This window comes from Rhizobium sp. SSA_523 (assembly GCF_030435705.1).
In the GTDB taxonomy this organism is placed as follows: domain Bacteria; phylum Pseudomonadota; class Alphaproteobacteria; order Rhizobiales; family Rhizobiaceae; genus Neorhizobium.
This window is the reverse complement of the sequence record NZ_CP129382.1, coordinates 1,635,804-2,322,500: the sequence shown is the minus strand read 5'-3', so window position 1 is coordinate 2,322,500 and position 686,697 is coordinate 1,635,804. Positions and strand designations below refer to the sequence as shown.

General features: G+C 62.9%; 633 protein-coding genes, 3 tRNA genes, 1 other RNA gene and 3 pseudogenes (2 of these 640 running past the window's edge). 341 read left to right on the top strand and 299 right to left on the bottom strand.

What is annotated here, in order from left to right:
* Window positions 1-138 carry the 3' portion of a DUF2585 family protein gene (locus QTJ18_RS19430; protein WP_252755490.1) on the top strand. Its footprint begins 447 nt before the window's first position, so only the last 138 of its 585 coding nucleotides appear in the window; its start codon lies off the left edge, out of view; its stop codon occupies window positions 136-138.
* 82 nt (window positions 139-220) lie between these two features.
* On the top strand, window positions 221-1,468 hold the full coding sequence (locus QTJ18_RS19425; RefSeq protein WP_252755489.1) for a glycosyltransferase: 1,248 nt from the start codon (window positions 221-223) through the stop codon (window positions 1,466-1,468).
* An 81-nt stretch (window positions 1,469-1,549) separates the two neighbouring features.
* Here QTJ18_RS19425 and QTJ18_RS19420 read toward each other — a convergent pair whose 3' ends face one another.
* Complete coding sequence (locus tag QTJ18_RS19420; protein ID WP_252755488.1) at window positions 1,550-2,464, bottom strand: polyprenyl synthetase family protein; 915 nt, start codon at window positions 2,462-2,464, stop codon at window positions 1,550-1,552.
* Between the two features lie 154 nt (window positions 2,465-2,618).
* On the opposite strand from QTJ18_RS19420, the gene fni reads away from it, so the two are divergent.
* The 4 genes from fni to QTJ18_RS19400 all read left to right on the top strand — a co-directional run bounded on the left by fni (window position 2,619) and on the right by QTJ18_RS19400 (window position 7,344).
* Window positions 2,619-3,650: a type 2 isopentenyl-diphosphate Delta-isomerase gene (fni, locus tag QTJ18_RS19415; RefSeq protein WP_252755487.1), complete on the top strand. Its 1,032-nt coding sequence runs from the start codon at window positions 2,619-2,621 to the stop codon at window positions 3,648-3,650.
* A gap of 108 nt (window positions 3,651-3,758) precedes the next feature.
* Window positions 3,759-4,934, top strand: coding sequence for a lycopene beta-cyclase CrtY (gene crtY / locus QTJ18_RS19410; RefSeq protein ID WP_252755486.1), 1,176 nt, complete (start codon window positions 3,759-3,761; stop codon window positions 4,932-4,934).
* On the top strand, window positions 4,931-6,424 hold the full coding sequence (locus QTJ18_RS19405) for a phytoene desaturase (RefSeq protein WP_252755485.1): 1,494 nt from the start codon (window positions 4,931-4,933) through the stop codon (window positions 6,422-6,424). Before crtY ends, QTJ18_RS19405 begins: the two co-directional genes overlap by 4 nt.
* The gene (locus QTJ18_RS19400; RefSeq protein WP_252755484.1) at window positions 6,421-7,344 is read left to right on the top strand and encodes a phytoene/squalene synthase family protein; all 924 of its coding nucleotides are present in this window, start codon (window positions 6,421-6,423) and stop codon (window positions 7,342-7,344) included. The genes QTJ18_RS19405 and QTJ18_RS19400 overlap by 4 nt, the downstream gene beginning before the upstream one ends.
* Here the strand turns inward: QTJ18_RS19400 and QTJ18_RS19395 are convergent, their stop codons facing one another.
* The 7 genes from QTJ18_RS19395 to QTJ18_RS19365 form a co-directional block, all read right to left on the bottom strand.
* Entirely contained in the window at window positions 7,345-7,878 is a 534-nt protein-coding gene (locus QTJ18_RS19395; RefSeq protein WP_252755483.1) for a sterol desaturase family protein, read from the bottom strand.
* A gap of 8 nt (window positions 7,879-7,886) precedes the next feature.
* A complete protein-coding gene (locus tag QTJ18_RS19390) occupies window positions 7,887-8,648 on the bottom strand; it encodes a fatty acid desaturase (protein WP_252755482.1) in 762 nt (253 codons plus the stop codon).
* A 12-nt stretch (window positions 8,649-8,660) separates the two neighbouring features.
* Window positions 8,661-9,932: an ABC transporter permease gene (locus tag QTJ18_RS19385; RefSeq protein WP_252755481.1), complete on the bottom strand. Its 1,272-nt coding sequence runs from the start codon at window positions 9,930-9,932 to the stop codon at window positions 8,661-8,663.
* On the bottom strand, window positions 9,929-10,876 hold the full coding sequence (locus tag QTJ18_RS19380) for an ABC transporter ATP-binding protein (protein ID WP_252755480.1): 948 nt from the start codon (window positions 10,874-10,876) through the stop codon (window positions 9,929-9,931). The genes QTJ18_RS19385 and QTJ18_RS19380 overlap by 4 nt, the downstream gene beginning before the upstream one ends.
* A gap of 585 nt (window positions 10,877-11,461) precedes the next feature.
* A complete protein-coding gene (locus QTJ18_RS19375; RefSeq protein ID WP_252755479.1) occupies window positions 11,462-11,899 on the bottom strand; it encodes a hypothetical protein in 438 nt (145 codons plus the stop codon).
* An 8-nt stretch (window positions 11,900-11,907) separates the two neighbouring features.
* Window positions 11,908-13,104, bottom strand: a complete 1,197-nt coding sequence (locus QTJ18_RS19370) for an NAD-dependent epimerase/dehydratase family protein (RefSeq protein WP_252755478.1) — start codon at window positions 13,102-13,104, stop codon at window positions 11,908-11,910.
* Window positions 13,105-13,137: 33 nt separating this feature from the next.
* Window positions 13,138-13,656, bottom strand: a complete 519-nt coding sequence (locus QTJ18_RS19365; protein ID WP_252755477.1) for a DUF1269 domain-containing protein — start codon at window positions 13,654-13,656, stop codon at window positions 13,138-13,140.
* A gap of 260 nt (window positions 13,657-13,916) precedes the next feature.
* Here QTJ18_RS19365 and QTJ18_RS19360 point away from each other — a divergent pair, with 260 nt between their 5' ends.
* Entirely contained in the window at window positions 13,917-14,945 is a 1,029-nt protein-coding gene (locus tag QTJ18_RS19360; protein WP_252755476.1) for a linear amide C-N hydrolase, read from the top strand.
* Between the two features lie 87 nt (window positions 14,946-15,032).
* Here the strand turns inward: QTJ18_RS19360 and QTJ18_RS19355 are convergent, their stop codons facing one another.
* Window positions 15,033-15,824 (bottom strand): sulfite exporter TauE/SafE family protein, encoded by a 792-nt coding sequence (locus tag QTJ18_RS19355; protein ID WP_252755475.1) that lies wholly within the window; start codon window positions 15,822-15,824, stop codon window positions 15,033-15,035.
* 36 nt (window positions 15,825-15,860) lie between these two features.
* The gene (locus tag QTJ18_RS19350; protein ID WP_252755474.1) at window positions 15,861-16,799 is read right to left on the bottom strand and encodes an MBL fold metallo-hydrolase; all 939 of its coding nucleotides are present in this window, start codon (window positions 16,797-16,799) and stop codon (window positions 15,861-15,863) included.
* A 121-nt stretch (window positions 16,800-16,920) separates the two neighbouring features.
* On the opposite strand from QTJ18_RS19350, the gene QTJ18_RS19345 reads away from it, so the two are divergent.
* Both QTJ18_RS19345 and QTJ18_RS19340 read left to right on the top strand, forming a co-directional pair.
* Window positions 16,921-17,583 (top strand): peroxiredoxin, encoded by a 663-nt coding sequence (locus QTJ18_RS19345; RefSeq protein ID WP_489667285.1) that lies wholly within the window; start codon window positions 16,921-16,923, stop codon window positions 17,581-17,583.
* A complete protein-coding gene (locus tag QTJ18_RS19340; protein WP_252755473.1) occupies window positions 17,580-18,056 on the top strand; it encodes an ArsR/SmtB family transcription factor in 477 nt (158 codons plus the stop codon). Before QTJ18_RS19345 ends, QTJ18_RS19340 begins: the two co-directional genes overlap by 4 nt.
* Before the next feature lie 117 nt (window positions 18,057-18,173).
* Here QTJ18_RS19340 and aptA read toward each other — a convergent pair whose 3' ends face one another.
* Entirely contained in the window at window positions 18,174-19,508 is a 1,335-nt protein-coding gene (gene aptA, locus QTJ18_RS19335; RefSeq protein WP_252755472.1) for an omega-aminotransferase AptA, read from the bottom strand.
* 152 nt (window positions 19,509-19,660) lie between these two features.
* Here aptA and QTJ18_RS19330 point away from each other — a divergent pair, with 152 nt between their 5' ends.
* Complete coding sequence (locus QTJ18_RS19330) at window positions 19,661-20,209, top strand: cupin domain-containing protein (RefSeq protein WP_252755493.1); 549 nt, start codon at window positions 19,661-19,663, stop codon at window positions 20,207-20,209.
* A 39-nt stretch (window positions 20,210-20,248) separates the two neighbouring features.
* Here QTJ18_RS19330 and rhaI read toward each other — a convergent pair whose 3' ends face one another.
* On the bottom strand, window positions 20,249-21,541 hold the full coding sequence (gene rhaI, locus QTJ18_RS19325; protein WP_252755471.1) for an L-rhamnose catabolism isomerase: 1,293 nt from the start codon (window positions 21,539-21,541) through the stop codon (window positions 20,249-20,251).
* Window positions 21,542-21,697: 156 nt separating this feature from the next.
* Window positions 21,698-23,794 carry a bifunctional rhamnulose-1-phosphate aldolase/short-chain dehydrogenase gene (locus QTJ18_RS19320; protein WP_252755470.1) on the bottom strand — a complete coding sequence of 699 codons (2,097 nt, stop codon included), beginning with the start codon at window positions 23,792-23,794 and terminating at the stop codon, window positions 21,698-21,700.
* Between the two features lie 206 nt (window positions 23,795-24,000).
* Here QTJ18_RS19320 and QTJ18_RS19315 point away from each other — a divergent pair, with 206 nt between their 5' ends.
* The 7 genes from QTJ18_RS19315 to QTJ18_RS19285 all read left to right on the top strand — a co-directional run bounded on the left by QTJ18_RS19315 (window position 24,001) and on the right by QTJ18_RS19285 (window position 31,212).
* On the top strand, window positions 24,001-24,813 hold the full coding sequence (locus QTJ18_RS19315; protein WP_252755469.1) for a DeoR/GlpR family DNA-binding transcription regulator: 813 nt from the start codon (window positions 24,001-24,003) through the stop codon (window positions 24,811-24,813).
* A 57-nt stretch (window positions 24,814-24,870) separates the two neighbouring features.
* Window positions 24,871-25,875, top strand: coding sequence for a rhamnose ABC transporter substrate-binding protein (gene rhaS, locus QTJ18_RS19310; protein WP_489667284.1), 1,005 nt, complete (start codon window positions 24,871-24,873; stop codon window positions 25,873-25,875).
* Between the two features lie 107 nt (window positions 25,876-25,982).
* Entirely contained in the window at window positions 25,983-27,515 is a 1,533-nt protein-coding gene (locus tag QTJ18_RS19305) for a sugar ABC transporter ATP-binding protein (RefSeq protein ID WP_252755491.1), read from the top strand.
* Between the two features lie 10 nt (window positions 27,516-27,525).
* Entirely contained in the window at window positions 27,526-28,518 is a 993-nt protein-coding gene (locus tag QTJ18_RS19300) for an ABC transporter permease (protein WP_252755468.1), read from the top strand.
* Window positions 28,515-29,525, top strand: a complete 1,011-nt coding sequence (locus QTJ18_RS19295) for an ABC transporter permease (protein ID WP_252755467.1) — start codon at window positions 28,515-28,517, stop codon at window positions 29,523-29,525. The genes QTJ18_RS19300 and QTJ18_RS19295 overlap by 4 nt, the downstream gene beginning before the upstream one ends.
* Window positions 29,522-29,842: an L-rhamnose mutarotase gene (rhaM, locus tag QTJ18_RS19290; protein WP_252755466.1), complete on the top strand. Its 321-nt coding sequence runs from the start codon at window positions 29,522-29,524 to the stop codon at window positions 29,840-29,842. The genes QTJ18_RS19295 and rhaM overlap by 4 nt, the downstream gene beginning before the upstream one ends.
* Window positions 29,839-31,212, top strand: a complete 1,374-nt coding sequence (locus QTJ18_RS19285) for an FGGY-family carbohydrate kinase (protein ID WP_252755465.1) — start codon at window positions 29,839-29,841, stop codon at window positions 31,210-31,212. Before rhaM ends, QTJ18_RS19285 begins: the two co-directional genes overlap by 4 nt.
* 27 nt (window positions 31,213-31,239) lie before the next feature.
* Here the strand turns inward: QTJ18_RS19285 and iolG are convergent, their stop codons facing one another.
* On the bottom strand, window positions 31,240-32,229 hold the full coding sequence (gene iolG, locus QTJ18_RS19280; protein WP_252755464.1) for an inositol 2-dehydrogenase: 990 nt from the start codon (window positions 32,227-32,229) through the stop codon (window positions 31,240-31,242).
* Window positions 32,230-32,352: 123 nt separating this feature from the next.
* On the opposite strand from iolG, the gene QTJ18_RS19275 reads away from it, so the two are divergent.
* The 6 genes from QTJ18_RS19275 (at window position 32,353) to iolB (ending at window position 39,011) form a co-directional block, all read left to right on the top strand.
* On the top strand, window positions 32,353-33,165 hold the full coding sequence (locus tag QTJ18_RS19275) for a MurR/RpiR family transcriptional regulator (protein ID WP_252755463.1): 813 nt from the start codon (window positions 32,353-32,355) through the stop codon (window positions 33,163-33,165).
* An 86-nt stretch (window positions 33,166-33,251) separates the two neighbouring features.
* Entirely contained in the window at window positions 33,252-35,225 is a 1,974-nt protein-coding gene (locus QTJ18_RS19270; RefSeq protein ID WP_252755462.1) for a bifunctional 5-dehydro-2-deoxygluconokinase/5-dehydro-2-deoxyphosphogluconate aldolase, read from the top strand.
* Window positions 35,222-37,045 (top strand): 3D-(3,5/4)-trihydroxycyclohexane-1,2-dione acylhydrolase (decyclizing), encoded by a 1,824-nt coding sequence (iolD, locus tag QTJ18_RS19265; protein WP_252755461.1) that lies wholly within the window; start codon window positions 35,222-35,224, stop codon window positions 37,043-37,045. The genes QTJ18_RS19270 and iolD overlap by 4 nt, the downstream gene beginning before the upstream one ends.
* A gap of 1 nt (window position 37,046) precedes the next feature.
* Window positions 37,047-37,940 carry a myo-inosose-2 dehydratase gene (iolE, locus tag QTJ18_RS19260; protein ID WP_252755460.1) on the top strand — a complete coding sequence of 298 codons (894 nt, stop codon included), beginning with the start codon at window positions 37,047-37,049 and terminating at the stop codon, window positions 37,938-37,940.
* A gap of 10 nt (window positions 37,941-37,950) precedes the next feature.
* Window positions 37,951-38,205, top strand: coding sequence for a hypothetical protein (locus QTJ18_RS19255; RefSeq protein ID WP_252755459.1), 255 nt, complete (start codon window positions 37,951-37,953; stop codon window positions 38,203-38,205).
* Window positions 38,202-39,011, top strand: a complete 810-nt coding sequence (gene iolB, locus QTJ18_RS19250) for a 5-deoxy-glucuronate isomerase (protein ID WP_252755458.1) — start codon at window positions 38,202-38,204, stop codon at window positions 39,009-39,011. Before QTJ18_RS19255 ends, iolB begins: the two co-directional genes overlap by 4 nt.
* A gap of 80 nt (window positions 39,012-39,091) precedes the next feature.
* Here the strand turns inward: iolB and QTJ18_RS19245 are convergent, their stop codons facing one another.
* The 4 genes from QTJ18_RS19245 to QTJ18_RS19230 all read right to left on the bottom strand — a co-directional run bounded on the left by QTJ18_RS19245 (window position 39,092) and on the right by QTJ18_RS19230 (window position 45,472).
* Complete coding sequence (locus QTJ18_RS19245) at window positions 39,092-40,294, bottom strand: osmoprotectant NAGGN system M42 family peptidase (protein ID WP_252755457.1); 1,203 nt, start codon at window positions 40,292-40,294, stop codon at window positions 39,092-39,094.
* A gap of 3 nt (window positions 40,295-40,297) precedes the next feature.
* Window positions 40,298-42,097, bottom strand: coding sequence for an N-acetylglutaminylglutamine synthetase (ngg, locus tag QTJ18_RS19240; protein ID WP_252755456.1), 1,800 nt, complete (start codon window positions 42,095-42,097; stop codon window positions 40,298-40,300).
* Window positions 42,098-42,101: 4 nt separating this feature from the next.
* Window positions 42,102-43,877, bottom strand: coding sequence for an N-acetylglutaminylglutamine amidotransferase (locus QTJ18_RS19235; RefSeq protein ID WP_252755455.1), 1,776 nt, complete (start codon window positions 43,875-43,877; stop codon window positions 42,102-42,104).
* Between the two features lie 749 nt (window positions 43,878-44,626).
* Entirely contained in the window at window positions 44,627-45,472 is an 846-nt protein-coding gene (locus QTJ18_RS19230) for a fumarylacetoacetate hydrolase family protein (protein ID WP_301557746.1), read from the bottom strand.
* 414 nt (window positions 45,473-45,886) lie between these two features.
* On the opposite strand from QTJ18_RS19230, the gene QTJ18_RS19225 reads away from it, so the two are divergent.
* Window positions 45,887-46,261 carry a DUF4112 domain-containing protein gene (locus tag QTJ18_RS19225; protein ID WP_252752871.1) on the top strand — a complete coding sequence of 125 codons (375 nt, stop codon included), beginning with the start codon at window positions 45,887-45,889 and terminating at the stop codon, window positions 46,259-46,261.
* 20 nt (window positions 46,262-46,281) lie between these two features.
* Here the strand turns inward: QTJ18_RS19225 and QTJ18_RS19220 are convergent, their stop codons facing one another.
* From QTJ18_RS19220 to cyoA, 6 genes are read right to left on the bottom strand one after another with little or no spacing between them, the layout of a single operon-like run.
* Window positions 46,282-46,458 (bottom strand): hypothetical protein, encoded by a 177-nt coding sequence (locus QTJ18_RS19220; protein ID WP_252752442.1) that lies wholly within the window; start codon window positions 46,456-46,458, stop codon window positions 46,282-46,284.
* Window positions 46,459-46,506: 48 nt separating this feature from the next.
* Window positions 46,507-47,262 (bottom strand): SURF1 family protein, encoded by a 756-nt coding sequence (locus tag QTJ18_RS19215; protein ID WP_489667197.1) that lies wholly within the window; start codon window positions 47,260-47,262, stop codon window positions 46,507-46,509.
* Window positions 47,263-47,309: 47 nt separating this feature from the next.
* Window positions 47,310-47,717 (bottom strand): cytochrome o ubiquinol oxidase subunit IV, encoded by a 408-nt coding sequence (cyoD, locus tag QTJ18_RS19210; RefSeq protein WP_252752443.1) that lies wholly within the window; start codon window positions 47,715-47,717, stop codon window positions 47,310-47,312.
* On the bottom strand, window positions 47,714-48,331 hold the full coding sequence (gene cyoC, locus QTJ18_RS19205) for a cytochrome o ubiquinol oxidase subunit III (protein WP_252752444.1): 618 nt from the start codon (window positions 48,329-48,331) through the stop codon (window positions 47,714-47,716). The genes cyoD and cyoC overlap by 4 nt, the downstream gene beginning before the upstream one ends.
* A 2-nt stretch (window positions 48,332-48,333) precedes the next feature.
* Window positions 48,334-50,340 carry a cytochrome o ubiquinol oxidase subunit I gene (gene cyoB / locus QTJ18_RS19200; RefSeq protein WP_252752445.1) on the bottom strand — a complete coding sequence of 669 codons (2,007 nt, stop codon included), beginning with the start codon at window positions 50,338-50,340 and terminating at the stop codon, window positions 48,334-48,336.
* Between the two features lie 30 nt (window positions 50,341-50,370).
* The gene (cyoA, locus tag QTJ18_RS19195; protein ID WP_252752446.1) at window positions 50,371-51,501 is read right to left on the bottom strand and encodes a ubiquinol oxidase subunit II; all 1,131 of its coding nucleotides are present in this window, start codon (window positions 51,499-51,501) and stop codon (window positions 50,371-50,373) included.
* Between the two features lie 335 nt (window positions 51,502-51,836).
* Here cyoA and QTJ18_RS19190 point away from each other — a divergent pair, with 335 nt between their 5' ends.
* From QTJ18_RS19190 to malQ, 3 genes are all read left to right on the top strand, one after another.
* Window positions 51,837-53,183: an MFS transporter gene (locus tag QTJ18_RS19190; RefSeq protein WP_252752447.1), complete on the top strand. Its 1,347-nt coding sequence runs from the start codon at window positions 51,837-51,839 to the stop codon at window positions 53,181-53,183.
* Window positions 53,184-53,396: 213 nt separating this feature from the next.
* Entirely contained in the window at window positions 53,397-55,214 is a 1,818-nt protein-coding gene (gene treZ / locus QTJ18_RS19185; RefSeq protein WP_252752448.1) for a malto-oligosyltrehalose trehalohydrolase, read from the top strand.
* Window positions 55,207-57,180 (top strand): 4-alpha-glucanotransferase, encoded by a 1,974-nt coding sequence (malQ, locus tag QTJ18_RS19180; RefSeq protein WP_252752449.1) that lies wholly within the window; start codon window positions 55,207-55,209, stop codon window positions 57,178-57,180. Before treZ ends, malQ begins: the two co-directional genes overlap by 8 nt.
* Window positions 57,181-57,189: 9 nt before the next feature.
* Here the strand turns inward: malQ and cysG are convergent, their stop codons facing one another.
* The 8 genes from cysG to QTJ18_RS19140 all read right to left on the bottom strand — a co-directional run bounded on the left by cysG (window position 57,190) and on the right by QTJ18_RS19140 (window position 67,285).
* Window positions 57,190-58,731, bottom strand: coding sequence for a siroheme synthase CysG (gene cysG / locus QTJ18_RS19175; protein ID WP_252752450.1), 1,542 nt, complete (start codon window positions 58,729-58,731; stop codon window positions 57,190-57,192).
* 235 nt (window positions 58,732-58,966) lie between these two features.
* On the bottom strand, window positions 58,967-59,410 hold the full coding sequence (gene cynS / locus QTJ18_RS19170) for a cyanase (protein WP_252752451.1): 444 nt from the start codon (window positions 59,408-59,410) through the stop codon (window positions 58,967-58,969).
* An 18-nt stretch (window positions 59,411-59,428) separates the two neighbouring features.
* Window positions 59,429-61,246 carry a bifunctional protein-serine/threonine kinase/phosphatase gene (locus QTJ18_RS19165; protein ID WP_252752452.1) on the bottom strand — a complete coding sequence of 606 codons (1,818 nt, stop codon included), beginning with the start codon at window positions 61,244-61,246 and terminating at the stop codon, window positions 59,429-59,431.
* 65 nt (window positions 61,247-61,311) lie between these two features.
* Window positions 61,312-62,154, bottom strand: coding sequence for a formate/nitrite transporter family protein (locus tag QTJ18_RS19160; protein WP_252752453.1), 843 nt, complete (start codon window positions 62,152-62,154; stop codon window positions 61,312-61,314).
* 92 nt (window positions 62,155-62,246) lie between these two features.
* Window positions 62,247-62,573 carry a nitrite reductase small subunit NirD gene (gene nirD, locus QTJ18_RS19155; protein WP_252752454.1) on the bottom strand — a complete coding sequence of 109 codons (327 nt, stop codon included), beginning with the start codon at window positions 62,571-62,573 and terminating at the stop codon, window positions 62,247-62,249.
* Complete coding sequence (nirB, locus tag QTJ18_RS19150) at window positions 62,570-65,032, bottom strand: nitrite reductase large subunit NirB (RefSeq protein ID WP_252752455.1); 2,463 nt, start codon at window positions 65,030-65,032, stop codon at window positions 62,570-62,572. The genes nirD and nirB overlap by 4 nt, the downstream gene beginning before the upstream one ends.
* A gap of 325 nt (window positions 65,033-65,357) precedes the next feature.
* The gene (locus tag QTJ18_RS19145; protein WP_252752456.1) at window positions 65,358-66,650 is read right to left on the bottom strand and encodes a CmpA/NrtA family ABC transporter substrate-binding protein; all 1,293 of its coding nucleotides are present in this window, start codon (window positions 66,648-66,650) and stop codon (window positions 65,358-65,360) included.
* 47 nt (window positions 66,651-66,697) lie between these two features.
* Window positions 66,698-67,285, bottom strand: coding sequence for an ANTAR domain-containing response regulator (locus QTJ18_RS19140; RefSeq protein ID WP_252752457.1), 588 nt, complete (start codon window positions 67,283-67,285; stop codon window positions 66,698-66,700).
* A gap of 610 nt (window positions 67,286-67,895) precedes the next feature.
* Here QTJ18_RS19140 and QTJ18_RS19135 point away from each other — a divergent pair.
* Window positions 67,896-68,270, top strand: a complete 375-nt coding sequence (locus tag QTJ18_RS19135) for a hypothetical protein (protein ID WP_252752458.1) — start codon at window positions 67,896-67,898, stop codon at window positions 68,268-68,270.
* Window positions 68,271-68,313: 43 nt separating this feature from the next.
* Here the strand turns inward: QTJ18_RS19135 and QTJ18_RS19130 are convergent, their stop codons facing one another.
* Complete coding sequence (locus QTJ18_RS19130) at window positions 68,314-69,057, bottom strand: response regulator (RefSeq protein ID WP_252752459.1); 744 nt, start codon at window positions 69,055-69,057, stop codon at window positions 68,314-68,316.
* Between the two features lie 127 nt (window positions 69,058-69,184).
* Between QTJ18_RS19130 and QTJ18_RS19125 the strand changes: the two genes are divergently transcribed.
* A complete protein-coding gene (locus tag QTJ18_RS19125; RefSeq protein WP_252752460.1) occupies window positions 69,185-69,937 on the top strand; it encodes a helix-turn-helix domain-containing protein in 753 nt (250 codons plus the stop codon).
* A gap of 38 nt (window positions 69,938-69,975) precedes the next feature.
* Window positions 69,976-71,880 carry a hybrid sensor histidine kinase/response regulator gene (locus tag QTJ18_RS19120; protein WP_252752461.1) on the top strand — a complete coding sequence of 635 codons (1,905 nt, stop codon included), beginning with the start codon at window positions 69,976-69,978 and terminating at the stop codon, window positions 71,878-71,880.
* A 24-nt stretch (window positions 71,881-71,904) separates the two neighbouring features.
* Here the strand turns inward: QTJ18_RS19120 and QTJ18_RS19115 are convergent, their stop codons facing one another.
* Complete coding sequence (locus QTJ18_RS19115; protein WP_252752462.1) at window positions 71,905-73,665, bottom strand: ABC transporter ATP-binding protein/permease; 1,761 nt, start codon at window positions 73,663-73,665, stop codon at window positions 71,905-71,907.
* Window positions 73,666-73,953: 288 nt separating this feature from the next.
* Here QTJ18_RS19115 and QTJ18_RS19110 point away from each other — a divergent pair, with 288 nt between their 5' ends.
* The 7 genes from QTJ18_RS19110 to QTJ18_RS19080 all read left to right on the top strand — a co-directional run bounded on the left by QTJ18_RS19110 (window position 73,954) and on the right by QTJ18_RS19080 (window position 80,724).
* A complete protein-coding gene (locus QTJ18_RS19110) occupies window positions 73,954-75,582 on the top strand; it encodes an AMP-binding protein (protein WP_252752463.1) in 1,629 nt (542 codons plus the stop codon).
* 169 nt (window positions 75,583-75,751) lie between these two features.
* Complete coding sequence (locus tag QTJ18_RS19105) at window positions 75,752-76,888, top strand: ABC transporter substrate-binding protein (RefSeq protein ID WP_252752464.1); 1,137 nt, start codon at window positions 75,752-75,754, stop codon at window positions 76,886-76,888.
* 9 nt (window positions 76,889-76,897) lie between these two features.
* Window positions 76,898-77,818, top strand: a complete 921-nt coding sequence (locus QTJ18_RS19100; protein WP_252752465.1) for a branched-chain amino acid ABC transporter permease — start codon at window positions 76,898-76,900, stop codon at window positions 77,816-77,818.
* An 11-nt stretch (window positions 77,819-77,829) separates the two neighbouring features.
* Window positions 77,830-78,801 (top strand): branched-chain amino acid ABC transporter permease, encoded by a 972-nt coding sequence (locus QTJ18_RS19095; RefSeq protein ID WP_252752466.1) that lies wholly within the window; start codon window positions 77,830-77,832, stop codon window positions 78,799-78,801.
* Window positions 78,794-79,543, top strand: a complete 750-nt coding sequence (locus QTJ18_RS19090; protein WP_252752467.1) for an ABC transporter ATP-binding protein — start codon at window positions 78,794-78,796, stop codon at window positions 79,541-79,543. The genes QTJ18_RS19095 and QTJ18_RS19090 overlap by 8 nt, the downstream gene beginning before the upstream one ends.
* A complete protein-coding gene (locus QTJ18_RS19085) occupies window positions 79,540-80,226 on the top strand; it encodes an ABC transporter ATP-binding protein (RefSeq protein ID WP_252752873.1) in 687 nt (228 codons plus the stop codon). Before QTJ18_RS19090 ends, QTJ18_RS19085 begins: the two co-directional genes overlap by 4 nt.
* Window positions 80,227-80,427: 201 nt before the next feature.
* Window positions 80,428-80,724: a hypothetical protein gene (locus QTJ18_RS19080; RefSeq protein WP_252752468.1), complete on the top strand. Its 297-nt coding sequence runs from the start codon at window positions 80,428-80,430 to the stop codon at window positions 80,722-80,724.
* Window positions 80,725-80,871: 147 nt separating this feature from the next.
* On the opposite strand, the gene QTJ18_RS19075 is transcribed toward QTJ18_RS19080, so the two are convergent.
* The 3 genes from QTJ18_RS19075 to QTJ18_RS19065 all read right to left on the bottom strand — a co-directional run bounded on the left by QTJ18_RS19075 (window position 80,872) and on the right by QTJ18_RS19065 (window position 83,763).
* Entirely contained in the window at window positions 80,872-82,089 is a 1,218-nt protein-coding gene (locus QTJ18_RS19075) for a pyridoxal phosphate-dependent aminotransferase (RefSeq protein ID WP_252752469.1), read from the bottom strand.
* 190 nt (window positions 82,090-82,279) lie between these two features.
* Window positions 82,280-82,912: a TetR family transcriptional regulator C-terminal domain-containing protein gene (locus tag QTJ18_RS19070; protein ID WP_252752470.1), complete on the bottom strand. Its 633-nt coding sequence runs from the start codon at window positions 82,910-82,912 to the stop codon at window positions 82,280-82,282.
* Window positions 82,909-83,763: a dimethylarginine dimethylaminohydrolase family protein gene (locus QTJ18_RS19065; RefSeq protein WP_252752471.1), complete on the bottom strand. Its 855-nt coding sequence runs from the start codon at window positions 83,761-83,763 to the stop codon at window positions 82,909-82,911. The genes QTJ18_RS19070 and QTJ18_RS19065 overlap by 4 nt, the downstream gene beginning before the upstream one ends.
* Before the next feature lie 205 nt (window positions 83,764-83,968).
* Between QTJ18_RS19065 and QTJ18_RS19060 the strand changes: the two genes are divergently transcribed.
* The 4 genes from QTJ18_RS19060 (at window position 83,969) to QTJ18_RS19045 (ending at window position 87,174) form a co-directional block, all read left to right on the top strand.
* The gene (locus QTJ18_RS19060; protein WP_252752472.1) at window positions 83,969-84,742 is read left to right on the top strand and encodes an ABC transporter ATP-binding protein; all 774 of its coding nucleotides are present in this window, start codon (window positions 83,969-83,971) and stop codon (window positions 84,740-84,742) included.
* Between the two features lie 30 nt (window positions 84,743-84,772).
* Window positions 84,773-85,555 (top strand): transporter substrate-binding domain-containing protein, encoded by a 783-nt coding sequence (locus tag QTJ18_RS19055; protein ID WP_252752473.1) that lies wholly within the window; start codon window positions 84,773-84,775, stop codon window positions 85,553-85,555.
* Between the two features lie 87 nt (window positions 85,556-85,642).
* A complete protein-coding gene (locus QTJ18_RS19050) occupies window positions 85,643-86,365 on the top strand; it encodes an ABC transporter permease (protein WP_252752474.1) in 723 nt (240 codons plus the stop codon).
* Window positions 86,362-87,174 carry an ABC transporter permease gene (locus tag QTJ18_RS19045; protein WP_252752475.1) on the top strand — a complete coding sequence of 271 codons (813 nt, stop codon included), beginning with the start codon at window positions 86,362-86,364 and terminating at the stop codon, window positions 87,172-87,174. The genes QTJ18_RS19050 and QTJ18_RS19045 overlap by 4 nt, the downstream gene beginning before the upstream one ends.
* Window positions 87,175-87,361: 187 nt before the next feature.
* On the opposite strand, the gene QTJ18_RS19040 is transcribed toward QTJ18_RS19045, so the two are convergent.
* Both QTJ18_RS19040 and QTJ18_RS19035 read right to left on the bottom strand, forming a co-directional pair.
* Window positions 87,362-88,567 (bottom strand): MFS transporter, encoded by a 1,206-nt coding sequence (locus QTJ18_RS19040; protein WP_252752476.1) that lies wholly within the window; start codon window positions 88,565-88,567, stop codon window positions 87,362-87,364.
* A 57-nt stretch (window positions 88,568-88,624) separates the two neighbouring features.
* Entirely contained in the window at window positions 88,625-89,986 is a 1,362-nt protein-coding gene (locus tag QTJ18_RS19035; protein ID WP_252752477.1) for an LLM class flavin-dependent oxidoreductase, read from the bottom strand.
* Between the two features lie 206 nt (window positions 89,987-90,192).
* On the opposite strand from QTJ18_RS19035, the gene QTJ18_RS19030 reads away from it, so the two are divergent.
* On the top strand, window positions 90,193-90,747 hold the full coding sequence (locus tag QTJ18_RS19030) for a helix-turn-helix domain-containing protein (RefSeq protein ID WP_252752478.1): 555 nt from the start codon (window positions 90,193-90,195) through the stop codon (window positions 90,745-90,747).
* Window positions 90,748-90,872: 125 nt separating this feature from the next.
* Here the strand turns inward: QTJ18_RS19030 and cydB are convergent, their stop codons facing one another.
* The gene (cydB, locus tag QTJ18_RS19025) at window positions 90,873-91,877 is read right to left on the bottom strand and encodes a cytochrome d ubiquinol oxidase subunit II (protein WP_252752479.1); all 1,005 of its coding nucleotides are present in this window, start codon (window positions 91,875-91,877) and stop codon (window positions 90,873-90,875) included.
* A complete protein-coding gene (locus QTJ18_RS19020; RefSeq protein ID WP_252752480.1) occupies window positions 91,867-93,312 on the bottom strand; it encodes a cytochrome ubiquinol oxidase subunit I in 1,446 nt (481 codons plus the stop codon). Before QTJ18_RS19020 ends, cydB begins: the two co-directional genes overlap by 11 nt.
* Window positions 93,313-93,802: 490 nt before the next feature.
* Between QTJ18_RS19020 and QTJ18_RS19015 the strand changes: the two genes are divergently transcribed.
* Together QTJ18_RS19015 and QTJ18_RS19010 are read left to right on the top strand one after the other, a co-directional pair.
* Window positions 93,803-94,066, top strand: a complete 264-nt coding sequence (locus tag QTJ18_RS19015; protein ID WP_252752481.1) for a hypothetical protein — start codon at window positions 93,803-93,805, stop codon at window positions 94,064-94,066.
* 34 nt (window positions 94,067-94,100) lie between these two features.
* Window positions 94,101-94,346 (top strand): hypothetical protein, encoded by a 246-nt coding sequence (locus QTJ18_RS19010; RefSeq protein WP_252752482.1) that lies wholly within the window; start codon window positions 94,101-94,103, stop codon window positions 94,344-94,346.
* Window positions 94,347-94,487: 141 nt separating this feature from the next.
* Here QTJ18_RS19010 and QTJ18_RS19005 read toward each other — a convergent pair whose 3' ends face one another.
* Window positions 94,488-95,243 (bottom strand): endonuclease/exonuclease/phosphatase family protein, encoded by a 756-nt coding sequence (locus QTJ18_RS19005; RefSeq protein WP_252752483.1) that lies wholly within the window; start codon window positions 95,241-95,243, stop codon window positions 94,488-94,490.
* A gap of 122 nt (window positions 95,244-95,365) precedes the next feature.
* Here QTJ18_RS19005 and QTJ18_RS19000 point away from each other — a divergent pair, with 122 nt between their 5' ends.
* Window positions 95,366-96,307 carry a putative bifunctional lysylphosphatidylglycerol flippase/synthetase gene (locus QTJ18_RS19000; protein ID WP_252752484.1) on the top strand — a complete coding sequence of 314 codons (942 nt, stop codon included), beginning with the start codon at window positions 95,366-95,368 and terminating at the stop codon, window positions 96,305-96,307.
* Here the strand turns inward: QTJ18_RS19000 and QTJ18_RS18995 are convergent.
* Both QTJ18_RS18995 and QTJ18_RS18990 read right to left on the bottom strand, forming a co-directional pair.
* A complete protein-coding gene (locus tag QTJ18_RS18995; protein ID WP_252752485.1) occupies window positions 96,281-97,807 on the bottom strand; it encodes a phospholipase D-like domain-containing protein in 1,527 nt (508 codons plus the stop codon). The two genes, QTJ18_RS19000 and QTJ18_RS18995, sit on opposite strands and share 27 nt — an antisense overlap.
* 243 nt (window positions 97,808-98,050) lie before the next feature.
* Entirely contained in the window at window positions 98,051-98,209 is a 159-nt protein-coding gene (locus tag QTJ18_RS18990) for a hypothetical protein (protein WP_252752486.1), read from the bottom strand.
* A gap of 151 nt (window positions 98,210-98,360) precedes the next feature.
* Here QTJ18_RS18990 and QTJ18_RS18985 point away from each other — a divergent pair, with 151 nt between their 5' ends.
* On the top strand, window positions 98,361-98,867 hold the full coding sequence (locus tag QTJ18_RS18985) for a ferritin-like domain-containing protein (RefSeq protein ID WP_252752487.1): 507 nt from the start codon (window positions 98,361-98,363) through the stop codon (window positions 98,865-98,867).
* 96 nt (window positions 98,868-98,963) lie between these two features.
* Here QTJ18_RS18985 and QTJ18_RS18980 read toward each other — a convergent pair whose 3' ends face one another.
* The 4 genes from QTJ18_RS18980 to QTJ18_RS18965 all read right to left on the bottom strand — a co-directional run bounded on the left by QTJ18_RS18980 (window position 98,964) and on the right by QTJ18_RS18965 (window position 103,093).
* Window positions 98,964-99,161 carry a hypothetical protein gene (locus QTJ18_RS18980; RefSeq protein WP_252752488.1) on the bottom strand — a complete coding sequence of 66 codons (198 nt, stop codon included), beginning with the start codon at window positions 99,159-99,161 and terminating at the stop codon, window positions 98,964-98,966.
* Window positions 99,162-99,579: 418 nt separating this feature from the next.
* Window positions 99,580-99,798 carry a hypothetical protein gene (locus tag QTJ18_RS18975; RefSeq protein ID WP_252752489.1) on the bottom strand — a complete coding sequence of 73 codons (219 nt, stop codon included), beginning with the start codon at window positions 99,796-99,798 and terminating at the stop codon, window positions 99,580-99,582.
* Window positions 99,799-99,837: 39 nt separating this feature from the next.
* Window positions 99,838-101,796 (bottom strand): asparagine synthase (glutamine-hydrolyzing), encoded by a 1,959-nt coding sequence (gene asnB / locus QTJ18_RS18970; RefSeq protein WP_252752490.1) that lies wholly within the window; start codon window positions 101,794-101,796, stop codon window positions 99,838-99,840.
* 226 nt (window positions 101,797-102,022) lie between these two features.
* A complete protein-coding gene (locus tag QTJ18_RS18965) occupies window positions 102,023-103,093 on the bottom strand; it encodes a LacI family transcriptional regulator (protein ID WP_252752491.1) in 1,071 nt (356 codons plus the stop codon).
* Between the two features lie 238 nt (window positions 103,094-103,331).
* On the opposite strand from QTJ18_RS18965, the gene QTJ18_RS18960 reads away from it, so the two are divergent.
* From QTJ18_RS18960 to QTJ18_RS18930, 7 genes are all read left to right on the top strand, one after another.
* Window positions 103,332-104,588, top strand: coding sequence for an ABC transporter substrate-binding protein (locus QTJ18_RS18960; RefSeq protein ID WP_252752492.1), 1,257 nt, complete (start codon window positions 103,332-103,334; stop codon window positions 104,586-104,588).
* A gap of 122 nt (window positions 104,589-104,710) precedes the next feature.
* On the top strand, window positions 104,711-105,634 hold the full coding sequence (locus tag QTJ18_RS18955; protein WP_252752874.1) for a carbohydrate ABC transporter permease: 924 nt from the start codon (window positions 104,711-104,713) through the stop codon (window positions 105,632-105,634).
* Window positions 105,634-106,515: a carbohydrate ABC transporter permease gene (locus tag QTJ18_RS18950; RefSeq protein ID WP_252752493.1), complete on the top strand. Its 882-nt coding sequence runs from the start codon at window positions 105,634-105,636 to the stop codon at window positions 106,513-106,515. Before QTJ18_RS18955 ends, QTJ18_RS18950 begins: the two co-directional genes overlap by 1 nt.
* A gap of 5 nt (window positions 106,516-106,520) precedes the next feature.
* Entirely contained in the window at window positions 106,521-107,627 is a 1,107-nt protein-coding gene (locus tag QTJ18_RS18945) for an ABC transporter ATP-binding protein (protein ID WP_252752494.1), read from the top strand.
* A gap of 274 nt (window positions 107,628-107,901) precedes the next feature.
* Window positions 107,902-108,138: a hypothetical protein gene (locus tag QTJ18_RS18940; protein WP_252752919.1), complete on the top strand. Its 237-nt coding sequence runs from the start codon at window positions 107,902-107,904 to the stop codon at window positions 108,136-108,138.
* Window positions 108,139-108,289: 151 nt separating this feature from the next.
* Window positions 108,290-109,978 carry a sensor histidine kinase gene (locus QTJ18_RS18935; protein WP_489667198.1) on the top strand — a complete coding sequence of 563 codons (1,689 nt, stop codon included), beginning with the start codon at window positions 108,290-108,292 and terminating at the stop codon, window positions 109,976-109,978.
* 118 nt (window positions 109,979-110,096) lie between these two features.
* On the top strand, window positions 110,097-111,146 hold the full coding sequence (locus QTJ18_RS18930; RefSeq protein WP_252752495.1) for a DNA topoisomerase IB: 1,050 nt from the start codon (window positions 110,097-110,099) through the stop codon (window positions 111,144-111,146).
* Between the two features lie 189 nt (window positions 111,147-111,335).
* Here QTJ18_RS18930 and QTJ18_RS18925 read toward each other — a convergent pair whose 3' ends face one another.
* Window positions 111,336-111,896, bottom strand: a complete 561-nt coding sequence (locus QTJ18_RS18925; RefSeq protein WP_252752496.1) for a type 1 glutamine amidotransferase domain-containing protein — start codon at window positions 111,894-111,896, stop codon at window positions 111,336-111,338.
* A 29-nt stretch (window positions 111,897-111,925) separates the two neighbouring features.
* Window positions 111,926-112,123 carry a hypothetical protein gene (locus QTJ18_RS18920; protein ID WP_252752497.1) on the bottom strand — a complete coding sequence of 66 codons (198 nt, stop codon included), beginning with the start codon at window positions 112,121-112,123 and terminating at the stop codon, window positions 111,926-111,928.
* A gap of 48 nt (window positions 112,124-112,171) precedes the next feature.
* On the opposite strand from QTJ18_RS18920, the gene QTJ18_RS18915 reads away from it, so the two are divergent.
* Genes QTJ18_RS18915 through QTJ18_RS18890 form a run of 6 tightly spaced genes read left to right on the top strand, consistent with a single transcriptional unit; the run spans window position 112,172 to window position 118,160 of the window.
* On the top strand, window positions 112,172-112,465 hold the full coding sequence (locus QTJ18_RS18915; RefSeq protein WP_252752498.1) for a hypothetical protein: 294 nt from the start codon (window positions 112,172-112,174) through the stop codon (window positions 112,463-112,465).
* Window positions 112,447-113,565, top strand: coding sequence for a cytochrome c oxidase subunit II (gene coxB, locus QTJ18_RS18910; protein ID WP_252752499.1), 1,119 nt, complete (start codon window positions 112,447-112,449; stop codon window positions 113,563-113,565). The genes QTJ18_RS18915 and coxB overlap by 19 nt, the downstream gene beginning before the upstream one ends.
* On the top strand, window positions 113,562-116,078 hold the full coding sequence (gene ctaD, locus QTJ18_RS18905) for a cytochrome c oxidase subunit I (protein ID WP_252752500.1): 2,517 nt from the start codon (window positions 113,562-113,564) through the stop codon (window positions 116,076-116,078). Before coxB ends, ctaD begins: the two co-directional genes overlap by 4 nt.
* A gap of 5 nt (window positions 116,079-116,083) precedes the next feature.
* Window positions 116,084-116,467 carry a hypothetical protein gene (locus QTJ18_RS18900; RefSeq protein WP_252752501.1) on the top strand — a complete coding sequence of 128 codons (384 nt, stop codon included), beginning with the start codon at window positions 116,084-116,086 and terminating at the stop codon, window positions 116,465-116,467.
* Window positions 116,464-117,099 (top strand): cytochrome c oxidase assembly protein, encoded by a 636-nt coding sequence (locus QTJ18_RS18895; protein ID WP_252752502.1) that lies wholly within the window; start codon window positions 116,464-116,466, stop codon window positions 117,097-117,099. Before QTJ18_RS18900 ends, QTJ18_RS18895 begins: the two co-directional genes overlap by 4 nt.
* The gene (locus QTJ18_RS18890) at window positions 117,099-118,160 is read left to right on the top strand and encodes a c-type cytochrome (protein ID WP_252752503.1); all 1,062 of its coding nucleotides are present in this window, start codon (window positions 117,099-117,101) and stop codon (window positions 118,158-118,160) included. The genes QTJ18_RS18895 and QTJ18_RS18890 overlap by 1 nt, the downstream gene beginning before the upstream one ends.
* Before the next feature lie 321 nt (window positions 118,161-118,481).
* On the opposite strand, the gene QTJ18_RS18885 is transcribed toward QTJ18_RS18890, so the two are convergent.
* Window positions 118,482-118,772, bottom strand: coding sequence for a hypothetical protein (locus tag QTJ18_RS18885; RefSeq protein ID WP_252752504.1), 291 nt, complete (start codon window positions 118,770-118,772; stop codon window positions 118,482-118,484).
* 120 nt (window positions 118,773-118,892) lie between these two features.
* Between QTJ18_RS18885 and QTJ18_RS18880 the strand changes: the two genes are divergently transcribed.
* The 3 genes from QTJ18_RS18880 to glgX (QTJ18_RS18870) all read left to right on the top strand — a co-directional run bounded on the left by QTJ18_RS18880 (window position 118,893) and on the right by glgX (QTJ18_RS18870) (window position 121,540).
* The gene (locus tag QTJ18_RS18880) at window positions 118,893-119,180 is read left to right on the top strand and encodes a hypothetical protein (protein ID WP_252752505.1); all 288 of its coding nucleotides are present in this window, start codon (window positions 118,893-118,895) and stop codon (window positions 119,178-119,180) included.
* A complete protein-coding gene (locus QTJ18_RS18875) occupies window positions 119,177-119,383 on the top strand; it encodes a hypothetical protein (protein WP_252752506.1) in 207 nt (68 codons plus the stop codon). The genes QTJ18_RS18880 and QTJ18_RS18875 overlap by 4 nt, the downstream gene beginning before the upstream one ends.
* A 75-nt stretch (window positions 119,384-119,458) precedes the next feature.
* On the top strand, window positions 119,459-121,540 hold the full coding sequence (gene glgX / locus QTJ18_RS18870) for a glycogen debranching protein GlgX (RefSeq protein ID WP_252752507.1): 2,082 nt from the start codon (window positions 119,459-119,461) through the stop codon (window positions 121,538-121,540).
* A 170-nt stretch (window positions 121,541-121,710) separates the two neighbouring features.
* Here the strand turns inward: glgX (QTJ18_RS18870) and glgA (QTJ18_RS18865) are convergent, their stop codons facing one another.
* Both glgA (QTJ18_RS18865) and QTJ18_RS18860 read right to left on the bottom strand, forming a co-directional pair.
* A complete protein-coding gene (gene glgA / locus QTJ18_RS18865; protein WP_252752876.1) occupies window positions 121,711-123,180 on the bottom strand; it encodes a glycogen synthase GlgA in 1,470 nt (489 codons plus the stop codon).
* A gap of 281 nt (window positions 123,181-123,461) precedes the next feature.
* Window positions 123,462-124,343, bottom strand: coding sequence for a DUF2934 domain-containing protein (locus QTJ18_RS18860; protein ID WP_252752508.1), 882 nt, complete (start codon window positions 124,341-124,343; stop codon window positions 123,462-123,464).
* Between QTJ18_RS18860 and QTJ18_RS18855 the strand changes: the two genes are divergently transcribed.
* Entirely contained in the window at window positions 124,342-124,563 is a 222-nt protein-coding gene (locus QTJ18_RS18855) for a hypothetical protein (RefSeq protein ID WP_252752509.1), read from the top strand. The genes QTJ18_RS18860 and QTJ18_RS18855 overlap by 2 nt on opposite strands.
* A 251-nt stretch (window positions 124,564-124,814) precedes the next feature.
* Here QTJ18_RS18855 and QTJ18_RS18850 read toward each other — a convergent pair whose 3' ends face one another.
* The 4 genes from QTJ18_RS18850 to QTJ18_RS18835 all read right to left on the bottom strand — a co-directional run bounded on the left by QTJ18_RS18850 (window position 124,815) and on the right by QTJ18_RS18835 (window position 126,470).
* The gene (locus tag QTJ18_RS18850) at window positions 124,815-125,315 is read right to left on the bottom strand and encodes a YciE/YciF ferroxidase family protein (RefSeq protein ID WP_252752510.1); all 501 of its coding nucleotides are present in this window, start codon (window positions 125,313-125,315) and stop codon (window positions 124,815-124,817) included.
* Window positions 125,316-125,455: 140 nt separating this feature from the next.
* The gene (locus QTJ18_RS18845; protein ID WP_252752511.1) at window positions 125,456-125,623 is read right to left on the bottom strand and encodes a hypothetical protein; all 168 of its coding nucleotides are present in this window, start codon (window positions 125,621-125,623) and stop codon (window positions 125,456-125,458) included.
* Window positions 125,613-125,819: a hypothetical protein gene (locus QTJ18_RS18840; protein WP_252752512.1), complete on the bottom strand. Its 207-nt coding sequence runs from the start codon at window positions 125,817-125,819 to the stop codon at window positions 125,613-125,615. Before QTJ18_RS18840 ends, QTJ18_RS18845 begins: the two co-directional genes overlap by 11 nt.
* A gap of 66 nt (window positions 125,820-125,885) precedes the next feature.
* Window positions 125,886-126,470 carry a cysteine hydrolase family protein gene (locus tag QTJ18_RS18835; RefSeq protein WP_252752513.1) on the bottom strand — a complete coding sequence of 195 codons (585 nt, stop codon included), beginning with the start codon at window positions 126,468-126,470 and terminating at the stop codon, window positions 125,886-125,888.
* Between the two features lie 171 nt (window positions 126,471-126,641).
* Between QTJ18_RS18835 and QTJ18_RS18830 the strand changes: the two genes are divergently transcribed.
* Entirely contained in the window at window positions 126,642-126,974 is a 333-nt protein-coding gene (locus QTJ18_RS18830; RefSeq protein ID WP_252752514.1) for a hypothetical protein, read from the top strand.
* A gap of 77 nt (window positions 126,975-127,051) precedes the next feature.
* On the opposite strand, the gene QTJ18_RS18825 is transcribed toward QTJ18_RS18830, so the two are convergent.
* Both QTJ18_RS18825 and QTJ18_RS18820 read right to left on the bottom strand, forming a co-directional pair.
* On the bottom strand, window positions 127,052-127,234 hold the full coding sequence (locus tag QTJ18_RS18825; protein WP_252752515.1) for a hypothetical protein: 183 nt from the start codon (window positions 127,232-127,234) through the stop codon (window positions 127,052-127,054).
* A 184-nt stretch (window positions 127,235-127,418) separates the two neighbouring features.
* Entirely contained in the window at window positions 127,419-127,787 is a 369-nt protein-coding gene (locus QTJ18_RS18820) for a hypothetical protein (RefSeq protein WP_252752516.1), read from the bottom strand.
* Window positions 127,788-128,074: 287 nt separating this feature from the next.
* Here QTJ18_RS18820 and ku (QTJ18_RS18815) point away from each other — a divergent pair, with 287 nt between their 5' ends.
* Window positions 128,075-128,890 carry a non-homologous end joining protein Ku gene (gene ku, locus QTJ18_RS18815; protein WP_252752517.1) on the top strand — a complete coding sequence of 272 codons (816 nt, stop codon included), beginning with the start codon at window positions 128,075-128,077 and terminating at the stop codon, window positions 128,888-128,890.
* 82 nt (window positions 128,891-128,972) lie between these two features.
* Here ku (QTJ18_RS18815) and ku (QTJ18_RS18810) read toward each other — a convergent pair whose 3' ends face one another.
* Window positions 128,973-129,947, bottom strand: coding sequence for a non-homologous end joining protein Ku (gene ku, locus QTJ18_RS18810; protein WP_252752877.1), 975 nt, complete (start codon window positions 129,945-129,947; stop codon window positions 128,973-128,975).
* A gap of 191 nt (window positions 129,948-130,138) precedes the next feature.
* Between ku (QTJ18_RS18810) and QTJ18_RS18805 the strand changes: the two genes are divergently transcribed.
* Window positions 130,139-130,624 carry a sigma-70 family RNA polymerase sigma factor gene (locus QTJ18_RS18805; RefSeq protein ID WP_252752878.1) on the top strand — a complete coding sequence of 162 codons (486 nt, stop codon included), beginning with the start codon at window positions 130,139-130,141 and terminating at the stop codon, window positions 130,622-130,624.
* Between the two features lie 507 nt (window positions 130,625-131,131).
* Window positions 131,132-133,477 (top strand): glucose/quinate/shikimate family membrane-bound PQQ-dependent dehydrogenase, encoded by a 2,346-nt coding sequence (locus tag QTJ18_RS18800; RefSeq protein WP_252752518.1) that lies wholly within the window; start codon window positions 131,132-131,134, stop codon window positions 133,475-133,477.
* Between the two features lie 111 nt (window positions 133,478-133,588).
* On the opposite strand, the gene QTJ18_RS18795 is transcribed toward QTJ18_RS18800, so the two are convergent.
* Window positions 133,589-133,861, bottom strand: a complete 273-nt coding sequence (locus QTJ18_RS18795) for a BON domain-containing protein (RefSeq protein ID WP_252752519.1) — start codon at window positions 133,859-133,861, stop codon at window positions 133,589-133,591.
* 187 nt (window positions 133,862-134,048) lie between these two features.
* Here QTJ18_RS18795 and QTJ18_RS18790 point away from each other — a divergent pair, with 187 nt between their 5' ends.
* The 7 genes from QTJ18_RS18790 (at window position 134,049) to QTJ18_RS18760 (ending at window position 143,274) form a co-directional block, all read left to right on the top strand.
* Window positions 134,049-134,654 carry a TetR/AcrR family transcriptional regulator gene (locus QTJ18_RS18790; protein WP_252752520.1) on the top strand — a complete coding sequence of 202 codons (606 nt, stop codon included), beginning with the start codon at window positions 134,049-134,051 and terminating at the stop codon, window positions 134,652-134,654.
* A 170-nt stretch (window positions 134,655-134,824) separates the two neighbouring features.
* Entirely contained in the window at window positions 134,825-135,928 is a 1,104-nt protein-coding gene (locus QTJ18_RS18785; protein WP_252752521.1) for an efflux RND transporter periplasmic adaptor subunit, read from the top strand.
* A 164-nt stretch (window positions 135,929-136,092) separates the two neighbouring features.
* The gene (locus QTJ18_RS18780; RefSeq protein WP_252752522.1) at window positions 136,093-139,260 is read left to right on the top strand and encodes an efflux RND transporter permease subunit; all 3,168 of its coding nucleotides are present in this window, start codon (window positions 136,093-136,095) and stop codon (window positions 139,258-139,260) included.
* Between the two features lie 215 nt (window positions 139,261-139,475).
* Window positions 139,476-140,462 (top strand): thiosulfate ABC transporter substrate-binding protein CysP, encoded by a 987-nt coding sequence (gene cysP / locus QTJ18_RS18775; RefSeq protein WP_252752523.1) that lies wholly within the window; start codon window positions 139,476-139,478, stop codon window positions 140,460-140,462.
* Between the two features lie 77 nt (window positions 140,463-140,539).
* Entirely contained in the window at window positions 140,540-141,361 is an 822-nt protein-coding gene (cysT, locus tag QTJ18_RS18770) for a sulfate ABC transporter permease subunit CysT (RefSeq protein WP_252752524.1), read from the top strand.
* Between the two features lie 3 nt (window positions 141,362-141,364).
* Complete coding sequence (gene cysW, locus QTJ18_RS18765) at window positions 141,365-142,255, top strand: sulfate ABC transporter permease subunit CysW (protein WP_252752525.1); 891 nt, start codon at window positions 141,365-141,367, stop codon at window positions 142,253-142,255.
* Window positions 142,252-143,274, top strand: a complete 1,023-nt coding sequence (locus tag QTJ18_RS18760; protein WP_252752526.1) for a sulfate/molybdate ABC transporter ATP-binding protein — start codon at window positions 142,252-142,254, stop codon at window positions 143,272-143,274. Before cysW (QTJ18_RS18765) ends, QTJ18_RS18760 begins: the two co-directional genes overlap by 4 nt.
* A gap of 108 nt (window positions 143,275-143,382) precedes the next feature.
* Here QTJ18_RS18760 and QTJ18_RS18755 read toward each other — a convergent pair whose 3' ends face one another.
* Entirely contained in the window at window positions 143,383-144,819 is a 1,437-nt protein-coding gene (locus tag QTJ18_RS18755; RefSeq protein ID WP_252752527.1) for an NAD-dependent succinate-semialdehyde dehydrogenase, read from the bottom strand.
* 197 nt (window positions 144,820-145,016) lie between these two features.
* A complete protein-coding gene (locus tag QTJ18_RS18750; RefSeq protein WP_252752528.1) occupies window positions 145,017-146,204 on the bottom strand; it encodes an acyl-CoA dehydrogenase in 1,188 nt (395 codons plus the stop codon).
* A gap of 102 nt (window positions 146,205-146,306) precedes the next feature.
* Between QTJ18_RS18750 and QTJ18_RS18745 the strand changes: the two genes are divergently transcribed.
* From QTJ18_RS18745 to QTJ18_RS18670, 16 genes are all read left to right on the top strand, one after another.
* Window positions 146,307-147,224, top strand: a complete 918-nt coding sequence (locus tag QTJ18_RS18745; RefSeq protein ID WP_252752529.1) for a LysR family transcriptional regulator — start codon at window positions 146,307-146,309, stop codon at window positions 147,222-147,224.
* 17 nt (window positions 147,225-147,241) lie between these two features.
* Entirely contained in the window at window positions 147,242-147,931 is a 690-nt protein-coding gene (locus QTJ18_RS18740; RefSeq protein ID WP_252752530.1) for a phosphoribosyltransferase, read from the top strand.
* A gap of 89 nt (window positions 147,932-148,020) precedes the next feature.
* Window positions 148,021-149,070, top strand: coding sequence for a dipeptidase (locus QTJ18_RS18735; RefSeq protein ID WP_252752879.1), 1,050 nt, complete (start codon window positions 148,021-148,023; stop codon window positions 149,068-149,070).
* 76 nt (window positions 149,071-149,146) lie between these two features.
* The gene (locus QTJ18_RS18730) at window positions 149,147-150,784 is read left to right on the top strand and encodes an ABC transporter substrate-binding protein (protein WP_252752531.1); all 1,638 of its coding nucleotides are present in this window, start codon (window positions 149,147-149,149) and stop codon (window positions 150,782-150,784) included.
* Window positions 150,785-150,805: 21 nt separating this feature from the next.
* Window positions 150,806-151,873: an ABC transporter permease gene (locus tag QTJ18_RS18725; protein WP_252752532.1), complete on the top strand. Its 1,068-nt coding sequence runs from the start codon at window positions 150,806-150,808 to the stop codon at window positions 151,871-151,873.
* Entirely contained in the window at window positions 151,870-152,799 is a 930-nt protein-coding gene (locus QTJ18_RS18720) for an ABC transporter permease (RefSeq protein ID WP_252752533.1), read from the top strand. Before QTJ18_RS18725 ends, QTJ18_RS18720 begins: the two co-directional genes overlap by 4 nt.
* Window positions 152,796-153,629 (top strand): ABC transporter ATP-binding protein, encoded by an 834-nt coding sequence (locus QTJ18_RS18715; protein WP_252752534.1) that lies wholly within the window; start codon window positions 152,796-152,798, stop codon window positions 153,627-153,629. Before QTJ18_RS18720 ends, QTJ18_RS18715 begins: the two co-directional genes overlap by 4 nt.
* On the top strand, window positions 153,626-154,378 hold the full coding sequence (locus QTJ18_RS18710) for an ABC transporter ATP-binding protein (RefSeq protein ID WP_252752535.1): 753 nt from the start codon (window positions 153,626-153,628) through the stop codon (window positions 154,376-154,378). Before QTJ18_RS18715 ends, QTJ18_RS18710 begins: the two co-directional genes overlap by 4 nt.
* Before the next feature lie 39 nt (window positions 154,379-154,417).
* Window positions 154,418-155,350: a LysR family transcriptional regulator gene (locus QTJ18_RS18705; protein WP_252752536.1), complete on the top strand. Its 933-nt coding sequence runs from the start codon at window positions 154,418-154,420 to the stop codon at window positions 155,348-155,350.
* Between the two features lie 130 nt (window positions 155,351-155,480).
* Entirely contained in the window at window positions 155,481-157,013 is a 1,533-nt protein-coding gene (locus QTJ18_RS18700) for an ABC transporter substrate-binding protein (RefSeq protein WP_252752537.1), read from the top strand.
* 154 nt (window positions 157,014-157,167) lie between these two features.
* A complete protein-coding gene (locus QTJ18_RS18695) occupies window positions 157,168-158,118 on the top strand; it encodes an ABC transporter permease (protein ID WP_252752538.1) in 951 nt (316 codons plus the stop codon).
* Window positions 158,118-158,936 (top strand): ABC transporter permease, encoded by an 819-nt coding sequence (locus QTJ18_RS18690; protein ID WP_252752539.1) that lies wholly within the window; start codon window positions 158,118-158,120, stop codon window positions 158,934-158,936. The genes QTJ18_RS18695 and QTJ18_RS18690 overlap by 1 nt, the downstream gene beginning before the upstream one ends.
* 22 nt (window positions 158,937-158,958) lie before the next feature.
* Window positions 158,959-160,353, top strand: a complete 1,395-nt coding sequence (locus QTJ18_RS18685; protein ID WP_252752540.1) for an amidase — start codon at window positions 158,959-158,961, stop codon at window positions 160,351-160,353.
* Window positions 160,354-160,499: 146 nt separating this feature from the next.
* Entirely contained in the window at window positions 160,500-160,826 is a 327-nt protein-coding gene (locus tag QTJ18_RS18680) for an ElaB/YgaM/YqjD family protein (RefSeq protein ID WP_252752541.1), read from the top strand.
* Between the two features lie 52 nt (window positions 160,827-160,878).
* Window positions 160,879-161,274 carry a hypothetical protein gene (locus QTJ18_RS18675; RefSeq protein WP_252752542.1) on the top strand — a complete coding sequence of 132 codons (396 nt, stop codon included), beginning with the start codon at window positions 160,879-160,881 and terminating at the stop codon, window positions 161,272-161,274.
* Window positions 161,275-161,383: 109 nt separating this feature from the next.
* The gene (locus QTJ18_RS18670; RefSeq protein WP_252752543.1) at window positions 161,384-161,896 is read left to right on the top strand and encodes a Dps family protein; all 513 of its coding nucleotides are present in this window, start codon (window positions 161,384-161,386) and stop codon (window positions 161,894-161,896) included.
* A gap of 40 nt (window positions 161,897-161,936) precedes the next feature.
* Here the strand turns inward: QTJ18_RS18670 and QTJ18_RS18665 are convergent, their stop codons facing one another.
* Window positions 161,937-162,695, bottom strand: coding sequence for a Crp/Fnr family transcriptional regulator (locus tag QTJ18_RS18665; protein ID WP_252752544.1), 759 nt, complete (start codon window positions 162,693-162,695; stop codon window positions 161,937-161,939).
* Window positions 162,696-162,821: 126 nt separating this feature from the next.
* Between QTJ18_RS18665 and QTJ18_RS18660 the strand changes: the two genes are divergently transcribed.
* On the top strand, window positions 162,822-163,166 hold the full coding sequence (locus QTJ18_RS18660) for a hypothetical protein (protein ID WP_252752545.1): 345 nt from the start codon (window positions 162,822-162,824) through the stop codon (window positions 163,164-163,166).
* Between the two features lie 4 nt (window positions 163,167-163,170).
* Here the strand turns inward: QTJ18_RS18660 and QTJ18_RS18655 are convergent, their stop codons facing one another.
* Entirely contained in the window at window positions 163,171-163,737 is a 567-nt protein-coding gene (locus QTJ18_RS18655) for an RNA polymerase sigma factor (RefSeq protein WP_252752546.1), read from the bottom strand.
* Window positions 163,734-163,916: a NepR family anti-sigma factor gene (locus QTJ18_RS18650; protein ID WP_252752880.1), complete on the bottom strand. Its 183-nt coding sequence runs from the start codon at window positions 163,914-163,916 to the stop codon at window positions 163,734-163,736. Before QTJ18_RS18650 ends, QTJ18_RS18655 begins: the two co-directional genes overlap by 4 nt.
* A 165-nt stretch (window positions 163,917-164,081) precedes the next feature.
* Between QTJ18_RS18650 and QTJ18_RS18645 the strand changes: the two genes are divergently transcribed.
* On the top strand, window positions 164,082-164,876 hold the full coding sequence (locus QTJ18_RS18645) for a response regulator (RefSeq protein WP_252752547.1): 795 nt from the start codon (window positions 164,082-164,084) through the stop codon (window positions 164,874-164,876).
* A 381-nt stretch (window positions 164,877-165,257) separates the two neighbouring features.
* A complete protein-coding gene (locus QTJ18_RS18640; protein ID WP_252752548.1) occupies window positions 165,258-166,208 on the top strand; it encodes a sensor histidine kinase in 951 nt (316 codons plus the stop codon).
* A 311-nt stretch (window positions 166,209-166,519) separates the two neighbouring features.
* On the opposite strand, the gene QTJ18_RS18635 is transcribed toward QTJ18_RS18640, so the two are convergent.
* The 4 genes from QTJ18_RS18635 to QTJ18_RS18620 all read right to left on the bottom strand — a co-directional run bounded on the left by QTJ18_RS18635 (window position 166,520) and on the right by QTJ18_RS18620 (window position 172,230).
* Window positions 166,520-167,443, bottom strand: coding sequence for an ABC transporter permease (locus QTJ18_RS18635; protein ID WP_252752549.1), 924 nt, complete (start codon window positions 167,441-167,443; stop codon window positions 166,520-166,522).
* Entirely contained in the window at window positions 167,436-168,446 is a 1,011-nt protein-coding gene (locus QTJ18_RS18630; RefSeq protein ID WP_252752550.1) for an ABC transporter permease, read from the bottom strand. Before QTJ18_RS18630 ends, QTJ18_RS18635 begins: the two co-directional genes overlap by 8 nt.
* Before the next feature lie 76 nt (window positions 168,447-168,522).
* Complete coding sequence (locus tag QTJ18_RS18625; RefSeq protein ID WP_252752551.1) at window positions 168,523-170,226, bottom strand: peptide ABC transporter substrate-binding protein; 1,704 nt, start codon at window positions 170,224-170,226, stop codon at window positions 168,523-168,525.
* 336 nt (window positions 170,227-170,562) lie between these two features.
* Window positions 170,563-172,230: a peptide ABC transporter substrate-binding protein gene (locus QTJ18_RS18620; protein ID WP_252752552.1), complete on the bottom strand. Its 1,668-nt coding sequence runs from the start codon at window positions 172,228-172,230 to the stop codon at window positions 170,563-170,565.
* 462 nt (window positions 172,231-172,692) lie between these two features.
* Here QTJ18_RS18620 and QTJ18_RS18615 point away from each other — a divergent pair, with 462 nt between their 5' ends.
* From QTJ18_RS18615 to QTJ18_RS18605, 3 genes are all read left to right on the top strand, one after another.
* On the top strand, window positions 172,693-173,856 hold the full coding sequence (locus tag QTJ18_RS18615; RefSeq protein ID WP_252752553.1) for a M20 aminoacylase family protein: 1,164 nt from the start codon (window positions 172,693-172,695) through the stop codon (window positions 173,854-173,856).
* Between the two features lie 29 nt (window positions 173,857-173,885).
* Window positions 173,886-175,733 (top strand): ABC transporter ATP-binding protein, encoded by a 1,848-nt coding sequence (locus QTJ18_RS18610; RefSeq protein ID WP_252752554.1) that lies wholly within the window; start codon window positions 173,886-173,888, stop codon window positions 175,731-175,733.
* Window positions 175,734-175,820: 87 nt separating this feature from the next.
* Window positions 175,821-176,567 carry a sulfate transporter family protein gene (locus QTJ18_RS18605; protein WP_252752555.1) on the top strand — a complete coding sequence of 249 codons (747 nt, stop codon included), beginning with the start codon at window positions 175,821-175,823 and terminating at the stop codon, window positions 176,565-176,567.
* Here QTJ18_RS18605 and nth read toward each other — a convergent pair.
* Window positions 176,520-177,308, bottom strand: a complete 789-nt coding sequence (nth, locus tag QTJ18_RS18600; protein ID WP_252752556.1) for an endonuclease III — start codon at window positions 177,306-177,308, stop codon at window positions 176,520-176,522. The two genes, QTJ18_RS18605 and nth, sit on opposite strands and share 48 nt — an antisense overlap.
* A 25-nt stretch (window positions 177,309-177,333) precedes the next feature.
* Here nth and QTJ18_RS18595 point away from each other — a divergent pair, with 25 nt between their 5' ends.
* The 4 genes from QTJ18_RS18595 (at window position 177,334) to QTJ18_RS18580 (ending at window position 179,623) form a co-directional block, all read left to right on the top strand.
* On the top strand, window positions 177,334-177,828 hold the full coding sequence (locus QTJ18_RS18595) for a DUF2244 domain-containing protein (protein ID WP_252752557.1): 495 nt from the start codon (window positions 177,334-177,336) through the stop codon (window positions 177,826-177,828).
* Window positions 177,829-177,917: 89 nt separating this feature from the next.
* Window positions 177,918-178,802: a methylated-DNA--[protein]-cysteine S-methyltransferase gene (locus tag QTJ18_RS18590; protein ID WP_252752558.1), complete on the top strand. Its 885-nt coding sequence runs from the start codon at window positions 177,918-177,920 to the stop codon at window positions 178,800-178,802.
* 144 nt (window positions 178,803-178,946) lie between these two features.
* Complete coding sequence (locus QTJ18_RS18585; protein ID WP_252752559.1) at window positions 178,947-179,240, top strand: type II toxin-antitoxin system ParD family antitoxin; 294 nt, start codon at window positions 178,947-178,949, stop codon at window positions 179,238-179,240.
* A gap of 5 nt (window positions 179,241-179,245) precedes the next feature.
* Window positions 179,246-179,623, top strand: a complete 378-nt coding sequence (locus QTJ18_RS18580; RefSeq protein WP_301557786.1) for a type II toxin-antitoxin system RelE/ParE family toxin — start codon at window positions 179,246-179,248, stop codon at window positions 179,621-179,623.
* Between the two features lie 10 nt (window positions 179,624-179,633).
* Here QTJ18_RS18580 and QTJ18_RS18575 read toward each other — a convergent pair whose 3' ends face one another.
* Window positions 179,634-180,605 carry a sugar-binding transcriptional regulator gene (locus tag QTJ18_RS18575; RefSeq protein WP_252752560.1) on the bottom strand — a complete coding sequence of 324 codons (972 nt, stop codon included), beginning with the start codon at window positions 180,603-180,605 and terminating at the stop codon, window positions 179,634-179,636.
* A gap of 179 nt (window positions 180,606-180,784) precedes the next feature.
* Between QTJ18_RS18575 and tal the strand changes: the two genes are divergently transcribed.
* The gene (gene tal / locus QTJ18_RS18570) at window positions 180,785-181,744 is read left to right on the top strand and encodes a transaldolase (RefSeq protein WP_252752561.1); all 960 of its coding nucleotides are present in this window, start codon (window positions 180,785-180,787) and stop codon (window positions 181,742-181,744) included.
* A 76-nt stretch (window positions 181,745-181,820) separates the two neighbouring features.
* Here tal and QTJ18_RS18565 read toward each other — a convergent pair whose 3' ends face one another.
* The 6 genes from QTJ18_RS18565 to QTJ18_RS18540 form a co-directional block, all read right to left on the bottom strand.
* On the bottom strand, window positions 181,821-182,444 hold the full coding sequence (locus tag QTJ18_RS18565; protein WP_252752562.1) for a hypothetical protein: 624 nt from the start codon (window positions 182,442-182,444) through the stop codon (window positions 181,821-181,823).
* 110 nt (window positions 182,445-182,554) lie between these two features.
* A complete protein-coding gene (locus QTJ18_RS18560) occupies window positions 182,555-182,854 on the bottom strand; it encodes a RusA family crossover junction endodeoxyribonuclease (RefSeq protein WP_252752563.1) in 300 nt (99 codons plus the stop codon).
* Between the two features lie 6 nt (window positions 182,855-182,860).
* A complete protein-coding gene (locus tag QTJ18_RS18555; RefSeq protein ID WP_252752564.1) occupies window positions 182,861-183,712 on the bottom strand; it encodes a metal ABC transporter permease in 852 nt (283 codons plus the stop codon).
* Window positions 183,709-184,569 carry a metal ABC transporter permease gene (locus QTJ18_RS18550; RefSeq protein WP_252752565.1) on the bottom strand — a complete coding sequence of 287 codons (861 nt, stop codon included), beginning with the start codon at window positions 184,567-184,569 and terminating at the stop codon, window positions 183,709-183,711. The genes QTJ18_RS18555 and QTJ18_RS18550 overlap by 4 nt, the downstream gene beginning before the upstream one ends.
* Window positions 184,550-185,449, bottom strand: coding sequence for a manganese/iron ABC transporter ATP-binding protein (locus tag QTJ18_RS18545; protein WP_252752881.1), 900 nt, complete (start codon window positions 185,447-185,449; stop codon window positions 184,550-184,552). The genes QTJ18_RS18550 and QTJ18_RS18545 overlap by 20 nt, the downstream gene beginning before the upstream one ends.
* 2 nt (window positions 185,450-185,451) lie before the next feature.
* Window positions 185,452-186,306: a metal ABC transporter substrate-binding protein gene (locus QTJ18_RS18540; protein WP_252752882.1), complete on the bottom strand. Its 855-nt coding sequence runs from the start codon at window positions 186,304-186,306 to the stop codon at window positions 185,452-185,454.
* 396 nt (window positions 186,307-186,702) lie between these two features.
* Between QTJ18_RS18540 and QTJ18_RS18535 the strand changes: the two genes are divergently transcribed.
* Window positions 186,703-187,968 carry an ICP22 family protein gene (locus QTJ18_RS18535; RefSeq protein WP_252752566.1) on the top strand — a complete coding sequence of 422 codons (1,266 nt, stop codon included), beginning with the start codon at window positions 186,703-186,705 and terminating at the stop codon, window positions 187,966-187,968.
* Between the two features lie 192 nt (window positions 187,969-188,160).
* Here QTJ18_RS18535 and lysS read toward each other — a convergent pair whose 3' ends face one another.
* The 5 genes from lysS to QTJ18_RS18510 all read right to left on the bottom strand — a co-directional run bounded on the left by lysS (window position 188,161) and on the right by QTJ18_RS18510 (window position 195,266).
* Window positions 188,161-189,657, bottom strand: a complete 1,497-nt coding sequence (lysS, locus tag QTJ18_RS18530; protein ID WP_252752883.1) for a lysine--tRNA ligase — start codon at window positions 189,655-189,657, stop codon at window positions 188,161-188,163.
* A 140-nt stretch (window positions 189,658-189,797) separates the two neighbouring features.
* Window positions 189,798-191,255 (bottom strand): glutamate--tRNA ligase, encoded by a 1,458-nt coding sequence (gene gltX / locus QTJ18_RS18525; RefSeq protein WP_252752567.1) that lies wholly within the window; start codon window positions 191,253-191,255, stop codon window positions 189,798-189,800.
* A 336-nt stretch (window positions 191,256-191,591) separates the two neighbouring features.
* Window positions 191,592-193,364, bottom strand: coding sequence for an SLC13 family permease (locus QTJ18_RS18520; protein ID WP_252752568.1), 1,773 nt, complete (start codon window positions 193,362-193,364; stop codon window positions 191,592-191,594).
* Between the two features lie 384 nt (window positions 193,365-193,748).
* Window positions 193,749-194,516, bottom strand: coding sequence for a TerC family protein (locus QTJ18_RS18515; RefSeq protein WP_252752569.1), 768 nt, complete (start codon window positions 194,514-194,516; stop codon window positions 193,749-193,751).
* A 66-nt stretch (window positions 194,517-194,582) separates the two neighbouring features.
* The gene (locus QTJ18_RS18510) at window positions 194,583-195,266 is read right to left on the bottom strand and encodes a TetR/AcrR family transcriptional regulator (protein ID WP_252752570.1); all 684 of its coding nucleotides are present in this window, start codon (window positions 195,264-195,266) and stop codon (window positions 194,583-194,585) included.
* Between the two features lie 140 nt (window positions 195,267-195,406).
* On the opposite strand from QTJ18_RS18510, the gene QTJ18_RS18505 reads away from it, so the two are divergent.
* The 5 genes from QTJ18_RS18505 (at window position 195,407) to xylA (ending at window position 202,396) form a co-directional block, all read left to right on the top strand.
* Window positions 195,407-196,627, top strand: a complete 1,221-nt coding sequence (locus tag QTJ18_RS18505; protein ID WP_252752884.1) for an HlyD family secretion protein — start codon at window positions 195,407-195,409, stop codon at window positions 196,625-196,627.
* Window positions 196,628-196,660: 33 nt separating this feature from the next.
* The gene (locus QTJ18_RS18500) at window positions 196,661-198,238 is read left to right on the top strand and encodes a DHA2 family efflux MFS transporter permease subunit (RefSeq protein WP_252752571.1); all 1,578 of its coding nucleotides are present in this window, start codon (window positions 196,661-196,663) and stop codon (window positions 198,236-198,238) included.
* 171 nt (window positions 198,239-198,409) lie between these two features.
* A complete protein-coding gene (locus QTJ18_RS18495) occupies window positions 198,410-199,450 on the top strand; it encodes a LacI family DNA-binding transcriptional regulator (protein WP_252752572.1) in 1,041 nt (346 codons plus the stop codon).
* A 26-nt stretch (window positions 199,451-199,476) separates the two neighbouring features.
* Window positions 199,477-200,925, top strand: coding sequence for a xylulokinase (xylB, locus tag QTJ18_RS18490; protein ID WP_252752573.1), 1,449 nt, complete (start codon window positions 199,477-199,479; stop codon window positions 200,923-200,925).
* A gap of 160 nt (window positions 200,926-201,085) precedes the next feature.
* Complete coding sequence (xylA, locus tag QTJ18_RS18485) at window positions 201,086-202,396, top strand: xylose isomerase (RefSeq protein WP_252752574.1); 1,311 nt, start codon at window positions 201,086-201,088, stop codon at window positions 202,394-202,396.
* A gap of 37 nt (window positions 202,397-202,433) precedes the next feature.
* Here the strand turns inward: xylA and QTJ18_RS18480 are convergent, their stop codons facing one another.
* Entirely contained in the window at window positions 202,434-203,459 is a 1,026-nt protein-coding gene (locus tag QTJ18_RS18480) for a LacI family DNA-binding transcriptional regulator (protein ID WP_252752575.1), read from the bottom strand.
* 181 nt (window positions 203,460-203,640) lie between these two features.
* Here QTJ18_RS18480 and QTJ18_RS18475 point away from each other — a divergent pair, with 181 nt between their 5' ends.
* The 11 genes from QTJ18_RS18475 to QTJ18_RS18425 all read left to right on the top strand — a co-directional run bounded on the left by QTJ18_RS18475 (window position 203,641) and on the right by QTJ18_RS18425 (window position 217,677).
* Window positions 203,641-205,167: a sugar ABC transporter ATP-binding protein gene (locus tag QTJ18_RS18475; RefSeq protein WP_252752576.1), complete on the top strand. Its 1,527-nt coding sequence runs from the start codon at window positions 203,641-203,643 to the stop codon at window positions 205,165-205,167.
* A 166-nt stretch (window positions 205,168-205,333) separates the two neighbouring features.
* Entirely contained in the window at window positions 205,334-206,344 is a 1,011-nt protein-coding gene (locus QTJ18_RS18470; protein ID WP_252752577.1) for an ABC transporter permease, read from the top strand.
* Between the two features lie 71 nt (window positions 206,345-206,415).
* Window positions 206,416-207,357 (top strand): substrate-binding domain-containing protein, encoded by a 942-nt coding sequence (locus QTJ18_RS18465; RefSeq protein ID WP_252752578.1) that lies wholly within the window; start codon window positions 206,416-206,418, stop codon window positions 207,355-207,357.
* A 252-nt stretch (window positions 207,358-207,609) separates the two neighbouring features.
* On the top strand, window positions 207,610-208,662 hold the full coding sequence (locus QTJ18_RS18460) for a sugar phosphate isomerase/epimerase family protein (protein WP_252752579.1): 1,053 nt from the start codon (window positions 207,610-207,612) through the stop codon (window positions 208,660-208,662).
* Window positions 208,663-208,831: 169 nt separating this feature from the next.
* The gene (locus QTJ18_RS18455; RefSeq protein ID WP_252752580.1) at window positions 208,832-210,019 is read left to right on the top strand and encodes a Gfo/Idh/MocA family protein; all 1,188 of its coding nucleotides are present in this window, start codon (window positions 208,832-208,834) and stop codon (window positions 210,017-210,019) included.
* 117 nt (window positions 210,020-210,136) lie between these two features.
* The gene (locus QTJ18_RS18450; RefSeq protein WP_252752581.1) at window positions 210,137-211,510 is read left to right on the top strand and encodes a GH1 family beta-glucosidase; all 1,374 of its coding nucleotides are present in this window, start codon (window positions 210,137-210,139) and stop codon (window positions 211,508-211,510) included.
* 93 nt (window positions 211,511-211,603) lie between these two features.
* Window positions 211,604-212,377: an EAL domain-containing protein gene (locus QTJ18_RS18445; RefSeq protein WP_252752582.1), complete on the top strand. Its 774-nt coding sequence runs from the start codon at window positions 211,604-211,606 to the stop codon at window positions 212,375-212,377.
* A gap of 306 nt (window positions 212,378-212,683) precedes the next feature.
* Complete coding sequence (locus QTJ18_RS18440; RefSeq protein WP_252752885.1) at window positions 212,684-213,724, top strand: methionine ABC transporter ATP-binding protein; 1,041 nt, start codon at window positions 212,684-212,686, stop codon at window positions 213,722-213,724.
* Entirely contained in the window at window positions 213,714-214,382 is a 669-nt protein-coding gene (locus tag QTJ18_RS18435) for a methionine ABC transporter permease (protein ID WP_252752583.1), read from the top strand. Before QTJ18_RS18440 ends, QTJ18_RS18435 begins: the two co-directional genes overlap by 11 nt.
* 40 nt (window positions 214,383-214,422) lie before the next feature.
* Complete coding sequence (locus QTJ18_RS18430; RefSeq protein ID WP_252752584.1) at window positions 214,423-215,202, top strand: MetQ/NlpA family ABC transporter substrate-binding protein; 780 nt, start codon at window positions 214,423-214,425, stop codon at window positions 215,200-215,202.
* A gap of 342 nt (window positions 215,203-215,544) precedes the next feature.
* Window positions 215,545-217,677: a putative bifunctional diguanylate cyclase/phosphodiesterase gene (locus QTJ18_RS18425; RefSeq protein WP_252752585.1), complete on the top strand. Its 2,133-nt coding sequence runs from the start codon at window positions 215,545-215,547 to the stop codon at window positions 217,675-217,677.
* Between the two features lie 132 nt (window positions 217,678-217,809).
* Here the strand turns inward: QTJ18_RS18425 and trhO are convergent, their stop codons facing one another.
* The 3 genes from trhO to QTJ18_RS18410 all read right to left on the bottom strand — a co-directional run bounded on the left by trhO (window position 217,810) and on the right by QTJ18_RS18410 (window position 220,258).
* Window positions 217,810-218,757 (bottom strand): oxygen-dependent tRNA uridine(34) hydroxylase TrhO, encoded by a 948-nt coding sequence (gene trhO / locus QTJ18_RS18420; RefSeq protein ID WP_252752586.1) that lies wholly within the window; start codon window positions 218,755-218,757, stop codon window positions 217,810-217,812.
* 123 nt (window positions 218,758-218,880) lie between these two features.
* On the bottom strand, window positions 218,881-219,786 hold the full coding sequence (locus tag QTJ18_RS18415) for a CHAD domain-containing protein (RefSeq protein ID WP_252752587.1): 906 nt from the start codon (window positions 219,784-219,786) through the stop codon (window positions 218,881-218,883).
* A complete protein-coding gene (locus tag QTJ18_RS18410; RefSeq protein ID WP_252752588.1) occupies window positions 219,761-220,258 on the bottom strand; it encodes a CYTH domain-containing protein in 498 nt (165 codons plus the stop codon). Before QTJ18_RS18410 ends, QTJ18_RS18415 begins: the two co-directional genes overlap by 26 nt.
* 162 nt (window positions 220,259-220,420) lie before the next feature.
* Between QTJ18_RS18410 and QTJ18_RS18405 the strand changes: the two genes are divergently transcribed.
* The 4 genes from QTJ18_RS18405 to QTJ18_RS18390 all read left to right on the top strand — a co-directional run bounded on the left by QTJ18_RS18405 (window position 220,421) and on the right by QTJ18_RS18390 (window position 222,990).
* Window positions 220,421-221,059 carry a 2-dehydro-3-deoxy-phosphogluconate aldolase gene (locus tag QTJ18_RS18405; protein ID WP_252752589.1) on the top strand — a complete coding sequence of 213 codons (639 nt, stop codon included), beginning with the start codon at window positions 220,421-220,423 and terminating at the stop codon, window positions 221,057-221,059.
* A 66-nt stretch (window positions 221,060-221,125) separates the two neighbouring features.
* Window positions 221,126-221,836, top strand: coding sequence for a tellurite resistance TerB family protein (locus QTJ18_RS18400; RefSeq protein ID WP_252752590.1), 711 nt, complete (start codon window positions 221,126-221,128; stop codon window positions 221,834-221,836).
* Between the two features lie 255 nt (window positions 221,837-222,091).
* Window positions 222,092-222,787: a GNAT family N-acetyltransferase gene (locus tag QTJ18_RS18395; protein ID WP_252752591.1), complete on the top strand. Its 696-nt coding sequence runs from the start codon at window positions 222,092-222,094 to the stop codon at window positions 222,785-222,787.
* Entirely contained in the window at window positions 222,784-222,990 is a 207-nt protein-coding gene (locus tag QTJ18_RS18390; protein WP_252752592.1) for a hypothetical protein, read from the top strand. The genes QTJ18_RS18395 and QTJ18_RS18390 overlap by 4 nt, the downstream gene beginning before the upstream one ends.
* A gap of 15 nt (window positions 222,991-223,005) precedes the next feature.
* On the opposite strand, the gene QTJ18_RS18385 is transcribed toward QTJ18_RS18390, so the two are convergent.
* From QTJ18_RS18385 to QTJ18_RS18375, 3 genes are all read right to left on the bottom strand, one after another.
* Window positions 223,006-224,067 carry a nickel/cobalt transporter gene (locus tag QTJ18_RS18385; protein WP_252752593.1) on the bottom strand — a complete coding sequence of 354 codons (1,062 nt, stop codon included), beginning with the start codon at window positions 224,065-224,067 and terminating at the stop codon, window positions 223,006-223,008.
* Complete coding sequence (locus QTJ18_RS18380) at window positions 224,061-224,702, bottom strand: DUF1007 family protein (RefSeq protein ID WP_252752594.1); 642 nt, start codon at window positions 224,700-224,702, stop codon at window positions 224,061-224,063. Before QTJ18_RS18380 ends, QTJ18_RS18385 begins: the two co-directional genes overlap by 7 nt.
* 77 nt (window positions 224,703-224,779) lie before the next feature.
* On the bottom strand, window positions 224,780-225,685 hold the full coding sequence (locus QTJ18_RS18375; RefSeq protein WP_252752595.1) for a LysR family transcriptional regulator: 906 nt from the start codon (window positions 225,683-225,685) through the stop codon (window positions 224,780-224,782).
* Window positions 225,686-226,211: 526 nt separating this feature from the next.
* Here QTJ18_RS18375 and odc2 point away from each other — a divergent pair.
* From odc2 to QTJ18_RS18350, 5 genes are all read left to right on the top strand, one after another.
* The gene (gene odc2 / locus QTJ18_RS18370; protein ID WP_252752596.1) at window positions 226,212-227,345 is read left to right on the top strand and encodes an ornithine/lysine decarboxylase; all 1,134 of its coding nucleotides are present in this window, start codon (window positions 226,212-226,214) and stop codon (window positions 227,343-227,345) included.
* 87 nt (window positions 227,346-227,432) lie between these two features.
* Window positions 227,433-228,059 (top strand): GNAT family N-acetyltransferase, encoded by a 627-nt coding sequence (locus QTJ18_RS18365; RefSeq protein WP_252752597.1) that lies wholly within the window; start codon window positions 227,433-227,435, stop codon window positions 228,057-228,059.
* A gap of 338 nt (window positions 228,060-228,397) precedes the next feature.
* Window positions 228,398-229,090 carry an OmpW/AlkL family protein gene (locus QTJ18_RS18360; RefSeq protein ID WP_252752598.1) on the top strand — a complete coding sequence of 231 codons (693 nt, stop codon included), beginning with the start codon at window positions 228,398-228,400 and terminating at the stop codon, window positions 229,088-229,090.
* 523 nt (window positions 229,091-229,613) lie between these two features.
* Complete coding sequence (locus tag QTJ18_RS18355) at window positions 229,614-230,705, top strand: serine hydrolase domain-containing protein (protein WP_252752599.1); 1,092 nt, start codon at window positions 229,614-229,616, stop codon at window positions 230,703-230,705.
* An 85-nt stretch (window positions 230,706-230,790) separates the two neighbouring features.
* Window positions 230,791-231,486 carry an SDR family NAD(P)-dependent oxidoreductase gene (locus QTJ18_RS18350; RefSeq protein ID WP_252752600.1) on the top strand — a complete coding sequence of 232 codons (696 nt, stop codon included), beginning with the start codon at window positions 230,791-230,793 and terminating at the stop codon, window positions 231,484-231,486.
* A 42-nt stretch (window positions 231,487-231,528) separates the two neighbouring features.
* Here QTJ18_RS18350 and QTJ18_RS18345 read toward each other — a convergent pair whose 3' ends face one another.
* From QTJ18_RS18345 to QTJ18_RS18335, 3 genes are all read right to left on the bottom strand, one after another.
* Window positions 231,529-232,515 (bottom strand): WD40 repeat domain-containing protein, encoded by a 987-nt coding sequence (locus QTJ18_RS18345; protein ID WP_252752601.1) that lies wholly within the window; start codon window positions 232,513-232,515, stop codon window positions 231,529-231,531.
* Window positions 232,515-233,624, bottom strand: a complete 1,110-nt coding sequence (locus QTJ18_RS18340) for a CobW family GTP-binding protein (protein WP_252752602.1) — start codon at window positions 233,622-233,624, stop codon at window positions 232,515-232,517. Before QTJ18_RS18340 ends, QTJ18_RS18345 begins: the two co-directional genes overlap by 1 nt.
* Window positions 233,625-233,731: 107 nt before the next feature.
* On the bottom strand, window positions 233,732-234,523 hold the full coding sequence (locus QTJ18_RS18335) for a creatininase family protein (RefSeq protein WP_252752603.1): 792 nt from the start codon (window positions 234,521-234,523) through the stop codon (window positions 233,732-233,734).
* Window positions 234,524-234,609: 86 nt separating this feature from the next.
* Here QTJ18_RS18335 and QTJ18_RS18330 point away from each other — a divergent pair, with 86 nt between their 5' ends.
* From QTJ18_RS18330 to QTJ18_RS18320, 3 genes are all read left to right on the top strand, one after another.
* Window positions 234,610-235,113, top strand: a complete 504-nt coding sequence (locus QTJ18_RS18330; RefSeq protein ID WP_252752604.1) for a MarR family winged helix-turn-helix transcriptional regulator — start codon at window positions 234,610-234,612, stop codon at window positions 235,111-235,113.
* Window positions 235,114-235,369: 256 nt separating this feature from the next.
* Window positions 235,370-236,392: a LacI family DNA-binding transcriptional regulator gene (locus QTJ18_RS18325; RefSeq protein WP_252752605.1), complete on the top strand. Its 1,023-nt coding sequence runs from the start codon at window positions 235,370-235,372 to the stop codon at window positions 236,390-236,392.
* Between the two features lie 21 nt (window positions 236,393-236,413).
* The gene (locus tag QTJ18_RS18320) at window positions 236,414-237,373 is read left to right on the top strand and encodes a 2-hydroxyacid dehydrogenase (RefSeq protein ID WP_252752606.1); all 960 of its coding nucleotides are present in this window, start codon (window positions 236,414-236,416) and stop codon (window positions 237,371-237,373) included.
* 25 nt (window positions 237,374-237,398) lie between these two features.
* On the opposite strand, the gene QTJ18_RS18315 is transcribed toward QTJ18_RS18320, so the two are convergent.
* A complete protein-coding gene (locus QTJ18_RS18315; protein ID WP_252752607.1) occupies window positions 237,399-238,154 on the bottom strand; it encodes a gamma-glutamyl-gamma-aminobutyrate hydrolase family protein in 756 nt (251 codons plus the stop codon).
* Between the two features lie 369 nt (window positions 238,155-238,523).
* Here QTJ18_RS18315 and QTJ18_RS18310 point away from each other — a divergent pair, with 369 nt between their 5' ends.
* Window positions 238,524-239,630, top strand: coding sequence for a TRAP transporter substrate-binding protein (locus QTJ18_RS18310; RefSeq protein WP_252752608.1), 1,107 nt, complete (start codon window positions 238,524-238,526; stop codon window positions 239,628-239,630).
* Between the two features lie 299 nt (window positions 239,631-239,929).
* On the opposite strand, the gene QTJ18_RS18305 is transcribed toward QTJ18_RS18310, so the two are convergent.
* Complete coding sequence (locus tag QTJ18_RS18305; protein WP_252752886.1) at window positions 239,930-241,897, bottom strand: TRAP transporter large permease; 1,968 nt, start codon at window positions 241,895-241,897, stop codon at window positions 239,930-239,932.
* A 13-nt stretch (window positions 241,898-241,910) separates the two neighbouring features.
* Window positions 241,911-242,468, bottom strand: a complete 558-nt coding sequence (locus tag QTJ18_RS18300; protein ID WP_252752609.1) for a TRAP transporter small permease subunit — start codon at window positions 242,466-242,468, stop codon at window positions 241,911-241,913.
* Window positions 242,469-242,830: 362 nt separating this feature from the next.
* On the opposite strand from QTJ18_RS18300, the gene QTJ18_RS18295 reads away from it, so the two are divergent.
* Window positions 242,831-243,055 carry an aa3-type cytochrome c oxidase subunit IV gene (locus QTJ18_RS18295; RefSeq protein WP_252752610.1) on the top strand — a complete coding sequence of 75 codons (225 nt, stop codon included), beginning with the start codon at window positions 242,831-242,833 and terminating at the stop codon, window positions 243,053-243,055.
* Between the two features lie 399 nt (window positions 243,056-243,454).
* Here the strand turns inward: QTJ18_RS18295 and QTJ18_RS18290 are convergent, their stop codons facing one another.
* The gene (locus QTJ18_RS18290) at window positions 243,455-244,354 is read right to left on the bottom strand and encodes a tetratricopeptide repeat protein (RefSeq protein WP_489667199.1); all 900 of its coding nucleotides are present in this window, start codon (window positions 244,352-244,354) and stop codon (window positions 243,455-243,457) included.
* Between the two features lie 116 nt (window positions 244,355-244,470).
* Window positions 244,471-244,698, bottom strand: a complete 228-nt coding sequence (gene rpsU, locus QTJ18_RS18285) for a 30S ribosomal protein S21 (protein WP_252752611.1) — start codon at window positions 244,696-244,698, stop codon at window positions 244,471-244,473.
* Window positions 244,699-245,171: 473 nt separating this feature from the next.
* Between rpsU and QTJ18_RS18280 the strand changes: the two genes are divergently transcribed.
* The 5 genes from QTJ18_RS18280 (at window position 245,172) to QTJ18_RS18260 (ending at window position 251,535) form a co-directional block, all read left to right on the top strand.
* Window positions 245,172-246,155 carry a zinc-binding dehydrogenase gene (locus QTJ18_RS18280; RefSeq protein WP_252752612.1) on the top strand — a complete coding sequence of 328 codons (984 nt, stop codon included), beginning with the start codon at window positions 245,172-245,174 and terminating at the stop codon, window positions 246,153-246,155.
* 231 nt (window positions 246,156-246,386) lie between these two features.
* A complete protein-coding gene (locus tag QTJ18_RS18275) occupies window positions 246,387-247,640 on the top strand; it encodes a sarcosine oxidase subunit beta family protein (RefSeq protein ID WP_252752613.1) in 1,254 nt (417 codons plus the stop codon).
* 13 nt (window positions 247,641-247,653) lie between these two features.
* Window positions 247,654-248,007, top strand: a complete 354-nt coding sequence (locus QTJ18_RS18270) for a sarcosine oxidase subunit delta (RefSeq protein ID WP_252752614.1) — start codon at window positions 247,654-247,656, stop codon at window positions 248,005-248,007.
* Window positions 248,008-248,021: 14 nt separating this feature from the next.
* Window positions 248,022-250,979 (top strand): sarcosine oxidase subunit alpha, encoded by a 2,958-nt coding sequence (locus tag QTJ18_RS18265; RefSeq protein ID WP_252752888.1) that lies wholly within the window; start codon window positions 248,022-248,024, stop codon window positions 250,977-250,979.
* Entirely contained in the window at window positions 250,972-251,535 is a 564-nt protein-coding gene (locus tag QTJ18_RS18260; RefSeq protein ID WP_252752615.1) for a sarcosine oxidase subunit gamma, read from the top strand. The genes QTJ18_RS18265 and QTJ18_RS18260 overlap by 8 nt, the downstream gene beginning before the upstream one ends.
* 134 nt (window positions 251,536-251,669) lie before the next feature.
* On the opposite strand, the gene QTJ18_RS18255 is transcribed toward QTJ18_RS18260, so the two are convergent.
* The 3 genes from QTJ18_RS18255 to glgX (QTJ18_RS18245) all read right to left on the bottom strand — a co-directional run bounded on the left by QTJ18_RS18255 (window position 251,670) and on the right by glgX (QTJ18_RS18245) (window position 257,117).
* Entirely contained in the window at window positions 251,670-254,069 is a 2,400-nt protein-coding gene (locus tag QTJ18_RS18255) for a methyl-accepting chemotaxis protein (RefSeq protein WP_252752616.1), read from the bottom strand.
* A 315-nt stretch (window positions 254,070-254,384) separates the two neighbouring features.
* Window positions 254,385-254,870: a MaoC family dehydratase gene (locus QTJ18_RS18250; protein WP_252752617.1), complete on the bottom strand. Its 486-nt coding sequence runs from the start codon at window positions 254,868-254,870 to the stop codon at window positions 254,385-254,387.
* 276 nt (window positions 254,871-255,146) lie between these two features.
* A complete protein-coding gene (gene glgX / locus QTJ18_RS18245) occupies window positions 255,147-257,117 on the bottom strand; it encodes a glycogen debranching protein GlgX (RefSeq protein ID WP_252752618.1) in 1,971 nt (656 codons plus the stop codon).
* A 159-nt stretch (window positions 257,118-257,276) separates the two neighbouring features.
* On the opposite strand from glgX (QTJ18_RS18245), the gene QTJ18_RS18240 reads away from it, so the two are divergent.
* Window positions 257,277-257,723: an SRPBCC family protein gene (locus QTJ18_RS18240; RefSeq protein ID WP_252752889.1), complete on the top strand. Its 447-nt coding sequence runs from the start codon at window positions 257,277-257,279 to the stop codon at window positions 257,721-257,723.
* Between the two features lie 134 nt (window positions 257,724-257,857).
* On the opposite strand, the gene QTJ18_RS18235 is transcribed toward QTJ18_RS18240, so the two are convergent.
* From QTJ18_RS18235 to QTJ18_RS18190, 10 genes are all read right to left on the bottom strand, one after another.
* Entirely contained in the window at window positions 257,858-259,486 is a 1,629-nt protein-coding gene (locus tag QTJ18_RS18235) for an alpha-D-glucose phosphate-specific phosphoglucomutase (RefSeq protein ID WP_252752619.1), read from the bottom strand.
* The gene (glgA, locus tag QTJ18_RS18230; protein WP_252752620.1) at window positions 259,486-260,931 is read right to left on the bottom strand and encodes a glycogen synthase GlgA; all 1,446 of its coding nucleotides are present in this window, start codon (window positions 260,929-260,931) and stop codon (window positions 259,486-259,488) included. Before glgA (QTJ18_RS18230) ends, QTJ18_RS18235 begins: the two co-directional genes overlap by 1 nt.
* 213 nt (window positions 260,932-261,144) lie before the next feature.
* Window positions 261,145-262,410 (bottom strand): glucose-1-phosphate adenylyltransferase, encoded by a 1,266-nt coding sequence (gene glgC / locus QTJ18_RS18225; RefSeq protein ID WP_252752621.1) that lies wholly within the window; start codon window positions 262,408-262,410, stop codon window positions 261,145-261,147.
* 23 nt (window positions 262,411-262,433) lie between these two features.
* Complete coding sequence (gene glgB / locus QTJ18_RS18220; RefSeq protein WP_252752622.1) at window positions 262,434-264,650, bottom strand: 1,4-alpha-glucan branching protein GlgB; 2,217 nt, start codon at window positions 264,648-264,650, stop codon at window positions 262,434-262,436.
* Window positions 264,650-267,112 (bottom strand): glycogen/starch/alpha-glucan phosphorylase, encoded by a 2,463-nt coding sequence (locus QTJ18_RS18215; protein WP_252752623.1) that lies wholly within the window; start codon window positions 267,110-267,112, stop codon window positions 264,650-264,652. Before QTJ18_RS18215 ends, glgB begins: the two co-directional genes overlap by 1 nt.
* Before the next feature lie 230 nt (window positions 267,113-267,342).
* Window positions 267,343-268,614, bottom strand: coding sequence for a vWA domain-containing protein (locus tag QTJ18_RS18210; protein ID WP_252752624.1), 1,272 nt, complete (start codon window positions 268,612-268,614; stop codon window positions 267,343-267,345).
* 134 nt (window positions 268,615-268,748) lie between these two features.
* Window positions 268,749-269,630, bottom strand: a complete 882-nt coding sequence (locus QTJ18_RS18205) for a transglutaminase family protein (protein WP_252752625.1) — start codon at window positions 269,628-269,630, stop codon at window positions 268,749-268,751.
* 8 nt (window positions 269,631-269,638) lie between these two features.
* Window positions 269,639-272,026, bottom strand: coding sequence for a circularly permuted type 2 ATP-grasp protein (locus QTJ18_RS18200; RefSeq protein WP_252752890.1), 2,388 nt, complete (start codon window positions 272,024-272,026; stop codon window positions 269,639-269,641).
* A gap of 61 nt (window positions 272,027-272,087) precedes the next feature.
* Window positions 272,088-275,423, bottom strand: a complete 3,336-nt coding sequence (locus tag QTJ18_RS18195; RefSeq protein ID WP_252752626.1) for a transglutaminase family protein — start codon at window positions 275,421-275,423, stop codon at window positions 272,088-272,090.
* Between the two features lie 513 nt (window positions 275,424-275,936).
* On the bottom strand, window positions 275,937-276,140 hold the full coding sequence (locus QTJ18_RS18190) for a DUF2735 domain-containing protein (protein ID WP_252752627.1): 204 nt from the start codon (window positions 276,138-276,140) through the stop codon (window positions 275,937-275,939).
* A gap of 417 nt (window positions 276,141-276,557) precedes the next feature.
* On the opposite strand from QTJ18_RS18190, the gene QTJ18_RS18185 reads away from it, so the two are divergent.
* Complete coding sequence (locus QTJ18_RS18185) at window positions 276,558-277,592, top strand: glutamine synthetase beta-grasp domain-containing protein (RefSeq protein ID WP_252752628.1); 1,035 nt, start codon at window positions 276,558-276,560, stop codon at window positions 277,590-277,592.
* Between the two features lie 117 nt (window positions 277,593-277,709).
* On the opposite strand, the gene QTJ18_RS18180 is transcribed toward QTJ18_RS18185, so the two are convergent.
* From QTJ18_RS18180 to cpdR1, 4 genes are all read right to left on the bottom strand, one after another.
* Entirely contained in the window at window positions 277,710-279,512 is a 1,803-nt protein-coding gene (locus QTJ18_RS18180) for a chloride channel protein (RefSeq protein ID WP_252752629.1), read from the bottom strand.
* A gap of 304 nt (window positions 279,513-279,816) precedes the next feature.
* A complete protein-coding gene (locus tag QTJ18_RS18175; RefSeq protein WP_252752630.1) occupies window positions 279,817-280,197 on the bottom strand; it encodes a PH domain-containing protein in 381 nt (126 codons plus the stop codon).
* A 517-nt stretch (window positions 280,198-280,714) separates the two neighbouring features.
* Window positions 280,715-280,789 (bottom strand) — tRNA-Val (locus QTJ18_RS18170).
* A gap of 220 nt (window positions 280,790-281,009) precedes the next feature.
* Window positions 281,010-281,372, bottom strand: a complete 363-nt coding sequence (gene cpdR1 / locus QTJ18_RS18165) for a response regulator CpdR1 (protein WP_252752631.1) — start codon at window positions 281,370-281,372, stop codon at window positions 281,010-281,012.
* Window positions 281,373-281,549: 177 nt separating this feature from the next.
* Here cpdR1 and QTJ18_RS18160 point away from each other — a divergent pair, with 177 nt between their 5' ends.
* Together QTJ18_RS18160 and hisN are read left to right on the top strand one after the other, a co-directional pair.
* Complete coding sequence (locus tag QTJ18_RS18160) at window positions 281,550-282,434, top strand: N-formylglutamate amidohydrolase (RefSeq protein WP_252752632.1); 885 nt, start codon at window positions 281,550-281,552, stop codon at window positions 282,432-282,434.
* A gap of 410 nt (window positions 282,435-282,844) precedes the next feature.
* A complete protein-coding gene (gene hisN / locus QTJ18_RS18155; RefSeq protein ID WP_252752633.1) occupies window positions 282,845-283,618 on the top strand; it encodes a histidinol-phosphatase in 774 nt (257 codons plus the stop codon).
* 6 nt (window positions 283,619-283,624) lie between these two features.
* Here the strand turns inward: hisN and QTJ18_RS18150 are convergent, their stop codons facing one another.
* On the bottom strand, window positions 283,625-284,593 hold the full coding sequence (locus QTJ18_RS18150; protein ID WP_252752634.1) for an alpha/beta fold hydrolase: 969 nt from the start codon (window positions 284,591-284,593) through the stop codon (window positions 283,625-283,627).
* Window positions 284,594-285,042: 449 nt separating this feature from the next.
* On the opposite strand from QTJ18_RS18150, the gene QTJ18_RS18145 reads away from it, so the two are divergent.
* Window positions 285,043-285,525 carry an Hsp20 family protein gene (locus QTJ18_RS18145; protein ID WP_252752635.1) on the top strand — a complete coding sequence of 161 codons (483 nt, stop codon included), beginning with the start codon at window positions 285,043-285,045 and terminating at the stop codon, window positions 285,523-285,525.
* Between the two features lie 88 nt (window positions 285,526-285,613).
* Here the strand turns inward: QTJ18_RS18145 and QTJ18_RS18140 are convergent, their stop codons facing one another.
* Window positions 285,614-286,606, bottom strand: a complete 993-nt coding sequence (locus QTJ18_RS18140) for a bile acid:sodium symporter family protein (protein WP_252752636.1) — start codon at window positions 286,604-286,606, stop codon at window positions 285,614-285,616.
* A gap of 94 nt (window positions 286,607-286,700) precedes the next feature.
* Here QTJ18_RS18140 and QTJ18_RS18135 point away from each other — a divergent pair, with 94 nt between their 5' ends.
* Complete coding sequence (locus QTJ18_RS18135; RefSeq protein ID WP_252752637.1) at window positions 286,701-287,555, top strand: LysR family transcriptional regulator; 855 nt, start codon at window positions 286,701-286,703, stop codon at window positions 287,553-287,555.
* Between the two features lie 50 nt (window positions 287,556-287,605).
* Here the strand turns inward: QTJ18_RS18135 and QTJ18_RS18130 are convergent, their stop codons facing one another.
* Window positions 287,606-288,658 (bottom strand): threonine aldolase family protein, encoded by a 1,053-nt coding sequence (locus QTJ18_RS18130; protein ID WP_252752638.1) that lies wholly within the window; start codon window positions 288,656-288,658, stop codon window positions 287,606-287,608.
* Between the two features lie 442 nt (window positions 288,659-289,100).
* On the opposite strand from QTJ18_RS18130, the gene gltB reads away from it, so the two are divergent.
* From gltB to QTJ18_RS18110, 4 genes are read left to right on the top strand one after another with little or no spacing between them, the layout of a single operon-like run.
* Window positions 289,101-293,816 (top strand): glutamate synthase large subunit, encoded by a 4,716-nt coding sequence (gene gltB / locus QTJ18_RS18125; RefSeq protein ID WP_252752891.1) that lies wholly within the window; start codon window positions 289,101-289,103, stop codon window positions 293,814-293,816.
* A 58-nt stretch (window positions 293,817-293,874) separates the two neighbouring features.
* The gene (locus QTJ18_RS18120; protein WP_252752639.1) at window positions 293,875-294,147 is read left to right on the top strand and encodes an antitoxin; all 273 of its coding nucleotides are present in this window, start codon (window positions 293,875-293,877) and stop codon (window positions 294,145-294,147) included.
* 8 nt (window positions 294,148-294,155) lie between these two features.
* A complete protein-coding gene (locus QTJ18_RS18115; RefSeq protein ID WP_354669068.1) occupies window positions 294,156-294,542 on the top strand; it encodes a type II toxin-antitoxin system VapC family toxin in 387 nt (128 codons plus the stop codon).
* A 24-nt stretch (window positions 294,543-294,566) separates the two neighbouring features.
* The gene (locus tag QTJ18_RS18110) at window positions 294,567-296,021 is read left to right on the top strand and encodes a glutamate synthase subunit beta (protein ID WP_252752640.1); all 1,455 of its coding nucleotides are present in this window, start codon (window positions 294,567-294,569) and stop codon (window positions 296,019-296,021) included.
* A gap of 84 nt (window positions 296,022-296,105) precedes the next feature.
* Here QTJ18_RS18110 and QTJ18_RS18105 read toward each other — a convergent pair whose 3' ends face one another.
* Window positions 296,106-297,287 carry an SGNH/GDSL hydrolase family protein gene (locus QTJ18_RS18105; RefSeq protein WP_252752641.1) on the bottom strand — a complete coding sequence of 394 codons (1,182 nt, stop codon included), beginning with the start codon at window positions 297,285-297,287 and terminating at the stop codon, window positions 296,106-296,108.
* 94 nt (window positions 297,288-297,381) lie between these two features.
* Window positions 297,382-298,596: a lytic murein transglycosylase gene (locus QTJ18_RS18100; protein WP_252752642.1), complete on the bottom strand. Its 1,215-nt coding sequence runs from the start codon at window positions 298,594-298,596 to the stop codon at window positions 297,382-297,384.
* A 210-nt stretch (window positions 298,597-298,806) separates the two neighbouring features.
* Between QTJ18_RS18100 and galU the strand changes: the two genes are divergently transcribed.
* Window positions 298,807-299,688: a UTP--glucose-1-phosphate uridylyltransferase GalU gene (gene galU, locus QTJ18_RS18095; RefSeq protein WP_252752643.1), complete on the top strand. Its 882-nt coding sequence runs from the start codon at window positions 298,807-298,809 to the stop codon at window positions 299,686-299,688.
* A gap of 250 nt (window positions 299,689-299,938) precedes the next feature.
* Here galU and QTJ18_RS18090 read toward each other — a convergent pair whose 3' ends face one another.
* Window positions 299,939-301,534: an outer membrane beta-barrel protein gene (locus QTJ18_RS18090; protein ID WP_252752644.1), complete on the bottom strand. Its 1,596-nt coding sequence runs from the start codon at window positions 301,532-301,534 to the stop codon at window positions 299,939-299,941.
* Between the two features lie 238 nt (window positions 301,535-301,772).
* Between QTJ18_RS18090 and QTJ18_RS18085 the strand changes: the two genes are divergently transcribed.
* The gene (locus QTJ18_RS18085) at window positions 301,773-302,768 is read left to right on the top strand and encodes a KpsF/GutQ family sugar-phosphate isomerase (protein ID WP_252752893.1); all 996 of its coding nucleotides are present in this window, start codon (window positions 301,773-301,775) and stop codon (window positions 302,766-302,768) included.
* 6 nt (window positions 302,769-302,774) lie between these two features.
* Here the strand turns inward: QTJ18_RS18085 and QTJ18_RS18080 are convergent, their stop codons facing one another.
* The 4 genes from QTJ18_RS18080 to QTJ18_RS18065 all read right to left on the bottom strand — a co-directional run bounded on the left by QTJ18_RS18080 (window position 302,775) and on the right by QTJ18_RS18065 (window position 307,561).
* Window positions 302,775-303,236, bottom strand: coding sequence for an NfeD family protein (locus tag QTJ18_RS18080; RefSeq protein WP_252752645.1), 462 nt, complete (start codon window positions 303,234-303,236; stop codon window positions 302,775-302,777).
* A 3-nt stretch (window positions 303,237-303,239) separates the two neighbouring features.
* A complete protein-coding gene (locus QTJ18_RS18075) occupies window positions 303,240-304,319 on the bottom strand; it encodes an SPFH domain-containing protein (protein WP_252752646.1) in 1,080 nt (359 codons plus the stop codon).
* A gap of 503 nt (window positions 304,320-304,822) precedes the next feature.
* Window positions 304,823-306,820, bottom strand: coding sequence for a methyl-accepting chemotaxis protein (locus tag QTJ18_RS18070; RefSeq protein ID WP_252752647.1), 1,998 nt, complete (start codon window positions 306,818-306,820; stop codon window positions 304,823-304,825).
* Between the two features lie 129 nt (window positions 306,821-306,949).
* Entirely contained in the window at window positions 306,950-307,561 is a 612-nt protein-coding gene (locus QTJ18_RS18065) for a hypothetical protein (protein ID WP_252752648.1), read from the bottom strand.
* Window positions 307,562-308,001: 440 nt separating this feature from the next.
* Here QTJ18_RS18065 and queC point away from each other — a divergent pair, with 440 nt between their 5' ends.
* Window positions 308,002-308,691, top strand: a complete 690-nt coding sequence (gene queC / locus QTJ18_RS18060) for a 7-cyano-7-deazaguanine synthase QueC (protein WP_252752649.1) — start codon at window positions 308,002-308,004, stop codon at window positions 308,689-308,691.
* A gap of 152 nt (window positions 308,692-308,843) precedes the next feature.
* On the opposite strand, the gene QTJ18_RS18055 is transcribed toward queC, so the two are convergent.
* Window positions 308,844-309,146, bottom strand: a complete 303-nt coding sequence (locus QTJ18_RS18055) for an alkylphosphonate utilization protein (RefSeq protein WP_252752650.1) — start codon at window positions 309,144-309,146, stop codon at window positions 308,844-308,846.
* Window positions 309,147-309,226: 80 nt separating this feature from the next.
* The gene (locus QTJ18_RS18050; RefSeq protein ID WP_252752651.1) at window positions 309,227-309,583 is read right to left on the bottom strand and encodes an HNH endonuclease; all 357 of its coding nucleotides are present in this window, start codon (window positions 309,581-309,583) and stop codon (window positions 309,227-309,229) included.
* Window positions 309,584-309,976: 393 nt separating this feature from the next.
* On the opposite strand from QTJ18_RS18050, the gene QTJ18_RS18045 reads away from it, so the two are divergent.
* Genes QTJ18_RS18045 through QTJ18_RS18035 form a run of 3 tightly spaced genes read left to right on the top strand, consistent with a single transcriptional unit; the run spans window position 309,977 to window position 312,585 of the window.
* The gene (locus QTJ18_RS18045) at window positions 309,977-310,585 is read left to right on the top strand and encodes an HAD family hydrolase (protein WP_252752652.1); all 609 of its coding nucleotides are present in this window, start codon (window positions 309,977-309,979) and stop codon (window positions 310,583-310,585) included.
* Window positions 310,586-311,533 carry a phosphotransferase gene (locus tag QTJ18_RS18040; RefSeq protein ID WP_252752653.1) on the top strand — a complete coding sequence of 316 codons (948 nt, stop codon included), beginning with the start codon at window positions 310,586-310,588 and terminating at the stop codon, window positions 311,531-311,533. It begins immediately after the preceding gene.
* Entirely contained in the window at window positions 311,530-312,585 is a 1,056-nt protein-coding gene (locus QTJ18_RS18035; RefSeq protein WP_252752654.1) for an NTP transferase domain-containing protein, read from the top strand. The genes QTJ18_RS18040 and QTJ18_RS18035 overlap by 4 nt, the downstream gene beginning before the upstream one ends.
* A gap of 37 nt (window positions 312,586-312,622) precedes the next feature.
* Here the strand turns inward: QTJ18_RS18035 and QTJ18_RS18030 are convergent, their stop codons facing one another.
* The 5 genes from QTJ18_RS18030 to QTJ18_RS18010 form a co-directional block, all read right to left on the bottom strand.
* Window positions 312,623-313,471 carry a hypothetical protein gene (locus QTJ18_RS18030; protein WP_252752655.1) on the bottom strand — a complete coding sequence of 283 codons (849 nt, stop codon included), beginning with the start codon at window positions 313,469-313,471 and terminating at the stop codon, window positions 312,623-312,625.
* Between the two features lie 200 nt (window positions 313,472-313,671).
* Window positions 313,672-314,550 (bottom strand): hypothetical protein, encoded by an 879-nt coding sequence (locus QTJ18_RS18025; protein ID WP_252752656.1) that lies wholly within the window; start codon window positions 314,548-314,550, stop codon window positions 313,672-313,674.
* Window positions 314,551-314,845: 295 nt separating this feature from the next.
* Window positions 314,846-315,640 carry a VOC family protein gene (locus QTJ18_RS18020; RefSeq protein WP_252752657.1) on the bottom strand — a complete coding sequence of 265 codons (795 nt, stop codon included), beginning with the start codon at window positions 315,638-315,640 and terminating at the stop codon, window positions 314,846-314,848.
* Window positions 315,641-315,741: 101 nt separating this feature from the next.
* A complete protein-coding gene (locus QTJ18_RS18015; protein WP_252752894.1) occupies window positions 315,742-316,209 on the bottom strand; it encodes a DUF1579 domain-containing protein in 468 nt (155 codons plus the stop codon).
* 93 nt (window positions 316,210-316,302) lie between these two features.
* On the bottom strand, window positions 316,303-317,031 hold the full coding sequence (locus QTJ18_RS18010) for a DUF899 domain-containing protein (RefSeq protein WP_252752895.1): 729 nt from the start codon (window positions 317,029-317,031) through the stop codon (window positions 316,303-316,305).
* A 78-nt stretch (window positions 317,032-317,109) separates the two neighbouring features.
* Here QTJ18_RS18010 and QTJ18_RS18005 point away from each other — a divergent pair, with 78 nt between their 5' ends.
* On the top strand, window positions 317,110-317,556 hold the full coding sequence (locus tag QTJ18_RS18005; protein WP_252752658.1) for a MarR family winged helix-turn-helix transcriptional regulator: 447 nt from the start codon (window positions 317,110-317,112) through the stop codon (window positions 317,554-317,556).
* Between the two features lie 106 nt (window positions 317,557-317,662).
* Here QTJ18_RS18005 and QTJ18_RS18000 read toward each other — a convergent pair whose 3' ends face one another.
* A complete protein-coding gene (locus QTJ18_RS18000) occupies window positions 317,663-318,085 on the bottom strand; it encodes an organic hydroperoxide resistance protein (RefSeq protein WP_252752659.1) in 423 nt (140 codons plus the stop codon).
* A gap of 175 nt (window positions 318,086-318,260) precedes the next feature.
* Here QTJ18_RS18000 and QTJ18_RS17995 point away from each other — a divergent pair, with 175 nt between their 5' ends.
* On the top strand, window positions 318,261-318,737 hold the full coding sequence (locus tag QTJ18_RS17995) for a MarR family winged helix-turn-helix transcriptional regulator (RefSeq protein ID WP_252752660.1): 477 nt from the start codon (window positions 318,261-318,263) through the stop codon (window positions 318,735-318,737).
* A 278-nt stretch (window positions 318,738-319,015) separates the two neighbouring features.
* Window positions 319,016-319,603 carry a YqaA family protein gene (locus tag QTJ18_RS17990; protein ID WP_252752661.1) on the top strand — a complete coding sequence of 196 codons (588 nt, stop codon included), beginning with the start codon at window positions 319,016-319,018 and terminating at the stop codon, window positions 319,601-319,603.
* 117 nt (window positions 319,604-319,720) lie between these two features.
* Here QTJ18_RS17990 and QTJ18_RS17985 read toward each other — a convergent pair whose 3' ends face one another.
* From QTJ18_RS17985 to QTJ18_RS17975, 3 genes are all read right to left on the bottom strand, one after another.
* A complete protein-coding gene (locus tag QTJ18_RS17985; protein WP_252752662.1) occupies window positions 319,721-320,287 on the bottom strand; it encodes a DJ-1/PfpI family protein in 567 nt (188 codons plus the stop codon).
* 26 nt (window positions 320,288-320,313) lie between these two features.
* Entirely contained in the window at window positions 320,314-320,802 is a 489-nt protein-coding gene (locus QTJ18_RS17980) for a GNAT family N-acetyltransferase (RefSeq protein ID WP_489667200.1), read from the bottom strand.
* 243 nt (window positions 320,803-321,045) lie between these two features.
* Window positions 321,046-321,459: a MerR family transcriptional regulator gene (locus QTJ18_RS17975; protein WP_252752664.1), complete on the bottom strand. Its 414-nt coding sequence runs from the start codon at window positions 321,457-321,459 to the stop codon at window positions 321,046-321,048.
* An 84-nt stretch (window positions 321,460-321,543) separates the two neighbouring features.
* Here QTJ18_RS17975 and QTJ18_RS17970 point away from each other — a divergent pair, with 84 nt between their 5' ends.
* Window positions 321,544-322,305: a cation efflux transmembrane domain-containing protein gene (locus tag QTJ18_RS17970; RefSeq protein WP_252752665.1), complete on the top strand. Its 762-nt coding sequence runs from the start codon at window positions 321,544-321,546 to the stop codon at window positions 322,303-322,305.
* 205 nt (window positions 322,306-322,510) lie between these two features.
* Here QTJ18_RS17970 and QTJ18_RS17965 read toward each other — a convergent pair whose 3' ends face one another.
* From QTJ18_RS17965 to QTJ18_RS17955, 3 genes are all read right to left on the bottom strand, one after another.
* Entirely contained in the window at window positions 322,511-322,762 is a 252-nt protein-coding gene (locus tag QTJ18_RS17965) for a hypothetical protein (protein ID WP_252752666.1), read from the bottom strand.
* A 353-nt stretch (window positions 322,763-323,115) separates the two neighbouring features.
* Window positions 323,116-324,432, bottom strand: a complete 1,317-nt coding sequence (locus tag QTJ18_RS17960) for a DUF2254 domain-containing protein (protein ID WP_252752667.1) — start codon at window positions 324,430-324,432, stop codon at window positions 323,116-323,118.
* 192 nt (window positions 324,433-324,624) lie between these two features.
* Window positions 324,625-326,745 (bottom strand): S9 family peptidase, encoded by a 2,121-nt coding sequence (locus QTJ18_RS17955; protein ID WP_489667201.1) that lies wholly within the window; start codon window positions 326,743-326,745, stop codon window positions 324,625-324,627.
* A 249-nt stretch (window positions 326,746-326,994) separates the two neighbouring features.
* Between QTJ18_RS17955 and QTJ18_RS17950 the strand changes: the two genes are divergently transcribed.
* Entirely contained in the window at window positions 326,995-327,390 is a 396-nt protein-coding gene (locus QTJ18_RS17950) for a DUF930 domain-containing protein (RefSeq protein WP_252752668.1), read from the top strand.
* Window positions 327,391-327,469: 79 nt separating this feature from the next.
* Here QTJ18_RS17950 and QTJ18_RS17945 read toward each other — a convergent pair whose 3' ends face one another.
* From QTJ18_RS17945 to QTJ18_RS17920, 6 genes are all read right to left on the bottom strand, one after another.
* On the bottom strand, window positions 327,470-327,964 hold the full coding sequence (locus QTJ18_RS17945; RefSeq protein WP_252752669.1) for a GNAT family N-acetyltransferase: 495 nt from the start codon (window positions 327,962-327,964) through the stop codon (window positions 327,470-327,472).
* Between the two features lie 131 nt (window positions 327,965-328,095).
* Window positions 328,096-328,404, bottom strand: coding sequence for a hypothetical protein (locus tag QTJ18_RS17940; RefSeq protein WP_252752670.1), 309 nt, complete (start codon window positions 328,402-328,404; stop codon window positions 328,096-328,098).
* 169 nt (window positions 328,405-328,573) lie between these two features.
* Window positions 328,574-329,023 (bottom strand): nuclear transport factor 2 family protein, encoded by a 450-nt coding sequence (locus QTJ18_RS17935; RefSeq protein WP_252752671.1) that lies wholly within the window; start codon window positions 329,021-329,023, stop codon window positions 328,574-328,576.
* 161 nt (window positions 329,024-329,184) lie between these two features.
* Complete coding sequence (gene trhA / locus QTJ18_RS17930; RefSeq protein ID WP_252752672.1) at window positions 329,185-329,850, bottom strand: PAQR family membrane homeostasis protein TrhA; 666 nt, start codon at window positions 329,848-329,850, stop codon at window positions 329,185-329,187.
* A 331-nt stretch (window positions 329,851-330,181) separates the two neighbouring features.
* Entirely contained in the window at window positions 330,182-330,502 is a 321-nt protein-coding gene (locus tag QTJ18_RS17925; protein ID WP_252752897.1) for a TraR/DksA family transcriptional regulator, read from the bottom strand.
* Between the two features lie 19 nt (window positions 330,503-330,521).
* Window positions 330,522-330,932: a universal stress protein gene (locus QTJ18_RS17920; RefSeq protein ID WP_252752673.1), complete on the bottom strand. Its 411-nt coding sequence runs from the start codon at window positions 330,930-330,932 to the stop codon at window positions 330,522-330,524.
* A 178-nt stretch (window positions 330,933-331,110) separates the two neighbouring features.
* Between QTJ18_RS17920 and QTJ18_RS17915 the strand changes: the two genes are divergently transcribed.
* Window positions 331,111-332,112: a VOC family protein gene (locus QTJ18_RS17915; RefSeq protein WP_252752674.1), complete on the top strand. Its 1,002-nt coding sequence runs from the start codon at window positions 331,111-331,113 to the stop codon at window positions 332,110-332,112.
* 79 nt (window positions 332,113-332,191) lie between these two features.
* Complete coding sequence (locus tag QTJ18_RS17910; protein ID WP_252752675.1) at window positions 332,192-333,343, top strand: AI-2E family transporter; 1,152 nt, start codon at window positions 332,192-332,194, stop codon at window positions 333,341-333,343.
* 82 nt (window positions 333,344-333,425) lie between these two features.
* On the opposite strand, the gene msrB is transcribed toward QTJ18_RS17910, so the two are convergent.
* Complete coding sequence (msrB, locus tag QTJ18_RS17905; protein ID WP_252752676.1) at window positions 333,426-333,833, bottom strand: peptide-methionine (R)-S-oxide reductase MsrB; 408 nt, start codon at window positions 333,831-333,833, stop codon at window positions 333,426-333,428.
* Window positions 333,834-334,027: 194 nt separating this feature from the next.
* On the opposite strand from msrB, the gene QTJ18_RS17900 reads away from it, so the two are divergent.
* The 10 genes from QTJ18_RS17900 (at window position 334,028) to QTJ18_RS17855 (ending at window position 342,650) form a co-directional block, all read left to right on the top strand.
* Window positions 334,028-336,379, top strand: a complete 2,352-nt coding sequence (locus QTJ18_RS17900; RefSeq protein WP_252752677.1) for a putative monovalent cation/H+ antiporter subunit A — start codon at window positions 334,028-334,030, stop codon at window positions 336,377-336,379.
* A complete protein-coding gene (locus tag QTJ18_RS17895) occupies window positions 336,376-336,795 on the top strand; it encodes a Na+/H+ antiporter subunit B (RefSeq protein ID WP_252752678.1) in 420 nt (139 codons plus the stop codon). Before QTJ18_RS17900 ends, QTJ18_RS17895 begins: the two co-directional genes overlap by 4 nt.
* On the top strand, window positions 336,795-337,172 hold the full coding sequence (locus QTJ18_RS17890; protein ID WP_252752679.1) for a Na+/H+ antiporter subunit C: 378 nt from the start codon (window positions 336,795-336,797) through the stop codon (window positions 337,170-337,172). The genes QTJ18_RS17895 and QTJ18_RS17890 overlap by 1 nt, the downstream gene beginning before the upstream one ends.
* Before the next feature lie 14 nt (window positions 337,173-337,186).
* Window positions 337,187-338,881 carry a Na+/H+ antiporter subunit D gene (locus QTJ18_RS17885; RefSeq protein WP_252752680.1) on the top strand — a complete coding sequence of 565 codons (1,695 nt, stop codon included), beginning with the start codon at window positions 337,187-337,189 and terminating at the stop codon, window positions 338,879-338,881.
* A complete protein-coding gene (locus QTJ18_RS17880; protein ID WP_252752681.1) occupies window positions 338,878-339,351 on the top strand; it encodes a Na+/H+ antiporter subunit E in 474 nt (157 codons plus the stop codon). The genes QTJ18_RS17885 and QTJ18_RS17880 overlap by 4 nt, the downstream gene beginning before the upstream one ends.
* Window positions 339,351-339,728 carry a cation:proton antiporter gene (locus QTJ18_RS17875; RefSeq protein ID WP_252752682.1) on the top strand — a complete coding sequence of 126 codons (378 nt, stop codon included), beginning with the start codon at window positions 339,351-339,353 and terminating at the stop codon, window positions 339,726-339,728. The genes QTJ18_RS17880 and QTJ18_RS17875 overlap by 1 nt, the downstream gene beginning before the upstream one ends.
* Complete coding sequence (gene mnhG / locus QTJ18_RS17870) at window positions 339,725-340,066, top strand: monovalent cation/H(+) antiporter subunit G (RefSeq protein ID WP_252752683.1); 342 nt, start codon at window positions 339,725-339,727, stop codon at window positions 340,064-340,066. The genes QTJ18_RS17875 and mnhG overlap by 4 nt, the downstream gene beginning before the upstream one ends.
* Window positions 340,067-340,469: 403 nt before the next feature.
* On the top strand, window positions 340,470-340,901 hold the full coding sequence (locus tag QTJ18_RS17865) for a Ros/MucR family transcriptional regulator (protein ID WP_252752684.1): 432 nt from the start codon (window positions 340,470-340,472) through the stop codon (window positions 340,899-340,901).
* Between the two features lie 424 nt (window positions 340,902-341,325).
* Window positions 341,326-341,757: a helix-turn-helix domain-containing protein gene (locus QTJ18_RS17860; protein ID WP_252752685.1), complete on the top strand. Its 432-nt coding sequence runs from the start codon at window positions 341,326-341,328 to the stop codon at window positions 341,755-341,757.
* Window positions 341,754-342,650, top strand: a complete 897-nt coding sequence (locus QTJ18_RS17855) for a DUF6456 domain-containing protein (RefSeq protein ID WP_252752686.1) — start codon at window positions 341,754-341,756, stop codon at window positions 342,648-342,650. Before QTJ18_RS17860 ends, QTJ18_RS17855 begins: the two co-directional genes overlap by 4 nt.
* A 192-nt stretch (window positions 342,651-342,842) precedes the next feature.
* On the opposite strand, the gene hemH is transcribed toward QTJ18_RS17855, so the two are convergent.
* The 7 genes from hemH to QTJ18_RS17820 form a co-directional block, all read right to left on the bottom strand.
* Entirely contained in the window at window positions 342,843-343,877 is a 1,035-nt protein-coding gene (hemH, locus tag QTJ18_RS17850; RefSeq protein WP_252752898.1) for a ferrochelatase, read from the bottom strand.
* A gap of 172 nt (window positions 343,878-344,049) precedes the next feature.
* Entirely contained in the window at window positions 344,050-346,098 is a 2,049-nt protein-coding gene (locus QTJ18_RS17845; RefSeq protein WP_252752687.1) for a 5'-nucleotidase C-terminal domain-containing protein, read from the bottom strand.
* Window positions 346,099-346,365: 267 nt separating this feature from the next.
* Window positions 346,366-346,749 (bottom strand): outer membrane lipoprotein Omp10, encoded by a 384-nt coding sequence (gene omp10, locus QTJ18_RS17840; RefSeq protein WP_252752688.1) that lies wholly within the window; start codon window positions 346,747-346,749, stop codon window positions 346,366-346,368.
* 146 nt (window positions 346,750-346,895) lie between these two features.
* Entirely contained in the window at window positions 346,896-348,341 is a 1,446-nt protein-coding gene (locus tag QTJ18_RS17835; protein WP_252752689.1) for a homospermidine synthase, read from the bottom strand.
* Between the two features lie 130 nt (window positions 348,342-348,471).
* Window positions 348,472-349,389, bottom strand: coding sequence for a heme-dependent oxidative N-demethylase family protein (locus QTJ18_RS17830; protein WP_252752690.1), 918 nt, complete (start codon window positions 349,387-349,389; stop codon window positions 348,472-348,474).
* Entirely contained in the window at window positions 349,386-350,000 is a 615-nt protein-coding gene (locus QTJ18_RS17825; protein ID WP_252752899.1) for an aminotransferase class IV family protein, read from the bottom strand. Before QTJ18_RS17825 ends, QTJ18_RS17830 begins: the two co-directional genes overlap by 4 nt.
* Window positions 350,001-350,400: 400 nt before the next feature.
* Complete coding sequence (locus QTJ18_RS17820) at window positions 350,401-352,281, bottom strand: M3 family oligoendopeptidase (protein WP_252752900.1); 1,881 nt, start codon at window positions 352,279-352,281, stop codon at window positions 350,401-350,403.
* Window positions 352,282-352,521: 240 nt separating this feature from the next.
* Here QTJ18_RS17820 and QTJ18_RS17815 point away from each other — a divergent pair, with 240 nt between their 5' ends.
* Together QTJ18_RS17815 and QTJ18_RS17810 are read left to right on the top strand one after the other, a co-directional pair.
* Window positions 352,522-354,060 carry a sigma-54-dependent transcriptional regulator gene (locus tag QTJ18_RS17815; protein WP_252752691.1) on the top strand — a complete coding sequence of 513 codons (1,539 nt, stop codon included), beginning with the start codon at window positions 352,522-352,524 and terminating at the stop codon, window positions 354,058-354,060.
* A 333-nt stretch (window positions 354,061-354,393) separates the two neighbouring features.
* Window positions 354,394-356,442, top strand: a complete 2,049-nt coding sequence (locus tag QTJ18_RS17810; protein ID WP_489667202.1) for a peptidoglycan L,D-endopeptidase MepK — start codon at window positions 354,394-354,396, stop codon at window positions 356,440-356,442.
* 601 nt (window positions 356,443-357,043) lie between these two features.
* On the opposite strand, the gene QTJ18_RS17805 is transcribed toward QTJ18_RS17810, so the two are convergent.
* The 3 genes from QTJ18_RS17805 to QTJ18_RS17795 form a co-directional block, all read right to left on the bottom strand.
* A complete protein-coding gene (locus QTJ18_RS17805) occupies window positions 357,044-357,304 on the bottom strand; it encodes a DUF2312 domain-containing protein (protein ID WP_165217814.1) in 261 nt (86 codons plus the stop codon).
* A 171-nt stretch (window positions 357,305-357,475) separates the two neighbouring features.
* The gene (locus QTJ18_RS17800) at window positions 357,476-357,781 is read right to left on the bottom strand and encodes a DUF1244 domain-containing protein (RefSeq protein WP_252752692.1); all 306 of its coding nucleotides are present in this window, start codon (window positions 357,779-357,781) and stop codon (window positions 357,476-357,478) included.
* A 12-nt stretch (window positions 357,782-357,793) separates the two neighbouring features.
* On the bottom strand, window positions 357,794-358,594 hold the full coding sequence (locus tag QTJ18_RS17795; protein WP_252752693.1) for an N-formylglutamate amidohydrolase: 801 nt from the start codon (window positions 358,592-358,594) through the stop codon (window positions 357,794-357,796).
* Between the two features lie 272 nt (window positions 358,595-358,866).
* On the opposite strand from QTJ18_RS17795, the pseudogene QTJ18_RS17790 reads away from it, so the two are divergent.
* The 3 genes and pseudogenes from QTJ18_RS17790 to QTJ18_RS17780 all read left to right on the top strand — a co-directional run.
* Window positions 358,867-359,247: pseudogene (locus QTJ18_RS17790) on the top strand (DUF1036 domain-containing protein); the annotation flags it as partial.
* The gene (gene pyk / locus QTJ18_RS17785; protein WP_252752694.1) at window positions 359,247-360,686 is read left to right on the top strand and encodes a pyruvate kinase; all 1,440 of its coding nucleotides are present in this window, start codon (window positions 359,247-359,249) and stop codon (window positions 360,684-360,686) included. The pseudogene QTJ18_RS17790 and the gene pyk, both read left to right, overlap by 1 nt.
* A 173-nt stretch (window positions 360,687-360,859) precedes the next feature.
* Complete coding sequence (locus QTJ18_RS17780) at window positions 360,860-361,444, top strand: pyridoxamine 5'-phosphate oxidase family protein (RefSeq protein ID WP_252752695.1); 585 nt, start codon at window positions 360,860-360,862, stop codon at window positions 361,442-361,444.
* A gap of 187 nt (window positions 361,445-361,631) precedes the next feature.
* Here the strand turns inward: QTJ18_RS17780 and QTJ18_RS17775 are convergent, their stop codons facing one another.
* The 6 genes from QTJ18_RS17775 to QTJ18_RS17750 all read right to left on the bottom strand — a co-directional run bounded on the left by QTJ18_RS17775 (window position 361,632) and on the right by QTJ18_RS17750 (window position 365,678).
* Window positions 361,632-362,660 carry an alpha/beta fold hydrolase gene (locus QTJ18_RS17775; protein ID WP_301557785.1) on the bottom strand — a complete coding sequence of 343 codons (1,029 nt, stop codon included), beginning with the start codon at window positions 362,658-362,660 and terminating at the stop codon, window positions 361,632-361,634.
* Window positions 362,661-362,718: 58 nt separating this feature from the next.
* Entirely contained in the window at window positions 362,719-363,426 is a 708-nt protein-coding gene (locus tag QTJ18_RS17770; RefSeq protein ID WP_354669069.1) for a tetratricopeptide repeat protein, read from the bottom strand.
* Window positions 363,427-363,629: 203 nt separating this feature from the next.
* Complete coding sequence (ykgO, locus tag QTJ18_RS17765) at window positions 363,630-363,755, bottom strand: type B 50S ribosomal protein L36 (RefSeq protein WP_165217824.1); 126 nt, start codon at window positions 363,753-363,755, stop codon at window positions 363,630-363,632.
* A 146-nt stretch (window positions 363,756-363,901) separates the two neighbouring features.
* Window positions 363,902-364,960 carry a 5-(carboxyamino)imidazole ribonucleotide synthase gene (locus QTJ18_RS17760; RefSeq protein WP_252752696.1) on the bottom strand — a complete coding sequence of 353 codons (1,059 nt, stop codon included), beginning with the start codon at window positions 364,958-364,960 and terminating at the stop codon, window positions 363,902-363,904.
* The gene (gene purE / locus QTJ18_RS17755; RefSeq protein WP_252752905.1) at window positions 364,957-365,424 is read right to left on the bottom strand and encodes a 5-(carboxyamino)imidazole ribonucleotide mutase; all 468 of its coding nucleotides are present in this window, start codon (window positions 365,422-365,424) and stop codon (window positions 364,957-364,959) included. The genes QTJ18_RS17760 and purE overlap by 4 nt, the downstream gene beginning before the upstream one ends.
* Before the next feature lie 50 nt (window positions 365,425-365,474).
* Window positions 365,475-365,678, bottom strand: a complete 204-nt coding sequence (locus QTJ18_RS17750) for a YdcH family protein (RefSeq protein ID WP_252752697.1) — start codon at window positions 365,676-365,678, stop codon at window positions 365,475-365,477.
* A 492-nt stretch (window positions 365,679-366,170) separates the two neighbouring features.
* Between QTJ18_RS17750 and QTJ18_RS17745 the strand changes: the two genes are divergently transcribed.
* Window positions 366,171-366,347 (top strand): YdcH family protein, encoded by a 177-nt coding sequence (locus QTJ18_RS17745; RefSeq protein ID WP_252752698.1) that lies wholly within the window; start codon window positions 366,171-366,173, stop codon window positions 366,345-366,347.
* Between the two features lie 113 nt (window positions 366,348-366,460).
* Here QTJ18_RS17745 and QTJ18_RS17740 read toward each other — a convergent pair whose 3' ends face one another.
* Together QTJ18_RS17740 and QTJ18_RS17735 are read right to left on the bottom strand one after the other, a co-directional pair.
* Window positions 366,461-366,724, bottom strand: a complete 264-nt coding sequence (locus QTJ18_RS17740) for an ArsR/SmtB family transcription factor (protein WP_252752699.1) — start codon at window positions 366,722-366,724, stop codon at window positions 366,461-366,463.
* Between the two features lie 129 nt (window positions 366,725-366,853).
* Window positions 366,854-367,627: a sulfite exporter TauE/SafE family protein gene (locus QTJ18_RS17735; protein WP_252752700.1), complete on the bottom strand. Its 774-nt coding sequence runs from the start codon at window positions 367,625-367,627 to the stop codon at window positions 366,854-366,856.
* Between the two features lie 264 nt (window positions 367,628-367,891).
* Here QTJ18_RS17735 and QTJ18_RS17730 point away from each other — a divergent pair, with 264 nt between their 5' ends.
* From QTJ18_RS17730 to QTJ18_RS17700, 7 genes are all read left to right on the top strand, one after another.
* Window positions 367,892-368,557, top strand: a complete 666-nt coding sequence (locus QTJ18_RS17730; protein ID WP_252752701.1) for a thiamine phosphate synthase — start codon at window positions 367,892-367,894, stop codon at window positions 368,555-368,557.
* Window positions 368,558-368,565: 8 nt separating this feature from the next.
* Window positions 368,566-369,840, top strand: coding sequence for a tetratricopeptide repeat protein (locus QTJ18_RS17725; RefSeq protein ID WP_252752702.1), 1,275 nt, complete (start codon window positions 368,566-368,568; stop codon window positions 369,838-369,840).
* Window positions 369,841-370,077: 237 nt separating this feature from the next.
* Window positions 370,078-370,878: an inositol monophosphatase family protein gene (locus QTJ18_RS17720; protein WP_252752703.1), complete on the top strand. Its 801-nt coding sequence runs from the start codon at window positions 370,078-370,080 to the stop codon at window positions 370,876-370,878.
* Between the two features lie 261 nt (window positions 370,879-371,139).
* Window positions 371,140-372,180, top strand: a complete 1,041-nt coding sequence (locus tag QTJ18_RS17715) for a flagellar motor protein MotA (RefSeq protein WP_252752704.1) — start codon at window positions 371,140-371,142, stop codon at window positions 372,178-372,180.
* 2 nt (window positions 372,181-372,182) lie between these two features.
* Window positions 372,183-373,214 carry a peptidoglycan -binding protein gene (locus tag QTJ18_RS17710; protein WP_252752705.1) on the top strand — a complete coding sequence of 344 codons (1,032 nt, stop codon included), beginning with the start codon at window positions 372,183-372,185 and terminating at the stop codon, window positions 373,212-373,214.
* A gap of 319 nt (window positions 373,215-373,533) precedes the next feature.
* On the top strand, window positions 373,534-375,174 hold the full coding sequence (locus tag QTJ18_RS17705; protein WP_252752706.1) for an FAD-binding dehydrogenase: 1,641 nt from the start codon (window positions 373,534-373,536) through the stop codon (window positions 375,172-375,174).
* Window positions 375,175-375,495: 321 nt separating this feature from the next.
* Entirely contained in the window at window positions 375,496-377,385 is a 1,890-nt protein-coding gene (locus tag QTJ18_RS17700) for a methyl-accepting chemotaxis protein (protein WP_252752707.1), read from the top strand.
* 266 nt (window positions 377,386-377,651) lie between these two features.
* Here the strand turns inward: QTJ18_RS17700 and QTJ18_RS17695 are convergent, their stop codons facing one another.
* Window positions 377,652-379,391 (bottom strand): ABC transporter transmembrane domain-containing protein, encoded by a 1,740-nt coding sequence (locus tag QTJ18_RS17695; RefSeq protein WP_252752906.1) that lies wholly within the window; start codon window positions 379,389-379,391, stop codon window positions 377,652-377,654.
* 261 nt (window positions 379,392-379,652) lie between these two features.
* On the opposite strand from QTJ18_RS17695, the gene rpmE reads away from it, so the two are divergent.
* Window positions 379,653-379,874, top strand: a complete 222-nt coding sequence (gene rpmE / locus QTJ18_RS17690) for a 50S ribosomal protein L31 (protein WP_252752708.1) — start codon at window positions 379,653-379,655, stop codon at window positions 379,872-379,874.
* 339 nt (window positions 379,875-380,213) lie between these two features.
* Window positions 380,214-381,233 carry a D-alanyl-D-alanine carboxypeptidase family protein gene (locus QTJ18_RS17685; RefSeq protein WP_252752709.1) on the top strand — a complete coding sequence of 340 codons (1,020 nt, stop codon included), beginning with the start codon at window positions 380,214-380,216 and terminating at the stop codon, window positions 381,231-381,233.
* A gap of 118 nt (window positions 381,234-381,351) precedes the next feature.
* On the opposite strand, the gene rcdA is transcribed toward QTJ18_RS17685, so the two are convergent.
* The 11 genes from rcdA to QTJ18_RS17630 form a co-directional block, all read right to left on the bottom strand.
* Entirely contained in the window at window positions 381,352-381,864 is a 513-nt protein-coding gene (rcdA, locus tag QTJ18_RS17680; RefSeq protein ID WP_252752710.1) for a protease adaptor protein RcdA, read from the bottom strand.
* 367 nt (window positions 381,865-382,231) lie between these two features.
* Window positions 382,232-382,423, bottom strand: coding sequence for a DUF1192 domain-containing protein (locus QTJ18_RS17675; RefSeq protein ID WP_252752711.1), 192 nt, complete (start codon window positions 382,421-382,423; stop codon window positions 382,232-382,234).
* An 11-nt stretch (window positions 382,424-382,434) separates the two neighbouring features.
* Window positions 382,435-383,259 carry a TIGR00282 family metallophosphoesterase gene (locus QTJ18_RS17670; RefSeq protein WP_252752712.1) on the bottom strand — a complete coding sequence of 275 codons (825 nt, stop codon included), beginning with the start codon at window positions 383,257-383,259 and terminating at the stop codon, window positions 382,435-382,437.
* 52 nt (window positions 383,260-383,311) lie between these two features.
* Window positions 383,312-383,893, bottom strand: coding sequence for a 5-formyltetrahydrofolate cyclo-ligase (locus QTJ18_RS17665; protein WP_252752713.1), 582 nt, complete (start codon window positions 383,891-383,893; stop codon window positions 383,312-383,314).
* Entirely contained in the window at window positions 383,890-385,119 is a 1,230-nt protein-coding gene (locus tag QTJ18_RS17660; RefSeq protein ID WP_252752907.1) for a hemolysin family protein, read from the bottom strand. Before QTJ18_RS17660 ends, QTJ18_RS17665 begins: the two co-directional genes overlap by 4 nt.
* 334 nt (window positions 385,120-385,453) lie before the next feature.
* On the bottom strand, window positions 385,454-386,491 hold the full coding sequence (locus QTJ18_RS17655; protein WP_252752714.1) for a histidine kinase dimerization/phosphoacceptor domain -containing protein: 1,038 nt from the start codon (window positions 386,489-386,491) through the stop codon (window positions 385,454-385,456).
* 15 nt (window positions 386,492-386,506) lie between these two features.
* Entirely contained in the window at window positions 386,507-386,944 is a 438-nt protein-coding gene (locus tag QTJ18_RS17650; protein ID WP_252752715.1) for a response regulator, read from the bottom strand.
* The gene (locus QTJ18_RS17645; RefSeq protein WP_252752716.1) at window positions 386,941-388,440 is read right to left on the bottom strand and encodes a sensor histidine kinase; all 1,500 of its coding nucleotides are present in this window, start codon (window positions 388,438-388,440) and stop codon (window positions 386,941-386,943) included. Before QTJ18_RS17645 ends, QTJ18_RS17650 begins: the two co-directional genes overlap by 4 nt.
* 214 nt (window positions 388,441-388,654) lie before the next feature.
* Window positions 388,655-388,813: non-coding RNA, 6S RNA (gene ssrS / locus QTJ18_RS17640), on the bottom strand.
* Between the two features lie 263 nt (window positions 388,814-389,076).
* Window positions 389,077-389,454, bottom strand: coding sequence for a cell division protein ZapA (locus QTJ18_RS17635; protein WP_252752717.1), 378 nt, complete (start codon window positions 389,452-389,454; stop codon window positions 389,077-389,079).
* Window positions 389,455-389,478: 24 nt separating this feature from the next.
* Window positions 389,479-389,751 (bottom strand): DUF4164 domain-containing protein, encoded by a 273-nt coding sequence (locus QTJ18_RS17630; protein WP_252752718.1) that lies wholly within the window; start codon window positions 389,749-389,751, stop codon window positions 389,479-389,481.
* A 407-nt stretch (window positions 389,752-390,158) separates the two neighbouring features.
* Here QTJ18_RS17630 and tkt point away from each other — a divergent pair, with 407 nt between their 5' ends.
* The 5 genes from tkt to QTJ18_RS17605 all read left to right on the top strand — a co-directional run bounded on the left by tkt (window position 390,159) and on the right by QTJ18_RS17605 (window position 398,163).
* Window positions 390,159-392,132, top strand: a complete 1,974-nt coding sequence (tkt, locus tag QTJ18_RS17625) for a transketolase (RefSeq protein ID WP_252752719.1) — start codon at window positions 390,159-390,161, stop codon at window positions 392,130-392,132.
* A 115-nt stretch (window positions 392,133-392,247) separates the two neighbouring features.
* Window positions 392,248-393,258, top strand: coding sequence for a type I glyceraldehyde-3-phosphate dehydrogenase (gene gap / locus QTJ18_RS17620; protein ID WP_252752720.1), 1,011 nt, complete (start codon window positions 392,248-392,250; stop codon window positions 393,256-393,258).
* Between the two features lie 591 nt (window positions 393,259-393,849).
* A complete protein-coding gene (locus QTJ18_RS17615) occupies window positions 393,850-395,754 on the top strand; it encodes a potassium/proton antiporter (RefSeq protein WP_252752721.1) in 1,905 nt (634 codons plus the stop codon).
* A 77-nt stretch (window positions 395,755-395,831) separates the two neighbouring features.
* Window positions 395,832-397,034: a phosphoglycerate kinase gene (locus QTJ18_RS17610; RefSeq protein ID WP_252752722.1), complete on the top strand. Its 1,203-nt coding sequence runs from the start codon at window positions 395,832-395,834 to the stop codon at window positions 397,032-397,034.
* A gap of 232 nt (window positions 397,035-397,266) precedes the next feature.
* Window positions 397,267-398,163: a fructose bisphosphate aldolase gene (locus tag QTJ18_RS17605; protein ID WP_252752723.1), complete on the top strand. Its 897-nt coding sequence runs from the start codon at window positions 397,267-397,269 to the stop codon at window positions 398,161-398,163.
* Between the two features lie 347 nt (window positions 398,164-398,510).
* Here QTJ18_RS17605 and QTJ18_RS17600 read toward each other — a convergent pair whose 3' ends face one another.
* Window positions 398,511-398,672 carry a hypothetical protein gene (locus tag QTJ18_RS17600; RefSeq protein ID WP_252752724.1) on the bottom strand — a complete coding sequence of 54 codons (162 nt, stop codon included), beginning with the start codon at window positions 398,670-398,672 and terminating at the stop codon, window positions 398,511-398,513.
* A gap of 242 nt (window positions 398,673-398,914) precedes the next feature.
* Here QTJ18_RS17600 and QTJ18_RS17595 point away from each other — a divergent pair, with 242 nt between their 5' ends.
* A complete protein-coding gene (locus QTJ18_RS17595) occupies window positions 398,915-400,171 on the top strand; it encodes an MFS transporter (RefSeq protein WP_252752725.1) in 1,257 nt (418 codons plus the stop codon).
* Window positions 400,172-400,341: 170 nt separating this feature from the next.
* Window positions 400,342-401,163, top strand: coding sequence for an MBL fold metallo-hydrolase (locus tag QTJ18_RS17590; RefSeq protein WP_252752726.1), 822 nt, complete (start codon window positions 400,342-400,344; stop codon window positions 401,161-401,163).
* A gap of 140 nt (window positions 401,164-401,303) precedes the next feature.
* On the opposite strand, the gene QTJ18_RS17585 is transcribed toward QTJ18_RS17590, so the two are convergent.
* Window positions 401,304-401,807, bottom strand: a complete 504-nt coding sequence (locus QTJ18_RS17585; protein WP_252752727.1) for a pyridoxamine 5'-phosphate oxidase family protein — start codon at window positions 401,805-401,807, stop codon at window positions 401,304-401,306.
* A 159-nt stretch (window positions 401,808-401,966) separates the two neighbouring features.
* Here QTJ18_RS17585 and QTJ18_RS17580 point away from each other — a divergent pair, with 159 nt between their 5' ends.
* The 3 genes from QTJ18_RS17580 (at window position 401,967) to QTJ18_RS17570 (ending at window position 404,635) form a co-directional block, all read left to right on the top strand.
* Entirely contained in the window at window positions 401,967-402,713 is a 747-nt protein-coding gene (locus QTJ18_RS17580) for a YebC/PmpR family DNA-binding transcriptional regulator (RefSeq protein ID WP_252752728.1), read from the top strand.
* A gap of 381 nt (window positions 402,714-403,094) precedes the next feature.
* Window positions 403,095-403,838, top strand: coding sequence for a sulfite exporter TauE/SafE family protein (locus tag QTJ18_RS17575; protein WP_252752729.1), 744 nt, complete (start codon window positions 403,095-403,097; stop codon window positions 403,836-403,838).
* Between the two features lie 161 nt (window positions 403,839-403,999).
* Window positions 404,000-404,635: a hypothetical protein gene (locus QTJ18_RS17570; protein WP_252752730.1), complete on the top strand. Its 636-nt coding sequence runs from the start codon at window positions 404,000-404,002 to the stop codon at window positions 404,633-404,635.
* 120 nt (window positions 404,636-404,755) lie between these two features.
* On the opposite strand, the gene QTJ18_RS17565 is transcribed toward QTJ18_RS17570, so the two are convergent.
* Together QTJ18_RS17565 and QTJ18_RS17560 are read right to left on the bottom strand one after the other, a co-directional pair.
* Complete coding sequence (locus tag QTJ18_RS17565) at window positions 404,756-405,754, bottom strand: LLM class flavin-dependent oxidoreductase (RefSeq protein ID WP_252752731.1); 999 nt, start codon at window positions 405,752-405,754, stop codon at window positions 404,756-404,758.
* Window positions 405,755-405,932: 178 nt separating this feature from the next.
* Complete coding sequence (locus tag QTJ18_RS17560) at window positions 405,933-407,234, bottom strand: hypothetical protein (RefSeq protein ID WP_252752732.1); 1,302 nt, start codon at window positions 407,232-407,234, stop codon at window positions 405,933-405,935.
* A 190-nt stretch (window positions 407,235-407,424) separates the two neighbouring features.
* Here QTJ18_RS17560 and ruvC point away from each other — a divergent pair, with 190 nt between their 5' ends.
* The 21 genes from ruvC (at window position 407,425) to QTJ18_RS17455 (ending at window position 428,880) form a co-directional block, all read left to right on the top strand.
* Window positions 407,425-407,937 carry a crossover junction endodeoxyribonuclease RuvC gene (gene ruvC / locus QTJ18_RS17555; protein ID WP_252752733.1) on the top strand — a complete coding sequence of 171 codons (513 nt, stop codon included), beginning with the start codon at window positions 407,425-407,427 and terminating at the stop codon, window positions 407,935-407,937.
* A gap of 288 nt (window positions 407,938-408,225) precedes the next feature.
* Window positions 408,226-408,843, top strand: a complete 618-nt coding sequence (ruvA, locus tag QTJ18_RS17550) for a Holliday junction branch migration protein RuvA (protein ID WP_252752734.1) — start codon at window positions 408,226-408,228, stop codon at window positions 408,841-408,843.
* Between the two features lie 57 nt (window positions 408,844-408,900).
* Complete coding sequence (locus QTJ18_RS17545) at window positions 408,901-409,161, top strand: AbrB/MazE/SpoVT family DNA-binding domain-containing protein (protein ID WP_252752735.1); 261 nt, start codon at window positions 408,901-408,903, stop codon at window positions 409,159-409,161.
* On the top strand, window positions 409,158-409,556 hold the full coding sequence (locus QTJ18_RS17540; protein WP_252752736.1) for a type II toxin-antitoxin system VapC family toxin: 399 nt from the start codon (window positions 409,158-409,160) through the stop codon (window positions 409,554-409,556). The genes QTJ18_RS17545 and QTJ18_RS17540 overlap by 4 nt, the downstream gene beginning before the upstream one ends.
* The gene (gene ruvB, locus QTJ18_RS17535; RefSeq protein ID WP_252752737.1) at window positions 409,553-410,593 is read left to right on the top strand and encodes a Holliday junction branch migration DNA helicase RuvB; all 1,041 of its coding nucleotides are present in this window, start codon (window positions 409,553-409,555) and stop codon (window positions 410,591-410,593) included. Before QTJ18_RS17540 ends, ruvB begins: the two co-directional genes overlap by 4 nt.
* Window positions 410,594-410,641: 48 nt before the next feature.
* Window positions 410,642-411,172, top strand: coding sequence for an NUDIX hydrolase (locus tag QTJ18_RS17530; RefSeq protein ID WP_252752738.1), 531 nt, complete (start codon window positions 410,642-410,644; stop codon window positions 411,170-411,172).
* A gap of 46 nt (window positions 411,173-411,218) precedes the next feature.
* Complete coding sequence (locus QTJ18_RS17525) at window positions 411,219-411,437, top strand: hypervirulence associated TUDOR domain-containing protein (protein ID WP_252752739.1); 219 nt, start codon at window positions 411,219-411,221, stop codon at window positions 411,435-411,437.
* A 114-nt stretch (window positions 411,438-411,551) separates the two neighbouring features.
* A complete protein-coding gene (ybgC, locus tag QTJ18_RS17520) occupies window positions 411,552-412,016 on the top strand; it encodes a tol-pal system-associated acyl-CoA thioesterase (protein ID WP_252752740.1) in 465 nt (154 codons plus the stop codon).
* Window positions 412,017-412,397: 381 nt separating this feature from the next.
* A complete protein-coding gene (tolQ, locus tag QTJ18_RS17515; protein ID WP_252752741.1) occupies window positions 412,398-413,117 on the top strand; it encodes a protein TolQ in 720 nt (239 codons plus the stop codon).
* Window positions 413,118-413,142: 25 nt separating this feature from the next.
* On the top strand, window positions 413,143-413,598 hold the full coding sequence (tolR, locus tag QTJ18_RS17510; protein ID WP_252752742.1) for a protein TolR: 456 nt from the start codon (window positions 413,143-413,145) through the stop codon (window positions 413,596-413,598).
* A 9-nt stretch (window positions 413,599-413,607) separates the two neighbouring features.
* A complete protein-coding gene (locus QTJ18_RS17505) occupies window positions 413,608-414,726 on the top strand; it encodes a PspC-like choline-binding domain-containing protein (protein WP_252752743.1) in 1,119 nt (372 codons plus the stop codon).
* Between the two features lie 58 nt (window positions 414,727-414,784).
* On the top strand, window positions 414,785-416,092 hold the full coding sequence (gene tolB, locus QTJ18_RS17500; protein ID WP_252752908.1) for a Tol-Pal system beta propeller repeat protein TolB: 1,308 nt from the start codon (window positions 414,785-414,787) through the stop codon (window positions 416,090-416,092).
* Between the two features lie 185 nt (window positions 416,093-416,277).
* Window positions 416,278-416,820, top strand: a complete 543-nt coding sequence (gene pal / locus QTJ18_RS17495; protein WP_252752744.1) for a peptidoglycan-associated lipoprotein Pal — start codon at window positions 416,278-416,280, stop codon at window positions 416,818-416,820.
* Window positions 416,821-417,008: 188 nt separating this feature from the next.
* Window positions 417,009-418,055 (top strand): tol-pal system protein YbgF, encoded by a 1,047-nt coding sequence (ybgF, locus tag QTJ18_RS17490; protein WP_252752909.1) that lies wholly within the window; start codon window positions 417,009-417,011, stop codon window positions 418,053-418,055.
* 1 nt (window position 418,056) lies between these two features.
* Entirely contained in the window at window positions 418,057-419,544 is a 1,488-nt protein-coding gene (gene tilS / locus QTJ18_RS17485) for a tRNA lysidine(34) synthetase TilS (RefSeq protein ID WP_252752745.1), read from the top strand.
* A gap of 168 nt (window positions 419,545-419,712) precedes the next feature.
* Window positions 419,713-421,650 (top strand): ATP-dependent zinc metalloprotease FtsH, encoded by a 1,938-nt coding sequence (ftsH, locus tag QTJ18_RS17480; RefSeq protein ID WP_252752746.1) that lies wholly within the window; start codon window positions 419,713-419,715, stop codon window positions 421,648-421,650.
* A 260-nt stretch (window positions 421,651-421,910) separates the two neighbouring features.
* The gene (gene glmM / locus QTJ18_RS17475; protein WP_252752747.1) at window positions 421,911-423,266 is read left to right on the top strand and encodes a phosphoglucosamine mutase; all 1,356 of its coding nucleotides are present in this window, start codon (window positions 421,911-421,913) and stop codon (window positions 423,264-423,266) included.
* Window positions 423,267-423,632: 366 nt separating this feature from the next.
* The gene (locus QTJ18_RS17470; RefSeq protein ID WP_252752748.1) at window positions 423,633-424,484 is read left to right on the top strand and encodes an outer membrane protein; all 852 of its coding nucleotides are present in this window, start codon (window positions 423,633-423,635) and stop codon (window positions 424,482-424,484) included.
* A 198-nt stretch (window positions 424,485-424,682) separates the two neighbouring features.
* On the top strand, window positions 424,683-425,861 hold the full coding sequence (locus tag QTJ18_RS17465) for a phosphoserine transaminase (protein ID WP_252752749.1): 1,179 nt from the start codon (window positions 424,683-424,685) through the stop codon (window positions 425,859-425,861).
* Between the two features lie 148 nt (window positions 425,862-426,009).
* Window positions 426,010-427,605 (top strand): phosphoglycerate dehydrogenase, encoded by a 1,596-nt coding sequence (gene serA / locus QTJ18_RS17460; protein ID WP_252752750.1) that lies wholly within the window; start codon window positions 426,010-426,012, stop codon window positions 427,603-427,605.
* 249 nt (window positions 427,606-427,854) lie between these two features.
* Entirely contained in the window at window positions 427,855-428,880 is a 1,026-nt protein-coding gene (locus QTJ18_RS17455; RefSeq protein ID WP_252752751.1) for a Tim44 domain-containing protein, read from the top strand.
* 8 nt (window positions 428,881-428,888) lie between these two features.
* Here the strand turns inward: QTJ18_RS17455 and QTJ18_RS17450 are convergent, their stop codons facing one another.
* Window positions 428,889-429,332: a DUF1810 domain-containing protein gene (locus QTJ18_RS17450; protein WP_252752752.1), complete on the bottom strand. Its 444-nt coding sequence runs from the start codon at window positions 429,330-429,332 to the stop codon at window positions 428,889-428,891.
* 222 nt (window positions 429,333-429,554) lie between these two features.
* On the opposite strand from QTJ18_RS17450, the gene QTJ18_RS17445 reads away from it, so the two are divergent.
* The 3 genes from QTJ18_RS17445 (at window position 429,555) to QTJ18_RS17435 (ending at window position 432,486) form a co-directional block, all read left to right on the top strand.
* Window positions 429,555-430,691, top strand: coding sequence for a mechanosensitive ion channel family protein (locus tag QTJ18_RS17445; RefSeq protein ID WP_252752753.1), 1,137 nt, complete (start codon window positions 429,555-429,557; stop codon window positions 430,689-430,691).
* A 340-nt stretch (window positions 430,692-431,031) separates the two neighbouring features.
* Entirely contained in the window at window positions 431,032-432,228 is a 1,197-nt protein-coding gene (gene mnmA, locus QTJ18_RS17440) for a tRNA 2-thiouridine(34) synthase MnmA (RefSeq protein WP_252752754.1), read from the top strand.
* A gap of 181 nt (window positions 432,229-432,409) precedes the next feature.
* Window positions 432,410-432,486: transfer RNA gene (locus QTJ18_RS17435), tRNA-Met, on the top strand.
* 221 nt (window positions 432,487-432,707) lie between these two features.
* Here the strand turns inward: QTJ18_RS17435 and QTJ18_RS17430 are convergent.
* A complete protein-coding gene (locus tag QTJ18_RS17430) occupies window positions 432,708-432,929 on the bottom strand; it encodes a helix-turn-helix domain-containing protein (protein WP_252752755.1) in 222 nt (73 codons plus the stop codon).
* Between the two features lie 165 nt (window positions 432,930-433,094).
* On the opposite strand from QTJ18_RS17430, the gene QTJ18_RS17425 reads away from it, so the two are divergent.
* The 5 genes from QTJ18_RS17425 (at window position 433,095) to QTJ18_RS17405 (ending at window position 436,547) form a co-directional block, all read left to right on the top strand.
* The gene (locus tag QTJ18_RS17425; RefSeq protein WP_252752756.1) at window positions 433,095-433,322 is read left to right on the top strand and encodes a hypothetical protein; all 228 of its coding nucleotides are present in this window, start codon (window positions 433,095-433,097) and stop codon (window positions 433,320-433,322) included.
* Window positions 433,323-433,430: 108 nt separating this feature from the next.
* Complete coding sequence (locus QTJ18_RS17420) at window positions 433,431-434,408, top strand: 1-phosphofructokinase family hexose kinase (protein ID WP_252752757.1); 978 nt, start codon at window positions 433,431-433,433, stop codon at window positions 434,406-434,408.
* A gap of 107 nt (window positions 434,409-434,515) precedes the next feature.
* On the top strand, window positions 434,516-435,346 hold the full coding sequence (locus tag QTJ18_RS17415) for a universal stress protein (protein WP_252752758.1): 831 nt from the start codon (window positions 434,516-434,518) through the stop codon (window positions 435,344-435,346).
* Window positions 435,347-435,622: 276 nt separating this feature from the next.
* Window positions 435,623-435,964 carry a hypothetical protein gene (locus tag QTJ18_RS17410; protein ID WP_252752759.1) on the top strand — a complete coding sequence of 114 codons (342 nt, stop codon included), beginning with the start codon at window positions 435,623-435,625 and terminating at the stop codon, window positions 435,962-435,964.
* A 229-nt stretch (window positions 435,965-436,193) separates the two neighbouring features.
* Window positions 436,194-436,547 carry a DMT family protein gene (locus QTJ18_RS17405; protein ID WP_252752760.1) on the top strand — a complete coding sequence of 118 codons (354 nt, stop codon included), beginning with the start codon at window positions 436,194-436,196 and terminating at the stop codon, window positions 436,545-436,547.
* A gap of 133 nt (window positions 436,548-436,680) precedes the next feature.
* On the opposite strand, the gene QTJ18_RS17400 is transcribed toward QTJ18_RS17405, so the two are convergent.
* Window positions 436,681-437,541, bottom strand: a complete 861-nt coding sequence (locus QTJ18_RS17400) for a glycerophosphodiester phosphodiesterase (protein WP_252752761.1) — start codon at window positions 437,539-437,541, stop codon at window positions 436,681-436,683.
* 288 nt (window positions 437,542-437,829) lie between these two features.
* On the opposite strand from QTJ18_RS17400, the gene QTJ18_RS17395 reads away from it, so the two are divergent.
* Complete coding sequence (locus QTJ18_RS17395; protein WP_252752910.1) at window positions 437,830-438,642, top strand: SDR family oxidoreductase; 813 nt, start codon at window positions 437,830-437,832, stop codon at window positions 438,640-438,642.
* A 158-nt stretch (window positions 438,643-438,800) separates the two neighbouring features.
* On the opposite strand, the gene QTJ18_RS17390 is transcribed toward QTJ18_RS17395, so the two are convergent.
* The 4 genes from QTJ18_RS17390 to QTJ18_RS17375 all read right to left on the bottom strand — a co-directional run bounded on the left by QTJ18_RS17390 (window position 438,801) and on the right by QTJ18_RS17375 (window position 444,245).
* A complete protein-coding gene (locus QTJ18_RS17390) occupies window positions 438,801-439,127 on the bottom strand; it encodes a hypothetical protein (RefSeq protein ID WP_252752762.1) in 327 nt (108 codons plus the stop codon).
* Complete coding sequence (locus tag QTJ18_RS17385; RefSeq protein ID WP_354669071.1) at window positions 439,127-440,476, bottom strand: NAD(P)/FAD-dependent oxidoreductase; 1,350 nt, start codon at window positions 440,474-440,476, stop codon at window positions 439,127-439,129. Before QTJ18_RS17385 ends, QTJ18_RS17390 begins: the two co-directional genes overlap by 1 nt.
* A gap of 636 nt (window positions 440,477-441,112) precedes the next feature.
* The gene (gene treY, locus QTJ18_RS17380) at window positions 441,113-443,800 is read right to left on the bottom strand and encodes a malto-oligosyltrehalose synthase (RefSeq protein ID WP_252752763.1); all 2,688 of its coding nucleotides are present in this window, start codon (window positions 443,798-443,800) and stop codon (window positions 441,113-441,115) included.
* A 172-nt stretch (window positions 443,801-443,972) separates the two neighbouring features.
* Window positions 443,973-444,245, bottom strand: a complete 273-nt coding sequence (locus QTJ18_RS17375; RefSeq protein ID WP_252752764.1) for a hypothetical protein — start codon at window positions 444,243-444,245, stop codon at window positions 443,973-443,975.
* A 332-nt stretch (window positions 444,246-444,577) separates the two neighbouring features.
* Between QTJ18_RS17375 and QTJ18_RS17370 the strand changes: the two genes are divergently transcribed.
* Together QTJ18_RS17370 and QTJ18_RS17365 are read left to right on the top strand one after the other, a co-directional pair.
* Window positions 444,578-444,766 carry a DUF3008 family protein gene (locus QTJ18_RS17370; protein WP_252752765.1) on the top strand — a complete coding sequence of 63 codons (189 nt, stop codon included), beginning with the start codon at window positions 444,578-444,580 and terminating at the stop codon, window positions 444,764-444,766.
* A gap of 163 nt (window positions 444,767-444,929) precedes the next feature.
* Window positions 444,930-445,292: a hypothetical protein gene (locus tag QTJ18_RS17365; protein ID WP_252752766.1), complete on the top strand. Its 363-nt coding sequence runs from the start codon at window positions 444,930-444,932 to the stop codon at window positions 445,290-445,292.
* Window positions 445,293-445,427: 135 nt separating this feature from the next.
* On the opposite strand, the gene hutX is transcribed toward QTJ18_RS17365, so the two are convergent.
* Together hutX and hmuQ are read right to left on the bottom strand one after the other, a co-directional pair.
* Window positions 445,428-445,958 carry a heme utilization cystosolic carrier protein HutX gene (gene hutX, locus QTJ18_RS17360; RefSeq protein ID WP_252752767.1) on the bottom strand — a complete coding sequence of 177 codons (531 nt, stop codon included), beginning with the start codon at window positions 445,956-445,958 and terminating at the stop codon, window positions 445,428-445,430.
* A complete protein-coding gene (gene hmuQ / locus QTJ18_RS17355; protein WP_252752768.1) occupies window positions 445,955-446,299 on the bottom strand; it encodes a heme-degrading protein HmuQ in 345 nt (114 codons plus the stop codon). The genes hutX and hmuQ overlap by 4 nt, the downstream gene beginning before the upstream one ends.
* A 162-nt stretch (window positions 446,300-446,461) precedes the next feature.
* Here hmuQ and QTJ18_RS17350 point away from each other — a divergent pair, with 162 nt between their 5' ends.
* Genes QTJ18_RS17350 through QTJ18_RS17340 form a run of 3 tightly spaced genes read left to right on the top strand, consistent with a single transcriptional unit; the run spans window position 446,462 to window position 449,232 of the window.
* A complete protein-coding gene (locus QTJ18_RS17350) occupies window positions 446,462-447,349 on the top strand; it encodes a heme/hemin ABC transporter substrate-binding protein (protein WP_252752769.1) in 888 nt (295 codons plus the stop codon).
* An 18-nt stretch (window positions 447,350-447,367) separates the two neighbouring features.
* Window positions 447,368-448,438, top strand: a complete 1,071-nt coding sequence (locus QTJ18_RS17345; RefSeq protein WP_252752770.1) for a FecCD family ABC transporter permease — start codon at window positions 447,368-447,370, stop codon at window positions 448,436-448,438.
* Between the two features lie 2 nt (window positions 448,439-448,440).
* Window positions 448,441-449,232, top strand: coding sequence for a heme ABC transporter ATP-binding protein (locus QTJ18_RS17340; protein ID WP_252752771.1), 792 nt, complete (start codon window positions 448,441-448,443; stop codon window positions 449,230-449,232).
* 14 nt (window positions 449,233-449,246) lie between these two features.
* On the opposite strand, the gene QTJ18_RS17335 is transcribed toward QTJ18_RS17340, so the two are convergent.
* Window positions 449,247-449,612, bottom strand: coding sequence for a YbaN family protein (locus QTJ18_RS17335; protein ID WP_252752772.1), 366 nt, complete (start codon window positions 449,610-449,612; stop codon window positions 449,247-449,249).
* A 202-nt stretch (window positions 449,613-449,814) separates the two neighbouring features.
* Here QTJ18_RS17335 and galE point away from each other — a divergent pair, with 202 nt between their 5' ends.
* From galE to QTJ18_RS17310, 5 genes are all read left to right on the top strand, one after another.
* Window positions 449,815-450,804 carry a UDP-glucose 4-epimerase GalE gene (gene galE, locus QTJ18_RS17330; RefSeq protein WP_252752773.1) on the top strand — a complete coding sequence of 330 codons (990 nt, stop codon included), beginning with the start codon at window positions 449,815-449,817 and terminating at the stop codon, window positions 450,802-450,804.
* A gap of 26 nt (window positions 450,805-450,830) precedes the next feature.
* A complete protein-coding gene (gene ung / locus QTJ18_RS17325) occupies window positions 450,831-451,553 on the top strand; it encodes a uracil-DNA glycosylase (RefSeq protein WP_252752774.1) in 723 nt (240 codons plus the stop codon).
* Between the two features lie 133 nt (window positions 451,554-451,686).
* Complete coding sequence (locus QTJ18_RS17320) at window positions 451,687-452,619, top strand: VOC family protein (RefSeq protein ID WP_252752775.1); 933 nt, start codon at window positions 451,687-451,689, stop codon at window positions 452,617-452,619.
* A gap of 10 nt (window positions 452,620-452,629) precedes the next feature.
* Entirely contained in the window at window positions 452,630-453,244 is a 615-nt protein-coding gene (locus QTJ18_RS17315; protein ID WP_252752776.1) for an alpha/beta hydrolase, read from the top strand.
* Between the two features lie 292 nt (window positions 453,245-453,536).
* Window positions 453,537-453,938, top strand: a complete 402-nt coding sequence (locus QTJ18_RS17310; RefSeq protein ID WP_252752777.1) for a RidA family protein — start codon at window positions 453,537-453,539, stop codon at window positions 453,936-453,938.
* A 311-nt stretch (window positions 453,939-454,249) separates the two neighbouring features.
* On the opposite strand, the gene QTJ18_RS17305 is transcribed toward QTJ18_RS17310, so the two are convergent.
* Both QTJ18_RS17305 and QTJ18_RS17300 read right to left on the bottom strand, forming a co-directional pair.
* Window positions 454,250-455,884, bottom strand: coding sequence for a pyruvate kinase (locus QTJ18_RS17305; RefSeq protein ID WP_252752778.1), 1,635 nt, complete (start codon window positions 455,882-455,884; stop codon window positions 454,250-454,252).
* A 186-nt stretch (window positions 455,885-456,070) separates the two neighbouring features.
* Complete coding sequence (locus tag QTJ18_RS17300) at window positions 456,071-456,640, bottom strand: transglycosylase SLT domain-containing protein (protein WP_252752779.1); 570 nt, start codon at window positions 456,638-456,640, stop codon at window positions 456,071-456,073.
* A gap of 183 nt (window positions 456,641-456,823) precedes the next feature.
* Between QTJ18_RS17300 and QTJ18_RS17295 the strand changes: the two genes are divergently transcribed.
* On the top strand, window positions 456,824-458,107 hold the full coding sequence (locus QTJ18_RS17295; RefSeq protein ID WP_252752780.1) for a DUF3422 domain-containing protein: 1,284 nt from the start codon (window positions 456,824-456,826) through the stop codon (window positions 458,105-458,107).
* 42 nt (window positions 458,108-458,149) lie between these two features.
* Here QTJ18_RS17295 and QTJ18_RS17290 read toward each other — a convergent pair whose 3' ends face one another.
* The 6 genes from QTJ18_RS17290 to QTJ18_RS17265 all read right to left on the bottom strand — a co-directional run bounded on the left by QTJ18_RS17290 (window position 458,150) and on the right by QTJ18_RS17265 (window position 464,721).
* A complete protein-coding gene (locus QTJ18_RS17290; protein ID WP_252752781.1) occupies window positions 458,150-458,731 on the bottom strand; it encodes an NAD(P)H-dependent oxidoreductase in 582 nt (193 codons plus the stop codon).
* A 336-nt stretch (window positions 458,732-459,067) separates the two neighbouring features.
* Window positions 459,068-460,483: an FAD-binding oxidoreductase gene (locus tag QTJ18_RS17285; protein ID WP_252752782.1), complete on the bottom strand. Its 1,416-nt coding sequence runs from the start codon at window positions 460,481-460,483 to the stop codon at window positions 459,068-459,070.
* Window positions 460,484-460,488: 5 nt separating this feature from the next.
* Window positions 460,489-461,796 carry a cytosine deaminase gene (locus QTJ18_RS17280; protein ID WP_252752783.1) on the bottom strand — a complete coding sequence of 436 codons (1,308 nt, stop codon included), beginning with the start codon at window positions 461,794-461,796 and terminating at the stop codon, window positions 460,489-460,491.
* Window positions 461,796-462,623, bottom strand: a complete 828-nt coding sequence (locus tag QTJ18_RS17275) for an ABC transporter permease (protein WP_252752784.1) — start codon at window positions 462,621-462,623, stop codon at window positions 461,796-461,798. Before QTJ18_RS17275 ends, QTJ18_RS17280 begins: the two co-directional genes overlap by 1 nt.
* Window positions 462,623-463,453, bottom strand: a complete 831-nt coding sequence (locus QTJ18_RS17270) for an ABC transporter ATP-binding protein (RefSeq protein ID WP_252752785.1) — start codon at window positions 463,451-463,453, stop codon at window positions 462,623-462,625. The genes QTJ18_RS17275 and QTJ18_RS17270 overlap by 1 nt, the downstream gene beginning before the upstream one ends.
* Before the next feature lie 290 nt (window positions 463,454-463,743).
* Window positions 463,744-464,721: an ABC transporter substrate-binding protein gene (locus QTJ18_RS17265; RefSeq protein ID WP_252752912.1), complete on the bottom strand. Its 978-nt coding sequence runs from the start codon at window positions 464,719-464,721 to the stop codon at window positions 463,744-463,746.
* A gap of 228 nt (window positions 464,722-464,949) precedes the next feature.
* Between QTJ18_RS17265 and QTJ18_RS17260 the strand changes: the two genes are divergently transcribed.
* Window positions 464,950-465,894, top strand: coding sequence for a LysR family transcriptional regulator (locus QTJ18_RS17260; protein WP_252752786.1), 945 nt, complete (start codon window positions 464,950-464,952; stop codon window positions 465,892-465,894).
* Window positions 465,895-466,113: 219 nt separating this feature from the next.
* Here the strand turns inward: QTJ18_RS17260 and QTJ18_RS17255 are convergent, their stop codons facing one another.
* Window positions 466,114-466,911, bottom strand: a complete 798-nt coding sequence (locus QTJ18_RS17255; protein ID WP_252752787.1) for a creatininase family protein — start codon at window positions 466,909-466,911, stop codon at window positions 466,114-466,116.
* 196 nt (window positions 466,912-467,107) lie between these two features.
* Window positions 467,108-467,995 (bottom strand): DMT family transporter, encoded by an 888-nt coding sequence (locus QTJ18_RS17250; protein WP_252752788.1) that lies wholly within the window; start codon window positions 467,993-467,995, stop codon window positions 467,108-467,110.
* Between the two features lie 202 nt (window positions 467,996-468,197).
* On the opposite strand from QTJ18_RS17250, the gene QTJ18_RS17245 reads away from it, so the two are divergent.
* The 4 genes from QTJ18_RS17245 to QTJ18_RS17230 all read left to right on the top strand — a co-directional run bounded on the left by QTJ18_RS17245 (window position 468,198) and on the right by QTJ18_RS17230 (window position 474,691).
* Window positions 468,198-469,496: an adenylosuccinate synthase gene (locus QTJ18_RS17245; protein ID WP_252752789.1), complete on the top strand. Its 1,299-nt coding sequence runs from the start codon at window positions 468,198-468,200 to the stop codon at window positions 469,494-469,496.
* 60 nt (window positions 469,497-469,556) lie between these two features.
* On the top strand, window positions 469,557-472,769 hold the full coding sequence (locus QTJ18_RS17240) for a hypothetical protein (RefSeq protein WP_252752790.1): 3,213 nt from the start codon (window positions 469,557-469,559) through the stop codon (window positions 472,767-472,769).
* A 162-nt stretch (window positions 472,770-472,931) separates the two neighbouring features.
* The gene (locus tag QTJ18_RS17235; RefSeq protein WP_252752791.1) at window positions 472,932-473,900 is read left to right on the top strand and encodes an ABC transporter ATP-binding protein; all 969 of its coding nucleotides are present in this window, start codon (window positions 472,932-472,934) and stop codon (window positions 473,898-473,900) included.
* Complete coding sequence (locus QTJ18_RS17230) at window positions 473,900-474,691, top strand: hypothetical protein (RefSeq protein ID WP_252752792.1); 792 nt, start codon at window positions 473,900-473,902, stop codon at window positions 474,689-474,691. The genes QTJ18_RS17235 and QTJ18_RS17230 overlap by 1 nt, the downstream gene beginning before the upstream one ends.
* A 195-nt stretch (window positions 474,692-474,886) precedes the next feature.
* Here QTJ18_RS17230 and rpoH read toward each other — a convergent pair whose 3' ends face one another.
* Both rpoH and QTJ18_RS17220 read right to left on the bottom strand, forming a co-directional pair.
* Window positions 474,887-475,795 carry an RNA polymerase sigma factor RpoH gene (gene rpoH / locus QTJ18_RS17225; protein WP_252752793.1) on the bottom strand — a complete coding sequence of 303 codons (909 nt, stop codon included), beginning with the start codon at window positions 475,793-475,795 and terminating at the stop codon, window positions 474,887-474,889.
* 275 nt (window positions 475,796-476,070) lie between these two features.
* Window positions 476,071-477,099: an RluA family pseudouridine synthase gene (locus tag QTJ18_RS17220; RefSeq protein WP_252752794.1), complete on the bottom strand. Its 1,029-nt coding sequence runs from the start codon at window positions 477,097-477,099 to the stop codon at window positions 476,071-476,073.
* A 39-nt stretch (window positions 477,100-477,138) separates the two neighbouring features.
* Here QTJ18_RS17220 and QTJ18_RS17215 point away from each other — a divergent pair, with 39 nt between their 5' ends.
* A complete protein-coding gene (locus QTJ18_RS17215) occupies window positions 477,139-477,522 on the top strand; it encodes a hypothetical protein (RefSeq protein ID WP_252752795.1) in 384 nt (127 codons plus the stop codon).
* Window positions 477,522-478,361, top strand: coding sequence for a TrmH family RNA methyltransferase (locus tag QTJ18_RS17210; RefSeq protein WP_252752796.1), 840 nt, complete (start codon window positions 477,522-477,524; stop codon window positions 478,359-478,361). Before QTJ18_RS17215 ends, QTJ18_RS17210 begins: the two co-directional genes overlap by 1 nt.
* Window positions 478,362-478,397: 36 nt before the next feature.
* Here QTJ18_RS17210 and QTJ18_RS17205 read toward each other — a convergent pair whose 3' ends face one another.
* Both QTJ18_RS17205 and QTJ18_RS17200 read right to left on the bottom strand, forming a co-directional pair.
* Complete coding sequence (locus QTJ18_RS17205) at window positions 478,398-479,762, bottom strand: coiled-coil domain-containing protein (protein WP_252752797.1); 1,365 nt, start codon at window positions 479,760-479,762, stop codon at window positions 478,398-478,400.
* A 463-nt stretch (window positions 479,763-480,225) separates the two neighbouring features.
* Window positions 480,226-480,819: a DUF1134 domain-containing protein gene (locus tag QTJ18_RS17200; RefSeq protein WP_252752798.1), complete on the bottom strand. Its 594-nt coding sequence runs from the start codon at window positions 480,817-480,819 to the stop codon at window positions 480,226-480,228.
* Between the two features lie 205 nt (window positions 480,820-481,024).
* On the opposite strand from QTJ18_RS17200, the gene chpT reads away from it, so the two are divergent.
* Together chpT and QTJ18_RS17190 are read left to right on the top strand one after the other, a co-directional pair.
* Window positions 481,025-481,672 (top strand): histidine phosphotransferase ChpT, encoded by a 648-nt coding sequence (gene chpT, locus QTJ18_RS17195; RefSeq protein ID WP_252752799.1) that lies wholly within the window; start codon window positions 481,025-481,027, stop codon window positions 481,670-481,672.
* A gap of 99 nt (window positions 481,673-481,771) precedes the next feature.
* On the top strand, window positions 481,772-482,134 hold the full coding sequence (locus QTJ18_RS17190) for a response regulator (RefSeq protein WP_252752800.1): 363 nt from the start codon (window positions 481,772-481,774) through the stop codon (window positions 482,132-482,134).
* A gap of 311 nt (window positions 482,135-482,445) precedes the next feature.
* Here the strand turns inward: QTJ18_RS17190 and ctrA are convergent, their stop codons facing one another.
* Window positions 482,446-483,147: a response regulator transcription factor CtrA gene (gene ctrA, locus QTJ18_RS17185; RefSeq protein ID WP_252752801.1), complete on the bottom strand. Its 702-nt coding sequence runs from the start codon at window positions 483,145-483,147 to the stop codon at window positions 482,446-482,448.
* A 442-nt stretch (window positions 483,148-483,589) separates the two neighbouring features.
* Between ctrA and QTJ18_RS17180 the strand changes: the two genes are divergently transcribed.
* On the top strand, window positions 483,590-483,940 hold the full coding sequence (locus tag QTJ18_RS17180) for a flagellar export protein FliJ (RefSeq protein WP_252752802.1): 351 nt from the start codon (window positions 483,590-483,592) through the stop codon (window positions 483,938-483,940).
* 145 nt (window positions 483,941-484,085) lie between these two features.
* On the opposite strand, the gene QTJ18_RS17175 is transcribed toward QTJ18_RS17180, so the two are convergent.
* The gene (locus tag QTJ18_RS17175) at window positions 484,086-484,367 is read right to left on the bottom strand and encodes a GNAT family N-acetyltransferase (RefSeq protein WP_252752803.1); all 282 of its coding nucleotides are present in this window, start codon (window positions 484,365-484,367) and stop codon (window positions 484,086-484,088) included.
* A 272-nt stretch (window positions 484,368-484,639) separates the two neighbouring features.
* Here QTJ18_RS17175 and QTJ18_RS17170 point away from each other — a divergent pair, with 272 nt between their 5' ends.
* Window positions 484,640-485,176, top strand: a complete 537-nt coding sequence (locus QTJ18_RS17170) for a paraquat-inducible protein A (RefSeq protein WP_252752804.1) — start codon at window positions 484,640-484,642, stop codon at window positions 485,174-485,176.
* A gap of 94 nt (window positions 485,177-485,270) precedes the next feature.
* Here QTJ18_RS17170 and sciP read toward each other — a convergent pair whose 3' ends face one another.
* Both sciP and QTJ18_RS17160 read right to left on the bottom strand, forming a co-directional pair.
* Window positions 485,271-485,546, bottom strand: a complete 276-nt coding sequence (gene sciP / locus QTJ18_RS17165) for a CtrA inhibitor SciP (RefSeq protein ID WP_018327815.1) — start codon at window positions 485,544-485,546, stop codon at window positions 485,271-485,273.
* Window positions 485,547-485,807: 261 nt separating this feature from the next.
* Entirely contained in the window at window positions 485,808-486,836 is a 1,029-nt protein-coding gene (locus QTJ18_RS17160) for a DUF2793 domain-containing protein (protein WP_252752805.1), read from the bottom strand.
* A gap of 276 nt (window positions 486,837-487,112) precedes the next feature.
* On the opposite strand from QTJ18_RS17160, the gene QTJ18_RS17155 reads away from it, so the two are divergent.
* From QTJ18_RS17155 to QTJ18_RS17140, 4 genes are read left to right on the top strand one after another with little or no spacing between them, the layout of a single operon-like run.
* Entirely contained in the window at window positions 487,113-488,366 is a 1,254-nt protein-coding gene (locus QTJ18_RS17155; RefSeq protein WP_252752806.1) for a sarcosine oxidase subunit beta family protein, read from the top strand.
* 17 nt (window positions 488,367-488,383) lie between these two features.
* Entirely contained in the window at window positions 488,384-488,671 is a 288-nt protein-coding gene (locus QTJ18_RS17150; RefSeq protein WP_252752807.1) for a sarcosine oxidase subunit delta, read from the top strand.
* Entirely contained in the window at window positions 488,671-491,628 is a 2,958-nt protein-coding gene (locus QTJ18_RS17145; RefSeq protein ID WP_252752808.1) for a sarcosine oxidase subunit alpha family protein, read from the top strand. The genes QTJ18_RS17150 and QTJ18_RS17145 overlap by 1 nt, the downstream gene beginning before the upstream one ends.
* Before the next feature lie 10 nt (window positions 491,629-491,638).
* The gene (locus QTJ18_RS17140) at window positions 491,639-492,193 is read left to right on the top strand and encodes a sarcosine oxidase subunit gamma (protein ID WP_252752809.1); all 555 of its coding nucleotides are present in this window, start codon (window positions 491,639-491,641) and stop codon (window positions 492,191-492,193) included.
* 5 nt (window positions 492,194-492,198) lie between these two features.
* On the opposite strand, the gene greA is transcribed toward QTJ18_RS17140, so the two are convergent.
* Entirely contained in the window at window positions 492,199-492,681 is a 483-nt protein-coding gene (gene greA / locus QTJ18_RS17135; RefSeq protein ID WP_252752810.1) for a transcription elongation factor GreA, read from the bottom strand.
* 422 nt (window positions 492,682-493,103) lie between these two features.
* Here greA and QTJ18_RS17130 point away from each other — a divergent pair, with 422 nt between their 5' ends.
* The 7 genes from QTJ18_RS17130 (at window position 493,104) to QTJ18_RS17100 (ending at window position 499,446) form a co-directional block, all read left to right on the top strand.
* Window positions 493,104-494,006, top strand: coding sequence for a branched-chain amino acid ABC transporter permease (locus tag QTJ18_RS17130; RefSeq protein WP_252752811.1), 903 nt, complete (start codon window positions 493,104-493,106; stop codon window positions 494,004-494,006).
* 49 nt (window positions 494,007-494,055) lie between these two features.
* The gene (livM, locus tag QTJ18_RS17125) at window positions 494,056-495,408 is read left to right on the top strand and encodes a high-affinity branched-chain amino acid ABC transporter permease LivM (RefSeq protein ID WP_489667206.1); all 1,353 of its coding nucleotides are present in this window, start codon (window positions 494,056-494,058) and stop codon (window positions 495,406-495,408) included.
* Entirely contained in the window at window positions 495,408-496,277 is an 870-nt protein-coding gene (locus QTJ18_RS17120; protein ID WP_252752813.1) for an ABC transporter ATP-binding protein, read from the top strand. Before livM ends, QTJ18_RS17120 begins: the two co-directional genes overlap by 1 nt.
* Entirely contained in the window at window positions 496,277-497,023 is a 747-nt protein-coding gene (locus QTJ18_RS17115) for an ABC transporter ATP-binding protein (protein ID WP_252752814.1), read from the top strand. The genes QTJ18_RS17120 and QTJ18_RS17115 overlap by 1 nt, the downstream gene beginning before the upstream one ends.
* A gap of 24 nt (window positions 497,024-497,047) precedes the next feature.
* A complete protein-coding gene (locus tag QTJ18_RS17110) occupies window positions 497,048-497,401 on the top strand; it encodes a DUF6867 family protein (protein ID WP_252752815.1) in 354 nt (117 codons plus the stop codon).
* Between the two features lie 117 nt (window positions 497,402-497,518).
* Window positions 497,519-498,634: a branched-chain amino acid ABC transporter substrate-binding protein gene (locus tag QTJ18_RS17105; protein ID WP_252752816.1), complete on the top strand. Its 1,116-nt coding sequence runs from the start codon at window positions 497,519-497,521 to the stop codon at window positions 498,632-498,634.
* 209 nt (window positions 498,635-498,843) lie between these two features.
* On the top strand, window positions 498,844-499,446 hold the full coding sequence (locus QTJ18_RS17100; protein WP_252752817.1) for a hypothetical protein: 603 nt from the start codon (window positions 498,844-498,846) through the stop codon (window positions 499,444-499,446).
* A 56-nt stretch (window positions 499,447-499,502) separates the two neighbouring features.
* On the opposite strand, the gene QTJ18_RS17095 is transcribed toward QTJ18_RS17100, so the two are convergent.
* From QTJ18_RS17095 to QTJ18_RS17080, 4 genes are all read right to left on the bottom strand, one after another.
* Complete coding sequence (locus QTJ18_RS17095; RefSeq protein WP_252752818.1) at window positions 499,503-500,054, bottom strand: AAA family ATPase; 552 nt, start codon at window positions 500,052-500,054, stop codon at window positions 499,503-499,505.
* A 97-nt stretch (window positions 500,055-500,151) separates the two neighbouring features.
* The gene (locus QTJ18_RS17090; protein WP_252752819.1) at window positions 500,152-501,078 is read right to left on the bottom strand and encodes a response regulator transcription factor; all 927 of its coding nucleotides are present in this window, start codon (window positions 501,076-501,078) and stop codon (window positions 500,152-500,154) included.
* Window positions 501,071-504,472: a hybrid sensor histidine kinase/response regulator gene (locus QTJ18_RS17085; RefSeq protein WP_252752820.1), complete on the bottom strand. Its 3,402-nt coding sequence runs from the start codon at window positions 504,470-504,472 to the stop codon at window positions 501,071-501,073. The genes QTJ18_RS17090 and QTJ18_RS17085 overlap by 8 nt, the downstream gene beginning before the upstream one ends.
* Window positions 504,473-504,712: 240 nt before the next feature.
* A complete protein-coding gene (locus QTJ18_RS17080; protein ID WP_252752821.1) occupies window positions 504,713-505,375 on the bottom strand; it encodes a hypothetical protein in 663 nt (220 codons plus the stop codon).
* 217 nt (window positions 505,376-505,592) lie between these two features.
* On the opposite strand from QTJ18_RS17080, the gene QTJ18_RS17075 reads away from it, so the two are divergent.
* Window positions 505,593-505,997 carry a response regulator gene (locus QTJ18_RS17075; RefSeq protein ID WP_252752822.1) on the top strand — a complete coding sequence of 135 codons (405 nt, stop codon included), beginning with the start codon at window positions 505,593-505,595 and terminating at the stop codon, window positions 505,995-505,997.
* A gap of 60 nt (window positions 505,998-506,057) precedes the next feature.
* On the opposite strand, the gene QTJ18_RS17070 is transcribed toward QTJ18_RS17075, so the two are convergent.
* Window positions 506,058-507,719, bottom strand: coding sequence for an alpha-amylase family protein (locus QTJ18_RS17070; RefSeq protein WP_252752823.1), 1,662 nt, complete (start codon window positions 507,717-507,719; stop codon window positions 506,058-506,060).
* 246 nt (window positions 507,720-507,965) lie between these two features.
* Between QTJ18_RS17070 and urtA the strand changes: the two genes are divergently transcribed.
* The 18 genes from urtA to aidB all read left to right on the top strand — a co-directional run bounded on the left by urtA (window position 507,966) and on the right by aidB (window position 523,431).
* Entirely contained in the window at window positions 507,966-509,255 is a 1,290-nt protein-coding gene (gene urtA / locus QTJ18_RS17065) for an urea ABC transporter substrate-binding protein (protein ID WP_252752824.1), read from the top strand.
* Between the two features lie 171 nt (window positions 509,256-509,426).
* On the top strand, window positions 509,427-511,031 hold the full coding sequence (gene urtB, locus QTJ18_RS17060; protein WP_252752825.1) for an urea ABC transporter permease subunit UrtB: 1,605 nt from the start codon (window positions 509,427-509,429) through the stop codon (window positions 511,029-511,031).
* Window positions 511,028-512,197, top strand: a complete 1,170-nt coding sequence (urtC, locus tag QTJ18_RS17055) for an urea ABC transporter permease subunit UrtC (protein ID WP_252752826.1) — start codon at window positions 511,028-511,030, stop codon at window positions 512,195-512,197. The genes urtB and urtC overlap by 4 nt, the downstream gene beginning before the upstream one ends.
* Window positions 512,198-512,202: 5 nt before the next feature.
* Window positions 512,203-512,961 (top strand): urea ABC transporter ATP-binding protein UrtD, encoded by a 759-nt coding sequence (urtD, locus tag QTJ18_RS17050; RefSeq protein WP_252752827.1) that lies wholly within the window; start codon window positions 512,203-512,205, stop codon window positions 512,959-512,961.
* A 254-nt stretch (window positions 512,962-513,215) separates the two neighbouring features.
* A complete protein-coding gene (gene urtE, locus QTJ18_RS17045; protein ID WP_252752828.1) occupies window positions 513,216-513,911 on the top strand; it encodes an urea ABC transporter ATP-binding subunit UrtE in 696 nt (231 codons plus the stop codon).
* Between the two features lie 332 nt (window positions 513,912-514,243).
* A complete protein-coding gene (locus QTJ18_RS17040) occupies window positions 514,244-515,428 on the top strand; it encodes a CE1 family esterase (protein ID WP_252752829.1) in 1,185 nt (394 codons plus the stop codon).
* Window positions 515,365-516,189 (top strand): urease accessory protein UreD, encoded by an 825-nt coding sequence (locus tag QTJ18_RS17035; RefSeq protein ID WP_252752830.1) that lies wholly within the window; start codon window positions 515,365-515,367, stop codon window positions 516,187-516,189. The genes QTJ18_RS17040 and QTJ18_RS17035 overlap by 64 nt, the downstream gene beginning before the upstream one ends.
* Before the next feature lie 25 nt (window positions 516,190-516,214).
* Window positions 516,215-516,517, top strand: a complete 303-nt coding sequence (locus tag QTJ18_RS17030) for an urease subunit gamma (RefSeq protein ID WP_252752831.1) — start codon at window positions 516,215-516,217, stop codon at window positions 516,515-516,517.
* A gap of 22 nt (window positions 516,518-516,539) precedes the next feature.
* The gene (locus tag QTJ18_RS17025; protein ID WP_252752832.1) at window positions 516,540-516,845 is read left to right on the top strand and encodes an urease subunit beta; all 306 of its coding nucleotides are present in this window, start codon (window positions 516,540-516,542) and stop codon (window positions 516,843-516,845) included.
* A gap of 19 nt (window positions 516,846-516,864) precedes the next feature.
* On the top strand, window positions 516,865-517,287 hold the full coding sequence (locus QTJ18_RS17020) for a lysozyme inhibitor LprI family protein (RefSeq protein WP_252752833.1): 423 nt from the start codon (window positions 516,865-516,867) through the stop codon (window positions 517,285-517,287).
* A 153-nt stretch (window positions 517,288-517,440) separates the two neighbouring features.
* Window positions 517,441-519,153 (top strand): urease subunit alpha, encoded by a 1,713-nt coding sequence (gene ureC, locus QTJ18_RS17015; protein WP_252752834.1) that lies wholly within the window; start codon window positions 517,441-517,443, stop codon window positions 519,151-519,153.
* A 42-nt stretch (window positions 519,154-519,195) separates the two neighbouring features.
* The gene (locus tag QTJ18_RS17010) at window positions 519,196-519,471 is read left to right on the top strand and encodes a hypothetical protein (RefSeq protein WP_252752835.1); all 276 of its coding nucleotides are present in this window, start codon (window positions 519,196-519,198) and stop codon (window positions 519,469-519,471) included.
* Window positions 519,468-519,758: a type II toxin-antitoxin system RelE/ParE family toxin gene (locus tag QTJ18_RS25570; RefSeq protein ID WP_354669072.1), complete on the top strand. Its 291-nt coding sequence runs from the start codon at window positions 519,468-519,470 to the stop codon at window positions 519,756-519,758. Before QTJ18_RS17010 ends, QTJ18_RS25570 begins: the two co-directional genes overlap by 4 nt.
* Window positions 519,759-519,996: 238 nt before the next feature.
* A complete protein-coding gene (locus QTJ18_RS17005; protein WP_252752836.1) occupies window positions 519,997-520,536 on the top strand; it encodes a peroxiredoxin in 540 nt (179 codons plus the stop codon).
* 179 nt (window positions 520,537-520,715) lie between these two features.
* Window positions 520,716-521,249, top strand: coding sequence for an urease accessory protein UreE (ureE, locus tag QTJ18_RS17000; protein WP_252752837.1), 534 nt, complete (start codon window positions 520,716-520,718; stop codon window positions 521,247-521,249).
* Complete coding sequence (locus QTJ18_RS16995; protein WP_489667203.1) at window positions 521,246-521,917, top strand: urease accessory protein UreF; 672 nt, start codon at window positions 521,246-521,248, stop codon at window positions 521,915-521,917. The genes ureE and QTJ18_RS16995 overlap by 4 nt, the downstream gene beginning before the upstream one ends.
* Before the next feature lie 82 nt (window positions 521,918-521,999).
* Window positions 522,000-522,620, top strand: a complete 621-nt coding sequence (gene ureG / locus QTJ18_RS16990; RefSeq protein WP_252752913.1) for an urease accessory protein UreG — start codon at window positions 522,000-522,002, stop codon at window positions 522,618-522,620.
* On the top strand, window positions 522,613-523,431 hold the full coding sequence (gene aidB / locus QTJ18_RS16985) for an AidB family quorum-quenching N-acyl homoserine lactonase (protein WP_252752839.1): 819 nt from the start codon (window positions 522,613-522,615) through the stop codon (window positions 523,429-523,431). Before ureG ends, aidB begins: the two co-directional genes overlap by 8 nt.
* Before the next feature lie 33 nt (window positions 523,432-523,464).
* On the opposite strand, the gene QTJ18_RS16980 is transcribed toward aidB, so the two are convergent.
* The 7 genes from QTJ18_RS16980 to QTJ18_RS16950 form a co-directional block, all read right to left on the bottom strand.
* On the bottom strand, window positions 523,465-524,154 hold the full coding sequence (locus QTJ18_RS16980) for a Crp/Fnr family transcriptional regulator (RefSeq protein ID WP_489667204.1): 690 nt from the start codon (window positions 524,152-524,154) through the stop codon (window positions 523,465-523,467).
* 182 nt (window positions 524,155-524,336) lie between these two features.
* A complete protein-coding gene (locus tag QTJ18_RS16975) occupies window positions 524,337-527,669 on the bottom strand; it encodes an efflux RND transporter permease subunit (RefSeq protein ID WP_252752840.1) in 3,333 nt (1,110 codons plus the stop codon).
* A gap of 14 nt (window positions 527,670-527,683) precedes the next feature.
* A complete protein-coding gene (locus QTJ18_RS16970) occupies window positions 527,684-528,925 on the bottom strand; it encodes an efflux RND transporter periplasmic adaptor subunit (protein ID WP_252752841.1) in 1,242 nt (413 codons plus the stop codon).
* Window positions 528,926-529,433: 508 nt separating this feature from the next.
* Window positions 529,434-530,426, bottom strand: coding sequence for an ABC transporter substrate-binding protein (locus QTJ18_RS16965; RefSeq protein ID WP_252752842.1), 993 nt, complete (start codon window positions 530,424-530,426; stop codon window positions 529,434-529,436).
* Between the two features lie 26 nt (window positions 530,427-530,452).
* Window positions 530,453-531,319, bottom strand: a complete 867-nt coding sequence (locus QTJ18_RS16960; protein WP_252752843.1) for an ABC transporter permease — start codon at window positions 531,317-531,319, stop codon at window positions 530,453-530,455.
* Window positions 531,316-532,197, bottom strand: coding sequence for an ABC transporter permease (locus QTJ18_RS16955; protein ID WP_252752844.1), 882 nt, complete (start codon window positions 532,195-532,197; stop codon window positions 531,316-531,318). The genes QTJ18_RS16960 and QTJ18_RS16955 overlap by 4 nt, the downstream gene beginning before the upstream one ends.
* 114 nt (window positions 532,198-532,311) lie before the next feature.
* Window positions 532,312-533,136, bottom strand: coding sequence for an ABC transporter ATP-binding protein (locus tag QTJ18_RS16950; protein WP_252752845.1), 825 nt, complete (start codon window positions 533,134-533,136; stop codon window positions 532,312-532,314).
* Between the two features lie 124 nt (window positions 533,137-533,260).
* Between QTJ18_RS16950 and QTJ18_RS16945 the strand changes: the two genes are divergently transcribed.
* Window positions 533,261-533,671 carry a cupin domain-containing protein gene (locus QTJ18_RS16945; protein WP_252752846.1) on the top strand — a complete coding sequence of 137 codons (411 nt, stop codon included), beginning with the start codon at window positions 533,261-533,263 and terminating at the stop codon, window positions 533,669-533,671.
* A 354-nt stretch (window positions 533,672-534,025) separates the two neighbouring features.
* Here the strand turns inward: QTJ18_RS16945 and hydA are convergent, their stop codons facing one another.
* The 3 genes from hydA to QTJ18_RS16930 form a co-directional block, all read right to left on the bottom strand.
* Entirely contained in the window at window positions 534,026-535,480 is a 1,455-nt protein-coding gene (hydA, locus tag QTJ18_RS16940) for a dihydropyrimidinase (protein WP_252752847.1), read from the bottom strand.
* A 293-nt stretch (window positions 535,481-535,773) separates the two neighbouring features.
* Complete coding sequence (locus QTJ18_RS16935) at window positions 535,774-536,295, bottom strand: endonuclease domain-containing protein (RefSeq protein ID WP_489667205.1); 522 nt, start codon at window positions 536,293-536,295, stop codon at window positions 535,774-535,776.
* Window positions 536,296-536,393: 98 nt separating this feature from the next.
* Window positions 536,394-537,647: a Zn-dependent hydrolase gene (locus QTJ18_RS16930; RefSeq protein WP_252752848.1), complete on the bottom strand. Its 1,254-nt coding sequence runs from the start codon at window positions 537,645-537,647 to the stop codon at window positions 536,394-536,396.
* A 356-nt stretch (window positions 537,648-538,003) separates the two neighbouring features.
* Here QTJ18_RS16930 and rutR point away from each other — a divergent pair, with 356 nt between their 5' ends.
* The gene (gene rutR / locus QTJ18_RS16925) at window positions 538,004-538,645 is read left to right on the top strand and encodes an HTH-type transcriptional regulator RutR (protein WP_252752849.1); all 642 of its coding nucleotides are present in this window, start codon (window positions 538,004-538,006) and stop codon (window positions 538,643-538,645) included.
* A 29-nt stretch (window positions 538,646-538,674) separates the two neighbouring features.
* On the opposite strand, the gene QTJ18_RS16920 is transcribed toward rutR, so the two are convergent.
* On the bottom strand, window positions 538,675-539,733 hold the full coding sequence (locus QTJ18_RS16920) for a YeiH family protein (RefSeq protein ID WP_252752850.1): 1,059 nt from the start codon (window positions 539,731-539,733) through the stop codon (window positions 538,675-538,677).
* 104 nt (window positions 539,734-539,837) lie between these two features.
* Here QTJ18_RS16920 and QTJ18_RS16915 point away from each other — a divergent pair, with 104 nt between their 5' ends.
* On the top strand, window positions 539,838-540,719 hold the full coding sequence (locus tag QTJ18_RS16915; protein ID WP_252752851.1) for a LysR family transcriptional regulator: 882 nt from the start codon (window positions 539,838-539,840) through the stop codon (window positions 540,717-540,719).
* 161 nt (window positions 540,720-540,880) lie between these two features.
* Here QTJ18_RS16915 and preA read toward each other — a convergent pair whose 3' ends face one another.
* Complete coding sequence (preA, locus tag QTJ18_RS16910) at window positions 540,881-542,194, bottom strand: NAD-dependent dihydropyrimidine dehydrogenase subunit PreA (RefSeq protein ID WP_252752852.1); 1,314 nt, start codon at window positions 542,192-542,194, stop codon at window positions 540,881-540,883.
* Between the two features lie 18 nt (window positions 542,195-542,212).
* Window positions 542,213-543,574 carry an NAD(P)-dependent oxidoreductase gene (locus QTJ18_RS16905; protein WP_252752853.1) on the bottom strand — a complete coding sequence of 454 codons (1,362 nt, stop codon included), beginning with the start codon at window positions 543,572-543,574 and terminating at the stop codon, window positions 542,213-542,215.
* A gap of 331 nt (window positions 543,575-543,905) precedes the next feature.
* On the opposite strand from QTJ18_RS16905, the gene QTJ18_RS16900 reads away from it, so the two are divergent.
* The 6 genes from QTJ18_RS16900 to QTJ18_RS16875 all read left to right on the top strand — a co-directional run bounded on the left by QTJ18_RS16900 (window position 543,906) and on the right by QTJ18_RS16875 (window position 548,151).
* Window positions 543,906-544,355: a hypothetical protein gene (locus tag QTJ18_RS16900; protein WP_252752854.1), complete on the top strand. Its 450-nt coding sequence runs from the start codon at window positions 543,906-543,908 to the stop codon at window positions 544,353-544,355.
* A gap of 150 nt (window positions 544,356-544,505) precedes the next feature.
* Window positions 544,506-544,913: a DUF2325 domain-containing protein gene (locus QTJ18_RS16895; protein WP_252752855.1), complete on the top strand. Its 408-nt coding sequence runs from the start codon at window positions 544,506-544,508 to the stop codon at window positions 544,911-544,913.
* Entirely contained in the window at window positions 544,910-545,146 is a 237-nt protein-coding gene (locus QTJ18_RS16890) for a hypothetical protein (RefSeq protein ID WP_252752856.1), read from the top strand. Before QTJ18_RS16895 ends, QTJ18_RS16890 begins: the two co-directional genes overlap by 4 nt.
* A 193-nt stretch (window positions 545,147-545,339) precedes the next feature.
* Window positions 545,340-545,711, top strand: a complete 372-nt coding sequence (locus QTJ18_RS16885) for a hypothetical protein (protein ID WP_252752857.1) — start codon at window positions 545,340-545,342, stop codon at window positions 545,709-545,711.
* A 139-nt stretch (window positions 545,712-545,850) separates the two neighbouring features.
* On the top strand, window positions 545,851-547,398 hold the full coding sequence (locus QTJ18_RS16880; RefSeq protein WP_252752858.1) for a cryptochrome/photolyase family protein: 1,548 nt from the start codon (window positions 545,851-545,853) through the stop codon (window positions 547,396-547,398).
* A gap of 60 nt (window positions 547,399-547,458) precedes the next feature.
* A complete protein-coding gene (locus tag QTJ18_RS16875) occupies window positions 547,459-548,151 on the top strand; it encodes an SDR family NAD(P)-dependent oxidoreductase (RefSeq protein ID WP_252752915.1) in 693 nt (230 codons plus the stop codon).
* 30 nt (window positions 548,152-548,181) lie between these two features.
* Here QTJ18_RS16875 and QTJ18_RS16870 read toward each other — a convergent pair whose 3' ends face one another.
* The 6 genes from QTJ18_RS16870 to QTJ18_RS16845 form a co-directional block, all read right to left on the bottom strand.
* Window positions 548,182-548,610 carry a DUF3429 domain-containing protein gene (locus QTJ18_RS16870; protein WP_252752859.1) on the bottom strand — a complete coding sequence of 143 codons (429 nt, stop codon included), beginning with the start codon at window positions 548,608-548,610 and terminating at the stop codon, window positions 548,182-548,184.
* Window positions 548,607-549,617, bottom strand: a complete 1,011-nt coding sequence (locus tag QTJ18_RS16865) for an NAD(P)/FAD-dependent oxidoreductase (protein WP_252752916.1) — start codon at window positions 549,615-549,617, stop codon at window positions 548,607-548,609. Before QTJ18_RS16865 ends, QTJ18_RS16870 begins: the two co-directional genes overlap by 4 nt.
* Window positions 549,617-549,766, bottom strand: a complete 150-nt coding sequence (locus tag QTJ18_RS16860; RefSeq protein WP_252752860.1) for a DUF2256 domain-containing protein — start codon at window positions 549,764-549,766, stop codon at window positions 549,617-549,619. Before QTJ18_RS16860 ends, QTJ18_RS16865 begins: the two co-directional genes overlap by 1 nt.
* A gap of 55 nt (window positions 549,767-549,821) precedes the next feature.
* The gene (locus tag QTJ18_RS16855; RefSeq protein WP_252752861.1) at window positions 549,822-551,666 is read right to left on the bottom strand and encodes an ArnT family glycosyltransferase; all 1,845 of its coding nucleotides are present in this window, start codon (window positions 551,664-551,666) and stop codon (window positions 549,822-549,824) included.
* A gap of 282 nt (window positions 551,667-551,948) precedes the next feature.
* Entirely contained in the window at window positions 551,949-552,461 is a 513-nt protein-coding gene (locus QTJ18_RS16850; protein ID WP_252752917.1) for a superoxide dismutase family protein, read from the bottom strand.
* Window positions 552,462-552,635: 174 nt separating this feature from the next.
* Window positions 552,636-553,814: a GGDEF domain-containing protein gene (locus QTJ18_RS16845; RefSeq protein WP_252752862.1), complete on the bottom strand. Its 1,179-nt coding sequence runs from the start codon at window positions 553,812-553,814 to the stop codon at window positions 552,636-552,638.
* Window positions 553,815-553,951: 137 nt separating this feature from the next.
* Between QTJ18_RS16845 and QTJ18_RS16840 the strand changes: the two genes are divergently transcribed.
* Window positions 553,952-554,728, top strand: a complete 777-nt coding sequence (locus QTJ18_RS16840) for an OmpW/AlkL family protein (RefSeq protein WP_252752863.1) — start codon at window positions 553,952-553,954, stop codon at window positions 554,726-554,728.
* Between the two features lie 75 nt (window positions 554,729-554,803).
* Here the strand turns inward: QTJ18_RS16840 and QTJ18_RS16835 are convergent, their stop codons facing one another.
* From QTJ18_RS16835 to QTJ18_RS16815, 5 genes are all read right to left on the bottom strand, one after another.
* Window positions 554,804-555,847 (bottom strand): sulfate/molybdate ABC transporter ATP-binding protein, encoded by a 1,044-nt coding sequence (locus QTJ18_RS16835; RefSeq protein WP_252752864.1) that lies wholly within the window; start codon window positions 555,845-555,847, stop codon window positions 554,804-554,806.
* Window positions 555,848-555,864: 17 nt separating this feature from the next.
* On the bottom strand, window positions 555,865-556,734 hold the full coding sequence (gene cysW, locus QTJ18_RS16830) for a sulfate ABC transporter permease subunit CysW (RefSeq protein ID WP_252752865.1): 870 nt from the start codon (window positions 556,732-556,734) through the stop codon (window positions 555,865-555,867).
* The gene (gene cysT / locus QTJ18_RS16825; RefSeq protein ID WP_252752866.1) at window positions 556,727-557,584 is read right to left on the bottom strand and encodes a sulfate ABC transporter permease subunit CysT; all 858 of its coding nucleotides are present in this window, start codon (window positions 557,582-557,584) and stop codon (window positions 556,727-556,729) included. The genes cysW (QTJ18_RS16830) and cysT (QTJ18_RS16825) overlap by 8 nt, the downstream gene beginning before the upstream one ends.
* Window positions 557,585-557,598: 14 nt before the next feature.
* Entirely contained in the window at window positions 557,599-558,624 is a 1,026-nt protein-coding gene (locus QTJ18_RS16820) for a sulfate ABC transporter substrate-binding protein (protein ID WP_289852057.1), read from the bottom strand.
* Between the two features lie 324 nt (window positions 558,625-558,948).
* Window positions 558,949-560,697, bottom strand: a complete 1,749-nt coding sequence (locus QTJ18_RS16815; protein WP_252752867.1) for an SLC13 family permease — start codon at window positions 560,695-560,697, stop codon at window positions 558,949-558,951.
* A gap of 434 nt (window positions 560,698-561,131) precedes the next feature.
* On the opposite strand from QTJ18_RS16815, the gene QTJ18_RS16810 reads away from it, so the two are divergent.
* From QTJ18_RS16810 to QTJ18_RS16790, 5 genes are all read left to right on the top strand, one after another.
* The gene (locus tag QTJ18_RS16810; RefSeq protein WP_252752868.1) at window positions 561,132-561,335 is read left to right on the top strand and encodes a hypothetical protein; all 204 of its coding nucleotides are present in this window, start codon (window positions 561,132-561,134) and stop codon (window positions 561,333-561,335) included.
* 92 nt (window positions 561,336-561,427) lie between these two features.
* On the top strand, window positions 561,428-561,886 hold the full coding sequence (locus QTJ18_RS16805; RefSeq protein WP_252752869.1) for an RrF2 family transcriptional regulator: 459 nt from the start codon (window positions 561,428-561,430) through the stop codon (window positions 561,884-561,886).
* A 37-nt stretch (window positions 561,887-561,923) separates the two neighbouring features.
* Window positions 561,924-563,282 carry an FAD/NAD(P)-binding protein gene (locus QTJ18_RS16800; RefSeq protein ID WP_252752870.1) on the top strand — a complete coding sequence of 453 codons (1,359 nt, stop codon included), beginning with the start codon at window positions 561,924-561,926 and terminating at the stop codon, window positions 563,280-563,282.
* A 221-nt stretch (window positions 563,283-563,503) separates the two neighbouring features.
* Window positions 563,504-564,442, top strand: a complete 939-nt coding sequence (locus QTJ18_RS16795; protein WP_301557814.1) for an IS110 family transposase — start codon at window positions 563,504-563,506, stop codon at window positions 564,440-564,442.
* 404 nt (window positions 564,443-564,846) lie between these two features.
* Entirely contained in the window at window positions 564,847-565,182 is a 336-nt protein-coding gene (locus QTJ18_RS16790) for a hypothetical protein (protein WP_301557813.1), read from the top strand.
* A gap of 83 nt (window positions 565,183-565,265) precedes the next feature.
* On the opposite strand, the gene QTJ18_RS16785 is transcribed toward QTJ18_RS16790, so the two are convergent.
* A complete protein-coding gene (locus QTJ18_RS16785; RefSeq protein ID WP_252751318.1) occupies window positions 565,266-566,978 on the bottom strand; it encodes a flagellin N-terminal helical domain-containing protein in 1,713 nt (570 codons plus the stop codon).
* Window positions 566,979-567,326: 348 nt separating this feature from the next.
* The gene (locus QTJ18_RS16780) at window positions 567,327-567,989 is read right to left on the bottom strand and encodes a hypothetical protein (protein WP_301557812.1); all 663 of its coding nucleotides are present in this window, start codon (window positions 567,987-567,989) and stop codon (window positions 567,327-567,329) included.
* Window positions 567,990-568,391: 402 nt separating this feature from the next.
* Here QTJ18_RS16780 and QTJ18_RS16775 point away from each other — a divergent pair, with 402 nt between their 5' ends.
* Genes QTJ18_RS16775 through QTJ18_RS16765 form a run of 3 tightly spaced genes read left to right on the top strand, consistent with a single transcriptional unit; the run spans window position 568,392 to window position 573,833 of the window.
* A complete protein-coding gene (locus QTJ18_RS16775) occupies window positions 568,392-569,144 on the top strand; it encodes an ImuA family protein (protein WP_252751316.1) in 753 nt (250 codons plus the stop codon).
* Window positions 569,065-570,576 carry a Y-family DNA polymerase gene (locus tag QTJ18_RS16770; RefSeq protein WP_252751315.1) on the top strand — a complete coding sequence of 504 codons (1,512 nt, stop codon included), beginning with the start codon at window positions 569,065-569,067 and terminating at the stop codon, window positions 570,574-570,576. The genes QTJ18_RS16775 and QTJ18_RS16770 overlap by 80 nt, the downstream gene beginning before the upstream one ends.
* On the top strand, window positions 570,573-573,833 hold the full coding sequence (locus tag QTJ18_RS16765) for an error-prone DNA polymerase (protein WP_252751314.1): 3,261 nt from the start codon (window positions 570,573-570,575) through the stop codon (window positions 573,831-573,833). Before QTJ18_RS16770 ends, QTJ18_RS16765 begins: the two co-directional genes overlap by 4 nt.
* 52 nt (window positions 573,834-573,885) lie before the next feature.
* Here the strand turns inward: QTJ18_RS16765 and QTJ18_RS16760 are convergent, their stop codons facing one another.
* The 7 genes from QTJ18_RS16760 to QTJ18_RS16730 all read right to left on the bottom strand — a co-directional run bounded on the left by QTJ18_RS16760 (window position 573,886) and on the right by QTJ18_RS16730 (window position 580,682).
* Window positions 573,886-574,485, bottom strand: a complete 600-nt coding sequence (locus QTJ18_RS16760; protein WP_252751313.1) for a TetR/AcrR family transcriptional regulator — start codon at window positions 574,483-574,485, stop codon at window positions 573,886-573,888.
* Window positions 574,486-574,630: 145 nt separating this feature from the next.
* On the bottom strand, window positions 574,631-576,391 hold the full coding sequence (locus QTJ18_RS16755) for an ABC transporter ATP-binding protein (RefSeq protein WP_252751312.1): 1,761 nt from the start codon (window positions 576,389-576,391) through the stop codon (window positions 574,631-574,633).
* Window positions 576,388-578,115, bottom strand: coding sequence for an ABC transporter ATP-binding protein/permease (locus QTJ18_RS16750; protein WP_289851946.1), 1,728 nt, complete (start codon window positions 578,113-578,115; stop codon window positions 576,388-576,390). The genes QTJ18_RS16755 and QTJ18_RS16750 overlap by 4 nt, the downstream gene beginning before the upstream one ends.
* A 224-nt stretch (window positions 578,116-578,339) precedes the next feature.
* Complete coding sequence (locus tag QTJ18_RS16745; RefSeq protein WP_252751311.1) at window positions 578,340-578,846, bottom strand: hydrolase; 507 nt, start codon at window positions 578,844-578,846, stop codon at window positions 578,340-578,342.
* Between the two features lie 62 nt (window positions 578,847-578,908).
* Window positions 578,909-579,355 carry a carboxymuconolactone decarboxylase family protein gene (locus QTJ18_RS16740; protein ID WP_252751310.1) on the bottom strand — a complete coding sequence of 149 codons (447 nt, stop codon included), beginning with the start codon at window positions 579,353-579,355 and terminating at the stop codon, window positions 578,909-578,911.
* Window positions 579,356-579,405: 50 nt separating this feature from the next.
* Window positions 579,406-580,158, bottom strand: a complete 753-nt coding sequence (locus QTJ18_RS16735; RefSeq protein ID WP_252751309.1) for an SDR family oxidoreductase — start codon at window positions 580,156-580,158, stop codon at window positions 579,406-579,408.
* A gap of 11 nt (window positions 580,159-580,169) precedes the next feature.
* Window positions 580,170-580,682: an RrF2 family transcriptional regulator gene (locus tag QTJ18_RS16730; RefSeq protein ID WP_252751308.1), complete on the bottom strand. Its 513-nt coding sequence runs from the start codon at window positions 580,680-580,682 to the stop codon at window positions 580,170-580,172.
* A 330-nt stretch (window positions 580,683-581,012) separates the two neighbouring features.
* On the opposite strand from QTJ18_RS16730, the gene QTJ18_RS16725 reads away from it, so the two are divergent.
* On the top strand, window positions 581,013-581,513 hold the full coding sequence (locus QTJ18_RS16725; RefSeq protein ID WP_252751307.1) for a hypothetical protein: 501 nt from the start codon (window positions 581,013-581,015) through the stop codon (window positions 581,511-581,513).
* A gap of 47 nt (window positions 581,514-581,560) precedes the next feature.
* Here the strand turns inward: QTJ18_RS16725 and QTJ18_RS16720 are convergent, their stop codons facing one another.
* Complete coding sequence (locus QTJ18_RS16720; RefSeq protein WP_252751306.1) at window positions 581,561-581,755, bottom strand: hypothetical protein; 195 nt, start codon at window positions 581,753-581,755, stop codon at window positions 581,561-581,563.
* Between the two features lie 225 nt (window positions 581,756-581,980).
* Here QTJ18_RS16720 and QTJ18_RS16715 point away from each other — a divergent pair, with 225 nt between their 5' ends.
* The 6 genes and pseudogenes from QTJ18_RS16715 to QTJ18_RS16690 all read left to right on the top strand — a co-directional run bounded on the left by QTJ18_RS16715 (window position 581,981) and on the right by QTJ18_RS16690 (window position 584,600).
* The gene (locus QTJ18_RS16715; RefSeq protein ID WP_252751305.1) at window positions 581,981-582,226 is read left to right on the top strand and encodes a DUF3363 domain-containing protein; all 246 of its coding nucleotides are present in this window, start codon (window positions 581,981-581,983) and stop codon (window positions 582,224-582,226) included.
* A 228-nt stretch (window positions 582,227-582,454) separates the two neighbouring features.
* A pseudogene (locus QTJ18_RS25600) lies at window positions 582,455-582,568 on the top strand (DUF3363 domain-containing protein); the annotation flags it as partial.
* A gap of 46 nt (window positions 582,569-582,614) precedes the next feature.
* Window positions 582,615-582,929: an ArsR/SmtB family transcription factor gene (locus QTJ18_RS16705; protein ID WP_252751304.1), complete on the top strand. Its 315-nt coding sequence runs from the start codon at window positions 582,615-582,617 to the stop codon at window positions 582,927-582,929.
* Complete coding sequence (locus tag QTJ18_RS16700; protein ID WP_252751303.1) at window positions 582,926-583,282, top strand: SRPBCC family protein; 357 nt, start codon at window positions 582,926-582,928, stop codon at window positions 583,280-583,282. Before QTJ18_RS16705 ends, QTJ18_RS16700 begins: the two co-directional genes overlap by 4 nt.
* Window positions 583,283-583,325: 43 nt before the next feature.
* Complete coding sequence (locus QTJ18_RS16695; RefSeq protein ID WP_252751302.1) at window positions 583,326-583,949, top strand: ATP-dependent Clp protease proteolytic subunit; 624 nt, start codon at window positions 583,326-583,328, stop codon at window positions 583,947-583,949.
* A 99-nt stretch (window positions 583,950-584,048) separates the two neighbouring features.
* Window positions 584,049-584,600 carry a LysR family transcriptional regulator gene (locus QTJ18_RS16690; protein WP_252751301.1) on the top strand — a complete coding sequence of 184 codons (552 nt, stop codon included), beginning with the start codon at window positions 584,049-584,051 and terminating at the stop codon, window positions 584,598-584,600.
* Between the two features lie 75 nt (window positions 584,601-584,675).
* On the opposite strand, the gene QTJ18_RS16685 is transcribed toward QTJ18_RS16690, so the two are convergent.
* The 3 genes from QTJ18_RS16685 to QTJ18_RS16675 form a co-directional block, all read right to left on the bottom strand.
* Window positions 584,676-585,020, bottom strand: coding sequence for a hypothetical protein (locus QTJ18_RS16685; protein ID WP_252751300.1), 345 nt, complete (start codon window positions 585,018-585,020; stop codon window positions 584,676-584,678).
* 531 nt (window positions 585,021-585,551) lie between these two features.
* On the bottom strand, window positions 585,552-585,773 hold the full coding sequence (locus QTJ18_RS16680) for a hypothetical protein (protein ID WP_252751299.1): 222 nt from the start codon (window positions 585,771-585,773) through the stop codon (window positions 585,552-585,554).
* Window positions 585,774-585,798: 25 nt separating this feature from the next.
* Complete coding sequence (locus QTJ18_RS16675; RefSeq protein WP_252751298.1) at window positions 585,799-586,029, bottom strand: hypothetical protein; 231 nt, start codon at window positions 586,027-586,029, stop codon at window positions 585,799-585,801.
* 167 nt (window positions 586,030-586,196) lie between these two features.
* Between QTJ18_RS16675 and QTJ18_RS16670 the strand changes: the two genes are divergently transcribed.
* A complete protein-coding gene (locus QTJ18_RS16670) occupies window positions 586,197-587,045 on the top strand; it encodes a hypothetical protein (RefSeq protein WP_252751297.1) in 849 nt (282 codons plus the stop codon).
* 101 nt (window positions 587,046-587,146) lie between these two features.
* On the opposite strand, the gene QTJ18_RS16665 is transcribed toward QTJ18_RS16670, so the two are convergent.
* The 5 genes from QTJ18_RS16665 to QTJ18_RS16645 form a co-directional block, all read right to left on the bottom strand.
* Window positions 587,147-587,223 (bottom strand) — tRNA-Arg (locus QTJ18_RS16665).
* A 370-nt stretch (window positions 587,224-587,593) separates the two neighbouring features.
* On the bottom strand, window positions 587,594-588,223 hold the full coding sequence (locus QTJ18_RS16660; protein WP_252751296.1) for a hypothetical protein: 630 nt from the start codon (window positions 588,221-588,223) through the stop codon (window positions 587,594-587,596).
* Between the two features lie 201 nt (window positions 588,224-588,424).
* On the bottom strand, window positions 588,425-589,276 hold the full coding sequence (locus QTJ18_RS16655; RefSeq protein WP_252751295.1) for a transglutaminase family protein: 852 nt from the start codon (window positions 589,274-589,276) through the stop codon (window positions 588,425-588,427).
* 125 nt (window positions 589,277-589,401) lie between these two features.
* A complete protein-coding gene (locus QTJ18_RS16650) occupies window positions 589,402-590,343 on the bottom strand; it encodes an alpha-E domain-containing protein (RefSeq protein ID WP_252751294.1) in 942 nt (313 codons plus the stop codon).
* A gap of 4 nt (window positions 590,344-590,347) precedes the next feature.
* Window positions 590,348-591,757 carry a circularly permuted type 2 ATP-grasp protein gene (locus QTJ18_RS16645; RefSeq protein WP_252751293.1) on the bottom strand — a complete coding sequence of 470 codons (1,410 nt, stop codon included), beginning with the start codon at window positions 591,755-591,757 and terminating at the stop codon, window positions 590,348-590,350.
* Between the two features lie 301 nt (window positions 591,758-592,058).
* Between QTJ18_RS16645 and QTJ18_RS16640 the strand changes: the two genes are divergently transcribed.
* Window positions 592,059-592,928 carry a DMT family transporter gene (locus QTJ18_RS16640; protein WP_252751292.1) on the top strand — a complete coding sequence of 290 codons (870 nt, stop codon included), beginning with the start codon at window positions 592,059-592,061 and terminating at the stop codon, window positions 592,926-592,928.
* Between the two features lie 242 nt (window positions 592,929-593,170).
* On the opposite strand, the gene QTJ18_RS16635 is transcribed toward QTJ18_RS16640, so the two are convergent.
* Complete coding sequence (locus QTJ18_RS16635) at window positions 593,171-594,763, bottom strand: DEAD/DEAH box helicase (RefSeq protein ID WP_252751291.1); 1,593 nt, start codon at window positions 594,761-594,763, stop codon at window positions 593,171-593,173.
* 412 nt (window positions 594,764-595,175) lie between these two features.
* Window positions 595,176-595,523: a hypothetical protein gene (locus QTJ18_RS16630; protein ID WP_252751290.1), complete on the bottom strand. Its 348-nt coding sequence runs from the start codon at window positions 595,521-595,523 to the stop codon at window positions 595,176-595,178.
* A 338-nt stretch (window positions 595,524-595,861) separates the two neighbouring features.
* Here QTJ18_RS16630 and QTJ18_RS16625 point away from each other — a divergent pair, with 338 nt between their 5' ends.
* Complete coding sequence (locus tag QTJ18_RS16625; protein WP_252751289.1) at window positions 595,862-599,728, top strand: response regulator; 3,867 nt, start codon at window positions 595,862-595,864, stop codon at window positions 599,726-599,728.
* Window positions 599,729-599,846: 118 nt separating this feature from the next.
* On the opposite strand, the gene mnmC2 is transcribed toward QTJ18_RS16625, so the two are convergent.
* Window positions 599,847-600,632: a tRNA (5-methylaminomethyl-2-thiouridine)(34)-methyltransferase MnmC2 gene (mnmC2, locus tag QTJ18_RS16620; protein WP_252751288.1), complete on the bottom strand. Its 786-nt coding sequence runs from the start codon at window positions 600,630-600,632 to the stop codon at window positions 599,847-599,849.
* Between the two features lie 35 nt (window positions 600,633-600,667).
* Here mnmC2 and QTJ18_RS16615 point away from each other — a divergent pair, with 35 nt between their 5' ends.
* From QTJ18_RS16615 to uraH, 8 genes are all read left to right on the top strand, one after another.
* On the top strand, window positions 600,668-601,858 hold the full coding sequence (locus QTJ18_RS16615) for an NAD(P)/FAD-dependent oxidoreductase (protein WP_252751367.1): 1,191 nt from the start codon (window positions 600,668-600,670) through the stop codon (window positions 601,856-601,858).
* 238 nt (window positions 601,859-602,096) lie between these two features.
* Window positions 602,097-602,804 carry a DUF1045 domain-containing protein gene (locus QTJ18_RS16610; protein ID WP_252751287.1) on the top strand — a complete coding sequence of 236 codons (708 nt, stop codon included), beginning with the start codon at window positions 602,097-602,099 and terminating at the stop codon, window positions 602,802-602,804.
* A 221-nt stretch (window positions 602,805-603,025) separates the two neighbouring features.
* Complete coding sequence (puuE, locus tag QTJ18_RS16605) at window positions 603,026-603,949, top strand: allantoinase PuuE (protein WP_252751286.1); 924 nt, start codon at window positions 603,026-603,028, stop codon at window positions 603,947-603,949.
* A 2-nt stretch (window positions 603,950-603,951) separates the two neighbouring features.
* Window positions 603,952-604,449 carry a 2-oxo-4-hydroxy-4-carboxy-5-ureidoimidazoline decarboxylase gene (gene uraD / locus QTJ18_RS16600; protein WP_252751366.1) on the top strand — a complete coding sequence of 166 codons (498 nt, stop codon included), beginning with the start codon at window positions 603,952-603,954 and terminating at the stop codon, window positions 604,447-604,449.
* Window positions 604,450-604,481: 32 nt separating this feature from the next.
* Complete coding sequence (locus tag QTJ18_RS16595) at window positions 604,482-604,772, top strand: nucleotidyltransferase family protein (RefSeq protein WP_252751285.1); 291 nt, start codon at window positions 604,482-604,484, stop codon at window positions 604,770-604,772.
* Complete coding sequence (locus tag QTJ18_RS16590; protein ID WP_252751284.1) at window positions 604,769-605,137, top strand: HepT-like ribonuclease domain-containing protein; 369 nt, start codon at window positions 604,769-604,771, stop codon at window positions 605,135-605,137. The genes QTJ18_RS16595 and QTJ18_RS16590 overlap by 4 nt, the downstream gene beginning before the upstream one ends.
* A gap of 7 nt (window positions 605,138-605,144) precedes the next feature.
* Window positions 605,145-605,651: an ureidoglycolate lyase gene (locus QTJ18_RS16585; protein ID WP_252751283.1), complete on the top strand. Its 507-nt coding sequence runs from the start codon at window positions 605,145-605,147 to the stop codon at window positions 605,649-605,651.
* Window positions 605,652-605,654: 3 nt separating this feature from the next.
* Entirely contained in the window at window positions 605,655-606,011 is a 357-nt protein-coding gene (uraH, locus tag QTJ18_RS16580) for a hydroxyisourate hydrolase (RefSeq protein WP_252751282.1), read from the top strand.
* A 143-nt stretch (window positions 606,012-606,154) separates the two neighbouring features.
* On the opposite strand, the gene QTJ18_RS16575 is transcribed toward uraH, so the two are convergent.
* Window positions 606,155-607,300 (bottom strand): alpha-hydroxy acid oxidase, encoded by a 1,146-nt coding sequence (locus QTJ18_RS16575; RefSeq protein ID WP_252751281.1) that lies wholly within the window; start codon window positions 607,298-607,300, stop codon window positions 606,155-606,157.
* Window positions 607,301-607,371: 71 nt separating this feature from the next.
* Here QTJ18_RS16575 and QTJ18_RS16570 point away from each other — a divergent pair, with 71 nt between their 5' ends.
* Both QTJ18_RS16570 and QTJ18_RS16565 read left to right on the top strand, forming a co-directional pair.
* A complete protein-coding gene (locus tag QTJ18_RS16570; RefSeq protein ID WP_252751280.1) occupies window positions 607,372-607,704 on the top strand; it encodes a type II toxin-antitoxin system Phd/YefM family antitoxin in 333 nt (110 codons plus the stop codon).
* Window positions 607,694-607,978 carry a type II toxin-antitoxin system RelE family toxin gene (locus tag QTJ18_RS16565; RefSeq protein ID WP_252751279.1) on the top strand — a complete coding sequence of 95 codons (285 nt, stop codon included), beginning with the start codon at window positions 607,694-607,696 and terminating at the stop codon, window positions 607,976-607,978. The genes QTJ18_RS16570 and QTJ18_RS16565 overlap by 11 nt, the downstream gene beginning before the upstream one ends.
* Here the strand turns inward: QTJ18_RS16565 and guaD are convergent.
* The 3 genes from guaD to QTJ18_RS16550 form a co-directional block, all read right to left on the bottom strand.
* Window positions 607,973-609,280: a guanine deaminase gene (guaD, locus tag QTJ18_RS16560; protein WP_252751278.1), complete on the bottom strand. Its 1,308-nt coding sequence runs from the start codon at window positions 609,278-609,280 to the stop codon at window positions 607,973-607,975. The two genes, QTJ18_RS16565 and guaD, sit on opposite strands and share 6 nt — an antisense overlap.
* A gap of 2 nt (window positions 609,281-609,282) precedes the next feature.
* The gene (puuD, locus tag QTJ18_RS16555) at window positions 609,283-610,524 is read right to left on the bottom strand and encodes a urate hydroxylase PuuD (protein WP_252751277.1); all 1,242 of its coding nucleotides are present in this window, start codon (window positions 610,522-610,524) and stop codon (window positions 609,283-609,285) included.
* 188 nt (window positions 610,525-610,712) lie between these two features.
* On the bottom strand, window positions 610,713-611,654 hold the full coding sequence (locus QTJ18_RS16550) for a LysR substrate-binding domain-containing protein (RefSeq protein WP_252751276.1): 942 nt from the start codon (window positions 611,652-611,654) through the stop codon (window positions 610,713-610,715).
* A gap of 97 nt (window positions 611,655-611,751) precedes the next feature.
* Between QTJ18_RS16550 and QTJ18_RS16545 the strand changes: the two genes are divergently transcribed.
* Window positions 611,752-611,982 carry a hypothetical protein gene (locus QTJ18_RS16545; protein WP_252751275.1) on the top strand — a complete coding sequence of 77 codons (231 nt, stop codon included), beginning with the start codon at window positions 611,752-611,754 and terminating at the stop codon, window positions 611,980-611,982.
* A 67-nt stretch (window positions 611,983-612,049) separates the two neighbouring features.
* Here the strand turns inward: QTJ18_RS16545 and QTJ18_RS16540 are convergent, their stop codons facing one another.
* A complete protein-coding gene (locus QTJ18_RS16540) occupies window positions 612,050-612,955 on the bottom strand; it encodes a LysR substrate-binding domain-containing protein (RefSeq protein ID WP_252751274.1) in 906 nt (301 codons plus the stop codon).
* A gap of 101 nt (window positions 612,956-613,056) precedes the next feature.
* Between QTJ18_RS16540 and QTJ18_RS16535 the strand changes: the two genes are divergently transcribed.
* Window positions 613,057-613,302, top strand: a complete 246-nt coding sequence (locus QTJ18_RS16535; RefSeq protein WP_252751273.1) for a hypothetical protein — start codon at window positions 613,057-613,059, stop codon at window positions 613,300-613,302.
* Between the two features lie 75 nt (window positions 613,303-613,377).
* On the opposite strand, the gene xdhC is transcribed toward QTJ18_RS16535, so the two are convergent.
* The 6 genes from xdhC to QTJ18_RS16505 all read right to left on the bottom strand — a co-directional run bounded on the left by xdhC (window position 613,378) and on the right by QTJ18_RS16505 (window position 620,846).
* The gene (xdhC, locus tag QTJ18_RS16530) at window positions 613,378-614,172 is read right to left on the bottom strand and encodes a xanthine dehydrogenase accessory protein XdhC (RefSeq protein ID WP_252751272.1); all 795 of its coding nucleotides are present in this window, start codon (window positions 614,170-614,172) and stop codon (window positions 613,378-613,380) included.
* Between the two features lie 286 nt (window positions 614,173-614,458).
* Entirely contained in the window at window positions 614,459-616,795 is a 2,337-nt protein-coding gene (xdhB, locus tag QTJ18_RS16525) for a xanthine dehydrogenase molybdopterin binding subunit (protein ID WP_252751271.1), read from the bottom strand.
* 117 nt (window positions 616,796-616,912) lie between these two features.
* On the bottom strand, window positions 616,913-618,385 hold the full coding sequence (xdhA, locus tag QTJ18_RS16520) for a xanthine dehydrogenase small subunit (RefSeq protein WP_252751270.1): 1,473 nt from the start codon (window positions 618,383-618,385) through the stop codon (window positions 616,913-616,915).
* 20 nt (window positions 618,386-618,405) lie between these two features.
* On the bottom strand, window positions 618,406-619,182 hold the full coding sequence (locus QTJ18_RS16515) for a 3-hydroxybutyrate dehydrogenase (RefSeq protein ID WP_252751269.1): 777 nt from the start codon (window positions 619,180-619,182) through the stop codon (window positions 618,406-618,408).
* Between the two features lie 215 nt (window positions 619,183-619,397).
* Entirely contained in the window at window positions 619,398-619,895 is a 498-nt protein-coding gene (locus QTJ18_RS16510; RefSeq protein ID WP_252751268.1) for an invasion associated locus B family protein, read from the bottom strand.
* A gap of 246 nt (window positions 619,896-620,141) precedes the next feature.
* A complete protein-coding gene (locus QTJ18_RS16505; RefSeq protein WP_252751267.1) occupies window positions 620,142-620,846 on the bottom strand; it encodes a glutathione binding-like protein in 705 nt (234 codons plus the stop codon).
* Between the two features lie 593 nt (window positions 620,847-621,439).
* Here QTJ18_RS16505 and QTJ18_RS16500 point away from each other — a divergent pair.
* From QTJ18_RS16500 to QTJ18_RS16490, 3 genes are all read left to right on the top strand, one after another.
* Window positions 621,440-622,504, top strand: a complete 1,065-nt coding sequence (locus QTJ18_RS16500) for an LLM class flavin-dependent oxidoreductase (protein WP_252751266.1) — start codon at window positions 621,440-621,442, stop codon at window positions 622,502-622,504.
* A 26-nt stretch (window positions 622,505-622,530) separates the two neighbouring features.
* Window positions 622,531-623,286, top strand: coding sequence for a type I methionyl aminopeptidase (map, locus tag QTJ18_RS16495; RefSeq protein WP_252751265.1), 756 nt, complete (start codon window positions 622,531-622,533; stop codon window positions 623,284-623,286).
* Window positions 623,287-623,556: 270 nt separating this feature from the next.
* Window positions 623,557-624,723 (top strand): YbfB/YjiJ family MFS transporter, encoded by a 1,167-nt coding sequence (locus QTJ18_RS16490; protein ID WP_252751264.1) that lies wholly within the window; start codon window positions 623,557-623,559, stop codon window positions 624,721-624,723.
* Window positions 624,724-624,840: 117 nt separating this feature from the next.
* Here the strand turns inward: QTJ18_RS16490 and QTJ18_RS16485 are convergent, their stop codons facing one another.
* Window positions 624,841-626,778 (bottom strand): methyl-accepting chemotaxis protein, encoded by a 1,938-nt coding sequence (locus QTJ18_RS16485; protein WP_252751263.1) that lies wholly within the window; start codon window positions 626,776-626,778, stop codon window positions 624,841-624,843.
* A 412-nt stretch (window positions 626,779-627,190) separates the two neighbouring features.
* Between QTJ18_RS16485 and sbmA the strand changes: the two genes are divergently transcribed.
* Complete coding sequence (sbmA, locus tag QTJ18_RS16480; RefSeq protein ID WP_252751262.1) at window positions 627,191-628,465, top strand: peptide antibiotic transporter SbmA; 1,275 nt, start codon at window positions 627,191-627,193, stop codon at window positions 628,463-628,465.
* 24 nt (window positions 628,466-628,489) lie between these two features.
* Here sbmA and QTJ18_RS16475 read toward each other — a convergent pair whose 3' ends face one another.
* Both QTJ18_RS16475 and QTJ18_RS16470 read right to left on the bottom strand, forming a co-directional pair.
* The gene (locus QTJ18_RS16475; RefSeq protein WP_252751261.1) at window positions 628,490-629,737 is read right to left on the bottom strand and encodes a class I SAM-dependent RNA methyltransferase; all 1,248 of its coding nucleotides are present in this window, start codon (window positions 629,735-629,737) and stop codon (window positions 628,490-628,492) included.
* A gap of 51 nt (window positions 629,738-629,788) precedes the next feature.
* Complete coding sequence (locus QTJ18_RS16470; protein ID WP_252751260.1) at window positions 629,789-630,670, bottom strand: TlyA family RNA methyltransferase; 882 nt, start codon at window positions 630,668-630,670, stop codon at window positions 629,789-629,791.
* Window positions 630,671-630,978: 308 nt separating this feature from the next.
* Here QTJ18_RS16470 and QTJ18_RS16465 point away from each other — a divergent pair, with 308 nt between their 5' ends.
* From QTJ18_RS16465 to QTJ18_RS16445, 5 genes are all read left to right on the top strand, one after another.
* Window positions 630,979-633,165: a methyl-accepting chemotaxis protein gene (locus QTJ18_RS16465; protein WP_289851945.1), complete on the top strand. Its 2,187-nt coding sequence runs from the start codon at window positions 630,979-630,981 to the stop codon at window positions 633,163-633,165.
* A 181-nt stretch (window positions 633,166-633,346) separates the two neighbouring features.
* Window positions 633,347-634,417: a DUF4424 domain-containing protein gene (locus tag QTJ18_RS16460; protein WP_252751259.1), complete on the top strand. Its 1,071-nt coding sequence runs from the start codon at window positions 633,347-633,349 to the stop codon at window positions 634,415-634,417.
* A 117-nt stretch (window positions 634,418-634,534) separates the two neighbouring features.
* Window positions 634,535-635,674 carry an esterase-like activity of phytase family protein gene (locus QTJ18_RS16455; RefSeq protein WP_252751258.1) on the top strand — a complete coding sequence of 380 codons (1,140 nt, stop codon included), beginning with the start codon at window positions 634,535-634,537 and terminating at the stop codon, window positions 635,672-635,674.
* Between the two features lie 229 nt (window positions 635,675-635,903).
* Entirely contained in the window at window positions 635,904-636,629 is a 726-nt protein-coding gene (locus QTJ18_RS16450; protein ID WP_252751257.1) for a DUF433 domain-containing protein, read from the top strand.
* Window positions 636,626-637,021: a DUF5615 family PIN-like protein gene (locus QTJ18_RS16445; RefSeq protein ID WP_252751256.1), complete on the top strand. Its 396-nt coding sequence runs from the start codon at window positions 636,626-636,628 to the stop codon at window positions 637,019-637,021. Before QTJ18_RS16450 ends, QTJ18_RS16445 begins: the two co-directional genes overlap by 4 nt.
* A gap of 114 nt (window positions 637,022-637,135) precedes the next feature.
* Here QTJ18_RS16445 and dxs read toward each other — a convergent pair whose 3' ends face one another.
* Window positions 637,136-639,052 (bottom strand): 1-deoxy-D-xylulose-5-phosphate synthase, encoded by a 1,917-nt coding sequence (gene dxs / locus QTJ18_RS16440; protein WP_252751255.1) that lies wholly within the window; start codon window positions 639,050-639,052, stop codon window positions 637,136-637,138.
* Window positions 639,053-639,437: 385 nt separating this feature from the next.
* On the opposite strand from dxs, the gene QTJ18_RS16435 reads away from it, so the two are divergent.
* Complete coding sequence (locus tag QTJ18_RS16435) at window positions 639,438-641,567, top strand: DEAD/DEAH box helicase (RefSeq protein ID WP_252751254.1); 2,130 nt, start codon at window positions 639,438-639,440, stop codon at window positions 641,565-641,567.
* 57 nt (window positions 641,568-641,624) lie between these two features.
* Here QTJ18_RS16435 and QTJ18_RS16430 read toward each other — a convergent pair whose 3' ends face one another.
* The 6 genes from QTJ18_RS16430 to xylF form a co-directional block, all read right to left on the bottom strand.
* Window positions 641,625-641,993, bottom strand: coding sequence for a DUF1850 domain-containing protein (locus QTJ18_RS16430; protein ID WP_252751253.1), 369 nt, complete (start codon window positions 641,991-641,993; stop codon window positions 641,625-641,627).
* The gene (locus QTJ18_RS16425) at window positions 641,990-644,098 is read right to left on the bottom strand and encodes a TRAP transporter permease (RefSeq protein WP_252751252.1); all 2,109 of its coding nucleotides are present in this window, start codon (window positions 644,096-644,098) and stop codon (window positions 641,990-641,992) included. Before QTJ18_RS16425 ends, QTJ18_RS16430 begins: the two co-directional genes overlap by 4 nt.
* 313 nt (window positions 644,099-644,411) lie before the next feature.
* Complete coding sequence (locus tag QTJ18_RS16420; protein WP_252751251.1) at window positions 644,412-645,371, bottom strand: TAXI family TRAP transporter solute-binding subunit; 960 nt, start codon at window positions 645,369-645,371, stop codon at window positions 644,412-644,414.
* 181 nt (window positions 645,372-645,552) lie between these two features.
* Window positions 645,553-646,356, bottom strand: coding sequence for an ATP-binding cassette domain-containing protein (locus tag QTJ18_RS16415; protein WP_252751250.1), 804 nt, complete (start codon window positions 646,354-646,356; stop codon window positions 645,553-645,555).
* Between the two features lie 11 nt (window positions 646,357-646,367).
* Window positions 646,368-647,678, bottom strand: coding sequence for a sugar ABC transporter permease (locus tag QTJ18_RS16410; RefSeq protein WP_252751249.1), 1,311 nt, complete (start codon window positions 647,676-647,678; stop codon window positions 646,368-646,370).
* Between the two features lie 111 nt (window positions 647,679-647,789).
* The gene (gene xylF, locus QTJ18_RS16405) at window positions 647,790-648,830 is read right to left on the bottom strand and encodes a D-xylose ABC transporter substrate-binding protein (protein ID WP_252751248.1); all 1,041 of its coding nucleotides are present in this window, start codon (window positions 648,828-648,830) and stop codon (window positions 647,790-647,792) included.
* A gap of 213 nt (window positions 648,831-649,043) precedes the next feature.
* Here xylF and QTJ18_RS16400 point away from each other — a divergent pair, with 213 nt between their 5' ends.
* On the top strand, window positions 649,044-650,363 hold the full coding sequence (locus tag QTJ18_RS16400) for an ROK family transcriptional regulator (protein WP_252751247.1): 1,320 nt from the start codon (window positions 649,044-649,046) through the stop codon (window positions 650,361-650,363).
* Window positions 650,364-650,543: 180 nt separating this feature from the next.
* On the opposite strand, the gene QTJ18_RS16395 is transcribed toward QTJ18_RS16400, so the two are convergent.
* Window positions 650,544-651,533 carry a polysaccharide deacetylase family protein gene (locus QTJ18_RS16395; RefSeq protein ID WP_489667172.1) on the bottom strand — a complete coding sequence of 330 codons (990 nt, stop codon included), beginning with the start codon at window positions 651,531-651,533 and terminating at the stop codon, window positions 650,544-650,546.
* 496 nt (window positions 651,534-652,029) lie between these two features.
* On the opposite strand from QTJ18_RS16395, the gene QTJ18_RS16390 reads away from it, so the two are divergent.
* Both QTJ18_RS16390 and QTJ18_RS16385 read left to right on the top strand, forming a co-directional pair.
* Window positions 652,030-653,511 (top strand): beta strand repeat-containing protein, encoded by a 1,482-nt coding sequence (locus QTJ18_RS16390; RefSeq protein WP_252751246.1) that lies wholly within the window; start codon window positions 652,030-652,032, stop codon window positions 653,509-653,511.
* 195 nt (window positions 653,512-653,706) lie between these two features.
* Window positions 653,707-654,498: a hypothetical protein gene (locus QTJ18_RS16385; protein WP_252751245.1), complete on the top strand. Its 792-nt coding sequence runs from the start codon at window positions 653,707-653,709 to the stop codon at window positions 654,496-654,498.
* Between the two features lie 118 nt (window positions 654,499-654,616).
* On the opposite strand, the gene QTJ18_RS16380 is transcribed toward QTJ18_RS16385, so the two are convergent.
* Window positions 654,617-655,816 carry a hypothetical protein gene (locus QTJ18_RS16380; RefSeq protein ID WP_252751244.1) on the bottom strand — a complete coding sequence of 400 codons (1,200 nt, stop codon included), beginning with the start codon at window positions 655,814-655,816 and terminating at the stop codon, window positions 654,617-654,619.
* Between the two features lie 419 nt (window positions 655,817-656,235).
* On the opposite strand from QTJ18_RS16380, the gene QTJ18_RS16375 reads away from it, so the two are divergent.
* From QTJ18_RS16375 to der, 3 genes are all read left to right on the top strand, one after another.
* A complete protein-coding gene (locus QTJ18_RS16375) occupies window positions 656,236-656,574 on the top strand; it encodes a hypothetical protein (protein ID WP_252751243.1) in 339 nt (112 codons plus the stop codon).
* Window positions 656,575-656,821: 247 nt separating this feature from the next.
* A complete protein-coding gene (locus tag QTJ18_RS16370; protein WP_252751242.1) occupies window positions 656,822-657,496 on the top strand; it encodes a tetratricopeptide repeat protein in 675 nt (224 codons plus the stop codon).
* Window positions 657,497-657,642: 146 nt separating this feature from the next.
* Entirely contained in the window at window positions 657,643-659,064 is a 1,422-nt protein-coding gene (gene der, locus QTJ18_RS16365; protein ID WP_252751241.1) for a ribosome biogenesis GTPase Der, read from the top strand.
* Between the two features lie 150 nt (window positions 659,065-659,214).
* Here the strand turns inward: der and QTJ18_RS16360 are convergent, their stop codons facing one another.
* The 3 genes from QTJ18_RS16360 to QTJ18_RS16350 all read right to left on the bottom strand — a co-directional run bounded on the left by QTJ18_RS16360 (window position 659,215) and on the right by QTJ18_RS16350 (window position 663,030).
* Entirely contained in the window at window positions 659,215-660,741 is a 1,527-nt protein-coding gene (locus QTJ18_RS16360) for a methyl-accepting chemotaxis protein (RefSeq protein WP_252751240.1), read from the bottom strand.
* A 189-nt stretch (window positions 660,742-660,930) separates the two neighbouring features.
* Window positions 660,931-661,992, bottom strand: coding sequence for a glycosyltransferase family 4 protein (locus QTJ18_RS16355; RefSeq protein ID WP_252751239.1), 1,062 nt, complete (start codon window positions 661,990-661,992; stop codon window positions 660,931-660,933).
* Window positions 661,993-662,118: 126 nt separating this feature from the next.
* Window positions 662,119-663,030 (bottom strand): sugar kinase, encoded by a 912-nt coding sequence (locus QTJ18_RS16350; RefSeq protein WP_252751238.1) that lies wholly within the window; start codon window positions 663,028-663,030, stop codon window positions 662,119-662,121.
* 176 nt (window positions 663,031-663,206) lie between these two features.
* Between QTJ18_RS16350 and bglA the strand changes: the two genes are divergently transcribed.
* Window positions 663,207-664,856, top strand: coding sequence for a beta-galactosidase BglA (bglA, locus tag QTJ18_RS16345; protein ID WP_252751237.1), 1,650 nt, complete (start codon window positions 663,207-663,209; stop codon window positions 664,854-664,856).
* Between the two features lie 92 nt (window positions 664,857-664,948).
* Here bglA and QTJ18_RS16340 read toward each other — a convergent pair whose 3' ends face one another.
* Window positions 664,949-665,866 carry an AraC family transcriptional regulator gene (locus tag QTJ18_RS16340; protein ID WP_252751236.1) on the bottom strand — a complete coding sequence of 306 codons (918 nt, stop codon included), beginning with the start codon at window positions 665,864-665,866 and terminating at the stop codon, window positions 664,949-664,951.
* Window positions 665,867-666,077: 211 nt separating this feature from the next.
* Between QTJ18_RS16340 and QTJ18_RS16335 the strand changes: the two genes are divergently transcribed.
* On the top strand, window positions 666,078-666,215 hold the full coding sequence (locus QTJ18_RS16335) for a hypothetical protein (protein WP_252751235.1): 138 nt from the start codon (window positions 666,078-666,080) through the stop codon (window positions 666,213-666,215).
* Window positions 666,216-666,306: 91 nt separating this feature from the next.
* Window positions 666,307-666,528, top strand: a pseudogene (locus QTJ18_RS16330) (Atu4866 domain-containing protein); the annotation flags it as partial.
* 42 nt (window positions 666,529-666,570) lie between these two features.
* Here QTJ18_RS16330 and ade read toward each other — a convergent pair.
* The 11 genes from ade to QTJ18_RS16275 all read right to left on the bottom strand — a co-directional run bounded on the left by ade (window position 666,571) and on the right by QTJ18_RS16275 (window position 677,528).
* Window positions 666,571-668,265: an adenine deaminase gene (ade, locus tag QTJ18_RS16325; protein WP_252751233.1), complete on the bottom strand. Its 1,695-nt coding sequence runs from the start codon at window positions 668,263-668,265 to the stop codon at window positions 666,571-666,573.
* 159 nt (window positions 668,266-668,424) lie between these two features.
* Window positions 668,425-669,531 (bottom strand): ABC transporter substrate-binding protein, encoded by a 1,107-nt coding sequence (locus QTJ18_RS16320; RefSeq protein ID WP_252751232.1) that lies wholly within the window; start codon window positions 669,529-669,531, stop codon window positions 668,425-668,427.
* A 228-nt stretch (window positions 669,532-669,759) separates the two neighbouring features.
* Window positions 669,760-670,806 carry a biotin synthase BioB gene (gene bioB, locus QTJ18_RS16315; protein ID WP_252751231.1) on the bottom strand — a complete coding sequence of 349 codons (1,047 nt, stop codon included), beginning with the start codon at window positions 670,804-670,806 and terminating at the stop codon, window positions 669,760-669,762.
* On the bottom strand, window positions 670,803-671,447 hold the full coding sequence (locus QTJ18_RS16310) for a biotin transporter BioY (protein WP_252751230.1): 645 nt from the start codon (window positions 671,445-671,447) through the stop codon (window positions 670,803-670,805). Before QTJ18_RS16310 ends, bioB begins: the two co-directional genes overlap by 4 nt.
* Window positions 671,448-671,659: 212 nt before the next feature.
* Window positions 671,660-672,319 carry a GntR family transcriptional regulator gene (locus QTJ18_RS16305; protein ID WP_252751229.1) on the bottom strand — a complete coding sequence of 220 codons (660 nt, stop codon included), beginning with the start codon at window positions 672,317-672,319 and terminating at the stop codon, window positions 671,660-671,662.
* A gap of 140 nt (window positions 672,320-672,459) precedes the next feature.
* The gene (locus QTJ18_RS16300; RefSeq protein ID WP_252751228.1) at window positions 672,460-672,777 is read right to left on the bottom strand and encodes a hypothetical protein; all 318 of its coding nucleotides are present in this window, start codon (window positions 672,775-672,777) and stop codon (window positions 672,460-672,462) included.
* Window positions 672,778-673,210: 433 nt separating this feature from the next.
* Entirely contained in the window at window positions 673,211-673,540 is a 330-nt protein-coding gene (locus tag QTJ18_RS16295; RefSeq protein WP_252751227.1) for an ArsR/SmtB family transcription factor, read from the bottom strand.
* Window positions 673,541-673,643: 103 nt separating this feature from the next.
* On the bottom strand, window positions 673,644-674,390 hold the full coding sequence (locus tag QTJ18_RS16290) for a HugZ family pyridoxamine 5'-phosphate oxidase (protein ID WP_252751226.1): 747 nt from the start codon (window positions 674,388-674,390) through the stop codon (window positions 673,644-673,646).
* 4 nt (window positions 674,391-674,394) lie between these two features.
* The gene (gene choV / locus QTJ18_RS16285) at window positions 674,395-675,444 is read right to left on the bottom strand and encodes a choline ABC transporter ATP-binding protein (RefSeq protein WP_252751225.1); all 1,050 of its coding nucleotides are present in this window, start codon (window positions 675,442-675,444) and stop codon (window positions 674,395-674,397) included.
* A complete protein-coding gene (gene choW, locus QTJ18_RS16280) occupies window positions 675,441-676,322 on the bottom strand; it encodes a choline ABC transporter permease subunit (RefSeq protein ID WP_489667165.1) in 882 nt (293 codons plus the stop codon). Before choW ends, choV begins: the two co-directional genes overlap by 4 nt.
* 255 nt (window positions 676,323-676,577) lie before the next feature.
* The gene (locus tag QTJ18_RS16275) at window positions 676,578-677,528 is read right to left on the bottom strand and encodes a choline ABC transporter substrate-binding protein (RefSeq protein WP_252751223.1); all 951 of its coding nucleotides are present in this window, start codon (window positions 677,526-677,528) and stop codon (window positions 676,578-676,580) included.
* Between the two features lie 215 nt (window positions 677,529-677,743).
* On the opposite strand from QTJ18_RS16275, the gene QTJ18_RS16270 reads away from it, so the two are divergent.
* From QTJ18_RS16270 to QTJ18_RS16260, 3 genes are all read left to right on the top strand, one after another.
* A complete protein-coding gene (locus QTJ18_RS16270) occupies window positions 677,744-678,199 on the top strand; it encodes a pseudoazurin (RefSeq protein WP_252751222.1) in 456 nt (151 codons plus the stop codon).
* A gap of 164 nt (window positions 678,200-678,363) precedes the next feature.
* Entirely contained in the window at window positions 678,364-679,359 is a 996-nt protein-coding gene (locus QTJ18_RS16265; RefSeq protein ID WP_252751221.1) for a hypothetical protein, read from the top strand.
* 143 nt (window positions 679,360-679,502) lie between these two features.
* Window positions 679,503-680,762, top strand: coding sequence for a DUF2333 family protein (locus QTJ18_RS16260; RefSeq protein ID WP_252751364.1), 1,260 nt, complete (start codon window positions 679,503-679,505; stop codon window positions 680,760-680,762).
* A 36-nt stretch (window positions 680,763-680,798) separates the two neighbouring features.
* Here QTJ18_RS16260 and QTJ18_RS16255 read toward each other — a convergent pair whose 3' ends face one another.
* Complete coding sequence (locus tag QTJ18_RS16255; protein WP_252751220.1) at window positions 680,799-681,305, bottom strand: PAS domain-containing protein; 507 nt, start codon at window positions 681,303-681,305, stop codon at window positions 680,799-680,801.
* Between the two features lie 140 nt (window positions 681,306-681,445).
* Window positions 681,446-682,093, bottom strand: coding sequence for a helix-turn-helix transcriptional regulator (locus QTJ18_RS16250; protein ID WP_252751363.1), 648 nt, complete (start codon window positions 682,091-682,093; stop codon window positions 681,446-681,448).
* A 549-nt stretch (window positions 682,094-682,642) separates the two neighbouring features.
* Between QTJ18_RS16250 and QTJ18_RS16245 the strand changes: the two genes are divergently transcribed.
* Both QTJ18_RS16245 and QTJ18_RS16240 read left to right on the top strand, forming a co-directional pair.
* A complete protein-coding gene (locus QTJ18_RS16245; RefSeq protein ID WP_252751219.1) occupies window positions 682,643-684,913 on the top strand; it encodes a TonB-dependent hemoglobin/transferrin/lactoferrin family receptor in 2,271 nt (756 codons plus the stop codon).
* 175 nt (window positions 684,914-685,088) lie between these two features.
* Window positions 685,089-686,697, top strand: partial view of a formate--tetrahydrofolate ligase gene (locus QTJ18_RS16240; protein WP_252751218.1) — the 5' portion only. 71 nt of this gene lie beyond the right edge of the window; the window shows 1,609 of its 1,680 coding nt (coding positions 1-1,609); the start codon lies at window positions 685,089-685,091; its stop codon lies off the right edge, out of view.

The window sequence follows — 686,697 nt, the reverse complement described above, 5'->3', positions numbered from 1 at the left end:
TTCCTTCTTTCGTCCAAAGTCCCGACCTTCGTTGCCGTCGGTGCGATGGCTCTGCTGGAACTCGTGACGCTCAGCCTGATCGGAGACAGTATCATCGTCGGATCCGTGCGTATTCTCGCATCGGCTCTTGCCGGCTGAAAACCTGACCCGACGCGTGCATCGGCACCTTGAAGCGGAAGCGCCGGAGGCAAAATATGTCGAGCTAACCAGGAAAGCTCCCGTGCACTTTGCCCTTATCTGCCCACCCTTCAAGAGTCACATCGCCGTTTTCGAGGCGCTTGCCGCAGAACTCCTGCATCGGGGACACCGCGTCACCTTTCTGGTGAACGCGGGGGCGGAGCACGAAATTGCCGGGCATTTCGCCGTGCAGCCGGTGGAGGGGACGGATCGTGACCAGATGGCCCGGATCATCGAGCGCGCCTCCAAGCCCGGCGGGCCGGTCGGCATCTTGCGGACCGTTCATGATACGGTGATCCTCTCGCGCGCGCTTTGCACCCACCTACCCGGCCATTTGCAGGCGCTGGGCGTGGACGCCATCCTGGGTGACCAGATGGAGCCGGCCTGCGGCATTGTTGCGCGGGCTCTGGGGCTGCCGCTGGTGTCGATCGCCTGCGCGCTTCCGGTGCAGACAGAGCCCGCCATCCCGCTTCCCTTCCTGTCCTGGCCCTATGATCCCACGCCGAAGGGGGCGAAGCGGAACCGGGGCGGACAGCGCGTTTCCTGGCTCCTGCTTACCGAGCAGCGGCGGCTCATTCGGCATTGGTCGGCACGCTACGGTGTGGCCTTGCGGGGCGAAGATCTGCAATCCTGCCTTTCGGACATTGCCACGATCGCCCAGACGGTCACGGCCTTCGACTTCCCGCGAACCACCTCGGGCAGGCACCTGCACATGGTCGGCCCGATCCGCAAACCGCAGCCGGACGAAAGCCTGCCGTTTGCCATCGATCCTGCAAGGCCTTTCGTCTTCATGTCGCTCGGCACGCTGCAGGGTCATCGCTTCCGCCTGTTCCATGCCGCCGCCCTTGCCTGCAAAGCCTTGGGTGTTCAACTTCTGGTGGCTCATTGCGGGGGGCTCGATGCGCGTCAGCAGGCGCAGCTCGGCGCGGACTGGGTCACGGATTTTGCGCCGCAAAGAGCCGTGCTGGAGCGGGCGGATCTGTGCATCACCCATGGCGGAATGAATACCGTCATGGACGCCCTGGAATTCGGTACGCCGCTGATCGCGCTGCCGATTGCCTTTGATCAGCCGGGCGTCGCGGCCAGGGTGGCGCATCACCGGGTGGGTTTGCGCCTGTCGCCGCATTGGCTGACAGCGGGAAGAATGAAGCGGGCGATTTCCACCGTTCTGGCCGACCCTGCTTATGCCGAGCGGGCGCAAACGATCGGCAGGTCGATTGCGGCCGCCGGTGGCCTGCAGGCGGCCATGGATCGGATCGAGACCGCCGTCGCACCAGCCGGCGCGTCCTGACGCCGGTATCGGATCCTGCTTGCTCAGGCGGGTTCGGCCAGCCTCTCTCCAGGTTCCGCTTTCACCCCGGCGGCGGCCGGATCACGCGGTCTCCGGCTCCTGCGGCACGAGACGGTGGATGGAGTGCAGCATCAGCCGGATCGGTTCTTCATCGACGCCACAGCGAGACAAGGCAAGATTGGCGGCATCCAGATGCGACATATAGGCAAGCCGCGTTGCTCCGGCTCCCCTGTCGTTCACCATCGAGCTTTTCCCGCCATCTTTTCCGGTATTCTTGCCGAGAACGGCCGGCGCCGAAATGGCATCCAGCAGATCATCCAGCGCCTGGAAGGCCGAGCCGAGATGAAAGGCAAATTCGGCAAGTGCCGTGGCCTGATCCGAGGGGCGCGCGTCGAGAAGCGCCGCCATTTCGGCCATGGCGGCAAAAAGCTTGCCGGTCTTCAGCCAGTTCTTCTGCTCCACCTCCACGGTCTGGCCGGATGCGTCGCTCAGATCGACCTCCTGGCCGGCAGCAAGGCCGGTATGGCCGACGGCGTGGCTCAATATGGCAACGAGCCGCGAGCGGACGTCCGCAGGCACGCCCTCGGCCGTGGAAACGATGTTCATGCCGCGCGTAAGAAGGGAAATGGCCGCCAGAATGGCGGTCGACTGGCCGAAGACCTTGTGCGTCGTCGGCTTGTCGCGCCGCAGGTCTGCATCATCCATGCAAGGCAGGTCATCGAGGATCAGCGATGCCGTATGCACCATCTCGATAGCGCAGCCAATATCGATGGTAGCCGCCAGATTGTTGCGCTGGCGTGTCGTGAGCACGAACAGGATGGGCCTTATCCGTTTGCCGCCACCGAGCAGAGCGTGCCTCATCGCCGCGAGCAATTGGGGAGGTGAATATTCGTCCGTTTCCAGCAGCGCTTGCAGCCTGATCTCGATATCGGATCTGAGAGCTTCGATGGTCAGCCGTGTGTCCTCCTGTGCCAGATTTTTCTGCAGCCACGGCATTCGCTGATCCAGGTGAGGGATGTCCTCGCGAATGACAGAAATTTGAGCCTGTATGCAGGACATTCAGCAAGCCTACCCTATATCTGGATTCCAACACCGGCTTGCCGGTTACTCAAACCTATCTGTGGCACCCGCGGCCGGATGAAAGGACCAAATGCTCGCCGAACGAAAAAAACAGCATCTGGACATCATTCTGGGCGATGATTCCGTTGGCGGGCATATTGCAACAGGCTTTGAGACAATCCGGTTCGAACATGTCGCTCTGCCGGAAATTGACATGTCCGCTATTGATTTATCAACACAATTCTTGGGCAAGCGGGTTGAACTGCCGTTTCTTGTGAGCTCGATGACGGGTGGTGCGGAGCAGGCGCTGCGCATCAATCACAATATCGCTATTGCCTGCCAGGGTCTCGGCATACCCTTTGCCGTCGGATCGCAACGGATCGCCATTGAGACCGAGGCCGATTGGGGCATGAATCTCGAGCTCCGGCGGCTTGCGCCATCCGTGCCGATCCTTGCCAATATCGGCGCTGCTCAGCTGAATACCGGCTACGGGCTGGATCAGGCGCGACGCGCGGTCGAGATGATCGATGCCGACGCGCTGATCATCCATCTCAACCCCTTGCAGGAGGCTGTCCAGCCGGAGGGAGACCGCAACTGGAACGGGCTCACCGACAAGATCGGCAGCCTGTGTCAGGCCCTTTCCGTTCCGGTCGTGGTCAAGGAAGTGGGGTCGGCCATCTCGCCGACCGTTGCCGACAGGCTGTCCGTCTTGGGCATCGGCATTATCGATGTGGCCGGTGCGGGGGGCACCAGTTGGGCCGCCGTGGAGGCGCAGCGGGCCAGGACCCCGGCGGAAGCCGCCATTGCCGCAGCCTTCAGCGATTGGGGCCAGCCGACGGCCTATGCCATCGCTGCACTTCGCCAGGCGAAACCGGATCTTTTTATCATCGGCTCGGGCGGTATCCGCACAGGCGTCGACGCGGCGAAGGCGATCCGAATGGGCGCGGATCTCGTGGGACAGGCCGCCTCGGTGCTGCGCTCGGCGACACGATCGCCCGAGGATGTGGCAAATCACTTCGAGATCATGGCTGCCCAGTTGCGGGTCGCCTGCTTCTGCACCGGCTCCGCCGATCTGGCAGAGCTTCGCCACGCCAAGCTGGAGGTCGTTCCATTCTGCGGATGACGTCTTCAGTCGAATGGAGAAGCCTTTTCAGGGGATCGCCACGCGCCGCGCGGGGCTGCTGCACGCTTTTCTGCCAGATATCGCCTGCCGCCCGTGGGAGGACTGTCTGTGCCTGATCGTTGTCCTCCACTCGTTCTGGTTGGCGCGGGGCTGGCGAGCGCGCTCATCGCCCAGCGTCTCTCGGTCCTTGACGACGGACCCTCGATCGTCATTCTGGAAGCGAGCGATAGGCCGTTTGGCGACCATACATGGTCGTTCCACGATGCGGATGTCGAGGCTTCCGACCTGGTCTGGCTCCAGCCCATGATCGCCCATCACTGGCAGGGGCAGTCGGTCCGGTTTCGGGGCCACAGCCGCGCGCTTCCCTCGGGCTATGGCTCGCTTACCGCCGGCTCGGTGGCGGCTGTCATAGCGCGGCTCAACGGCGTTCAGCTCAAGCCCAATGCCAAGGTCACGGCCCTGGCTGCCGATCAGGTGACGCTGGCCGACGGGACGGTCCAGCAAGCGTCCTGCGTGATCGATTGCCGCGGCTTTCGGCACAGCGACGCCCTTGTGCTCGGCTATCAGAAATTCGTCGGCCTGGAGGTGGAGCTGCGCGCCCCGCACCAACTCGCCCACCCGGTCATCATGGATGCGACGGTCGACCAGCAGGACGGCTATCGGTTCGTCTATCTCCTGCCGTTTTCGCCAACCCGTGTGCTGATCGAGGACACCCGCTATTCCGACGGGCCCGGCCTGGATGAGCCGGCGCTTGCAGCAGAGGTCACGGCCTATGCGCGTCATCAGGGGTGGTCGATCGAGCGGGTCATTCGACAGGAGCAGGGGGTGTTGCCGATCGCGCTGGCGCAGGATTTCGACCGCTTCTGGTCGGAACTGCCGGACGATATTCCGCAAGCCGGCATGCGGGCGGCGCTGTTCCATCCCACGACCGGCTACAGCCTGCCGGATGCGGTTCGCACTGCCAATCTCGTCGCAAGAGAGTGGCCGAGCAGCAGCGAAAATCTGGCCAGGGTGATCCGCGCCTATGCCGCGCGGCAGCACCGCCGGCAGCGTTTTTACCGTATGCTCAACCGGATGTTGTTCCGGGCGGCGCGTCCGGAGCGCCGGCACCGCGTCCTTGAGCGTTTCTACACGTTGCCGACGCCGCTGATCGAACGCTTTTATGCGGGTCGCACGAGCCATGCAGACATGCTCCGCATCCTGGCCGGCAAGCCTCCCGTCCCCATCCACCGTGCCCTTGCGTGCCTGCTTGAGGCGCCCTTGATGAAAGACGCAGCCAGATGAACAGTCAGCCGAAGACAGCAGCAGTGATCGGTGCCGGCTTCGGCGGTCTTGCGCTCGCCATACGCCTGCAGAGCGCCGGCATTCAGACGACGGTCTTCGAGAAACGCGACAAGCCGGGTGGTCGCGCCTATGTCTATACCGATGACGGCTTCACCTTCGATGCGGGACCGACGGTGATCACCGATCCGGACTGTCTGGAGCAACTCTGGGCCCTGTCGGGACGGCGGCTTTCCGATTATGTCACCCTGCTTCCCGTCACGCCCTTCTACCAGTTGTGCTGGGAAGACGGCTACCGCTTCGACTACGCCAATGATCAGGCGGAGATCGATCGGCAGATCGCCGAGAAGTCGCCCGAGGATGTCGAGGGCTATCGCCGGTTCCTTGCCTATTCGGAAGAGCTGTATCGCGAAGGCTACGAAAAGCTCGGCACGGTGCCCTTCCTGAACTTCTGGTCGATGATCAAGGTGGCGCCGCAACTCATGCGGCTGGAAAGCCATCGCAGCGTCTATTCCAAGGTCAGCCAGTTCATCAAGGACGACCAACTCCGCCAGGCTTTCAGCTTTCACTCCCTTCTGGTCGGCGGCAATCCTTTCCGCACCTCATCCATCTATGGCTTGATCCATGCGCTGGAGCGGAAGGGCGGCGTCTGGTTTGCCAAGGGCGGCACCGGGGCCTTGATCGCCGGCATGGTCAGGCTGTTCACCGATCTCGGCGGGAGCCTTCACCTGAATGCGGAGATCGATCGCATCGAGACGCAGCAGGACCGGGTTACGGGACTGTCGCTGAAGGATGGCAGCCGTCACGCCTTCGATCAGATCGCCTCCAATGCGGATGTCGTGCATACCTACAAGGACATGCTGCGCGACACGCAGCGTGGCACGTCGAACGGTCGGGCGCTGCAGAAGAAGAGCTTTTCCATGTCGCTCTTTGTCGTCTATTTCGGTCTCAAGACCAGCCATCCGGAACTCAAGCACCATATGGTTCTGTTTGGCGCGCGCTACCGCGAGCTCATCGCCGAAATCTTCGGTGCCGACGCGCTTGCGGAGGATTTCTCGCTCTATCTCCATGCACCCTCCGTGACGGATGACACTCTCGCTCCGCCCGGATCGAGCGCCTATTACGTCTTGTCGCCGGTCCCGCATCTCGGAACGGCCGCGATCGACTGGGCTGTGGAGGGACCCAAATATCGCGACCGGATCCTGCAATATCTCAACGACAGGTACATTCCGGACCTTCTGAAGGACCTGGTGACGGTGCGGCATTTTACGCCTTTCGATTTTCGTGACGAACTGAATGCGCATCTCGGCTCAGCCTTTTCCGTCGAGCCGGTGCTGACCCAGAGCGCCTGGTTCAGGCCGCACAATCGCGACGACCGGATCGCGAATCTCTACATCGTCGGCGCAGGCACGCATCCGGGCGCCGGCATTCCGGGCGTGGTCGGATCCGCCAAAGCGACGGCCGGGCTGATGATCGAGGATGCCGCTCCATGAGCGATGCCGTCATTGCCAGCAGCGAAACCGCGATCGCCGCCGGATCGCAAAGCTTTGCCGCCGCCGCGCGGCTGTTCGACCGGCAGACGCGCGAGGACGCGGTGATGCTGTATGCCTGGTGCCGCTACTGCGATGACGTGGTGGATGGCCAGACGCTGGGCCATGCCCAGCAGGCCGATTTCAGGCTCGAGCAGCGACGGCGGCTCGACGATCTGCGCCGGCAGACCGCGGCAGCGCTCAAGGGCGGGCCGGCGCCGGATCCTGTCTTCGAAGCGCTGCGCCGGGTCGTCGAGCGTCATCAGATCCCCGCACGTCATCCGGAGGCATTGCTGGCCGGCTTCGAGATGGATGTCGGCCATCGCACCTATGCCACGATGAGCGAGACCCTCGACTATTGCTATCACGTGGCCGGCGTGGTGGGGGTGATGATGGCGATGATCATGGGCGCCCGCGATGACGCCACGCTGGATCGCGCCTGCGACCTGGGGCTCGCATTTCAGCTGACCAATATTGCCCGCGACGTGGTGGAGGATGCGCGCGCCGGCCGCGTCTATGTTCCGGCCGATATCCTGGCGCGCCACGGCATTGTCCGCATCGATCCGGACGACGTCTCGCAGCATCCGGGCCTGCATGCAGCAGCGCTCGAACTTCTGGACGTGGCCGAACTGTATTATGATTCCGCCTATGAGGGCCTGGCGGCTCTGTCGCCGCGGTCCGCCTGGGCCATTGCCACGGCGCGGCGTGTCTATCGGGCGATCGGCAACAAGATCCGCGCCGGCGGACCGTCTGCTCTGCATCGCCGCGTCTCGACGACGAAGGCCGAGAAAATGGGCATGCTGGCGCAGGCTTTGGGAGATGTTGCGCGCACCCGCCGCACCCGCCCTCCAATCCCCCGGACCGGCCTCTGGCAGAGACCGTGATCAGTGCTGCGGGGAGGAGGGCCGATCCTCGTCCTGCAGCGCCTGCGTATCGAAGGCCCGCTTGTTGTCCTGGAGTTTCCGGACCAGCTTGTCCACCGGCTCGGCATAGACGAAGCCGAACGAGACGCAGCCGTCACGGCCTTCCACCGCATGATGGAGACGATGCGCCTGATAGACCCGCTTCAGATAGCCTTTGCGCGGCAGATATTTGAAGGGCCAGCGCTGATGGACGAGGCCGTCATGCATGAAGAAATACAGGACGCCGTAGATGGAAATGCCGACGGCAATCCACCACAGGGGCCAAAACCAGGCTGAGCCGACCCAGAAGAGCCCGACCGCGAAAATCGCGAAGATCACGGCATAGAGATCATTCTTCTCCAGCGTGTCGTCATGCGGCTCATGGTGCGATTTGTGCCACTGCCATCCCCAGCCATGCATGATGTGCTCGTGAGACCAGGCGGCAAACCACTCCATGAACACGACGGTACCGAGGACCAGGGCTGCCGGAACCAGATAGGACCAAAGGATTTCCATGCTCAACCTTATTGCTCTTTGATGCGCAGCGCCAGCCGGCGGTGCGCTGGAAGGTTCCACCAGGGGACCTGCGGTGCATCATGATGTTCGTGATGATAGCCGAAATGGAAGCATGTCAGCAAAGACAGGAATGGCGACAGGTCATTGCTGCGTGCGCGGTGGCGATCAATGAAGGCGGTCTCGTCAATCCGGTGCGGCCGATAGGTGCCGAAGTAGAACAGCTGGAGAGACGAGAGAATTGCCGGCAGCGCCCAGAAGGCCAGCATTGTCGGAAACCGCTCGCGCAGGATGACCAGATAGATCACCACGGCAATGGTCAGAATGCCGAATTCGCGCCAGCCGAAATAATGGCGGAAGAATTTCAGGTACCACGGCCAGAAGCTGGACGGATGGTCTGCATCGAAATCGGGATCATCGTCGGTGCCGGCGTGGCGGTGATGCGCGTGATGGTTATCGTATAATTTATCATAGGAGAAGCCGGCATAGATGAACACGCAGAACCGGCCGATGGCGCGGCTGAGCCGCGGATAGGACGGCGCCAGCGATCCATGCATGGTATCATGGGCAATGATGAACAGGCCGACGCTGAGCCAGCATTGCAGGGCGATGAGGAAGGGGGCGGCGAGAAGCCAGCGGGGATTGCTCCAGTCGATGACGAAGATCGCGGTCACATGGACGGACAGCCAGGCAAGGATGATCACGCCGGCCAGGAACAGGCCTGTCACCGTCGGGTCCAAGCCGCTGCGCGGTTCGCTGCTCCAGCTTGCCATCCTCGATATCCTTCAGAATTTCAGGCGGCTCCGGGAGATGACGATTGCAAGACCTGCACCCAGAAACCCCGTCGCCAATAGGCAAATTATCTCCGGAAGGACATTCGACAAGGCCTCGTCCCGCCAGAGCACGCCGTAATAGGCCTCGATCGCCCAGGTATTGGGGGTGAACCGCCCGGCGAACTGGAGCCATCCCGGCATCATGAAGCGCGGCACCATGGAGCCGCCCACTGCCGAACAGATCAACACCACAAATGTGGAGACAGTTTGTGCTTGTTGCCGGCTTGTGCATGCCGTTGCCGTGACAAGGGCCAGACCGGCTGCGGCAAGCGCCGCCGCCACTGTCGCCAGCAGCCAGGATCCGAACCGCGGCAGAATGGTGATGTCATAGACCAGCGCCGCTATGGCAAAGATCAGGCTGACCTGCAAAATGCCCTGCAAGGTCAGGAAGATCCACTTTCCAAGCACCACGACGTCGGTTCCGGCGGGACCGACCGCGATCCGGTCCAGGATCCCGGAATTGCGATCGTCGATCAGCGTCGCCGCACTTTGCAGGGCCGAAAAGAGCAGGAATAGAATGGCCACTGCGCCGGCATAATAGGTGATGGTCGCGCTCGAAGCCTTCACCGCGCCGATGGTTTGCGTTTCAACGAAGCCTGGCATGCTCTCCCCTGGTGTGTTTTCCGTTTTTGTGCTCTCCTCAGGCGTGCTCTCCCCAGCTGTGCTCTCCTGTTGAGCTCCGGCGCGATCCGCCTGCGACAGCCGGTCGATGGCAGCCGCCAGTCGAGCCGACTGCTCCGGCGAAAAGCCTCCCACTGCCGCTTCCACGCCAGGCGCCGTTCGCGCCAGGACAATATCCGGCAGGCGCCGCGCGACCACTTGCTGCACCTGGCCGGCCATCATCGCCCCCGCCATCAGCTTCGAGGGTTCGACGAGAACGGATATCGCAGCATGCGAACCATCCCGCGGATCGCCGCCGATGACCAGGCCCACATCCGCAGCGCCGCTCGCGACATCCCGGGCCACTTCGTCCCGGCTGGCGTAAGTCGGCTGCAGAACACGCAGGGCATCCTCCTTGCGCAAGGCATCGTCGAGCCGAAGCGCGGCGGGGCTCGCCTGCAGGCGCGCAATTGCTACCTTGAGTTCGAGCCGCTCGCTCGTGGCCGCGGCAAATATGGAGGCAAAGATTAGGAAAATGGCGGGTGGAAGCGCAAAGGCGAGTATCAGCGCCCCCCGGTCACGCAGGAGCCCGAGAAACATGACGCGGAGCAAAGCGAGGATCATGCCTCATCCTTTCGCAAGCGGATTCCGATGTCCCGCGACAGCTTCAGGAACAGGGTCTCGAGGTCGGGCTTGCGGAAGCGGATTTCCCTCGGGGTCAGTTCGGCGCGTTCAAGAGCGGCCGACAGCTCCGCGGGCGAGCGATGGCCGATCATGCTCCAGCACAGGTCTCCATCCTGCGCCGAAAAGCCGAGCTGTCTGAGAGTGTCTTTCTGCTCTGCCGACGGCAAATCTTCCAGTTCGAGGGCGATCTCGCCTTCTCCCTGAAAGGCGGCATCCAGCAGGTCGCGCGGCCTGCCCTGCGGAGCGATCACCCCGTTGTGCAGGAGGCCGATCTTGGTGCAGAGACCCTCCGCCTGATGGAGATCATGGGTTACCAGGAGGATGCCCATCCCCAATGCGCTGAGCCTTTGGATGACGCTGTGCAAGCCGTTGCGGGCTTGCAGGTCCACGCCAACCATGGGCTCATCGAGAATGAGGAGGGCAGGACGGTGGAGAATGGCCGCGGCAATGTTGACGCGCCGTTTCCACCCGCCCGACAAGATGTCGACCCGCTCGTTCAGCCGGTCCTGGAGGTTGGCGGCCCGGCTGACATCGGCAATGGCCTTTCGGGTGACGGTCTTGCTCAAGCCGGACAGGCGTCCGAATACTTCGAGGTTCTCGCGAATGGTCAGATGCGGGTAAAGGGCGATCTCCTGGGGCACCAGACCCAGATGGCGAAAGGCGCCGGAGCCCGGGTCCCGGCCGGCGATCTTGACCTGACCGGCAAGGGCTTGCTTTCGCCCGCAGATCGTGCGGATCAAGGTCGTCTTTCCGGCTCCATTGGGTCCGAGAAGCCCAAAGACCTCTCCAGGCCCGATCACGAGAGTGACGTCACGCAGAATGTCTTTGTCGCCGTAACCGACGCGGAGATTGCGCACTTCAAGGGCGGCCGGTGTCTGCGTCAAATCCCACTACCCTGCTTGATCGAGATGGCCTGACCGGTCTGGATGCAGCTTTTGCCCGCTTGCATGCCGGGAGCGAGCCGAAGGCAGCACCCAATCCCTGTTCGAAGGCCCGGCTCGCCATACTGAACTCTGCCATCGCACACACCGTCGAGGATGCCGTGTTTTGCCGTGTTCCCGCAATTCGAGAAACGCAGGCAATCTTGCGCGCCCTGACATCAGGCCCCGAACCAGCGAGGCTGCAGGCGAAATCCGCAAGGACGACCCGTTCCCGTCGCGCTCCTAAACTCCGGCTCTCTATAGGCAATCTGTGCCGGATTGTCATCATGGCATTTCCCGTTCCGGCCGATGAGGCGCTCCAGAGCGGAAGATGACCGGAAATCCCGGCCTTCGACCCGCACAACGCGCCGACCGGACCCGAAGGCAAGCGCGGTTCAAAGGCTCTTCGTCAGACTAAAGTCCCTGCACAGCCTAGAGAATTGACTTCGTTGAAGCAGCGGCTACATAGTTCACGCGGAGGCCATTGATGAACACTCTCTACGATAGAAATAACGTTGAGGCTTATCTTGGGGCTACCGCTCTTGCACTTCAGGAGGCGCTTGAAGCCTCTGTCATGATGCTCGCTGAAGCCAAGGGAACCCGTCCCGGTTCCAGCAGGATGGCGTCCATGAGGATGTCATTGACGAACAGGCGCACCATTCCGTCGCCATGCGCGATCAGCTCGCTTTCAAGGTCGAGTTGCAGCTGGGCCCGCACAGGATTGATGCCCTCCGGTATCTTGAAGGCAAGCTGCGTCTGCGATGGAAAGCCGGTCAGCCCGTCCCAGCCGGGAGAACTCGCCCTGGACAGGCGAAGGGTTCGGTCATTGTCGGCCAGACGCTCCCGGGCGGCGGCAGCCGGTTGCTCGGCAAGGCCGATCCGCTGCGCAAGATTTTCCGATGTTCGCGGATTGCTGAACAGAAATGCGATGAACGTAACCGCAAAGATGACCAGGGCCAGAACGATAAGTCTGAGGGAGTCACGCATGATACACCTCACATTTCGGGAACGACGCCGGGCTTGTTCTGCTCGGTCCACAAGGACATTGCGGGAACCACACGCGGATCAAATCGGGACTTGAAGCGCTCCACGATTTCCATGGTCTCGTTGAACAGCTGTTGCTGAAGCAGGATCGGCTTCAAGCCGAGCGCCGGAAACGCAAGATTGGTGACCGCAAGCTCGTTCTCGGCCGCCTCATTGCGTGGATTTTCGACATAGGCGATGCGGGCGCCGGTGATCTTGGCAACCAGTTCGGCAAGATCGCGGATGCGCTTGGTTTCCGACACCTGATTGAAGATCTTGACGCGATCGCCGCGGTTCGGCGGGTTTTCGATGGCCAGCCTGACACAGATCACCGTGTCCCGGATGTTGATGAAGCCGCGGGTCTGTCCGCCGGTTCCATGCACCGTCAATGCGTGGCCGACGACGCCCTGCACCAGGAAGCGATTGAGGACGGTGCCGTAATCGCCGTCATAGTCGAACCTGTTGATCAGCGCATCATCCCGGCGGGTCTCGTCGGTCTGGGTTCCCCACACGACACCCTGATGGAGATCGGAAATGCGCAGGCGATCATTGTGGGCGTAGTACTGGAACAGCAGCTGATCCAGCGACTTGGTCATGTGGTAGATGGATCCGGGCTGCGTCGGGTAGAGAATGGAGCGCTTGTGCTCCCGCCCGCCCGGTTCGCGGATGATGACATCCAGATAGCCTTCGGGCATGGCCAGTTCGCTGCCGTCATAGCCATAGACGCCCACCGTGCCGAGATGCACGATGTGGATATCCCGGGCCAGCTCGACAATCGCTGCCAGAAGATTGTGGGTGCCCGAGACATTGTTGTCGACGGTATAGTGCTTGTGCTGTGGGCTCTTCATCGAATATGGCGCGGAGCGCTGTTCGGCGAAATGAACGACCGCATCGGGCTTGAACTCGGACAGGAGATTGCGCAGGCCCTGATAATCATGGGCGACATCGATCGGGTAGAACGTGATGTCCTCCGAGGAGGCCTTTTTCCAGGCCGCCAGACGATCCCCGATCGAGGCAATCGGCGTCAGGCTGCTCGCCTTGAGCTCTTCATCGATCCGCCGACGCGAGAGATTGTCGACGATCCCGACGCGAAAGCCGTTTGCCGAGAGGTGCAGCGCCGTCGGCCAGCCACAGAACCCGTCGCCGCCCAATACCAGAATTGATTTCATGATCGACACTCCACTGGTCGCTCGAAGGATCCGCTAGTGTTTCAGGCCGCTCGACAGCGCGGTCTGAAGGCGCCGCTCCTCATCGGGAGAAAGCGAGCTCTTGATGACCTTGCCCGGCAATTTGGACAGTTCGGCAATGACCTTCTCCGGCTGTATCCTGCGCACGAGGATGAAAAGCGCGGAGCTGTCGGGCGACAGGGTCTCACCCACCGATCGAATGAAATTGTCATCGATCCCGTAATCCACGAGAGAGGCCGACAGGGCGCCGGCACCTGCGCCGACCACCGAGCCTGCGGCAAGTCCTGGCAGGGGATTGAGGAAGAGGAGACCGACAAGAGTGCCCCATATGGCACCCGAAATACCACCCGTGGCGGCACTGGCGCCCACCAGGTTGAAGCTCTGCTTCAGGTTGATCTTGCCGCCTTGATCTCGTGTGACGACGACAGCATCTTCGAGATCAACCAAGTATTCCTTCTGGAGCCTGTTGAGCTCCGTCAGAACATGGTCAGCATCGTTGATGTTGTCGAATGCAATAGCAATCAGGTTCGTCATGTTACATCCCATATCCGATGTGATTTACAGGAGATGAAAGCTCGTAATTGGCAACTTACGCCGGTCTTTCCGCCGTAGCATTGACTGCAGTCAATTTTTATCCGGAAGCACAACCATGGGTGGGTTTGTCCGTTTGCGGAGCAAGCTTTGCTCTGCTCCTGCGCCGCAATTGACCAGGCGCAGGGACTGCCCGGATGCATGGCGATAGGCTCGCATGTCCCGCGGAGACCGATGTGCCGCTGATCAGCGAGGTGCTTTCAATGTCGAACCAACTGAAGATTTTTGTCACGGCCAGCCTGATCGCTGGCGTTGCAGCCGCAAGCCTGCCGGCCAGTGTCCTTGCATGCTCCCGCATCCTCTCCAACAATAACGGGCATGCGACCATCGTTGCGCGCACCATGGATCTGAACCGGCCGGATCGGGCGCGAATGGTCGTCTATCCGCGCGGAATGGATCGGGTTTCCGACACGGGCGAGGGCAAGCCGCTCCAGTGGACGTCGAAATATGGAAGCGTTGCCGTGACGGCGAACCTGACCTCGACGACCGATGGCATGAATGAGCGCGGGCTTGTGGCAGACATACTTTATCTCGGAAATACCAGCTATGAGCCGTGTGACGAGCGGCCGGGCCTGTCCAACCTGTCATGGGGCCAGTACGTGCTCGACAATTTCAGCTCGGTCGCGGAAGCCGTCGAGGCCATGAAGGCGGTCCGGATCGTTCCCGTCGCTTTCGACGGCGTCCAGTGGCCCCTGCATCTTTCCATATCCGATGCCGATGGCGATTCAGCCATCATAGAATTCGTCGATGGCAAGATCGTCATCCATCACGGCAAGGACTATACCGTGATGACCAACGAGCCGCCGCTTGAAACCCAGCTGGAGACGATCCGCAACTACAAGCTCTTCGGAGGCTCAAAGCCGCTGCCGGGCGATATCGATCCGGCCAGCCGCTTCGTCCGGGCGGCTACCTATCTCAAGACCCTGCCGCCGGCGGAGAGTGTGCTGCAGGCGCTTGCCGATGCTCAATCTGTTGCGCGCAACGTTGCCGTACCCCGGGGTGCGAAGGATACGTCCGGCAGCAATGCCGAGGATGCCTGGCCGACCCTGTGGTTCACCCTGGCGGATTCGACCCACGGCACCTATTATTTTCACTCCGCCACATCTCCCAGCCTCTATTGGGTGGAGCTGACGGCGATCGACTTCGCGCCGAACAGTGGCGAAAGGGGGATTGACGCTTACGCGCTGTCGCTGAATGGCGATATTACCTCGAAATTCGCCAGGCCCCGCTGAGGATGGGCTCGAAGCTTCCGCCCGTCACATTTGCCATGCCTGACGCGTTTGACATGCCTGACGCGTTTGTCATGCGCGTCACCTTCGTCACGCCTGCGCACCGAGGCCCAGGCCACGATAGAGCATGTAGGTCGCCACGAGCATCACAACCCCGGCGAACAGGCTGTTCAGCATGCCCTTTTGCCCGGAAAGCTGCTTGCACAGCCTGGCGCCCAGCAATCCGCCGAGGACGCCGCCGGCCACGAAGACGGCGGCCAGAAGCCAATCGACATAACCGGATAGAGCATAATTGACCGTGGTGGTAAGGCCGAAGGAAGCCACGGCGACCAGCGAGGAACCGATGGCATAAAGAATCGGCATCCCTGTCGAGGCGATCAGGCCGGGCACGATCAGGAAGCCGCCGCCTATGCCGAAAAAGCCCGACAAAATGCCCGTGAGGCCGCCGAGCCCGGCGACCTTGTGGAGGTTCTCGCGGGAGCATTGCGCGCCGGGATTGCCCTCCTGGCCCCGCTTGCGCAGCATCAGCCCGGCGACCAGTAACATCAGGAAGGCAAACAGAACCAGAAGTTTCTGCCCGTCGATCATCTTGCCGATGCTCGAGCCGATCAGCGCCCCGGCAATCCCGGCAGCACTGAAGATTCCCGCGCACCGCCATTTGACATGGCCGAGCCTGGCATGTCCGATAAGATTGGCAATCGCATTGGCGGCCACGGCAAAGGCGCTGGTTCCGATCGCCAGATGCGCGCTCGGGACGCCGACGACATAGACCATCAGCGGGACCGCCAGGATGGATCCGCCGCCGCCGAAGAGGCCGAGCGTGAAGCCCACAAGGCCGCCGGACAGGGCGCCAAGCCCATATTGCACGGGTTCGAGATTCATCTGGGCCTCATGAGCGGCAAGGGGCGGCCATGACAGTCACAGGGCGTTGAGCGGGATCTTGAGGTACTGGACGCCATTGTCATCCGCAGGAGGCAACCGGCCGGCCCGCATATTGACCTGGACGGACGGGAGGATGAGCTTCGGCATGGACAGCGTGGCATCGCGGGCATTGCGCATCGCCACGAAGTCATCCTCGCCGACGCCGGCATGGGCATGGATATTGCCATCGCGCTCGGCGGCCACCGTTGTCTCCCAGGCATAGTCTTCGCGGCCGGGCGCCTTGTAGTCGTGGCACATGAACATCCGCGCCGCACCGGGAAGCTTGGTCAGCCGCCGGATCGACCGATAGAGCGTTCTGGCATCGCCGCCGGGAAAATCACAGCGAGCCGTGCCGTAATCCGGCATGAACATCGTGTCGCCCGGAAAGACGGCATCGCCCACGACATAGGCGAGACAGGCCGGGGTATGCCCCGGCACATGCAGGACGGTGGCTTCGATTTCACCGATCCGGAAGCGATCGCCATCCTGAAACAGGTGGTCGAACTGGCTGCCGTCGCGCTGGAATTCCGTACCGGCATTGAAGATCTTGCCGAAGACTTCCTGCACCCGGATGATGTCGCGGCCAATGGCAAGCTGGCCCCCCAGTTCGGCCTGCAGCAGTGGCGCGGCGGAGAGATGATCCGCATGGGCATGGGTTTCAAGCAGCCACTGAACCTCCAGCCCTTCCGATTTTATGTAATCGATCAGGTGCCTTGCCGATTCATTCATCGTGCGACCGGAGGCTGCGTCGAAATCCAGCACGCTATCGATGATGGCGCAGGCATGCGATGCCGGGTCGCGCACCACATGGCTGATAGTAAAGGTTGCAGGATCAAAGAAGGAGCGGACGACAGGTCGCTTCTGCGGATCGGCCAGCGCGGCCTCGATGATCTCGGATGCATGGATCAGGTGCGGATCTGCTGCGATCTCGGTCATGGCTTCCCTCCCGGGTCCGGTTAGCTTCGGCCAGTATAAATACATATTTACCGTAATCATGCAAACATGTATTTTGTGGCCTTGGACGCGACAGCCTCCTATGATCACGAGGTGACACCGAATGACAGGATCGAACATGGAAGAGACAGCCTTCGACCAGCGTCCCCCGGCAATATCGCTGCGGTTGAACGATCCCGCGCCGATATTTCGCGCGCGCTCCACCGCGGGTGAGATCGCGCTTGCGGACTATCGCGGCCGCTGGCTGCTGTTCTTCTCGCATCCGGCCGATTTCACATCCGTCTGCACCAGTGAATTCATAGCCCTGGCGCAGGCGAAATCGCGGTTCGATGCCTTGAATTGCGCGCTTCTCGGCCTCTCCGTCGATAGTCTCTATTCGCATGTGGCATGGCTGCTCGACATTGAACGCAGCTTCGGCGTGACGGTCGGCTTTCCGCTGATCGAGGACGCCGCCATGGTGATCGCCAAAGCCTATGGCATGCTGGATGCCTCTGCGCAAAACAGCGGGACCGTGCGGGCGACCTATGTCATCGATCCGGACGGCATCATCCGCGCCATCATCTGGTACCCGATGACGGTTGGACGATCGGTCGAGGAATTGCTGCGGCTGGTGCAAGCCCTGCAGACAAGCGATCGGGAGAAGGCACTGACGCCGGAAGGCTGGCAGCCGGGCGATCCGCTGGTGGAGCCGGCCGCTTCCTCGCTTCAGGCGGCCGATGCCGTCGAAGAGGGGCAATCCTGGTATTTTCGCAGGCGCCCCGCATGAGGACCATGCCTGTCTCGCCGGAGGCCTTGCAGGACAGAGCGGCGGATGCCGCCGATTTCATGCGCCTCTTCAGCACGCCCAGCCGGCTGATGCTGCTTTGCCATATCGCCCAGAGGGAGAGGTCCGTCGGCGAAATCCAGGCGGATCTGGAGTTCAAGCAGCCGGCGCTGTCGCAACAGCTTGCGGAACTGCGCCAGGCCGGCGTGGTCAAGACGCGACGATCCTCGCGGCAGATCTATTATTCGCTCGCCGATGATCGAGTGATTATGGTGATGGAGATGCTGATGCGGATGTTCTGCGCCAGCGAAGGGGACAGGGATGCGGCGGGCGATGCTGCTATTGATGGAGACATCGACAGCATCACGGATGGGAAGGAGCCGGCCGCCGGCCGCGACCGGACCGGTCTTGGCAAGCCGGCCCCTGATTTCGGCGGCGAAATGGCCTTCTGGGCGCGGCTCGACACCGGCAAATGAGATCGGTCCCCGAGCCGGAGCCCGCGCCTTGCTCCGCCCCGCTTCAGGCCTGTGCTGCGCTTCCGCATTGTCGTAACGCGGAAGCGGCTCGTGAAGACAGCAGGCAGCGGCGGCGCGTCAGGCGGCGCGCTTGATCGCGTCACCCAGCATGGAGACGATCGTCTCGATCTGATGCTTTTCGATGATCAGCGGCGGCGACAGGGCAATCACATCGCCCGTGACGCGGATCAGCAGTCCCTTCTGGAAGCAATCGACGAAGATGTCATAGGCGCGTGCGCCGGGAGCGCCATTGCGCGGTGTCATTTCGACGGCGCCGACGAGGCCCAGATTGCGGATATCCGTGACATTGGGATGATCCTTCAGGCTGTGCAGGCCCTCCTGCCAGGCATCGGCAAGCTCTGCCCCGCGCGTCAGAAGCCCTTCCTCCTCGTAGATTTCCAGGGTGGCGATGCCGGCGGCGCTCGCAACGGGATGGCCGGAATAGGTATAGCCGTGGAAGAGTTCGATCTGATTGTCGGGACCATTCATCAGGCCGTCATGCACTTTGCGGCTGGCAAAGACGGCGCCCATCGGAATGGCGCCATTGGTCAGCCCCTTGGCGGTGGTCACGAGATCCGGAATGACGCCGAAGTAATCGGTTGCGAAGGGCGTGCCGAGGCGGCCGAAGCCGGTGATGACTTCGTCGAAGATCAACAGGATGCCGTATTTGTCGGCAATGGCGCCCAGCCTTTCGAGATAGCCCTTGGGCGGAACGACAACGCCGGCCGAACCCGACAGGGGCTCGACGATCACCGCGGCAATGGTTTCATGGCCGTGCAACTGCACCAGCCGCTCCAGATCCTCGGCAAGCTCCAGCCCATGCGGCGGCAGGGCCTTGGAGAAGGCATTACGCTCGATATCGAGCGTATGGCGCATGTGGTCGGCGGGGATCTGCGGGAAGACGCGGCGGTTGTTGACGAGGCCACCGACGGAAATCCCGCCGAAGCCGACGCCGTGATAGCCCTTCTCACGGCCGATGATGCGGGTGCGGGTTCCCTGGCCGATGGCGCGCTGGTAGGCAATGGCGATCTTGAGCGCCGTATCGACCGATTCCGACCCGGAGCCGGTGAAGAAGACTCGGTCGAGGCCGGCTTGCGGTCCGCCCGGAGCGATGGCCGCCAATTTGGCCGCGAAATCGAAGGCGATCGGGTGGCCCATCTGGAAGGTCGGCGCGAAATCGAGCGTGCGAAGCTGGCGCTCCACCGCTTCGGCAATGCGCTTGCGGCCATGGCCGGCATTGACGCACCAGAGGCCGGCCGTGCCGTCCAGCACCTTGTTGCCGTCGACATCGGTGTAATACATGCCATCCGCTTCCGCCAGCAGGCGCGGCGCGGCCTTGAATTGCCGGTTGGCCGTGAACGGCATCCAGAAATTGTCCAGCGGCGGCATATTGCTCTTGTTCGAGTAATCCATAGCGGCAGTTCCCTCGTTTTCGCTTTGGTTCTTTGTCAGCCAATTTTGCTCCAGCAACAAGGCCTTTTCTTGAAGCGGCCAAGGCCTTGAAAAGCATCGCGCGGCCTGGCTAATGTTTCGATATATCGAACAGAGATAACACGGGTTTGATGATGACCGTCGATGTCGGCAGCCGTTTGCGTCACGTGCGCCTCGCCCACAAGCTCTCGCAGCGGGAACTTGCCAAGCGGGCAGGCGTCACCAATTCAACGATCTCGCTGATCGAGTCCAATGCCTCTAACCCCTCGGTGGGCGCCTTGAAGCGTATTCTTGACGGCATTCCCATCGGGCTTGCGGAATTCTTCGCGCTGGAGCCGGGGCGGGCCATGAAGGCCTTCTACGCAGCGGAAGAACTGGTGGAGATCGGCAAAGGCGCGATCTCCTTTCGCCAGGTGGGGGATAACCTGTTTGGCCGCAGTCTCCAGATCCTGAAGGAATGCTATCAGCCCGGCGCCGATACGGGCAAGGTCATGCTGGTGCATGAGGGCGAGGAGGGCGGCATCGTGCTGTCAGGCCGGCTGGAGGTGACTGTGGATGGCGAGCGGCGTATTCTGGGGCCGGGCGATGCCTATTATTTCGAGAGCCGCAGACCCCACCGCTTTCGCTGCGTGGGGCCTGTGCCCTGCGAGGTGATCAGCGCCTGCACGCCGCCCACCTTCTGAAGTGCTTCATTGCCGGTCTGACGCGGGTGTCCGGCCGGATCAGACGATCCCGCCCGAACCGCCCTTGCTGGCCGGACGCTCGGCTGCGGCGCGGTTGCGATAACCGCTGGCGCGATAGGTCTGCAGCGGATCGATCGCACCGCCGGCCCGGTGACGGGCCTCTGCGAGAATCGGCTCGACATCGGTGCGATAGGCGCGCTTGAGGGTTTCCGTGGCCATCAGCGCGTCGTTCTCTGCCTGAAAGCCTTCCAGGCTGCCGCGGTCGACGAGCAGGGCCTGGGCATAGGCGCGACGGATCTCGTTGGCCGATGAAATAAGGCTCTCGATCGGATCCGTCACATTGTGGCTCTGGTCGATCATGTGCGCAGGGTGGAAACCCTGAACTCCGCGATACTCGGCATCCACCAGTTCGTTGAAGACGAGGAAGAGGCGGTAGGGCTCGACCGAGCCGGCGTCCAGATCGTCGTCACCATACTTGGAATCGTTGAAGTGGAAGCCACCGAGCTTGCCGAACTGGATCAGCCGCGCCACGATCATTTCAATATTGGTGTTGGGCGCGTGATGGCCGAGATCGACGAGGCAGAAGGCCTTGTCGCCGAGCGTCTGGGCGATCAGGTAGTTGGTGCCCCAATCCTGCACGACGGTGGAATAGAAGGCAGGCTCATACATCTTGTGTTCGGAAAACAGCCGCCAATCATCGGGCAGCGCCTTATAGATCTCACGCATGGAGTCGAGATAACGCTCGAACTGGCGCGTAAAGTTCGCCTGGCCGGGGAAGTTCGACCCATCGCCGATCCAGACCGTCAGGGCCTTCGAGCCGATGGCGCGACCGATCTCGATGCATTCGATATTGTGCTCGACGGCCTGGGCGCGGGTTGCCGCATCCACATGGCTGAGCGAGCCGTATTTGTAGGAATGGGCCTGGTCCGCCGCATCGGAAAACGTGTTGGAATTCATTGCGTCGAAGCCGAGGCTGAGCGATTCCCCCTTCGCCTTCAGGTCTTTCGGATCAGCCTTGTCCCAGGGGATATGGAGGGAGACCGTCGGGGTCGCCCGCGTCAACTGCTGGATCACGCTGCAATCGTCCAGCTTGTCGAAGATGTTGCGCGGCTCGCCGCGGCCGGGAAACCGGGCAAAACGCGTCCCGCCGGTGCCGACCCCCCAGGAAGGGACCGCCACGAAGAAGTCCGCGACCTTTTGCGTGATGGCGTCGATATCGATGTTGTTGCGGGCCAGTCTCTCGCCCAGCGCCGCATAGTCCGACCGGTGGGCGGCACCGCGCTTGTCGTTTTCCGTGGCGATGAGATCGCCGGCAATCTTCAGATCTGTCATTGCTTCCTCCCGTGCAGACCGTTCACTTTTATCACTGCCCCTCTATAGGCTGCGTTGCGGGGCTACTCCCTCTGTCTTGCCGATCTCCCCGTGAGGCAGAAATGCCTGCGAGGCAAAGGGGAGTGAGCCCCGAAAATACCAGACGGAAAGGTTACTTTACCGCGTGAAGCTCTGGGCATTGCCGGCATCGACATTGATGATGTTGCCGGTGGATTTTGCCGAAAGGTCGGATGCCAGGAAATAGATGGCCTCGGCGATATCCTCGGGAAAGACGTTCAGCTTCAGCAGGGAGCGCTTGCGATAATGCTCCTCCAGATCGGTGACCTCGATTTTCGAGGACGCGGCCCGCTGCTCGCGCCATTCGCCGTTCCAGATCTTGGAGCCGCGCAGCACCGCATCGGGATTGACGGTATTGACGCGGATCCCCGCCGCGGCCCCCTCCAGGGCCAGGCATCGAGCGAGATGGATCTCGGCTGCCTTGGCCGTGCAATAGGCCGATGCATTGGGAGACGAGGCCAGCCCGTTCTTGGAAGCGACGAAGACGATATTGCCGCCCAGGTTCTGGCGGCGGAAGAGGCGGAAGGCCTCTCGAGAGACAAGGAAATAGCCGGTCGCCAGGATGCCGATATTCTTGTCCCACATGGAGAGCGTCGTCTCCTCCACCGGCGCGGAAGAAGCAATTCCGGCATTGGAGACGAGGATATCGATGCCGCCGAATTCCACGCAGGCATCGGCAAAGGCGGCCGCGACCGCCTCTTCGCGCGTCACGTCCAGCTGGACCGAACGCACGGCGTCGGCGCTATAGCGCTTGGCAAAGTCACCCTTGGCCGCATCCAGCGCCTCGGCATCGATATCGGCAAGCACGACGCAGGCGCCTTCCGCCATCAGCCGTTCGGCCGTCGCGCGGCCGATGCCGCCGGCGCCGCCGGTGACCAGTGCCACCCGGCCGGCAAGGCTCTTCGGTTTCGGCATGCGCTGGAGCTTTGCTTCTTCCAGCAGCCAGTATTCGATATCGAAGGCCTCCTGTTCGGGAAGGCCCTGATATTCGGAAACGGTGGAGGCGCCGCGCATCACATTGATGGCGTTGACATAGAATTCGCCGGCAATCCGCGCCGTCGCCTTGTCCTTGGCAAAGGAGAACATGCCGACGCCGGGCACCAGGAAGATCACCGGGTTTGGATCGCGCATGCCTGGGGAGTTGTCGTGGCGGCAGGTCTCGTAATAGCGCGTGTAATCGGCGCGATACGCCTCCAGCGCCTGATCCAGGCCGGCGATGACGGCATCCACATCCGGATTGGCCGGGTCGAACTCGACGATCAGCGGACGGATCTTGGTGCGCAGGAAGTGATCCGGGCAGGAGGTGCCGAGTGCCCCAAGCGGCTTCAGATCCCGCGAATTGACGAATTCGAGGACCGCGTCCTGGTCATCGAAGGCGCCAAGCTTTCGCTCGTCCCGGCCAATCCTGCCGCGGATCTCCGGCATCAGCCGGGCGGCGATGGCGCGACGCTGATCCTTCGTCAGGCTCTCGCTCACGGCGCCGCCGAAGATCACCTTGCCCTCGGTCTTTTCCGCAAACCAGGCAATCGCCTTGTTGATGATTTCCAGGGTGAGTTCATAGCATTGCTTGGCATCATCGGCCCAGGTGAACAGGCCATGGCTTTCCAGCACCACGCCTCTGGCGCCGGGATTGGCCTTGACGAAGGCTTCGAGATCAAGGCCCAGCTGGAAGCCGGGACGCCGCCAGGGCAGCCAGCCGATGTCGGAGCCGAAGATCTCCTGCGTCAATTCGCGCGAATTCTTGGCGGCAGCAATCGCGATGATGGCGTCCGGATGCATATGGTCGACATGCTTGAAGGGGACGAAGCCGTGCAGCGGCGTATCGATGGAAGCGGCGCGCGGGTTGAGGTTGAAGGTGCAGTGCGGCAGGAAGCCGACCATCCGGTCTTCATCCTGAACGCCCTGGTAGAGACCTTTCAGCGCCTCGAGCTTCTCCTGGTAGAGCGTCGCGAAGCCATCGAGCTTGATGGTGCCGACATCGCCGCCGGAGCCCTTTACCCAAAGGACCTGCACCTGTTGGCCGGTCAGCGGATCGGTCTCCATCACCTTGGCGGATGTATTGCCGCCGCCGTAATTGGTGATGCGCTTGTCGGCGCCGAGCAGGTTGGAACGATAGAGCAGCTTGCCTGGCTCATCCAGGCCGGCGGCGTGATCATCATCCCAGCGGTTATCGAGAAGGCGGGGTTGGCCCGACATGCGCTTAGTCCTCCCATGTCTTGATGCGGCCATCCTCAAGGCAGGCCGACACACTGCTTTGGATGCAGGATATCGCGCAGACTTGCTGCGAATGTCAATCACAAACGATCAAATTCATTCGTTGTGCGGCGCAATATAACTTTTCATGATCGATTATGATTGACAGTTGCGCGTCGTTGCGAATAAATCGGAACAAGGAGGAGCCAATGCACGAACGTGAACGCCACCGCATCATCTTGAGCGCGATCCAGGAGAAGCCTGTGGTCACGGTCCAGGATATTGCCGAACTGACGGAGGCCTCGGAGGCGACGATCCGCCGTGATATCGCGGCGCTGCACGTTCAGGGCAAGCTTCGGCGCGTGCGGGGCGGAGCGGAGGCCGTGCATCCGCCGCAGCAGGGCAGCCTGACGGCGCGGCCGTTCCGCGTGTCCGAATCCGTCAATATCGACAAGAAGCGCGCCATTGCGCGGGCGGGAATTGAGCTGTGCCAGGAAGGCGATTCGATCATCATCAATGGTGGAACGACAACGTTCCAGATGGTGCATTTCATGTCGGCCCGACGCCTGCAGGTCATGACCAATTCCTTCGCGATCGCCGAGCATCTGGTCAAGCATTCCAAATGCACGGTCTCGGTGCCGGGCGGCTCGATCTATCGCGACCAGAGCCTCATCCTGTCCCCGTTCGAAAATGACGGGATCCGCAATTTCTACGCGCGCCGCATGTTCATCGGTGCCCAGGGCATATCCGCTCTCGGCGTGATGGAGCCGGATGCGCTGGTCATCCAGAGCGAACAGAGATTGATGCGGCAGGCGGAAGAGCTGATCGTCATGGTCGATTCCAGCAAGTTTACGCGGCGGTCCAGCATGATCCTGTGCCCGCTGGAAAATGTCTCGACCATCATCACCGATGATGGCGTGCCGGACGATGCCGTTGCCATGCTCGAAGCGGCCGGCGTGACGGTTCTGACGGTCAAGCCCATGGCTTCGACCGGCAGGGAGGATGCTTCCTCCGTCGCCTGAGAGGATCGGCGGCCGGGGAAGGGGAGTGAACTGGTCTTTAACTGGGAGGAATGAAACATGAAAATGACAAGACGGTTCCTGGGCGCGGCGACGCTTGCGCTGGCAGCCTCGGTATCCATGGCGGGCATGGCCTCTGCCGCAGACATGAAGATCGCACTTGTGGTCAAATCGCTCGGCAACGGCTTCTTCGAAGCCGCCAACAAGGGCGCGCAGGAGGCCGCCAAGGAATTGGGCGGCGTGGAAATCATCTATACTGGACCCACCACGACGACGGCCGAAGGACAGATCGAAGTCATCAATTCGCTGATCGCCCAGGGTGTCGATGCCATCGCCATCTCCGCCAATGATCCGGACGCCGTCGTGCCAGCGCTGAAGAAGGCCACGCAGCGCGGCATCAAGGTGATCTCCTGGGATTCCGGCGTTGCGCCGGCCGGCCGCATCATGCACCTCAACCCATCCTCGAACGAGCTGATCGGCAAGATGTGCCTGACGCTTGCCAAGAACCATCTGGCGGATGGCAAAGGCGATTTCGCCATCCTGTCGGCCACCACCACCTCGACGAACCAGAATATCTGGATCGCCGAAATGAAGAAGCAGCTGAAGGATTTCCCCGGCCTCAACCTCGTCACCACGGTGTATGGCGACGACCTGGCCGACAAGAGCTATCGCGAAGCGCAGGGCCTCCTGACATCGCAGCCGAATGTGAAGGTGATCGTCGCGCCGACTACCGTTGGCGTGCTGGCGGCGTCGCAGGCCGTCAAGGATGCCGGCAAGATCGGCCAGGTCTATGTGACCGGTCTCGGTCTTCCGTCGGAAATGGCCGGCGCGATCAAGTCCGGGGCGACGAAGGAATTCGCCATCTGGAACCCGATCGACCTCGGCTATTCCGCCACGCAGATCGCCTATCACCTAGTCAAGGGTGATGCGACCGGGAAACCGGGCAGCGAGGTGAAGGCCGGCCGCATGGGCTCGATCAAGATTGGCGACAATGGCGAGGCCGCCATGGCGGATCCCTTCGTCTATGATGCGAAGAATATCGATCAGTTCTCGAAGATCTTCTGAAGAATGGCGGAAGCCGAGCGTAGGCTTCTGCTGCCCCCCTCTGCCCTGTCGGGCAGAGGGGGAGTGCTCGTCTTTTATCGAATAGAAGCGAACCGGTTGATACGATGATGCCTTTACGACGCCAGCCGATTGTAAACGAACAGAAGCCGGTCCTGGCGCCCATTCTCGAAATGCGCGGCATCAGCCAGATCTTTCCGGGGGTGAAGGCGCTGGATCAGGTCTCCGTCAGCCTCTATCCGGGGCAGGTGACGGCGCTGATCGGTGAAAATGGCGCCGGGAAATCCACGCTGGTGAAGATCCTGACCGGTATCTATTGGCCCAGCGAAGGCGAGATCCTGCTCGACGGCCGGGCCGTCCAGTTCGCCAGCGCGCAGGCTGCGATCGATGCCGGCGTCACGGCCATCCATCAGGAAACCGTGCTCTTTGACGAGCTGACGGTCGGCGAAAACATTTTTCTCGGCCATGCGCCCCGCACACGCTTCGGCACCATGGACTGGACGAGCATCAACGCGCGATCGCGTGACCTGCTGCGCGAGCTGGAAAGCGACATCGATCCGACGATCAGGCTGAAGGATCTGTCGATCGCCCAGCGGCATCTGGTCGCGATCGCCAGGGCTCTCTCGGTCGAAGCGCGCATCGTCATCATGGATGAGCCGACCGCCGCATTGTCGCGCAAGGAAATCGACGATCTTTTCCGCATCGTCGAAGGCTTGAAGCGACAGGGGAAGGCCATCCTGTTCATCAGCCACAAGTTCGACGAGGTCTATGAGATCGCCGAAAACTACGTCGTATTCCGCGATGGCAAGGCCGTGGGTGCAGGCAGTCTTTCGCAGACGGAACAGGGCGAGATCGTTCGCCTGATGGTCGGCCGCGATGTCCATGACGTCTTTCCCAAGGCCGAGGCCGATATCGGGCCGACCGTGCTGACGGTCACGGGCTATAGCCATCCCACCGAATTCCGGGACATTTCCTTTGAATTGAAGCGCGGCGAGATCCTCGGCGTTTACGGCCTGATCGGCGCGGGCCGCTCGGAACTGTGCCAATCGCTTTTCGGCATGACCCGCCCCTCCGCTGGAAGCCTTACCCTTGAGGGTCGGCCGGTGGTGATCCGCTCCTCGCGGGATGCCATCGCGGCGGGCATCGTCTATGTTCCGGAAGAACGCGGGCGGCATGGACTGGCGCTGCCCATGCCGATCTATCAGAACATGTCGCTTCCCTCGCTCGCGCGCACCTCGCGGTCCGGCTTTCTCAAGGCGGCCAACGAGCTGGCTCTGGCGCGGCAATATGCCGAGAGGCTCGATCTGCGCGCCGCCGCCCTGTCCGTGCCGGTCGGCACCCTGTCCGGCGGCAATCAGCAAAAAGTGGTGATCGGCAAATGGCTCGCAACGCAGCCGAAGGTCATCATTCTCGACGAGCCGACCAAGGGCATCGATATCGGGTCCAAGGCCGCCGTACACGGTTTCATTTCCGAACTCGCCTCCCAGGGCCTGTCCATCATCATGGTCTCGTCCGAACTGCCGGAAATTCTCGGCATGTCGGACAGGATCATGGTGATGCGCGAGGGGTTGATGGAAGGCCTGTTCGATCGGGCGGAGGCGACGGCGGAACAGCTGGTGCGCGCCGCCACCGGCAATGCGTGAGGGTTCAAGCATGAAACGCCTGTTGAAACGCCGCGAACTCTTGCTGTGCGGCATCATCCTCCTCATGATTGCCGGCTTTTCCACCCGCGCCGCCGGTTTCGCGGCGCCCGGCAATCTGGCGAATATCTTCAACGATACCTCGATCCTGATCATTCTGGCTCTTGCCCAGATGACCGTGATCCTCACCAAATCGATCGACCTGTCGGTGGCGGCCAATCTTGCCTTTACCGGAATGGCCGTTGCCATGACCAATGCCGCCTTTCCCGGCCTGCCATTGCCGGTGCTGATCGTCATGGCGCTTGGAATCGGCGCCTTTCTTGGTGCGATCAACGGCTTCCTCGTCTGGATCCTGCAGATCCCGCCGATCGTCGTAACGCTCGGCACCCTGACCATCTATCGCGGCATGGCCTTCGTCCTCTCCGGCGGAAGCTGGGTGAATGCGCACCAGATGACGCCGACCTTTCTCAACGTGCCGCGGACGAATATTCTCGGCCTGCCGGTCCTGTCCTGGGTGGCGATCCTTGTCGTGGTCGCGATGTGGTTCCTGCTCAGCCGCACCGCCTTCGGACGATCGGCCTATGCCTCCGGCGGCAATCCGGTGGCGGCCGTCTATGCCGGGATCGACGTTGGGCGAACCCGCTTCCTCGCTTTCGTCCTGTCCGGCGCCATGGCGGGCCTGTGCAGTTATCTCTGGGTGTCGCGCTATGCCGTGGCCTATGTCGATATCGCCAATGGCTTCGAACTCGACAGCGTTGCGGCCTGTGTCATCGGCGGCATCTCGATTGCGGGCGGCATAGGCTCGGTGGCCGGCGCGCTTCTCGGATCCCTGTTCCTCGGCGTGATCAAGAATGCCCTGCCGGTGATCGGCATCTCGCCTTTCGCGCAGATGGCGATTTCCGGCATCGTCATCATCCTGGCCGTCGTCTTCAATGCCCGCGCAGAAGCGCGCAAGGGCCGCATCATCCTGCGCAATAGCCAGCCTGCTTCAAAGGTGACCGCATGAGCGACCATACACCGGCCACCCACCGCCGGGCCATTCCCGATCGTCTCGGAACCCCGGTCAGCCGCATCCTTTCCAGCTGGGAAGTCCTGCTCTTCGGCGTGGCGATCCTGATCTTCATCGCCAATTCGCTGGCTTCGCCCTACTTTCTCGACGCCTGGAACCTATCCGACGCGACCTTCAATTTCACCGAAAAGGCTTTGATTGCCTTTGCCATGGCCATGCTGATCATTGCCGGTGAGATCGATCTCTCCGTGGCCGCGATCATTGCCCTGGCGTCGACGGCCATGGGGGCGGCCGCGCAATACGGGATCGGAACGCCGGGCCTGGTGCTGATCGGTCTCGGTGTCGGCCTCGCCTGCGGAGCGTTCAACGGCCTGCTGGTCTCCGGGCTCAAACTGCCGTCCATCGTAGTGACGATCGGCACCATGAGCCTTTTCCGCGGCATTGCCTATCTCGTTCTCGGCGACAAGGCCTATGGCGGCTATCCGGAAAGCTTCGCCTATTTCGGTCAGGGCTATCTCGTCTGGGTCTTCTCCTTCGAATTTGGCCTCTTCCTCCTTTGCGGTGCGCTTTTTGCGGTTCTCCTGCACGCCACCAATTTCGGCCGCCAGGTCTATGTCATCGGCAATAACGAATTTGCCGCGCGCTTCTCCGGCGTTCCCGTCGAAAGGGTGAAGTTCATCCTCTTCCTGCTGACGGGGCTGATGAGCGGCATTGCCGCCGTCTGCCTGACCTCCCGCCTCGGCTCCACCCGTCCGTCGATCGCGCAGGGCTTTGAGCTGGAAGTGGTGACCATGGTGGTGCTGGGCGGCGTCTCGATCCTCGGCGGTGCGGGCACGATTGCCGGCGTGGTGATTGCCGCCTTCGTCATGGGGCTTGTGACCTTCGGCCTCGGCCTTCTCAACGTGCCGGGCATTGTGATGTCCATCTTCGTCGGGCTTCTGCTCATCATGACCATCGCGCTGCCCATTCTGGCGCGGCGCATCAAGCAGGCAGGCAGATCATGAGTTCTGAAAGATATGCATTCAAGATGAAGCTGAACCCCGGAATGCAGGCTGAATACCGGAAGCGGCACGACGAGATCTGGCCCGATCTGGTGAAGCTTCTCGCAGAAGCCGGCGTCAGCGATTATTCCATCCATCTCGATCCGGAAACCGATATCCTGTTCGCCGTCCTGACGCGACCGGCGGATCATGGCATGGCGGGCCTGCCGGACCATCCGGTGATGAAGCGCTGGTGGGCGCATATGGCCGATCTCATGGAGACCAATCCGGACAATTCGCCCGTGGCCGTCGATCTCGTGCCGGTCTTCCATCTGCCATGACATCAGTGCACCGCATTGCCGTTCTCGATATCGGCAAGACCAATGCCAAGGTGCTGGTGCTTGACTGTGAAAGCGGCAGGGAGCTGGACGTCCGGCGCCGGCCGAACAAGGTGATCGCCGCCCAGCCCTATCCGCATTACGACATCGAGGGGCTCTGGCGTTTTTTTCTGGAGGCGCTTGGCGAACTCGCCGTGACGCCCGGATACGATGCCATTTCCATCACCGCCCATGGTGCATCGGGCGTGCTTCTGGATGCGGCCGGCGCGCTGGCTTTGCCGGTGCTGGATTACGAATACGAATATCCGCAGCCGATCCGCGATGCCTATGCCGCCTTGCGTCCGCCCTTTTCGGAAACCTATTCCCCGGCCCTGTCCGGCGGCCTCAATCTTGGCGCCCAGATCCATTTCCAGAAAACTACTTTTCCGGATGACTTCGCAAGGGTGCACAGGATTGTCACCTATCCGCAATATTGGGCTTACCGGCTGACCGGCATTGCCGCGAACGAGGCGACATCACTTGGCTGTCACACGGATCTGTGGCGGCCCGGCGAGGCGAGCTTCTCCTCACTCGTCGATCGTCTGGATATCCGCGACAAGATGGCGCCGGTCCGCTCCGCCTTCGAAGCGCTGGGCCCCGTTCGGCCGGAGCTTTCCGCCGCGCTGCATCTGACACGTGAAGTGCCGGTCTATTGCGGCATTCACGATTCCAATGCCTCGCTCCTCCCGCACCTGGTCGATCGCGCGGCGCCCTTTGCGGTGGTTTCGACCGGAACCTGGGTCATCAATTTTGCCGTCGGTGGCGATCTCGCGCATCTGGATCCGGCACGGGACACGCTGGCCAATGTCGATGCCTATGGCCGCGCCGTGCCCTCGTCGCGCTTCATGGGCGGGCGCGAATTCGAGCTGCTGGTCGAAAGGATCGGTCCGCCGGATGGGGAGGGCGTGCTGGCTGCCCTGCCTTCGGTTTTGGAAAGGCAGCTCCTGCTCACTCCCAACCTCTCCTCCGGATCCGGCCCCTATCCTGGTCTCGAAAGCCGCTGGATCAATGCCAAGGGCGCATCGGAGGCAGAACGGTGGGCGGCGGCCTGCCTTTATCTGGCATTGATGACCGAGACATGCCTCGGGCTGATCGGCGCCAGGGGGCCGGTCCTGGTGGAGGGGCCCTTCGCATCGAATGCCGCCTATCTGGAAAGCCTTCAGGCGCTCCTCGGGCGACCCGTTCTTGCCGTTTCGGGCTCGACCGGCACCGCACAAGGGGCCGGGCTCCTGGCGGGCGCCCGCCAATCGGCTAAGTCTCGTGAGATCATGAGCCGGTTCGACGGCGACAGCCTGGGCGCCTATGCAAGAGCCTGGCGGGAAAGCCTGTCCTGACGGCAGAGGGCTGACCTCACCTGCCGGTCACAGGGTGACGGCTGCTCCCGTCTGCGCGGATTTGAGCGCAGCATCGGCAAGTTTCAACGCGATCAGGCCATCTTCGGCCGAAGGCGAAGCCTTCGCTCCCTTTTCCACCGTATCGATGAAGGCGGCGATTTCTGCCGCATAGGCTGCGGTGTAGCGGGTCATGAAGAAGTCATGCAGCGGCGGCCTTGTATAACCGTGCTGGCTGGCGACCTCGATGGAGACCGGCCGCTGATTTTCCGCCGAGACGGAGCCGAGCGATCCATGCACTTCGATGCGCTGATCGTAGCCATAAGTTGCGCGACGCGAATTGGAGATGATCGCCTGGCGGCCGCTCGCCGTCGTCAGGATGAGGCTTGCGCTGTCATAGTCGCCTGCCTCGCCGATCTTGGGATCGACCAGCACCGCGCCGGTGGCAAAGACCGTCTTGATGTCTTCGCCGAGCAGGAAGCGCGCCATGTCCAGGTCGTGAATGGTCATGTCACGGAAGATGCCGCCCGACACCTTGATATAATCAACTGGCGGCGCGCCCGGATCGCGGCTGATAATCGTCACCATCTCGACCTTGCCGATCGTCCCCTTGTCGATTTCGGCGCGGACCGCCTGAAAATGCGGATCGAAGCGGCGGTTGAAGCCCAGCATTACCTTGGCACCCGTCTGCGCCACCACATCGATGCAAGCCTGCGCCCGCGCAACGTCCAGATCGATCGGTTTTTCGCAGAAGATCGCCTTGCCGGCGCGGGCGAATTTCTCGATCAGATCCGCATGCGTGTTGGTCGGCGTGCAGATGATCACCGCATCGACATTCCTGTCGGCCAGAACCGCCTCGATCGTCGTGACCGCGCAGCCGGCCTCGTCGGCAATAGCGCGTGCGGCCGCTTCCATGGCATCCACTACGGCCACCAGCTTTGCGCGGGGGTCCGCGGCAATGGCTTTGGCATGCACTTTGCCAATCCGTCCTGCCCCGAGCAGGGCCAATCTCGTCACCATGGGGTCTCCTCCTCCACTTTGGCATTCCAGACCCGTCAGGCAGTGCTCGAACAGGCTTTGGAATTTCTATTCTATTTTGCTAGAGTGAAGCCATATTCGTGTCAAGGTGGGAAAGGTGGCGACATGGTCAAGGGAGTGCCGGCAAGCGTGCAGGAATTCGAGGAGCGGCTGCTGGCGGTAACCGCATCGCTACCCAAGCGGTTGAAGCAATGCGCCGATTATGTCGCCGCTCATAGCGACCGGATCGCCGTCTCCACGGTGGCGGAAATGGCCGAGGGCGCCGGCGTGCAGCCTTCGGCCTTCATGCGCTTCTGCCAGATCCTCGGCTTTTCCGGCTATAGCGAGATGCAGAGGTTGTTTCGCGACAGTTACGTCGGCGGATGGCCGGATTACAGGACACGGCTCGACCATCTGCGCGACCTTGGCGAACAGAATGGCTCACGGCTGCTGGCGGAGTTTGTCGAGGCTGGGCGGGCATCTCTTGAGAATCTTCTGAAATCCGTGGACGATCAGATGCTTGAGGCAGCAGTCGAGACGCTGGCGGAGGCCCGCATCGTGCATATTGTTGGCCTGCGCCGCTCCTTCCCCGTCGCCAGCTATATCGCCTATGCCTTGGAGAAGATGCAGGTTCCGGCGGTCCTGCACAGTGGAACGGGCGGGCTCGACGGTGCCTGCGCCATTCTGCCGGGCGATGCCTTGCTGGCAATCACCTTCTCTCCCTATTCTGCGGAAACCCTTGCTTTGGTCGAGAGTGTTGTCAGCCGCAATGTCCCGGTCGTTGCCCTCACGGATGCGACCGTCAATCCGCTTCGAAAAATGGGTGCCACCATTCTCACTGTCTCCGAAGTGGATTTCGGCGCCTTTCGATCCTTGTCGGCGACGCTCTGCCTCGCCATTGCCTTGTCGACAGCTGTCGGCGCACGTCGCACGAGCTGAATATTCGTATTGAAATAATAGAATTTGGAATTTATAGTCTATTATGTCGATGCGGGAGGCGTCGTCGCTGCAAAAGGGAGGGCCTCTTGAAGCCACTTGATGTGATCACGATCGGTCGATCGTCCGTGGACCTTTACGGTGCCCAGGTGGGTGGCCGGCTGGAGGACATGAATTCCTTCAGCAAATACATCGGCGGCTCGCCCACCAATATTGCGGCCGGTGCTGCGCGCCTGGGTCTGAAATCGGCTCTGATCACACGGGTCGGTGCCGAGCATATGGGACGCTTCATCCGTGAGCAGCTCGTCCGCGAAGGCGTGGATGTGCGTGGGGTGAAGACCGATCCCGAGCGCCTGACGGCGCTTGTACTGCTGGGCATTCGCGACGAGAACCAGTTTCCGTTGATCTTCTATCGGGAAAACTGCGCCGATATGGCGCTGTGCGAGGAGGATATCGATCCCTCCTTCATCGAACAATCCCGCTGCGTCACCGTCACGGGGACGCATTTGTCGCATCCGCGCACGGAGGCGGCGGTGATGAAGGCGCTGCGGCTTGCCCGCCAGAGTGGGGCGCTTACGGCGCTGGATATCGATTATCGCCCCAATCTTTGGGGTCTGGCAGGGCATGAGGCGGGCGAAAGCCGGTTCATCGAATCCCGCAAGGTCACGGAAAAATTGCTGGGCACGCTGTCTCTCTTCGACCTGATCGTCGGGACGGAAGAGGAGTTCCACATTGCCGGCGGCTCCACCGATACGCTTGAGGCATTGCGGGCGGTCCGCAGGGTGTCGAATGCGGCGCTCGTGTGCAAGCGCGGCCCTATGGGCGCGGCCGTCTTCGAGGGCGAGATTCCCGACAGCCTTGACAAGGGGCAGACCGGTCCCGGTTTTCCGATCGAGGTTTTCAACGTTCTCGGCGCCGGCGATGGCTTCATGGCCGGACTGCTGAAGGGCTGGCTGACGGGCGAAGATTGGCCGACGGCGCTGAAATATGCCAATGCCTGCGGCGCCTTCGCCGTTTCCCGTCACGGCTGCACGCCCGCTTATCCGAGCTGGGAGGAACTGCAGTATTTCTTCAAGGTCGGTATCCGCACCAAGGCGTTGCGCAAGGATGCGGCGCTGGAACAGGTGCATTGGTCCACCAACCGCAAGGGCGACTGGTCGACCATGCGCGTCTTCGCCTTCGATCATCGCATGCAACTGGAGGCGATGGCCGAGGAGGCCGGCGTGCCGGCGGATCGGATCGGCGCCTTCAAGTCGCTTTGCCTCCAGGCGGCAACTGCAGTGGCTGACGGGCAGGCCGGCTATGGCATTCTCTGCGATGGCCGGCTCGGCCGGCAGGCCTTGTTTGCCGCGGCGGGCAGCGGCTTGTGGATCGGCAGGCCAGCCGAATGGCCCGGCTCGCGCCCCCTGACGCTGGAGCCCGATCTCGGTTTTGATTGCGGCGGCTTGAGCGAATGGGCCGCCGAACATGTGGTGAAAGTCCTCTGCTTCTACCATCCCGATGATACGGCAGAGATGAAGGATCGTCAGGAGGAGACCGTCAAGCGCCTGTTCGAGGCGGCGCGGCGCAACCGGCTGGAATTCCTGCTGGAGGTCATACCGTCCAAGGTCGGCACCGTTGATGACCAAACGACAGCGCAGATCATCGACCGCTTCTATGAGATCGGCGTCTATCCCGACTGGTGGAAGCTGGAGCCGATGAAGAGCCGCGCTGCCTGGGCGAATGCCTGCGCCGCTGTCGAGCGGCACGATGCCTATACGCGCGGCATCGTGGTTCTGGGCCTCGACGCGCCGCAGGCGGAGCTGGAGGAGAGCTTCGGCCTTGCCGCCGCCTTTGATCTGGTCAAAGGTTTTGCGGTCGGCCGCACGATCTTCGGGGAGGCCGCGCGGCAGTGGCTTGCCGGCCGGATCAGCGATCAGGCTGCCGTGGAGGATATGGCCGCGCGATACCGGCGCTTGTGCCGGATCTGGGATGAGGCCCGCGCTGATGCCCGTGCTGGCGCCCGCACGGATGTCAGCGCAAAGGCCGACGCCGTGAAAGTGACAGGGGGAGGAAAGGCATGACAACGATCCGTCTTACCGCGGCGCAGGCGCTGGTGCGCTACCTCGCCTGCCAGATGAACGAGGATGGCCTTCCCTATATAGCGGGTGTCTGGGCGATCTTCGGCCATGGCAATGTGGCGGGCATGGGCGAGGCCCTTTACGGCGTGCGGGAGGAATTGCCGACCTATCGCGGACAGAACGAGCAATCCATGGCGCATGCCGCGATCGCCTATGCCAAGCAGCTCGGCCGGCGCCGGGCCATGGCGGTGACCTCTTCCATCGGTCCGGGAGCGCTCAACATGGTCACGGCGGCCGCGCTGGCGCATGTCAACCGCCTGCCGGTGCTGTTCATTCCCGGCGATGTCTTTGCCAATCGCGGGCCCGATCCCGTCCTGCAGCAGATCGAGGATTTCGAGGATGGCAGCGTTTCGGCCAATGACTGCTTCAGGCCGGTCAGCCGCTATTTCGATCGCATCACACGGCCTGAGCAACTTCTGACCGCACTGCCGCGCGCCATGCGCACGCTGACCGATCCCGCCGATTGCGGACCCGTGACGCTTGCCTTCTGCCAGGATGTGCAAGCGGAGGCTTACGATTATCCGGAAAGCTTCTTCGCGCAACGCACCTGGCGCTTCCGTCGGCCGGAGCCCGACAGGGAAGAACTCGAGGAGGCGGTCAAGGCTTTGAAGGCGGCGAAGTCGCCGGTGATCGTCGCCGGCGGCGGCGTGCATTTCTCCGGCGCAACCGAGACGCTGAGGGCCTTTGCCGAGACGCATCAGATCCCGGTCGTCGAGACGCAGGCCGGAAAATCCGCGCTTGCCTGGGATCATGATCTGAACTTCGGCCCCGTCGGCGTCACCGGCTGCGACAGCGCCAATCAGGTATGCGAGCGGGCGGATCTGGTGATCGGCGTCGGAACGCGTTTCCAGGATTTCACCACGGGCTCCTGGGCGCTGTTCAAGAACCCCGACCGGAAGATCCTGGCCCTGAATGTGCAGGCCTATGACAGTGCCAAACATGATGCCATGCCGCTGGTCGCCGATGCGAAAGTGGGTTTGCAGCGGCTTTCGGCGGCGCTCGGCGCTCACCGTCTGCCGCCCCCCGACGGGCAGTTGAAGGCGAGCTGGTTTGCGAAGGCCGATGCCGTGACGGCCGCGCCGACCGACGCCAATACCTTGCCGACCGACATGCAGGTGATTGGGGCCGTGCAGCGTGCCGCGCGCGATGACACCGTGGTCATGTGCGCCGCGGGCACCATGCCGGGTGAATTGCACCAGCTATGGAAGGCCAGGATGCCGCTTTCCTATCATATGGAATACGGCTTTTCCTGCATGGGCTATGAGATCGCCGGCGGCCTCGGCATCAAGATGGCGCAGCCCGAGCGCGACGTGATCGTCATGGTGGGCGACGGCTCCTACATGATGATGAATTCAGAACTGGCCACGGCCGTGGCCATGGGCATGAAGATCACCGTGGTGATCACCGATAACCGCGGCTACGGCTGCATCAACCGGTTGCAGATGGGCACCGGCGGCGCCGAGTTCAACAATCTCTATGTCCACACCAACCAGGCCAATCCGGTTGCCATCGATTTTGCGGCCCATGCCGCGGCCATGGGAGCGAGCTCTGCCAAAGTAGCCTCGATCAGCGAACTGGAAACGGCACTCGAGGCCGCCCGGCATGCCAGCGCGCCGACGGTGATCGTCATCGACACCGATCCCTATCCAACGCCATCAGCCGGCGGTCACTGGTGGGATGTGGCGGTGCCGGAAGTCTCCGCCCGCAAAGAGGTCAACAAAGCGCGCTCCGCCTATGAGGCTGCGCTGAAGGAAAGACATTGAGATGATCCTGTTCGGAACCAACCCGATTGCCTGGTCCAATGACGACGACCGCTCGCTGGGCGCCCATATCAGCCTCGAACAATGCCTGGACGAAGCCGCGCGGATCGGCTTTGACGGGATAGAGAAAGGCCACAAGCTGCCAACCGATGCGGCGGGGCTGATCTCCGTCTTGGAGCCTCGCGGGCTGAAATTCGTCTCCGGATGGCATTCTCTGAACCTTCTGACCGAAAGCCTGGAGGCGGAGAAGGCGGCCATGCAGCCGTTCCTCGACGTGCTGAAGGCCATGGGCTCCAAGGTGATCATCGTTTGCGAGACCTCGAACGCCATTCACGGCAATGATGACGTGGCGCTGGCCGAGCGGCCGCGTCTGGCCGAGGACCAGTGGGCAAAATTCGGCGCAGGCGTCGAAGCTCTGGCGGCGTTTTCGGCGAGCCAGGGGATTGCGCTGGTCTATCATCACCATATGGGAACCGTGGTCGAGAGCGAGGCGGATATCGACAAGCTGATGCAGCATACCGGCCCGCATACCCGGCTCCTGCTCGATACCGGCCATTGCATTTTCGGCGGCGGCGATCCGGAGGCGGTGGCCCGCAAATATATGCATCGCGTCGGTCACATCCACGCCAAGAATGTGCGTCCCGCCATAGCCGACCAGGTCCGCGGCGAGCGGCTCTCCTTCCTGGAGGGCGTCCGGCGCGGCGTCTTCACGGTGCCGGGGGATGCGGAAGGCTGCGTGAACTTCCCGGCGGTCTTGAAGATTGCGGCCGAGCACAGCTATCAGGGATGGATCGTGATCGAGGCCGAACAGGATCCGGATGTTCGAAATCCCTTTGAATATCAGAGCCTGGGTCTTAAATCCCTGAAGGGCTTTGCCGGCGAGGCGGGCCTCATCTGAAGGAGAGCCCGTGAAACTCATCGACCCCACCCATCCGTTCTTCAAGCCGCTCTGGCGGCGCATTCTCACCGTCGTCCTGCCGGCGGTCTGGGGTCTGGTCGAGCTTTCCAACAATGCCATCGGCTGGGCGATCATCTTTCTCGCTGCCTCTGCCTATGCAGCCTATGAGCTACTGATCATGTATCACCGGTCCATCGCCAGGGCAGCGGCCGAGGATGCCGAAAAACAGGCCCGGCTGGCGGCCGAAAGGGGAGACGAGGAATGAGCCATCTTCTGCGCAAACCATCCGGCACGACCGGAAAGGTCCACGATATCACGCCGGAAAGTGCCGATTGGGGCTATGTCGGCTTCGGCCTGTACCGGTTGAAGGCCGGCGAGCGTGCCGAGGAGCCAACCGGCGATACGGAGGTGATCCTGGTCCTCGTCGAAGGCAAGGCGACGATCACCGGATCCGGCAGGGATTTCGGTGAGCTCGGCGACCGGATGAGCGTGTTCGAGAAAAAGCCGCCGCACTGCGTCTATGTTCCGGCCGGCAGCGATTGGTCGGCAGTGGCGACGACGGATTGCACGCTGGCCATCTGCACGGCCCCCGCCAAGCCGGGGCGCGAGGCGCAGGTTATCGGTCCGGCCGGCATCAGCCTGACCCAGCGCGGCAAGGCTGCCAATACCCGCCACATCTTCCCGATTGCCATGGAGGAGCGGGATGTCGCCGACAGCCTTCTGGTGACGGAGGTCTTCACGCCCTCCGGCAACTGGTCGTCCTATCCGCCGCATCGGCACGACGAAGACAATTATCCGGACATGACTTATCTGGAGGAGACCTATTACCATCGCCTGAACCCGTCGCAGGGCTTCGGCTTTCAGCGCGTCTTCACCGAAGACGGATCGCTGGACGAAACCATGGCGGTGTCCGACGGTGATGTGGTGCTCGTGCCGAAGGGGCATCATCCGTGCGGTGTGCCTTACGGATACGAAATGTATTATCTCAATGTCATGGCGGGGCCCATGCGCAAATGGCGCTTCCGCAACCATATGGATCACGACTGGATCTACCAGCGCGACAATCCCTGAGCCAAGCGCCACCCGCCTGTTCATTGCTCGACCGGGGGAGATCCCCCGGTTTTGTTCTAAATCCTGATCGAGATTTGACCCTAGACGACACTCGGCGAGGGATTGCCATGGATCGGCCTTTGCTGTTCCGGCGTGCGGCTGGTGGCGACCGGAACGACGGGTTCCTGCTCCGCCTCTTCCGTCGGCTGGGTGGTGAAGCCCTTGGCGCTCGACAATTCATGCACATCGCGGCCGATCAGGACAGGGCTGACGGCAAAGGCCGATACCAGCTGCGCGACGGAGGTCAGCGCATGCTTATGGATCCGCTCATAGCCGTGGGAGGCATCGATGCCAAAGGTCGCGAGGGCGGTCCGGATGTCGTGCCCGGCCTCCAGTGCCGAGGCGGAGTCGGATCGATAATAGCGAAACACGTCCTTCTGATGCGGGATGGCATGCTCCTCGCATAATTCCACCAATTTGCGGGTAAGGTGGTAGTCAAAGGGGCCGGTCTGGTCGGCCATGGCGATGGTGACGCCGAATTCCGAAGAATTCTGCCCCGGCGCGCTGGTGCCGTTATCGATGGTCAGCATGGAGGCGATATCGGCGGAGACGACGGAGGACGCGCCGACGCCCACTTCTTCGGCAATGGTGAACAGCCAATGCGTATCCACCGGCGTCCTGGCCTTGGTTCGCTCCAGCGCCTCGATGGCGGCGAGAAGAATGGCAACCCCTGCCTTGTCGTCCAGATGCCGCGAATTGATAAAGCCATTGTCCAGAAATTCCATGCCCGTATCGATGGCGACCGTATCGCCGACATCGATGCCGAGAGCCCGGGTTTCCGCAGCGGATTGCGTGATGGCATCGATGCGCAATTCGACATAGGGCCAGCCGACCGGCAGCGTATCCACTTCCAGGTTGAAGGTGTGGCCTGATGCCTTGAGCGGCAGGATCGTGCCGCGGAAGGCACCGTGATAGCTGTAGATGGTCACCCGCGCGCCTTCGGCGAAGCGGGCGGACCAGTGGCCGATCGGCACCAGCTCCAGCCGGCCGTTATCCTTGATCGCCTTCACCTGGGCGCCCAGCGTGTCGACATGCGCGACGATGGCACGCGCGCCCTGCCGGCGGCTTCCCTGGCGCACGGCCCGAATGGCGCCGCGGCGTGTCAGTTCCGGGGTGAGCCCCAGCCGCTCCAGTTCCTTGGAGCAGTGGATGACGACCTGATCGGTATAGCCTGTCGGGCTATTGATCTCGAGCAGAGCCTTCAGCTGGCGCAGCAGGTAATCTTCGTCGATATCGATAGTCATGGCTTACATTTTACCAAGCGCGTAGAGGGCGGCGCGGTGGCCGGAAAGGGGGAAGAGCAGATCGACGAACCGTTCCGCGGTGGGCTGCGGCTCGTGATTGGCAAGACCCGGACGCTCATTGGCCTCGATGAAGACATAGTCCGGATCCGTCGGGCCCTTGACCATGAAATCGATGCCAACCACCGGAATATCGATGGCACGCGCGGCCTTGATCGCAGCTTCGACCAAGCGCGGATGGACAATGGCGGTGACGTCGTGGATCGAGCCGCCGGTGTGCAGATTGGCTGCCTTCCGAACGACGATGTCGCGCCCTTCCTCCAGTACATCGTCGAGCGTCAGGTCCGAGAGCTGCAGGCATCGCTGTGTCTCGCCGTCGACCGGAATGGTGCTTTCTCCGCCCGTTGCCGCCGCGCGACGGCGGGACAGGGTCTCGATCAGCTGCCGGATCGTGCTGCGGCCGTCACCGATGACATGCGGAGGGCGCCGGATAGCGGCAGCGACCAGCTTGAAGTCGATCACCACCAGGCGCAGATCCTCGCCCTCGAAGCAGGCTTCGATCAGCACGCGGTCGCAGACCTCGCGCGCGGCCTTAATGGCCGTCTTGATCTCGGCCAGGCTGGACAGGCCGACAGCGACGGCTCGACCCTGTTCGCCTCGGGCGGGCTTGACCACCACCCGGCCGTGCCGTTCCAGAAAGGCCCGCAATTCGTCCTCGTCATCGCCGGCGGTCATCTGCTCCGGCACGACCAGGCCGGCGCGCTCCACCACGCGCCGCGTCACGGCCTTGTCGTCGCAGATCGACATGGCGACGCCGGACGTCATTTCCGACAGGCTTTCGCGGCAATGGACCGAACGGCCACCGGAGGACAGACGGAAAAATCCGCCCTCGGCATCGGTGATCTCGACATGGACGCCCCGACGGCGCGCTTCGTCGACAATCAGGCGCGCATAGGGATTGAGGGCGTCGTAAGCCTCCAGCGGACGGGCGAAGAGCCGCTCATTGATGGAATTCTTGCGCTTGATGGAGAAGGCGGGGATGCGACGAAAGCCAAGCTTCTCGTAAAGGGCAATGGCCTGGTGATTGTCATGCAGCACCGAGAGATCCATGAAGGCGCTGCCGCGGGCCTTGAAATGCTCGCCGAGGCGCCGGACCAGGGTCTCCCCAATGCCGGCATGGCGTGCCTGCGGATCGACCGCCAGGCACCAGAGGGAGGCCCCCTGTTCGGGATCGGCAAAGGCGCGGACGTGATCGATACCGGTGACGGTGCCGACAACCTCGCCGGTCGTCTCGTCTTCCGCCACAAGATAGGTAATGGCGCGATTGTCGCGGTTGGACCAGAAGAAATCCGGGCGAACCTGCACCATGCCGCGCGCCGCGTAGATCCGGTTCACGGCGCGTGCATCGGCCTCGGATGTCAGCCGGCGGACGAAGAAGCCGCGCGGCTGCCGTCGGCCCGAGCGGTAGGTGGCGAGGTCCAGCCGGAAGGTGTGCGAGGGGTCGAGGAAGATTTCCTGCGGCGCCTGGGCCAGAAGCACATGCGGATCGGACACGTAGACGGCAATGTCGCGATGATCCGGAGCCTCCTCCCGCAGTGCCGCGACGAGCTCATTGCCATCATCGAAGGTCTGGGCGAAGATCAGACGCCCCCAGCCGCAATCAATGCTGGATGCCGGCTCTATCGCTTCCTCATGGCCGTGCCCTGCATGGCCAAGCGATTCGAATCGCTTGCGTTTCAGCCGGTGGGCCACGGCCTTCTCGCTGCGGAAGCGGGCCAGACGCTCGCTCGTCTTGTTGTTCGCCATAAGCTCACACCCCCTGGGCTTGAAGCCACATTTCCAGCAGGCCGACCTGCCAGAGCTCTGAACCCTGCAAGGGCGTGATGTGGCTGGTCGGATCGGTGAACAGCTGCTGCAGATAATCCTGCCTGAAGATGCCGCGATCGCGGGCCGACTGCGAGGTCAGCGCGTCGCGCACCATGTCGAGATAAGGTCCATCGACATATTTCAACTGCGGGACCGGGAAATAGCCCTTCTTGCGATCGATCACCTCATGGGGAACGACGAGCCGTGCGGCATCCTTCAGGACGCCCTTGCCGCCATCGTTCAGCTTGAACTCCGGCGGGATCTTCGCGGCCAGTTCGACCAGCTCGTGATCGAGGAAGGGCACGCGCGCCTCCAGGCCCCAGGCCATGGTCATATTGTCCACGCGCTTGACCGGATCGTCCACCAGCATCACCTGGCTGTCGAGGCGCAAAGCCCGGTCGACGGGCGTATCGGCCTCTCCGCGCATCAGATGCGCGGCGACGAGGTCGCGGCTGACATCGCTGTCGGCCATCCAGTCCGGGTTGAGCTGTGTGGCAAGCACGGAATGGGAGCGATCGAAGAAGACCTTGGCATAGTCGTCGACGACATTCTCGCTATCCTTCAGCGGCGGATACCAGTGATAGCCGGCGAAGACCTCATCGGCGCCCTGGCCGGACTGGACGACGCGAATATGTTTCGAAACTTCCTTGGCCAGCAGGTAGAAGCCAACATTGTCATAGGAGACCATCGGCTCGGACATGGCGCCGATCACGCCGGGCAGGGCCTCCATCAATTCCGACGAGGGAACGAAGATCTTGTGGTGGTCCGTGCCGAAGTGCTTGGCGATCAGGTCGGAATAGACGAATTCGTCGCCCTTTTCGCCATTGGCTTCCTCGAAACCGACGGAGAAGGTCATCAGATCCTTCTGGCCCTCTTCCGCCAGAAGCCCGGTAATGATGCTCGAATCGACGCCGCCGGACAACAGGACGCCAACCGGCACATCGGCGACCATGCGCCGCCGGACCGCAATGCGCAGGGCATCGAGGACCCGATCCCGCCATTCCTCGCGGCTGAGGCCGGAGAGCGAAGGATCGCGCTGGTGGGGCGGGTTCCAGTAGACCGTATCGGTCTCCGTACCGTCGGCAGCGATCACCCGTATGGTTGCGGGCGGCAGTTTCTTGACGCCGTTCAAGATGGTGCGCGGCGGGGGAACGACCGCATGGAAACTCATGTAATGATGAAGGGCGTTGCGGTCGATCGACGTATCGATCTCGCCGCCTTTCACCAAAGCCGGCAGGGTGGAAGCAAAGCGCAAGCCCTTGCCTACGCGGGCCAGGTAAAGCGGCTTGATGCCGAAGCGGTCGCGCGCCATGACCACGCGGTTGGTATCACGCTCATGGATGACGAAGGCAAACATGCCGTGGAAGCGGCTGACGCAATCGGTCCCCCAGGCATGCCAGGCCTTCAGGATGACTTCGGTATCGCCGTGCGAAAAGAACCGGTAGCCCTTAGCCTCCAGTTCGGAGCGCAGCTCCGGATAATTGTAGATGCAGCCGTTGAACGCGATGGTGAGGCCCAGTTCGCCATCCACCATGGGTTGGCGCGCCTTCTGCGACAGATCGATGATGGACAACCGCCGATGCGACAGCGCCGTCGAGCCATGGATGACCATGCCCGAGCCATCCGGCCCGCGGGGCGCGATCGCCTCCATCATCCGTGCTTGAACCAAAGGGGATGGCTGAGCGCCGTCGAACCGAATTTCTCCGCAGATACCACACACTGTGCTGCTTTAAGCCTCGCTTTTTCTTCATCAAAATTCCCGGCCGCCGGGATTGGCGGGGGACGCGAAAGGCCGGGTTTTGCCGCAGAGGACAAAATCCAGCCAAGGGCCAAACGAAAAGGTTCCAGAAAGGTTGCGAAATTGTCTTGAGAAAGTGCCGGAGTCCGGCGAGGGCTCTTACGGCTGCGTCAGAAAATCATCCCGCGCTACGGCGGAATGATTTTCTGCGATCAGCGAAGGCAGGCCGACCGCGTGGCAAGATGCTCACCCTGGTGCTAGAGCACGCAGTATAAGTCTCGTCATTCGGTCGCATTCGCTTATTCTAACGTGACTATGTATCACGCTTGCGCATATTAGCAGGCAATTTACAAGTCTGCATCGAAAAACTTCGCGAGCCGCTCTGTTCTTGCAGGATCTTTGTTGCGGAATACGGCCCGGCTTCTTGCCGTTGGACAGGATCGAGCCATGCGCGGGCATGATGCTCTTGGATCAACTTGGCGCCCGTCTTCACATGGAATACGCAAAGGCCTCGAGAGGGTGGGACAATGGCGCTGTCGACGCCCCCAGGTCGAGTCGCTGATATCGAACGGAGACGGCTCAAAGCGGCAGGGCGAGCATGGTAGGTCAAAGGCGGGCAGGGCGGGCAGGGCAGGGCAGGGCAGGGCCAGCGCACATGAAGCGGACTGGAAGCGGTCAGGACACGGCGGGGCTCTTACAAAGAAGAACCCCGCACAACCGCAGGCGCAGTGTCAGGCATCCGCCCGGAAGGTCTGTTTCTGGGTGCCGAGACCGTCGATGCCGAGTTCCACAACATCACCGGGTTTCAGATAGCGCGGCGGCTTCATGCCCATGCCGACGCCGGGCGGCGTGCCGGTGGAGATCACGTCGCCGGGCTGCAGCGACATGAATTGCGACAGGTAGGAGACGAGGAAGGCCACGCCATAGACCATGGTGCCGGTGGTGCCGTTCTGCATGGTCTCGCCATTGACCTTCAGCCACATCGACAGGTTCTGCGGATCGGCCACCTCGTCCTTGGTGACCAGCCAGGGGCCGATCGGCCCGAATGTGTCGCAGGATTTGCCCTTGGTCCACTGGCCGGCGCGTTCCGCCTGGAAAGCGCGCTCCGACACGTCATGGCTGACGCAATAGCCGGCGACATAATCGAGCGCCTCGTCCTGCGAGACATATTTCGCCGTCTTGCCGATGACGATGCCGAGTTCGACCTCCCAATCGGTCTTTTCCGAGCCGCGCGGGATCAGCACATCGTCATTGGGACCGCAAATGGCGGACGTCGCCTTCATGAAGATGACCGGCTCGGGCGGAACGGCCATGCCGGATTCGGCGGCATGATCGGAATAGTTGAGCCCGATGCAGATGAATTTGCCGGTGCCGGCCACGCAAGGACCGAGACGCCCGCCGGCCGGAACCTCCGGGAGGCTCGACGGATCGATCGCCGCCAGTCGTGCAAGCTCTGCCGGATCAAGAGCGGCACCGCCGATGTCCGTCACCTGGCCGGAGAGATCGCGGATCGTGCCATTGGCATCGACAAGGCCGGGGCGTTCCGCGCCGGGCTCTCCATAACGAAGTAGTTTCATCTGATGGGCTCCTTCCCTTCATGTCTCTCCACCGCCGCACCAGACGAACACCTCCGCTGGCCGGGCCGCCTGTCATCTCGCGTTCGCCGCCGATAGGCAAGGGCGGAGTTGCGGCGAGCCGTTCGCCCTCCCGCCTCTTTGCCGCCGGGACGGAAGTGCCGCAGATCCGCTCCCAGCCGCCCCAGCCGCCCCAGCCGCCCTTGCGCCCGTTTGGAACCCGCCTTCGCCTGCCACGTTAGCTGACGCCGGCAGATCGTTTGCGCAGGCGGGAGAACGGGCATGGACGAGACAGGACGCCAAGGCGACAGCGGAAGAACCGGCAACAGCGGAAGAACGGGCGATAGCGGAAGGTTTGGCGATCGACGGTCCGGGCCTGGTGGCCGCGCCTATGCCGGAGCCGCCGGTCGGGCGGATATTCCTGATGCGGAGACCCTGCGCCGTCTTGCCAAGCTCAGCAAGCTTGCAAGGGTGATGGACACCGCGCTGCGCATCCCCGGCACGAATATCCGCTTCGGCGCCGATTCGGTCCTCGGCATCGTGCCGGGCATCGGCGATGCCGCCGGCGCGCTGGTCGGGCTCCTCCTGCTCAACGAGGCGCGCCGCCTTGGCCTGCCGGGGAACAAGCAGCTCCAGATGCTGGGCAATGTTGCAACGGATGCGGTGCTGGGCAGCGTGCCTCTGGTGGGCGATGTCTTCGATCTCTATTTCAAATCCCACCGGCGCAATATCCGCATCCTGCTCGATCATTTCGGCCTGACACATGAAGACCTGCAGCACCGCATGCGCTGAAGCGCGCATTCCGGGACGTGTCACTGTGTGGAGGCGACGGAGCCGAAGAAGACGATGAAGAGATAGAGGCTGAAGGCGCCCAGTGCATAGATGATGATGAAGGTGATGGCAGTGCGCCCCACCTTCCGCTTTTTTTGACGCTCCGCCGGGCCATCCTCCGGGCTGGCGATCGGGTCGTTGTGTGGATCCTTGATCATCTGCTTGCCTTTCCTGCTTACCGTTCCCGCTTGCCGGCGTCTAACTGGTCACGGTCGTCGCAGTTCCCGGTCCGTCTCAGGTGGCCGACGACGCAAGAGGTAGAAGCAGGCGCCCGCCGACATCAAGGCCAGGGCGTACCAGGTGAGCGCGTAGACGAGATGGCTGTTGCGAAAAGCGATGACCGTCAGGCCCCCCACGGGAAAGGCAGCGCTATCGGCCAAGGCGTCGGCATCAATGAAATAGGGCGCGACATCTTCCAGCCCGGCTGCGGCGGCGATCGCCCCGACATCGCGGGAATACCAGCGGCCGGCGGCCGGATCATTGGCCCGCAGGAAGCCGCCGCCCGGTTCGCTGATGCGCAGAAGTCCGGTCACCGTCGTCACGCCCTCAACTTCGCTCGCCCGGCGCGAGCTCCGGTCTCGTCGGTCCGGCGGCACGAAGCCGCGATTGATGAGAATGATGCCGCGGTCGGCTGTCTCGAGCGGCGTGATCACCCAGAAGCCCGGGCCGCGTTCCGTCACGGCCTGGACGAGGACCTCATTCTCGTTGAGGAAGGTCCCTTGCGCCGTCACGTGGCGATATTCATCACCGGCGGCATTGATGTTTGGCCAAGCATCCCGTCCGGGCGCCGGAACGGCCGGTGCATGAACGCGCGCATCGACCCTGGCGATCAGGTCGAGTTTCCAGAACAGGCGCTGCACCTGCCAGCTGCCAAGCCCTAAGAAAACGAGCGTGAGGACCGCCATCGCAAGAGCAAAGACGATGGTGCGCCTTGCAGGGGGATGACGGGCCTCACGGGTCATGGCTGTTGCGTCCTCAGCCGCGGCAGCGAGCGCCGCGGCACCATGCCTTACGGCATGTTCTTCATCATTTCCGGGCTCATCGGCATCATATTCGTGTTCAGGTGATGCATGACCCAGAGCGAACCGGCAAGCGCGATGGCGACGATGATGATCGTGAAGATCAGCGCCAGCATGGTCCAGCCGCCTTCCGACTTGGTGTTCATGTGCAGGAAGTAGATCATGTGGACGACGATCTGCACGGCTCCGAGGCCCATGACGATCGCCACGGCCAGAGCCTTGCTGTCGATGACATTGCCCATGACCAGCCAGAAGGGAATGGCCGTGAGGATGACCGACAGGACAAAGCCGGTCAAATAGCTGTTGAAGGAGCCATGCGCGGCTTCATGCCCATGGCTATGGCCGTGATGGGCCGTCTCGGCGCTCTCATGCGCCGGCGCGTGCGGTTGCGAACTCATCCGATCACTCCAATCAGGTAAACGAGGGAGAAGACGCCGATCCAGATCACGTCCAGGAAGTGCCAGAACATCGACAGGCACATCAGCCGGCGGCGATTGTCTTCGATCAGGCCGAACCTGGAGACCTGGACCATCAGCGTCACCAGCCAGATGCAGCCGAAGGTCACGTGCAGGCCGTGGGTCCCGACAAGGGTGAAGAAGGCCGAGAGGAAGGCCGACCGCTGCGGGGTGGCCCCTTCGTGGATCAGGTGGTTGAACTCGTAGAGTTCGATGCCGAGAAAGGCGAGACCGAAGAGGCCGGTAATGGCGAGCCATTTCAGCGTGCCCGCTTTGTCGCCCTTTTCCATCCGCAACATGGCAAAGCCATAGGTGATGGAGGAGAACAGCAGCATGGCCGTGTTGATGGCGACCAGGTTCAGGTCGAACAGATCAGCGGGCGAAGGGCCGGCCGCATAGCTGCGGCCGAGCACGGCATAGGTGACGAAGAGGACCGCGAACATCAGGCAGTCGCTCATCAGATAGATCCAGAAGCCCAGCATGGTGCTGTTTTCCGGATGATGATCTTCCGTCAGGTAGAAGGTCGGCTTTTCGGCCGAAACGGGTGTTGCACTCATGGTCAGGCCTGCTCCGCGAGCTGCTTCGTCCGTGCATTTTCCGTCGTGACGACGGTTTCGGCAGGGATGTAGTAGTCGCGCTTGTAGTTGAAGGTATGTGCGATGGAGACGACGATGATGCCGAGGAAGGACAAGGCAGCCAGCCACCACATGTACCAGATGAGACCGAAGGCCAGCGTCACGCTCAGGGCCGACAGGATCACGCCCGTTCCGGTGTTCCTGGGCATGTGGATCGGCCTGAAGCCTTCCACGGGCCGCACATAGCCGCGCCGCTTCATGTCATACCAGCTGTCATGATCGTGCACGACCGGGGTGAAGGCGAAGTTGTATTCCGGAGGCGGCGACGAGGTCGACCATTCCAGCGTCCGGCCGTTCCACGGATCGCCCGTCAGATCCCGCAGCTGATCGCGCTTCAGGAAGCTCACCACCAGCTGGATGACGAAGGATGCGATGCCGAGCGCGATCAGGAAGGCGCCGAAGGCCGCAATCACGAACCAGATCTGCAGCGAGGGGTCATCGAAATGGTTGATGCGGCGGGTCACGCCCATCAGGCCGAGCACGTAGAGCGGCATGAAGGCGAAGTAGAAACCGATCAGCCAGAACCAGAAGGACATCTTGCCCCAGAAGGGATCCAGCTTGTAGCCGAAGGCTTTCGGGAACCAGAAGTTGATGCCGGCGAGAAGGCCGAAGACCACGCCGCCGATGATGACATTGTGGAAGTGGGCGATCAGGAACAGCGAGTTGTGCAGCACGAAATCGGCCGGCGGAACGGCGAGCATGACCCCGGTCATGCCGCCGATGACGAAGGTCACCATGAAGCCGATGGTCCAGTACATCGGGACTTCGTAGCGGATGCGGCCACGATACATCGTGAACAGCCAGTTGAAGATCTTCGCGCCCGTCGGGATCGAGATGATCATCGTGGTGATGCCGAAGAAGGCGTTCACGCTGGCGCCCGAGCCCATGGTGAAGAAGTGGTGCAGCCAGACCAGGTAGGACAGGATGGTAATGACCACCGTCGCATAGACCATGGAGGCATAGCCGAAGAGGCGCTTGCCAGAATAGGTCGACACGATTTCGGAAAAGATGCCGAAGGCCGGCAGGATGAGGATGTACACTTCCGGATGACCCCAGATCCAGATGAGGTTGACATACATCATCGGATTGCCGCCGAGATCGTTGGTGAAGAAATTCGTGCCAACATAGCGGTCGAGCGTCAGGAGAACGAGGGTGGCCGTCAGGATCGGGAAGGAGGCGACGATCAGGACGTTGGTGCAGAGCGAGGTCCAGGTGAAGATCGGCATCTTCATCATGGTCATGCCGGGCGCGCGCATCTTCACGATGGTGGCAATCAGGTTGATGCCCGACAGCGTGGTGCCCACCCCGGCGACCTGCAGGCCCCAGATGTAATAGTCGACGCCGACACCCGGCGAGTAATCCGCGCCCGAGAGCGGCGGATAGGCCAGCCAGCCGGTGCGGGCGAATTCGCCGACGAAGAGCGACAGCATGATGATGACGGCGCCGGCCGTTGTCATCCAGAACGAGAAATTGTTCAGGAAGGGGAAGGATACGTCGCGCGCGCCGATCTGCAGCGGCACCACATAGTTCATGATTCCCGTCACCAGAGGCATGGCGAAGAAGAAGATCATGATCACGCCATGGGCGGTGAAGATCTGGTCATAGTGATGCGGCGGCAGATAGCCCTCATTGGCCCCGAAGGCGATTGCCTGCTGCGTGCGCATCATGACCGCATCGGCAAAGCCGCGCAGCAGCATCACGAGCGAGAGGATGACATACATGATGCCGATCTTCTTGTGATCGACACTGGTGAACCAGTCGTTCCAGAGATAGCCCCAGAGGCGGAAATAGGTGAGGGCGCCAAGGACGGCGCAGCCGCCCGCGATGACGGCCAGGAATGTCACCAGGAGGATGGGTTCATGCAAAAACGCCAGCGAGTCCAATGACAACCGACCGAAGATGAATTCCATCAGGTTACTGTTCGTAAACATCTCAGTTTCCAGTACGTCTCAAGCCGCGGCTTACGGCTTCGGATTGGTGTTGAGCTGGGCGGGAGCGACGCCCTCGCTCTTTGAGCCTTCGGCGCCGGCGTCCGCGGGATCGTTCACGCCTTCGGACTCCGTGCCGTGCTTGGCGCCATGACCCGTTGCCGGGAAGGTCGCGCCGGGACCGGCTTCGACCGACCAGCGGGTGTCATATTCCAGGCGATCGCGGTTTTCTTCGCTTTCCAGCCCGGCTCCGCCCATCATGTCGATATGCATCATCTCGTTCATGCACATCTGGCCTGGCTGGACGCAGAGGTTGAGGATCGCGTCGAACAGGCCGTTTTCCACCCGGGCGTAATAGGTCACCGGAACGCGGGTGCTCGGCCGCTCAAGCTTGATGAAGCTGTCGCGGTTCAGCATGGTGCCCTGGGTCTTCACACGGCTGACCCACTCGTTGAAGCCGTCATTGCTGAGGCCGTGGAACTTGAACTTCATGCCGGAAAAGCCGTCGCCGCTGTAATTGGCGGAGAAGCCGTCATAGACGCCTTGCCTGTTCATCACCGCGTGCAGCTTGGTCTGCATGCCTGGCATGGCGTAGATCTGCCCGGCAAGGGCGGGAATATAGAAGGAGTTCATCACCGTCGTGCCGGTGATCTTGAACTCGATCGGCGTATCGATCGGCGCCGCTATCTCGTTGACCGTGGCAATCCCCTGTTCCGGATAGAGGAAGAGCCATTTCCAGTCGAGCGCCACCACTTCGATGGTGATCGGCTTGATCTCGGCGGTCACGGGGCGCTGCGCATCGATGCGGTCGAGCGGGCGGTAGGGGTCGAGCTTGTGGGTGCTGATCCAGGTGACCGCTCCCAGCGCGATGATGATGGCCAGCGGCGCCGACCAGATCACCACTTCGAGGCGTGTCGAGTGATGCCATTCAGGGTCGTAGCGGGCCGTGGTGTTCGACTGCCGGTAATGCCAGGCGAAATAGAGCGTCAGGCACATTACGGGCACGATGATCAGCAGCATCAGCACGACCGATACGATGATCAGGTCACGCTGCTGCATGGCGATGTCGCCCGAGGGCGACATGACGACGAGGTCACAGCCCGACAGGGCCAGGGGTAAAGCGAGGGCACTAAGCCGGCGAATGAGTTTCATCAACCGAGGCATCTTTCAGTTCGAAATTTGCGTTTTGTCTACCTGCGACTAAAGCAGTACGGCGCCGCTCTCTATGAGGTCTTTCGTCGCACTGCAAAACAAAATCGTGCATTGCAGCAGGAACCAAGCGACCCTGCCCGCCGTTCTCCGGAAAGGCGTGCGGGATGATCGACAAAGGCCTGCCAAGCCCGGCATATCCGGAGCTGTTTTTCAATCCATATCGGCATCAAAGCCGGAAATGGGGCGGAAAGTCAGCTCGTCCAGCAATTGGGGCTTGATAAAGGCTAAATATGTATCATCCTCCCTTATGGGGAGGCGACCATTCGCCGCAAAGGAGGAGTGCATATATGTCCACAGCTGGTACCCCGACATCGTCCCACTTCGAGCGTGACGCACGCGCGATGCATGACGACAAGCCCTTGTCGCCGGGAAGCATCGCGATCGGTGTGATCATCGGCCGCATGTCGGAGTTCTTCGACTTCTTCGTCTACGGGATCGCGTCGGTTCTGGTTTTCCCCCGGCTCATCTTCGCCTTTATCGCGGAGCCGGTCACCGCCACGCTTGCATCCTTCGCCGTCTTCTCGCTTGCCTTTCTGGCGCGCCCGGTGGGATCGGTGGTATTCATGTGGATCGACCGCACCTATGGCCGCGGCACCAAGTTGACGATCGCGCTATTCCTTCTCGGCGGTTCCACCGCATCCATAGCCTTCCTCCCGGGCTATGAGACAATCGGCATGTGGGCCGTCGCCCTCCTTGCTTTGTTCCGGCTGGGCCAGGGCTTCGCGCTTGGCGGCGCCTGGGACGGCATGGCCTCGCTTCTTGCGCTCAATGCGCCGGAAGGCCAGCGCGGCTGGTACGCCATGATCCCGCAGCTCGGGGCGCCGATCGGCTTTGCCCTTGCCAGCGCCCTTTTCGGCTATTTCTATGCCAATCTCACCGATGCCGACTTCCTCTCCTGGGGCTGGCGCTATCCCTTCTTCGTGGCTTTCGCCATCAATGTGGTGGCCCTGTTCGCCCGCCTGCGCATCGTCGCCAGCCGCGAATTCGGCGAGCTCTTCGAGAGCCATGAGCTGCGCCCGCAGACCATTGCCGCGACGATCTCCGTCCATGGCCGCGACATCCTGCTCGGCGCCTTCGTCCCGCTTGCAAGCTTTGCCATGTTCCACCTGGTGACGATCTTCCCCTTGAGCTGGGTCACGCTTTACGGCGGGCAGTCGGCCGGGGAGTTCCTCTTCGTGCAGATCATCGGTGCGGTTGTCGGGCTCGGGGCTGTCGTCATCTCCGGAGCCATCGCCGATCGCATCGGCCGGCGCAGCCAGCTGATGATCGGTGCCGTCATCATCGCCCTGTTCAGCTTCTCGGCGCCCTTCCTGCTGGATGCCGGCGGCAAGGGGCAGGATGCCTTCATCATCATCGGCTTCGGCATTCTTGGCCTGTCCTTCGGCCAGGCGTCCGGCGCGGTCTCCTCGCGTTTCGGACGGGATTACCGTTATACCGGCTCGGCCCTGACCTCCGATCTGGCCTGGCTCCTCGGTGCCGGTTTCGCGCCGCTCGTGGCGCTTGGCCTGGCCAGCAATTTCGGCATCATCTTCATCGGCGGCTACCTGATCTCCGGGGCAATCTGTACGCTTGCGGCCCTGACGCTGAGCCGCATCCTGGGCTCGGCCGAGCATCAGGCGCCGGTTGCCCACTGAACCCATGGCTGCGGGGCGTTCAGCCCCGGCTTAGGACTGATCCGAAGGCGCCGGGTGCCGCATCCGGCGCCTTCGCCATGTCTGGCGCAGGAAGACCAGGCGACCGGCCATACTCTGAACGCCTCGGCCAAGTTCCGCCAATCGTGAGGGCGGGCGAAACCTTTCGCCATTGGCCGCGTTTGGGCTCGGTCGCTGCTATGAAAGGTCCGCCCTTTGTCTGACTTCCTCTTCGGCCCCGTTCTTTCCAGTTCCCACACACGGTTTCGCTTCTGGGCCCCCAATCACGACCGGATTCTCTTGAAGATCGCCGATCGCGAGCCCCGCCCCATGCAGCCGGCGGGCGAGGGATGGCATCAACTCGACCTTGACGATTGCGGTCATGGAACGCGCTACAGTTTTGTCCTGCCGGATGGGCTCCAGGTGCCCGATCCCGCCTCCCGCTACCAGCCGGAGGATGTGCATGGCCAGAGCGAGGTCGTGGATCTGGAGGCGATCGGCCGCCAGCGCAAGGAGCGTTCGGGGTCGCAGCAAGGCGGATGGCAAGGGCGGCCGGTGGAAGAGCTGGTTTTCTACGAGCTGCATGTCGGCACCTTCACGCCCGAGGGGACCTTCCGCGCCGCAATCGACAGGCTGGACCATCTGCGCGACCTCGGCGTGACGGCGATCCAGATGATGCCGATCAGCGATTTTCCCGGCCGGCGCGGCTGGGGCTATGACGGCGTCCTGCCTTATGCGCCGGAATCGAGCTACGGGCGCCCTGAAGATCTGATGGCGCTCATCGATGCGGCGCATGAGCGCGGCCTCTGCGTCTTTCTCGATGTCGTCTACAATCACTTCGGCCCGGACGGCAATTACCTGCCCGCCTATGCGCCGATCTTCACCGATCACCATCACACGCCCTGGGGCAATGGCGTCAATTACGATGACGTCGGCTCCGAGGCTGTGCGGGAATTCGTCATCCAGAACGCCATTTACTGGGTGCGCGATTTTGGCTTCGACGGGCTGCGGCTGGATGCCGTCCATGCCATCAAGGATGATAGCGAGGAGCATCTTCTGCATGCCCTGGCGCGCCGGGTGCGTGAGCAGGCCGGCAATCGGCATGTCCATCTGGTCGTCGAGAACGAAGAGAATGACAGCGATCTCCTGAAGCGGGACGCAAAGGGAGAGCCGCTGTTCTTCACCGCGCAATGGAATGACGATATCCATCATGTGTTGCACATTGCGGCAACGGGCGAGACCTTCGGCTACTACAAGGATTATGCCGAAGACCGCCAAGCCAAAACGGCGCGGGCTCTTGCGGAAGGCTTTGTCTTCCAGGGAGAAGCGATGGAGTATCGGGGCGAGGCGCGCGGCAAGCCCAGCGCCGATCTGCCGCCCACGGCGTTCATTTCCTTCATCCAGAACCATGACCAGATCGGCAACCGGGCGCTTGGCGACCGCATGATCGCCTCGCAGCCACTGGAGGCGATGAAGGCGGCGGCGGCGGTCTATCTGCTGGCGCCGCAGCTTCCCATGCTGTTCATGGGCGAGGAATGGGGGGCGGATGAACCCTTCCCCTTCTTCTGCGATTTCAACGAGGATCTCAACGAGAAGGTTCGGCAGGGGCGCCGCAAGGAGCTCTCCCGTCTGCCCGGTTTCGATGCCGACGACCTGCCGGATCCGACCTCCGTCGAGACCTTCAACAAGGCCAAGCTCGATTGGCAGGTGCTGTCGTCGCCCGAGGCGGCGGAGATGCTGGACTTCTACAAAAAGCTGCTGACAATCCGGCGCGAGAGCATCATGCCGCTGCTGCCTGCGGCCAAAGGCCGGTCGGCCGAAATCATCGATGCGAAGGACCCGGCGCTCGGCGTGCGCTGGACTTTCGGCAGCCGGATCCTGGAGCTGCGCGCCAATCTCTCCGGCGACCGGCTGGACCGGACCGGCGGCAACCCGGCCGCGCCGGCCGGCGGCGACATTCTCTTCCAACTGGGCGAGGGGGAAACGGACGCCGTTTCGCCGTGGTCCGTGACATGGAGACTTGCTCATGGCTAAGTCGGATCGATCAGCCAAAGCCGGCGGCGCGGAAAAATCGGGCAGTGCGAAAAAATCGGGTAGTGCGGAAAAGTCGGGCGAAGATAACAAGCCCGGCAAGGGCAACAAGCCGGGAAAAAGCGAGAGCCTCGATCCGCATCCATCGCCCCTCGATGCGCTCGCCAAACAATATGGCATTGCCCTGACGCGGCCGGAGCCCAACGGCCAGGAAGTGCCCATATCGCAGGAGACCAAGCGCAAGATCCTGGCCGCGCTCAACGTCACCGTGGACGGGGAGGATGTGCCGCGACCGCCCGTCTGCTTCCTGCCGCAGCTTCTGGCGCGGGAAAGGGTCTGGGGGCTTTCGCTGCAGCTTTACGAATTGCGCTCCGCCCGCAACTGGGGCATCGGCGATTTTGCCGATCTTCAGACCATAAGCGGCATTGTCGGGCCGCTCGGCGCCGATTTCATCGGTCTCAATCCGCTGCATGCCCCCTTTCTCGCCGATCCTGACCGTTGCAGCCCCTATGAGCCGTCCAACCGAGGCCGGCTGAACCCGCTCTACATTGCGGTCGACAAGGTCGCGGGCTTTGCGCCGCGGCCCGAGCTTGATGCAGAACTGGCTGCATTGCGGGGCTCGGAGCTTGTGGATTATGCCGGCGTTGCGGCGGTGAAGCTGCGGGAATTGCGCAATCTCTGGAGTGCCTGGCGCGATGGCGGCGGAGCCGCGGCACCCTATGATCTTGAAGAATTCAACGCTTTCCGCATGCAGGGCGGGGAGCTTCTGCGCCTGCATGCCCTGTTCGAGACCATTTCGCAGGATATGGTGGAACGCGGCCGCTCCGCCGGCTGGCGCGACTGGCCGGAGGAGATGCAGGCGCCAGACAATCCCGCCGTCCAAAGCTTTGCCCAATCGCGAACGGATCAGATCGAATTCCAGATCTGGCTGCAATGGCTGGCGCATGTGCAATTGAGCGAAGCGGCGGATGCTGCGCGTGCGGCGGGCCTGCGCCTCGGGCTCTACCTCGACCTTGCCGTCGGCGAGGCGCTGGACGGTTCGGCCACCTGGAGCGAGCCGGATATCTACGTTTCGACGGCGAGTATCGGCGGCCCGCCGGATCCCTGGGCCGTAGATGGCCAGGATTGGCGCCTTGCGGCCTTTCTGCCCTCGCGTATCGCGCGCGGCGAGGCCTCGCCCTATCGCCGTATGCTGGACGCATCCATGCGCTATGCCGGCGCCATTCGCATCGACCATGCCGCGGCCCTGCAGCGTCTTTTCCTGGTGCCGTTCGACAGCCCGCCGTCCGAGGGCGCCTATGTCGATTATCCGAAGGACGAACTCCTGCAGGTTCTCTCGGATGCGTCGCATGACCATCACTGCCTGGTGATCGGCGAGGATCTGGGCAATCTGCCGAAGGGCCTGCGGGAAGACCTGTCGCGATCCAGGCTCCTGTCCTACCGGATCTTCTCCTATGAAAGGGACGATGAGGGCTTCATCCCGGCCGAAGATTATCCCGCGGTCGCGCTGGCCTGCGTCTCCACTCACGATCACCAGACGCTCGGCGGCTGGTGGCGGGGCGACGACATCCACATGCGCGTCGAACATGGTCTTGTGCCGGCGGAAATGGCGGATGACGACCTCGACGCGCGCGCCGTCGAACTTGTCGATCTCGTCCGGCTGCTGGAGGCGGAGGATCTTCCGGTGCCCGAGGGTGAGAGCGATGATGACGAACTTGCCAGCGAGGACCTCGACCGGCTGATCGTCAGCCTTCATCGCTTCCTGGCGCGCACGCCCTCCCTGCTGCTTGCCGTGCGTCTGGCCGACCTGACACGGGAGGATCAGCCCACCAACGTCCCAGGAACCCACCAGAGCTATCCGAACTGGCGGCCGAAGCTTTCCGTTGCCGTGGAGGAGCTCGGCGATCTGGAACTGATGCAGGAGGTCTGCGCGGCGCTGCGGGAGGAGCGGCCGCGCGGCGCGCCGTAACGACTGGCGTCAGCCGCTTGCGCTGTTTACCCTACGCTCGTCTCCATCGCTGACATTGCCAAGGCCATGCCGTTGCGCCTTGATGAAAGCATCGCCGATCGCGATCAGCACCGGATTGTCGTAACCGATCTCTGCCATGGCCGTCGGCATCTGGTGGAGCGGCCCCGCCCAGCGGCGCTCGTCCTGCCGGGCAATTGCACTGACGATCACGGCCGGGGTGAGGGGGTCCATGCCGTTTTCCGTCAGGTGCTGCGTGATCGCGCCTGCAGTCCGGCCTCCCATGTAGAAGACCGTGCTGACGCTCGGATCGGCGAGCTGCTGCCAGTTCAGTGTCGTCGGCAGTTCGCCCTTGCGGGAATGGCCGGTCACGAAACGCACGGACTGGGCATGATCGCGATGCGTCAGCGATACGCCGAGCCGCGCGGCCATGGCCGTCGCTGCCGTCACGCCCGGTACGATATCGACGGGGATGCCCTGGCGCTCCAGACATTCGATCTCTTCGCCGGCCCGCCCGAAGATCATCGGATCGCCGGATTTCAGCCGCACGACGCGCTTGCCCGCCTTGGCGAGCGCGATCATCGTGGCATTGATATCTTCCTGTTTGCAGCTTTCCCGCCCGCCGCGCTTGCCGACCAGCATGCGCCTCGCCTCTCGCCGGGCGAGTTCCAGCACGTCATCCGAAACCAGATCGTCGAACAGGATCACATCGGCCGCCTGCAGCGCGCGAACGGCCTTCAGGGTCAGAAGCTCGGCATCTCCCGGTCCGGCGCCCACCAGCGTCACGCGGCCGGCAGGGGTCCTGTCCGGCGCGGCCATGTAACGCTGGTGGGCGCCGGCCGAGGCGATCTCGTCCGCCACGTCGATGAGATCGGCGGGCGTCGACGGTCCCGGGATGTCGCGGAAGACGCGGTCGACAAAACCTTCCCAGAAGCTGCGGCGTTGACTGCCGGGCTTCAGGCGAGAATTGATTGCCGCGCGCACGCTCTGGGCGATGCTCGCCCAGGCCTTGAGGGTCGGCGGCAGAAGAGTTTCGATCCGGCGCCGGATCGCCTGAGCCAGGATCGGCGCTGCACCGTCGGTGGAGATGGAGATGATGACCGGCGACCGGTTGACGATCGAGCCGAACTGGAACTCGCAGAAAGCCGGCTTGTCGATCACGTTAACGGGCACGCCTGCCGCCTTTGCCGCGCAGTAGAAGGCCTTGGCTTCCTCATCCGTTTCACAATCGCAAAGCGCGATTGCCGCGCCGGCGAAGATCCCCAGATGCCAGGGATGGTCGAGGTGGCGAATGCCGGCGGCGTCACCGGATGCGGGATGGTTCGCGATCGCGCCGCGCATCACATCGCCAAGTTCCTCCTCGGGGCAGACGAGATCGACGCGCGCACCGCAGGCAACCAGAAGTTCAGCCTTCCAGGCGGCGCCATCGGAGCCTCCGGCCACGACGACGCGCTTGCCATCCAGGCCAAAGAAGACCGGCAGTTTCGCCAGAGGCTCCATGCGGGCCGGTGCCGCGCGGCGCGCTTCCGTGTCGATTGTGTGCAAGGCATCCATCGGGTCGTTGTCCTTGGTCTTGTGCAAGGGTCTGGTCCCTGCCGTCGTGATCCCGCTCAGTCGGGGCTCGGCGTTCGGGTCACAGAAACCAATGCGTTGCGTGCCATCTTCGACGGGCTTTCGGCAAGAAATAAACCTGCGCAAAGCCGCTGCTTTTTAAAAAATGCCGGTCGTTGGCCGTCCGACCGGCCGTTTTTCACCGCTGGTGATCTCCGCCCGGCCGTCGCCCGGTCCTTTACCAGGCATTATAGGACAGGAACTTGCCGCTCATGCGGATCTCGATACGGTCGCCCTTGGCATAGGGAACCTTCTCGACGCTCATGTCGAAATCGATGGCGCTCATGATCCCGTTGCCGCCCTTTTCCTGGATGAGTTCCTTCAGCGTCTGGCCGTAGACGCCAATGATCTCATAGAAGCGATAGATGCAGGGATCGGTCGGCACCGCCTGCTCGAACATCTTGGTGGGATATTCCGCCAGCACGACGGCGGCCTCCTGCGGAAGGCCGAGATGGGTCACCAGCAGGTCCGCCTTGTCGCGCGGCAGCGAATTCATGCCAAGGCAGGCAGAGGTCACGAAGACTTCGCTCATGCCGATCCCGTCGGCGATCGATGCCCAGGTCAGACCTGCGGCCCGCTTCTTTTCATAGATCATCTCGGTAACGTCGCGTTTGCTGAACATGGCTTGCCTTTCTTGCGTTCACGTGTGGTGGAGAGAGACCCAGCCGAGAAGGCCGAGCAGGAGGATGGCGAGAAACAGGCTGACGCCCTTCCAGAAGATGGCGGGGTCGCGTTCGATCAGCGCTGTCTGGCGCAGGCCCGGAAGGGACGGGTTGGGCCGGTGAAGATCGGCGAGGAACTCGCCGATATCGCTCTGGCGCCGCTGCGGATCGTAGTGAAGCGCCTTGCGCAGGGCGGCATCGACGTAAAGCGGGATCTCGCTCTTGCTGTCGCAGACCGGATCATAGGCAAGCCTGCGCTGCCCGGCTCGGGTTCGCGCCTGCGCCATTGCGGTGCCGTAAGGCAGCCGGCCCGACAGCATCTGGTAGGCAATCGTCGCCAGCGCATACAGATCGGCGCGCTCTGTGGCATTGTCTCCCAGACTGTATTCCGGCGCCATGAACGCTTGCGTGCCGGGCAGGCGGTCTTCGACAAGATCGAAGAGCTCGCCGCCTCCGGTGATCCAGGCGGAGCCGAAATCGATGATCGTCACATGACCGCTCCGGTCGATCAGGATATTGTCCGGACGCAGGTCCTGATGCAGCATTCCGCGCCGGTGCATGGCCAGCAATCCCTGGCCGGCCTGGCTGATGATGCGGCGCACGGCCGACAAGGATGGGCGCGGATTGTCCCGCATCCAGGCCGCAAGGCTTTCGCCCTCGATCCATTGCATGGTCGTGTAAAGGGCACGGTGCGGACGGCCGGTGCCGGCCGGGCGCAGGAGATGCGGGTTGTCGAGCCGGCGGGCAATCCACTCCTCCATCAGGAACCGACGAAGGAAGACGCCATCCTCCCGCACCGAGACCGCCGGAACCTTCAATGCGACGCGCTCGCCGGTCTCCAGGTCGCGCGCCTCGAAGACATGGCTGCGGTCGCTGGCATGCAGACGGCGGATGATCGCAAACCCGTCCAGCTGTCCGCCCGGTTCGGGGATGGCGGGCAGGGGAGGCAGGCCAGGCTCGCCAAGCGCTTCCTCCCCATCGGGCGACGGGAGAGCCTCGATGCGCGCCAGCTGAACCGTCAGATTGTCGTCGCTACCCTTCTGAAGCGCCTTCTCGGAAAGCGCCCTGGCTGCGAGATCGAGATCGCAGCCCGGCTGGAGGAGGCTCAGAATGTCTTGATGATCCAGAACATCGCTGACGCCATCGGTCGCCAGGATGAAGATGTCGCCGAGTGCAACCGGACGCTGACGGTAATCGACATCGACGCCGTCATTCATGCCGAGCGCCCTGGCAAGGCAAGTCTTTCCGGCCGACAGGCGGATGCGGTGCGGATCGGTCAGCGGTTCGAGAGCGCCTTTGGACAGGTGCAGGATGCTGCTGTCTCCGACATGGAAGACATGCGCGGTGCGCGAGCGCAGGATCAGGGCGGAAAAGGTGCAGACATAGCCTCGGTCGCGGTCGGCGATCATGCCGCCCCGGCGCGTCTCGGCGTGCAGCCATGCATTGACGGCGGCAATCACCCGTCGGGCCGCTTTGTCGACGCTCCAGCTATCGGCGGTGCAGTAGTAATCGGACAGGAAGCTCTTGACCGCCGTCTGCGCCGCCACGCCGCTGACCTCGCTGGAGGAAATGCCGTCGGCCACGACAAGCGCAATGCCCTTTGACGCACGGACACGGTCCTCAGGCAGGATCGCGCCGTAGAAATCCCGATTTTCCGGCTTGTTTCCGCGGCTGGAATATTGTCCCAGGCTGATGTCCAGCCGGGTCTGGTCGAGGCCGGAGGCGGCAGGCGGGCCATGACGGATCAGGCGATGATCGCCTTGCGCTGGCGCAAATCTCTCGGCATGGGCGATCACGGCAGATGACCTCGATCTCTTGGCAAGGGGAGGATCCCGCCGCCCGGCGGCGGGATCCTTGCGGATCATTCGGCAGCGACGGACATCAGCTTGGCGTCCGAGGACCGTTTCTTGGCATTGGTCTTCGCATGGGTCGTGTAGAGGGTCAGGCCGACAAAGGTCAGGCCGCCGACGAGATTGCCCAGAACCGTCGGGATCTCGTTCCAGAGGAAATAATCCGTCCAGGTGAACTGGCCGCCGAGCATGATGCCGGAGGGGAAAAGGAACATGTTCACGATGGAATGTTCAAAGCCCATGTAGAAGAAGATGAGGATCGGCATCCACATCGCGATGACCTTGCCGGAAACCGAGGTTGACATCATCGCTGCCACCACGCCGGTGGACACCATCCAGTTGCACATGACGGCGCGGACGAAGAGCGTCAGCATGCCGCCGAAGCCGGCTGCGGCATAGCCGAGCGTCCGGCTTTCGCCGATCGTGCCGATCTTCTGGCCGATGGCATTGGGCGCTTCGGTGAAGCCCATGGTGAAGATGACGGCCATGAAGACGGCGGTCGTCAGCGCGCCGGCGAAATTGCCGAGGAACACCAGTCCCCAATTGCGCAGCATGCCGGACATGGTCGCGCCAGGGCGTTTGTCGATCAGCGCAAGCGGGACCAGAGTGAAGACGCCGGTGAGAAGGTCGAAGCCCAGCAGATAGAGCATGCAGAAGCCGACAGGAAAGAGCAGCGCGCCGATCAGCGGCTGTCCGGTATTGACCGTCACGGTGACGGCGAAGGCCGCCGCCAGCGCCAGGATGGCGCCGGCCATGTAGGAGCGGATCAGAGTGTCCTTGGTGGACATGAAGAGCTTGGATTCGCCGGCATCGATCATCTTGGTGGCGAATTCTTGCGGAGCTAGATAGGCCATTCTCAATATCCCCTATTCTGGATGGATGTGGGTTTTGCTGCTTTCGACCGCCCTCATTGATCCGGAGCGGCTTCTCCCTCAGGCGTCGGCGATCAGAAATCGATCCCCAGGTGAATGATGTCGCCCTCCAGTCTGACCGGGAAGGTTACGGTCTCGCCCTCATCGGCGCCCTGCGCCCGGCCCGTGGCCAGATGGATAACCATGTTGTGCAGCGGGCAGGTGACGCAGTCGCCATGAACGATCCCCTGGGACAGCGGACCGTTGCGATGCGGGCATTTGTCCTCGATGGCGAAGATCCGGTCGTCATGGGTGCGGAAGACGGCAATGGTCATGGCTCCGTTTTCGACACACCGGGCGCCCTGGCGGGGAATGTCGTTGAGGGAGCCGATGACGACCCAGTTGCGCGAGATCTGGTTCATTCGGCGGCCTCCTGCATCAGTCGTGCCATGGGCTTGAACTCGTGCTTGTCCTTGCCGGACACACGCTCCGACCAGGGATCGACCTGGGCGAATTTCTGGCTGAACACGAAGCGGTCGAAATAGGCCTTTCGGCGCTCGCCATCCGCGAGGATCTGGCGGCGGATTTCGTCATGGCCGACACGCTTGGCCCATTTGTAGATGCGTTCGAGATAGCGGGCCTGCTCGCGATACATCTGGGTGAGGGCGACGATGGCTTCGAGCGCCTCGTCCTCGGTTTTCACCAGGCCAAGAACATCGGTTCCCTTGATGTCGAGCCCGGCGGCGCCGGCGAAATGGATTTCGAAGCCGGAATCGACGCAGATGACGCCGATATCCTTGCAGGTGGCCTCCGCGCAATTGCGCGGACAGCCGGAAACCGCAAGTTTCAGCTTGGCCGGCGTCCACGAGCCCCACATGAATTTCTCGATGCGGATGCCGAGCCCGGTGGAATCCTGCGTGCCGAAGCGGCACCAGTCCGAGCCGACGCAGGTCTTCACCGTCCGCAGACCTTTTGCATAGGCCTGGCCGGAGACAAAACCCGCTTTGCCGAGATCGGCCCAGACCGCGGGAAGGTCTTCCTTCTTCACGCCCAGCATGTCGATGCGCTGGCCGCCGGTGCATTTGACCATGGGGATCTGGAACTTGTCGACGACATCGGCAATGGCGCGCAGCTCCTGCGCAGAGGTCACCCCGCCCCACATGCGTGGCACGACGGAATAGGTGCCGTCCTTCTGGATATTGGCGTGGACGCGCTCGTTGATGTAGCGGGACTGATAATCATCCGCATATTCATCCGGCCAGTCGCAGACCAAATAGTAATTGAGCGCCGGTCGGCATTTGGCACAGCCGCAGGAGGTCTTCCATTCCAGCTCCTGCATGACGGCCGGAATGCTCTTCAGGCCCTTGGCCTTGATCAGGCGGCGTACATCGTCATGGCCGAATTCCGTGCAGGGACACATGGGCGTGACGGCCGCCGGATTGTAGCTGTCGCCGAGCGTCAGAGTCATCAGCTGTTCCACCAGGCCGGTGCAGGAACCGCACGAGGCGGACGCCTTTGTATGAGCCCGCACCTCGTCCAGCGAGGTCAGCCCCTTGGCGGTGATCGTCGAGGTGATCTTGCCTTTGCAGATGCCGTTGCAGCCGCAGATCTCGGCGTCTTCGGGCAAGGCTGCAACGGCCGCCATCGGATCCAGCACCGCCCCGCCCTGATGGGACTGGCCGAAGATCAGCGTGTCGCGCATCGCCGAAATGTCGGTGGCCTTCTTCTTCAGATCGTTGAACCAGGCACCATCCGCGGTTTCGCCGTAGAGCACGGTGCCGATGATCCGGTTGTCCTTGATCACCACCCGTTTGTAGATGCCGGCCGTCGCATCGCGCAGGACGATCTCCTCGCGGTCGGGCCCCTCGGCAAAATCTCCAAGCGAGTAGAGATTGATGCCGGTGACCTTCAGCTTGGTCGGCGTGTCGGCATGAACAAAGGCCGGGGACGCGTCGCCAAGCAGATGCGAGGCGGCAATGCGGGCCATTTCATAGAGCGGCGCCACCAGGCCATAGACCTGCCCGCCGACTTCGGCGCATTCGCCGATCGCCAGAATCCGCCCATCCGATGTCGACATGCCGTCATCGACGACGATGCCGCGATTGACCGCCAGGCCCGCATCCCGCGCCAGCTGGACATGCGGGCGTATGCCGACGGCCATGACGACGAGCGAAGCCGGAATGATGCGGCCATCCTCCAGAGCGACGGCCTCCACCTGGTCCGTGCCAAGGATTGCCTTCGTATTTGCCTTGCAGATCACCGTGATGCCGCGATCCTCCAGCGCCTTTTGCAGAAGATAGCCGGCAGCGGCATCAAGCTGCCGCTCCATCAGGCTCGGCATCACATGCAGCACCGTCACGCTCATGCCCTGTGCCTTGAGCCCTGCTGCAGCTTCGAGTCCCAGGAGGCCGCCGCCGATGACAATGGCCTCGCCCCCCTTGCGGGCGGCAGAGAGCATGACATCCACATCGTCGAGATCGCGATAGGCCACCACGCCCGGCAGATCATGACCCGGAACCGGAATGATGAAGGGGGCGGAGCCGGTGGCAATGACAAGCCGGTCATAGGCGACACTGCGGCCCGACTGCGAGGTTACGATTTGCCGGGCGCGGTCGATGGCGACGACCTTCTCTCCGCGATGCAGCGTGACGCCGTGCTGCTGATACCAGGCATCACCATGGATGATGATGTCTTCATAGGTCTTTTCACCTGCCAGCACGGGTGAAAGCATGATGCGGTCATAATTCACGCGGGGTTCGGCGTTGAAGATCGTGACCGCGAAGCGCCCAGGCGCCTGTTCGAAAATATGTTCGAGCATGCGGCCCGGCGCCATGCCGTTGCCGATGATGACCAGCCGTTCCGGGCCGATAGTCTCAACCATGTGCGGTTTCCCTTAGCTGTAACGGAAGCCAAAACGAAAAAACGCCGCGAGAGCATCCGGGCGGACCAGAAGTCCATCCACGAAAACCCTGCGACGTCGGTGTCTGTCGGGAAAGCGCCAGCGCGGCGCTTGTTCATGCGCTGGTCGCCGTTGACCGCGCTACAAAGGTACTGCAAGCCGCGTGCCAACTGCGCGAAATTTGTCTAATTCATTGGTTTAGTTGGTCTTCTTATGAGGACTTGCGATCAACCGGGAACGAGCCGCAGTCGGCAAAGCCTGCTGTTTATTAGGCAATGCCGCAAATTTAAGCGGCTTCTGAGATCCGTCAGCTCTCGTCCAAGGTTGCGGTTCTTGCGGACGATGAGGGCAAGGAGGCTCTCACGGGGAAGCGGCGGACATAGGCCTCGAGGTCGGAAGGGTCGAAGATCATCCCGTCCATGAAACGATCTTCGTCCGTCGTGCCGTGCGGAGCGAAGCTCTTCGGCTCCGGCATAGCGGCGGAAGGACGCGGTTTGCCGAGGGCCATCCTGTAAAGGTCGGGCCGGTAGGCGGCGGCGGCGGCCTCTGCGGCCTCTCTGCTGTAGACCGCCTGTCCCCAGCGGATCATCTGGCTGAAGATCCACAAGGCCTGGCTTGGCAGCGGGTAATTGGCATTCCCGTCATGGAAGGTGAAATAGCGCTCGATGACCCGGCGATTGCCGCGTGCATCGAGGCTGAACTCGCCCGCCAGCACATGGCGGATGATCTGCTTGGGTGCGGCAATATAGTGGGGAGCTGCCAGAATATCGGCCAGCGCATCGTGATTGTCGGCCCGGTCGCACCATTGCGCAGCCGCATCCAGAGCCACGATGAGGCGCGAAACGGTGTCCTGATGGTTCTGCGCCCAGTCCGGGCGCATGCCGATCACCTTTTCGGGCGCCAGCGGCCAGATATCCTGCTTTGCGGCCACGATACGGCCGACGCCACGCTCGGAGGCGACCATGTTCCAAGGTGCGCCGACGCAAAAACCATCGATCGCGCCGGCCGCGAGCGCGTCCGAGGTCAAAGGCGGTGGCACCACGACCATCTTGACATCCTTGTCCGGGTCGATGCCACCGGCGGCCAGCCAGTAGCGGAATTCATAATTATGCGAGGAGAAGGGATAGGTCATTCCAAAGGTCGGTGGCGCCTCGCCCTGTCGGCGCATGGTCTTCAGGAGGGCGGAAAGGGCCAGCGCATTGTCCAGCGCGGATCCTGTTTCCGACAGTCCGGCGATCTCCTGCATGCGGGCAAAGAGGCGGGTGGAGAGGGTGATCGCATTGCCGCCGCGCCCCAGAGAAAAGGGGGTGATCGTGGGGGAGGGGTTGGAGCCGAGGCCCAGCATCGAGGCGACAGGCATGGGAGAGAGCATATGGGCGATGTCGAACTGGCGGAAGGCCAGGCGGTCACGCACATTGGCCCAGGAGACATCCCTGACGAGGTCGAGCGTCAGGCCTTCGCGCTCTGCAAAACCGAATTCCTTCGCCGCAATCAGGATCGACGCGTCCACCAGGGGAATGAAGCCGGCGCGCAACATCTTGGGCTCCGGCCCCTGCACTCGGGCGGGTGCGGAGAGGTTCTGCTGCGTTTGCTTGGCCATGGCTGGCGCTCCCTTCTGCATGGCGGCCGGTTTGGATTGCCCTGTCATCATGTCAGCAGGCCTGCAGCAGTGACGACGCTTTGCGCAATCTCCGACATCTTCTTCTTTTCGTTCATCGCCGTCTGCCGCAAGAGCGTGAAGGCCTCGTCCTCGGACAGTCCGCGCAGCTTCATCAGAATGCCCTTGGCGCGCTCGATGATCTTGCGCTCTTCGAGGGCCGATCGCGCCTCGGCCAGTTCGCGTTGCAGCCGGCTGAAGGCGTTGAAGCGGGAAACGGCCATGTCCAGAATGGGCTTGACGCGCTCCTTTTTCAGCCCGTCCACAATATAGGCGGACACTCCGGCCTCCACCGCCGCCTCGATGGAGGCCGTATCGGAGCGGTCGACAAACATGGCGATCGGCCGCGACACCGTGCGGGTCAGCTGGAAGAGGTGCTCCATCTGGTCGCGGTCGGGATTTTCGATATCGATGATGATCACATCCGGCCGCAGGGTCTCGATGATGCGCGCAACGCCTTGAACTTCGTGAATGACCGTCACGTTTCGGTGGCCTGCCTCCTGCAGACCCTCCTCGATGATCGACGACCGGATGGCATTCTCATCGATGACAAGGATTGTGAGGTCTTGCTGCAGCATGCGCCCAGGCCGGTTGTCGTTACCGTGGAAGTGATGCCGCGTTGTGGCGCGCTTGGCAAGGGGATTCGCTCAAATTAACGGCACGAACGATATATGCCCAATTTATCAGCAAACGCGCGTTTGGAGGCCTTGTGCGTGCGCTGGGACCGAAGGCAGCCCTCGATCTTGCATGATTAAACGTTTAGCCTCACTTTTGCCTTTCTTTAGCTGTCGATAATATATGGCTGCACGCGCCTGCGGTGCCGCCACTCATTTTCCACAGCAGACACAGTCATGGCCCGGATCGCATCTATAGCGGTAGATGTTCCGGGTTGCCGCGCGTGGCGCTTCTGGCGCGGTCCTTGCCAGGGCGTCGCGCGTGGCCACTTTGTCTTGCCGCGGGAGGCTCAGCGTCTGGTCGGACAGGTCGGGCGCGCCGCCTCGTCTGCGGTCTCCCCGCAAGGCGCCGGTCCATCCTGACATTCGCCCGATATTCATCGTCACAGGGCGGCTGATGTTTGATTCTCCTCAAAGCCTCCACCTCGCCGATCGGCTATTTATCGCGGCATCGGAAATCCTGCGGCCCGTTTGGGCTGCGAGCCGGGAAGGGGCAAGCCTTCCGAGGAATGAGATGACGACCGCCGCCTATATTGTCACCGAGATGACGCCCGCCCAGATCGACCGGGCCTTTCCGCTCGCCAGTGCGGTGCAAGCCGATTGCGATCTTTCCCGCTGGCGCCAGTCCTGCCAGACGATCATCGCCGCAAGCCAGGCGCCCTGGGCCAGCGACCGGTTGTTTGTCTGCGCCAATGCCGCCGGCTATCTGAAAGGCCTATGTCATACCCGCATCCAGCGAAGCGGGTCCGTCACGAGCCTCGACGTGCCGCTTTACGTGGTGGCCACGGTTGTCGATGAAGAGGGTGTGCAATCGGCATTCCAGGCGCATATCCGGGCTTTCGCCGCAGGACTCGACACGGCCTGCCCGGTCCTGCAACCGGTGCCGTGACCTGTCTGTCCGCTCCTGCGGTAAGACCTGCTCTTGACGTCTCTCAGGCTTTGAGCGACGCGGATTTCGGGGCATCGCCGGTGAAGATATAGCCGACCCCGCGCACGGACCGGATCAGGACCGGATGGGCGGGATCGGCCTCGATCTTCTTGCGAAGCCTGGCGATCTGCGCATCGATGGCGCGATCAAAGGCCTCCAGTTGCCGTCCGCGCGTCTGGTCCATCAGCATTTCGCGGGTCAGCACGCGTCCGCCATTGCGAACCATGACCGAGAGCATGTCGAATTCGCCGGTGGTCAGCTCCACCTCTTCGCCCTGCGGATTGAGGAGTCGCCGGCGGCTGACTTCCAGCTTCCAGCCTTCGAATTCCATCACCTGGCCGCTTTCCTGCGGCACGGCCTCCGCCGGGCGGCGCCGGCGCAGAATGCTGCGCACCCGCGCCAGGACTTCGCGCAGATGGAAGGGCTTGGGGATATAATCATCGGCCCCGACTTCCAGGCCGATGATCCGGTCCAGCACGTCGTCGCGTCCGGTCAGCATCACGATCGGCACATCCGAGGAGGTCCGCACCTCGCGCGCCAAAGCAAGGCCATCCTCGCTATTGGGCAGGACGAGGTCCAGCAGGATGAGGTCGACGCAATGCTCTGCCAGCGCCTTGCGCATGGCCGCGCCATCGGCCGCGCCGTGCACGACAAAGCCCTCGTCCTCGAAATACCGGATGATCATCTGGCGGATACGCGGATCGTCATCAACAACCAGAATATGTTCTGCCCGCCGCTCGCGATACATTCTATCAGGCCTGCCTAATGGATGCGTTGTTACAGTCTGTTACACGATCGCACGATCCGTAACACGCGCGGCATCCTTCTGTCACCGCCCCTCTGCATAGTTGACCCAGCAAGACAGAGGGACGCACATGCTTTCGACCGGTTCAAACGCACATTCCGCCTATGCTGCCATGGCATCGATGAAGCCGCCGCTGGCGACGCTCGACGAGCTTTTCGCTGCGGTACCGCGCGAGAGCCTGGATATCGGGGAAGGCCTGTTCTGGCAGGGCGATCGGGCCCAGCACGTGTTCGAGATTGCCGAGGGCGTCCTGAGGATTTTCAAGATCATATCGGATGGCCGCCGGGTCATCACCGGCTTTCTCCATGCCGGCGACATGGTCGGCCTGTCGCTGAAGGATGTCTATCTCTACAGCGCCGAGGCCGTCACGCCGGTCACGGTCCGCCGGGTGACACGGCGCGTCTTCCAGGAAGCGATCGAAACCTCGCCCGATCTTCGGCCGCAGCTCTTTGCTCTCATCTGCGACGAAATGGCCGCAGCGCAGGATCAGATGGTGCTTTTGTCACGCAAGAGCGCCGAGGAAAGGGTATGCAGCTTCCTGCTGCTGATCGCCCGCCGGCTGAACGGCGATCAGGCGCTTTCCCGCAGGATCGAACTGGCGATGAGCCGGCAGGATATGGCGGACTATCTCGGCCTGACCATCGAAACCGTCTCGCGCACCATCACCAAGCTTGTTTCGCGCGGCGTGATCGCACCCAATGGCCGTCACGCCTTTGATATCGCCAAGCCCGGAAAACTACTTGCTCTGTGCGGCGATGGCGATAGTTATGACAGTGCCGATGCCGGTACCTCCAAGACGAGACAGGCCGTCTGGCCGCATTGACGCAGAAGATCCGCCATGGCGGCGGCAAGAGGACAGGCATGGACGAAACGGCAAAGTTCCGTACGCAGGCAGACGATCTGATACGTCTGGTTGCCGTTCTAGACCCGATCAATGTCGTTGCGCATGGGGAAGACGGCATCATCAGCCATTGGAGCGCCGGAAGTGCCGAACTGTTCGGCTGGTCGCCCGATGAGGTGGTCGGCTTGCATGTCATGGAGCTGCTGCAGCCCGGTTCAAGCCTCGATATCGCGGCCATCATTGCCGATATCCGCACCGGGGGCGCCTGGAAAAGCACGCTCGAATATCGCCACAAGGACGGCCACGCGATCACCGTCCTCAGCCGCTGGGTGCTTTCCGAGGTGGACGGGCAGCCGGTCGTCATCCAGCTCAACGAGGATTTTCGCTCCGCCGCCTCGATCCAGGAGAGCCTTTCGGCCCGCGAGGCGCATTTCCGCTCGATCCTGCAGACGGTGCCGGAGGCCATGGTCGTCATCGACGAAGTGGGGGTGATCACCTCCTTCTCCTCCACGGCGGAGGATCTGTTCGGCTATGAGGCGGACGAGGTGGAGGGCGAGAATGTCCGGATCCTGATGCCGTCGCCGGACCGCGAAAGCCATGATCGCTATATCGTCAATTACCTGACCAGCGGCCAGCGGCGCATTATCGGGCTCGGCCGCGTGGTGAAGGGATTGCGCAAGGACGGCACGACCTTCCCGATGGAGCTGGCGGTGGGCGAGGCCATATCCAATGGCCGGCGCATCTTCACCGGCTTCATTCGCGACCTCACCAGCCGTCACAAGATCGAAGAGGAGTTGCGCCAGGCCCAGAAAATGGAGGCGATCGGCCAGCTGACCGGCGGGCTCGCCCATGATTTCAACAATCTCCTGACGGTCATCAGCGGCAATCTCGAAATGCTCGAGATGAAGCTCGACGATCCGCGTGCGCTGACCCTTTTGCACGAGGCGCAGGGCGCCACCGATGACGGGGCGAAGCTGACCGGACAATTGCTGGCCTTCGGCCGGCGGCAGCCGCTCAATCCGCGCCTGATCGATCTTGGCCAACTCGTCTCGAGTTTCTCGGAGCTTATCCGCCGCACGATCGGCGATAGCGTCGATTTGCGCACCACCATTCGCGGCGGCGGCAATGAAGCCCTGGTGGACGGGCCGCAATTGCAGAATGCCCTGCTGAACCTGGCGCTCAATGCCCGCGATTCCATGCCCTCTGGCGGCCTTCTGACGATTGAGGTCAATCGGGTGCATCTCGATTTCGATTATGCGCAGATGTATCCGCAACTGCGCGCTGGCGATTATGTCCTGGTGGCGGTGACCGATACCGGAACCGGCATGACGGAAGAGGTGAAGAACAGGGCTTTCGAGCCCTTCTTCACCACCAAGACGGCGGGCTCCGGAACCGGGCTCGGCCTGTCCATGGTCTATGGTTTCGTCAGGCAGTCTGGCGGTCATATCCAGATCTACAGCGAGATCGGCCAGGGCACCAGCGTGCGCCTCTTTTTGCCGGCGGCGAGCGGCGGAACGGCTGCGCTGCCCAACGATCCGGGACGGCGCGCGGCGGAGCTTCCGGGCGGGCACGAAACCATCCTCGTCGTGGAGGACGATGCGCGCGTGCGCCGGGTTGCCGTGGCGCGGCTGGAAAGCTTCGGCTATAGCGTGTGCCAGGCTGCCAATGGCGAGGAAGCGCTTCGGGTTCTGGAGCGCAATCCCGGGATCGCGCTGCTCTTCACCGATATTTCCATGCCGGGACTATCCGGCGACCAGCTGGCGAAGATCGTTCGCGACATCCGGCCCGACATCAAGATCCTCTTCACCTCGGGCTATGCCGAGCCGGAGGTTGCCGGCAAGCAGCTGGCGGCGGATGGCCGCTGGCTGAAAAAGCCCTACACGGCGCGGGATCTGGCGCTGGAGCTTCGCAGCCTGCTCGATTGATGCCGCTTTCCTCTTCCCGACCAATCACTTCAGCGGCTGGAGATGGATCAGCCGCGGTTCGAGCGTCATGAAGGCCTCGGACCTGCCGATATAGATGAGCGCCACCTCCGGGATCTGGCGCAGGATCTCGGTCACCTCCTGCTGAACGGCCGGTTCGAGCGCATCCATGGCATCGTCGATGACGATCCAGCGCGGCGCGAGCAGGATGGCATTGGCCAGCCGCAGCCGGGCCTGGTCCTCGTCGTCAAGGATGCGCTCCCAGCGTTCCCGCTGGTCGAGCCTGTCGATCAGCGAGGCCAGTCCGACCCGCGTCAAAGCCTGCGCCAGCTGGCTGTCGCCATAGGCCGTGACCCGGTGCGGATAGGCGAGCACTTCGCGCAGCGTCGCATCGGGAAAATAGCCTTTCTGCGGGATGAACAGCATGTCCTGCGGCGGCGGCAAACGGATCTCGCCGGAGCCGAAGCGCCAGAGACCGGCCAGCGCCATGAAGAGCAGATGCCGGTTGGCGCCGGGATCGCCGTTGATCATGACACGCTCCCCTGCGGCGATCACCGTCTCTCCCGCCATGCGCAGGCCCCGCTCGGCGCCGGAGGAGGAGAGGGCGGGGGTCAATGCCAGATCGCGGATGGTCAGCCTGCCATCCTGGCCGACGGCGATCGAGACGGTATCGACCACATCCTCTGCGTCGTCCAGGCTGCAAAGGGCGCGGCGAAAGATCGAGACCCGGTAGAGTGCCGCCGTCCAGTCGGCTATGGGGCGGAAATTGTCGATATACCAGCGAAGCGCCGTATTGACCTGGTTAAAGGCGCCGACCGCCATCATCAATCCGCCGAAGGACAAGGTGCCGCTGAAATAGACCGGGGCGGCAATCAGGATCGGCGCGATCGTCGTCATCCAGCCGAAGCCGGCCGATACCCAGGTCAGTTTGGTGGCAGCCCAGGCCAGTTGTCCAAGCACGGACAGGACGGCGCTGACAGCCTCCTGTATGCGTCGCGTCTCGCTGTCTTCCCCCTTGGCGAGCGTGATCGCCATCAGGTTCTCGTTGGTGTGCATCAAGGCGAAGCGCAGCTCCGCCTCCTTCGCATAGCGCTGGGTGTTCAGCCCCGGCAGTTTTCGGCCCACCACCTTGCTGAGCAGCGAGGCGCTGCCCGCATAGATCAGGGCCGCCCAGACCATATAGCCCGGAATGGCGATCTGCCGGCCGTTCCATTCGAAGGAGAAATCGGCAGACAGCAGCCACAGAACGCCGACGAAACTCAAGAGCAGGATGGTGGCATTGACGAGCCCGATGGCGAGAGTCGTGGTCAGTTCCGCCAGATTGCGGGCATCCTCGTGCAGCCTCTGATCGGGATTAATGCCGATCGGTCCCGAGCTTGCCAGCTTCAACGCCCGGCCCGGCTTCATCCACTGGTCGATGAGATCGCGCGTCAGGCCCTCGCGCATGCGCACCGCCGTCATCTGGTTCAGCCAGGCCTGGATCACGTTGAGGATCAACAGCGTGCCGGCAATGATGCAGAAGACCTGCAATTGCTCCAGGAAGGCCGGCAGGTCGCGCTGTTCCAGCGCGTTGTAGAAGGGCGTGTTCCAGTAGTTTAGCCGGTATTGCGCATAGACAGTGGACAGGATGACGGTGAGAAGCGCCGCGGTCAGCAGGAGCACGCGGTTGCGCACATTGGAGTACCAGAAGGCGCCCGCCATCATGCGCAGCTGGGCGTAAAAACTGAACTCGCGACTGACTCGGTCGAATTCGCTCAGCTGGTCCGGGGTCTGGTTTGCGTTTGCCATGAGGGGTCCGTCATGCAGTCCGGTGGGCGATACGAGGGCTTCTTCATCCTGTTCTACACCGAAAATCCTAAACACAAGGCCTCGAAACATGCGCTGGCGACCGGGAAAGCCTCACCGATGCCGCGCGTGGATAAATTATTAGAAACTTAAAATTTCCGGCTTGCATGTCGCCCGGACCGATGCAATTCTTGCAGCATCAAAGGGGCGAGAACAGCCTCGAAAGGCGCTCACCGGGGCGAGGAAACCCTCAGGTGAACCATGCCTTGGCAAGCAGAAGGGAACAGAGCCATGCTGGGACCGACCAGTCATGTGGATGAGTTTGCCCGCCAGAATCTTCCGCCGTTCGAGGAATGGCCGGAGCTTCTGCTCGATGGTTTCGACTATCCGGAATATCTCAATGCCGCCGTCGAACTGACGGACCGAATGGTCGAAAAGGGATTTGGCGACCACACGGCGCTGATCGGCAATGGCCGTCGGCGCACCTACAAGGAATTGTCGGACTGGACGAACCGCATCGCCCGTGCGCTGACCGAAGATTACGGGCTGAAGCCCGGCAATCGCGTCCTGATCCGCTCGGCCAACAATCCGGCCATGGTGGCCTGCTGGCTGGCTGCGACCAAGGCCGGGGCAGTGGTTGTCAATACCATGCCCATGCTGCGCTCGGGCGAACTGACCAAGGTGATCGACAAGGCCGAAATTTCCATGGCGCTTTGCGATACGCGCCTGATGGACGAATTGGTGGCCGCCGCCAAGGATAGCCGGTTCCTGAAGCAGGTGATCGGTTTCGACGGCACGGCCAATCATGATGCGGAACTGGACCGGGCCGCACTCGACAAGCCGGTGCGTTACGACGCGGTGAAGACCGGCCGCAACGACGTGGCGCTGCTGGGCTTCACCTCGGGCTCGACCGGCGTTCCCAAGGCGACCATGCATTTCCATCGGGATCTTCTGATCATCGCGGATGCCTATGCACGCGAAGTGCTGGCGGTAACGCCGCAGGACGTGTTTGTCGGTTCGCCCCCGCTCGCCTTCACCTTCGGCCTGGGCGGGCTGGCAATTTTCCCGCTGCGTTTCGGCGCTGCTGCCACGCTTCTGGAAAGCGCAACCCCGCCGAAGATGATGGAGATCATCGAAACCTACAAGGCGACCATCTGTTTCACCGCGCCCACCGCCTATCGGGCAATGATGGCGGCCATGGATCAGGGGAAGGCGGACCTGTCGTCGCTGCGGATTGCGGTCTCGGCGGGAGAGACGCTGCCGGGTCCGGTCTTCGAGGAATGGACGGCGAAGACGGGAAAGCCGATCCTGGACGGGATCGGTGCGACGGAAATGCTGCACATCTTCATCTCAAACCGGCTCGGGGAGGCAAAGCCCGCCTGCACCGGCCGGCCGCTGACCGGCTATGAGGCCAGGATCGTCGACGAAGCGATGAACGAAGTGCCGCGCGGCGTGATCGGCCGGCTGGCCGTCAAGGGACCGATCGGCTGCCGCTATATGGCGGATGATCGCCAGAAGGATTATGTCCGCGACGGCTGGAACCTGACGGGCGACAGCTTCGTCCAGGACGAGGATGGCTACTTCCACTTCGCCGCGCGCTCCGACGACATGATCATCTCCGCCGGCTACAATATTGCGGGGCCGGAAGTGGAAGCGGCGCTTCTGAAGCACGAGGCGGTGCTGGAATGCGCGGTCATCGGCGTGCCGGATGAGGAGCGCGGCGCAATCGTCGAGGCGCATGTCGTGCTGACCGATGGCGCGCAGGCCTGCGACGCCCTGGCGAAGCTCCTGCAGGAGCATGTCAAATCGCTGATCGCGCCGTATAAATATCCCCGCTCCATCATTTTCGCCGAGGCACTTCCGAAGACGGAATCCGGCAAGATCCAGCGCTTCCGGCTGAAGCAGGATCGCGCGGCCTGAGCGCGGCCTCGGGACGATGGGACAAGGGGGGCCGTTCCGGCGAGACCGGACCGGTTTTCGACTATGAAAACGGACTTTCATAAGGCTATGCTGCCTTGCGGAGGTCTTCGGCCCGCGGGTCGAGCCAAAAGACATAAAAATTGGGACGCAAAAAACGGGAGTGCATGAGATGAAGACTTTTCTGAAGGCCGCAACGCTGGCCCTGTCGCTGGGTGCATCGAGCATGGCCATGGCCGATCCGATCAAGATCGGCCTGATCACCACTTTGTCCGGCGGCGGCGCAGGGCTGGGTGTCGATACGCGCGACGGCTTCATGCTGGCGATCAAGCAGGCCGGCAACAAGGACGTGACCGTCATCACCGAGGATGATGCGCAGAAGCCGGAACTGGCGGTGCAGATTGCCGACAAGATGATCCAGAGCGACAAGGTCGATATCCTGACCGGTATCGTCTGGTCGAACCTGCTGATGGCGGTGGTTCCAGGCGCGGTGGCCCAGGGCAAGCTCTATGTCTCGACCAATGCGGCTCCGGCGGCCCTGGCCGGCGAGAAGTGCGATCCTCTGTATTTCAATGCCGCCTATCAGAACGACAATCTTCATGAGGCCATGGGCGAATATGCCAACAAGGTCTACAAGAAGATGTTCATCATGGCGCCGAACTATCCGGCCGGCAAGGATTCGCTGACCGGGTTCAAGCGCTACTACAAAGGCGATCTCGCCAACGAGGTCTATACCAAGGTGGGCCAGACGGATTACGCCGCGGAGATCGCGCAGATCCGTGCCTCCGGCGCCGATGCCGCCTTCGTCTTCCTTCCCGGCGGCATGGGCATCGCCTTCATGAAGCAATATGCCCAGTCCGGCGTCACGATCCCGGTCATCGGCCCCGGCTTCTCCTTCAGCCAGGACGTGCTGCCGGCCATCGGCGATGCCGCACTCGGCGCCAAGGCGTCGGGCCAGTGGGCGAAGGATCTCGACAATGAGGCCAACAAGGCCTTCGTTCCCGCTTTCCAGAAGGAATATGGCCGCCTGCCGTCCATCTATGCCGTCCAGGCCTATGATGCCGCGCAGCTCATCCTGTCGGCAGCAAGCCAGGCCAGCATTTCCGACATGAAGGCCTTCACCGCCGCCCTCAACAAGGCGGATATCAAGTCGCCGCGCGGCAAGTTCAAGTTCAACACGAACCGCCATCCGATCCAGGACATCTATCTGACGGAAGTGGTGAAGGAAGACGGCACGCTGACCAACAAGATCGTCGAGCCGATCTTTACCGATCACGGCGATGCCTATGCGAAAGACTGCAAGAAGTAAGGCGCGTTCGTGAGTTTTGCTCTCGTCATAGAGCAGTTGCTGAATGGGGTTCAGCTCGGAGTCATGCTGTTTCTCATGGCAGCCGGGCTGACCCTCATCTTCGGCGTCATGGGCCTCATCAATCTGGCCCATGGCTCGCTCTATATGGTCGGCGCCTTTGCCTGCGCCAGCGTCGCCGCCTGGACCGGCTCCTTCTGGCTCGGCCTGATCGCCAGCCTGGCAGCCGCTGCAGCGGCCGGCGCGCTTATCGAAATCACCGTCATCCGGCGGCTCTATCATCGCGACCATCTGGATCAGGTGCTGGCCACTTTCGCGCTGATCCTGATCTTTTCGGAAGGGACACGCTGGTTGTTCGGGTCCTTCCCGCTGTATCTCAACATCCCGCCGCTCCTGCAGGGCGCGGTGGCTTTGCCCGGTGGCGCGCAATATCCCGCCTATCGCCTGGCCATCATTGTCGCAGGTGCGCTTGTGGCACTGGGGCTCTACGGGCTGATTTCCCGAACAAGGCTTGGCATGCGCATTCGTGCCGGTGAGAGCGATCGCGAGATGATCGCCGCGCTCGGCGTCGATATCCGCACGCTCTACACGCTGGTCTTTGCGCTGGGCGCCGCGCTGGCCGGCCTGGCGGGCGCCATGGTCGGGGCGCTGCAATCGGTGCAGGTCGGCATGGGGGAACCCGTGCTCATTCTGGCCTTCGTGGTCATCGTCATCGGCGGGATCGGCTCGATCAAGGGGGCGCTTGTCGGTGCCCTGCTGGTCGGGATCGTCGATACGCTCGGACGCTTCCTGCTGCCGCAGATCCTCTCGGTCGTGGTTCCGCCCGACCAGGCGGGGCTGATCGGCGGCGCGCTCGCATCCATGCTGATCTACATCGTGATGGCGATCATTCTTGCGGTCAAGCCGCGCGGCCTGTTTCCGGCACAGGCATGAGGACCTCCCTGATGACCCGCGAGACCCTCGTCAACCTGCTTCTTCTCTCCTGCCTTCTGATCGTGCCCGTTGCGGCGCAGGCCATGGGCGAGACCTTCACCGTGACACTGGTCACACGCATTGCCATCCTGGCGCTTGCCGCGGTCGGCCTCAACATCGCGCTGGGCCTGGGCGGCCTGGTCTCCTTCGGCCATGCTGCCTTCTTCGGCATTGGCGGCTATGCGGCCGGCATCCTTGCCTCGCATGCCATGGCGGGAGAGCCTATGCTGTTCGGCCTGCCCGGCTCCGACCAGATGCCGGTGATCTGGCTCGCTGCCATGGCTGCCGCGGCCTTGGTCAGCCTGGCCATCGGCGCCATCAGTCTCCGGACTTCCGGGGTCTATTTCATCATGATCACGCTCGCCTTTGCGCAGATGGTCTACTACTTCGCCATTTCCTGGCCGGCCTATGGCGGCGAGGACGGCCTGTCGATCGTCCTGCGCAACGGCTTCCCGGGTCTCAACACCATGCGGCCGCTGGATTTCTTCCTGGTCTCGTTCGGCGTCCTCGTCCTGGCGCTCTTGTTTTCGGCACTGCTTTCCGGATCGCGCTTCGGCGCAGCCCTTCAGGCGAGCCGCCAGAACGAGGTGCGGGTCGCCTCCATCGGCATTTCGCCCTTCCCGATCCGGCTGACGGCCTTCGTCATCTCGGCAATGATCACGGCCGTTGCCGGGGCGCTCTATGCGGATCTCAACCGCTTCGTCAGCCCCTCCATGCTGTCCTGGCACATGTCCGGCGAGCTCATCGTCCTGATCATCCTCGGCGGCACGGGGCGGTTGATGGGCCCGCTGGCCGGTGCTGCGCTTTATGTCGTGCTGGAATTCTGGCTGGGCGGCGTGACGGAGCGCTGGCAGTTCTTCCTTGGCCTCATCCTGCTGGCAACGGTCCTGTTTGCGCGCGGCGGCGTTGTCGGGCTTCTGGCTGGAAAGGTGCGTCATGGCTGAACCGGTTCTGGAAATTCGCGATCTGCGCAAGAGTTTCGGGGCGCTGAAAGCAACGGACGGCGTTTCGATCGATCTGCGCCCGGGCGAGATCCACGCATTGATCGGCCCGAACGGGGCGGGCAAATCGACCCTGATCCACCAGATCTGCGGAACGGTGCGTCAGGATAGCGGAGAGATACGCCTCGCCGGCCGCGATATCGGCCAGACCGGGGTCGCGCAGCGGGCCCGGCTGGGGCTGGGAAGAACCTTCCAGATCTCCTCCCTCGCGCTCGAATTTTCGGCGCTCCGCAATGTCATGCTGGCGGTGCAGGCCAGGCAGGGCTCGAGCTTCGCCTTCTTCAAGCCGGTCATGCGCGACCGCGCATTGCGGGAGGCTGCCATGGCGCGGCTGGAGCGGGTCGGCCTTGCGGCCCGCGCGCATGTCCAGGCCTCCGAGCTGTCGCATGGCGAAAAGCGGCAGCTGGAGATCGCCATTGCGCTGGCGCTCGATGTGAAGGCATTCCTGCTGGACGAACCGATGGCCGGCATGGGACCGGAGGGGTCCAAGGCTCTGACGCGTTTCCTCGGCGAACTGCGCCAGGAGGCGCCCATCCTGCTCGTGGAGCATGATATGGATGCCGTCTTTGCCCTGGCGAACCGAATTTCGGTGCTGGTCTATGGGCGGGTGATCGCCACGGGATCGGTGGACGAGATCCGCAACGATCCTGCCGTGCGCAGCGCCTATCTGGGAGATCACGCCTGATGCTGCTCGATGTTCAGGAGATACAGACCTTCTATGGCGGCAGCCAGGCCCTGTTCGGCGTTCGGCTAAGCATGGCGGAGGGTGAGGTCGTGGCGCTGATGGGCCGCAACGGCATGGGCAAATCGACGACGATCAAGTCGATCTGCAATCTCATGCCGCCGAAATCCGGCCGCATCATCTTCGCCGGTACGCCGACCGACCGCCAGCCGCCGCATCGTGTGGCGCGGCTGGGCATCGGCCTGGTGCCGGAGGGCCGCCGCTGCTTTCCCAATCTCAGCGTCTATGAGAACCTGGTGGCGGCCGCACGGTCCGGCCACTGGACGCTGGAACGGGTCAACCAGCTTTTCCCGCGGCTGGCCGAACGGCGTGACCAGATGGCCCGGTCGCTGTCCGGCGGCGAGCAGCAGATGCTGGCGGTCGGCCGCGCGCTGATGACCAATCCGAAGCTTCTCATTCTCGACGAGGCGACGGAGGGACTTGCGCCCGTCATCCGGCAGGATATCTGGCGCGCGATCCGCACCCTGAAGGGAGAGGGGCTTTCGATCCTGGTGGTTGACAAGACGCTGTCCGAATTGCTGCCCGTTGCCGATCGGTGCGTCATCCTGGAAAACGGCCGCAATGTCTGGCAGGGCAGGCCCGGCGACCTGTCCGGCGATCTGCAGGACCGCTATCTCGGCGTGTGACGAACCCGCGTCGGGCCTGGATCCGCTCCGACCTCGGGAACACCGGTCCCTCCCGCGGGTTGGTCCTTCGTGGCGCGGCTGCATGACGGTTCTATCGGAGACATCCGGTGGGGACCCTGCAGCCGGCGCGACGGATCGCAAGCGCGCCGACATCGATTGCAGAGGTCGATGAGGCGCCGCCAGAGCTCGAAGGAGAACAGGATGCCAAGCGCCAAGCCAGACATGCGCGAGCAGATTCCAGTGGAAACGAGTGCCGGAACCGGTGAGGACAGGACCAGGTCCGGTCCCGACCCGATGACGGCCGATCTCCTGCGGGAGAAGAAGAAGCTTGAGGAATCGGATCTCAAGACGCGCGAAAAGACCGATCTTCCGGCAAGTGGACGCGTGGCCGATGCCGGCGATGCCGCGGGCGGCGGCGGTACAGCCTATGATCTCGAGACGCAGGCCGATAGCGTGGCACAGCAGAGCGGATCGACGAAATCCGGCGAGCCGCTCTAGGGTCGAAACTCGATCAGGTTTCGGGCGTGGCGCCGCGTCCTGTAGGGCTATGGCGAAAATCGCCATATTCCATGTCGCGAAGCCTTGCTGGATATCGGCTCCGTTGACATTCAGGCTTACCAACGACGTTTGCGCCAGCCCCCGCGATCAGGCTCCCAGCCGGTCGGTAGGGGCTGGTCCGCCACCCGGACGGGCCTTCGCCAGGCGACCGGCCAGATCCGCCATGCGGCGCACCGCCTTTTCCAGCACATCATCGGGAACAGTGAGCGAGATGCGGATGAAGCCTGCCGCCTGATGGCCGAAGGATGCGCCGGGCATGACGGCGACCTTTTCGGTGTTCAGCAATTCCCAGGCGAAATCCGCGCCGCTGAGGCCGGTGGCGGTCACGTCGACCACCACGAACATGCCGCCTTCCGGCATCATGGGCTTCAAGAGATTGCTGCCGGCAAGGGTGGTCTGCACCAGATTTGCGCGCCGCTGGTAATTGTCGCGCATGATGCGGGCAGTGTCGAAATCCTGCGACAGTGCCAGCGCCGTCATATCCGAGATGAAGGGCTGCACGCCGAAAAGCATGGTTTCCGATACCGGCAGGAGCTTCAGGCAGAATTCCTCCGGACCCGCTGCCCAGCCGCTGCGAAAGCCCGGCGCGGCATGGGATTTGGAAATCGAGGAGACGACGATCGTGCGCTCCGCAAGCTCCGGCATGTCGAAGGGGGAAGCAAAACTCCCGCCGAACAGCAATTGCTCGTAGACTTCGTCGCAGACGATCCACAGATCATGCTTGCGGCAGACCTTGCCGATGGCGGCGATCTCGCTTTCGCTCAAGACGGCGCCGGTCGGATTGTGCGGCGTGTTGAGCAGAAGAACGCGGGCTTCCGGCGTGACGGCGCGTTCGAGATCCTCCGCCTGCAGGTGGAAGCGGTTTTCCGGGCGAAGCGGGACCTCGATGAGATGCGCCCCGGTCGAGGCGATGACGCCTTCATAGGTCGCGTAGAGCGGATCGCCGACCAGAACGCCGTCTCCGGCCTCCACCAGGCCGGTCATCACCGCATAGAGCGCGGTCTGCGTGCCGGGAAAGCAGAGGAAATTCTTTTCCGTCACGCCCGGCCGGCGCTTCTCATACTTGGCGACCAGCGCCTTCAGCACCGCCGGCTCGCCGCGGCCATTGGAATAGCGTGTGCGGCCGGCATGCATGGCGCGCGCGCATTCGTCAAGCAGGGCGCGGTCCGGCGGCAGGTCCGGTTCGCCAATGGTGAGCTCGATGACCGGCTCCCCCGCGGCGACCATGCGGCGGGCGGCCAGATGCAGCGCCCAGCGGCCGGAGCCAAGATCTGCAAGGCGATCGGTAATGGATGCGTAGCGCACGGTATTTCTCCAGTTCAGACCTTATCAAAGCGCCGCCCTGCGCCGTCTTGCACGCTGCAAGCCAACGCGGCGGCTGGTATCGTTTCACGCATCCTGCGTCCGGCTTCGGTCCTGCGGCTTGATCCGATGCAGCCGAAGCCCCTTTGGCTCCGGCATGGTCGTGTCGAGCACCGCCGCACCCCGGTCGGGATTATGCCTGAAGCGTCTGCGGGGCAAGCCCCAGCATCTGCTCGACCGAACGAAGGGCCAGGCCCGCAAGATCAGCCTGCTCCAGTTCATCGCCCAGAAGCGAACCCTCCAGCCACAGCCCGTCGATCAGACCGTTGACCGCCATGGCGAAGGCACGCGCCTCTTCCGGTCCTGCGGGACGTTCCTGCTCGGCCAGGCAGCCGCCGATCATCTCCTCGAGCGTGGCCAGGAAGGCAACATAATGGTCCCGGTGAATGGCTGCAAAGCCGGGATTGATCGGAACATGGCCGATGAAGGCGGCCCAGATGGAGATGGTGCGGGCATCAGCAACCGGCGGCGTCAGGCTGGTGCGGATGAAGCGTCCAAGCCGCTCGACAGCACTTGCCGGGAGCCTTGCGATCTCATGGCCGGGAGCGAACATCTCCGTCATCAGGTGGCGGTAGGCCGCCTGCATCATCTGGTCCTTCCCGTCGAAATAATGCCGGACAAGACCGCCGGTCACGCCGGCGCGGGCGGCAATCTGGCGGATTGTCGCGCCGGTTATGCCGAGCTCGGCGACGCAGTCCAGCGTGGCGGAGATCAGCTCCTCCCGCCGGACCGCTTCGGGCGCCCTCTGGTAGCTGCGCCGGCTCAACCGGCGCGCCGCAGGATCGGGCGGGTGAGGCAGGTCGGCCCGCCTTCGCAGGCAATGCACAGCGCATCGGCGGCGAATGTCTCGACGCGGCAGCCATGCGCTTCCATGACCGCCTTGGTGCCGGGAAAGCCGTCTACCATGATGACATTGCCGGGCGCGGTCGGCAGGACGTTGAGGTTCAGGCCGTTGCTCGCCGAAAACTCGGCCTCCGGCGCATGGATGAGCGTATAGCCGCGCTCCCGCAACAGCATGTAGAAGGCCGCCGGCATCAGCGGCGCATGGACCAGCGCCATGGTTTGCGTCAGCGGGCTGATCACCGACATCAGATGCAGGCAGGCCTCTTCGCCCTGCCAGAGCGGCAGGTCGTAAGCCAGAACGGTAATGCCGATGGGCGCGAGCAAGGCGGACAGTTGGTCGATGCCGGACTGGTTGGTGCGCACGCCGCGGCCGACCGCCAGAGTGCCGGCATCGACAAAGACGCAATCGCCTCCCTCGACCGTACCGGGGGCCTCGATCCGCCCGAGGATCGGGATCCCCGCCTTGCGGTACAGCTTTTCGTGCAGAGCCGGCTCATCGGCGCGCAGCGGTTTGCCCATGCGCAGGATGACTGCGCCCCGATCGGTCATCAGCGAGGGATCATGGGTGAACATGGCATCCGCCAGGCCATCGCCGTCATCGTCGAGCCACAGGATTTCCGAGCCCGAGGCGGCCACGAGATCGGCAAATTGCCGGTGCTGGGCAATGGCCTTCTCGGCATCGAAGCTTTTGCCGTAATGCCAGACTTCCGCCTTTGCCTGCCGAAGGCTCTCGCCCGGACGGCGCATCAGGACGCGCAGGAGAGGGGTTGCCATGGCCTGGCAGCCAAACGCATTCATGGGAAACCTCGGATAGGAGTTGCACAATAGTGGATTAAACCTGTGTTATTATACGCTTGAGTAATCCCCGGACAAGTGCAAAACTCCGCCTCAGGCGTTCGGCTCCAGCATCGCGGGCGTTTGAAAACAGGCTGGGAAATTCGGGGTGTGAAGACCGGCAAAAGCCGGCGGTGTAGGGAATATGGCGGAAGAGGCGCAAGCCATCGAAGTTCGGGATCTTCACAAGCGGTTTGGCCCGCTGGAGGTTCTCAAAGGTGTATCGCTGACGGCAAACCAGGGCGACGTGATCGCCATCATCGGCGGCAGCGGATCGGGAAAGTCCACCTTCCTGCGCTGTATCAACATGCTGGAACTGCCGACATCCGGATCGATCAGCGTGCATGGCGAGACGATCCAGATGAAGTCGGACAAGCATGGGGGCCTGCTGCCTGCCAATCGCAAGCAGATCCAGCGCATCCGCACCAAGCTTGGTATGGTGTTCCAGAGTTTCAACCTCTGGCAGCACATGACCGTGCTGCAGAATGTCATCGAAGTGCCGGTCCATGTCCTTGACCAGCCGCGCGATCAGGCGATTGCGGTGGCCGAGACGCTTCTGCGCCGCGTCGGCCTGCATGAAAAGCGCGATGCCTATCCGTCCTTCCTCTCCGGCGGCCAGCAGCAGCGGGCGGCGATTGCCCGCGCACTGGCCATCCAGCCGCTGGTCATGCTGTTCGACGAGCCGACATCGGCGCTCGATCCCGAGCTCGTCGGCGAGGTTCTCACCGTCATCGGCGATCTGGCGCAGGAAAAGCGCACCATGATCCTGGTCACGCATGAGATGAAATTCGCCCGCAAGGTGGCGAGTCATGTGGTGTATCTGCATGGCGGGGTGATCGAAGAGCAGGGACCGCCCGAAGCGATTTTCGAAGACCCGCAATCGGAGCGGCTGAAAAAATTCATCAGCTCCGTCCATTAGTAATCACAAAAATAGTGAAAGGGGACCAATATGTTCAATCTGTTGAAGTCCGCAGCCTTGGCTCTTGCCGTCTCGACCATGGCGTTCGGCGCCGCCTCCGCTCAGGAGGTAAAGGTTGGGGTGGCGGCGGAACCTTATCCGCCCTTCACCTCGCCGGATGCGAGCGGCAAGTGGGTCGGCTGGGAAGTCGAATTCATGGAGGCCGTCTGCGCCGAGGCGAAGGTTTCCTGCGTTCTGACACCGGTGGCCTGGGATGGTATCATCCCCGCACTCACTTCCAAGAAGATCGACGCCATCATGAGCTCCATGTCGATCACCGAAGAGCGCGAGAAGACGATCGCCTTCAGCGATAAATACTACAACACGCCTGCCTCGATCGTCGGCGCCAAGGACATGGCTTTCGACGCGACGCCGGACGGCTTGAAGGACAAGATCGTCGGCGTGCAGGTCTCGACCATCCATGCCGATTACGCCAAGAAGTATTTCCAGCCCGTCGCTTCGGAAATCAAGGAATACCAGACGCTCGACGAGGCCAATCAGGATCTCGCGGCAGGTCGTCTCGATGCCGTCTTCGCCGACCTCATCACTCTGGATGCCTTCCTGAAATCCGACCAGGGCAAGGCCTGCTGCGCTCTCAAGGGCAATGTGGCGGATGATCCGGCCGTTCTTGGACCGGGCATCGGCATCGGCCTTCGCCAGGACGACAAGGAGCTGAAGGAGAAGTTCAACGCCGCCATCAAGGCCGTCCGCGCCAATGGCACCTATGCGTCGATCTCCAAGAAATATTTCGATTTCGACATCTACGGCAAGTAAGCCTCCTTCTCGTGATGGACCTGCCGGAACCGCCCCCTGTCAGAGGGGGCGGGCCGGCCTGTCCGTTCCGCCTCGAAAGCGCTTCCGATGGACGCCACGCTTCAACTTCTGTCCCTTCAATCGCCCGGCTGGGGCGGCGTGCTGCTGGCCGGTCTTGCCGCCTCGCTGCAGGTCGCTTTCGGCGGCTATCTGCTTGGCCTCATCATCGGCACCGCCGGCGCCGCCGGGAAGCTGTGGGGCGGGCCGGTCCTGCGCGATGTGCTGGAGGTCTACACCACGGTGGTGCGGGGCGTTCCGGAACTGGTCCTCATTCTCATTCTCTATTATGCCGGCACCGATGCCGTGAACCAGGTGATGGCGCTTCTCGGCCTTCCCGCCGTTGATATCAGCGGATTGGCCGCCGGCATCTTTGTCATCGGCGTCGTGCAGGGCGCCTATTCCACGGAAGTCCTGCGGGGCGCGATCCTCTCCATTCCGCCGGGCCAGATCGAGGCGGCGCGCGCTTACGGCATGTCGCCGCTGCTTGCACTGCGCCGTGTGACGCTTCCCGCCATGCTGCCCTTCGCGCTGCCGGGCCTGTCCAATCTCTGGCTGATCGCGACCAAGGATACCGCGCTGCTGGCGGTCGTCGGCTTTGCCGAGCTGACCCTTGTGACCCGCCAGGCCGCCGGTACGACGAAGGCCTATATGACCTTCTTCCTGGCGGCGGGCGCGCTTTATCTCGCCGTCACGCTGATTTCGAACCTCGTCATCCGCGCCCTTGAAAAGCGCGCCCTGCGCGGCATGGTGCGGCCGGAGGCGGCGCTATGAGCGTGCTTCCGGAACCGGCTGCCTATATCGCCCCCAAGGCGCGGAGCCTGCGGGAGCCGCATCGCATCGTCCTGATGCTGATCTTTGCCGGCCTCATCGTCTGCGCGGCCTGGTTCATGCGCTGGGACTGGCTGCCGCGTTACCAGGAGCGCCTGCTGTACGGCCTCTGGCAGACCCTCCTGCTGCTGTTTTCCACCTCCATTGTCGGCTTTCTCCTGGCTGTGCCGCTGGGGCTCGTTCAGGTAACCGGGCCGCGCCCGCTTGCGCTCCTTGCCCGCGGCTTCTGTACGCTGATCCGCGGCACGCCGCTGCTTCTGCAGCTCTGGCTCCTCTATTACGGCCTGGGTTCGGTCTTCGCCCAGTTTCCCGAAATCCGCTCCTCCTTCCTCTGGCCCTATCTGCGGCAGGCCTGGCCTTACGGCTTCACGGCGCTGATGATCTCTTTCGCCGCCTATGAGGGAGAGGTGATGCGCGGCGCCTTTGCCGGCGTGCCCAAGGGCGAGCTGGAGGCGGCGCGTGCCTTCGGCATGGGGCGCTTCACCATGTTCCGCCGCATCTGGCTGCCCCGTGCCATTCACCGGGCGCTGCCGACGCTGACCGGCGAAACGGTGCTGCAGCTGAAATCCACGCCCCTGGTGGCGACAATCACGGTGGTGGATGTCTATGCCATCATCTCCCGCGTGCGGCAGGAGACCTTCCTCACCTATGAGCCGCTCTTGCTTCTGGCGCTCATCTATCTCTGCCTCACCGGCATGCTCGTCTATGCATTCCGGCTGGTGGAAAAGCGCATACCGAGCCGCGGCGCCTGATCGAAGACGCATCGGGGAGGGCGCGACGCCTCTTCCGGATAGCGCGATGAAGTATTTCCGGTAGAAACGGGATCACCTGAAATGCTCGATCTCTTTGTTTTTACGCAGTCCGGACGCAAAACTGCTGAGGCATTTTTGCTGGACCTGCTCCAGCGGCCTGTTGTCCCGACGGCGACAGCAGGTCGTCTTATGCCAGCCGGCCGGTGCGGCGCAGATGGAGCATGGCCCAGGCGCCGAGGAAGGGGCCGGGCGCCAGGAACAGGAAGCACCATTGCCAGCCGCCGAGCACATCGGCCAGCTGTGGCATCAGCCAGATGCTGACGATCGTCAGCGCAAAGCCGAGGCCCATCTGCAGGGACAGGGCCGTGCCGACCAGATGCTGGTCGCAAAGCTCCGTTGCTGCCGCGGAAAACTGTGCCGAATCGCCGATTACCGTGATCCCCCACAGGCATACAACCAGCATCAACAGCAGCGGCGGGCCGTCAAAGACAAAACCGACAAGCAGGGCGCAGCTGCCGGATGCGATCATCATTCCGGCCGTGGTGGCCGCGCGGCCGATCCGATCCGACAGAACGCCGCCGATCAGGCAGCCGAGGACACCCGCCGTCAGCGCCGCAAAGGTCGCCAGCGATCCGGATCCGGCGGCATTGCCGGCAAAGGCAGCGGGCGAGGCGGACAGGAAGGCCAGCAGCCAGGCCCAGAGCGCATAGAGCTCCCACATATGGCCGAGATAGCCGGCATTCACCAGCATCAAACTGCGGTTTCGCAGAACCATGGCGATCTGGCGCGGGTCGAAGGTCGCCTTTGAAAAGGGGAAGGGGCCTTCCTTGACGACCAGCAGGAAGAGAAGGGCGCCGAAGACGGCGCAGAGCGAGGCCAATCCCACGACCAGTCTCCAGTCGAGTGACGAAGACAGGCCGGCAAAGAGGTGCGGCAGGGAGGATCCGGCGGTGAGCGCCCCGATGACAAAGCCGAGCGCCAGGCCCCGGCCTTTCTGAAACCAGGTGGCTGCAAGCTTCATGGCAGGCGGATAGACGCCGGCCAGTGCCATGCCGCAGAGAAAGCGGGCGGTCACGGCGCCGAACAGGCCAGGCTCCAGCAGAAGCCCGGCATTGGTGAGGCCGGCGGCAAGGGCGGCCGCCGCCGCCAGCCGGTTCATCCGCAGGATGTCGGGCAGGTTGACCAGGCTGGAAAGGAGTGCGCCGGTGACGAAACCCAGCTGCACCGCATTGGTCAGCCAGGCGGCGGCGGAGGGCGGGAGCGCCAGCGCCGCGATCATGCCGGGGGCGACGGCGGTTGCCGAGAACCAGGAGGAGAGGGACAGCACGACGGCAAGGCAAAGCCAGGCCAGCATGCTCCATCGGCGCCCGGAACCGGTGGTTTTCTCGCTCATCCCGCAAAGGTCCCTATCAGCTCTCGGTCATCTCAGCCATCATCTCAGCCGGTCATCTCACTCGGCCATCTGTCGGAAACCCGCAGCGATATGGCGGTCCGGCAGGCGAGGTCCGCCGAACAGCTTCTGCCGTAGCGGCCCTTCGGCATAGGATGTCTTGTAGAGACCACGTTCCTGCAGGATCGGCACCACCAGCTCGATCACATCGTCGAAGCACTCGGGCACGACGGTGCGCGACAGGTTGAAGCCGTCAATCCCGGCATCCCGGCTCCAGGCCGCCAGCTGGTCTGCAACGGCTTCGGCCGAGCCGATCATTGGTGCCTGCCGGCTGCCCAGCACCATCTGCTCCAGGAGGCGACGCTTGGTCCATTGCGGGCCGGCACTGCGGCCGATCGCTTCCACATTGGAGACAATGGCATTGCTCTTGCCGGTGTCGATGGGCTCATCCAGGTCATATTTCGAGAAATCGATGCCGAGCGAGGCGGCCGCATGAACAAGAGCCGCCTCGGAGCTGACATAGCCGCGGTATTCCTCGAACTTCTCCCGGGCTTCGGCATCCGTTCTGCCGGTCACGATGGTGGCTCCCATGAAGATCTTGATGTCCTCCGCCTGCCGGCCGCCCGCCACCGCACGGCTGCGAATGTCATCGACGATCTCCCGGACGCCTTCGATCTTCTGGCCGTTGACGAAAACGCATTCGGCATGCGTGGCGGCAAATTGCCGGCCACGGCTGGACGAGCCGGCCTGATAGAGCACCGGCGTCCTTTGCGGAGACGGCGCCGAAAGATGCATGGCATCGATTCGGTACTGCTTGCCGGCATGACGGATCTTGCGCACCTTGTCGGGATCGGCATAGCGCTGGTTGACGCGGTCGAACAGCACCGCATCATCCGCCCAGCTCTCCTCCCAAAGCCGGTAGACGACCTCCATATATTCGTCCGCCAGGTCGTAGCGATCGTCATGGGCGGCCTGGGCATCGAGGCCGATGGCTTTTGCCGCGCTGTCCAGATAGCCGGTGACGATGTTCCAGCCGATTCGCCCGCCCGTCAGGTGGTCGAGCGTGGACATGCGCCGGGCAAACAGGAAGGGCGTCTCATAGGTCAGATTGGCCGTCACGCCGAAGCCGAGATGCCGCGTCACTGCCGCCATGGCTGGGACAAGCAGCATCGGATCGTTGACCGGCACCTGCACGGCGCCGCGCAGGGCCGCATCCGCGGATCCGCCCAGAACATCGTTCACCCCGACCACATCGGCGAGGAAGATGCCGTCGAACAGGCCTTCCTCCAGACGTCGCGCGTAACGGGTCCAGTAATGAAGGTCGCAATAGCGATGCGACTGGTCGCGGGGATGCGTCCACAGGCCGTGCTGGATATGGCCGACGCAGTTCATGTCGAAGGCGTTGAAACGGATCTGGCGCATGGTCCCTCGGATGTATCGGGTGTAGCGGTCATGACGAAAGACGCCGCTCAGCCGGCTTCCGGCTGCGTCGGGTCGATGATCTGCACGAACAGGCAAACCTGGTGTCTTGCGTCTGGTATCGATTGGCTAGGCCAGGCCGGCCGGCGGCGTTTCCTATCGGCGTATTTTCGTCTACTATAAGAGACAGTTTTTTAGGAAATGCAAGAATGGATGTTCTCACGGATGCCATTGCTGCCTGTCTGCGGGGCGAAAGGGAGCGGCGCGCCTGGTCGCTTGCGGAGCTTGCCGAGCGGTCCGGCGTCTCGAAGGCAATGATCAGCAAGATCGAACGGTGCGAGGCGAGCCCCACAGCCACGGTGCTTGGACGCCTGTCCGGCGCCTTCGGCCTGCCGCTCTCCGCGCTTTTGTCGATTGCCGAGCGCTCCGGCGAAAAGCTGGTGCGGGCCGCCGATCAGCCGGTCTGGACGGATCCGGAAACCGGATATCAGCGCCGCGCTTTGTCGCCGGTCACAGGAGGCGGGCTGGAGGTGATCGAGGTGATGTTGCCGCCCGGCGTTCGCATTCCCTATCCCGCCGCGGCCTTCGCCTTTCAGCGGCAACAGATTCTGATCCTGGCCGGATGCCTGGATTTTACCGAAGGCGATGTGACGCACCGCCTGCAGGTGGGCGATTGTCTGGAGCTTGGCGCGCCGCAGCCCTGCCTCTTCTCCAATGCCTCTTCAGAGGCGGTCCGCTACCTCGTCGTGCTGGCCAGGCGATGACCGGAAAGGACGGTCTCAGGCCCCGAGCCACAGCTTGATCAGGAGGCCGACCACCGCCACGCAACCCACCCCGGCGCACCACAAAAGGACAAACCAGCCGATCTGCCTCATCCTCTGGCCGGCCATCAGTGATAGCCCTCTTCGGGATTGACCTTGCCGCGGAAGACCCAATAGGCATAGCCCGTATAGGCAAGGATGGCGGGAATGAGCACCACGGCGCCGATCAGCAGGAAAGCGAGGCTCTCATCCGGTGCCGCCGCGTCCCAGATGGTGACCGATGTCGGCACGATATAGGGATAGAAGCTGACGCCGATACCCGCATAGGCCAGCACGAAAATGCCAAGCGCGGCCACGAATGGGCGGGTGTCCTGCTTTTTCTGCAGGCCGTTCAGGAGGACGAAGAAACAGGCGATCACCAGCAATGGCACGATCACGGAGAACAGGGCGGTCGGGTAGCGGAACCAGCGATCCAGATATTCCGGTTTCAGGAAAGGCGTCCAGACGCTTACGATGCCGATGGCCGCAAGCGTCAATAGCGCGGCGGCCAAGGCATAGCGGCGGGCTTTCGCCGCCAGATCCCCTGTCGTTCGCATGACGAGCCAGGTGGCGCCGAGGAGGGCGTAGCCGATCAGGAGGGCAAAGCCCGTGAGGATCGAGAAGGGCGTCAGCCAATCCCACCAGCCTCCCGCATAGGCACGATTTTCCACCGCGATGCCTTGCACCAGGGCACCCAGTGCAATGCCCTGCATCAGGGCCGCGACGGATGACCCGCCGGCAAAGGCCCAATCCCATAGCACCTCCGCCTTTTTCGTGCGCCAGCGATATTCGAAAGCGACGCCCCGGAAGATGAGGGCCAGCAGCATGGCGATGATCGGCGCGTAGAGCGCCGGCAGGATCGTGGCATAGGCCAGCGGGAAAACGGCAAGCAGCCCGCCGCCGCCGAGCACGAGCCAGGTCTCGTTGCCGTCCCAGACCGGTGCCACCGAATTCATCATCACATCGCGGTCGCGCTTGTGGGGGAAGAAGGGGAAGAGGATGCCGACACCGAGGTCGAAACCATCCAGGACCACATAGGCGAGAACCGCAAAGGCGATGAGAGCCGCCCAGATGAAGGGAAGATCAAGCTCCATGATGGGCACCTCCGTGGCCGGCAGGATGATGGGTGCCGCCGGGGCTGTCGGCGAGGCCCGGCGCCGGCGTTATGCCGGTGGTGCGGATCGGGCCGAGGCCGAGATGACCCTCGGGATCGCGCGGCAGCCTGCCCATCAGCCGCAGGATATAGAAGGTCCCGGCACCGAAGAGGAGAAAATAGACGATGACGAAGGCGATCAGCGAACCGGCGACCGCCGGCGCCGAGATCGGCGAAATGGATTGCGCGGTCAGCAAATGGCCGTAGACGGTATAGGGCTGGCGACCGACTTCGGTGGTGACCCAGCCGGCGAGAACCGCAACAAAACCGGCAGGGCCCATTGCGACGGCCAGTCGGTGCAGCCAGGGGCTGCTGTAGAGCGTGCCCTTCCAGCGACAGAACAGGCTCCAGAGACCCAGCCCCAGCATGGCGAAGCCGAGCGCGACCATGATCCGGAAGGAGAAGAAGACGATATTGACCGGCGGTTCCAGCGTGTCGGCGACGGTATCCAACCCGTCAAGGGGCGCGTTCAGGTCATGCTTGAGGATGAGGCTCGAGAGCTTGGGGATCTCGACGGCATAATCCACGCGCTTCTCCGCCTGGTTGGGAATGCCGAAGATGATCAGCGGCGCGCCCTCCGGATGGCTGTCGAAATGGCCTTCCATGGCCATGACCTTGACCGGCTGGTGCTCCAGCGTGTTCAGCCCATGCGCATCGCCCGCAAGGATTTGCAGCGGCGCCACCACGCAGATCATGCCCATGGCCATCGAAAACATCGTGCCGGCCCGCAGCGGCGCCGTGCGGCGCAGGAGATGGTAACCGCCCACGGCCCCGACGACCAGCGCCGTCGTCAGGTAGGCGGCCATGACCATGTGGATGAAGCGGTAGGGGAAGGACGGGTTGAAGATCGCCGCCCACCAGTCCGTGGGCACGAACTGGCCGACATCGTTCATGGCGAAGCCTGCCGGCGTCTGCATCCAGGAATTCACCGACAGGATCCAGGTGGCCGACATCAGCGTGCCGAAGGCGACCATCAGGGTGGCGAAGAAGTGCAGGCCGGGCCCAACCCGCTTGCGGCCGAACAGCATGACGCCCAGGAAGCCCGCTTCCAGGAAGAAAGCCGACAGGACCTCGTAGCCCATCAAGGGACCGATGACCGGTCCGGCCTTGTCGGAAAACACGCTCCAATTGGTGCCGAACTGGTAGGACATGACGATGCCAGAGACCACGCCCATGCCGAAAGCCAGGGCAAAAATGGTCTTCCAGAAATCGAAGAGCTCCAGGTAGATCGGCTTCTTCGTCCACAGATGCAGGCCTTCGAGAACCGCCAGATAGCTCGCCAGCCCGATCGAAAAGGCGGGGAAGATGATGTGGAAGGACACAGTGAAGGCAAACTGGATGCGGGCCAGAACCGTAGCGTCGAGTTGTTCGAACATGTCTTCCCTCGCTGAGGTTGCGCCAAAGGAGCGCCGCCTTGATCAAAGACAAATGCCAAGCGGGCATTGCACGCACAATAAGCGCGATTGCCGCAGGCAGGCAAACCGCCTCTGGCGAATTGTCACAGCTTATAGCAAAGCCCGATGAAAAGACCCACTGCGCCGGCGCAATTTCGCGGTCCGGAGCGAAAAAAGAAGGGCGCTTCCCAGAAATGAGAAGCGCCGAGAGGGAGGGTCGGGGGAGATCCACGCATCGGCACGGCAATGCCGCGCCAATGACATCGGATCAACTGCAGCGCAGATCGTTGGTTCCAGATGTTGCGGGAAATATTTGCACGCAGCACAACCAAGCGCTGTGCCGGACCAACGCCCTTGCTCGCGCGACGGGGGTGTCCCTCCGCTCGGAACCTAGCGCCGGCAACGTGGTTGGATCCTTGAGCGCTCTGCTCAAGCAGAGACTGTTTCGTGCCATCGAAGAAGGAGAACGGCCATGAGCGAAGCCGTGCAGACCACGGATCACAAGACCATCCAGCGCTGGATCGAAGAGCGTGGCGGCCATCCCGCAAGAGTGAAGGGCGCCAAGGAAGGCGGCATATTGCGTGTCGATTTCGGCAAGCCGGAAGACAATCTCGAAGCCATCGAATGGGAGGATTTCTTCTCCATCTTCGACGAGAACGACCTCTGCTTCCTGTACCAGGACGAGACAAAGGACGGCAAGACGAGCCGCTTCAACAAGTTCGTCGCCAAACACTGAGGCGGACAGGACAACCATGCCCGAGGAGGCAATCATGCAAGGCAACAAGACACACCAGCAGCAGCGCAACATCATCGAGAAGCGCGTCGATACCAGCAATGGCGGCGAGGATTTCGACGCCAGGGCCGATCTCAACCGCAATCCCGCAGCCCGCGAGGCTTTTCGCCAGGGCGAGGAGACGATCAACCCGGTCGTCGGCGATGTCTCGATGCGCGACGATCCGTCGATCATCCGCGGCGTGAACCAGGAAAGCGAACATCGCAAGGGAAGCGGTCACTGATCGGCAATGCCCGTCAGTCGGCACGGCCCCCCTGGCGGGTCTCCTCTTGGCCCCTCTGATCGAGACCTTATCGGCCCCCCTCTGGTCACGCTGTGACCGGAGGCTCGGCCATGCCTTTCAGCCCGATCTTCCGTGTCGTGGTTAGACCTCGATCGTAACCAGCAGCGGGAGGTGGTCGGACGCTTTCCGCGTCAAGGGCGTCGAGATGGCGAGAGCCTCGACGATCTTCGGGCCGGCGCCGACGAAGACGTGGTCGAGCCGCAACAGTGGCCAGCGCGAGGGGAAGGTCGGGAAGGGCAGGCGTCCCGTCTGGCGTCGGGCATCGTCCAGGCGGCTTACCATGGAGCGGTAGGGAGCCGAGGAGGGGATGGAATTGAAATCGCCGATCAGGACCAGCGGTTGCCCCTCGGCATCGGCATGCCCGATCCAGTCCGGGCCGAGCAGCGCATCGGCCTGCCGCTGGCGATCCCTTCGCAGCAGGCCGAGATGGGTGTTGAAGACCTGCAGGCGATGCTCGCCGGCCATTACCTCGGCCCAGATCGCGCCGCGCGGCTCACCGATCGAGGGCAGCGGCCCGGCCTTGACCAGCCGCATCGGCAGGGGCGTCAAAAGGGCATCGCCGTAATGTTCTTCTTCCATCCTGAGGGCGGGATGGAAATGGTAGTCCATCTTCAGGCGGCGTGCGATTTCTTCCGCCTGATCGATGCCGCCGCTGCGCTTGCGCCCCACATCCAGTTCCTGCAGGCCGATGATATCCGGCTCCAGTTCGGCGATCACATCGGCGATGCGGCCGACATCCAGCACGCGGTCGCTGCCCACACAACTGTGAACATTGTAGCTGAGAATGCGGATGGTCCGTCCGGTTGGCGGCGGCGTAGCGAAGTCAGGTTCGGTCATGAGCGAGGGAACCCCTTTTCCCGGCTTTTCGTTCCCCCATCGGAACAACAAGTCGAACGACGACAGACAAGCAGCAAGAAGTGAAGCGCACGGGGGACCGGCGCAAGGCAGTGGGAGCACCCGTGACGCGGCTTTTAATTCGAATGGTCATCGCCATCATCATCTGTGTTGCGATCGTCCTCGTCTATCGCAGCCTCAGCCGCTACAGCTGGGATGAAGTCACGGCTTCGCTCGGCATGATCTCCGGCTGGCGGTTGATGACGGCCAGTCTGTTTGTCGCGGCCTCCTATACCTGCCTGTCCTGTTTCGACTGGCTTGCCCTGCGCTATGTCGGGCGGCCGCAGCCTTTCCACCGAGCCGCGCTCGCCTCCGTCACCGCCTTGTCCATCGGCCATAATGTGGGCGGTGCCGCGCTGTCCAGCGGGGCCGTGCGCTACCGCTTCTACACACGCTGGGGCCTTGCGCCCGAGGAGGTGGCGAAGGTCATCCTGTTCTGCGGCAATACGGTGGTTCTCGGCCTGGCCATGCTGGGCGGCATCACGCTCCTGCTGATGCCGGCAACGGCAGAAACCCTGCTGCAATTGGGGCCGGAGCCGCGGCGCTGGCTGGGCCTTGCCTTTCTCGCCTATCCGGCGGCCTATGTGATCTGCTCGGTCTGGGGGCGGCCGCCATTGAAGATCCGCAATTTCCGCATGGACATGCCGAAGACGCCGATGTGCCTGGCGCAGATCCTGATCGGCACGGTCAATTTCGGCTGCGTTGCGGGTGCGCTCGACCAGCTTCTGACCGCCTTTACGGATGCTGGCTATCTGCAGGTTGCCTCGGCCTATGTCACGGCAACGATCGCCGCCATTCTCAGCCATGTCCCCGGCGGTCTCGGCGTGCTGGAGGCGACCATGCTGATGCTCCTGCCGGCCAGCGCCTCCATCGGGGCGCTGGTCGCCTTCCGCGTCCTTTATTACTTCATTCCGCTTCTGCTCGGCCTGTCCCTGCTGCTGATCAGCGAAGCCTATTTCCGCCGCCGCCCGAGCCTGCCGTTACAGGAAGCTTCGCGTCAGGCGTGACATCGCCCAGCGCACGCCGATCTTCAGCTGCCACCAGGGCCAGAAGGGGCGCCGCGGGTCGACGAGCGAGGTACCGAGGACCGAATCCGTTTCGCCGCGCAGGAGGTCGATGGTGAAGGAGCGCAGGCCGCGCGGCTTCACATTGTAGCGGTCGATGGTGCGCAGCAGGGATCCGGTCGCTGCCATGGAGGCGGCGATCTGCGCCGGTTCGGCATCGAGATGTTCGGCCAGAAGATCGTCGCGCAGCGCGGCGATGGCGCGCCGTCCCTCGTCGGTTTCGGGTTCGAAGGCGAGATCGGACTCCGTGTCGAGCCCTTCGGACCGGTAATTCAGATTGGAGGAGCCGACCCGGACGATGCGGTCATCGATGATGATCAGCTTGGCATGGACGACGATCTCCTTCTCATTGCCATCCTCGTCCTGGTTGACGGCATACAGCACTTTCAGCCGATCATGGTCGTCGTGCCGGCGCAGGCGGCGGATCAGGCGATTGCGGTTGTTGCCCATCATGACCTTTTCCAGAAAGCCGTGCGATTCGCGCACGACCAGAATCACGATCTCCGGCCCGTCTTTTTCCTTGAGGCGGTCGATGAGGGTGCGCGCGATACTGAAGGAGGCGAGATACTGGGATTCGATATAGATATGCTTGCGGGCTGCGCGCAGCGCATCATGGGTCAGCTGCACGGCCTCCCGGCGCCCGCGGCGGCCATTCCAGCGCAAGGGTTCGGTCAGGGCCAGGGCCGTCGGGCAATCGGTCAGCTGCGGTGCCAGATCGTCCGGCCAAAGCGAGGCTGCCGTTTCGCTGCGCTCCTCCTGGTCTTCCGGCGGCTGAAGCGGCGGCATTTCGGATTTCGTCACGAATCGCCAGCGCTTGCGGCAGGCATCGCCGACAAGGCGGGCCGCTTCGCCCGACACGATCGACTGGATGTCGTGCACCGGCCCGTAGCATGTGCCGTCGGGCGAGCAGCGAAGATCATTCTTGATGGCGTGATTGCGGTCATCCCAGCGGCGAGCGGTGAGGTCGATGCCGCCGAGAAAGGCAACGGAATCGTCGACGCAGACCATTTTTTGATGGTGACTTCCGCGGACCGGATGGTGGAAATCGAATTCCAGGCGGATTCGCGGGTGATCCACCCAGCTTCCTTTCTGACCGCCCTTCTGGAAGAGTTCGAAGCTTTTGCCGGAATAGATGGGGCCCATGCCCCAGACGAGAATCTGGACGCTCAGCCGTTCCTCTTCCTCCACCCGCTGGCGCAGGATTTCGCCCAGGGTGGGCGAACCCGGCACTTCGGGCCGCAGGCGGAGCTTGGGATTGAAGTCCCAGCCGACAATCAGGATCGAGCGGGTGGCTTTGGCGAGAACCTGGTCGAGCCGGCGATAATATTCGGCGCCGTCGATCAGGAAGGCAACCTTGTCGGCTCTGGCCTTGCGCCAGCTATTGCGCCCCGGCCGGATAATGGTCTGGTGGCTCGGCTTGTCGGTCGTGCGTCTGTCCTGCACCTGGATATCCACGTCATTCACCCCTCAGCATATTCGTGAGGAAGAGAACGCGACATGCCGCCGCTAGGTTCCGGCGCGAGGCGCGGGTCTCACCACGCCAAAGGCCGCCGCCTCTCGTGGCGGACTTTCTGGCCCCCAGTTGGGCTTTTTTGGCGGACTTCTTTAGCAGGCTTCTTTGTTTAGCAGCTTCTTTGGCGGGCCTCGTCGACGGGCTTCTTCCAAACGCGGCCTCTTGCCGCCTGGCTAGAGAGCCCGCATTGGCGGTTCGCGCGTCTCATCGGGATTGGGGGTCGGGTCCTCGTCCGGCAGGCGGTCCGGTTCCGGTTCCTGGATCGGCGGTTCCGGCGCCCAGGTCGGGGCCGGCATCGGAGGCTGTTCGCTCGGGTCGCGGGGATCGTTCATCTTGCTCTCCTTGGCCTTTGGGTGTTCAACTCCAGCAGCAAGCAATCGTTCCGATCAAAAAGGGGTGGCCGAGGCAGCCTCCTGTGGAGAGGAACCAAGCACCGGCAATAACGTTCATTTCCGGCGAGAAAGATATCGGAGGTCCTTGCCCATGACCCATTCGGTCGAACATTTCCTCGGCTGGCTTCGCGATGCCCATGCCATGGAAGTTCAGGCAACGGGCCTTTTGCGGGGACAGATCAACCGCATCGAGAGCTATCCCGAACTGACGCAGAAGCTGCAGCAGCATCTTGCGGAGACCGAAGCGCAGGTCGAATCGCTGGGGACGCTGCTCGATCGCTCGGATCGCGGCAGGCCCGTGCTGCGCGATCTGACCGGCCGCATTTCGGCGGCGGCGCAGGGCATGGGCTCGGTGTTCTCCGGCGACGAAGTGGTCAAGACGACGATGGCCGCCTATGCTTTCGAACATAACGAGATTGCGCTTTATCGTGTGCTGATCGCGGCGGCGGATGAAATCGGCGACAGCGAGGCCCGCGACGTGCTGCAGCGCATTCTTTCCGAAGAAGTGGCCATGGCCGCCTGGCTGGAGACGCATCTCGACGTCATCACGCGCCTGTATCTGATGCGGGATGAGCGGGACCTGCAGGCGAAGCGATAAGATCGGCTAGCCTTTCCCAGCCTTTCGCGAGCGGTAAACCTCGCGCCACACGCTTGATTGCCGGCACTCCGGCAAACCGCTTCCGCGCGGCATGCGTCAGACGCCCACCTGCTGGGCAAGTTCTCGCGGATCCCTTATCCCCGACTGATAAAGTTCGATCATGCGCGCCGCGAGGCTGCGGGTCTCCGGCTCATCACTGGACAGGCCGCGTTTGCGCCGGATATCGTCCAGGCAGGATTGCAGGACCCTCAGATCCTGCGGCTCCAAAGCAATGTCTATGCGCTCAGACGTCACGATTACCTCCCCGAGCCACTCGCCCGAAAGGCTGCCGCTCTTGGTCCATTTGGCTTAGATTCTTGACTGTCAAAAGACCCTGGCAGGAGTGCGATGGTCTTCCCCGTCCCACGCCGACCTCCTCGGTCCTGGCGCGGATGCTTGTCCATTCCCAGAATGCTGCTGTCTTGCCTGTTTATCCTGGATGCGTCTGTCTTAAGTACATGCCAATTGTTGCATGTTCATGTCGCGAATGCCGGTCAGATGGTGGTTGGATGCGGACCGGATCGGTCGGCAAGGCTGTCCATCCGCCCGCGGTCGCCGTCACCCTCCGCCGGACCCGCGACGGTCCGACGGGAGTGATTATGCGTCAGGTTACGCCCATTCAGGACAAATGCAACGCTGGCGGGATCAGGACCTCGTGAAGGTGAGCAAATTCTTAATCATCGGTGAGATGATTGGCTTCCTGGTCATGATATTGCTCGTTCTGGATCATCTTGCTGTCCAGCCCCCGCTCGCGGGAATGCTGCGCCTTGTCACGATTGGACAGGACCATGTTGTCCGGCAGCTTGTCCTTGTCGATGTCCGTCATCGCACCGGTTCCGCTTTGCTTGCCCTGAGCGCCGGCTCCGATATGTTTCGAATTGGCGTTGGCCATGAGCATCTCCTCTTTGCTGTTTGCCAAGACCAAACTGGTTCATCCGGCGTTTGATCCGAGAAAAGCGCCAGACGCCTGCCTTCGCTCAAGAAAACGGGCGCTCCAGATCTGGGTGGAGAGCATTCCGACCAGCGCGGCATTGTCGCGAAAGCCGGCCAGGGGATGCCGTGCCGCCTTCGCCATCAGCTTGTCGACAGCCGGGCTTGAGAAGAGGCCGGCGGTACGAACGGCATCGCCGGATAGATAGGTTTCGAGAAGACGCTGGCCCGGTTCGCCCCGGAAGGAGGCGCTGTCGGGTGCGCGATAAGGTTGCTTCGGGCGCTTCTTGATGACTTCCGGCAGGTGGCGGCGTGCCACTTCCCGAAGAACGTGCTTTTCGGTCAGACCCTTGACCTTCAGCTGCGGCGGCAGGCGGGAGGCCAGCTCCACCACCCGATGGTCGAGATAGGGAAAACGGCCTTCCACGCCATGCGCCATGGCGATCCGGTCGCCCTGGCTGGAAAGGATGTAGCCCGGCAGCAGGAAACGCGTCTCCAGATATTGCGCCTGGTGGAGCGGATCCCATTTGCCGAAGCGGTCCGGAAGCTTTTCCACAAGCTCCTCTGCCGCATCATAGCCGGCAAGCTGTGCGCGCAGCGCATCGGAATAGAAAAGCTTGGTCCCTGCCGTGTTGCGCAGGCGCGGGCGATGCGAAAAGAGCGGGTCGTCCAGCCGGTCGCTTCTCGTCCCGAAAAAGGCGGCCAGATAATCGGCCGACTGGTTCTGCAGGCCGGGAAGGTAGGGGTAGAGCCTGTGAAACAGCAGCGGTCGCCGAAGGGATGCCGGCTGGCGCGCGCAGAAGCGCCGCAGCTTTGCCTCGCGGAAGATATCGTAGCCACCGAAGATCTCGTCGGCACCTTCGCCCGTCAGAACGACCTTCATGCCATTGTCGCGCACGGATCCGGCGAGGGAATAGAGCGGCGCCGGGGCCGTGCGCAGGATCGGCAGTTCTGTTGCGGCAATCACCGCTTCGAAGACCGCGGCAATCGCATCCGGGCCGCAGGAGGCCGAATGGTGACGGGTGCCAAGGCTCTCGGCCACCAATGTCTGGAAACGGCTCTCATCATGTTCGGCGCTGTCGAAGGTGACGGAGAAGCTGTGCAGGCCTTGTGGCGCCAGGGGCGCGGCCAGCGCGCAGATGAGCGAGGAATCGAGCCCCCCGGAGAGATAGGCGCTGACCTTGACATCGGCGCGCATGCGGATGCGGACGGCATCGCCGAGCAGGGCACCGACTGACTCGACAGCCGCATCCTCCGTCACCGGGGGACTGTCGCCGGCATCCGGGTAATCGAGTTGCCAATAGGATTTGATCTCGATCCTGTCGGCCGTCACGACCATGAAATGGCCGGGTTCCAGTTCCGAAATATCCTTGAACAGGGTTCGGGGCGGTATCGGCGACCAGAGGGTGAAGATCTGATCGAGCGCTATCGGGTCGAGCGCCGGCATGTAGTCCGGCAGTTCCAGGAGCGCCTTGGCTTCCGATGCGAAAGCCAGGCCGCGGCCCCGGCGCATGTAAAACAAGGGCCTGACGCCCATCCGGTCGCGCGCCAGCAGCAGACGCCGAGCCCGCCGGTCGTAAAGCGCGAAGGCGAAATCGCCGTTCAGATGCTGCAGGCAATCCTCGCCGTAGGTCTCGTAGAGCGCCAGGATGACTTCCGTATCGCTCGCCGTGCGGAAGCGGCGGCCGGATGCCGCCAATTGGTCGCGCAGTTCGACATAGTTGAAGATTTCCCCGTTGAAGGCGATGACGAGCTGGCTTGCGCCGCTTTCCATCGGCTGCTGTCCGTCCTCGAGGCCAACGACGGACAGGCGGACATGCGACAGGCCGCAATGTTCATCCATCCACAGGCCGCTGGCATCGGGTCCCCGATGGGCAATCGCCCTGCCCATCGCGTGCAGAAGCGGCTCGCGATCCATTACGGGAAGGTCGGCATGGCAAAAGCCGGCAAAGCCACACATGTCGCATCCTTCGTGACAATCTGATCCCGCAGCCTTACCGCAGGATGTCTTGTCAGCCCTTTAAATCTCGGCAGGCCTCCTGCCGCCAGGGTTAACAGGGCGCAAACCCGATCGGATCCTGGCCCTAGAGAGTATTTCCGGTAAAAACGGGATCACCTGAAATGCTCTATCGCTTTGGTTTTTACGCAGTCCGGACGCAAAACCGCTGACGCACTTTTGCTGGACCCTAGAAGCCGGTCACCGTCTGCAAATGCTGAAGCTCTTCCACCGGCCGCTTCTGGCCGATCTGCCTGAGCAGCAATTCCCCCATCAGGCGTCCCGCTTCGGCGAGATCTTCATAAATGGTTGGAATGCGCGGCCTGACCTGGTCGAAGAGGCCCGATGTCTGTTTCGTGACGATATGCACGTCGCGGCCGAGATCAAGACCATGATCATAGGCTGCCGCCATGACGGCCATGGCAATCACTTCCCCGCCGCAGACGACGCCGTCGGGACGGTCAGGCCGGCCGAAGAGCTCGAAATAGCAGTTGCGGATCTCGTCGGACTTGCTGTCCAGCGTCACGGATTGCGGAATTTCGAACGGCAGGCCCTCCTCGCGGATGGCCGTCATGAAGCCGTGCCGCATATGTTGGGCAAAGGTGAAGCGACCGGGCGGCAGGATGATCGAAAGCTTGCGGCAGCCGGTATCGGTCAGGCGTCGGGCGGCCTGGTAGGCAAAGGCGTAATTGTCGTAGTCAACGAAGGGATGCGCCGTCGCCAGTTCGGTGCGGCCATGGCAGACGAAGGGGAAGGCCTTCTCCGTCAGCATTTTGACCCGCTCATCCAAAGGCTCCGTGCGGGTGAAGATGACGCCGTCGGCCATGCGGTTGCGCACGATATGGGTGATCGGCTCGATTTGCGGACGGTCGGAGAAATGCGGCGTGATCACCAGGTGGTACTGGGTGTTGCGCAGCGCCTCCGTCACGCCGTTGATCATCGATGTGGCATAGCCGAGAATTTCCTCGTGCGGATCGAGGATGAGGCTGATGACATTGGTGCGGCCGGTCCGAAGACGCTGCGCCGCGCGGTCCGGCATGTAGCCGAGCTGGCGGGCAATGGTCTGGACGCGCTCGCGCGTCTCAAGGGCGATGTGGGGATCGCCTGCCAGCGCCCGCGAAACGGTCGTCACCGCCAGACCGGCCATCGCGGCAATGGTCCGCAGCGTCGGCTTGCCATCGGCAGCGACAGTCTCCGCTTCGCCGGCCTTCTGCGCGCGCGCCGTGCCGCGCTTGCGGCCGCCAACCTCCTCGAGCGTCATCCTCTTCCCCTCCGACAGGGGCTCCCAACCCTGTCTTGAAATCGTTTCAAATCATATCCTCCCCCGAAGGGTAAAAGTCCATACCCTAAAAATGGTAGGCAAAATGGTCGTGGACAGCGCCTTTACGGGCGCAGTGATTATCGAAAATACACCTATCCCGGGTTGACACTCCGCCCTTTTGTATCGTTATAAATCCGCAGCATCCGGAGAGGAGCCCGGAGCTTTAGGGAGATTCTCGATGAATATTTGCTCTATCAAGACGCTCGCAGCCGGTGCTGCGATGATTGCCATTGCCGCCGGTGCCGCCAAGGCGCAGGAAAATGTTGAAGTTCTGCACTGGTGGACGGCAGGCGGCGAAGCCGCCGCGCTGAACGTGCTGAAGGAAAACCTTCAGAAGGAAGGCGTCTCCTGGAAGGACATGCCGGTTGCCGGCGGTTCCGGCGTCCAGGCCATGACGGCGCTGCGTGCCCGCGTCACCTCCGGCGATCCGCCGACGGCCGTTCAGATGCTCGGCTTCGACATCCGCGACTGGGCGGAAATGGGTGTTGTCGGCAATCTCAACGACGTGGCTGAGAAGCAGGGTTGGGAAAAGGTCATCCCGGTGGCCCTGCAGGAATTTGCCAAGTATGACGGCAACTGGATCGCGGCGCCGGTCAATATCCATTCCACCAACTGGCTGTGGATCAACAAGGCCGCGCTCGACAAGGCCGGCGGCAAGGCTCCGACCAATTTCGACGAACTGGTCGCCATGCTCGACAACTTCAAGTCGCAGGGCATCATTCCGCTGGCACATGGCGGTCAGCCCTGGCAGGACGGCACGCTGTGGGAGGCCGTTGTCCTCTCCGTCGGCGGTGCGGATTTCTACAAGAAGGCCGTGCTTGAACTCGATACCGCAGCCCTCAGCGGCGATACGATGCGCAAGGTCTTCGACAATATGTCGAAGCTGAAGACCTATCTCGATCCCAACTTCTCCGGCCGCGACTGGAACCTGACCTCCGCCCTCGTCATCGAAGGCAAAGCAGGCGCTCAGGAAATGGGCGATTGGGCAAAGGGCGAATTCCTGCGCGCCAACAAGAAGCCGGGCGAGGACTTCGTCTGCATCCGCTTCCCCGGCACGCAGGGCAATGTGCTTTTCAACGCCGACCAGTTCGTGATGTTCGACGTGGGTGACGACAAGCGCGACGCGCAGCTGAAGATGGCATCTGCCGTCGAGGATCCGGCCTTCCAGATCGCCTTCAACACGGTCAAGGGTTCTGTTCCGGCCCGTACGGACGTGCCCGGCGATCAGTTCGACGATTGCGGCAAGAAGGGCATCCAGGACGTTGCCGAAGCTGCCGAGAAAGGCACGCTGATGGGCTCGCTCGCTCATGGCTACGCCCAGCCTTCGGCTGTCAAGGAAGCCGTCTTCGACGTCGTGACGCAGCATCTCAACGGTCAGATCTCGACCGACGACGCTCTGAAGCGCCTGCCGGAAGCGGTTGCTGCCGCAAAGTAAGCCCTTCCAGGGTAATTGCCATCGCGTGGCCGGGATCCTGTCCCGGCCATTTTCCAATGAAGCGGCAGGCGAACCGGCCGTATTCTCCAGCACACGGATCTGGCCGACGGCCGGAGGTCATGATGACAAATATCGAACCGATACCTGCGGTCACGGTGAGCCGTCCGCGCCAGGGCCTGGCGGACCGCGCCCGCGACATCCTGCCGAAGATCGTCCTGGCGCCCTCCTTCGCCATCATCCTTATCTTCGTCTACGGCTTCATTCTCTGGACCGTCTATCTCTCCTTCACGACATCGCGCATCCTGCCGGTCTACAAGCTGGCGGGCTTTGATGCCTATGCGCGGCTGTGGTCGCAGCCGAACTGGTACATGGCGATGAAGAACCTCGCCATTTTCGGCACGCTCTATATCGGCATCTGCATCGCCATCGGTCTCAGCCTCGCCATCCTGCTCGACCAGCGCATCCGCGGCGAAGGCGTATTGCGGCCGATCTTTCTCTATCCCATGGCCCTGTCCTTCGTGGTGACCGGCACGGCGTGGAAATGGTTCCTCAATCCGGGCCTCGGCCTGGAGAACACGGTGCGCAGCTGGGGTTTCGAGGATTTCCGCTTCGACTGGCTGGTCAATCCGGACATGGCGATCTACACGGTGGTGATCGCCGGCGTCTGGCAGGCCTCCGGCTTTGTGATGGCCATGTTCCTCGCCGGCTTGCGCGGCATTGACGGCGAAATCATCCGGGCGGCGCAGATCGACGGCGCACCGGCAACCGCCATCTACCGGCGCATCATCATTCCCATGCTGCGGCCGGTCTTCCTCTCGGCCTTCATCGTGCTCGCGCATATGGCGATCAAGTCCTATGACCTGGTGATTGCCCTGACGGGCGGCGGACCGGGCAATGCCACAGAACTGCCTTCCACCTTCATGTATTCCTATACCTTCACGCGGTCGCAAATGGCGGTGGGCTCGGCCAGTGCCGTGATGATGCTGATGGGTATCACCGCCATCATCGTTCCCTATCTCTATTCCGAACTGCGGGAGAAGCACTGATGAGCGCCGCAACCGAAACCGTCAGCGCGGGCTCAGCCAGAACCGCGCGCTTCGTCATCTACGGGCTCCTGCTGATCCTGGCGCTGGTCTATCTCCTGCCGCTCTATGTCATGCTGACGACCTCGCTGAAATCGCTCGACGAGATCCGCGGCGGCAACATGCTGGCGCTGCCCACGGCGCCTTCGGCGGATGCCTGGGTGAAGGCCTGGGGCGAGGCCTGCATCGGCGTGACCTGCGGCGGGATCAAGGGCTATTTCTGGAATTCGATCAAGATGGTGGTGCCGGCGGTGCTCATCTCGACGCTGCTGGGGGCGCTGAACGGCTATGTGCTGACGAAGTGGCGCTTTCCCGGCCATAAGATCGTCTTCGGCATGATGCTGTTTGCCTGCTTCATCCCCTTCCAGGCCGTCCTCATTCCCATGGCCCGGGTCCTCGGCTTCCTGGGCATTGCCAATACCACCGGCGGCCTCATCTTCGTCCATGTCATCTACGGTCTCGGCTTTACCACGCTGTTCTTCCGCAATTACTACGAGGCCTTTCCGGACGAGCTGATCAAGGCCGCCATGATGGATGGCGCCGGCTTCTTCCGGATCTTCTGGCGCATCCTGCTGCCGACGTCCGGACCGATCATCGTGGTCACGATCATCTACCAGTTCACCAATATCTGGAACGATTTCCTGTTCGGCGTCTCCTTCTCCTCCGGTGCCGCCTCGCCGATGACGGTGGCGTTGAACAACCTCGTTTCCTCCTCCACGGGCGTCAAGGAATACAATGTGGACATGGCCGCCGCCGTCTTTGCGGCACTGCCAACGCTGTTCGTCTACATCGTCGCCGGACGCTATTTCGTGCGCGGCCTCATGGCCGGCGCCGTCAAGGGATAAGTGCCATGAGCTTTCTTCACATCAAGAACCTGCGCAAGACCATCGGCCCGAACGAGGTGCTCAAGGGCATCGATATCGAGCTGGAAAAGGGCGGCTTCCTCGTCCTGGTCGGCCCGTCGGGCTGCGGCAAGTCCACGCTTTTGAACTCGATTGCCGGCCTGCTGCCGCCGACATCGGGCGATATCATCATCGATGATGAGGTGGTGACCAATCTCCATCCATCCAAGCGCGATATCGCCATGGTCTTCCAGTCCTATGCGCTCTATCCCAATATGACGGTGGAAGAGAATATCGGTTTTGCGCTGGAGATGCGCGGCGTGCCGAAAGCCGAGCGCGAGGAGGCGATCCAGGTCGCCGCGCGCACGCTCCAGATCGAGCATTTGTTGAAACGCCGGCCAAGCCAGCTCTCCGGCGGCCAGCGTCAGCGCGTGGCCATGGGGCGCGCCCTGGTGCGCCAGCCGCGCGTCTTCCTGTTCGATGAGCCGCTGTCCAACCTCGATGCGAAACTGCGCGTGGAAGTGCGCGCCGAGATCAAGGCGCTGCATCAGAACACCCATGCCACGATCGTCTACGTCACGCATGACCAGATCGAGGCCATGACTCTGGCCACCAAGATCGTCGTCCTGAAGGAAGGCAGCGTCCAGCAGGTCGGCACGCCCGCCGAGATCTACAACCTGCCGGCCAATATCTTCGTCGCGGATTTCATGGGCTCGCCGGCGATGAACATGCTCCACGGCAAAGTGCGCGGGGAGGGCGCCGATCAGAAGATCGTGCTGTTCGAAGGCGATGAGATTGCCGTGCCTGTTCCGGCAACAGTGGCGCCGGGGGCGCTAAAGGATGGCCAGGCGATCATTCTTGGCCTTCGGCCGGAAACCATCACCGATCCGAGCCTTGCCGATCCCTCGGCGCAGCAGAGAAGTTCTATCGCGGCGCAGGTGACCATGGTCGAGCCTACCGGCTCCGACACATTCGTCACGGCCCAGGTCAAGGGCAAACCCTTCACGGCGCGTACTCGCGCGGATGTCTCCCTGGCTTTGGGCCAGACCTTCGAATTCGTCCTCAATCTCGACAAGGCGGTGGTTTTCGATCCGAAGACCACCCAGCGTCTCTAGGACGCCCCAGCGGCCGGGTCGTAACCCGGCCTGCACCGGGCATGGCTCACGCGGAACGCGTCGCGCACCGGGCGCGGCCGCCACCCGGCGAGTGACGCGCTGCAAACCCGGTCATCCTCTTGCCCGGCTGCGATTTCGCGCTCCAACGGGCCAGAACTATCCCTGAAAATTCCTCATTGTCTGCCACCGCACCAAAGCGGTTGGACGGAACTCCGTCCGCTGACCGCTGTTGACCACGGTAAGGATTTGTTCACACTTCAGAAGGATTTTAGGGATGACTGATCAACCGAAGCACGAAACGACGGCAAAGGGCGCCGGAGGGGCGGGCAAAGACAGCAAGGGCGCGCAGTCGTCCGCAGTCGAGAAGGATGCCGCAGGGCAGTTTGCGAAGAGCCAGGCGAAGCCGGATGCCAGCGGGGTGGCCTCTGCCAAGCCCACGGTCATCACCGGCTCTGAAGATGCGACGGCGCATAAGGCGCCACCACAGGGTGGGAGAACAAAAGAAGAATAGAATGTCCGCAAAGGGCCTCTGGGAGCTTGGTAATTTCAGCAATCTCAGATAGAACAAATGCGGAATCGGGGTCGACGAAGGGAACAGGGACGTACCAAATGGTGGCAGCGGCCAGCCAGCGACGGGTTCGCACGGCATCAGGATATGCTCGATGATGAAGCTGTCGCGTCTCTTGCCGACGGCTCCTCTCGGTGTCTATCTGATGGCCCTGGCTGCTGTCACCGCTCTGCCCTTCATCCTGTTCTCGGTGTTTCTGATGCTGCGGCTGGAAGCGCAGCAGCGCGAAACACTCAACAGCGCCACAGAAGAAAATGCACGGCTGATCGCAAGGACGATCGACCGCGAGCTGCGCGATTCAGCCACAACTCTGCGTTTAATCTCGACATCGCCCGAACTTCGCAGCGGCGAGCTCGCGGCCTTTCACCAGCGCACGCAGGACAGTCTGCATGGATCGGCCCGCTACATCCTGCTGACGGACAGGGATGGGACGCAGAAGCTCAACACGCGCATGCCGTATGGCGAACCCCTCAACCAGATGTCCAATATGGAAGGGCTTCGTTCCGTGCTCAAATCCGGCAGCATCGAAGTGTCGGATGTGTTCTTCGGCGCGACCAGCCGCCGCTGGGTTTTCAATCTCCTGATGCCGCTTCCCAGCGAGCTTGCAGCCACCGGTGCGGCACTGGTGCTGACCCAGAATGCCGAAGATCTGCAGAAGGTCATCAGTACCGAAGCCCTGCCCAAGGGATGGGCGACCGCCGTTTTGGACAGCAAGGGCAATGTCGTGAGTTCGACCACGGCCTGGCCGGGGGAGGCGAGCCCGATCGCGCAGAATACGCTCTCCCTGATGAGCGGCCTGAGCGGCTCCATCGAAGATGTCGGCGGCAATCCCCGCCTGCTTTATGGTTATGCCCAATTGCCTGACTGGCGCTGGAAGGTCGTCGTCTGGGGCCCGATCGCCGCGGCACAGACCACCATCATCACAACCTGGCGCTATCTGGTCATCGGCAGCCTTGTCATTCTGGCGGGCAGCATGGCGCTGAGCTATCTCCTGGCCCGCCAGCTGCGCTCGCCCATTCGCCAGATCGCCCATATGGCGGATCGGATCGGCCGCGGCGAGATCGTTTCGCCGGTCACGACGCGCATCCAGGAGGCAAACCAGATCGCGGTCGCGCTGTCGAACGCCTCCTTCGATCGCAGTGAGGCCGAAGACCGTATTCACCTCATCATGCATGAGCTGGTGCATCGCACGAAGAACATCATGACGCTGATCCAGGCCATGATGCGCCAACTGGCCCGTCGCGAGACCAGCATGCCGGAATTCCAGCGGGCGATCGGCGAGCGGCTCCAGGGGCTTGGAAAATCCATCGAGATGCTGGCGCAGGAGCAATGGGCAGGCGTTCCCATCGCCCGTGTGGTGGCATTGCACATGGAGACATTCGCCGAAACGCGCAACCGGGTGGCCATTGATGGCCCGGACTTCACCCTGCGGGCGGAAGCGGTGCAGAATCTCGGCCTGGTTCTGCATGAACTGGCCACCAATTCCATCAAATACGGCGCGCTTTCCGTGCCCGCGGGACATGTTCATTTCCAGTGGACCGAGGAGACCGGCGAGCGTGGGGAGCCGGTCATCCGTCTGCGCTGGCAGGAGTTCGACGGCCCCGAGGTGGCGCCGCCCAGTTCGACCGGTTTCGGCACCACCATTATCCAGCGGCATGCCGCCGCCGCCTTCAACGGACATGTCACGCTGGATTACCTGCCGGACGGCTTCGTCTGGACCCTGGTCGGACCGCGAGACCAGTTCGAGCGCAATACCACCGCCGATGCGAAGGACGAGAATTGACGCCGTCCGGTCTCGCGCCATCCGGCACGCCAGAGGTCGAGAGCCTCGCCGATCATCAACAAACCGCGCCTTGGTCGAAGCTCCAGGAACTATGTTCGGGCCTCGGCGTTCTGCGCACATGGATGTCTCTGTTACCGGCTCTTCCTCCGACCTTTCGCAACTGGCGGCCATCGGGCTCACCTATGTGAGCGACCGCGAGCCCGGAATCCGGCGCCTGAAGCGCGGCAAGGGGTTCTGCTACAAGCTGCCGGATGGCAGCATGGTCTGCACCGGCCCGGACAAGGCCCGCATCACGGCGCTCGGCCTTCCCCCGGCCTACCAGAATGTCTGGATCTGCCTTGATCCGCGCGGGCATTTGCAGGCGACCGGTCTCGATGCGCGCGGCCGCAAGCAATATCGCTATCACGCCGAATGGCAGTCGTTCCGCAGCGAGCTGAAATATGACCAGCTGGTCGCCTTCGGTCAGGCCCTGCCGCGTATCCGCCGGCGGATCCAGAAGGATCTCTCCGCCGGACTGCACAGTTCGGAAGCCGTGCTTGCAGCGCTCGTCGCCCTGATGGATGCCACGCATTTGCGGGTGGGCAACGAAATGTATGCCCGCGAAAACCGCACCTATGGCGCCACAACGCTGCTCAAGCGGCACATGACGCTCTCCGATGATGGCGTGATCCTGAAATTCTCTGCGAAAGGCGGCAAGCGCGTGCAGCACACGATCCGCCATCCGCGGCTGCAGCGGATTTTCGAGGAAATCGCCGACCTGCCCGGTCGTCGGCTGTTTTCCTTTCCCGATGAGGACGGGCAGCCGCATCCGGTGGATTCAGGCCGCCTGAATGCCTATCTCGCCGATGCCTCCGGCCTTGCCATCTCCGCCAAAACCTTCCGCACCTGGGGCGGCAGCCTCGCCGCCTTCTGCGCCGCCTCGAGCGCTTTGCGGGCCGGCGAGAAGATCCGCATCAAGCTGCTGACCGGCGCCGCTTCCCAGGAACTGCAGAATACGCCTGCCGTGTGCCGCAACAGCTATATTCATCCGGCTATCCTGTCGCTTGCCGAGGATCCTGAACCGCTCGCTCGCCTCTTCGAAAGGCAGGGGGAGGGGGAGGTTCGGCAAGCCGGACTGAAGGTGGATGAGCAGAAGATGCTGGCCTTCCTGTCGGACGTCGCCCTGTAACCTTGCCCTTGGCCCCCGGCCTGAGGATTGGGAGGAACCGCTCCGGCGGGCCCCGCCGCAATTTTGACCGGCCCGCCCTTACGGCCTCTCTGCCGGTTGGTTGCCGCCTTTGGCGCCATTGTCACCGCAAAACGAGAAAGGCCGCCCCTAAGGGCGGCCTCGATCCGTCTGCGCTGTGGCCTACCTGGCTCAGGCAGCGTGGCGCTCATGGCGGCCTTCGCCCACTTCCTCGATGATCTTGGCGACGAAAGCCTGGAGATCCTTCGGCGAGCGGGAGGTGATGATGCCCTCATCGACCACGACTTCCTTGTCTTCCCACTGCGCGCCGGCATTCTTCATATCGGTGCGTATAGATTGGAAGGATGTCGCCTTTCGACCCTTCAGAGCATCGGCTTCGACGAGAAGCCATGGCCCGTGGCAGATGGCGGCGACGGGCTTGCCGCTCTTGACGAAGGCGCGGACGAGATTCACGGCACCTTCATCGGCGCGCAGCACGTCCGGGTTGATCTGACCGCCCGGGATCACCAGGGCGTGGAAGTCTTCCGGCTTGACATCGGCAATGGTGAGATCGACGCTGACGCTGTCGCCCCAGTCCTTTTCATCCCAGCTCTTGATCTCGCCGGGTTTCAGCGAGGCGATCTTGACGTCGGCACCCTTCTTGCGCAACTCCTCCAGAGGCACGCGAAGTTCCGAACGTTCATAGCCATCGGTGGCAAGAATAAGAATGCGGGCAGAGTTGATGTCCGTCATGATATGTCCTTTCTGTGTGTCTGCGGCCGTCAGAGACGACCGGTCGAGAGATCCCGGCCATTGATGGAGGCTGGGACGCTCATCTCCTCCCGGGGCGCTCGCGGCAGCGGCAGTTCCACGTGATCGGGAACAACCACATGCAAATCCTGCGGATGCGATGGTTCGGCAGGAGGGCTATCGCCGCGGCGACCAAACATCCCTCCCAATCTTGCAAGCAAACTGCGCATGTCTCCCTCCCATTTGCGGCGGTCTGGGAACGCCTGTGATGTAACAGCATGAGCCCGCGCTTGGTTCCGCTCGCAAAAAAACCGTCCCGCAGCGGGAACAAAAATGGCAGAAGCGGGTTTGATGCCGACAGGCTCAGGGCGGAGCTTGATCGGGATTTCGGGGCGTTTGCGAGCAAAATCAGCGGGTTCGGCGGCGGTCTGGTCGAAAGGACCAGGGTCTTTTTGCAGGATTTGGATGAGCTGGACGCACCAGGCACTGGTCAAGACTTCAATCTGATGCCCGGCGATCACGAAAACGTGGCACGAAAACCGCAGGGGCAAGAATGCAAGATGACCGCTTGACCGGCAACCACCGGCCAAACCGATCACCGGCTTCACCAAAGGGTGCAAAGCTGCTCTTCCCGCTGGTCTTCTTGCCTGTCCTCACGGCCTGCAGCGGCGTCCAGTCGGCGCTCGATCCGGCCGGTCTCGAAGCGGAAGCCGTGGCGCAGCTGTTCTGGGTCATGGTGGTCGGCGGCGGCGTGATCTGGCTTCTCGTTGTCGGCCTCGTCGTGTTTGCCAGCCGGTTCCAGAAAACCCCGCTCAAGGAGGCAAGTGCCGGACGGATCATCCTGTATGGCGGCGCCGTCTTTCCGGTCGTGGTCCTCACCGCGCTGTTAAGCTACGCCGTCTGGCTGATGCCCGCCATGCGTCCCTGGTTCGGCGGGGAGGGGGAGGGCCTGCGGCGCATCGAAATCACGGCCGAGCAGTTCTGGTGGCGTGTCCGCTACCTCGACGCCAGCGGTGCGGTAACACGCGAGACGGCCAACCATGTGACGCTTCCGGTGGGAGAGCGGGTTCTGTTTCTCCTGAAGGCCAAGGATGTGATTCATTCCTTCTGGATCCCCTCGATCGGCGGCAAGATGGATGCCATTCCGGGCCGGGTCAACGAGCTGCAGCTGCAGGCCACCAAGACCGGCACCTATCGCGGCGTCTGCGCCGAATTCTGCGGGACCGCCCATACGCTGATGGCCTTCACGGTGGAGGTTCTGGAGCCGGCTGCCTTCGATGCCTGGCTGGCCGCCGCTCCTGCCGCAGCCGCAGCGCCCGGCAGCGCCCCGGGCGAAACGACGACCACCGTGACCGCCGGCAGCGAGCCGGCCGATGTTTCCGCCGATGTCGCAGACATGCATCCCGGTCTTCGCCTGTTCCTGCGCCACGGCTGTTCCTCCTGTCACGCCATTGCCGGGACGCCGGCAGAGGGCGCGCTCGGCCCCAATCTTACCGCCTTCGGCACGAGGCCTACTGTCGCGGCGGGGACGCTGCCCAACACGGCCGAAAATATCCGCCGCTTCATCCAATATCCTGAAGGCGTCAAGCCCGGCGCCCGCATGCCCGATTTTGCCATGCTGCCGCAGACCGAGGTGGAGGCCATCGCCCAATATCTGAAAGGACTGCAATGACCGAGACCGAGCTCGGCCCGCTCCTGCCTGAGGAAGAGCGCGCGGCGCAGGAACGCCGCCTGCGCGACGTATGGCGCACGCCCTCCGGATGGCGTTACTGGACCTCCGTCAACAATAGCGAGATCGGCCTCTGGTATGGCTGCACAGCCTTCGCCTTCATGCTGTTTGCCGGCCTCCTGGCGCTGCTCGTCCGCCTGCAGCTGGCCGTTCCCAACAATGATCTTCTGTCCGCGGAATTCTACAACCAGGCCTTCACCCTGCACGGCACGGTGATGATGTTCCTGTTTGCCGTGCCGATTTTCGAGGCCGTCGCGATCTTCATTCTTCCCTCCATGCTCGGCTCGCGCGAATTGCCGTTTCCGCGGCTGTCGGCCTTCGGCTTCTGGAGCTTCCTGATCGGTGGCGTCTTCGTCTGCGGCTCGATCTTCTTCAATGCCGCGCCGAATGGCGGATGGTTCATGTATCCGCCTCTGGCAACGGACAAGGAGCAGATCGGCATCGGCGCGGATATCTGGCTGCTCGGCCTCTCCTTCATCGAAGTGGCGTCGATCGCCGCGGCAGTCGAACTGATCGTCGGCATCATGAAATGCCGCGCGCCGGGCATGCGCATCAACATGATGCCGCTTTTCGCCTGGTATCTGCTGGTGGTGGCCGGCATGATCCTCTTTGCCTTCCCGCCGCTGATTGCGGGCGATCTGCTGTTCGAAATGCAGCGCATGTTCGACTGGCCCTTCTTCGATTCCGCGCGTGGCGGCGATGCCCTTCTGTGGCAGCACCTTTTCTGGATCTTCGGCCATCCGGAGGTCTACATCATCTTCCTGCCGGCGATCGCGCTGATGGCGATGATCGTTCCCACCTTTTCCCGGCGCCCCATCGTCGGCTATTCCTGGATCGTGCTGGCGGCGGTTGGGACCGGGTTTCTGAGCTTCGGGCTCTGGGTCCACCATATGTTCGCAACGGGCCTGCCGCAGATTTCGCTGGCCTTCTTCTCCGCCGCCTCGGAAGCGGTTGTCATACCGACCGGCGTGCAGATCTTCGTCTTCATCGCCACCATGCTGGCGGGGCGCGTCGTCTTTTCGGTCCCGATGCTGTTCGGCGCCGGCGGCCTGGCGATCTTCATCATCGGCGGGCTGACCGGGGTCATGGTCGCGCTGGTCCCCTTCGACTGGCAGGCTCATGACACCTATTTCGTCGTGGCGCATCTGCATTACGTGCTGATCGGCGGCATGCTGTTTCCCGTCGTGGCGGGCATCTACTATTATTTTCCCTTCTTCTCCGGAAAGATGCTGTCGGACCGGCTGGGCAAGATCGCCTTCTGGCTGATGTTCGTCGGCTTCAATGTCGGCTTCTTCCCCATGCATTTTGCCGGCCTGCGCGGCATGCCGCGGCGTGTCTTCACCTATCCGGCGGATATGGGATGGGACTGGCTGAACCTCGTCTCGACGATCGGCGCCTTCATCTTCGCCGCCGGTTTCGCCCTGGTTGTGGTGGATGTCCTGCGCCCGAAGCGGCCGCAGGCGCCGGCCAATCCCTGGCAGGCCGGCACGCTGGAATGGCTGAACCAGCCGGAGGAGAACTGGGGCCTTCGATCGGTTCCGATCATCACCAGCCGCTATCCGGTCTGGGACCAGCCGGACCTGCGCAAGAATATCGAGGACGGCCGTTACTACCTTCCCGATGCCGAGACCGGCCACCGCGAGACCCTCGTCACCTCGGTGCTGGACGGCAAGCCGCTGCAGGTGCTGCGTGTCGGCGGCACCTCCCATGTCACCATGATCGCCGCCGTGATGCTGGGTGGCGTGTTCATCGCGCTCACCTATGAATGGTGGTGGGTCACCATTCTCTGCGCCATCGGCACGCTGCTGGCCATTCTCTACTGGCTGTGGACGGGAACGGCGGCCATTCCCGAGACCGAACTGCGCGATGCTGGCCTCGGCCAGAAATTTCCCCTCTATGTCTCCGGTCCCGCCTCGGTCGGCTGGTGGGCCATGTTCATCACCATGGTGGGTGATGGAACGGCCTTTGCCAGCCTCGCCTTCGGCTATTTCTTCTACTGGACGATCCACGAGGATTTCACCGCCGGCCTTGCCGGTCCGGGTCTCTTCTGGCCGATGCTGGCGCTTTTCCTGTTTGCGGTGGCCTGGGCGCTGATGCTCGCCTCGCGGACCACCAATGACAGGGACCGGCCGGGACTGACGCGCTTATTGATCGCCCTCTCCTTCGTCGCAACGGCGGCAGGCACGGCATGCGGGCTGATGGGTCCTTATGTCCATGAGATGCAGCCGACGCTTCACGTCTATCCGGCCATTGTCTGGGTTCTGGTGATCTGGACCTCCGTCCACGCGGCGGTGGGGGTGATCATGCAGCTCTATTGCCTGGCGCGCAGCTATGCCGGCCGCCTGACCGCCACCTATGACCAGGACCTGCACAATGTCGTGCTCTATTTTCACTTCATGGCCGTCACGGCGGTGGCGACCTTCGCCATTATCGGCCTGTTTCCCAGCTTGAGGTGACATGGATGAAAAGCGTCATACCCCGCGAAGTCGAAAGTCTGTGGACCCTCTTCACCTCACCCGCGGTCTGGGCTCTGCATTTCATCGTCTGCTATGTCGTCATGGCCGTTTATTGCGCGAAGCCGGGGCTCTTCGGACTGAGCTTCGACAGCTACCGGCTGATCCTGTCCGGCTTCACCGTCGCCGCGCTCGCCTTCATTGTCTTTGCCGCCTATCTGGCCTACCGGCAATGGGGTTTTGGCTCGGAGGACCCGCCGCATGCCGGGGCGACCGATCTCGACCGGCGTCGCTTTCAGGGCTTCGCGACGCTGCTTTTGTCCGGCCTCAGCTTCGTTGCCGTCGTCTTTACGGCCATTCCGCTGATTTTCCTGGCGGAGTGCCAGGCATGAGGAAGGCGGCACCGATCTGTGGCCTGGGACTGCTGCTTGGCGCGTGGCTGCTGCTGGTGCTCGGCGACGGCGCGTCCTTTGCGGTGCACATGATCGTCCACATGGCCGTGGTCGCCGGCGCCGCACCGCTTCTCGCCATCGGCATTTCGGGCACGAGCCTCGATTTCGTCTCCCGCCACGCGATCTTCACGCCGCTCATTGCGTCCCTGATCGAGCTCGTCGCCGTCTGGGGCTGGCACCTTCCCTCGTTTCGGGCACTGTCGGAAAGCATGCCGCTGGTGCGGGCGCTGGAGCAGGCCTCCTTCCTCGCGGCGGGCCTGATCTTGTGGCTCTCCTGCTTTGGCGGCGGCGGCGAGGAGCGGGACCAGCGGCGGCTTGGCGGGACGCTGGGGCTTCTGTTCACCTCCATGCACATGACCCTGCTCGGCGCCCTGCTCGCGCTATCGCCAAGGCCGCTCTACGGCGAGGGGTTCGTGACCTGTTTCGGCGCGACCCTTTCCGCCGGGCAGGACCAGCAGGTGGGGGGCGTGGTCATGCTGCTTGTCGGCGCCGCGGTCTACCTCGCCGGCGGCGTAACGCTGCTTGCCCGCACATTGAACGCGCCGCAAACGGCTCAGGCGAAGGAGGGCTGATGTTCATCCGCTGGAAATATGTGATTGCAGCCGCCATAGCCGCACCCTTTATCGGTCTGTTCGTCGCCTGGTCCGGCGTCTTCGGGATCGGAGCGTCGAGTGGCCACTGGGCGATCACCGACTGGTTCCTCCATTGGTCCATGCGCAATTCCACCCGCACCGCAGCGCTTGGCACAGAGGTTCCGCCGCTCGACAATCCCGAAATGCTGCCGCTCGGTGCCGGACATTACGCGCAGGCCTGTGCCATGTGCCACGGATCTCCCGCCCAGGGGCGGCCGGCCGTCGTTTTCGGCATGCTGCCGGTTCCGCCGGACCTGAAGGACGACATTCCGACCTGGACCGATGCCGAGCTTTTCCAGATCGTCCAGCATGGCGTGCGCTTTACCGGCATGCCCGCCTGGCCGGTTCAGACGCGGCCGGATGAGGTCTGGGCAATGGTCGCCTTTCTGCGCGCCATGCCGTCGATGGATGCCGAGCGTTACCGGCAGCTGTCCGGCGTGCATGCCGATAATGGTGGCGCGGATGACGGGCGCTTGACCTGCGCCTCCTGCCATGACGAAAACCGCCTGAATGGCCGGAGCCTGATCCCGAGCCTTGCCGGACAATCGGAAGCCTATCTGCGCGAAAGCCTGATCGCCTATGCCCAGGGCAACCGGGCAAGCGGCGTCATGGCGACGGCAATTCACGGCATGGACGCAACGGAAACGGGAGAGTTCGCGGCCTATTTTGCGCAGCAGCCGCGCAGGCCGGCCGTGCCGGAGGAGGGAAATCCGCGCGGGGCCGATATTGCCGCCGGACGGGTTCTCGCAATGACAGGACGGCCCGAAGATCGGATCCCGGCCTGTCTCAGCTGTCATGAAAAGCCCGATGGCAATCCGCTTTATCCCAGCCTGGTCGGCCAGAGCGTGCCCTATCTGTCACGCCAGCTTCATCTGTTCCGGGAGGGTGAGCGTGGTGGAACCCGCTTCTCCCATCTCATGGCGCGCGCCGCACATGAGTTGACGGACGCCGATATCGAAAATCTGTCCGCCTATTTTGCAAGCGGCATGCCACAGCAGTGATCGCCTGCGGCCACCTGGCCGCAGCATCCACTCAGATGGGAACGATCAGCATGTAGCAGACGGCAATGGTCAGGACGACACTGGCAGCTTCAACCCATTCTCTGGTCATGATCTTTCTCCCATCTTCTGCCTCATCAACGATTGACCCATCGGCAGGTTCCACATTTCCGCCCCACATGTGAAGAATGCGACCCGATTCCGGCGGCGAGATGGCGGTTCGTTAACCCAAAGGCGATTTCGGCAAGGGATAGAGAAGGGTGAAGCGGAGCCCGCGGCAAAGCGGGATCAGCCTCGCATCGACGGGGCCCAAGAGCTTTCGTGTCAGGCCGGAGGCTGTGCCTTCGCCTGCCGCGCGGTTGCAGCGGCTCTGGCGCGGGCGGCTTCGAGAATGGAGCGGATTTCGGTGGCCGCGCTGGTTTCGATCGCCAGGCCCTCGCCCGGGACGATACCGGGATCTTCCTCATGATCCTTGAAGTTGGAGTCATCGGCCAGACGGCGGGTGAAATCCTTGATGCTCTCTTCTCCGCCAAGCAGAGCGGCAATGAAGTCGATCATCAGCTCCCGGTGGGCGTTCAGCTTTCCTTCCAGATCGGCGGGGGTAAGAACGGTCATAGGCGTCGAGGCTCTCCTGTGGTGCGAACGGGCCCGAAGTGCCGGGCTGTCGCGGAAAGGGGGAACAATAAAGCCGGCTGGAAAGTTCTGTCGCAAGGTAAAAAAAGCTGGAGGATAGACGTGGAACAGACCTCTCGAGGCAGTGCAGCGCCCGGACACGATCTTCGCGATCGGCTCATTCTTGCACTTTACGCTCAGCTGAAGGCCGAACGCGCCACCCGGGAGGCGTTGGAATACGTCATTCGAAACGGTGCCATTTCCGACGAAGTGCTGGAGGCGATCGCATCCGACCCGATCCCCGCCGTGGCGGAGGCCGATATCGCGGCCGTGGAGAAGATCGTCGCGATCGACAGCCGCCGCGACGCGCACCGCAAGACGCAGCCATCCTCGAAAGGAGCAAGCGCATGAAGACCTATCTTTGTGTGGCAGTCATCGGGCTCGGCCTGCTTGCCGGTTGTTCCGGCGGCGAAGACGAGCAGAGCGATGCTGTGGACAATACGCCGCCGCAGAGCCAGCTGGATGGTAATACCGCACCCGCATCGCGTGATCCCACTCCGGTCTCGGGAACGGGCGGGGATATCCCCGGCAAAACCGAGGTCCCAGCGAAGTAGACGCTTCTTTTTATGGGACAGGGAACGTTTTGTCCGGTGGCGCTTTGTTTGCGCACATCCACAACAAGGTGCGGCATGGACAGCAATATAAAGACGATCACTGCAGAACCGGGCTCCTGGCTTGAGCTCGGTGCCAATTTTGACGGCAAGGGCACCAATTTCGCGATCTTCTCGGCCCATGCCGAGAGGGTGGAGCTTTGCCTCTTCGATCCGAGCGGAAAGACCGAGATCGCCCGCGTCGAACTGCCCGAATATACGCACGAAATCTGGCACGGCTATCTGCCCGGCATCAAGCCCGGCCAGCTCTATGGCTATCGCGTCCACGGCCCCTTCGATCCGGAAAACGGACACAGGTTCAACCCGAACAAGCTGCTGGTCGATCCCTATGCCCGCGAACTGGTGGGTCAGTTCGACTGGAACGATGCGCATTTCGCCTATGACATCTATCATGACGACAAGGATCTGACCTTCGACGAGCGCGACAGCGCGCCGTTCACGCCCAAGTGCCGGGTTATCGATCCGTCCTCCTTCGACTGGAGCGCCGACAAGCGCCCATCGATCAGCTGGCCCTCGACCATTCTTTATGAAACGCATGTCAAAGGTTTCTCGCAGCTCAACCCGGGCATTCCCAGTGAGCTGCGCGGCACCTTCGAGGGCATGGGCCACAAGGCGACCGTGGATTACATCAAGAACCTCGGCATCACATCCGTCGAGCTGATGCCGGTGCACGAATTCCCGGACGACCAGCATCTTCTGGACAAGGGCCTGCACAATTTCTGGGGTTATAACACGATCGGCTTCTTCGCGCCGGCCTCGCGCTATTACGGTCCGCAGGGCATCCAGGGCTTCCGGGACATGGTGCGCGCCTTCCACGATGCCGGGATCGAGGTCATCCTCGACGTGGTCTACAACCACACGGCGGAGGGCAACGAGCTCGGGCCGACCCTGTCGTTCAAGGGGATCGACAACTTCTCCTATTACCGCACGCTGCCCGATAACCACCGTTACTATATCAACGATACGGGCACGGGTAACACCGTCAACACCTCGCATCCCCGCGTGCTGCAGATGATCATGGATTCGCTGCGCTATTGGGTCGAGCACATGCATGTCGATGGTTTCCGCTTCGATCTGGGGACCATTCTCGGCCGCGAGCCGGAAGGCTTCGACCAGCGTGGCGGCTTCTTCGACGTGATCACCCAGTGCCCGATCCTGTCACGCGTCAAGCTGATCGGCGAGCCCTGGGACATCGGCCCCGGCGGCTATCAGGTCGGTGGTTTCCCGCCCGGCTGGGCCGAGTGGAACGACAAATATCGTGACACGACGCGCGAATACTGGAAGGGCGACAACAATACCGCCCCGGATTTTGCCGCCCGCCTGCTGGGCTCCGGCGATATCTACGATCTGCGTGGCCGCCGGCCCTGGTCGAGCGTCAATTTCATCGCAGCGCATGACGGCTTCACGCTGAACGATCTCGTTTCCTACAACGAGAAGCACAACGATGCGAATGGCGAAGACAATAATGACGGCCATAACGACAATCGCAGCTATAATTATGGTGCCGAGGGTCCGACCGAGGACGAGGGCATCAATGCGGTTCGCGAACGCCAGAAGCGCAACTTCCTCGCCACGCTCTTTTTGTCGCACGGGACGCCCATGCTTCTCGCCGGCGACGAGTTCGGCCGCTCGCAGATGGGCAACAATAACGGCTATTGCCAGGACAGCGAGATTTCCTGGGTCCAGTGGGAAGGCCTGCCGGAAACCAACGAGGCGCTGCGCAACTTCACCACGCACCTGATCAAGCTGCGCCAGACACAACCGATCTTCCGCCGCGAGAACTGGCGCGACGGCATGGAAGTCAACTGGTTCAATGCCGGCGGCGGCTATCAGCAGCCGGAACACTGGCTGGAAGGCACGACGCTCGGCCTGCATCTCGGCCGCCGCGATCTCGAAGGCCAGAAGGGTATCTGGTCGGATGTGCTGATGCTGTTCAACCCGTTCGACGGGCAGGTGCCGTTCAAGATCCCGCCGCTCAACAAGGGCAAATGGATCCTCGAAATGACCACGGCCGATCCGTCGATCCGCGGCCAGGAAATCGACCAGGACGAGGATTTCGATCTGGAAGGCCGCAGCCTCGCAGTCTTCCGCCGCGGCTGATTTACAAAGAACGTCAGACATGCGCAAAGACAGCCGGACCCGAAAAGGTCCGGCTGTCTTCGTATAGGCTGGAAAGTTGCCTGTGGCGGCGGATCCGATCGCCAGGCGGCGCGCGATGATAGGCCGGGATGTCTGGCATCCCGGCTGTCTCGAACTCAGAAGAAAAGATTTCAGGCGCCGAGCGAACGTCCGCGCGGTGCTTCGGCCCGCCGCTTGATGAGGTTGACATAGATGCCGGCGTATTTCTCGGCACTGCGTTCCCAGGAAAAGCGGGTCTTCATGCCCTGGTTCTGCAGGCGGGCCCAGTTGCGGGTATCCGCATAGGTGTCGAGGGCACGGCGCAGCGCAAGCCGAAGACCATCGGTATTGACCGGATGGAACTGGAATCCGGTGGCAACGCGTGCGGACATGGCCGCATCATTGGCATCGATGATCGTTTCCGAGAGGCCGCCGGTGCGTGAGACGACCGGCACGCAGCCATAGCGCAGGGCATAGAGCTGCGTCAGGCCGCAGGGCTCAAAGCGCGAGGGCTGGACAATGGCATCGGACCCGCCATGGATTAAATGCGCCGTCGGCTCATCATAGCCGACATGAACGGCCATGCGTCCCGGGAAACGGCGGGCCGTGGCCCGCAGGGCTTCCTCGATCGCCTGGTCGCCCTGACCAAAGACGATGACCTTGCCGCCCTGATAGAGGACTTCGTCTGCCGCATCGGCAAACATGTCCATGCCCTTCTGCCAGGTCAGGCGGGTGACGGCCGAGAAGACCGGGCCGCCATCCTGTTCCAGGCCGAAGCGTTCAAGCAGGACGCTGCGGTTCTCCCGCTTGCGCTTCAGACTGGTGGCATCGTAATTGCGCGGCAGATAGGGATCGGTCGAAGGGTTCCAGACATCGAGATCGATGCCGTTGACAATCCCCCGCAACGCCATCACCCGCTCGTTCAGCACCCCGTCCAGGCCCATGCCGAAGCGGGAGGTGAGGATTTCGCGTGCATAGGTCGGGCTGACAGTCGTGATGATATCGGCGGTCTGGAGACCGCCCTTCAGATAGCTGATATCGCCGAAATATTCGAGGCATTCCGTGGTGAAGACGCGCTCGCTCAAGCCGATCGCGGCGAGATGGTCGCGGCTGAACTGGCCCTGGAAGGCGAGATTGTGGATGGTCAGCACCACCGGCAGGTCGCAACCCATTTCCCGCATGTAGACGGAGGTCAGCGCCGATTGCCAATCATGCGTATGGACGAGATCCGGCTGCCAGCCGGGGAGGGCGCCAGCGGCGATTTCGGCCGCGGCATAGGAGAGCGCTGCAAAGCGGCGCCAATTGTCGGCATGGTCGCGGCCTTCGGCATCGACATAGGGGCCGCCCGACCGGTGATAGAGGCCGGGCGCGTCCAGCAATAGGAGGTCGAGTCCATGCGCCCTGGCGTGCAGGAGATTTGCCCGCTCGCCGAGAAGATCGTCGAAGCTCATCAGTATGGATGTCTGGCCGACCTTTTCCAGCACGACCGGATAGGCCGGCAGCAGGGTCGTTGTCTCGACACCGCTGAGGGCCAGCGATTTTGGCAGGGAACCGGTAACGTCGGCAAGCCCGCCGGTTTTGACGAGAGGGAAGAGTTCAGATGTGACAGAAAGCACCTTCATCCGCGGCATGTCCCTCTTGCGAAGGTTATGACCTCCGAAACGTTCCCCGCTGGGGCCGCTGCGGCGATCGTCGAAAGCAGAGGGTGCATTCATCATTGCGATCTCCTCCACGCGCTGATTGCGTGTGAGCAAACGTCCGGGCATGGGTGAGCGTTCCAGCCGGCAGGGCAAAAGGAATGGAAGCAAGAATTCAGGAGCATGTCACAACCAAGAAAAACAAATGACGCGCCGCCGCAGAACAATCCGCGACGGTCAGAATGAATTGGTCCTGGAACAGACGCTCAAGCGTTGGGCTTGCGCGTCCGCTGCTTGGCCGAAGCGTCCGTCGGTTTGGATGCCGCCGCGGCCGGTTTCTGCGAGGCTTCCGCCGCTGTGGCCTGTCCGGACTGTGCGTCGCCCGAGGCGGATTTGCCGCGGGAGGCCGTCTTGGATGAGGCAGGGGTTTGCGATGACTCCGGCCTTGCGCTGGCAGCCTCGGTCGAGGTCTGAGCGGCGGCCTTTGCAGCCGTCTTGCCGGCAGGCTTTTCAGAAGACTTCGAACCGGACTTGGCGCCAGGCCTGGAGCCAGTCTTGGAACCAGTTTTATCGGACGATTTTGCGGAAGACGCTGTTGCCACAGTCTTTGCTGCGGAACCTGCAGCATCGTCCTGCATGCCGGCGGCCGGCTTGGCCTCGGTCGTTGCGGTGTCGGATGCCTCGGCGCCAGCCGGCTTCTGCGCCGTCTTGCCGGAGGACTTCACCGCCTTGGCCGCCGCTTTCGTAGCCGCCTTGTCTGCGCCCTTGCCCGCTGACTTGCCCGCGGACTTACCGGCCGATTTGCCGTTCGGCTTTCCGGTCTGCTTGCCGTTAAGCGCTTGATATTCCTTTGCCGCACGCTGCCAATGTTCGGCGTGCTTGCCATGCGGACGGCCTTCTTCTTCCCAAAGGGCGTAGGCCCGGTCCTTAATCCAATCTTCCGATACCGCCATTTTCCTCTCCATTGACCCGAGCATGAAAACGAATTGCAACCCAGAAGGTTCCACAGGATCTGAAGAATGTGTGCGGTGCAACGACCGCACGCAACTCTTTTCTTCGGCTGAAGGAATTTTTAACTTTTTCGTCTGAGCAAGGAACTTCTTCCTCTTCCGGACGTTCGGGCGCTGGGCAAGGAGGAGTCCGACCATGGAAAAGCGCTTCGACATCATTCCGCATGAGACAGGCTGGATCTATATTTTCGATGGCCAGCCTTCACCATCTTACCCCTGCTACGACCTGGCCCTGAAGGCCGCGAGCGATCACGCACACAGGCATCTGGAAACCACCCGTCGGCCGATCTTTCGGCGCATGGAAGTGAGTGGCGAGATGATCAAGGTCAGCGGACCGGTCAACCACCACCCCTGGTAAGTTCCGCCGGCGCGGCTTCAGCCAGGCAAAGCCGGACGATGACAGGTATGACGACGACAAGGGCCCGCGCGGAAGCCTCCGCAGCGGGCCTTATCCTGTGCGCATGATAGCCTTCAGACGATCCTGGTTCCGTGCGGACATGCCGTTTAAGACAAGAAAGCCCGCATGCGATTTGCATGCGGGCGCTCTTCAAGAAAACAGGAGCTCACCATCTTATGTGGTGTGTGGAGCCCTGGCCTTTTCGTGCTGGGTCAGGCTGCCTTTTTGGCAGCGGCATTGACCGTGTTCTCGGCAAGGCCGGTCAGCTTCTCATCGGTCTGCTCTTCTTCCGCAAGCGTCTGCTCGAGCAGCGTAACAGCTTCCTTCATGCCGAGCTGCTTGGCCCAGGCACGAAGCGTACCGTAGCGGCTGATCTCGTAATGTTCGACAGCCTGGGCAGCGGCGAGAAGGCCGGCGTCAAGCGCAGGAGTTCCCTTGAATTCCTCCATGATCTCCTCGCCTTCTTCGATAATGCCTTCGATGGCGGCGCAGGTCTTGCCGCGGGCGCGCTTGCCGATCAGTTCAAAGACCTGCTGCAGCCTTTCGATCTGGCCTTCGGTTTCGTCCTTGTGATGCTGGAATGCCTGCTTCAGCTCGTCGCTCTGGGCGGCGCGGGCCATTTTCGGCAGCGCCTTGGCGATCTTGCGTTCAGCGTAATAAATGTCTTTCAAGGTCTCGTAAAAAAGGTCGTCCAGTGTCTTCGTTGCAGCCATGGTGTTTCTCTCCTGGATTGTTCTATCGGATGGTGTTCCATCCACGGCGGCCTAACCTGGCGGATCGTGTAAAGTTCCAGACGGTTAGGCCCGGCGCGGACGAATCTTGAGATTGTCTGAAGTTCCGTCAGGGCGTTCCGTCAGGGCGTGCGCTGTGTCGGCTTCTCGTAAAGCTCCTGCACGGCGTGATCCTGCTGGATCTGTTCCGGGCGGGACAGGCGCCGCTGGCGCATCATGGCATAGACCACGGCTGCACCGAGCAGCACGGGGCCGATGGCGACGGCGAAAAACCAGAGATTATCGGCCATCGTCATCCTCCCGGTTCGGCGGATCCTGCGTCGGATAGTCGTTGGCGCGGCGCTTCTTCTCGCCGATCGGATCATCGGCGAAAATGTCGGCCTCGCCCTGCACGTAACCGCTCGGGCGGTTTTCGGCTGGACCTTCCCAGCGCGGCCATTGCGAGGTCTCGCCGGGTTTGCCATTAGGGTCCGGTTGGTGTCGCATGGTGTTCTCCTTCCAACTATGTCGGATCGATACAGACCCAACCCGCCGGGCCGCCCTTTGTTCCGCCTAGCGCCACCAGTCGAGGACCTCCTGAGTCGTCATCAATTGCAGCTGCGCGGAAAAGCGTCGTGCGAAGAGGTCGAGCGAATCGTCGTGGGTTTCGTCGGAGCCGCTGCAAATCGCATCGCTGACCAGAATATTGCGATAGCCGTGATCGACCGCGCCGAGCACGGCCGCCAGGACGCAGACATCGGTTTCGCCGCCGGTGATCACCAGCGTGTCGACCTTCCGCTCGACGAGGAAGCGGTGCAGGCGTCCGTCTTGCCAGGGCGAGTAGACAGCTTTGTCGAAGACAAGAGCCGGTGGCACGAGCGCCCTCAGTTCCGGCAGGAGGTCGATCATCTCCTCGCCCAGCGCCCGGCGTGTCATGTTCGACCATTTCCGGAAATAGGATCGCCACATGCCATTGGCCTCGGCGGCCTCCATTGGCGGCACGAAGCGGGTGAATATGGTCGATTGCGCATGCACCCGCGCCAATTCGGCCAGCGGTTCGCGCACGCGCTGCATCCACGGAATGTGCCAGGGCGTATCCTCGGCAAACATTCTCTGCATGTCGACGCATAGATGAAAACAGGTGCCGGGCCCCTGCATGCCAATCTCCTCCTCGGATCGGTCCGGTATTGACGGTGTGACTGGCCGAACAGCACATGCCGGTGCAAGTTCCTCAGGGAACGAATGGCCGATACCGGACGTTTGCGGCGAAAGGCACGGAGCTCCGCTCCGCGCGATCCTAAATTTGCAGGCAGCCGAGGAGACTGATCGATGGAAGAGCAACTGAAAATCTACCGTCTGGTACCGACCGCGCCTCTGGACGATCCGCAATGGATGGACCGGCCCCCACAGGGCGAAGTGGTTGTGCGGGCGCGCACGACGGGCGATGCAAGGCTGGTCGCCATGGCCGCGGAACTGGATTATACGGAGATCGACGCGCTGCCGGCGGAGGGAAATTCCACGGATATGGCCAGCGCCTTCCGCAGCGAGAAACTTTATACGGTCATCGAGGACGGGACGGGACGTTTCAGCGCGGAGGGTCCGAGGGAGGTCGTGTCGGGTACGGTGCGCATTGACACGGTCACGCCCGTTCAGGTCGATTGAGGGTCAGGCTGTGAACCGGAGACCGGACCGGCATTCGGCTCGTTGCCGGCGGAACCGGACGGGCCCCCAGGCAAAGGTCAACCCGCAGGCGACTGGTCGAGTTTCTCGTTGAGGGCTTTCTGCAATTGCAGGGCAAGCTCCATCAGCCGGTCCGGCACCGGCTCCTTCTCGATTTCGGTCAGCAGATCGGCGACCTTGGCGCTGACTTTGTTTCCAAGGACGGCCTTTGCTTGCGCCGTCGAACCGGTGTCTCTCGTCATTTCGACCTCATGGGGCATGCGTGCCATCGCCGCACGCAATCCTGTCGTTCGTGGTGCAGCATGTTCGTAACTACTGCAAAGCCAGAACGGTCCCGAAAGTCAATTGGATCTGTACGCGGCAAAACGCCCGGCTGCATCTTATGCGGCCGGGCGTGTCTTATTGGTCAATGATCGGCTGGGCCGATTAGCGGCGCTGATCGCTACCGGGAATGGAGGTGATGGTGGCCGAAACAGGGTCGCTGGCGGGGAAGCTGTCTTCCAGGCCCTCCTGCAACTGGTCTTCCTTGTCCTGCCGCGTCTGATGCGTGCTTGCCACGGCGGCGCCGCGGCCATCCTGATTATCCGCATCCACCATTTCGTCCGGCAATTCGCCGCTCGATACCACGCGTCCCAGGAATTCCTTGGCCTTGGCCACCGCATTGCCGCGGTTTACATCCGCCGTCTTTGACCGGAGGCTGACGGATATCACATCGCCATTCTCCTCGACGAATTCGACGGTATAGCCAGCGTTGCCGCTTCCTTCCGCAATGACCTGCGTGCCAACAATGCTCATGATGGGTTGCCTTTCCGGTTACCTGTTCTTGCCCCCACAACGGACAGGGCTGCGGCTTTGTTCCGCCGGTCGAGCGCGGTTGGATGGAGGTTTCGCGGCCTGTGGATCGGGTGTGGATCGGGTGTGGGTCAGCGCTGGCCAGACGGTGGATCAACAGTGGATCAGCGGTGGATCAACGGTGGAGCAACGGGGGATCGACTGGCAATCGCCCGTGGGAACCGCCGGGCAGCCATACGGGTTGTCGCTCCTGATACTGGCGGACGATACCTCACACAGGGAGACGATACATGGCGCCGAGGGTCTTCTGGAAAGGCTATCTGAAACTGTCCCTCGTGACCTGCCGGGTGACGATGACCCCGGCCGTCTCGGAATCCGGCAAGGTGCGCTTTCACAATCTGAACAGTCAGACCCAGAACCGTGTCCTCAGCCGCTATGTCGATTCCGTCACCGGCAAGCCGGTCGACGAGGAGGATCAGGTCAAGGGTTATGAGCGAGGCGAGGAGGATTATGTCCTGTTCGAGGAGGAGGAGCTGGAGGATGTGGGGCTGGAAAGCACCCGCACCATCAATATCGAGACCTTCGTACCCGCCTCGGACATAGCCTGGATCTGGTATGACAGGCCGCATTTCCTGTCGCCGGACGACAAGGTCAGCGAGGAAGCCTTCTCCGTCATTCGCGAGGCCATGGCCGCGACGGGCACGGCGGGCATTGCACGGCTGGTCATGTATCGCCGGGAAAGGGCGGTCATGCTGGTGCCGCGCGACAAGGGTATCGTGGTATGGACGTTGCGCTATGGCGAAGAGGTGCGCGATGCCGAGGCCTTGGCCAGCCTAGACAAAAAGACCAAGCCGGACACGCGCCAACTCACCCTGATGAAAAAGCTGATTTCGGAGCGGACCAAGGAATGGGATCCCTGCATGGCGGATGATCCCGTGCAGGAGGCTCTGCTCGAGCTGATCGACAATCGCAAGAAAAAGCGCAAGAAGGGCAAGACGGTCAGCAAACCCGCCGAGCCGGAGCGCCGCGACAATGTCATCGACATTATGAGCGCCTTGAAGAAGAGTCTGGAGAAGAGCGGCAAAACTCGCAGCCCCGGTCGCTGAGGCAGCCTTGAGCATCGGTCGCCGCCCCTACTGCTCTCCAGGAACGAACCGCGGGCCTAGGTCTCATTGATTGAGGTTGGCTCTAGCTTGCCTTCTTGCGCGCCGATGCGCTGCTGCCGGCGGTGGCCGATTTACGGCTGCTTCCCGTCGCTTTTGCCTTGCTGCTGGCGGCCTTCGCCTTGCCGGCGGACGCCTTCGCCTTGGCTTTCGATTTGCCGGCTGCCTTGCCACCGGTCTCTTTGCTACTGTTCCCTTTGCCAGTGGATTTCGTTGCAGAACCATCGCCGCCGACGCTGAGGCGCAAAGCCTCCATCAGGCTGGTCACATTGGTTTCCTTCGGCGGGGCAGGCTTCTTGATCTTGCGGCCCTCGATCTTCGCCTTCACCAGTTCCTGCAGCGCCGTTTCGTAGCGATCGTCGAAGGCGGCGGGATCGAAACGTCCACGCTTGGTGTCGATGATATGCTGCGCCAGGTCGAGCATCTCGCCTTCGATCTTGATATCGTCGATCGTATCGAAGACCTCGTCGGCCGATCGCACCTCATATTCGTAATTCAGGGTTGCGGCGATCAGCCCGTCATCGTGCGGCCTGATCAAGAGCGTGCGCAAGCGGCGGAAGAGAACGGTGCGCGCCAGCGCCGCCACCCCCTTGGCCTCAAGCCCCTGACGGATGAGGCTGAAGACTTCCGCCGCGGTCTCGTCGCTGGGGGCAAGATAATAAGGCCGATCCAGATATAGCGTGTTGATGTCGGAGCAGGGGATGAAGGTTTCCATCGCCAGCGTCTTGTCGCTGTCCGGCACCACGGATTTGATTTCCTCCGGATCAAGCACGACGTAATCGCCATTCGCCATTTCATAGCCTTTGACGATCTCGTCCCGCTCCACCTCGTCGCCTGTCTCGCTGTCGACCATTTGCCGCTGGACGCGATTGCCGGTCTTGCGGTTGATGATATGGAAGGACACGCGGTCCGATGTGGATGCTGCCGTATAGAGCCCGACCGAACAGCTGAGCTCTCCCAAAGTCAGGTAACCTCTCCAGTTTGCGCGCGCTGCCACGATCATCCCTCCATTGAAGGCGATTCAACCGGAATCCGGTGGTTTTTGTTCCCTATCGGACAAAGGCGTGAGCGCCAGAGCAAACAACCGCAGATCGGTCGCCGGGCGCGGAACCAAACGGACGAACCCGACGTTTGCCACCGTCACCCATCCCAAGATGTTTGGAGAGGTTTGCAACGGTGCCTGATACACAGTTGAGTCGCGACCCTGCCCGCGCAGACATTGTCAGACTCATCCCCGCCCTCCGTGCCTTTGCCCGCACATTCTGCCGGAACACGTCCGATGCGGACGACCTTGTGCAGGAAACCTTGATGAAAGCCTTGGCCAATCTCGACAAGTTCGAGCCGGGGACCAAGCTGAAATCCTGGCTCTTCACGATCATGCGCAACACCTTTTACACCCGCGCCAAGGTTCTGGGGCGCGAGGCTCCCGGGTTGGAGGAATGTGTCTCCGGCGACAGCCCGATGGAGGCGACGCAGGAGGTGCAGGCCCGGGCACGGGAAGTGCAGCAGGCGCTGACCCGTCTGCCGCCGCATTACCGGGAAGTGCTGACGCTTGTTGCCATCCTGGGTGAAAGCTATGAATCCGCTGCCGAGATTTGCGACTGCGCGGTCGGTACCGTGAAGAGCCGGCTCAATCGAGCCCGCCATCAGATCCTTCAGGAACTCGGAGAAGAATAGGCCGCGGGGGCAGTCCCGCGGCAGAGGCTGCCCGCCCGCTCTCTTCATTGCCCGCAGCCCGGCTTTCCGGTCCCAGTCCCCGGATGAAGGCCGCAGCCGCCTATCGCCGAAAATCCCGCTCGTCGCCTATGCCGGCGATGAGCGCCGGCCATTCTGCCTCTTGGCCCTCTCCGCCTCTTGGACCCTCTCCGGCTCGCACGCCTCTCTGCACCTCAGGCCCTTGCCATCTGCGCGCGATATCCGCATCATCCCCTGACGAACAGACACTGGCTTCAGCGTTATGCTGGCTCGCCCTGCGCCTGGCGCAGGGCCCGCTGTCGGGGCAGGTATTGCGCGCCGCCGCCTGCCGTTCTTGCGCGAGTTGAAGACCAGGCCGCCGACCACCCTCTCTGAAGCTCGGCTCAAATCTGCGTTTCGGGCGGGAACCATTCCTGCGGTTCGTTGGTTATCCCATAGGGCCCGCCCCAATTTCTCCTCGCCTGAACGTCGACTTTTAGGATTTCCGATATGCCTATTACGATAACAGCCATCCTGTTCGCTTTGATCGGGATTGCGCTGGCGGCCGGTGGTGCGCAGCTGCTTATGCTTGGCGGCAGCGTGTATTACCTCATTACCGGCATAGCCTTCCTCATCACCGCCATCCTTCTCTTCCTGCGCCGCTCGTCGGCGCTTATCGTCTATGCGGCCATCGTCATCGGTTCGCTGATCTGGGCGGTCTGGGAGGTCGGTCTGGACTGGTGGCAGCTCGGCCCGCGCGGCGGGGTGATCATCGTTCTCGGCCTCTGGCTGCTGACGCCATGGATCCGCAAGCCGCTGGGCTTTGCAAGCCCCACGACCGGTTATCGTTATTCGGCCAATGCCGGGCCTCTGGCCGCTGCCGTCGTGGTGGCAATTGCCGTGGCACTCCTGTCGATGTTCACCAACAGCACCGATCTCACCGGCCGCCTGCCGGAGGAGCAGATCGCGGCTGCGCCGGCCCTGGGTGGCGATGTGCCGCCCGGCGAATGGCATCAATATGGCCGCACGCCCTACGGCCAGCGCTACTCCCCGCTCGATCAGGTGAATGTCGAAAACGTCGCCAACCTCCAGGAGGTCTGGCGTTTCCAGACGGGCGACGTAAAGCTGCCGGAAGATGTCGGCGAGACGACCTATCAGGTGACGCCGTTGAAGATCGGCAATTCGCTCTATATCTGCACGCCGCATAATTGGGCCATCGCCATCGACGCGACGACCGGCAAGCAGCTGTGGAAGTTCGATCCGAATGCCGGCCTGAACCCCGATCGCCAGCACCAGACCTGCAGGGGCGTGACCTATTACGCCGAGCCGACAGCGAAGCCGGAAGATCCCTGCGCCCAGCGCGTCTATCTTCCCACCTCCGATGCCCGGCTGATCGCGCTCGACGCCAAGAACGGCCAGATCTGCACAAGCTTTGCCGAAAACGGCGTTCTGCAACTCGAGCAGGGCATGCCGTATAACCCGGCAGGCTATTACTACTCCACCTCGCCGCCCGTCATTGTGGCCGGCAAGATCATCATCGGCGGAGCGGTGAACGACAATTACTCGACTCAGTCGCAGTCGGGCGTCATCCGCGCCTTCGACGTCAATAGCGGCGCGCTGATCTGGAACTGGGATTCCGGCAATCCGACGCAGACCGCGCCGCTGCCGGAGGGACAGACCTACACGGCCAATTCGCCGAACAGCTGGTCCGTCTTCAGCGTGGATGAAGCCCTCGGCCTCGTTTATATTCCGCTCGGCAACCAGGTCCCCGACCAGCTGGGCATGGGCCGCTCGGAAAGCGTCGAGAAATATTCCTCCTCGATTGTGGCGCTGGATATCAATACCGGACAGGATCGCTGGGTACGTCAGACCGTTCACCACGACCTCTGGGACATGGACGTTCCGGCCCAGCCCGTCCTCCTCGACCTGACGCTGCCGGACGGCAAGCAGGTGCCGGCCCTTGTCGGGCCGACCAAGCAGGGTGACATCTATGTCCTCGACCGGCGCAGCGGCGAGCCGATCCGGCCGATCCAGGAGGTCCCGGCTCCCGGCGGTGCAATCCCGGAAGATTTCACCGCACCGACGCAGCCGCTGACGGCCCTGACCTTCCGTCCCAACAAGCTGGAAGGGCGGGACATGTGGGGCGTCACCATGTTTGACCAGATGGTCTGCCGCATCCGCCTCAAGCAGTTGAAGTATGAAGGCCAGTACACGCCGCCGTCGCTGCAGGGCACGCTTGTCTATCCCGGCAATTTCGGCACCTTCAACTGGGGCTCCGTCGCGGTTGATCCGGAACGTATGGTGATGTTCGGCATGCCGACCTATCTGGCCTTCACCTCGCAGCTCGTGCCGCGTTCGGAAGTGCCGCCGAAGGGCGCCGACGAGAAGGGCTCGGAACAGGGCCTGAACCGCAATGAAGGCGCACCCTATGCCGTCAAGATGGGTCCTTTCCTCGGTCCGCTGCAGATCCCGTGCCAGGCTCCGCCGTGGGGCTATGTCGCGGGCGCCGATCTGCGCACCGGCGAAATTGCCTACAAGCAGAAGAACGGCACCGTGTACGACATGACGCCGCTGCCGCTGCCCTTCAAGCTCGGCGTGCCCGGCATTGGCGGCCCGATGATCACCAAGGGCGGCGTCGCTTTCCTCGGTGCAGCCGTCGATGATTACCTGCGCGCCTATAACCTGACGACCGGCGAACAATTGTGGGAGGCCCGGCTTCCCGCCGGTGGGCAGGCCACGCCGATGACCTATTCGGTCGATGACGGACGCCAGTTCGTCGTCATGGTGGCCGGTGGTCACGGTTCGGTCGGCACCAAGCCCGGCGATTACGTGATCGCCTACGCTCTGCCCCGCTGACACGGCCGGCAGCTTCACGACCGCAAAGAGAAATGCCCGGGCGATCAGAAGATCGCCCGGGCATTGTCGTTCAGCCAGTCTGCTGCGCAAGGGGCGGCGAGGCGCCGGCCTTCACGTCCCGCGCGCCTGCAACTCGTTGACGGTTGCCGATACGCCGGCAACCGAAAGAGCCACTTCTTCCGCCCGCACGATCTCGCCGGGCGAAAGGACCGTTCCCTGCAGCGTGACGACCGAGCCCTTCGCGACGACGCGGACATCGGTCGCGTCGAGGCTTCGGTCATCGGCAAGGGCCGCCGCAACGCTTGTCTCGATAACGGCGTCCGGTGGATCATCCTGGGCCGATACAGGCTCTTCGCCGTGAAATGTTTGCGGTTTGAAAACCATGATCCGTTCCTCCTGAAGGTTTCATACGCCTGAACGCGCCAGACCGGCTAAAAGTTCGTCGCAGCCGCCGCATCCGCCGAGTCGCAGCCTCTTCCGGGTCAGAAGGGGCGGCCGGCTTGACTCCGGACCGACTGCAGCCTATGACTGAAGAAATTCGTAATTCGTCAGTCATCAAACGGCAGTTGACATGAATGATCTCACTGGCGCCGCCACCGAAGCGGCGCGGCAGGAAAACACCGAGAAGATCCTGGATACGGCCGAGAGGCTGTTCCGCCATTACGGCTACAACAAAACCAATGTGGCCGATATTGCGCGCGAACTCTCCATGTCGTCGGGCAATATCTATCGCTTCTTCGCGTCCAAGGCGGATATTCAGCAGGCGCTCGTCCGTCGCATGCTGGCCGCGCAGTTCCAGGCCGTGAAGGCTCAGGCGGCCGGTCCGGGCACGGCGACCGAACGCCTGAAGCAGCACTTGATCCTCGTCCACAAGATGACCGTCGAGACGATGCTGGACGAGGAGAAGGTGCATGAAATGGTGGTGGTCGCCATGGATCAGCAATGGCCCGTCATCCAGGAACATCTGCAGCAGATCCGGCTGGTGGTCACCGACCTGATCCGTGAAGGCATTGCAGCAGGCGAATTTCGCGACCAGAACCCGGTTCTTGCGGCGGAAAGCTTCATGTGCTGCGGCGTGACGCTCTGTCATCCCGAACTGGTGGCCAAGAAGATCGCGACCGACGAGTGCATTACGCCCGCAGGCCTCGCCGATTTCATCATACAGGCCTTGAAATAATTGGTTTTCGGCCTGCGGGCCGCCTTCGGTAGGAGCCGAACATGTCGAATGCAGCTTTGAGTGCAGGACGCCGTGGACCCGGCGCGGCTCGGCAAGCCGCCCAGCCTGTCACTTATCCTGTGGCCAATGCCCGGAATGGCGCCCGCTTAGGCGCCCGGCTGGCGCCCCGGATGGCACTTTGCGCCGCCCTTCTTGCGCTTGCCGGCTGCAACGAGCAGCAGGCCGAAAGTGAGGAAATCATCCGCCCGGTCAAGATCGTCCAGGTCTCGGCGCCGGACGAGGGACGCGTGCTGGAATATTCCGGTTCGGTCCGCGCCCGCACCGAAATCGCGCTCGGCTTTCGCGTCGATGGCAAGATCACCGAGCGGCTGGTGGATGTCGGGCAGCACGTGAAGGCCGGCGACGTCCTGGCGCGGCTGGATCCGGTGGATTACGAATTGTCCGTGCGGCAGGCGCAGGCACAGCTTGCCTCGGCGGAAAAGCAGGTCGAAATCTCCAAACTGGCTCTCAACCGCGCCAAGATCCTCGAACAAAAGAGCATTACCTCGCAATCGACGCTGGAGCAGAGCCAGCTTGGCTACGATCAGGCGGTTTCGGCGCGCGATGCGGCCCTGTCCTCGCTGAAGCAGGCGCAGAACCGCGTGGCCTATACGAGCCTGTCCTCCGGTGTCGAGGGAATCGTGACGGCGACCAGCGCGGAGGCGGGCCAGGTTGTGGCCGCCGGCTCGCCGGTCGTTACCGTGGCCCGCGACGGTGCCAAGGAAGTGGCGATCGCCGTTCCGGAAACCGATATCGCCGTGTTCCAAACGGGCAAGACGGTAAAGGCCAGCTTCTGGTCCAGCCGCGATCTGGTGCTGACCGGAACGGTGCGGGAAATTGCCGGCAGTGCCGACACCCAGTCCCGCACCTTTGCGGTGCGCGTCAGCCTGCCGGATGATCCGCAGGTCAGGCTCGGCATGACGGCGACGGTGCGGGTGACGACCGATGAGGCCGCGCCGGCCTTCGTGCTGCCGCTTGCGGCCCTCGCGCGCGACAAGGGGCAATCGCAGGTCTGGCTCGTCGATCCGCAGACGCAGACGGTGCATAGCCGGCCGGTTACGGTGGCGGATTTCGCCGATGACGGCGTGCGCGTCACCAAGGGCATTGCGCCGGGCGATCTCGTGATTGCGGCGGGAACCCAGTTCATGCGCGAGGATATGAAGGTGAAGCTTCCCGAGGACGGCGTGAAGGCGGCGCAGCAGCCGGGCACGGCCGACGACCAGAGCCGCTCCTGACCGCCCGCCGCCCCGGCAAAATCAGCCGGGGACGCCGCGACACCTTGCATGAAAAGCCTTCGGCGCCCCCGGAGGAGACGTGATTTTCATCCATGCCGTCTGTGCCGCCGGGCGTCCCGGGCCGGCGGCGACGCGACCGACCGCCTCAACCAGGAAACGCGGATATGAGCTCTTTGCGCCAGCCCCCCTCCGGCAAGCAGCCCTTCAATCTTTCACGCTGGGCCATTGCGCATCCCAGCATCGGCCGCTTTCTCTTCGGGCTGATCATCATCATCGGCGGCCTCGGCATCATGAATATGGGCCAGAAGGAAGATCCCGATTTCACCTTCCGCGTCATGGTGGTCCAGGCGGTCTGGCCGGGCGCCTCGATCGAGGACATGCAGGATCAGGTCGTCAACAAGATCGAGCGCAAGCTGCAGGAGACGCCGCATCTCGATTGGGTCAAATCCTATACGCGGGCCGGCTCGTCGATCACCACGATCCAGATCAAGGGCAATACCAATGCGGAGCAGGTGGCCGACGCCTTCTACCAGGTGCGCAAGAAGATCGGCGATATCCAGCAGGATCTTCCAAGCGGCGTCCTTGGCCCCTTCTTCAACGATGAATTCGGCGATACGTTCGTCACGCTGCACGCGATCACCGGCGAGGGATACAGCTATCCGGAGCTCAAGCAGTTCGCCATCCAGGCGCGCGACATGCTGCTCGCCACGCAGGGTGTCGAGAAGGTGTCGATCCTGGGCGACCAGGCGGAGCGCATCTATATCGACATTTCCTCCAAGAGCCTTGCAGAGCGGGGCCTGACGCTGACCGATATCCGCAATGCCCTGGCAGGGCAGAATGACGTCGATCCGGCCGGCTCGGTTCAGACCGCCACGCGGTCGGTGCGCATTGCCGTCGAAGGCGGTGTGCGCACGCCGGAGGATGTGGCGGAGCTGCGCATCCGCAGCGGCTCGCAGGTCTTCCGCCTTGGCGATATCGCCCATGTGTCCCGCGGCCTCGTCGATCCTTATGAGCGCAAATTCCGCTTCAACGGCAAGGATGCCGTGGAAGTGGGCGTCGTGATGCAGAACGGCTACAAGGTGACGGATGTCGGCACCTGGGTGGAGGAGACCTATCACCGCTTCGAAAATGCCCTGCCGGTCGGCGTGGAGGTCGAGCAGATCGCCAACCAGCCGGAGGTCGTCCATGAGGCGATCGGCGAATTCACCCAGGCCCTGCTGGAGGCGCTGGTCATCGTTCTGGTGGTCTCGCTGCTGTCGATCGGTTGGCGTTCCGGCATCGTCATTGCCATTACCATTCCGCTGGTGCTGGCGGCCACGCTTGCCATCATGTACGAGCTGGGCATCGAGCTGCAGCGCATTTCGCTCGGCGCCCTCATCATCGCGCTCGGCCTTTTGGTGGACGATGCGATGATCGTCGTGGAGATGATGGAGCGCAAGCTGGAGGAGGGGCTGGAAAAGCTCGACGCCGCCACCTTCGCCTATTCCTCCACCGCCTTCCCGATGCTGACCGGGACGCTGATCACGACGGCCGGTTTCATTCCGGTCGGATTTGCCGATTCGACCGCCGGCGAATATGTCCGGTCGCTCTTCTTCGTGGTGGGCATAGCGCTCGTTACATCCTGGTTCGTCGCGGTCTATTTCACGCCCTGGCTCGGCTATATGATCCTGAAGCAGCGGGCGCATGCCGGCACGCATCACGATGTCTATGATACACGCTTCTATCGCGGGCTGCGTGCCGCGGTGACCTGGTGCGTGCGCCATCGGCTGATCGTCCTGCTGGCAACCTTCCTGGCCTTCGGGACCAGCCTCTGGTCCTTCCAGTTCATCCCCCAGAGCTTCTTCCCGCAGTCTTCGCGGCCGGAGATCCTGGTCGACATGTGGCTGCCGGAGGGGACGGCGATCGAGGATGTCGAGCGGCAGGCCAAGGCGCTCGAGGTCAAGCTGATGGACGATCCGGACAAGAAGTTCATCGCCACCTTCATCGGCGAGGGCGCGCCGCGCTTCTTCCTGCCGCTGGACCAGCAGCTGCGCAATCCGAATTTCGCCCAATTGCTCGTCATGTCGAATGGGCTGGAAGAGCGTGAGCGGCTGATCGTCAAGCTTCGCAAGATCCTGGCCGAAGAGTTCCCGATGGTTCGAAGCAAGGTGGACCGTCTCTTCCTCGGCCCGCCGGTCGGCTGGGCGGTGCAGATGCGTGTCGTCGGCCCCGAACGGGACGAAGTGCGCCGCATCGCCGACGAGGTGAAGGCACGTTTCCACCAGAATCCGCTGCTCGGCACCATCCATGACGATTGGCTCGAACCGGTGACGACGATGAAGCTCGTCATAGATCAGGACCGCGCCCGGGCGCTCGGCGTTTCCTCGCAGCGCGTGCGTCAGATGCTCTACGCTTCCGTGACCGGTGCGGAGCTCGGCCAGTTCCGCGATGGGGAAGAGACGGTTTCCATCGTCGCGCGGGAGCCGGATGCCAGCCGCAAGCTGATCAGTGCGGTGAATTCCGTCTATATCCCCACCGATAACGGCCGGTTCGTCCCGGTCTCGCAGATCGCCCGCGTCGAAGTGGTGCAGGAAAACGGTATTGAGTGGCGGCGCGACCGCCTGCCGACCATCACGGTGAAGGCCACCGTGCCGGATGCGGTGGAGCCGAATGACGTGGCGATGAAGCTCTATCAGAGCATGACGGATCTGCGTCAGTCGCTGCCGGCCGGCTTCAAGATCGAGATCCAGGGCGGTGCGGAGGATGCGGCGGAAAGCCAGGCCTCGATCGCGGCCAAGGCGCCGGTCATGCTCTTCGTCATCCTCGTGCTGCTGATGATCCAGCTGCAGCATTTCGGAAAGGCGATGCTGGTGCTCGCCACAGGACCGCTCGGCATTATTGGCGCGGCATCGGCGCTGCTGATCACCGGCGCCCCCTTCGGCTTCGTCGCCATCCTCGGCGTCATCGCGCTGCTCGGCATCATCATCCGCAACTCGATCATCCTTGTCGACCAGATCGACCAGGATATCGCGGCGGGCCTGCCCCGAAAGGAGGCGATCATCGGCGCGGCGGTTCGCCGTTTCAGGCCGATCATGCTGACGGCGCTGGTGGCGGTGCTCGCGCTCATCCCGATCTCGCGCGGCCTGTTCTGGGGACCGCTCGCCTATGCCATGATGGGAGGCATCATGGTGGCGACCATCCTGACCATCCTCGTTCTTCCGGCGGCCTATGCGCTCTTTTTCGGGCGCGAGCCGAAGAGCGACAAGAGATCGGCGAGCGACAATGACGATCGCGACGGCCAGGGGCCACAGGACGGACAGATGTCGCTCAGTCTGAACACCGCTGCAGAGTGACGCCCGCAACGGGCGCGCTCGGCTGAGGCCCTCGGCACCCTCTTCGATAAGGGTAAGTCGGAGCCGGGCAGAGCGAGGGGGAACAGCATCGCCTGATCCCGGCCCGAATGAGACAAATATTCTCCATTCCGCCATTTGTGGCAGGTTTGTGATACCTCGCCGGACAGCTCCTTGACCGGTAGACTCCGGACAACTGAATATCACCGGAGTTTTCCATGAACCGCCTCCTGATCGTCGGCACAGCGCTCGTCTCGCTCCTGTCCGGACCTGTACTGGCTCAAGAGCCGACCAAGCTCCTGAACGCCTCCTATGATATCGCCCGCGAATTGTTCGCGGCCGAAAACGAGGCCTTCCGCAAGGTTCATCCCAATGTCACCGTCGACCAGTCGCATGCCGGCACGTCGAAGCAGGCACGCGCGATCGCCGAAGGGCTGGAGGCGGATGTCGTGACCTTCAACCAGGTCACGGATATCGATTTCCTGGTCAAGCAGGGCTTCGTTTCGGCGGACTGGCAGAAGGATTTCCCCAATAATGCGTCTCCCTTCTATTCCTTCCCTTCCTTCCTGGTGCGGGCCGGCAATCCGAAGAACATCAAGGACTGGAACGATCTCGTTCGCGATGACGTGAAGGTCGTCTTCCCGAACCCGAAAACCTCCGGCAATGCGCGCTACACCTATCTGGCGGCAGTCGCCTATGCGCGGGAGGCCTTCGGCGGCGACGAGGAGAAGGTCGAGGCTTTCGTCAAGAAGATCTTCGACAATGTTCCGGTTTTCGACACGGGCGGGCGGGCTGCCACCACCACCTTCATCGAACGGGAGACCGGCGACGTGCTGATCACCTTCGAAGCGGAGACGCGGTCGATCGCCAAGCAGTACGGCGCCGACAAGGTTGAGAGCGTCATCCCCTCGGTCTCGCTTCTGGCGGAGTTCCCGGTTGCGGTCGTCGACAAGGTCGCCGAGAAGCATGGAACGCAGGCTTTGGCCAAGACCTATCTCGATTTCCTCTACAGCAAGGAAGGCCAGCGGGTCGCCGCCGAATTCGGTCATCGTGTGCATGACGAAAGCGTCAAGGCGGACTATGCCAGCGAATTCCCGCAGGTCCGCCTGGTCAAGGTCGAAGATGTGTTCGGCGGCTGGGACAAGGTGCAGAAGGAGCATTTTGCTTCCGGCGGCGAACTCGACCAAGTATACGGCAATCGTTAATTGCAATAGCCTCATCAGCCTCCCAAGGTGAAAGCCCGGCGATCGCATCGCCGGGCTTTAACGCAGGAACTGCCTCCGTGAATCGTAATGTTCTGCCCGGATTGCGCCTGTCGCTCGGGATCACCCTCTTTTATGTCGGCCTCATCGTGGTTCTGCCGCTGGCTGCGCTTGCCTATAAGGCCGCCAGTCTCGGACCTTCCAACTATTGGACGATCATTTCCTCGCCGCGGGCGCTGGCGAGTTACCGCGTCACGGTCCTGGCGGCGCTCGGTGCCACGGTCTTCAACCTGTTCTTCGGCTTTGCACTGGCCTGGGTCCTGACGCGCTACCGCTTTCCCGGCCGCCGGCTTGTCGATGCCGTGGTCGATCTTCCCTTTGCCCTGCCCACCGCGGTCGCCGGCATTTCGCTGACGGCCCTGTTTTCCGCCAATGGCTGGTTTGGCTCTGCGCTCGCCGATCTCGGCATCAAGGTCGCCTATACGCCGCTCGGCATCATGATCGCCATGTGCTTCACCAGCCTGCCCTTCATCGTCCGGACGGTGCAGCCGGTGCTGGAGGATCTCGATCCGGCGCTCGAAGAGGCGGCACAATCGCTCGGCGGCTCCGATTGGACAATCTTCGCCAAGGTGATCCTGCCGCTCCTGTCGCCGGCGCTGATGGCGGGCACCTCGCTCTCCTTTGCCCGTTCGCTCGGCGAGTTCGGCGCGATCATCTTCATTGCCGGCAATCAGCCGATGAAGACGGAAATCACGGCGCTGCTGATCTTCATCCGGCTGGAGGAATATGATTATCAGGCCGCCGCGGCGATTGCCTCGGTCCTGTTGATCACCGCCTTCGTGATGCTCGCCATGACCAACTGGGCGCAGGCGCGCGCCTTGCGCTATACCGTGAAAGGATAGGCCGTGGCTCAGACATCCCTTCAGCGCCGCAAACCGCCGCGGGTGGGCGATCATCCGGTCTTCCGTCTCGTCCTGATCACCGTCGTCATGGTGCTTGGCGCATTGCTCGTGCTTGCGCCTCTGATCGTCATCGGCGTGGAGGCCTTTTCCGAGGGCTGGCAGATCTACATCGCGACCCTCACCCATCCGGATACGCGCCATGCCATCATGATGACGGTGCTGACGGCGCTGATCGCCGTGCCGATCAACACCGTTTTCGGCGTCGCCGCCGCCTGGGCGCTGACGAAGTTCGACTTTTTCGGCAAGCGGCTGCTGCTGGTCGTCATCGAGATCCCCTTTTCGGTGTCTCCCATCGTGGCGGGTGTCGCCTATCTTTTCGTCTACGGGCTGCAGGGCATATTCGGTCCCCTCCTGGATGCCTATGACGTGAAGATCCTCTTTGCGCTGCCAGGCATCGTGCTGGCGTCGATGTTCGTCACCGCGCCCTTCGTCGCACGCGAGCTGATCCCGCTGATGCAGGCTCAGGGCCGCGATCTGGAGGAGGCCGCCACCTCGCTCGGCGCCTCCGGTTTCAAGACCTTCTTTTCCGTAACGCTGCCCAATGTGAAATGGGCGCTGCTGTATGGCGTGGTGCTCTGCAATGCCCGCGTCATGGGCGAATTCGGCGCCGTTTCCATCGTGTCAGGCAATATTCGCGGCCAGACCAATACGCTGCCGCTGCATATCGAACTTCTCTATCACGATTACCAGGCGGCCGGTGCCTTCGCCTCCGCCTCGATCCTGGCGGTCATTGCCGTCTTCACCATTATCGCAAAGGTCGCGCTGGAGCGCCGCGGCGCCGGCCGCCGGACCGCCCTTGCCGCTGATCCCGTATCCGAAGGAGGTCGTTCATGAAGATTCGCCTGACCAATATCGTCAAGACCTTCGATCGGTTCCGTGCCGTGCGCGGCGTCTCGCTGGAGATTGCCAGCGGCGAACTGGTCGCCCTTCTGGGACCGTCCGGTTCCGGCAAGACGACGATCCTGCGCATGGTTGCCGGGCTGGATTACGCCGATGGCGGACAGATCGAATTCGGCGATCAGGATGCGACCGACATACCGGTGCGGGAGCGCGGCGTCGGCTTCGTCTTCCAGCATTATGCGCTGTTTCCGCACATGACGGTTGCCGAGAACATCGGCTTCGGCATGAGTGTCTCCAAGGTCCGGCGCAGCAAGGCGGATATTGCGGCGCGGGTGGCCGAGCTTCTCAAGCTGGTCAGGCTCGATGGCTTAGGCAACCGCTTTCCCGGGCAGATTTCCGGCGGCCAAAGGCAGCGCGTGGCCCTGGCGCGGGCGCTTTCCGTCGATCCCAAGGTGCTTCTGCTCGATGAGCCTTTCGGCGCGCTGGATGCCAATGTCCGCCATGACCTGCGCCGCTGGCTGCGGGAAATCCACCAGGAGCTCGGCATCACCACGATCTTCGTGACGCATGACCAGGAGGAGGCGCTGGATCTGGCCGATCGCGTCGTCATCCTGAAAGAGGGGCAGATCGTGCAGCAGGGAACGCCGCAGGCGGTCTGCCGCGATCCGAAGGATGCTTTCGTGATGCGGTTCCTGGGCGATGCGAACCGCCTGTCCGGCCATGTGCGTGACGGACGGGCGCTCGCCGATGGCGCGGAGGTGGCGGCGCCGGGGATTGCGGACGGTCCGGCGGAGATCTACGCGCGGCCATCCGATCTCGACTGGTCGCCGGAGGGGCCGGGCGTCGCTGCAGCGGTGACGCGGGTTCTGGACCGGCCCGGCGGACGCCGCATCATTGCCGCCACCGCGGCGGGCGAGCCGCTGGAATTCGATGTGGAGCCGGAGCGCGAGATCCGTGCCGGCGAGACGGGTTTTGTGACCCTGCGACGGGCCAAGGTCTTCGCGCTGGCGTGAGACTTGGCAGCTTTCCGGCTGCCGCCGGAGGGTCTTTTCGCAAGCCCCGTTCACGAAAAAAAGGCGCCGGTTGCCCGACGCCTTCAATCCTGTCCAGAAAGCCCGATCTTAGTTCATCTGGCTGACGAAGCGGGTCTCCAGATAGGCTTCGACAGCCTCGGAACCGCCTTCCGTGCCATAGCCCGAATCCTTGATGCCGCCGAAGGGCACTTCCGGAATGGCCAGGCCATTGTGGTTGATCGTCAGCATGCCGGCTTCCAGCCGCTGGCCAAGCGCATGGGCGGTCTTGACCGAGCCGGTAAAGGCATAGGATGCCAGGCCGAAAGGCAGGCGGTTGGATTCCTCCAGCGCCTCGTCCAGCGTCTTGAAGCGGTTGACGATGGCGATGGGGCCGAAGGGCTCCTCATTCATCATCTTCGCGGAGGTCGGGACATCGGTCAGCACGGTCGGCTCGAAGAAGTGACCCTTGTTGCCGATGCGCTTGCCGCCGGTTTTCAGGGTCGCGCCCTTGGAGACGGCGTCCTGGATCATGTCTTCCATGGCCGGAATGCGGCGCTCATTGGCCAGCGGACCCATGGTGACGTCGGCTTCCAGGCCGTTGCCGACCTTGACGCTTTCGGCATATTTGACCAGCCCGTCGATGAACCTGTCGGCCACACCCTCCTGGATCAGGAAGCGGGTGGGTGCCACGCAGACCTGACCGGCATTGCGGAATTTGGCGGTGGCGGAGACTTCGACAGCCTTTTCGAGATCCGCATCGTCGAAGACGACGACGGGCGCATGGCCGCCGAGTTCCATGGTGGCGCGCTTCATGTGCTTGCCGGCCAGCGCCGCCAGATGCTTGCCCACCGGCGTGGAACCGGTGAAGGAGATCTTGCGGATCACCGGATGCGGGATGAGATATTCGGAGATCTCCGCCGGGACGCCGTAGACGAGATTGACGACGCCGGCCGGGATGCCGGCATCGGCGAAGGCCCGGATCAGTTCGGCAGGCGAGGCCGGGGTTTCTTCGGGGGCCTTGATGATGATCGAGCAGCCGACCGAAACGGCAGCCGAGAGCTTGCGCACGATCTGATTGATCGGGAAGTTCCACGGGGTGAAGGCGGCAACCGGTCCTACCGGAAATTTGATCGCCATATTGGCCACGCCGCCGAAGCGGGCAGGAATGATCTGGCCGTAGGTGCGGCGGGCTTCTTCGGCGAACCAGTCGATCGTATCGGCCGCATTCATGATCTCGATCTTCGACTGGGCCAGCGGCTTGCCCTGTTCGCGCGTCATGAGCCAGGCGACGTAATCAATGCGCTCGCGCAGGATGTTGGCGGCCTTGCGCATGATCTTGGAGCGCTCGAAGGCGGACGTATCGCGCCACTGCTTGAAACCCTTGTCGGCAGCTTCCAGCGCCAGATCCAGATCGGCCTTTTCCGCATGGGCGATCTTGCCGATCGTCTCCTGAGTGGCAGGATCTTCAACCGGGATGGTCTTGCCGGAAACGGCATCGCGCCATTCGCCTGCAATGAAGAGTTTGACGTCGGGATAGCTGTGCATGATGACCTCTTTTTCGATCGGAAAGTCGCGGAAGGGCAAGCCGGCATTGAAAAAAGCTCGGGACCGTGGCTGGCAGGTTCGGAACCTGACGTAGGACAATTGATGTCGACAATCAACGGCGGGACATCAAAAGTATGATTAAATAAATTTGACGGCGGGCATGCCCGCCGTCCTTCTCCGGTCCGGCCCGGAACCCTTTAGAAAAACGCCTGGATGCCGGTCTGCGCCCGGCCGAGGATCAGCGCATGAACATCATGCGTGCCCTCGTATGTGTTGACGGTTTCCAGGTTCTGGGCGTGGCGCATGACGTGATATTCGATCTGGATCCCGTTGCCGCCGTGCATGTCGCGCGCCTGGCGGGCAATATCCAGAGCCTTGCCGCAATTGTTGCGCTTGACGATGGAAATCATTTCCGGCGCCATCCTGTGCTCGTCCATCAGGCGGCCGACGCGCAGGGAGCCTTGCAGGCCAAGCGCGATCTCCGTCTGCATGTCGGCAAGCTTCTTCTGGAAAAGCTGCGTGCCGGCCAGAGGCTTGCCGAACTGCTTGCGGTCCAGTCCGTACTGGCGCGCCCGCATCCAGCAATCTTCCGCAGCGCCCATCACGCCCCAGGAAATGCCGTACCGGGCGCGGTTGAGGCAGCCGAACGGACCCTTCAGGCCCGAAACATTGGGAAGCAGGGCATCTTCGGAGACCTCGACGCCATCCATGACGATTTCGCCGGTGATCGAGGCGCGCAGCGAGAGCTTGCCGCCGATCTTGGGCGCGGAGAGACCCTTCATGCCCTTTTCGAGAACGAAGCCGCGGATTTCGTTATTATGCGCTTCCGACTTGGCCCAGACGACGAAGACATCGGCGATCGGGGAGTTGGAGATCCACATCTTGGAGCCGCGCAGGCGGTAGCCGCCATCGATCTTCTCGGCCCTCGTCTTCATGCCGCCCGGATCGGATCCGGCATCCGGCTCGGTGAGGCCGAAACAGCCGATCAGCTCACCCGATACCAGACCCGGCAGGTATTTCTGCTTCTGTGCATCCGAACCGTAGGCGAAGATCGGATAGATCACCAGCGAGGACTGGACGCTCATCATCGAGCGATAGCCGCTGTCGATGCGCTCCACCTCGCGCGCCACCAGGCCGTAGGCGACATAGGAGGCATTGGCCGCACCATAGTCCTCCGGCAGCGTGACGCCGAGCAGGCCGGCCTGTCCCATCAGCGGAAAGAGCTCCGGCGCGCTGGTTTCGGACAGATAGGCCTCGTTCACGCGCGGCAGGAGCTCGGCCTTGGCGAAGGCGGCGGCCGAATCGCGGATCATCCGCTCGTCTTCGGTCAATTGGTCGTCGATCAGGAAGGGATCTTCCCAGGAAAAGGCGGCACGATCGCTCACGTTCAAAATCCTCCATCGGAAACAGTGCGGCGACTATCGGTCATGGGGCGCCGGTCGTAAAGCGCCGTTTACTCACGCCGATATGAGCTATAGGAATGCGCAATGAGCAATCTCAGCCGCCGACTCCTGCCATCCACCAGCGCACTCGCCGCCTTCGAATCCGTGGCGCGGCTGGGCAGCTTTTCCGCCGCCGCCGAAGAGCTCGCTTTGACCCAAGGGGCGATCAGCCGGCAGATTTCCGGGCTTGAGGAGCAGCTCGGCCTTCTTCTCTTCGACCGCAGCAGCCGCGGCGTTTCGCTGACGGAGCCGGGCCGCGCCTATGCCAAATCGATCGGCGCCGCGCTGTCGCAGATCCGCGCGGCATCGCTGCAGGCCATGACGAAAAAACATGGCGATACGCTGAACTTGGCCATGCTGCCGACCTTCGGCACGCGCTGGCTCCTGCCGCGCATTCCCCGCTTCGTCTCCCAGCACCCGGAGATCACGCTGAATTTCGCGACCCGGATCGGCATTTTCGATTTCGAACAGGATGGGCTGGATGTCGCCATCCATATCGGCCAGCCGAACTGGCCCGGCGCCGACTGCACCTTTCTGATGGACGAGATGGTGGCGCCGGTCTGCAGCCCCGCTTTCCTGTCGCAGCATCCGGTGGCGAGGCCGCAGGACCTTCTGACCTTGCCTCTTCTGCACATGGCCTCGCGGCCGGGCGGCTGGGCGCATTTCTTCGAAAGCCAGGGTTTGTCGGGGGGACCTGCGGCCGGCATGCGCTTCGAACAGTTTGCCAGTGTCGGCCAGGCCTGCAGCGCCGGGCTGGGGCTGGCGCTGATGCCGCTCTTCCTCATCGAGGCGGAGCTGAAGAGCGGCGATCTGGTCCAGGCGCTGCCCTTGCAGGTGAGAAGCCCCAGTTCCTATTATGTCGTCGCCCCCATAACCCGAATGGCCTTTCGCCCTGTCGCTCTCTTCCGCAGCTGGCTGATGGAGGAAGTGGGGCGCTGGCGCGACGAGCCCTATTACGCATGACGCCGGAGTATCACGATATGCAGCTTCCTCTTCTGGCGCAGGATTTCTGGCAGGAGATCCATGCCCCCGGGAGTTTTTCCCCAGACGGTCCGTTCAGCGGATTCTTCCCCGCCGAACTGCAAGACGGGCGGCAGATCCGTCTTCCCATCCGTCCGCTATCGGACGGCAAGCACGCGCTGGCGTCGCTGATCGTCAACCAGGCAAGCTTTGCCGTCGTGGAGGCGCTTTCGGCGGATCTCGCCGCGCGGCTTGCCGAGCAGAAGCCTGAGGTCGTCGTGGGGCTGCCGACGCTCGGGCTGACGCTTGCCGCAGCCGTGGCGCGCCATCTGGGTCACACCCGCTACGTGCCTTTAGGAACCTCGCGCAAGTTCTGGTATGACGAAACGCTTTCTGTTCCCCTGTCCTCCGTCACCACGCCGGATCAGGTCAAGCGGCTCTATGTCGATCCGCGCATGCTGCCGCTGTTGCAGGGGCGTCGGGTTGCGCTGGTGGATGACGTGATTTCCAGCGGCTCCTCCATTCGGGCGGGCCTGGACCTGATGACGGCGATCGACGTGGAACCGGTCGCCATCGGCGCTGCCATGCTGCAATCGGATCGCTGGCGCGACGCTTTGGCAAAATCCCATCCCTCCTTTTCCGCCAGGGTGCATGGCGTTTTCCAGACGCCGGTTCTGACGAAGGCCGGCGATGGGATCTGGCGTCTGTGAGCATTCGAATTTGCTGCTTGCGATGTGTTTCCCGATCAGCCTAGGATCGCAGGCAGATGACTGAATTAGAGAATGCGGACAGGCCGAGTATGGAATGGGTGTTTGACGGGCACAATGATGTGCTTCTGCGTCTTTGGCGAAACATGCGCAACGGAGGGGATCCGGTCGCGGAATTCGCAAACGGCACGCGGGAGGGTCATATCGATGGTCCCCGCGCCGCCATGGGAGGTCTCGCCGGCGGGCTCTGCGCCATCTACATTCCCTCCGGCGACCTGATCCTGCAGGAGCCGGACGCCAAGGGCCATTACGAGACGCCGCTTGCGGCGCCGCTGGAACGGGCACCTTCGCTGGATATCGCGATCGAAAAGCTCGCACTGGCGCATCGTCTAGACAGGGCCGGCGCGTGGCGCATCTGCCGCAGCACTGACGAGATCCGCCGCGCGCAAAAGGACGGGATCTTCGCCTGCGTCCTGCATATGGAGGGCTGCGAGGCGATCGATCCGGATCTGTCGGCGCTCGAGGTCTTTCATGCCGCGGGCCTGCGCTCGCTCGGCCCTGTCTGGAGCCGCAACAATGCCTTCGGCCACGGCGTGCCCTTCGCCTTTCCAATGTCGCCGGATACCGGCCCCGGCCTGACGGATCTCGGCTTCGAACTGGTGAAAGCCTGCGACCGGCTGGGGATCGCCGTCGATCTCGCCCATATCACCGAGCAGGGATTCTGGGATGTGGCAAAGACCTCGTCGCAGCCGCTGATTGCCAGCCATTCCAATGTCCACGCGCTCACGCCGGTGGCGCGCAACCTGACGGACCGGCAGATGGATGCGATCAAGGAGCGGCACGGGATCGTCGGTCTCAACTATGCCGTCACCATGCTGCGCCCGGATGCACGCGACGATGCCGATACCAGTCTTGCTCTGATGGTCCAGCATATCGACGCCATGGTCGAGCGCATGGGGATAGACTGCGTGGGGCTGGGATCGGACTTCGACGGCGCCACGGTTCCGCAGGATATCGGCGATGCAAGCGGCAATCAGAAACTGGTTGCCGCGCTGAAAAACGCGGGCTACGCTGATGAGGAGCTTGCAAAACTCTGCCGGGAAAACTGGCTGAGAGTTCTTGCGCAGACCTGGGACGCGTGAACCGGTCACTGGAAAACGCGCCGCGCCGACCCATTCTCTTGAACTGCTCGCAAACAACAAAATTGGGGAAATCAACATGATGACCGCGCTTCACCGCAATTTTCGCCTTCTGACCACCAGTGCGGCTCTGTCGCTCGTGATGATTTCGGCGCCGCAGGCCTTTGCCGCAACCCCGGCCGATACGCTGGTGGAAGCGCTGGCGATCGACGACATCATCTCGCTTGATCCGGCAGAGGCCTTCGAGCTCTCGACCGCCGAAGTCACCGCCAACAGCTACAGCCTGCTCGTCACGCTCGATCCTTCGGATACGTCCAAGGTCGTCGGCGATCTGGCCGATAGCTGGACCGTGTCGGATGACGGCATGACCTATACGTTCAAGCTGAAGCCGGATGTGAAATTCGCCTCGGGCAATCCGGTTACCGCAGAAGATGTGGCCTATTCCTTCGAACGGGCGATCAAGCTCGACAAGTCGCCGGCCTTCCTGCTTACCCAGTTCGGCCTGACGGGCGACAATATCACCGAAAAGGCCAAGGCGGCCGATCCGCAGACCTTCACCTTCACGGTCGACAAGCCCTATGCGCCGAGCTTCGTGCTGAACGTTCTCACGGCCTCCGTGGCCTCCGTGGTCGACAAGAAGCTGGTATCGGAAAAGGCCAAGGCCGTCACGCCGTCGGCCGATTACAAATGGGATACCGATTTCGGCAATGAATTCCTGAAGACCGGCTATGCCGGCTCCGGCCCGTACAAGGTTCTGGCCTGGCGCGCCAATGAAGCGGTCATCATGGAAGCCAATCCGAACTATTATGGTGAGGCTCCCAAGCTGAAGCGCGTCGTCTATCGTCATATCAAGGAAAGCTCCAGCCAGCGGCTGGCGCTCGAGAACGGCGATATCGACGTGGCCCGCAACCTGCAGCCCGGCGATCTTGCCGCCATCGAAGGCAAGGAGGGCCTCTCGGTCACCTCGGCGCCGAAGAGCACGCTCTACTATTTCAGCCTCAACCAGAAGAATCCGAACCTTGCCAAGCCGGAAGTGGCGGAGGCCTTCAAATATCTCGTCGATTACACCGCGATCGGCGACAAGCTCATCAAGGGCATCGGCAAGATCCATCAGAGCTTCCTGCCGGAGGGCCAGCTGGGCGCCGTGTCGGAGAACCCCTACAAGCTGGATGTTGCCAAGGCCAAGGAACTGCTCGCCAAAGCGGGCCTTGCCGACGGCTTTACCGTGACCATGGATGTGCGCAACACGCAGCCGGTGACGGGCATTGCCGAAAGCGTGCAGCAGACCATGGCGCAGGCCGGCGTGAAGCTGGAAATCATTCCCGGCGACGGCAAGCAGACGCTGACCAAATATCGCGCCCGCCAGCACGATATCTATATCGGCCAGTGGGGCTCGGACTATTTCGATCCCAATTCCAATGCCGAGACCTTCACCTTCAATCCGGACAATTCCGATGAAGGCAAGAACAAGACGCTGGCCTGGCGCAATGCCTGGGACGTTCCGGAACTGACCAAGCAGACCCAGGCGGCGCTTCTGGAAAAGGATACCGAGAAGCGCGCCGCGATCTATCAGACCCTGCAGAAGGAAGTTCTGGAAACCAGCCCCTTCGTGATGCTGTTCCAGCAGATCGAAACGGCCGGCTATTCCTCCAAGCTGAAGGATTTCAAACTCGGTCCGAGCTTCTCGACCAACTTCGTCTACACCGTCTCGAAGTAAGTCCCTGCAAGGATCGGGCCTGTGAGCCTTCTACAAACCAACGCAGTGAGGAGGCGTGGCAGGAGCCGCGCCTCCAAGCGGACGCTTGGCGTCCTGCGCTTTGCCGTGACGGTCGTTACCACATTCCTCGGCCTTCTCGCCGTGACCTTCTTCATCGGCCGGGTGGTCCCGATCGATCCGGCGCTTGCCATTGTCGGCGACCGGGCGCCCTCGCATGTGGTGGAGCGCGTGCGCGAGGAACTCGGTCTCAACCTGCCGCTCTGGCAGCAGTTCTTCCTCTATATCCGCGATGCGCTGACCGGCAATTTCGGCACGTCCGTGCTCACCACCAATCCGGTCATGACGGATATTGCGAGGGTGTTTCCGGCGACCATCGAACTCGCGACGCTCGGCACACTGATCGGGGCGATCCTCGGCGTGCCGCTCGGGGTCCTGGCGGCGGTCAAGCGCAACAGCCTGGCAGACCAGGTGGTGCGCGTGATCGGCCTGATCGGCTATTCGGTGCCGATCTTCTGGCTCGGGCTCCTGGCCTTGCTGGTCTTCTATGCGAAACTGAACTGGGTCGCCTATCCGGGGCGGATGGATATTGTCTACGAGTTCACATTCACGCCGAAGACGGGCTTCTTCCTGGTGGAAGCGCTTGTTCTCGGCCAATGGAATGTCTTCTGGGACCTGTTCCGCCACATCGCTTTGCCGGCCGCGCTTCTCGGTTATTTCTCGCTCGCCTATATCAGCCGCATGACGCGCTCCTTCATGCTGAACGAGCTCAGCCAGGAATATGTGGTCGCCGCGCGGGCCAAGGGCCTGTCGGAGACCCGCATCATCTGGTTCCATGCGCTGCGCAACGCCGCCGTGCCGCTGGTGACGGTGATCGCTCTGTCCTATGCCGGCCTGCTGGAGGGTTCGGTGCTGACGGAAACGATATTTTCGTGGCCCGGACTGGGCCTCTACATCACCAATTCGCTGCAGAATGCCGATATGAACGCCGTGCTTGGCGGGACCATCGTGATCGGCGCCGTTTTCATCGGCATCAACCTCTTTTCCGATGTGCTCTACCGCACGCTTGATCCAAGGACGCGCAGCCGATGAGCATGACTGCCGAAGACAAGCCGTATAGCCGGGCCTGGCTGCTATCCGACAGACCCACCTCGCGAAGGCAGGCGAAGCTTGGGCGTGCCTATGTGATCTGGCGGCGTTTTTCGGAAAACCGCCTGGCGCTGCTCGGGCTGTTCATCCTGCTTGCCCTGCTGTTCGTCGCCGCTTTTGCCGATCTTCTGGCCCCGCACAGTGCGGTCCAGGGCGATCTGCGCAATGCCCAGCTCCTGCCGCCCGGCACGCCCGGCTACTGGCTCGGCACGGACGATCAAGGGCGCGATATCCTGTCGCGCCTCATCCAGGGCTCCCGGCTGACGCTGATGGTCGTGGTGCTGGTGGCCATCATCGCGGCGCCCATCGGTCTCATCATCGGCACCGTTTCGGGCTATGCCGGCGGCTGGGTGGATGCGATCCTGATGCGGATCACCGACATCTTCCTCGCCTTTCCCAAGCTCGTTCTGGCGCTGGCCCTGGTGGCGGCTCTGGGACCCGGCATCGAAAACGCCATCCTCGCCATTGCCGTGACGTCCTGGCCGCCTTATGCGCGCATCGCCCGCGCCGAGACGCTGACCTTCCGCAATTCCGAATTCATCGCGGCCGTGAAGCTGATGGGGGCATCGCCGTTCCGCATCGTTCTACGGCACGTGATGCCGCTATGCACCTCGTCGCTCATCGTGCGCGTCACGCTCGACATGGCGGGCATCATCCTGACGGCGGCGGGACTGGGCTTTCTCGGGCTCGGCGCACAGCCGCCGCTGCCGGAATGGGGCGCAATGATTGCGTCCGGCCGCCGTTTCATCCTCGATCAATGGTGGGTGGCCGCCATGCCGGGCTTTGCCATCCTGATCGTCAGCCTCGGCTTCAATCTCCTGGGCGATGGCCTGCGCGATGCGCTCGATCCGAAGGAGGCCGGACAATGACACCGCTTCTGACGGTCGATGACCTGCGCGTCTCCTTTCCAACCCGCACCGGCTCGGTCGAGGCGGTGCGCGGCGTCTCGTTTACGCTTGGCAAAGAGAGACTGGGAATCGTCGGGGAGTCCGGCTCGGGCAAGTCGCAGACCGGCCGCGCCATCATGGGGCTCACGCCCGGCCATGCCAGGATCACCGCCAAGGCGCTGACCTTTGACGGGATCGATCTTCTCTCCGCCTCCGCGGCAAAGCGCAGGTCGCTGCGCGGCAAGCGTCTGGCCATGATTTTGCAGGATCCGAAATATTCGCTGAACCCGGTCATGACCATTGGCCGCCAGATCATCGAGACCTTGAAGACGCATGAGCGGGTTTCCTTCCGGCAGGGGCGGGAAAGGGCGATCGCCATGCTGGAGGCGGTCCAGATCCGCGAGCCGGAGCGGGTCTTCGATCTCTATCCGCATGAAGTGTCCGGCGGCATGGGGCAACGCGTCATGATCGCCATGATGCTGGTCTGCGGCCCGGAACTTCTGATTGCCGACGAACCGACATCGGCGCTCGATGTGACGGTGCAGCTCGAAGTTCTCGCCATTCTTGACAGGCTGGTGGCCGAGCGCGGCATGGGACTGATCTTCATCAGCCATGACCTGCGCCTCGTCTCCTCCTTCTGCGACCGGGTGCTGGTCATGTATGCCGGCCGGGTCGTGGAGGAATTGCCATCCGCCGACCTCGCTCTGGCCAAACATCCCTATACGCAAGGATTGCTGAATTGCCTGCCGACCATCGGCTCCAACCGCCATCCGCTGCCCGTGCTGGCGCGCAAGCCGGAGTGGGCGCTATGACCAGAGAGGTCCTGTCGATCCGCGACATGGTGGTCGCCTTCGATGAATTCGTGGCGCTGAACGGCGTCAGCCTCAGCGTCGTCGAGGGTGAATCCTTCGGCCTTGTCGGCGAATCCGGTTCCGGCAAGTCGACCTTGCTGCGGGCGGTTGCCGGTCTCAACGCCTTCGAAAGCGGGACGTTGACCGTGTCCGGCAAGCGCTATGACGGGCAGAAGCGCGACCGGGACTTCTATCGCACGGTGCAGATGGTCTTCCAGGACCCCTATGGCTCGCTGCATCCACGCCAGACGGTGGATCGTCTTCTGCTGGAGCCACTGGACATTCACGGCTTTTCCGATGTCGATGCCCGCATTGCCCGGGCGCTGGATGAAGTGGGTCTCGGCGCCGGCTTCCGCTTTCGCTATTCCCACCAATTATCCGGCGGCCAGCGCCAGCGCATCGCCATTGCAAGGGCGCTCATTCTCGAGCCGAAGATCCTGCTTCTCGATGAGCCCACCTCGGCGCTGGATGCCTCCATCCAGGCGGAGATCCTCAATCTGCTGGAACAGGCGCGCAAGGATCGCGGCCTGACCTTCGTCATGGTCAGCCATGACCTCGGCGTGGTCAGCCATATGTGCGATCGCCTGGCGGTGATGCGCAAGGGCGAGGTGGTGGAAACTGTTTTGGTGGAGGCACTGGAAAAGCGCGCCTTTTCCGCCGATTATACGCGCGAGTTGCTGGTGGCCAGCGAAGGCTTTCGCCGGACCTGACGCAAAGGCTTGCCCTTCTTTCACCCTGCGGGACCCCCTATGCAGCTTCGCGCCCTTCTGTATTTCGATGAGCTGGTGCGCACCAATTCGATGCGCGCGGCTGCCGAGAACCTCAATGTGGCGCCGACCGCCGTCAGCCGGCAGATCGAAAACCTGGAGCATTTCTTCGGCACGGCCCTCGTGGAACGCTCCAATCGCGGCATCAAGCTCACGGCCGCCGGCGAATTGCTAGCGGCGCGCGCCGGACGCACCTTTCGCGAGCTGGAGCATGTTCACCAGCTGATCGATGATCTGCAGGGCCTGCAGCGGGGCAGGGTGGTGATCTATGCCAATGGCGCGACCGTGGCCAACCTGCTAGCCCCGGTGCTGGCGCAATTTTCGCTGCGCTATCCGAAGCTGCGTTTTTCGGTGATGATCACCAGCGCGCGACAGGCGATAGAGGCTCTCGCAGCGGCGGAGGCCGATCTGGTGGTGACGCTGTTTGCGCCGAAAATGCAGGGGGTGAAGGTCAGGCTGCGCTCCGAGATCACCTATGACCTGATCACTTGGGCGGATCACCCGGCGGCGGGCCGGCCCGACATTCCGCTGAAGGAGATCGCCGGCCTGGCGCTCGCTTTGCCGGACAAGAGTTTCGGCGCGAGACAGGCCTTCGAGGAGCAGTTCGAAAAGCTGGGCATCGACCTCGATCCGGTCTTCGTGACCGGCGCGCTGGAAATGCTGAAGGAGCTCGTCCTGCAAAAGGCGGCGGTGACGCTTTTGCCGGCGCTGGCCGTGCAGCGGGAAATCGAGGCCGGGATGATGGCCGCCATTCCGGTGGCCGCCGGCAAAGGCGTCCGTACCACGATAGACCTTTGCGTTGCGCCCGATCGGCAATTGTCGTTCGCCGCCGGAAAACTCGTCGATTTCATCGAAGGCTTCATGCGCGGGCCTTCCGGCCGCAAGCCGGCCCGGACCGGCAGCATGTCCGTGTAGCGTTTTCCGTTACACGGCTACCATAAAAATGCTAATTGTGTGAGCGCGAGAGCCGTGCCACTCTGGAGGCTCAACCGAGCCTTGGGCGAAGCGCTGCAGCGTCCATCAGGCAAAACAGGGGATGCCGCCCATGCATCGAGATTTTCTTTTGTCCGTTAGCCGCCTGTCGCGCCGCAGCCTGTTCGGACTGTCGGCAACGGTCGGCCTGGCGCTTTCCTTCGGACTTCCGGCGGCTGCGGCACCAAGGACCGATCTGACGCTGGCCATGGCCGTGGAACCCACCGGACTTGATCCGACGATCGCCGCTCCCGTGGCGATCGGGCAGGTGACCTGGCAGAATATCTTCGAGGGGCTGACGACGATCGATCGCGACGGCAAGATCCAGCCGCAGCTCGCCGAGAGCTGGACCATCTCTCCGGACGGCCTCACCTATACGTTCAAGCTTCGCCAGGGGGTGAAGTTCCATGACGGCGAGGCCTTCGATTCCGCCGTGGCGAAATTCGCGATCGATCGAGCCAGAGGCGCAGACTCGGTCAATCCGCAGAAGCGGTATTTCACATCGATCGAGACGGTCGAGACACCGGATCCGGCAACGCTCATCCTGACCCTGAAGAAGCCGACAAGCAGCCTTCTCTATTGGCTCGGCTGGCCGTCCTCCTCCATGGTCGCGCCGAAATCGGCAGAGACCAACAAGACGATGCCGGTAGGCACCGGGCCCTTCCGCTTCGTCACCTGGACCAAGGGCGCTTCCGTGGAACTGGCGCGCAATCCCGATTACTGGAATGCCTCCGGCGCGGCAAAGCTGGAAAAGGCGACCTTCCGCTTCATCGGCGATCCGCAGGCGCAGGCAGCTGCGCTGAAGTCCGGCGATGTGGATGCCGTCCCGGAATTCGGCGCGCCCGAACTGGTGGAAAGCCTGAAAGCCGAGGACCGGCTGGCGACGGTCATCGGCAATACCGAACTGAAAGTGGTTGCCGGCATGAACAATGCCCAAAAGCCCTTCGACGACCGGCGGGTGCGCCAGGCGCTGATGATGGCGGTGGACCGTGCTGCGGTGGTCGAGGGCGCCTGGTCCGGCTTCGGAACGCCCATCGGCAGTCACTATACGCCGAATGATCGGGGCTATCTGGACCTGACGGGCACCCATCCTTATGATCCGGAAAAGGCCAAGGCGCTGCTTGCGGAAGCGGGCTATCCTGACGGCTTCACCTTCACGATCAAGGCGCCGCAAATGGTCTATGCGCAGCGCTCTGCGCAGATCCTGCAGGCCATGTTTGCCGAAATCGGCGTGACCATGAGCATAGAGACGACCGAGTTTCCGGCCAAGTGGGTGGCGGACGTCTTCAAGGGCGGCAAGTTCGACATGACCATCGTCGCACATGCCGAACCGATGGATATCGATATCTATGCGCGCGATCCCTATTACTTCAATTACAAGAACCCGGCCTTCAACGCGGTGCTGGACAAGGTGGAGGCCACCACCGATGCGGCCGAGCAGGAAAGGCTCTATGGCGAGGCGCAGACAATCCTTGCAACGGATGTGCCGGCGCTCTTCCTCTTCGTGATGCCGAAGCTCGGCGTATGGGACAAGAAAGTGGTCGGGCTCTGGGAAAACGAGCCCATCCCCTCCAATGTTCTGTCGCAGGTGCATTGGACGGAGTGAGGCGCAGGCCGGGTCGTCCCGCCTCTGGGAACAGGGTGACGCCGCCCCCTGGCGGGCAGGCCGGAGGGGGGCTTGACCCGTGTCCCTCGATTTCCGTTGCATGCCTGCCTCAGGCATTTCATCCTTCGCTCCGCGGAGCCCGGAGGGACAGGATATGATTGCGCTAATTCTCCGCCGGTTTGCCGGTCTCCTTCTGACGCTTCTTCTGGTCTCCGCCATCATCTTCACGGTGATGGATCTCCTGCCGGGGGATCCGGCCTCCATCATTCTGGGCACCTCGGCCAGTCCGGATACGCTTGCGGCGCTGCAAAGAGACATGGGGCTCGACCGGCCGCTCGCCGCCCGCTATCTCGCCTGGCTTGGCGGCGTGTTTCGCGGTGATCTCGGCCAGTCCTACACCTATGGCGTTCCGGTCGCCGGGCTGATTGCCGAACGACTGACGGTCACCGTGCCGCTGGCGCTGATGGCGATCCTCCTCTCCGTCGTCATCGCCCTGCCGCTTGGCGTGCAGGCCGCCCGTCACCAGAATGGCGGCTGGGATATGGTGTCCGGCCTTTTCTCCCATGTCAGCATCGCCGTACCCGCCTTCTGGGTCGGGCTGCTCCTGATCATCCTGTTTTCCACCACGCTTGGCATCATGCCATCCGGCGGCTTTCCCGGCTGGAGTGCCGGCCTCGGCGCGGCGCTCCAGGCGCTCCTGCTCCCGGCGGTCGCACTCGCGCTGCCACAGGCGGGCGTGCTGATGCGTGTCACCCGATCGGCGGTGCTGGAAGTGATGCGGGAGGATTATGTGCGAACCGCCCGCTCCAAGGGCCTGTCGGAACGGGCCGCCCTCTGGCGGCATGCCATGCCCAATGCGCTCATTCCGGTCGTCACCATGCTCGGCCTGCAATTCACCTTCCTGATCGCCGGTGCCGTGCTGGTCGAAAACGTCTTTACTCTGCCCGGCCTTGGGCGGCTGGCCTATCAGGCGCTCGCCCAGCGCGATGTGGTGGTGATGCAGGATGTCGTGCTGTTCTTCTCCGCGCTGGTGATCGTCATGAATTTTCTGGTGGATCTCGCTTATCTCGTGATCGATCCGCGGCTCCGGGCAGGGATCAGCTGATGTCGTTCTTCCTGCGCCGCCCCTCCCTGTCGCTCGGCCTCGTGATCACGCTGCTGCTGGTCGGCATCGCACTCGTCTCGCTCGTCTGGACGCCGGTCTCGCCCACGCGGATGCAGATCGCTCACCGGTTGAAGCCGCCGCTGGCACACGGCCTGCTGGGCACCGACCCGTTCGGCCGCGATATTCTATCGCTTTTGATGGTCGGCGCCTGGAATTCGCTCTCCACCTCCGTGCTGGCGGTTTTTATCGGGGCCTTTGCCGGAACGCTCGTCGGCGTGGTCGTCGCGGCCATTCGCGGCATGACCGAGGCGATCGTGATGCGCATCTGCGACATCATCTTTGCCGTTCCACCCATTCTCTCGGCCATGCTCCTGGGGGCCTTTATCGGCGCCGGGCGCTTCACCGCCATCATTGCCATCGCCGTGTTCATGGTCCCGGTCTTTGCCCGGCTGACCCTTGGGGCCGCCCGGCAGATCTGGACGCGCGACTATGTGACGGCCGCCATCGGCATGGGCCGCAACCGCGCCAGGATCACCCTGGTGCATGTCCTGCCGAACATATCCAACCAGATCATCGTGCAGATCACCATCCAGCTCGGTCTCGCCATCCTCACCGAAGCGGGTTTGAGCTTTCTCGGGCTTGGAATGCCCCCGCCGGCGCCGAGCTGGGGACGCATGCTGTCCGAAGCCCAGACCTTTTTCGGCCAGGCGCCCTGGCTTGCCCTGCTTCCGGGCCTTGCGATCGCGCTTGCCGTGATGGGGCTCAACATGCTGGGCGACGGCCTGCGCGACCTCCTCGATCCACGGGACCCATTCTGAATTTCGACGGAACCATGATGCCATGCACGACTTGCTGACCCTCACGATACGGCAGATCCGGACCCTTTTCTCCCAGAAGTCGCTTTCCCCGCGGGAATATTGGGATGTGGTTGAGGCGCGGATCGCGGCCTTCGAGCCGCATGTGCAGGCGCTCTATCTCTATGATCTGGAGCGGGCACGGCGTGAGGCGGACGCGGCCACCGAACGCTGGGCCGAAGGCCGGCCGCTCGGCCTGCTGGACGGGATCCCGGTCTCGTTGAAGGAGCTTATCGCGACCGAGGGCGATCCCGTGCCGCTCGGCACCCGTGCCGTGGAGCTCCGTCCCGCACAGGAGGATGCGCCCATCGCCGCCCGTTGCCGCGAAGAGGGCGCCATCCTGTTTGCAAAGACGACCTGTCCCGATTACGGCATGCTGTCCTCGGGGCTTTCCAGCTTCCACCCGCTGAGCCGCAATCCCTGGAACCTCAGCCAGAATCCGGGCGGGTCGAGTGCGGGTGCCGCGGCGGCGGCGGCTGCGGCCTTCGGGCCCCTGCATATCGGCACCGATATTGGCGGTTCGATCCGTCTTCCCGCCGGGTGGACGGGCATTTTCGGCTTCAAGCCCAGCCAGGGGCGCATCCCGGTCGATCCCTTCTATGTCGGCCGCTGTGCCGGGCCGATGACACGTTTCGTCGAGGATGCGGCGCTTGCCATGGGACCTTTGTCGCGTCCGGACTGGCGCGATGCGACATCGCTGGCGCCGAACAGCTTCGACTGGCTGGATCTTGGCATTGAGCCGCGCGGCCTGACGATCGGCCTTATGCTCGATGCCGGAACCGGGCTCGCGCCGGACGAGGAGGTGAAGGATGCGGTCATCGCCGCCGCGCGGCTCTTCGAACAGGCGGGGGCGGAGGTCGTTCCGGTTGCGCCGGTCATGACGCGCGCCATGATGGACGGTCTGGACCGCTTCTGGCGCGCCCGCTTCTGGGGCGAGATCGAGGCGATGGACCAGGAGCGTCAGCGCCTGATCCTGCCCTATATCTTCGACTGGGCGGAGGGGGGCGCCCGCCTGACCGGCGCCGAGGCCGTCAGCGGCTTCAACCAGACGATCGAGATGCGCAAGGCCTGCGCCGCTTTGTTTTCAACGGTCGATGCCGTCATCTCGCCCACCAGTCCCGTCATCTCCTACCCGGCGGAATGGGCCTCTCCGACCAATGATCCGGCAGCCCCCTTCGAGCATATCGCCTTTACCGTGCCGTGGAACATGTCGGAGCAGCCGGCCGCCTCCATCAATTGCGGCTTCTCGCGATCCGGCATGCCGATCGGCCTGCAAATCGTCGGACCGCGTTTCGACGACCTCTTCGTGCTGCGATTGGCCAAGGCTTTCGAGACCTGGAGCGGCGGCGTGATGTCCTGGCCGGAACCGCCCGGCGATTGATCCTGCGCAAGGTTTGCAGAGCCCGAACTTGCTATGGAACAAAATCGCGCGATCCTCGTTGACCCGGCGAATGAGCGGCGGGTGAAGGGCTCGCACGTTTGTCTGGGCCCTGCATGCGCCCGCTCTTGCTTTTCAAGGAGAACGTGATGTCGATGAACACGCCGAACGAATTCCCGCGGTCCGGTTCGCAGGCCGATGTCGAGCGGCAGCTTCAGCAGCTGCGCGACGATATTTCCTCGCTGGCCAAGGCTGTGGCGGCGGCCGGCAGCACCAAGGCGGAAGATCTGAAATTCAAGGCCCGTCGCGCCTCCAGTGACGCCCTGGATGCCTCCGCACAGATGATGGATGCGGCGCGCGCCCAGGCGATGTCGATGGAACGCGATCTCGAGCGGCAGATCCGCACCAAGCCGCTGCAGTCGGTGGCGATTGCCGCGGGTCTCGGCTTCCTCTTCGCGCTTCTTTCGCGCCGCTGATATGGCTCGTCTGCTGCCATTGCTGGCATCGTTGCTGTCGGTGGATCTCAGCATGATGATCCACCGTACGCGTCGCAATGCCATTCTGTACGGGCTCATCGCCCTGTTTCTGCTGACCGCCTATGGCGCCGGCGTCGCCGCGCTCGCCGTCTGGCTTGCAAGGCGCATGACGCCGGTGGCCGCGCTCGGTTCGGTGGCCGGTCTGGCCCTGTTGCTGGTGCTCATCATCGTCCTCGTGGTCGCGGTGAAGAACAAGGCGGATGAGCGGAAGCGTCGCGAGGCCGCCGCCAATAACCGCGCGCTGATGATGACGACCGCCGTGTCGCTCCTGCCGGTGATGATGAAATCGAGGCCGCTGATGGCCGCGGCAGTCACGGGCGGCGTGGCTTTGTTTGCCCTGCGCATGCTGGGCGGCGGACGCGACGCAGGCGATCCGCCGGACGCCTGAGCCTTGCCGGTCTGTCGGCGTGGTTGCGCCGGCGACCTGGATCGGGATGCTGCTGCCCGATGCCCGGGCCGGGTGACCGATTATCTACGATCAATCAAGGAGAATGAAGATGGCACAAGCCTCTGCTGTCCTGAAGCCGAAATCCCATGACGAGGATATCGATATCGGCCTTGAAAAGGCCTATCGCGAAACAATGGCGGAGAGCCTGTCGCAGATTCTCGCGGCAACCTATCGCCTGACGATCAAGAGCCACGTCTACCACTGGAATGTGGTGGGTCCCCTGTTCAAGCCGCTGCATGATTTGACGGAAGAGCATTACGGCGTCTTGTTCAACGCCGCCGACATTATCGCCGAACGCATTCGTGCCCTGGGTCATCTGGCTCCGGCCTCTCTCGGCGAAGCGGCCGATTTTGCGCCGCAAGCCAAGGATGTCGACAAGTTCACGGCGATTTCCATGGTCAATGATCTGGTTGCCGATCACGAGGCCGCGGTGAAGACCATGCGCAAGGCTGCGGAAGCCGCCGACGAGGCCGGCGATGTGGTGACGGCCGACATGCTGACCGACCGGCTGACCTTTCACGAAAAGGCGCTGTGGATGCTGCGGGCGATTATCGCCGAGTAAGCAAAAGAAAACAATTTCGATCCTTATGAGCGGCGCTTCTTCAGATGAAGGGGCGCCGCCTTTCCTCGATCGGCGACCAGCCCGCTATGTCCTGCAGCTTTTTGCGGTCCAGCACTTCCGAGCCGCGATCGAGCCATCGAACGACACTGGATTCCGCCAGCTTGCGCAAGGTCTTGTTGGTATGCACCAGCGACAGGCCGAGCGTATCGGCGACATGCTGCTGTGTCAGCGGCAGCACGGCCGGTCCTTCTTCGCTGAAGACCCCGGTCACATGCGCCCGGTGATCGAGGAAGGAGAGAAGATAGGCCGCGCGTTCCAGTGCCGTGCGGCGTCCGATGCTCAGAAGATGTTCGTCGAGCATGGATTCCTCGCGCGATGCGATCCAGGTCAGGTCGTAGGCCAGCGAGGGATGGTTGCGGAACAGGGTTCCCAGCCGCTCGCGTTCGAAAACGCACAGCGTGACCCGTGTCAGGGCTTCCACGGAGTGCTGCATTTCCCCCATCAGATTGCCCTGCAGGCCAACCAGGTCACCCGGCAGGATATAATTGAGGATCTGGCGACGTCCGTCTTCGAGAATCTTGTAGCGGAAGCTCCAGCCCGCCAGCGCGGTATAGAGCTGTGGATGCTGCTCGCCTTCCGAAATGACGGTGGCGCCGGGATCCACGGATGTCTCGCCGTATTTGAAGCTGCTGACGAAGGCCAGTTCTTCGGGTTCGAAGTCACGAAAATGCGGCCGGCGCCGCAGGGGACAGAGTTCGCAGGGAATGCGGGTCGGCGTGGTGGTTTTCGACGAGGCCATGAACGAATCCGGTAACAGAATATCGTTCTTCTAGCGCAAGATTTCCGCCTCCGGAGTGTCTTTTTTAAATGACCTTTCCACTTCGACCTGATTTACGCGTCCGGGTCGTCAATATGGAACAGATCTTTGCGCATCCTCATCATCGATGTCGAATTTCTTGTTGCGCTGGAAGCAGAGCAGGTCCTGATGGATGCTTTGAACTGCGCGATCGTCGTTTCGATGCCCCGCGACGCGCTTCATCATCTGCACTCGACGCGCTTTGACGTTATCCTGGCCGATGCATCGGTGTCTGCCGGCGAGATCGGCCAGGAATTGCGGCGTCTGTTCGAAGAGGGCCAGGGGCTTATCTTCGCCTCAGTCGATCGCAGCTATTATCAGGGGGTCAAGGGATTTGCCGGAGCGCCGGTGATTGCGAAGCCGTTTGATGACGACCTGCTGGTGGCTCTGGCGAAACGCCTGGGGGAGGGGTGAGGGATCAGCTTCCGAATGCACGGGCGGTAATCGCCGCATCTCCGGGATCTGGACCGTAATCGCTTTCGCCGGCCACGCCGAGCATTTCCTGCAGGCGGGTACGGGCGCGCGAGACGCGGCTCTTGATCGTTCCGACGGCGCAGCCGCAGATCGAGGCAGCCTCTTCATAGGCGAAACCCGCCGCACCCACCAGGATGATGGCCTCACGCTGGTCGTCCGGCAACAGATCCAGTGCCTTGCGAAAGTCCTGCAGATCGAGGCGTCCATATTGTTCGGGATGAACAGAGAAACGCTCGCTGAACAGGCCGTCGCTGTCTTGCACCTCACGGCCGCGCTTGCGCATCTGGCTGTAGAATTCGTTGCGCAGGATCGTGAAGAGCCAGGCACGCATATTGGTGCCAGCGGTAAAGCTTGTCTGGTTGGCCCAAGCCTTCATGATCGTGTCCTGGACAAGATCATCCGCCTTGTCATGCCGGCCAGTCAAGGAAACCGCAAAAGCGCGCAGGTTCGGCAGGGATGCCAAAAGATCACGCTTGAAAGCGCGATTGACCTCATCTTCCTTGGTGCTCATTTCGCGTTCACCGACTTCGAATTCTTCTCAGCTTCTTCCAGGCGTTCGAGAAGATCGAGAAAGCGGTCGGGAATACCCTCTTCCTGCACTGCATCGTAGAATTCCCGCAGCTTGCGCGAGATCGACGCATTCGGCAGCGCTCCGCCCGGCCGACTGATATTTGCTTGTGCTGTGGTCATCTTGTCTTTTTTTCTGGTTTCGTCGTCACTCATCACGCAGGCTGCCCATTCGGTATCTCCTAAGAATTCCGTGCCGCGAAAAAAGTTCCCGGTGGGCGGAACTTTTTTTATCGGTTAGTGTTTCTACCACGTTCATTGCCCGCAGGGCATCAGGGGAGATTCTGAATGTCACTTACCTCACGCGTTGCGTCCCACCTTCCATATCTGCGCCGCTACGCCCGCGCCGTTACCGGCTCGCAGACCTCGGGAGACGCATATGTCGCTGCGGTCTTGGAAGCCTTGATTGCGGATATTTCCATTTTCCCGGAAACCTCCAAAGACCGCGTCTCGCTCTACAAACTCTTTGTCGCGATTTTCGGTTCCACGGCGATTGAAGTTCGCCCGATCGAATCACCTTTCGCATGGGAACAGCGCGCGGTGGCGAATCTCGCCAACCTGCCGTCCCAGGCGCGTCACGCCTTCCTGCTGGTGTCGGTAGAAGGTTTCACGCTCGAGGAAACGGCTGAAATTCTTGATGGCGACGTCGAAGACGTCACGCGTCTGCTCGATGAGGCGTCGCGCGAGATTTCCCGCCAGGTCGCAACCGATATCATGATCATCGAAGACGAGCCGCTTATCGCGCTCGATATCGAGCAGATGGTGCAGGATCTGGGTCATCGGGTGACCGGCATCGCACGCACGCATAAGGAAGCGGTCAACCTCTTCCACGGGTCGAATCCGAAAATGGTGCTTGCCGATATCCAGCTCGCCGATGGCAGCTCCGGGATCGACGCCGTCAACGAGATCCTCAAGACCTCCAACGTGCCGGTCATCTTCATCACCGCTTTCCCGGAACGGCTGCTGACGGGCGAACGCCCCGAGCCGGCCTTCCTGGTCACCAAGCCGTTCAATCCGGATATGGTCAAGGCGCTGATCAGCCAGGCACTCTTCTTCAACGAAGCGGTCAAAGCGGCGGCCTGAACCGGCCCGCTGTTTTAGAAAATGTGTCCGCAGACCGCCGTTGGTGCGTCTGCGGATATATCGACCGGGCTTTCCCCCGCCACCATGCCAATCCCGCTGCCAGACAGAGCCGTCCCGTCGCTCCGAACCCGGTCCAAACGCCGGGGCGTCTTTCGCTCTGGTCGGTGACGGGTGAGATTAGCCGAGAAAGAATTGCCACCAAAAGCTGGCGAGCCGGGTTGTCCCGATCCGACCATCGCCCTATAACAACGTTGCGATCCAGGGACCGGGCTTCGGCAACAAGCGTCACCGGGTCTCAATGAAGGCGGAGTAGATTTCTTGTCGCATCAGCTGACATGGCAACAGGCTGGTGAGAGCGACGACAAGTTGCGTGAATTTTTCATGCCAGCTCTCGTTGATCTCGGCGCAAGCGTCATTATTCAAAACAGCGATCACGACTATCTGTTCGTGACCAACCTGCCGCCAGCCTGGTCGGCGGGTCTCGGCGACGCACCCAGCGATCAATCCCTCTTCGGCAGCGAGATTGCCCAGAAGCTCGCGGACCTGAAGCGCGGACTTACCGAAAGCGGCCAGAAAGGCCATGCCGAATTCAGCATCAGTCCTGACGAAGTCTATGAATTTCGCGTCCAGGGCGTCGAGCTGACGGGGCGGGGCCTTTATCTGGTGACGACAATCGTCGACCGGTCGGAGGAACGTCACCGGGAGAGGCTGCTGCGGGCGCTGCTGCGCGAAGTGAGCCACCGCTCGAAAAACCTCCTGGCGATCATCCAGAGCATTGCCCTGCAGACGGCGCGCTATTCGGTCACGCTGGACATGTTCCTGAACAAGTTCCGCGGTCGCCTCTACTCGCTCTCGCAATCCCAGGACCTGATTACCGATTCCAGTTGGCGCGGCGCCTACTTCTTCGAGCTCGTGCGACAGCAGACCGAGAAGTACCTCCCCGACAATGCGCATCTTGTGCGCATCAGCGGGGATGATGTTCTGCTCACCCCCAATGCGTCGCTGCATCTCGGGCTCGCCCTGCATGAGCTGATCGTCAATGCCGTCAGCCATGGCTCGCTGGTGAAGAGCGGTCGCGCCATCGGCGTCAGCTGTCACAAGGTGCAGATCAACGGGCATGACTCTCTGGAAGTGCGCTGGGACGAAGGCCTCGGCAATCCGCATTCGCGGCATGACGGCTTTAGCCTGGATGATACGCTGAAGGCCAATTTCGGCAGCACGGTGCTGGAACGCGTTGTTCCGGCCTCGGTCAATGGCAAGGCGCGCTATCAGATCACCCAGGACCGCATCAGCTACAGCCTGGTCTTCCCCATCGATCACGCGGCGGAATAGTCGCCGATCGTCTCATCAAGTCTCGACAGGCCTTGGCCTCGGGTGCGCCTGTCCATATGTCTCGAGAGGATCTGGCTCGGACCGAACCTGGTCCGGCGAATGCGCATAAAGAAACGGTCTCGATTTCCGTAGAAATCGAGACCGTTGGTCTCTTCGAGGGGGATGAAGAGTTATCTGGAAGCTTTGAAGGGCGGGGGACGGGGGCGCTTCCAGATGTGATAAGAACGACCGGCCAGGTCATTGGTTCCCGGGCCTTCAAAAAAATTGCATTTTTTTTCGCGCCCGCCGACACGACATTATCCTCCGCCCTTTTATCGCGAGAGGCTGCGCGGATCGAGCGCGTCGCGCACCGCATCGCCGACATAGTTGACGCTGAGGACCGTGAGCGAGATGGCGAGGCCCGGCCACAGCACGCGCGAGGGCGTGATCTGCAGGAAGTTGGCGCCATCGAAGAGCAGCCTTCCCCAGGTCGGGAAGTCGGATGGAAAGCCCAGGCCGAGAAAGCTGAGCGCGGATTCCGTGATGATCGCCGCCGCAATGCCGAGCGTGGCCGAAACCATGATGGAGGAGAGGACATTCGGCAGGATATGCCGCAGCACGATCCGGTACTCCCGCATGCCGCTGCTCTGCGCCGCAGTGATGAATTCCTGGCTTTTGACGGCAAGAACATCGCCGCGCACGATGCGGGCCGTGTGCATCCAGCTGGTGATGCCGATCACGAAGACGATCAGGATGAAGATCCCGGTCTCCGGACCGAAGGCCGACCGCAGGGTATCGCGGAACAGCATGATGATCACGAGAAGCAAAGGCAGGAGCGGCAGAGCGAGGAACAGGTCGGTCAGCCGCATCAAAGGACCGTCCAGCCGACGGAAATAACCGGACAGCACGCCCACCAGAGTGCCGAGCAGCAGCGCCAGCAGCATGGCGGTGATGCCGACCGCAAGCGAGATCTGACCGCCGGCCATGACCTGTGCCAGCATATCGTGGCCCAGATTGTCGGTGCCGAAGGGATGGGCCAGCGACGGGCCCTGGTTCTTCGCGCGGATATCGATCTTGTTCGGGTCGATGGTATGGATCAGCGGGCCGACAAAGACGACGAGCAGGATGAGGACGAAGATCACCAGGCCGGCAACGCCGCCTTTGTGCCGGCGGAACCTGCGCCAGAAGAGGCCCATCGGGGTTTCCGTGTCGCGCTTGGCGGCCGGAAGAGCGGAGGCGATGGTCGCATCAGTCATAGCGGATCCTCGGGTCAAGAATGCCGTAAAGGACATCGGCGATCAGGTTGAACAGGACGATCAGCACCGCAAAGATGAAGGTCAGCGTCTGGACCAGCGGGATATCGGCGCCCTGGACCGCGGTGATCAGCAATTGCCCGAGCCCGTTCACGCGGAAGATCTGCTCGGTGATGATGGCGCCCGAAAAAATGGTGGGAACACCAAGGGCGATGACCGTCACCACCGGGATCAGGCTGTTGCGCAGCACATGCACCAACAGCACGGTCTTTTCCTTGACGCCCTTGGCGCGGGCGGTGCGGACATAATCCTGGCTGAGATTGTCGAGCATCGAGGCCCTGACGAAGCGCGCAATCTGCGAGGCATTGTAGAGCGCCAGCACCGTGACCGGCAGCACCATCTGCCGAACCTGCGCAACGAAGCTGGACCAGTCGTTCACCACCAGATTGGTATCGTAGATGGAGGGGAACCAGTGCAGCGTGGACGAGAAGATGACGATCAGCAGCACGCCGGTGAAGAAAGTCGGCACCGAATAGCCGACCATGGTGACGAATGTGCCGACCTGGTCGAAGATCGAATACTGGCGATAGGCGGAGATGACGCCGACCGGGATAGCGATAAGGATGCCGAAGACATAGGCCATGCCGACGACCCACAGCGTCTGCGGCAGGCGCTGGACGATGAGATCGACGACCGGACTGCGGGTCGCCCAGGAGAGAACGCGCATGCGTTCGCCGTCGCCGACGGTCATCCCGGTGAGCTGCTCGAAAATATTCAGCGGCTCATTGATGAAGAACTGGTGCAGCCAGTGCAGGTAGCGAATGAAAAAGGGCTCGTCGAGGCCCATGGCCGCGCGGATCTGCTCGCGCACCTCGGGTGGAATGGTCAGCGGCAGGTCGGCCAGCGGATCGTTCGGCGCGAGGTCGAGCAGGGCGAAAATGACGAAACTTATGACAAGCAGCGTCGGTACGGCGAACATCAGTCGCCGGATCGTATAGGTGAACATGGAACAGTCTCCGGACGGTCGCCGAGAAGCAATTGCCGGTCCCGCTTGCGATGCAGGCGGGACCGGCGCTCATGACTTACTTCTTGCGCGACCAGTCTGCGATGTTCCACAGCTCGGAGTCCCAGGCATTCATCCGCACGCCCTCAAGCGTGGCGGAGATCGCGGAGATCTGGCCGCGATGAATGAGCGGGATATGGGCGCCATCCGCCGTCAGCATGTCGTTGGCCTTCTTGGCCAGTTCGGCACGCTTGGCGAGATCGCCGGTCTTGGAGAGTTCCGCGACGGTCTTGTCGAATTCCGGGCTGCAGTAGCGCGGAATGTTCTGCCCCTGCCAGCCATTGGCGGGCGAAGGGATCTTGTCGCAGAGCCATTCGGCCAGATATTTCTCAGGATCGGTGCCATCGAAATTGTTCGTGAACATTTCCAGGTCGGCATAGAACTTCTGGAACGTGTCCGGGCTTGCCGGGTCGCCGCCGAAAAAGACGGAGGCCGAAACGTTGCGCAGCTCCGATGCGACGCCGATCTGGCTCCACCAATCCTTGACGAGCGCCTGCGTGCCCTGGCGCACCGAGTTGGTAGAGGTCTGGTAAAGGAAGGAGAGTTTCACGCCGTCCTTGGCGCGGATGCCATCGCCGCCCATTTTCCAGCCGGCATCGTCCAGCAGCTTGTTGGCGCCGTCGAGATCCTGCTTCAGGCACCAGTCATTGGCCGTGGAGATATAGGCATCGGGGGCCGGAACGATGTTGCAGGTCGGCTTGCCGGCGGCACCGTAGCCGGCCTCGTTGACGATGTCGCGATCGATCGCCATCGACAATGCCTTGCGCACGGCCGGATCCGACAGGGCGGGATGCTTGCCGCCTTCCACGGTCGAGCGCTTGTCGCCGAGCGCCGGATCGGGATTGGTCCAGTTGATGTTGATGCGTTCGACCTGCGTTCCGAAGGCCGTCGCCAGCTTGCCCTTGCCGGCCTGCAGCATCGTGTCCAGCACTTCCGGCTCGACCTGCATGTTCCAGGCATAATCATATTCGCCGGTTTCCAGAACCGCGCGGGCGGCCGATGCCGCATCGCCGCCGCCCTTGAGCGTGACGGATGCGAAGGCCGGCTTGGCCGCATCACGGAAATTGGTATTGGCCGTCAGGGTGATGACGTCGTTCGGCTTGAATTCCTTGACGACGAAGGGGCCGGTGCCGATCGGGCCGAAATTGGCCGATGTGCAGCCGGGAGCCTTGGCGCCGACGCAATCCTTGAACTGGGCTTTCTGGATGATCGGCTGCTGGGCGCCGACAAAGGCGCCGTAAGGGTAGTATTTGGGTTCGGCGAAGGTGACCTTCACGGTCTGCGGATCGACGGCCTCGACCGTGGTGATGCCTTCGAACTGCGCCTTCTGGGCGCAACCGCCATCGGGCGCCGTGCAATATTGCCAGGTGAAGACCACATCCTCTGCGGTGAAATCGCTGCCGTCGGACCATTTGACGCCCGGCTTCAGCTTCCAGGTGATGCTCTTCATGTCCGGCGAAACGCCGCCATTGTCCACGGTCGGGATCTCGGTCACCAGGAAGGGCGCCAGCGTGCCGGTTTCATCGTAGCGCGCCAAAGGCTCGATGATCATGGAGGAGGCATAGACCTCCTTGGTGCCGGCGGAAAGATATGGGTTGAGGGTCGAAACTGCCTGCCAGAACAGGATCTTGACATCGCCGTCTTTGCCACGTTCGGCGTGTGCGGCCGTGACCATCGCCATTGCGGCAACCGTTCCGGCCAGCAGGATTTTAAATCTCTTCATTCTGTTCCCCTTAAGAGATCTGTTATTTGCGTTTCGGCCGCCACGGCCATGGTCGCCTGACCACATCGCCACCCGCGCTGTTTCCTCCCAACGGGGTGGTGAATTCTTTATATCTTCTCCAGTCTTTGCGTCCTGCGCCGGTCGCTCTTCTTGGCTTTGCCAGTGCAGGAGGTGATCAAATTTCAGGCCATCTAAGCACAGGCCTATTTTGTGTTCAAGGCAGAACTTGCGACAGTGAAAGCGCCGTGGAAAACCGTTTTTCTCATTGATTTTGTTCCACTCTTCTTGCCTATGACTGGCTGTGCTCAAAAAGCGGCACAGGTGCTGCTTCGGCATTCAGCGGCGTCGCTTCCACTCTTCTATGTTCCAAAGCTGCGAGTCCCAGGGGTTGATTTTCGCGTCGATGAGGGCGTTCGCAATGGCTGACGGCTCGCCCCGATTGATGATCGGAATGATGTACCCGCCATTCACCAGGCTGTCGTTGAGCTGCCTGATGATTGCGGCGCGTTCATCCCCCTTTGCCGTGTTCAGCGTCTGCGTCAGCTTGTCATAGGAGGGGTCGCAGACACGCGCGATATTGCCGCCCTGCCAGCCATCCGCGGGCGAGGGGATCTTGTCGCAGCGGAAATCGGCCAGAAACTTTGCCGGATCGGTCGTTTCGAAGCCGGACGCATACATCTCGATATCCGCATAGAATTTTTTGAACGTATCCGGGCTCGCCGGATCGCTGCCGAAGTAGACGGAGGCCGGAATGTTGCGCAATTCGGTTTCGACGCCGATCTGATGCCACCATTCCTTCACGAGGGCCTGCGTGCCCTGGCGCACCGAATTGGTGGAGGTCTGGTAGAGGAAGGAGAGCTTCACGCCGTCCTTGGCGCGGATACCATCCGGTCCAGGCACCCAGCCAGCCTCGTCCAGCAACCTCTTGGCACCTTCGATATCCTGTTTCAGGCACCAGTCGACCGCGCTGGAGGCAAAGGCCGGCGGCGCCGGAACCAGATTGCAGGTTGCCCGCCCGCCAGCGCCATAGCCGGCTTCAACGAGAATGTCCCGGTCGATCGCAATCGACAGCGCGCGGCGGACCTTTGGATCGGAAAGCGCCGGATGCGGGCCGGCCGCCTGGGTCGACCGCTTGTCGCCCAGTGCCGGATCGACCGCGAAGGGATTGAGATGGATGCGTTCAACCGTCGTGCCGAAGGCGCCGGCGATCGTGCCCTTGCCCGCCTTCAGCATGACCTCCAGCACTTCCGGCTCGACGATCGTATTCCAGGCGAAATCATATTCGCCGGTTTCCAGCACCGCGCGTGCCGCCGCGGCGGCATCGCCGCCGCCTTTCAGGACGACGCTCGCAAAGGCCGGCTTGGCCGGATCGCGATAATGCGGGTTGGCCGTGAAAGTGACGACATCATTGGCCTTGAAATCCTTGACCAGGAAAGGGCCGGTGCCGATGGGGCCGAAATTTGCCTGGGTGCAGCTCGGCGCCCGCTCGCCCAGGCAGTCCTTGAACTGTGCCTGCTGGATGACCGGCGACAAGGCGCCGACAAAGGGCGCATAAGGGTAGGAGACCGGCTCGCCAAAGGTGATTTTCACTGTCCGGCGATCAACGGCCTCCACTGCGCGTACGCCATCGAATTTGGCCTTCTGGGCGCAGCCGCCGCCGGGTGCCGTGCAGTAGCGCCAGGTGAAGACGACATCCTCTGCCGATACGGTCGTGCCGTCGGACCATTGCAGGCCGTCACGGATGGTCCAGGTGATGGATGTGCCATCGGCGGAGACTCCGCCATTCTCCCGGGTCGGAATATCGGCGGCGATGCGCGGCACCATCTTGCCGTTTTCGTCGAAGCCCGCCAGCGGTTCGATCACGATGGAGGCCGCATAGACCTCCTTGCTGCCGCCCGACAGATAGGGGTTCATGCTGGAGACCGCCTGCCAGAACAGGATCCTCACCTCGCCATCGCTGCCGCGTCCGGCATGCGCCGGGGCTGCGAAGAGAATGGCGGCCATGGCGGCGCCTGCCAGGCTCAAGAGGAAGGTGGGGGCGGCAAAGGGGACCGAACCACGGGATGACGCGGCAGGAGATAATGCGTCAGGCGCTGGCGAAGCGGGGGAAAGCGTAACGGGAAAAAGCGCGACGGGAGGAATGGCAACAGGAGAAAGGGCGGCGGAAAGTGCGGGGGCCCGAGGCTTTGACTGGAGCCACCGGCGCGGCAAATATTTCTTCATTAACATCTTCTCCGACAATAGGTTCGTAAGCTCCCGCAGGCCCGGTGGAAGGTCTCCACAGGCTGACGGAACCAAGCATTTGACGGTACAACGATGGGTGTATGAACAAATTTTAGGCCATCTAAACACAGGCCTATTTTGCGTTCAAGATCGAAAATTGAAGCTTGCAAAAACGCGGAAGCGCAGCGCAATATCCCTGGCAATGACAAGGGAAACAGCTGACTTACAGACGAGGTTGCATCAATGCCAGTTCTCAATCGCGCCGCGGAAATGCAGGAAGAGGTTGCTGCCTGGAGACGCTATCTGCATGAAAATCCGGAGCTTCTCTATGATGTTCATAAAACCTCGGCCTTCGTTGCCGAAAAGCTGAAGGCCTTCGGCTGCGATCTGGTGGAAACCGGCATCGGCAAGACGGGCGTCGTCGGCATCATCAAGGGCAGCCTGGGCGAGGGTCCCGTCATCGGCATGCGCGCCGATATGGATGCGCTGCCCATCCTGGAAGATACCGGCAAGCCCTGGTCGTCGAAGACCCCCGGCAAGGCCCATTCCTGCGGTCATGACGGCCACACCGCCATGCTGCTCGGCGCCGCGCAATATTTGTGCGAAACGCGCCGCTTCGCCGGGTCGGTCGCCGTCATCTTCCAGCCTGCCGAGGAAGGAGGCGCCGGTGGCCTTGCCATGGTGCAGGACGGCATGATGGAGAAATTCAACATCAAGGAGGTCTATGGCATGCACAATGCGCCAGGCCTGCCGCTTGGGGATTTTTCGCTGCGCAAGGGCGGTTTGATGGCCGCCGCCGATAGTTTCGACATCGTCATCAAGGGCAAGGGCAGCCATGCGGCCCAGCCGCATCTGTCGGTCGATCCGGTTCTGACCTCCGCCCATGTCATCATCGCGCTGCAGTCCATTGCATCGCGCGAGACCGATCCGCTGAAATCCGTCGTCGTGTCGGTCACCACCACCCATGGCGGCGACGCCTATAATGTGATCCCCATGGAGGTGAAGCTGACCGGCACGGTGCGCACGCTTGATCCGGAAATCCGCGAACTGGCCGCCAAGCGGCTGGTGGAAGTGGCGCAAGGCACGGCGCTGGCGCATGGGGCGGTGGCGGAGGTTCATTATCACCGCGGCTATCCGGTGACGGTCAACCATCCGCATCAGACCGATTTCGCAGCCTCGATCGCTGCCAAAGTGGTGGGCGAACCGCGGGTAGAAACCAATGCGCCGCCCAAGATGGGCGCCGAAGACTTCTCCTATATGCTGGAAGCGCGGCCGGGAGCCTTTATCTTCCTCGGCGTCGGTGCCACGGCCAATCTTCATCACCCGGCCTATGACTTCAATGATGAGGCCATTCCCTATGGCATCAGCTACTGGGTGAGCCTTGCCGAAACCGCACTGGCGGCCTGATCGGGCAGCGACAGACGAAGGAGAATGGAATGCTTCTTTCTGCCACGCTCTCCGAACAGACCGGCGGATCGGTTAGCCCGGTCCTGTCGGTGGAAAATCTGACGACCTCCTTCCGCGTCAACGACGAATGGAGATCGGTCGTCCGCACCATGAACTTCTCCGTCGCGCCGCGGGAAACCGTGGCGATCGTCGGCGAATCAGGCTCCGGCAAGAGCGTCACCTCGCTGTCCATCATGCGGCTTTTGCCGCACAATAGCAGCCGCATCGAAGGCAAGGTCCGGCTCAACGGGCGTGAGCTGCTGTCCTTGCCGGAAGATGAGATGCGCCAGGTGCGCGGCAACGAGATTTCGATGATCTTCCAGGAGCCGATGACCAGCCTCAACCCTATCTTTCCGATCGGCAAGCAGATCGCCGAGGCGCTGACGGTTCACCAGAACATTTCGGCTGCCGATGCCAGGGCCGAGGTTCTGCGCCTGCTGGACAAGGTCCGCATTCCAAATGCGGCAAGCCGTTTCGACGAATATCCGCACCAGTTCTCCGGCGGCATGCGACAGCGCGTGATGATCGCCATGGCGCTGGCCTCGCGGCCGAAACTGCTGATCGCCGACGAACCGACAACCGCGCTTGACGTGACGATCCAGGGGCAGATCCTCGACCTGATCAAGGAGCTGCAGGAAGAGGAGGGCATGTCCGTCCTGTTCATCACCCATGATATGGGTGTGGTGGCGGAGATTGCCGACCGGACGATCGTGATGTTTCGCGGCGAGCAGGTGGAGACGGGTGAGACCGACGACATCTTCCATCGCGGCTCGCATCCCTATACGCGTGCCCTTCTCGCCGCCGTACCGCGCCTCGGGTCGATGCAGGACCGCGCGCTGCCCATGCGGTTCCCGATCATCGATGTGCAATCCGGCGAAGCCCAGCCGCTTGGCGAAGTGACCGATACGGTGGCCAAGACCAAGACGCCGATCCTCGACGTGAAGGACCTGACCACGCGCTTTGCCATCCGCAGCGGCATATTCGGCCGCCAGACGGGGGCGGTTCACGCCGTGGAAAACGTGTCTTTCCAGCTCTTCGAAGGCGAAACGCTTTCGCTTGTCGGGGAATCCGGCTGCGGCAAATCCACCACCGGCCGCTCGGTGACGCGGCTCGTGGAACCTGACAGCGGCAAGGTGACGGTGGACGGCTATGATGTCATGAGCCTCGACCGGACGACGCTCAGAACCATGCGCCGCTCCATCCAGATGGTCTTCCAGGATCCGTTTGCCAGCCTCAACCCGCGCATGAGCATCGGCTCGGCGGTCATGGAACCCTATATCGAGCATCAACTCGGCAGCAAAACCCAGGCGCGGGAAAAGGCGGCCGATCTTCTGGCCAAGGTCGGGCTTTCGCCCGACATGATGCGGCGATATCCGCACGAGTTTTCCGGCGGCCAGCGCCAGCGTATCGCCATTGCCCGGTCGCTGATGCTGGATCCCAAGGTGATCGTGGCGGATGAGGCTGTGTCGGCACTCGACGTATCGATCAAGGCGCAGGTGTGCAATCTGATGCTGGACCTGCAGCAGAGCCTCAACCTCGCTTATCTGTTCATCAGCCATGACATGGCGGTGGTGGAGCGGGTGAGCCATCGCGTGGCGGTCATGTATCTGGGCGAAATCGTCGAGATCGGCCCGCGTGCGGCCGTGTTCGACAATCCCCAGCATTCCTACACGAAGAAGCTGATGGCGGCCGTTCCCGTCCCTGATCCGTCGCGCCGCCGCATCAAGCGCAATCTCGCGGTCGACGAGATCAAGAGCCCGGTGCGGCCGAAGGGCTATGTGCCGCCGGTGCGGCAATATCGCGAGGTCTCGCCAGGCCATCTGGTCCAGGCGGAATAGAGAGGCCGCGGGCGCGGCACCGGTCACTTGTGAGCGGCGCGGCCGTGACCTACATGCTGCGTACCGTTCACGGAGCCCGGACCTTTCATGATCCTTGATGCCGCCCGCCAATCGCTCGTCAACCTGTTTGCGCCGGAGACACGGTCCGTGTTCTGGAAGGTGCTCGGCCTGACCGTTCTCGTGCTTGTCGGCCTCTGGTTCGCCCTGCGCGGCGTCTTCATCGGCTATGTCTGGCCCTATGCCGCGGATCTTCTGCCAAGTGTTCCGGACTGGGCCGGCTGGCTAGGTTTCGTCTTCGCCATCCTTGCCGGAATAGGCCTGGCGCTGGGGCTGGCGCTGCTGATCGCGCCGGTGACCGCCCTGATCGCCGGCCTCTTTCTCGATGACGTGGCCGAGGTGGTGGAAAAGCGCGATTATGCCACCGATCCGCCCGGCCATGCCATGCCGATGGGGCGTGCCATCCTGGAATCGGCGCAGTTCCTTGGCGTGGTGCTGATCGGCAACGTGATCGCCCTGCTGCTGCTTCTGGTGCCCGGCGTCAATCTGATCGCCTTCTTTCTGGTGAACGGCTATCTTCTGGGACGGGAATTCTTCGAATTCGCCGCCATGCGGTTTCGCCCGCCGCATGAAGCGAAGGCTTTCCGGCAGAAGCATCGCGGAACGGTCTTCCTGGCGGGCCTGCTGATTGCCGCCTTCCTCGCCATTCCCTTCGTCAATCTTCTGACGCCGCTGTTTGCCGCAGGGCTGATGGTACATCTGCACAAGGGCATCAGCCGGCGTGATCCGTCATTCACGCTCGGGCAGGCTGTCGGCCCCAAACATCTGGGCCGGTAATTGCTGGAGAGGCGCCGGCACGTCGCTGGTCTTTGCCGGGTAGCGACAGAGGTCGGCGATGATGCAATGCTCGCATTCGGGCTTGCGCGCCTTGCAGGTGTAACGACCGTGCAGGATCAGCCAGTGATGCGCATGGAAGAGGTAGTCCTTCGGGATGACGCGCAGCAGGTTCTCCTCCACCGCGTCCGGCGTTGCGCCCGGCGCCAGTTTCAACCGGTTGGCCAGCCGGAAGACATGCGTATCGACCGCCAGTGTCGGAATGCCAAAGGCCATGGACATCACAACATTGGCGGTCTTGCGCCCGACGCCCGGCAGCCGCATCAAAGCCTCGCGCGTCTTCGGAACCTCGCCGCCGAATTCCTCGATCAGCATTTTCGACAGGGCGATGACGTTCTTGGCCTTGTTGCGGTAAAGGCCGATCGTCCTGATATGGGCAATCACACCCTCTTCGCCGAGCGCCAGCATCTTTGCCGGCGTGTCGGCGATCCGGAAAAGCGCCCGCGTCGCCCGGTTGACGCCGATATCGGTCGCCTGGGCCGACAGCGCAACCGCCACGACCAGGGTGAACGGGTTCACATGCTCCAACTCGCCCTTCGGCTCAGGCCGCTGAACGGAGAAGCGGCGAAAAATCTCCCGGATCTCCGCCTTGCTGTAGGCGCTGCGGGCATGCCTGCGGCCTCTCGCCGCGCCATTTGACTTTTGTGAGGTTTCCATGTGGGATTGCGGTTTATCAGTTGCCATATGCACCTCTATGACAAGGCACAGGATGGAAGGCAACGTGCACCGCGACGATGAACTGCCGGTTTTCTCGGCCGAACTGACACCCTACCGGTCGCTTGGCCGACAGGGCTACCGGATCCTGCTCGCCCTGACGGGGCTCGTCTGCCTGCTTCACGCGGGTTTCTTCCTGGCCACCGGCGCCTGGCCGATCGGCCTGTTCTTCGGCCTGGACTTTCTTCTTCTCTGGGGCGCCTTCTGGCTCAACTACCGCTCGGGACGGGCGCGCGAAGAAGTCACCGTCTCGCGCACGGATGTGTCCATTCGCAAATATTCCCCCGCCGGCCGCGTGGTGGAGCACCATTTCAATCCGTTCTGGGCGCGTTTTCGCGTGCGCCGTCACGAGGAATTCGGCATCACGAAAATGGTGGTGACGGGGGAGGGGCGGCATACCGATATCGGCTCCTTCCTCAATCCGGACGATCGCGAAAGCTTTGCCAAGGCCTTTCGCGGAGCACTGGCCACGGTGAAGCAGCGGATCTGAGGCGGGCCAAGTTTGTCGCTCCTGGGCAAGAATCGGGTGGCATCTCTTCCCGCATCATGGGAGATTTTCGCCATTGAGAGGATCTGCCCATGAATGCCGTTTCGCCCGCACCCGATTGTGCAACCGACATCACGCCGGACGGCGAGGACTATGCCATCGTCAGCCGGGTGATCGAACTCATCACGCTCGATTACCGCGACCAGCCCTCGCTGGAGCGGATTGCCGCCGAACTTGGCCGGTCGCCCACGCAGCTGCAGAAGGTCTTCACCCGCTGGGCCGGCTTGTCGCCAAAGGCCTTTCTCCAGGCGGTGACGCTGGATCATGCCAAGCGCCTTCTGGGCGAGGAACAGCTGCCGCTGCTGGAAACCTCGTTCGAACTCGGCCTGTCGGGACCGGGACGGCTGCATGACCTGTTCGTCACGCATGAGGCCATGAGCCCGGGCGAATGGAAGGCAAAGGGCGGCGGGCTTGTCATCCGCTACGGCTTCCATCCCTCTCCCTTCGGCCTGGCTTTGGTCATGGCAACCGATCGCGGCCTGGCGGGACTGGCCTTCGCCGATGACGAGGGCGGTCGCGGGGCCTGTTTCGAGGACATGGCGAAACGCTGGCCGAATGCGCAGTATGTGGCCGATCAGCCGGCAACGTCTCCCTTTATCGCGCGCGTCTTCGATCCCGGCCGCTGGTCGTCCCGCGAACCCTTGCGGGTCGTCCTGATCGGTTCGGACTTCCAGGTGCGGGTCTGGCAAAGCCTGCTGAAAATTCCCTTCGGCCGGGCCGTGACCTATTCCGACGTGGCGCGCGACATCGGCCAGCCGACAGCCAGCCGCGCGGTGGGTGCCGCGATCGGCCGCAATCCCATCTCCTTCGTGGTGCCCTGCCATAGGGCGCTCGGCAAGAGCGGCGCGCTCACCGGCTATCACTGGGGACTGACGCGCAAGCGCGCCATCCTGGGCTGGGAGGCCGGGCGGATGTGAACTGGCATATTGGCTATCCGCCCTTGGCAGGCTCGATGATCCGGCTGTATGATGCAGAGGTGCAGTGATTATCACATCTGCTTTCCACCTGCCTTGACCTCACGGATTGATCGACATCGTATTAACACCTTTGGAGATGCCGCCATGCCGACGCGACGTGTCGTACTGACCGATCACCAGCAAGAGACGATCGAGAGACTGGTGCAGTCCGGACGCTTTCAGAACGCCAGTGAAGTTCTGGGTGAGGGCTTGCGGCTGATCGAGCGTCAGGAAGAGCATGATGCCGCGAAGCTCGGCGCGCTGCAAAAGGCCGCCCAGCATGGTTTCGATGACCTTGACGAGGGTCGGTTCGTTGACATTCCTTCAGAAGAGCTTGGCACCTATGTGGCTCGTCTCGGCCTATCGCCTCAAGAGCGGATGAAGCGCTCGAGCGGCTAAAGCAAATGGCCGAGATCCGGCTTTCCTTTGCAGCTGCCAATGACATCAGCGAAATATTGGCGACAACGCGCGAGATGTTTGGGCAAGATGCCTCCCTGCGCTATGAGCGGCTTATTGTCACGGCTCTTCGGGACCTCGGATCTGACTGCCGGCGGATAGGCGCTGTACCCCGTCCGGAGATAGGACCGGATATTTGGAGCTATCATCTGCGCCATAGCCGCGAACGGGCTCGCTCCGATAGCGGATTGGTACGCAGGCCGCGCCACCTGATCCTGTTCCGGCCAATCCGGGCGGATCTTGTTGGGATAGGTCGGTTTCTCCATGACGCGATGGAGCCAAGCCGGCATCTTCCGTCGGATTTCGGCGATGATTTGCCCGACTGACCGCCGTCTGTCACATCCGCAACAACTCCCGTGCCGCCGCCTCATCCGTGATCAGCGTGTTGCAGCCGATGCGCCGGATCGTGGCACGAATGGCCTGTGCGCGATGCGCCCCACCGGAGGACAGAACGATGTGCCGGGCCTTCTTCAGCGTGTCGAGATCGATCGACATGACCCGCTCGTTGATCGGGTGATCGACCGTATGGCCGTTGGCGTCGAGGAAGTTGAACATGGTGTCGCAGACGCAGCCCTGATCCACCAGCTCCCGCAGCGTTTCACGGCTGATGAAACCTTCCGACAGCGAGGTAGAGTGCGGGCCGATATCGCCGCAGGAGACGATGGCGAGATCGAGATCTTCGGCAAGGTCGTAGAGCGTCTTCAGTCCGCATTCCTCGATCAGCGCCCGCTTGGTCTGCACCGAGTCCACCAGAAGCGGGGCCAGAAACATGTAGCATTCGGCCCCGAGCTGGCTGGCCAGGCGCCAGGTATAATCGATGGGATTGGTCTGATGCACCGCGACAATGCCGCCCAAGAGCGAGACGACCTTGCAGTTTTCGCGGCGGGGCGGGCGAAATCCCGAAAGCGAGGCCGTCATGGTGCGGCCCCAGCCGACCCCGATCGTCATGTCATTGGTTACCACCTCGCTCAGGAACTGACCGAGCGCCAGGCCGACGGCCTTGGCGATCGCGCCGGCTTCGCCACCCGGCGGGGAGGGGACGACCACGGCCTCGTCCAGCCCGAACGTGCTTTCCAGCCGGATGGCCAGATCGAAACAGTCTTCGATCCCCTCGCTGATCCAGATCTGTACTTCGGCGCGCTTGACGGCCTCGTCCAGCATGCGGATGACCGTGGAACGGCTGACGCCGAGCTTCTCGGCCACGTCCTTCTGTGTCAGACCCTGGTTGTAATAGAGCCAGGCAGCGCGAAGCCGCAGCGAAGCAGCTTCGGAATAGGCCAGATGGGTGTCGCGTCTGAGTTTCGCCAAGCGGTCGGGGTCCGGGTTCGTTAGTCCATATATTCACCCCACTATCGTCAGCGATGGAACAATTGTCAAACGTGATCAGCAAATGTCCTTGACATTCGCCGCCTGGCACGCAGATATGGTGGGTAAGGGAGGATGAGATTTCGTCGATCCCGCGTGACCCGAACCCTTGAGGAATTTCGATGGCCTCCAAGCTTGAACAATTGCGTTCCATGACCACGGTCGTTGCCGATACCGGCGATATCGAGGCCGTGGCACGGCTGAAGCCGGTGGATTGCACCACCAATCCGACAATCGTTCTGAAGGCGCTCGGCACGCCGGTCTTTGCCGATCGCGTCAAGGAAGCCATCAGCTGGGGCAAGAGCCAGTCCGGCACATCGGATGCCGTGGTGGCCGCCGTGGCCGACCGGCTGGCAATTTCGGTAGGGGCGGCGCTCGCCGAACTGGTTCCCGGCCGCGTCTCGACGGAAGTCGATGCGGACCTCTCCTTCGATACGCAAGCCTCGATCGCCAAGGCGCATGGCATCATCGCCGCCTACAAAGAGCGCGGCATTGAACGGGACCGGATCCTGATCAAGCTCGCTTCGACCTGGGAAGGGATCAAGGCGGCGGAAGTGCTGCAGACGGAAGGCATCGACTGCAACCTGACGCTGCTCTTCTCCAAGGCCCAGGCCATTGCCTGCGCCGATGCCAAGGCCTTCCTCATCTCGCCCTTCGTCGGGCGCATCCTCGACTGGTACAAGAAGTCGACCGGTGAGGATTACACCTCCGAGACGGATCCGGGCGTCATCTCCGTCCGCCAGATCTACAATTACTACAAGGCGAACGGCATCGGAACGATCGTCATGGGCGCGTCCTTCCGCAATGCCGGGGAAATCGAGGCGCTGGCGGGCTGCGATCGGCTGACGATCAGCCCGGCGCTGCTCGACGAGCTGGACAAGGCCGAAGGCACGCTGGAGCGCAAGCTCTCGCCGGACAACATCACCGAAGATCCTTTCCAGCCCATTGACGAGAAATCGTTCCGCTGGATGCTCAACGAAGACGCCATGGCGACGGAAAAGCTGTCCGAAGGCATCCGCTCCTTCGCCAAGGATCTGGTGGCCCTGCGCGAGATGGTGAAGAAGGAACTGGCCGCCGCCTGAGCCGCCGCTCCTTGAAATCCAGCCGATAGCGGCTCGCTTCTTGATGGCTCGCCTCCCGACCGGAGGCGGGCCGTTTTTATGCCGCCAGTCGCTTTGCGGTTGCGACCAGATAATCAATGTCGGTAGCCGCCGGGATCGTGTCGATCTGTCCATGCGCAAGCGCATTGCGCAAATGCGCAAGCCGCCGCATCGGCCCCCCGTCCCGCTGCTCCAGGTGGCCGCTGGAAATCAGCAGGTCGACCAGCGAGGTGGGGGTCAAACTCCGATCAGCCAATTCGGGTTCGAGCCGCCGGGTTGCTGCTTCGATTACACTCCATCCCAGGAGGACGGCTGCGCGCGGTTCGACGGGGGCAAGACCTTCAAGGCTGCTGATTGCGCTCTGCAATTCGCCCTGTGCCACGCGTTCGAGTGCGATCGTTTCCTGCGTGTCATAGACAACCTCCAGCGTCCAATCGGGATGCGCTTCGAAGACGCTCCGCAACTGGGCGAGCCTGACCTCGCTGGTTCGACTTTGCGCGCGCACCACGAAGATTGCCAGCTTCGGTGCGCGATTGATCCCGATCGCCTGGGGTTTTAGTTGACGCAGGAAGTCTGGAAGTTCGTCCGGATCCGGCGCGATGATGAGCGTATAACCGAGCTTCTCCCATCGACCCGACATAGCGGATAGGGCGCCCGTATCGGCGGAAGCTATACTACCCATGTTGCCAGATCCTCGTGCAGGTTATCCGTGATCCGAATATAGACCACCGGAAAGGGCCCGTCCAATGCAGTGGACAAAACCGCGGAGGGATTATGGAACGCAAAGAGTCTTTAAGGTTCGAACTTCTGCACCACGATGCGCTCAACCAGAGCGTCATCGCTGTAAACACAGGCGATCATCGCGTCCAGGATCGGCTTTACCCGGTTGTCGATGTCGCCTTGCATTTCAGCCCGAGGAAACAGGAAGATTGTAACTGCAACGGCTTCGGTGATCAGCCACGATCCTTCCGGCAGGGCGCGTCTGGCTGCATTGCGGATCGTTGCCTTCCAGTTTTCTTTCGCCTGCGGTGATCCCTGCTGACTGACAGCCGTTCCCTCGATCAAGAATTCGAATGGAAGCTCGGGCCACATCCCGCATCATCTCAGTGTTTCGGCCACGCGTCTTCTGGATGATAACCATGTTTCGCGAACAAAGGCCACGACAAACACCGCCGTCATCATGAGCACGATGGTGGGGGCGGGGGCGCTGTCGATCAGGAAGCTGAGCCAGATCCCGACGAGGCTGCAGCCGAGCGCGACGCCGATGGCAACGAGCATCATGGCATGAAACTGCCGCGTCAGCAGAAAGGCGATGGCGCCCGGCGCCACCAGGAAAGCAACCGAGAGGATGATGCCGACGGCTGTGAGGGCGGCCACCACGGTGAGCGAAAGTGCCGTCAGCAGGCCATAATGCAAAAGCTTGACCGCCAAGCCGATGGCCTGCGCGTGCTGCGGGTCGAAAGCGTGCAGCAGCAGGTCTTTGCGCAGGATGCCGAGAAAAAGCACGCAGGCGAGCGCCATGAGGCCCGTCTCGATGAGATCGCGGGGCGCGATGCCGAGCATGTCACCGAACAGGATATGGTCGAGATGCACATCGCTCTTAACGGCCACGAACATCACCAGGCCGAGGCCGAACATGCCGGAAAAGATGATGCCGAGCACGGTATCTTCCTTGATGCGGCTGTTCTCCTTCACATAGCCCGTCGCCAGCGCACAGACCAGGCCGGCCAGGAAGGCGCCAAGCCCGAGCGGCAGCGACAGCATATAGGCAAGCACCACGCCCGGAAGCACCGCGTGGGAAACGGCATCGCCCATCAGCGACCAGCCCTTCAGCACGAGAAAGCAGGACAGCATGGCCATTGGCACGGCGATCATCGCGGTGATCAGGAAGGCATATTGCATGAAGGGAAGCTGGAAGGGCAGCAGGGCAAGCTCGACATAAATACTCATGCCGGCTCCTCCAGCGCATTGGCCCGGCGCCGCCGGGAGGCGAGCAGCCCGTGGCGCGGAGCAAAGATGAAGGCGATCAGGAAGATCAGCGTCTGCAGCACGACGATGATGCCGCCGGTGGCCCCATTGAGGAAATAGCTGGCATAGGCGCCGAAAAAGCTCGTCGCGGCACCGATGCCGGCAGCCAGCAGGATCAGGCGCTGGAACCGGTCGGTCAGGAGATAGGCGGTGGCGCCCGGCGTCACCACCATGGCCACCACCAGGAAAGCGCCCACCGTCTGGAGGGCCGCCACGGTGGAGGCGGCCAGCAGCGTGAAGAAGATGAGTTTCAGAAGGTCCGGCCGCAGGCCGATCGTGCGGGCATGGCTCTCGTCGAAGAAGGTGACCATCAGGTCCTTCCATTTCAGGGCAAGCACGAGCAGGCTGATGCCGCCGATGAGGACGAGCTGCAAGGTATCCTCCGGCGTGATGGCAAGGATATTGCCGAGCACGATCGTCTGGATGTTCACCGATGTCGGGGAAAGCGAGACCATGAACAGGCCAAGGCCGAAAAAGGAGGTGAAGATCAGGCCTATGATCGCATCCTCCCGCAGGCGGGTGCGCTGGTTGAGGAAGAGCATGGCCGCCGCCGCCAATCCGCCGGACAGGAAGGCGCCGAGCGCGAAGGGCAGGCCCAGCATATAGGCGCCGGCAACGCCCGGCACGATGGCATGGGACAGGGCATCGCCGATCAGCGACCAGCCCTTGAGCATCAGATAGGCCGAAAGAAAGCCGCAGACACAGCCGACAAGGCTGCTCACCCAGATGGCATTCAGCATGTAGCCGTAAGTGAAGGGTTCAAGAAGCGTCTGGAGCATGGGTTTTTTCCGCTGGAGCCGGCCGCGGCGGATTGCTGGCTGCGCCATAGGTCACATAGGGCCGCTCGTCATCGGTGATGACGCGCACATGGCGTCCATCCTCGTCGTCATGCAGATCCGTGCCGCCGAGTATGAAATGGCGGAGCACGCCGCCGAACGCCTTTTCCAGATTGGCCTCGTTAAATGTCTCCTCCGTCGGGCCATAGGCGATGACCGTGCCCTTGACGAAGACGGTGCGATCGCAGAATTCCGGCACACTGCCGAGATTGTGAGTCGAGACCAGCATGACGCGGCCTTCGTCGCGCAGCGAGCGCAAGAGCGCGACGATCTGCTCCTCGGTCTTCACGTCGACACCGGTGAAGGGCTCGTCGAGAAGGATAACCTGGCCCTCCTGGGCCAATGCGCGGGCGAGAAAGACGCGTTTGCGCTGACCGCCGGACAATTCGCCGATCTGGCGTTTGCGAAACTCCTGCATATTCACCCGCATCAGAGCCTGCGTCACCATCTCATGGTCGCGGCGCGAGGGAATGCGCAAAAGGTTCATGTGACCGTAGCGGCCCATCATCACCACGTCCTCGACCAGAACCGGGAAGTTCCAGTCGACATCCTCCGCCTGCGGCACATAGGCCACAAGGTTCTTGCGAAGCGCCTCACGCGCCGGCATGCCGAGGATCTCAACGGAACCGCCGGACAGAGGCACAAAGCCCATGATGGCCTTGAACAAGGTCGACTTTCCGGCACCATTGACACCGACCAGCCCGGTAATCGTGCCCTTGGGGACCTGGAAGCTGGCATGGCGAAGCGCGGTATGGCCATTGCGGTAGGAGACGGTGACATCCGCGACATCAAGCCCCAGAGGTTGCGGCTTCACCTTTCCCATCATCATTGCGCCAGTCCTTTCGCAATCGTCTGCGTCGTCACCTTCAGCAGATCGAGATAGGTCGGCACCGGGCCATCCGGATCGCTGAGGCTGTCGACATAGAGGACGCCGCCATAGCTCGCCCCGGTTTCACGCGCCACCTGGTTGGCCGGATCGGGCGAGACCGTGCTTTCTGAAAAGATCACGCTCACCCGGTTGCTGCGCATGGCATCGATCACCGCCTTCACCTGCTGCGGCGTGCCCTGGCTGTCGGCATTGACCGGCCAGAGATAGAGTTCCTTCAGGCCGAAATCGCGGGCGAGATAGGAGAAGGCGCCCTCGCTTGTGACAAGCCAGCGACGATCTTCCGGCAGTTGGTCGAGAAGATCGCGTATCGGCTGCACCGCCGCCCTGATCTGGTCCGAATAGGCCTTGGCATTGGCGGCGTAGAGATCGGCCTTTGCAGGGTCAACCGCGGCGAGCGCCTTGCGGATGTTCTCAACATAGATCAGCCCGTTGGTGGGCGACATCCAGGCATGCGGATTGGGCTTGCCTTGATAGGCGCCGCCGGCAATCGCCATGGGCTCGACACCGTCGGAGACCGTCACGCTTGGCACGTCGCCCAGATTGGCGAGGAATTTCTCGAACCATTGCTCCAGGTTCAGGCCGTTGCGCAGCACGAGGTTAGCGTCCCGGGCGCGCAATATGTCGCGCGGCGTCGGCTGGTAATTGTGGATCTCGGCGCCCGGCTTGGTGATGCTCTCCACCTCGGCCCCATCGCCCGCAACATTCTTCGCCATGTCGGCAATGATGGTGAAGGTCGTCACGACCTTGGGTTTCTCCTGCGCCAGGCCGGGACCGGCAAACAGCGCAGACATGACGATCGCCAGGGCAGCGAAAGGCAGCTTCCGCACAGATTTTATCCTCTCTTGCAACTCATTTGCAATCTAAGCTACCGCGATCGACGGCTTTGTCAATGCTATTGCAAATCATTCGCAGAAATTGTCGGTGGTGTCAGGCGCGATGCGGATCTCCATCGGCTGGCCAAGCCCGCGGTGGCGCAGAGCATTTCCGGTAAAACCGGATTTCCCGCAGTCCGGACGCAAAAACGCTGAAACACTTTTGCTGGACCTGCTCCAGGTTTCGGCGGCCCATGCCGGCTTTCAGCCGGATGCGGGAAGTTAAAGTTTCCTCAAGAGTAATCGGTCAGGATGGCTCCAGTTCCGAGACATTGGATTGTACTGAGTGGGGTTACGCATGCCGGAGTTCCGGGCGTGAAAGGCGTAAAGATACGGCTATCACGGACTCTCGTCATCGTTTTGGGCGGCTTCTTCCTGATCGGAGGAAGCGGTGCCGCTGCCCTGTTTCTGGGTGCCGACCAGCTTCTGGGCCCTTCTTACGAGGAGGTGAACGGATTGGAATGCACCACGCTGCAATTGGTGAAGATCAAGCGGGACAATCATTTCTGGGTGCGCAAATTCGTGTTCACCGAAGGCGGCACGGGTCCTGCCCGTCTCCGCACCGCCCTGCGCGTGGCCAAGGCCGTGCAGACCGCGGAACACGCCGATCTTGTGCAGGTCACCGTGCTGGACAAGACCGGGCCAACCCAGCGCGCCGCCATGCGCGGGCGGGCCATCGGTGCGCAGGTGGTCTATATCGCCGATGCCGCCAAGGCTCCCGATCCGTCCGACCCCATGTATACCGCGTTTTACGTGGATGGATCGGCCGGCGGGAACGGCGAATTCTACGGTTTGCGGATCGAGCCGCCGCTGGAAGACATGACTGCAATGGCGGCCAGGCTGACCGATACGGCCGACTGTGTCTCACCCGTTGCCGAGGCGTCGGCGCATGGCGATGGCCATGGTGCGCCGGCCGGCAAGAAGGGCGGCCATGACTCCAAGGCGGAGCATGGCGACGCCGAAGGGCATGGGAAGAGCGACGGACATGGCAAGAGCGACGGGCATGGCAAAGCCGAAGAACATGGAGACGGCGAGGCGCATGGCGGCGCAGAGGATGCACCGGCAGCCCAAGCCGATCATGGCGGACCGGCGCCGGCAAAGGACGGCGAAGGCCATAGCCAGGAAAGTACCGCACCTCATGACGGAAAGCCGGCCGATCAGGGGGAGGAGAGCGGCGGGCTCTTGAGTTCGCTGTCGGGGATGATTTTCGGCAAGCCCGCCGATGCATCGACGGTCGAGGCCGCACAGGCCGAGGCCCCGCATGGCGCGGCGCCATCTTCGGACCATTCCGCCCCCAGCACGGAGCATACCGCCGTGACCGAGGGACCGGGGATCTTTGCCCGGCTGCAGGCAATGGTCTTTGGATCGGACGCGGCGGACACGCAGTCCGCATCCGCCCCGTCATCCGCCTCGTCGCCCGCCCCGTCACCCCTGTCGGCGCCGACCGCCGCTGGATCCGATGCCGGGTCAGGCGACGGCATCGACCCGGTCAAGGTCGCTGCCCCGACGGATGAGGCTGCGCCGGCTCATTCCACGCCCTCCGCGGCTGCGCCGCATGCACCCGTGGACGCCGGCCACTGACGCTCAGCCAGCCGCTCTTCTGCCTCAAGACAGCTGAAACGCAAACGGCCCGCCGAAGCGAGCCGTCCGAACCGGTTTGCAATCTCGAGGATTTCCGGTGAAACGGGATCACCTGAAATGCTCTGTCTCTTTGTTTTTACGCAGTCCGGACGCAAAACCGCTGACGCATTTTGCTGGACCTGCTCTAGATGATCAATCGGCCTTGTTGCGGCGGGCCGGAAAGAGAATGACGTCGCGGATCGACGGCGCATTGGTGAGAAGCATGATCAGGCGGTCGACGCCGATCCCCAGCCCGCCGGCGGGCGGCATGCCCTGATCGATGGCGTCAAGGAATTCGTCGTCCAGCTGCTTGTCCTTCTCGCCGCGCGAATGCGCCTGCTCGAGCTGCTCTTCCATGCGGCGGCGCTGCTCTTCCGGATCGTTGAGCTCGGAGAAGGCATTGCCCACTTCCCAGGCATTGCAATAGGTCTCGAAACGTTCGACAAGCCGCGGCTCGCCCGGCACTTCCTTGGCGAAGGGCGAAATATCCTTCGGAAAATGCGTGACATGGCTCGGCTGAATCAGCGTGCCTTCCACCTTCTCCTCGAAAATGAAGGCCAGGCATTCGCCCCAGGTCCAGTCCTTCTCCACCGCAAAGCCGGCAGCCTTTGCGGCGTTGCGGGCTTCCTCGTCGGTCTTGAGCGACAGGAAGTCGATGCCGGTCGCTTCCTTCACCGCATCCGGCATCGGCACGCGCTTGAACGGGCCCTTGAAGGAGAGCGTCTTGTCGCCAAAGGTGACATCGGTTGTGCCGTGGATGGAAAGCGCCAGCGTTTCGAACAGGCGCTCGACGAGGCCCATCATGTCCTCGTAATCGGCATAGGCCCAGTAGCATTCCATCATGGTGAATTCGGGATTGTGGCGGGTGGAAACGCCTTCATTCCGGAAGTTGCGGTTGATCTCGAAGACCTTGTCCGACAGGCCCGAAACCAGAGTGCGCTTCAAAAACAGTTCCGGCGCGATGCGCAGGTACATGTCCATCTTCAGCGTATTGTGGAAGGTCTTGAACGGATCGGCCGTCGCCCCGCCATAGACGGTCTGCAGCATCGGGGTCTCCACCTCGAGAAAGCCCTCGCCTTCCAGGAAGCGGCGGAAGCCGGAGACGATCTTCGAGCGCTGCTGGAAGCGCAGCTTGCTTTCCTCGTTCGACATGATGTCGAGGTGGCGCTTGCGGTAGCGCAGTTCGATGTCCGAGACGCCATGCCATTTTTCCGGCATGGGCAGAAGGGACTTGGTGAGCATGGTGATCTCTTGCGCGTTGATCGTCAGCTCGCCACGCTTGGTGCGCCGGACAATGCCCGTCACGCCGATGATATCGCCGATATCGATCATCGACAGCATGTCGCGGGCGGCTTCCGGCGTCGTATCCTTGTGGGAAAAGATCTGGATCTTGCCGGACGCATCGCGGATATCCATGAACATGCCGGAATTGCGCGAGGAATAGACGCGGCCCGCAACGGTGACGACATCCTGCGTCTCGACGTCCGGCTCGAGGCTTTCGTATTTCTCGGTCAGTTCCGCATTGGTCATGCTGCGGTGGAAATGCGCCGGATAGACATCACCGATCTTTTCGCGCAGCAGCGCCAGTTTCTGGCGGCGCACTTCGGTGGCGTCGGAGGAAAGCGCGGTTTCTGTCTTCTGTTCGCTCATCATATATCGCCTTTTGGGGCCATCTTTGTTTCAGGTTACCCATTTCTGCCGGGCCGGCGTCTCCTCCTTGAAGAGGAAGAGGCCCGGCGGGGCAGGGATGAGTATTCAGCAATGCCGCCGCATGGAGCAGCATCCGCCCGTTATTTCTCTGCACCCACCATGGATGCCACCACCGTTGCGGCGATCTTCAGGCGCTGGCGCACCACGGAACGGCCCAGCAGCGCCATGGAATCGAAGAGCGGCAGAGAGCGCGAGCTTCCCGACATGGCGATGAACAGCGGCGGCGTCACCACGCGCAGCTTCTTGCCCAGCTTGTCGGCCACCGCGCGCAATTCCTGATCGATGGATTCCACGGTCCATTCCGGCATTTTCTCGAAATCGGCCTGAACGGTGGTGATGATCTCCAGCGTCTCGGCCGGGCTGGTCTTCAGCCCGCCGAAGGAGGCGGGGGTGAGGCCCAGATCACTGGCGAGCAGGAAGCCGGCCAGCTGCGGCAATTCGCCGAGCTTGGAAATGCGGCTCTGGGACAGCTTCAGCCCTTCGGTGAGGCGATCATTTTCCATGGCCCATGTCAGGCTGCGGGCAATGAATTCCTCCGGGCTCAGCTTTTCGCGCAGCCAGCGGCCGTTCAACCAATCCAGCTTCTGGATGTCGAAGATGGCGCCTGCCTTGGAAAGGTTGTCCGGATCGAATTTCTGCGTCAGATCGTCGACGCTCAGCAGTTCCTCTCCCTCGGCGATCTGCACGAAGAAAAGGCCGAGAAAGTTCATCAGCGCTTCCGGCAGGTAGCCGAGCGCCGAATAATAGGAGATCGAAGTCGGGTTCTTGCGCTTGGACAGTTTCGACTTGTCGGCATTGCGCATGAGCGACAAATGCATGAAGACCGGCTGCTCCCAGCCGAAATAGCGGTACAGCAGAATGTGCTTCGGCACCGAAGCCAGCCATTCCTCGCCGCGCGCGACATGGGTGATCTTCATCAGGTGGTCGTCGATGACATTGGCCATGTGATAGGTCGGCATGCCGTCGCCCTTGATCAGCACCTGCATGTCGACCGAATCCCACGGGATCGAGACATCGCCGTAGACGCCGTCGGTGAAATCGCAGGACCCTTCCGTCGGGATCTTCATGCGGATGACGGAGCTTTCGCCCGCATTCATCTTGCTTGTCACTTCCTCGGCGGTCAGCTTCAGGCAGTGGCCGTCATATTTGGGCGGCTTTCCGGCGGCGCGCTGGGCTTCGCGCATGGCCTCGAGCCGTTCCGGCGTGCAGAAGCAGCGGAAGGCATGGCCCTTGTCCAGAAGGTCCTGCGCATAGGGCTGGTACATGTCCTTGCGGTCGGACTGGCGATAGGGACCGTAAGGGCCGCCGACATCCGGGCCCTCGGCCCAATCCAGGCCGCACCATTTCAGGGCATCCAGGACCTTCTGTTCATATTCGCGCGTCGAGCGGGTGGCATCGGTATCCTCGATGCGCAGGATGAATTCGCCGCCGTGCTTCTTGGCGAAGAGATAGTTGAACAGTGCGATATAGGCGGTGCCGACATGCGGTTCGCCAGTGGGAGAGGGTGCGATGCGGACGCGAACGCCGGAAGTGCTCATGGGGCCTGCTTCAACTTAAAAAGCGCCCGCGAAGGCGCTATCTTGATCTTCGGGATTGGCAGGCCTTAGCGCATATTCTGCGGTGAGCGTCAAGATTTTGCGGGCAGATCGCGAGATTTCTGCCGTCTCGGCTCTAGGGTCTGTTGACATTCAGGGTTTGGAACGTGGTTTGCGAGACTATGGCCCATTTCTCTGCAAATCCTGCGGACGCGTCGGATTTGCCCGCTGAATGCGTTGAAAATGCTCATGATACATTTGGGTATCAATTGCGTTTTTCGCATGTTCAGCAACCAAATCTGTAACGCGCCACGTCCGAAACCTGATTGTCAACAGACCCTAGCTGAGCGGCCAGAACCACATCAAGGCCGGCACGCTGACCGCCACGATCAGGAAGGACAGCGGCAGGCCAAGCCTCGGATAATCGGAGAAGCGGTAGCCGCCCGGCCCCATGACCAGCGTGTTGCATTGATGCCCGACGGGGGTGAGGAAATCCGAACCGGCGCCGATCGCCACCGCCATCAGGAAGGCTTCCGGCCTAAATCCCAGCGTGGTGGCGAAGCTGACGGCGATCGGGCCCATCACGAGCACGGTTGCCGCATTGTTGAGAAAGGGCGTGACGGCCATGGCGGTCAGCATGATCAATGCCAGCGCGCCGAAGGGCGGTAGGTTGTGCGCCACTTCGCCGAGCCAGCCGGCGATCAACTCGCTGCCGCCGGTCGTGCGCAGGCTGTCGGAGACCGGGATGAGTGCGCCCAGCATCACCAGAATGGGGCCGTCCACCGCCTTGTAGAGATCGTTGAGCGGCACGGCGCCGAACAGTGCCATGCCCAGCGCTGCCGCGAAGAAAGCGATGGCGACCGGCGCATAGCCCAGCGCCGTGGCAATCATCGCCACCGCCAGGATGGCGATCGGGATCAGCGCCTTGCGCTGCGTGCCGAGCATGATTTCCTGATGCGCAAGCGGCAGAAGCGCCAGGTCCTGCAGGACAACCGGCAGGGTCTTGCGGCCGCCCTGCAGCACGATCACGTCGCCTTCCTGCAGGGCGAGATCGCGCAGGCGTTCGCGCAGTCTCTCACCCCGGCGGCTGACCGCGAGCAGGTTGACGCCGCGGGTATAGGACAAGGCCAGATCGCGCACCGAAAGCCCGGCCAGGACGGATTGCCGCGAGATGACCGCCTCGATCGAAACCAGATCCTGCTGCGTGCGCCCGCCTTCATAGATCGCCTTGCCCGAGAGCTTCAGCTTCGCTCCCGAAATGACCCGTTCGAGGACGGCCGAGCGTCCCTCGAGCACGACGGAATCCTCCTCGCGCAGGATCAGGTCGGGAAAGGGCGACATGCGGGTCGGGCCGCGCAGAACGGCGGTCGCCACGAGTTCGCCATCGCCCAGCTTCAGCAATTCGCTCAAGGGACGACCGGCAACGGTCGATTGTGCGGTCACCATGGCCTCGGATGCGTAATTGGAAATCTCCACGGCTTCCTCGATGTTCAGCGACTGCTTGCGCCGTTCCGGAACCAGCCAATAGAAGAACATCAGGAAGGTGACCCCCACCAGTGTGAGGATGCCGCCGACCGGCGTGAAGTCGAACATGGTGAAGGAGGTGCCGGTCATTTCCGCCCTCAGCCGCGAGACAACGATATTGGGCGAGGTGCCGATCTGCGTCATCAGGCCGCCGAGAAGGGCGGAGAAGGCCATGGGCATCAGATAGCGGGAGGGAGAGACGCCGGCCCTTCGCGCGAACTGGAAGGCGACCGGCATCATGATGGCCAGCGCGCCGATATTCTTGATGAAGGCCGACAGGATGGCCACGACGATCATCAGCAGGGCGAGCTGCGCCCGCATCGAGCCGAGATTGGGGAAGAATTTCTTGATCGCCATGTCGACGACGCCGGAGCGCGCGACACCGGCACTGACGACAAGCGCGCTGCCGACGATGATGACGATGTCATCGGAAAAGCCGGAAAATGCGTGTTCGAACGGAACGACACCGACCGCGACGGCAACCACCAGCGCGCAACATGCAACGAGATCATAGCGGTAACGATCCCAGATGAAGACCGCCATCATGCCGGCGATCACACAGAAGGCGAGAATTTGCTGGCTGGTCATGCCGCTCCGACAGGGCAAGGCGGTGTGCGGAACCGCCGGGGGAGGATAGTGCGCCGCACTCTATACGAAATTCTGGTGATAGAAAGCCACGGCAAGGCTTGCCATGGTGAACCGGGCGATGGATGTCCGGCGGGCGGCGCGCCTTTTGGGCGCGCTCGTCTGCCGGGTCCTGTCCCCGAGCAGACCCTAATGCCGTGCCGTGCCGTTTGTTCCCGCAGTCCGACCGCAAGATCCATGCGCTGCGGCCGGATCCTGCCGATCGCTTGCCGATCCGCTGCCCGATCTCCATCAGGCCATCCGGCCAACGCGGCATTGCGGCGACGGCCGGGGTTCTGCCGTGGACCGGAAGGGAACTGGCCTCAGCCCGGCAGGCGCCGACCGACCCTAGTGGACGGTGCCGCCGCTCTGGCCTGCCTCGCGCTTGCGCTGTCGCGCATTGCGGGCGAACATGTTCAGCACCTCGACCAGGGCGGAAAAGGCCATGGCGGCGTAGATATAGCCCTTGGGCACATGGAAGCCCATGCCGTCGGCAATCAGCGTCGTGCCGATCATCAGCAGGAAGGCCAGCGCCAGCATGACGATGGTGGGGTTCTTCTCGATGAAATTGGCCAGCGGCGTGGCGGCGACCAGCATCACGGTGACGGCGGCGACAACCGCGATGATCATGATCGGCAGATGCGGCGTCATGCCCACGGCGGTGATGATGCTGTCGATGGAGAAGACCAGATCGAGCAGGAGGATCTGGCCGATGGCGGAAGCGAAGGTCGTGGTGGCCACGCCGCCGACCATGTCTTCCTTGTGGTCCTGCAGGTCGACGCTGTGGTGGATTTCCTTGGTCGCCTTCCAGACGAGGAAGAGACCGCCGGCGATCAGGATCATGTCCTTCCATGAGAAGCCGTGACCGAAAGCCTCGAAGACGGGCGTCGTCAGCTGGACGATCCAGGCGACCGTGCCGAGCAGAGCGAGGCGCATCACGAGCGCAAGGCCGATGCCGATCTTGCGGGCTCTTTCGCGATGTTCCGCGGGCAGCTTGTTGGTAAGGATCGAAATGAAGATCAGATTGTCGATCCCGAGGACGACCTCCATGACGACGAGAGTGACAAGAGCGACCCAGGCGGCCGGATCCTGAACAAGCTGTACGATATCCTGCATAAACGGACTTTCCCCTCAGGCCGGGCAATTTCCGGCAGGGGAGAGTTAAGCTATTTCAGCCGTTTTTCAAGCGGGCCGCGCGTGATCGGGCGATGCTCCGTAGCCTGCCATGAACAGGCGCACGGCGCTGTTGATCTGCTTTTCGATTTCGGCCCTGGAAGGCGGCTGCGCCATGTGCCCGAACAGGCGCATCTTCATGAAGGTTCCGGTCGATAATTCGAGGAAGTGACGCGCCGCCTGGGAAACGTCATCCATTCTCAGCACGCCGCGGGCGATCTGGCGGATGAGGAAGCGCTCCAGAAAGAAGCGGATATTCATGGAATCATCCTGGAAGAAGCGTTGCGACAGGATCGGCATGCGCGGCGCCACGCTGATCATGGTTCGCATGGCCGATATCGTCTCATGACTGGTCACCCGCTCGGCAAATGCGACGCCGAAGCGGTAGAGACCGTCCTCCACTTCCTCGCTGCCATCCAGGATATCGCGCATGGATTCGGCAAGCCTCGTGCGCTCGCGTTCCATGATGGCGGCGAACAAATCATCCTTGTTCTGGAAATAGACATAGATCGTCCCCTTCGAGACGCCGGCCTCGCGGGTAATGTCGTTCATGCTGGCCGCGTCGAAGCCGAGGCGCATAAAGACCCGCTTCGCGCCATCCAGGATCTGTTCGCGCTTTGCCGGGTCCTCGCCGGCGGCAAACCGCCCTGCGGCCAAGGCTGCCCCGGAGCGCGGACACTTGTTCTCCAGCATTTGTGAACCTTCATTAAAAGAATTCGAACCGATCAGTTCGATCCCCTCTTGATATGTGGGATGCATCGGATTATGTCAATCCGCATTGAACCGAACGGTTCGATGGAAATTCTCGCCCCCAAGACCATCTGGTGACCGTAATGACAGTCTCGTCCAATTCAGGCTCGCTGCGCGTCGTGGCGAAAGACGAAGCCCCCGGTGCGGATCTGGATGCGCGCACGGACGTCCCGGTCAGCGAAAAGCCCTCGGCTCCTGCCGCCTCGGGAACGGATGCCAAGTCCGCCGAGCCGCCTGCCAAGAAGAAGAAGCGCAGTCCGATCCTGCCGGTGCTGCTTCTGGCCATGCTCGCCGGCGGTGGCTGGTACGGGTATAACTGGTGGACCGATGGTCGGTTCCTGATCTCGACCGACGACGCCTATGTCCAGGGAGACATCGCCGTCATTTCTCCAAAAGTCTCCGGCTATGTCGAGAAGGTGAATGTCGTCGAGAACCAGACGGTCAAGGCGGGCGATCCGCTGGTGACGCTGGACCAGGGCGATTATCAGATCGCGCTCGAACAGGCGAAGGCCAATGTGGAAAGTGCTCGTCTGGCCGTGTCGCGCATCGATGCGCAGATTGCGGGCGGCGAAGCAAGCGTGAAGCAGTCGCAGGCACAGCTCGGCGCGCTGCAGGCCGCCTTGAGGGGGGCCGAGATCACCAAGAAGCGGGCTGCGGAGCTGGCGGCCAAGAGTGTCGGAACGACCGCCGAACTGGATAATGCCCAGATCGCCCTGGAACAGGCACAGGCCAATCTCGCGGCCGGCGAAGCCGCCGTCACCTCGGCGCAGGCCAATATCGAGCTCTTGAAGGCGCAGCGCAACGAGGCCGTCAATACCATCCGCCTGCAGGAGCTGGCCGTCGACCAGGCAGAGCGCAATCTCAGCTTCACCATTCTCAAGGCGCCCTATGACGGCACCATCGGCAATTTGTCGGTGCAGACCGGTGATCTGGTGTCGAGCGGCAAGCGCCTCGCATCGCTCGTGCCGCTGAGTGATCTCTATGTGGATGCCAATTTCAAGGAAACGCAGATCGGCCAGATCGTGCCGGGCTCGAAGGTTCGCCTGCATGTCGATGCATTCGACGGCGATACGGTGATGGGAACGGTGCAGTCGATCGCCCCGGCCTCCGGCTCCGTCTTCTCGCTGCTGCCGCCGGAAAACGCCACAGGCAATTTCACCAAGGTGGTGCAGCGCGTCCCCGTGCGGATCGCCATTCCCCGGGAAGAGCTTGAGCGCGGTCACCTCAGGGCCGGCCTCAGCGTCGTCGCCGATGTCGATATGCGCACGGCGCCCAACCGGAACGCGGCCCTGGCCGGCCGCTGATCGCGCCGCCCCTTTCGCGTCAAGGAGTTCATCATGGCTGCCACCACTGCCACGGCCGGCGCCATTCCAGCCGATCCGCCGATGGACAGGCGCAAGCTCATCGCGTTTTTCGCGATGGTCGTCGGCATGTTCATGTCGATCCTCGACATCCAGATCGTCTCGGCCTCCCTCTCGGAGATCCAGGCGGGCCTGTCGGCCGGGTCGGATGAGATCGCCTGGGTGCAGACCTCCTATCTGATCGCCGAGGTCATCATGATCCCGCTCTCGGGAACGCTGGCGCGGATCCTGTCGACGCGCGTGCTGTTCACGCTTTGCGCCGGCGGCTTCACGCTCGCCTCGGCGCTCTGCGCGACCGCCACCAATATCGAGCAGATGATCTTCTATCGCGCCTTGCAGGGCTTTATCGGCGGCGGCATGATCCCCTCGGTCTTTGCCGCGGCCTTCACCATCTTCCCGCCCTCCAAGCGATCCGTCGTCTCGCCGATCATCGGACTGATCGCCACGCTCGCGCCGACCATCGGGCCGACCGTCGGCGGCTATCTCAGCAATGCCTTTTCCTGGCACTGGCTGTTCCTGGTCAATATCGTGCCGGGCATTTTCGTCACCGTGCTCGCCTGGAGCTTCATCGATTTCGACAAGCCGCAGCACCAGCTGATGAAACGCTTCGACTGGTGGGGGCTGGCCTCCATGGCGATCTTCCTCGGCTCGCTCGAATATGTCCTGGAGGAAGGCAACAACAAGGACTGGTTCAGCGACGAGCACATCGTCATGGGAACGCTCGCCATGGTGATCGGCGCCGTGGTGTTCTTCTGGCGTGCCTTCAGGGTCGATTTTCCCGTGGTGGACCTGAAGGCCTTCACCAACCGAAACTTCGCCTTCGGCTCGCTCTTCTCCTTCATCATGGGCGTCGGCCTGTACGGGCTGACCTATATCTACCCGCTGTATCTTGCCCGCATCCGCGGCTACGACGCGCTGATGATCGGCGAGACCATGTTCGTCTCCGGCCTCGCAATGTTCTTCACCGCGCCCGTTGCCGGCATCCTGTCCAGCAGGCTGGATCCGCGCGTCATGATGGCCATCGGTTTCTTCGGCTTTGCAACCGGAACCTATATGGTCACCGGGCTTACGGCGGATTGGGACTTCTACGAGCTGCTCGTGCCGCAGATCCTGCGCGGCTGCTCGCTGATGCTGTGCATGGTGCCGATCAACAATGTGGCGCTCGGCACGCTTCCACCGCAGCGCATCCAGAACGCATCGGGCCTTTACAATCTGACGCGCAATCTCGGCGGGGCGGTCGGGCTTGCAATCATCAATACCATGCTGACGCAGCGGACGGACGAGCATTATGCGAGGCTTTCCGAACATGTGAATTACGGAAACCCGGCAGCGCTCGACTGGATGGACAGCGTCGGCGCAAATTATTCCTCCTACGGCATGGATGGAGCAAGCGTGGCGCTGTCGAAACTGGCCGGCATGGTGCACCAGCAGGCAACCATCATGTCCTTCATCGATGTCTTCATGGGGCTCACCATCCTGTTCGGCTCCTTGATCCTGCTGGTCAGCCTGATTTCCAAGCCGCAGGCCGCACCGCCCGCCGGGGGAGGTCACTAGGTCGAACGCAATCGGGTCTCGCTCAATCCTTCTCGTTTCTCCCGAAATCCACCGCCGAGAAGGATAGGGGTCGTCGCTCACGCGGCGGCCCCTTTTTCGTTCCGGCCAGCACCGGCGCATTTCTGATTTACGTACCTCAGATTTCGCGCTATGGAGGGCGCCGGAGGAGAGATGAAGCCGACAGTCCACGATATCGCAGCCTATGCCGGTGTCAGCCTGGCAACCGTCGACCGTGTTCTCAACGGCCGCGCCGGCGTGCGCGCGGTTACACGCGCGCGCGTCGAGGAGGCCGTCAAGGCGCTGGGCTTCGTGCGCGACCTCGCTGCCGCCAATCTTGCCAAGGGACGGATCTACAGCTTTGCCTTCATCCTGCCAGACAACGACAACTCCTTCATGCGGGCGCTGCGATCCGAAGTCGAAGATGCGGCCGGGCGCGGCGCGCGGGAGCGGATGCAGATCCGCCTGCATGCTGTTCCGGCCTTCGATCCGCAGGCGCTGACGGCGGCGCTGGAACAGATCCTGGCCGAAGCGCCCGACGGCGTGGCCTTTGTCGCGATCGACGCGCCGCAGGTGCGCAATGCCGCCGATCGCCTGATCGAGGCAGGCATTGCCGTGGTGACGCTGGTCTCGGATCTCGGCACCGCGCATCGGCGGCATTTCGCCGGCATCGACAATATGGCCGCCGGCCGCACCGCCGGCACGCTGATCAGCCGTTTCATCGGCCAGCGGCCCGGGCCCGTGCTGGCGCTGGCCGGCTCGCTGATGGTGCGCGATCACCGCGAACGGCTGGAGGGTTTTTTCAGCGTCACGCACAGTGTTCTGGGGAAGGGCCGGCTTCTGCCCGTCGTTGAGGGACGGGACGATCCCGCCGTGACGGAGCGGCTCGTCCAGGAGGCGCTAGCCCGCCATCCGGATCTGGCGGGTATCTACAGCGCCGGTGCCGGCAATCGCGGCATCATCGGCGCGCTGGATCGCCGGCTGTCCGCTGCGCCGGCCGGGCGGGAGCGGCCGGTGGTCATCCTGCATGAACTGACGCCCGTCACGCGCGATGCGCTCAGCCGGGACGTGATCGATGCCGTGTTGAACCAGGATCCCGGTCACGAAGTTCGCAGCGCTTTGCGCGTGCTGAAGGCGCAGGTCGAAGGCGCTGCGGTGATCGAGGCGCAGGAACGCATCCGCATCGACATATTCTTGAAGGACAATCTGCCCTGACCGGGGCATGTTTAGGAGGACACGCAATGTATCTTGGTCTTGATCTCGGCACTTCGGGCGTCAAAGCGCTGCTGATCGATGGCGACCAGCGCATCATCGGCTCTGCGACGGGCGGTCTGGATGTGTCGCGACCGCATCCGGGCTGGTCGGAGCAGGATCCGGCCGATTGGCTGCGGGCGACGGAAGAGGCAGTCCAGGCCCTCAAGGCCACCCATGCCGACGCGCTTGCGGCGGTGCGCGGCATCGGCCTTTCGGGGCACATGCACGGCGCCACGCTGATCGGCGCTGATGACCAGGTGCTGCGCCCCTGCATCCTGTGGAACGACACCCGGTCCTACCGGGAAGCGGCGCAGATGGATGCCGATCCCCGCTTCCGCGCCATTACCGGCAACATTGTCTTTCCGGGCTTTACCGCGCCCAAGCTTGCCTGGGTGAAGGCCAATGAGCCGGACATTTTCGCCCGGATCGCCAAAGTGCTCCTGCCGAAGGATTACCTGCGGCTCTGGCTCAGTGGCGAGCATATCTCCGAAATGTCGGATTCGGCCGGCACGTCCTGGCTGGACACGGGACGCCGCGCCTGGTCCGCCGAACTTCTCGCCGCGACGGAGCTGGCTGAGGATCAGATGCCGCGGCTGGTGGAAGGCACCGAACCGGCGGGCGTGCTGCGTGCCGAACTTGCGGCACGCTGGGGCATGGCAAGCGGTGTCGTGATTGCCGGCGGGGCCGGCGACAATGCCGCCTCGGCCTGCGGCATGGGCACCGTCGCCGAAGGCCAGGCCTTTGTCTCGCTCGGCACGTCCGGGGTTCTCTTCGCCGCCAATGCCGCCTACCTGCCGAAGCCGGAAAGCGCCGTGCACGCCTTTTGCCACGCGCTCCCGCAGACCTGGCACCAGATGGGTGTCATCCTGTCGGCAACGGATGCGCTCAACTGGCATGCCAAGGTCACCGGCCGGTCCGCCGGCGAACTGTCCGCCGAGGTCGGGGACGTGCTGCATGCGCCGACCGGCGTCACCTTCCTGCCCTATCTCTCGGGCGAGCGAACCCCGCACAATGACGCCACCATTCGCGGCGCCTTCATCGGGCTCGGCCATGAAACGGATCGGGCGGCGCTGACGCAGGCCGTGATGGAGGGCGTGAGCTTTGCCATTCGCGACAGTCTGGAGGCGCTGAAATCGGCCGGCACGGCCATGCAGCGCGTGACCGCCATCGGCGGCGGTTCGCGCTCGCGCTACTGGCTGGCCTCGATCGCCACGGCGCTGGACATGCCGGTGGACATCCCGGCCGACGGCGATTTCGGCGCCGCTTTCGGCGCTGCCCGCCTTGGGCTGATCGCCGCCACCGGCGCCGAGCCCTTGTCGGTCTGCACCGCTCCGAAGACGGCAGAGACCGTAGAGCCCGTCGCGTCGCTGCGCCAAGCCTATGACACGGCCTATCACCGCTACCGGGCGCTTTATCCGGCCATCCGGGGCATTTGAGAGATCCCCCTCATCCGCCTGCCGGCACCTTCTCCCCAAGGCGAGACGGGACAAGCGGCAGCCGCCGACAATCCCCTCTCCCCTTGAGGGAGAGGGCAGGGTGCGGGGCAATCCCGCCACCCTTTCGAAACAGATAGACGACAGAAATGGAGAAATACCAATGACCACAGGCTTTTTCGGAAATATCGAAACGATCAAATATGAAGGTCCGGACAGCACCAATCCGCTGGCCTTCCGTCACTACAACCCGGACGAGATCGTCCTGGGCAAGCGGCTGGAAGACCATCTGCGCTTTGCCGTCGCCTATTGGCATACCTTCGTCTGGCCGGGCACCGATCCCTTCGGCGGCAATACGTTCGAGCGGCCCTGGTTCGAGGATACGCTGGATGCCGCGCGGCTGAAGGCCGATGTCGCCTTTGAATTCTTCCAGCTTCTCGGCGTTCCCTATTACTGCTTCCACGATGCGGATGTCCGCCCGGAAGGCAAGGACTTCGCGGAGAACACCAAGAACCTCAACGCGATCGTCGATCACTTTGCCAGGAAGCAGGAGGAGACGGGCGTCAAGCTTCTCTGGGGAACGGCGAACCTGTTCTCGCATCGCCGCTATATGTCGGGTGCCGCCACCAATCCGGATCCGGATGTCTTTGCCTTTGCAGCAGCGACGGTGAAGACCTGCATCGACGCCACGCAGAAGCTCGGCGGCGAGAACTATGTCCTGTGGGGCGGCCGCGAAGGCTATGAAACCCTGCTCAACACCGATCTCGGCCGCGAACTGGACCAGATGGGCCGCTTCCTGAACCTCGTGGTGGAATACAAGCACAAGATTGGCTTCAAGGGCACCATCCTGATCGAGCCGAAGCCGCAGGAACCCTCGAAGCATCAGTATGATTACGATGTCGCCACGGTCTACGGCTTCCTGAAGAAGTACGGCCTGGAGCACGAGGTGAAGGTCAATGTCGAGCAGGGCCATGCCATTCTTGCCGGCCATTCCTTCGAACATGAACTGGCGCTGGCCAATGCGCTCGGCATTTTCGGCTCCATCGACATGAACCGCAATGACTATCAGTCCGGTTGGGATACCGACCAGTTCCCCAACAATGTGCCGGAAATGGCGCTGGCCTATTATCAGGTCCTGGCAGGCGGCGGCTTCAAGACGGGCGGCACGAATTTCGATGCCAAGCTGCGTCGCCAGTCGCTCGATGCCGAAGATCTGCTGATCGGCCATATTGGCGGCATGGACGCCTGCGCACGCGGCCTGAAGGCAGCGGCAAAGATGATCGAGGACAAGGCGCTCTCCGATCCGCTCGGCAACCGCTATGCCGGCTGGAACCAGGCGGAAAACCAGAAGATGCTGCGCGGCGAGGAAAGCCTGGAGGCCATTGCGTCGCGCGTGGAAAGCCAGAACATCAATCCGCAGCCGAGATCGGGCAAGCAGGAGCTTCTGGAAAATATCGTCAACCGCTACGTCTGACGCGGCAACGATGTGGACAAGGGTCGGGATGAGAGCCTCATCTCGACCGCATGGCCGAGGTGACCGAGCCGCGCACGATCAGGTCCGGCAGGATGAGGATTTCCTCGGTACTGCCGCCGCCCGGCTCGGCCAACTGCTTCAGAAGCAGCGCCATGGCCTGGCGGCCAATGGCCGAGCGCGGCTGGCGCACGGTCGTCAGGGGCGGGTTGAGATAGGTGGCCTGCGGAACGTCGTCGAAGCCGATCACCGAAAAATCCCGCGGCAGGTCATAGCCGCGGGCTGCCAGGCCATTGATGACGCCGACGGCGGTGGCATCGTTGACGCACATGAAGGCACTCGGCAGCGTATCGCGCATGAACAATTGCTCGACGGCGAGCCGCCCTGCCTCGACCGAGCCTTCGCCGTCGATCACGATGCGGCGGTCGGGCGCGATGCGCGCGGCATCGAGCGCCATGTCATAGCCTCTGCGGCGGCGCACATGGCCGAGCTTCGTCTTGGAATCGCCGATAAAGGCAATGTCGCGATGGCCGGAAGCCAGGAGATATTCCGCCGCCTTGCGGGCGCCTGCCGTATCGTCGACCCCGACATAGGAAACCTTGGCGCCGAAGACCGGCTCGAAGACGGCCACCGTCGGCGGCAGGCGGCTTGCCAGTTCCTGATGACCGAAGGGCTCATGGCCGGTGAACAGGACAAGCCCCGCGGCCTGATTGGAATTCAGGAATTTCAGGTAATCGAGCCCGCGTTCGGGATCGTTCTGGGTGTGGCCGATCAGGACGCCGTAGCCATGGCCGCGCGCCTCGTTCTCGATGCCGATCAGGATCGAGGAGAAGTTCGGATCGCCAATATCCGGCGCCAGGACCAGGATCATGTTCGACCGGCCCATGCGCAGCGACCGCGCCATGGCATTCGTCGTATAGCCGGTGATGGCGATGGCCTGGTTCACCCGCTGACGCGTCGTCTTGGCGACCTTTTCCGGCGTATGGATGGCGCGGCTGACCGTCGCGATGGAGACTTCCGCGAGCCTTGCAACATCTTCGATCGTGGCAGGCGCTGCGTTCGACAAGTGCGGTCCGTCCGGTTTCAGAGGCTTGGCTGATGGCTTGGAACGATCCGTGGCCCGCCGCAACAGGCATTTCACCGCTTGCCCGATAATCCCCAGTGTTCCAGTGATGTAAACCTTTACATTGGCCATGTAAAGGTTTACACAGCCAGTATTGCGGTTGAGGAGCCGCCGGGAGAGTGTGATGTCAGGCATTGGGGGAGATGCGCCCGCCGCGATTCTTGCGGCAGAGCGCGTGTCGAAGAGCTTCGGCGAAGTCCAGATTCTGTTCAGTGTCGATTTCGATGTCCGGCGCGGCGAAGTCCACGCGCTGGTCGGGGAAAACGGCGCGGGCAAATCGACGCTCGTCAAGATCCTTTCCGGCTTCGAACATCCGACATCCGGGCGCATCCTGCTCGATGGCGAGCCGGTGACGTTGCCGGCCAATGGCGATGCGGAAGCGCTCGGCATCATCCTCATCCATCAGGAATTCAACCTGGCCGAACATCTGACGGTGGCGGAGAGCCTGTTTCTCGGGCGCGAGGTGACGCGCTTCGGCCTGCTGGACCGGCGCTATATGCGGGCGGAAACACGCCGCATCCTCGATGGTCTCGGCTCCAGGATCGATGAGGATGCGCTGATCAGCTCGCTGCCGGTCGCCGACAAGCAGATGGTGGAGATCGCCAAGGCGATCAGCCGTGATGCGCGGGTGATTTTCATGGATGAGCCGACGGCCGTGCTCTCGCGCGAGGAGACGGATATCCTGTTCGACCAGGTGCGCAAGCTGCGCGCCGGCGGCACGAGCTTCGTCTTCATCACCCACAAGCTCAACGAGGTCATGGAATTGAGCGACCGTGTGACGGTGCTGCGTGACGGGCAGTGGATCAAGACCGCCCCGACCTCGCTGCTCGACGGCGATTCCATCGCCCAGCTGATGGTCGGCCGCGAATTGTCCAGCCTCTATCCCGCCAAGCATGAGCCGGATGTCGACGAGGCCGTCGTGCTCTCGGTTCGGGGATTGACGACGTTGCATGTGAAGGATGTGAGTTTCGATCTGCGGCGCGGCGAGGTCCTGGGTTTTTCCGGCCTGATCGGCTCCGGCCGGACCGAGGTGATGGAGGCCGTCGCCGGCCTGCGGTCGCGGCTTTCCGGCGAGGTTCTGGTGATGAACGAGCCGCTGGAGCCTGGCGATTTCAAGGCTGCGGCCCGCCAAGGCCTGGCGTATATGACCAAGGACCGCAAGGGCCGTGGTCTGCTGCTGGGCGAAGGAATGACGGCCAATCTCACCCTGCAATCGCTCGACCGGCATGTCCGGCGCGGCTATCTCGATCCGGCCAGCGAGCGGGAGGCCATGGCGCGTGCGAAACGGCGCTTCGACATCCGCGTCCGCGACGATCATGTGCGGGTCGGGCGCATGTCGGGCGGCAATCAGCAGAAGCTGATGCTGGCAAAGATCATGGAGACGGCGCCGCAGATCGTCATCATCGACGAACCGACGCGCGGCATCGATGTGGGGACGAAACAGCAGATCTATCATTTCATCGCCGCGCTGGCCCGCGACGGATGCTCGGTCGTCGTGGTTTCCTCCGAAATGCCGGAGGTGATCGGCCTTTGCACCCGGGTCGCCGTGATGCGCGAGGGTCATCTTGTCGGCATCCTGGAAGGCGAGGAAATCAACGAGCAGACCATCATGCGCTATGCGGCCGGGCTGAAACGCAGGCTGGCAGGCTGACGCGCCGGGTTGGACCGGCAGGGAATGAAGGCGACGGTCCGGAGTTCGGGCCGCGCTTGCGATGGGTCACGATGAGACTTGATGAATCGTAACGGATCAAGGGCGGGTGAGGGCAGGACCGGGCGAAGCACCCGAAGTCAGCCCCCCGGGAGGAGAGAATAGGACAATGACGGTCGAGACGGGCAGCACCGCCGAAACGAGACGCGCCAGAACGTGGCGCGACATTGATCTGAGGGCCGTTGCGCCCTTTGCCGCGCTGATCCTGCTGCTGATCATCGGCGCCATGGTCAACCCCAATTTCATCGGGCTGACCAATCTCGCCAATGTCGCGACCCGATCGGCCTTCATCGCCATCATTGCCGTGGGCGCAACCTTCGTCATTTCGGCAGGCGATCTCGATCTGTCGGTGGGCTCGATGGTGGCGTTCGTCGCCAGCCTGATGATCCTGTTCATGAATTCGGGCGCGATCGCAGACCCGGCGCTGATGCTGGCCGCGGCCGTGGCTCTGGCCGTCGTCATCGGCTCGCTGTGCGGCCTGGCCAATGGCCTGATCACCACTGTCGGCCGGATCGAGCCCTTCATCGCCACGCTCGGCACCATGGGGATCTATCGCGGCCTCACCACCTGGCTGAGCCAAGGCGGCGCGATCACCCTGCGCTCGGCCGAGCAGCAGGCGCTGTACCGGCCGGTCTATTTCGGTTCCATTCTCGGAATTCCGGTGCCGATCCTGGTGATTCTCCTGGTCACGGCCATGGCCGCGGTCATCCTGTATCGCACGCGCTACGGTCGGCATGTGACCGCCGTCGGTTCCAGCCGCGAAGTCGCGCGCTATTCCGGCATCGCCGTCGACAGGGTGCGCACCATCGCCTTCATCATCCAGGGCCTGTGCGTGGCCATCGCGGTGCTGATCTATGTCCCGCGTCTCGGCTCCACCTCCGCCACCACCGGCATCCTGTGGGAATTGCAGGCGATCACCGCCGTGGTCGTCGGCGGCACGGCGCTGAAGGGCGGCGCGGGGCGAGTCTGGGGCACGATCTGCGGCGCCTTCATCCTCGAACTGGTCGGCAACATCATGCTGCTGTCCAACTTCATCAGCGAATACCTGATCGGCGCCATCCAGGGCTCGATCATCATCATCGCCATGCTCGTCCAGCGCTCGCTGACGCGCAAGGTGTAGACAAGGATCCGGGGAGGATGGGGTCACCCGGTTCGCATTACGCCTGACCCCGGCATTTTGGGAGGAAGACCATGAAAAAGATCATAGGCCTCGCCGTCGCCATGACGGCAGCCTTCACAACGGCGCAGGCCCAGGACAGCAAGACGATCGGCGTCTCGATCCCGGCTGCCGACCACGGCTGGACCGCGGGCGTCGTCTACCATGCCAACCGGGTTGCCGACCTTCTGATGAAGGAACATCCCGGCCTGAAGGTCGTGGTGAAGACCTCGCCCGATCCGGCAACCCAGGCCAATGCGCTGCAGGATCTCGAAGTCCAGGGCATCGATGCGCTCGTCATCCTGCCGACCGATCCCGATCCGCTCGTCAACGCCATCAAGGAAGTGAAGGGCAAGGGCACTTTCGTCTCGATCGTCGACCGCGCTCCGTCGAGCAACGACAATTCGGTGCGTGACCTCTATGTCGCTGGCAACAACCCGGCGCTTGGCGAAGTCGCCGGCCAGTACATCAAGGACAATACGCCGGATGCGCAGGTTGTCGTCATTCGCGGCCTGCCGATCCCGATCGACCAGCAGCGCCAGGACGGCTTCGACAAGGGCATTGCCGGTTCGAACGTGAAGATCCTCGACCGCCAGTTCGGCAACTGGAACCGCGACGATGCCTTCCGCGTCATGCAGGACTATCTGACGAAATATCCGAAGATCGACGTGGTCTGGTGCCAGGATGACGACATGGCCGTCGGCGTCCTGCAGGCCATCGAGCAGGCCAACCGGACGGACATCAAGTACATCATCGGCGGTGCCGGTTCGAAGGACATGATCAAGAAGGTCATGGACGGCGACAAGATGGTCCCCGTCAACGTGCTCTATCCGCCGTCGATGGTCGGTACCGCCATGGAACTGACCGCTGCCGCCATTTATGACCAGGTTCCGGTCCATGGCACCTATACGCTCGACGCGACGCTGATCACCAAGGAGAATGCCGAGAACTACTACTTCCCGGATTCGCCGTTCTGATGGCGCGGGAAGCGGCTGAACGCCCGCTTCTCAGCTCAAGACCCCCTCGTCCGGCGAGATCCGGGCGGGGCGGGAGATGCCGGCCCTGGCCGGCCTCTCCTCGCGGATCCGGTTGCGGGTCCGCCGGTTGTATCTTCCACCAAACTCGTTTAGCCGTACTGTAACGTTGCAGACGTCCTTGCGCGCTCTCATTGCAGCCAATGCGCGCCTGCAGCAGATGACCTTGCAGGATTTTTTGAGCAGGAGAGATCCATGAAGACGATCAAAGGCCCAGCCATTTTCCTTGGACAGTTCGCCGGCGATGCCGCACCGTTCAACTCATGGGATGCCATCACCAAATGGGCGGCCGAAAAGGGCTATATCGGCGTCCAGGTGCCGACCTGGGCCGGCCAGCTGATCGATCTGAAGAAGGCGTCGGAATCCAAGGATTATTGCGACGAGCTTGCCGGCGTGGCGCGCAATAACGGCATCGAGATCACCGAATTGTCGACCCATCTCCAGGGCCAGCTGGTGGCCGTCCACCCGGCTTATGACGAGGCCTTTGACGGTTTCGCGGCACCGCACGTGCGCGGCAATCCCAAGGCGCGCCAGGCCTGGGCTGTGGACCAGGTGATGATGGCGCTGAAGGCGTCGCGGCATCTTGGCATCAAGGCGCATGCCACGTTTTCCGGCGCGCTCGCCTGGCCCTTCCTGTATCCCTTCCCGCAGCGCCCGGCCGGCCTTATCGACACAGCATTCGACGAGCTGGCCCGCCGCTGGACTCCGATCCTGAACATGGCGGACGAGCAGGGCGTCGACCTCTGCTACGAGATCCATCCGGGCGAGGACCTGCATGACGGCGTGACCTTCGAGATGTTCCTCGAGCGGGTGAAAAACCACCCCCGCGCCAACATGCTCTACGATCCCTCGCATTACGTGCTGCAATGCCTGGACTATCTCGACAATATCGACATCTACAAGGACCGCATCAAGATGTTCCACGTCAAGGATGCGGAGTTCAATCCGACCGGCCGTCAGGGCGTCTATGGCGGCTATCAGGGCTGGGTCGAGCGGGCCGGGCGTTTCCGCTCGCTCGGCGACGGGCAGGTGGATTTCGGCGCGGTCTTCTCCAAGCTGACCGCCAATGATTTCGACGGCTGGGCCGTGGTCGAATGGGAGTGCGCCCTGAAGAATTCGGAAGATGGTGCGGCGGAAGGGGCGGACTTCGTCAAGGCGCATATCATCCGCGTGACGGACAAGGCCTTTGACGATTTTGCCGCCGGCGGCACGGACGAGGCTGCCAACCGGCGCATGCTCGGATTGTAATCCTGAAGACCCATCCCCAACCCCTCCCCGCAAAGGGGGAGGGGTTTGACCCGGCCGCCGCCGATGCGATTGGCGGAGACGGTGCCGCCCGATGTCTCCTCCCCTTCGTGGTGGAGATGGCGGCAGCCGGAGGGGGAGCTTACGGCGATCTATCGAGAAGGAGATTTTCATGACGATCGAAGCCAGCAAATCCGAACAGAGGGTCGCCAAGATCCGCTTGGGCATGGTCGGCGGCGGCCAGGGCGCCTTTATCGGCGCGGTGCATCGCATGGCGGCCCGGCTGGATGACCATTACGAGCTCGTCGCCGGCGCACTGTCCTCGACGGCCGAGAAATCCATGGCCTCGGGCCGGGCGCTCGGCCTTGATCCCGAACGGTGCTACGGCTCCTTCGAGGAGATGGCGGAAAAAGAGGCGGCGCGTGCCGACGGCATCGAGGCCGTCTCCATCGTGACACCCAATCACGTGCATTTCGCCGCCGCGAAAGCCTTTCTCGAACGAGGCATCCATGTGATCTGCGACAAGCCGCTGACCTCCAATCTCGCCGATGCAAAGGCTTTGAAAGAGGTGGCGGACAAGGCCGATGCGCTGTTCATCCTCACCCATAATTATACCGGCTATCCCATGGTGCGCCATGCGCGCGAACTGGTGCAGGAGGGTGCGCTCGGCGATATCCGCCTGGTGCAGATGGAATATCCCCAGGACTGGCTGGCGGAACCGGTGGAAGAGACGGGCGCGAAGCAGGCGGTCTGGCGCACCGATCCGGCCCAGTCGGGGGTGGGCGGTTCGACGGGCGATATCGGCACCCATGCCTATAATCTCGGCTGCTTCATCTCCGGCCTGGAGCTCGATGAGCTGGCTGCCGATGTGCATACTTTCGTTGCCGGCCGCCGGCTGGACGACAATGCGCATGTGATGCTGCGCTTCAAGGCCAAGGCCGAGGGAAGGCCGGCCAAGGGATTGCTCTGGTGCAGCCAGGTGGCGACCGGCAATGAGAACGGCTTGAAGGTCCGCATCTACGGCACCAAGGCCGGCATCGAATGGACGCAGGCCGACCCCAACTATCTCTGGTTCACCATACTTGGTGAACCGAAGCAGCTGATCACCCGCGGCGGGGCCGGTGCAGGCGCGGCGGCGGCGCGGGTCAGCCGCATTCCGAGCGGTCATCCGGAAGGCTATCTCGAAGCCTTCGCTACCATCTATTCCGAAGCGGCAGCGGCGATAAATGCCAGGAAGACCGGGGAGGCTGTCGACCCGGCCGTCGTCTATCCCACCGTCGACGATGGGGTGAAGGGCGTCGCCTTCGTCACCGCCTGCATCGAAAGCGGCAAGCAGAACGGCGCCTGGGTCAAGCTGTGAACCGGGTCTGGCGGGCGGCGCTCACCGCTTCCCGCCGCCCTTGCTTTGCGATAGAGCGTGGCGAAGCGCCGGTCTCGCGCCGCTGCCGAACTCGCTGATTGTTTGAAGGCTTTATCGATGGTCGACCCGAAAACCCTGGCAGCTCGCTTTCCCGGTGATTTCCTGTTTGGCGTGGCAACGGCCGCCTATCAGATCGAAGGCGCCACCAAGGAGGATGGTCGCAAGGCCTCGATATGGGACGCCTTCTCGGCAATGCCGGGGCGGGTGTTCGAGCGGCATAATGGCGATATCGCCTGCGATCATTATCACCGGCTGGAGGCCGATCTCGACCTGATCCAGGAGATGGGGGTCGAAGCCTATCGCTTCTCCATCGCCTGGCCGCGGATCATTCCCGAAGGCTTTGGCCGGATCAACGAACCGGGACTGGATTTCTACGACCGGCTGCTGGACGGCTGCAGGGCGCGCGGCATTAAGACCTTCGCCACGCTTTACCATTGGGATCTGCCGCTTGCTCTGATGGGCGATGGCGGCTGGACCGCGCGTTCCACGGCTCACGCCTTCCAGCGCTATGCCAAAGTGGCAATGGCTCGCCTCGGCGATCGGCTGGATGCGGTGGCAACCTTCAACGAGCCCTGGTGTTCCGTCTGGCTCAGCCATCTGTATGGGATCCATGCGCCCGGCGAACGCAATTTGGAGGCGGCCCTCCATGCCATGCACTTCACCAATCTCGCGCATGGGCTCGCGGTGGAGGCCATCCGCCACGTGGCGCCGAAAGTGCCGGTCGGCCTGGTGCTGAACGCGCATGCGATCGTGCCCGGCTCCGACCGTCCTTCAGATCGGGCTGCGGCGGAGCGCGCCTTCGACTTCCACAATGGAGCCTTCTTCGATCCGGTGTTCAAGGGCTGCTATCCGGAAAGCCTCGTCTCGGCCCTCAGCGACCGCATGCCTGCGATCGAAGACGGCGACATGGAGATGATCAGCCAGCCGCTCGACTGGTGGGGCCTGAATTATTACACGCCGATGCGCGTCGTCGACGATCCATCGCCGAAGGCCGAGTTTCCGGCCACCCAGCCGGCGCCCTTCGTCAGTCCGGAAAAGACGGATATCGGCTGGGAGATCTTTCCCTCCGCCATGGCCGATCTCGTCGCCGATCTCTACCGGCGCTACGAGCTGCCGGAATTCTATATTACGGAAAACGGTGCCGCCTATAATATGGGCGTCGTCGATGGTGAGGTGGACGACCAGCCGCGCCTCGATTACTACGCGGCGCATCTCGCCATTGCCGCCGATCTGGCCCGTGACGGTTACCCGCTCAAAGGCTATTTCGCCTGGAGCCTGATGGACAATTTCGAATGGGCCGAAGGCTACAGGATGCGCTTCGGCCTCGTGCATGTGGATTACGAAAGCCAGATCCGCACGGTCAAGAAAAGCGGCGAATGGTATCGGGCCCTGGCGAGCGAGTTTCCAAAGGGTAACCATAAACCCGTCTGAGGCTCATTTTTTCCCATGATTGTACGCTGCCGGGTATGTCCGACGGCGTACAATGCCTTATGTCATTTGCAACCTGAAGATGGAGATGTTGCAATGGCGGTCACATGCGCGGGATGTCGTGACGGACAGGCGTTCGAAGTACCTTTCTCGATGGCCTTCCAGCCGATCGTCGACCTTTCGCGGGGAAAGACCTTTGCGTACGAGGCGCTGGTGCGTGGCGCCGAGGGGCAGGGCGCCTACCATGTCCTATCGGCGGTCAACGAGGCCAATCGCTACGCCTTCGACCAGCAGTGCCGTGTGCGGGCGCTGGAGCTTGCGGCAAAGCTGCTGACGCCATCCTCCGACGAGCTGCTGTCGATCAATTTCATGCCGAATGCGGTATACGAGCCGCGCGCCTGTATCCGCCTGACACTGGCGACGGCGGAGCGGCTGCAGTTCGATCCGCAGCGCATCATCTTCGAATTCACCGAAAGCGAACGGGTCGATACCGATCACCTTCTGTCGATCCTGAAGACCTACCGGCAGATCGGCTTCAAGACGGCGATCGATGATTTCGGCGCCGGCCATGCCGGCCTCAACCTGATTGCCCGCTTCCAGCCCGATATCGTCAAGCTCGACATGGATCTGATCCGCGATATCGATAGCGACCCGATGCGGCGGATCGTGGTCAAGCACACGCTGGCCATGCTTGAGGAGTTCGGCGTCACTGCGGTCTGCGAAGGAATCGAGACGGATGGCGAGCGGCAGGTCCTGCAGGATCTCGGCGTCGATCTGTTCCAGGGTTATCTGTTCGCCAAGCCTGCCTTCGAGGCCTTTCCGGCACCCAGATGGCCGGATGCAGCAGAGAATGAGTTGGCGGCGCGATAAAAATTCCGGCACTGGCGAATTTCGGGAATATCATTTCTCGGCTTTCGCAATAGCCAATGCGATAAGGCCTGCATCTTGCCGCTGCCGGTGTGAACACCGGTCAGCCCATGCGAAAGGGATGTGTCAGGGATGTTGAAACGGCGTTCAATGCGTCGAATGTGCTGCTCTCACTGAGCCACGCCCTGATTTGCGCCGCCGCGGCGGCTCCCGAACAACGAGATCTCCATGCAGTCCATCCCTGAACCTTTGCAAACGGCGCAGTCTGCCGCGTCCGTATCCGCCCGTCCGGATGTGACGGCGCCCGCCATGGTGGCCTTCCAGGCCGTCACCAAGCGATTTGCCGATCGTGGCGGCCAAGGCGAGTTCGTTGCCCTCGCCGGCGTCGATTACACAGTGCCGAAAGGCGCCATCACCGGCATTATCGGCCGTTCCGGCGCCGGAAAATCGACCCTGATCCGGCTGGTCAACGGGCTGGAAAAGCCCAGTTCCGGCCAGGTCCTGGTGGACGGCGTCGATGTTGCGGCGCTGACGGAACGCGGGCTGCGGGATCTGCGCCGGGAGGTCGGCATGATCTTCCAGCATTTCAACCTTCTGTCATCGCGCACCGTCTTCGGCAATGTGGCGCTGCCGCTGGAGATTGCCGGGCTGGACCGGCAGGCGATCAAGGCGCGGGTTGCACCGCTTCTGGACCTTGTGGGTCTGGCGGACAAAGCGGGCCGCTATCCGGCGGAGCTTTCGGGCGGGCAGAAGCAGCGTGTGGGCATTGCCCGGGCTCTGGCGACCGAGCCCAAGCTGCTCCTCTCGGACGAAGCGACCTCGGCGCTCGATCCGGAAACCACGCAGTCCATCCTCGACCTCATCAAGCGCATCAATCGCGAGCTCGGTCTGACCGTGCTTCTGATCACGCATGAGATGGAGGTGGTGAAGACCATTGCCGCACAGGTGGCCGTGATCGACAAGGGCGCAATCGTCGAGGCCGGCCATACATTCGATGTCTTCACCCGTCCCGTGCATGCAACCACGCGCGCGCTGCTCTCGGGTCTGCCGGGGACCAAGCTTCCCGACGCCATTGCCAGGCGGCTGAAACCCGCAGCCGGTGCGGGAGACCGCATTTATACACGCCTGACCTTCTTCGGCGCCACGGCGGAGCAGCCAATCATCTCGCGTCTGATCAGCGAGCTTGGCGCGGAGGTCAATATCCTGACCGGAACGATCGACGAGATTGCCGGAGAACCCTATGGTTCGCTCGTCATTTCCTATCCGGCCGATGCCGCGGTGCTGGAGCGGGCAAATGCCTTCTACCGGCAGACGGGTCTGTTGACGGAGGTTCTCGGCTATGGCGCCTGACATGCTTTTCGCGCTGCTCTACAAGGCGCTTGTCCAGACGATCCAGATGGTGGCGGTGGCCGGCGTGATCGGCACGCTGATCGGCCTGTCGATCGGCATCTTCCTGGCGACGAGCGGCAAGGGCGAACTCTTTGCAGCGCCTATGTCCAACCGCATCGTCGGGCTGATCGTCAATGCGACGCGGTCGACACCCTTCATCATCCTCGTGGTTGCCATCATTCCCTTCACAAGGCTCGTGGCCGGCACGTCGATCGGCACCAGTGCCGCGATCGTGCCGCTGACGATTGCGACCATTCCCTTCATTGCCCGTCTGATCGAGGCCGCCATCCGCGAGGTGGATCAAGGTCTTGTCGAGGCGGCGCGCGCCATGGGGGCCAGCCGCTGGCAGATCGTCAGCAAGGTCCTCGTCGCGGAAGCCATGCCCGGCATCACGCTTTCGCTCACCCTGACGCTTGTCAGCCTGATCGGCTACTCGGCCATGGTCGGCGCTGTCGGCGGCGGCGGACTGGGCGATCTCGGCATCCGCTACGGCTATCAGCGTTTCATGCCGGAAGTGATGCTGGCGGTCGTCGTGGTGCTGATCGTCCTGGTGCAGGCGGTGCAGAGCGCCGGTGACAGCCTCGCGCGGCGTTTCGACAAGCGCACCCGCAAACCTTGAATTCTGCCATTTCCTCGTTTCTTTCACAGGAGAAAGACCCATGAAGACACTTCTTCTCGCAACGTCGCTGGCTGCGCTTCTTGCTGCCGGTTCCGCTTTCGCTGAAACCATCAAGATCGGTGTCACGCCCGGCCCGCATGCGCAGATCATGGAACAGGTGAAGACGGTCGCCGCCGAAAAGGGGCTGGACCTCGATATTCTGGAATTTTCCGATTACGTCGTACCGAACCAGGCTTTGGCGGATGGCGACCTGCAGGCCAATTCCTTCCAGCACCAGCCCTATCTGGACAACCAGGTGAAGGATCGCGGTTTCGATCTCGTCAGCGTGGCGCAGACCGTCAACTTCCCGATGGGCATCTATTCGAAGAAGGTGAAGAGCCTCGACGACTTGAAGGACGGCGCCTCCATCGCGATCCCCAACGATCCGACCAATGGCGGCCGGGCGCTGCTGATCCTCGCCGACAAGGGGCTCATCAAGCTGCGGCAGGAGGCGGGCCTGAAGGTGTCGCCGGCGGATGTGGTGGACAATCCGAAGAACCTGACATTCGCCGAACTGGATGCCGCCCAGCTGCCGCGCGCCCTGGATGACGTGGACGCGTCCGTCATCAACACCAATTACGCCCTGGAAGCAGGGCTGGATCCGGCCAAGGACCCGATTGCCCGCGAGGGCGAGAAGGCTCCCTACATCAATGTCATCGCCGTTCGCTCGGCAGACAAGGATGCAGCATGGGTGAAGACGCTGGTCGAGGCCTATCACAGCGCGACGATCAAGTCGTACATCCAGACACAGTTCAAGGGCGCCGTGATCGCCGCCTGGTAATCATTGCCGGCCACTGCCTCGTGGCCAATGCCTCGTGGCCAATGCCTCGCGGCCATTGCCTCATGGTCATTGTCTTGTGGCGATGGTTGGCCGCGATGCCCGAAAGGCGGTTCTCGAAAGGCAATCGTCGAAAGACCGTTACCGACCGGTCGTCATCCGGGCCTTCCGCGCGCTTCAGCGGGAAGGCCCGGATGCATGGTACAACCTGTAAAGCCCTGTTAAGGGGATCTGAACGGTTGCACCCTATAGATCAGGGACCAGTAGGGTTCTTGTATGCGGTTTGTCGCTTCTCATCTGCAGCGGTCTGCGGCAACCGTTGATCGTCGCTCCGCGGTGCGATCAATGGTGCTCATCTTCGCCGCTGTCATGGTCTGCGTCTGCGCGATGGTGTTCACCGCGCTGGACCGCGTTGGCCATTATGCGAACGAACTCGATGAAAGCCGGTCCCGCGAAGCGGTCAGCGGCGCGCTTTTCACCTTCCGCGAACAGCTCTCCGCCACTTTGCATGATTATGCCGCCTGGGATGATGCGGCAGACAATGCCTATCGGACACGGGATGTCAGCTGGCTGGACCGCAATTTCGGCGATACGACGGCCGAAAACAGCCTGTTCGACGTCTCCGTCATCCTCGATCATTCCGGTCGCCCCGTCTCCGCCTATTCCGAGGGGAAAAAGCTCACCGCATCGCTGGAAGGCTATGTGACGCCCGATGTCTGGACGCTGTTCGACAGCGTGCGGTCGGGATCCGGCAAGGATAGCATGGAAGCGGCGGGCTTCGTCACGACATCCAAGGGCATAGCCGCGGTGGCCGTCGGGCTGATCCGCTTGCGGTCGGACGAACGGGCGGCGGCCCTGGCGGAAAGCCGCTATGTCATCTTCTTCCGGCATCTGTCTGAGGTCACGATCTCGCGCCTGTCCAAGGCCTATGTCCTGTCCGGCCTGGTTCTCCTGCCGACATCCGAACTGGCCTCGCATCTGGTGCCGATTTTGAGCCCCACCGACCGCGTCATCGCCGGCCTGTCCTGGCTGCCGCGTTCGCCGGGCGATGCAAGCCTCGCGCAGGTGCGCCCGCTCGTCTGGTGCGCCGTCGCCATGATCGCCATCTACATGCTGCTTCTCTTCGTCAGCGGCAATCAGGCGCTGGCCCGCCTCAGCGCCGACGAGACGGCAGCGCTGAAGCTGGCGATGACCGATCGACTGAGCGGGCTTGCCAACCGCGCCGGCCTGTTTGCCGGATTGAGCGATCTGGTGGAGCGGGCGCGGACAGAGCGCAAGGATGTGGCACTCCTCTATCTGGATCTCGACGGGTTCAAGGAGGTCAACGATGCCTATGGCCATGCCACCGGCGATGTGCTGATCCGCAGCGTCTCGGCGGGCCTGCGGGTGCTTGCAGGACCCGACCGGGTCCTCGCGCGGCTGGGCGGCGACGAATTCGCCATCGCCTTTGTCGGGCACGACGTGCACAAAGCCGCGGCCGAACTGTGCGAGGCCATTCTCGATTTCCTCGGCGAGCCCTTCACGATGGGCGAACGCGTGGCGGTGATCGGCTGCAGCATCGGCCTGTCCGTCACCAAGAAGGGCGTGGTTCCGAGCGAGGAACTGATCCGCCGGGCCGACATGGCCATGTATTGCTCCAAGGAGGAGGGGCGGGGTCGCTGGACCCTTTACGATCCGTCGATGGACGAGGAGCGCGAGGAGCGCAATCTGCTCGAGATCGATCTGCGGGCAGCCATCGACGCGCAGGAGATCACCGTCGTCTTCCAGCCCATCATCGATGCGAAGAGCCTTACGATCCACGGCGTCGAGGCGCTGGCCCGCTGGAACCGCCACGGGGTCGGCCCGGTCTCACCCGATATTTTCATTCCGATCGCGGAGAGCACCGGCCTGATCGATCTGCTCGGGCTTTGCGTGCTGCGCTCGGCCTGCGCAGCATTGAGCGCCTGGCCGGATCTGGCGCTTTCCGTCAACGTCTCGCCCGGCCAGTTCCGCGATCCGGCCTTTGTCGGCCGGGTTGCCGAAGTCTTAAAGGAAAGCGACATCTCGCCCTCGCGGCTGACGCTCGAGCTGACGGAGACCTACTTCATCCAGAACCCGGCGCGGGCGCGCCGGACGCTGGAACTCTTGCGGCAGACCGGCGTCAAAGTGGCGCTTGACGATTTCGGCGCCGGCTTTTCCAGCGTCGGCTATCTGCGCCAGTTCGGCTTCGATCGCATCAAGCTCGATCGCTCGCTGGTGGAGGAGGTGGCGCATAGCGGCCGGGCGCTCGAAACCCTGCGTGCCACCGTTGCACTGGCCCGCTCGCTGGACCTTCCGGTGACGGCCGAGGGGGTGGAGACCGAAGCCCAGGCCCATCAGTTGCGCCACGCCGGCTGCGACAGGCTGCAGGGCTATCTCTTCGGCCGGCCGATGGATATCGAGGGAATAGACGCGCTTCGCTATGCCGGACCGCTGATGAGCCTGCCCCAAAGCGCTTGAAGAGAGCGCTTGAAGATCGCTTGCAGAGCGCCTGAAGTTCCCGTGACAGGCGACGAGGAGGATTGCCGCCCGGCGCTGCGGCCTGACCGATTGCGCTTGCGGCCTGTCGCTCGCGGCAGACGGCGGAAGGGATCAGGAGCCGAGGTGCTTGGCGCCCCGCTTCCGGGCCAGTTCGATCTGGCGCTGGCGCTGGCGGTAGCGCTCACGATCCTCTTCGGTGCGGCTGTCGAAGCAATGAGGGCATGAGACCCCTTCCTCGAAGGTCGGCGCTGCGCGATCCTCCGGTGTCAGCGGTTCGCGGCAGGCATGACAGAGGCGATGATCGCCCTCCTTCAGGCCGTGCGTCACCGATACGCGTTCGTCGAAGACGAAGCAGGCGCCCTCCCACAGGCTCTCTTCTTCCGGCACCGTCTCGAGATATTTCAGGATGCCACCCTTCAGGTGATAGACATCCTCGAAACCCTGTTCCTTCATGAAGGCGGTCGCCTTCTCGCAGCGAATGCCGCCGGTGCAATACATGGCGATTTTCGGCTTGTTGTGCAGCCCGCCATTGTTCTTCACCCAATCGGGGAATTCGCGAAAGGTCTTGGTCTTCGGATCGATCGCGCCCTTGAAGATGCCGATGGCCGTCTCGTAATCGTTGCGGGTGTCGATCACGATGGTTTCAGGATCCGAAATCAGGGCGTTCCAGTCCTTCGGCTCGACATAGGTGCCGACGATGCGGTTGGGATCGATATCCTCGACCCCCATGGTCACGATCTCCTTCTTCAGGCGCACTTTCATCCGCAGGAAGGGCATTTTCGACGCCCGGCTCTCCTTGTGTTCGAGAGCGGAAAATTCCGGCTGCGCCCGCAGATAGGCGAGAACAGTGGCAATTCCGGCATCAGAACCGGCAATCGTGCCGTTGATGCCCTCACGGGCGAGGAGAAGCGTCCCCTTCACGCCCTGTTCGTCGCAGAGCGCCTGCAGCGGATCGCGCAGGCTTGCAAAACGCTCCAGCCGGGCGAAATGATAGAGCGCGGCCACAAGATAGGTGCCGGCCGAAGTGCCGGTGCGGGAAGCGGTGAGGGTGTCGGTCATGGGCGGGGAAATACCGCCAAACGGCCTGCAAGGCAACGAATTTTGATGGCTTCGCCCGCTTTGACGATCGTCAAGGATTTCGGGTGGGGCGCTCTGGGGAGCGGCGGGCGAGATCTCTGCCAATCAGGCGGCTTCGGCCCACAGAATTTCGATCAGGCGGCCCTCTTGTCTGGAATCCTCGGCAAAGACCTGTTGCGCCAGTTCCAGGGCCTCCTGCCGCAATGCCTGCTGGCGGGAAATGATTGCGGCGATCAGGGTGGCCAGGGTCTCGCTGCTGCCGAACTGGTCCGGGTTCTCGTTGACGGTCTCGGTCAGCACGCTCAGATCGTGCTCATGGCCCAAAAGATCGACCAGATGCTTGGCCTGCGCGTGTTTGGCCAGCATTGCCGAGGGCCAGAGATCCTGCAGAAGCGACAGATGCATCCAATAGACCTGGCCGCGCTTGCGCAGATCGTGAAAGGCCTCGGCATCATGGCTGTCCAGGCAATGGGCGAGCGCCTGGCATGCCTTGCGATGCTGCCTGGTCCAGACCTTGCCCATGCGCTTGGCGGTCCGGCTCTTGCCATCATCGACATCGAGGGAGGCAAGGACGGCGCGGGCGGCCTGGCAGGTTTCGATCGCATGGGCAATCTTTTCGGGCAGGTCCTGCTCTTCGCCGGCAATCCGATCGCGCCGTTCCATCAGCCCGCGCGCCGCCTGCGACAAGGCCGAGAATTCATCGGCAGAGGCGGCCCGACCGGCCAGGTAATCAACCGTTTCCACGAGAGCGGTGGCATCCCTTACCGTGGAAAGGGTTTTCGCCATGATCCGGATGCGCTCATTCTCCTGCTTGCGAAAGGCCCGGGCATCCGGTTCGACCAGACGGTAGAGCGCGCGCAGGCGCTTGAACCGCTTGCGGGCGGCGTGAACGGCGGCATGCGGGCCCTCGGGCTGATCCGACAGCGAGGCGACTGCCCGGTCGATCTGCTTGCGGGCGACGGAGCAGAATTCCTGCGTGAAGGGCTTAGACGGCCGGATGCGATAGGCCATTCACGATCTCCTTCGAGGCGGTTTCCGTTGCCATGGCCATGTTCGAATAGCGCCGGTCGCCGGTGACTTCGGCGCCGATCCAGGACGGAATAGACGGCTGCTGGCCTTCATGGGTGAGCTCCACCTCGGCAAGGACCAGACCTTCATAGGCGCCGTGGAAGACGTCGATCTCCCAGACAAGCCCGTCGACAGGCACGTTGTGACGCGTCTTCTCGATGATGGTGCCGATGCTGGCGCGGATCAGTTCCTCTCCGTCGGCAAGCGGAATCTCGTATTCATATTCGTCGCGCGAGAGCAGATCGCGGCCGATCTTGATCGTCAGAAGGGCCTTTGACTGATCGCGCAGGCGGATGCGCAGGCTGCGATCCTCCCCGATCGTCACATAGCCCTGCCGCAATTTGGCAGAGGAGGTGACATGGCTCGTCCAGCCGTCCGAGCGGACAAGAAACTTGCGTTCGATCTCTTTCGCCATCCACTCTCCCTGATCGCTCGCCTGCCGACGATGATGATGCATTATAGTCATGAAGCGGCTCGTTCATGCAAGCAGGCGCGCGCCCTCTCGACAGGAATGCCGCATCGCGCTATCTCAGCCGTATTTAAATCGTTTCAATTCGTCGACATGCGGAGGTTGATCATGAACACCAAGACCGAAAGCCTGCTTTCCATCCTGAAGCTGCAGCCGGTCGTGCCGGTTCTGATCGTCGAGGATGCGGCATCGGCCGTTCCGCTGGCGCGGGCGCTGGTGGCCGGTGGACTGAAGGCGATCGAGATCACGCTCCGGACGCCGGCGGCACTCGACGCCGTCAAGGCTGTGGCCGAAGAGGTCGAGGGGGCGCATGTGGGCGCCGGAACCATTCTCAACGGCCGCGATTTCGACGCCGCCGTCAAGGCAGGCTCCACCTTCATCGTCAGCCCGGGCATTGCCCCCGGCGTCTTGTCGGCTGCCGGTGGTTCTTCCGTACCGCTTTTGCCGGGTGCCGCAACCGCAAGCGAGGTGATGACGCTGCGCGAGGCCGGTTACGAGGTGTTGAAGTTCTTCCCCGCCGAGCAGGCCGGTGGCGCCGCCTATCTGAAGGCCCTGTCCTCGCCGCTTGCCGGCACCGTCTTCTGCCCGACCGGCGGCATTTCCCTGACCAATGCCAGAGATTACCTGTCTCTGCCCAATGTCGTCTGCGTCGGCGGATCCTGGGTGGCCCCGAAGGACAAGGTCGCGGCAGGCGACTGGGATGCCATCACGAAACTGGCATCGGAAGCGGCGGCCCTGAAGATCTGACTGCCTTTGTAATTTCGCCCGGCCTTCCTATCTGTCTCCCTGACACCAACAGGGAGACCACCGTTCATGTTCGACGCCAAGAAGCTTCTCGATCAGTTCCTCGGATCGCAGATCCCGGGGCTTCCAGGATCAGTCAAGGATCGCGCCGGCCAGATGAGCGGCTATGCCCGCAGCAATCCGATGAAGACGAGCGCGCTTGCCGCCGCCATCCTCGGCACCAAGACCGGCCGCAAGCTTGCCGGCAATGTCGCGACCCTCGGCGGCGTTGCGGCCATAGCCGGGCTCGGCTACCTGGCCTACAAGAACTATCAGTCGGGATCCAAGCCGCAGGCGCTGCCGCAGGGCCTGCCGCAGGATACGGCCGCACTCGAGCCGCCGGCCGATTCCCCCTTCCATCCGCAATCGCCCACGCTCAGCAATGATTTCGCCTTGACGCTGCTGCGCGCCATGATCGCGGCCGCCAAGGCGGATGGTCATATCGATGCCTTCGAGCGGCAGAACATCATGCAGAAGGTGCATGAAGTGGATCTGGGCGCCGAGGCGGAGGCCTTCCTGGCAAAGGAACTGGCCGATCCGATCGATCTCGACGCGCTCGTGGCTGCCGGCCGCAGCGAGGAGCAGCGGGTGGAGATCTACACGGCGTCGCGCCTCGCCATCGACCCGGATACCCGCGCCGAGCGCGGCTATCTCGACCTTCTGGCCGGCCGCCTGAAGCTGCCGGATGCACTGGTGGACCATATCGAGGCCACGGTTTCCTCGGCCAAGGTCTCTCTTTGACGCAAGCGAAGCACCGCGGACCAGGTGCCGCGGGCAAGGTGCCAGGATCAGGGTGCCTCGATCAGCGTACGTGGATCAGGGTCCTGCGTTGCGGGCGGCGATTGCCTTTGTGCGCCGGCTCCCGTAATCCTCCTGTCATTGCATCGCGAGAGCGGCCCTGCCGGCTGCGGCAATGGCCGGAGCCGGGACGAAGGGCGTATGAGGGGGAAATGGGGGAGTACGAAGAGGATATGGGGGAGTATGAAGGGGATATGAATGCGTGATCTTGCCGATTGGAGAGCCTGCCCGCCACCAGGGCCGGTGCGGCTGGAAGGCCAGTATGTGATTGTCGAGCCCTATGAGCGGGCCGTGCATATCCGCACCCTCTGGGAGGCCTTGGGCGGAGCGGAGGGTATCAACGACCTCATCCGCTATTTTCCGAATTCCACCTATAAGGCGCCGGAGGAACTGGCCGACTGGATCGAGGATGCCAATCGCCGGCTCGGTTTCGTCACGCTTGTCTTTCGTGACAAGGAGGATGGCGAAGTGGTGGGCATGGCAAGCTATATGCGGCCGGATCCGGCCAATGGCGTCATCGAGGTCGGCTCCGTCGCGCATGGCGCCGCCATGAAGCGCTCGCCGCTGTCCACCGAGGCGCATTACCTGATGGCGCGGCATGTCTTCGAGGATCTCGGCTATCGCCGCTACGAGTGGAAGTGCCACAACGAAAACGAGCCGAGCAAGGTGACGGCGCTGCGCTACGGCTTCACCTTCGAAGGCGTGTTCCGCCAGCACATGATCTCGCGCGGCGCCAATCGCGACACCGCCTGGTTCTCGATGATCGACAAGGAATGGCCGCTTCTGGGCAAGGCCTTCGAGACCTGGCTGTCGCCGGATAATTTCGACGCTCACGGCCATCAGATCCGCCGGCTGCAGGATATTCGCGCCGCCCTGCAGGCCGTGCCGGCATGAGCGACCGTTCTGCCCGTTCCGCCGCCATCGCCGCGGCCGTCATCATGGCCGGCTTCATGCTGCTGTTCTTCGTCATGCCGCGCATCATGGTGTGGCTTGGCGATTACTCTCCCTGGTTTGCCGGCGGCTTCGGCCTTCTGGCCGTGCTGTCCTTCTTCCTGGTGTTCTGGCTGCGGGCCAGGCACCAGCGCCGCAAGCTTTAGGCGGGGGAAGAAGGCTTACCAGAGGGTCTGGAGATTGCCGCTCTGCAGCGAGGCGCCGAGCAGGGCGAGACCGACCAGCAGGATGAAGAGGGCGCCGAGCAGCTCGATTGCAAGGCTCAGGCGATGGCCGAGCCGCGATCCCTCGCCGGCAAAGCGCACCGCCAGATCCTTGGCGGTGACGGCAAGGATGGCGAGGATGGACACGGTGATGGCGGTGCCGAGCGACATTGCGAGCACCGACAGTCCGCCGGCAAGATAAAGCCCGTTCAGAATGGAAAAGCTCATCACCAGAATGGCGCCGGAGCAGGGTCGCAGGCCCACCGCGATAATCGCCGACCAGGCCTCGCGGGTGCTGAAAGTGCTCGCCTGCAGGGCGCCGGGATCCGGAATATGCAGCGTGCCGCAATCGGCGCAATAGCTGCCGGGCGCAAGCCCCTCGTGATCGTGCCGGGTCACCTCCACCGCTTGGAAGGAGAGGCCGGTCGGTCCCGCCCCGGGCGTGGCAGCGCTCAGGAAGGGCAGGTTCGCGCCCCGCGGGCGCAGCGCATAGAGCTTGCGCAAAAGCAGCCAGGCGCCGAACAGGGCCACGAGCGCGAAGCTTGCGATTTCCATGGCCCAGGTGGCGCGGGTCATGGTGATGCCGGTGCCGCGCAGGACGAGAAAGGCGGCGGCCACCAGAGTTATGGCCGCGGCGCCCTGCATCAGGGCCGAAGACACTGAAATCAGGATGCCGCGCTTCAGGGCCGTCTCATTGGCGATCATATAGGACGAGATGACCGCCTTGCCGTGGCCGGGACCTGCGGCGTGGAAGACGCCATAGGCGAAGGACAGGAGGACGAGGCCTTTCAGGGCAGCCGGATCCTCCCGCATGGCGCGCAGTGCGCCGGTCAGGGCCCTGTAGAAGGATTGCTGATAGGCATTGATCCAGGACAGGAAGGGGCCGAGAACACCGCCGGTATCGAAAGCCGGCTCGGCCGCTCCGACGCCGAGCGGCGATTGCGCATGCGCCGCAGCTGCAAGCGCCAGCAGAAGGAGGAGGGCAAGGGGAAGCCGGCGAATGTGAAGAAACCCTAGCATGTCACCTCGAGCTTGGTGGCAAAGAGCTTCGTCATATCGGTGCCGGTCGGATCGTTGAAGAAGGCCGCGGTCAGCGAATCCTTGTTCTCGGCGATCACCTGGTCGGGATCCGGCCGGACCACCCGGTGGCTGCAGGCTCCAAAGGCCTGGCCCTGCGGCACCAGATCCGAATCACTGGGGAAATCGATGGCGGTATACATGGAGGGGTCATAGATGCCGAAGGTCATCTTGCCCTTCAGATGCAGCGGCTTTTGCGGCTTGACGGCGAAAAAGGCGAGGATCTGCTGGTCCTGATACGTCACGTGGATCGCATCGGGCTTGGCAATGGCCAGGTTCTTGCCGTCCTCGGTGATGGTGGTGAAATAATGGAAGTCGGCAAGCGAGGTGCGCATGGTTTCGCCCAGTTCCGCAAGCTCGTGCTCATCGAGCTTCAGATCGGTGTTCTTGTCGAAATCCAGCAGCACGCTGGAGGAGAAGATCTCGTCGAACCGCCAGACATTGCGAAGCTCCGTCACCATGCCGTTCGCATCGGCCAGCACTTCCAGACGCGCCTCCACGAAAACATGCGGATGCGCCAGGGCCGGCAGGGGAGCCAGACCGAAAAGGCCGGTCACGAGCCATCTGTTCATCCGCATGAGTGTTCCTTGACGGGGTTCTTGAAGCGATTTGCGGCTCTGGTCTGTCCTGAAAATGGGACCAAAGTTCGGCATGCTCACTCCGTCACCGGCGGCGCACGGCGAAACCAGGCGGACAGGAAATCGACAAAGACGCGCACTTTCGCGGGCAGGTAGCGGCGATGCGGATAGACGGCGTAAATGCCGCGATCCTTCAGGATGTAATCGTCGAACAGCGTCACCAATTCGCCGGACTGGATGAAGGGGAGGGCGATGAAATCGGGCACCATGGCCACGCCGAGGCCTGCTCGCGAAGCGCGAAGCGTCGCCTGCGGCGTGTTGACCTCGAGCGTCCCGGTGACGGGAACGCTGAAGGGGCCGCCGTCGGGATCCTGGAAGCGGATATTGTTGTGGGAGCGCAGGTTGGTGTCGATGATCACCGGCTTGCCGATCAGGTCCTGGGGATGATTGAGCGGCGCGTGGCGGGCAACATAATCCGGCGTAGCGCAGGCATAGACGCGGAAGTCGCAGATCTTGCGGGCGATCATCCCCGAATCCTCGAGCTTGGTGATTCGAATCGCCAGGTCGAATCCTTCCTCGATCAGATCGACGAATCGGTCCTCGGCGGCAATATCCAGGAAGACATCCGGATGGGCCTTGGCAAAATCGATCAGCGATTGCCCCACCTCCGCATCGATGAAGGTGCGCGGCACGGAGACCCGCAACCGCCCCTTCAGATCGGCATTGTTCTCCCGCACCAGATCGGCGAGATTATCGATCTCCTTGAGAATGTCGGACGCCGTGCGGAAATAGGTATGTCCTGCCTCCGTCAGCGAAAATTGCCGGGTCGTGCGGTTCAAAAGCAGGGCGCCGAGATCGTCTTCCAGCTCCCGGACATATTTGGAAAGCAGCGCTTTCGAACGGCCGGTGCGCCGGGCGGCGGCGGAAAAGCCCTCCGCTTCCACCACATCGATGAAGGCGCGCATGCGCGTCAGTGTGTCCACACGAAAGCCCCTTTTTTGTTCACAGGTCCTAGGTGAAGGCTCCGCCGGGGATGCGCAATTCAAAATTTGCGGTTCATCCAAAAAACCACTTGATTATGACGGGCGATGCACTTATTTCCGGGGCTGCCCAAAGTCGCACGTGCCTGTGGGTGTCCGCCGACCCTCGAATTGGTGAGGGCAAACGGTAAGGTACCTGGAACTAACCCCTCCAGTCGCTATTCCGGCCAACCGGGAAATGCGAGGACATCTTGAAGCAACGACGGTGCGGGCCTTTCTGGTCTCTGCAGGCTTTCCATCAGCTTGCAATACTGAAGAGGCACACCATCATTGCCGGAAGTGCGGTTGGGTTCATCCCTCCAATCCATGGCAGACAAAGCCGGATCAAAGCTCTTGGCAGGGCGTTGGTTCACTATACGCGCTCTCAGGCGTGATCGAGGCACCGGGATTTCCACCGGCCGGGCTGCGATCTCCTGTCGATGCGCCTTTGTCCTCCGGTTCGCCGGAACATGCTTAAGGGATTGCACCGATGACCACTGCTCGTATTCTCGACTTTCTCCGCACTGAGCGCCCGGAAGGCCCTTGCCTCGTCGTGGACCTCGATATCGTGCGCGACAATTTCTCCGCCTTCCGTCATGCTCTGCCGGACAGCGCCATCTATTATGCGGTGAAGGCCAATCCGGAGCCCGCAATCCTCAAGCTGCTCGCCGCGCTCGGCTCGAGCTTCGATTGCGCCTCCGTGGCCGAGATCCAGATGGCACTGGCTGCCGGCGCCACGGCGGACCGCATCTCCTACGGCAACACGATCAAGAAGGAACGCGATATTGCGCGTGCCTTCGAACTCGGCGTGCGCCTATTTGCCGTCGACAGCCATGAGGAAGTCGAAAAGCTGGCCCGCGCAGCACCGGGCGCACGCGTTTTCTGCCGTGTCCTGACCGATGGCGAAGGCGCCGAATGGCCGCTGTCGCGCAAGTTCGGCTGCGTGCCGCAGATGGCTGTCGATGTTCTGGTCTATGCGCACCAGCTCGGCCTGGAATCCTACGGGGTTTCCTTCCATGTCGGTTCGCAGATGACCAAGGTCGACGCCTGGGATTCGGCCCTTGCCGATGCCAAGCGGGTCTTCGCACAGCTCGCCAAGCAGGGCATCGTCCTGCAGATGGTGAACATGGGCGGCGGCTTCCCGACCAAGTATCTGCGCGACATCCCGTCGGCGGAAGAATATGGCCAGGCGATCTTTGCCGCACTGCGCAAGCATTTCGGCAATAATCTGCCCAAGACGATCATCGAGCCGGGCCGCGGCATGGTGGGCAATGCAGGTGTCATCAAGGCCGAAGTGGTCCTGGTGTCGAAGAAGTCGGACAATGACGAGCATCGATGGGTTTTCCTCGATATCGGCAAGTTCGGCGGCCTGGCCGAGACCATGGACGAAGCCATCCGCTACCCGATCCGCACTGTGCGCGACGGCGATGCCATGGAGGCTTGCGTCATTGCCGGTCCGACCTGCGATTCGGCGGATGTGCTCTATGAGAAGAACATGTATCCGCTGCCGATCACGCTGACGGTCGGCGACGAAGTTCTGATCGAGGGCACCGGCGCCTATACGACGACCTATTCGGCCGTCGCCTTCAACGGCTTCGACCCGCTGAAGGCCTACGTCATCTGATCATGCCTGGCTCCGGTCACCGGCCGGAGCCGCTCCACCCCTGATTGTCTGTGCCGCTTGAACGGTTCTTAAGCTTCGGAGGCCAAGATGGCCGCTGTTCTTAACGCTGTGCGCGCTCTGTTCGCGCCGAATACCTATGTCATTTCCGAAGAGACGCCGGCTGATGTCGTGGCCCGGGAAAACCTTCTCGATCGCGCCATGGGCCGGGACCGCCGGAAGAAGTCGTCGGAAAAGCTTCGCCGCGGCCGCGTGCCGGCGGCCGGCCTCGCCCTGGTGGCCCGCGATCTGCAGGGCCATGTGATCGGCACGGTGCGGCTGTGGAATGTCGAAGCCGGGATTTCCGCCTCCGGCCGGCCCGTGGAAGCCCTGCTGCTCGGCCCGCTGGCCGTCGACCAGGCGCATGAAGGCAAGGGAATCGGCGGGGCCCTGATGCGCGCGGCGATCGCCGAAGCGCGGGCGCGCGGACATGGGGCGATCCTGCTTGTGGGGGATGCGCCCTATTACGAGCGATTCGGCTTCTTTGCGGAAAAGGCCCAGCATCTCCTGATGCCCGGCCCCTTCGCCCGCGACCGCTTTCTGGCGCTCGAACTGAAGGAAGGCTGGCTTGCCGGTGCTGCCGGCATGCTGGTCGCCAGCGGCCGCAAGCTCTCCCGCGCCGTCCCGCGTGCCTTGCCGCGCAACGAGCCGGGCGCCTTGCCCCGCCGCGCCGCCTGATGTCCGCCCGCGCTACTCCTGCATGCGCCCCTCCTGCTGCGCTACTCCTGCGCCCCTCTCTGCCTGACGGCGAGGGGCGCCCTCGCGTGTGCCGTGCCGAGACTCCACTCTCCCACTCCGGACCTTGCGTATAGGGCTCCGGTGCCAGGCACGGGTGCCGGGACCTGTGGCGGGAGTGCGTGCAACTGTGGCTTTTGTGCACTGTATTTTCGGGATTTGATGAATTCCCTGCTGCCCTTGACCATCGTCAATCGCTGTTGATCAGGATCAACCGCCGGCCCCGGCGCCTTGGCTATCCTCCCTGCATTCATTGGCTAATGTTTTGCAAGGAGAGTGACATGATCAAGAACGGGCCAGCCCTGGGGGCTTTGCTGGGTGCGGCAACAGTTCTTCTGTCGGGGCAAGTTCACGCTGCGGATATGGCGCCGCTCGCGCCCGCACCGGCGGCGGAAGAGGCGGTCGCTGCCTCCAAAAGCCCCTGGCAGATCCGCGTGCGCGCCCTAGGCGTCATCCCGAATGACGAGGGTTCGGTGAACGGCGTTGCCGGGTCCGACCTGCAATATTCGAATTCCATCACGCCGGAACTGGATATTTCCTACTTCTTCACCGACAATATCGCAGCTGAACTCATTCTCGGAACCACCAGCTCGAAGATTTCCGGCGCCGGTTCGCTGGCCGGGGTGAATGTCGGCAAGACCTGGATCCTGCCGCCGACGCTGACGCTGCAATATCATTTCGACGATTTCGGCGCCTTCAAACCCTATGTCGGCGCGGGCATCAACTACACCTTCTTCTACAATGAGACGGAAAAGCCGGGCTTCAGCAATCTGAAGGTGGATCACCATGTCGGCGCGGCGCTGCAAGTCGGCTTCGATTACATGATCGATGACCATTGGGGCCTGAACGTCGACGTCAAGAAGCTCTTCCTCGAAACGGATTGGAGCGCCAATCACTCGACGCTGGGGCCCTTGTCCGGCAAGGCCAAGCTTGATCCCTGGCTGATCGGCGCCGGTGTGACCTACCGCTTCTAGAGCAGGTCCAGCAAAACTGCGTCGGCGGTTTTGCAACCGGACTGCGCGAAGACAGAGAGATAGAGCATTTCGGGTGATCCCGTTTTCACCGGAAATGCTCTCCAGGTCGCGACGGTTCGAGCCTCTCCGGTCCAGACCGTCAAATCTGGATCTGGCTCGGACATCGGAGCGGGTCTGTCGGCAGATGCGGCTCAGATCCTCGCCGTCCCGCTTTGCAATGCCTGCGGTCATGCGGAGACGTGAACCCGGTGAAATAGGGGGCCTTGCGGGGGGCGGGCCTACCTCGCTGAAGAATTGTCCGGATGGGGGCGTTCGGGGCCGTGGCTGGCTTCTTCAGGTGAGGGGAGGGACGGGGATCGGCGCCTGGCTGCGCCGGTCTCCGTCTCGCAAACCCACTCCGGCAGGCGGTTTCCCCGGCGGATGATCGTCCCGAACCGTCACACCCTTTGGTCCCGGTTTCACAAGGCCGTGACATCGCGCCTGCAGATGTGGCGGCTTTTGCTGGAGAGTCTATCTCTAGGACATGCTGACACGACGATCCTTTTCCCTCTCTCTGCCGCTCACCCTGTCCCTGCCGCTGACCGCTGCCGCACCCGCCATCCTGGCCGCGCAGGAGCCGCCCGCCCCTGGCGCCGGGTCGGACCCCGGGCCGGAGCCTGCCGCGCCACAGGCCGAACCATCGCCGCCGGCCCCGAGCCAGACCCTGGCGGATACGCTTGCGCGGGGCGAACGGCTGCCGCCTTTGAAGGCGGTCATCGTCAGCCGGCAGGGGGAGCGCCTGGCCGAGCGCGGCTATCACGGCCACGCGCCGTCCGATTCCACCAATATCAAATCCGCCTCCAAATCGATCATATCGGCCATGGTCGGCATGGCCATCGAGCGCGGTCTGCTTGAAGGGGTCGACCAGCCGGTGGCGGATCTTCTGGCGGCCGACCTGCCGGATGCACCGGATCCGCGGCTGAAGCGGGTGACGATCGGCCATCTTTTGTCGATGCAATCCGGGCTGGAGCCGAGCTATGCAAGGCTGGTGGCCAGCCGCAACTGGGTTCGGTTCACGCTTTCGGATGATTTCGTAACCGATCCGGGTGGCCGGATGGTCTATGCCACGGCCTCGACGCATCTCCTCTCGGCCATCCTGACAAGGACCGGCCGGAAGCCGACCCTGAAGCTCGCCCAGGAGTGGTTCGCGCCGCTTGACGGTTTTCGCATCGGCTCCTGGTCGCGCGATCCGCAGGGCATCCATATCGGCGGTAACCAGATGGCCATGACCAGCCGCTCGCTGCATGCGTTCGGCGAACTCTATCGGCGAAACGGCAAGACCGCGGAGGGCGTCCAGCTGGTGCCGGAGGCCTGGATTGCCGAGTCGTGGAAGCAGCGCACGAGTTCGAAATATTCCGGCGATGGCTATGGCTATGGCTGGTTTCTCAAGACCATTGGCGGCGAAGAGGTCCGGTTCGCCTGGGGCTATGGCGGCCAGATGCTCTATATCGTTCCGAGCCTGGGTCTGACCGTCACCATGACCTCGGAATCGGATTCGCCCTCGGCCGCCAATGGCTATCGCGACCGCCTGCACGCCCTGCTGTCCGATATCATCGGCGCCGTCCGTCAGGCATGATTGTCCGGGACCGGCGAGGCCTCGTGTTTAGCCATGGTGCCATTCCGGTCTTTACAGCTCCTCCACCTCGCCTATCTCAGGACGCATGAAACACGCTATCGTCACAGGTGGTGCCGGCCTTATCGGCACGCAGATTTGTCGCTCGCTGCGGGCGGCGGGCTATGCGGTTGCCTCCTTCGACATGAAGGATACGGCGCAGGACCTGCAGGATTCAGGCGTTCGCCACATCTTCTGCGATGTCGGCAACGAGGCCTCCGTCATCGGCGCCTTTGCCGAGTTGGGCTGGGAAAGCCTGGATCTGCTGGTGAACAATGCCGGCATTGCGGGTCCCGCCAATGGACCCATTGCGGAGCTTTCGCTGGAGGCATGGCGGCAGGTCACCGATAGCCACCTGACCGGTGCTTTCCTGATGACCCGCTCGGCCGTGCCCCTGATGGGCGAGGGCGCCAGCATCGTCAACATGACCTCCACCCGAGCCTTCATGTCGGAGAAGCAGACCGAAGCCTATGCGGCATCGAAGGGCGGGCTGGTGGCGCTTACCCATGCGCTTGCCGTGAGCCTCGGCCCGGACATCCGCGTCAATGCGGTTGCGCCGGGCTGGATCGCGCAGGAGGATGCGGATCTGCGGCCCGAGGATCATGCCCAGCATCCGGCCGGGCGTGTCGGCCGGCCGGCGGATATCGCCGACGCCATTCTCTACCTCTCCACCGCCGCTTTCACGACCGGCCAGGTCCTGGTGATCGACGGCGGCATGTCGAAGAAGATGATCTACACGGAGTAGCGGGCGTCCGGTGGGGAATTCCACCCACCGGCCGAAATGCCATTACGCCGAGATGTCGATCACGCCGCAATCGCCGGCATCGGAGCCGAAGGCGACAAGCTTGCCATTGCTGCTCCAGCTCATGGCGGTGATGGCGCCCTTGCCGGGCCGGCGGAGGATGGCTTCCTTGCCATCGGCCAGCCTGACACCGAGAATCATGCCATCGACAAAGCCGATCGCCAGAACCTCTTCGGCCGGGTGGAAGGCAACGCAGGTGGCCATGATATTGGCCCGCGTGCCGAGCTCCAGAGGCGCCTTGCCCATCGGCCCATCCTTGGCGGAAAAGGGCCAGACAATGGCCGCCGGCGCGCCGGAGGTTGCCAGCCACTTGCCTTTCGGCGACCAGGAATAGGATTTGACCTTGGCGGGATAGCCGGTCATGCGCATGTGACGCGCTTCGCCGGCCTTGCCGTCCAGCTTCCAGCCATGCAGGGCGTTCTCCTGCATGGTGGTGACCAGGAAGCGCCCGTCCGGCGAGAAGGTCACGCCGTTATGGGCGCCCTTCCAGTCCAGATCGGTGAAGGGGGCGCTGGTATTGACCCAGTGCAGCGAGACGCCGTTGTAGCGTGCCGCGGCAATCCGCAGGCCCTTCGGTGCAAAGGCAAGCGCCTCCACCGTGCGTTCCTCGGCAAATTCCTTCACAGTGCCATCGGCGAGAACCACAACGCTTGCCTTGCCGGTGGCATAGGCCACCGCGCCCTGCGGACCGCCGGCCAGAACCTGGATCCATTTGCGGGGCGCCTCGGCAATCTGCCTTGCGCTTCCATCGGCGGCAATGCGCATGACCTTGCCGTCTTCGCCGCCGGACAGCAGCGAATTGCTGAACGGATCCTTGATGCAGGTCAGAAGGCCGTCATGCGCCTCGGTAACCTTTTCGCCATTGTCCAGCCGGCGGATCTCGCCGGAGGCCTGGGAGAAGAAGGGCACGTCGCCGAGGAAATGCGCAGCGACGACATGACCTTCCAGATCGAGCGGGGCAACCGTCGGCATCAGGCTTGGTCTGCCTGGCAGGCGAGGAAGCTCTTTTCAATCTTCTCGCGGTCAAGATCGCGGCCGATGAAGACGAGACGGCTCTCGCGCTTCTCATCCGGCTTCCAGGCGCGCTGGTGATCGCCCTCGATGATCATGTGGACGCCTTGCACCACATAACGTTCCTCATCGCCCTTGAAGGCGATAATGCCCTTGAGACGGAGAATATTCGGCCCGTCGGTCTGGGTGATCTTCTGGATCCAGGGGAAGAACCGCTCCGGGTTCATCTCGCCGCCCCGCAGCGAGATCGACTTGACCGTCACATCGTGAATGGCAGACGGCGCGGCATGGTGGTGATGCCCATGATCGTGCCCGTGATCATGATCATGGTGATGATGGTGGTCGTGGCCGTGGGCGTGATCGTGGTCGTGATGGTCGCAGTCCGGGCCGCAGACATGGTCTTCATGCCCATGCTCCAGGAAATGCGGATCGTTTTCCAGCGCACGTTCCAGGTTGAAGGCACCCTGGTCGAGAACGCGGGCCAGGTCCACGCCGGAACGGGTCGTCTTGTAGATGCGCGCGGTCGGGTTGATGGCGCGGACGATCTCCTCGATCAGGGAAAGCTCCTCGGGCGTCACGAGGTCGGTCTTGTTGACCACGACGACATCGGCGAAGGCGATCTGGTCTTCCGCCTCGCGGCTGTCCTTCAGGCGAAGCGGCAGGTGCTTGGCATCCACCAGCGCCACAACGGCGTCGAGCTCGGTCTTGGCGCGCACGTCGTCATCCATGAAGAAGGTCTGGGCGACCGGTACGGGATCGGCAAGGCCGGTGGTTTCGACGATGATGCCGTCGAACCGGCCGGGCCGGCGCATCAGGCCTTCCACCACGCGGATGAGGTCGCCGCGAACGGTGCAGCAGACGCAGCCATTGTTCATTTCGTAGATTTCCTCGTCGGATTCGACGATCAGATCATTGTCGATGCCGATCTCGCCGAATTCGTTGACGATGACGGCGTATTTCTTGCCGTGGCTTTCGGAGAGGATGCGATTCAGAAGCGTCGTCTTGCCGGCGCCGAGATAACCGGTCAGAACGGTCACGGGAACGGGCTTCTGGGGGGCGGTGTCGGCCATGGGAACCTCCGGACGGTGGGGCGCTGCGAGGACGTGAAGGTGGCAGCGGTTGGCGTTCATATAAGGCCATCGCTGCAGCAGTTCAAAGGCTTTCGTATGTTATAAGATCACACGAGGTCTGCGGGATCGAAGCGGTGCACGTCGTCGAAGAGTTCGAGCAGGCCTGTCACCGCATGCGTCAGCAGCTGCTCGCCGCGTTCGGCGGTGGCCGCATTGGCCCTGCCGGCAACGCCCTTCGGGTTCAGATCCCGCATCTTCCAGCCGAAGGCATGCGGCCCATAGGCCCGCAAATGCCGGAAGGTTTCGGCAAATTCAGCCTGGCGCGAGGAAAAGGCCTCGGCCTTTTTCATATCCACAAGCTCGGGATGAAGGGCCAGCATGACCGAGGTCTCGATATCGCCGCCATGGATATCGAGGGCCTTCTCGCTGGCGTCCATCCAGCCGGGGGGCAGGCCGAATCGCGTCCAGCTGGTGGCGACCGCCAGCATGGAATGGCGGATGCGCGCCTCCGTGGCGACAATGGTCATCAGGGGCGAATTGCCGCCATGGGCGTTCAGCATCACCAGCTTGCGAATGCCGAGATCGGACAGGCTCTCGGCAATCGCCAGCCAGCGATTGACCGCCTGTGCAAAGGTCAGCGTCCGGGTGCCCGGCACATCCATGTGCTCCACCGAATAGCCTGTGCGCTCAACCGGCAGGAAGGTGAGCGGCAGGTCATCGGGCCTTGCGGCGATCAGCCGGTTCACCAGGCCGGCGGCAATCAGGCTGTCGGTTTCGAAGGGAAGGTGGGGGCCGTGCTGCTCATGAGCGCCGAGCGGCAGGACGGCGATCCACTGCGACCGTTCGCCGGGATCGAGCTTCAGGTCGTTCTCGTAAAAACGCGGTCTCGGCTGTTGCATCTTTCCATCATCCGGATCTGGTATAAGGATAGCCTCGCCGGAAGCCTATATCGCTAAAGGCGTCACCACGAAACGGGCGGGATGAGATGAGCAAGAAGAAGGGCGACAAAAAGGACAAGACGGGCAAGAAGAAGGACCCGGCCTCTCTTGCCGAACTGGCGCCCGCGCTCACCCAGGCAGCCAGGTCGCTGCGCACCAGTTTGTCCCGCAATCTGGCGGAAGCGGGCCTTTATGCCGGGCAGGACGGCGTGATCCTGCTCCTGGAGGCAGAGCCGGGGCTGACACCGGGCCAGCTTGCGCAACGCCTGGGCGTCAAGGCACCCACGATGACGCGGACGATCGGGCGCATGGAGGCGCAGGGTTTTCTCGAGCGCCGCAGCGACGGCACGGATGCGCGCCTGACCAAGATCCACCTCTCGGAGACCGGCCGGCAGAGCGTCGACCGCATTCACCAGGCCGTGGCGACATGCAGCCAGCAGGCGATCGAAGGATTCTCCGACAAGGAATTGCGCAGCATCATCAAGCTCTTGAAGGCCGTGGACCGCAATCTGCACGGACTGGTGCCGGAGACCGACGCAGAGGAGGAATAGTTGGAGGAGTCGTTACGTCTCATCTGCTATCCTTGCGCCTGATCCTTGCGCCTGATCCTTCCGCCAAATCCCGTCGCTTCGTCCCTCTAGCCGGCCGTCTCTCCCTGCCTCTCCCGACCGCTCTCCCTGCCTGCCACATGCCGCATCCGCTCGCCGTTTAAAATGTGACAGGTGCATGTCTAAATAATTGCCTCCTGCAATTAAATTGTTTAAATGCGGTGCAGGACGTGTCGCAATTGACCCTGGGGGAGGGAACGTGGCGCAGAAGGTCAAACTATCCACCATTGCCGAGAGCCTGGGGCTGTCCACAGCCACGATTTCGCTGGCGCTGCGCGACAGTCCGCTGGTCGCCGCCGATACCCGCGAGAAGATCAAGGAGCAGGCGAGGGCGCTTGGCTATATCTACAATCGCCGTGCCGCCAGCCTGCGCACCTCCCGCTCCGGCATTATCGGTGTCGTGGTGCATGACATCATGAACCCCTTCTACGGCGAGATCCTGAAGGCCATCGAAAGCGAGCTCGACCGCAGCCGCCAGACCTTCATCCTCTCCAACCATTATGACTCGGTCGAGAAGCAGCGCACCTTCATCGAGACCCTGTTGCAGCTGGGTGGAGACGGGGTGATCATGTCTCCGGCCATCGGCACGCCGATCGAGGATGTGAAGCTTGCCGAAGCCAATGGCATGCCGGCCATTCTCGTTGCCCGATCGATGGAGGGTGTCGACCTGCCGACCTATCGCGGCGACGATTCCTACGGCATTTCGCTCGCGACCAATCATCTCATCGGCCTTGGCCATCGCACCATCGCCATGATCGGCGGAACGGACGGCACCTCCACCGGCCGCGACCGCTATCAGGGCTATGTCAATGCGCTGCGCAAGGCAGGCATCGAGGTCGACCCGAACCTGCGCATTCCCGGCCCGCGAACGAAACAGGGCGGGTTCGAGGCGGCGGTGCATTTTCTCTCTTTGCCGCAGAAGCCGACCGCGGCCGTCTGCTGGAATGATCTTGTCGCCATCGGGCTGATGAACGGCATTGCCCGCGCGGGCCTGCTGGCCGGGCCGGATATCTCGGTCACCGGCTATGACGATCTGGAAGAGGCGTCCATCGCGACCCCGGCGCTGACGACCGTTTCCAACGGGCAGGCCGAAGTGGGACGGCTTGCCGCCCGGGCCCTTCTGGATAGACTGGCCGGCAGCCACGACCCGGATGGCATCCATCTCATCAAGCCGGAAATGCGCATCCGCCAATCCACCGGCCCCTACCGCCCCCGTGCCTGACAGACCGACAGGAATGAACCGATGACCGATAGCAAGACCACCATCCTCGTACCCGGCCGCCTGCATCCGCGCGCCCTTGAGGGCCTGAAAGCGGCTTTTCACGTGATCCAGACCGAGCCCGGCGCGGAAATGGAGCTTTCAGCCGAGGACAAGGCCAAGATCCTCGGTGTCGCAACGGCCAATCGCATGCCGGCGGAGTGGATATCGCAATTGCCGGCCCTTCAGGTCATCTCGAATTTCGGCGTGGGCTATGATGGCGTGGATGCGGGCTTTGCCGCCGGACGCTCCGTCATCGTCACCCATACGCCGGATGTCTTGAACGACGAGGTGGCGGATACGACCATCGGTCTCTTGATCAACACGGTTCGGCGCCTGCCGGCGGCGGAGGCCTATCTGCGGGCCGGCAAGTGGCAGAAGGAAGGGCCGTTCGCGCTCTCGCCGCTGTCTCTGAAGAACCGCCATGTCGGCCTTCTGGGCCTCGGCCGCATCGGACTGGAAATCGCCAGACGGCTCGAGCCGTTCAAGGTGAAGATCAGCTATCATACCCGCAACCGGCGCGATGATGTGGCTTACACCCATGTCTCCTCGCTGATCGCGCTCGCCGAGCAGGTCGATACGCTGATTTCGATCATTCCCGCCACGCCTGAAACGCACAAGATCATCAATGAGGAGGTTCTTGCGGCCCTCGGGCCGAACGGCGTCTTCATCAATGTCGGTCGCGGCGCAAGTGTCGACGAAGCGGCTTTGGTGACGGCGCTGAAGACGGGCGTGATCGCCGCGGCCGGCCTCGACGTCTTCTATGACGAGCCGAACCTGCCGGAAGGCCTGCTGGACCTGCCCAATGTTTCGGCGCTGCCGCATGTGGCCTCGGCTTCCGTGCCGACCCGCAACGACATGGCCGATCTGGTCGTGGACAATCTCATCCAGTGGTTCGAGCAGGGCAAGGTTCTGACGCCGGTTCCGGAGAGTTCCCGCGGCTGATCCGGTGCGATAAGGGCCGGACGCGTCAGCGCCGGCCAGCGGCGTAGGCGCGCACCGCCTCTCCGAAGGCCTCGAACAGCGCGCGCGACGGGGTGTCTGTCTGCGCCCAATATTCCGGATGCCATTGGACGCCGACGGCGAAGGCCTTCGCGTCGATGACGGACACGGCCTCGATCGTTCCGTCTGCGGCGGTGGCTTCCACCTGCAGGCGCGGTGCCGTTTGCGACAGGGCCTGGCGGTGCAGCGAATTCACCTGGATCTCGCCGGAAACCCCCAGATGCTGCGCAATGCAGCTTCCGTCACGCACATGCACCGGCTGACGGATGGCATACATCTCGTCGCGGCTTTCCACCGGCGGTTTGCGGTGATCCCAGATCCCCGGCCTCTCCTGGATTTCGCTGGCGAGCGTGCCGCCCAGCGCCACGTTGAGTTCCTGAATGCCGCGGCAGATGGCGAGCATCGGGATGGCGCGGTCGAGCGCCTTGCGGATCAGCGGCAGGACGGTGGCATCGCGCGCCGGATCGAAGGGGCCATCGGCCTCGCTCGCCTCCTGCCCGTAAAGGGATGGGTGAACATTGGTGGCCGAGCCGGACACCAGAAGCCCGTCGACCCGATCCAGCACGGCATCGACATCATGCCCCTCGGTCAAAGCCGGCACGATCAGCGGGATGACATCGGCCACCTTGACGGCGGCATCGATATATTGCGCCTGCACGGCGTGCCAGTCGGCCTTTTCGAAGTGGCGGATATCGGCGGGAATGGCAATGACGGGCTTGGTCATGATCGGATCCGGAAGCGTAGGGCTGAGCGGGAGAGGGGTCGAGGGACAGGTCGAGCGAAAGTTGAGCGGAGCGGGTGTGCAGAGACAGCGTTGGACGAAAGCACGGTACGTTGAACAGGGACAAGCCGTTCTTGGTCCCGCGCCGGCGGCAAGTCAATAGGAGGGCCGACGCCGGGACCCGGCGGGAGGATCATGACTTGCTGGCCAGCATCCTATTAGACGAAAGTCTTGCAACGACAGAGACCCTCAAGTGGCAGGAATATTATCCGTGCCGCTTGCATGGAAATGGCGGGCGTGGTTACTTCGCAGCAAGGCCGGAGAACAGGGGAACAGGATATCTCGCGGCTTGCAACAATGGGAGGTTATTCAATGGATCGTCGTTCATTCTTCAAGAAGGCTGCCGTGACCGGCGCCGGTGCTGCCGCCGCCACGGGGCTTGCGGCCCCGGCCCTTGCGCAGTCCATGCCAAAGATCACCTGGCGCCTGACATCGTCGTTCCCGAAATCGCTGGACACGATCTATGGCGGCGCCGAAGACATTGCCAAGCGCGTCGCCGCGGCGACGGACGGCAATTTCACCATCCAGACCTTTGCCGCCGGCGAGATCGTGCCCGGCCTGCAGGCCGCCGATGCCGTTTCCGCCGGAACGGTCGAAATGTGCCATACCTGCTCCTATTATTATGTCGGCAAGGATCCGACCTTTGCGATCGGCACGGCCATTCCCTTCGGTCCGAATGCCCGCCTGACCAATGGCTGGTTCTACCAGGGCAACGGCAACAAGCTCTTGAATGAATTTTACGCCACGCATGGCCTTATCGGCTTCATTGCCGGCAATACGGGCGTTCAGATGGGCGGCTGGTTCCGCAAGGAAATCAACACGATCGATGACTTCAAGGGCGTCAAGATGCGCATTGCCGGCCTGGCCGGCCGCGTCGTCGAGAAGCTTGGCGTCGTGCCGCAGCAGATTGCCGGCGGCGATATCTATCCCTCGCTCGAAAAGGGCACGATCGATGCTGCCGAATGGGTCGGCCCCTATGACGACCAGAAGCTCGGTTTCTACAAGGTCGCCAAATATTATTACTACCCGGCCTTCTGGGAAGGTGGCCCGGTCATCCATGCCTTCGCCAACAAGGAAAAGTTCGAGGGGCTGCCCAAGGCCTATCAGGCCGTGCTGGAGGATGCCTGCTCCTTCGCCAACACCAATATGATGGCGAAATACGACACCAAGAACCCGATCGCCATCAAGGAACTGGTCGCCCAGGGCACGATCCTGCGTCCGTTCAGCCAGGAAATCCTGGAAGCCTGCTTCACGGCGGCCATGGAGCTCTATGCCGATATCTCGTCGAAGAACGAGTGGTTCAAGAAGATCTACGAGGATCAGGTCGCTTACAAGCGCGAGGCCTATCTCTGGACGCAGCTGTCGGAATATACCTATGACACGTTCATGATGATCCAGCAGCGCAACGGCAAGCTCTGATCGCATCGATCTGTCGGTCATGACAAGGCCCCGGCGCTGACCCGCGCCGGGGCCTTTTGCATGAAAAGATGAAAAGACGAGTCGATTCCGCCGGCCTTGCATTTTCGCGGTGTAGGTGGATGGCGGGCGGACCGCACAGGATCGCCTCGCATGCTTCGGCCAGAAAAATGCCGCCCGGCCTTGCAGGTCGTCCCTGCAGGCCGGGCGGCGTTTCGTGGTCAGTCTGTGGCCAGTCCCTGGTCAGCCTTTGATCAGTCACTGGTTCATCCAAGGGGGCGGGCGGCGGCTGCCGCCTGCCGTCAGAACTTGGGTGGCTGACTGAGATCCGGCTGAGAGGGCGCCGGTGTCTGGGTCTGGGGCGTTGCCGAGTTCGGGGCCGGGGCGCCGGAGGCGCCGCCGAAATTCGGCGGCGGCAGGCCGAGTGCCGGGGCGGCCGGTGCCGCAGGCGTGCCAGGTGCCGCAGGCGTATTGGGTGTCGCAGGCGTGCCGGGGTTTGCCGGGCCGCCGAAGTTCAGCGGCGGCAGGCCCAGCTGAGGCATGCCCGAATTGCTGCCACTGCCTGAGCCATCCATCTTGAGGGGCGGCAGGCCGAACGGATTATTGCTATCGGCCGGTGCGCCGCCCGGTGCATTTGCACCGCCCGATGGACCTCCCATGCCCGGAAGCTGGATCTGCACATCGGCCGGAGCCTTGGGATGTTCCTCCTTGTAGTGCAACACCAGGCCGGGGAAGAAGATCACCACCATGATCATGATGAACTGGATGACGATATAGGGAAACACGCCGCGATAGATTTCCGTCGTCTTGACCGGCGGCATGGTCTTGCCCGTCACCTTGTCCACCCAATTGCCGACCGGCGCGATGGAGCGCAGGAAGAACAGCGAGAAGCCGAAGGGCGGCGTCAGGAAGCTTGTCTGCAGGTTGATGCCGAGGATGATGCCGAACCAGACGAGGTCGATGCCGAGCTTGTCTGCGACCGGCGCCAGCAGCGGCACCATGATGAAGGCGATCTCGAAGAAATCGAGGAAGCAGCCCAGGATGAAGACGATGATGGTGACGACGAAGAGGAAGCCGAATTCGCCGCCCGGCAGGGCCAGCAGCAATTCCTCGATCCAGACATTGCCGTTGATGCCGTAGAAGGTGAGGCCGAAGACGCGGGCGCCGATGAGGATCATCATCACGAAGGCGGAGAGCCGCGTGGTGGCATCGAGTGCCGTCTTGATCGAGCCGAGCGTCAGGCGGCCCTTGGCAATGGCGAGGATGAGAGCGCCGGTGGCGCCCATGGCGCCGCCTTCCGTCGGCGTGGCAATGCCGAGGAAGATGGTGCCGAGCACCAGGAAGATCAGCGCCAGCGGCGGAATGAGGACGATGATCACCTGTTCGGCAAGCCGTGAAATGATCTTCTTCTCGATGCGGCTGTTGATCAGCGCCACGCCGTAGCAGACGCCGACGGTGAAGGCGAGCGCTGCCACCAGACGCCATTCAGGGCTGGCGATCCCGGCAAACAGGATCTCCATGCCGAGGAAATACAGGCCGACCGAAATGGCGAGCATGACGATCAGCGAGGTGACGCCGTTGCCGAGCGTACGGGCCTCCTGCGGCAGGGCCGGAGCCCATTCCGGCTTGATCAGCGTTACAGCGAAAATATAGAGGCAGTAGGCGGCGATGATCAGCAGCGCCGGATAGAGAGCGCCGACATACATGTCGCCGACCGAGCGGCCGAGCTGGTCTGCCATGACGATCAGGACGAGCGAAGGCGGCACGATCTGGGCAAGAGTGCCGGAAGCGGCAATCGTGCCCGAGACCAGCGGCCGGTTATAGCCATAGCGCATCATGATCGGCAGCGAGATCAGGCCCATGGCCATGACCGAGGCCGCCACGACGCCGGTGGTCGCGCCGAGAAGGGCGCCGACCAGGATCACCGCATAGGCGAGACCGCCGCGAATGGGGCCGAACAACTGCCCGATCGTATCCAGCAGGTCTTCCGCCATGCGGGACCGTTCCAGGATGATCCCCATGAAGGTGAAGAAGGGGATGGAGAGCAGCGTATCATTATACATGATCCCGTAAATGCGTTCGGGATGCGACTGCAGGAGCGGCCAGAACAGGCGGATATCCGGCGAGATATGCGAGAGTTCGACGCCGAAGACGAAAAAGATGAGGCCGCCGGCCGCCAGGGTGAAAGCCACCGGATAGCCAAGCAGCAGCATGGCCATGACCGAAGTGAACATCACCAGCGGCAGGTTGAGCGCGATGAGGTGAATGATTTCCGCCAGCATGTCAGACCTCCGTCGCCGCTTTGGCTTCTGCCGAGATATCGTCGCGCGGATCGGCGATCCGGCCGGTGATCACGGCATAGCGCTTGATGATTTCGGAGAAGGCCTGGGCCAGGAGAAGGGCAAAGCCGATCAGGACCACCAGCTTGGCCGGCCAGATGACAAGGCCGCCGGCATTGGAGGAGACTTCCCCTGACTGATAGGACAGCCAGAACCAGGGCCAGGCCAGATAGGTCATCAGCGAGGCAAAGGGCAGCAGGAAGATGATGTGCAGCACCAGGTCGACGATGTCGCGCGTGCGCTTGGACCAGCTGGAGGACAGGATATCGATCCGCACATGTTCGTTCTTCAGCAGCGCATAGGCGGCTGCAAGCATGAAGACAGTGCCGAAAAGATACCACTGCACTTCCAGCCAGGCATTGGACGACATGTCGAATGCCTTGCGCATGACCGCATTGCCGGCGCTGATCAGGACGGCGGCAAGCAGCAGCCAGGAGACCCAGCGGCCCACGAAACCAGTGACCGCATCGATGATGCGGCTCACTGCAAGCAGGATATTCATGATATTCCCCCACCCATTTTTTGGTTGTTGTCTCTTGTTATGTCCAAAGCGTTCGCAGAGCGCAACGCCTCATAAAGTCGTGCAGCCTTCATATTAGCGACTTTTATTGTCGCGACCGGTCCTAGGCGCGCAAGAAGAGAAAAGCAATCGGCGGCTCGATGGGTGCAAGGTCGAAACGGGCCAAAAAACCCAAGTTTTTGGAGCCATGTGCCAATTTCGACAGCATGGGACGCCCGGTGCGGGCCATGCTGCCGCATTGCTCTTTATGGAAATTTTGTGTACCGATTGAGCCTATGCAGGTGGGACTGCCGCGCCGCTCGCGCATGGGACGTGCCGGCACGCAATATTGGGAGAGTACAAGCATGGACAATCATCAGGCTGGACCGGTCGAGACGGGCGCGCCGATGGATTATCGCGAGCATGAAAAGACCTATGACCTGTTTCTCGCCGGCCTCAAATGGGGAACGATGATGACGGTGGTCTTGCTTCTGGCCATGGTCGGCGGCTTTTTCGCCGGCGGCGGCCTGTTCGGCGGCCTGATCCTGTTCATCATTCTGAACGCTGCAGGTTTCTATCTGCTGCGCTGATCCGGCGTCATGAGGCGAACCGGGGCATCATCGGGTGTCCCGGGGTATCATGGTGGCAGGGCGCTCTTGTTGAGAAGCCATGGCGTTCGAGGCCAGCAGTTTATCGCTGTCCGTCATCCGCTTCGCCGAACTGCTTTAACTATGGAACATCAGTGCGGTAAGAGATAGCCGCCCGGCCTGAGTATTGCCGGCAAGAGCATTGCCAGCCGGCAGCCATGTTTTCGGAAGACGGTCTCCAGTCCCGCGGCATCGGCCGAACCCGTCATGCCAGTCTACCGATCATTCAGGTTTACCTGTTTTCAGGTCTACCCGGCAGGTCTCGCCGTTTTCAGGTTTCCCTGGCAAGTCTCCTTGAAGACCCTGGCGCAGCGCTGGCCTTTTCAGGACAGGCGCCTGCCGTCAGGCGCCGGAACTGGACCGCGTGCGGGCGACGCCGTCCTGGGCAGGCTTGTAATTGGGGTCGAGGCGAACGGCGTGGCTGTAGGATTTGAAGGCCCGCGCCCGGTCGCCCTGGCGCTCGTAAACCAGCGCCTGATTGGCCCAGGATTCCGCCAGCTTGTCGTTCAGCTCGATCGCATGGTTGAAATCGGCGAAGGCATTGTCGTTGTCGTTCAGCGCCGCATAGGAGAGGCCGCGACCGTTATAGGGTTCGGCCGAGGAGGGCGAGAGCGAGATGGCCTTCGAGAAATCCTCGATCGCCTGCGCATGCTGACCCCGCGTCTGGTAGATCAGGCCGCGGCCGTGCCAGGCGCGACCATCGGTGGTTTCCAGCTGGATTGCGCGGTTGAAATCGTTGAAGGCATCCTCGGTGCGGCCTGCCTGGCGATAGATATTGCCGCGGCCGATCAGCGCCACATCGTAATCCGGATTGATTCGCAGCGCGGTGTTGTAATCATTCACCGCATCCGTGGGGCGGCCCATATTGCGATAGACAAGGGCGCGGTTCGCATAGGCCTGATACAGGTTCGGATTGAGCTGGAGCGCCCTGTCGAAATCCTCGACGGCGCGCTTGAAATCGCCGGCGCGGCCATAGGCCGTCCCGCGCACATTGTAGGCGTCCGGGCTCTGCGGATTGGCGGCGATGACCGAGGAAAGCGAGGCGATATTCTGCTCCGATCCTTGCGCCCGATCGAGGCGGATCACGTCGGTGCTGGTCGGTCCCGTCTGGCAGCCCGCCAGGGTGATGCCTGCCAGGAGCAGAGCGAGGCCGGAAATCTTCGTCACGTTGCGGCGATCCGACGGTGCAGCGTCGATGATGGGGCAGGGCATGAGCATGGTTTCGGCGGTCTTGGCGGCCATCAGGCGCAGATCCTCAAGCGTAACGAACAGCGGGGTCCGGGGAAATTGAAAAAAGCGGCGGCGAATATATTCGCCGCCGCTTTTAAATCATCGAAAAACGTCGAAAAGACGGCCAATTAACGGCTGGGGCGTGCGCTCGGGACCAGGCCTTCGCGCTGAGCACGCTTGCGGGCGAGCTTGCGAACGCGGCGAACAGCTTCCGCCTTTTCACGAGCGCGCTTCTGCGAGGGCTTCTCGTAGTAATCGCGCATCTTCATTTCACGGAAAATGCCTTCGCGCTGCATCTTCTTCTTGAGAGCGCGGAGAGCCTGATCGACGTTATTGTCGCGGACAAGTACCTGCACGTGAATCCCGTTCCTTTGGTTTTCGAGTTGACCGTCCCGGGACTGTCCAGTCCGGTACGAAACAATAGCTTCTAGCCCGGCAAAGCCGGTCAGTTGGTGAAGGCACATAACAGAAGGGATTTGCGAAGTCTAGCGGCCTGCGCCCGGCGGCATCGAAATTTCCGTGTCAGAGGCTGCATCCCCGCATTTGCAGGGGCTTTCAGCGCTTCACGCGCGGCGGCACGGCCATCGCGACGGGTAAGACGGGGCGGGATCGAAAGGAATCGATCGCGGCAGCGAGGGGCAGGCGTCCGACCGCCGCGTGCCCTTTGCTGCATCCGCTGGATGATGAAGCATTTCGCGCTCCCCGCTCCTTGCGGGACGCCTGTTGAGGCTTATCTCATCCGCTTTGAAGAACTCCGCCCCCCGGTTTGGGGGATCAGGCGGCCGGCAGGAACGGTCGCCATCCACACATCACGGCAAGAGGTATTCCCATGCGTCGTCTTTCCTATTCTCAATTCGGCGAGCCCGCCAAGGTCATCGGCATGACGGAAGCCCCGTCGCCGCAGCCCGGCAAGGGCGAGGTGCTGGTCGCCATGATCCTGTCGCCGATCCACAATCATGATGTGATCACCGTTCGCGGCAATTATGGCCACAAGCCGGCACTGCCCGCCATCGGCGGCAGCGAAGGGGTCGGAACCATCGCGGCGCTGGGGGAGGGTGTCAGCGGTCTGGAGATCGGGCAGAGGGTGGCGGTCAGCGGGCTGAAAGGCGCCTGGGCCGAGGAGGCCGTGGCGCGCGCCGCCTCGGTCGTGCCGCTGCCGGCCGAAATCGACGATGAGACCGCCGCGCAATTGATCGCCATGCCGCTCAGCGCGCTGACGCTGCTGGACTTCACCGGCATCCAGCCCGGCCAGTGGCTAATACAGAATGCCGCCAATGGTGCCGTCGCCAAGGCGCTGGCGCAACTTGCCGGCCCGCGCGGCATACAGGTCGTCAATCTTGTCCGGCGGGCCGAAGCGGTCAGCGAACTCGAGGCGCTCGGCATCGGCTCGGTCGTCGCCACCGATACGGGCGACTGGAAGGCTGCGGTAACGCGGCTGACCGGCGGCGCGCCCATCGCGGTGGGCATTGATGGCGTCGGCGGCGATGCGTCCGGCGATCTGCTGTCGCTTCTCGGCGAAGGCGGCCAGCTCGTCTCCTTTGGCGCCATGTCCGGCGAGGCGATGCGGCTGTCCGGTTCGGACCTGATCTTCAAGCAGGCGATCGTCAAGGGGTTCTGGCTGTCGAAGCTGATGGAGACCATGGCGCCGGCGGATCTGCGCCGGCTCATCGGCGAGCTGGTCAGCCGTGCAGCGTCCGGCGCGCTGAAGCTGGAGACCGATCGCGTCTTTCCGATGGAGGCGGCGGCCGATGCCATGCGCGCGGCCGAGGCCTCCGGCCGTCGCGGAAAGATCCTGCTTCGCCTCAAGGCCTGAGGCCGGCTCTCCCCGGTTTCCCCCGGCACCGCCCGGTTTCGCGCGGCCATGTCGAAACCGGGGCATGATTGCGTCGCAAAGCAGCTATTGCGGCCTCTGTTGATTTGCGATGAGTATGCCTCTACCCAGGGACCGATGATCCGCTCGCGCGATTTTGACGAGAGCGGATCGACGGTTTCGGCTATCGGATGTCGGGTCCGTCAGGCGGGTTTCAGAAAGCGAGAGGCAGTCATGCGCAAGTATTCGGTCTTCGCGCTGGCCCGTGAGGCCATGCGCAGCCACAAAGGCTGGGAACCGCAATGGGTCTCGCCGGAGCCGCGCTCCTCCTATGATGTGATCATCGTGGGCGGCGGCGGGCATGGCTTGGGAGCGGCCTATTACCTTGCCAAGGAACACGGCATCACCAATATCGCGGTGATCGAGAAGGGGTGGCTTGGCGGCGGCAATACCGGCCGCAACACCACCATCATCCGCTCCAACTATCTCTATGAAGAGAGCATGGATATATATGAGCACTCCCTGAAACTATGGGAGGGCCTGAGCCAGGATCTCAATTACAATGTCATGTATTCGCCGCGCGGCGTGATGATGCTGTCGCACAACACCCATGACATGCAGAGCTTCAAGCGGCACATCAACGCCAACCGGCTGTACGGCATCGACAATGAATGGCTGACGCCGGAACAGGCCAGGAAAGTCTGCCCGCCGCTCGATATTTCGCAGGCGGCGCGCTACCCCATCAATGGTGCGGCTCTGCAGAAGCGGGGCGGCACCGCGCGCCATGATGCGGTGGCCTGGGGCTATGCCCGCGGCGCCTCGGACAGGGGCGTCCACATCATCCAGAATTGCGAGGTCACCGGCATTCGCCGCGGGCCGAGTGGCGAGGTAACGGGGGTAGAGACGAGCCGCGGCTTTATCGGCGCCAAGAAGATCGGCGTGTCGGCCGCCGGCCATTCCTCGGTGGTCATGCAGATGGCCGGCGTTCGCGTGCCCTTGACCAGCAATCCGCTGCAGGCGCTGGTTTCCGAACCGCTGAAGCCGATCTTCCCCTGCGTCGTCATGTCCAACACCGTGCATGCCTATATCTCGCAATCGGACAAGGGCGAGCTGGTGATCGGCGCCGGCACCGACCAGTATCATTCCTATTCGCAGACCGGCGGCCTGCAGATCATCACCCATACGCTCGATGCAATCTGCGAGCTCTTCCCCATTTTCCGGCGCGTCAAGATGATGCGCCAATGGGGCGGCATTACCGACAATACGCCGGACCGTTCGGCCATCCAGAGCATCACTCCGGTCAGGAACCTCTTCGTCAATTGCGGATGGGGAACCGGCGGCTTCAAGGCAACGCCGGGCTCGGCCCATCTCTTCGCCTGGCTGATCGCCAAGGGCGAGCCGCATCGCCTGGCGGAAGGCCTGACGCTGGACCGCTTCCGCACCGGCCGGCTGATCGACGAGGCGGCTGCTGCTGCCGTCGCGCATTGATGAGGGGAAAAGCATGCTTCTGATCCACTGCCCCTATTGCGGCGAAGAGCGATCCGAACTGGAGTTCCGCTGGGCGGGCGAGGCCCATATCGCGCGCCCGCAGGCCATTGCCGAGATCTCCGACGCGCAATTTTCCGAATTCTTCTTCCTGCGCGACAACACCAAGGGCATCGCCTTCGAGCGCTGGCGGCACATTCATGGCTGCGGCCGGTTCTTCAATGCGATCCGCGATACCGTGAGCGACAAGTTTCTCCGGACCTACGAGGCCGGCCTGCCGCGCCAGCCCGTGCCGGGCGCGCAACCGGTCCCGACAGCTGCCGCCGATTTTGCCGATGCCGCTGAGGGCGGTGAAGGCGGTGCCGCATGAGCATCTCCCGCGACATGGAGAATTTCCGCATCAAGGGCGCCGGACGGCTGACCCCCGCCCGCACCGCCCGCTTCACCTTTGACGGCAAGATCTACACGGCCTTCGAAGGCGATACGGTGGCCTCCGCCTTGCTGGCGCACGGCGTGCACCTGATGGGCCGGTCCTTCAAATATCACCGGCCGCGCGGCGTTCTGACCGCCGGACCGGAGGAACCGAACGCGCTTGTCGATGTGGCGCGCGATGCCGCCCGTCGCCAGCCGAATGTGCGCGCCAGCGTGCAGGAGGTCTTTGACGGGGCGATCATCCGCTCGCAGAACCGCTGGCCGCTTCTGTCCTTCGATATCGGCGCCTTCAACACTCTCCTGTCGCGTTTCTTTCCGGCCGGCTTCTACTACAAGACCTTCATGTGGCCGAAGGAGGCCTGGGCCAAGCTTTACGAGCCGATCATCCGCCGCGCCGCCGGTCTCGGTGTCGCACCGAAAGAGGATGATCCCGATCACTATGCCAACCGCTTTGCCCATTGCGACGTGCTGGTGGCCGGTGCCGGTGCCGCAGGCCTGGCGGCGGCCCTCTCGGCCGCCAGAACCGGCGCCTCGGTGATTCTGGCCGATGAGCGGGCGGAGGTGGGCGGCGCGCTGCTGTTCGACACCTCGACCAGAATCGACGGCATGCAAGGCTATGACTGGGCCCAGCAGGTCCTGGCCGAGCTGAAGGCCATGCCCAATGTCCGCGTGCTGACGCGCACCACGGTCTTCGGCTATTACAACCATAATTTCCTCGGCCTGGCGGAGCGGGTGACGGATCATTTGCCAAGTCCGGCAAGGTCGCTGCCGCGCGAGAGGCTGTGGCAGGTCCGGGCCGGCAAGGTGGTGCTTGCCACCGGCGCCATAGAACGGCACATGGTATTTGCCAATAATGACCGGCCCGGCATCATGCTGGCATCGGCCGCGCGCCTCTACCTCAATCATTACGGCGTGTCGGTCGGATCCCGGATCGGCGTCTATACCGCCCATGACAGCGCCTATGAGGCGGCGATCGATCTGAAGCGTGCCGGCGTGGACATTGCCGCCATTGTCGATTGCCGTTCCAATCCCGGCGAAGCAGTGGTTTCGGCGGCACGCGGTCTCGGCATCGAGGTCCTGACCGGCTATTGCGTCGTGGATACGGCCGGCCGTCTGCGCATCCAGTCGATGACGGTGGCGCGCAAGGGCTCCCCCAATCACCGCAAGATCGCGGTGGATGCGCTGCTGATGTCGGGAGGCTGGACGCCATCGGTCCATCTCTTCTCGCAATCGCGCGGCAAGCTGAAATTCGATGCCGAGCACCAGCGCTTCCTGCCGAACATCTATGCCGAAACCTGTGTTTCGGTTGGCGCCTGCAACGGCACGGACGCGCTGAGCGACGTGTTCGCCGAGGCGGCGGCAGCAGGCGGCGCTGCGCTTTCCGTGTCCGCGGAAACCGCCTATGCCTGGACCGGCGGCATGATCGGCGCGGCGGAAGGGGCGGGACGCGAGACCACCGTCGCGGCCTTTGTCGATTTCCAGCATGATGTGACGGCGAAGGATATCAGGCTTGCGGTGCGCGAGGGCATGCATTCGATCGAGCATATCAAGCGCTTCACCACCAATGGCATGGCATCCGACCAGGGCAAGCTCTCCAACATGCATGGCCTTGCCATAGCGGCCGAAATGCTGGGCAAGGAGATCCCGCAGGTGGGGCTCACGACATTCCGCGCGCCTTACACGCCGGTGACCTACGGAACCCTGGTGGCCCATGCGCGGGGGGCGCTCTTCGACCCCGCCCGCAAGACGCCGCTGCATGACGAGCTGGCGAGGGCGGGCGCCGTCTTCGAGGATGTCGGCAACTGGAAGCGCGGCTGGTTTTTCCCCCGCCGCGGCGAGGACATGCATCAGGCCGTCAACCGGGAATGCCGGACGGTTCGCGAGACGGCGGGCATATTCGATGCCTCAACGCTGGGCAAGATCGAAGTGGTCGGCCCGGATGCGGCGAAATTCCTCAACCTGATGTATACGAATGCCTGGGACACGCTGAAGCCGGGCAAATGCCGCTACGGCATCATGACCCGCGAGGATGGTTTCATCTATGACGACGGTGTCGTGGGGCGGCTGGCGGAAGACCGCTTCCACGTCACGACGACGACCGGGGGCGCGCCGCGCGTGCTCCATCACATGGAGGATTACCTGCAGACGGAATTTCCCGATCTCAGGGTCTGGCTCACCTCCACCACCGAGCAATGGGCGGTGATTGCCGTGCAGGGGCCGAGGGCGCGTGAGATCATCGCCCCGCTTGTGGAAGGGCTCGATCTGTCCGACGCTGCCTTCCCGCATATGAGCGTCGCAGACTGCACGGTCATGGGCGTTCCGGCGCGGCTCTTCCGCGTCTCCTTCACCGGCGAGATCGGCTTCGAAGTCAACGTGGCGGCCGATTACGGCACCGCTGTCTGGAGGGCGATCCGGGAGCGCGGCGAGGCGCTGGGCGCCTGCCTCTATGGCACGGAGGCCATGCATGTCCTGCGCGCCGAGAAAGGCTATATCATCGTCGGCCAGGACACCGACGGAACGGTGACACCCGACGATGCCGGTCACGGCTGGGCGGTATCCAAGAAGAAGCCGGATTTCGTCGGCATTCGCGGGCTCAAGCGCCCCGATCTCATGCGCGACGACCGCAAGCAGCTGGTCGGCCTTCTGACGGCGGATCCGACAGAGGTGCTGGAGGAAGGCGGCCAGATCGTCGCCGATCCCAACCAGGCCAAGCCGATGACCATGCTCGGCCATGTCACCTCCGCCTATTGGTCGGAGACGCTGGGCCGCTCGATCGCGATCGCGCTCGTTGCCGGCGGACGCGCGCGGCTCGGCGAAACGGTCTATATTCCGATGAAAGACAGAACCCTTGCCGCCACCGTCACCGACATGGTGTTCTACGACAAGGAAGGGGGCCGAATCCATGGCTGAGAGTGCATTCCGCGACCTGCCGCTGTCCGGCGCCCATGGCGGCTCGGCGCATGTCGGCCTGCAACCGGCGCCTCCGGCCGAACGCATCTCGCTGCGCGCCCGGGCCGAGGATGTGCCGGCGCTGTCGTCTGCTCTCGATCTGCCGCTGCCAACCGCGCCCAAGACCTCGGCGCGCAGCGGCAGCCGCGTGGCGCTCTGGCTCGGCCCTGACGAATGGCTGGTGATCGACGAGGGGGCGGGCGGATTGATGCGCTCGGCCGCCGCATCCGGCGCGCTTGCTTCGGCCACTGATGTTTCCCATCGCAATACCGCTATCCTGATCTCCGGCCCGGGCGCCGAAGCGACGCTGAACGGTGGCTGCCCGCTCGATCTGTCGCAAAAAGCCTTTCCCGTGGGCGCCTGTGCAAGAACCATCTTCGGCAAGATCGAGGTGGTGATCCTGCGCAGCGGCGAAACGCAATTCCGGCTGGAATGCTGGCGATCCTTTTCCGATTATGCCTTCGGCCTTCTGCAGCAGACCGCTGCAGATGCGGCCCTTGACAGGTTCCAGGCCTAAAGCAAAGGAGCGCGAATGCCGCGCTCCTTCTCTTCTGTCCCTCTTCCCCTCTTTCCCTCTCTCCACTCCCCGTCTGGCACCTTTGCCTGCAAACCGCATGGAGCGGGATTTGAGCGTAACGGGGAAAGGCAAGGTCAGAACTCCGCCCATTCCTGCTGGTGGGCGGGACCGGTGCCGGTCGCAGCCAGCCGCCGCGCCCCGGCCTGAGGGGCGGATCGCTCTGCCTGGCCCGCCATGGTGCGGGCGACATGGCGCAGGCTCTGCGCGGCGCCGGAGGCGGAACCGAGCTGGAACTGGTCGACCAGATCGCGCAGCTTGGCGGCCTCATTGGCCAGAGCGCTGGAGGCTGCCGTGGATTGCTCCACCATGGCGGCATTCTGCTGTGTCGTCTGGTCCATGGCGTTCACGGCCTGATTGACCTCGGCCAGTCCGGTGGATTGCTCGCGGGACGAGGTGGCGATCGAGTCCATATGGCCGTTGATCTCCACGATGAACTGGCCGATCGTCTTCAGGGCATCGCCGGCATTGCGGACCAGCTTGACTCCGCTCTCCACCTCGACGGAGGAGTTCTGGATCAGGCCCTTGATCTCGCGCGCGGCTGTCGCCGCCCGCTGGGCGAGTTCACGCACCTCCTGGGCAACAACGGCAAAGCCCTTGCCCGCATCGCCGGCCCGCGCGGCCTCCACACCGGCATTCAAAGCGAGAAGATTGGTCTGGAAGGCGATCTCGTCGATCACGCTGATGATGTTGGAGATCTGCTGCGAGGAATCCTCGATGCGCGCCATGGCAAGCTCCGCCTGCGAGACGACATCGGCGGATTGATCGGCGGCCTGGGTTGCCCGCGTGGCCACGCCGCGCGCCTCTTCCGTCCGCTTGGTGGAATTCGTGACATTGGCGGTGATCTCGTCCAGCGCCGCAGCGGTTTCCTCCAGCGCCGCCGCCTGCTGCTCGGTCCGCTTGGACAGGTCATTGGCTCCCTGGCTCAATTCCCGCGAGCCGCTGTCGATGGCGGCCGTCGTTGTGGCAACCAGGCCCATTGCGGAGCGTAGCTGTTCCACCGCGGCATTGAAATCGCTGCGGAGCCCTTCGAAATCGGCGGCGAAAGGCTCGCGGAAGGAGAAGGTCAGATCGCCGGCGGCGACCTGCTTAAGGCCATGGGCCAGGCTTGAGGTGGCATGCATCATCTCGTCGCTGCGCTTGCGCTCGGCCGCGGCGGTGCGGTTGCGCTCCTGTTCGCTCATCTCGCGATTATGGCCGGCTTCCTCTTCCAGCCGGCGTGCGCGCTGGCCGTTTTCCTTGAAGATCTGCACGGCCGAAGCCATCTGGCCGATTTCGTCGAGCCGCCCGATGCCGGGCACATCCGCCTGCAGGTCGCCATCGGCCAGGCGCTGCATGGCCGCAGTCATGGCGGCGATCGGCTGGGAAATCGAACGCGAGACCAGCCACATGGCACCGGCGCCGGCCAGGAGAACCGCCAGCCCGACCGCTGCCTGCAGCCAGGCATCCTGGACATTGCGGCTGCTCAGCGAGGCATCGAGCGCGGAGGCCTGGGCCATGGCCACATCTGCCGGTACTTCGATAAGCACCGACCAGGGTGTCTTGGTGCGGCCCAGCGTGATCGGCGCCAGGGCGCGGAACAGCGCGCCGCTCTCCGTGGCATCGCGTTTGCCGGACTGGATGGAGGGCAGCAGATCCTTCAGCGAGGGGTCCAGCCTTTCCATCGGCTCGCCGACCAGATCGGGCCGTTCGCTCGAGGCGACGACCAGGCCCTTGTAGCTGAGGATGGTGACGGACGCCTTGCCGTTGAAGAGGCCGGATTTGACCTCGCTCGCCAGGCGCTGAACGAAGGACAGATCGAAATCGGCACCGGCCACGCCGGCAAACCGGCCGTCGATCGTGATCGGAACGGACATGGTCGCCAGATAGACGTTCTTTCCCTGTACGATATAGGGCAGCGGGTCGAGAATGCTTTCGCCCTGGCCGGTTTGCGGACCGATATACCAGCCGCCCTTCACCACGCCGTTGGGATGCAATGCATGGCTGTCATATTCCACCAGCGGCTGGATATCGATCTTGCCATCCGCGGCCCGCGTCCAATAGGGCAGGAAGCGGCCCGTCGCGTCGGAACCGGCGCTTGCCTTGTTGCGATAGGTCTCGTCCTTGCCGTCGAGAGCATTCGGCTCCCAGGCGCTATAGGTGCCGTTGAATTGCGGATTGTCCTTCAGGACGTTCAGCAGAATGGCGTTGAATTGCGCGCGGCGCTGATCGGCTGCAATGGCATCGCTCTTGGCCATGGCCTCGAAACTGCGCGCCGTGATGCGGGCCGCATCGAAAGCCTCGTTCAGATTGCCCTGGATCGTCCGGGCCTGGGCGAGAGCGGCATTGGTGAGGCTCTTGATCGTCATGTCCCGCGACAGGCTGGTCATATTGGTGCTGACATAGGTCTGGCTGTTCGACGCCGCCACGATTCCATAACCCAGCAGGCCGCCGACGGCCGTCAGCACGCAGATCCCCGACAGGACAGCGATTTTCATTTTCAACGATCGGAATTGCATTGCCTTCCTTCCTTTCCGTCACTTCATGACGAAATTCGAAGAAGGTATTTTAAATCTGGTTAATTGACGAAAGCTATACTTGCTATCTGAAAATTCAAGGATTAACAAATACAAACACGAGCTTAGAAGCCATTAGAAGTGCCGTATTGTGCTATCTACTCATACCTTTGTATGAGTTATTTTTGCGGATCTATAGTATGTATCGCATTTATTATGAACTCAATGCTTTCAAGTAAAGCAAAAAAATCCTGTTGTAGTTGCAAGACGCGAAAGACACACGAGACACGTAAGAGGTCAGTCCTCCGGGCGGTCCTTCGGGTCGAACTGGACGATGGTGATCCATTGCGCCGTCAGGGCCGGCTTGCGCTCATCCTCGATCTCGACCGTCACATCATACGTGGTCATCAGCATGCCGGCCCCGCGCAGCCGGGCTTCCGTCAGGGTGAAGCGTCCGCGAATGCGCCGGCCGCTGCGCACCGGCGAGCCGAAGCGCAGCTTGTCGAAGCCGTAATTCAGCCCCATGGTCTGCTCGCGAATATGCGGCAGCGCATCGTAGTTCATCGTCGAGAGCAGGGAGAGGGTGAGAAAGCCATGCGCAATCGTGCCGCCAAAGGAGCTTTCCGCCGCGGCGCGATCCGGATCGGTATGGATGAACTGGTGGTCGCGGGTGGCATTGGCAAAGGTGTCGATCATCGCCTGGTCGACCGTGATCCAGTCGGAAACGCCGATCTCCTGGCCCACCAGATCCTTGACGTCTCTCAGCGAAATCTCACGCGGCATGGCTACCTCTCGTTCGTCCGACAGCTCGAGACAGACTGTTATACCAATTTGCGGCGGCGGGAACCCGGCAGGTGGCAAACAGGATGCGGCAATGCAAAAATCATCGAAGATGGCGCGGTGTCTGATCGACCCGCTCAGCCTTTGCTTGCTCCTGGGCCCAAGCCTGAACCCATGCCCATTCCCGAGCCTGGAGCAGGTCCAGCAAAAGTGCGTCAGCGGTTTTGCAACCGGACTGCGCAAAGACAGAGAGATAGAGCATTTCAGGTGATCCCGTCTTCACCGGAAATGCTCCAGGCCCGAAGCTTGAACGCACCACAGGACCGAACGCGGCGGCAGGCGAAACAGCGAGCCCGTCTTTCCGCTCTCCAGATCCTGCCACTGGCCTGGAAGGGAGACATCCAGTGCGGCTCGGTGGCGGTTGAAGACCACGGCGAGGCGGGTGTCGCGCTGTGTCTTGCGATCATGGGTCTTCAGCACCATGGTCAGGTCGCCGCGATCGGCCTCCTCCCATTCGGCAACGGTCATCGGCGCGCCATAGCGGTTCAGCCATTCCACGTCGCCGTCGCGGCCGGAGAAAAAGGTGAGGTCGGAAAAGGCGGAAAAGCGACGTCGCAGGGAGGCGAGGCTGGCGGTGTGCTGGACCAGTTCATCATCCAGCGTCGTCCAGTCAAGCCAGGTGAGCGGATTGTCCTGGGCATAGGCATTGTTGTTGCCATGCTGGCTGCGGCCGCCCTCATCGCCGGCCGTCAGCATGATCGTGCCGCGGCTGGCAAAGAGCGTTGCCAGCAAGGCTTTGACATCCTTGAATCGGGCCGCCACCACCGCCGGGTCGTCACTCTCCCCCTCGATGCCATTGTTCCAGGAATGGTTCTCGTTATGGCCGTCGCGGTTCTCCTCGCCATTGGCCTCGTTGTGCTTGTGGGCGTAGGAGACCAGGTCCATCAGCGTGAAGCCGTCATGCGCGCAGAGGAAATTGACCGTGCGCGTTTCAGCCTGCCCATGGCGCATGAAAGCATCCGAGGAGCCGGCCAGGGCATGGGCAAGGCGCCCGGCCTTCCACGCATCGCCGCGCCAGAAGCACCGCAGATCATCCCGCGTCCGGTCATTCCATTCGAGGAAGGGCGGCGGAAAATTGCCCAGCTGATAGCCGCCCGGTCCGATATCCCAGGGCTCGGCGATCAGCACCCGGTCGGACAGGATGCGGTCGGACAGGATGGCGCCGAGTGTTTCGCTGTCGCGGGAGAAGCCGTGGGCGCTGCGCCCGAGCACGGTTCCGAGATCGAAGCGGAAGCCATCAACGCCGCCATGCAGGACGAAATGCCTCAGCGTATCGAGGATCAGCTGCCGCACGACCGGCTCGTCGCAGGCAATCGTATTGCCCGTGCCGGTATCGTTGATGAGGTGGCCCGGCTCACCGGGAACGTGGCGATAATAAGTGAGGTTGTCGAGACCGCGCAAGGAGAGGGTGGCGCCATGCCGGTCGCTCTCGCCGGTATGGTTGAAGACGAGATCGAGGATCACGCCGATGCCGTGTTCGTGCAGCACGCGCACCGTCTTTGCCAGTTCGTCCATGCCGCCCGGGACGAGGCGCGGATCCAGCGCCATGAAGGCAACGGGATTGTAGCCCCAGCCATTGGTGAGACCGAGGCCGGGCAGATGGCGCTCATCGATCCAGGCGGTGATCGGCATCAGCTCCACGGCATCCACGCCGATGCGCTTCAGATGCGCGAGGACGGACGGATGGGCAAGCGCTGCCAGCGTGCCGCGCTCGGATGGCGGCACATCCGGATGCTGCATGGTGAAGGCGCGCACGTTGAGCTCGTAGATGAAGCCGCCTTGGGGCAGGCGCGGGCTTTCGAGCGCAACCGGATGGTCGCGGGTCACGATGGCCTTCGGCACCAGCGGCGCCGTGTCCTTGCCGCGCAGCGACAATCGGCTGTCGTGGCGGAAAGGCCGGTCGAGTTGCTTGGCATAGGGATCGACCAGCAGCTTGGACGGATCGAACCAGAGCCCGCGATCCGGATCATAGGGGCCATGGGCGCGCAGGCCGTAACGGGTGCCTTCGGCGAGATCCGGCACATCCAGCGAGAAGAGACCGTCGCCGGTCTTCTGCAGGAACAGCCGGGCACGTTCATGGGCACCATCCGCCTCGAAGAGGCAAAGCTCGATCGCCTCGGCATGCTGCGACATGATGCTGAAGCGGACAGCCTGATCGAGAAGAACGGCGCCCAGAGGAGAGTTGGTCATGCTTGTCTCGCCTGCTTGCCCAGCGTCCCGTCTATGAGCCCCTGGAGGAATGGATCTGGAATGGATTTGACATTTGATACCGGTTTTCGGCAGGCTCTCAAGGCAAATGTCGGGTCCTTGATGATTGCCCCGGCTTCGACAGAGGAAGAGGAGGACGCCATGCCATTCACCATTCGATTGCACCGGGTCTTGAAGGCGCCGCCGGAGCGCGTCTTTCGCGCCTTCACCGATGCCGATGCCATGGTCAAGTGGAACCCGCCGCATGGGTTTACCGCGCATATGCATGTCTTCGAGCCGAGGGTGGGCGGTGCCTTCCGCATGTCCTTCACCAATTTCACGACGGGCGAGAGCCATTCCTTTGGCGGCCGCTACCTGGAGATCATCGAGAACGAAAGGCTGCGCTATACGGATCAGTTCGACGATCCGAACCTGCCCGGCGAGATCGAGACCACTGTGGAGATGCGCTCGACGGTGGTCGGTACCGAGCTGAAGGTGACGCAATCCGGGCTGCCGGACGTCATTCCGGAAGCGGCCTGCTATCTCGGCTGGCAGGAATCGCTCAGCCTGCTGCAGATGCTGGTGGAGCCCGAAATCCGCCAGCCGTGAAGGCCAGCGCCGCGACCGCACTCCATTGGGCAGGCCGGAGCCCGAGGCGACGCGCCTTGCCCGGCGGGCCGCGCTTCGCCCGGAGGCCGCGCCTGCCCGAAAAGGCAAGGCCCGGACCCGGGCATGGCGATGGTTCAGGTAATGACCGTCGGCGCGTCGCGCCCCGTGCGGGATCTGATCTCGGCGATTTCCTCGGCCACGGCGATGAGATCGGCCAGCGCCGCCTGCGTTTCGGTGCCGTGGCGGCTGGCATCCGGCTCGTAGCGCTCGACATAGACGCGCAAGGTGGCGCCGGACGTGCCGGTGCCGGACAGCCGGAAAACGACGCGGCTGCCGCCCCGGAACAGGATCCGGATGCCCTGGTTCCTGGAAACGGAACCGTCGATCGGATCATGATAGGCGAAATCGTCGGCGCTTTCGATCGTCAGGGCGCCATGGCTCTTGCCGGGCAGGGAGGGGAGCTTGGCGCGAAGGCTGTCCATCAGCGCATTCGCGGCGGCGGTGTCGACTTCCTCGTAATCGTGACGGGAATAGAAGTTGCGGCCGAACTCGGCCCAATGCGCCTCGATGATCTCTTTGACGCTCTGCTTGCGGGCGGCGATGATGTTCAGCCAGAACAGCACGGCCCAGAGACCGTCCTTTTCGCGCACATGCGAGGAGCCTGTGCCGAAGCTTTCCTCGCCGCAGACCGTTGCCTTGCCGGCATCCAGAAGATTGCCGAAGAATTTCCAGCCGGTTGGCGTTTCATACATGCCGATGCCGAGCTTTTCGGCCACGCGATCGGCTGCGGCGCTGGTCGGCATGGACCGGGCAATGCCGGCAATGCCCTGACTGTAGCCGGGGGCGCAGGTGGCATTGGCGGCGATCACCGCAAGGCTGTCGGAGGGTGTGACGAACATGCCCTTGCCGACGACCATGTTGCGGTCGCCATCGCCATCGGAGGCGGCGCCGAAATCGGGTCCGTCGGGGCTCATCACGTCATCATACAGCGCCTTGGCATGCACGAGATTGGGGTCCGGATGATGGTGGCCGAAATCCGGCAGGGGCTCGGCATTGCGCACCGAACCGGCCGGCGCACCGAGCCGGCGCTCGAGGATGTCCACCGCATAGGGGCCGGTTACGGCGCTCATGGAATCGATCACCACCCTGAAGCCCGAACCGATCAGCGCGCGGATCGCACCGAAATCGAAGAGGCTTTCCATCAGGTCGGCATAATCCTTGACCGGATCGATGATCTCGACCGTCATCTCGCCAAGCCGGCTGCTGCCGATGGCGTCGAGGTTGAGGTCCGGCGCCTCGACGATCTTGTAGGTGTCGATGATCTTGCTGCGGGTATAGATGGCATCGGTGATCTTTTCCGGTGCCGGGCCCCCATTGCCGATATTGTACTTGATGCCGAAATCTTCCGTCGGACCGCCGGGATTATGGCTTGCCGACAGCACGATGCCGCCGAAGGCGCCGTATTTGCGGATGATGTGGGAGGCTGCCGGCGTCGAGAGAATACCGCCACGACCGACCATGACCTTGCCGAAGCCGTTTGCCGCGGCCATTTTCAGCGCGATCTGGATGACCTCGCGATTGTAGAAGCGCCCGTCGCCGCCGATCACCAGTGTCTTGCCCTCATAGCCTTCGAGGCTGTCGAAGATCGACTGGATGAAGTTCTCCGCATAATTCTCCTGCTGGAAAACCGGAACTTTCTTGCGAAGGCCGGACGTGCCGGGCTTCTGGTCCTGATATGGCGCGGTGGAGACGGTCCTGATCATCAATGCGACCCTTTCGGTAGAAGGCTGGAATAAAGGTGTTCGTAAAGGGCCGCGCTCTTGTCCCAGGAGACGTCGGATTTCATGCCCTGCTTCTGGATCTGTGCCCAGGTCTTCTTGTCTTCATAGAGGCGGATGGTTCGCCGGATGGCGCGGCGCAGGGCCTCGGAGGTGACGGGGCTGAAGGAGATCCCGGTTGCCGCGCGGCTGCCGAGAGCGGCCGGATTGGCGTCGATCACCGTATCGTTCAGGCCGCCGGTGCGGGAGACGACCGGCACGCAGCCATAGCGCAGGCCGTAGAGCTGGGTGAGGCCGCAGGGCTCGAAGCGGGAGGGGATGAGAATGGCATCGCAACCCGCCTGCATCAGATGCGACAGCGGTTCATTGTAGCTGACGGCAATGCCGACCCGGCCGGGATGACGAGCCGCCGCCGATTGCAGGGCGGCGACCAGACCCGGATCGCCCGAGCCGAGAACCGCCAGCTTGCCGCCGCGTTCCACCAGATCGTCCACCACCTCGGCGACCAGATCCATGCCCTTTTGCCAGGTCAGGCGGGAGATCACGCAAAATAGCGGTGAGTCGTCATCCACCAGGCCGAAATGGGTTTCCACCGTGCGCTTGTTGTCGGCGCGGGGCTTCAGATCGCCTGCGCCATAGGGGCGCGCAATGGCGGGATCGGTCTGCGGGTTCCAGACATCGGTATCGATGCCGTTGACGATGCCATGCAGTTCGCCGGACCGGCGGTTCAGCAGTCCCTCCAGCCCCATGCCGAATTCCGGCGTGAGGATTTCCTCGGCATAGGAGGGACTGACGGTCGAGACCGCCCAGGCGGTCTGGATGCCGGCCTTCAGGTAGCCCACCTGACCGTAATACTCGACGCCGTCAATGTCGAAAGCATGGGCGGGAAGGCCGAGCATGGGGAAGATGGAGGAGGGGAAATTGCCCTGGAAGGCGATATTATGGATCGTCATGACGCTGGGCAGAGCCGGGGGTTCGAGAAAGCGCATATAGGCCGGCACAAGCCCGGTCTGCCAGTCGTGCACATGGACGAGATCGGGTCGCCAGTCGGGCAGGCGGCCTGCCGCCAGGTGCGCGCCGGCAAGGGAAAGAGCTGCGAAACGCCGCCAGTTGTCGTGGTGATCTCTGCCATCGCGATCGATATAGGGCCCGCCCGAACGGTCGAACAGGGCTGGCGCGTCGAGAACCAGAAGATCGAGTCCCGCCACCTTGGCGGAGAGGATCTGTGCCTCCACGCCCAGAAGATCGCCGAACCGCAGAACGGACTGCTCCTCGCGAAGCGCGGCCCGCACGGCAGGATAAGCGGGGATCAGCGTCTTCACCTCGACGCCGCGCCCGGCCAGTGCCAAGGGCAGGGCGCCCGCGACATCGGCGAGCCCGCCGGTCTTGATCAGCGGGTAGATTTCGGACGCGACCGAGAGGACCTTCATGCGTTTTCCTTTTTCCCCATTCCCACTTTGCTCAGCGGGCTAACAGTGCTCAGCCTGCCCGCACTGGCCACCGTGCCCACATTGGCCACCGTGCCCGCATTGGCCACCGTGTCCACAATGCCAACCCTCATGCCACAACAGGCACCGGCTTTGCCGAAGCCCAGACCCTGACCGTGATCCTGAACCTCGACCGCGCCTTGTCCTTGCGCCGCGTCAAAGATCCAGTTTGTCGATCATCGGCTGGGTGATGAGGCAGATGCCGCTCTCGCTGCGCCGGAAGCGCTTGGCGTCGATGTCCGGATCTTCTCCCACCACAAGGCCTTCGGGAATGGTTACACCCGCGTCGATGACGACATTGCGAAGCTGGGCGCGGCGGCCGATGCGGACATTGGGAAGAATGACCGCGCCTTCGAGCCTGGAATAGGAATTGGCCCGGACACCGGTGAACAGCAGGCTGTTGTAGAGCGACGAGCCGGAGATGATGCAATCGCCGGAGACGACGGAGGAGACGGCCGAGCCTCGGCGGTCCTCGTCGTCATGCACGAATTTGGCCGGCGGCGTGATCTCGGCATAGGTCCAGATCGGCCAGGACTTGTCGTAGATATCGAGCTCGGGGACGATCCCCGTCAGGTCGATATTGGCCTGCCAATAGGCGTCTATGGTTCCCACATCGCGCCAATAGGCCTGCCGCTCGAAATCGGAGCGCACGCAGGATTCGGTAAAGCGATGCGCTACGGCCTTGCCGCTGGAGACGATGCCCGGGATGATGTCCTTGCCGAAATCGCGGCTGGAATGGGGGTCTGCCGCATCCTGGCGCAGGCATTCCATCAGGAATTTCGTGTGGAACACGTAAATCCCCATGGATGCCAGGGCATGGTCCGGCTTGCCCGGAATGCCCGGCGGATCGGCCGGCTTCTCGACGAAGGCGATGATCTCGTCCTTCTCGTTGACATGCATGACGCCGAAGCCGGTGGCTTCCATGCGCGGCACTTCCAGGCAGCCGACGGTGACGTCCGCGCCGGAATCCACGTGCTGCTGCAGCATCAATTCATAATCCATCTTGTAGACATGGTCGCCGGCCAGGATGACCATGAATTCCGGATTATACGCTTCGATGATGTCGATGTTCTGGTAGACGGCGTCCGCCGTGCCCTCGTACCACTGGGTTTCCGAAACACGCTGCGAGGCCGGCAGAATATCGAAGCTCTCGTTTCGCTCGGGCCGCAGGAAGTTCCAGCCGCGCTGCAGATGCCGGATCAGCGAATGCGCCTTGTACTGGGTGGCCACGCCGAATCTCCTTATGCCGGAATTGAGCGCATTGGAGAGGGCGAAATCGATGATGCGCGCCTTGCCGCCGAAATAGACGGCGGGCTTGGCGCGGCGATCGGTCAGTTCCTTCAGGCGGCTGCCGCGTCCGCCGGCCAGTACATAGGCCATGGCGTCACGCGCGAGCGGCTGGCTTCGTTTGGTTGCGGTCATTCTTTTGGTCCCTCCCAATGCAATCAGTGTTCCGGCTCAAGCATGATGGTGGCAAGCGGCGGCAGGGTGACCTCGGCATAGGTGGTGCCCCCCGCCGAAACCGCCTGCACTCTGCCGCCATTGCCTTTGCCGCTGCCCCCGTAGATTTCGGCATCCGTGTTCAGCACTTCGCGCCAGCGCCCGGCAAGCGGCAGCGGAACCCTGTAGCTCTCGCGATAGACCGGTGTGAAATTGGTGATGACCGCCACCGGCTTCTCGCCCGGCGCCTTGCGCAGCCAGGCATAGACCGAGGCCTCGGCATCGTCGGCCAAAAGCCATTCGAAGCCCTCCGGCTCGCAATCGCGGGCATGCAAAGCGGGTTTGGCGCGGTAGGTGAGGTTCAGGTCGCGCACCAGCCGCCTTATCCCCTCATGCGGGTGATAGTGCAGCAGGTTCCAGTCCAGCTGCCGCTCCTCGCTCCATTCGCTCCATTGGGCGAATTCCTGGCCCATGAACAAGAGCTTCTTGCCGGGATAGCCCCACATGAAGGCGTAATAGGCGCGCAGATTGGCGAATTTCTGCCAGTCGTCTCCGGCCATTTTCGCCAGCAGCGAGCCCTTGCCGTGCACCACCTCGTCATGGCTGAGAGGCAGGACGAAATTTTCCGTGAAGGCGTAGAGAAGGCCGAAGGTCAGCTCGTTGTGGTGAAACCTGCGATGCACGGGCTCGCGCTTCAGATAGCTCAGCGTGTCGTGCATGAAGCCCATGTTCCACTTGAAGCCGAAGCCGAGGCCGCCTTCATGCACCGGATGCGAGACCTTCGGCCAGGAAGTGCTTTCCTCCGCAATCGTCATCACGCCGGGATGGCTGCCATAGCTGACGGCGTTCAGCTTCTGCAGGAAGCGGACGGCCTCCAGATTTTCCCGCCCGCCATATTCGTTGGGCACCCATTCGCCGTGCTTGCGGGAATAATCGAGGTAAAGCATCGAGGCAACGGCATCGACGCGCAATCCGTCCAGGTGGAACTTTTCCGACCAGTAGAGCGCGTTGTTGATCAGGTAGGACAGGACTTCGATCCGGCCGAAATTGTAGATGGCGGTGTTCCAGTCGGGGTGAAAGCCCTGGCGTGGATCCTCATGCTCGTAAAGCGCCGTGCCGTCGAAATGGCGCAAGCCATGCGCATCGGTGGGGAAATGCGCCGGCACCCAGTCGAGGATGACGCCGATGCCGACCTTGTGGCAGCCGTTGACGAAGCGGGCAAAGCCTTCCGGATCGCCGAAACGGGCGGTCGGGGCGTAGAGGCCGGTCGTCTGATAGCCCCAGGACGGATCATAGGGATGTTCGGTGATCGGCAGGAATTCGATATGGGTGAAGCCCATATCCGTCACATAGGGAATGAGCTCGGCCGCCAGTTCGTCCCAGGAGAGGAAGCTTGAATCGTCGCGCCGACGCCATGAGCCGGCATGCACCTCGTAGATCGAGATCGGCTGCCGGCGGTGATCGGCTTTCTTCCAGAATTCGCGATGTGCCGCGTCATCCCAGGCCTGGTCGAGCTCGGCCGTCGTGATCGAGGCTGTCTGCGGCCGCAATTCGGCCCGGCGGGCATAGGGATCGGCCTTCAGGGGAAGCGGATTGCCTTCCTTGTCCAGGATTTCGAACTTGTAGCTGGCGCCGGGTCTCACATCGGGAGCGAAGATTTCCCAGATGCCGGTATCCATGCGCAGCCGCATCACGTGGCGACGGCCATCCCAATTGTTGAAATCGCCGACCACCGAGACGCGCGCCGCATTCGGCGCCCAGACGGCGAAGTGAAAACCCTCGGCACCCTCATGTTTCAAGGGATGGGCGCCCATCTTGTCGAAAAGCCGAAGATGGGACCCCTCGCGCAGAAGATAATCGTCCATCGGCCCAAGCACCGGGCCGAAACTATAGGGATCGGTCACCGACCATTCCACATCGCCGCGGCGGGCGCGATAGCGCAGCGGCCGCGCCTGGGTCAGCGTCGTTGCGCCCTCGAAGAAGCCGTCGGCATGCCGCAGGGCGAGCTCGCCGACGGCCTGTCCGTCCAGCGTCAAAGCCGTGACGGCTTCTGCGCCGGGGATGAAACAGCGCGCAATGACGCTGTTTCCGCTCTTGTGCGGGCCGAGTATGGCGAAGGGATTGGCATGTGCGCCCTGTGTGATCGCCTCGATCTCGGCAAGTGAGATGTCACCCTTTTCCGTTTGCCCTTTCCTGCCGAGCTCTTTGGGCGACTGGCTCATCAAGCTCTCCAGATATCCGTCGCATATTGGCGGATGGTCCGGTCGGACGAGAACCAGCCCATGCGTGCGGTATTGCGGATGGTCTTGGCATACCAGCTCTTGGGCTTGCTCCAGATCTGGTCGACATCCCGCTGGGCCTTGGCATAGGCATCGAAATCGGCTGCCACCATGAACCAGTCGTGATTGTAGAGACCTTCCATCAGGCCCTGGAACCGCGAGCGGTCATCGGGAGAGAAGACGCCAGAGGCAATGGCCGCAAGGGCCTGGGCCAGTTCGCGCGATTCCTCGATGATGGCGCGCGGATTATGGCCGTCCGCCCGCGTGCGGGCCACTTCCTCGGCTGTCATGCCGAAGATGACGATATTGTCCTCGCCCACGTGATCGCGCATCTCGACATTGGCGCCGTCCAGCGTGCCGATTGTCAGCGCTCCGTTGAGGGCGAATTTCATGTTGCCGGTGCCCGAGGCTTCCATGCCGGCGGTCGAGATCTGCTCCGACAGATCGGCTGCCGGCACCATGATCTCGGCGAGCGAGACGTTGTAATTCGGGATGAAGACGATCTTCAGCAGGCCGCGCACCGCCGGATCATTGTTGATCACCCGCGCGACGTCATTGGCCAGCTTGATGATCAGCTTGGCATTGTGATAGCTCGGCGCCGCCTTGCCGGCGAACAGCTTCACGCGCGGAACCCAGTCCAGCTCCGGATGCGAGCGGATCTGATCGTAGAGCGCCACCGCCTCGACGATGTTCAATAGCTGCCGCTTGTATTCATGGATGCGCTTGATCTGGATGTCGAACATGGCCGAGGGGTCGATCCGGATGCCCATGCGGCTGCCGACGAGATTGGCGAGCTGCACCTTGTTGGCATGTTTCACCGCCGCGAATTTCTCCTGGAAGGAGGCATCCTCGGCGAAATCGTCCAGCGCCTTGAGCTTTTCGGTATCGTCCTCGAAGGCGCTGCCGATCGCCTCGCGGACCAGGCCGGTGAGACCGGGATTGCATTGCATCAGCCAGCGGCGCGGCGTGATCCCGTTCGTCTTGTTGTTGATCCGGTTGGGATAGAGTGCATGCAGGTCGGAAAACACCGTCTCCTTCATCAGCTCCGTATGCAGCGCCGAGACGCCGTTGATCGAATGCGAGCCGACAAAGGCGAGATTGCCCATGCGCACCCGGCGATCGCCATTCTCGTCGATCAGCGAGATCGCGCGGATCTGGGTATCGTCGAAGGTCTTGTCCTTGCGCGCCTCCAGCAGGATCTTGGTGTTGACCGCGTAGATGATCTGCATGTGGCGCGGCAGGAGCCTTTCGAACAGCGGCACGGGCCAGCTTTCCAGCGCCTCCGGCAGGAGCGTGTGATTGGTGTAGGAGAAGGTCTGGCGGGTGATATCCCAGGCCTCGTCGAAATCCATGCCGTGCACGTCGGTCAGCAGCCGCATCATCTCGGCGATCGAGACGGCCGGATGCGTATCGTTCAGCTGGATCGAAACCTTCTCGTGCAGATTGGTGAAATCGGGATATTGCTGCAGGTGGCGGCGCAGGATGTCCTGCAGCGATGCCGAGGAGAAGAAATATTCCTGGCGCAGGCGCAGTTCCTGACCGGCCGGATTGGCGTCGGCCGGATAGAGAACGCGCGTCAGCGTCTCCGCCTTGTTGCTTTCGCGCAGCGCGCCGATGTGATCGCCGGCATTGAAGGCATCGAGCAGGATCGGGTCAATCGGCTGGGCCGACCACAGCCGCAAGGTGTTGACGCGCTTGCCGCGCCAGCCGACGATCGGCGTGTCATAGGCCATGGCGATGACGCGCTCCGCCGGCTTCCAGACATAGCGCGGCGCTTCGTCATAGCCGCCAACGCCTTCCACCGAGCCGCCGAAGCCGATCTCGTAGGAGCTCTCGCGGCGTTCGAATTCCCAGGGATTGCCGTGCGCCAGCCATGTTTCCGGCAGTTCGACCTGCCAGCCATCGGCCATCTGCTGCCGGAACAGGCCGTGGACATAGCGAATGCCGTAGCCATAGGCGGGAATGTCCACCGTCGCCATGCTTTCCATGAAACAGGCCGCCAGGCGCCCGAGGCCGCCATTGCCGAGCGCGGCATCCGGTTCCAGTCCGGCAATCACGTCCATGTCGACGCCGAGCGATTTCAGCGCGTCGCGGATCTCGGCCATCAGTTCGAGATTGGTGACGGCATCGCGCATCAGGCGGCCGATCAGGAATTCCAGCGATAGATAATAGACCCGCTTGTCACCGGTCCGGTACACGCGGCGAGTGGATTCCATCCACTTGTCGATGATCCGGTCGCGCACGACGAGAATGGTGGCGGTCAACCAATCATGCGGCTTTGCGACCTTGGCATCCTTGCCGATGCGGTAGGTCAGGCGCTCGATGATTTCCTCCGCCATGATTTTCGGATTGGAGCTGCGGGGTGCCGGCTGCGGGATTTCGACCGGGGTAAGGGAATTGTTCATGAGGATCGCCAACTTTGTTTCGGGAACGAGACCTTGGGAGCGGTTCAATTGATCCGGTACGTGCTGGCGGACAGTTTATGCATCGTTGCGGGACACATGCAATCTTCCAGTGCGATGTTCTTCAGCGCTTTGGGAAAAAGCGCGCGATTTTTGGGCAAGTCACTGGAAAAAAAAGAAAAGGCGCCTGTGCAATTGGCTGCACAGGCGCCTTTTGACGGCTTGGACGAGGATCAGTTGGTCAGGCGCACGGCTGTTTTTGCCGCCTTTCGGCCAATGTCGCCGAAGGCTTGAACCAGATCCGTCATGTCATCTGATTCATAGTAGTTGTCTGTTCCGCTGGCGCAGGCCTTCAGCAGCGACTTGCCGCGATCGGGTGCCATGAAGGCCACGGTGAAGATGGTGATCTTGTCGTCCTTGGCGGCCTGGCACTGCGCGCGGACCTTGTTGTCGATGGTCTGGTTCCAGGTGCCGCTGCTGCCGGTCATCTCGCCATCGGTCATCAGTACGATGAAGCGGCCGAAATTCATGTTCTTCATCGATTTGTGCTGGTTCGCCTCGTTGCTGTTGGTGGATTTCAGCGCGGAAAAGGCAAGCTCGAGAGCGCCGGAGGCATCCGTGCCGCCGGTTGGAACTTCAGGAAGATCGCTGACATATTTCGCCGCCTTCAGCGTGCCCCAGGCCAGCGGCTCTTCCTTCTGCGTGCGGTCGGTATAGGAGACGGCGCCGATGCGGATCAGCTTCTTGGCTTCTTCCTGCTGCAGGCTGACGCTCGTCACATCCGGCGCCGAGGCCTTCAGAAGTTCGGCGAACATGACCGAGCCCGCAGCCTTCAGCGCCGCGATCTTGGTGACGTAATTGGTGGTCTGGTAGTTCCCGTAGCAGGTATAATATCCGCATTGGTACACTCCCCTCACCGTTTTCGTCGGGTTTATGGGATCGACGGTGGTCGTGTCCCAGGCCATGGAGCCGGAGCGGTCGAGGGCGACATACATGGACAAAGCATTGCCCTGCCTCGCGCTGTTGGCGACGCTGGATATGGTCACCGGAAAGCTCGTCATGCCGAGCATCTGCGACAAGGGATTGAGCGGTACCGCATGGGTGGCGCTCATCTTCACCTCGAAATTCTTGCTCGAACCGCCGAGCGCGGTGATGGTGGCGTCGGAGGTCGTGTTCTTCTCCAGCTCCGCCTTGATCTTCGCAATCTCCTCGGCGCTCATGCCGCTCTGTTCGAGCTGACTCAGATATTGCGAGAGGAAGAAATCGCGCGCCATGCTCTCGGCCTGCGCCTCGCTCATATTGTCCTCATTGGACAGTTTGGCGGCGGTGGCAAGCGTTGCCGAATCGGCCAGCGCCTGCAGATCGATCTTCTCCTGGATGACACGTGTCATATCGATGGCCATCCCGCCGACGCCGATGGACATCGGCAGAAGAATAGCCGTCATCATGCCGAAATTGCCGCGCCGGTCCTTCATGAACCGCGAAAGGGAGAACCTGGTCATCATCACCGATCCATAGTCTGAACATCAGATGATGAGACTGTTATCGGCAAATGCTGTAGGATCTCTAATTTAGATAAGTAAACTTCGATCGATCGGCAAAATACGTTGCGAAACGCTTCAGATGAGCGGCAACCCGGTCAGACCTTGACCGGCACCACATCGACGGCCTGCACCGTCTGGTGGCTGCCATAGCTTTTCAAAACGCCGATAACAGGCGCGACGTCGGAATAGTCGCGGCCATAGCCGACGACGATATGATCGGATCCCGCCGGAATGTCATTGGTCGGATCGAGCTCGATGAAACCTTCCGCCTTGCCGCACCAGATCCGCACCCAGGCATGCATGGCGTCGGCGCCCTCCAGCCGCTCCTTGCCCGGCGGCGGGATCGTGCGCAGGAAGCCGGAGACATAGCCGGCCGGAATGCCGAGGCTGCGCAGGCCGACGATCATCACATGCGAGAAATCCTGGCAGACGCCCTGCTTCAACCGGAAGGCCTCCAGCGGTGTCGTATCCACCGTCGTCGCCTGCGAATCATAGGCGAAATCGGCATGGATTCGGGCGCAGAGCGCGGTGGCGATCTCCCGCACCGTCTGTCCCGGCTCCAGGAGCTCCCGCGCATAGGCGGCGATGTCCCGGACCGCCGGGAGGCGCGGGCTGGCGCCGATCAGGTGATGCGGCGAGCCGGCCTCGATCGAGCGCAGCTCCGCCAGTTCGGCCTGCAGCTGGGGCAGTGGCGGCGACAGGTCCGCCGGCATGGCGCAGGCCTCCACCTGGACCCTGGCCTGCATGCGGATATCGAGCCGTTCATGCGGCGAGCGGAAGGCGATGGCGGTTGCCTGCTGACCGAAGAAATCGAGGAAACTGCTCCGTTCGTCGGCTGTCGGCGAAATGGCGAGAGAGCCGGCGATCAGGCGCTGCCGGTTGGGCAAAGACAGGGGCATGACGCGCAGGATATGGCGTGCGCCTAAGGCCGGAACATCATACAGATAGCCCATGTGCAGCGACAGATCGTAAAGCATCTAGGGCCTCATCCGAAATAGGTCCGGGCGAGGAGATCGGAGAGGTTCTCCATCTCCGTTTCCAGCTTCTGGTAGACCGATCCCGTCAGCGATTCCGGTGTCATCACCGCAATGCCCGAATGCAGCCGCATGGCCTCGCGGTCCAGTGCCGACATCTGCCCGACACCCTGCTGGTGCGGCAGCTGCTCCACCTCGGTGCGGATCTCGTTCAGCTGAAACAGGATGGATCGCGGATTGAGGGGATCGAGCGCCAGCAGGTCCGTCACCGTTAGCCTTGCCGTGTTGACATTGTAGCGCCTGCGATGGGTCATGACGCTGTCGCCGATCTCCAGCAGCATGTCGAGCGAGCCGTCCGGGGCGTCTTGCCCCGACATATGGCCGAGCAGCCGCGTCATGTGCAGGCCGCGTTCGAGATAGCGGCCGATGGAGAGGAAGCGCCAGCCGGTGAAGCGGTACATGTTCTCGTGCACGAGACCGGCAAAGCCCGCGAGCTTGCGCAGGAGAACGGTCATGGCATGGGCGGCGTCATCGCCGGCCTTGACCGATTCGTGAAAACGCTTGGCGGTCTTGGCCAGATCGTTCAGGGCCAGCCAGCCATCCTGCGAGAAGCGGTCGCGGATATTGCTGGCGGAATAGATGGCGCTGTCGATGTTGCGGATCAGCGGATCCGGAACCGCCTTGGCCATGTCCATGTCGATGCTGGCCATGTAGCGCGCGACATCGGCCAGCAGCGGCTGGTCCGGATCGGCGCTCTCGGCATAGCGCATGTGCCAGGAGCGCAGAATGCGCAGCGCCCCCTCGGCCCGCTCGATATAGCGCCCGAGCCAGAAGAGATTGTCGGCGGCGCGGCTGGGCAGGCTGCCCGGCATGTTGCGCGAGAAGATCTCCTCCGGGGGAAGCAGCGTCTGGCGCTCCACCGGCCGGTCCGAGACGATCCAGACATCGGCCGCGGTGCCGCCCGCCTGCATGGCAATGGCCGCCACGTCGTCGCCGGAGCCGATCCGGGCAAAGCCGCCCGGCATGATCTGCCAGCCGTTTTCGGTGCGGGCGGCAAAGACGCGCAGGGACATCGGCCGGGGTGTCAGCTTGCCGTTGACGAAGGCAGGCGTCGTCGAGAGCGTCACCACTTCCTGGCCGACCAGCCGGTTTCCCTCGCCGGCCAGCCAGGCCTCGATCTCCGCCTTGCTGCCGGCGCGCTTTTCGCCGAGGACCGACTGGCCGCTATCGTCGAAGAAGGGCGCGCGCGAATAGGCGGGTCCGATCACCATCTTCGCGATATTCTCGGCGACATGCTCGCGCTCGCCCTTCTGGCCGCACCACCAGGTGGCGATCGAAGGGAGGAGAAGCTCCTCGCCGAGCAGATGGCGGCAGATGCTGGGCGTGAAGGCCAGCAGCGCGCGCGTCTCCAATATGCCGGAGCCAAGCGCATTGACGATGGTCACCGAGCCGGCGCGCAGCGCCTGAACCATGCCCGGCGTGCCGATATGGGAATTCTGGTTGAGTTCCAGGGGATCGGCATAGGAGGCGTCGAGACGCCGCCAGAGCACGCCGATCGGTTTCAGCCCGGCAACGGTGCGCACCATGACCCGATCGTTGACGACGGTCAGATCCTCGCCCTCCAGCAGCATGAAGCCGAGATAGCGCGCAATATAGGCATGTTCGAAATAGGTTTCGTTGGCCGGCCCCGGCGTCAGCACGGCAATGCGATCATCCGGATAGCGCTTGTGCGCCTGCAGTGCGTCGCGAAAGGCGCCGAAAAAGGAGGCCAGCCGATGCACATGGGTTTCGCCGTAAATATCGGAAAAGGCGCGGGTCGTCGCAACGCGGTTCTCCAGCGCGAAGCCCGCTCCGGACGGCGCCTGGGTGCGATCGGTGAGAACCCACCAATTGCCGTCCGGCCCGCGCCCGATTTCGAAGGAACAGAAATGCAGATGGTGGCCGCGCGCCGGCGTGACACCCACCAGCGGCCGCAGGAATTCGGGATTGGAGGCGATCAGCGCCGGCGGGATGATCCCCTCGCGCACAAGCCGGTTCTCGCCGTAGATATCGGCGACGATGCGCTCCAGAAGCTCGGCGCGCTGAATCAGTCCGGCAGACACTCTTTCCCATTCCCTGCCATCGATCAGGACCGGGACATGGGAAATGGGCCAGCTGCGCTCGGCATTACCCTGCGCCCCATAGGTGCGGTAAAAGACCCCCGCATCGCGAAGATAGCGGTCGGCCCTTGCGAAACGCTCGTGGCGCTCGCCTTCCGACATCCGCCCGAGGGCCGTGATGAGGTTCTGCCAGACCGGCCGGATCTGGCCGTCTCTATCGAGCATCTCGTCGGAGACCCCCGGCAGGGCGCGATAGCCGAGGATCGGATCATTGCCGATGGCCTCGTCCGGCGCGCTTATCGGCCGTGTCGCACTTCTGGCCGCACCGCTGGCCGGACGGCTGGCCGGTTCTATGGCCACATCAGACTCCTATCGGCCGGCGCAGGTCGAGTGTCAGAGGAAATTCCGGCGACACCCGTTCCGGCATTAAGACATACTGGCCAGCCGTATGCCCCCAAGGTTCGAAACGCGCAAGCCTGCGGGCCTCCGCTTCATTGCCATTGACGGGGAAAGTCTCGTAATTGCGCCCGCCCGGATGCGCCACGTGATAGACGCAGCCGCCGACCGAGCGCTGCGACCAGGTATCGTAGATGTCGAAGGTCAGCGGTGCGTTGACCGGCAGGACCGGATGAAGTCCCGAAGCCGGCTGCCAGGCCTTGAAACGCACGCCGGCCACCGCCACCCCTTGCACATCGGTCCTGGCCAGGGGCACGGCGCGGCCATTGCAGGCGACGCGGTAGCGATCGGGATTGTCGGTCTCCAGCCGGACCTGCAGACGCTCGACCGAGGAATCGACGTAGCGGACCGTGCCGCCGATTGCGCCCTGCTCGCCCATCACGTGCCAGGGCTCCAGCGCCTGGCGCAGTTCGAGCCTTGCGCCGCCATATTCGACCTCGCCGAAAAACGGAAAACGGAACTCCAGCTGGGCGGCGAACCATTCGGGCCGGAAATCGAAGCCGTGCTGGCGCAGATCCGCCAGCACGTCCAGGAAATCCTGCCAGACGTAATGCGCCAGCATGAAGCGGTCCGCCAGCGCCGTGCCCCAGCGCACGAAAGAGCCAGACAGCGGATGTGTCCAGAACCGCGCGATCAGCGCCCGCACCAGAAGCTGTTGCGCCAGCGACATGCGGGCATTGGGCGGCATTTCAAAGCCGCGAAACTCGATGAGGCCCAGCCGTCCGGTCGGACCATCGGGCGAGAACAGCTTGTCGATGCAGATTTCCGAGCGATGCGTATTGCCGGTGACATCCGTCAGGAGATTGCGGAACAGGCGGTCGACGAGCCAGGGCAGGGGAGCTGCACCCTCTGCCGGCGCCGGGACCTGGGAAAGGGCGATCTCCAATTCGTAGAGACTGTCATGGCGCGCTTCGTCGATGCGCGGCGCCTGGCTTGTCGGGCCGATGAACAGGCCCGAAAACAGATAGGAGAGGGACGGGTGGCGCTGCCAGTGCAGAACCACGCTCTTCAAGAGATCGGGGCGGCGCAGAAAGGGGCTCTCGTTCGGATTGGCGCCGCCGACCACCACGTGATTGCCGCCGCCGGTTCCGGTATGGCGGCCATCGATCATGAACTTGTCGGCGCCCAGCCGGCTCTGCCGCGCTTCCTCGTAGATCGCCGAGGTAATGTCGACGCAGTCCTGCCAATTGGCGGCCGGGTGGATGTTCACCTCGATCACGCCGGGATCGGGCGCGACGCGAATGACGTTCAGCCGCTCATCCTGCGGCGGCGTATAGCCTTCGATATGGACCGGCAGGCCGATTGCCCGTGCAGCCCGCTCGGAAGAGGCAACGAGATCGAGGTAATCCTCGAGCGCTGCCGTCGGCGGCATGAAAATGCACAGCCGCCCATCCCTGACCTCGACGGAAATGGCGGTGCGCACCCGCCCGCCGATCTCCTCGTAGGACTGTCCCATCTGGGTCTGCTGGGCGATGTCTGGCCGCAGCGAATGCTCCGGCATCAGGCGGACGGTCTCGGCCGAGAAATCGGGAAGCGGCGGCCGCTCGACGGTGGGATCGACCGGGTTGATATAGGGATAGCGGGAGGGCGGCACATAGGGCAGGGCGTTCAGCGGCAGCCGGAAGCCGACGGGACTATCGCCGGGGATGAGATAGAGCCGGCCGCGGCGCGTGCGCCAGGTCTCGCTGACCCAGCTGCGGCCGGAGGCGCGGCTCTGCCAGGCCTGGACCGGCAGAACATAGCCGGCCGGTGTCGTCAGCCCCTGCGAAAAGACCTTGGCAATGCGGGTACGCTCCTCCGGATCCTTCAGCTTGGAATTGGACGGATCGACATTTTCCGGCAGGTTGGCTTCCTTGATGATCCACTCGGCGGGATCTTCATAGGCGGGCGCGACATTGTCGGGCGAGAGATCCAGCTCGACGGCGATGGCCTGCAGCAGCCGAGCGGCATCGGTATGGTCGATGGCAGGAAGCGGGACGGAATGGCTGCCGCTTTCGGCGGCGATCAGATCCGGATCGGACCAGATCGGCAGGCCGTCCTTGCGCCAGTAGAGCGAGAAGGTCCAGCGCGGCAGGCTTTCGCCGGGGTACCACTTGCCCTGGCCGTAATGCAGAAAGCCGCCGGGCGCGAAACGTTGACGCAGCTTGCGGATCAGCACATCGGCGCGATCGCGCTTGGTCGGGCCGACGGCTGCGGTGTTCCACTCCTCGGATTGGAAGTCGTCGATCGAAACGAAGGTCGGCTCGCCGCCCATGGTCAACCGGACGTCGTTCGCGCTCAAGACATCGTCCACCCTTTGCCCGAGCGCGTTCAGGGCGTCCCAGCTTTCGTCGGAGAATGGCTTGGTGATGCGCGGATGCTCCGCCACGCGGGTCACCGTCATGGCAAAATCGAAATCGGTCTTTGCCTCGCCGAAATAGCCGCCGGAGATGGGCGCGGCATTGCGGTAATGCGGGGTCGCAGCCAAAGGAATATGGCTTTCGCCGGTCAGGAGCCCCGACGTCGGATCCAGGCCGACCCAGCCAGCGCCCGGCAGATAGACTTCCGCCCAGGCATGCAGGTCGGTGAAATCGACCGCGGTGCCCGAGGGGCCGTCGAGCGCCTTGAGGTCCGGCGTCAGCTGGATCAGGTAGCCGGAGACGAAGCGGGCGGCAAAGCCCAGATGGCGCAGGATCTGCACCAGCAGCCAGCTGGTATCGCGGCAGGAGCCACGGGCGCTCTTCAGCGTCTCCTCCGGCGTCTGCACGCCAGGCTCCATGCGGATCACATAGCCGATCTCGCGCTGAAGGCGGGCGTTCAGGCCAACCACCATATCGACCGTCGGCTGCGGCTCCCGCTCGATCGTCGCCAGGAAATCGGTCAGCAGGGGGCCAGGCGGCTCCGGTCGGCGATAGATGGAGAGATCGTCGGCCAGAATGTCCGGATAGGCGAAGGGCCAGAAGGTCGCCTCTTCCTCGACGAAGAAATCGAACGGGTTGTAGACCGTCATGTCGGCGACGAGGTCCACCTCGATCTTCAGCTCGGTCACCGGCTCGGGAAAGACGTAGCGGGCAAGGTAATTGCCGTAGGGATCCTGCTGCAGGTTGACGAAATGCTGGCTGGGCGAAACTTTCAGGGAGTGGCTGAGGACCCTCGTCCTGGAATGCGCTGCCGGTTTGAGGCGGATGATCTGGGGTCCGAGCCGGACGGGGCGGTCATAGGTGTAATGCGTCAGATGATAGATGCTGGCCTTGATCGACATAGAACCCCTTGAAAGCCCTTGATGGACCGTTTGTACGGCGCTGCGCCTGAAAGAAGGGGTCGAGTTTGTGCAATGCGGGGCAATAAAGCAAGATTGTTTGCAGGCCGGCGGTTAAAGCCGGCTGGCGGCGGAGGCGAGGCACTGCGGCGCCAGCCCTGCCAGGCCGCATCAGCCTTTCTCCAGACTGGCGCCATAGCCGCGCCAAGCCTCTGAAACTGCGAAGGAACAGGGTGGGTAAGACAATCGTGGAGCGCGCCGTGGCGCATCTGCGACGGGGCTGGATCGCGCAAGGCGGGCGCGTGACATAGCGTGGTTTCGCCGGCAAGCCTGGAGCCGCGGCCGCGGCAGTGGCTGGTGAGACCGCCAATGCCCAGATTTGCCGCTGATGCCGCAAAGGCGGGCGTTCTTCAGGCCGGTTGGCGGCCTGTTAAGACAAAGCCTGCCCGGCAATGCTTACCAGACAGGCTATCGCCCAAGATTTCATCGATTTTGCCTAGATATTGTGCAGTGCGCTCAGCTGAGCTTGGCCGGCGAATCATTTTTCTCGCGGATGGCCTCATCGTGATACCAGGCGCCGCCGAAGGCCAGGTCGCTGTAGCGCGCAGGCTGAACGTCCACCGTCGAGCCCCGCTGATCCGCCACAGCCCGACGCTGGCGAAGCCCGCCTGCGGGAAATGGTATGATGGTTGCGGTCGGTCTCTCATGGGATGCGTTCATGGCCTTATCCTTCGTTCATTCGTCCAATCCGGATCATTTCTGCATAAAATTTAGGCTTGATGCATTCCTTTGCATCGAACCGTCTGCTGTCTTCCTGTGCAATATGCACATTTTCTAGACTTCTTGCAAGATCATTCGGTGGGTGTGTCTCTACGCCATCGCCCGAACATGGGTCTTCGCTTCAGAGGCAAACGGTCTGGCGCTGGCGGCGTTCCACAACCGGTGCCGGAAAGCGGCCAAAGCCTGACCATGGAGGCTCCAGGGTCACAAAACCGCGACTTTTTCAGCTTTTGCCCGCGCGGCGCTCGAACTGGCACGCATTATGCATCTGCCTTTGCAGTTCCGGTGGCGGCGCCATGATGGGCGCGGCGGACCGGGATCTGCTCACACCTCGCAGCGTAGAAACGAGAGAGACCTATGACAAAGTACAAGCTCGAGTATATTTGGCTCGATGGTTACAAGCCGGTGCCGAACCTCCGTGGCAAGACCCAGGTAAAGGAATTCGAAGAATTCCCGACGCTGGACCAGCTCCCGCTCTGGGGCTTCGACGGGTCGTCGACCATGCAGGCGGAAGGTCATAGCTCGGATTGCGTTCTCAAGCCGGTTGCCGTCTATCCCGACCCGGCCCGCACGAACGGCGTCCTGGTGATGTGCGAAGTCATGATGCCGGATGGCGTCACGCCGCATGCCTCCAACAGCCGCGCCACCATTCTGGACGATGAAGGCGCCTGGTTCGGCTTCGAACAGGAATATTTCTTCTACGAAAACGGCCGTCCGCTCGGCTTCCCCGAGCAGGGCTATCCGGCGCCGCAGGGCCCGTATTACACGGGCGTCGGCTACAAGAATGTCGGCTCCATCGCCCGCGAAATCGTTGAAGAGCACCTTGATCTCTGCCTCGAAGCCGGCATCAACCACGAAGGCATCAATGCCGAAGTGGCCAAGGGCCAGTGGGAATTCCAGGTCTTCGGCAAGGGCTCCAAGAAGGCCGCCGACCAGATCTGGATCGCCCGCTACCTGCTGCTGCGCCTCTGCGAAAAATACGGCATCGACGTCGAATTCCATTGCAAGCCGCTCGGCGACACCGACTGGAACGGTTCGGGCATGCACTGCAACTTCTCCACGCAGTATATGCGCGAAGTGGGCGGCAAGGAGTATTTCGAAGCCCTCATGGCGGCCTTTGCCAAGAACTGGAAAGAGCATATCGACGTCTACGGTCCGGACAACCATCTGCGCCTGACCGGCAAGCACGAAACGGCTCCGTGGAACAAGTTCTCCTACGGCGTGGCCGATCGCGGCGCCTCGATCCGCGTCCCGCATTCCTTCGTCAACAACGGCTATCGCGGCTATCTCGAAGATCGCCGCCCGAACTCGCAAGGGGACCCCTATGCGATCGCTTCGCGGGTTCTGGCAACGATTGCCGAAGTTCCGCTCGCTGCCTCCGCGGCAGCCTGATCCGGCACATTCGATTTGACCGACGACGGCACCGGAGCAATCCGGTGCCGTTTTCTATGTCCGGCGGACGGGTCGGGTGTTTGCCGTGGCGGATGGCTGGACGGGAATCGGAATGGCTCAGGCGACTTCGCCCAGCGCCTCGCGCCGCTGGCGGTCCAGTTCCTCACTATAGCGGCGAAGCGTATGGGCCTCGCTCAACTGGCCGATCACCTTGCGCTCGATCAGGTTGTTGATCACGGCGAGCGCTTCGGCATGGCTCTGGTCGAAGATGGCCGCAGCCTGGCGCGCATTCATCTGCGGCAGCAGGAAATCGTTGTCATGGCTGATGAAATCGCCGAGTTCGGTGCGTGGACGGCTGGCCTCCTCCTCGTCGGCATAGACATCCGGGAGGGAGATGATGCCGGCATAGCGCTCATTGTCGTCCAGCAGGATCACCCGCTTTGCCGAGCCCAGCGGAAAGGCCTCGCGGAATTCCTCGAGCGTGGAGCCGAGCTTGGCGCATTTCACATCGGCACGCATCAGCTTGTCGACGGTGAGATTGCGGATCCAGCCGACATCATGAGCGCTGCGAATGCTCTCGCCGCGCAGGTGGAAGCGCCAGGTGGCGAAGGAATAGCCGAAGGTCGTGCGGACCACGACGGAGGAGGTGATCACGGCAGCCAGCACGAGCGCGGTGATGGGAAAATCGGCGGTGATTTCCAGCGCCAGGAAGGTCATGGTCAGCGGCCCGCCGATGATTGCGACCGCCAGCGCGCTCATGCCGACGACGGCAAGCACTGTCGGGGTCAGCGAGCCTGTGGTGATCAGGTCGGCGGGCGTGCCGAAGATCTTGCCGATCAGGGCGCCCATGAACAGCGAGGCGAAGAACAGGCCGCCGCGGAAACCGGAGCCGATGGAAACGGCCGAGGCAACGGATTTCAGCAGGAAGATGCCGATCAGGATCTGCACCGGCGCGTCACTGTCGAGGTTCAGATGCAGGGCGCCGTGGCCGGCCGAGAGAACCTGCGGCGTCACCATGCCGAGCAGGCCGACGATGATGCCGCCGATCGCCGGGCGGACATAAGGGGGGATGGAGCTCTTGCGGGCCAGTTCCTCGATGGAAGCGACGCCCTGCATGATCACGATGCCGATTCCGGCGCAGATGGCCCCCAGCAGAATGGCGGGCACGTAATCCGCCGGCGTGATGATGCCGATCTCGCCCACTTCGATGATAAAGCTGTTGCCCGACAGGGCGCGGGCGACGAAGGTGGCGATGATGGCGGAGATCACCACCGGCGCCAGGGCAATCATGCTGTAGGTGCCGATAATCAGCTCGAAGGCATAGAAGGCGCCGGTCAAGGGCGCGTTGAAGGCTGCGGCAATGGCTCCTGCGGCGCCGCAGCCGACGAGGATGCGCATGTCCTCGCGGCGAAGCTTCAGCTTCGTGCCTATCTTGGAGCCGATGCCGGCGGACAGCTGCGTATAGCCGGCCTCGAGACCGACGGAGGCGCCAAAACCGTTGGAGATCAGGTTCTGCGCCGCCACGATCAGGCTGTCGGTCAAGGAGATGCGGCCGCCATACAGCGCATTCGCCTCGATCGGGTCGACGATCTGGCGTCTGCGCCGGCGTGCCAGGATATAGAGGAAGATGCCGAGAAGGATGCCGCCGCAAATGGGCGACATCAGCAGGATCATCTTGTTGTCGATCTGCGAGGAGCTCAGCCAGTCGGACATTTCGATGCCGAAGATCAGGCTGTGCATGGCGCGGGAGATCCAGCTCATGCCGCTGACGGCGGCTCCGGCGGCCACGCCGATGGCCATGCTCGACAGAATGAGGCCGATCTCGCTGCCACGGGCGAAGGCCTTTCTCTTCACCAGCTTCAGGCGGGCCTGCGCTGCCTTGAAAAGCGGGACTGGGGAGAGGGTCTCAACCGAACGCATTCTCAATCCGAACATATGCTGCTGCCAGACCTCTGGCCGCTCCTTGAAGGGCCCGACCGGAAGTCCCCCTGGCGCATTTGCGATGCCACGTCTGGAAGCAGACTTGGACCGGTCGCGCAAGGGGGAAATGGGCCCCTGTTCCAGGCTTTCAAGTCGCCATGCCGGAGAAGCCCGCCGAAGGACGCCGCCGGCGCTATATCGTCATGACCACCCGTCTTTCCACAAGCAGCCGCGAGAGCATCCCGGCCGATCAGCGCCTTGACCCGCAGGCCCCCGGACCGGCAAGGGCTATGACCGGCAATGGCTATGACCGGCAGACGCCCGTGGCGAGCGCGCGCTGGATGCCACGCACATCGCTGCCCTTGCCGAGCGTCCGGCTGAGTGGCGTGGCGCTTCCGGAAATCCAGATCTTCAATTCGGAATCGAGATCGAATGTGCCGGCCGTCTCGACGGAAAAGCAGGTGATCGCCCGATAGGGAATGGTGGTGTAATCGACCTTGCTGCCGGTGAGGCCCTGGATATCGACAAGGATCAGCCGGTGCTGGGTGAAGACGAAGAAGTCCCGGACGATCCGGAAGGCCAATTGCGGCTGCTCTCCCTCGATCAGCACGCCGTCCAGGCGTTTGGAAAGATCATTGGGATCGACGCTCGATCCATGGCCAAGCAGGCTATCAAAAAGTCCCATCACATCCTCCGGCGCTGCCGCGCATCCTTGACTGCAAGCGTTAGGGTCAAAACTCAATCAGGTTTCGGGCGTGGCGCGAGCGGATTTTGTTTGCGAATAGGAGAAGAGGCTGCCGTGGAGCGAAACTCCACAAAGCCTTTTCGACGCTTTCGCAGGCAAAATCCGCCGCGTCCCGCAGGGATATAGCGAAAATCGCCCATTTTGTCGTCGCAAAGCCTTGAAAGAGGTTGGCCCTTCCTGCGGCTTCGCTCCTAAAACTGAACGATTTTCTCGCATACCACGCGCCAAATCCTGACTGAGTTTTGACCCTAGACTTGTGGCGCTTCGCTTGCGTGCCGATGCAGATAGGAAGAGGGGCGGAAAAATTCATCACCCGGAAGGCGATTCGTGGAGAGGTCCGGCAGTTCCGGCGGAGGTTTCGCCGGGGCGTCGGGCGCGTTCCCGACCGTATCCAGGATCTGATCCCCTGAAACGGAAAAATCCGCCGCAGCGGATTTCTCAGTCGTCTTAGGTGGAATGGTGGGCGTGACAGGGATTGAACCTGTGACCCCTACGATGTCAACGTAGTGCTCTCCCGCTGAGCTACACGCCCTTCCGTGGCGGCGGATAGACCATAAAAGCGGCCGAGCCGTCAACCGCTTTTTTTCCTCATGTGACGCTTTTTTTAACGTCGCCGGGGAAAGGTTCGCGGGCCGCGATCCGGCCCGCCCCGAAGCGCCCCAAATGCCGGGACGAATGCCGGGGCGAAAGCGCGCAAAAACGAGCCTGGACCATCGGGTCCTGGCCTGGCCCCGTTCAAAGCCTTCCGAGAATCAGGCTGCCAGGAGCTTGTTTACCTCGTCGACCAGGTCACGCAGGTGGAAGGGTTTGGACAGAACCTTGGCATCCTTCGGCGCTTTCGAATCAGCGTTCAGCGCAACGGCGGCAAATCCGGTGATGAACATCACCTTCAGGTCGGGATCGAGTTCGGTCGCGCGGCGTGCCAGTTCGATGCCGTCCATTTCCGGCATCACAATATCGGTGAGCAGAAGGGAAAAGGGCTCCTCGCGCAGGCGGTCATAGGCGCTTGCTCCGTTGTCGAAGGAAATCACCTTGTAACCGGCCTTTTCCAGCGCCTTGACCAGGAAGCGGCGCATATCATTGTCATCTTCGGCGAGAAGGATTTTTTGCATCATCAGGACCGTTTTTGGCTTTTCGTGGTTCCGGAAGCTCTCACACTAGCCGTTCCGCAGTAAAAAAGCGGTGAATGGCGGGCGCGCAGCATCGCTCGTTGAGGTGGAGATAGTATGGACTTCCCGTCCTGCAACTGGCAACATGGACAATCAACGAGTTTGCGACATGGTAAAGGCCGGATGGATTGGTTGACGGGCGATTTTGACCCCTTCGAGGTGCGGGAGCCTGTTGCGCAGACCATCCCCTTCGTTTTCAACTCGCCGCATAGCGGGCGCGTCTATCCGCAGGCCTTTCTGCAGGCGTCCAGGCTCGATGCACTCGCCATCAGGCGATCGGAAGACCACTTTGTCGACGAACTTTTCGCCGATGCGCCGCTGCTTGGCGCACCGCTTCTGGCGGCGCATTTTCCCCGCGCCTATCTCGATGTCAATCGCGAGCCCTATGAGCTCGATCCGCGCATGTTCGAGAGCGCCTTGCCGTCCTATGCCAATATCGGCTCCATGCGGGTGGCCGGCGGGCTGGGCACGGTGCCGCGAATCGTCGCGGAAAACATGGAGATCTACCGGCACCGGCTGCCGGTCTCGGAGGCGCTGGCGCGCATCGAGGCGATCTACAAACCCTATCATGCCTGCCTGCGGCGGCTGATCGCCCGCACCCATGCCCGCTTCGGCATGGCGGTGCTGATCGATTGCCATTCCATGCCCGGCAATATCCGTCTGTCCGGTTCGGATCTTCGGCCGGATTTCATCATCGGCGACCGCTATGGGACCAGCGCCTCGGCCGAATTGTCGCGCGCCGCCCTGCATATCCTGGAAGACATGGGCTTCCACGCCGTGCGTAACAAGCCCTATGCCGGCGGCTTCATCACCGAACATTACGGGCGCCCGGTGCGCGGTCTGCACGCCCTGCAGATCGAAATCAACCGCGCCCTCTATGTGGACGAGATGACGCTCGACAAGAAGCCGGAATTCGAGCTGGTGGGCGCCGCGCTGACAACCTTCATGCGCAAGATGGTGGATGTCGCCGGCGACATCAGCCTCGACCTGGCGCTGGCGGCCGAGTAGAGCCGCCTCTCCGGCGAAGCCGCGTCTTCCCGTCTATGATCTCCCTCTCCCTCAGAGCATGGGGTGTGGATCCCGTTTTTCGTCAACCCGATGCGCTACCGCCGGGACAAGCAAGCGCATTGGGAGCAAAAAAAACCGCGCTCGAGGCGCGGCTAAGTCTAGGGAGGAAACACCCAAGGAGGGCATTTACAGTCAGAAGACTGTAATGTGACCCTAGAGCCGATCTGCACAAATGTCAAGCAACAATTGCGCCTGACTAATATGAAGGCAGTGCCTCGTCTGCGCAGGATCGGCGCGCCGTGATATGGCCGCCGGAGAGGATCGGCGGGCCGCCATCTTGCCCATCGCGGCCAATCGGCTAGAAGGAACATTGCTGACGCATCGCCTGCCGCAAACCAGATGGAGTGCCCATGTTGCCGGATCGCGCCTTCTTCGACCAGCTTGCCGATGCCGCGCGGGAGCAGACCCTGCCGCGGTTCAGGACCGGCACGTCGATCACCAACAAGCTTGCCGGCGGCTTCGACCCGGTGACCGAGGCGGATCAGGCGGCCGAACTGGCGATTCGCGATCTGGTTTCGGCGCGCTTCCCCGCGCACGGTCTCCTGGGGGAAGAGCATGAAAGTTTCGGGCTCGATCGCGAGCATGTCTGGGTGATCGATCCGATCGACGGCACGCGGGCCTTCATCGCGGGCATTCCCGTCTGGGGTACGCTGATCGGCTTCTACCAGAACGGCCGCGGCCATATGGGCATGATGGATCAGCCCTTTACCGGCGAGCGCTTTTTCGCCGATGGCAGCCGGTCCTGGTATCGCGGCCCGGATGGCGAGCGGCAGATCCATGTGCGCGATTGCGGCCGGTTGGCCGATGCCATCCTCTTCACCACATCGCCGCATATTTTTGCCCCCGACGAGCTGAGGCGTTACCGCGCCGTGGAGGAGACGGTGCGCCTCTTCCGTTATGGAGTCGATTGCTATGCCTATGCCATGCTGGCGGCGGGGCATGTGGATCTGGTCATCGAAAACGGGCTGAAGCCCTATGATGTGGGGGCGCTGATCCCGCTGATCGAGCAGGCCGGCGGCATCATCACCACCTGGGACGGCGATCGGCCGGAGCAGGGCGGCAATATCATCGCCGCCGGCAGCCGCGCCGTCTATGACGAGGCGAGGGCGCTGCTTCAGGGGTGACGCCTGTCAGGCCACGCCTTCCGCCACGTCCGGCATGGGTTCGCTGCCCGGCATGAAGGCCTCTATGGCCGCCAGCGCCTGGGCGCGAAACAGATCGCGCTCCTGGAACAATTCATGGCGGGCGCCGGTGAGGGTGATCAACTGGCCGGCGCGGAAATTGCGCGACAGTCTTTCCTGCGCCAGATAGGGCACCACGCCGTCCAGCATGGGTGCGAGAATCAGTGTCGGAATGGTGACGCGGGTGAGATGCGCCTGTTGCGACGCGCGTTCGGCGGCCGTCAGGGTCTCATAGAGCCAGCGGGCCGTGGGCGGGCCGATCGTCAGGTCCGGCCTTGCCGTCATCAATGCGGCATTGCGGTCGAAGCGGGCGCGATCCGATGTCAGGGGATTGCCGGCAAAGGCGCGCTGGCTGTGATCCTTGCCCATGGAGGTTGCGCCAAGCCCGATGCGCGACAGGACGGTGGACAGCCGCAGGACCCCCGCCTGCGACAGGCTTTCATGCGCAAGACCGACAAAGGGCGCGGCAAGCGCCATGCGGTCGATGCGATTGGAGAGCATGGGCGCGGCGGAAAGCGCGATCAGGGCGCCGGTGGAATGCGCCACCAGGAAAAAGGGCAGGCGCGCATCCGGCAGGACGACATGTTCGAGGAAATGCGAGAGATCCCTCTCGTAATCGCTGAACCGCCGGACATGGCCCTTGCGCGGATCCTTCAGCAGGCGCTGCGAGCCGCCCTGGCCGCGCAGATCGAAAGTGGCCACCCAGAGGCCCATGGCGTTCAGATCGCGAATGGTCTCGTAGTACTTCTCGATGAATTCATTGCGGCCCTGCAGCAGCACCACGGTGCCGCGCGCCGGCGAGATCTTCGACCGGAAGAGCGCATAGCGCAGCTTCATCTTCTGGGCGCCCTCGAAGAAGCCCGCGGTGTGATTGTCCGGCACGGGATTATCGAGTGTCGAGAAAAGGATGTCGTCCATGGCTGCGCCGCGCTCCCTCAATGATCGAAGCGATAGGGGCTGACCGGTCTCGCGTCAAAGAAAAAAGCCGGCTGGGCGAATGCCCAGGCCGGCCATAGAATGGCCGAAGTGAAGGGACGGGCTCCGGCCGTCGGCGGCAGACCCGACCGACCGGCGCAGAATGCCGCCCTCCGGCTGAATGGCGGCGGAACCGGCGGTTCATATGCGGTTCATGCCAGACTGCCGGAGAGGGCCTCAAGAAGCCGGAGACGCAGCGCGCAGGCGCTGCTGCAGGATCGTGAAAAAAAGGTCTTGAACCGGCGCGAGCCAGCTCCCATCTCTTCTCCACGGACGCCGAAAGGGTCCGTTGCACGACAGCCGGCGCCGCCACTTTCAGGGGCAACGGCTTTCGATCGCAGGAAGACAAACAGCAGATGACAACCGCACACGTCGCTTCACAGGAGGACACTATGCGTCATATCGATTTTTCGCCGCTCTATCGTTCGACCGTCGGCTTTGACCGGCTCTTTTCCATGCTGGACGGTGTCGGCCAGCCCGAGCAGGCCCAGACCTACCCGCCCTACAATATCGAGCGCACTGGCGAAAACACCTATCGCATCACCATGGCGGTCGCCGGTTTCGATGAAACCGAACTCAGCATCGAGGCACATGCCCATATGCTGACCGTCAAGGGCGAGAAGTCGGAAGACGACACCGCAGACAAGACCGAGTTTCTGTATCGCGGCATTGCCAAGCGCGCTTTCGAGCGTCGCTTCCAGCTCGCCGATCACGTTGAGGTGCGCGATGCCTCGCTGAAGAACGGTCTGCTGCATATCGATCTTCTGCGCAATATTCCCGAAACGCTGAAGCCGCGCCGCATCTCGATTGCCGCCGACGCCGTCAGCACGCCGAAGACGATCGAGGCTCAGCCGGATCCGCAGAAGGTCAACTGACCCCTCGCTGCTAGACCGGCTTGATGCCAGTTTTCGATTGGGCCTCTCCCCCGCCGGGAGGGGCCTTTTTTCGTGGAGACCCTGGTGGTCACACGACGGCCGGCGCCGTATCCGGTTGCGCCACGGTCAGGCGTTTTGCGTATTTCTGGGCGATGACCGCGCAGATCATCAGCTGGATCTGATGGAACAGCATCAGCGGCAGCACGATGGCGCCAATGCTCTGCCCGGCAAAGATCGCACCCGCCATGGGCACGCCGGAGGCCAGGCTTTTCTTCGAGCCGCAGAAGGTGATGGTGATCTCGTCTTCCTTGTTGAAGCCCAGAAGGCGGCTGCCGACCATGGTGATCGTCAGCACGATCGCCAGAAGCAGGATATCCAGCGCGATGACGACGCCGATATCGGTGATCGAAAAGGTCTGCCACAGGCCTTCGTTCACCGATTCCGAAAAGGCGAGATAGACGACCATCAGGATCGAACCGCGGTCGACCGGCGTCAGCAGCTTCTTCTTCGAGCGGATCCACTTGCCGATCCAGGGCTCCAGGATCTGGCCGAGCACGAAGGGGGCGAGCAGCTGGAGCAGGATCGTCTCCAGCGCATCCAGCGAAAAGCCGGCCGTGCCGCTGGTCGTCATCAACAGGCCGACAAGCAGCGGCGTCAGGAACATGCCGAAGAGGTTGGAGGCCGAGGCGGCGCAGATCGCCGCCGGCACGTTTCCGCCGGCAATCGAGGTGAAGGCGATCGAGGACTGGACGGTGGAGGGCAGGACGCAGAGGAAAAGCAGGCCGGCATAGAGTTCCGGCTTCAGGATCGTCTCCGGGATCAGGTCGCCCGCCAGACCAAGCAGCGGAAAGATGGCATAGGTCACCGCCAGGATCGTCAGATGCAGGCGCCAGTGCAGCACGCCGGCAATCACCACGTCGCGCGACAATCTCGCACCGTGCAGGAAGAACAGGAGCGCGATGGCGCAGTCGGTCAGATAGCCGAAATAGAGCGCGAAGGCGCCGTCGGCGGGCAATAGCGAGGCGAGCACCACGGTGGCCAGCAGCAGCAGCGTGAAAGTGTCGGGAAGGAAACGGCGCATCACAGGGTCTCGACGGCAAAGGGAAGGAGTGGCTTTACGCCTGCCTGATCATGAAGCAGAATGCAAAGACTAACAGTTATCGAGTTTCGTGATAATGTTGAACCTCACTCATCTTGCCACCTTCCTGCGCCTCAACGAGACCGGCAGCTTTACCCTGGCGGCGGACCAGCTGGGGATCGGCCAGTCCACGGTCACCCATCACATCCAGCGTCTGGAGCGCAGTCTCGGGCGGCAGCTGATCGACCGCACCACGCATCGGGTCAAGCTGACGACGGAGGGCGAGGCGCTTCTGGGCTATGCGCGGGCCATGCTGGACATGAATGGCAGGGTCATGTCGCTGTTCGGCGAAGGCCGGCTGCGGGGGCGGTTGCGCCTGGGTGTGTCGGAAGATGTCGTCGCCAACCGGCTCACGGCCATTCTGGAGGATTTCACCCGCCTCTATCCGCTGGTGGATCTGGAATTGACGGTGGCGCTCAGCGCGACGCTCTACCAGATGCAGGATGTGGGCGATCTCGATCTGGTCCTCGCCAAGCGGCATATCGGCGAGACCCACGGCCGCCTCCTGTATCGCGAGCCGCTGGTGTGGCTGGCGCGCGATCCGGATCTCCTGCGTCTGGAGCCGGAGCAGCCGGTGCCGCTGATCGCCTTCCCGCCGCCCTCCATTACCCGCCGGGTGGCGCAGGAAACGCTGGACCGGGCCAAACTGGCCTGGCGGATCACCTGTACCTGCGGCAGCCTTGCCGGCTTGACAGCGGCGGCGCGGGCGGGGCTCGGCCTTCTGGTGCAGCCGCGCAGCATGGCGCCGGAGGGCCTGCGCGAAGTGACAGGCGGCCGTCTCCCGGCGCTGGAGGATGTGGAATTCGTTCTGGTGTCGCGCCGCGGCGCCGATGCGGCGCTGACGGAGGCCCTGTCCAGCCTGATTGCCCAGCGCATCACCCCGCAGGGATAGCGAAAGAGGCGGTGCGCGCCGCGCGCCGCCTGCCGTTGCGGATCGCCGCCTCAGCCGGCGGCGATCACGTCGAGGAAAGCGTCGACATCCTGCGGCTCGGTGGCAAAGCTCGTGACGAGGCGGATCAGCATGTCACCATCCGCAACCGGTTCCGACATGTCATGCGGCTCCAGCCAGTCATAGAATTTGGCGCCCTTGTCTTCCGCAGCCTTGGCCGTTGCCTTGGGAATGACCGCGAAAACCTCGTTGGACGTGGTCGGCCAGGCCTGGCGGGCGCTGTTGGAGGCGTCGAGCCCGGCCCGCAGCCGATTGGCCATGGCATTGGCGTGACGCGCCAGGTCGAGCCAGAGATCGTCCTGCAGATAGGCCTCGAACTGGGCGGCTATGAAGCGCGACTTGGAGAAGAGCTGGGCGGAGCGCTTGCGCAGGAAGGGGAGTTCCTTCGCCATTTGCGGATCGAAGAAGACGATGGCTTCCGCGCACCAGCAGCCATTCTTGGTGCCGCCGAAGGAGAGGACGTCGACGCCGCGTTTCCACGTCATTTCGGCAGGGGAGGCGTCAAGTTCGACCAGCGCATTGGCAAAGCGGGCACCGTCCATGTGCAGCGGCAGACCCGCCTCCTTGGCGATGGCGGCAAGCGTCTCGATCTCGTCCAGCGTGTGGATCGTGCCGACTTCGCTCGCCTGCGTCATCGTCACCGCCGTGGCCCGGCCATGATGGATGGCGTCCTGCGGATAGCGGGAGATGCGGTTTTTCAGATGCTTCGGATCCATCTTGCCGCGCGGGCCTTCCACCGGGCAGATCCGCATGCCGCTGAAGAAATCCGGCGCGCCGCATTCATCCTCGATCACATGCGCTTCGGAATGGGCAAAGATCACGCCGCCCGGCTTGGCAAGGCTTGCCAGCGCCAGCGAATTGGCCGCCGTGCCGGTCGCGACGAAAAACACCGCCACGTCCCGTTCGAAGATCTCGTTGAACCTGCGCTCGATGGCGCGGTCCAGATCGCTCGTGCCGTAGGCGGCGGCGAAGCGGGTGGATTCCCGCAACAGGCGTTCGTTGATGGCGGGATGAGCACCCGCCCAATTATCCGAGGCAAAGAACATGAAAATGAACTCACGAAAGATGGGTTCGGCAAGCGCCGCGCTTTGGTATAAGCCGATGGCTGCAAGGTTCAACCCATTTTTGCCCTGGATCAGGCTGGTCCCATCCCCCAAGCAGCAAAGTCGATCCGTCCGATGGCCTTTGCGAAATTTTATTACGCATGCTCGCATTTCTCCGACATTTTCGGGCAAAAGCGGCCGTGTTTTTCCCTGCATCTCCCTTGCGCGCCGCCGGAATTTCTGTCATAGAAAAGCGAGAACTAGGACAGTCATCCTGTCCTAATTTGAGCCGCAAGCCGCAGAAAACCGTTAACCTTCCCCTTGAAGGTGGCTGTCTTCTGCGGTTCACTTGCGACGTGTAGTGCAGTGGGCGGCGGAAAGCGGCCTGCGTCCGACAACCTTGCCCGCCAGGTCTCGTGTCCGGCGGCCGATAAGGAGAGACATGATGACGAAGACTTTAACATCCCATGGTGCCGCGGCAGACGCCGCGAAGACCGTGCTTCCGCTTCGCATGTCCGCCCCCGGTCTGCCGCCTGCGCAGGGTCTTTACGATCCGCGCAACGAGCATGATGCCTGCGGCGTCGGCTTCATCGCGCATATGAAGGGGCAGAAGTCGCACCAGATCGTCAAGGACGGCCTGTTCATCCTGGAGAACCTCACCCATCGCGGCGCTGTCGGCGCCGATCCGCTGATGGGCGATGGCGCGGGCATTCTGGTGCAGATCCCCGACCGCTTCTTCCGCGAGGAAATGGCAAAGCAGGGCGTGACCCTGCCGAAGGCCGGCGAATATGCGGTAGGCCACATCTTCATGCCGCGCGATCCGCAGCAGATCGAGCACTTCAAGAAGGTGATCATCGATGTGGTTGCCGAAGAGGGCCAGCAATTTCTGGGCTTCCGCGACGTGCCGGTGGACAATGCCTCGCTGTCGAAGGCGCCCGATATTGCCGCGACCGAACCCTATCACTGTCAGATCTTCATCGGCGCCGGCCGCGACGCCGCGACGAACCATGATTTCGAGCGCAAGCTCTTCCTGCTGCGCAAGGTGATCTCCAACCGGATCTACGATCAGTTCGGCGGCCAGGAAACCGGTTTCTATCCGGTCTCGCTGTCCTCCTCGACGATCGTCTACAAGGGCATGTTCCTCGCCTATCAGGTCGGCGCCTATTACAAGGATCTTTCCGATCCGCGGTTTGAATCGGCCGTGGCCCTCGTCCACCAGCGCTTCTCCACCAATACCTTCCCGTCCTGGAAGCTTGCCCATCCCTACCGCATGGTGGCCCATAACGGCGAGATCAACACGCTGCGCGGCAATGTCAACTGGATGGCGGCGCGCCAGGCTTCGGTATCCTCGCCCTTTTTCGGCGACGATATTTCCAAGCTCTGGCCGATCTCCTACGAGGGGCAGTCCGATACGGCCTGCTTCGACAATGCGCTCGAATTTCTGGTGCGCGGCGGCTATTCCATGGCCCATGCCGTGATGATGCTGATCCCGGAGGCCTGGGCCGGCAACCAGTCGATGACGCCGGAACGCAAGGCATTCTACGAGTATCACGCAGCGCTGATGGAGCCGTGGGACGGCCCCGCCGCCGTTGCCTTCACCGATGGCCGGCAGATCGGCGCGACGCTGGACCGCAACGGCCTGCGTCCGGCCCGCTACGTCGTCACCTCGGATGACCGCGTGATCATGGCCTCCGAAGCCGGGGTTCTTCCGGTGCCGGAGGAAACCATCGTCAAGAAGTGGCGCCTGCAGCCGGGCAAGATGCTGCTGATCGACATGGAAAAGGGACGCATCATTTCCGACGAGGAAGTGAAGAGCGAACTGGCGACCAAGCATCCCTATCGCAGCTGGCTGGATCGCACGCAGATCATTCTCGAGGAGTTGCGGCCGGTGGAGCCGCGCGCGCTGCGCCGTGACGTCTCGCTTCTCGACCGCCAGCAGGCCTTCGGCTACACCTCGGAAGACACAAAGATCCTGATGTCGCCAATGGCGACGACCGGTCAGGAAGCAATCGGCTCGATGGGCACGGACACGCCGATCTCGGCCATGTCGCAGAAGTCGAAGCTGCTTTATACCTATTTCAAGCAGAACTTCGCCCAGGTCACCAACCCGCCGATCGATCCGATCCGCGAGGAACTGGTGATGAGCCTCGTCTCCTTCATCGGCCCGCGCCCCAACATTCTCGACCATGAGGGCATGGCCAAGGCCAAGCGCATGGAAGTGCGCCAGCCCATCCTGACCAATGGCGATCTCGAGAAGATCCGCTCCATCGGCCATATGGAAGATCATTTCGACACCAAGACGCTCGACTTCACCTATGATGTGGAGCGCGGGGCCGAAGGCATGCCGGAAATGCTGGACCGGCTGTGCGAGCGCGCCGAGGCGGCGGTCAAGGGCGGCTACAACATCATCGTGCTCTCGGACCGGCAGATCGGGCCCGACCGCGTCGCCATCCCGGCGCTGCTGGCAACGGCCGCCGTGCATCACCACCTCATCCGCAAGGGGCTTCGCACCTCGGTGGGCCTCGTCGTGGAATCGGGCGAACCGCGCGAGATCCACCATTTCTGCTGCCTGGCCGGCTTTGGCGCGGAAGCGATCAACCCCTATCTCGCCTTCGACACGCTGACGGACATGCATGCCCGCGGCGAGTTCCCGAAGGAAGTCGATGCATCGGAAGTCGTCTATCGCTACATCAAGGCGGTCGGCAAGGGCATGCTGAAGGTCATGTCCAAGATGGGCATCTCCACCTATCAGTCCTATTGCGGCGCCCAGATCTTCGATGCGATCGGCCTCTCCTCCGACCTGGTCGCCAAGTATTTCTTCGGCACCGCCACCACCATCGAGGGCGTCGGCCTGGCGGAAATCGCCGAGGAGACCTTTGCCCGCCACAAGTCGGCCTTCGGCAAGGATCCGATCCTTGCCTCCACGCTCGATATCGGCGGCGAATATGCCTATCGCATGCGTGGGGAAAGCCATGCCTGGACACCGGACGCGGTGGCATCGCTGCAGCATGCGGTGCGCGGCAACAGCCAGGAGCGCTACCTTGAATTCTCGGCCATGGTCAACGAGACGGCGCTGCGGATGAACACCATTCGCGGCCTGTTCAAGATCAGGTCGGCCGAGGCGATCGGACGCAAGCCGGTCCCGCTGGATGCGGTGGAGCCGGCGGCGGATATCGTCAAGCGCTTCTCGACCGGCGCCATGTCCTTCGGCTCCATCAGCCGCGAGGCCCATACGACGCTCGCCATCGCCATGAACCGCATCGGCGGCAAGTCCAACACCGGTGAGGGCGGCGAAGAAAGCGATCGTTACACGCCGCTGGCGGACGGCTCGATGAACCCGGAACGCTCGGCCATCAAGCAGATCGCCTCCGGCCGGTTCGGCGTGACGACGGAATATCTCGTCAATGCCGACATGCTGCAGATCAAGGTGGCGCAGGGTGCCAAGCCCGGCGAAGGCGGCCAGCTGCCCGGCCACAAGGTGGATGCGACGGTTGCCAAGACACGGCACTCCACGCCCGGCGTCGGCCTGATCTCGCCGCCGCCGCACCATGACATCTATTCGATCGAGGATCTGGCCCAGCTGATCTTCGACCTGAAGAACGTCAATCCGGATGCCGATGTCTCGGTCAAGCTGGTCTCCGAAGTCGGGGTCGGCACCGTGGCGGCCGGCGTTGCCAAGGCGCGCGCCGATCATATCACGGTGGCCGGCTTCGATGGCGGCACCGGCGCCTCGCCGCTGACCTCGCTCAAGCATGCGGGCTCGCCTTGGGAAATCGGCCTGGCGGAAACCCAGCAGACGCTGGTTCTCAACGGCCTGCGCTCGCGCATTGCATTGCAGGTGGATGGCGGCCTGAAGACCGGTCGCGACGTGATCATCGGCGCCATGCTCGGCGCCGACGAATTCGGCTTCGCCACGGCGCCGCTGATTGCCGCCGGCTGCATCATGATGCGCAAGTGCCACCTCAACACCTGCCCGGTCGGCGTTGCGACGCAGGATCCGGTGCTGCGCAAGCGCTTCAAGGGTACGCCGGAGCATGTGATCAACTACTTCTTCTTCGTGGCCGAGGAAGTGCGCGAAATGCTGGCGGCACTCGGCTTCACGCGGTTGGACGACATTATCGGCGCGTCCGAGCTTCTGGAGAAGGACGAGATGCTGGCGCATTGGAAGGCGCGCGGCCTGGATTTCTCCAGGATCTTCCACAAGGTCGAGGCGCCGAAGGCCGCAACCTATTGGACGGAGCGGCAGAAGCATCCGATCGACGAGGTGCTCGACCGCAAACTGATCGAAAAGGCGATGACGGCGCTCGAAAGCAAGGAATCGGTGGCCTTCGACGTGTCGATCAAGAATGTCGACCGTTCGGCCGGCGCCATGCTGTCCGGCGCGCTCGCCAAGCGCTGGGGCCATAAGGGGCTGAAGGACGACACGATCCACGTCACTTTGCGCGGAACGGCCGGGCAGAGCTTCGGCGCCTTCCTGGCACGCGGCATCACCTTCGATCTCGTCGGCGATGGCAATGACTATGTCGGCAAGGGCCTGTCGGGCGGCCGGATCATCGTGCGCCCGCCGGAAAACCTCAAGGTTCCCGCCGAAAACTGCATCATCGTCGGCAATACGGTGCTTTACGGCGCCATCACCGGCGAATGCTATTTCCGCGGCGTGGCCGGGGAACGCTTCGCCGTGCGCAATTCCGGTGCCATTGCCGTCGTCGAAGGCGTTGGCGATCACGGTTGCGAATACATGACGGGCGGTATCGTCGTGGTTCTTGGCGAGACGGGGCGCAACTTCGCGGCCGGCATGTCCGGTGGCGTTGCCTATGTTCTCGACGAGATCGGCGATTTCGCCAAGCGCTGCAATATGGCGATGGTGGAGCTGGAGCCGGTTCCCGAAGAGGATGACATGCTGGAAAAGCTGCATCACCACGGCGGCGATCTCATGCACAAGGGCCGTGTCGACGTGTCCGGCGACATGACCCGCCACGACGAGGAGCGCCTGTATCAGCTGATCTCCAACCATCTCCATTATACCGGCTCGACGCGGGCCAAGGAGATCCTGGATCGCTGGACCGAATACCGCCCGAAATTCCGCAAGGTGATGCCGGTCGAATATCGTCGGGCGCTCGAGGAGATGGAGCGCATGCGCATGGGGGTCGCGGCGGAATAGTTCGACTTGCCCCGTTGTTGTGATATGCTGCCAGCATATGCCAACAGCGGAGGCAGAGATGAACGAGCATGTGAAAGACGCAAATGGAGATGGCGAGGTCGCGGTCGCCATCTTCAAGAACGGTCGAAGCCGGGCGGTTCGCATACCGAAGGAGTTCGAATTCGAAGGTGATCGCGCCGTCTTGGTGCAACTGCCGGATGGATCGATCCTGATGCGAACGGCGGTGACCGCCGGCCTGATCGAGTATCTCAAGCAGGCGGAAGCCTGGAGTGGGGAAGAGTTCGTCAGCAATGACGATGATCTGGAACCGCTCCGTGAGGTCGAGATCTGATGCGGTACATGCTTGATACCAACATCGTCTCGGCGATTGTCAGGGATCCGCGTGGAAAGGTCCTCGAACGACTTCTGGAGATCGGGGAAGAGAATGCCTTCATCAGCATCATCACCCATGGTGAGATCTGGTACGGCGTAATGAAAAGCGGCTCCGAGGAGTTGGCGCGCAAAGTTTCGGCGGTGACCCGCCGGCTCTATGTGGCGCCGCTGCAGATGCCGACCGATCGGCGGTATGCCGAGATCCGGCTGGCGCTGAGACAAGGAAAGACCATCGGTCCAAACGACCTTTGGATCGCGGCACATGCAGTGGCACTGGATGCTGTGCTGGTGACGAACAATGAGAATGAGTTTTCCCGCGTGCCGGGGTTGAAGGTTGAAAATTGGCTGCGCTAGCAGCGAAGAAGTAAGGGATGTAAGATGGGCAAGGTTACGGGTTTCATGGAAATCGACCGGCAGGTGGCGAAGTATCAGCCGGCCTCTGACCGCATTCGCCATTTCCGCGAGTTCCTCATCCCGATGTCGGATGCGGAAGTGACCAAGCAGGCGGCGCGCTGCATGGATTGCGGCATTCCCTACTGCCACGGGCCGACGGGTTGCCCGGTCCATAACCAGATCCCCGACTGGAACGACCTCGTCTACAGCAACAAGTGGGAAGAGGCGATCCGCAACCTGCATTCCACGAACAACTTCCCGGAATTTACCGGCCGCGTCTGTCCCGCCCCGTGCGAGGAGGCCTGCACGCTGAACCTCGAAGATGCGCCGGTGGCCATCAAGACGGTCGAGCAGGCGATCGCCGACAAGGCCTATGAGCTCGGTTTCATCGCGCCGCAGCCCGCCACGGTGAAGACCGGCAAGAAGATCGCGGTCATCGGTTCCGGCCCGGCCGGCCTTGCCGCGGCCCAGCAGCTGGGTCGTGCCGGCCATGACGTGCATGTCTTCGAGCGCGAGACCAAGCCGGGCGGCCTGCTGCGCTACGGCATTCCCGATTTCAAGATGGAGAAGAACTTCATCGACCGGCGCGTCGAGCAGATCACCGGCGAGGGCGTCACCTTCCATTGCGGCGTGAATGTCGGCGTCGACATGCCGATGCAGACGCTTCTCGACGAGCATGACGCCGTCATCTATTGCGGTGGTTCGGAAACGCCGCGCCCTGCCGGAATCCCGGGCGTCGACCTGCATGGCGTGCATGATGCCATGCCCTATCTGGTGCAGCAGAACCGCCGCGTCGGCCGCGAGAACATCGACAGCGTCGGCTGGCCCTCCGATCCGATCCTGGCCGGCGCCAAGCATGTCGTCGTTGTCGGCGGTGGCGATACGGCCTCGGACTGCGTCGGGACCGCATTCCGTCAGGGCGCCGTGAAGGTCACGCAGCTCGACATCCGGCCCATGCCGCCGGAGCGGGAAGACAAGCTCGCCGTCTGGCCCTTCTGGGCAACCAAGATGCGCACCTCCTCTTCGCAGGCGGAAGGCGCCGTGCGCGAATTCCAGGTTGCGACGCTGGAATTCGTCGGCGAAGACGGACATCTGACCGGCGTTCGCTGCTGCCAGGTGGATGAGCGGCGCCAGCCGATTGCCGGCACGGATTTCATCATCAAGGCCGATCTCGCCTTCATCGCCATCGGCTTTTCCGGTCCCTTCCAGGACGGCGTCTTGAAGGATCTGGGCGACAGGCTGCAATTGAACGTCGATCGCCGCGGCTCGACCAATGTCGTTGCCAATGATCGCGATTACCGCACCTCGGTCGACAAGCTGTGGACGGCGGGCGATGTGCGCCGCGGCCAGTCGCTGGTCGTCTGGGCTATCCGCGAAGGTCGTCAGGTGGCTCGCGCCGTGGATGAAGCGCTGATGGGCGCGACCGTGCTTCCCGCCTGAGGATCGCGGCAAAGCACCCAATCCAGGGTCGGGTCCGGTGCCGGGCCCGCTCCCCGGTTTGCCGGGGGGCAGGGCTTTAATGGCCTACTGCGCGGCGCCGGGCTCCGGCTGGGGCGTCAGGCGATAATTGTCCACCCGGCCGACAGGGGCGTCTGGGACTTCTCCCTTCGTCAGCAGGAGCGTGCGCGGTGACATGGCCCGGTTCGGCGCCGGCGCAGAAGATCCGAGAAGCACGTCGCCGCCGTCCAGTTGCGGATCGGAGAGGCTGATCGGCTGGGTCGGGACACTTGCCTCGGCCTCCGGCGGCAGGCTGCCGAGCAGCGGAAGGTCACCGGAATCCAGCCGTGTCAGCGATTCCAGCGTGACATCGCCCAATTGCCGGCGCGCGAGCTTTTCGACGTAGAAGGCAAGCTTGCGCTTGCCGGCTTCGGTGAAGCCGATCCCGTCGGCGCTGCGAAGCCTGACCTGCTGGCCGTTGATGTCCGAGCCGGTGATGATGAACTGGCCTTCTTCGCTGACGAAGCCGTCCCAGACATCGACGAACTGGCCGCCCAGTTTCTCGACATTCTGCCGATAGATGCCGTTCATGGTCACCGCATCCGCCGTCAGCGCTGTCGACTGGAAGGCCGGAAGGCCGACCCAGAGGAGCGGCAGGCTGCGCGTCGAGACGATCCCGGCCAGTTCCGCCACCCGCCGTTCATATTCCTTCAGCCAGGCCTCGGTCTTGAACCGCTCCCGCTGCTCGCCGATCACCATGGATTGCCGGTCATTGGCGCCGATCATCACGACGACGAGCGCCGGCTTGAGCGTCTCGATCTGGTTCTGCAATTCCACCGGCCAGTTGAAGAAATCCTGCCGGACGAGCCCGGACGAGCCCGATCCCTCATTGACGACGACCACTGACGGATCATCCGCGAAACTCGCCTCCAGCCCGGTGCCGAGACTGGCGGCGGTGAAATCGCCGACGACCAGGATCTTGCGGGCATCCTCGCGCTTCTCGACGGCCGGCTCGGCGGCAACTTCGGCGCGCGGCTGGGCAGGTGCCGGCGTGCGCGTCACCGAACGCGGCTGGCGCACGCGGGGACGCGGCTGCTGCATCTGGATGATCGAGGGATTGGCGCGCGGCTGGCGCCGTTCATTGCGAAACAGCATGTCGAAAAGGGTACGCCGCTCCTGCGCCAGGACCGGGGCGAAATCGGCCAGGAGAAGGGTGACGGCGCAGAAGACGGCCCCAAGGCCGCGCCATATCCGCGAGTGTCCCGCCATGCTCTTCCTCTTTTCATCGCCTCTGTTGCTGCGGCTCTCATGCCGCAGCCGGATCCGCCCGCTCAGGACGGATCATCCTGTTGTGCGGGATCCGTCAGTTGCGCAGAGCCCGCAGGAGTGTCTTGGACGGCTCGCCGGTGTTTTCCATGCCGAGCCGCGCCTGAATGGCGCTGATCGCCGCCTTCGAGCCGGAGCCGAAATTGCCGTCGATCTCCCCGTCGTAATAACCGAGTTCCTTCAGCTTGCTCTGAAGCTCGAATTTTTCGGTGATGTCGAGCGTATTATGCGGGCGGGGCCAGGATTGCGACACGCCGCCATAGCCGGCGATCTGGTCTGCCAGCAGGCCGACAGCCAGCGCGTAGGAATCGGCCGCATTGTACCGCTTGATGACGAAGAAGTTCTTCACCATCAGGAAAGCCGGCCCGTTCGCGCCGGCCATGAGCTTCAGCTCGGCGCGATCGGAAGAGCGCGGAAAGCCTTTGCCGTCGGGCCGCCGGAAGCCGAGCCGCTCCCATTCGCCCAGTGTCTTCGTCTTGCCACTCAGCTTGGCGGCGCCCGCGGGCATCACGGCCTCATAGCCCCAGGTCTTGCCGGTCTGCCAGCCATTCTTGGCAAGCAGATTGGCCGAGGTTGCCAGCGCATCGGGAACCGAATCCCAGATGTCGCGGCGGCCATCGCCATCGGCATCCACCGCATAGAGCAGATAGCTGGTGGGAATGAACTGCGTATGGCCCATGGCCCCGGCCCAGGAGCCGGTCAGATGGCTGGGCGTCACATCGCCGCTCTGGAGGATCTTCAGGGCCGCGATCAGCTGCGTACGGGCAAATTTGGCGCGCTTCGGATCACCCCAGCCCAGGGTCGCAAGCGCCTGGGGCACATGGTGAAGGCGATCGCGGTTTTCCAGAACGGCCCCGTAATTGGATTCCATCGACCAGATGGCCAGCAGGATGTGCTTGTCGACGCCGAAATGCTTTTCCAGCACTGCCAGCGTCCGCCCATGGCGAGCCAGCATTTCGCGGCCGACCTTGACGGTATAGGGATTGACGCGCGAATCCAGGTAGTCCCAGATCTGCGACTTGAATTCCGGCTGGTAGCGGGCCTTCTCCAGAACATCCGCATCCGGACCGGTAATGCCGGCAAATGCCTTGTTGTAGGTTGACCGGCTGATACCGCTCGCAGCCGCGGTTTCGTAGAATTTGGCAACCCATGACTTGAAACCCGTGTCGGCACGGGCATTTATCGGAGTTGTCGCGACCATCATGGCGGCGATGGTGGAGAGCGCGAGGCGATGTGACTTGGCAAACTTCATCAGCGGTCGTGTCCCTGGTTTATTCCGTCTCAACTTCGCCAGGATTGAATTGGACATCCCTGGCGTGACGAGAGGATAGGACAGGAGTTGTCAATAATGTCTTTACCATGTGAACACGCTTCTGTCATCGTTTGTGAAATGGTAGGGAATCTTCAATAGCTGCCCGCGGTGCATCGCACCGCGATGATTGTTTGTGCTTAGGAGGCATGAGTGGGACAAAAGATCCGTAAAGCCGTATTTCCTGTTGCAGGTCTGGGAACCCGCTTCCTGCCTGCGACGAAGGCCGTTCCGAAGGAAATGCTGACGGTTGTCGACAAGCCAGTCATTCAATACGTCGTCGATGAGGCCGCGGCAGCCGGCATCGAGCACTTCGTCTTCGTCACCGGACGCGGCAAGGGCGTCATCGAGGATTATTTCGATATCCAGTACGAGCTGGAGCAGATGCTGCGCGAGCGCAACAAGAATGCCGAGCTGACGCTCCTGGCGGATCTTCTGCCGAAGGCGGGCACAGCCAGCTTCACCCGCCAGCAGGTGCCGCTCGGGCTTGGCCATGCGGTCTGGTGCGCGCGCGATATCGTCGGCAATGAGCCCTTTGCGGTCCTGCTTCCCGATATGATCATGGCCTCGGAGAAGAGCTGCCTCAAGGGCATGGTCGAGCTCTATGAGCAGACCGGCGGCAATGTGCTGGCGGTGGAGGAGTGCGATCCCGAACTCGCCCATAAATACGGCATTGTCGGCGTGGGCGACAAAGTGGGCAGCGAAGGCTTCAAGATCACGCAGATGGTGGAAAAGCCGGCCAAGGGCACGGCACCGTCCAACTTCTTCATCAATGGCCGCTACATCCTGCAGCCGGAGATCTTCAAGATTTTGGAAACGCAGGAACGTGGTGCCGGCAACGAGATCCAGCTGACCGACGGCATGCTGGCTTTGGCAAAGGATCAGGATTTCGCCGCCTATCACTTCAAGGGCGAAACCTATGACTGTGGCGCCAAGGACGGCTTCATCCTTGCCAACCTCGCCTTCGCGCTGAAGCGCGACGATATCCGCCCGCTGATCCAGGGACCGCTGAAGGACATCACGTCGAAGCTCTGAGCGGCTGTCCCGGACCATCGGCGCCCGGCGGCCAGCAACATAAGAAAAAAGGCCCTGCGGCAAAAGCGGCAGGGCCTTTTTCATGAATGGCCTTCCCCTGTCTGGATGGCCGAAGGCACTTTGGTTTGGACCTGACCGGCCAGACCCTAGAGCAGGTCCAGCAAAAGTGCGTCAGCGGTTTTGCGTCCGGACTGCTTGAAAAACAGAGAGATAGAGCATTTCAGGTGATCCCGTTTTTACCGGAAATGATCTAGCGACGCAGCGTCAGACCCACTCCGGCCCTGACCAGATTGCTGTCGGCGCCGCTGGCACTGTCTGTATGTTCGTAGCCGAGATTGGCGGTCACGTCGAAATAGCGGTTGATGGTCCAGATCAAGCCTGCGCCCAGCTGCCAGTTCAACTCGTTCTGCGAGGTCGGGAAGTCGCGCAGCGTGGCGGAGCCGGTCAGGCGCCCCGTCAGGTCTTGCAGGATGACATGCGACAGGCTGGAGGTGAGCTGGTAATCCACCCAGCCACTGGCGCCGGGCGCCGTCGAATCCTGCACGGTCGTGCGCAGGCCGAGATCGAGAACGGTGCCGCGTTGCGGCGACCAGGCAAGCGCGCCATCGGCGGTGAAGGCGTCGATCGTCGTCAGCCGTCGATCCTCGTAATCGACAGCGGCATAGCCGAGCGCCAGTTCGCCGCGCAGTTTCTCGCCGAGATCAAGCTCGATGCCGGCCCGACCGGCATAGCTGTTGGAAGAGCGCGCATAGCCGGCAAAATCAACGGAGGAGTCGTAATCGGCCTGGCCGATCGTGGCTTCCACGAAGGGGATGATCGCCGGCGAGATTTCATAGCCGAGCCGAAGCCGTCCCTCGATCGCCGTGCGGTCGCGATCGGCAAGGCTGAGAGAGCGGCCATCGCTGAGCCGCACGCTGCCATAGGTGGTGCGGGTCACGGCAATGCCGGCGGTTCCGCGGATCAGGCCGAGATCGCGCACCAGCGCGGCGCCGCCGGTGAAGCGGTTCACATCCGCCTGGTCGAGGGCATCGGCAATGGCGTTGGGATCATTGGCATCCTCGCGCTGATAGGCGTAGCCGGCGGTGAGATTGGCGATCGTATCGTCGGCGAGATCGAGCCGCAGCGTGCCGTCGATGCGGGCCTGGGGATCGGTTGCGCCGCGGCCGCTGATATTGCGCTCGAAAGTGCCTTCGCCGACCACTGTCAGGGCATGGCGGGACCAGTCGGAGCGCAGGTCCCAATTGCCGGTGGTCGAGAGATAGGTGCGGGTGGATTTCCCTCCGCCGCTTCGAGTCGTTTCGGTATTGATGCTCTCGTTCACCGATGGGCGCAGCCTGAAGGAACCCAGGCGCAGGCCCAGGCCGTCATCGGTGCGGGTGACCGGCGCCTCGCCCGGATCGAGGGGACCTTCGGCCGGGTTCTGCTCGGCATCGATGAGAGTGTTCAGGTCATCGGCATCCAGGCTGTCGGCCTGGGGAAGCGGCGTTCCCTGCAGCATGCTGCCGCTGCGCAGGCCGGTGGCGCTCAGCGGCGAACCGGGCGTGGCGGTGGCTGCCGTCGTGCCATAGGGATTGCCGGCGCTGAGATCGTCCTCCCGCCCGTTATCGAACGTGTTGCGGCTTCGGTCGCCGAGCGCTGCCCCGCTATCGGCGCCAAGCCCGGGATCGGTCCGGGAATTGCTGTCCGTCCCGTAGATGTCGCCATTGCTCTGACGGGATGTGCCGGCCCGGTAGGTGCTCTGGGCATCCGCCATATGCGGGACGAGCAGGGCTGCCGAGGCAACAAGAAGAGCGGCCGGCCCGAGGAGCCGGGCGGGGCGTTCGCCGGAGTGTGTCTTCTTGCTCATTCTGACTGCCTGGCGAAAAAAGGGCATGGATCGGGGGCATCGGTAAGGAATAGTGTTGGCCTTCGCGCATTGCTCCGCATCGAAACGCCTGGCCATTCCGCCTGTGATGCGGTCGACCGTCGCGACGCAGGTGGAACAATGCTTACCCAAAGGTAAAGCGGTCTGGTTAATGATTGGTTGAGATCGGCGCTTGACCTCTGCGATGGACTTTTTTGCCAAGGCAGGCTATCGCTCCGCCATGAACAATACGGCTCTTTCTTCCGCTCCGGTCGATCCCATCCAGTCCGCGCTCAGAACGATCGCCATGGAAAGGCGCGGACTTGAGGCGCTCGAGGAGGCGCTGGGCAACGGCCTTGGCGATACGCTCCGGCAGGCTGTCGCCATGATCTCGGCCATTTCGGGCAGGGTGATCGTCACAGGCGTCGGCAAGAGTGGCCATATCGGCGTCAAGCTGGCTGCCACATTCGCATCCACCGGCACGCCGGCCTCCTTCGTCCATGCCGCGGAAGCCAATCATGGCGATCTCGGCATGATTGCCGGCAATGATCTGGTGATCGCGCTGTCCAAGGGCGGCGAAAGCGCGGAATTGCGCAGCATCGTTGCCTATACGCGGCGTTTCTCGATCCCGCTGATCGCGCTGACCTGCTCGGCGCATTCGACATTGTCGCGCGCCTCGGATCTCGTCTTCCTGCTGCCAAACGAGCAGGAGGCCTGCCCGCATGGCCTGGCGCCCACCACCTCCACCCTGATGCAGCTGGCGATCGGCGACGCTCTGGCGATCGCGCTTCTGGAAACGCGCGGCTTTACCGCAACCGATTTCCACACCTTCCATCCCGGCGGAAAACTCGGCGCCAGCCTAACTCATGTGAAGGACATCATGCATACCGGCGAGCGCCTGCCGCTGGTGGCCCGCGGCACGCCGATGCGCGATGCGGTGTCGACGCTGTCGCACAAGCATTTCGGCTGCGTGCTGGTCATGGAAGAGGACGGCCGCCTGGCCGGCATCATCACCGATGGCGATCTCGCCCGCAACCTGACGCGCAATCTGGGGGATCTCGTCGTCGACGATGTGATGACCACGTCGCCGAAAACGATCGGACCCGATACGCTGGCGACGGCGGCGCTTGCCATGCTGCAGAAGAACAGTATCGGCGCGCTGATCGTGGTGGATGCCGAAAAGCGTCCCCTCGGCCTGGTGCATTTTCACGATCTGCTGCGGATTGGCGTGGCCTGACCTGGCTCAGGCGACGGGCTCGACGATCAGTTCATTGCCCGTCCATTCCGCCACCCGGACCGTCATGCCGGCGGCAAGGTCCGGGCCGGTGACCGACCACCAGGTATCATCCAGGCGAATGCGCCCGCGCCCATTGGTGATCGGCTCCTTGAGCGTTGCGGTGCGTCCGACGAGGCTCTCGCCGCGGCGGTTGAGAAGCGGCTCGTCGCTGCTGTTGTCGGGCCTGTCGAAATAGCGGCGCCCGGCCAGGGTGATGGCGATTGCGAGAATGGCAAAGAGCACGAGTTGCAACTGCCAGCTCCAGAAGGCCAGATCCCACAGGATGAGGGAGATGCCGCCGACGACGATGGCGGCAAGCCCGATCCAGATCAGGAACATGCCGGGTACGGCAAGTTCGGCGGCAAGAAGCGCCAGGCCGAGAATGAACCAGCTCCACGGTCCGAGGTCGAGGATCAAGGCGGCCATCATGGATCAGCGCTCGGTTCGGGTCGGGTCGAAGGGATTGATGGGCACGCCGGTCGACGAGGCGGAGGCGCCGGTGCCCCCTGTCATGCCCCCTGTCGTGCCCCCTGTCGTGCTCGGCTTGCTGCGCGGCGGGGTCACCCGCCGGGTCGCGGGCGCTGCCGCATCGCCGCCTTCGCCGAAGACTTCGCGGGCGAGCGCGCCAATGCCGCCCAGCGAGCCGATCAGGGCGGAGGCCTCCATCGGCATCAGCACGATCTTGGCATTGTTGGCCGTGCCGATCGCGGCCATGGCCTCGGTATATTTCTGCGCAACGAAATAGTTGATGGCGTTCACATCGCCGGCAGCGATCGCGACGGAGACCATCTGCGTCGCCTTGGCCTCCGCCTCGGCCAGGCGCTCGCGGGCCTCGGCCTCCCGGAAGGCGGCCTCGCGTTCGCCTTCCGCCTGCAGCACGGCGGCCTGCTTGGCGCCCTCGGCACGCAGGATCTGCGCATTGCGCGAGCCCTCCGCCTCCAGGATCTGGGCGCGCTTTTCGCGCTCGGCCTTCATCTGACGGGCCATGGAGGCCACCAGATCCGCGGGCGGCTGGATATCCTTGATCTCGATGCGCGTGACCTTGATTCCCCAAGGATGCACGGCCTCGTCAACCACCCGCAGCAGGCGTTCATTGATAATGTCGCGGTTGGACAGAAGCTCGTCGAGATCCATCGAGCCCATCACGGAGCGGATATTGGTCATTGTGAGGTTCTGCACGGCCTGCTCGAGATTGGCGATCTGATAGGCGGCCTGGGCGGGGTTCAACACCTGGTAGAAGGCGACGGCATCCGCCGCCACGCTGGCATTGTCCTTGGTGATCACTTCCTGGCGGGGAATGTCGAGAACCTGCTCCATCACGTTCATGCGCGAACCCACGCGCTCGATGAAGGGGACGATCAGGTTCAGGCCCGGGTCGAGCGTGCGCGTGTACCGGCCGAAGCGTTCGACCGTGTAGCGATAGCCCTGCGGCACCGTCTTGATCCCGGCAAAGAGGACAAGCACCACGAAAGCGACAAGCGCAATGACGACGATATCGGAACCTGCGAGCATGGATGACCTCCTTGGCCGGCCTGATCGCGCCAGCTTGCCATGCTCAATATCACCGGGGCTCGCCGGATGCACTAGGGTCTGTTGACAATCAGGTTTCGGACGTGGCGCGTGTCGGATTTGGTTGCTGAACAGGCGAAAAGCGCAAGGGATACCCAATGTATCACGAGCATTCTCAACGCATTCAGCGGGCAAATCCGACGCGTCCGCAGGATTTGGAGAAGAACGGCCCATTTTGGCGTCGCGAAGCCTTGAAAGGGGTTGGCCCTTCCTGCGGCTTCGCTTCTGAAACTGGGCCGTTTTCTCGCAAACCACGTTCCAAACCCTGAATGTCAACAGACCCTAGTGGAATGGGTTCAACTATCGCTCTTGCAGGTGCTGCGGACGGATGCGGATGCCGAAACCGAACCACGCGGCTCTGCAGGCTTGTCCGCAGGGGGAAGGCAAAGGCGGCGCGGTTTTTACGTCCGCGCCGCTGACAGAGAGGGCTGTTTTGCCGGTTCGGCTCAGAATTCTTCCCAATTGTCCTGGGCAAGCGCCGTATTTCCATGGGCGCGGGCGGGCTGTGCTGCAGCCCTTGGCATGGCGGCGGGCCGTTCGGAGGCATTGGGCCGGGCGGCTGTATTGGCGCGGGCAGCGGGGGCCCTGTTCTGGGGAGCCATACTCCGGGCCATGTTCTGGGCAGTCTGGCGCAGGGCTGACGATTGCGCCGAGGCATTGGCCTCGATGGTGAAATGCGAGACCAGTTCGCGCAGCTTGGCCGCTTCATGGGCGAGGGCGCTGGAGGCGGCGTTCGATTCCTCCACCATGGCGGCGTTCTGCTGGGTCGTCTGATCCATGGCGTTCACCGCCTGGTTGACCTCGGCAAGCCCGGTGGACTGTTCGCGCGCCGAGACGGCAATGGCATCCATATGCGCGTTCATTTCCACGATGAAGCCGCCAATGGTGCGCAGCGCCGTGCTTGCCTCGCGCACGAGATCCACGCCGCTCGACACTTCCAGGCTGGAATTGTGGATAAGCTGCTTGATTTCCTTGGCGGCATTGGCAGAGCGCTGCGCCAGTTCGCGCACTTCCTGGGCGACGACGGCGAAGCCTTTGCCGGCTTCACCGGCGCGGGCGGCCTCGACGCCGGCATTCAGCGCCAGAAGATTGGTCTGGAAGGCGATCTCATCGATCACGCCGATGATGTTGGAGATCTGCTGCGAGCTGGTTTCGATCTTCTTCATCGCCTCTTCAGCGCGGGCGACCACCTGCGACGAGGCATCGGCCGAGGAATTGGCCTGGCCGGCGACGCGGCGTGCCTCTTCGGTGCGCTGCGTCGAATTTTGCACATTGGCGGTAATTTCCTCGACGGCCGCCGCCGTTTCCTCCAGAGCCGCGGCCTGCTGCTCGGTGCGCTTGGAGAGGTGATCGGAGCCGTTGGCGATCTCGCGCGTGCCGGTTTCCATCGTGGCAATGCTGTCGTTGATCGAGGCCAGCGTTGCGTTCAGCTGGCGGACCGACTGGTTGAAATCGTGGCGCAGACCTTCGAAATCCGGCGCGAAGGCTTCCGTCAGCTGGAATGCGAGATCGCCTTCCGCAAGCCGCTTCAATCCGCCGGCAAGACCGGATGTGGCAATGCGCAGGCGCTCGGCCGCATCGGCCTCCGCCTGTTCCTGTGCGGCCAGGCGGTCGGCCTCGGCCTTGGCGCGGTTGCCCTCCGCTTCCGCCTGCAGGCGCTGGTTGGCAATGGCGGCCTCGCGGAAGATCTGCATGGCGGCCGCCATGCGACCGATCTCATCCTTGCCGCCCTGATCGATGACGACATCGAGATCGCCCCGGGCGAGGCGCGAGGTGGCCTCGGTCAGCCTTCCAAGCGGCCGCGACACAAGGCGGAAATTCAGCACGCCAAGGGCGATGGCGGCAAGGACGACCAGGCCCGCTGCAACGAGGCTGATAAAGGCAACGGAGCCAATGGCCGCCTGCTGTGCGGCATCGGCTGCCGTCGATTGCTTCTCAAGCTCGTCGCGCATGGCGTTGATCGAGGTGTAGAAGGCCTGCTGCAGGGCGCTGCCGGTTTGCGACAGTTCCATGGCGCGGGCCAGATCGACGGTCATCGGGTCGCGCATCAGGAGGATCTGCTTGTCGGCGGTGGTGGCGCGCCAGCTTGCAATCGCCTCCATGGCCTGCTCGAAATCCTTCCGGCTGGCCGGCACCGCTGCCTTGAGAAGGGTGTCGAGATGGCTGGCATCCTTGGTGATCAGTTCGGTCAGTGTCGCATAGTCGTTCTGGAAGTTGCGATCGCCCGTCAGCAGGAAATTCTTCAGCGCCAGCGTTGCCTTCGTCACGTCATCGGTCAGCGTGGCGGCCGCTTGAGCAACCCCATCGAGCTTCTCGTTCTGGCGCACGGCGCTTTCGGCCGTCACGGCGCTCTGATGGATCATCAGCGACGTGATGACGGCAATGATGGCCAGGATGCCAAAGGCGATGAACCCCTTGGTGCTGACGGACAAGTTCTTGAGCATTGTTGGCCCCTTATTTTGGTAAAATGATCAGCCGCCGGGCAAGGCGCGATCCAGCGTCTCGGTCAGGCAGGTCGGGTCATTCGGCAGGTTGATCGGAAAACCGCTCCCACCGTTTGCCATCCCGCTTGATCAGGCGCCCGGCGATTGGCGGCGGGCAAGTTCCGTCAGGTTCAGTTCCACGGTCACGGCGCCAATGGCCGCCTTGGTCTGCGGATCCACGACGGTGAAGCTCACCTGGCCGCGCCAGATGCGGGCGTCCTTGTCCCATTCGGGTTCGTCGATGAACATGGCATCGCCGGAGACATCGAAGGTCTTCTGGAACTTGTCCTCGTCGCCCTGCCAGAAATCGCTGGTGACGGAGCTCTGGCCGACATTGAGGCCATTCCTGTCCATTACGAAGATTTCCGCGTAAAGGCCAAGCGAGCGGCCCTGGATGCGCGAGAGATAGACAGAAAGCGGGCTGGACAGTGTGGCAGCGATCAAAGGCTTGTCGGCGCTTTCGCGCTCGGCACGCCATTGCTTGTCGAGCTGATCGATCTCCTCCTGCTTCAGATCCTTCAGGCGCGTGTTCTGCGCCTCGACGGACAGGCGCACAATATCGGATCCGATAAAGCTCTGGATATTCTTGACGAGCTCGGGTGAGACCAAGCTCTTTGCATCCGGTTTCGCAGGTTCTGCCTGCGCAAAGGATGCGCCAAGACACAAGAAGGCGGTCGCCAAGATCGAGTAATGCTGCTTCATGCCAGTCTCCCTTCAGCGTGCAGCTTGGGGGAGAAGGTTTAATTTTGAATGAATATAGATATATGCGCATTTTGCGTTTTATATTGAAATACATACGCTTAACATTGAAGGCGCAGTCAAGTTTACTGCCTGCATCCCCTGCGCGATCAGCCAATGCGAGAAGGATGCGAGCAAGTCTCTGATTTTGTGCAGGATAATGCCTTAGTCCTTGCGACCAGGCCAAGGCGGCGATGCGATCGCGCGCCCGGCTCTGCTACTTGAGCGCGAAAAGCCGGGTTTCGGTTCACATGAGATCCAAGTGCGGTCGCGGCCGGCCGATAATGCCGCTGGTCCCGATCCTGCCGGTTTCCCTCGGTCCGGTTTGGTCGTAAAAAGGGGCCGGTCGTATCTCGTGCCTGTCTCCGGTCGCAGCCTACCCGGTCAAAACAAGGAAATAAGTAATGAAGACACTCATCGTCTGTTCCGGCGGACTGGATTCCGTCGTGCTGGCCCACAAGATGGCCGCCGAAGCGGAGCTGGTTGGCCTGATCTCCTTCGATTATGGCCAGCGCCACCGCAAGGAACTCGATTTTGCGGGCCAGGCCGCCGCACGTCTGGCGGTTCCCCATCATCTGATCGATCTCTCGAGGCTGGGCGGCTTTCTCAGCGGCTCCGCGCTGACCGATGCCGTCGAGGTTCCCGATGGCCATTATGCGGAGGACAGCATGAAGATCACGGTGGTGCCCAACCGCAATGCGATCATGCTGACCATTGCCTTCGGCCTTGCCGCCGCGCAGAAGGCCGATGCCGTGGCCATTGCCGTTCATGGCGGCGACCACTTCATCTATCCCGACTGCCGGCCGGACTTTATCGACAGTTTCGCGGCCATGCAGAGGCATGCGCTGGATGGCTATGCGCAGGTGGCGCTTGCGGCCCCCTTTGTCGAACGCTCCAAGGCCGATATCGTGCAGGAGGGCGCTGCGCACCGGGTGCCCTTTGCCGAAACCTGGTCCTGCTACAAGGGCGGCGCCAGACATTGCGGCCGCTGCGGCACCTGCGTCGAGCGACGCGAAGCCTTTCATCTTGCCGGCATTGACGATCCGACGGATTATGAGGACCGCCATTTCTGGGCAGAGGCCATTGCACGTTGAGCCTGTTTGGCCGATCGAGGTGCGGATCCCGCTTTCACCGAAAATCCTCTAGAGTATCTCCGGTCAAAGCGGGATCAAGTGCTCTATCTCTTTGTCTTTACGCAGTCCGGATGCAAAACCGCTAACGCCGTTTTGCTGGACCTGCTCTAGAACTAGCGCTTGCGGACGAATTCGGTCCGCAGGACAAGGCCCTTGATCGTATCGTGGCGGCAATCGATCTCGTCCGGATTGTCGGTCAGCCTAATGGAGCGGATCACCGTTCCCTGTTTGAGGGTCTGCCCGGCGCCCTTCACCTTCAGATCCTTGACCAGGACGACACTATCGCCATCGGCAAGCAGATTGCCGGCGGCATCCCGCACTTCGCTTGCCTTGGCAGCCTCGGCCTTCATTTCCGAGGCCGGCCGCCATTCGCCGCTCACTTCGTCATAGATGTAGTCATCATCATTGCTTGCCACTGGCGTCGTCCTTCTTGCCCGACCTGAGAGCGTCCTGAAGCCGCCTTAGGCGCATGCGGTCAGGAAGTCAAAGGCCGTCGCTACCAGCGCTCGGCCGGATTTCCCATCTCCCGGCGCCTTTTGCTGCGGCGTGTCCCGTCGAAAAAGCCGGGCGGCTTGCGGGAGATCCAGGCCTTGAACTTTGCCATTTCGGGATGGGAGAGGAGAGCCTCGATACTTGCATAATCGGTTTCGAGTTCGGCTTCGGAAAACAGCGCGTGGATCTGCCGGTGGCATATGCGGTGAAGCGTCTGCGTCTCGCGGCCGCCCCGGCTTTTCGGCACAAGGTGGTGCTCATCCCTCTGATCCTCGGGAATTTCCCGGTCGCAGAGCGGACAGATGACCGGCTGGGGCGGCTGGTACCAGGCCTCAATCTTTTCCTTGTATTTGCGGGCCATGCCAATCTATCCCCTTCCTCTCAACGATATGGGATGAGAAAGCCGGGCAGGCAATAGGCTCCGGCGCCGACCAGATGCGGCTGCGCAAGGCAAGTCCAGCGCCATTGAAGACCGCAGATCTGGCTTTCGACTGCCCCGGCGGGCGAGGATGTTGTGCGCGTGATGCACGCGCGCCGGCCGATGCTGCAAATCATGCGTTTATTCTTCGTATATGAATGCCAATTCGCATTTTTCTACAGCAACCGTCCAATAGTTTCGCGCGGTTTATCTGAGCGCGGCAGATGGTTGAATAGTTTTATGCCCGCTTTCACTACAGCTTCGAGCAAGCTCTGTGTATCAATCACTCATTCCAGGTGTCCCATATGACACGCCCTGATCTTTGGTGATTTGCAGATGGATTTCGCCGGCCGGCTTTCGCAGACCTCCATCGAGGCGATCTTGTTCGACCTTGACGGCACTTTGGTGGATACGATGCCTCTGCATTACGAGGCCTATCGCCGCGTGCTTGGCGATCACGGGCTCAGCCTCGCCTTCGAGGATTTCCTGGCGGCCTCCGGCGGCGCGGCGCGGGAAACCATTCCGCGGCTGGTGGCGGGGCGTTCCTGTTCGGCCTCGGCGGACGAGATCCATGCGCAGAAGGTGTCGCTCGCCGCGCGGCTTTTCCAGGAAACGCCACCAAGGCCGCTGCCGACGGCGCTGCTGCTGCCGGTTCTGGGCCGCGCCTATCCGATCGGGCTCGTTTCCTCCGGCTCGCGGCGCAGCGTCGAGATCACGCTGTCGGCCCTGAATTGGACGGATATCTTCCGCGTGACGGTGACCGGCAGCGATGTGACGCGCGGCAAGCCGGATCCGCAAGGCTATCTGCAGGCCGCCGAGGCGCTGTCGGTGTCGCCCGACCGCTGTCTTGTCTTCGAGGACATGGATGACGGGGTGCAGGCGGCCGCAAAAGCCGGCATGGCCGTCTTCGACGTGCGGCTGGCCCTGCCGGCCTGGAGGCGATGAATGGCACATCCTCTCTCTCCCCGCCTGCCGGCCGGACCGGTACCCGCGCCGGCCACCGCCGAGAGCGGCCCCGGCGCGGAAATCGAACTGACGGGGTTTTCCGGGGCGAGGATCCTGCTGATCCGCAGCGAGGGGCAGGAGGCATTTGTCCGCAAGATCTCCGCCGCGCCGGCCGGCAATGTCCGCCTGCAGGCCCAGGCCATCAAGCAGAGGCTGATCTCCGGCCTGCTGGATGGCTGCGCGCGCACGCCGCGCGTGCTGGATGAGGGCATTCTGGAAACCGGCCTGTATTTCTTCGACATGGAATTCGTGCGCGGCCGCGATGGCATCGCCTTTCTGCGCAGCGCCGATCTCCCCGATGTCGTCTGCGTCGTCGACCGGCTGCTGGAAAGCCTCACGCGCCTCTCGGGCATGGAGGATCTGACCAGCGGGTTTTCGCCCCGCACGGTCGCCCGGATGAAATGCCGGGAGATCCTCGACAAGACCGGCCCTGCCGACCAGCGGGCGCAGCAGGCCCTGCATGGTTTGCTGGACGCGATCGAGCGGGTCGACATGCCGGACCGGCTTGCGCCCAGCGCCTGCCATGGCGACATGACGCTGGAAAACATCCTGATCACCGATCGCAACGAGCTGATCTTCATCGATCTTCTCGACAGTTTCTTCGACCACTGGCTGGCCGATGCGGCCAAGCTGGAACAGGATCTGAAAGCCGGCTGGTACACCCGCCATTCGCCGCCGCTGCCGGCTGGCGTGACGCATTACGTCCAGGACCGGCTGAACGGATTTGCCGGCAGTCGGTTCGGCGCCGCAGCCGGCCCCTTGAAGGAACTGCTGCTCGGCATCCACCTCGCCCGCATCATTCCCTATGCCCATGAGGCCCAGCAGCGGGATTTCGTCCTGGCGCGGCTGGAAGATCTTCTGGCGCGGACTTCAGGAGACAGACTATGAAAGTGATCGTTCCTTGCGGAGGCCGCTCCAGCCGCTTTCCCGGCATGGCGCCCAAATGGATGCTGCCCTGCAGCAATGGCCGCCCGATGATCACCGAAGCCGTGCGGCGGCTGGATTTCAATCTGGACGACCTGATCGTCACGATCCTTCGCGAGCACGACGAGAAATATGATGCGCGCGCCGGCCTGCGGGCGGCCTTCGGGCGGCGGATCGAAGTCGTGGTTCTGGACCAGCCGACCGCCAGCCAGCCCGAGACGGTGGCCAGGACATTGCAGCAGACGGGTCTTTCGGAACCCTTTCTCGTCAAGGACAGCGACAATAGTTTCGCGCTTTCCGACATTGAGCAGGCCTATAACTATGTCAGCGTCGAATCGCTCAACCATTTCGACAGTATCAATCCCCGCAACAAGAGCTATGTGCGTACCAACGAGGCCGGCCTCATCCTCTCCATCGTCGAGAAGCAGGTGATTTCCGATGTCTTTTCGGTCGGCGGTTATTTTTTCCGCGATCCGGCGCATTACCTGGAAGCCTATCGCAGCCTGAGCGGCGGGAGCGATCAGGCGCCGCGGGAGATCTATACCTCCGATATCATCGCCCATCTGATCGTCGGTGGCGCCTTCTGCTCCACCCGCTTCGTCAGCGACTACGAGGATTGGGGGACGATCCGCGAATGGCGGCAGAAGCTCCAGCGGCAGAACACCTATTTCGTGCTGATCGACGGCTTCATCTTCGGCCATGGCAGCGCCTATTTCGCGCCGCATTACGATCAGGTTCCGGCTATCGAGGAAGCGGTGGCGGCGACCCGGCAATTGCTGGCGGAAGGCCATTCCATCGTCTTTCTGTCCACCCGGCCGGAAAGCGAGCGCCAGCGGACGCAGGCGCGCCTGTCGGATCTCGGCCTGCCGGTCGATCGCATCATTTTCGACCTGCCGCTCGGGCGCTACGGGATCGTCAGCGCGCCGGACGCATCGGTTCCCTTCTCGACCGCCCATGCGCTGGAACTCGTGCCCTCCGATCCGCGGCTCGGCATGAAGCTGCGGTTCGAGAACTGATCCGGACCGAACCGATCCGGTCCGAACCAGGCCTGCGCTATTGCATCAGGCCGCGGATATAGCGGCGCAGATCGCAATCCTCCCGCGGCACGCGCTTGACGCTGAAGACGCTCTTCAGCACGGATTTGTTGACATGCGGCGATTGCAGCGCACGCGGCACCTTGCGCGCGAAGATGCTGCCGTTTCCGCGGCGGATCTGCTCGACGAAATCCGGTCCGATCTCGAGATTGGTGCAGTAATCGCAGAAGGTAATGGGCGGCACCACGTCGACGCCGGTAAAGGCGAAGCGCGCCGCCACGGTGGCGGGCACCACTTCCTCGATCGGAAAGCCGATCGGGCCCATGGGAAAGCACTCGCGATAGGTATTGGACAGGATCTGGAAGATATTCTTGGGAAAGAACTGGCCCTCCGCCTGGCCGCCGAAGAAAAGCGGCAGGTTGAGCTTGGCGAGAAAGCGCTGCATGCCCGGCAGCTGCAGATGAGCCTCGCGAAACACGCCCCAGTCGGCGGAATCCTCGTAGACTTCCGTCTGTGCGCCGATCAGGCAGGTGTCCATATACGCGCCGATGCCTTCCTTCACCAGCAATTCGTTGGACGAGATCAGCACGATCCGGTCAAAGGGAAGGTCGATCGCCTGCGCGTGTTCGAAGTTGCTGATGTGCGTGTGGAGGATTCCACCCGACCAGACGGTTTCCAGCGACTCCGGATTGAAGGTGACGTTCTCGACATCGCAATGCCGCAGAAACTCGTCCCGCTGCCCGGCCGCCAGCTGCGCAATGTGGATGATGATCTGCGAGCCGGGCGCGAAATAATTGATGTTGTCGATCTGGTCCCGGACAATGTCCGGCTTTTCATGCACGGGTAGCGAGAACAACAACCGCGTCATCCGATATCCTCATCGTTTGCAAGAGCGTGACTATGCCAACGAGAAGAATGCCCGCCTCTTCAATGATCGATGCGGGCCGCTGAAAACCATCATCGGCCATGATATTAGCAAAGCCGACGCTAGATGATTCCCTTCGCCTTGCACAGGCGGCGGCGGGCGGCATCGTCAGCCCGCGCTCAGGCGTCCACGCGCTCACGCGCTCAGGCGGTCTGCAGGACGGGATCGGCGGGATGGCGCATCAGCCCGCAAATATAGCGCCTCAGCTCGCAATCCTCGCGCGGCACGCGCTTGACGCTGAAAACGCCTGCCAGCAGCGATCGGTTGAGATGGGGCGGCTTGAGCATGCGCGGCGTCCGCCGCCCGAAGATCGTGCCGGTTCCGCGGCGGATCTGCTCGATGAGGGCGGGGTTGATCTTGGTGTCGATGCAATAATCGCACAGCGTGACCGGCGGCGCGATATCGACGCCCAAGAGCGACAGGCGCGCCGCAATGGTCGGCGGAACGACTTCCTCGATCGGGAACCCCACCGGGCCCATGGGGAAGAATTCCTGGTAGAGCTCGGAAATGAACTCGAAGATATTGGCGTGAAAGAACTGTCCTTCCGCCTGACCGCCGAAAAAGACAGGGAGATCCAGCTTCGCCAGGAATTTCTGCATGGCAGGCAGCGCCAGATGGTCACGATCGAACACCGCCCAGTCTTCCGCATCGTCGAAGACCTCGGTCTGGGCGCCGACCGGAAGGGGCGACAGATAATCGCTGATCCCCGGCTTGATCAGCATTTCATTGGAGGAGATCAGGACGATCTTGTCGAAGCCGATGCCGATTTGCCTTGCATGCTCGAAATTGCTGACATGGGTGTGCAGAATGCCGCTCGACCAGACGGTTTCGAGGCAGGCGGGATTGATGGTGACATTGTCGAAAGCGCAAAACTGCAGGAATTCATCGCGCAGATCCGCCGCCAGCTGCGCAATGTGAATGACAATATGCGATCCCGGCGCGAAGAAATTGATGTTTTCGATCTGCCCGCGGACGATATCCGGCCGTTCATGCACGGGAAGGGAGAAAAGCAGCTGCGTCATATCTTCCTTGTATTTTATTCTAATATCTTCAAAAATATAACAGTAATATGAAGATATAAGCGAACCATTTACTGTATAATGGCTGATTCGCTGCCTTCTATACAAGGGGATCCTGCGCTTTTGTCCTTCTCCTTGCCGGCTTGATGTTCGATCTTGTTCCTGAACGCTTCAGCCCGGCCATGCGATCTTCTGGCTCTGGGGCGCGGCCATCATGCTGTCGCTTCTGGCCTATTGCGCCTCGCGCGGCGTCGTGCTGCCGCTGCGCGAGCGCCAAAGGGAGGCGGGTGGGCTGTCCTCAGGCCGGTGAGACCACGGCAAAGAAGGCGCCCTGCGGATCCATGGCCTGAACGATCTGGCTGCCGCCCGGCACGTCCTGCGGGCCGAAAACCACGGTGCCGCCGCCCTTGCTGATCTTTTCGGCCGCCTCGGTCACGGAGGGCACGTTGATGTAATAGGACCAGCACGGCACAGGCACTGTGGGCGGACGCGTCATCATGCCGCCGACCTGGCGTCCCTGATGGGAAAAGATCAGGTAATCGCCCATTTCCCCCATCGGCATGGCATGGTCCAGCGTCCAGCCGAACATCCTGCCGTAAAAGGCCAGCGCCTCGCGGCCATCGCCGGCATAGAGTTCCTGCCACCCGAATGTGCCGGGCGACCCGATCGGCGCCATTGGCGGCGGATTGTCCATCGGCAGCGGCGTCATGATGCACAAGACCGCGCCGTGCGGATCGGCCACCACCGCCATGCGCCCGACGCCGGGGACATCGAAAGCCTCCTTGCGCACCGAGCCTCCCTCCGCCTTGAAGCGGGCCACCATGTCATCCACATCGTCCACACCGATATAACCGGTCCAATTCGGCGGGATCTGCCCCGCCATCTCCGGCGGAAGCGTCATGAAGCCGGCCACGCCGCAATCCTCGTCGCCGGCCCGCGTGTCGAATATGCCGTAATCCTCGCCCTCCATATCGGGCATGGGCATTGTCTTCGCGTTCCAGCCGATGACGGAGCCGTAAAAGGCGGCGGCCTTGTTCATGTCGGTCGTCATCAGTTCGCACCAGATGAAGGTGCCATGGTTGGGAGAGGGCATCGAACGATCCTTTGCCAGAGGCTGTTGAGAGAGATCAGGCGCATCATAGACGCGACTTGCCTGACATCCGTGTGACGCCGGACAGGGCCGGTCAGCTTGCGTCAGGCGAGCCGCTTGTAATCGGCGCGCATGAAGGTGTGCCAGCCGCCATCCGGCTGTTTGGCGCTGGAGGTGAAAATCCGGGTATCGTCACCGGTGAAGATGATCTCTTCGCGATAGGCCTGGGTGACGGACGGGTCGTCAAAGCTCGGGCCGGTCGTGTAGAGGCTGAGCGTCGAGCCGTCTTCGGACACGTCGCCGTCATAGACCCACATATGCTCCATCATCGTGCCGATCCAGCTGCCGATATAGCGGCCGGTCTGGCTGTTGTAGCCGAGGGTGAGAACCGTCGTGGCCGCAGCGCCGCCCGGCATCTTGCCGCGCCCTTCGGCCACGAACCAGAGATCGTGCAGCGACCGGACCTCCTCGATCCAGTCCTCGCCATCGGTCATATCCGCGGCAGAAACCTGCCAGCGTCCGACAAGCCTTTGCAGAAAGGCGTGCTCGGCACGCGGCTTCGGCATGGTCATGTCCATTGGTCTCTCCTCCCTGGAGCGCAGGATCCTGCGTTGTCTTGGTCTTGGCCGGTGCTGCGAATGGATTGGACCATCCGGATCGAACCACTAGTGGCAGCAGCCCGATGGCTTCGGCGCGGACTCGTATTCGTCGTGGCGCTTCACGAAGTTCATCGTCGAGTCTTCATTGCGGCCGAGCGGCGCCTGGTCGAGGATCATCATCGTGCCCAGCATCTCTTCGCCACCGCGGGCATAGGACGAATAGGTGTGGAAGATCTGTCCGGTCTCGTCCTTGAAGAAGGCGGACTGGCCCGGCAATTCATCATGCGCCTGGGCCGAGGGCGTGTCGCGGAAATTGTAGAAGACCGAGCCGGAGGCGAGTTCCTCCGGGGTGAAGGACACACCGAAATCATGGTTGAAGCGGCTGCCGTAAGAGGAAACCCAGGGAAAGCGCCATCCCATGCGGGTCTTGTAGGCTTCGATCTTGTCCAGAGGTGCGCGGGAAACGCAGACGAGCGTCACATCGTGATGGTTGAGATGCGGCAGCGTGCCGTCCAGATGGTCGGCCAGGAAGGAACATCCCTCGCAGCCGGCCTCCCAGTCGGGCCCGAACATGAAGTGATAGACAATCAGCTGGCTGCGACCGTCGAAGAGGTCGGACAGGCTTTTCTCGCCGGCCGGGGTCGCGAAGCGATAGTCCTCCTCCACCTTCACCCAGGGAAGCTGGAGCCGCTCGCGATTGATCGCATCGCGCAGCCGCGTCATTTCCTTTTCGCGCTGAAGCAGGACTTGCCGGGCCTTCAGCCATTCCTGCCGCGAAACAACGGCATTCTGCATTGCCTTCTGCGTCATCATATCCTCCCAGATGTCGCCGGCCAAACTTGACAATTGCGTTGATATCAACGTATATAGGTCATGTCAAACATAAATGTGATTCCCTTTTCAACCACCATTCATGTGCGCGATACCTGCCTCTGCCTGCACGTGCAGCGGGCGGCCCGCGCATTGGCGCGTCGTTTCGACCAGGCCTTGCGCCCGGTGGGCCTGACCAATGGCCAGTTTTCGCTGCTGATGTCGCTCAACCGTCCCCAGCCGGCCCCCATGGGCTCCGTCGCATCGGTTCTCGACATGGACCGCACGACGCTGACGGCGGCGCTGAAGCCTTTGCAGCGGCGCGGGCTGCTGGAGGTCGTTCCGGATCCGAAGGATGCCCGCGGCCGGCTTTTGACGCTGACGGAGGAGGGGCGGGAGCTGCTTCTCCAGGCCCTGCCGATCTGGACGCGCACGCATGCCGAAGTGGATATGGTGATGGGCGAGGGCGGAACGGACCGGTTGCGGATGAGCCTGGCGCAGATCCGGTGACTGGATCTTGCGACGGGACATGCCATCTCGATGACCATGCAGTCTCAAACAGGAGAAAGGGCCGCTTGCGCGACCCTTCGAAAAGCAATTCTGCCGTGAGGCCCGCTCAGGCGACCGAGACGGGAACTTCGGTCGACGTCCGCATGGCGTGGCTGTAGGGGCAGACGATATGCGCCTTGGCCACCAGATCTTCCGCGGTTTCGCGGTCAAGGCCGGGAATATCCACGACGAGCGAGACTTCAATGCCGAAGCCGGTGCCGTCGTCACGCGGGCCGATGCCCACCGTGGCCGTGACCGTGGCATCTTCGGGGATCTTCACCTTCGCCTTGCCGGCGACATTCTTCAAGGCGCCGAGGAAGCAGGCGGAATAGCCGGCAGCAAACAGTTGCTCGGGATTGGTGCCGGTTGCGCCATCGCCGCCGAGTTCCTTCGGCACCGTCAGCGTGACATCGAGAACGCCATTGTCGGAATGAGCGCGGCCGGCGCGACCGCCGGTGGCAGAAGCCTTGGTGGTGTAGAGTATAGCCATGATCGTCTCCTTGGTTGAACCTGTACGGCGCGACGCAGCCTTTGCCGATCGCTTGATAAAAGCTGTTGCACAATTCGATTGTGCACAATATATTTATGCGCATAGAAGTTCGGCGTCAAGCCTGTGCGCCCTTAAAAAATATAGGGCAGGCGGCATCGAAGTCAGGAGGCGTGCCATGACGGACCAGAAGACGAAGGATCCAACCATCCGGCTGGAGCAGATGCTGTGCTTTGCGCTCTATGGTACGGCGCATGCTTTTTCGCGGGCCTACAAGCCGCTGCTGGAGCCGCTGGGACTGACATATCCGCAATATCTCGTGATGATCAGCCTTTGGGAGCGGGACGGTCAGCCGGTCAAGGCGCTGTCGGACGCCCTCGGCCTCGACAGCGGTACGCTGTCGCCGCTGCTGAAGCGGCTGGAGCAGGCGGGCCTTCTGGCGAGGGCGCGGGCCAAGGCGGATGAACGGCAGGTTCTGATCACCCTGACGCAGACGGGCCGGGCGCTGCAGGAGAAGGCCGCCGAGATAACGCCGGCCATTGCCCGCGCCACCGGCTGCAGTCTGGATGAGGTTGTTGCCCTTCGCGACCGGCTGATGGAGTTGCAGGCAAACCTGATCGAGGCCGGCGACCGGCTGGCCAGCGAACGGCGGTAGCGCATCGGGGCCAAAACGACTTGGTCTTTGCAAGAACCACAGGCCCTTTGGCCTAATGGATGCGATCCTCATGCTTCTGGGCCGGCCAGGTCGGCCGCAGCGCAGGCTCATGGTCAGCTGTCCGGGCGAAGCCTTGCGCCGGCGCGGCTCTTGCGCTACCGCGGCAGCCACCACCTGCCGGCCCCCAGCCCGCCTTCAGTCCCACCCCCGTCATCCCCACGCCCGTCTCACGCCTTTCTCACGCCTTTCTCACGCCATTCCCGCCGGAGCTCTCAGACATGTTGCGCAAACTCTATCTCTGGACCATGGCGCTTGCCGCCCGCAAGGCCGCCGCCTGGTGGCTGGCCGTGATTGCCTTCGTAGAGAGTTCGTTCTTTCTCGTGCCGGCAGACGTGCTGTTCATTCCCATGGTGCTGGCGCGGCCCAAGCGCGCCTATCTCTATGCGTTGATCGCGACGACGGCTTCGGTTCTGGGCGGCATTCTGGGCTGGATGATCGGCCATTATGCCTTTGAGGCGGTGGCAAAGCCGGTTCTCAGTTTCTATGGCAAGCTCGACACTTTCGACCAGCTCGCCGCCTCGATCCATGGAGAGACCATCCTGCTTCTGCTGGTGACGTCCGGTCTCGCCCATCTGCCGCCGATCAAGGTGGTGACCATTCTCGCGGGGGTCGCCAATTTCAGCCTCGGCCTCTTCATCGCCTCCGCCGTCATTGCCCGCGGCGCCCGTTTCTTTGCCCTTGCCTGGCTTCTGAACTCCTATGGCGAGGAGATGCGCCGGTTCATCGAGCGACGGCTGAAACTGGTATCGGCGCTCGCCGCCGCAGCGCTGATCGGCCTTTATGCGCTTTATATGCTGAAACACTGAGACCGGCGCCGGCAAGAGCGGCTAGAGCGGCAAGAGCGGCAAGAGACGGCGAGGGCGCGCGCCGGTCACAGCGAAGGCTGACGCACGGCCCCGAGCGACACTCGTCGATGACTGCGATCAGGCATGTTCCGCGGCAAAGCCTGCCATTTCCGCCTGCGCCTCCGGCGTCCACAGGTCCAGCGCCTTGAGGATCTCCACCGTGAAGGTGAAGGGCGATGTGCCGGGCGCGGTGATCACGCCGCCATCCGAGACGGCCTGCGGCCGGTCGCGATAGAGTGCCTCGCCCCGATAGCCCGCCTGCGCCTTGTGCGCGAGGAGCGCATTGCCGGTATGCGCGACCGTGTTCAGCAGGCCAAGACCGGCCAGCGCGCCGGCGGCCGCGCAGATGCCGGCGATAAGCTTGCCCTTGGCGCGGAAGGCTGATGTGAGCGGGCCAAGATCGGGCGCCGTTCCGTTTTCCCAGCTCATGCCGCCCGGAATGACCAGCGCATCGAAATCCTGCGCATCAAGATCGGCATAGGCGCAATCCGGGGTGACGCTCAGCCCGCCCATGGAGGTGACAGGCCCGCCATCCGGCGAAGCGGTGACGATTTCGGCCTGCAGGAAACTGCGGGCAACGGCGGTCAGCAGGCCGATTTCCCAATCGGCATAATCGGGGGTGAGGGCGATCGCGATGCGGGCCATATCCTGTTCCTTATCCAGAGGGATCGTCAGGCCAGCGGCTGCAGGAAGCGCATGCCGGTGACGGGGCGCGGAATGAAATCCATCTGCTCGTAGAAGCGATGCGCGGCGAAATTGCCGGTGGCGGCCGAGACAGAGAGGAAATCGCAGCCTTGGGCGCGCGCGCAATCGCGGGCCCGGGCCACCAGATGCTGGCCGATCCCATGGCCGCGATGGCCGTCACGGACGAAAAGATGATGCAGATCCATGCCGCGCTTGGCTTCCTGGGCGCGGTAGAGCGGCACGAGAATGGCGTAGCCCATCAGGCCATCGCCGCTATCGGCAACCAGCGCCTGGATCCAGGGCATGGGGCCGAACAGGTCGCGCTCCAGAGCCTCCGGCGTCATGGCCGAGGCGTCGCCATGATGGGCGGCCAGCTGGGCGATCATGTCGTTCAGCTCGGGCAGGTCGCGCGGTTTGGCAACCCGGATATTGATCACCGAGGGGCGGAGGAGGGAGATTTCGGTATCTTCAGGCATTTGCGGCATCCTTTGGTGGTTTCGTGCCGTCAGGTGCCGTCTTGTTACAACAAAGCCGCCTGACGGCGGCTTGTTGACATTGTGATCTGTCGAGCCGCCCGTTACCGGTAGGCCCAAAAATACGTCACGGAGATGGGTGCGCGTTCGATCATCATGGCGTCATCCATGCGCCGCTTTTGAAGGTCTGTCAAGAGGCGGGAGGAAGCGAGAGGCGCTGGCTCCGGCTCCGTGGCATTTCACGTCTCAATGCTCGTGCTCGCACAGGGCATGGTCGGAGAGCGCGCGGATCACATAGCAGTCCTCCACCGTATGGCCGCCGCAATGGGAGACGATGCGTTCCAGCTCCGCCTCCAGCCGCTTCAGTTGGTCGATCTTCTGCCGCACCTCGAGGAGATGATTGGTGGCGATACGGTCGGCGCCGTCGCATGGCGCGTCCGGATGGCGGCTGAGCGCGATCAACTCGCGAATCCGCTCGATCTCGAAGCCGAGATCGCGGGCATGGCGGATGAAGGTCAGGCGCTCCACATCACTGCCACTGTAGCGCCGCTGATTGCCCTCCGAGCGCTCCGAAGGCGCCATCAGGCCCATCTGCTCATAATAGCGGATCGTCGGGACCTTCACCCCGGTCCGCCTGGAGACGTCACCAATCGAGAACATTGCCGAAAAAACCTCTTGAACCTCTAGTCACTAGAGGGATTATCTGTGGTGTCATCGACAGATTGCAACAAAAAAGGTGACGTCATGAGTGCGGGCTGCTGCGACCACAAGGCAAGCTTCGAAGGTTTATCGGCCGATTACAAGCGCAGGCTCTGGGCGGTCATCGTCATCAATGCAGTGATGTTCGCCGTCGAAATGACGGCAGGGCGTCTTGCCGGGTCGCAGGCCCTGCAGGCGGACGCGCTGGATTTCTTTGCCGATGCGGTGACCTACGGAATTTCGCTGGCAGTGATCGGCGCTTCCCTGCGGGTACGCACGACGGCTGCCGCCGCCAAGGGCATCAGCCTGTTCCTGATGGGCCTGTTCGTCTTCGGCTCGACCGTCTACCGCGTCTTCGTGGTCGGCGTGCCGGAGGCTCCCATCATGGGCGTCATCGGTTTTCTCGCTCTGGTGGCCAATCTGGTCAGCGTGCTTCTGCTTTTGCGCTACAAGGATGGCGATGCCAATGTGCGCTCGGTCTGGCTCTGCTCGCGCAATGACGCCATCGGCAATGTCATCGTGATGATTGCGGCACTGGGTGTCTGGGGAACGGCAACCGCCTGGCCGGATCTTGCCGTGGCCGCCGTGATGGCCGGGCTCTTCCTGACCTCGTCGGTGCAGATCCTGAAACAGTCCTATGCGGAATGGCAGGCAGGCGGCACGATCGACCCGGACCTGGACCCGCATGATCATGGCGGCCAAGGCCATTCCGCAGACGCCTGCTGCGGCGGGCATGCGCCACGCCCAGCCTCGGCGCATGGACATGGACATGGACATGGGCATGGGCATGCGCATGACCATGCCTGACGGAGACTGAAGGACATTGAGAAGAAAGGGGATGCCGGCTCGAAGGGACGGCATTACCCTTTCGGGCAGCCATCCGGGCCACAGAGTAGGTAGGCCTTCGGATCCAGAGGTTAGATCAGGGTCTCAGGGCTCGGTTCCGCACCTTGGTTCCGGACCGCAGGGGTTTTCGGAGAGGCCGTGATCCGCCATGGGGTCGGCGAACTCTTTAGAACTCGGAATAGATGTCTTCGATCTGGGCCACAGTCGAGGCGGCTGCGCCTTCGGCCTGACGGCTTTCTTCCACCACCCAGAGCGCATTGGCGAGCGAGGAGGACAGAAGCGTGCTGCTGCCCGTCAGGGCGCCATCATGAAAACGGCGGGTCTCGACGGCCCTGTCCTGGACCGCTTCGGGTTTCCGCTCGTGGATCTGTGGCTTTGCGGGGTAACCGTAGCCACTCAGTCGGCTCTCAATCTGCATGGCGCTGGCTCGCGATAATCGAAGTGTTAATCCTTCGTTAACCGCTGAAGCTTGCGCGAGGCTTGCGTCTGGACACGATCGGCGCCGAATGGGCGTTGACAGGCAGACTGTTCTGCCGGGTGCCGCCCCGATCCCCTGCTTCGCTACATTGGGGAGCACAGATGTGCGCCGGGTTGCCGTCCGATCGAATCAGGAAGCGGCGCTTTCGCGCGGGCAAACCCGTCGCCGCATCCTCATCGGAGAGGGTTAACATAAGGTTGCCGGCCCTGGCTGTTGCTGGCTGGTCCTGGCTGGCAATGGCAGGCAATGGCCGGCTGGCAATGGAAGGCAGGCAATGGCCGGCAGGCCGGCGGTCACGCAAGGTCAGGGAAAAGCAGCTTGTGCTCGCGGCTCAGCCGCTGGCGGTCCTCTTCGAAGGTGAGGCTTGCCAAAGCGCGGTCATGCGCCAGTTCCGCCATCTGCCGCGCCGCCACGCGCAGGTCCGATTCCGCCTGTGCGGCAATGGCGGCAAGCGATTTCTGCAGCCGCAGGGCCACCTCGACGAGGCCTGCGCCATCGCGCGAGATCGGCATGAAAGCCGCATCCAGCAATTCGTCCTCCGTCAAAGGCAGGAGGTGGATCCGCTCGAAGCGGACGGGTTTCGCCTCCGGGGCCCGGGTCGGGGACTGGGACTGGGACTGGGACTGGGACTGGGCCGGAGACAGGGCAGGAGACTGGGCCAGGAGCCGTGTCAGCGTCGACAGCACGTCGATGGCGGTTCCGGGATCGTTGATGCCGGGCGACAGCGCCTTGGATCCGATTTCCGACAGGGTGATGAGACCGAAGCGCGGATCCTGATCGAAAGAGCGCCGCGGACCTATGGCGAAGGCCGCATGGATCGTCGCAGCCGCCGTATCGGGCAGCGTCTGGGCGGTGTCTTCCAGTACAAGATAGGCGACCGGACGGGAGGGATCGCACTGGCTGCCGGGCCGCCGGTTCACGTAGATCCGGGCCTTCAGCGCCTCTGCCAGCCGGTTCAGCGATCCCATGTCGAGATTCTGGACATAGCCCACTTGCGGGTGGAAAATGCCGATGGCTGCCTCCGGCGGCCCCGACCAGGCGGCGGCCCCCAGACCGGGATCGCGGCGATGCGCGTCGAGCGCCCGCCGGGCGACATCCTCGACGCGGGAAATGGTTTCCGCCACCCGGCCAAGCCCTGCCAGATGATCGATCCAGCGCAGCAGCGTAACGACGATGAAGGCCACCATGATCAGCGTGGCCAGGAAAAGCAGGAAACGGCCCCTTTCGCCATAAAGTTCGGTGTTCAACGCGATCAGGCCGATCAGCGAAAACAGAAAGGCGCCGAGAAAGGTCGAGAGGGCGCGCTGGGCGGTGCGATCTTCCAGCAGCAGGCTGGTGGCACGCGGCGTGGCGCTGCTGGCTGCGGCGGTGGTGGCCGAAACCAGCGTCGTCAGCGAGAAGGTGGTCACCGCCAGCATGCTGGAAGCAATGATGGTGAGGATGGAATCAACCGATTCAGCCCCGAAGGTGCGCGGCAGGTCTTCCGGCAGATAAGGCGCGAACCAGATGGCGGCGAGGGAGGCGCCAATGCCGAACAGGCAATAGAGCGTGGCGGTGAACCATAGCCGCCGCGTCATCCGCTTTAGAAACCACCATTGCTTGATGAACATCTGTTCCGATCGTCATTCGCGGTTGAGGCGCGGCCTGATTGAAGCCCCGAAGCGGCACAGCGCCGCCTCCGGGCACGGCTGCAGCGGGTTTCACCCATCAACGCCGGGGCGCGTGGACGGGTTCCACGCGCCACATTGCTCTCGCGATCAGGCATTCCGCGATCAGGCAGTTGGCGATCAGGCAGTTGACGATCAAGCGGTGCGGCCGACGACCTTCAGCGCAAAGGCATATTCGAAGGCGATCTCCTCGAGCCGCTGGAACCTTCCCGATTTGCCGCCATGGCCGGCGGCCATGTTCGTCTTCAACAGATAGGGACCGGCCTCGGGCGCGGTGTCCCGCAGCCGCGCAACCCATTTGGTCGGTTCCCAATAGGTCACGCGCGGATCGGTGAGGCCGGAAATCGCGAGAATTGGCGGATAGGGCCTGTCCGCCACATTGTCATAGGGAGAATAGGCGGCGATCCATTGATACTCTTCTGCGGACTCCAGCGGATTGCCCCATTCGGGCCATTCCGGCGGGGTGAGCGGCAGCGTATCGTCGAGCATGGTGTTGAGGACATCGACAAAGGGCACCGCAGCAATGATGCCGGCGAATTTTTCCGGCGCCATGTTGGCGATCGCGCCCATCAGCATGCCGCCGGCCGAGCCGCCTTCGGCGATGATCCGGTCATAGGCGGTGAAGCCTTGCGTCACCAGATGGTCGGCGGCGGCGATGAAGTCTTTGAACGTGTTCTGCTTCATTGCCATCTTGCCGGTCTCGTACCAGTCGAAACCTTTGTCCTTGCCGCCCCTGACATGGGCGATGGCATAGACGAAACCGCGATCGACAAGCGACAGCGCGTTCGTCGAGAAGGAGGCGGGAATGCTGATGCCATAGGCGCCATAGCCGTAGAGCAGGCAGGGTGCCGATCCATCCAGCGGGCAATCCTTGCGGTAGAGCAGCGAGACGGGCACGAGCGCACCATCATGGGAGGTCGCCATGACGCGGCGGGTGACATAATCGTCCGGATTATGGCCGGAGGGCACTTCCTGTGTCTTCAGCAGGCGGCGCTCGCGTGTCGCCATATTGTAATCGAACAGCTGGCTCGGCGTCGTCATCGAGGAATAGGAGAAGCGGATCGTATCGGTCTCGTATTCGGCGGCGCCCTGCAGACCCAGCGCATAGGCCTCTTCGGCAAAGGCGATGGCATGTTCCTCGCCGCTTGCGCGGTCGCGGACGACGATCCGCGGCAGGCCGTCGCGACGCTCCAGCCAGACGAGATGGCGGGCATAGGCCGCATGGGAGAGGATGAGCCGGCCCGGCTCGTGGCCCACGACTTCCGTCCAGTTGTCCTTGCCCGGTGCCGTGACCGGCGCCATCATGATCTTGAAATCCTTCGCGCCGTCGTCATTGGTCAGGATAAAGAAAACATCGCCGCCTTCGGTCAGCGCGTATTCGACGCCTTCCTGACGCTGCGCCACCAGTTGCGGTTCGGCCTCGAGATCGCGAGTCGACAGGATGCGGTATTCGGACGTCTCGTGATCGTGAATGTCGATGAAGATGAAATCGTCGAGAAGCGAGCCGCCGACGCCCATGAAGAAACCCGGATCGCTTTCCTCGTAGACCAGGCGATCGGCCGATTGCGGCTGGCCGAGAATATGATGGAAGACCTTGGACGGACGGTGGTTATCGTCCTGCAGCGTGTAGAAAAAGCTCTTGCCGTCCGGAGCCCAGACGCCGCCGCCGGCCGTGTTCTCGACGCGATCGGGTAGATCGCTGCCGGTGGAGAATTCCCGCACCCGCAGCGTATAATATTCGGACCCCTTGTCGTCATAGCCCCAGATGCCGCGCGTGTGATCGCTGCAGTGGTCGAGGCCGGACAGGCGGAAATAATCCTTGCCTTCGGCCTGCTTGTCGCCATCCAGCAGGAGCTCGCGCGCGCCACCGTCGCGCGGGGTGCGGAAATAATGCGCCTGCTCGCCGCCGGTGACATAGAGCGTGCCATAGGCGAAGGCGCCGTCCTTCATCGGCACGGAGGAATCATCCTCCTTGATGCGGCCCTTCATCTCGGCAAACAGGGTCTTCTGCAATTCGGCCGTATCGCCGAGAGCCGCGTCCATATAGGCATTTTCCGCTTCCAGATGGTTGCGGATGGCGGGATCGAGGAGGGAGGGATCCTTGAACATGGCCTGCCAGTTATCAGCGCGCAGCCAGGCGTAGTCGTCGGTGCGCGTGATGTCGTGGCGGGTATCCGTCTGCGGCCTCTTGTCGGCCTTGGGCGGCGTTGGAAGCGTGTGGAAAACGGCTTTGGACGAGGTCCGCAAAGGGCTCAAGATAAACTCCCGCATCAACTGAGACTATCGGCCAGAGATAAGCGGCGGCCGGGGCAAGGGCAAGGCGGCGGCGGGATTTCCTTGCGGCCACGGACAATCCACAAGGCAATTGCGCCGGGTGGAGCCCGATCACATCGGCCCATCCTCATGGCTGATCACATTTACGGTTCTTCCCGTCATGGTGGGTGGTCAAGCGGATACACGTCCTCTAGTTTCCGCCGCGTCCGAGTCATATTGGATGGAAATGACATGAATCCCGTTCTTCGTACCGCCATCGCAGGTCTCTGCCTGTCTATTGCAGTTCCCGCGCTGGCCCTCGACAATCGTATCGTCCAGCAACTCGATCGCCTCACGCCCGAGGAAAGGCGCGAGCAGCGCTGCGACATGGAGGCCATGAGCCGCATCGCCAAAGCCGATGGAAGCTACAGCCCGGACAAGGTCATCGCCTATACGTTCGGCGATACCGTCGAAAAGGGCAATTCCTTCCGGGCACCCGGAGCGGTCTTCCGCAGCAAGGGCGAATGGTATCGCCTGAAATACAGATGCGTGACCGCGGAAGACGGACTGAAAGTCCTGTCCTTCGAATACAAGGTCGGCGGCAAGGTGCCGCGCGGCAAGTGGCAGCAGTATTATCTTTACGACTGATCTTGCCGATCCAGCGTCCGAAAGGATGCGAGCTTTACGGCGATCCGAACAGCGATCGCCGTAAACGCCTGCCGGATCATCAGACCCGCAATTCCATGCAGGTGAGATCGAGCCAGCGGCCGAATTTCGTGCCGACCTCGCGAAAATGTCCCGCCTCGCGGAAGCCCAGGCTCTCATGCAGCCGGAGCGAGCCGAGATTGCCGGATTCGATGCAGCCGATCATGACATGGATATTGCCGGCGCGCGCTCTCAGGATCAGGTCCTGCATCAGGGCCTTGCCAATTCCGGCGCCGCGATGCTCCCTGTGCACATAGACCGAATGTTCGACCGTATGGCGGAAACCCTCGAAGGCGCGCCAGTCCCCATAGGCGGCATAGCCGCAGATCGTGCCCGAGATTTCCGCGACGAGAATGGGGAAGCCGCGCTCGCGCCGCGCTTTGAACCAGGCCTTCCGGTCCTCCAGATCGACCAGCCGGTCGTTCCAGATGGCCGTCGTGTTGGCGACCGCATCATTATAGATCTCCAGGATGGCCGGAAGATCGGCGGCGTCGGCATCACGAATGACAGGCTGCACAGAGGCATTCCACTATAATTGACTTTCGTCTCCTATAGCAGACAGACTTTCGGGCGACAAGGCGACGCACAGGGCCCAGAAGGCTTGCGCGCAGCAGATGGTTTGACCCATCGGGTTTTACGGCTTGACCCTTAGTCCGCAAGTGTCGCCGAGCCGTGGTCATCGGCGGGCCGGGCGCTGCCGGCCTGCGGCAGTGCGGCCTTCTGCCGGGCGAGTGCTGCGCGGATATGCTGCGAGGCCCGTTGTCCAATGCCCGAGAGCGCCAGCAACTGCCGGTCGGACAGAGGCGCCAGCTGGCTCAGTCTCCGGATCCGATTGGCTTTCAACGCCTGGACGATCCAGTCGGGCAGATTGCTGCGGCTCAACAGGTCGCTGTCGCCGGACCCGGCCTGGCGGGTTGTGCTGCGGGTGTTGCGGCTTTTTGTGCGCGAAGAAGGCATGGTCGGTTCCACTCGATCATTGCGTTGCAAGTGGTTTGGCGTGGCGACCATTTCCCTCCGGCATCAGCCCGAAGGAGTGCAGATCGCATCCAACCCCTGGCCAGTGCCAACATCCGGGCGCGCCCAGAGTTCCGGGCGCGCATTAGTTTTCACTCACATAATTCGGCGCTCAGGCATAACCGCCTTCGGCGCGCTGTTCTGCGAGTTCCTGCTGGGCGCGGTCGAGTTCGCTGCGGCCATCCGTGGTCTTCTGCGCGGGCGGCAATTGGCGGGGATCGAAATAGGTGCGGAAGGCGGCGATCTTGCCATCCTTCTCGTCCAGGACGGAAACGCCGCCATAGCGGAAAGACTTGCCGTCCAGGGTGCCCTCACTCACCCATTCCAGAAACGAGGCGCCGTCCTGGCTGACCACCGCCTTGAACTCCGAGGTGATCTTGTCGAAGCTGCCGCGATAGTCACGCCAGAACTTCGACGGGTCGCCCTCCGTTTGCCCATGCTCGCTCAGGAGCGGGTTGGAGACGGTTGCATTGGCACCGAACAGGGCGACGATCGCGTCGGCATCGCCGCTGTCCTCCAGCCGCTTCAGCGCCCGGATAAACTCCTCTGCAAGTTGAGACATGCTCTCTTCCTTTCCTTGGCAATGCAACACCAACAGGAAGGACGGGCGTCTGTTCCGTAAAATTCGGTCGGGACGGCATCCGGCGGGAGAAGGGACGTGTTGCGCGCGGCAAGCAGAGGCTGGCAGCAGACGCCGGGAGAGGCCGTGAGACAGGGCCTATGTCAGGCGCCGCCCGACAGGCTGAAACAGGTAAGGACCGCGGAATAGTGGACGGCGGCCGCGGCGATCACGAAAGCGTGCCAGATGGCGTTCTGGAAGCGGAGCCTCTCCCAGACATGGAAGATCACGCCCAAGGAATAGATGATGCCGCCAATGACGATCAGCCAGAGGGTCACCGGATGCAGGAGTTCCGCCAGATGCGGCACGACGACGACGCCGCTCCAGCCCATGCCGAGATAGAGCAGGATGGCCAGGCGGTCGTAGCGGCCGGGAAAGACGCATTTCAGCACGATGCCGAAGATCGCCGCCGACCAGACGAAGATCAGCATTGCGAGGATCAGCGGCTCGGAGGCGCCGCGCTCGAGAAATGGCGTATAGGTCGCGGCAATCAGCACGAAGATCGCCGAATGATCGAAGCGCCGCAGGATCCATTTCGTGCGGGAATGCGGCCAGATATTATAGGTGAAGGACGTGGCGAGACAGAGCAGCAGGCCAATGCCGTAGACCCAGGCGGCGACGAGGCCGCCCGAATTGGACCATAGCGTCGCATAGAAAATCAGCGCCGTGACGCCGATCAGCGCCAGGACGAGGCCGATGCCATGCACCACGCCGTCGGCCACAATCTCGTGGAAGTCATAGGTTCGGCCGAAGCTGAACAGGTCGGTCATGAAAACTCTCGTGCATGATGCGCCCGCTGATGCGCGATCCGACCGAGCACTGAAAGTCGAAAGGATCACGCGCCAGCATGAAAATGCTAGCGCCTTTCCGATCCTTCCGCATCGTCCAGCGCTCGCAGGTGCAACAATGCCGCTCCGCAGCCAAAGACGCAACCGTCTGGCAGGCGGTTTTGCCCATCACATTCCGTTGTGCGCCGTAACCTTGGCTGACCTGCGAAGGCCATGGCAGCTGCCGGGCGCCCCAAGCCGGCCCCGTACCTCTCAGAGACGGCGCCGCTCAAGAACGACAGTCTCGGGCCTATGCCCCTCAGGCCTGTGCCCCTCAGGCCGAGGCCGCGCAGTCGGCGCAAAGCGCGGCATGCGGGACGGCGTCCAGCCGCTTTTCGGAAATCGGCTCGCCGCATCTGGCGCAGACGCCGTAGGTGCCGGCGGAAATCCTGCCGAGAGCCGCGTCGACCGCGATCAATTCCCGCTGGCCGGCATCTCCCAGCCCTTCCAGAACCTCGTCATTATTACGCTCCACGGCGCGGTCATCGTCGTCGGGATTGCGCGGCTCGTCGAGATCGGTCTCGATCCGCTCCAGCCTCCGGCGCAATTCGGCCTGGCGCGCCTGCAGGCGGGCCTTGTAATCGGCGCTGTTCATCATTTTCTTCCTTCTTCGCTCAGCGATCCACCAGGACCGAGCATTTGGCATGACGGACGATGCGGTCTGCCGTGGCGCCGATGAAATAGTTCGAGAAATCGGGCACATGCGATGCGAGCATGATGAGATCGGCATTATTGGCTTCGGCGCTGGCCAGGATCTCATGCGCCGGGCCGCCCTGGCGGATATCGATCGTCGCATCGGCGGACAGTTTGTCACGCAGCGCGGTCAGATGCGACAGCGCATCCTTGCGCGCCTGGCCCATCAGGTCGAGCGGGATATCGACGGTCAGATAGCCGGGCACTTCCTCCACCACATTCACGAGGACGATCCTGCCGCCACTGTCCAAAAGGCTCATCGCCTTGGTCAACAGACGTTCACCCCGTTCCAGTTGGCCCATGTCGATGGCAACCGTAATGCTCTTGTACATGATGCATCTCCCCATGTGTGATGGGGGCACTGTGCGCGTCCTGCGCGCAGGCTGCCTTGAGCGAAGTCAAATTTAGCGGATCGACTGTGGAAGGACTGTTTCAATATCGTGAACATTGTTTCGCCAATCTCGCATCTTTCGTGAACGCCAGCCTGCGCCTACATCATGAACAAGACGAATGAGAAAGGCCGTTCCCATGCAGCCGCTTGCCCCCGCACCCCTGTCATCCACCTCGCCAACTCCGACGCCGACGCCTGCTGGCCCGATAACGCAGCCCGGCTTGCCAGCGGTGGCCACGAGCTTTGCGCTGACACGTCCCGCCCATGTGGCGCAGGCGCATCTGCAGGTGCAGGATCTGGATCGCCTGGTGGCCTTCTATCGCGACATCATCGGTCTGTCGGTCCTGCAGTCATCGCCCTCGGGGGCCGTGCTGGGGGTTGGTCCTCTGCCGCTTCTGACTCTCAGCACCGACAGGATGCTGGCCCGCGCACCGCGCGGCGCGTCTGGCCTTTTCCACACCGCATTCCTGGTGCCGGGCCGACAAGAACTCGCCGCCTGGCTCGCGCATGCCGCCAATGACGGCGTGACGCTGCAGGGCGCCTCCGACCACCTCGTCAGCGAGGCGCTCTATCTGGCCGATCCGGAAGGCAATGGGATCGAGATCTATCGCGACCGCAGGCCGGACGAGTGGACCTATCTCGCCGACGGCACCGTCCAGATGGCGACGGAACGCCTTGATCTGCAGGCACTCTATGACAGCGCGCCCCGGCAGCGTTTCGCCGGCATGGCCGAAGGAACGGCGATCGGGCATATCCATCTGCAGGTGGGGGATCTTGCGCAGGCGGATGCCTTTTACAGGGATGTTCTCGGGCTGAAGATCATGGCGCGCTATCCCGGAGCGAGCTTCTTCGCCACCGGTGGTTATCACCATCACCTGGCCGCCAATATCTGGAACAGCCGCGGGGCGGAACGACGCGAAAAGGGCATGACCGGCCTGGCCGACTACCGGCTGGTCTTCAGCGACACGGCTTTGCTGAACCAGGTGCTGGCAAGCCTGGAACAGCAGGAGATCGAGGTCCATCGGAGGAGCGACGGCTGGTCCTTCCGCGATCCTTCGGGCATCGGCCTGAGCCTTGGCGAGGCACCCTCCGCAACCGCCCCGACGACGCAGGCGACGTGACGGCGACTTCGCCGTCCGATCCTGTGGAACCGCCGGCTGCCTGGGGCGTTGATGTGGTCGATCAGGAGAGCAGCCATCCATGTCCTCAACCCATAGCCGCAACGGCCGCACCAAGCGCCGCGTCATCGAACATGAGGGCGCGCGCCAGGAGGAGGTTGCCGTCTATGGAGATGCGACCGAGTTCATGCCGCTCGGCCGCGAGGCGCTGGAAATCGCCAAGGCCTGGGCCGTGATCGGCCTGTTCCTGATCGTCAGCATGGCGATCGTCGAGCAATTGTCGCTCATCCTGAAGCCCGTCGCGCTGGCGCTCGTCGTCGGCATGATCCTCGGCATGGTTGCCGACCGGATGGGCGAGATGGGCATTCCGCGCTTCGGCATCGCGCTCATTCTCTCCGGCCTGGTCATGCTGATCGTCTTCCTGCTGATCAATGCGCTGATCGGCCCGCTGTCCATGCTGATCAGCGACGGTCCGCGGGTGCTGGAAGACATATTGGGACGTGTCACCGGCTTCCTGGCGGATCATCACTGGCTCAATATCAGCCCCGCCACCTTCCAGAGCGGCCCGATGTCGATGGAGAAGCTGATCGAAAACAGCGGCAATGTGCTGAGCGTGCTCTCCGTCAGTCTGACGCCCGCCATAGCGCAGGGCCTGATCTTCTTTGCCGGCCTGCTGCTGTTCCTCTACGGACGTCTGCGGCTGCGCCGCACCTTGATCATGGCCTTTCCCACGCGGCGGCAAAGGCTGCTCACCATCCGCATCATGAATGCGATCGAGGAAGTGCTTGGCTATTATTTCGCCACGGCCAGCCTGATGTATGCCGGTCTCGGCCTGGTGATGACGCTGATCGCCTATCTCGGCGGCCTGCCCATGCCGGTCCTGTGGGGCGTCTTCGCCTTCATTTCCAGCTTCATCCCCTTCCTGGGCATTACCCTGATGACCTTCGCGGTGGCCGTCGCCGGGATCCTGACTCATGACACGCTGATGCTGGGCCTTCTGCCGGCCATCATCTTCTTCGTCATCCATCTGGTCATGGAAAACCTGGCCTTTCCGGCGGTCATGGGCCGTCAATGGGAGATAAATCCCTTCCTGGTCTTCGTCGCCATTTTGTTCTGGACCTGGATGTGGGGCGCTGTCGGCGCCATGCTGGCGCTGCCGCTGTCGCTGATCGTCATGACCATTGCCGAAGAACTCTTTCCCGAACGCAAGACCCTGCCGCATCTGCCCGGGTAATGCTCGGCCTATGCCTGCCTGATGATCCACGGATCGCCGGGATGCGCGCAGCCTGTCCGAGGCTGCGCGTCGCCATGCAAGGTCAGGCCGGTTCGAACACCATGGCATAGCCATTGATGCAATAGCGCAGGCCGGTCGGCTTCGGACCATCCGGAAACACATGGCCGAGATGACCGTCGCAGGTGGCGCAGCGGATTTCGGTGCGCAGCATGCCATGCGTCGTGTCGCGTCGTTCGGTCACGACGCCCGGGCTCACAGGTTCGAAATAGCTCGGCCAGCCGCAGCCGGAATCGAATTTCGTATCCGAAACGAACAGCGCCGTGTCGCAGCCGGCGCAGCGATAGATGCCGGCCTGCTTGTTATCCCAGTAAGGGCCGGTAAAGGCGCGCTCGGTGCCCGCCTGCCGCAGGATGCGATATTGCTCCGGCGTCAGCTGCTCGCGCCATTCGGCATCACTTTTGTTCACCTTCTTCGTGATCGTGCCCGACATTGGTTGATCCTTTCCGTTTCTGCGTAAATAGGAATTCATCTTCGGCGGAAAAAGCCATCTGCAGGTCGATTTCCTGTTCAGCAACGTTGAGCCCGGGGATTTGATGCCGTAAACAATTCGCGGTCGTGACATTTTGATGAGGGGGAGTTGTACAGAATGCGATACTGCGCAGCCGGAAGGCCGGGACGAGATCGATGACCTTATTGTGTCTTTTCCTGCCATTCATCGCTGCCGGCCTTGCACCCTTTGCAACGCGGCACTTGTCGCATAAGGCCGCCTGGCTGCTTTCGCTCGCGCCGGCCTTCTCCTTCGCCCATTTCGCCGGTTTCCTCCCCGAGATTGCGGCCGGCGAGGTGGTCACCGGCGGCTATGTGTGGGTGCCGAGCTTCAACCTCTCCTTTTCCTGGTTCATCGATGGCCTGTCGCTCACCTTCGCCCTGCTGATCACCGGCATCGGCACGCTGATCGTGCTTTATGCCGGCGGCTATATGAAGGGCCATCCGCAGCAGGGCCGCTTCTTCTGTTTCATCCTGCTCTTCATGGGCGCCATGCTCGGCCTCGTCCTGTCCGACAGCTTCCTGATGCTCTTCGTCTACTGGGAGCTGACCTCGATCACCTCCTTCCTGCTGATCGGTTTCGACCACGAGCGCGCCGCGGCAAGACGCTCGGCGCTGCAGGCGCTCGTGATCACCGGCGGCGGCGGGCTGCTGCTCCTGGCAGGGCTGATCTTCCTGTGGAACATCACCGGCGTGACGCAGCTGTCGCTGATCATCCATATGGGCGATGCCCTGCGCGCCAGCCCCTTCTACCTGGCGACCCTGCTGCTGGTGCTGGGCGGCTGCTTCACCAAATCCGCGCAATTTCCCTTCCATGCCTGGCTGCCGAATGCCATGGAGGCGCCGACCCCCGTATCGGCCTATCTTCATTCCGCGACCATGGTGAAAGCCGGCGTCTACCTCCTGATGCGCCTCAATCCGGCGCTGGGCGATACGCCTGCCTGGGAAATCCTCCTGCCTTTCTTCGGCGGCATCACGCTCATCGTCGGCACGCTTCTGTCGCTGCGCCAGACGGATCTGAAACTGATGCTCGCTTATACGACCATGGCCTCGCTTGGCCTTCTGGTCATGCTGACGGGCTTCGGCTCGGAGCATGCGATTGCCGCGGCGGTGCTCTATCTGGTCGCCCATTCGCTGTTCAAGGGCGCCCTCTTCATGATCGCCGGCATTATCGACCACGAGGCGGGGACGCGCGATCTGACCCGCCTTGGCGGGCTTTCGCGCCTGATGCCGGTAGCCTTCGCCGCAGCAGTCCTTTCGGCGCTGTCCATGGGCGGATTGCCGCTCTTCTTCGGCTTTCTCGCCAAGGAGGAGATCTATTACGCTTTGGCCGGCGGCAATCTGCGCTCCATCCTCTTCACGCTGGTGGCCATCATCGGCAATGGCCTGATGTTTGCCGCCGCCTTTGCCGTGGCGCTGAAGCCCTTTCTCGGAAAGCCGGTCGAGACGCCGAAACATGCCCATGAAGGGCCGATCCTGCTCACGCTCGGCCCCTGCGTGCTGGCCGTGCTCGGCCTCTTCGGCGGCCTCTTCTCCGGCCTTGCCCACAGGTTCATCTCGTCGCCGATGACGAGCGCGGTCAAGGGCGTGCCAAGCGAGGTCACGATCTCGACCCTGCCGCATCTCGGCATGCCGCTTCTTCTGTCGGTCGTCACCGTGGCTTTCGGCATTCTCGTCTACCTGCAGATCGCACGGGTAAGGGCGGCGATGACGCATGTCCTGGATTCGATCGGCCCTGGCCCGGACAAGGCCTTCGATGCACTGATCCGCGGCCTCGTGCGCCTGGCCGTCGCGGTGACCCGCCTGACGCAGCCGGGCCGCATGGAAATCTATGTGACGGCGACCTTCATCTTCATTGCGCTGACGCTGCTGGTGCCGCCCGTCGTCTATGGTGAACTGCCCGCCTGGCCGACCTTTCCCAAGGATGTCTTGATCCATGAATGGGCTTTCGTCGCTCTCGGCCTCCTCGGCATTTTCGCCGTGCTGACCGCCAAGAACCGGCTGACGGCGATCGCCGCGCTGGGGATCCAGGGCTTTGCTGTCGCCGTGCTTTTCCTTCTGTTCGGCGCGCCGGATCTTTCCTTCACCCAGTTCATGGTCGAGACACTGTCGGTGGTCATCCTGGCGCTGGTCATGACGCGCCTGCGGCTTGCGCCCTCCGACCACCGCCCCATGGGTCAGCGACTGCTCGATGCCAGCATCGCCATTGCCTGCGGTATCGGCTTTGCCCTGCTTCTGATGAAATCGACCGAGGGCGCGTTCAACAATGCCCTGACCGAATTCTTCAACGCGCATTCCAAGATCATCGCCCATGGCGCCAATGTGGTGAATGTCATCATCGTCGACTTCCGCGGCACGGATACGCTGGGCGAGATCGCGGTCGTGATGATCACCGGCCTTGCCATCCTGGCGCTCATCCGCGTCAGGGCGGGCGGGCCGCTGAAGCCGGCCGACAACAATCCCGACGGCAATGGAGGGAGCCGGCCATGAACACGCTGATCTTTCGCACGGTAGCGCCCTTCCTCACGGCGCTGATGATCATCTTCTCGATTTTCGTGCTGCTGCGCGGGCATAATGAACCCGGCGGCGGCTTCATCGGCGGGCTGATCGCCGCCTCGGCCTTCGCCATCTACGGCATTGCCTATGGCGTGGCGGCGGTGCGGCGGGCGATCGTCTTCCATCCCATGTCGATTGCCGGCGCCGGCCTTCTGCTTGCGGCGCTGTCCGGCATGATCTCGGTCCTGTTCGGCGTGCCCTTCATGACCGGCCTCTGGATCTACCCTGCCGTCTTCGGGGTGGAAGTGCCGCTGGCGACGGTGATGTCCTTCGATGTCGGCGTCTATCTCGTCGTCGTCGGCTCCATCACCTCGATTGCGCTGGCGCTGGAAGAAAGGGATGACGACTGATGGAAACGATCCTCGCCCTTCTGGTCGGCGCCTTCTTCGCTGCCGCCGTCTATCTGATCCTGTCCCGCCATACGGTGCGTATGCTGCTCGGCATCGTCATCCTCGGCAATGCCGTCAATCTGCTGATCTTCACCGCCGGCCGGCTGACGCGGGAAGTGCCGCCGATCATCGGCGCCAGCATGACGACGCTGCCTTCGGGCGCCGCCAATCCGCTGCCGCAGGCGCTGATCCTGACCGCCATCGTGATTTCCTTTTCATTCTTCGCCTTCCTTCTGGTGCTCACCTATCGCGCCTTCCAGGAACTGGGCACCGACGATACCGACGAAATGCGTCTGGCGGAGCCGAAGAATGATCCCTTGCCGCCCGGCGGCTACTGAGAAGACGAGACATCATGGCCGCACCGTCCTCGATCCCTGTTGATCTCTCCGCCGCCTTCGTCATGGCGCCGTCCACCCTCGGCGACTGGCTCGTCATCCTGCCGCCGGCGCTGATGATCTGCGCCGGTGCGGTCCTGATGACCGTGCGCCATCGCATCCACCTGCATGGCTGGATCGCGATCCCCGCGCTCGTGCTCCTCCTGCTCGTCGATTTCGCCCTGCTCGTGAAGGTCGTTGCCGGCGGGCCGGTGACGATGACCATGGGGCGCTGGCTGCCACCTTTCGGCATTGCCTTCACCGTCGACCTGTTCGGCGCGCTGATGTGCTTTGCGGCCGGGCTGGTGGCGCTTGCCGCCGGCATAGGCGCCTTGAAGGACATCAATGCCAGCGGCCGGCGCTACGGCTTCTTTCCGTTCCTGATGCTGCTGATGGCCGGTGTCTCGGGCGCCTTCCTGACCGGCGATATCTTCAACCTCTATGTCTGGTTCGAAGTGCTGCTGATTTCCTCCTTCGGCCTGCTGGTGCTGGGCTCGGAGCGGGAGCAGATCGACGGCGCGCTGAAATATGCGATCCTGAACCTCATCGGCACCACCCTGTTCCTGATCGCCGTCGGCTATCTCTACGGCGTGTTCGGCACGCTCAACATGGCGGATATCGCGCTGCGGGCCCGCGAGATCGAAGGCGCGCCGCTGATGACGCTTTCGGCGCTGTTCGTGCTGGCCTTTGCGATGAAGGCTGCATCCTTTCCGGTCAATTTCTGGCTGCCGGCCTCCTATCACACGCCGCGGATCACGGTCTCCGCCCTGTTCGGCGGGCTGCTGACCAAGGTCGGCATCTATGCCCTGATGCGGGTCATGGTGATGCTGTTTCCGCTGCAGCGCGAGGAATTGAGCCTGCTGATCGGCGTGCTGGCGGCGCTGACTCTCATCATCGCGGCGCTTGGCATGCTGGCGCAGGACGATATCCGCCGTGTGGCCGGCTATGCGGTGATCGTCGGCATCGGCAACATGCTGGCCGGCATCGCCGTCGGAACGGTGGCGGGCCTGACCGGCGCTCTGCTCTACGCGCTCCATTCCATTCTGGCGATGACGGCGCTCTATCTCGTCTTTGGTCGCGCCGCCGCCATTTCCGGCAGTGTCAGCCTGACCAAGGGCGGCGGGATCTACCGGCTGGCGCCCGGCTTTGCCTTCGCCTCGCTGGCGCTTTTCCTGGCTGTCTCCGGCCTGCCACCCTTTTCTGGGCTGTGGCCGAAGATCATGCTGGTCAAGGCCTCGCTCGATATCGGCGCCTGGTGGCTGGCGGCCGCCATCCTGCTCTCCGGCTTCCTGACGACCATCGCGCTCGCCCGGGTCTTCCTGTTTGCCTATTGGCGTCCGGCGCAGGCCCTGCCACTGGCACAGCCAGGGGCGATGACACAGCCAGGGGCGATGACACAGCCAGCGGCGATGACACAGCCAGAGGCGGTGGCACAGCCAGAGGCGCGGGCGCAGGTCCGGTCACAGCTTGGCGGGGACGCCGCCGCGGCACCGGCCGCTGCCCTGCGCAGCACGCCCGCCGAGACCTGGCCGCTCTTTGCCCTGATCGCCATCATCACCGTGTTCGGCCTGTTTCCGGAGCTGCCGCTCAGCCTGTCGCAAAGCGCTGCCGAAGGCCTGGTCAATCCCGCGGCCTATATCCAGTCCGTCTTTCCGCAAGGACCTGCGCCATGACCGCATTCACCATGAACGTGCTCTTCGCGGTCGTGTGGGTTGCCGTCAGCGGCAGCGCGACCTTCCTCAACTTCCTCTTCGGCTTTCTCGTCGCCGCGCTCGCCATCGGGCTCATCCGCGAACAGGCGCACGGCGTCAGCTATCTCGGCCGCATTGGCCGCATCGCCTCGCTCACCATCCTGTTCTTCAAGGAGCTTGCTTTGTCGGCCTGGAAGGTGGCGGTGCTGGTGACGCGGCCGAGGCTGGCCATCAAGCCCGGCATCTTCGCCTTTCCGCTGACGGTGGACCGCGATTTCGAGATCACCTTGCTGGCCAATCTCATCACGCTGACGCCTGGAACGCTGTCGGTGGATGTGTCGGAAGACCGGCGGTTTCTTTATGTTCACGCCATTGATTGCTCCGATGTCGAGGGTACGCGGCGCGATATTGCCGAAGGCTTCGAACGCAAGATCATGGAGGCTTTCCGCTGATGACTGCCGAGACCATTCTGCAAGGCGCCATCTGGCTGGCGCTCGTCCTGCTGCTTCTGTCGTTCCTGGCAACCGCCTGCCGGGTGATTGCCGGGCCGACACTGGCCGACCGGGTGGTGGCGCTGGACATGCTGGTGGGCATTGCCATCGGCTTCATCGCCGTGATTGCGGTAAAGACCGGCTTCACCCTGTATATCGATGTGGCGATTGCGCTCGGCCTCGTCGGCTTCCTGGCAACCGTTGCCTTCGCGCGCTTCATCCTGTCGCGCAGAACGGCCGACGAGGAGGGTGCCATGGAGGATAGGCCGCATCCCGGCAAGGCGCTCTCCGGGGGCGCGACGCCGGTCAAAGCGGGTGCGAAGGATGTGAAAGGATGACCAGCGTGATCGCCATTGTTACCGCCATAATCCTGGTCGCAGGATCCTCCTTCGCGCTGATTGCCTCGATCGGCCTCCTGCGGCTGCCCGATGTCTTTACCCGCATGCATGCCGCATCGAAGGCCGGAACGGTGGGCTCGGGCCTGCTGCTCCTGGCGGCCGGCCTGCATGCCAGTGACCTCTCCATCCTGTCTCGGGCGCTGGCGGGCTTCCTCTTCTTCATCCTGACGGCACCCATTTCGGCACATCTTCTGGCCAAGGCGGCCCATCAGGTCGGCTACCGTCTGCATGAAACGACGGTGATTGACGAATTGCGCCGCGACAGACCCCTTGATTAATGCCGTTTTGCGGACAAATTATTGGTCCTGCCTTTATCACTGCAGTCTAGGCACGACTAGCAGCAGCCCGCTTCCGCGAATGAACGGTTAAATCCATACAAATTATATTTTGACTTTCTGAAGAGGAATGTTAATCGCATTATAGTAGAGCTTTGATACTGGTCGCGGCCATGATTCCCTTCCAAGTGCGCCTTTCTAACCTGTTAGAAGAGCGGTAAGAATTGGTAAGATATCAGTCCTAAAACCTGTATCTCCTTTTTCTGTCGGCCTTGCGTTCCGGCTGGATCTAGGGGTGGATCCAGCTTTCCTGCGCGAAAACGGGACGAGGTGGGTGAAAAAAGGTCCTGCTCTACGCCGGGCGGGTCCTTCTGGGCCTGTCTTTGAACGCAACAGGAGATACCAGATGACTGAACCCGTCGCCGGCATGGCGCCCGATCTGTTGGTGGAATTGACCGCCGACATCGTCGCAGCCTATGTCAGCAACCATGTTGTTCCCGTTGGCGATCTGTCGAGTCTCATCGCCGATGTCCACAACGCACTCAGCAACACGACCTCGCCCGCGCCTGCACCGACCGCGGTCGAAAAGCCGAAGCCGCCTGTTCCGATCCGCAAGTCCATTGAAGACGATTACCTGATCTGCCTTGAAGACGGCATGAAGTTCAAGTCGCTCAAGCGCCACCTGATGACCCATTACAACATGACTCCGGAAGAATACCGCGAGAAATGGGGTCTGCCGGCTGACTATCCAATGGTCGCTCCTGCCTATGCCCAGGCCCGTTCTCGCCTGGCCAAGGAGATGGGCCTCGGCCAGCGCCGCAAGCGCGGCGCCAAGTAAGGCGTCACAGTAAGGCGCCGAAGTCAGGCGTCACAGATAGGAAGAGCGGGATCGGCGAACGGGTTTTCACTGGCCCCGACGACCTGAGCAGGTTCCGGAAACGTGTCTCACGGTTTTCCGATCGGAACCTGCGCCAAAACGATAGACCGAGCGGACGAAGCGTTGGCAGGCCAAAGCAAGTCTGCTTGGAAACAGGACCGCATCACGCTGCATGACATCGCCGGAAAGGGATCACAAGCATCCCCTCCGGCGATCTCGTTTCTGCGGGGCGTGCACAGAAATAATGAAAATAATCCTAGTTGCGTCGACCGCTCCCTTGATTTCCTTGGCGTTTTTCAACTGTCCCACAGCCAGCTCCGGCTTTCCTTATCCCCGCTCTTGATTTAAGGTGTATGAAATAATTCCTATAACGCAGGGGTTGTTCATGTCCTTTGATCTGAAATCGAACCAAGACGCGACACTGGCCGGTCATCTTCATGACGGGGTGCCGTCTGCCACACCCTATATCGCGCCGGCAGGCCTTCCGCTTATCCAGGTATGCCGCATGGTGCGCGATGTCGTCCAGCAAGTGATGGAGCTGTTGGGAGAGCGCGAGCTTCAGCGGCGTGACCGGCGGCGCATGCTCTGCCATGTCCAGCAGGTCTCCATGTATGTCTGCCATGTCGCCCTCAGCATCCCCATGACCGAGATCGGCCGGGCCTTCGGGCGCGACCGCACCACCGTCAGCCATTCCTGCCGCAGGATCGAGGACCGCCGCGACAGCGAGCCCTTCGATGCCTTTGTCTGCTGCATCGAAAAGATCGTCAGCACTGTCTTTGTCCCGGCGGAGGCGAAGGCTGCGGGAGATCGGTCATGACGAAAGGACGAAGCTCCGGTACGCGCCGTCCCGATGCGGCGAAAAAAGACAGAGCAGGCCCGGCGGCGAACGGGGGCACGGCGAAGCATGGTCAATCGTCAACCAGGGGGCCCGGCTCCGCCGCCCTGCTTGCCCTGCTGCGGGCCGTCGTGAAAGCGCCCTGCGCCATCGAACCGGCAGAGGAGGGCAGCTGGCGGCTCGTCCAGCCCGGCCCGCCGCGCATCGTGCCCGACAGGCTGCTGAATGCCGCGCTCTCCTCCGGGCTCATCCTGCGCCGGGAGGAGACGCTCTGGGCCACGGCGGAAACGGCCAGCCATTTGCGCCGCGCCCTGCAGGTGGCAAAGGAGACGGACTTTGGCGATCAGCACCGCATTCTGGTGCAAGAGCAATGCGAGGTCGAAGGCGACCGGCAAATGGTCAGCCGCAACCTGAACGAATCGCCGCTCGGCCCGCTGCTGAAGCTGAAGGACCGCTCCGGCGACGCCTTCCTGCCGCAGGCGGCGGTGGAGGCGGCCGAACGCCTGGCAGCGGATTTTCAGCGGGCCGCGCTGCAGCCGCGGGTCACGGCCTGCTGGGAGCCGCGCCTCAACGCGCGCCAGAAAGGCGAGAGAGGCGGCATGGCGGATCTGACGGAGAGTGCGGCGGCCGCCAGGCGACGCGTCGGCCAGGCGATCGAGGCCATGGGACCGGAGCTTTCCGGCGTGGCGCTTGATGTCTGCTGCTTCGGCAAGGGGCTGGAGCTGGTGGAGCGGGAACGCGGCTGGCCGGTCCGCTCGGCAAAGCTCATGCTGCGCACCGCGCTTCTGGCCCTTGCCCGCCACTATGCGCCGCCGCCGCCGCAGCCGCGCAGACGCCATGCCTGGGGCGGCGATGGCTTCCGGCCGGCGCTGTGATCAGATTTCCTGCAACACGTCCGGCGAAGGGGGCATCCTGACGGAGCGACCCGGCCTTCGCAAAAACCCGTGGAAAGCGTCGGGTCGACACTAACGAACAGCCCGACGAGACGAGTCCTCTTCGAATCGTCGGGTCTAAGCAGACCTGCATTGGCCGGCCAAAACCGCTGACGCACCTTTGCTGGACCCGCTCTAGATCCAGCCCATGAGTTCGCGGCGCGTGATGTGCTCGAGCACCCGCATGCCGTCGGCACTGTCGTTCAGACAGGGAATATGGGTGAACTTCTCGCCGCCATTGTGGAGGAAATCCTCGCCCGCTTCCTCGGCAATCTCCTCCAGCGTTTCCAGGCAGTCGGAGACGAAGCCGGGATTGAGGACGGCGATGCGCCTGGTCCCCTCCTTGGCCAGCTTTTCCACGGTCTTGTCCGTATAGGGCTGCAGCCATTCCTCCGGCCCGAAGCGCGACTGGAAGGTGACCATCAGCCTCTCCTTGGGCCAGCCCAGCCGGTCGCGCAGCAGGCGCGTCGTCTTGTAACACTGGCAGTGATAGGGATCGCCCTTCCTGAAATAGGATTGCGGAATGCCGTGATAGGAAGTCAGCACGATTTCCGGCTCCCAGTCGAGGCTCGCCAGATGCTGTTCGATGGAACATGCGAGAGCATCGATATAGACCGGATCGTCATGATATCGCGGCACGGTGCGCAGCGCCGGCTGCCAGCGCATCTTCAGAAGCGCCTTGAAAGCCTCGTCATTGACGGTGGCGGTGGTGGCGGCCGCATATTGCGGATAGAGCGGGAAGAGCAGGATTTTCTCGCAGCCGGCCTTCTGCATCTCGTTCATCTTGGCCTGGATTGCCGGCTGGCCGTAGCGCATGGCCCAGTCGACATGGACATGCGGCATGTCCTTGAACCGCTCGGCCAATATCTCCGCCTGGTTGCGGGTATAGGTGCGCAGGTAGCTTTCGTCGAGATCCTTGTTCCAGATCGATTCATAGGCCTTGCCGACCTTTTGCGGCCGCTTGTTCAGGACAATGCCGTAGAGGATCGGATACCACAGCGCCCGCGGCCATTCGATCACGCGGCGGTCGGTCAGAAACTCCTCGAGATAGCGGCGCATGGATTTGTAATCCGTGCCGTCCGGCGTGCCGAGATTGACGAGCAGAACGCCGACCTTGCCGAAGCGGACCTCTGGGTGATCGGCAGGGAGGGGCGTGACGGATGCGTTCATCATTGCGGTTTCCTGAGACAAGAAGACTGGGCCGGCTCTTATTACGTCGGCCGGCGCGGCTGGTTCTATGTAGAAACAAAAAACGGCCCGGGAAAGCCCCCGGGCCGGCATGCCGTCGTGACATATAGTCCGCGGACCTGTGGTCAGCCCGCAGGCCCGTGGCTGGCCCGCGTCAGTTGGCCGGCAGTTCCAGTTGCGTGCCGACCGCGATGAGGTTGGGACGACGCAGGCGGTTGGCCTCGGCAATCTTCTTCCATGCCTCGCCATCGCCATAAGTGGCCTCGGCGATCTTCCAGAGCGAATCGCCCTTCACGACCGTGTAGGTCTTCGGACCTGCTGCTGCCGGGGCGGCTGCCGGAGCGGTTGCCGGAGCCGCTGGAGTCTGGGCTGTGGTTGCCGGAGCTGCGGGAGCAGGCGCTGCCGGAGCAGGGGCTGCTGCTGGCGCCTGGGCCGTGGCGGCAGGCGCTGCGGGGGCAGGTGCTGCCGGGGCAGGCGTTGCCGGGGCAGGCGTTGCGGGCGCCTGGGCCGTGGTGGCCGGGGCAGGGTTCGCGGGAGCGGGAGATGCCGGAGCAGCAGGTGCTGCGGCCGTCTTGGCCGGTGCGACGTAATCCGCAGGCGTGATATCCTTGATGCGGCCGTCGGTATAGGGCTTGTAAGGCGAGTTGGCGCTGATGTAATCGGCTACCGCCTGCTCCAGGTTCGGTCCGAAATCATAGGCGTTTACGGCATTGGTCGCGAACATCTTGAAACCGTCGCCGCCGCCGCGCACGTAGTTATTGGTTACCACGCCATAGGTCTTTTCCAAATCGAGCGGCACGAAGCCGTCGCCTTCCTTGACCATGACATTGCTGACGCGCGACCCGACGGGCTTGGAGCGGTCGAAGGAGTAGCTCATGCCGCCGACCTGGGCAAAGCGGCCGGCACCATCTTCCATCTGGCTCACGCCGTTTTCGAGCGCGGCCTTCAGGTCGGCCCCCTTGATCTGGAACGTGGCAATGGTGTTCTGGAAGGGCAGGACCGTCAGGACTTCGCCCATGGTGACGTCACCCTGATCGATGGAGGCGCGCAAGCCGCCGCCATTGACGATCGCAATGGTGATGCCCTGGTCCTTGACGCGGGCAAGCGAGGCATCCGCCACGAGATTGCCCATGGAGCACTCGACGGCGCGGCAGGCCTTGCGGTCACCATTGATGTCGCCTTCCGAAGTGCCGACGACCTTCTTCTTCAGCTCTTCCAGCGGCGCGCCAAGCTCCTTGACCTTCGCCACATAGGCCTCGTCCGGCGTGACGGAGGCATCGAGCAGCTTCGGCGCGCCTTCGGCCGATTTCACCACGCCGCTATCGTCGAAGGTCACGGTCAGCTCGCCCAGATATTTGGAATAGGCATAGGCGGTGACGACCGGAATCTCCGCGCCCGACGGGTTCTTCACCATGGTCGGATAGGGGCCGGAGGATTTCGGATCGGTCGAGGACAGATAGGTGTGGCTGTGACCGCCGACCACCACGTCGATGCCGTCGACCGCCGCGGCGATTTCCTTGTCCTTGTTGTAGCCGACATGGGTCAGCGCAATGATCTTGTTGACGCCCTGGCCCTGCAGTTCGCCAACGGCCTTTTTCAGATAGGTGATCTCGTCCTCGAAGGAGATATCCGGGCCGGGCGAGGAGGTCTCGCCGCTGTCGGTGGCGAGGACCGAGACGACGCCAACCTTCTGGCCGCCCATTTCCTTGACGACATAGCCCTTGTACTTGCCGTCCAGCAGGCTGCCCGACTTGGCAATGGTATTGCCGGAGATGATGGGGAATTTCAGGGCGGCGATGAACTTGTCGAGTTCTTCCGGACCGTCGTCGAATTCGTGATTGCCGATGGCCATGGCGTCGAAGCCGATGCCGTTCATGAAATCCGCCACCGGCGCGCTCTTGAAGGTGGAGTAGTAGAGCGAACCCTGGAACTGGTCGCCGGCATCGAGAACCAGCAGATTGGCACTTGGATTGGCGGTGCGATAGGCATCGATGGCGCTCTTCACGCGGGCAATGCCGCCGAAGCATTCATTGGCATCGGCCTCTTTCTGCGAGCAGGTCGCATCCGATTTGTTGATGGCCTCGATGCGCGAATGCAGATCGTTGATGTGCAGGATGTTCAACCGGTAGTCCGCGAGCGCCACCCCTGCAGAGAGCGAAAATAGGCTCGCCGCCAGCACGCTAAAACCAAGTCTTCTCATCATCCTCGGGTTCTCCTTGAAAGCCGGGCGCGGTGTCCAGCGCCCTGTTCCGCCTCTTGTAAGCGCTCATTGTGACACGCGTTCCACGCAGCATGTTTCACCAGCCCCATCGCGACTGCAAGTGAAATATGACAGCGGCCGCGCGGAAATCCCGGACGGCGAAAACAGAAAACCCCGCCTTTGGGGGCGGGGTTACGTCTGGGGACAGGGTTCGTCCGGAGCGGCCAGCGCTCTGAAAGAGGCGTCAGGCAGTCAGGACTGCCGATCGGCTCAGCTGCGGCGGGTGAGCGAGAATTGCGAGCCGCTGTCGGCGGTGCAGTTCAGCTGGCTCTGCGAAACCATGGCGCAATTGACGCGCGACTGCGTCTGGCGAACCAGCGATGTCATGTTGATTTCCACCAGCGTCGGAGACACCTGCGTATAGGTGCCGCTTGCCAACAGGGCGTTGGTATCGGTGGAGCGGGTGTTGAAGGTCCCGGCCTGGAAGGTCGACACGATGCCGTTCGGATCGGCCCAGGCGCCTTCGACGCCCTGTCGCTGCTGCTGGGAAGGCGAGGGCAGGGAACGGGGGCCAGGATTGGCCACGCATGCCGAAAGCATGGCGGTCGCGGTGATGAGCGCGGGGATGAGCCCAAGGCTCGCTTTGATCTTCATTCTTCGTCTCCGGCGATTCGTGAACCTTTTCGTCGCATCAACGACGATGGCACGAACGATATGTAATGCAAGGCGGGCGCTTTCACAGCCCGCCTTTCCTTTTCCTCGGCACCGAGCCGTCTCGACGCGGCCGTCGCCCGTCTTCCTCAGACGCGCACGAGGATGTTGCGGAACTGCCAGGGATCCTTCTCGTCGAGATCCTCGGGGAAGAGGCCGGGGCGGCCGTCGAGCGGCGTCCAATCGGTGTAATGGCCTTCGACCGGGCCGAGATAGGGCGACTGCACTTCGAGGCAACGGCGGTAATCCATCTCGTCGGCTTCCACGATGCCGGCTTTCGGGTTTTCCAGCGCCCAGACCATGCCGGCGAGAACGGCCGAGGTTACCTGCAGGCCCGTTGCGTTCTGGTAAGGCGCCAGCTTGCGGGTTTCCTCCAGGGACAGGCGCGAGCCATACCAGTAGGCGTTCTTGTCGTGGCCGTAGAGCAGCACGCCGAGTTCATCGACGCCGTCCACCAGCTCGTTCTCGTCGAGAACATGCAGAACCGGCTGGGCCGTCCCGCCATTGCCGAACATTTCGTGCAGGGAAAGCACCGCATCATTGGCCGGATGATAGGCATAATGGCAGGTCGGACGGTAGACGGGCTCGCCATCCTTTTCCACGGTGAAGTAATCGGCGATCGAGATCGATTCATTATGCGTCACGAGGAAGCCGTATTGCGGGCCGGGCGTCGGGCACCAGGTGCGCACGCGGGTATTGGCGCCGGGCTGCTCGAGATAGATGGCCGCCTTGTTGCCCTTCTTGTGCTTCTTGGCGTTTTTCGGCATCCACTTCTCATGCGTGCCCCAGCCGAGCTCGGAGGGCTGCAGGCCTTCGGAAATGAAGCCTTCCACCGACCAGGTGTTCCAGAAGACGTTGAGCGGCTTCGGGTTCTTGGCCCGCTGCGTGTCGCGTTCGGCAATGTGGATGCCCTTCACGCCCACCTTCTTCATGAGCTTGGCCCAGCCGTCCCGGTCGTCCTGGGCCGGTTCCTCGACGTCGAGACCGACATCCTTGGCGACATTGACCAGCGCCTGCTTGACGAACCAGGAGACCATGCCGGGATTGGCGCCGCAGCAGGAGACGGCCGTCGTGCCGCCCGGATTCTTCCGCTTTTCGCTGCGCACGGTTTCGCGCAGCGCATAATTCGTGCGCTCCGCATTCTTCATCGTCTTGTCGAAATAGAAGCCGAGCCAGGGTTCGACCACCGTATCGATATACAGGACGTCGAGCTTGCGGCAGAACTTGATGAGATCCAGCGAGCCGGTATCGACGGAGAGATTGACGCAGAAGCCCTGGCCCTCGCCTTCGGTCAGCAGCGGCTTCAGCAGATGCTTGTAATTATCCTTGGTGACATGGGCCTGGATGAATTTCACGCCGTGCTCTTCCAGGATCGCCTTGTCGTCGTCCCGCGGATCGATCACCACCATCCGGCTCTTGTCGAATTTGAAATGCCGTTCGATCAACGGCAGCGTGCCGCGGCCGATCGAGCCGAAGCCGATCATCACGATGGGCCCGGTGATTTCGCCATGAACCGGATGGGCGTTGTCTGTCATCTGTCGTCACTCCTTCGGTCCCCCGCGCAGGCGGCGGGGCCGGTGTTGTCGGCGCGGTCTCTTGTATCGCGCCTGGGTCTGCTTTCGTGATTGTGGTCTAGATCACAAAATACCGACACAATAAAGAGCGTCAAAACGACAGTCCTGTGGCAGTTCTTGTGGAGAAACCCAGTCTTTCCGCTTCTGCCCGAAGCGTCGCGATCAAGGCGCCGCGCCGGGCCCCCAGGCTCTTGTATCCAGCCTGCTCGGGCGTCAGCAGATCAAGCTGATCGGCCAGCGCATGCATCAGTTCGCCGGCATCGTCGCTCGTGCTGAGGCCCGCCACCGGGTCGAGATAGATGCGGATGGTGAACAGCAGATCGCCGGATACCGGCAGGCGCGAAAGGGTCTGCCGCTCGACCCGCACGACGGCGTCCTGCGGCGTTGCGCCCTCATCCTGGCCGCTTTCGGGGTGGAAGAGCTTCTGCTTCCAGTTGATCGACCAGTTGAAGCGGACCGCCGGCCTGTCCACGGCGAGATTGTCGAAGATCCGGTTGATCATGGCCGCATTGCGCGTGCCGCCCGCGAAGCCGGGAACCGTCGCATGCACCTCTTCCATCGGCCGGTCGAATTTCTCCGCCAGCCGCCAGGAGGAGGGAAAGGAGAGATGCGCGGCCGTGATCGACCAGCCCGCCTGCCGCCGGCGCATGAGGACAAGATCGTCCTGCACGAGAAAGCCGGCCCGCATCAGCGGCGGCAGCGAAGGATCGCAAAGCTCAACCCGGCGCCCGGCAACCTCCATGACATCGCCCCTGCGGCGATGGGTATCGCGATGATACTGCTCCAGATGGGCAAGGATCAGGTCAAGGCATTCCTGTTGCGCGGCGAGACTGTCTTCTGTTGCCCGGAAGATTTCGTGACGGTGATTGCGTGCGATCTCCTCCTTTTCGTCGAGATAGAGGCGAAGCGTCCCGTCCGGTTCGATCAGCCGCCGCGGATCGAGCGCCGCAAGGCCGATCGTGAACGGGCGGAAGCTGGTGGCATAGGGCGCGTAGGCCGGCCTGCTCATGGCTCCACCAGACGGGCCGGAATCAGGCCGCGCAGCGAATTGCCGACGAAGATCTTTGCCTCGCGCAGATCCTCGGGCATGAGGACCTGCGACCTTGCCCGACCCTCCCGGATGAGTTCGGCGCGCAACACGCCCGGCAGAAGGCCGCAGGACAGCGGCGGGGTGAGCAGGATGCCGTCCGCCGCCTCGACGAAGAGATTGGTGATCGTGCCCTCGCACACTTCGCCGCGCTCGTTGAGCAGGAGGACTTCGTCGGCCTCCGCCCGGTCGAACTCGGCGCGGGCGGCATCATAGGGTTCGCGCCTCGTCGTCTTGTGGCGGAACAGCGTGTCGTCCGAGCGGAGCCTTTGTCTGGCGATCCTCACCCTCCAGACGCGATCCTGCGGCTCGGCCTCGAATTCGGTCGCGGCAAGCTCGATCCGGCCGCGATAATTCATCGTCAGCCGCATGCGCAGCGGCCTGTCGCCGAAGACGGCTGCGGCCAATTGCTCCTTCGCATCGTCCGGCTGGCGGAAACCAAGCGCGTCCGCCGAGCGGTTCAGCCGGCGCAGATGCTGGTCCAGCCGCAGAAAACCATGATCCGGCTCCCAGCGCAGGGTCTCGATGAGCAGGAATTCCTCCGCCTGGCGTTTTCCGGATTGCCCGCCAGATGGCTTGCCCGATGACTTGCGGGATGACTTGCGGGATGGCTTGCCGGATGACTTGCCAGATGGCTTGCTTGCCCTGGCGCTCTTGCGTGTCGCGCCGGATGGGGCCGCGGCGGTCTTCTGCGTCATGTCCGCGTCTTCCGGTGCGGCCGGCCTGCTGCGCAGCGCGTCGTGAATAGCCATGGGTCCTTCGTGTGCCTCAACCATACGAATCGAGAATGTCCCGATCATTCAAGACCGGCAATCCGGGCTTGAAAAGGGCGAGCTTCGACTGGAGCATTGGGAAAATCCGCTTCTCCAGAGGTTTCGGCGAAGGCTGAAGCCGGGCGGACCGTCATCCGCCCGGCCGCGGCCGAAAAAAGCCTCAGGAGGCGGGCTGGCCGATCTCCCGGTCGAGTGCTTCCAGCTCGTCGATCAGCCCTTCGATCATCGACAGGCCCTTGCTCCAGAAAGCCGGATCGGTGGCGTCGAGGCCGAAAGGCGCCAGCAGCTGCGAATGATGCTTGGTGCCGCCGGCCTTCAGCAGCTCGAAATATTTCTGCTGAAACCCCTCCTCGGCATTCTGGTAGACCGCATAGAGCGAGTTTACCAGGCAGTCGCCAAAGGCATAGGCATAGACGTAGAAGGGCGAGTGGATGAAATGCGGGATATAGGCCCACCAGGTCTCGTAGCCCTCGGAAATCCGGATCGCCGGCCCCAGGCTGTCGCCCTGCACAGACAGCCACAGCGCGCCGATCTGTTCTGCCGTCAGTTCACCGTCCTTGCGCGCCGTGTGCAGCTTGCGCTCGAATTCGTAGAAAGCGATCTGGCGCACGACCGTATTGATCATGTCCTCCACCTTCTGCGCCAGCATGGCCTTGCGCTCGCGCTTGTCGACCGTCTTGTCGAGAAGGGCACGGAAGGTCAGCATCTCGCCGAAGACCGAGGCGGTTTCGGCCAAGGTCAGCGGCGTGTCGCACATCAGGGCGCCCTGATCGGACGCCAGCACCTGATGCACGCCATGGCCGAGCTCATGGGCGAGTGTCATCACGTCGCGCGGCTTGCCGAGATAGTTGACGAGCACGTAAGGATGCGCCGAGGGGACGGTCGGATGGGCGAAGGCGCCCGGTGCCTTGCCGGGCCTGGCAGGGGCATCGATCCATTTTTCGTCAAAGAAGCGGCGGGCGATGGCGGCCATTTCCGGGGCGAAGTCGCCATAGGCCGACAGCACGGTCTCACGCGCCGTTTCCCAGGGAATAAGGGCGCGCGGCGTATCGGGCAGGGGGGCATTGCGATCCCAGTAGTTCATGACGTCCATGCCGAGCCACCTGGCCTTCATCGCATAATAGCGATGCGACAGACGCGGATAGGCCTCGCGAACGGCAGCGGCCAGGGCATCGACGACATCGCGTTCCACGCGGTTGGCAAGGTGGCGGCTATCGGCAATGTCCTCGAAGCCGCGCCAGCGGTCGGAAATAGCCTTGTCCTTCGAAAGCGTATTGGTGATCAGCGTGAAGACGCGCAGATTGTCCTTGAACGTCGCCGAAAGCGCCTTCGCCGCCTTGGCGCGCACCGCTTCCTCCGGCTCCTGCAGCAGGTTCAATGTGAGTTCCAGCGGCAGCATTTCGCCGTCCACCTCGAAGCGCAGATCGGCCAGCGTCTCGTCGAACAGGCGGTTGAAGGCGGCGGCGCTGGTCATGGATTTTTCGAGGAACAACTGCTCCAGCCGGTCATCCAGCTGGTGCGGCTTGTCCTTGCGCAGGTCCAGGATCCAGGGTGCGTAATGCGCCGCCCGGGCATCCCTTTCAAGCGCCGCCTCGATCAGGGCGTCATCCACCCGGTTCAGTTCCAGCGTGAAGAACAGAAGATGCGCAGAGAGGTCCGTCAGTTTCGACTGGATGTCGCCCCACAGCTTGCCATTGGCGGGATTGGACGTATCGGAGAAATAGGTGAGGCCGGCAAACGAGCCGATCCGCCCGGTGAGGTCGCTGATCGCCTCATAGTCGGCGATTGCCGCGCCCAGACCCTGGTCTCCCGATTGCGCCGCGGCCTCGGCCAGCCGGCCCTTCCAGCGGTTTTCGAAAGCCCTGGCCAGGTCGAGCGAGCGGTCGAGATCGGTCCGAAAGGCCTGGCTTTCGGCAGCGGGATAGAGATCCTGCAATTGCCAGACGGGAAGGGCTCCAAGCTCCGGCGCGGCATGCGATGGCGCAGGCGATGCGCCTGAATCGGCCGGGGCGGCAAGCGCCGTCTGCCTGGTGATGAACATGGTGGAAGCCGGTCCGGTCTGGGTCAAAGCTCTCTCCTCGTGGTCTGCTGTCGACATTGATGATCGAGATCACAGCGGATGGGCGCTGGCTCGGTCTTGGTGCAATTTGAAGCGGTTCAGCTGTTTTGAAGCGTCTCGGTTAAAATGCAAGCATTTCTCAAAACGGGATGTTTAACCGCCTGTGACACAAGGGTGGGGATGGTCCTGAAAAGGGACGGATGTGAAGAGTTCGGAGCAAGCATGACCGCCCATATCCTTGTTGTCGATGATGATCCGGTCCAGCGCCGCCTTCTGAAGAACGCGGTGGAACGGGCCGGGCATACCGCTCATGTGGCAGAGAACGGCCGCATCGCGCTGGAGTTCCTGCGCCGCAACCGTCGCCAGGTCAATGCCGTGGTGCTGGACCTGATGATGCCCGAGCTCGATGGGCTCGGCTTCCTGAAGCTATCGGCGGAGATGAACCTCAACATTCCCGTCATCGTGCAGACCGGGCAGGGCGGTATCGAGACCGTGGTCCAGGCCATGCGCGCCGGGGCTTTCGACTTCGTCGTCAAACCCGTCTCGCCGGAGCGGATCGCCGCCTCGATCGCCAATGCGCTGGAAGTGGATCATCGCGAGACCAAGGTGAAGGCGGGACGCCGCAACAAGGGCGACAGCGTCGGCTTTGGCGATATCGTCTCCGCCAGCCCCGACATGCTGCGGGTGATCGACCTGGCGCAGCGGGCCGCGCAATCCAGCATTCCTGTGGTGCTCGAAGGGGAATCGGGCGTCGGCAAGGAAATGATCGCACGCGCCATCCAGGCCGGCGGCGACCGCGCCAACAAGCCGCTGATCACCGTCAATTGCGGTGCCATCCCTGCCAATCTGGTGGAGAGCATCCTGTTCGGCCACGAGAAGGGGGCCTTTACCGGGGCGACCGAGCGCCATATCGGCAAATTCATGGAGGCCGATGGCGGAACCCTGTTCCTCGACGAGATCGGCGACCTGCCGCTGGATGTGCAGGTCAAGCTGCTGCGCGCCGTGCAGCAGGGGGAGATCGAGACCGTCGGCGCCGGCAAGGTGCAGAAGGTGGATGTCCGGCTGATCTCGGCCACCAACAAGGATCTGATCGAGGAAGTCCATGCGGGCCGTTTCCGCGAGGACCTCTATTACCGGCTGAACGTGTTTCCGATCACCATCCCGGCGCTGCGCCGCCGCAAGGAGGATATACCGCACCTCGCGCGCACCTTTACCGAACGCTTCTCGGCGGAACAGAAACTCGAGCGGCCTTTGCAGGTGGGTGCCGGCGCGCTGGCGCTTCTGACCGCCTATGACTGGCCGGGCAATATCCGGCAGCTGGAAAACGCCGTTTTCCGTGCCGTGGTGCTGGCCGAAGGTCCGGAACTGACGGAACGCGATTTCCCGCAGATCGCCGCCCAGCTTCCCGATTACCAGAGCTCCGAATTGCGGGCGACGGCGGTGGAGCCGCAGGCAGAGATCGAGAGCGATGAGGATGCCGAGCGGTCGATGGCGGACCTTTTGCGCACCGCGCGCGTCGAAGCCGCGAGATCCCTGCAGATGTATGGTGGTCCCGACAATGTGATCGTCAGCACCGATGACAGCGGTGACGTGCGCAAGCTTGCGGATGTGGAGGAGGAGCTCATCCGCTTCGCGCTGAAATTCTATCGCGGCCAGATGAGCCAGGTGGCGCGCAAGCTCGGGATCGGCCGGTCCACCCTCTATCGCAAGCTCAAGGATTACGGGATTGACCCCGACGACCCTTTGAAGGAGGCGGCGTAAAACCCCGGCCGCCTCGCAAAAACGAATGAATGATCGGTTGCCGGCGCGGATGTGCCGGCCGCCCGCATGTGGCGAAGGATCGGTGGAGCAGCAATTCCCCTCAGGATCCATGCCGCCGATTGCCGGTGGAAAACCGATCTTTTTTCAGGGTCCCCGCAGCCTGCCTGTTCATCTTCGGGCAAGAATGTTCTGATATTCACCAGGGCCATTCGATAGTGATTTGTTCACTATCAAAGAAAAGCTTGTGCATGTGTGGCAGATTTGCCATCGTGTCACCGCAATTCACGGTCATGTGAGGTGGTGTCGGATACTGCCTGTCAGACGGGGAAAGTCTTGCCTAATCAGAATGCAGAATCAGCGCCTTCGGGTGACAGCGGAGGGCGGCTCAAGGGTCGCTGGATCACGGGTCTCGGGCGCCGGGTAACAGCGGCTTTCGCCTCGCTTGCCATAATTGCTTCGCTCGCTGCCCCGGCGGCCAGTCCGGCGCTGGCTGCGGGCGAGACCCGCAGCCTGAAAGTCTATTTCGTCCACACGGGCGAGAAGGCGGTCATCACCTTCAAGCGCAATGGCCGCTACGACCAGCAGGGGCTGCAGGCGCTGAACCGCTTTCTGCGCGACTGGCGCCGCAACGAGCCGACCCGCATGGATCCGCGCCTGTTCGATCTCGTCTGGGAAGTCTACCGGCGTGTCGGCGGCAGCGATTACATCCACGTCGTCTCGGCCTATCGCTCTCCCAATACCAATGGCATGCTGCGTTCGCGCACCAAGGGCGTCGCCAAGAACAGCCAGCACATGCTGGGCAAGGCCATGGATTTCTTCATCCCCGGGGTGAAGCTCGCCAAGCTGCGCGAAACGGCGATGTTGATGCAGGTGGGTGGCGTCGGCTTCTATCCGACCTCCGGCTCTCCCTTCGTCCATCTGGACGTCGGCAGCGTGCGCGCCTGGCCGCGCATGTCGCGCCAGGAACTCGTCCGGCTCTTCCCCAACGGCAATACGATGCACCTGCCGTCCGACGGCAAGCCGCTACCGGGTTACGAGCAGGCTGTGGCCGATTACAAGCGCCGCGTCGGTGCCAATACCATCCAGGTTGCAAGCACGGCCGGCCGCGGTCCCTCGGGCAGCTCCGGTTCGGAACGCAAATCCAACAATCTCTTCGCCATGCTCTTCGGCAATAACGGTGATGAGGACGAAGATGCCGATGCCATTGCCGCGCCGGAAACGGTGCCGGATCGGCCTTCCGTGCCGGCCCGCCCCGTGGCGCGCGAGCCTGAGCCGGAAGAGGCGCCGGTCATGGTGGCGGAAGCCGCTCCCGTCCGTCCGGATCTGGTCGCTGTTCCGGAAACCGGAGCGCCGGTGCCCTTGTCGCGGCCGGCTTTCCGGGAGGATCCCGCTGCTGCCGGTCTGACCGCCCTTTATTCGCAGCCGCAGAATACCGCCCAGCAAGCCATTGCCGCCGTCATGCCGGCAACGCCGACTGCCCGCCCGGAAATCCCGCTCGAAGCTGCGGTCGATCTGGCGAGCCTGACTGTTCCGGTGCCGACTTTGCTCGGTCCGCGCGGGCTGAAGGGCGATGCCGGAATGTCCGGGCTTGAAACGGCCTCGCTTGCACCGGCCCTCGCGCCTGCCGATGGCGGCGCACTCATGGCTGCCGTGCCGGTTCCGGGTCATCGTCCGGACCTGGGCTCGAATGCGGCAAACCCTGCCGGACCGGCTCCGGTCGGCCCGCAGACGGTTGCTCTTGCGGCCCCGGCTGCATCCGCCGCGCCGGCGGGCCCTGTCGGGCAGAGCGTGACCTCGGATGACGAAAAGCAGGCGCTGACGCCGGAGCTTCTTGCAGAACTTGCCCGCAGCGCCGGCTATACGCCGACCGCCGCACCGCAGCCGGGTGGTGAAGCCGCCCCTGCAACGGCCAGCGCTCCGGCCGCCATAGCGGCTCCGGGCAAACCGCCCCGGCCGGCGGCGCGCCCTGCGCAGCAGCAATTGGCGCTAGCCGATCCGTCCGCCTCGGGCACTGCCGGCATGGTGTTCAATGACGGGTTCGACATGCCCAAGCCTTCGGCCTCGGCTCCGGCTGCCGCATCGACCGCGAAACCGACCACGGCGAAGGCTCCGGCAAAGGTCGTCAAGGGCGGCGCCGTTTCGAGGCTTGGCGGCCGGCCGGCAACGCCCGGACCGAACGTGCTGACGGGCGATACGCTGGCACAATGGGCGCTTGCCAACAAGCAGCCCGACCGGTCGGCATCAACCAAGGCGCCGCGCATGGTGGTGCGGGCGCTGTCGGCAGATGTCTCCGCAGGCTATAGCGGTGGCTTCAAGCCGGTCTCGCAGGCGATCGCCATCGATCCGAACCGCTTCAGCGATCGGAACCTGCCCAAGCCCTGATTGCTGCGGTCACCGCAGCAGGCATGAAAAGGGCCCGCCGATGAGCGGGCTCAGACTGCCGAGGAAGGGCTCGTCCTCTGCTCGGTCAATGCACGAGCTCGTCCCGAGCATCGACACCGGATCGATTTCATCCAGTGTCAGCAGAACCTCGGCACAAGGCCGAGGATGACGATGTGGGAAACTGGATCACCGGCGATCTTCAATCCGATTGTTTAGTCGCGATGCGGACGCAATGCCGCTGGCGCAGGGTTTCGCTGGCCGAGGGTCCACATCTTTTGGTCTGATTTTGAAATTTGCTACCGTTTGCCACATCCTGGTGAGCAAACCTCGAATCCATTCCACTGGATCTTCATCACGTCGACCATTTTCTTGACGGCAGGCTTCAAGATCTCTCCGCATTGTTTTCCCCGTGCCTTGATCTTATCGATCTGCTTCATAGCGAGTGCCCCACACCGTTTCCGCAATTACAGGAGAGTGGCGAATAGTCGGCAATGAAAAAGGCCCGCTGTTTCGCACTGCGGGCCTTGAACCGGACTGACACAGCCCTTGGGTGTTCGTGATCGGCGGCCTTGGTGACCGGTCGCCGATCATTCCATTCCGGTTATTCCATGCCGAGGGCGGCCATATAGGTCTGGAGGATGGTTTCCTCTTCCATGCGCTCATTGGCATCCTTCTTGCGCAGACGGATGATGGTCTTCATGGCCTTTGTATCGTAACCGCGGCCCTTTGCCTCCCCGAAGACATCCTTGATATCGTCGGCAATCGTCTGCTTCTCTTCTTCCAGACGCTCGATTCTCTCGATGAACTGGCGCAGTTCAGCGGCGGCTACATTGACTTCCCCGGTCGTTGCCACTTCTTCCATGGGTCGTTCCTTTGCTTGGTCTTGTGCGCGAGGGGCCTTGGCCACTTGAGCGCCGGCCTGTTCGACAGGTTGATGATGAACGGGTGCGCGAGCCTTCAGAGGTCTCGCATCGCGGCTGTCACCTGCCGTGAAGTCTGGGCAAGGTCAAGGCGTTTTGAAAAAAAGACGTGGTCAGGAATGCGGCGTGCGGTCGGCAAAGGCCGCTTTCTGCTCATCGCCCGCCTCCTGCTGGTGGCGCGCCTTCCATTCCTCATAGGGCATGCCGTAGACGATTTCGCGGGAAGCCTCCTTGTCGAGCGGGATGCCGGCCGCCTCGGCCGCCTCCAGATACCAGTTCGACAGGCAGTTGCGGCAGAAGCCGGCAAGAGTCATCAGATCGATATTCTGCACATCGGTGCGGTTGCGCAAATGGGACAGCAGGCGGCGGAAGGCAGCGGCCTCCAGCTCCGTCCTTTGCTCCCTGGTCAGTTCGGTCATGGTTCATCTCCTTCAGGCGGCTGTCGGATAAGGGCCGGTGCGCGAGGCGAAAAGCTCGTATTCATGCAGATCCGGTCGGGCATTCAACGCATGAAAGATCGGCGCCAGCCGATCGGCCCAGAGCAGGATGCCGTCTTCATCGCCGATCAGATCCTGGCGCACTTCCAGAAGCGCATGGGGCAGGCCCTTTCGCATGCAGTGCCGGTACATGGTATCGTTCTTCAGCGCCCCGTCATAGGGCTCGTTGTCGCCAATGATAAGGCCCGGCTCTTCGGAAAGCATGCGGATCAGCGGCCTGGCCACGCGGGGATCATTGTCCCACAGCACGGCCGCATGCCAGGGACGCGGCACCGCCTTCCAGGCGGGCGTGTAGGAATGCAGCGACAGGATCAGCGGCGCCCGGCCGCAGGCGTCCGCCACGGCCTGGATTTCCCGGTCGACAGCGGCGTGATAGGGCCGGTGGAAGCGCTCCAGCCGGTTCTGCCATTCCTCGGGCGTGATCGGGTGGTTGCCGGGAATGATGGCGCCGTCGGAGATCTTCATGATCAGCGTCGGGTCGTCCTCGCCGCGGTTCGGGTCGATCAGCAGGCGGGAGAAACAGGACATGACCGCCGGCACGCCGAGCCGCTCCGCCAGTCGCCTGGTCAGGCCCTCCACGCCGATATCATAGGCGATATGCCTTCCGAAGCTCGCTTCCTCCAGCCCCAGCGTGCCGTATTCCTGAGGCAGGCTGTTTCTGGCGTGATCGGCGAGGAGCAACATGCCTCTGTCACGATTGCCGGCTATCAGTTCGAAAGGAAGGAAAGACTGCATGAGACCAAGCCGGAAAAGATGTCAGACAAAGCCCTGATGCCACGGCGATGCGGTCGGGTGCAAGCATGTCTTGTCCTGTGTCAAGCAAGCGAGGTGACAATTTAATCGATTAGATTTCATTGACTTTCGGGAGTGAGCGGGCGAAGACAGTGCATGTAAACCCTCATGGAGTCCCAACGGAAGCCGTGTCGAAAAGCCTTTTGTCTCTATTGTCCCCGCGCTTGCTGCCCTGCCTTGCTTTTGTGGCGGTGAGCCTTCCTGTCATTGGATTTGCTGACGTTGCGCGTGCCGATTTTCGTGTCTGCAACGGCACGCAGAACCTGGTCGGCGTTGCCATCGGCTATCGCGCCGGCGAAGGCTGGATTTCCGAAGGCTGGTGGCAGGTGCCTGCCTCCAGCTGCGCCACGCTGATCGAGGGCGAATTGCAGTCCCGCTATTATTACCTCTATGCCGAAGATGCCGCCCGGGGCGGTCGTTGGACGGGCGACATCAACATGTGCGTCGCCGAAAACGAGTTCAAGATCGTCGGTGTCGACGACTGTTTTGCCCGCGGCTATCAACGCATGGGGTTCAAGGAATATGATACCGGCCGTCAGGGCAGCTGGATGGTCCAGCTTTCTGACACGCCGACCCCCCAAGAAGGCCAGAATTGATGAAGCGAAACCGCAAAGTAAAAATCCTTGCCACCCTCGGGCCGGCCTCGTCTGACGAGGCGATGATCGAGAAGCTGCACCTGGCCGGCGCCGATCTCTTCCGCATCAATATGAGCCATGCCAGCCATGACCTGATGCGCACGCTGATGGAGCGGATCCGCTCGGTGGAAGCCCGCAACGGCCGGCCGATCGGCATTCTGGCAGACCTGCAGGGTCCCAAGCTGCGGGTTGGCAAGTTTGCCGAGACAAAGGTGGCGCTGGAGCCGGGCCAGACCTTCACGCTCGACAACAAGGACGTGCCGGGAGACAAGAACCGCGTCTTCCTGCCGCATCCGGAAATCCTGGAAGCGGTGCAGCCCGGACACCGGCTGCTGATCGATGACGGCAAATTGCATCTGCGCGCCGAAAAGACGGATGGCAAGAGCATTGTCTGCACCGTGGTTGCCGGCACCTCGATCTCCGACCGCAAGGGCGTCAGCCTTCCCGATACGCTGCTCGGCGTCGGCGTTCTGACCGACAAGGATCGCGCCGATCTGGATGCCGTGCTTGCCACCAACCAGGCCGATTGGGTGGCCTTGTCCTTCGTCCAGCGGCCCGAGGATCTGGCGGAAGTGCGCAAGATCTCACAGGGCCGGGTGGGGCTGATGTCGAAGATCGAGAAGCCGCAGGCGATCGAGCGGATCGAGGAAATCATCGAGCTCTCCGATGCGCTGATGGTGGCGCGCGGCGATCTCGGCGTCGAAATGCCGCTGGAAGCGGTTCCCGGCCTGCAGAAACAGTTGACGCGCGCATGTCGCCGCGCCGGCAAGCCGGTCGTCGTGGCGACGCAGATGCTGGAATCGATGATCACGGCCCCGGTTCCCACCCGCGCCGAGGTGTCCGACGTCGCGACCGCCGTCTTCGAAGGCGCCGATGCCGTGATGCTCTCGGCCGAATCGGCCTCCGGGCAGTATCCGGTCGAGGCGGTGTCCACCATGGCCTCCATCGCGACCAAGGTGGAGCAGGATCCCTATTACTCCAACATCATCTATGCGCAGCGCCCGCAGCCGGAAGCCACCGGCGCCGATGCGATCTCGCTTGCCGCCCGCCAGATCGCCGAGACCCTGAAGCTTGCCGCGATCGTCACCTATACCTCGTCGGGCACCACCGGATTGCGCGCCGCGCGCGAGCGCCCGCAGGTGCCGATCATCGCGCTTTCGCCGGTGGTCCAGACGGCGCGTCGCCTGTCGGTCTGCTGGGGCCTGCACTGCGTGGTGGCGCAGGAGCCGACGGATCTCGACGACATGGTCAACAAGGCCTGCCGCATCGTCGCCGCCGAAGGCTTCGGCAAGCCGGGCGACCGCATCATCATCTCCGCCGGCGTGCCTCTCGGGACGCCGGGCGCCACCAATATGCTGCGCATGGCCTATATCGGCCCGGACGGCAAATCGGGCGTGTAAAGGCCGATCTCCGGATCTTACGAATCCCAGGAAGGGGGAGCCCGCGCTCCCGCTTTCCGGCATGGCGCCAACTCGTGTTTTTTAAGGCGCCGCCGAACGATCGGTGGGCCAAACGGGCTTGGCCGCAGGCCGCGTCTGGCGCAAGACTGATGACAGCATCAGGAGTGAGCGTCATGGCAAAGCGATATGACCGGTTGGAAGACCAGCACGTCAATTTCATCCAGCGGCAACACATGTTCTTCACCGCCTCGGCGGCGGCCGGCGGGCGTGTGAATATCTCGCCGCGCAGCACCGATATGTTCCGGCTCGTCGATGCCCATTCCGCCCTCTATCTCGATCGCACGGGCAGCGGCAACGAGACGGCGGCGCATCTGGCGGCCGATGGGCGGTTGACGATCATGTTCTGCGCCGTCGAGGGTCCGCCGCTGATCCTGCGGCTCTATGGCAGGGGGCGGGTGATCCACCGGGCCAGCACGGAATATAGCGCACGGCTCGAGCGCTACTTTGAGGGCAAGGCGCCGCTCGGTGCGCGCCAGATGATGCATCTGGATTTCGACCTCGTGCAGACCTCTTGCGGTTACGGCGTGCCGCTCTTCCACTATGAGGGGGAGCGCAGCCAAATGGATGCCTGGGCGCGATCCAAGGGCGAGGACGGTATCGAGGCCTATTGGCGGGAGAAGAACCAGTTGAGCATGGATGGCCTGCCCACCGGCCTCTTCGATGCGCCGGGCACCGAGGATCAGCGCGATCCCGCATGAGCGGGCAAGCTTGCATGACCGCGCAAGGCCTCGGCCGTCGCGCGCGTGCCGCCAGGCATGCGGAAAAAACGGCTGAGAATGACGGGTCTACAGGTCGTGGTCCGAGGCCGGAGCAGGAGCGGCCGTGACAGGCGCAAGTCCCGGTAAAATTCGGCTCATCGGCCGAGCCGGCATCGCAGAAGGCAGGTCAGGGGCCCGCCGTCGAGCCCGTCAGCGCCGGCTGTGAACTGCCCGAAACGCTTGCTGCCGATTGCGGCTCCCCTTTGATCCGCGCTTCCACCTGCCGCGCCAGCGCCTCCAGGTCCCGCTCCTTGCCGGCCAGCTTTTCGATGGCGGCGATGGCAAGATCGGTCGCCACATAATCCGGCTTGTGGCCGACGCCCTTCAGCCAGATCAGTTCCGATCTCCTGATATCGCGTTTCAGGCCGACCGAGTGAATATTGGCAAGCACGATCGGGTCGCTGTCGCCGGTGATGATGACGGAAGGACTGTCGATCTCCGGATAGCGCGGGGCAATGCGGGTGACATAGTCGAGAAGCCCTTCCACATCCTGCGCATTGTGACGGAAATTGTCCGGCCGCAGCACGAGAGCCGGCGCGCCTTCGTCCACATAGGCCTCTCGCCTCGCATTGGGGGCAAAGACGGAGCGGGTGGCCGGTTCCAGAAGAACCATGCCGGCCGGCATGACCAGCGTATGGCTGAACAGCCAGCCGATCACCGGCATGGCGGTAATCCGGTAATGCCAGTCGATTCCGCCAGGCCAGGGATGGGTGGCGGGGGAGAGGAACACGGTTCCGATCACCTTGTCGGGGTGAAACAGGGCGAAGCTTGCCGTGATCGCGCCGCCGAAGGAATGGCCGACGATGATCGCCCGCTCCATTCCCTTCTTCTCCATCAGCGCGGCAATGGCGGCGGCCTGTCCGTCGGGCAGGGCATTGCCATCGCCGCCGCGCTCGGAATAGCCATGGCCCGGACGATCGACGAAAAGCAGCTCGGCGCGCCCGCCAAGCGGTTCCAGGAAGGCGGTTTCCTGATCGCGCAGATTGCCGCTGGCACCGTGAATGAAAACGATGGGCGGCAGATCGGCCTCAGGGCCTGCGGGGACATGCAACGCATTCATGGCAAAGCCGCCAATATCCGTCTGCGTGCCGATATTGGGGAAGTTCTGCTCGATACGCGCCGCCTGCCAGGCGGTGAAGCCGAACAGCGCAAGCACGAGCGTCGCCAGGATGAGACAGAAGACGAGGAGGGTGGACAGGGGATAGGCCTCGGAATCAGGTGCGGTTGCCAGCCAGTTTTTCAGACAGTTTGGAAACGTTCTCCTGCGCCGTCCGTTCCGCCGGATAGACGGCCAGGAATCGCTCCCAGGCCTTCAGGGCCAGCTCGTCCTCGCCATTTTCGGTGAGAATGGCCGCCATGCCGGCAATGGCTGGAAAATGGCGGGGCTCAAGGGCCAGCACCTTCTGAATGTCGGCCATGGATTTGCGCGCATCGCCCATGGTGTAATAGAGCGTCGCGCGGCGGTTGAAGCCCTCGGCATAGGCCGGCTCCAGCAAGGTGACGCGATCGAGAAAATCGAGCGCCGCCGCATTCTTGCGTTCATTGATGGATTTGTTGGCCCAGGACATCAAAAGATCGACGGTTGCGCTGCCGGACACATTCCAGTTGCCGATGATCTCACGGGCGATCTGGCTGGCCCGTTCGGCATTGCGCTCGCGCTTCAGCTCGGCAAACAGCCGGTCCTGAACGGCCTGCGGGGAGGCAGCCGACATGGCTCCGGCAGGACCGGACGGGCCCGTCACATCGGCATCCGCTGCATTGCCCTGCTGGCCGTTCCCCTGTGGTGCGCCGCCTTGGGGTGCGCCGCCTTGGGGTGCATCGCCCTGGGGCACGCCCGGCGGGGGCGTCCCGAAGTCCGGCATGCCGAGCTTGGGCTCTTCCGATCCGGGGAGGCCGAATTCCGGTACTCCAGAATCGGGCACTCCAGAATCAGGGGCTCCGGAATCAGGAGAGGGCTGCGCGGGAAGATCCTGCGCGGCGGCGGGCGCGGCAAGTCCAAGAGCCAGAATCAGAATTGACGAACGAAAAAAGCGCATGCGGGACGATAACCCGCATGCGCTCTAACTCAAACCGAAAAATCCCTGCTGTCAGGAACGTGATCCGGCTCCGGCAAAACCGGACGCGATCAGCCCTGACGGGCCTTGAAGCGCGGGTTCTGCTTGTTGATGATGTAAACGCGGCCCTTGCGGCGAACCAGACGGTTTTCGCGATGACGAGCCTTAAGCGCTTTGAGCGAGTTCTTGATCTTCATGTCTTTGATCCGCGTATTCGATGGCGCTTAGGCCACACAGTCTTTGTACAATGAAAAGAGCGCACGAGGCGCTCTCTTAGGATGCACGGCTGATACAGGTTCGATATCGGCCTGTCAACCACAGGAGCCCTGCGCAACAGGCCATTTCACCGCAAAAGCTCGGTAACATGTCCCATTTTTCGCCCCGGACGCGCCTCGGCCTTGCCATAGAGGTGGACAAGCGCGTTTGGACGGGCAAGCCAGAAGGGTACGTCTTCGATATCGTCCCCCAGGAGATTAGTCATGATGCAATCGGAGTGACGATGCGGATCGCCGAGCGGCAAGCCGGCGACGGCGCGAATATGCTGTTCGAATTGCGAGATGGCGCAGGCAGCCTCCGTCCAGTGACCGGAATTGTGCACCCGCGGCGCGATCTCGTTGGCGATCAGACGCCCATCGGCCATCACGAAGAATTCCATGCCGATCACGCCGACATAATCCAGCGCGACCAGCAGACGTTCTGCCGCCCCGCGTGCCGCAAAGCCGGTCTGTTCTCCGATCCTTGCGGGAAGGGTGGAGGTGTGAAGAATGCCGTTGCGGTGGACATTCTCCGCCGGATCATAGGCCTTCACCGCGCCATCGCGCCCTCTTGCGGCGATCACCGAGACCTCGCGCTCGAATTCGACCAGGCTTTCCAGAATGAGGGGAACGGAGCCCATGGCGGCAAAGGCGCCGGCGGGCGTGTCGCCTGCGGACCGGAAGACCTGCTGGCCCTTGCCGTCATAGCCGAGACGACGGGTCTTCAGCACGCCGCAGCCGCCGAAATCCGCAAGCGCCTGCTCCAGGTCCTGTTGCGAATCGACGGCATGGAACTTCGCCGTCTCGATGCCGCAGCTGTTGAGGAAGCGCTTTTCCGTCAGGCGGTCCTGAGCTACATCGAGGGCCTTGGGCGGCGGAAAGACCGGGCAGAGGGCGGCAAGCCGCTCGGCTGCCGCGACCGGCACGTTTTCGAACTCATAGGTCACGACCCGGCACTGGCTTGCCAGCGCCGAAAGGGCGGCCGGATCGTCATAGGCGGCGACGATCTGGCTATTGGCCACCTGCGCGGCCGGGCAATCGGCCTGCGGTTCCAGGATCACGGCGCGGAAATTCAGCCTTGCGGCGGCAATGGCCAGCATGCGGCCAAGCTGGCCGCCGCCGATAATTCCAATGGTCTCAAGCGTCATGGCGCCTCGTCGATAGGATAATCCGCGACAGAGGCCGTCTGCCGCGCGCGGTATTCATCCAGCCGATCGGCCAGATCGTCGTCGGAAAGCGCCAGAACGGCGGCGGCGAGAAGGGCGGCGTTCACCGCACCGGCACGGCCGATGGCCAGGGTACCGACGGGGATGCCGGCCGGCATCTGCACGATGGAATACAGGCTGTCGGTTCCCGACATGGTCTTGGACTGCACGGGAACGCCGAAGACCGGCAGCGGCGTCATGGCGGCGACCATGCCGGGCAGATGGGCGGCACCGCCGGCACCGGCAATGATGATCTGGAAGCCTTCCTCGCGCGCGCCCTTGGCAAAGGCCACCATGCGGTCCGGCGTGCGATGGGCGGAAACGATCCGGGCCTCGTAGCCCACATCCAGCAAGTCCAGCGTGTCTGCGGCATTTTTCATGGTTTCCCAGTCGGACTGGCTTCCCATGATAATGGCTACCGGCGGTCTCTCCTGCGGCACGCTTTCGTCCTCCGTCGTCACGCGATGATGTCGGGAATGATCTGGTCTTCGAGCTGGCTCATCTTGTCCTTGATGACCAGCTTCTTCTTTTTCATACGCTGGATGCGCAGGGCCTCGCAGCCCGTTGCGATCATGGCGTTGATGGCGGCGTCGTAATCTTCATGCTCCTGGCGCAACCTTGCGAGCGTGAGCCGGATATCCGCCTGTTCCTGATCAGCCATTTCCTTTTTGTCCCCACTCTTCATTCCGGTCTTGTCCACGCCGGGGAATGCACGCAAGCTCCTAGCATCAAACCTTTGAAACGACCAGAACCAATCGACAGGCAAACCGCCCGCGGCTGATTCGTGCGCCCCCGCCCGTCAAAGACCGGGCAGGCCTCACGCGATCCACCTGTTTTGCGAGCGCGCGGCAACCGCATCGATCCTGAGATTCGCGTCTGGTTGGCGCCGGCGCAGCGCCTGTTAAAGACGCCTCTCAGAGGACAGATCCTGCCTTTTTCCGGCGGATTCCACCAGTTTTCGCGGCTTGAAACAGGCGTATCGCACTGCTGACGCGGCATTCACGCGGATTTAATCACGATCATCGAATTGCCGTCATGAAATCACGATTTCGCCTTCGACAAAGCGGGGCGATCGTGTCACAGTTCTGTTGCAAACCTGATGCCATCGGCTCACGGGGAGCTGGTGGCCGGAGAACAAGGAAGGACGTGCCACATGACCATTCAGGCTCATATCGAATCGCTTGAAAAGAAGCACGGCGCTCTTGAGGAGGAGCTCCAGGATACGCTTGCCTCTCCATCTGCGGATGATCGCACGATCGCGGAGCTGAAGCGCCGCAAGCTTCGTCTGAAGGACGAAATGCAGCGGCTGCGCCAAGACACCCGTCATTGATCTTTTCATGCTCGAAATGAGATGAACGTCATGCAGGTCGCCGCCATCCCGTCGCTTGTTGGGCGGCGGCCTGCCCCTTTCGACTATCGGAGTTTTTGAACTTCGCCCGGGCTCTATCGCGCCCAGAACTGGTCCAGCCAGATATTCAGCCTGTTGAAGCCCTTGCCGTTGACGGCATAGACCCGTCGCGTCCCTTCCGAGGTGACGGAGACCAGATTGCTGTCGAGCAGGGCTTTGAGATGTTGCGAGACCGCCGGCCGGCTGATCGGCAGGCCCTTTGCCAGTTCGTTGACGGTGCGCGGCCCACGCCTCAACTCCTCCAGCAGGTGACGCCGGTGAGGGTCTGCGATTGCTGCAAAAGGGTCGCTTGTGGCCATGCAGGAAAGCTATGCCAAGTTTCCCATGCGGGCAAGCGGATTGTGCAGCGCAAAATCTGAGAGAAGCTTCCGCAAAACCCGGCCATCAGGCACAGGCTTGCCTGTCGGGCCCGACGAGAGCCGTCCCTGTCAGACGATGACATCCCACAGCAGTTTCAGCGAAGCGAGCAGGCCAAGCCCGTAGGCGAGCGGATAGAAGACATCCGGTTTCAGGCGGCGCACGATCGCCGCGCCGGCTATGGTCGCCACCAGCGCCACCGGCAGGAGCGTGACGGAGGCGGCGAGATTGCGGGTGTCGAGCGCCCCGAGCGCGACATAGGGTATGACCTTCACGGCATTGATGAGCGCGAAGAACCGGACGCTGGCGCCGGTGTAATCCTTCGGATCGAGCTTCAGCGGCAGGGCGTAGATCTGGAAGGGCGGGCCGCCGGCATGGGCGACGAAGCTGCCATAGCCGCACAGCGTTCCCCAGCCGATGGCCGGCAGCCAGCGCGGCGGCTTGGCAGGCACGATGCTGGCCGATGATGGTCCGTAGGTCTGCCAGTAGTAACGCGCCGCAAACAGGATCATCGAGACGGCGATGACGAGTCGCAGGGCATCCGGATGGACGAGCGCCGACGTGGCCCAGCCGAAGGCGACGCCGAGCAGGCCGCCCGGCAGGAACATCAGGAACAGCTTCCGGTCGTAATGATGGCGCCAGGCATAGAGCGCCACCACGTCCATCACGATCAGGATGGGCAGGAAGATCGCCGCAGCGTCGATCGGGCTGACGACCAGGGCGAGAAGCGGCACGCCCATCAGCGCGAAGGCGCCACCGAGGCCGCCTTTCGACAGGCCCACAAGGGCGACGGCAGGAATGGCGGCAGCGAAGAAAACGGGGTCAGGAAGGGCGAAACCGAACATGGACGAGGTCTGACATGGCAGGAGAGTTGATCGCGAAGCTTGACCGGTCTATCGGGTTTGCCGCAGGAAGACGACCCATCATTGGCATCCCGACGCATTTTTGTAAGATGATGTCCATGAAAGCGCCTTCTGCATCCGTCATGCGGGCCGGTGACGGGCGGCTGTGCCGCAACCAACCGGCACCATTCCGCCCGACGCGCATAAAGCCGGCGTCTGCCGCCAAATAGGAATAAGCCGGCGGCCTGCCGCCAGATGGGAATGAAAATGACACTTGCCGAGGATCGCTGCCGCCTGGTTCTGGTCGTGCCCGAGGGAGAGGGAGAGGGGGCGAATGACGCAGCCCTTGCCGAAGCGCTGTCGCATGCCTTGCGCGGCGGCGACGTCGCCTCCGTCATCCTGCCGCAATATGACCTCTCCGATCAGGCCTTCCAGACCCGTGCCGAGCAATTGGTGCCGATCATCCAGGAGGCCGGGGCTGCCGCGCTGATTGCCGGCGACAGCCGGGTGGCCGGACGGGTGAAGGCCGATGGCCTGCACATGACCGGCAGCATGGAAGAGCTTGCCGAAACGATCGAGAAATTCACGCCGAAAATGATTGTCGGCGCCGGCCAGGCCACGGATCGGCACAGCGCGCTGGAAGTGGGCGAGGCGCGGCCGGATTACATCTTTTTCGGCAAGCTCAACGGAGACATCAAGCCGGAAGCGCATCCGAAGAACCTGGCGCTGGGCGAATGGTGGGCATCGCTGGTAGAAATCCCCTGCGTCGTGATGGGCGGCACGGATCTCTCCTCCGCCCTTGCCGTTGCGGAATCCGGGGCCGAATTCGTGGCGCTGCGCCGTGCCGTTTTCGATAGTCCCGCGGGGCCTGCGGCGGCCGTGGCGGAAATCAACGCGATGCTGGACGAAAAAGCGCCACGGTTTGGCGCTTGAAGGGTTTCATGTCGCACATTGTCCGCCTTTTCGCCGCAACTGCCCTCCTTGCCGCGCCGGCCAGCCTCCTGCCCGGTCTGGCCGGGCCCGGTCTGGCCCAGACTCCGGGGGTGGTGACTCCGGGCTTGGAGACTCCGGGTGCGCAAGACCTGGATGCGCAAGACCCGGCTGCGAAGGCCACCGAGCGAGCGGTGACGCGGCCGCTCGAACAGGTGCCGGCGCCGTTGGACAAGGCAGATCCGGACGCCACCGGGGAGGGGCACCAGTCAGACAAGCCCGGCAGCCAAACGGAAAGCCAGACAGGAAATCAGACGGGTAATCAGCTGGGAGGCGGGCAGGATCCGTCCCGCAAGGGCGGGCGGCCGGGCGAGCAGCCTTCCAGCGGCATCACGCTTCTGGAGCGCATGGGAACCTCGCTCCCGCCGCTGCCGCCGGAAAAGCCTTATGACGGGCCGATCGACGAGGCCTATGGAGCCTATCAGCGCGGCCTTTATGTGACGGCGCTGGCAAAGGCCCTGCCGCGCGCCGAGAAGGGCGATGCCGTGGCGCAGACGCTGGTGGCCGAGATGATGTCGCGCGGGCAGGGCATCCCGCATGATCCGAAGGCGGCGGCCTTCTGGTATGGCCAGGCGGCAGAGCGCGGCGATCCGGCGGCCATGTTCCACTATGCGCTGATCTTGATGCAGGGGCGTTTCGTGCCGCGCGACAAGGCCAAGGCCGATGATTACATGCGCCGCGCCGCAGAGGCGGGCAATGCGTCGGCGCAGTTCAACTGGGGGCAGATCCTGGTATCGGACAATCCCGGCGAGAAGGGGCTGAAACTCGCTCTGCCGTTTTACGAGAAATCCGCCGCTCAGGGCATTTCGGATGCGCAATATGCGGTGGCGCAGCTCTATCTCTCGCTCAATGCGCTGCCGGAGGAAAAGCGGGCAAGGGCCCGCGAATGGCTGGAGCGTGCCGCCAAGGCCGGCTTCGACACGGCCCAGCTGGATATGGGCCTCTGGTATGTCAACGGCATTGCCGGCGAGCGTGATTACGACAAGGGCTTCCAATGGATGCGCACCGCGGCCATGCGCGGCAATGTCGTGGCGCAGAACAAGCTTTCGCACCTGTATATCAATGCGCTCGGCACCCGTCCCGATCCGGTCGAGGCGGCCAAATGGTATGTGCTGTCTCGCCGCGCCGGCCTTTCGGATCCGGTTCTGGAGGATTTTTACCTCGGCATCGAGGATGAGCAGCAGAAGCAGGCGATCGAGGCGGCAAACCGGTTTCGGCGCGGCTGAGCGGCGTGTTCGCCGCGCAGGACGCTGACCAAGGTCGGCCGATTCCGGCGGTCAGGCTCCCGCAAAACTGAAGCATTGGCGGGGCAAACCACGGTACAAACCTTGAGTGCCAGCAGAGCCTGAGGCGCTTGCGACTTGAATTCCGGCGTGTTTTGTGGTTTTCGAACGCGGCTATTCAAAAGAAAACAGCCACACACGGTCCCTGACGGCAGGGACGCCTCCCAAGGATTTCCCCCTATGGCCCGTTCCGCCCTTCTCAACGTCATGGTCCAGGCTGCGCTGAAAGCCGGCAAATCGCTCGCACGCGATTTCGGCGAAGTGCAGAACCTGCAGGTGTCGGTCAAGGGGCCGAGCGATTTCGTGTCCCAGGCGGATCTGAAGGCAGAGAAGATCGTCTATGACGAACTAATGAAGGCGCGTCCCACTTACGGTTTCCTGGGCGAGGAAGGCGGCGAGGAAAAGGGCACTGACGGCTCGCATCGCTGGATCGTCGATCCGCTGGACGGCACCACGAATTTCCTGCACGGCATTCCGCAATTTGCGGTGTCGGTGGCGCTGGAGCGCAATGGGGAGATCGTTGCCGGCGTCATCTTCAATCCGGCGACCGACGAACTCTTCACCGCCGAACGCGGCGGCGGCGCCTTTCTCAACGATCGCCGGCTGCGGGTGGCGGCAAGACGGGTGCTCTCCGATTGCGTCATCGGCTGCGGCGTTCCGCATCTCGGCCGCGGCAATCACGGCAAGTTCCTGGTGGAGCTGCGCCATGTCATGGGCGAAGTGGCCGGCGTGCGCCGCTTCGGCGCGGCCGCGCTGGATCTCGCTTACGTGGCGGCCGGCCGCATTGACGGCTTCTGGGAAACCGAGCTGTCGCCCTGGGATATTGCCGCGGGCCTCATCCTCATCCGCGAGGCGGGCGGCTTTGCGAGCGATATCAAGGGCGGCGCCGATATCTTCGCGCATGGCAGCGTCGCGGCCGGCAATGAACTCATCCACAAGCAGCTGATCGAAGTGGTGAACCGGCCCATTCCGCGCCAGTAAGCCGGCAGCATCCCGCAAAAGCCATGACGGCAGGTCCCGACCGCCCCCTGGTGGCAGGGAGAGGGGCAGGGAGAGGGCCAGGGACAGGGCCAGCCCTGGGAGGCGGCCTGGGGGAGGCAGGTTCTTGCCCTGTGCTTTGCGGGCGCCTGTCTTTTGCGGACAGTCTTGGAAAACTTGGAGCTTTCCGACGCTGCGTCACTTCAATTCGTCTCATTTTTGCACTAGCCTCCGGCCACTTACGGTACGGAGGTGGTGTGCGTTATGGTGAATGATACCCTCGGGGATGTGAACGGTTCCGAATTGGCACCCCGCAATCATGGGTACAAGCTCTCGAACCCGGTGCCCTTCCTCTGGACCATGGTGATCTTCCTGATCATCGTCGGCTTCATCGTGGCGATCCTCTACCGGCAGGCCCACACTGCCTTCGTCACCAATCCGGGCCTCAACGGCCTCATCCTCGGCGTTCTGGCGATCGGCATCATCCTGATCTTCACGCAGGTGATGAGCCTCATCCCGGAGGTACGCTGGTTCAATTCCTTCCGCGCCGCGGGCAGTGCCGATCGCGTCGGCCGCGATCCGAAGCTTCTGGCCCCGATGCGGGCGCTGATCGGCCGCAGCCAGAAAGTCGCGCTTTCGGCGCCGCTGCTGCGCTCCATCCTCGATTCGATCGGCACCCGGCTGGATGAATCGCGGGATATTTCGCGCTATCTCATCGGCCTGCTCGTCTTTCTCGGCCTGCTCGGCACGTTCTGGGGCCTGATCGGCACGATCGGCTCGATCAGCGAGGTGATCCAGGGGCTCGATCCGAATTCCGGCAATGGCAATGATGTCCTGTCGGCGCTGAAAAGCGGGCTCACCGCGCCGTTGGCCGGCATGGGAACGGCGTTTTCCTCCTCGCTTCTCGGTCTCTCCGGCTCGCTCATCCTCGGCTTTCTCGACCTGCAGGCCGGGCGCGCGCAGAACCGCTTCTATACCGAACTTGAAAACTGGCTCTCCTCCGTGACGGAAGTGGATGGCGAGGCTGCAGTCGTCGATCCGGCCGCCGGACACACGTCGGACGAGCTTCGCCGCATTGTCGAGCAGCTGCGCAAGCTGGTGACGGCCCAGACCAAGGCTGAAGCCGGCCAGACGGAAAAATCGCTGGCGGCGATGAGCAATCTTGCCGAAGGCATCCAGGGCCTGGTGAAGAACATGCGCAACGAGCAGCAGATGCTGCGCGACTGGATCGAGGCGCAGCAGGAAGAATCAAAGGCCATGCGCCGGACGCTGGATCGCCTTTCCGACAAGATCGGAGGAAAATAGGCATGGCGCTTTCCCGCAATCGCCGCCGGGAACGCGGTGTCGATTATTGGCCGGGCTTTGTCGACGCGCTGTCGACCCTGCTTCTGGCGATCATGTTCCTGCTGACGGTCTTCGTGCTGGCGCAGTTCATCCTGGGGCGCGAGATTACCGGCCGCGACGAGGTGCTGACGCGCCTCAACAGCCAGATTGCCGAGCTGACGGAACTGCTGGCGCTGGAAAAGAGCGGCAAGCAGGATATCGAGGACAATCTGGCCAATCTGCAGGCCTCGCTCGCGCAATCGGAAACCGAGCGCTCCCGCCTCCAGGCGCTTCTGGATCGCGGCGCGGGCACATCGGATGCCGCCAATGCACGGATCGGCGATCTGACGCAGAAACTCTCCGACGAGCAACAGGCCAGCGCCCGGGCGATGAGCCAGGTGGAATTGCTGAACCAGCAGATCGCGGCGCTGCGGGCCCAGATCGCCGCCGTGGAGCAGGCCCTGCAGGCCTCGGAAGCAAAGGACCAGACATCGCAGGCCCGCATTGCCGATCTCGGCCGGCGCCTCAACGTGGCGCTGGCTCAGCGCGTCCAGGAGCTTAACCGATACCGTTCCGATTTCTTCGGGCGCCTGCGGGAAATCCTCTCCGACCGCGAAAATATCCGCATCGTCGGGGACCGCTTCGTCTTCCAGTCGGAAGTCCTGTTTCCCGTCGGCGGTTCCGAGCTGGACGAGGCCGGACGGGTGGAGATGGACAAGCTTGCCCAGGCGATCATCGAGCTGGCGCAGGAAATTCCGGCTGAAATCAACTGGGTACTGCGGGTGGACGGCCATACCGATAATTCGCCGCTGACCGGAACAGGCCGCTATCGGGACAATTGGGAACTTTCCTCGGCGCGCGCCACGTCGGTGGTCAAGCACCTGATCTCCCGAGGCGTTCCTGCCAATCGGCTGGTGGCGGCGGGTTTTGGCGAATATCAGCCGATCGCCGAGGGCGACACGCCGGACACCCGCTCGCAGAACCGGCGCATCGAACTGAAGCTTACCGAACGCTGATCGCGCGCCATGGCCCGCCATCGGGATTCAGGGCCTGCAGACCTGCGCGGCACAGCCTGGAGCCTGACGAGAGCCTGACAAGCGCATGACAAAAGCCTGGTAAAAGCCTGACCGGAGCCCGGCCGAGGCACCGCGGGCCGCATATCTTTTCCCGTCCGCTCCGTTCCCGTCCGCATGCACTTTCGCTCAAACGAGGTTCCGGCCGAGACGCGCGAACGCGCCTTCGTGCAAATGCGGCTCTGCCAAAAGTCCCGGGCAGCGTGCTTGCTCCGGTCTTACCTTTGCGTAAAAGTAAGAGGGTTCGTTCTGGGAGGGCCGCATGGAGGAGTTCGATGTCATCATTGTCGGCGCTGGCCTGGCGGGCCTGGTTGCCGCAACCGAAGCCTGCCGGCGCGGCCGGCGCGTCTGCCTTGTCGATCAGGAAGGGCCGCAGACTCTGGGCGGCCAGGCCTTCTGGTCGCTGGGTGGGCTTTTCCTCATCGACAGTCCGGAACAGCGGCGCATGCGCATCCGCGACACTCTGGACCTCGCCCGCCAGGACTGGCTGGGTTCGGCAGCCTTCGACCGGCCGGAGGATGACTGGCCTCGGCAATGGGCGGAGGCCTATCTGAATTTTGCTGCCGGCGAAAAGCGCAGCTGGCTGCACCAGATGGGCATGCGCTGGTTTCCGGTCGTCGGCTGGGCGGAGCGCGGTGGCGGTCTTGCGGATGGGCACGGCAATTCGGTGCCGCGCTTTCATGTCACCTGGGGCACCGGACCCGGTGTGCTGGCGCCCTTCATCGCCCGGAGCGAAGAGGCGGTGCAATCCGGGCGGCTGACACTGCGCTTCCGCCACCAGGTGGACCGGCTGCTGGAGGAAAGCGGCCGGGTGATCGGCGTTGCGGGCAGCCGGCTGGTCGATGATCCTGTGCCGCGTGGCGCAAAGAGCGCGCGCGATGTGACCGGCGATTTCGAGTTTCGGGCGTCTGCCGTGATCGTCGCCTCCGGCGGCATCGGCGGCAATCTGGATCTCGTGCGGCGCCACTGGCCGCAGGCGCGGCTCGGCGTGCCGCCGCGCGACATGGTCTGCGGCGTGCCGGCGCATGTCGATGGCCGCATGATCGGCATTGCGCAGGATGCGGGGGCGGCAGTGATCAATCCCGACCGCATGTGGCATTACACGGAGGGTGTCAGGAACTGGGATCCGATCTGGCCCCGCCACGGCATCCGCATTCTGCCCGGCCCGTCCTCCTTCTGGTGCGATGCGGATGGCAACCGGCTGCCATCGCCCGCAATGCCGGGCTTCGATACGCTTTCGACGCTCAGGATCCTGCGCGAACGCCAGTCCGATTATAGCTGGTTCATCCTGACCAAGGCGATCATCAAGAAGGAATTCGCGCTGTCGGGGTCCGAGCAGAATCCGGATCTCACGGGCAAGTCCATCCGGCTCCTCATGAAACGGCTGGGCCGCAACCCGCCGGGCCCGGTGCAGGCCTTCATGGACAAGGGCGAGGATTTTGCCGTTCGCGACCGGCTGGAGGATCTCGTTCCGGCGATGAATGCCATCAGCGGCGAGGACCGGCTGGATGCCCGGCATATCCGCGCCCAGCTGGAGGCGCGCGACCGGCAGATCGACAATCCCTTCGCCAAGGATCAGCAGGTGACAGCCATTCGCGGCGCGCGGGCCTATCTGGGGGACAGGCTGATGCGCACCGCCAGGCCGCACCGGCTGCTCGATCCGAAAGCCGGGCCGCTGATCGGCGTGCGCCTGCATATTCTGACGCGCAAGACCCTGGGCGGCATACAGACCGACCTTTCGGCGCGGGTGCTGGGTGCGGACGGCGCGCCTGTGCCGGGTCTCTATGCCGTGGGAGAGGCGGCCGGCTTCGGCGGCGGCGGCATGCACGGCTATAGCGCCCTCGAAGGGACCTTTCTCGGCGGCTGCCTGTTTTCCGGCCGCATTGCCGGGCGCAGCGTCTGACCCGGACGGCGGCGCACTAATCAGCCGCGCCGCCTCGTGCCACGGCACTATCTGGCCATCGGTCATTCTTTGAATATTAACCAAACATCGCCGACAGTCTGGCTATCTATACTTATGATGACAACAAAACGATATGATAATACAGATATAAATTTGTACATATCTCTCTAAACGCAAATAAAATCATGTCAATACATCCGATTATGCATTCCACCTGTTAAAGCATCCACCGCTTTCGCCCGCGCGCTCCGGTCAGGTCGGCCCGCGCATTTGGAGATCTATATGAAAACTTTAGGTAATTTGAAAGTTGGATTGAAGTTCATGATGTCGGCCGGGCTCAGCCTGGCGATCCTGTGCGGCATGGCGGTGAACCAGTATGTCAGCATCAACAGCGTCAATCAGGCACTGGCGGTGGTCGATCGGGAGCAGACGATTCTCGATGGGATTTCCGGCAGCCAGCTCGTCCTCGCCAATATGATGAACATCATTCAGGTTGCCAAGACGTCGGCGGCAAGAGACGTCGATATCGGCAAACTGAAAGAGGAGGCGGCCGGGGCCGCAGAAGGCCTGGCGACGCCGATCAAGATCGCGATGAAGCCGGACGTGCTGATCGATATCCGCGACGGGTTGCAGACGCTCAGCGAGACCGTCGAGGCAACGGAGCGGAAAAATCCGAACTCGCCACTGCCGGAAGAAGAGATCAAATCCATCGTGGTGAAGATCCGGTCGGCGATTGAAAGCTCGGTGTCCAATGCCCGCAAATTCACCGCCGCCGCGAAGGTGGACTTGGAGAACCGGGTCAGTTTCTCCAACACCATGGCCTATTCCTTCATGGCGGGCATCATACTGGTGCTGATCCTGTCATCGCTTTTCCTGATCATGACTGTCGTGCGTCCGATCCGGTCGATGACGCAGATCATGCAGAAGCTGGCTGAGGGCGACACCAGCGTCGAGATTGGCTTTGCCGAGCGGCGGGACGAAGTCGGCCAGATGGCCGGCGCGATCGAGATCTTCCGCCAGGCGGCCGTGACCAACAAGCGCCTGGAGGTGGAGGCCGAGACGAGCCGCCGCTCTGCCGAGGCCACCCGCATTGCCGATCAGCAGCGCGCCGAAGCGGACGCGGCCGAGCGCATGCGCGAAGCGACCTCCGGCCTTGCCGCCGGGCTCAAGCGCCTGGCCGCCGGCGACCTGTCCTTCCAGCTCGATCAGGCTTTCTCCGCCGAGTTCGAGGGGCTGCGCATCGACTTCAACACCTCCATCGCGCAACTGGCGGAGACGCTTGCCACGGTGTCGCGAAGCGTGACGAACATCACGACCGGCAGCCAGGAAATTTCCGGCGGCGCCAATGATCTTTCGAAGCGGACGGAGCAGCAGGCCGCCGCGCTGGAAGAAACGGCTGCCGCCCTCGACCAGATCACCGCCAATGTCTCGCTCTCGTCCAAGCGTTCGGAAGAGGCGCGCCAGGTGGCCGAGGAGGCCAATGCCTCGGCCGCCCGCTCGGGAGAAATCGTCGACGAGGCGGTGGATGCCATGAGCCGGATCAAGCAATCCTCCAGCCAGATTTCCAACATTATCGGGGTCATCGACGAGATCGCCTTCCAGACCAATCTTTTGGCGCTGAATGCCGGGGTCGAGGCGGCCCGGGCAGGGGATGCCGGCAAGGGCTTTGCCGTCGTCGCGCAGGAGGTTCGCGAACTGGCGCAGCGGTCCGCCCAGGCGGCGAAGGAAATCAAGGGATTGATCCAGACCTCCTCATCGGAGGTGGAAAACGGGGTGAAGCTGGTGTCGGAAACCGGTGCGGCCCTTCGCTCGATCGGCGAATTGATCGTCAGCATCAATGGCCATATGCAGGCCATCGCCACCTCGTCGCGCGAACAGTCGACGGGACTTGCCGAGGTCAATACAGCGGTCAACCAGATGGATCAGACGACCCAGCAGAATGCCGCCATGGTCGAGGAAACCTCGGCGGCAGCCGGCAGCCTGGCAACGGAAGCCGACAAACTGCGCGAGATGATCAGCCAGTTCAACCTCGGCAGCATGGGCATGGATGCGTCTCAATCCCTGCGTCGCACTGCGGCGCTGATGGCCAGGCCGGCGTCAGGCCGCAATGCGGCGCCGGCGGAACCGGCAGGGCGAAACGCGCCCGTGGCGCAGGCGGCGGGCCGCAAGCTCGCCTCCGGCTCGGCGGCGCAGGCCTGGTCGGATTTCTGACGGTCAATCAGGCGGCGTTCGCCCGGACCGCATCGGTTCTCTTGGCTGGAGCCGGTGCGGTCTATGCGAAGAGGCTTCGGCAAGATCCGGAACCCTTGCGATATTGGATATGACTGCCGCAGCGTGCGTGCATCACGGCAGGATCGGTTTCAGAAGACAGGCAAGCGGCGGCGATGCGGCTTGCCTGTCCGGCATTGGGCGGCAAGCGTGGCGGATGTCGGCGCGTGTTGCGCACTTTGATGCAATTTATGCCGTAAAGGCCGGATCTATTGCGCGGCCAGGATGCCGGGCGTGCTGCCCGCGTTGAATTGCAGCCGCGCCAGGCTGGCATAGAGCCCGTTGCGCGCCACCAGATCGGCATGCGTGCCTTCCTCGACGATCCGGCCATCCTCCATCACCAGAATGCGGTCCGCCTTCAGGACGGTTGCCAGCCGGTGGGCGATGACGATCGTCGTGCGTTCGCGCATCAGCCCGTCCAGTGCCCTTTGCACCAATGTCTCGCTTTCGGCGTCCAGGGCGGAGGTCGCCTCGTCGAGCAGCAGAACCGGGGCGTTTTTCAAGATGGCGCGGGCAATGGCGATGCGCTGGCGCTGCCCGCCGGACAGGGTGATGCCGCGTTCGCCGGCCATCGTGTCATAACCCGCCTCCAGGCGGGAGATGAATTCATCGGCCTGGGCGGCAATGGCCGCCTGCCGGACCGCCTCCCGGCTGGCGCCGGCCGTGCCGAAGGCAATGTTATCGTGAATGGAGGCGGCGAAAATCGTCACATCCTGCGGCACGATCGCAAGCCGGGCGCGCAGGTCGGTCAGCCGCGCCGCACGCAGATCCACGCCATCCAGGGTGATCTTTCCCTGGGTCGGGTCGTAGAAGCGCAGCAGCAGCGAGAGGATGGTGCTCTTGCCGGCGCCGGAAGGGCCGACGATCGCAACGGTCTCGCCGGCCCTGACCGAGAAGGAAAGGGCATTCAGCGTGACCATGCTGACGCGCGAGGGATAGGCGAAGGAGACATTGTCGAAAGCGACATCGCCGCGGGCCGGCACCGGCAGGGCGAGCGGATTGTCCGGATCGCGGATCTCCGGCACTTCGCGCAGCAGTTCCGTCAGGCGTTCCGCCGCGCCGCCGGCCTGGGAGAGCTCTCCCCAGACTTCCGAAAGCTGGCCGAGCGAACTGGCGGCGATGACCGAATAGAGAACGAACTGGCCGAGCGTGCCGGGGCTCATGGTGCCGGCCAAAACGCTCTGCGCGCCGTACCAGAGCACGCCGACAATGCTGCCGAAGACGAGCAGGATGGCAAAGCCGGTGAGGAAGGCGCGCGAGCGTATGGCCGAGCGCGCGGCATCATAGGCGGCTTCGACGGCCGTGCCGTAGCGCGCGGCCGCCATGTCCTGCGCATTGAAGGCCTGGACGGTGCGGGCGGCGCCCACGGTTTCGGAGGCGAAGGCGGAGGTGGCGGCAAGCCGGTCCTGCGCGGCACGGGCGCGTCCGCGCACAGAGCGGCCGAAGCCGACCAGCGGGAAGACGATCAGCGGAATGGCGGCGAGCACCAGTGCCGAGAGCCTGGCGCTGGTCAAAAGCATCATGCCCATGGCGCCGAGACAGAGAATGACGTTGCGCAGCGCCTGCGATGCGGCCGAGCCGAAGGCGGATTTGATCTGCACCGTATCGGCGGTGAGGCGCGAAACAATCTCGCCCGACTGGTTGACATCGAAGAAGGAGGGGGAGAGCGCGGTCACCCTCTGGAACACCTCCCGCCGCAGATCCGCGACCACCCGCTCGCCAATCGTGATGACGTAGAAATAGCGCAGCGCGCTGGACAGAGCGAGCAGCACCGCCAGGCCCATCAGCATGGCGAAATAGCTGTTGATGAAGCTGCCGTCGCTGGCAGCGAAACCGTGATCGATCATCCGCCGCACGGCCAGCGGCAGCGCCAGCGTCGTGGCGGCGGCAAGGGCCAGGAAGCAGCAGGCGGCCAGCACCAGCGACTTGTAGCGCAGCACATAGGGCATGAGTCGCAGCAGGGGTTGCGGTGTGCGGCGGGTCTTGTCGGTCTTGGTCTGAATATCGCTCACTGTCTGCCCAGTTTCTGCCCCGGCAAAAGCCCCGGCAACAGGCGGGTCCGGGTACTTGTGCTTTCGGAGACCTTCCTGTATAGGCTCCGCATCAAATTGGGAAGCCGTCGCCGGTTCCGGTGCACGGCTTCATTTACGAACTAGGGGCCTTCGCTGCAATTGCGACAAATGGACCCCGCACAGCAGGAACGAAGTGTCATGAAGGCCAATATCCATCCCGATTACCACCTGATCAAAGTCGTCATGACCGACGGCACCGAATACGAAACCTACTCCACCTGGGGTTCGGAAGGCGCGGTCATGAACCTGGAAATCGACTCCAAGTCGCATCCGGCCTGGACCGGCGGCAATCAGCAGCTGATGGACCGCGGCGGCCGCGTTTCCAAGTTCAACAAGCGCTTCGGCGGCCTCGGCCTCTAATCGATCCGCTTTGTTGTCCGGGGCTTGGCGCCCTGTGACCATGCCGAATCCTATCGCGACCGTCCGAAGCCTGCTTCGGGCGGTTTTCTGCGTCGTGCAGCATCCCCGGCGCGGCAATCGCCTGCGCGTGGCGGGCAGGGCGCCTCGCGGGCGGAAGCAGCCAGGGCAGAAGCAGGACCGGGGCGGCGGGCATCTTGCGGCCATGCGCCTGACGGCCTATCACCATGCGAGCTTCAACCAGTGGCTGGTCTTCACCCTTGTGCCGGTTTTATCCCCGCGTAAGGCTTTTCAAGCGCCGCTGCCCTTCTTTCGCCGCGCTTGTCGCTTTTCAGGGTGCCCATGACTTATTCCCTTCCTCATCGCTTTTCCGCCATTCCCCTCTCTTCGTTTGCCCGGCTCGATCCCCGCCCTCTGCTCTTGCGCGGCTTCTCCCGAGGTCTCGCCCGCAGCGTGATCTTGGGGCTGACGCTCACCGCATCGCTTGCAGGCGCTCTGCCGGCCTTGGCGGGCCAGGCGCGGCTGCTGGTGGATGCCCGCACGGGCGCCGTTCTCGAATCGGAAAATGCCGAGGCGCTGAACTATCCGGCCTCCCTGACCAAGATGATGACGCTGTATCTGACCTTCGAAGCGCTGCATGACGGCCGCTTCACCTGGGATACGCGGCTCACAATGTCGGAAAACGCCAATGGCCAGGAGCCCTTCAAATTCGCCATCGGCGCCGGCAATACGATCAGCGTGCGCGAGGCGGTGACCGGCATGATCGTGCTGTCGACCAATGATGCAGCCGTGGCCGTGGCCGAGGCTCTGGCGGGCTCGGAGGCGAAATTCGGCGAGGTGATGACGGCAAAGGCCCATCAGCTCGGCATGCGCCAGACCGTCTTCCGCAATCCGGCCGGCCTGCCGGATGCGGCGCAGGTGACGACGGCGGACGATCTGGCCAAGCTCGGACTGGCGCTGATGCGCGATTACCCCGAAGAATTCAAGCTCTTCTCCCAGAAGCGCATGGTCTTCCGCAGCATGAAACTGCGCGGCCATAACGGCGTCCTCAACACCTATCCCGGCGCAACCGGCATGAAGACCGGCTATACGCAAGCCTCGGGCTACAATCTCGTCACCAGCGTCGAGCGCGACGGTCACGTTCTGGTTGGCGTCATCCTGGGCGGCAAGACGGCGCAGGACCGCGACAACGAGATGAAGGCGATGATGGATCGGCATCTGCCACCGCTTCCGGCGCCGGCCATGACGCTATCCTCCGGCAAGCTCCCGGCTGCCGATGGGCTGGCGACCGAACCGGGGACCGATGCATCGACGTCCAAGCCGGCGACGGCCTCGATCGCCGAGCCGGCGGCGCGGCCTTAGAAAAGGGCGCCGGGATCTGCAGGCAATAGCTGCCGGGCCACCGGTCTGGCAGGCAGAAAAGATGAGGCGCCCGCCATGGCTATGGCGAGCGCCTCATTCATTACAGGGTGATGTCTGCTCAGTTGGCGACGAAAGCGGTGCGCAGCAGGTCAAGCTGGGCGCGGACGCCGTTTTCATTGTCCGGCTGGATCGCATCCTGCGGACGGTAGATTTCCCGGTCCAGCAGCGCCACGCGGTTCTGCAGGCGCAGCGAGCGCTCGACGAGATCACGGAAGGCTTCCGGCAGATCGCCCCAGCCCGGCGCCATCCGGTCGACATTGAAGCCGTCGAGGCGCACCTTGCTCTTTTCCGAGAGAACCTGGTCGTAGCTCATCTCGCCATTGTTGACGGCGCGCTGCAGAAGCAGCCAGGAGGCCATCTGCATCAGGCGCGTCGTAAGCCGCATGGATTCGGCGGCGTAAAGCACGGTTGCCTGGCGCGGCAACACCTTGGAGGCGGCGCGGCCCGGACCGTCGAGATAGGCTGCTGTTTCTTCGACCAGCGACATGCCCTCCGAATACAGCGCCTTGAACTGCGGCGAGCTAGCGGCGCGGCCGGCGAAACTGACGGTATTCAATACCTGTTCTGACATCGAGATAATCCTGCTAACGCATCCACTTGGACAGGCAATGAAGGAGCGGCGAAAAGGTTCCGCTTTCCTTCGTTCGTGCTTCGAAGATGATACCAGTAGCGGATTTCCGCAAGCCAATTCTTAAAGAAGGGTTAATTCCCACAGTTTACACGGGGTCCGGGCCGATTATTTGGCTGGGAAAAAGAAGAGCCGCGGGTGCGGCTCTCAAGGTAAAACAGGGAGAAATCAGACCAATTCGCCGACTGGAGAAACCGTCTGAGCCCGGACGAACCGAGCACAATCATCATTATCGAAAATGCTTAATGCCTGGTTAAGAAAGAAGAGCCAAGTATAGTTTTCGCTTGCCATGCGCAATTCTTCACGGGATTTACCGCTTGAAGAAGCCGTCCGCCGCCTTGCGTCCGGCCTCCTTGGCGGCGCGCTCCGTCTGCAAGCGTACAATCTCGTCTTGCAGCGCCGAAATACGCCTGTCGAGCTCCTCCACCGACAGTTCGGAGAGGTCCGAACCGATCTCATGGGTGCTTTGCTTTTTCGGTTTTTCATCGTCCAGAAAGCTCATTGTCGTCTCCTTCATCGCCAGAAAGACGGAATGGTTTCAGCCAGTCTCGGGCCGATCCGCAAGGGCTCGATCTTTTCTGCGAGACCGGTCGAGTCAGAGATCTCCACGCCGACGCCGCAGATGGTCGCCGGTCCGGAGGCGGCCTCGAACCGGCCCTTCGGCATTTTCGAGATGAAGCGGTTCAACGGCTCCTCCTTTTCCATGCCCAGCGAGCTATCATAATCGCCGCACATGCCCGCATCGGACATATAGGCCGTGCCGCCGTTCAGGATCTGGTGATCGGCCGTCGGGACATGGGTATGGGTACCCACGACGAAACTGGCACGGCCGTCGACGAAATGGCCGAAGCACTGCTTCTCGCTTGTTGCCTCGGCATGGAAATCGAAGATGATCGCATCGGCCTGTTCCTTCAGCGGACAGGCGTCCAGAATGGATTCGGCGCTCTTGAAGGGATCGTCCAGCTCCGGATGCATGAAGACGCGGCCCATGATATTGGCCACCAGGATGCGCGCTCCGTTGCGGGCGTAAAACAGGCCGGAGCCGCGGCCGGGCGTTCCGGCCGGGTAATTGGCGGGCCGCAGGAACTGGTCGTGCCGGCCGGCAAAGGCCACCGCATCCTTCTGGTCCCAGACGTGATTGCCGGTGGTCACCACATCGGCGCCGGCATTCACGGTTTCAAGGAAGATATCTTCGGTTATGCCAAAGCCGCCCGCAGCGTTTTCGCCGTTGACGATGACGAAATCCAGACGGAGGTCGGAGATCAGGCCCGGCAGGCGATCCCAGACGGCCGTCCGGCCCGTCTTGCCTACCATGTCGCCGAGAAAGAGAAGTCGCATGCCAGTCCAATCAAGAGTTCGCGGTAACAATGTGCGATCAGGTTCGTTGCGATCAAAGGCCCACCCGTCTCAGCCCGCTTTCGGTCAGGATGGCCTGCAGGCGGACGTCGTGAGCTTCTATCGGAACTGATGCCACCTCCTGGCAATCAAAGGCAATGCCAATCAGCTGCGGAAACAGCCCTTTTTTGTGCAGGCGATCGATGGCGCGGTCGTAATAGCCGCCGCCATAGCCGATCCTGTGGCCCTGCGCGTCGAAGGCGGAAAGAGGAACGAGCATCAGATCCGGGTCGAGTTCCGCCGCATCGGGACCGGGACCGAAGGTGCCGAAGCCCATCGGAACCAGGGGGGCGCCCTGCACCAGCTCGCGAAAGAGGATGGTCTGCCGGTCGATGATCACCGGCAGGCACAGGCGCGCGCCGCGCGCTTTCAGCGTGGCCAGCAGAGGGCGGATATCGGCTTCCGAGCGGATGGGCATGAAGCCGGACACGACCGTGCCGGGCTCGAGCGCGAGGGTCGCGGCGCCGTGCTCGCACAGCTTCAGGCTGAGTTCGATGCGCGCGTCTGGCGGCAGGCGATCACGCGCGGCCAGCCTTTCGCCGCGCAGGATCGCCTTGTCGCGCAACACGTCGCTCATGCAGGCTCGACAAGCTTTTCGACGAGAAGCTTGTCGATCCTGCGGCCATCGAGATCGATCACCTCGAAGGACCAGCCGTTCCAGGTAAAGCGCTCGCCGAGTTCCGGAAGGTGCTTCAATTCGTCCAGCACGAAGCCGGCCACGGTTTCATAATCCGGGTCGGGGTTCATGTTGAACCCCATCTGGTGGGCGAATTCGTCGACCGGCATCCAGCCCGCCACCAGGAAGGACCCATCGGCCCGGCGCACGATCGGCGGCTCCTCCACCTCGTCCTCCTGGAACACGCCGGTGATCGCCTCCAGGATATCGCCGGAGGTGATGATGCCTTCGAAATGGCCGTATTCGTCATAGACCAGCACCATCTGGCCCGGCGACTTGCGCAGCGCCTGGATCACGTCCAATGCGCCGGTCAGATCGGACACCACCGGCGCCTCGCGCATGAAACTGCGAATGTCCAGATCCTCGCCGCGGCTCAAGGCTTCATAGGCATCCTTGACGAAGAGGACGCCGACGATTTCGTCGGACGCGCCATTGCGCACCGGCAGGCGGGACCGGTGCGTCTGCCGCAACTGGTCGCGGATCTCCGCGCCATCGTCTTCCAGGTCGATGACCTCCACGTCGCGCCGCGGCGTCATGAGGCCGCGGGCGGTCCGGTCGGCGAGCCGCATCACGCCGGAAATCATGGCGGATTCTTCGGTCTCGATGACGCCGGCACTTTGCGCCTCCGCCAGAACATTGCGGATCTCCTGATCGGTCATCCGCTCCTCGGTCTCGCCCTTCTGGCCGAGCATGGCCAGAACCGCACTGCCCGAGGCATTCAGCAGCCAGACCAGCGGCAAAGCGAGCTTGGACAGAAGCAGCATGGCGGGCGCCACCTTGGCGGCCACCGCTTCCGGGGCGCGCAGCGCGATCTGCTTGGGCACGAGTTCGCCGACGATGAGGGAGAGATAGGTGATGGCGACGACGACGGAGCCCACGCCCAGCCCGTCGGAGAGGCTTTCCGACAGGCCCTGCTGCATCAGCCAGGAGGAGAGGCGGGCGCCGAGCGTGGCGCCGGAGAAGGCGCCCGAGAGAACGCCCACAAGCGTGATGCCGATCTGTACCGTGGAGAGGAAGCGGCCCGGATCCTCGGCCAGGCGCATGGCCAGTGCCGCGCCGCTATTGCCTTCATCGGCAAGGATTTTCAGGCGCACGGTGCGGGAGGAGACGACGGCCAGCTCGGACATGGCCAGGACGCCGTTGAGAAGGGTGAGAAAGACGACAATGAAAATTTCGGTTAACAAAACGCGCTCATCGGTTACCGTCAAGGGCGGGCGCAGAAGACATGCCCGCAATCCCGGATCCTGCACGACCATCGGCCGATCCTGCCTTTGAAACCGTCGCGGCTGCATTGTCTTGCGGCCGCAGGCGAGGCTGACGTTCGCGCCGATACTACCGGTGCGCTCGGCGCAATGCAATCGCGCTCACGCGCATGGCGGGGGAAGAGCCGGTCTTTCGGCGCCGGTTATCAGCAAAGCGCGTGAGGAATGAAGCGGGAGCCTCGGGAAACATGCGACAGCGTCATGTCTCCAGCGAGAGCGTCAATTCGGCCCGCGTACCGGGTAAGCCCGGCGTGTATTCGATGGTCGAGCCGAGGGTGGCGGCCATGGAGCGGATGATGCGGCTGCCAAGGCCGGTTCCCTTGGGCTCGGCATCCGCTCCGGCAAGGCCTATCCCGTCGTCTTCGACCAGGAGTATCGCCGTCTGCGCATCGGGCCGGCGCAGGATCACCCGCACCTCGCCCTCCTGGCCGAGCGGATAGGCATATTTGATCGCATTGGTCAGAAGTTCGGTGACGATCATGCCGACGGAGACTGCACGGTCCGAGGTCAGCGATACGGACTCCGCCTCGAGGCGGATCGTCGGACCCTGATCCTGCATGTTCACCGAGCGCTGCACTTCCTGCACCAGCGTCTCGAGATATTTGTCCATTTCGACATGGCGCACATCGTCGGACGTGTAGAGGCTGCGATGCATGCCGGCGATCGCGGTGATGCGCGCCTGCGTTTCGGACAGCGCCTCGCGCACGGATTCGTCGCGGCTATTGGTGACCTGCAGGCGGATCAGGGCGGCCACCAGGGCAAGACTATTGGCGACGCGGTGGTTGACCTCCGCCAGCAAAACCTCGGCGCGTTCCTTGCCCAGCCGGATTTCCTGGTCGGCCCGCTCCTTCTCGCGCCGCAGTTCGGCCGTGGCGATCGCCTGCCGCAGCGCGTTTTCCATCAGCGACCAGAATTCCTCGCCCACCGTCTTGATCACATAGTCGGAGGCGCCGTTTTTCAGCGCATCGACGGCAATCGTCGCCTCGGAGGATCCGGTCACATAGATGGTGGGGATGCGACAGTCGCGGTCGCTGAACTGCCGCAGGATGTCGAGGCCCGTCTCCGCCTTCAGATAATGATCGAGGACGATCGCGTCGTACCGGCCCTTGTCGAGGGCCTGGAGACAGCTCTCGCCATCCGTCACATGCTCCACGACATAGCCGAGGCGGCCGAGCGACCGCTGGGCCAAACGCCCCAGCGCAACATCGTCATCGACATAGAGGATCGTCTGCGGCATCGGCAAAATGGGCCCTCAGGGAATCTGCATGACGGAGAAGAACAGTCCCAGCTGCCGGATGGCATTGGCGAAGCTGTCGTAATCCACCGGCTTGGTGATATAGACATTGGCGCCGAGATCATAGCAGCGCTGGATTTCCCGCTCGTCATCGGTTGTGGTGAGGATGACCACCGGCAGGCGCTTGGAATGCGGGTTGGACTTCACCTTTTCCAGAATGTCGATGCCCGACATGTCCGGCAGGTTGAGATCGAGCAGGATCAGCATGTAGCGGTTCTGGATCGTGTCGCCGCTGCGATCGGCGCCAAGAATGTAGTCCAGCGCATCATTGCCATTGGTGAAGGGAACGATCTCATTGTTGACGCCGGCGCGCCGGACGTTCTTTTCGATCAGCCGGGCATGGCCCTCATCATCCTCAACCATCACGATCGTGACTTCGCGACCTGCTGCTTTCATGCCCCGTTACTCCTGACATACTGGGAAAGGTCCATCGGCAGGCGAATGATGAAGGTGGAGCCGCCGCCAAGGGTGGAGGTGACGGTAATCTCGCCTCCTAAATTTCTTGCTAATGAGCGAACATGCGCAAGTCCTATGCCTTCGCCGGGACTGTCCTGCTTGCCGGACCGGCGGAAGAGCTCGAAGATCCGCTCGTGATCCTCAGGCGCTATGCCGCGGCCATTATCGGCCACCTCGATGCGCAGCGCCCTGCGCCCGGACATCTGGGCGCGCACCGAGAGCGTCAGCGGGCGGTCGGGATGCTTGTACTTGACGGCATTGTCGAACAGGTTGCCGAAGATCTGCTCCAGCGAAAACCGGTCGGTGACGAGCGAGCGGGCGGCGGCGACGGAAATCGACACTTCGCCGCCGGCTTCGCTCACCTGATGGTTGATGCTGGCGGCGGTCGTTTCCAGCAGGTTCTGAAGATCGATCCGCTCGGGCTTCAGTTCCCGCCGGCCATCCCGGGAGATCTTCAAAATCGCGTTGATCAGCCCATCCATCTTCTTGGTCGAGGAGCGGATGAAGGAGATCGCCTCCGGCAGGTCCTCCTCCACGGCAAGACGCGCCTCGCGGATCTGATCCTCGGTGGGGTTGCGGTCATCGGCAAGCACATAGGCGCTGATCGATTTCAGCGTCTGCTCCAATTCGCTGGTGAAGCCCATGATATTGACCAGCGGCGCGCGCAGATCGTGGCTGACGATATAGGCATAGCGCTGGATCTCACGATTGGCCTGGATCAGGTCGTCGGTCCGCTCGTTGACCCGCTCTTCGAGGCTGGCATTCAGCTCCTCCACCTCGTGATGGGCGGCAAACAGCGCCTTCACATGCTGGGCGACGATCAGGATCGCGCCGCCGACGACGATCAGGATGACGAGGCCGCCGCCGATCGTGAACCATTGCAGCGCACCGGCCGTGTCGCGCAGATCCTGGACGCCAATATTCAGCCTTGCGTCGAGGTCGCGGATCATCGTCACCAGCAGCGTGCTGATATCGTCCATGATCTCGCGGCCGCTGGAGGCGCTGACGATCGCGACCGCCTGGGCGAATTCGCCGCGTTCCGCCATGGCGACGGTCTCGCGCAGTTCGGCAAGCTTGCTGTCGAGAAGCGTGTTCAACTGATCGATGGGAAAGCTCACCGCCGTCTGTTGCGCATAGGCATCCTGCAGGCGCTCGCGCTGCTTCTGCATGCCTCCTGCGGCGGCGGTATAGGGGTCGAGAAAGGCCCGGTCGCGCGTCAGAAGATAGCCGCGCTGGCCGGATTCGGCGGCGCGCAGGTACAGCATCATGTCCGAAGACGCGGCGCGGAGTTCGCGCAACCGCACCACCTCGCCGAAATAGCTCTGCGTCGTGCGCGCCAGAATGACGGAAGAGACGACGATAGCGCTCAGAACGGCAGCCCCCACGAGAAGCATGAGAAGCGACGAGCGGGCAAATCTTGTATTTGAAAACGGCATGAATGTTGAACCCGGACCCCGACCGGAAATTGGGTCGCGCCGCTGCGATGTCAAGAGAAACACCGGCAAGCCTGACGAGTGCAGGCCGGAAAGAGCCGTCGGACCGGGCCAGCGGCGAGTGGCCAGAAGCGAGTGGCCAGGAGAGGGAGGGGCAAAAGGAGAAGAGGCCAGGGATTTCCCGGCCCAGGCCTGAGCAGGTCTCAGGGTAGAAGAGGTGCGATCCACGGCGACCGATGGAGATTTACGATCCTGGGTGCCTACAAACGTAGGTGGGCGCCATATGTCCAAGCCCACGGGCCTGGTCAGGGACAGCTCCCTTTGGATCGAGTATGGCCCCAGGGATTGTGGTTCCTGTCGGGAAGCGCAGACCGCAATCGGAATATAGGTGATCCGCATCGCCTGCGCCAGAGGCAAGCACATGCATTTCGCAAGCCGTGACGATCTGCAAGGGTTCAGGTCGCGCCGGGCTGGGGTCAAACCTCAATCAGGTTCCGGATGCGGCCGCGGGATCTATCGGCAAATGGCCCTGTTTGGCATCCGGACGCCTTGGAAGGGGGGCGGCCCTTCCTGCGCCTTCGCTCCTGAAACCAAGCCGGTTCCCGCAAACCAGTTCTAAGCCCTGAATGACAACAGAGCCTAGTTTGCGGGCGTCTGCGAACGGGCGTTCAACTTGGCGGTGATCCCGGTCAGACGGGCGGTCAGCTCGCCCAGTGCATCGACCATGGCGGCCTGATTTTTCTGCTGCGCAGCGGCGGCGCCGTCCTGCAGGCCGCGCAGGCTCTCCACCTCCCGCTCCAGCGCCGCAAGGCGGCGATTGGTTTCGGAAAGCTCGTCCATGACCATGATGCCGGCCATGACCGTGACGCGCAGATCGCCGATCTCGCCGAACTGGCTCTTCAGGTGCCCCACATAGCGGTCAAAGCTGCCCGCCAGCTCTTCCAGATGGGTTTCCTGACCCTCTTCGCAGGCCATGCGATAGGCCTTGCCGTCGATCGTCACCGTCACCTGCGCCATGCCTCAAGCCTGTCCTTCCACGCATTATCGGTCGAGCACGGCGCGGATCGTCTCCATCGCCGTCACCAGCCGCCGGGAAACCTCCCGGTTCACTTCCTCCAGCCGGTTGGCCCTGAACTCCGACTGGTCGAGTTCCTGGGCAAGGCGGGCCCTGTCGGCGTGAACGCGGCGCACCTCGCCCTCGACATCGCTGGCTTCGCGCTGGCGCTCCATCCGGGCGTCGACAGCACTTTCGAGGCCGTTGACGGCCGCCTTGAGTTCCAGAATCGCTGCGTCTATGGTCTTTTCCACCGGCATCCCGCTGGTATTCGGTTGCGGACAGGCATGTCGCGAATCGCGCAACACCGCCTGCCATGTCTGCCGGTCACCCTATGCGGGGGACTGCAGGTGGTCAATAAAGTGAGGCTGCTGCCCGGCGCGCTAACTGTGGATCGCGTTCGGCGACTGGATCAGGCGGCGACGCAACCGGGCCTTGTCCAGACCCCTCGCCATGGCTCTGGTCCGGAGCCTCGTCTGGCCAGGGCCCCGGGTCTGCCTAGGTTCCTGCCAAGGTTGCGACCACGATTGCGACTGTGGTCGCGGCTCTGCTTGCGGTGCCTTTTGTTGACTTGGCCGTTGCACCTGCTAAGGATCAGCCGCGCCTCACCTGGTCTTCCGGCTAAGGCCCGGAGGCCGTGATTGACACCGAACATAGCGGACTAGCCATGACCTCTCGCGAAAAACATAACCGGATGGCGAATGCGATCCGTTTCCTCTCGATGGATGCTGTCGAGAAGGCGAATTCCGGCCATCCTGGCCTGCCCATGGGCGCCGCCGATGTCGCCACGGTTCTCTTCAGCCGCTATCTGAAATTCGATCCGAAGAACCCGCTCTGGGCCGATCGCGACCGTTTTGTGCTCTCCGCCGGCCATGGCTCGATGCTCCTCTATTCGCTGCTCTATCTGACCGGCTACGAGGACATGACGATCGAAGATATCAAGCAGTTCCGCCAGCTGGGTTCGAAGACCGCCGGCCATCCGGAATACGGCCATGTCTCGGGCATCGAGACCACCACCGGCCCGCTGGGGCAGGGGGTTGCCAATGCCGTCGGCATGGCGATTGCCGAACGCAAGCTTTCCGAGGAATTCGGAGCCGATCTGCAGAACCATTTCACCTATGCGCTGGTGGGCGATGGCTGCCTGATGGAGGGCATCAGCCAGGAAGCGATCGCGCTGGCCGGCCACCTGAAGCTCAACAAGCTCGTGGTCTTCTGGGACAATAACAGCATCACCATCGACGGCGCCGTCTCCCTGTCGGATTCGACGGATCAGATCGCCCGCTTCAAGTCGGTCCACTGGAACACGATCGAGATCGACGGCCATGACCCGGACGCGATCGCTGCCGCGATCGAGCAGGCGCAGAGCTCCGACCGCCCGACCTTCATCGCCGCCAAGACGGTGATCGGTTTCGGCGCGCCCAACAAGCAGGGCACCCATAAAGTGCATGGTTCGCCGCTCGGCGCAGAGGAAATCGCTGCCGCCCGCAAGGCGCTGAACTGGGACGCCGAAGCCTTCACGGTTCCGGCCGATGTGCTGGATGCCTGGCGCCTCGTCGGCCTGCGCTCCACCAAGGCCCGCAAGGAATGGGAAGCGCGCCTGTCCGCTTCGGAACACCGCGCCGAATTCGTGCGGCGGTTTGCCGGCGACCTGCCGGGCGGCTTCGACAGCGCGATCGACGCCTTCAAGCGCAAGATTGCCGCCAATCCGCCGACGGTCGCCACCCGCAAGGCGTCCGAGGACGTGCTGGAGGTCGTCAACGGTCTTCTGCCGGAGACCCTTGGCGGCTCGGCCGACCTGACGCCGTCCAACAATACCAAGACCAGCCAGATGAAGGCGATCACGCCGACCGACTTTTCCGGCCGCTACATGCATTGGGGCATCCGCGAACATGCCACGGCTGCGGCGATGAACGGCATTGCTTTGCATGGCGGCCTTATTCCCTATTCCGGCGGCTTCCTGATCTTTTCCGATTATTGCCGCCCCTCGGTCCGCCTCGCGGCCCTCATGGGCATCCGCGTCGTGCATGTCTGGACGCATGATTCGATCGGCGTCGGCGAAGACGGGCCGACCCACCAGCCTGTCGAGCATGTGGCGGCATTGCGGGCCATTCCGAACCTGCTGCTCTTCCGCCCGGCCGATGAAGTGGAAACGGCCGAGTGCTGGCAGCTGGCGCTGAAATCCAAGCATCGCCCGTCCGGCCTGGCGCTGACGCGCCAGAACCTGACGCCGGTGCGCAAGGAATATGAGGAAAAGAACCTCAGCGCCTACGGTGCCTACGAGCTGATCTCGTCCAGCGATGCGAAGGTCTCGATCTTCGCCTCCGGGTCGGAAGTCGAAATCGCGGTCAAGGCTGCCGAAATGCTGGAAGGCAAGGGAATCGCCACTCGCGTCGTATCGGTGCCTTGCGTCGAACTCTTCTTCGAGCAGACGGAGGATTACCGCGAGGCGATCCTCGGATCCTCGCCGGTCAAGATCGCCGTCGAAGCGGCCGTCCGCGAGGGCTGGGATGCCTTCATCGGCAGCGATGGCGCCTTTGTCGGCATGAAGTCCTTCGGCGCCTCCGGCCCGGCCAAGGACTTGTACAAGCATTTCGGAATCACTGCCGAAGCCGTGGTCGCTGCGGCGCAGGCCAAGCTCTGATCCGGTCTGGGGGCGCCGCGGGCCGGCGCTCCACCTAGTGCCCATGTCTCCGACGAAGCCAAGAACTTCAGAAGAACCCACGTCAAAAGAGCCCATATCAAGGGAGTAGTTTAAAATGACAGTCAAGGTTGCCATCAACGGCTTCGGCCGCATCGGCCGCAACGTCCTGCGCGCCATCGTGGAGTCCGGCCGCACCGATATCGAAGTGGTCGCGATCAACGATCTGGGTCCCGTCGAAACCAATGCGCATCTGCTGCGCTACGATTCGATCCACGGCAAATTCCCGGCCGATGTGAAGGTTGAGGGCGACACGATCGTCGTGGGTGGCGGCAAGCCCATCAAGGTCACCGCCATCAAGGATCCTGCCACGCTTCCGCATGGCGAACTCGGCGTCGATATTGCCATGGAGTGCACGGGCATCTTCACGGCGCGCGACAAGGCAGCCGCCCATCTGACAGCCGGTGCCAAGCGCGTCATCGTATCGGCTCCGGCCGATGGCGCCGACCTGACCGTCGTCTTCGGCGTCAACCATGACAAGCTGACGAAGGATCACCTGGTCATCTCCAACGCCTCCTGCACCACCAACTGCCTCGTGCCGGTGGTGAAGGTGCTGAACGACTCGATCGGCATCGATCATGGCTTCATGACCACGATCCACTCCTATACCGGCGACCAGCCGACCCTCGACACCATGCACAAGGATCTCTATCGCGCCCGTGCTGCGGCGCTCTCGATGATCCCGACCTCCACCGGTGCCGCCAAGGCCGTCGGCCTGGTTCTGCCCGAACTGAAGGGCAAACTGGACGGGACCTCGATCCGCGTGCCGACCCCGAATGTCTCGGTTGTCGACTTCAAGTTCGTGGCCAAGAAGACCACGTCGAAGGAAGAAGTGAACGAAGCCATCATGTCCGCCTCGAACGGCGCGCTGAAGGGCATTCTCGGCTATACCGACGAGCCGCTCGTCAGCCGCGACTTCAACCATGACAGCCATTCGTCGATCTTCGCGCTCGACCAGACCAAGGTGCTGGAAGGCAATTTCGTGCGCATCCTGACCTGGTACGACAATGAATGGGGCTTCTCCAACCGGATGTCCGACACCGCGGTCGCTTTCGCCAAGACGATCTGACGCGTATTCGGCGACGCCTCCCGGCGTCGATCAGTGCAGAGGGGCGGTCGGATCATCCGGCCGCCTTTTGCGTTCAACAAGGCCGCCGCGTCTTTTGCTGTTTTCGCTCTCTCCCCGCTCTCCCCGCTCTCTCCTGGCTCTTTCGCCGCGGCGCTTCGCGCCGCCTCGGCGCCTCAACGCATTTTTGCCGGATAAAATCCGGTCCGGGCGGATCTTCTTCGCAAAGCTTGGCCGCTTGCCCTTCTCTTGCCGGATTCAAACAGGTCTAATAGGCGCACCACCTGATTCCCGCCTCCCGGTCCCGTCTCTGCTTGGCACTATCCCCGTTTCTCCTCCCGTGCGGGGCCTTGGAAGAGGACTTCCGGCGGCAGGCAAGGGCCCTCTGTCGGCCTTATGGCCAACACCGGCAGGGCCCGGCGCCGATGATGGGCCGAGACGTTCGGACTAGACGTTCGGACTAGACGTTCGGCCTAAACGTTCGGCCTAGACGCTGGGCCTAGACGCCGGGCGCAGATGACGGGCACGGGCGGCGGAACGAGACGACCAGGCCGGAGGGTTTCCGGCCATATATAGATTGGAAAGGGCCGGAGCTTGGACGCGTTTTATCTCATCGTGTTGGTCTGCACGATCCTGGTCCTGGTCTCTGCCTTCTCCAGCCTGCTCGCCTTCCGCTTCGGCGCACCCCTGCTTCTCGTCTTCCTGATGATCGGGCTTCTGGCGGGGGTGGACGGGATCGGCATCGCCTTCAGCAATTTTCCGCTCGCCTATATGCTGGGATCGCTGGCGCTTGCCGTCATCCTGTTCGATTCGGGCTTCGGCACCTCGCTCCATTCGTTCCGGATCGCCGCTCTGCCGGCCATCACCATGGCATCGCTCGGCGTGGTGCTGACGGCGGCCATTTTCGCGGTTGCCGCATCGCTGCTGCTCGGCATGAGCTGGCTCGAAGGCATGCTGCTCGGATCGATCGTCGCCTCCACCGATGCGGCGGCCGTCTTCTTCCTGCTGCGCATCGGCGGCATTCATATTCGCGACAAGGTCCGCTCGACGCTGGAAGTGGAATCCGGCACCAATGATCCGATGGCCGTTTTCCTGACCATCGCGCTGGTGGAGCTGATCAGCTCCGGGCAGGGCACCAGCGGCTTCAACCTCGAGCTGCTGGCCATGTTCGTCAAGCAGATGGGGCTTGGCGGCCTGCTGGGCCTGCTCGGCGGCATCATGATCGTCAATGTGCTGAACCGCCTGCCCGTCGATCGCGGCCTGGCGCCGATCTTCGTGCTGGCGCTGGCGCTTCTCGTCTTCTCCTTCACCGGGGCCGTCGGCGGGAGCGGCTTCCTGGCAGTCTATGTCGCCGGCATTTATGCGGGCAACCGCAAGATTTTCGCCAAGGAGGCGATCAGCCGCTTCCAGGACGGCATGACCTGGCTGTCGCAGATCATCATGTTCCTGGTGCTCGGGCTTCTCGCGACGCCGTCCGAATTCCCGTCCATCCTCCTGCCGGCCATCGGGCTTGCGCTTTTCCTGATCTTCGTCGCCCGCCCCATCGCCGTCTGGCTCAGCCTCCTGCCTTTCGATTTCACGCAGCAGGAGATCGGCTTCGTCGCCTGGGTTGGCCTTCGCGGCGCCGTCTCGGTGCTGCTCGGCATCATGCCGATCCTGGGCGGGATCGATCAGTCGCATGTCTATTTCAACAGTGCCTTCATCATCGTCCTCGTTTCGCTGCTCGTCCAGGGCTGGACGATCAAGCCGGTGGCAGAGCGGCTCGGCCTCATCATTCCGCCGCGGATCGGCGAGGTCGACAAGGTGGAGCTGGATCTGCCGGGCCGCGCCAATCACGAGCTGATCTCCTACCGCGTCATCAAGGACAGCCCGGTCCTGCGCGGCGAGCGCATTCCCCGCTGGGCAGCGCCTTCTCTGGTCATCCGCGATGGCCGCAGCATGCGCTATCAATATGCGGGGCGGCTGCGGGAGAATGACCAGGTCTATCTCTTCATTGCGCCGGGCTATTCCCGCCTTCTCGACCGCCTTTTCGCCAGCCGGGCGCCTGTGGACGAGGATGATGCGGATTTCTTCGGCGCCTTCGCCATTTCTCCGGCGCGGCCCGCCCGCGAGCTGGATGCCGCCTACGGCCCCGGCCTCTTGTCTGTTGCCGAGCAGGCGATGAGTATAGGCGACCTGATGACGCATCGCCTCGGCGGACGGGCCGAATATGCCGATCGCGTCCGGCTCGGCTCGATCATCCTCATCGTGCGCGAACTCGACGAACACGATCACGTCAAATCCGTGGGCATATCGCTCGAGCCGGTGGAGCCGGCGACGCGCCTGCCGATCTTCATCAATATGCGCGAAATCGCCCACCGCCTGCGCGATACCTTGCGCCGCTGGCGCGGCCGCTCGGCAAGTGCCGCACAGGCCCCGGCTCAGGCCCCGACCCAGTCCCCGACCCAGGCACCGGCGGAGGCACCGGCAGAGGCTTCCGATCCTGAAAAACCCGTCTGACCGCCTTGCGCCGGCGGTCAGGTTGAGTATGGTCCGCAACGGAATTCAAGACGTCAACGACAGAACGGATCACGATCATGCCGGCCTTCAAAACCCTCGATGACCTTCACGATATTGCAGGCAAGCGCGTTCTCGTCCGCGTCGACCTGAACGTGCCCGTCTCGGACGGGGCGGTGACGGATACCACGCGCATCGAGCGCGTGGCGCCGACCATCATGGAGCTGTCCGGCAAGGGCGCCAAGGTGATCCTGCTGGCGCATTTCGGCCGGCCGAAGGGCAAGCCGGTGGCCGACATGTCCCTGAAGCTGATCGCGCCGGCGGTGGAAGAGGTGCTCGATCACGCCGTGCTCTTTGCCGGCGACTGCATCGGCGAGACGGCGGCTGCCGAAATCGCGCAGATGCAGAATGGCGATATCCTGCTCCTGGAAAATACCCGCTTCCATGCCGGCGAAGAAAAGAACGATGCCGACTTCACGCAGGCGCTGGCGGCCAATGGCGACCTCTATGTCAATGACGCCTTTTCCGCCGCCCACCGTGCCCATGCCTCGACGGAAGGTCTTGCCCATCATCTGCCGGCCTATGCCGGCCGCACCATGCAGGCGGAACTGGAAGCGCTGGAAAAGGGTCTCGGCAAGCCTGCCCGCCCGGTCGTGGCCATTGTCGGCGGGGCGAAGGTGTCCACCAAGATCGATCTCTTGATGAACCTGGTCAAGAAGGTCGATGCGCTGGTCATCGGCGGCGGCATGGCCAATACATTCATCGCCGCCCGCGGCACCAATGTCGGCAAGTCGCTCTGCGAGCATGATCTTGCCGAAACGGCCAAGCAGATCATGATCGAGGCAGCCAGCGCCCAATGCGCCATCATCCTGCCGGTGGACGGCGTTGTTGCCCGCGAGTTCAAGGCGGGCGCCGCCAATGAGGTGGTCGATATCGGGGCGATCCCTGCCGATGCCATGGTGCTCGATGTCGGGCCGAAATCCATCGACGCCATCAATGACTGGATCAGCCGCGCCCATACGCTGGTGTGGAACGGGCCGCTCGGCGCCTTCGAGATCGAACCCTTCGATGCCGCCACCGTGGCGGCCGCAAAACATGCCGCCGAACGCACGAAAGCCGGCCAGCTCGTTTCCGTCGCCGGCGGCGGCGATACGGTCGCAGCGCTCAACCACGCCGGCGTGGCCGATGATTTCTCCTACGTATCCACCGCCGGCGGGGCTTTCCTCGAATGGATGGAAGGCAAGGAATTGCCGGGTGTCGCCGTGCTCTCGAAAGTCGGCTGATCGCCCCCACAGTGGGCGGTCTCGGAAAAAATCGGAGCGCAGCTATATAGACCGCTGCGCTCTCGCGTAAATCGCCCTAAACTCTTTTTCGATATTTTAAACGATTGAAAAAAATTCAATCGTTTCAAGCCCTAAGTGTAGGATTTCCCTTTAAAAAAACTTCTGTTATCCGCCGTTGATAATCGCCGCATATCATGGCGGGAGCGCCAATTTCACGGACAGGAGTGTAAGCATGGGGGACGCCAAGATGTTGGACAAGATGAGGTCTGCGCCGGGGTTCATTGCGGCGCTGGATCAGAGCGGTGGTTCAACACCTGGTGCGCTGCGGCTGTATGGGGTTTCCGAATCCGATTATACGGATGAGGAGGATATGTTCCGCCAGATGCATGCCATGCGGGTGCGCATCATGAAGGCGCCCGCCTTCACCGGCGACAAGGTCATCGGCGCGATCCTGTTCGAGCGCACGATGGATGGCGATGTGGATGGCCAGGCCGTCCCGGCCTTCCTCTGGGAAAAGCGCGGCGTCGTGCCGTTCCTCAAGGTCGACAAGGGCCTGAATGCCGAAGAGAACGGCGTGCAGACCATGAAGGCCATGCCGGATCTGGATGCGCTTCTGATCCGCGGCCGCGAGAAGGGGATCTTCGGAACCAAGATGCGCTCCGTGATCGCGCAGGCCGACAGGGCAGGGATTGCAGCGGTCGTCGAGCAGCAGTTCGAGGTGGCGCGGCAGATCATCGGCCAGGGCCTGATGCCGATCATCGAGCCGGAAGTCTCGATCAAGAGCCCGACCAAAGAGCAGGCCGAGGCAATTCTGCGCGACGAGATCGCCAACCGGCTGGACAAGCTTCCCGCGGGCGAGACCGTCATGCTCAAGCTGACCATACCGACGGTGGCCGATGTCTATGCGCCGCTGGTGGCCCATTCATCCGTCGTACGCCTCGTGGCGCTGTCCGGCGGCTATAGCACCGCCGAAGCCTGCGAGAAGCTGAAGCGCAATCACGGCATGATCGCCAGCTTTTCGCGTGGCCTCACCGAGGGCCTGCGCGTGTCGATGAGCGATGCCGAGTTCAACGCGAGCATCGCCCAGACGATCGACCAGATCTACGACGCCAGCGTCAACAAGACGTAAGACCGCGAAAGGCGGTAGGCAGTAGGCAGTAGGCAATAGGCATTAGGCAATAGGCAATAGGCAGTAGGCAGTAGGCAGTAGGCAGTAGGCAGTAGGCAGTAGGCAGTAGGCAGTAGGCAATAGAGATGAGCGAATAGTGAGTAGGGAATAGCGAATAGTTGAAGAGCGACCGCCTCTTTCATACTCGCTGTGGCTACCGGCTATTGCCTGTTGCCTGTTCGCTACTGCCCATTGCCCATTGCCTATTGCCTATTGCCTACTGCCTGTTCACTACTCGCTACTGCCTACTGCCTACTGCCTACTGCCTACTGCCTATTGCCTATTGCCTGTTCACTATCCGCTGCTCGTCAGAGAAAATCGCGCGCCAGGAGCGTGACGGCCCAGAGCACGAGGGCCAGGAGGGCGAGCTTCCAGAAGTCGGCGCGGCGGCGCAGGCCCGGCCAGCCGAGCGGTTTGATGATCTGCACGATCATCGCCAGGAGAAGCAGAAGGCCGATGAGTTTTGTCATGATTTTCCTGTCGCTTGCGCCGCTCAGCCACAGGCTGGACATTTTTTGAGGTCACCACAGATACCCGTCAGGGATGAGATTCGAAACCATCAATCTTGCCTGTCGCATGATGGCGACAAAGGCAGGGCCGGCTTGTCCTTGGGCTGCATATCGTCTTGGCCGTCTGTTCGGCACAGCGCGATTCACCTCTTTCACTCCTGTCTCCCCGGGACGCCTCGCCCGGAGCGCAAACGGTCTTACTCATGCCTCGCAATATCCTGCCCGTTCTCAGTCTTCTCCTCGGCACGCTGTTTCTCTTTCTCGGCAATGGTCTGCAGGGTCTGCTCCTGCCGGTGCGCGGAACGCTGGAAGGCTATTCGAACGAGGTCCTGGGCCTTCTGGGCACCACCTGGGCAACCGGTTTCGTGGTCGGCTGCTTCGCCGCGCCGGTGCTGGTTCGCCGGATCGGCCATGTCCGCGCCTTTTCCGGCTTCGGCGCCGTCATCTGCCTCAACGTGCTATTGACCGGCATCGTCGTGCATGATGGGGCCTGGCTGGTGCTGCGGGCGGTGACCGGCTTCTGCACCGCCGGCACGTCGATGATCATCGAAAGCTGGCTGAACGAGCGCGCGACCAATGAGAGCCGCGGCGCGATCTTTTCCTTCTATATCTCGATCACGCTCCTCGGCGTCGTCGGCGGCCAGTTGCTGGTCGGCGTCATCGATGTCTCGACGCCGATCCTGTTCATGATCTGCGGCATTCTGTATTGCGTCTCCATCCTGCCGACGACGCTCTCCACGGCGGCGTCCCCACAACCGCTGAAGCGGGTCAGTCTCGATCTCGCCGGGCTCTACCGCAATTCGCCCGTCTCCTTCATCGGCATCCTGATGATCGGCACCGCCAATGGCGCCTATGGCACGCTGGTCGCCGTCTTCGCGGCGCAGGCCGGCATGCATCAGGCGACGATCGCCGTGATGGTGTCGATCACCATCTTTGCCGGTGCCATCATGCAGTTTCCGGCCGGCCGGCTCTCCGACCGGATGGACCGGCGCTATGTGCTGGCGACGCTTTCGGCTTTGTCGGCGCTGGCGGCCGTGCTCCTGGTCGTGCTTCAGCCCTTGAACGTCTATGTGATCATCACGCTCGTCGCCATCTATGGAGCGACGGCCAATGCGCTCTATCCGATCGCCGTCGCGCATGCCAACGACTTCGCGGCGCCGGAGGACTTCGTCAAGGTATCGGGCGGCCTCCTGCTGCTGTTCGGCATTGGAACAATCATCGGCCCCACGCTGGGCGGGCCGGTCATGACCTATTTCGGTCCGTATGCGCTGTTTGCCGTCACCGCCGTCGCCCATCTGTGCGTCGTCGTGCACGCCATCCTGCGCAGCCGCGTGCGCCCCGCCGTTCCGACCGCCGACAAGGATAACTACACGACGGCACCGACGGCCACGGCGCCGCTCGCCACGCCCGAAAGCCTGATGCTGGATCCCCGCGCGCCGGCGGAGGGCGAGGCCCGCTAGAGCCCGCCTTTCGACAAGACGCCCGACGGGCGTCTAGCCCGTTGCAATGACAAGAGGCGGGCGTCTAGCCCGTTGCAATGACAAGAATGTGAGAGGTTCTTCCGGACTTGCCGCTGGACGCGCCTGTCCTGCTGCCCCATCCTTTGTCGCACGAGAGGCAAGGGAGTGGCATGATGCTGCGGATTGTCGCATTTGCTGTGGTTTCAGCGCTCTGGTCGGCCGGGTCTGCATGGGCGCAATCGGCTCAGATGCCGGTCAGCCAATGTCAGGCCATTGCCGAGGCCATTCCGCACGTCACCTTTGCCAGCCTCAGGCCGGTGCAACCGGTGCAGAGCCAGATGAAGGAGGATGTGGTCATCACCTTTGTCGGGCATTCGACCTACCAGATCGAATCGCCGGAGGGTGTGGTGATTGCCACGGATTATTCCGGCGTCCATCGGCCGCCGCTGTCGCCCGACGTGGTGACCATGAACAAGGCGCATTCAACCCATTTCACCCTCAGTCCCGATGCCGGGATCGCGCATGTCCTTCCCGGCTGGAGCGATACGCCGGGGCAGAAGGCCGCGCATAACCTCATGGTCAAGGACGCCTATATCCGCAATGTCACCACCGATATCCGGTCCTATGGCGGTTTCGAGGAGAATGGCAATTCGATCTTCATCTTCGAGATTGCCGGCCTGTGCATCGGCCATCTGGGCCATCTGCATCACGAACTGACGGATGATCATTATACCGAGATCGGCCGGCTGGACGTGCTGATGGTGCCAACGGACGGGGGGCTGACCATGGGGGCCGACAGCATGAGCCGCGTCGTGCAGCGGTTGCGCTCGGCGCTCATCCTGCCCATGCATCGCGGCGGCGCGCCGCTCGACCGCTTCATCGCCATGTTCGACAGCCGGTTCGACGTGGTCTACGGGCGCGAGGATGCCATGACGGTCTCGATCCGCAGCCTGCCGCGCAAGCCGCGGATCGTGGTTCCGCCGGGTCTGTGATCGCATCGCGTCCGGCCGTGCCGGCCCACGGGTTCGGCCGAAGGGGTGCCGGCCGAGGGACGCGGGCGATCGTTGCCGGGTCGCAGTCAGTCCATCAATGGGCGCTGACGGCGACGGCATCTGGCCCTTGAAAGCCGGTATCAGGCAAAGGTGAGGTGCTGCTTGATGCCGACATCCGGCATCTTTTCCTCGTTCAGATTCGCCTTGGCGATTTCCCAGCCGAATTTCAGGCTGCTGTCCGTCGATGCCCAGATTTCGGCATCATCCACATGCAGGGCCAGAAGCGTCAGATGCGGATCGTCCTTGCCGTGTTCGTACCAGGCGGCCGTGACGGCGCTCCAGTATTCGTCGATCTTGGACTGGTCCTTGCGAACCTCGATGACGCCGGCCAGGCAGGCATGATAATCGTGATCCTTGCCGACGACGCAGAAATGCGCCCGGGTGCCGGGGCGGATGGCCTTGACGAGATCGGTGTCGTTGCGGGTGAAGAACCAGACCGTATTGGTCCTGGGGTCGGCATGCGGTGCCATCGGCTGCATATGCATGCTTGAGCCCTCGATACCGAGCATTCCGGCGTGAATGGAATCGATTTCCTTCCACAGCTGGCGCGCAGGGGCTTCGCGTGCTTCCGTCAGACTTACCATTGCCAATCCTTTCCTGAGAGCGGTCGGCAGAAAAACGCCCACCCTGTGGCTTTGTTCCGCCGGGGCCCGGTCGCGTATGCCTGCAGGTTTTTTCTTGAACGCCCGGTGTTTCGTGCCTATAAGCCCGCCATTCCGGACATTATGCGATGAAGGGGTGCCATGGCTGGCCATTCACAGTTCAAGAACATCATGCACCGCAAGGGCCGCCAGGATGCGGTGCGATCCAAGATGTTCTCCAAGCTCGCTCGCGAAATCACCGTTGCCGCCAAGACCGGCATGGCCGACCCGGCAATGAACCCGCGCCTGCGCCTGGCCATTCAGAATGCCAAGGCCCAGTCGATGCCGAAGGACAATATCGACCGCGCCGTCAAGAAGGCGGCCGGCGGCGATGCCGAAAGCTATGACGAGGTTCGCTACGAGGGCTATGGTCCGGGCGGCGTTGCGGTCATCGTGGAAGCGCTGAGCGACAACCGCAATCGTACGGCCTCCAATGTCCGTTCGATCTTCACCAAGGCGGGCGGCGCGCTGGGCGAGACCGGCTCGGTTTCCTTCTCCTTCGATCATGTGGGCGAAATCGTCTACAAGGCCTCCGCCGGCTCCGCCGATGCGGTGATGGAAGCGGCCATCGAAGCCGGTGCCGACGATGTCTCCTCCGACGAGGAGAGCCACGTCATCATTTGCGCCTTCGAGAGCATTGGCGAGGTGGCGAAGGCGCTGGAGGCGACGCTGGGCGAGGCCGAGACCGTCAAGGCGATCTGGAAGCCGCAGAACACCGTTCCCGTCGACGAGGAAAAGGCCCAGTCTCTGATGAAGCTGATCGACAGCCTGGAAGACGATGACGACGTGCAGAATGTCTATTCGAATTTCGAAGTGTCGGACGAAGTCATGGCGAAATTGTCCGCCTGACCGGGCGATCGCCTCCGTTTCCGCTGATCAATGTTTTTCGCGCCGGCTCTTGAATAAAGAGCCGGCCGTTTCGTTTTGGCGCCGGGCGTTAGATTGGATTACCTTCCTGAACGAAACGGTTTCGGCTAGAGCCTCGGGTGGCAAATCTGAAGCAGTCTGCGGCGGTGGAATTCCGTCAAGATCGTGGCGAAAACCACGCCGCCCGCAGGGTTGCCCGAAACCGGCCGTCCGCTTTGTCGAAGGTCCTGGATGTATGCTAAAGGCAACATCACGTGGTCTTCTCCGCGTGGAACGGACCGGTTCATGACAACAGAATTGCCTCAGGTTTACCGCGCGAGGCTCTAGCTTTGGATCCCGCTTCGTCACAGGAACAAATCGGCCATGTCAGATTTCTTCACGCCGGACTTCTTCACCTTCATGGCCATCGGCTTCCTCGCCCAGCTCATCGATGGGGCGCTCGGCATGGCCTTTGGCGTGCTGTGCACCACGGCGCTCCTTTCGGTCGGCGTGCCGCCTGCCGTGGCCAGCGCCATGACACATGTGACGGAATGTTTCACCACGGCCGCCTCCGGCCTGTCGCATGCCTATCACCGCAATGTGGATTGGCGCCTGGTTGCCCGGCTGGCGCCGGCCGGCATGCTGGGCGGGGCGGTGGGCGCCTATCTCCTGTCGAGCATTGACGGCTCGGTCATCTCGCCTTTCATCTCGGTCTATCTGATCGTCATCGGGCTCTACATCCTCTACAAGGCCTTCCGTCCAAGCTGGCCGCGCGACGTGCGGGACTGGATCATTCCCTATGTCGGCGGCTTTGGCGGGCTCATGGACGCGATCGGCGGAGGCGGTTGGGGTCCGGTCGTGACGAGCACGCTTCTGGGGCGCGGCCATGACGCCAAGCGGGTGATCGGCTCCACCAATTTCACCGAATTCGCGGTCACCTCGGTGATTTCGCTGACCTTCATCCTGACGCTCGGCTTCACCCAGTTGAGTTCGGCCGCCGGCCTCATCCTCGGCGGCGTTCTGGCGGCGCCGGTCGGTGCCATCGTCGTCAAGCATCTGCCGGTCCGGCCGCTGATGATCGCCGTCTCCCTGCTCATCGTCCTGACGGCATTGATCCGCCTCCTGTGACCCGGGCGGGTCCGGAAAATGCCGCCGTGCCGGCTTCCTGACGGCCGGCCTCGGCGGCTCAAGCCTCGGACAGGCCTGCGGTGCCAGCTTGTCCCTGCATTTGAGCCGTCGATGACCGATTTGCGTCGTGCCTCGACCTTTTTACCCGTCAGGAGATACGCATGGTTTCCGCATTAACTTCCACACGCCTGTGGTCCATGCAGGCCACGCTACGCATCATGAAGGCCGAAGATGAAGCCGCGAAAAGCGGCAAGTCTGGCGCGGGTTCCGCCGCCGGCCTGCTGGAGCATATGGGACGAAAATCCGACTCCGATCACAAGGAGGACGATAGCCATTCCACCTATGATGTTTCGAAACTGCGAAAGAACCACAGGGCCGAAGCCGGCAAGGACAGCACGAAGAAGGATGGTGTGCCGGAATTCGGCAGCGAGGCCTTCATGAAGGCCTTGAAGGAGAAGCTCGAAGCTTTGAAGGAATCGCCTGCCACCCGTGGCCAGGCGGAGGCCATGCTGGCCGCGCTCAAGGAGGGCAAGCTGAACGTGACGGATTCGGCCGGGGGCCAGAAGGTTCAAGCCTGGGATCCGGCTGCCAAGGACGCCGAGGCCAAGAAGGCCACCGCGACCGACAAGCAGGAATGGAGCGCTTTTCTGCGCAGCCATCTGACGCGCGAGGCGTCCGGCAAATTTGCCCTCAACAAGGATGGCAGCTATACGGACGCGCCAAGCGGCAACAACGCCTTCTTCGGCATGGTGGGCGACAAATATCTATACCTGAACTGGCCGAAGGCGACGGGCTGAGCCAGGCCGTCTGTCGGCCTCAAGAAGGGCCTTGAGAAGGACCTTTGAGAAGGGGCTTGAGAAGGGCTTTGAGAAGGATTGCCGGCCTGCTGGGCAAGCATGCCGGCAGTTCATCGGGCATTACCCCTGCTTCTGCATCAGGGGAAGCGAGGCGAAGAGTTCCACCGAGGTCAGCCGCGCCTCGATGTCGTGGATCGGCATGGAGATGATAAGCTCATCGGCGCCGGTCTGCTCGACAAAGCCCGCCAGCGTTTTGGAAACGGTCTGCGGAGAGCCGACGGCGGCATAGCGCAGCGTATGCTCCACCGTCATGCGCTCCATCTCCGTCCAGAAGCCGTCCATGGACTTGACCGGCCTCGGGAATCGGCCGCGGACATTGCGCCGCAGATTGACGAATTGCTGCTGCGCGGAGGTGAAATGATATTGCGCCTCTTCATCCGTCGGCGCGGCAACCCCCATCAGACCGGCCATCACGTAAGGCCGATCGAGTGTTTCGGACGGCTGGAACCGCTCGCGATAGATGGCGATCGCATCGAGCAGCATGTCGGGCGCGAAATGCGATGCGAAGGCATAGGGAAGGCCAAGGGCGGCGGCCAGATGGGCGCTGTAGATGCTGGAGCCCAGAAGCCAGATCGGGACATTGGAATCCATGCCGGGCACTGCCAGGATCGGCTGATCCTCCTGCTGTGGTCCGAGCAATCGCTGCAGTTCCAGGATATCCTGCGGGAAACTGTCGGCACCGGCCTCCAGATTGCGGCGCAGGGCGCGGGCGGTGCGCATATCGGTTCCGGGCGCGCGGCCGAGACCTAGATCGATGCGGCCGGGAAACAGCGCGTCCAGCGTGCCGAACTGTTCGGCAATCACCAGCGGGGAATGGTTTGGCAGCATGACGCCGCCGGAGCCGACGCGGATGCGCTTGGTGCCGGCAGCAACGTGACCGATGACCACCGCGGTGGCGGCGCTGGCAATGCCGGCCATGCCGTGATGCTCGGCAAGCCAGAGGCGCCGATAGCCTTCATCCTCGGCCTTCTGGGCCAGGCGGCGGGAGTGATCGAGGGCGGCGGAGGTGTCGGACCCCTCGGGGATCGGGGAGAGGTCGAGAATGGAAAAGGGGATCATCACGGGACTCTACATGGCAGTTTCGGGCAAATCTGTTTTCTGCCATGTAGGAAGTTCTGGGCCAAAACGAAGGGCTGCCGGCGAGATCGGGGGCTGAACCGGATTTTCGCCGCCGGGGCGGACCGGCAGGCCCGAGCCGTCAGCGCGGGCCATTGCCTGGCTCGCGCCTCGGGATCGATCAGGTAATGCACCTCAAGCTCGGCTTGTCGCCGTTCAGCCGGTTGCCGTCACGGTCCGGCGCCGAGAGATGAAAGGTCGAGAGCCGGGTTTCGAGCGAGCCGGCCTCGCTGATGATGCGGATCATCGAGCCCTCGGTGGACTGGACGATATCGAGGGCGCGGGTCAGCACGTGGTCGGTCTCCGTCGCCGCCAGATGCGCCAGCGAAAGCCGCTGGGTCTCCAGATCGACATTGCGCGCCAGCCGTTCGGCCGGTTCGATGAGGTCCGCCAGCGCCTTGTCGGTGTGCCCCGCCATCCGTTCCAGGCGCTGCGTCGCCCGCTGGCCTTCGGCCAGGAGAAGATCCGTCTCGCGGCATTGCCGCAGGATCTGTTCGGTGGTCTTGACGGCCTTGTCGGCAAGCGCCCTGGCCATCGGCACGCCCGTGGAAGGAATGGGCGCCTCGGAAGGGGTGGGCGCCGCGGTCAAGGCGCTGTGCAGCGCCTCGGCCTCGATGGCAAGATCGCCGACGGCATGGGCCAGCCGCGTCAATTCATCCAGGCTGTGGCTGGAGGCCTCAAGCGCGGCGCCGGCGGTGGCGGCAAGATCGGGCATGTCGGCGCCATGCATGCGGGCCTCCTGCGCCTGGCGCACGATGAAGCGGGCGTCATCGTGGCGGCGATGGGCCGAGCGGTGCAGAACATCGGTCGCACTCATCGCCTTGGCGGCGGTCGGAAGGCAGTTGCGGATGCGCTCGGCAATAATGGCAAGATCACCCTGGCTGGCGCGGGCGCGCTCCTTCATCTCGGCATTGTTTTCCCGCACCGCGTAAAGGTTGATGTTGAGCATGGCCGACAGCCGGTTGACGCGCATGCGCAGGCTTTCCAGCGGCTCGGGCAGGCTGTCGCCGATCTGGCAGTTCAAATCGCCATTGGACAGGCGCCGGACGGCTTCGCCGATGGCATGAACATGAATGGTCGACAGGTCCGGCTCCGCAATGCGGGGCTCCTCCCGGCGAACGAGCGCGCGGGCCAGGACGCCCAGATCATCGCTGCGCTGAAGATGGCAGGCATCCAGGTGAACCTTGCCGGTTCCTGCCGCAAGCGTTTGCCGCGCCATGTGGTTCAGGGGCGTTCGCACCCCGCGGATAAACACGATGCAGGCGCCGATGGCGGCAAGTGCCGCCACGATGCTGAAGCCCAGTATGCCACGCGAGGATCCACCTGCCATAATGGCCATGAGGATGATTGTCGCGAGATTGACCGCAAGCAGGAAAAGACCTGTTTCGACCGACCTGGTCTTCAAGCGGGTGAACATCATCATGATGACCTCCAGTCTTGGTTCTGGGGTGGGTATGTAGTGCGATTCGCCCAATGGGTCGCGCCGAACCCCCGCTCCAGGGCCTGTTCGCTCCGACAGAATTAATGTTTGGTTAACGTATGAGTGATTTTGTTTCGTTTTTGTTCACATCGGTTCTGGTCGAACCACGGCATCGCAGGATAGGTTCTACAGCATGAACACACCGATTCGGATCATCGGGATCGATCCCGGACTGCGGCGCACCGGCTGGGGTATCATCGATACGCTGGGCAATAGCCTGCATTTCGTCGCATCCGGAACCGTCACCTCCGATGGAGACCTGGATCTGGCCTCGCGGCTCTGCCAGCTGCATGACGGGCTGGCGGAGGTGGTGCACAGCTATACCCCCCATCAGGCGGCGGTCGAACAGACCTTCGTCAACAAGGATGCGGTGGCGACCCTGAAACTCGGACAGGCGCGGGGCGTCGTCATGCTGGTTCCGGCGCGGGCCGGGATCCCGGTTGCCGAATATGCGCCCAATGCCGTCAAGAAGGCGGTGATCGGCGTCGGACACGGCGAAAAGCAGCAGATCCACATGATGCTGAAGATCCTGATGCCCAAGGTCGAATTCAAGGGCAATGACGCCGCCGACGCATTGGCGATCGCCATCTGCCACGCGCATAACCAGGGCGGCCAGCGCATGCGCCAGGTACTGGCCTCAGCCTGATGTTCTTGACTTGTTCCCGTGCTGCCGATAATTTTCACGGCAAGGAGATTAGGACGATGCGTGGCATGTTTATCCACGCGCTGGCGGGCCCGCATGCTGCCGGCACCGGACATGGCCAGCACCGGACATGGCCAGCACCGGACATGGCCAGACCGGACATGGCCAGCAGTGAAAATGCCAGCAGCGGACATGTAATCCTCATGCGGGACCCGAAAGGGTGCCGCTCCTATCGTCTGACATGCCGCCTATCTCGCCTGAACCCCATCCCCTCCAACCTGGACCCTCTCCATGATCGGCAAACTCAAAGGCACTATCGAAGAGATCGGTGAGGATCACGTGCTGGTGGACGTGCACGGGGTCTGCTACGTCGCCCATTGTTCGTCCCGAACGCTTGCGCGGCTTGGTTCGGTGGGGGAGGCGGTGGTTCTCTTCATCGAGACCTATGTGCGGGAAGACCAGCTGAAACTCTTCGGCTTCATGAGCGGCCTGGAACGCGAATGGTTCAATCTGTTGCAAAGCGTTCAAGGTGTCGGCTCCAAGGTGGCGCTTGCGGTCCTGTCGACGCTGACGCCCGGAGAACTCGCCAATGCGATCGCATTGCAGGATCGCGCCGCCGTATCGCGCGCGCCGGGTGTGGGGCCGAAGGTCGCCGTGCGCATCATGACCGAGCTGAAGAACCGCGCGCCGGCCTTTGCCGGCGAGGCGATGCCGAATATCGGGCTGAAGCAGGAGTTGGGCGAGGGGATTGCCGCAGCGCCGGTTGCCGATGCCGTGTCTGCGCTCTGCAATCTCGGCTATTCGCGGGATCAGGCCGCCAATGCCGTGGCCGCGGCCATGAAAACGGCCGGCGAGGGGGCCGACAGCGCCAAGCTGATCCGGCTGGGGCTGAAGGAGCTCTCGCGGTGATGTCCTTGCGCATCGGTAATTTCCTTACTAGACTCGAAAAGTAAGGAGGTGCCTGCAATGAATGTTTTCTATGGAACGATGACCTCCAAGGGACAGACAACCGTGCCCGCCGAGATCCGGGACTTGCTGAAGCTGAAGCCGGGTGACAGGATCCGCTATGTTGTTCAGGACGGCAAAGTAAGCCTCAAGGCGAAGAACAAGAGCCTGAGCGATCTGGCCGGCATCTTGCACCGGCCAGGTATGGCCTCCCTTGGCCTCGAGGACATAGACGATGCCATAGGCGAAGCGGTCTCCGAGCATGTGATGCGGCGCGAATGATCGGGATCGACACCAATATCCTTCTGCGGCTGGTCTGTCAGGATGACGATACGCAGTCCAGGCTCGCCACCGAATGGGTGAGGCGCCTGACGCCGGAGGAGCCGGGCTTCATCAATGGTGCGGTCCTGCTCGAATTCATCTGGACCGCGCGCCGGCGTCTCAAGATGTCGCGGGAGGAGCTGAAGTTGATCCTGTCAGGGCTTCTTGATTCCGACAATCTTGTCATGGAAGACGAAAACGTGATCGAACTGGCCCTCGACGAAATGGAACGTTCGACCGAGGAGTTCGCCGATATTTATATCGCTCTCAAGAACCGGGAGCTAGGATGCCGGACCACCATGACGCTGGATAAGAAAGCCGCGGAGCGTGTCCCCGGCATGGAATTGCTCGCATGACCTTACCCAATCCCATTCTCTCGCCGGAAAAGAAGGGCGAAGATCTGGACGCGGCGCTGCGGCCGCAGACGCTGGACGAGTTTACCGGCCAGGCGGAGGCGCGCGCCAATCTCAAGGTCTTCATCGAGGCGGCGAAAGGGCGCGGCGAGGCACTGGATCATGTTCTCTTCGTCGGGCCGCCCGGACTTGGCAAGACGACGCTGGCCCAGATCATGGCCAAGGAACTCGGCGTCAATTTCCGCTCGACCTCGGGGCCGGTGATCGCCAAGGCCGGCGATCTGGCCGCGCTCCTGACACAGCTCGAGGAGCGTGACGTGCTCTTCATCGACGAGATCCACCGCCTCAACCCGGCGGTCGAGGAAATCCTCTATCCGGCCATGGAGGATTTCCAGCTCGATCTCATCATCGGCGAAGGGCCGGCGGCCCGTTCGGTCAAGATCGACCTGTCGAAATTCACCCTGGTCGCGGCCACCACCCGCCTTGGCCTTCTGACGACGCCGCTGCGCGACCGTTTCGGCATTCCGGTCCGCCTCAATTTCTACACGGTGGAAGAGCTCGACCTTATCGTGCGCCGCGGCGCGCGGCTGATGGGCCTCGGCATGACGGAGGAGGGTGCGCGGGAAATCGCGAGGCGCGCCCGTGGCACGCCGCGCATTGCCGGGCGGCTGCTGCGCCGGGTGCGCGACTTTGCCGAGGTGGCGCGGGCGCCGGCCGTGACGAAGGAGATTGCCGACGAGGCGCTGACCCGCCTGCATGTGGACCATGCCGGGCTCGACCAGCTGGACAAGCGCTATCTCAGCATGATCGCGGTCAATTTCGGCGGCGGCCCGGTGGGGATCGAGACCATTGCAGCCGGTCTTTCGGAGCCGCGCGATGCGATCGAGGATATCATCGAGCCCTACATGATCCAGCAGGGCTTCATCCAGCGCACGCCGCGCGGCCGGGTGCTGACGGCGACGGCATGGAAACATCTTGGGCTGCAGCCGCCAAAGGAGCTGGAGGCGGCGCAATTTCGCCTGTTCAACGGGGATGAGTGACGCCTCGTCCTCGTGCCTCCCGGCAAATCGAAAGACGAGAACACGCTGATGGGAACCCGTATCCGCATCAAGACCAAGCGCCGGCGGACATTCCAGATGCGGATTGCCGGCCTCGGTTTTCGCCATGGCCATGTCCTGGTGCATCGCGCCACCCACGAAGCCTTCTGGACCTTTCCCGGCGGCGGGGCGGAGATCGGCGAGACATCGCAAGAGACGCTGGATCGGGAAATGATGGAGGAGCTCGGCGTTACGGTCGAGGTCGGCCGGCTCCTCTGGATGGTGGAGAATTTCTTCCACTATGAAGGGCGCGACTGGCACGAGCTCGGCCTTTATTACCTGATGCAGCTGCCGGATAGCTTTCCCTTTGCGCCGCAGGGCATCATCCACACGGTGCAGGACGGCGACAGCGAGCTGGAATTCAAATGGGTGGCGGCGACGCGGCAAGCGCTCACCGCGCTCGACATCCCACCCTATTTCATTGCCGCGGAGATCGAGAACCTGCCTGATCTGCCGCGTCACCTCGTCTGGGACGATCGCGACCTCGACGGCAAGCCGCCGATCCGGACGGAACCCGCTTAGCCTCCTGTCGTTGTCCGATCGAGACGCACGAGCGAGGAGAAAGCGCATGACCAAGGTGAAAAAGGGCGACGAAGTGACCTGGAGCTGGGGCCGCGGCGAGGGGGAGGGCAAGGTCGCCGAGACCTTCACCCATGACGTGACCCGCAAGATCAAGGGCAAGGAGATCAAGCGCAAGGCCGACAGCAAGGAGCCCGCTTATCTGATCAAGCAAGAGGATGGCGATCGGGTGCTGAAAAGCGCGTCGGAAGTGCACAAGAAGGGATAGCCGGGGCATTTTTCTTTCCGCAGCCGGCAAGGCTTGCAACGCTTGCAGCCGCCAGTATGACAGGAGCGTTGATTGAACTACTAGCGCAGCTGTCATCAGGTGAGAATGCAAGCCATGTCGGAACATCCCGTCCTCTTGTCCGGTGAACTCGTCGATGGCGGTCACCGGCTCGTTCAGCGCGTCTATTACGAAGACACCGATTTCTCCGGTCTCGTCTATCACGCCCGCTACCTGCATTTTCTGGAACGCGGCCGGACCGATTATCTGCGCTGCCTCGGCTGCGAACAGAGCGCGCTTCTGGGCGTCGACGAGGAGGGACTGGTCTTCGTCGTGCATCGCATGGAGATCGATTTCAAGGCGCCGGCCCGTATGGACGACATCCTGACGATCGTGACGAGAACGGAAAAGGCCGGCGGCGCGAAGATGATCCTGGTGCAGGAGATCCGCCGGGGCGAGACGCGCCTGATTGCGGCACGCGTGATCATCGCCGTCATCAACCGGCACGGACGGCCGCGCCGCCTGCCGGAGAGCATCGCTTCGTCCTTCCTGACCGATCAGGTCAGAGACGGGTCCGGCTGATATCGCCCGCGGCGCTGCACTGTCCTTCGGCTCGGCACAGTCGGACGATGACTGTGGCGCATCTCACCAAGTCCCGCGCGAAGGCGTGATGGGTCTTTGCGCGCAAAGCAGCGGCCGAAGTTTCAACTCTGCAATATTTGCCGGATGGCCTGCGCATTCGGTGCCGCCGGTAATACATTTTTAACCATAATAAGGTCTTACTAAACCCCGTGGCGTTTGTGCAATGCACGCCTTCCTTTGACCAAATTTAAACGTCAGAAGGCAGGCAGAAACTTCAGGCAAACGGACATTTATGCGCAGAGTCGCGTCTTCGAGATGAGAGCTGGCGAACCGGTCCGTATTGGTTGCGTACCGGGTATTTGGATTCGGGGATGGTGGTAGATGGAACACGCTGATTTGGCGGCTGCGGCAGGTTCGGTGAGCCTGTGGTCTCTTTTCTTGCAGGCTGGCTTGATCGTCAAGCTCGTCATGATCGGATTGCTCGGAGCCTCGGTCTGGACCTGGGCCATCGTCATCGACAAATATATGAGCTTTGCCCGCGCCAAGCGCCAGTTCGACCAGTTCGAACAGGTGTTCTGGTCCGGCCAGTCGCTTGAGGAACTGTATCGCACGCTGGCCGAGCGTCAGAATACCGGCCTTGCCGCGATCTTCGTGGCTGCCATGCGCGAATGGAAGAAGAGCTTCGAGCGCGGCGCGCGTTCGCCGATCGGTCTGCAGATGCGCATTGACCGGGCGATGGATGTGACGATTTCGCGCGAGGCGGAACATTACGAGGCGCGTCTGCCCTCGCTCGCCACCATCGGTTCGGCCGGTCCGTTCATCGGCCTGTTCGGCACCGTGGTCGGTATCATGACCTCGTTCCAGGCGATCGCCGGTTCGAAATCCACCAATCTCGCCGTCGTGGCGCCCGGTATTGCCGAAGCGCTTCTGGCAACGGCCATCGGCCTCGTTGCCGCTATTCCCGCCGTCATGGCCTATAACAAATTCATGGGCGAGGCCGGCAAGCTGTCTTCGCGCATGGAAGGCTTCGCCGACGAATTCTCCGCCATTCTGTCCCGCCAGATCGACGAAAAACTGCAGCCTCGCCAGGCTGCGCAGTAAGCCGTCCGGCACAGGAGATCGCACCATGGGTATGTCTGCAGGAGGATCCAAGGCGTCCGGCGGCGGCAGGAGGCGAAGGGGCGGCCGTCGTGGCGGCACCATCAGCGAAATCAACGTCACGCCGCTCGTCGACGTCATGCTCGTGCTGCTCATCATCTTCATGGTGGCGGCGCCGATGATGACGGTGGGCGTGCCCATCGATCTGCCGCAGACACAGGCGAAAGCCATGAATTCCGACACGCAGCCGATCACGGTTTCGGTCAATCCGACAGGTGAAATCTACCTGCAGGAAACTCCCATCGCGCTTGATGAAGTGGTGCCGAAGCTCGAGGCGATTGCCACGACCGGCTATAACGAGCGCATTTATGTACGCGGCGACACCGCGGCCGCCTATGGCGTGGTCATGAAAGTCATGGCGCGCATTTCGGCTGCCGGGTTCAAGAACATTGGTCTTGTGACGCTGCAGGAAACGGACAAGTAACAGGTTGCGATGAAAGCTGGCCTTGGCACATCGCTGGTAATGCACACCCTGGTGCTGAGCTGGGCGCTCCTTTCTTTGGGCGCGCCGGCTTCGTTCGAGGTTGCCGATGTCGAGGCCCTGCCCGTCGACATCGTTCCGGTGGAATCGATCACCCAGATTCAGCAGGGCGACAAGAAGGCGCCGATGGCCGAGAAGGCCGCGCCCAAGCCGACCAATCGTCCCGATATCGTGGAAAACGCCGAGAATGTCGGCGACAATCAGATCGATCTGAAAAACCCCCCGACGCCGGTTTCAAAACCGGTGGAAACGGAAACCGCGGCCGCGCCGGAAAAGACCGAGAAGCCGCTGCCGGATCCGACCACCGAGAACAACCAGGTCAAGGAGATCGTCAAGGAAGAGACGGCGCCGAAGCCGCAGGAAATCGCCGCGCTGCCGCAGCCGAAGCCGGAGGTCACGCCGCCCAAGCCGACGCCTGAGCCGCAGCCGGAGACGAAGCCCCAGCCGCAGCAGAGCGATGCCATTCCCCTGCCGGACGCAGCGCCGGTGCCGGCCAGCCGTCCGGAGCCGCCCAAGCCGCAGGAAGCCAAGCCGGCGGAGAAGCCTGTCGAGCAGAAGCCGGAGCAGAAGCCTGCCGAAAAGACGCCCGACAAGAAGGTGGCGGACAAGAAGCAGGAAACGGCGAAATCCACCTCGTCCAAGGACAGCAATTTCAATGCCGACCAGATCGCAGCCCTGCTGAACAAGCAGGATGCATCCGGCGGCGGTGCCAAGCGCTCGACCGAAACGGCAGCGCTCGGCGGCAAGAAGACGACGGGCGGCGACAAGCTCTCCCAGAGCGAAATCGACGCATTGCGCGGCCAGATCCAGAACAACTGGTCGATCATTCCCGGCATGGCCGATGCCACCGATGTGCGCATCCAGGTCAAGATCAAGCTGGACCAGGCCGGCGCGATCGTCGGCGAGCCCGAAGTGACGGCGACCGGCGGTTCGGAATCGGCACGCCGGGTGCTTTCAGGCGGTGCGCGTCGCGCGGTCATGAAGTCATCGCCGTTCCGGAACCTTCCGGCGGACAAATACGACGCCTGGAGCGAAGTTGTCGTCAACTTCGACCCCAGCGAACTCCTGTGAAGCGCGTTCGCGAAGCCCCTTCGTCGCGCCACGCGCTCAAGCTGAAAGGCATTTAATGATGATCAAACGCTCGCTGATCCGAATGATGATCGCCCTGGCAGGGATGACCGTCATGTTCGCGGCGCCTGCGCATGCGCTGGTAGAAATCAACATCAACAAGGGCAATGTGGAGCCCTTGCCCATCGCCGTCACCGATTTCCAGTCGCAGGGCGATCTCGGTGCACAGGTTGCCAGCGTCATTGCCGCCGATCTTCAGCGCTCCGGCCTGTTTGCGCCGGTCAACAAGGCGGCCTTCATCGAGAAGATCGCCAATCCTGACCAGATGCCGCGTTTCGAGGACTGGAAGGCCATCAATGCCCAGGCGCTCGTCACCGGCCGCGTGACGCGTGAGGGCGATGGCCGCCTGCGGGCGGAATTCCGTCTCTGGGATACATTCGGCGGCCAGCAGATGACGGGCCAGCAATTCTTCACCCAGCCGGAAAACTGGCGCCGCGTCGCGCATATCATCGCCGATGCCATTTACGAGCGCATCACCGGCGAGAAGGGCTATTTCGATACGCGGGTCGTCTTCGTTTCCGAGAACGGGCCCAAGAATGCCCGCCAGCGTCAGCTTGCGATCATGGACCAGGACGGCTTCAACGTCCGCACGCTGACCGATGCCAAGAACATCGTGCTGACGCCGCGCTTCTCGCCGAACCGGCAGGAAGTCACCTACATGTCCTTTGAAGGCCAGCAGCCGCGCGTCTACCTGCTGCAGCTGGAAACCGGGCAGCGCGAAGTCGTCGGCAATTTTCCCGGCATGACTTTCGCCCCGCGCTTCTCGCCCGATGGCCAGAAGGTGATCATGAGCCTCCAGCAGGACGGCAATGCCAATATCTACACCATGGATCTGAGGTCGCGCACCACGACCCGGCTGACCAATACGGCAGCCATCGATACCTCGCCCTCCTATTCTCCCGATGGCCAGCGGATCGTCTTCGAAAGCGATCGCGGCGGGCGCCAGCAGCTCTACGTGATGGCCGCCAACGGCACGGGCCAGACCCGCATCTCCTTCGGCGACGGCTCCTATTCGACGCCGGTCTGGTCGCCGCGCGGTGACCTGATCGCCTTCACCAAGCAATCAGGCGGCAAGTTCTCCATCGGCGTCATGAAGCCCGACGGCTCGGGCGAGCGCATCCTGACCAGCGGCTTCCACAACGAGGGTCCGACCTGGGCGCCGAACGGCCGCGTGCTGATGTTCTTCCGCCAGCCGGCCGGCTCCGGCGGCCCGCAGCTCTTCTCCATCGATCTCACCGGTTACAACGAGCAGGCGATCAAAACGCCGGCCTATGCATCCGACCCGGCCTGGTCGCCGCTGCTGGAATAGCGGCTGCCGACGGCGCCGTTCGCCACGTTACTGCCGCAATCACCTGAAAATGCGGCATAACTGCCCTCTTTTAACGGAGTATTAACCATATTGGTTGGAAGAGGGTTAACCAGGAAAGATTACAGTCCGGCAACGCTAAAGCATCCGACGACGCTTCCCATTTTCTGATCAAGGAGAGACCGGCGATGAGCCGTACCCATATCCCGGCAATGAGCCGCATGCAGACCCTGGCACGCAATCCGGCCGTCATCGCAATGACCGTCGCTCTGGCCCTGGCAGGTTGCGCCAACAAGAAGAACATGCCGAACAGCGCCGGCGAACTCGGCCTGGGTGCCGGCGGCGGCGCCGGTGCGGCAACGCCGGGTTCCTCGCAGGACTTCACCGTGAATGTCGGCGACCGTATCTTCTTCGATACCGATTCGACCTCGATCCGCGCCGACGCCCAGCAGACGCTGGCCCGCCAGGCCCAGTGGCTGATGCGCTATCCGAACTATGCCATCACCATCGAAGGCCATGCGGATGAGCGCGGCACGCGCGAATACAACCTGGCGCTCGGCGCCCGCCGTGCAGCCGCAACGCGTGACTACCTGGCCTCGCGCGGTGTGCCGGCCAATCGCATGCGCACCATTTCCTACGGCAAGGAACGTCCGGTGGCCGTGTGCGACGATATCTCGTGCTGGTCGCAGAACCGTCGCGCTGTCACCGTTCTGGGCGGTGCCGGTTCCTGATCCGCGCATGCCGGCGCAGCTTGCCGCTGTCGCCGGATGAGGTGATCCGGTTTCGGTCAAATGTCGAATTTGGCCGAAACCGCCATATTCTCCCCAGAATGCCCGTGTTGGTGTAATGCCAATACCGATGAAATCCGTCTGTCTGCGCTGTCAAGGGAGCAGCCTTTACGATGAGCAGATCGAAGATCATGAAGAAACTCGTCCTCGCCACCGCTCTGGGCAGCCTTTGCCTCGGCGGCACGATCGCGCCCGCTTCGGCCTTCACCCTCCAGGATGTGTTCCAGGGCAGGGAGCGCCCCGTTGCGCAGGCCCAGGCGCCGGTGATCATGGCCCAGAGCTCCGCCGATGCGGTGCGTATCCAGCAGCTGGAGGAGCAGGTTCGCCAGCTGACCGGCCGTCTGGAAGATATGAGCTTCCAGCTTCTCCAGATCCAGGAGAACATGCGAAAGACGCAGGAGGACAACGAATTTCGCTTCCAGGAACTGGAGAAAAGCGGATCGGGCGGCTCGTCTGCTCCCGCAGTCGCTGCCGCGCCGGCAGCCGGCTCAAAAAAAAACACTAGCGATGAGGTCGGCCTGATCATTCAGGACACGCCCGCAGCCGGCACGACACCGCCGTCAGCCAGTGCGACGCCACCATCGGCCGGCGCTGCGCCATCTTCGGCGCCGCGCAGCCCGACGGCATCGAAGACCGCACCGGGCGAAACCACGCTTGGTTCGCTGGAGGTGGACAAGAGCGGCCAGCCGGTCGGCGCGGATATCAATCGCGGCGCGCGCAACGGCTCGGCCAGTCTTCCCGGCGTCGATACCGGCGCTGCGCCGGCCTCCGATCCGCAGCAGACGGCGTCGCTCGGAAGCGAGAGCGATGCCTATCGCGCTGCCTATGACCATGTCCTGTCGGGCGATTACAAGGTCGCCGAATCGGAATTCACCCGTTACCTGCAGGCCTTCCCGAAGAGCGCGCGCGCGGCCGATGCCAATTTCTGGCTGGGCGAGGCGCAATATTCCCAGGGAAAGTATAATGATGCCGCCCGCACCTTCCTGAATGCGCATCAGACTTTCAGCACCTCGCCCAAGGCTCCGGAAATGCTGTTGAAGCTCGGAATGTCGCTGGCCGCCCTCGACAATCGCGAAACCGCCTGCGCCACGCTGCGCGAGGTGTCGAAACGCTATCCCACGGCCTCGAAGCCGGTTCTGGGCAAAGTGGCAAGCGAAGAAAAGCGGCTGAGCTGCTGATATGGGCCTGGCGGCGCAGGCTGCGGCCGGTGATCCGCCGCTTTTGCCGATCGAGGCGCTGGAGCGCTTCCTGTCCCAACTGGTGCGGCCCGCCCGCATTCTCGTCGCCGTTTCCGGAGGCAGCGATTCGCTCGGCCTTCTCACCCTGTTATGGTCCCTGTCCAAGACGTGTCCGGATGCCGGCTGCGAGGTGATCGCCGCGACCATCGACCACGCCATGCGACCGCAGGCCGCTGACGAGGCGCGCAGTGTCGCGCGCTTCTGCCAGGAGCGGGGGATCACGCATGTCACCCGCCGCTGGGAGGGGGTAAAGCCGCAAAGCGGGCTGATGGCCGCGGCCCGGCAGGCGCGATACGATCTTCTGCTCGAGATTGCCGCGGCGCAGGGCGCGTCGCTGATCGTGACCGGCCATACGCTGGACGACCAGATCGAGACCGTCGACATGCGGGCCGCCCGGCCGGGCGGCGCGGCCGGCATCGGCACGGCGGGCATGGCGCCGGCGGTGCTTCTCGACACCAGGATCTGGCTGGCCAGGCCATTGCTCGCCAGCCGCCGTCAGGCGCTGCGCGAATGGCTTTGCGATCAGGGCATCGGCTTTATCGACGATCCGAGCAATGTCGATCTGCGCTTCGAGCGTGCGGCGCTGCGGGCCTCCCGCCAGCTCGACCTTGCGGAGGCTTCGCACCGCCTGCGGCAGATCCGCGCGGCCGGCGCGGCAAGGATCGGCCTCAATCAGGCGGCGGCAGGGCTTCTCGACCGCCATCTCCGTCTCCATCACGCCTTTCTGCATCCTTCCATGATGGAACGCCGTGCCGCGCCCGTGGCCCGCTTTTCGGCCGCCGCGCTCGACGAGCCTTTGGATGTCCTCACGCATGCGCTCGGCATGACCGCGGCGGTGCTGGGCGGCAAGCCGCACGTGCCCTCGCGCAACAGCATGGCGCGCGTCATGGCATCGCTCCGGGGACAGCCGGCCTGCCGCGTGACGGCGGGTGGCGTGGTTTTCGAGCGCCGGCGCGAGGCGCTCTTTCTGCTGCGCGAGGAGAGGGGCCTTCCGGTGCTGTTCGTGGAGGCTGGCGAAAGCGCGATCTGGGATGGGCGCTTTCGCATAAGGAATGGCAGTGCGGCGCGGCTGCGCGTCGCGCCGCCTCCGCCAGACCTTTTGCCGCAGCGATTGCCGGGCCTTCCGCCTGCGGACGAGGATCTGCCCCGGCGGATTGCGCAGCTCAGCACCCGCAGCTTTCCGCTTTGTGTGCCGGCCGAGGCGGCGGATGCGGCAGAGCCGGCTGTGGCGATGACGGGAGACGGGATCGCCAAGGGCAGGGGCCAAAGCGTTACGATGCCCGCCGGCGTCGAGATCGAGCCGGTTCTCCTGCCCTTCGAGCGGTTTCTGCCCTCCTTCGATCTGGCGCTCGCGCAAAGGCTTCGATGCCAGTTCGGGCTGCAGGAGGATCTGCCGCCTTTGCCATTCCGGGTGACAGGATGCAAATGACGGAGTTTAGAGCAAATTTGCCTTTCCGGCGCCGATTCCCGTCAAGGATCTTTGGTATAAATCATCATGAGCATCAGCCTTGCCTTGGCAAGGCTTCGCCGCAATCCTATGTTAGAGGACAAGTAAGGCGGCTGCCAGTGAGCGTGCCGTCAGTGTCCGGGGAGTTCGATGAACCCAAACTTTCGTAATTTCGCCCTCTGGGCGATAATCGCCCTCTTGCTGATCGCTCTGTTCAGCATGTTCCAGACGGCGCCGTCGCAATCGAGTTCGCGAGAGGTTCCCTACTCGCAATTCCTGCGCGATGTCGATTCCGGCCGCGTGCGTGACGTCATGGTCACCGGCAACCGGGTGACAGGCACCTATAACGACAGCGGGACGGGCTTCCAGACCTATTCTCCCGTGGTCGATGACAGCCTGATCCAGCGTCTGCAGTCGAAGAATGTGACGATCGCGGCCCGGCCTGAAACCGATGGCTCCTCGGGCTTCCTGAGCTATGTCGGCACGCTTTTGCCCATGCTGCTCATCCTCGGCGTCTGGCTGTTCTTCATGCGGCAGATGCAGGGCGGTTCGCGCGGCGCCATGGGGTTCGGCAAGTCGAAGGCGAAGCTTTTGACGGAAGCGCATGGCCGCGTGACCTTCGACGATGTCGCAGGCGTCGACGAGGCCAAGCAGGATCTCGAGGAGATCGTGGAATTCCTGCGTGATCCGCAGAAGTTCCAGCGGCTCGGCGGCCGCATTCCGCGCGGCGTGCTGCTGGTCGGACCGCCCGGCACGGGTAAGACCCTCCTGGCGCGCTCGGTTGCCGGCGAGGCCAATGTGCCCTTCTTCACCATTTCGGGTTCGGATTTCGTCGAAATGTTCGTCGGCGTCGGTGCCTCCCGCGTACGCGACATGTTCGAGCAGGCGAAGAAGAACGCGCCCTGCATCATCTTCATCGATGAAATCGACGCGGTCGGTCGTCATCGCGGCGCCGGTCTCGGCGGCGGCAATGACGAACGCGAGCAGACCCTCAACCAGCTGCTGGTCGAGATGGATGGTTTCGAGGCCAATGAGGGCATTATCCTGATCGCCGCGACCAACCGTCCCGACGTGCTGGATCCGGCCCTTCTGCGTCCCGGCCGTTTCGACCGCCAGGTGGTCGTGCCCAATCCGGACATTGTCGGCCGCGAGCGCATTCTCAAGGTGCATGCCCGCAACGTGCCGCTGGCACCCAATGTCGATCTCAAGGTTCTGGCCCGCGGCACGCCCGGCTTTTCCGGCGCCGATCTGATGAACCTCGTCAACGAGGCCGCCCTGACGGCGGCGCGGCGCAACAAGCGTCTCGTCACCATGCAGGAATTCGAAGACGCCAAGGACAAGATCATGATGGGCGCCGAGCGGCGCTCCTCGGCCATGACCGAGGCGGAGAAGAAGCTGACCGCTTATCATGAAGCCGGTCATGCCATCACCGCGCTCAACGTGCCTGTCGCCGATCCGCTCCACAAGGCAACCATCATCCCGCGCGGTCGCGCGTTGGGCATGGTCATGCAGCTGCCGGAAGGCGACCGCTATTCCATGAGCTACAAGTGGATGGTCTCGCGTCTGGTGATCATGATGGGCGGCCGCGTGGCCGAAGAATTGACCTTCGGCAAGGAGAACATCACCTCCGGCGCCTCTTCCGATATCGAGCAGGCCACCAAGCTTGCCCGCGCCATGGTCACGCAATGGGGCTTTTCCGACGTGCTCGGCCAGGTTGCCTATGGCGAGAACCAGCAGGAAGTCTTCCTGGGTCACTCGGTGTCGCAGTCCAAGAATGTCTCCGAAGCCACGGCCCAGAAGATCGATACGGAAGTGCGCCGTCTGATAGACGAGGCCTATACCGAGGCGCGTCGCATCCTGACCGACAAGCATGACGATTTCGTCACGCTGGCGGAAGGGCTCCTGGAATACGAGACGCTGTCCGGCGAGGAAATCAAGTCGCTGCTGAAGGGCGAAAAGCCCGCACGCGATGCCGGTGACGACAGCCCGACCGCCCGTGGTTCCGCCGTTCCGAAGGCGGGTCCCAAGCGGGACGAGCCCAAGAGCGATGGCGAGCCGGAAGGCGGGCTGGAACCGCAGCCGCATTGATGTGATCGGCCCTCCGGGCAGCGAGCATCTCCACTTCAAGGCCGCCGGGATCTCTCCGGCGGCCTTTTTGTTTCAGAGAACGCTGAAGTATAAGGCTTCGGTAACGGGATATAATCAATTTTGACGCTAATTTATGTGCCAGCCGAGGTCATCTGTGGCATGAGCGGACATGCTCGCCGCAGACGGCAATGCGCCTCGGCGGCCGATGGACAACAAGACGCGTTGAAGAACACGCGCGGATTTCAAGGAGCTCGTCACGCATGGCACGCCGTTACTTTGGCACTGATGGCATTCGCGGACAATCCAATGTCTTCCCCATGACACCGGATCTCGCCATGCGGGTGGGGATTGCGGTGGGAACCATCTTCCGGCGCGGCAATCACCGGCACCGGGTGGTGATCGGCAAGGATACGCGCCTTTCCGGCTATATGCTGGAAAACGCTCTGGTTGCCGGCTTCACGGCCGCCGGCCTCGATGTCTTCCTGCTGGGTCCCATTCCGACGCCTGCCGTTGCCATGCTGACCCGCTCGCTGCGCGCCGATATCGGCGTCATGATTTCGGCCTCGCACAATCCCTTTGCCGATAACGGCATCAAGCTCTTCGGGCCTGACGGCTACAAGCTGTCGGACGAGCTGGAGCTGGAGATCGAGGACCTGCTCGACAACAAGGATCTCTTTTCGCAATTGGCCAAGCCCAGCGAGATCGGCCGAGCCAAGCGCGTCGACGGCGACATCTATCGCTACATCGAATTCGTCAAGCGCACCCTGCCGCGCGATGTGACTCTGTCCGGCCTCAGGATTGCGATCGATTGCGCCAATGGTGCGGCCTATAAAGTGGCTCCGGCAGCGCTCTGGGAGCTGGGGGCGGATGTGGTGACGATCGGCAATACGCCGAACGGCACGAATATCAATCTCGATTGCGGCTCCACCAGCCCCGAGGCGCTGCGTCGGAAGGTTCACGAAGTGCGGGCCGATATCGGCATTGCGCTGGATGGCGATGCCGACCGGGTGATCATCGTCGACGAGAATGGCGAGATCATCGATGGCGACCAGCTGATGGCGGTGATCGCCGAAAGCTGGGCGGCGGAGGAAAAGCTGCGCGGCGGCGGGATCGTCGCCACCGTCATGTCCAATCTCGGCCTGGAGCGCTTCCTGCAGGGCAAGGGTCTGACGCTGGCCCGCACCAAGGTCGGCGACCGTTATGTGGTCGAACATATGCGCCATCATGATTTCAACATTGGCGGGGAGCAATCCGGCCATATCGTCATGTCGGATTTTGGCACGACGGGTGACGGCCTGGTGGCCGCGCTGCAGATCCTGGCACGGGTGAAGCGGCTCGGCCAGCCGGTGAGCGAAGTATGCCGCCGCTTCGAGCCGGTGCCGCAGCTGCTGCGCAATGTACGGTTTGCCGGCGGCGCGCCGCTGGAGGACATCATCGTCCGCCAGGCGATCGAAAGCGCGCAGGCGGAACTCGGCGCGCGGGGCCGGCTGGTCATCCGCCCCTCCGGTACCGAACCGCTGATCCGCGTGATGGCCGAGGGCGACGACCGCAGCCAGATCGAACGCATTGTCGATGATCTGGTCGGCGCCATTGCCAATGTGCGCACCGCCGCCTGACGGCGCTATCGGAAAATATCCTGGCGCCGGTCGATGCGCCTAATGGTTTTCCAAGGCCCGCCTCCGTAACGAGGCGGGCCTTTTGCCGTTCTTTTCTTCGGCTTTCATTTCGAACCCATATCTGGCCGGGCCTGCGGCGAGATCCGCGACCGGACGAAGATCGTCTGGTGCAGACCAGTCGAGGCAGGTCGAAAGGACGACACACCTGGTCCTCATCTTCATCTGGTCCAAAAAAACGCGACCAGTGCTCAGGCTTCTTCTCTCTTAAACGGTCCTTAACCTTTCTCGTTAATCATATTCGTTAGATTTCACGAGGGATCAGGGCCGCCTGAGCGCGCCGATTAATTCGAAGTTGGAGCAGGATCCATGAAGAAGACATTGATGGGCGCGATTGCCATTGCCTTGGCGGCAGGGACGGCGCATGCGGCCGACGTGTATCAGCCGCAGCCGGAACCGGCCTTTACCGATGTGCCGGAAGTCCAGGTGCAGCAATCGTCCAGCGGCTGGTATCTGCGCGGCGATATCGGCTACGGTTTCACCGATTTCGACGGCGCGGATTTCTACCAGGGCAATTACACCGGAGCCAAGGCCGATTTCCATACAGCCAAGCTGCGTGACGGTCTGACGCTCGGCGCCGGCGTCGGCTATCAGGTGAACAGCTATCTGCGCACCGATCTGACCTTCGACTATTTCAACAAGGCGAAGTTCGAAGGCTCGACGCGCGGCAGCGGCGCAGGTTTCGGTGCCTGCGTCGGCCCCTGCACCTCGCATGACCGGTCGAGCATGCGCGCCTACAGCCTGCTGGCCAATGCCTATGTCGATCTCGGTACCTATGGCTACATCACGCCCTATGTCGGCGCCGGCATCGGCGGCACCTATGTCAAATGGGACAAGCTGCGCAACACCTCCTGCGCCGATAATGGCAGCGGTTGCGATCCCACCATCGAACATGGCGGCAAGGGCAGCTGGCGCTTCACCTATGCCCTGATGGCCGGTGCGACGATCGATGTCACCTGCAATCTCAAGGCGGATGTCGGCTATCGCTATCGCCATGTCCAGGGCGGCGATATGTTCGGCTACAACCAGAATGGCGGTCCGGGCTTCGACAAGGGCTTCGACCTGCATGAGGCGCGCGTCGGTGCGCGCTACACTTTCGGCGGTTGCGCTGCCCCTTACGTGCCGGAAGAAGTTCCGCCGCAGCCGATCATCTACAAGTAATCGCCCGGCAATCTCACCATTGCTCGACAGGGTCGCCGAAAGGCGGCCCTGTTTTCGTTTGGCCGGACCCTCTCTTGCGCAGAGAAAAAACCGTCATCCGCCAGCCGCCGCGCCTTGACCGGAACCCGCTTCTCCCCTAAACACGGCGGCGGGACACCTCTCCCCAACGAGAGGCTTTCTATCTGGAAGGATAGCCAAATGGCGAATCTCGCAAAGCCGGACCTGCGTCCGAACAATACCCATTTCTCTTCTGGCCCTTGCTCCAAGCGCCCCGGTTGGTCGCTTGATGCCCTTTCCGACGCGCCGCTTGGGCGTTCGCACCGCGCGAAGATCGGCAAGGCGAAGCTGAAGCAGGCCATCGACCTTACCCGTGATATTCTTCAGGTGCCGGCGGATTACCGCATCGGCATCGTTCCGGCCTCCGATACCGGTGCCGTCGAAATGGCCATGTGGTCGCTGCTCGGCGAGCGTGGCGTGGACATGGTCTCCTGGGAAAGCTTCGGCGCCGGCTGGGTGACGGATGTCGTCAAGCAGCTGAAGCTCAAGGATGTTCGCAAGTTCGAGGCCGATTACGGCCTGCTTCCGAACCTCGCCGAGGTCGATTTCGACCGCGATGTCGTCTTTACCTGGAACGGCACGACGTCCGGCGTGCGCGTTCCCAATGCGGATTTCATCCCTGCTGATCGCAAGGGCCTGACGATCTGCGACGCCACATCGGCGGCCTTCGCGCAGACCATGGATTTCTCCAAGCTCGATGTCGTTACCTTCTCCTGGCAGAAAGTGCTGGGCGGGGAGGGCGGCCACGGCATGCTCATCCTCAGCCCGCGCGCTGTCGAGCGGCTGGAAAGCTACACCCCGGCCTGGCCGCTGCCGAAGATCTTCCGCATGACCAAGGGCGGCAAGCTGATCGAGGGCATTTTCACCGGCGAGACGATCAACACGCCGTCCATGCTCTGCGTGGAAGATTATCTGGATGCGCTGAACTGGGCGAAATCGCTCGGCGGCCTTCAGGCGCTCGTGGCACGGGCCGATGCCAATGCCAAGGTGATCTTCGATTTCGTCGAGGCTCATGACTGGATCGCCAATCTTGCGGTCGATCCTGCGACCCGTTCCAACACATCCGTCTGCCTGAAGATCGTCGATCCGCAGGTTCAGGCTCTGGATGCCGATCAGCAGGCGGCTTTCGCCAAGGGCGTCGTCGCGCTCCTGGAGAAGGAAAACGTCGCGCTCGATATCGGTGCCTATCGCGATGCACCCTCCGGTCTGCGGATCTGGGCCGGCGCAACGATCGAGACTGCCGACATGCAGGCCGTCATGCCCTGGCTGAGCTGGGCCTTCGAGACCCAGAAGGCCGCTCTGGCCCAGGCTGCCGCCTGATCCTTTTCAATGCATGGCATCGTCATCCTCGGCTTTTTGCCGAGGATCTTACCCGATAACCAGGACCGATCGGCCGCAAATGCTCGCAACAAGCCCGAGCATGACGGCGGAGAGGTTTTTGCCTGAACCCTTTTAAGGAGCCCAACCCATGGCACCTCGCGTTCTCGTATCCGACGAACTTTCCGAAACCGCCGTCCAGATCTTCCGCGATCGCGGCGTCGATGTGGATTTCCAGCCGAAGCTCGGCAAGGACAAGGACAAGCTGGCCGAGATCATCGGCAATTACGATGGTCTGGCGATCCGCTCCGCCACCAAGGTCACCGAAAAGCTGATCGCTGCCGCCACCAATCTGAAGGTGGTCGGTCGCGCCGGCATCGGCGTCGATAATGTCGACATTCCGGCCGCGTCCAAGCGCGGTATCATCGTGATGAATACGCCCTTCGGCAATTCCATCACCACGGCTGAACATGCGATTGCGCTGATGTTCTCCGTGGCCCGGCAGATCCCCGCCGCCGATGTCTCCACGCAGGCCGGCAAATGGGAAAAGTCGAAATTCATGGGTGTCGAAATCACCGGCAAGACGCTCGGCGTCATCGGCGCCGGCAATATCGGCTCCATCGTCTGCTCGCGCGCCATCGGGCTGAAAATGCGCGTTCTGGCCTATGATCCCTTCCTGTCCGTGGAGCGCGCGCAGGAAATGGGCGTGACCAAGGTGGAGCTGGACGAGCTTCTGGCGCAGGCGGATTTCATCACCTTGCATGTGCCGATGACCGACAAGACCCGCGGCATCATTTCCCGCGAGGCGCTGGCAAAGACCAAGCCGGGCGTGCGCATCATCAACTGCGCCCGCGGCGGCCTGGTGGACGAGCAGGCGCTCGCGGATGCCATCAAGTCGGGTCACGTGGCCGGGGCGGGTTTCGACGTGTTCGAGGTGGAGCCGGCGACGGAAAGCCCGCTTTTCGGCCTGCCGAACGTGGTCTGCACGCCGCATCTTGGCGCATCCACCACCGAAGCGCAGGAGAATGTGGCCCTGCAGGTGGCCGAGCAGATGGCCGATTACCTGGTCAACGGCGCCGTTTCCAATGCCATCAACATGCCCTCCATCACGGCAGAGGAAGCGCCGATCCTGAAGCCCTTCATCCGGCTGGCCGATGTTCTCGGCTCCTTTGCCGGCCAGGTGACCGAAAGCCCGATCAAGGCGATCGAGATCCTCTATGACGGCGTAACCGGCACGATGAACACCAAGGCGCTGACATCGGCGCTGCTGGCGGGCCTGATCCGCAACCAGGTCTCGGACGTCAACATGGTGTCCGCGCCAATCATGATCAAGGAAAAGGGCATCGTCCTGTCGGAGGTCAAGCGCGACAAGACCGGCGTCTACGACGGCTACATCAAGCTGACGGTGACGACCGAAAAGCAGACCCGCTCCGTCGCCGGCACCGTCTTCTCGGACGGCAAGCCGCGCTTTATCCAGATCAAGGGCATCAACATGGATGCCGATGTCGGTCAGAACATGATCTACATCTCCAATACCGACGTTCCGGGGATGATCGGCTTCATGGGCACCACGCTCGGCAATGCCGGCGTCAATATCGCCAACTTCCAGCTTGGCCGGGAGAAGGAAGGCGGCGATGCGATTGCCCTCCTGTATGTCGATGGTCTGATCGACAAGACCGTGCTCGACCAGTTGACGGCCAATGCCGCCATCAAGCAGGCCAAGCCGCTGGTCTTCAACGTCGACTGATCCCGTCGGTTTCGACAGGCTGATTTGCCGGGCCCGGCTGCGAGGATTTCGCAGCCGGGCCCGCTGCGTTCGGCAAAGGGTTTCGGGCGGCGCCGGTTGTGCCCGTTCAATTGTCTTCACATTTGCGAAAAATCAGGTCCAACCCCTAAAAGCATCAGGCAATGATCGCTATATGGGATGCAATAGCCCGGAAAGCGGTTCCGCAGCAGGCGGCATCCGCGAAGCCGTGGACTTTGTGAGGAGAGAGAAATGTTTTCCACGCTTCGGCGATTCAAGCATGCGGCATCGGTCATGGCCATCGGTATGGTCCTGTCCGTGGCTGCCGTCGATTTTGCCGAGGCGCGGCGCGCCGGCTCGAGCGGCTTTGGCAGCCGCGGGACGCGCACATTCGCCGCACCGCCGGCAACCCGCACGGCACCCACCGATGCGGCGCCGATCCAGCGGTCGATGACGCCCAACCAGGCGACCAATCCGGGCCAGGCCTCGCAGGCGGCCCAGGGTGCCCAGGCGGCTCAGCCGCGCCGCGGCCTGTTCGGCGGCATTGGCGGCGGTCTTCTCGGCGGCCTGTTCCTCGGCGGCCTGTTCGGCATGATGATGGGCAATGGTTTCGGTGGTCTGGCCGGCATGATGGGACTGCTGTTCCAGATGCTCCTCATCGGCGGCCTGATCTTCCTGCTGATGCGCATGTTCGCCCGTCGCAGCCAGCCGGCTCATGGCGCCCAGGGTGCGGCCGGTCGCCACGCCTATCAGGCGCCGCCGCCCGCTACGGGTCATGGCTTCAAGATCCCGCAAATGGGTTCCGCCGGCGCGGCCCCTGCAGCGGCAGCAGCCCGGTCTGCCCCCCGCACCGCCTCCAAGGCGACGGATGAAATCGGCATCACCAACCAGGATCTCGATGCCTTCGAATCCCTGCTGGGCCAGGTGCAGACGGCCTATGGCCAGGAAGACTACGCCAAGCTGCGCGAGGTCTCGACGCCGGAAGCCATGTCCTATCTGGCGGAAGAGCTCAGCGAGAATGCCACGCAGGGCCTGAAGAACGACGTGAAGGATGTCCAACTCCTGCAGGGCGATCTTGCCGAGAGCTGGCGCGAGAATGGCCAGGATTACGCGACCGTGGCGCTTCGCTACCAGAGCATCGATGTCATGCGCAACCGCCAGACGGGCGCGGTGGTACAGGGCAATCCGGACGAGCCCGGCGAAAGCACGGAAATCTGGACCTTCGTGCGCAAACCGGGCGAAGCCTGGAAGCTGTCGGCGATCCAGGGAACGAACTGACGCTTTCGTCAGTCTCGCTCTGGCCGGGACAGGATATCGAGCGTTGCCGGGTCCGGTGCGCCATCATGAAACTGACGAAGGGCTTGCTCGAAGAGCGAGCCCTTTTCGCTGACGGCGGCAAACAGCGTCATGGACGAGCGGAATTTCAGATCGTCCGGCGAGCCGAGAATGGCATGGGCGGAGCGTCCGCCTTGGCTCAGCATGGCGCTGGTGCAATCGCGCAGGCGCGGCCCGAGCACCGGATGCGCCAGATAGGCTTCCGCTTCGGCGCGGCCTGCAAGGGCGTAGGTCACGGCCATGGGGGAGCGGCCCAGGCCCGCGATCTGCGGAAAGATGAACCACATCCAGTGCGAGCGTTTGCGCCCCTCCTGCAATTCCTGAAGAGCGGTCCGGAAGACGGGCTGCTGGGCGGCGACGAAGCGTTGCAGCTGAAAAGGATCTTCTGTCGTCATTGCTCGCCTCTCTTTGCAAAATGGAACTGGGTTTGATTACAGTCCGCCTGTCGCGACGGGCCAGACCATCCTGTTGCGCTTCCGGCGCAAGCCTAATGACCGGCCGGGCCATAGGTTCCTCGCCCACAGAGTGGGGTCAAAATGTGCGCCTGCGAAGCCGCCACACCAATTTGTCAGGCTTTCACCCTTTTCTCTGCTGCATTGCACCCTAACTGCGGGGCTATGGAACAGCGTCTTGAACAGGTCATCGAAACCGTCATCCGCTGGCTGCCCGACTGGCTGCTGAGCATGATGACACTCATTGCTGCCGTCCTCATCGGCTGGCTCGTCCACCGTATCGTTTTTCGCGGCCTGACGCGGTTTGCCGCCAATCGCGATCTCTTCTGGCGCTCGCTGGTGTCGAGAACCGAGCAGCCGCTGCGGCTGGCCATCGTCACCTGGGTCATGGCGCCGGCGGTCAGCATCGCCCCCTTGAGCGCGCAGGAAACCAGCATTATCCGCCACATGCTCCTCCTGTGCTTCATCATCCTCATCGGCTGGATGTCGCGCACCACGCTGCATATCTGGACGACGGTCTATCTGCGCCGCTTCAAGCTGGATGCCGAGGACAATCTCCTGGCGCGCAAGCATGTCACCCAATCGCGCATTATGGAGCGCGTGGCGGCGACGCTGATCATCGCCTTCACGCTGTCGGCTGCGCTGATGACCTTTCCGGCGGTGCGGCAATACGGCGTATCGCTGATGGCCTCGGCCGGCGTTGCCGGCATCGTGCTCGGCCTTGCGTTGCAGCCGGTCCTGAAGAACCTGTTTGCCGGCATTCAGCTTGCCATCACGCAGCCGATCCGCATTGACGATGCGCTGCTGGTGGAGGGCGAGTGGGGCAAAGTGGAGGAGATCACCTCAACTTATGTCGTCGTCAAGCTGTGGGACTGGCGCCGGCTGATCCTGCCGCTCGGCTATTTCATCGAAAAGCCCTTTCAGAACTGGACGCGTGAAGGCTCTTCGCTCATCGGCACCGTGATGATCTATCTCGATTACACCGTGCCGATCTCGGTCCTGCGCCGCAAGGTGGAGGAAATTGCCGCCGCTTCGCCGCTCTGGGACCGCGATGTGGTGAATGTGGCGGTGACCGATTTCAAGGAAAACGTGATGGAGGTCCGCATCCTCGTCTCGGCGGGCGATGCGGGACGCGCCTTTGACCTGCGCTGCGAGATGCGCGAGAAGCTGATCGCCTTCATCCAGCAGGATTATCCCGGTGCGCTGCCGCGGGTGCGGGCGCAGGCGCCGGACGGCGAGGGCCTGCGGACGGCCGCAGCAGGCTATGCCGGCAATGGCGCTGGCCATGCGATGAGTTCCTGACCGGCAGCGCTTGCAATCCATGATGCGCTCCTGAGCGATGCCGGAGGGCTTGGAGCATAGCGAGCCTTGCGTTTTAAGGCCTTTCTTTCTATATCGCAGTTCATGTGAAAGGCGGCCGAACAGCCATGCTTGCCATTGTGCATGGCTGCACCTTGTGCCTGGCGATCCTGACTGCCTATTGTGCCTGCCTATTGTAAATGCGCTCGGCCCGGCCTCTTGCAGCCGCCCGGAGCGGCCATGATCCCGCTGCGCCATTCGGTGATGCGCCTGCGGGATAAGGCGCTTAGGGATGTCGCCTCCAAGATATGAACCGTGTTCCTGCGATGAAGAGAGTGTTCCTGTGAATACGCTGGATTTTGACAAGAAGCCGGAAGATACGCGCATCGTCGTTGCCATGTCGGGCGGCGTGGATTCCTCCGTCGTGGCGGGTCTCCTGAAGCGCCAGGGCTATGACGTGCTGGGCATTACGCTGCAGCTTTACGATCATGGCGCGGCGGTTCACCGGGCCGGCTCCTGCTGCGCGGGACAGGATATCGACGATGCGCGGCGTGTGTCCGAGACGCTGGGCATTCCCCATTACGTCCTGGATTACGAGAAGCGCTTCCGCGAGACGGTGATCAACCCCTTTGCCGAAGCCTATGCCATGGGCGAAACGCCGGTGCCCTGCGTGGCCTGCAACCAGACGGTCAAATTCGCCGATCTTCTGGCGACAGCGCGCGATCTCGGTGCCGATGCGCTGGCCACCGGCCATTATATCCGCTCCAGCAGAAATCCGACCGCCGAAAACCCGAACCGTCGCGCGCTGTTCCGGCCTGTCGATGCGGATCGCGACCAGAGCTGGTTCCTGTTTGCCACCACGCAGGAGCAGATCGATTACCTGCGCTTTCCGCTGGGCGGCATGTCGAAGGCACAGGTACGCGCGCTGGCCGAGGAAATGGGCCTGGTGGTGGCGAAAAAGGCTGATAGCCAGGATATCTGTTTCGTGCCGCAGGGCCGCTATTCCGATATCATCAGCAAGGTGAAGCCGAATGCGGCGCTTGCCGGCGATATCGTGCATCTGGACGGCCGGGTTCTCGGCCGTCATGACGGCATCGTGCATTATACGATCGGCCAGCGCAAAGGCCTCGGCGTCGCCACCGGCGATCCGCTCTATGTCGTGTTTCTCGATGCCCGGTCGCGCCGCGTCATCGTTGGTCCGCGGGAAGCGCTGGACACGCATCGGGTCTATCTGCGCGACATGAACTGGATCGGCGACCGCCCGCTTCAGGAGGATGCGCGCCAGGGCTTTGCCTGCTTCGCCAAGGTTCGTTCGACGCGGCCGCCGACACCGGCGACGCTGTTTTGCGACGAAACGGGCGTCTATGTGGATCTGGCGATCGGCGAGGCTGGCGTGGCGCCGGGCCAGGCCTGTGTGCTCTATTCGGCGGAAGGCGCCGATGCGCGCGTCTGGGGCGGCGGTTTCATCGAGCGGTCGGAACGCGCGGCCTCGGCCGAAGCCGCCCTGAAAGCGGTTCTTGCCACCCCGGCGGCGGCCTGAAACGCAGGCATTTGCCGCTGCGCAAGGGCATGCAGAAGGGCGGGGGCAAGACCTGCCCTGGGCCTGTGGAAGCATGAGGGTTTTTTCAAGATCGCATGCTTGACTTTGGTCGGAGCATCACTCTATAAGCCCCCATCGCGCCGGACGGGGCCGCTTTTCGAAGCGAACCGGGGCGCGGTGTGGCGGGGTAGCTCAGGTGGTTAGAGCGTGGGATTCATAACCCCAAGGTCGGCGGTTCAAGTCCGCCCCCCGCTACCACCTCAATCACTGATGGTTCAGCACTGATGGTTGAGCACTGATGGCTGAGTTGTCTGATGGTCAGGGCGCACGTTTTCGTGGCGCCCTTTTTTATTGTCTGCCGCCCGGTTATATCGCGGGCGAGCGAGCCTGAAATTCAGATCCGATCGTTCATCATCCAACCGGTCGGAAACCCGAGGGCGTTGCAGGCGAGAGCCGTTCACCGGTCTCGCCCTGCCGCGTTAGAGTATCAGCTGGCGCAGTTGCAGGGCGCTGGCTACCCGCTGCAGTCGCGCGGGGTCGAGATCTGAGCCGCCCTCGATGGCTTCCAGTTCATCGACTGTCAGGCCACAGGTAATGGCCAGATCATCCAGACTGTATCCTGCCGCGCGTCGCGCGTCGGCAAGCGTGGATGCAATGGACACAGAGGATACGGACTCAATATTGTTTTGAGCGATAGTCATTCTACACTCCTTTGATATGCCGGCCGACGGGCCGGATAAGGCATGTTCAGCAGCAAAGGATGTCGCGGGAGCAAAAGTTTCCGCGGCGCACCATAGATAGGCGGTCCGACGCGCGAATCAAAGCGGTAAACTGCGCAAAAGCCGCAAAAGCGGCAGAATTTCATCATGATCATTGAAAACCTGATTAATTTTTGGGCAAATCAAGGGATTTTCCCGATTTGCATCCGCTTTCGCGGCCGGTTTCGGTCCTCTTTTTACCACCGTCCCGCTCCGCTCCGGCCGTCTTTCCTGCGTCTTCAGGCGGTGGGGCTGCTGCTTTCCATCGCTTGTCACCTCGCCTGGCCCCCGGTCTTCGCAGGTGCAGCATGGGCGGATGCGGCGCGCGGCGTCTGATTTTTAAGGCAGGCGGATGCGCGAAATCAAACAAGGGCGCCGCTCATTCGTTAGGGTGTCGCCATTGGATGGCAAACCGCCGTCGAACCCGTTTTGAAAGAGGCAGGCATGTCCGACATTGTGTGTATCACCCTCAATCCGACGCTCGACCTGTCCAACGAGGTGGACCGCGTGGTTGCCACGCACAAGATGCGGGTGCGCAACCAAAGGCAGGATGTCGGCGGCGGCGGCATCAATGTCGCCCGTGTCCTTGTCGAACTTAAAGGCGAAGCGGGCGGCGAAGCGGATGTCGTGGTCCTCTCGGGCGGCGCCACCGGCCAGCTTCTGGCCGCGGCGCTTTCGGCAATGCCCTTCAAGCTGCACATTCTCCCCATGCAGGGCGAGGTCCGTATCGCGGTCATGGTCTATGAGACTGAGACCGGGCAGGAATATCGTTTCGTGCCGGAAGGGCCGGTGGTCAGTGCGATCGAGATCGATCGCGTGCTCTTGGCGCTGGAAAGCCTGCCCGCCCGTTATATGGTTGCCAGCGGCAGTCTCCCGCGCGGCGCGGCGCCGGATACCTATGCCAGGATCAGCCGGATCGCCGCGCGGGCGGGCGCCCGCTTCGTGCTGGATGCATCCGGCGAGGCTTTGGCGGCGGCTCTTGCGGAAGGCGGCATCTACCTGTTCAAGCCGAGCCTCAGCGAATTGGAAAGACTGGTGGGCCATAGCCTGGACGTGCAGGCTGCCGCCGATGTCGCTTCGGATCTCGTGGCCCGCGGCAAGGCACAGGTGATCGCCCTGACGCTGGGCGCGGATGGGGCCATGCTGATCAATGCCGAGGGCAGGACGCGCCTGCCGGCCATCCTCGTCCCGGTTCGCTCTGCGGTCGGCGCCGGAGACAGTTTCGTCGGGGCCATGGTCTTTGCGCTCTCGCGTGGGCAGGCCCTGCAGCGGGCCTTCCGGTTTGGATTGGCCGCCGGCGCCGCCGCGGTGATGACGCCGGGAACCGATCTTTGCCGGCGCGCCGACATCCTGGCGCTTTACCGGCAGGCCTGCCTCGATACGGGCGATCCGGATCGCCTCGATTGGGTTTCCGGCGGGTAATCAGCTTTCTTGCCTCGGGGTTGACCCGGATCAATCCCCGCTCTGTGCGGCGCCGCTATGGTTCAACTGAAGAGCCGGGTGGCTCGCAAAGGTTGAGGAGGTCGATCATGCCGTTCAAGACAATTCTGGCGATACTGGGAAGCAAGGAAGAGGGGGCGGATATCCACGCTGCCATCGAGATGGCGGCGCAGTTTAATGCGCATCTGTCCGTTCTCGTCGTGGATGTCTCCGCGCCGCCCACCATCGGCGATTATCCCGTGGGCACGCAGTGGCTGGACAGCCGGGTCGAGGACATCCGCATCCTGCACGCGGCGGCCGACAAGGTGAAGGCCATCTGCGAGACTGCGGCCATTCCCTTCGATCTGGAACGCTATTACACCGAGAGGCCGTTCCTTGCCGATCTCGTCTTCCAGCGCGCCCTCTATGCCGATCTCGTGGTGATGGGCCATCGCACGCGCTCGGAGGCGACGATCCTCAATGCCGTGGTCGACGGCGCTGTCTTCGATGCGCAGCGGCCCATGCTTCTTTTGCCGGTGCGCGATACGGGGCCGGACCAGTTGAAGACGGTGATGCTGGCGTGGAATTCGCGTGCCGAAGCGGGCCGCGCGGCGCGGGAAGCCATGGACCTCTTCGGCCGGGCGGACAAGGTGCATGTGGTCCTGGTGGATCCGGATGCCTCCTATCACGGCAGCGGCGGCGAGCCCGGCGCCGATGTGGCGACTTTCCTGGCGCGCCACGGCATAAATGTCACTGTCGATCAGCTGCCGAGCGGCGGACGGCCGATCGAGGATATTCTCAAGGCACATGCCCTTGAGATCGGTGCGGATCTGATCGTCATGGGGGCTTATGGCCATTCGCGCCTGCGCGAGCGTGTGTTTGGCGGTGTGACGCAATCCATGCTGGAGGAGCCGCCGGTACCGCTGCTGATCGCCCGCTGAGGCGCAGGAAGCCGGGCGAGGGACCCGAGGGCGAGGGGGCATGCGGGCGAGGGGGACACACGGCCGCCGGGCCTGCGGCTTGAGATTTTTGGCAATGTGGGCTCAAGTGACGGGCCTTGATGCAAAAATAGCTGTTGGCACGCGCCTTGGCGGCCCCTCTGCCGCTTCGCAAACAAAATAATGCACACCACAGTGGGGAACCCGGATCGGCGCTACGCGTTCAAGCCGGGCGATAGATAAATTCGTGCCGCCGCAGAGCGACACCAAGGAGGACTAATGTTGAAGGTGATCCAAGCCACAGGCCTGGCACTCGCCGTGACGGTTGCAGGTCTTGCAACCTCGTCGCCCGCTCGTGCCCAGGACGTCGAACTGCGTATCGGGCCGGATGGCGTGCGCCCGGTCATTCGCGACCCGCGTGATGCCGACCGCCGTCGCGACGACCGCCGCGGTCCGCGCGGTTGCAGCGAACGCGAAGCCCGCGCTGCAGCGCGTGATCTTGGCCTGCGCGATCCTGAAGTGGTCCGGGTCACGCCCGGCCGCATCATCGTGGAAGGCGATACGCGCCGTGGCGTGCGTCGCGTCAGCTTCGCCAACGAGCGCGGCTGCCCGGAAATCTGAGCATCATCAGCGATCCGAGCCGGATCTTCCTGCGCAGCCCAAGCGGTTGGCGGACAAGCCGGCTCCGATCCTGCTCCGATCCTTCAAGGCCGATCGCAGTCGGCACGATGCAGCATTCGAGAAGCCTGGCGCAAGCCGGGCTTTTTTCATGCCTTGAAGTTGACGCGCACCGGTGCAAGAGGTTGCTTCATCATTTGCTTCATCATCTTGTCTCATTCGGAACTGCGTTATGCCTCTCACCTTCTCGCCTGCGGCTGTGTGGCCGATCGTCATGCTGCTGGCCTCCAATATCTTCATGACCTTTGCCTGGTACGGCCATCTCAAGCACAAGGGGACGGCGATCTGGATCGCGATCGTCGTCAGCTGGGCCATTGCGTTTTTCGAATATTGCCTGGCGGTGCCGGCCAACCGGATCGGGTCCGAAGTCTATTCGACCGCGCAGCTCAAGACGATCCAGGAAGTCATCACGCTTCTGGTATTCTCCGCCTTTTCGGTCTTCTGGCTGGGCGAGAACCTGACCTGGAACCATGCGATCGGCTTTGCCCTGATCGCGCTCGGCGCATCCTTCATCTTCCGGGGATGAGAGGCTCTGCGCCAGGGTCTGTTGACATTCAGGGTTTGGACCGTGGTTTGCGAGAAAATAGCCCAGTTTCAGAAGCGAAGCCGGAAAGAAGGGTCAACCCCTTTCAAGGCTTCGCGACGCCGAAACCTGATTGTCAGCAGACCCTAGACCGTCCAAGCCAGGCGCGTTCGGTTGCCGGCGCCTCATCTGTCGTGATCTGATCCGGCTTCAGCGCCATCAGCGCCGAAAAATCGCGCCATTCGGGCTCCGAAAAGCCGGAAAGCCGGTTCTGCAGGTTGAAGGTCCAGGCATCCACCTTGCATCCTTCGTCATGGCAGATGCCGATCAGGTCGAGGCCCATCCGGCTTGCCGACAGCACCAGCTGCCAGGCGAGATAGACGATTTCGGGCTCTGCCGGTCCGCGAATATCGGCCCTCAGCTCCGTCTCAACCACGGCCGGGCCATAGGTCTGCAGGAAGTCGCGCAATTTGTTCGTCGGATCGATGCCGCGCGAAAGCCCGGGGAGCCGGTCCTTGATGGCGATCATCAGGTCGATATCGCCAGCCGAGACGATGATCGAAGGGCCGGCCCCGGCAAAATGCCCGGCCAGATGATCAAGGCCGCGGCTGCCGATCTTCGCCAGTCTATCCTTCATGTCGAACTGCAAGCGCGCCTCCGGATGGGCGGTCGTCATCATCCGGGCGAGATCCTCGCTGAGGATCAGCGGGCCGCCGCCGGCCCGCATGTGAAGCCCCCGTAGCGTCTCGGCGCTCGCCTCCGCGACCGGTCCCTTGCCCGTTGTTTCGCCTTCGAGATCCTCGTCATGCAGGACGACGAAGCCGCCATCGCCGCGCACCCTGAGGTCAAGCTCCATCGAGGCGCCCAGCGAAAAGCCGAGCGCCATCGTCTCGGCGCTGAAGAGCGGCGCGTCCAGGCTCAGCCGCAGCCGATGCCATTTCAGCCGGGTGCGATGACCTTCGTGATAGAGATCAAGGCCTGTGGCTGTGTCTTGCATGGCAATCCGTCCATGGTTGCGGGTCATCGCGTTTGTGCTCCGCAGAGCTGTGCACAGTTCCTATGACAAGGGTTTGACGGAAAGGAAAGCACGACGGCGCGAAGGCATGGCGAATGGCCAAAAAGCGGGCTCTGGACGGGCCGCCGGACGGCTTGCGCAAGCGGCCAGGATGGAACATCGAGCCTGCCCCTCCGTTTGGACTTCGAACCCAAGCAGAGAGGCTTTTTCATGTCGCAGACCACCGTTCCCGATTATCCGACGCCGCCCTTCCCGCAGGACAAGATCCCGATGCCGGGCCTGACGCGGGAGATGAAGCCGGCGCCCGATCATGGAGAGCAGTCCTATCGCGGCTCCGGCCGGCTGGCCGGCAAGCGGGCCGTCATCACCGGAGGCGATAGTGGTATCGGCCGGGCGGTTGCCCTCGCCTATGCCCGCGAGGGCGCCGATGTCCTCATTTCCTATCTCAACGAAGAGGAAGATGCCGCCGAAACCCGCCGGCTGGTGGAAGAGGCGGGCCGCAAGGCCGTGCTCGTGCCGGGCGATCTGCAATCCGCGGATCATTGCCGCAAGGTGATCGAAACGGCCGTATCGGAGCTTGGCGGGATCGACATTCTCGTGAACAATGCCGCCCATCAGGCAACGTTCTCTTCCATCGAGGAGATCCCGGACGAGGAGTGGGAACTCACCTTCAAGGTGAATATCCACGCCATGTTCTACCTGACCAAGGCGGCGGTAAAGCACATGAAGCCGGGCGGCTCGATCATCAACACCGCCTCGATCAATTCCGACAGCCCCAATCCCTCGCTGCTCGCCTATGCCACCACCAAGGGCGCGATCCAGAACTTCACCGCCGGCCTTGCCCAGCTTCTGGCGGAAAAAGGCATCCGGGCCAATGCCGTTGCCCCCGGTCCGATCTGGACGCCGCTCATTCCCTCGACCTTGCCAGAGGATTCGGTCAAGAATTTCGGCAAGCAGGTTCCGATGCAGCGTCCCGGCCAGCCGGCAGAGCTCGCAACGGCCTATGTGATGCTGGCCGATCCGCTGTCGAGCTATGTGTCCGGCGCCACGATCGCGGTGACCGGCGGCAAGCCGATCATCTGAGCTTTCAGCAGTCGCCCGGCGGATGGAGCCCCTCCGTCCGCCGGGCTCCTTCGCCTGGACACGCAATCACATTGCCGGAAGCATCATCCCGCACGCCAAACCCGTGATCGTGTCGCGAGCGCCGCCGCTTGCGTCGAGCGGCCACATCCGGTGGGCAGTCAGGGTGCGGCGTCGCCTGGCGCGGTCCCTTTGGAGCGGATGGGATGATCGCGCCCCACCTGCCGGGCCAGGTCCTCAAAGCTTGCCTCCAGACCGCGCTCGGCCGCCTCGTTGGCGGTCAGAAGCAGGCGGATCGGAAAGGCCACCGCCTTCAGATGGGACTCGGAGACCGAGCCGGCGGTGGAAGTGGACAGCACATTGCGCTCGCAATCCATGAGCGTCTCGCGGATTTCCTCATGGGTCAGCAGCTGCTTTTCGACCAGCAGCCGGTTCATCGCCGCCAAAGCGAGATAAAGACCTTCAAGTTGCGGATTGGCCGTGTTCATCAAGGGCTCCCCTCGGAAGTGGGTGGCATGAAAGCGGTGGCCTTCTCGTCGATCAGCCGCGCGCCGCGTTGTCTTGTGAGATAGCGCCAGATCCACTGGATCGTCACCAGCAGGCGCTTTTCGAAGTTGACGAGCAGGTAGACATGGACAATTGCCCAGAGCAGCCAGGCAAAGCGTCCCTTCAACCGCCATTTGCCGAAATCGAAGATCGCGGCATGGCGGCCGATCACCGCTGTATTGCCGCGATTGTGGAAGCGGAAGGGCTCGGCCGGCCGCGCATTGGCAATCTCGTCGCGCAGGGCCCGTCCGAGATATTGTCCCTGCTGCTTGGCAACCTGTGCCAGTGCCGGAAGCGGCTTGCCGTCTTCGCCGAGACCGAGCGCGGTATCGCCGATGGCGAAGATATCGCTCAGCCCGGTGACGCGAAGATCGGGATCGACGGGAATGCGCCCTCCGGCCTTCGGCTCGACACCCAGCCAGCTTGCAGCCGGCGATGCCTTGACGCCGGCGCCCCAGATGACATTGCCGGTGCGGATCGTCTCTCCGCCGGCGACGACGTGATCCTCCGCCACCGTTTCAACCCGCGTGCCCGTCCGCAGCTCGACACCCATCGCCTTCAGCTGCTGCTCGGCATAGCGGGTCAGATCGTCCGGAAAGGCAGAAAGTATGCCGGGACCCGCCTCGATCAGCAGAACCCTGAAATCCTCCTGCGGCAAGGTGCGGAAGTCACGGGTGATCATGAAATGGCCGAGTTCGGCTATGGCGCCGGCCATTTCGACACCTGTTGGCCCGCCGCCAATGATGACATTGGTGAGAAGCGCCTTCTTTTCCTCCGGATCGGCCGAAAGCTCGGCCCGCTCGAAGGCGAGAAGCAATCTCTGGCGGATCAGCCGCGCCTCGTGGATCGTCTTCAATCCGGGCGCGATGCGGCGCCACTCGTCATGGCCGAAATAATTGTAATCCGAGCCGGTGGCTATCACCAGCCGGTCATAGGGGATGGGCGGGCCTTGATCGATAAGCACGCTGCGGGAGGGGATGTCGATGCCCTGCACCTCCGCCAGCACCACCTTGATATTGCGGAAACGGCCAAGCGTGCGGCGGATGGGTTCGGCAATATCGGCAGGCGATAGCGCGGCGGTCGCCACCTGGTACAGCAGGGGCTGGAAGAGATTGTGGTTGCGCCGATCGATCACGGTGACGTCGAGCTGCGTGTTGCCGAGTTCCCGCGCCACCGCCAGACCACCAAAACCGGCGCCGATGATGACAATCCTGTGGGACGATGCCGGTGCCGGTGCAGATCTGGCCGCCGGCTGGCCGCTGAGGATGGACATATCGGGCGTGATGCTCATCGGCTTTCCTTGATCTGCATAGGGCCTACTCACATAAGGCCCTGATCGTCATAGATTCCGCGCGTCGAGGCCACCGGGTGGGGCGTTGGGTTGGATTTCGACACCCAGGACTGCGTTTCGACGCCGACGCTATCGCTCAACCGCGATGGCCGGATAAGGTTCCGATAGTGCATTGGAACCAAAGAGCATTGCTCGCGTTTTCCCGTCGGAACAACATGGAGCGTCAAGAATGAACAGCATCGTCTGGCTCGTCGGAGCCGTTGTCATCATCATCGCCATCCTTAACCTCGTCGGCTTTGCCTGAGACGGTGACTGCCGCCGAGTGTTTTTTGGTCAATCTTTGAAGAGAGGGAGGGAATCATGAACAGCATCGTTTGGCTCGTTGGAGCCGTTGTGATCGTTCTGGCAATCTTGTCATTTATCGGTATCGGCTGAAGCCGGAGCGGCCGGTTGAACCCGGTCCGCCTCCAGCATGACCGATGACAAAAAAGGCGCCGACCCGGTGAAAGGGGTCAGCGCCTTTTTTCGTCGTCTTCAGCATGTGTCCACCGCTTGCGCGGGCGCGGGGGGCACAAGATCCGGAAGAATGAACAAGAAAAAGGCCCGCCCCGACTGAGAGGGCGGGCCGGTTTGACCTCAGCGGCCGGATGTCAGCACGGCAAAAGGCTGATCTTTGAACAGCTGCGCAAGCGGCAGATCCGATTGCGCCGCCACAGGCTCGCCGGTTAGGAGATTGCGATAGCCTGTGCCGGCAAGACCGTCGGGCAGGGAGACCGTCGTATCCTGCCAGAAGCCTGCGTCCGGAAGGGTTGTGCCTTGCGCGCCGACGGCCTTGAACAGCAAGCGCGGAACGAGGACGACGAGGCGCTCCTGCCCATGGGAGCGGCTATAGCCCACCACGTGCTCGGCGGCTGCCCCCTTGGCGTCGATCCGGTGATAGTCGCCGCGCAGATAGAGATCCGCCCGCTTCTCTCTGTCAGGCAGCAGGCGTGCGACGAGCTGCGCCTTCAGGCGTCCGTCCAGCCAGGCGCTTGTCCCGGCCGGCGTCAGATCGTCGCCTGAAACCTTGGACAGCGCATCGAAATCCGGCATGCGGCGATTGTCGGGATCCACAAGGCTCAGATCCAGCCCTTCGCTGCCCTGGTAGATATCCGGAATGCCCGGCGCCGTCAGCTTGATCAGTGTCTGGGTGACGCTGTTGACGGCGCCCGCCAAGCGGAGACCCTGCGTGCGGGAGATGAAATCGCGGCGGAATTCCAGGGCGTCTTCGGAGAAGAGGTGACGGGCATAGGAGGTCACCGATTTCTCGTAACCGAGATTCTGGTCGTTCCAGCTGGTGCGAAGCTTCGCCTCGCGCAGGGATTTTTCGATATAGGGGAGGAAGCGCTCCTCCAGCGCCTTCAATCCGTCCGCATCGTCCGGCGCAAGCCCCTGCGGCCAGACGCCGATCAGGGCCTGATAGATCAGCCATTCCACCGAAGGCTCCGGCGCGGTCCCGTCATTCAGCGAAACCGTTGCCTTTTCATTCATCGCGCGCCAGGCATGGAGCGCCTCCTGCCACAGCTCCGGCGCCTCCGACAAGGCGTAGAGCCGCGCGCGCGCATCCTCACCGCGTTTGGTATCATGGGTGGAGGTGGCGGAGAGGCCGAGCGGCTGGGTCTTCTGCCGATCCTGCATGGCCTCGTGGAAGGCGTCGATCCCGAATGCATGGCCATGCGGCTCGCTGCCCACTTCATTCAGGGCGAGCAGCGGATTGATGCGGTAGAACAGCGTGTCTTCGATGGATTTCGCCATCAGCGGGCCGGTCAGCTGCTGGAAGCGGGTGCGGAACATGCGCGCGCCCTCCTGCGAGGCCGGCGCGACATCACCGGTCATGATGCGCCCGAGAAAGGCCAGCGCTTCCGGCTTGGCCGGTGACGGTCCCTTGCGGACGGCTTCCATGACATCGTCCAGCCTCTGGCGGTCGGCCGATGACAGGCCGCTTTCGGTGCCATAGGTGCGGTAGACCGGGAAGGTGATCAGCAGTTCGCGCAGCGCATGGCGAAGATCCTCCTGGCTGAGCGGTGCATCATCCGTATTGTCCGCCGCCATTTCGATGGCAAGTTCGAGCAGCCTTGCGCTCTCCCCGGCAAAATTCACATCGGCCATCAGGCCCTTGGCGGCGCGGATTTCCTCCAGCAGATCCAGCGGCCGGCCCGTGAGGCTGGCATAATCATCCTGGAAGCGGCGGGGCGCCGAGGGCTCCAGCATGACGTTGGAAAGAGCCGAGATGAACTCGTAGCCGGTGGTGCCGGCAATCGGCCACTCGGCGGGAAGCTGCTCCTTGTCGGCCAGGATCTTCTCCACGATCAGATAGCAATCGGGGCCGGCCTCCTTGCGCAGGCGCTCAAGATAGCCGCCGGGATCCGACAGCCCGTCGACATGGTCGACGCGCAGGCCATCCACCTGGCCGGAGCGCACCAGGTCGAGGATCAGGCGATGGCTTTCGGCAAACACCGCCGGATCTTCCACGCGCAGGCCGGCAAGGCCGGTGATCTCGAAAAAGCGTCGATAGGAAAGGTCGCGCGGGGCGTCGCGCCAGGAGATCAGGCGGAAGGCCTGGGCATCGTGCAGATCGTCAAGCCGTTTGCAATCCTTCGACACCTCGTCCAGCCGCGCCTGCAGCGCCTCTGCCTGCGCCTGCATGTCGGGCGAAGCGAGAAGGTCGCGCATGCGGCTATGGAAGGCCTGTTCATCATCCGGGCGCGCCGATTCTGCGCAGGCCAGGATGCTCTGGGCAAGCGGAAGGTCGATACCGTCCAGCGCCTTGCCATAGGTCGAGGGCAGGAGAGGGTAATGGCTGTCGAAATAGGACAGGGTCAGGCAGCCCGCCTCCCGATCCAGCCGCAGCGAGAGATCCCGCTCGTTGAGCACTTTTTCGAAGGTGTCGCCGAGGAAAGGCAGGGTGAGTCGGCGGCTCCAGTTGACATCGAAGAAATGCGCATAGGCGCTCTCGCGTCCCCATTCGATGATGCTGCGCCACCAGCGGTTTTCCAGCGCCGCCGCCATATGGTTGGGAACGATATCGAGAATGAGGCCGAGGCCCGCCTGCTTCAGCGCCGCCGAAAGCCGATCGAAGCCTTCCCGGCCGCCAAGCTCCGGATCGATCTCATTGGCATCGGCCACATCGTAGCCGTGCGTCGAACCGGGCGCGGCGGTGAAGATCGGAGAGGCATAGAAGTGGCTGATGCCGAGCCGTTGCATATAGGGGACCAGTGCGGCGGCACGATCGAAGGTCATGCCGTTGCGGAACTGAATGCGATAGGTGGAGGTGGGTGTCGACACGCTGCTGCGCCTCCGGACGCGATGGGGAAAGAGTGTTGCCGCGTCGAAACGCCGGGGGATGAGAGCGGTTCCCAAACCCACCGGTCCTGCGCATCTTTTCCGGCGCATCTTTTGCGCCGCATCGTTTGCGCGCCAAGCCGGCTCTCCTTAGCCGGCCTGGCCCGTTTCACATTCACCGTTCCGGATTGTCGGAATTGGCCATGGGGCTGGGGCGACCATCCGGCTGGTCCGAACCAAGCCTCTCATCGGCATCCTCGAGATCGCTCTCGACGATATAGGTGTCGCCCGCGCCGAGCCTCGAGGCTTCCTGGACGGCCTTCAGATTGGTCGTATCCTCGCGCGCATGCAGCGCATCTTCCGCGCGTTCCCGGCCGTCTTCCGCAAAGCGGCGGGACCCTTCATCCGTCATCTTGTCACGGGCATCCATTTGGTCGTTATTGGCCATGGTCGTCGTCCTTCTCTCGGGAGATTTATTCTCCGCATGCGAGACAAAACCCCACAAGACCCCATGCGGTTCCGTGCAGGCTGCAGCTCTTGCCGCTTTCACGACTATCTGGCGCGACTGTCTGGCGCGACTGTCTGGCGCGACTGGCTGGCCTGACTGAGTGGCCTGACTGGCTGATCTGACTGGCTGGAGTAACACACTGGAGTGGCTGGCGCCGGCGGCAAGGAACAGCCGCGCCCTTCGGCCGTTAGATTTCCGGACACGGCGCTTTGATGTGCGCCAGACGGTCCGGACCGCTGTTCGATCTGATGGACTAAGCCAAGGAGATGATCATGCCGGCAAAATCGAAAGCTCAGCAGAAGGCCGCAGGTGCGGCTCTCGCCGCCAGGCGCGGCGACATCAAGAAGAGCGATCTTCAGGGCGCCTCCAAGAGCATGGAGAAATCCATGTCGGAAAAGGAGCTGCATGACATGGCTTCGACCAAGCGCAAGGGCAAGCCGCAGCACGCGCATAGCGGCTGACGCCATTTATCGTCACGATCCGGTGCCGCTCTTGAATCGCAGACCAGGCAGGACCACTTGTCTTTGCGACCCGGTGGTCCGGGCCCCTCTGGTGAAAGATCGGCGCTTTCACGATGTCGGACCTCTTTCAACGGCTTGATGCGCCGAGACAGAGGATGACGACATGCTTTCCGAAATAGCAGCCTGGTTTATCACCATTGCCGTCCTGAACCCGGTTCAGGCGGAGGTCAATTCGCGGCTGGAGGCGATGAATGCCTCGGCACAGGCCGTCACCCAGGTTCAGCAATGCATTTCCACGCAAGGACCGCGCCTGATCAACCAGGCGGCAGAGCAGCCCGGCTGGGCGGTGGCAACCGCGATCGGCGTGACGGTCGGCTGGACCTCGCCGATGTCGCTTCTTGATACGGCCGATCCCAATTGCGCGGCAATGGCCGCGCTGCTCGGTGAGAACGCGCAAGAGGGCGAAGGCGGGGATGGAGAGCAAAGCAAGGGACAAGCCGAACAGCGGGGCCTGGAGGAAGCCTGACCCTGGTTTCAGGGCCGCAGCCAACAAGACAGTGGCCTATATTCGGGCAAGAATGCGGGGCGACATCCGTCGCCCCTGTTGGCACCTTCAGATCCCGGCACCTTCAGACCCTGGCACCTTCAGAACCCGGCACCCTCAGACACCGGCATAGCGATCGCGCAGGGCCTCAAACCTGGCCAGCTGCTCGGCCACGAGTGCGCGTGTCTCGTCGCGCTTGACGAAGACCTTGAACATGGCGGCGCCCTTGCCGTTCATGAACCACACGGAACATGACCGCCGGCCGTGAAAGGCGCGGTCGACAAAGCAGAGGCCGACGCAGTTCTCCTTGCGGATATGGCCGCCGATCGGGCTGTCGCCGTGGATGTTGAACCAGCCATGGCCCTCGCTGCCGGGCGGCAGCCTGCCGCTTGCCTCCAGCACGATATCCTCGGTGTGAACGATGAACAGGACCTCGCCCCAGCCGGACATTTCGGCCCAGATGGCTTCGAACTCGCCGGCATCGGCCATGGTTGCGGCGCCAACCGGCAGGATGGCCAGGATCTCGGCAGGACTGACCTCGGCATTGGCGGCGATCGCCTCCACCACGCCGTCCGGCTTTTCGGCGAGCGCCATTTCGGCCCGCCGGCGACGATCCTCTCCCTCGGAGACGGTCGAGGCGTCCCTCATGCGGCCACCGCGGCGCGGCCGTTGCGGTCTTCGTGGATGATCACCTCGAAGCCTTCGAAATGCGGGCCGGAGAGATACTCCACCTTGCCGCGGTTTTCGCCGGCGCGTGCATGGGCGGCGCGGAACTGTTCCGATTTCGTCCAGGCGGTGAAGTGTTCCTGGCTCTCCCATACCGTGTGCGAGACATAAAGCGTGTGATCGTCCTGCTTGCCGCCCTTCAGCATGTGGAACTCCACATAGCCCGGCATCGATGACAGGTGGCGCTCGCGGCTCTTCCAGATCTCCTCGAAGGCCTGCTCATAGCCCGGCACGACGCGGAAACGGTTCATCGCAATATACATCAGTCGGTGTCCTCTCTGTTAAGTGGTGTTGTTCCCTCAAGATATCTGTTGCCGGCCCGGTTGAAAAGCCTTAAACCTGTCGATAAAATTCATGTTTAATCGACGTCGCCCGGGCATAGCTTTTCTTGGCGTCCCCGGGCGCGGCTTCTGGATCATATGACCATGCATGCGCTTGTCAAAACCGCTCTTGTTTCAGCCTTTCTCTGGAGCGGGCTTGCCGCTGCCCCCCGCCTGCTGCTCGCCCATGCCTCGGACGCCGCCAATCCGGCCGCGACGCGCATCGTCTCCGTTGGCGGCACCGTTACCGAAATCCTCCATGCCCTGGGGGCGGGCGAGCGCATCGTGGCGCGTGATTCCACCAGCACCTATCCGGCTGAAGCGATGAAGAAGCCGGATATCGGCTATATGCGGGCTTTGTCTCCGGAGGGGATTCTCGGCCAGAGGCCGGATCTGATCCTGTCGGAAGACGGCGCCGGCCCGCCCGATGCGCTGGCCATTCTGAAGGCGAGCGAAATTCCCATGGTGGTGATCGCGACGCCGCCGGAAGGCTCGGCCATTGCACGCAAGATCCGCGATGTCGGAACGGCCGTCGGCCTGTCGGACAAGGCCGAACAGCTTGCCGCCAAAGCGGATGAAGAGCTGGCGGCGCTGGCCGGCGAGGTGGCGAAACTGCCGGAGCCGCGCAAGCGGGTTCTCTTCGTTCTGTCGCTCACCAATGGCCGGGTCATGGCCGGAGGCCGGGAGACCGAAGCCGCCGAGATCATCCGGCTCGCCGGCGGAGTCAATGCGGCGGAAGGCATTACCGGCTACAAGCCGCTGACCGACGAGGCGGTGATCGGTGCGCGGCCGGATGTGGTGCTTGTCATGCAGTCCGGAAATCACGGCGTGAAGACCGAGGACATCTTTGCGCTGCCCGCCTTCCAGTCGACGCCGGCCGCGGCCTCAAAATCGCTCATCCGCATGGATGGCCTATTGCTTCTCGGCTTTGGCCCGCGCACGCCCGCGGCCGCGCAGGCGCTGGCCGCACAGCTTTATCCCGAAAGCTTCTGAACCGTGCGGGCCGCTCTGGTGTGGCTTCGCACAGGCAATGAGGATGGCGATCGCTCGCGCCAGGGTGTCCTTTGCATTCTCGCGCTCCTGCTGCTCCTGGCGGTGGCCTGCCTGATCTCGCTCGGCAGCGGACCGACGGGCGTCGATCTTTCGCATCTCTGGCTCTACATGACCGGACGCGGGCACGAACTGGCGCTGCAGGAACGCGTGGTGCTGGAGGCCGTGCGCCTGCCGCGCACCGCGCTCGGCCTGCTGGTCGGTGCCGGCCTTGCCATATCCGGCGCCATGATGCAGGGCCTGTTCCGCAATCCGCTGGCCGATCCCGGCGTCGTCGGCGTCACTTCGGGCGCCGCGCTGTTTGCCGTGGCCGGCATCGTGCTCGGCACGGGCGTGCTGGCGCCGGTCGCCGCTGTGCTCGGCAGCCATTTCCTGCCGCTGATGGCCTTTTGCGGCGGCCTCTTCAATACCTGGCTGCTCTACCGCATCGCCACGCGCGGCGGTCAGACCCATACCACGACGCTCATCCTCTCCGGCATTGCCGTCGGTGCGCTGAGCGCGGCGCTGATGGGCCTGTTCATCTTCACCGCCGACGACCGGCAATTGCGCGACATCACCTTCTGGAGCCTCGGCTCGCTGGGCGGCGCCACGTTCGCCCGGGTAATCTCGGTCATGCCCTTCGTTGTGCTGGTCGTGGCCATCATTCCCTTCGTGGCACGCGGTCTCGATGCGCTGATCCTCGGCGATGCCGCCGCCTTCCATCTCGGCATTCCGGTGCAGCGGCTGAAGCGGCTGGTGATCCTTGCCGTGGCGGCCGCCTGCGGCGCGACGGTTGCCGTTGCCGGCTCCATCGGTTTTGTCGGCATTGTCGTCCCGCATCTGCTGCGGCTGGTCATCGGCCCCTCGCATCGCTTCCTCCTGCCGGCCTCCGCGATCGGCGGCGGCGCGCTGCTGCTGATTGCCGACAGCGTCGCCCGCACCATCGTGGCTCCTGCCGAATTGCCGATCGGCATCATCACCGCCCTGTTCGGCGCGCCGGTCTTCCTGATGCTGCTTCTCGGCCGCAATGGCGCGCGCCGCATGGGAGAATGAATATGATCCGTGCCCATTCCATTTCTGTCGAACGCGCTGGCCGCCGGCTGCTGGACGATGTCTCGCTTGACCTGCGGCCGGGCGCGATGACGGTGATCATCGGGCCGAACGGCGCGGGAAAATCAACCCTCTTGAAGGCCCTGTCGGGCGAGATCGAGGTCAGCGCCGGCCGCGTGACCTATGACGGCATGGCGATCTCGCTCTATCAGCCGCAACAATTGGCGGCGCGCCGCGCAGTGCTGCCGCAGGCGAGCGAACTGGCCTTTCCCTTCACGGCGCTGGAAATCGTGCGCATGGGCGCGGTGGCGCAGGGCGCCCTCGATCCGACAGTGCAGGCGCGGCAGGCCCTGAAGCGGGTCGGCCTCTCCGGCTTCGAAGGGCGCAGCTATCCCTCGCTGTCGGGCGGCGAGCAGCAGCGCGTGCAATTCGCCCGCGCCCTTGCGCAAGTGCCCCATGCGGTCGACCGGGATATCGCGCGCGGCCTCTTCCTGGACGAGCCGACGGCGAGCCTCGATCTCGGTCACCAGATCGCGGTCCTGGAAACGGCACGCGCCTTCGCCAATGATGGCGGCATGGTGCTGGCGATCCTCCACGACCTCAATCTGGCTGCGGAATTCGCCGATCAGGTGATCGTGCTCAACAAGGGACGCATCGTTGCCGAAGGACCCTGCGTCGAGACGCTAAGCGACGAGATCATCGCCAATGTCTACGGCATTGCCGGCGCTGTCGGCCGCATGCCGGCCGCCCATATCCCCTTCGTGCTGCCGCAATCGCGGCATGGGGCGTCTGCCTGAGCGGAGCCAGGCTCTCAGGCGCCGGCATCCGGCCGGGTGACGATGAACAGCGACGAGGCGGACAGGATCGCCGCGACCAGCAGGGCGCGCCATAGCGGCGGCGAGGTGCCGAAGAAGAACACGGCATAGCTTGCGGCCATCAGGCCGACGGCTGCAAGCTTCGCCTTGCGGGAAATGGCGCCGTTGCGCCGCCAGTCCCGCAACGGCTTGCCGAAGCGCGGATGGTTCATCAGCCAGGCCTCGAGCCGGGGAGAGGAGCGGGTGAAACAGGCAAGCGCCAGCAGCAGGAAGGGCGTGGTGGGCAGGAGCGGCAGGAAGGCGCCGACGACGCCGACCGCCACGAAGAACCAGCCGAGGCCGAGAAATACCCAACGCGTCATAGGGAAACCCATCCAATCTTCCGCCCTCATCCATGATAGCGGAAGGCCGTTCGGCAGGGAAATCCCTATGCGGCGGATCAAGTTTCATCGCAAGGCCGCTTCCATGAAAGGGCTTCCAGGACAAGGCTTCAGGACAGGCTGGTCTTTGGTCGGCGCGCGGCTATAGTGCTGGCCGCACAACACAGGGAGTCGCAGCCCACTCATGTCTCAGAAAAAGGTCCTCGTGGTCGGCGGTGCCGGCTATATCGGCTCGCATAATTGCCTTCTGCTTGCCGAACGCGGCTATCAGCCCATCGTCTTCGACAACCTCACCAATGGCCATGCGGAATTCGTCAAATGGGGGCCGCTGGAAGAAGGCGATATCCGCGACAGGGCGCGACTGGACGAGGTCTTTGCCAAATATCAGCCGGATGCGGTTCTGCATTTCGCCGCTTTGATCGAAGTGGGTGAGTCGGTGAAAAATCCGGTCGCCTTCTACGACAACAATGTCATCGGCGCGCTGACACTTCTGTCGGCGGCGATGGATGCAGGCGTCAAGGCCTTCGTTTTCTCCTCCACCTGCGCCACCTATGGCCTGCCGGACCAGGTGCCGATGGACGAGACGCATCGCCAGGCGCCGATCAACCCTTATGGCCGCACCAAGTTCATCATCGAGCAGGCGCTGAAGGATTACGGTACCTATAAGGGCCTGCGGTCGGTGATGCTGCGCTATTTCAACGCCGCCGGCGCGGATTTCGCCGGCCGCATTGGTGAATGGCATACGCCGGAAACCCATGCGATCCCGCTGGCCATCGAGGCGGCGCTTGGCCGCCGCCAGGGCTTCAAGGTGTTTGGCGATGATTACGACACGCGCGACGGCACCTGTGTTCGCGACTATATTCATGTGCTCGATCTTGCCGATGCGCATGTGCGCGCCGTCGATTACCTGCTCGCCGGCGGCGAGACGGTGGAGCTCAATCTCGGCACCGGCACGGGCACCACGGTGAAGGAACTGCTGGCGGCGATTTCCGACGTGTCCGGCAAGCCCTTTCCGGTCGAATATGTCGGCCGCCGCGACGGCGATTCCACCACGCTCGTTGCCAATAACGACAGAGCCAGAGCGGTGCTGGGCTGGGAGCCGCGCTATACGCTGCACGACATCATCCGCTCCGCCTGGGATTGGCATTCGAAGGCCAATTTCCACCTGCAGTAACGGTTGCGACAAAAGGACAGATCGGCATGGCAGAGAGCGGCGTGAAGCTGGAAGAGAGCTGGAAACGGGCGCTGGCGCCGCAATTTTCCGATCCCTATATGGCAGCCCTCCGGCAGTTCCTGAGTGCCGAGAAGGAGGCGGGAAAGCACATCTTCCCGCGGGGCAGCGAATATTTCCGCGCGCTGGACCTGACGCCGCTCTCCGAGGTGAAGGTGGTGATCCTGGGGCAGGATCCCTATCATGGTCTCGGCCAGGCGCATGGGCTCTGCTTCAGCGTGAGGCCGGGGGTCCGAATTCCGCCCTCGCTTGTCAATATCTACAAGGAGATGCAGTCGGATCTTGGCATTGCGCCTGCCGCCCACGGCTTTCTGGAGCATTGGGCGCGCCAGGGCGTGCTCCTGTTGAACAGCGTTTTGACGGTGGAGGAGGCAAAGGCCGCCTCGCACCAGGGCAAAGGCTGGGAGCGCTTCACCGACGCCGTCATCCGCGCTGTCAACGAGGAATGCAGCCATGTGGTCTTCCTGCTATGGGGCGCCTATGCGCAGAAGAAGGCGGGCTTTGTCGATCAGCGCCGGCATCTCGTGCTGAAATCGCCGCATCCGTCCCCGCTCTCCGCCCATAACGGCTTCTTCGGCTCGCGCCCCTTCTCCAAAGCCAATGCCTATCTCATCTCCAATGGCCGGGACCCGGTCGACTGGCAGCTTCCACCCGTGCCGGCCATGCCAGCCGTGCCCGCTAACGCCGAGTGACTGCAAGATTCGTTTTGTGAACAATCCGTTCTGATTGTTCAATCTATGCATCGGGGCCAAAAGTGACCATCTTCACCCCAGACAAGCGAGCCGATTACCGGCGCCGCACGAGGTTTGAGGAAAGAAGATCGTCATGTTGACAGAAATCAAAGGCCTGCATCACGTCACGTCGATGGCCGCCAGTGCCCGCACGAACAATCAGTTCTTCACCGATACGCTCGGCCTTCGCCGGGTGAAGAAGACGGTGAATTTCGACGCGCCGGATGTTTACCACCTGTATTACGGCGATGAAGTGGGAACGCCCGGCTCGGTCATGACCTATTTCCCCTTCCCGCATATGTCGCAGGGCCGGCCCGGCACCGGCGAAGTGGGAACGACCGTGTTTGCCGTGCCGCAGGGCGCCATCCCCTATTGGGGCGAACGTCTGGCCGGCAAGGGCATTCTGGAGCTGAAGACCGATGAGACCTTCGGCGAAAAGCGGCTCAATTTCTTCGGTCCCGATGGCGACGGTCTGGCGCTTGTCGAGGTGAAGGATGATCCGCGCCAGGCCTGGACGGGCAATGGTGTCGATGCCGATCATGCCATTCGCGGCTTCCACTCCGCCTCTCTGCGGCTGCGCGATGACGGCGCGACGCTCGAGCTCTTGAAGTTCATGGGCTATCAGCCGGTGGACCAGAAGGATGGCGTGACCCGGCTGGCCATTCCCGGCGGAAACGGTGCCGATACGATCGATATCGAAACCCTGCCGAACATTGCCAGAGCCAATCTCGGTGCCGGCTCCGTTCACCACATCGCCTTTGCGGTCGAAAACCGCGAAAAGCAGCTGGCGGTGCGCAAGGCGCTGATGGATACCGGCTATCAGGTCACACCGGTCATCGACCGCGATTATTTCTGGGCGATCTATTTCCGTACGCCGGGCGGCGTGCTGTTCGAAATCGCCACCAATGAACCGGGCTTCGACCGCGACGAGGATACCGCCCATCTCGGCGAAGCCCTGAAGCTGCCGACCCAGCACGCCCATCTGCGCTCCTATCTCGAAGAGCATCTGGAAAAGCTGGAAGGGTAAGGTGAACGCCATGACCACAGATGCCTACATCCACCTCAAGCGCCCGGGCAGACCGGGCGCCCCCATCCTGTTTGCCTTGCACGGCACCGGCGGCGACGAACACCAGTTCTTCGATTTCGCCAGCCGGCTTCTGCCGGAGGCGACGGTGATTTCGCCGCGCGGCGATGTCTCCGAGCACGGGGCTGCGCGCTTCTTCCGGCGTCGCGCCGAGGGCCTCTACGACATGGAGGATCTTGCCCGCGCCACCGCCAAGATGGCCGCATTCATCGCCGCCAGCCGCGAACAGTATCAGGCGGGTCCGGTCATCGGCCTCGGCTTTTCGAACGGCGCCAATATCCTCGCCAATGTGGCCATCGAAACGCCGGGCCTGGTCGATGCCGCCGTCTTGATGCATCCGCTGATCCCGTTCCAGCCGAAGGCACGGCCGGGCACGGGCCGGGTGCTGATCACCGCCGGCGAGCGGGATCCGATCTGCCCGGTTCCGCTGACCCAGGCGCTTGCCGATTACTTCGAAGCCCAGGGAGAGCAGGTCACGCTCGACTGGCATTCCGGCGGCCATGAAATCCGCGGCAACGAGATCGAGGCGGTGAAGGGGTTCCTGGTGCCCTACGGGACAGCGCTCTAAGAGAGCGTCAGAACTGTTCAATGAAGAGTGGAAAGGCTGGAGAACGAGATCTGACCCGCCGATGCGGTTGAGTTCGACGATTGATGCGTCATCCGGTCTCAGCGCCGGCCGCTGCAGCATTTCCGCTTCCCGCCAGCATCGCGGCGGCTATACTTCTCCGCGGCAGTCTCAGAGCAGGTCCAGCAAAAATCCGTCAGCGGTTTTGGGTCCGGACTGTGTAAAAACAAGTAGGTAGCGCATTTCAGGTGATCCCGCTTTCACCGGAAATGCTCCACAATCAGGAGAGGGCGGCATGGCGCCACCGGACAAACAGGTCTTCAACCCACCCTCGGTGCGCCGGCCCTTCGGAGCCTATAATCAGGGACTGCTGGTGCCGCCAGGCGCCGCGTTGCTGGTGACATCCGGTCAGCTCGGCATCCATCCCGATGACAGCATTCCCGCCGATGTGACGGGGCAGGCGGAGCTCTGCTTCGAGGCCATCCAGGCAATCCTCGCCGAAGCGGGGATGAGCTTTGCCGATGTCATCCGCATCTCCGGCTTTCTGACGAAACGCGAGGATTTCCCCGCTTATATGGCTGTGCGCGACCGTTTCACGCTCTCGCCGAAGCCGGTCTCGACGCTGATCGTCGTCGGCGGCTTCACCCGGCCGGAATTTCTTGTCGAGGTGGAGGTAACGGCGGCAAAGGTGATGTGAGCCACGGCCGGTTAGCAATAGGCAGTTGCCAATAGGCAATAGGCAATAGGCAATAGGCAGTGGGCAATCGCCGGCCGTGAACCCTCATCCCGCGTCGGGCATCTTTTCCCCGAGGGGAGGAGAGATCTGCCGACACACTGAAGGTCTCCCTCTTCCGAAGGGAGAGAGGGCTTGCCCCGAGATACAGAGCATAATTCGACCCGAGTGAAACGAGGATGGATAAAATTATGCTTCAAAAATATAGTGTTAGAGGGCCGATTTGATTTAATCAGATCGAACAGCGCTCTAAAGTTCGCCCGAAGCCGAAGCCGTCAATCCTGCCAGCTCTGCAGCGCCCGCAGCAGGGGTGTCTTTTTGGCCATATGCTCGTCCATGCGCGAGAGAAGGTGGTCGAGCAGCGCGACCGCCTCCGTCACCGCAGGACCCTTGTTCAGCATCACGCATTCGGCGCGGGCGGCCATGGCGGCATCCGTCATCTCGCCGCGCGAGGGAAGCCCCGTCTTCACCAGATCCTCCAGCACCTGGGTCGCCCAGATCACCGGCACCGAGGCCGCCTCGCAGATCCACAGGATTTCCTCCTGCATTTCGGCAGTGCGGTCGAAGCCGATTTCGGCCGCCAGGTCACCGCGCGCGATCATCACGCCGAAGGGACGATGGTAGCGAAGGGCCGCGGCGATCAGCGCCGGCAGATTGCGCACGGCCTCCGGCTGCTCGATCTTGGCGACAAGGCCGAGCGGGGTCTGGCGCGGCGGCGCCGCCTTCAGCGCATCCTCCAGCAAATCTATGTCATCGGCACGGCTGACGAAGGAATAGCCCAGCATGTCGGCGCATTCGACCACGGTGGCCAGATCCTCTTCGTCCTTCGGCGTCAGAGGCGAGAGGCCGAGCAGGGTATCCGGCAGGTTCAGCCCCTTTTCCGGCTTCAGCTTCGCACCGCCCGTCTTGCAATGCGTGACGCGAATGACCGCCTGGTTCGGTGCCAGGCTTTCCACCACGCCTTCCAGCTTGCCGTCGTCATAGCGCAGGCGGTCGCCGATCTTGAGGCGGGTGACGATTTCCGGCACGGAGACGCAAGCGCAGGCGGTGATCCCCTCGTCGAGCCAGGCGTCGCCCTCGGCCACCAGGCGGAGCAGATCGCCCACCTGCAGCCGGCCCTTTTTCTCCGGCACGACGGCTCCGGTGCGGATCTTCGGTCCGGCAATATCCATCAGAACGCTCACCGGCACATCCAGCGCCTGACCCGCCGCCCGGGCATGCGCGGCCATGGACATCCAGGCCGCCCGGTCGTCATGGGCGCAATTGATGCGCACGATATTGGTGCCGCGGCGCACGAGATCGAGAAGCAGGTCCGGATCGTCGGCCGCCTGCGCCGGAAGCGTCACCATGATCCGGCAGCGGCGATGGGCCGGTGCCGGCCCCAGCAGGCGGGCGGCGCCCTGGTCCAGCAGCATCTCGCCCTCGAAGAATTGCGCTTCGGAGGGACGGATCATGCCGGGAGCCGCCAGGGTGGATTGCGCCGCGCTTGCGGCAGCGAGGCTCGCCAGAACCGCATCGATCGTCGGCAGGACACGGCTTTCGGCGCGGCCGAGCGAGGAGAAACCGGCGGCCATCAGACGGCGCTGCAGCGGACGCAGATCATGGCGACGCAGGGAAAGATAATGGCCGAGATTGCGCAGGCGCGTGCGATCTTCGGCCTTGAGCAGGGGGCTCGCCGCATGGGCCTCAAGCCAGGGTTCGGCCTCTGCCAGCACCGCCTCGCGCAGCGCCTGCACCTCCTCCAGCAAAGCCTGCAGGACAGGATCTGCCTTCGGCGCCGCGAGGCCGGCCTTTTGCGGTGAGCGGCGGCGGCGCGCAGCGGGTTTTTTCGCCGTGGCCGTTTCGCCTGCCGGGGCGACGGGGTCTACCGCCTTTCTGCTCGAAGATCTATCCGGGCCGGTTTCGTCCATTGTCTTTCTCCCATCGCAGCCCGCCACACCATTGGGCGAGAAAGCCAGTTTGCCCATTGGTCCGGCCCGTCATTCGGGCCGGCGAGCCAAGACCGCAAACTGCGATAGAGACGTAACGATGATATGACTATGGCCGGCTTGTCCTTGCTCTTGCGCAAGGCAAGCCGAAAAACGAAGGCCGCGTGATCAATAGCCGCAGGCCCGCAATTGCCGCTCATAGCGCTGGGCCACGCCGGCGGAGCGTTGCGCGGCGGCCTTGATGGCCGAGGTGAAGCGGCCGCGTTCGTATCCGGCATGGCCGGCATAGTAAGCCAGATAGAGACGGTAGGTATCGGTCAGCGCAATGCCGTTCCGGCGGTTGCTCTTGTTGTGATACCAGCCGACAAACTTGATCGCATCGCCGAAATCGGTACGCCGTGCGGCCCAGCGGCCGGTCTCGCGCTGATAGGCCGCCCAGGTTCCGTCGAGCGCCTGTGCATAGCCATAGGCCGAAGACGCCCGTTTCCAGGGAATGAAGCCGAGAATATAGCTCCGCTTCGGGCGCGCATAGGCACGGAAGCTGGATTCGGTGTAAATCGTGGCCATCAGCACGGGTACGGGAACGCCGTACTCGCGGGAGGCTCGCTTCGCCTCGCGTGCCCAGTTGGTGAAGAGCCCGTCGCGCTGCGCAAAGATGGCACAGGCGTTATCAATCCTGCTCGGTGCTGTTCCGCAACCGGCAAGAAAGAGAAGGGCGATGAAAAACGCATAACGCATCGCTTATCCTCTCGGTCTGAGAGAATTAATGACCGGTAAACATTAAATAAATGTTGATGCGATCGGCGACCTGCCTGTTTATGATCATGCGACTGCCGCCGGCCGTGACTTTTCTTGGTCTTCTGCTGCCGGCAATATGGATCGGGCGCGACGGCCGGGCGGGGATCAAACCGAGGAGCGGATATGGCGGGACATGGTTTTTCTTTTCCTCCAGCCCCCTTGCGCTCCCGCGCACTCGGCGAGATCCATTCCCGCCCCTATACGCTGATCGCCCTGCCGAGGGTGATCTTCCAGCTGGCCTTCCTGACGGAAGGGGATGCCGGCCGGGACCGGCAGATCCTCGCGGACCTGGCGCGCGGTCAGGGCGTGGCCGCTCCCGAGACGGATAGCAATCATCACGCCATGAGCTGGGGCGGCGGCACGTTGCGCTGGGAGCGCCACACGGAGTTTTCGACCTATTTCTGGGATGGCCCGGCGCCGGCCGGCTTCGGAGAGGATGTTCCGATTACCCCCTTCGGCGGAAGCTTTGAGCCGCCCGGGCCCTTCATCTCCGGTGTCAGGGTCGAAATCAGGCCGTTCAACAAGGATCTTGCCGACGTCATCCAGCATTTCGACCTGACCAGCCTGTGCCAGAGCATGGTGGCGGACGGCAAGGCCACCGTCATGACGGATTTCCGCCAGGACGGAAATGGACTGACCAAATTCCTGATCTTCGATCTCGGCATGACCGACAGCGCCCGCGGCGCGCTCGTCCAGCGCATCCTCGATATCGAGACCTACCGGACGCTTGCGATGCTCGGCCTGCCGCTGGCGCAGGCTCTCTCGCCCGAGATCCGCAAGATCGAGACCGAACTTGGCGCGGTGACCGAGCGCATGAAAGGGCAGGCGCGGCAGGAGGCCGATGCGCTCCTGACCGAGATCACCGGACTGGCGGCCGAACTGGAAGCGCATGCCGCCGCCAGTTCCTACCGTTTCGGGGCAAGCCGGGCCTATGGCAGCATCGTGCAGGAGCGGATTGCCATGCTGGGCGAGCGCGCCGTTGCGGGCAGCGAGACCCTGGGCGGCTTCCTGCAGAAGCGGCTGGCGCCGGCCATGCGAACCTGCCAGTCGGTGGAGGAGCGGCAGATCAACCTGTCGCGCAAGCTGGCGCGGGCGACGGCGCTGCTGCGCAGCTGGATCGATGTGGATCTGCAGAAGTTCAACACGGAACTGTTGAACTCCATGAACCAGAGGGCGCAGATGCAGCTGCGCCTGCAGCAGACGGTGGAGGGACTGTCGGTCGCGGCAATTTCCTATTACGTCATCGGGCTTGTCGGCCATCTGGCGGAATTCGCGCATTCCGCCGGCCTGCCGGTGGAGCCGCATGTGCTCTCCGGCGCCAGCGTGCCGCTGGTTCTGCTTGGCGTGTGGTGGGTCGTGCGGCGCATCCGCAAGAGACATGCGGATCCGCAGTCCGGTCCGCATTGAGACTGGCAGTCGCGCCGGGCGGCGGCCGGTCCTTCTGAAGGCTCAGAAGGCCTCCATCTTCGCCTTCACCTTGGCCAGGAAGGCGCTGCGGCTTTCTTGCGTGCAATTGTTCATGTCGTAATGAGCCAGGAAGCTCACCGGCGCGCCGATCTTGATCTGCGCCCGGATTACCCGGGTGATGATCTTCTTCGGCGGATTGCCGACAAGAAAGGCGCGCATCGGCGTGGCGCCATAGGTCATCACCGCCGCGAGCTTGCGGATGTGCCGCAAGGTCGGCGTCAGCCGGCCGTCTTCGAGCGCAAAGGAGACGCCCGGCAGCCAGACGCGGTCGAAATAGCCTTTCAGCATGGCGGGGAAGCCGAAATTCCAGACCGGCGTGCAGATGACGAGGCCCTCCGCCGCCTGCAGGCGCCGGACATGGTCTTCGAGCCCCGTCAGGTTCTGCGGATGATCATGATAGATCCGCCGGCCCTCGGCCGACAGAACGGGGTCGAAGCCTTCCGCATAGAGATCGCAGGGATCGACCTCATGGCCGGCCTGCGCCAGGCTCTCGCAGGTCTGGCGAAACAGGGCCTTGCCATAGCTCTCCTCGACAGGGTGGGAATGCAGGACGAGGACGCGCATTGCAACATCTCCAGATCTCTTGCCCCGGGCATCGGCCTTCGGGACCGGTTGAAAATATCCGCGCCGTTTGTCCCAGCAGCGTCACCCTTCGCCGCCCGGCCGAAGCGTTGACGCTGCCATGTCGTTTTCTGCATGGGCCGGAGATCCCGGCCGGGAGTACCTTCGGAATGGCTGTGGTGGCGGTTGCGATATTTGTTCCTCGGAGTGTCGTCGGTGAGACGGCGAACTGTCGAGATCGTCATCCTCGGGCTTGTCCCGAGGATCTACTGTCGTCGCCTGTGTTTCGACGTTGGCAGATGGTCGGGCCAAGCCCGACCATGACGAAAGCGACCATGGTCATTCCCCCGCTTCGGCAAAGGCCTGCAGGCCGGGAAAGAGATAGTTCTTGCCCGCCTTGAAATCGAAATCGGGATTGTCCCAGGCGATCATCTTGCCGGGGTTCAGCAATCCCTTGGGATCGGTTTCCTTCTTGAAGGCAAGTTGCACCTCGTCGGTCTGCTTCATGCCGCCTTCTTCAAGCGTGTAGCGATGCGGATTGAAGACCGGGCAGCCATTGTCCTCGTGGATGCGGATGATCTCCTCCAGCCGCTCCTTCGTCGTGTAGCGCACCAGCGGCAGGCCGGAACACTGCATGCGGCCGTCGAACTTGATGAATTCGAGATGGCCGGGCACTTCGTCGCCGAAGATCTCCACCATTTTCGCCACTTTCTCCACATGGTCCGGGCTCGGATACTGCACCTGAAGATAGGTGAAGCCGGGATCGACCTTGAGCGCCCGGAGCGTGGTGTGGTTCCAGGCCAGCTCATAGGCATGCGGTATCCCCTTCATGCTCTCGACCGTGTCGGAGCGGAAGAGGATTTCGCCGCGCATGCGCGCCGTCAGCGCCAGGAAGGCATCGATGGAATGCGGCGCGACCATCACCACCACCACCGATTGGCCGCGATGGCGGATGAACGGCTTGTGCCGCGGGAAGAAATCATGCGGAATGGGCGCGGCGATCGGCGCCACTTCCTTCAGGAGCAGGCCGTTCTTGTGCGCCAGCATATCGGCGAAGCGCACGGCATCCATGAAATCATCATAGCCCACCAGCACATCCACCCAGTCATAGGCCGGCGCCAGCGGCATCTCCACCTCGGTGATAATGCCGTTTGTGCCATAGGCATGGCTGACCTTCTGCAGATCCCAGGCGGTCAGATCCAGCACCCGCGGCTCGGCCTCCATGGTCACCACGCGCAGTCGCAGGATATTGCCGAGATCGCGCAGGCCCCCCCAGTGGATGGAGCCGACGCCGCCGGAGCCGCCGGCAATGAAGCCGCCGATCGTCGCGCTCTGCGCCGTCGAGGGATGGAAGCGCAGTTCCTGGCCGGAATGGGCCTTGGTCTGCCGGTCGAGCTCGGCGATCACGATGCCCGGTTCGCAGACCACGCGGCCGGGATGGATCTCCTTGACCTTGTTCATGTTGATGAGGTTCAGCACGATGCCGCCGGACAGCGGCATGGCCTGGCCGTAATTGCCCGTGCCGGCGCCGCGCGGCGTGACCGGAACGCCATGCGCATATGCCACTTTCAGCGTCCGGATGACCTCTTCTTCCGTTTTCGGCGATACCACGAGATCGGCCGTCACATGGTCGAGCTCCGCCTTCAGGATAGGCGAATACCAGTAGAAATCGCGGCTTTTCTGACGCACCAGCGCCGGATTGTCCTCCACCGCAATGCCGTCCAGCTCCTGCTTGATCTTCACATAGTCAGCCATCGGTCTCACTTCGTCATCAAGGGGTCAAGGTCGCGATAATCCGGCAGGCGGCGGTCGATGCCCATGCCATTCCGCATCACGATGCGGTCCGCCTGCGGACGGGAGAGGAATTCGCTCCAGCGGCGTGCGCTGAACAGCACGAGATCGGCGGGTCCACCCGCCTTGATGCGCCCGATATCCGGCCTTCCGAGGATATCGGCCGGCGTGGTCGTCACCACGCGGGCCGCCGTGTCCAGAGGATGGTCGAGATGCAGGATGCGCACCGCTTCGCGGAACACTTCGACACCGTCCAGATCGCCATAGGCATAGAATGGGTCGCGCGTATTGTCGGAGGCGACGGCGGTCCGGACGCCTGCCGCGGCAAGCTCGTGGAACAGCGTCACGCCCCGCCACCGCGGCGTGCGGCCGGCATGGCGATCCTGCAGATACATGTTGCACATCGGCAGCGACACGACCGAGAGCCCGGCCTCGGCCACCAGATCGATCGTCCGCTTCGCCAGATCGTCCTCCTGTCGGGCGAGCGAGCAGCAGTGACCGACGGTGACGGAACCTGCAAAGCCGGTCTTCAGCTTCATCTCGGCAATGGTCTTGAGCGTCAGGACCTGGCGGTCCTCGGTCTCGTCCACATGGAGGTCAATGTTAAGGCCATTGTCCTCGGCTGCACGAAACAGCGTTTCAAGGATCGCCTCGAAGTCTGGCAGGATGCGGGTCGCGCCGCCAAGCAGGCCGCCATGGCGCTTTGTCACCGCGACGATATCACCGAATGCGGCCGGATCCAGCACCGATTCGAGCGGCAGCAGCGCCACCGCCTGCAGGGCAATCCTGTCCTGCCACGCCTCGCGCATCTCGGAAAACACTTCGAAGGAAATGCCGTGCTGCGGCGGAATGCTGTCCAGATGCGTGCGGATCAGCCGGGTGCCATGCGCATAGGCGGTCTTCAGCGAGAACTCCATCCGCGCCCGCACATCCTCGGCCGACCAGCGGGCGGTGCGGTCTTCCCGGACATTGTCGAGCGCGCCCATGAAACTGCCATCCGGATTGCGGCGCCTCTCCCAGATATGGCCTTTGTCGAGATGCGTGTGCATGTCGACGAAGCAGGGCCAGACCATGCCCTGGCGAAGATCGGCCCGGGGAAGGGCCACGGGAGCGGTTCCGGCGGGCAGGATGGCGTCGATCCGGCCATTGGCAATCACCAGGTCCGCAAAGACGAGGCCTTCTTCTGGTGCGGCGGAAAAGCCCTCCACCGCAACCGCCGGCAAAGTGGCATTGGCCAGCACGACATGCGGTGCCTTGGGCAGATCGACAAAGGGCATCAGTTTTCTCTCCGAAGGCTGCTTTCATGCCAGCGATGCAGGCTGAGCCAGGACAGGAAGGAGGTGATGGCGAAGATCACCACGCCCAGCACCGAGAGCAGGATCAGCGCCGCAAACAGGCGGGGTATGTTCAGCCGGTATTGCGCCTCCAGCAGCCGGAAGGCCAATCCCGAGCCGGCGCCAGCAGAGCCGGCGGCGAACTCCGCCACGACGGCGGCGATCAGCGACAGGCCGCCGCCGATCTTCAGGCCCGTCATGAAATAGGGGAGCGAGGCCGGCAGTTTCAGGTAGATCAGCGTCTGCAGCCGCGAGGCGCCATAGAGGTCGAAGAGGTTCAGGAGATTGTGGTCGACGCTCTTCAGGCCCTGGACCATGTTCGACAGGATGGGAAAGAAAGCGACCAGAAAGGCGCAGATCAAGAGCGCGACCTGCGTGCTGGGGGCATAGATCAGGATCAGCGGCGCGATGGCGACGATCGGGGTGACCTGCAGGATGACGGCGATCGGATAGAAGGCCGTCTCGATCCAGCGGGACTGGACGAGGAAAATCGCCATGCCGGCCCCGCCGATAAGGGCCAGCGCCAGCGCCGACATGGTGATCTTCGTCGTCACCCACAGAGCCGGGGCAAGCGTGCCCCAATCGCTCACCAGCGCTTTTGCGACCGCGCCGGGGCCGGGCAGGATATATTGGGGAACGCCGGAGGCGCTGACCAGGATCTGCCACAGGATGACCAGCGAGGCGACGACGAGCAGGGGGATCGCGATGCGCAGCAGCGTTTCGCGCCTCTTGGCCAGGACGGCAGGGGTGGGGAGGCCGTGGTCTGCCATCAGTGCATCTCCTGCGCTTCGCCGCCCATGGCATCGAGCAGGGAGGCCGAGACCTTCTCGCAGGCGGCGCGATAATCTTCCGAGGCCCGGTACAGCGTGCCGCGCTCAAGGCTCGTGACAAGCGGGAAATCGGCATGGACGCGGCCCGGCCGGGCCTTCATCACAACGATGCGGTTGGAGAGATAGGCGCTCTCGAAGACCGAATGGGTCACGAAGATCACGGTGATCCCCGTCTCGCGCCAGAGGCGCAGCACGTCGTCATTGAGTTTCTGCCGCGTGATCTCGTCCAGCGCGGCGAAGGGCTCGTCCATCAACAGAAGCTTCGGCTGCGTGACGAGCGCGCGGGCAATCGAGACGCGCATCTTCATGCCGCCCGACAGTTCCCGCGGATAGGCCTTGGCGAAATCCTTCAGGCCGACCGTCTCCAGGCAGGCCATGATCCTGTCCTTCGCCAGTGCCTTCGTAACGCCCTTCAGCCGAAGCGGCAGGTAGACATTGCCGAACACGGTCTGCCAGGGCATGAGCGTCGGCTCCTGGAAGACGAAGGAAATATCGCCCTCCGGCAGTCCCTTGGCGTTGATGCGCGATGCGGGCCAGTCGATCGAGCCCGTCGTGACATCGCCGAGACCGGCAATAATGCGCAGCGCCGTTGACTTGCCGCAGCCGGAAGGGCCGAGCAGGCTGACGAATTCGCCGCTTTCGACGGTCAGGGACATATCCGACAGAGCCAGCGTGCCGCTGGAGAAGCTCTTTGAGACGCCGCGCATGGCAACGAGCGGGCGTTTGTGCGATGTGCTGGGTGGTGGCTCTTGCGATTGCAAATCTGTCATTCCGTCACGCGGTCAAGGGGTCTGCCTTCGATAGTCTCCGGAAAACACATGGGAAATTTCACCCCCCTCTGTCCTGCCGGACATCTCCCCCTCAAGGGGGGAGATCGCTCTGCGGTCGCCGTCCTCGTCCCTTTCTTGCGCCGAATGGGAAAGAATCGTGTCTTTGCAAACCCCACTCCGCTCTGAATGCCGACAGTCGCCTGGAGGCAGAGAGCTTGCCTCTTGCTGATCTCCCCCCTTGTGGGGGAGATGTCCGGCAGGACAGAGGGGGGTGACGGTTCCCGGCTGGCTTACTTCTTCAGCGCCATGCCGACGCCCTTGCAGACGAATTGCGTCGAATAGGCCTTCTTGTAGTCGAGCTCCTTGGGCTGGACATTGATGGAGACCATGGCCTCGAAGAAGGTCTTGTAGCGCTCATCGGTAATGCAGCCGATGCCCTTTTCCAGCGCATCGCCGGATTCGACGATGCCATATTCCTTCATCTTGGCGATGGAATAGGCGATCTGGCCATCCGTCATTTCCGGATTGTCCTTCTTGATCAGTTCATTGGCCTTCGCATTGTCGCCGTAGAGATAGTTGTACCAGCCCTCGATCGAGGCGTCGACGAAGCGCTGCACGACGTCCGGCTTGCTTTCCACCATGGTCTGGGTCGTGGTGATCATGGTCGAATAGGGGTTATAGCCGGCATCGGCCAGCAGGAAGACCTTCGGAGCCCAGCCGGCCTGCTTTTCGATCTCGTAGGGCTCGGAGGTCAGATAACCCTGCTGGGCGGAGCTCTTGTCGGCGATGAAGGGGGCAGGGTTGAAGGTATAGGGCTTGAACTGTTCTTCCTTGAATCCCTGGAAATTCTTCTTCATCCACTCGAAATAGGTCGTATAGCCTTCCTTGCCCATGAAGATCGTCTCGAGCTTGGCGAGGTCGGCAAACGTCTCCACCCCGGCATCCGGATGGGCGAGCAGCACCTGCGGATCCTTCTGGAAGATGGATGCTACGGAGATCAGCGGTATGCCCTGCTTGACGGCATCCATGTCGCCCAGCGGGCCGCCCATGTAGAAATCCACCTTGCCGGCAATCAGAAGGGCGCGGTTGGCGGCATTCGGGCCGCCTTGCATGATCGTCACCTTCAGGCCATGCTTTTCATATGTTCCGTCGGCCACGGCCTGGTAGAAGCCGCCATGTTCGGCCTGGGCCAGCCAGTTCGTGCCGTAGGATACTTCGTCCAGCGCCAGCGCCGAGGAGGCACCCGCAGAACCGATGAAAAGCGCCATCGCGCCCAGAACTGCCTTGGTACCCACCCGCTTGATGCCCACCCGCTTGTCCATGCGACCATTCCCTCATTGTTGCGGCGACAGCGCCAGTCCGAGTGCCATTTGAGCCATTGCTTCGGCACTTTGAAAAGCGCCAAAATTCGCTCGGAACGATGCCTTTATGGCATCGCTTGATGACAGATTGCACAAAATCCCCTATGTGCCTTAAAAAAATGCAACAGGTGCCGGATGCTCCACTCGCGAAAACTGCACTACATCGACGAAATTGCCCGGGCGGGGTCCATCCGCAAGGCCGCCCAGCGGCTGAACGTCGCCTCCTCCGCGATCAACCGGCAGATCCTGGCACTGGAGGAGGAATTGGGGGTTCCGATCTTCGAGCGCCTGCCGCGCGGGCTGCGCCTCACGGCTGCGGGCGAATTGTGCATCGAGCATATCCGTGAGGTATTGAAGTCCTATGACAGGCTGGAGACCCGGGTGCGCGGCCTGAAAATGCCGCAAGGCGGACGCGTCTCGCTCGTCTCCACCGTCGGGCTCGCCGCGGGACCGCTGCCGGAGATCGTCGCGCGCTTTGTCGAGCAGCATCCGCGCATGCGCGTGCAACTGGCCATAGACGGGGCCACGACCACGGCCAATCCGGTCCTGTCCGGCGAAGTGGATCTCGGGATCGGCTTCAATATTCCGCTCGTCGCCGGTCTCAGGACGCTGGCGAGCTTCGACATACCGATCGGCGTGGTACTGCCGCCCGGCCACCGGCTGGCGGCCGAAACAGGCCCGATCGACCTGCACAAGGTGGTCCAGGAGCCGCTGGTTCTGGCCCAGAGCGGCATGAGCCTGCGCAATATGATCAACCTCATCCTCGCGCCACTGCCGGCGCCCGTGGAGCCGGTGGTGGAAACCGCCGCGCCCGAAACGCTGCGGCATCTGGTGCGGCGCGGGACGGGCCTGACTTTCCTCAATCCGATGGATGTGATCGGCGATTGCCGGCGGGGCGACCTCATCTTCCGCCCGCTCGCAGAGCCGCACCGGCGTCACCAGTCGCTGAAGATTTTCGCCCGCTCGCGCGCCACGCTGGACACCGCCGCCAGCCTCTTCGTCGAATTCCTGCTGGGCGAGCTGACCGCGCTCGTCGCGGAGCTCGAAGCCAAGGGCTATATCCCGCCGCAGGGAACGTGATCAGCCGGCAGTAGGCAGTGGGATAGGCACTGGGCAGTAGGCAATAGGCAGTGGGGAGTAGGGAGTAGGGCATAGGCAGTGGGGATGGGCAGCAGGCGGCGGGCGAGAATCCCGGTGCCGCCCTTGTGGCCGCGGAGGCCAGGGTTTCTGGTCGTCCCGCCGTTCAGCCGGAAGCCAGCCATAGACCAGCCGTCACCCGGCCGGAACCCGGCGGAGCAATCAGCGGGAAAAGAGCGCGCTCAGGGGGTAGGATTCAAGGTCGCGCAGCAATTCGATGAAGCCTGCAACCTGGTGGCGGCAGATCGCCTCGCCCTTTTCCGCCGTGCCGGCTGCTGCATTGCCGACCACGCCATGCGGGTTGAGGTCATGCGCGATCCAGGCCAGCGCATGCGGCGGCAAAGGCTGCAGGAAGCGCGAGGCCTGCTTCATCGCCTCGGCGCGGGAGACGAAGTTCTGCGCCTTGTCCATCCGCACCAGATCGGGCCGGAAATGCAGCATCAGGCTGGTCTCCACCTCGCCGCCGTGAATGCCGAAGGCCTGTTCATGCGCGCTCACCAGCCCGTCAGGATGGCCGAAGCGGCCCCATTGCGTGGACACCACCGCCATGGAGAAGCGCACCCGCATCTCGCGCGCCACGATGTTCATGATGTCGAGATTGCCGCCATGCGAATTGACCATGACGAGCTTTTTGACGCCCGCCTCCGCCACCTTGCCGCCGATCGCCGTCCAGAGCGGGATCAGCAATTCCGCCGGATAGGAGAGCGTGCCCGGGCCATGGATATGCTCGTTCGCCTTGCCGATCTCCTGCGTCGGAAGCACCAGGATATCGAGGTCATCCGGCCGCTGCCGCTGCAGTTCGGCCAGCATGCCGCCGGCAATCGCCACATCGGTGGCGATCGGCAGATGCGGCCCGTGCTGCTCGGTGGAGGCGAGCGGCAGGATGGCGATGGTCCGATCCGGCGACAGGCCGGCAAAATCCAGCGTGTTGAGTTCGTTCCAGTAAAACGGCTTGGCCATGGCGCCATCTCCTTCTGCCTTGATCCTTCTTGGTTAGGAGATGATCGCGGGACCGAAAAGCGCCAAATTCCGCGCGGCTTGCTCTCTTTTTGCGAGCGCTGGCCTCAACAGCGCGCAAAACCGCCGTCCAGGCCCTGCAATAGCCGGCCTGATCCGTCTGGGCCGGCCAGTTTCGGGTCGGCCGGTTTCGGGCGGGTCAGGTGCCGGCGGGTTTCCAGCGTTCGGCAATCGCGATGCCGCCCAGCGCCATCACCAGGGCGATGACGTGGAAAGCGTAGAGCTCCTCGCCGATGATGAGGACCGAGAGCAGCGTGCCGAAGACCGGCACGAGGTTGATGAACAGGCCGGCACGATTGGCGCCGATATAGGCAATGCCCTGAATGTAGGAGACCTGTGCCAGAAGCGAGGCGAAGAGGCCGGTATAAAGGGCGGCCGACCAGCCGGCGGCATCCGGCACGATCATGCTGCCGCGGCTCCATTCCCAGACCACCAGCGGCAGGGTGCAGACCAGCGCGACGAGCGCGGGTATGGCCATCAGGGTGCGCCAGTCCACCGGCGGGCGCCAGCGCAGCGCGACCGTATAGGCGGCATAGGCGACGACGGCGATCAGCATCAGCCCGTCGCCGAAATTGACGCCAAGCGCAAGCAGCGTCCCGAGATCGCCATGCGAGGCCGTCAGCGCCACGCCGATCAGGGTGAGGGAGAAGCCGAGCACCTGGGCAAGGGAGATGCGGATGCGGAACAGGAAGAAATTCGCCAGGAAGATCAGGAAGGGAATGCCGGCCTGCTCGATCGTCACATTGATGGCGGTGGTGTAATGCACGGCGGAATAAAGCAGCACGTTGAACAGCGTATAGCCGATGGCGCCAAGAAAGATCATCAGCGGCAGGTGCGCCTTCGCCACCGGCCAGTCCTTCTTCAGCTGCGGCCAGGAAATGGCGAAGATGATGGCGCAGGCAATGCTCCAGCGCAGCATGGTCAGCATCATCGGGCTCACATGGCCAATGGCCAGCTTGCCGACGACGGCATTGCCGCCCCAGCTCAACGTTGCGAGAATGAGGAAGAAATAGGCGCGTAGATGCAAGGCAGACCTCCGGAATGACCGGGCGCAATATGGCGCGCCGATCCTCTTTGGCAGGGGAGATAGCCGGTCCATTCGCAATGTGTCACGTAAAAACCGGCAAAATGGTCACAAACGGGTCGCTTTCCCGAAATTCCCACAGTATAGATGCGCCGGTTTGAGCGGGCGTCAGAGAGCCCCGCGGGTTGAGCAGGAAAGCTTCGAAATGACGAATGTCGTGGTAATCGGATCGCAATGGGGTGACGAGGGCAAAGGCAAGATCGTTGACTGGCTGTCCGAGCGCGCCGATATCGTGGTGCGCTTCCAGGGCGGCCACAATGCCGGCCATACGCTGGTCATCGACGGCGTCAGCTACAAGCTTTCGCTTCTGCCGTCCGGCGTGGTGCGTCCCGGCAAGATGGCGGTGATCGGCAATGGAGTCGTCGTCGATCCGCATGCGCTGATCGCTGAAATCGGCCGCCTGAAGGACCAGGGCGTCTCGGTGACCCCGGACAATCTGCGCATTGCCGAAAACGCCACGCTGATCCTCTCCCTGCATCGCGAGCTGGACGGCATGCGCGAGGATGCCGCTTCCAATAGCGGCACCAAGATCGGCACAACCCGCCGTGGCATCGGTCCGGCTTACGAGGACAAGGTCGGCCGCCGCGCCATTCGCGTCATGGATCTGGCCGATCTGGAAGCGCTCGAGGGCAAGGTGGAGCGCATCCTCACCCATCACAATGCGCTGCGTCGCGGCTTCGGTGCCGCGGAAGTCGAGCACAAGACGATCATGGAGGAGCTGACCTCGGTTACCGATCGCGTCCTGCCCTTCATCGATTCGGTCTGGACCATGCTGGACAAGGCGCGCCGCAAGGGGTCGCGGATCCTGTTCGAAGGCGCGCAGGGTTCGCTGCTCGATATCGACCACGGCACCTATCCCTTCGTCACCTCGTCCAACACGGTGGCGGGGCAGGCGGCGGCGGGCTCCGGCATGGGTCCGGGATCGCTCGGTTACATCCTGGGAATCACCAAGGCCTACACGACCCGCGTCGGCGAAGGCCCGTTCCCGACGGAGCTGACGGATGAAATCGGTCAGTTTCTGGGCGAGCGTGGTCATGAATTTGGCACAGTTACCGGGCGTAAGCGCCGGTGTGGCTGGTTCGATGCTGCGCTGGTGCGCCAGTCGGTGGCCACCAATGGCATTACCGGCATTGCGCTGACAAAGCTCGATGTGCTGGACGGGCTGGACGAGCTGAAGATCTGCGTGGGCTACAGGCTGGACGGTCAGGAGATCGATTATCTGCCGGCGGCCCAGGCGGCGCAGGCGCGTGTCGAGCCGATCTACGTGACGCTGGAAGGCTGGAAGGAATCCACCGTCGGCGCACGCAAATGGGCGGATCTGCCGGCCCAGGCGATCAAATATGTCCGGCAGGTGGAGGAATTGATCGGCGCGCCGGTCGCCCTTCTGTCCACCAGCCCGGAGCGTGACGATACCATACTTGTGACGGACCCATTTGAAGACTAAAGTCCGGCGCTATCTACCTTTTCACTCGGCGACAATGCCGGTGATCAAGAGAAAGTATCAATGGCTGATTTTGTAGCGGTTATTCGCCGGGCCGTCGATGGTCTGGCGAGCAATACCCCCGAGATGCGTGTCCGGGTTTATGAGAAGGCTCGCAGTGCCGTTCAGCGGCAACTGGAGAACATGAAGCCGCGCCCATCTGAGGACATGCTGCGTCGCCAGTTGGAGAAGCTGGATGCCGCCATTGCCGCAGTGGAAGCCGAACATGCGCCCGCATTGCCGGCGGAGCCCGATGCCGGTGCCATGGTGCCGGCCGAGGCGGCGTGGCCGCAGGATCCAGCGGGGTCGCAGGCGCTGAACGAGCGCCAGGATCTCGAGGGGTCCCAGGATCGTGACCAGCCGAAGCCGCTCGGCGAAGCGCAGGCCATCGCCGGTCGCCCCGCAGAGGCCTATGCCAGTGGCGATCAGTGTGGCGATCAGGGTGTCGATCAAGGTGTCGATCAGGGCGCCGACACCGAGGCGCAGGATGCGGATCGGCATCGTGCTGTTCAAAATGGTGCGGCCGAAGCCGATCCTTTCGCCGATGACGCACGCGCCGCCTATGGTGCGCCGGACAGTCTGCGGGCGGACGAGCAGCCGCAGGCCGATGCGCAGGATTCGACGCTTGCGGAGCAGGACGGTTTTGCCGCCCGCCCGGTCGATCCTTCCGCTGCCGCTGTGGATGACAGCTGGGGCCATGCGCCGGGGGCCGGATACGAGGCTGGGCACGAGGCCGGATACGAGACCGGGCATGAGACAGGGCATGAGGCGCTGCCGGTCGAGGATAGCCGGCCTGTCGCCGGCAGCCAGCAGGATTGGCAGCCGCTTAGCACCACAGACGAGGGCCGCCAGGCCTATGCCGGTGAGACCGCCTTTGCGGATCAGCACGGCGAGGCCGAAGAGCGCGCCGATCTGGATCCGCGCGATGGCACGCATCCGGTTACTCATTCGGACACGCACTCGGATACGCATCCGGCCACGATGCCGGCGGACGAGCCCGCCCCGGACTGGCACGATCATCGCGAAGCGGTCTATGACCGGCCGAGCTACCAGGAAACCGTCGAGCCAGCCACCGAACCATGGCAGGCGCAGCGGGCCGATCACGAAAATGATCAGGACCTCGCCTATCCGGCTGCGCAGACGGTGATCGACCCGTCGGCGCCCGATCAACCTACTCGGGATTATCCGGCCCAGGATTATCCTGCCCAAGATCATCCTGCCCATGACGATCCGGGCCGCGGGAACGCCAGTGCGAACGCCTTTGCCGGCGACCAGCAGGATGTCTTTTCGCCGCTTGACCAGCCGTCGCGGGTGAATGTGACGCAGCGGCGCAATGATTGGCCCGACGCACCGTCGACGGCGCCTCTGGTTGCCGGGGATCCCTTCCTCGATTCCGATCCCGAACCGAGTTCCGATATCGACGCATCCGGCCGCCGGCCCGATGGTGCAGACGCGGCCGATGTGGCCGATTGGGGCTCGCCGGCGCCGCGCTATCTGCAGGATCCGCCCACCGGCGACTTCACGCAGCCGCTCAGCGCCTCCGACGACATGCTGCATGCACATTTCGACGATGAGCAGCACGCCACTGCGACGGCGCGCATGCCCTCGGTCGAGGATCTTCCCGATCTGACCGTCCGGCCCGCTCGCGATCCCTCCGCTCCGCCCTCCGCCCCTCGGCATCCTGAGGACGAGCTGCTGGCATCCTTCATGCACCCGACGGTCACGACCACCACAATGGGTGCGGCCGGGGATCTGCAGGGGGATCTGCAGGATGACGAATGGGCGGCAGCCGGCGAGACGGCGGCGCTTTCGGCTGCGGGCGAGGCTTCCCGCGGCAATGCCACCGGCCCGCGTGGGGCGGCCAAGCCCGACGCGGAAGATCCGTGGAACGATCTGGAAGAGCTGATCGGCTATGATCGCGAGGCGGAAGCCGGCAGCGATCCGGCGGGCCAGGGTTTCGGCGCGCGTGACGGCCAGAAGGACGGCGCGGAGCTGGAAGCGCTGATGGCCGCCCCGGTCGCCAAGGCCTATCGCATCAAGCCGAAGCCCAAGCGCAGATATGGCGTTGTCCTGCTGGCCGTTATCGGACTTCTTCTGCTGGCCGGAGGCGGCTATGCGATCTGGATGAACCGCGATGCGCTGAATTCCCTCGTAGGGGATGGCGGGGCTCCCGAAGCCGGCACGGCCGGATCGCAGACGAGCGGTCAGACGAGCGGCCAGACGAGCGGGCAGGCGCCGGATCAGACCGCGGCACAGACATCGGGTCAGACGCCGGCCCAGACACCGTCGCAGACCGACAGCGCGGGCTCTGCGCCGGCCGGTCAGGCGGGCGGTGCACCGGCGTCGACGGCGCCATCCTCGACGCAGGCTGCCGCTGGGGCGGCTGGTGCGGCTGGATCTACGCCCGCCGCCGGAGCCCCGGGGACGGAAGCCGGTCCCGACAAGTTTACCCAGCGCCTGCTCGCCGACGGAACGGAAACCGATGAAGGCGCAGGTGGTCCGCAGGGCGATGCGGCTGCCCAGTCCGTGGCGCAGCTGAATGCCCCGCCGGCGGGACAGGCGGGCGATCCTCCGGCTGCCGCTGGCGCGCAGACGGTCGTTCCGGCCCCTTCAGCCCCCGCAGGACAGACGCCGCCTCCCGGTACCGCGGCGACGACGCCATCGGAAGCGCCGGCTTTGGCCGGAGAGAAGATCTTCCTCTATGAGGAGCGGATCGGCCAGTCGACGCCGGTTGCCGTCGAGGGGACGGTATCCTGGTCGCTGCAGAACGAAGCCGGCGAAAATGGCAGGCCCGAGCCGGTCGTGCAGGGCCGGGTGAATGTGCCGGGTCGCGGTTTGACCGCTCTTGTGACATTCAAGCGCAATGCTGATCCCTCGCTGCCGGCGAGCCATCTGGTGGAATTCGTCTTCTCGCTCCCGAAGGACTTCGAGGGCGGCGCGATCGACAGCGTTTCGCGCATCTCGATGAAGGCGACCGAGCAGGATCGCGGCGATCCGCTGATTGCGGTTCCGGCCAAGATCACCCAGGATTTCCACATGATCGCGCTCAATGATTTCCCCGATGCGCGGGCCCGCAATCTCGAGCTTTTGCGCAGCCGCAACTGGATCGATGTGCCGCTTGTCTATTCGACAGGCCGCCGCGCGCTCCTGACCCTGCAGAAGGGCCCGGAGGGGGCAAAGGCCTTCGACGAGGCCATCCGGGAATGGACGGCAATGGCCCCGGCGCAGGGCCAGTAAACGCCGCCCACCTTTTGTCGAGACGAGACTCCGCCGGACAGCGTCCGGCGGATTTTTTTATGCCTCCTGCACAGGTGCACGCCTGCGCATCTCGGCGCCGCCACAGAAAAACCAAGGTCGGTGCGGACCCTTGGCCTTCTGTGGTGCGGGCGAGGGATTGCGGTGCTTCGACGACGAGATACACGGCCGCCGGCCGGCACGGGTGAGGCGGCGCCCGCCCTTTCCATCCTCTCGATTTCCAAGTGCTATGGCACAGGCCAGGGCCAGAGCCGGGGCCAAGGTCAGAGGCAGGACAAGGTCCAGGCGCTCGACCAGCTCAGTCTCTCCGTGCCTCGCGGCACGATTTATGGCCTTCTGGGGCCGAACGGCGCCGGCAAGAGCACGCTCTTGCGCATCCTTGCAGGCCTGGTGCGGCCGGATCGCGGAGAGATCCGCATTTTCGGCGAAGCAGCCGGCCCGGCGACGCGCCGCAGGCTCGGAATGCTGATCGAGGCGCCGAGCTTCTACCCCTTCCTCACGGCGCGCGAGCACCTGGAAATGCTGTCAAACGCCTCCGCCACAGGCGCCCCGGTCGATTGGATCCTGGAGCGGATCGGTCTCGCCAAGGCGGCCGACCGGCGGGTTTCCAGCTTTTCGCTCGGCATGAAGCAGCGGCTCGGCATCGGATGCGCACTCGTGGGGCAGCCGGAGGCGATCGTGCTCGACGAGCCGACCAATGGCCTCGATCCCGACGGTATCCTCGACATGCGGGCGCTGATGCGGGAGCTTGCGCATCGCGACGGGCTTACCGTGCTGCTGTCCAGCCATCTGCTGGACGAGGTGGAAAGGGTTTGCGACCGCGTTGCCATCCTCAAGCGCGGAAGGCTGGCGGCGGAGGGGGCGGTCTCGGCGCTGCTCGACCGTGAGGGCCGCTTCTATGTGAGAAGTGATGCGCCGGATCGGGTGCTTGCGCATTTGGGACAGCATGCCGAGCCCGGCGACGAGGGCGTCTATATCCGGATCGATCGTCATCGTGTCCCGGATCTGATCCGTCTGCTGGTCAAAGCCGGCATCGGCATTCACGAAGCCAGATGGGTGAAGCCGGATCTGGAGACAGTCTTCCTCACCGAGACGCGCGGAGACAGCCTGTGATGCCGCTCCTGTCTGCGGGAATGCGAAAGCTCCTGCGCCAGCCCGGCCTCCTGTTCTTCGGCTTTTTCATCGTGCCGATGCTTGCCCTGCTGTTCAAGCTCGTGCTGCAGGGGATCGTCCTCGTGCGCAGTGGCCGCCATGCCGAGGGCGGTGTCGACCTGTTTCTCTCCGCGGCAAAGGGCCTGTCGCTCTCCGGTAATTCGCTCGGCCATCTGTTTTACGCGATGGGCATCGCTTCGGTCTTCTTCCTCGAATATCGCCTTTCGACCTGGCGGTTGATGGTGCCGCGCCATGCGCGAAGCCGGCTTTTCGCGGCAAAGTTCTGCGCCTGCCTGATCTGCCTCGGCGCGGGCCTGATCGTCGCCATGGTCGGGGATATGGCGCTCAACCTTGCAATGAGCCTGCTGGCCGGCGAAGGGCTGCGCGCCATTTCTTTGAACGCCGGCTCGGCCGGCCTTCTGGTTCCGGCTTTCGGCATCGCCCTCATGGAACTGGCCGTGCTGACGGCTTTGGTCGCGGCGCTGGTGATCATCAGCAGGTCGATGATCGCGGCGGTCTTCCCCGCTTTCCTGCTGGCGATCACGGCCTCCATGCTGCAGATCTATGCCGGACGGGATGCCGAGATACTGCCATTGCCGAGCTATGCGGCCGGAACCTTGCGGGCCTGGCTGTTTGCGGCCAAGGGCCAGGCAGCGGGCCTGGAGGCGCTGCTGATCCTGCTGGCCTGGCTTGTGGGCCTGCTGGGGCTCGGTTCGGTCTGGTTCCTTCGCCAGCAATTGGCGACGGAATGAAGCGCGCAGCAGCCATGGGTTGGCCATGAGGCCGTCAGAAGGCCGCTATGAGGCCGTCATGAGGCCGTCATGGGGGACGTTGTGGCCTCGTCATTCCGTCACCAGGGGCGGAAGGCGCGCTTAAAGAAGAAAGCCGCCCGGTCAGGGGCGGCTTGGTCGGTCAGTGCTGGCGCTTAGAGCGAAAGCGCGCCGGTCTCAGGCGTCGACGTCCACGACGCGCAGCGCCTTGGCCTGCGCCAATGCTTCCTTCTGCACGGCCTCCTGCACCTTTTCAAAGGCGCGGACCTCGATCTGGCGCACGCGCTCGCGGGAAATATCGAATTCGGTCGACAGTTCCTCCAGCGTCACCGGATCTTCGGAAAGCCGGCGGGCTTCGAAAATGCGCCTTTCGCGCTCGTTCAGCACGCTGAGCGCCTTGTCCAGCATGCGCCGGCGGGTCTCAAGCTCGTCCTGCTCGATCAGCACGTCTTCCTGGCTGTCATGGTCATCCACCAGCCAGTCCTGCCATTGGCCCGATTCGCCTTCGGTTGCCCGGATCGGCGCGTTGAGCGAGGCATCGCCGGTCAGGCGGCGGTTCATCGAGACGACTTCGTCTTCGGAGACCTTGAGCTTGGTGGCGATCTCTTTGACCTGGTCGGGCTTCAGATCGCCCTCCTCGATGGCCTGGATCTTGCCCTTCAGCCGGCGCAGGTTGAAGAACAGCCGCTTCTGATTGGCGGTGGTGCCCATTTTGACCAGCGACCAGGAGCGAAGAATATATTCCTGTATCGAGGCCTTGATCCACCACATGGCATAGGTCGCCAGACGGAAGCCGCGCTCCGGGTCGAACTTCTTGACAGCCTGCATCAGGCCGACATTGCCTTCGGAAACCACTTCGCCGATCGGCAGGCCGTAGCCGCGATAGCCCATGGCAATCTTGGCGACCAGACGCAAATGGCTCGTTACCAGCTGATGGGCGGCATCACGATCGCCATGCTCGGCATAGCGCTTCGCCAGCATATATTCCTGCTGCGGTTCCAGCATGGGAAATTTGCGGATTTCGTCGAGATAGCGATTAAGGCCGGCCTCGCCGGACGTAATCGACGGTAATGTATTGCGGGCCATAAAGCACCCCCTTTGATCCTTGTTCGGCTCCCTTTGCGTCGCCGTGACCCATTAAGCGTCAGCGGCGCCCGCGGGCGAGCCTTCTCGGCGCGGGTCTTCCCTCGACCCCGCACCAATCCATCTACCAGATAAGTACGGCAGAAGGGTGATTCAAGCGACGCACGCGCGCTCACGTCCTCGTTATAACAATACGAAAATGCGGCGTCTTGGATCATTGGACGCTGATGAGGCGATGGGAAATCCGGTGCTGGCGCCCATCCGTGACGCAGAGACGCTCAGCTCTCCCGCAGCGCCTCCAGGAGTTCCTCCAGATCGGCGGGAACGGGCGCTTCGAATTCCATCACCTCGCCGGTGCGCGGATGCTCGAAGGCGAGCAGATAGGCATGCAGCGCCTGGCGGTGGAAGCCGTCCACCACCTCTTTGGCGCGCGGCGGAAGCCGGTTGGCCTTGGTCTTGAAGGCCGCGCCATATTCAGGATCGCCGATCAGCGGATGGCCGATATGCGCCATGTGCACGCGGATCTGATGCGTGCGGCCGGTTTCCAGCCGGCATTCCACCAGAGCGGCGAGGGAGGTCGCATCTTCCTTTTCCAGAAAGCGCTCCACCACTTCGTAATGGGTGATCGCCTCGCGGGCGTCCATGGCCTCCTCGCGCTTCACGGACCGCTTGGTCCGATCCGAGCCCGACCGGCCGAGCGGCGCATCGATCGTCCCACGCAGCGGCTGCGGACGTCCCCAGACAAGCGCGATATAGGCCCGTTCCAGCTCGCCCGTCCGGCCGTGATCGGCAAATTGCGCGGCCAGATGGCGGTGCGCGGCGTCATGCTTGGCAACCACCATCACGCCGCTCGTTTCCTTGTCGAGCCGGTGGACGATACCGGGCCGCTTGACGCCGCCAATGCCGGACAGGCTGTCGCCGCAATGGTGGATGAGGGCATTGACCAGCGTGCCGGTCCAGTTGCCGGCACCCGGATGCACCACGAGCCCGGCAGGCTTGGCGATCACGATCAGGTCATCATCCTCGTAGAGCACGTCGAGCGGAATGTCCTCGCCCTTGGGCTCCGGATCTTCCGGTTCGGGAAGGCCGATCTCGACCAGATCGCCGGAATGGATCTTTTTCTTGGGTTCGGTGCAGGGCTTGCCGTTCAGCGCCACCGCACCCTGTTCGATCAGCGCCTTGATGCGGCTGCGCGAAAATTCGCCGTCCAGTGCCGCGGCCAGCCAGGAATCCAGGCGGCCTTCAGCCTCTTCGCCCGCGGTGAGGACTTTCCTTGACTGCTGAGCTTCGTTAAAGGGGTCGTTCATTTTGTTTCCAGATCAATCTCAGCAAGGACGCCCTTACCCATGGCCAATCACGAACCGGAGCACCAGGAGGACGAACCGCTCGATCCGGTAATGGAAAAGGTCCGCCGCAAGATGGTGCGCCTGCAGATCGTTTCGGCCGGCATCATGTTCGTCAGCCTTATGGCGGTCTTGGTGGCCGTTGTCTACAAGGCGTCGAACACGGGCGAGACGGCCAAGCCTGCGGCGTCCGGCTCGTTTGCGGTGCCGGCCGATCAGCCGCTTGCCGCCACCGCGACCTTGCCCGCCGGTTTTTCCATCCAGTCCGTTTCGCATTCGGGTAGCCAGATCCTGTTTTACGGCACGCTGTCCGGCACGCGCAAGGCGCTGATCTATGACCTTTCCGTCGGCCGCATCACCGCCGACGTGACGATTGCCGAGCACTGATGCGGGCGCGGCCGGCGAGAGAGCTTATCCCGATCGAGGATGCCAGCGATCCGCGCATTGCGGAGTTTCGCGATATCCGGGAGAGGGATCTTGTCGGGCGTGACGGCGGCTTCATTGCCGAAGGCACGGTCGTGCTGCGCATGCTGATCGCGGCGCATGCGGCCGGCAAAGGCTTCATGGCCGAGAAGATCCTGCTCTTGGAGAGCCGGGTGGCCGGCCTTGCCGGCCTGCTGGACGAGGTGGCGCCGGATGTGCCCGTCTATGTCGCGTCAGCCGGGATCCTGGATGCGATTGCCGGCTTCCATCTTCACCGGGGCGTGCTGGCGCTTGGCCGACGCGGGCCGGCGCTCAACGTCGAGGCGCTTTTGGCGCAAGCGGCGGCTCCGGCACTGGTGGTCGTCGCCTGCGGCATATCCAATCACGACAATATAGGCTCAATTTTCCGCAATGCGGCCGCCTTCGGGGCCTCGGCCGTGCTGATGGACGAGCGCTGCTGCGATCCGCTCTACCGCAAGGCGCTGCGTGTCTCGGTCGGCTCGGTGCTCTCGGTTCCTTACGCCCGCGACACGTCCGCGCTCGATCTTCTGTCGAAGGTCGATCATGCGGGCTTTTCCATCTGGGGATTGTCACCGCGCGGCGAGGCGGACCTGCGCGATATTCCGACGGCCCGCGGTATCGCGCTGGTGACCGGAACGGAAGGCGAGGGACTTCCGGCGGAGGTGCTTGGCCGCTTCCGCTCCGCCCGGATCCCTCAGCGGGAAGGGCTGGACAGCCTGAACGCCGCCACCGCCACCGGGATTGCGCTCTACGAGCTCGCCCGCCGGCAAGGCCTCATCTAAAGGGCATCCTTATCTGGAAGAGAAGCCTAACGCCGCTCACGCACCGTCTGCCGGCGGCACCAGGCTGCGATAGGTGGTGCGGGCGCGCCTTGCCAGGCTCTGCCGCTTGGCGCCGGCCGGGCCTGTCTCGTCCGAGGCGAGAAGGGCGGGAATGGGGGAGGCTTCGCCCTCACGCGCTGCGGTCAGCGCCACCAGATCCGCTGCAATATGCGCCAGTTCCTGGCGCAGCGCCTCGTCCGTCTTGCGGTTCTTCGATTTCGGCAGCTGTGCGGAGAGTGCCGCGCTGCGATTGCGGATGTCATCGGCAAACCGTGTCAGGTCGATCGAAACCGGCGCAGGCGCCAGGTCCAGGGCCTCGGCCGAGGCCGGATCCGCCGCCATATCCTCCGCCATGTCGAGCGCCGTCGCGGCTGATGCGCCGATCGCGCTCTCGCTCCCGCCAGCACCTTCATCGGCGGCCTCAATCGGGGCTTCACTGGCGACATCGCTGGCGGCGGGCTCTTCTTCAAGACCATCGGGTTCGGGAGGACCCGGCGGCCCGATCAGGGCGGCGGCGGCCTTGGCCTCGGCGCCGGTCTTCTTGCCGCGCGGCAGGGGGTAGCTTCCCGTCACAGGCTGCCACAGCTCGCCACTGACGGCCTTTTCCCGGCCCTGCAGCCGGCTCAGCTGCTCTTCCCGGCGCTCCAGCCGCGCAAGCAGATCCGCCTTGGCGGCCACTTCGCGGATCAGCTTCTCGTCCAGCCTCGCCAGACGCCGCTTCTCTTCCTGCAATTGCGCCTCTGCATTCTTGGCACGCGCCGTCAGCAGTTTCACATCGGTCCGCAGCATCTGGCGCTCTTCGCGGAGCGTCTCGGTGCGGCCGCTCACGCTTGCCAGTTCCGCATCGCGGGTGGCGAGCTCGACCTTCAGCGCATCGACATCCGACAAAAGACGGCCGATGCGTGCCTGCAGGGCCTCCGTCTCGGCATTCTTGGCTTCGAGTGTGGTTTCGACCAGCGCCAGCGACTGCTTGAGCTGCAGGATGAAGCCTTCCTCGCGCCGCAGCCGCGAACGCAGATCGGCCGCCTCGGTGCTCATATCATCCACCTGCATCTGCAGATCGTGATTGGCTGCATGCAGATCGGTCGTCTCGGAGGCCAGTTTGTCGAAGCGGATCTGCATGGCAACCGCGCGGTCGCGCTCGGTGATCAGTTCCTGCTTGGTCCGGGCATTTTCGGCCGCATAGACCGCCCGCGCGAGGTCGCGCTGGGCGCGCACCTCCGACGGGCTGATCGGCATCGTCGCCTTCAGCCGGTTTTCGGTATAGCGGACCACGCGTCGGTGAACGGCTGGCGCCATCACCATGACAATCAGTGTCGCGCTGAGAAAGCCCAGGCCGAACAGGAGCGCGAACTCGATCACGGGAGATCCATCATGAATTTACAGTTGCGCATAGAGCTAGGGTCTGTTGACATTCAGGGTTTGGAACGTGGTTTGCGAGAATATGGCCCAGTTTTAGGAGCGAAGCCGCAGGAAGGATCAACCCCTTTCAAGGCTTCGCGACGCCAAAATGGGCCATTTTTCTCCAAATCCTGCGGACGCGTCGGATTTGCCCGCTGAATGCGTTGAAAATGCTCGTGATACATCGGGTATCCCTTGCGCTTTTCGCCTGTTCAGCAACCAAATCCGAAACGCGCCACGTCCGAAACCTGATTGTCAACAGACCCTAGAACATCCCTGGCGGTGCGGCAAGAGAGGCGCGTGCCATAAGCGGCTGCACGGGCTTTTGGCTGGGCCGCGCAAAAGGCGATCGCTCTCTCTTGCCTTGCGAGGCGCGCGGGTCCGTTTGCCGGGCGTGCAGCACGGCTGGAGCGTGCAAACGCGATCAGAACGGGTTCCAGGTCGGCGACTGGGTGAATTTCAGATAGCCGATATTGACGCCGAGACGCGCGCCGATGCCGGTGCGGATCGGCACGATCACGACATTTTCATTGGTGAGCGCCGTCATTCCCACCCCGGCGACCACGAAAGCGGAGCCGCTGACGCCGCCGTAGCGGGAATAGAGGGACTGAATATCCGGCAGGTTGTAAACCAGCATCATGGTGCGCGCGCCCTGCCCGCCATAATCCAGCCCCAGCGAGGGGCCCTGCCAGAAGCTCGGATGATTGCCGGCATTCTTGGTGTAGAGTTCGCCTTCGCCATAGGTCAGGCCGGCGATGAAGGCGCCCGAGCCTTCCTGTCCGAGAATATAGCCGTTAGGCAGGCCATATTGCTGGAATGCCCGCTCGACCACTTTGGCAAGGCCGCCGGTGGTGGAGCCGAAAAAGCCGTGTCCGGCATCGACGATTTCCTGGAAGTCGTATTGATCGGACCTCTGGGCCTGCTGAGCCTCCGCCGAAGACAGGGGCAGAGCTGCGACCGCGCAGACCAGCAATGCGGCCAGAAGCCGGACGGTATTGAAAGATCTGTCGAAGCGCATGGGGCTCTCCGTTCTTTTTGTCATTCGCCATGCCGACATTTGCGGCTGTTATCACATCTTGCGATGATCCTGTTAACAAGCGGTTTACCAAAAATGGTGTCATTATGGCGGCAACGCGCGAAGGGTTCGGAGCGGCCGCCACATCCGTGCAAGCTTTCCGTGCCACTTTCCTCCCATGAACGACGCTCACACGCAGGAACGAACCATGTCGAAGAACCCGAACCTCACCCTCAGCGGTCCCGATCTGGCGGCGCTCCTGTGCAGCCGCGTCTGCCACGACGTCATTTCGCCGGTCGGCGCCATCAATAACGGCCTTGAACTTCTGGACGAGGGCGGTGCCGATGCCGATGCGCTCGACCTGATCCGCACCTCGGCGCTCAATGCCTCCGTGCGCCTGAAATTCGCCCGGCTCGCCTTTGGCGCCTCGGGCTCCGTCGGTGCCTCCATCGATACCGGCGAGGCGGAAAAGGCGGCCAAGGATTTCGCCGAGGCCGAAAAGAAGACCGAAGTCACCTGGAGCGGTCCGCGCGCCATCATTCCCAAGAACAAGGTCAAGCTGCTCCTCAACCTCTTCATGGTGGCCTATAGCTCGATCCCGCGCGGCGGTTCGCTGGATGTGCTGATCGAAAATCCGGAAACGGACGCCAAGTTCACCATCACGACCAAGGGACGCATGCTGCGCCTGCCGCAGAAATATGCCGATGTCTGCAGCGGCTCGCTGGAAGAGGCGGTCGATGCCCATTCCATCCAGCCCTATTACACCGTGCTGCTGGCCGATGAGTGCGGCATGGAGCTCAAGCATGTGGTCTCCGAAGATCGCATCGCCTTCATCGCCGAGACGGCGGTGGCCTGAAAAGCGGTTGGTAACGCTTCCTTAGGCGCCAGGCCCTAGACTTTGCTTTCCGATGACAGGAAGCGGGGCGGGGCCTTCGCCTGGGATGTGGAGTGGATCATGCGCCGTTTGATGATTGCCGACAGCTCCGACATTGTTCGCACGGTGGCCAAACGGATCCTCTCCGAGCTCGGTTTCATGGTGGCCGAGACGTCCAGCGACCAGCAGGCTTTGAGGGCCTGCAGCGCTGACATGCCCGATGTGCTGATTGTCGACGCGCATCTGGAGGGCGCCCTGGAGCTGATCACCGCCGTGCGCGCGCTGGAGGGCAGCGAGCGGGTGCGCATCTATTACTGCCTCATCGAGGGCGACCTGAAAAAGATGATGGCCGGCAAGCGGGCCGGCGCCGACGATTTCCTGCTGAAACCCTTCGACCGAAAGATCCTGAGCGCCGTCTTCGGCACGGCGGCCCGGGTGGCCTGAGCGCAAGGCGAGCGCAAAACCAGCGCAATCCCTGGCGCGCGGGTGACCGCGGCACATCCACACGAAGCCCCAACGCAGACGTAACGGAGCCGCCGGCGATTGCCGCCGCGACGCCTGATCCCGTTCCAGAAGCGCTTTTAGCGGTTCCAGGTCCGCCGCCGCGTTTTCACCGCCGCTTCGCAAAGCAAGCCGTTCTCGCACCCGGGCCGGTCCGGTGCCGACGCAAAAACGCCCGCACCGGAGGCGCGGGCGTAAAAGCCATTTGCGGGTTCTTTGCGTGTTCCCGGGACTGGTCCCGGGCGGGCCGGAGATCAGGCGGTCTCTGCGTATTCCGCCCCATCCGGTTCGCGCAGCACATAGCCGCGGCCCCAGACGGTTTCGATGTAGTTTGCGCCGCCGGCGGCGTTGGCCAGCTTCTTGCGCAGCTTGCAGATGAAGACGTCGATGATCTTCAGTTCCGGCTCGTCCATCCCGCCATAGAGATGGTTGAGGAACATTTCCTTGGTCAGGGTTGTCCCCTTGCGGAGCGAAAGCAGCTCCAGCATCTGGTATTCCTTGCCCGTCAGGTGGACGCGCTGGCCACCGACTTCGACGGTCTTGGCGTCCAGGTTGACCAGAAGTTCGCCGGTCACGATGATCGACTGGGCATGGCCCTTCGAACGGCGGACGATGGCGTGGATACGTGCAACAAGCTCATCCTTGTGGAAGGGCTTGGTCATGTAGTCGTCGGCGCCGAAGCCGAGGCCACGGACCTTGTCCTCGATGCCGGCCATGCCGGACAGGATGAGGATCGGTGTCTTGACCTTCGACAGCCGGAGCGTGCGCAGGACCTCGTAGCCCGACATGTCCGGAAGATTAAGGTCAAGCAGAATGATGTCGTAGTCGTACAGCTTGCCGAGGTCGACACCCTCTTCCCCGAGATCCGTCGTGTAGACATTGAAGCTCTCGGACTTGAGCATCAGCTCGATGCTCTGCGCTGTCGCGCTGTCATCTTCGATGAGTAGAACCCGCATATTTTTCCCCTTTACCGCCGCGAAAGGTGTGTGAATGCCCCCTAACGCGAAACGGTCCAGACGTTGCCTGATTTGGAAGCTGACACCAATTGGTTAACAAACTCTGACTCCCTTTGGCAAGGTACAGGAATTCGTTAAACAAACTTGGTATTCGCCTGATTTGTCATGTGAATCTGCCAGCGCCATACCTGAATCAACTTGTGAGGCTTTCGCTGCAAGTGATTCATTCGACTCATCATTGTCGAGGGCCGAAATCGGCCATGGCATTTACGGACCCTTAAAAGATCGTCCCTATCATTAACGATGCCCGTAAATGAAAGGTTACCGCGGCGGTCAAATTCCTTAACGCCGCAGCAATTTTTCTGACCGAACTGTTGCAGTTCGGACTCAGGGTTTAAAATGTGTATCAGCCGGGGTCTCGCTATCCACGGGAGTATTGCGTATGAAGACGCGTGACAGCCTTGTGCGCCTGAAAGAATTTCAGGTGAATGAAAAGCGCCGCCAATTGCAGCAGTTGCAACTGATGATGGCGGAGTTTGAACGTATGGCGAAGGAACTGGAGCACCAGATTTCGCTGGAAGAGAAGAAATCGGGCATCACCGATCCGAATCACTTTGCCTATCCCACCTTCGCCAAAGCGGCGCGCCAGCGTGCCGACAATCTGCAGGTCTCGATCCGGGAACTGCGCGTCCAGCAGGACAGTGCCGAACTGGCCTTGGAAGAGGCTCAGGCCGATCTTGCCAAGGCAACGGCGCTCGAAGAGCGGGACGGAGGACTGCGCGCCCGCGCCTGACGGGCCCGCCAACAAGACAGGATGCGACGTTGCGCGGAGGTGGAGAGGTCCACATCCGCGTGCCTTTGCGCGTCTGCGGCCCGGTTCTGTCGCGGCCATCATGACCCCTTGCTTTTGCCGCTCCCCATCCTCGGCCCTGGCGGGATCAACTCTGGATGACGTCTCGCCATTCGGGATGACGCTCCACCTGGGCCCGGAAAAACGGACATAGCGGAATGATCTTCCAGCCGCCGGATTGCGCCTCGTGAATGGCGTGTTCGGCAAGCGCCTGGCCAACGCCCTTGCCGCGCAGGGCATCGTCCACCTGCGTGTGGTCAATGATGATGAGATGCGGTGAGGCGCGCGAATAGGTCATCTCGCCGAAATGTCCGGCCAGTTCGGCGCGATAGCGTCCGCCGGAACCTGCTTCTTCCTGGATGATCTGCATGGGGCGCACCTTTCCGCTTCCGTCGCTCTGTCTTCATCATGTAGGACGATCAATGCGAATGGCCAGCAAAGCGGGATCGGCGCGCGGCGCCGGCAAATGCCGCGGTTACGCGAAGGCCAGAGGCGTGCTGGCCGATCAGACGGTCACGCAAGGGGACCGAAGGCGGGGCAGGGCACAGGACCCAGGGGACAAGACCAGGGGACAAGACCGAGGGACAAGACCAAGGGACAGGACCGAAAGACGGGATCAACAGACCGGAAGGGGATCGAGACGTGCAGACCTGGCGAAGCCTTCTGATACCGGTGGCCTCATTGTGTCTGCTGCTTGGCCTCGTCTTGCCGATCATGCGGGTTGAGCGGCTCTATTTCTTCTCGCAGACGCCGTCGATCATCGATCTCCTGCTGGGGCTGGTATCGGATGGGCAATGGGGATTGGCCGTTCTGATCGGCCTGTGCTCGGTGATCTTTCCCGCGCTCAAGCTCTGTCTTCTGGCCTATCGGCACTTTGCCCGGCACAACAGCGGCTATGGGGAAAGCAGCGGGGAGAACATCGAGGAACGCAGCGGGGGGCGTGTCCGGGAAGGAGATCGTGCGGGCGATCTTGTCGCCCGCATTCTGCCGCATCTGTCAAAGTGGTCTATGATTGACGTGATGCTGGTGGCTCTGTTCGTCTTTGCCGCCAAAAGCAGCGGCCTGGCCGTGGCGATCGCCATGCCGGGCCTCTGGTTCTACGCGGCCTCCGCCATTCTCGTCGGCTTGCTGGTGCCGCCATCAGGCGAAACCGGCTCGCACACGCGACGAGATCACTGAACAGGGTCGTAGTGCAAAGATCCCCTCCTGGCTGGAAACGGGGATTTTTGCACTCGGATCCGGTCCTTGCCTTGGCGCGGCGGTTTTGTAAGCCTTAGTGGCGATATTGCTGGATGCGCGTTGTCCTCAGGCCGGCCAGGCCGTGATCATTGATGGAGGACTGCCAGGACAGGAATTCTTCGACAGTCAGCGTATAGCGCTCACAGGCTTCCTCAAGGCTCAGCAGGCCACCGCGTACCGCTGCAACCACTTCTGCCTTGCGGCGGATAACCCAGCGGCGCGTATTGGCCGGCGGGAGGTCCGCAATAGTCAGCGGGCTGCCATCGGGGCCGATGACATATTTCACTCGAGGGCGGATCATTTCGGTCATTGGACTCTCTACACTACACAAGACCACGTAGAGCACCGTAGCCGCTCAGCTTTAACAATTACCTAAACGGGAACATCGCTTTAGAGACGTTTTCTGAGGCTTGTGGCGGGTGTTTGCAGCATGCGAGGGAATTTTCGGCACGGAGAAAGCCGGGGCAAAAGCCGCACCGCGGATGGGCCGCCGGCCTTTTCAGACCTCGCGGCCGGCCCGCTTGCGGAGGCGTGCCGGGGCAGCTTTCGGCTTTGAAAAAACCGGATCTTTTTACAGCCGTGCCAGCGAAAGCTGCGTGGCTCCGGCGCCCTCTTCGATCCGGGCCGTTCCGCCATGCTGGAAGCTGAGGCTATCGCCGGAATAGAGCGGGAAAAGCCCGGCGGCGCTCAGCGTCTGCAGCGCGGCTGCACCCTTCAGCACCAGGAGCGGCGTTGCACTATTGCGCAGCAGAGCAAGCGAAAAGCCGGCCGGCGCGCCGGCGGTGATCATCACCGAGAGAAAGTAAAGGCCGTCCGCCGGAATGGTCAGCAGCCGCCCGCCGGCGGCAAGCACCGCTCCCAGCGCCACGCCGCCCTGTTCCAACGACAAAGTGGAAAAGCCGGTCTCGGCTCCGGCAGCCGGCATCGTGGTGCCGCTGTCCCGATGGGCACGGGCGGCCGGCCGGTTCGGCGTTGTCACGCGGCCCTTGCCGTCGATCTGCAAGCCGGTGGCCCAGGCGCCGCCATCACCGCTGACCTTGACGGCGAAAGCGTCGTCTCCGGCCAGCCCCATTTCCGCCCGGCCGGACCAGTTCGACTGGAAGAGAAGCGAGGCAGTGTCGCGCGGGCCGGCTTTGTTGATCTTCAGCTGATGGCCGGCGCCGTCATGGGTGAGCAGCGTGGCCGGCGCGGCAATCGCCAGGCGATTGGTCGCATCGGCCGCCGTGCCGATCCCCAGGCGGGAGGGCGTCAGCACATCGGGCAGGGCGGGGCGCTCCCAGCCCTTGCCGGTAAATACCTTCACCGCAGAGGCATCCTTGAACCAGGCGAGAAAGCCGACCGTCGGCATGAGGAAATGCCAGGCGCCATCCTCGAAGCAGGCAATGCTTCCCGCCCTGCCGCTCCACGCGCCGGATGCGGCGCCGCTGACGGCAAAGCGCTGGCCCGCCAGAGGGTCTGCCGGCGCAACCGCGCCCTCATATTCCAGCACCATCTGGATGAGGCGGTCCAGCATGACCAGCGCTTCGTTATGGGTGACATGCTTCTGCGCCTGCGAGGGAAGGATAAAGGGAAGATGGAGATTGGCGGTCGCATCGGTCATCGGTGGCGCTCCATGAGGATTGTCTGCCGCCATCTTAGGAGATGGCGCGAGGGCGGGGACGGCGCGCCAGCTAACGGTCTGACTCTCTAAGGAGCGAAAGGCTTTTCATCCTCGCCGGCAGCCTCATGGCCGCCGCCCGGCAGCCTGTGGCGCGACCGCCACGATGATCCGCCTTCCACTCCTTGCGGCGCCCCCATGCTGCAGCTTGCGGCGCAATCGGACTTGTCCTTTATGCGGCATGTGCGAATGTGGGCCCGATTGTTCCAGGAAATTCGCATGCGGTATTCGGCCTTCGACATCATCAAGAACGCGCTCACCGGCAACCGGCACTGGAAGCCTGCCTGGCGGGAGCCGCAGCCGAAACCGCATTATGATGTGATCATTGTCGGCGGCGGCGGACACGGGCTTGCCACGGCCTATTATCTTGCAAGGGAATTCGGCGTGACGAATGTGGCGGTGATCGAGAAATCCTATCTCGGCTCCGGCAATGTCGGCCGCAACACCACCATCATCCGCTCCAATTACCTGCTGGACGGCAATGAACCCTTCTACGAATTCTCCATGAAGCTCTGGGAGGGTCTGGAACAGGACTTCAACTTCAATGCCATGGTCTCGCAGCGCGGCATGGTGAACCTGTTCCATTCCGACGGCCAGCGCGACAGCTATGCCCGGCGCGGCAATGGCATGCGCATGCATGGGGTGGATGCCGAATTGCTCGATCGCGACGCGGTGCGGCGGATGATGCCCTTCCTGAACTTCGACCATGCGCGGTTTCCCATTCTCGGCGGCCTTTACCAGAAGCGCGCCGGCACGGTGCGGCACGATGCCGTTGCCTGGGGCTATGCGCGCGGTGCCGACAGCCGTGGCGTCGACCTGATCCAGCATTGCGAGCTGACCGGGATCGTGCGCGATGCGGCGGGGCGGGTGACGGGGATCGAAACCTCGAAAGGGTTCATCGGCTGCGGCAAGCTGGCGCTCGCCACGGCAGGCCACAGTTCCATTACCGCCAAGATGGCCGGGCTTGACCTGCCGATCGAGACGCATGTGCTCCAGGCCTTCGTCTCGGAAGGCCTAAAGCCGGTCATTCCCCACGTCATCACCTATGGCGCCGGCCATTTCTATATTTCCCAGTCGGACAAAGGCGGCTTGGTCTTCGGAGCGGATATCGACTATTATTCCTCCTATGCCCAGCGCGGCAATCTGGCGATGGTGGAGCATACGGTCGAGGAGGGCGTCTCGCTGATCCCCGGCCTGTCGCGCGCCAGGGTCCTGCGGGCCTGGGGCGGGGTCATGGACATGTCGATGGATGGCTCGCCGATCATCGACCGGACGCCCATCGAAAACCTCTACCTGAATTGCGGCTGGTGCTATGGCGGCTTCAAGGCGACGCCAGCATCCGGCTTCTGCTTTGCCCATCTGATCGCCAGAGACGAGCCGCATTACACGGCGCGTCTGCTGCGCCTCGACCGTTTCCAGCGCGGCTTCGTGGTGGATGAAGGCGGCAAGGGGCCGCAGCCCAACCTGCACTGAAGAGACCGAAGACCATCATGGCCAGCCTGATTACCTGCCCCCATTGCGGGGTCCGCCCCAGGGAAGAATTCTCGATCCGCGGCGATGCGGTTCCGCAGCGGCCGGCGGCCAATGCCGCGGATGAGGCATGGCATGCCTATGTCTATCTGCGCGACAATCCAAAAGGGCTCATCCGCGAATTCTGGCACCATGGCGCGGGCTGCCGGCGCTTTCTGGTCGTCGAGCGCGACAATGAAAGCCATGCCGTCTTTCGCGTCGTCGATGCTGCCGAAGATGCGCGCAGTCGAAAGGGAGAGGCGGCATAATGGGATCGCACCGCCTGGCATCGGGTGGCCTCATTCATCGAGGCCAGGCCCTGTCCTTCACCTTTGACGGCAAGAGCCAAGCCGGCTTCTCGGGCGATACGCTGGCCTCGGCGCTGCTGGCCAATGGCCAGATGCTGATCGGCCGCTCGTTCAAATATCACCGGCCGCGCGGCCTCGTCACCGCCGGCTCGGCGGAGCCGAACGGTCTCGTCAGCATCGGCTCCGGCGCCCGCACGCAGGCCAATACGCGTGCGACCATGGCGGAGCTTCACGAGGGCCTCGTCGCCGAAAGCCAGAACCGCTGGCCCTCGCTTACGATCGACATCGGCGCGATCAACAGCCTGCTGTCGCCCTTCCTGGCGGCCGGCTTCTATTACAAGACCTTCATGTGGCCGGCGTCCTTCTGGGAGAAGGTCTACGAGCCGATCATTCGCCGCGCCGCCGGTCTTGGGCGGCTCGTGACGCAGGCCGATCCCGACCGTTACGAAAAGGCCTGGGCACATTGCGACCTGCTGGTGATCGGCGCCGGGCCGACAGGGCTGATGGCGGCGCTCTCGGCCGGGCGGGCCGGCGCCCGCGTCATTCTGGCCGATGAAGGCTTTCGCTTCGGCGGCTCGCTTCTGTCGGAAGGCGCAGCGATCGGCGGCTTGCCGGCGCCGCAGTTTTCCGATGCGGTGATCGCCGAACTGGCCAGCCTGCCGAATGTCACGCTGATGCGGCGGACCACGGTCTTCGGATGGTATGACGACATGGTGTTCGGTGCCGTCGAGCAGGTGCAGAAACACGTGGCGGAGCCGAACCCGGACCTGCCGGTGGAGCGCCTGTGGCGGATCGTGGCGCGGCGGGCCATTCTCGCCGCCGGAGCCGAGGAGCGGCCGCTGGTCTTCGGCGGCAATGACCGTCCCGGCGTGATGACGGCCGGCGCTGCCCGCAGCTATCTCAATCGCTTTGGCGTTGCGGTGGGGCGCAAGGTGGCGGTGTTCACCACTGGCGGCTCCGGCTACGAGCTTGCCCGCGATCTGCTGGCGGCCGGCGTTGAGGTGACGGCACTGATCGATCCGCGGCCTTCAAGCGCCGATCCGGTGCCCGAGGGGCTGAGGCTCATCCGCGGCGGCATGGTGACGTCGACGAAAGGGCATATGTCGTTGAAGGCCGTCGTGACGGAACGGTCCGGCTATGAGGAGGAGATTGCCTGCGATGCCCTGGCCATGTCCGGCGGCTGGTCGCCTATCGTGCATCTGATGTGCCAGCGCGGCGCAAGACCGGTCTGGTCGGAGGAACGGCAGGCGTTTCTCGCACCCGATGTCGGCGCCGCTTTCGTGCCGGCCGGCGGTGCGGCGGGTCTCCTTTCGCTCGCCGCCTGTCTGAAGGACGGGGCGGAGAGGGCGATCCGGCTTTGCCGCGATCTCGGCTTTGCCGCCCACGAGGCCGATCTGCCGGAGGTCGAGGGCAGTGTCGATCCCGCCTTTTCACCGCTCTGGTATGTGCCGGGCTCGAAAGGCAAGGCCTTCGTCGATTTCCAGAACGACGTGACGGTGGCCGATCTCGGCCTGTCGCAGCGGGAAGGCTATCGGCATGCGGAGATGAGCAAGCGCTATACGACGGCCGGCATGGCCACCGATCAGGGCAAGCTCGGCAATGTCAACACGATCGGCATCATGGCGGGCATGCGCGGCCTGTCGCCGGCACAGATCGGCACCACGACCTATCGTCCCTTCTACACGCCGGTCTCCTTCGGCGCCCTGGCGGGTACGGCCCGGGCCGAGCAGGCGCGGCCGGTGCGCCGCTCGCCCCTGCATGTCTGGGCTGCGAAGAACGGCGCGGCCTTTGTCGAGGCCGGCGCCTGGTACCGCTCCGCCTGGTTTGCCCGCGAGGGCGAAAAGACCTGGCGCGAAAGCGTCGATCGCGAGGTGCGCACGGTGCGGGAAAGCGCCGGTCTCTGCGATGTCTCAACGCTCGGCAAGATCGAAATCTTCGGCAGCGATGCGGCGGAGTTCCTCAACCGCATCTATTGCAACGGCTTCTTGAAATTGCCGGTCGGCAAGGCGCGCTACGGGGTGATGCTGCGCGAGGACGGCATCGTCTTCGACGACGGCACGACCAGCCGGCTGGGTCAGGATCACTATCTGATGACGACCACGACCGGCCATGCCGAAGAGGTGATGACGCATCTGGAATTCGCCGCCCAGGCGCTCTGGCCGGAGCTCCATGTCTGCTGCAGGTCGACGACGGAGCAATGGGCCCAGATGTCGATCGCGGGTCCCAAGGCGCGCATCATCCTGCAGCGGCTGGTGGAGGCCGATCTGTCCAATGCCGCCTTTCCGGTGCTTTCCGCGCGTGCGGTGACATTGAAAGGCGGGCTTGGCGCGCGCCTGTTCCGCATCTCCTTTTCCGGCGAACTGGCCTATGAACTGGCGGTGCCGGCCGGCTTTGGCGAGGCGGTGGCGGATGCCGTGATGCAGGCCGGCTACGAGGAGGGGATCTGCGCCTATGGTGTCGAGGCGCTCAACGTGCTGCGCATCGAGAAGGGCCATGTGACGCACAGCGAATTCGACGGTCGCACGACGGCCGACGATGTCGGGCTTGGCCGGATGATGGCCATGCAGAAGCCGGACTTCATCGGCAAGCGTCTCTCCACCCGATTCGGACTGACGGCCGCAGACCGGCTGCAGATGGTGGGCCTGATGCCGATCGAGGCGGATGGCGAGATGAAAGCCGGCGCACATCTCCTGAAGGAACATGCCAAGCCCTCGATGACCAACGACCAGGGCTTCGTTTCCTCCGCCTGCTATTCGCCGACGCTGAACCGGTTCATCGCGCTCGCCATGCTGAAATCCGGACGCGAGCGCTATGGCGAGAAGATCCTCGTCTGGGATCCCTTGCGCGGCAGCGAGGTCCTGGCGGAAGTCTGCCCGCCGGTCTTCGTCGATCCCGACAATCTGAAGCTTCAGGCGTGAGGGCCCTTCGATGACCCTATCATCCTTCGCAAACCGGCACGTCTTGGAAGATCACATCACCGGCTTCGAGACGCGGCCGAACGCCAATCATCTGAGCGTCCTGCGCGGTGCGGCGATCGTCTCGGTCCTCGCCCATCCCAGCGATGCGCAGCGTGTTTTTGAGGCGCTCGACCGGACGGGCGAACCATCTATCCGCAATTGCGGCCCGGCGGAATGGCTGATCGTGTCGCAGTCGGTCGCGCCGGAAATCCTGCTGCGGCAGCTGCGCGAGGTCACGGGCGCCTTTGCCCTCGACCAGAGTGACGGCTGCGTGCTGATGCAGATGGCCGGGCCGAATATGCGCCAGATCCTGGCAAAATGCGTCGGCATCGACCTGCACCGGGACGTCTTCGCGCTCGGTGCTTCGGCCAATATGGCGATCGCCCAGGTCTCCGGCAATCTTGCCCGCACCGGCGAGGATGTCTTCGAGATCATCGTGCCGCGTTCCTATGCCGGCTTCGTCTTCGAGGAAATCCGGGAAATGGGCCGCGAATTTGCGCTGACCGCGGCCTTTGCCGAACCCTGAGCGGTTCAGGAGATCGACAGGATCTCCAGTTCGTGGCCGGCGACCGCGACGATGTCGCCGACCGTCTTGCCCATCAAGGCGCGGGCCACCGGCGCCACATAGGCGATGCGGCCTGCCTTCGGATCGGCCTCGTCCTCGCCGACAATGCGATAGGTCTCGATGCGGCCGTCCTCCCGTTCGAACCGCACCGTGGCTCCGAAGACGACGCTCTGCTGCTGATCCGGATCGGGCCGCAGATCGGCCGTGCGCAGACGCTCCACCAGATAGCGGATATCGCGGGCCGGACCGGCCTGCTGGCGTCGGCGCTCGTTGACGTCCTCCTCCGCCATGGCCTGTTCGAAGGCGGCCCGGGCGCGCGCCAGATCCTGTTCCAATGCCGCAAGCCCGGCGGCGGTGACGAGATTGGCATGCGGTGAAACCGGGCGGTCCGGCAGAATGGTCTCGGCCGCCGTCTCGGCACTTTCTTCCTTGGTAAATGCGACGCTCAAGGATGAGGCTCCCTGTCTGTTGGTTGCCCGAAGGGTACACCCGGCCGCAGCGCAGGGGAAGGCGCCGGCGAGCGGGAGGGAAAAGGGGAGGCGACGGCGCGGCAGGCAGGCGGCTGGGCGGCGCGCGGTTCCACAAAGGATTTTCGGCATCAGTCCATTTGCACTGCGATTTCATGGTTTTGGCAAAATCCTGAAAGTCCTGCGCCGGATTTTTGGTCATTTCATGCTGCTTTTCCAGCTTTTCTGGTCGGTTTCTCGGCCGTTTTCATACCGGCTGGGGGTAATTGGCCGCAGGGCAGAATTCTGACTTTCCTTTTTTTGCGAAAGCAGTATGAAATTTATAAAAGCGAAGAACCCGTAAGGGCCAAACATACAAGAGGCGCGACCGCTCTACCTGCGAATTGTGCCCGGGGGAAAATTGAATGGAGTATTTCATCCAGCAGCTCCTGAACGGGCTGACTCTTGGATCCATCTATGGCTTGATCGCAATCGGCTATACGATGGTCTACGGCATTATCGGCATGATCAATTTCGCCCATGGCGACATTTTCATGCTGGGTGGCTTTGCAGCCCTGATCGCCTTTCTTGTCCTGACCTCCTTTGTCGCCGGCGTGCCGGTTGCGCTGGCGCTTCTGATCATGATGGTGGTTGCCATGCTGGTCACAAGCCTGTGGAACTGGACGATCGAGCGGGTTGCCTACCGGCCGCTGCGCGGTTCCTTCAGGCTTGCGCCGCTGATCACAGCCATCGGCATGTCGATCGTCCTGTCGAACTTCATCCAGGTCACGCAGGGCCCGCGCAACAAGCCGATCCCGCCGCTGATCAACGATGTCTATCATTTCGGCGCCGTCACCGTGTCACTGAAGCAGATGGTGATCGTCGTCGTGACGGCCGTGCTGCTGAGCATCTTCTGGTACATCGTCAACAAGACGCCGCTTGGCCGGGCGCAGCGCGCCACCGAGCAGGACCGCAAGATGGCGGCGCTGCTCGGCGTCGATGTCGACCGGACGATTTCCATCACCTTCATCATGGGTGCCGCTCTCGCCGCGGTCGCCGGCACGATGTACCTGATGTATTACGGCGTCGCCTCCTTTGCCGACGGCTTCATCCCCGGCGTCAAGGCCTTCACGGCGGCGGTTCTCGGCGGCATCGGCTCGCTGCCGGGTGCGGTCCTCGGCGGTCTTCTGATCGGCCTCATCGAGTCGCTCTGGTCGGCCTATTTCTCCATCGCCTACAAGGATGTGGCAACTTTTGCCATTCTTGCCTTCGTCTTGATCTTCAAGCCGACCGGCATTCTCGGGCGTCCCGAAGTGGAGAAGGTGTAACTCCATGTCCAATTCGAATATTTCTAGAAACGATGCGGCTGAGGGCGTGATGGCCCGGGCCGTGAAAGAGGGACTGCTTGCCGGCGTCCTGGCATTCGGCATGTTCCTCCTCTATGTCGGCATCGAGACCTATCAGAACATCGACAATGCCCTCGTCTGGCGCACCCGCTGGGGTCTCCTGGCCGTTTTCGTCGTCGTCGCCGCGGTCGGCCGCTTCGCGGTGGTGGGCTTCATCAAGCCGAAGCTCGACCGGCGCAAGCTGGCCAAGGCGAAGGCCGGCATTCCCGAAGTTTCCGAGGACAAGGGCTTCTTTCATCGGAATTTCCTGAAGATCGCCATGCTGGCCCTGGTGCTCTATCCGCCGATCGTCGTCTCGCTCTACGGCGTCCAGGGCTCGCTGAAATTCGTCGACAATTTCGGCATCCAGATCCTCATCTATGTCATGCTCGCCTGGGGCCTCAATGTCGTGGTCGGCCTGGCCGGCCTGCTGGACCTCGGCTACGTCGCCTTCTATGCCGTGGGTGCCTATTCCTACGCGCTCCTGTCGGATACGTTCGGCCTGTCCTTCTGGCTGCTTCTGCCGCTGGCGGGCATATTGGCAGCCTTCTGGGGGATTATTCTCGGCTTCCCGGTTCTGCGGCTGCGCGGCGACTACCTGGCCATCGTGACGCTGGCCTTCGGCGAAATCATCCGTCTGGTCTTGATGAACTGGTCGGAAGTGACCGGCGGAACGGCCGGCATTTCCGGCATTGCCAAGGCCTCCATCTTCGGCATCTGGTCCTTCGATGTCGGCGCCTCCAACAATTTCGCCAAGGCCTTCAGCCTGCCGATGTCCTCGGCCTATTACAAGATCTTCCTCTTCTACGTCATTCTGGCGCTCTGCCTGATCACCGCCTATGTCACGATCAAGCTGCGCCGGATGCCGATCGGACGCGCCTGGGAGGCGCTGCGCGAGGATGAGATCGCCTGCCGCTCGCTCGGCATCGATACGGTCAAGACCAAGCTGACGGCCTTTGCCATCGGCGCGATGTTCGGCGGCTTTGCCGGGTCCTTCTTCGCCGCACGCCAGGGCTTCGTCTCGCCGGAAAGCTTCGTCTTCCTGGAATCGGCCGTCATCCTGGCCATTGTCGTGCTGGGCGGCATGGGTTCGCTGACCGGCATCGCCATTGCCGCGGTGGTGATGGTGGGCGGCACGGAACTTCTGCGTGAGATGGAATTCCTGAAGCATATCTTCGGCGAGGATTTCACGCCCGAGCTCTACCGCATGCTGCTCTTCGGCATGGCCATGGTTGCCGTCATGCTGTTCAAGCCGCGCGGCTTCGTCGGCTCGCGCGAACCGACAGCCTTCCTCAAGGAGCGCAAGGCCGTCTCCGGAAGCTTTACCAAGGAGGGTCACGGCTGATGACCTCCGGAAACACCACGATGACACGCGATACCATTTTGAAGGTCGAGCATCTGTCGATGCGCTTTGGCGGGCTGATGGCGATCAACGATCTGTCGCTGGAGGCCAAGCGCGGTCATATCACCGCCCTGATCGGTCCCAATGGCGCCGGCAAGACGACCGTCTTCAACTGCATCACCGGCTTCTACAAGCCGACCATGGGCATGATCACGCTCAACCAGAAGAACGGCGAGCAGATCCTGCTCGAGCGGCTCTCGGATTTCGAGATCACCAAGAAGGCGAAGGTCGCCCGCACCTTCCAGAACATCCGGCTGTTTTCCGGCCTGACGGTTCTCGAAAACCTCCTGGTTGCGCAGCACAACAAGCTGATGAAGGCGTCCGGCTATACGGTGATGGGCCTGCTGGGGCTCGGCTCCTACAAGCGCGAGGCCGATGCCGCCATCGAGCTTGCCCGGCAATGGCTGGTGAAGGCGGATCTGATGGATCGCGCCGACGACCCGGCGGGCGATCTGCCCTATGGGGCGCAGCGGCGCCTGGAAATTGCGCGCGCCATGTGCACCGAACCGGAGCTTCTGTGCCTGGACGAGCCGGCGGCCGGCCTCAATCCGCGGGAATCGCTTGCCCTCAACACGATGCTGAACAGCATTCGCGACGAGACCGGCACATCCATCCTGTTGATCGAGCATGACATGTCGGTGGTGATGGAGATCTCCGATCACGTCATCGTCCTCGAATACGGGCAGAAGATCTCCGACGGCACGCCCGATCACGTCAAGAATGATCCCAAGGTCATCGCCGCTTATCTGGGCGTCGACGACGACGAGCTGGAAGTAGTCATGCATGAGGAACTCGACGGGGGATCGCACTGATGGCCGTCACCGCTAATCCCACCGCCGAAGCCCTTCTGACGGTCAGCGGCGTCGAAACCTATTACGGCAGCATCCGCGCATTGGCGGGCGTCGACGTGCATGTCAACAAGGGCGAGATCGTCAGCCTCATCGGCGCCAATGGCGCCGGCAAGTCGACGCTGATGATGACGATCTGCGGCAGCCCGCAGGCTCGCCACGGCACCGTCGTCTTCGACGGGACCGACATCACCAAGATGCCGACGCATCTCATTGCCCGCCGCCGCATCGCCCAATCGCCCGAGGGGCGGCGGATCTTCCCGCGCATGTCCGTCTATGAAAACCTCCAGATGGGCGCCGGCCTCGACAATCTGAAATATTTCAACGAGGACGTCGAAAAGATCTTCACGCTGTTTCCGCGGCTGAAGGAGCGCCAGAGCCAGCGCGGCGGCACGCTTTCGGGCGGCGAGCAGCAGATGCTGTCGATCGGCCGGGCGCTGATGGCGCGGCCGAAGCTGCTTCTGCTGGACGAGCCTTCGCTCGGCCTCGCACCTTTGATCGTCAAGCAGATCTTCGAAGCCATCAAGGTTCTGAACGAGACCGAGGGGCTGACCGTGTTTCTGGTGGAGCAGAACGCCTTTGCGGCGCTGAAGCTGTCGCACCGCGCCTATGTCATGGTCAACGGCAAGGTGACGATGAGCGGTTCGGGGCGCGAGCTTCTCGCCAATCCCGAAGTGCGGGCCGCCTACCTCGAAGGCGGACGGCATTGAGCGCGGCATCAGGGAGAGTGTGACATGCAGGGACTTTTCTTCGAAACCGATACCGGCGCGCGCTACGTGCTGCGCTTCCTCGTGCTGCTTCTGGGCCTGTGGACGGCCTGGCGCACCGGCCGCGCCGTGGCCGAGAGCTGGAAGGACCTGCCGCTCCTGGCCGCCTATGTGCTCTTGCTCGGCGTCCTGATGCGCTTCCTCCATTACGCCCTGTTCCAGGGCCCCTTCCTGGCGCCTGGCTATTACCTGCTGGATGTCGTGCTTCTCGCCGTCCTCGCCTATGCCGGCTTCCGGCAGCGCCGGACGCGGCAGATGGTCGATAACTACTATTGGCTCTACGAGAGAACAGGCACGTTTTCCTGGAAGAAGAGGAATTGACAGTCTGAGATTTTCGGCCTCAGACTGCGCATAGAACAAGAAGAGTTACCGGCGCAGGGGTGGTGGGTCTTGCGCTCGGTTCCATACCGACCCGCTCAAAAAACTGGGAGTAACATTATGAAGAAGTCTCTTCTCTCAGCAGTCGCGCTGACCGCCGTCATGGCCTTCAGCGGTACTGCCTGGGCCGATATCCTCGTCGGCGTTGCCGGTCCGCTCACCGGCCCCAACGCGGCCTTCGGCGCACAGCTCCAGAAGGGGGCTGAACAGGCTGCTGCCGATATCAATGCGGCCGGCGGCATCAATGGCGAACAGATCAAGATCGTGCTCGGCGACGACGTGTCGGATCCGAAGCAGGGCGTGTCCGTCGCCAACAAGTTCGTGGCGGACGGCGTGAAATTCGTGGTCGGCCACTTCAACTCGTCGGTCTCGATCCCGGCTTCCGACGTCTATGCGGAAAACGGCATCGTCCAGATCACGCCGGCTTCGACCAACCCGACCTATACCGAGCGCGGCCTGTGGAACACCTTCCGCACCTGCGGCCGTGACGACCAGCAGGGTGCGGTTGCCGGCCAGTATATTTCGGAAAAGTTCAAGGGCATTCCGGTTGCCGTCATCCATGACAAGACCACCTACGGTCAGGGTCTTGCAGACGAAACCAAGAAGGCCATGAACAAGCTCGGCGTCAAGGAAGTCATCTACGAAGGCATCACCGTCGGCGACAAGGACTTCTCGGCTCTCATCTCCAAGATGAAGAATGCCGGCGTCGGCGTCGTCTATTTCGGCGGCCTGCATACCGAAGCCGGTCTCCTGATGCGCCAGATGGCCGACCAGGGCGTGAAGGCACCTCTGATGTCCGGCGACGGCATCACCTCCAACGAACTGGCATCGATTGCCGGCGACGCCGTCAACGGCACGCTGATGACCTTCCCGCCGGATCCGCGCACCAACCCGTCCGCCAAGGACCTGGTCGAGAAGTTCCGCAAGAACGGCTTCGAGCCGGAAGCCTATACGCTCTACTCCTATGCCGCGATGCAGATCTTCGCTGACGCCGCCAAGGCTGCCGGCAGCAATGATCCGCAGGCCGTGGCCGAAGCCATGAAGGCCAAGGGTCCGTTCAAGACCGCGATCGGCGATATCGGCTTCGATGCCAAGGGCGACATCACCCGTCCGGACTACGTCATGTACGAGTGGAAGAAGGGTACCGACGGCAAGTACAGCTACTTCCAGATGTAAGATCCGTTCGGATCTCGATCACCGCATGCAAGGGAGCCCGGTTCGCGCCGGGCTCTTTTTTTCGAGCATGGTTATGGCCTTCGCAAGGATTCCAAACCCGCCTTTTGCGACAGGATCGGCCGTTGCAAAGCCCCGTGAATTCAGCCCATACTCCTGCAGTTTCGCATCGGGAAAGGCCCGCGGGGGCGGGTTCATTGAGGGGCTGCGCCATGTCGATCAGAGTGCCTGTCTTCCTGATTCTTCTCTTGTCCGGGCTGGCCGGCCTGGCCGGGCTGGCCGGTTGCTCCCAGGTGGCGCAAAAGGCGGAGGCCGCGGCCAACCGCTCCTTCACCAGCTATGCATTGGGTAGACCCTATGCGGAGGTTGCCAGCATCGGCACCTCGCCGCTGGAGCGGCTTTCCGGCAGCGACCGCGCCACATTCGGCCCCTTGCTCGGCGCCACGCGGCTGGCCAATGGCATGACCATCTATCGCCACATGGCACCCTCCGCCCGCACCGAGACCGGCACGGATTTCGCCGGGCTGGTCGGCACGTCCTCGGTCAGGAGCAATAATCGGCTGTCCTATTTCCTGGTCGGGCCGGATGGAATCGTGCGTGACTGGGCAACCGGTTCGGTTCCCGGAGATGCCAGCAGTTGCATCACCTATATCGGCGGCATCATTGAACGCTGCTCGGACCTGATGCAGTACGAGGCCTCGCTGACGCTCTACGATGCACGGGTGCAGACGAAGGACGGACGGCCGATCTCAGCCTGGGGCGAGCCGTTGCCTACGGCCGGCCAGGCCATCGCCGCCGGGATGCCGCGCCGTTAGAGCATCGTGCGAAAACGTGGGAGCGGGTTATCGCCCGACGCCATAGGCGCCCGACGCTAAAGACGTCCGGCGCTAGAGATTGAGCCGAGCTGCGCCAGCAGCCAGTCGGCGCGCTCCGCCACACCGGCTTTCGGAAGGAATGCCAGCCTGTAGCCAAGCCGCGGATAGAGATCGACAAGCCGATCATATTCCAGGAGCGCATCGGCAAGATCATGCCGGCGCTCCTCGTCGGCGGCGTAGATCTGCGGCCAGGGGGGCGTCAGAAAAACGGTACTATGCGAAGGGTATTGCCGGCAGATATCAAGGGCCGAATCATCGCCCGTCGCGTGCTGCAGGGCGGCGGCGGCGTCGATAATGCCGCGGTCGAAGAAGGTCCAGTCACCGTCCGGCGGGAGGCCCTTTCGGTCGGCGATGGAAAGCGCAAGCGCACGCCGTGCGAAGGCGGCGAGGTCTGTCCAAGGCAGCGCCGTGCCGCCCGCCGCCTGCTCCTGCGCCACGATGCGCCGTCCCGGTTCGGCAACGGTTCGAAAGCCGCGGCGCTGCAATTCCGAGAGAAGGGTGGATTTTCCGCCGCCGGAGCAGCCGGAGAGAATGACAAAGCGATTCATGATCTGTCTTTCGATGGTGCGTGGTCGCGGTCCGCCGGGCCGGAGCGGATCGGTGCAAAGGGGGATGGCCGTGGCTTCCCCTTGTCGCGTTCTGCGACTATGCCTCGTGCAGCACGGCGGCGGCCTTCACCGCAGCGGAGGCGCGATTCTCCACGCCGAGCTTCACATAGATCTGCTCCAGGTGCTTGTTGACCGTGCGCGAGGAGAGTCCCAGAATATCGCCGATATCCTTGTTCGATTTGCCTTTGGCAATCCACAGCAGGACTTCGGATTCCCGCGCCGTCAGGGAAAAATGTTCTCGCAGCGCCGCATCGCCGGCCCGGGCACCGGCGGCCGTGACGCGGAAAAGATATTCATCGGCGCCGATGGCTCCGAGATAGGAAAATTGCAGCGCCGCCTGCACCCCGTCCCGGGTGAAGGCGAAGGCTGCGTCGCGGGAAAAGTTCGGCCGGTCGCGCTCGGCCATCCAGGCGGCGATCTGCCGCGAGACCTGGTCCAGCGCATCCTCGGCGCCGACGGCAGAGTGGATCAGCCGGGTCGCCTGCGGTGTCGACCATTGCAGGGCGCCGCTGCCTCTGACGGCCAGAAGATGGCGGCCGGCGGCGTCCAGCGCCACGCGGGCGCTCTGGGTCGAGCGGGCATTGGACAGATGCACGCGGATGCGGGCGCGCAATTCGTCGATATTGATGGGCTTGGTCAGGTAGTCCACGCCGCCCGACTCCAGCGCATGCACCACGTGCGCGGTCTCGGTCAGCCCGGTCATGAAGATCACCGGAACCTGGGAGACGGCGGGATTGGCCTTCAGCCTGCGGCAGGTCTCGAAGCCATCCATGGCCGGCATGACGGCATCCAGCAGGATGAGATCGGGGGTGATGCGGTCGATGATGTTGAGCGCCGACTGGCCGGAGGTTGCGATCAGCACGGAAAGGCCGGAGGCCTCCAGTGTTTCGGTCAGGAAGCCGAGCGCTTCGGGACTGTCGTCCACCAGAAGCACGATGTCGCGGGGCTTTGCCAGGTCAGACATCGTCAGCCGTCCTCTTCTTGTCCGCGAATCCTTCGAGGAATGTCCTATAGCCTGTCATGTCGAAAGCTTGAACATAGCGCCCCGCCGCTTCGACGAAAGCAGCATTTCGCGGCTCGCGCGCCAGCTCCGCCAGCTTGGCCTCGATGCCGCGGATATAGCCGATCTCGCACAGGTCGATCAGATCCTGAACATGGCGGGCGCCGGGAGTGGCAAGGGCAGGCCCTGCCGAGGCCGGCGCAGACGATACGGGCGGCTGCCGCTCCCCTTCGTGAATCCAGGAAAGGCCGAGATGAACGGCCAGCTTGTCAGAAAGCTGGCGGATGTCGACCGGCTTCGACAGCATGTCGGTGTGTCCGTCGCCGGCCCCCGCCGCGGAGGCGCCATCGCCGATATTGGCCGACAGCATCAGGATGGGCGCCGTCTGCCCGCTTGCGCGCAGCCTTTCCACCAATTGCCAGCCGCTCATGCCGGGCATGCGGATATCGACGAGGAAGAGGTCCGGCTTCACGCCCTCGATCAGGGTCAGGCAGTCGGGTCCGTCCTTTGCCGTCAGCACGACGAAATCCATCGGGGTCAAAACCTCGCGCATCAGGTCGCGATGGTCTTCATTGTCGTCGACCACGACAAGGGTGCGCCGGACGCCGGTATAGGCGACGATGCGCCTTTGCGCTGCCGGCAGGGTGCTGGTGCGGTCGATGGCCGACAGCAGCAGCCGCACCTTGAAGACCGAACCCTCGTCCTTCCGGCTTGAGACGGAGATTTCGCCGCCCATCGTATTGGTGAGTAGTCTGGTAATGGTCAGGCCCAGGCCAAGGCCCGGCATGGGACGCACGTGATCTGCATCGCCGCGTTGGAACGGTTCGAAAATCCGGCCGAGATCCTTTTCCGCAATGCCGCGGCCGGTATCTTCGATGGTGAAGGTGGCGACCTGGCTGCGATAGGTGAGGGCGAAGCGGACATGCCCGGCCTCGGTGAACTTGATGGCATTCGACAGGAGATTGACCAGGATCTGCCGCAGCCGCTTCTCGTCGCTGCGCACGTAATGTGGCAGGTTCTTGGCCCGCTCGTGGATGAAGTCGAGCCCCTTGGCCTGGGCCTGCGGGCGGACCATGTCGATGATCTGGTCCAGGAAATCATGGATGTTGATCTCGTTGGAATAGACCTGCAGCTTGCCGGCCTCGATCTTGGAAATGTCGAGCAAGCCGTCGATCAGGCCGGACAGGTGGTCGGCCGAGCGGCGGATCACTTTGATGGCCGATTGGCGCGGCGGCGGAATGGTCTCGTCGCGCTCCAGGATCTGCGCATAGCCGAGAACCGCATTCAGGGGCGTGCGCAGCTCATGGCTCAATCCCACGACATAGCGGCTCTTGGCGCGATTGGCGGCTTCGGCAACCTCCTTCGCCTTCTGCAAGGCGGTGTCGGTTTTCTTGTGGGCGGCGATTTCCTTCAGGAGCAGCGTGTTCTGGCGCGAGGATTCCTCTTCCGCCACGACGCGGCTGTCATGCGCCAGCACATAGAACCAGGAGACGATGCCGGCAATGATGGCGAAGACGAAGAAGACGATGAGGATGGTGCGATCGATAACCGCCGCATTGGCGGGCGCCGCCTGACCGACATGATAGGCGATCAGCGCCAGGATCGCGCCGATCACCGAGACCGATAGGAGGGCCGTCAGCGCATAGCGCCCGAGCCGCGTCATCAGCCGGTCGATGATGCGGTCGGACAGGAAGCTGCGCGCCACGCTGCCGATCTGCGCCGTCATCTGCGCCTGCGGCTTGCACATGTCATGGCAGCGGCTGTCGAGCGAGCAGCAGAGCGAACAGATCGGGGCCGCATAGGCCGGACACCAGGCCATGTCTTCCGGCTCGAAAGGATGCTCGCAGATCGAGCAGGTGATCGACGTCTGGTTCTTCCAGGCGGCCCGCGGCTTGCGGGCAAGATAATAGCGGCCCCGCGTGGCGGAGGCGATCAGCGGCGACAGCAGGAAGGCCGAAAGGGTCAGATACGTGGCGAGCGAGGCCGCCAGAGGCCCGAAGATGCCGACATGGGCCATCAGCGAAATCCCGGCCGAGCCCGCCATGGCGCCGAGCCCGACAGGGTTCAGATCGTAAAGATGGGCCCGCTTGAACTCGATGCCGGGCGGCGAGAGGCCGAGGGGCTTGTTGATGAAGAGATCGGCGGAGATCGTCGCCAGCCAGGACATGGCGATGATGGAAAAGATGCTGAGCGTCGCCTCCAGCAGGCGATAGATGCCGAGTTCCATCAAGAGAAGCGCGATGGCCACATTGAAGATCAGCCAGACGACGCGGCCCGGATGGCTGTGGGTGAGGCGGGAAAAGAAATTCGACCAGGCGAGCGACCCCGCATAGGCGTTCATGACGTTGATCTTCAGCTGCGAGACGACGACGAAGGCCGCCATCAACAGCAGCGCCGCCGTCTGGTTGGGAATCATGTAGCCGAAGGCGGTGAGATACATATGTGCAGGATCGGCCGCCTCGCGCGCCGGAAGACCCGTCGAGAGCACGAGGACGGCAAGGAAGGAGCCGGCCAGAAGCTTCGGCACGCCCACCACCACCCAGCCCGGCCCCGCCAGGAAGACGGCAAGGCGGTGACGCCATTTCCGCTGCCCCTCCGGCGGCAGGAAGCGCAGGAAATCCACCTGTTCGCCGATCTGCGGCATCAGCGCCAGGATGACGGCGGAGGCGGCGCCGAATTCGACGATGTCGAACGGGGCCGCCTGGCCGGCATGGGCATTGGAATGGTTGATGCCGGCAAAGCTGCGCCAGAGCTCGAACTTGTCGAAATCGACGAAGGCGATGAAGAGGAAGGGCAGGACGTTGAGCACGATCCAGAAGGGCTGGGTGATCAGCTGGAAGCGCGAGATCAGCTGCACGCCGTAGATCACCAGCGGAATGACGACAACCGCGCTGATCATGTAGCCGAGCCAGGGCGGTATGCCGAGGGCCAGTTCCAGCGCCGCCGTCATGATCGAGGCCTCGATGGCAAACAGCATGAAGGTGAAGCTGGCATAGATCAGCGAGGTGATCGTCGAGCCGATATAGCCGAAGCTGGCGCCACGGGTCAGGAGATCGATGTCCACGCCATGGCGAATGGCATAGCGGCTGATCGGCAGGCCGACGACGAGCATGACCAGCGCCGCGGTGATGATGGCGAAGAAGGCATTTGTGGTGCCGTAGGAGAGGGTGATCGTGCCGCCGATCGCCTCGAGCGCCAAAAAGGAAATCGCGCCGATCGCGGTCTGCGATATGCGGCTGGAGGAAAAGCGCCGGGCGCTTTTGGCGGTGAAGCGCAGGGCGTAATCTTCCAGCGTCTGATTGGCGACCCAACGATTATAATCACGCCGGACGGGAATGATGCGTTGCCGCGCTGCCATGCGCTCTGCTGCCCTTTTGTGCAAGCTGGTTGTCTGGAGCGGAGTTCGACCGGATCGGGTCCTTGTCGCGGCACTCAATATTCGTTGAATTCCGCTGCCGGCACTTTCGAGGGTTCGGCAAGAATTTGCAAGGGCCAGGCTCGCCATTCCGGTAGAGGACCGCATCTGGTGCCGGAACGTCGAGATCGTCTTTCCTGCAGCAGCCTGTCCTAGCGCAACGGCTTGTCGCAGCAGCCTGGCCTAGCGCAGCAGACCGTCACTGCCGAAATCGTCCCAGCCGCGCAGCCCGGCCTCGTCCTCCGGAGCCTCGGCCGGATCGGCGCTTACTCCCGCATTTCTGGATTTGCCTGTCCGGGTGCGGGCCTTGCGCGTCTGCTTCAGCATGCGGGTCATCCGCCGAAGCTCGGCATCGCGCTCCTTCTTCAGCACTTTCGCCTCCGCATCCTCCACCCGCCATTCGTCGACAGCCCCCCGGTCCAGCAGATCCTCGACCACCTTCGGATCGAAGACATGGAAGGTGATCCGCCTTGCGCGCCCGTTCAGGCGCACAGTGCGCGTGCCTGCGCTCGGCAGGCGGCCATCGGCAAGCCAGCGATGGCGTTCGCTGGTCTTGATCCCCAGAATGTCCTGGATCTCGCGCGGGATGACCGGCAGCGCCTCGGCCTCGTCCAGCACTTTCGAAACGACCGCGACAGCCGCCTGGAACGCCGCCTTCTCGCTCTGCGGCAGGACCAGGGTCAGGTCATTGCCCGCCAGCGTCAGCGATTTCTTGATGGTGGCCGGAAGGCGGGCCTGTATTTCCTGAAGAATGCCCTTGGCGCGCACGGCGGAGCCCAGCGTGGCCGCGACTGACAAGGTCCAGCTCCTGATCAGCTCCACGTCGTTTTTCTGCATCTTTGCCATTCAGGCCTAGATGGGAAAGCCATTCGCTTCCGTCAACGGAAAAACGCCGCAAGGGCCAAAGTCCGGGGCTTTGGCCGCCTGCCCGGCGGCGCGCGAAAGAGCTTGGCCGGATCTTTCGCATTTTATTAAACATGTTTGCAGATACTGGTTCCCGAGGGGCGATCCAAGCGGGGGCGTGAGAGTTCATCTTTCAGGCCACGAAGCGGAGAGACTGCCAATGTATATGCGTACGGTTCTCATCGTCGAAGACGAACTTCTTATTCGCTGGATGCTCGCGGAGGCGCTGGCAGACCTCGGATACAAGGTGCTGGAGGCCGGCACCGTTCTGGAAGCGGTGGGCGTCTTGAGCCGCCACCGCGTCGACGCCGTCATTACCGATATCGACATGCCGGGCGCCTTGAACGGGCTCGATCTCGCCCGGCTGGTCTCGCGCACCTATCGCAAGGCGGCGCTGATCATCGCGTCCGGCGGGCATAGGCTCGGTGAGGACGATCTGCCCGCAAACGCCCGTTTCGTCGCGAAGCCCTATGCAGCGGAGGCGCTTGCCAATCTGCTGTCCTCCATGCTCGACGCGCGTCCCGGCGCAGCGGCCCCCTGTTCGAGCCACCGCCTGGCCGGCTGACCTCTGGCCGGCTGGATTCCGGCCGGGAAGCGGCCCCGGTCTGTCGGCCCGTGCAGCGCCTCAGATGTCGGTGCGGCGCAGAATATAGTCCAGCCCGCCGACCCGGTACCACCGGTAGCCATAGGGTTCGAGCAGGATGAGGTGGCGCCCCTTCTCGTCGGCAAAGCTGTGGCCGCCATCGGCCAGATCGATGAGCCGCCCGCCGGTTTCGCCGGTGCCCGGCTCCAGTTCGATCTTGCGGGCGGAATCGCTGAGATTGTGCAGAAGCAGCACCGAGTTGTTGCGCCAATCATAGCGAAGGGCGATCACGCCCTTTTCACCCGTATCGATCACGCTGAACGCGCCCCAGCCGATTTCCGGCGCTTCGCGGCGCATGCGGATCATCCGCTCCGTCCAGTTCAACAGCGAATCCGGATCGCGCCGCTGGCTGGCGACATTGACATGCGAAAAGCCGAATGGCCCCTCCGAAATGACCGGCAGAACCGTCTTTTCGCTCAAGCTGAAGCCACCCTGCGGCTCATCCGACCATTGCATGGGCGTGCGGGCGCAATTGCGCTCGGGCAGCGACAGGTCGTCGCCCATGCCGATCTCGTCGCCATAGCGCAGAACAGGCGTACCCGGCATGGACAGCATCAGGCTATAGGCGAGTTCGAGCCGGCGGCGGTCGCCGCCGAGCATGGGCGCAAGCCGCCGGCGGATGCCGCGGTCATACAATTGCATGTCCTTGTCCGGGCCGAAGCGGTCGAAGACCAGCTGCCGCTGCGCCTGTGTCAGCCGGCCGAGATCGAGCTCGTCGTGATTGCGCAGGAAGGATGCCCATTGCGCCGTCTCCGGCCGCTCGCGGGTTTCATTGAGCGCCTTGGCAAGCGGGCGGGCATCGCCGCTGGCCAGCGCATAGAACATCGACTGGTTGACCTGGAAGTTGAACATCATGTGCATGCGGTCGCCATCCTCGCCGAAATAGCGAAGGTTCTGCTTGGGCGGCACATTCGCCTCCGCCAGGATGATCGCATCGCCCTTGCGCCACTGCAGGAAGGCGCGGAACCAGCGCAGAAGCTCGTATTGCTGCTGCGGCTTCTGCTCGTCGGCGCCCTTGTCGGCAATGACGAAGGGCACGGCATCCATGCGGAAGCCTGACACGCCGAGCTGGATCCAGAAGCCCATGATCTTCAGGATCTCGGCGCGAACCTCCGGATTCTCGGTGTTGAGATCGGGCTGGAACTTGTAGAACCGATGGAAATAATACGCCTTCGCCTTCTCGTCATAGGTCCAGGTGCTTTCCTGCACGCCGGGAAAGATCAGGCCCTCATCGGCATTCTTCGGCTTTCTATCGGACCAGACATACCAGTCGCGATAGGGCGATTGCGGATCGCTGCGGGCCGACTGGAACCAGGGGTGCTGGTCGGAGGTATGGTTGACGACGATATCGATGAGGACGCGGATGCCGCGCTGTTCGGCAGCATGGGTGAATTCGACGAAATCGCCAAGCGTCCCGTAACGCGGGTCGATATCGTAGTAATTGGAAACGTCATAGCCGTCATCCTTACCCGGAGAGGCCTGGAAGGGCATCAGCCAGATGGCGTCGACGCCCATGCCGGCAAGATAATCGAGCCGCCGCATGAGACCGGGAAAGTCGCCGACCCCGTCGCCGTTGGAATCCTGGAAGGTTTCCACCGACAGGCAGTAGATGACGGCATTCTTGTACCAGAGATCGTTGATCATGACGCTTCCTTCTCGTCCCGGGCACAGCGTGCCGGGCGGCCTGTTTAGAGCGGGCAACTCCTACGCGCCTGAAGCGGTTCCGAACCGCCTTTCGACCGGCGGCCGGCAATGCTTCCCCTTTCGCCCCCTCGCATACGTCATTTTACGTATGCCGTTGCGCCTTGCCGGGACCCATAGTCGCTGCAGCAACGGTTCCTGGCTCGCCTGAAGCCCCGTTGCAAAGGAACAAGAAGAGGGGTTCGATCCATGCGTTTCAAGACGAAGCTGGGCGGTGCCGTAATGGCCGCCATCCTGTCCACGACTGCCTTTCACGGCGCCTTTGCCGCCGATGACACGATCAAGATCGGCGTTCTGCACTCGCTCTCCGGTACCATGGCGATTTCGGAAACGACGCTGAAGGATGCCATGCTGATGCTCGTCGAAGAGCAGAACAAGAAGGGCGGTGTGCTCGGCAAGAAGATCGAGGCCGTGGTCGTCGATCCCGCATCCGACTGGCCGCTGTTTGCCGAGAAGGCGCGCCAGCTGATCAGCCAGGACAAGGTCGCGGCCGTCTTCGGCTGCTGGACCTCTTCCTCGCGCAAATCCGTCCTACCGGTCTTCGAAGAGCTGAATTCCATCCTCTTCTACCCGGTCCAGTATGAAGGCGAAGAATCCTCGCGCAATATCTTCTACACCGGTGCCGCGCCGAACCAGCAGGCCATCCCGGCTGTCGACTATCTGATGGATACCGAAAGCGTCGAGCGCTGGGTTCTCGCCGGCACCGACTATGTCTATCCGCAGACCACCAACAAGATCCTGAAGGCCTACCTGATGTCCAAGGGCGTCAAGGAAGAGGACATCATGATCAACTACACGCCGTTCGGTCATTCCGACTGGCAGACGATCGTCTCTGACATCAAGAAGTTCGGCTCGGCCGGCAAGAAGACGGCCGTGGTCTCGACGATCAACGGCGATGCCAATGTTCCCTTCTACAAGGAACTCGCCAACCAGGGCATCAAGGCCGAAGACATTCCGGTCGTCGCCTTCTCGGTGGGCGAAGAGGAACTGGCCGGTCTCGACACCGGGCCGCTGGTCGGCCATCTGGCCGCCTGGAACTATTTCCAGTCCGTCGATGCGCCTGCCAATGCCGAATTCATCAAGACCTGGCACGCCTTCACCAAGAACGACAAGCGCGTGACGAACGACCCGATGGAAGCGGCCTATATCGGCTTCAACGCCTGGGTGAAAGCGGTCGAGGCAGCCGGCACCACGGAGACCGACAAGGTGCTCGATTCGATCATCGGCGTTTCCGTTCCCAACCTGTCGGGCGGCACATCCACGGTCATGCCGAACCACCACATCACCAAGCCGGTCCTGATCGGCGAGATCCAGGCCGATGGCCAGTTCGAAGTGGTGCAGGAAACGCCTGCCGTGGTCGGCGACGAATGGTCGGATTACCTGCCGGATTCCAAGGATCTGATCTCAGATTGGCGCAAGCCCATGGCGTGCGGCAACTTCAATGTCGCCACCGGCAAGTGCGGCGGCAAGGGCAGCTGATCTTCCCCTTCTCCCCATCGGGAGAAGGTGGTCCGAAGGACTGGATGAGGGGGAGGCGTAGCCTCACGGCTCCCCCTCATCGCCTCGCATCCGCTCGGCACTTCTCCCCCTGGGGAGAAGAGGGAGCGCGCCGCAATCGCCGATTTCCTGGGGCGACGGGGGACTGCAACAATGATAGCGCGACTTTTCACACTCGCTTTTTTCCTTCTTTCCATTGCCACAGCCTCGCTTGCGCAGTCCGATCCGAAGGGCTTGATCGACCAGCTCGGCAAGGCCGATTTCAAACAGGCGGAAGAGCTGATCGGCCAGCTGGCTGCGAGCGGCGATCCGCGCATCGTGCCGGCACTGGAGGCCTTCGCGGAAGGCGAGCTCTATCTGCGCAAGTCCGACAGTGCCGTCTTCATCACCAGGCCGGCTGGCGCCAATGTCGCGCTGATCGATCCGGTGACCGGCGCGGCTGTCGGCGAAGTGCCGAAGGCGCAGCTGACGAAGCTGAAGATCAACAATAATCTGCGCCGCGTCATCCGCTCCGCGCTCGGCGGATTGACGCTGCTGAGCCCCGACAGAGCGGTGCGCTTGGCCGCTGCCGATGCGGTGCGCAAATCGCCCAGCGCGGAAAATCTCGACCTCGTCGAGGCGGCGCTTGCCAAGGAGACCGATGCCGGGGTGAAGGCGCGGATGGAGGAGGCGAGGGCGGCCTCGGTTCTCGTCGCCGATCGGTCGCTCGACGAAAAGCGCGCGGCAATCCAGACGATCGCAAGCCTTGGCGGCCGCGACGCGATCAGCATCCTTCTCTCGTCGTCCGCCTCGCTCGATCCGGCGCTGAAAGCCGATGTCGATGCCGCGATCGCCCGCATCAATACCACGCTCGCCTTCTGGGATATGGGCCAGAATGTCTGGTACGGGATTTCGCTGGGTTCCGTGCTGCTGCTGGCGGCCATCGGTCTTGCCATCACCTTCGGCGTGATGGGCATCATCAACATGGCGCATGGCGAGATGGTCATGCTCGGCGCCTATTCCACCTTCGCGGTTCAGGAGGTCATCCGGGCCTCGGCGCCGGCGCTGTTCGACTGGTCGCTCGCCATCGCGCTGCCCGTGGCCTTTCTCGTCACGGCGGCGGTCGGGCTGGTGATCGAGCGCGGCGTCATCCGCTTCCTCTACGGCCGGCCGCTGGAGACTTTGCTGGCCACCTGGGGCATATCGCTGATCCTGCAGCAATCGGTCCGCACGATTTTCGGCCCGACCAATCAGGAAGTCGGCAATCCCTCCTGGATGTCCGGCGCCTTTGCGCTCGGCGGCCTGCAGATCACCTGGAACCGGCTGTGGATCGTCGCCTTCTCGCTCACGATTTTCATCGGCCTTCTGATGCTGATGAAGCGGTCGGCCTTCGGCCTGCAGATGCGCGCCGTCACGCAGAACCGCCGCATGGCCTCCTCGATGGGCATTCGCACGCCCTGGGTCGACGCCTTCACCTTCGCGCTCGGTTCCGGCATTGCCGGCATTGCCGGCGTGGCCCTCTCGCAGATCGACAATGTCTCGCCCAATCTCGGCCAGTCCTACATCATCGACAGTTTCATGGTGGTGGTCTTCGGAGGCGTCGGCAATCTCTGGGGCACGCTGGTCGGCGCGCTGTCGCTCGGCGTTCTCAACAAATTCCTCGAGCCGTCGGTCGGTGCCGTCCTGGGCAAGATTCTCGTGCTCGTTCTGATCATCCTCTTCATCCAGAAGAGACCGCGCGGCCTGTTCGCGCTGAAGGGAAGGGCGGTGGAAGCATGATCACCAGTTTCATCATGAGGGCGCTGGAGGGCCGCATCCTGTGGGCGGTCGGCATCCTGCTCGCCGTCGCCATCCTGGTGCCGGCCAGCAATCTGCTCCTGCCTTCGGATCACGCGCTGCATGTTCCGACCTATGCCGTCTCGCTGATGGGCAAATATCTCTGCTATGCGCTCCTGGCCTTGGCGCTGGATCTGGTCTGGGGCTATTGCGGCATTCTCTCGCTCGGCCATGGCGCCTTCTTCGCGCTTGGCGGCTATGCCATGGGCATGTATCTGATGCGCCAGATCGGCTCGCGCGGCGTCTACGGCAATCCGGTCCTGCCGGATTTCATGGTCTTCCTGAACTGGAAGGAACTGCCCTGGTTCTGGCACGGCTTTGACATGTTCTGGTTCGCCGCGGCCATGGTGCTGATCGTGCCGGGCCTGCTGGCCTTCGTCTTCGGCTGGTTCGCCTTTCGCTCCCGCGTCAACGGCGTCTATCTGTCGGTCATCACCCAGGCCATGACCTATGCTCTGATGCTTGCCTTCTTCCGCAACGATATGGGCTTTGGCGGCAATAACGGGCTGACCGACTACAAGGACATTCTGGGTTTTTCGGTGCAGGCGGACGGCACGCGCGCCGTGCTCTTTGCACTCTCGGCCGGCTGCCTGTCGCTGTGCCTGATCCTCGCATCGGCCATCACGCGCTCCAAGTTCGGCAAGGTGCTGGTCGGCGTGCGCGATGCCGAAAGCCGCGTCCGCTTTCTCGGCTTCCGCGTGGAAAACATCAAGCTCTTCACCTTCGTGGTCTCGGCCATGATGGCGGGCGTCGCGGGCGCGCTCTTCGTGCCGCAGGTCGGCATCATCAATCCCGGCGAATTCGCCCCGGCCAATTCCATCGAAGTCGTCGTCTGGACGGCCGTTGGCGGGCGCGGCACGCTGATCGGCCCGATCCTCGGTGCCATTCTCGTCAATGGCGGCAAGAGCTTCTTCACCGGTGCCTTTCCCGATCTCTGGCTCTTTGCCCTCGGCGCGCTCTTCATCGGCGTCACTCTGTTCCTTCCCAAGGGCATAGTCGGAACGGTGCAATCCTCCTTCTCCGCCCGAAGGGCGATGAAGGCCGCGGCAAAGGCCGAGGCCGGTCAGAACGATGACCGTGCCGCCACGCAGATCCAGGCAGCGGAGTAAGAGTGATGGAAATCAGGGACAGCAAACCGAGATCACTGCTCTATCTGGACGGGGTATCGGTCGCTTTCGACGGGTTCAAGGCGCTGAATTCGCTCTCCTTCGTGGTGGAACCGGGCGAGCTTCGCGCGATCATCGGCCCGAACGGGGCCGGCAAGACGACGATGATGGATATCATCACCGGCAAGACGCGGCCCGACAGCGGCACGGTGCTGTTCGAGGACAGCGTCGATCTCACACGGCGCGACGAGGCCGATATCGCCCAGCTCGGCATCGGCCGGAAGTTCCAGAAGCCGACGGTGTTCGAGAGCCATACGGTCTGGGACAATCTGGAACTGGCGCTGAACCGCAAGCGCGGCGTCTTTGCGACCCTCTTCTACCGCCTGACGGCGCAGGACAAGGCCCGCATCGAGGAGATCCTGGCAACCGTCCGCCTCAGCCATCGCCGCGACGAGCTGGCGGCCAATCTCAGCCATGGGCAGAAACAATGGCTGGAGATCGGCATGCTGCTTGCCCAGGAGCCGAAGCTGCTTCTGGTCGACGAGCCGGTGGCCGGCATGACCGATGCCGAGACGGCGGAGACGGCAATCCTGCTGCGGGAAATCGCCAAGACCCGGTCGGTCGTGGTGGTGGAGCACGATATGGGCTTCATCCGCGATCTCGGCGTCAAGGTGACGTGCCTGGCGGAGGGATCGGTGCTGGCGGAAGGCTCGATCGATTTCGTCTCGAACGACCCGAAGGTCATCGAGAACTATCTGGGGCGATAGATGGCGAGATCCTCGGTCGTAGCACCCCCCTCTGTCCTGCCGGACATCTCTCCCTCAAGGGGGGAGATTGGCATAACGGCCTCTGCTCGGCCTATAATTGCCCATCTGCAATTCCAAAACCTCAGAACCAAGTGCCTCACCGTGGTCGTGTGGCAGTTAGCTTGCCGCGGGTCGATCTCCCCCCTTGAGGGGGAGATGGTCGGCAGACCAGAGGGGGGTAACGCCTCCCTTCTCAGCAAAGCAGGGGACGTCCAGTGCTGACAGTCAACAACATCAATCTTCATTATGGCGCGGCGCAGGCGCTGCGCGGCGTGTCGATCGAAGCGCCGATGGGCAAGATCACCTGCGTGCTCGGCCGCAATGGTGTGGGCAAGAGCTCGCTCTTGCGCGCCATTACCGGCCAGCAGGCCGTCTCCGCCGGCACGATCGCCTTCAATGGGGAGAGCCTGAACGGGCTTGCTCCCTTTCACCGGGCCAAATACGGCATCGGCTATGTGCCGCAGGGGCGGGAAATCTTTCCCCTGCTCACCGTCCAGGAGAATCTGGAAACCGGATTTGCGCCGCTGCCGCGCAAGGAACGGTTCATCCCGGACGACATATTCGCCCTGTTTCCTGTTCTCAACTCCATGCTCTCCAGGCGCGGCGGAGATCTGTCCGGTGGCCAGCAACAGCAGCTGGCCATCGGACGGGCCATGGTAACGCGGCCGAAGGTTCTTGTTCTGGATGAGCCGACGGAAGGTATTCAACCTTCGATCATCAAGGATATCGGCCGCGCCATCCGCTATCTGCGCGATTCCACCGGAATGGCCATACTTCTGGTCGAACAATATCTCGACTTCTGCCGCGAACTGGCGGATCATGTCTACATCATGGACCGGGGCGAGATCGTGCATGAAGGAGCGGCCGAAACATTGGATACGCAGGAGGCCAGACGCCACCTCACGGTCTGATGCAGCAGCATTGCATGGCTGTGGTCACCGAATGGGCATTTCACATAATGTTCTAATATGCTAATGGACGCGCACTCTGGACCCAGTGATGCGACAAAGGCCAAGGCCGAAGCGGTGCGGGACGCGCCGGTTTGTCGGGTTCAGACGATGAGACGCATTCGGATTTTCCGCTCCCATCTCTTGCGAGGCGCTTGATGACATCTGAATTTCGTGCGGCAGGCCATCTCCCCCGTACTCTGTGCCGTGTGCTTTTTTCTGCAGCGGTTTTCCTTGGCGGGGCTGCGGCCGCGTCGGCCGGTTGCGGGACCTCTGTCCCCACTGGCTACCACCCGGTGAGCCTGTCCGTGGGTCAGGATGTCCGCCATGGCGTGGCCTTCATTCCGCCGTCCTATAACGGGCGCGACAAGATGCCGGTCGTCTTCGATTTCCATGGCAGCAACAGCAATCCGCGCGGCCAGATGCATCGCAGCTCCTGGGACAAGGTCGCCGCCAAGAACAATTTCATCGTCTTTGCCCCGCAGGGCAGCCTTTCCGGCGACCTGCCGAAGACGCATGCCTGGAACGTACCCGGCGTCACATTCCGCGAGGGCGGTCTGAACGAAGTGGCCTTCATCAAGGCGGCGGTCGAAACGGTGAAGCGCGATTTCTGCGTCGACCCGACGCGGATCTATGCCTCGGGCTATTCCGGCGGCGGCCGCATGCTGTCGGCCTATCTCTGCTCCGGCGCGGATGATTTTGCCGCGGCCGGCTTCGTCAATTCGCTGCGCGGCGGGCTGCCGGTGGAAAACCGGGCCGGCCGCTGGGCGCCGGATCCTGCCAGCTGCAAGCCTGCCAAGCCGATTTCCATCATGGCCTTTGCCGGCGTGAAGGATGAGCAGAACCCCTATTCGGGCGGCGGAAAATCCTATTGGCAATACGGGTTCAAGGCGGCTCTGACGCGCTGGATGGAGCTTGACGGCTGCAAGGCGGCAGGCGAGCCGCAGACCAATGGCGACGTGACCTACAGCCTGTTCGACACCTGCCGGAACGGTGCGCGCATCGCGACCTATGTGTTTGCCAATGGCAATCACGACTGGCCGCGTCCCAGCGCCGGCAGCAGCGTCATTGCTGCGGCAAGCGAGGCGGCAGCGGCGGGGGTGATGAAGGTCTCGTCGACCGAGGTCTCCAAGGCTGGAGTGGTCAATGCCGGAGTGGTCAATGCGGGCTCCCTCAATGCGGGCGCCGTCAATGCGGGCGTCATGAATTCTGGTGTGGTGAAAGCCGGCGTCGTCAAGGCTGGCGGCAAGACATTCGACGGCGTGGTTGATCCCGCCGCCCGGATGTGGGACTTCTTCCGCGCGGCCGATGGCGATCGTGTCATCGCCACAGCCGCCTCACCGACTGCATCGGCCAAGACGGTATCGGCTTGCGCAGGCGCGGTCGGCGCACAGGCGCAAACTGTCGAGGGGATGACGTGCAATACGGGTACGCCGCAGGAGCCGCGCCGCAGCGGGCTCGGGGCGAAGGGCGCCTTGTAACCAAGACGCTTTCGGGCCGCACAAGGCTCGCCGAGCTTTACCAGGAGGGCTGCGGCAAGATCCGTCTGCCCGAGACATTCGATGCGTCGCTGGAAGCGATCCTGATCAACAGCTCCGGCGGGCTTACCGGGGGCGACCGGCTGGACTGGTCGCTTGGCGCCGGGCCGGGCTGCGATGTCACGGTCACCACCCAGGCCAATGAAAAGATCTACAAGGCGGCGGCGGATACGGCGCGCGTGACGAGCCGCATCGATGTCGGCGAGGGGGCCAGGGTCGCCTGGCTGCCGCAGGAGAGCATTCTCTTCGATCGCGCCTCCCTGACCCGCGAGCTGATCGTCGATCTCGCACCGACAGCGGAATTCTTCGGCCTGGAGGCCATCATCCTCGGGCGCACCGCCATGGGCGAACGGGCCAGGTCCGGCCTGTTTCGCGATCGCTGGCGCATTCGCCGGGCGGGCCGGCTCGTCCATGCGGAAGAGGTGAGGATGGAGGGTGATCTCGCCGCCCTCACGGCCGCGCCGGCCGTGCTTTCCTCTCAGGTCGCCTTCGCCACCCTCTTTTATTGCGGCCCATCGGCAGACCTGTTCCGAACCCGCCTGCAGCCGCTTCTCGAGGGCCGCGAGGTTGGCGCAAGCCATTGGCAGGACAAGCTGATCCTGCGCGTTGCGGCCGCGGACGGCTTCAGCTTGAGAAAAATTCTCGTTCCCTTCATTTCGCTCTTGCGAAATGGCGCAGCCTTGCCGAAAGTCTGGAATACATGACCAAACCATACCGATCGGGGAATCGATGAACCTCAGCCCGCGCGAGAAAGACAAGCTCCTGATCTCCATGGCCGCGATGGTGGCCCGTCGGCGCCTGGAGCGCGGCGTGAAGCTGAACTATCCGGAAGCCATTGCACTCATTACCGACTTCGTGGTGGAGGGCGCGCGCGACGGACGCGCCGTGCCCGACCTGATGCAGGCGGGCGCGCATGTGATCACCCGCGATCAGGTGATGGAAGGCGTGGCCGAGATGATCCACGATGTCCAGGTGGAGGCGACCTTTCCGGACGGCACCAAGCTGGTGACCGTTCACGAGCCGATCCGGTAAAGCGTCAACAGGGGGACCGACCATGATTCCAGGCGAAATCATCGCTTGCTCCGGAGAGATCGAGCTGAATGCCGATCGCCCGACGGTGACGGTTGCCGTCTCCAATACCGGCGACCGTCCGGTGCAGGTGGGCAGCCATTACCATTTCTTCGAGACCAATGCCGGCCTGTCCTTCGACCGCGACAGGACGCGTGGCATGCGGCTGGACATTCCGGCCGGCACGGCGGTGCGTTTCGAACCGGGTCAGACGCGCGAGGTGACCCTCATCCCGTTATCCGGCAAACGCGAGGTCTATGGCTTTCGCCAGAAGATCATGGGCACATTGTGAGGCTGCGGGGAGTGACACGGTGATCAAGGCGGGTCTGAGCATTCTGTATCTTTGCGGCTGCGTCCTTCTGATGGATGCACCGACGGTGGCCGAGGACAAGCCATCCGTTCCCTGCGACCAGGCGGTGAGCCAGCTGGACATCAATATCTGCGCCGATCAGGATTACCGGTCCGCCGATGACGATCTCAACAGCCAGTGGGCCAAGACCAAGACGGTCCTGGCCGGCTGGGATGCGGAGCTGGACGCGCATAACAAGGGTGCCGTCGATGCCCTGACCAAGGCGCAGCGTGCCTGGATCTCCTATCGCGATGCGCATTGCGATGCGGTGGGCTACAGCGTCTTCGGCGGCAGCCTGTATCAGGCGGTGATCCTGGGCTGCATGGCCGAGGTCACGCGCCAGCGCACCGAGGAATTGAAGAAGCTGGCCGACGGCGCGCCGTAAGGCGCGGGCCGAGCCATTTCCGAACCGGGTTCGGGCGGGATTTTCCGCCAAACCTTGCGATTACGCTTGCCTTGCCCCAAGCGGCTTTGCCGGCGGGCGACGCAGCCTCTGCCGGCAAGCCGCCGGAACCTTGCCGAAAAGGAGCCCGATCCCATGCCCTATAAGATGTCCCGCGCCGCCTATGCCTCGATGTTCGGACCGACGGTCGGCGACAAGGTGCGGCTCGCCGATACCGAGCTTTTCATCGAGGTGGAGAAGGATTTCACCGCCTATGGCGACGAGGTGAAGTTCGGCGGCGGCAAGGTGATCCGCGACGGCATGGGCCAGAGCCAGGTGACGCGCGCCGACGGTGCGGTGGATACGGTCATCACCAATGCCGTCATCGTCGATCACACGGGCATCATCAAGGCCGATATCGGGCTGAAGGACGGGCGCATCGTTGCCATCGGCAAGGCGGGCAATCCGGATACGCAGCCGGGCGTCAATATCATCATCGGCCCCGGCACGGAGGCGATCGCCGGCGAGGGCAAGATCGTGACCGCCGGCGGCATGGACGCGCATATCCATTTCATCTGCCCGCAGCAGATCGAGGAAGCGCTGATGAGCGGGCTGACCTGCATGCTGGGCGGCGGCACCGGCCCGGCGCATGGCACGCTGGCCACCACCTGCACGCCGGGTCCCTGGCATATTGCGCGCATGATCGAGGCGGCGGACGCTTTCCCGATGAACCTCGCCTTTGCCGGCAAGGGCAATGCCTCGCTGCCCGGCGCGCTGGAGGAAATGGTGTTGGGCGGTGCCACCTCGCTGAAGCTGCACGAGGACTGGGGCACGACGCCGGGCGCCATCGATTGCTGCCTTTCGGTCGCCGACCAATATGACGTGCAGGTGATGATCCACACCGATACGCTGAACGAGAGCGGCTTCGTGGAGGATACGGTCTCTGCCATCAAAGGGCGCACCATCCATGCCTTCCATACCGAAGGCGCCGGCGGCGGCCACGCGCCGGACATCATCAAGATCTGCGGCCAGCCGAATGTCATCCCATCCTCGACCAATCCGACCCGGCCCTACACGGTCAATACGCTGGCGGAACATCTCGACATGCTGATGGTCTGCCATCACCTGTCGCCATCCATTCCGGAAGACATCGCCTTTGCCGAAAGCCGCATCCGCAAGGAGACCATCGCGGCGGAAGACAGCCTGCACGATATCGGCGCCTTCTCGATCATCTCGTCGGACAGCCAGGCCATGGGCCGCGTCGGCGAGGTGATCATCCGCACCTGGCAGACCGCCGACAAGATGAAGCGCCAGCGCGGCAGCCTGGCCGGCGAGACAGGCGACAATGACAATCTGCGCGTGCGCCGCTATGTGGCGAAATACACGATCAACCCGGCGATCGCGCATGGCGTGAGCCACGAGATCGGCTCCGTCGAGATCGGCAAGCGCGCCGATCTGGTGATCTGGAACCCTGCCTTCTTCGGCGTGAAGCCGGATATGGTGCTGATGGGCGGCATGATTGCCGCCGCCCCCATGGGCGATCCGAATGCCTCCATTCCGACGCCGCAGCCGGTGCATTACCGTCCGATGTTCGGCGCCTATGGCAAGGCCCGGACCAATTCCTCCGTCACCTTCGTCAGCCAGGCCGCCCTCGATGCGGGTCTTGCCGGCCGGCTCGGCGTGGCCAAGCAGCTGGTGGCGGTGAAGAATACCCGCGGCGGCATATCGAAGAAGTCGATGATCCTGAATGATCTGACCCCGCATATCGAGGTGGATCCGGAAACCTACGAGGTGCGCGCCGACGGCGAACTCCTGACCTGCGAACCGGCGACCGTCTTGCCCATGGCGCAGCGGTATTTCTTGTTCTGAGGGACCCTTTGGCAGGCGGGTGGTCTGTGATAGGATGTGGCCATGAGCACCAAAGAGACTGTCAGCATCGACGGTGATTTGAAAAAGCGTCTCGCGGTCATCGCGGAACGCGACGGTTCGACCGTGTCTGAACTGGCGGAAAGCATCTTGCGGCTTCATGCGGATGATGTGGAACGCCAGGAGGCCGAGTTTGCCGAGGATGATCGCCGATGGGCGCGATATCTGGAGACTGGCGAGTCGATCGCTTTTGACGATTTCATGGCGGAGCTTCAGTCTCTGGCTGACGAGGCAGGCCGCAAAGCGGCGGGCGCCGCGTGACGATTGTTATTTTGCCGGAGGCGAGGCAGGATCTTCTTCGCCTTCGCAACTTTCTCCTGGTGCGAAATCCGCTCGCGTCGCAAAAGGCGATGTTGGCGATCAGAAGCGGCTTTTTTCGTCTACGGGACAATCCTGGTCTTGGTGTGGACGTGGAAGGTCGGCCAGGCGACCGGCAGCTCTTCATCCCTTTCGGCAATAGCGCATATGTCCTTCGCTACAGATTGGACGAGGCGCGGGACACTCTGATCGTGGTCCGCATTTGGCATGGGCGGGAAAGCAGAGAGTAAGGCGCGGAAGCCGCCTGCGACTGCCGTCTGCAATCTATCGCCGGCGCACGGCCCCCGCTGCAACCCTTCTCCGGGACCCTTCGCCTTCACGCCCTGCCATGATCACGGCGCATAGCCGCTATGCGCGGCTGTTGAAATCGCCCTTCCATGCTGCACTGCACGCTGAAACTCGCTATTCCTGCCTGTGCTGTTCAGCCCGGCTGCCGGTCGGGCGCAAATCATTTCAAGGAGACACTCCATGCTCATTGGCCGCAAGGTGCCTGACGTCGTTTTCCGCACGCGTGTCCGCGACGATTCGATCGCCGGACCCAATCCTTTCCGCTGGCAGGATGTGCGTTCCGCCGAATTCTTCGGCGGCAAGCGGGTCATCCTGTTTTCGCTGCCGGGCGCTTTCACGCCGACCTGCTCGACATACCAGCTGCCGGATTTCGAGAAGCTGCATCCGCAATTCCAGGCGGAGGGCATTGACGAGATCTACTGCATCTCCGTCAACGATGCCTTCGTCATGAACGCCTGGGGCAAATCGCAGGGGCTGGAAAAGGTCAAGCTCATTCCCGACGGCTCCGGCGAGTTTACCCGCAAGATGGGCATGCTGGTTGCCAAGGACAATCTTGGCTTCGGCCTGCGCTCCTGGCGCTATGCCGCCGTGATCGGCAATGGCGTCGTGGAGCAGTGGTTCGAGGAGGAAGGCTTCGCCGACAATTGCGACACCGATCCCTATGCCGTCTCTTCGCCGCAGAATATTCTGGAAGCCCTGCGCCAAAAGCAGGCCGCCTGAGGATGACCTGGGCGGTGGTGAGCGGGCCTGCGCCGCCTGCCACCCCCTTGCCGCCGCCTGCCACCCCCTTGCCAGCGGTTGCCACCGCCTTGCCAGCGGTTGCGCCTTTGCAGAATCCGGCTTGTCAGGCGGGCCAGGCTTGGCAATGATGGCGGCGCAATCACAGGAACAGAACCCTCATGCAGCATGTCCATTCCTACCGGCCCGCCGGTGAAGTCTCCGATCCTCCGGTCGATACCGTTACGCTGCCGCACGATCTGCGGCATCTGCGCCGCAAGCTTTTGCATCTGTCGAACGGCGACATGGTCATGCTCGACCTGAAGGAAGCCGTGCTGTTTCATGATGGCGACCGGCTGGTGCTGGAGAATGGCGATACGGTGGAAATCAGGGCGGCGGCGGAGAAGCTGTTCGAGATCCGGGCGCGCGACGGACTGCATCTGATCGAGCTTGCCTGGCATCTGGGCAACCGGCATCTGTCAGCGCAGATCGAAGAGGGGCGTATCCTGATCCTGCGCGATCACGTCATCCGCGCCATGCTGGAAGGCCTCGGCGCCTCCGTCACGGATGTGGAAGAGGCTTTCCAGCCCGTGCGCGGCGCCTATCATAGTCATGGGTCTAATAGTCATGGATCCCATGAACATGCGTCTCATGATCATGGGTCACACGGGCACGAGGCCGGCCACGGCCATCACCATGGCCATGCGCACGATTGATGACGCCGAATGAGACGCAGTCCCTGCTGCGGCTGATGGCCTGGCTGTCGCCCGCCTTCCCGGTGGGTGGCTTTGCCTATTCCGGCGGGCTGGAAGGCGCTGTGCATGACCGGCTGGTTGCCGATGCGGCAGGGCTCAAAGCCTGGTTCACCATTCTCTTGGGCCATGGCGCGCTATGGACCGACGCGGTCCTGCTCTCCTGCAGCGTCAAGGCCGAAGGCGATCCGCACCGGCTTGAGGAGCTGTCGGAGCTCGGCCTGGCGCTGGCCGGCTCGGCGGAGCGGCATCTGGAAACCCTGTCGCTCGGCCGCGCCTTCCTCACCGCCGCGCAGGCCTGGCCCGATCCGGTGTTCAAGGCGCTCCCGGCCGATTGCCCCTATCCGGTGGCGGTCGGCGCGGTTGCCGGAGCGCAGGGGATCGGCCTGCAACAGGCGCTGGCGGCCTATCTGCATGCGGGCGTGTCGCAAGGCGTTTCGGCCGGCATACGGCTTGGTCTTTGCGGCCAGCAGGCGGGCGTCGCCCTGTTGGCGGCGCTGGAGCCGCTCATAGCGACCACCGCGGAACGGGCAGGGACCGCTGGGCTGGATGATCTCGGGACGGCAACGGTGCAGGCCGATATTGCCGCGCTGCGCCATGAGATGCAGGTATCGCGGCTCTTCCGGTCGTAACGACCGGTCGAACCAATGTCGGCTTGTGCAGCGCAGCGGCCGCGCTATGCTGTCGTAAGGAAGATGGAAAGGCATGAACAGAATGACATCGGCAAACGGACCCTTGCGTGTTGGTATCGGCGGGCCGGTCGGCTCCGGCAAGACGGCGCTGACGGAGAAGCTCTGCAAGGCGATGCGGGACAGCTATTCCGTCGCCGTCGTCACCAATGATATCTACACCAAGGAGGATGCAGAGGCGCTGGTGCGCTGCCAGGCCCTGTCGTCGGATCGGATCATCGGTGTGGAAACCGGCGGTTGCCCGCACACCGCCATTCGCGAGGATGCGACCATCAATCTCCAGGCGATCGCGGAGCTGAATGCCCGCTTTGCCGATCTGGATATCGTGTTCATCGAATCCGGCGGCGACAATCTCGCGGCCACCTTTTCTCCCGATCTCGCCGATATCACCATTTATGTGATTTCGACCTGCCAGGGGGAAGAGATCCCGCGCAAGGGTGGGCCGGGCATTACCCGCTCGGACCTGCTCGTCATCAACAAGAAGGACCTTGCCCCTTACGTCGGGGCGGATCTAGACGTGATGGATCGCGACGCCAGCAAGCAGCGGGGCGGCATGCCCTTTGTCTTCACCGATCTGAAGCGCGGCGAAGGCGTCGATCACATCGTGCAGTTCCTGCAAACGCATGGTGGCTTGCAGCATGCCTGAGGCGCGGCGCTTCGGCGCCTATACGGTCTCGATCCTGATCGACGGCGTCTACAGTGCGCCGGTCGAGCATCTCGCGCATGCCGGCAACGCGGCAGCGCGCGATGCGGCGGTCGCTGCCTGGGGTGCGAAAACGGTGGACATGGATGTCAATCTGTTTCTCCTCGAAGGTCCGGACGGCTTCACTCTGGTGGATGCAGGCACCGGTCCTTTCTGGGGGCCGCAGCTTGGCCTCGGCCGGGCCGCGCTGGCCGCCCAGGGCGTGAAGCCGCAGCATGTCGTGCGCGTGCTTCTTACCCACCTTCATGGCGATCATGCGCTGGGACTGTTTGATCAATCCGACGCCTATTTTCCGAATGCCGAGATTTTCGCGCCGCAGGCGGATCTCGATTTCTTCGGCAACAGCGCGCTGAAGGATCAGGTGCCGGCCTATCGGCGAGGCGGCTTCGATATTCACAAGCGGCTGCTCTCCAGCTATGGCGGGCGGGTACGGCCGGTCGAGGAGGGTCCCCTCCTGCCGCAGATCGAGGCAATCGCCATGCCGGGCCACACGCCCGGCCATTCCGGCTATCTGATCGGCGAAGGGGCCGAGCGGCTGCTGCTCTGGGGCGACCTGGTGCATGCGCCGAGCCTGCAGCTGGAAGACCCCGATGTCTGCTTCATCTACGATGCCGATGCCGCCCAAGGTGCCGCAAGCCGCCGCTCGATTTTCGCACGCGCCTCCGAAGAACGCTTTGCCGCATCCGGCGGCCATGTCTCCGGCTTCGTGCACGTGGAACGCGCCGGCAATGCCTGGCGCTTTGCCCCGGCCTGACCTTTCATAGAGCGCTGCTCCATCTGGCTGCTTTCAGACCTGCCGCAGGGCGTCCACGTCGCCGATCTGGATCACGCGGCCGCGCACGGTGACGCCGGTGCGGCGCAGCGATGAAAAGGCACGCGACAGCGCTTCCGGCGCCAGGCCCAGCATGCCGGCGAGAAGGCTTTTCTGGAACGGCAGCCGCACGGAGACCTGGCCGCTTTCGACGCCGCAACGGGCAAGGAGATAATCCGCCACACGCTGCGGCGCCGTGTGTAGACGGTCATTCACCACGCAATCCATGGTCGACAGCAGATGATCGGACAAGGTCGCCATGATGGCGCGCGACACGCTCTGGTCCTGGTCGGCAAGCGCCCGCATCTCGGCTATGTCGAAACGCGCGACATGGCTGATTTCGGCCGCCTGGGCGCTGAAGCGATAGGTGTCGCCGCCATAGATCAGGCATTCGGCAAAGAGATCGCCGGGACCCGAAACGCGGATATCAGCCTGGCGGCCGTCGCGGCTGACGCGGTAGAGGCGGACATAGCCGCTGAGGACGCAGTAGAAGGCCTGCGCCGGTTCGCCCTCGCTGAATACCATTCCCCTTGCCGGAACGGCCGTGATATGCGCCATATCCAGCAGCCGAGACATTGCAGCGGCCGAAACGGCGCGCATGAAATTCGTCTTGGCCAGCTGGTTCCTTTCGCGCTGATTGGCTTTGTGATTGCGGTCGAGCATCAAGTTCTGACCCCCTCGGATACCTGTGCCGGATTGCGATGGAGGTAGATTAGCACTGCCGATTGAGGGCCGAGTTGATATCGATCAAGTCGGCGCCGGCTTCAGGCGAAAGCGCGTCCAATGCGGGCTTCGGCCGCAGCTTTGCTGCGGCCGTGCCAGGTGATCGCATGTGTCGCCAGCAGCCGCTATTCAGCGGCCAGAGGCGGCAGCCGCAGGACGTTGTTGCCGCCATGGGTGGATCGCGGCGCCTCTTCCTGCGTTTCGCGGGCCTGCAAGCGGTTCAGCCGCTGCTCGATGTCTTCCAGCCTGCGGCCGGTCTCGCGCGCCTTGCGGCTCAGTTCCTCTTCGGAGAGGTTCGGCTCCTCGACCTCCTTCTTGCCGACCAGACCGCCAAAGATGCGTGCAAGCAGGCCGGACAGGTCGTCCATGATCAGGAAGAAGGCCGGGACGACGACAAGGCTGAGGACGGTGGAAACGATAATGCCGCCGATGACGGCAATTGCCATGGGGGCGCGGAAGGAACCGCCTTCGCCCACGCCGAGCGCAGAGGGCAGCATGCCCGCCGACATGGCGATCGAGGTCATGATGATCGGCCGGGCGCGCTTGCGGCCCGCTTCCACCATGGCCGACACGCGCTCCATGCCGTGCCGGCGCATTTCGATGGCGAAATCCACCAGCAGAATGGCGTTCTTCGTCACAATCCCCATCAGCATCAGAATGCCGATCAGCACCGGCATGGAAAGCGCATTGTTGGTGACGATGAGGCCCACCGCCACGCCGCCAATGGCAAGCGGCAGCGAGAAGAGGATGGTGAAGGGCTGGATCACGTCCTTGAACAGCAGGATCAGCACGACCAGCACCAGAAGCAGGCCGAGAAGCATGGCATTGCCGAAGCCCTGGACCATTTCGGCCTGGATCTTGGCATCGCCGCTTTCCGCCAGGCCCACGCCCGAAGGCAGGTCCGTCTCTTCGACGATGCGCTTGAACTCGGCCGTTGCCGTGTCGAGGGCCGTTCCCTGCGGCACGTCCGAACCGATGGAGACGACACGGTTGCGATTGTTGCGCTTGATCGAGCTCGGACCTTCCGAATAGTCGATATCGGCAACGCTCGACAGCGGCACGGTGGCGCCGGTTGCCGTCTTGATCTTCAGATTGCGGATGGCCTGCAGATCGCGGCGCACGTCGAGCGAGGCCTGGGCCCGGATGGGGATCAGGCGGTCGTCAAGGGAGATCTTCGGCAAAGCCGCATCAACGTCGCCGATGGTCGCCACGCGGACGGTTTCGGAAATCTGCTGCGGCGTAATGCCGAGCCGTGCCGCCTCGTCCTTGCGGGGGCGGATCTGCAGTTCCGGCCGGGGCAGGGCGCCTTCCGAGGAGACATTGGCGAGGATGGGCGAGGCGCGCAGCCGGCTTTCCAGCTTGGCCACGGCCTCATCCAGCTTCTCGCTGGTATCGGCCAGGAAGTTGAAGGACAATTCCCGCTCGCCGCGATCGTTCAGCTTGGTGATGCGCACATCCGGCACGGCATGAAGGGCGGCGAAGATTTCCTTCTCGATATCCCATTGCGGGCGCGTGCGTCCGTCCACCTGCATCTTCGGCAGATGCGCGCCGATCAGCGGCAGCGAGCCGAGGCCCTTGTTGACCAGGGTCTTCAGCAGCGAGTGCTCGATCTTGCCGAGCAGGACATTGATCGTTGCGCGCCGCAGCTCGAGATCGCCCTTTGGCGAGGCACCGCCCAGCACGAAGACGCTTTCCACGCCGTCGACGCCGCGGATCATGTCATAAATGCTGTTGGTCGTCGCCGACGTCTCGTCCAGCGTCGCATTCGGCGGCAGTTCCACCGAGAGCGTGATGCGCGAACTGTCTTCCGGCGGCATGAAGCTGCCGGGAACCTGCATCAGCAGCATGATCGAGCCGATCAGGAAGAGGATGGCGCCGGCCAGCGTCGCATAGCGCATGTACCAGCGCTTCGTCGTGCCGGTGACCAGCCGCGTATAGGCCTTCATCAGGCGGCCGTCATTGTCGTGATGATCGTCCATCGCGTCTTCGGCGCGCATCAGATAGGCCGCCATCAGCGGCGTCACCAGGCGTGCCACAAGCAGCGAGAAGAACACCGAGATCGCCACCGTCAGGCCGAACTGGATGAAATACTGGCCGGGAATGCCGGGCATGAAGGAGACCGGCACGAAGACGGCGATGATCGTGAAGCTCGTGGCAATCACCGCCAGGCCAATCTCATCGGCGGCCTCGAGCGCTGCCCGGTAGGGCGTCTTCCCCATCTTGATGTGGCGGGCAATGTTCTCCACCTCGACGATCGCGTCATCCACCAGAATGCCGGTGGCGAGCGTCAAAGCGAGGAAGCTGACGAGATTGAGGGAGAAGCCCAGAAGATCCATGACCCAGAAGGTCGGGATGGCCGAGAGCGGCAAAGCCAGCGCCGAAATCAGCGTGGCGCGCCAGTTGCGCAGGAAGAGCAGCACCACGATGACGGCGAGGATCGCCCCTTCGATCAGCGTGTGGATTGCCGCTTCGTAATTGCCATAGGTGAAATAGACCGAATCGTCGACCATCTGGATCGACACATTGGGATTGGCCTTGCGGATGACCTCGAGCTGCTGGGCCACGGTCTCCGCCACGGAGACCTCGCTGGCGCCCTTGGCGCGGAACACCGCGAAGGTGACGGTCGGATCGCCGTTGAAGCGCGAGAAGCTCTTCGGCTCCTCATAGGTATCGGTGACCGTTCCAAGGTCCGACAGCGTGACGAAGCGGCCATTGGAGAGGGCGATCGTGGTATTGGCGAGATCGGCAACGCTGCGCGAATCGCCTAGCGTGCGGATGCTCTGCTCATTGCCGCCAACCTGGCCGCGGCCCGAGCCGAGATCGACATTCACGCTGCGCAGCTGCGCATTCACCTCCGGCGCGGTAATGCCGTAGGAATTCAGCTTGTCGGGGTCGAGAGCCACGCGCACTTCCCGGTCGGCGCCGCCGTAGCGGTCGATCCGGCCGATGCCCGGCTGCCCCTGCAGGCCGCGGGTGATCGTGTCGTCGACGAACCAGGACAGTTCCTCGAGCGTCATATTGGGTGACGAGACGGCGAAGGTCTGGATGGCCTGGCCTTCCACATCCACCTTCGACACGATGGGCTCCTCGACGGAGGCCGGCAGGTCGCCGCGGATGCGGTCGATCGCATCCTTCACATCCTGGACCGCCTCTTCCGTCGGCTTTTCAATGCGAAACAGCACGGCCGTGGTCGACAGGCCGTCGGTGACGGTCGAGGTGATCTCATCGACGCCGCTGATGGAGGCGACGGCATCCTCCACCTCCTTCGTCACCTGCATTTCCAGTTCGGAGGGCGATGCGCCGCTCTGTGTCACGGTGATGGAGACGACCGGCACATCGATGTTCGGAAAGCGGGTGATCGGCAATTGGTAGAAGGCCTGGATGCCGAGAAACAGCAGCAGGGCGAAGGCGAGAAGCGGCGCGATGGGGTTGCGAATGGCCCAGGCGGAAAAGTTCATGGCGATCGTCCCCGTCAGTTCGATGCAGCCGGCTCATCGCGAACCGGATTGATGCGATCGCCGTCGCGCACGAAGGCGCCGGCCTTGGCCACCACCAGATCGCCCGGCTGCAGCCCGGACAGGATCTGCACGAAACCCTCATCCTGAATGCCGGTCTCGACCTTGACCTGTTTCACGACATTATCTTCCACCTTGCGCACGATGGTGCCGGTGCGCTCGGTGGTGACAGCCGATTGCGGCAGGGTCGGGGCCGTCGTCTCCTCGATGATGATGCGCGCGCTGGCATACATGCCGGATTTCGCGCCGCTGGCGGCATCGACGAGGATATGTACCGAACCGAGGCGGTTCGCCGGATCAACCACCGGCGAGACCAGCCGCACTTTGCCGGGCACGGCCTCGCGGGTGCCGGCAATGGTCACCTTGGCCGGCATGTCGACGCGGATACGGCGGATATCGCTTTCCGGCACATCGGCCACGAGTTCGATCTCGCCATTGCGGATCATGGTGAAAAGCGGCGTTCCGGCGCCGGTCGCGATCGCGCCGACCTTCGCATCCTTTACCGAAATGACGCCATCCACCGGCGCCTTGACGTCGGTGCGGTCGAGTTTCAGGTCGATATCGTCGATCTGGGCTTCCACCACCTTGATATCGGCCTGTGCGACATTGACCAGCTGCCGGGCGGCGTTCAGCCGTGCTGCCGCGGCCTCTGCCGAAGCCGTCTGCTGTTCGAGCTGGGATGTGGAGAGTGTTCCGTTTCGGCTGAGATTGATGGCCCGGTCGCGCTGACGGTTCGCGTCATTGGCGGTGGCCTGCGCTTCGATGACCTGCGCCTGGTTTTGCGCCAGCGCGGCCTCCGCCTTGGCCTTGTTGGCCTCCAGCTGGCTCTTCTGCAGGAGCAGCGCATCCTTGTTGAGCTCGGCCACGACATCGCCCGCCTTTACGCGGTCTCCGACATCGACCGAGAGCGACTTGATCGACAATCCGTCGACCAGGGGCTGCACGAAGATTTCCTGCACCGGGCGGATGCTGCCGCTGGCAAGGATGCTGTCGGTCAACGGCCTGTCGGTGACGGAGGTGACGACGATCGCCGGCAGCCGGACCTCGCTTTGCTGGCCCTGCTGGCCCTGCTGGTTCTGCTGGCCCTGCGCTGCAGGCTCCTGCGCAAGCGCCGGAGAAACCGGGCCTGCCGGCGAACCGAGCGCGAAAAGGCCAAGTGCAGCAGTGAACATGGCAAGCTGTGACTGTCGGGTAATCATCTGTATTATCCGGCCTATCCTGGCATTATCGATTAAGTCTGACTGTCTGTTGCGCGATCTGCCATCCGGTGCGAGCCTTCGCGGCGCGGACCCAAGCGCAAGATGGGTCACACAGCGCGCAACGGGTCGGGGAGGGTTACCCAGTCCATTGCCTTGGCCGTCGCCTGGCCATTGCTCTTCGTCCGTAGTGCCTGTCAGTGGCCGACAAGGTCGTCGCAACCGAGCATAGGTGGCTACGTCTGCCGAGCGCTGCAAGACCACAGCACAACAAATCGTGATCACTTTAATCGCAGCGCACAAGCGGATCAATGGTCCGCGCATGATCCTTGCCATCATAGTTTTTGACGGGTTGCCGAAGATCGTGCCGCAGCGGCTGCCTCGCTGCTGTCTCTCAGCGTGCTGGCCGCCTTCCACCCGTCGCCTTGGCAGGGGTGCCGATGGCGTCTGCCTGAACGGCAAAACGCGCGACCCTGGCCGCGCGTTTCATTTCCGGTCGGCTGGCCGGTTCCTACTTCAGGGCGGCCTTGGTGATGTCGAGCGTATAGGCGCCGGTCGGCTCCTTGGTGATGACCGGATCGGAACCGCCGCCGAGCAGGGTCTTCACCGTGCGCTCGTAATCGGCCATGTCGAGGGCGCCGTTGGAGCCCGCGGTCAGCTTGGCCACTTCGCTCATCATGCGCTTCTGGTGCTTTTCGGTCTGGGCCCCGGAGGCATCATTGTCCAGCACGATGCCGGCGGCCTCATCCGGATTCTCCTCTGCCCATTTCCAGCCCTTCATCGAGGCGCGGACGAATTTGACCATCTTCTCCTGGAAGGCGGCGTCCTTCAATTTGTCCTCCAGCACATAGAGGCCGTCTTCCAGCGTCGCCACGCCTTCATCCTCATATTTGAAGGTGACCAGTTCCTCCGGCTTGATGCCGGCATCGATGACCTGCCAGTATTCGTTGTAGGTCATGGTGGAGATGCAGGCGGCCTGCTTCTGCAGGAGCGGGTCCACGTTGAAGCCCTGCTTCAGCACCTTCACGCCTTCGGCGGAACCATCGGTCTTGATGCCGAGCGTGCTCATCCAGGAGAGGAAGGGATATTCATTGCCGAAGAACCAGACGCCCAGCGTCTTGCCCTTGAAGTCGGCAGGCTTGGCAATGCCGCTTTCCTTCAGACAGGTGAGCATCATGCCGGAGGTCTTGAAAGGCTGGGCGATATTGACGAGGGGTACGCCCTTTTCGCGCGTGGCGAGCGCAGACGGCATCCAGTCGACGATCACGTCGGCGCCGCCGCCGGCCAGCACCTGCGGGGGCGCGATGTCCGGCCCGCCGGGCTTGATCTCCACGTCCAGCCCCTCTTCCTCGTAGAAGCCCTTGTCCTTGGCCACGTAATAGCCGGCGAACTGCGCCTGCGTGACCCATTTCAGCTGCAGCGTCACCTTGTCGGCGGCGGCGGCCGACATGGCCGTCAGCGAGACGGCTGCGGCCAGCATCAGCGATGCGATCTTCCTGTTCATCACTTGCGTTCCCTCTTTTTTGGTTCTTACCTCCGGCCACCACGGACGGAGGGATGCCAGAAGGTGACGGCCCGCTCGGAGAGCGCCACCAGACCATAAAAGACCGAGCCGGCCACGGCGGCGACGGTGATCTCGGCCCAGACCATGTCGATATTGGCCCGTCCCACCTCGGTCGAAATGCGAAAGCCCATGCCGACAATGGGCGTGCCGAAGAATTCCGCCACGATGGCCCCGATCAGCGCCAGAGTCGAGTTGATCTTCAGCGCGTTGAAGATGAAGGGCCAGGCGGCCGGCAGGCGCAGCCGGATCAGCGTCTGCCACCATGAGGCGGCATAGGTCCGCATCAGGTCGCGCTCCATATGGCTTGAGGCGGCAAGCCCCTGCACGGTGTTCACCAGCATGGGGAAGAAGGTCATGATGACGACGACCGCCACTTTCGAGGGCCAGTCGAAGCCGAACCACATGACCATGATCGGCGCCACGCCGACGACAGGCAGCGCCGAGACGAAATTGCCGATCGGCAGCAGGCCCTTCTGCAGGAAGGGCGACCGGTCGATCAGGATCGCCACCAGAAAACCGAGGCCGCAGCCGGCCACATAGCCGGTCAGGACGGATTTGAGGAATGTCTGCTGGAAATCCGCCCAGAGGATCGGCAGGGAGGCGATCAGCCGGGAAAAGATCGCGGTGGGCGCCGGCAGCAGGATGGGCGGGATCTCGAAACCGCGCACCAGGCATTGCCAGACGGTCAGCAGCGTCACGCCGAAGATCAGCGGCACGGCGATGCCGATCCCACGGGCCAGCAAAGGCGTCGCAGGTCTTTGCCGCACCAGCCATTCGTTGAGGGCCCAGGCACCAAGCCAGACGATCACGGCGGCGACAAGATAGAGGTTCATGGGCGTGCCCCCATGCGTTTCAGCACCAGGCCGTGGGCAAGGCCGACAATCGTGACGAGCACGGCTGCAAGGCCCGCGGCCATGAAGAGCGCCGCCCAGATCTGGATCGTCTGGCCGTAATAGGAGCCCGACAGCAGGCGCGCGCCAAGCCCGGCCACCGCCCCGGTGGGCAATTCGCCGACAATGGCGCCGACCAGCGAGATGGCGATCGCCACCTTCAGCGAGGTGAAGAGATAGGGCAGGGCGGCCGGCCAGCGCAGCTTCCAGAAGATCTGGCGGGGGCTCGAATTATAGGTGTGCATCAGGTCCAGCAGCAGCGTGTCCGGGCTGCGCAACCCCTTCACCATGCCGACGACGACGGGAAAGAAGGAGAGATAGGTGGAAATCAGCGCTTTCGGCAGCAGGCCCGATATGCCGATGGAGTTCAGGACGACGATGATCATCGGCGCGATGGCGAGGATGGGGATGGTCTGGCTGGCGATCACCCAGGGCATCAGCGACTTGTCGATCGCCCGGTTGTGGACGATGGCGACGGCAAGCAGAATGCCGAGTACGCTGCCCATGCCAAAGCCCATCAGGGTTGCCGACAGCGTGATCCCGGCATGGTAGACGAGACTGCGCTTGGAGGTGACCGGCTTGGCGACCGTCGTGTCCCAGAGTTCGGCCAGGATCTGATGCGGCGCCGGCAGGACGGGCCGTTCCTGGACGAAGGAGCGCTCCACCACCTGGCCCAGCGTCAGCGTTTCGCCGGCCCGCGCCGCCTGGTCGCGCACGAAGGGGGCGTTCAGATAGACGACGAAGACATGCCAGATGAGAAGGATCGCGGCGATCACCGTCAGGACCGGCAGGATGCGGTCGCGCAGGAGCGATGACGTCATCGGGTGTCTCCCGCCAAGGCGGCCATGCCCATCATCCGCCAATCTGCCTGGGGATATGGCAGGGCTCCATGCGTCGCTGATGTCAAAGCCGGGCTTGGCACCGATCCAGTGCTCCTACTCCTCATAACTGTGCCCCGCTTTCAGCCCTTCGCGCACGCGGTGGGCGATCGCCAGGAATTCCGGCGTATCGCGGATTTCCAGCGGCCGGTCGCGGGGAAGCGTTGATTCGATCACGTCGGTCACCCGGCCGGGCCGGGGGCTCATCACGACGATACGGGTGGAGAGATAGACCGCTTCCGGAATGGAATGGGTGACGAAGCAGATGGTCTTGTTGGTCTTTTCCCACAGTTTCAGCAGCTGCTCGTTCAGATGGTCGCGGACGATCTCGTCCAGCGCGCCGAAGGGTTCGTCCATCAGCAGGAGATCGGCATCGAAGGCGAGCGCGCGGGCGATCGAGGCTCGCTGCTGCATGCCGCCGGAGAGCTGCCACGGATATTTCTGACCGAAGCCCGTCAGGTTGACGAGATCGAGCATGGCGGCGATGCGCGCCTTTCTGTCTGCCGCGTCATAGCCCATGATCTCCAGCGGCAGGGCAATGTTCTTCTCGATGGTTCGCCAGGGATAAAGGGCGGCGGCCTGGAAGACGTAGCCATAGGCGCGCGCCAGGCGGGCCTTTTCCGGCGTCATGCCGTTGATCGCGATCGTTCCCGCCGTGTGCCGTTCGAGATCGGCGATGACGCGCAGGAAGGTGGTCTTGCCGCAGCCGGAAGGGCCGATGAAGGAGACGAAATCGCCCTTGCGGATATCCAGATTGACACCGGTGAGGGCATGTACCGGACCATCGCCGGTTTCGAAGGTGAGGCCGAGATCTCGGGCGGAGACAACCGATGCGGCAGATGAGACGGCAGATGAGGCGAACGGGGCGGGGGCAGCGGTCATCGAAGCGTCTCCGGCCGGGTGGGGATCGTGTTCAGGGGCATGATTTCTGCTATCTTCCGAAGCCGTGAGCGGCCCTGCAGCAGGCGCGAGGCGCCTGCAGGCACGCAATTGGAGGATATGGACCATGGATGCATCATCAAAGCCCACCTGCCGGCTGGTGAAGCCGGGCGCCACCTATGACGGCAAGCAGGGCCTCAGCTATTTCGAAGGCATTGCGGCGGAGACGGTGGGTGCAAAGGGCATCTGCATGCATATTCTCACCATGCCGCCCGGTGCGCGGGCCAAGGCGCATCTGCACGAAAGCCATGAAACGGCGATCTACATGCTCGCCGGCCGGGCGGATACCTGGTACGGCGACCGGCTGGAAAACCATGTCGTGGTCAGTGCCGGCGAGCTCTTCTACATTCCGGCCGGCGTGCCGCATCTTCCGGCAAACACGTCCGACGAGCCGGCGACAGCGATCATCGCCCGCACCGATCCCAACGAGCAGGAGAGCGTGGTCCTGCTGCCGGAACTGGATGCGCTGGCGCGGTGAGGCGAGGCTCCCCCTCTCCCCTTGGGGAGAGGGTGGCGCGATAGCGCCGGGTGAGGGGACAGCAACTTTCCGTATCGTTTGCGTCAAGACCTGATCTCTTTCACCTTCATCGTTTGATTGCGGGATAAAAACGCGTCAGTTCGCAGCAAGCAATCAGCCGCCCTTCCAGCGCCGTCTCGTCTTCTCCAGGCTGAATTGGGTGACGTCATCGCAAGACCCCTCATCCGGCCCTACGGGCCACCTTCTCCCCAAGGGGAGAAGAGGACGCGCCCTGCGCGGCTCCACCAAGATCAACGTCACAGAGACAATTGACAGGTTTGGTAACAAGCGCTGCGGGTCTAGATGTTTCCATTATCAAACCCCGGATGCCGGGATGCCGCTGCGCTCCACCTTGCGCGGAGCCGTCAATTCCTTCCAGGTCGAAAGCGCCTTGGACACCGCCGGATAGGGCTCGCGGGCGACGAACTGGCCATGCCCCTCGCGCGTCTTGACCGCGCCGTCCTCGATCGCGACGGCACCGCGTGTCAGCGTATAGCGCGGCAGGCCCTTCACCTTTTTGCCTTCGAAGACATTGTAATCGATGGCCGATTGCTGGTTGCCGGCGCCGATGGTCTTTTCCTTCTGCGGATCCCAGACGACGAGATCGGCATCGGCTCCCACCAGAATTGCGCCCTTTCTCGGATAGATGTTGAGGATCTTGGCGATATTGGTCGAGGTCACGGCCACGAATTCGTTCATCGTGATGCGGCCGGTGGCGACCCCATAGGTCCACAGCATCGGCATGCGGTCTTCCAGGCCGCCGGTGCCGTTCGGGATCTTGCGGAAATCGCCGATCCCATAGCGTTTCTGGTCGGTGGTGAAGGCGCAGTGATCGGTTGCCACCACCTGCAGCGAGCCGCTTGCGAGACCGGCCCAGAGGCTGTCCTGGTGCTGCTTGTTGCGGAAGGGCGGGCTCATGACGCGGCGTGCGGCATGATCCCAGTCCGGATTGGCATATTCGCTCTCGTCGAGCGTCAGGTGCTGGATCAGCGGCTCGCCGAAGACGCGCATGCCGTTCTGCCTTGCGCGCCGGATGGCCTCATGCGCCTGCTCGCAGGAGGTGTGCACGACATAGAGGGGGGCGCCCGCCATGTCGGCGATGATGATGGCGCGATTGGTCGCTTCGCCCTCCACCGTCGCGGGCCTCGAATAGGCATGCGCCTCGGGGCCGGTATTGCCCTCATCCATCAGTTTGGTCTGCATGGCGGCGACCACATCGCCGTTTTCCGCATGGACGAGCGGCAGGGCTCCCAGTTCGGCGCAGCGCGAGAAGGAGGCGAACATCTCATCATCGTTCACCATCAGCGCGCCCTTATAGGCCATGAAATGCTTGAAGGTGTTGATGCCTTTCTCTTCCACCACCGTCTTCATCTCGTTGAAGACCTGCTCGCCCCACCAAGTGACGGACATGTGGAAGGAATAGTCGCAATTGGCGCGGGTTGCCTTGTTGTCCCAGCGCTTCAGCGCGTCAAGAAGCGACTGGCCGGGATCGGGCAGGCAGAAATCGACGACCATCGTGGTGCCGCCGGCAAGGGCGGCGCGTGTTCCGCTTTCGAAATCATCCGCCGAATAGGTGCCCATGAAGGGCATTTCCAGATGCACATGCGGATCGATGCCACCCGGCATGACATAGCAGCCGGTTGCGTCCAGCACCGTGTCGCCGGAAAGATTGGGGCCGATTTCGACGATCCTGCCGCCCTCCACCTTCACGTCGGCCCGATAGGTGAGATCGGCGGTCACGATGGTGCCGTTCTTGATGACTGTGGTCATGGTGTGTGTCTCTCCCGGAAATAATCTTGGGCTGTCACTGGGCGTTCCCCTTCATCCGCCCTTCGGGCACCTCTCCCCAAGGGGAGAAGGGATAGGAGGCACCGCATGCGCTCCCTCTCTCAGGTCATGCGTCGTTTTGATGTGCATGAGCGATGCAGAAGGGTTTGGCTTTGCAAGTTCGGCAAGCAGGGGGGTCAAGCATGGTCTCTGACGGTACAGCGCGCGCGCTCCCTTCTCCCCTTGGGGAGAAGGTGCCCGAAGGGCGGATGAGGGGGCTGCACCGGCGGGCCGCATCATTTCGCTCTCCGCATTGCGGGTGAAAACCGGGTTGTGTCGCAGGCTTGCGTGAGGCGTCCGTCCAGAACTGCCAGAATTGTCTCCAGCACGGCTCGCCGTTCCCGGAGAACCTCGTGATTCCAGAAGCGGATCACGGAATATCCGCTGGCATTCAGCCAGCTGGTGCGCCGGTCGTCATACAGGCTTCCCGCATGCTGGATCCCGTCCAATTCAACCACGAGCGAACGCTCACGACACAGAAAATCCACCACATAGGGGCCGAGGGGTATCTGCCGAGAGAACTTGTAACCGTTAAGCCTGCGCGCCCTGAGATCGCTCCAGAGACAATGTTCTTCCTCTGTCTCCAACTGTCGAAGCCGGCGGGCCTGAACGGTCTTGCCGGGCCGGCGCCTGGTGACATCATCTTGCGACACGACCACCCCCTCATCCGCCCTTCGGGCACCTTCTCCCCAGGGGGAGAAGGGGTCTGCGCGGCCAGTGCCGTCAGCCTGGCCTGCAGCTCGCCCGTATGACAGCATAAGCCTTGTCGAGGGCGAAGCAAGAGACGTCCCGTCGCTCCCTTTACAGGCAGCGTTCGCCCATGCGGCAAATGGGAGAGTTTGCCGGACCAACAGGCTCACCCCACAATCTCCGCCGTTTCCAACACGGCATGGAAAAGCACGTCGCAACCGGCGGCGGCCCATTCCCGTGAAATCTCTTCCGCTTCATTGTGCGAAAGGCCGCCGACGCAGGGGCACATGATCATGGTGGCCGGCGCCACCTTGGCCGCCCAGCAGGCATCGTGGCCGGCACCGGAGATGAGGTTCATATGGCTGTAGCCGAGGGTTTCGGCGGCCTTGCGCACCCGATCCACCAGCGTCGGATCGAAGGTGACGGGGTCGAAATGGCCGACCGCTTCGATGGAACAGCCGACGCCGAGCGCTGCGCAGATCTCATGCGCCCGCGCCTCGATCCTTTCCCGCATGCGGTCGAGCTTGTCCTGGCTGGGGGTGCGGATATCGACGGTGAAGACCACCTTGCCCGGCAGGACATTGCGGGAATTGGGGGAGAAGACCATCTGGCCCACGCCGCCGACCGCGCCCGGCTGCTCGGACATTGCCACATCCTGCACCATTTCCAGGATGCGCGCCATGGCAAGACCGGCATTCACCCGCATGGTCATGGGCGTGGAGCCGGTATGCGCCTCCTTCCCGGTCAGCGTGAATTCCAGCCACCACAGGCCCTGACAATGGGTGACGACGCCGATCTTTCTGTTCTCGGCCTCCAGGATCGGGCCTTGTTCGATGTGATATTCGAAATAGGCGTGCATCTTGCGCTTGCCCACCTCTTCATCGCCGCGCCAGCCGATCCTCTGCAGCTCTTCGCCATAGGACTTGCCGTCCGGATCCTTGCGGGCATAGGCGTAATCCAGCGAGTGGATCCCGGCAAACACGCCGGAAGCCAGCATGGCGGGCGCGAAGCGGGCACCTTCCTCATTGGCCCAGTTCGTCACGACGATCGGATGTCTGGTCCGGATGCCGAGATCATTCAACGTGCGTACCACTTCGAGACCCGAAAGAACGCCGAGGACGCCGTCATATTTGCCGCCGGTGGGCTGGGTGTCGAGATGGCTTCCGACATAGACCGGCAGAGCATCCGGATCCGTCCCGGCGCGGGTGGCGAACATGGTGCCCATCTGGTCGACGCCGACGCTCATGCCTGCCGCTTCGCACCAGGATTTGAACAGGTGGCGGCCCTCGCCGTCTTCGTCGGTCAGCGTCTGGCGGTTGTTGCCGCCGGCAATGCCGGGACCGATGCGGGCCATCTCCATCAGCATGTCCCAGAGCCGGTCACCGTTCACGCGCAGGTTTTCGCCTGGTGCTGCCACCATTCGTTCAATCCTTCATCTGTCAGCCGTTGAAAGCATCGCTGCGGCTGCTGTTCCCTCGTGCGGTCCTGCGCCACCTTTTTATGGGAGCAAAGTCTGGCCTGGTCACCAGGCCGGACTTGTTGCACAAGGCCTAGCGTGTTGAACCAAGACAGGTTTCCCTCAGAGGAGGGCTTGCCTTTGCCCGGTGTGTCGCAGATAAATTGACCGGTTGGTAAAAGCTTACAATGTCCGTGCCGGTTCTCAAGCCGAAAAATGCGGACCAGCGAAAAAATGAACATAAATCCGGCACGGGGTTTGTGGGCGCAAAATTTGTGCATTGCCGGAGGCGGCCAGGCCCTGGATGCGAGGAGAGCGGGATGATTCCAAGGGCGGCGATGACCCGGCGGCGCACGCGCATTCAGGAGGAGAAGGAAGAGAAGATCCTGGAGGCGGCGCTTGATGTCTTTTCCGCCTTCGGCTTCCGTGGCGCGACGATCGACCAGATCGCCGAGGCCGCCGGCATGTCCAAGCCCAATCTCCTTTATTATTTCCGCACCAAGGAAGCCATCCACCGGGCGCTTCTGGACCGCATGCTCTTCACCTGGCTGGAGCCCCTGCGGGCCTTCAACGCCGATGGCAATCCGGAGAGCGAGATCCGCTCCTATATTCGCCGCAAGCTGGAAATGTCACGGGACTTTCCCCGCGAGAGCCGGCTGTTCGCCAATGAGATCCTGCAGGGCGCGCCGCATATCGAGGACGAACTGACCGGGCCGCTGAAGGCACTGGTGGATGAGAAGGCCAATGTGATCCGCGCCTGGATCAAGGCCGGCAAGATGGCCCGCTGCGATCCCTATCACCTGATCTTCTCCATCTGGTCCACCACCCAGCATTATGCCGATTTCGACGTGCAGGTGGAGGCGGTGCTGGGCAACCGCTTCGGCGAGGGCCGGTTCGAAGATGCCGCCCGTTTTCTCGAAGACCTGTTCCTGCGCGGCCTGGCGATCAAGCCTTTGACCTAGCAAAACCGCTGACGCGCTTTTGCTGGAGCCTAAAACCCCGCCAGGCACACCATCCCGTAACCGAAGGCCGAGATGAACAGCCAGCCAAAGGCGCCGAGCGCAAGCGGGCGCAGGCCCTCGGCCGCCAGTTGGCGGATCTGTGTGTTGAGGCCCATAGCGGCCAGCCCGCAGGAGAGCAGGAAGGTGGCGAGCAGGTTGGCGTGCGAAATCACCTCCGGCGGGATCGCGACGGCGCTGTTCAGTGCCACCATTGCGAGGAAACCCAGGACGAACCAGGGGAAAGGCGCGCCGGCGCGGGTCCGATCCTGAGCCAGGCCGGGGCGGGCAGCACGTTCCGTGTGCGGGCGAAACAGCGTCAGCGCCAGTGTCAGCACCAAGGGCGCAAGAAGCACGACGCGCGCAAGCTTGGCAATAGTGCCGTATTGCCCCGCCACCTCGCCGCTCTGGAAGGTTGCCGCAACGACCTGCGCCACTTCATGAATCGTGGCGCCCGACCAGATGCCGTAAGCGGTGCTGTCGAGGTTGAGGGGCACCAGCAAAAGCGGGAAGAGCAGCATGGATAGCGAGCCGAACAGGGTGACGCAGGCAACCGCATAGGCGACATCCTCGTCACGCCCCCGCACCACGGCATTGGCGGCGATCACTGCCGAGGCGCCGCAGACGGCGGTTCCGGCAGCGATCAGGCCCGTCATCCGGCGATCGACTCCCAAGAGCCGGCCAGCAAGGGTGATGGCGATGAAGGTGGCGAGGAGCGTCGCCACCACCACGAAGAGGCCGGAGAGGCCGAGCGACGCCAGTTGCGAGAGGGTGATCTGCAGGCCGAGCAGGATGATGCCGAGCCGCAGGAGGCGCTTGAGCGACAGGCTGATGCCAAAGCGGCAGGCGGCGGCGGGCTTGCGGCTATTGCCGATCACCATGCCGATGACGATCGAGACGATCAGCGGCGACAGGCTTTCGATCCCGGTCAAGGTGCGAAACAGCATGGCCGCGGTGGCGATGCCTGCCGTCAAGGCAAGCCCGGGAAGGAGGCCGACCACCGTCTCCAGCCATTCATGGGCCCGTCGGGTGGAATGCGAATGCGCGGTCATCAAGGCCTCTGTCGTTTCCCGGATCGAGTGAAGCAACTGTGGCAGGCGGATTTCCATCGTTCCAACGAATTGATATGATCGTTTCAATCGCTGGAGACGATCGTATGACCTTGGAGCAATTGCGGGTCTTCCTGGCTGTGGCGCAGGAAAGCCATGTGACGCGGGCGGCGGCGCGGCTGAACATGACGCAATCCTCCGTCAGCGCGGCGCTTGCGGCACTGGAGGGTCGGCATGGGGTTCGGCTGTTCAACCGCGTCGGCCGCGGCATCGAGCTGACGGAAGCCGGACGGTTGTTCCGGCCCGAGGCGCAGGCGGTGCTCGACAAGGCGGCCGATGCAGGGCGCCTGTTGAAGGATCTGTCAGGCGCGCCGTCCGGCAGTCTCATTCTTCACGCCAGCCAGACGGTTGCCAGCTACTGGCTGCCGAAGCGGCTGATGGCCTATCGCGAGCGGCATCGCCAGGTGGATCTTCATATGAGCGTCGGCAATACGAGGGGCGCGGCAGAGGCGGTCCTGGCCGGTCGGGCGGATCTTGCCGTGGTGGAGGGGCGGGTGGACGCTGCGGCACTCACGATGACCAAGGTCGGCGAGGATCGGCTGGTGCTGGTCGTCGGCCGCCGGCATTTCTGGAGGAAAGGCCAGGGGCTGGAACCTGCCGATCTGCTGGCCACCGACTGGATTCATCGCGAACAGGGTTCCGGCACCCGTGCGGCGCTCGAGGAGGAGTTGCGCCGGCTGGGGATCGCGCCGCAGGCACTGAGGGTGACCCTGGAGCTTCCCTCGAACGAGGCGGTCATCGCCGCGGTGGAAGCCGGCTGCAGCGCGGCTGTCCTCTCCTATCGGGCGGTGGAGGCGCATCTGTCGCAGGGATGGCTGGTCATGCCGGATTTCCCCATGCCGACGCGGCCCTTCTTCCTGCTTGCGCATCGCGAGCGGCATGTCACCCGGGCAATGAAGGCCATGATGGATGTGCTGGGCGAGGGGTAGGGGGTGTTCGCAATAGAAGGCCTGTGAGCCACGTGGTGAGTTCAGAGGAGTATGCAGCGTTGCCCCTGCCTTTTGCCGGTTTTCTGCAACGAGCACATTTCGGACGCATATAAACGGGCAGGCCACTCTCGTGCCCCGCCCGCTCTTTTTCTTCAACCCGATTATTCCGCGGCCACCTGTGCCATCGGATTGTTCGGATGGGTCGTCCAATTCGCGTAGTTGGGGTCCACCGGCTTGCCGGTGCGCTCGTCAAGGGCGCCCGGCTCGAGGCCGACCATGGTGATGCAGTTTTCGACAGGACAGACATTGACGCAGAGATTGCAGCCCACGCATTCGTCTTCCATCACCTCGAAATGGCGCACGCCGTCCACCATGGATGTGATCGCCTGGTGGGACGTATCCTCGCAGGCGATGTGGCAGCGTCCGCATTTGATGCAGGCGTCCTGGTCGATATGGGCCTTGGCCACGTAATTGAGGTTCAGATATTTCCAGTCGGTCACATTGGGCACGGCGCGGCCGCACACATCGTCCAGCGTCCGGTGGCCCTTCTGGTCCATCCAGTCGGACAGGCCGGAGATCATTTCCTGAACGATCTTGAAGCCGTAGGTCATGGCGGCGGTGCAGACCTGCACATTGCCGGCGCCAAGCGCCAGGAATTCGGCGGCATCCCGCCATGTGGTGACGCCGCCAATGCCGGAAATCGGCAGGCCATAGGTTTCCTGATCGCGGGCGATCTCGGAAACCATATTGAGCGCGATCGGCTTGACGGCCGGACCGCAATAGCCGCCATGGCTGCCCTTGCCGCCAATGCTCGGCACCGGCGCAAAATCATCCAGATCGACGGAGACGATGGAATTGATCGTGTTGATCAGCGAGACGGCATCGGTGCCGCCGCGTTTTGCGGCGCGGGCAGGGTTGCGGATATCGGTGATGTTCGGCGTCAGCTTGGTGATCACCGGCATGCGGGTATAGTGCTTGCACCAGCGCACCACCATTTCGATATACTCCGGCACCTGGCCGACGGCCGATCCCATGCCGCGCTCGCTCATGCCGTGCGGACAGCCGAAATTGAGCTCGATGCCGTCGGCGCCGGTCTCTTCCACGAGAGGCAGAATGGCTTTCCACTCTTCCTCCACGCAGGGCACCATGATCGAGGCGATCAGCGCCCGGTCCGGCCAGTTCATCTTCACCTGCTTCATTTCCTGCAGGTTCACCTGCAGCGGCCGGTCGGTGATGAGCTCGATATTGTTCAAGCCGAGCAGGCGGCGGTCGGCACCCCAGATCGCCCCGTAGCGCGGCCCGTTGACATTGACCACCGGCGGACCTTCCGAGCCGAGCGTCTTCCAGACGACGCCGCCCCAGCCCGCCTTGAAGGCGCGTTCCACATTATAGGCCTTGTCCGTCGGCGGCGCCGAAGCCAGCCAGAAGGGGTTGGGCGATTTGATGCCGACGAAATCATTGCGAAGATCAGCCATGTGTCATCCTCCCCATGGTCACGCGAAGGCCACGGCCGGCTGACCGGCAGAAGCGAAGGCAAGATGAATGGCGTCTGCCGCATCGCGGCCATGCGCGACCGCCTGCACGGTCAGGTCCTCGCCGCGGTTGACGCAATCGCCACCCGCATAGACGCCGGCGATCGAGGTGCGACCCTGCGCATCCACCATGATGCGTCCCTTTTCCATGGCAAGGCTGCCGATGCCGCTGGCGCGGAAGGACTGTCCAATGGCCTTGAACACCTGGTCGGCGGCAATCACTCCGGTTTCGCCGGTCATGGTCAGGTGACCGTCGACGAGCGCCGTATAGTCGAGCTCGATGCCGGCCACGGCGCCATCCTTGCCGAGAACGCGTTTTGGCGCCAGCCAATGACGAATGGTGACACCTTTCGAGGCCGCCAGATCCTGTTCGAATTCGGAGGCGTTCATATGCTCCTTGCCGCGGCGATAGCAGATGGTGACTTCCTCGGCGCCGAGAAGCTTGGCCTGGATCGCCGCGTCAATGGCCGTCATGCCGCCACCCAGAATGACGACCCTTCGGCCGATCGGCAGCTGCGACTTGTCGGATGCCTGGCGCAACGCGGCGATGAAATCCACCGCATCCTCCACGCCCAGGAGATCCTCGCCCTCGATGCCGAGCGCGTTGACGCCGGTAAGGCCGATCCCCAGGAACACGGCATCATATTGCTCCGTCAGATCCGACAGAGAGAAATCGCGGCCGAGCGCCATTCCGTTGCGGATCTCGATCCCGCCGATTGCGAGCAGGTAATCGATCTCCTTCTGGGCGAAGTCGTCCGTCGCCTTGTAGGTGGCGATGCCGTATTCGTTCAGGCCGCCCGCTTTCTCGCGCGCGTCGAAGATAATGGCGGAATGGCCGTTCATCGCCAGCCGGTGGGCGCAGGCAAGACCTGCCGGGCCGGCGCCGACCACGGCGATCACCTTGCCGCTTTCGGGCGCCCGCTGGAAGAACTGGCGATTGGTCTCCATGGCGATATCGGTCGCATAGCGCTGCAGCCTCCCGATCTCGACCGGCCGGTCCTCGGCCGTATTGCGCACGCAGGCCTCTTCACACAGAGTTTCGGTGGGACAGACGCGGGCGCACATGCCGCCCAGGCTGTTCTGCTCGAAAATGGTCCGGGCCGCACCCAGCGGATTGCCCGTCGAGATCTGCCGGATGAACAGCGGAATGTCGATGGCCGTCGGACAGGCGGTCATGCACGGCGCGTCATAGCAGAAATAACAGCGGTCGGAGGCAACAAGCGCCTCGTGCCGGTCCAGTCTCGGATGGAGGTCGGAAAAATTCCGTTCGTAGTCTGCGGGCGCCAGACGGCCTACCGCAATACCGCTTCCCAGTCGTTCCATGTTGCTTCCCTCTTTTATGGCATTTTTGAACAACTGAGGGTGAGCGTAACACGGGATAAAAATTTATCAATCGGTCAAAATTTTTTCTGAAACGCCCGGAAGCCCGGCCCACCGGCCGCATGCGGGCTTTGGAAGCCGACAAGGAGGCGGACGGTCGGTGAGGCGGCGCGGGGCGTGGGCTAGGGGTTGAATGCGGCTCGCAGGCGGCTGGCTGACCTTGGTGTGGGATCGGGGCTTGCCCGAGGCTTGCGGCGCCGGCGGCGCAAGAGCGATCGCCCATTGCGGGCATCGCATGCTCCGGCCTATCCCTGATGACACAGAGACAGTCGACATGCAGGGGACCTTGCCTTTGACCGGAACACAGAGATCCCGCCACTATCTGGCGGAGCATTATCAGACGCTCGGCCGGGTCGATCTCGATTACCGCAGCAGCAATCTTCTCGTCAGGGCGATCTATCCGACCGCGGCGGTCAAGGGCTTTGCGACGATGCAGGTGCGGATCGTCAAGATCTCCACCGAAGGCGCGCTCCTGCATGGGCATCTTCTGTCCTTCCTGCCGGACCAGTTCTACCTTTGCCTGGGGGAGCGGGAAATCTTCATCACCTGCGCCAAGCGCCATCTGGAGGATGACCGGATGGCGATCGTCTTCGCAAAGCCTGAAACGCAAGGCTTCGTTCAGGCGCTGTCGCGCATCACGCAGCCGATCAGCACGCTGAAGCGCCTGCGCGGCGCGGCCGCGCCGGTGATCGAGGCGAGGATCACCACCCGGACCAACGGCTGAACCTCGGCGCAGGGCATTCCGCAATCTTGCCTGGTGAAGATGAATATTTTTCTCCAGTTTAATCTTTACTCGTTTTCTCATGTTATCTATGGTCCGCGACGCTGACGCCCGATCAAGGGCCAGACTCGCAGACACGAAGGAAAACGAGCCGTGGCAAAGAAGGATAAGCGCAAGGCAGCAGGTCGTCAGGGTGCCCAGGGTGCCGACCGGGGACAGACATCGACGCGCGGACAGGAGAGCGGCGGCGTCAAAAGCTTCCTCTATGTCGGCGGCCGTGACTGCCAGGTGGCCCATCTGCGGGAAATCGCCAGCAATTTCGGCGCAGAGCTGATTCATCACGATGGCGGTCTGCGCGAGGCCGTGTCGCGCATCGACACGCTCCTGCCTTCGGTGGACTGCGTCTTCTGCCCGATCGACTGTATCAGCCATGATGCGTGTTTGCGGGTGAAGACCGGCTGCAAGAAGTTCTCCAAGGCCTTCATCCCCTTGCGCAATGGCTCCAAATCCAGTCTGGAGCGCGCGCTGCAGACCATGAAAGAACGGGATGCCTCGCTATGATCGATGACCGCCGCGACAACACCTTCCTGATCGGCCTGCACAAGCTCGCCCAGCAGAACGGCGAGGGACTGGTGCCGGAGCTTTACGACCTCCTCACGCGCCGTCCCGACGAATGGCCGGAAGGCGACAAGATCATGCGCTTTCCCATCGGCCGCACACGGCTTCCCAATGCGCAAATGCCGGACGATCTCGATGGCGCTCCGGCGCAGATCATTCCGCTGCGCCGCGCCTGACCGACACTTTGGGGGCATCGGCTCCGGCCGCAAAGGGGGCGGACCGCAGGCTGCTCCTGTTCCGGAATGAAACGGCGCGCGGCCCCGCCGCAGGGGTGGGTGCCGCATTTGCCGAAAAGCAACCATGAATGCGGTTGCGCATTGCGGGCCGCCGCCTGTTTGGGCACACTGAAGCTCAGTGGAGACCAGATGCATGCGGCGGACCTCGGCAGTTCTTTTCCTTGCGGCATCCCTTGTGGTGCCTTTCGCCATTGCGGGCCTTGCGGTGGCCGGCCCGGCGCCGGCAGGCGAGGGCGAGCGCAAGCCGCTGGCGGATTTCGCCGCCTATTCCATCTTCCTCGTTGCCAATGACAATTGCGGTGAACTGCATTTCGACGCGGCCAAGCTGAAGAACGGCATGGAGCGCTTCGCCCACAGGCTCAGCTGGACCGACAAGAAGCGCAAGGTGCAGGCGCAGGTCATGGTGAACGACAATCGGCAGCAGTTCGAGAAGGACCCGGCGGCCTTCTGCGCCTCCGTCGCCCGCATCCTGCCCGCCTATGACAGGGACGGCATACGCCGCTGATCTCTCTGGTGTAAGGAGCCTGCGGGCTCTGCCGCGCGCCCGCCGCCGCCGTCGCCGTCCGGCCATTCTTCCAGCGTTTGAGGGATCCATTGGCGCCTGCCGCGCGTAGTCCAGGCAAGTGCAATCGATCGGTTCCGTCATGCCTGCCTGCCGCCATCTCGTCTTCGTGCTGGGAGACCAGCTGAGTTTCGATCTCTCGAGCCTTCGCGATCTCGATCCGGAGCGGGACGTGGTGCTGATGGCAGAGGTCATGAGCGAGGCGAGCTATGTGCGTCACCACAAGCAGAAGATCGCCTTCATCTTTTCCGCCATGCGCCATTTCGGGGAGGCTCTGCGAGAGCGCGGCGTGAGCCTGCGCTATGTGCGGCTCGATGCCAAGGACAATAGCGGTTCCTTTCGCGGCGAGCTGAAGCAGGCGGTGGAGGCGCTGCAGCCGGAAAGGATCATCGTTACCGAGCCGGGCGAATGGCGGGTCCTGGAAGACATGAAGAGCTGGGCGCAATGGGTCGGCCGCCCGGTGGAGATCCGGGAAGACGACCGCTTTCTCTGTTCGCAGGCCGAATTCCGCCACTGGGCCGAGGGCCGTCGCGACCTCGTCATGGAGTTCTTCTATCGCGAGATGCGCCGCAAGACGGGCCTGTTGATGGAAGGCGACCAGCCGCTTGGCGGGCGATGGAATTTCGATCGCGAGAACCGCAAGCCCGCCGCGCCCGACCTGTTGCGGCCGAAACGGCTGACGATCGCGCCGGATGCCATCACGCGCGAGGTTCTCGATCTGGTGGCGGCGCGCTTTCCCGACAATATCGGAACGCTCGATGCCTTCGGCTTCGCCGTGACGCAGGCCGATGCGCAGGCGCTTGCGGATACCTTCATGGACAATCACCTGGCGCAGTTCGGCGAGACGCAGGATGCCATGCTCTCGATGGATCCCTTCCTCAATCACGCGCTTCTGTCCTTCTACATCAATATCGGCCTACTTGATCCTTTGTCGGTCTGCCGGGCCGCCGAGCGGCATTATCTGGAGGGACGGGCGCCGCTGAACGCGGTGGAAGGCTTTATCCGCCAGATCATCGGCTGGCGCGAATATGTGCGCGGAGTCTACTGGCTGAAAATGCCGGAATATGCCGAAAGCAATTTCTTCGACCATGATCGCCCGCTGCCGGATTTCTTCTGGACCGGAAAGACCGACATGGCCTGCCTTGCGCAGGTGGTGGGCGAAACCATTCATCACGCCTATGCCCATCACATCCAGCGCCTGATGGTGACGGGCAATTTTGCTTTGCTTGCGGGGCTGAGGCCGCGTGCGGTTCATGAATGGTATCTGGAAGTCTATGCCGATGCCTATGAATGGGTGGAACTGCCCAATGTGATCGGCATGAGCCTGTTTGCCGATGGCGGCCTTCTCGGCTCCAAACCCTATGCGGCAAGCGGCAATTACATCGACAAAATGTCTGATTACTGCGCCGGATGCCGTTATGACGTCAGGAAGAAGACCGGCGAGGATGCCTGTCCCTTCAATGCGCTCTACTGGCATTTCCTCGATCGGCATGGCGCGCGCCTGTCGGGCAATCGCCGGCTGGCGCAGCCTTATGCGACGTGGCGGCGGATGAGCGAGGAGAAGCGGCGAAGCACGATCGCCAGCGCGGATCGTTTCCTGCGCCGGCTGGATGCAGGCGAACCGGTCTGAAACCGCCGACACAGGCCTCCGCGGAGAGGCCAGGCAGAGCCAGGAGGAGACGCGATGAGCATGATGACATCCCTGCCGAAATCCTATCGGGCGCTGGTGATCGGCGAGAGCGGCGGTATTGGCGCGGCGCTGGTGCAGGCCCTTGCTGCCGATCCCGCCTGCGGCGAGGTGGTGGGTCTCTCCCGCCGCAAGGACGGGCTGGATGTGACGCGGGAGGAGAGCGTTGCAGCCGCCGCAGACCGGGTCGAGCCCGGGCTGCAGCTGATCCTCTGCGCCACGGGTGGCCTGACCATCGACGGCGTCGGACCGGAAAAATCGCTGCGCCAGCTGTCGGGCGAGGCCATGGCGAAACAATTCGCGCTCAATGCGATTGGGCCGGCCCTGGTGGCCAAGTATTTCGCCCCGAAGCTCGATCGGCGTCAACGCGGCCTGATGGCGGTTCTGTCGGCGCGGGTCGGGTCGATCGGCGACAACCGCCTGGGCGGCTGGATCTCCTATCGCGCCTCCAAGGCAGCGCTCAACCAGATCCTGCGCACCGCCTCCATCGAGCTGTCGCGCACGCATCCGCAAAGCGTGCTTCTGGCCCTGCATCCCGGAACCGTGGCGACCGCCCTGTCCGAAACCTATGGCAGCGGTCATGAACGGACGGCGCCCGCCGTCAGTGCCGGCAATCTGCTTGCGGTTCTCGACCGGGCCGATCCGGCCGATACCGGCGGCTTCTTCGCCTATGACGGCAAGCCCATTGCGTGGTGAGGCAGACGGAGCGCAAAGACGTGAGCGTCCTCAGGTGAGCATCAGCTTGGCCAGGTAGGCCAGGCAGACGAGCCCGGTGATGCGAAGGCGCAGGCGCCAGTACCAGCGCTGCTCGAGCCCGGCTGCGAGCAGCAGGCGGTCGCAGCCGAGCAGAGCGAGGAAGATCGCCAATTGCAGGAGGAGTGCCGCGCGGCCCTCTTCGACAAGCAGCGAGAGCCAGGCGCAGAGCGCCAGAAGATTGCTGAGGAGAAGGGGGAGGATGGGCGATGCCTCGCGCGCCTGCACCAGTCCCCAGAGCGAGCCGCCCATGAAGGCGGCGATGACGGCGCCATAGGCAAGGAAGGCCTTCAACGGATCGAGCACCGCCAGAAGCGGAAATGTGGGCGGAAGCAGCAGGAAAAACGGCAGGGCGCCGGCATAGGTCAGGATCTGCGTCAGGGTTCTGGACGGAAGTATCATGCTGAGGCTTTCGGAGGGTCTCGCTCGGGATCCAGGGCTTTCAAAGCCTGTGCGAGGTGAAAGCCGCTGAGGAAGGCGGCCTCCACCCGGTTGCCGATGCACCAGTCGCCGCAGGCGGCCAGCTGGCGGTCCGCATCGATCAGGAATGGCGAGCCCAACGGGGTCTCGACATTGGCATACCGCCAGCGGTGAAGATCCACCATTCTCGCCTCGCTCCAGCCGATGGTCGGGAAAAGCGACCGGCAGGCCTCCAGCATCAGATCGCGCACGGTGTCCGGCGCGGTGTCCAGATGCGCCTGCGACCAATCGTTCCGGGCGTGGACGACAAGCGCGGGATCCGGCGCACGGCCAGGCTTGCTGTGATTGGCGGCGATGAAACCAAGGATCGGGTGACCGGTCAATCGGCAGGCGGCGAAAGGAAGATCCGTATCGGCCGGCGGATCGATCATCAGCGTGAAACAGCCGCTCATCCGAACCTGATCGAGCGCGGCCTTGTGTAGCGCCGAGAGCGGCAGGAGAGCCTGGGTCTGCGGCGCCGGAGCGGAGGAGACGACCCAGTCATAGGGGCCATAGACGCCGCCCTTTGTGGTGAGATACCAGTCGCCCGGTCCTCCCTCCACCGACTGGATCTGCAGGCTGCAGAGGACGGCCAGGCCATCCGCCAGATGACGGGCCAGGGCCGACATGGCCGGAACTGCAACAAACCGCCCGTGGCGATCCGTCGATTGCCGCACCTGGCCGGTTTCGTCCCGCTCCATCAGCAGGCCGTCCCAAAGCGCCACCACGCCGGCCTGCATGGCACCGTCCATGCGGTGGCGGAAGTGCGGGTCGCGAATGGTGAAATACTGGGCGCCATGGTCGAAGCTCGCCTGAGCCCGCCTGCGGGTCGCCATCCGGCCGCCAAGCCCCCGGCTTTTCTCGAATATGGTGATCTCGGCACTGCCGGCAAGCTCCGCCGCGAGACTGGTCCCCGACAGGCCTGCGCCGATAATGGCCAGTTTTTGCATCACGCTGCGGCCTTCATGCGACGGCAGCGCTCGGAACAGAACTTCACCTGATCCCAGTCCCTCTGCCATTTCCGCCGCCAGTGGAAGGGCCGCTGACAGGCGGCGCAGACCTTGCTGGGCAGCAGGCTTTTCGGTTTCTGCTTCGGCATGCACTCCATCCCGGTTTGCGCTTGCCCCTTTTTACGGGCCGGCGGGTCCTTCGGATCAGTCGCCAAACGCGAGCGCCATCTGCGGTTTCACATAGATCTCCATCACCCGCCGGCGCAGCCCGTTGACATTGCGTCCTGTCGCGGTGGCGGCCGGCGAGATGTTCACGCCGGCCCGCGCCAGCGCCGCACGGAAGGCCGCGCCGTCTTCCGCCGCGACAATGGCCACGGCGCAGCTGGCCGACTCGAATCTCGCCGCGGCCGCCGCGCCATCGACAAGCGCCGTCTGCGTGCCGAGCCGGAAGACCACGCTCGGTTCGCCATAGCCGGAGACGAGGATTGTCGGGGCGGCGCAGCTTTGCACGCCGGCAACCGCCTCGGCGATCCTGTCGGAAAGCCACAGGTCGCGGGCCTGCGGCAGGATGACGGCAAAGGCCAGGAGATAGGCCGTGGCGGCGCTGGCAGTCATGGCGGCAATGGCCGGCATCAGCCGTCCCGACAGGAGCAGCCAGGAGGCACAGATGCCGGTCAGGGCGACGACAATGCCGAGCGCCAGGCCGGAAAGACTGATCTCGCCTTCGATCCGGTACAGCGCGGCATTCAGGCCGATGCCGAGCACAAGCCCGCCGAGCGCGACGCCGAGATAGGTCAGCCTGAACCACCAGTGATCGCGGACAATCCCTCGCTGCGTCAGGGCAAGACCCGTCAGCACCGCCAGCGCGGGCATCATGGGCAGGATATAGTTCGGCAATTTGGTGGCCGTCAGCTCGAAGACGATCCAGGCCGGTACCGCCCAGAAGAAGAGGAAGCGCACGGATTTTTCCGTTCGCCGCCGAAAGGCAAAGCTGAAGGCCAGCGAGGCGAAGACCGAGAGCGGCCAGAAGGTGGCCAGCGCCACCAGAAGATAGGTGCCGGGTGGCGCGCCATGGCTTTCCTGGGCCGTGGCGATCTTGCCCAGCACATCGCGGCCGATCGATTCGCGGAAGAAATCGCCGCCGGAAATGAGGCCGATCGCCAGAAGCCAGGGCAGCACCACCGCCAGCATGGCGGCGATGCCGGCAAGGGGAGACAGGGCGCGCAGCAGCGAAAAGGAGCGTTCGGTCAAGGTGATGCCGAGCCCGGTCAAGCCAATCACCATGGGCGCCACGGGTCCTTTGATGAGGATGGCAAGGCCGAGCGAGAGCCAGAACAGGGCGTTGCGCCAGAAGACCGGCCGACGCGCTCCATCCAGATAGGCGTGCAACAGCGCGAATTGGCTGGCCATGATCGCGGCACATAACATGGCATCCGTCTTGGCGATGCGGGCCTCGAGCGCCAGTTCCACCGTCGTGACGGCAAAGAGGCCAGCCAGCAGGCCGGCCCATGGGCCGACGACTTGTCCCGCAAAGTGTCCCGCAAGGTGTCCGGCAACAGGGCCGGCACTGGCGTCGTGACGGGAGCCGGCATCATGGCGGGCCATGCGATCCGCCATGGCATAGGAGAACAGTCCGACCAGCACGGCGCCGAGCAGCGAGGGAAGGCGGAAAACCCAGAGCGGCGTGGAATGCGGCTGGCCGCTGGCAAGTCCCGCCAGTCCCTGCAGCCAGTAGATGCCCACCGGTTTCTTGTAGCGGGGATTGTCCTGAAAGCGGATATCCACCCAATTGCCGCTTTCCAGCATCTGGCGGCTTGCCTGCACGTAAAGCGCCTCGTCGCGATCCGTCAGCGGCAAAAGGCTGATGCCGGGCGCCAGCGTGATGAGGGAGACCAGAAGCAGGATCGAGAGGTGGATCAGATGGCGGCGGACCGGGGCCTTTGCCAAAGACTTTTCCTTGCCGAGACCTGCCGGTCCGGCGGCATCCGGCAGCTTCTCATCCTTCGGGCTGGCATTTGGTACGACATCGAGCGGGGGCATGCTGGTCATCTCGTGATCCACCATCGAGCAAAGGGGCCGTCAGACAGGATGACCGCGCCTTGCGAAATCCGGCATCCTCAATATGACATATACCGGACGGATGAGGCTTGCATGATGATGGATGTGGCATGTCTTCCACAGGATGCGGGGACGCCGCAGGCTAAGCGCGTCGCGGCACTCCTCCTGCGGCGGCACTCCTCCTGCGGCCGCCTCTCTCAGGCGTCCCTTTGGCGGCGTTTCCTCTGCCGCGTCCCGGCAGCGGAGGGATCGCTCCCTCCGGCCGGACCTTTTTTACTCGATCACGGCGCAGGCCAGTCGATTGCCGGCATTGCCGGAAGGCTGGCTCTTATAGTCGTCGCCCTTGGCATGCACCATCAGCGCGCGGCCCTTGATGCCGTTCTCGCCTTCGCCAAGCGTGACCATGGAATTGAAGACCTCCGCCTTGAGCGAGCCATCCGCTCCGACATACTGGTTGGGCATGTCGCCCGCATGCGGCCCGTTGGCGGACTGGTAGCCGTGCTCCTTGGACCCGGGGTTGAAGTGGCCGCCGGCCGATTCATGCTTGGTGGCGGGATCGCAGCTGCCGGTTTCATGCACGTGGAAGGCCACCCACTGGCTTTCCGGCAGGCCGCTGACGTCCAGCTTGATCAGAACGCCGCCGGAAGGCATGGCCATGATCTGCGCCGTGCCGTTCGACTTGCCTTCCGCATCGACGAATTTGGCGGAGCCGGTGGCGGCATCCTGCGCATGGGCTGCCCCGGCAAGGGCAAGGGCGGTGAAAGTGGCGGTTAGGGTCTGGCGCATCATCGGTTTGTTTCCTCCATTCGGATATTGGTCTGGTTTGCTCGTTCTCGGTGGTTCTTCCGGCGCTGACGCAAGGTCAGCCGTCTGTTCGGCGGCGACGGCAGGTGCCGCATCGCTCCGGCTCGAACCAGGGTAACTGGCGACGGCGGCAATTTGTTCATCCGATTGTGTGGATCAGGCAGGTGCGGCTGTGCACCAGCAGACGCGATTGCGCCCGCCGCGCTTGGCCTCGTAGAGCGCTTCATCGGCGCGCTTGACGGCGGGCTCGATCGCGCCCTCGTTCTCCAGAAAGGGCGAAACGCCGATGGAGACCGTGACGAAAACCGACTGCTGCCCGGCCTCGAACGGTACCTCGGCGATGCGACAGCACAATTGGCGCGCCAGCGAAAGGGCCTCTTCGAGCGTCACATCGTGCACCACGGCGATGAATTCCTCGCCGCCCCAGCGGCCGACCACATCCTGCTGACGGCGGAACGTGGCTTTCAACCGCCTGGCGAATTCGCACAGGATGGCGTCGCCGCCGTCATGGCCGAAGCGGTCATTGATGGATTTGAAGTGATCGATATCGGCGATCAGCAGGGCCATCGGCCGCTTCTTGCGCCTTCCAGCGCCGACGACGGCGAGCGCCCGCTCCTGGATGCCGCGACGATTGGCAAGGCCGGTCAGGGCGTCGGTCGTGGCAACCTCCTTCATCCGGGCCTGGGCATCCTCCATCGACATGGCCAGAAGCCCGACATAGGTCAGCACGCTGGAAAACTGGTCGATGACCAGCGCCGTCAGGATGCTGACGCGTTCGGCGCCGAGCCCATCGCCATAGCCGGCGAGCTTGGCGAACAGGATCACCAGCGAGGCGCAGAAGGCGAGGCTGTAGCTGGCAATCGAGAGGCCGACCAGGAGCTGGGAGCGCAGGATAGTGTGGCTGTGCCGGGTGAGGAGCAGTTTCGCCGTTGCGCCCGTCAGGACGGCAAAGACGGAAAAGATCATGGCCAGCGCCAGGTCGCTATCGCCGCCCATGATCCGGATCAGGCCGTAGACGAGGCCGGGCGCCACGAGCATCACGGCCAGTCTTCGCCCATCGACCTTTCTGCCGAAGAAGGCGCGGGTGCCGCTCCAGAGCAAAGCGACACTGGAGCCGAGGATCACATAGATGCCGGTTCCCTTGACCAGCGGGAAATCGGGATAGCTCGGATCCGTATAGGCAATGAGAATGCCGAGCGCTGAGCAGATGACGCTGATCGACCATTGCGTGAAGGCCGCCCGCGCCGGACCGACTAGGCTTGCCAAAAGAAAGATCAGCAGAAAACCGCCCCGCGCGGACACGCTCGCAAACAACAGCGTGTCTATGTCTAGCATTTTAGCGCTCTCCAATAAACAAAACGAGCTATTATACTGCCTGTATCCGTTTTCTGAAGGACGAGTTTTAACAATAGGGCAAGAAAAATTCTCTATACAGACACCGTTCATGCCGGTTTGCTTGGAAAGGGTCTGCCGTGTCGGTCACGCAATCGCTCAATCCGCGGGTGGTCCCGCGGCTGAAATGGGAAGGCGCGTGCGGACGGTCCGGCCGCAGGTCTCGATGGTCTCTGCCGCTTGTCGGATGCCTTGCGCTCGAGCTGGCGGCCGTCCATGCCCCACCCAGTCTGGCCCAGGACAGTCGGGCAGAGGGTGCGGAAATCTTGTCGCCGGCAAAGCCCGATGCCGGCGCCTTCCAGGCCGGCGATATCCTTCTGCGCGCCCGCATAATGGGCGCCATGCCCTATGACCAGCATACCAGGATCGATGGGATCGGCGGCGAGATCGACGTGCCGGCCATGATCCTGCCGGATATCGATATCAGCTATTTCGTGACGGATCACTGGGCGATCGAAGGGCAGACGGGCGTGCTGCGCAACGACATCACCATCCACCGTTCCGCCTATGGCGATATCCCGGTCGGAAAGGTCTGGTCGCTGCCGCTTTCGGTGACGGCGGAATATCACCCCCTGCAGGATGCACGCCTCAGCCCCTATCTGGCCGCGGGTGTGCTGATCAACTGGTTCTTCGGCGAGGAACCGGCCGGCGGCTATGTCGATCACTTCAAGGTCTCGACCCGCTACGGCGCCGTGCTGCGTGCCGGCATGGATTACCGGCTGGACGATCGCTGGTTTGCCAATGCCGAGGTGAGGCAGCTCTTCCTGCCGGAGCAGACGATCGAAAATCGCGGCATGACGGCTAAGACGAGCCTGAAGCTCCTCTCCTTCGGCCTTGGCATCGGCTTTCGTTTCTAGAACGCTTCCGGCGAAGCTCGGTCTCCCGTCAACCGCAGCTCCGAAGGGAGGGACGCAGCGCCGGGCCCCGGTCGTCTATGCCGGGGGAGCCAGCGGGAAGATCGAGAAGTGTCGCGGCCGAAACGAGATCGATGTCTTCAGCGAGGCCGGATGATCGAGCGGAATATCCACCTCGACCCGGTGGCGGCCGCCACCCAGTTCAAGCTCCACGCGGCGTGAGCCGGCAAGCCTGCGGCTGCCGACAACGACCCCGCTCAGGCAGCCTCCGCAGCCATCGAGGAATTCCACATCATGCGGCCGGAAGAAGAGGTGACCCTCTCCCTTGATGTCGGCTTTCAACCCGGTCGGCCTGTCATCCAGCCAGACGGCGCCGTCTTCCACCCGCACCGGCAGTTCGGAAGCCTCGCCGATGAAGCGGTGGACGAAGGGGGAGTCCGGCCGGTCATAGACATCGTCGGCGGAGCCGACCTGTTCGATCCGGCCCTTGCTCATCACCACGACGCGGTCGGCCAGTTCCAGCGCCTCTTCCTGATCATGGGTGACGAAGACTGTCGTATGGCCCGTGCGGTCGTGAAAGGCGCGCAGCCATTTGCGCAGCTCCTTGCGAACCTTGGCATCCAGCGCGCCGAAGGGTTCGTCGAGCAGCAGGACCCGCGGCTCAATGGCCATGGCGCGCGCCAGCGCGACGCGTTGGCGCTGGCCGCCCGACAACTGGTTGGGATAGCGTTTTTCAAGCCCGGTCAGCTGCACCATTTCCAGGAGCTCGCCGACGCGGCGGCGGATCTCCGCCTTTGCGGGACGCGTCGCGGCCGGGCGAACCTTCAGCCCGAAGGCGATATTCTCGGCTACCGTCATGTGGCGGAACAGCGCGTAATGCTGGAAGACGAAGCCGATATTGCGGTCCTGGACGCTTTTTGGCGAGGCATCCTCGCCGCCGAACAGGATCTGCCCGCCGGTCGGCTGGTCGAGGCCGGCGATCAGCCGCAGAAGCGTCGTCTTGCCGGACCCCGATGGCCCCAGAAGGGCGATCAATTCGCCGGAGCGGATATCGAGCGAGACATCGCTCAAGGCCGGCAGGCGGGCAAATTCCTTGGTCACATGCGAAACCGAAACATCCATGATGGGTCTTGAGCCTTTCAGTGTCGGCGTCCGCCGGCCGTGCCGGCGCCGAAGCGGATTTCCAGAAGCGTCTTGAGGGCAAGCGTCACGAGCGCCAGCGCGGCGAGCAGCGAGGCGACCGCAAAGGCCGCTGCGAGATTGTATTCATTGTAGAGGATCTCGACATGCAGCGGCATTGTGTTGGTCAGCCCCCTAATATGGCCGGAGACCACGGAGACGGCGCCGAATTCCCCCATGGCCCGCGCATTGCAGAGCAGAACGCCGTAGAGCAGCCCCCATTTGATGTTGGGCAGGGTGACATAGCGGAAGGTCTGCCAGCCGGAGGCGCCGAGCGACAGCGCGGCTTCCTCGTCGCCGGTGCCCTGATCCTGCATCAGCGGGATCAGTTCGCGCGCCACGAAGGGGAAGGTGACGAAAACCGTGGCCAGCACGATGCCCGGCACGGCGAACAGGATTTCGATGCCATAGCCCTTGAGGATTGGGCCGAGCAGGCTGTGGCTGCCGAACAGCAGGACATAGACCAGGCCGGAAATCACAGGCGAGATCGAAAAAGGCAGGTCGATCAGCGTGATCAGGAAGGCCTTGCCCTTGAATTCGAATTTGGCGATGGCCCAGGCCGCCGCGACGCCGAAGACGAGATTGAGGGGAACGGCGATCGCCGCGACCGTCAAGGTGAGGCGGATGGCGGCCGCCGCATCCGGCTCCACCAGCGCATCCCAATAGCTTTGCACACCGTTGCGGAAGGCCTCGACGAAGACGGCGATCAGCGGCAGGAACAGGAAGAAGGCGAGGAAGGCGGCGCCGATCGCGATCAGCGTCAATTTCGTCGCCAGGCTCTCATCGGCCGGATCGCGATATCGCCGCCTTGCAGCGTGAGAATCAGCCATGTCCATATCTCCCGCGGCTCCAGGCCTGGATCAGGTTGATGACGAGCAGCATGGCAAAGGAGATGGCCAGCATGATCGTGGCGATGGCCGTGGCACCGGCATAATTGAATTCCTCCAGCCGGATGACGATCAGGAGCGGTGCGATTTCCGAAACATAGGGGATATTGCCGGCAATGAAGACGACCGAGCCATATTCGCCGACGCCGCGGGCGAAGGCGAGGGCGAAGCCGGTCAGGATCGCCGGCGTGAGGCTCGGCAGCAGCACTCTGAAGACGGTCTGGAACCGGTTGGCGCCAAGCGTGGCCGCGGCCTCCTCCACCTCGCGGTCGATCTCCTCCATCACCGGCTGCACGGTGCGCACCACGAACGGAAGTCCAATGAAGATCAGGGCGATGGTGATGCCGATCGGCGTATAGGCGATGCGGATGCCGAGCGGCATGAACCAGGCGCCGATCCAGCCCTGCGGCGCATAAAGCGCGCTCAGCGCGATCCCGGCCACGGCCGTCGGCAGCGCGAAGGGCAGATCCACCATGGCATCCACCAGCCGGCGGCCGGGAAAATCGTAGCGGACAAGCACCCAGCAGATCAGAACGCCGAAGACGGCGTTGACCAGCGCGGCAATCAGCGCCGTGCCGAAGCTGATCTTCAGCGCCGCCAGCGTGCGCTCATCGGTCAGGATGGAGAGGAAGGCCTCGCCCGGCATGGCCGTGGCGCGCCAGACGAGCCCGGCAAGCGGGATCAGGATGATGAGCGAAAGGTAGGCGAGCGAAAAGCCGAGCGTCAACCCGAAACCCGGGATGATGCTCGGCTCCTTCAGGCGCCACCGTCCGCTGACGGTTGCGGATGTCATTGCGGCGGGGCTCCTCAGCGGGCGGGCTTGTAGATCTGGTCGAAGATGCCGCCATCGCCGAAATGCTCGGGCTGCGCCTTCTTCCAACCGCCGAAGATCGGGTCGTCGATGGTGACGAGCTTGATGTCGGGCAGGGCCTTCAACAGGTCGGGGCTGACGACATCGCGCTTTGCCGGGCGGTAGAAGTGCTTGGCGGCCAGGTTCTGCCCCTCGTCGGAGTAAAGATATTGCAGATAGGCTTCCGCCACCGCCCGGCTGCCCTTGGCATCGACATTCGCGTCCACCACGGCGACCGGCGGCTCTGCCAGGATGGAAATCGGCGGCACGACGATCTCGAAGGAATCCTTGCCGAATTCCTCGCCGGCCAGATAGGCCTCGTTTTCCCAGGCAAGCAGGACATCGCCGATCTGGCGCTGGGCGAAGGTGATGGTGGAGCCGCGGGCGCCGCTGTCCAGCACAGGCGCGCGCTTGTAGAGATCGGCGATATAGGCGCGGATCTTCTCCTGATCGCCCTTGTATTCCTCATTGGCCCAGGCCCAGGCGGCAAGGTAGTTCCAGCGCGCGCCGCCGGAGGTCTTCGGATTGGGCGTGACGATCTGCACGTCGTCCTTCACCAGATCGCCCCAGTTGCGGATATTCTTCGGATTGCCCTTGCGCACCAGGAAGACGATGGTGGACGTGTAAGGGGAGGAATTATTGGCAAGCCGCCCGCGCCAGTCCGGCTTGATCTTGCCGCCGTTGTCGACGATCGCGTTGATGTCGCTTTCCAATGCCAGCGTCACGACATCGGCTTCCAGCCCGTCGATCACCGAGCGTGCCTGTTTTCCCGAGCCGCCATGCGATTGCTGGATGGTCACCGTCTCGCCCTTGTCCGCTTTGTAATGCTTGGCGAAAGCCGCATTGAAATCCTTGTAGAATTCGCGCGTCGGGTCGTAGGAAACATTCAACAGTGTCGTATCGGCCATGACCTGCGGCGCAAGAAGCAGGGAGGCGAACAGGCCGGCTGCGGCAAATCCGAGCAATTGTCTGGATCGGGACATGATGGCTTCCTCTCGTTGATGACGATAAGACTACTGTTCAGGTAGACTAAGTCAACGCGGCTTCTGCGGCCGGGAAAACTGTTTCCCTTCGGCAGCGGCCGCTAGAAGAGGATCAGTGCGCCGGCCCCGATTGCCGCAAAGCAAAGGTCCTCAAGCCCGAGCGCCGCGCAAGAATCGTTTCTGCGAGAGCGTCACGAAACCGGTTTTTCCCCAGCATGCCGAGGCCAGTTTCGAGAGCAGTGGCTGGCTGCGGCAAGCACTGGCAGGCTGTGGCAAGCCATGGCGTGATCAGCGGCAAGACCGATGATTGCGCGCGCCCAGAGATCAGGCCAGGCCCTGCCAGTAGAGCAGCAGAACCAGGCCGGCGGTGGAGACGCTTGCGAGGGCGACCGGCCAGCCGAGCTTGAGGAAATCCCGGAACCGGTATTGCCCGAGCCCGTAGGCGAGCGTGTTGTTGTGATGCCCGAAAGGCGTCAGGAAATCGCAGGAGGCTCCGACGGCGACAGCCATGACCAGCATTTGCGGCGATAGCTGCGTGGATTGAGCGATCTCGATCGCGATCGGCGCCAGGATGGCAACCGTGGTGGCATTGTTGACGAAGGGCGTGATGACCATGGCGATCGAAAGAAGCGAGAAGACGGCGATGGCGGCATTGGAGAGCGGCAGGTGATCCGCCATGGCGGAGGCGATGGCGGAAGCCGCGCCGGTGGTGCCGACCGCTTCGCCGAGCGGCAGCATCGCGGCCAGAATGACGAGGATCGGCCAGTTGAGATTGCGCAGGGCGGATCGGATGTCCAGCTTGCCGGTGAGGGTGAGAAAGGCCACCACGCCGCCCAGCGCCAGCTCGGGCGCAAGCAGGCCGCAGGCGGCGGCAACCACGCCCGCTGCAAAGATGGCGAGCGGCATGCGCCCTACGACAGGGTTTGCCGCCGTCCTGTTTTCGGCGATCTCGACGAGCTCATGATAGGCGATGAAGGCGTGGATGGCGGCCTCGTCGCCTTCCAGAAGCAGGATGCTGCCAACTTTGAAGGTGACCTCCTCGAAGGGGCCGTCATAGCGAAGCGGCTCGCCCTCGACCTGCAGGATCTCGACGCCCCTGTCATCGCTCAGGTCCTGGGCGGCAATCGACGAGCCGGCAAGCAGGCTGTGCGGCATGACCACGGCGCTGATGCGCCGCCGCTCGCCGGAGGCCGCCTTGCGGAAATAGGATACGGCTCCTGCGGCAAGCGCCCTTTCCAGGGCCTTCGGATCGGCCTCCACCAGCAATCGGTCGGAGGGGCCGATGGCCGTCTCCGGGCGCAGCGGAAACAATCGCCGGCCGTCGCGGATGATGTTGAATATGCGCCCGCCAAGGCTCGCCTCCAGCGCGGCGACCGAGGGGGCCGGATCGTCGAAGGACTGGATCTGCAATTCGGTGCTCACCCGTGACAAGGCAAGACTGTCGGCTTCCGCTTCCGGCGCATCCTCGGCCATCAGCGTGCGCGGCAGCCAATAGGCCAGGATCAGCAGGCCGGCGGCCGTGGCCAGAATGCCGACCGGGGCGAAATCCAGCAGGGAAAAACCCGCAAGACCGGCGCGTTGCAGAAAGGTGCTGGCCACAAGATTGGCCGGCGTGCCTATCGTCGTCCACAGGCCGCCGAGCAGCGTGGCATAAGAGAGCGGCAGAAAGATCCACCGCACGGGCATGCGTCCGCGCGCCATCAGCGAGAAGCAGGCGGGCAGCATCAGCGAGAAGGCCGCGACATTGTTCATCACGCTCGACAGGCAGGCGGCAAGGCCGCAGAGCGCCATGATTTTCGTCCGCGGCTCTGTGAAGCGGCGATTGAGGATTTCCCCGAGGCGATCGAAGATATGGCTTCTCGCCAGCGCATGAACGATCAGGAGCACTTCGACGACGGTGATCACCGCGGGATTGGTCAGGCCCGAAAACACCCGGTCGGCGGGAACAAGGCCGAGCACGGTTCCCGCAACCAGGCCCGCAATGGCGACGCTTTCGGCGCGGAAGCGGTCGCTGGCAAAGGCGGCAAGGAGGACTGCAAGCAGGCCGATGATCAGGATTTGGCTGAGGGTCACACCCGAACTCATCTTCTCGTGGCACCGGCGACCATGGATAGCAGATTTGGAGAGAAGTCCAGATCCGGAGCGGCCTTCGATAATATTCCATCACGTGTGTTGGCCCCGACCGGCTCGGTTCGCGCGAAGAGGGCGCATGGCGAAGCCTTGGCACAGGGGGCGGCCGGCTGCGCAACGGAGATTTTGCCGGGCTCGCAAAACGGGGAAGAACTTTTTCCTCTGCCGGGCGTTTTCAATGAGAATCGTCTACTGTGACGGTAGACTGAGTCATTCTGATAGCAGGCCCACCCTGCGGCAAACATTACATGCCGCTTGGCAAGGAGCCGAGGAAGAGCCCGACGACAGGAGGGAGGCAGACCAAACGACAGGTCTACATACGGGCCACATACGGGCCGAAAGCCTGGTTTCACATCGTTCCATAGGGAGATGATGACATGCACGGCAGCAGACTATCCGAACAAGCGCTCGCCTGGGCGGCGTTCCTGGCATCCTACATTCTCGTCTTTCTGATGATCTTCGTGCCGCTGATCCGGCACGAGGCACCCGCCACGCCCCCATCCGCGCTGGCGGCCGGCGGTGATGGCACCCCGCAACAGCTTGCGCAGGCCCTTCACCCGGTAAAGACAAAGGAGCGGTAGGATGCGAGGTTACACTGGTCGAGACCGAAGTCGGCAGGTATATGATTGGCAATCGCTCCGTCTGGAACCTGTGCGAAAGGAAGCTCCATTCCATGTTGTCGATGAAAGGCAAGTACGGGCTGAAAGCGCTCTATCACCTTGCCGGATTACCTCCCGGAGTGATGGCGCAATCCGTCGAGATTGCCGAGAAACATGCGATTTCCAAGAAATTCCTGGACGCCATCCTGGCGGATCTGCGGCATGGCGGCTTCGTGCAGACGCGCAAGGGCCGCGGCGGCGGATACTGCCTCACGCGCTCGCCGGATACGATCATGGTTGGGCATGCCCTGCGGGTTCTGGATGGTCCGCTGGCGCCGATCCACTGCGCCAGCCGGACAGCCTATCAGCGCTGTCACGATTGCCGCGACGAGAATGCCTGCGCCGTGCGCCTGACTATGCTGGAGGTGCGCGACGCTATCGCGGCCGTGCTGGACAACAAGTCCCTGACCGCCATGCGGCAGATGGTGGAGGACGAACAGGCGGATATCGAGACCGTCCTCTCGGCCTCCTGACCTTCGCTTGCGGCCTTGCCGGCCGGGAGGTGGTGCAATGACGCTGCATGTGGCGATCATCGGCGGCGGCGCCAGCGGGACGCTTGCCGCGGCCCATCTTCTGCAGCGGCGGGTCAGCCCGCAGAGATTGCGGATCACCATTGTCGAGGCGCGTCGGGATGTCGGCGCGGGCCTTGCCTATTCGACCGACCAGGCCTGCCACCTGTTGAATACCCGCGTTCACAATATGAGCGCCTTTGCCGAGGATCCGGCGCATTTCAGCCGCTGGCTCGAGCGCCAGGGTTTCGGACCCGGCCTGGACATGGATTTCGTGCCGCGAAAGACCTATGGCGCCTATCTGGCGGATCTTCTGGCGCCGGCGCCGGAGGCGGGCCCCGTGCCCCGGCTGCAGATCCTCCATGAGGAATGCGTGGGTCTGCGCGTTCACGATCACGGCGTCGAGGTCTCGCTGTCCGACGGCACGGTCGTGCCAAGCCATTTTGCCATTCTCGCCACCGGCTTCAGCCGGGACGATCGCGCAAGGACCGGGCTGGAGGATCCCTGGACGCGTCCCGCCCTCGCCGATCCCCGGGCTCCGGTCATTCTGGTCGGCACCGGGCTGACCATGGTCGACATGCTTCTTTCTTTGCTGGATGCCGGCCAGACCGCTCCCATCCATGCGATCTCCCGGCGGGGATTGCTGCCGCAGCCGCACAGGCCGACAAGGCCGCTGAAACTTGCCGCCGCCGATATTCCCATCGGTGCGAGCGTCGCTTACCTGCTGCGCTGGCTGCGGGCCACGATCCGCGCCCATGAGGCGGCCGGCGGCGACTGGCGGGATGTGCTCGACGGCCTGCGGCCACACACCCAGCTTCTGTGGCGGCATCTTCCCCAGGACAGCCGGCAGCGCTTTCTCCGCCATGGGGCGACGCTGTGGGATATTCATCGTCACCGCATGCCGCCATCATCCGCGGCGCGGCTGGCCGAGGCCCAGGCCGCCGGCCTCCTGCATATCGTCAAGGGCCATTTCCGGCAGGCGGAGCGGCAGGCCTCGTCAACCAGCGTGACTTACCGGCCCTCCGGCGAACAGGCCCCGGCGGTGCTGGAAGGCGCCTATGCCATCGATTGTCGCGGCTTTCGCCGGCTCTCGCTGCCGGTGCCGAGCCGCCTGCTGCAGGCGCTTCTGGACCAGGGTCTGGCACGCCTGGATCCCTTGCATCTCGGCCTGCAATTCGATGCGAATGACGCGCTGATCACGGATCAGGGACAGAGTTCCCAGCGCATTTTCGGCGTCGGGCCGATCACCCGGGCGACGCATTTCGAGATCATCGCCGTGCCGGATATCCGCGTCCAGGCCGCCCGGCTGGCCGAGCGCCTGCTCGGTACGCCCGGACTGTCCGCCATAGCCACCGGCTGACATGCTTGTCTTATGATTTTCTTGCTTCTTGGTGAGATAAAGAAGCGCCGGAGAGGACGGCCCTCCTCTTCCGGCGATGGGGGACGGATCGTGGACATGCAGGCCGCCAGTCTTGCGAATGCCGGGCCGAGCTAGAGTGTGATCGCCCCCATCTTTTCCAATCGTCCTGAACGGATACCCGAGCTTTGGGCTCGGATGACAAGCATGGGAGATCAGAAAAGATGACGGATATTACCATCGGCGCAGACATCTCGAAAGACCATATCGATCTGCACAGCCTGCCGGATGGCCAATCACTGAAGGTTGCCAATGACCGCAAGGGATTTGCCGCCATTGTCAGATGGATCGGCGCAAAGACAGTGGCACGCATTGTCTATGAACCCACCGGCCCTTATCACAAGGCCTTCGAGCGCTTCATGATGGTGCAAGGCTTGGCCCTCTCCAAGGTCAATCCCCGCCTTGCAAGGCGCTTCGCGCAAGCCACTGGCAGACTTGCCAAAACAGACCGGATCGATGCTGGACTGCTGGCGCGTTACGGCGCGCTTCTTCAACCGCGCATTCTTGAGACCGACACGCAAATCCGCAATGATCTGAAAGAGTTGCATATCGCTCGTCTGGCCCTGATCAAGGACAGGACCGCCGCGAAGAACAGGTCGAAGACCCTGTCCAACCTGCTCTTGAAGAGACAAAATATCGACAGGCTTCGGCAGATCGAGCGGCAGATCAAGGCCGTGGATGAGGCCATCATGGCCTTGATTATCGAAGATACGACCCTGAAGGCCAGGTTCGATATCCTTGTCTCGATCCCCGGCATATCTCAGGTCACGGCCTTCACGCTTCTTATCGAGATGCCGGAACTGGGCGAATTGGAGGAGAAAACAGCCGCAGCCCTTTGCGGTCTTGCCCCCATGAGCCGCCAGTCCGGACGATGGACCGGACGCGCTTTCATCGCTGGCGGGAGGGCCATCGTTCGGCAGGCACTTTACATGCCAGCCCTCGTTGCCTGTCGTTTCAACCCGGACCTCAGTGCCAAATACGACCAGCTCAAAGCCGCCGGAAAACCACCGAAAGTCGCCATAACAGCAGTCATGCGAAAGCTCATCGTGCTGGCAAACGCTCTCCTGCGGAAAAATCGAAAATGGACGCCAAAACCCACTTGATCAAAACGGATACTCTAGGCGCCGGTGCGGCGCCCGCAAGCGTGCCTCAGGATCTGGCTCGGGACCTGGCACATCACCGGGCACATGACCTGGTACATGACCCGGGCACAAGCCCGGTTTCAAGGGGCGGAAGCGGCAGGCTTCCGCCCCTTTTTTCCGCTGCCGCGCAGCCGGGCTCTTCACGCGCCTTGCGTGCCGGTTTTGCCTGAAGGCGGCGGCGTTCGCGCCTCGCGCGGCACCCAAGCCCCGGCAGAGGAACAAATCGGAACAGATCCCGTTAGTCGCAGCACGAAGCAGGAGCGATCGTCGTTCACGGTCCGGAGCCGTGATTGCGTGCGGGCCTCCCGCTTCGGGGGCAAAGCTGCCGACCGATCGATTGACCGCTTGTGGCGCTATTGGGAGAGATGATGATGAAGTTCAAGCTGGCATTGGGCATGGCCCTAGGACTGGGACTGGGACTGGGACTGACCTGCGCGGTTGCGACGGCAGAGGCAAGATCCGACCTTCACCTGTACGGGGCGGTGCCAATCGCCGGCGACCGTCACCTGACGATCGCCTATAATAATGCGCAGGCCCGGTGCAGCCTCGAACTCTATGGAACGACCGGCCCGGTGATTGCCTATGACAGCCGGTTTGGCGCGCCCGCGCTGCGCGGCTGCCTGTCGCGCCATGGCTTCACCTTCGTGAACGACGAGCCCTATGCCTATCCGGTCCGCAAGGTCTTCGTCCTCGTCAAATAACAGGCCGCGGCCTCGGATCTTGCGGGCCCGGGAAGCCATACCGGCCTCCTGGCCCTGGCTCTACCTTTGGCCCTGACACAGCGTCAGCTGAACAGCTTCATGAGATTCTGCGCGCTGCTATTGGCGATCTGGAGCGACTGGATTGCCAGCTGTTCCTGGGCCTGCAGCGCCTTCAGCCGGGTCGAAGCCTCGTTCATATCGGCATCGACCAGCCGGCCGACGCCGCGCTCCATCGTATCCAGCAGAGACTGGGTGAATTCCGTCTGCATTTGGATGCGCGCGCTCACCGCGCCGATCATGCTTGCCCCATCTATGGACCGCTGGAGCATGTATTCGACGCCAGTCAGATACTCCGCCAGGGTGAACCTGTCGCCGGTGATGTCGATCTCGGCGAGATCGAATTCCAAGGCCCAGGGCGGGATGGACTGGACATTGCCGACAAAGACGCGGGCCGCCCTGTTTCCGGCTTCCGGAAACGTCGCCTGATCCGCCGCAAATGTCAGCCGTGGCCCGGATGCCGTGACCGTCAGGGCGCTTCCGGCCGAGGCATAGGCGATGACGGCAGCAAGGCTTGCGGCATCGACAATGGCACCGTCCGTGGTGCCAAGGGCCGCATCGACCGTGGTCCGGTCGATCGTATAGGTCTGGCGCGCATTGGAGCCAACCTGCACGTCAAAGAAGATTTCCGACTTCGGCGAGACGGTGAAGGGCTTGGTGAAGTCGATACTTGCCTTCGGATACATGTTGTCGTGATTGTCCTTCGGCGGACCTTCGAGACCCAGGGCAAAGCCTGCGGGCTTGGCACCGTTGAAGTCCGATGTCACATTGGAGATCGTGATGCTCGAACCGGGTTCGCCGGAGGTTTCGCGCGAGCCGATCTCGAAGAGGTTTGATCCCAGGCCGCCGGAAAACAGTCCCTCATAGGCGGTAGCCGGCACCCCATTGGCCGTGAACACCGCCTGGAGGACCTTGCGCATGTCGTCTGCACTATTGATCTCGCCGGTGGTGATGCCGAGGGCACTGTCCACCACCGCCTTGTCGATCGTCAGCCCCATGAAATCGAGGCCGGCGGAATGGTCGCCGCTATCCACGTTGATGTCGAAGAGGATGTAGTCTCCGGTTGCAAAGCTTGCGGGGCCGGTAAAGATCCGGCTTTCATGACCCTGATGGGCAACGGAGTTGATTCCGGTGCTTCGGAAGCCGCCGATATCGCCGACGCCCCATAATTCCTTCTGCAGGATACCGCCGCCGCCGCGGTTCAGCATGCTCGTCAATTTCAGGTTCACATCCGTCGTTTCGACAGAGACGGTGCCGTTTGCCAGGCGGGAAAAGGAGGATACGAGCGAAGACTGCAAATTTTGCGTTTCCATCAGATGCGTCGAGGCCTCGGTGGAAAGCCAGTTGATGGAGCTGAAGCTGGACGAGGCGACGATGCTTTCCGCCTGGGCGTTCAACTGAACCAGTTCCTTCTGGATCTTCGACGTGTCGACGCCCGGCTCGCTCGCGGCCACCAGTTTCGCCTTGAAGTCATCAAGAACGCGCACGATGGCCTGCGTTCCGGAATAGGCGGTGTCTGCAATGGCCGCGCCGAAGCCAAGCGAGTCGGCAACAGCCGTGATCGCTTTGGCATCCGATGTCATGGTCGTGGAAATCGACCAGTAGGCAGCATTGTCGGCGGCAGTTTCGATGCGCAGCCCGCTGCTGATCTGGTTCTGGTTTTCGGAAAGCTGGCTGGAAACAGAACGAAGTGTCTGGAGAGCGGCGATGGCCGCCGTGTTCGTCATGATGCTGGTCATGTTAAAAGTCCGCGGGCAAAGGCGCGCGCCAGGACCTCATCGCAAGGTCCAGCAACAGGCCGTCAACTTTGTGAGCACTTCTAACGGTTAACCCCAGGGGTGCCCGACCTCATGTCGGGACCGTCTCCGTCATGCCGGCATCCTCTGAAGGGCCATCGGCACATATGGAACGCGATTCGGCGTCTGCAATCTGAGCGTGAATCAGCCTTTACGTGGTTAACGAATTCCTACCTGATTGCAAGAGCGTTTTCAGCAGGCGGCGGAGCTTGAGGATGCGCCGGAGGAGCTGATGGGAGGCGGCAGGACGGGGAGCGGAAGGAGAGCGGGAAGGAGAGCGGGAAGGGGCGCTCAGCTTTGTTCGGCACCGGGTTGGGCCTTGCGGCCAAAGCAGGCGAGCGCGTCGGCGACGCAGTCGATCTCGGGTGCAAAACCGCTCAGCAAGGAAAGGAGCCTGGTTTCGATGGCCCGGGCGGATTGGGGGTTTTCGAGGGCGATGGCATTGTCTCGAAGGAAGCGGGAATAGAGGCTGGATCGCGCGGTGGCGCGCGCTGGAAACCTTATGCGCGTCATGCCCTTTTCGGCCGCGGCGGATGCTATGCAGGTGATCAGATCCTGACGCAGGTCGTGATCCGCCAGAGGACCAATCTCCGCATTGAGGACGAGATAGCCCCGTGCCTTGTCATCGCCCGCCCTTTGCTCCATCCACATGGCGATGGGATAGCCGGCCCACCATTTTTCGCAGCCTTTCCACGCGCGCGGGATCGCGCCCAGCGCCTCATGCCAGGCAAGGGGGAAAAAATTCGTAATAGCCTTGCCACTGCCGGTGAGGATGAACGGCTGATCCTGGACGCGGACGATTTTGCCGGCCTGGGGCGGATCGCCGAAAATTTGATGCGCGGCCGTGACGAAAGGTGATGTTTCCTGCTGGGGCAAAATGAGATCGAAGGTCTGTTTGTGGTCGCGGTAAAGCTGTCTTGCCAATGCCTCCAAAGGAGATCTCTTTTCACTCATAAAGCATGTCTTTCATCCAGCATGTCTGTCACTGCGGCTTTCCAAGGGTCCGTGATCTGATCCTGGTTCGGCTTTGTCAAGCAGCCGAAGCCGGAACGAAGCCGGACAAATGTGGACAGGAGCAGACCTTCGTCGAGGAAACCGGTGAGACCTGGATGCAACGGGCCTTTTCGATTTCGGGGTAAAAAATTTTCTTCAATAAGACCGGTCGGTTGGGGGAGCTTCCTAGCGAACTGATTCAAAACGAAAATCTGAGGATTTGCTAAAGTTCTGAGATTGTTTTCCTATTTTCGAGCGACTTGACTCCCTGCCGATAACGGAACAGAAAGAGAACATCAGGCATTTCTGGCGGCATGATGCTGTATTAACCCCCAACGTGAGCCGAAAGGATTTGCGCGAACGATGTCGGCTGCCCGCGATCAAGTTCTTGCTGATCTGCGCGAACGCATCTCCTCCATCCAGGGAGAGGGCGTCGCGAAAGCCGGCTGCCTGCCTTTCGGCGTGCCGGAGATCGATGCCGTGCTGCCGGGGGGCGGTCTGGCCCTGGGGGCCCTGCATGAATTTGCGGGCGGAGGATCAGGAACCGTCGATGGCGCGGCGGCAGCTTTGTTTGCCGCGGGCATTGCGGCGCGCACAAGGGGACCGGTCGTCTGGTGCCTGACCCGGCCGGATCTTTTCTTTCCGGCGCTTGCACAGGCGGGACTGCATCCGAAGAGAGTGATCTTCGTGGAGGGCGACAAGGAGGAGGATGTCGCCGCCAATATGGAGGAGGCCCTGAGTTTCGGCGGCCTCGGGGCGGTGGTCGGCGAAATGGTTCGATTGCCGATGGTGGTGAGCAGACGGCTTCATCTCGTCGCCGAGCGAACGGGAACCATCGCCCTGGCGGTTCGGCGGTGGCGGCGGCAGACCGAGGCGAATGACTTCGGCCAGCCGACGGCGGCGACGACGCGGTGGAGAGTGAGTGTTCTGCCATCAGAGGAGCTTCCGGTGCCGGGCGTCGGGCGGCCGCGCTGGTTTTTGGAGCTGATGAGATCGCGTGCGGGCGAATGTGCTGAGTTTCACGTCGGAGCGTGTGATGACAAGGGTCGTATCCATATATCTTCCGGATCTGCCGACGGATCGCATTCGTCGCGCCGATCCCTCCATTCCGCCTGAGCAGGCCCTGGCCGTGATCGCCCGCGCAGGGTCGAAGCGATGGGTCTCGGCTGCCGATGCCGCCGCCAGGAAGGCGGGGGTGCGTGTGGGCATGCCCGCTGCCAAGGCGCAGGCCATCTTCCGCGGCCTGCTGCTCGTCGATGCCGATCCTGCCGCGGATGCGGCGGCGCTGGACCGCCTTGGCCTCTGGGCGCTCGGTCATTATTCGCCCATCGTCGCCGTCGACGGGACGGACGGCATCGTCATGGACACGGAAGGGGCCGATCACCTGCAGGGCGGCGAACTGCCGATGATCACCGGCATCGTCAACCTGTTCCGTTCCCGCAAACTCACAGCCAGGGTGGCGATAGCCGATACATGGGGAGCGGCGCATGCCTGCGTCCGCGCCATCAGCAGGGATGTCGTCATCGTTCCGCCGGGCGAGATCATACGCGCCGTCGAGGCGCTTCCGATCTCGCTGCTGCGGCTGCCGGAAAAGGTCGTCCAGGATCTCCGCGTCCTCGGTTTCCAGACGATCGGCGAGCTTTCCAATACGCCGAGAGCGCCGCTTGCCCTTCGCTTCGGGCCAGAGGTCGGCCGCCGGCTCGACCAGATGTATGGCCGGATGTCGGACCCGATCGATCCCATCCGGACGGCGGAGCTGGTCGAGGTCTCGCGTGCCTTTCAGGAACCCATCGGTGCCGCCGAGACGATCAACAAATATGTCGGCAGGCTGGTCGTGCAATTGGTCACTGAGCTCGAAAGGCGCGGCCTCGGGGTGCGGCGGACGGACCTCATCGTCCACAAGGTCGACAATACCATCCAGGCGATACGCGCCGGAACCGCCAAGCCCGCGCGCGATATCGCCTGGCTGACCAAGCTCTTCAAAGACCGGACAGAGAAGATCGAACCCGGTTTCGGCATTGAAAAGCTCGTCCTCGTCGCTGTTTCGACCGAGCCGCTGGCGCAGGAGCAGAAGGCCTCCTCGCTGGTCGAGGAGGAGGTACAGGATGTCACGCCGCTGATCGACATCTTCGCCAATCGCGGGCAGCGGGTCTATCGCGTGGCGCCCTTTGCATCGGATGTTCCCGAGCGCAGCGTGCGGCGGATAGAGGCCGTGGATGCCGAGGAGACCGCGGGCTGGGTCAGCCACTGGCGCAGGCCCATCAGGCTCTTCGACAGGCCCGAGCTGATCCAGGCCATTGCGCTTCTGCCGGATTATCCACCCGCCAGCATTACATGGCGCGGCCGGCGCCACCGGGTGAAACGGGCCGACGGGCCGGAGCGCGTGTTCGGCGAATGGTGGAAGCATCCGAACGAGCTGGAGGCGGTGCGGGATTATTTCGCGATCGAGAACGACGAGGGCGAACGCTTCTGGATCTTCCGTTCCGGCGACGGCCTGGATCCCGAAACCGGATCGCACAGGTGGTTCATGCACGGAATCTTCGCATGAGCTATGCCGAGCTTCAGGTGACCACGCATTTCAGCTTCCTGCGGGGAGCGTCCTCGGCGCGTGAACTGTTCGAGACGGCGAAGGAACTCGGCATCGAGGCGCTTGGCGTGGTGGACCGGAATTCGCTGGCCGGAATCGTTCGAGCGCTCGAAGCCTCGCGGGAGACCGGCATCCGCCTCGTCGTCGGCTGCCGCCTCGATCTGCAGGATGGGATGTCGGTCCTCGTCTATCCGGTGGACAAGGCCGCCTATTCCAGGCTGACCCGGCTCATCACGCTGGGCAAGGGCAGGGGCGGCAAGGACAATTGCATCCTCCACCTCGAGGACCTCGCCCTTTATGCCGAGGGGATGATCGGCATCCTCGTGCCGGATCTCGCGGATGATGGCTGCGCCATCCAGATGCGCAAGATGGCCGAGATATTCGGCAGGCGCGCCTATGTATCGCTCTGCCTCCGGCGTCGGCCGAATGATCAGCTCAGGCTCCACGACCTGGCGACCATGGCGGCGAGGTTCAAGGTGAAGACGGTCGTCACCAATGACGTCCTGTTTCACGAGCCGTCGCGGCGGCAGCTTCAGGACATCGTCACCTGCATCCGCAACAATACGACCATCGACGATGTCGGCTTCGATCGCGAGCGGCATGCCGATCGCTATCTGAAGCCGCCGGAGGAGATGGAGCGTCTCTTTCCGCGCTATCCGGAGGCATTGGCGCGGACCCTGGAAATCGTCGAGCAGTGCAAGTTCAGTCTCGAGGAGCTGACCTACGAATATCCCGAAGAGGCGCTGATCGACGGCCTGGATGCCCAGCAGTCGCTCGAGCAGTGCGTGCGCGACTGCATTCCGATCCGCTATCCCGAGGGGCTCCCGCAGAAGGTCCTGCGGTCGGTCAGGCATGAGCTCGACCTCATCAAGGAGATGGATTACGCCCCCTATTTCTTGACCGTCTACAGCATTGTCCGCTTTGCGCGCTCGCAGGGCATCCTGTGCCAGGGCCGGGGATCGGCGGCCAATTCCGCCATCTGCTACATTCTCGGCATTACCTCGATCGATCCGGAAACCAATGACCTGCTGTTCGAGCGCTTCGTCAGCAAGGAGCGCAATGAACCGCCGGACATCGACGTGGATTTCGAGCACCAGAGGCGCGAAGAGGTGATCCAGTGGATCTACAAGACCTATGGCCGCGACCGGGCGGCGCTTGTCTGCACCGTCACGCGGTACCGGGCCAAGGGTGCGATCAGGGATGTCGGCAAGGCCATGGGCCTGCCCGAGGATGTGACGAAGGCGCTTTCCTCCGGCCTCTGGTCATGGTCGGAGGAGATCACCGAGCGCAATGTGCGTGAACTGAACCTCAATCCCGACGATTACCGGCTCGTGATGACGCTGCGCCTGGCGCGCGAGCTGATGGGTGCGCCACGCCATCTCGGCCAGCATGTCGGCGGCTTCGTGCTCACCCGTTCGCGCCTCGACGACCTGGTGCCGATCGAGCCGGCGGCGATGCAGGACCGTCAGGTGATCGAATGGGACAAGGACGATGTCGAAGCCTTGAAGATGATGAAGGTCGACGTGCTGGCGCTCGGCATGCTCACCTGCATGCAGAAGGCCTTCGACCTGATCCGGGAGCACAAGAACGAGGATCTCGACCTGGCCAGGATAAGGCAGGAGGATCAGGCGACCTATGCGATGATCCGGCGCGCCGATACGCTCGGGACCTTCCAGGTGGAATCCCGGGCGCAGATGGCCATGCTTCCGCGGATGAAGCCGAGGACCTTCTACGATCTCGTCGTCCAGGTCGCCATTGTCCGCCCCGGCCCCATCCAGGGCGACATGGTTCATCCCTATCTGCGCCGCCGGGAGGGAAAGGAGCCGGTCGAATATCCCACCGAGGAACTGCGAGAAGTGCTCGGCAAGACGCTCGGCGTGCCGCTTTTCCAGGAATCCGCGATGAAGGTCGCCATGGTCTGCGCCGGCTTTACCGCGGGCGAGGCCGATCAGCTGCGCAAATCCATGGCCACTTTCAAGTTCACGGGCGGCGTCTCGCGCTTCCAGACCAAGCTGATCGAAGGGATGGTCAATAACGGCTACAGCCGGGAATTTGCGGAAAGGACGTTCAAGCAGCTGGAAGGATTCGGCTCCTATGGTTTTCCGGAAAGCCATGCCGCATCCTTTGCGCTGATCGCCTATGCGAGCTGCTTCATCAAGTGCCATTATCCGGATGCCTTTGCCGCGGCGCTCATGAATTCGCTGCCCATGGGCTTTTATGCCCCGGCGCAGATCATCGGCGATGCCCGCAAGCACGGGGTCGAGGTCCGGCCGATCTCTGTTGCCCATTCAAGATGGGATTGTACCCTGGAAGAGATCCCCGGCTCGGACCGCCACGCCATCCGGCTCGGCATGCGCCAGGTCGCCGGGCTGGCCGTCGCCGATGCCGCCCGGATCGTTGCGGCGCGCATGGAGCGGCCTTTCGAGAGCGTCGACGATGTCTGGCGGCGTTCGGAGGTTCCCGCGGCAGCGCTTGTCCAGCTCGCGGAGGCCGATGCCTTCCGGCCCGCCTTCGGACTGGAGCGCCGCGATGCTTTGTGGGCGATCAAGGCGCTGCGCGACGAGCCTCTGCCGCTGTTCGTCGCCGCCGCCGAGCGGGAGATGAGGTCCGTTGCCGAGCAGCAGGAGCCGGACGTGGCTCTCCGGCAGATGACGGAAGGCCACAATGTCGTTGAGGATTACGCCCATGCCGGGCTCACGCTCCGGGAGCATCCGATCTCCTTCCTGCGCCGTGACCTCTCGGCGCGCCGGATCGTCACCTGTGCCGAGGCCATGAATGCCCGCGACGGGAGCTGGCTGTGCCTGGCGGGCCTCGTTCTGGTGCGGCAGAAGCCCGGTAGCGCCAAGGGCGTGATGTTCATCACCCTGGAAGATGAAACCGGCATTGCCAATATCGTCGTCTGGCCGAGCCTGTTCGAGAAGCGGCGGCGCGTCGTTCTCACGGCGAGCATGATGGCGATCCAGGGCAAGATCCAGAGAGAGGGGGATGTCGTGCATCTGATCGCGAGACAGCTCGACGATCTGTCTGACGAGCTTTCGGCGCTGGCGGATCGCGACACCGCATTCAAGAATCCGAGCGGCCGCGGCGACGAATTCGCGCATGGTTCGCCGGGAGCCGGGGACGCACGGGATCGGCCGAAACCGAACAAGGTACGCGACATATTCATTCCCGACCTGCACATCGACACCCTGAAGGTGAAGAGCCGGAATTTTCACTAGAGAAGGCCCAGCAAAAGTGCGTTAGCGGTTTTGCGTCCGGACTGCGGCCGCGTCATCGCATGCGCAGGGCATTGCGATAGAAATTTGCGACGGTCTGGAAGAGTTCTGCCCGGCTGATCGGCTTGCCGGAGGCCAGACAGTCGTCGACGGCGCCGTGCAGGGCATCGAACAGCATGACGGCCGTCAGGCGCGGGTCCCCCATCTCCAGCGCGGCATCCTTGGCGCCTGCCTTCAGGAGAGCCATCAGCCGGGTGATCACCGGATTGCCCGCTTTCATGGCGCGGTTTGCCGGCCGATGTTGATGAAACACCAGATCATGCACCGGCATGGAGTCGAGATAGGCGTCAAGACAGACCGCCACGAAGGCATCGAGGCGGGACGGCCAGTCATCATGGTGCTGCGCCATCGCCCCGTCGATCTTCTCGCAGAAGCTCTCGACGAAGCGGATTTGCAAGGCGGTCAGCACATCCTCCTTGGTCTTGAAATAGAGATAGAAGGTTCCCTTCGCGACGTCGGCGCCCTCGACGATCTCGCTGACATTGGTGGCGGCAAATCCCTTTTCCAGAAACAGGGCCTGCGCCGCATCCATCAATTCCTCGCGCCGGATCTCGGCGGATTTGGTGCGGGGTCGTCTTGCCGTATCGTTGGTCATCGCTGTGCTCATCTGATTTTGCCGAGCACATCCTTACACCATCCGGCATTTCAGCGTCTTGCCGGCAATCGCCGTGACGGCCGTTTATCCCTGCCGGCAAGGCCCCGGGGCGAATGCGAGCGCCGCGGCGAAAGGTTCTGGCGGATCACGCAGGGGTTTGCGCCAGCGCCATCAGCTGACTGTAACGCGTGCCCGGCACGGCCAGGGCGGCATGGGTGCCGGCCTCCACCAGGCGGCCTTGATCGAGCACCAGGATCCGGTCGGCGGCCTGGATCGTCGACGGGCGATGGGCGACCATCAGCACGCTGCGGCCGGCATCACGAATGCCGGACAGCGCCTTCTGGAGGGCCCGCTCGTTTTCGCTGTCGAGATTGGCGGAGGCCTCGTCCAGAAGCAGGATGGGCGCTTGCGTCACCAGCGCCCGGGCGATCGCGATGCGCTGGCGCTGGCCGCCGGAAAGCCTTGCACCCCGTTCGCCGCACAGCGTGTCATAGCCCTGCGGCATTGCCGCGATGAAATCATGCGCCTGCGCCAGGCGGGCGGCATGCTCCACGTCCGCATCCGTCGCGTCCGGCCGGCCGAGACGGATGTTCTCGGCCACCGACCGGTTGAACAGATGCAGGTCCTGCGGCACATAGGCGACGAGCCGGCGCAGCACGGCGACCGGCAGGTCGCGGATGTCGACGCCGCCGATCGTGATCCGGCCCTGATCGGTTTCCGAGAACCGCATCAAGAGATTGGCCGCCGTCGTCTTGCCCGCGCCGGAGCGACCGACGAGAGCCACCGTCTCGCCAGGTCGGATGGTGCACTCGAAGCCGGCGAGAACCGGGGCGCGCGCGCCGCCGTAACCGAAGCCGACCCCTTCGAAGCGGATGGTCGTGTCTCGCGGCGGCGCCTCATGTCCCCGGTCGAGGATTCGCGGCTTCTGATGGAAGATGTCGAGAATGCGCCGCGCGCCGGCCTTCAACTCACCGAACTTGCGCGCCGTCTGCGTCACCTCCGCAATGGGCGCCAATGCGCCGCCGGACAGGATGACGACCAGCGGCAGGAGCGGCAGGCCGAGGACGCCGCGCTCGACCAGGTGCAGACCGACCAGCGATGCGGCCAGCACGGCACAGGCGGTCAACGCGTCGATGGCGGCATATTCCAGCCCGGCGCGGGAGCCGTAGCGCCGCTGCGCGGCGCCAAGCGCCGCCGTATGCGCCAGCAATTTCGCCAGAGCATCGCGACCTCGCCCGAACAAGGACAATTCGCGCTGGCTCTGGATGAACTCCACCGTTTCGGCATTCAGATGACCGAGCGCCGCCAGCACCGTCTCGCCCTCTTGGCCGGCACGGCGCGACAGCCAGGCCGGGACAGAGGCGACCAGAAGCAGGAAGGGCAGGAGCGTCAGCGCCGCAAGCGGATGGAGGAGAAAAAGGCCCGCCAGCGCCGCCACCGGCACAATCACCGCGCCGATATAATCGGCCAGCGTATGGGCATAGAAGGTTTCCATCAGCTCGGCATCGCCGGTGGCGATGGAGGCGAGGTCCCCCGTCCGCCTGCCGAGGACCGCGAAAGGCGCGGCGCGGTCCAGCCCGTCAAAAATGCCGAGCTGCAGATCGCCGATCAGGGTGAAGGCGAAGTCGTGCGAGATATGCGCCTGCCACCAGCGCCCGCCGGCCGCGACCGGCACGATGATGGCGAGCAGGATGACGGGCGGCACGAGATGTCCGGGCGGCGCGCCGGCGACCGCCTGTCCGGCGATAAAGGCGAGCATGGCCAGGGTGGCGAGCGTTCCGCCTTGCGCCAGAATACCGGAGCAAAGGGTGAGGATGAGCTTGCGGCGGCGATTGCCCTTGATGAGCGGCAAGAGGCCGAACAGAGCGCCGGCGCCTTGTGATGGCGAGGTTGCGGCGAGGGTCACGACGCGTCTCCTTGCAGTGCGGCCAGCCGGGCAAAGGCACCGCCGGCGGTCATCAGATCCTGCGGCGGCCCCGCCTCGATCAGCCGGCCCTTGTCGAAGAGGAGCACCCGGTCTGCCGCGGCGATGGTGGAAAGCCTATGGGCGATGACGATCACTGTGCGGCGGCCGCTGAAGCCGTCGATCGCCGACTGGACGGCCTTCTCGCTCGCCGGATCGATATTCGAGGTGGCCTCGTCCAGAAGGAGGATCGGCGCATCCTTCAACAGGGCGCGGGCAATCGCCAGCCGCTGGCGCTGGCCGCCGGAGAGGGCGCCGCCGCGTTCGCCGAGCGGCGTATCGAGGCCCTGCGGCAGGCTGCGGAGGAAGGGTCCCAGATGCGCCGCCTCGATGGCGGCAGTCAGCTCCGCATCCCCGGCATCGGGCCTTGCCATGCGCAGATTGTCGGCAATGGTGCCGTTGAGCAGCACCGTATCCTGTGACACCACGCCGAGCAGCCTGCGCAGCGTGGCGAGAGACACAGTGCGGATATCGGTGCCGCCGATCCTTATGGTCCCGCGGCCCGGATCGAAGAAGCGGGGCAGGAGCGCGGCAAGGGTCGATTTCCCGGCGCCCGAAGGGCCGACAATGGCCACGAACTCCTTCTCTTTGACCGTGAAGGAGACATCGCTCAGCGCAGGATCTGCGCTGCCCGGATAGCTGAAATCGACCCTGTCGAAGCAGATATCGGTCGCCGCGGGGCGGGGTGCGGGCATAGTCGGCTCGACCACCGGGGGCCCGAGCGAAAGCAGGTCGTGCATGGCCTGCATCGCGCCGCCGGCCGACCAGGCGGTATGGAATTCCTTCTCCAAACGGTCGAGCGGGCGGAATGCCTCGCGCGCCAGGAAGAGCGCCAGGAACAGGGCGAAGGGCGACAGGTCACCGGCCGCGACACGAAAGGCATCGACCGACACCAGGAGGCCCATGCCTGCCAGCGTGACAAGGCCGGTCACGCCGGTGCGCATCATCGTGACCGCCGCCGCCCGGATCGATTCCTCCGCCAGGGTTTCGGCGCGCGTGGCAATGCTTTGCCGCCAGGCAGGGGAGGCATTGAAGGCCTTGAGGGTTACCATGCCCTGCAGGCTGTCCAGCAGCTCGGCGCCGAAGGCGCCCATTGCCGCGAAGACGCCGGACACGGCAGGCATCTGCCAGCGCATCCAGGCGCGGTCGAGCAGCGGAAAGGCGAGGACGAAGCCGCCCAGCAGCAGCGCCGAGGGCCAGTCGACAACCGACAGCACGGCCAGCACGGCGGCGCAGCCGATGACGGCGATGGCGATGGCCGGAAGATAACGGCTGTAATAGCCCTCCACCGCCTCCACCCCGCCGACGATCGTCGCCTGGAGATCGCCGCTTCGACGATGCAGCGTCACGCCCGGGCCGAGATCGAGAAGATGGGCGAGCAGCCGCCGGCGCAGGTCCTCCTTGGTGGCCAGCGCCGTCGTCTGCGCGGTCATCTCCGCGCACCATAGAAGGCCGGCCCGGACCACGATGATGGCGGAAACCGCGCCGAGCCAGGCGAGAGGCGATCCGGCCCCCGACGACGGGCCGCCCTGGAGAAGCGCGTTGATCGCCCCGGCAAGGCAAATGCCCTGCAGACCATGGCAGGCCGTGACGGCAAGACCGATCAGGGTGCTGCCGATCATGAGGCGCCTCAAGCGCGGCGTGGCGGCGGACAGGACGGACATCATGAGAAAAACTCCGTATTGCCGGACCTGGTTTGCGGCCGTCATCGGCGCCCGCCCGTCCCTTACGACAGGAGGAGGGGCAAGCCGCCGATTGCCGCCGGATCAGGCCTGTTCCGCACAGCAATAGCGACTGACTGGCGGTCAGTCAATTCAACCCAATGAGATTTTGCGTCCGTGCATCGAATGCGGACATGCTCCTGCGTCCGGCCCAAATCGCAGCAGATGGATTACAGGTCCGGTTTTCTCGGGGAGCGTTGCAGGATGGCCTCGAGCGTGACGGGCCGCAGCCCCTGCGCGTCGACGCCCACATCGAACTGCCGGGGCAGGGGCTTCAGCCGGCCATGCGAATGGCCGTGCAGATTGATGGATTTCTTGCCCATCTGGTTCCATGTGCGGAAGGCATAGTGGCACAGGATCAGGTGATGCCCCGCATGCGCAATTTCCGCATAATGCTGGACGCTCTCCCAGCCCGGCGACGCGATCGTCGTTGCTGGATCATTATTGCCGATAATCAGATGCTTCCGGCCGTTCAGCCTGGCAAGGAGCGCCGTGCAATCGCCGGCTTTCGCCGACATGACGTCTCCCAGATGCCAGACCTCGTCCTCGGGCGCGACGGTCTCGTTCCAGGACCCGATCAGCGCGACGTCGTGTTCGGCCATGGTGGCAAAGGGCCTGCGGTCCAGGCGAAGGACGCGCGGATCGCCGAAATGGGTGTCTCCGGTAAAATAGATCATCCGCTATATCTGGCGCCCTGAGCCGGAACGTCCACGGCAAACCGCCTGCCGGCAAGCCTTCATCAGGCTTTGGCCGCCACCGGCAGGCGGAACGGCGCGCCGAGCCGGTTGAAGGCGTTCATGGCGGCGATCGTGATCGTCAGGTCCACCAGATCCTTGGGATCGAAAACGGCCGCGGCGGCGGCATAGGCCTCGTCGGAGGCATGGGTCTGGCTGACATTCGTCACCTCCTCGGCCCAGGCGAGGGCTGCCCGCTGCTGGTCGGTGAACAGATGCGGCACCTCGTCCCAGACCGGCACCAGCGTCACCTTGTCGACGGACATGGTCTTGCGCAGATCGCGGCTGTGCATGTCGATGCAATGGGCGCAGCCGTTGATCTGCGAGACGCGCAGGAAGACGAGGTGAATGAGCTCTTCCGGCAGGCTCGTCTTCTTCGTCACATAGTGGTGGACGCTGAAGAGCGCCTTCGCGCCGTCGGGGGAGATTTCGGACCAGTTCAAGCGGGACATGGGACTTTCCTTGTGTTGCGGGAAGTGAATGGGATTGGCGGCAGCTCGCGTCATGCCCGAAGCCATTCGGAAAACGTGATCCGGCCTTTGATGAAGGCTCCCTCAGGCACCAGCGAACCGGCCATGACCGGCGCGCCGAAATAATCGATGGCGGCATCGGCCCTTACCGGGCGATCGTCGCCTTTCGCATCCAGATAGGTTCGGGCGAAGGATGTGAAGGCTGCGCGGTCGGGACCTGCGAGATCGACGATCCCGTTCTTCGGCTCTCCCAGCGCGGCCTTAACCAGAGCGGCCGCGACGTCGAAGGCTGCGATCGGCTGGAAGTCGATATCCGGCACGCTCACGGTGCCGTCGGCGGCGTAGGCGTCGACCAGCGTCTCCATGAATTCGTAAAACTGCGTTGCCCGCACGATCGTATAGGCTTGGTCCGAAGACCGGACGACCTCTTCCTGGGCAAGCTTGCCCGCCATGTAGGCATTGGCGGACAGCCGGTCTGTATTGACAATCGAGAGCACGACGTGATGGCCGACGCCTGCGGCCTGTTCGGCGCGCGTCAGGTTCCGGCTGGACGTCTCGAAGAAGTCGGTGATGACGGCCTTGTCGAAGGACACCCTGTTCGACACGTCGATGACGGCGTCGGCGCCGGTCAGCGCTTCGGCCAGTCCTTCTCCCGTATAGGCGTTGATGCCGTTGCGGGAGCTTGCGGCGACGGCTTCGTGGCCGGCGTCCTGCAGAAGCTTCACTGCCTTCGAGCCGATCAGGCCCGTGCCGCCGATGACGACGACCTTCTTCATCTTGCTCATAGTGCTTTCTCCTATGACGAGGCGCGATTGCCCGTCTTGCGTTCGTGGAGTTCGAGGAAGGCGCATCCGCGGGCGGCGATCCCGCCGTCGTCGTCTGCACCGAGGTCCGCCAGAAGGTCCGCGACGGAGACCTTGGCGAGTTCTGCGCGATAGGCTTTCTCGGCCTTCAGCATCGCGGCGTTGATCTGGCAGGGCCTGGTGAAGTAGCGCTGCGGCAGAGGGTTCGGTCCGCGCTGGCGGATCTCTGCGCATCGGAACGCGGGCGCCGGTCCTTCAACCGCGAGGACGATGTCGAGCAGGCTGATCTCCTTCGGCGCCTTCGCCAGTCGATAGCCGCCTTTCGGGCCGGGCGTCGTCACGACGATCCCGGCGCCGGACAGCGCCTGCAAATGCTTCAGGAGATAGCTCGTCGACACACCGTGCAGTTCCGCAAGCGATGCTGCCGAAAGCACGCCCTCTTTCGACAGTCCCGCCAGGAACGCCGTGCAGTGAATGGCCTGCTCCACGCCTTCGCTGAGTTTCATAATATCGCTCCTAATCCTGGATATAAAATGTCTATGATTCTGAAGGGTGTCAATCCCGATCTCTTGTCTCGCCCAAAAATTCGGAACGGAGAGGAGAGAGGGACGGGCAGAGGAGGGACGGGGCAGAGGAAGGGGATGCGGAAATGAGGCGGACCGGGCGATGACAGAAGGGCAGCGATGTCCCGGCCTCGCAATCTGCGCAAGATTTGCCATATAGTCGGACAATCATCCTCAAGCGGGTCGGCACAGATCAGGGTCAGTTGCTCAATGAAGCGTCGAACAAGGTGGACTATGCGGTGGGCCCTTCCTGACCCTCGCGGAGCTTTTGCGGTGCGCAAGACGGCGGTCACGGTTCTCTGCGTCCTCATCGGGACTGCAGGCGCGGCGGCCGCCCCTCCGGCGGACCTGACTGTCGATCATCTTCTCACCCTGTGCACGGCCCCAGGCGTGCAGGAGGCGGCGCAGGAAGGCGACAAGCTCGGCTGGCGCCGCATGAGCGATGCCGATACCTCGGCGTGGCGCAGCGGCTTCCAGGCTCATAATGGCGGGCCGGTGGAGCTGGTCGGATGGAAGCGCGACGGGTCGGAGGGCGCGGAGAGTCTGTCATACTGGATGTCTGTCGGGAGGAACGGCCATCAGGCCTGCGCCTATTCCACGCCAAGGCCCGGGGCGCTTCTCGACGCTTTGAAAGCGCGCCTTGGACCGCCTGACGATTTCGACAGCCAGCCAGTGATCGAGAGCACCAGCGCCTTTTGGCAAAGGAGCGGCGTCGCGTATCAGTTCACGCAGGTCGGCACCAGCGCGCTGGTGAATATCAGCCGGACCAGATGAGGCCCTGCGGGAAATCCTGAAGGTTTGCGAAGGGCGACATGCCGTCGCTATTTCGCACCTCGCCATTTCAGGAGATAACCGAAGCCCGGACCGATGAGGGCCCCTCCGATCACCCATTCGAGAAGCGTCAAGGGCCGCTCGTCGGGATCGTGTCCGGTGATGAACAGGAAGAGGAAGAAGGCAAGGACCCCGCCGACAATGAGCGCGAGTTCATGCAGAAGGCGTTTCCGCGAACTATCCATGATTGTCTCCAAGGCGTGGCCCTCAATCGCAAGATAGGCGCGTCGCTGCCGGCTGCAAGGCAGTGCGGTTGCAAAGACCGGGCATATTTCGACTGCGAACGGACGCCGTCGAAATGTGCCGCGTGGGACGAGGCGTGGCCGTTCAGGTACCGTCCGGCTTCGATCTGCGGCGGGTATGACGGCAACCGATGAAAGACGCTGAGCAGATGGGAGGCGGGACGGAGATTGGGGCCGACGCTGTGCGAGATGGGCGAGCGCGGCGACATCATCCGCATCATGCAAAAGGCGCTGAAGGCCGGTGGCCTCGACCCGGCGATTTTCCACCTTCACGACGCCGCGTCCGAAGTGTCGATCGTCGGCCGTGTCGTGGACGAATATCTGACCGACGAGATAGGAGAGCCCGACCGTCGTGGTGGACGGGATCGACAGCCGAACCCCACACGTTCCCGGCATCGAAGCCACCCGCGTTGAGGGATGCCCGCACCGGCAGCATCGTCGAGATCTGGCCGATTGACAGGGCCGGCCGCCCATCCGATCCCACCATCGCGGACATCGCCGAGGACGGCATCTATCGGCCGAGCGATCCGGCACGAGGATGGCGGCATTCGCTATCGCCGTAATCTCACCGCCACGCTGCGCAACCGTGAAGTTGCTCGTGCTGGGCCGAGATGGCGGCGGGCAAGAACCTGCCGGTCCGCTCTGCCGCCGTGGCGGCCGGTCATCGACCGCCAGCTCGGCAAGGAGGTGGCCGGCTTCGTCCAGGGCGGTTCGGTGTCGTGGCAAATGGGGCGGCAGAGGGGGCTGAGCCTCTAACTAAGATAGAATTGCGAATCGCATAAGTCTGTGCTTATGTCTTGGCATGATCGAAAATGATATTTTTAGAGCTTTGTCCGACCCGACCCGCCGCACGATCTTCGAGAAGTTAGCGGCAGGGGGCATGAACGCCAGCGCCTTGCGTGAGGGTATGGATATTAGCCAACCAGCTATGTCCCAGCATCTTGCCGTCTTGCGCGGTGCCCGGCTGGTGAGGGAACAGCGGCAGGGGCGTTTCGTGAATTATGAGGTCGATCCCGAGGGATTGTCTCTCATTGCTCAATGGCTTGCAAAATACCGTGCTTATTGGCCGGCACGGATTGAAGCCCTCAAGGTCTTGCTGAAGGATATGGATCAATGAAGGACAATAAGACCGAAGAGCAGAGAGCTGGCATAGATTTTGAGTATCAACTCGATGCCCCGACAGAAAAGGTTTGGCGCGCGCTGAGCATCCCCGAATTTCGAGCAAACTGGCTGCCCCAAGACGCGCTCGCCAATCCCGACGCGACGACGTCAACGCCGGGCGAAGAAGTGAGCTACAGGATGCGGGATAACACGCCGCCATTCGTCGAAAGCACGGTGACGTTCAGGATTGCTCCGAATGAGAGCGGAGGAACGAGCTTGCGGATCATACACGAGCTTGATGTGGCGCGACTCGACAGAACAATTGAGGCAGCAAACAACAACAGCCAAATCCTCATGCTTGCCGCCTGATCGGACGGCTTTCTTTAACGTTTAAAAGAATTGGAGTTCGCCGATGCGCGAAGCGATGCAACTCGTCCCCATGGTTGTCGAACAATCCAGCAGAGGGGAGCGCTCATTCGACATTTTTTCGCGTCTTCTCCGCGAGCGGATCATCTTCCTAAATGGAGAGGTGAACGACACTGTTTCAGCATTGGTTTGCGCCCAATTGCTCTTTCTTGAGGCTGAAAACCCGAAGAAGCCAATCAGTCTTTACATCAACTCACCCGGCGGAGTCGTTACAAGTGGTCTGGCGATGTATGACACTATGCGCTACATCCGCGCGCCGGTGCATACGCTGTGCATGGGAACGGCGCGCTCTATGGGTTCCTTTCTGCTGATGGCAGGAGAGCCTGGCGAACGTGCAGCACTACCCAACGCGAGCATCTTGATACACCAGCCATTGGGTGGCTTCCAGGGCCAAGCCTCTGACATGCTCATTCATGCAGAAGAAATTCTGAAGACCAAGAATAGGATGACTCGGCTCTACGCTAAACACTGCAAACGTCAATTCGAACAGTTCGAAAAGGGCATGGATCGCGATCACTTTATGACCGCGGAAGAAGCATTGGAATGGGGTTTAATCGACAAAATCTTGGAGTTTCGGGAACAAAATTTCACCATGGAATCTTCGTCGTAGCGACAGATCAATTCCGATGCGTTGATACAAAAGGGAGAATTGTTTCTGGCAGTACCTTGCCTGGTATTCTCGGATTTAAGAGTTCCACTGACTGCGCTTATGCATATTTCGGCTGTCGCCGAACATCTTAATTTTCGGCATGCGGCAAACGCGTTAGGCACCACGCAGTCGAGCATCAGCGCCCGTATCAAAGCGCTTGAGGAGACACTGGGAATCCTCCTGTTCAAGCGCCGTCATTGTGGTGTTGGCCTGACCGAAGCCGGGCGCCTCTTCGTTTCCGAGGTCGCGACCGGCATCGGCCATCTCGATCATGCCATCCGAACGGCCGGTGCGATTTCGTCCGGTACGACCGGGCAACTCGCCACCGGACTCATCTCTTCGATCACTGGCGGTTTCATCGCCGACTTGCGCACACGGTTTCACATCGAGTTCCCCGATGTCGATCAGGTCGTCGTGGAAGGTCCGTCCGCGCAAACAGTGGCGATGGTGCGCGACGGCAAACTTGATGTTGCCCTCGTGCCGACGCTGCTGGCCTGGCTGGGTAGCACCATCATCCACGACATCAAGGGATGGAATTGGACGCTGACGGCGGCTTTCGCGCGCAGCATGGTCGCGTGCTGCTGTTCGATCCGACCGATGCCACATGCCTGATCGATCGGGAGACCTTTGATTCGGTGCAGGAGCATTCGCGCGTCTGCAACCGGAGGATGACGCCGCCTCGCGTGGTCAGCGGGCCAAAACTCCTGACCGGCTTCTTCCTGCGCGCCTTTGCACAGCGCGTCGAGGTCGCCGATAAGGCATCAAGGCTGGCTTTGCAGCGGTCGATGGTGGCTTGGCTGTCTTTCTGAGCTTGGCCAGAACGCCGACGACATCGAGCTGAAGCTCGAATGCGTCGTCGGTATCGCGTTTATTCAATTCGGTGTTGATCGCTTCGAGCACGGAGAGATCGTCTCGCCCGCGCTCGAACTCCACCCGAAGCTGATCATCCGATAGCGTTGATAGACTCAAAGACTCCCCCCTGCGTTGCATCAGCAACTTATAATTTGTCGGTTGCCAGGGGTTGAAGATCAAGTGTGATCTTTCGCCTTCCTCCCACCTCAGAGTTTATGCTGGACTAATTTTGCACCGGCCGACATATCCGACGTGTGGTTCCCACGCCTGTTACTGCGCCGTTGGTGGCCGTCCGATGGCTAAAGGTTTCGCTTTTGGCGAGGGGCCTTTCGGCCATTTGTCAGCGTACTGTTCTCATCGTCGAAGACGAAATCCTGACCGGATGATGCTCGCCGACACGCTTCTCCACGAAGGCTACGAGGTGGTCGAGGCTGCGAACCGTCCTCGAAGCCGTGGCCGTCCTCGGGCAACGTAATATCGATGCCGTCGTCACGGACGTCGCATGCCCAGCGGCCTGAGCGGCCTCGATTTCGCTAAGATGATTTCAATGACCCACATGCACGTCTCGGTCATCATCGCGTCAGGCGGAAATCGCCTCCGGGCGGAAGATCTCCCTGGCGACGCCGTGTCAGCCCCGAAGTCATATGGGCTGGATGCCATCGCCGCGATGGTCGGAAACATGGCCGCAGGAGAAGGGCGACGACTCGCCAGCTAGTCGAAGTCACCGATTCTGCCCGTCTGGAAGACGATGATCGGAGCACCTTCCTCGCCGACAGCGGGATGGCCCTCCCGCTTGACGACGAGGGTTCCCGCATGGTCCTTGGCGAGTTCCTTCGCCTCCTCGACAGCACCCGGTTCGTCTCCATCGACGACCGTCTCCCATACTTGGATGGGCTGTCCCCGATCGTCGAGGTCGAAGGCGAATATGCTCATGGAAGTGAACGCTCCTGGCATCGGCTCATGCCGATCCGCGCTGCGGCAGCTCGACCTGATCGTCGATTTCCTTCTTCACTTTCTCGCGGGCTTCGTCCACGTCGCGTGCGTCGTTCTGGAGCTTGGCGCGGACACGCTCCACTTCCTCGTCGGTTGCCTCGATCGGCTGGCTGGAATCGTCGGGGAGACCAGGACCGCTCTGCGCGATAGAGGCGTCCTTCGGGCGATCGTTCAGGCCGTCTGCGATCTTGGACATGTGCATCTCCTTCTGGAACCTAACGACGGCCAGGATGGATTGTTCGGCGACCTGCAAAAAAATCATGAGAAGCCGAGCGTCATCTTGTAAGACCGCGCGGAACCTGTGGGCTTTGTGCCTTGCCTTCCATCGATCCATCGTCTCCGGAAAGGGAGCGGGTGGAGCAAATGGGACAGGACAGCAGGCTTCTCGGATCTTTTCGACATGGCTTCGCTCCTCCCGGAGCCGAAGTGACGACAGCAAGACGGGAAGCGGCAAGGGAAGTCATGCGCGCGTTCGAGGACGGGCCGAGCCTCGAACGCTTCCCACTTCTGCGAGATGCCGCTCTCGTGCTTGCGGACGTGTTCTACCTGATCCGTAAGCAGCAGAAGCCGGAGTGGTTCTATACTTCCGGAACGATGTCCCATCCGCCCCCTCACATCGCACGAGGTCTCAGAAGGGCTTTCGAACAGATCGCATCTGCGTGCGACCGGCGGGACGTCGGGCAGGTGGTCGAGCGCCTGAACTCTATGCGAGTTGCTCCGACTAGGCTCGAGAACTTCCTCGCCGCCACACGGACTCGCGAACCGATCCAACCTTTCGACGACGCCAGGTGGATATACCTCGTGCGAAACAAAACAGAATGGGGCATCGTCAATCTTGGGGAGATCGACGGTCGCGTGCAGGAAGCCCTTCTTGAACTGGAAGAGCTCAATCCGCATTTCGGGAAGTACAACCTCACGGCTGCGTGGCGAGTTCATGATCTCCGGGCAGGGTATGCGATCGCGGCCATGGCGCTGCAACCTTGGTTCATCCAGACGGACTTCTACGACTTCAGAGATTTCGATCACCTCGCCGACATGCGCAAGAAGGTGACCAACGCATTGCAGGATTACCGCCTGCTGGACGGAGATCCCCCGTACGTATCGTCGTCGTGGTCTTCTGAGTTCTTCAGAAACCATACCAGGCGACTTGAACTCGATCCTGTGTCAGTCGACGATGAAGACCATGAGGCAGGGCCAGGATTCGAACCCTAGCACAGAGATGGGAGGAATTTCAGCGCCAGTCTAAAATTGACGGTCTGCCAGTCTAAGATCTTAGGTGGTCAGTCTAAATTTATGCGACGCGCGAGATGAAATGGCGCACCCGACAGGATTCGAACCTGTGACCTTTGGAATCGGAATCCAACACTCTATCCAGCTGAGCTACGGGTGCGTGCCTTGATGTAGGAATCGGCGGCGTTGCGCCGTTCCTGCCGGTGGAGGGTTCATAACAAAGCTCGGGCCGCGCATCAATCGGCAAACGCATGGAAAATGAATGAAAAGCGACAGGCGGTCGTCGATTGCGGTCTTGGCTGGCCTGCATCACCTGCTGCAGCGCTTGGGGTTAAGGAGGCAAGGCACTGTAAAGGCTCAATAAACCTGTCGCTGCCGGCGGCGGATCGGAGATCGGGCAAGGCAGCGGATTTTCCGGGGGGCTTGCAGGAGCGAGCTGGCCGCTGCAAGGCTGCGGGGCAGGGCGCGGCGGGTCTGGGCTGCGGCCACGACCGGTCCGGCCAGGGCGGCTGAGACCTTCCGCCGGCGGATCATGCCTGCAGCACAAGCAGCCGCCTTGCCCTGTCCACCAGCATATTGGCGAGCGTCATGCGCAGGGTCGCCTCGCGCCGGAAGGCGGGGTGAATGCCATCCGGATGGTTCAGCCTGGCAAAGGCGCGGCGCTTTTCCGCCAGCGCCTCGGCCGTGTCGGTCGGCCTGAGGCCGAGATCCTCCGCCACCTCGGCCTCCGTCTGCCGCAGGAGGTGGGGCGGCATGGCCGGCGGGTCCGGGCGCGGCATGGCCGGCGGGTCCGTGCGCTGCATGGTGCGTGATGCGATCCTCTCCCCGGCCACCCTGCCATCCGGCGGTGCCGCGTTTCGGGTCTGCCCCCGATCCGGTTCCCGATCCGGTTCCCGATCCGGCTCCCGATCCTGCCCCTGATTCTGCCCCTGATCCGGCTCCCGATCTGGTCCTCCCGCCGGCGAAGCCTCATCCCCCGCAAGATCCAGATAGGCATGGCTGGCGCGCGTCACCGTTTCCGCCGCCGCCACGGGTGCGGCAAAGCTTGAATTCAGCCCCGCGATCCGGAAAGAGGAAGGGGTAGCGACAGTTTCCTCCTCCGGTGCCTCGTGATCGAGCCGGGTCAGGATGGACTGGAAGGCCGATTTGCCGAACAGCATTGTCTTTTCTCCAGGCGGGTCGCCATCCGGGACAGTCCGATCAGCATACCCGCTTGGCAGGCACGATCCGGCTGATCCGCACCGCCGTGCGGCCGGATGATGCTTCCGATGCGGATGAAAAGACCATGCCGAGGTGGTGCCGGGCTTGCGGCGGCTTCAACCGCGTCAAGCGCCTTTCCGGATCCTCCTCCGCCTTAAAGATCAGCCCTGGCTTTGACTTTGGCCGTTCTGGCTCTGGCTCTGGCTCTGGCTTTGGCCGGAGGCCTCCACATGCAGCTGCACGGTCAGGTTTTCGCCGGCATCGCCGATGCGCATGCCGGAGACGGGCGCCGCATCGCGATAGCACAGGCCGCTGGCCACGCGCACATAGCGCTCGTCCGGGCAGATCTTGTTGGCGGCGTCGAAGCCCACCCAGCCCAGTCCCGGCACATGCACCTCCGCCCAGGCATGAGTGGCCGCCTGATCGAGCCGATCCTCCATCAGAAGATAGCCCGAGACATAGCGGGCCGGCAGCTTCATCTGGCGCGCGGCGGCAACGAAGACATGGGCATGGTCCTGGCAGACGCCGCTGCCGGTTTCGAGTGCCTGTTCGGCCGTCGTCTGGGTGTCGGTCGTACCGGGCCGATAGGCGACGGCGCTGTGAATGGCATCCATCAGCGCATGCATCTGAGCCAGTTCGCTATCCCCGGTGATGCTTTCGGCCAGCTGCCTGATCCGCTCGCCGGCCGTGGTCCTCGGTGTCTCGCGCAGATAGAGCCAGAGCGGCACGAAGCCCTGATGCGGGCCCATCACGCCCGCTTTGTCCTGCGTTTCCAGTTCGCCGCTGGCGCAGATGCTGATCATGTGCTCGCCGCCTTCGATCGAGACGAGGTCGACGAGATTGCCGAACTGGTCGCTGTAGCCGGCCTCGATCCGGGCGCCATCGACCGAAAGCGTCCAGCCAATGACCCGCTGCGCCGCTCCCGTCTGGGGGCGAAGCCGAAGCCGTTGCAGCGCATAGGCCACAGGCTCGTCATAGAGATATTCGGTCGTATGCGTGATCTTCAGTCGCATCGCGGCAATGTCCGTGTTCTGCGAGCCCTGTCCCGGACGGGCCCATTCCCGGCGGTCTTCTTGTCGGCCGATCCATCATCAGCCATCCTCAACGCGCTGCAGCCGCGGCGCGCCGTCCTCGGCCTTCATTGATAGAAGCGGTAGCCCTCGGAGATCTCGGCACTCAACTGGTTATTGCGGCCGATGAAATCCTCCAGGAATTCGTGCAGTCCCTGGTCCATGACATCCGAGATCGAGCCGCGGGTCAGCATGGTCTTGATGGCCGCCGCGGTATCATGGGCCGAATGATGCTGCCCGTATTCGCGCTCCAGATAGCCGAGATTGCTGACGATCTTCTCGTAGCAATAGGCAAGCGAGCGCGGCATGCGGACATTGAGGATCAGGAAATCGGCAATATTGGCCGGACGATATTCCGCATCATAGACCCAGCCATAGGAGCGGTGGGCGGAGACCGAGCGCAGGATCGACTCCCACTGGAAATTGTCGAGCGAGGAGCCCACCTGGCTGACGGCCGGCAGAAGCACGTAATATTTCACGTCGAGAATGCGGCTGGTATTGTCGGCCCTTTCGATGAAAGTGCCGATCCGCGAGAAGTTATATTGGTCATTGCGCAGCATCGAGCCGTGAAAGGCGCCGCGAATGAGGCCGGCGCGCCGCTTGATCGTATCGATCACCTGCGGCAGGTCTGCCGCCTTTACCTGGCGCTCCAGCAGCGCCTTCAGCTCGATCCAGCACTCATTCGTCGCTTCCCAGGTTTCCCGGGTCAAAGCCGTGCGCACCATGCGGGCATTGTTGCGCCCGAATTCGATGCAGGACATGACGCTGGAGGGATTGGCCATATCGCGCAGAAGGTAATCCACGGCATTGGCGGCCGTCACCGTGTCATGCACCTCGCCAAAGGCATCGCGGACGCCGGCGCTCTGCAGCACCCCGTCCCAATCCTCATCGGCGGAGCCCGACCGCGTCAGCGAGACACGCAGACCGGCATCGACCAGGCGGGCAATGTTCTCCGCCCGCTCGATATAGCGAAACATCCAGTAGAGGCCATTGGCGGTTCTTCCGAGCATCAGATCAATCCTCCAACACCCAGGTGTCCTTCGTGCCGCCGCCCTGGCTGGAATTGACCACCAGCGAGCCCTGCTTCAGGGCGACGCGCGTCAAGCCGCCGGGAATGATCTTCACCTTGTCGGACACCAGAACATAGGGGCGCAGGTCCACATGGCGCGGCGCGACGCCCTTGTTGACGAGGATCGGCACGGTGGAGAGCGACAGCGTCGGCTGGGCGATGTAATTTGCGGGCTTGGCCTTCAGCTTGTCGGCAAAATCGGCGCGCTCCTTCTTCGAAGCCGTGGGTCCGACCAGCATGCCATAGCCGCCGGAGCCATGGACTTCCTTGACCACGAGCTCCTCCAGATGCTCCAGCACATAGGCCAGGCTATCGGCCTCGGAACAGCGCCAGGTGGGCACGTTTTCCAGAAGCGGCTTGCGGCCGGTGTAGAATTCGACGATTTCCGGCATGTAGGAATAGATGGCCTTGTCGTCCGAAATGCCGGTGCCGGGGGCGTTGGCAATGGTGATATTGCCCGAACGGTAGACATCCATGATGCCGGGAACGCCAAGCGCCGAATCGGGCCGGAAGGTCAGGGGATCGAGGAAATCGTCGTCGACGCGGCGATACAGGACGTCGATCGCCTCATAGCCGCGGGTCGTGCGCATCTTGACCTTGCCATCGATGACGCGCAGATCCGAGCCTTCCACAAGCTCGACGCCCATGGTGTCGGCCAGAAAGGAATGTTCGTAATAGGCGGAATTGTAGATGCCGGGGGTCAGGACCGCCACCCGCGGCCGCCCCTTGCAGCCGGGAGGCGCAAGGGATGCCAGCGACTGCCGCAGGAGATAGGGGTAATCCTCGACGCGCTGCACCTTGTTCAGCGTGAACAGTTCCGGGAACATCTGCATCATGGTTTCCCGGTTCTCCAGCATGTAGGAGACGCCGGAGGGCGTTCTTGCATTGTCCTCCAGAACGTAGAACTGGTCCTCGCCGGTGCGCACGATATCGGTCCCGACAATATGGGTATAGACGCCGCCGGGCGGCTTGAAGCCGATCATTTCCGGCAGGAAGGCGACATTGTTCTCGATCAGCGCGCGGGGAATGCGCCCGGCGCGGATGATCTCCTGCTTGTGGTAGATATCGTCCAGGAAGGCATTGAGCGCCAGCACCCGCTGCTCTATGCCCTGGGCGAGCCTGCGCCATTCGCGCGCCGAGATGATGCGGGGGATGATGTCGAAGGGAATGAGCTTTTCCGACGAATCGGCATGACCGTAGACGGCGAAGGTGATTCCCGTCTTGCGGAATATGCCTTCTGCGTCGCGGCTTTTTTGAATGAGATGCGCGGGATCCTGGGCGTCGTACCACTCCTGATAGGTCTGGTAGGGTGGTCGCGGATGGTTCTCCGCGGTCAACATTTCATCGAATGCCAATGCTTTATTCCCCATTTTCGACCATAAAAATACAAGGTTTCCCTCTTTGCAAGCGCCGGGCGTCGAGATGCGACAAATTAATGAGAGGGCGTTCGAATGCTTAGCGCCGGTGCAATCTTCGCCCGCCCAAATCTTGTGCAGAGGCGCTGAAGACGCGAGCCGGCGGGGCCGGCGGATCTTCCTGAGTTTGACTGTGAGAAAAACTGTGGGCAGGTTTCAGCTTTTCTCTTTTGACGGAAAATCAATCACGGGTTAACGCTAAAATGCCCGCTTCTTCGGCAGTTTTTCGAAAGCCCCGCATTTGCTTCTTCCCCGCCTGGCGCCGATCCTCTTCGTCTTTCTGTGGTCCACCGGCTGGATCGTCGCCAAGATCGTGGCGCAGCATGCGGATCCGCTCCTGTTTCTGTTCATCCGCCACATTCTGGCGGCCGCGGCCTTCACCATACTCGCGCAGGTGGTTTCGGCGCCCTGGCCTGCCAACCGGTCAGCCGCGCTGCATGCCTTTGTCTGCGGCATCTTCCTGCACGGTCTTTATCTGTCGGCGCTCTGGTGGGCGATCGGGCAGGGGGTGCCGGCCGGGCTTTCCGGCGTGATTGCCGGCCTGCAACCCCTGCTGACGGGTCTTCTCGCCCTGCTCTTGCTGAAGGAGGCTCTGAGACTGCCGCAGATCCTCGGGCTCGCCATCGGCTTTGCCGGAATCCTGATCGCCGTATCGCCGCAGGTCATGGCTTCTGCCTCGGCTGCCGGCGGGCTCGGCTTTCCCATTCTCGTCAACCTTGCCGGCATGCTCTCGGTCACGCTCGGAACGCTCTACCAGAAGCGCTATCTCGGCAATGGCGACCTGCGCACCATCGCCGTCTGGCAATATCTGGGCGCGGCTGCGGTCACTCTGCCGCTCTCGCTGCTTCTGGAAGATCAGCGCTTCGACGCCAGTCTCGCGGTGTTCGGAGCCATGGTCTGGTCGGTCTTCGGACTGTCCATGGGCGCCGTCGGCCTGCTCCTGTTTCTCATCCGGCGCGGCCAGGTCTCGCGCGCGGCCTCGCTTCTCTACATGATGCCGCCGCTGGTGGCGGTGGAGGCGACGCTTCTGTTCGGCGAGCCGCTGACGGTTGCGATGATCGCCGGCACCGCCATCGTGGTGCTCGGCGTCTATCTGGTGAACCGGCGCTAGTGGACTGAATTTGACACGTGATACCCGCCTGCGGCACGCGCTCAGAGCAAATGCCCAATGCGGTCTGAGCCGGCTTCGCCGCGCCCCCGAGCGGGAGTGTCGCACCCGCCCGGCATGAATTTCCAGCCCTGAAATCTGCTGTTCCGATTTGCCATTCCCGGCACAAAAACACCCGCCTGCGTTGCCGCAGGCGGGTGCTGAATCTCGATCCCCTGACGTCGGGGCTAATCAGGCGGGGCTGATCAGGCGCGGTCGCGGCGGCGCTGACCGCCGGCATCGCTGCTGCCGAACTTGACCGGGCCGCCATTATGCGCCGGCTTGCCGGCGCCGCCGCGATTGCCGCCCGGCTTCTGGCCGTTGCGCTGGCCGCGCTTGGCACCGGCTTCATGGGCGCCAAGCGGTGCATGACGGTTCTCGCCGCCATGGCCGCGCTTGCGGTTGTCGCTGCCCGGCTTTGCGCCGAACGGCTTCTTGCGCTGCTGAGCGCCATCGGAGGACACGGAAAGCTCGTGATCGACCTCGAAGGAGGTCTCGTCGCGCGAACGCTCGAAGCGCGGCGCTGCGGGGCGCCGGGCATTGCGGCCATCGCCGCGTCCGCCGGGACGCTGGCCCCCATCGCGATTACCATTCTCGCGCGGCTGGCCACGGCCCTGGCCGGCACCGCCGCGCGCCTTTTGCGGACGCTCGGGGCTGCGCAGTTCGGAAGGACGCTCGCCGGAGGCCACCGTGATGTCGATGCCCATCAGGCGCTCGATGTCGCGCAGCAGGCGCGTCTCGTCCGGGGCGCAGAAGGCAATCGCAATGCCGTCGCGGCCGGCACGCGCGGTGCGGCCGATGCGGTGAACATAGGCGTCCGCCACTTCCGGCAGGTCATAGTTGAAGACATGGGTGACGCCCGGAATGTCGATGCCGCGGGCGGCCACATCGGTGGCGACGAGGACGCGGATATCGCCGTCCCGGAAGGCCTTCAGGGCGCGCTCGCGCTGGCCCTGGCTCTTATTGCCATGGATGGAGGCAACCTTGAACTCGACCTGTTCCAGATGCTTGGACAGTTTTTCGGCGCTATGCTTGGTGCGCAGGAAGACCATGGCGCGGCCATCGGGATTGGCGCGCAGCGATTCCTTCAGAAGCACGGTCTTGTCGTTCTTGCCGGCAACGAAATGCACATATTGTTCCACCTTGTCGGCGGCCTTGCCGGGCGGCGTCACTTCCACCTTCACCGGATCGGTGAGGTAGTCCTTGGCCAGTTCGGCGATCGCCTTCGGCATCGTGGCGGAAAACAGCAGGGTCTGGCGGTTCTTCGGAACCATCTTGGAGATCTTGCGCAGATCGTGCACGAAACCGAGATCCAGCATCTGGTCGGCTTCGTCAAGCACCAGGTAGCGCACGGTGGTGAGGCCGATCGCCTTGCGGCTGATGAGGTCGAGCAGACGGCCCGGCGTTGCTACAAGGATGTCGGTGCCCTTTTCCAGCATCTGCTGCTGCTTGTTGATCGATGCGCCGCCGACGACGGAATTGATCTTCAGCGGCGTGCCGCGCACATAGCTCTTCAGGTTGACGGCGATCTGGTTGACCAGTTCGCGGGTCGGGGCCAGGACGAGCGTGCGGGTGGTGCGGTTATCGGGACGCTTGGGGTCCTTCAACAGCATCTCGATCAGCGGCAGGCCGAAGGCGGCAGTCTTGCCGGTGCCGGTCTGGGCGAGGCCGACCATGTCGCGGCCTTCGAGAAGGCGCGGGATCGCCTCGGCCTGGATCGGGGTCGGCGTCTCGTAGCCCAGGGCGGTCAGCGTGGATACGAGCTGCTTGGACAGGCCAAGCTCTTGAAAATTCGTCAAGTCGAATACCTTTCGGGGGCGCCAAAGGAGATCGACCGAGCGGCACCATGCCGTTCGGTTTGCCTTTGGCGTCAAGAACCCCGCGTGAAATGGGAACTTGTCAGTGGGAAACTGCTTTCCGGCGCAGGCCCTGTTGCGGGCCGTGCTTTGCATTTGCGCCTTGTTCCTTCTTCGCGAACCATTTTCGTCGCAGGGCCAGCTCACGCGGCGGCCGGAAGGTGAAAGCTGGACTGCATGTGCTGCTTTGCACACAAAATGTCAAGAGCCCGCAATGAAATGGATCGCAGGCCCCGATTTAAAATGCGTCGGGTCTCATCCGTCACGCAAGCCCTTTCCCCTTCGGACCCGGTACAGTCGAGCGGCATGGTCAGGCGAGCGGTGCTGATCCGGACTTGTGCGGCGCGGCAAGGCCTCACTCGTCCAGGCAGACCCGCACGCGATAGGCATCGCCCCAATCATTCTCCCGCCATTCGTAATGGCAACGGGGGCGCGGCGGAACCGGTTCGTCATAATAGGTCGGCCGGACGATGACGGAACGCGGCGGCGGATCGATATAGATCGGCGGCTCGATATACCGGTGTTCCGAATAGACGTCGGGGGCGGCGCCCTGCACCAGGGTCTGGCCAAGAATGCCGCCGACGGCGCCGGCCGCCACGCCTCTCCAGAACGTGTCATGCGCTTCTGCTGCAGATGCGGTTGCGGTTACGCCGAAAGTCAGCGCGACGAGGCCCGCGGTAATGATCGATTTCGATGCGCTCATGGCCCAATTCCTTTTCACCCGTTGTTGTCAGGCACGTTGGTGATTCTCTGCCGGGAAGGCGACAGATTTAAGAAAGGCGCGCGGGAGAAAGCTGAACAGATGTTCACTTGCGTACAGCTGCAGGCTGAAGATGGGCCAAGGCTTAACTCTCTGGAAGTGGTATTGTGGCAGAAACCTGTATTGAAGGCGATTTTTCTGCGTCACGGTCAAGCGGCGTCTTGAGTCCCAATTCTGGCACATGAAAATAAGCATATGTTAACGATAGTCATGGGAAATTTTAGGAAACTGTACAATGAAGGGCATGGCGTTCTACTTGACCGGGCGCTGAGGTTATCGATTTGACGAAGGACTGTGAGCTTCTGACGCGTGCCAGTGAACGGATCGACGATCTGGCGCAGCCGGCGTTCATCAAGGACGGCGCCATGCGCTATGTCGTCGTCAACACGGCCTTTGCGAGTCTTCTCGGCCTTGAGCGGGAGCAGCTTGCCGGCGTGTCGTCGCGATCGGTCGAAGGCACGATCGAAGATGCCGAATGCGACGAGAAGCAGCGCCGGGCCCTGGTCTTCGGCAGCGACGAGACCGCCTGCATCCGCGACCGGTTGGGCCGGCCCCTCTTTGACATGCAGATCGAGCGCTTCACCGCGACCAATGGCGACTCCTATCTTTTTGCCGTGCTGGAGCCTTATGCCGTGCCAGAGCCTCATGCCGTGCCGGAGCCTCATGCCGCGCACGAGGTGGCAGCGCCCTCCGGCGAGATCGACCCCTTGCGGGCGGCAGGCATAGACATTGCCGTTCTCGGCTGCACCGTGGATCTTCTCGACGCCGGTATCGGGATCTTCAGCGCCGATGACCGGCTGCTCTACTGCAACAAGGCCCTCAGCGCGCTGATGCCGGTCGAGGGCCTCGATCTGCGGCCGGGCGTGAGCCTGGAAAGCATTCTGCACAAGACCTTCGTACTCTATCATGACACTGCCTTGCCGGCCGAGGATCGGGAGAGCCGGCGACAGGCCTGGATCCAACAGCGGCTCGATTATCTGTCGCGGCCGCATTGGCAGGCAACAGAGCCGCTGCCCGGCGGGCGCTGGCTGCGCAGCGTCAACCGGCGGCTGGACAATGGCTGCCTGATCATCCTCCGGCTGGATGTCACGGAATACAAGCTGCAGGAGCAGAGCCTCGCGGCCAAGATGGAGGAGACGGAGATGTTCCGTGCCGCCTTCGAGGATCTGCCGGTCGCCGTCTTCCTGCGCGACAGCCAGCGCCGGCTGGTCTATGCCAATGCCGCCTATGAGACCATGCTGAAGGGCCGCCGCGAAGAGTTCATCGGCATGACGGAAGAGGAAATGTTTCCCGCCAAAGCGGAGCGTTTCCGCCGGGAAAACCTCCAGCTTCTCGCCCAGGGCGGGTCGATCGAGAAGACCGAGGAAATCCCCTTTGCCGATGGTCGCCTGATGGCGGCGGTGACTCGGCTCGGGCGCATTTCCTCGCCTTCGGGCGAACCCTATATCGTCGGCTCGATCAGCGATGTCACGCCCATGCGGCAGGTGCAGCGGGAGACCGAACGCCTGCATGCGGAGCTGAAGGCGATCCTGGATTCGCTGCCGATCGGCGTCCTGATCCTGGATGGCGGGAAACGGGTGGAATATGCCAACCGCACCTTTTCCGAATTCTGGAGCCGCGACGACCGGCCGGGAGACGAGTGGGTGGGGGCGGCCTATGAGGACGTGGCAAGCGCGATGTTCGCGTCCGGCCAGAGCGCCGGTTTCAGTGCCAGTGCCAGTGCCGTTGCCGGTTCCAGTGCCGGTGCCGGTGCCGCGGTTGGCGGCCTTGCCGGCGAGGCCGAGGCCTTCGCCATGCGCATGCGCCACTATCCCTCGGAGACGGGCCGGGAGCCGGCCGAATATGTGACGCCGGCCGGCCGGCACATCATGATCGGCCGCGATGCGCTCAACGACGGCAAGACCCTCCTCAGCTATGTCGACATCACCAGCATCCGCATTCGCGAGAAGGAGGTGCAGGAGGCGCGCGACGAGCTCGACCGGCATGCCCAGATGATGCTGGAGGCGACCAGCCTGATGTCGCAGGGCCTCCTGGTGATCCGGGGCGAACAGGTCGTCTTCGTCAACAATTCCGTCGGGCGCATCCTGCAAATGCCCGAGGAGCTCCTGCGCACCGGCAGTTCCGCCATGCGCTTCCTGTCCTTCATGATCGAGCGGGGCGATTTCGGCTCCTGCGGCAGTGCCGAGGATCTGGTGGCCGCCTGGCGCAGAAATCACGCCGAGGGCGACATCGTGTCCAACATGCTGCATTTCGGCGACGGACGCTGGGTGCAGGCGGAAATGATCATCCAGTCCGATGACAGCCAGCTGGTGGTCTTCACCGATGTCACCGATGCCAAGCAGCGGGAGCAGGACCTGGAAGGCCTGGTGGCCCGCGCCCATGCGGCGGATCGGGCCAAATCCGAATTTCTGGCCAATATGAGCCATGAGATCAGGACGCCGATGAACGGCGTTCTCGGCATGGCCGAACTCTTGTCCAAGTCGAACCTCGATATGCGGCAGAAGACCTTCACCGATATCATCATGACCTCGGGAAGCGCGCTCCTGACGATCATCAACGACATTCTCGACTTCTCGAAGATCGATGCCGGACAGATGACGCTGCGCAAGGCGCCCTTCAATCCCGTCGATGCGGTCGAGGATGTCGCGACGCTTCTCTCCTCTTCGGCGGCGGAGAAGGATGTCGAACTCATTGTGCGAAGTGTCGATTGCCGCGACCGGGTCCTCGGCGATGCGGGGCGGTTCCGGCAGATCGTCACCAATCTCGTCGGCAATGCCATCAAGTTCACCGAGCGCGGCCATGTGCTGATCGATCTGAGTTCGAAACCCGGTGACGACCAGACATCGACGCTTTGCCTGCGCATCGAGGATACCGGCATCGGCATTGCCCAGGACCAGTTGTCGCGGATCTTCGACAAGTTCCTGCAGGTGGACGGTTCCTCCACCCGCCGCCACGAGGGGACCGGTCTCGGCCTTGCCATCACCTCCGGTCTCGTCTCGCTGTTCGGCGGCACGATCGATGTGGAGAGCGCGGTCGGCAAGGGATCGGTCTTTACCGTCAGGCTGACCTTGCCGCTGGTCAAGGGCCGGGCACAAGGGGAGGGGCCTAACGGCCGGTCGCGGCAGGGGGCAAGGGTCCTCGTCATCGACGACAATGCCGTCAACCGCGCCATCATGACGGAAGATCTGAAGCTTTGGGGCTTCGACTGCCTGGCCGTCGACAATGGGCGCGAGGGCCTGGACATCCTGTCTGCCGCGGCGCGCATGGGAGTGGGTGTCGATGCGCTCGTGCTGGATTGCCATATGCCGGAGATGAGCGGCCTCGCGGTGGCGCAGGCGATCCGCAGCGATCCGCTCTTGAAGGATCTTCCCATCGTCCTCATGACATCGATGGACAGCGCCACGAGCGAGAGAGCCTTCGAGCTGCTGAACATCCAGGCGCATCTGATGAAGCCCGCCCGCTCCCACCTGTTCCGGATGACGGTCAGCGAGGTGGTGCGGGCCGGACGAACAGAGGCGGGCCGAGTTCAGGCGGGCCGAGTTCAGGCAGGACGAGGTCCGGCCGAACCGGCGCAAGCCGGATCAAGGCCAGCCGGATCAGGGCAAACTGGGCTGGCCGGGGAGGGCGCAAGCGAGCAGGCGAAGAGGGAGGCGCGGCAGCGGCCCGGCACGCCGGCGGCCGCGCCGGGCCTGCCGGATGTCTTGACGCAAGCGCCTCTTGAAGCGCCATCGGCCGGCCTCTGCGTATTGGTGGCCGAGGATAACGAGGTCAACCAGATCGTCTTCACGCAGATCCTCCAGAGCCTCGGCCTGTCGTTTCGCATCGTCAGCAATGGCGCGGAGGCGGTCTCGGTTTGGAAGCGCCAGGCTCCGGAGATCATCCTCATGGATATTTCCATGCCGGTGATGAACGGCTACCAGGCCACGCGCTCGATCCGCGAGATGGAGAGCATGCAGGGAGGCCATGTGCCGATCATCGGGGTCACCGCTCATGCGCTCGAAAGCGATCGCGACCTCTGCCTTGCCTCGGGCATGGACGATTATCTGTCGAAGCCGATCAGTCCCGAAATGCTGGAGGCAAAGCTTCTTGCCTGGCGCAGCGCGGTTTCGGCAAAAGCGCCCTCTCGCGAGACGTTTCATGGACCATGAATTCGCCAGGGACGATGAATCGGCCTGGGAACGGAACTGAGACTGTGACAGGCCACGGCACCGCAAACATGCCCTGCCAGAGCCCGATCCGGCGACCCTTTGAACCTGCCGCAGGATCTCACGCTTCCAGGCTTTTCTCGCCGCAGAGCATTTCCCGCTTGCCGGCAAAGCCCGGCCGCCGCTCCACCCGGAAGCCTGCGGCCTGGAGATTGCGACGCACGAAGCCCGCCGCCGCATAGGTCGCGAAGGTGCCGCCCGGTTTGGTGGCGGCATAGACCGCCTGCATCAGGTCCGGCGACCACATGTCCGGATTGCGCGAGGGTGCAAAGCCATCGAGAAACCAGGCGTCGAAGAAAGGCTCTTCCCGGGGCACCGTCTCGTCGGCTCTGCCGCAGACTATGGTCAGGTGCATGCTGTCGGAAAGCGGCAGTTCGATCCGGCCCGCCGGCTGCTGCGGAAAGAGACGCACCAGCGCCTGTCTTTCGCGATCCAGCTCCGGCCAGTGCGACAGAGCCCGGTCGATCTCCTGCGCCTGCATGGGATAAAGTTCGAAGGACGTCATGTGCAGGCGCGCGCCCGTGGAATGGACGGCGGATTGCCACTGGCGCCAGGTCTCGCAGGCATTCAGGCCGGTACCGAAGCCAAGCTCGCCGATGCGAAAGACCGTCGGTTCCCTCCCGTCGCCGGCATCGGCGGAGGAAAGATCGGCGCGTTTGTTCAAGCGTTCCGTAAATCCCTCGGTCCAGCGCTCCGGCAGGCGATTGCCGGCAAGAAACACATGGCCGCATTCCAGCCGCCCATCCGTCTGGCAATAAAAATGATCGCCAAACTGAGGCGAATAGGGCATATCGCCCTCGCGCCATTCCAGTGCCTGCCCATCCTTGTCCATGCTCGCCGGTACCATCGTCCTCTACGGGATCTGCCATGAACCCAGTTGTTTTGGCGCAAGCCGATAGCTTCCCCGCCGCGTCCGGTCAATCGAAAGCGCTGCCGCGCTCGGTCGATCTTCTGATCGTCGGCGCCGGCATCATGGGCCTCTGGGCCGCGGTCAAGGCGGAGCGGCTCGGCCTCTCGGCGCTGCTGGTGGAGCAGAAACAGCCGGCGGCGGGCGCCAGCGGCGGCGTTTTAGGCGCGCTGATGGCGCATATGCCGGACCAGTGGAACGACAAGAAACAGTTCCAGCTCGACTCGCTGGTCCTGCTGGAGACGGAGATTGCGCTGCTGGAGGCGCAGACCGGATTGAGCGCGGCCTATCGTCGCTGCGGCCGCCTCATTCCCTTGCCGAAGGCGCATCTGAGGCCGCTGGCAGAGGCCCGCCAGATCGCGGCGGAGGAGAATTGGAAGGTCGGTAGCCGTCGCTTTGCCTGGCAGGTGGCGGAGCGATCGGCCGATCCGCGCTGGCTCTCCGATGCCGCCTGCGCTTCCGGCGTGATCGTCGATCAGCTTGCCGCCCGCATCTCTCCGCGGGCTCTGACTGCGGCCCTGGTGGCGGCGGTGGATGCCGGCCGTCAGGTCCGCCGCCTGGATGGTGTGGGCCTGCGCCGGCTGATGCCCCGCAAGGCCGAAACGGCCGATGGACAGGTGATCGCCTTCGGTCATGCGATCATCGCCGCCGGTGTCTCTTCCTTCGATCTCCTGGCGCAATTGGGGCCGGCGCCGACGCGTCCGCTGGGCATGGCCGTGAAAGGCCAGGCCGCCTGCCTGAAGGCAGAGGTCGATCCGGCTCTCCCGCTGATCTTTCTCAACGGTCTCTACCTTGTCGCCCATGAGGACGGGCAGGTTGCCATCGGCAGCACCAGCGAGGACCGTTTCGACGCGCCCTTCGCGACCGATGGGCAGCTCGACGCATTGATCAAGCGGGCGCGTGCCCTTTCGCCGGCCCTGGAAGACGCGCCCGTGACCGAGCGATGGGCGGGCCTGCGGCCCAAGGCCATTGATCGCGAACCAATGATCGGCCCGCATCCCGATGCGCCGCAGGTGCATGCGCTGACCGGCGGGTTCAAGGTCAGTTTCGGCCTGGCCCATCGTCTGGCGGATGCGGTTCTGGCGCAGATCGTCGGAGAGGTTCTGCCTGTTCCGGACGCGTTCCTGCTGTCCCACCACCTAAAGGTTGCGATGCGCCCGAACTGACTACACATCCGTGTCGTTAATCTGTCACGCAAATCACCTAACCCTCATTTACAGCAAAGGGCTCCTGCGGGGCAGGCGAGGTTGCCGGTCGACTGGCGGTGCGGTCGCGGCGAGGTGCTGGCGGGTATCGCTGGCAGGTATCGCTGGCAGGCATCGCTGGCAGGTATCGCTGGCAGGCAGGACGGCAAGTCAGGCGGACGGGCAAGCCAAGCGGACGGGCGACGAGGACAGGTGACACATGCGCTATGCCATCAATTTCACGCCTCCGGCGAATGATCCGCTGACGCTGGCGGCCTCGCAATGGCTGGGCCGCAATGCCTTTTCGGGCGAGGCCGTGGAATCGCCGGCCATTCGCGGGCTTGATCTGCACGAGATCGCCTTCACCACGGCAGTGCCGCGGCGCTATGGATTTCACGGCACGCTGAAGCCGCCGTTCCGGCTGGTGGAGGGGGTGGCCGAGGCGCTCCTTCTGCGCAATTTGATGCATTTCGCCGGACAGCATCAGCCGATCGCCTTTCCGCGACTGGAAGTGGCGCGGATGGGCAACAGGTTCGCGCTGATGCCTGCAGCGCCTTCCGAGGCTTTGAATCATCTGGCCGGTGCCGTCGTGCAGAGCTTCGATGCCTTCCGCGCGCCGCTGACGGAGGCCGAGCTGGAACGAGCGGATCCGGGCCATTTGTCGGCATCGCAATTTGCCAATCTGTGTCGCTGGGGCCATCCGCATGTGATGGACGAATTCCGCTTCCACATGACCCTGACCGGCCCGGTCATGCCGCAGCATATCCAGCCTATCGAGGATGTCCTGCGGCGCTATTTCGAGCCCTATCTCGATCGTCCGCTTCTGATGACCAGCCTCGCTTTGTTCGTGGAAACGGAGCCGGGCGCGCCCTTCGTCGTCCATTCCCTACATCCGCTGGGCAGCGTCGCCTCGCGCCGCAGCGCCTGACGAACACTTAAGACAGATTACTTCAGACAGATCACTTGAGAATGGGCGCCTGGCGGCGGTGTGGCCGCGCCGGACGCTTTCGGCCCTTCGACTTTGCTCTTGCACCATGGCAAGCGCCGTTGCCGAAGCGGCTGAAGCAATTGTTTGCAGTGCATCATCGCATCTCGACATTTGCGGGACGAATGCTACCGTCCGGTCACTGTTTCAAAAGGTGATTTTCGATGGTGGCAGCTTCCTATCCGCGCAATCTCGTTGGCTATGGCCGCTCGACCCCGGATCCGCAATGGCCGGGCGGGGCGCATCTGGCGGTGCAATTCGTCATCAATTACGAGGAGGGCGGCGAAAGCTCGATCCTCGATGGCGATCCGGCCTCGGAAAACCTTCTGTCGGAAATCGTCGGCGCCGCCCCCTGGCCGGGGCAGCGCAACCTCAACATGGAATCGATCTACGAATATGGATCGCGCGCCGGCTTCTGGCGCCTGCACCGCCTGTTCACCCAGCTGGGCGTGCCCTGCACCGTCTACGGCGTGACGCTTGCAATGCTGCGCAATCCGGATGCGGTGGCGGCCATGAACGAAGCGGGCTGGGAGATCGCCAGCCATGGCTATCGCTGGCATGAATACAAGGATTATCCGGAAGAGATCGAACGCCAGCATATTCTCGATGCGGTACGGCTTCACGCCGAACTTGCCGGCGAGCGCCCCTATGGCATGTATCAGGGCAAACCCTCGGTCAATACGCTTCGGCTGGTTCAGGAGGAAGGCGGTTTCCTCTACTCCTCCGACAGTTATGCCGATGACCTGCCCTATTGGGTGAAGGGAGTGGATGGCCGGCCCTTCCTGATCATTCCCTATACGCTGGATGCCAATGACATGCGATTTGCCACGCCGCAGGGTTTCAATGCGGGCGACCAGTTCTATACTTACCTCAAGGACACGTTCGATACGCTCTATCAGGAGGGCAAGGATGGCGCGCCCAAGATGATGTCCATCGGCCTGCATTGTCGTCTCGTCGGGCGTCCGGGCCGGATCGCCGCGCTGAAGCGCTTCATGGAATATGTGCTGGGCCATGAAAAGGTGTGGATCGCGAAACGGATCGAGATCGCCCATCATTGGCACCGGCATCACCAACCGGATGGGCTGTGACCATGCAACGGACCGAATTTGTCGACCGCTTCGGCGGCGTCTTCGAACATTCCCCCTTCATCGCCGAGCGCGCCTATGACGATGATCTGGTGCGCGGCGAGGCGCTGAATGTCGAGCGGGTGCATGCCGCCCTCGTCGCCGTGTTTCGGGTGGCCAGCCAGGAGGAGAGGCTCGGCGTGCTGCGCGCTCATCCGGATCTTGCCGGAAAGCTCGCCATTGCCGGCGAACTGACCGAAGACAGCCGCAAGGAACAGGCCGGTGCCGGGCTTGACCGGCTGAGCCCGGAGGAGCACGCCCGCTTCACCGAACTCAACACCGCCTATGTGGATAAGTTCGGCTTTCCCTTCATCATCGCGGTCAAGGGGCTGACCAAGGACGATATCCTGCAGGCCTTCGAACAGCGCATCCACAACAGCCGCGAAGACGAGTTCTCGACCGCCTGCGGGCAGGTGGAGCGCATTGCGCTGCTGCGGCTGCAAAGCATGCTGCCCCCGGCGTGAGAATGATGTAGGATCTGCAACAGGAGTTCATCATGCGCCCGTCGGACGTGCTGGAAAAGAACAGGGACCGTATTCGCCAACTCGTGGCGCAGCACCACACTGCCAATGCACGTGTGTTCGGTTCTGTCGCCCGTGGAGAGGATCGGGAGGACAGCGACCTCGACATTCTGGTCGATACGCTAGAGGAGACGACCCTTTTTGATCTCGGCGGCTTGCAGCATGATCTGGAAAGTCTGCTGCAGATGCGTGTCGATCTCGCCACCAGCAGGGGGCTGCGACCGAGGGTCAGAGACCGTGTTCTGGCCGAGGCCGTTGCTATATGACGCTTGATCGTAGCCGCCTTCTCGATCACATCGAGCGAATGGAAGATGCCGCGCAACAGGCAACGGACTTCGTGATCGGCTTGGACAAATCCCAGTTTCTGACCGATCCGAAAAGCCAGATGGCGGTTTCCATGGCCTTGGTCATTCTGGGAGAAGCTGTCACCCGCATTCTGAAGCTCCATCCTCATATTGCAGAGGATCATCCAGAAATTCCGTGGATGAAGATCAAGAGTATGCGTAACCTCGTGGCCCATGATTATTTCGAATTGGAATTCGAGGTCGTTTGGAAGACGGTGCATGAGGATCTCCCGCAACTTCTCTCCCAGCTTCGCGCTCTGCGCCAGATCCGCGCCCAAGGTGAATGATCAAGACATGCCCAAGACACTTCCTATCCGTCCGCTGACGCGTGACGCTTTCCTTCCCTTCGGCCAGGTGATCGAGGCGGACCCATCCTCCATGAAGCTCATCAATGGCGGCAATACGGAGCGGTTTCATGGTCTGGCGGAAGCGGAGGCGAAAGGCGAGGGCGCGCGCGTCATCCTCAACATCTTTCGCGGCCAGCCGCGTGCCTTCCCCTACGAGCTCACGATGATGGAGCGCCACCCCTTCGGCAGCCAGAGTTTTTCGCCGCTGAACGGTCGGCCTTATCTCGTGGTCGTGTCGGAGGATGAGAAGGGCTCTCCCGGGACACCGCAGGTGTTTCTGGCGCGCGGCGATCAGGGCGTGAACTACCGCGCCAATGTCTGGCACCACCCGCTGATGACGATCGGCGCGGCCAGCGATTTTCTGGTTGTCGACCGCGACGGGCCGGGCAACAATCTGGAAGAGCATTTCTTCGACGAAGCCTTCGTCATCAATGCGCCCATTCTCAGCGAGTAGACCATGACCGGACTGACCACCCATGTTCTCGATACCGCCCTCGGCAAGCCGGCGGAGGGTCTCGTTATCGATCTCTTCCTGCTGACCGGCAAAGACCGCGAGCACCTGAAGACGGTGATCACCAATGCCGATGGCCGGGTGGATGGCGGGCCGATCCTGATCGGCGAGACGTTCAGGACGGGCACCTACGAACTGGTGTTCCACGCCGGCGACTATCTGCGACGCAGCGGCGCCGCGCTTGCGGAGCCTGCCTTCCTCGATGTGATCCCCATCCGCTTCGGCATTGCCGACGAGAGCGGGCATTATCATGTGCCGCTGCTGATCTCGCCTTATGGCTATTCCACCTATCGCGGCAGCTGACGAAAAGGCAAGGCCCCGGCAGGAGGCAGGACCCCCGGCAGGTGGCAGGCGAAAGGGAATGGCGACCCTCCGGTCGCTAGACGGCGGAGGATCTGCCGCCAAGCCGACGATACTCCTCTTCCTGCAGCGTGGCTCGGCTTGCCTCAAAAAGGGCTATGGGCGATCACGCTGCGGTCCACGCTGTTGATATCCCGCTTGCCGCACAGCGCCATCGTGATGTCCATCTCCTTGGCAATGATGGAGAGTGCCAGTTCGACACCTTCCTTGCCCATGGCGCCGAGGCCGTAGAGGAAGGGCCGGCCGATATAGGTGCCCTTGGCGCCCAGCGCCACGGCCTTCAGCACATCCTGGCCGGAACGGATGCCGCCATCCAGATGCACCTCGATCCGATCGCCGACCGCCCGCACGATCCTCGGCAGCATGCTGATCGAAGAGGGCGCGCCGTCCAGCTGGCGCCCGCCGTGGTTGGAGACGATGATCGCATCCGCACCCGTATCGGCGGCGGCGAGCGCATCCTCCTCGTCCAATATGCCCTTGATGATCAGCTTGCCGCTCCAGCGCTCCTTGATCCAGGCGATATCGGCCCAGGACAGCCGCGGATCGAATTGTTCGGCGGTCCAGACACTGAGCGAGGAGAGGTCCGAGACATTCTTGGCATGGCCGACGATATTGCCGAAGCCATGCCGCTTTGTGCGGACCATGTCGAGGCACCATTGCGGCCGCGTCGCCATCTGGAAAATGTGCTTGGGCGTGAATTTCGGCGGTGCCGAAAGCCCGTTGCGCAGGTCCTTGTGACGCTGGCCGAGGATCTGCAGGTCGGCAGTCACCACCAGCGCCGAGCAGCCGGCCCGCTTGGCGCGGTCGATCAGGCTTTCGATGAAGTCCCGGTCCTTCATCACGTAGAGCTGGAACCAGAAGGGCTTTGTGGTGACGGAGGCGACATCCTCGATCGAGCAGATGCTCATCGTGGAAAGCGTGAAGGGCACGCCGAATTCTTCCGCCGCCTTGGCCGCCAGCATTTCGCCATCGGCGTGCTGCATGCCGGTCAGGCCCGTTGGCGCCAAAGCCACAGGCATGGCGACCGGCTCGCCGATCATCGTCGACTTCAGCGAGCGGTCCGTCATGTCCACCAGCACGCGCTGACGCAGCTTGACGTCTGAAAAATCCGCTTCGTTCGCGCGGTACGTGCCTTCTGTCCAGGAGCCGCTATCGGCATAATCGAAGAACATTTTCGGCACCCGGCGGCGGGCAAGCGATTTCAGGTCGGCAATGGTCAGTGGCTTGGACATGGGGTGGGCTTCCTCCGGACTTCTTCTTCGACACCTAGCATATGATGCGCGGCAGGGAAGCAATTTTCACCATGATCATTGTCTCCTCTTCGGCTCTGTCACAGGATAAAATAGTAGGATATAAGGTCCAGAATACAGACCTGACGAAAGACCTGACTATGCAGCGTATTGAAGCAGAGGTGGCCGTTAGCGTGTCCGATCTGAAAAAGAACCCGACGGCCGTTGTCGAGAGCGCCGATGGTCACGCCGTCGCTGTGCTGAACCATAACCGTGTGATGGCCTATATGGTGCCGGCCGGCACCTATGAAGCCATGATAGACGCGCTGGACGATCAAGCGCTTGTCGATCTGGTCCAGAAGCGGGCGGGAGAGCGTGGAATTCCGGTTACTCTGGATGACCTATAGGCTGGAATTTCTTCCGAGCGCTCTGAAGGAATGGGAGAAGCTGGGTGCCACCCTTCGCCAGCAGTTCAAGAAGAAGCTCGCCGAGCGGCTCGTGACGCCACACGTCCCGGCGGACCGTCTCAGCGGTCTGCAGGATCACTACAAGATCAAACTGCGAGCCGCAGGTTATCGACTTGTCTACCGGGTGGAAGACGAGCGCATTACGGTTGTTGTCGTAGCTGTTGGAAAGCGCGAGCGCTCCGAAGTCTATAAGACGAGCCGGAAGCGATCATGATTGCGGCTTTACCGCCACGCCCGCCACATAGGTCTCCACCACGCTGCGGTCGTCGCCAAGTGTCTGCAGGAGGAAGAGTTCTTCCGGCAGGCTGCGGACGGTCTCCAGGCGAAGCCGCATGGCCGGCGTCGCGCCGGCATCAAGAACCACCAGGTCCGCATCCGTGCCCTCATCCAGCGTGCCGATGCGGTCGACGAGCGACAGCGCTTCGGCATTGCCGCGCGTCATGAGGTAGAAGCTGTCGAGCGGGTTCAGTCGCTCGCCAAGCAGCTGCTGGATCTTGTAGGCCTCGTCCAGCGTCTTCAGCATGGAATAGCTGGAGCCGCCGCCGATATCGGTGGCGACGGCCACCCGCACCGGTCTGTCGCGCCGGGCAATCGCCTTGAGCGGGAAGAGGCCCGAGCCGAGAAAGAGATTGGAGGTCGGGCAATGGACGGCAACCGATCCGGTCTCCGACAGCACATCCGTCTCCCGCTCCGACAGGTGGATGGCGTGGCCGAGCAGCGTCTTCTTTCCCAAAAGCCCGTATTGCGCATAGATATCGGTGTAATCCGCCGCCTCCGGATAGAGTTCGCCGGTATAGCGGATCTCGTCGTGATTCTCCGAGAGATGCGTCTGGATATGCAGATCCGGAAATTCCTGCGCCAGCGCCTGCGCGGCGCGCATCTGTCCGGGCGTCGAGGTAATGGCAAAGCGCGGCGTGATGGCGACGTGATTACGACCCTTGCCATGCCATTCCTCGATGACGGCGCGGGTCTCGTCATAGCCGAGTTGCGGCGTATCGAGCAGGCCCTGCGGGGCGTTGCGATCCATCATCACCTTGCCGCCCACCATCAGCATGTTGCGGCGCATGGCCTCGGCGAAGAACGCGTCGGCGGAACTCTTGTGCACCGAGCAGTAGGCGGCGGCGGTCGTCGTGCCCTGGCGCAGGAACTCGTCGTAGAAATGGGTGGCGATGCGCGCTGCATGAGCGCTCTCGACGAAGCGGCATTCCTCCGGAAACGTATAGGTATCCAGCCATTCCAGCAGGTTTGCGGCATAGGAGGCGATGACCTGCATCTGCGGAAAATGCACGTGGCAATCGATCAGGCCCGGCAGGATGAGATGCGGGCGGTGATCGATCTCCTGCACATCCTGCGGAGCGGCAGCCTTCACAGTGGCATAGGCACCGGTTTTCAGGATGCGGCCGTCTTCGATCAACAGGCCGCCATCCTCCTCGTAGGAATAGCTCTTTGTATCGGCGAGGCTGTCCGGCGCGCGGTGGAAGGAGAGAAGGCGGCCGCGAAGAAGAAGGGAGGTCATGTCTATCGTGTTGCTCCGGCGCTCATCGTCGCGCTTTCGTACCAGGCCGTGAGGAGCTTGCGCTCCTGCGGCGTTATGGCGGTGATGTTGCCGGGCGGCATGGCATGGCTGCGCCCGGCCTGGATATAGATCTCGTGGGCATGGCTTGCGATCTGCGCATCCGTTTCCAGCTTCACCGCTTTGGGCGGAAAGCTGATGCCCTCCCAGACGGGTTCAGCCGCATGACACATGGAACAGCGGCCCTGCACCACATCGCGGGCTTCGGCAAAATGCACGTCTGCGGCAAATTTCTGCTGCATCGGGGACAGCGCCGTCTCGGCGTCGCCGGTCAGCACTTTCGGAACCGTCGAAAGCCACATGATCAGGATGAACAGCAGCACCGTCACCAGCCATGTCCAGGTCGGCCTGCCCTTTCGCGCATGGGTGGTGTTGAACCAGTGGCGGATGGTGACGCCCATCAGGAAGACGAGAGCGGCGATCACCCAGTTGAACTCGGTGCCGAAGGCCAGCGGGTAATGGTTCGACAGCATGAAGAAGATGACGGGCAGTGTCAGGTAGTTGTTGTGCAGCGAGCGCTGCTTGGCGATGCGCCCGTAATTGGGATCCGGCACGCGCCCGGCGATGAGATCGGCCACGACGATCTTCTGATTGGGAATGATGATGAAGAAGACATTGGCCGACATGATCGTGGCGGTAAAGGCGCCGAGATGCAGGAAGGCGGCGCGGCCGGTAAAGACCTGCGTGTAGCCCCAGGCCATGGCAATCAGAACGACATAGAGAAGGGCCATCAGGCCCCAGGTATTGCCGCCGATCGGCGATTTGCAGAGCTGATCATAAAGGAGCCAGCCAATCGCCAGGGAAGCCAGCGACAGACAGATGGCTTGCCAGGGTTGAAGCGGCAGCACGGCATGATCGATCAGGAAGAGGTCGGCGCCGCCATAGTAGACGACGCATAGCAGCGCGAAGCCGGAAAGCCAGGTGACATAGCTCTCCCATTTGAACCAGGTCAGGTGTTCCGGCATCTGGGCCGGCGCCACCAGATATTTCTGGATGTGGTAGAAACCGCCGCCATGCACCTGCCACTCCTCGCCATAGGCGCCCGGCGGCAGATGCGGCCTCTTCACCAGGCCGAGATCGAGCGCGATGAAATAGAAGGAGGAGCCGATCCAGGCAATCGCGGTGATCACGTGCAGCCAGCGCACGGCAAAATTCAGCCATTCCCAGGCCACGGCATATTCATACATTCGGTCGATCCCTTCGCATTCCCCGACTCGGCACATTGCGAGAAATTTGCGCCCTTGAATAGGTGGAAAGCATGCAGCGCACCATGCCAAGTGATGCCATTTTGGCATCGGCTTCGGTTGCGCGGCACGTGGCGATCCCGGCTGCGTTCAAGATAGGGCAGAGGCTTCCGGGCGAGCTCGCGCTGCCTTTATGCGCCCGATCCGGATTTCGGTCCGAGCTCCTCGGCCGGCTGATCCCGCAAGTCTGCCGGCAGGGTTTCCATCAGCCATTGACGAAAGGCCTGCACCTTGGCCGATTTCCGGCGGCTCTTGGGATATGTGAGCCAATAGGCGAAGCTGTCCTTCAGGAAAATATCGAAGGGCATGATCAGGCGTCCGCTGTCGAGATCGTCCTGATGGAAGAAGCGGCTGAGAAGCGCCACGCCATGGCCGGCAATGGCCGCACTGCCGCCCAGGTCCAGCGCGCCATCGGTATCGAACGTGGCGGCCTGGACGGGTGCCTCGGCAACGCCGGCGGCCTCAAGCCAGAGGTGCCACCACTCCTTGGATCCATCGATGAGCGGCAGGCGCAAAAGATCCGCGGGGCTCGTCACGCCGCCGATCGTCGCGGCCAGCTTCGGGCTCAGCATGGGCGTGAACTCAAGATGGAACAGCCGATGGGCTTCCAGATCGGCCGCCGGCCGCTTCTCCGGCCCGACGGAAAGGTCGGCATTGTCACTGCGGAAATCGGCAGGCTTGTCGATCCGCAGGATGCGCACCGCCAGACCCGGATGCTGCAGCTGGAAAGTGCCGATATGGCGCGCCAGCCAGTGGCTGGCAAAGGTCGGCGTGGAACGGATTTCCAGAATGCCGCCGGTCTGCTGCCTGGCATCGGCCACGGCATCGGCCATGAGGCCAAGCGCTTCCGATACTTTCAACAGCATGCGCTCGCCCGTCGGGCTCAAGACCGCGCGGCGCGCCTGGCGCAGGAAGAGAAGCGCGCCGACATGTTCCTCCAGCAGCTTGACCTGATAGCTGACAGCCGTCTGCGTCATATGCAGTTCGTCGGCAGCCTTCGTGAAGCTTCCCAGCCGCGCGGCCGCTTCGAATACCCGCAGCGCGTTCAGCGGCAGTTGGCGGGACAGTTTCATCGATAAGTCCTCTTTCTGGATTGCCCGGCGTTTTGCATTGGTATCTGGCCGCAAAGCGGCGCAATTGTCGAGACGGAGATAGCCCGAAAACAAAGAAGTGACGGAGGCCACTATGGCGGTCTGGAGCCGAAGTCCTGCCGGGCGCAGGCGCATGCTCTGGTGCTGGCTGCGCCAGCGGCTCGGCGAGGTTCGGGTGGCTCGCGTCGGGGCGGTCCAGGATGTGCCGGATGCGCTGCTCGACGACGTGGCGGCGCCGCAGGCGCGGCCGCTGAGCCATAAGGAGTTCTTATGGGCGGCGATCGCGGCGAGGCGGTTGCCACCCCTTTGATCAAGAGGCGCGCACCCGCCTATCTGCCGCTATCCGCCTTGCCCTTGGACGTGTCCCAATTCTCCCCTCAAGGCGCGCCGTCGAAGCTTGGCAGGGTCTCTTGCAGAAACGTGCGGAAGGCGCGGATCTTGCCGATCGTGCGGCGGGCCTCCGGGTAGACCAGCCAATAATGGGAGCCGTCCTCGCAGGTCAGGTCGAAGGGTTGGATCAGCCGGCGGCCCATCGCCACATCGTCCTGATAGAAATCCGGCCGCAGGATCGCAACACCATGGCCGGCGATCGCCACCGCTGCTTCGACCGCTTGGGCGCCGAGCCGGCTGGCCGCATGGCCCTTGAGCTCCACATCCGGATAACCGGCAGCAGCGAACCATAATTGCCACCAGCGATCCGTGGGATCGATGATCTTCAGCTTCAAGAGGTCGAGCGGTTCAAGAACGCCGCCGATCGTCTCCGCAAGCTTCGGGCTCAGCATCGGGGTGAAATGGTTGCGCATCAGGAAATGGGCGCGCAGGCCCGGCCATTCGCCCTTGCCGACGCGGATGGCGACATCCGCCTCCGTCTTGCTGAAATCGATCACCGTCTGGGTCGTCTCCAGACGGACGGCGATCGTCGGATTGGCGAGCTGGAACAGACCGAGATGACGGGCCAGCCAGTGGCTGGCAAAGGTTGCGGTGGCGTTGATGATCAAAGTGCCTTCCACGGCGCCTTCCAGTTCGGCCATGGCGGCGCGCAGCTGATCGAAACTTTCGGACACGCGCAGCGCCAGACGCGCTCCGGCCTGGGTCAGCAGGATCTTGCGCGGCTGGCGGAGGAAGAGGGGCTGGCCCAGCCTGTCCTCCAGCAGCTTCACCTGATAACTCACTGCCGTCTGCGTCAGCCCCAGTTCTTCGCCGGCCTTGGTGAAACTGAGATGGCGCGCCACTGCCTCGAACACGCGCAAGGCGTTCAGCGGAAACTGGCGGGACATTTTCATGCATCAGTCCTCTTGATCCATGCAGATGAAGCTTCGATTGGAAGACGAAGGTCCGGTCCGGCATGGTGTCATCACTTACCAAGCCAGTGAGGGAATGCAAGATGGATGGATTGAGCGCATTTGACCCGCGCCGCTGGATGCGGATCATGATGGTGGCAGTCGGTGGCGAGGAAGGCTGGCAAGGACATCGCCGGAGCTCGCGCATCAACAGAGTTGATGCAGAAGCGATGCCGGACAGGTTGAAGGAGGATATCGGCCTGGCGGAGGGTCGCCATGATCGCCGTCGCCAATCAAGGCCGAGCGCCTTCGATGCGGCGCGCGAGATCGCCCTGCGCCGACCGCTCTAAGGTCAAAACTCAATCAGGATTTGGCGCGTGGCAGGATTTGGCGAAACCTGCGCGAAACCTGATCGAGTTTTGACCCTAGGGGCGGCCTGCCAGGGCAGTGAGGAGTTCGGCGGTTACCAGGGCTGCGATCACCGCCGGGCGTTTGTCGCGCACCGCGGTGCCGCCGATCGGCAGGACGAGTCGGTCTGCGCTGACCGTGCGGCCAGCTTCCCGGTCCAGCCAGTGCGTGAAGGTCGCACGTTTGGTGGCGGACCCGATCATGCCGACATAGGCGAGATCGCCGCGGGCAAGCGCTTGCCTGGCGATCAGGAAATCCAGGGCGTGATCATGGGTGAGGATCACGACGGCGCTGCCCGAAGGCAAATCCGGGATGAGCGCCTCCGGCATCGCCGCCAGACGTCTCTCCACCGCATCGGGCAGGCCGTCGAGCGCCGCGGCCCGGGTTTCCACCACGCTGACCTGCAGGGGCAGGGGGCAGAGTGCTACCGCAAGCGCCTGTCCCACATGCCCGGCGCCGAACAGCATGACTCGCGGATAGGCATCTTGCTCGGCGGCAGAGCGTGACTCAAGGTCGGCGGCCAGACGCGGGGTGAGCGTCTCGAAGGCGAGTTGCGTGCGCCCGCCGCAGCACTGGCCGATCTCCGGACCGAGCGAAATGTCCATCTGCGGCTCGCCGCTGCCGCTGAGAAGGGCGCGGGCATTGTCGATCGCCAGGAATTCCAGCTGCCCGCCGCCGATGGTACCGAAAATCTTCGTGGCGGACACCAGCATGAACGCGCCTTCCTCCCGCGGCGTCGAGCCTTTGGCTTTGGCAACGGTGACGAGGATGGCATCGGGATTTCCGGTGAGAAAGGCGGTGAGGGCGGTCATGATGGCCTTCGTCCGTTTGATAGAAGGCTTGCATTCGCTGTGCAAATGATGGGGTCGTAGAGGCCAAGCCCCCCTCTGTCCTGCCGGACATCTCCCCCAGAAGGGGGGAGATTGACTGGTGTCACTGTCCAGCCTCTCCGATCAGCCTCAGAGAAAAGGCGATCTTCCTGCGCTTTGAATGGCGGGCGGCCGGCGCGTCTATCCGATCTCCCCCCCTGTGCGGGAGATGTCCGGCAGGACAGAGGGGGGTGAGCCCCACCGCCAGAGGGAAATGGACAAATCCCCATCACATCGCCTTCAGGCGCTCCACGGCCATCAGCACGCGCTCCGGCGTGGCCGGCGCATCGAGACGCGGGCACACGGTATAATCGGCAATGGAGGCGACCGCCATGGAGAGCGCTTCCAGCACCGAAATGCCGAGCATGAAGGGCGGCTCGCCGACCGCCTTGGACCGCCCGATGGTCTGCTCGCGATTTTCCGACCAGTCGGCCAGCTTCACATTGAAGATCTTCGGCCGGTCGGAGGCGAGCGGGATCTTGTAGGTCGAGGGTGCATGGGTGCGCAGCCGCCCCTTGTCGTCCCACCAGAGCTCCTCGGTCGTCAGCCAGCCCATGCCCTGCACGAAGGCGCCCTCGATCTGGCCGATATCGATGACCGGGTTCAGCGATTTGCCGACATCGTGAAGAATATCGGTGCGATCCACCAGATATTCGCCCGTCAGCGTGTCGATCGAAACCTCAGAACAGGCGGCGCCATAGGCAAAGTAGAAGAAGGGACGGCCCTTGCCGGCCGCGCGGTCCCAATGGATTTTCGGCGTCTTGTAGAAACCGGCCGCGGAAAGCTGCACCCGGTCGAAATAGGCTGCCTTGATGAGGGCGTCGAAGCTCACGGTTTCGGTGCCGATGCGGATGCGGTTGGGCAGGAATTCCACCTCGGCGGCGTCCACATGCCATTTCCGGCAGGCGAAATCGACCAGCCGTTCCTTGATCTGCCGTACGGCATCGAAGGCGGCCATGCCGTTCAGGTCCGAGCCGGAAGAGGCGGCCGTGGCCGAGGTGTTCGGCACCTTGCCGGTGGTGGTCGCGGTGATCTTGACCCGGTCGATATCGACATTGAAGCCATCGGCCACCACCTGCGCCACCTTGGTATAGAGGCCCTGGCCCATTTCGGTGCCGCCATGGTTCAGGTGGATGGAGCCATCCGAATAGACATGCACCAGCGCGCCCGCCTGGTTGAAGGCGGTCATGGTGAAGGATATGCCGAATTTCACCGGCGTCAGGGCAATGCCCTTGCGGATCACCGGAGACGAGGCGTTGAACTCCATGATCGCCTGCCGGCGCGCCCGGTAATCGCTGGACGTCTCCAGTTCCTCGACCAGCCGTATCAAAATATTGTCCTCCACCTCCTGGTGGTAGGGCGTCAGCGTCCGCCCGGAGCCGGGCTCGCCATAGAAGTTCAGCTTGCGGATATCGAGCGGATCCTTGCCGACCGCATAGGCGATTTCCTCGATGAAACGTTCGCCGCCCAGCATGCCCTGCGGCCCGCCGAAACCGCGAAAGGCGGTGTTGGAGCAGGTATGCGTCTTCAGCGGCTTCGAGGTCAGATGCACATGCGGGTAGAAATAGCTCGAATCGGCGTGAAACAGCGCCCGATCCGTCACCGGACCGGAGAGATCGGACGAGAAGCCGCAGCGGGCGGCATAGGTGGCATCCACGGCATGGATGCGTCCCTCTTCATCGAAGCCGAGTTCGTAATCGACGCGGAAATCGTGCCGTTTGCCGGTCAGCATCATGTCTTCGTCGCGATCGGGACGGAACTTGACCGCCCGGTTCAGAGCCTTGGCCGCAACGGCCGCAAGACAGGCGAAATGCGCGGCCTGCGTTTCCTTGCCGCCGAAGCCGCCGCCCATCCGGCGGGTATTGACCGTCACGGCATGGCTTGCGCAATGCAGCACATGCGCCACCATATGCTGCACCTCGGTCGGATGCTGGGTGGAGGACCAGATGGTGACATCCTCGTCCTCGCCGGGAATGGCGAGTGCGATCTGGCTTTCGAGGTAGAAATGCTCCTGGCCGCCGATCCGCATCTGTCCGGACAGCCGCAGCGGCGCCTTTAGCATCTCCGTCTCCGGCTCGCCGCGCTTCAGCGTCATCGGCGTGATCACCAGCGGCGCGCCATTGTCGAGCGCTCCATCGATATCGGTCCAGTGCGGCAGGTCGCGATAGTCGATCTTCGCCAGGCGCGCCGCGCGCCTTGCCGCCTCGCGCGTCTCGCCGATCACGACGAAAAGCGGCTGCCCGTGGAATTCCACGCGGCTCGTCGCCAGAAGCGGCTCGTCGCGGCTGCCATTGGAGGAGACATCGTTGAGGCCGGGAATGTCGTCGGCCGTCAGGACCTTCACCACGCCGGGCGCGGCCGCGACGGCGGAGAGGTCCATGGCGAGGATTTCGGCATGCGCGCGGTCGGACATTCCAAGAGCGGCATGCAGCGTGCCGGCCGGCTCCGGCATGTCGTCGATATATTCGGCGGTGCCGGTCACATGCTTGTGGGCCGAGTCATGGCGAAGCGAAGCATGCATCGATCCGGCGACCTTACCCTTCAGCTCGAAACTGGTGGTGTCCATCAGCATGCTCCTTCGATGACGATGATTTTGGATGTGCGGGAGTCATTTCCTTCTGTTGTCTTCGCGCAGGAGGAAAGCTGCACCTCGGCGGAGTTCAGACAATATTGGCTCATCCCTTTACGCCTCCTCCGGCTCGAAGCGGGCCAGTTCGTGGTTCTGGCCGGCGGTTTCCAGGAAGAAGCGCGTCAGCAGGTTCTTGGCCGTAAGCGACCGGTATTCGGCACTCGCCCGCCAGTCCGTCAGCGGCTGGTAATCCTGATCGAAGGCATCGCGCACCGAAGCCACCGTGCCCCAGCTCCAGGGCTGGCCGATCAAGAGCGATTCCACGGTTTCGGCCCGCTTCGGGGTCGCCGCCATGCCGCCAAAGGCGATGCGACAGGTCTCGACGCAACCCTGCGCATCCAGCTCCAGGTAAAAGGCACCGAGCAGGGCCGAAATATCCTCTTCACGGCGCTTGGATATCTTGTAGGCGGAGAACCAGGCTTCGTCCGGCGCATGCGGAACGGTGATCTTCTCGACGAACTCGCCGGGCTGGCGGTCCTGCCTGCCATAGGCGATGAAATAATCCTGCAGCGCCATGGTGCGGCTGCCCGCGGCAGAGCGCAGGGTGAGTTGCGCACCCAGCGCCATCAAGGACGGGGGCATGTCGCCGATGGGCGAACCATTGGCGATATTGCCGCCGATCGTGCCCATATTGCGCACCTGCTGGCCGCCGATCCGATCCACCAGCCGCCCGAGCGTCGGATAGCGGTTCTCGAGCACGTCCACGGCTTGCGCATAGGTGACGCCGGCGCCGATCACGATGCCGCTCTCATCTTCGGTGATGGTCTGAAGCTCCGTCAGGTGATTGACGAAAACGACCGGATTCAGCGCCCGCATCTGCTTCGTCACCCACAGTCCGACATCGGTTGCGCCCGCCACGATGGTGGCCGCGGGCTCTGCGGCGAGAACCTCCGACAGCGCATCCAGCGTGCCCGGGATGATGGCGCGATCGCCGTTCTTGGTGACCGTCACGGTGTCGGAGGAGGCGCGGATCGTCCAGAGCTTGGCCATGACCTCGGCACGGTCGCGCTCGATCGGATCGAACAGCGCGCTCGGCCGATTCTCTGCCACCTGTTCGGCAGCCTTGACGATTGGCTCATAGCCGGTGCAGCGACAGAGATTGCCTTGCAGCGCCAGCTCGATTTCAGCGCGGCTCGGATTTTCATTTGCCATCCACAGCCCGTAAAGCGACATGACGAAGCCGGGCGTGCAGAAACCGCATTGCGAACCGTGGCAATCCACCATGGCCTGCTGGACGGGGTGCAGCGCGCCGTTTTGACCCTGCAAATGCTCCACCGTGACCACATGCGTGCCATGCAGCGAGCCGACGAAGCGGATGCAGGCATTGACGCTTTCATAGCGCAGCGCCCCGCCGATCAGCCGTCCGACGAGGACCGTGCAGGCGCCGCAATCGCCTTCGGCGCAGCCCTCCTTGCTGCCCGTCAGCCGCTTTCTCAGCCGCAAGAAATCAAGGAGCGTCTCGGTCGGCGCGAAATCGCTGAGCGAAATGTCTTCGGCATTGAGAATGAAGCGGATGGCTGACGTCATTCGGGTGTCCTGGTTCGGCGTTACTGGGCGGTCCAGCCGCCATCGATGGAGATATGTGTTCCGGTAATCTGTCGCGCTGCGTCGCTGGCGAGGAAAAGCGCCGTGGCGGCCACTTCCTCGATGGCGACGAACTCCTTCGTCGCCTGAAGACGGAGCATGACCTCCGTCTTGACCGCCTCTTCCGAGATGCCACGCTCGCGCGCTGTGTCGGGAATCTGTCGTTCCACGAGCGGCGTCAAAACGTAGCCGGGGCAGATGGCGTTTACCGTAATGCCAAATTCAGCCAATTCCAGGGCAGCCGTCTTGGTTAGGCCCAAGACCCCATGCTTTGCAGCGACATAAGCTGATTTGAACGGCGATGCAACAAGTGCGTGCGCGGAGGCCACGTTGATGATGCGGCCCTTGCCGGCGGCCTTCATCAGCGGAATCGCGTGGCGCATGGTGTGGAAGGCGGAGGATAGAAGCACAGCGATGAGCTGGTCCCACTTCTCGGCGGGAAAATCCTCGATCTTCGCCACATGCTGGAGGCCGGCATTGTTGACGAGGATGTCGATGCCGCCGAAGGAGGCCTTGGCCAGCCCGATGAGATCGGCGATCTCCTCCGGCTTGGCCATATCCGCGCCGTGATAGAGGATGCGGCCGCCGCCGAGCTGATCGAGCCCGGCCAGTGCCGCCTCGATCTCCTCGGGCCTTCCAAAGCCATTGATCACAACATTGGCCCCATCAGCGGCGAAGGCCCGGGCTATGCCCAGGCCGATCCCGCTGGTGGAGCCGGTGACGACGACGGTTCTTGCCATGATCCTTCTCCCCCGACGCGGCTGCGTGACGCAGCCTCATGAGGAAAGTTATGCGCAAAAGGGCAAAACTGGCAATGGCATGCGAGGGCATGGCGCCAGGAGAAGAGGCAGGCGGGTTGCCGGTCGAAGCGCCCGGCTGCAGCGGGATGGCTGCGTGACGATGAAAAGGCGGGGCCGAAGCCCGGCCTCGGCCAAGGCGGGCAGGGCCCGCGTCGTCAGCGGCAGGTCCGGACGGCCTGCAAGGCGGCGGTCACACCCTTCAGGGAATAGGTATAGGTGGTATTGGTGCCACGTCCTGAAACGGCTTTGACCGTCATGTCGGTTCCGCCCCGCATGGCCGTAATCAAAGCCGGCTCCCGTGCCGGATCGCGCACCCAGGCGGCCTTGTCCTTTGGCACCATGATGAAATTATCGCTGCCGACATCGACGGTGATGCGCGAGCCTTCCTTCAGGCCATAGCCCATGATCGCCTGGGGCATGAAGGCCGAGGCCCCCGATTGCGGCGCAACGATGAAGAAATTGTCGCCATGATTGACGCTTGCGGGCAGGGCGGCGGTGGGAACGGACAGCGCGTAGCAGGTCTTCTTTTCACCGCTTCCATACGAATAAACGCCCCAGGCTTGGAACTGCTGGACTCTCGTGGGCTGAGCACCGGCGCTCAGGGCAGACAGCAGGACGGCGGAAACGGCTAGGGCGCATGTCTTGGCGGACATCGAACTCTCCTGATCATGGCAGATGGATTACATCCCGGATGAAGAAACAAGCGGGTGCGACAGGGCGCAATTGTTCGGGAGGAGAGTTAGCGAATGGTTAACGGGTGGATCAATCCCCTGAAGGCCGGTCTCACAAAGGGTTGATGAGAAAGACTGTCGGAGAGCCGGCCTTGCCCGTCCGGATAACGGGCAAGGTCGCGGCAAGTGTCTGTCTCGTGACCGCTTCGGGAGCGCCTCGTGACTGCCTCAGGGGCGCGCCGGGATCTCGACGCCGCGCTGAACGCCGGGCCTTGCCATCATCCGCTCGAACCAGGACGACAGCGCAACCTGGCTGTCGAACTCCACCAGGTCGCGGGCTTCGTAAAAGCCGATCATGGCACGCACCCAGCCGATGCAGGCGAAATCGGCAATCGTCACCTCGTCGCCCATCAGGAAGGAACGGCCCGAAAGCCGGGTGTTCATAACGCCCAGCAAACGCTTGGTTTCGTTGAGGTAACGGTCACGCGGACGCTTGTCCTCGATCTCTTTTCCGGCAAATTTCTGGAAATAGCCGAACTGGCCGAACATGGGGCCGATGCCGCCCATCTGGAACATCACCCATTGAATGGTCTCATAGCGGGCGGCCGCCTGCTTCGGCAGGAACTGTCCTGTCTTTTCCGCCAGATAGATCAGGATGGCGCCGGATTCGAAAAGAGCCATCGGCTTGCCGTCCGGTCCGTTCGGATCCAGGATGGCCGGGATCTTTCCATTGGGATTGAGCGACAGGTAATCCTCACCCCAGGTCTCGTTCTGGCCGATATTGATGAAATGCGGCTCGTAGGCCAGGCCTGTCTCTTCCAGCATGATCGAGGCCTTGACCCCATTGGGCGTCGGTGTCGAGTAAAGCTGCAGGATATCGGGATTGGCGGCAGGCCAGCGGCGGGTAATCGGGAAGGCGGACAGATCGGCCATAGGGCTCCTCATAAGGGTTCACGTCGGTTGGCGGATGGGTCGGTTGGTCGGTGGGTATGGGGGAGACTATAGCGCGAAAGGGCAAAGCCGCCAGGGGGTGAGGGGGGCGAAGGGGGTGAAGCTAGCGGGGGAGGGCGGCATGCGGGCGAACGCTGCCATTCCGGCGCCGCTTCGCAGACAGCGGCAATAGGCGAATCCTTTGCGGCAGATACCGGCATCGGTTGAGACATTGAATCCGGTTCTTGAACCTGGCTTTCCTGATGAGAGCGACCGGCTTTTTGATCCCGGCCGATACGGCGAAGCCGCGCCGGGCAACCGCAGACTGCGCGCAGGCGTGGTGGCGCTAGGGCTCAGATAAGGCTTTTGGTGAACGTCGAGGTCCAAGACTTTGAATGCGGATTCCTATTGGCGGTTTCCCGCCATCCATTTTTTCGACCGGGGCCTTCGAAACTTTCCTGTTTCAACGGACCGCCTCCTTGCCTATCTACGGGAGGAATTTTCACATTTGCCGAAGGCTCGCCGCGTGTCCCAGGCCGAAAACGGGCGAAGACGCGGACAGAGCAAACGCGGCATGAGCATAGGGATTTTTCGACATGGAACTCGGCCTCTACACCTTCGCGGATGTTGATCCGGCCATTGCCAGCGGCAGCCGCGGCGAGGATGCCGCGATCCGCCTGAAGCATCTTCTGGAAGAGATCGAGCTTGCGGATCAGGTGGGCCTCGACGTCTTCGGACTGGGAGAACATCACCGGCCGGATTATGCGGTCTCCTCCCCGGCGACCGTGCTGGCGGCCGCGGCCGTCCGGACCAAGCGGATCCGCCTCACCAGCGCCGTCTCGGTCCTGAGCTCGGACGATCCCATCCGCGTCTTCCAGCAGTTTTCCACCGTCGACCTGCTGTCGGGCGGACGGGCGGAAATCATGGCCGGCCGCGGCTCCTTCATCGAATCCTATCCGCTGTTCGGCTATGATCTCAGCGATTACGACCGGCTCTTCTCCGAAAAGCTCGACCTGCTTCTGACGCTGCGCGACCATGAAGTGGTGGACTGGGCCGGCGAGCTGCGCGCGCCGATCGAGCACAGGGGCGTCTATCCGCGTCCCCTCCAGGAGAGGCTTCCCATCTGGATCGCCGTTGGCGGCACGCCGCAATCGGTTGCGCGTGCGGGGGCGCTCGGCCTGCCGCTGGCGGTCGCCATCATCGGCGGCGATTACGCCCGCTTCGCCCCCTTCTTCGAGCTGTACCGGGAGGCTGCCCGCAGGTCCGGCCATGATCCGAGCACCTTGAAGACCAGTATCAATGTGCACGGCTTCGTTGCCGATACCACGCAAAAGGCTGCCGATCAGTTCTACGGTCCGCAGGCGGCGGTGATGGACCGCATCGGTCGCGAGCGCGGCTGGCCGCCGACCAATCGCGCGCAGTTCGACCGTGCCCGGTCGGCGCCCGGCAATCTCTTCGTCGGCGATCCGGAAACCGTGGCGGAAAAGATCGTCGCGGCGCACAAGGTGTTCGGCAATGACCGGCTGCTGATCCAGATGGCGATCGGCCTGATGCCGCATGCGGAGATCATGCGCGGCATCGAGCTTTTCGGCACCAAGGTCGCGCCGCTCGTCAGAAAAGCGTTGACCTCAGCCCAAGATGGGGCGAAACCCGCCGCCTGAGACGGTAGCCGGAAGCGCTCTATACGATGATCATTACCTCCGACGACGAACTTCAGAAGCTGAAGGCCATTGGGCGCATCTGCGCCCAGGCCATCGATGTGATGTCCAAAGCGCTTCAGCCGGGCATCACCACGCTGGAACTCGACCAGATCGGCCGCAAGGTGCTGGAGGATAATGGCGCGCAATCGGCGCCGGAATTCTGCTACCAGTTTCCCGGAGCGACCTGCATCAGCGTCAATGAAGAGGTTGCGCACGGAATTCCCGGAGACCGCGTCATTGCCGCGGGCGATCTGGTGAATATCGACGTGTCGGCGGTCAAGGACGGGTTCTTCGGCGATACCGGCGCCTCCTTCGCCGTGCCGCCGGTCAAGCGCGAGATCGAGAAACTCCTGCGTGACGGCCGCCGGGCGCTGTGGACGGGCCTGCAGCAGGTCAAGCCGGGCAAGCCGATTGCCGGCATCGGCCAGGCGATCGGCGCCTTCGCCAAGAAGAACCGCTACACGCTCATCACCAATCTGGCGAGCCACGGCATTGGCCGCTCGCTGCACGAGGAGCCTGCCGAAGTGCCGACCTGGCCGGATCCGGCCGAGAGCCGCGACATGGCCGAAGGCCTGGTCTTCACCGTCGAGCCCTTCCTTTCGCTTGGCGGCCAATGGGCGGAGGATGGCGGCAATGGCGATCCCTGGACGCTCTACAGCGATCCCAAGGCGCCGACCGTGCAGTTCGAGCATACCATCGTCGTGACCCGCAACGGTCCGCTGATCCTGACGCTGGCGGAATAGAGCCTCGCAAACAAAATCCGCTCGCGCCACGCCCGGAACCAGATTGAGTTTTGACCCTTGAGTATTTCGCGTGAAAACGGGATCACCTGAAATGCTCTGTCTCTTCGCTTTTTACGCAGTCCGGACGCGAAACCGCTGACGCAGTTTTGCTGGACCCTAGGCTTCTCCATCCGAAAGACTGAAGCGCTTGCCCAGGCCCATCACCGAATGTGATGGAATGCGTCAGAATTCCTGAATTGCACCCGCCGCGCTTTGCTGCAAGGAAAGGCCATGTCCTTGTCCCGCTCCCCCGACCACCCGCTGCTGATCGGTTTTGCCGGCGCCGTTGCCATGGCGGCGGCCATGGGGTTCGGCCGCTTCTTCTTCACGCCGGTGCTGCCCGGCATGATGAGCGATATACCGCTCTCTGCCGCCGATGCGGGATTGATCGCGGCGGGCAATTTTGCCGGCTATCTCGCCGGCGCCCTCCTTGCCAGCCAAAGCTGGGCGGCTGGACGCGAACGGCACCTGGCGCTGGGCGGGCTTCTTGCCACGGCCCTGCTGCTGGCCTGCATGGCGGCGACGAGCGCGCTTTGGCTCTTCATCCTCATCCGCTGTCTCGCCGGCCTTGCCAGCGCCTTTGCAATGATCTTCACCTCCGCGATCGTGCTGCCCCATGCGCTTGGCCGAAGCGCCGTGCAATCGGTGCATTTCGGCGGAGTGGGGGCGGGGATCGCCCTGTCCTCGGTCGTTGCCTTTCTGATCCACCGAATGGCCGGCGATGCCGCCCATGGCTGGCGGCTGGACTGGCTCGTCGCCTCCGGCGTCGTCCTCGCCGCGCTTGCCTTTGTCGGCCGCCATCTGCCGCGGCCGGTTGCGGGCCATCGCATGGCGCCCGAGCCGCCCATCCGCTGGACGCGGCCGCTTGTTCTGTTGACGCTGTCCTACGGCCTGTTCGGCTTCGGCTATGTCGTCACGGCCACTTTCCTGGTGGCGATCGTGCGCTTGGCGGCGGCGGGACCGGCGGTGGAAGCGGGTGCCTGGCTGGTCACCGGCCTGGCGGCCGCCGTCTCGCTGTTCCTGTGGCGCCCGCTGCTCCAGCGCCTGGGCGCCGGCCGCTGCTATCTCCTGTGCCTGTTGATGGAAGCGGTGGGCGTGACGGCATCCGTGCTGATGCCGCCGGTCGCAGGCGCCTTGATCGGCGGGCTGCTTCTGGGGCTGACCTTCATGACCATTACCGCCTACGGCTTGCAGATTGCCCGCCAGCTTGCGCCCGACAGCCAGCGGCGGGCGCTGGCGCTGATGACCGCCGCCTTCGGGACCGGTCAGATCGTCGGCCCGCTGGTGGCCGGCTGGGCGAGCGAATGGAGCGGCTCCTTCACGCTGGCCTCGCTGATCGCAGCCGCCATCCTTGTCCTTGCGGCCGTGCTGGCAGCGCCGATCCTGCGCCGGAGCTGAGGCGGGCGGTTCTCGATTTGGACAGGATGAAGCCGGCTGGCGCGCTACCGTTTCGATCCGTCTTCGGGACGCGGCGGTTTCGGCCGCGGCCCGAGTGTCGCTTGCATCGAGACGAGATCAGAACTCTTCCCAATTGTCGGTCTTCGTCGCCAAAGCGGCATTGCCGGAGAAAGCGCTGGCAAGCTTGCGGCTCAGGGCACGCGCCGGGGAGGCGGCGATGCGCGGCTCACCCGCGGCAAGCCGGGCGCCCGGTGCGGCATGTCCGCTTTCGGCCAGCTTGAACTGCGACAGGAGTGCGTTGAGCGATGCCACTTCTCGGGCAAGCCCATGGCTGGCGGCAGTCGATTCCTCCACCATGGCGGCATTCTTCTGCGTGTCCTGGTCCATCTGATTGACGGCCGTGTTGATCTGCTGCAGCCCGGAGGACTGTTCCTGCGCCGCCTCGACAATGGCCGTCACGTGGCGGTTGATCTCATGGACTTCCGCAACGATGGTCTGGAGTGCCTTGCCGGTCTCCCCGACCAGCTGCACGCCTTCCTGAACCTGTTGGTTCGATGTCGAGATCAAGGCCTTGATTTCCTTGGCCGCGGTCGCGGAACGCTGGGCAAGCTCGCGCACTTCCTGGGCCACCACCGCAAAGCCCTTGCCGGCCTCGCCGGCACGCGCCGCCTCGACCCCGGCATTCAGCGCCAGAAGATTGGTCTGGAAGGCGATCTCGTCGATGACGCCGATGATCGAGGAGATCTCGCTCGACGATTTCTCGATCTTTTCCATCGAGGAGACGGCGCGGCGCACGACTTCGCCGGATTGTTCCGCCCCCTGGCGGGTGCGGGCCACCAAAGCGCCGGCCTCCTGGGCGCGGCGGGTGGAATCCTTGACGGTCGTCGTGATCTCCTCCAGCGCAGCGGCGGTTTCCTCCACGGCGGCCGCCTGCTGCTCGGTGCGCCTGGCCAGGTCATCGGCCGCGGCCTTGATCTCGTTGGCGCCGGAATCGATGCCGCGGGCATTCTGGGCAACTGCCATCAGCGCGGCCTGCAGCTTGTCCGCCGAGTGGTTGAAATCGTGCCGCACCTGGTCCAGGCTGGCGGTGAATGTTTGATCGATGCGGTAGGAGACATCGCCTTCGGCAAGCCGCGACAGGGCGCCCGCCAGGCTCTCCACGGCGAATTTCACCTCGGCCGCTGCCCTGGCATTCTCGGCATCCCGTTGCAGGCGTTCGGTCTCGGAAAGGCTGCGATTGGCCTCGGCTTCCGCCTCCAGACGCAGACGCTCAATGGCATTGTCGCGGAAGACGGCGACCGCATCGGCCATCTCGCCGACTTCGTCGCGCCTGCCGATGCCGGGCACATCGTCTTGCGTGCGGCCTTCGGCCAGCGACAGCATCCGGCCGCGCAGCGCGTCGATCGGCCCGGTAATGCCGCGGGCGGAGATGTAGAGGGCGGCTGCGAGACCGAGGCCGAACAACAGGCCAAGCCCGCCGAGGATGCTGGCGATCATGGTATTGGTCTGCGCCGTAAGCGCGTCCGATTGCCGCGCGAGGTCCTCCAGGCGCTTGTTGTTCCAGTCGCGCAGATCATTGCGCCAGCTGGAAATCTGGCCGTCCATTCCGGTCAGGGCCGCGGTGGCCTCGACCGTCCTGCCTTCCTTGTCGAGCGCGATGGCCTGATCGAAGGCGGCATAGATGCCCCTTGCACGCTGCGCAAACCCCTCGATGGTTGCGGCGTCCGCGGGAGCCAGCTGCTTTGCCTTGTCGAGGCGGCGATAGACGGTTGCCTTGCCTTCCTCGTAGCTCTCGATCGGCGAAAGCCGGCTTTCGGTCGCCGCGTCCAGGTGGACGATCTGGTAGGCCGCGACCTCCGAGGCCAGAAGCGAGGTTGTCGAGCGGGCCATTTCCATCGCCGATGTCATGTCGCTGGCGATGAAGGCGGAATAGGTTGTGTCGGCGCCCTTGTAGCCGTTCGTCATAATGCCGGTACCAAGGATGCCGATGGCGGCGGTGGACGCGACGAGCGTCAGGATCTTTGTGCGAATGCTCGCATTGCGGAGGAAAGACAAGCTGGACCCCTTCAAAGGACTGATCCGCGCATCCCCGTGTCGGAAGAGCGGATTAACAACAGGTAAATATACATGGCACGGTCGGGGCCCGATCATCAGGCAAGCGCATAAATGGATTAGTATTGAAAAGGTTCAAGGCAGTGAAAGACATGGTTAAGGCCGGGTTAAACTGCAATCAAGCGTGGCAACTCTCTATCTGATACAAGCTCCTATTTTTGCGAAAAGCCCTGGCCGGCCCGATGCTTTCCAGAGGTTGCAAATGTTTAAGGGTCGCAGTCCGCTCCAAATCTTGATTGGCTTTTGACCTCGACCTTGTCGGCCAGACCATTGCCGCACTCCCGCAACTATCATAGGTTCGGCGCCTATTGCGTCGCCTGAGACGTTTGCACTGCAGCAAGGGAAACCGCATTCCGTGTTCCACTCCTTCTTTCCAAGGCCGAAACCCTTCTTCATTTCCGCCCTGATCTGGGCGCTCCTGATGATCGTCGGCTGGTATTCCGGCGGCGATGGCATGGGCACCCTGCTGGGCCTGCCGCAGCCTGACGGCAGTGTGCCGATCATCGGCGTCTCCGTCTTCTGGTCGACGCCCTTTGTCTGGTTCTACGTCTATTACTGGGTTGGGGTTTTCCTGTTTGCCGGCTTCTGGTTCTGGTTCAGCCCGCATCGCTGGCAGATGTGGTCGGTTCTGGGGACGGCTCTGATCATCTTCGCCACCTATTTCTCGGTTCAGGTCAGCGTGGCGCTGAACGCCTGGTACGGTCCCTATTACGATCTCATCCAGCAGGCGCTTGCCAAGACCGCTCCCGTCACGGCGGAGCAGCTCTATCTGGGTCTGGTCGGCGTGGCCGGCATTCTGTTCCTGGCGGTCACGGTCGGCGTTCTGAACCTCTTTTTCGTCAGCCACTACATCTTCCGCTGGCGCACGGCGATGAACGAGTTCTACATGGCCAATTGGGGCAAGCTCAGGCATATCGAAGGCGCCTCCCAGCGTGTGCAGGAAGATACGATGCGCTTCTCCTCCACGGTGGAGGGGCTCGGCGTCGGCTTCGTGCGGGCGATCATGACGCTGATCGCCTTTCTGCCGGTCCTGTTCGGCTTTTCCCAGACGATCACCGAACTGCCGATCATCGGGGAAATCCCCCATGCCCTGGTCTGGGCGGCGATCATCTGGTCCTTGTTCGGCACCGGCTTTCTGGCACTGGTGGGGATCAAGCTGCCGGGCCTGGAGTTCCGCAACCAGCGCGTGGAAGCCGCCTATCGCAAGGAACTGGTCTATGGCGAGGATGACGAGAACCGCGCGCAGCCGCTGACGGTGGCGGAGCTCTTCGACAATGTGCGGAAGAACTATTTCCGCCTCTATTTCCACTATCTCTATTTCAACATTGCCCGCATCTTCTATCTGCAGGCCGACAATATCTACAGCCTGGTGGTGCTCATCCCCTCCATCGCTGCGGGCAAGGTCACGCTCGGCATCTTCACCCAGATCAGCAATGTCTTCGATCAGGTCCGCAGCTCATTCCAGTATCTGATCAATGCCTGGACAACCCTGGTGGAGCTGATGTCCATCTACAAGCGCCTCAAGGCCTTCGAGGCGGCGATCGATGGCGAGCCGCTGCCGGTGATTGACCAGCGCTATCTGAAGCGCGAGGCCGAGGCCGGCGAGATCGCCGCGGACAAGCCCTATTGAGCGCTGCTCCGGCACCGGTGAAGGTCATCGCTCGAGGAGCGCCACGGCCTCCACATGCGATGACCAGAGGAACTGGTCGATCGGCGTGACGGAGGTCAGGCGATAGCCGCCCTTGATCAGGATGGAGAGATCGCGGGCAAGCGTCAGCGGGTTGCAGCTGACGGCCACGAGGCGCTTGACCGAAGACAGAGACAGTTCGCGGCACTGCGCCTCCGCGCCCGCCCGGGGCGGGTCGAAGATGACCGCATCATAAGTTTTCAGCTCCTGCGGCGTCAGCGGCCGGCGAAAGAGGTCGCGGCGTTCCGTCGTGACCGGTTTCAGCCCCATGGTCGTGCGGGCGGCGCGGTCCAGCGCCTTCACCGCCTTGTCCTCCGATTCCACCGCATGCACGCTGGATGTCCTGCCGAGGCGCAGGGCAAAGGTGCCGATGCCGGCAAACAGGTCGGCAACCCGCTTGGCCTTGCCGATATGCGCGATCGCCAGGGCGGCCATGGCCTCTTCGGCTTCGCGTGTCGCCTGCGTGAAACCGCCCGGCGGCAGAACAACGCGGGCGCCACCGAAATCGAGCATGGGGGCGGCGGGTTCTATCAGGATCTCGCCATTGATGGAGACGCGGGCGATGTCGCGCAGGCCGAGGACCGCCGTCGTGACGGCGCGCCGCTGCGGCTCCTTCAACCCGCCCTGCACGCCTTCCAGCGACACGTCGAGCCCCGTCAGGGTCACAGTCACGACGATCCGGAAGGCATCGCAGCCGCTGGCCTTGGCAATCAGTTTCAGCGCATCAAGCCGCGAGATGATGGCATCCGCGGCGATGGGACATTCCTGCAGGGGAACGACATGATGGGTCTCGGCCTGGTTGATGCCGATGACAATCTGGCCGTCGCGGCGACGCACCGTCAGAACCATGCGCCGCCTCTGATGCGGAAAGGCTTCGATCGTTTCGCCGACCTTGCCGTCAATGCCCTGCGACTTCAGCGCATCGACGAGGATCTGCCGCTTGAAGCCATTATAGGCGCGCTTTTCCATATGCTGCAAAACGCAGCCGCCGCAGGTGCCGCCCACGCCGTCCGGGCCGAAATGTCGGCAGGGGGGCTCGACCCGATCCGGCGACGGCCGGGCAAGCGAGATCAGCATGCCCTGGCTCCTGACCCTTGCGATGGCGACCGTTTCGCCCGGCAGGGTATAGGGCACGAAGACGGGACCTTCGGCGGTATGGGCCACACCGTCCCCCTTTGCGCCAAGGCTCGCGATCGAAACAGTCTCGGTACTCATCAAGCAGTCCTGGATTGAGCGCAGATCATGATGATGTCAGGCCTCTTTCTGTCAAAGATCTGAATCATGATCCGGTTGCGGATCCGCGCGCACCGGCTTTCGCCCGGCGAGCAGAAATTCCTGGTTGCCGTCGCCGCCGGCAATCGGCGAGGGGATCAGGCCAAGGCTTTGCCAGCCCATCTCCGCCTGCAGCCATTGCTCCAGCCCCTCGGCGACCTGCGGGGCGCTGGACGGATCGCGCAGCATGCCGCCTTTGCCGATGGCCTCGCGTCCCGCCTCGAATTGCGGCTTGACCAGAAGCACGCAGAAAGCGCCGTCCTCGGCAAGCGCAAGGGCCGGCGGCAGCGCCAGTCTGAGCGAGATGAAGGAGACATCGGAGACGACGAGCGTGATCGGCATCGCCCCCTGTGTTCCCTGTGTTTCGTGCGCCCCTTGCGCCCCTTGCGCGGCGTCGGATCCGTCCGTCTGATCAAAGAGGTCATCGGCCGTGAGGTGGCGGGCGTTCAGACCCTCGCGTTTCACGACACGCGGATCCCGTCCCAGCAGGTCATGCAATTGCCCATGACCGACATCCACGGCGAAGACACGGGCAGCCCCGCGTTCCAGCAGCACCTGGGTAAAGCCGCCTGTCGAGGCGCCGATATCGAGACAGGTCCGTCCCTCGGGCTTGATGTCGAAATGATCGAGCGCGGCCACGAGCTTCAGCGCGGCACGCGAGACATAGGCCTGTGCCGGATCGTCGATTGCCACGACGGCTCCGGCCGAAACGACCTGGCCGGGCTTGACGACGGGCTTGCCATCGATACGCACAGTGCCGCGCATGATCGCATCGCGCGCCCGCGAGCGGGTGGGGAAAAGCCCGCGGCGCAGCAGCAGCTGGTCCAGCCGTTCGGCGGGACCTGTGGACGTGTCTTCGGGAGATGTTGGTTTCATTGCCCGTCAATGCCGGGCCTTTCGAGGAAGTGCAAGAGAAAAGCGGGAAATGGCGCCGGATGCGGCGTCGCCGGCCGAACCTTCCCCGCTCTGGCATCGCATGGGCCGGGACCGTGCCTCCAATAGCATCGTCGATCCGCGCTTTTATTTGACGATCATCAAATGTGACATTGGCTACACTATCTTGTCCGACAAGAATACATGATGAAAGCCCCTGTCTTTCGACCGGGCGGCAACGGTAAATTAACGTCCCTGCGGTTTTGATGAGCGATCGTTAAAACGACCGTTTTTCGTCAATCCGGTGCACAATGTCCCTGAAGAACCTGTCCCTCAACAAGAAGCTGATCAGCACGTTCCTGGCGCTGATGTCCGTCTGCCTCATGGCCTCCGCAGTGGTCTATCTGCAGGCCTGGCGCTCTGCCGATGCCTCGCGCGGCCTGGCTTTGGCCCAGAAGATCCAGGAGGCGAGCGCAGCCGCAACGGAGGCCCAGCTTGAGCTTGTGCTGAACGAACGCGGCTACCTGTTGTCCGGCAATGCGGGGCTGAAAGCTGCCGTCTACGAGAAGCAGAAGGAAACGGCCGCGGCGCTGGAAATGGCGCTGGGACAGGCAAGCCATGAGCCGGCCATCGCAGCGACGCTGACGGAGCTGAAGGCGGCGTCGCAGGCCTATCTGTCGAGCGTCGTCGAGCCGCAGATGAAGGCGCGCGAAACGGCCGCCGATGCGGGAGCGGTTGCCGCTGTGTTTGCCGCCACCACGGATCAATCGCCGCAGATGAGCCGGTTCAACGCCGCCGCCGACAAGCTGAAGGCGGATCTGGCCGGTCTGACGGCGGCCAAAGTGGGCGAGCAGGAGCGGGCGCATGCGGTCGTCCTGTGGACGCTGATCATCGGCGGTGGCGTGGCCGGCCTGATTGCGGTGGCGCTCATCCTCCTGCTGTCGCGGGCCATCGTCACGCCGATCGTCGGGATGACCAGAGCCATGGCCGAGCTCGCGGCCGGCAATCATGCGATCGAGGTTCCGGCGCTCGACCGCAGCGACGAGGTCGGCGAAATGGCGAAGGCCGTCGCCGTGTTCAAGGATGCCGCGATCGAGAAGGTTCGCCTGGCGCGGCAGACCGATGAACTGCGGCAGACGAGCGACCAGGAGCGCCACGCCAATGATGCGCGCCAGGCGCGCGAGACGGCCGAGATCGAGTTCGCCATCAATTCGCTGGCGCAAGGCTTGTCGAAACTGGCGGACGGCGATGTCGCCTATCGTCTGGAGCGGCCCTTTGCTGCCCATCTCGATCGCCTGCGGGGCGATTTCAACCAGGCACTCGGCAAGCTGCAGGATGCATTGGAGCATGTCGGCCGCAATGCCTCGGCCATCAATGCCGGCGCCTCCGAGATCCGCGCCGCCACCGATGATCTGGCCCGCCGCACCGAGCGTCAGGCCGCCTCCGTCGAACAGACGGCCGCGGCGGTCGAGGAAGTCACGACGACGGTCAAGGAATCGGCGCGCCGGGCGGAAGATGTGGGCCAGCGCGTCGAAAGGGCCCGTGTCGGCGCCGAGAAATCGGGCGATGTCGTGCGCCGGGCGGTTTCCGCCATGGAGGGCATCTCCAAATCGTCCAACGAGATTATCAACATCATCAGCGTCATCGATGACATTGCCTTCCAGACCAATCTTCTGGCGCTGAATGCCGGCGTCGAGGCCGCGCGTGCGGGCGAGGCCGGCAAGGGCTTTGCGGTCGTTGCCCAGGAAGTGCGCGAGCTTGCCCAGCGCTCCGCCAATGCGGCGCGCGAGATCAAGAGCCTGATCACCAATTCCAGCCAACAGGTGGATGCAGGCGTGGCGCTTGTCGGCGAAACCGGCGAAGCCCTGCAGGCAATCGTCGTCGAGGTGCAGGAGATCAACGAGAACATCAAGGCGATCGTCACCTCGACCCGCGAACAATCGCTCGGTCTGCAGGAAATCAACACGGCGGTGGGCTCGATGGACCACAATACGCAGCAGAATGCCGCCATGGTCGAGCAGCAGACGGCGGCAAGCCATGCCCTGGCCCGCGAGGCCGGCGAGCTGGATACGCTTCTGCGCCAGTTCAAGCTGGGTGCCGGCGCGACCGCCGAGCGCCCGCGCGGTTCCGCGCCAGGGGGGAGGCCGATGACCGCCGCCAACCAGCCTTTGCCGCCGGGCAGCGGCTCGACATTCGCCTCCAGGGCCGGCACGCCTGTCGCGCCGAAGGGCATGGCACCGCAAGCCTCGCAAGCCCTCCAGGGACATCGATCCTCTCGGGCCCCTGACGCCTCTCCGGCGTCCAGACCCGCGGTTGCGTCACGAGCCTCCGTCAAGCTTGTCACCCAGCCGGAGGGAAAGCCGTCGGGCGGGCGCGGTCCCGTCGGGGCATCCGTTTCGGCTCGGCCTGCGCCGTCGCCGGCCGGCGCCTTGCATGGCAAGCTGGCGCAGGCCTTCGGCGCTGCCAAGCCGCAGGACGACAACTGGGAAGAATTCTGATCTTCTGCTTTTGCGGGACGGTGAAGACCGTATCGGTAAGACAAGTGAAAGAGGCGGGGACAAGAGGCGGGCGCACCCCGCCTCTTTTTCATTGGCCACATGCGGATAATGTCCAAAAACCCCTTCCGTCCGGCGGCCCGCATGCTACCTTCCGCGCGGAAAATCGGGTGGGGTTACGATCATGACGACATATCTGAGCCAAGCGGCAGCGCGGCTGCATTCAGCAATCGCTGCTTGCTTCTACGCAAGCGCACTTTCCTTCTGCGCGAGCGCTCTTTCCTTCTGGGCAAGCGCCAATCCGGCCTGCGCCAATGATACCATGGCGGAACTGCGCACCGGCGGCCTGGCTTATGTCATGACGACGGATGTCACGATGGCGGAGGAGGATCTCTTCCTGTCGATGGACGAGGTGCGGGTCGACTATCTGTTCAAGAACAGCAGCGACAAGGATGTGACGAGCCTGGTTGCCTTTCCCATGCCCGATATCACCGCTTCGCCGGATGGCAATATCGCCCTGCCGGATTTCGAGACCGACAACTTCCTGAATTTCACCGTGACCCAGGACGGCAAGCCGATCCAGCCGCAATTGCAGCAGAAGGTCACGGCGCTGTCGGTTGACTGGACCGAGGAATTGCGCAAGCACAAGGTTTCGCTGCTGCCCTTCAGCGACAGGGCGGTCGAGGATCTGAAGGCGCTTCCGGCCGAGGTGCTGCAGGACTGGGCCGCAAAGGGCCTGGTCTTTGCCGATAGTTTCGATGCGGGGCAGGGCTGGCAGACGGTGTACAGGCCGCTCTGGACGCTGCAATCCGTCTATTACTGGGAGACAACGTTCAAAGCGGGCGCGTCGGTGCGCGTCAGCCATCGCTACCGGCCGAGCGTTGGCGGAACGGTGGCCATGAGCTTCATCAGCGAGGGAAAGCCCGCTTTCAGCTATGAGGCCTACAAGACGCGCTATTGCCTGGACGAGTCATTCATGAAGGCCGCCGCCAGGCTGGAAAAGGCCTCCGCCAATGGCGGCGAAGCGGTCACCGAAGCCTGGCTCTCCTATATCCTCAAGACCGGCGCCAACTGGGGCGGCACTATCGGCAAGTTCAGGCTCACCATCGACAAGGGCAAGCCAGGCAATCTGGTCAGCCTGTGCGGCGAAGGCATCAAGAAGACCGGCCCGACGACCTTCGTGATGGAAAAGACCGATTTCTGGCCGGAGCGGGATCTGGATCTGCTTTTCCTGCTCGTGCCGAGCTCCAATTGAGGGTGGCGGCTCCTCTGTTATAAGGCTGCAAACTTGAGGGTCTAGGCAGAAGCGCTCACAGGTGATCCGTTCGATCACCCGCGTGCTTCGCAACCGATTTTTCGAGGATGCTCTTTCATGTTCAAGCCATTTCTGGCCGGCACGGCCATCGCATTTTTCAGCCTCATGCCCGCCCATGCAACGCCCGTCGGCGCAACGCAATCCACCCCTTGCCCCTTCGGCGATTGCACCGCGGGCATCAGCCTCGCTTATGCCGGGGAGTTCGACATAGCGACCGGCACAATTGTCGACGGCGTCGAATTCGGCGGCCTGTCCGGCATCGATTTCGATCCCGCCACCGGCCATTATGTCGCGATCTCCGATGATCGGTCGGAAAAGGCGCCGGCGCGCTTCTACGAGCTTCAGATCGATGCCGCCGCCGATGGCATCAAGGCCGTGAACGTGCTGCGCAGCGTCACGCTGAAGACCGAGAAGGGCGAGGCCTTCGCGCTCAAGACCGTCGATCCGGAAGCGATCCGGCTTGGCAAGGACGGGATCTTCTGGACCAGCGAAGGCGATGCCAAGCAGCTTTTGCCGCCCTTCCTGCGCCTGGCCGGGGCAGATGGCGCATTCGTCCGCGACTTTGCCCTGCCACAGGGTTTTGCCCCGACATCCGACAATGCCAGCGGCATCCGCAACAATCTCGCTTTCGAAGGCCTGACCCTTCTGCCTGATGGCGACGCCATGGTGCAGGTCGAATCCTCGCTGAACCAGGACGGGCCGATTGCCAGCCTGACGAGCGGCGCGCTGGCCCGGATGATCCGCTATGACCGGCTGACGGGGGAGCCCAAGGCCGAATATGTCTACCCGATCGAGCCGATCAGCCAGGCCCCGAAGACAGCGAAAGGGGAGAAGGGCTGGAACGATAATGGCGTATCCGAGATACTCGCGCTCGACAATCACCGGCTGCTGGTGCTGGAACGCGGCTTTGCCGAGGGGTTCGGCAATTCGATCCGGCTCTATATGGTCGATACGGACGGCGCGACGGATGTCCGCTCCGTCGCATCGCTCGTCAAGGCCGAGCAGCCCATCGTGCCGCTGCGCAAGAGCCAGGTGCTCGACCTGCGCGCCATGGGCCTTGCGCCGGACAATCTCGAGGGCATGACCTTCGGCAAGGGCAGCGATGGCAGCGATCTCCTGATCTTCGTCTCGGACAATAATTTCAATCCGCAGCAGAAGACGCAGTTCTACGCTTTCAAGGTGCTGGCGCGGCCCTGAGAGCGCGCTGGCAATGGCGAGCGGCGTGGCGTGAAGGCCGCGCCGCATTTTTCAAGGGCGGCCGGCCGGTTTTCGGGCGGGGCATACCGCGGATCCAGGGCGACTGAAGAGCGAGATGCTCTTGACGAAGTAAGAAATCAATAAAACACGCATTTGTAATTCGGAAGCAAGCCGATCCGACAATGGAAATCCATCTTGCGGGCCTTGGATATATGGCTATTTTGCCCCTATGACCTCAACACAGTTTCACGCCCTGCCATCGAACTCAACCGGCGTAGGCTCCTACACCGCAGTTGAGGCCGCACGGCTGTTGAGAACAAAGCCGCTCAATGTGAATCGCTGGCTGCGTGGGTACACCTACAAGCGGGCGGGTGAGATCCGACAGATGCCGCCGCTCTGGACGACGCAGCACGCCGCCATAGAGGATCACCTTGAGATCGGATTTCGTGACTTGATCGAGCTGCGATTCGTGAAGGCGTTCGTGGATGCGGGCGTTGGCCTCCTCGCCATCCGCAATTGCCTCGATTATGCAAGAGAGTGCGTGAGGGATGACCGTCCGTTTTCCACGCGTCGGTTCCAAACGGACGGTCGCACAATCTTTCTCGAGAGCATCAAGCGAGCGAAAATTGAGGACGCCGAGGCAAATCTCCTCGACCTCAAGAAGAAGCAGTACGTCTTCAAGGATATTATCGAGCAAACCTTTAAAGACCTCGATATCGACGACAATGCGGTGGTCCGCTGGCGACCGTTTCATGGGAAAAATTCCATCGTAATCGACCCCGACCGGGCTTTCGGTCAGCCTATCGCGTCTGAATTCGGCGTTCCCACGGTCGCGCTGGCAGACGCAGTTGAGGCGGAAGGGTCTGTCGAAGAGGTTGCCCGCATATTCGATCTGCCGGTTGCGATCGTTCGCGACGCCGTCCAGTTTCAACTTGATCTGAAGAGAGCAGCTTGAAGGTTCTGGTTGACGAAAACCTTCCTCCACCTCTTGCACGTTCTTTGAACGCATTATTCGCGGGAAAACACGAAATCACTCATATGCGTGAGCGGTTTGGTCCCGGTGTGACGGATTTGCAGTGGATCAGCGAATTGAGCGCCGAAGGGCGCTGGATCATAATTTCAGCCGATCGTCGCATTACGAGAAACAAGGCGGAATACAACGCGTTCCGGTCTTCCAATCTCGTTGGTTTCTTTCTTTCGAAGGGGCTGTACAAGTCGCCGCTCATCAAGCAGATGGAGCGGCTTCTTGCCTTGTGGTTGACGATTGAAGCGCAGTCCGCACTTGTCCAAGGCGGAGCGATGTTCGAGCTACCCATGAGCAGTACTCGTCTTAAACAGCTACATTGAACAACCGAGCGCACTGTCTGCGCGCTGTCCGCCACCAGCCACCAAGATCATCCCGGCCGGTGATTGCTGCAGGGAAAGCCGGGGCTCGCTCGGCGCCTCAAGCCATAGAGGTCATCACCCCGCAGCGCCCACCTGAACCCCACGCCCCAGCGCCGTGAACACCGTTTTCACAATGCCCGCGCGGTCAAGGCCGGCTCTGGCATACATGGCTTCCGGCTTGGCCTGGTCCATCCAGACGTCGGGGAGAACCAGTGAGCGGATCTTCAGCCCGGTATCGAGCAGGCCTTCGGTGGCGAGGAACTGCATGACCTGGGACCCGAAGCCGCCGACGGCGCCTTCTTCCACCGTCAGAACGATCTCGTGGTGGCGGGCGAGCTGGCGGATGAGGTCGTGGTCGAGCGGCTTGGCGAAGCGGGCATCGGCCACGGTGGTGGAGAGGCCTGCCGCATCCAGGTCCTCGGCCGCCAGCAGACATTCGGAAAGCCGGGTGCCGAAGGAGAGGAGCGCAACCTTGGCGCCCTCTTTCATCACGCGGCCCTTGCCGATCGAAAGGATTTCGCCGCGCTCGGGCAGGTCGACGCCGACGCCTTCGCCGCGCGGATAGCGGAAGGAGATCGGGCCTGCGTCATAGGCGGCCGCCGTGCGCACCATGTGCTTGAGTTCCGCCTCGTCGGCGGCGGCCATCACGACGAAACCCGGCAGCGACGACAGGAAGCCCGTATCGAAGGAGCCGGCATGCGTGGGTCCGTCGGCGCCGACAAAACCGGCGCGATCGATGGGGAAGCGCACCGGAAGCCCCTGGATCGCCACGTCATGCACCACCTGGTCGTAACCGCGCTGCAGAAATGTCGAATACAGCGCGCAGAAAGGCTTGTAGCCTTCGGCCGCAAGGCCGGCCGCAAAGGTCACCGCATGCTGTTCGGCAATGCCCACATCGAAAGTGCGCTTGGGAAACAGCGTCTGCAGCTTGTCCAGCCCGGTGCCGTTCGGCATGGCGGCGGTGATGCCGACGATCTTTTCATCCAGCGCCGCCTCCTGCGCGAGCGCATCGGCGAAGACGGATGTATAGCTCGGCGCATTCGGCTTGGCCTTGGCCTGGGCGCCGGTGATCACGTCGAACTTGTTGACGCCGTGATATTTGTCGGCGGCGGCTTCGGCCGGCGGATAGCCCTTGCCTTTCTGCGTCACCACATGGATCAGAACAGGGCCACGGGCATTGTCACGGACATTGCGCAGGACCGGCAGAAGATGCTCGAAGGAATGGCCGTCGATCGGTCCGATGTGATAAAAGCCCATTTCCTCGAACATGGTGCCGCCGGTGACATAGCCGCGGGCATGCTCGACCGCCCGGGTGATGGCGCGGTCGACGCTCTTGCCGAGATAGGCCGTCAGCTTCTTGCCGAATTCGCGCACGCCCATATAGGTGCGGCCGGAGGCAAGCCTTGCCAGATAGGCGCTCATGGCGCCGGTCGGCGGTGCGATGGACATGTCATTGTCATTGAGAATGACGATCAGCCGCGCATCCAGCGCACCGGCATTGTTCATCGCCTCATAGGCCATGCCCGCCGACATGGCGCCGTCGCCGATCACGGAGATCACGTTGCGCGGTTTGCCAGACAGCTCCGCCGCCACCGCCATGCCAAGCCCGGCGGAGATCGAGGTGGAGGAATGCGCGGCGCCGAACGGATCATAATCGCTCTCGGCGCGCTTGGTGAAGCCGGACAGGCCGTGTTCCTGGCGCAGCGTGCGGATTCGGTCGCGCCGGCCGGTCAGGATCTTGTGCGGATAGCACTGGTGGCCGACGTCGAAGATCAGCCGGTCGTCCGGCGTGTTGAACACTTTGTGGATCGCCACCGTCAGTTCCACCACGCCGAGGCCCGCGCCCAGATGCCCGCCGGTTTTCGACACTGCATCGATCATTTCGTCGCGCACTTCACGCGCCAGTTGCGGCAGGTCGCGGTCATCGATCTTGCGCAGGTCGGCCGGCCAGGTCACCTGGTCCAGCAACGGCGTCTTTGGCATGGAGGTCACTGTCGGCTCCCTGTTCTGCTCTCGTCGGAGCCATCGTTTCTTCCAAGATGAGGAGATGCGCGGCTTTTTCAAGTGTCACGAAGCCGCGCTTCTAGACCAAATCCACACCGAGGCAAAGTCTCGAAGACATCTTCGGGAAAGCAGCGGGGTCTGACCGGCAACAAGCGCATCATCCCTGCCTTTTATCGAACCGGCCGGGCGGCAACAGGCCGCAGCCTTGTGGGCTTTCCCGGCCTCTCCGTTAAGCCTGTCCTGCGCCATATGGCGGGAACCGCGCATCCTCTTTGACATTTCGCGCGTGAATCGCTAAAGCGTGCGCCATATCCGCCGCGTCATGTCGCGGCCCTTCGCGCGTCAATGCGCCTTGCTCCGAAAGACCATATCCATGTCCGAACTGAATGACGCCGTTCCGGCGATTGCCAAGGCGTTGTCGAAACGCGGCTACGAAACGCTGACCCCGGTGCAGCAGGCGATGCTGAACCCGGATCTCAACGATTCCGATGCGCTCGTCTCCGCCAAGACCGGCTCGGGCAAGACGGTCGCCTTCGGCATGGCCATGGCCTCCACGCTTCTGCCGGATGGCGCCGAGCGGTTCGGCCGCGCCGAGACCCCGCTGGCGCTGGTGATTGCGCCGACGCGTGAACTCGCCATGCAGGTCAAGCGGGAATTCGAATGGCTGTATGAAATGACCGGGGCGGTGATCGCCAGCTGTGTCGGCGGCATGGATATCCGCAGCGAAAGACGGGTCCTGGAACGCGGCGCGCATATCGTGGTGGGAACGCCGGGCCGTATCTGCGACCATATCCGCCGCAATGCTCTGGACATGTCGGCCGTTCGCGTGGCTGTTCTTGACGAGGCCGACGAGATGCTGGATCTCGGCTTTCGCGAGGATCTGGAATATATCCTCGAACAGGCGCCGGATGACCGGCGCACGCTGATGTTCTCCGCCACGGTTCCCGCCGGTATTGCAAGGCTTGCCAAGCAGTATCAGCGCGATGCCAAGCGCATCGAGGTGGCGTCCGAGGAAAAGCAGCATGCCGATATCGAATATCGCGCCTTGATGGTCGCACCGTCCGATCGCGAAAATGCGATCGTCAACGTGCTGCGCTTCTATGAGGCCCGCAACGCCATCGTGTTCTGCTCCACAAGAGCCAATGTCAATCATCTGACGGCGCGCCTCAGCAACCGCAATTTCTCCGTCGTGGCGCTGTCCGGCGAACTCACCCAGAACGAGCGTACCCATGCGCTGCAGGCGATGCGCGACGGCCGTGCCCGCGTCTGCATTGCCACCGACGTGGCGGCGCGCGGTATCGATCTGCCGGGCCTCGAACTGGTCATTCATGCGGATCTGCCGACAAATTCGGAAACCCTGCTGCACCGTTCCGGCCGCACCGGCCGCGCCGGCAACAAGGGCATCAGCGCCTTCATCGTGCCGCTCAACCAGCGGCGCAAGGCCGAACGCCTGCTGATGGGCGCGACGGTCACGCCCGCCTGGGTGCTGCCGCCTTCCGCCGAGGAGGTGATTGCGCGGGACCATGAGCGCCTCGTCGCCGATCCGGTCTTTGCCGAAGAGGTGCGCGAGGAGGAGCAGGATCTCGTCGCCACGCTGGTCTCCACCTACGGGGCCGAGAAGCTGGCCGCCGCCTTCGTGAATCTGCATCGCAACAACAATGCGGCGCCGGAGGACCTGATCGAGATCTCGATCGATTCGCCCGGCCGCAAGACCCGTGAGCGCGGCACCGACCGTCCGGGCGGACGCGGCGAAGAGGGCGAGAGCTTCCCCTCGACACCGCGCACGCCGCGTGGCGATTTCGGACCGGCCATCTGGCTGTCTTTGTCGGTGGGGCGCAAGCAGAATGCCGAACCGCGCTGGCTGATCCCCATGCTGTGCCGCAACGGCAACATTACCAAAGCCGGCATCGGCGCCATCAAGATGCAGCAGACCGAGACCTATGTGGAACTCTCCACCGATGTGGCGGATCAGTTCCTGCAGGCCATCGGTCCCAACCGCATGCTGGAGCGCGGCGTGCGGGTGACGGTGCTGGATGCCATGCCGGATCTTTCCCGCCAGGCAGAACCGCGCACATTCGAAAAGCGCAGCTTCGACGAGCGCCCGCCGCGCCGGGACGTCAACGAGGCAGCGCCGCGCCAGGCCAAGCGCGAGGACTGGACGCGCGACGACAAGGGCCGCGAGGCATGGTCCAAGGACAAGCCGAAGGCAAAGCCGGCCTATGCCGGGGGCGAGGGGCGCGAGACAAAGAGCTTCGACAAACCGTTCCGCGACAAGCCCCTCCACGACAAGCCTGCCGGCGATCGCCCCTTCCAGGACAAGCCGTTCAAGAAGGATGGCAAGCCCGCCTTCAAGGATGGCGGCAAGCCATCGTTCAAGGACGGCGGCAAGCCACCCTTCAAGGAGGGTGGAAAGCCCTCCTTCAGGGACGGTGGCAAGACGGCAAAGCCCGCTGCCGGAAAGGGCAAGCCGAAAAAGGCCAATGGCAAGGATCGCTGGAGCTGAGCCTTTCGGCTCCACGGGACCGCTGAAGGAAGGTGACGGACGCTTTCGATCGCGCCGTCACGGTGTCCTGCTGCAGGGCATGATCTGCGTATCGGCTCCCGCCGCCTTTCCAAGATCGAGGCAGCCGTCGGCGTGGCAGAGCTGCCAATCGCTGACGGTCGCGCCGGAGGCCGCGAGATCGAGCTTTGGCAGCGGCTTGCGGTCGGGCCGCCATACCCACCAACCCTCTCTGAGCACCGCGCCGTCGCCGGGTTCCATTCCGGCGCCGGATCCCTTGACGGCGGCTTCGGTGAGGACCAGGCCGGCAGGCGTTACCGCATAATGCTCCCGCCACTCGACCTTTTCCACCGAATGGGTCCAACTGAGGGTAAAGGCGGAGACGGCCAGGACGGCCGTCTTGCCCGCGGCAACGAGACACAGGCTCATACGGTCGCTTCCGGCATCTTTTGCCGGCGGGTCTTGACGATATGATAGAGGATGAAGCCGATGCCGAGGGCAAAGCCGATCTCATCCGTCAGCGGCAGCGCCACCACGAGGCACGCGCCCGCGCCAAGCGCAACGAGCCGCTCGAGACCATTCAGCCGGGCGCGCAGGAAGCCGACAACGGCAATCCCCCAAAGGGCGATGCCGAAACAGGCCTTCACAAAGAGATAGGCGACTTCCACCGGATAGCCCCAGCTTTCGCTGATCGGGCCGGCATCCTGCAGCATCAGCGCCGGCGCATAAACCGCCATGAACGGCACGACGAAGCCGGCCGTGGCGAGCTTGGTCGCCTCGATGGAAATCTTCAGGCCGGAGGTTTTCGCCATGGGCGCCGCGGCAAAGCAGGCGAGTGCAACCGGCGGCGTCAGATCCGCCATGATGCCGAAATAGAAGACGAACATGTGGCTGACGATCAGCGGCACGCCAAGCTCCAGCAGGGCAGGGCCGGCTAGCGAGGAGGTGATGATGTAATTGGGGATGGTGGGAATGCCCATGCCCAGGATCAGGCAGGTGATCATCGTCAGCACCAGCGACAGGAAGAGATGCTCTTCGCCGATGCGGATGATGGCGCCGATAAAGGTGGAGGCGATGCCGGTGAGGGTCAGCGTGCCGATGACGATGCCGACAATGGCGCAGGCTATGCCGACCGGCAGGGCATTCTTGGCGCCTTGGGCCAGCGCGTCGCGGCAGATCAGCAGCGTTTCACGGCCGCCATTGCGCGTGAGGCAGAGGCCGATCAGCGCGACGATAACCAGGATCAGCACGTCCACCCCGAATTTCAGGAAGCTGCTGGCTGCCAGGCCGACGATGAGCCAGAACAGGATGCGGAAGGCGAAGGGGCCGATGCTGGCGGCGATCGGCATGCCGAGCAGAAGCACGACCACGAGCGCCAGGCCCATGGTGCCGGCGAAGATCGGCGTATAGCCGGCAAACAGCAGATAGATCAGGGCACCCAGCGGCAGGATCAGAGGCCAGTGCTCCTTCAGCGCGGCCCAGGGATTGGGAAGCTCGGCCTTGTTCATGCCGGCCAGGCCCGCTTTGCCCGCTTCCAGATAGACCATCCAGAAGCACACGCCGAAATAGAGAATGGCCGGGATGAGCGCCGCCTTGACGATTTCCGCATAGGGCACGTTCAGCGTCTCGGCCATGATGAAGGCGACGGCTCCCATGACCGGCGGCATGATCTGCCCGCCCATCGAGGAGGTCGCCTCGACGCCGCCGGCAAAGGCGGAGCGGAAGCCGAAGCGCTTCATCAGCGGAATGGTGAACTGGCCGCTGGCCACGACATTGGCGACGCCGGAGCCGGAGATCGTGCCCATCAGCGCCGAGGACAGGACGCAGACCTGGGCAGGCCCGCCGCGCCAGGATCCGACCATGCCAAGCGCGAAATCGTTGAACAGGCCGAGCATGCCGCCGCGCTCCAGGAAGGAGGCAAAGACCACGAAAATGAAGATATAGGCCGCCGATACATAGATCGGCGTCCCGTATATGCCCTCGGTGCCGAAGGAGAAGTGTTCGATCACCTGCTCGAAATCATAGCCGCGATGCACGAAGGCGCCGGGCATGTATTGGCCGAGGAAGCAATAGGCGAGAAACAGGCCGGAAATGATCGTCAGCGGCAGGCCCATCAGGCGGCGGGCGCCTTCGAAGACAAGGACAAGGAGCAGGGTGCCGACCACCAGATCGGCATGGCTGAGAAAGCCGCTCCTGAGGATCAGCTCCTCGTAGAAGATCCAGTTATAGATGCCGGTCAGAAAGCCGAGAACGCCAAGCGTCCAGAACCAGGCCTTTGCGGCGCGCCCCTTGGCCATCAGATTGCCGATCAGGCCAAAGCCCAGAAGCAGCAGGAAGCCCACATGCATGGCACGCACGACCTGACTTGGCAGCGTACCATAAGCGGCGGTCCAGAGCTGGAAGAGCGAGAAGGCAATGGCGATCGCAAAGGCGATGCGGCCCATGGTTCCAATGCCGAAACCGGCCGGCAGGCCCTCGACATGATCGTCATCGGCCGGCATCTGCAGCTGTTCGTTCATCCGCGTCTCAGTCATGCGTGTCCCATCACCTTGCTGTGCCTGTGCATCCTGTCGGTGTCGCCGCCCATCCGTCGTCCCGGTGGTCCCCGAGGCTATTCCGGGGCTGTTCACGCGACAGGAAGGCGCCTCTCCCCAACCCTTCCCGCCAAGGGGAAGGGGCTAACCTGCCGCGCCAAAGCTGCCCCCAGCGGCTGGCAATCCCCGATGAGGAGAGCGGTGCCGCCTGTCGTCTCTCCCTTTGCGGGGGAGATGGCCGGCAGGCCAGCGAGGGTCTTTCGAGACACTCGCCTGCCTTGCCGCAGCCTCGGTCAGGGCTGCGAAATGCCCCTTACTTGATCAGGCCGACTTCCTTGTAATAGCGCTCCGCTCCCGGATGCAGCGGCACCGGCATGCCATCCAGCGCCTTCTTCACGTCGATTGCCTTGGCGGCCGCATGCGATGCGGTCAGCTTCGGCAGGTTGTCGAACAGAAGCTTGGTCATCTGATAGGCCGTCTCGTCGGAGACGCCGGAATGGGTGATGAGGAAATTGCCGACCGCGGCGGTCGGCACATCGCCGGCCTGACCCTCATAGGTGCCGGCGGGAATGGTCGCGGCGATGTAGGGCGAGCCGATCTTGTTCACCACATCGGCAGGCACGGCCACCACATTGATCGGCACGGAGCTTGCCAGGTCGCGGATCGAGGCGACGCCGAGGCCCGCCGATTGCAGCGTCGCGTCGAGCTGGCGGTTCTTGATCAGTTCGACCGATTCGGCAAAGGGCAGATATTCGGTCTTGCCGAGATCCTTGTAGCTCATGCCGGCGGCTTCCATGATCTGCCTTGCATTCAGCTCCGTGCCGGATTTCGGCGCGCCGACCGAGAGGCTCTTGCCCTTCAGTTCGGCGAGCGATGTCACGCCGGAATCCTTTGAGGCGACGATCTGCACATAATTGGCGTAGATACCGGCAATGCCGCGCAGCTTGTCAAGCTTGCCGGGGAAGCCCGCCTCCTTGTTGCCCTCCCAGGCCATCTTGACCGAGTCGCCGAGGGCAAAGCCGATTTCGCCGCGGCCGGCCTGGAGCAGGTTGAGGTTTTCGACGGAGGCCTTGGTCGCCTGAACCTGCGTGCGGGAATCCTTGATTCCGGCGCCGTAGATTTCCGACAGCGCGACACCGAGCGGGTAATAGACACCCGATGTGCCGCCGGTCAGCACGTTGATGAATTCGGCAGCCTTGGCCGAGGGGGCGGCAGCCGTCAGTCCCGCGGCAATGGCGGTGGCAAGAACGGCGCGTCGGGTAATCTGCTTCATGGTGACCCTCCCAAGTCGTATTGAACAGAGACACCTATCATGGAGTGCGGGGGAGGGGCGGTCAATCGCCGCTGGCCTGAACTATTGCATTTTTGTCACAAAGCCGGCGCTCACAGGCCGTTCATGCCAAGACGCAGCGCTGGCGGGCGCTGCGTCTTGTGGAAAGCTTCAGCTTTCGGGCTCAGGCCTCCTGCATGGCGCCCGGACCCGGAATGGCGCCGGGAGGCACCTTGCCGAGGATGATCATGCCCAGCACTTCATCCTTGGTGACATCCTGCGTGCGGGCATGGCCCACGACGCGGCCGTTCTTCATGACGAAGACGCGGTCGGCCAGATCGAAGACATCGTGAATGTCGTGGCTGATCAGGAAGATGCCGATGCCCTCCCGCTTCAGCTGGGTGATCAGCTCGCCGACCTGCGCGGTTTCCTGCGGGCCGAGCGCCGCGGTCGGCTCGTCCATGATGAGGATGCGGGCATCGAAGAGGATCGCCCGGGCGATCGCCACCGATTGCCGCTGGCCGCCGGAGAGCGCCTTGACCGGTTCCTTGAAGCGGCGGAAATTGGGGTTCAGCCGTCCCATGACCTCCCGCGCCTTGGCCTCCATCGCCACGTCGTCCAGCGTGCCCCAGGGGGTCTGCAATTCGCGTCCGAGATAGAGATTGGCGGCGGCATCCACATTGTCGGCGACGGCGAGCGTCTGGTAGATCGTCTCGATGCCGTATTTCTTGGCATCGCGCGGATTGCCGATCTCGGCCGGTTCGCCATTGATCAGGATCTCGCCGTTGTCGCGGCGATAGGCGCCCGAAAGAACCTTGATCAGGGTGGATTTGCCGGCGCCGTTGTGACCGAGAAGCGCGACGACCTCGCCGGCATGCAGGTCGACGGATGCCCGGTCGACGGCGTGAATGCCGCCGAAGGAGATCGAGATGTCGCGCATTTCGACAAGCGGGGTCTGCGGACGGGCGGTCGATTGTGTGTCTGACATGATGTCCTCCCTTACCGGCTGCGGCCGCGATAGATGGTGTCGAGCCAGACAGCCACCACCAGGACGATGCCCACCACGATGCGCTGGAAGGGCGTGTCGATTCCCAGAAGCACCATGCCGGATTGAAGCGACTGCATGACCAGCGCGCCGAGCATGGCGCCGGCAATCGTTCCCGTGCCGCCGGCGAGCGAGGTGCCGCCGATGACCGCCGCGGCGATGGTATAGAGTTCGTCCAGCTCGCCCTGCGCATTGGTTGCGGCATTCAGCCGGGCGGTGGAAATGGCCGCGGCGATGGCGCAGAGCGCGCCCATCAGCGCAAAGATCTTCACCGTCACCCAGCGGGTCTTGATGCCGGCCAGTTCGGCGGCTTCCGGATTGCCGCCAATGGCAAAGACATAGCGGCCGAAGCGCAGACGGGTGGAAATGAAGGTCATCACGATGCCGACGGCCAGCGCTATCAGCACCGGAACGGCTATCCCGTGCGAAATGAACAGGCCGCCATCCGGCCAGGCAATGCCGTTGGCATCCGCATAGCGGCGGGCGATATTGACCGGCCAGGGATAGCTGTTGACGATCCAGATTGCGATGAGGACGAGAAGGCAGGCAACGGAGGCCAGGAAGACCTCTGCCCAGACGGGCCGCAAGGGAAAGCCGAAGCGCAGGCGCTGGCGGCGCGAATTCAGGATGATGGCGACGATGGCCGCGCAGGCCAGAAGCCCGACGACCCAGCTCCAGGTGGCGCCGATCGAGCCATTGGTGCCGCCGCCCATCAGGCGGAAGGTGGCATCCATCGGCGCGACGGTGCGGCCGCTGGTGACGAACCAGGTCGCGCCGCGCCAGACCAGCAGTCCGCCGAGCGTGACGATGAAGGAGGGAACGTTCAGAAAGGCGATGATCGTGCCATGCAGCGCGCCGATGGCGGCGCCCAGTAGAATGCCGGCCGAAAGCGCGATCACCCAGATCAGCGGATGCTCGAAGCCCAGAAATTGCGGCAGGATTTCCGCCTGCAGCACGCCCATGATCATGCCGACAAATCCCAGGATGGAGCCGACCGACAGATCGATATTGCGCGTCACGATGACCAGCACCATGCCGGTTGCCATGACCGCGACGGAGGCGGTCTGAACCGAGAGGTTCCAGAGGTTGCGCGGGGTCAGGAAAAGACCCTCGGTGAAGATGTCGAAGCCGATCCAGATGATCAGCATGGCGCCGATCATGCCGAGCAGGCGGGTATCGAGCTCTGTCGCCCTCAGCAATCGCTTGATCGGGTTTTCGGCGGGCGTGGTGGTCGCCGCCCGATTGACATTGGTTACGTCGGCCATGCCCTTGCCGTTCTCCCTCTTTGTCGTGCCGGTTCCTCCCTGGTCGGGACGGGGAACGGGCGGTTGGCGCGTCGCCGCTTGTGCGACGCGCCGGCCATGCTCTTTGTCAGATCAATCGCAGGCCTTCAGCGTGCCGGCCTTCACGCCCTGGCAGGCAGCGGCCTTGGTGATCCAGCCGGCGTCGATGACGACGTTCAGATTGTCCTTGGTGATCGCCATCGGGGTCAGGAAGACGGACTTCATCGGCACCTTCTGCGGGCCGCCGTCAAAGGTCTGCACGCCCTTGATCTCGTCCATGGTCTTGCCATCGGCCAGCGCCACGGCGATCTCGGCGGCATTCTTGCCCAGTTCGCGCGCGTCCTTCCAGACGGAGACGGTCTGGGTGCCGAGCGCGACGCGGTTGAGCGCCGCCGCATCGCCGTCCTGACCGGAGACCGGAACGGATCCGGCCAGGCCCTGGGCGGAAAGCGCCGCGATGGCGCCGCCGGCCGTGCCGTCATTCGATGCCACGACGGCATCCACCTTGTTGTTGTTCTTGGTCAGGAACTGTTCCATGTTCTTCTGGGCATTTTCAGGCTTCCAACCGTCGGTATAGGCCTCGCCGACATTCTTGACCTTGCCGGAATCCATGGCGGCCTTCAGCACTTCCATCTGGCCGGCGAAGAGGAAATCGGCGTTCGGATCGGAAGACGAGCCCTTGATGAAGACGTAATTGCCTTCCGGCTTCACCTTGAAGACTTCCTTTGCCTGCAGGCGGCCGACTTCCTTATTGTCGAAGGTGATGTAGAAGGCCGCCGGGTTTTCGATCAGGCGGTCATAGCCGACGACCGGAATGCCTTCCGCGGCTGCCTTTTCGATGGCCGGGCCGATGGCGGACGAATCCTGCGCCAGAACGATGAGGGCATTGGCGCCCTGCGCGATCAGGCTTTCGATATCGGTCAGCTGCTTGGCGGCGGAGGATTGCGCGTCGGCGGAGATGTATTTGTCGCCGGATGCCTCGAGCGCCTTCTTGATGGCTGCTTCATCCGTCTTCCAACGCTCTTCCTGGAAGTTGGACCAGGATACGCCAATGACCTTGTCCTTGGCGAAAGCCGGAGCGTGAACGGCCGTGATGACGGCAGCAGCTGCCATCAGCTTCAACACTGATTTCATGTAAACCTCCCGTTTGGCGCGGGGGCCGACCTCCTCGTCTGCCTCTCCCGCTTCTCAAAGTAAACCGTCGATCCAGCCCCAACCCGTCAGGGAGATTGTTTTTCTCGACAGTCGAGAAAATATCTGTCAGATGATGATCTGCCTGTCAACACCACCAAAGTCGGCAAGTCTAAAACACGCCCGGACGACATGCGACCCGCTATGCCACCTGCCATGCCTTCGCCTTCCGCCACTGCGCTTCCGCTGCGTGCAGCCATTGCCAAGCCGGGCACGGAGCAGCTGCGCCGGCACAATCTCGCCGTCGTGCTGACGGCGCTTCGCGCGGCCGGGGCGCTGTCGCATACCGAGATTTCGGAACGCACGGGCCTGGCGTCCGCCACCGTGACGGCGGTCACCGCCGATCTGGAGCGGCTGGGCGCAATCGAAAGGCGCGAGCAGGCCGGATCAGGCAATCGTGGGCGGCCGCGGGTGCATTTTGCCCGCCGCCGCGATTTTTCCCATGTGGTGGCCGTACAGATTTCCTCCGATCAGCTGCATTATGCGCTGGCCGATTACGGCGGCACGATGATCGACCGGTTCAGCCGGCCGCGCACGATCGTCGAGGGCACGCCGGAGGGCCTGGTCGCCGAGATCGAGGAGGCGATTGCCAGGCTGTCGCAGCGCTCGCGCATTGGCGCTTCGCAGATCGGTGCCATCTCGCTGTCGAGCAAGGGCATGGTGGATGCGGAAGCGGGCCGGCTGGTCTGGTCGCCGGTCTTCGGCGAGCGAAACGTCGATTTCTCGCCGCTTGTCGCGGCCTGTCCGTCTGCCAGCCTGTTCGTCAGCAATGAGACGCTGCTGGTGGCGCATGCCGCCGCGCGCCGCCGCATCCTGAGCGTGCCGGACAAGGCCGCCGCCGGGCTGATCGCTTTGTCGCTCGGCCACAGCATCGGGCTCGGCATAGCCCGGCCGGGGGGCGGCGAGCTGCGCGAACTGCCAGGGCTTTCCGGCCTGCCGGGGCTGCCCGGTTTGTCCGGTTTGTCCAGCTTGCCCGGCTTAAATGTCAGCGCCCCGAATTTCGGCCATATGCTGAACGCGCTCGACGACCGCCTCTGCCGCTGCGGGTCGCGCGGTTGTATCGAGGCGACGGCCGGCTTCTACGGCATATTGAGGCTGGCTTTCCAGGTGCCGCCCAACACCATTCCCGCCAAATTCGTGCCGCTTACAGAAATGGACAAGATTGCCGCTTCCGCACGGCAGGGGGCGAGAATGGCGCAATATGCGTTCCGCCAGGCCGGACTGGCACTGGGGCAGGGGCTATCGCGGGTTCTCAGCCTGTATGAAAACATGCCCGTGGTGGTCACGGGCCCGGGCACGCGGTTCTACGATCTCCTGTCGGCCGGCATGGTCGAGGGCCTGCGTCAATCGCTGCAGGTGAGACTGACCGGGCTGCCGGATATAGAGGTGCTTGCCAATGAAGCGGAGCTGGTCTTCGACGGCCATGTGGACCGGGCGCTGTCTTCAGTGGATCTGAAGATCGCCTCGCTTCGCTGACCATCGAAACCGGCTGATGATGGATGCAGGGCTGATCATTCGGACGGGCTGACGGCAGGACGGCGCGCAATGAGCCGAGAGTGCATTTCGGGTAAAAACGGGATCACCTGAAACGCTCGATCTCTTTGTTTCTACGCAGTCCGGACGCAAAACCGCTGACGCACTTTTGCTGGACCTGCTCTAGAGCCCGGAGCCTGCCGGCGGTTTTTCGCTGGCGCGCAAGAGCTCTGCCGCCTCCCGATAGGTGATGCAGCCGACATCGGGACGCGCGCAGACATCGCTCGCCAGTCGCTCCATGGCCCGCCAATAGGCTCCGGCATTCATCTCGACGAAGTGCAGGCCGATCTGCAGCGGAATCCGATCGCCCTCATATTGCGCATCGAAGGCGCTGCGAAAGGCCTGATAGGCGCGTTCCTCGAATTGTGCCGATTGATCCGGCTTCTCGGTGCCGGAGGAATGGCGCATATAGAGATTATAGTCCATGGCAATGATTTTGCGGGCCTGCGGCCCTTCCGGAATCAGCGGCAGGCCGAAGGACAGGACGCCGTCTGTCTGCTGCGGCAGCTGCGGCCCCTTGGTGACGCCGCTGGCATCATAGGTGAAGCCTTCGAGCCTCTCCGCCTCGGCCAAGGCCTTCGAGGTGGAGAGATAGGGCGCGCGGAAGCCCTCGATCGCCGCAACGAAAGCACGCCAGCCTTCCGGTTCGTCCTTTGCGGCGCCGAGATCCGCAAAGCCATTGGACAGAACGGTGCGAAAGCTCTGCATCTCCGCCCGCCAATCCTCAACGCTCCACGCGCGCCCGTCGAAATGTCCGCAGGTGTGGCTGGCGATTTCGTGTCCTTCCCTGTGCGCCTGCCAGACATGGTCGAGGCGGGCAAGGGCCTCATCCTTCGTCTGGGCAAAGCCGATATTCGACCGGCCGGCCGCGTGGTGCGGACCCTTGTAGCTGCGCGCCCGCTCCCAATCGATCACCAGCGTGCAGGAGAGGAAATAGGTGAAGCGCGCATTGACGCGCTCGGCCATGCGCCGGCTCCTCTCCCAGAGCGGATTGCTGCCGGCACCATCGAAGGACATCAGCAGAAGCTGTTTCGGTTTTGCCGCAGTCTCGGCCAAAGCCGGAAAGGCCGTGAGCCCGCCTGCCGCCAAGCCGAAGACGAGGCTGAAGGCGATGTTGACGGCGAGGCCGGCACGGCGGAGGGCCGAGCGGCCGGCCGAAGACACCGCGCAAGCGCGGGAGAGGGCAGTTCCGGAACATGCTGGGCGGCGCAAGACAACTCCTTCGGATCGAATGTCATAAAGGGCGGTCCTTGTCGGGTGCGAATGCGGCAAAGCCGCGGCGCCGGCCCCGATCGGGTCGGAAAAGCACATCCGATGGGCTTGAGGTGCCGCGGCTGCATCGAAACGGGACAATTCCTGCTCAAGTCGAATATCACTAAATTATGTATATCTCATAGTATACTGAGGAATCTCTTCTTGGTACAGATTCTTGATATTAATTATAACATGGATTTCAGCCACTTATAGTCGGATAAACCAGCAGTTAACCATTGTTATTCTGCTTTCGTGAAGCTATAGGTCTTTACGCATTGTTAACCCAAAGCCTGCGCAGGGCAGGCGACCGGTGCAGAGAAACGCCGGGAAGAATAGACAACAGGGAGTTACCATTATGAATATCAAGGGCCTGCTTGTGACGGTTTCGGCACTGTCGATCTCCGCTTCCGCTTTCGCCATGGATAAGGTTTCGCAGTTGAGCGACAATTCCGGCAGCGTCGTGAATTCCGTCCAGAGCCTCTCGGTCGACCAGATGAGCGGCACTGCGCAGTCGGTGTCCTCCTCCGCCACCGGCGCGCGCACCAGCGTTTCCGTTTCCTCCCTCAGCACCTCGCAGCAGCAGGGCGGGCTGACGGTCGCTCCGGTCGGCGGCATCGGCAATGTGAACCAGGCAAGCATCAACACCGGTTCGGTCACCAATGAAACCGGCTTTGTCAGCGTCGGCAGGGGCTCGGATCTGGGCGCAGCGTCCAGCGTCTCCGTCTCGGCTACCGGTGCCGCCAGCGGCGCATCGCTGTTCGTCCTCGGCAAGGACGGCGTCATCAATTTCACCATGGGTGATGTCGATCAGCGCGCCGACAATGCCGGCCGCGTGTCCAATCTGGTGCAGGATGTGGCGGTTCAGTCGCTGCAGGGTGCCGCCTCCTCGGTCAGCGTCAGCGCAACGGGCGCCTCGAACGGCGTCTCGCAGAACTTCGTTTCGGCGAGCCTGCCCGCCGGCACCTATCTGCAGACCGGCAATGTCAGCCAGGACGCCTCCAACTATGCCACGGTTTCCAACCAGATCGGCGCGGGCAGTGTCACGGCCGGCACGGTCGGCGGCAATGGCGCCAGCGTTTCGGTTTCGGCATCGGGCGCTTCCAACGGTGTGTCCACCGTGCTGATCGACTCCGCGGGTAAAGCGGCCTTCCTCACCGGCGCCGTCAACCAGGCCGCCACCAATACCGGCGTGATCGTCAACAGTGCCACCGACGTGGCCACGGGCGATGTCACCGGCACCGGCGCAAGCGTTTCGGTGGGCGCCACGGGTGCATCCAACGCGCATTCGCTGGTCGTCATGGGGTCGAACGATCCGAATGTCGCTGCCATCAACCTCGGCCTGACGCAGGTGTCGGAAAACAGCGGCTCGGTGGTCAACCATGTGAGCACGATTTCTGTCGGCAATGTCGTCGGTGCCGCCGCCAGCGTCTCCGCCTCGGCCACGGGCGCTTCGTCCTCGCAGACTGTCGCCAATATCGGCAATCCGGGCCTCATCTCCTCGACCTCGTCCGGTCCGATCAACCAGTCGGCGACCAATACCGGTCTCGTTGCAAACAATGCCAGCTCGCTGGTCGCGACGTCCCTGAACGGCATCGGCGCAAGCCTCTCGGCCTCGGCCACCGGCGCCTCCGTCAGCAAGAACGCCGTCTCCATCAATGGCGGCCCTGTCCTGATCGCGGATCTGAGCTCGGTCACCCAGAACGCCATCAATGCCGGCCCGGTCACCAATAACCTGACCAATCTCAGCGCCGGCACCATGTTCGGCACGGGTGCAAGCATCTCGTCCAGCGCCGTGGGTGCCTCTGCCTCGGTCAGCTTCGCTTCGCTGCACAATTGATCGCAGCCAATATCGTCAGGGGCTGCCTCGCGCGGCCCCTGATCCTTTCTCCGTTTCTCGCCCTTGCAAGAAAATGGGCTGCGAATTCCGACGGCGACCCGTTCTGCCCGACCAGCCTTCAAAGCCAGCCTTCAAAGCCAGTCTTCGAAATCAGTCTTGAAAATCAGTCTGCCAACCTCGTCTGCGAAGAGATCCATGACCGCCCCAGCCCCGCTGCTCCGATCGATCCTCTCGGCCATCCTGCTGGTCTCCTCGGGCGCGATGCCCGCCTCGGCCGGCTGCGCGCGATGCCAGAGAGAGGCCCAGAGAGAGGCTCAGACTTTGGCCCAGGCTTGGGCCCAGACTGGGGCCCAGTTGGTGGCGCCGCAGACGATGGACGGATGGCGCCTGCCGGAAAGCGTTCCCTCGGTCGGTCCCTTGCCCGCCGAACGTCGCGCCCATCGCCAGCCGGTCCGCCGGTCCCATGCGCCTGCCGCCCGACGCTCTGCCGCCTCCGCTAAGCCGGGCCATCATGCCGCTGCCAATCCGGCTTTGGCACCGGTTTCGGCACCCGCCCCGAACAGACCGGCACCCGTCGCGAATGCCTCGGCCAATCCGGAGGCGGCAAGGGCTGCGACAATCCCAGCGATCGACCCTGCCTATCTTGCTTTGCTGCGCTCTTTGATGGCCGCCATCGATCAGGCCAATCGAAGCGGCAACTATTCCGGTCTCGTCAGTCTCGGCACCAGCCGGTTTCGGGAGAGCGTGACGGATGAACAGCTGGCGCAAATGTTCAAAGCCATGCGCGACCAGAAGGTGAATTTCCTCGCAACCCTGGTGACGGAGCCGGTCATGACCATCTTTTCCGGCGATATTGCCGCTGAAAAGGCGGTGAGGCTGACGGGGAGCTTCCCCATGCAGCCTCTGCCGATCGAATTCGATGTCACCTATCTGTCGGAAAGCGGTGCCTGGAGCCTGGCGGAACTGAATGTGGCCCTCGGTCACTAAAGCCCTTTTGCCGGCGCCTCCCACCCGCGACCAGACCTAGCGGATCTCACTTTGTACCTCTCACTCTGGGGATCGCGCGCGCGTTTCCCGCATGTCGCTGGGCCGGCAAATGCTGCTATCAATTATCGTGGCTGCCGCCGGCCGTGCCAGGCTCCTCCGAGCCTGCGGCCCGGACGCGCGGCTGCAGGGGCGGGTTCGCAGCCGGCATGACGAGGCCCGGACCGGCTGCGCCCTGCGGGGCGGGCACCGATGCGGCCGGAACGGGCGATGACAGCAGATGCAGGGTCTGGGTCTCGCCATTCTGGGGCTTGCCGGTATGGCCCGGTTTCGCCTTGCCAGGATTAGTCTGGGGTGGATTGGTCCGAGTCGGATCAGTCAGGGTCGCATTGACCGGTGCCGGAGTGGTCAAGGTAACAGGCATATGCACGCTTTGCACCGAAGCGCCCAGCGGCGCCTTGGCGCCCGGACCTTGTTTTTCAGGGGCAAGGGGTTTCTGATCCGGCGCCGGATTGACCGGCACCGAGGCCGTGATCAGCCGGGCAGGATTGTCGGGCGCAGCCGGCAGGGTGGTCGGCGGCAAGGCGCAGAACATGCGCGCCTTGGGAAATTCCTTCAGGATCACATCTGCAACCCCGAGGGCAATCGGTCCGTTGAGGGATTCGAATTGCAGCCTTTCCTGATTCTGCAGCGTCGCCGCGCCGGAGACGAGCGTATCGCCGAAGCTGCGGCCGATGCCGATGCCGATCGAGGAATAGCGGACGGGGCGCTGTACCATGCTGATCTGCCGGTTCACATTGGTGGCAAGCTCGTCGAGCTGGATCGTCAGAGACAATTGCGCCCAGCCCTTCGACAGGGTCGGCCCTATGCCGCCGACGCGCATATCGGTTTGCGTCGTCGTTCCGAAATCCAGGCTGTTGAAGATGCCGTTGATCGCGTAGCGGGCAGGAATGGCCTTTCGCGGCTGGCCGAAATAGGTCGATATGACCTCGCCGCCCGCCCGCTTGATCGCTTCGGTGATATAGGAGGCGCTGCCGCCTTGCGGCAGGAAATTGCCGGTGGAACCCGCGGCATTGGCATTCACCTTGCCCGTGCTGTCTGCGAAGGGGCCGACAACGAAGGTCACGCCCTTGATCAGCTTGTAGTCGCGGATGCAGTCCAGAATCGTATCGGTTGTCGAATAGGGCAGGACGATCTTCGGCGTGCTGGCCGTGGTGACACCATCCGGATTGTCCGTGGAGGCGAGATCCTGGCGGTGGGCGCAGCCACCGAGCATCGAGCAAGTCAGCAATATGGTTCCAAAAGTCCGGATCTCGAACATCAGTAACAACTCCTAAAGGTTGTGATGTCCGATCAATAGGAAAACATGGTTAATTTTGCGTTAAACACGGCAATCATCGCTGACTTGTTGTTAAGGAATAGCGCATATATGAGCAGGACTATGCTAAAATTTCCGAACACTCGAAATTTTGTATTATGACTTCAGAGAGTTTGCCCAATCTATATTAAAGTTGACTTTGCACATCTGGCTGATGCGACCAACTATTGCCTGCGTTATCGAAAAATAAACCATAGGAACAGACAGGCGAATACTGGCGTCGCTCTTCATAAATATTGAAGAAAAAGCCAAGTAAATAGTGTTGTGACCGGCAATAGACATGCAATCTTGAAAGTCACGCTATGAGAAGGACGGGAACAACGCAAATGCTGAATAATATTAGAATATCAGGATATCGTAAAATGATGGCCATGTCCGGCCTGATTCTTTTGTCCGCCGGGCCTGTCATGGCGGATAGTTACACGGCAGGACTTGGTTGGGGTGCGGTGAATGGCGGCGTTGCCGTGTCCGGCGCCTACGAATCGGCTGCGATGCATGCGCAGAACGGCATTACCGCCGGCCAGGTCAATGCCGCGCGCAAGCGCAGCCTCGTTTCGACCGGCTCGCAAGGAACGATCCAGTCGATCGGGTCGCAGACCATTGTCAGCAGCACCATCCAGGGAGATCGCAACACGATCAACCAGAACCCGACGCAGAACGCGGAGAATTCCGGAGCCGTGACCAATCATTCGGGTCGTTGAGCGGCAAAGCAGCACGTGCCCATCGACAGCCTCCGCTCCCGGGCGGCGGGCTGTCATCGCGTGCCGGTCCATCCCGCAGCGTTTGCAAAGGGCGGGGAAGAGGTGGGGGGACGCGCCAAACTTCATCCGCGAGAGCTGCGGCCGAATCGGTTCAAATCATCGAGATTTGGTATTACATCAGGCGCAAAATAGGTTAGAAGGCAAGCTTTCTAGGTCAGGGGCCGTCTCAGCGCGGCCAAGGTTGGGCATGGCACACGATAACGACAGCTTTATCCGCGAGGTGAATGACGAACTGCGCTCCGAGCAGATTTCCGGCTTCTGGCGCCGCTTTCGCCCCTTCATCATCGGCGGCGCGGTTGTGATCGTGCTGGGAACGGCGGGCTTTCGCGGCTATGAATATTGGCACGCGCATAATGCCTCCGTCTATGGAGACCAGTTCCTTTCGGCCTTGAACCTTGCCAAGGACGGCAAGACGGATGAGGCGCTCGCGGCGCTGGACCAGCTGGAACAGGATGGCGGCGGCGCCTATCCGGTTCTGGCGCAGCTGCGCTCGGCCACGCTTCTGTCGCAAAAGGGCGACAAGGCGGGCGCCGTGGCCGCCTTCAAGGCTGTGTCGACCGATACGAATGTTCCGGAGGTGCTGCGTGATCTCGCCAAGATGCGGGCAGCCTGGATCCTGATCGATACCGGCACCTATGACCAGGTTTCGGCCGAGGTCGAAGTCATGGCGACGCCGAACCATGCGCTGCGGCACTCGGCGCGCGAGGCGCTCGGTCTCTCCGCCTTCAAGGCCGGCGACCTGACCAAGGCCAAGGAATGGTTTCAGATGATTGCCGATGACGCGGAAGCGCCGCGCAATATTGCCAATCGGGCGCAGATCATGCTGGATACGATTGCCGCTTCGGGCAAGGCTGCCTCGTAAGCGTACCGGCCCGGTCCAGTCTCCAAGAGGATGACGCGGCCGGCTTTGCATGGGAAATGCATCAGAACAAAGGGTTGGAGCGGCGGGGTGATCCTGTCGCACCGGAAGCGCTCCGACCGAATCAGAAGGCCAGAAAGGCACGCGTCATGAGTTTCACTGTCGCCATCGTCGGGCGTCCGAATGTCGGCAAGTCCACGCTCTTCAACCGTCTGGTGGGCAAGAAGCTCGCGCTGGTGGACGATACGCCGGGCGTGACCCGCGACCGCCGGCCGGGCGATGCCAAGCTGGTCGACCTGCGTTTCCGCATCATCGATACGGCCGGCCTGGAAGAGGCGGATGCCGAATCCCTCGAAGGGCGCATGCGCGCGCAGACGGAAAAGGCCATCGACGAAGCGGATCTGTCGCTCTTCGTGGTGGACGCCAAGCTGGGGCTGACGCCGGTCGACCAGGCGCTGGCGGAAATGTTGCGCCGCCGCGGCAAGCCCGTGGTGCTGGTGGCCAATAAATCCGAAGCCCGCGGCTCCGATAGCGGCTTTTACGATTCCTATACGCTCGGCCTTGGCGAGCCTGTGCCGATTTCGGCGGAACATGGCCAGGGCATGATCGATCTGCGCGATGCTATCGTGGAGGCCATCGGCCCGGAACGGGCATTTCGCGATGACGACGAGGATGAGGCGGTTACGGATGTCTCTGTCTTCCTGCCGGATGACGAGGATGACGAGGCCGAGCCCGCCTATGACGAGACAAAGCCGCTGCGCGTGGCGATCGTCGGGCGCCCGAATGCCGGAAAATCCACGCTGATCAACCGCTTTCTCGGCGAAGACCGGCTCTTGACCGGCCCCGAAGCCGGCATCACGCGCGATTCCATCTCCGTCGAATGGGATTGGCGCGGCCGAACGATCAAGATGTTCGATACGGCCGGCATGCGCCGCAAGGCCCGCGTGCAGGAAAAGCTCGAAAAACTGTCGGTCGCCGATACGCTGCGGGCCATCCGTTTCGCGGAAACCGTCGTCATCGTCTTCGATGCCACCATCCCCTTCGAGAAGCAGGATCTGCAGATCGTCGATCTGGTGCTGCGCGAAGGCCGCGCTGCCGTGCTGGCCTTCAACAAATGGGATCTCGTGGACGAGCCGCAGGCGGTTCTCGCGGATCTGCGGGAGAAGACGGAGCGGCTCCTGCCGCAGGCGCGCGGCATCCGCGCCGTGCCGATTGCCGGGCAGACCGGCTATGGTCTCGACAAGCTGATGCAGAGCATCATCGATACCGACAAGATCTGGAACAAGCGCATCTCGACGGCGAAGCTCAATCGCTGGCTGGATGGCGTCCAGGTCCAGCATCCGCCACCGGCGGTGTCCGGGCGCCGGCTGAAGCTGAAATATATGACGCAGGTCAAGGCCCGACCGCCAGCCTTCATGATTTCCTGCACCCGGCCGGATTCCGTGCCGGAGTCCTATCTGCGCTATCTGATCAATGGTTTGCGCGCCGATTTCCAGATGCCCGGCGTGCCGGTGCGCATCCATCTACGCGCTGCGGAAAATCCCTTCGAAAACAAGCGCAAAAAGCGCTGAGGCGAGGCGCTGATGGCGCGCCCGCCGTGATGGGGCGCGCCCGCCGTGATGGGAGGCGCTCGGCGTGCCCTGCCTGTGATGACGCGCCGTTCATGACGCGCCACTCATCGCGGGGGATCGTTTCCTCGGAGGATCTGCAGTGCCGGACAATCAGCCGCGCATGCCGGCCCGCCGCAGTGTCGGGCCCTGTGCCGCCTGCGGCTCGATCGCCCGTGCCACGCCTGCCATCCCTTGTGTCCCTGAAATCCCGTGCATCCCTGACACGCCTTGCGTCCCTGCCGCGCCGGTGCGGAAGCGCATCATCTGTTCGCGCAGCAGAACCGACTGGCTATCCAGCGTGGCGGCGGCGGCCATAAGCTCCTCGACCATGGCCGCATTGCGCTGCGTATCCTGATCCATGGCGTTCATGGCGGCATTGACCGCCGCCAGGCCGACCGCTTGCTCGCGGGATGTGGTGGCAATCGTGTCCATCTGCCGGTTGATGTTGACGATATGCTCGCCGATGATGCTGAGCGCATCGGCCGTTTCGCGCACCAGCTGCACGCCGCCATCCACCTCCGCGCTGGAGTTCTGAATGAGGCTCTTGATTTCCTTGGCGGCGGTCGCCGAGCGCTGGGCAAGCTCGCGCACTTCCTGCGCCACGACGGCGAAACCCTTGCCGGCATCCCCGGCGCGCGCCGCCTCGACGCCGGCATTCAGCGCCAGAAGATTGGTCTGGAAGGCGATTTCATCGATGACGCTGATGATATTGGCGATCTGCTGGGAGGATTGCTCTATGCGCTGCATGGCCTGCTCGGCGCGGGTGACGACCGCCCGCGACTGATCGGCTGCCTGCGTGGCGGCAAGGGCGACGGTTTTCGCCTCATCCGTCGTCCTGCTGGCAGAGGCGACATTGGCCGTCAGTTGATTGATCGCCGCGGCGGTTTCCTCGAGCGATGCCGCCTGCCGCTCGGTGCGTGCGGAGAGATCGGTCATGCTCGCCGTCACCTCCCTTGTCCCGGTGCCGATGCTGGCCGAGACGCGCAGAACGGCATTCATCGCATTGGACAAATGGTCGAGCGCCAGGTTGAAATCCTGGCGCAGGCCGTCATATCGAGCATTGAGCGGCTCCTCGATCGGATGCGACAGGTTGCCGTCGGAAAGCCGCGTCAGTCCCTGGCCTATGGCCGCGACGGCGCGCTCGATCTGGCGCAATTCTCCGTCGAGAATGGATCGCTGGTCCTTGCGCTCGCGCTCCAGCGCCTCGTTCTCTTCGGCGAAGAAGTGGTTCATGGCCACCGCCACATCCGCGAAAATCGATTGCATGAGCGACATGATCAAGCTGTCGCGCGATCTCTTGCTCGTCCATCGCAATTTGTCGACAAGCGCGGTGATGAGGCCGCCGCCATAAAAGGCATAGCCCTGCAGATAATCGGGATAGGAGACCTGCGCGGCAATGCTGCGCGCAATCACCGCCTGCTCGCGAAAGTAATCCGGCGAGAAATCACCCGTTGCGATGCGCCGGAACTTACGCTCCTCCTGCTGCATCATCTCTTCCGGCACGTTTGGCATGCCGACGGACTGATAGGCGCTCTTCAGCACCGCGCGCAGCTGCGGCAGCACATGGTCGCGGACGGTCTCGCCAATCGCCCGCCTGTCCGCCGGCCACGGTTTGATCTGGTCTTCGATCTTCGACATTCCGACCTCACTTGTTCTCAAGATGAGCCGGAAGGTTAGGAGGGCTTTGTCAAAAATATGTTAAGTCTATACAGTTCTACCATGTATAATTAGTGATATTTATTTTTTATCCAAAGTAAAAAATAATAAATCTAAAACAGTAATTTGCAATATTATCGACGCCGGATTCCTCGGAGGCATGCTGCTTGATCACGTTCTCAGACTGTTGAACCCTCCGGCCGGTGGCGCCAGCGTCTTGCGCCCCTGGGCGATCAGCACATTGTTCAGGAACTGGCGGGATGCGGCTTCCCAGGTGAAATTGCGCGCCAGGCGACGGGCATTCTCGCGGCTGCAATCCAGCGCATCCAGGCAGGCCTGCCGCAGATCCTCGTCCAGGGCTCCGGCGCCGGAGCCGTTTTCGATGATATCGATCGGCCCCGTCACCGGAAAGGCGGCCACCGGAACACCGCTGGCAAGCGCTTCGAGAATGGTATTGCCGAACGTATCGGTCCTTGAGGGAAAGACGAAGACATCGGCCTGGGCATAGGCCTGGGCGAGATCCTCGCCGGTCTTCAGCCCGGTAAACAGAACATCCGGATAGCGCCTTTGCAGTTCGGCGCGCTCCGGCCCCTCGCCAATCACCACTTTCGAGCCCGGCAGATCGAGATCGAGAAAGGCCGGCAGGTTCTTCTCCACCGCGATCCGGCTGACGGTCAGGAAGATCGGCCTTGGCAGACCGAAAGGCCTGTCCTCCAGTTGGCGCGGGTGAAAGAGCGACTGGTCTATGCCGCGGCTCCAGCGCAGGAGGTTTTTCAGCCCGAGCTTGGCCAGTTCGCGTTCCAGGCTAGCGGTTGCCACCATGCAGCCGCTGCCGGCATTGTGGAACCAGCGCACGAAGGCGCGCATCCAGCGAATGGGCACCGGGAAGCGCGCCGCCACATATTCGGGAAAGCGCGTGTGGTAGCTGGTCGAAAAGGGCAGGTCGTTCTTCAGGCACCAGCGGCGCGCCAAAAGCCCGAGCGGCCCTTCTGTCGCGATATGCACCGATGTCGGTCCCTGGCTTTCCAGAAGCTTCGCCACCGATGAATAGCTGGCGACGGACAGGCGGATTTCCGGATAGGTGGGGCAGGGCACGCTCGAAAAATTCTGCGGCGTGATCATCGAGACGTCGATGCCCATCCGGCTCAGTTCGCGATTGGTGTTTTCAATGGAGCGCACCACGCCATTGACCTGCGGATACCAGGCATCGCTGACGATGGTGATTCTGGTCATCACTTGCACCTCGCTGGCCAGCGCACGACTCATCTGTCGTGGCTACGGTGCGGCATCTATCGGCGAAGAGTGTTACATCGTGATGTCAGGGGGGTGATGTCAGGGGGGTATGTCAGGGGGGTGATGTCAGCGGGGCAGCAGCGCCGGGTCGATCAGCGCGCCATGCTGGCTGATCACCACGGAGGCCACGGCGGCGCCATGCGCCGCAGCCTGCGAGAGGGAAGCGCCCTCGATCAGCCGCGACAGCAGGCCGCCGTTGAAACTGTCGCCGGCGCTTGTCGTGTCCACCACCGTCTCTGGCGGCACGGCGGGAACGAAGATCGTCTCGCTGCCTTCCGCCACGGTCGCGCCCTGGCCGCCGTTCTTGACCACCACCTGCAGCGCGCCAAGCGCCTGATAGCGTTCGATGGTCTCGGCAATATTGGCATCGCCGAAATGCGTCGTCTCGTCGTCGAAGCTCGGCAGAACCATGGTCGCGGCACGGGCGCCGGCGCTGATCGTGTCCAGCATGGTCGCCTTGCCTTCCCACAGCCTGGGCCGGATATTGGGATCATAGGCAATGGTCTTGCCGGCTGCCTTGGCGCGGCGCAGTTCGGAAAGCAGCGTTTCGCGCGCCGAAGCCGTCAGGATCGCCAGCGTGATCCCGGAGAAATAGACGAGATCCGCCTTGTCGATCGCACGGCGCAGATGGTCGGCATCCTCGGCGAGCTGGCGCGCGGCGGATGTGTCGCGCCAATAGCTGAAGGTGCGTTCGCCATCCTTGAGCGAGATGAGGTAGAGACCGGGCGTGCGCGAGGGGATGCGCCGGATCATCGACGTGCCGATGCCGGCCTTTTCGATGAATGCCAGCATCTCGTCCGACAAGGGATCGTCGCCGACGCAGGTCAAGTAGTCGATCGTCGACCCTTGCGACAGGCCGGCCCGCAGATACCAGGCGCAATTCAGCGTGTCGCCGGCAAAACCCTTCTTCAGCAGGCCATTGCCGGCCTGCGAGAGCTCCACCATGCATTCGCCGATCGAGAGAATATGATATGCCATCGGCTTGCTGCTCCTCCGTCTCCTGGAGCGGCATAGGACGATCCGCGCGGCAAGGCAAGCCGCCAGTGCAGGCTTGCGCCTGTCGCGACAGGGCATCATCGGTTCATCTTCATTTGTCTTTTGCTGCAAGCTCACTAGGTTGTCGTCTAGTGGTTTGAATTCGGAGCAAAGACGGCATGGCAACGGGAACGATAAGCAAGGGTGATCCGAACTGGTGGCGGGGCGCGGTGATCTATCAGGTCTATCCCCGTTCCTTCCAGGACACGACGGGCGACGGCATCGGCGATATCAGGGGCATCACCGCGCGCCTGCCGCACATCGCCTCGCTCGGTGTCGATGCCATCTGGCTCTCGCCCTTCTTCACCTCGCCCATGGCCGATATGGGCTACGACGTCTCCGATTACTGCAATGTTGATCCGATGTTCGGCACGCTGGCCGATTTCGATGCGATGATGGCCGAATGCGAGCGGCTTGGCCTGAAGGTCATCATCGACCAGGTGATCTCGCATACATCCGATCAGCATCCCTGGTTCATTGAAAGCCGCGCCAGCCGCAGCAATCCGCGAGCCGACTGGTATGTCTGGGCTGATCCGAAGCCGGACGGCACGGCGCCCAACAACTGGCTGTCGATCTTCGGCGGTCCGGGCTGGGAATGGGATGGCGTGCGCAAGCAGTATTACATGCACAATTTCCTGTCCTCGCAGCCGGATCTCAATTTCCACAATCCGGATGTGCAGGATGCCATGCTGGCGGCCGTCAAATTCTGGCTGGATCGCGGCGTGCATGGCTTCCGCCTGGATACGGTGAACTATTATTTCCACGACAAGCAGCTGCGCAGCAATCCGCCAATGGTCTACGACCCCAATTCCACGGGGCTCGAAACCGATACGAACCCCTATTCCATGCAGCATCATCTGTATGACAAGAGCCAGCCGGAAAACATCAATTTCCTCAAGCGCCTGCGCTCGCTGATGGACCAGTATGACTGCCGGACGACGGTGGGCGAAGTGGGCGACGCGGAACGGTCGCTGACCACGCTTGCCATCTATACCAGCGGCGATGACAAGCTGCATATGTGCTATACGTTCGATCTCCTGAGCCCGCGATTCACCGCCGATCACATTCGCGGCGTGGTTTCCAAATGCCAGGAAATCGTCACCAATGGCTGGGTCTGCTGGGCCTTTTCCAATCATGACGTCGTCCGCCATGTCTCCCGCTTCATGGAGAAGCCGGAGGAGCGGGAGCCGATCGCCAAGATCGCCATCAGCGTCCTCGCAACGCTGCGTGGCTCGATCTGCCTCTACCAGGGGGAGGAGCTCGGCCTGCCGGAAGCGGAACTATCCTTCGAGGATCTGCGCGATCCGTACGGCATCAGGTTCTGGCCCGCCTTCAAGGGCCGTGACGGGTGCCGCACGCCGATGGTGTGGGAAACGGAAAAGCCGCTCGGCGGCTTCAGCGAGGGCACCAAGAGCTGGCTGCCGGTTCCGGGCGAGCATACGGCGCTGGCGGTCAACGGGCAGGAGAATGACGAAAACTCGATCCTCAATCACTATCGCCGCACTCTGGCCTTCCGTCGCGCGCATGGCGCCTTGCTGGACGGCGACCTGACATTCCTGGACACACAGGCCGATCTTCTGGCCTTCATCCGGGAAAAGGGCGGCGAGCGGCTGCTCTTCGTCTTCAACCTGACGCGAGCCCCGCAGGATTACCTCCTGCCGGCCTCCCTTGCCGATTGCCATCCGACGCCAATGCCGGGCTATAATCCGCCCGTCGAGGACAAGGTGGTGCGCCTGCAGGCCTTCGACGTCTTCTGCGCCCGCCTCTAATACCAGATGTCGATGATGGAAACCGATAGCGCCGGATGAAGGCCTCCGGTCCCACGCGATCGGTTCCTTATAACGACATTTGATATAAGGGATCAGGCGGAGACCGGCGCATAGGCGGCCGGCTCCGTCTTCAGCCGCGTCACATCCTGCATGGGTGGCGCGCCGAACAGGCGGCGATATTCCCGGCTGAACTGGGAGGGGCTGTCATAGCCGACCCGGTGCGCCGCGCTTGCCGCATCCATGGCCTCCGAGAGGATGAGCCGCCGTGCCTCCTGCAAGCGCAGCTGCTTCTGATATTGCAGCGGGCTGAGCGCCGTCACCTCGCGGAAATGCTCGTGCAGGGAGGAGGCGCTCATGCGCGCCTCCCGCGCCACCTGGTCGATGCTGAACGGCTTGTCGTAGTTCTGGCGGATCCAGGCGATCGCCCGGTTCACCTGCGACAGCCGGCTCTCCGGCATCAGCATGCGGCGCAGCTTGGCCGCCTGGTCGCCGCGCAGCAGACGATAGAGGATTTCCCGCTCGATCAGCGGCGCCATCACCGGAATGTCCTCCGGCGTGTCGAGCAGGCTGACCAGCCGCAGTGCCGCATCCATGAGCTTGGGATCGGAACGGCTGAGGCACAGCGCCTTGCCGCAGCTCTTGGAGTGCGATGCCGAGGATAAGGCAATCGGCGCATCCATCATGAGGGCGGCCAGCGCATTCATGTCGAGGTCGAGCTTCAGGCTGAGATAGGGTTTTTGCGCATCCGCCTCCAGCACCTGTCCGGTGATCGGCAGGTCCGCCGAGGCGATGAGGTGGCGCGCCGGACCATAATGATAGACCTCGTCGGCAAGCAGAACCTGCTTCGATCCCTGCGCGATGATGCAGAGCGCCGGCTGCTGCACGCTCTGCATCGGCTCCGTCGGCTTTGACGCGCGCACGAGGCTGAGGCGCGGAATGGCTGTTGCAAAAACCCCGTCATCTTCGGTGTGATGTGCAATCAGCCGGGAAAGTTCCTGCAGTTGGTGCATGATAGTGTCCTTCGAACCGGCCCGTTTTGGCCGGATTTCTGCGGGTTTCTGACGCCGATGTAGCATTTTCGATGTTGATGATCCACCAAATAATCCGGCGGTCCGGATTTTTGTGCAATCATTCTGGAGTCCTGATCTACCGGTTTCGGCAGCAGCTTTGCCATATTGCTCCTGCAACGCAAAACGCAGATCCCATAGAAAGGAGACGGAGATGCAAAATTTCCAACGGCTGCTCGAAAGCCCGCTGACATTCGTGGTGGACCTGATCGAAACCATCAAGGTTCAACACCGCATATCCGTCGAGCGTCGCAAGCGCGTCGAGCTTCGGCGTCGATATATGAACGGTTGAGATGAATTGAAAGAGGCGGGTCCCGAAGAGCTCCGCCTCTTTCTTCGGATCATCGTGCAAGACAGGAGAGATTAGAATGACCACGCATGCCTTTGCCGGCCTGTGGATGACCGAGGACGGTTTCATCCGCCACGAACTGCTGCCGAACGGCCGCTATGTCGAGGGACGCGGTCACCGGGAACGGGCTTATCAAGGCCGTTACCAGATCCGCGGCAACCATATCGATTATCGCGACGATGCCGGCTTTGCCGCCGATGGCGAATTCCGCAACGATGTCCTCTATCATGCCGGCATGATCCTGCGCCGCGGCTGACGCATTCCATCCCTTCATGCGCCGCGCGTCCGGCCGCAGGGCTCAGTCGAGCAAGCGGAACTGATCGACATCCACCATGCCACGGTCGGATATTTTCAGATGCGGAATGACCGGCAGCGGCAGGAAGGCGACCTGCAGGAAGGGCTCGGCCAAAGTGGTGCCGAGGGCATAGGCGGCCTTGCGCAGCTCCGTCAGCGCATCGCGCACCGTCTCGAAAGGGTCAAGACTCATCAGCCCGGCGACCGGCAGGGCGATTTCTCCCGTGACGCGGCCGGCCTCGACGACGACGAAGCCGCCGCGGATGTCGGAGAGCCGATTGACGGCCAGCGCCATATCGTCCTCGCTGACGCCGACCACGCAGATATTGTGGCTGTCATGGCCGACGGTCGAGGCGATGGCTCCCTTCTTCAAGCCGAATCCCTGAACGAAGCCATTGGCGTGATTGCCGTTCTTCCCATGCCGTTCGATGACGGCGACCTTGATGATGTCATTGTCGAGATCGACGCTGGTCTGGTTGCCGGAGGCGGGCAGGCGGAAGCGGCGATGTTCGGTAATGATCTTGCCCGGCAGAACCCCGATCACCGGCTGTTCTTCGGTTTTGACCGGAACCGAGAAATCGGCCGCCTTGACCAGCCGCGCCTTGACGCTGTCGAGGCCGACAGGCGCGACCGGTCTGCGGCTTGCGAAGAGTTCGGGCGTGACGCGCCGGCCGCCGGCAAAGACCATGTCCGCCCGGCAGTCTTCGAGCGTATCGACGACCACCAGATCGGCGCGCCAGCCGGGCGCCACGAGGCCGCGGTCGAAAAGGCGGAAGGCACGGGCGGCGGAAATGGAGGCTGCGCGATAGGCGACCAGCGGTTCCACGCCATGGGCGATCGCCGTCCGGATCATGAAATCGAGATGGCCCTCTTCGGCAATGTCCAGCGGATTGCGGTCATCCGTGCACAAGGCCAGATAGGGGGAGAGCCGCTCCGTCATGATCGGCAAGAGCGCGTGGAGATCCTTGGAGACCGAGCCTTCGCGCACGAGGATATGCATGCCCTTGCGGATCTTTTCCAAGGCCTCCGCGGCGCTGGTCGCCTCGTGTTCGGTGCGGATGCCGGCGGCGAGATAGCCGTTCAGGCCAAGGCCTGACAAGAGCGGCGCATGACCATCGATATGCCCGCCCTGGAAGGCCTCGAGCTTGGCGATCGCCCCCGGATCCTTGTGGATGACGCCGGGGAAATTCATGAATTCCGCCAGGCCGATCACCTTCGGATGCTGCCGAAACGGCAGGAGCCGCTCGATGGGCAGGTCGGCGCCGGAGGTTTCCAGATGGGTGGCGGGGACGCAGGAGGAGAGCTGGACCCGGATGTCCATGATCGTCTCTTCGGCCGAATCGAGAAAGAACTGGATACCCTCGGTGCCGATGACATTGGCGATCTCATGCGGATCGCAGATCGCCGTGGTGACCCCGTAGGGCAGCACGCATCGGTCGAATTCATGCGGCGTGACGAGCGAGCTTTCGATGTGCAGATGCGTATCGATGAAGCCCGGCACGACGATCCGGTCGGAAATGTCGATCGTCTCGCGGCCCTCATAGGCTTCGCAGGTGCCGACGATCGTGTCGCCGCAAATGGCGATATCGGAGGCTGAGAGTTCACCGGTCACAAGGTCGAAGAACCGGCCGCCCTTGAGGACGATATCGGCCGGCTGTCGCCCCGTGCCCTGATCGATTCGGCGTTCAAGATCGCTCATGGTGTCGCTCTCCGGTTGATGCTGGCGACACGATAGCGGTCTGTCCTGTGGCGTGGAAGGGGCGGCGGCCGCCCGTTGGCGCAAGGCCTGCGCGGCAGAGGTGGCCGAAGAGGACCGGGCAGATCGCTCGGCCCGGTCTTCCGCGCTTTGGTGTGCGGACTATTCGACGGAGACCATCTTGCTGTCCTTCCACTGGAAGAGGTCGAAGGTCTGCGAGGTCAGGTCGCCGGTCTCGCCATAGGTCAACTCGCCGATAACGGTGTTCACTGGTTCGCCCGATTTGAGGGCGGCGGCAACGGCGGACGCATCCTCGGCGCTGCCGGCGCGCTCGATGCCGGCCTTGATGACTTCCACCGCCGCATAGGCGTTTAGCGTGAAGGCTTCCATCGGAATGTTGCGGGCGGCCAGCGCCTCGGCGGCGGCCTTGGCATCCGGGTTCTTGCTGGCATCCGCAGCCGTGGTGAAAATGGTGCCGTCGGCGGCCGGGCCGCCAATGCTCGAAAATTCGGTGTTGGAAAGTCCGTCGCCGCCGATCAGCATCGGCTTGATGCCGAGATCGGCCAATTGCCGCACCAGCAGTCCGGCTTCCGGGTGATAGCCGCCGAAATAGACGACATCGATGTTTTCCGCCTTGATGCGGCTGGTCAGGGCGCTGAAATCCTTCTCGCCCGGGGTCAGGGCCTCGTTGAGAACCTCGGTCACGCCCCCCTTGTTCAGCGCGGCCTTGAAGGCATCGGCCAGGCCTTTGCCATAGGCGCCCTTGTCATTGATGATGGCGACTCGCTTGTCCTTGGCGTGCTTCAGCAGGTAGGAGGCGGCCACATCGGCCTGCTGGTCGTCGCGGCCGCAGGTGCGCAGCACGGTTTCAAGACCGCGCGTCGTCAGGGCCGGCGTGGTGGCCGTCGGGGTGACCATCAGGACGCCGTTCTCGGCCAGCGCATCGGAGGCCGGCATGGCGACGCCGGAGGTGACGGGGCCGACGACGAAGCGTACGCCATCGCCGATCAGCTGGTTGGCGGCCGAAACGCCCTGCTTGGGTTCGCCCGCATCATCGGCAATCTTCAGGACGATCTTTTCGCCCTTGATGCCGCCGGCCTTGTTGATGACGTCGATGGCGGTTTCCGCCCCGTTCTTCACCTGGTTGCCATAGGCGGCGACGGGGCCGGTTACGGGCGCGATCAGGCCGATGACGATATCGGCGCGGGCAGCGGAAACGAGCGAGAGGGTGGCGATGGCAGTGGCGCCGAGCAGGGTCTTGACGTTCATATTGAGCCTCCGTGGGTCGGCCGACATTCGGCCTGTGAAGTGGCCGTGCACCCTGTGCGTCTGCCGGCGGTCTGCATCAGGCAGCCCGTGCCAAGCGGCAGGACGGGTGGGCGGTCCAGGCAGAAGGCGCCATGTTTGGCTGCATTCTGCCGTCATGTTTAAGAATTCGGCAGGGACTGCGCAAGGGATTATATCGCAGACTGCCGCCGTCTTCGGCATATGCATGTTTTATGGGCTGACCGATGCAATCTTCCGGCGCTGCATCCCTTGCTGGGCCGGCGCCTGAGGCGTGCGGCGCACGGCCGTTTCGCCGGCTTGCGGGCGGGCCGCCAGGGCGGCAAACAGTTCGGCATCGTGATCGCGTCCGGCATTGGCGGTGGTCAGCAGCCTGTCACCCCAGAACAGCGAATTGGCCCCGGCCACAAGGCAGAGGATCTGCGCCTCGCGGTTGAGGCTGGACCGCCCCGCAGAGAGCCGCACCATGGCCTTGGGCATGATGATCCGCGCGGTGGCGACCATACGCACGAGATCGAGAGGATCGACCGGCGGGCAATCTGAAAGCGGCGTGCCCTTGACCGGCACCAGCGCATTGATCGGAACGCTTTCCGGATGCGGCGCCATGCTGGCCAGCACCTGCAGCATGGAGGCGCGATCGCGCGCCGTCTCGCCCATGCCGATAATGCCGCCGCAGCAGAGCTCGACGCCAAAGGCACGCACGGTTGCGAGCGTATCCAGCCGATCCTGATAGGTGCGGGTGGAAATGATCTCGCCGTAGAATTCGGGACTGGTATCGAGATTGTGGTTATAGGCGGTCAGGCCCGCCTCCGCCAGGCGCTCGGCCTGGTGCGGCGTCAGCATGCCGAGCGTCACGCAGGCTTCCATGCCCAGCGAGCGGACCCCGCGGACCATGTCCAGCACGGCATCGAAATCGGGGCCGTCCGTCACCTTGCGCCAGGCGGCTCCCATGCAGAAGCGCTCGGCGCCGGCCTTGCGGGCGCGGTCCGCCAGCGCCACGACGACCGCCGGATTCATCAGGCGCTCGCGCGTCAGCTCGACCTCGCGGTGATGGGCGGATTGCGGGCAATAGGCGCAATCTTCCGGACAGCCGCCGGTCTTGATCGACAAAAGGCTCGCCTTCTGCACGCGGTCCGGATCGTGATGCTGCCGATGCACGGCACTGGCTCGACCGATGAGATCGAGCAGCGGCAGGTCGTGGAGGCCAAGAATGGCCTCGATCGTCCAGTCATGGCGGATCATTTCCGCGCCGGTCCTCATCGGCCAGGCCCCAGCAGGCGTGAGAGGCCGCTGCCGAAGATCGCACTGCCGACAGCAACCGCGGCGCATTTGACGAGGTCGCCGAGAAGGAAGGGCGCAACGCCGAGCGCAAGAAGGCGGTCGGCCGGGACGAAGAGCGCAAGCCAGGCAAGGCCGGCGGCATAGATCACGCCGAGGCCGACCAGCATGGCGCCCATCTGCCGGATCATGGCCTTGCCGCCCGCCCGGCTGCCAGCAAGGCGAGCTTCGGGACGACGAGTAGGATGACGAATAGGGCGACTGGCAGGACCGCCGGCAAGATGGCCGACAAGGACGGATGCAAGCAGAAAGCCGAGAAGATAGCCGCCGGTGGGCCCGGCCATATAGGCAAGGCCGATGCCGCGCTCGGGCGATCCGGAAAAGACCGGCAGGCCCGTGGCTCCGGCGGAAAGATAGAGGAGAAAAATGGCGCCGGCGAATCGCGGACCGAGAAGCACGGCGAAAGCCATGACCGCCATCGTGTGCAGGGTCATGGGAACCGGCCAGAAGGGGATCTGTATCTTTGCCGCCGCGGTCATGACGGCGGCGCCGCCCAAGATGATCATCCCCCGACGGACCCATTTGGAGGCGCGGCCGGCAGTCAAACCCGTGTCGAGATCCATGAGCTAAATCCTTTTATAGATAATTTGACAGGAATATCTCGAATGAATCCACGAAGGGCCAGATTTGACAAGACGGAATCGTCGGTATCTGGAAAATTCTGAATTCTACTGGCCACTTTAAAGGAGATTATCTATAATCTACGCGTGTCAAAGTTATGCTCAGGCTGTGAGGCGCGATCTCAGGCGGGTATGGAGTGCGGCGCGGCAGGCCTTTAAGGAGTCAGGAGGGATAAGGCGTTTCGGCTCGTGGCCCTGACCGGGTGTCCCACCCATTGCACGTGACGAGCAAGAACGGCGGCAGCCCCTTCGATATCATGGCTGCGCAGGGCGGAAAGGATCGCCAGATGGTCGCGATCGGTCGGTGCTTCCCATTCGGCCCGCCAGCCGGAGAAGAGGAAACGGGCGCTGGCGGCATGCAGGTCGTCGATCGCCTTCAGGAGCCGGGGCATGCCGCAGGGTGTCAGAAGGATACGGTGGAAGCTGCGATTGGCCTCTTCCCAGGCCTGCACGTCACCCGCTCTGTCGCCGGCACGATTGGCCTCTTCGGCCTGGTCCAGGATGGCGCGTGTGAGGTGAGGGGCCGCATGGCGAAGCGCCAGGACCTCCAGCGCCGAGCGCATTTCGGCAACCTCCCGAACCTCCGCCATGGTGAAACCCGCAACGCGCGTGCCGCGCCGCGGCTCGCTGACGACCAGTCCCATGGCCTCCAGGCGGCGAAAGGCCTCCCGCACCGGCACATGGCTCGTGTCGAATTCCTCGGCAATGTGATCCTGCGCCAGGCGCATGCCCGGCGACAAGGCGCCGGCAATGATGCGCTCTGCAAGAATGCGGCTGATTCGCACCGCGATCGTTTCGGCCTTGGCTGTCGACATGAGCGATGCATAATACCAAGTGGCGCGAATGGGAACCCTTTGCGCCACGGCCTTCGGCGGTCTCCTGTATGGCGGGTTTCCCGCGCGCCTGGAACACGCCTCCTCGAGCACGCCTCCTCGATCACCCTTTGTTGTCGCCTCTATTGCGAGGGCGGGGTGACTTCGAGAGAGAAGCCGTCGCGGCTGCAGCGCCGCACCTGCTGCGGTCCGGGCTGGTTCTCCCGCTCGGCCTGTGGCCGCTCCCAGGACATGCGGGTCACCGTATCGCAGTCGAAGCCGGTCTCGGCGGCTTTCGGCGCAGATGGTTCTGGTGCCGGCAGGGTCGTCTTCGGCGTGATGGTGCCGCTACCGGGACTGGCCTTGCCGGCACTGCCCCAATCGATGGCGGATGCCGGCACTGTGGCGCAAGCGCTTGCCATTGCAACTAGAAATGCGAGCTTACGTGCCCCTGCCGTCATTGTATTCCGCTCCTCGTCCATCCTCTCCGGTGATTCAAAGTGTCGGTCAGGCTTCCGCTGAGGTCAAGCACGCCGAGGCTTGGCCGCAAGACATGGAGGCTTGGCCGCAAGGCGATAGAGCAGAAAAGCCTCTCAATCGTCGGCATGTCGGCAGAGGCGTCGATCCGATGAGGAAAGTCCGCTATGGACGGAAAATCCCTCCGGGCATCAAATGGATGGCATGAAGATACCCCTCATCCCGCGACGGGTCTTCTGGCGCGCGCCACCCGGCTCACGCCATAAGCAAAGAGTTGAGGCTGATCGGTCCCAGGCCGAATGGGAGCCGATCGATAGAAACAGGGCATGTCATGATGGTCGTGAAGTTCGGCACCGCTAATCGCAGGCTTTCCTCATGAAAGCGGTCGAGACGCGTGCCGTGATGTTTGCGCTGTCATCAAGCAGCCGATCGATCGCGTTCAGGTTCGCAATACAGGCCTTCCAATGTTTCCAGAACCCGCATGACGGATTCGGCAGAGCTGGAATAATAGATGGTTTGCGCGTCGCGCCGCGTGTTGACGAGTTTCTGGGCGCGCAGTTTCGACAGATGCTGCGAGAGCGCGGACTGGCTCAACCCAACTTTGGTGGCCAGCGCGCCGACGGCAACTTCGCCCTCGACGAGGCAGCACAGAATCAACAAGCGTTTGGGGTTTGCCATGGCAGACAGCAGGTTTGCTGCCGCTGCCGAGTGCTCAGTGAGTGATGTCATCTTGAATTCCTCAGTCATCCCCTAAGTAACCTGTCCGCCGCCTTGTGAGCGGTAACAGTAATGGCAAATTTAGCAAGACAGCACCGGGAATGTATATCCCTAAATTTTGCGTAGTGATATGTCAGTTTCCAAGTATACGCATAAGCTCATCTATAGCGTCGTCCGGTTGAACGAAGATGTCATCAAACTCATGGCGATAGATCCTGTCGCGTCCGGCGGGATCGGTTCCCGAAATGTCGATGCCGGCCGGATCCATGCCGCAGATGCGGTAATGCTCGGCTTTCGGGGCGCCAAAGGCACGCGCCAGTGCGGTCGCATCTTGCCCGCCATTCATCAGCCCTTCCTCTGCGGCAAGCCAGGCGGCCTGGTCCAGCGGGAAGGAGAAGGTGAAAAGACCGCCATCTATGGCATAGGCGCGGCCGAAGCCGCCGTTCAGGGAGGCATGGTCGGGGCGCAGGCGGTAAAAGCTGAAATCGGGAAAGTCGATATAGAGCGCGGATTTCGGATGCCGGTTGAGGAAGCGCCGCCTGGCCCTGTCATGGTCCTGGCTGCCGCGCGGAACCGGTTCCGCCAGGGCAAACAGCGTCACCCGCGGATGCGCAAGCGGATCGCCCTTGCCGGGCTCACCCGCCAGGAGCGAGCATCGCGGTTCGCCGGCCAGGCTGCGCGTATGGGCCGCGAGCGTGGAGACGAGGATGAGCGGCGTCCCGTCAAGATCGGTCGCCATCAGTGCGCGGCTGACCGCGGGAAAGCCCGATGCGGCATCCTGGACCGCAAGGGCGACGGAGCGCGCGGACCGCAAAAGCGTGCGGCCGAGCGTCAATGCCTCGGGATCGAGATCCCGCAGGACGGATGGCTTGTCAGTCACGCTTCTACACCTCGCGGCGCCGGTGTCGGGTCAGACCGGCGATGATATCGTCGGCGCCAATGGTGCCGATGACGGCGCCGTTGTCAACGATGCCGATGACGCCGGGCTGGCGCGCCAGCGCGTCCATGATGTCGACCAGCGGCGTGCGGGGCAGGGCGGTCGCAGTGACCGGCCCCCTGGCGGACGTGCTTGCGCCGGGGCTCATGACGTCCGAGGCGGTCAGGAGTGTGATCGGGTTCAGGTTCTGGACGAAATCCGCGACATACTGGTTGGCCGGCGCGCGGACAATGTCCTGCGGCGTGCCGCATTGGACGATCCGCCCGCTTTCCATGATCGCGATGCGATTGCCGATTCGGAAGGCTTCGTCGAGATCGTGACTGACGAAGAGAATGGTCTTCTTCAACCTCATCTGAAATTCCAGGAGCTCGTCCTGCAGCCGGGTGCGAATCAGCGGGTCGAGGGCGGAAAATGGCTCGTCCATCAACAGGATCGGCGCGCCCGTGGCGAAGGCCCGGGCGAGCCCGACACGCTGCTGCATGCCGCCGGACAATTCGCCCACCCGGCGCTGCGCCCATTCCGACAGATTGACCAGCGACAGCTGTTCGGCGATCTGCGCCTTGCGCTGTCTTTCCGGCACGCCGGCCAGCTCCAGCCCGAAGCCGACATTGTCGGCGACGCTGCGCCAGGGCAGGAGGCCGAATTGCTGGAAGACCATGGAGACCGTGCGCATGCGCAGGTCGCGCAGGGTCTTGGGCGGACACCGATAGGGATCGACATGGCCATTGCCCGTCCTGACGCTGACGGTTCCGCGCACCACCGGCGCAAGGCCGTTGACGGCGCGCACCAGCGTCGATTTGCCGGAGCCCGACAGACCCATCAGCACGAGGATTTCGCCCTCCTGAATGGTCAGGGAGGCATTGGAGACTCCAACGACAAGGCTGGTCGCCGTGTTGATCTCCTCGCGCGATTGGCCGTTATCCAGCATGGCGAGCGCGCGTTGCGGGCGGTCACCGAAGATGATGTCGAGATGCTCGAAGGTGATGGCGGCGCTCATGCCCTGTCTCCCTCGCTGCCGGCGCGGAACATGCGATCGAGGATGATCGCCAGGATGACGATGCAAAGCCCGGCCTCGAAGCCGCGGGCGATATTGACCGTGTTCAGCGCGCGAATCACCGGCACGCCGAGCCCGTCGGCGCCGACCAGTGCCGCAATGACCACCATCGACAAGGACAGCATGATCGTCTGTGTCAGCCCCGCCATGATCTGCGGCGTGGCGAAGGGCAGTTCCACCTTTCGCAGCACCTGGGCCGGCTTGGCGCCGAAGGCGATTGCCGCTTCGGTGAGGGCCTGGGGCGTCGAGATGATGCCGAGCCGGGTCAGCCGGATCGGCGCCGGTATGGCAAAGATCACGGTTGCGATCAGGCCGGGCACCATGCCGAGACCGAAGAGGATCAGCGCCGGGATCAGGTAGACGAAGGTGGGAATGGTCTGCATCAGATCCAGAACGGGGCGAAGCAATTCGTAGAGCCAGGAGCGGCGTGCGGAGGCGATGCCGAGCGGCACGCCGATCGCCATGCTGACGGCAGTGGCCGCCACGACAAGCGCCAGCGTCTCCGTCGTTTCCTTCCAATAGCCCTGGTTGATGATGAAGAGCAGGCCGGCGGCGGTGAACAGCGCTACGCCGGCGGAGCGGCGAAACAGGAAGGACAAGGCGGTGAGCGCAACAACCACCGCCAGCGGATGCGGCCACTGGAGAAGGAAAAGCAGCCCGTCGATGACAGTCTCCAGAACCGAGGACAGCCAGTCGAAGAACCAGGCGCCGTGCAGGGTCAGCCAATCGACCGCCTGTTTGGCCCACATGCCGACCGGGATCTTGTAGTCTGTGAGGAAATCCAAGGCGTTTGTCCCTTGTTCTTTGAAAAAGCATGACATGCGCACTGGCAAAGCGCGGCATTGCGAGGCTGCCGCGATCGCGCCCTTGCGAGCCTTCCGGCAAAGAGCGCGAGAGGCCGAAAATGCTGTTATACCAAATGTCGATGACAGAAGCCGGACCGCCGCATTCTGCCAATCCTGGAACGCCCCCGGGCGCCGCCGCGGGGGCAGGCCAGATGGTGCGGCCGCAGGCGGGGCAGGCAAGCCAGACGGTCTGCCGCGAAACTCCTGCCTGCGGGGCTGATGCGACGCGGCTTACAGGCCGAGCTTCTCCTTGACCGCCGCTGCGCCATCCTTGCCGTCAAACGTGGTCACGCCGGAAAGCCAGGGCGTCACGGCCGAGGGATTGTCCTTCAGCCAGGCCAGCGCCGCCTTTTGCGGATCCTCGCCATCGTTGAGGATCTTGCCCATGATGACATTTTCCATCGGCAGCGAGAATTTCAGATTGGTGATGAACTTGCCGAGATTCGGGCACTCCTGGATGAAGCCGGCCCGGACATTGGTGAAGATCTGCGCGCCGCCGAGATCCGGCCCGAACACATCGTCGCCGCCGGTGAGATAGGTCAGCTTGAAATTGGCATTCATCGGATGCGGTTCCCAGCCCAGGAAGACGATGGGCTCGCCGGCGCGGTCGGCCCGCGCCACCTGCGCCAGCATGCCCTGTTCGGACGATTCCACCAGTTCCAGCGCCTTGAGGCCGAAACTGTCCTTGGCGATCATGTCGAGGATCAGGCGATTGCCGTCATTGCCAGGCTCGATACCGTAGATCTTGCCGTCGAGTTCCTTGGCATGCGCTGCGATATCCTTGAAATCCTTGATTCCCAGTTCGGCGCCCTTGGCATTGGTGGCCAAGGTATATTTGGCGCCGACGAGGTTAGGCCCGTAGGATTCGACCGATTTGTCGTCGAGGAAGGGCCGGACGTCGGCCTCCTGCGTCGGCATCCAATTGCCGAGATAGACGTCGATATCCTTGTTCTTCAGCGACTGGTAGGTGACCGGCACGGAAAGCACCTTCACCTCGGGCTCGTAGCCCAGCGCATCGAGAAGCACGGCTGCGGTGGCCGTCGTCGCGGTGATATCGGTCCAGCCGACATCCGAGAACCGAACACTGCTACAGCTTGCAGGTTCGGCGGCGAGCGCCTGGCCCGAGGCGAGTACCACCGTGGCAGCGGCAATTGTTCGGATCAGCGAAGTCGTTCCTGGCATGTCTTGCTCCATGTTTCGTGTTCCCGGTCATTATCAATATCTGAAAATGCCAGGCAAGCACACCTGCCCGCCCCACAAAACCGGGCGCGGCTGCGACATTGTGGCAGGCGGCGATTTGACCTCGGTCAAAATGCGCAGCCCGCCCCCGGCGTATCAGCAGGCCGAGACGTGGAAGCGACAGCCGCAGCGAGGCGCTGTCCAAAAGGAGCCCGACCATGACGAAAACCACCTTGCTTGCCGCCGCTTTTGCCGCCCTGGGAGGCTTGGTCTGCGCAACCGGCGCCTTCGCCGCCGATATCGAAATCAAGATGCTGAACAAGGGCTCCGATGGCGAGGCCATGGTGTTCGAGCCCGCGTCCGTGCGGGTTGCGGTCGGCGATACCGTGCATTTCGTGCCGGTCGACAAGGGACATGATGCGGCTGCCGTCAAGGATCTCATTCCGGATGGCGTCGAGGAGTTCAAAGGCAAGATGAGCCAGGAACTGGTGGTGACCATTGCGAAAGAGGGCGCCTATGTCATCAAATGCTCGCCGCATTGGGGCATGGGCATGGTCGCGCTGATCGTCGCCGGTGAGGGAAGCCCCGCCAATCTCGACGCCGTGAAGAGCGCCAAGCTGCCGAAGAAGACGCGCGATCGGCTGGACAAGGAAATCGCCGCGCTCGGGCTCTGATTGCCGGATCATCCGTCGGACCCGAGGGGTAGCCGCGGCCGGACGTCCATGATCGCTCCAGGGAACCCGGCTGCGCTATCGTCTTTTATCAGCGCGGCGCGGCTTGAAACAGCCGGCGCAGCCTGTATGTCTCTTCGGTGCGAGCCGGATGAACAGGATGTGGAATGGCGCCGAAAACCGAGCAAGAGGCGCAGGCTGGAGACAGGGCTGCGCGGGTGGGGGAGACACCGGCAGAGAGGCTGCCGGTGGCGGACCCGCCCGTGCTCGAGGCAGGGGCTGACGCGAGACCGGCCAGTGAGCAGCCGGGCAATGAGAAACCGGCCAATGAAAAACTGGCTGATGAGAAACTGCCTGATGAGAAACTGGCGGGGGAAAAGCTCGGGCAACTCCGGATGATTTTGTTCTCGCTGGCCACAGACCTGATCGGCCCTGCAGGGCAGGGCGGCAAACCTTCCGCCGCGCTTGTTGCGGACGAGGCCCATTCCGATATCGACCGCGCCACCATTGCCGCCCGGCAGCTGGAAAGCCGGCTGGTGCAGACGATCCTTGCCATGGATCGCAAGACCCAGCAGATCCTCGCCCTTTTGGCGCCGCAGGCCGAGCCGGGCTTGCGGCGGCGTTTCTTTCAGTGGTTCGGCGGCACTCCGGCGCCCGCCGCCCTCGATCCGCGGCGCGACCAGCGGGCGGCCGAGGCGTTGAAGCCGCTTCTGGTGGAGGCCGAAGGGCTGCTCTGCGCCTTGCAGGAGCACCGGACCTTCCTCAGATCTCTGCTGGGGCAATTCGAGGCCAGCCTGGACGAGGCCATAACCAGGCTGCAGGCCCTGTCGGCGACACCGGAGGGCGAGGGGCTGATCGACGCCCTGCAGCGGCGGATCGACCTCATTCAGGAACTCACCGACCGCATCATCGCCATGCTGGCATCCAGCAATCTGCTCATCAACAAGCTCACCATTGATGCCGAGGAGAGGATCATCGCGCTCACCGGCCTGCGGGCGGAAGGGCTCGACAGTCTGGCGGCGCGTCTGCCCGGCCTAGCCGACCTCTTCCAGCGGGCCGAGCGGGGCTTGCTGAGCCGCCACGGATCGCTGGCGCGGCAGGAGAGATTGAACGAGGCCTTCCGCAGTCGGCTGTCCGCCTCTCGACACGTGGCGGGCGGATGACTATCTGCTAGATGATCCTGGACCCGACCGGACGAGGATCTGGATCATGATCCAACCTGACGGGTCGGAGCGGGCATGGCGGTGAACACCGCTCAGACATTGCCAACATTCCGCGCAAAGACACACCACTGGAGAGCCTGTCGATCATGGATGCCGTAACCGCCTTCCTTCACCGAATCGGCCAGGCGCTCGGCCGCGGCTTCCGGCTCATCTTCGTGGCGATCGCCTGGCCCTTCATGGCGGCGCATGGCTGGTACCGTCAGCGGCATCTGATGGTGAAACTGCCGGTGGCGCTGTTTGCGGGCCTGGTTGTGCTGCTCTATGGCTATTTCATCTGGCAGACACAGGTCTGGAGCGGCTTCGACCCGAACTTCGTCGATCGCTATCGGCTGGCGGAGCGCAGCGTCGCGGCCGGTCAGCCACTGCCGCAGGCACCGGTTGCGCCTGCTCCTCCATCGCCTGGCGATCCTTCGGCTGCAACCCCGCCGCCCGGCAGTCCGGCGGCAGCCGATTCCGGCGCCACGTCGCCCGCATCCGCCCCCGCTCCCGCCCCCGCTCCCTCATCGCAAACCACAGTTGCGGTTGTGCGCCAATGCCAGCCGTCCGCCATCGTCGAAGCGGTCGGCGACCTGACGGACCAGAACGTCAACCAGAATGCCTGGATCTCGTCCATGCTTCTCTACCGCCTCGGCTTCTTCGGCATCGACTGGGATGATACGCCCTTCCTCGACAACAAGGCGGCGTTCCAGCGCGGCGTGAATCAGGCGGTGCGGCGGACCGCCGTCGAACTGGTCGATACGCTCGGCCGCGTGCGGGGCACGTCGGGCATCAACGGTGATCTGCAAGATGCCCGCGGCAATCTCCAGTTCGACGAATATTCCTGGTATTTCGGCCTCGATCCCTTCGGCTTCAAGACGCCGACGCCCAGCTATTACCGCGCCGCCATTACCAGCCTGCGCAAGTTCAACCTCGACTTGTCCGGCTGCAATGCGCTGTTCGATACGCGTGCCGACAATCTCGTGCAGTTCATCGACCGGATCGCCAATGATCTCGGCTCGACCTCGGCGATCCTGCGCGAGCGATCGGAAAACTACAATGCCGGCTGGTTCGACAACCGGGCGGATGATCGGTTCTGGTTCGCCTATGGCCAGCTCTACGGCTACTATGCTGTCTTCGCATCGGCCGGTGCCGATTTCAGCCAGGTGATCCGCGAGCGAAACCTGACATCGCTCTGGGTGGAGACGCTTTCGCAATTCCAGGCGGCGCTGCGCATTCAGCCGGCGATTATCTCCAATGGCAGCGAAAGCGGATGGATCATGCCCACCCATCTCGCCACCATGGGGTTCTACATCCTGCGGGTGCGCTCCAACCTGGTCGAAGTCAGAGGCGTGCTGGATCGCTGACAGCTTGCATGGAGGCAGGAGGCGGGTGTTTCCGGCTTATTCCGAGGGTTCGGCCAGGATATAGTCGAACTGCGAGCGCTGCTCGGGCAGAAGATAGATCATTCCGGTGATTTCGCCGCTCTCGGCGCGGCCCTTATGGGTGGCGCAGATGAAGCCGAACCAGCGATAGCCCTCGCCGTCGATCCTGATGCGGAATATCTTCTGATAGGCCATGGGATGCACAGACGAGGCCTCGTGAACCTCGACGACGCGCATCAGGTCATCGGGATGGATGCGGGAGAATGCGGCGATCAGATTGATCGGCTTATCGGTCGGCTTGAGGCCGAAGATGGAACAGGCCTGCTCGCAGAAAAAGACATGGCCGCTTTCCAGATTTGCGCGCCAAAAGCCGGTGCGATTGAAACTCCGGAAGGCCCGGACGAAGTCGCTATCCGACAGCTCCGGCCGAGTGGACGTCGTCTTGCTGTCTTCCTTCACCTGGGGCTTGTGAAGCGAAACGATATTTGCGCGGGTCAAATGAAGAACCTTGGTGATCTGGAGCAATGCAACAGTGTTTCCTTGTGGAAATTCTAGCTGCTACTGGAATATGTACTACAGATTTAAATTTTGCCAAGTTGCTGCGAACGCGACACGCCTTCTCAATTCGCGTCATTTGCCGAGCGAAGGTCTTTCTTCCGGAAGCGTCAGGTGATCAGCTGGAGCCGGATTGCCTTCGCCACGAGCTGTGTCCGGTTGACGCAATCGAGTTTCTTGATCGCCTTGTTCAGATAGGCCGTCACCGTATATTCGGAGAGAGACAGGATCTCGGCGATCTCGGAGGAGGTCTTGCCCTGGGAGGTCCAGCGCAGAACCTCCAGCTCGCGGCAGGTCAATCGGGCATGCGGCGTCTTTTCCGCCTGCTGCAGGCGGTCGAAGACGCGGAATGCCTGCAGGAAGAGCATGCCGAGTTCGTTGAGCTCCGGCAGGGTCAGCAAGGATCTTTCGCCGTCCAGCCGCATGATATAGGCGGCATTGCTGGACGAATGCAGCGTCATCGCCGCGCCGGCGGGAAGGCCGAAGGCCTCCATCAGGCGAACCTGCGGATCGGGAAATGCCAGGCCCGCTTCGCGCCTGGGACTGCGATCGCAGCGCCAGCCGAGCGGCAGCGCCATGCTTTTCATCATCGAGGATAGGGGGCACTGGGTCAGAAGATTATGGGCGTCGAACTCGCTGATAAAGCGCCGGGGCAGCGTGGTCTTCACCATGATCGCGCCGAGACTTCGATCCGTCGGCGCCGGTACCGTCATCAGTGAGAAAGCCTTGAAGCCGAACTGGGCCGGAAGCTTTTCCATGACAGCCACGATGGCCGTCCGCGAGGCTGCGGACGAAATTTCCCTGCTCAGTCCCGAATGCTTTTCAAGGGTAATCATTCGATCAATTTTGCCAGACGATGTTGCGGTGAAGTCATCTGCAGTTGCTCTGGAATTTCTGACTTTTTATCGAAATTATATCATTTATAGTTTTATCATATTCATCGCGCTTTGGAAGAGATATTTTGAGTTATGCGATCATAATTTGTAACCATTCATAATGACACTTTGCTGTATTTTATCATTATTGAATCATCAAGAGATAAACCAGGCCTTCGATCCAGTCTACTTGGTACAATCACAGGGGTGACCCCCAAATATCACCGGATTGTCACACCACCGGGCAATCCGGCGCCGCATCGGGAAAATATGAGTCATATTCTCCTGTTTAATGTTGACAATTCGAATCATGTTTTTTATCCGGCATGAAGACGGCGCAATTTCGTCCGTCTGGTGTTCACATGCGAAATCACGCTGCCGACAGGTCCCTGCCGCGCCCTGATTGACGCATCATGCTGGGGAAGCTGTTTCATGGTCGCTCGTTACCGCACACTGCTCATGGCCTGCACGGGTCTTGTGGCGTTGTCTCTTCCGTCAATGACCGGCGCGCAGGATGGGAAAGGCGCGCAAGACGGAGCCGGCAGCGATGCCACCGTCCTGGAGCGCGTAACCATCAAGGGACAGAGGCTGGCGGCGCAGAAGGGCAGCGCGACCGATTCGCCTCTGACCAGCCAGACCACGGCCGAGACGCTCGACAACAGGCAGATCACCGAGATCGAGGATCTCGGGCGGGTGGTCGAACCGGGTGTGAACTTCAACCGGTCGACGGGAGCGGTCAATATTCGCGGCCTGGAAGGTCCGCGCGTCCTCACCACGGTGGACGGAATTCCGCTGCCCTTCCTCTCCGATCCGACGCGCAACGCGACCGGCGGCCTCGATACCGTCAATTTCAGCTCCCTGTCTGCCGTCGATGTCATGCGCGGTGCCGATTCCAGCCGGGCCGGTCCGGGCGCCCTGGGCGGCGTGCTGGCCTATCGCACGCTGGAGCCTGAGGATCTGATCGGCGAGGGCAGGGATTGGGGCGGCATTGCCAAGACGAGCTATGATACGGCCGATCGCACCTGGCGCGGCGCCGTGGCCGTCGCCAAGCGGATCGACAATACCTCGGTCCTCTTCCAGGGCAGCTATGGCAAGGGGCATGAACGCGACAGCAATGGCGATATTGGCGGGTATGGCACAAGCCGGACGGAAGCCAATCCGGCCGATGTCAAGGATCACAATCTGCTGTTCAAGCTGCGCCAGGAACTGGCCGGCGGACATATGCTGGGCATCACGCTCGAACACTATCGCAAGGACCGCGACAGCGATCTGCGAACCAGCCAGGCGCTCACCGGCAATTACCGGCCCGGCAATTACGACGGCAAGGGCGAGGTCGAGCGTGATCGCGCCTCGATCGACTACAAGTTCGAAAGCCAGGAAGCCGATAGCCTGATCGATTCGATGTGGGCCTCGCTCTACATCCAGAAGTCCAAGGTCATGGACGGCTATGACGGCTTCCGCTCCACCTCCGTGATCGGCCCGATCGGCCGGGAAAACAGTTCCGACGAGAAGGATTTCGGCCTGATCGGCGCGGCGCAGAAGAGCCTCGAAATCGGCGGCAACAGGCATGTCTTCACCTTCGGCTTCGACCTTGCCCGCCTGACCAGCGAACAATATTCCGCCGGCTATGACAATTGCGGCCCCAAGCCCGTGCGCGGCACCTATACCGGCGCGCTCAGCGCCTGCAACAATTTGCACACCAACCAGGCGGACACGCCGAAAGTGGATGGCAACCGCATCGGCTTCTATATCGACGACGAAATCTCTCTCGGCGAGACCGGCTTCCGCCTGACCCCGGGCCTGCGCTTCGACTGGGTGCGCTACGAGCCGCAGATGACGGATGCCTTTGCCCGCAATGCTTCGCGTCCGGCTCTGCCCGGCACGTTCGAGGACACGGCCGTCACGCCGAAGATCCGCCTGGCCTATGATGTCGCGCCGGAGATCGAGCTTTACGGCCAATGGGCCATGGGCTTTCGTGCGCCGACCACGGGCGAGCTCTACAGCCGCTTCGGCGCGGAGGGCACCTATCTGCGGATGGGCAATCCCAATCTCGAATCCGAGACGAGCCATGGTTTCGAGCTCGGCGCCAATCTGGGTGACGATGCCTTCGGCGGGCGCGTCAACCTCTTCTACAATCGCTACAAGAACTTCATCGACTCGCGCAGCCTGACAGCTGCGGAGGCGGCTGCCATCGGCTATAATCTGGCCGATTACCGCCAGGGCGGCATTTCCAGCTATACCAATATCGCCCGTGCCGAGATTTTCGGCGTCGAGCTGTCGGCGCAGAAGGTTTTCGCCAATGGCCTTCGTCTGGGCGGCGGTGTGTCCGCGCTGAAGGGCAACGACCTTGAAAACCATACATTCCTGCGCTCCGTCCCGCCGCTGAAGGCGGTCGCCAGCATCGGCTATGACACTGAGAGCTGGGGTGTCGGCCTGGACCTGATCGGCGTTGCCGCCTCGCGCGCCGATGATGGCAAGGCCGGCAATTACTTCCGTACGCCGGGCTATGGCGTCGTCGATGTCACCGCCTGGTGGGAGCCGGAACAGGTCAAGGGCCTGCGCATCAATGCGGGCGTCTACAATGTCTTCGACCGTACCTATTACGATTACAGCTCGGTTCGGAGCAATGCTGCCGGCCAGGCGCGGGAGTTCTATTCGGAGCCGGGCCGCAGCTTCAAGATCTCGCTGACCCAGCGCTTCTGATTTCGCCGCAGCGGCGTCTGCAACCGCTCTTCAGGGGCAGCGTCCAGGTTTGCCCGAGCGCTGCCCCTTATGCCGTCGGTTTCGCACCGCTCTCTCGCGCAAAAGCGCTGCACATTTGCGCGCGACATGATGTATGCAGGCTGCATCGAACTTGCGCTTGAGATGAGGAGCATGCATGGGACGTCAGCCGTCGGATATCGAAATTGCGCGCCAGGCCCACAAGAAGCCGATCCAGGAGATCGGCCATCGGCTTGGCCTGTCCGCCGAAGATCTGATCCCCTATGGTCACGACAAGGCGAAGATCACACCCGCCTTCATCCGGTCGCTTGCCGGGCGTCCGGACGGCCGGCTCATTCTCGTCACGGCCATCAATCCCACACCGGCCGGCGAGGGAAAGACGACCACCACGGTCGGTCTGGGAGACGGTCTGAACCGCATCGGCAAACGGGCCATGGTCTGCCTCCGGGAGCCGTCGCTCGGCCCCTGTTTCGGCGTCAAGGGTGGCGCCGCTGGCGGCGGCTATGCGCAGATCGTGCCGATGGACGACATCAATCTGCACTTTACCGGCGATTTTCACGCCATCACCTCCGCCCACAATCTCCTGTCGGCCATGATCGACAACCATATTTATTGGGGCAATGCGCTGGACCTCGATCTGCGGCGCATCACATGGCGGCGGGTCGTCGACATGAATGACCGTGCCCTGCGGCAGTTCGTCGGCCCGCTGGGCGGCGTGACCAATGGCTATCCGCGGGAAAGCGGCTTCGATATTACCGTGGCCTCCGAGATCATGGCCATTCTTTGCCTGGCCTCGGATCTTGCCGATCTCGAAGCGCGGCTGGGAGCCATCGTCATCGGCTATCGCCGCGACAAGAGCCCTGTCTTTGCGCGCGATCTGAAGGCCGATGGTGCCATGGCCGTCCTTTTGAAGGATGCCATGCAGCCCAATCTGGTGCAGACGCTGGAGAACAATCCGGCTCTTGTGCATGGCGGCCCCTTCGCCAATATCGCGCATGGCTGCAATTCGGTGGTGGCGACGCGCACGGCGCTGAAGCTTGCCGATTATGTTGTGACGGAAGCGGGTTTCGGTGCCGATCTCGGCGCGGAGAAGTTCTTCGACATCAAGTGCCGCATGGCGGGCTTGCAGCCGGCGGCGGCCGTCATCGTCGCGACCATCCGGGCGCTCAAGATGAATGGCGGCGTGGCGAAAACCGATCTCGGCACCGAAAATGTCGAGGCCCTGCGCCAAGGATGCGCCAATCTCGGCCGGCATGTGGAGAATGTCCAGCGCTTCGGCGTGCCGGTGATCGTCGCCATCAACCATTTCTCTTCCGATTCGGAGGCGGAGGTGGACGCGGTGCAGGCCTATGCGCAGTCGCTTGGGGTGGAAGCGGTGCTGTGCCGGCACTGGGCGGAAGGCTCGGCGGGGATCGAAACGCTGGCGCAGCGCGTCGCAGCGCTTGCCGATTCGCACGTCGCAGCCTTCAAGCCGCTCTACGCCGATGAACTGCCGCTTTTCGACAAGATCGAGACCGTCGCGCGGGACATTTATGGTGCCGGCGAGGTGGTGGCGGACCGCACCGTGCGCGATCAGCTTTCCGCCTTCGAGGAGCAGGGCTATGGCAGGCTTCCGGTCTGCATCGCCAAGACGCAATATTCCTTCTCCAGCGATCCCGATCTGCTCGGCGCGCCGACAGGCCATGTGCTGCCTGTCCGCGAGGTGCGCCTCTCGGCCGGGGCCGGTTTCGTGGTGGTCGTGACGGGCGAGATCCGCACCATGCCCG

What these genes read in the sequence shown, in the direction of transcription:
- QTJ18_RS19420 (WP_252755488.1), bottom strand. Translation starts at nt 2,464, where the DNA reads ATGCCGTGGCTGCAGAAAAATCTGGCACAGGAGGACACACGGCTGACC.
- fni (WP_252755487.1), top strand. Translation starts at nt 2,619, where the DNA reads ATGCTCGCCGAACGAAAAAAACAGCATCTGGACATCATTCTGGGCGAT.
- QTJ18_RS19405 (WP_252755485.1), top strand. Translation starts at nt 4,931, where the DNA reads ATGAACAGTCAGCCGAAGACAGCAGCAGTGATCGGTGCCGGCTTCGGC.
- QTJ18_RS19400 (WP_252755484.1), top strand. Translation starts at nt 6,421, where the DNA reads ATGAGCGATGCCGTCATTGCCAGCAGCGAAACCGCGATCGCCGCCGGA.
- QTJ18_RS19395 (WP_252755483.1), bottom strand. Translation starts at nt 7,878, where the DNA reads ATGGAAATCCTTTGGTCCTATCTGGTTCCGGCAGCCCTGGTCCTCGGT.
- QTJ18_RS19390 (WP_252755482.1), bottom strand. Translation starts at nt 8,648, where the DNA reads ATGGCAAGCTGGAGCAGCGAACCGCGCAGCGGCTTGGACCCGACGGTG.
- QTJ18_RS19385 (WP_252755481.1), bottom strand. Translation starts at nt 9,932, where the DNA reads ATGATCCTCGCTTTGCTCCGCGTCATGTTTCTCGGGCTCCTGCGTGAC.
- QTJ18_RS19375 (WP_252755479.1), bottom strand. Translation starts at nt 11,899, where the DNA reads ATGCGTGACTCCCTCAGACTTATCGTTCTGGCCCTGGTCATCTTTGCG.
- QTJ18_RS19370 (WP_252755478.1), bottom strand. Translation starts at nt 13,104, where the DNA reads ATGAAATCAATTCTGGTATTGGGCGGCGACGGGTTCTGTGGCTGGCCG.
- QTJ18_RS19365 (WP_252755477.1), bottom strand. Translation starts at nt 13,656, where the DNA reads ATGACGAACCTGATTGCTATTGCATTCGACAACATCAACGATGCTGAC.
- QTJ18_RS19360 (WP_252755476.1), top strand. Translation starts at nt 13,917, where the DNA reads ATGTCGAACCAACTGAAGATTTTTGTCACGGCCAGCCTGATCGCTGGC.
- QTJ18_RS19355 (WP_252755475.1), bottom strand. Translation starts at nt 15,824, where the DNA reads ATGAATCTCGAACCCGTGCAATATGGGCTTGGCGCCCTGTCCGGCGGC.
- QTJ18_RS19350 (WP_252755474.1), bottom strand. Translation starts at nt 16,799, where the DNA reads ATGACCGAGATCGCAGCAGATCCGCACCTGATCCATGCATCCGAGATC.
- QTJ18_RS19345 (WP_489667285.1), top strand. Translation starts at nt 16,921, where the DNA reads ATGACAGGATCGAACATGGAAGAGACAGCCTTCGACCAGCGTCCCCCG.
- QTJ18_RS19340 (WP_252755473.1), top strand. Translation starts at nt 17,580, where the DNA reads ATGAGGACCATGCCTGTCTCGCCGGAGGCCTTGCAGGACAGAGCGGCG.
- aptA (WP_252755472.1), bottom strand. Translation starts at nt 19,508, where the DNA reads ATGGATTACTCGAACAAGAGCAATATGCCGCCGCTGGACAATTTCTGG.
- QTJ18_RS19330 (WP_252755493.1), top strand. Translation starts at nt 19,661, where the DNA reads ATGACCGTCGATGTCGGCAGCCGTTTGCGTCACGTGCGCCTCGCCCAC.
- rhaI (WP_252755471.1), bottom strand. Translation starts at nt 21,541, where the DNA reads ATGACAGATCTGAAGATTGCCGGCGATCTCATCGCCACGGAAAACGAC.
- QTJ18_RS19320 (WP_252755470.1), bottom strand. Translation starts at nt 23,794, where the DNA reads ATGTCGGGCCAACCCCGCCTTCTCGATAACCGCTGGGATGATGATCAC.
- QTJ18_RS19315 (WP_252755469.1), top strand. Translation starts at nt 24,001, where the DNA reads ATGCACGAACGTGAACGCCACCGCATCATCTTGAGCGCGATCCAGGAG.
- rhaS (WP_489667284.1), top strand. Translation starts at nt 24,871, where the DNA reads ATGAAAATGACAAGACGGTTCCTGGGCGCGGCGACGCTTGCGCTGGCA.
- QTJ18_RS19305 (WP_252755491.1), top strand. Translation starts at nt 25,983, where the DNA reads ATGCCTTTACGACGCCAGCCGATTGTAAACGAACAGAAGCCGGTCCTG.
- QTJ18_RS19300 (WP_252755468.1), top strand. Translation starts at nt 27,526, where the DNA reads ATGAAACGCCTGTTGAAACGCCGCGAACTCTTGCTGTGCGGCATCATC.
- QTJ18_RS19295 (WP_252755467.1), top strand. Translation starts at nt 28,515, where the DNA reads ATGAGCGACCATACACCGGCCACCCACCGCCGGGCCATTCCCGATCGT.
- rhaM (WP_252755466.1), top strand. Translation starts at nt 29,522, where the DNA reads ATGAGTTCTGAAAGATATGCATTCAAGATGAAGCTGAACCCCGGAATG.
- QTJ18_RS19285 (WP_252755465.1), top strand. Translation starts at nt 29,839, where the DNA reads ATGACATCAGTGCACCGCATTGCCGTTCTCGATATCGGCAAGACCAAT.
- iolG (WP_252755464.1), bottom strand. Translation starts at nt 32,229, where the DNA reads ATGGTGACGAGATTGGCCCTGCTCGGGGCAGGACGGATTGGCAAAGTG.
- QTJ18_RS19275 (WP_252755463.1), top strand. Translation starts at nt 32,353, where the DNA reads ATGGTCAAGGGAGTGCCGGCAAGCGTGCAGGAATTCGAGGAGCGGCTG.
- iolD (WP_252755461.1), top strand. Translation starts at nt 35,222, where the DNA reads ATGACAACGATCCGTCTTACCGCGGCGCAGGCGCTGGTGCGCTACCTC.
- iolE (WP_252755460.1), top strand. Translation starts at nt 37,047, where the DNA reads ATGATCCTGTTCGGAACCAACCCGATTGCCTGGTCCAATGACGACGAC.
- iolB (WP_252755458.1), top strand. Translation starts at nt 38,202, where the DNA reads ATGAGCCATCTTCTGCGCAAACCATCCGGCACGACCGGAAAGGTCCAC.
- QTJ18_RS19245 (WP_252755457.1), bottom strand. Translation starts at nt 40,294, where the DNA reads ATGACTATCGATATCGACGAAGATTACCTGCTGCGCCAGCTGAAGGCT.
- ngg (WP_252755456.1), bottom strand. Translation starts at nt 42,097, where the DNA reads ATGGCGAACAACAAGACGAGCGAGCGTCTGGCCCGCTTCCGCAGCGAG.
- QTJ18_RS19230 (WP_301557746.1), bottom strand. Translation starts at nt 45,472, where the DNA reads ATGAAACTACTTCGTTATGGAGAGCCCGGCGCGGAACGCCCCGGCCTT.
- QTJ18_RS19220 (WP_252752442.1), bottom strand. Translation starts at nt 46,458, where the DNA reads ATGATCAAGGATCCACACAACGACCCGATCGCCAGCCCGGAGGATGGC.
- QTJ18_RS19215 (WP_489667197.1), bottom strand. Translation starts at nt 47,262, where the DNA reads ATGACCCGTGAGGCCCGTCATCCCCCTGCAAGGCGCACCATCGTCTTT.
- cyoD (WP_252752443.1), bottom strand. Translation starts at nt 47,717, where the DNA reads ATGAGTTCGCAACCGCACGCGCCGGCGCATGAGAGCGCCGAGACGGCC.
- cyoC (WP_252752444.1), bottom strand. Translation starts at nt 48,331, where the DNA reads ATGAGTGCAACACCCGTTTCGGCCGAAAAGCCGACCTTCTACCTGACG.
- cyoB (WP_252752445.1), bottom strand. Translation starts at nt 50,340, where the DNA reads ATGTTTACGAACAGTAACCTGATGGAATTCATCTTCGGTCGGTTGTCA.
- cyoA (WP_252752446.1), bottom strand. Translation starts at nt 51,501, where the DNA reads ATGCCTCGGTTGATGAAACTCATTCGCCGGCTTAGTGCCCTCGCTTTA.
- QTJ18_RS19190 (WP_252752447.1), top strand. Translation starts at nt 51,837, where the DNA reads ATGTCCACAGCTGGTACCCCGACATCGTCCCACTTCGAGCGTGACGCA.
- malQ (WP_252752449.1), top strand. Translation starts at nt 55,207, where the DNA reads ATGGCTAAGTCGGATCGATCAGCCAAAGCCGGCGGCGCGGAAAAATCG.
- cysG (WP_252752450.1), bottom strand. Translation starts at nt 58,731, where the DNA reads ATGGATGCCTTGCACACAATCGACACGGAAGCGCGCCGCGCGGCACCG.
- cynS (WP_252752451.1), bottom strand. Translation starts at nt 59,410, where the DNA reads ATGTTCAGCAAACGCGACGTTACCGAGATGATCTATGAAAAGAAGCGG.
- QTJ18_RS19160 (WP_252752453.1), bottom strand. Translation starts at nt 62,154, where the DNA reads ATGGCCTATCTAGCTCCGCAAGAATTCGCCACCAAGATGATCGATGCC.
- nirD (WP_252752454.1), bottom strand. Translation starts at nt 62,573, where the DNA reads ATGAACCAGATCTCGCGCAACTGGGTCGTCATCGGCTCCCTCAACGAC.
- nirB (WP_252752455.1), bottom strand. Translation starts at nt 65,032, where the DNA reads ATGGTTGAGACTATCGGCCCGGAACGGCTGGTCATCATCGGCAACGGC.
- QTJ18_RS19145 (WP_252752456.1), bottom strand. Translation starts at nt 66,650, where the DNA reads ATGGCCAAGCAAACGCAGCAGAACCTCTCCGCACCCGCCCGAGTGCAG.
- QTJ18_RS19140 (WP_252752457.1), bottom strand. Translation starts at nt 67,285, where the DNA reads ATGCTGCAGCAAGACCTCACAATCCTTGTCATCGATGAGAATGCCATC.
- QTJ18_RS19135 (WP_252752458.1), top strand. Translation starts at nt 67,896, where the DNA reads ATGACGACCGCCGCCTATATTGTCACCGAGATGACGCCCGCCCAGATC.
- QTJ18_RS19130 (WP_252752459.1), bottom strand. Translation starts at nt 69,057, where the DNA reads ATGTATCGCGAGCGGCGGGCAGAACATATTCTGGTTGTTGATGACGAT.
- QTJ18_RS19125 (WP_252752460.1), top strand. Translation starts at nt 69,185, where the DNA reads ATGCTTTCGACCGGTTCAAACGCACATTCCGCCTATGCTGCCATGGCA.
- QTJ18_RS19120 (WP_252752461.1), top strand. Translation starts at nt 69,976, where the DNA reads ATGGACGAAACGGCAAAGTTCCGTACGCAGGCAGACGATCTGATACGT.
- QTJ18_RS19115 (WP_252752462.1), bottom strand. Translation starts at nt 73,665, where the DNA reads ATGGCAAACGCAAACCAGACCCCGGACCAGCTGAGCGAATTCGACCGA.
- QTJ18_RS19110 (WP_252752463.1), top strand. Translation starts at nt 73,954, where the DNA reads ATGCTGGGACCGACCAGTCATGTGGATGAGTTTGCCCGCCAGAATCTT.
- QTJ18_RS19105 (WP_252752464.1), top strand. Translation starts at nt 75,752, where the DNA reads ATGAAGACTTTTCTGAAGGCCGCAACGCTGGCCCTGTCGCTGGGTGCA.
- QTJ18_RS19095 (WP_252752466.1), top strand. Translation starts at nt 77,830, where the DNA reads ATGACCCGCGAGACCCTCGTCAACCTGCTTCTTCTCTCCTGCCTTCTG.
- QTJ18_RS19090 (WP_252752467.1), top strand. Translation starts at nt 78,794, where the DNA reads ATGGCTGAACCGGTTCTGGAAATTCGCGATCTGCGCAAGAGTTTCGGG.
- QTJ18_RS19080 (WP_252752468.1), top strand. Translation starts at nt 80,428, where the DNA reads ATGCCAAGCGCCAAGCCAGACATGCGCGAGCAGATTCCAGTGGAAACG.
- QTJ18_RS19065 (WP_252752471.1), bottom strand. Translation starts at nt 83,763, where the DNA reads ATGGCAACCCCTCTCCTGCGCGTCCTGATGCGCCGTCCGGGCGAGAGC.
- QTJ18_RS19060 (WP_252752472.1), top strand. Translation starts at nt 83,969, where the DNA reads ATGGCGGAAGAGGCGCAAGCCATCGAAGTTCGGGATCTTCACAAGCGG.
- QTJ18_RS19055 (WP_252752473.1), top strand. Translation starts at nt 84,773, where the DNA reads ATGTTCAATCTGTTGAAGTCCGCAGCCTTGGCTCTTGCCGTCTCGACC.
- QTJ18_RS19050 (WP_252752474.1), top strand. Translation starts at nt 85,643, where the DNA reads ATGGACGCCACGCTTCAACTTCTGTCCCTTCAATCGCCCGGCTGGGGC.
- QTJ18_RS19045 (WP_252752475.1), top strand. Translation starts at nt 86,362, where the DNA reads ATGAGCGTGCTTCCGGAACCGGCTGCCTATATCGCCCCCAAGGCGCGG.
- QTJ18_RS19040 (WP_252752476.1), bottom strand. Translation starts at nt 88,567, where the DNA reads ATGAGCGAGAAAACCACCGGTTCCGGGCGCCGATGGAGCATGCTGGCC.
- QTJ18_RS19035 (WP_252752477.1), bottom strand. Translation starts at nt 89,986, where the DNA reads ATGCGCCAGATCCGTTTCAACGCCTTCGACATGAACTGCGTCGGCCAT.
- QTJ18_RS19030 (WP_252752478.1), top strand. Translation starts at nt 90,193, where the DNA reads ATGGATGTTCTCACGGATGCCATTGCTGCCTGTCTGCGGGGCGAAAGG.
- cydB (WP_252752479.1), bottom strand. Translation starts at nt 91,877, where the DNA reads ATGGAGCTTGATCTTCCCTTCATCTGGGCGGCTCTCATCGCCTTTGCG.
- QTJ18_RS19020 (WP_252752480.1), bottom strand. Translation starts at nt 93,312, where the DNA reads ATGTTCGAACAACTCGACGCTACGGTTCTGGCCCGCATCCAGTTTGCC.
- QTJ18_RS19015 (WP_252752481.1), top strand. Translation starts at nt 93,803, where the DNA reads ATGAGCGAAGCCGTGCAGACCACGGATCACAAGACCATCCAGCGCTGG.
- QTJ18_RS19010 (WP_252752482.1), top strand. Translation starts at nt 94,101, where the DNA reads ATGCAAGGCAACAAGACACACCAGCAGCAGCGCAACATCATCGAGAAG.
- QTJ18_RS19005 (WP_252752483.1), bottom strand. Translation starts at nt 95,243, where the DNA reads ATGACCGAACCTGACTTCGCTACGCCGCCGCCAACCGGACGGACCATC.
- QTJ18_RS18990 (WP_252752486.1), bottom strand. Translation starts at nt 98,209, where the DNA reads ATGAACGATCCCCGCGACCCGAGCGAACAGCCTCCGATGCCGGCCCCG.
- QTJ18_RS18985 (WP_252752487.1), top strand. Translation starts at nt 98,361, where the DNA reads ATGACCCATTCGGTCGAACATTTCCTCGGCTGGCTTCGCGATGCCCAT.
- QTJ18_RS18975 (WP_252752489.1), bottom strand. Translation starts at nt 99,798, where the DNA reads ATGGCCAACGCCAATTCGAAACATATCGGAGCCGGCGCTCAGGGCAAG.
- asnB (WP_252752490.1), bottom strand. Translation starts at nt 101,796, where the DNA reads ATGTGTGGCTTTGCCGGCTTTTGCCATGCCGACCTTCCCGTAATGGAT.
- QTJ18_RS18965 (WP_252752491.1), bottom strand. Translation starts at nt 103,093, where the DNA reads ATGACGCTCGAGGAGGTTGGCGGCCGCAAGCGCGGCACGGCGCGCGCG.
- QTJ18_RS18960 (WP_252752492.1), top strand. Translation starts at nt 103,332, where the DNA reads ATGAATATTTGCTCTATCAAGACGCTCGCAGCCGGTGCTGCGATGATT.
- QTJ18_RS18955 (WP_252752874.1), top strand. Translation starts at nt 104,711, where the DNA reads ATGACAAATATCGAACCGATACCTGCGGTCACGGTGAGCCGTCCGCGC.
- QTJ18_RS18950 (WP_252752493.1), top strand. Translation starts at nt 105,634, where the DNA reads ATGAGCGCCGCAACCGAAACCGTCAGCGCGGGCTCAGCCAGAACCGCG.
- QTJ18_RS18945 (WP_252752494.1), top strand. Translation starts at nt 106,521, where the DNA reads ATGAGCTTTCTTCACATCAAGAACCTGCGCAAGACCATCGGCCCGAAC.
- QTJ18_RS18940 (WP_252752919.1), top strand. Translation starts at nt 107,902, where the DNA reads ATGACTGATCAACCGAAGCACGAAACGACGGCAAAGGGCGCCGGAGGG.
- QTJ18_RS18935 (WP_489667198.1), top strand. Translation starts at nt 108,290, where the DNA reads ATGATGAAGCTGTCGCGTCTCTTGCCGACGGCTCCTCTCGGTGTCTAT.
- QTJ18_RS18930 (WP_252752495.1), top strand. Translation starts at nt 110,097, where the DNA reads ATGGATGTCTCTGTTACCGGCTCTTCCTCCGACCTTTCGCAACTGGCG.
- QTJ18_RS18925 (WP_252752496.1), bottom strand. Translation starts at nt 111,896, where the DNA reads ATGACGGACATCAACTCTGCCCGCATTCTTATTCTTGCCACCGATGGC.
- QTJ18_RS18920 (WP_252752497.1), bottom strand. Translation starts at nt 112,123, where the DNA reads ATGCGCAGTTTGCTTGCAAGATTGGGAGGGATGTTTGGTCGCCGCGGC.
- QTJ18_RS18915 (WP_252752498.1), top strand. Translation starts at nt 112,172, where the DNA reads ATGAGCCCGCGCTTGGTTCCGCTCGCAAAAAAACCGTCCCGCAGCGGG.
- coxB (WP_252752499.1), top strand. Translation starts at nt 112,447, where the DNA reads ATGCAAGATGACCGCTTGACCGGCAACCACCGGCCAAACCGATCACCG.
- ctaD (WP_252752500.1), top strand. Translation starts at nt 113,562, where the DNA reads ATGACCGAGACCGAGCTCGGCCCGCTCCTGCCTGAGGAAGAGCGCGCG.
- QTJ18_RS18900 (WP_252752501.1), top strand. Translation starts at nt 116,084, where the DNA reads ATGAAAAGCGTCATACCCCGCGAAGTCGAAAGTCTGTGGACCCTCTTC.
- QTJ18_RS18895 (WP_252752502.1), top strand. Translation starts at nt 116,464, where the DNA reads ATGAGGAAGGCGGCACCGATCTGTGGCCTGGGACTGCTGCTTGGCGCG.
- QTJ18_RS18890 (WP_252752503.1), top strand. Translation starts at nt 117,099, where the DNA reads ATGTTCATCCGCTGGAAATATGTGATTGCAGCCGCCATAGCCGCACCC.
- QTJ18_RS18885 (WP_252752504.1), bottom strand. Translation starts at nt 118,772, where the DNA reads ATGACCGTTCTTACCCCCGCCGATCTGGAAGGAAAGCTGAACGCCCAC.
- QTJ18_RS18875 (WP_252752506.1), top strand. Translation starts at nt 119,177, where the DNA reads ATGAAGACCTATCTTTGTGTGGCAGTCATCGGGCTCGGCCTGCTTGCC.
- glgX (WP_252752507.1), top strand. Translation starts at nt 119,459, where the DNA reads ATGGACAGCAATATAAAGACGATCACTGCAGAACCGGGCTCCTGGCTT.
- glgA (WP_252752876.1), bottom strand. Translation starts at nt 123,180, where the DNA reads ATGAAGGTGCTTTCTGTCACATCTGAACTCTTCCCTCTCGTCAAAACC.
- QTJ18_RS18855 (WP_252752509.1), top strand. Translation starts at nt 124,342, where the DNA reads ATGGAAAAGCGCTTCGACATCATTCCGCATGAGACAGGCTGGATCTAT.
- QTJ18_RS18860 (WP_252752508.1), bottom strand. Translation starts at nt 124,343, where the DNA reads ATGGTCGGACTCCTCCTTGCCCAGCGCCCGAACGTCCGGAAGAGGAAG.
- QTJ18_RS18850 (WP_252752510.1), bottom strand. Translation starts at nt 125,315, where the DNA reads ATGGCTGCAACGAAGACACTGGACGACCTTTTTTACGAGACCTTGAAA.
- QTJ18_RS18845 (WP_252752511.1), bottom strand. Translation starts at nt 125,623, where the DNA reads ATGGCCGATAATCTCTGGTTTTTCGCCGTCGCCATCGGCCCCGTGCTG.
- QTJ18_RS18840 (WP_252752512.1), bottom strand. Translation starts at nt 125,819, where the DNA reads ATGCGACACCAACCGGACCCTAATGGCAAACCCGGCGAGACCTCGCAA.
- QTJ18_RS18835 (WP_252752513.1), bottom strand. Translation starts at nt 126,470, where the DNA reads ATGCAGGGGCCCGGCACCTGTTTTCATCTATGCGTCGACATGCAGAGA.
- QTJ18_RS18830 (WP_252752514.1), top strand. Translation starts at nt 126,642, where the DNA reads ATGGAAGAGCAACTGAAAATCTACCGTCTGGTACCGACCGCGCCTCTG.
- QTJ18_RS18825 (WP_252752515.1), bottom strand. Translation starts at nt 127,234, where the DNA reads ATGACGAGAGACACCGGTTCGACGGCGCAAGCAAAGGCCGTCCTTGGA.
- QTJ18_RS18820 (WP_252752516.1), bottom strand. Translation starts at nt 127,787, where the DNA reads ATGAGCATTGTTGGCACGCAGGTCATTGCGGAAGGAAGCGGCAACGCT.
- ku (WP_252752517.1), top strand. Translation starts at nt 128,075, where the DNA reads ATGGCGCCGAGGGTCTTCTGGAAAGGCTATCTGAAACTGTCCCTCGTG.
- QTJ18_RS18800 (WP_252752518.1), top strand. Translation starts at nt 131,132, where the DNA reads ATGCCTATTACGATAACAGCCATCCTGTTCGCTTTGATCGGGATTGCG.
- QTJ18_RS18795 (WP_252752519.1), bottom strand. Translation starts at nt 133,861, where the DNA reads ATGGTTTTCAAACCGCAAACATTTCACGGCGAAGAGCCTGTATCGGCC.
- QTJ18_RS18790 (WP_252752520.1), top strand. Translation starts at nt 134,049, where the DNA reads ATGAATGATCTCACTGGCGCCGCCACCGAAGCGGCGCGGCAGGAAAAC.
- QTJ18_RS18785 (WP_252752521.1), top strand. Translation starts at nt 134,825, where the DNA reads ATGGCACTTTGCGCCGCCCTTCTTGCGCTTGCCGGCTGCAACGAGCAG.
- QTJ18_RS18780 (WP_252752522.1), top strand. Translation starts at nt 136,093, where the DNA reads ATGAGCTCTTTGCGCCAGCCCCCCTCCGGCAAGCAGCCCTTCAATCTT.
- cysP (WP_252752523.1), top strand. Translation starts at nt 139,476, where the DNA reads ATGAACCGCCTCCTGATCGTCGGCACAGCGCTCGTCTCGCTCCTGTCC.
- QTJ18_RS18760 (WP_252752526.1), top strand. Translation starts at nt 142,252, where the DNA reads ATGAAGATTCGCCTGACCAATATCGTCAAGACCTTCGATCGGTTCCGT.
- QTJ18_RS18755 (WP_252752527.1), bottom strand. Translation starts at nt 144,819, where the DNA reads ATGCACAGCTATCCCGACGTCAAACTCTTCATTGCAGGCGAATGGCGC.
- QTJ18_RS18745 (WP_252752529.1), top strand. Translation starts at nt 146,307, where the DNA reads ATGAGCAATCTCAGCCGCCGACTCCTGCCATCCACCAGCGCACTCGCC.
- QTJ18_RS18740 (WP_252752530.1), top strand. Translation starts at nt 147,242, where the DNA reads ATGCAGCTTCCTCTTCTGGCGCAGGATTTCTGGCAGGAGATCCATGCC.
- QTJ18_RS18735 (WP_252752879.1), top strand. Translation starts at nt 148,021, where the DNA reads ATGGAATGGGTGTTTGACGGGCACAATGATGTGCTTCTGCGTCTTTGG.
- QTJ18_RS18730 (WP_252752531.1), top strand. Translation starts at nt 149,147, where the DNA reads ATGATGACCGCGCTTCACCGCAATTTTCGCCTTCTGACCACCAGTGCG.
- QTJ18_RS18720 (WP_252752533.1), top strand. Translation starts at nt 151,870, where the DNA reads ATGAGCATGACTGCCGAAGACAAGCCGTATAGCCGGGCCTGGCTGCTA.
- QTJ18_RS18715 (WP_252752534.1), top strand. Translation starts at nt 152,796, where the DNA reads ATGACACCGCTTCTGACGGTCGATGACCTGCGCGTCTCCTTTCCAACC.
- QTJ18_RS18710 (WP_252752535.1), top strand. Translation starts at nt 153,626, where the DNA reads ATGACCAGAGAGGTCCTGTCGATCCGCGACATGGTGGTCGCCTTCGAT.
- QTJ18_RS18705 (WP_252752536.1), top strand. Translation starts at nt 154,418, where the DNA reads ATGCAGCTTCGCGCCCTTCTGTATTTCGATGAGCTGGTGCGCACCAAT.
- QTJ18_RS18700 (WP_252752537.1), top strand. Translation starts at nt 155,481, where the DNA reads ATGCATCGAGATTTTCTTTTGTCCGTTAGCCGCCTGTCGCGCCGCAGC.
- QTJ18_RS18695 (WP_252752538.1), top strand. Translation starts at nt 157,168, where the DNA reads ATGATTGCGCTAATTCTCCGCCGGTTTGCCGGTCTCCTTCTGACGCTT.
- QTJ18_RS18690 (WP_252752539.1), top strand. Translation starts at nt 158,118, where the DNA reads ATGTCGTTCTTCCTGCGCCGCCCCTCCCTGTCGCTCGGCCTCGTGATC.
- QTJ18_RS18685 (WP_252752540.1), top strand. Translation starts at nt 158,959, where the DNA reads ATGCACGACTTGCTGACCCTCACGATACGGCAGATCCGGACCCTTTTC.
- QTJ18_RS18680 (WP_252752541.1), top strand. Translation starts at nt 160,500, where the DNA reads ATGTCGATGAACACGCCGAACGAATTCCCGCGGTCCGGTTCGCAGGCC.
- QTJ18_RS18675 (WP_252752542.1), top strand. Translation starts at nt 160,879, where the DNA reads ATGATGATCCACCGTACGCGTCGCAATGCCATTCTGTACGGGCTCATC.
- QTJ18_RS18670 (WP_252752543.1), top strand. Translation starts at nt 161,384, where the DNA reads ATGGCACAAGCCTCTGCTGTCCTGAAGCCGAAATCCCATGACGAGGAT.
- QTJ18_RS18665 (WP_252752544.1), bottom strand. Translation starts at nt 162,695, where the DNA reads ATGGCCTCGTCGAAAACCACCACGCCGACCCGCATTCCCTGCGAACTC.
- QTJ18_RS18655 (WP_252752546.1), bottom strand. Translation starts at nt 163,737, where the DNA reads ATGAGCACCAAGGAAGATGAGGTCAATCGCGCTTTCAAGCGTGATCTT.
- QTJ18_RS18650 (WP_252752880.1), bottom strand. Translation starts at nt 163,916, where the DNA reads ATGACCACAGCACAAGCAAATATCAGTCGGCCGGGCGGAGCGCTGCCG.
- QTJ18_RS18645 (WP_252752547.1), top strand. Translation starts at nt 164,082, where the DNA reads ATGTCACTTACCTCACGCGTTGCGTCCCACCTTCCATATCTGCGCCGC.
- QTJ18_RS18640 (WP_252752548.1), top strand. Translation starts at nt 165,258, where the DNA reads ATGCCAGCTCTCGTTGATCTCGGCGCAAGCGTCATTATTCAAAACAGC.
- QTJ18_RS18635 (WP_252752549.1), bottom strand. Translation starts at nt 167,443, where the DNA reads ATGACTGATGCGACCATCGCCTCCGCTCTTCCGGCCGCCAAGCGCGAC.
- QTJ18_RS18630 (WP_252752550.1), bottom strand. Translation starts at nt 168,446, where the DNA reads ATGTTCACCTATACGATCCGGCGACTGATGTTCGCCGTACCGACGCTG.
- QTJ18_RS18625 (WP_252752551.1), bottom strand. Translation starts at nt 170,226, where the DNA reads ATGAAGAGATTTAAAATCCTGCTGGCCGGAACGGTTGCCGCAATGGCG.
- QTJ18_RS18620 (WP_252752552.1), bottom strand. Translation starts at nt 172,230, where the DNA reads ATGGCCGCCATTCTCTTCGCAGCCCCGGCGCATGCCGGACGCGGCAGC.
- QTJ18_RS18615 (WP_252752553.1), top strand. Translation starts at nt 172,693, where the DNA reads ATGCCAGTTCTCAATCGCGCCGCGGAAATGCAGGAAGAGGTTGCTGCC.
- QTJ18_RS18610 (WP_252752554.1), top strand. Translation starts at nt 173,886, where the DNA reads ATGCTTCTTTCTGCCACGCTCTCCGAACAGACCGGCGGATCGGTTAGC.
- QTJ18_RS18605 (WP_252752555.1), top strand. Translation starts at nt 175,821, where the DNA reads ATGATCCTTGATGCCGCCCGCCAATCGCTCGTCAACCTGTTTGCGCCG.
- nth (WP_252752556.1), bottom strand. Translation starts at nt 177,308, where the DNA reads ATGGCAACTGATAAACCGCAATCCCACATGGAAACCTCACAAAAGTCA.
- QTJ18_RS18595 (WP_252752557.1), top strand. Translation starts at nt 177,334, where the DNA reads ATGGAAGGCAACGTGCACCGCGACGATGAACTGCCGGTTTTCTCGGCC.
- QTJ18_RS18590 (WP_252752558.1), top strand. Translation starts at nt 177,918, where the DNA reads ATGAATGCCGTTTCGCCCGCACCCGATTGTGCAACCGACATCACGCCG.
- QTJ18_RS18585 (WP_252752559.1), top strand. Translation starts at nt 178,947, where the DNA reads ATGCCGACGCGACGTGTCGTACTGACCGATCACCAGCAAGAGACGATC.
- QTJ18_RS18580 (WP_301557786.1), top strand. Translation starts at nt 179,246, where the DNA reads ATGGCCGAGATCCGGCTTTCCTTTGCAGCTGCCAATGACATCAGCGAA.
- tal (WP_252752561.1), top strand. Translation starts at nt 180,785, where the DNA reads ATGGCCTCCAAGCTTGAACAATTGCGTTCCATGACCACGGTCGTTGCC.
- QTJ18_RS18565 (WP_252752562.1), bottom strand. Translation starts at nt 182,444, where the DNA reads ATGGGTAGTATAGCTTCCGCCGATACGGGCGCCCTATCCGCTATGTCG.
- QTJ18_RS18560 (WP_252752563.1), bottom strand. Translation starts at nt 182,854, where the DNA reads ATGTGGCCCGAGCTTCCATTCGAATTCTTGATCGAGGGAACGGCTGTC.
- QTJ18_RS18555 (WP_252752564.1), bottom strand. Translation starts at nt 183,712, where the DNA reads ATGAGTATTTATGTCGAGCTTGCCCTGCTGCCCTTCCAGCTTCCCTTC.
- QTJ18_RS18550 (WP_252752565.1), bottom strand. Translation starts at nt 184,569, where the DNA reads ATGCTCCAGACGCTTCTTGAACCCTTCACTTACGGCTACATGCTGAAT.
- QTJ18_RS18545 (WP_252752881.1), bottom strand. Translation starts at nt 185,449, where the DNA reads ATGGGAAAGGTGAAGCCGCAACCTCTGGGGCTTGATGTCGCGGATGTC.
- QTJ18_RS18540 (WP_252752882.1), bottom strand. Translation starts at nt 186,306, where the DNA reads ATGTCTGCGCTGTTTGCCGGTCCCGGCCTGGCGCAGGAGAAACCCAAG.
- lysS (WP_252752883.1), bottom strand. Translation starts at nt 189,657, where the DNA reads ATGAGCGAACAGAAGACAGAAACCGCGCTTTCCTCCGACGCCACCGAA.
- gltX (WP_252752567.1), bottom strand. Translation starts at nt 191,255, where the DNA reads ATGAGCACTTCCGGCGTTCGCGTCCGCATCGCACCCTCTCCCACTGGC.
- QTJ18_RS18520 (WP_252752568.1), bottom strand. Translation starts at nt 193,364, where the DNA reads ATGACCAGCCAGCAAATTCTCGCCTTCTGTGTGATCGCCGGCATGATG.
- QTJ18_RS18515 (WP_252752569.1), bottom strand. Translation starts at nt 194,516, where the DNA reads ATGCAGGATATCGTACAGCTTGTTCAGGATCCGGCCGCCTGGGTCGCT.
- QTJ18_RS18510 (WP_252752570.1), bottom strand. Translation starts at nt 195,266, where the DNA reads ATGCTGGAGAACAAGTGTCCGCGCTCCGGGGCAGCCTTGGCCGCAGGG.
- QTJ18_RS18505 (WP_252752884.1), top strand. Translation starts at nt 195,407, where the DNA reads ATGACAGTCTCGTCCAATTCAGGCTCGCTGCGCGTCGTGGCGAAAGAC.
- QTJ18_RS18500 (WP_252752571.1), top strand. Translation starts at nt 196,661, where the DNA reads ATGGCTGCCACCACTGCCACGGCCGGCGCCATTCCAGCCGATCCGCCG.
- QTJ18_RS18495 (WP_252752572.1), top strand. Translation starts at nt 198,410, where the DNA reads ATGAAGCCGACAGTCCACGATATCGCAGCCTATGCCGGTGTCAGCCTG.
- xylB (WP_252752573.1), top strand. Translation starts at nt 199,477, where the DNA reads ATGTATCTTGGTCTTGATCTCGGCACTTCGGGCGTCAAAGCGCTGCTG.
- xylA (WP_252752574.1), top strand. Translation starts at nt 201,086, where the DNA reads ATGACCACAGGCTTTTTCGGAAATATCGAAACGATCAAATATGAAGGT.
- QTJ18_RS18475 (WP_252752576.1), top strand. Translation starts at nt 203,641, where the DNA reads ATGTCAGGCATTGGGGGAGATGCGCCCGCCGCGATTCTTGCGGCAGAG.
- QTJ18_RS18470 (WP_252752577.1), top strand. Translation starts at nt 205,334, where the DNA reads ATGACGGTCGAGACGGGCAGCACCGCCGAAACGAGACGCGCCAGAACG.
- QTJ18_RS18465 (WP_252752578.1), top strand. Translation starts at nt 206,416, where the DNA reads ATGAAAAAGATCATAGGCCTCGCCGTCGCCATGACGGCAGCCTTCACA.
- QTJ18_RS18460 (WP_252752579.1), top strand. Translation starts at nt 207,610, where the DNA reads ATGAAGACGATCAAAGGCCCAGCCATTTTCCTTGGACAGTTCGCCGGC.
- QTJ18_RS18455 (WP_252752580.1), top strand. Translation starts at nt 208,832, where the DNA reads ATGACGATCGAAGCCAGCAAATCCGAACAGAGGGTCGCCAAGATCCGC.
- QTJ18_RS18450 (WP_252752581.1), top strand. Translation starts at nt 210,137, where the DNA reads ATGGTCGACCCGAAAACCCTGGCAGCTCGCTTTCCCGGTGATTTCCTG.
- QTJ18_RS18445 (WP_252752582.1), top strand. Translation starts at nt 211,604, where the DNA reads ATGGCGGTCACATGCGCGGGATGTCGTGACGGACAGGCGTTCGAAGTA.
- QTJ18_RS18440 (WP_252752885.1), top strand. Translation starts at nt 212,684, where the DNA reads ATGGTGGCCTTCCAGGCCGTCACCAAGCGATTTGCCGATCGTGGCGGC.
- QTJ18_RS18435 (WP_252752583.1), top strand. Translation starts at nt 213,714, where the DNA reads ATGGCGCCTGACATGCTTTTCGCGCTGCTCTACAAGGCGCTTGTCCAG.
- QTJ18_RS18430 (WP_252752584.1), top strand. Translation starts at nt 214,423, where the DNA reads ATGAAGACACTTCTTCTCGCAACGTCGCTGGCTGCGCTTCTTGCTGCC.
- QTJ18_RS18425 (WP_252752585.1), top strand. Translation starts at nt 215,545, where the DNA reads ATGGTGCTCATCTTCGCCGCTGTCATGGTCTGCGTCTGCGCGATGGTG.
- trhO (WP_252752586.1), bottom strand. Translation starts at nt 218,757, where the DNA reads ATGACCGACACCCTCACCGCTTCCCGCACCGGCACTTCGGCCGGCACC.
- QTJ18_RS18415 (WP_252752587.1), bottom strand. Translation starts at nt 219,786, where the DNA reads ATGGCCTATCGCATCCGGCCGTCTAAGCCCTTCACGCAGGAATTCTGC.
- QTJ18_RS18410 (WP_252752588.1), bottom strand. Translation starts at nt 220,258, where the DNA reads ATGGCGAAAGAGATCGAACGCAAGTTTCTTGTCCGCTCGGACGGCTGG.
- QTJ18_RS18405 (WP_252752589.1), top strand. Translation starts at nt 220,421, where the DNA reads ATGAACACCAAGACCGAAAGCCTGCTTTCCATCCTGAAGCTGCAGCCG.
- QTJ18_RS18400 (WP_252752590.1), top strand. Translation starts at nt 221,126, where the DNA reads ATGTTCGACGCCAAGAAGCTTCTCGATCAGTTCCTCGGATCGCAGATC.
- QTJ18_RS18395 (WP_252752591.1), top strand. Translation starts at nt 222,092, where the DNA reads ATGCGTGATCTTGCCGATTGGAGAGCCTGCCCGCCACCAGGGCCGGTG.
- QTJ18_RS18390 (WP_252752592.1), top strand. Translation starts at nt 222,784, where the DNA reads ATGAGCGACCGTTCTGCCCGTTCCGCCGCCATCGCCGCGGCCGTCATC.
- QTJ18_RS18385 (WP_252752593.1), bottom strand. Translation starts at nt 224,067, where the DNA reads ATGCTAGGGTTTCTTCACATTCGCCGGCTTCCCCTTGCCCTCCTCCTT.
- QTJ18_RS18380 (WP_252752594.1), bottom strand. Translation starts at nt 224,702, where the DNA reads ATGCGGATGAACAGATGGCTCGTGACCGGCCTTTTCGGTCTGGCTCCC.
- odc2 (WP_252752596.1), top strand. Translation starts at nt 226,212, where the DNA reads ATGACCACTGCTCGTATTCTCGACTTTCTCCGCACTGAGCGCCCGGAA.
- QTJ18_RS18365 (WP_252752597.1), top strand. Translation starts at nt 227,433, where the DNA reads ATGGCCGCTGTTCTTAACGCTGTGCGCGCTCTGTTCGCGCCGAATACC.
- QTJ18_RS18360 (WP_252752598.1), top strand. Translation starts at nt 228,398, where the DNA reads ATGATCAAGAACGGGCCAGCCCTGGGGGCTTTGCTGGGTGCGGCAACA.
- QTJ18_RS18355 (WP_252752599.1), top strand. Translation starts at nt 229,614, where the DNA reads ATGCTGACACGACGATCCTTTTCCCTCTCTCTGCCGCTCACCCTGTCC.
- QTJ18_RS18350 (WP_252752600.1), top strand. Translation starts at nt 230,791, where the DNA reads ATGAAACACGCTATCGTCACAGGTGGTGCCGGCCTTATCGGCACGCAG.
- QTJ18_RS18345 (WP_252752601.1), bottom strand. Translation starts at nt 232,515, where the DNA reads ATGCCGACGGTTGCCCCGCTCGATCTGGAAGGTCATGTCGTCGCTGCG.
- QTJ18_RS18340 (WP_252752602.1), bottom strand. Translation starts at nt 233,624, where the DNA reads ATGGCCGACACCGCCCCCCAGAAGCCCGTTCCCGTGACCGTTCTGACC.
- QTJ18_RS18335 (WP_252752603.1), bottom strand. Translation starts at nt 234,523, where the DNA reads ATGCAACAGCCGAGACCGCGTTTTTACGAGAACGACCTGAAGCTCGAT.
- QTJ18_RS18330 (WP_252752604.1), top strand. Translation starts at nt 234,610, where the DNA reads ATGAGCAAGAAGAAGGGCGACAAAAAGGACAAGACGGGCAAGAAGAAG.
- QTJ18_RS18320 (WP_252752606.1), top strand. Translation starts at nt 236,414, where the DNA reads ATGACCGATAGCAAGACCACCATCCTCGTACCCGGCCGCCTGCATCCG.
- QTJ18_RS18315 (WP_252752607.1), bottom strand. Translation starts at nt 238,154, where the DNA reads ATGACCAAGCCCGTCATTGCCATTCCCGCCGATATCCGCCACTTCGAA.
- QTJ18_RS18310 (WP_252752608.1), top strand. Translation starts at nt 238,524, where the DNA reads ATGGATCGTCGTTCATTCTTCAAGAAGGCTGCCGTGACCGGCGCCGGT.
- QTJ18_RS18300 (WP_252752609.1), bottom strand. Translation starts at nt 242,468, where the DNA reads ATGAATATCCTGCTTGCAGTGAGCCGCATCATCGATGCGGTCACTGGT.
- QTJ18_RS18295 (WP_252752610.1), top strand. Translation starts at nt 242,831, where the DNA reads ATGGACAATCATCAGGCTGGACCGGTCGAGACGGGCGCGCCGATGGAT.
- QTJ18_RS18290 (WP_489667199.1), bottom strand. Translation starts at nt 244,354, where the DNA reads ATGGCCGCCAAGACCGCCGAAACCATGCTCATGCCCTGCCCCATCATC.
- QTJ18_RS18280 (WP_252752612.1), top strand. Translation starts at nt 245,172, where the DNA reads ATGCGTCGTCTTTCCTATTCTCAATTCGGCGAGCCCGCCAAGGTCATC.
- QTJ18_RS18275 (WP_252752613.1), top strand. Translation starts at nt 246,387, where the DNA reads ATGCGCAAGTATTCGGTCTTCGCGCTGGCCCGTGAGGCCATGCGCAGC.
- QTJ18_RS18270 (WP_252752614.1), top strand. Translation starts at nt 247,654, where the DNA reads ATGCTTCTGATCCACTGCCCCTATTGCGGCGAAGAGCGATCCGAACTG.
- QTJ18_RS18265 (WP_252752888.1), top strand. Translation starts at nt 248,022, where the DNA reads ATGGAGAATTTCCGCATCAAGGGCGCCGGACGGCTGACCCCCGCCCGC.
- QTJ18_RS18260 (WP_252752615.1), top strand. Translation starts at nt 250,972, where the DNA reads ATGGCTGAGAGTGCATTCCGCGACCTGCCGCTGTCCGGCGCCCATGGC.
- QTJ18_RS18255 (WP_252752616.1), bottom strand. Translation starts at nt 254,069, where the DNA reads ATGAAAATCGCTGTCCTGTCGGGGATCTGCGTGCTGACGGCCGTCGGC.
- QTJ18_RS18250 (WP_252752617.1), bottom strand. Translation starts at nt 254,870, where the DNA reads ATGCCGCGTGAGATTTCGCTGAGAGACGTCAAGGATCTGGTGGGCCAG.
- glgX (WP_252752618.1), bottom strand. Translation starts at nt 257,117, where the DNA reads ATGACCAACTCTCCTCTGGGCGCCGTTCTTCTCGATCAGGCTGTCCGC.
- QTJ18_RS18240 (WP_252752889.1), top strand. Translation starts at nt 257,277, where the DNA reads ATGCCATTCACCATTCGATTGCACCGGGTCTTGAAGGCGCCGCCGGAG.
- QTJ18_RS18235 (WP_252752619.1), bottom strand. Translation starts at nt 259,486, where the DNA reads ATGATCAGGACCGTCTCCACCGCGCCATATCAGGACCAGAAGCCCGGC.
- glgA (WP_252752620.1), bottom strand. Translation starts at nt 260,931, where the DNA reads ATGAAGGTCCTCTCGGTCGCGTCCGAAATCTACCCGCTGATCAAGACC.
- glgC (WP_252752621.1), bottom strand. Translation starts at nt 262,410, where the DNA reads ATGACCGCAACCAAACGAAGCCAGCCGCTCGCGCGTGACGCCATGGCC.
- glgB (WP_252752622.1), bottom strand. Translation starts at nt 264,650, where the DNA reads ATGAGCCAGTCGCCCAAAGAGCTCGGCAGGAAAGGGCAAACGGAAAAG.
- QTJ18_RS18215 (WP_252752623.1), bottom strand. Translation starts at nt 267,112, where the DNA reads ATGAACAATTCCCTTACCCCGGTCGAAATCCCGCAGCCGGCACCCCGC.
- QTJ18_RS18210 (WP_252752624.1), bottom strand. Translation starts at nt 268,614, where the DNA reads ATGATGACCAGGTTCTCCCTTTCGCGGTTCATGAAGGACCGGCGCGGC.
- QTJ18_RS18205 (WP_252752625.1), bottom strand. Translation starts at nt 269,630, where the DNA reads ATGCTTTACGATCTGTCGCTGCACATGGGCTATCTGTATGATGTTCCG.
- QTJ18_RS18195 (WP_252752626.1), bottom strand. Translation starts at nt 275,423, where the DNA reads ATGTCGATCAAGGCCAGCATCTATCATCTGACGCATTACACCTATGAC.
- QTJ18_RS18190 (WP_252752627.1), bottom strand. Translation starts at nt 276,140, where the DNA reads ATGAACGCATCCCATGAGAGACCGACCGCAACCATCATACCATTTCCC.
- QTJ18_RS18185 (WP_252752628.1), top strand. Translation starts at nt 276,558, where the DNA reads ATGACAAAGTACAAGCTCGAGTATATTTGGCTCGATGGTTACAAGCCG.
- QTJ18_RS18180 (WP_252752629.1), bottom strand. Translation starts at nt 279,512, where the DNA reads ATGCGTTCGGTTGAGACCCTCTCCCCAGTCCCGCTTTTCAAGGCAGCG.
- QTJ18_RS18175 (WP_252752630.1), bottom strand. Translation starts at nt 280,197, where the DNA reads ATGGGACTTTTTGATAGCCTGCTTGGCCATGGATCGAGCGTCGATCCC.
- cpdR1 (WP_252752631.1), bottom strand. Translation starts at nt 281,372, where the DNA reads ATGATGCAAAAAATCCTTCTCGCCGAAGATGACAATGATATGCGCCGC.
- QTJ18_RS18160 (WP_252752632.1), top strand. Translation starts at nt 281,550, where the DNA reads ATGGATTGGTTGACGGGCGATTTTGACCCCTTCGAGGTGCGGGAGCCT.
- hisN (WP_252752633.1), top strand. Translation starts at nt 282,845, where the DNA reads ATGTTGCCGGATCGCGCCTTCTTCGACCAGCTTGCCGATGCCGCGCGG.
- QTJ18_RS18150 (WP_252752634.1), bottom strand. Translation starts at nt 284,593, where the DNA reads ATGGACGACATCCTTTTCTCGACACTCGATAATCCCGTGCCGGACAAT.
- QTJ18_RS18145 (WP_252752635.1), top strand. Translation starts at nt 285,043, where the DNA reads ATGCGTCATATCGATTTTTCGCCGCTCTATCGTTCGACCGTCGGCTTT.
- QTJ18_RS18140 (WP_252752636.1), bottom strand. Translation starts at nt 286,606, where the DNA reads ATGCGCCGTTTCCTTCCCGACACTTTCACGCTGCTGCTGCTGGCCACC.
- QTJ18_RS18135 (WP_252752637.1), top strand. Translation starts at nt 286,701, where the DNA reads ATGTTGAACCTCACTCATCTTGCCACCTTCCTGCGCCTCAACGAGACC.
- QTJ18_RS18130 (WP_252752638.1), bottom strand. Translation starts at nt 288,658, where the DNA reads ATGTTCTTTGCCTCGGATAATTGGGCGGGTGCTCATCCCGCCATCAAC.
- gltB (WP_252752891.1), top strand. Translation starts at nt 289,101, where the DNA reads ATGACGAAGACTTTAACATCCCATGGTGCCGCGGCAGACGCCGCGAAG.
- QTJ18_RS18120 (WP_252752639.1), top strand. Translation starts at nt 293,875, where the DNA reads ATGAACGAGCATGTGAAAGACGCAAATGGAGATGGCGAGGTCGCGGTC.
- QTJ18_RS18115 (WP_354669068.1), top strand. Translation starts at nt 294,156, where the DNA reads ATGCTTGATACCAACATCGTCTCGGCGATTGTCAGGGATCCGCGTGGA.
- QTJ18_RS18110 (WP_252752640.1), top strand. Translation starts at nt 294,567, where the DNA reads ATGGGCAAGGTTACGGGTTTCATGGAAATCGACCGGCAGGTGGCGAAG.
- QTJ18_RS18105 (WP_252752641.1), bottom strand. Translation starts at nt 297,287, where the DNA reads ATGGCGGGACACTCGCGGATATGGCGCGGCCTTGGGGCCGTCTTCTGC.
- QTJ18_RS18100 (WP_252752642.1), bottom strand. Translation starts at nt 298,596, where the DNA reads ATGAAGTTTGCCAAGTCACATCGCCTCGCGCTCTCCACCATCGCCGCC.
- QTJ18_RS18090 (WP_252752644.1), bottom strand. Translation starts at nt 301,534, where the DNA reads ATGAGCAAGAAGACACACTCCGGCGAACGCCCCGCCCGGCTCCTCGGG.
- QTJ18_RS18085 (WP_252752893.1), top strand. Translation starts at nt 301,773, where the DNA reads ATGAACAATACGGCTCTTTCTTCCGCTCCGGTCGATCCCATCCAGTCC.
- QTJ18_RS18080 (WP_252752645.1), bottom strand. Translation starts at nt 303,236, where the DNA reads ATGATGGCCGCCTTGATCCTCGACCTCGGACCGTGGAGCTGGTTCATT.
- QTJ18_RS18075 (WP_252752646.1), bottom strand. Translation starts at nt 304,319, where the DNA reads ATGCTCGCAGGTTCCGATATCGTCGTCATTGCGCTTGTCGCTTTCGTG.
- QTJ18_RS18070 (WP_252752647.1), bottom strand. Translation starts at nt 306,820, where the DNA reads ATGCTCAAGAACTTGTCCGTCAGCACCAAGGGGTTCATCGCCTTTGGC.
- QTJ18_RS18065 (WP_252752648.1), bottom strand. Translation starts at nt 307,561, where the DNA reads ATGAAGCAGCATTACTCGATCTTGGCGACCGCCTTCTTGTGTCTTGGC.
- queC (WP_252752649.1), top strand. Translation starts at nt 308,002, where the DNA reads ATGAAGACACTCATCGTCTGTTCCGGCGGACTGGATTCCGTCGTGCTG.
- QTJ18_RS18050 (WP_252752651.1), bottom strand. Translation starts at nt 309,583, where the DNA reads ATGGCCCGCAAATACAAGGAAAAGATTGAGGCCTGGTACCAGCCGCCC.
- QTJ18_RS18045 (WP_252752652.1), top strand. Translation starts at nt 309,977, where the DNA reads ATGGATTTCGCCGGCCGGCTTTCGCAGACCTCCATCGAGGCGATCTTG.
- QTJ18_RS18040 (WP_252752653.1), top strand. Translation starts at nt 310,586, where the DNA reads ATGGCACATCCTCTCTCTCCCCGCCTGCCGGCCGGACCGGTACCCGCG.
- QTJ18_RS18035 (WP_252752654.1), top strand. Translation starts at nt 311,530, where the DNA reads ATGAAAGTGATCGTTCCTTGCGGAGGCCGCTCCAGCCGCTTTCCCGGC.
- QTJ18_RS18030 (WP_252752655.1), bottom strand. Translation starts at nt 313,471, where the DNA reads ATGACGCGGTTGTTGTTCTCGCTACCCGTGCATGAAAAGCCGGACATT.
- QTJ18_RS18025 (WP_252752656.1), bottom strand. Translation starts at nt 314,550, where the DNA reads ATGACGCAGCTGCTTTTCTCCCTTCCCGTGCATGAACGGCCGGATATC.
- QTJ18_RS18020 (WP_252752657.1), bottom strand. Translation starts at nt 315,640, where the DNA reads ATGCCCTCTCCCAACCATGGCACCTTCATCTGGTGCGAACTGATGACG.
- QTJ18_RS18015 (WP_252752894.1), bottom strand. Translation starts at nt 316,209, where the DNA reads ATGACCATGCCGAAGCCGCGTGCCGAGCACGCCTTTCTGCAAAGGCTT.
- QTJ18_RS18010 (WP_252752895.1), bottom strand. Translation starts at nt 317,031, where the DNA reads ATGCAGAATGCCGTTGTTTCGCGGCAGGAATGGCTGAAGGCCCGGCAA.
- QTJ18_RS18005 (WP_252752658.1), top strand. Translation starts at nt 317,110, where the DNA reads ATGTCAAACATAAATGTGATTCCCTTTTCAACCACCATTCATGTGCGC.
- QTJ18_RS18000 (WP_252752659.1), bottom strand. Translation starts at nt 318,085, where the DNA reads ATGGCTATACTCTACACCACCAAGGCTTCTGCCACCGGCGGTCGCGCC.
- QTJ18_RS17995 (WP_252752660.1), top strand. Translation starts at nt 318,261, where the DNA reads ATGACGGACCAGAAGACGAAGGATCCAACCATCCGGCTGGAGCAGATG.
- QTJ18_RS17990 (WP_252752661.1), top strand. Translation starts at nt 319,016, where the DNA reads ATGTTGCGCAAACTCTATCTCTGGACCATGGCGCTTGCCGCCCGCAAG.
- QTJ18_RS17985 (WP_252752662.1), bottom strand. Translation starts at nt 320,287, where the DNA reads ATGGCCCGCATCGCGATCGCCCTCACCCCCGATTATGCCGATTGGGAA.
- QTJ18_RS17980 (WP_489667200.1), bottom strand. Translation starts at nt 320,802, where the DNA reads ATGCCTGAAGATACCGAAATCTCCCTCCTCCGCCCCTCGGTGATCAAT.
- QTJ18_RS17975 (WP_252752664.1), bottom strand. Translation starts at nt 321,459, where the DNA reads ATGTTCTCGATTGGTGACGTCTCCAGGCGGACCGGGGTGAAGGTCCCG.
- QTJ18_RS17970 (WP_252752665.1), top strand. Translation starts at nt 321,544, where the DNA reads ATGAGTGCGGGCTGCTGCGACCACAAGGCAAGCTTCGAAGGTTTATCG.
- QTJ18_RS17965 (WP_252752666.1), bottom strand. Translation starts at nt 322,762, where the DNA reads ATGCAGATTGAGAGCCGACTGAGTGGCTACGGTTACCCCGCAAAGCCA.
- QTJ18_RS17960 (WP_252752667.1), bottom strand. Translation starts at nt 324,432, where the DNA reads ATGTTCATCAAGCAATGGTGGTTTCTAAAGCGGATGACGCGGCGGCTA.
- QTJ18_RS17950 (WP_252752668.1), top strand. Translation starts at nt 326,995, where the DNA reads ATGAATCCCGTTCTTCGTACCGCCATCGCAGGTCTCTGCCTGTCTATT.
- QTJ18_RS17940 (WP_252752670.1), bottom strand. Translation starts at nt 328,404, where the DNA reads ATGCCTTCTTCGCGCACAAAAAGCCGCAACACCCGCAGCACAACCCGC.
- QTJ18_RS17935 (WP_252752671.1), bottom strand. Translation starts at nt 329,023, where the DNA reads ATGTCTCAACTTGCAGAGGAGTTTATCCGGGCGCTGAAGCGGCTGGAG.
- trhA (WP_252752672.1), bottom strand. Translation starts at nt 329,850, where the DNA reads ATGACCGACCTGTTCAGCTTCGGCCGAACCTATGACTTCCACGAGATT.
- QTJ18_RS17925 (WP_252752897.1), bottom strand. Translation starts at nt 330,502, where the DNA reads ATGAACAGCGCCGATTACAAGGCCCGCCTGCAGGCGCGCCAGGCCGAA.
- QTJ18_RS17920 (WP_252752673.1), bottom strand. Translation starts at nt 330,932, where the DNA reads ATGTACAAGAGCATTACGGTTGCCATCGACATGGGCCAACTGGAACGG.
- QTJ18_RS17915 (WP_252752674.1), top strand. Translation starts at nt 331,111, where the DNA reads ATGAGAAAGGCCGTTCCCATGCAGCCGCTTGCCCCCGCACCCCTGTCA.
- QTJ18_RS17910 (WP_252752675.1), top strand. Translation starts at nt 332,192, where the DNA reads ATGTCCTCAACCCATAGCCGCAACGGCCGCACCAAGCGCCGCGTCATC.
- msrB (WP_252752676.1), bottom strand. Translation starts at nt 333,833, where the DNA reads ATGTCGGGCACGATCACGAAGAAGGTGAACAAAAGTGATGCCGAATGG.
- QTJ18_RS17900 (WP_252752677.1), top strand. Translation starts at nt 334,028, where the DNA reads ATGACCTTATTGTGTCTTTTCCTGCCATTCATCGCTGCCGGCCTTGCA.
- QTJ18_RS17895 (WP_252752678.1), top strand. Translation starts at nt 336,376, where the DNA reads ATGAACACGCTGATCTTTCGCACGGTAGCGCCCTTCCTCACGGCGCTG.
- QTJ18_RS17890 (WP_252752679.1), top strand. Translation starts at nt 336,795, where the DNA reads ATGGAAACGATCCTCGCCCTTCTGGTCGGCGCCTTCTTCGCTGCCGCC.
- QTJ18_RS17885 (WP_252752680.1), top strand. Translation starts at nt 337,187, where the DNA reads ATGGCCGCACCGTCCTCGATCCCTGTTGATCTCTCCGCCGCCTTCGTC.
- QTJ18_RS17880 (WP_252752681.1), top strand. Translation starts at nt 338,878, where the DNA reads ATGACCGCATTCACCATGAACGTGCTCTTCGCGGTCGTGTGGGTTGCC.
- QTJ18_RS17875 (WP_252752682.1), top strand. Translation starts at nt 339,351, where the DNA reads ATGACTGCCGAGACCATTCTGCAAGGCGCCATCTGGCTGGCGCTCGTC.
- mnhG (WP_252752683.1), top strand. Translation starts at nt 339,725, where the DNA reads ATGACCAGCGTGATCGCCATTGTTACCGCCATAATCCTGGTCGCAGGA.
- QTJ18_RS17865 (WP_252752684.1), top strand. Translation starts at nt 340,470, where the DNA reads ATGACTGAACCCGTCGCCGGCATGGCGCCCGATCTGTTGGTGGAATTG.
- QTJ18_RS17860 (WP_252752685.1), top strand. Translation starts at nt 341,326, where the DNA reads ATGTCCTTTGATCTGAAATCGAACCAAGACGCGACACTGGCCGGTCAT.
- QTJ18_RS17855 (WP_252752686.1), top strand. Translation starts at nt 341,754, where the DNA reads ATGACGAAAGGACGAAGCTCCGGTACGCGCCGTCCCGATGCGGCGAAA.
- hemH (WP_252752898.1), bottom strand. Translation starts at nt 343,877, where the DNA reads ATGAACGCATCCGTCACGCCCCTCCCTGCCGATCACCCAGAGGTCCGC.
- QTJ18_RS17845 (WP_252752687.1), bottom strand. Translation starts at nt 346,098, where the DNA reads ATGATGAGAAGACTTGGTTTTAGCGTGCTGGCGGCGAGCCTATTTTCG.
- omp10 (WP_252752688.1), bottom strand. Translation starts at nt 346,749, where the DNA reads ATGAAGATCAAAGCGAGCCTTGGGCTCATCCCCGCGCTCATCACCGCG.
- QTJ18_RS17835 (WP_252752689.1), bottom strand. Translation starts at nt 348,341, where the DNA reads ATGACAGACAACGCCCATCCGGTTCATGGCGAAATCACCGGGCCCATC.
- QTJ18_RS17830 (WP_252752690.1), bottom strand. Translation starts at nt 349,389, where the DNA reads ATGAGCAGGCCGGCCTACGCGCCCTATGCCACCAGCTTCCGCCCGTTC.
- QTJ18_RS17820 (WP_252752900.1), bottom strand. Translation starts at nt 352,281, where the DNA reads ATGTTCATCACCAGGCAGACGGCGCTTGCCGCCCCGGCCGATTCAGGC.
- QTJ18_RS17815 (WP_252752691.1), top strand. Translation starts at nt 352,522, where the DNA reads ATGACCGCCCATATCCTTGTTGTCGATGATGATCCGGTCCAGCGCCGC.
- QTJ18_RS17805 (WP_165217814.1), bottom strand. Translation starts at nt 357,304, where the DNA reads ATGGAAGAAGTGGCAACGACCGGGGAAGTCAATGTAGCCGCCGCTGAA.
- QTJ18_RS17800 (WP_252752692.1), bottom strand. Translation starts at nt 357,781, where the DNA reads ATGACCGAACTGACCAGGGAGCAAAGGACGGAGCTGGAGGCCGCTGCC.
- QTJ18_RS17795 (WP_252752693.1), bottom strand. Translation starts at nt 358,594, where the DNA reads ATGCAGTCTTTCCTTCCTTTCGAACTGATAGCCGGCAATCGTGACAGA.
- pyk (WP_252752694.1), top strand. Translation starts at nt 359,247, where the DNA reads ATGAAGCGAAACCGCAAAGTAAAAATCCTTGCCACCCTCGGGCCGGCC.
- QTJ18_RS17780 (WP_252752695.1), top strand. Translation starts at nt 360,860, where the DNA reads ATGGCAAAGCGATATGACCGGTTGGAAGACCAGCACGTCAATTTCATC.
- ykgO (WP_165217824.1), bottom strand. Translation starts at nt 363,755, where the DNA reads ATGAAGATCAAGAACTCGCTCAAAGCGCTTAAGGCTCGTCATCGCGAA.
- QTJ18_RS17760 (WP_252752696.1), bottom strand. Translation starts at nt 364,960, where the DNA reads ATGACGCTTGAGACCATTGGAATTATCGGCGGCGGCCAGCTTGGCCGC.
- purE (WP_252752905.1), bottom strand. Translation starts at nt 365,424, where the DNA reads ATGGGAAGCCAGTCCGACTGGGAAACCATGAAAAATGCCGCAGACACG.
- QTJ18_RS17750 (WP_252752697.1), bottom strand. Translation starts at nt 365,678, where the DNA reads ATGGCTGATCAGGAACAGGCGGATATCCGGCTCACGCTCGCAAGGTTG.
- QTJ18_RS17745 (WP_252752698.1), top strand. Translation starts at nt 366,171, where the DNA reads ATGACCATTCAGGCTCATATCGAATCGCTTGAAAAGAAGCACGGCGCT.
- QTJ18_RS17740 (WP_252752699.1), bottom strand. Translation starts at nt 366,724, where the DNA reads ATGGCCACAAGCGACCCTTTTGCAGCAATCGCAGACCCTCACCGGCGT.
- QTJ18_RS17735 (WP_252752700.1), bottom strand. Translation starts at nt 367,627, where the DNA reads ATGTTCGGTTTCGCCCTTCCTGACCCCGTTTTCTTCGCTGCCGCCATT.
- QTJ18_RS17730 (WP_252752701.1), top strand. Translation starts at nt 367,892, where the DNA reads ATGACACTTGCCGAGGATCGCTGCCGCCTGGTTCTGGTCGTGCCCGAG.
- QTJ18_RS17725 (WP_252752702.1), top strand. Translation starts at nt 368,566, where the DNA reads ATGTCGCACATTGTCCGCCTTTTCGCCGCAACTGCCCTCCTTGCCGCG.
- QTJ18_RS17720 (WP_252752703.1), top strand. Translation starts at nt 370,078, where the DNA reads ATGGCCCGTTCCGCCCTTCTCAACGTCATGGTCCAGGCTGCGCTGAAA.
- QTJ18_RS17715 (WP_252752704.1), top strand. Translation starts at nt 371,140, where the DNA reads ATGGTGAATGATACCCTCGGGGATGTGAACGGTTCCGAATTGGCACCC.
- QTJ18_RS17710 (WP_252752705.1), top strand. Translation starts at nt 372,183, where the DNA reads ATGGCGCTTTCCCGCAATCGCCGCCGGGAACGCGGTGTCGATTATTGG.
- QTJ18_RS17705 (WP_252752706.1), top strand. Translation starts at nt 373,534, where the DNA reads ATGGAGGAGTTCGATGTCATCATTGTCGGCGCTGGCCTGGCGGGCCTG.
- QTJ18_RS17700 (WP_252752707.1), top strand. Translation starts at nt 375,496, where the DNA reads ATGATGTCGGCCGGGCTCAGCCTGGCGATCCTGTGCGGCATGGCGGTG.
- QTJ18_RS17695 (WP_252752906.1), bottom strand. Translation starts at nt 379,391, where the DNA reads ATGCCCTATGTGCTGCGCTACAAGTCGCTGGTGCTGGCCGCCTGCTGC.
- rpmE (WP_252752708.1), top strand. Translation starts at nt 379,653, where the DNA reads ATGAAGGCCAATATCCATCCCGATTACCACCTGATCAAAGTCGTCATG.
- QTJ18_RS17685 (WP_252752709.1), top strand. Translation starts at nt 380,214, where the DNA reads ATGACTTATTCCCTTCCTCATCGCTTTTCCGCCATTCCCCTCTCTTCG.
- rcdA (WP_252752710.1), bottom strand. Translation starts at nt 381,864, where the DNA reads ATGTCAGAACAGGTATTGAATACCGTCAGTTTCGCCGGCCGCGCCGCT.
- QTJ18_RS17675 (WP_252752711.1), bottom strand. Translation starts at nt 382,423, where the DNA reads ATGAGCTTTCTGGACGATGAAAAACCGAAAAAGCAAAGCACCCATGAG.
- QTJ18_RS17670 (WP_252752712.1), bottom strand. Translation starts at nt 383,259, where the DNA reads ATGCGACTTCTCTTTCTCGGCGACATGGTAGGCAAGACGGGCCGGACG.
- QTJ18_RS17665 (WP_252752713.1), bottom strand. Translation starts at nt 383,893, where the DNA reads ATGAGCGACGTGTTGCGCGACAAGGCGATCCTGCGCGGCGAAAGGCTG.
- QTJ18_RS17660 (WP_252752907.1), bottom strand. Translation starts at nt 385,119, where the DNA reads ATGTCCGAGCTGGCCGTCGTCTCCTCCCGCACCGTGCGCCTGAAAATC.
- QTJ18_RS17655 (WP_252752714.1), bottom strand. Translation starts at nt 386,491, where the DNA reads ATGCCGCAGACGATCCTCTATGTCGATGACGATGTTGCGCTGGGGCGT.
- QTJ18_RS17650 (WP_252752715.1), bottom strand. Translation starts at nt 386,944, where the DNA reads ATGAAAGCAGCAGGTCGCGAAGTCACGATCGTGATGGTTGAGGATGAT.
- QTJ18_RS17645 (WP_252752716.1), bottom strand. Translation starts at nt 388,440, where the DNA reads ATGCCGTTTTCAAATACAAGATTTGCCCGCTCGTCGCTTCTCATGCTT.
- QTJ18_RS17635 (WP_252752717.1), bottom strand. Translation starts at nt 389,454, where the DNA reads ATGGCGCAGGTGACGGTGACGATCGACGGCAAGGCCTATCGCATGGCC.
- QTJ18_RS17630 (WP_252752718.1), bottom strand. Translation starts at nt 389,751, where the DNA reads ATGCCGGTGGAAAAGACCATAGACGCAGCGATTCTGGAACTCAAGGCG.
- tkt (WP_252752719.1), top strand. Translation starts at nt 390,159, where the DNA reads ATGACCTCTCGCGAAAAACATAACCGGATGGCGAATGCGATCCGTTTC.
- gap (WP_252752720.1), top strand. Translation starts at nt 392,248, where the DNA reads ATGACAGTCAAGGTTGCCATCAACGGCTTCGGCCGCATCGGCCGCAAC.
- QTJ18_RS17610 (WP_252752722.1), top strand. Translation starts at nt 395,832, where the DNA reads ATGCCGGCCTTCAAAACCCTCGATGACCTTCACGATATTGCAGGCAAG.
- QTJ18_RS17605 (WP_252752723.1), top strand. Translation starts at nt 397,267, where the DNA reads ATGGGGGACGCCAAGATGTTGGACAAGATGAGGTCTGCGCCGGGGTTC.
- QTJ18_RS17600 (WP_252752724.1), bottom strand. Translation starts at nt 398,672, where the DNA reads ATGACAAAACTCATCGGCCTTCTGCTTCTCCTGGCGATGATCGTGCAG.
- QTJ18_RS17595 (WP_252752725.1), top strand. Translation starts at nt 398,915, where the DNA reads ATGCCTCGCAATATCCTGCCCGTTCTCAGTCTTCTCCTCGGCACGCTG.
- QTJ18_RS17590 (WP_252752726.1), top strand. Translation starts at nt 400,342, where the DNA reads ATGATGCTGCGGATTGTCGCATTTGCTGTGGTTTCAGCGCTCTGGTCG.
- QTJ18_RS17585 (WP_252752727.1), bottom strand. Translation starts at nt 401,807, where the DNA reads ATGGTAAGTCTGACGGAAGCACGCGAAGCCCCTGCGCGCCAGCTGTGG.
- QTJ18_RS17580 (WP_252752728.1), top strand. Translation starts at nt 401,967, where the DNA reads ATGGCTGGCCATTCACAGTTCAAGAACATCATGCACCGCAAGGGCCGC.
- QTJ18_RS17575 (WP_252752729.1), top strand. Translation starts at nt 403,095, where the DNA reads ATGTCAGATTTCTTCACGCCGGACTTCTTCACCTTCATGGCCATCGGC.
- QTJ18_RS17570 (WP_252752730.1), top strand. Translation starts at nt 404,000, where the DNA reads ATGGTTTCCGCATTAACTTCCACACGCCTGTGGTCCATGCAGGCCACG.
- QTJ18_RS17565 (WP_252752731.1), bottom strand. Translation starts at nt 405,754, where the DNA reads ATGATCCCCTTTTCCATTCTCGACCTCTCCCCGATCCCCGAGGGGTCC.
- QTJ18_RS17560 (WP_252752732.1), bottom strand. Translation starts at nt 407,234, where the DNA reads ATGATGATGTTCACCCGCTTGAAGACCAGGTCGGTCGAAACAGGTCTT.
- ruvC (WP_252752733.1), top strand. Translation starts at nt 407,425, where the DNA reads ATGAACACACCGATTCGGATCATCGGGATCGATCCCGGACTGCGGCGC.
- ruvA (WP_252752734.1), top strand. Translation starts at nt 408,226, where the DNA reads ATGATCGGCAAACTCAAAGGCACTATCGAAGAGATCGGTGAGGATCAC.
- QTJ18_RS17545 (WP_252752735.1), top strand. Translation starts at nt 408,901, where the DNA reads ATGAATGTTTTCTATGGAACGATGACCTCCAAGGGACAGACAACCGTG.
- QTJ18_RS17540 (WP_252752736.1), top strand. Translation starts at nt 409,158, where the DNA reads ATGATCGGGATCGACACCAATATCCTTCTGCGGCTGGTCTGTCAGGAT.
- ruvB (WP_252752737.1), top strand. Translation starts at nt 409,553, where the DNA reads ATGACCTTACCCAATCCCATTCTCTCGCCGGAAAAGAAGGGCGAAGAT.
- QTJ18_RS17530 (WP_252752738.1), top strand. Translation starts at nt 410,642, where the DNA reads ATGGGAACCCGTATCCGCATCAAGACCAAGCGCCGGCGGACATTCCAG.
- QTJ18_RS17525 (WP_252752739.1), top strand. Translation starts at nt 411,219, where the DNA reads ATGACCAAGGTGAAAAAGGGCGACGAAGTGACCTGGAGCTGGGGCCGC.
- ybgC (WP_252752740.1), top strand. Translation starts at nt 411,552, where the DNA reads ATGTCGGAACATCCCGTCCTCTTGTCCGGTGAACTCGTCGATGGCGGT.
- tolQ (WP_252752741.1), top strand. Translation starts at nt 412,398, where the DNA reads ATGGAACACGCTGATTTGGCGGCTGCGGCAGGTTCGGTGAGCCTGTGG.
- tolR (WP_252752742.1), top strand. Translation starts at nt 413,143, where the DNA reads ATGGGTATGTCTGCAGGAGGATCCAAGGCGTCCGGCGGCGGCAGGAGG.
- QTJ18_RS17505 (WP_252752743.1), top strand. Translation starts at nt 413,608, where the DNA reads ATGAAAGCTGGCCTTGGCACATCGCTGGTAATGCACACCCTGGTGCTG.
- tolB (WP_252752908.1), top strand. Translation starts at nt 414,785, where the DNA reads ATGATCAAACGCTCGCTGATCCGAATGATGATCGCCCTGGCAGGGATG.
- pal (WP_252752744.1), top strand. Translation starts at nt 416,278, where the DNA reads ATGAGCCGTACCCATATCCCGGCAATGAGCCGCATGCAGACCCTGGCA.
- ybgF (WP_252752909.1), top strand. Translation starts at nt 417,009, where the DNA reads ATGAAGAAACTCGTCCTCGCCACCGCTCTGGGCAGCCTTTGCCTCGGC.
- tilS (WP_252752745.1), top strand. Translation starts at nt 418,057, where the DNA reads ATGGGCCTGGCGGCGCAGGCTGCGGCCGGTGATCCGCCGCTTTTGCCG.
- ftsH (WP_252752746.1), top strand. Translation starts at nt 419,713, where the DNA reads ATGAACCCAAACTTTCGTAATTTCGCCCTCTGGGCGATAATCGCCCTC.
- glmM (WP_252752747.1), top strand. Translation starts at nt 421,911, where the DNA reads ATGGCACGCCGTTACTTTGGCACTGATGGCATTCGCGGACAATCCAAT.
- QTJ18_RS17470 (WP_252752748.1), top strand. Translation starts at nt 423,633, where the DNA reads ATGAAGAAGACATTGATGGGCGCGATTGCCATTGCCTTGGCGGCAGGG.
- QTJ18_RS17465 (WP_252752749.1), top strand. Translation starts at nt 424,683, where the DNA reads ATGGCGAATCTCGCAAAGCCGGACCTGCGTCCGAACAATACCCATTTC.
- serA (WP_252752750.1), top strand. Translation starts at nt 426,010, where the DNA reads ATGGCACCTCGCGTTCTCGTATCCGACGAACTTTCCGAAACCGCCGTC.
- QTJ18_RS17455 (WP_252752751.1), top strand. Translation starts at nt 427,855, where the DNA reads ATGTTTTCCACGCTTCGGCGATTCAAGCATGCGGCATCGGTCATGGCC.
- QTJ18_RS17450 (WP_252752752.1), bottom strand. Translation starts at nt 429,332, where the DNA reads ATGACGACAGAAGATCCTTTTCAGCTGCAACGCTTCGTCGCCGCCCAG.
- QTJ18_RS17445 (WP_252752753.1), top strand. Translation starts at nt 429,555, where the DNA reads ATGGAACAGCGTCTTGAACAGGTCATCGAAACCGTCATCCGCTGGCTG.
- QTJ18_RS17430 (WP_252752755.1), bottom strand. Translation starts at nt 432,929, where the DNA reads ATGACTATCGCTCAAAACAATATTGAGTCCGTATCCTCTGTGTCCATT.
- QTJ18_RS17425 (WP_252752756.1), top strand. Translation starts at nt 433,095, where the DNA reads ATGATCATTGAAAACCTGATTAATTTTTGGGCAAATCAAGGGATTTTC.
- QTJ18_RS17420 (WP_252752757.1), top strand. Translation starts at nt 433,431, where the DNA reads ATGTCCGACATTGTGTGTATCACCCTCAATCCGACGCTCGACCTGTCC.
- QTJ18_RS17415 (WP_252752758.1), top strand. Translation starts at nt 434,516, where the DNA reads ATGCCGTTCAAGACAATTCTGGCGATACTGGGAAGCAAGGAAGAGGGG.
- QTJ18_RS17410 (WP_252752759.1), top strand. Translation starts at nt 435,623, where the DNA reads ATGTTGAAGGTGATCCAAGCCACAGGCCTGGCACTCGCCGTGACGGTT.
- QTJ18_RS17405 (WP_252752760.1), top strand. Translation starts at nt 436,194, where the DNA reads ATGCCTCTCACCTTCTCGCCTGCGGCTGTGTGGCCGATCGTCATGCTG.
- QTJ18_RS17400 (WP_252752761.1), bottom strand. Translation starts at nt 437,541, where the DNA reads ATGCAAGACACAGCCACAGGCCTTGATCTCTATCACGAAGGTCATCGC.
- QTJ18_RS17395 (WP_252752910.1), top strand. Translation starts at nt 437,830, where the DNA reads ATGCCGGGCCTGACGCGGGAGATGAAGCCGGCGCCCGATCATGGAGAG.
- QTJ18_RS17390 (WP_252752762.1), bottom strand. Translation starts at nt 439,127, where the DNA reads ATGAACACGGCCAATCCGCAACTTGAAGGTCTTTATCTCGCTTTGGCG.
- QTJ18_RS17385 (WP_354669071.1), bottom strand. Translation starts at nt 440,476, where the DNA reads ATGAGCATCACGCCCGATATGTCCATCCTCAGCGGCCAGCCGGCGGCC.
- QTJ18_RS17375 (WP_252752764.1), bottom strand. Translation starts at nt 444,245, where the DNA reads ATGGCCAATAACGACCAAATGGATGCCCGTGACAAGATGACGGATGAA.
- QTJ18_RS17370 (WP_252752765.1), top strand. Translation starts at nt 444,578, where the DNA reads ATGCCGGCAAAATCGAAAGCTCAGCAGAAGGCCGCAGGTGCGGCTCTC.
- QTJ18_RS17365 (WP_252752766.1), top strand. Translation starts at nt 444,930, where the DNA reads ATGCTTTCCGAAATAGCAGCCTGGTTTATCACCATTGCCGTCCTGAAC.
- hutX (WP_252752767.1), bottom strand. Translation starts at nt 445,958, where the DNA reads ATGAGGGACGCCTCGACCGTCTCCGAGGGAGAGGATCGTCGCCGGCGG.
- hmuQ (WP_252752768.1), bottom strand. Translation starts at nt 446,299, where the DNA reads ATGTATATTGCGATGAACCGTTTCCGCGTCGTGCCGGGCTATGAGCAG.
- QTJ18_RS17350 (WP_252752769.1), top strand. Translation starts at nt 446,462, where the DNA reads ATGCATGCGCTTGTCAAAACCGCTCTTGTTTCAGCCTTTCTCTGGAGC.
- QTJ18_RS17340 (WP_252752771.1), top strand. Translation starts at nt 448,441, where the DNA reads ATGATCCGTGCCCATTCCATTTCTGTCGAACGCGCTGGCCGCCGGCTG.
- QTJ18_RS17335 (WP_252752772.1), bottom strand. Translation starts at nt 449,612, where the DNA reads ATGACGCGTTGGGTATTTCTCGGCCTCGGCTGGTTCTTCGTGGCGGTC.
- galE (WP_252752773.1), top strand. Translation starts at nt 449,815, where the DNA reads ATGTCTCAGAAAAAGGTCCTCGTGGTCGGCGGTGCCGGCTATATCGGC.
- ung (WP_252752774.1), top strand. Translation starts at nt 450,831, where the DNA reads ATGGCAGAGAGCGGCGTGAAGCTGGAAGAGAGCTGGAAACGGGCGCTG.
- QTJ18_RS17320 (WP_252752775.1), top strand. Translation starts at nt 451,687, where the DNA reads ATGTTGACAGAAATCAAAGGCCTGCATCACGTCACGTCGATGGCCGCC.
- QTJ18_RS17315 (WP_252752776.1), top strand. Translation starts at nt 452,630, where the DNA reads ATGACCACAGATGCCTACATCCACCTCAAGCGCCCGGGCAGACCGGGC.
- QTJ18_RS17310 (WP_252752777.1), top strand. Translation starts at nt 453,537, where the DNA reads ATGGCGCCACCGGACAAACAGGTCTTCAACCCACCCTCGGTGCGCCGG.
- QTJ18_RS17305 (WP_252752778.1), bottom strand. Translation starts at nt 455,884, where the DNA reads ATGGACGAAACCGGCCCGGATAGATCTTCGAGCAGAAAGGCGGTAGAC.
- QTJ18_RS17300 (WP_252752779.1), bottom strand. Translation starts at nt 456,640, where the DNA reads ATGCGTTATGCGTTTTTCATCGCCCTTCTCTTTCTTGCCGGTTGCGGA.
- QTJ18_RS17295 (WP_252752780.1), top strand. Translation starts at nt 456,824, where the DNA reads ATGGCGGGACATGGTTTTTCTTTTCCTCCAGCCCCCTTGCGCTCCCGC.
- QTJ18_RS17290 (WP_252752781.1), bottom strand. Translation starts at nt 458,731, where the DNA reads ATGCGCGTCCTCGTCCTGCATTCCCACCCTGTCGAGGAGAGCTATGGC.
- QTJ18_RS17285 (WP_252752782.1), bottom strand. Translation starts at nt 460,483, where the DNA reads ATGGCTGACTATGTGAAGATCAAGCAGGAGCTGGACGGCATTGCGGTG.
- QTJ18_RS17280 (WP_252752783.1), bottom strand. Translation starts at nt 461,796, where the DNA reads ATGCCCTTTGTCGATCTGCCCAAGGCACCGCATGTCGTGCTGGCCAAT.
- QTJ18_RS17275 (WP_252752784.1), bottom strand. Translation starts at nt 462,623, where the DNA reads ATGGCAGACCACGGCCTCCCCACCCCTGCCGTCCTGGCCAAGAGGCGC.
- QTJ18_RS17270 (WP_252752785.1), bottom strand. Translation starts at nt 463,453, where the DNA reads ATGACAGATTTGCAATCGCAAGAGCCACCACCCAGCACATCGCACAAA.
- QTJ18_RS17265 (WP_252752912.1), bottom strand. Translation starts at nt 464,721, where the DNA reads ATGGCGCTTTTCATCGGTTCTGCGGGTGCCTCCTCGGCGCTGGCGCTG.
- QTJ18_RS17260 (WP_252752786.1), top strand. Translation starts at nt 464,950, where the DNA reads ATGCTCCACTCGCGAAAACTGCACTACATCGACGAAATTGCCCGGGCG.
- QTJ18_RS17255 (WP_252752787.1), bottom strand. Translation starts at nt 466,911, where the DNA reads ATGGCCAAGCCGTTTTACTGGAACGAACTCAACACGCTGGATTTTGCC.
- QTJ18_RS17245 (WP_252752789.1), top strand. Translation starts at nt 468,198, where the DNA reads ATGACGAATGTCGTGGTAATCGGATCGCAATGGGGTGACGAGGGCAAA.
- QTJ18_RS17240 (WP_252752790.1), top strand. Translation starts at nt 469,557, where the DNA reads ATGGCTGATTTTGTAGCGGTTATTCGCCGGGCCGTCGATGGTCTGGCG.
- QTJ18_RS17230 (WP_252752792.1), top strand. Translation starts at nt 473,900, where the DNA reads ATGCCGCTCCTGTCTGCGGGAATGCGAAAGCTCCTGCGCCAGCCCGGC.
- rpoH (WP_252752793.1), bottom strand. Translation starts at nt 475,795, where the DNA reads ATGGCCCGCAATACATTACCGTCGATTACGTCCGGCGAGGCCGGCCTT.
- QTJ18_RS17220 (WP_252752794.1), bottom strand. Translation starts at nt 477,099, where the DNA reads ATGAACGACCCCTTTAACGAAGCTCAGCAGTCAAGGAAAGTCCTCACC.
- QTJ18_RS17215 (WP_252752795.1), top strand. Translation starts at nt 477,139, where the DNA reads ATGGCCAATCACGAACCGGAGCACCAGGAGGACGAACCGCTCGATCCG.
- QTJ18_RS17210 (WP_252752796.1), top strand. Translation starts at nt 477,522, where the DNA reads ATGCGGGCGCGGCCGGCGAGAGAGCTTATCCCGATCGAGGATGCCAGC.
- QTJ18_RS17200 (WP_252752798.1), bottom strand. Translation starts at nt 480,819, where the DNA reads ATGCGCTTCGACAGATCTTTCAATACCGTCCGGCTTCTGGCCGCATTG.
- chpT (WP_252752799.1), top strand. Translation starts at nt 481,025, where the DNA reads ATGTCGAAGAACCCGAACCTCACCCTCAGCGGTCCCGATCTGGCGGCG.
- QTJ18_RS17190 (WP_252752800.1), top strand. Translation starts at nt 481,772, where the DNA reads ATGCGCCGTTTGATGATTGCCGACAGCTCCGACATTGTTCGCACGGTG.
- ctrA (WP_252752801.1), bottom strand. Translation starts at nt 483,147, where the DNA reads ATGCGGGTTCTACTCATCGAAGATGACAGCGCGACAGCGCAGAGCATC.
- QTJ18_RS17180 (WP_252752802.1), top strand. Translation starts at nt 483,590, where the DNA reads ATGAAGACGCGTGACAGCCTTGTGCGCCTGAAAGAATTTCAGGTGAAT.
- QTJ18_RS17175 (WP_252752803.1), bottom strand. Translation starts at nt 484,367, where the DNA reads ATGCAGATCATCCAGGAAGAAGCAGGTTCCGGCGGACGCTATCGCGCC.
- sciP (WP_018327815.1), bottom strand. Translation starts at nt 485,546, where the DNA reads ATGACCGAAATGATCCGCCCTCGAGTGAAATATGTCATCGGCCCCGAT.
- QTJ18_RS17160 (WP_252752805.1), bottom strand. Translation starts at nt 486,836, where the DNA reads ATGACCGATGCGACCGCCAATCTCCATCTTCCCTTTATCCTTCCCTCG.
- QTJ18_RS17155 (WP_252752806.1), top strand. Translation starts at nt 487,113, where the DNA reads ATGCGGTATTCGGCCTTCGACATCATCAAGAACGCGCTCACCGGCAAC.
- QTJ18_RS17150 (WP_252752807.1), top strand. Translation starts at nt 488,384, where the DNA reads ATGGCCAGCCTGATTACCTGCCCCCATTGCGGGGTCCGCCCCAGGGAA.
- QTJ18_RS17145 (WP_252752808.1), top strand. Translation starts at nt 488,671, where the DNA reads ATGGGATCGCACCGCCTGGCATCGGGTGGCCTCATTCATCGAGGCCAG.
- QTJ18_RS17140 (WP_252752809.1), top strand. Translation starts at nt 491,639, where the DNA reads ATGACCCTATCATCCTTCGCAAACCGGCACGTCTTGGAAGATCACATC.
- QTJ18_RS17130 (WP_252752811.1), top strand. Translation starts at nt 493,104, where the DNA reads ATGGAGTATTTCATCCAGCAGCTCCTGAACGGGCTGACTCTTGGATCC.
- livM (WP_489667206.1), top strand. Translation starts at nt 494,056, where the DNA reads ATGGCCCGGGCCGTGAAAGAGGGACTGCTTGCCGGCGTCCTGGCATTC.
- QTJ18_RS17120 (WP_252752813.1), top strand. Translation starts at nt 495,408, where the DNA reads ATGACCTCCGGAAACACCACGATGACACGCGATACCATTTTGAAGGTC.
- QTJ18_RS17115 (WP_252752814.1), top strand. Translation starts at nt 496,277, where the DNA reads ATGGCCGTCACCGCTAATCCCACCGCCGAAGCCCTTCTGACGGTCAGC.
- QTJ18_RS17110 (WP_252752815.1), top strand. Translation starts at nt 497,048, where the DNA reads ATGCAGGGACTTTTCTTCGAAACCGATACCGGCGCGCGCTACGTGCTG.
- QTJ18_RS17105 (WP_252752816.1), top strand. Translation starts at nt 497,519, where the DNA reads ATGAAGAAGTCTCTTCTCTCAGCAGTCGCGCTGACCGCCGTCATGGCC.
- QTJ18_RS17100 (WP_252752817.1), top strand. Translation starts at nt 498,844, where the DNA reads ATGTCGATCAGAGTGCCTGTCTTCCTGATTCTTCTCTTGTCCGGGCTG.
- QTJ18_RS17095 (WP_252752818.1), bottom strand. Translation starts at nt 500,054, where the DNA reads ATGAATCGCTTTGTCATTCTCTCCGGCTGCTCCGGCGGCGGAAAATCC.
- QTJ18_RS17090 (WP_252752819.1), bottom strand. Translation starts at nt 501,078, where the DNA reads ATGTCTGACCTGGCAAAGCCCCGCGACATCGTGCTTCTGGTGGACGAC.
- QTJ18_RS17085 (WP_252752820.1), bottom strand. Translation starts at nt 504,472, where the DNA reads ATGGCAGCGCGGCAACGCATCATTCCCGTCCGGCGTGATTATAATCGT.
- QTJ18_RS17080 (WP_252752821.1), bottom strand. Translation starts at nt 505,375, where the DNA reads ATGGCAAAGATGCAGAAAAACGACGTGGAGCTGATCAGGAGCTGGACC.
- QTJ18_RS17075 (WP_252752822.1), top strand. Translation starts at nt 505,593, where the DNA reads ATGTATATGCGTACGGTTCTCATCGTCGAAGACGAACTTCTTATTCGC.
- QTJ18_RS17070 (WP_252752823.1), bottom strand. Translation starts at nt 507,719, where the DNA reads ATGATCAACGATCTCTGGTACAAGAATGCCGTCATCTACTGCCTGTCG.
- urtA (WP_252752824.1), top strand. Translation starts at nt 507,966, where the DNA reads ATGCGTTTCAAGACGAAGCTGGGCGGTGCCGTAATGGCCGCCATCCTG.
- urtB (WP_252752825.1), top strand. Translation starts at nt 509,427, where the DNA reads ATGATAGCGCGACTTTTCACACTCGCTTTTTTCCTTCTTTCCATTGCC.
- urtC (WP_252752826.1), top strand. Translation starts at nt 511,028, where the DNA reads ATGATCACCAGTTTCATCATGAGGGCGCTGGAGGGCCGCATCCTGTGG.
- urtD (WP_252752827.1), top strand. Translation starts at nt 512,203, where the DNA reads ATGGAAATCAGGGACAGCAAACCGAGATCACTGCTCTATCTGGACGGG.
- QTJ18_RS17030 (WP_252752831.1), top strand. Translation starts at nt 516,215, where the DNA reads ATGAACCTCAGCCCGCGCGAGAAAGACAAGCTCCTGATCTCCATGGCC.
- QTJ18_RS17025 (WP_252752832.1), top strand. Translation starts at nt 516,540, where the DNA reads ATGATTCCAGGCGAAATCATCGCTTGCTCCGGAGAGATCGAGCTGAAT.
- ureC (WP_252752834.1), top strand. Translation starts at nt 517,441, where the DNA reads ATGCCCTATAAGATGTCCCGCGCCGCCTATGCCTCGATGTTCGGACCG.
- QTJ18_RS17010 (WP_252752835.1), top strand. Translation starts at nt 519,196, where the DNA reads ATGAGCACCAAAGAGACTGTCAGCATCGACGGTGATTTGAAAAAGCGT.
- QTJ18_RS17005 (WP_252752836.1), top strand. Translation starts at nt 519,997, where the DNA reads ATGCTCATTGGCCGCAAGGTGCCTGACGTCGTTTTCCGCACGCGTGTC.
- ureE (WP_252752837.1), top strand. Translation starts at nt 520,716, where the DNA reads ATGCAGCATGTCCATTCCTACCGGCCCGCCGGTGAAGTCTCCGATCCT.
- ureG (WP_252752913.1), top strand. Translation starts at nt 522,000, where the DNA reads ATGACATCGGCAAACGGACCCTTGCGTGTTGGTATCGGCGGGCCGGTC.
- aidB (WP_252752839.1), top strand. Translation starts at nt 522,613, where the DNA reads ATGCCTGAGGCGCGGCGCTTCGGCGCCTATACGGTCTCGATCCTGATC.
- QTJ18_RS16975 (WP_252752840.1), bottom strand. Translation starts at nt 527,669, where the DNA reads ATGAACTTTTCCGCCTGGGCCATTCGCAACCCCATCGCGCCGCTTCTC.
- QTJ18_RS16970 (WP_252752841.1), bottom strand. Translation starts at nt 528,925, where the DNA reads ATGATTACCCGACAGTCACAGCTTGCCATGTTCACTGCTGCACTTGGC.
- QTJ18_RS16965 (WP_252752842.1), bottom strand. Translation starts at nt 530,426, where the DNA reads ATGAACAGGAAGATCGCATCGCTGATGCTGGCCGCAGCCGTCTCGCTG.
- QTJ18_RS16960 (WP_252752843.1), bottom strand. Translation starts at nt 531,319, where the DNA reads ATGAACCTCTATCTTGTCGCCGCCGTGATCGTCTGGCTTGGTGCCTGG.
- QTJ18_RS16955 (WP_252752844.1), bottom strand. Translation starts at nt 532,197, where the DNA reads ATGACGTCATCGCTCCTGCGCGACCGCATCCTGCCGGTCCTGACGGTG.
- QTJ18_RS16950 (WP_252752845.1), bottom strand. Translation starts at nt 533,136, where the DNA reads ATGACCGCTGCCCCCGCCCCGTTCGCCTCATCTGCCGTCTCATCTGCC.
- QTJ18_RS16945 (WP_252752846.1), top strand. Translation starts at nt 533,261, where the DNA reads ATGGATGCATCATCAAAGCCCACCTGCCGGCTGGTGAAGCCGGGCGCC.
- hydA (WP_252752847.1), bottom strand. Translation starts at nt 535,480, where the DNA reads ATGACCACAGTCATCAAGAACGGCACCATCGTGACCGCCGATCTCACC.
- QTJ18_RS16935 (WP_489667205.1), bottom strand. Translation starts at nt 536,295, where the DNA reads ATGCTGTCATACGGGCGAGCTGCAGGCCAGGCTGACGGCACTGGCCGC.
- QTJ18_RS16930 (WP_252752848.1), bottom strand. Translation starts at nt 537,647, where the DNA reads ATGGTGGCAGCACCAGGCGAAAACCTGCGCGTGAACGGTGACCGGCTC.
- rutR (WP_252752849.1), top strand. Translation starts at nt 538,004, where the DNA reads ATGATTCCAAGGGCGGCGATGACCCGGCGGCGCACGCGCATTCAGGAG.
- QTJ18_RS16920 (WP_252752850.1), bottom strand. Translation starts at nt 539,733, where the DNA reads ATGACCGCGCATTCGCATTCCACCCGACGGGCCCATGAATGGCTGGAG.
- QTJ18_RS16915 (WP_252752851.1), top strand. Translation starts at nt 539,838, where the DNA reads ATGACCTTGGAGCAATTGCGGGTCTTCCTGGCTGTGGCGCAGGAAAGC.
- preA (WP_252752852.1), bottom strand. Translation starts at nt 542,194, where the DNA reads ATGGCTGATCTTCGCAATGATTTCGTCGGCATCAAATCGCCCAACCCC.
- QTJ18_RS16905 (WP_252752853.1), bottom strand. Translation starts at nt 543,574, where the DNA reads ATGGAACGACTGGGAAGCGGTATTGCGGTAGGCCGTCTGGCGCCCGCA.
- QTJ18_RS16900 (WP_252752854.1), top strand. Translation starts at nt 543,906, where the DNA reads ATGCAGGGGACCTTGCCTTTGACCGGAACACAGAGATCCCGCCACTAT.
- QTJ18_RS16890 (WP_252752856.1), top strand. Translation starts at nt 544,910, where the DNA reads ATGATCGATGACCGCCGCGACAACACCTTCCTGATCGGCCTGCACAAG.
- QTJ18_RS16885 (WP_252752857.1), top strand. Translation starts at nt 545,340, where the DNA reads ATGCGGCGGACCTCGGCAGTTCTTTTCCTTGCGGCATCCCTTGTGGTG.
- QTJ18_RS16880 (WP_252752858.1), top strand. Translation starts at nt 545,851, where the DNA reads ATGCCTGCCTGCCGCCATCTCGTCTTCGTGCTGGGAGACCAGCTGAGT.
- QTJ18_RS16875 (WP_252752915.1), top strand. Translation starts at nt 547,459, where the DNA reads ATGATGACATCCCTGCCGAAATCCTATCGGGCGCTGGTGATCGGCGAG.
- QTJ18_RS16870 (WP_252752859.1), bottom strand. Translation starts at nt 548,610, where the DNA reads ATGATACTTCCGTCCAGAACCCTGACGCAGATCCTGACCTATGCCGGC.
- QTJ18_RS16865 (WP_252752916.1), bottom strand. Translation starts at nt 549,617, where the DNA reads ATGCAAAAACTGGCCATTATCGGCGCAGGCCTGTCGGGGACCAGTCTC.
- QTJ18_RS16860 (WP_252752860.1), bottom strand. Translation starts at nt 549,766, where the DNA reads ATGCCGAAGCAGAAACCGAAAAGCCTGCTGCCCAGCAAGGTCTGCGCC.
- QTJ18_RS16855 (WP_252752861.1), bottom strand. Translation starts at nt 551,666, where the DNA reads ATGACCAGCATGCCCCCGCTCGATGTCGTACCAAATGCCAGCCCGAAG.
- QTJ18_RS16850 (WP_252752917.1), bottom strand. Translation starts at nt 552,461, where the DNA reads ATGCGCCAGACCCTAACCGCCACTTTCACCGCCCTTGCCCTTGCCGGG.
- QTJ18_RS16845 (WP_252752862.1), bottom strand. Translation starts at nt 553,814, where the DNA reads ATGCTAGACATAGACACGCTGTTGTTTGCGAGCGTGTCCGCGCGGGGC.
- QTJ18_RS16835 (WP_252752864.1), bottom strand. Translation starts at nt 555,847, where the DNA reads ATGGATGTTTCGGTTTCGCATGTGACCAAGGAATTTGCCCGCCTGCCG.
- cysW (WP_252752865.1), bottom strand. Translation starts at nt 556,734, where the DNA reads ATGGCTGATTCTCACGCTGCAAGGCGGCGATATCGCGATCCGGCCGAT.
- cysT (WP_252752866.1), bottom strand. Translation starts at nt 557,584, where the DNA reads ATGACATCCGCAACCGTCAGCGGACGGTGGCGCCTGAAGGAGCCGAGC.
- QTJ18_RS16820 (WP_289852057.1), bottom strand. Translation starts at nt 558,624, where the DNA reads ATGTCCCGATCCAGACAATTGCTCGGATTTGCCGCAGCCGGCCTGTTC.
- QTJ18_RS16810 (WP_252752868.1), top strand. Translation starts at nt 561,132, where the DNA reads ATGCACGGCAGCAGACTATCCGAACAAGCGCTCGCCTGGGCGGCGTTC.
- QTJ18_RS16805 (WP_252752869.1), top strand. Translation starts at nt 561,428, where the DNA reads ATGTTGTCGATGAAAGGCAAGTACGGGCTGAAAGCGCTCTATCACCTT.
- QTJ18_RS16800 (WP_252752870.1), top strand. Translation starts at nt 561,924, where the DNA reads ATGACGCTGCATGTGGCGATCATCGGCGGCGGCGCCAGCGGGACGCTT.
- QTJ18_RS16795 (WP_301557814.1), top strand. Translation starts at nt 563,504, where the DNA reads ATGACGGATATTACCATCGGCGCAGACATCTCGAAAGACCATATCGAT.
- QTJ18_RS16790 (WP_301557813.1), top strand. Translation starts at nt 564,847, where the DNA reads ATGATGATGAAGTTCAAGCTGGCATTGGGCATGGCCCTAGGACTGGGA.
- QTJ18_RS16785 (WP_252751318.1), bottom strand. Translation starts at nt 566,978, where the DNA reads ATGACCAGCATCATGACGAACACGGCGGCCATCGCCGCTCTCCAGACA.
- QTJ18_RS16780 (WP_301557812.1), bottom strand. Translation starts at nt 567,989, where the DNA reads ATGAGTGAAAAGAGATCTCCTTTGGAGGCATTGGCAAGACAGCTTTAC.
- QTJ18_RS16775 (WP_252751316.1), top strand. Translation starts at nt 568,392, where the DNA reads ATGTCGGCTGCCCGCGATCAAGTTCTTGCTGATCTGCGCGAACGCATC.
- QTJ18_RS16770 (WP_252751315.1), top strand. Translation starts at nt 569,065, where the DNA reads ATGACAAGGGTCGTATCCATATATCTTCCGGATCTGCCGACGGATCGC.
- QTJ18_RS16765 (WP_252751314.1), top strand. Translation starts at nt 570,573, where the DNA reads ATGAGCTATGCCGAGCTTCAGGTGACCACGCATTTCAGCTTCCTGCGG.
- QTJ18_RS16760 (WP_252751313.1), bottom strand. Translation starts at nt 574,485, where the DNA reads ATGACCAACGATACGGCAAGACGACCCCGCACCAAATCCGCCGAGATC.
- QTJ18_RS16750 (WP_289851946.1), bottom strand. Translation starts at nt 578,115, where the DNA reads ATGATGTCCGTCCTGTCCGCCGCCACGCCGCGCTTGAGGCGCCTCATG.
- QTJ18_RS16745 (WP_252751311.1), bottom strand. Translation starts at nt 578,846, where the DNA reads ATGATCTATTTTACCGGAGACACCCATTTCGGCGATCCGCGCGTCCTT.
- QTJ18_RS16740 (WP_252751310.1), bottom strand. Translation starts at nt 579,355, where the DNA reads ATGTCCCGCTTGAACTGGTCCGAAATCTCCCCCGACGGCGCGAAGGCG.
- QTJ18_RS16735 (WP_252751309.1), bottom strand. Translation starts at nt 580,158, where the DNA reads ATGAGCAAGATGAAGAAGGTCGTCGTCATCGGCGGCACGGGCCTGATC.
- QTJ18_RS16730 (WP_252751308.1), bottom strand. Translation starts at nt 580,682, where the DNA reads ATGAAACTCAGCGAAGGCGTGGAGCAGGCCATTCACTGCACGGCGTTC.
- QTJ18_RS16720 (WP_252751306.1), bottom strand. Translation starts at nt 581,755, where the DNA reads ATGGATAGTTCGCGGAAACGCCTTCTGCATGAACTCGCGCTCATTGTC.
- QTJ18_RS16705 (WP_252751304.1), top strand. Translation starts at nt 582,615, where the DNA reads ATGATCGAAAATGATATTTTTAGAGCTTTGTCCGACCCGACCCGCCGC.
- QTJ18_RS16700 (WP_252751303.1), top strand. Translation starts at nt 582,926, where the DNA reads ATGAAGGACAATAAGACCGAAGAGCAGAGAGCTGGCATAGATTTTGAG.
- QTJ18_RS16695 (WP_252751302.1), top strand. Translation starts at nt 583,326, where the DNA reads ATGCGCGAAGCGATGCAACTCGTCCCCATGGTTGTCGAACAATCCAGC.
- QTJ18_RS16690 (WP_252751301.1), top strand. Translation starts at nt 584,049, where the DNA reads ATGCATATTTCGGCTGTCGCCGAACATCTTAATTTTCGGCATGCGGCA.
- QTJ18_RS16680 (WP_252751299.1), bottom strand. Translation starts at nt 585,773, where the DNA reads ATGAGCATATTCGCCTTCGACCTCGACGATCGGGGACAGCCCATCCAA.
- QTJ18_RS16675 (WP_252751298.1), bottom strand. Translation starts at nt 586,029, where the DNA reads ATGTCCAAGATCGCAGACGGCCTGAACGATCGCCCGAAGGACGCCTCT.
- QTJ18_RS16670 (WP_252751297.1), top strand. Translation starts at nt 586,197, where the DNA reads ATGGGACAGGACAGCAGGCTTCTCGGATCTTTTCGACATGGCTTCGCT.
- QTJ18_RS16660 (WP_252751296.1), bottom strand. Translation starts at nt 588,223, where the DNA reads ATGCTGTTCGGCAAATCGGCCTTCCAGTCCATCCTGACCCGGCTCGAT.
- QTJ18_RS16655 (WP_252751295.1), bottom strand. Translation starts at nt 589,276, where the DNA reads ATGCGACTGAAGATCACGCATACGACCGAATATCTCTATGACGAGCCT.
- QTJ18_RS16650 (WP_252751294.1), bottom strand. Translation starts at nt 590,343, where the DNA reads ATGCTCGGAAGAACCGCCAATGGCCTCTACTGGATGTTTCGCTATATC.
- QTJ18_RS16630 (WP_252751290.1), bottom strand. Translation starts at nt 595,523, where the DNA reads ATGAGCGCATCGAAATCGATCATTACCGCGGGCCTCGTCGCGCTGACT.
- mnmC2 (WP_252751288.1), bottom strand. Translation starts at nt 600,632, where the DNA reads ATGGTACCGGCGAGCATGGACAAGGATGGGCAGGCACTGGAATGGCGC.
- QTJ18_RS16610 (WP_252751287.1), top strand. Translation starts at nt 602,097, where the DNA reads ATGCGCTATGCCATCAATTTCACGCCTCCGGCGAATGATCCGCTGACG.
- puuE (WP_252751286.1), top strand. Translation starts at nt 603,026, where the DNA reads ATGGTGGCAGCTTCCTATCCGCGCAATCTCGTTGGCTATGGCCGCTCG.
- uraD (WP_252751366.1), top strand. Translation starts at nt 603,952, where the DNA reads ATGCAACGGACCGAATTTGTCGACCGCTTCGGCGGCGTCTTCGAACAT.
- QTJ18_RS16595 (WP_252751285.1), top strand. Translation starts at nt 604,482, where the DNA reads ATGCGCCCGTCGGACGTGCTGGAAAAGAACAGGGACCGTATTCGCCAA.
- QTJ18_RS16590 (WP_252751284.1), top strand. Translation starts at nt 604,769, where the DNA reads ATGACGCTTGATCGTAGCCGCCTTCTCGATCACATCGAGCGAATGGAA.
- QTJ18_RS16585 (WP_252751283.1), top strand. Translation starts at nt 605,145, where the DNA reads ATGCCCAAGACACTTCCTATCCGTCCGCTGACGCGTGACGCTTTCCTT.
- uraH (WP_252751282.1), top strand. Translation starts at nt 605,655, where the DNA reads ATGACCGGACTGACCACCCATGTTCTCGATACCGCCCTCGGCAAGCCG.
- QTJ18_RS16575 (WP_252751281.1), bottom strand. Translation starts at nt 607,300, where the DNA reads ATGTCCAAGCCACTGACCATTGCCGACCTGAAATCGCTTGCCCGCCGC.
- QTJ18_RS16570 (WP_252751280.1), top strand. Translation starts at nt 607,372, where the DNA reads ATGATCATTGTCTCCTCTTCGGCTCTGTCACAGGATAAAATAGTAGGA.
- QTJ18_RS16565 (WP_252751279.1), top strand. Translation starts at nt 607,694, where the DNA reads ATGACCTATAGGCTGGAATTTCTTCCGAGCGCTCTGAAGGAATGGGAG.
- guaD (WP_252751278.1), bottom strand. Translation starts at nt 609,280, where the DNA reads ATGACCTCCCTTCTTCTTCGCGGCCGCCTTCTCTCCTTCCACCGCGCG.
- puuD (WP_252751277.1), bottom strand. Translation starts at nt 610,524, where the DNA reads ATGTATGAATATGCCGTGGCCTGGGAATGGCTGAATTTTGCCGTGCGC.
- QTJ18_RS16550 (WP_252751276.1), bottom strand. Translation starts at nt 611,654, where the DNA reads ATGAAACTGTCCCGCCAACTGCCGCTGAACGCGCTGCGGGTATTCGAA.
- QTJ18_RS16540 (WP_252751274.1), bottom strand. Translation starts at nt 612,955, where the DNA reads ATGAAAATGTCCCGCCAGTTTCCGCTGAACGCCTTGCGCGTGTTCGAG.
- QTJ18_RS16535 (WP_252751273.1), top strand. Translation starts at nt 613,057, where the DNA reads ATGGATGGATTGAGCGCATTTGACCCGCGCCGCTGGATGCGGATCATG.
- xdhC (WP_252751272.1), bottom strand. Translation starts at nt 614,172, where the DNA reads ATGACCGCCCTCACCGCCTTTCTCACCGGAAATCCCGATGCCATCCTC.
- xdhB (WP_252751271.1), bottom strand. Translation starts at nt 616,795, where the DNA reads ATGGACACCACCAGTTTCGAGCTGAAGGGTAAGGTCGCCGGATCGATG.
- xdhA (WP_252751270.1), bottom strand. Translation starts at nt 618,385, where the DNA reads ATGACGTCAGCCATCCGCTTCATTCTCAATGCCGAAGACATTTCGCTC.
- QTJ18_RS16515 (WP_252751269.1), bottom strand. Translation starts at nt 619,182, where the DNA reads ATGGCAAGAACCGTCGTCGTCACCGGCTCCACCAGCGGGATCGGCCTG.
- QTJ18_RS16510 (WP_252751268.1), bottom strand. Translation starts at nt 619,895, where the DNA reads ATGTCCGCCAAGACATGCGCCCTAGCCGTTTCCGCCGTCCTGCTGTCT.
- QTJ18_RS16505 (WP_252751267.1), bottom strand. Translation starts at nt 620,846, where the DNA reads ATGGCCGATCTGTCCGCCTTCCCGATTACCCGCCGCTGGCCTGCCGCC.
- QTJ18_RS16500 (WP_252751266.1), top strand. Translation starts at nt 621,440, where the DNA reads ATGGAACTCGGCCTCTACACCTTCGCGGATGTTGATCCGGCCATTGCC.
- map (WP_252751265.1), top strand. Translation starts at nt 622,531, where the DNA reads ATGATCATTACCTCCGACGACGAACTTCAGAAGCTGAAGGCCATTGGG.
- QTJ18_RS16490 (WP_252751264.1), top strand. Translation starts at nt 623,557, where the DNA reads ATGTCCTTGTCCCGCTCCCCCGACCACCCGCTGCTGATCGGTTTTGCC.
- QTJ18_RS16475 (WP_252751261.1), bottom strand. Translation starts at nt 629,737, where the DNA reads ATGAGTACCGAGACTGTTTCGATCGCGAGCCTTGGCGCAAAGGGGGAC.
- QTJ18_RS16470 (WP_252751260.1), bottom strand. Translation starts at nt 630,670, where the DNA reads ATGAAACCAACATCTCCCGAAGACACGTCCACAGGTCCCGCCGAACGG.
- QTJ18_RS16465 (WP_289851945.1), top strand. Translation starts at nt 630,979, where the DNA reads ATGTCCCTGAAGAACCTGTCCCTCAACAAGAAGCTGATCAGCACGTTC.
- QTJ18_RS16460 (WP_252751259.1), top strand. Translation starts at nt 633,347, where the DNA reads ATGACGACATATCTGAGCCAAGCGGCAGCGCGGCTGCATTCAGCAATC.
- QTJ18_RS16455 (WP_252751258.1), top strand. Translation starts at nt 634,535, where the DNA reads ATGTTCAAGCCATTTCTGGCCGGCACGGCCATCGCATTTTTCAGCCTC.
- QTJ18_RS16450 (WP_252751257.1), top strand. Translation starts at nt 635,904, where the DNA reads ATGACCTCAACACAGTTTCACGCCCTGCCATCGAACTCAACCGGCGTA.
- QTJ18_RS16435 (WP_252751254.1), top strand. Translation starts at nt 639,438, where the DNA reads ATGTCCGAACTGAATGACGCCGTTCCGGCGATTGCCAAGGCGTTGTCG.
- QTJ18_RS16430 (WP_252751253.1), bottom strand. Translation starts at nt 641,993, where the DNA reads ATGAGCCTGTGTCTCGTTGCCGCGGGCAAGACGGCCGTCCTGGCCGTC.
- QTJ18_RS16425 (WP_252751252.1), bottom strand. Translation starts at nt 644,098, where the DNA reads ATGACTGAGACGCGGATGAACGAACAGCTGCAGATGCCGGCCGATGAC.
- QTJ18_RS16420 (WP_252751251.1), bottom strand. Translation starts at nt 645,371, where the DNA reads ATGAAGCAGATTACCCGACGCGCCGTTCTTGCCACCGCCATTGCCGCG.
- QTJ18_RS16415 (WP_252751250.1), bottom strand. Translation starts at nt 646,356, where the DNA reads ATGTCAGACACACAATCGACCGCCCGTCCGCAGACCCCGCTTGTCGAA.
- QTJ18_RS16410 (WP_252751249.1), bottom strand. Translation starts at nt 647,678, where the DNA reads ATGGCCGACGTAACCAATGTCAATCGGGCGGCGACCACCACGCCCGCC.
- xylF (WP_252751248.1), bottom strand. Translation starts at nt 648,830, where the DNA reads ATGAAATCAGTGTTGAAGCTGATGGCAGCTGCTGCCGTCATCACGGCC.
- QTJ18_RS16400 (WP_252751247.1), top strand. Translation starts at nt 649,044, where the DNA reads ATGCCTTCGCCTTCCGCCACTGCGCTTCCGCTGCGTGCAGCCATTGCC.
- QTJ18_RS16390 (WP_252751246.1), top strand. Translation starts at nt 652,030, where the DNA reads ATGAATATCAAGGGCCTGCTTGTGACGGTTTCGGCACTGTCGATCTCC.
- QTJ18_RS16385 (WP_252751245.1), top strand. Translation starts at nt 653,707, where the DNA reads ATGACCGCCCCAGCCCCGCTGCTCCGATCGATCCTCTCGGCCATCCTG.
- QTJ18_RS16380 (WP_252751244.1), bottom strand. Translation starts at nt 655,816, where the DNA reads ATGTTCGAGATCCGGACTTTTGGAACCATATTGCTGACTTGCTCGATG.
- QTJ18_RS16375 (WP_252751243.1), top strand. Translation starts at nt 656,236, where the DNA reads ATGATGGCCATGTCCGGCCTGATTCTTTTGTCCGCCGGGCCTGTCATG.
- QTJ18_RS16370 (WP_252751242.1), top strand. Translation starts at nt 656,822, where the DNA reads ATGGCACACGATAACGACAGCTTTATCCGCGAGGTGAATGACGAACTG.
- der (WP_252751241.1), top strand. Translation starts at nt 657,643, where the DNA reads ATGAGTTTCACTGTCGCCATCGTCGGGCGTCCGAATGTCGGCAAGTCC.
- QTJ18_RS16360 (WP_252751240.1), bottom strand. Translation starts at nt 660,741, where the DNA reads ATGTCGAAGATCGAAGACCAGATCAAACCGTGGCCGGCGGACAGGCGG.
- QTJ18_RS16355 (WP_252751239.1), bottom strand. Translation starts at nt 661,992, where the DNA reads ATGACCAGAATCACCATCGTCAGCGATGCCTGGTATCCGCAGGTCAAT.
- QTJ18_RS16350 (WP_252751238.1), bottom strand. Translation starts at nt 663,030, where the DNA reads ATGGCATATCATATTCTCTCGATCGGCGAATGCATGGTGGAGCTCTCG.
- bglA (WP_252751237.1), top strand. Translation starts at nt 663,207, where the DNA reads ATGGCAACGGGAACGATAAGCAAGGGTGATCCGAACTGGTGGCGGGGC.
- QTJ18_RS16340 (WP_252751236.1), bottom strand. Translation starts at nt 665,866, where the DNA reads ATGCACCAACTGCAGGAACTTTCCCGGCTGATTGCACATCACACCGAA.
- QTJ18_RS16335 (WP_252751235.1), top strand. Translation starts at nt 666,078, where the DNA reads ATGCAAAATTTCCAACGGCTGCTCGAAAGCCCGCTGACATTCGTGGTG.
- ade (WP_252751233.1), bottom strand. Translation starts at nt 668,265, where the DNA reads ATGAGCGATCTTGAACGCCGAATCGATCAGGGCACGGGGCGACAGCCG.
- QTJ18_RS16320 (WP_252751232.1), bottom strand. Translation starts at nt 669,531, where the DNA reads ATGAACGTCAAGACCCTGCTCGGCGCCACTGCCATCGCCACCCTCTCG.
- bioB (WP_252751231.1), bottom strand. Translation starts at nt 670,806, where the DNA reads ATGAGGACCGGCGCGGAAATGATCCGCCATGACTGGACGATCGAGGCC.
- QTJ18_RS16310 (WP_252751230.1), bottom strand. Translation starts at nt 671,447, where the DNA reads ATGGATCTCGACACGGGTTTGACTGCCGGCCGCGCCTCCAAATGGGTC.
- QTJ18_RS16305 (WP_252751229.1), bottom strand. Translation starts at nt 672,319, where the DNA reads ATGTCGACAGCCAAGGCCGAAACGATCGCGGTGCGAATCAGCCGCATT.
- QTJ18_RS16300 (WP_252751228.1), bottom strand. Translation starts at nt 672,777, where the DNA reads ATGACGGCAGGGGCACGTAAGCTCGCATTTCTAGTTGCAATGGCAAGC.
- QTJ18_RS16295 (WP_252751227.1), bottom strand. Translation starts at nt 673,540, where the DNA reads ATGACTGAGGAATTCAAGATGACATCACTCACTGAGCACTCGGCAGCG.
- choV (WP_252751225.1), bottom strand. Translation starts at nt 675,444, where the DNA reads ATGAGCGCCGCCATCACCTTCGAGCATCTCGACATCATCTTCGGTGAC.
- choW (WP_489667165.1), bottom strand. Translation starts at nt 676,322, where the DNA reads ATGTCATGCTTTTTCAAAGAACAAGGGACAAACGCCTTGGATTTCCTC.
- QTJ18_RS16275 (WP_252751223.1), bottom strand. Translation starts at nt 677,528, where the DNA reads ATGCCAGGAACGACTTCGCTGATCCGAACAATTGCCGCTGCCACGGTG.
- QTJ18_RS16270 (WP_252751222.1), top strand. Translation starts at nt 677,744, where the DNA reads ATGACGAAAACCACCTTGCTTGCCGCCGCTTTTGCCGCCCTGGGAGGC.
- QTJ18_RS16265 (WP_252751221.1), top strand. Translation starts at nt 678,364, where the DNA reads ATGGCGCCGAAAACCGAGCAAGAGGCGCAGGCTGGAGACAGGGCTGCG.
- QTJ18_RS16250 (WP_252751363.1), bottom strand. Translation starts at nt 682,093, where the DNA reads ATGGAAAAGCTTCCGGCCCAGTTCGGCTTCAAGGCTTTCTCACTGATG.
- QTJ18_RS16245 (WP_252751219.1), top strand. Translation starts at nt 682,643, where the DNA reads ATGGTCGCTCGTTACCGCACACTGCTCATGGCCTGCACGGGTCTTGTG.